Origin of the sequence: Gordonia sp. (in: high G+C Gram-positive bacteria) (assembly GCF_047600385.1) — a bacterium.
Lineage (GTDB): Bacteria > Actinomycetota > Actinomycetes > Mycobacteriales > Mycobacteriaceae > Gordonia.
The window spans coordinates 515360-1438105 of sequence record NZ_JASGKZ010000001.1 but is presented as its reverse complement, the minus strand read 5'-3'; the positions used below and the strand labels follow the sequence as shown (position 1 = coordinate 1438105).

Here is a 922746-nt window from a genome sequence, read left to right as displayed (position 1 = left end):
GGTGCCGTGCACGAGCGCGGCGATCGACGACTCGGTCGCCCAGTCGCGCCCGAGCACCCGGCTCGACCCGGTGCCGGCGAAGCGTGCCGTCCAGTCGGCGACCTCCGCCGTCACCGGGCGCGTGGCTCCCCACAGCGACACGAGGAAGTCGTCCAGCAGCAGTCGGCGCAGCGCCTCGACGTCGTGCTCCGTCGGCGGGGTCGCGGCGACCCCGGCGACGTGCCGGGCGAGTTCGGCCGTGGTGGCCGCGGTCCGCGGAGCGGCCGCCGTCACGAGATCGGCCCGGACGAGCCGAGCTCGGCCCAGTCCTCGGGATCGTGGAGGACCCAGATCCGCGCGTCCTGCGCCGCGGCGAGCTGCTTGATCCGCTGGATCGAGACGATCGCCTCGTGCGCGTTGTAGTCGACCGGGCACGGGCACTCGTACTGGACGCCCGAGCGCAGGTGGACGGTGTCGCCGGTGATCAGGTATTTACCCGAATCCGGGACCTCCACCATCAGGCTGATCTCGCCGGGGGTGTGACCCGGCGTCTGGTACAGCACGATCGAGCCGTCGCCGAACAGGTCCAGATCCTCTCGCAACGGATTCCACGCGAAGTTCCGGGTGCGCTCGAAGTCGGCGGCGCGGTAGAAGCCGGCGAAGTACTTGTCCGGCCACATCGCGTAGCGGATGTCGACCTCGGACATGAAGAACTGGGCGTCCGGGAACAGGTACATGCCGCCGGTGTGGTCGAAGTGCGAATGCGAGATCACCACGTGGGTCACGTCGGACAGCGTGTAACCGGCCGCTTCGATCTGCTTCTGCAGGGTGTTCTCCGGCGGGCACTCGAGGGCGAACATGTCGACCAGGTCGCCGTAGACGGCGCGCGGGTCGTCCCACGCCTCGGGCACCAGACCGGTGTCGAAGAGGACCAGGCCGCGCTCGTGCTCGATCAGGAACACCGGGATGGGCACGGCGAGCGGTCCCTGCGTACCCATGGTGATGAGACCGCTGTCGAGGATGATCGTGGCTCCGGGGAGCGGAAGGATGCGTTGTGCGGGCATGACGGAACCGGCTTTCTGTCTCGGTGGGGGGGAAACGGTGAGAAGTGACGTGCGGCCGCCGGCCGCACGGAATCAGTCGAGGGTGTCGGCGAGGGCGCCCGAGACGCCGAACGAGGTGATCTCGACGAAGCCGTCGAAGCCCTCGAGACCGGCCTCCCGGCCGATGCCGCTGTGCTTGAAGCCGCCGAGCGCCGCCTTGAATCCGGTGCCCGCGCCGTCGACCTCGACGCTGCCGGTCCGCAGGCGCTGCGCCACCGCGAAGGCGCGGTCGGCGTCGGCGCCGAACACCGCGCCGGACAGGCCGTAGTCGGAGTCGTCGGCGACGCGGACGGCCTCGTCCTCGTCGTCGACGGCGATCACGGCCACCACCGGCCCGAAGATCTCCTCCCGGGCGATCACCATGTCGTTGGTGACGCCGGTGAACAGGGTCGCGTCGACGAACTGACCGTTCTCGAAACCCTCGGGCCGGCCGCCGCCGACCGCGACGACGGCGCCCTGCTCGCGGCCGGACCGGATGTAGCCCTCGACGCGCTCACGATGCCGGGCCGCGGCCAGCGGGCCGAGTTCGGTGGCCGGGTCCAGCGGATCGCCCACCCGGATGTCGGAGATCTCGGCGACCAGGGCGTCGACCAGCTGATCGTGGATCGAGCGCGGCACCACGATGCGGGTCTTGTTGGTGCAGGCCTGGCCGTTGTAGCGGAACGAGAGGGTACGCAGCGCCTTCGCGGCGGCGCCGAGGTCGGCGTCGTCGAGCACGATCGCCGCCGACTTGCCGCCCAGTTCCAGGGTGTACCGGCGGAGGTCGTCGCCGCACAGTGCGGCGATCCGGCGGCCGGCCGCGGACGAACCGGTGAACGAGACCTTGTCGACACCGGGGTGGGTCACCAGGTATTCGCTCTCGGCGCGGTCGGCGGTGACGATGTTCAGCACGCCGTCGGGCAGGCCCGCACGGACGGCGAGGTCGGCCAGGTGGTTCGAGCTGAACGGCGCCTCGGGCGACGGTTTGAGGATCACCGCGCAGCCCGTCAGGAGCGCGGGCGCCAGCTTCAGCATGCCGACCGAGAGCGGGGCGTTCCACGGGATCACCGCGGCGACCACGCCGATCGGGCGGCGCATCACGTAGGCGTTGCCGAGCGGCGAGCGGCGCAGCCGCGCCCAGGGGTACTCCCGGGCGAGTTCGAGGTTCACGTCGAGCAGGGCGAGCGCCGCCCCCGCCTGTGAGGGCACGGTCTGCGCGATCGGCACCCCCATCTCGGTGGTGATCGTCGTCGCGATCTCCTCGGTCTCCTCGGCGAGCAGGTCGCGGAACCGCTGCAGCACCGCGCTGCGCTCGGCGAGCGTCATCCGCGGCCACGGCCCCTCGTCGAACGCCGTCCGCGCCGCGGCGACCGCCGCATCGACGTCGGCCCGGGCCCCGAGTGCGGCACGACCGACCGTCTCGCCGTCCAGCGGCGAGACGACGTCGAACGCGGCGTCCGACGACGCGGGCACCCATCGCCCGCCGATGAAGAAATGGGATTCGTTGTCGTGTCGCACGTCGGCCTTCCTCATGGACTCGTCCGGCACTCGCCGGCCCCGATCCGAGTGGCCACGACGCTCTTCGTCGGTGCCCCGGATCACTCCCCCACCACGCTTCATCGTGATCTGGATCACGTCAATTGATGGTTGGGAAAGCATGCTTCCGTTCCCCGAAACCCGCAGTTCACAGCCCTGTTCGACGACGCACGGCGCCGCCCCGGCCGGAACCGGAACGACGCCGTGCGCCGAGATCGCCCTGCGGAGGGGCCGGTCGAGAACGATCGCCGGCCCCTTCGACTCGCAGGCTCGCTGCGCTCGCGTGCGGCTCAGGGAGCGGAGGAGCACCCGCACCCGACTCGACGCGCGGCTCGGGGCCTCTAGAGCCGGTCCGGGACGCGGATCGACCCCGCGGCGGCGCGGTCGATGCGCTGCGCACGCAGTGCCCGGGTCGCCTCCTCGTCGACGACCAGCTTCTCCGGCGCGCGCTGCGGATCCCCCTGGACGACGACGCCGAAGTCCCGCGCCGCACCCTCGATCGAGACGTACTCGTCGCGGACGTCACGTTTGACCGCTTCGGGGTCGCGGGTGAACGGGTCTCCCCAACCTCCGCCGCCGTTGGTCAGGTAACGCCAGGTGGCGCCGGGCCGGGTGGTCCAGATCGGGTTCCGGCCGAAGTAGAAGTACTTCCCGTCCGGATCGCAGGCCCGGGTCTCCGGGTCGAAGACGCCGGCCACCGCCGTCGTCTCCCGGTAGTCCTCGACCCCGGTGCCTTTGAAGGTCGAGGCGCCGTCCAGCGGGCCGCCGTCCTCGTCGAAGATCCACACGCCGCCCTGGGCGCCGTCGCCGCCGTGGTTCACGCCGACGCCGGACGGCTCCCGAAAACGCAGCACGGTGGTCTGATGTTGACCGCTCTGCTTGTAGAGCACGTCCTTGACCACGGCGGCGCCGCCGCGATGCCGACCCGGCCCCGCGGTGTCGGTGATGTACTCCTTGCGCATGATCCGGATGGGGAACTCCGCCTCCAGGTTCTCGGCGGCAGGCGCCATCAGATTGAAGATGTAGGCGCACGAGTGCCCGTCGCCGTCACCGAGATGCGAGGCGCCGCGGGGCCCGTGCTCGGCGCCGGCCATCGCCGAGCAGAACCACTGACCGCCGTCGGGGTTCACCCCGTTGGCGTTGTGCACGTACGTCGAGCCGAAGTCGCCGCCGAAGCCGTTGTCGCCGAGGACCGGCCCCAGGATGCGCAGCATGATCGTCATGATCAGCGACTGCACCTCGTAGTAGCAGAACACCGCGCCGTCGGGCGGGAGAGCGCAGGTGAGGGAGCCGGGCGGCACCACGACGTCCAGGTCGCGGAAGGTGCCCGCGGTGAACTCGCTGTCCGGCGAGTAGATCATCTTCAGGCTGACGCCCACCGCGGTCTTGACGTCCAGCGCGCCGGCGTTGATGCAGGTGCGCGCCTGGCGTGAGGAACCCGAGAAGTCGACTTCGACGTCGGTCCCGCGCTTGCGCAGGAGCAGTGTGACGAAGTAGTCCTCGGTGTCGTCGACGCCGTCCGCGTCCAGCCGCCCCTGCCCGGAGTAGTCGCCGTCGGGCAGCGCCAGGATCGCCTCGCGCATGCCCTCGGCCGAGGAGTCGTTCGCGTAGCGGAGGCTGCCGAGATAGGCGTCGAGACCGTAGTGCTCGATGGTCTCGACGATGAGCTTCTCGCCGAGTTCGCAGCAGCCGCGGATGGTCAGATAGTCCGGCAGCATGGTCTCGGCCATCCGGACGTTGTCGAAGATCATCGAGTACGTCTCGCGCACCGGCTCGCCGGCGTGGTACAGCAGCCGCGGGCTGATCGAGAGGCCGTCCTCGTAGACGTTGTGCTTGACCGCCGAGTAGCCGCCCGGCACCATGCCGCCGACGTCGAGCTGGTGCGCCCGCAGCGCCATGAAGGCGACGATCCGCCCGTCGTGGAACACCGGCTGCACGAACAGCACGTCGTTGTAGTGGTTGCCCACCCGGTAGACGTCGTTGCAGATCAGCATGTCGCCGGGGACCAGGCGGTCGACGCCGTACTCCTCGACGGTCACCCGGACCGCATCGGTCATGGCGCCCAGGAACACGGTGAGACCGTTGGTCACGGCACTCATCGCATACCCCTGTTCGGGCGGTGCACAAATGCAGGCCGCGAAGTCGTAGCAGAGCGCGATGATCGGCGAGAACGCCCGGTGCAGCAGCCCGGTCACCACGTGCTGCACCGAATAGCGCAGCCGGTTGGAGACGACGCTCGCGGTGAAGCGGTCGGTGTCGTAACGGGCCGCGAACTCCTCGTCGGAGAGGTCGCGCAGCAGGGTGCCGAGGTCGATGCCCGGAAGTTCGGTGGTGGTCATGTCCGTGCTCTCCTTCACTCGCCGGCCCGCGTGATGCACAGTTCGCCCACGGTGCCGACTCTCGCCTGCTGGTCGCCGGCGACGAAGGTCGTCGACAGCGGCTCGCGGATCACCGCGGGGCCCTCGATCACGTCGCCCTCGCAGAGCGACTCACGGTCGTACTCGTTCGCCTCGATGTCCTCGTCCTCGAGGTACCGCAGCCACGTGGTGCGCGTGGGCACCGGCTTCTCCCCCTCGGCCCGGACGCCCGGGTGCGGGTACTCGACCTTGGGGGTGGGAACCACCGCGGTGAGCCGGAAGGTGACGCCCAGAACGCCCAGCTCCTCGTAGCGGGTGTTCGATCGCGCCTGGTAGTCGTCGTGGAAGTTCGCGATGATCCGCGTGATCGCGGCCTCGTCGATCTCACCGGAGGGCACCTCGACGAACGGCGTCTCCCAGACCTGGCCGATGAGCATGCCGTCGAAGGTCCGCACGAAGGTCACCTCGTCGGCGGCCTCGCCGAGTTCGGCCCGCATGTGCGCCTCCATGTCCTTGTACAGCGCGTCGACGATCGGCGCGGCGTCCGGCCCGAGCACGGTGTACGACGTCCGGCTGTCCGAGTGCACCTGGTCGGCGCTGACCAGCCCGAGCGCCGAGAACAGACCCGGGTACGGCGGAACGATCACGCTTTTGAGAATGCATGACGTCGAGCAGTTGCGGCAGCATCATCGACCCGGCCGCGCCGAACGACACCAGCGAGTACTCGCGCGGGTCGATGCCGTCCTTCACCACGACGTCCAGGACGCCCTCGGCGACGTTGTTGATCGCCATCTTGTAGGCGAACCGCACGCGCTCGGCGAGGGTGGCGCCGGTCGCCAGCTGTTCGAAGGCGTGCTGGGCGAGGTCGTGATCGAGCGTCGAGCGCCCGGCCGCGAAGCGGTGGGGGTCGAGGATGCCGATCATCACGAACGTGTCGGTGGTGGTCGGCTGCGTGCCGCCGGTGCCGTAGCACGCGGGCCCGGGATCCGAACCCGCGCTCTTCGGGCCCACCTGGATCTCCCCGGCGCGGTTGACCCAGACGATGGAGCCGCCGCCGGCGCCGACCGAGACGATCTCGTTCGAGAGGGTGTTGACGATCAGGTCGTGCTCCAGCTCGAAGGTGGTGTTCACGAAGGGTTTGCCGTTCGTGACGACGCTGATGTCGGCCGAGGTCCCGCCGATGTCGACGCAGAGCAGGTTCGGCTCGTCGATCATGTCGCCGAGGCGGGCACACGCGACGGTGCCGGCGGCAGGCCCGGAGAACACGATGCGGGCCGGGCGTTCCAGCGCGACGTCGATCGGCGCCAACGTCGCGGCGCAGTCGGCGAAGTTCAACTCGCCGCGGAAGCCCGCGTCGGCCAGACCCTTCTCCAGTTTGCGGGCGTACGGCCCGTAGATCTCCTTCATCAGCACGTCGACCACGGTGGTGCTGGCGCGCGGATACTCGCGGGCCAGCGGCGAGACGTCGTACGAGATGGAGCAGGCGATGTCGGCACCGAGCTCCTCGGCGACGAGGTCGCGCAGGCGGCGCTCGTGTGTGGGATCGACGTACGAGTTGAGCAGGCAGATCGCGACGCCCTCCACCGCGCAGTCCTTGAGGACGCGGATCTGCTCGCGCGCCTGTTCCTCGTCGAGTCCGACGACGATCGAGCCGTCGGCGTCGATGCGCTCCCGGATGCCGCGGCGGAGGTACCGGGGGACCACCGGCCCGGACACGTCGCCGAAACTGCGGCGCCAGCGCGGATCGGTGTTGGCCTCCGGCGGCCGGTGGGCGCGGGCCATGTCGAGCATGTCGCGGTGCCCCTCGGTGGTGAGGAAGCCGATCTTGGGCAGATTGCGCGTGATGATCGCATTGAGTCCGTGGGTGGACGCGTGGTTGAACACCTGCACGTCGGCACCGAGCTCCTCCGCGCCCCGGATCACGGCCCGGTGGCTCTCCACGTAGTCGGTGGTGACCTTGGTGGTGAGGATCTCGCCGTCCCGGACGGCGACGACGTCGGTGAAGGTTCCGCCGACGTCGACGCCGATCATCGAGGGGGATGCGGTACCGGTCATCTTCTCTCTCGCTTTCAGATCCGGTCGGACAGGAGTTCGATCGGACCGAGTCTGGGCCCGGGGGTGCGTTCGACGCTGTACAGACATCCGGCGCACTTCACGACGTCGAACCAACCGCCCTCGGAGAGGACCGGATAGGACTCGAGACGTGCGGCTCCGCACCTCGTGCAGGCGCCGTCGACGGCGACGCGCTCGACGAAGAGCGTCGGCTCCGTGGGCCGGGGGTTGTAGACGGGCATGAGTGGACTCCTCGCTTCGGCGATCCGTGACCTCGGACGGGGATCTCGTCGGCCCGGATCAAAAATCTAGAAAATTTCAGAATCTAAAATATCATACAATTATGTTGCCTACGTCACAGAAGGCCGAGTCGGGCCCGGTCCCGCTTCGCGCTAGCGTGGTGCAGGATCCGCCGGCCCCGAGGAAGATCGATCGATGACCCCACCGCAGAGCGCCACCCGTCGTCCGCCGACGAAGTCCGAACTGACCAGGCAGCGCATCCTCAATGCGGCGGCGCAGGTCCTCGTGCGGGACGGCTACACCGGGGCCCGGCTGGCCGCCATCGCCGAGGCGGCCGGCCTGCAGATCGGCAGCCTGTACTACCACTTCGACAATCGGGATCAGCTGGTCCAGGAGGTGCTCGAGTACGGCATCGACTACACCTTCGAGCACGTGTCGACGACCGTCGCCGCACTGCCCGACGACACCCCTCCGCGGGAGACCCTGTCCGTCGCGATCCGAGCCTTCCTCGAAGCGATCATCGGACTCGGCTCCATGTCACCGGCACACAATCGAACCTTCCGTCAGCTGCCCGAGGAGATGCGCCGGCGGCTCGCCCCGCGCCGCAAGGAGTTCGGGCTGCTCTGGCAGCACCTCATCGCCGACGCGATCGAGTCCGGCGACCTGCGTGCCGACACCGACCCCTACCTCCTGCAGCTGTTCATCGTGCACACCGCCGAACAGGCACCCGACTGGCCGGAGTCCACCAAACGCTCCCCGGCCGAGCTGGCCGCCACGGTCGAGCGACTCATCATGGACGGGGTGTCCGTTCACCCCGACAGCAGCTCTCGCCCCGCCGACGAGCCTCACTCCGCCAGCGAGCGGTAGGTCTCGCGCAGCACGCTCTTGCGGATCTTGCCCGAGGCGTTGCGGGGAATCCGGTCGACCACCACGTAGTGCCTGGGCACCTTGAAACCGGCGAGCCGCTCGCGGCACAGCCTGCGCACCTCGTCCAGATTGATCGGCTCGTCTCCCCTGGGTTCGAGCACCGCGCAGCCGACCTCCACGTAGCGCGTATCGGGGACTCCGATCACCGCGACCGCGCCGACGTCCGGGCACAGTGCGATCACCTTCTCCACCTCGGCCGGCGAGACGTTCTCCCCGCCGCTGCGGATCATGTCCTTCGCCCGGCCCGTCAGAGTGAGGAAGCCGTCGGCGTCCATCCACCCGAGATCCCCGGTGCGGCACCACCCGTCGACGAAGGTCTCCGCGGTGGCCTCCGGGCGGTTCCAATAGTGTCCGCCGACCCCGGGACTGCGCAGCCAGACCTCGCCGATCTCCCCCGGCGCCCTCGGGTCGCCGTCGGATCCGGCCACCTTCACCTCGGTCAGCGGGTTGGCGCGGCCGACACTGCGCTCGCGGCCGCGGGCGTCGTCGTGGTCCAGCGTCGTGCCGACGACCCCTCCCTCGGTGAGCGAATACGACTGCGCCAGGCGGACCCCCGGCAGTCTCCGCTCGAATTCGTCGTACACCCACGGCATGATCACGTCGCCCCCGGTGATGATCCGCTCGAAGCGTCTCCGGGACCCGGTCGGCGAGGTCCGGCAGGCGGACCAGGTCGTAGACGACGAAGGAGTAGGCCAGCGCGACGGACACCCGATGCACGCCCATCACCTCCAGACAGCGTTCGACGGTGAAACCCCCGGACGAGAGGAGCACCGCCGTGCCGTGACCGAGCAGCGTGGGCAACAGCAGCACCTCGAAGCCGCCGGCGTGGAACAGCGGACCGGCGTTGAAGGCGACCGTCTCCGCGGCGAGCTTCCACTTCATCGCCTGGATCGCGGCGATCCACAGCAGGTTCCCGTGCGTCAGCAGTACGCCCTTGGGAGTGCCGGTGGTGCCGGAGGTGTACAGGAGGGTGCACGGATCGTCCATGCCCACCGGAGGAGAAGGCGTGTCCCCGGCCCGCTCCCCCGCGGCGAGGAAGGCATCGAGCGACGTCGCCCATGACGGCGTCCCGCCGTCCCGGGCCGCCTCTTCCCGCACGACGTAACCACGCACCGGAAGACCACCGCGCAGCGGCTCGATCCGGTCGACGAAGACGTCGTCGAGCACCAGGAGGCATGTGCCGGAGTCGGTCAGCAGAAACCCCAGTTCGGCACCCGTCAGCCGCCAGTTGGGGCGCACCGAGATCGCACCGATCCGGGCCAGCGCGAGGTAGGCGGCGATGTACTCGATGCCGTTGCGCATCAGCAGCGCGACCCGATCGCCCCGGCCGACTCCGGCGGCCCGGAAGGCGCCTGCCCACCGCAGCTCCATCTCGCGCAGCCGCCCGTACGTCACCGGCGGAGCATCGTCGAGCGCGAGCGCCTTCCGGTCCGGCGAGACCGACGACGGCGCCGCGACCGCGTCGGTGATCCAGGTCAGACCGGTTCCCATCGGCGACCTCCGTCCTCCGAGCCCGCCGCCGGGCGTCGATGGGCCCTCATCCGTCATTCTCCCGAAGACCCCCTTCGGCACGACTCGTCATTTCGTTCCTCCCCGGCTCGGGGAGCGGAGGGGACGCGTCCCTCGCGGGGGTTCAGCGCATCACCATGCCGCCGACGTCGATGGTCTGGCCGGTCACGTGCGCGGACCCCGGCGACGCCAGGTACAGCGCGGTGGTCGCGATGTTCTCCGGATCGATCAGGCTGCGCATCGGCACCCGCTGCAGGATCCTCCCCAGGCTCTCCTCGTCGTGCACCGAGTGCAGCAGCGGGGTGTCGACGACGCCGGGGGCGATGCAGTTCGCCCGGATCCCCGACGGGCCCAGGGTCTGCGCCAGGGTCTTGGTGAAGCCCTGCTGGCCGGCCTTGGCCGCCGAGTAGGCGGCGTCCCCGGTGAGCGCCCCCTGCTGGGCCGCGATGGAGCTCATCGTGACGATGTTCCCGGAGCCGCGCTCGCGCATGCTCTCGATCACGTGGCGGGTCAGCAGGTAGGTGCCGTCCAGATGGACGGTCAGCCCCCTCCTCCAGTCCTCGAACGCGGTCTCCCAGAACGGGGTGTTGTCGGCGATCCCGGCGTTGTTGACCAGGACGTCGACCGGACCGAGTTCGGTGACGACCCGCTCCACCAGCGCCTCGAACCCCTCCGCACGAAGCTGCTCGGCGAGCTCGTGGTGACGCGGATTGCCCGCGAGGTCGGCCAGGGCCACCTTGGCCCCGCCCGAGCGGGCGAAGACGCGGGCGACGGCACCGCCGATGGCCCCGCCGGCGCCGGTGATCAGCGCGACCTGATCGACGATCGTGTACGGGTTGGCGAGAGTGTCGGGAGACATCGGAGTCCTTCCGTGGAGACCAGTTTCTAAATACATTTAGAAACACTACGCGCGGGCGCCCTCGCCGGGAAGGCTTTCCGCGAGAGAAGACGGTGCCCCGCGAATCGCCGGGGAGGACTCGCGGGGCACCGTGGATCCGACCGGGTCAGACGGCGCGGTACATGGTCACGACGCACGCGCCGCCCAGACCGATGTTGTGCTGGAGCGCGACCTTCGCATCGGGCACCTGGCGGTCGCCCGCGGTGCCGCGCAGGTGCCAGACCAGTTCGGTGCACTGCGCCAGGCCGGTGGCCCCGAGCGGATGCCCCTTCGACATCAGGCCGCCCGACGGGTTCACCACGTACCTGCCGCCGTAGGTGTTGTCGCCGTCCACGATGAACTTCTCGGCGCCGCCCTCGGGACACAGGCCGAGCCCCTCGTAGCTGATCACCTCGTTGGGGATGAAGCAGTCGTGCAGTTCGACGACGTCGACGTCCTCCGGACCGAGACCGGAGATCTCGTACACCTCGGCCGCCGCGCGGCGCGTCATGTCCGCGCCGACCAGGTCCATGAGGTTCTCCTTGGTCTTCTCGGTGTCGGTGGTCATCGACTGCGCGACGATCTCCACGCCGCCGGTGATGCCGTGCTTCTCGGCGAACGACGCGCTCACCACCACCGCGGCGGCCGCACCGCAGGTGGGCGGGCAGGCCATGAACCGGGTCATGTGCGGGTACAGCTGCGGTGCGTTCATGACGTCGTCCAGCGTCATCGGCCTGGTGAACAGCGCATACGGGTTCCGCGTCGCATGGGTGCGGGTCTTCACCGCGACGCGGCCGAAGATCTCCGGGTTCGCGTCGTACTTCTCGAGGTACTCCACGCCCGCCGCGCCGAAGGCCTGGATCGCCCGCGGCGCCTCGGTCGGCAGATCCGGTCGCAGTTCGGCGCGACGCTCGTGGATCCAGCCGACCGGCGAGGTGCGGTCGGTGAAGGCGCTGCCGAGGGCGCCCGGCGTCATCTCCTCGAAGCCGACGGCGAGGGCGCAGTCGATCCGGCCGGACTCGACGGCCTGCCGCGCCAGCAGCAGCGCCGACGACCCGGACGCGCAGTAGTTGTTGAGATTGAAGACCGGGATGCCGGTCATCCCGACCTCGTACACCGCGCGCTGCCCGCAGGTGCTGTCGCCGTACACGTAGCCGGCGTACGCCTGCTGCACCTTCGAATAGTCGATGCCGGCGTCGTCGAGGGCGCCCCGGACGGCCTCGGCCGCCATGATCTCGTAGGGCTCGTGGGCGCCCGGCTTGGCGAACTTCACCATGCTGACGCCGATCACTCGGGCCTTGTCACTCATCAGTCTTTTCCTTTTGTGAGAAGTTGTGGTCTCGACTCCGCTCGACCGGCGAGGGGCGGACTCGACCGGCGAGGGACGGGTTCGACCCTTCGACACGCCTCCTTCGTCGGCGGCTCAGGGATCGGTTGCAGACGTCGGGCGTCCTTCGGCGGCGGGCTACGACCGCCGGCTGAGCCCGGCGACGAAGGAGCCGGTGTCGAAGCCCGGCCTCCCGGCAGGTCAGTGCATGAGACGCAGGTCGGCCTCGTCGACGTCGAACTCGATGCGCAGCAGCGCCTGACACATCGTCTTGCCGGTGAAGTCGGCGCGGAGGCTGCGGGTGGCGCCGCCGCCCAGCGCGTTGCGGAGCACGAAGTTCATGGCCTCGAGCGTCTCGACGTCGTACCGGTCGACGTCGCCCTTGACCATCTCGCCGAAGAAGCCCTTCACGGCGTCGGCGGTCAGATACTTCTGGATCAGCGGGTAGAACCGCTTCTCCTTCGCGATGACGGCGATGTTGCAGATGTCGCCCTTGTCGCCCGAACGGGCGTAGGCGACGTCGTTCAGCTGGATACGGCTGCTCATGGTCTCACAACTCCTTGGTCTCGACGGTCTGGGTGATCTCCTCGCGGGGGATCAGCGTGGGCCACAGGGCGAACACCTCGCGGGGCGGCGGAGTGTTGAGCTGTCCCGTCGAACCGATCGGACCGGTGCCCATCAGCATCACGCACTCGCGGGCGACCTTCCCGGCCTCGGCGCGCGACGGGCATTTGGCGGCCACGCGCACGCGGACCTCGTTGATGTTCGGGTCCGGTTCGGGGGCGGCCGACCAGTGGCACGAGTCGACGCCGATCCGGTCGAAGCGCACCTCGTCGGCGACCAGGTTCACCATCTCCAGGCGCTTCTTGATGACGGCGATCGAACGGTCCGCCTTGGCGACGGCGTTCGGCCAGGTGACCGACGACTCGGCCTCGCCGATCCAGCCGTCCAGGTAGGCGATGCCCGCCTTCAGGGTGGCCGGCGCCGGTTTGCCCTTGGCGTTCCAGACCTTGACGCGGTCGGTGGCGACCTCCTCCATCTTCACCCGGGTGAAGTCGGTGATCACCTCCGGCATGAGGTAGTTCCCCGGATCGTGGACCTCGTAGAGCAGGTGCTCGGTGAGGGTCAGCCGGTTCACGACGCCGCCGGTGCCCTCGACCTTGGTGATGAACAGTTCGCCGTTCTCGTTCACCTCGGCGATCGGGTAGCCGATGTTCCACGGCTCGGGGACCTCGGCCCACATGCTGGAGATGCCGCCGGTGCAGGCCGCGCCGCATTCGATGAGGTGCCCGGCGAGGATGCCCACGGCCAGGGAGTCCCAGTCGTCCCACTTCCAGCCGAACTCGTACACCAGCGGGGCCAGGATGGCGGCGTCGTCGGTGGCCCGGTCGGAGATGATGATGTCGCAGCCGGCTTCGAGGGCCTCGACGTAGCCGTAGGCGCCGGAGTACACGTAGGAGCCGACGATCCGGTCCCGCACCCGCCCCAGGTCGGGGTCGCCGTCGTCGAGGTTGGTGAACTCGTACCCCTCGTCGAGGAGTTCCTCGACCTTGGCCTGGACGTCGCCGGTGGTGACAATGCCGACCTTGAGTTCGGTGATGCCGAGCTCCCGGGCGGTCTCCAGGATCGTGTCCGCGCAGGCGTGCGGGTTCGCCGCGCCGGCGTTGGTCAGGATCTTGATGCCCTTTTCCAGGCAGATCGGCAGGACGCCGCGGACCACCGCGCGGATCGCCGGGACGTAGCCGCGCGAGGGATCCTTGCGGGCCATCTTCTGCAGGGTCGGGATGGTCGGCTCGCCGAGGAAGTCGTAGGCGAGGTACTGCACGTCCCCGTGCTCGGCGATCTCGATCGCCGGATCGAGGTTGTCGCCCCAGAATCCGCTGCCGGATCCGATGCGGACCGTTTTCATGTGTGTCTCCCGTGGTGTCGGTGTCGATCGGTCTGGTGCGGCGCCGTCGTGCCTCGACGCGCCGCGGTCGTTCGTCGTGCGCTCAGACGGAGCTCGTCGGGACGCGTCCCAGGAACGCATCCAGCTGGTCGTCGTCTCGGCCGACCTCGCCGACGCCCGCGGCGGCCGGCGGCCGGCGGCCGTCGAAGGAGACCGGGGAGCCGACGATCGGCAGGGTGTCGTCCGGGGCCGGGGCGATGATGCCCAGCGCCTTGGTCTGTTCGTGGGCGACGAGTTCGTCGGTGGTCTGGATGGGCGCGTTCGCGACGCCGAACTCGGAGAAGCGCTGCTGCCAGTACGCGCGCGGGTGCTCGATCATCACGCTCCCGATCAGTTCTTCGAGTTCTCCGCGATGACGCAGCCGGTCCTGGTTGGTGACGAACCGCTCGTCGGCGGCCCACTCGGACCGGCCGAGGGCCTCGCACAGCTTCGCGTACAGGGCGTCGTTGGCGCAGCTAACGATCAGATCGCCGTCCGCCACCCGGAAGGCGCGGTGCGGGACGATGAACGCGATGCCCGAACCGTGCCGTTCTCCGGGGTTGCCGTCGGCGCCGTATCCGGCGACGCCCACCGACATCCAGGCGATGGCGGTCTCCAGCAGCGAGGCGCTGACCGTGCTGCCGATCTGGGTGACGTCCCGGCGATGCAGCGCGGCGAGGATGCCCAGTGCGGACCACATACCGGTGCCGAAGTCGACGATCGAGACCCCGGCGCGCACCGGTGAGCCGTCGCGTTCACCGGTGATGCTCATGATCCCGGAGAAGGCCTGCATCAGCGGGTCGTAACCGGGTTCGGCGGCCAGCGGTCCGACGTTGCCGAACGCTCCGACCTCGGCGTAGATCAGTTCCGGTTTCAGCACGCGCAGGCTCTCCGCGTCCAGGCCGTATCCGCCGGCGCTGCCGGGCCGCAGATTGTGGAGGAAGACGTCGGCCCGCTTCTGGATCATCTCGTACAGGGTGTCCAGGTCGGCCTTCTGTTTGATGTCCAGGCGGATGAGCTTCTTGCCCCGGTTGAGCGCGTGGAACGCGGCCCCGTCGCCCTGCCATTCGCTGGGTCCCCAGCCGCGGGACGAGTCGCCGGTGGGGCGTTCGATCTTCCACACCTCGGCGCCGAACTCGGCGAGGATCTTGCCGGCGAACGGCGCCGAAGCGCTGTCGCCGAGCTCCACGACGACGACGCCGGCGAGCGGCAGGTCTGCATGGGTCGACATCGGAGTCACTTCACTTCCTTCGGTGCGGCGACGGCCGCACCGGACTCGATCAGGTCTGCGATCTCGCCGGGGCCGAATCCGAACTCGGCGAGGATCTCTTCGGTGTGCTCCCCGAGCCGGGGCGCGGGGTGACGGATGTCGGGCTGGTCGTCGCTCCAGGTCGCGGCGATGCCCAGGGAACGGATCCGGCCCTCGGAGGGGTGCTCCTCCTCGGCGATGAAGCCGACGTCCTTCATGTGCGGGTCGTCGACGACCTCCTCCGGGAGGTTCATCCGGATCGCCGGGATGTCGGCCTCGTCGAGCACCTGCACCCATTCGGCGGTGGTCCTGGTGGCGAGCACCTCCGCGAGGAAGGCGTTGAGTTCGCCGATGTTCGCGGTCCGGCCGGCGATGTCGGCGAATCGCGGATCCGCGGCCAGATCGGGCCGGCCGCAGATCTCGAAGAACCGTTGCCAGTGCCGATCGGTGTAGACGTTGATGCCGAGGTACCCGTCGATCGTCCGGTAGGGACGACGATCCGCGTTCATCATCCGGGCGTAGCCGGTGTCGCCGATCGGCGGGGTGAAGGTGTGCCCGTAGAGGTGATCGCCCAGCACGAAGTGGGCGAAGCTCTCGAACATCGGCACCTCGACGGACTGGCCGAGACCGGTCCGCTCGCGCCGGTAGAGCGCCGCCGAGACCGCCGTCGACAACGCCATGCCGACCACCCGGTCGGCGACGGCGGAGGCGACGTAGTCCGGCGGACCCTGCTTGCGGGCCTGCAGCACGGGCATGCCGACCGCGGACTGGATGAGGTCGTCGTACGCCGGTTTCGCCGCGTACTGACCGCCCTGCCCGAACCCGAACGCACCGCAGTAGACAATGCGCGGGTTCCGGGCCCGCACCCGCTCGTAGTCCAGGCCCATCCGGGCCATCGCGGCCGGTCGCAGCGAATACACCAGGACGTCGGCCCGCTCGATCATCCGGTCGATCGCGGCGCGCCCGTCCGCGCTCTTGAGGTCGAGGACGATGCTGCGCTTGTTGCGATTGAGGTGCAGGAAGATCGCACCCATGCCCGGATTCCTGGCCGGACCGACACCGCGCGTGGTGTCGCCCGAGGGCGTCTCGACCTTGCACACGTCCGCACCGAGGTTCGCCAGCAGGAGCGAGGCGTAGGGACCCATGAAATTCGAGGTGAGATCGAGGATCTTCACTCCGTCGAGTGGCCCGGCCATCGAAGATCAGGCCTTCTTCTCGCGCGGCTTCTCCTCCGGAATCGACGCGTCGACCAGCGCCTCCAGAGCCTCCCGCTTGCGCAGCATGAGCAGTCGCCACTCCGACACCTGGCAGACGTCGCCGTGCTGGTTCAACGCCTTCATCTGGAGCTTGATGACGCCGTAGTCGTCGTCCTTGACCTCCTTGTCGACGACCTCGGCCTTGACGTAGATCGTGTCGCCGATGTGCACCGGGGTGAGGTAGCGCAGACGGTCGATGCCGTAGTTGGCCTGGATCGGCGGGCCGAAGATCAGCAGGCCGGTCATCACCGAGTAGGTCAGCGAACCCTGGACCAGGCGCTCCTTGAAGCGGGTCTGCTCGGCGTAGTGCTTGTTCGAGTGGATCTCGATCCAGTTGCCGGTGAGCGCACAGAAGTTGACCACGTCGGTCTCGGTGATCGTGCGGCCGCCGGTGCGGAAGACGGTGCCGACCTCGAGCTCGTCGAGCGGCATGTCGATGGTGTTGTTCAGCAGAGCCATGGTGTTTTCCTTTCGGGTTCTTCGGGGATTGCGGCCGGCGCGCGCCGGCGAACCCGGATCAGACGTTGTTCAGCTTCAGTCGCGACTTGGCGATGATGGTGCGCTGGATCTGCGAGGTGCCGCCGCCGATGGTCGACTGCACCGACTCGCGCAGGTAGCGCTCCATGTCGGCCTCCGGCAGGTTCGAGAAGCCGCCCAGGATCTGCATGCCGTCGAGCGCGCACTGTTTGAGGGTCTCCGAGCCGTACAGCTTGGCCATCGAGGTCTCGGCCGCGGCCGACTCGCCGGCGGCCTTCATCGCGGCGGCACGGTAGACCAGCAGACGCGCGGCGTCGACGCGGGTCTGGTTCTCGGCCAGCATGTGCTTGAGGACCTGGAAGTTGTAGATCGCGGTACCGAACTGGGTGCGCTGCTGGGCGTACCGGTTGGCGTTGCTGACCGCTTCCTGCGCGTTGCCGACGTAGGCGCCGGCCACAGCGCAGCGCTCCAGCTCCAGGTGGTTGAGGATGATCTCGTGGCCCTGGCCGACCTTGCCCAGGATGGAGTCGGCGGGGACCTTGACGTCGTCGAGGAAGATCTCGGTGGTGCCGGTGGCGTGCCGCGACAGGGTCGGAAGCTTGTTGATCACCAGGCCGGGGGTGTCGTTCGGGATCAGCAGCATGGTGAGGCCGCCGTGCTTGTCGTTCTGGTCGGTGCGGACCAGCATCGCGATGACGGTGTTGTCGGCCTTGGCGCCCGAGCACCACATCTTGGCGCCGTTGATGATCCAGTCGCCGTTCTCATCCTGCTTGGCGTGGGTCTTGGTGCCGAAGACGTCGGAGCCGGCGTCGGGCTCGGACATCGAGACCGAGAAGCGGATGTCGCCGGAGATGAACGGCTTGACGTACTCGTCCTTCTGCTCCTGGGTGCCGAACTTGATGATGTTCATCGCGGTGAAGGTCGGGACCAGCACCGAACACGCGAAGTCGAAGCCGAACTTGCCCAGGCCCTCGGCCATCAGGGCGTAGTCGAAGATGTCGCCGCCGGAACCGCCCTCTTCCTCCGGGATCAGAACGCCGAGCCAGCCCTGCTCGGCGATCTTGGCGTAGGCCTCGTACGGGTACTCGCGGTTCTGATCGCAGTGGCGCACATACTCGACGGTGATCTCGTTGTCCATGAAGTCATTGACGACGTCGAGCCACGCCTTCTGTTCTTCGTTCAGGAAGTTGTTGACGGCCATCTGGTTCTCTCCTTCGGCAACCGCTCATGGCGGTCGGAATGTGGTGACGGAGACAACGCTAGGTTTGCCGTGATCTGAATCCAAGTGACTAATTTCGAAGACCTGATTCACACTCGGCGAACCATTTCTCCGCCGATGCATTCGCATGTCAGAAGCGATTCTCCAGGTCGGGAAACACCGATTTCCGAATGCGGAACGCACCGGGAAGAGGACGGCGGTCGAACGGCTCCGGTTCCCGAGGACGCCGGGTGCGCAGAGCACCCGGAGACGTCTACGAAACGGCTCCGGACTCGTGCAGAGCGGCCAGTCGTTCGGGCGAGAGGCCCCAGTCCGCGAGCACCTCGTCGGTGTGCTCGCCCGGCTCGGCGGGCGGCCGCGACACCGAGCCCGGGGTCCGGCTGAAGCGAGGAGCCGGGGCCGGCTGGGGCACGCCCTCGACCTCGATGAACGTCTTCCGCGCGACCAGGTGCGGGTGGCTCGGCGCATCGCTGAGCGACATCACCGGCGAGAGGCAGACCTCGACGCCGTCGGCCAGCCTCACCCACTCGTCCAGCGGCCTGGTGCGGACCGCCGCGGCGATGCGCGACTTCATCTCCGGCCATCTGGCGCGGTCGTGCTGGTCGCGCATGAACTCGTCGTTCAGGCCGAGAAGATCGAGGGTGTTGATCCAGAAGCGGGTCTCGTTGGAACCCATCGCCAGCCAGCGGCCGTCCGCGGTCTCGTACGGGTGGTAGAACGGCGCTCCCGAGTCCAGGCGGTTCGAGCCCCGCCGATCCTCCCAGTAACCGGCGGCGAAGAACCCGTAGAAGAGCGTCATCAGCGAAGCCGAGCCGTCGACCATCGCCGCGTCGATCACCTGGCCCCGCCCCGAGCCGTTCCGCTCGATCAGCGCGGCGAGCACGCCCAGCGCGAGGAACAGCGAACCGCCGCCGAAGTCGCCGCCGAGGTTCAGCGGGATCGCGGGCGGGCCGTCCGCCGGTCCGACGGCGTTCAGCATGCCGGTCAACGCGATGTAGTTGATGTCGTGTCCCGGGGTCGTGGCCAACGGCCCGTCCTGGCCCCAGCCGGTCATCCGGCCGTAGACCAGGCCGGGGTTCACCGCGTGACACTCCTCGGGGCCCAGTCCGAGCCGCTCGGCGACCCCCGGACGGAAGCCCTCGACGAGGACGTCGGCGTGCTCGACCAGTTCGAGGACGGCGGCGACGGCCTCGGGGTTCTTGAGGTCGACCGCGGCGCTGCGTCGACCGCGGTTGTTCAGATTGAAGCGGGCCGCGACGGGGGCCCCGCCGTCGTACCCGGGCGGACGGTCCAGGCGGATCACGTCCGCGCCCATGTCGGAGAGCAGTTGGCACGTGTACGGGATCGGCCCGACGCCGCCGAGTTCGATCACCTTGACGCCCACCAGCGGGCCGGTCGGTGCTGCCATGTCCGGGATCCTTCGTCGTGGTCGTCGACCGGTCGCCGGGACGACGCCGGGCGGCTCGACCGCCGCTGCCACGATCCTAGGAACGGGCCGCGCACGTTCCTACTGGTGTGTTTCGAAGAGCCGCTTCGCGAGAAGCGAATCGACGGGGTCAGGCGCCGGTCGCCTCCGGCCCCGCCGTCGGCACCGAACGCAGGTGCTGCAGATACGCCGCGGCCGCGGGGCTCAGCGTGCGGCCGGACGGCGTCGCGATGTGCAGCTTGCGCACGGCCCACGACTCGGCGAGTTCGCGGACGGCGAGCCGGGACCGCAGCTCGCCGTCGACCATGCACTCGGGGACCACGGTCACCGCCGTCCGGGCCTGCACCATGCTGAGTGCGACCTCCCCGCTGCGGACCTCGTGACGGGTGGAGAACTCCACTCCGGCCCGCCGGGCGGCCGCGCCGATCGCGCCGAGCATCGCCCGCGGCGCCACCAGCGACTCGGCGAGCAGATCGGTCAGGGCGAGCGACGACTTCGCGGTGAGCGCGTGACCCTCCGGCACCACCGCGACCAGCCGGTCCTCCCGGTAGGGGGTGACGTGCAGGCCTTCCAGATCGAGGTCGTAGGCGGCGGCGAACACCCCGAGGTCGGCGTCCCCGCGGACCACCTCGGCGAGCACCGTCTCGTTGTCGGTCTCGTGGAAGGCCACCTGGACCAGGGGGAACTCCCGCGTGAACTCACCGGTCTCGCGGGCCAGGAAGGGCACGATGATCGAGCGCGCCGAGGCCACCGTCAGATCGCCCTGCACGCCCTCGGTGAGGGCCGCGATCTCCGCGCGCATGTCGTCCAGCGATCCGAAGATCTCCCGCACGTGCCGTTCCAGGACCAGCCCCGCGGGAGTGGGCGCCACCCCCTTCGGCGTGCGTTCGAGCAGTTCGACGCCCGCGATGTCCTCCAGGACCTGGATGCGTTTGGTCGCCGTCGAGGCCGCGATGTTCTCGCGGATGGCGGCCAGTCCGATCTGCTGCTCTTCGATCGCGGACAGGAACAACCGGAGCGTGAACAGATCGACCTGTCGGATCAAGTGCAGTCTGTTGAATGTCGCCACCGTTGACCTCGCTCACACCTCGACCACGCGGCGATCCACCGCACCGACGAGGCTACCCCGGGCCCGAACCGCGACCCCGTCGCTCCCTGAGCCGTGACCGAGGAACGAGGCCGCGCGTCGAAGGGGCTCGGCGATCGATCGCGATCACCCCTTCGGCTCGGTTCGTCACGGCGTTCCTCCCCGGCTCGGGGATCTGTGGGAAACCGGTGGATCAGGCGTCCTGGATCCGCGCGAACGGTCGTGCCGCCTCGAGTTCGTAGGCCAACTCGAGGAGCGTCCGCTCGTCGCCCCGATCGGCGGAGAAGTGGATCCCGAGGGGCAGGCCCGTCGTCGAACGTCCCAGGGGCAGCGAGAGCGCGGGCGTCCCGCACACGTTATCGGCCGGGGTGAACGCGACGTAGCGCACCAGCCGCTCGAAGATCTCGTCGAAGTCGCCGCCCGGATCGAGGTGGCCGATCTCCGGAGTGGTGTGGCCGAGCGTCGGCGAGAGGATCACGTCGTACTCGTCGAAGACCGCCCGGAACCTCGCCGTCGCCCGCCGGAGCCCGAGGAGGGTCGACGGCAGCCGGTAGCAGCTCCGCAGGAACGTTCCGGACAGCCCCCTCGTGAAGGGATCGAGTCGGGACCGGTCGAACTCGGGGTCGATCAGTCGGGTGCCGAAGCGATCGAGCGAGAAGGCCATCAGCGCCCAGTAGCGGGTGAAGTGATCGATGAACGACCGGTCGACGGGGATCGGCACCTCGTCCACCCGATGCCCCGACGCCGTCAGCAGTTCGGCCGCGGCCGCCAGCTCGCGTGCCGTGTCGGCGTCGAGCGGCTGGTCGGTGAGCGGTTCGGAGACCATCGCGATCCGGAGCCGCCGCGTCGACGGCCCCTCGACCAGGCCGATCGGGTCGAGGCCGTCGACGTTCCGCTGCCGTTCCAGGTCCGCCAGGAAGTGGGCGGTGTCCCGCACGGTCCGCGAGACGATCCCGTTCGACACCAGATCGATCGGCGCGTTCGACGACGCCTTCGCCGCCGCGGTCCGCCCGCGCGTCGGCTTGAGACCGACCAGACCGCACGCCGCGGCCGGGATCCGGATGGAGCCGCCGCCGTCGTTGGCGTGCGCGATCGGGACCACCCCCGCCGCCACCAGCGCCGCCGCCCCACCGGAGCTCGCCCCGCACGAGAAACCGGTGTCCCACGGATTGCGGGTCGGCGCCCGGTCGACGAACTCGGTGGTCGCGGTGAGCCCGAAGGCCGGCATCGTCGACGCCCCGAGGATGTTCGATCCGGTGCCGAGGAACTCCTCGGTGAACGCCTCGTGCGACGCCGCCGGACGGGCCGGCACCGCCGCCGATCCCTGCTGCGTCGGGAGCCCCGCGTACGCGGTGTTGTTCTTGATCAGGGTCGGGACTCCGGCGAACGCGCCGGAGAAGCGGTTCTCCGCCGCCCGGCCCAGGGCCCGTTCCCGGTCGTCGAAGGCCACGGCCGCGAGTTCGCCCTCCACCGCGTCGAGACGCCGGACGGCGGCCTCGGCCGCGTCGACGGCGGTGAAGTCGCCGACGGCGATCGCCCGGGCGATGCCGACCGCGTCGAGATCCCCGAGTACGTCGTCGGCGGTGAAGGCGTGCACACGTGTCATGAATGTGACACTAGGGCATGTCTCATGCCGGATGCCTCAGGACCGGGGAATGCTTCGCACAACGTGAACCGGCACATTCGAAAACACCAATTGATCCCCGATCTGTGACAGAAATAACCTTTCCCGCATGAGTTCGTACACGACCCGAAGCGCCGTCCTCCGTTCCTCACCCGGCCGCTACGAGGTGCTGACCCTCGACCAGGACGCACCCCGCCGGAACGAGGTCCGCGTCCGCATGCACGCCGCGGGCATCTGCCACTCCGACGACCACTTCGCCACCGGCGACCAGAACCCGGCGATCCTCCCGATCGTCGGCGGTCACGAGGGCGCCGGCGTGATCGAGGAAGTCGGTCCGGACACCGTCGGCTACGCGGTCGGCGACCACGTGGTGTTCTCGTTCCTCCCGGTCTGCGGCCGCTGCAAGTGGTGCTCGATCGGACTGCAGAACCTCTGCAACCTGGGACAGCACCTCGGCACCGGCACCCGGTTCGACGATCCGGGCACCTACCGCCTCTCGCTCGACGACGCGCCGGTCGGCCAGCTCGCCGGCCTCGGCACGTTCTCCGAGCACGTCGTCGTCTCGACGGCCTCGGTCATCACGATCGACCCCGCCATCCCGTTCACCTCGGCCTGCCTCACCGGCTGCGGCGTGGGCACCGGATGGGGTTCGTCGGTCAACGCCGCGGAGGTCTCGGCCGGCGACGTGGTGATCGTGATGGGGGTCGGCGGCATCGGCATCAACGCCGTCCAGGGCGCCGTCCACGCGGGCGCCTCGGCCGTCATCGCCGTCGACCCGGTGGCCTTCAAGCGCGACACCGCCGTGAAGTTCGGCGCCACCGACGCCTACGAGGACATCGCCCAGGCCGCCGAACGCGCCCGCGAACTGACCGAGGGCCAGGGCGCCGACTCGGCCGTGGTCACCACCGGCGTCGCGACCGGCAAGCACCTCGGCGACGCCCTCGATGCGGTCCGCAAGGGCGGCACCTGCGTGGCCGTCGGCCTCGGTGACACCTTCACCAAGGACGGCGACATCAACCTGCACACGCTGATCCTGCATCAGAAGCGGCTGCAGGGCGCGCTGTTCGGCCAGAGCGCGCCGATGGCCGACATCCCCAAGCAGCTCGACCTCTACCGGCGCGGGTACCTCGAACTCGACGGACTCGTCACCGCCACCTATCCGCTGGACCGGATCAACGACGCCTTCGACGACATGAAGGCGGGGAAGAACATGCGCGGCGTCATCGTCTTCGACTGACCGCACCCCTTCTCCCCGACCCCGCGGCGAATCGCCGGCGGCAGCGCCCCTTCCGCACTCCGCCCCCGCGCCGAATTCACCGACGAAGATTCCCTTTCCGCTCCCTGAGCCGAGGAGGAACGCAGTGACGAGTCGAGTCGAAGGGCCCACCGAGAACCGTCACGAAAGATCTCGACTCCATTCGACCGACGAGAAGAGCTCACCGCACTCACCCGCGAAACCGCGAGAGGGGTTCATCGAGCATGATCTCGATACAGAGACGAGGGATATCCGGCCGACGGCGGATCCCTCGTCTCGGATACCCCTTCTCGGATATCGCGCCTCCCCGTTCGGCCGCTTCGGATTCGCAGAAGTCCCGGTTCGGAATCGATCACTTGAATCCGCTTTTCCGCACTCGGAGAATCGGTGTGTCACCTCACATCAGATCTTGCCGACATGCCAGATCACATATCTTCCGGGAGCTTCCGTGTCCGACTTCACCGATCCCCTCAAGGCCCTCTATCTGGAATGGGGCGGCCGTTTCGCCGCCGATCCGGAGATGCCGCTGAACGTCATGCGAGACATGCAGGAGGCCTGGCACACCGTGGCCGTCGAGGCTCCCGGCGTCAGCTACGAGACGGTCGACGTCGACGGCATCCCCGCGATCTGGGCGATTCCGGCCGAGGCCGACCCCGCCCGGGCGATGCTCTTCACCCACGGCGGAGGCTTCGCCGCCGGATCGCCGGCCTCGCACCGCAAACTCGCCGGACACATCGCGAACGCCTTCGGCGGCCGGGTCCTGGTGATCGACTACCGCCGCGTGCCGGAGGCCTTCTACCCGGCGCAGACCGAGGACGCCGTCACCGCCTACCGCTGGCTGACGGCGCAGGGTCACGCACCGGAGAAGATCGTCACCGCCGGCGACTCGGCGGGCGGCACCATCGCGCTCGCGACCGTCGTCAGCCTGCGCGATCAGGGTCTCCCCCAGCCGGGCGCCGTGTTCGCCATGTCCCCGGGCCTGGACTGGGAGGGCCTGTGGATGGACAACGAGGACACCGACGCCCTGGCCAGCAAGGCGCTGGTGGTCGGCATGGGCGCGAACGCCTTCGCCGGGCGCGACCCGAAGGATCCGCTCTGCAATCCCGTCTACGCCGATCTGCGCGGCTTCCCGCCCGTGTACATCTCGGCCGGCGGGGCGGAGAACCTCGTCGGCGCCGCCCGCAGGTTCACCGAGGTCGCGACGGAGGCTGGCGTCGACGTGCGGCTCGACGTCGCGCCCGATCGTCAGCACGCCCACACCTTCGCGGCGGGCAACGACCCGGAGGCCGACCGGACGATCGCCGAGTTCGGGGAATGGGTGTCCGCCCGACTCTGAGTTCTCCACCCGGTCGGCACGACGACGGAGCAGCGCCGGATCGGGCGTCGTGGACGCTCCCTCCGGCGCCGTCGTCGCGAAGGAACCCCGATCATCGCGTGGTCGCGTGGGGTATGAAGAAGGCATGCAGCTGCGATACACCCCGGAAGAGGAAGCCTTCCGCGCCGAGCTCCGCGAGTTCTTCACCACCGCGATCCCGGAGGACGTCCGGGCCCGCTGCGAGGCCGGTGCGCTGAACTACCCGGACGACACCGTCACGACCACCCGGATCATGAACGAGAAGGGCATCGCGGTGCCGCACTGGCCCGTCGAGTGGGGCGGCCGGGACTGGACTCCGGTGCAGCATCACATCTTCCGCGAGGAGATGGCCCTCAACTTCGTGCCGGACCAGCTCCCGTTCAACGCGGGCATGGTGGGCCCGGTGATCGCCCAGTTCGGGACGCGGGAGCAGAAGGAGAAGTTCCTGCCGAAGACCGCGAACCTGGACATCTGGTGGTGCCAGGGCTTCTCCGAACCGGAGGCGGGCAGCGACCTCGCCTCGCTGAAGACCCGGGCGGTCCGCGACGGCGACGAGTACGTGATCAACGGCCAGAAGACGTGGACCACCCTCGGCCAGTACGCCGACTGGATCTTCTGCCTGGTGCGCACCGACCCGGACGTCAAGAAGCAGGCCGGCATCAGCTTCGTCGTGTTCCCGATGGACACCCCCGGCGTCGAGCTGCGCCCGATCGAGCTGATCGACGGCGGCTTCGAGGTGAACGAGGTGTTCTTCAACGACGTCCGCGTCCCCGTCGAGAACCTGATCGGCGAGGAGAACCAGGGCTGGACCATCGCCAAGTTCCTGCTCGGCAACGAGCGCTCGGGCATCGCCCGCGTGGGCTGGACCAAGACCAAGCTGGCCAAGGCCAAGCGCCTCGCCGAGCAGACCCCGCGGGCCGCGGGCGGCACCGTGCTCGACGACCCGCTGTTCGCCGCCCGCCTCGCCGGCCTGGAGAACGAACTCCTCGCACTGGAGACCACCCAGCTGCGGGTGGTCGCCTCGTCGGCCGACGGCAAGCCGAACCCGGCGTCGTCGTTGCTCAAGCTCCGCGGCTCGCAGCTGCAGCAGGAGGCGCTGGAACTGCTCACCGATCTGGCAGGCCCGGCCTCCCTCCCGGTCGCCCCGCTCGATCCCGAAGCCGACCTCGAGGCCGCACTGGCCCCGGACTGGGCTCGGCGCTCGGTGCCGGAGTACCTCAACTACCGCAAGGTCACGATCTACGGCGGCTCGTCCGAAGTGCAGCGCCAGATCATCGACAAGGCCGTCCTCGGCCTGTAGAGCCCGACCGCGACAACGAGAAGGACCATCATGGATTTCGAGCTCTCCGACGAGCAGGTCATGCTGCGCGACACCGTGCGCGACGTGCTGACCAAGACCTACGACATCGAGACCCTCCGCGCCGTGACCGACACCCCGCTCGGGTGGAGCCGGGACGTGTGGGGTTCCCTCGCCGAGATCGGCCTGCTCGGGCTGGTCTTCGACGAGGCCCACGGCGGCTTCGGCGCCGGACCCGAGGAACTGGCCGCCGTGATGGGCGAGTTCGGGGCGACCCTGGCACCCGAACCGTTCCTCGACTCGGTCGTGGTGCCCGGCCTGCTGGTCGAGCGCTCCGACGCCGACGAGGCGCTGAAGGCCGAGTTCCTCGGCGCGCTGGCGAGCGGGGAGCGCCTCGCCGCGTTCGCGCACCTGGAGCAGGGCGACCGCTGGCCGTCGTTCGCGGTGGCGACGTCGGCCGCCGACGGCACCGTCACCGGCACCAAGCCGCTGGTGCCGCACGGCGACTGCGCGGACGTGTTCGTGGTCTCCGCGCGCGACGCCGACGGCACCGTCGGCCTGTACCTGGTGGAGGCGGACGCCGACGGGGTCTCGCGCACCGCGTACCGCACGCACGACCGCCGGCGCGGCGCCCAGGTGCGCTTCGAGGCGGCCCCGGCCACCCGGCTCGGCGGAGATGCCGCGGCGGTCGTCGCCGACGTGCAGCGCACCGAGCAGAGCGCGCAGTGCGCCGAGGCGGTCGGCGCGATGACCAGGTCGTTGAACCTCACCGTCGAGTACCTGAAGTCGCGCAAGCAGTTCGGGGTCCCGCTGGCCGCCTTCCAGGCGCTCGCCCACCGCGCCGCCGACATGTACGTGGCGCTGGAGTTGGCGAGCAGCATGAACCTCTACCTCACCGCCGCGCTGTCCGAGGGCAGCGCCGACGACGTCACCGCCTCCCGCGCCAAACTGCAGATCTGCCGGTCGGGTCGGCTGATCGGCCAGGAGGCCGTCCAAATGCACGGCGGCATCGGCGTCACCGCGGAGTACCCCGTGGGCCACTACGTCAGCCGCCTCACCGCGATCGCGCACACCCTGGGCGACGCCAATGCGCATCTGACCGAGTTGTCGTCGCACCTGCGCGAGTGGGACATGGTCACGGTCGGCTGACGCCGGTGGCCGGGCCCGGCCACCGGTTCCCCCGATTCCGGGGGAACGAACCCGAAAGAATATATAATCCAGGATCACGGCTACGTACTGGAGGGTTCATGTCCGCGCCCGGCACCGCCCGCGACGACCTGTCCGCACTCACCGACAGCGCGCGGCAGGTCCTCGACGTCGACCTCGGCACGGCGGACACCGCCTCCAGCGAGGACCTCGGTCGACTCTGGGACCTCGTGACCTCGGAGATCCTGCGCGACGACGCCGGAGCCCCGGACCGACGGCTCCCCGAACTCGTCGGCCTCCTCGACCGCATCCGCGCCACCGAGACCGAGATGACGCGACGGCGGATGCGGGAGCACAGTCGGGCGTTCGCGAACGTCGGCAGCGCGCTCGCCGAACTCTCCGGCACCCGGGACGTGGACTCGCTGCTCGCCCAGGCCCCGGAGGCCGCGTGCCGGCTCGGCTTCGACCGGGCGCTGGTGTCGACGGTCGACGGGACCTGGCGGCTGCACAGCATGTGCGTGGTGCGCGATCAGCGGTGGGCCGAGGAGATCGTCGGCGTCGGCCGCGAGGATCCCCCGCTGCTGAACCCGATGCTGGTGGAGACCGACTCGGTGGAGGGCGTCCGCACCACCCTGGTGCACGAGGTCCAGGAGAATCCTCGGGTCAACCGGCCCCTGGCCGAGATCACCCGGTCGTCGTCGTACGGGATCGCCCCGCTGCTGGTCGACGGCGAGGTGATCGGACTGCTGCACGGCGACTTCTACCACCAGCGCCGGACGCTCACCTCCGACGACCAGGCGCTGCTGTCGGCCTTCGCCGCCGGGCTCAGCCAGAACCTCGCACGCGTGACGATGCTCGAGGGCATGGCCGCCGTCCGGGAGCGGCTCGACGGCATCGGGCACTGGCGACCGGCGAGCACCGCCGCGGCCTCGGTCGCCGCGGCCCGCCGGGACCACCCGGTCCTCACCCGACGGGAGGCGCAGATCATGCGACTCATGGCGAACGGCGACGCGAACGCGAAGATCGCGCGCCGGCTGGTGATCTCCGAGGCCACCGTGAAGAGCCACATCACGCACATCCTGCGCAAACTCGACGCCGCCAACCGGGCCGAGGCCGTGGCCGTGTGGCTGCGCTCGGAGAACGACCGCCCCCGCGACTGACCCGGGCCCGCCCGCCCGATCCCCGACGAAGGTCGGACGAAAGTACGACCGTCCGCCGATTCTGCCGCCCTCCCGATTGGGGAGAGTGAGTCATCACATACCGACTCCGGAATATGTCCGGGGTCACATGACCCACTGGAAGGCGCCCCATGACACAGGACGGCAAGCCCGGCGACTGGATCGTCGGCATCGACGTCGGCGGCACGTTCACCGACATCATCGCACTGAACCACCGGACCGGCGAGATCCGCGACGGCAAGGTGCTCTCCACCCCGGAGCAGGAGGTCGGCGTCCTCGCGGCGCTGGCCGCCGTCGAGGTGGACGTCCCCGACGTCGCCGAGATCGTGCACGGCCACACCGTCGGCATCAACGCGCTGCTGAGCCGGGCCGGCGAGCGCACCGGCCTGCTGGCCACCGCCGGTCACCGCGACCTGCTCGACATCGGCCGCATGCACCGCGAGTTCGGCGACCGGTTCTACGACCCCACCTGGGTGCGCCCGCACCAGGAACGTCCGATCGTCCCCCGCGACGCCCGCTACGGCATCCCCGAACGACTCCGCTACGACGGCAGCGAGCTCCTGCCGCTCGACGAGGACGCGGTCCGCGAGGCGGCGCGCGCCATGGCGGCCACCGGGACCAAGGCGGTCGGCGTCTGTCTGATGAACTCCTACGTCGACCCGGCGCACGAGCGGCGGGCCGCCGAGATCGTCGCCGAGGAACTGCCCGACGCCTACATCCAGACCTCGGCGCTCTACCCGGTCACCCGCGAGCACGAGCGGACCGCGACCGTGGCCCTGGACGCGTACGTGGGACCCGCCGTCGTCGGCTACCTCGACCGGCTGGCCGCCCGCCTCGACGAGAAGGGCTTCGGCGGGACGCTGTGGATCATGATGATGAACGGCGGCGTCGCCACCCTCGCCGATGCCGGGCGCGCCCCGGTGTTCCAGCTGGTCTCCGGGCCGGTCGGCGGGGTCAGCGGCAGCGTCAAGCTCGCCGGCGACTCGTCGAACCCGGATCTGCTGACCATGGACGTCGGCGGCACCAGCACCGACGTCGCCGCGATCCGCGGCGGCAAGACCCCGCTCACCGACACCTGGACCCTGGAGACCGGCCTCACCCTGACGATGCCGCTGGTCGACGTGGAGAGCATCGGTTCGGGCGCCGGCTCGATCATCGCCCCCAACAACCTGGGCAACGTCGCCGTCGGCCCGGCCTCGGCCGGCTCCAACCCGGGCCCGGCCTGCTATGAGCGGGGCGGGACGCGGGCGACGCTCACCGACGCCTGCGCCTCCCTGGGCATCCTGCAGCCCGACCTGTTCGCCGACGGCGCCATCGCCCTGAACGTCGACGCCGCCGACCGGGCCCTCGACGAGGCCGGCGCGCGGTGGGGGATGGACCGGACGCGGCTCGCCTCGGCGGCCTACGAGATCGCCTGCCAGGACATCGCCGCGAAGATCCGCAGCATCTCCGTCTACCGCGGCCTGGACATCCGCGAGTTCGCCCTGCAGCCGTCCGGTTCGGCGGGCCCGATGCTCGCCGACCGCGTCGGCCAGATCCTCGGCGTGCGGCGGGTGCTGGTGCCGCGCAGCCCCGGCCAGTTCTCCGCCCTCGGCCTGCTGCGCAGCGATCTGATGGTGACGCGGGCGCAGTCGATCATGACCCCGCTGGCCGCGGCGAACGCCGGAGCGATCGAAGCGGCCTTCACCGTCCTCCAGGACCGGATCCTCGCCGACCTCGTGGCCCAGGGCGTCGACGTCCGGGCGCTGCGCTTCGAGCGCGCGCTCTTCGGGATGTACCGCGGCCAGACCTGGGACAACCGCCTCCCGATCGAGTCCGACGCACTCGACGCCGAAGCCGTGGAACGGCTGATCCCTCGCTTCCACGACTTCTACCGGGAGTCGTACGGGTTCGCCGCCACCGAGATCCCGGTGGTGGTCTCCACCGTCGAGGTGACGGCGGTGATCCCGCGCGAGCTCCCCCGCGGCACCGTCGTCCCCGACGACGGCGATGCCTTCCTGCGCACCGCCCGGGTGACCGTCCCCGGCACCGAGGCGCCCGCCGACGTGCCCGTCCACGTCCGCGAACGCATGCGTCCCGGCGAGCCGGTCGACGGCCCCGCGCTGATCGCCGAGAAGTTCGCCACCACCCTCGTCCTGCCCGGCCGGAGCGCCTACCTCGACTCCGACCTGAATCTGATCATCGATCCGACCTCCGCCGTCGCGGACCAGCGATAGGAACCCCGACCATGACCGTCACCACCCCGAACCTGCACGACCACGACGGCCCCGCCGTCGACGTCGAACTCGACCTCCTCCGCTACGGCCTCACCGAGGTGGCCCGCGAGATGCTCGACTCGCTGATGCGCAGCGCGTTCTCGCCGGTCTGCCGCGACATCCTGGACTGCACCGCGGTGATCCACATGCGGACCGACGACGGCTGGGAGGCCGCCGCACTGTGGGAGGGCTGCATGCAGCACGCCTTCACCGCACCGCACATCGCCAACTTCGTCATGGACGACTGGGACGTCGACCGCATGCGGCCCGGCGACGTCGTCTTCACCAACGATCCCTGGCGCGGCACCATCCACCAGTCCGACGTGAACCTGTTCCGGCCGGTCTTCGTCGACGGACGCGTCGAGTTCCTCCTCCAGTCGACCTCGCACCTGGTCGACCTGGGCGGCGCCATCCCCGGCGGCTTCTCCAACGGCACCCAGACCCACTTCGAGGAGCAGCTCAAACTGCCGCCGACGCTGCTGTACGCCGACGACGTCCCGGTGCGGTCGACGTTCAACCTGATCCTGGAGAACAACCGGGTGCCGCATTCTGGTGCTCGGCGATCTCCGCGCACTGCACGGCTGTCTCGTGGTGGGCGAACGCCAGCTCCAGGAGCTGATCGCCCGCGCCGGGCTGGAGAAGGTCCGGGCGGCGGGCCGCTACGCGATCGATCTGACCGAGGCGGGCATGCGGCGCGGAATCGCCGCGATCCCCGACGGCGACTACACCGCCGAGGACTTCCTCGACGAGGACGGCGTCGACGCCGAGCCGATCCCCGTGGCGGTGACGGTGAAGGTCCGCGGCGACTCGATGGAGATCGACTTCTCCGGTTCGGGACGACAGCCGCTGGGCAACTGCGGCACCGCCTGGAGCGAGGCCGGACGATGCATCGAGGCGGTCAAGCTCATGGTCGACCCGTCGACCCCGGTCAACAGCGGGACCATGAAGCCCATCGAGGTGCTGCTGCCGTCGGGCAGCGTGGTGCAGGTGCTGCCGCCGTCGAGCTGCTCCAATCACGCCGACATCGGTTCGCGCGCCATCAACGTGGTGACCCAGGCGCTGAGCCGGGCCACCGACGAGTCGTTCGCCCCCGACACCGGCACCGCCGTGGTGGTCAGCCTCGGCGGCATCGACTCCCGGCCCGGCCACGAGGGCACGCCGTGGGGCGCGTTCGCACTGGCCGGCGGCGGCTGGGGCGGCACCTGGAAGGCCGACGGCATCTCGTTCTGCGTCACCCCGATCGGCAACTGCCGCACCTCGGTCCAGGAGCACATCGAGATCGAGAGCCCGCTGGTGATCGTGCAGCACGAGATGGTCGTCGACACCGCGGGCGCCGGAGAGTTCCGCGGAGGCCTCGGGTCGGTGTACTCGATCTACGCCGAATCCGACACCGCCGTCACCGTGACCGCCGACCGGATCAGGGTCGGCGCACCCGGCTCCCACGGCGGCGGCGCCGGAGCCCCGGCGTTCGGCTGGTACGTGAAGGACTTCGAGTTCGGCGCCCACACCGACCCGCTCGATCTGCGCGGCGCCGAACCCCTGTTCGGCATGTTCGACGCGCAGGGCCGCCCCGACCCTAACGACGGCGAGTTCGGTCGGGGCGCACGGTACGGCACCGGCAAGTTCTCCGGCCTGATCCTGAAAGCCGGCGACGCCCTGCGCCTGATCATCGGCGGTGGTGGCGGCTGGGGCGACCCCCTGCGCCGGACCCCCGACCGGGTCCTGGCCGACGTGACCGCCGGTCTGGTGAGCCCGGAGTTCGCCCGGTCCGGCTACGGCGTGGTCCTGGTCGACGGCGTGCTCGACGAGGCCGCCACCGCCGCGTTGCGCGCCGAGCTCGCGGCCGAGCGCGACGCCGGTCGCTGGCAGGTCCCGATCGCCGCCCCCGTCGACTGGATCCACTGACCCTCCCCCTCCGCTGAGAACCCTCCCCCTGAAAGGCAGTCCCATGGCAGTCGATCGACTCCTCTTCCCCCGTCCCGAGACCCCGCGCGTGTACGTCGAACGGCATCGCGTCGACGGCGTCTGCGCCCACTGCGGCGCCGAGGCCCTCGCCCGCTACCCCGTCGCCAACCACCTCGGGCCGCGCATGGTCGTCAAATGCCAGGCGTGCTTCCACCACGTCTCGGTGACCCGGCCCGAACCCGACGACCACTGGCCCGCGTGGCGCGCGCCCGCCCGCGACTGGCCGTCGTCCCGCGTCAGCTGACCGACGGCGCTCACCCCGGTACGAGCCGAAGCCCGCACTCCTGAAGTGCGCGAGACCCGAACCGTCGCTCCCTGAGCCGGGGAGGAACGAAGTGACGAGTCGCGTCGAAGGGTCGCCGCGCTGTCGGCGCACGGGCGGCCCTTCGACACGCGGCCTCGTTCCTCGGCCGCGGCTCAGGGAGCGGGGGTGGCGGACCGAGCGACGAGGTGGCGGATCGAAGAGCGGGGTGGCGGACCGAGCGACGGGTGACGGGCGGGCCGGCCGTTCAGCGGAAGGTCGGAGAGAACTCCTACTCAGGTCTGATTCCCCCCGTCGCCGCACCCGCCACCATCGAGATGCAGCACACATCGGGACCCATGAGGATCTCACCTCACACCCTCCGGTGAACCGGGCCCGGGCGTCCACGAAAGGATCCGCACCTCATGTCCGACGAACTCGACGGGAAGATCGTCCTCATCACCGGCGCCGCGGGCGGCATCGGCCGCGCCGCCGCCCTGCTCGCCGCCGCCCGCGGCGCACGGTTGGCCGTCTCCGACCTCTCGGCCGAGGGCGCCGCCGAGACCGCCGACCAGGTGATCGCCGCCGGCGGCGAAGCCCTCGCCCTGCCCGCCGACCTGCGGGTCCGCGCCGAGGTCGACGGCATCGTCGCCCGGACCGTCGAGCATTACGGCCGCCTCGACGGCGCGTTCAACAACGCCGGGGTCAGCGGCGGCCAGATCGGTCAGGGCGCCCACCGGGTGGCCGAGTGGGACGAGGACGCCTTCGACCTCGCCATCGCCGTCAACCTCAAGGCCACCTGGCTGTGCCTGCGCGCCGAGCTCGAGCAGATGGAGAAGCAGGACGGCGTCGGGTCGATCGTGAACACGTCGTCGCTGGCCGGCATCCGCGGCTTCCGGCACACCGCCGGTTACTCCGCGGGCAAGCACGGCGTGATCGGGCTGACCAAGACCGCGGCCATCGAGTACGCGCCGAAGGTGCGGGTCAACGCGGTGTGCCCGGGGTACACCGACACCGCGCTCATGGCCGAGGCCAAGCGACTGCTGGGCGACGCCCTGTACGCGCGGATCCCGGCGGGCCGGCTCGCCCAGCCCGAGGACATCGCGCGGATGGCGTGCTGGCTGCTGTCCGACGAGTCCGGTTACGCGGTCGGCGGCGAGTTCGTCGTCGACGGCGGCTACACCGCAGGCTGACCCCCCGCCCGACCACGACCCGACCCTCACCGAAGGCAGTTCCATGACCACAGAGATCACTCCCGCCCGCCTCTACATCGACGGCCGCTGGCACGACGGCGCCGGTGAACCGATCGTGACGGTCGCCCCCGCGACCGGGGCCGTGGTGACCGAGTCGCCGTCGGCCGACGACGGCCAGGTCACCGCGGCGCTCGACGCCGCCCGCCGGGCCTTCGACGGCGGCGAATGGAGCCGTGTGGACCCGGCCGGACGCGGGCGGCTGCTGCACCGGCTCGCCGACCTGCTGCAGGAGAACCGCGACCGCCTGGTCCACCTCGCCGCCACCGAACTGGGCACCGCGGTGTCGGTCGGCGCGGGCCTGCACGTGGACCTGCCCGCCAAGTTCTTCCGCTGGTTCGCCGACGCCGCCGTGCGCGGCCCGCGCGACGGCTACGAGGAGCCGATGCCCCTCGACCACGATCCGATCACCACCAGCGGTGTGCTGGTGCGGGAACCGGTCGGCGTCGTCGCGGCGATCGTCGCCTACAACGTGCCGGTGATGATGAGCGCGTACAAGCTCGGCGGCGCCCTGGCCGCAGGCTGCTCGACGGTGCTGGTCACCTCGCCGAAGTCGGTGCTGCTCACCCGGGCCTTCGTCGAGTTGGTCGAGCAGGCGGGCTTCCCGGCCGGCGCGGTGAACTACGTCTTCGGGCCGCCGGCGGTGACCGCCGCGGTAGCCGGGTCGCCGAAGATCGACATGGCGACCTTCACCGGCTCCCCGGCCGTGGGGACCAGGATCCTCGAACTCGCCGCGCCCAACCTGACCAAGACGGTGCTCGAGCTGGGCGGCAAGTCGCCGAACGTGCTCCTGCCCGGCACCGATCTGGCGAAGGCCGTCGGACCGTCGGCCCTGCGTTTCACCCGCAACAGCGGCCAGGCGTGCGGCGCCACCACCCGCACCCTGGTGCCGCGGGCCGACGTCGACGAGTACGTGGCCCTCTCCCGGGAGTTCCTCGGCACCCTCCCGGTGGGCGACCCGTTCGACCCGGCGACCGTCATCGGCCCGCTGAGTTCGGCCGAGCATTCGGCGAACGTCCAGGGCTACCTGGAGCGGGCGGTCGACGGCGGAGCGGCGATCCCCGTCGGCGGCACCCGGCCCGCACACCTCGCCGACGGCTTCTTCCTGGAGGCCACGCTCGTCACCGAGGTGAGCAACAGCGACGAGATCGCCCAGGACGAGCTGTTCGCCCCGGTCGGCGCGATCATCCCCTACGACGACGTCGAGGACGCCGTGCGCATCGCGAACGACGTGCGCTTCGCCCTGAACGCCAACGTGTGGGGGCCGACCACCGAGGCGATCGCGTTCGCCCGCCGCGTCCGGTCCGGCACCGTCACGATCAACGGCGGCGGAGGCATGCGGGCCGACGCCCCGTGGGGCGGTCCCGGGGCCAGCGGGATCGGCCGCGAGGGCGGCGAGGAGGGCTTCCGCGAGTTCTTCGAGGTCAAGCACCTCCAGTGGCCGCTGTGAGCATCCACGGTCGATCCCGGCTCCGGTGAAGGCGTCCGCGGGGTGCGCCGGGCGATCGCCCGCGCGCCTCGCGGAGGCCCCACCCCGGCCCGACCCGGTGATCGGTGTTCCCGTACCGGGCTCGGGTCGAATAGGGTTTCAGGTCGAGAGTTCCGGCTTTCGGGGCCGGACCGACGCAAGGAGCACGACTATGGCCGCACCCCTCATCGAAGAGTCCCTCGAGATCGCCGGAACCCCCGCGCAGGTCTGGTCGGTGGTCTCCGATCTGCAGCGCATGGGCGAGTGGAGCCCGCAGTGCAAGAAGATGTTCGTCTTCGGCGGCCCGGTGAAGGCCGGCACCCGCACCGCGAACATCAACCGCCGCGGTCTGCTGATCTGGCCGACGACGGCGAAGGTCGTGACCTTCGAGCCGAACAAGCAGATCGCCTGGAAGATCACCGAGAACAACACCGTCTGGGGCTTCGTCCTCACCGAGACCGCCGGCGGCGTCACCGTGACGCATTCGCGCGTCGCGGCCGACGGCCAGACCAGCGCGCTCTCGTCGTTCCTCGTCGACAAGGTGTTCGGCGGCAACGACAGCTTCGAGCCCGAGCTCGCCGCAGGCATGCGCGAGACCCTCGGCAAGATCAAGCTCGCGGTCGAGGGCTGAGCCGTGGCCCGACGCCCCGCGCAGCCCGGCGACCGCACCGGGCCCGCCCATCTGCTCGATCTGATCCAGGAGACGGTCCCGCCGATCCACCCCAAGGGGGTGCCCTTCGTGGCCGGCAGCGCCGCGGTGGCCCTGCTCGGCCGCAAACGCAAGTGGATCGCCCGGCCCGCGCTGGCCCTGACCGGTGCCTGCGCGCTGTTCTTCCGTCATCCGTCGCGCGTCCCGCCGACCGCCCCCGGGGCCGTGGTGGCCCCGGCCGACGGCACCGTCGCCCTGGTCGACCACGCCGTCCCGCCCGCCGAACTCGGCCTCGGGTCCGAGCCGCTGCCGCGGGTGAGCACCTTCCTGTCGGTGTTCGACGTCCACGTCCAGCGCATCCCGATCTCGGGTGTGGTGGAGGTCGTCCAGCACACGCCGGGCGAGTTCCTGTCCGCCGATCTGCCCGAGGCCAGCGAACGCAACGAGCGCACCTGCCTGCGGCTGCGCAGCGAGGCGGGCGAGCAGATCGGCGTCGTGCAGCTGGCCGGCCTGATCGCCCGCCGCATCGTGTGCGAGGTGGGCCCGGGGGAGCCGGTCGTCGTCGGCGACACCTACGGACTGATCCGCTTCGGCTCCCGCGTCGACGTGTATCTGCCCGCGGGCACCGTCGCGAAGGTCTCCGTGGGCCAGCGCACCGTCGGCGCCGAGACCGTGATCGCGGAACTGCCGCGATGAGCGACCGCGACCGGGTCCGCCGCACTCCGCGGGTCGCCGGCACCCGCAAGCGCCGGGAGGGCCCGGTCGCCGGTCGCCCCCGGAGTCGTCGCGCCGCGGCCGGGGAGAGGTCCCGGGCCGGCCGACTGGTGGTGCCGTCGGCGATCACCATCCTCGCGCTGTGCGCCGCGCTCACCGCGATGCGCTTCGGCGAGGCGGGCGAGGCCCACCCGGCGATGCTCCTCCTGGCGGCCGCCGCCGTCCTCGACGGACTCGACGGCCGGGTGGCCCGGATGATGGACGCCACCAGCCGGATGGGCGCCGAACTCGACTCCCTGGCCGACGCCGTCAACTTCGGGGTGGCCCCCGCGGTGATGGTCTACACCCTCATGTTCCGCGACGAGACCGACCTCGACAAGAACGTCGGCTGGATGCCGGTCCTCGTCTACTGTTCCGCGATCATCCTGCGGCTGGCCCGTTTCAACACGCTGCTCGACGACGACGATGCCCCCGCCTACACCAAGGACTTCTTCGTCGGGGTGCCCGCTCCGGCGGCCGCCGTGACGGTGCTGCTGCCGATCGGGCTCGCCGAGCAGTTCGGCGACGGTCCGTGGACCAGCCCGGTGTTCGTCGGATGCTGGCTGGTGTTCGTGGCACTGCTCGCGGTGAGCCGGGTGCCGACGTTCAGCTTCAAGTCGGCCAAGCTGCGGCCGCGCATGGTGGCGCCCGCCCTGATCCTGGTGGCGACCGCCGCCGCACTGCTGTTCACCTTCCCGTACGCCCTGATGGTGGTGTTGGTGCTCGGGTATCTGGCGCACATCCCGTTCGCCTGGCGCATGCAGCGGTGGATCAGTTCGCGCCCGGAGTACTGGGACTACGCGCCGCACGCGCGCCGTCGTCAACGCCGGGACGATCGTCGGGCGGCCGTCGCCGCCGGCACCCGCCGCCGAGTGATCCCGGTGCGCAAGTCGTCGGCGCGTCTGCGGCTGCGCCGCCCGGAACGCCGCGACCAGCCCGGGGACTGAACTCGAGGAGACGATCGCCGACGAAGCGGAGGAGGAGTCCGTCCGTCAGGCCCGCGTGACCGTGTACAGCACCGTGCTCTGGCCGCCCTGGGCCGCCGCGCTGATGCCCACCGTGACCCAGTAGGTCCCCTCGTCGGTCTCCCTCTGCATCATCACGCCGCGCTCACGACCGGTGTTGATGGTGCTGGACTCGCGGTAACCGGCGTCGGTGAGCTTCTTCACCGCGTTGTCGTACCCGTTGCCGTCGTTCGCCGGGGCCTGCACGGTGACCGACCACGAGCCGGTGTCGGTGCGCTCGGCGCTCTGCACCGTCCCGCCGACCAACGGCACCTGATCCGACGGGAAGTCGTCGGGCAGCGCGACGCCGGGCGGCGCGGCCGCGTCGTCGGAACCACACGCCGTCGCGCCGGTCAACGCGACGACCGCCAGCAGCGCTGCCAGAAGGGCTCTCCGTAATGACCACATGGTCCAAACGGTAGAGTAAGAGGGGTACTGATGCTTCTCTCGACACCCCGCCCGCCTCTCGACCGACGGAGTGCCTCTTGATTCTGGTCCTGATCGCGCTGGCCATCGGTGCGCTGCTCGCGCCGCCGATCATGCGTGGCCTGGGCACGCGCGGATTCCATGTGCTGGCTCTGATGCCGGCCGGTGCGCTGATCTGGCTGCTGTGCCACTGGCCGCCCGCCGACGAGCCCCTGACGCAGACCGTCGAATGGGTGCCGAGCCTGCAGCTGAACATCGACCTGCGCCTGGACACCCTGTCGGCGGTCCTCTCGGTGCTGATCCTCGGCGTCGGCTCGCTGGTCCTGGTCTACTGCGCCAACTACTTCGACACGATGCGCAGGCGCGTCGAGGTGTTCGGCGGCGAGCTCGTCGCCTTCGCCGCCGCGATGTTCGGCCTCGTGGTGAGCGACAACATGCTGCTCCTGTACGTGTTCTGGGAAGCCACCACGGTGCTCTCGTTCATGCTGGTGGGCTACTACGGCTATCGTGCGACGTCGCGCCGCGCCGCCACCCAGGCCCTGCTGGTGACCACCTTCGGCGGTCTGGCCATGCTGGTCGGCATCATCATGCTGGGCGAGCGCACCGGCAGCTACCTGCTGTCCGAGGTGGTCGCGAACCCGCCGAACGGCGTCTACGCGGCCGTGGCGGTCGCCCTGATCCTGATCGGCGCGCTCACCAAGTCGGCGATCGTGCCGTTCCACTTCTGGCTGCCGGGAGCGATGGCCGCCCCCACGCCGGTCAGCGCCTACCTGCACGCCGCGGCGATGGTCAAGGCCGGCATCTGACCTGGTCGCCCGCCTGTCCCCCGGATTCCACGAGCAGGTCAGCTGGCAGGTCCTGGTGGTGGGTCTGGGCCTGCTCACCATGCTGCTCGGCGGCTGGCGCTCACTGCGCGAACTCGACCTGAAACTCATCCTGGCCTTCGGCACCGTCTCCCAGCTGGGCTTCATGATGGTGCTCGTCGGCGTCGGCGCGGAGTCGGTCGCCCTGGCCGGTCTGGCGATGGTGATCGCGCACGCGATGTTCAAGGCCTGCCTGTTCATGGTGGTCGGCATCATCGATCACTCGACGGGCACCCGCGACATCCGCAGGCTCGCCCGCCTGGGGCACCGGCTCCCGGTGCTGGCCGGGATCGCCGCGGTGGCCGGCGCCTCGATGGCCGGCCTGCCGTTCACGTTCGGCTTCGTCGGCAAGGAGACGGCGTTCGGCGCCCTGTGGGACACCGGCGCGTACCCCCCGGCCCTGGCGCACGCCGTCGACCTGGTGCTGGTCCTCGGTTCGGTGCTGACCTTCGCCTACACCACGCGTTTCCTGTGGGGCGCGTTCGGCCGCAAGGTCCGCACCCTGCCGACCCGCCCCGTCGCCCAGCTCCATCCGCCGTCGGCGATGTTCCAGCTGCCGCCCCTGCTGCTGGCCGGACTCGGCGTCGTGACCGCCTTCGCCGCCCCGTGGATCAGCTCCTACGTGGAGCCGTACGCGAAGACCCTGCCCGATCACGGCCGGCACCTCGAACACCTCGCGATGTGGCACGGTTTCGGCCTGCCGGTGGTCTTCTCGATCATCGTCGTCGTCGCCGGTGCGGCCCTGTTCCTGACGCTCCGCCGGATCCGCGACCACCTGTTCGACCACCCGCCGCGGCTCAACGCCGACCACGCCTACGACCGCATCCTGCGCTGGGCCGACACCCTCTCGCTCTGGGTCACCCGGAACACCCAGCGCGGCAGCCTGCCGATCACCCAGGGCGTGGTCCTCTCGACCGCGGTGATCATGCCGCTCGTCCTGCTCTTCCTCGGCTCGCGCACCGACCTCGCACTGCGCGGCTTCGACAACGTCTGGCAGATCGTGATCGGCGTCGTGATCGTGGCCGCCGCGCTCACCACGACCATGCTGCGCAACCGCCTCGCCGGCGCGTTGACCGTCGGCGTCACCGGCTACGGCTGCGGCGCGCTGTTCGCGATCTACGGCGCCCCCGACCTGGCCCTCACCCAGTTCCTGGTGGAGAGCCTCACCCTGGTGATCTTCGTGCTGGTGCTGCGCAAGCTCGCGTCCGAGCCGCAGCCGCGGCACAAGACCGGTTTCCGCCCGCTGCGCGCCCTGATCGGCATCGCGTTCGGCGCCACCCTGGTGCTGGTCGGCCTGTTCGCCGCGGCCGCCCGCTCGGCGGAACCGCTCTTCGTCGACCTGGCCGAGGCCGCCTACGAGTACGGCCACGGCGGCAACAGCGTGAACGTGCTGCTGGTCGACATCCGCGCCTGGGACACCCTCGGCGAGATCTCCGTCCTCATCGTCGCCGCGACCGGTGTCGCCTCGATGGTCTTCCGGAGCAGACGTTTCGGCGCCGCGCCGCGCGTCACCGACGTCGCCCGCAGCGCGGCCGGACTCGACGAGGACGATCTGATCCCGGACCGCACCACCTGGCTCCTCGGCAGCGAACTGGGCAATCCGAAGCACCGCTCGATGGTGCTGGAGGCCACCACCCGGCTGATCTTCCCGACCCTGGTCGTGGTCTCGCTGTACTTCTTCTTCGCCGGGCACAACGCCCCCGGCGGCGGCTTCGCCGGCGGCCTGGTGATGGGCCTGGCCCTGGTGCTCCGGTATCTGGCCGGCGGCCGCTACGAACTCGGCGAGGCGCTGCCGGTGGAGGCGGGCACCATCCTCGGCGCGGGCCTGCTGATCTCGGCGTCCACCGCGGTCACCTCGCTGGCCCTCGGCGCCCCGGCGCTCTCCTCGGCCGTCGTCGACCTGCACCTCCCGATCTTCGGCGAGGTGCACGTGGTGACCGCGATGTTCTTCGACGTGGGGATCTACCTGATCGTCGTCGGCCTGGTGCTCGACGTCCTGCGCAGCCTGGGCGCCCGCCTGGACCTGCCGGACGCCCCGACCGCCTCCGACAGCGTCGCCGCCGTGCCCGGCGACTGCACCGTGCCCGCCGAGGAGGCCGTCCGATGAGCGTGAACCTCGGACTGCTGATCGTCGCCGGCGTCCTCGCCGCGTGCGGCGTCTACCTGCTGATGGAACGCAGCCTGGTGCGCATGCTGCTCGGCCTGATGCTGGTCGGCAACGGCATCAACATCTTGATCGTGACCCTCGGCGGACTCCCTGGCAATCCCCCGATCCGCGGCGCCGAGAGCGCCGGAGCCGCCGGCGACGCCGATCCCCTCGCCCAGGCGATGGTGCTCACCGCGATCGTCATCACCATGGGGGTGGCCGCGTTCGTGCTCGCGCTCACCTACCGGTTGTTCCTGATCAACCGGCAGGACGACGATCTCGAGGACGACTCCGAGGACGTCAAGCTGCTCACCGGCTCGCTCAAGGACTTCCCCGACCGGGACCGCAGCGACGACCCGGAGACCGGTGCCGACACCGTCGCGGGCGACCTGTTCGACGACCAGGGCAATCCCCTCACCCCCGAGGAGTACGCCGCGGCGCACCGCGGCGTGATCGAGACCGACCTGATGCCCGAGGACGCCGCGGTGATCGACCGGTTGCCCGGCTACAGCCCCGACGAGATGCCCGACGACGACAACGACCACACCGACCACCACAACGACGACGACCGCATCGGGGACGACCGCCCCGGAGACGACGACCGGACCGGGAGGGAGACACCGTGATCCCCCAGCCCTCCTGGATCCCGATCCTCATCGCGCTGCCGACGCTCGTCCCGCTGCTCGGCGCCGCCCTGACCCTGCTGCGCGGCCGCAGCCCGCGCTTCCAGCGCGCGGTGACCGTCGGCGCCATCGGCACCGCGCTGATCGCGTCGTCGATGATGCTCTACCTGACCAGCACCCACGGACCGTACGCGGTCAAGATCGGCGGCTGGGGCGACAAGGGGTACCCCAACGGTCCGCTCGGCATCACGCTGGTCGTGGACCGGCTGGCCGCCCTGATGCTGGTGGTCTCGACCACGGTGCTCCTCTGCGTCGTCGTGTACGCCATCGGGCAGGGCATCCGCGACGGCACCACCCAGCAGCCGGTGTCGATCTTCCTGCCGTCGTACCTGATCCTGACCGCGGGCGTGTGCAACGCCTTCCTCGCCGGCGACCTGTTCAACCTGTACGTCTCGTTCGAGGTGCTGCTCGCGGCCAGCTTCGTGCTGCTGACGCTGGGCGCCAGCGCCGACCGGGTGCACGCGGGAGCGTCGTACGTGATGGTCTCGATGGTCTCGTCGCTGATCTTCCTGGCCGGGATCGCCTTCGCCTACTCGACCACCGGCACGCTCAACCTCGCCGAGATGGCGGTCCGGCTCGACGACGTCCCGTCGGGCACCCGCAACGCCCTGTTCGCGGTGCTGCTGGTGGCCTTCGGCATCAAGGCCGCCGTCTTCCCGCTGTCGACGTGGCTGCCCGACTCGTACCCGACCGCGCCCGCCCCGGTCACCGCGGTGTTCGCCGGCCTGCTCACCAAGGTCGGCGTGTACGCGATCATCCGCGCCACCACCCTGCTGTTCCCCGGCGGGAGTTTGGACGGCCTGCTGATGATCGCCGGCCTGCTGACCATGTTCGTCGGCATCCTCGGCGCCATCGCGCAGTCGGACATCAAACGTCTGCTGTCGTTCACCCTGGTCAGCCACATCGGCTACATGATCTTCGGCATCGCGGTGGGGTCGACCGCGTCGATGTCGGCGGCCGTCTACTACGTGGCCCACCACATCCTGGTCCAGACCACGCTGTTCCTGGTGGTCGGCCTGATCGAGCGGCAGGCCGGTTCGGCCTCGCTGCGCAGGCTCGGCGGACTGATCGCCAGCCCCGTGCTCGCCGCGCTGTTCCTGATCCCGGCGCTCAACCTGGGCGGCATCCCGCCCTTCTCCGGGTTCATCGGCAAGGTGGCGCTGCTCGAGGGCGGCGCCCGGGACGGTTCGGTGCTGGCGTGGCTGCTGATCGGGGGCAGCGTGGTAACCAGCCTGCTCACCCTGTACGTGGTGGCCCGCGTGTGGACCAAGGCCTTCTGGCGGCCGCGCGCCGACGCCCCCGAGGGCGGCATCACCAACAGCACCGCCTCCGCCCTGGTGCCCGAGGGCACCGACGTGGAGCTGGCCGAACGCGAGGACGTCGGCCGCATGCCGATCGCCATGGTGGTGCCCACCGGACTCATGGTGGCCGCGGGCCTGGCCCTGACCGTCTGGGCCGGTCCCATCTTCGGTTTCACCGACGACGCCGCCGACGACCTCATCCAGCGTACCCCGTACATCCACTCGGTCCTGGGAGGTGACGGCGAGTGAGCAACACCCCCTACCCCGACAGGCCGCAGCCGAGACCGGTCGGCAAACGTCCGATCCCGGCGTTCCTCGGTCGGCTCTGGCGCACGGCCGTGGTCTCGTTCGCGTGGCCGGTCGCCGCCGCGGTCGTCTGGCTCGCCGCCCGGCTGCACACCCCCCGATGGCTCGGCGGCGATCTGCGCGAGTTCTGCGTCCGCCTCTGGGGCGTCTCCTGGATCGCCTTCGTCTGGGTGCTGCTGTGGGGGTCGATCACCTGGGGCAACGTCGTCGTCGGCGTGCTCATCGGCATCCTGGTGCTCACCGTGCTGCCGTTGCCGCGCGTGCCCGTCGAGGGCCGTGTCCACCCGATCGCCGCACTGCACCTGTTCCTCACCCTGATCTGGAACTTCTTCATCTCCTCGGCGCAGGTCGCCTGGGCCGCCGTCCGCCCCGGGCCGCCGCCGCTGGGCTGCGTGGTCCGCGTCCACGTCGCCCTCAAATCGGATCTGGTGCTCACCCTGGCCGTCGACTACCTGAACCTGGTGCCCGGCACCATGGTCGTCGAGATCGATCACGTGCACCGCATGCTGTACATCCACGTCTTCGACGTCCGGACCCAGCGCCAGGTGGATGCGTTCCGCAAGCAGATGGCCTACGTGGAACGCCAGTTCATCAAGACCTTCGAGCGCGACAGCGAATGGCATTCCGAGCCCGTTCCACGGGATCGACGACGACTACCATCACGTCGCCTACTCCGAACGCCGACGGGTGGCCGAATCCGACCCCGACCGGCCCGGACACCGGAAGGAACGGTGGAAGCCGTGACGATCGTCTGGACCGTCAGCGGCGCCATGCTCATGGCGGCCGTCCTGCTGACCCTGTACCGCTGCCTGCGCGGACCGTCGACCCTCGACCGCCTGGTGGGGATCGACACCCTGGTCGCCCTGATCATCTGCGCCCTGGCGGTGTGGATCGCCGCGACCCTCGACACCACGATCGTCCCGGCGATCGTGGCGCTCTCGCTGATCAGCTTCATCGGGTCCATCTCGGTGGCCCGCTTCCGAGTGAGGGACGACGAATGATCCGCGACATCGTCTCCGCCTGCCTCATCCTCCTGGGCAGCCTGCTCGCGCTCACCGCGGCGCTGGGCATCGTGCGTTTCCCCGACACCCTCTCTCGGATGCACGCCGCCACCAAGCCGCAGACCTTCGGGATGAGCATGATCCTGATCGGCACGCTGATCAAGGTCGCCGGCCACGCCGACAGCGGCATGCTGGTGCTCACCGCGCTGTTCACCCTGATCACCGCCCCGGTGATCGCCCAGCGCGTGGGCCGGCTGGCCTACCGCGAGCAGCGCAGCGGCGAGGAGCTGCTCGACGAGTCGCAGCTGTGCGTCCAGCGCCGGGAAGAGAACAAGAACCGACGCGCGCAGGGCTGAGCGGTCGCGGCCCCTTCGACACGCGGGCTCGCTCCGCTCACGTGCGGTGCAGAGAGCGTAGGGATGACAGACCTCCCAGACGGCCGCCCTTCCGCTCCCTGAGCCGGGGAGGAACGCAGTGACGAACCGAGTCGAAGGGTCTCCCGGAGAACGCCCCGTCGACGCAGGGGCGCGGTGCGCGGGCGGGTCAGTCGAGTTCGGCGACGACGGAGGCCACCACGTCGCGCTGGTCGCCGGAGACGGCGTACACTGCGCGCTGCCGCTGATAGCTGGCGCCGCGCCGGACGATCTCGCCGACCGAGGCGAGCTCGTCGGTGCAGCCGAGGTCCTCCGCGACGGGGGCCAGGCGCACCAGCAGGTCCGCGAGGTCGTCGGAGACCAGGCGTTCCTCGCAGGCCGAGTTCTGGATGATGATCGCGTCCAGTCCGTACCGGGCGGCCCGCCACTTGTTCTCCTGGACCAGCCAGGGCGCCATCTGCGGGAGTCGTTCACCGGCGTCCATCCGGCGGCTCAGATCGACGACGAGGCAGTGGGTCAGGGCCACCAGCGCGGCCAGTTCACGACGATTCGAGACGCCGTCGCACACCCGCACCTCGATGGTGCCCAGGTGCGGCGACGGCCGGATGTCCCAGCGGATCTCGTTGAGGTGATCGATGATCCCGGTGGTCTTCTGGTCGTGCACGAAGGACTCGAACTCCGGCCACGTCCGGAACTGGAAGGGCAGGCCCGCGGTGGGCAGCTGCTGGAACATCATCGCGCGATTGCTCACGTAACCGGTCTCCTGCCCGGCCCACATGGGCGACGACGCCGAGAGCGCCAGCAGGTGCGGATAGTAGTGCAGCAGCGCGTCGATGATCGGCAGCACCTTGTCACGATCGTCGATCCCGACGTGCACGTGCACGCCCCAGATCAGCATCTGACGACCCCACCACTGGGTGCGCTCGATCAGTTCGGCGTACCGGTGCCCCTCGGTGAGCTGCTGCGCCGACCATTCGGCGAAGGGGTGGGTTCCGGCGCCGTACAGGTCGATGCCGAGTTCGTCGGTCAGCGTCCGGACCTGTTCCAGCGTCCGGCCGAGATCGTCCATGGCCTCGGCGGTGGTGGTGCAGATGCCGGTGACCAGTTCCACGGTGTTGCGCAGCAACTCCTTGTGGATCCGGTCGGCGCGTTCGATCCCCCGGGCCGCGATCAGGTCGAACAGCGGCGCGGCCGCGTTGACCAGATCACGGGACTCCCGATCCACCAGGGCCAGCTCCCACTCCACCCCGAGGGTGGGGGCGGGTGAAGGCCGGAACTCGATGGGCTCGATCCCGCTCACGACGGTCCCCTCTCGACGATGCGCGGGGCGCGGATCAGTTGGCAGCGATCACGCCGCAGGCGATGGGCTCGCTGCCCGTCGCCGACTCGGTGACGACCAGGATCTTCTCGTTGAGGTCGGCGATCTTCACCGAGACCGTCTGGTTGGCCGAGCCGGAGCCGTGGTCGTCGACCACCAGGCCCGGCAGGTTGCCGCCGGAGATCACCGCGGCCGCACCGCCGGCGAAGCACTCCTTGGCGTTGCGGACCTCCACCTTGTGCTGGCCCTTGCTCAGGCCGTCGACCCGCATGGTCAGCTTGGTGCCGCCCTGGGTGTCGACGAAGCTGCCTGCGCCGACCACCTTGCCCTCCTTCTGGATCAGCGTGAAGGTGCCGACGGCGGCGGTGGCCTCGGCGGGGACGTCGTCGGCGTTCACGAGCTCACCGGGGATGGCCTGGTTTCCGGTGACCACCGCGGGGGTGGTGCCCTTGGCATCCTTGTCGGCCGGCTGCTCGTTCGGCGGCGAGCAGGCGGTCAGGGCCGCACCGGCCAGGCCGGCGGCCGCGAGGAAAGCGAGTGCACGCTTGGTCGAGACACCGTTGGTGAGGCGGGTGGTCATGTCGGCTCCTTCGGCAGGGTTATTGCGGGGCTGGGGCTGGGTTTCGGGCGACGTGCGGGACCGGGTCAGCGGCTGGTGACGACGACGGCGAGTTCCCCGGGGCAGCGGGTGAACGCCGACGGGCGCTCCTCGACGACGGCGCCGCCGGGCACCGAGGCCGCGACCTTCTCGGCCGCGGACTCCTGACCGCTGCCGTAGAAGACGGTGTTCTCGGTCACGCTGCTGGTGATGTAGTTGGCGGGCTTGGTGCCGATCTTGAAGCCCTCGGCCTTCAGGTGATCGGAGACCTCCTGCGCCAGGCCGCGGATGACGCCGATGTTCAGGACGCAGATCTTCGGCGTGGCACCGGTGGCGGCATCGGCCCGGGTGGTCGACGTGCCGGACCGCTTCGAGGACGTCGTGCTCGTCTTCGTGGCCGCGGAGGTCTTGCTCTCGGCGGTCGACGATGCGGGCACACTGGCCGGGGCGCTCTGCCCGGCGTGCTCGAGCTTGTTCTTGGCGGACTCGTCGCCGGTGGTAGCAGCCGAATGCCAGCCGAGGCCGATGAACACCACGGCGACAGCGAGCAGCACCATGGCGCCGGCACGATACGGCAGGCGGTTGGAATCGCGGTCAGCTTTCATCAGGGCAACTCTAACCCACGCGGCCCGTCGGGCCGTGCAGAGACGGGCCTAAGGGCTCAGCGGATCTCGTCTCAGGTGATCTCGAAACCCAGGCGACGGGCAGCGCGCGCCTTCTGCCGGGAGGCCCGCACCCGGCGGAGCCGTTTCACCAGCATCGGATCGGCGGCGAGCGCCTCGGGACGGTCCACCAGGGCGTTCAGGAGCTGGTAGTAGCGCGTCGACGAGAGCGAGAACAACTCCTTGATCGCGTTCTCCTTGGACCCGGAGTACTTCCACCACTGACGCTCGAAGGCAAGGATGTCGCGCTCTCGTCGAGTCAGGCCGTCGGAGCCGACCTCGTGCGGATCTGGCTGGACCGGCTGAGGGGCGGCAGAGCCGTTCGACACCGAATGTCCCTTTCCTTCATGATTTCGTGGGGCGGGTCACTGCGGCCCTCGACCGTCGGACCCTCGATCGGAGTTCGAGAGGCTCGTGCAGGGGGCCGGATGACAGCGGAGTGGTTTCGCCTTGACATTCAATCACGGCGACACCGGCATCGACGTGCAGGACTCACCGGCGCGGCGTTCAGTAGAGTCTTCTCCCATGGCGATTCTCCCCATCTGCATCGTCGGCGAGCCCGTGCTGCATCAGCCGACCACCCCGGTCGAACTCGACGGCGCCGGTCGGCCGTCCCCCGAGATCGTCGAGCTGCTCGACGACATGTACGAGACGATGGACGCCGCCAACGGCGTCGGTCTGGCCGCCAACCAGGTCGGTCGAGGTCTGCGCATGTTCGTCTACGACTGCCCCGACGGCCCCGGCCGCCGGCGCGGCGAGGTGATCAACCCGGTGCTGACCACCTCGGAGATCCCCGAGACCATGCCCGACCCCGACGACAACGACGAGGGCTGCCTGTCGGTGCCGGGCGAGGGCTTCCCGACCGGCCGCGCCGACTGGGCCAAGGTGGTCGGCACCGACCGCGACGGCGCGCCGGTGGAGCTCGAGGGCAACGGCTTCTTCGCCCGCATGCTCCAGCACGAGACCGGCCACCTGGACGGGTTCCTCTACGTCGACGTGCTGGTCGGCCGGAACGCCCGCGCCGCGAAGAAGGCCATCAAGCGCAACGGCTGGGGCAAGCCCGGCCTCACCTGGCTGCCCGGCAGCGTCGCCGACCCCTTCGGGCACGACGGCTGATCCGGCGCCGACATGGATCCGCTGCCCGGTGACCGCGTCGTCGTGCGTTACCGCCTCGGCGCGGGCGGCCCGGACGACTGGCGGGAGGCCCCGAATCCCGCCCTCGCGCACACCCCGACGCTGTCGGACCTGACGGGTTTCCTGGTGGAACGCGGACCCGACGGACTGGTCGTGGAGCGCGACGGCCGCATCGAGACCGTCCCCGCCGAGGCGATCACCTCGCTCCGCACGCTGTCGGCGCGGACGGTGCGCAATGCGCAGATCCGGGCCGTCGAACGCGTCCTGACCGACGCGGTGCCCGCCGCCGAGCGCGCCGAGATCGACGGCTGGACGCTGTCGGCCACGCCGGGCGCGCAGGATCCGCGCGCCTGCGCCGCGGTGCCGATCGAGTTCGGGGCCGCGGCCGCGGCGCTGGACCGGATCGCCGCCTGGTACGCCGAACGCGGACTGCCCGGACGGGTCGTCGTCGCCGATCGGCTGCTGCGGACGGCCGACCTTCCCGCACCGGCGACCGCCGAGCACGAGGTCCTCGTGGGCCCGGACGGCGATCCGGTGGAACTCGCGGGCGACGATCTGCCCGCGCGGACCCGGTGGCGGGAACGCGGATACCGGCTGCATCACACCGTCGCCGTCGTGGATCTGCCGACCGCGCGGACCGATTCGCCGGGCGGCGATCGCCTGCACCGGCCCGATCGCCTACGGTGAACCACGATGAGCACCACCCCTGAATCGACCTCACCGTTGCGCAAGCTGCTGTCGGCGGCCGGCGGCATCGTCGTCCTCCTCCTCGTGACCGGCCTCACGTGGTGGCTGTCCGCGGACGAGAAGCCGACCGATGCCACGGGCGCGGCGGGTCTGTCCCGGACGGCCTCGGCCACGGCTCCGGCCGCGACGCCCGCCTCGGGCACGACCGCGCGGAGCACCGCGCCCAAGCCGTCCGCACCGAGCGGGAAGCCGTCCGCGAAGTCGTCCGCGTCGCGTGCCGCGCAGAGCCCGTCCGGCCAGGTCCCGCAGCGCGTGCTCGACACCCTCGCCCTGATCGACGCCGGGGACTGGCCCGATGCGGCGAACGCCCCGGGCACCCAGGGCGGCCGGAACTTCGGCAACCACGAGGGCCTGCTGCCCCGCACCGGCGCGGGCGGCAAACGGCTGCGGTTCCAGGAGTGGGACGTGAATCCGAAGAAACCGAACCGGGGACGCGATGCCGAGCGGATCATCACCGCGAACGACGGCAGCGCCTGGTACACCTTGGACCATTACCGCAGCTTCAAGCAGATCAGAGGACCATCGGCATGAGCAGTGATCTGGGCTCCTTCTTGCACGCGACCCTGCGGGGCGGCCCGGCCGTGGCCGTGACGACCGCACCGGTCACGGTGAATCTGGATCTGGACCTCGAACACGGACTGGTGGTGCGTCGGCTCGACGGCGACGCCATGCGGACGCTGGACGGCATGTACGACCAGTACGCGCAGGCGTGGCAGTTCCCGGACCACTTCTGGCACGGCATGGACTCGTTCGACGACGTGATCGGCGATCTGGACGGCGGCGCGCTGCGCACCGCGACCGGCGCCCGCCCGGCCGGATTCCTGACGATCGTGACGCACGGCGAGAACTTCCTGGTCGACGCCGCCCCCGACGACTTCGCGTGGTTCGCCGGATCCCAGGCGGAGTACCGCGACGACTACCGCACGCCGAACGCGTACAACGCCGACCGCCCGCAGCCCCTCGAGTTCGGGCTGCTCCTGCACACCGAGGCGGCGCACGTCGACCGGCTGGTCACCCGGTGGGCGGCCGCGGGCGCCCCGCCGACCCTGCTCGAAGGCGCCTGATGCGGATCGCCACCTGGAACGTCAACTCCATCCGGGCCCGCTCGGAGCAGGTGGTGGCCTGGATGAGCCGACACGCCGTCGACGTGCTCGCGCTGCAGGAGACCAAATGCCGTGACGACCAGTTCCCGGTGATGAGCTTCCTCGCCGAGGGCTACGACGTCGCGCTCTACGGCGAGGGCGGCTACAACGGCGTCGCCATCGCCTCGCGGGTGGGCCTCGACGACGTCCACCGCGGGTTCGACGGCCAGCCCTCACTGGAGCCCGGGGCGCCCCCGGAGGCGCGGGCGCTCTCGGCGACCTGCGCCGGGGTGCGCGTGTGGAGCCTGTACGCGCCCAACGGCCGGACGCCGGACGACCCGCACTACCGGTACAAGCTGGCGTGGCTGGACGCGCTGGCCGGGGTCACCCGGCTGGAGCTCGGGCACGACCCGGCCGCCCAGACCGTGCTGGCGGGCGACTGGAACGTCGCACCGACCGACGACGACGTCTGGGATCCCGAGTACTTCGCGGGCCGCACCCATGTGACCGAGCCGGAGCGCGCCGCGTTCCGGGCGTTCGGGGCGGCGGGTTTCGTCGACAGCGCCGCACCGTTCACCCCGGGCCCGGACGTGTACACGTTCTGGGATTACACCGCCGGGCGGTTCCCGAAGAACGAGGGCATGCGCATCGACTTCGCGCTGTGCTCCCCCGCGCTCGACGACCGGGTCCACGACGCCTTCATCGACCGGGACGCCCGCGCCGCCCAGGGCGCCAGCGATCACGCACCACTGGTCCTCGACCTGTCCTGACCCGACTCCGCCGGTCTCCTCCGGATCGTGCCGGGCACGGTTCCCGGCGTCGACGCCCGGCCGCGGCCTCGGGGACTTCCGAGCCACGCCGACAGCGTAGATTAGGGTACCCTAATAAATAGGGGTGGTCCCGCCGGCTCGGCAGCACGGGATCACCCGAGCCGTCGAGCATGAGGAGTGGACATGGCCGCACAGACCAAGGGGCGCGGATGGCAGGGCGCCGTGCTGAAGCTGTTCAACGCGGACGACTTCGAGATCACGGTGACCCGCACCGAGACCGTCACCGACCACTACCTGCGACTCGGCTTCACCGGCGGCGGACTCCTGCAGAAGATCCCCGTGCACCCCACGATGTGGGTGCGCGCGTGGTTCTCCGCGGACGGCGCTCTGCACCAGCGCGGCTACACCCTGGTCGACCCCGACCCGGCCGCCGACGCCTTCGACATCGAATTCGCCCTGCACGACGGCGCCGCGGCCCGCTGGGCGCAGCAGGCCCGGCCGGGCGACGTGCTCCCGGTGACGGTGATGGGCAGCGACTTCGACCTCGGCGACCCGCTGCCCGCCGGATGGCTGATCGCCGGCGACACCGCGTCGATGCCCGCGATCAACTCGATCCTCGACGCGCTGACCGCCGCGGCCTCGCCCGCACCGGCGCACATCTGGTTCGAGTACCAGCACGACACCGACCGCGACCTCCCGCTCCGGCTGCGCCCGCACGACTCCGTCCACTGGATCCGCCGCGAAGACGAGGGAAGAGCCCTGGTCGACGCCGTGAAATCCGCCGCCGGGACGATCGAGGCGACCGGCTACCGGGGCTGGGTGGCCCTGGACAGCAAGAGCACCCGCGCGGTGACCGGGCTCTTCCGCAACGAGTTCGGTCTCGGCCGCAAGAACGTCAAGTCGATGGCCTACTGGAAGCCGGGCAAGTCGTTCGGCTGAGCCTCCCCTCCCCCTCGCCGGTCGAGCCTCCCCTCGCCGGTTGATCCTCCCCCCTCGCTGGTCGAGCCTTCCCTCCTGGTCGATCCTTCCCTCGCCGGTCGAGCCTCCCCCCTCGCTGGTCGAGCGAAGTCGAGACCACCCCTGACCGGGATGCCGAGCACCCTCGGCCCGAGGCGAGTCTTCGCGCCGATCGGGATCTCGACTCCGCTCGATCACCGAAGGGGGTCTCGATCGCCGAGGGGCCTCGATCACCGAAGGGGTCTCGACCACCGAGAGGGTCTCGATCGCCGAGAGGGGCCCGATCGCCGAGGGGTCTCCGATTCCCGGAGTGCGCACACCGGGGATCATTCGTCTAGGGTGGGTGGCGCACGATCACACATACACGGGGGCTCTCGCGAACCGAGGGCTGAGAGGGCGACAGGCGGTCGCCGACCGCATGAACCTGTCCGGATAATGCCGGCGTAGGGAGAGTTCTCTTGAGCACCGATCTGTCTTCTGCTGCCCGTTCGTCCTCCGACATGTCGTCCGACGACGTCACCCGGGGCCCGATCGAGGGCAGCACCAAGCACTACCGCCACGACGGCCACCTGCGCATCCCGCAGCGCCGGGTGCACCTGACCAACGGCGAACACCTCGACCTGTACGACACCTCCGGCCCGTACACCGACGCCGGGGCGGAGATCGACGTCGAACGCGGTCTGGCGCCGACCCGCGACGAGTGGCAGCGGCCCGCACCGGTCCCCACCGAGGCCGGGCACCCGGCGGCGACGCAGCTCGCGTGGGCGCGGGCCGGACTCGTCACCGACGAGATGCGTTTCATCGCCGCACGCGAGGGCGTCGACGTCGAACTGGTCCGCAGCGAGGTGGCCGCCGGCCGCGCGGTGATCCCGGCCAATCATCGGCACCCCGAATCCGAGCCGATGATCATCGGCAAGGCGTTCGCGGTGAAGGTGAACGCGAACATCGGCAACTCGGCGGTCACGTCGTCGATCGCCGAGGAGGTGGAGAAGATGGTGTGGGCCACCCGCTGGGGCGCCGACACCATCATGGACCTGTCGACCGGCAAGGACATCCACCTGACCCGCGAGTGGATCATGCGGAACTCGCCGGTGCCGGTGGGCACCGTCCCGATGTACCAGGCGTTGGAGAAGGTCAAGGGCGATCCGGCGAGACTCACCTGGGAGCTGTACCGGGACACCGTGATCGAGCAGGCCGAGCAGGGCGTCGACTACATGACCGTCCACGCGGGCGTGCTGCTGCGTTACGTGCCGCTCACCGCCAAGCGCGTCACCGGGATCGTCTCGCGCGGCGGCTCCATCATGGCCGCGTGGTGCCTGGCGCACCACACCGAGAGCTTCCTGTACACGCACTTCGACGAGCTCTGCGAGATCTTCGCGAAGTACGACATCACCTTCTCCCTCGGCGACGGCCTGCGGCCGGGTTCCATCGCCGACGCGAACGACGAAGCCCAGTTCGCCGAGCTCCGCACCCTGGGCGAGCTCACGAAGATCGCGAAGGCGCACGGCGTGCAGGTGATGATCGAGGGCCCCGGCCACGTCCCGATGCACAAGATCGCCGAGAACGTGCGCCTGGAGGAGGAGCTCTGCGAGGAGGCCCCGTTCTACACGCTCGGCCCGCTGGCCACCGACATCGCACCCGCCTACGACCACATCACCTCGGCGATCGGCGCGGCGATGATCGCCCAGGCCGGCACCGCCATGCTCTGCTACGTCACGCCCAAGGAGCATCTCGGACTGCCGAACCGGGACGACGTGAAGGTCGGCGTGATCACCTACAAGATCGCCGCCCACTCCGCCGACCTGGCCAAGGGCCATCCGCGGGCGCAGGAACGCGACGACGCGCTCTCCAAGGCCCGCTTCGAGTTCCGCTGGACCGATCAGTTCAACCTGGCCCTGGATCCGGACACCGCCCGCGAGTACCACGACGAGACGCTGCCGGCCGAGCCCGCCAAGACCGCGCACTTCTGTTCGATGTGCGGGCCCAAGTTCTGCTCGATGCGGATCTCCGCCGACGTCCGCACCTACGCCGAGGAGAACGGCCTGGTGACCCAGGCGGACATCGACGCGAAGATCGCGGCCGATATGGCCGCCAAGTCCGACGAGTTCCGCCGCGCCGGCGGAGCGGTGTACCTGCCCCTGGAAGCCGTCGGCACTCCCGCCGCACCGTGAGCGGTGCTCCCCACCCCGTGAACCGAACCAGCCGCCCCTCGAGTCGGGCGCGAACGAAGTGAGTGCCCGTGTCGAAAGGTAACCCGTTGCCCCTCGCCGAACGTCTGCCCGCCGCCACTCCGGTGCGCGCGATGACCGTCGCCGGATCGGACTCCGGCGGCGGCGCCGGACTCGAAGCCGACCTGCGGACCTTCGCGCTCGCCGGGGTCCACGGATGCGTGGCCGTCACGGCGGTGACCGTGCAGAACTCGCTCGGCGTGACCGGCGTGCAGGAGATCGCGCCGGAGATCGTCGCCGCGCAGATCGATTCGGTGGCCTCCGACATCGGCGTCGGCGCGGTCAAGACCGGGATGCTCGCCTCCACCCCGATCATCGAGGCGGTCGCCGCCGCGTTCGACGCCGCCGGGATCGGCCGGGGCGGGGCGCACGACGACGGGATCCCCCTCGTCGTCGACCCGGTGTGCGCGTCGATGCACGGCGATCCGCTGCTCGCCGACGACGCGCGCAGCACGATCGTGGAGCTGCTGTTCCCGCGGGCCGCCCTGGTGACGCCGAACCTCGACGAGGTCCGGCTGCTCACCGGGATCGACGTGGTCGACCGCGCCAGCCAGGAGACCGCGGCCCGCGAACTCCACCGGCTCGGCGCCCGGTGGGCGCTGGTCAAGGGCGGTCACCTGCGCGGCAGCGACCGCAGCCCGGACCTGTTGTTCGACGGCGACGAGTTCTCCACCTTCGACGCGCCGCGGGTGGACACCCCGCACGACCACGGCGCCGGCGACACCCTGGCCGCCGCGGCGACCGTCGCCCTCGCCCACGGCACGACCGTCCCGGAGGCGGTGGCCTTCGCCAAGGACTGGGTCACCCGGTGCCTGGCCGACGCCTATCCGCTCGGCGCGGGACACGGCCCGGTCAGCCCGCTGTGGCGGCTGCGCTCCGACGGCTGAGCGATCTCGACTCCGCTCGATCACCGAAGGGCTCCCGCTCTCGCTGAAGAACTCCGACTCTCACCGCAGGACTCCGACTCTCACCGAAGAAGTCCCCACTCTCGACGACGGACTCCGCCGCTCGACCACGGACGCCACCTCTCGAGACGGGCTCCACCTCCCGACCACAGGCTCCACCTCCCGACCACAGGCTCCACCTCTCGAGACGGGCTCCACCTCTCGACCACAGGCTCCACCTCTCGACGACGGGCTCCACCTCTCGCTGGTCGAGCGAAGTCGAGACCACCAGGAGGAACTCGAAGGATCTCGACTCCGCTCGATCACCGAGAAGGGCTCGAGCGCCGAGGAGGACTCGGGTGCCGAGAAGCGACTCCGGTCAGTGGTGGAACGACCCGCGGTGCTCCTCGTGCGGCATCGGGCCGTCGAGGTTCTCCAGGAAAGCGACCGCGGCCGCGATGTCGTCGATCAGGGCCCCGGCGAGGTCCCGGCTCAGGCCGTGCCGCACGACGATGCGCTGCAGCACCACGTCGCCCAGACCGTCGGCCATCGGGTAGGCCGGCACCTGCCAGCCCTTCATGCGCAGACGGTCCTGGAGGTCGTACAGGGTCCAGTTGCGGTCGGCGCCGTCCTTCATCCGCCAGGCGAACACCGGGATCGTGTCGCCCCTGGTGACCAGTTCGAAGGGGCCCATGTCGCCGATGGCCGAGGCCAGTCGTCCGGCCACGTCCAGACAGCCCTGCTGCACCGCGCGGTAGCCCTCACGCCCCAGCCGGAGGAACTGGTAGTACTGCAGCAGCACCTGGGCGCCGGGGCGGGAGAAGTTCAGCGCCAGCGTCGGCATGTCGCCGCCCAGGTACGAGCAGTGGAAGACCATGCTCTCCGGCAGCCGCGCGGTGTCGCGCCACACCACCCAGCCCACGCCCGGGTAGACCAGCCCGTACTTGTGGCCCGAGGCGTTGATCGAGACCACCCGTTCCACCCGGAAGTCCCACTCCAGTTCCGGCTGGCAGAAGGGTGCGACGAATCCGCCCGACGCGCCGTCGACGTGGATCTTCACGTCGAGACCGGTGTCGGCCTGGATCCGGTCGAGTTTCGCCGCGATCGCCTCGACCGGCTCGTAGGCGCCGGTGAAGGTCTGGCCCATGATCGCCACGACGCCGATCGTGTTCTCGTCGACGTACTTCTCCAGGTCGTGGCCGTCGAGCCACCAGTGGTCCTCGTCGACCGGCACCCAGCGCGGCTCCACCTCGAAGTAGTTGCAGAACTTCTCCCAGCAGACCTGCACCGCGGTGGAGAGGACCAGGTTGGGTTCCGCGGTGGACTCGCCCGCCGCCTTCCGCCGCTCCCGCCAGTGCCGCTTCAGTGCGAGGCCGCCGAGCATCGCCGCCTCCGACGAGCCGACGGTGGACGTGCCGATCACGTCGTTCGGGTCGGGCACGTGCCAGAGGTCGCCGAGCATCCGCCAGCAACGCTCCTCGATGGCCGCGGTGGCCGGATACTCGTCCTTGTCGATCATGTTCTTGTCGACGGTCTCCGAGTAGAGACGACGGGCCTCGGTCTCCATGTACGTCGTGACGAACGTGGCCAGGTTCAGGCGCGAGTTGCCGTCGAGCATCGCCTCGTCGTGGACCACCTGGTAGGCCGTGCCGGCCGGCAGCGGACCGTCGCCGAGCCGGTCGCGGGGCAGCACGAGCTCCTCCCCCAGCGGATCGAGGGCCGGGACGTGGATCGGATCACGGGGGGAGGGCACGGCTTTCTCCATTCGAGCCTCAGGCCTCGACCGGCGGGTAGAGGCGTTCCATGTTGTACTGCCGGTTGCGCCGGGCCGCCCACGTGGAGAGCGCGAGGAACACCCCCGTGAGCCCCACAACCACGGTGATCGCGGTCGGCAGCCGGGAGTCGATGCCGCCGACGATCAACTGCCGCAGACCGTTCACCGTATACGTCATCGGGTCCACGTGGTGGGCGTACTGGAACGGTTTCGCGGTGGTCTGCGGCGGATAAATGCCGCCCGCCGAGGTCAGCATGATCATCAGGGACGCCAGCGTCACCACGCGCCCGACGGAGGGGCCGAGCACGGCGGTGAACATCTGGATCATCGCCATGAACATCGCCACCATCAACACCATGAAGCCGAAGGTGGCCCACGGGTGCTGCGGCCGGAGCCCGACGGCGAAGACCGACACCAGCAGGAGGACCGTCGCCTGCAGGATACCGACGCCGAGTGTCGGCACGTACGACGCGAGCACCACCCGGAACGGGTGCAGGCCGTGCGCGATGGGCCGCGGCTGCAGCGGGGTGAACAGCATCCACGCGATCATGCTGCCGACGAAGATCGCCAGGCCGAAGAAGAACGGCGCGAAACCGGTGCCGAAGTTCGACGCCGGGTTCTGGTTCTCCTGCGCCAGCGTGACCGGATCGCCGAGCACCTCGGCCAGCTTCTTCTGCTGCTGATCGGTCCACTTCGGTAGTGCGTCCGCGCCCTGCTTCAGCCCGGTGGCCAGCCGGTTCGCACCGGTGCTGAGCTGTCCGAGGCCGTCGCTGAGCGTCCCGGTGCCGTCGGTGAGCCGCCCGGTCCCGTCGGTGAGCCTGCCGGTGCCGTCGGTGAGCTGCCCGGTGCCCGCGGCGAGCTGTTCGGCGCCGTCGGCGAGCTGCCCGGCGCCGTCGGTGAGCTGGGTCATGGCGCCGCGCATCTTCTCCAGGTCGTTCACCAGCGCACCCGAGGCGAACATGGTCAGCGCTTTCCGGAGGGAGCTGTTCGGGTCGTTCAGCTGTTTGGCGAACAGCGCCGCATCCTGCTGCGCGGCCTTCAGGTCGCTGTTCGACCGGGGTCCCATCCCCTGGGCTTCCAGTGCTTCCTTGACGGGGTCGAGGAGCGGTGCCAGCTGTCGTACCGAGGGATCCGGGTGCCGCTTCAGCTGCCTGCTGAGGTCGACGGTGGCCCGGTACGCCCGGGACTGCAGTTCGGTCACGGTGCCCAGCGCACGTTCGACGCGGACCAGGTTCCGGCCCAGTCGTTCCGCGGTCGCGTTCATCTCGGCGATGTCCGGCGCCCGTTCCCGGCCTCGTTTCAGCGCGTCCACCAGCGGGTCCGTGGCGGTCATGACGCCGGTGGCGAGCTCCTGCACACCGTCGTTCAGGCGGCCCGCGCCGGCGCTCAGCTTGACGGCGCCGTCGTTGAGTTTCACCGCGCCGTCGTTGAGCTTGACCGCGCCGTCGTTCAGTTCGACGGCACCGTCCTTGAGTCGATCGGCGCCGTCCTTCGCCTGGATCAGGCCCGCGGCGAGCTGACCGGAGCCGTCGGCGGCCTCGGTGATCTTGCCCAGCATCGGGTCCACGCGCTGGAAGACGACGTCGAAGGTCTGCGCTCCGACCTGCGCGCCGACCATGTTCACCACCCGCTGCGCCGCGGTCTGCCCGATCATGGTGGCCAGGTAGTTGTTCGCGTCGTTGTAGCCGAAGACGATCTGCGCCGACTTGGCGTCGCCGGACGTCGGCGAGCCGATCCGGGCACTGAAATCGGGCGGCAGGGTGATGGTGAAGTAGTACTCGCCCCGCGCCAGTCCGTCGACGGCCTCCTTCTCCGAGACCACGTGCAGGTCGAGCTGCTTGGAGTCGACCAGACCGCTGAGCACCTGTCTGCCCGCGTCGACGCGCTTCCCCTGCACCTGTGTGCCCTCGTCCGCGTTGACGATGGCCACCGGGATCTTGTCCACGGCGCCGAACGGGTTCCAGAACGCCCACAGGTAGAGCGCCCCGTACATCAGCGGCATCAGGATGATCACGGCCAGCGCCAGCCGCGGCATGCGGCCGCGGTAGTAGCGTTTGAAATCACTGCCCGGGGAGAAGGCGGCGAGCATCTTCACTGGACCCGGTCCTCTCGTTCGAGCCGGACGAACTCGTCGTCGGTCAGGTTGCCCACGCCGAGCACGTCGGTGATGCCGTCGCGCGGCACCGCGCCGTTCACGTCGGCGGTGACGATCGTCTGAGTGCGGCCGAGGTCGATGAGACGTTCGAGGAACTTCTGCGAGCTCACGTCGCGCTTCATCTTGTCCACGCCGCCGACCACCAGCAGCGGCGGTCTGCGCAGGTTCGCCATGGCGACGTGCAGGAGCGCCCCGGTGAGTTCGGGCAGTTCCTCGACGTAGGCGTCCAGCGACGGCAGCGACAGCGGCCCGAAGGTCGACCGGCACATCCGTTCCAGGTCGTCCTCCTTCGCCAGGCCCACGAGCTTGTACCAGGGCGCGTTCCAGCGCAGGTGTTCGGTCGCCACGTCGCGCACCCGGATGGTCTGCCGGATGCCGTCGACCTCGTCGATGAAGGCCATTCCGGCGTTGTCGAACAGGTGCTGCGCCTTGCCGGTGCGCCCGAACGCGGTCAGCGTGCCCGAGGTCGGTTTCATCCGACCGGCCAGGGTGAGCAGCAGTGCGGTGCGGCCGCGGCCGGCCGAGCCGACCAGGACGGTCACCCCGCCGCGCCGGATCCGCAGATCGACCGGACCGTAGACGTGGCCCCACGGGGCGTTCACGCCCAGCCCCTGTGCTTCCAGGATCACTTCGCCGTCGGGCGGTGCCTCCACCGAATCCTGACCGTCGTCCACCATCGACCGACCCTGTCTCATAGATGTCCTCCGACGTCGCCGACGACCCGTCGACGACGCGCTCGGCCGCCGCGGAAACACACGCGAGGGGGATCGTGGACGTCGGCGCCGACGGCGCGAGATCGTGGACCCGATCGGTAGGCGTCTCTCCGGACGACTGCGACTCATCATGCTAGACCTGCACCGATTCTGCATCGAATCCGATTCCGCCCGAGACGACACGATGCGAGGAACGGCACCGCGCCGAGACCGGGGTGGCCGACGGAACGACGACGCGCCGCCCGTGACGGCGGCGACACCGGCGGGGTCACCGCTTCCGGCACCGGTTTTCCGCGGCCGCTGGGCGACCCGGCGCACCCGGTAACCTGGACATCTGAGAGCGGCCGCGAGGCCGCCTGAAGGAGTCCAAGATCGTGAGCACGCCGCAACCGCCTGAGCAGCAGCCGTATCCCCCCTACGACGGTCCGACGGCCGACTACAACGCGCCGCAGCAGACCGCCGGAGTCTATCCGGATCCCGGGACCGCCGGAACCTACCCGTCCCCGGACAGCCAGGCCACCGTGCTGGTGACGAATCCCGGCAGCGGCGCCGAGGCCGCCGTACGACGCTGGCAGACCATCGCCGGGCTCGCCGTCGCCGCGGCGGCGCTCGTCGTGATCGGTTTCTTCGCGATCGGCCCGCAGGGCCGAAGTGGCCAGGCGGCGCCCCCGGTCACCACCACCATCACCGAGGTGGAGGAGGTTCACGAGGAGCCGACCACGCGGACCGCCACGCAGACCGAGGTGCAGCGCCAGACTGCCGTCCGGACCGAACGCGAGACCCGGGTCCGCACGCAGACCGTCACCGAGACCGTCACCCAGGCCGCGCCCGAACAAGGCGATCCGGTCACCGTCACCGTCACCGATACCGCCACGGTGACGGTGACGGCGCCCGGTGGCGCGGCGGAGGCACCGACCGGGTAGTCCCGGTGTCCGCCGGCTGCGTCACCGCACCTGGATCGCATAGCCGAGCCGACAACCGCATCTATTCGTGCCAATCGAGCTGAGCAGGTACTTCGTGACGACAACGCTCCGGCCGTCGACCGACCGACACCACCAGCACCGAAGCACCATCCCAGAGCAGTGATCCGGCGGCCCCGAACCCGACCCGCACCACGCCGAGACCGTCGCCGAAGTCCTGCGACTCCGCCTCGACGGCACCACACCGAACGCGATCGCCCAGGCCCTGGGCATCGGCTCACACAACACCGTCCGCCGCTGGATCGACGCCGCCGAACTCGACCCCGCCTACGCCGACCACCTCAACAACGACCACAGCCTCGTCTGACCCCACCCACCACAGACGACGGCGCCGCTCCACCAGCTGGTGGAGCGGCGCCGTCATGCGAACGGACCTACATCCCGGCGACTGTCACACCGCCAATGCCGGTCGGCTCAACTCGGTACTCGGCACTGACCCGCGGCTGGCCTCACCGGCGAGGATCCCGGCCGCCGTGGAACTGGTGCCCTGGTTCCGTCGCACCGTCCACCGGACGATGACCACGGTGAACACGGCCAGGAGGAACAGGAAACCGGCCATGAGCGAACATGGGTGTTTAATACTACTTGACAAGAAATACTTTGTATCCCCCATCTGGGGTTTCTGTGACGTTGCAAATCGGCCTTTTATTTGATGGCCCGGATGTCCTTCCGGATATCATCCATCCTCTCAATCCTTCAGGGGAATTGGGTAGACTAGCATCTAAATCCCATCCAAGAATCTTGACATTATCCGGTACAGTACCCCCAGACCGCGCCAGTCCCTCACATTGACTCCCTGCTACTCGAAGCATTTTCGGCGCCACGCCCGTCTCGGTGGGATTAGCGGTTTCAGAATTTGTTTTGACACACGCCGACATGGCTATAAGTGCTCCACCCAGGACAGCTATGCGCATGATGAAAGTTCGCTTCATTCCGAACATCTGATCCAATTATTTGTGTTTGATTGCATTACGGAGATACTCCCTGGCTGTTTCCTCGGAATTTTTGCGACTGATAAATGTAGGGTCGCATAGAAGCCATGAGCCGTCGACCTTCTTGAACTCTGCCCCATGTGGAGACGGCGGAAGTACTCCCGAATCGACTAGATCTCCATTGACAATAACCACATCGTCATTCGTTGTCAGCTTTACTGCGTCGGCTGGAATGATCGTCTTCCGGTATGCTTCGAGGAATTCCTTATAGCCCCTATCGTCAGGAGGGAACGGTTTAAGATACGGGACGCCTGTGCGTTTTTCCTGCTCCTTAACACGACGAAGCAGATCCGCATTATTAATCCGCTGTTCAGGGCATACCAATATCTGAAATTTCGCAAGTTCTTGATTTTCCGGAACTTTCCGCAAGGTTTCCGTTATCCCTTCCGCGGCATCGGTCGGGTCGTTACATGCTCCGCAAGCTACTATGACGCATAGTGCAGCGAAGAGAATCCCGGCAGCAGAAATGTGTTTCACAATGACTCCTTAAGTATTATTTCCCATTAAAGAATATTAGGGAGTGTCCGCCAGGATTCTGGACGTCAGCAACTTCTTCTTGCGGAATCTTATTTGCTGAACGTGACGCGGTAACGCACTTATTAATAACTTCCGCGAAATCCCCGTCAGACTCATGCCCAATGCGAATTCCCGTCTCATTGTTGTAGCGGTCCATCGCCTCGGAGGCTTTTGAGTATTCGGGATCGTCGGGTCTCGCTGGCGAAGTAAACTCGTGAATATTAGCTGCGGCTCGGGCGAGACTCTCGCTTCCTCTCGCCGTCATTCCACCGAGCCAAATGCAGTGACGGGCAGCATCTGCGCGTCCATCATCAATTGCGTAGCCATCTTTAACGGGAAAGTATCTCTCCGATTCGGACCATGATTTACCCTGAATATCCTCATCTCGCACACGATTGCAATGATACATACGAAGAAGACCTCCAGCTCTGCACCATACTAGCATTGCCCCATAGTCCATAATTTCATTCGGAATTATTTCTGAATCTACTTCCTGTCGTCCAGGCTGCTGTTTATTGATTCTGGAGGCCGCTGGGCTCCTTGGCGCAACCACTTGATTATTACTCGGAATAATTGTTTTAGGCTGTGTCGTTATGGGTATCCGGTTATCGCCGGCGCGGGGTGTAGAAGGATCGTATCCATTAGACTTCGTGCTGCGATCAGGTGCTCCGACGATAGGGGTTCCGTTGCTTTGTCCGGGCCCGTCCCCGGGACTTCCTTTGATTGCGGGACCAGTATTTGGGGTGCCAGCACTCCCTGGAGCGGCCGGTGAAGGCTGACCTTGAGAAGGGAGTGGTGTGTACGTGGGCACATCAATGCAAGGCCATGCAGGTCCATGTTCGGCACGCAACCGATCACATAGAGGATCCGCATTTACGAATGCTGGTGCGACAAATGGGCCAGTAGCGACGAATACGATGATTCCCAAGAGTGTGGCAAATAATGTGATCGTATATCGATGGGCAATCATATTCATGATCGTTTCCTCGGATCGCGTAACAGGATTATAGATAGTGGGGTTTGCCGTACACGTGCACCGTGGTGTCATTGGCCGCAGTCGAGATCACCACCCGGGTATACGCGCGCACCGCCACCGGACCCAGACACCCGTCGACCTTCACATGCACACCATCGAGCTCGATCCCCGCCAAAGCACCAGCCATCTGCTTGGACCCGAACGGCACATCAGCGATCGTCCCGGGCCGCAACGTCGTCGAAATACTCGGCATCAACTGACCACCGATCACCATCGCCGGCGGATACGAGATCGACATCTGCGCCGTCGGACCACTGTTTTATCGAGCACGCAATTACGTCACATCGATCAGAACCATGGGAGCACGCTGATAAAATCGGCTATCCGCTTAGCCCATTTTTGTTCCATCAGCCATTTTTGAAATGGAGTCAATCTCCCGTATCGTCGCTGCCACCATCGTCGAGGAATTTCGGGGTGCGGATCGGGGATATCGAGAAGTGGCTGTTCCCAGAATCTTTTTCGTTTGGGGCTATTCTCATCCGGGGCGGGAATTTCATCAGGAACTGAATTTATCATCACTTCAATTTTCCTTGACGTTGACGGTTGATATCGAGTCCATGTGAGATTGAGATTAGTGTAAAAAAGATTGCGGAAATGACCCAAGGCCAAATTTTAGATTCTCCCATGTTGCGCACAGCATATAGAGCGCACCCGACTCCTAGTAGCCCTGCACACGCGAATGCCACCAGGGACCATTGAATTTCGGAAGTCGCTTTCCGAATGATGAAAATTCCGGCCAATGCGACTAGATATACCGCAACAAATTCGAACACTTGGGAAGCATGTAAGCTGCCCTCGGTGATTAATAATGTGATAATTGCCCCGAATGCGACCACCGATATGGTCACTATTCCATTAATCGCGAGACGGCAAGCTGCGGGGACTCTCCGTGTATTCGCCAATTTTATTCCTGCTTCCGTGTCAACTATACGCGGATATGCGGCGGCGCCATTGGTACGTCACCATTATTATTGCCGATTACTTTGTCCGGGTCCGGATTGTTCGGACCGTCTACACCACCTTCTATATACGGTGAAGGTGCTTTTTCGGATCTCCCATCTCCTTCTTTGGGTCCAGAACCCGTCTCGGGATTAGGAGGAACAACATTGCCGGGACCTTCAGGAATCAGACGTCCATCAGGATCAGGATCAGGTTCTGGCTCGGGTGGAGGTGCCGGCGCCGGCGCCGGTGGTGGTGGAGGCGGTGGTGGAGGCGGCGGTGGTGAATAAGGTGTCGAGGGTTGTACTGGCGGCGAAGGGGTGGGAGTAGTCTTAGGGGGTTCTTCTTGTATCTCAGGCCCTCTTCCTGATGGTTCTTTAGGGCGATCATCTGGAAGTTTTGGTTTTGCCTGGTGGTCTCGATCCCATCCTGGTTCCTGTCCAGGCTGGTTCCAGCCGCGCCAGATCTCCTCCAATTTTTTGCCTGCTTCAGAGTCCTTATTTCCCTTCCACCATTTCTTCAATTGATCCCGGAAGATTCCGGAGATAAATCTTAATAGAAACTTTTTGAGAATTGCTGAAAGTGTTGCGCCAAGTATTATAGAATACTCTTCAGTGAGAACTATCCCGGCCATCCACATCAGTGCCCCTAGAAATGGGCTGGTAGGGGCAAGATATAAAACCAATAGGGCGAGTGCGATAAATACGGCAGTAGTGATTACTGCGCCAAGGATATACTTGGGTATATTCTTGATAATATCGCGTGTAATCCCAGCGCCGATGCATCCGTTGGAATGATTTCTACCAAGTGGGCACCAGCCCGCAGAAATTGCGGATTCGAGCCCTTCATTTGGACTCGGATTTCGGATATCTATTTCACTGCCTTGCCCGTGAGGTAAGGGGAGTGGTTGCACTTCGGGGCGTGCTGGCGCTGGAGTGAAACGGTTTCTCGGTACTACGGTACCTGCTGGATTTCGGTGTGTATTTATCGGTGGTACTTGAGTTGGCCGACCAATTTCGGGTGGGCTAGAAACTTCAGGTGTAGTCGTATTTTCTGGTCTGGTTGCACTTCTACCGGGAACAATAGGTGTGCCAGTGGATCTTCCTGGGCCGGAACCAGGATTGCCCTCTATAAGAGGCCCACCTCCTAGGTTTCCTGGTGTCGTTGGACGCTGATCAGGAGTGGCCTGCGTCGGCTGCGGACTATGTGTGGGAACATTAATGCATGGCCAGTTAGATCCGTGCTGAGCTCTCATCTGGTCGCATAAAGCATCTGCTCTTACCTGGCTGGAATCAAGACCAATGGACATTAGTCCTGCAAGCGAAAGGACGATCGGAAAGAGGAGTACCAGTATGCAGAATCTGGATGCTGTGGCTTTCTTGCGAAAGGCTACCTCAATGTATGGAATGAGAGATCTCAAAATATTCAATCCTTCCTGATTTTTTCAGCAGGGTGGAGTGTCGAGCATCTATGCGAAACCCGATTTTCGTATATCTCGAAGATATCCTTCGGATCGATGGTGGTGCTCTATAAATAGTGGGGTTTGCCGTACACGTGCACCGTGGTGTCATTGGCCGCGGTCGAAATCGCCACCCGGGTATACGCGCGCACCGCCACCGGACCCAGACACCCGTCGACCTTCACATGCACACCATCGAGCTCGATCCCCGCCAAAGCACCAGCCATCTGCTTGGACCCGAACGGCACATCAGCGATCGTCCCGGGCCGCAACGTCGTCGAAATACTCGGCATCAACTGACCACCGATCACCATCGCCGGCGGATACGAGATCGACATCTGCGCCGTCGGACCACCGGTCACCCCCACCGTCGCCCCGGAAGTCACATCGGTGTTGCACCCCAACTGGAAACCCGTCGCGACCGTGCCCGCGTTCACCGGCAACGTGCTCGTCCCCGCGATCCGCCCCTCACCCCGCAGACTCAAAAACCCCTCCCGCGACCAGGGCGACTGATTCAGCGGAGGCACACTACGGACCCGTTCCCTCGCCTTGACCACCGACACCCGCCACCCGTCGGCAGTCGTCTTCGACACCGTCCGATCGGCGAACGAATCGGCTTTAGCCGGCTCCGCCGACACCACCGGCCCCGAGACCAACACCCCGACCACGGCACACACTCCTGCGCCGGCCACCCGCAGCGAACGAGACATGATCATAAATTCTCCAATTCAAAACAAAGTGTCACACCGAATCATCGGCGATGAACTATGGAACGTAATGAGACCATCGATGTGCTATGTGATGATGTCTCCGACGTCTTGTAAAATGCGGGTGAGCAGGCGCTATTGGATGGCTGGTTGCCCGGTAGGAGGGGTGACGAATGAGCTCATCTTTAATTCTGGTCGGGGCAGCATGAATCACCTCATGTGTTTTGCCCATCATCGGCAACTGAACCTTTTTGGAACATGACCGATGCCGTATCGAATCTGGTCGTCCTCGCCTTCTTCGTGCTCCTATCGATCATCGTTGTGTTCCGTTGTGTGAATCTTGTCCAGGTTGACATGTTTGAGTGTGCGTCAATCAAATACCCGACTCAGGAATTTTTCAGCAGAAAATAACTATTGGCAGTTTTTCCCATCCGTTCGGACGAATTTTCAACGATCGTCTACGGAGGTTGCCGACTTCCTGTACAGTGCCATCGGCTCGGTGGACTTTCGAGTGCTTGCCGAACGAGGTGTGCGGGGTCCACGACTTCCGGAGCCGTTCAAAAAACGGTCGTTAGCTGAACATCTCGAACGCCTCGGCCGGAACCCGTGCAAAGGGCTGATCGTGCTCACCGACCTGTTCGAGCGCGGCGTCGGCGTCAAAGTACTCGAAGGCGTCGCGGCCGGCGAGCACACCGGGCGCAGCCTCCTCCTCGACCTTGCCCTCGCCCTGGCTGAGGACCGTCGAAAGCAGGAGGCTTCGACACCGGGCGCTCACTTCGTTCGCGGCCGGGCTCAACCGGCGGAGGCGGCGAAACACTCTCCTCGTCAGCGACGGCGGCTACCACGGAGAAGCGTCGGCAACGGAGGCGCAGCGCTACCGATGTGCCGACGACGACCGCTTCACTCCTGTACGACGGCGAGCTCCCGCAGACCGGGAACCACCTCGGCGGTGAACGCCTCCAGGAAACGCCGCTGGTCGGCGCCCGGGTTGTGGAACACCAGGTGGTTGAGGCCCGCGTCGACGTACGGCTTGATCTGTGCGATCGCCTCGTCCGGGGTGGACGCCACGATCCACCGCTTGGCCACCTGCTCGATCGGCAGTTCGTCGGCCAGGCGCTCCATCTCCACCGAGCTGTTCACCGAGTGCTTCTGTTCCGGGGTCAGCGAGAGCGGCGCCCAGAACCGGGTGTTCTCCAGGGCCCTGGCCGGGTCCGGGTCGTAGGAGATCTTGATCTCGATCATGCGATCGATGGCGGAGAACTCGCGCTCGGCCTTGGCCGCTCCCTCCCGCACCGCGGGGATCAGCTTCTCGGTGTAGAGCTCCATGCCCTTGCCCGAGGTGCAGATGAAGCCGTCACCGGCCCGGCCCGCGTACCGCGCGACCACCGGCCCGCCGGCAGCCACGTACACCGGGATCGGGTCCGCGGGGACGTCGTACATGTACGCGCCCTGGGTCTTGTAGTACTCGCCGTCGAAGTCCGTCAGGTTCCCGGTCCACAGCTCGCGCATCAGGCGGACCGACTCGCGCAGCCGGGCGAAACGTTCCTTGAACTCGGGCCACTCGCCGGTGAATCCGGTGGCGTACTCGTTGAGCGCCTCCCCGGATCCGACTCCGAGGAATACCCGCCCCGGGTACAGGCAGCCCATCGTGGCGAAGGCCTGGGCGATCACCGCGGGGTTGTAGCGGAACGTCGGCGTCAGCACCGAGGTGCCGAGTTGCACGCGTTCGGTGCGTTCACCGACCGCGGTGAGCCAGGCCAGCGAGAACGGCGCGTGGCCGCCGTTGTGCCGCCACGGCTGGAAGTGGTCGCTCACGGTGACCGAGTCGAGGCCGGCCTCCTCGGCGGCCACCCCGATCTCCACCAGTTCCCGGGGAGCGAACTGCTCCGCCGAGGCCTTCAGTCCGAGTTTCAGCTGCGCTGCCATCGGGGGGTGCTCCATTCGTGTTCGGGGGGACCCTTCGACACGGGCTCCTTCGTCGCCCGGCTCAGGGATCGTGTGTAGAGGTTCGGCGCCCGGTCCAGAACGTGTGTAGAGGTTCGGCGCCCGGTCCAGAACGTGTGTAGAGATTCGGCGCCCGACTCAGAGCGTGTGCAGGGGTTCGGCGCCCGGCTCAGGCGGTCAGCGGAAGGCGTCCTCGCCGGTGAGCGCCTTGGCGATCATCAGCTGATGCATCTCGCTGGTGCCCTCGTAGGTGAGCACGGACTCCAGGTTGTTGGCGTGCCGGATCACCGGGTACTCCAGGGTGATCCCGTTGGCGCCGAGGACGGTGCGGCACTCGCGGGCGATCTTGATGGCCTCGCGCACGTTGTTCAGTTTGCCCAGGCTCACCTGCTCGGGCGCGATGGACCCGTGGCCGTCGCCCGAATCCTTGATCCGGCCGAGCTGGATCGCCAGCAGGTACGCCTTCCCGAGCTCCACCGACATGTCGGCGATCTTGGCCTGCGTCATCTGGTAGCCCGACAGCGGCTTGTCGAAGACCTCGCGGGTCGCGGCGTACTCGATCGCCGTCTCCAGGCAGTCGCGGGCGGCGCCGACCGCACCGAACACGATCCCGAAGCGGGCCTCGTTCAGGCAGCTCAGCGGCCCCCGCAGCCCCCGCGCCTCGGGCAGCATCGACGACGACGGGAGCCGCACGTCGTCGAGCACGATCTCCCCGGTCACCGACGCCCGCAACGACATCTTGTTCTTGATCTCCGGGGCGCTGAATCCGGGGGTGTCGGTGGGGACGAGGAAACCGCGGATCCCCTTGGCGCCCTCCTCCAAGTCGGTGCGCGCCCACACCACGGCCACGTCCGCGACCGGCGAGTTGGTGATCCACATCTTGGCGCCGTTGAGGATCCAGTCGTCGCCGTCGCGCCGCGCGTGGGTGAGCATGCCCGCCGGATTGGACCCGAAGTCCGGTTCGGTGAGTCCGAAGCAGCCGAGGGCCTCGCCCGTGGCCATGCGCGGAAGCCACTCCTGCTTCTGCTCCTCGCCGCCCCAGCGGTGGATCGCGAACATCGCCAGCGAGCCCTGCACGGAGACGAAGCTGCGCAGACCGCTGTCGACTGCCTCGGCCTCCAGACAGGCCAGACCGTACGCCGTGGCCGACGTGCCCGCGCAGCCGTAACCGGTCAGGTGCATGCCGAACAGGCCCATGCCGCCGAGTTCGAGCGCCAGCTCCCGGGCCGGCAGCACGCCGTCGGCGAACCACTCGGCGACGTGCGGGCGCAGCCGCTTGGCGCCGAAGTCGGCGACGGTCGCGGCGATCGCGCGCTCGTCGTCGTCGAGCAGCCTGTCGATGCCGAACAGCTGCTCCGTGGTCTTGCGCTCGCTCATGCGGACCGTCCTCTCGCGTCACTCGGCGCCCGCCGCCGGACACCCCTCACCGAGGGTAGACCGGCGTCGACGCGAAGACTCGCGGTCGGCGAGGTCACCCGCGGTTCACCTGGATCTCAGCCCGTGTTCGACCGGCCTTCACATGCTCCCCGCGTCGGCCACGAAACGTCGCCGGGTGGGGCACAATCAACGCTGTGCCGATCCCCGAGGAGTTCCTGCGCGCCGCTCGGGCGCCCGCCGAACGCACCCTTGTCGACGTCCTGCTCGCCACGACGTCGGCGCATCCCAATGCGCCGGCGATCGACGACGGCGAGCAGGTCCTGACCTACGCCGAACTGCTCGCCGTGGTGCGCCGCATGGCCGGCCGGCTCGACGACGCCGGCATCGGTCGCGGTGCCCGCGTCGGCATCCGGATGCCGTCGGGGCACCGCGACCTGTACATCGGGATCCTCGCGACGCTGTTCGCCGGCGCCGCGTACGTGCCGGTGGACGCCGACGACCCGGAGGAACGCGCCGAACTGGTCTTCGGCGAGGCGCAGGTGGACGCCGTCCTCACCGGCGACGGCCTCCGCCGCCACGACGGGCGCCCCCGCACCGTCGACGCCGCCGCCGCGGCCCTGGCGCACTCCCCCGCCACCGTCGACGACGACGCCTGGATCATCTTCACCTCCGGTTCCACCGGCACCCCGAAGGGTGTCGCGGTGACCCACCGCAACGCCGCCGCGTTCGTCGACGCCGAGGCCGCGCTGTTCCTGCAGGACGAGCCGCTGGGCCCCGGCGACCGCGTGCTGGCCGGGCTGTCGGTGGCCTTCGACGCCTCCTGCGAGGAGATGTGGCTGGCCTGGCGGCACGGCGCGTGCCTGGTCCCGGCGCCGCGTTCGCTGGTGCGCTCCGGCATGGACCTGGGCCCCTGGCTGGTGAAGCGCGACGTCAACGTCGTCTCCACCGTGCCGACGCTGGCCGCGCTCTGGCCCGCCGAGGCGCTCGAAGCGGTCCGGCTGCTGATCTTCGGCGGCGAGGCGTGCCCGCCCGAGCTGGCCGACCGGCTGGCCACCGACCAGCGCGAGGTCTGGAACACCTACGGCCCCACCGAGGCCACCGTCGTCGCCTCCGCCGCCCCGCTGCGGGCCGGGGAGCCGGTGCGGATCGGCCTGCCGCTGATCGGCTGGGATCTGGTGGTGGTCGACGCCGACGGACAGCCGGTCCAGGTCGGCGAGACCGGTGAACTGGTGATCGGCGGCGTCGGACTGGCCCGCTACCTCGACCCGGCCAAGGACGCCGAGAAGTACGCGCCGCTGGAATCGGTCGGCTGGGAACGCGCCTACCGAAGCGGCGACCTGGTGAAACTCGACCCCGAGGGCCTGCTGTTCGTGGGCCGCGCCGACGATCAGGTGAAGATCGGCGGCCGTCGGATCGAGCTGGGCGAGGTGGACAACGCACTGCAGAACCTGCCCGGCGTGAGCGGCGGCGCGTGCGCCGTGCGGAAGAACGCGGCGGGCAACGCCCTGCTGATCGGGTACCTGGCCTCCACCGATCCGGACTTCGATCTGGCCGCCGCCCAGACGCGGCTCCGCGAGGAGCTGCCCGCGGCGATGGTCCCCCGGCTGGCCCTGCTCGACGAACTGCCCACCCGCACCTCCGGCAAGGTCGACCGCGACGCGCTTCCGTGGCCGCTCCCGAACGCCGCGGGCGACGACGAACCCGCGGGCGATCTGACCGCGACCGAGGCCTGGCTCGCCGAGCAGTGGAGCACGGTGCTGGGGGTGACGGTGACCGGCCCGCAGGCCGACTTCTTCGCCGAGGGCGGCGGCTCGCTCTCGGCCGCGCAGCTGGTGAGCGCGCTGCGCACCCGCTGCCCGGAGATCACCGTCGCCGACCTCTACGACCATCCGCGACTCGGTTCGCTCGCCGAACTGCTCGACTCCCTCGAGACCGACGCCGTCGTCGCGGAGCCGCGCGAGGTGAAGCCGATCCCGGCGAGCACCGGCCTGGCCCAGATCGTCGCCGCGGTGCCGCTGGCCACCCTGACCGGTGTCGCCTGGATGACCTGGCTGGGCGTCGCGAACAACGTCGGCCGGGTGATCGCCGACGCCCTCGGCCATCCCGCGCCCTGGCTGGTGCACATCTCCTGGTGGGTGCTGCTGGTCTCGTTCCTGATCTTCGTGACGCCGTTCGGCCGGCTGCTGATCGCGGCGGGCGGCGCCCGGGTGCTCCTGGCCGGCGTGCAGCCCGGCGACCATCCGCGCGGCGGCTCGGTGCACCTGCGCCTGTGGATCGCCGAACGCCTGATGGAGGCCAGCGGCGCGCACAACTCCTCCGGCGCCCCGTGGATGGCGCACCTGGCCCGCGCGCTCGGCGCGAAACTGGGCAAGGGCGTCGACCTGCACACCCTCCCGCCGGTCACCGGCATGCTGACCATCGGCGACGGCGCCGCCGTGGAACCCGAGGTGGACCTGTCCGGCTGGTGGCTCGACGGCGACGTCCTGCACCTGGGCCGCATGGAGATCAAGCGCGGCGCCACCGTCGGCTCCCGGTCGACGCTGCTGCCCGGCGCCGTGGTGGGCCGCGACGCGATCGTCGACCCCGGTTCGACGGTGATCGGCAAGGTCAAGGCCCGTCAGCGGTGGGCCGGTTCGCCCGCGGTGAAGCTCGGCAAGGCCAAGACGCACTGGCCGGAGGAGCGCCCGAAGTCGCGCCGTTACTGGGTGCCGATCTATGCGCTGTCGGCGCTGCTCATCGCCGGGATCCCGCTGGTCTCGCTGGCCGTCGGACTGGTGGTGACGTTTTCGTGGTCGCTCGCCTCCGGCGACCTCGGTTCGGCGGCGCTGCGCGCGGTGATCCTGAGTCCGCTCGGCATGCTCGCGGCGCTGGCCACGTTCGCGCTGGTCACCCTCGTCGTCGTCCGGCTGGCGGCGATCGGCCTGAAACCCGGCTCGTATCCGGTGCGCAGCGCGACGGGCTGGAAGGTGTGGCTCACCGAGCGCGTGATGGACTCCGCGCGCACCTACCTGTTCCCGCTGTACGCGAGCCTGCTGACGCCGTGGTGGTTCCGGGCGCTGGGCGCCACGATCGGCAAGAACACCGAGATCTCCACCGCGCTGGTGATCCCCAAGTTCACCGTGGTCGGCGACGAGTCGTTCCTCGCCGACGACACGATGGTGGCGTCGTACGAGCTCGGCGGCGGCTGGATGCGGATCGGCGAGGCCCGCGTGGGCAAGCGCGCCTTCCTCGGCAACTCCGGCATGGTGGCGCCCGAACGCAAGGTCCCCAAGGGCGGTCTGGTGGCGGTGCTGTCGGCCGCCCCGGTCAAGGCGAAGGCGGGGTCGAGCTGGCTCGGCAGTCCGCCGCAGCGGCTGCGTCGTACCGCCGGCGACACCGACTCCGAACGTACCTTCGCCCCGCCGCTGCGCCTGAAGATCGCACGCTCGGTGGTCGAGACGCTGCGGCTGGTGGCGGTGTGGGTCTCGTTCCTCCTCGGTATCGGGGTGCTGCTGACGCTGGAGGCGATCGCGGAGTCGACCGATGCCCTGGTCGCGACGCTGGCGAGCGGAGTGGTGCTGCTCACCGCCGGCATCGTGGCCGGCATCGTGGCGGCCGCCGCCAAGTGGCTGGTGATCGGACGCGTCCGGGCGAGCGAACACCCGCTGTGGAGTTCGTTCATCTGGCGCAACGAACTCTCCGATGCGTTCGTCGAGACCGTCGCCGCCCCCTGGTTCGCCAACGCCGCCACCGGCACCCCGGTGCTCAACTGGTGGTTGCGGGCGCTCGGCGCCAAGATCGGCCGCGGCGTCTGGTGCGAGTCGTACTGGCTGCCCGAGGCCGACCTGGTGGAACTGGGCGACGGCGCCAACGTCCAGCGCGGCTGCGTGGTGCAGACCCACCTGTTCCACGACCGCGTGATGGCCATCGACGCCGTCCGGCTCGGACCCGGCGCCACGCTCGGCCCGCACTGCGTGGCCCTGCCCGCCTCCGAGATCGGCGACGCCGCGACCGTCGGCCCCGGTTCACTGGTGATGCGCGGCGACCAGGTCCCCGACTACACCCGCTGGCAGGGCAATCCGATCGCCCCCTGGCCGCGCGGATGACGCAGACGCCGCCGTCGAAGCAGCACCGGCGGCTGAAGATCGCCCTCATCGCGACCGGCGCCCTCGCCGCGGTGCTGGTCGCGGTGCTGATCGTGCTCTTCGTGCTGTTCGTGACCGTGTGGAACTTCCCGTTCGGCGACGACGACGCCTACCAGCCCGACCACATGGATGCCGGCCGCGCCGCGAAGGCCTTCGCCTCCCGCGACGTCACGATCCCGTCGGAGTTCGAGTTCGTCCGCGCCACCCGGCTGCCGGTGTTCACCGGGAAGGAGTCGTATTCGGGGCGCTACCGGATCACCGCATCGCTCGACCGGGCCCGCGCCCTGGTCACCGCCGCGAATCCGTCGTTCCCGGTGTTCTCCGAGCTGACCTGTGCCGATGAGAACCAGAAGAGCCTCGCGGCGCTCGTCCCGCTCCCGTGCCCGCCGGGCACCCCCGTGCTGGCGAGCGTCCGCCACTCCCTGCCCCAGCACGTCGATCCCCCGCCGGACTCCGAGGTCCTGATACTGGTCGTGCACGGCGCCGACGTCGAACTGGTCGTCGAGGCGACCGGACACTGACCGGAGTCGCCCCGATCATCAGGGATTCCGAGACCCCTCGACTCGCTGGTCGATCCGCCGGTCGCCGGTCTCTGGTCGAGCCACCGGTCGCCGGTCTCTGGTCGATCCGCCAGTCGCCGGTCGCTGGTCGAGCCACCGGTCGCTAGTCGCTGGTCGAGCCACCGGTCGCCAATCGCTGGTTGAGCCGCCGGAGGAACGAAGTGACGACGGCGTGTCGAAACCACCCCGTCCAGACACGAGTGCGGAGGCACGTCGCCCCGACCCGCCTGCGGAGATCATCCGGTGGAGATCACGAGGTCGCGGCGGCGTCGTTCCCGCCGAACGAGATCTTCGAGGTCGTGCCCTCGGGGATGCGGATCGGACTCGATGCCGGGGCCGATGCCGGACTCCGATCCGCCGCCGGCCCGCCGGGGCGGCCCCGGCCCCCCGGTCCGTTCTGCGGTCGCCCGACTCCGGGCGGGACGACCGGGGCGGGTACGCCGCCCGGAGAGAACCCCGTCGACGCCGGGTGCCGAGGCGCCGGAACACGCTGCGGCGGGCCGGACCGCGGAGATCCGGGCGACTGCGATCGAGGTCCGGACGACTGCAGACCCGGCTGAGGTGCACGACCGGGCTGAGGCGCTGGTCCGGGCTGCGGCGGACCGTACTGCGGGCGGGCGGACTGCGGCGGGCCGTTCCGGGGCCTGCCGTATCCGGGCCCGGGCGCGACGCCGGAGGCCTGGGCGGGCACGACGCCGGAGGCCGGGCCGGACGGACAGACGGCAGGGGCCCCGTCCGTCGGTGCAGGTCCGACGGGATCCGACTGAGATCCGGACTCGGGATCGGGACCACCGGCGAGCGCCCTCGCGTACGCCAGCGTCGTCGCACCGTCCGCGAACAGCGGCATGCCCTTCCCGAGGAGCACGGCGTAGAATATCCCGATCACCAGGAACAGGATCGCGCCGGGGATCGTCGTCCGGGACAGCAGGAAGCCGATCGACAGCGTCCCGAGCGCGACGGGCAGCGCCCGGACCAGGTGCTCCCGCCCCGGGAGCCCCCGCAGCCGGCTCGAGGACCGCGCACCGCCGGACCGCATCTCGTAGCGCACGGCACCGGGAGAGTACTGCCCGGGTCCGGACCGACACGGGTGCTGAGAGGGACTGGTCATCGAATGTTCTCCCTCAGTCGCATTCCGCCACGATGCTCCCCATGCGGGCGCGCACGTACGCGTTGGTCGCGATGGAGTCGTCGTGGAGTCCCTCGAGCGTCTCACCGTCCGAACGGATGCCCGCATCCGGATACGACTTCGCCGCCGACGCCAACCGCCCCATCTCCGGGCCCTCGGTCGCGACCTTCGGGGTGTCCGACATCCGCGCCTGCAACTCCCGGTACGCCGCGCACAGCGATTCCCGGGACGTCGCATACGACGAACCGCTCGAAGAACTGCTCGATCCTCCGCAGCTGACGGCACCCCCGGACAGCAGACAGACGATCAGCACCGCGCCGAGCGCCACCGGGAGCGGCGGCGTCTTCGCCACCAGCGTCGACACGGCGTTCCTCCCGCCGGTCGGCGGGTCGGCCTGCACCACCGACTCCTGCGGCTCCGGTATCCGCGGCTCCGGCATCTGCGGTCGCGACGGTCCTGGTCGCCGCCGTCCGGGTCCCGGGCCGCCCACCGCGGGACGTCCGGTCACCGGGGATCCCGGCGCCGGTCCGGGCATGCCCGGACTCCCGGACCGTCGAGGCTCCATGGACGGAAAATAGCACGGCGACAGGACGATCCGGCGGCACCGCGCAGGGGGAGCCCCCGTCGACCGGTCCGGTGCGGACGACCGAACCGCGGCGTGTCCGCCGGATCCGCCGCGTCGGCCCGGACCGATCGGGAGGCCGCCCGCCACCGTGTCACGACGGGGGCCCGAGTCACGACTGAGCCGGGCGATCCCCGCGCGCGGAACCGCATCTCCCCGGTAGGCTTCATGAGATCGCGACATCTCATACCGCATCCCGCTGAGAAACGCCCCGTCCCGGACTTAAGGAGAGCGCAACGTGCCGAGCAAGGGCAAAGGGATCACCCACACCCCGACACTCAGCGGCACCTCGCACGAACTCGACCCGTACCTGCCGAACAGCGGCAACCTCGGTTTCCGCGTCTCCCGCTACGACCTCGAGCTGGACTATCGCGTCGCCTCCAACCGGATGCGCGGGACCGCGACGGTCACGGCGACGTCGTACCAGCGGCTGCTCCGCTTCACCCTGGACCTGGGCCGGGCCCTGCGGGTCGAGCGCGTCACCGTCAACGGCAAGCAGGCGCGGCACGCACATCGCGGGGGCAAACTGACGATCACGCCCGGGCAGGCGATCCCGCCGGGCGGCGCGATGACCATCGTCGTCCGGTACGGCGGCAATCCGAAACCGATCCGGAGCGACTGGGGCACCGTCGGCTGGGAAGAACTCCACAACGGTTCGCTGTGCGCCAACCAGCCCAACGGCGCACCGTCGTGGTTCCCCTGCGACGACCACCCCGAGGCCAAGGCCCCGTTCCAGATCACCATCACCACCGACAGCCCGTACTACGCGCTGGCCAACGGCGTCCTGATCGCCAAGAAGCGCTCGGCGGCGACCACCACCTGGGTGTACGAGCAGGTGGAGCCGATGGCCACCTACCTGGCGTCGATCCAGATCGGCGAGTACGAGCATCGCCGTCTCGCGAGTTCCCCGGTACCGGTCTACGCGCTCTCCCCGCGCCGATTCGGGCGGAGGTTCGACGAGAGCTTCCGGAACCAGGTCGCCATGGTGGAGACGTTCACCGAGCTCTTCGGCCCGTACCCGTTCCCGCAGTACACCGCGGTGGTGGTCGACGAGGATCTGGACATCCCGCTGGAGGCGCAGGGGTTCTCCACCTTCGGCGCCAACCACTGCGACGGCAGCCTGACGCACGAACGCCTGATCGCCCACGAACTGGCCCACCAGTGGTTCGGCAACTCGGTGACCCTCGGGCGCTGGCGCGACATCTGGCTCAACGAGGGGTTCGCCTGCTACGCGGAGTGGATCTGGAGTCAGCGCAGCGGCGGCCGCTCGGCCGACGAGTGGGCGCGGCACTACCACGCCAAGCTCGCGGCGAACCCGGTCCGCCTGGCGCTGGCCGATCCGCAGCCGAAGACCATGTTCGACGACTGGGTGTACAAGCGCGGCGCCATCACCCTGCACGCCCTCCGGTTGAAGCTGGGCGACGGCGCGTTCTTCCAGCTCCTGCGCCGCTGGACCGACAAGTACCGCTACCGCGCCGCCATCACCGAGGACTTCATCGCGCTGGCCGGCACGTACACCTCGGAGTCGCTGAACGACTTCTGGCGCGACTGGCTGTTCGTCCCCGAACTCCCGCCGTTCCCCGGCCCCCGCTGACTCCGGCCCCGCCGGCCCGAGCGGACCGCGAGAGCTGTCCTCCGATCATTCGGGCCGAGCGGGCACCGCCCGGTTCGGCGCGGAGGCCCGGGTGTCGAACCGGGTGCTCGCGAGTCGTCGTTCGGCGATCGTCACCAGATCGAGGATCTCGCGCGCCAGATACCCCGTCGAGTTCCGTGCCAGCGACTTCCGGTGCAACACCCCGGCATCCGCCAGTTCCTCCAGAGCCTGTTTGGCGGAGAGGAACGACACCCCGAGCACGCGTTCGACGGTCCGTGCCGTCAGCACCGGCGCTTCGGGAAGCATGTTCAGCGTCTTCGCCGTCGCCGAGTCGGCTCGCGGTTCCGTCCGTTTGCCCTGTGCGGCACGAGACTCCGCCAGCCGCGTGCGCCACCGTCCGTCCAGTTCGGCGACCTCTGCCGCGATGCGACGAGCCTGTTCCACGGCCATGCCCGCCGCGTCGACGAAGAAGGCCAGCCAGTCGGCGGTGCCGGCACCGGCGGTCTCCGTCCGCGGCTCACCGATGTAGCGGTATCGGCTGAGCATCTCGATGTATCGATCGCTGAAGGTAGCGAGAACGAGACTGACCGGCAGCACCCCGTCTCGGGCCGTCCCGCCGCGAGCGAGAGCGGTGTGGATGAGCGCACGACCGACCCGACCGTTGCCGTCGGTGAACGGGTGGATCGTCTCGAACTGGGCGTGCACGAGACCCGCCTGCAACAGCGGACCGTGTGTCGCACCGTTGAGGTAGCCGATCAGATCGTCGATCAGCGGCGAGACGTATTCCACCGGTGGCGGAACGAAGACGGCCCCGATCGGATTCCAGTCGTTCCCCCCGATCCAGTTCTGGACCCGCCGCAGTCCGTGATGACGTTCGTCCGGCAGCAGGGCATCGTGCAGGGCGACGACATCGTCCACCGCGACACGATCGGCCGAGACCAGTTCCTCCGTCGCCTTCCGCAAGACGACGATGTTGTTCGCGACCAGTTGCGCCTGAGCACTGATCCCCCGTACGTCCTCGGAGATCGCCAGCTCCGCGAGCGCGACCTGTTGCGGAGACGGTGCGACGCCCTCGATCCGGGAACTCGAGATCGCCTCCGAGCGCGTGAGCAGTCGGGAGATCGCCGCGAGACCGTCCGCGCCCGGCTGATCCGAGAGAGCTCGGATCGCGCGTTCGACCCGCGCCGCGGCCTCGGCCAGTCCCGGCGGCACCGCGAGCGGACGGCTTCCGAGCGGGTCCGGAATGTACGACGAGTACCGTCCGCCCCGTTGCGAGGCGCGCGAGTACCCGGCATCCGGATCACTCTCCCAGCAGCGTTCCTCGTACCGCGCCATGTGCACCCTTTACTCGTCGACCTGCAACGGTTCGCCCGATCATTTAAGTATAGGTACCCATCCTTAAACGAGATCCCGCACGATGCAGGGATACCGCCGATCCCCACGTCGTCGTCCCCGGGCCCGCTCCCGCGGGGCTTGCGTTGGAGTGCACTCGAAGCCATAGCGTGGCGTCCATGCCCGAACACCGCGCCCTCTCCATCGCCGAAGTGTCCGCCCGGACCGGCCTGTCCCGCGACACCCTGCGCTGGTACGAGTCCGAAGGTCTGATCCCCCGCGTGCCCCGCGACTCCGCCGGGATCCGGAGGTACGACGACGCGACCGTCACGATGATCGACCTGCTGGTCCGGCTGCGGCGCACCGGGATGCCGGTCGCCCGGATGCGCGACTTCGTGACCATGGTGGAGCAGGGCGCACGCACCCACGGCCGCCGGATGCGACTGCTGGAGGACCACCGCGAGGAGATCGAGTCCCGGATCCGGGAACTCGTCGACGACCTCGACGCCGTCGACCGGAAGATCGCGCACTACCGACACCTGATCGACCGCGGACTCGACTGCGCGGAACAGCCCGTCACCGATCCGGACGAGCGCGCCGAGCAGCGTCGTACCGGCGAACACCACTGAGAAGGAGACTCTTCATGCACACGATCACCCTGGGCGACGACCTGACCACCTCCGCGATGGGCTTCGGCGCGATGGCCGTGACACCGGTCTACGGCGGCACCGACGAGGCGACCGCGCTCGCCGTGCTGCACGCCGCGGTCGACGCGGGGATCACGTTCCTCGACACCGCGGACGTCTACGGCGCACCCGAGCCGGGGACCGACGGCCCGGCCGGAACCAACGAACGACTGGTCGCGCGCCTGCTCGCCGACCGCCGCGACGAGGTGACCCTGGCCACCAAGTTCGGCATCACCGGACGGATCGGCGCCGGCGTCGATCCGGGGATCAAACGCACCCGGGGCGACGCCGAATACGTACGACACGCCTGCAATGCCTCACTGCGCCGGCTCGGCACCGACGTCATCGACCTCTGGTACATGCACCGCCGCGACATCGAGGTCCCGATCGAGGAGACCGTCGGCGCGATGGCCGAGATGGTGGCCGCGGGCAAGGTCCGCAGTCTCGGGCTGTCCGAGGTGACCGCGTCGGAGCTCCGCGCCGCGCACACGGTGGCACCGATCGCCGCGGTGCAGAGCGAGTGGAGTCTGTGGTCCCGCGACGTGGAGGAGCACGTGGTGCCCGCGTGCGCCGAACTCGGCGTCGGCTTCGTCCCCTATTCGCCGCTGGGCCGCGGCTTCCTCACCGGCACGCTGACCCGCGAGCAGGTGGCCGCCGATCTGCGCGGTAACACGGCCCGGACCGGCGAGAACTGGGCGGCCAACCAGCGGGTGGTCGACGCGGTGGCCGCCGTCGCCGAGCGCCTGCACGCCACCAACGCCCAGGTCGCCCTCGCCTGGCTGTACGCCGCGGGACGTCGTGCCGGGGTGCCGACGGTCCCGATCCCCGGCACCCGCTCGATCGCCCGGATCACCGAGAACGCCGCCGCCGTCGACCTGATGCTCGACGACGAGGCGCTCACCGCCCTCGACGCGGTGGCCGATCTGACGGTGGGCGGCCGCAACATCGTCGCCGATCCGTCCTGGATCTCGTCCGGCCGCGAATGAACTCCCGGCCCGGGAGCCGAGCCGAGGCGCCGACCGAGACCGCTGTTCCGCCCCCCTGAGCCGGGCCGAGGCGCCGGCCGAGACCACTGTTCCGCTCCCCGAGCCGGGCCGAGACGCCGGCCGAGACCGCTGTTCCGCTCCCTGAGCCGGGCCGAGGCGTTAGCCGAGGAGCGAGTCGAAGGGTCTGACGGAGAACGATCACCGAGCCCCTTCGACACGCGGCCTCGTTCCTCGGCCGCGGCTCAGGGAGCGGGGAGCCGGGGGACGACAGACCTCGCTTCGCTCGCGGAGGGGCTCACCCGACGGCGGCGGCGGTCAGCCCTTCAGCGTCTCGAGGTACGCGGCGACGTCGTCGTACGACGGCAGCAGGCCCGCGTCGGCGGCCTCCGCCAGGGTCGGGGCGTCCCGGTCCTTGTCCGAGAGCACGAACTCCAGCGGACTGCCGTCCCGCGCCACCAGCGGCCACGGGATGGCCAGGGCGGGGTCGATCGGGCTGATCCCGTGCTCGCCGCCGGGGTTGTAGCCGGTGGAGCACAGGTAGGTCACGGTGGAGCCGTCTTCCAGCGAGCAGAAGGCGTGGCCCAGCCCCTCGGAGAGGTAGACGGCCTTGCGCTCGACGTCGTCGAGCAGCACCGCGTCGCACTGCCCGAAGGTCGGCGAACCCACCCGGATGTCGACGATCACGTCGAGCACCGCGCCCTTCGCACAGGTCACGTATTTGGCCTGGCCGGGCGGAACGTCGGCGAAGTGCACGCCGCGGATCACCCCCGCCGCCGAGACGGAGGTGTTGGCCTGCGCGAGGGTGAACTCGTGGCCGATGGTCTCGGCGAGCACCTCGGCCTTGAAGCTCTCCAGGAAGACGCCGCGGGGGTCGTCGTACCGGGCCGGGGTGAACTCCCACGCCCCGGCGATCGTCAGTTCCCGAACCTGCATGTGTTTCCTCGTTTCCAGAATTGTGGTCTCGACTCCGCTCGACCAGCGAGGGGAGGCTCGACCGACGGACAGGATCTGCTCGACCGGCGAGGGGACTCCGCTCGACCCCGACGGTGATCGAGCGGAGTCGAGATCACGACCGACCGATCGGCGCGGCGGCGGGCTCAGAGCTCGGGTCCGCGATCGAGAACGTCGAGCAGATAGTTTCCGTACCCGGATTTGACGAGCGCAGCGGCGCGCGAGCGCAACTCGTCGTCGGTCAGATAGCCCAGCCGCCAGGCGATCTCCTCCGGCACCGCGATCTTCAGGCCCTGCCGCTGTTCGACGGTGCGGACGAAGTTGCCCGCGTCGAGCAGCGAGTCGAAGGTGCCGGTGTCCAGCCAGGCGGTGCCGCGCGGCAGCACCGTGGTGCGCAGGCGTCCCTGCCGCAGATACTCGGCGTTGATGTCGGTGATCTCGTATTCGCCGCGCGCCGAGGGCCGCAGACCGCGGGCGATCTCCACCACGTCGTTGGAGTAGAAGTACAGGCCGGGCACCGCGTACCGGGACTTCGGCTTCGCGGGCTTCTCCTCCAGGGAGAGCACCTGGCCGTCGTCGTCGAACTCCACCACGCCGTAGGCGGCCGGATCGGCGACCCGGTAGGCGAAGATCGCGCCGCCGTCGACGTCGCCGAATCCCTGCAACCGGCTGCCCAGACCCGGACCGTAGAAGATGTTGTCGCCCAGGACCAGGGCCACCGAGTCGTCGCCGACGTGGTCGGCGCCGATCACGAAGGCGCGGGCGAGTCCGTCGGGTTCGGGCTGTTCGGCGTAGGTCAGCGAGATGCCGAAGCGGGAGCCGTCGCCGAGGAGGTATTCGAAGGCGGGGCGGTCGTGCGGGGTGGTGATCACCAGGACGTCCCGGATCCCGGCGAGCATCAGGGTGGAGAGCGGGTAGTAGATCATCGGCTTGTCGTAGACCGGGACCAGCTGTTTGCTCACGCCCTGCGTGATCGGGTGCAGCCGCGTTCCGGTGCCGCCGGCCAGGATGATTCCGCGCATGACAGCAGCCTAGCGGTAGAGTCGGCGGCGACGAACCGCCGAACCAAGGGGACCCTTAAATGCGTGTGTTGGTGACCGGCGGAGCCGGATTCATCGGAGCGAACTTCGTGCTGCGGACGCTCGCGACCCGGCCCGAGACGCAGATCACCGTCCTCGACAAGTTCACCTACGCGGCCAACCCGCACACCCTGGCCCCGGTCGCCGACCGGATCACCGTGGTCCGCGGCGACATCGGCGACGCCGCCGTCGTCGATCCGCTCGTCGCCGAAGCGGATCTGGTGGTGAACTTCGCCGCCGAGTCGCACAACGACAACTCGCTGCGCGACCCGTCGTCGTTCGTGCAGACCAATCTGGTCGGCACCTTCACGCTGCTCGAAGCGGTCCGGAAGCACGACGTCCGACTGCACCACATCAGCACCGACGAGGTGTACGGCGACCTCGACCTGGACGACCCGGCCAGGTTCACCGAGGCCACGGCCTACAACCCGTCGAGCCCGTACAGCTCCACCAAGGCGGGCAGCGACCTGCTGGTGCGCGCCTGGGTGCGGTCGTTCGGGGTCCGCGCGACCCTCTCGAACTGCTCCAACAACTACGGCCCGTACCAGCACGTGGAGAAGCTGATCCCACGACAGATCACCAACGTGCTCAGCGGGATCCGGCCCAAGGTCTACGGCGACGGCCGCAATGTGCGGGACTGGATCCACGTGCACGACCACAACGACGCCGTCTGGGCCGTCGTCGACCGCGGCACGCTCGGCGAGACCTACCTGATCGGCGCCGACGGCGAGGTGGACAACCGCACCGTCGTCGAATCGATCCTGGAGCTGATGGGGCAGCCGGCCGACGCCTTCGACTTCGTGACCGACCGTCCCGGACACGACCGCCGGTACGCCATCGACTCGACGCGTCTGCGCACCGAGCTCGGCTGGACCCCGCGCTTCACCGACTTCCGCACCGGACTCGCCGACACGATCGACTGGTACCGGACTCACAGCGAATGGTGGGAACCCGTCAAGGCGGGCGTGGAGACTGAATACGCGAAGACGCAGCAGAACATCTCCGCTCCATAGGCTTGTCGAAAGGAAACCCATGCGCGTTCTGGTGACCGGCGGTGCCGGCTACATCGGCTCCCACACCACCCTGCAGTTGCTGGCCTCGGGACACGACGTGGTGATCGCCGACGACTTCAGCAACGCCAAACCCTCGGTGCTCACCCGTCTCGAAGAGCTCGCCGGCCGCCCGATCCCGGTGCACGCCGTGGATCTGACCGACCGGGCCGCCACCGAGGCGGTGTTCGCCGCCGAATCGATCAATGCGGTGATCCACTTCGCCGGGTTCAAGGCGGTCGGCGAGTCCGTCGCGCAGCCGCTGAGCTACTACGAGAACAACCTCGACAGCACGTTCTCGGTGCTGCGGGCGATGGACGCGCACGGTGTGCGGAAGTTCGTCTTCTCGTCGTCGGCGACGGTGTACGGCGAGAACCCGGTGCTCGAACGCACCGAGGACATGCCGACCTCGGCCACCAACCCGTACGGGTGGACCAAGGTGATGATCGAGCAGATCCTGCGCGACGTCGCCGCGGCCGACGACAGCTGGCGGATCGCCGTGCTGCGCTACTTCAACCCGGTGGGCGCGCATCCGAGCGGCCGGATCGGCGAGGACCCCAGCGGCTTCCCGAACAACCTGATGCCGTTCATCACGCAGGTCGCGGTGGGGCGGCGAGAGAAGCTGTCGGTGTTCGGCGACGACTACGACACCGTCGACGGCACCGGGGTGCGCGACTACATCCACGTCGAGGATCTGGCCGCCGGGCACATCGCGGCACTGGACCGGATCGGGACGATCGACGACCCGTGGTCGGTCTGGAACCTCGGCACCGGCCACGGCGTGTCGGTGTTGCAGCTGGTCGACGCGTTCGCGCGGGCCAGCGGCCGGGAGATCCCCTACGAGGTCGCCCCGCGCCGCCCCGGCGACCTGGCCGCCAACTGGGCCGACCCGGCCAAGGCCAACGCCGAACTGGACTGGAAGACCACCCGCACCGTCGACGACATGTGCGCCGACTCGTGGCGCTGGCAGTCCCAGAACCCGAACGGCTACCCGGACTGATCCTCCGCCTCACCCGCCGGCTGACCCCCTCCGCCGGCCTCATCGCCGGCTGAGCCCCTCCGACATCGGCGCCCCATCCGCCGGCTGAGCCCGACCGCGAACGAAGTGAGCGGCCGGTGTCGAAGCCCGTCGGCGCCACCTCGTCGACGGGCTTCGACACCCGCTCCGTCACTGCGTTCCTCCGCGCGGCTCAGCCGTCGGAGCGGGCTGTCACCGTCGAACCTCCACGTGGCTCAGCCGTCGGAGGGGCTGCCACCGTCGAACGAGAACGCCGACCCTCTCGATGGTCGAGCCTCCTTCTCGATGGTCGAGCTCCCTTCTCGATGGTCGAGTTCCCCTCTCGATGGTCGAGCTCCCCTCTCGATGGTCGAGCGGAGTCGAGACCACCCGTCAGCGCGACGACTCCACGACGACCACTTCCTCCTCGGCCCGCTTCCCGACCGCGAGCCGCTGCGCCACGGGCCCGCGCGACCCGGCCGACACGACGACGAGGCACACCAGCGCCACCGCCGCGCCGACCAGCATCATCGCCTCGTACGAGACCCCGTACCGCTCATGGATCCACGCCAGGATCGCCGGGCTCGCGAACCCGAGGTAGGTGAGGCCGTAGAAGACGGCGGTGAGGCCCGCGAGGTCGTTCGGGCCCGCCAGACGCTGCGTGGCGAGAAGCCCGGAGATCAGCGTCATGCCGTAGCCGCTGCCGAGGACCGCGGCGGCGAGGAGTCCGACCGGCACGGTGAGCACCTTCGCCGCGACGGCGGCGAGAACCATGCCGAAGGCCACCAGGACCATCGACACGACCATGGCGCGCGGCGATCCGGGCCGGTCGATCCGGCGGCCGAGCGTCTGCACGAAGAAGCCCGCGGTGAGGCCGATCAGGCAGCACGCTCCGGCGAACACGATCGGCCAGCCGCTGGTCTTCGCGGTGAGCAGCGCCGGGATCACCGCGTAGGCCACCGCGCACGTGCCGAACACCCACGGCGCGGCGGGGGCCACCTGCAGCCAGAAGCGGGGCTCGAGCGCGGAGGGGATCTTGAGGTCGTCGAGCAGCCGGCCGCCGACGGCGCGTTCCCGCGTCTCGGGGGTGGGCAGCAACAACGCCAGTGCGACCGCCGCCATCGTGATGTTCACCAGGTAGGCGAGCTGATTCGGCCACGGCCCCCACTGGGCCAGGACGGCGGCGACGGCGGCGCCGAGCCCGAAGCCCGCGGTCAGGCTCAGTGCGGCACGGCGGGCGCCGGCGGTGGCGCTCGCACCGTCACGGTCGGACAGCTCCTTGATCCAGCTGCCGCCGACGGCCATCGCCAGGCCGAGCGCGATGCCGCTGCACACGCGGCCGAGCGCCAGCAGGGGCACCGAATGCGCGCCCGCGGCGAGCAGCGCCGAGCCGAGCGCCGCGATCACCGGGGACGGCAGCATCAGGGGTCGTCGTCCGAAGCGGTCCGAGAGCGGGCCGCCGATCAGCAGTGCGGGCACGATGCCGAGCACGTAGGTGAACAGCAGCGCGTCCACCACCACCGCCGACACGTGCGAGGCGCTGCGGTACATCACCAGCAGCGGAGTGAACTCGTTGCCGCCCCACGCCGCGGTGAACACCGCCAGGCTGACGCCCATCCACGGCCGGAGTCTCATCGGCCGGCTCCCGGGATCTCGTGGACGCCCGCGAGATGGGCGCGCAGGAGGGCGTCGAACCGGTCGGCGTCGGCGGCCTCGATGGCGTCGGCGAGGGCCGAGTGGTCGTCGTGGATCCGGCCGACGACGGCCGGATCGCGGTGCATGCTGGCCGACGTCATCCGACGACGACGCTCCCCCAGCGACGTGTAGAACCCGGTCAGCAGGCTGTTGCCGCCGGCTTCGACGATGAGCTGGTGGAATCGGGTGTCGATCACCGCGAACCGGTCGCCGGACGCCTCGCGATGCTCGTCGAGGTTCGCGCGCAGCGCCCGCACCAGTTCGGCGATCGCCTCCGGACGTTCGACGATGCCGCGCACCGCGTGCCCCTCCACGAGGAGCCGCGCGTCGAGGACCTCGCGGGACTCGCGGTCGCCGATCGGCACGATCAGCGCGCCGCGTTTGGGGTACAGGCGCATCCATCCCTCGGCGGACAGCCGCAGGAAGGCCTCGCGCACCGGGGTGCGGCTCACCCGGCATCGGTCGGCGATCTCGCCCTCGCTGATCAGTTCGCCGCCGGGGAGTTCGCTGGTCAGGATCAGTTCCTTGACTTCGTCGTAGACCCGCTCGGCAGCTGAATACGTCTTAGACACAAGTCGTACGGTAGTGGCGGAGGCCCGGTTTTGCCCAGTGGGCGCCTCACTCGGTACCATCGATCCCGCTGCGCTTACGCACGGCACGCCGCCTTAGCTCAGTCGGCAGAGCGATTCACTCGTAATGAATAGGTCGGGGGTTCGATTCCCCCAGGCGGCTCAGGAAAAGGGCAGGTCAGACCAGGTTTCACCACCTAACTGACCTGCCCTTCGTCATGCCCGGGGCATCGGGAAGTTCTCGCCGACCGAGCATTCCCTCGCCGATCGAGCACGTCCTCGGCGACCGAGCAACTCCTCGGGGATCGAGCCATTCTTCGGCGATCGAGCTCTTCCTCCGCGATCGAGCTCTTCCTCGGCGATCGAGCCCTTCTTCGGTGATCGAGCGAAGTCGAGATCTCGACCAGCGAGAAGAACCGCCCCCTGCCCGGGGTGCCCGGCACCCCGGACTCGGCCGAGCATCCTCGGCCGAGGGTGCTCGATCGAGGCGGGGGTGCCCGGCACCCTGATCGATGGCACCGTCCCGGCCGAGATGCGCCTGCCGTTCGCGTCCCGCTCCGGCGATGTTCCACCGCACCCCGGACCCCCGTCGGCGCGGTACGGTGAACTCTCACCCGTCGCCGTCCCGGAGGATTCCCGTGCCGTACCTGGGTCTCATCGTCCTGCTGGTCTGGATCGTCGCGCTGATCGACCTGATCACCGCGGACGAGCACCGCGTGCGACACCTGCCCAAACTCGTCTGGCTGCTGATCGTGATCATCATCCCGCTGGCCGGGTCGATCATCTGGTTTCTGGTCGGCCGACCCGAGCGCATCGCCGCTACACCGGCACCCCGCCCCACCGGCCTGCCCGAACACCAGAACCCCCGCTACCAGAACCCTGACTACCTCGAGGCGGTCGCCAAGCGCGACGACGAGGAGTTCCGCCGCAAGGTCCGCGAGCGGGCGGAGGAGCAGCGACGTCGCGCCAAGGCGCTCGAGGACGAACGCGCCGCCGGGGACTCCGACGACACCTGACCCCGCCGCGGAGTCGAACACTTGACCTACTTGCGAACGTGCGTTCGGATGCAGGTATGCGATGGGCGGGCCAGTCGGCGGATGCCGACGACGGAGGACTCCCCGGTCTGGACCGGGCGGGTCTGGTCCGTACGGTCCAGACGCCCGAGTTCGCCGGGATCACGTTCCACGAGGTCTTGGCCAAGAGCGCGCTGAACAAGGTGCCCGAGGGCTCCCGAATGCCGTTCAAGTACACGGTCAACACCATGCGCGGCTGCAGTCATGCGTGCCGCTACTGTTTCGCGCGTCCCACGCACGAGTACCTCGGGCTGGACCCGGACGCCGACTTCGACTCCCAGCTGGTCGTGAAACTCAACGTCGCCGCGGTGCTCCGCAAGGAGTTGCGCCGCCGGTCGTGGCAGCGGGAGACCGTCGCACTCGGCAGCAACACCGACCCGTACCAGCGGGCCGAAGGCCGCTACCGGCTGATGCCGGGCGTCATCACGGCGCTCGCCGAATCCGGCACCGGGATGTCGATCCTCACCAAGGGCACGCTGATCCGCCGCGATCTCCCGCTGCTCCGTGCTGCCCGGCAGGCCGTGGACGTGCAGGTCGGCGTCTCCCTGGCGATGCTCGACGACGACCTGCGCAGACAGCTGGATCCGGGCGCCCCGTCACCGCGCGCCCGCCTCGATCTGATCCGCGCACTGGCCGATGCCGGCTTCCGCCCGCACGTGATGGTCGCCCCGGTGATCCCCTACCTCACCGATGACTCCTCCCAGCTCGACGCGCTGCTCGCCGCGCTCGCCGAGTCGGGCGCCTCCCGGATCACCGCGTTCCCGCTGCACCTGCGCGGTTCCACGCGCGGCGTATTCCTCGACTGGGTCGGCGAACACCATCCGGCGCTGCTCCGCCGGTATCGCACCCTGTACAGCCGCGGCGGTTACGTCCGCCCGGAGTACTCGGCGAAACTGCGCGAGAAGATGGCTCCGCTCGTCGCCCGCCACGGACTCTCCCGCGTCACCAAGACCGAGACCGAGGCCGCCCGCCCGTCTCCGGATCCCGCATCGCTCGCACCGCGGCGCGAACCGGCCCTGACCCTGTTCTGACCTAGCCCTGCACGGCGGTCGCGCCCCGGCGAGGGGTGTTTTTCAGGCGATTTCGTCGTAACCCCGAGGTAGCGTGTCGTCACCGCGAATCGGGGGATCGTGAGAGGGAGGAATCCGGTTGTGAACATCGACGAAAGCATGGATCTGACCGCACGACCACCGTGGTCGGGGAAGCAGCTCACGCGTCTGGGTGAGGCGATCGCCCGGCAAGAACCCGCGCCGGAGAACGGACCCGGCTACGACGACGTCATGGACTGGCACCAGGCCTTGGCCGAACGGGTGTCGGCCATCGTGTACTCGACGGAGTGGACCACCATCCGGGGTGCTCGACACGACGTCTCGGCCCGCGCCAAGACGCATGACACCCTCCAGCAGAAACTCATCCGGGAGACCAGGATGCGACTGAATCAGGTCCAAGACCTGGCCGGGGTCCGGATCGACGTCGATTGCAGCCTCGACGAGCAGACCGCGCTCGCCGGCGAGATCGCGGACCACTTCGCCGAGTTCGGCGAGGTGCTCATCCGAGACATCCGCGCGAATCCACACAGCGGGTATCGCGCGGTGCATCTCTGGCTCAGGTTCCCCGCAGGCCGTGCGGAGATCCAGATCCGCACACAGGGGCAGAGCGCGTGGGCGAACACCTATGAACAGTTCGGCGATGCCGTCGGACGGAGGATTCGCTACGGTCAGGGCCATGACGACCCTCGGATCCAGCAGCTCGTCGACTATCTGCAGGAGGAGTCACGAAAGCTCGCCGCGTTGGAAGAGCGACATCAGGAACTGACTGACCTCCGCGAGGACTGCGTATCCGAACTCCATGCGCATCGAGATCGGATGCGGGAGATCCGGAGTACCCTCGACGGAATCAGTACGACCACCGTTGAGGAGAGGTGAATCGCCGTGCAGTCGTTCGTCATCGAATTCAATCGCCGAACCAGGGAACGTCGCGTCACCGAGTTCACCAGCGCCCAGGAAGCCATGCGCCACCGGCTGGAGCTGGAGAAATCGCGTACCGATCTCGACATCGAGATCGCGGCCCTGACCGCCAGCTCGTACGAGGGGCTGCAGCGCACGCACTCCCGGTACTTCACCGGTGCCGAACTCAGCGAGGAACTGCTTCCGCACTGACCGCCGCCGGGCATCATGGAGGTCATGGATCTCCGTATCTTCACCGAACCCCAGCAGGGCGCGACGTACGACGACCTCCTGCGCGTCGCCCGGGCCACCGAAGACCTCGGCTTCGATGCCTTCTTCCGGTCCGACCACTACCTCGCCATGAACGCCGACGGCCGACCCGGCCCCACCGATGCGTGGCTCACCCTGGCCGCGCTCGCCGTCCAGACCGAGCGCATCCGGCTGGGCACGCTGGTCACCTCGGCGACCTTCCGTCACCCCGGCCAGCTCGCGATCTGTGTGGCGCAGGTGGACCGGATGAGCGGCGGACGCGTGGAGTTCGGGCTCGGTGCGGGCTGGTACGCCGAGGAGCACGCCGCCTACGGGATCCCGTTCCCGCCGCTCGGTGAGCGCTTCACCCGGCTCGAAGGAGACCTTCGACATCGTCACCGGTCTGTGGGACACCCCCGAGGGCGAACGGTTCGACTACCGGGGCCGGGCCTTCACCATCGAGGACTCCCCCGCTCTGCCCAAACCCGCGCAGAGCCCCCGGCCGCCGATCATCGTCGGCGGCACCGGACCCAAGCGCACTCCCGCACTGGCCGCGAAGTACGCCACCGAGTTCAACGTGCCGTTCGTGGACACCGCGAAGGCCGCCGAGATGTACGAGCGGGTCGGCGACGCGTGCGAGACCGCGGGTCGCCGTCGTACCGACCTCGTCTACTCGGCGGCGCTGGTGCTGTGCGTCGGACGCACCGAGGAGGAGTTCGTGCGGCGTGCCGCCGCGATCGGTCGGGAACCGGACGAACTCCGGCGCAACGGCGCGGCCGGAACGGTCGACGAGGCCGTCACCGCGATCGAACGATTCCGGGCCGCGGGGGCGAGCCGCATTGTACCTGCAGGTGCTCGACCTGGCCGACCTCGACCACCTCGAACTGGTCGCGACCGCGGTGGCTCCGCAGCTCTGACCGGCCGACCTACGGCCCGTTCAGCAGGGCGGGTCGTAGGGGATCCCGGGCACGTAGGTCGCCCACTCCGCACGACTGATCTGGTCTCCTCGCGGCCCGCACACCTCCGCGACCAGGCCTTTCGCCTCCAATCGCCAGGATTCCACGGTGCCACCCGCTCCCGCGGCGAGGATCCGGTCGTCGCCGACGAAGCGGACGTCGTACACGGTGTCCGGGTACGAGCGCAGCACCGCCTCCTCCCGGACGTCGTCGCCGTCGATCCGCCAGACCCAGATCTCGGAGTTGGCGCCGCCGGCCAGCACCCGGCTCCCGTCCCGCGAGAAGGTCGCGCTGTAGAGCTGGCCCGCCGGACCCGACATCGTGGCGATCTTCCGCGGCCGGTCCGGATCGCTGACGTCGACGACCACCGAGGTCTTGTCCTCCGAGGTCGCCACGAGCCGCCGTCCCGCGCCGTCGAACCGCACGGACAGCGCCGAACCCCCGAACTTGAGCGGATCCGGATGAGCGCGGGGTCTCGCCGGATCGCTCAGATCGACCAGTTTCACCGCACCGTCGTCGGTGGCGACCGCGACGCGCCGACCGTCCGGGCTCAACGCCGCCCACCACACCCCGGCCCCCGGATCGAACGTGCCGACGATCCGGGGCCGCGCCGGATCCGCGGCGTCCATGATCGTCAGCCGCCGCTGATCCGTCCCGCCGGTCACCGCCAGGCCGCTCTTCACGTTGTAGTCGACCGTCTCGTTGAGTCCCGGATGCCCGGTCGCCGAACCGACGATCCGCGGCTGCGACGGATCGGAGAAGTCGGCGAAGTACACCGTGCCCGACACCGAACCGAGCACCGCGGTGTCGCCGCCGGGCGACTGGACCACCGAGCCCACGAACACCACTCCCGGCGGCGGCAGCAGGTCGGGACCTGCGCGTTCGGGGCCGGCGTCGCCGAAACGCCACTGGGTGATCCGGCCGTCGGTCTGGGTGTCCGCCGCCAGCACCCGACGCGAGGACGGGTCGAAGGGGATCTGGAACACGGTCTTGGGGCCGACCCGGAAGGAGTCGGACACCGGCGGCCAGTCCTGCACGCGCCCGTCGTCGCTGGCGACGACGAGGTGGTCGCCGACCAGCACCACCGACGACGAGTTCACCGAGGTCGCCAGTTCCTCCGGCGCCTGCGCCGGGCCGGTCAGCCGGTGCACCAGGATGCGGTTGTCGGCACCGGTGCTGACGATCCGGGTCCCGTCGTCCGAGAGCGCGAGCTCGCCCACGTAACTGGTGTGCCCGTCGAGCTGCCGGACCTTGCGCGGCGCCGCCGGATCGGCGACGTCGTACACGTCGACGCTGCGGCTCCGCAGCGCGACGAACAACTGTCTGCCGTCCGCGCTGTACACCAGCCCCTGCGCCAGCTGGTTGTCGCGCCAGCCGAGATCGACGTCGGCGGTCGGACGCAGCCGGTCTCCGTCGACGGCCCACAGGTTCAGGTGCCGGTGGACGCTGCTGACGGCCAGCGAACGACCGTCCGGAGAGAAGGCGACCGCACCGGCGACGTCGCCGGTCGGTCCGTCGACGGCGACCGTCCGCCACGCGCCGCCGTCCTGCCGCCACACCTGCAGACCGGCCCCCAGCTGCACGGCGGCCAGGTGGCGGCCGTCGCGGCTGATCGCGAGCGCGTTCGCGTCGCCGCGCACCCCCGGCAGTCCCCTCTCCCGCACCGGCGCGTGGGGATCGGCGACGTTCCACCGGTCCACCCGGCCGCGACCGCCGAGATACAGCGTCTTCCCGTCGGGGCTCAGGGCGACGCCGCCGAGCCGGTCGTCGGCGTGCTCGGTCGCCGTGAAGTCGCCGATCCGCCGTTCGATGCCGTCGGCGCCGATCCGGAACAGGCGCACCTGCCCGCTCTTGCTCGCGGCCGCCAGCAGCGATCCCGCCCGGGCGAGCAGCAACGAGCCGCCCCGTCCGGAGAAGAGGTTGGGCACCCCGCGCGACATGGTCTCGATCAGTGTCGACCGCGCCTCGACGGTCGGCGCCTGCCGGTAGGCGATCATCGCCAGTTGACCGGCGAGATACGGGTCCCGGTCCGCCATCTGGCCCGCCTGGATCGCCAGTTGCCGACTCAGCGTCTCGTTGCGCGAGCGTTCGGCGTCGTTCCGCTGATGGACGGCGCTGCGTCCCGCGACCACCGCCGAGACCGCGGCGATCACCGCGACGAGGGCGAAGATCGCCGCCGACCAGGCGAACGTCCGCAGTGTCCGGCTCCGTCGGCGCTCGGCGGCCTCGTTCGCGGCGACCCGGGCGTATCCGGCCTCCAGGAATCGGCGGCCCGACCGGTCGATCACCGCCTCGTCGCGCCCGTCGACGAGCGGCCGGAACATCTCCAGCCGGGCGCTGCCGGGGAGCAGGTCGTCGGGACGGCCGTTCGCCTCCCAGGGTTCGCTCAGCGCGCGCAGCCTGCGCTGCAGCAGCAGTCGCTCGCGATCGGCGTCGATCCATCCGGTGAGCCGCGGCCACGCCGACAACAGCGCCTCGTGCGTCACCTGCACCTGCGAGTCGGTGAGGGTGAACAGCCGGGCCTCGGCGAAGGACTCCACCACCCGGTGCGCGGCGTCGCCGCTGAGCGCGTCGGTGCGCAGCGGCCTGCGGGTCACCGTCTCCTCGTCGACGTTGATCATGGCCAGCAGCAGTTCGCGGGCGGTCTCCTGCTCGTCGTCGGGCAGATCGCCGTACACCTCTTCGGCGGTCTGCTCCACGGCGCCGCCGATCCTGCCGGTCTTGAGATAGTCCGCGACCGTCAGCCGGCGCCCGTCGGAGTGCTCCCAGGTGGCCCGCAGCGCGTGCGACAGCAGCGGCAGCACCCCGGCGTCGATCCGGCCGCCCGAACCCGGCGACCGAAGATCCTCCAGCAGCAGCGTCACCAGATCGTCGTCGATGCTCGCCCCCACCGTCTCGGCCGGCCGGACGATCACCTCGCGCAGCTGCTCCTCGGTCATCCGCGGGACCACGATCTGCGCCTGCGCGAAAGCCTCCGCCAGCCCCGGCACCTCGGTGGCCGGGGCGTAGAAGTCGGCGCGCAGCGCGACGACCGGGACCACCGGGCGACCGCCGAACCGGTCGGTGAGGTCGGCGAGGAACTCCGCGCGGCCCTCGGGACCGTTCTGCGTCCACAACTCCTCGCACTGGTCGACGACGATCAGGCTCGGCCCGTCGGCGTCGTCCAGGGTCTCCGCCGCCGCGGCCAACGCCTCCCGGGGCTGCTCGCCCGGCACCAGCACCGCCGCGGAGAACTCTTCGAGCGCCCCGCCGGACCGCGTCTGCGCGACGAGTCCGGCGCGCACCAGCGACGACTTGCCCGCACCGGAGGCACCGACCACCACCACCGCCCGCTCCAGCAGCCCCCTCTCTCCGCCGACCTCACCGGCGGAGACGGTTTCGAGGCTCTTCCGCACGAGCCGGACCATGCGGTCCACCACGTCGTCGCGGCCGAAGAACCGGTCGGCGTCGTCAGCGGTGAAGGCGTCGAAACCGCGGTACGGTGACGCGGACCGCGTCCGGCGACGGCCGCGGCGCTTGGTGACCCGCTCCACGGCCGCCCACCACTGCTCCCGCTCCGCGGGTCCGTCGGCACCGCAGACGGTGAGGACGCGTTCGAACATCTCCCGACTGGCCCGGGTCGGCGCGTGCTGGCCGGCGAACCATCCGGCCGCGGTGCCCAGCAGCGCATCGGCCTCCGCGGCGACGTCGCGGACGCTCAGATCGCGCGCCAAGCGCAGTTCCGTGAGCGCCTTCCCGAGGTCTTCCCGACTGTGAACGGAATCCGGACCGAAGGTCGCACTCATCAGATGCACTCCTGTCTCCGCAGGTCAGCGTATCGACCAATGTATCGACTTAGTCCGCAGAGCGATTTCACCGGGTACGACGACATGCGCGCACGCCACGATGACCCCATCCGCAATACGCCCACTCCGAGGAGTCAGCCGTGCTCACCGACCATCGGTTCCCGTCGGATCGTCCGACCCGCGACGACACCCTGGCCGTGCTGCGTCCCGGACACCACGCCGTCGTCCCCCGGCCGCTCCTGTCCACCCGCGAGGTGGAGGTGCTGCTCGCCTGGCTGCGGGCGGAGTCCAAGGAGGAGGCCGCTCGTGAACTGTTCATCAGTGCCGCGACGGTGAGCACGCACATCACCCGGATCCGCGCGAAGTACGCGGCGGTGGGCCGCCCGGCGAGACGGAAACCGGCCCTGTTCGCTCGCGCGATCCAGGACGGGTACACCTCCCTCGACGAGTGGTGAGGCCGCGCCCGGCGACCACCCGGCGCTCCCTATAGTCGTAGGTGACCCCGCGCCCACTTCAGGAGGACCGATGTCCGACTTCACCGACAAGCTCAAAGCGAAGGCCGAGGCCGTCTCCGCCGCGATCGACAACGAGCTCACCGTGCTCGAGGGTGTGGGCGGCGACGATCCGCTGGCCCACCACGAGGACGACGAGCAGACCGACGACGAGCCCGGCACGCGCTCCTGAACGGTTCAGGCCGGCCGTGACCGGCTGCTCAGATGTCCGCCGAGCCGGACCATGAGCGCATCCATCGCGAACTTCGGTTTCACGTTCCTCTCCAGCGCCTCCCGGCATTCCAGGACCGCCTCCACACATCCCAGGAGATGCTCCGGGGCGGCGTAGCCCGCCATCCGCGCCGAGACGTCGGAGGTCTTGTCCGGGTGCATCATCGTCACCGAGGCGCCGGTCGAGAGCGCCAGCGCATCCCGGAAGAGCGCCGCCAGATCCACCAGGGCCCGGTCCAGGGTGTCACGCATGATGCGCGTGTGGCGGGCCTTCTGCCGCTTCTCCAGGTCTTTGATCGCTCCGGCGCTGCCGCGCGGCGCCCGGGCGGTGCCCTTGCCCGTGCCGCCGGCGCCGAGCGCGGTCCGCAGTTCGGCCAGCTCGGGTTCGTTCAGCTCCGCCGCGATCTCGTCGGCGAACTTCTTCGCGGAGGCGACCAGCGCCTCGCCCGCCCCGAACATCTCCCCCTCCCGCACCGCCGCGGACGCCAGCGCCAGCGCCTGCTCGCGCTGTGACCGGGACTTCTCGTCGGTCGCGAGACGACGCGCCCGACCGATGTGCCCGCCGCAGACCCCGGCCGCCCACGTGGCGCGGTCCGGATCGATGCCGTCACGACGGATCAGCACCTGCGCGACGGCGGCGGGCGACGGCGCCGTGAGCGCCATGTGCCGACAGCGCGAGCGCAGCGTCACCGAGATGTCCTCGGGCGCCACCGACGGCGCGCACAGCAGGAACAGCGTCCGGTCCGGCGGCTCCTCCACCGCTTTCAGCAGGGCGTTGGAGCCCTGCTCGGTCAGTCGGTCGGCGTCCTCGACGATGACGATCTGCCAGCGCCCCGTGGTCGGACGGCGGGCGGCGAGTTGCACGATGTCACGGATCTGGCGCACCGAGATGGTCAGCCCCTCGGGCACGATGTGCCGCACGTCGCCGTGAGTGCCGGCCAGGATCGTCGTGCACGCCCGGCACTCGCCGCAGCCCACCGTGTCGGGATCGGTGCACTGCAGGGCCGCGGCGAAGCTCGTGGCGGCGACCGACCGGCCGCTGCCCGCCGGTCCGGTGAACAACCAGGAGTGGGTCATCACCGAGCCGCCCGACGGCGGGGGCACCTCCTCGCCGAACATCGAGACCGCCCCGGCGGCGGCGTGATCGAGTTCGGCGGCCACCCCGCGCGCGGCTCGCGCCGCCGCGATCAGGTCGCCGGCCAGCGCTTCCTGCCCGATCAGCCCCTCAAAGACATTTGTCACATGCACCAGAGTAAGTCCCAGTTCAGACCTCACGCGTCCGGGCAAAGGTGTGTAACTTTTGCAAGCACCCCGGTACCCTGAATCCTGTGGTGCAGCACCGGTCGCGACTCTCCAAGACAGCGCATGCTCTGCGCTGGCTGTCGCACACGCCGTGGCCGATACTCGCGCTCGACATGCTCCGCGCCAACCTGATCGGCGCGCTCTTCACCTTCGCCTTCCTGCGTTTCGGCATGCCCGAACCCGACGCGATCGCCCTCAATCACATCAGCGCCCAGAACCAGGCGTTCTTCCTCGGATACCTGATGGCGGCGATCATGCTCGGCGCCTGGGCCACCATCACGCTGTCCATGCCGGTGCTGATCTGGCATTGGCGCCGGACCAGGCTCGACGACGCCGTCGCCCGCAAACGCGCCCTGCAGCTCCCCTGGCTGCTGACCTTCGTCAACGTCGGGCTGTGGCTGATAGGCGGGATCCTCCTCTCCCTGCTCACCCTGCGCGAGTCCGGGAAGGCCGCGATCCTGATCGCCATCGCGAGCGGCGTCGGCGCCCTGGTCACCGCGATCCTGAGCTTCCAGCAGGCCGAGAAGGTGCTCCGGCCCATCACCGTGGCGGCGATGGCGAACGACCCCGAGTCGGCCGTCGCACCGGGCATCACCCTGCGGATCGGGGTGTTCTGGGCGATCACCGTGGCCCTGCCGATGTCGGTGATCCTGTTCCTGATCGCCCTGCAGCGCCACGACGTGATCGCGGCCGACGCGCAAGATCTCGAACGCCCCATCATCTGGATGGCCGTGGCCTCCATCATCTTCGGCCTGCTCGCGTTCTGGCGGCTGGTCCGGTCGATCACCGACCCCATCAAGCAGATGCGGACCGCGCTGAGCCAGGTCCGGGCCGGCAACCTCAACGTCGCGGTGAAGATCTACGACGGCAACGACCTCGGCCTGCTCCAGGCCGGTTTCAACGAGATGGTCGACGACCTGCGCGAACGCCAGGATCTGCGCGACCTGTTCGGCCGCTACGTCGGCGAGGACGTGGCCCGGCGAGCGATCGAGACCGGCACCGAGCTCGGCGGCGAGGAACGCTACGTCGGGGTGCTCTTCGTCGACATCGTCGGGTCCACCCGTCTCGCGGTGAACCGTCCGCCGCGCGAGGTGGTGGAGCTGCTCAACCAGTTCTTCCAGGTCGTGGTCGAGGTGGTCGGACGGCACGGCGGCTTCGTCAACAAGTTCCAGGGCGACGCCGCCCTGGCCATCTTCGGCGCCCCGCTCGACCAGGACGACTTCGCCGGCTGCGCGCTCGCCGCGGGCCGCGAGCTCCGGGTGGAACTCACCCGCCGTCTGGGCGACGTGGACATGGGGATCGGGGTCTCCGCAGGCAAGGCCGTCGCCGGCCACATCGGCGCCGAGGAACGACTTCGAGTACACGGTGATCGGCGACCCGGTGAACGAGGCCGCACGCCTCACCGAGCTGGCCAAGGACGAGCCGACACGCGTGCTGGGGTCGGCGCGCGCGGTGTTCCTGGCCAGCGACGAGGAGGCCCGCCACTGGCAGATCGGCGAGGGCGTGGAGTTGCGCGGCCGGGGTATCGAGACCCTGCTGGCCCGCCCCAGACTGGTGGAGATCGCCCCCGACGTGATCGCCGAGACCCCGGACCCGGAGTCCTGACCGCACGGTGACGTGCACGCACCGGTGAGACACCGGATGCGTTCGGCCCGGAGCCGCCCGCGAAGTCCTCGCGCACGACTCCGGGCCGATACGTCTCCCGGTACGGTCGATCAGTCGGTGGCGGAGGGCGCGGCGGCCTTCTTCGCCGCGGTCTTCCGCGCGGTGGTCGTCTTGGCCGCCGTCTTGGTGGCCGCCGTCTTCTTCGCCGCAGCCGTCGTGGTCGCGGTCTTCTTCGCCGCCGTCTTCCGCGCCGTGGTCGCGGTCTTCTTCGCGGCGGCGGTCTTGGTGGCCGTCTTCTTGGCCGCCGCGGTCTTCGTCGCGGTCTTCTTGGCCGCCGTCTTGGTGGCCGTCGCGGTCTTCTTGGCGGTGGTCTTCTTCGCGGCCTTCTTGGTCGCCTTCTTGGCCGGGCCGCGAGCACGCCGCTCGGCGAGCAGCTCCATCGCCCGGTCCGGGGTGATGGTGGCCACCTCGTCGCCCTTGCGCAGGCTGGCGTTGGTCTCGCCGTCGGTGACGTACGGGCCGAACCGGCCGTCCTTGATCACCATCGGCTTGCCGCTGGCCGAGTCGTCGCCGAGTTCGCGCAGCGGCGGAGCCGCCGCCGCACGACCGCGCCGCTTCGGCTCGGCGTACAGCTTCAGCGCCTCCTCCAGGGTCACCGTGAACATCTGCTCCTCGTCGGCGAGGGAGCGCGAGTCGGTGCCCTTCTTCAGGTACGGGCCGTAGCGGCCGTTCTGCGCGGTGATCTCCTCACCGCTCTCCGGGTCGGTGCCCACCACGCGCGGCAGCGAGAGCAGCTTGAGCGCGTCGTCCAGGGTCACCGTCGCGATGTCCATGCTGCGCAGCAGCGAACCGGTGCGCGGCTTCGGTTTGGCGGCGGCCTTCTTCGCGGCCGTCTTCTTCGCCGCGGTCTTCTTGGCCGGCGCCTTGGTGGCCACCGAGCCCTCGACCTCGTCCAGCGCCACCACCGCGTCACCCGCCGGAGCGCCGGTGCCGCCGGACACCGTCTCTCCGCCGGTCCCGAGCGGCGTCGAGGGGCCGCCCCGCGGGGTGGGCCCCTGCGGGATGGTCGCCGGCGCCGTACCGCCGCCCTCGTCGTCGGCGGGCGGCTCGGGGAGGATCTCGGTGACGTACGGGCCGAAACGGCCCTCCTTCGCCACGATCTGGTGACCGCTCACCGGGTCGACGCCCAGGATCCGCCCCTCCTGCGGGGTGGAGAACAGCTTCTCGGCCACCTCCAGCGTGAGTTCGTCAGGCGTCATGTCGGCGGGCAGATTGGCGCGCTGCAGATCGGGCTCGGCATCCGGGCCGGCCACGTTGCGCTCCAGGTACGGGCCGAACCGGCCGACGCGCACGTAGACCGGGCGGCCCTCCGCATCGTCGAGCACCCGGATCGAGTTCACCTCGCGGGCGTCGATGCCCTCCAGGTTCACGCCGACGAGTTTCTTGAGACCGCCGAGACGGCCGATCGTGTGCGCGGCGTCGTCGTCGCGGGCGGCCTCGGCGCCCTCCTCCCGGCCGAAGTAGAACTCGGTGAGCCACTCGGTGCGGTCGGCGTCGCCGCCGGCGATCTGGTCGAGGTCGTCCTCGAGCGAGGCGGTGAAGTCGTAGTCGACCAGGCTGTCGAAGTAGCCCTCCAGCAGCCCGACCACCGCGAACGCCACCCACGACGGGACCAGCGCGTTGCCCTTCTTCACCACGTAGCCGCGGTCCTGGATGGTGCCGATGATCGACGCGTACGTCGACGGCCGGCCGATGCCCAGGTCTTCGAGGACCTTGACCAGCGAGGCCTCGGTGTAGCGGGCCGGCGGGTTGGTGGTGTGTCCGTCGGCGGTCAGCTCGGCCGCCGTCAGCGCCTGCCCCTCGCGCAGGTTCGGGAGGCGGTTCTCGGCGTCGTCGGACTGTCCCGCGGTCTGATCGTCGACGCTCTCGACGTACGCCGACAGGAAGCCGGGGAAGGTGATGGTGCGGCCGGACGAGGAGAACACCACCCGTTCGCCGGTGGCGGCGGTGCCGCCGATCCGCAGGCTCATGGTGGTGCCCTTGGCGTCGGCCATCTGCGAGGCGACGGTCCGCTGCCAGATCAGCTCGTACAGGCGGAACTCGTCGGTGCTCAACGACGACGCCAGCTGGCCGGGGGTGCGGAAGGTGTCGCCCGCCGGGCGGATCGCCTCGTGCGCCTCCTGCGCGTTCTTCACCTTGCGGTTGTACTGGCGCGGCGTCGGGTGCACGAACTCCGGTCCGTACAGGTCGCGCGCCTGGTTGCGGGCCGCGGTGATCGCCGACTCGCTCAACGTCGTCGAATCGGTACGCATGTAGGTGATGTAGCCGTTCTCGTACAGCCGCTGCGCGGTGCGCATGGTGCGGTCGGACGAGAACCGCAGCTTGCGGCCGGCCTCCTGCTGCAGCGTCGAGGTCATGAACGGCGCGTACGGTCGCCGCGTGTACGGCTTCTCCTCCACCGAGGTGACGGTGAGCTGCGCGTTCCGCAGGCCCGCCGCGAGCGCGGTGGCCTTGGCCTCGTCGAGCACGACGACCGAGTCGCTCTTCTTCAGCCTGCCGTCCGGACCGAAGTCGCGGCCGGCGGCCACGCGGGCGTCGTCCACCGACAACAGACGCGAGGCGAACCGCCGCGGCGAGGCCTCCTCACCGGCGTCCATGACGGCGGAGATGTCCCAGTACCCGGCGGAGACGAAGGCCATCCGCTCGCGCTCGCGGTCGACGATGATGCGGGTGGCGACCGACTGCACGCGGCCCGCCGACAGCTTCGGCATCACCTTCTTCCAGAGCACCGGCGAGACCTCGTAGCCGTACAGGCGGTCGAGGATGCGGCGGGTCTCCTGGGCGTCGACCAGGTCGATGTCGAGGTCGCGCGGGCTCGCGGCGGCGGCCTTGATGGCCGACTCGGTGATCTCGTGGAACACCATCCGTTTGACGGGGACCTTCGGCTTCAGCGTCTCCAGGAGGTGCCAGGCGATGGCCTCCCCCTCACGGTCGCCGTCCGTGGCGAGGTAGAGCTCGTCGACCTCCTTCAGGAGCGACTTCAGCTCGGTGACCGTGGACTTCTTGTCCGCGGACACCACGTACAGCGGCTCGAAGCCCTCGTCGACGTTCACGCCGAGCCGCGCCCACGACTGCCCCTTGTATCGGGCGGGCACATCGGCCGCACCGCGCGGCAGATCACGGATGTGTCCACGGGAGGATTCCACGATGTAGTTTCCGCCGAGGTAGCCCGCGATCTTGCGGGCCTTGGTCGGCGACTCGACGATGACGAGGCGCCGCACGGCGGGGGAATCGGTATCGGTGGCGGCCACGGGTGCCCTTCGGTAAGAGAATCGCTACTCGTTGCCGTTGTACCTTATATATGGTGTCTTCTGCACATCGGGAGATCTCGGGGCGCGCTCCGGTCCCACCCGCTGAGCCCGACCACGGGTGGAGCGGTCGACTGATGCGATCCCGATACCAGCGACCGTAACGACCAAGGCCACCGCCTCCACCTCGACTCCCACCTGCGATACGACGGACGATTCCGCCGTGACCCGTGTGATCAGCCGTTTCAAGTCCGCCCCTCTCCCGAACCCTGTGGGACGTGCCCCGACACCGAGAACTTCGGCACCGCCGCCGAATGCCATGTCGATCGCGGGAGTCGCGAGCAGCGACGACGTCGTGACCTAACCGTTTTCCGTATCCGGGCGGTCCCAACGTCGGGATGGCCTGCCGCGCGGTGCACACCCACCTCTGGGTCCGACAACGAGATCATCGAAACCAACAGCGTTTCGGCCTGCCGGACACCGGCTGTTGCTCTGCGTTCCATAGTCGTCCGGCAGGGACGTAAGGGTCTTCAGGCGGCGGACGTGTGTGGGCTGAGCCGACACACGTCCGCCGTCTGAGGATCTCTCTGGTCGGTTCACCGAACGCTCGCGCTCAGTCAGCACGGGTCGATATTGTCCGGCGTGTTCTGGTCAAGCTTCCGCACATACGAATCGTCCGGCGGCTCGGCGGCACAGGCCTGTTCCACAGTGGGGAAATGCTGATACACGATGTAGATCAGGTTTCCGTTGGACACATCACGGATCGACCGGCACGGTCCGAGTCGAGAGCCTCCGTCGATCAGGAACTGGTCTGTGCGCATGTACCTGAGGTTCTGATAGTTCTCGGTGCCCCGGTAGTTCTCGAACGCCCCAGCGATCTCAGACTGCGCCAATTCGGGGACTCCGGTATCGGAATTAAATTTGACGAGTATCGCACCGCGGCCGTCGCATGACTCGGTGGACATCTTCCTACCCTGAATTCCCAGGTCACCCTGCAGTTTCTCAACTGACGTCGAGGTTGACATAGCGGTCGTAGCGGTCGTCGACGTCGAGAGTGCCGCAACCATCTCGGTATCTCGCACCGGTTCCTGCACCGTCAACCGATACACCCCGTAACCGACGATAGCGAGCACCGCGACCACGACCACGGCAATCCCGGTACGCAGCACCGGCGACCGCGATGGCCGAGAAGCCCCCGAATCGCCAGGAAAGATTGTCTTCTCCAGATCCTCCGACGGCAATCGCCCGGACGACGGGGCGAGCGTCATGACTGTCAACTGATCGGCGACCCGCGTCCTCGGCCCGGTCGGCCCCTCACCGGCCAGCACACGCTGTACATCGCGGGCCAACTCACCCGCTCCGGGATACCGTTCAGTAGGATCTTTGGCAGATCCCGCAGCGATCACCGGATCGAAGTCTGTGCCGGTCGACGGCAGTTCGTCCTGCAGATGCCCGACGACGATCTGCTCCAGACTCCCGGAGCCGAACGGCCGCTGCCCGCTGATGCTCTCGTACAGCACGCAGGCGAGCGCGTACACATCGCTCTCCGAACCGACGTCCTGGCCATTGCGGAACCGTTCGGGCGCCATGTAGTTGAACGAGCCGATCGGCGCGCCGGTGGCCGTCAACGATGTCTCCCCGGCCACACGGACCAGACCGAAATCTGCGAGATAAGCGAAGCCCGACGAATCGACGAGGATGTTCTCCGGCTTCACATCCCGGTGCACCAGCCCGGCGGCGTGCGCAGAGTCCAAGGCTTCTGCGATCTGCGCGACGACGCTCACCGCCCGGTCACGGGTCACCCGACCGGTGCTTAAGAGTTCCCGGAAGTCATCGCCGTCGACGTACCGCATGTCCAGGAACAACTGACCGTCAATCTCACCGAAATCGTGGATCGGGATCACATGCGGTGAGTTCAGCCGAGCCACAGCACGAGATTCACGGAGGAACCGGGCTCGGAAATCATCGTCGTGCGCGAGATGCTCGGGGAGCAGTTTCAAGGCGACACTCCGGCCCTTTCGGGTGTCGACGGCCTCATACACCTCGCCCATCCCGCCGCGACCGATCAGCCTGGTCAACCGGTACGGGCCGAGTTCGCTCCCGCTCCGGTCTCCCCCACCTGTCATGACGTCAGAGGATACCCTGCGCGACGATCTGAGCCGACGTCGTCCAGATCCGCCCCGAGTGAGTGCCAAGACACCGCCGATCGCTACAGTCAGACCCTGAGACGAGTCGAAGAAAGGCAGGTGAACGGGTGTCCCATGAGTACTCGCCGGCGCCGAACGGCACACCGTCGCTCTTGATCGACGATCGCATGGGGACTGAACGGTCGATCCTCCCCGGCGAGACGTTCACCGTCGGTCGCGACGGCGATCTCTCATTCCGCGACAACCCCTACCTCCATCGGAAACTGATCCACCTTGCCTTCCACCACGGACTCTGGTGGATCTCCAACGTCGGCAGCCGGATACCTGTGAAACTCCTCGATGAGCGCACAGGCGCACCCTCGATCCTGGTATCGGGTGCGTCAGACGTGATCGTGGCGGACCGCCTGCTCGCCGTCTTCGAGGCCGGGCCGACGGTCTACGAGGTCGGCGTGCGTCTCACCGCGGCACCGCAACCTCCGACGTTCGTTGCCCCGAACGGACGCGACCTGACCGCGCAGCCCGGCGACCTGAATCCGGAACAATTGTTGCTGCTCACCGCGATGGCCGAGCCGCTTCTGCGCTACCCCGGTACCGGCCTCGACCGGATCCCATCGATCCAGGCCGTTGCCGACCGACTCGGCTGGCCGACGACCAAGACCAATCGCAAACTCGACTACCTCTGCGCGCGACTCGCCGACGACGGTGTCGCTGGCCTGGTCGGCGGCGGTAAGGGCCTCGCCGTGAATCGACGCACTCGACTTGTGGAGTACGCGCTCCACACCCGTTTGATCACCGAGAAGTCACTGCGTCTTCTCGACGGCCCAGAACCCGACACGTCATCGTTCTGACCACCGGGTCAGGCCCGTACTCAGTTCGCTGAGATCTCGGTGCCGTATCGAGTCAGGACGCCGCCGAGGAACGAGAAACCTCCGCCCGGACCTTCGCACGCGACACCGTCAGCGGCCGCCGTGCACGACAGGTCCCCGAACTGGATGCGGTAGCCGGCCTCGAGTGCGGGTGCGCCTGGGCGGCCGCTTTCGCCGATCCGGGCCTCGGTGCCGTCGACGGTCAGCCGAATGCTGTTCGGCGGCCCACTGAAGCCGTCGGTGGAGACTTCCGGCGTACCATCGGGGAAGATCACCGAGCAGTAGACGCCGGTCGACGACGCAGCGCATGCACGGCCGTCAGGGTTGGTCCACCAGTAGTAGTCGTCAATGCCAGGTTGGGCGTAATCAGCGGGATCGACGTCGGCGATCACGGGGAGGTCGGAGTCCGGTTCCGCGCCAGCCACCGCAGTGGTCACCACCGTGCCGGCGAAAGCTGCGATGCTGAAGGCCAAGCCCATCGTAACCTGTGTGAACATCGTGGCTCGTGTGGAAGTGGTGTGCATGGTCGTTGGTCCTCTCGTGGTCGGTGACGATTGATCGTCTTTCGGTACGGCAGAACACTACGATTACCGAGACCGACCGTAAACGGGGAGAACTCCCCACTGCTCAGCCATCCCGCCTTCGCCCTTGGAGAGGTCTCCCCGTTTACGGTGTGAGCAAACGGATTTAGCATTCTGCCCGTACCTGAACCCGAAGGGGCACACCGTTGAAGCACACGAAGGAGTGAACGTCGGATGACGTACTACGTATACGGGATCGTCGATCCCACAGAACTGCCGGAGAAGACCGAGACGCTTGCCGATCAGCTGTCTGCGGTCATCTACGTGGGTAAGGGTATCGGAAGCCGGAGCGAAGCCCACGCTGCAGAAGCCAGAAAGATCCTGGAAGACGAAGCCGAATCCGAACGGGCGAACGACTCCGAGTACGGCGCCAAGCTCGACCGACTCGTGGCACTGTATCGACAGGGACATGAGCCTAGGACTGTGAAACTCTCGGCAGGCTTCGAGATCGAAGCCGATGCCTATGCAGTGGAGGCCTTCGCCATCGAGGCGATCAACGCTCTACGCATCGCCCAGGGTAAGCCGCCTTTGACCAATCGGATCAAAGGACACGGAATCGCCATCGAACCGCTCCCGCAATACATCAGCCGACTCTCCGTGGAGAAAACTCAGGTCACGGATCGCTCCGGTGACGGGGAACTCGCTATCCTCGTCGCCTGCGACACCGACCCCATCGGAGATGGCCGGTACGTGCCCGACAGCAACGGTGAGTTACCTGCGCGAATCGCAGGGTACGGACCCGGTCGAGTCATCGCCATGAAGTGGGTCGGTGAAGCACCTGAGCGTCGTGGGTGGGATGTGCACATGCCCTGGGACGACGAGGAGGCACGCCGCCGCGGACAACGTTATTGGCCGATCGGAATCGACCAGATGTCGACGTGGCTTGCCCACCCGGAAACGGCTCCGAGATACCTTCTACTCGGCGTCAAGGAGGATAAAAGGAGGATCATCCGCTATGCATGGAGGATAAACCCCGAAGGGGCATGGGAATACTATGGATTCGACTCCAAGCGGAGTCATATCTGGGGTGTTCCGATCACCGAGCCGGTCAACGATCATCCGCTGGTGAACACTGTTCCAATGATCGGTCCGACGCAGGCGATGCTGGGCAATGCCAGCGGTGTGAAGCTGATTCGCTACTGAAGGGAGGAAGCCGGTCGCCTATCCGACCTAGGCCTCATCGGAAATCCCCCATCGGCCAGGCGGTGATGTCACCGCCTGGCCGACAATCTGTTCGGACTCGTCTGTAGGTGATCACTCACGGCCTGTATACCTGCGGACTCCCCAAACAGTCAGCACCGAGAAGAGGATCGTCACACAGACCAGGACTCCGACTCTTGGCCAACTGTTGTCGCCGGGCAAAGCCTCGCCAAGCGAGAAGACGATCGCCAGGGGGAGACCGACGAAGGTGATCAGGTTGATCGCTGTACCGGTCCGCTCATCGATCGTCGCCCGACGAATATCGACCCGACGTTCAGCGATCCGGGAGAAGTGCGCGATTGATTCCTCGATCGATACTATCCCGGCCTGCAGGGCCGTTACCTCCTGAAAGTCTTCCAGCAGGCGCGCGGTGCGGCCGACCGATTCACCTCGGCGCATCCAATACCGCGATCGTAAGAAGACGAAGGACTCGTCGATGACGACCAGATCTTCCAGCACCTTCCGCTCGTTTTCATCGCCGGCCATCGCTCGACGCACCTGCTGCACGGCATTTTCGCGGAGGTCGATGACCATCATCTCGATCCGTCCGAGAATCAATGCATCCAGATAGATCGTTCGAGCGTAGACATGTGCCATCGGACGATAGTCGGTGCCAGGCGGGCAGTGCAGGAGAAAAGTGGTACCGGTGCCGCGCACCAGAGCTGACCAATCTTTTGATAGGTGCCGGACCTGCTCGTAGTCGGAGGTGATCGATTCAACCGAGCGGCTCATGTCTTGCAGAGTCTGTCCGGACGATGTCAGGCTCAATCGAAGTAGATTGCGATAACCGATGGTGTCGTCATCGTGAGGTGATACTGCAGAAACACCCGGAGAGCCACACTCTCCTTCGACGACCACGACCGGATAGATCGTCAACCGCGAAACGGCATCGTCGTCGGATGAGGGCATCGACTCCACCCACCGAAGGCTCGGATGGCTCGCCGCCACCCACCGACGGAACTCGGCCCCTCGGCCCGATATTCGGGTGGTGCTCCGCTCTCGCGCCAAAGCCTTCACAGCGGTGGCGGCGACATCCGGGTCCGGTCCAATAAGTTTCAAATGCAGTGCCACAACCCCGGGATGTCGATCACCCGAAAGCGACGTCTGTTCGGTATCGACTCTGATGACCTCCGCAGCGATCAGATGAGCATGTGGGAGCCCCATTTCTTCGAGTGAGATCGGCGAAAAATCCTGATGCACACGATTTTTTGAACCGTATAGACGGTCAGCGAGATGACCTGGAAAATTGGTGGCGCGCGCAGCCCCGTCTGTGACTATGCGGGTGCCGTTGTGGTCAACGTAGCTCAATGGAAGAGGACCAGCGGACCAGCCGGAGCCGGTGAGTTCTACCCATTCCTCCGGCAGTGCTACATCCATGAGGAGCACTGCATATTGATCAGGATACGAGGATTTTCCATTCATGCGAAACCTTACTCCATTTCATCGTTTCGACTAATTTCCGAGCCCTTATCCTGCTCAGCAATCCAGTTCTTCACCCAGCTACGCGGCTGATCGAGCATGGCAGCATAGACAGGATTGGATTCCGCCACTTCGATGACTAGTTGCGCAACATACTGATCCATGACGAATGATTCATCTCCACGAGAATAAGAGATCGGAGGATCCGTAATTCCATTCTCATTCAACTCCACAAACGACCGACGGCGGAGCGGAGTCTGATATGCCCCGATGAATCCTCGGAGATCTTCACGATTCGCCAGTTCCAGCGCAGAAGACTTAAATATCCCAATAAATCTCCCCGTAGCAGCTGAAACCGCAGTCGCAATGAGCACCCGCAATTGCGGAAGACTCCTCATTGACCTCAAATCAGCCATGTACGTTTCAACGAGAGAGTACGTCCAGATCTCATCTGTGGTTTCCTGGACCTGCTGCTTAGCCTCATCGGAAACTGCCGCCTCGAAGACCTTGTCTGCGATTTCCAAAAGACCTTCGCGCCCAACTAGACGAAGCGTTCCACCGACCCTGTCATGATATTCACGGACGAGATATCGGCGAGCCCGCTTCTGCGGGGAACCGATCAGCGAGGAAACCTGACCATCACCCATAGAGCCAGCATTAATTCCGTTGTCAGACCGAACCCAGTCGCCCTTGGTCTCGCTTGTCGCAATGGTCAAGTCGACGGGCTCACCGTTCGCCGATCGGCGTGCGGCCTCGGCGAGACACTGCTGCCAGATGATGTAATCACCGGGCGCCCGCTCGGCCCCCTTATCGAGATCTGCACTACCCGGGGTCTCTTGATTTTTCTTGATCCGAGCCTCGAACTCAGAACGAAGTTTGGTCAATTCTTGTTCAGTAGGCGCTTCCCCGACCTGATCGCCCAGAGCTTCATAAAGTCCACTGACAATGAAGTCAGTTTCACCGTTGACCTGATGCGTCGAATTCTCATCGATATAGGAGATGATCCTATCGGCAATGGATTCAACCTCAGATTTCAGAGCGATGATCTCTGGACTGCCATTGATAGTGGATCGACGACCCCACTTCTCCACCGCCTTGTTCAGACTTCGAGCCGCACTGCGAACCTCCCCCTTGGAGGCTTCATGATCGGTGCCGCGGCGCACTTGATCCCGAACCGCCCAAAACTCCTTGATCGTCTGGTGCGGAACAAATATGTTTCCACGCATCGCACCGAGTGCCTTGAGATACTGAAGCGCGGTGTCCTCATTGTATCGATAGAGGTCGATGAGGATGTTCGTATCAATGGCATACAGCGCCGCACGGGCGGTATCGACATCGTTATGCAGATCAGGATCGGATTGCTCAAAAAAGTCCGTGTAGATATTCGCCGCCATACTACAGTTCCCCTTCAGAAAAATTCGAGGCATGGCACCCCGGGCGATCATTCGATTCTATCGAGTCTCGCGGTCGACACCGACCGGACGGTGGCACCTCTGCTCACACCTCGGCATGAGCATCGACTCTCCGTACAGCAAAACACTACTAGCACCACGACGAGTGGTAAACAGGGAGAAGTCCCCAATCACCTGGCGCCGACCACATCCGTCCCCACAGTGGGGAGTTCTCCCCGTTTACGGCGCGTGCGGATCACCTTAGCGTTCTAACCACACCCGAAATCGAGGAGTAACCGTGAAGAGAATCAGCCTTGCACTCGCCCTGACCGCAGCCGCGACGACGGCCCTCACTGCCTGTGGCGACCACTCGACCACTGCCACCCCGTCGACCCCGGATACCATCGAGATCACCGGCCCAGCCGATGTCGGCACCCCCGCGTACAAGGTCGTCCCGGCGAGCGACACCTCGTGTGCTCACGTACATCACCAGGAGGTCGTGGACGAGACGATCGCCAGCCTCCCCCGGATCAACGACTGGGCGTGGCAGTCCTCGGGCGACACCTCAGGCTTCGAACCGTGCAACTCCCTCAGCTTCGCGACGACCACCACCGATATGCCCACCAACACCAGTCCGGTCGCGATCATGCTCTTCCACCACGACGATTTCATCGGCACCGCCTCGGAATGCTCACCGCCCATCGCAGAGGTGACGACCTCCGGTTTCGACACCGTCATCGTGACCTACCGCTACCCGGAGCAGGGCGATTCCAGCGTCGGCATGAGCGGCCGCGCGACCGTCACTTTCCGGTGGGAGAACGACGCACTCGTCAAGAGCGGCGACATCCCTGACCGGCTCGCTCAACTCGCCGGCTGCGAACTGTAGAGAAACTCTGAAACCACTCGACGGGTGCTCCGCCCCGGAGGCACGGACCTAATCGACGGACGGCCACTCCGCGACCGCCGCCGGGTCCTCGGGCGGGACGCCGATCATCTCCAGCAGGCGCGCCTGGCGTCGTCGTCCGGTGATCCGCAGGGACGGCTGACGCCCCTTGGCGCCGACCAGCGTCGGTGCGATCCCGACTCGGATCAGCGCGGTCGAGAGCGGTGCGTGGGTGTCCGGGGCGTGCGGATCCAGGTCGAGCACGTAGTGCGGCCCCTCCGGCCGGCCGGCGGCCAGCACCCACAGGCGCAGGGAGCGCGGCGACGGCGTCCACTGCTCGGGCACCGTCTTGACCGCACCGGCGGACCATCGACGGTGCAGTGCGGTCAGTCGGGGGTTCGCCTCGGTGCGGGCCAGCGGCGAACCCTCCTCGGACTCGGTCACCTCCGCCTCGATCCCGGTCGGGACGATCTCGGCGCAGATCGCCTCGGCCCGCCAGCGGTCGGCGACCACCACCGAGATCCGCGCGCCGAACGGGGTGTGCAGCGACTGGCCCGGTGCAGCGAGCAGTCCCGCCATGTCGTTGATGGCGGGATCCTCCGTCTCAGCAGAGAACAACGAGAACTGGCTCACCCGAAAGACTCTACGACGCGCCCCGCGATCGTCGTCGGACAGGCCCGAGCCTTGTCCCGACTGTGACGTGGCGGCCCGGTCCTCGACCGTCCACCAGGGGTGACGGCGCGGACCGCGACGGTCCGATCCCGGTACGTCGCAGTACGGACAACCCGTCGAGGACCAGGGCTCAGATCGCGTGGACACCGGTGGCCTGCAGGCCCTTGTCGCCCTGGCCGAGTTCGTACTCCACCCGCTGGTCCTCCTCGAGGGTGCGGAAACCGTCGCCCTCGATCTCGGTGTAGTGGACGAACACGTCGAGGTTCCCGTCGTCCGGTGCGATGAAGCCGTAGCCCTTCTCCGCGTTGAACCACTTCACAGTTCCCTGCGCCATCTGCTGCATCCCTCTTCTGACACACTCCTGCCGAAGCGAAGGACTCGCGTCGGCGGTCTACGACCGAGACCTAGCTAACCAGGTTTCCCGAGGTCGTGACACTCCGAGGAGCGCAGACTCACAGACCGCGAAGCCGCTCGCCGGGGAGGCGCCTCCCCGGCTCCGGCGCCTACCATGGAACGTCGGGGAACGACGACGAGCGAGGGCGGGATCGATGGCGCAGTCCACCTACGGCACCGAGCTGCTCGGCCGCACCCTCGCCGGCGAGCCCGCCGACGAGAGTCCCCTCACCCACACCGCCGTGATCCCCACCCGGACCGCGGAGTTCACCGACTGGCCGGAATGGGTTCCGGACGCGGTGCGCGAGGTGTTCACCGAGCGCGGCATCGTCCGCCCGTGGCGTCATCAGATCGAGGCCGCCGAGCACGCCGCCGCCGGCCGGCACGTGAACATCTGCACCGGCACGGCCTCGGGCAAGTCGCTCGCCTACCAGCTGCCGATCCTCACCCGCTTCGTGCAGGATCCGAACACCACCGCGCTCTACCTCTCCCCCACCAAGGCCCTGGGCACCGACCAGCTGCGCGCCGTCTCCCGGCTCGTCGCGGGCCGCGAGGAGTTCGGCGGCCTGCAGCCCGCCGTGTACGACGGCGACACCGAGACCGAGCTCCGGCAGTGGGCGCGGCTGCACTCGCGATGGATCTTCACCAACCCGGACATGCTGCACATCGGGATCGACTCGACGCACGCGAAGTGGCGGCAGTTCTTCTCCCGGCTGGCGTTCGTCGTCGTCGACGAATGTCATCACTATCGGGGCGTCTTCGGTTCGCACACCGCGCTGGTGCTGCAGCGGACGCTCCGCCTGGCCCGGCGGTACGGCGCCGACCCGGTGGTGATCGGGGCGAGCGCCACCGTCGCCAATCCCGCCGAGGCGCTCTCCCGACTGATCAACCGCCCGGTGGAGGCCGTCACCGCCGACACCTCCCCGCACGGCGAACGCACCGTCGCTCTGTGGGAACCGGGTTTCCTCGACGACCGGCAGGGCGAGAACGACGCCCCGGTACGACGACCCGCCGCCGCCGAAGCCGCCCGGCTGCTCGCCGACTTCGTGATCGAGGGCGCGCGCACCCTGTGCTTCGTGCGCAGTCGGCGCGGCGCCGAGATCACCGCGCTCCGCGCACAGCAGCTCCTCGCCGAGGCCGCGCCGACGCTCGTCGACCGGGTGGCCGCCTACCGCGCGGGCTATCTGGCCGACGACCGACGCAAGTTGGAACGCGCCCTGGCCGACGGCGGACTCCTCGGTGTCGCCACCACCAACGCACTCGAACTCGGCGTCGACATCAGCGGCCTGGATGCGGTGATCGTCGCCGGTTATCCCGGGACCGTCGCCTCGTTCTGGCAGCAGGCCGGGCGGGCGGGACGACGCGGCGAGGGTTCCCTCGTGGTGCTGGTCGCGCGCGACGATCCGCTGGACACCTACCTGGTCCACCATCCCGAAGCGCTGCTGGACCGCCCGGTGGAGGCCGCCGTCACCGACCCGTCGAACCCGTACATCCTGGGCCCGCACCTGCTGTGCGCGGCGGCGGAACTGCCGCTCACCGAGGACGACGTCGAGGCGTTCGGCGCACACGACGTGGTGGCCCGGCTCACCGAGGAACGTCTGCTCCGCCGCCGGAAGGCGGGCTGGTACCCGGCCCCGTCGACGATCTCCGGGGACGGCGGACCGTGGGCCGAGATCGACATCCGCGGCGGGATCGGCGGGCAGGTGCTGATCGTCGACACCACCACCTCGCGGCTGTTGGGCACCGTCGATTCCGCGCGCGCCAAACGCAGCGTCCACCCGGGCGCGGTCTACCTGCACCGGGGCGAGAGCTTCGTGATCGACGACCTCGACCTCGACGAGTTCCTGGCCTTCGCCCACCCCGAGGAACCGGACTGGACCACCTCGGTCCGCGAGGTGAGCGAGGTGGAGGTGCTGAAGGTGCTCGAACGACGACGCTTCGGCCCGCTCACCGTCGGATTCGCCGACGTCCTGGTGACCGAGGAGGTGGTCGGCTACCTGCGTAAGGCGCTGTCCGGGGAGATCCTCGACTCGGTGACGCTGAGCCTGCCTGCGGAGCGGCTGGAGACCAGATCGGTGACGGTCACCGTGGAACCGGAGGCGCTGATCGCGGCCGGGATCGCCCCCGACAAATTTCCCGGAGCGCTGCACGCCGCCGAGCACGCGATGATCGGCATGCTCGGCCTGGTGGCGACCTGCGACCGCTGGGACATCGGCGGGCTGAGCACCAACGCGCACCCGGGCACCGGGCTGCCGAGCATCTTCGTCTACGACGGCTTCCCCGGCGGCGCCGGTTTCGCCGAGCGCGGCCACCAGGCGTTCGGCCCCTGGATCGCCGCGACGCTCGCCGCGGTGTCCGGGTGCGCATGCCGATCCGGCTGCCCGTCGTGCGTGCAGAGCCCCAAATGCGGCAACGGCAACGAGCCGCTCGACAAGGCGGCGGCGATCAAGACCCTGCGCCTGCTGAAAAGGCTGTTCGACGGATAACCCTGACCTCCCCGCCGATCCCTGAGCCGCCCACGAACGCACCAAACCGCGTACCACCGGTCCCTGAGCCGACCACGAACACACCAAACCGCGTACCACCGGTCCCTGAGCCGACCACGAACACACCAAGCCGCGTACCGCCGATCCCTGAGCCGCCAGTGAGCGCAGCGAGTCGGCGAGTCGGCGAGTCGAAGGGTCCCGGTCCCCGGAAAGGGTGGTTTCGACACGGCTCGTCACTGCGTTCCTCCCCGGCTCAACCGGCGAAAGAAGACCGTCCCCCCCGAGAACAGACCACTCAACCGGCGGAAAGAAGACCGCCCCAAAGACCAGCCCACTCGACCGCGAAAAGAAGACCAACCCAGAGACCAGACCACTCGGCCGCGGAGAGAAGACCGTCCCGAGAACAGACCACTCGACCGGCGAAAGAAGACCACCGAATGGTCCACGCCCTAGAAACCCGGCCACACCGATCCAGGCATCGCACAGCGCCCTCTGGCATCGGGTGAGGGGTAGGACGACGATTTCGCGTCGAACGTCTCCGCACGACACGCGCCGATCCGGGTGCGGGCGCGCTCTCTCGGCACGAGTCGCGTGGCGAGGACCAGTGAGACCGAAGATCGTCGTCCTACCCCGCCCCACCCAGGGCCAGGCGGTCTCCGATCTACTCGGCCACGAGCGCGACAGCCTGCCGCGCGATCGCCAGCTCCTCGTTGGTCGGCACCACCAGCACCTCGATCCGGGAGGACCGCGTGGAGATCCGGCGCGGTTCCGGCGACCGGACCGCGTTGAGTTCCGGATCGATCTCGATCCCGTACGTCTGCAGGTGCGCGAGCGCGTCGGCACGGACGCGGGCGGCGTTCTCTCCGACGCCCGCGGTGAACACGATCGCGTCGACCGGGCCGAGTTCGATCATGTACGCGCCCAGGTAGTGCCGCAGCCGGTGCAGGTACACCTTGTACGCGAGCGTCGCGGCCTCGTCGCCGTCGTCGACCCGTTCCAGCACCGAGCGGAAGTCGTTGTCGCCGCAGAGCCCCTTGAGGCCCGACCGCTTGTTGTAGAGGTGGTCGATCTCGTCGATGCTCATCCCGGCGACGCGGGCGAGCTGGAAGGCGATCCCGGGGTCGATGTCGCCGGTGCGGGTGCCCATCACAAGTCCTTCGAGCGGGGTCATGCCCATCGAGGTGTCGATCGGCCGTCCCTCCCGCACCGCCGACATCGACGCCCCGTTGCCCAGGTGCATCACGATCTGGTTCACCTCGGAGACCGGTCGGCCGAGGAACTCCGCGGCCTTCGCCGAGACGTACTGGTGGCTGGTGCCGTGGAAGCCGTACCGGCGGATCGCGTACTCGCGCGCCACGTCGGCGTCGAGCGCGTAGGTCGCCGACTCCTCCGGGAGGTCGTGGAAGAAGGCGGTGTCGAAGATCGCCACGGCCGGGACGTCGGGCAGCAGCGACGAGACCGCTTCGACGCCGATCAGGTTCGGCGGATTGTGCAGCGGTGCGAGCGGCGCGAGTCGCGCGATCTCCGAGCGCACCCGCTCGTCGATCACCGTCGGGGCGAAGAAGCTCCGGCCGCCGTGCACCACTCGGTGTCCCACCGCCGCGAGTTCCGCGGACTCCAGGTCGAGTCCGTCTTCGCGGAGCAGCCCGGTGACGTGTTCGATGGCCGCGCGGTGATCGGGGAGCACCGTGTCGACCGTGCGCTCGTTCCCGCCCGCGACGTGTTTGATCCGCGACGCGTCCTCACCGATCCGCTCGGCCAGGCCGTCGGCGTACACGTGCTCTGTGCGCGGGTCGACGAGCTGATATTTCAACGACGACGAGCCGGCGTTGATCACGAGCACGGCTCCGGGGGCGATCTCGGTCATGGGGTCTCCTCGTTCATGGGGTGGGGTGGTCTCGACTCCGCTCGACCATCGAGAGGGGCCCGACCACCGAAGTGGACTCGACCGCCGAAGCTGACTCGACCGGTGGAACGGGCCCGGCGGGAGGTGGAGCCGCGTGACCGGGCATCTCAGTCGGCGTCTTCGGCGGCCTTGGCCTTCTTGATGTTCTGGGCCTGGATCGCGGTGATGGCGACGGTGTTGACGATGTCGGAGACCAGGGCGCCGCGCGAGAGGTCGTTCATCGGTTTGTTCAGACCCTGGAGCACCGGGCCGATGGCAATCGCGCTCGCGCTGCGCTGCACGGCCTTGTAGGTGTTGTTGCCGGTGTTCAGGTCCGGGAAGATCAGCACCGTCGCCTTGCCCGCGACCGGGGAGTCCGGGCATCTTGGCGCTGGCCACCGAGGGGTCGATCGCGGCGTCGTACTGGATCGGGCCCTCCACCAGCAGTTCCGGCGCCCGCTCGCGCACCAGGTCGGTGGCGGTGCGCACCTTGTCGACGTCGGCGCCGCTGCCCGAGCCGCCCGTCGAGTACGACAGCATCGCGATCCGCGGCTCGATGCCGAACGACGACGCCGTGCCCGCCGACGAGATCGCGATGTCGGCGAGCTCCTCCGCGGTGGGGTCGGGCAGCACGGCGCAGTCGCCGTAGGTGAGGACCTTGTCGGCCAGGCACATGAAGAACACGCTCGACACCGTGGACACGCCGGGCTGGGTCTTGATGATCTCGAAGGCCGGCCGGATGGTCTGCGCGGTGGTGTGCACGGCGCCGGAGACCATGCCGTCGACCATGCCGGTGTGCAGCATCATGGTTCCGAAGTACGACTCGTCGCGGACGATCTCCTGCGCGCGGTCGAGCGTCATGCCCTTGTGTTTGCGGAGTTCGGTGTAGATCCCGGCGAACTCCTCGACCAGCGGGCTGGTGCGCGGATCCAGGATGTCGACCGCCGAGAGGTCGATCCCGAGTTCCTCCGCGCGGCGTCGTACCGAGTCCTCCTGGCCGAGGATGGTCAACCGCGCCACGTTGCGGCGCAGCAGCCGGCCGGCGGCGCGCAGGATGCGGTCGTCGTCGCCCTCCGGCAGCACGATGTGCTGGACGTCGGATTTGGCCTGCGCGAGCAGTTGGTACTCGAACATCTGCGGGGTGACGACCTCGGACGGGTGCAGGTTCAGCTCGGTGAACAGCCCTTCGGCCACCATGTGCTTCTCCATGAGGGCCAGCGCGCCGTCGATCTTGCGGACCGAGCCCGCGGTGATCCGGCCGCGCGTGGAGGCGCAGCGTCGTGCGGTCTCGTACGTGCCGTACTCGCACTGCAGGATCGGCAGCGTCGGCCGCAGTCCCTTCACCAGTGCGTCGATCATCGGATGCGGTTTGAGGCCGCCGTTCATGATGATCCCGGCCAGCCGCGGGAAGCCCTGCGCGGCGTTGGCGTTGACCAGCGACAGCAGCACGTCGGAGCGGTCGGCGGGGGCGATCACCAGCGTCGACTCGTTGAGTCGTTCGAGGATGTGTTCGACGGTCATGCCGCCGACCATCACGTCGATCGCCTCGCGATCGAGCAGGTCCTCGTCGCCGCTGTAGAGCTTCGCGTCGAGCGCCTCGGCGAGTTCTCCCATGGTCGGCGCGAACAGCAGCGGCTCCTCCGGCAGCGCCCAGGCCCGCACCCCGGTCTCGGTGATCGCCGCGACCACCTCGGCCAGCTGGTGCGCCTCGCAACGGTTCGCGACGACGCCGACGACGGTGCCGTGGGAGGACGCGATGTCTCCTTCGAGCAGTTCCACGAGCGACTTGATCTCGCTCGGGGTGCGGTCGAGGGCCTTGACGACCAGCAGCACGGGCGCCGAGAGGTTGGCGGCGATCCGGGCGTTGTAGCCGAGTTCGGAGGGCGCGGCGATGTCGGTGTAGTCGGAGCCGAGGATCAGCACGTTGTCGCAGCGTTCGGCGACCGCGTGGTAGCGGGTCACGATCTCGGCGATGGCCGCCTCCGGGTCGGCGTGGACGTCGTCGTAGGTGACGCCGATGCACTCCTCGTACGGCACGTCGACCGACGTGTACTCGATCAGGAGGTCGAGCACGTAGTCGCGTTTGCCGGGGGCGGCACGCGAGATGGGGCGGAAGATCCCGACCCGGCCGCCGGTGGCGGCGAGCTGCACCAGGACACCCAGCGCCACGGTCGATTTGCCGGTGTCACCCTCCGCCGACGCGATGTAGATGGCACGTGTGCCCGAGTCCCCGTTGCCCGTCATGCGATCAGGGTAACCCGCAGACGGCCGCGCCCACCGGATCGCCGACGGGCCCGTCGGCGAAAGCGGGACCTGCGGACCGGGTGCCGCCGGCCGGTGCGGTGCTCTCGGACGACGGCGGTGCTATCGGACGACGGCGCGGACCACGAGGTTCGCGATCTGGTCGTCGGTGAGCGCGCTCTGCGGGACCAGCATGCAGCAGTAGACGGTGCGCACCATCATCTCGACGCCGCCGCGGGCGTCGGGGTACAGGGTCTGCGCCTCGTCGTCGTCGAGCTCCTCCAGGGTCGCCTCGACGATCATCTCGATCAGCGTCGGCCCCTCGGCGTCGCGGGCGGTGACCAGCGAGCCGACGATCACCTCGGGCTCGTTCGCCAGGACGTACTGCAGCGCGTCGTGCTCGCGGATGTACCGCAGGGCCTCGACGACGCGCCTGTGCACCCGGCTCGCGACGTCGGGCTCGTCGGCGCCCCACTCGACGATCTTGACGCGCATCAGGCCGAGTTCACGCTGCACGATGGCCGAGACCAGCGCATCCCGGCCGCCGAACATGCGGTACGCGGTGGCGCGGGCGACCCCCGCCTGCCGGGCCACCGAGGTGAGACTCAACGCTCGTGCGCCGACCTTCGCGATCAAGCCGACGCCGACGTCGACCAATCGATCACTGTCCATCGGCTACCGGGAGTCGTCGATGACGTGCATGGCCGCTTCTTCGGCCGAGGCGCCCGCGCCGTCGACGCCGGTGTCGTGCGCGAGCATCTGCGCGTCGACGTCCGCCGCGGTGCCCTCGTCGGGCGCCACCAGGCGGCCCGCACGGCGGGCGCCCGCCTCGCCGTCGGACGGGAAGTCCGGATCGGAACCGTCCTCGGCGTCGTAGACCTCGGGCTCCTCCTCGGCCAGCCGCCGGTCCAGGTCCTCGTGGTCGGGGTGCTCGACGGGCCGACGATCGGGCGGCGAGTACCCCCGGTCCAGCACGTCGGTCAGCTCGCCGTCGGCCAGGGTCTCCTCCGGCTGCAGCTGCTCGGACTGGTAGTCGCCGTCGAACGCATCGTCGGAATCGCTCATGCCGACACTGTATCGACTCAGCGACGCCAGGGTTCGTACGCGCGGGGATCCTCCACCGGTTCGAGATGAATCGTCACGACCAGATCGGGCAGCGTCTCGCGCAACGCCTGTTCCACGTCCTCGACGCGGTCGTGCCCGCGCCGCACGGTCCAGTCGCCCGGCACCAGCATGTGCAGCTGGACGAAGCGCAGCCGACCCGACTCCCGTGTCCGGACGTCGTGGAAGGCGATGCCGTCGACCCGGAAGCGGTCCAGGACGTCGTCGATCGCCGCGCGGTCGGCGGCGGGCAACGCGGCATCCATCAGCCCCGCGGTGGACCGCCGGATCAGCAGGAATCCGACGACGAGGATGTTGACCGCCACCGCGATGGCGACCACCGCGTCCAGGCGCGTCCAGCCGGTGACCGCGACCAGCGCGACCCCGACGATCACCCCGGCCGTGGTCCACACGTCGGTCATCAGGTGTTTTCCGTCGGCCTCCAGGGTGATGGACCGGTGGGCCCGGCCCGCCCGCAACAGCAGCAGCGCGACCCCGCCGTTCAACGCGGCCGCCGCCACCGAGATCAGCAGGCCGACCCCGAGAGATTCCAGTTCCCGCGGATGCAGCAGCCGCTCGATCGCGGTGTACACGATCAGTCCGGCCGCGACGACGATCATCACGCCCTCGATCACCGCGGAGAAGTACTCGCTCTTGGCGTGTCCGAAGTTGTGCGAGTCGTCGGCCGGCCGTGCGGCGATGCGCAGCGCTCCGAACGCCACCACGGCGGCCACCAGGTTCACCACGGACTCGGCGGCATCGGAGAGCAGACCCACCGATCCGGTGAGCAGCCACGCGCCGGCCTTCAACGCGATGGTGGCGATCGCGGTCGCGATGCTGAGCAGCGCCCAGCGACTGAGGTCCTGGCCTCGAGCGTTCTCCATGTCGGCATCCTCTCGCAGTTCCGTGCCGGTCGCCCGCGCCGGCCCGTCGGCGCGGCCACCGATCCGGCACTACCTCCCGGTAAGTTCGCGATTCGCGCGCATCGTCGTCGTCGAAGGAGCATCGTGGGGGCATGCTCGACGAGCTGGAGACTCAGGCCCACGAGTTCTACACGGCCGGTGAGTACACCCATGCACTCGCGGACTTCTCGGTGCTTCGCGAGGTGCGCGCACGCCGCGAGGGCCCCTACTCGGTGAAGTATCTGCGGGCCCTGCACTGGAGCGTCCGCTGCATGCGGCCCCTCCAGCTCTGGCAGGACACCGATCTGTTGTGCCGTGAACTGCACGCCAAGTACGTCCGCACCCACGGGCGCGGCGAGGCCGACACCGTCGACGTCGCCGAGCACTGGGCGTGGGCGATGGTGCACCTGGATGCGGTGAACGCGGCCGTCGCGCTCTACGTCCGGACCGCCGACGCCGTCTGGGACACCGATCTGGCCACGGCACGACGACTCCTCGGCGCCGCCGCCGTCCACACGCGACGCCTGGCCGACGACTCCGTCGACGCCCTCGCCGGGATCGCCCTGACCCACACCACCGAACTCGCCGAATCGTTCCGGAATCTGGCGAAGCGGCTCGGGAACGACGACGCCGCGCCGTCGATCGATCTCGGCGGCGCGACGCCGGTGTGAGTCGAGCCCGATCCGGCTCCTGGCCGGATCAGGCCGGGCCGGATCAGGCGGTCGGCACCTTCTTCGGCAGTGCGACCAGAGTGACGATGCTGGTGATCACCAGCATCAGGCCGAGGACCCACATCAGGGTCGGCAGCGTGTCGATCGGCGACATCACCAGCAGCACGATGCCGGCGAACACCGAGATCAGGCCGCCCACGATGCCCAGCCACCGCGGCGCCAGGGTGAGTCCGGTGCCCGAGCCGACCAGGTCCTGGATGCCGTTGAAGATCCATCCGATGCCGATGAACGTCGCCAGCATCCACCAGGCCTCACCGGGGCTGATGACGGCGATCGCGCCGCACACCACCATCAAGACGCCCAGGACCAGCATCAACACCCGCATGCCGGTGCCGAGCCCGGTGGTCGAGAAGGCGAAGAACAGCCGGAACAGGCCGACGGTGATGAGCGAGATGCCCAACAGCAGTCCGGCGACGAAGACGGTGACGGCCGGCCACGCCATCATCATCACGCCCAGGACGATGCCGAGGACCGAGACGAAGACGACGCCGGAACGGACGGCGTTGACCGCCTCGGCGGGCAGCGCGGGACGGAGGTCGTTGTTGATCATGGGCAAAGCGTAGCCCCGGCATCACGTCCGGACGGCGGTTCTTCCCGCACGACGTCGAGCGGGTCAGCCCTTGAGCTGCTTCTCCAACTCGGCGATCTCGCCGGTCTGCGAATCGATGATCTCCTGCGCCAGCGTGCGCATGTCCGGGTTCTGCCCCTGCGCGAGCTCGGTCTTCGCCATCGCGACGGCGCCCCGGTGGTGCGCGATCATCATGGTGATCCACTCGCGGTCGAACTCCGCACCGGACAGCTTCTCCAGACCCGCCATCTGGTCGGGCGTCATCATGCCCTCCATCTGGTGCCCGGAGTGGTCGGCGTCGACGCTCGGCACCGGCTTCCCCCACGACTTCAGCGCCGCGCTCATCTGATCGATCTCCGGCTGCTGCGCCTTCTTCACCTCGTCGGCGAACCCGGTCAGCCAGGCGTTCTTCGTCCGCGACGGAACCAGATCGGCCATCTCGACGGCCTGCGAGTGATGCGGGATCATCATCGTCGCGAACTCGACGTCGGCCGCAACGGTCTGCGGCGCCACCGAGGTCGCCGCCGCCGACGGCGCATGCGAGTGGCCGTGGGCGTCGTGTGCGGCGTGGTCGTCGGACGTCGAGTCGTCCGACGATCCGCAGGCGACGAGCAGCGCGGTCGCCGCGATTCCCACGGCTGCGGCGGAGAGACGCCGTCGATTGAACATTGTTTTCATCATGTCTCCACTTCCTACCGGCTGAGCACGCCGTCGGCCACCGCTTCGGCGACGGCCTCCTCGCGCTCGGCCTCCTCCTCTTCGGCCTGGGCCCTCTTGCGCGGCTGGATGTAGCGCTTGTCCACCCAGGTCACCGTGCCGACCACCGTGGCGGCCAGCAGCCAGCCGATCAGGATGTCGAAGACGTAGTGCTCGGCGGTGTAGACCAGCGCGAACGCCATCACCAGCGCGTAACCCATGAACATCGTTCGGCCCAGCGCCTTGGTCCGCGGCCACATGAACAGGGCCAGCAGCATGGTGAGACCGGCGTGCAACGACGGGATCGCGGCCACCAGGTTCGACTTGCCCTGGCCGCCCTTGATCAGCTTCTCGGCCTGGTCGATGCCCAGCACGTTCCAGCCGCGGGCGGAGATGCGCTCCACGTACGGTGCCGCGCCCTCCTGCTTCGGCTCCACCTGGCCGAGGATGTTGCCCGGAACGGGCCCCTCGGGCCGGTACATGCACGGCGGGTCGTGCGGGAAGCCCTGCACGTCGGCCGCGGTGCACTTGGCCGCGGCCCACGGCGGAGCGGCCGGGACCAGGGTGTATCCGATCAGGCCGATGAAGCTGGTCGCGATGAAGCAGACCGCGAAACGACGCCAGACCGCCCGGTTCCTGACCCACAGCACCGCCGCCGTCGCATAGGGGACGATGAAGTACGACATGTAGACGAAGCTGACGAAGATCTCCCACCAGGGCGGCGTGGGCATCTTGATCTGCGACTGCAGCCAGACGGTCGGGTTGACCCCGAACATCCAGGCGTCGGCGTCTGCGGCCAGATGCCAGTGCGTCGGCATCTCCAGCCACAGCGCGACGTTGCGCGTCCAGTCGTAGAGCATCAGGATCAGCACGAAGGGCAGCCAGTCGATGATGACGGTGATCGCCCGGCGCCGACCGATGGTGGCCGCGGCCATGCCGAAGGCCAGGTAGAGGATCAGTCGGGTGCGGTCGAAGGCGATGCCCCGGTTGAAGATCTCGAAGGCGATCGCGCTGAACCACACCAGCAGCAGGGCGCGGCGGATCCAGACCAGCTTGCGATTGGTCTCGTCCACCACCTCGATCGGCGCGTGCTCGTCCGGGGCGGCGCCGTCGGTTCCCTTCTCGACGGCGTCCTTCGCACCGGCGGCCGGCTCCTCGTTCTCGCCGGCCCGCGGCCCTGCGGCTCCGGGCTCCCCCGGATCCCTTCGACCGCCGCCCTCGACGATCGCGGCCTCCCCGGTCACGGCCGGAGCGGCATCGTCGACCGGGTCCGCCCCGTCGGCCCGCGAAGCCGGGCTGTTCACACTCACGTCGTCTTGCTCCTGCGGTCGTGCAGCCCGGAGACCCTGCGGGCGCGAATAGTTCCTGTTCACCACGATGCCGACGTGCGTCCACCACGTCGTCATCCGGCTCAGAGTACTCGAAGAATCGGACAGATCGGGGCACCCGCGGACTTCTGCGGACCGGCCGGAAGCCGCGCCCGTCGTGACTCCGGGCGAGTCGGAGCACGTCTCCGCCGGGACCGGAATCGAGTCGTGCCGACCCCGCGATGCCCACCGGAGCAGCGGCGCCGGCGGACGCCCCGACCGTCCTCGACACTCCCGTCGAAGACCTCCCCGACGACCCCGCACACCCGAACCGAAGCCGGGAAAGACCAGCTCACAGCCATGCTTGCAATTGTAAGCGCGGCCACACCCCCACGGGTTGTCCCCCTCACTCTTCGGGAGTATGGTGTGTCAACAGTTACCGGCAAGTAACTTGCCTGGTCAGCCCTCCCGAGAGATTTCTCAACAGCAGTTCTCCCCCGCGAGCACGAGATAGGAAGACCATGGGCCACTACAAGTCCAACGTCCGCGATCTGCACTTCAACCTCTTCGAGATGTACGAGCTCGACAAGGTCCTGGAGTCCGGAGAGTTCGGCGACCTCGACCACGAGACCGCCGTCGACATGATCCGCGAGGTCAAGGTCCTCGCCGAGGGCCCCATCGCGGAGTCTTTCGCCGAGACCGACCGCACCCCGCCGGTGTTCGATCCCGCAGACCACTCGGTCACCATCCCCGAAGGCTTCAAGAAGTCGTACAACGCCTTCATCGAGGCCGGCTGGGACAAGGTCGGCATCCCCGAGGATCTCGGCGGCCTGCCCGCTCCGCGCTCGCTGTACTGGGCCCTGGGCGAGATGGTCCTGGGCGCCAACCCGCCGGTGTTCATGTACGCCGCGGGTTCGGGCTTCGCCGGCATCTTCTACGAGAACGGCACCGACGAGCAGAAGAAGTGGGCCGCGATCTGCTCCGAGCGCGGCTGGGGCGCCACCATGGTCCTCACCGAGCCGGACGCCGGCTCGGACGTGGGCGCCGGCACCACCAAGGCGATCAAGCAGGAAGACGGCACCTGGCACATCGAGGGCGTGAAGCGCTTCATCACCTCGGCCGACCAGGACATGACCGAGAACCTCTTCCACCTGGTGCTGGCTCGCCCCGAGGGCGCCGGACCGGGCACCAAGGGCCTCTCGCTCTTCTTCGTCCCGAAGTTCCACTTCGACCACGAGACCGGCGAGCTGGGCGAGCGCAACGGCGCCTTCGTGACCAACGTCGAGCACAAGATGGGCATCAAGGCCTCGGCCACCTGTGAGGTGACCTTCGGTCAGCACGGCGTGCCCGCCAAGGGCTGGCTGGTCGGCGAGACCCATTCGGGCATCGCCCAGATGTTCGACGTCATCGAGCACGCTCGCATGATGGTGGGCACCAAGGCCATCTCGACCCTGTCGACCGGCTACCTCAACGCGCTCGACTACGCCAAGCAGCGCGTCCAGGGCGCCGACCTGACCCAGATGATGGACAAGGCCGCCCCGCGCGTCACCATCACCCATCACCCGGACGTCCGCCGCGCCCTGATGACCCAGAAGGCGTACGCCGAGGGCCTGCGCGCCGTGTACCTGTACACCGCCTCGCACCAGGACGCCGTCGCCGCGAACATCGTCTCCGGTGCCGACGCCGAGCTGGCGCACAAGGTGAACGACCTGCTCCTCCCGATCGTCAAGGGCGTCGGCTCCGAGCGCGCCTACGAGAAGCTGACCGAGTCGCTGCAGACCCTGGGCGGTTCCGGCTTCCTGCAGGACTACCCGCTCGAGCAGTACATCCGCGACTCGAAGATCGACTCGCTGTACGAGGGCACCACCGCCATCCAGGCGCAGGACTTCTTCTTCCGGAAGATCATCCGCGACAAGGGCCAGGCTCTGGGCCACGTCGCCGGCCAGATCACCAAGACCATCGAGGCCGCGGCCGACGAGCGTCTGTCCGCCGAGTACGCGCTGCTGAAGACTGCCCTCGAGGACGTCCAGGGCATGGCCGCCACCCTCACCGGCTGGCTGATGTCGGCCCAGGAGGATCCGAAGCAGCTGTACAAGGTCGGCACCGGTTCGGTCCGCTTCCTGATGGCCGTCGGCGATCTGGTGATCGGCTGGCTGCTGCTGCGTCAGGCCGAGGTCGCCTACAAGGCCCTCGACGCCGGCGCCTCGGGCGACGACAAGCCGTTCTACGAGGGCAAGGTCGCCTCGGCCACCTTCTTCGCGAAGAACATGCTGCCGCTGCTCACCTCGATCCGCGAGGTCGTGGCGAACGTCGACAACGACATCATGGAGCTCGACGAAGCCGCCTTCTGATCTCCTGACCGCTCCCTGAGCCGGTCCGCGAACGCAGTGAGCGGACCGAGTCGAAGGGGCAGAGGCTCCCGCACGACGACGAACCCCGCCGAAACCGGCGGGGTTCGTCGCATCCCCCCGGAAGATCCACGCTTATCGTGGGCGTCATGCACCGGATCACCTGGCACACCCCGCGACAGGCGGAACCGATCTGGTCGTGGCTCCACTCGCGGATGAGCCGGCCCGGAACCGTGGAATCCCTGGTTCCGAGCGGTTTCGAGAGCTACGTGAGCATCCCGAACTCCCGCGATCCGGAAGACGACGGCTGCACGCTGCAGCAGTACCGGGACGACCCGATCGCCTGCCCGGACGGGCGGAACCAGCTCGACAGACTGCTCGACGTCCTCGACCCGGCGACCGGCAGACAGCCGATCCACTGCGCGATCTGGGAGGGTTTCGGCGGCATGTTCGGGGAGGCGGACGGCACGGTACGGGGCGCCGCCGTCGGCTTCTTCTTCGACGACCCCGCCGAGGACACCCCGGCCGCACGACGAACCCTCGAAGCACGGTGGCGGGAATCGAGACCGCTGCGCCCCGCGCACACGACGCTCAACCTCCCCGCCCGTCGTTTCCACACCTGGACCACCACGCTCGACGACCTGCGCGCCGACAGCGAACTCCTCGACGGATTCTCTCCGTCGATCGTCGTCCCGGACGACCACTCGTGGCTGTGGCACAGCGAGATCGACGATCGGCGCACCGAGATCGGCGGCCCCGCCGCGCTGCTCACGCCGCTCCTCGGTGACGACTGGGGCGGTGTCGTCATGACCCCGCCGTCTGCCGCACCGTCCGACGACTGAGTCTCCCCGGGGAACGCCGTGACGAGGGGGGTCGAAGCGCCGCCGACCCGATCACGGGGGCTTCGACACCGGCTCCGTCACGGCGTTCCTCCGCCGGGCTCAGCCGGCGGAGGAACTCTTCGTCGTCGAACGGAGAAACGGAGAGGGGACGACCCGCCCGGTCAGGCGCCGTCGATCTCCAGGTCCACCATCAGTTCGGCGGCGATCGCCTCCAGCGACGTGCGGATCTCGGTGAGGTCGGCGCCGCCGGGAACCCGCGCCTCCATCTGCGCCTCGAACAGCATGCCGCCGGCCATCGGCGCCTCGCGGGTACCGGTGTTCAGACGTCCGATCGAGACGCCGTGCGCGCTCAGCGCCGCCGAGAGCTCGCGCACGATCCCGGGGCGATCGGTGCCGAGCACCTCGATCGCCACCGGCGTCGCCTCGCCCTCCGGATCCCCGTCGGCCCCGGAGTGCACCGCCACCTCGAGCAGCCCTTCCAGCCCGGTCACCGCCGCGATCAGCCCCTCGGCGCGTTCGGCGGGCACCGCCACCACGACGATCCCGGCGAATTTCCCGGCCAGCTGAGCCAACTGACTCTGCTCCCAGTTCCCGCCCTCGGCGACCACCGCATCGGCGAGCGCCGACACCAGTCCCGGACGATCGTCCCCGATTACCGACAGCACCAGATTCCGCATGGTGTCACGGTATCCGGCCGGAGCCGCACCGGAGAAGAGAAACGACGACCCCGCCCCACCGGCCACCGACCGTTCGCTCGGTCGCCTGGGATACGCTCGATCCCATGACCGGATCCGACGACGTGGCGAGCCCCCGGCACGCCCACCCGCAACGCTGGTCGTTCCTGCTGCTGCTCGTCCTGCTCGCGCTCGCCCTGGGTACGTCCGCCCTGCCGTCGCCGCTCTATCCGATCTACGCCGAGCAGTGGGGGTTCGGCCCGCTGACCACCACGGTGATCTTCGCCGTCTACGCGATCGGCGCGCTCGCCGCCGCACTCACCGTCGGCCCGATCTCCGACGCCGTCGGCCGGAAACCGGTCCTGATCACCGCTCTCGTCACGATCCTGATCGGGCTCGGGATCTTCCTGGCGGCCACCGAGGTGTGGCAGCTGCTGGTCGCGCGGCTCCTGCACGGTGCCGCGATCGGCGCGACCATCGTCGTCTCCGGTGCCGCCCTGCTCGACGTCCGCCCGCACGACGGCGACCGCAACGGCGCCGTCAGCGGGGCCGCCCTCAACGCGGGCATCGCCGCGGCGGTGCTCGGGTCGGCGTGCGCGGCCCAGTGGTCGTCGTACCCGCTGCGGATGCCGTACGCGGTGATCATCGCGATCACCGCGGTCCTGCTGGTCGCGACCGTCGCGCTGATCGAGCCGCACACCGGGCGCACCGGCGGCCGGGTCCGGATCCAGCGGCCGTCGGTCCCGGCGGAGGTCCGCACCGACTTCTGGTTCTCCGGGATCGGGATCTTCGCGTCGTGGTCGGTGCTCGGGGTGTTCCTGAGCCTCTATCCGGCGCTCACCCAGCAGACCACCGGCCACCGGTCCGTGCTCTTCGTCGGCGCCGTGATCGCCGCCATGGCACTGGCCGCCTCCGGCTCGCAGTGGGTCGGCGGCCGGTTCGAGCCGCGCGCCGCCGCGATCGCCGGCGACCTCGGCATGATCGTCGCCCTCGCCGGAGCCGTCGTCGCCGTCCGCAGCGGTTCCACCGCGGCCGTGGTGATCGACTCGCTGTTCCTCGGCGCCACGTTCGGGCTCGCGTTCGGCGGCTCGCTCCGCCACATCAGCCGGGTGGCACCGGCCGATGCGCGCGGCCGGGTGATGAGCGCCTACTACCTGCTCGGCTACCTCGCGATGGGGGTGCCGACGGTGCTCGCCGGTGCGATGGCCGGCCGGTTCGGCACCGCCGCGGTCTTCCCCTGGTTCGCCGGGATCGTGGGGCTCGGCTGCCTCGGCGCCGCACTCCTCGGCAGCGTGACGCGTCGTCGTGCTCGGACCGTCGAGACCCCCGTGCCTCTGGGCTGAGGCCCCGAGCCGGACGGAGGCTTCGACTCGCCGCACTCACTCCGTTCGCGCGGCGACTCAGCCATCGGAATGAGCACGGCGGGCCCCAGAGAAGACGGCACGAAGCCACCTCCGCGACCGAGTGAGAGCCGCCGGACCGCCCCACGAGGAGGCGGTGGCGACGCCTATTTCGGAGGCATCCGGATACCGCCGTCGACGCGCACGACCTCGGCGTTCATGTACGAGTTGAGGATCAGTTCCTCGACCATGGAGGCCAGTTCGTCGGGCACGCCGAGCCGCTTGGGGAACAGCACGCTCTCACCGAGCTTGGCCTTGAACGCCTCGGACTCGGGGCCGCTGCCGTAGATCGGGGTGTCGATCAGGCCGGGGGCGACGGTGTTGAGGCGCACGCCGATGGCGGCGAGGTCGCGGGCCACCGGAAGCGTCATGCCGACCACGCCGCCCTTGGACGACGAGTAGGCGGCCTGGCCGATCTGGCCGTCGAACGCGGCGACGGAGGCCATGTTGACGATCGCGCCCCGCTCGCCGGAGGCGCCGGGCTCGTTGCGGCTCATCGCGGTGGCGGCCAGCCGGGTGACGTCGAAGGTGCCGATCAGGTTGATCGAGAGGACCTTCTTGTAGAGGTCCAGGTCGTGCGCCGACGAGTATTCGCCGTCTCGTCCGACGGTGCGCTGCGCCCAGCCGACGCCGGCCGAGTTGACGGCCGCCTTGAGCGGGCCGAGTTCCAGCGCGGTGTCGATGGCGGCGACGATCTGGTCGGTGTCGGTCACGTCGACCGCGGCGAAGACGCCGCCGACCTCGGCGGCGACGGCCTCGCCGGCTTCGGCGTTGACGTCGGCGATCACCACCTTGGCGCCGTGCTTGGCGAGACGACGGGCCACCCCCGCACCAATGCCGGAGGCGCCGCCGGTGACGATTGCACTTGCTCCATTGATGTCCATGGACCGAGCCTATCCCGAGAAGTGACGTCCACCACAGGTGGTGGGGATGTGACACGCCGCACGCCGATCGTTCGGTCGGTGAGCCTCCCGCCACCGCCGATCCGACGACGCCCGCACCGCGCGGATCAGCGGCACTGCACGATCGGCTCGGGCGCGTACTTCACGGTCCGGGTGTGCCGGGAGACCTCGCGGCCGGTCTTGGCGTCGCGCACGATCCGGGTGTCGGACGTGGTGAAGCCGGGGGCGCCGCCGCTGGCGATGCAGTCGTCGCCGGCCGGCAGCTGGATCGCCTCCGGGCTGGTCTGGGCGGTCCGTTCCCCGGTGATCGACTCGACCTCGTACTGTTTGGTCCCCCACAGTCGCACCGTCACCGACGACGGCGACCACGAGGTCTCCACGTACAGGCCGCTGCGCAGGTTGTTGCGGAACTGGAGGTCGATCGACCCCTCGAAGACGGTCGCCTCGCGGGCCTCCGGGTAGCGGGAGATGTAGTAGGCGTGCTCGGTGTGCGCCACGTCTTCCAGCCCGGCGAAGTAGGCGGCGTTGTAGAGCGTGGTCGCGAACTGCGAGATGCCGCCGCCCACGGCCTTCGCGGCGTGCCCGTGGTCGATGATCGTCGAGCTGACGTAGCCCTGTGCGCTGCCGCGCGTACCGGTGTAGCCGTTGAGCGAGAAGACCTGCCCCGGCAGGATCACCGCGCCGTCGACCTCTTTGGCCACCAGCCGGATGTTCTCCCCGGAGGGGCCGCTGAAACCGCCGGTGGTGTACTCGGCCACCACTTCGTCGACCCCGAGTCGCCGGGCGCGTTCGGTGGTGATCTTCGGTTTCACCGTCTTGTAGACGGCCTCGGCCCGCCGGGAGGCGTCCACCGACGCGGTGGCCACCACCTTGGCGGTCGCCGCCGGATCGAGCTTGGCGCCGTCGGCGCCGGCCACCACGCGGGGACGCCCGCCGGAGATCCGGAAACCGGCGTCGACCGGGGTGGCCTCGGCCCCGGCCAGCGCGGTGCCCAGGACCTTCTTCAGGCGGCGCTGCGTCACCGCGGGTTTCAGTCCGCCGTCGCCGTCGGGCACGAACGTGACCAGGGCGCCCATCTGCTCGCGGGACACCGTGACGGTCTGACCGCGCGCCTTCAGCCGCAGCGGGGTTCCGGTGACGGTCCGGGCCGCGCCGTCCATCGTCTGCTGCACGGTGGCCGCCGAGACGGTCGGGTCGAAGGGTTCCATCGCGAGGGTGACGGGCCGGCCGCGCAGCCACTCCCGTGTCAACGTCACGCGGGCGGCCTTCCGGTCGATCCGGAGACCGGACGACGGCAGGTCGGCGACCGGGGTCGCCCCGTCGAAGTGCACGCCGCCCTCCACCGCGGCCCGTTCCAGGACCTTGCGCTGGGCGTCGAGCTCCTCGTTGAACGCGGCGTCGTCGAGGTGCACCACCGGGGTCACCTGCCGGGTGAAGCCGAGCATGTCGGTGAACCTGGTCCACGGGTTGCGCGGCTGATCGAGCAGCCGGTCGAGCGTCGCGTCGACGTCGAACTTCAGTCCGAGGGCCGCCGGATCGATCGCCGCCCGCCCGGAGTCGGTGCGCACCGTGATCGGGGCGGCCGACGAGACGGCCAGCTTGTTCAGCGCCGACCGCGCCTCCTCCGGGGTCAACCCGCCGAGTGAGAACTCGGAGATCTGGGCGCCGCGCGTGGTCTTGCCGTGCGAGGTGGCGAGGTCGATCGCGAAGGCGAGAGCGCCGAGGAGGACGAGGACCAGCACGGTGCGGATCACCCAGATACGGGCCCCCGGACGCGTGTGGCGGGAACCGCCGGCTCGGCGTGGAGTACTGGGAGGAGTCACAACGTTCTTGATGATAGTGAGGATCGGGGGCGACGGCACCCTGCCGCCCCCGGCCCGGGACCTTTGGACGGCATGAACCGGGCGATCCGCCGCACAGGAGGGAGAGATCCCTCACAGAGATTGAAAGCTCCGGCCGAACTGCCGGGTCGGGGGTCAGGCAGTGCAGCCGGAGCTATCTCTTATATAGCTCCGGCGTCCCGGAGCGTTACACACTCGGCGAAGAATTTTTCTCCGGACCGTCGTCGCAGGTCAGAGCACCCGCCGGAGGTTCGGTCCCGGATGCGGCCGGACCCCGGATGCGCAGACTCCGCCGCGGCCTCACGGCTGCGGCGGAGTCTGTGACGGGGAACGTTCTCCGGTGAACGGGAACGATCAGCCCTCGACGATCGCGGTGACGCCCTGGCCGCCCGCGGCGCAGATCGAGACCAGCGCACGACCGCCGCCGTTCTCGCGGATCATCTTCGCGGTGTGGGCGATGATGCGGCCGCCGGTCGCGGCGAACGGGTGGCCGGCCGCCAGCGACGAGCCGCGGACGTTCAGCTTGCTGCGGTCGATGCTCCCCAGCGCCTTGTCCAGGCCGAGACGCTCGGTGCAGTACTCCTCGGACTCCCACGCGGCCAGGGTGGCCAGCACGACCGACGCGAAGGCCTCGTGGATCTCGTAGAAGTCGAAGTCCTGCAGGGCCAGACCGTTGCGCTCCAGCAGACGCGGCACCGCGTAGGTGGGGGCCATCAGCAGGCCGTCCGGGCCGTTGACGTAGTCGACGGCGGCGGTCTCGGTGTCGACCAGGTAGGCCTGCACCGGGAGGCTCTTGCTCTCGGCCCACTCGTCGCTGGCGAGCAGCACGGCCGAGGCGCCGTCGGTCAGCGGGGTGGAGTTGCCCGCGGTCATGGTCGCATCGCCCAGCGAGACGCCGAAGACCGGCTTCAGCTTGGCCAGCTTCTCCACCGAGCTGTCGGCGCGCAGGTTCTCGTCGCGGGTCAGACCGTTGAACGGGGTGATCAGATCGTCGAAGAAGCCCGCGTCGTAGGCCTTCGCCATGTTCTGGTGGCTCGCGGCGGCCAGCGCGTCCTGGTCGGCGCGGGTGATGCCGAACTCCTTGGCGGTGATGGCGGCGTGCTCGCCCATCGACAGGCCGGTGCGCGGCTCGCCGTTCTGCGGGATCTCGATGCCCAGCTTGGTGGCCAGTCCGAGGGCCGCCTTGATGCGGTCCGGGGTGGTCCGGGCGCGGTTGACCTCGAGCATCTGGCGACGCATCTCCTCCGAGACGGCGATCGGCGCGTCGGAGGTGGTGTCGACGCCGCCGCCGATGCCGGCCTCGAAGCGGCCGCGGGCGATGCCGTCGGCCACCGCGGTGATGGCCTGCAGGCCGGTGCCGCAGGCCTGCTGGACGTCGAACGCCGGGGTGTACGGGGAGAGCGAGGTGCCGAGCACGCACTCGCGCATCAGGTTGAAGTCACGCGCGTGCTTCAGGACGGCGCCGCCGGCGACCATGCCGAGCTGCTCGCCCTGCAGGTTGAAACGGCTCACCAGACCCTGCAGCGCGGCGGTGAACATCTCCTGGTTGCCGATCTTGGCGTACGCGCGATCCTGCCGAGCGAAGGGGATGCGGTTGCCGCCGACGATGGCGACCGGGCGCGCCTGCCGGGTCTCCGGCTTACGGGGGGTGTACGAGGCCATGAACGACTCCTGCGTTGAGGTACGGGAACTGCGCTCCGGACTCTCGTGGCGAGTCCGGACTTGTTGCCTATTCTTACTATTGAGTAAGTTAGTTGTCGACCCAGGTACCTGCGTCGACTGTCACAGCGATGCGATACCTACCATCGATGGGGACCTTCTCGATCTCCGACACACACCCGCAAAGGAGACTGTCGTGGCCGGCAGCAACGATCTCTACTCATCCTTCGTCAACTCGGGCCCGGGCGCGTTCATCGCCAGCAAGGTCGGCCTTCCGCAGCCGCCGCAGCTGCGCCGCCACGCCCCGTCGCAGCCCGCGCTGGGCGGCCCCGTCCTGCTGGGCGGCGCCGGTCGCCTGGTCGAGCCGGTCCGCGAGATCCTGAGCGCCGACGGCACCTACGACCTCGTCACCAACAACACCACCGGCCGCACCGCCGACAAGCTGGGCGCCGCCGTGTTCGACGCCACCGGGATCAGCGAGCCCGCCGCCCTGGAGCAGCTCTTCGAGTTCTTCACCCCGATCATGCGGTCGCTGGGCAACTCGGCGCGCGTCGTCGTGCTCGGCACCACCCCGGAGCTGGCCGCGTCGCCGTCCGAGCAGGTCGCCCAGCGCGCCCTGGAGGGCTTCACCCGTTCGGTCGCCAAGGAGCTGCGTGACGGCGCCACCGCCCAGCTGGTCTACGTGCACCCGAAGACCAAGGCCGGCGTGAGCGGCCTGGAGTCGACCCTGCGCTTCCTGCTCTCGGCCAAGTCGACCTACGTCGACGCCCAGGTGATCCGCGTGGGCAAGCAGGACGGCGCCGCCGTGGAGAGCTGGGACAAGCCGCTGGCCGGCAAGGTGGCCCTGGTGACCGGTGCCGCCCGCGGCATCGGCGCCACCATCGCCGAGGTCCTCGCGCGTGACGGCGCCCACGTGATCGCCGCCGACATCCCGGCCGCCGGCGAGGCGCTGAGCGAGACCGCCAACAAGATCGGCGGCACCGCGCTCCCCCTCGACGTGACCGCGGCCGACGCCGGCGAGAAGATCGCCGAGCACGTCACCGAGCGCCACGGCGGCCTCGACATCATCGTGAACAACGCAGGCATCACCCGCGACAAGCTGCTGGCCAACATGGACGCCGGCCGCTGGAACTCGGTGATGGCCGTGAACCTGATCGCCCCGCAGACCCTGGTCGACGAGCTCGTCGAGCGCGGGGCGCTGCGCAAGGGCGGCGCCGTGGTCGACGTCTCGTCGATCGCCGGCATCGCGGGCAACCGCGGCCAGACCAACTACGGCGCCTCGAAGGCGGGCGTGGTGGGCCTGGTCGACGCGTACGCCCCGATCCTCGCCAAGGAGGACATCACCATCAACGCGGTGGCGCCGGGCTTCATCGAGACCGCGATGACCGCCGCCATCCCGCTGGCCACCCGTGAGGCCGGCCGTCGCATGAACTCGCTGCAGCAGGGCGGCCAGACCGTCGACGTCGCCGAGACCGTCGCCTACTTCGCGAACCCGGCCAGCAACGCGGTGACCGGCAACGTCGTGCGCGTGTGCGGCCAGAGCCTGCTGGGTGCCTGATGAGCAGGACCGTCACCCTCACCCACGCGCCCGGTCCGGGCTCGCTGTACCCGAAGGCCGTCAGCGCCATGCTGCCGGTGATCGGCAAGCCGGCGAAGGTGTCCCCGGACGCCGTCGTCCCGGACACCGTGTACCGGCTGGAGAACGTGCGCGTCGACGCCGAGAAGCTCGGCGACTACTGCCGCACCACGGGCACCCAGTTCGGCGACACGCTGCCGCTGACCTACCTGTTCGTGCTGCAGTTCCCGCTCGCCATGCAGCTGATGGTCGATCCGGCGTTCCCGTTCGGCGCCGTCGGCTCGGTGCACTTCGAGAACCGGATCGAGCGCCTGCGCCCGATCGGCGTCGATGAGCCGCTGACCGTCGAAACGCACGCGGAGAACCTCCGCGAGCACCGCAAGGGCCTGCTGATCGACGTGATCTCGGAGTTCTTCGTCGGCCGCGAACTGGTCGCCGTGCAGGTGGGCACGTTCCTGAAGCAGCAGCGGACCAGCCTGTCCGACTCCCCGCGCGGACCGGCCCCGAAGAGCACCACGCCTCCGCCTCCCGACCGCGTCGCGAGCGTGGATCTGGGCCTGATCCGGCAGTACGCCGCCGCCTCGGGCGACCGCAACCCGATTCACATGGCCGACCTGTCGGCCAAGGCGTTCGGTTTCAGCAAGGCGATCGCCCACGGCATGTGGAGCGCTGCGACGGCCGTCGCCAACGTCGAGGCCCAGCTGCCCGACGCCGTGGTCTACACCGTGCGCTTCGGCAAGCCGATCCTGCTGCCGGCCAAGGTGAACCTCTACACCGACAAGAACGAGGACGGCGGATTCGACGTCTCCATCCTCAACCGGAAGAAGGGCTACCCGCACCTGACGGGCACCCTGACCCCGCGTTCCTGACGCATCGGGCACGACGACGAGGGCCTCGGCGAGCATCTGCTCGCCGAGGCCCTCGTCGTTCTCGTTCGGGGGGGGCGATCGCCTCGATCCCCGCCACCCGCGTGGTCGCCGAGTTCCGCACAGACCTCGTGTCGCGGTTCTCGACCGACTGCCGACGAGAACCGCGACCCCGGTCTCCGGTCCCGACGAAAGCCGCGACGGATCCGCGCAGATCACGACGAGTGGTCCTCGGTGATCGTTCTCGGGTGCCCTTCGACTCGACTCGTCACTGCGTTCCTCCTCGGCTCAGGGGGGCGGAGGGGCGCCGTCGTACCGGCATTCCACTCCGGTTCAGGGGGTGGAGGGGGCGCCGTACTGCGTTCCGCACCGGCCAGGAGGAGCGTTGCCGCCCGGCATTCCTCCCCGGACCGGAGAGCGGCGGGGCCCGGCGGAGGTCAGTCCTCGGTGACGCCCACGCCCCGGAGGCCGCGCCAGACGATGCCCAGCAGCAGATCGGTGGCCCGGTCGAAGGCGATGTCGCCCTCGGAGATCCGATCGGCGACGGCCTCGGCGGCGCCCACGATCGCGACGGCGGTCAGCTCGAAGTCGAGGTCGGAGGCGTCCTCGACGGTGGTGCCCTGCCGGATCAGCTCGGTGATCATCTCGATGATCTGCGTGCGCGCCTTCGTCACCGCACTCGAGAAACCCGCCGTGCCGCTGGCCACCCGGTACAGGACGCGCCAGGACGCGGCGTTGTCGTGGACGTAGCGGAGGAACTCCTCGAGCACGATGCGCGCCTGTTCGCGCTGGTGGAGCGCCGGATCGAAACCCGCCCCCATCGCCTCGATGAAGCGGCCGGACTCACGGTTGATGCAGGCGGTGAAGAGCTCGTCCTTGGAACCGTAATAGAGGTACAGCATCGGCTTGGAGATCTGCGCACGGGAGGCGATCGCATCCATCGACGTGTCGGTGTAGCCGTGCTCGGAGAACTCGGCGATCGCCGAGTCGAGCATCTGCTGTTCGCGCACCGCCCTCGGCAGGCGCTTGGTTCCGGCCATGTCCAATAACTTACCATTCGGTAAGTTTCACTGCGGGCGGTCTCCTGCTCCGAGAAACACGACACGGCGGGACCGGCCGTGCGCTCGGGTCGAGGACGGGGAGGCTTCGACACCGGGCGCTCACTCCGTTCGCGTCCGGACTCAGCCGTCGATCCGTCCCGGTCGGCCCCAGTGACCGACGACCGGGCTCAGTCGATGCCCCGGGAACCGGTCAGCAGGAGAGCACGCCCTTGGCGCGGAGGATCCGCACCACCGAGGCGTCGACCTTGGCGCGGTTCAGCTTGCCCGACCGCACCGCCGACTCCAGCGTGTCGAGCACGGTAGAGACAGAGTCGGTGGAGAGCCAGAGTCCGATGTCCGAGCCCGCCTGGAAGGCGCGCAGCACGGCCTGATCGATCGAGTACCTGTCGGTGATGGCCTTCATGCCCGAGAGGTCGTCGGAGATGATCACGCCGTCGAACGCCGGACCGCCGTACCGGGTGCCCGTGCGGAGCATGCCGATGGCCCGCGCGCTGATGCTGGTCGGAGTGTCGCCCTTCGTCAGCCCCGGCACGATCAGGTGCCCCATCATCACCGCGGCGTTGCCCGGGTCCTTGAGCAGCGTCTTGTACGGCACCAGATCGTGTTCGATCAGCTGCGACAGCGGCGGCGTGGTCACCGAACCGAGGTGCGAGTCGCCCGACGAGTGCCCGTGGCCGGGGAAATGCTTGTAGACCGGCATGATCCCGGCCTCCTGCAGCCCCTTGGCGAAGGCGCCGGCGTACCGGGTCACCACCTCCGGGTCGTTCGAGTACGACCGGTCGCCGATCACGGCGTCGTCGGGCTGGTCGGAGACGTCGACGGACGGCGCGTAGTCGACGGTGATGCCGAGCTTCGCCATCGCCTCGCCGGCCTTGCGCGCCTCCGCCTGCACCTGCTCGGGGGTCATGCCCTTCTGCACCATCGCGCGGGCGGACGGGAAGTCGATGCCGATCTTGGCCAGCCGCGACACGCGGCCGCCCTCCTGGTCCACCGACACCATCAACGGCACCTTCGACGACGCCGAGATCCGTTTCACCGAACCGTCGGTGAGGATCGCCGGATCGGTCCAGGCGCCGATGAAGATGCCGCCGATCCCCTCCTCGGTCACCGCCTGCCGGGCGTCGGCGGCACCGGTCACCCCGACCATGAGGCGCTGGGCGAGCTTCTGCCGGAGTGTGAGCTTCGCCAACTCGGGCGCTCCGCAGCTCTCCGCCGCGGCCGTCGTACTCGACGCGGAGGTCGGCGAGCCGGGCGCGGACACCGCAGACTCGGCGGAGGAGGAGACCTTCATCACGGGTCCCGGATCACTGCTGCAACTCGCGAGTAATGCGACGCACGTCATCGTGGTCACCAGCTGCAATGCAGCGCGCCACGTCACAACGGCGCCGGAAGTTTCACCCATGGCCGAATGGTAGCTTGATGGCCATGATGCGTGACCGACTGATCTATGGTGCCGTGGCTGCCGCCGCCGGCCTGATCGTCGGCGTGGGTGGGATCTTCCTCGCAGGCTCGCTGGCCGCCGAGAATTCGCCCTCGACCGATGTGAACAGCTTCAACGCCGAGGACGGCTTCATCGAGGGCTCCGTCCAGTACGGCACCCGGGGTGACGACTCCGGCAAGCAGCACTGACACCGAGACCGTCTTCCGCGCGACCGACGGTGACGCAGCGCCTCCTGAGCCGCCGTGACGTCGCGATCGTCACGCTCACCGCCCTGCTCTTCTCCTTCTGGCAGGCTCCGGGCCGGATCTCCCCGGACACCAAACTCGATCTGACGGCCGACCCGCTCGGCTTCCTCGCCCGGGCCGCGCACCTGTGGTCGCCGGACGCCCCGATGGGCCAGGTGCAGAACCAGGCCTACGGCTACTTCTTCCCGCACGGCGCCTTCTTCGCACTGGGCGACCTCCTGGCCCTGCCCGGCTGGGTCACGCAACGTCTCTGGTGGGCGTTGCTGTTGACCGTCGGCTTCGTCGGCCTGGTCCGGCTGGCCGAGACCCTGCGGATCGGGTCGTTCCCCTCTCGGCTGCTGGCCGCGGCGATCTTCGCCACCTCGCCGCGCGTCCTGACCACCCTGGGCAGCATCTCCTCCGAGACCCTCCCGTACATGCTGGCGCCGTGGGTGCTGGTGCCGATGGTCCGGGCCCTGGACGCCGAGTCCGTCTCCCGGCGGCCGCTCTGGCAGGAGGCCTTCCGGTCGGCCTGCGCGGTGGCGCTGATGGGCGCGGTGAACGCCGTGGCCACGGCGGCCGCGGCCGGGGTCGCGGCCGCCTGGTGGCTGTTCGGCCTCCTGCGACGACGAGGCCTTCCCCGCCGGTTCGCCTTCGCCGCGTGGTGGATCCTCGGTCTCGCGCCGGCCTGTCTGTGGTGGCTGGTCCCGCTGCTGCTGCTCTCCCGCCTGTCCCCGCCCTTCCTGGACTACATCGAATCGGCGCGGGTCACCACCGAGTGGACCTCGCTCACCGAGGTGCTGCGCGGCACCAGTTCGTGGACGCCGTTCGTGTCCACCGAACGCGCCGCCGGCGCGGTCCTGGTCTCCGAACCCGCCGCCGTGCTGGCCACCGGGATCCTCGCCGCCGCCGGACTCGCCGGACTCGCGATGCGGCGCATGCCGTTCCGGCGCCGCCTGATCGCGGTCCTGCTGGTCGGCGTGCTGGTGATGTGCCTGGGCTACCCCGGAGCGCTGGACTCACCGCTCGCCGAGCAGTACCGGCAGTTCCTCGACGGCCCCGGCGCACCGCTGCGCAATCTGCACAAGTTCGATCCCCTGCTGCGAATCCCGCTGGTCCTGGGCATCGCGCACCTGCTCGCGCGGGTCCGCGTCGTCGTGCCGTCGGGGGCCGACGGACCCGCCCGACCGCCCGTCCACGCCCAGCGGGGTCTGGCGGCGGCGCTCGCGGTGATCGTCGCGGCGATCTCGGCGGGCACCCTCGCCTGGACCGGCGGGGTGGCCCCGCCGAGCAGCTACCGCGCGATCCCCGGGTACTGGCAGCAGACCGCCGACTGGCTGGCCGCGCAGGAACGCGACGCCCCCGCCCCGGCCCGCGCGCTGGTGGTGCCCGGCGCACCGTTCGCCGACCAGCTCTGGGGGCTGACGCGCGACGAGCCGCTGCAGCCGACCGCCGCCACCCCGTGGGCGGTCCGCGATGCCATCCCGCTCACCCCGCCCGGCGCGATCCGCGCGATGGATGCGGTGCAACGCGATCTCGCCGCGGGACGCGGTTCGGTGGGTCTCGCGCCCGCCCTCGCCGCGCAGGGCATCGGCTACGTGGTGCTGCGCGCCGACCTCGACCCCCACACCTCCCGCTCGGCGCGCCCGCTCCTCGTCGCCCAGGCCCTCCAGGACTCTCCCGGGATCGACGAGGCCGCCGTCTTCGGCCCCCTCACCACCCCGCCCGTCGGCGAGGGTTTCGTGGTGGACAACGGTCTCCGGCCGGAGATGCCCGCGGTGACGGTCTTCCGGGTCTCCGGCGCCGCCCACGGCACCGGACCGCGATTGACCCCGCTCGACGCCATGCCGCGCATCGCGGGCGGCCCCGAATCGCTCCTCGCGATCGACGCCGCCCGGACCCGGGCCGGACTCGGCCCGCTGGGGCCGTCGTTGCTCGCCGCCGACGCGCGCCGGGCCGGCCTCGGCCTCGGCCCGGGACTGATCGTCACCGACACCCCCGCCGACCGGGAGACCGACTTCGGCCGGGTCGACAACAACACCTCGGCCATCCGCACCCCCGACGACCCGCGGCTCACCAAGAACGACGTCGCCGACTACCCCGTCGAGGGCCAGCCGCCGGTCCGGGCGCAATGGCTGCTCGACGAACAGCCCGGTCGGGTCCGGGTGCACACCAGCGGCTCGGCCTCCGATGCGACGCAGCCCGGACAGACCGCACCGGCCGCCTCCCCCGCCTCCGCGTTCGACGGCGATCCGGCCACCGCCTGGGTCAGCCGCGGCCTGGACTCCGCCGTCGGCCGATGGCTCGCGGTGGAGTTCACCGAACCCGTCTCGAACCTGGCACTGACGCTCACCACCGCGAAGGCGATCGGCGCGGACGTCAGCGCGATCCTGATCACCACCGATGCGGGCAGCACCGTCGCCCAGGGCGTCGAACCCGACGAGCCGATCCGGGTGATCGCGCCCTCGGCCCCGACCCGGCGGGTGGAGATCCGGGCGATCGAGACCGAGAACCGCACCGGCGGCAACCAGTTCGCGCTGGCCGAGGTGGAGCTCGAAGACGCGGCCACCGGCACCCCGATCGCGATCCGCCGGCGCACCGTGCTCCCGGAGACGCCCGGCGCCGGGGACCGGGCGGGGGTTCCGCTGCTCGGCTGGTCGCTGGGCCCCGCGCTCCGCGACCGCTCCGAATGCGTCACCGACGCCCGCGGCCGGGTCCGCTGCGCCGCCGCCCTCGGCCTGGCCTCCGAGACACCCGGCGTCTTCAGCCGCACACTCTGGTCGCCGGAGCCCACCCGGATCGAGCCCCGCATCGTCCTGCGGCCGGTGCCCGGGGCCGCCCTGAACCAGCTGCTGGCACTGCCCGGACGCCCCTGGGCCCAGGGTCCGTCGGCGGTCACCGACGTGCGCGGCAGCGCCTCCGCCGCGGTCGACGGCGATCCGGACACCACCTGGACCGCTCCGGAACCGACCGGCGACGAGGCCCGCCGACCCACCCTGACCGTGCACCTCCCGCGGCCCACCGAGGTCTCCGCGCTGCGTCTGCACACTCCGGACGGCTATCCCGCAGCACCGCGCGAGGTGATCGTCGATCTCGGCGGCAGACCGCAGAAGGTCACGGTGAAGGACGGCGTGGTGCGTCTGCGACCCGAGCGCACCGAGACCGTGAAGATCACGATCACCAGGTCCGAGGACCTCCTCGACACCAACGACCTCGGTTTCGTCACCCGAGCGCCCGTCGGGATCAGCGAGATCGAGGTGACGGCCGATCCCGAGGTCGGCACCGGGCGGTTCGACCCGGACCGCCCGGTGGTGATCGGCTGCGACACCGATCCGTCGGGGCCGCTGGGACTCGGTCTCACCGCCGCCGGCCGGCTGATCCGACTGCAGGCGACGACCACCGCGGGCGCCCTGCGGAACCGTGAACCGGTCCTGGCCACCCCGTGCCCCGGCCCGCCGCTGGACCTGGGCGCCGGCTCCCAGGAGATCGCCGTCAACCCGGGCAACGCCTTCTCCGTCGACGCCGTCGACCTGACCGCCCCGACGCCGGATCCGGTGGCCGCGACCGTCGCACCGGAGATCACCGAGTGGACGGCGACGCGGCGCGGCGTGGTCGTCGAACCCGCCGAACGGGCCCGCGTGCTGTCGGTGCCGGAGAGCACCAACCCGGGTTGGCGGGCCGTCCTCGACGGCCGTGCGCTGGACCCGGTGGTGGTGGACGGCTGGCAGCAGGGCTGGGTGATCCCGGCCGGGGCGGGCGGGACCGTCGTACTCGACTATCCGCTGGACGCGCCGTACCGCTGGACGCTGGCCGCCGGGCTGGTGCTGGTCGCCGTGCTGTTCCTCGCCGCCTGCCTGCCGCGCCGGGACCGGGACGAGGAGACCGGGACGCCCGACCCGCCGGGCCCCGCCGTCTCGGCCGCCACCGTGTTCGCGGCCCGGTGCGCCGCCGCGGCGGCGGGGGCGGCCGCGGCCTGGCTGCTCTGCGGAGGGTGGGGGCCGGTGCTCGGCGCGGCCGCCTGGGTGCTCGTCCACCGGCTCGGCCCCGCCGCACGGGTGACCGCGGTGTTCGCCGCGATGACGACGGCGACGGTGCTGCTCGCGACCGGTCCGTGGCACTCCGGGACGGCCTACACCGGCTATGACGCGAGCACCCAGGCCGCCGCACTGGCAGCCCTCGCACTGCTGGTCGCCGCCGCCGTCGTCCCGCCCCGTAAGTCGAGTGATCGAGACCGTGCGGACCCGGTGACGTGATCCCGATCGCTCGACAGGTTACGCTTCAGTGACGAATCCGCCGCACGACCGAGGGAATCCACCATGTCGCGAGTCAAGAACGCCGTCGTCATCGGCGGCATCGCGGTGGCCGCCGCCACGATGGCGGCGGCGCCCGCCCAGGCCGCACCGCAGGGGAGAGTCGATCCCGGAGTGGCGATCGGCTGGTACTCCAACGATCACGGCACCGGCTGCTCGTACAGCATGACGGTGCCGGTGAACTCGTCCGGCCTGGTCTCGTTCTACGAGCGCGGCGACTCGGGTGCACCGGTCCTGATCGGCCGGGACAGGGCCGTCGGCGTCAACGCCTCGGTCACCTGGTGGCCCAGGCACACCGGTCGACGTCACCTGTACGCCGTCCAGAACGGCGAGCGCTCCACCCCCACGTCGGTCGTCGTGACCCGGAGCATGCTCGGCGGCGGCGGCCTGTGCGTCGCCGGACCGCGCTGAACCGAGCCCGACCGCACCGTTCCCGCGGACCCGGCAGGCGTCGTACGACGCCTGCCGGGTCTCAGCGTGTCCGGACCCGGCCGCTCGCGGGCGCCGACTTCGGGCCGCGACGACGTTCCCACCTGCTCAACGCCCGACGGCACGGGTCCTCGACGAACGCGTAGCTCGCGGCGGAGACGCCCACGGTCAACACCACCGTCAACAACCACACCTGGACGAACCGGCCGTGGAACGACGGGATCCCGACCAGACTGAACACGCAGGTGAGCACGGCCAGGTGCCAGATGAAGATGCCGTAGCTCCACCAGCCCAGCATCGTCATCGGAACCGAGTTCAGGAACCGGAACTCCCCGCCGGAGCACACCAGCGGGGCCAGCACGGCGTAGGCGGCGATCGCGCCGAACACCATCTTGCCGACGTACTGCCAGTCGCTCAGGTCGCCGAGTCCGACGGGCCCGGCCAGCGGTGTGCACGCGAGCGCGTAGAACACGACGGCCACGGCCAGCATCAGCGGGCGATGCGCCGAGAGCGCGACGACCCGTCGTACCGGTCGGGACGGTTCGGCGACGGACAACTCCACGGTGGCGGTCAGTTCGGCGAGGATCAGACCGGCCAGGAACCACGGCAGATGCCCGAACACCCAGTTCTTGCCTTCGACGCCCTCCGGCAGACCGATCGCGGTGACCAGCCCCGCCCAACCCAGACTCAGCACGCCCAGCGCCAGCAGCAGCGGGATCCGGTGGCGGGCCCGCGCGCCGCGCAGCACCGCCAGCGCGTAACCGATCACCGGCAGCAGCAGATAGAAGGCCACCTCCACCGAGAGGCTCCACATCTGGGTGAGACCCGGCGCCAGGGTGAGCGGCACGTACACCTGCGTCAGGGTGAGGTTCACGATCCACACCTCCAGCGACGCCCCGCGCGCATGCGGGAGCAGGAGGAACACCGCGACGACGGCGACCGTGTACGCGGGCCAGATCCGCACGAAACGATGGCGCAGATACCGCATGACCGTCGGTTCGGGGATCCCCGGGTGGCGGGCGGCGGCCGCCCACGGCCGCCACAGCAGGAAACCCGAGAGCGCGAAGAAGAGCGCCACCGCCAGGTCCAGCCGGCCCAGGACCGGGCCGAGGACCGGCCATTCGACGGCCCGCGTCTGGAAGGCCACGTGCGTGGTGAGCACCCCGATCGACGCCACCGCGCGCATGCCTTCCAGCTGGGGGAAGTAGCGCCGATACGTCGGAGCGTCGGGGGCGGCCGGGGTCTCGGCGGTCTCGGGGGTCATCTCGCCTGCCAGCGTAGTGGCCGATCGGGGCTCACCGGACCGGGGTGCCGTGGACCAGTAGGCTGTTCGGTATGCCCGATCCGCGACCGCGCCTGTCCACGCGTGACCTGATCGGCCCCGTCGCCCTCTTCTTCGGGGCGCTCCTGATCGCCGTCGCGGCGACCGTCGGCCCGCTGGTCGGCGAGACGCTCCGCAAGGTCCCGCTCGACACCGACCAGACCTGGGTGTCCGACGGCTCCGACGGCACCCGGATCCTCGACCGCTGCTCGATCGACGCCCCGCAGGCCCGCGTGCTGGAGGCCCGCGTCCAGCAGCAGCGCCGGATCCTCGCGGTCCGGCCCGCCGATGCGGACGTGGTGACCCTGCAGGCCGGGACCGCGCTCAACGCGGACGAGTACCTGGTCGACGGCAGACCGGTCGAGGCGAAGGACGAGTGCGACGAGACCACCCTCACCGCGCTCCTGGACCGGGTGACCCTCGATCGGCGCACCGGCGCACCGCGGGGCGCCTCCGAGGTCCAGTACGACGACGAGAAGGCCGCCGTGGTGATCGGCGACCGCCAGGGCTACACCTACCGTCTCCCGTACGGTTTCGACCCCGCCGACGTGACCTACTTCGATCCGGTGACCCGGCAGACCCTGCCGATGACCCCCGCCGGCACCGAGACGATGGACGGCCGCGAGGTGGTCCGTTTCACGGTGACCGTGCCGCTGACCGATCTCGGCTCCTCCGGTCACGACCCCCGGACGGTGCTCACCCGGCCGGCCCGCTGGTTCGGGACCTTCGAGGGGGTCGATCCCGCCGACGAGCTGACCGCGACACTGCAGCACAGCGCCGAACGCGAGTTCTTCGTCGACACCGTCACCGGCGTGATCGTCGCCGATCGCGCGAAGATCCGGGAGGTCTTCCGGTTCGCGCCGGATCTGCGCCAACGGCACCGTTCGCTGGCCGATTTCGAGCTGATCAACCTGGAGACCACCCTCTCCGCCGATCGGCAGACCCTGCGGGACGGGTCGTCGTACGCCGCGCGCCGCGACCGTCCGGTCGCCGTGACCACGCGCTGGGTGCCGATCGTCGCCGGCGTCCTGGGCGTCGCGGCGCTGATCGGCGGCGGCTGGGCGCTGGTGCGCTCGGGCCGACGGCCCGACGACGGCCCGAGCGGCGCCGCCGAGGACGGGAACACGCCACCCGCAGACTGAGCCGATCTGCGCACGAAGTGAGCGAAGCGAGTCGAAGCCCCCGCAGTCGGGAACCACTCGGCTGAATCCGGTGCACCACCCGTCGGCTGAGCCGATCTGCGCACGAAGTGAGCGGAGCGAGTCGAAGCCCGGCTCCTCGAGTGCCGACGAGCACCGGGCGTCAGCTCCGGTCGGACAGCTCGATCCACAGCCAGGTGACCAGCACCGAGGCCAGCGCACTCAGCACCGCGATCACCGCCAGGGAGAGCACGGAGTCGGCGTAGGCCAGGATGCACACCACCTCGAGGGCCAGCACGAGCGACGCCGGGATCCCGCCGCGCGCCCGATCCCGGGCGATCGCCGCGAGCAGCAGCAGCTGCAGCACCGCGAGCACCGCACCGGTGAGCGCGAACAACCACAGCAGCCCCGTCACCGGCCGATAATCGGGCGAGACCACCGTCGGCACCAGCGGACCGGCCGCGGCGGCGGCGAGCGTCACCGCGATCCCGATCACCGCCAGCACCTTCGACGCCGAACGCAGGGCCGCCGTCGACCGGACCGGGTCGGCGAGCCGCGGATACACCACCACGCCCACGGCCTGCGGCAGCCAGAACGCGGCCTTGGTGGCCACCGCCCCGAGCGCGTAGATCCCGGCGTCGTCGGCGCTGAGCACGGTCCGGGAGAGCAGCAGGTCCAGAGAGGCCGCCACGATGATCACCAGTTGCACCCCGGACGCCCACAGCACCGCGGAGGGGGCCGCCGCGGGCGCGCCGGACCGGACGGCGGGTGTCCGCACGGCGAGCGCGCCGACGCCCAGCGCCGCCACCGCCGTGCCGAGGGTGCCCGCCGTGAGCGCCCAGGTGGAGCCGCCGCCGAGCACCACCGCGGCGATCACCGGCGCGCTGCGCAGGACGCCGACCCCGGCCAGCACGCCGCCGAGCAGCCCGAACCGGCCGTCGCCCTGGATGAGGCCCTGGCCACCGGCGATCACCGCCAGCGGCGCGGCACCGGCCATCGCGGCGAAGGCCGGGCCCGCGGCGGTGTCGGCGATCCCCATCATCGCCGCGGCGAAACCGACCGAGGCGAGCGCCACCACCCCGGTGACCACGGCGATCAGCCGCCACAGTCCCCGGCGGTCGGCACCGCGCACCACTTCGCGCGCCACCACGCTCTGCAGAGCGAGCGCGGGCACCGCCATCACCAGCATCGCCGAGAGCAGCACCGCGAATTCGCCGTAGCCGGCCGGACCGAGCAACCGGCTCGCCGGGAGCTGGACCAGGTATGCGAGAAGGTTGGCGACCATCGAGCCGGCCGTCACCACTCCGAGGGAACGGACGGTGGCCGACCGTTCTGTTCTGTTCGCGACCCCGGACACGACGACAATCTTGCCTGTTCCGCGGTGTCGGGAGGCAATCCGTTCCGACGGAACGGGGGGTCTCGTCCCGGAAGCAGAAGGTCGGCGAAGCCTACGCATCGGTACGTATAGACTGCTGGGGCGTGTCACGTAAGTCTTCCGCATGACGTCCATCGGGCCGCCGAGGTCGGCGAAGAGATTTTCGTAACACCCCCACGGCCTGTGACAGGCCGCAGCAGCAACTTCCCGAGACAGACGGCAGGCAGCGGACTCGATGTACGACACCGAACCACTCACCGAGATCGATCCCAGCGACATCGGGTTCCGGATCGATCCGGTACTCGCCCGCAGCTGGCTCCTCGTCAACGGTGCCCAGCCGGAGCGCTTCGAGCACGCCTCGCACTCGCGGGCCGACATCGTCGTCTTCGACATCGAGGATGCGGTGGCCCCGAAGGACAAGGACACCGCGCGCCAGAACGTGGTCGACTGGATGAACCGCGGCCACTCCGACTGGGTCCGGATCAACGGTTTCGGCACCCCGTGGTGGGCCGCCGACATCGAGGCCCTCTCCGCGACCTCGATCGGCGGCATCATGCTGGCCATGGTCGAGTCCGTCGACCACATCACCGAGACCGCCCGGCGTCTCCCGAACGTCCCGATCGTCGCCCTGGTCGAGACCGCGCGCGGCCTCGAGCGGATCACCGAGATCGCCGCCACCAAGGGCACCTTCCGGCTCGCCTTCGGGATCGGCGACTTCCGCCGCGACACCGGTTTCGGCGAGAACCCGAGCACCCTCGCGTACGCGCGGTCGCGGTTCACCATCGCCGCGAAGGCCGCCAACCTGCCGTCGGCGATCGACGGCCCCACCGTCGGCTCCAGCGCCCTCAAGCTCAGCGAGGCCGCCGCGGTGAGCGCCGAGTTCGGCATGACCGGCAAGATCTGTCTCACCCCGGATCAGTGTGCGACCGTCAACGAGGGTCTCTCGCCGTCCCAGGACGAGATCAGCTGGGCGCGCGAGTTCTTCGCCGAGTTCGAGGCCGCGGGCGGCGAGATCCGCAACGGCTCCGACCTGCCGCGGATCGCCCGGGCCACCAAGATCCTCGACCTGGCGCGGTCGTACGGCATCGTGCAGAGCGAGTACGACGACGATCATCGCCCGCCGCCCACCGACACGTTTCACTACTGAGTAGACCGCGGTGACCGCGCCGCGGCGCGAGCGCGCGGTCCTGCTCGGGACCAGCGCGCTGCTCACCGCGGCGATCTGCGCCCCGCTGTGGGGCGGCGGACTTCTGCTGCACCGGGATGCCGTCGCCACCCCGCGGGCACCGCTCACCGCGGCCGCGTTCGGGATCGACGGGGCGCCCCCGCGCGCGGTCCCGCAGGACGGCGCGCTGGCGCTGGCCTCGCAGGTGGTCGACGGCGGCGTGCTCCTCGCGGCGCTCACGACGGCGGCGCTGTTCTGCGCGGGCGTCGGCTACGGGCGGCTGGCGCGGCGGCTCCTCCCGTGGACCGGTTCCGCGGGCGCGGTGGCCGCGGCCGGGGTCGCGATCTGGAATCCCTGGGTGGCCGAACGTCTGCTGCAGGGTCATTGGAGTCTGCTGATCGGCTACGCCGCGCTCGGCTGGATCACGATCGCGGTGCTCGACCTGCGCCGCAGACCCGGGTGGGCCGGGTGGGCGGTGCTCGGCGGACTGTTCGCCGCGGCCGGCTTCACTCCGACCGGTTCGGTGTCAGCGCTGGTCGTGGCGCTGACGGCGGCGCTGTCGTTCCGGCGGGATCCGAACTCCGAGCCCTCCTCGCGTCTCCTCCCCGGGGTCCTCGCCCTCTGGCTGTTCTCCGCACTCCCCTGGCTGGTCGCGACCGCGTTCAGCGACGGCGCGGTCTCCGGGGTCGGCGGAGCCCGCGAGTTCGCGGCGCGTGCCGAACCCGGCCTGGGCACCTTCGGGTCGGTGCTCGGACTGGGCGGGATCTGGAACGCCGACGCAGTCCCGGCCAGCCGCGGCTTCTGGTGGGCGGCCGCCGCGACGGCGTGCCTGGTCGCGGTCGTGGCCGGCGGCGTCGTCGTCCTGCGGCGGCATCGCGGCGATCTGCCGCCGGCGGTGCCCGCGCTGGCCGTGCTCGCCGGGGTCGCGGTGCTCTCGGTCGCGGCCGCCGCCGTCGGACCGGGACCGGCCGTCGTCGATCTCCTCCTGACGCATGTGCCCGGCGCCGGACTGCTGCGGGACACGCAGAAGTTCGTCGCGCTCGCCGTCCCGTTCGTCGCGCTCGCCGTGGCGGCCGCGGCCGGGTGGCTGCGCGAGTGGGTGCCGACGGGGTTCGTCGTCGCCGTGCTCGCCCTGCTGATCGTCGCCCCGCTGCCCGACCTCGCCTGGGGTGTCGGCGGCGAATTGCAGCCGGTCGAGTACCCGTCCGACTACGCGGCCGCCGTCGCGCTCATCGGCCACGACACCGGAGCCGTCGCCGTCGTGCCCGCCGACACCATGCGGGTCTACCCCTGGAACCGCGGCCCGTCGCTGTCGCCGCTGCCCCGCATGCTCGACGCGCCGGTGATCGTCGGCAGCACCCTGCTGGTCGACGGCGAGCCGATCGACGCGCCGACCGACCGCGACCGCCGGGTGAGCGCGGTGCTCGAACGGGGCGGGGATCCGGGGGCGCTGGCCGTGCTCGGGGTCGGCTGGGTCGTGGTGGAGCGGACCACCGGGGCCTCGGCCGCCCCGCGGGCCCTCGACGCGAACCCTCGGGCGGAGCGGGTGCACGACGGCGACGACCTCGTCGTGTACCGGATCGGGGATCCGGTCGCGGTGCCCGGACCGGGCGCCGGCGCCTGGCTCGCCACCGGGACCGCGCACGGTCTCTGGCTGGTCCTGCTTCTCGCGGGGCTGGTCGCTCAGCTCGCCCGCGTCACCGTGCGCAGGACCTCCGCGAACTCGTCGGCGGTGCCCGGCCAGGAGTAGCCGGAGGCCCGCTCGCGGGCGTGCGCGCCGAGTCGTCGTACCTCGGCCGGATCGGCGATGAGCCGGGCGGTGATGCCGGTCAGGTCGTCGACGCCCTCGGCCAGCACCCCGGTCCGGCCGTCGACGATCGAATCGGTGAGTCCGGCGGAGCTGCGGTAGCCGAGGGTGGGGACGCCGTGCTGGGCGGCCTCGATCACCGCGAGCCCCCATCCCTCTTTGCGGGAGGGCATCAGGTGCAGGTCGGCGCCGGCCAGCAGACGGTGTTTGGTCACCTCGTCGACGTGCCCGTGGAACTCGACGCTGTCGTCCAGGCCGAGTTCACGGGTGCGGGCGAGCAGTTCCGGGGCCCACCAGCCGTCGCCGACCACGTCCAGGTGCACGTCGGCGCCGTCGGCACGCAGGCGTTCGACCACGTGCAGCGCGTCTTCGACCTGTTTGTGCGGCACCAGCCGGGAGACCACGATCAGCCTCGTCGCCTCGTTCTCCTCGGCCGGGGCCGGAGGGGCGGCAGCGGCCTCGGCGGGCACCGGATCGATGCCGCCGCGGACCACGGAGATCCGGTGGGCGTCCACGCCCAGTGCGATCAGTTCGTCCGACGACGGCCGCGACACGGTGATGTAGCGGTCGCGGCGGTGGATCCACGGGGAGAGACGCGATTCGATGAACCAGCCGATCGGCGCCAGGATCGGGCCGGCGACCGGCCACTGCTCCCGGTGGCAGTGGTGCACCAGCACCACGGTGGGCGCCCCGGCGACGAGCCTGGCGAAGAACGGCACCCCGTTCTGGGTGTCGACGACGACGTCGGGGCGATAGCCCGCCAGCCGCCCGAGCCCGAGGCGCGCGCCCAGCAGCATGGCCATCACGCGCAGGTACACGGTGAGCCTGCCGCCGACGCGGAGGACGCGCATGCCGTCGCGCATCTGCCGGCGCGCGGCACCGGGGTAGGCCGCGGTGACGTAGGTGACGCGGGCGCCGCGCCGGGCCAGTTCGGCGCCGACGCGTTCGAGGTAGCGTTCGCTGCCGCCGCCCTGCGGGTGGTCGGTGTCGCGCCAGCACAGCAGCAGGACGTCTTCGGCGCCGGGAGCGGAGCGAGCGGGCCGGGTCTGCTCGGCGCCGGGAGCGGAGCGAGCGGGCCTCTCACTCTCTGTGCCGGGTGCGGAGCGAACAGGACCGGTCTCCTCGACGGCGCCGGAGTCGGGGTCTGGTTCGTCCGTCGAAATGCTCACGAGAATTCAGGGTATGCCAGAGTGTCAGACATGCCCGCTTCCGCCTTCGCCCGCCTGGCGACCTGGCACCGCGCCCGCCGGTTGCTGCACGAGTTCGGTTACGAGCAGAGCGAGCCCGACCGCTTCTACTCCGCCCTGGCCGAGGACACCGCGCAGATGGTCGCCGCTCTGCACCCCGAACCGCTCGACGGCGCCGCGGTGCTCGATGTGGGCGGCGGTCCCGGGTTCTTCGCCGATGCGTTCACCGCGCGCGGCGCAGACTATCTGACGGTGGAGCCCGATGCCGGGGAGATGCACGCCGCCGGGATCGATCACCGCACGTGCATCCGGGCCCAGGGCCAGTATCTGCCGCTGGCCACGGGCTGCGTGGACGTCGCGTACTCGTCGAACGTCGCCGAGCACACCGCGCAACCGTGGGAGATGGCCGACGAGCTGGTCCGGGTCACGCGGCGCGGCGGCACCGTGATCATCAGTTACACGCTGTGGTGGGGTCCGTTCGGCGGCCACGAGATGGGGCTGACCCACTATCTCGGCGGTCATCGCGCGGCCCGCTGGTACACCCGCAGGCACGGGCGGCTGCCGAAGAACCTCTACGGGGTCTCCCTGTTCCCGATCACCGCGCAGGCGGGTCTGGACTGGGCGCGGCGGGTGCCCGACGCCGATCTGGTGGCCGCGTTCCCCCGCTACCTGCCGCGTTGGGCGTGGCCGGTGATCCGGATCCCCGGGGTGCGCGAGGTGGCCGCCACCAATCTGGTGATGGTCCTGCGCAGACGCTGACCGGCAGGTTCAGCGGGGCACGGTCGCCGTGCACGAGACCGGCCCGCCGCGGCTCGTCGACGACGCCAGCAGTTCCTCCCCGTGCAGGATGTTGCAGGTCACCGCACCGTTCACGACGATCGCGCTGACGCGTGCGGTACCGCGCGGTGCCAGGGTCACGCGCACCGACCACGGCGGATCCGCCGTCGCGAGCAGTCGTTCGCCGTTCTCGTCCCGGTAGGTGATGCCGACCAGACTGCCCGACCCGGTGAACTGGTAGGTGATCGCCCCGCGGGCCGCGGTCGACCGGGTGGGGGCGCTCGTGGTGGTGGAGGTGCTCGTCGTCGTCGACGAGGACGTGGTCGTCGTCTTCTCCGTGCTGCTGTCGGTGGTGGAGGAGACGGGGGCCGTGGCGACCTCGCCGTCGTCGGACGAGCCGCCGACCACCAGGTATCCGACGAGGACGACGACCAGCAGGGCCAGAACCGCGATCAGGCTCAGCATCACCGTCCGACTCCGGTTCGACGACGACGCGGCCTCCTCCTGCGCGACGGCCCCGGTGTCCGGTGCGGCCTCGGGGTACGGCCGAGCATCCGGGTACGGCCGGGCGTCCGGGTACGGCGGGGCATCCGGGTACGACCGAGTGTCCGGGTACGAGGGTTCGGGCTCCACCGGACCCCGATGCCCGGTGTCCAGGTAGCCCGGTTCCAGATAGCTGGTGTTCTGGTGGCCGACGCTCGGATGGCCGCCCGGTCCGCCCGGGGTGAGCGGCGGCCCGGGCGGGGGCCGGTAGCCCTCGGTCGGCGGCGGATACCCGGTGTTCGGGTCGATCGGTTCCATCCGCCGCGTGGCCGGGCGCTGGTCGTCGCGGGGATCGGTCATGGCACCGAATCTACCCACCCTGGGCACCCGGAGACAGACCCCCTGCGATGAGCACCGGGGCACCGCTGTCGCAGCGGGGAGAAGCGCACCCGAGACCGGAGGTCGGCCGTTGCGAAATAGCGGTGCACGAGGGCATATCTCCCTCGTGCGCCGCTATTTCGCAACGGCCGACAAGGTGGAAGAAACGGGACGGCCGACGCGCCTCGCGCCGGCCGTCCCGCCATCTGTTCCCCTCTTATTCGCTGATCGCCTCGAGCGGTTTGGTGCGCGCGGCGTTGATCGCCGGCCACACGGCCGCGATCACGCCCACCACGGCCGAACCGACCAGGGTGATCACGATCAGATCCCACGGCACCGTCATGGCGTCGAAGCCCCAGTGCCGCAACGCGCGCACCAGCGGCAGGCCGATCGCCAGCCCCACGACCACACCCAGCAGGGCGCCGAAGACGGCGATGTACGACGACTCCAGGTAGATGGTGCGGCGCAGTTGGGCGCGGCTCATGCCGATCGCCCGGAGCATGCCGATCTCCCGGCGACGCTCCACCACCGAGAGCGCCAACGTGTTGACGACGCCGAGGACGGCGATCACCAGGGCCAGGCTCAGCAGCGCGTACAGGGTGTTCATCACGACGTCGACCACCGCCGCGAAACTGTTCCGGAACTGCTCCTTCGACTGCACCTGCGCGGTGAGGAAGGGCTTGACCGCCTCCTCCAGTCGGGTCCGCATCGCGCTCTCGGACACTCCGGGCTTGCTCTTCACCAGCACCAAGAAGGTCATCCGCGACATCGGCGAGGGCAGCAGCTTCTTGAAGGCCTCGTTCCCGAGCAGCCAGTCGCCCAGCGCCTGGTTGGTCTTGAAGACACCGGAGACGGTCACCGGCACGGTGACGCCCGTCGTCGAAGAGAAGTCGACCTTCTGGCCGACCTTCCAGCCTCGGGTGGCCACGACCGACTCGCTGACCAGGATCCCGTCCGGGGCCGGCTCCGCGGCTCCCTCGAGCATCTCGATGCCCATCACATCGCTGATCGGACCGCCGAACGCGCTGGTCAGCGGCGTGTCGAGGCCGTCGAGCTTCCCCATGGTGACGTCGAAGGAGACCGTGGTCTGTGCGTCGGGGACGCGCGCGACCGCGCGGCCGACCGCCGCCGACATCGGCGCGTTGTTACCCGACACCACGAAGTCGGCCGACAGCTGCTGGTCGATGTTCCGATCCACGGCGGTCTGGAACGACGCGCCGATGGTGCCGATCACCACCACCAGGACCAGGCCGATGGTGAGGGCGAACGCGGTCGCCGCACTGCGGCGCGGATTGCGCACGGCGTTGGTGCGGGCCAACTTGCCGACGGTGCCGAAGGGCACCTGCAGGAGTCTGCCCATGCCGCCGACCACGGGACCGGCGAGAGCGGGGCCGCCCAGGACCACCGCGACGATGAGCAGGATCGCGGCCAGCGCGATGAGCAGGAGCGCGGCCACACCGCTGGCGACGATGCCGCCGATCAGCGCCAGGACGCCGACCACCGCGAAGCCCACGCCGATGAGGGTGCGCACCTTGAGCGAACCGGCCCCCGGCTCGGCGGAGCTCATCCGCATCGCCTCCACCGGCGGGATCCCCGACGCCCGCTGTGCCGGGATCCAGGCGCTGAGCAGGGTCACGACGACGCCGACGAAGATCGCCGACAGGATCGCCGGGAACCCCACCGTCAGCCCCGCCTGCGGGATGCCGCCGTCCGCCGTCAGCGTCTGCATGAGCGCGGCGATCCCGATGCCCAGGCCCAGGCCCACGCCGCCGCCGAGGATGCCGACGACCAGCGCCTCCAGCAGCACCGAGCGCGAGACGTTCTTGCGGCTCGCGCCGATCGCCCGGAGCAGCGCCAGCTCGCGGTTCCGCTGGGCGACGATCATCGAGAAGGTGTTGTAGATGATGAAGGTGCCGACGATCAGGCCGATCGCGGCGAAGGCGAGCAGGACGTACCGGAACACGGTCACGACCTCGCCCATCGCGTCCTTCTGGTCCTGGCGGACCTCGTCACCGGTGCGCACCGTGTAGATCGGATCGATCTCCCGGCCGGACGAGTCGGTCCGTTTCTCCGTGTTGACGAACTCGTTCACGCGGTCGCGCAGCTGGGTGTCGCTGACACCGGCCACCGCCGACAGATCGACCATCTGGACGAAATCTCCGTCGGAGAACAGTTCGCGCGCCTGATCCTGGGTGAAGACGACGTTGGCGAAACCGCCGGTGGCCGACGGCATGTCGTAGATGCCGACCAGGGTCACCTCCAGCGTCGGCATGTCACCCGAGCTGAGCGCCACCCGGGTCTTCGCGCCCACCTTGAGCTTGCCGTTCTCGGCGGCCGACTTGTTGAGCGCGACCTCGCCGGGGGCCTGCGGCGCGTGGCCCTCGACGTACTTCGTATCGTCCTGGACCACGGCCTGGTCCGGCGGGACGTATCCCGAGCCGATGCTCGGGGCGCCGCCGGTCTGGAGCGCGGAGCCGTCTTCGGCGGCGATGCTCACCATGCCCGTGTAGTTGGTCTGGACCCGGTCGATGCCGAGTTCTCCGCGCGCGGCACGGATCTTGTCGACCAGGGCCACCGGCACGCCGGGCGACTGCTGTTCGGTCGCCGTCACCTGCGTGTCGACGCCGCGGGCGATGTTGTCGAAGATCTGGTTGAACGAGTTCTGGACGGTCGCGGTGAAGATCACCGAGGCCGCCACGAAGCTGGTGCCCAGCACCACGGAGAACACCGACAGCAGGAGCCGGAGTTTGTGGGCGGCGAGGTTGCGCAAGGAGACCTTGCGCATCACGGTGGAGGAGGACATCGTCTCAGTTCTCCCCGCGGTCGGTCGCCTCGCCGGCGGCCTCGTCGGCGGAGCCCTCGCCGTCGGCGGAATCCTTGCCGTCGGTGGACTCGTCGGTGGAGTCCTCGTCGTCGGCCGTCTTCTCGTCGTCGGCGGAATCCTCGTCGGCGCTCTCGTCGGCCTCCGACTTCCCTTCGCCCGACTCCTTCGTGCTCGACTTCTCCGCGCCCGACTTCCCCGCGGCCGACTTCTCTGCGCCCGACTTCCCCGCGGCCGACTTCTCTGCGGCCTCGCCCGCCTCCTCGGTCTCGGCGTCCGCGCTCTCGTCCGCGGCGACCGGAGCCTCCGGTTCCGGAGCGGCGTCGTCGCCCAGTCCCCGCATCACGGCGAACACGTCGTCCGCGGTGGGCTTGCGCAGTTCGTGGACCAGCCGGCCGTCGGCCAGGAACACCACGCGGTCGGCGAACGACGCCGCGCGCGGATCGTGAGTCACGATCACCACCGTCTGGTCGAACTCGTCGACGGCGGCCCGCAGGATGCCCAGCACCTCCCCGGACGAGCGCGAATCGAGGTTTCCGGTGGGCTCGTCGCCGAAGATGATGTCCGGGCGGCCGACCAGCGCCCGGGCACAGGCGACGCGCTGCTGCTGGCCGCCGGACAGCTCGCTGGGTCGGTGGCTGAGTCGGTCCCGGAGACCGAGCCGCTTCACGACCGTGTCGAACCACTCCTGATCCACCTGCTTGCCCGCGATGTCGAGCGGCAGGGTGATGTTCTCCTCCGCGGTCAGCGTCGGCACCAGGTTGAACGCCTGGAAGACGAACCCGATCCGGTCGCGGCGCAGCCTGGTCATGTCGTTGTCGGACAGCCCCGAGAGGTTCACGTCACCGATCGTCACCAGCCCCGCGGAGGCGGTGTCGAGGCCCGCCAGGCAGTGCATGAGGGTCGATTTGCCGGATCCGGACGGTCCCATGATGGCGGTGAACTCGCCCGCCCCGAACTCGATCGACACGTCCCGCAGCGCATGGACCATCGTGTCACCCGACCCGTACGTCTTCACCACGTGCTGTGCGGCCGCGGCGACCGTGCCCTGCGTTTCCTCTGCTGGTTGCGTCATACCGTCTAAGGTTCCAGACTCCGACCGGCCGTGTCGATGGGGAATGTCCCCCAGTCCGCGACGGCTGCGTCACAGCGATCTCCGGGCGGCGCCGCGATGCGCGACGCCCCGGTTCCGCACGGGAACCGGGGCGTCGGACGACGTCGGACGGAGTGACTCCGATCCGCCGATCAGGCCTCGTCGAGGCTGCTGATCAGTGCGTCGAGCTCGGACTGCAGGGCCTCCGGCAGCTTCGGGCCGATGAACTCGAACCACTCGCTGATCGACGGGATCTCGGCGCGCAGCTCGTCGTTGTTCACGGTGAGCGCCTCGGTGACGTCCTCCGCGGCCACGTCGAGGCCGGTCACGTCGATCTCACCCGGAGCGGCGACGATGCCGAACGGGGTCTCGACGCCCTCGGCCTCGCCCTCGATCCGCTCGGTGATCCACTTCAGGACACGGCTGTTCTCGCCGAAGCCCGGCCACAGGAAGCGGCCGTCCTCGCCGCGGCGGAACCAGTTGACGTAGAACACGGCGGGGAGCTGGGCGCCCTCCCGCTGTCCGATGTTCAGCCAGTGCTGCAGGTAGTCGCCGACGTGGTAGCCGAGGAACGGCAGCATCGCCATCGGGTCGCGGCGCACGGCGCCGACCTTGCCCTCGGCGGCGGCGGTCTGCTCGGAGCCCATGGTGGCGCCCATGAAGACGGCGTGCTGCCAGTCGCGGGCCTGGGTGACCAGCGGGACGGTGGTCTTGCGGCGTCCGCCGAACAGGATCGCCGAGATCGGCACGCCCTGCGGGTCGTCCCACTCCGGGGCCAGCGACGGGCACTGCGCCATCGGGGTGCAGTAGCGCGAGTTCGGGTGGGCGGCCGGGGCGTCCGACTCCGGCGTCCAGTCGTTGCCGCGCCAGTCGGTCAGGTGCTCGGGGGCCGGGCCGATGCCCTCCCACCAGATGTCGCCGTCGTCGGTGAGCGCGACGTTGGTGTACAGCGTGTTGCCCGCCTCGATGGTCTGCATCGCGGTCGGGTTGGAGTCGTAGCCGGTGCCCGGGGCGACACCGAAGAAACCGAACTCCGGGTTGATCGCGTAGAGGCGGCCGTCCGCACCGAAACGCATCCAGGCGATGTCGTCACCGACGGTCTCGGCGCGCCAGCCCGGCAGGGTCGGCTGGATCATCGCGAGGTTGGTCTTACCGCACGCCGACGGGAACGCGGCGGCCACGTAGTAGACCTTCTCCTCCGGGCTGATGAGCTTGAGGATCAGCATGTGCTCGGCCAGCCAGCCCTCGTCGTGGGCCATCGCCGAGGCGATCCGCAACGCGTAGCACTTCTTGCCCAGCAGCGCGTTGCCGCCGTAACCCGAACCGTACGACCAGATCACCCGGTCCTCGGGGAACTGGACGATGTACTTCTCCGGGTTGCACGGCCATGCGACGTCGTCCTGACCGTCCTCGAGCGGAGCGCCCACCGAGTGCAGCGCCTGCACGAAGAAGCCCTCGTCGCCCAGCAGGTCGAGCACCGGGGTGCCGACGCGGGTCATCACCATCATCGACAGGACCACGTACTCGGAGTCGGTCACCTCGACGCCCAGCTTGGGGTCGTCCGAGCCGAGCGGGCCCATGCAGAACGGGATCACGTACATGGTGCGGCCGCGCATGCAGCCGCGGTACAGCTCGGTCATGGTGGCGCGCATCTCGTCCGGATCCACCCAGTTGTTGGTGGGCCCGGCCTCTTCTTCGGTCTTGCTGCAGATGAAGGTGCGCGACTCGACGCGAGCGACGTCGGCGGGATCGGAGAGAGCCAGGAACGAGTTCGGCTTCTTCTCCTCGTTCAGTTTGACGATGGTGCCCGCCTCGACGAGTTGAGCGGTGAGACGATCCCACTCCTCGTCGGTGCCGGCCACCCACACGACGCGGTCGGGGGCGGTGAGCTCGGCGACCTCCGCGACCCAGGCCAGTAGGCCGGCGTGATTCGTGGGTGCAGATCCGGCTTCCAAGCCGGGGATGGTCGCAGCGGTCATTTGACCTGTCTCCTTGTAATCGCCGATTCCGCGCAGTTCACCACGCCTGCGCAGTGGCCCATATGATACCGCCGCTGACCAGCGGTCAAAAACAGCACTCGATCAGGTGGGGACCTCGGACCCGCCGGAGGTCAGTCCAGGCGCCCGAGCGTGGTCGGCTGCCACCGCCCCGTCCCGGCGTCGAGGTGGTGCACCGCGCAGCGCCCGGTCGGGTCCAGTTCGGTGATCCGGTCCACCCGCCCGTCCGCATCGGTGTCGGTATACACCGTGAGCAGGCCGTCTGCGCCTCTGGTCAACGAATCGGGCACCCCGTCGGAGTCGGCGTCGAGCTGCGCGGGCCCCAGGTCCCAGACCGCCCCGTCCTGAAACACCCACAGGTGACTCTCCAACGCCCCGTCCGGGTCGACGAGACCGGCCCCGACGGGGTCGCTGAGAGATTTCTCACCGCCCTCGTCACCCGTGCTCGCACCCGGCAGATCCATCCAGTCGCTCATGCTTTCACTCCTTCTCTGGAAGGTTGGACGCACGAGGGCGCCGTCCGGTTCCACAACTCGCGGGCGAGTCGCGCATCCGCGGCGCCGAGGGCGGCGGCGACCGCGTGTTCGAGTGCTCCCCGCAGCGCCCCGATCGCCTCGGCCGTCTCGGCGCGCAACGCCGCCCGCGCCGCACCCTGCCGACGTACGACGACGATGCCCGCCGCCGTGGCCAGCCCCGCCAGCACGGTCAGCGCCGTCGCCGCCGCACCGAATCCGGCCCACTGCACCAGCGGCACGACGAGCATCCGGCCGATCCCCAGTCCCGCGGAGGCGCCGAGCGCGAGCAGCACCAGGTCTTCGGCGGCGGGCCTGCGGCCCCGGCGTTCGAGTCCGGGGACGACGAGCGCCCCCACCCCGGTCCGGTCCGGCGGGTCCGCGCGGTCGGCCGGGGCGGCCGCGGACAGTCCGACGAGCGCCGTCGACCGGAGGTGGTCCAGGCCCGCGCGCAGTTCGGCGTCGATCCGATCGCGGTAGACGGTCAGGGCCTCGCCCAGCCAGTCCGCCACCGGTCCGTCGCGCCGACCGCCGGAGCCGTCGACCGCCGTCTGCGCCGCCGCGGCGAGTTCGCTCGCCCCCGCACGCAGTTCGGCGGCGAGGCGAGCCCGCAGTTCCGCCAGCCCGGCACGCGCCCCGGACAGCCGCTCGGCCCGGGTGCGCCCGGGGTCGGCCGGGGCCGACCCGGACCGCACCGGTTCCCCCGCCGGATGCCGCGACAGAGCCGACCCGACCGGTCGGCCCTCGGCCCCGGTCTGGGCCGTGCTCTCACGGGCAGCGGCGGTCTCAGCGGAGTCGGCGGGATCCCCCGGGTCGGCGCACCACGAGGCCAGCGCGGCGAGACCGCTCCGCTCGGCGTCCCCGGTCCGAAGCACCTCCATCGAGACCGCGAACAGCGGAAACCGCTGCTCCGGGTCCAGTCGCTCGCGCGCATCGGCGAGCCGGCGCGGCCAACCGAGGTCGGTCCCGGCGCCGACTCCCACCAGGCCCACCGGCCCGCCGAGCGCCGACAGCCCCGCGAGGAGTTCCTCCTCGTCACGCCCGGCGGCGATCGACAGGTCCACCGCGAGCAGCCCCACCGTGTTCCGGGACGGCGGCTCTCCGCTCCCAGTCACGACCACCGGAACCCCCAGTGCGGCCCGCAATGCGGCGGCCAGTTCCTCCGGCCGCGCACCGGCCGGGCCGGCCACCGCGATCCCGGCGCCGTCGTCCCTCATCGGATCAGGTCCGCTTCGCACCGGTCGCGGTCGGTCTCGGCGCCGCCCGCCGATCCGCCGCCGTCCGGGCCGCCGCCGCGGGCGGCGAGCAACGTCAAGGCACGACGATGCCGTCGTTCCCGTTCCGCGGCGATCACCGGCGCACAGGCCCGGACGGGTGCCGCCAACGCCCCGATCCCGCTGAATCCGCGCAGGTGGCGAGTCAGTTCGGCCGCGCTCACCGTGGGCTCGGCGGCACAGCGCTCCAGCGCGACGGCCAGTCCGCGACCGCCGAGTTCGGCCAGCGCCGAGGTCCGGCGCGCCCGTTCGACCGGGTCGTCGACGTCGACGAACGACGCCGCCAGCACCGGCACCCACCGTCCCGCGACGGCCCAATCCGCGAGGGCGGCGCGCAGGTCCTCGGTCACCTGCGCCGCGGCCGCCGGACCGGAGACGCCGAAGACCGGCCGCCCCAGGTCCCGCGCCGCCCGCGCGACCAGCGACCGCACCTCCTCCGCGCCCCCGCGCAGATCACACTTGCCCAGCACCGCGACGATCGGCACGTCGACCCGGCGAAGGAAGGACAGATCACAGTCGCGGACCGCCGCGCCCAGCACGTGGACCGCGAGATCGGGCGGGAGAGCGCTCCCCGAAGACCCGCCGTCGGCTCCGCCGCGGTCCGCGAGACGACGCGCCCGGACGCCGAAACACCTGCGCAGCGCCCTCGCGACGGTGTCCCGCCCGGTGCCCGGATGTCCGGTCACCGCGATCTGCAACGGCGCGCAGCGTCGTCATTCCAGCAGTTCCCGGCGATCGCCGAGACCGCGATGCCCGTCGTCGAACAACTCCCCCACAGCAACCTCCCCCAAGGCCGAGATGTGATCGAACCCTACTCGTGACCGTCCCGTTCGGGTGTCGGATACCGATATTCAGGCCGAATGCGAGACGATGGTGCAGTGAACACCGACTCGGACACCGAGCAGCCGCACGACGCCGACCGCTCGCGCCTCTACCCGCGCGCGACGAGTTTCCGCTTCCGGCGCGGCACCCTGACCACCGGCCAGCGCCGCAACTGGGAACAGCTGTGGCCCGCACTGGGTCGTGACCTGAGCTTCGGCCCGAACCGCATCGACGAGCCCCCGCTCGACGCCCAGACCTGGTTCGGCCGCGAAGCACCGCTGATCATCGAGGTGGGTAGCGGCACCGGGATCTCCACGGCGGCGATGGCCGCCGCGGAACCGGACGCCGACGTCGTGGCCGTGGAGGTCTATCAGCCCGGGCTGGCCCAGCTGCTGGGCCTGATCGATCGCGGCGGCCTGACCAACGTCCGGATGATCCGCGGCGACGCGACCGTGGTCTTCACCGAACTGGTCGGCCCCGACTCCCTGACCGGCGTCCGCGTCTTCTTCCCCGACCCCTGGCCCAAGGCCCGGCACCACAAGCGGCGTTTCCTGCAGGCCGGGACCATCGAACTGATCGCCGATCGTCTCGCGCCCGGCGGCATCCTGCACATCGCCACCGACCACGCCGACTACGCGCTGTGGATCGCCGAGCTGCTGGCCACCCAGGACCCGAGCCGCCCGCACGTCGTGCCGCTCACCTACGAGTCACCGATCCTGCTGGAACGGCCGACCACCAAGTTCGAGGGCCGCGCCGCACGCGAGGGCCGGGACGTGAACGAGTTCGTCTACGTCAAACCGCTCCCGAGAACACCGTCCGGCTGCGACCCGGACCCGACCCAGAACACAGACGACGAGGAGGAAGCATGACCCCCGTCTCCGATTACGGAACGACGGTCTCCGGCACCGGCACCGGCACCGCCAAGCGCGTCCTGCTGGTCTGGGACGCCCCCAACATGGACATGGGCCTCGGCGGGATCCTCGGCGGACGCCCGACCGCGGCGCATCGGCCCCGGTTCGACGCCCTCGGCCGCTGGCTGCTGGGGCGCACCGCCGACCTCCAGGAGGCCTCCGACGAGCCGATCGAGCCCGAGGCCACGGTCTTCACCAACATCGTCCCGGGCAGCGCCGAAGTGGTCCGTCCGTGGGTCGACGCGCTGCGGAACGTGGGTTTCGCGGTGTTCGCCAAGCCGAAGCTGACCGAGGACAGCGACGTCGACCAGGACATGCTCGACCACATCGCGCTGCGCGAGCACACCGTCGGCCTCGCCGGGGTGTTCGTCGCCTCCGCCGACGGTCAAGCGTTCCGCGAACCGCTGCTCGACCTCGCCCGCACGGGCGTGCCGGTCACCGTCATCGGGTTCCGCGAGCACGCAGCCTGGGCGACGACGGCCACCGAGATCGAGTTCATCGACATGGAGGACATCCCCGCCGTCTTCCGCGAACCGCTGCCGCGGATCAGCCTCGACTCCCTGCCCGACGACGGCGCCTGGCTCACCCCGTTCCGAGCCCTGTCCACTCTTCTCAAGTAGTACCGCCAACACGGCACGCCCCGAAGCATGTCGCGTTTTCTCAGGACAGCCTGAGAGGATGCCGCTCGGGATCTTGTCCGCGGAAGGAAGGAACCGACGTGTTCGGATCCATCGGCACATTCGTCTACCGAATGCGCTTCACGGTCATCGTGGTGCTCATCGCACTGATGGGCGGCCTCGGCCTGTACGGCCTGCAACTGCCGAAGTACCTGTCGCAGAGCGGCTGGTTCGACCCCACCTCGGAGTCGGTGCAGGGCTCGATCATCGCCGACACCGCGCTCGGACGCGACCACAAGTCCGACATGCTGCTGATCATCACCCCGCCCGACGGCACCTCGCTCGACGACTCCGCGTTCATCGCGAAGATCGAGACCATCGTCGACGACATGGTGAAGCAGCATCCCGGTATCATCAGCCGGGAGAGCCCGGAGGGTCCCGACGACCACACCCGGGCCGGTCTGATCGATCCCTTCCCCGAGGGCACCAACGGCGCCGACGAGGCCGCGCAGCAGATGAAGCGCGACCGGATGTGGAACAAAGAGGCCAACAAGGGCTTCATCTCCATCGGCATCGTCGGCAACGACGACACGACGATCCTGAACAACTACAAGGCCGTCGAACCGTTCTTCCAGAATCTCGCCGAGCGGTACGACATGCCCGGCACCAAGTTCCAGACCGCCGGTCTGCAGCCGGTCGCCGGCGCGATGAGCCACGGCATGGACCAGGACATCCGCCGCGCCGAGCTGGTCGCGATGCCGATCGTGGCGCTGATGCTGCTGTTCGTGTTCGGCGGCGTGGTCGCGGCCGTGCTGCCGGTGTTCATCGGCGGCCTCACCATCGCCGGCTCGCTCGGCTTCATGACGTTGCTGGCCCAGGTCACCGAACTGAACGTGTTCGCGCAGTCGGTGGTGACCCTGATCGGCCTGGGTATCGCGATCGACTACGGCCTGTTCATGGTGAGTCGTTTCCGTGAGGAGCTCGCCGACGGCTACACGGTGGAGGCCGCGGTCCGAAGATCGGTGATGACCTCGGGTCAGACGATCGTCTTCTCGGCCACCATCATCGTGGCCGCCCTGGCCTGCCTGCTGATGTTCCCGCAGTCGTTCCTGAAGTCGGTCGCCTACGGCGCCATGGCCTCCATCACCCTGGCAGCGATGCTCTCGGTGACGGTGCTGCCGGCGATCCTGGCGATCCTCGGCCGCCGCATCGACGCCCTGAGCCTGCCCTTCCTGAACCGCACCAAGACCCGCGAAGAAGTGATCAACGGGTTCTGGGGACGCCTGTCCAGCTGGGTGATGCGCAACCCGGTGAAGACCGCGGTCCCGACGGCGCTGCTGCTCCTGGCCCTCATCATCCCGTTCGGCAACATCGCGTTCGGCGGCATCAGCGAGAAGTACCTGCCGCCGTCCGATCCGCACCGCATGGCGCAGGAGGACTTCGACCGGTACTTCCCCGCCGAACGCACCGAAGAGCTCAAACTCGTCATCCTCTACAACCAGGACGACGAGAACGCCGGTGAGAAGCTCGAATCCATCGCCGCGGCCGCCAACGAGATCCCGGGCTTCACCAAGCGCTTCTCGATGTCGGCCGACGACGGCGGCATGGACGGCGTCTACGAGCAGAACGGCGTCGAGTACGGCCTCACCCAGATGTCGGCCGGCCTGATCGACCGGGCCACCACCGCCGAGGCCATCCGCGAACTGCGGGCGATCGAGAAGCCCGACGGGATGCTCATGTTCGTCGCGGGCACCCCGGCGCTCACCCAGGACTCGATCGACTCGCTGATGACCAAGCTGCCGCTCATGGCGATCCTGCTGGTCCTGGTGACCGGGCTGCTGATGTTCCTGGCCTTCGGCTCCATCATCCTGCCGATCAAGGCCGCCGTGATGTCGGCGCTCGGCCTGGGCTCCACGCTGGGCATCCTCACCTGGATGTTCATCGACGGCCACGGTTCGTCGCTGCTGAACTTCACGCCGGGCCCGCTGTTCTCCGCCATGCTGGTGTTGATCATCGCGATCGTCTACGGCCTCTCCACCGACTACGAGGTGTTCCTCCTCTCCCGCATGGTGGAGGCCAGAGCCCAGGGGGCGTCCACCACGGACGCGATCCGCGACGGCACCGCGCTCACCGGCCGCCTCATCACCGCGGCCGCCGCGATCCTCGTGGTCGTGACCGGCGCGTTCGGCTTCTCGAACATCGTGATGATGAAGTACATCGCGTTCGGCATGATCGCCGCGCTGATCCTCGACGCCACCGTGATCCGCATGCTGCTGGTCCCGTCGATCATGAAGCTGCTCGGCGACGACTGCTGGTGGGCTCCGCCGTGGATGCTCAAACTGCAGCAGAAGGTCGGCCTCGGCGAGAAGATCCTCGAGGACGAGCCCGAGTTCAAGGAGGGCGGCTCGCCCATCATCGCGCCGGGCACCATCAGCGCGGGCGCCGTCGTGGCGGTGGCGCAGGCCGAGACCTCGGTGATCCAGGCTCAACCGCACCTCGCGTTGAAGCAGGCCGGCGACAAGTCGGAGAAGCGCGGACTGCTGGCGCTGGCCCGGCGCGGTCGGAAGCGCGACGACGCCGAACCGGAGGAGACCGCCGACGTCGCCCCGCACGAACGGCCCACGCAGAAGACCGATCGGAGCGACGAGCCCGAGACGCCGCCCGTCGAGGACGAGGCGGTCGACGGCGACGAGGACCGGGACGACGAGCCCGCGCTGCGCCGCGGCAAGTCCGGTCCGGACACCGGTTCGTGGCGGCTCGGCGCAGGCGGCGTCCAGTTGAGCGCACCCGAGTCCGAACCCGAGCCGGCCGCCCCGCAGCCGCAGGCCGAGCAGCCGCAGGCACCGCAGCCGCAGGCGCCCCAGGGCCAGGCACCCCAACCGCAGGCTCCGCAGAGTCAGGTGCCCCAGCCGCAGGCGCCGCAGGGCCAGGCGCCCCAGCCGCAGGGACCGCATCCCCCAGGGGCCGGGACCGCAGGGCCAGGCACCGCATCCGCAGGGCCCCGGTCAGGCACCGCATCCGCAGCCTCCCCAGGGAGCCGTCCCGCAGGGTCAGGCCCCGCAGGGACCACTGCAGCCGCAGGGCCCTCAGGGACCGCATCCGCAGGGACCGGGACCGCACGGCCAGCCGCCCCACCCCCAGGGGCCCGCTCCGCACCCGCAGGGACCCGCGGGACAGGGGCCCGGCCGGCCGCCGAGCGGCACGCATCCCCGGCCCCGCCCGCGGACGGACGCGCATCCCCGTCCGGCGACCGGTCACCCGCAGCCGCAAGGCCCGGTGCCCGCAGGCGCCGCGCCGATGGGACCGGCGGGTCAGGGACCGGCCGCGCATCCGGCGCCGCAGGGACCCGCGGGTCACCCGGCGCAACCGGTGCACCCGCAGGCCGCGGGCCAGCAGGTCCCCGGCCGCCCGGCTCCGGGCCAGCAGGCCCCCGGTCAGCAGGCCCCGGGTCAGCAAGCCCCGGGTCAGCAAGCCCCGGGTCAGCCCGGCCCCGGCCCCGGCCAGCAGGTTCCGAGTCAGCAGGCCCCGGGGCAGCAGGTTCCGCCCGCGGGTTCGGCACCCGACCCGGGCACACCTCGTGCGCAGGCCGGTCCGTACCCCGGACCGACCCCGACCGGGCCCAACCGGATCCCGCCGCAGTACGGCCGACCGGTCGACCCGCTCGACCCGGCCGTCGACGTGGACCAGTTGGCCGCCGACGATCCGAACCTCCGCGATCGACGGCTCGACCGCAAGGATCAGATCAGCGTCCAGGAACTGCTCCGCCGCAGCCGCGGCCGGAACGGCGACGCCTGATCCTCTCCGCTCGTCCCGGGCACCGCATCCGCGGTGCCCGGGACGACGTGTGAGTGGTGTCCGAGATGAGAAGCCCACTAGGGTCGACGGTATGGCCGACGACACCCCCGACGACGACGCGGGATCCGTGACGGCGGCGGAGACCGTCGGCGAGACGTCCCGGTGGACGTGGCAGCGCAGGCTCAAGGTCTTGGGCGTGGTCGTCGTCGTGGCGATCCTGGTCGTCGAACTGGTGCTCGTCTGGCCGCATCTCGCGCCCGCCTGGAAACGCGTCGACGACATCCACTGGTGGTGGGTGCTGGCCTGTATCGCGGCCGCCGCGCTGTCCATGGACGCCCCGGCCGAGGTGCAGCGCGTCCTGATGCGGGCCGCGGGCGTCAAAGTGCGCCAGCGGGAGTCGCTGGCGGTGGTCCTCGCCTCCAACTCGATCTCGCAGACCATGCCCGGCGGCCAGGTGCTGGCCCCGGCCTTCATCTACCGGGAGAGCCGCAAGTGGGGTGCGACGCCGATCGCCGCCTCCTGGCAGCTCGTGATGTCGGGGCTGCTCGCCGGTGTCGGCCTGGCCCTGCTCGGCCTCGGCGGCGCCTTTCTGGCCGGCGCCAAGACCAGCCCGTTCTCGGTGCTCTTCACCGTCTCCGGGTTCCTGGTGTTCGTCGTGGTGATGCAGTACCTGGCCCGGCACCCGGAATCACTCGAGGGCGTCGGCCGCCAGATCCTGGGCTGGATCAACAAGTTCCGCGACAGACCCGCCGACCACGGCACCGACCGACTCCACCAGATCCTGGAGCAGTTGCGCGCGGTGAAGCTGCGCCGCAGGCACGCGGGCCAGGCGTTCGGCTGGAGCCTGTTCAACTGGGTCGCCGACGTCGCCTGTCTGGCCTTCGCGTGCTACGCGATCGGCGCCGAGCCGGGGATCCCCGGGCTGATGCTGGCCTACGCCACGAGCAAGGCCGTGGGCAGTGCGATCCCCCTGCTGCCCGGCGGGCTCGGCGTGGTCGAGGCGACGCTGACACCGGCCCTCGCCAGCGCGGGCATGCCCCTCCCCGACGCCATCATGGTGATGATCATCTACCGTGCCGTCAGCTGGCTGCTGGTCGCGATCGTCGGCTGGGTGGTGATCGCCTTCCGCTACCGCCACGCGATCAGTTCCCGCGACGAGATCCGGATCGAGAAGGCCCGAGAGGAGGGCGCCGTGGACCCGGACGACGAGCCCCGGCACACGACGCACGACCGATCCGAGCCGGAATCGTCCGACACCGACGGAGACCGGCCCACCGACGGCTGACACCGCCCACCCGCACAGCGCCTGTGACGGATGCCCCTTCGCCGCCGAGTCCGGTGCGGGAACGTCCGTCACGGGGCCTAACGTGGACCGTATGACGACGCCCGCTCCCCGTCCCGCTCCGGCCCCGCCCGCTTCGGCCACCGTGGTCCTGGGAGCGATGGCGCTCGATCTGACGGCCGTGGCGGTCTTCGTCGCGGTCGGCCGGGCCAGCCACGACGAGGGCGCCTCGATCTGGGGCTATCTGAACGCGCTGTGGCCCTTCCTGACGGGCTGGGTGATCGGCTGGTCGTCGTGCCTCCTGATCGACGCCCTCCTGCGGATGCGGGCGGTGAGCGGCGGTCGTCCCCCCGGCACCGGGTGGCAGCCCCAGCGGCTCTTTCCGGCCGGGGTGACCGTCTGGATCGGCACCGTCGCGATCGGCATGCTTCTGCGGTGGGTGTCCGGTCAGGGCACGGCGGCGGCGTTCATCGTCGTCGCGTCGATCGCCACCGCGATCCTGCTGCTCGGCTGGCGGCTGGTCGCCCTGCTCCTCGGCCGCCGTACCGCACGCCGCGGCTGAACCGGGCCGCTCCGTGCTCCGTCGGCTCTCGGCGGTGCTCGACTCCGTCAGGAGAGCCGGTAGTACTTCTGCGCCACCTGGAGCGCCGCGCTTCCCGAACGCTCGTCCTCGCAGTAGATCACGATCACCTTGCCCTCGGAGATCCCGATGAACCAGCCCGGCCCCTGGGGCCCGTTGGTGCCCACCAGCGCCCGCAGTCCGGGAGCCGAGGTGATGTCGCTGGCGTCGCCGCTGCGCGCGGTGGTGGTCATGGCCGCGGCGATGCGCCGCGTCACCTCCCGATCCATGGCGCCCAGCGAACCTCCGCTCACCTTGGCCGGCGAGTTCTTGATGAGGAACGGGGCCGCCGACGACGTCTCCCCGGCGAGCGAGCGCGCCACCGACACCCCGAGGGTCCCCATGGTGATCATGGTCGCGGTGAAGTCCTGCGGACGGAACGCCGCCTCGGACACCGAACGACGCGACGCCTCCCGACCCGGCGCCACCACGCCCGGCACGGTGATCGTCAGCCCCAGTCCGAGCTTGTGCATCCGTTCGGTCGCCTCGCCGTCGTTCGCGGTCTGCGCATCGAGTGCGGAGAACACGGGATCGAGGGTGCTGCCGGTCGGATAGGCGACGTCGGCGAGGATGGTCTTGTCCGCCGCGGCGTCGTTCTGGGCCATTCCGCGGATGGCGCCGCTGCGCGCGTCGAAACTCATCATGGTGGTCGGCTGCGCCACCTCGACCACCGACTCGCCGAGGAGCAGCTGCTCGTCGACGTCGACGGTGGTCTTGATGTCGGGGGCCGGCCCGCCCTGTTCGCCGCCGAGCCGGACGGGCGCCTTGCCGGGCGCCACCTGCTGCACCGCCCAGCCCGCCGTCGCATCGCGCAGCGCCTGCCAGTAGTTGGTCAGACCGCCGACCAGCGGCGTGGAGATCCGCCGGTCGGTCATCACCAGCATCCCGCCCTTGACCACCGAGACCCCGGCGATGCGCTCGGGGTCGGCGGCCAGCATCTTCATGTCGGGGTTCCGCAGGGTCACCGCGACGGTCTCGCCGCCCTGATTGGCGACGATCTTGTCGTTGATCACGCGGGCGGTGACGAGCGGAGCGATCGGCTTCAGCGCCGCGGCCAACTGGTTCACCGAACGCTGCGGGTTCTTGGTCGCGGTCGGATCGATCACGACGTCGTTCACCGCCTGCATCTGCATCAGTGCGCGATCGGCGGAGTTGCGGACCTTCGGCGCCGGGGTCGCATCGGTGCGCACCATCTGGAGTCGTCCGCCCACGGGCATCCCGGTGTGGAGCAGTCCCGGCTCCCACTGCACCTTCCAGCCGGTGGACAGGCGGCGCACGCTGCCGTTGGTGACGGTCTCGAACTCCCGATCGTCGGCCCAGGTCCAGACGGCCTTCATCGAGAACGAGCCGGTGCCGTCGCTGTACTCGACGGTCTCGGTGACCTGGGCCTCGACGCGCCGGGCGTGCATGCCGGCGAAACTCATCCCGAGTGATTCGGAGGCCTGCGACGGCGAGGTCGTCAGCTCGGCGGCCGCGTTGACGTCCTGCGCCGACAACGCCGCGGCGAACGCTCGCGCGGCACGCGCCGGCGCGCTGTTCTCGTCACCCCCGCAGGCCACCAGCAGACCGGCCACGAGGATGCCGACGACACCCGTCGACACCACACGCCACCATCGTAGACCCATCATCACAATCTTCACTCGAGTAACAGGAGAATGACTAGCGAGTCAGCTTACTGTCCAGTATCCAAATGATCACAATCCGATCCATCGACGTCGGGGATAGATAATGATCCTATGTCTCTGCACGTCGTCCGGGGCGCGGATCGCGCCACGACCACCACCGACTGGCTCACATCTCGGCACGGGTTCTCGTTCGGTGACCATTATGACCCCACGGACACCCATCACGGTGTCCTACTGGTCCACAACGACGAGACGGTGGCCCCCGGACAGGGGTTCGACACCCACCCGCATCGCGAGACCGAGATCGTCACCTGGGTGCTGTCCGGGTCGCTGGTCCACCAGGACTCCCGAGGCCACAGCGGTCTGATCCACCCCGGCCTCGCCCAGCGGATGAGCGCGGGCACCGGGATCCTGCACTCCGAGCGCAACGACCACGGTCCGGGCTCCGCCGCCCGCGAGCCGGTCCACTACGTCCAGATGTGGCTGCTGCCCGACGAGACCGGCGCGGATCCGTCGTACGAGCAGTGCGACGTCTCCACCGAACTCGCCGCGGGCGGTCTGATCCCCCTGGCCTCGGGCGATCCCGCGCACGATTCGGCCGTCCGCATCCGCAACGCGGGCGCCACGCTGTGGGTCGCGCGCCTGGCCGCCGGGGAACGGACGACGATCCCGTCCGCCCGGTTCACCCACCTGTTCGTCACCGTCGGCACCGTCCGGGTCGAGGGACACACCCTGGAGGCCGCCGACACCCTGCGGGCGCGCGAGGTGACCGGCTCCGAGGTGGTCGCCCTCGTCGACACCGAACTGCTCATCTGGAGCATGGACAAGGCGCTGGGCGAATAGCCGGACCGGCTCTCCCGCGGAGGGCGCGGCGACGTCGTCTGCGTCCGCCCTCGGCGAAGAGAGGGTGCCCGCGCCGTCGTCGTCCGGCACGATGGACCGTGTGACGACTCTCGAAGACAAGAACTCCGGCCTCGATCTGTCCTGGGTCGACGATTCCGTGCCGGTCGGCGACGACCTGTTCACCCACGTCAACGGCCGCTGGCTGGCCGAACACCGGATCCCCGCGGACCGCAGCGTCGACGGCGCCTTCCACGTGCTGCGCGACAACGCCGAGGCGCACGTCCGCGAGATCGTCGAGGCGTGCGCCGCCGAGACCGGAGCGGCGACGTCGTCGAACGCCGCCGCCATCGGGGCGCTGTACTCGTCGTTCATGGACACCGAGCGGATCGAGGAGCTCGGGATCTCGCCGATCTCCGGCGGACTGGCCGCGATCGAGGCCGTCGACGGCCCGGCGGCTCTCGCGCAGGCGCTCGGCGCCTTCCAGCGCGGCGGGATCGGCGGCCTGTTCGGCTTCTACGTCGACACCGACGCCAAGGACTCCGAGCGCTATCTGGTCCACATCGTGCAGAGCGGCCTCGGGCTCCCCGACGAGTCGTACTACCGCGAGGACAAGCACGCCGACACCCGCGCGGCCTACCTGGCGCATTTGGAGCGGATGTTCGCGCTGGCCGGGCGCGCGGATGCCGCCGCGGCCGCGGCGACCGTCCTGGACCTGGAGACCGAGCTGGCCTCGCACCACTGGGACGTGGTCCGGCGTCGTGATGCCGAGGCCACCTACAACCTGATGTCGCGCGAGGAGCTGCGCGCGGCGGCCGACGGCTTCGACGTCGACGCCTGGATCGCGGCGGTCCACCCTTCGACGGGCTCAGGGGGCGAGACGGCCGATGCGTTCGCCGAGGTGGTGGTCGGCCAGCCGTCGTTCCTCACCGGCGCCGCCGCCGTGCTGACCCGCCGCCCGCTCGACGAGGTGAAGACCTGGCTCACCTGGCGACTGCTCCGCGGCGCCGCACCGTACCTCTCGGCGGCCTTCGTCGACGAGAACTTCGCGTTCTACGGCACCACCCTGTCCGGGGCGCCGGAGAACCGCGACCGCTGGAAGCGCGGCGTCGGCTTCGTCGAGGACGCGATGGGTTTCGCCGTCGGCGAGCTGTATGTGGAGAAGCATTTCCCGCCCGCGGCGAAGGCCCGCATGGACGAGTTGATCGCCAACCTCATCGAGGCCTACCGCCGCAACATCTCCGAACTGGAGTGGATGACCCCGGCGACCCGGGAGAAGGCCCTGGCCAAGCTGGCGAAGTTCACCCCGAAGATCGGTTACCCGGCCACCGTGCGCGACTACTCGGCGCTCGAGGTCGATCCGGCGGATCTGATCGGCAACGTGGCCCGCGCCTCGGCGTTCGAGACCGACCGCGAGCTGGGCAAGATCGGCCGTCCGGTGGACCGCGACGAATGGTTCATGACCCCGCAGACGGTCAACGCCTACTACAACCCGGGCATGAACGAGATCGTCTTCCCCGCCGCCATCCTGCAGCCGCCGTTCTTCGACGCCGACGCCGACGACGCCGCGAACTACGGCGGCATCGGCGCGGTGATCGGCCACGAGATCGGCCACGGATTCGACGATCAGGGCGCCAAGTACGACGGCGACGGCAACCTGGTGGACTGGTGGACCGACGACGACCGCGCCGAGTTCGGCAAGCGCACCGGAGCCCTGGCCGCGCAGTACTCGGAGTACACGCCGAACGGCCTGGACCCGGAGCACACCGTGAACGGCGAGTTCACCCTCGGCGAGAACATCGGCGACCTGGGCGGCCTCTCCATCGCACTGGTGGCCTACGACATCGCCACCGCCGCCTCGCCGGCCGAGCCGAGCGACGCAGCAGCCCCCACCCCGCCTACCGAGCCCGGCGACGCAACAGCCCCCACTTCGCCGGCTGAGCCGGGCGACGAAGGAGCCCGTGTCGAAGCCCCCGCACCGCCCGTGATCGACGGTCTCACCGGCCGCCAGCGCGTCTTCTTCAGCTGGGCGCAGATCTGGCGGACCAAGACGCGCGACGAGGAGGCCGTCCGCCGACTCTCCATCGACCCGCATTCGCCGCCGGAGTTCCGCTGCAACGGCGTGGTCCGCAACATCGACGCCTTCTACGACGCCTTCGACGTCCCCGAGAGCGCGGCGCTGTATCTGGCACCGGACCAGCGCGTGCGGATCTGGTGATCCGATGACCGGGACGCGATCGACGGCGCGTTGGCTGCTGCCGGCGATCGCCGTCCTGGTCTGGCTGGGCATCGGCGGGGTCGCCGGCCCGCTCTCCGGGAAGCTCAGCCAGGTGACCACCACCGAGGCGAGCGCCTTCCTGCCCGCCTCGGCGGAGTCGACGAAGGTGGCCGACGAGCTGCCCGCCTTCACCGACACCGGGTTCTTCCCGGCCATCGTCGTCGCCGTGCGCGACGGCGGGATCACCGAACCCGACCGCGAGTTCCTCCGCGCGGCCACCCGGCCGCTGGCCGGCGCCGAGGGCTTCGGCCCGGCGTTCTCGCCGGTGCTGCCGTCGTCCGACGACGCCGCGACCCAGCAGTTCGTCCCGATCTCCACCGACGGCAGACCGCGCCCGCGGATCGAGAAGCTGCGCGAGGCGCTGGCCGATCCGCCCGCCGGGCTGACGGTCGCGGTGACCGGCCCGGCCGCGCAGGCCGCCGACCTGTCGGGGGCGTTCGCCGGGATCGACGGGCTGCTGCTCCTGGTCGCGGGCACGTTGGTGCTGATCATCCTGATCGTGGTCTACCGGTCGCCGATCCTGCCGATCGTGGTGCTGATCTCGGCGATCCTGGCGCTCGCACTGGCCTCGGGGCTGGTGTACGTCCTCGCCGACGCCGGAGCGATCGAGCTCAACGGGCAGAGCCAGGGCATCCTGTTCATCCTGGTCTTCGGCGCCGCCACCGATTACGCGCTGCTGCTGGTGGCCCGATATCGCGAGCACCTCGGGGAGCAGGACGACGCCCGGGCCGCACTGGTCTCCGCGTGGCGCGCCACGCTCCCGGCGATCGCCGCGTCGGCCGGGACCGTGATCCTCGGCGTCCTGTGCCTGCTGCTGAGCGACCTGAACTCCAACCGGAGCCTCGGTCCGATCGCGGCGCTCGGGATCGCGGCGTCGTTCCTCGCCTCGGTCACCTTCCTCCCCGCGGTCCTCGCGCTGCTCGGCCGCGGCGCCTTCTGGCCGCGCCGCCCTCATCCCGCCGTCGATCCCGCCGAAAAGGACACGAATCCGGGGGGTGCTCCGGCAGATGGTCCGACGGACCCCCGGATCGGCGCACATTCTGACGCACCGGCCGCCGCGACCGGCTCGGCGCACCGGATCTGGCAGCGGGTCGCGGCGTTCGTGGCCGCGGCGCCGCGCACGATCTGGCTCGTCACCCTCGCCGTCCTGGTCACCGGTGCCGCGTTCGCGCCGATGTTCCGGTCCGACGGCGTCGCGGTGAACGACTTCTTCCTCGGCGAGGTGGAGTCCGTGCAGGGCGCGGAACTGCACGCGCGGCACTTCGACGCCGGTGTCGGCTCCCCCACCTGGATCATCGCCGACGAACACTGGGCCGAGTGGATCGTGCGGCACGAAGGCGAAGCCCCCGGAGTCGCCGGGGCGGCGGCCCTCGAACGTGACGGCGGACCGGTGGTGCGTGACGGCCGCGTCGCGATCCAGGTGACGCTGACCGACGACCCCGATTCGCTCGCCGCCCAAGCCACCGTGGAGCGTCTCCGCGAGGACCTCTCGCGTGTCCCGCACGCGCTGATCGGCGGCGCCACCGCCGTCGATCTGGACACCCGGCTGGCCGCCGAACACGACCGGAACCTGGTGATCCCGGCCGTCCTTCTCGTGGTGTTCGCGGTGCTGGTCCTGCTGCTCCGGTCGTTCGCCGCGCCGGCGCTGCTGCTGGCGACGACGGTGCTCTCGTTCGCCACCACCCTCGGGATCGCCGCGCTGCTGTTCAACGGACCGTTCGGGTTCCCCGGCGCCGACCCCACGGTGCCGCTGTTCGCGTTCGTCTTCCTGGTGGCGCTCGGGATCGACTACAACATCTTCCTGATGACCCGGGCCCGGGAGGAGGCTCGACGACACGGCACGCGCAAGGGCATGATCATCGCGTTGACCAGTACCGGCGGGGTGATCAGCGCGGCCGGGATCGTGCTGGCCGCGACCTTCTCGGCGCTCGCGGTGATCCCGCTGCTGTTCCTGGCGCAGGTCGCCTTCCTGGTGGCCGCGGGCGTGCTGATCGACACCCTGATCGTGCGCTCCCTGCTGGTTCCCGCCCTGACGCTCGACGTCGGGCGCCGCATCTGGTGGCCCGACCCCACCGTCGATCCGGACCGTCCCGCCGGGCCCGCGGCCGATCTGAGAGCACCGCACCGCGAGTAGGGTGCAGGCATGCGTATCGATCCTTCCGTCCCCGCTGTCGCCGTCGGCCTGATCGGGGGTTACGGTCTCGCTCGCGCCACCGGTGTCCGCCCGCTCGGCGGCGCCGTCCTGGCCGGTGCCGGCGTGGTCGCCGGCCGCAGCTGGCTCCAGCTGCGGCCCGGCCGTCACCGCGGTCCTCACCACCGCCTACCTGGGCGCCTTCGGCGCCTCGCACCCGCTGGCCAAGAAGATCGGCGCATGGCCGTCGGTCTTCGCCGTCACCGGTGCCGCGACGGGTCTCACCGCCGCCGTCACCGCCGCGCTGCCCGCCGAATAGCCCACACCCGCCGCCGCTTCCGGGGCGCGGTCACGCCTTCCGCTGCTGCTTCTCCAGCTTCTCCAACTCGTCGATCCGCGCGTTGAGCGCGTTCACGTCGTTGCGGAGCGCGGCGATCGCGTCGACCACCGTCAGGTTCTGCCCCTGCGGGTTCTGTCCAAGCTGCGGCCAGCCGCGGCTGTTCGGGCCGAGCAGCTGGGTGTGGACCTCGCGCAGCAGCCGTCGTTCCTCCGGAGTCAATTCGTCCTCCTCCCCCGGGAGCAGTCTGGTCCCGAGCCTCCTGCAGCGCGCCAGGCGGGCACGCCGATCGTTGATGCCGTTCAGTCCGCCGTTGATCGCGCGGGTCACCCCGTTCAGGTCGTCGGCGTCGGCCAGCGAGTTCAGCTGCGGCCGGGCGACGGTCCAGTACCAGGACGCGGCCAGGAACCCGAACTTCGGGTCGTCGCGCACGCGGTCGGGATCGTCGACGATCTCGTTCGCCTTCTTGGTGTATCCCTGGTCGAAGCACCAGCGCGAGAACCGGGTGAAGTTGGCGCGGCCGGTCAGCTGGATCGGCCCGGATCCGCGGAACCGGTAGCCGTCGCCGGGTCGGTTGTTGCCGAGGTCGGCGCGTCCTTCGTAGCCGCGCTGCGACGGGGTCGGCCCCCAGATCTCGCTCATGTGCCGCAGCCCGACCGATTCGTGGCCGAGCTGTGCGTGCCAGTGCGCGGCCCGCAGGACCGTGTCGATCTTCGCTTCGCGCATGGCGTTGGCCATGCCCGGCAGCAGTTCGCGATAGCGCGCGAGCGACAGGCTTCCGCCCATCGCCTCCGAGAGCGACTCGGCGGTCAGGCCCTCCCCCGGTTCCGGTTCCTGCTCGGTCGGGTCCAGAGCTCCCAGCAGCCACGGCGCCGGGTCGAGCGCCCGGCCGCCGCGACGTCCCGGCGGCCCCCACACCTCGAAGTGCAGGTGCGGACCCGTGGTCTGGCCTTCGTTGCCGGATTCGCCGATCAGCTGGCCGGCCACCACCCGGTCACCGCGCCGCACCCGGATGCCCGGATGCCGCACGTGCCCGTAGACCGCGTCGACGCGCGCGGAGCTCTGGCAGTCGATCCAGATCCACGACCCGAATCCGCTGACGCTGCCCTGTTCGCGCTCCGCGCCCTCCACCACCACGCCGTCGGCGACCGCGTAGATCGGGGTGCCGACCGGGCAGGCGAAATCGATCCCGTTGTGCTGTTGTCCGCCCCGCGGGCCGAAGCCGGACGACACCGGCACATTCGACGCGAGCGGTCGATAGATCGCCGCCATCTCGGGAAAACCACCTCCGCACGGACCCCTGCCCGGACACCGGACCTGCAGAATCAGGGACCCTCCGGCGATGCGGGCTCGTACGGGCGAGGGTACACCGGGCCGACTGCGCGGCGGCCGGACACCGCGGGCTTCCACGCGACCCGGTCGTCACCACCGGAGCGGACTCGCCGCCCGAACTTCGAGGCCCTTCAGACACTCAACATCATGAAGTAAATATTTAAATATTTACTCTTGTCGCTGTGCACATTAGTGTCCTCCCCATGCAATGGACGGCCGCACGACTGCAAGAGACTCTGGCCGAACTCCGTCAGCGCGGCGGCGATCGATCGGAGATCGAGGTCAAACGCGCAGCGGGCGGCACCCCGAACCTGACCGAGACCCTGTGTGCGTTCTCGAACATGCCCGACGGCGGGACGATCATCCTCGGGGTCGACGAAGGCACGCGATTCGGGATCACCGGCGTCTCGCGGCTCGCGGAGCTGGAGGCCGGAATCGCCGGCCAGGCGAGAACCTCCGTCGACCCGCCCGCACAGGTGTCGTTCGAGTACGCACGAGTCGACGGGCGCGACGTGCTGATCACCACCGTCGCAGCGCTCGGACGTCCCTACCGGCCCTGCGTCACGGTCAAGGGCAGGCGCGCCTACCTGCGTCAGGCCGACGGCGACTACCGGATGTCAGAGCAAGAAGTGGCGCAGATGCTCGCTCTGCGCGACCGGCCGAGATACGACAACCTGCCGGTGCCCGGATCCTCCGTCGATGATCTGTCCACCGACCTGGTCACCCGCTTCCTCATCGAGGCGAGGTCGTCGTCGAGACGCCTCGGCAACGAGACGGACGAACAGGTGCTTCGCGACAAAGGCGTGCTTTCGATCACCGATCCCGGCCGGCTGACGGTCGCAGGACTGTATGCGCTGGGAAGGTACCCGCAGTCGTTCGCACCGTCCCTGTCGATCACCGCCGCCGTCGAGCTGCCGGACCGGACCCACGGCCGGACCCGGGACCTCGTTCACCTGGACGGACCGATCCCCGACATGCTCGACGAAGCGATGGAATGGGTGGCCCGCAACACCCGTCGCGTCGTCCGCTACGGACCTGACGGTCACGGACTCGATCAGGCCGAGATCCCGATGATCGCAGTCCGCGAGCTGATTGCGAACGCCTTGGTCCACCGCGACCTCGGGCCCCACACGCAAAGCAGACGCGTCGAGATCCGGCTGCGCGACGACTACCTGGTGATCTCGAATCCCGGAGGACTCTGGGGAGTCAGCAAAGACCAGTTGGGCACCCCGAACGGGAAGTCGGCGGTGAACGAGTTCCTCTACGACATCTGCAAGTTCACACGCACCGTCGAGGGCAGTCGCGTGATCGAAGGGGAAGGCGGGGGAATCCGGGAGGCCCGCCTCGTCCTCCGCAAAGCCGGGCTGCGACCACCCGAGTTCCACGATTCCGGGGTGGGTTTCACCGCACAGGTCTCACGCCACGCACTGCTGTCCGACGAAGACCTCACCTGGCTCGGGAACATCGCTTCGGATGCCCCGCTCTCCGATATGCAGCGTGAGATCCTGGCATCAATGCGCAGTGGCCGGCAGTGGACGAACTCTCTGGTCCGCGAAGAATTCGCCCCGATCGACTCACGCGAGGCACTCGCCGTGCTGCAGGGACTGGTGAGCGCCGGACTCGCCGAGTCGGTCGGTGACCGCGGCAGCACCACGTACCGGTTGGCTCCCGAACTCGCCGACGACAGCGCGCGCACCGTCCCCGCGGTGGAGGTGATCACAGACCGGACTGCGGCCGACACGTCACCTCCCGCGCCTTCCCGTTCCGACACCGTGCGCTCGAAGCACGAGCCGACGATCCTGGCCGCCCTCGACGCGGGGCCCGCGGAGGGGATGCCGCGGCGGGCGATCGTCGACGTCACCGGGTTGACCGACTCTCAGGTGGCCTATGCGTTGCGCAGGATGGAGGAGGCGGGACGTGTCGTCGTCGACGGCGGTAGAGGGATACGCACGACGCGCTATCGTCGCCCCACCGCCGACGGACCCCGGTGAATCCGGAAGCGGTCTCGCCGACGGTCGGCCTGCGACACCGTTCACGACGGCCCGGTCAGCGGTGCTTCTCGACCAGTTCGGTGATCTTCGCGAGCTGCGCCCGGGAGACCTCGTCGGCCCGCTCGTCCTCGGCGAAGACGTTCGAGCAGAGGATCGCGTCCTCGCGGGCGAGGAGACCGCTGCGGCCCAGCGCGGCGAACAGCTGATCCCAGTCGACGTCGCCGTCGCCGATCGCCAGGTGCTGGTGCACGCGCACCGCGTTGCCCGGCGGATTGGTGATGTACCGCAGGCCGTGGCTGCGGGTGTGGTCGAAGGTGTCGGCGGTGTAGACCGCGCCGAGCCGGTCGCCGAGCTGCGGGATCAGCGACTCGGCCCGGTCACCCATGTGGAAGGTGTGGCTGGCGACGTAGACGAAGCCGACCGCCGGCGAGTTCAGGCCCCGGATGATCTGCCAGGCGGCGAGACCGTCCTCGACGAAGTCGTCCGGGTGCGGGTCGATGTTGAGCGTCACCCCGGACGATTCGAGCACCGGGATCAACTCCTCCATCGACCGGTAGAAACCCGCCTCGGACTCCTCGGCCCGCTCCGGCCGACCGGAGAACTCGGTGTTGATCACCGGCACCTCGAGTTCGGCGGCGATCTCGATGATGCGCGTGAAGTTCTTCACCGCGGCCCGGCGGAGCGGCTCCTCCGGCCACGACAGGCGCTGCACCGGCAACAGCGAGGCGATCCCGACGCCCGTCGACGCCGAGCGTTCCCGCACCCGGCGCAGGTACGCGTCGTCGACCCGCGGATGCCCGAAGAACGGGATCCAGTCGGGGTGCGGGGTCAGCTGGATCCACTCGTAGCCGTTCGACGCGGCGACGTCGAAGAAGTCCAAGAACTCGTGCGTGGAGTGGTACGGGGTGGGATCGAGGGCGATGCGCACCATCGGGGTCTCCTGTGGTGAGGGTTCGGATCAGAGGTAGAAGTCGGGGACCGGCGGCAGGTCGACGGCGACCCGGCCCGGCTCCTCGAGGGCGCGGACCCCGGCCTCGCAGCACACGGCCACCTTGTAGCCGTCCCACGCCGAGGGGCCGGCGATCGCACTGTCCGACGCGCCCGCGAGGAACCCGGCGGCGGCGTCGACCCAGGCCTGCACCTCGCGGTCGTAGGCCTCGACGAAGCGGGTGGTGAAGTCCGCGTGCTCGCCGATCGAGTAGGTCGCGTTCTGCCAGATCTGCATGCCCGACGGCTGGCCGATCCGCGCGATGCCGTCGGCCATCACGGCCTCGGTCGCCACCTGGTAGCCGAACCGGACCGAGACGTTCATCTCCACGTCCACCAGCACGCCGTTGTCCAGCTCCATCAGGACCAGGATCGGCTCGTTGAGGTGGGCGGGGGTGTTCGGGTTGCGACGACCGTGCCGCACCTCGACCGAGGTCACCGAACCGCCGGCCAGCCACGGCACCACGTCGAACTCGTGGACCACCGAGTCGTTGATCAGCATCCGCTGGTCGTAGCTGTCGGGCACCGACGGGTTGCGGTGCACCGCGTGGATCATCAGCAGCTCACCGACGCGCTGCGCGGCGATCAGTTCGCGCAGCGCCTCGTACTCGCGGTCGAACCGGCGCATGAAACCGACCTGGATCAGCTTCTTGCCGCCAGCCGTCTCGGCCTGCACCACGTTCCACGACGACTCCGGGTCCTTGGTGAGCGGCTTCTCGCACAGGATCGGCAGTCCCGCGCCGAGGCAGGTGAGCAGACCGGCCTCGTGGAACTGGCCCGGGGTCGCGATCAGCGCCGCGTCCATCGCGCCGGCGGCGACGGCCGCCTCCACGTCCGCGAAGCCCTGCGCCTGCGGCGCGTGTTCGAGCGCCGCGGTCCGGCGGGCGTCGTCGGGTTCGACGACGGCGCTGACGTGGGCACCGGTGATCGTGCCGGTCAGACGCTTGATGTGGTCGAAGCCCATGGCTCCGGCGCCGACGACGCCGACGCGCAGCTCGGAGTTGCTCATGAGGGTGCGGCCTTTCCTGGTGGTGGTCGTGGGGTGGGTGGGGGTCTCGACTCCGCTCGATCGGCGAGCGGAGATCTCAACCGGCGGATCGGTGGTTTCGACTTCGCTCAACCAGCGAGCGGAGACCTCAACCGGCGGATCGGTGGCTTCGACTCTGCTCAACCAGCGAGTCGGTGGCCCCCGTCGATCGAGCGGTGGCCCTCGGTGATCGAGCGGAGTCGAGATCCCGATCCGGCGGTCAGTGGGTGCGGGTCAGCGGGTGGCAGCCGAAGATGTGCTGCCGGGTGCGGGCGGCGATGCCGAGCGGGAGGTCGACGTCGCAGCCGGGCATGTCCTGCTCGACGATCGCGAACATCTCCGGGTTGATCTTGATCGCCTCGTCGATCACCGGGGCGAAGTCCGGGATCCCGTTCGGCGGCTCCACCATGATCTCGGCGGCGCAGTCCGCGAACGGCTTGTCGTTCTTGAGGACCTCCCAGATCAGTTCCGGATCGATCTGCTTGAGGTGCAGGTAGCCGATGCGCTCGGGATGACGCTGCATCAGGGCGACGTTGTCGCCGCCGTAGTAGGCGAAGTGGCCGGTGTCCAGGCACAGGTTCACATAGCGCGGGTCGGTCTCGGCCAGCAGGCGCTCCACCTCGCCGGTGGTGCCGACGTGGCTGTCGGCATGGCTGTGGAACTGCTGGCGGATGCCGAACTCCTCGAACAGCGCCTTGCCGAGGCGGTCGTGGCCGTCGGCGAGCGCCTTCCACTGGTCGTCGTCGAGCGTCCGGGACTCCAGCGCCTCGCCGGTCAGGTCGCTGCGCCACAGGTCGGGGATCACGACGATGTGCTCGGCGCCCATCGCGCGCACGAGCGTCGCGACGTCGCTGACCTGCTCCCAGGCGCGGTCCCACTGGCCCTCGCCCTTGTGGAAGCCGGTGAAGATGGTGCCGCCGGAGATCTCGAGGTCGCGCTTGTCGAGTTCCTCCTTGAGGCGGACCGGATCGGTGGGCAGGTAGCCGTACGGGCCGAGCTCGATGAAGTGGTAGCCGGCCTCGGCGACCTCGTCGAGGAAGCGCTCCCACGGGGTCTGGCGCGGGTGGTCGGCGAACCAGACGCCCCAGGAGTCGGGAGCGGTGCCGATGCGCAGGCCCTTGCTGTGGTCGGAGTCGGTCATGTCGGTGGTCCTTTTCGGAGTTCGGTGTCTCAGGTTGTTCGGGGGGGGTGGCTTCGACTCGGTTCGTCACGTCGTTCCGCACCGGGTCGGTCGGCGGGTGGTCTCGACTCCGCTCGACCAGCGAGAGGTGAATCTCGACCGGCGAGAGACGAACCTCGACCGGTGAGAGACGAATCGTCGACCGGTGAGAAGCGAGTCTCGACCGGCGAGAGGCGGATCTCGACCGGCGAGAGGCGTCTCGACCGGCGGGGAGGGCTCAGCCGAGGAGCGGGCGCTGTCTCTTCTGTTGTTCGACGTACTCGGCGCGTGCGGTGCCGGTGCTGTCGATCTCGGAGACCTCGGCGACCGGCACGTCCCACCATCCGTCGCCCTCGGGGGCGTAGACGAAGGGATCGCTGTGCAGATGGATCACGGTGGGGCCGTCGTTCCGCTTCGCGACGGCCATCGCCTCCTTCAGCTCGGTGAGCGCCGCGGAGCCGGGCTCGATGTCGACCACCTCGCAGCCGTAGCTGCGCGCGTTGGCGGCCAGGTCGACCGGCAGGAAGTCGCCGCGCTCGAAGGTGATCCGCTCGGGTTCGCCGCCGGGCGTCTCCGCGTAGCGGTAGCGGGTGCCGTAGCGCTGGCTGCCGACAGACTCCGACAGGTGCCCGATGGAGGCGTAGCCCTGGTTCTGGACGATCACGACGATCAGCTTGATGCCCTCGGCCACCGCGGTGACCAGTTCGGTGTGCAGCATCAGGTACGACCCGTCGCCCACCATCACCACGACGTCGCGGTCGTCGCCGTCGGCGACCAGACCGCGCTTGGCGCCCAGCCCGCCGGCGATCTCGTAGCCCATGCACGAGAACGCGTATTCCACGTGGTAGCCGAGCGGATCGTTCGGCCGCCAGAGTTTCTGCAGGTCGCCAGGCAGTGAACCGGCGGCCTGCACGATGACGTCCTTCGGGTCCATCGCGTCCATCACGGCGCCGATGATCTCCGGCTGGCCGGGCAGTGCGGCGCCGGTCGGGGCGAGCGCCCGGTCCACCACGTCGTCCCATTCGCGTTTGGCCGCGGCGGCCGTCTCCGCGTAGGCGGCGTCCACGTGCAGGTCGGCCAGTTCCGCGGTGAGCGCGTCGAGGGCCTCGCGGGCGTCGGCGATCACCGGCAGCTGCGTGCCGTGCTTGTACGCGTCGAACGGGGCGACGTTGACGTTCACGAACGCCACGCCCGGATCCTGGAACGCGGTGCGGCTGGCGGTGGTGAAGTCGCTGTAGCGCGTGCCGACGCCGATCACCACGTCCGCCTCGGCGGCGATCGCGTTGGCGGCGGCGCTGCCGGTGGCGCCCACTCCTCCGAGGTTCAGGCGGTGGTCCCACGCCAGTGCACCGCCGCCGGCCTGCGTGGTGGCGACCGGGATGCCGGTGGTCTCGGCGAACTCGCGCAGCGCGTCCTCGGCGCCGGAGTAGATCACGCCGCCGCCGGCGACGATCATCGGCCGCCGACCGGCCCGGATCGCCGCGGCCGCGCGGGCCAGCGGGCCGCGCTCCGGCAGCGGGCGGCGGACGTGCCATTCGCGGTCGGCCAGGAACTCCACCGGCACGTCCATCTCCTCGGCCTGCACGTCCTCGGGCAGGGCGATGGTCACCGCACCGGTCTCGGCGGGGTCGGTGAGGACGCGCATGGCGTTCAGCGCGATGGAGAACAGCTGCTCGGGCCGCTGGACCCGATCGAAGAACCGGGACAGCGGACGGAAGGCGTCGGACACCTGGATGCCGATGTCGTGCGGGTGCTCCAGCTGCTGCAGCACCGGGTCGGCGACGCGGGTGGCGAAGGTGTCCGAGACCAGCAGCAGTGCGGGCATCCGGTTGGCGGTCGCCAGCGCCGCGCCGGTCAGCATGTTGGCCGCCCCCGGACCCACCGATGCGGTGCACGCCAGCGTGCCGCGACGACGATGCATGCGGGCGTAACCGACCGCCTGGTGCACCATGGCCTGCTCGTTGCGGGCCTGGTAGTAGGGCATCCGACCGGGATCGGTCACCGAGCACTGCAGCAGCGCCTGCCCGATGCCTGCGACGTTGCCGTGCCCGAAGATCCCGAAGGTGCCGGGCACGGTCCGCTCACGGCGGTCGCCGTCGACGGTCCACTGCCGGGACAGGAACTCGACCAGTGCCTGGGACACGGTCATGCGGCGGGTGGTGCTCATCGGCTGTCAGGCTCCTTCGGAGGCGTCGATCCCCTGCGGGGCGGATTCGGACGGGCTGCCGGCGCCGTAGGGCAGCCGGGGGTCGGGTTCTTGCAGCGGCCAGGTGTCACGCAGCCAGGCCTGGTCGGGGTCGTCGCTGATCAGCCACACCCGCTCGGGGTCGGGGCCGGCCATGACGTTGAGGTAGTAGAGGTCGTATTCGGGGGCGGCCGTCGCCGGACCGTGGTACCCGTACGGCACCAGGGCGATGTCGCCGGTGCGCACGAGCGCCTTGGTGTCGATCTCGCCGGCGCCCGACGAGTAGGTGACGAAGCCGCCGAAGGCGTCGGTCCGCTCCGGGACCACCCCGGCCTCGACGAACCGCCGGGCCGGCGCGGCCTCGAAGTAGTAGATCTCCTCCAGTCGCGCCTCGTGGCCGGGCACGTGCTCGTCGTGCTTGTGGGCCGGGTGCGACGACCAGTTGCCGCCCGGGGTGATCACCTCGCACACGATGAGCGCGGCCGCGTCCAACGCCTGCGGGGTGCCGAAGTTGTGCACCTGCCGGGTGTCCCGGCCCGCGCCGCGCACCTCCACCGGCACCTCGTCCGCGGACAGGTACACGGTCGGTTTGACCACGCTCGTCGGCGCCTCCGCGACGGCCACCCGGCCCCGGCCCGGACCCCGCCCGCGCAGCACACCGGCGGTCCCGGAGCCGAGGAAGAGCACGTCGGTCGGTCCGGCGAACACCCCGGACCGGCCGTGCAGCCGCGTCACGACGCCCTCGTGCTCCACCTCGAACGACCCGGACAGCGGCACGACGATGCGCTCCACCTCGCCGGCCGGCAACGCCGCCTCGGCGCCGTCGTCGAGCACCGCGACACGCAGTCCGGTGTGACTCCAGCCGTCGATGGAACCGTCGACCACCGATTCCCAGCCGTCGCGCGCGAGCGCGCCGCGGGCGTGGAACCACTCGTTCGGGGTGGGCGTCATCGTCGTACTCCTCGTTCGGGTCGGTGCCGGGTCAGTCGTTCTGCGGGAAGCCCAGGTTGATCCCGCCGTGGCTCGGATCGAGCCAGCGGCTGGTGACGGCCTTGAGCTGGGTGAAGAACTTGACGCCCTCGGCGCCGTGGGCCTTGGTGTCGCCGAACATGGAGGCCTTCCAGCCGCCGAAGCTGAAGGTGGCGACCGGGACCGGGATGGGCACGTTGATGCCGACCATGCCGACCTTGATCTCGCGCTGGAAGCGGCGGGCGGCGCCGCCGTCGTTGGTGAAGACCGCGGTGCCGTTGCCGAACGCGCCGTCGTTGATCAGTGCGACGCCCTCCTCGTACGACTTCACGCGCACGATCGCCAGCACCGGGCCGAAGATCTCCTCGGTGTAGACCCGCGAGGTGACGGGCACGTCGTCGATCAGGGTGGGGCCGAGCCAGAAGCCCTCGGCGGCCCCGTCCGGCTGCACGTCGCGGCCGTCGACGACGACGGTGGCGCCGTCCTCGATCGCGACGTCGATGTAGGAGGCGACCTTGTCGCGGTGGACCTGCGTGACCAACGGGCCCATGTCGCAGCCGCGGCGGCCGTCGCCGATGCGCAGGGAGTTCATCCGCTCGACGATCTTCTCGATCAGCGGATCGGCGACCGGGTCGACGGCCACGACCACGGAGATCGCCATGCAGCGCTCGCCTGCCGAACCGAAACCGGCGTTGATGGCCGCATCGGCGGTCAGGTCGAGGTCGGCGTCGGGCAGCACCAGCATGTGGTTCTTGGCGCCGCCGAGGGCCTGCACGCGCTTGCCGTACTTGGCGCCCTGCTCGTAGACGTACTGCGCGATCGGGGTGGAGCCGACGAACGAGATCGCCGCGACGTCCGGGTGCTGCAGCAGACCGTCGACGGCCTCCTTGTCGCCGTTGAGCACGGTGAAGACGCCGTCGGGCAGGCCGGCCTCCTTCCACAGCTGCGCCATCCACATCGACGCCGACGGATCCTTCTCGCTCGGCTTGATCACCACGGCGTTGCCGGCGGCGACGGCGATCGGGAAGAACCACGCGGGCACCATGGCCGGGAAGTTGAACGGGCTGATCACGCCCACCACGCCGAGCGGCTGGCGCATCGAGTAGACGTCGACGCCGGTCGAGACCTGCTCGCTGTACTCGCCCTTGAGGTGGTCGGACATGCCGCAGGCGAACTCCACGACCTCCTGGCCGCGGCTGATCTCGCCGAGGGCGTCGGAGAGCACCTTGCCGTGCTCGGAGGTGATGATCTCGGCGAGCTCGGGCTTACGGGCCTCGAGCAGTTCGCGGAACTTGAACAGCACCGACTGGCGGCGGGCCAGCGACTGCTCGCCCCACGACTGCTGAGCGGTCTTGGCCGAGGCCACGGCGGCGTCGATCTCGGCCCGGTTCGCCAGGGCGACCTTCTTGGTGGCCACGCCGAGGGCGGGGTCGTAGACGTCGGCGGTACGACCGCTCGACGAGGGGTACGCGGCGCCGTCGATCCAGTGGGAGACGAGGGGCAGTTCGGTCATCGTGTGGATTCCCTTTCGGGTGAGGTGTTCGGGTGTGTTCTATCGGGTCTCGACTCCGCTCGGCCGGCGAGGCGGCCCGTCCGGCCGGAGGTCTGTCGTCGTGGTCTCGACTCCGCTCGACCAGCGAGGAAGGCTCTCCCCGCGCTGATCGAGCGGAGTCGAGATCCTCAGCCGTGCACGAGCGCCGCGGCGGAGTCCACGGCGGCCACGACGTCGCCGTCGTGCGGGTAGAGGAGGCTGCGGCCGACGGTCAGGCCCTGCACGCCCGGAAGCGCGAGGGTGCGCCGCCAGGTGGCCATGGCCTCGTCGGGGTCGCCCGCGGGTTCCCCGCCGAGCAGCAGCGTCGGCAGGGTGGTGGCGGCCATGACGCGTTCCATGTCGTCGACCACCGGCAGCTTCATCCAGGTGTAGGCGGAGCTGCCGCCGAGCCCGGAGGCGATGGCGATCGAGGCGATGACGGCGTCGGTGGACAGGTCGTTGGCGAGCTTCCCGTCCACCCGCCGGCTGAGGAACGGCTCCAGCATGATCGGCAGCCTGGCCGCCGCGGCGGCGTCGACCGCCTTGGCCGTCGCCTCCATGGTCGCGACGGTGCCCGGATCGTCCGGGTCGATCCGCACCAGCACCTTGGCGAAGTCGATGCCGTCCCGGACCATCGCGGGGACGTCGTAGGCGGTGTAGCGGTCGTCCATCTCGAACGACGCTCCGCGCAGCCCGCCGCGGTTCATCGACCCGACGACGATCTTGTCGTCGAGCAGGCCCAGGAGCGCGAGGTCGTCGACGACGTCGGGGGTGCCGAGGATGCCGTCGACCCCGGGCCGCGAGAGCGCGGTGGCCATGCGCTGCAGGAGGTCGTAGCGGTCGGCCATGGCCATCGGGTCGGAACCGATGCCCAGTGCGCCGCGAGCGGGATGGTCGGCGGCGACGATCATGAGTCGGCCGTCGCCGCGCACCACCGGTCGGCGGGTCCGGGCGGCGAGCGTGCGGCCGAGCGCCTCCGGGTCTTCGAGCCGGTTCCTGCGCAGCTGCGCGAACTGCGCCTCGGTGATCGGTCCGGGCGTGGTCAGCGGGGGAAGTGCGGTCATGCGTCGATCTCCTCGAGGACTGTCTCCACCTCTGCGGTGGTGGGCATGGCGGTGGAGCACTCGCGACGGGAGGCCACGATCGCCCCCGCGACGTTCGCGAAGCGCAGGATCCGCTGCAGGTCCCAGCCCTGCAGCAGACCGAAGCAGAAGGCGCCGCCGAAGCTGTCGCCGGCGCCGAGGCCGTTGATCACGTCGACGAAGTGGGGCGGCACCTCGACGCGCTCGTCGCGGGTCTTGGCCAGCACGCCCTTGGGTCCCTGCTTCACCACGGCCAGTTCCAGGCCGCGTTCGAGCAGGGCGTCGGCGGCGCGGTCGGGCTCGGTCTCGCCGACCGCCACCTCGCACTCCTCCTTGTTGCCGATCGCGATGGAGACGTGCTCGAGCGCCGCGCCGACCTGCGCGGAGGCCTCCTCCTGCGATCCCCAGAACATCGGCCGGTAGTCGAGGTCGAGGACGGTGTGCGGCCGGCGGGCGCGCGCCGCCCAGGCGGCGAAGTGCGTGGACCGGCTCGGCTCCCGGGAGAGCCCGGTGACCGTCGACCAGTAGATCCGGGCGCTCTCGATCGCGTCGAGGTCGAGCGCCTCGGCCTCCAGGGTCAGATCCGGCGCGATGGGCTCGCGGTAGAAGTACAGCGGGAAGTCGTCCGGCGGGAAGATCTCGCAGAAGGTGACCGGGGTGTTCAGGCCGGAGACCGTGCCGACGAAGCGGTCGTCGACGTCGAGCCGGGTCAGCTCCCGGTGGAGGTAGCGGCCGAAGGCGTCGTCGCCGGTCGCGGTGACGACGGCCGAGCGCAGCCCGTGCCGCGCAGCCGCCACCGCGACGTTCGCCGCGCTGCCGCCCAGGTACTTGCCGAAGGTCTCGACCTCCTCCAGGCCGACGCCGTCCTGCAGCGGGTAGATGTCAACGCCGATCCGGCCGATGGCGACCAGGTCGTAGGGTGCGGAAACCGTCATGTCAGGCGCAACCCTTCCTGCCGGTGCCGACGTGACGCCGGCAACATTTCGTCTCTTTGTCAGTACAATGTAGCTATGTGGACCGACTTTGTCCACTGGATTTGACCAGCGTGTTAACCGATCGAATCGAGTACTTCGAAAGAAGATTAGCGATACAGTGGCAAGATTGTCCGGACATTAAGGAAAGCAGTGTGGAGAGCCGTGATGCGCAGGCGACAGTCATCTCCGGGGACTTGACCTAACATGAGCAGGGTGAGTCCCACCGAGATCGACGTCGAGCTCGATCGCCTGAGCCCCGTACCGCTGTACTTCCAGCTGGCCCAGGCGATGGAACAGGCGATCGTGGCCGGCCGACTGCATCCCGGCGACCGCATCGAGAACGAGATCGATCTGGCCAAACGGCTCAACATGTCGCGGCCCACCGCCCGGCAGGCGATCCAGGCGCTCGTCGACAAGGGGCTCCTGGTCCGCAAGCGCGGCGTGGGCACCCAGGTGGTGAGCAACGAGGTGCATCGCGCCGTCGAACTCACCAGCCTGTACGAGGACCTGGTGGATGCGGGCCGGGCGCCGACCACCGAACTGCTCGACTACCGCCTCGGTCCGGCCGACGGCGAGGTCGCCGACGAGCTCGGCATCGAGCACGACGCGCCCGTCGTCGAGATGCGCCGACTGCGGCTGGCGAACGACGAACCCATCGCCATCCTGACCAACTTCCTGCCCGCCGACGTCGCCCCCGCCCCGGACGAGCTCGGCCAGAAGGGCCTCTACCAGTGCCTCCGGTCCCGCGGGGTCACCATTCAGCTGGCCCGCCAGCGCATCGGCGCCCGTCTCGCCGAGGGCGACGAGGCGCAGCTGCTCGGTGAGGACGACGGCGCCGCCGTCCTCACCATGCAGCGCGTGGCGTTCAACGAGATGGGCAAGGCGATCGAGCTCGGCCGTCACGTCTACCGCTCGTCCCGCTACTTCTTCGACGTCTCCGTCCACAGCCGCTGAGCCCCGCACGCCGGGGATCCCGTCGGCGACACCGATCCCGGACGATCTGGCAAGAGTTCGATCCAGGCGGGTCCTAACCCGCCGGATCTCGCGACCGGACCGGCACCATCGACTTCGACGTCGTCACCGCCCGGTCTCGACGGCGTCGCGCGATCCGGGGCCTCCCGGCCCCGGACGCCCAGTCTCGTGAAGGACCCGCAGACATGCCCACTCTCGTCATCGTCGCCCTCGTCGGCCTGCTCGGCCAGCTCGTCGACGGCAGTCTCGGAATGGCGTTCGGCGTCACCGCGACGACCTTCCTCGTCGCCCTGACGACGCTCACCCCCGCGACCGTCAGCGCCACCATCCACTTCGCGGAGATCGGCACCAGCATGGTGTCGGGCTTCTCCCACTGGCGGTTCGGGAACGTCGACTGGAAGGTCGTCGCCCGGATCGGCATCCCCGGCGCGATCGGCGCCTTCGCGGGTGCCACGCTGCTCGCCAACCTATCCACGGACTTCGCCGCACCGCTCATGGCGACGATCCTCCTCCTGCTGGGGCTGTACGTGCTGCTGCGCTTCACGTTCCGCGGCGTCGACACCAAGAACCTCGGCAAGCCGCTCAAGGCGCGGTTCCTCACCCCGCTGGGCGTGTTCGGCGGGTTCGTCGACGCCACCGGCGGCGGCGGATGGGGTCCGGTCGGGACGCCCGCGCTGCTCGCCTCGGGACGGATGGAGCCCCGCAAGGTGATCGGCACCATCGACACCAGCGAGTTCATCATCGCGGTCGCGGCGTCGGTCGGGTTCCTGGCCAACCTCGGCGGCGAGGGCGTGAACTTCGCCTACGCCGCGGCGATCCTGCTCGGCGGCACGATCGCGGCGCCGATCGCCGCGTGGCTCGTCCGGCACTTCCCGCCGCGGCTGCTCGGAGCCTCGGTCGGCGGTCTGATCGTCTTCACCAACACCCGGACGATCATCGGCGGCAAGGGGCTGGACCTCGATTCGGCGGCGAAGTGGACGATCTACGTGCTGGTCGTCGTCGGCTGGGCGGCCGCCTTCGCGTACTCGTTCCGCGAGTACCGCAGGGAGCAGGACCTCGCGCCGGCGGTCGTCCACGGCCGACCGGTCCCGGCCGGCGAGACGCCCGTCGACCTCGGCGAGGGCGACGCGGTCGTCAAGTCCTGACCCCCGGCCCTTCGACTCGACCCGCTCACTCCGTTCGCGGGTCGGCTCAGGGAGCGAAACAGGCCCAGAGGGCGAGGCAGGCTCAGGGAGCGAGGTCTGTTCGGGGAGCGGACGATCTCGAACCTCGGACGCTCCCTGAGCCTCCGCGAGGCACGAGTGGAGTGTCGAAGGGTCGCCGCGCGCTCAGCCGATCCGGCGCGGATCGATGCCGCGGCGCACCGGCGCGGTGCCGATCCGCACGTGTCCGGCCAGGACGGCGGCGCCGTCGGCCGAGGCCAGGATCGGCTCCAGCCGCAGTTCCCGGATCTCCGGGATCCGCTCGCACAGCGACGACACCCGTTCGGCGATGTCGGCCAGCGCCTCGGTGTCCGCGGGATCGGTGTGCGCGGCCCCCGCCAGCAGCGGTGCGGCCCGCGGTGCGGCGATGAGCTGTCGGGCGTCCTCCGGACCGAGCGGCAGCGCCCGGAACGCCCGGTCGCCGAGCAGTTCGGTGATCACCCCGGACAGCCCGAACGAGATCACCGAGCCGAACGACGGGTCGTCGTGCACGGCGATGACGCAGCCGACCCCCTTGCGCGCCATCCGCTGCACGTGCAGCTTCGGTGAACCGGAGTCGGCCGCCAGATCGAGGTAGGCGCGACGGATCTCGCCCGGGCCGTCGAGGTCCAGACGCACCCCGCGCATGTCGACGCGATTGCGCCAGCCCTCGCTGGTGGCCTTGAGCGCGACCGGATAGCCCAGTTCCTCCGCGGCGGCGACGGCCGCGTCGGCGGAGGCGACCTCCCGGAAGTCCACGACGTGGATGCCGAAGCAGTCCAGCAGGTCCGCGACGTCCCGGTCGCAGAGCCAGCCCGCATCGGTCGCCCGGCGCTGCAGCGCCGAGACGACGATGCCGTGGGCGCGTTCGACGGTCACCCCCTCGGGCCGGCGCGGCTCGGACACCGGCAGTCGCAGCCACCGCGCGTACCACCAGATGTGTTGCAGGGCGCGCACCGCGCGGTCCGGATCGGGGAACGACGGCACCGAGCCGAATGCGGGCATGCCGTCCGAACCGTTCACGGCCAGCAGTTCGGGGATGCCGTTCTCCCCCGCGAAGGTGGTGACGATCGGTTTGGCGCAGGTGTGCGCGACCGCCCGCAGCGGTGCCGCGTACGGCTCCATCGGCACCGGGACGGGCGGCACCACCAGCGCCACCACCGCGTCGACGTCGCGGTCCGCCATCACCTCGGCCAGCACCCCGGCGAACTCCTCCGGGGAGGCCGACGGCCCGAGGATCTCGGTACGTGTCGCCGCCAGCCCGCTGGTCCGCGCGGCGTCCACCGCGAGCCGGCCCAGCGGGGCGCTGGTGCTGATCACCGCGACCCGCGGCCCGGCGGGCAGCGGCTGATGGCACAGCACCGTCGCGCAGTCGAACATCTCCACGATCGAGTCGACCGCGATCACTCCGGCCTGACCGAAGATGTTCGCGGCGACGGTGTTGTCGATCGCCGGCGCCTCGCCGTGCGCGTCCGGCCGGTCGATCCGGCTGCCGTGCACCACGATGATCGGTTTGAACCGGGCCATCCGGCGAGCCAGGTTCATGAACTTGCGCGGGTTGCCGAGGGATTCGAGGTACAGCAGGACCAGGTCGGTGTCCGGGTCGGAGTCCCAGTACTGCAGCAGGTCGTTGGCGGACACGTCGGCGCGGTTGCCCGCCGAGACGAAGGTCGAGAGGCCGAGCCGCCGGGTGGCCGCCTCGCGCAGCACCACCGCGCCCAGCGGGTCGGACTGGCAGAAGAATCCGGCCCGCCCCCAGCCCGGCAGCTCCGGCGCGAGCGTGGCGTTCATGGAGACGTCCGGCTGGTTGTTGGCGATGCCGAGCGCGTTCGGCCCCACCAGGCGCATCCCGTGCGCCCGCGCCTCGCGGACCAGCCGACGTTGCGCCGCGTACCCGTCGGCGTCGGAGTCGGCGAATCCGGCCGAGAGCACCACCAGGCCCTTGACCCCCTTGCCGAGGCAGTCGTCGAGGACCTCGTCGATGTCGGCGGCCGGGACCGCGACGATCGCGAGGTCGACCCGGTCGGGGATGTCCCGCACGCTCGGGAACGCCCGGACGCCCTGCACCGCCCCTCGGCCGGCGTTGACCGGGAAGATCGGCCCCGTGTAGCCGCCGCGCAGCAGGTTCGCCAGCACCGCGTGGCCCACCTTGCCCTCCTTCGGCGAGGCGCCGATCACCGCGATCGACCGCGGCGAGAGGAGGTTCCGCACGCTGCGCGCCTCGGAGGCGCGCTCGCGGGCGTTGCGCACCTGCAGCAGCGCCTCGCTCGGGTCGATGGCGAACTCGAGTTCCAGGAACTCGCCGTCGTCGGTGCCGCTGACCTGGTAGCCGGCGTCCCGGAACACGCGCACCATGCTCGGGTTCTCGGCGAGCACGTTCGCCTCGAAACGCTCGATGCCGTTCTCCGCGGCGGCGCCGGCCAGGTGCTCCAGCAGCACCGAGCCGAGCCCGCGGCGCTGGTGTTCGTCGGCGACGACGAAGGCGACCTCCGCGGACGTCGAACCCGGCAGACCCTCGTAGACGCCCACGGCGATGATCTCGTCGCCGAGCAGTCCCACCAGGCTGACCCGGTACCGGTTGTCCACGTGGGTGGCCAGGTAGACCTCTTTGGCCGAGAGCTTCTCGTGCGGCTCGAAGTACCGCAGATACCGGGTCTCCGCGGAGAGCTTCGAGTGGAACTGGACCAGTTTGAAGGCGTCGTCGGGTTCGATCGGCCGCAGGTGGATCGCTCCGCCGTCGGCGGCCAGCACGTCCGCACGCCAGTCCTCCGGGCAGCTCGACCGCTCGCCCTCCTCCGGGGCGGTCACGACGGAGCGTCCGGGTCCAGGCCGAGCAGCGGGAACACCGCACGACGGGTGTCGGTGATCGCGGCGTCGACCCGCGTCGTCAGATCGCCGGGGCCGTCCGCGTCGGCCTCGGACCGGGGGCCGGGCCACGGTGCGAAGGCGAGGTCGCCGCCGTCGCCCATGGTGTCCGGCAGTTCGGCGTCGGCCACCAGCGTGCGCACGTGCTCACGCCATTCCCGGGGTATCGGCGCGGTCACCTCCACCGGGCGGTCGAGGACGATGCCGAGCAGGTGCGCCCAGGCCCGCGGCACCACGCGGAGCAGTTCGTACCCGCCGCCGCCGACGGCGAGCCAGCGCCCTCCGGTGTGCCGGTCGGCGAGTTCGCGCATGGCCCAGAACGCCGCACGCTGCCCGTCCACGGTCATCGAGAACTGCGCCAGCGGATCCTCGCGATGCGTGTCGACCCCGCACTGGCTGACGATGATCTCCGGGCCGAACGCGGCGATCGCCGCCGGGACCACGGCGTGGAAGGCGCGCAGCCAGCGGGCGTCGTCGGTGCCCGGCGGGAGCGGCAGGTTCACCGCGGTGCCGATGCCGCGGCCCACCCCGACGTCGTGGGCGTGGCCGGTCGACGGCCAGAGGGTGGCCGGATCCTGATGCAGCGACACCGTCAGCACCCGGGGGTCGTCGTGAAACGCCTGCTGGACGCCGTCGCCGTGGTGGACGTCGACGTCGATGTAAGCGATCCGGGAGTAGCCGTTGTCGAGCAGCCACGCGATCGCGACGGCGACGTCGTTGTACACGCAGAACCCGGCGGCCGATCCCGGCATCGCATGGTGCATGCCCCCGCCGATGCTCACCGCGCGGCTCGCCCGACCGCCCGCGATCTCCTGCGCCGCGCGGAGCGTTCCGCCGACGATCACCGCGGCGGCGTCGTGCATCCGCTCGAAGACCGGGTTGTCGTCGCCGCCCAGCCCGAACTCGTCCGGCTCGTCGGAGTCCGGCGACGGCACCGCGGTCCGGACCGCCTCCACGTAGGCCGGGGCGTGGACGCGGAGCAGGTCGCCGTCGGCGGCCGCGTCGGGCGCCACCGGTTCGACGTCGTCGAGCACGCCGAGCGACCGGGCCAGCGCCATCGCCAGGTCCAGCCGCGCCGGGTTCATCGGGTGATAGGGCGACCACGCGTAGTCGAGGTACCGGGGGCTCCAGACCACCGATCCGGCGCCCGCGGGTCGCGTGAGCATGTCGTTCATCCGTCCTTCTTCCCTGCGGGACGACGACGGCGACCCGCCCGGGGTGGGCGGGCCGCCGTCGTCGTGTTCGCTATCCGGTGACGCGCGGGATGCCGCCGGGCATCTCGCTCAGCGCGCTCGACTGCAGCTCCTCTTCGGGGGTCTTCACCGCCAGCACCGGGACCGGGCTGGAGAGCAGCAGCTTCTGGCTGAGACTGCCCAGCAGCACCTTCCCGACCGGGGTCCGGCGCTTGACGCCGATCACCAGTCGCTCGGCCTTGCGCGCGAGGATCTCGTCGATCACGATGTCGGCCGCGTCACTGGACCCGCCCTTGTCCAGGACGGTGATCTCCACCCCGGAGACGTCCGTGTCACCGGTGCTCAGCGCCTTGGCACCGAGGTTCACCGCGACCAGGTCGGTGCCCAGCAGGCGCGCCTCGGCGATCGCCTGGATGAACGCGTTGCGGCTCTCCCGGTTGTCGGAGACTGCGACTACGACGGTCATGGCTGATTCCTTCCGTTGATCTTCATGGTTTTCACGACGCCCCGATCAGTGCCGGTCGCGGTCGTAGAACAGGCCGGCGCCCGGGAGACGACGGGGCAGTTCTTCGTAGATCTTGCCGTCCAGGAGGTCTTCCTCCAGACCTTCCAGGGTACGTCCGCGGGTCTCTGGAACCTCGTGCCACATGAAGCCGAGCATGATGACGCCGACCGCCGCGAACAGGAAGAACGTACCCAGCCCGAGCGCCGTGACCAGCGTGGGGATGTACAGCGCGAGCAGGCCGTTGACGAACCAGCCGAAGAACACCGCGGTGCCGATGGCCAGACCGCGGACGTTCAGCGGGAAGATCTCGGCCAGCCAGACCCAGACGGCGATGTTCAGGAACGACTGCATGGACAGCACGAACAGGAACACCAGCACGGCGATCACGTAGGGCCGGTACGAGGCGTCCTCCGGGATCGTCAGGCCGGCGATGCCGACCAGCAGGTGGCAGAGCGTGGTGAGCGAGAGGCCGATGACGAACGTCGTACGACGATCCAGCCGGTCCATGTTCCGCAGCGCGATCACGCCGCCGATCACCGCCGCCAGACCGAAGGCCGTCGCGGCGACGAGGGCCGCACCGTGGTCGAATCCCGACTCCTCGAGCACGCGCGGACCGTAATACATGATCGCGTTGATGCCGGTCAGCTGCTGTGCGACGGCCACTCCCGTGCCGACCAGGACGATCCGGCGCAGCCACTTGTTGGTGAGGATCTGCTTGAGTCCGGGCCTGCCCTGCTCCAGCTCCTCCTCGTCCTTCGTGAGCTCGATGACCTGGTCGAGTTCGGCCTTGGACCGATCCTTGGAGCGGATGGTGTCCAGCACCGCGCGCGCCTCGTCGAGCCTGCCGTGCTCCACCAGCCAGCGCGGCGACTCCGGCATGCGCAGCATGCCGAAGAACAGGAACACCGCCGGGACCGCGCAGACCGCGAACATGACGCGCCAGATACCGTCGACGTGGCCGAGCGCCTCGTTCAGGATCGCGTTGATGCAGAAGGCCAGGAACTGGCCGGAGACGATCGCCATCTCGTTGCGGCCGGTGATCGAACCGCGGATCTCGAACGGCGCGAGTTCGGCCAGGTAGACCGGCACCACCGTGGAGGCGGCGCCGACCGCGAGGCCGAGGATGATGCGGCCGACGACGATGACGGCGAAGCCGGGTGCGAAGACCACGAACAGGGTGCCGATGAAGAACATCACGGCCATGACGATGATGGCCTTGCGGCGGCCGATGGTGTCCGAGATCTTGCCGCCGAGGAAGGCGCCGACCGCGGCCGCGAAGACCAGCGAACTGATGACGATGCCGGTCTGCAGGTCCGAGAACCCCAGTTCCTCGGACATCGGCCCCTCGGCGCCGGAGGAGACGCCGGTGTCGTAGCCGAAGAGGAGGCCGCCGAGACAGGCGACCACCGAGATCAGGCCGATCCGCTTGCTGTGCGGGCCCTTGGTCAGCGGGGGCAGCTGTACTTCGGCCGTCGATGCCCCGTGACCGCCCGCGGGCGCGCCGCTCATCGGAGAGCCGCCCTGCAGTCGTGTTGCTCCATGTCCAGTCCTTTCGTATGAGAGCCGCTCCCGGTCGGACCTGTGGCCCGCCTCGCCGGGATCGGCGTATTCGCGACGCTCATGCACACGACCCGTCCGCCCGACGGTCTGTGTGGCACGTCACAGCGGAAGCATAGCGTCATGTAAGGACATACGGATGTTTTTACTTGATTTGTCCTGAATTCGGTGTCGTCGTCGCCCTCGACCGGATCCGACGACGCCGATCGCGGCATCGCCGAAGCCGCCGCGGGCGGTGCCCGGCATCAGACATACCAGGCACGACGACCCCGCGGCGGCGGTTCGGTTCGGGTCCGCCGTCCGGCGAAGGCGGCTATCCGGCGAAGGCGGCGACGAAGGCGTCCAGGGCGGCATCGGAGTCGCCGGAGGCCCACGCCTCCATGCCCACCACGCCGTCGTAGCCGAGGGCGCGCAGCGCATCCGCCACCGCGCGGTAGTTGATCTCGCCGGTGCCGGGCTCCCTGCGGCCCGGTACGTCGGCCACCTGGATCTCCCCGATGTACGGCAGCGCCTCGGTGACCAGCGAGATCAGGTTCCCCTCGCCGATCTGGGCATGGTAGAGATCCAGATTGAGCCGCAGGTTCGGGTGATCCACCGCGCGCACCAGGGCCAGGGTGTCCGCGGCGCGGGCGAACGGCGTGCCCGGATGGTCGACGGCCAGATTGAGGTTCTCCAGCACGAACGTGCGGCCGGCGGCGGCGCCGAGCTCGGCCACCCGGTGCAGGGTGTCGGCGGCCGTCAGCCACATCTGCGGCGTCACCACCTCGACCGGCCGGACCGGCAGCCCGCCCTCGCCGAGTCCGGTGCCGTGCAGGTTGAGCCGCGGGCAGCCGAGCCGCTCGGCGATCGGCAGCGAGGCCGCGGCGCTCTCCAGCAGCGCGGCGATGCCGTCCGGCGTCGTCAGGTCGCCGGTGAGGTACCCCGTCATCGACGAGAACTCGGCCCCGGAGGCGGCGAGCGCATCGACGTCCTTGGTGCTCCAGTCCCAGATCTCCACCAGCAGACCGCGGTCGGCGATACGCCGGACCCGGTCGAGGAAGTCGAGGTCGCAGAAGAGCATCTCCGCGCAGGCGGCCAGTCGGATGTCGCTCATCGGATCGCCTGCGGCTTCCAGTCGGGCGCGTCGCGCAGCACGGCGCCGCGCAGGACGGCGACGGATCGTCGTACGCCTTCCTCGGAGCCGACCAGCATGTCCTCGTGCTCGATGTTGAGCGGGCCGTCGTAACCGGCGCCGCACAGGGCGTAGCAGAACTCGGACCAGAAGCCGGCCCCGCCCGGATGGCCGAGCCCGATGGTCACGAAGTTCCACGACCGTTCGTCGGCCCGGTCCGGCGGAAGGGTGTCGAGGACCCCGTTCGGCCCGGCGTTGCGACGCACGATGCGCGCATCCTTGGCGTGCACGTGATGGATCGCCGAGCCGAGGGCCTCCACCGTCGCGAGGAGGTCGGCGCCCATCCACATCAGGTGCGACGGGTCGAGGTTGGCGCCCACGACGTCGGCGCCGACGGCCTCGCGCAGGCGCAGCAGGGTGGCCGGGTTGTAGACCAGCTGGTGTCCGTGCATCTCCACGGCCAGCCGCACCCCGCGCGCCCGGGCGAACTCGGCGAGCTCGGTCCAGTACGGCAGCGCCACCTCGTTCCACTGGTAGTCGAGGATCTCCTGCGTCTCCGGCGGCCAGGAGGTGACGATCCAGTTGGGCGCGGAGTCGCCGCGGGCGCCCGGCAGACCGGACATCAGCACGACGGTGGGCACGCCCATCTCGCCCGCGACCTCGATGCTGTCGCGGACCACGCGGTCGTGCGCGGGCCCGGTCACCGGGTGCAGCTGATTGCCGTTCGCGTTGAGCGCACTCAGCGTGAGTCCGCGGTCGGCGATCCGGTCCGCCAGCTCCCTCCGCGCCGCCGGATCGCGGGTCAGCGCGGCGAGGTCGCAGTGCGGCCCCGTCGACCAGTTCCCGGTGGCGATCTCGACGGTGTCCAGCCCCTCGGCGGCGGCGAAGTCCAAGACCTCGTCGAGGGATCGGGACCCCAGCGAGTCCGTGACGAGTCCGAGTTGCACAGCGCTCTCCTGTCGACGTCGTGCGCCGCACCCCTGCGGTACGGCAATTAGTCCGGACATTACATCAAATATGTCCTCTCCCGAGGGCGCTTCGCGCCACCGACGATGCCGTCATCGCGCGGGCAGGTTGTACGGCGTCACGACGGCCACCGACGCCGGGCGCGGACGGAACTCCGGCAGCGCGCCGTGGAACCCCATCAGGGCGCGCGCCGCGTCGCGCAGGTCCGCCCGCAGATCGTGATGCAGCACGACGCTGATCCGGCCCGCCTCGAGCAGTTCGACGTCGTCCGGGGTCAGGTCGTGCGCGACGAAGGCCGCGCATTCGCGACCGGCCGCGTCGAAGGCGGCGAGCAGGCCGCGGTTGCCGCCGCCGATCGAGTAGACGGCGGCGAGGTCGTCGTGCGCGGCCAGCGCCGCGGCCGTGCGCCGCCGCGCGGTCTCGTCGAGCCCGTCCGAGACGATCTCGACGATCGGCCGGTCCGGGTCGATCCGGGCGAGGGTCGCGGCGAAACCCGCCTCGCGCTCGGATTCGCCGCGGAAGTCGCTCCCGCTGGTCATCGCGAGCACGCTGCCGGACCTGCCGTGCATGAGTCGCGCGAGCAGATAGGCGGCGGTGGCGCCGGCGGCGCGGTTGTCCAGGCCGACGTAGGCCAGGCGCAGACTCGCCGGGACGTCGGTGACGAAGGTGACCACCGGGATGCGGGCCCGCGCCAGACGACCGATCGCCTCGGCCACCTCGGGCACGTCCGGCGCCTTGAGCAGCACGCCGTGGCTGCCCCGGCGGGCGATCCCGTCGAGTTCGGCGATCAGATCGGGCAGAGCCCAGCGTTCGGCCACGCGATACCGCGCCCGGAACACCGCGGGCCGCAGCGCGGGCAGTTCGGCTTCGAGCGACCGGCGAGTCAGCGCGGAGAACCGCTGCGGGGTCTCCATCACGACGTCGAGCATGAACCGCCGACCCGACAGCCGCAGCTGCGTGCGCTGCGCGTCGAGTTCGGCGATCGCCTGCTCCACCTGCAGGACGGTTCCGGGCCGGACCCCGGGCCGTCCGTGCAGCACGCGGTCGACGGTCGCCTCGCTGACGCCGGCCTGCAGGGCGATCTCCCGGACCGGAAAACGATGGGGCATGCGGATCATCATGCGCCCGCGCTGAGGGATTCTTGAGGGATTCTCCGTCTTCCGCACCCTCCCCGGACAGACCACCATCGAGGGCATGACCATCGCTCCGCCCTCCGCCCAGTCCACCGCCTCGTCCACCACGCTCGCCCCGTCCACCGTTCCGTCCGCCCGCCGGATCGGTCCCGCCGACTGCCGCCTGGACGACTTCGTCGCCGCCCTCGCCGCCGAGACCGACCCGGCCGAATACCCGCACGCCGCCCGCACCGAGCGGGGCGTCCTCTTCTACGACGCCGCCGACGTCCGCGCCGTCGCCGCCGACCCGCAGCGTCGACTCGCCCTCCAGGACGAGCTGGCCCAGGCCCTGTTCACCGGGCCGGGCATCGTCGTCTTCGCCGGCGCCTTCGGCGAGGAGTCCGCGCTGGCCGAGACCACCGCGGCCTTCACCGCGATGGTCGCCGAGCAGCGGGCCGCCGGAGCCACGAGCGGCGACCACTTCGCCGCCAACGGCGTCAACGACCGGATCTGGAACGCCCTCGGCAAGCTGGCCGAGCGCGATCCCGCGCTCTTCGCCCGCTACTACGCCAACGACGTCCTGGCCCTGATCAGCGAATCGTGGCTCGGCCCGATGTACCAGGTGACCTCGGCGATCAACGTGGTGAACCCCGGCGGCGTCGCCCAGCAGCCGCACCGCGACTACCACCTGGGCTTCATGGAGCCGGCGACCGCGGCGCGCTTCCCGCTGAACGTGCACCGCGTCTCCCCGGCGCTCACCCTGCAGGGCGCCGTCGCCCACGTCGACATGCCGCTGGAGTCCGGCCCCACCATGTACCTGCCCTACTCGCAGCGCTACGAGCTGGGCTACCTCGCCTTCAACCTGCCCGAGTTCCGCGAGTACTTCGAGGAGAACTACGTCCAGCTGCCGCTGCGCGCCGGGGACGCGGTGTTCTTCAATCCGGCGCTCTTCCACGCGGCGGGCAGCAACGTGTCGAGCGACATCGCCCGCATGGCCAACCTGTTGCAGGTGAGTTCGGCGTTCGGCCGCGCGATGGAGTCGGTGGACCGCTCCGCGCTGGTCCGGGCGGTGTACCCCGCCCTCGTCGAGCTGTGGGCGACCGGCGCCGGGAGCGAAGCGAGCGGGCCGAACGGCGACAGTCGCCGGGCCGCCGAGAACGTGATCGCGGCGAGCGCCGAGGGCTACGCCTTCCCGTCGAACCTGGATCTGGACCAGCCGCTGGACGGCATGCACGGCGAGACCCAGGCTGAGCTCACCCGCCGCGCCCTGGACGCCGGCTGGGACGCCGACGCCTTCGCCGCCGAACTCGCCGCCCTCGACGCCCGCCACCGCCCCTGAACCTCCCCACCCCGATCGAGCCGCCCGTCCGAGGGTCGAGCCTCGTTCCTCGTCGATCGAGACATCCTCTCGATGATCGAGACGTCCTTTCGATGATCGAGACGTCCTTTCGATGATCGAGACGTCCTTTCGATGATCGAGCGGAGTCGAGATCACCCGTCCCCCGCCGATCGACCCCCTCCCCTCCCACCCCGATCGAGCTCGTTCCCCACTGATCGAGCCCGTTCCCGGTGATCGAGCCCGTTCCCCGCCGATGGAGCCCGTTCCCCGCCGATGGAGCCCGTTCCTCACCGATCGAGCCCGTTCCTCGGTGATCGAGCGGAGTCGAGATCACATCGACTAGAAAGTAAATATGACCGAACAAATACTGGACGGGAAGTCGATTCTCGTCAGCGGCGGCACCCAGGGTGTGGGCGCCGCCGTCGTCCGAGCCGCCGCGGCGGCGGGAGCCTCGGTGACCTTCAGCGGCCGCCGCCCGGAGATCGGCGAAGCCCTGCGCGACGAGTTGCTCGCCGGCGGCGCCCGGGTCGCGTTCGTGCGGGCCGACGTCGCCGATCCGCACTCGGCCGCCGCGTCGGTGGACGCCGCCGTGGCCGAGTTCGGCCGGCTCGACGGACTGTGCAACGCCGCGGGGCTCACCACGCGCGGCACCCTCCTCGACACCACCCCGGAACTGTTCGACGAGCACATCGCGATCAATCTCCGCGGCCCGTTCTTCACCATGCAGGCCGCCGTGAAACGGATGCTCGCCCAGAACGAGGCCGCCGACGAAGCACACGGGATCCCGGGCGGCAGCATCGTCAACATCATCTCGATGGCCGCCCACGCCGGACAGCCGTACCTCGCGCCGTACTCCGCCGCCAAGGCGGGCCTGGCCGGTCTCACCCGGAACGCGGCCTACGCCCACCGCTTCGACCGGATCCGGATCAACGGGGTCAACATCGGCTGGACGCAGACCGAGGGGGAGGCGGCGATCCAGAAGCGTTTCCACGACGCCGACGACGACTGGGCCGCCCAGGCCGCCGCGCGGCTGCCGATGGGTCGGCTGAATCAGCCGGAGGACACCGCCCGCTTCGTCGTCTTCCTGCTGTCGGACCGCTGCGGGGTGGTCACCGGTTCGGTGCTCGACTGGGATCAGTACGTGGTCGGCGCTCATGACTGACCCGACCGCGGCCGACGCGACGCCGATCGAGCCGCTGCGCATCGGGATCCTCGGCGCGGCCCGGATCGGTCCGGACGCGATCATCGGTCCGGCGGCCGCGCTGGGGCATCGGATCGTCGCGGTCGCGGCCCGGGATCGTGCGAAGGCCGAGGCCTATGCGGCAAGGCACAGCATCGAGCGGGTCGTCGACTCCTACGAGGATCTGCTCGCCGACCCCGAGGTGGAGCTGGTCTACAACCCGCTCGCGAACGCGCTGCACGGACCGTGGAACAGGCGGGTCGCCGCGGCGGGCAAGGCGTTGCTGAGCGAGAAGCCGTTCGCGTCGAACGCCGTCGAGGCCGCCGAGGTGGCCGCGGACGTCCGGGCCGCGGGCATCCCGTTCCTCGAGGGCTTCCACTACCCGTTCCATCCCGGGTATCGGCGGGCCGTGGAGATCCTCGGCGACGGCCGGATCGGACCGGTCCGGCGCGTCGAGGTCGAGATGTCCATGCCGACCCCGCCCGCGGGCGACCCGCGCTGGGACTACCGTCTCGCCGGCGGTGCGGTGATGGACCTCGGCTGCTACGCGATCCACGTGTTCCGGATGTTCGGCGAGCTGATCGGCGAGGCCCCCGAGGTCGGGTCCGCCCGCTGCGCGATGCACTCGGACGACGTCGACGCGGCGTGCACGTTCGACGTCGGCTACCCCGGCGGCGCCGCGGGCCGCGGCCGGGTGTCGATGCTCGGCGACCGCTTCGACTTCCGTCTCACCTACGTCGGCGACCGCGGGTCGGTGACGCTGCACGACTTCCTCGGTCCGCACCGCGACGACCGCCTGACCGTCGTCGTCGACGGCGCCGAGACCGTCGAGCGGGTGCCGAGCCGATCGACGTACACCTGTCAGCTCGAGGCGTTCGCCCGGGCGATCCGCACCGGCGAACCGACGATCCTCGGGCTCGACGACGCCGTCGCGAACATGGCGATGATCGACGACGTCTACCGCGCCGCGGGCCTCCCGCCCCGCTGACCCCGAACCGACCCGTGACCCGTGAAGGAGACCCCGTGTCAGATTCTCCGTTCGACCTGATCGCCACCTGCTGGACCAGTGCGGGCGACGTCGTCCCGCTCGCCGAGAGCGAGGTGAGCCCGGTCGACGTCCTGGAGCGGATCGCCGCGATCGGCGCCACCGGCTGGTCGGGTCTGGGCCTGGCCCAGGACGATCTGCGGCACATCGCCGACGGCATCGGGTTCCCGGCCGTGCGCGCGGCGATCGACGCGGCCGGGCTGCGCTCCGTCGACGTCGAGCTGCTCGGCGACTGGTGGGAGACCGGCCGGGCGCGGGCGGCGTCGGACCGGGTCCGGTCGCTGCTGTTCGCCGCGGCCGACGGGCTGCGGGCGGGCACCATGAAGATCGGGACCGCGTTCGGCGCGCCGCTGGACTCGATCGACCCGCTCGTCGCGCCCCTGCGCGATCTGGCCGACGAGGCCGCCGAGCACCGCCTGCGCCTGACCCTGGAACCGATGCCCTTCTCGATGATCTCGTCGATCCCGCTGGGCGCCGACCTGGTGCGCGCGGTCGACCGGCCGAACTGCGGGGTGATCGTCGACGCCTGGCACGTCTTCCGTGCGGACACGTCGCTGCCCGATCTGCGGGCCTGCCTGTCGTCGGACATCCTGTTCGGCGTCGAGCTGAACGACGCCGACGCCGATCCGGTCGGCACGCTCTTCGAGGACACCCGCGACCGCCGCCGGCTCTGCGGTCGGGGAGCCTTCGACCTGATCGGCCTGATCCGGACGCTCGCCGACGTCGGCTGGACCGGCCCGTGGGGCGTGGAGATCCTGTCCGACGAGCACCGCGCCGAGGACGTGACCGTCGCCCTGACCGATGCCCGCGACACGGCTCTGGAGGTGCTCGCCGCGGCGCTGTCGTGACTCCGGGCCCGGCGCCGTCGATCGAGGCGCCGGAGACGGCGACCGATGCGTTAGGGTGGCTGACGATGACACGGGGTGCCGCGCTCGGCGGCTGAGATCACACCCGTCGAACCTGCTCCAGTCAGCACTGGCGAAGGGAATGTCCGAATGCCTCGCGCACGCTCAACTCAGGCACGCCGAATCCGGTTCAACGCCTTCGCCGTCAACGGCGTCGGGCACCAGATCCCCGGACTCTGGCGGCATCCGGACGACCGGTCCCGCGACTACACGAGCCTGGCGCACTGGACCCGGCTGGCACGACTGCTGGAGGACGGGCTGTTCGACGGGATCTTCCTCGCCGACGCCCTCGGCCCCTACGACGTGTACGGCGGCAGCGCGGACGCCGCGCTGCGGACCGCGGCGAAGATCCCGATGAACGATCCGATGATGCTGGTGAGCGCGATGGCGGCGGTCACCGAGAACCTCGGGTTCGGCGTCACCGCGAGCACCGCGGCGGAGCATCCGTACACCTTCGCGCGACGCATGTCGACGCTCGACCACCTCACCGGCGGCCGCATCGGATGGAACGTGGTGACGGGCTATCTGAAGAGCGCCGCGCAGAATCTCGGCGCGCGGGACCAGCTCTCCCACGACGAGCGCTACGACCACGCCGACGAGTACCTCGAGGTGCTCTACAAGCTGTGGGAGGGTTCCTGGGAGGAGGACGCCGTGGTGCTCGACGCCTCCCGCGACACCTTCGCCGACCCCGCCAAGGTGCATCCGATCGGCCACGAAGGCGAGTACTTCACGGTGCCCGGCGTACACCTGTGCGAGCCGTCGCCCCAGCGCACACCCGTGATCTACCAGGCCGGGGCCTCCGAGCGCGGAATCCGTTTCGCGGCCGCGCACGCCGAGGCGATCTTCGTCGCCGCCCCCACGCTCACCCAGACCCGCGAGCAGGTGGCCCGGATCCGCGCGGGCCTCGAGGCGGCCGGGCGCGGTCGGGATGCGGCCCGCATCTACTCCCTGCTCACCGTCGTGGTCGATGCGACCGACGAGTCGGCCGCGGCGAAGCACCGCGACGTCTTCTCCTACGCCTCCGAGACGGGCAATCTCGTGCTCAACTCGGGTTGGTCGGGGATCGATCTCTCCCGGCGGGACCTCGATGCGCCGCTGGATCCGGTGGAGACGAACGCGATCCAGACCACGGTGTCGAGCCTGTCGGGAGCCGCGGACGCCGACGGGCGCTGGACGCTGCGCGACAGCGCCCGGATCAATGCGACGGGCGGGCCGGTGGTCGTCGGCTCGGGGGAGACCGTCGCGGATGCGCTGGAACGGTTCGTCGCCGAGACCGACGTCGACGGGTTCAACCTCGCCTACGCGCTGAATCCCGGCACCTGGGAGGACGTCGTCGAACACCTCGTGCCGGTGCTGCAGCGCCGCGGCCGCTATCCGACCGAGGCCGAGCCCGGCACCCTGCGCGCACGGATGTTCGGCGCCGGCGACCGGCTACCGGCCGCGCATCCGGGCGCCGCGTACCGCCGCTGAGGAGGCGCCGGAGCACGCGGCAGCGGTCGCCTGGTTCATCGCCCCGAGGTCCTCGCCCGGAGTCACCGCGTCGAGTCGAGGGCCTGCTGCCAGAAGTCGGCCTCGAGCCGGGTCGCGGCCCGGAAGACGTCCACCAGCGCGTCGAACCGCGGTCCGGTGACGGGGCCGCCGGCGAGCGCGTCCAGCCGCGCGACCGCGGCCCCGGCCGCGTCCTGGAAGTCGCCGCCCGCGTACTCGGCGATCCACTCCGCGTACGGGTGATCCGGCCGCGACCGCCGCGCCGGATCGAGCGCCGTCCCGATCTCGGCGTAGCCGATCGTGCACGGGGCGAGCGCGACGTGCAGGTCGAGCAGGTCTCCGGACATGCCGCAGTCGAGCACGTACCGGGTGTAGGCGACCGTCGCCTGCTTCTCCGGCGCCCGATCCAGCTCCTCCGCGGCGATGCCCCAGCTCGCGGTGAGACGACGGTGCAGCTCCGTCTCGTGGAGGATCGCGCTGAGCGCCCGGCTCGCATCGACGATGTCGGCCAGGCTGCGGCTCTTGTAGGCGGCGAGCGCGTTCGCGCGAGCGAACTGCACGAGGAACAGGTAGTCCTGCACGAGGTAGTCCTGGAACACCGGCAGCGGCAGGGTGCCCGCGCCGAGCTCGTGCACGAACTCGTGCTCGGTGTAGGCGGGCCAGTCCGCCCCGATCGCAGCCTTCAGATCGTCGAACAGAGTCATCTGCTCCGCTCCCGTTCCTGGGTGCTCATGCCCTCGACATCCCTCCGCGAGTCTCCGCTCGATCAGGTTCGACGGGTGTGATCTCAGCCCTCGTCGGGCACCCCGTGTCCGGCGCTCAGAATAGCTCACCGTCCTCCGGAGCAGGCTCGCCGAACTCATGTCCTCTCATTCACTCTCATTTGTCCTAACATTTCAAGGGTGAGGTGGCGTCCGAGGTCCGACGACGAGGCGGGGTTCTCCCGGCCGCTCGCCCTGCTCGCGGCGGGCGCGCTGTTCATGGAGAACCTGGACGGCACCGTCCTGGCGACCGCCGCCCCGGCGATCGGCCGGGACTTCGGCGTCGCGCCGGAGTCGGTGAACACGGCCATGGTGGCCTATCTGCTGGCGGTGGCGATCGTCGTCCCAGTCACCGGCTGGCTCGCCGACCGGTTCGGCACGCGCCGCACCTTCCTGTGGGCGATCGCCGGTTTCACCGCCGCCTCGGTGGCGTGCGCCCTGGCCCCGGACCTGCTGTGGCTCTGCGTGTTCCGCGCGTTCCAGGGCATCGCCGGGGCGCTGCTGATCCCGATCGGACGCCTGGCCGTGCTGCGCGACCTGAGACCGGTCCACCTGCTGGCGGCGATGGCCTACCTCACCTGGCCGTCGCTGATCGCCCCCGTCGCCGCCCCGTTCCTCGGCGGACTCCTCGCCGACACGCTCGGCTGGGAGTGGATCTTCCTGATCAACGTGCCGATCGGCATCGGTCTCGCCGCGGCCGGCCTGCGACTGGTTCCGCATCATGCGCCCGCCGCGCGCACACCGCTGGACCGGACCGGCTTCTTCCTGATCGCCGGAGCGATCACCTGCCTCACCGGCGCCGTCGAGATCGCCTCGACGGGCGCCCCCGGGTTCGTCGCGATCCTGCTCGGAGCCGCCCTCGCGCTGGCGGCCGGTGCGGCGAGCACCATGCGCCGCCGGGAGCACCCGCTGTTCGACACGCACGTGCTCCGCATCGTCACGTTCCGGGTGGGCAACGTCAGCGGCAGCGTCTACCGGATGATGATCACCGCCGCGCCGTTCCTGTTCGCCCTGCTGTTCCAGGCGGGCTTCGGCTGGAGTGCGGCCGCGGCCGGTGCGGTGATCACCACCGTGTTCGCCGGCAACCTCGGCGTCAAACCGTTCACGACGCCGATCATCCGGCGGCTCGGTTTCCGCACGACGCTGATCTGGTCGAACGTCGCCGGAGTGCTGCTGCTGGGCGTGTTCGCCTTCATCACCGCGAGCACCCCGGTCTGGCTGACCGTCGGGCTGCTGTTCCTCGGCGGCGTGTTCCGGTCGATCGGTTTCAGCGCGTACAACACCGTGCAGTTCGCCGACGTCCCGCCCGCACAGCTCTCCGATGCGAACACCCTCAGCGCCACGCTGCAGCAGGTCGGCACCGCACTCGGCACGGCCGTCGCGGCGCTCGCCGTCCGGATCGGCATCGCCCTCACCGATGCCGTCCCCACCGGCGCCGAGCGGATGCACGACGACCCCGCGCTCCCCTACCGGCTGGCCTTCGTCGTCGCCGCCGCGATCATGCTGCTGCCCCTGGTCGGCGCCCTGCGCCTGCCCGCCGACGCCGGCCACCGGGCCGCCCGCCGCTGAGCCCGGAGCGTCGTTCCGCGGATCCGCGCGGAGAGCGCGCAGAACATCGTCCGGCGGCGGAGCAGCGGCGGCGATACGCCCTCCGCGGACCGCTCACGGACGATGTTCCGCGCGGCGGGTCAGCCGATCGTGATGGTGCGGCCGGTGCGCAGGCTCTCGCCCGCCGCGTCGGCCAGGACCAGCGCCGCGCGACCGTCGCCGAAGCCCGGCGACGGCTTCTCGCTGGTCTCCAGCGCGGTCACGAAGGCCTCGAACTCGGCGCGGTAGGCGGGGGTGTAGCGGTCCAGGAAGAAGTGGTGGATGGGCGGTGCCGACTCCGTCGCCTGCGCGCCGGAGAACCGGACGCTGGTCGGGTGCTGGTTGCGGGCCTCGAGGGCGCCCAGTTCGCCGAACGCCTCCAGCCGCTGGTCGTAGCCGTAGGCGCAGCGCCGGGAGTTGGTGATCGTCGCGAGCCGGCCGTCCACGCTCCGCAGGGTCACCACCGCACCGTCGACGTCGCCGGCCGCGGCGATCTCCGGGGAGATCAGGTTGGACCCGAGCGCGGTCACCTCGGCGACGTCGCCGAGGAAGAACCGCGCCATGTCGAGGTCGTGGATCATCATGTCGCGGAAGAGTCCGCCGGAGGTCTCCACGTAACCGGCGGGCGGTGCGGCCGGGTCGCGGCTGATGATGGTGAGCTGCTCCAGGTTCCCGATCTCGCCGGTCGCCACCCGGGCCCGGACGTCGGCGAACGAGGGATCGAACCGCCGGTTGAAGCCGAGCATCACGCGGTCGGTCAGCTCGCCGAGCTCGTCCAGACACGCATCCACGCGCGCCAGATCCAGGTCGATCGGCTTCTCGCACAGCACGCCCTTGCCGCGCTGCACGGCGCGGGTCAGCAGATCGATGTGGGTGGGGGTCGGCGAGGCGACGATCACGGCGTCGATCGACTCATCGTCGAGGATCGGCTCCGGCGAGGTGTGCGCGGCGGCGCCGTAGGCCTGTGCGACCGCCCGGGCCGATTCCTCGAAGGGGTCGAAGACCGCGGCCAGCTCGGCACGAGCACTCGCCGCGACCGACGCCGCGTGGACCTGGCCGATACGGCCGCAGCCGAGCAGACCGATGCGCTTCATGGAAAACCTCCGAAGGTAAGTTCTTATGTCTGAACAAAAGGTACACCGGCCGGGGTGTGCCGCGTCACGAATCTCCCCGCACCGGTGCGGTGGTGCCGCGGACGGTGAGCTCCGGCGGCAGCCGCACGCGCGACGGTGCCGCCGCCCCGCCGCGCATGCGGTCCAGGAGCAGCGCACCGGACCGCCGGCCCACCTCGAAGCTCAGGTCGTCGACGGTGGTCAGCCCGACCAGCCGCGCCGCCGCCAGCGAGGTGTCGTCGTACCCGACCACCGACAGGTCGGCGGGCACGTCGCGGCCGAGGTCGCGGGCCGCCGCGAGTGCGCCCACCGCCAGGACGTCGTTCGCCGCGAACAGCGCGGTGATCCCAGGATCCTCCGCCAGCAGCGCCGTCGCTCCGTCGTAGCCCGCCTCGTCGGACACCGGCATCACGCCCGCGGTCGAGACCACCCGGGCTCCCAGCGATCGCGCCTCCGCCTCGAACGCCGCCCGCCGCGCCCGCCCGGCGCCGGATCCGGCCGCGAGATGACCGAGCCGTCGATGGCCGAGTTCCACCAGGTGACGGGCGACCAGGCGGCCGCCTTCGGCGTCGTCGTTGGCGACGGCGTCGAAACCGGCGCCGTCGGCGGGCACCTCGCGCGTGCCGACGACGACGATCGGCGGCAGCCCGTCGCCGACCAGCGCGCGCGGCGGATCGGTGCCGACCACCATGCCGTCGACCCGCATGGACAGGAACTGCTCGACCGGGTCCTCCGCCTGGTCGTCGGTGGCGATGTCGACGACGCTGAGGCGGTACCCGCCCGGGCCGAGAGCGGCGTGCAGCCCGCGCACCATGTCCACGAACCACAGGTTGGTGAAGTCGTCGATCAGCACGCCGACCACCCTGGTGCGGCCTGCCGCGAGGTTCGCCGCGGCCCGCGACGGCCGGTAGCCGAGCGCGGCGATGGCCTCCTGCACGGCGCGCCGCGACTCGTCCCCGACCTTCGGCGAGTCCTGCAGGACCAGTGAGACCAACGACTTCGAGACGCCCGCCGCTTTCGCGACGTCGTAGATGGTCGGACGCCTGGCGGCCATGCCACCCCTTCCCACGGACATTCCAAAGACCTATTGACAGGACATAGTAATCCAGACCACAATCTGGAGCACGCTCTGTTGGAGCGGTCCAACACCCCAACGTAGTCACCCCTGGAGAGTCATGAGCAAGGACGGCATCGGCGTCGCCGTGATCGGTGCCGGCATGGCGGGCAAGGCTCACGCCGCCGCCTACCGGCAGGCCACCGCGACCTTCGGACCCGGCCTCCCGCCGGTCCGCCTGGTGTCGATCGCCGACGCGTACGAACCGGTCGCCGCCGAGGCCGCCCGGCGCTTCGGCTTCGAACGGCACGACACGTCGTGGCAGGCGATCGCCGCCGCCGACGACGTCGACGTGGTGAGCGTCGTGGTCGCGAACCACCTGCACCGCGAGATCGTCGAGGCCCTCCTCGCCGCGGGCAAACACGTGCTGTGCGAGAAGCCGCTCGCCGCGAGCATCGCCGACGCGCAGGCGATGGTCACGGCCGCCGAGGCCGCGGCCGGGCAGGGCCTCGTCGCCCGGATCGGCCTGACCTTCCTGCGTTCCCCGGGCATCGCCTTCCTCGGCGACCTGGTGGCGAGCGGCCGGCTCGGCGAGTTCGTGAACTTCGACGGCGAGTACTGGACCGACTACGCGTGCGACCCGAACGGGCCGATCAGCTGGCGGTTCAAGGGCGGCCCCGGCACCGGCGCGCTCGCCGACGTGGGCAGCCACCTCAGCTACATCGGGGAGCTCTTCGGCGGACGGGTCCGCGCCGTCCGCGGCGGCACCCTGCACACCGCCCACCCGACGCGACCCACGCCGCTCGGCCAGGTGATCGGCCACGAGGGCGGCGCCGTCTCCGACGAGCGGGAGCCGGTGGAGAACGACGACGTCGCGGGCTTCTTCGTCGACTACGTCGGCGGCGGCACCGGCTCGCTGCAGGTCTCCCGCGTGGCCCCCGGCCACCCGAACACGCTCAAGTTCGAGGTCTTCTGCACCGGCGGCTCGGCGTCGTTCGACTTCCGCAATCCGGGTCGGGTGCACGTCACCGTCCTCGACGACGGCGACGACGACGACCTCCGCGGCACGCGCACCGTCGTGCTCGGCCCGCAGCACCCGTACTGGAAGGACGGTCTGGCGATGGACGCACCCGGCGTCGCGATCGGCCAGAACGACGGCTTCGTCTTCCAGGCGCGCGCCTTCCTCGAAGAGGTGGCCGGGCTCCCCGCGAGCGACTCGCTGCCCCGCAACGCCGACTTCGCCGAGGGCCTGCACAACATGCTGCTGCTCGACGCCGTCGCCCAGTCGGCCCTGGCCGGCGGCGCCGAGATCCCCGTCCCCTGACCCCGTTCGACCGTCGCCCCCTCGACCGTCGACCCCCCTCGATGGTCGACCCCCTCGATGGTCGAGCGGAGTCGAGACCACCCCGCCCGCCGATCGAACCCCCTCGATGGTCAAGCGAAGTCGAGACCACCCCACTCGCCAATCGGCCTCTTCGACGGTCGAGCGGAGTCGAGACCGAACCCCCACCCACCACCAAGGACACCCCGTCATGAACCACACCCTCGGCGTCTACACCGCCGTCCTGCACGACCGCTCGCTCCCCGAGGCCCTCGACGTGATCAAGGATCTCGGGCTCAACGCCGCAGAGATCAACGCCGGCGGCTTCCTCCCGCCGGTGCACATCCCGCAGATCGACGACATCGTCTCCTCGGAGACCGCCGCGCAGGAGTATCTCGGCGTCTTCGAGGAGAAGGGCGTCGCACTCGCCGGCCTCAACGTCAACGGCAACCCGCTGCACCCGAACCCGGTGATCGGCGACCGGCAGGCCGGTGATCTGCGCCGGGCCATCCGCGCGGCCGCCGCCCTCGGCCAGAAGCGCGTGGTCACCATGTCCGGTCTGCCGGGCGGCGAGCCCGGCGCGACCCGCCCGAACTGGGTCGTCAACGCCTGGAACTCGGGTGCGCTGGACGTCTTGGACTACCAGTGGGCGGTCGCCGTCGACTTCTGGAAGGAGATCGCCCAGCTCGCCGAGGAGCACGACGTGAAGGTCGCGATCGAGATGCATCCGCAGAACCTGGTCTTCAATCCGCCGACCCTGCTGCGCCTGATCGAGCAGGTCGGGACCGACCACGTGGGCGCCGAGATGGATCCGAGTCATCTGTTCTGGCAGATGATGGATCCGATCGCGGCGATCGACCATCTCGGCGACCGGGTGTTCCACGCCGCGGCCAAGGACGTCCGGATCAACGAGAACGCGAAGATCTACGGCGTGCTCGACGAGCGTTTCCGCCGCCTGAGCCCGGACGAGGACCGGCTGAACCTCGGCGGCGACGAGTGGGCCAACGAGTGGCCGAAGGACTCCGCGTGGGACTTCGTCGCCCTCGGCCAGGGTCACGACACGCAGTTCTGGACCGATTTCCTGCGCGCGCTGTACCGGGTGGATCCGGACATGGCCTGCAACATCGAGCACGAGGACACCGCGTTCGGCCCGATCGAGGGCCTGCAGGCGGCCGCCGAGGTGCTGCTCGCCGCGGAGAAGAACCTGTGAGACGGCCCCGCTGATCGAACGCCCTCCCTCGCCGATCGAGCGGCTTTCCCCGCGCCGGTCGAGGACCCAGCTCGTCGGTCGAGGATCCACCACCTCGTTGATCGAGCGGAGTCGAGATCTCGACTTCGCTCGATCAACGAAGGAAGCACCCCCACTCACGACCGACAGAGAGCTCTCGACTCCGCTCGATCAGCGAAGGAAGCATTCCCGCTCACGACCGGCGGGGAGGATCTCGACTCCGCTCGATCAGCGAGAGCTCTCTCGATCAGCGAGGTCCCGGTTCGACGATGCGAACGTCCCGCCTCAGAGCGTCACCCACGCCCCCGTCGCCGTGGATTCGGTGATCGCGTCGAGCACCCGCGCCATGTAGACGGCGTCGTCGATCGTCGCACCGACCGGGGCGCCGGCGGCGATGGAGGCCAGGAAGCGGTGCGCCTCGATCACCTTGAGGTCGTCGTAGCCCATCGGGTTGGCCGCGCCCGGCTGGAAGTTCCCGTACTCGCCGGCGCCGGGGCCCACGAAGACCGCGGACACCGGTTCGTCCTGGTAGCGGTCTCCGGAGGCCAGCTCCAGCTCCCCCATGCGCCGGTAGTCCCAGCGCACGACGCCCGCCGTCCCGTGGATCTCGAAACCGTACGAGTTCTGCTCCCCCACCGACACGCGGCTCGCCTCCAGCACGCAGCGCGCACCGGAGGTCATCCGCAGCAGCGCGCCCGCGTAGTCCTCGTTCTCCACCGGTCCCGGTTCTCCGCCGGTCGCGAGCTGATGTCCGCTGGTGGCTCCGCTCGGCACCGGACGCTGCGGAATGAAGACGGCGGTGTCGGCGACCAGCGAGGCGATGTCGCCGAGCAGGAAGCGCACCAGGTCGGCGCCGTGCGAGGCGAGGTCGCCGAGCACCCCGTTGCCGCCCTTCGCCTGCGAATAGCGCCAGCTGAGCGCACCGTCCGGGTGCGCGGCGTAATCGCTGAACAGGCGGATCCGGGCGTGCGTCGGGGTGCCGATCCGGCCGTCGGCCACCATCTCGCGCGCCGCCTGGACGGCCGGGGCGTTCCGGTAGTTGAAGCCGACCGCGGTCTGCTTCCCGGAGGATTCGGCGGCTGCGGCGACGGCCTGCGCGTCGGTCGTGCTCAGGCCCACCGGCTTCTCGATCCACAGGTGTCTGCCCGATTCCAGGACCGCCGTCCCGATCTCGGCGTGCAGGAAGTTCGGCACGGTCACCGAGACGGCGTCGACGTCCGGATCGGCGAGGACGTCACGCCAGTCGTCGTAGGACTTCTCGGCGCCGTACTGGCGGGCCCCCTCCGCGGCGCGGCCGGGCACGTCGTCGGCGACGGCGACCAGCCGCGGCAGGAGGGGCGAGTCGGGGTAGTGCTGGCGCAGCCGGGTGTACGCGCGCGAGTGCACCGCGCCCATCCAGCCCATGCCGATGACGGCGACGCCGAGGGATTCTTGTTCTGCCATGAGGGACGACTTCCGGGTCGAGACGAGGACTGCAAACGCTTCGCCCAGGATGTCAGAGCCGATCCGAGTTGTTCAAGACATTTCGCCAACTTGTCAGGACAAATAATCGGCCGGAATTCCGACTCGACCCGGACGGCCCGGCGTTTTCGCTGCGCTCGATCCCCGGTGTGCGATTGGATGGGTCATGACAGCGACCCGCCCCGGAGTCCGACGATGACCGCCTGGGCCACCTACCCCTACCGGGGACGAAGCGTCCTCGTCACGGGCGGCGGCACCGGGATCGGCCGGGCGATCGCCCGGGCGTTCCTCCAGCAGGGTGCCGACGTCACGGTCGTCGGTCGGTCGCCCGCACCGCTCTTCGCGACCGTCGCCGACTTCCCGCGCGAGCGCACCATGGTGATGACCACCGACCTCACCGATCCGGCGGGGCTGGCCGCGGCGGTCGACGAGATCCAGACCCGGTTCGGCGGCCTCGACGTCGTCGTGGCCAACACGGGCACCGGCGGCCCCGGCAGCCGCGAGACGTTCGACGACGAAGCGCGCCTCCGCCCGGTGGACGTGGACGCGATGGTCCGGCTGGCCCGTCTCACCGTACCGCTGCTGCGCGAATCGCGCGGCAACTTCCTGGCGGTCTCCTCGATCGCCGGCCCGCGCGGCGACTGGGGCCGGTTCGCCTACAACACCACCCGGGCGGCGGTCGGCGGACTGGTCCGGAGTCTGGCGCTCGATCTCGGCGGCGACGGGATCCGGGTAAACGCGATCGCCCCCGCCTTCACCCGTTCCCGGCCGGCCGAGGACCTGCTCGGCGACCCGGACCGCGGCGACCTTCGGCTCGACGGGGTCGCGCTCGGCCGGATGTCCGAACCGGAGGACATCGCCCGCGCGGCGCTGTATCTGGCCGGCCCGGACGCCGGCTGCATCACCGGCGTGGTCCTGCCGGTCGACGGCGGAACCGGCGCGGCGGCGGGCACCACCCGCCCTGGATGAGCGATTCCCGGTGTGCCCGCTCAAGGAGTCTGAGACTCCTCGGCGATCGAGCCCCCACGATGATCGAGAACTCCTCGGCGATCGAGACCCCCTCGATGATCGAGCGGAGTCGAGATCCCGATCAACGCGAAAGCCCGCCCCCCGAGCCGAGGGTGCCCGGCACCCCGGTCTCGATCGAGCATCCTCGGCCGAGGGTGCTCGATCGAGGCGAAGGTGCCCGGCACCCCGGTCAGAGGCGGTCTTTCCGTGTCGTCAGCCTTCGGACGTCTCCCGGATCGCCGGCCCGAAGATGGCCGCGAGGTTCGCGGCGACCTCCTCGGCGGGGACCTCCGGCGGCATGGCGACGTAGCTCAGGGCCATCCGGGCGATCGCCCCGGCGATGCGTTCGGCCTTGTCGGCGGGCACCGCGATCCACGAGCCCTCGACCACCTCGGTGAGCCGCGTCTTCGCCGCGGCGATCAGCGGTGCCGCGTCGGTGGTGATCAGCCGGTGCAGGTCGGGGTTGGCCTCCCCGCTCAGCAACGACGCGATCATCGGATCGGTCGCCGCCCCGGTGAAGAAGCGCACGAAACCGTCGACGAGCGCACGGTCCAGGTCGTTCTCGTGCGCGTCGACCGCCGCCCCGATCTCAGCCGTGTACACCTCCACCAGCCGCAGCGCGTACGCCTGGGCGAGCCCGTGGCGGGAGCCGAACTCGTTGTAGACCGTCTGTCTGCTGAGCCCCGCGTGCTTGGCGACGTCGGCCATCGTGACCTTGGACCAATCACGCAGGGTCAGCAGTTCCCGCAGTCCGTCGAGCAGGGTGTTGCGCAGCAGGAGTTTGCTGGCCTGGGCGTACGGGGTCCGTTTTGTCACAGATCGAACAGTAGTCACTCCCGGCGCCGTCGGACGTACAGGATCCCGATCACCCGGGCGTCCCCTCAGTCCGGCAGCCGCACGAAGTCGGTCTTCTCCCGGACCCCGCAGTCCGGGCACGGCCAGGAGTCGGGGACGTCGGACCAGGCCGTTCCGGGGGCGAAGCCCTCCCGCGGCGCACCCGCCGCCTCGGCGTAGACGTATCCGCAGTTCGGGCAACCGTACGACGATCCTCGCCGGGCGCGCCCGTCCGCCGCGCCCTCGGCCGTCGGTGCGGCGGGCGCCTCGGACACGACGACCAGGCCCTCGTCCCGCGCACGGCTCGCCCGCAGTCCCGCCGCCTGGGCATCGCGGTACTCCGCGCACCGATCGGCGTACCGGGCCAGCAGCTTCTCCTCCTTGCCCGGCTGCAGATTCGCGCGCGTCAGATCGCCGCCGTAGTGCGCGATGACGCGTTCGTCCATCACCCGGCGCCACACGGCCGGGACGTAGGCGAGAGTGATCATGCTGGCGTAACCGCTCGGCAGGTTCGGCGCCTCGTCGAAGCTCCGCAGCGTCTGGTAGCGCCGCGTCGGGTTCGCGTGGTGATCGCTGTGCCGCTGCAGGTGGTACAGGAAGATGTTGGTCGCGATGTGGTCGGAGTTCCAGCTGTGCTGCGGGGTGCAGCGTTCGTAGCGGCCGCGCTTGTTCTGCTTGCGCAGCAGCCCGTAGTGCTCCAGGTAGTTGACCGTCTCCAGCAGCGAGAACCCGTAGACGGCCTGGAGCACCATGAACGGCAGGATCTCCCACCCGAAGACCGCGGTGAGCGCCGCCCAGAGCACGAGGGTCATCGCCCAGGCGTTGACGACGTCGTTGCTCGGGTGGAGGACCGGTCGGTCGAGCCGCTTCATGCGGTTGGCCTCGAGGCCCCAGGCCGAGCGGAGGCTGCCGACCACGCTGCGCGGCAGGAACTGCCAGAAGTTCTCGCCGAAACGCGAGCTCGCGGGATCCTCCGGGGTCGCGACGCGGACGTGATGGCCGCGGTTGTGCTCGATGTAGAAGTGCCCGTAGGCGGTCTGGGCGAGCGTGACCTTCGAGAGCCAGCGCTCCAGGGAGACCTTCTTGTGCCCGAGTTCGTGCGCGGTGTTGATCCCGATGCCGCCCATCACGCCGATCGAGAGGGCCAGTCCGATCTTGGAGACCAGGCCGAGGCCACCGTCGTTCACGCCGAGCCACGAGAGGTCGTCGGCGGTCCAGAGGTAGCAGGCGTAGATCAGGCTCACGATCTGGAACGGGATGTACGCGTAGGTGCAGTAGCGGTAGTACTTGTCGTTCTCCAGCTGTTCCATCAGCTCGTCGGGCGGATTCTGACCGTCCGGGCCGAAGAACCGGTCGAGGATCGGCAGCGCGAGGTAGACCAGGATCGGCCCGATCCACCACCACACCGACGAGAGGGTGTTGATCCAGCCCCACCCCGTCTCGCGGCCGATCCAGTTCATCAGGGCGATCAGCCCGGTGACCACCAGGATCGCCGTCGGCGGAATCAGTCCCAGCAGCCAGAGGTACCGCTTCTTGTCGTGCCAGTGGAGTTCGGGGGCAGGGGTGTCCTGCATCGATCGCGTCATGTCTCGTCTCCTCGTCCCGTGTTCGTCGTCGTCCGAGCGAAGTAGACACTAGAGCGAATTCAGTCATCTGTCTATACATTCATCAATATTTGTAAACTTCAGGAGTGGGCCCGGTCACGGTCGATCAGGACGAGGACGGGAGTCCAATGCGGCTCGATGCACGACGACGCCGGATGCGGCAGGCCCCGACCGGATGATCCGGTCGGGGCCTGCCGTGCTGGTCTTCGTTGCGGGCGCTACGCGGGGAGACGCCCTTCGGCGACGTCGACGATCCACTGCGGGGTCTTCACACCACGCATTCTGATCGTTGATCACCGCGCACTCCGCCGAGATCCGACGTTCCTCCGCGTTCCGTCCCCAGAGCTCGAGTCCGGACTCGGCTCGCGCTTTAGCGCTCTCCTCGATCGGCGTCATCGCGGACCTCCTCACCCTCGGCTCGATTGACCACCAGCATAGCGGCGATCTCCCGCTCGCTGCCGGTGAGCAGCGACGATCTCAGCAACCCTCGCAGCACCCTGCGCCCGAGTAGCCGCGCCTCCGGATTCTGCGCGACCGATTGCTCGGCCGCCCACTGGAATCGCCGCCACCATTCGGATCGTGAATCGATCTCGAGCCGATGCTCACGATCGATCTGCTCTGAATGCTGCCGCTGCCAGAGCGTTCCCACCACTCCGATCGTCGCCGGCAGTCCGACCATCAGCGTCACCCACGCCTGCGCCGTCATCGCTCCCCCTTCATCGGCTCCCCTGAACGATGAACCACGACGACGCGCGCGTCCACCGCACCGTCCACAGGCAGACCGCTTCGACCGCGATGTCCACAGATCCGCGAATCGGGGAACCGCGCGGCGTCGTCGTGCGTCCGCCGCGGCCCTTCGACGCGCGGCCTCGTTCCTCGGTCGCGGCTCAGGGAACGACGATCATGCGAACTCGGTCCGCCCACATGCGGCACAGACGACAGCGGCCCCGACCGGATCGGATCCGGTCGGGGCCGCCGCTCAGCTCAGCGGAGCGAGACTCACGCGGGGCGCAGGTTCTCGTTCGTCAGCTTCTCGACACCGTCGTTCGCCTTGGCGACCAGCGAGGCCGGCGGGCGGAAGTGCTCGCCGTACTTGTCGGCCAGGTCGTTCGCCCGCGCCACGAAGCCCGCGATGCCGCCCTCGTACTGGTTGATGTACTGGATGACGCCGCCGGTCCAGGCCGGGAAGCCGATGCCGAAGATCGAACCGATGTTGGCGTCCTCGACGGAGGTGAGCACACCCTCGTCGAAGCACTTCACGGTCTCGAGGGCCTCGGCGAAGAGCATGCGCTCCTTCATGTCCTCGAACGGGATCTCGACCGAGCCCGACTTGAACTGCTCGCGCAGACCCGGCCACAGGCGGGTCCGCTTGCCCTCGGCGTAGTCGTAGAAGCCCGCGCCGTCCTTCTTGGACGGACGACCGTTGTCCACCATCCAGTCGACGACGGCGTACGCGCCGTGATCGGGGAACTCGCCGCCGGCCTCCTCGAAGGCCGCCTTGGACTCCTTGCGGATCTTCTGCATGAGCGTCATGGTCAGCTCATCGGTCAGCTGCAGCGGCGCGGCCGGGTAACCGGCCTGGCTGCCGGCCTGCTCGATGAAGGCCGGCTCCACACCCTCGCCGACGGCCGCGAGGGCCTCGTTGATGAAGGTGCCGATCACGCGGCTGGTGAAGAAGCCGCGGCTGTCGTTGACGACGATCGGGGTCTTGCGGATCTGCAGGGTGTAGTCGATGACCTTCGCGAGGATCGCGTCGTCGGTCTTCTCACCGCAGATGATCTCGACCAGCGGCATCTTGTCGACCGGCGAGAAGAAGTGGATGCCGATGAAGTTCTCCGGCTTCTTCACGCCCTCGGCCAGACCGGTGATCGGGAGGGTCGAGGTGTTGGAGCCCAGCACGGCCTCCGGGTCGACGATGTCCTCGATCTCCTGGAAGACCTTGTTCTTCACCTCGACCGACTCGAACGCGGCCTCGATCACCAGATCGACGCCCTTGAAGTCCTCGGGATCGATGGTCGGGGTGATGCGGGCCAGCAGCTCGTCGGACTTCTCCTGGGTGGTCCGGCCGCGGGAGAGCGCCTTCTCCTCCAGCTTGACCGAGTAGTCCTTGCCGCGCTTGGCCGCATCCAGGTCGATGTCCTTCAGGACGACCTCGATGCCGGCCTTGGCCGAGACGTACGCGATCGCGGCGCCCATCATGCCCGCGCCGATCACGCCGACCTTCTTGGCCTGCCACTTGTCGTAACCCTCGGGGCGCGAGCCGCCGCCGTTGATGTGGTTCAGGTTGAAGAAGAACGCGTTGATCATGTTCTGCGCCACCGGACCGGTGACCAGCGACACGAAGTAGCGGCTCTCGACCAGGTCGGCGGTGTCGACGTCGACGTACGCGCCCTCGATCGCGGCGGCCAGGATGGCGCGCGGGGCCGGCATGTTGGTGCCCTTGATCTGCTTGCGCAGCAGCGACGGGAACGCCGGGAGGTTCATCGCGACCTTGGGGTTGGTCGGACCGCCGCCGGGGAGCTTGTAGCCCTTGACGTCGAACGGCTGCTGCGACTCCGGGTTCGCCGCGATCCAGGCCTTGGCGGCCGGGATGAGCTCCTCGACGGTGCCGACGACCTCGTTGACCAGACCGGTGTCCTTGGCCTTGGCCGGACGGAACTCGGTGCCCTGCAGCAGGACGCCCATCAGAGCCTGCTGCATGCCGAGCAGACGCACGGTGCGGACGATGCCGCCGCCGCCGGGGAGCAGACCCAGCTTCACCTCGGGCAGACCGACCTTGCAGCCCTTGACGTCGGCGATGACGCGGTAGTGGCAGTGCAGGGCCAGCTCCAGGCCGCCGCCGAGCGCGGCGCCGTTGATGGCGGCGACGACCGGCTTGCCCAGGGTCTCCAGGCGGCGCAGGTCCGCCTTCATGTCACTGACCTGGTCGAAGATCTGCTTGGCGACCTCCTCCTTGGTCTTGTCCTTCGGCGGGGTGGACATGTCCTTCAGGTCGCCGCCGGCGAAGAAGGTCTTCTTGGCCGACGCGAGGATGACACCGGTGATGTCGTCCTTCTCGGCCTCGAGACGGTTCACGGTCTCCTTGATGGAGGCCATGAACGTGGCGTTCATGGTGTTGACGCCCTGGTTCGGGTCGTCCATGGTGAGGATGACGACGCCGTCGGCGTCCTTCTCCCACGCGATCATGTTCTCGCTCATGAGTTAAGTCTTTTCCTTCTCTTCTTCAGCCAGGCTCAGAGGCGCTCGATGATGGTCGCGACGCCCATGCCGCCGCCGATGCAGAGGGTCACCAGGCCGTAGCGGCCGCCGGTGCGCTCCAGCTCGTCCAGGCAGGTGCCCAGGATCATCGCGCCGGTGGCGCCGAGCGGGTGGCCCATCGCGATGGCGCCGCCGTTGACGTTCACCTTCTCGTGGGGGATGTTCAGATCCTTCTCCCACTTCATGACGACCGAGGCGAAGGCCTCGTTGAGCTCGAAGACGTCGATGTCGTCGACGGTCAGGCCCGCCTTGGCGAGGGCCTTCTCGGTGGCCGGGGTGGGGCCGGTGAGCATGATCGTCGGCTCGCTGCCGACCTCGGCGTAGGCGACGACGCGGCCGCGCGCGGTCAGGCCGTTGCGCTTGCCCGCCTCTTCCGAACCGATCAGCACTACGCCCGCGCCGTCGACGATGCCCGAGCTGTTGCCACCGGTGTGGACGTGCTCGACCTTCTCCACCGAGGGGTACTTCTGCATGGCGACGTCGTCGAAGCCCGCCATGTCGGCCAGGCCCTGGAAGGCCGGCTTCAGCTTGCCGAGGCTCTCGGCGGTGGTGCCCGGACGCATGTGCTCGTCCTTGTCCAGGACGGTGATGCCGTTGATGTCCTTGACCGGGAGGACCGACTTGTCGAAGCGACCGGCCTCCCACGCCTCGGCGGCACGACGCTGCGACTCGGCGGCGAAGGCGTCGACGTCCTCGCGGCTGAAGCCCTCGAGGGTGGCGATCAGGTCGGCGCCAATGCCCTGCGGGGCGATGTAGTTGTCGTACGCGGTGGCGGGGTCCATGAAGAGGGCGCCGCCGTCGCTGCCCATCGGCACGCGCGACATCGACTCGACGCCGCCGGCGATGACCAGCTCGTCGAAGCCGGAGGCGACCTTGGCCGCGGCCAGGTTCACGGCCTCCAGGCCGGAGGCGCAGAAGCGGTTGATCTGGGTGCCCGGAACATCCTGGCCGAGACCCGAGGTCAGTGCCGCGGTGCGAGCGATCACGGCGCCCTGCTCACCGACCGGCGAGACCACACCGAGGATCACGTCGTCGACGTCGCTCGGGTTCAGGTCGGGGTGGCGCTCGAGGAGCCCGTCGATCAGGCCGGAGACCAGGTCGATCGGCTTGACGCTGTGCAGAGCGCCTCCGCGCTGCTTGCCGCGAGGCGTGCGCACCGCGTCGTAGATGAATGCTTGGTCAGGCACTTGTGTTCCTTTCACACGAACCTAGTGGTTACCCAGTGAGGCTAACGCGGATTAACGCTCTTGGCTATCCCCGCAGATGGATCCATAGGAATCCCGTCGATCGTCGGCTATGGTCGGTTCACGATGCCGCCCGCCAGATCCCCCCGCCGCAGCAGCGCCGAGGACCGTCGCCGACAGTTGTCCGCCGCGGCCGCGGCGCTCTTCACCGACCGCGGATACCCGCATGTCTCGGTGTCGGACGTGGCCGCGCGCGCCGGGGTCAGCACCCCCACCGTCTACCGGCATTTCGCCGACAAGCAGGCACTCCTGTTCGCCGCGACGCAGACCGGCGTGGACAGCTTCGAATCGCAGACCGACAAGGCCCTGGCCGGCGCCGCCGACCCGGCCGCCGCGGTGGTCTGCGCCGCGACCCGCCTGGGCCTGGCCGACCCCGGCGCCACGTCGCTCTGGCGGTGGTCGGGCCAGCATCTCTCCGACGAGCAGAACCGCGAGGTGGTGCGCCGGACCCGGACCGTCCTGCGTCGTTGGGCCGCCGCCGTCGCCGAACGACGCCCCGACCTGTCCGAGCGCGAATCGATGTACCTGGCCGGTGCGGTCCTGTCGGTCGCCGGAAGCCTGATCGACCGGGTGTCCAGGGACGATCGGGAGGACGTCGCCGCGACGGTCCGTCAGCTGATCTGGCGGCTCTTCGACCTCAGCCCGGCGCAGGCCCCGCCGCTCCGCGAGCCGGCGTTCCCGCTCCCGGCGGGCCACGGCAGGCGCGACGAGATCCTGGACGCCGCCGCGCGGCTGTTCGTCGAACGCGGCTACCCCGGCACCGGGATGGACGACATCGGCGCCGCCGTCGGTATCACCGGCCCGAGCGTCTACAAGCACTTCCCGTCCAAGGACGCGATCCTGGTCGCCATCGGCCGACGCAGCGCGCTCCGGTTGGAGGCCGAGGCGATGGCCGCCGCCCTGGCCACCCCGGATCCGGCCGCGCGACTGGATCTCCTGGTGGACTCCTATGTCCAGACCATCACCTCGACACCTGACCTGCGCGCCGCGCTCACCTGCGGTTACGCCCTCGCCGAGAACCCGCATGCGACGGAGCTGCTGGACGGTCAGCGCCGGTACGTCGCCCGCTGGATCGAACTGCTCCAGGCCGCACAGCCGCAACTCGACCGCAAGACCGCCACCACCACGGTGCACGCCGCCCTCGCCGTCGTGAACGATGCGGTCCGCATGCCGCGCAGCACTCCCCGCCCCGAGTTCGCCGCCCGCATGGCCTACCTCGTGAAAGGCTTGCTGCATGCATGACGACGGGCTCTCCGCGCAGTACACCCGAGACGAGATCATCGACCGGGTGAACGCCGACTGGGAGTTCGCCGCACGACTGTGGGCCGCGTTCGGATTCGCGCAGAACCCGGCGGACACCCGCGAAGGCCGGGACGGGGATCGGGATCCGTCCGGGGAGGAGCCCGGACTCGCGTTCAGCGACGACGACCTCGCCGCGCTGGCCGTCTTCGTCGGCAAGGACCGTGAGATCGATCCCGCCACCCAGCTCGCCGCGGCCCGGTCGATCGGCCAGGCGACGGCCCGCCTGGCCGAATGGGAGTCGGAGCAGATCCGCGAACTCGCCGCCGATCCCGGCATCCACCTGAACGTCGAGCAGCTGATCGACGCCGTCGCCCAGATCCACTACGTGGTCTGGCGCAGGCACCTCGAAGGCTTCCTCGCGCGGGCGTCGACCGAGTCCGACGGCGGCTCCGCCGGCGAGGTGATCGTCGGGTTCGCCGACATCGTCGGCTACACGTCGCTGTCCCGGCGGCTCCGACTGGCCGAACTGGAAGCGCTCCTGGAGGCGTTCGAGTCGGCCGCACACCGGATCATCACGGGTCACGACGGCCACGTGGTCAAGTCGATCGGCGACGCCGTGATGTTCACCGCGCCGACCGCGGAGGCGGCGGCATCGATCTCCTTCGAACTCCACGGGCTCACCTCCCACGGCGAGCTCCCGACGCTCCGGATCGGGATCGCCGCCGGTCCCGCACTGACCCGGATGGGCGACGTGTTCGGCGAGCCGGTGAACATCGCGGCCCGACTGGCCGGGGCCGCGCACGAGGGCACCACGCTCATCGACCAGAATCTGGCCGCCGCGCTGGAGACGGACCCCGCGGTCCACCTGAACCACATCAGTTCGCTCTCGGTGCGCGGCTACCGCAGACTCAAGGCGCACGTGCTGCTGCGGAACCGCCGTCATCGGCCGACCGCGGAGGTCGCCGTCGACGTGCCCGAGGACGGCCCCGCCACCGCGGACCTGCCGGACGAGAAGTCCTCGGACAGGAAGCGGCAGAAGCGCGAAGCGAAGCGGCGGCGCCGGGAGCAGAAGGCCCGGCGCAGGGGCGCCGAGGAATTGACCGGGAAGATCGAGGCCGACGCCGCGGACTGAGCAGACGAACCGGGCCGGGTCCGGACCCGCCCGGATCCGTCAGGTCAGATCGCGCACCGGACTCGCCGGATCGATCAGCACCTTCGCGTGCCGCTCCGCGCCGCCCAACGCGTCGAAGGCCGCGACCGCGCCGTCCAGACCCACGGTGCCGGTCACCAGGACCGACGGGTCCACCTTCCGTTTGGACACCAGGTGCACGACCTCGGCGAACTCGTCCGGGTTGTAACCGAACACGAAACGCAGATCGATCTCCTTGTTGATCGCCATCACCGGCCGGAAGACGTCCGGCTCCATGCAGACGCCGACCACGGTGACCCGGGACCGGAACGGCGCCGCGGTGAGGATCGAGTCGATCACGCCCGGCAGTCCGACGCACTCGAAGATCACCGGTCCGGTGGGGGTGAGCCCGTTGTCGTCGGCGAACCGGACCACCTGGCGCCACGGCATCCCCGGGATCGTCTGCAGCAGGTGCAGCGCCTTGAACGCCTCGTCGAACAGGTCGCCCGCACGGGTGAAGTAGCGCTTCTGCTGCTTCACCGCGGTGTACGGAGACTCGGTCGCCGGATCCACCACCGCGTCGGCACCGCACGCCCGGGCCAGCTCCCGCCGCTTCTCCGAGTAGTCGCCGGCCACCACCGTCTTCACCCCGGCCGCCTTGAGCAGCAGGATCACCGACAGTCCGATCGGCCCGCACCCGATCACCACGGCGACGTCGCGCTTCCCCACACCGCTGCGCCGGACCGCGTGATGGGCGACGGCCAGCGGCTCCACCAGGGCGGCATCGTCGTCGGTCACCCCGTCCGGCACCGGAATCGCCAGGTCTTCGCTCACCTCGACGTATTCGGCGTAGGCGCCGGGCGCCTGCTCCGACAGCCCGACCATCTCCACCTCGCCGCCGTGCTTGATGATCGGCAGCGCGCAGAGCCGGGTGCCCGGTTTCCAGCGCCTCCGGCAGCGAGGGCCGTAGGAGACCACCTCGCCGACGAACTCGTGTCCCATCACCACCGAGTCGGACGAGCGCATAAAGTGGTCGTAACCGACCTCCTCGACCACCGCGGCGGTGGCATCGCAGTGCGTCCGCGCGTGCAGGTCGCTGCCGCAGATCCCGGCGCGCAGGACGCGCAGCAGCACGTTGCCCGGTCCCGGCTCGGGTTGCGGGACGTCCTGGACTTCGAGTGCGCCGTTCCGGCAGACCACAGCTTTCATGCGGCCGAGCCTACCCAGCCCCTCCGACAGCGCCGTGCGACTTCGGTGAGCCGACCGGACTTCAGCGGGACGCCGGGACGGGTTCACGGGTGCCCCGAGAAAACGACACGAGATTGTCAGAGGTCGTCGTTACGGTGGGCGGATGACAAGCACAGAACCGGAGATCGCGGTAGAGGCCAGAGATCTGGTGAAGCGTTTCGGCGACTTCACCGCGGTCGACGGTGTGAGTTTCTCGGTGCCCCGCGGCACCGTCCTGGGCATGCTCGGGCCCAACGGCGCGGGCAAGACCACCACCGTCCGCATGATGACCACCCTGTCCCGACCGACGTCGGGCACGGCGCGGATCAACGGGTACGACGTCGTCGAGCAGCCCGACCTCGTCCGGCGCAGCATGGGTCTCACCGGCCAGGCCGCCACCGTCGACGAGCTGCTGACCGGCCGGGAGAACCTCGCGATGATCGGCGGCCTGTACGGGATCGGCGGCAGAGCGCTCCGCGCGCGGAGCGAAGAACTGCTCCACCAGTTCTCCCTCGCCGACGCCGGCGACAAGGTGGTGCGCGACTACTCCGGCGGCATGCGGCGCCGGATCGACCTGGCGGTCAGTCTGATCAGCGCGCCCCCGGTCCTGTTCCTGGACGAGCCGACCACCGGTCTGGACCCGCACAGCCGGAACGAGTTGTGGGACGTCCTGCGCGGTCTGGTCGCGAACGGCACCACGCTGGTCCTCACCACGCAGTACCTGGAGGAGGCCGATCAACTCGCCGACCGCATCGTGGTGGTGGATCAGGGCAGGATCATCGCCGACGGCACGCCGCTGCAGCTGAAGGATCAGGCGGGGTCGGCGAGCGTGGTGGTCACGCTCACCGATGCCGCGGACCTCGGCGCCGCCCACGCGCTGCTCGCCCCGGCGCTCGCCTCGCTCCGCGGGGCCGACGACGCCGAGATCTACCGCGACGAGGGAGCCCGCAGTCTCACGGTTCCGTCCGGCGGCCTGCCCGATCTGACGCGGATCGCCCAGCTGCTCGACGAATCGGGCATCGAGATCGACGACCTCAGCCTGTCCCGCCCGAGTCTGGACGACGTCTTCCTGACGCTCACCGGACGCCGTACCGAAGCCGACCTCGACACCGCGGGAGAGAAATGATGACGACCACCGCCCCGAAGCCCGCCGTTCCGGCCGCCGTCGCCCCGCCCGGCCTGTGGCGGCAGACGCGGATCATGGTCAAGCGCAGCCTGATCCACACCAAGACGCATGCCGGAGATGCTGGCCGACGTCACCGTGCAGCCCATCATGTTCGTGGTGCTGTTCGCCTTCGTCTTCGGCCCGGCGATGCCGGTGCCGGGCGGCGGCAGTTACAAGGAGTATCTGCTGCCCGGCATCATGGGCCAGACCATCGCGTTCACCGCGTTCGTGGTGGCCACCGGGATCACCTCCGACGTCGACAAGGGCATCGTCGACCGTTTCCGGTCGCTGCCGATCTCGCGGACGTCGTACCTGTTCGGCCGGTCGATCGCGGCGCTCCTGCATTCGATGATCGGCATCGCGGTGATGGCGCTGACCGGCCTGGCCATCGGCTGGCGGATCCACACCGGAGTGCTCGACGCCGTCGGCGGTTTCGCGTTGCTCGTGCTGTTCGGTTTCGCGCTGATCTGGTTCGGCGTGCTGATCGGTTCAATGCTGCGCTCGGTGGAGTCGGTCAACGGCGTCATGTTCACGACGATCTTCCCGCTGACGTTCCTGTCGAACGCCTTCGTCCCCACCGCGCCGATGGCGCCGTGGCTGCGGGCCGTCGCCGAATGGAATCCGATCTCGTCGCTGGTGCAGTCGCTGCGCGTCCTGTGGGGCAACGGGCCCGCGGCCCCCTCGGATGCCGCCCTGCCGCTGCAGCATCCGGTGCTGTCGACGGTGATCTGGTCAATCGGTCTGACTCTCGTGTTCGCACCGTTCGCCCTGCGCGCCTACTACCGGCGCACCAGCGACTGACTCACCGTGGCCGGACCAGCGCCGGAGAATCGGTCGGGCGCTCATGGACCGTGACACAGTGGGGGCATGGCCCGCGATACGACCTCGGTGACGCAGAAGGCGCTCACCGCCTGGCGCTGGCTGCACGCCGTCGCCGCGGCGGGGGTGCCGTGGATCTTCTACACCGAGGTCGTCCTCGGGCATCCGACCCTGACCCTCGCCGAGGAAGCCCGGCAAGCGGAGACCGACTCATACACGGGCGCCGCGATCAGCGCGGTCTTCCTCGTCTGCACCCTTCTGCTGCGTAGCTCGGGTCCGAGCCCCGCGGCGACATTTCCCTTCGCCGGGGTCTGGACACTCGGTATCGCGATGTGGCTGTGGCTGGCCGTGGACGCACGCGTGAGCGTCCCGTGCCAGGTGGATCGGTGCATGCCCGGCGTGGGCGTCTACATCTTCGGCTTCTTCGCCGCCATGGCCGTGAGCTTCGCCGTCGCGTTCTCGGCCCTGGTCGCTCTCCTCACGAACGGTCAGGGGATTCGCTTCGCCCCCGACCCGGACGATTCCCGCGACGAGAAGCAGGACGACAGCGCCCCTTCCGCTCCCTAAGCCGAGGAGGAACACAGTGACGGGTTTCCCCTCCGCCCCGGAGCCGAGGAGGAACACGGCGCCGGGGTTTCCCTCCACCCCCCGGAGCCGAGGAGGAACACGGCGCCGGGGTTTCCCTCCGCTCCCTGAGCCGAGGAGGAACGCAGTGACGAGTCGAGTCGAAGGGTCTTGCCGAGAACGCTCACCGGGCCCCTTCGACTCGCAGGCCCGCTGCGCTCGCATGCGGCTCAGGAAGCGGTGGAAAACGCTCTCGTGCCTTCACCCACTCCTCAGCGAGCGGTGGAGACGCCCACGTCTTCACCCAGCCGTTCGGAAGCGGAGGAACTCGAGCCGAGCGCCGGGCCCGGGTGGGAGGCTCTGCCGGTACTCCCCTCACCAGGGCCTCGTCCAGAACACGCCGACCTGGTGGACTGGTGGTCATGGAGATCACCGAGTTCATCGCAGCGATGGAGGCGGGCACCCCCGCGGTGCCGGGCACCGACCTCGCCGAGAAGATGCACGAGCTCGCCGACGAGGCGATCGCGTTGTGCATGGAACTGAACACGAGGTACACGACGCCGGAAGAGCGCATCGAGATCATGTCCCGGATCACCGGGCGCGAGGTGCCCGAGAGCTTCCGGATCTTTCCGCCGTTCACCACCGACTGCGGCAAGAACATCCGGATCGGGGAACGCGTCTTCGTCAACAGCGGGTGCCGGTTCCAGGATCAGGGCGGCATCACCCTGGGCGACGACGCCTTGATCGGCCACAACGTGGTGATCGCCAGCCTCAACCACTCCATCGCGCCGAGTGACCGGGCGACGACGGAGCCGAAACCGGTGGTGATCGGGTCGCGCGTGTGGATCGGCGCGAACTCCACCCTCGTCCCGGGCGTGACCGTCGGGGACGGCGCGATCGTCGCCGCCGGGTCCGTCGTCACCGAGGACGTGCCCCCGAACACGATCGTCGGCGGGGTGCCCGCGAAGCCGATCCGCGAGATCGACGTCTGACCCGGAAAGACCCGGTCCGGGGCACTCGGCGGTGTTCCCGACGGTCGCGTGTGCCAGGCTGACGGCATGGTCGACGGTTTCGCGCGGATCGCGCTCCCCCTGTGGCAGATCGCGCATGCGCTGACCGCCGTGTTCTCGCCGTGGCTCCTCTACGTCGGCTACTTCCTGACCTCACCGTCCAGCGGCAGGATCGACGACGACGCCCGCCATGCCGCGCTCACCGCATCGGTCGGGGCCGTCGTCTGCGTCGTCCTCCTCCTCAGTACGACGGTGCTGCGCACCCTCGGCCCGAGCGCCGCGGCGACCCTCCCGTTCGGTGTCGCGTGGGCGGTCGGCGCCCTGACCTGGACCCTGATCGCCCTCGATGCCGCCCGCGGCTGCTCCGGACGAGCAGACCTCTGCATGCCGGACATCGGCGTGTTCCTCTTCGGTTTCCTCGCCGCGGTGACCATCAGCATCTCGGCCGTCGCGGCGGTGCTGATCACCGGTTTTCCGGAGTTCTCGGCCGACGATGCCGAGGCGTCCGACATCTGACGGGTCGTTCGCATCGTGAGCGGTCGCCCGCCCGCCGTCGACACGCGCCGGACGCCGTCGCCTTCTCTCGATGGAAAACGAGCCGCCACCGCTGTGGTCCACCTCTCAGCCCGTCCCATTGACCTCAAGTGCACTTGAGGTCATAGCTTTGGCGGCACCACGATGGAAAGGAACGCCCCATGGCCGACTACACGCTCCCCGACCTGCCCTACGACTACAGCGCGCTCGAACCCCACATCTCGGGCAAGATCATGGAACTGCACCATTCCAAGCATCACGCCAACTACGTCGCCGGCCTGAACACCACGCTGGGCAAGCTCGACGAAGCCCGCGACACCGAGAACTTCGGGGCGATCGTCGGCCTGGAGAAGACGCTCGCCTTCAACCTCGGCGGCCACATCAATCACTCGATCTTCTGGAAGAACCTGTCGCCGGAGGGCGGCGACGCGCCGACCGGTGAGCTGGCGGCCGCGATCGACGAGGACTTCGGTTCGTTCGATCGTTTCCGCGCCCACTTCGAGCAGACCGCGCTGACCATCCAGGGCTCGGGGTGGGCGATCCTCGCCTGGGACGCCCTCGGCGGGAAGCTGCTGATGATCCAGCTCTACGACCAGCAGAGCAACATCCCCGCGTCATTGGTGCCGATCATCCAGCTCGACATGTGGGAACACGCCTTCTACCTCGACTACCTCAACGTCAAGGCCGACTACGTGAAGGCGTTCTGGAACATCGCGAACTGGACCGACGCCCAGGAGCGGTTCGCGGCCGCGGTCGGCGGGCGCGGCGTGCTGCTCTGACCGGCGAGACGATCCCCGCGAGGGACTCCCTCGCGGGGATCGGGGAACCTACCGTGGATCTCATGGACAACCGAGCCGAGGTACGGGAGTTCCTCACCACCCGCCGCGCCCACGTACGACCCGAGGACGTCGGACTTCCGTCCGGCACCCGCCGTCGCGTCGCGGGCCTGCGGCGCAGCGAGGTCGCCGCCTTGGCGGGCGTCTCCGTGGAGTACTACACCAGGCTCGAACGCGGTGGGATCAGCAGCGCATCGCCGGAGGTCCTGGACGCGCTCGCCAAGGCACTGCGTCTCGACGACGCGGAACGCGCCCACCTCTTCGATCTGGCGCACGCGGCGAGTCCGGTCGCACGGCCGCCGAAACGTCGCAGCCCGAAGAACTGGACGCCGCACCCCGGCCTGCAGTGGGTCCTCGACGCGGTCACCGGGGGTCCGGCGTTCGTGCGCAACGGCCGGATGGACGTCCTCGCCGCGAACATGCTCGCCCGCGCGTTCTACAAGGACGTCTTCGACATGCCGGGATCGTCGCCGAACATCGCCCGCTTCACGTTCCTGGACGAGCGGGCCTTCGACTTCTATCCGGACTGGGACCACTTCGCCGCGGTGACCGTCGCGATCCTGCACACCGAGGCCGGCCGCGACCCGCACGACAAGGAGCTGCACGACCTGATCGGCGAGCTGTCGACGCGCAGCGCCGAGTTCCGTCGGCTCTGGGCCGACCACGACGTCCGCCACCACGGCTCGGGGTTCAAGACCTTCCGGCACGACGTCGTCGGCGAGGTCACGCTCGCCTACGAGGGTTTGACGATGGAGGCGGAACCGGGCCTGTCGCTCACCGTCTACACCGCCGAACCCGGGTCGCCCAGCGCCGAACGGATCGATCTGCTCGCCAGTTGGGCCGCGACCGAGGAACGACGGTCGACGGCCGATCCGCACGACACACACGCCGACTCCTGACCGCATCCACGTCCTCGTCGACGGTCAGCCGACCACGCTGACGGTGACCTCCCGGCCGTCCAGCTTCCGCACGTCGTCGAGACCGCGGGGCGGGTAGGTGGATCTTCTCCTGGCGGTGGAAGTCCTCGAAGCGCACCGTCATCGGGAGCATCGAGACGAAGTCCCTCGTCGCCGAGGTCTCCTCCCCGAGAGTCACCTCCACGGTGATCGCACCCGCGCTGAAACGGACGATCGTGCCCGTCGGGACCGACGATGACGCCGAGAGCACTGCTCGCAATCCCATGCCGTCCTCCACTCCTCCGGTTCGACGACGACGCTGCCATCCCCGCACATGATCGGGGAGCCTCCGACGGTGGTGGTACCGGCAGGGTCTCCCTCGGAACGACGACGCGTGGTGCACTGAACGCCGGACACCTGCACGGAGACGAAGAGAATGGAGACGCCCATGCGCGGAGTGATCATGGTCGGCCCGGGTGAGGTCACCGTCGGCGACCGCGAGGATCCGACGATCGTCGACCCGACCGACGCCGTCATCCGGTTGGCCGCCACCTGCATCTGCGGGTCGGATCTGTGGCCCTATCGCGGCGTCGAACCGGTGGACCACACCGCGATGGGCCACGAGTACGTCGGCGTCGTCGAGGAGGTGGGCTCGGAGGTGAAGACCGTCGCGCCGGGCGACTTCGTCGTCGGCTCGTTCGTCATCTCGTGCGGTGAGTGCCCGATCTGCCGCGAGGGCTACCCGTCCAAATGCGTGAACTTCGAGTTCGTCTCCGCGACGATCGGCACGCAGGCCGAGAAAGCCCGGATCCCGTACGCCGACGGCACCCTGGTGAAGACCCCCGGCCGGCCCGACCCGGATCTGATCCCGTCGCTGCTCGCCGCCTCCGACGTCCTCGGCACCGGATGGTTCGCCGCCGACGCCGCCCGAGTCGGCCCGGGGAAGACCGTGGCCGTCGTCGGTGACGGCGCCGTGGGTCTGATGGGCGTCCTCGCCGCCGAGCGGATGGGCGCCGAACGGATCATCGTCATGTCACGCCATCCCGAACGCCAGAGACTCGCCCGCGAATACGGGGCCACCGACGTCGTCGAGGAGCGCGGCGACGAGGGCGTCGCGAAGATCATGGAACTCACCGGCGGCCTCGGCGCGCACAGCGTGATCGAGGCGGTCGGGACGCAGGAGTCCTTCCGGCAGGCGATCGGTGCGTGCCGACCCGGCGGACACATCGGTTTCGTCGGCGTCGCCCACGACGGCGTCACGCTGCCGATGGATCAGGTGTTCTTCGCCGAGGTCCACCTGTTCGGCGGCCCCGCGCCGGTCCGCAGGTACCTGCCCGACCTGATCGATCTGATCTGGAAGCGGGAGATCGACCCCGGAAAGGTCTTCGACCTCGCACTTCCGCTGGAGCGCGCCGCCGAGGGCTACGCCGCGATGGACGAGCGCCGGGCGACCAAGGTGATGCTGACGCTCTGAACGAGCGACTCACCCGAAAGCGGTGAATCCCGGCCGCATGGCCGGCGACGGATACATCGAAGGTGTCACGCCCGGCCGCCCCGACGGGCGGCATCCCCTCGACGGTCGGCGTCCTCCGCATCGGTCGGCGTCCCCCTCATCGGTCGGCGTCCCCCTCATCGGTCGGCGTCCCCCTCGTTGGTCGAGCGGAGTCGAGACCACCGTCTGAGCACCGAGGGGATCTCGACTCCGCTCGATCACCGAAGAACGCTCGATCACCGAAGAGGGCACCGATCACGAAGAACGCTCGATCACCGAGTAGGGCACCGATCACGAAGGAAGCACGATCAGCGGAGAACCCTCATCACCGAGGAGGGCTCGTCACCGGAGCGGCCGTTCCTCGGCCGACGTCAGGCGGTGTGGCTGAGCGCGTCGAGCGGATCGGCGTAGATCGCGTCGAGGGCGACGGCGCCGGCCGCCTTCTGCTGCACGGTGATCGCCGAACGCGCGACGCGGACGTCGCGGTTGTTGATCACCGAGGTCGCGCGCAGCGCCTTGGAGACCGCGGGCAGCGCCTCCGGGTAGTCGGTGAACGCCTGGCCGCCCAGGATCACGTGGTCCGGGTTGAAGATGTCCGACATCAGCGCCACGGTCCGGCCGAGCACCTCGGCGCGCTCGATGAGGATGTCGTGCGCCACGGCGTCACCGCTGCGCGCGGCGTGCCGCAGAGCTTCGAGCGAGTCGACGTCGAGTCCGGCGGCGGCCGCGGCTTCGAGCACGCCCGAATCGCCGATCGCGTCTTCCAGGCGGCCGGTCTTGCGCGGATCGAGCAGCGTGGTGCCGCCGGTCGGGAAGTGACCGATGGTCGGCGGGCCGGACGCCGGGGTGTGCACGGTGCCGTCGACGCTGAAGGCGATGCCCGCCATCTCACGGGCGTAGAAGTAGAGGAAGTTCTGGCTCGATTCGGCCGGGTTCACCACGAGTTCGGCGGCGGCCATGGCCTCCACGTGCGAGGCGACCGAGACCGGCAGCTCCAACGCCTGGGCGATCAGCTCGCCGACGCGGACGCCCTCCCAGCCGAGCCGGGGATGGTCGACGACGCCCTTGCCCGACACCTTGCCGCCCATCGCGACGCCGCCCCAGAGCAGGCGCTTGCCCACCCAGCGGTCGGCGAAACGACGCGCGCTGGCGCCGATCGCGGTGACGACCTCCTCCGGGGTCGCCGCCTGCGGGGTCGGGATGTTGATGGCGCCGACCACGCGGTGCTGCAGGTCGTGGGTGGTGATCGAGGTGGTGCGGTAACCGATGTGGATGCCGACGGTGAGGAAGTCTCCGGTGTTGATCTCGAACGGGACGCGCGGCCGGCCGACGGCGCCCGGCGGCGTCAGATCGGCGCGCTCACGGATCAGACCGGCTTTGAGCAGCGCGCTGACCTGGCGGTTCACGGTGGAGATGGAGAGTCCGGTGAGGGCGGCGGTGTCGTCGCGGAAGACCGGTCCGGAGACCCGGGCGGTGCGCAGCACGAGGGCGGCGGCCTTGGTCGAGAGCTGCAGGCTGGCGACGCCCGCGGGCGGGGCGGCGACGCGGTTCTGGCGGCCGGTGGCCGATGCTCCGGCGGCGCCGTTCACCGCGCGCCGCGCAGCACGGTTCGTTCCCGCGGCGGCAGGCTCCGGGACGGGGGTCGGACCCGTGACCGATGCCGCGGCGCGAGCGGACGCGGCTCGTCGTGCGGTGGCCGCGGCCCGGCGGGCCGCCGTGGACTGGAGAGTGGTCGTTCCCTGAGCATCGGACACCGCTCCTCGTGTGGTCGTTCGCCGAGCAGCCGTCGTTCCCTGCGAGTGCGTCGCTCCCTGAGCGGTCGTCGTGCCCGGCGTGCCCTGGGCGGTCGTCGTGCCCTGAGCCGGTCGAAGGGTGACACGTCGATCAAGAGTAGAGGTCATGGTGTTGTCGTCCTAAATGGAATGCCGAGCGCGGCGATCGAGACGCGATGCGACGCTGCGAGAAGAGATGCCCGGAAGGAGAACGCGGGCGCGGAGCTGGTTCAGCGCATTCGACGACAACACAGGACCCGAGCCAGCGGCAGGCGGCATCCCAGAGCGGTGGTCACATAGGTGACCTCCGGGATGGCGTACGGCTGGCGGGTCATGGGGGCAAAGCTAGCAAGAGTCCACGATCATCGCAATCGGCGCATGCGTCGGCGCCGTCTCGTCGTACCTTTTCGAGACGTGTCTCACAGTCCAGACGCTCTCAGCGAAAGGTCGCCAGGCCGACGGCGGTCGCGGAGAGGTGGGCGTGCTCGTTCACCGAGAGCACGGTGAGTCCCCGTCGTCCCACCAGCAGTCTGGTGATCGAGGCGTTGACCATGGCTCGGGCGAGGCCGGGCCACCGCTCCGCGGGGACTCCCCACGCCCGGGCGACGAGCGCGGTGATGGTGCCCGCCGACGAGACCGCGAGAACGGTCTCGCCCGGACCCGCCGCCGCCGTCGCGCGCTCGGCCGCGGCCGTCGTCCGAGCCGTGTACTCGGTGTAGCTCTCCGCCGAACCCGAGTCGCCGGCCACCCAGCGATCGAGCGCGGCGTCGAGGAGACGCTGGTAGTCGGCGGGTGAGGCGTACGAGTCGGGTGAGGAGCCGCCGGGCAGTTCCGGGACCGGGTACTCGTCCCAGCCGGGGTCGACGATCGGCGGACCGTCCGGCACCGTGCCCGCCGCCCCGGAGAACGCCTCGAGCACGGTCGCCAGGGTGGCCCGCTGACGCGGGAGGCCGCCACTGATCACCGTCGTGAATCCGGGAACCTGCCGGGCCAGCTCCAGGCCGGTGGCACGGGCCTGGGCGAAACCGAGTTCGGTCAGCCCGGGGGCGTCCGGTGCCGTCGGCCCGGACGTGTACGCGTGCGCCGGGGCCTGCCCGTGGCGGACCAGATAGAGGACCCCCACGGTTCAGCCGTTCAGCGCGGCGAGACCGTCGGCGATGAACACCGCGGTCGCCTCGGCGGCGCGCTCGGCCCCGGCCGCACCGGACGAGCCGCCCTGCAGAGCCCGGTGGGTGATGCCCTCCGAGATCACCCCGAGTTTGAGGTTGGCCAGGCCGAGGTAGAAGCCCCAGTCCCCCAGATCGACTCCGGCGACCTCGGCGTACCGCTGCGCCATCGTCTCGGCCGACGGATACCGATCGCTGGTCCAGGCCGCGTCGAATCCGAGCACCGTCGAGAGCACCGGCTGCCGGTAGACGCACATCAGCGCCGCATCGGCCAGTGGGTCCCCGAGCGCCGACAGCTCCCAGTCGACGACGGCGGCGATCCGCCCCGGATCGTCGGCGTCGACGATGGTGTTGTCCACCCGGTAGTCGCCGTGGACGATCGCCGAGCGGGCCTGCGCCGGGACCCGTTCGGCGAGCCGTTCGGCCAGCCGTTCGACGTCGGGCAGCTCCCGCGTCTTCACGTGCCCCCACTGTCTGGTCCACAACTTCACCTGGCGTGCCGCGAAACCCTCCGGCCGCCCGAAGTCGGCCAGTCCGACGGCCTCGTAGTCGACCGCGTGCAGGTCGGCGAGCGTCCTGATCAGCGCTTCGAAGTTCGCGGTGACGTCGTCGTCGGACCAGTCGGCCATGTCCGCCGCAGCCCGGACCACCCGGCCCTCGACGAAGTCGACCACGGTGCAGGGCGCGCCGACGAACTCCCCGGAGCGGTCGACGGCGACCGGCCGCGCGACCGGGACCGCGGTGTCGACGAGCGCCGAGGTGACGGCCCACTCGCGTTCCATGTCGTGCGCGGACGGGGTGAGTCCGGCCAGCGGAGGACGACGCGCGACCCAGCGCCGCCGGTCGTCGTGCACGGTGAACGTCAGGTTCGACCGGCCGCCGCTGATCAGGTCGATGTGCAGGTCGCCGACCACGTCGACCCCGTTCGCGGCGAGCAGGCGCCGGAGGTCGTCGGCCGCGAGTCCGGGATGATCAGACATGACGGACGCCCGCCTCGAGCTGCTTGCGGGCCTTGCCGACGGCGCGCTTGGCCAGCGCCCAGCGGTGCACCTCGGAGGGGCCGTCGTAGATCCGGAAGGCGCGGACCTCGTTCGCGAGCCGGGCCAGCGGCAGATCGTCGGAGACGCCCAGACCACCGCACATCTGGATGGAGCGGTCCAGGATCCGGGAGTAGGCCTCGGCGCCGAAGGTCTTGGCGATCGACGTGGAGTTCGACGCGTGCTCGCCCCGATCGAGTTCGTAGCAGGCGGCGGCCAGCAGGGCGCGGGTCGCGGCGAGATCGATCTCGGTGTCGGCGACCATCTGCTGGATCATGCCGAGGTCGCCGAGCCGGCCGCCGAACCCCTCGCGGGTGGCGACGTAGTCCAGGGCGATGTCGCGGGCGCGTTCGGCGACGCCCATCCAGCGCATCACGTGGGTCATGCGGGCCGGGCCGAGCCGGACCTGGGCGTAGCGGTAGCCCTCGTCCACCTCGCCGAGCACGTCCTCGTCGGGCACGAAGACGTCGGTGAACGTCACCTCGCAGTGCCCGCCGATCATGCCGCGGTCGTAGGTGTGGACGTACCGGTCGACGCTGATCCCCTCGGCGTCGCCCGGTGCGAGGAACATGGTCGCGCCGCCGCGGTCACCCGGCTCTCCCCGGGTCCGGGCCATGATGATCCACATCCCGGCCCCGTCGGCGCCGGTGATGAAGCGCTTCACGCCGTTGATCCGCCATCCGCCCGGCGCCCGGACCGCGCTGGTGCGCAGGGCGTTCGGATCGGAGCCGGCGCCGGGGGCGGGCTCGGTCATGGCGAACGCGCTGCGGATGTCGCCCTTGCAGAGCGGCTCCAGGTAGCGGTCCTTCTGGGTGGGACTGGCGATGTGCGCCAGCATGTGGACGTTGCCCTCGTCCGGGGCGCCCAGGTTGAGGGCCGCCGGGCCGAAGGTGGAGTAGCCGGCGGCGGTGAAGATCGGCGACCGGTCGGACATGTTCAGACCGAGGCCGCCGAATTCGACGGGCGCGTGCGGGGCGTAGATGCCGAGCTCCTTGGCCTGCGCGTTGAGATCGCGGCGGAGGTCGTCGCCGCCCGCCGCCACGATGTCGCCGGAGTGCCGGTTCTCCAGCGGCAGCACCACGTCGCGGATGAAGGTGCGGGTCCGCTCGAGAAGATCGAGGACCTCGGGGCTGTACGACAGATCTACCGGCATTGCTCTCCCTGACTCCCTACCGAACGATCGCTCGGCATGAATTCAGCGTCGCACACCACCGTGGAGGCGTCAAGGATCCCGGCGAAGACGACGAACCCGGGAGCGACACGGAAGGATCAGACCGACGCCGGCCCGCCGACCAGCATCCGAGCCAGATGCAGATTGCGGACGACCAACTCGTCCGGGCCGTACCGACCGTCCGGCCGATACCAGGTGGAGACGCCCACGCACATCGTCGCGATCGCGCGCGCGGCGTCGCCGGGATAGGCCGTCGTGAAGATGCCCGCCGCCACGCCGTCGGCCACCGCGTCGTCGATCATCCGCTGCTGACGATCACGATGACCGATGTACACCGTCCGGTACTCGGGATCCATGCTGCGGATCTCGGTGGATCCGACGAAGGCCCGCTCCCGTCGGCACATGTGGAATCGGAGCAGCGACTCCACCAGCGCGTCGAAGCGGGCCAGCGGGTCGTCACCGCCTTCGGCGAGCGCCGCCTCGCTGCGTTCGAGGAGCTCGGCCATCGTGAGTTCGCACAGCCCCTGCAGCAACGACTGCTTCGACGGATAGTGGTGGTACAGGCCGGGCACCGAGAGCCCCGCACGCCCGGCGATGTCGCGCACCGTGGTGCCGTGGTAGCCGTGTTCGGTGAATGCGTCGAGCGCCGCCGAGAGCGGTGCCGGCAGGTCCGGCGGCCCGTATACGCGCCAGTCGTCCATGTGTCGTCTTCCCTATCGCTCGCTCGTCGGCCAGCCCGAAAGCAGCAATCGAGTGCACACGTCGCCCACCTGATCCCGATCCAGGTCGATCGCCCCCGCGATCCACGCGGCCAGCACCCGCCCCATCCCGCCGACCCGGAAGTACGCGGCCGCCGTCGTCTCCGGGCCCGGCCGGGCCCCCGACATCTGCACGGCCGACTCCGACGTCAGCCGGACGAAGAGCCGCACCGACTCGTCGCGTTTGGCGATCACCACCGGGCTGCGCAACATGTCGTTGAAGATCAGTCGGCCCTTGCGTCGATCGGAGTCGATCACGCCGACGATCGCGCCCACCGCACCCGCGATGTTGCTCCGCCTGTCGACTCCGGAGGACAGTCCGGCGAGCGCTTTCTCGGTGATCTCGGCGATCACGCTGTCGTAGGTCTCGCCGACCAGACCGGCCACTCCCTCGAAGCTCTCGTAGAAGTAGCGCGGCGTGAGCCCGGCCCGGGCGCAGATCCCGCGCACCGTCACACCGCCGGCCTCCGGCTCGGCGAGCAGGTCGAGCGCGGCATCGATCAGCGCGGCACGACGACGCGCGATCCGCACATCACCGGACTCGCCCCCGTACGACCGCAACGCCGTCTCCTCCGATCGGCCTCCTGACTTCACCCTGCCATCTTGACACCTGAACGTCGCATACCACCCCTTGACACCCCCGGGACGACCGGCGTTCAATCGAACCCGAAACAGATAACATTCGTTATCAGATGAACGGAGTCCGGGATGACCGCGGAGACAGTCTCGCCCGACGACGCCCGCCGATTCGCCCGCGAGGCCGAACGCATGCCCCGTTCGCGCCGGGACGAGCTCGACCGCGCGCCCACGCTGGACACCGATCCGCTCGGCCTCGCCCTGCTGGCCGGACCGGCGAACGTGATCATGCAGCTCGCCCTGCCCGCCGTCGGCTACGGCGTCTACGAGAGCAGGGTGAACTCCGGAAACCTGTTCCGCCACCCGGTCAAACGCACCCGCACCACGCTCACCTATCTGGCCGTGGCCGCGATGGGCACCCCGGAACTGCGCAAGGCGTACCGCAGGGCCGTCAACAAGGCGCACGCGCACGTGCGGTCCACCGAGTCGAGCCCGGTGACCTACGACGCCTTCGACACCCGCCTCCAGCTCTGGGTCGCCGCCTGCCTGTACCGCGGGTGGGAGGACGTCCAACGCATTTACGGCGACCCGGCCGCCGTCACCGAGGAGATCTACCGGCAGGGATCGGTGATGGGGACGACGCTGGACATGCCCCGCGAGATGTGGCCGGCCACCCGCGCCGACTTCGAGGAGTACTGGCAGGCCACCGTCGCCGAACTCGAGATCGACGACACGATCCGCGACCACCTGCTCAGGATCATGCGCCTGGAGTTCTCCGCGAAACCGGTGCAGCTGCTCGGCGGCTGGTTCTCCGAGACCATGACGCTGGGCTTCCTCCCCGAGGAGTTCCGGCAGAAGATGCGCGTCGAGCAGTCCCCGACGCAGCGGCGGTTCTTCGACGCGCACAACGCGGTCGCGCGCACCGCCCTGAAGTTCCTGCCGAAACCGGTCAAGGCGTTCCCGTTCAACCTCATGCTGGCCGACCTGGAACGACGACGACGCACCGGCCGCCCCCTGGTCTGACCGGGCGAGGTCGCCCATTCCCGGGAGGCCCCTTCGACGCGCGGCCTCGTTCCCCGGTCGCGGCTCAGGGAGCGGGAGTCGGGTCGTTCCGCCTGCGTGCGGAGCCGCGACGAGAGCGCACCGATCGCAGTCGGTGTCGTCAGGACGATCCCGGGTCAGGGTGCCGGGCACCGTCGCCTCGATCGAGCATCCTCGGCCGAGGATGCTCGATCGACGTCAGGGTGCCCGGCACCCTGGCCTCGCTTCTCGACCACCGGAAGACCACACCGCGACTGCGTGAACCGAGGGATCTCGACTTCGCTCGATCATCGAGGTGGAGAGTCGATCCCCGGGGGTGGAGAGTCGATCACCGAGGTAGACGCCGGGCATCGGGAATCGCTGTCCAGGAGACCTACGTGAGATCCTTCAGCGCCGACCGGTCCAGTTCCGCGACCGAGGTGTGGCCGGTCAAGCCGACCGTGAGGTCCAGTTCGGCGAGGATGTTCGCGACCGCATCGCGGGCGCCGGCGGCGCCGTTCAACGCGAGCCCGTACATGTGCGGGCGGCCGATGCAGACGGCGTCGGCGCCCAGCGCGAGCGCCTTGAAGACGTCGGAACCGGTGTAGAAACCCGAGTCCACCAGGACCTTCACCGTCCGCTCGCCGCGTTCGCCGACCGCCTCGACGACGTCGACCAGCGCATCCGTCGACGAGATCGAGCCGTCGACCTGCCGCCCGCCGTGGTTGGACACGACGATGCCGTCGACGCCGCGGTCGACGGCCTGCCGGGCGTCGTCGGGGTGGAGGATCCCCTTCAACACGATCGGCAACGACGTCTTCTCGCGCAGGGACGTGACGTCGTCCCAGCTCAGTGACGGCCGCGAGTAGATGTCCAGGAAGGTCTGCACCGCCGCCCGGGGTTCGGGGGCGGTGAGGTTCCCGATCAGCGCGCCGGGGGTGTTGCGGGCGATGGAGAACAGCGTCTTGATCGCGCCGAGGGACACCCGGTCGCTCCCCGAGCCCGTCGAAGGGCCGCCGGCGGCCCCGGCGAGGCGTTCGGCGACGATCTCCCAGAACGTCGGATCCGAGGTGTACTGGTCGATGCCCTCACCGCGCGCGAACGGCAGCGAACCCAGGTTCAGGTCCTGCGGCCGCCACCCGAGCATGGTGGTGTCCAGGGTGAGGACCAGCGCCCCGGCGCCCGTCTTCTCCGCACGCGAGATCAACGAGTCGACCAGGCGGTCGTCGGTGGACCAGTACAGCTGGAACCACCGCGGGGCACCGGGGGCGACCCGCTCCATGGCGGCGGCGACGTCTTCCATCGGCGCACACCCCTGGTTGGAGAAGATGTACGGCAGCCCGAGCTGCGCGGCGGCCTCCCCGATGTGGACGTCCGCGTCCGGATGGGCCAGCGCACCGGCCCCGACCGGGGAGAACAGCAGCGGCGCGGGCAGCTTCTGCCCGAACAGGTCGATGCTCAGGTCGCGTTCGCTGACGTCGCGCAGCACCCGCGGCACGATCGCCCACCGGTCCAGCGCCGCCCGGTTGGCCGCCATCGTGCGGCCCTCACCGGCGCCGCCGGCGATGTAGGCCCACCCGCGGCGCGACATCGCCGCCTTCGCCCGACGTTCCAGTTCCGCGAAATCCGTCGGGACCGTGGGCTTCCGCCCGTGGATCCCCGCGGTGTAGACGTCGTTCTGTCGGGCCCGCCCGAAGTTCACCGAGACCATGTCGTTCAGTCCTCTCCGGAGCCGGAGGCAGCCGCGCGGGCCGGGTCCTCACCGGGCGCGGCGCAGTTCTCCCGTTGGAGGTAGAAGTAGAAGTGTCGGTCGCGGACCAGCCGCGACTTGCCGTTCATGATCCCCATCAAAGTGTTCTCGTCGACGCGTTTGAAGTGGTCGATCACCGGCTGGCCGTCGTACACCATCGACGCCGTCACCTCGCCGCGGAACTCCACCGGCCACAGGCTCGCCTCGCCCTTGCCGATCTCGGTGTTCGAGTAGAGCTCGCCGTCGTCGTTCCGGCAGACCATCGGCGCGACGTCGTACCTCGAGTCGAACCGCTTGCCGTGCCAGCGGACCAGCGCCAGTCGCCCGTCCAGCGGGTGCCCCGACGGCAGTTCGCCGCCGCGCCACCGGCCGAGGACCTCGTCGACGCCCACCGTCGACAGCCCCGCCCAGATGTCGTCGAGGTCGGCGGGCTCGCTGATCCGCTGCGAGGCGACGCGCTCGAAGAACGACGCGATCGCCCGATCGGCGGTGAGCGTCATCGCCTCGCCTCACTGTGCTCGTCGGATTCTTCACGCGATTCCTCGACGACGACGTCACCGTCGACGTCGACCACCTCGACCATCGGCTCTGTCCGGGAGAACACCATCGCCTCGGTGACGTCGTATCGGCGGGCGTCGACGGCGTCGAGCAGCGCGTTGTGCCGCACCTGCCACGGCGCCCGGTCACCGGCCTTCGGCAGCCGGTCGCCGGAGCGCTCGACGTACCCCGAGCTGAGGTCGAAGAACTTGTGCTCGGCGGGTTCGGCGCCGCCGAGCGTCGGGTGGGCCCGCGTGTAACCGTGCGCCCGCATGTGGGCCAGCAACTCGGCGACGGCCTTCGCGGTCAGGTCCACGCGCAACGTCCACGACGCGTTGGTGTACCCGACCGCCCAGGCCAGGTTGGGGACGTCGTTCAGCATGTACGCGCGGTAACCGTACTTCCGGCCGGGGTCCACCGCCTCGCCGTCGACCGAGATCTCGATCCCGCCGAAGGCGATCAGGTCCAGACCGGTGGCGGTGACGACGATGTCGGCTTCCACCTCCCGCCCGGACGACACCCGGATCCCGTCGGGGGTGAACGTGTCGACGGTGTCGGTGACGACCTCGGCGCCGTCGCCGATCGCGGTGTAGAAGTCGCCCTCGGGGATCACGCACAGACGCTGGTCCCACGGCTCGTAGGCGGGCGTGAAGTGCTTGGCGACGTCGTATCCGGTCGGCAGGTAGTGCTCGGCCATCCGCCGCATCATCGACCGCGACGCCTTGGGGAAGCGCCGGCAGAACAGGTACAGGCCGAGGGTGAGCCCCATGTTCCGGTAGCGGGTGACGTCGTGCGCCAGTTGCCGCGGCAGGAAACGCTGCACCGCCTTGGTCATCGGGTCGCTCCACGGATACGGGAACAGGTAGGTGGGCGAACGCTGCAGCATCACCAGGTGCCCGGCCTTCTGCGCCATCTCCGGGACCAGGGTCACCGCCGTCGCCCCGCTGCCGATCACGACGACGTTCTTGCCCGTGTAGTCGAGGTCTTCCGGCCAGAACTGCGGGTGCACGATCCGCCCGGTGAACTGCTCCTCCCCCGGGAACTCGGGACGGTATCCGGCGTCGTACCGGTAGTAGCCGGTGCACAGGTACAGGAATCGCGCGGTGACGACGCGGTCGGCGCCGTCGACGCTCATCCGCACCGTCCACTTGTCGACGGCGGTGTCGAAGTCGGCGGCGAGCACCTGCGTGGAGAAACTGATGTGCGGGTGGATCCCGAAGTCGCGCGCCGAGGACTCGATGTAGTTGCGGATCTCCTCGCCCCGGGCCATCGTGCGGTCGCCCCGCCACGGGTTCCACGGGTAGCTGAGGGTGAAGATGTCGGAGTCGCTGCGGACACCGGGGTACCGGAACAGATCCCAGGTTCCGCCGATCCGCTCGCGGCCCTCCGCGATCAGGTACGTGAGCTCGGGATTCCGTTCGCGGAGCCGATACGCCGCGTCGATACCTGAGAGACCGGCCCCCACGATCAGGACGTCGTAGAAGTCAGCGTCGTTGAGCGCCATGGGTCGTCGATCCTCGTTTCCGTTCCCCGCCGCAGCGCACGGACCGGCACCGCGGTAGGCGATCGCCTCGGCTCGGTGGCACCGTCCCCGATCGACCGCTTGACGTCATTGTGCCAAAGAGCACACCGACGGATCAGGAGCCGCCTGCCCGCGCGCGGCGAAACCCCGCGGATCACGCGGAGGGTCGGCCGTGGCGAAATATCGGCTCATGAGGGAGACATGCCCTCGTGGGCCGATGTCTCGCCACGGCCGACGTCAACGCGCGGTGGACCGGGCGGGCGGCACCGAGGCGCGGGCGCGCGGGACCGTGGTCGAGGCCCGCACGGCGGTGTCCTCCCCGGCCGGTTCGGGGGCGGCGCCGGAAGCCGGGGGCCGTCCTCGCTGCGTGGTGGGCGGGTGCCCCTGATGACATGCTGGTCCGCACGTGGGAGACCACCGGGTACGAGTCCCCCACCTCGTTGACGATCCACCCGGCGGGCGTCCGCTCGAGGTCGAACCAGACCGCCGCCGCCGAGGGATGCGCGACGTCGCCGACCATCGTCTCGACGGTCACCGCCGAACGCACGGTGGCTCCGCCCGCGGTGCACTCCTCCACGGTGCTGTCCAGGTTGGTGACCCTGGTGCGGCTCTCGCCCATCATCCGGTGCGCCTCGGACACCCTCTCGTACAGCTGCGGGGAGGTCCGTTCACGCAACCGTGCGGCCGTCTCGGCGGCGTTCGACGACGAGCGCTCCACGATCAGCCGGATCACCTCGTCGCTGATCTCCGTGGTCGATGCGCAACCGTCGTCGCCCGACCCGCCGCCGAGAACCAGATGCCCCAGCGCCCCGAGTCCACCGACCAGCACCACGACCACACCGGCGATCACCGCGAGAACGCGTTTCGACCGGCCGGAGCCGCCGGAGCCGCCGGAGTCGCGCCGCGTGTCCATCTCCTCCGACGCCGTGAGCGGACGACCCTCCGCAGCACCGGCCGGATCGACGCCGTCGCCCACCTCGACGCGCCCGTCCACCTGGACCGGGGAAGACGTCGACGAGGCCGCCGCATGCGCGGGCCCGGCCTGCACCGACGACTCCGAGGTCTCGGCCCCCTTCCGGACCAGCGAGATCCGACCCGGCGACGACGATCTCGCCGACGTCCGACTCGTCGCCCCCGACTCCGCGGCGACCGACCGTGACGCGGTGTCGCGCGACCGCGCGACCGCGGCGGTGGGCCCGCACGCCAGCGCCCGGCCGAGCACGGCGACCAGTTCCCGAGCCGTCGCCGGGCGCTGCGCGGGCTTCTTCGCCATCGCCCGGATCAGCAGCGCGTCCACGTCCGGCGGCAGCGTCGGATTCACCGACGACGCGGCCGGCGGCGGCGTGTGCAGGTGCGCACCGATCTTCACCGCAGTGGTCTCACCGGGGAACGGCACGGTGCCGGTGAGCATTCGGAAGAGCAGGCAGCCCAGCGCGTAGCGGTCGGTCGCCGAGGTCACCTCCAGACCGCACAACTGCTCCGGCGAGACGTATTCGGCGGTCCCGAGCGCGACGTCGGCACCGGTCAGATCGCTCGGGGAGTGCGCGGAGCGCGCGATCCCGAAATCGGCCAGATACACTCCGCCGGTCCCCTGCTCGAGCAGCACGTTGCCCGGTTTGATGTCCCGGTGGATCACCCCGCGGGCATGCGCGTAGTCGAGTCCGGCGGCGAGACCGCGGGCGATCCGCAGGACCTCTTCGGGAGCCATCGGGCCCCGGGTCTTGTGCAGCAGATCGGCCAGATCCATGCCTTCGATGTACGACATCGAGAGCCACGGCAGGACGACGCCGTCACCCGCATCGTCCTCGCCGACGTCGAGGACGTCGATGATGTTCGGGTGTTTGAGGGCGGCGACGGTGGCCGCCTCCCTGTCGAACCTGGCCCGATAGGCGGGCGTGGCCGCGGCCTCCGCGGAGATCACCTTCAACGCCACGCGCCGAGGGATTCTCGGGTGGTGAGCGAGGTACACCACGCCCATGCCGCCCGTTCCGAGCACACGTTCGATGGCGTAGCCACCGATCTCATCGCCGGTTTTCAGCAACCGTCCGTCTTCCTGATCGACCCCGATGAACCTCATCGGAGAACTGTCGACAGCCCGGACCGCGTCGTGAACAGCATTTATTCTAGGAGATCGACCGGACCTCGACACCTCGAGGTCGAGTGATCGGCGTCTCTGCCGCCGGGGAGATCCACCGCGGCCCGGATCTCCGCCGGGTATGGGTCTGCTCACGCCGTTTCGGCCTCACCCGCCGGTGGCGGCGTGCGGACGTTAGCGTGATAACCGTGGCGCCGCACGTGCGGCGCCGACCGAGCACGAGAAGAGGGCACCGATGGTGGTCGTGGCGCAGATCAGCGATCTGCACTTCAACGGAACCGCGGCGCATCGCAGCCGGGCCGCGGGCGTGCTGGCGTACCTCGACGCCGCGCACACCGAGGGCCACGCGGTGAGCGGCCTGCTGGTGACCGGCGACCTCGTCGACGTCGGCCTGCCCGAGGAGTACACCGAGGCGGCCGCCGCTCTCGTCACCGACATCCCGACGATCACCCTGCTCGGCAATCACGACGACCGCGCCGCCTACACCTCCGTGCGCGACGGCGTCGCGTCCACCGCCCCGGTGAACTCCGCCCTCCGGCTCGACGACCTGCTGGTCCTCGGCCTGGACTCGTCCGTCCCCGGCCGCTCGGACGGCTATCTGGCCGACGAGACCCTCGACTGGGCCCGCGCCGAACTGGCCGCGGCCGGCGACGTCGACGTCCTGCTCAGCTGGCATCATCCGCCGCTGCCCATCGGTCTGCCCCGGATGGACGAGCGCCGGATGCACGACGCCGAGCGCGCCGCCGCACTGATCGCCGATCACCCGAACGTGGTCGGCACCGTCGTCGGGCATGCGCACACCCCCGCCGCGACGATGTTCGCCGGACGACCGCTGATCGTGGCGCCCGGCGTCTCGTCGACGCTCAATCTGCCGTTCGAGGGCACCGGCTGGCTCAACGCCACCCAGGGCCCGGGCATCGCCTTCCACATCATCGAGGACCACCGGCTGACCACCCACTACCGTGTCCTGTCCACCTGGTGATCAGGACCCGTCCGGAGTTTCGAGCCCGGCCAGGGACGCCGCCAGGTAGTCGTCCTCGGCCGCGTTGCCGGGCAGTTCCAGCGCACGACGATAAGCGGCGGCCGCCCCCTGCTCGTCGCCCGACTCCGTCAGCGTGACCGCGCACGCGATGTGGAAGGGCCGGAACCGGCTGAGCATCGGATCGTCCGCCAGCGCGCGCAGCCGTCGCATTCCCCGGTCCGGGCCGTACGCGCGGCCTTCGGCGACGGCGCCGCCGAGCCGCACCACCGGTCCGGGCTCCACGACGGCGAGCATGCGGTAGAGCACGGTGATCTGGCGCCAGTCCGTCTCCGCGGCGGTCCCGGCCTCCGCGTGCACCGCGGCGATCGCCGCCTGAATCGCGTACGACGACGCGCCGCGCGCCCCGGCCGCCTCCTCGGCCAGCGCGATCCCCTCGGTCAGCCCGGCCCGATCCCACCGGGCGCGATCCTGGTCGGCGAGCGCGACCGGGTGTCCGTCCGGGCCGGTGCGCGCGGGTCGTCGTGCATTGGTGAGCACCAGCAGCGCCAGCAGTCCGGTGGTCTCGGCGCACGGCAGCAGGGCGCGGAGCAGTCGGGCCAGTCGGATCGCCTCGGCAGTCAGGTCGTCGCGGACGTGCTCGGCGCCGGTGGACCGCGCGTAGCCCTCCGAGAAGAGCAGGTACACCGTGCGCAGGACGACGGGGAGGCGGTCGGGCAGCTCCGTCCGCGCCGGGACGACGAACCGGATCCCCAGCGTCGCGATGCGCTTCTTGGCGCGGACGATCCGCTGCTGCGCGGTGGTCACCGGGATCAGCAGTGCGGCCGCCACCTCCGCCGTCGACAGACCCGCCACGAAACGCAGGGTGAGCGCGATCCGCTGCTCGGGCCGCAGGGCCGGGTGCGCACACGCGAAGAACAGGCCGAGCCGCTCGTCGGGCACCGGCGCCGGTTCGAGTGCATCGACCGGATCGGCGACCGTCCGCGGCTCCCGCTCGGCGTAGATCCGCAGTTCGGCGAGTTTGGCGGCCAGCACCCCGTCGCGCCGCACGACGTCGAGCGCCTTACGTTTGGCGGTGGTCGTCAGCCAGGCCTCCGGCGATGCCGGGACACCGGTCTCCGGCCACGTCCGCAGCGCCTGGATCAGCGCCTCCTGCAGCGCGTCCTCGGCGAGGTCCAGGTCGCCGAAGCGGGCCGTGAGGACGGCCAGCAGGCGCGTCCTCGCGGCCCGGTCGATCTCGCCGATCGCTCGGCGGGCCGCCCCGGTTCCGGTCACGTCGACGCCCTCGTCCGGCCGGGCCGAATCGGCACGATCCGGCTCAGTACGGGGCGACGGGGCGGATCTCCACGTGCCCGCCGGGCCCGGAGCCGGGGCTCCTGCGCGCCCAGGCGATCGCCTCGTCGAGGTCGGCGACCTCGATGACGTACGTCCCGCCCACGAACTCGCGGACCTCGGCGTACGGCCCGGCGGTCACGACGCGTTCCCCCGACGCATCGCTCCGCACGACGACGGCCTGGTCCGGGTCCTCCAGCGCGAAGGAGTCGACCACCACGCCCGCGGCGGTGATCTCCTGGTCGAAGGCGAAGTACTCCTCCGGGCTCGCGCAGCCGGTCTCGGCGGCGTCGTCGTTCACGTGCCCCATGAGCAGCAGTGCGTATTTCATGATGTCTCCAGGTGTCTCGATGCTCGTCGAACGCTCTCGCCCGACACCATGGTGACGGACGGACGGCAGCGATATCGACACCCCGGACGGGATTCCTTCGGCGGAGTGGTCTCGACTTCGCTCGACCAGCGAGACGAACGCTCGACCGACGAGAAAGACTCGACCCGGGAAAGCACTCGACCAGCGGAGGGGCGAGTGCCCCCCGCTGGTCGAGCGGAGTCGAGACCTCGGACTACAGAGCGCCGATGATGTCCTCCACACGGTCCTTCGCGTCACCGAAGAGCATCTGCGTGTTGTCCCGGAAGAACAGCGGGTTCTGCACGCCGGCGTAACCGACGGCCATCGACCGCTTGAACACGATGACGTCCTTGGCGTTCCAGACCTCGAGCACCGGCATGCCGGCGATCGGGGAGCTCGGATCCTCCGACGCGGCCGGGTTGACCGTGTCGTTGGCGCCGATCACCAGCACGACGTCCGTCTCCGGGAAGTCGTCGTTGATCTCGTCCATCTCCAGCACGACGTCGTACGGCACCTTCGCCTCGGCGAGGAGCACGTTCATGTGGCCGGGCAGACGACCGGCGACGGGGTGGATGCCGAAGCGGACGTCGACGCCCTTCGCGCGCAGCTTGGCCGTCAGGTCGGCGACCGGGTACTGCGCCTGGGCGACGGCCATGCCGTAACCCGGGGTGATGACCACGGACTTGGCGCCCGACAGGAGCTCGGCGGCCGCGTCGGCCTTGATCTCCCGGTGCTCGCCGTAGTCCTTGTCCTCGGCCGGGCCGGCTTCGATGCCGAAACCGCCGGCGATGACGGAGATGAACGACCGGTTCATCGCCTTGCACATGATGTAGCTCAGGTACGCACCCGACGAGCCGACCAGCGCACCGGTGACGATCAGCAGATCGTTGCCGAGCAGGAAGCCCGAGGCCGCGGCGGCCCAACCGGAGTACGAGTTCAGCATGGACACGACCACCGGCATGTCGCCGCCGCCGATCGAGGCCACCAGAATGCCAGCCCAGGAACAGCGCCAGGGCGGTGATCACGGCGAGCAGGATGTAACCGGTGGTGTCGTCCTTGACGTCGCGGGCGACGTAGACGCCGGTCAGCACGGCGAACACGACCAGCGAACCGATGTTGATGAAGTTCTTGCCCGGCAGCATGAGCGGCGACGACTTGATGCGCGCCGACAGCTTCAGGTTGGCGACGATCGAGCCGGTGAAGGTGACCGCACCGATGAAGATGCCGATCGCGACCTCGGCGGAGTGGATGCCGACCAGGGCGCCGTAGTCGGCGTCACCCGGCTCGGCGTGGACGCCGGTGATGGCGCCGTTCCAGCCGATGAGGACCGCGGCGAGACCGACGAACGAGTGCAGCAGCGCGATGAGCTCGGGCATGCCGGTCATCTCGACGACCTTGGCACGCCACAGGCCGATCAGGGCGCCGATCACGACGGAGCCGATCAGCAGCGAGATCGGCAGCCACTTGTCGAACGAGGCGCCGGCGAACTCGACGTGGTCGAGGTCCTTGACCATCATGGTGACGGTCGCGGCGAGGGCGACGGCCATGCCGACCATGCCGTAGGTCAGACCGCTCTTGGCGGACTCGTGCTTGCTCAGGCCGGCGAGCGACAGGATGAAGAGCAGCGAGGCGACGATGTACGCCGCGAATGTCATGGATTCGATAGTCATGATTCGTCATGCCCCCTTGCTGAACATCGACAGCATGCGGCGGGTGACCGCGAAACCACCGAACACGTTGATCGAGGCGAGCAGGATCGCGATGGTCGACAGCACCAGCACCGTGGTGCTGTTCGTCGCCAACTGCAGGATCGCACCCACCACCACGACGCCGGAGATGGCGTTGGTGACCGACATCAGCGGCGTGTGCAGCGCGTGCGCCACGTTGCCGATGACGTAGTAGCCGATCACGATCGCCAGCATCAGCACCGTGAAGTGCCGCGGGATGTCTCCCGGGGCGAAGGCGTTGACCAGGAAGAAGGCCACGATGCCCAGGAGCACCAGCCCGACCTTCTTGCCCGGCGACATCGGGGCCTTCTCCTCGACCACCGGAGCCGGCGCGGCCGGAGCGGCCTTCGGCGCGGCGGACACCTGCACCGGAGGCGGCGGCCACATGCCCTCGCCGTCCTTGGTGACGGTGATGCCGCGCTGCACCACGTCGTCGAAGTCGAGCGTGAGTTCGCCGTCCTTCTCCGGGGTGAGCAGCTTCAGCAGGTTGACGATGTTGGTGCCGTAGAGCTGCGAGGTCTGCGCGGCCAGCCGGCCGGCCAGATCGGTGTAGCCCAGGATGGTCACACCGTTCTCGGTGACGACCTTCTCGTCCTTGACGGTGCCCGCGGCGTTGCCGCCGTTCGCGGCCGCCATGTCGACGATCACGGAGCCGTTCTTCATCCCGGCGACGGTCTCGGCGGAGATCAGGCTGGGAGCGGGACGACCGGGGATCAGCGCGGTGGTGATGACGATGTCGGCGGCGCGGGCCTCCTCGTCGTACATCGACGCGGTGGCGGCCTCCTGCTCGGCGGTCATCTCCTTGGCGTAGCCGTCCTCGGACTTCTCCGCCTCGAAGTCGACGTTGACGAACTCGGCGCCCATCGACTCGACCTGCTCGGCCACCTCGGGGCGCACGTCGAAGGCGCGCACGATGGCGCCCATCGCCGACGCGGCGCCGATCGCGGCGAGACCGGCCACACCGGCGCCCACGACGAAGACGCGGGCCGGCGGGATCTTGCCCGCCGCGGTGACCTGTCCGGTGAACATGCGGCCGAACTCGTGGGCCGCCTCGACGACGGCGCGGTAGCCCGCGACGTTGGCCATCGAGCTCAGCACGTCCATCGACTGCGCACGGGAGATACGCGGCACCGCGTCCATCGCGAGCGCCGTGACGCCGGCCTTCTGCAGCTTCTCGACCAGTTCCGGGCTGCGGGCCGGTGCCATCATCGAGATGATGACGGCGCCCTTGCGCATCCGGGCGATCTCGTCGTCGGTCGGCGCGTTCACCTTGACGACGACGTCGGCGCCCCACACCTCGTCGGTCGTGCCGACGCTCGCGCCGGCCTCCGCGAACGCCGCATCCGGCTGCTCGGCGCCCGCGCCACAGCCGGATTCGACGATTATCTGGTACCCGAGCTTCTCGAGCTGGGCCACCGTCTTCGCGGTCGCCGCGACGAGGGTTTCACCCGGCTTCGATTCTCGGGGGATACCGATCAGCATGTCGCTCCCACACTCATAGTTCTGTTCACCTCGGACCTTTTCGACATCGGCGGTCCGCGCCGGACGACGAGAGGCGCATAGCACTTCAGCCAGCGCCGCGAGTACCCGCGAAGCCGGTGTTGCACCATGGCGCCGGCACGTCGTCGGACTCGGCACACCATGTCGCGGGACAAACCCAGGACAGGCTTAGCTCCCGCTTATGGAAAACGTGGCAAAAAGATAGCACGCATGCCCCGGCCGACCGCTTCCGCGTGATCTACGCCACCGTCCGGGTTACTCGTCGGTCAGGTGCGGTCCGGCCGGCTCAGTGCCGCCCGAACTTCCGCATGTCGACGGCGGCGGACGGGTTCGCGAGCCCGACGATCGTGGCCAGTCCGACCACCCCGTCGGCGTCGAACAGATACACCGACCCGGTCATCACCCCGTCGCCCTCGATCCGATCTGCCCCCGACATCCCGACCTCCAGACCGCTCGGCAGGCGGGTGATCTGCAGGGTCACGTCGGTGTTGATGAACTCCAGGCCGTGCGTCCCCATATTAAGGACGGCGTTCGCGACGTCCGCGGCGCCGGCGAGCGCCTGGAAGGGCGTCGGGGTCTCGCCGTCGAGCAGCGGGAGGGGATACTGCCACGCGTGATTGCGTTCGGCGCCCGGCTCCACGAGATCCGGCGTCACCCAGTCGCCGTCACCGGATCGATACAGTCGCTCGACGCCGTCGTCGACACGTTCCGCGGGAGTCGGCGGCACGGCGGTGTCGGGGACGGGCGACCACACCCGGCCGACGACGGGCTCGGCGGGCGCCAGGTACAGCGCGGTGGCGCGGGCGACCAGACCGTCGCCCTGGCGCAGGCCGACGTCGATCAGCCCGATCCGCCGCCCCAGCCGGATCACGTCGGCGGTCACCGCCAGGGGCGCCATCCGGGCCGGGCGGAACAGTTCGAGCGTCCAGCGGGCGGGCCGGAGGTCGTCGCGCCCGGATTCGGCCATGCGCCGCTCGGCACCGCGGGCGAGCAGCGCGCTGACGGCGAGGCCGCGGATCTGATCGCCCCAGCCCGACACGGCGAGCGGCCCCGGCACGAAGACGCCGTCCGCCGACTCGGTGAACAACGACTGCATGCCGTACCTCCTGCTCGGGGTCTTCCTCCTGTTCGGGTTGTACACCAGCGGAGGCCTCCGCGTGCGACGCACCGTGGAATCTCACGTACCGGGAACGATTTCTCCCAGGTATCCGCCGTTCCGGGGGTCTAGCGTCGAGGCATGCCCGCAAAGACACCGCACCTCGTCGAGCTGGGTCAGTTCTTCAAAGAACGGCGCAGCCGCATCACCCCCGCCCAGGCCGGACTGCCCGAACGCGGTCACACCGCCCGCCGGGTCTCCGGCCTGCGCCGCGAGGAGGTGGCCGAACTCGCCTCGATCAGCCACGACTACTACACCCGCATCGAGCAGGGCAGGCTCGCACCGAGCGATCCGGTCCTGGAGGTCCTGATCCGGGTGCTGCGGCTCGACGCCGATCAGGCCACCTATGTGCGCAGTCTCGCCCAGCAGGCCGACCGGCGGACCCCGCCGCGCCCGCGGTCGCCGAAGGTCCGGCCGCAGCTGATGCGCCTGATGGATCAGCTCACCGACACCCCGGCCCTGATCCTCGGCCGCTACCTGGACATCCTGGCCTGGAACCGGCTCGCCTCCACCCTGCTGGTCGATTTCGACGCGCTCCCCGCCGACCAGCGCAACTACGTGCGCCTGATGTTCCTGAACCCGCACATGCGCAGCATCTACCAGGACTGGGAGACGGTGGCCCGCACCTCCGTCTCGTTCCTGCGCATGGAGGCCGCCGAGAATCCGACCGACCCCCGGCTCGCCGCCCTGGTCGGCCGGCTCAGCGTGGCCGACGAGGACTTCCGCGTCTGGTGGGCCGAGCGCAACGTCGCCAGCCAGGAGTTCGGTTCCAAGACGCTCCACAACGAGACCGTCGGCGATCTGACACTCGACTGGGACTCGTTCCGATACTCGGGCGACCCGAGCCAGCAACTGGTGCTGTGGTCCGCCGAAGAGGGCAGCCCGTCGGCCGAGAAGCTCGCCCTGCTCGCGTCGTGGAGCGTCCGGGTTCCTGAACACGATCGCATCGATTAGGCGGCTAACTTTATGTAGTATGAACTACACCGTCCGCACGAAGTGATGAGCGTTACGACCATGAGTTTCGGGAACCTGACCTCGGGAACCGCCGCCCTCCGCATCGCAGGAGGACGTCCCGATCCCGAGGAACCCGGAACCGATCAGGCGCCGTATTATCTGACCGACTTCGTGCTGCGGAGCGGCACGGTGATCGCGCTGTTCCTGGCGATCGCCACGGTGCTCTTCGGCTCGCTCTGAGACTCGGCCGGACGAGCGGTCCTCGCCGGGCCCCGAGCCGTCGGCCTCAGCGCGGGTCCAGGCTCTCGGCCAGTTTGGCCAGCGCCGCCGCCACGTCCCGAAGCGCGTCGCCGACCTGTCGGCGGACCAGCACCTGATCCTCCGGCAGCGCCGAGACCACCGCCGAGGCCGACTCCACCGCATGCGAGGCCGCCGCGGTGGACGCCGCCACCGTCGCGGCCTGCAGCCGATCCAGTCCGGCGTAGCCCTCCGAGACCGCTTCCTCCCGATCACCGGACCGGGCCGTCGCCGTCGTGCGCTCCGTCTCGATGCGCGGGGCGCTGTCGACCGCGGGTCGCGTGGACTCGACGATCCGCGGCGCGTGCGCCGTCCGGGTCACCGGGGTGGATCGGGACGCGTAGACCGTGCGCGGCGCCTCCGAGCTCCGGCCGGTGCTGGTGGTCCGGGTGGCCGCCGCCGTGGACGACGTCGTCGTCGGGGTGGAGGTCGTCTGGGCGGAGTACGTCGGGGTGGAGGTGGAGTACGTGGACGGTGCGTAACGGGTGGCGGGCGCCGGGGTGCTCGTCGTGGCCTGGGTGCTCGTCGTGGCCGGAGCACTCGTCGTGAGTCGAGTGCTCGCGGCGGCCGGGGTGCTCGTGGCGCTCGCGGCGGCCTGACCACCGGTGACCGTGCGCGGCTCCGCCGCGGTCCGGGAGACGGGGGCCGACCGCACCGGACTCCGGGTGACCGTCCGAGGATCGGACGAGACCGGCGCCACCACCGTCCGCGATCCGCCTGCGGGTTCGATCACTTCGATGAACGAGGTACGACTGCGGTCGGCGTACTCGTTCACCTGCAGCATCGATCCGAGTTCACGATGGTCGCTGACGTGCACCTCGGACTCCGAGGGGGTCGGTTCGACGGTCCTCGGCTCGGCCTGCACCGTTCGCGGGGCGGCGGTGGAGGACGTCGAATACCCCGACACGATGCGCGGCGCCGCGCTCGCGGGGTCGTCGTACGGTTCCTGATGTCTGCCCATGCCGTGTCTCCCCGGCTTCTGTTCGGTGCCGCGTTCGGCGGACTGGTCTCTACGAGCCACCGGCTCCTCCTCGTTCCCCGGTACGGGCTCCGCGCCGTGCGGCGCAGGCATCACCCGGAACGACCGGCGACGCCACGGTGTGGTACGGATCCGCCGACGGTGTGGGCACCGGCGGGGTGATCGACGTCCGCGGGCCGACCGGCCGGGACGGGGTGTGGTGCGGCGACGTCCCGGCGGCGACGTCCGGACGCGCGAAGGACGCGGGCTCCACGGACGAGAGGGTCGTGGTCGGGGGGTCTGCGGGCGGGGGGTCTGCAGGCGGGGACGCGGCGGCCTGCGACACGAAAGACGTCGTCGGCGGCGCCGGCTCCGTCGTCCACCGCGACGAGACCGGCGGCGGCGCCACCGGATGATGTTCGACGGGCGGGGTGTCGATGCGCACCCGACCGGTGTCGGACGACACCGGCGAGTCCTCCGCCGACGATCCGGGCCGAGGTTCCGCAGCGGTCGCCATGGCCAGGAACCGGTGGGCGCCGCCGTGGCCGTCGTACAGCGTGCAGAACACGCCGCCGGGCCCCCGGCCGCGACACGGATCGATCTCCCGGCCGGGCTGCGGACTGCGCGCGTAATCGCCCCACATCACCCAGGTGCGCCGCCCGGTGCCGCCGCGACCGCCGTCGCTGCTGTGCAGGCCGGAATGCCCGTCGGACAGATCGCACGCGACCAGCGACGACTCACGGGGACCGATGCCCAGGGCCGCCTCCTCGGCGGAGCCGACCACGATCGACGACCAACATCGGTCTGGCGCCATGCTCGATCCACCTCGTCTACTCGGCGCGGTCAGCACATCCGCCTTCTCCGCGAAACAATTCGGCCGCCCCGCCCGCCGTTCAAAGGAGAAGTCTACGAAGACCGCAGACGCCCCGCTAGGCAGTCACCGGCGACACGCCGTAAATCTCCGGCACGACGGCCTCCGCGAACACGCCGTCACGCCATACGAAGCCCCGGGACCGGGGCTCGTCCGCCGCGGCCGGACGGTCCGCACGGTAGTGGCAGCCGCGCGACTCCTCGCGTGCGGAGGCGGCGGCCACCACCGCCCGCGCGGTCAGGGTGAGGGCCGCGTCCTCGGCGGCGGCGCGGTCGGACTGCACCCGTTCCGCGGCCGACTCCAGGAACTCCGCGGTCCCCGCCAGCCCCTCGGCGTCGCGCAGCAGCGCCACCCGCGCCGACATCAGGTCCTGCAGTGCGCCGCGCTCGGCGGCGGGCAGACGCGCCGGGACGTCGACCCGAGCCGCGGGAATCGACTCCGCCCGACGTTCGACGGCGACCGCGGCCGCCCGACGACCCATCACCAGCCCCTCCAGCAGACTGTTCGAGGCGAGCCGGTTGGCTCCGTGCAGCCCGGTCCGGGCCACCTCCCCCGCCGCGAGCAGCCCGGGGACGCCGGTCCGGCCGTGCGCATCGGTCACCACGCCGCCGCACAGGTAGTGGGCGCCGGGCACCACCGGCAGCCGGCCGTCGTCGGTCGACACCCCCGCGGCCCGGACGCCGGCGAGCACGGTCGGGAAACGTCGCTCGAAGTCCTCGATGGCGGTGAAGTCCAGGTAGACGTGCGGGGCGCCGGTGCGTTCCATCGCCGCCCGCACCGCGCGGGCCACCACGTCCCGGGGAGCCAGATCGCCGAGCGGGTGCACCCCCTCGGTGACGCTCGCGCCGTCGATGTCGACCAGTCGTCCGCCCTCGCCGCGCAGCGCCTCGCTGACCAGCGTGCGGCGCCCGCGGGCGCCCGGCACGTAGAGCATCGTCGGATGGAACTGGATGAACTCCAGGTCGGCCACCGCGGCACCGGCCCGCAGCGCGAGGGCGATGCCGTCGCCGGTGGCGCCCGCCGGATTGGTGGTGGCCGAATACGAATGCCCCACTCCGCCGGTCGCGAGCAGCACGGTCGGCGCCCACACCGCGCCGTCGCCCTCGTCGTCGGAGTAGGCGACGCCGGCCGCGGCGCCGTCGTGCCCGGTGAGGATCCCGGTGGCGCGGGCGTCGTCGAGCACCCGCACCCCCGCCCGCGCCAGGGCGCCGCCGAGGGCGGCCTGCACCTGGGCGCCGGTCGCATCCCCGCCGGCGTGGATGATCCGGCGCACGCTGTGCCCGCCCTCGCGGGTGCGGAGGAACCGGCCGTCGGGAGCGGAGTCGAACCGCGCGCCCCAGCCGACCAGTCTCTCCACCGCGGACCAGCCCGCGGCGACGATCTGCTCGGTCGGATCCGGGACGGTGAGCCCGGCCCCGGCGGCGAGGGTGTCCCGGACGTGCAGGGCGACGCCGTCGTCGGGGTCGTCGGGGTCGACGACGGCGATCCCGCCCTGGGCGTAGAAGGTGGAGGTGGACTGCTCCACGGCCTCGGGCCGCCACGCCCGCCCCTTGTTCAGGACCACCACGGTCAGTCCGGCCTCGGCCGCCGAGAGCGCCGCGGTCAGCCCGGCGACACCCGCGCCGACCACCACCAGCTCGGCCCGCATCTCCGTGCCCATCCGCGACTCCCTTCGTCGTCGTACGCTGGTTATCGACCGATGATCGAAAACCTCCTCGAAGCCTACGCCCGCCGCCACGGCCCACGCCATAGGCCACCGACGACGACCCCGCGACCTCATACTCTCGGCAGGTATGACGACGACGCCCGCACCCCGATCGTGGACGCACGTCATGCTCGTCATCGCCGGACTCTCGCTGGTGCTGTGCGTCCCGGTGGCCTTCGCCGCCTTCGAATGGCCCGGCGGCTGGGCCTCCCTCCTCGCATTCGCGTGCCTTCCGGCCCTCGGTGTCATCTGGCTGGCGCCGGCCCTGTTCGGCCTGGTCCGCCACCGGGCGTGGCTGCCGTCGCTCGCGGCACCGCTCGTCGTCGTCCTGTTCGGAGCACTGGCCGCGTTCGGCCCCGACGTCTCGTTCGCGGTGTCCCGGTCCGCGATGACCGAGCACGCCCGCGACTGCGCCCGCACCGGCGAGACGTGGTTCCGGACGGTCTACGTCGAGCAGACGCATCGACTCTCCGACGGCGTCTGCGTGTTCACCACGCCCGGCGGGCTCATCGACATGATCGGCTGGGCATGGGTCCCCGCCGGAGTCGAGGTGAACCAGACCGAGGTGCGCGACGGCGAGTACATCTATCGACACGTGACGGGAGACTGGTACCGGTTCGTCCGGCGTTTCTGAACCGCGGAGCCTCCCGCTCCGGGGCGAGGACGACATCACCGACTCTCCGATGGCCGGCGTCCGTCCCCGGCCGCCCGGCCCGCCGACTTCGAGGGGCGTGAGCGGACCCGCATCGTCGGACCGCGGTTGACGCAGGTCACGAAACACCGGGACCCGGGGTCGGGACGACTAGAATCCCTGGCGTGATGACGCAGCAACCTGCCGACGACGTCCGCGAACAGTTGCCGACGGTCTCCGTCGCCGAAGAGGCCACCCGCTTCGCGGCCACCGCGGCGCAGACCGCCTTCGGGGTCGGCCGCTTCGTGGCCGGTTCGGTCAACGGCCTGATCCACGGCAAGAAGCCCGGCGCCTCCGACGTGGCCCACGAGGTCCGCCGGACCTTCGAGCATCTCGGCCCCACGTACGTGAAGCTCGGCCAGCTGATCGCCTCCAGTCCCGGCGTGTTCACCCCGGCGATGTCCGAGGAGTTCGAGTCCCTGCTCGATCAGGTGCCGCCGTCCCCCGCCGACGAGGTCCACCGGATCATCGAGGCCGAACTGGGCAAGCCGGCGAACGAGGTCTTCGCGAGCTTCGACGACACCCCCATCGCCTCGGCGTCGATCGCCCAATGCCACACCGCCACGCTGACGACCGGCGAAGAGGTGGTGGTGAAGGTGCAGCGCCCGGGCATCGCCCAGCGACTGGCCCCCGACGTGGCGATCCTCGAACGCGTCGCCGGACTCGCCGAGATCTCCGAGTACGGGCGCATGCTCAGCGCCCGGCACGTGGTGGAGGACTTCGCCGACGGCCTCAACGCCGAACTGGACTTCCGCAACGAGGCCGCCACCATGGAGGAGTGGTTCGAGTGCCTGCAGCCCGGGCCGTTCGGCGACCGGGTGCGCGTGCCGAAGGTGTACCACGATCTCACCACCGAGAAGGTGATGACGATGGAGCGCATCTACGCGACCCGCATCGACGACGCCGAGGCGGTCCGCGCCGCCGGTCACGACGGTGAGACCCTCTGCAAGAACCTGCTGCTGTCGTTGCTCGACTCGGCCTTCCACGGCGGACTCTTCCACGGCGATCTGCACGCCGGGAACGTCCTGGTCGACGACGAGGGCAAGCTGGTCCTGCTCGATTTCGGGATCGTCGGGCGCTTCGACGCGCGCACCCGCCGGATCCTCCGCCAGCTGGTGGTGGATCTGATCGTGAAACAGGACTACGACTCCGCCGGCCGCGCCATCTTCCTGCTCGGCGCCGTGCACAAGCCCGGCTCCACCGCCAAGGGCGGCGAGGACCTGAAGAAGGTCGCCGCGCCGCTGTCGGCCACCGAGCTCGGTTCGATGAGCTACACCGACCTCGGCCGCCAGCTGGCCGCGGTGGCGAAGGCCCACGATGCCCGCCTCCCGCGCGAGCTCGTACTGGTGGGTAAGCAGCTGCTGTACGTCGAGAAATACATGAAGCTGCTCGCCCCCCGCTGGAAGGCGATCTCGGACCGAGAGATCTACGGATACATGGCCGGGATCATGAAGGAAGCCGAGCGTGATCGCCGCGCCGACCGGACTGCTCCGGTACAGAAGCGAACCCGACTCGAATAGTCTGTATCGGATAAGTGGTTCGATACGACGACCCCCACTGCTTGGAGCCGAAATTCATGAGACGAATCGGGATGGCCCTGTTGGCCTTCTTCGGGATCGCGTGCATCGCCGCGGCGATCACCATTCCCACGTACCTCGTTCCGAAACTGAAGGTGGTGCCGCTCGACCTGGACATCACGACGGACTCGACCAGCATCGCCGCACTGAACAACACCGGTGAGCGGTTCCCCGCAGTGATCTTCGATCGCTGCTCGGTGTCGAAGGACAAGGCGGCCCAGTTGACCGTCAGCCTCAAGCAGCAGCGCCGGTCGGTGGTGGTGGAGCCGTCGAACGACTCCCAGGCCACGATCGAGGCCGGCCAGACCGTCCTGATCGATCGGATCCAGGGCAAGGACGGCGAGGAGCGCCAGCCCAAGCTCGCCACCTCCGACGGCGACCGCAAGTGCGACGACGCCCTGCTGACCGCGAACGTCGACCGCGTCTCGCTCGATCGCAAGTCGTCCGCGCCCAACGGCGCCGTCAGCTCGCTGCAGCTCGAAGCCGCTCCCGACGGAGTCCCGGTGGAAGACGTCTCGGTGCCGCTCGAGAAGCGCCAGGGCTTCCAGTACAAGTTCGGCTTCGACGTGAAGAAGCGGGACTACTACTACTACGACCTGAACACCCGCTCGGACGCCGTCGCCAAGTTCGTCGACGAGAAGACGATCAACGGCGTGAAGGTCTACCACTTCAAGGCCGAGGTGCCCGAGACCAACATCTCCAACCTGCCCAACCCCAAGGGCGAGGCCCCGCTCGGCACCATCCTGACCATGCCCGCCAAGTGGTGGGGCATCACCGCCGACGGCCTGAAGCCGGAAGAGCCGATCACCATGCACCGCCACGCCGCGGCGGTCCGCCACGTCTGGGTGGAGCCGACCACCGGCACCATCGTCGACGGCTACGAAGAGCAGCACCAGTACTTCAAGAGCCCGGAGGGCACCGAAGACCTCCCCAAGGAGGTCAACGACTTCCGGATGGACGCCCTGAAGGCGAACTTCAAGCTCAGCGACAAGACCGTCAAGGAGCAGACCGACCGCGCCTCGTCGTACATCGGCCAGCTCAAGTGGGGCGGCCTGTACGCCCCGATCATCCTGGGCGTGCTCGGCGCGCTCCTGCTGGCGCTGTGGGCGCTCCTGCTGTTTCGCGGCCGGGGCGACGACGCCGACGGCGACGATCCGCGGGACGGTCACCCGACCGGAGACGATGCCGCCGAGCCCGAGCTGAGCATGGACAAGGACGATCAGCGCACCCAGGCGTTCGGCGCCGGTGCCGCGGCCGCGGCGCCCACGAGTGACCTCTGGTCGCCCGCACCGCCGCCGGAGACCGATCCCCAGGCCGACACGGTGGTCCTCCCGCCGCTGCCGGATCCGAACTCCACGCAGTCGATCCCGCGGCACATGCTGCCGGACTGACCGGGCCGCCGACTCCGGCACGACTCGACTCCCGCACGACTCGACTCCAGCACGACGACGGGCGCCGAACCTCCTCCGGTTCGGCGCCCGTTCTCGTCGCCTCGTACTCCCGCCTCCACAGGCCTCTCTCGTCGCCGGGCGCCGCCGCGGGTCAGCTCTTCTGCTGCGCCACCGCCCGGCCCGCGGCACGACCGGAGAAGATGCAGCCGCCGAGGAAGGTGCCCTCCAGCGCGTTGTAGCCGTGCATCCCGCCACCGCCGAAGCCCGCCACCTCACCGGCCGCGTACAGACCGTCGAACACGTTCCCGTCGGGCCGCATCACCCGGGCATCGAGGTCGGTCTCCAGACCGCCCAGGGTCTTGCGGGTGAGGACGTTCAGCCGCACCGCGATCAGCGGACCGTGCTCGGGATCGAGGATCCGATGCGGTTTCGCCACCCGGACCACCTTGTCGCCCAGGTAGTTGCGCGCATTGTGGATCGCCATCACCTGCGCGTCCTTGCCGAAGGCGTTCTCCACCTGGCTGTCGCGGGCCGAGATCGTGCGTTCCAGTTCGGCGAGATCGATGTGTCCGCCGCGGCCGATCTCGTTCATCCCGGCGACCAGTTCGGGCAGGTTGTCGCGCACCACGAAGTCGACCCCGTGGTCCATGAACGCCTTGACCGGGCCCGGCGCCCCCTTCGCCAGCCGCGTCTTCACGACGGTCTTGTACGACTTGTCGGTCAGATCCGGGTTCTGCTCCGAGCCCGAGAGCGCGAACTCCTTCTCGATGATGTCGCCGGTCAGGACGAACCAGGAGTAGTCGTACCCGGTGGACAGGATCGCCTTCATCGTCGCGTTGGTGTCGAAGCCGGGGAAGTTCGGCGGATCCAGTCGACGGCCGTTCGCGTCGAGCCACATCGACGACGGCCCCGGGATGATCCGGATCGCGTGGTCGGACCAGACCGGATCCCAGTTGTGGATGCCTTCGGTGTAGTGCCACATCCGGTCGCGGTTCACCAGGTTGGCGCCCGCCTCCTCGGCGATGCCGAGCATGCGGCCGTCGACGTAGTCGGGCACGCCCGCGATCATGTGCTCGGGCACCGGTCCGAGCCGCTCCACGGGCCAGTTCTCCCGCACCATCCGGTGGTTGTGACCGATCCCACCGGTGGTCACGATCACGGCTCCAGCCCGGATCTCGAACTCGTCGACCTCGGTCCGGGAGCTCTTGACGCCGCGCTCGGCGTCGCTGGGTTCGAGGACCGCACCGCGCACCCCGACGGCGGCACCGTCGTCGTCGACGATCAGTCCGTCGACCCGATGCCGGAACCGGAACTCGACCAGCCCCTCGCGTTCGGCTGCCAGGACGGGTTCGGCGAAGATCCGGACCACCTCGGGGCCGGTGCCCCAGGAGAGGTGGAAACGCGGGACGGAGTTGCCGTGGCCGTCGGCGGAGCCGCCGCCGCGTTCGGCCCAGCCGACCACCGGGGTGAATCTGAGGCCGAGACCGTGCAGGTAGTCGCGCTTCTCGGTGGCGGCGAAGTCGACGTAGGCGCGCGCCCACTGCCGGGGCCAGTAGTCCTCGTCGTCGCGGTCGAAACCGGCCGAGCCGAGCCAGTCCTGCAGCGCGAGCTCCGGCGAGTCCTTGATTCCCAGCCGCCGCTGTTCGGGACTGTCCACCAGGAAGATGCCGCCGAGCGACCAGAACGCCTGCCCGCCCAGATTCCTCCGGTTCTCCTGGTCCACCACGATCACTCGTCTGCCGGCCTGCGTGAGCTCGTACACGGCCACCAATCCGGCCAGGCCCGAGCCCACCACCACGGCATCCGCCTGCTGTCCTTCGCGCAACGTCTCGGTCCCTCTCCCACGGTCCCACAGGCCGCTGTGGCCCATCACACAGCCTAATCAAAGGTTTCTCTACGCCGACCTTTTGCTCGGTCGTTATCGGTCCGTTACCCTCTAGGTCGAAGGAGACTCCGGGGTCCTAGTACCCTGTGGAACGCGCGTCCACCACGACGCGTCGAGCCGTCGGGGTTTGTAAGCACGACCAAGGCCGGGTCCGGTCTCGATCGCTAAGGAAGTTGCATGTTCTCAAGCGCACGTAAGCGCCTGCTGGCCATCACGCTGGCCACCGCCACCGTCCTCGGTGGCGCCACCGCCATGGCACCGGAAGCCGGCGCGATCCCCCGCGACGGCAGTTGCCCCACCCACGTCGACCGGGTCTACTCCGCCTCCATGGGCAAGCGCATCCCGGTCTGCGTCGTCGGTGCGGGCCGCCGGGGCGCCGGCACCCTGTACCTGCTCGACGGTCTCCGCGGCCCCAACAACAACAGCGGTTGGCTGATCGAGACCCGCGTCGCCTCGTTCATGCGCGGCAAGGGCGTCAACGTCGCCATCCCCTACGCCGGCGGCGGCACCTTCTACACCGACTGGGAGCGTCGTGATCCGCGCCTGGGCCGGGTGAAGTGGGAGACCTTCCTGACCAAGGAACTGCCCCGCCACATGCGCGGCAAGTACGGCGCCAGCGCGACCAAGAACGGCGTCGCCGGTCTGTCGATGTCGGGCACCTCGGCGCTGAACCTCGCCTCGCGCCACCCGAACTTCTACCGGGCCGTCGCCTCGTACTCGGGTTACCCGACCGTCACCATGCCGGGCTTCAACCAGGGCATCCAGTTCTCGGTCGCCGAGATGGGCGGCAACGCCACCAACATGTGGGGCACCTGGCCGGGTGGCCAGTGGGCCGCCAACGACCCGTTCCTCACCGCGGGCAACCTCGCGGGCAAGCGCGTCTACATCTCCTCGGGCTCCGGTCTGGGCAGCAAGTACGACAGCTCGCTGATGCCGGGCGCACCGGGCTTCAACGCCGTCCGGTTCGCGCAGATGGTGCCGCTGGAGGTGGCCGCCTCGGTCAGCAGCCAGCTGTACATCGCCCGCGTCGCCGCCGTGCCGGGCGTCCGTCTGACCACCAAGGTCACCCCGGACGGCGACCACTGGTGGACCTACTGGAACGAGACCTTCCGCCAGTCGTGGAACACCACGTTCAAGGGCGTCCTGCGCTGATCCGCACCGCGTAGGACCTTCGACACCGGCCGAGCCGGGCAATCCGAATGTGATTGCCCGGCTCGGCCGTTTTCTGGGTTCAGTCAAGACTAGGATCGTGATGTGTCTACCGGACAGGTCATTCTCACGCGAAAGACGCGTTCAGCCATCTTCCTGACTCTGCTCATCGAACCCGGCGGCGAGGACGCGGTCCGCGACGTCCTCGGCGACCTCGAAGGGCTGGTCCGCTCGGTGTCGTCCCGCGACCCCGACGCCGCCCTCACCGCGATCGCGGCCGTCGGCTCGGACGCCTGGGATCGGCTCTTCACCGGGCCGCGCCCGGCCGAACTCCACCCGTTCGCGGCGTTGACGGGGCCGGTGCACACGGCGCCGTCGACCCCGGCCGATCTGCTCGTCCACATCAAGTCCGACGTGATGGGCCTCTGCTACGAGGCCGGGCGGCTGCTCACCGCCCGGCTCGGCGACGCGGTCAGCACCGTCGAGGAGATCCACGGTTTCCGCTACTTCGATCTGCGCGACCTGATCGGTTTCGTGGACGGCACCGAGAACCCCGTCGGCCAGGAGGCGATCGACACCATCACCGTCGGCGACGACGACCCGGACTTCGCCGGCGGCAGCTACGTCACGATCCAGCGGTACGTGACCGACTTCGAGTCGTGGACCTCGCTGCCGGTGTCCAAGCAGGAGGCCGCGATCGGTCGCACCAAGCTGGAGAACGTCGAGATGGACGACGAGGTGAAGCCCGCCGACGCCCACATCGCGCTCAACGTGATCGAGGACGACGAGGGCAACGAGCTCAAGATCGTCCGCGACAACATGCCCTACGGTGACGTCGGCGGCGAGAAGGGCACGTTCTTCATCGCCTACTCCAGGTCTCCCGCGATCACCGAGCGGATGCTCGTCGAACATGTTCCTCGGCGATCCGCCCGGCAACCACGACCGGCTGCTCGACTTCACCACCGCGGTCACCGGCGCCCAGTTCTTCGCCCCCTCGACCGAGTTCCTCGACGAACTGCCGCCCGCCCCGGCCGCGGCCGCAGGCGACGGCGCCTCCCCGTCCGCCCCCGGCGACGACGGAACCTCCCGCCCGCCGACCACTTCCGGTGACGAAGGAACCTCCCCACCGCCGAGCACCCCGGGTCACGACGGCGCCTTCCCACCGCCGGCTGAGCCGGGCGACGAAGGAGCCCGTGTCGAAGCCCCCGCCGACGGCTCCCTCGGCATCGGCAGCCTCAAGTCCTGACCTCCCCGTCCCCCAGATCCGCCATCGACCCCTTCAAGGAGCTCCCAGCATGAACAATCTGCACCGCGAACTCGCCCCGATCTCCGACGCCGCCTGGGCCGAGATCGAGGCCGAGGCCAGCCGTTCCTTCAAGCGCAACAGCGCGGGTCGCCGACTGGTCGACGTGAAGGGCCCGCTCGGGCTCGACACCGATTCGGTCACCATCGGCCGTCGTTCCAAGATCGACTCGCCCGCCGACGGCATCCACGCCTTCATCCGTCACGCTCAGCCGCTGGTGGAGCTGAAGGTACCGTTCACGGTGTCCCGCGAGGCCGTCGACGACGTCGACCGCGGCGCCTCCGACTCCGACTGGGACCCGGTGGTCCGGGCCGCGAGCGAACTGGCCCGCGCCGAGGACAAGGCCATCTTCGAGGGGTACGCCGCCGCCGGGATCACCGGCATGACCGAGGCCGCGTCCGCCGAGGCGATCGACCTGCCGGACGCCGTCGTCGACTATCCGGAGGCCATCAGCAACGCCATCAACCGGCTGCGCCTGAACTCGGTGGACGGCCCGTACTCGCTGGCGCTGAGCGCCGACCTGTACGCCGCGGTGAACGAGACCGTGAACGACGGCTACCCGGTGCAGCAGCACCTCAAGCGGATCCTGACCGACGGCGAGATCATCTGGGCCCCGGCGATCACCGGCGCCGTGCTGCTGAGCACCCGCGGCGGCGACTTCGAGCTGGCGATCGGCCAGGACGTGTCGATCGGCTACGACTCGCACGACGGCGACGTGGTGAACCTCTACTTCACCGAGTCGTTCACCTACCTCAACTACACCGACGAGGCCGCGGTTCCGCTCCGCGAGAAGAACTGACCCGCGCCGCCGCGCCGCGAACGCCGTCGTCCTCGTCCGGGGCGGCGGCGTTCGTCCGTCTCCGCTCCCGGAAAACCCGTCGACTCCGCGGTCCGGGTCTCGTTACGCTGGTCGCCTCGTCCCGAGACCGCCCCTTCTCCGCAGAGAGGAACCCCGATGTCCAACGTCGAATACGGCGACCCGAGCGTCGCCCTCCCGAACGAGATCCTGCGCTCCGTGGTCGGCAGCGGGGTGCACGGGATCGCGATCGCCGGCACCGACGACCACGACGAGATGGGCGTCTACGTCGAACCGCCCGAATACCGTCTCGGGGTGTCCGCGCACCGCGACGACTACATCTGGCGTACTCAGCCGGAGGGCGTCCGCAGCGGCCACGGCGACACCGACCTGGTGCTGTACTCGCTGCGCAAGTACCTGCGGCTGGCGATCAAGGGCAATCCGACGGTGATGCTCCCGCTGTTCGCGCCGCCGGAGTCCCTGGTCACGACCTCCGAGCTCGGCGACGAGCTGCGCGCCATGCGCACGCGGTTCCTGTCACAGGCCGCGGTGGAACGCTTCCTCGGTTACATGCATTCGCAACACGAGCGCATGCTCGGCCAGTCGAAACGGAACGTGCCGAACCGTCCCGAGCTGATCGCGCGGTACGGCTGGGACGTGAAGTACGGCAGTCACGCGCTGCGGCTGGCGTACCAGGGGCTGGAGATCGCCGAGCACGGCAGGCTCACCCTGCCGCTGCCCGACGCCGAACGCGAACGCGTGCTCGCGGTGAAGCGCGGCGAGGTGCCCCGCGAGGAGGTCTCCGCCGAGATCGTCCGGCTCGAATCCCGGGTCCGCGCCCTGCTCGACGACGGCCGCACCCCGCTCCCCGCACGGGTCGACCTCGACGCGATCACGGTCTGGGCGGTGAGCGCCCAGCGTCGTCACTGGGGCTGGGCGTAGCCGCGGACCGGCCGGTCCCCGGGCGACGTTCTGCGGTGATCGGGCGCTTTATTACGGTCGCCACGGGTCCGGGCCGCGCGTAGCCTCGAAGAGGTGCTGATCCGCCTCCTGCGCGCGTACCTCCTCCGTTACCGATGGGCGATCACCGCTGTGGTCCTGCTGCAGCTCGTGGCCACCGCCGCCATGCTCTACCTGCCCACCTTGAACGCCGACATCATCGACGACGGCGTCGCCAAGGGCGACACCGGCTACATCCTCACCACGGGCGGCTGGATGCTCGCGATCTCGGCGGCGCAGGTGGTGTGCTCGGTGGTCGCTATGTACTTCGGCGCCCGGGCGGCGCTCGGCGCCGGCCGCGACATCCGGCACGACCTCCTGCACCGCATCAACGGTTTCTCGGCCCGCGAGGTCGGGACGTTCGGCGCGCCGTCGTTGATCACCCGCACCACCAACGACGTCCAGCAGGTCCAGCAACTCGCGGTGATGTCGATGTCGATCCTGGTGATGGCGCCGATCATGGGGATCGGCGGCATCGTGATGGGACTGCGGGTCGCCTTCCCGATCTCCTGGATCCTCGCGGTCGCGATCCCCGTCCTCGGTCTGACGATGGGCCTGATCATCGCCCGGATGATCCCCGGTTTCCGCGCCATGCAGGAACGCATCGACGCGGTGAACCGGGTGCTCCGCGAGCAGATCACCGGTATCCGCGTGGTCCGCGCCTTCGTCCGGGAGCGCCAGGAGATCGACCGGTTCGCGGTCGCCAACGACCGGCTCGCGGACGCCTCGCTCCGCGTCGGCCGGATGATGGCGCTGATGTTCCCGGCGGTCATGCTGATCACCAACCTCACCCTGATCGCGGTGCTCTGGTTCGGCGGTCACCAGATCGCCGACGGCGGCATCGAGATCGGGGTGCTCACCGCGATGATCAGCTACGTCATGCAGATCATGATGGCGGTGATGATGGCGTCGTTCCTGACGATGATGGCGCCGCGCGCCGGCGTCTGCGCCGAACGGATCTACGAGGTCCTCGACACCGAGACCTCCGTGCATCCGCCCGCCGTGCCGACCCCGATCACCGGTGATCCGGCGATCGTCGAGTTCGACGACGTCGAGTTCGGCTACCCGGGCGCCGACCGGCCGGTCCTGTCCGGCATCGGATTCACCACCGCCCCCGGCACGACGACGGCGATCGTCGGTTCCACCGGCGCGGGCAAGACCACCCTGCTCGATCTGGTCCCGCGGCTGCTCGACGTGACCGGCGGCGCCCTGCGGGTCGGCGGCGTCGACGTCCGGGAGGCCGATCCCGACGAACTCCGGAGACACATCGGGCTGGTCCCGCAGAAGGGTTTCCTGTTCTCCGGGACCGTCGCGGACAACCTGCGTCACGGTCGGCCCGAGGCCACCGAGGACGAACTGTGGGAGGCGCTCCGGATCGCCCAGGCCGAGGACTTCGTCCGGGCCATGCCCGACGGCCTCGACACGCACGTCTCGCAGGGCGGCACGACGGTCTCCGGCGGCCAGCGGCAGCGTCTCGCGATCGCCCGGGCCCTGATCCGCAGACCGTCGATCTACCTGTTCGACGACTCGTTCTCCGCACTCGACCTGGCGACCGACGCGCGGCTGCGCGCCGCGCTCGCCCCGGCGACCCGCACATCCGCGGTGATCCTCGTGGCCCAACGGATCTCGACGATCACCTCCGCGGACCAGATCGTCGTCCTCGACCACGGCCGGATCGTCGGGCTCGGCACGCACGACGAACTCATGGAGACGTGTCCCACCTACGCCGAGATCGCCGAATCTCAGCTCGCGATCGGAGGCATCGCATGAGTCGTCCGGGAGGGGGCGTGCCGGGCGCGGCTCCCGCACTCCAGAAGGCCGAGTCCTTCGGACCGTCGTTGAAGCGGCTGGTCCGACTGCTCGGCGCCTATCGGGCCCGCATGGGCGTCATCCTGGTGGCGATCGTCGGCTCGGTGGCGCTCACCGCCGTCGCCCCGCGGGTGCTCGGGCACGCCACGGACCTGATCTTCGAAGGCGTGATCGGCGCGAAACTGCCCGCCGGTCTCTCCAAGGACCAGGCCGTGGAGATGCTGCGCGGCCACGGCCAGGGCACGTTCGCCGACATGGTCGCGGCGATGGACGTGGTCCCCGGCCGCGGCATCGATTTCGGGGCCGTCGGAGACGTGCTGCTCACGGTGCTGGCCCTGTACGTCGTGTCGGCGCTGCTCGGCTGGCTGTCGGCGTATCTGCTGAACCAGGTCGTCGTCGCCGTCATCACGTCGCTGCGCGCCGAGGTGGAGGTCAAGATCCACCGGCTCCCCCTGGCCTACTACGACCGGTCCTCGCGCGGCGACCTCCTCAGCCGCGTCACCAACGACCTCGACAATCTGTCTCAGAGTCTCCAGCAGACCATCAGCCAGCTGTTGAACTCGGTGCTGACGGTGCTCGGCATCCTGATCATGATGCTGTCGATCTCGCCGCTGCTCTCGGTGATCGCGTTCGCGACGGTACCGCTGGCGGCGATCGCGACGGCGATGATCGCGAAACGCTCCAAACCGCACTTCATCGGCCAGTGGTCGTCGACGGGTGCGGTCAACGCCATCGTCGAGGAGACCTTCACCGGGCACGAACTGGTGAAGGCGTTCGGCAGGCAGCCCGAGGTGGAGGCGACGTTCGACGCCGAGAACGAGCACCTGTACGCCTCCAGCTGGAAGGCGCAGTTCATCTCGGGGATCATCATGCCGACGATCATGTTCCTGGGGAACCTGAACTACGTCGCCGTCGCCGTCGTCGGCGGTCTGCGCGTGGCGAACGGCCAGCTCAGCCTCGGCGAGGTGCAGGCGTTCATCCAGTACTCGCGCCAGTTCACGCAGCCGCTCACCCAGATCGGGTCGATGTTCAACCTGCTGCAGAGCGGCGTGGCCTCGGCCGAGCGGATCTTCGACGTGCTCGACGAGGCCGAGGAGTCCCCGGACCCCGCCGACCCGCAGAGCCCCGCCGTCGACTCCGGCCGCATCGTGTTCGACGACGTCGGCTTCCGTTACGTGCCGGACCGCCCGCTGATCGAGAACCTCTCGCTGGAGGCCGAACCGGGCCACATGATCGCGATCGTCGGCCCCACCGGCGCGGGCAAGACGACGCTGGTGAACCTGATCATGCGGTTCTACGACGTCGACTCCGGCGCGATCCTGGTGGACGGCACCGATTCGACGACGATGACCCGCGACGACCTGCGCGAACGCACCGGCATGGTGCTGCAGGACTCGTGGCTGTTCGGCGGCACGATCTACGAGAACATCGCCTACGGCGACCCCACCGCCACCCGTGAACAGGTGATCGAGGCCGCCGTCGCGAGCCACGTGGACCACTTCGTCCGGGCGCTGCCCGACGGCTACGACACCGTGCTCGACGACGAGGGCGGCGGCGTGAGCGCCGGGGAACGCCAGCTGATCACCATCGCCCGGGCGTTCCTCGCCGAACCGACGATCCTGATCCTCGACGAGGCCACCAGCTCGGTGGACACCCGCACCGAGCTGCTGATCAGCCAGGCGATGGCGCGGCTGGCGAGCGACCGGACGAGTTTCGTGATCGCCCACCGGCTCTCGACCATCCGGAACGCGGACCTCATCGTCGTGATGGAGGAGGGCCGGATCGTCGAGCAGGGCACGCACGACGAGCTCCTCGCCGCCGAGGGCGCCTACTTCCGGCTGTACAACGCCCAGTTCGCGGCCCCGGTGGAATAGTCGGGTCCGGATCGGCTTCGACGCCGACCAGCTCCCTGAGCCGGGGAGGAGCGCAGCGACGAGCCGCGTCGAAGGGCCCCGCGCCACCCGTCACGACTGCCTCCCCACCGGGGATTCACCCATTCAGACGACTTCCCCCTCCCCGATCGGCCCGTAGCGTCTATACGCATGACCACACAGAATCCGTTCCACCGGCTCCGCCGGTCCCTCGCCGGAGTCGGCATCACCGTGTGCGCGGCCGGCCTGCTGACCACGGGAGTCGGCGCAGGCATCGCCGAGGCGAACCCGGGCGCCGTCGTCCAGCAGGGCATCGAGGCGGGCAAGGTCCCGGTCGCGGTACCGGCCTCGCGCTATGTCGGCAAATGGACCAAGAACTCGGCCGGTTTGACTCTCCGCAAGAACGGGAGAGGCAACATCGTGGTCTTCAACGGTGCCGCCAACAGTGAAACCCGCAATCTGTCGTGGAGGACCACCAAGACCGGTATCCGGATCACCTACGGCAAGCGGACGAGGCTCGTCGGACAAGGGGCGGGTCTGAGGACCGGCCAGGTCGTCACGGCCCGGCTCGCCAGATCGCAAGGGGTCACCTACCTCCAGATGGCCGGTAGGTACACCACCGACTGGTGCGAGCGGGACCGTTACGGCGCGATCAGAACCTGTAACTGATCACGACCCGGTCGAAGACCTCTCGGAGAGATCGGTGGTCGGCCATTGCGAAATAGCGGCTTACGAGGGCATATTTCCCTCGTAAGCCGCTATTTCGCAATGGCCGACATGAACCCGATGTCACCGACGGCGAGAGCAGGCACTGTTCCGCAGCCGACCACCGATCATCGGGGATCACTCGTCTATCCGTCGCGGAGGGCCTTCGCGGCGGAGGTGGCGAGGGTGTCGGCGATCTCGTTGTAGTGGTCGCCGGCGTGGCCCTTGACCCACCGCCACTCCACCTCGTGGCGTTTCGCCTCTTCGAGCAGCCGTTGCCACAGTTCGACGTTCTTCACCGGTTTCTTGGCGGCGGTCTTCCAGCCGTTGCGCTGCCAGCCGTTGACCCACTTGGTGATGCCGTCGCGGACGTACACCGAGTCAGTGTAGAGGATCACCGTCGACGGTCGGGTCAGGGCGGCCAGGCCTTCGATGGCGGCCTGCAGCTCCATGCGGTTGTTGGTGGTGTCCGGTTCGGAACCGGACAGTTCCTTCTCGACCCCCTTGTAGCGCAACACCGCTCCCCATCCGCCGGGCCCGGGATTGCCCAGGCACGCCCCGTCCGTGGAGATCTCGACCGTCGTATCGCTCATGGAGGTCCACGCTACCGAGTCACCCGGGAACGACGACACGGGCTCCGCCGTCGTTCCCGGAGTCGAGGGCGGGGTTACGACCCGATCACCGTGAGTCGGGCAGCCAGTTGACCACCTCGGGCCAGAGGATGAAGCCGATCCCGACCAGGACCATGGCGATCACGTAGGGGACGCAACCGCGGAACACCTCCATGGTGTCGCGCCCGGCGGCCTTCGCGACCACGAACACGTTCAGGCCGAGCGGCGGCGTGATCAGGCCGATCTCACCGATCAGCACCACGAACACCCCGAACCAGACCGAGTCGTAGCCCAGCGATTCCACGATCGGAAGCACGATCGGCACCGTCAACGCGATGATGGCGACCTGATCCATGAACGCGCCGAGGACCAGGTAGATCACCAACAGCAGCAGCATGATGACGAGGCCGGGCACCGCCAGGCCGTCGACCCAGGAGACCAGGCTGTCGGCGACCTTGGTCATCGTGAACGCGTAGCCGAAGACGTGGGCGGCGATCACGATCGCGAAGATCATCGCGGTGGTCTTCACCGTCTCCGCCAGCGAGTGCTGCAATCCGTGCCAGGTCATCCGTTGACGCGCGACGACCAGCAGGAACGCGGCGACGCAGCCGAGAGCGGCCGATTCGGTCGGAGTGGCCCAGCCGAAGTAGATCGCCCCGACCACCGCGCCGAAGACGATCAGGATGGGCACGGCCTTGAGCGATTCCCGCGCCTTCACCGCCCACGACGACTTCTCGCCGCGCGGCACGGTCTGCGGGTTCCGCAGAATCGGGATGTACATGGTGATCAGCAGTGCGACGGCGATGATCAGCCCCGGCACCAGGCCGGCGATCACCATGTCGCCGACGGGCGCCTCCGCGGTGACCGCGTAGAACACCAGGATGATCGACGGCGGGATCATGCCCGCCAGCGTCCCGACCGAGGCCACCATGCCGGTGGCGGTCGTCGGCCGGTAGCCCTCGGCGATCATCTTGCGACTGGTGGTGCTGGCCAGGGTGGCCGCAGCCGCCGTCGACGACCCCGAGACCGCGGCGAAACCCACGCCGGCCACGGTCGAGGCCACGCCGGTGCCGCCCGGGGTGCGGCCGAAGATCGTCCGGCCCGCATCGAACAGCGAGTCCATCATCCCGGACTGCAGCATGAAGTGCGCCATCAGGATGAAGAGCGGGATCGCCGACATGGCCAGCGTCTGAACCGATCCGACCGGGATCACCTCCATGATCCCGGCGAACGAATCCGTCGTCGTCAGCAGCAGCAGGCCCACCAGCGCGGACCCGAGGATCGCGAACGAGACGGGGACTCGCACGAGGATGAACACGACCAGTGCGACGATCATGACGATCGCGATCATCTCCGGTCCTCCTTCTCATCGGGGTCCGAGGCTTCCGGAACGGCGTCGCCCGGTGCCTCGTCGAAATCGAGCGGACCGGTCTCCCCGGCCGCCTCGGCAGCGGGATCGGCGTCGGCGAGATGCCCGAGATCGACCGGGGTCTCCTCGTCCGCTCCGTCGCCCGGGTCGTAGTCGGTGGCCGGTGCGTCCCACGGGGCCGTGAGTTCGCGGTACAGATCGATCACGACGATGACCAGCGCCAGCAGGGTCGAGATCGGCACCACCGAACGCCAGAGGGCGGTGGGGACGGCCAGTTCCGACGAGCCGGGCACCGGCCCCTCTCCGTTGGCGACGGCGGTCATCACCCCGAACAGTCCGGGGATCCCGATGGCGACCAGCCCGACGATCAGCATGAGGTACGCGAAGACGAGCATGCCTTTGCGCACCGGTGGGCTCACCGCCTGGTAGAGGCTCACCACCGCGACGTGCGCACCGCTGCGGTACGCGGCGACGATGCCGAAGAAGGCGGAGATCGGCAGCAGATACAGCTCGATGAACGAGATGGACCACCCCAGGGGAGCGGAGAACACGTTGCGGGCGATCAGCTCGGCGAGGGTGAGGAGCAGGATCGCGACGATCGCGGCCCCGGCGAGGACCCCGCAGAACGCCGAGACGGCGTTCTGGATCCGGTCGAGCTTCGGATGGGTCCGGGTCTCGTAGCCCCAGGTGGTCCGCCGCGCCCGGCCGTCGCCGCCGAACGGGTGGACGATCGTCGAATCGACGCCGGTCGGCTCGTTCGCAGTCGTATCACTCATCGGACGCCCCGCCGATCCTCTTCTCGAACTCGTCGAGGGCCGCCGCCGCAGGCAGACCCGCCGACTCCAGATCCCTGACCCAGTCCGCGCGGATCGGGGTGAGGGCCGCATCCCAGGCCGGCCGCTCCGCCTCGGTGATCTCGTGGAGGTGCATGCCCGCCGAACGCATGAACTCGACGGCCTTGTCCGACGCTGCGGTGAGCGCCTTGCAGACCGAGCCCTGCGCCATCGCGGAGGCATCGCGGATCACCTTCTGCTGCGCGGCGGTCAGCGTCTTCCATTTCTCGTGATCGATCGAGACGTAGATGCTGGTCGCCGACAGGTTCGCGCCCAGGGTGCTGTACCCGATGATCTCTTCCAGGCTGTACGACTTCACGCTGATCCGGGTGAGCATGGCGCCGCTGACCGTCGCGCGGGCGATGGCCTCGTACAGGTCCGGTCCCGGGATGGACACCGGCGCCGCGCCGAGACCGCGCACGATCCGGTCGCCGATCCCGCCCGGCGTACGGATCATCAGCCCCTTCACGTCGGCGGGCACGCTCACCTTCTCGGTGGCGGTGAAGATCTCGTAGCCGGGGATCGAGATCGGCCACAGCGGGAGCACGCCGTAGTTCGCGAGCTCGGTCTCGTAGAGGAGGCCGCCGGGCGAGACCATCGGCATCATCGCGGCGCCGGCCGCGCAGGAGTCGGTGACCAGACCCGGCAGTTCGCCGACCCCGGTCAGCGGCAGCGCATCGGCGAGATAGGCCGGGATCACCAGGCCCATGTCGATCGCGCCGGTGTCGAGGAGCGTCAGCACGTCCTTCTGCTTGCCGAGCTGTCCGGCCCCGAAGTAGTCGACGTCGAGGCCGACGGCGGGGCCGTGCTCACGGAGGTGTTCGATGAACGGCTGCACCCCGCCCGCACCGATCGGGTGCGTCGGCGAGAAGTTGTCGGCGAAGACCAGGGTGGTGACGCCGCGGTCCTCCCCGACCGCGCACCCGGTGACCGCGAGCAGGGCGAGGGCGCAGAGGGCCGCCCACGCTCGTATCCGGCCCGCTCTTCGGCGAGTGCCCCTCATCTCATCCTCCGCTCCATGTGCTTCCTGCCACATACAATGGATCATATATTAAATGTGATCCTTCGAAGGCGGATCGGAGAAGCACCCGGATGCGTGACGGCCCCGGCACCCGCCGAGGGCGGGCACCGGGGCCGTCATGCCGCGGATCAGCGGCTCACCGGGAAGTTCAGAGCTTCTCGGTGAAGAAGGGCACGATCTCCTCGAGGGCGACGCCTGCCCCGTTGGGCCGGTCGTACAGGTCGTAGTGCGACGCACCCGGGATCACGGTGATCTTCTTGTCGGTCGAGGCGGCCTTCTCGATGAAGGCGTGGCCGTCGTCGTAGGCGCCGAAGGCACCCTTCTTGTCGCCGACGAACACGCGGACCGGCTGGTCGAACAGGACGTCGGCCAGGTGGAAGGCATCCCAGCCGAGCGCGGCCGAACCGTGCGCGATGTCGAAGTTCACCGAGCCGTTCTCCGACTCGCCGCGCGGGGTGCAGTAGTAGTCGAACGCCTCGATGATGTCGATGTCACCGACCTCCCGAGCGCCCTCCGCGGTCGGCGGCAGCATGCCGTTGACGAGCTGGTCGGCACCGGTCACCTCGGCGGTGCGCTGCGCGGCGACCTGGTTCAGCAGAGCGATCGGTCCGCCCTGCGCGGCGGCGGTGTCGCGCATCATCCGGCCGTAGTTCACGGCGGTCACGCCCACGACGGCCTTGATGCGCTTCTCGGTCTGACCGGCGTTGAGGACGTAGCCCCCACCGCCGCAGACGCCCAGCGCGCCGATGCGGTCGGCGTCGACGTACGGCAGGGTCACGAGGTAGTCGACGACGCGACGGAAGTCCTCCACGCGCTGAGTCGGATCCTCCAGGCGACGGGGCTCGCCGCCGCTGCGGCCCTGGAAGCTGGCGTCGAAGGCGATCGCGACGAAGCCCTCGGCGGCCAGGCGCGAGGCGTAGATGTTGCCCGCGGTCTGCTCCTTGCAGGAGCCGATCGGATGCGCGGTGATGACGGTCGGGTACTTCTTCGACTCGTCGAAGCCCTCCGGGAGGTAGAGGTCCGCGGCGATGTCCCAGTACATGTCGGGGTTGCGGAAGGTGACGTTCTTGATGTTCGTGGCGGTCGCGGTCATGTCGGTGTGGTCCCTCTCGAGTCCGGCGCGACCACTTCTGGCGTGATCGGCGTTTCGCTTCAACCGGATGACTCCATCATGCGGCGCGCGGGGAAACGGTACGAGGCCCGGTCTGATCCTGGGAGAGATCTCTCCCAGTCAGCCGGGATTCCGCCTCGACGTCGTTCCTCCGCCGACACCTCGCCGCACGCGTTCCGCCGGGTCGCGGAACCTCGGCGGAGACGGCGCGGGAAGGCCTCGGGGACCCGGACTCCGCCGGTCCCCGAGGCCTTCCTCTCGGTCACGGGATCAGGATGTAGCTCATGCCCGGGACGTCCTTGGTGACCCGGGTGCTCCACACCCCGAAGTTCCGGGTGCGGTATCCGTTCCCGGCGGTCGCACCGGGCCCGAAGTTCATCTCGGTGAGGTGGACGTACCGGCCGTCGGCGCGGTTCTCCACCCGGTCGACCCAGGCCACGTGTCCGACGCCGCCGACCAGGCTCGACGAGAACACCGCCACCGAGCGGGGTTGCGCGTCGAGGGTCACCGACCATCCGGCGGCCCGCGCCTGCCCGTACCACTGACCCGCGTTACCGATGAGCGCCGAGGCGTACGAGCCCATCGCCGCGCGGATCTTCTCCTGGGCGCCCCACGTGCAGTAGCCGCGGTAGGCGTGCAGCGGGTTGGAGGCGCTGGTCGCCCCGCGCTGTCGACCCGACGTGGACTGCGGCGCCGATCGCGGAGCGGGCGCCTGTCCGGCACCGCAGTTCGGCGCGACGCGGCTGTTCGAACCGGTGTAGACCCACGCATCGGCGACGTAACCGCGGCCGGGGATGCGGTTCCAGAGGGTGGAGGTGCCGTAGGGACCGGTCACCGCGGTGCCGGTGGTCTGGCACTCGATGGTGATCTTGTTCCCGTTGGTCAGCTGTCCGACCACCGACGACGACGTGTTCGGCGCCGACCGGATCTTGAGGGGGATGGACCCGGAGATCACGGTGCCGGTGGCGGCCGCGGCGTCACCGGCGGCGAACGCGCCGCCGGTCAGGAGGACCGCGACACCCGTCGTGACGGCGGCGGCGCGGACCGCGAGGGAACGGGCGGAGAGCGAACGGGAGGTGAGGGACGGGAGTCGCATGATGAGGTCCTTTCGGCGAGTGGATGACTCACCCGATCACCGTTTCCCCATTCACCGTTCCCTCGACGGCCCCGACCGTCCCGGTCAGATCACCCCGGTGTCCCGGAGTCGACCCAGCTCGGCGTCGTCGAGCCCGAGCACCTCGGCGAGTACCGGCTCGGTGTCGGCGCCGAGCACCGCGGCCGGCGCCGAGCCCGAGTACTCCTCGTCGATCCGCATCGGCGAGCTCGACGAGATCACCCCGCCGATGCCCGGCTGCTCCACGGCGGTCAGCACCGGCTCGTGCTCGGGGTGCGCGGCGAACTCCGCGGCCACCTCCGAGGCGGACTTGTACGGACCCCACAGCACGCCGGCGGCGGTGAGGGCCGCCTCGACCTCGGCGGTGGTGTGCGCGGCGAACCACGGCTTGAGCACCGCCTCGATCACTTCCCGGTGCGCGTAGCGCCCCTCGTCGGTGCCGAAGTCGGCGCCCAGCGACGCGGCGAGCGCCGCGAACACCTCCGTGGTCCCGGTGGCGGTCCCGACGGCCTGCCACTGCCGCGGCGTCAGCGTGACGATCATGATGTGATCGCCCTCGCCGGTCACCAGGTCAACGCCGAAACTGCCGTACAGGTGGTTGCCGTGCCGGGCGCGATCGCCGCGCTCGGCCGCCTCCGAATACCAGCCGAGGTCGGCGACGGTCGCCATCGCGACGTCCGAGAGCGCCACCTGGATCAGGGCCCCGACCCCGGTCCGGTCACGACGCCGCAGGGCCGCCAGCACACCGCTCACCACCTCCTGGCCGCAGAGGAAGTCCCAGGCCGGGAGCACGTGGTTGACCGGTGCGTCGGTGTACGCCGGACCGGTCATGTTCGCCACGCCGCTGCCGCCGTTGACCGTGTAGTCGACCGCGGGCCCGCCGTCGGCCCGGCCTTCGACGCGCACCGAGATCACGTCGTCGCGCAGCGCGCGGAGGGCGTCGTAGGAGAACCAGTTCCGGCCCACGGCGTTGTCGACGACGATGCCCGCGTCCGGGCCCGGCGCGGTGGCCAGCCGCAGCAGCAGTTCACGGCCGGCGGCCTCCCGCAGATTCAGCGCCACCGACTTCTTGCCGCGGTTCAGCGAGTGCCAGTAGAGGCTCTCCCCGGTCCGGTTCGAGAGCGGCCAGCGCCGGTAGTCGGCGTTGCCGCCGAGCGGGTCGACGCGGATCACCTCCGCGCCCAGTTGCGAGAGCGCGAGACCGGCGGACGGTCCGGCGACGAAGCTGGCGAACTCGACGATGCGCACCCCGGCCAGGGGCTTGCTCTGCGACATGGAGGTCCTTGCCTTTCAGCGATGCGGCGGTCAGACCGCGCGGAAGATGGTCTTGTACTCGAGGTACGGGTCGAGGGAGGTGGGTCCGAGTTCGCGGCCCATGCCGCTGGACTTGACGCCGCCGAAGGGCGCGTCCATCGGGAACGACGCGCTGTTGACGCCGACCGTGCCGCTCACGATGCGGCGGGCCACCGCGGTGGCCTTCTCCACGTCCGGCGAGAAGACGCCGCCGCCGAGCCCGTAGTCGGAGTCGTTGGCGATCTCGACGGCCTCGTCGACGGTGTCGTACGGCAGCACCACGACCACCGGCCCGAAGATCTCCTCGCGGGCGATCCGCATGTCGTTGGTGACGTCGGCGAACACCGTCGGCTCCACGTAGTAGCCCTTGTCGAAGCCTGCGGGGCGGCCGCCGCCGGTCACCACGCGGGCCCCCTCCTCCTTGCCGAGCTTCAGGTAGTTCTCGACGCGGTCGCGCTGCGCGGCGTTCACCAGCGGCCCGTAGAAGTTGGCGGCGTCACGCGGATCGCCGAGCGGGATGTTCTTCATCGTGTCGGCGAGGAACTCGGTGACCTCGTCGTAGCGCGAGCGCGGGGCGAGGATCCGGGTCAGGGCGCGGCAGGTCTGCCCGGTGTTCGGGGTGCACGCGGACATGACGAACGGCGCGAAGTCGTCGAGCACGACGTCGTCGAGCAGGATGCCGGCGGACTTGCCGCCCAGTTCCAGGGTGACGTGTTTGAAGTCGCGTGCGCACTGTTCGGCGATGGCGCGGCCGGCCGCGGTGGAGCCGGTGAAGGCGATCTTGGCGATGCCGGGGTGCTTGACCAGTTCCGCTCCGGTCTCCCGGCCGCCGGTGACGACGTTGATCACCCCGGCCGGGAAGCCGGCCTCGACGGCCGACTCGGCCAGCAGGTAGGCGTCGAGTCCGGTCTCGGCGGCGGGTTTGATCACCACGGTGCAGCCGGCGGCGAGGGCCGGGCCGATCTTCCAGGCGATGAGCGGCTGCGGGCCGTTCCACGGCACGATCGCGCCGACGACGCCGACCGGCTCGCGCACGATCACCGCGTCGCCGGTCATGGTGGTGCGGGTCTCCTCCGGTTCGAAGGCGTCGGCCAGGCCCGCGAAGTAGCGGTAGTTGGCCGGGACCATCGTCTGCATGGCTCTGGCCAGCGAGATCGGGGTGCCGTTCTCGGTGCTGACCAGTGCGGAGACGGTCTCGATCCGCTTCTCGAAGGCCTCGGCCAGCGCCCGCAGGAGGTCGCCCCGCTCCCGCGGTGCCAGCGCCGACCAGGCGGGCAGGGCCGCACCGGCGGCGGTGACCGCCGCGTCGACGTCGACGGCATCGCCGTCGGGGGTGTGCCCGAAGACCTCTTCGGTGGCCGGGTCGATCAGAGCGATCCGCCCGTCGGCGTGCGCGGGAACGAACTCCCCGTTGATGAACTGGGTGCTGCGGTTGTACAGGTCGTCAGCCATGACGTCTCCTCGATCTGACCGGAAGTGGTGATTCTTCTAACAGTTTATTAGATTTTTCTATGACGCGCACCACATCCGCCCCGGACCGGCGGCAGGCACGACACGAGCCCCGCGGGGCTACCCGAACTCGGCCCGCACCGCGCCGGTGTGCTCGCCGAGCGCCGGGACGGCGCCGTCCTCGATCTCCCAGTGCCGAGCCAGGCCAGGCGGCCGGAGCGCGGGCGCCGGACCTCCGGGGGTCGGCACGTCATGCCAGCGGTCACGTGCCGTCAACTGCGGATGCACCGCCAGGTCGGCCACCGTGTTCAGCCGCGCATTGCCGATGCCGGCCGCGTCCGCCCGGTCGAGGACGTCGGCGAGGTCGTGCCGCACCGTCCACTCCCCGACGATCCGATCGACCTCGTCGCGCGCCACGCAGCGGTCCTCGTTGCGCGCCAGATGTGCGACGTCGGCCAGGTCCGGGCGCTCGATCATCTCGAGCAGTCGCGCCCACTCGCGGTCGTTGGTGGTGCCGAGCACCACGGTCTGCCCGTCCTTCGTGGGGTAGGCGCCGTACGGGGCGACGATGGGCGCCCCCATGCCGACCGGTTCGGGCACCGAACCGGTGTGGATCACCTGGTTCAGCGGTGCGCCCATGAACTCGGCGATGACGTCGAGCATGGCGATCTCGACGACCGCGCCCGCGCCGGTCCGTTCGCGCTCGAAGAGCGCGGCCAGCACGGTGGAGTAGACGTAGAGCGCGGTCCCGATGTCGGCGACCGGCACCCCCGGCTTCGCCGGTCGCCCGGGGAGACCGGTCATCGTGCACACGCCGCCCTCGGACTGGATCAGCAGGTCGTAGGCGCGCTTGTGGTCCACCGGACCGCCCTTGCCGTAGCCGGAGACGTCGGCGATCACCAGCCGGGGGAAGTCCCGGTGGAGAGCGTCGAGTCCGAGGCCCAGCCGGTCCAGCGCACCGGGGGCGAGGTTGGAGACGAAGACGTCCGCACCGGCCAGGATCCGGCGCAGCAGGGCCAGGTCGCCGTCGTCGCGGACGTCGAGCGCCACCGACTCCTTGCCGTGGTTCAGCCAGGTGAAATGGGCGCTCGTGACGCCGTGGACCGCCCGGTCGTAGTGGCGGGTGGAGTCGCCGCCGCGCGGCTGCTCCACCTTGATCACCCGGGCGCCGAGGTCGGCGAGGTGCCGGGTGGCCAGCGGCGCCGAGATCGCCTGCTCCATCGTGACGACGGTGATCCCGTCGAGCGGTCTGCTCACTGCGCGTCCTCCGCGGGCGTCAGCTTACCGCCGACCGGGGCCGGGAAGTCCGGGTCGCGCTTCTCCTTCAGCGAGGCGACGCCCTCGGCCACCTCGGGGCCGCCGAAGCCGTAGAACTCGTAGCCCAGCGAGGCGTCGAAGATGGACCAGTTCTGGCGGTACCAGTTGTTCATCGCGTGCTTGGTCCACTGGATCGCCGAGGCGGCGCCGCCCGCGAGACGCCGGGCGATCTCCAGCGCCTTCTCCTGGACCTGATCGTCGTCGACGCACATCGAGACCATGCCGATGCGCTCGGCCTCCTCGCCGGTGAGCACCTCGTTGAGCAGCAGGTGGTACTTGGCCTTCGGCATCCCGGCGAAGAACGGCCAGGTCAGCGCGGCGTTGTCGCCGGCGGCGACGCCGAGACGCACGTGGCCGTCGACGATCTTGGTCTTGCGCCCGGCGACGGTGATGTCGGCGAGCATGGCGGTCACCAGGCCCGCGCCGGCGGCCGGGCCGTTGATGGCGGCGACCAGCGGCTGCGGCAGCTCGATCAGGTTCCGGACCAGGTCGCGGGCCTCCCGCAGGACGCGGGTGCGGCTGCCGTAGTCGCCGGTCATGTCCTCGACGAGGTCGAAGCTGCCGCCCGCGGAGTAGGCGCGCTCGCCCGCACCGCGGATCAGCACCGCGCGGACCGACTCGTCTCGGGCGATCGCCGGCCAGATGTCGGCCAGATCCTGGTGCATCCGCGGGCCGACGGCGTGCAGGTTCGGGCCGTCCAGGACGATCTGGAGCACACCGTCGCAGGGGCGCTCGACCGTCAGGGTGGCGAACTCGTCGTACGTCTTCATCGTGTCCTTTCTGGGCCGGCGTGATGCGCCGGAGCTGTCGTAGAGGTCACATCCGACCTGGTCGATCATTAGAATATATTATATTCTAGAAGATGTGACCAGGCCCACGAGTCCACGGGGCTGCGACCGGACCCCCCGGACGAGATGCCTTTCTCCGGCCTACGCCACACCGAACCGCGTCGGCGAGGCACCATCGTCTCCAGTGACCGAGTACTCCCCGACTCCCCCGAACATCCGTCCCGACATCCAGGAGCCCCGATGACGCAGCAGGTCAGCGACGACGACTTCGAGCAGATCCACGCCGCCGTGCGTGAATTCATCCAGACGCGCGTCGTCCCCCGCGAGAAGGAGATCGCCGACACCGACGCCGTCCCCGACGACATCCGCCAAGCCGCCAAGGACATCGGCCTGTTCGGCTACGCCATCCCCCAGGAATGGGGCGGCCTCGGCCTGAACCTCGCCCAAGACGTCGAACTGGCCATGGAATTCGGCTACACCACCCTCGCCCTGCGCTCGATGTTCGGCACCAACAACGGCATCGCCGGCCAGGTCCTGGTCAACTTCGGCACCGACCAACAGAAAACCCAGTGGCTCGAAGGCATCGCCTCCGGCGACGTCGTCGCCTCCTTCGCCCTCACCGAACCCGGCGCCGGCTCCAACCCCGCAGGCCTACGCACCAAAGCCGTCCGACAGGAGAACGGCGACTGGATCATCGACGGCGCCAAATGCTTCATCACCAACGCCGCCCTCTCCAACCTGCTCGTCACCTTCGCCCGCACCCGCCCCGCCGACGAGAACGGCCCCGGCATCGCCGCCTTCCTCGTCCCCACCGACACCCCCGGCGTCACCGTCGCCCCACACGACGCCAAAATGGGCCAGCAAGGCGCCTGGACCTCGAACGTCTACTTCGAGAACGTGCGCGTCCCCGCCTCAGCCCTCGTCGCCGGCGACGAAGACGCCGGCTACAAAGCCGCCATGACCTCCCTCGCCCGCGGCCGCGTCCACATCGCCGCGCTCTCGGTCGGCTCCGCCCAGCGCGCCCTCGACGAATCCCTGACCCACGCCACCGTCACCACCCAGGGCGGCACCCCCATCGGCGACTTCCAACTCGTCCAAGCACACCTGGCCGACATGCAGACCGGCATCATGGCCGGCCGCGCCCTCGTCCGCGACGCCGCCGCCAAGTACGTCTCCGGCGAGGATCGCCGGATCGCGCCGTCCGTCGCCAAGCTCTACTGCACCGAAATGGTCGGCGACATCGCCGACAAAGCCGTCCAGATCCACGGCGGCAGCGGCTACATGCGCGAAACCACCGTCGAACGCATCTACCGCGACGTCCGCCTCCTCCGCCTCTACGAAGGCACCAGTGAGATCCAACGCCTCATCATCGGCGGCGGCCTCGTCCGCACCGAGAAGAAGAAGGCCCGGTGAGCGCCGCCGACCTCGCCGCCCGCGCGAGCACGCTGCTGTTCGTCCCGGGCGACCGGCCCGAGCGGTTCGAGAAGGCCGCGGCGGCCGGCGCCGACCTCGTGGTCCTCGACCTCGAGGACGCCGTGAAGCCGGAGAACAAGGAGAGCGCGCGCGAGAACGTCGCCCGCTGGGCGGCCGAGCACGAGTGCGCGGTCCGGGTGAACGCGGCGGACACGCAGTGGCATCGGCAGGACGTCGCGGCGCTGGCCGACACCGGCGCGGCGATCATGGTCGCCAAGGCCGAGAACCCCCGGGCGCTGGCCGCCGTCGGCGCACATCACGCGGTGATCGCGCTGGTCGAGACCGCCGCCGGCGTCCTCGCCGCCCCCGCGATCGCCGCCGCCGACGGCGTCGTCCGCATCGCCCTGGGCACCTTCGACCTGGCCGCGCAGCTGGGCGTCGACCCGACCGACACCGAGGCGCTCGCCGCCACCCGCGGCGGAGTGGTCCTCGCCTCCGCCGCCGCCGGACTCGGCGGGCCGATCGACGGCGTCACCGCCGTCATCGACGACGCCGAGCGTCTCGGCGCCGACACCGGCTACGCCCGACGACTCGGTTTCGCCGGCAAACTGTGCATCCACCCCCGCCAGCTCGGTCCGGTCGCGGCGGCCTTCCGCCCGTCCGAGGACGAGATCGCCTGGGCCCGGAAGATCGTCGCCGCCGTCGACGCCACCGGGGTCGCGAAGGTCGACGGAGCGATGGTCGACAAGCCCGTCGTCGAACGCGCCCAGCGCATCCTCTCGCGCGCGGACGCATGACCGCGCACCGCTAGAACACCACCCACACCGCAAGGAAACGGAGAAACTCATGGCAGAAGGACTGCTCGCAGGCAAGACCGCGGTCATCACCGGCGGCGCTCAGGGCATCGGATACGCGATCGCCGAGCGTTTCCTCGCCGAAGGCGCCCGCGTGGTGCTCGGCGACATGAACGCCGAGGCGGTGGCCGAGGCCGCCGCGAAGCTCGGTGACGGCGCGGTCGGCGTGGCCGGTGACGTCACCTCCGCCGACGACGTCGCCGCCCTGGTCGAGACCGCGATCGACACCTTCGGCTCGCTCGACGTGATGGTGAACAACGCCGGGATCACCCGTGACGCCACCATGCGCAAGATGCCCGAGGAGCACTTCGACCAGGTGATGAACGTGCACCTGAAGGGCACCTGGCTCGGCACCCGGGCCGCCGCCGAGGTCATGCGCGAACAGGGCAGCGGCTCGATCATCAACATGTCGTCGATCTCCGGCAAGGTCGGCAACCTGGGCCAGACCAACTACTCGGCCGCCAAGGCCGGCATCGTCGGCCTCACCAAGGCCGCCGCCAAGGAGGTCGCCTTCAAGAACGTGCGCATCAACGCCATCCAGCCCGGCCTGATCCGCACCGCGATGACCGAGGCCATGCCGCAGAAGGTGTGGGACTCGAAGATGGCCGAGATCCCGATGGGCCGCGCGGGCGAGCCCGACGAGATCGCCAAGGTGGCGCTGTTCCTGGCCTCCGACCTCTCCTCGTACATGACCGGCACGGTCACCGAGGTGACCGGCGGACGGTACATGTGACGATGACCGACACCGCCTGGGAACCGCACACCGTCGTCACCGAGGAACTGATCGATCCGGCGCCGGTCACCGCGCTGGCCGCCCTGTTCGACGACGGACTGCCCGCCCCCGCCCCCGGCGACCCGCTGCCCCCGCTGTGGCATTGGGTCGCGCTCCCCCGCTGGTCGGCCTCGACGCGGCTGTCGGTCGACGGCCACCCGTTCCGCGGATCGTTCCTGCCGCCGATCGAGCTTCCGCGCCGCATGTTCGCGGGCGGCTCGGTGGCGTTCACCGGCGAGATCAAGGTCGGCGACACGGTGCGCCGGGAGGCCGTCGTCGAGTCGGTCACCGAGAAGAACGGCCGCAGCGGCAAGCTGGTGATCGTCGTGACCTCGACGACGCTGTACACGCCGGACGGCGCTCCCGCGCTGACCGAGAAGCAGAACATCATCTACCGGGAGGCCGCGGCGCCGTCCGCCGGTACCGCGCCCGCCCCGGAGGCCGCGGCGGCGCTGGTCCCGGCCGGCGCGCCGATCGTCGCCGCCGGTGCGGACACGTGGGACTTCCGCACCGATCCGACGCTGCTGATGCGTTTCTCCGCGGCCACCGCGAACGCCCATCGGATTCATTACGACTGGCCGTACGCGACGGGTGTCGAGGGATACCCTGGCCTGGTGGTGCACGGACCGTTGATGACCCTCTCACTCGCCGAGGCGCATCGCCTCTCCGGGGATCCGGAGACCGTCACCGAGCTCGAGCACCGCAACGCCGCACCGCTGTTCTGCGGTCAGACCGCATCGCTGCGCGCCCGGCGGACCGAGTCGGGCAAGACCGTCGAACTCTTCGGCCCGAAGGGCGTCGAGGGCGGCGCCGGCACGGTGCTCGAACTGACCCTGAACTGACAAGGAGCTACAGATGACTCGAGTCTTCGCCTCTCTCGACGAGGTCCGCGCGGCACTCGGCGAGGAGATCGGCCCCGGTGCGCCGATCACCGTCGACCAGGCGCAGATCGACGCCTTCGCCGATGCCACCGGCGACCACCAGTGGATCCACGTCGATCCCGAGCGCGCCGCGGAGGGCCCCTTCGGCACGACCATCGCGCACGGCTTCCTGACCCTGTCCCTGGTGCCGTTGTTCGGCGCGGATCTGTTCAGCCTGGACTTCGGCAGCGCCCGGGTGAACTACGGCGCCAACAAGGTGCGCTTCCCGTCTCCGGTCCCCGTCGACAGCGCGCTGACGGCCACCGCCACCATCACCGACGTCGCCGAGTCCGCCGCCGGCGCGGTGCTGACCATCAAGTACGTGGTCACCGTGACCGGTGCGGCCAAGCCGTGCCTGGTCGCCGAGACCCTGGTGGTCGTCGCCCCCTGAGCCGATCGACCGTGTGCGGCGCCCGCATCCTCACCGAGGATGCGGGCGCCGCGGCATCTGACCGCCGCCTGCTCGGCGATCGCTCACCGCACCGGCCTCGCGGGATCGACGCCGCGAGGCCGGTGCGGAGAGCGGGGTCGGTCAGCCGGCCATCTGGGCCACCGGACCGTCGACGACGCGCAGTCCCATGTCGGTGCTGCCGATCTTCACCAGCGAACCGTTCGGACGGATCCGGAACGCGTGCACATGGGTGGTGCCCCGACCGGGGGTGAACACGTCGACCGCGTACGCGTACCGGCCGTTCGGGTGCAGCACCGTCAGAGCGGGAGCACTGCCGAATCCCGTGGCGTACGGCGAACCCGGCAGCGGACTCATCGCCCCGTTCCGGTGGATCCGGTAACCGGCGACACCGCCGGAACCGACGTTGGCCACATAGGCGCGCTCACCGTCCGGGGTGATCATCACCTCGTGCGACATCAGGCCGGAGAAGAAGTTCACCGGGATCGGAGCGAGATCGCCGTTGGGCAGCACCCGGAAACCGCTGACGTTGCCGGTGTACTCGTGGGTGATGTAGAAGAACCTGCCGTCGGGCGTCGCGTTGCCGTTCACCGCCGGGAGGCCACCGGTGAACACGGTGCCCAGCGGCACCAGCCGACCGCCGGGCGCCACCCGGTAGCTCTTGATCGAGGCATCGAACGCACTGGCGGCGCGGACGTACCTGCCGTTCGGGTCCACGGTCACCATCGGGGCGAGCGAACCGAGGCTCATCGGCACCGAGTGACCGGTGGTCGAGAGCCGACCCGAGGCACCGATCCGGTAGGTGTCCAGTCGACCGGGAACACCGCTCATCGCTAGGTACATGTACCGGCTGTCGCGCGAGGGCTGCATGGTCATGATCGGCCCGGGGACGGCGATCCGCTGGATCCGGTTGAGCCGGCCGCCGTCGGTCAGCCGGTACACGCTCACCGCGCCCTCCACGATGTGTCCGACGTAGACCAGTTTGCCGCCGCGGGCCACCTTCACCGACATGACGCCCAGGCCGGTCCGGACGGTACGGATCTTGGTGAGCGTGCCGTTCCGGTTGACCCGCATGACGGCGAGCGACTGCGAATCGGTGCCGCCGACCACCAGGAATCGGCCCGATTCGGACTCCGGTGCGGTTCCGGCGGCGACCGGATCGGCGGCGGCGGTCCCGGAGGTCGCCAGCAGGCCGAGGACCAGCGAGAACACCGTCGCGAGGACGACTGATCCCCACAGAAATGATCGGGATGTCTGAGAGAAGGCTGTCATGAAGGTGAACTTATGCCGCCCGGACCACAGCAGATGTTCAGGTTTCTGCACAACCGTCAGAAAATTCGGTGCGGGTCGTCCACCGGGGAGACGACGACGGCCCACACCCGCCACGGGGGCGGGTGCGGGCCGTCGTCGACCTCAGGCGGTGCGTCTCACAGTTCGACGACCATCTTGATCTGGACGTCCTTGTGCTCCTCCAGGAACTCCAGTCCGTCCTCGACGAAGTCGTCGGCCTTGATCCGGCTGGTGATGAACGGAGCCAGGTCGATCCGGCCCTCCCGGACCATCGCGATGGCCCCCGGGAAGGCGGTGTGGTCGTAGCCGACCGAGCCCTCGATGACGAGTTCCTTGAACAACACCGTCAGGAGGTTGATCTTCGGCGCCTCCGGGTACACCGCGAGCATCTCCAGGCGACCGCCGGCGCGCAACGCATCGAGCAGCGGCTGGATCGCCGCCTCGACTCCGGCGCAGTCGTAGGCGACGTCGACGCCCCGGCCGTCGGTGAGTTCGGCGACGACGGCCTGCAGATCCTCGGTGACGGGGCAGACGAGACGATCGGCGATGCCCGCGTTCCGCGCGGCGTCACGACGGTTCTGCGTGGGTTCGCTGAGGATCACCGTGGCGCCGATGCCCTTCAGCACCGCTGCGGTGAGCAGGCCGACCGGCCCGCCGCCGGCCACCAGCGCCACGTCGCCGGCGGCGGCTCCGGATTTCTTGACCCCGTGATAGCCGACGCACAGCGGGTCGAACATCGCCGCCTGGTCGAGCGGGATGTCGCCGATCGGGTGCACCCAGCCGGCCGGCACCGAGACCAGTTCCGAGAGGCCGCCACCGCCGCCCGAGATGCCCCGGCACGCCATGTCCCCGCAGGTGTTGTAGGCGCCCGCCCGACACGCGTCGCACGCGCCGCACCCGCTGACCGGGTCGATCGCGACGTTGTCGCCCACCGCGAGGCCCTCGACGTCGTCGGCCACGGCGACGACGGTACCGGAGAACTCGTGACCCAGGGTGATCGGCAGCGTCTCGCCGGTCACCGGGTGCGCCTGCGAGTCGCTGGGCGGCGCGGGCGGGATGGCGCCCATGAAGTAGAGGTGCAGATCGGACCCGCAGAGACCGGTGAAGGCCGGTTTCACCAGCACACCGCCCGGTTGCAGTTCGGGCTCGGGCACATCGGTCTCGACCCGGACGTCGCCCTTGCCGTAATAGCGGACAGCTTTCATGTCGAATTCTCCTTCTGAGGAACTGGATAAGACGTGGACCCCCGTGAACCGCGCGCCTGTCGCGAGAATCGGTTCACGTCACGTTTGGTTGTTTCGCGCGGACGTCCGGACGTCCCGGAGCGGCGCCGGCGGCCGGCAGACCCGTCCGTCGCATCGGACGTCCGTCAGCTCAGGCACCCCTCGGGGGTCGTGAAGGCCTCCCAGTCGCCCGGATCGTGCATCACCCAGACGTCGGCCCTCTCGGCCGCGGCCACCTGCCGGATCCGCTCGATCGACCTGATCGCGGCGGTGGTGTCGAGGTCCACGGGACAGGGCACCCGCTGCTCCATGTTGGCGCGCACGTGCACCGCGTCGGCGGTGAGCAGCACCTTCCGCGAGGGCAGTTCCACCAGCAGGCTCAGTTCGCCGTGGGTGTGCCCGGGAGTGCGCATGATCCGGATGCCGCCGTCGCCGAACAGGTCGAGGTCGTCGTTGATCGGGTGCCAGTCGAAGCCGCGCGTCCGCTCGATGTCCTCGTGCCGGAAGAAACCCGCGCAGAACGCGTCGGGCCAGAACGCGTACCGGAGGTCCTCCTCGGACATGTAGAACTTCGCCTGCGGGAAGAGGTACATGCCGCCGGTGTGGTCGAAGTGGCTGTGCGACAGGATGACGTGGGTGACGTCCTCCATCGCGAGGCCGGCCTTCTCGAACTGCACGTCGATCCTGTTCTCCGGCGGACAGGTCAGCTCGAAGACGTCCACGAGCGGCCCGTAGACGGCCCGTGGGTCGTCCCAGGCCTCCGGGGCGACCCCGGTGTCGAAGACGATCAGCCCCTCCGGGTGCTCGATCACGTACACCGGGATCGGCACCGTGAGCATGCCGGGAGCCCCGAGCACGATCAGATTCGCCGGAAGCGTGAAGAAGGCCCCGTCCAGGGCCCGCAGTGTGGTCGCCGTCATCGTCCTCGACTTTCGCGTTCCGCACCCCGCGGGGCGCGTTGTGTTTCAGATCACCTTCATCGTCATTTCTAACATATCGTTAGAACCTGATGCCAGAGTCGATTCCCCCGATGCACGACACCCGCCCCCGCTCTGTGCGGGGACGGGTGCGTGCGCCTCGGACGAGACGCGGACTCGGGCCTCGATCAGGCCGAGTAGTCGACGCGGCCCTTCGCCGCCTCGAGCGCCGCCACGGTCTCGGCGACGAGGCGCTCGAGCACCTCACCGGCGGGCAGGACGTCCTTGATCAGGCCCGAGCCCTGACCGGCGGGCAGCGCCTGCTGATCCTTGAGGTCGGCCTCGGCCGCCGCGAAGCGCACCGGGCCGATCGCCACGCGCTGGCGCGGGTAACCGAGCAGCTGATCCATCCGGCCCTTCCAGACCTCGGTGAAGCGGTTCTGCAGCTGGCGCACGTACAGGCCGTCGAAGATCAGCTCGCGCACGGTGGTGTCGTGGTCGGCCTCGACGATCGACTCCTTGTAGTTGCTGCCGACGCTCGACTCGTCGGTGTTGATGAAGCGGGTGCCGATCCAGGCGCCCTGCGCGCCCTGGGTCAGCACGCCGGCGATCTGCGCGCCGGTCACCAGACCGCCGGCGGCGACCACCGGAACGGTCGAGAACTCCAGGACCTCCTGCAGGAGGGTGATCAGACCGATGTCGCCGGTGTGCCCGCCGCCCTCGGTGCCCTGCACGACGACGATGTCGGTGCCGGCCTCGATGGCGCGCCTGGCGTGCTTGGCGCGACCGACCATCGAGATGGTCTTGGCTCCCCAGCTGTGGGCGTGCTCGACGGCCCAGGCAGGGGTGCCGAGCGCGCAGGCGATCACCTCGACGCCGTACTTCTCGCAGATCGCCATCTTCTCCTTGGCGTCCTCGATGCCCATCGCCTTGTCGTCGACCGGTTTCACGTCGACGCCGAGCGCGCGGACCTCGGCCTCGAGCTCGGTGATCGGGTCCGGCACCTCGTCGGCCGGGACGGGCTCGGGGTTCTGCGGCGCCCGCGGCGGGAAGCCGATGTCGACGCACACCGGTTTGTCGGTGATGCTCCGCACGATCTTGATCTGTTCCTCGACGGTCTCCGGGGTCGGCGAGATGGCCGCGATGGTGCCCAGGCCGCCGGCCTTCGAGACGGCGCCGGCGAGCGGGCCGAAGGCCACGCCGCCCATGCCGGCCTGCAGGATCGGGTACTCGATCCCCAGCAGTTCGCAGAGATCGGTCTTGAGAGTCGCCATTGTTCTTTCCTTACGTAGGTGGTTTCAGGCCGTGCGCTCGAACACCGCGGACAGTCCCTGCCCGCCGCCGATGCACATGGTCTCCAGCGCGTATCGCCCGTCTCGGCGGTCGAGTTCCCGGAGCATCGTCGCCAGGATCCGGACGCCGGTCGCCCCCACCGGATGCCCCAGCGAGATACCGGAGCCGTTGACGTTCATGCGGGCCAGATCGTCGTCGCCCAGGCCCCACGCCTTGACGCAGGCCAGCACCTGCGCGGCGAAGGCCTCGTTGAGTTCGAGCAGGTCGAGGTCGCCGAAGCCGATTCCGGCGCGTTCGAGCGCCAGATTCGTCGACGGCACCGGGCCGATGCCCATCCGGTTCGGTTCGACGCCGGCCACCGCCCAGGTGACCAGGCGCGCCAGCGGCTTCAGCCCGAGCCGTTCGGCCTTCTCCCGGGTGGTGACGATGCAGACCGCGGCGCCGTCGTTCTGGCCGCTGGCGTTGCCCGCGGTGACGGTGGACTCGGGGTCGAGACGACGACGGACCGCCTTCATCGCGGCCAGCGACTCGAGGGTGACGTCGGCGCGGGGGTGCTCGTCGCGGTCGCAGACCACCTCGCCCTTGCGGGTCTCGACGGTGACGGGGACCAGTTCGTCGGCCAGCCGCCCCTCCTCGTGCGCGGCGACGGCACGACGATGCGAGCGGTAGGCGAGCTCGTCCTGCGCCTCCCGGGTGATCGCGTACTCCGCACGGAGGTTCTCGGCGGTCTCGAGCATGCCGCCCTCGACCGGGTAGCGCTTGCCGCCGGAGGTGACGCGCCCGCGGTTGATGCGGTCCATCAGGGCGGTGTCGGTGCCGCGCAGCCCGAACCGGAGACCGAGCGCGTAGTGCTCGGCCTGGCTCATGCTCTCGGCGCCGCCGGCCAGGACCAGATCGCAGATGCCGGTCTGCACGCGCATGGCGGCGTCGATCACGGCCTGCAGACCCGAGCCGCAGCGCCGGTCGAGCTGGAGACCGGGCACCCGGACGTCCAGGCCGGCGTCGAGCGCCGCGATCCGCCCGATCGCTGGGGCCTCGCCGTTGGGGTAGCACTGGCCGAAGAGGACGTCGTCGACGTCGGCGCCGGTGATCCCGGTCCGCTCCACCAGCGCTTTCACCACCGTGGACGCGAGGTCGGCCGTCGGCACGGAGGCGAACACGCCGCCGTAGCGTCCGACGGGAGTTCGGACGGGTTCACGGATGACTGCATCACGCATGGGGTGAGCGGACCTCTCCTCGGATCGAACCGCTGAACATCGCGGCAAACGTTTTTTCTAACGGAAATGTAGATTATATTATCGAGGGAAAGCAAGGGTCCGTTCCGCCGAATCCGCCGCTTCGCACGCCCGACACCTCCCCGGAAGGACTCCCCATGGCCCGACTCTGCGAGACCGCCGACCTCACCGAGATCCAGCGCGACATCCTCGCGACGGTTCGCGACTTCGTCGACGAGCAGATCCTCCCCGTCGCCACCGAACTGGAGCATCGCGACGAGTACCCGACCGAGATCGTCGCCACGATGAAGGAGATGGACATCTTCGGGCTGACCATCCCGGAGGAGTACGGCGGACTCGGCGAATCCCTGCTGACCTACGCCCTGGTGGTCGAGGAGCTCTCGCGCGGCTGGATGAGCGTCTCCGGCATCGTCAACACCCACTTCATCGTCGCGTACCTGCTGCTGCAGCACGGCACCGAGGAGCAGAAGCAGAAGTACCTGCCGCGGCTGGCCGCCGGCGAGCTGACCGGCGCGTTCTCGATGTCCGAACCGGCCCTGGGCTCCGACGTCGCCGCCATCAGCACCACGGCCGTCGACGACGGCGACGGCACCTACACGATCAACGGCCAGAAGATGTGGCTGACCAACGGCGGCTCGTCGTCGCTGGTGGCCGTGCTGGTCCGGACGCCGGGCGTCGGCGGCGAGAGACCGCACCGGAACCTCACCGCCTTCCTGGTGGAGAAGACCCCCGGCTTCGGCGAGGTGGCGCCCGGCCTCACGATCCCCGGCAAGATCGAGAAGATGGGCTACAAGGGTGTGGACACCACCGAGCTCCTCTTCGACGGCTATCGGATCGGCGCCGACGAGATCCTCGGCGGCACGCCCGGCCGCGGATTCTACCAGATGATGGACGGCGTCGAGGTGGGCCGGGTGAACGTCGCCGCCCGCGGCGTCGGCGTCGCCCACCGCGCCTTCGAGCTGGGCGCCTCGTACGCCCAGCAGCGCGAGACCTTCGGCAAGCCCATCGCCGAGCACCAGGCGGTGCTCTTCCGGCTCGCCGAGATGGGCACCAAGGTCGAGGCCGCCCACCAGATGGTGGTCCGCGCCGCACGGATCAAGGACGCCGGGCAGCGCAACGACCTGGAGGCGGGCATGGCCAAGTACCTGGCGTCCGAGTACTGCCGCGACGTCGTCGAGGATGCCTTCCGCATCCACGGCGGCTACGGCTTCGCCAAGGAGTACGAGATCGAGCGGCTCTACCGCGAGGCCCCGATGCTGCTGATCGGCGAGGGGACCGCCGACATCCAGCGGATGATCGTCGGCCGTCGTCTCCTCGAGAACTACAAGCTCTGAGCCCGGCACCGGAGAGAGGAGAGACCCGATGGGACCCCTGGAGGGAATCAGAGTGATCGAGGTCGGCTCGATCGGCCCCGGACCGTGGTGCGCGATGATGCTCAGCGACATGGGCGCCGAGGTGATCCGCGTCGACCGCGCCGACCACGCGCGGGCGTACACGCCGGACGCTCCGCCGCCGATCGACTTCGCGAATCGGCGGGGCCGCAAGTCGGTGGCCGTGGACATGAAGAGCCCGGAGGGCGTGGAGACCGTCCTGCGGCTCGCCGAGAGCGCGGACGCCCTGATCGAGGGGTTCCGCCCCGGGGTGGCCGAGCGCCTGGGCATCGGCCCGGACGTCGTGCTCGCCCGCAATCCGAGGCTGGTGTACGGCCGGATGACCGGGTGGGGCCAGGACGGTCCGATGGCGGCGGTGCCCGGACACGACATCAACTATCTCGCCCTCACCGGGCTCCTGGACGCCATCGGCCCCCGGGAACGTCCGATGCCGCCGCTGAACCTGGTCGGCGACTTCGGCGGCGGCGGACTGCTGCTGGCGTTCGGCGTGGTGACCGGGATCGTGTCCGCGCAGCGCACCGGCGAGGGCCAGGTGGTCGACGCGGCGATGCTCGACGGCGCCTCGCTGCTCGGCGGCCTGGTGCACGGCATGAGCCAGATCGGCATGTGGAAGCCGGAACGCGAGAGCAACCGGCACGACGGCGGCGCACCGTTCTACAACACCTACGAGACCGCCGACGGCAGGTTCGTGGCGATCGCCGCCAACGAGCCGCAGTTCTACCGGGTGATGGTCGAGACCCTCGGTCTCCCCGTCGACGAACTCCCGGCCCAGGGCGATCAGTCGACCTGGCCGGCGATGCGCGCCCGTTTCGCGGAGGTCTTCAAGACCAGGACCCGCGACGAGTGGGACGACGTCTTCGCCGGCCTGGAGACCTGCTACTCGCCGGTGCTCACCCTGGCCGAGGCCCGGGTGAACGAGCACAACCTCGCCCGGCGGGTGTTCGTCGACCACGACGGCATTTCCCAGCCCGCGCCCGCGCCCCGGTTCAGCGGGACGCCCGCGACGATCGCCGGCCCGGCCCCGCATCCGGGCGAGCACTCGCGGGAGGTCCTGGCCGGCTGGGGTCTCCCCGCCGAGCGGATCGACGCGCTGATCGACTCCGGCGCGGTGGTCGACGCCCCCTGATCCCCGCCCCGTTCGACCGCGGCCCCGTCGTCTCCGACGGGGCCGCGGCTGTCGGGAGATGACCAATATCTGAACAGTGCTCCAGGTCACAGCCGGGCAGAGTGGGAGACGCACCACCGGTCATGCCCTCGGAGGAACACCATGCTCGTGAGCACCGCCCCGGTCACCGCCGAGGTTCTCGACGCGGCCGTCGAATCCTGGAAGGCGGCGCTGGCCGACATCCCCTCGTTCCTGTACCGGACCACGTACAGCGTGACCGTCCGCTGGCACGGTTCCGACGGCCGGTGGCAGAGCATCCCCGAGGCGGTCCAGACGGTCCTCCGGCGCCACCCCGAGGGCACCGCCCCGCACTACGACGTCCACGACTTCGTCAAGACCGAGAACGGGTTCCGGTGTCGGTGCAGCACCGTGGTGGTGCACGACGGTCGGCCGACGCGGATCCGCCTGCTGCAGCACGTCACGGTGACCCCGGACGGGCGTTTCTCCCGGATCCGGGAACACCTCGACTCCGAAGCCGCCCACGCGGCCTGAGCGACTCCGCGTCGCCTCCCCACGACCGATCATCGGAACCCTTCGCCCCCGGTCACGACACAGCGGTCTCCGAAGCCGAACGCGCCGTGCGATCGATCCCGAACGCGGCGAGCGCGGCACCGACGAGAAGGACCGTCGCGATCAGATAGGTACCCCTGACCGATAGAGCGTCGACCGCGTATCCGGCGATGATCGGACCGAGGACCGCACCGAGACGGCCCACGCCGTTCATGGTGCCGTAGCTCGACGCTCGAGCGTCGATCGGATACAAGAAGGTCGACGCGGCGGTGAACGACGTGACACAGCCGAACACCGCGACCCCGAGAAGCACCGCGAGCGCGTAAGCGCCGACGCCGACCGGCATGACGGCGAAGACCGCGACGGCCACCGCACCGACGATCGCGCTGACCGCCGCGAAGGCGCTCGCCCGGAACCGCATCCCCAGGACCCCGAAGACGAAGGCGCCGACCAGCGTGCCGACGGAGATGCACAGACCCGCCGCGGTGCCCGCCGCATCGTCGCTGATCTTGGCCACCAGCTTCGGCGTCCAGGTGCCGACGAAGTAGTAGCCCGCGGTCAGGAGCGAGTAGCCGGCGCACAGCAGAACGGTGCGCCGCCACAGGTCGCGACCCAGCAGGCGAGAGCGCGGCAGGGTGTCGTTCGCGGCGACCGACTCCGGCGCATCGCCGCCCAGATCGTCCAACCCCAGTCGCCGGGCGAGTTCGGAGGCCTTCTGCCGAGCCTCGGAAGTGCCCTTGCGGTGCAGGAATGCCACGGACTCGGGCAGCAGCGCGAAGGCGATCAGGGCGATCAGCACACTCAGTCCCGTGCCGACCCAGAACATGCCCTGCCAGGCGCCGCCGACCAGTTCGAGCAGCGTCGCCGCGGACAGACCGGCGACCGTGCTGCCCAGCGGATAGCCGACCACCACCAGTCCGACGGCGAGACTGCGGCCGTTCCGGGAGCGAGCTCCTGGCCGAGCACCACCGCGACCACGGTGATCATGCCCACCGCGATCCCGGTGACGAACCGGCAGCCCAGGAGCATCCACGCGTCGACCGACAACGCGGAGAACACCAGTCCCGCGGTGTTCACGGTCAACGCGATCAACAGCAGTCTGCGACGGCCGATGACGTCGGCGAAGCGCGCCATGCCCAGCGCCCCGACCGCCTGACCGGCGAGGGCGGCACTGATCAGCCAGCCGAGCATCCGATCACCGGCGAAACCTTCGGGAAGGTGCGGTCCGGCGAACGCCATGATGAAGATGTCGTAGCCGTCGAGCATGTTGAGCACCATGCACAGCAGCAGCGAGACCAGCTGATAAGGGCGAAGACGGGGCTTCGCCGTCTGCGCGGCGGGCGCGCTCATCCCGTTGCCGCCACGCGGGCACAGGGGTGGGTGTCGCAGTGATTCATCATGCCTCCGGACAGGTCATCTCATGTGGGTACGCTCACTTTTCTATCGTTTCATTCGATTTCATACAAGTCATTACGCATTATGTTTTTCCTCTTGGGTCAGGGCGTCTCGCGTGAGCGTGGACGACGGCGCCACGACGCCTGGCCGGTCGTCGGAAGACGACCGGCCAGGCCATGGAGCACCGGGTACGGCTACCCGGCGGAGACGCTCAGCGAATCGGCCACTGCACGTGCTTCACCTCGAAGAACTCGCGGTAACCCTCCTCACCGCACTCGCGGCCGATCCCCGACATGCCGGGGCCGCCCCACGGGGCGTCGAGTCGTCGTCCGCCGCCCCCGTTGATCGTCACGGTCCCCGACCGCAGCCGCCGGGCCACCTCGATGGCCTCCGTGGTGACACCCCAGACGTTGGCGTTCAACGCGTACTTGGCCTCGTTCGCCATGCGGACGGCCTCGTCGACGTCGTCGTACGGGATCACGATGCTCACCGGCGCGAACAACTCCTCCTGCGCGATCTCGGCGGAGTTGTCCAGACCGGTCACCAGCGTCGGCTCCAGGAAGAAGCCGCGCTCGAGACCCGCCGGGCGCTTGCCGCCGGTGACGATCGTCGCGCCCGCGGAGACCGCGCGTTCCAGGAAGCCCTCGACGCTCGTCAGATGCTCGCCGGTGATCAGCGGACCGACCGTCGACGACGGATCCGATGCGTCACCGACCGTGAGCCCCGACATGTACTCGGCCGACTTGCTCACGAACTCGTCGAAGTCGGCACGGGGGACGAACGAGCGCGTCGTGGCCCCGCACGCCTGCCCGGCGTTGAGACAGAACCGCAGCGCCGACCCGGCGATCACCGAATCGATGTCGGTCCCGGGCAGGACGATGTTGGGCGACTTGCCGCCCAGCTCCAGCACCACCTTGGTCAGGTTCGGCGCGGCGAGCTGCTGAATCGCGATGCCCACCGCGGCCGAACCGGTGAAACTGGCCAGATCGATCTTCGGTGAGCCGACCACCTGCTCGGTCACCGCGGGCGGACCGAACACGAGGTTCACCGCGCCGGGCGGGAAACCCGCCTCGTCGAACAGCTCGACCATCTTGACCGTGCACGCCAGCGCCTTGGGCGACGGCACCAGCACCCCGGTGCAGCCGGCGGCGAGCGCGGGCCCGATCTTCCAGACGATCAGCATGATCGGGTAGTTGTACGCCGTGACGGCCGCGACCACACCGGCCGGTTCCCGCAGCAGCATGCTGCTGGTGGTGACCGGCTCGTGATGCAACCGAAGCTGCTGCTCCAGACCGTCGGCCGGCCCCCGGACCGCCGCGTCGGCGAACCAGCGCAGGAAGTCGATCGGCGCGTACACCTGCTGTTTCGCGGTGCTGATCGCGGTGCCGACCTCCCGTGCGATGAGATCGGTCAGCTCCTCGGCGTCCCGCTCCATCAGATCCGCCAACCGGTGCAGCAGTGCGCCGCGCTCGGCCGCCGAGAGCCTGCTCCATGCGCCGCCGTGGAACTCGCGGTGGGCCGCATCGAGGGCGGCGGCCACCTGGTCCGGAGCCGCGCCGGTCGCCCGGAACAGCGGCTCCTCCGTGGACGGGTTGTACGACGTCGACTCCGCACCGTCGCCGACGACCCACGCGCCGTCGATGTAGTTGCCCGGCCCGCTCCGCACCTCACTCATCTCCGCTGCCCTCCCCGTGGCGGCCCGCCAGGGAGATGACACCGCGGATGTTCCGGCCGGCATGCATGTCCTCGTAGGCCTCGTTGACCTGCTCCAACGTGTACCGGGTGGTGATCATCTCGTCCAGGCGCAGCGCGCCGCGACGGTACAGGTCGAGGAGCATCGGCACCTCGTTCTGCGGTCCGGCCATGCCGTAGAGCGCACCCTGGACCCGCTTCTCGCTCATCGTCAGATCGAGGACCGGGATGCTCATCTCGGTGAGCGTGTGCGGCGCCGCACTGGTCACGACGAGGGTGCCCCGCTTGCCGAGCGCGTCGTACGACTGCTTCAACTGCTCCTGCGTGGGCACGCCGATGCAGACGATCACCGAATCCGCGCCCTGACCGTTGGTGAACGACCGGGCGAGCTCGGCCGCCTCGTCGATCGTCTCCGCGGCATCCGTCGCACCGAGTTTCAGCGCCAGGTCGCGCTTCATCGCCACCGGGTCGACGGCGATCACCCGGCCGGCGCCGCGGAAGGCGGCGCCCTGCACGGCGCTCATGCCGATGCCGCCGGTGCCCACGACCACCACCGTGTCGCCCGCATCGATGTCGGCGGCACGGGTGGCCGAACCCCATCCGGTCGGCACCGCGCAGCCCACGATGCTGGCCGTCTCGAAGGGGATGTCGTCATCGATCTTCACGACGCACTCCTGTGGCACCGTGGTCCACTCGGAGAAGGTCGAGAGGCAGGCGTTCTGGGCGACGCCCGCACCCTCCGCGTGCATCCGGTACGTGCCGTCCGGACGCGTGCCCTTGGTGATCAGATGTCCGGCATCGCACAGGTTCTGATGACCGGTCACACACATCCGGCAGTGACCGCAGGCGGCGATGAACGAGGTGACCACGTGATCACCGGGCTTCACCCGGGTGACCCCCGGTCCGACCGCCTCGATGATTCCGGCTCCCTCGTGACCTCCGCACGCGGGATACGAGTGGAACCGCATGTCGCCCTTGGCGAAGTGGTCGTCGGAGTGGCACAGCCCGGAGGCCATCACCTTGACCAGGACCTCGCCCGCACCGGGCTCGTCCAGGTCCACCTCGCGGACGTCCCACTCTCCGGGCGCCTTCCACAGGATCGCTGCATTCGTCTTCATCATCTCGAAGTCCTCATCTTCTCGTTCGTCTCTTCTCGTTCGTCAGCCCGCGCGGGAGCCGTCCCAATCGATGGTCGGCGAGCGCCACGGCGGCCAGTGGTCGTCTTCGGCCGGCACGTCGACCGACAGATGGTGGAAGCAGTCCTGGCACTTGGTCACCATCCGAGGCCCGATGAAGTTCGCCACCGGATACCTGCGGACGTCCGCCGACCCGCACTGCGGGCACACCCGGTCCGTCTGCTTTCGTTCGACGACGACGTGGTCCTCCGCGGGCGGCGGGAACAACAGCCGATCGACTCCACTCATGCTGAAACCTCCTTGTCGGTGCGGCTCCCCCGGAAGTTCGGTGAGCACGCGGTGGGTACCTTCCATTCGCCTGCCGCGCGGGCACGGTCCAGTTCGCCGCGCCGACGAGCCGTTCCGTCGCGGTCCACGGCGCCGTCGGCGCCGAAGACCAGCCCGTAGGCCCGCTCGGCGAACTCGGCGCTGTACACGCCGTCCTCGACGTCGTCGATCACCGCGTCGATCTCCCGTTTCAGGGGGTCGCCCCAGCCACCGCCGCCGCCGACGATCAGCCGGAGCCCCTGTCCCGGAGCCAGCACGATCTGGCTGATCTTGCCGGTCTGGTACTTGGCGCCCTTGCCGAACTCACCGTGATCGGGGTCCGGGCGGCCGTCGTCGTCGAAGATCCCGAACAGCGGCTCGGCGCCCGTGTAGTCGAGCGAGTCCATCGCGACGGCCGGATCGAGATCGTGCAGGAGCCAGCCGTAGAACGGCATTCCGGCCCCGCCGCCCCGCACGCCCGGCGCACCCGCACGAATGCGGTCGCCGGTGATGGTCACGACTGTCGGGGCGAGCGCCTCCACGGTGTAGAGCGATCCGGAACCTCCCCGGTGCTCGCCGGCGCCGGCGGTGTCGGTCATCATCTCGTGCTCCCAGACGACGACGGGGTTCTCGCGCTCCACGTGCTCCTGCACCGACGACCGGCAGTTGCCCATCGACACCAGGCACAGGCTCAGCCCGTCGCTCTTCCAGGTGCCGCCCCAGCCGCCGCCGGGGAGCGAGAAGGTGGCCCACGGTGTGCCCTCGCGCCCGGTCCGGGTGTCGATGCCGCCGATGTTCATCATTCCGGCGGTGCCCGAGTCGCAGGCGATGGCCTGGTCGCCGATCGCCAGTGCCATCGCCTGGGTCATCAGGTTCACGATGCGGCTGCCGGTGTCGACGTGGTTCGAGCAGCTCGACGGCGGCAGGACGCAGACCGCACTGCCCGGCGGCATGATCGCCTCGACCGGGCGCAGGGTGCCGGAGTTCACCGGCGACGACGGATCGAGGATGAACTTGGCGCCGATGATGGCGCGAGTCGACTCGATCCAGGCGGTGCCGACGTTGCCGTTCGGCTGCCGCGAGGTGCCCGAGTAGTCGATCTCCATCGAGTCGCCGCGTACCTTGACCGTCATCACGATCTCCACCGGAACCGGGTCGATCGAGTCGTCGTCGAGGAAGTCGCTCACCCGGTAGTCGCCGTCGGGCATCCCCGCGATGCCGGCCCGCATGGCGGCCTCGGTCATGTCCATGCCGTAGGCGGCTCCCGCCGTCACCCGATCGATGCCGTAGCGGTCCAGGACGTCGGTGAGCTGCCGCGCGCCGACCTGCAGCGCTCCGGAGAGCGCCCGGATGTCGCCGAGCACCAGGTGCGGCACGCGGTTGTTCTCCAGGATGTAGTTGAAGGTCGGCCGCACCGGAACGCCCTCGGCGTACATGAGCGTCGGCGGGAACTTCAGCTGCTCCTCGAAGCAGGTCTGGGTGCCGTTGGCGAAACCGCCGGGGATCGGGCCGCCCATGTCCGCCACATGCGAGGTGGTGTGCAGCAGGAACTGCACCCGGCCGTGCCAGAAGACCGGCATCAGGAGGTTGATGTCGGAGCAGTGGACGGCTCCGCGCCACGGATCGTTGACCATGATCACGTCGCCCGGCTTGAGCGTGGCCTCGTCCCACTCGTCCATCACGAAGTTCGCGATGTGCTGGCTGACGAAGGCGTGCTGCACGCAGCCCTCCCACGATGCGGCCATCTCCCAGCCGGCGTCGGTCCGGACGTGCACCGCCGCGGTGCAGTCGCGGACGTCGCGGACGATCGGTGAGAAACCGCCGCGCATCAGCGTCTCGTGCATGTCCCGCGCGACCTCGATGAGGCCGTAGCGCAGGGTCTCCAGGTCGACGAGGTCGAATCCGTACTTCTCGTGCGCGTCGACCGCCGAGATGATCTGTGTGCTGTCGGACATGTCAGTCTCCCAAGGTGACGATGAGATCGCCGGATTCGTCGATCCGAGCGGTGGAGCCCTCGTCGAGGGCCGTGGTGGCGTACTGCTCGACGATGACGGCGGGGCCGTGGATCCGGTCGAGGGTGCTCAATCGCGCCCGGTCGTGCACGGGCACGTCGCCGAAGTCCTTGCCCGCCAGACGCAGCGGAGCGTGCCGGAGCAGGCTGGAGCCCTCCGACTCGACGGCCCCGCGCGGCGCCTCCGCGGGCCGGGCCGCTGCGGCGGTGACCTCGACGGTGGTCACCATGATCGGCAACTCTGTCGCGGTGAACCCGAAACGCTGCTGGTAGAAGTCGTGCACACGCTGCGCGATCACCTCCAGGCCCGCTTCGTCGACGTGGTCCAGCGGCACCGAGATGCGGTTGTCCCAGGTCTGGCCGGAGTACATCGCGAAGATCTCGCGGCTGGTCGTCACATCGGATTCGGTGACGCCCTGGTTGAGCAGATCGGCCTTCGCCTCCCCCTCCAGTCGGGAGAACTCGGCCTCGAGCGTCTCGGCCCCGAGCACCCGCAGCGGCGCCATCGGGGACACCGCCTTGGTGACGCGCAGGTCCGAAGAGATCAGGCCGTAGGCGGAGAACTCGCCGGGGTGTCGCGGCACGACCACCGAACCGAGGCCCAGTTCGCGCGCCACCTGGATCGCCATCATCGGCCCGGCGGCGCCGAACGCCAGCAGCGAGAACTCGCGCAGATCCAGTCCCCGGTAGGTGGAGATCGACCGCAGCGCGCCCGCCATGTCCGAGCACGCCAGCCGGTAGGCGCCGTCGGCCAGCTCGGTCGCCGACATGCCCACCTGGGCGCCGACCTCGGCCAGGGCCTTCTCCGCGAGGTCGGGCTGCAGTCGCAGCGAGCCGCCGGCGAACAGGTCGGGCTGCAGGATGCCCAGGTGCAGGCACGCATCGGTGATGGTCGGACGGGTGCCGCCGCGGCCGTACGACGCCGGGCCGGGCACCGACTGCGCGGACTCCGGGCCCACCCGCAGACCACCGAGGCGGTCGACGTGGATCAGGCTTCCCGCGCCGGAACCGACCGACTGCACGTCGACCGCGGGCATGGTCATCACCAGTCCGTGTTCGACGGTCCACAGGTCGGTCATCGGCGTCGCACCGTCGCGCACCGCGGCGATGTCGGTGCTGGTGCCGCCGACGTCCATGGTCAGGTAGTTGCTCGTCCCACCGCCGTGGGTCCGCGCGAGCTGGACGGCGCCGGCGACGCCGCCGACCGGACCGGACACCAGCTGGAAGACGGGTGCGTTGGAGGTCTCCGAGATGGAACCGACGCCGCCGTTCATCGTCATGATCCACAGCGAGCCGCCGAAGCCGATCTCCGCGAGACGCTTCTCCAGGCGCGAGAGATAACCGGTGACGGTGGGGCCGACGTAGGCATCCATCGCCACGGTGGTGGTCCGCTCGTGCTCCTTGGTGACCGGGTACAGCGCCGAGGTCTGGATGTAGAGCTCCGGGTACTCCTCGCGCAGGATCTCCGCGGCGCGCAGCTCGTGCTCGTCGTTCAGGTACGCGTTCATGAAGCAGATCGCGACCGCCTCGACGCCCTTCTCCTCGAGCTCGCCCGCCACCTCGCGGACCTGCTGTTCGTCGAGGGCCAGGATCGGCTCGCCGTCGTATCCGATGCGTTCGCGGATGCCGTAGCGGTCGCGACGGCGGATGATCGGGCGTTCCTGGTGCGGCCGCAACCAGGTCGGGTCGTACAGTCGTGGACCGAATTCGCGGTCCATCCGACCCAGGTCGAGCAGATCGCGGTGGCCCGCCGTGCTCAACAGCGCGGTGTGCGCTCCGGTCCGGCTGAGCACCGCGTTGATGCCCTGCGTGTGACCGTGCACGATCTCGTCGATGTCGCCGACGGCGATCCCCGAGTTCGTGACGGCCTCGAGGACGCCGTCCTCCTGGTGCGGCCGGGTGGTCAGCACCTTGAGTTCCTTGATCTCACCGGTGGTGCGATCGATCGCCACCAGGTCGGTGAAGGTGCCGCCGACATCGATCCCGAGCCACCAACGTTCGCCGGTTGCCATGGTCCCTCCTTCGTGAGGTGAATGTGTCGCCTCTCACTTTCACCTCCCGGTGTGATCCGTGTGATCCACCGTTCGGCGGAGATCCCCTCATCCCTTCGACTGAGATGCCCCGGCGACGGTCGCCTCCGATGCCGCGCCCACGACCCGAACGGTCAGGTCCCTCGGGATCGGAGCCACAGCGCCACGGCCTCCGACCTGCTGGACACACCGAGCTTGCGCAGGATGCTCGAGACGTGGGTCTTCACGGTGGCTTCGGAGAGTCGCAGTCGGCGGGCGATCTGCCGGTTGGCGGCGCCTTGCGCCAGCAGTTCGGCGACGTCGGTCTCCCGCGGGGTCAGCGGGGCCCCGGCCGGACGGACTCGGCCGTCCGCGGCGGCGGCGACGCCCGACGTCCGCGCGCCCGATGCTTCGAGTCCGGGCGACACCGCCGCGGCCGGGCCGAACGGATCGTTCTGCAGCGCGGCCAGCCCCTCCCGCACGCGGACCATCGCCAGGCTCTGGGCGAACCCCTCGGCGAGCGCCTCCAGAAGCACCCGATCGGCGGACGTGACGACCCTCCGCTGGAAGTACTGGTCGGCGTGCACCATCCCGACCACCCGGCCGCCGACCTCGACGGGGGCGAGACCGTACGACTGCGACCTCCCGATCTCGGCGAACTCCCGGAACACCCGCGGATTGTCGGGCACCTCGGTGACGATCGCCGGGCGCCCGGAGGTGACGACGTCGGTCTCGATGAGAGTCTCGTCCAGCAGGTGCGGGTTCTCCATGCCCACCGCGAGCATCTCCCGCGCCCACGACGGAGCCCGCGGGACGTGCATGGCGCGCATGTTCCAGCGACCGTTCTCGACGGTGGAGATCAAGGTCCGGTCGAAACCGAGGCAGTCGTGTCCGACGCGGGAGGCGATCTCGCAGAGCGACTCGAACGAGGCGGCCACCCGCATCTCGGCGACCGCATTGCGGATTCCACGCGCCACGCCCAGTTCCCGTTCGGCCGCCCACGTCCGTTCGGCGTCCACCTGCAGTCCGCGAAGGTCGCCCAGCAGCTCCGAGACCCGGCTCGCGCGCTCCGGCCCGGGGAGGGAGGGCCCCCGGGTCATCGATGTGACCGCTTCCGTCGAGGCCTCGTTCAAGACCCGCGTGAAGTCCGCCCGGTCGGGGTGGGCAGGAATCTCGATCCTGCTCCCACCGGGAAGATCACCGACACGGTGGACGAGCTCGGTGAGCCGCTCGGCGAACTCCTCCTCGACACGCTCGTGCGGTCGCCCGGACGACGCCGACCCGCCGACCGCACGAGTCTCCGCGATCATCCCGTCACTCCATGTCTCAGCGAGTCGTTCGGGCCGCGCCGGCCAGTCGGGCCGCCCGGATCATCCGGGCGGGATCGTCGAACACCGGGATGCCCGCCTCGCGCAACAGCCCCAGCCCCTTCGGGGCGAGTTCGGCGGCGATGGTCCAGGCGACCAGGACGGGTTTGTCGGTCTCGGCCACGGCGCCGGCGATCTGCGCGGCGAGTTCCTCGGCCATCGGGTCGGCGACGGTGGTCACCAGCACCGCGACCGCGTCCACCTCGGCGGAGGCGAGGATCACCTCGAGGGTCTTGCCGTAGATACTCGGGTCCGCGGTGACGCGGCCGGTCACGTCGACCGGGTTGGCGATCGCCGCGTAGCTGGGCAGGATCTCCCCGATCGTCGTGCGCAGCCGCTCCCCGAAGACGGGCACCTCGAAACCCTCCCGGGTGGCCAGGTCGGCGATCATCGAGCAGGCACCGCCCGACGTCGAGACCACGCCGAGGCGGGCGCCGTCGTCGAGTCCCGCGCCGATGTCGCGCAGGGCCAGCGCGTCGAGGAGTTCGGTGATCGTGTCGATCGGCGTCGCTCCCGCGCGGGTCAGCAGCGACCGGTAGACGGCGTAGTCGCCGGCGACGCTGCCGGTGTGCGACTGCACGGCCCGGGCGCCGACCGCGGTGCGACCGACCTTCAGGATCAGGACGGCCTTGCCGCCGGCCCGGGCCCGCGCGATCGCGTCGAGCAGCCGCCGACCGTCGTCGACGCCCTCCACCACCACGGCGATGGTGTCGGTGGTGTCGGTGCCCGCGAGATGGTCGATGTAGTCGGCGATCTGCAGGGTCGCCTGATTGCCGACGCTGATGAAGTGGCTGAGACCGATGCCGCGCTCGGCGGCCTGCGACGAGAGGCTGCCGCCGAGGGCGCCGGACTGGGCGATCAACGCCACCCGGCCGCTCGGGATCTCCGCCATGCTCTGCGCCTGCGAGAAACTCACCTGGACCTTGCTGCCCGGGCTCATCACGCCGACCGTGTTCGGTCCGCACAGCGCGATGCCGTAGCGCCGGGCGACGGCCCCGAGTTCGGCCTCGGCCTCGTCGGCGCCGACCTCGGAGAAGCCCGAACTCATCACCACCGCGGCGCGCACGCCCTTCTCGCCGAATCCGGCGAGGACCTCGGCGCAGGACCTGGCCGGGACGACGATGCACGCCAGGTCCACCGAGCCCGCTTCGACGTCGGCGATGGACGGCACCGCCGGGTAGCCGTCGATCTCGGCGGCCGTCGGGTGCACCACGGTGACCCTCCCGGGGTAGCCGTGCTGTCGTAGATAACCGAGCACACGGTTGCCCGGCTGCAGGGCGGTCGCGCTGGCGCCGATCAGGACCAGCGACTCCGGCTCGAGCAGCGGGGTCAGGTCGGGCACCTCGTACGCCTCGGCGGGGGCGGCGTCGGCCGGGGCCGGGTCGACGGCCATGCGCACGTCCACCACGAGCGGACCCCGGTCGGTCACCACGAGGGGGTTGAGGTCGGCCTCGGTCAGACCCGGCACCCGCTGCGGCAGGGTGGAGGCGGCCGCGATCACCTCGGCCACCTCGCCGGTGACGTCGGGATTGCCGCGGAACTCGCCCAACGCGGTGCCGATCGCGAGTCCGCGCAGCAGCTCCCGCGCCTCGTCGACGGTCAGCGGACAGGCCGCGATCGCCCGTTCCGGCATGATCTCGACGAGACCGCCGCCGGCGCCGACCACGATGACCGGTCCGAAGGTCTCGTCGTGTTTGAGCCCGATGAAGACCTCCGGTCGACGGGTGTCGACCATCTGCTGGACCAGGATCCGCCACTGCTCGTCGGCGAGACCCTGGGCGGCGGCGACGGCCTCCAGGCGCGCGGCGGCGGCGCTCGCATCGTCGTCGGTGTCGATGCCGAGGATCACCGCGCCCACGTCGGCCTTGTGGACGATGCTCCGGCTGATCAGCTTCATCACGACCGGGCCGGGGACCGACGCGGCCGCGGCCACCGCCTCGGCGGCGGTGTCGACCAGACGTTCGGCCGCCAGCGGGACGCCCGCCGCCGACATCGCATCGGACAGTTCCTGGTAATCGAGCAGCACCGTACGTTCTCCACTTCAGTCGGCCGATCGGCGATCGTGTCTCCGCGCGTCGTGCGGCGCGGGCACCTCTCGATCGAATTCTAACGATATGTTAGATAACCGGCAACGGTTTCTTGACTACAGTTAGATTCGCCCCACCGCACGACGGCGACGTCGTGCGCTCCGCGCTCACCGCCCGGGAGACGCTTCAGCGACGACGGAGACGCCATGACTGCCACCGACTCGGCCACCCCCACCCGCCGGACCACCAAGTCCGAGGAGACGCGCGCCCGGATCATCGCCGCCGCGGGAAAGGTGCTCGCCGAACAGGGCTACGAGCACACGCGCCTCTCCGCGATCGCCGCCGAGGCGGGACTGCAGACCGGCAGCCTCTACTACTATTTCGACTCCAAGGAGCAGCTGGTCGAGGAGGCGCTCGGCGGCGGCGCCGAGTACACCCACCGCCGCGTCCGGGAGGCCGTCGACGCCCTTCCGGAGTCGGCGACGCCCGGCGACCGGCTCTTCACCGCCGCCCGCAACTTCATCGCGGCCCGCCTGGAGATCGGCGCGGTCTCGCCCGCGCACATCCGGAACTACCGGTCCCTGCCGGAGGAACTGCGCGAGCGCCTGCGACCCGAACTCGAAGCCTTCTCGACGCTGTGGGACCGTCTCGTCGAGGACGCGGTCACCAGCGGCGAGATCCGCGCCGACATCGATCCGTACGTGCTGCATCTCTTCGTGGTGCACACGTCCGAACAGCTCGCCAAGTGGCCGAGCCACACCAAGCCGACGCCCGCGGCCACCGTCGACACCATCTTCGCGCTGATGCTCGACGGACTGACCGGGCCGGCGGCGGGCTGACCGCCTCGCCGGAAGGCGCTGCCGCGCCCCTTCGGCACCCCGGCCCGCCGCGCTCGCACCCGGTTCAGGGAGCGACGGGGCCGCGCGGGATCGCCTCGAGCGGCGTCGCCGGATCGAGCGACGAGAGATCGCCCGGGTCCCGACCCAGGTAGCGGGCCCGCAGCGCGCGACGCATCACCTTGCCGTTCTTGGTCTTGGGCAGCGAGGCCACCACGTGGACCGTCGGCGCGAAGGCCCGCCCCACGTTCCGCTCCGCCTCGGCGGCGATGTCGGCGTGGACGGCGTCCGGATCGGCCGGCACCACGAAGCCGACCACCCGCTGGCCGCGCTGCTCGTCGGGCACGCCGATCACCGCGGCCTCGACGATGCGCCGATCCACCAGCATGCTCGCCTCGATCTCGCCGGGCCCCACGCGGCGGCCGGACACCTTGAGGGTGTCGTCGCTGCGGCCGTGGATCCGCCAGGTGCCGCGGGCGTCGACGGACGCGAGATCGCCGTGCACCCACACGCCGTCCCAGCGGCTCCAGTAGGTCTCCAGGTACCGCTCCCGGTCTTTCCAGAACGAGTGCGTCATCCCCGGCGAGGTGTTGAGCACGCAGATCTCGCCGACCTCCCCGATCACCGGCTCGGCGTCGTCGTTCAGCACCGCCAGATCGATGCCGAGCATCGGGGCGTTGAACGACGCCGGCTCCATCGGCAGGAACGGGTACGAGACGGCGATGCCGCCGCCGATCTCGGTGCCGCCGCTGTAGTTGACGACGGGGCGCCTGCCCTCGCCGATCGTGTCGAAGAGCCAGTGCCAGGTCGGCTCGTCCCAGGCCTCGCCGGTCGATGCGAACGTCCGGACGGTGCTCAGGTCGGCGCCGGGGTCGTCGCCGGCGGCCTTCAGCGCCCGGGCCGCGGTCGGCGCGATGCCCTGGAAGGTGACGCCGTTGCGCTCGGCGATCTCCCACAGCCGGTTCGGGGTCGGGTACGTCGGCACGCCTTCGGTGAGGACCAGGGTCGCGCCGAGCTGCAGCACCGCGCTGATCAGCAGCGGCCCGAGGAGCCAGCCCATGTCGGCGATCCAGGCGACCACGTCGTCGTCGTGGATGTCGAAACCGTAGGCGAAGTCGACCGCCGCCTTGACCGCGAAGCCGCCGTGCGAGTGCACGATGCCCTTGGGTCGGCCGGTGGTGCCCGACGTGTAGACGATGGTCACCGGATCGTTCGACTCGGTGGACGCGGTCTCCACCGGAGCCGGATGCGGATCGAGTTCGTCGTGGTAGACGTCCCGGCCGGCGGTCGTCGCGACGTCGTTCCCGACGTTGCGGACGACGATGCACGTCTTCACGATGCCGCCGGCCAGGTCCATCGCCTCGTCGGCGGTCTCCTTCATCGGCACCGTCCGGCCGCGTCGGGTGGACCCGTCGGCGGTGATGAGCACCGTGGCACCGGAGTCGACGAGGCGCGTGGCGACCGCATCGGCGCCGTATCCGGAGAACGCCGGGACCGAGACCGCGCCGAGCATCGCGCAGGCCAGGTAGGCGATCGCCGCTTCGGGCACGATCGGCAGGAACAGCACCACCCGGTCGCCGCGCCGCACGCCGAGGGCGGCGAGGTTCGCCGCCAGGCATTGGACTCGCGCGTCGAGCTCGGCGTAGGTCAGCTCCCGACGGCGACCGCCGTCGCCCTCGTAGATCAGGGCGGTCTTGTCGGCGCGCGGCCCGGCCGCGTGCCGCGCCGAGCAGAGCGTCGCGAGGTTGATGCGCCCGCCGACGAACCATTTCGGGAAGGGCTTCCCGTCGCCGTCGTCGAGCACGCGCTCGAACGGCGTCTCGAACTCGATGTCCAGGTCCCGGACGGCATCGCGCCAGAAGCGCTCCGGCTCGTCGACCAATGCGCGGTGCACGTCGGCGAGCGAGTCGTACCCCCAGGTGCGCATCGCGGCCAGCAGCCGACTGCGCCCGACGACCTCGTCGGGCGGCGTCCAGACCGGATCGGCCGGACCGCCGACGATCCCGGGTCCTCGCATGCTCTCCACCTCCAGTTCAGCGGATGTCGTCGCGGGTTCAGGAATCGATCTCGGGGCGCTTGAGCATCAGGCCGACGCGGGTGGTGTCGCAGACCACCTCGTCACGCTGGTTGATGCCCTGATGGTGGAAGGTCACCAGACCGGAGTCGTCGCGGCTCTTGGACTCGCGGACGGCGACGATCTCGGTGCGCACCCGAATGGTGTCGCCGTGGAAGGTCGGTGTGGGGAACTTGGTCTCGGTGAAACCGAGGTTGCCCAGGGTGGTGCCGTAGGTGGTCTCCTGCATCGAGATGCCGCAGACCAGGCCGTGCAGGAACAGACTGTTCACCAGGCGCTGCCCGAACAACGAGTCCTTGGAGTACTCGGCGTCCAGGTGCAGCGGCGCCATGTTCAGGGTCATCGTCGAGAACAGGACGTTGTCGGCCTCGGTGATGGTGCGACGCACCTCGTGCTCGATGACCTGTCCGACCTCGAACTCCTCGAACCACATTCCGGTCATTGTCGATCCTCTTCCTCAGATGTCAGCGATGTCGCGGCGGGAGCGGGGCCGAGGGCCGATGCCCCCGCGCGGCGCGCGAGCCCGGTCGTCACGTGGTCCAGGTCTCGCCTGCGCAAGCACAATGTACAACATTTTCTAACAGATCGATAGATTTTCTGTTAGGTTCTGCATGCCCCACCGTGTGCACGGTGGCGGCCGTCCCCTTCCACCGTCAGAGAGGTGCTCCATGCCCGTCCCCGCGCACAATCCCGAAGTCGGCGACGACGATTTCGAGGCGATCCTGGCCTCGGTCCGAGACTTCGTCCAGACGCGCGTCGTCCCCCGTGAGAAGGAGATCGCCGACACCGACGCCGTCCCCGACGACATCCGCCAGGCGTGCAAAGACATGGGACTGTTCGGCTACGCCATCCCGCAGGAGTGGGGCGGCCTCGGCCTGAACCTGGTCCAGGACGTGGAGCTCGCCATGGAGATGGGCTACACGACGCTGGCGTTGCGCTCGATGTTCGGCACCAACAACGGCATCGCCGGCCAGGTCCTGGTCAACTTCGGCACCGATGAACAGAAGACCCGATGGCTCGAAGGCATCGCCTCCGGCGACGTCGTCGCCTCCTTCGCCCTCACCGAACCCGGCGCCGGCTCCAACCCCGCAGGCCTGCGCACCAAGGCGCGCCAGGACGAGAACGGCGACTGGATCATCGACGGCGAGAAGTGCTTCATCACCAACGCCCCGAACGCCGACCTCTTCGTGACCTTCGCGCGCACCCGGCCCGCCGACGAGAACGGCCCGGGCATCGCCGTCTTCCTGGTCCCCGCCGACACCGAGGGCGTGTCGGTGGCCCCGCACGACGCCAAGATGGGCCAGCAGGGCGCCTGGACCGCCAACGTCGCCTACACCGGCGTCCGGGTGCCGGATTCGGCGCTGGTCGGCGGCGACGTCGACACCGGTTACCGCGCCGCGATGATCTCGCTGGCCCGCGGGCGCGTCCACATCGCCGCCCTCGCCGTCGGCTCGGCCCAGCGCGCCCTCGACGAAGCGCTCCGGCACGCCACCGTCACCACCCAAGGCGGCACCCCCATCGGCGACTTCCAACTCGTCCAAGCACACCTGGCCGACATGCAGACCGGCATCATGGCCGGCCGCGCCCTCGTCCGCGACGCCGCCCAAAAATGGGTCCTCGAAACCGACCGCAGAATCGCCCCCTCCGTCGCCAAGCTCTACTGCACCGAAATGGTCGGCGACATCGCCGACAAAGCCGTCCAAATCCACGGCGGCAGCGGCTACATGCGCGAAACCACCGTCGAACGCATCTACCGCGACGTCCGCCTCCTCCGCCTCTACGAAGGCACCAGTGAGATCCAACGCCTCATCATCGGCGGCGGCCTCGTCCGCACCGAGAAGAAGAAGCTCGGCTGACGCCGACGCGGCACACGAAGAGCCCGCCCGACATTCCTCGGGCGGGCTCTTCGCCGCGGTCGTACCGCGTCGACGTCTCCGCCTGTCAGCCGGCGAGCTGTGCGACCGGACCGTCGACCACCAGCAGACCGAGGTCGGTGCTGCCGATCTTGGTCAGCGAACCGTTCGGGTTGATCCGGAACGAGTGCGCGTGCGTGGTGCCGAGTTTGCCCGGCGAGAACACGTCGATGGCGTACAGATACTTGTCGTTCGGGTTGAGGACCACCAGCGCGGGCATGGTGAGGACGTCCGAGGCGTACGGCGATCCGGGCAGCGGGGTCAGTCGACCGTTCTTCCCGATGTTCCAGCCGGTGATGTTGAAGCTGCCGGCGTTGGGCACGTAGGCGCGCTTGCCGTCGGCGGTGATCTGCACCTCGTGCGAGATGGGACCGCTGAACCACGAGCCGATCGGCGCCAGGTTGCCGTCCTTGAGGATGCGGTAACCGCGCACGTCCATGCTCATCTCGTGGGCGATGTAGAAGAACTTGCCGTCCGGGGTGGTGTTGCCGTTCACCGGGGTGATGCCCGCGCTCACCGTGCCCAGCGGAATCAGTCTGCCGCCGCCTCCGACGCGGTAGCTCTTGATCCCCCACTCGAAGGCACTGGCCACGCGCACGAACTTGCTGTTCGGGTCCACCGTGACCATCGGCGCGAGGGTGGCGTTCAGCTGATCGACCGAGTGTCCGGTGTCCTGCAGCCGCCCGGAATCGGTGATGCGCAGGGTCTTCAGCCGACCGAGACCGTTGGCGACGTAGAGGTACTTCCCGTCGGGGGACGGCTGGAAGGTGACCGGCACCCCGCCGACGCCGATCTTCTGGATCGGGTTCAGTCGACCCGAATCGGAGATCCGGTACACGGCGATCGCCTGGTCGAGCATGTTGCCGACGAACACGGTCCGGCCGTTCTGCGCGACCTTCACCGACATGGTGCCGTTGCCGGTCGACTGTTCGCTCACCTTCCGCAGACCGCCGCCGTCCAGCAGCCGGAGGACGACGACCTTGCCCATCTCGGTGCCCGCCACGACGAGGAACTTCGGGTTCGACGAGGCCGCCTGCGAAGCCCCCGGCTCCGCGGTGGCCGTGGACGGAACGGAGATCAGTCCGAGTATCAGTGCGGCGACGGTCGCGAGAGCGGCCAGGGCACGGACCGGGCCCCCACCTCTCCGCGACGTGCCGCCGACGGATTGCTTGTTCAATGTCTCTGCCTTCTGTGTGACCGGATGATGCATCTTTTTCGACGCTAATGTGATTGCAGCCACGCAGGTGTTCAGACTTCTGGACAGTCTGCCGGTCTTCACTCCAGGCCCTTGAACTGGAAGGATGCACGAATTCCGGGTGGTCGTCCGGACTCACCGGACGACCACCCGGTCTGCGAGGCGACCGCCCGTCAGGTCCAGATCCGGGTGACCACCGACTTGGTCTCGAGGAACTCGGAGATGCCCTCCGGCCCGCACTCACGACCCCACCCGGACTGCTTGTAGCCGCCGATCGGCAACTGGACGCCGCCCGCCCGGTGGATGTTGATGTTCACTCGGCCGGCCCGGATCCGCCGGGCGACGGTGAGTGCGGCGTTGACGTCCCTGGTCCACACGCTCGACGCGAGACCGTAGGAGGTGTCGTTGGCGACCGCGACGGCCTCGTCGACGTCCGACCACGACATCACGCCGAGAACGGGACCGAAGACCTCCTCCTTCACCACCCGCATCGACGGGTCGACGTCGGTCAGCACGGTCGGCTCGTAGTAGTAGCCGCGGTCGCCGGTCCGCCTGCCGCCGGTGATCACGGTGGCCCCGTCCTCTTTGGCGCCGGCCACGTAGTCCTCGACGCGACCGAGTTGCCGGGCGCTGACCAGCGGACCGAGTTCGACGCCCGGTTCGGTGCGGTAACCGATCTTCATGTTGCGAGCCACCTCGGCGACGCCCTCCGCCACCCGATCGGCGATGTCGGCGTGCGCGAGCAGTCGGGTGCCCGAGGTGCAGATCTGTCCCGAGTTCCAGAACATCCCGACCGCGAGCGCCGGCAGCGCCGCCTCCAGGTCGGCGTCGGGCAGCACGATCATCGGCGACTTCCCGCCCAGTTCCAGCGAGAGCTTCTTGAGGTTTCCGGCGGCCGCCTCGACGATCTGTCTGCCCACCGCGGTGGAACCGGTGAAGCTCACCTTGTCCACGCCGTCGTGCCCGGTGAGTGCGGCGCCCACCACGCCGCCGACACCGGTGAGGACGTTCACCACACCGGCCGGGACGCCGGCCTTCAGCGCGAGACCGCCCAGCGCCAGGGTGGTGAGCGAGGCCTCCTCCGACGGTTTCAGGATGGTGACGCATCCGGCTGCCAGGGCGGGCCCCAGCTTCATCGCGTTGCCGATCATCGGGGCGTTCCACGAGGTGATGAGCGCGGCGACGCCGACCGGCTCCTTCCGCGTGAATCCCTGGAAACGCATCTCCGCGGGTCCGATCTCGGCGCTGACGCCGTAGACCTTGTCCGCCCATCCCGCGAAGTAGCGGTACATGTTGACCGCCTCGCCGATCATCGCCCGCGCGGTGGGTTCGGGCATGCCGACGTCCAGGCTCTCCAGGCGAGCGAGCTCGTCGATGTTCTCGGCGATCAGATCCGAGAGCTTCCAGATGATCGCCGAACGCTGCTGCGCCGACAGCCGCATCCACCGTTCCTCGGCGAAGGCCTGACGGGCGACGGCGACCGCGGCCTCGACGTCGGCGTCACCGGCCAGTCCGACCGTGCCGATCCGTTCCTCGGTGCCGGGATCGATCACGGGCGACGACTCGCCCGAGAGCGGAGCCACCCATTCGCCGTCGATCAGCAGGGAGCCTTCGTGCAGGAGCGGGCTGATGCCCTCGTTCTCGTCGGTCATGACGGTGATTCCTTTCGCCGGCGTTCTCCGGGTGACGCGGCGCGGGCTCCTCCCGGCCGCGGGTGATGACAGGTCTTTCTCGACGACGACCAGACGGTTCTCCGGGACCGCCGTCTCTCCAGGGCCGCCGTCAGATCGCCTCGACCGCGCGCAGCGCCGCCAACTCGTCGTCGTCGAGCCCGGCGACCGTCCTGAGCACGTCCTCGGTGTCCGCGCCCAGCGGGTGCGCGGGCTGGTCCAGCACCACCGGCGTCGCCGACATCCGGATCGGGATCCCGGCCGCCTTCGCCTCGAGCGGTTCGCCGGTCAGGCCCGGCAACGCACCGATCACGCCCCGTTCGGCGAGGTCCTCGTCGTCGAGCACCTCGGCGCCGGTGCGCACACGCACGCACGGCACACCGCGCTCGGTTCCCAGCCGTTCGAGGACCTCGGCGGTGGTCCGCTGTGCGGTCCAGTCCTCGATCATCGTGTTGAGCACGGCGGCGTTGGCCGCCCGCGGTCCGCGCGAGGCGAACCGGGGGTCGACGGCCAGTTCGGGAACCCCCATCGCGGCGAAGATCTCGGCCGTCCAGGAGTCGGAGGCGCCGGTGAGGGCCACGTGACCGTCGGACGTGCGGTAGACGCCGAACGGCGCGAGCCGGTCGTGGTGGTTGCCCGAGCGGGCCGGGAATCCGTGGCGCCGCAGCACGTCGCCGTGCTCGAAGGGCAGCAGGGAGGCGAGCGCCTCGAGCATCGACACGTCCACCCGCTGTCCCCGGCCGGTGTCCCGGCGCGAGAGCAGCGCGGCCTGCAGTCCGATCACCGTGTACAGCGGAGCCAGCAGGTCCGCGATCGGGAGCCCGAAGCGCAGCGGCGGACCGTCGGTCTCGCCCGTGGCGTCCATCGCGCCGCTGAGCGCCTGCACGATCACGTCCATCGCCTTGGTCCCGGGGAACGCACTCGGCCGGCCGAGGCCGTTGAGCGAGCAGTAGATCAGCGCCGGGTTGATCTCGCGGAGCGTCTCGTAGTCCACGCCGAGCCGGTCGACGACGCCGTCGCTCAGGTTCTCGACCACCGCGTCGGAGTTCCGGGCGAGCCGGTAGAAGACGTCGCGTCCGGCCGCCGACTTGAGATCGAGCTCCACCGACTTCTTGCCGCGCGTGCGCGCCAGGACCGACAGCGAGACGTCGCCGGGTTCCATGCCGCCCAGGTGCAGCTCCCCCGACGGGGTCGCGAACGGCGGATTGAACCGGGAGATGTCGCTGCCGCCCGGCGACTCGATCTTGATCACCTCGGCCCCGAGCGCGACCAGGATCAGGGTCGCGTACGGACCCGACAGGGCGACGGTGAGGTCCAGGACGCGCACGCCTTCGAGGGGCCGGTGCTCCACCGGATCTTCTCCGGAAGTGGCTGTCATGCGCTATTTCTAACATGTTATTTGAAAATGTGAAACCGTTTCGCGCTCTCCGACGCCCTCACCGCCGACGCCCGGACGAGCGATCCCCCGGTGTGCTCGCGCCGGGCCTCGAGGCCCCCTCGCCGGCCGCCCCCGATGATCGAGACCCCTCGACGACCGAGCCCCCTCAGTGATCGAGACCCCTCGGTGATCGAGCGGAGTCGAGATCCGGCACCGGCCCGAGGGTGCCCGGCATCCCCGTCCGGCGACGGTCTTCCGCCGTCACGGAAGGATGCCGCCGGTCAGCGGGCGCGCACCGATGTTCGGGTGAGCGCGCGTGGATCGGGCACGGGAGGCTTCGACACCGGCCACTCACTCCGTTCGCGGCCGGGCTCAGCCGACGGAGATCCCAGCCCCCGGGGAAGAACACCGCCCCGTCCACGGAGATGCCGGGCGCTCCGCACGGGAGGACACGGCTCCTCGGCAGAGGCCCGGTTCAGTCGTCCGGCCACATCCCCTGGTCGGCCAGCATCGAGACGAGTTCCTCGGCGCCGGACATGATGTGCTCGCGCATCATGTCCGCGGCGCGCTCGCCGTCGTGGGCGGCGAGCGCCTCGATGATCTTCGGATGCGAGTCCATCGTGTCGTCGGTGTGACCCTCGATGTCGTTGTAGAAGCGGTTCGGCAGCTGTCGGACGATCGAGGCGAGCATCATGGCGAGCCGACGCGACCCGGAGGCGATGTTGACCGCGCGATGGAACTCGTGTCCGTACCGGACCGTGCCGTCGCGGTCGCCCGACTCCAGTGCCGCGCGGTGTCCCGCGAAGATCTCGCGCAGCTGAGTGATCTGCGCGGCGGTGATGTTCTCGGCGGCTCGACGCGTCAGCTCCGCCGCGAGGACGGCCTGCGCCCAGAACAGGTCGCGCACGTCCTGTTTGGTGAACTCGGCGACGACGAACCCCCGGCGCGGAACCAGTTCGACGAAGCCCTCGCCGGAGAGGATCAGCAGCCCCTCCCGGACCGGCGTGTTGCTCACCCCGACCGCCTTGGCGATCGGTTCGGTGCGCAGGAAGTCTCCGGGGCGGGCACGACCGGAGATGATCATCTCCCGGACGTATGCGGCGACGTCCTCGGACAATTGCTGTCGGCCCGCGGCTCTGGAACCGGTCTCCATCGTCATCGTCGTACCACCATTTCCTTCTCCCGCGCTCCGCACGCGCCCCACCAGGAAATATATAATACGGTTCACCTTTTTTCGGCATTCCGCGACGCGCCTTCCGGCGATGTTCGACGGTTCCCCTCCCCCGACTTCACAGACCACGGATAATATGAAGTATTCGATTCTCGGGGGATCGGTGACGACGGAGGAAATCGTGGCGCAGCAGCCGTACTCGGCATCGTGGTGGAATGCGATCGAAGGAGCAACGGACGACGACCGCGCGGCGATCCAGAGCCGTCGCCTCCGGGAGCAGATCGAGTACCTGGCGACGCACAGCGCCTTCTACCGCCGGAAGCTCGCCGCCGCGGGCGTCGATCCCGCCGCGGTGCGCACCGCGGCGGATCTGGCCGATCTGCCGTTCACCGAGAAACAGGAACTGCGCGACTCCCTGAAGGCGGCACCGCCGCTCGGTGAGCACGTCGCCGCGGCCGACGATCGGATCGTCCAGATCCAGGCGTCGTCGGGCACCACCGGCAGTCCCAGTTACGTGGGCCTGACCCGCGGTGACGTCACCACCTGGTGTGAGCTCGGTGCCCGCGCGCTCTACGCCAACGGCTTCCGCCCCGGCGATCGACTGCTGCACGGGTTCGGGATGAGCAAGGGCTTCGTCGGCGGCATCCCGGTGGTGCAGATCCTGCAGTACATGGGGATCGTCGACATCCCGATCGGCGCCGAGGCCGGTGCCGACCGACTGCTGCGAGTCCAGGCCGATCAGCGGCCGAACGCCCTGATCGGCACCCCCTACTTCCTCACCCACCTCGCCGAGCAGGCGCCGTCGATCGTCGGCGCCGAGGCGAAGGACCTCGGGGTGCGCACCATCAGCGTGGGCGGCGAACCCGGCGGCGGACTGCCCGTCGTCCGCGACAGGCTCGCCGGACTGTGGGGCGCTTCGGTGCGCGAGATGCTCGGCGGGACCGACATCGCGTGCACCTACTGGGGCGAATGCGAAGTCGGCGACGGCATGCACTTCCACTCCCCCGATCTGATGGTCGCCGAACTCATCGATCCGGACAGCGGCCAGGTGCTCGATCCGGTCGAGGGGACGACCGGCGAACTGGTGTACACCGCGCTCCGCCGAGAAGCCTCCCCGCTGCTCCGGTTCCGGACCCGCGACCACGTGGTGGTGACCGGCACCGACTGCGCGTGCGGACGCACCGGCTACAAGATCCGCTGCGTCGGACGCACCGACGACATGCTGATCGTGCGCGGCATCAATCTGTTCCCCTCCGCCGTCAAGGAACTGGTCGCCGAACTCGCGCCGGCCGCCACCGGCGAGATGCGGATCCGGGTCGACTTCGAGGGGCACACCACCCAGAAGCCGCTCGCGGTGGTGGTCGAACACGCCGCAGACCTGGATCCCGACGGGCAGACGGCCCTCAAGGAGGCCGTCGAGACCAGGATCCGGTCCGCGCTGAATGTGAAGGCCGTCGTCGAACTCGTTCCGGACGGCACCCTGAAACGTCCGGATCATGTGAAGGTCGCCCTGATCGAACGCGTCTGACCCCGACGACGACGCGGGGTGGGGCCGGGACGCTCGCCCCGGTCCCACCCCCGCGATCGGCGCGAGCGGCGTGCCGCTCAGCCCGCGACGACCTCGCTCTCGGTCTTGGCGGCGCGGGGGTCGATTCCGTCGACCTGCGGTCCGTCGGAGCCGCGCCGGGACTGGTAGGCGCGCAGGACCGCGACCAGGGCGGCGCCGAGAATCGCCAGCACCATGAACGCCAGCAGGCCGGCCCGCGGACTGACGAACACCGCACCGATCTGCGGCCCGAGGATGCCTCCGCACCGGGCGATGCCCACGCAGAAGCCGACGGCCGAACCGCGGCTGGACACCGGGTAGTACGCGGCGATGATGCCGTACATCAGGGCCGTGGAACCGGTGACGCTGAAACCGGTCAGGAACGCGGCGACGAAGATTCCCACCGCGCCGATCGCCTCGCCGTAGGCCAGCGCTGTCAACGAGATCGCGCACAGGACGAAGTACGGGATGATCGTGCGCGTCGCACCGCCCTTGTCGGCGATACGTGCGCCGATGTAGGTGCCGACCACCGAGCCGAACGACATGCACAGCAGCGCCCAGGTGCCCTGCATCCCCGCGAAGCCCATCGCCGCGGTCATCGCGGGCAGCCAGGTGTTCGGACCGTAGGTCAGGACCTGCTGGCAGAACACCACCAGCGTGAAGATGATCGTCGCGACGACGTACCTGTTCGAGAGCAGCAGCCGGTATCCGCCGGCGCCCGCGTCGTCGGCGGCCTTCTTGTCCGCGTAGACGACGCCGGGGTCGACGCCCCATTCGCGGATCACGACGAGCGACTCCTCCTCACGTCCCGTGGCCATCAGATAGCCCGGCGACTCCGGCAGCCGCCAGATCATGATCGGCACCAGGACCAGGAAGATCGCGGCGAAGCCGTACACCAGGCGCCAGTTCTCCAGCGGCGAGCCGGCCTCCGCGGCGGCGGTCAGCTCGGCGGCCGTCGGGAGCACCGTCAGCGAGATCGCGGTGACCAGGATGCCGCCGACCGGGTAGCCGATCATGGCGATGCCGTTGAACACCTGCCGCTTCCCGGCGGGCGCGAATTCGGCGACCAGGGCGATCACCGACGGGACGACGGTGCCCAGGAAGATGCCCGAGAGGATGCGGAAGGTGCCGAACGTCCCGAGCGAGTCGGCGAAGAGGCAGGCGCCGTTGAACAGTGAGAACAGCAGGGTGCCGACGATGATCGGCAGGCGGCGGCCGATGCGGTCGGCGATCGGTCCGGCCAGGATGAAGCCGACCATCATCGCGGCCAGCGTGGCGCTGTGGATGTTGGCGAGGGTCTGCTTGTCGGTGCCGAACTGGTGCATCAGCGACGGCAGCGTCGACCCGTAGATGGTCAGGTCGAAGCCGTCTCCGAGCATGGCGAAGAAGCAGAGGGCCAGGACGAATCCCGGCCCGCCCTTCCTCGTGGTGGCAGTAGTCGTCATGGGGACCCTTCTCGTGGCGATTCCGTGATCGAGGACGGGGCGTCGTCCGAGCCGGCCACCCCGGAACCTGTGACAGGAGCCCGGCTGCGGCTCGGCTGTGCCGTCCATCACTACGCACAATATATAATGCACCATAGGTGAGGACAAGGTTTCGGAACCGCGAAGAAGTGAGGCCCGGTGCCGGTCCTCCAGGAACCGGCACCGGGCCTTCGAGCGCTTTCGGCGGCGCGGGGCTCAGTCCTCGAAGAGATCCAGCAGCGAGGTCTCGCTCTCGGTGCCGATGATGCCCAGCGGCTTGGCGGTGGCGTCGTCGACGATCACCGACAGGTTCGCCTGCACGTCCTCGGGGGTGAGCTGCGGGTTGGTGTAGCCGTCGTTCATCGCCAGCGAGAAGCGCTGGATCAGGCCGCCCTGAGCCAGGATGGTCTCACCGGCCACCGCGCACTCGTCGGAGGCCAGGTAGGCCACCACCGGCGACACCATGGCGGTGGTCATGTTCTCCTTCAGGTGCTCCTTGAGCGAGTCCGGGATGTCGGCGGCCTCGGCCAGCCGCGTGTACGCGGTGGGGGCGATCGCGTTGACGCGGATGCCCTTCTTCAGCGCCTCGATCGACACGGTGCGAGTCCAGGCGAAGAGCGCGCCCTTGGAGGCGACGTAGGGGCTCTCCCCCTCCCAGCCGGACAGGGTCGGCGACGCGGTGCTGACCACGCGGCCGGCGCCGCTCGCCACCAGGTGCGGCCAGGCCGCGGCGGTGACGGCGACCGTGCCCAGGAAGTTGACCTCCATGTGGCGGCGGGTCTGCGCCATCGCGTTCTCGTCGAAGTCGGTGTGCTGGTCGATGCCGGCGTTGTTGACGACGATGTCGAGCTTCCCGAAGGCGTCGACGGCGGCCTTCACGATGCCTTCGGCGTCGGCGGTCACATCGCCCCGGTACGACGCGGCCCTGCCGCCGGCGGCGACGATGGCGGCGGCGGCCTCGTCGGCGGCCTCGGCGTCCATATCGCTCACCAGCACGGCGGCGCCGCGCGAGGCCAGCAGTTCGGCGTGTGATCGGCCGAGGCCGCGACCGCCGCCGGTCACCAGGGCGACCTTCCCCTCGAAGTTCAGCATGTCGTCATTCCTTTCCGTTGCGGCCCGCCCGAAGGACCCGTCCTCCCGGGCGCTCGTTACGAGTGCGCTCGGCGACCAGCCGGCGGGATCACATCTTTTATGTCATGTGTCCCGAGTCACCGGCTGTCCATGTTTCTGGACACTTCCGCCGTCGAGAACGACCGCTGAGCCCCTTCGACTCGCAGGCTCGCTGCGCTCGCGGGCGGCTCAGGGAGCGTCGGAGGCACGCCCCGACCTCCGAGAACGGAGAGGAGACGAATCGTCGACCGGCGGGGAAGCGGTTTCGCGCTATCGACTCGGGGGGCGAGGGAGCACCGTCCCGCACGGTTCGTCGTCGTCCACGATGCCGGAAGGCCGGTGACCGGGGCTTCTCAGCCCGGGTCACCGGCCTTCTCCGGTTCCGCGAGATCAGACGATCGTCGGGATCAGCCGTTCAGGTGCAGGTGCTCGCCGAAGAACGGGATCACCCGCTCCAGCGCCTTGCCGGTCGGCTCGGACCGGTCGTACAGGTCGTAGTGCGAGGCGCCCTCGACGACGAGCAGTTCCTTGCCCTTCGACGCCGCGCGGCCGAACAGCTCCATGCCCAGACGCTGGGAGGCGAACCCGCCCGGCTTGTCGCCGATCACCACGAGCAGCGGCTGGGTCAGGAAGGTCTCGACGCGGTCGTAGGCGTCCCAGAGCGCCAGCGCACCCTGTCGGGCGAAGTTGAAGCTGGTCTTGCCGCCGGGAGCCGCCCCGCGCGGGGTCTTGTAGTAGTCGGCCGCCTCCAGGACGTCGATGTCGGTGACACCGGCCTCCTGCGCCGCCTCCACCGACGGCGGCAGCAGGTCGTTGATCTGCTCCGCGGCGCCGCGGGCCTCCGCGGTGCGCTGGGCCGCGACGGCCTCGAGCATGCCCATCGGGTCGTACTGGGAGAAGCCCTCGCGCATGAGTCGTCCCACGTTGCTGCCCGCGATGGTGGTGAGCGCCTTGACGCGGCGGTCGATCATCGTCGCCTGCACCGCGTAGCCGGCGCCGCCGCAGACCGCGAGGACGCCGATGTTCTCGTCGTCGACGTAGGGCAGGGTCACCAGGTGGTCGATGACGAAGCTGAAGTCGCCGACCCGGAATCCCGGGTCCTCGACCGATCGCGGCTCGCCGCCGCTCTCACCCTGGAAGCTGGCGTCGAACGCGATCACCACGAAGCCGGCGTCGGCCAGCGCGGTGCCGTAGACGTTGCCCGAGGTCTGCGCCTTGCAGCTGCCGGTCGGGTGGGCCGACACGACCGCCGGGTACTTCTTCGACGGGTCGAACGACGGCGGGAAGTAGATGTCGGCGGCGATGTCCCACGCCCAGCCCTTGATGTCGACGGTCTCGACCTTCTCAGTCATTTCGCGATCCCTTCCGATCGTCGGCGCACCGGACCCTTCGTCCGTGCTCTTCATGTCTTCGATCCTAGGAACGACGAAAGAGGCCGAACAGGCAGAGAACAGACCTATGATCGCGGCCACTCCCGAACCGGAGCGAGGCCTGCGGGCACCGTCGCGCTCAGCGGGCGCCGGGGCGCAGCATCACCATCAGGGCCTCGCTCTCGGCGAGGACGGAGCCCTCCTCGTCGAGCAGTTCGGCGACGAGGAAGACCTTGCGGCCGTCGACGCGGTCGATCCGCCCGGCGTAGCGGACCGGGGCGTCCACCGGGGTCACGGCGCGGTAGTCCACCTTGAGGTAGGCGGTCCGGGCGATGGGCAGGCCCGCCGCCTCGATCACCCAGCCGTACAGGTCGTCGAAGAGATGCGCGACGGCGCCGCCGTGCGCGGCCGCGTGGCCGCCGACGTGGAACCTGCTGAACCGGACCGTGCCGCCGATGCCGTCGGGGCCGCGCTCGTCGAGGGTCCACGGCGGGGCGAGGACGGAACCGCGCCCCGGCAGGTCGACGGTGCGCGCGGCCGGGCCGGCGGCTTCGACGGCCTCCCGGTGCGGTTCGAGGATCGCCGCGACCTCACCGATCTTCTCCGCGGCGCGCCGGTACGCGTCGTCGTCGGCATCGGCGGCGACCGCCAGGTCCATCAGTCCGCGCATCGCGTGGAAGAAGTCCGGGTACGACGCCGGGGCCTCCCGGTCGGTGTACTTGAGGAACTCGCCGCGCCGGTCGACGACGACGTGCCGCTCGTCGCGCGGTGTGTCGCCGTGCTCGGTCATCGTCGACGGTCCCGTCAGCCGCGGGAGTCCGGACGCCACTCGTCGAGCACCGCGGCGAGGTCGCGCGGCGCCGCGGGCGACGGCGCGGGCTCGCGGGCGGGGGTCCGCGAGAAGCGCGGCGCAGGCGCCGGATGGAGCACCTCGCCCACCCGCCGGTACAGGCCGCGGGCGCGACCGTGCTCGCTGTCGGCGGCCTCGTCGAAGGTGAGGACCGGACCGGCGCACGCATCGGTGCCCGCGAAGACCTCCGCCCACTCGTCGCGCGACCGCGCGGCGACGGCCTCACCGATCAGTGCACGCAGACGCGGCCACTGCGCGCGATCGTTCTGTGCCGGCCAGTCCGCGGTGTCGACGCCGAGCCGCGAGACGAACTCGGCGTAGAAGTCGGCCTCCAGTGCGCCGACGGCGAGGTAGCCGCCGTCGGCGCACCGGTAGGTGTCGTAGAAGGGCGCCCCGGAATCGAGGAAGTTGGTGCCCCGCTCGTCGGAGTAGAGTCCGGCGGCCCGCAGGCCGTGGAGTTTGGCGGTGAGCAGCGCCGCGCCGTCGGCCATCGCCACGTCCACCACCTGGCCTTCGCCCGTGGTCCGGGCCGAGAGCACAGCCGAGACGATCCCGAGCGCCGCGAGCATGCCGCCGCCGGCGTAGTCGCCGAGCAGGTTGATCGGCGGCAGCGGCGCCTCACCGGCCCGGCCCAGGTGTCCGAGCACCCCGGAGGCGGCCACGTAGTTGATGTCGTGGCCGGCCTCGCGGGCGCGCGGCCCGTCCTGGCCGAAGCCGGTCAGCCGGGCGTAGACCAGCGCCGGAGCGGCGGCGAGGAGACGGTCGGGACCGAGACCGAGGCGTTCGGCGACGCCGGGCCGGTAGCCCTCGATGAACACCTCCGCCGCCGCGGCCAGCGCGATCACCGAGTCCCGGCCGGCCGGATCCTTCAGATCCACCACGACCGAGTCGACCCCGCGGCCCACCACGTCCGTCTCCGGCGTCATCCCGCTCACCTGGGCGAGCGCGCGGGCGCCGCGGGCGGCCGGGCGGTCCACCCGCACCACCTCGGCGCCGAGGTCGGCCAGCAGCATGGACGTGTACGGCACCGGGCCCATTCCGGCGAGCACCACGGCTCGGACGCCGTCGAGCGGTCCGGTCATCGCACGATCCTCCTCGATCCCTGTGAACTCGTCCGCCGGCTCAGTACGAGCGCGGCATCCCCAGCACGTTCTGGGCGACGAAGTTGCGCACCATCTCCTGACTGAACGGGGCGTTCGGCAGCAGCCGGACCTCCCGGAGCAGCCGCTCGATGTGGTACTCCTTCGCGTAGGCGTAGCCGCCCAGCGTCGAGAAGCCGCGGTTGGCGGTCTCGTAGCCGGTCTCGGCGCCCAGATACTTGGCGGCCGCGGCCTCCGGACCGCACGGCTTGCCCTCGTCGAACAGCCTGGCGGCGTTCATCGCGACCTGGCGGGCGGCCTGGATGCGGATCCACGAGTCGGCCAACGGATGCGAGACGGCCTGGTTCTGGCCGATCGGACGGTCGAAGACCACCCGCTCCTTGGCGTAGTTCGTGGCGATGTCCAGGGCGCACCGCGCGATGCCGACGCCCTCGAGGCCCACGACGATCCGCTCCGGGTTGAGGCCGTCGATGATGTAGTTGAAGCCCCGGCCCACCTCGCCGACGACGTCCTCGTCGGCGACGAACAGGTCGTCGATGAACAACTCGTTGGTGTCGATGGCCGCGCGGCCCATCTTGTCGATCTCGCGGACGGTGACGTGCTCGCGGTCCATCGGCGCGCAGAAGATCGTCATGCCGCGCAGCGGGTGCTCGTCGTCGCGCGGCGAGGTGCGGGCGAGCAGCAGGATGCGCTCGGCGTTCTGGGCGTTGGTGATGAACACCTTCTGGCCGTTGATCTTCCAGCCGCCCTCGACCTTCTCGGCCTTGGTCTTGATGCGCGAGGTGTCCACCCCGGCGGTCGGCTCGGTGATGCCGAAGGCCAGCAGCAGTTCGCCCTTGGCGATGCGCGGCAGGTACTTCTTCTTCATCTCCTCCGAGCCGTACTTGATGATCGGCGCGGGCGGGAAGACGTAGAAGTGGATGGCCGAGCCGCCGCTCATGCCGGCACCGGAGGCGGCGATCTCCTCCATCATCACGCCGCACTCCTGCAGGCCCAGGCCGATCCCGCCGTACTCCTCCGGGATCATCGCGCCGAGCCAGCCGCCGTCGGCGAAGGCCTTGACGAACTCCCACGGGTACTTGTGCTCGCGGTCGCACTCGAGCCAGTAGTCGTTGTCGAACTTGCGGGCGAGTTCGCTGACGGTGGTGCGGATCAGATCCAGATCCGGGGCGTCGTTGGTCATGATCGTTCTCCTGCGGTGGTGGAAGTGGTGGGGATGTTCTCGATGGGCGTGCCCGGGTCCAGCGCGGACAGGTCACCCGTGGGAGCGCCGAGGTAGCGGGCGCGGATCAGGCGGCGCATGATCTTGCCGTTCTTCGTCTTCGGCAGACCGGCGACCGGCACCACCGCGGGCGCGAACCCCTTGCCCGCGTGGGCGACGGCCTTCGCCTCCAGGTCATCGACCGACACCTCTCCGGCGTCGTCGCGGAGGACGACGAAGGCGACGGCCCGCATGCCGCGGCGTTCGTCGGGCACCCCGATCACGGCGACCTCGGCGATGCGGCCGTCCCGCAGCAGCGCCGTCTCGATCTCGGCCGGGCCGACGCGGCGGCCGGACAGCTTCAGGGTGTCGTCGGAGCGGCCGTGGATCACCCAGGTGCCGTCGGCCTCGATCGAGGCGAGATCGCCGTGGACCCAGGTCCCCTCGAAGCGATCCCAGTAGGTGGCGAGGTAGCGGGCGCGGTCGTGCCAGAAGGCGTGCGTCTGGCCGGGGAAGGTGTTGGTGATCACCAGTTCGCCGATCTCCCCGACCACCGGGCGGCCGGCGTCGTCGAACACGTCGGCGACCACCCCCGGCAGCGGCGCGTTGAACGCGGCCGGTCCGGCGGGGAACACGGAGTAGCCGATGAGGATGCCGCCGCCGACCTCGGTGCCGCCGCTGTAGTTGATGATCGGGCGGGTGCCGCCGCCGACCTTCTCGAACAGCCACCACCAGGTCGGCTCGTCCCACGCCTCGCCGGTGGAGACGAAGGCGCGCAGCGACGGGATCGGCTTGATCGCGTCGTCGCCGGCGGCGCGGAGGGCGCGGGCGGCGGTGGGCGCGATGCCCTGCACGGTGACGCCGTTCCGGTCGATCACGTCCCACATCCGGCTCGCGTCCGGGTAGGTCGGCAGCCCCTCCACCATCACGATGGTGGCACCGAGCTGCAGCGGGCCGGTCATCAGCATCGGCCCGACCAGCCAGCCGAGGTCGGTGATCCAGCAGACGACGTCGTCCGCGCCCACCTCGAAGCCGTACGCGAAGTCGACCGCGGTCTTCACCGCGAAGCCGCCGTGACTGTGCACGATGCCCTTCGGACGGCCGGTGGTGCCCGAGGTGTAGACCACGCAGAGGGGGTCGTTCGCCTCGGTCACGACCGTCTCGACGGGCGTCGGCTCGGCGGGCAGCTCGTCGTAGTACACGTCGCGGCCCGGCTCCATCGCCACCTCGCCGCCGAGGCGGCGGATCACGACCACGTGCCGGACGCTCGGCGACATCGCGACGGCCGCATCGGCGGTGGTCTTCATGTCGATGGGGTTGCCGCGGCGGGTGGTCCCGTCGGCGGTGATCAGGACGACCGCCTCCGAGTCCTGCAGGCGGGTGGCGAGCGCGTCGGGGGCGTAGCCGCTGAACGTGGGCACCGCGACGGCGCCGAGCATCGCGATGGCGAAGAAGGCGACGACCGCCTCCGGGACCACCGGCATGAACAGCACCACGCGGTCGCCCCGGCCCACGCCCAGCCCCGCCAGGTTCGCGGCGAACCGACGGACCTGCTCGTCGAGCTCGGCGAAGGTGACGGTGCGGCGGGTGCCGTCGTCGCCCTCGTAGACCACGGCGGTGCGCTCGGCGAGCGGGCCTTCGGCGTGCCGTTGCACGCAGATCTGCGCGACGTTCAACGCCCCGCCCGGGAACCACCGCGGGAACGGCTTGCCGTCGGAGGCGTCGAGCACGGCGTCGAACGGCGTCGCGAACTCGATGTCCAGGTCGTCGACGACGCGACGCCAGAACCACTCCGGGTCACCGGCGGCACGGGCGTTGAACTCCCGGTAGGCGGCGAGATCGTCGCCGAAGCCCGCCGAACGCATCGCGTTCAGGAGCCGGCTGCGCTCCCGGACGGACTCGTCCGGATTCCACGCGTACTCGGTCATTGACGGTGTTCTCCTTCTCGCGGCAGCGCCCGGGCCGGAACCCCGGCCCCGGACGGCTGCCGACGACGATCAGTGGGCGGCGGCCGGCTTCTTCATCATCAGACCAACGCGGGTGGTGTCGCAGACCACCTCGTCGCGCTGGTTGATACCCTTGTGACGGAAGGTCACCAGGCCCGAGTCGTCACGGCTCTTGGACTCGCGGACGGCGACGATCTCGGTCTCCACGCGGATGGTGTCGCCGTGGAAGGTGGGCTTGGGAAACTTGGTCTCGTTGAAGCCCAGGTTGCCCAGGGTGGTGCCGTAGGTGGTCTCGTGCATTCGAGATGCCGCAGACCAGGCCGTGCAGGAAGAGGCTGTTCACCAGGCGCTGACCGTGGATCGAGGCGGCCGAGTACTCGGCGTCCAGGTGCAGCGGCGCCATGTTCAGGGTCATCGTCGAGAACAGGACGTTGTCGGCCTCGGTGATGGTGCGACGCACCTCGTGCTCGATGACCTGTCCGACCTCGAACTCTTCAAACCACATACCGGGCATCGGGGGTTCCCCTTTCGATGGGAGTTGGGGTCCGGCCCCGAGAGACGGTGGGGACCGGGCCGAGAGAGTGACCTCAGTAACTCATAGATTATATATAATATTCTCTAGCGGCTAGTGTTTCGCCGGAAAAACTTCCTCCGCGGCGTCATCCGCGCGGTGGCACGTACAACGCCGTCAGATCCGTCACCGGAGCATCCAGCGCGGGATCCCGCAGCGCGGCGAGCAGTGCCGCGGACTGCCGCTCCCCGATCACGTCGACCGTGAGCTCGGCGAACTTGGCGTCCTGTTCGGCCTCCGACATCGGATTGAGATCGGTGCCGATCGGATCCTCGACGAAGACGCGTTCGACGGTCCCGTCACCGAACTCCACCTCGACGTCGGCCACGAACTTGCCCGGGTACCGGTCGGCGAGCGACTGCTCCGGGATGATCGTGATCTTCTCGGTGAACGCCCGCACCGGATCGAGATCCACCTCGCCGGCCAGGTAGTCGCGGTGGACGCGATAACCGTTGCCCAGCCCCAGCAGCGTGAACGAGGCCTGCGCCGGGAGGCTGAACTGGACGTGCTCGATGTTCCGCGGAGCGAACGCGTTGGCGTTGGCGTTGCCGACGATCACGTCGAACGCCGGATGCAGGTGCAGCCGCACGTGCGCGATGTCCTCGACGCGGTCGGCGAACGGCCGCAGCGCGTCGATGTAGGCGTGCGTGCAATAGCAGGCGCAGTAGGCCTTGAGCCACACCGTCGCGATCTCCATCGGTTTCCCGGCGTCGAAGGCCGCCGCCGCATCCTCGCCGGGGCCGCGCTGCAGGAAGGTCCGGAAGAAGCCCTTCGATCCGGAGAGGAAACCGTGCGGACCGGTGAGCCCCGCGGCCGCCAGATCCGCGGCCACCATGCCGCCCTGGGTGCCGATACCGGCGTGCACGCGCTTGATGGAACCGCCGGTGGAGCTGTACTCGGTGGTGCCCGACGCCCGGCTCAGTGCGATCGCCAGCGCGTCGAGCGTGGTCCGCGCGTCGAAGCCGCGCAGTTTGGCCGCGACCGCGGCGGCGCCGAAGGTCGACAGCACCGCGTGCGGATGGAAACCGCGGGCGAGGAGGTCGGGAGCCGCGAGCACCCCGATCCGGGTGTAGACCTCGTAGCCGGCCACCAGCGCGGTGAGCACGTCGCGCAGGGTCGAGCCCAGTTCCTCGCCGATCGCGAAGGCCGCGGGGATCACGCAGCTGCCCGGATGGGCCGCACTCGGGCCGTGGGCGTCGTCGTACTCGAAGCCGTGGCCGTAGGTGCCGTTCACGAACGCCGCATCGGCCGCGCTGACGGTGCCGTCGTGGGCGGCGATGCGACTCCTCCCCGGCCGCGCGACCGCCAGGGTGTAGTCGAGCACCTGCCGGGACCACGGCATCCGCGAGGTGCCGATCTCCAACGCGATCTGGTCGCGGAGCAGGCGGTTCAGTCCGGCGAGCGCGGGCTCGTCGAGGTCGTCGTAGGTCAGCTCGGTGACGAAGCGGACCACGGCCGCTTCCAGCTCCGGGCAGTCGAGGAGCGTCGCGAGATCCGCAGAGTGCTCGTGTGCCATGGTTTCTTCCCTGTCTTCGCAGATTGAATGATTCCGGTCCCCGCCGATCCCCGAGCCGGTCCGCGCACCCCGTCCGCCCCCCGGACCCCGTCCGCCCCCTGAGCCGGTCCGCGAACGAAGTGAGCGGATCGAGTCGAAGGGCTGCACCGCCACCGGGCCGGGGGACTTCGACACGGTCTCGCCCCGGCGGGCTCGACCGGCTCAGCCGTCGGACGGGGACGCTCGTCGGAGCGGGCGGGGAACAGCCGCCGGACGGCGACGATCGTCTGATCGGAGCGGGCTGGGAACAGTAGTCGGACGGGGACGATCGTCGGGTCGGGGAGGTTCAGTGTTTCCAGACGCCCTGTTTGGCCAGCATGCCGATCAGTTCGTCCGCGCCGGACATGATGTGAGCGCGCATCAGTTCTTCGGCCAGCGGACCGTCGCGCCGGGCGAACGCGTCGATGATCTTCGGGTGCGATTCCATCGTGTCGCGGTTGTGCCCTTCGATCTCGTTGTAGAAGCGGTTCGGCAACTGCTTCACGATCGACCCGAGCAGGACGGCCAGCCGGTGCGACCCGGCGGCCAGGTTCACCGTCCGGTGGAACTCGTGGCCGCAGTGCTCGGTGCCCGCGTCGTCACCGGATTCCAGCGCCGCGCGGTGGCGGTCGACCACCGCGCGGAGACGGGTGATCCCGGCGTCGTCGATGCGTTCGGCGGTGCGCCGGGCGAGTTCGGCCGCGAGCGTGGCCTGCACCCAGAAGAGGTCCCGGACGTCCTGCGGACTGACGTCGTTGACGACGAAGCCGCGGCGCGGGACCAACTCGACGAGTCCCTCCCCGGCCAGCAGGAGAAGTCCCTCCCGGACCGGGGTGTTGCTGACGCCGACCGCCGTCGCGATCGGCTCGGTCCGCAGGAAGTCGCCGGGGCGGACCCGGCCGGAGATGATCATCTCGCGCACGTACGCGGCCACGTCCTCGGACAGCTGATGCCGCCTGCCCGACGTCGTGCCGTTCTCCTGTACCGCCATCCCCGACCGGCCCCCTCGTTCTTCGGTGTCGCGGGGCTACGCGCCCGCGGCGACGGCGTCGGCGAGGTCGATGACGGCCTGGGCGGTCTTCACGTGAGCGATGTCGATGTGCTGACCCTCGAACACCACCGCCGAGCTGCCTGCGGCCTCGGCCTCCTGGTAGGCGGCGATCAGCCGGCGAGCCTCGTCGACGGCCGCCTCGCTGGGCCCGAACACCTCGTTGGCGACGGCGACGTGCGAGGGATGGATCGCCACCAGACCCCGATACCCGAGACGACGATTGTCCTCGCAGAAGGTGCGCAGCCCGTCGAGGTTCCGGATGTCCTGCCACACCCCGACCACCGGATGCTCCAATCCGTGCGCACGCGCCGCCAGGTTGACCCGACTCAGGATGTACAGGGTCTCGCGGCCCTCCGGGGTGAACTCGATGCCCAGCGAGCGGCCGGCGTCGGCGTTCGGGCCGGTGGCCCCGAGCGCCGAGACCATGCGGTTCGAGGCGCCGATGACCTGCTCGCACCGGCCCATCGCCTCCGCGGTCTCGAAGCACGCCAGGAGCTTGACCTGCCCGTCCGGGAGACCCCGCAGGCGCTCGATGTGGCTCAGCACCGCATCCAGGCGGACGATGTCGGTCTCGTTGTAGATCTTCGCCAGGAACAGTCCGGTCAATCCGGGACGGACGACGGCTTCCAGATCGCCGCCCATCAGGCCGGTCTCCTCCGGATTCACCCGGACCCACAGATCCGGGCGCACGCCCTGTTCGGTCAATCGGTCGATCGAGGCGGCGACCACCTCGCGGGCGGCGACCTTCTCCACCGGGGGCACCGAGTCCTCCAGGTCCAGGATCAGGGCGTCGGCGCCGGAGTTGACGGCCTTGTCGGCCCACGGACCCTTGTGGCCCGGGACGAACAGCATGGAACGGTACGGCTTCACGGTCATGAGTGGTTCTCCAGTTCTGTGGGAAAGCAGTGGGGCGGCCGCGTTCGACGACCGCGAGGTGTGACGTGTCAGGCGTCGGGGCCCGGGTCGACGTAGAGCACGCCGGCCTGGATCAGGGCGTCCACCCGCTCGCCGGGCAGCACCTCGGCCGCCACGTCGTACGAGTGCTCGCCGACCCGCGGGGCGGTGCCCGGGCGGTCGGGTCGTCGTGCATCGAAGGTCCACGGCGGGCGGAGCAGCGCGAGGTCGTCGTCCTGCTCCTCCACCATGTCCAGGTGTTTCACCTGGGGGTTCTCCAGGTATCCGCTCATCGAGAGCACCGGGGCGAAGGGCACGTCGTACTTCACGAGCGCCTGTTCCCAGTCCTGCGCCGAACGCGTCGTGAACTGTTCGGCGACCACCTCGGCCAGCTCGAAGTAGTTGGCCTCGCGGGAGCGGTACTCGGCGAATCGCGGATCGGTGCGCAGGTCGTCCCGGTCCATCGCCGCGCACAGCGCCTGCCAGAACTTCTCCGAGGAGGAGAGGTGCATGGCGAAGAACTCGTGGTCGGAGGTCTCGACGCAGAAGTTCTGCGCCTGCGGGTGCCGGCTGGTCCGGGTCGGGTCGTAGCCGTACTCGAAGTACTGCGTGATGCTGTCGGTGGTCAGCAGGCTGACCGCCTCCATGATCGACGTCTGCACGTACGGCGTCTGCCCGGTCTTCAGCTTGCCCACGAGCGCGGCCAGGATGCCCGCCGCGGTGCACACGCCGGTGATCAGGTCGGCGTTGAGGCCGCCCGCGAGCTGCGGGTGGCCCTCGTCGCCGAGGATCGAGTAGAGGCCGCCGTACGACTGTCCGATGGTGTCGTAGGCCGGCCGGCCGGACAGCGGACCGCTGCCGCCGAAGCCGGTCACCGACGCGTAGATCACATCGGGATGCACCGCCTTGGCGTCGTCGGGGCCCAGCCCCATCGCGGCGACCTTGCCGGGCCGCATGTTCTCCATCACGACGTCGAACCGGGGGATCAGCGACTTCACCAGTTCGACGCCCTCGGGGTTCTTGAGGTCGACGGCGATGGAGCGCTTACCGGTGTTGTACTGCCGGAAGTAGGGGCTCTTCTCGTTCATCCGGCGGCGGAAGTCCTCGCCGACCACCGGTCGTTCCACCTTGACCACGTCGGCGCCCAGTGCGCACAGCAGCGAGGTGCCGAAGGGCAGGGCGATGTAGCCGCCGATCTCGAGGACGCGGATGCCCTCCAGAGGCTTGTGCATGCTCAGACCGCCTCGAAGGTGGCGGCCAGGCCCTGCCCGCCGCCGATGCACATCGTCGCCAACCCCGTGCCCCCGCCACGACGATGCAGCTCGTGCAGCATGGTGGTGACCATCCGGACCCCGGTCGCCCCGATCGGATGCCCGAGCGAGATCCCCGACCCGTTGACGTTCAACCGGTCGACGTCGGACCAGCCCCAGCCCGCCAGGACGGCCAGGACCTGCACCGCGAACGCCTCGTTGAGTTCGACCAGGTCGAGTGCGTCGAGCAGCTCGGGCACCGAGGTGCCGGCCCGGGCGGCCAACTTCTCCACCGCCGGGACGGGCCCGATGCCCATCCGCGCGGGATCGCAGCCGGCGGCGGCCCACCCGGTGAGGAACCCGATCGGCTCCAGGCCGAGTTCGTCGAGCTTGTCCTCGGCCACGATCAGACACGCCGCGGCCGCATCGTTCTGCTGGCTCGCGTTGCCCGCCGTCACCACACCGTCCTTCATGAGGGGACGCAGCCTGGCGAGGGATTCGACGGTGGTTCCGGGGCGGATGCCCTCGTCACGGGTGAAGACCCGAGGATCGCCCTTCCGTTGCGGGATCGTCACCTCGACCACCTCGTCGGCGAACCTCCCGGACTCCCACGCCTCCTGTGCCCGCGCATGACTGCGGGCGGCGTAGGCGTCGGCGGCCTCGCGGGTGATCCCGTGATCGGCCACCAGGTTCTCGGCGGTCTCGATCATCCCGGAGATCTTCCCGAACCGGGCCTCCGGCTGGGAGCGTTCCCGACCGCGATCGAGCCGGTCGTAGAGCACCGAGTTGCCGGCCCGCTTCCCCCACCGAGAATCGGTGGAGTAATACTCGATCCGCGACATCGACTCCACGCCACCGGCCAACACCGCATCGGCCGCCCCGGTCTGCACCATCATCGCCGAGGTCACCAGCGCCTGCAGACCGCCGCCGCACCGGCGATCGAGCTGCATGCCCGGCACCGAGATCGGCAGACCGGCGTGCAACGCGAGCCACCGGCCCACGCACGGCACCTCCGAAGAGGCGTACGACTGGGCGAACACCACGTCGTCGATCCGCTCCGGATCGATTCCGCTGCGCTCGACCGTCGCCGACACCACGCGGGCGCCGAGGTCCTCGACCGGCAGGTCCTTCAACGATCCGCCGAACGTGCCGACCGGGGTACGCAGCGGAGCGACGATCGCCGCACGCCGCAGAGACTGTGAAGACATGACTGAGAAGACTCCCTCGAACGATCAGATCTTGTTTCGGGCGATGTGCTGGGCGGCGATCACGTTCCGCTGGATCTCGTTGGTGCCCTCACCCACGATCATCAGCGGGGCGTCGCGGAAGTACCGTTCCACCTCGTACTCCTTGGAGTAGCCGTAGCCGCCATGCACCCGCACCGCGTCCAGGGCGATCTCCATCGCGGTCTCCGAGGCGAACAGCTTGGCCATCCCGGCCTCCAGGTCCGCGCGCTCCCCGCGGTCGAGCTTGTCCGCCGCATCCAGGGTCAGCAGGCGGGCGGCCTGCTGCTTGGTCGCCATGTCCGCGATCATGTTGCCCACCGACTGGTGCTTCCAGATCGGTTTGCCGAACGACTCGCGCTCCTGCGCGTACTTCGTGGCGGCCTCCAGGGCGGCCTGCCCGACGCCCAACGCGCGGGAGGCGACCTGGATCCGGCCCACCTCCAGGCCGCGCATCATGTGCGCCCATCCCTTGTTCGGGGTGCCGCCGAGCACCGCGTCGGCGGGCACCTGCGCGCCGTCGAACACCAGCTCGCACGCCTCCACGCCGCGGTAACCGAGCTTGGGGAGCTTCTTGGAGACGCTGAAACCCTCGGTGGGCTCGACCAGGATCACGCTCATGCCCTTGTGCGACGGCGTGGCGTCCTTGTCGGTCAGGCACAGCAGACCGAACAGACCCGAATGCGAGGCGTTGGAGATCCACGTCTTCGAGCCGGTGATGGAGAAGCCCTCGGCATTCGGCGTCGCCACGGTACGCATCGCCTGCAGATCCGAGCCGCCGCCGGGTTCGGTGAGCGCCATCGTCGCCCGGATCGTCCCCTCGGCCATCGCCGGCAGGTACCTGTCCTTCTGCTCCGGGGTGCCGAAGGTCTTGATCAGGTAACTGATCACCGAGTGGCCGCCGACCGCGCCGGCCAGACTCATCCAGCCGCGAGCGAGCTCCTCGCACACCGCCGAGAAACACGCCATCGACAGATCCACCCCGCCGTACTCCGTCGGCACCAGGAGACCGAAGAAGCCCAGCTCCTTCATCTCCTCGATCCACTCCTCCGGATACACGTCGTCCTGCTCGAACTCCCGGACCCGCCCGGCCACCCGCGTATCGATGAAGTCCCGCACCAGCGAGACCATCTCCTGCTCGTCCTTGGTAAGCGCCATTTCGCCCCGGATTCCTTTCTGGCTGAGATCGCCGTCACATCGGCGTCGTTAATAATATATTATACATACTGCGGAGGTCGGCTGTGGTTTCGAACACACTCGGAACCGGACGGGTCCCGGCACGCCACCGACGTCATCTCTCGACCGACCGAGACAACCAGGGAGTTCCCAATGGTCTGGCAAGGCAACTACGACAAGTTCTTCATCGACGGACAGTGGGTGGATCCGGCCTCGGATCTCACCTTCGACGTCGTCTCCCCGGCCACCGAAGAGGTGGTCGCCCGCGTCCCCCAGGGCGTCGCCGCCGACATCGACCGAGCCGTCGACGCCGCCCGCCGCGCCTTCGACACCGGCCCCTGGCCCCGACTGCCGCTGGCCGAGCGCAGCGCCGTCCTGAGCCGGGTCGCCGAACTGCTCGCCGAACACCAGAACGACGTCGCCGAACTCGTGACCACCGAGATGGGATGTCCCATCACCCTCTCGACCGGCATGCAGTCCATCGGCGCCCGCATGCTCCTGGAGAGCTTCATCGAGACCGCCCCGCAGGTCGCCTGGGAGACCACCCGGTCGTCGATCACCGGCAAGGCGCTCGTCACGCGCGCCCCGGTCGGCGTGGTCGGCGCGATCGTCCCGTGGAACGCGCCGCTGCTCACCGCGATGCTCAAGCTCGCCCCGGCGCTGCTGAGCGGCTGCACCGTCGTCCTCAAGCCGTCTCCGGAGACTCCGCTCTCGGCCTACCTGCTGGGCGACCTCCTCGACCGCGCGGGCCTGCCCGCCGGCGTGGTGAACATCGTCGCCGCCGACCGCGAGGCCGGTGAACACCTGGTGCGCCACCCGGGCGTGCAGAAGATCTCGTTCACCGGCTCCACCGCCGCCGGCCGCCGCGTCGGCGAGATCTGCGGGCACGACATCCGCCGGGTCACCCTCGAACTGGGCGGCAAGTCGGCCGCGGTGGTGCTCGACGACGCCGACCTCGACGTCGTGCTCCCGGCCGTGCGCGCCCTCTCGCTGCGCAACACCGGTCAGGTGTGCAGCAACAAGACGCGCATCGTCGTCGCCGCCTCCCGCCGCGAGGAACTGCACGAGCGCCTGGTGGCGCTGGTCGAATCGATGCCGGTCGGCGACCCCTTCGACCCCGCCACCGAACTCGGCCCGCTGGTCAGCGCCGCCCAGCGCGACCGCGTCGAGGGATATGTGCAGCAGGCCGTCGACTCCGGCGCCCGCCTGCTGACCGGCGGCGGCCGCCCGGCCGGCCTGGACCGCGGCTACTACGTGCAGCCGTCCGTCTTCGCCGACGTCGACCCGGGCTCGGTCATCGCGCAGGAGGAGGTGTTCGGTCCGGTGCTCACCGTGCTGACCGCCGCCGACGACGAGGAGGCGATCGCCATCGCGAACGACACCCCCTACGGCTTGAACGGCTCGGTCTTCAGCGCCGACGACGACCGCGCGCTCGCCGTCGCCCGGCGGATCCTCACCGGCACCGTCGAGATCAACGGCAGGGGTGCGGGCTTCTCCTCCCCGATGGGCGGCTTCAAGGACAGCGGCATCGGACGCGAGGGCGGCATCGAGGGCTTCGACACCTACGTGGAGATGAAGTCGTACGGTCTGACGGACGCACTGTACGAGAAGCTCACGATCGCCTGACCCCGAGTGGGGCGGGGCAGGACGACGATTTCGGTCTCACTCGTCCTCCGCCACGCGACGTTCTTCGAGATAGCGCGCCGGAATCCAGTCGGGCGCGTGTCGCGCGGAGACGTTCGACGCGAAATCGTCGTCCCACCCCGCACTCGACGTCAGAAGGCGCTCTGACATGCCTTGCCCGTTCGGGTGACGCGGAGCCCCTTCGACTCGGACCGCTCACTTCGTTCGCGGTCCGGCTCAGGGATCGACCGGAGAAGACAGAACTCGAGGACACGCGGTCCGGCTCAGGGATCGATCAGAGAAGACAGAACTCGAGGACACGCGGTCCGGCTCAGGGATCGATCAGAGAAGACAGAGCTCGAGGACACGCGGTCCGGCTCAGGGATCGATCGGAGGAGACGGGCCCCACCGCTCCCTGAGCCGCCGACGGAGGAGGCGAGTCGAAGGGGCACCGCGAACCCGACGCTCCCCGAGCCGGGCGACGGAGGAGCCCGAGTCGAAGGGGCTCCCCCGTCACTCCCCTAATCGAGGTTCAGGTACACGGCCTTCGGGTACAGGTAGCCCTCGACGTGCTCCCGGCCGCCCTTCCAGCCGTAGCCGCTGCGCTTGGTGCCGCCGAACCCGATCGACGGGTCCAGCACGCCGTAGCAGTTGACCCAGATCGTGCCGGCCCGCAGCGCCTGCGACACCTTGTGCGCGGTGCCCACGTTCTGCGTCCACACGCCGCCGGCCAGCCCGTACTGGGTGTCGTTGGCGATCGCGATCGCCTCCTCCACCGTGTCGAACGGGATCACCGTGGCCACCGGGCCGAAGATCTCCTCGCGGGCGATCCGCATGTCGTTGTCCGCGTTGGCGAACACGGTCGGCTCCACGTAGTAGCCGTCGGCCTTGTCGCCGCCGAGGCGGCCGCCGCCGGACACCAGCTCCGCCTCCCCGGAGCCGATGTCGATGTACTCCAGGACCCGGTCCAGCTGCCGCGCCGAGATCAACGGCCCCAGCTGCGAGTCCGGGTCCAGTCCGTCGCCGACCCGGACCGTCTTCGCGAACTCGCCCAGGCGCCGCACGAACTCGTCGTGGATCGACCGCTCCACCAGGATGCGGGTACCGGCGACGCACACCTGACCGCTGTTGGTGAACACGCCCATCGCCGCACCGGGGACGGCCTTGTCCAGGTCGGCGTCGGCGAACACGATGTCCGGCGACTTCCCGCCCAGCTCCAGTTGCAGACGCTTGAGGTTGCCCGCCGAGGCCTTCACGATCTCCTGCGCGGTGCCGACCGAGCCGGTGAACGCGATGCGGTCGACGTCGTCGTGCGCGGCCAGCGCCGCCCCCGCCTCGGCGCCGTACCCGGTCACGACGTTGACCACGCCGTCCGGCACCCCCGCCTCCTGCATCAGTTCGGCGACGCGCAGCACCGAGAGCGAGGCGTCCTCGGCCGGTTTGAGCACCGCGGTGCAGCCCGTCGCCAGGGCCGGACCGAAGATCCACCACAGGCCGATCAGCGGACCGTTCCACGGGATCACGCCGCCCACCACGCCGACCGGCGCCAGGTATTTGAGCGACAGGAAGTCGCCGGGCAGCGAGTTCTGCGCCGGAGCGGCCGAACCGGCCAGGCCGGTCTGGGTCGCGTAGAACTGCAGGACCTGCGAGGTCCACTCCTTCAGGCCGCGGGTGCGGGCCAGCGGAGCCCCCATGTCGAGGGTCTCGACGGCGGCGAGCTCCTCGAAGTTCTCCAGCACGATGTCGTGCACGCGCAGGATCAGCTTGCGGCGCTCGTGGGGCGTCCAGGTGCTCCACTCGCCCTCGAAGGCCGCGCGGGCGGCCTTCACGGCCCGGTCGACGTCGTCGGCGCCGCCGGCCGCGATGGCGGCCACCGCCTGTCCGGTGGCGGGATTGACGACGTCGATCGTCTTCCCCGACGCCGCCGGCACCCATGCGCCGCCGATCAGGTTCTTCTTCTCACCCCCGACGAAGTCGGGGATCCGGATTTCGGACGTCGAAGCGGTCATGGTGGTTCCTCTCGGTCGTCGATGACGTCCGCACTGTGATGCGGGTCATGTCATGGAAAATATTATGCTTCATTCGAAGACGAAGACACCCTTGCCCGCGTCCTGTCGGTCGAACCACTCGTACGCCTCCACGGCCTGGTCCAGCGTCCACTCGTGCGAGTACAGCGCGTCCACGGGCAGATCGTGCTTCACGACGAAGTCGGCGCAACGCGCCTGTTCGACGGTCGACATGGTCCACGACGTCATCAGCGTCCACTGCTTCTTGTAGATCGCCTGGGTGGTGAACGAGACCTCGCCGGGCAGACCGACGAAGACCGCCGTGCCGAAGGTGCCGAGCACGCTCAGCGCATCGTCGGCGGCCCGGCCGGACGTGTCGATCACGACGTCGGCGAGCCTGCCGTCGGTGTACCGCGAGACGACGTCGACCAGCGAGGCGGTCCGCGAGTTCACGGTCACCGCGGCCCCGAACTCCGCGGCCTGGGCCAGCCGCGCGTCATCGACGTCGACGGCGACGACGCTCGCCCCCATCGCCGCGGCGAACATCGTGGCCGAGAGGCCGACGGGCCCCTGCCCGAAGACGACGGTCACGGTGTCCTCGACGCCGCCGGCCCGCTTGATCGCACCCCACGCGGTGCCCGTGCCGCAGCCGATCGCCGCGCCCGCCCGATACGAGAGGCCGTCGGGCATCGGCAGCAGCGAGGAGACCGGGATCGCCGCCAGCGGCGCGTGACCGCCGTTCACGTGGACGGCCATGGTGGCCGCGGGCGCGGTCTCGCACATCTGCGGCCAGCCCTCACGGCAGCGTCGGCAGTGATTGCAGCCGTAGTAGTGGTGGACCATCACCCGGTCGCCGGGCTTCACCTGGCCTTCCGGGACGCCGGGGCCCACCGCGAGGACCTCCCCGCACGGTTCGTGGCCCTGGATCACGTCGCCCACCGGGAACGTGCCGTGGACGAAGTGCAGGTCGCTCCCGCACATCCCCGAGGCCCGGATCTTGACCAGAGCCTCGCCGGGGCCCGCCGCGGGCTCCGGGAAATCGCTGACGCCGACGGTGCCGTCGCCGGGGAACACGATGCCTTTCATCGTTTCTTCTCCTTATATATAGGGGTGTGTCGTCGGATGCCGGTCAGCGCTCGCGCAGCGCGGCGGTGGCGGCCTCGTCGATCCGCAGTCCCTCGGGGTCGCGCCGCGGATCCCCCACGACGACGACGCCGTAGTCCCGCGCGGCGCCGGCGATGCTCACGTACTCGTTGCGCACGTCGCGCAGCACCGCCTCCGGCGCCCGCGCGAACGGATCGCCCCAGCCGCCGCCCCCGTTGGTGAGACAGCGCAGCACGGTGTTCGGCGCGGTCTGCCAGACCGGTTCCTGCGCGAAGTAGTGGTAGCTGCCGTTCTCCGGGTCCAGCGCCTTGGTCTCCGGATCCAGCACGCCGGCCACCGGAACGCTGTCGCGGTACGCCTCCGCGGCGGTGCCGATCATCCGGCGCTCGCCGTCGGGCGACGGGAACAACCACATCGCGCCGTTCGGTCCCGGGCGTCCGCCGTGGGCGCCGACCCCGCTGGGCTCCTTGGTGCGGAACGGCGAGAGGTACTGCTGCGCCGCGGTGAACCAGAGCGCATCCTTGAGGTTCGCCGCCCCGCCGCGGTGGGTGCCGGGCCCGCCGGTGTCGATGGCGTGCTCCTTGCGCAGCACCACCACGGGCGAGTCGTGCTCGATGGTCTCGGTGGCCGGATCGAGATTGTTCAGGGTGAACAGCACGGTGTAGCTGTCGCCGTCGCCGGCCGCGGTGGCGCCCCACGGCCCGTGCTCGCCGCCGCACTGGGTGGCGCTGGTCCAGAACCGGCCGTCGTCGGTGAGACCGGAGGCGTTGTGGGTGTTGGTCGAGCCGTAGTCGCCGGCCACGCCGCGCGCGCCGAGCACCGGGTTCAGGGCGTCGAAGATCGCCGAGACCACCGCGCCGGAGGCCTCCCAGAACATCATGATCCCGCCGTCCGGCGGCAGCGACGAGACGATCGTGCCCGGCGCCGTGACCAGGTCGATGTTCCGCCAGGTCCCGGAGGTGAACGGGACCTTCGGGTCCAGGAGCATGGTGAGCGCCACGCCCACCGACGTCTTGGCGTCGAGCACGCCGCAGTTGATGCAGGTGCGCGCCTGCTCGTCGGTCCGGGACAGGTCCACCTCGATGTGCTGCCCGCGCTTGTGCAGCGTCACCCGCACGCGGTACTCGAGCGAGTCGTCGAGGCCGTCGGCGTCGATCAGGGCCGAGCCGTGGTAGTCGCCGTCGGGCACCCGGGCGATGGCCTCGCGCATCCGCTCGGCCGACGAGTCGCAGGCGTAGGTGAGGGTGCCCAGGAAGGCGTCGACGCCGTACCGCTCGATGTTGCCGCGGATCAACTCCTCCCCCAGGTTGAGCTGCTGGAAGATGGACTTGAAGTCCGGCAGCAGCATCCCGCCCCAGCGGGTGTTGTCGAAGATCAGACTGAAGGTGCCGCGCACCGGCTCGCCCTCCGACCAGAGCAGCATCGGCGGGATCACCAGACCGTTCTCGAAGACGTTCCGCTTGGTCGCCGAGAAGCCGCCGGGCACCGTGCCGCCCATGTCGAGCTGGTGCGCGCACATGTTCACGAAGGCGACGATCCGGCCGTCGTGGAACACCGGGCGGATGAACGCGACGTCGTTCACGTGGCGCCCGCCGCGGTACGGGTCGTTGCAGATCAGGACGTCGCCCGGCTTCAGCTTGTCGGGGCCGTACTCGACCACCGCGTTGCGCACGGCGTCGCCCATGGTGCCCAGGAACACCATCAGACTGTTGGAGACCACCGCCATCGGGTAGTCCTGCTCGGCCGGCCCGCTGATGGTGCACGCGAAGTCGTACCAGTCGCGGATGATCGGCGAGAACGCCTCCCGCATGAAGCCGGTCGACATGTGTTCGACGACGTAGTCCAGCCGGTTCCGCAGCACCGACGCGGTGAAGCGGTCGCAGCCGTAGCGGGCCGCGAACTCGTCGTCGGACAGCTGCCGGATCGGGGTGTCCGCGAGATCGGCGGGTTCGAGGGTGCTGGTCATGATGCGTGGTTCCTTCGGATGACGATCTCGCCGTGTGCGCCGACGGTGGCGTGCTGACCTGCGCCGACGTGGGTGGTCGAGAGTTCTTCGTTGATGATCGCCGGGCCTGCGACGACGTCGTTCGCGCGCAGCTGCGCGCGGTCGTAGACGTGCGCGACCTGTTCGCCGTCGCCGTCGGCGAGGTCGCCGAGGTAGCGCAGGGTGCGGGTGCCGACGGGTTCCAGCGGTTGCGCCGGATCGCGTTCGGGGAGCACCGGATAGCTGACCTTCTCGGTGGCCAGGACCGCCCGGACCCGGAAGGTGACGCCCTCGACGGGGATCGTCTCGAACCGGTTGCCCGACCGCTCCTCGTAGGTGTCGTGGAAGGCGGCGACCATCCGGTCGACGGCGGCCGCGTCGAGCGTGCCGTCGGGCACCGGGACGAACGGGGTCTCCCAGCTCTGCCCCGCCAGGTGCGCGTCCATGCTGCGGTGCAGCGTCACCTCGGTGTCGACGTCGCCGATCTGCTCGTGCAGTTCGCGCTCGATGTCGGCGAAGATCGCGTCGATCCGCTCCGCCTGGGAGCCGTCGAGCATCAGGTAGGCGCTGCGGTTGACCGTGAACACCTGGTCGGCCGAGAGCAGACCGAGCGCGGAGAACAGACCCGGGCTCGGCGGCACGACGACCTGCTTGCAGCGCACCGCGTCGAGCACGGCGGGGAGCAGCATCGGTCCGGCCGCGCCGAAGGCCATCAGGCTGTAGTCGCGCGGGTCGACGCCGTTCTTGATCGCGACGTTGAACAGCCCCTCGGCCATGGTGTGGACCGCCATCTCGTACGCGTACCGGACGCGCTGGGCCGGCGTGAACGAGGTGTCCAGGCCCTCGAAGGCCCGCCTCGACAGTTCGCGGTCGATCGTCACCTCGCCGCCGGCGAAGCCCTCGGGGTCGAGGATGCCGATCATCAGGCAGGTGTCGGTGGTGGTCGGCCGGGTGCCGCCGCGACCGAAGCAGGCCGGACCCGGTTCGGCGCGGGCGCTGTCCGGTCCCACCAGGATCTCGCCCTGGCGGCCGACGTGCACGATGCTGCCGCCGCCGGCGCCGATGCTGGCGACGTCGTTCGAGAGCGCGTCGACCACCAGGTCGTGTTCGAGTTCGAAGGAGGTGTTGACGCGCGGCTCGCCGTCGGTCACCACGCTGATGTCGCACGAGGTGCCGCCCACGTCGGCGCACAGCAGATGGCCGGTGCCGATGAGCTCGCCGAAGTGCGCGCACGCCACGGTGCCGGCCGCCGGGCCGGAGAAGACGATGCGGAAGGGCCGCTCCATCGCGTGCCGGGCGGGCACCAGGGTGGCGGCGCAGTCGGCGAAGTTCAGGTGGCCGTCGAACCCGAGGTCGCGCAGACCGGAGTCGAGCCGGGCGGTGTAGTCGGTGTAGATGATCTTCATCAGCGTGTCGACGACGGTGGTCGACGCCCGGGCGTACTCCTTGGCCAGCGGGGAGACCTCGCTGGAGATCGAGACCGGGACGTCGCCGAGGATCTCCCGGACCAGGTCGCGCAGTCGGAGTTCGTGGGCCGGGTTGACGTAGGCGTTGATGAGGCAGATCGCGACGCCGGTGACGCCGCACGTGCGCAGCACCTCGATCTCGGCGCGCGCCTGCTCCTCGTCGAGTTCGAACAGCACCTCGCCGGAGGCGAGCATGCGCTCGGTGATGCCGCGGCGGAGGTACCGGTCGACGAGCGGCTGCGCCGCGTCGCCGAAGGTGCGCCGCCATCCCGGATCGAGGATCGCGTCGGCCGGCCGCCACACGCGTCCCATGTCGAGGATGTCGCGGTGCCCCTCGGTGGCGAGGAAACCGATCTTGGGCAGCGTGCGGGTGATGACGGCGTTCAGGCCGTGGGTGCTGGCGTGGTTGAAGACGCCGGCGGACTCCACGCCGAGCCGTTCGGCGCCCTTCAGGACCGGGGCGGCGACGTCGCCGTACTCGGTCGACACCTTGGTCGTGTGGATCTCTCCGTCGCGCCAGCCGACGACATCGGTGAACGTGCCGCCCACGTCTACTGCGATCATGTCGTGTTCTCCTTCAGATCTTCTCTTCGCGGGGGTGCGGGTCAGACGAGGTCGACCAGCAGGGTGATCGGGCCGAGCCGGTTCGCCGGCTTCCGCTCGAGGGAGTGCAGGCAGGCGCCGCACTTGACGACGCCGACCCAGCCCTCCTCGCCGACGAGGTCGTACGCGGCGAGCGCCTCGGCGCCGCAGCGCGGGCAGGCGCCGTCGACCGGGGTCCGCAGGGCGGGGGCTCTCCCGCCGGTGGTTCCTGGAGTGGTCATGGGTGTCTCCTCCGTCAGTCCGGAAAGTGATTCGGGTTTCATCGGATCCCGTCGAGTGGTGTTCGACACACTAGGAATGCGGTGGTGCGCGACACAATCCGATATGCGCATGTCCGTCCGCATCGCGAAGTCCTGTCCGCGATGCGAATCGGATCGGCCGGAATGCGATGCACCGACCTGGGAATCCTCGAACGGCGGTGCCACACTGAGAATGTGATCGACCTCACCGAGAGGAGTGCGGACGACGATGTTCCACACCGGCCCCGACACCCCGGTCGTCCACCGGACCTTCAAGTCCTCGGACCCGAGCCGGGTGCACGACCACGTGGCCGCGACCTTCGCCGAGCACGACCTGAGGCTCGGCGACGGCGACCCGCGGTTCCGGCTCGAGGCGGCCGTGACCGGAGGGGTCACGGTCGGCCGGATGGCCTACGGCACCCAGGCCCGGCTCGACGGCCCCGCGATGCACGAGTGGTACCACGTGAACCTGCTGGTCTCGGGAAGCTGCACCGTCGCCCAGCGCGACGAGCGCGCCTCGTTCTCCGCCGACCGCGAGCAGTCCGGCGTCGTCTTCGGGCCCGACGATCCGGTGTTCATCGACTGGAGCGGCGACGCCGCCCAGTACCACCTGAAACTGCCGCGGGAGTCGTTCGAGGCGCACGCCGCCCGGTTGGCCGGGCAGACGTCGCCCTCGACCATCGACTTCGACCTGACCTTCCCGCTGGACTCCCCGGCGGGCAAGTCGCTCTCGTCGTCGGTCGCCTTCTACTACTCCCAGCTCGCCAGCGAGGGCGGGATCTCGACCATGCCGCTCGTGCAGCGCGAACTGGAGTCGGCGCTCATGACCCAGGTGCTGCTGGTCGCGCGCAGCAATCTCACGCCGCGCCTGCTGCGCGGCGCGTCGGCGCCCGCCGACGACGCGGTCCGCGCCGCCGTCGAACACATCGACCGGAACGCCAAGACCGAACTGTCGATCGCGAGTCTCGCGGAACACTGCCGGACCTCCGCCCGCAGCCTGCAGATCGGCTTCCGCAGGACGATCGGGGTCACCCCGTCCGAATACATCCGCAACACCCGGCTCGACGGCGCCCGCGCCGACCTGCTGGCCCGCGACGGGGACTCGGTCAGCGAGATAGCCCATCGCTGGCACTTCTTCCATCTGGGACGTTTCGCGAACCACTATCGGGAACGCTTCGGCGAGAGCCCGTCACAGACGTTCCGACACGGATGACGAACCGGATCCCGTCGTTGTGAGACAGGCCTTCGCACCCGTCCCGACCTGACCGGACGGCGAGCGGCGGGCGTCCGGCAGATGTCCAGGTAATTGGACAGCCACACCGTGGTGACCCTTCACATACTGAATTCACCGCTGCGCTCCGTGTCACGAACACGTGAGCAGTCGGCGTCGATCCGCCCGTGAAAGGACCCCATGACCTCCCTCCGTCACCAGCGCACCCGCCGCTCCCGGCTGACCGCCCTCGCCACGGGCATCGCCTTGACCGCGAGCCTGATCGTCGGCGGCCCGGCCGCGGCCCCCGCGGGGGCCGACCCCGATGCTCCGTCGGCGTCGTCGACCGCGAAGACCAGCGGCCCGCAATACCTGGTGGTCGGCGCCGCCGGGGACTCGAACGTCGTCACCTTCAAGGCCGACGGCCCCCGTCTGACCCGGGTCGACAAGACCCACACCGGCCAGCTCTTCTCACTGGGCGTCGTCCCCCATCCCAACGGGAAGTTCGTCTACACCGCGGGTGTCGCCTCGGGGAAGCTCACCGGATACCGCATGCACACGAACGGCCGCATGACGCCGATCCCGGATGCGCACAAGACCCCCGGTCCGGTCACCGGCATCGTCTACAGCCCCGACGGGAAGTACCTCTTCGCCACCGAGGGCCTCCCGAACACCACCGTCGTGACCTACCGGGTGCACGAGAACGGCGCGCTGACCCGCCTCAGCGGCGCCCGGATGCGCACCCCGGTGAGCCTTCTCTCCATCCCCGTGGTGTCCCCGGACGGCGAGTACCTCTACGCGCCCAGCTTCAGCGGCATGACGATGGAGGGCTTCCGGATCGGCGACGGCGGCAGGCTGACCCCGGTCGGCGACATCAAGATGACCGGCCTGGCCCCGGCCCTCCCCTCGATCACCCCGAACGGCCGGTTCATGTACGTCGGCAACGAGCAGACGCACGACATGAACATGTGGCGCATCCGCAAGGACGGCACCCTGGTCGACGGCGGTCGGACCTTCGTCGGCCTGATCCCGCACGGCATGGCGATCCATCCGAACGGCAAGTGGATGTACTTCCCGCTCACCGGCAGCCAGCAGGTCCAGGGCCGTCGTATCCTGTCGGACGGCAGGCTCGCCCCGCTGCCCGGCTCCGACGTGCTCGTCCCGGGCGCGGCCCGCGTCGTGCTGAGCAACGACGCCAAGTGGCTCTACGCGGTCACCGTCGCCGGGATCCACGGCACCGCCGACATCTACACCTTCCGTGTCCAGAACGACGGCTCGATCCGGCCGGCGGGCGGCCCGTACGACACCGGACTGGTGTTCCACGACGGGGCGACCGCGCACATGATCGCGCCGGGAGCCTGATCCACGGTGTCCTGGTCGCGTGAAGAGGACAGCGCTCGTGAATCCGATGTGTACGGTGGGTTACGAGGAGGCTTGACGTGATGCCCGTCTCCACTCGTGTGAGCGGCCGGCAGCGAGAGGACCAGTTCATGCCTACCAGGACACCGGCTCCCCCCGGCGACCAGCGGGAACTCACCCCCGAGATCGAGAGTTCGTGGCGGCGTTCCCGCCTCTACGGACTGACCCGCGAAGAACCGCCCCGGCTCGCCATGACGAAGCCCGGTTGCCGCGTGTCCCTCCAGCGGACCGCGGCGCCGATCATGGATCGGATGTACGAGGAGTTCCGCGGCGCCCCGATGACGATGACGCTCGCCGACACCGAGGGCCGGGTCCTCGATTTCCGCCCCACCAACGACTCGGTCCGGGCGGCCCTGGAGTCCCTGGGACTGGAGTCCGGGGTCTCCCTCGCCGAGGACGTCATCGGCACCAACTCGATCGGCACGATCCTCGAGACCCGCGCCCCGATGATGATCTACGGACCCGAGCACTTCTCGCACGCCTTCACCGGCTTCACCTGTTTCGGATCCCCGGTGATCCATCCGGTGACCCACCGTCTGGAGGGGGTGCTGAACGTCGGGGGCTGCGCCGACCAGGACGACCGGTACTTCGAACCGATCGCGCGCCGCCTGGTGCACGACATCGAGCAGCAGCTCCTGATCAATTCGCCCGCGGCCCAGCAGGAGCTCCTCGCCGCGTTCCACACCGCATCGCGGGGCAACGCCAACCCCGTCATGGTCCTCGGCGAGGGCCTGACCCTGGCCAGTCCGGCCGCCCTCGAGGTGCTCGATCCGGTGGCGCACGCCGCACTCCGGGCCACCGCCGAGGGTTCGCCCCCGGACGGCGAGCAGACCCTCCTGCTGGCCTCCGGCGAGCGGCTGCTCTTCGCCTGCCATCCGGTGGCCGGCAGCAGCGGCGTGCTGATCGAGCTCCTGTCGTGCAGCCGGCGAGGTCAGCCGACCACCGCCCAGATCCGCGCGCAGGCCACCTGGCCCCTGCTGATCTGCGGAGAGACCGGGACCGGTCGCACCTCCGAGGCCCGGCGCATCGCCGGTCCCGGTCACCGCCTGCTCGACGCGGCCGACGTGGTCCGCTACGGTGAACGCCACTGGGTGGAGCTGGCCGACACCGAGTTGCGCGAGAACGACGGCGTCCTGATCATCGAGAACGTCGACCTGCTGAACGATTCGGTCGCCACCGTCCTGTCCCGGATGCTCGGCACCACCCGACGCCGGGTGGTGCTCACCGCGACCGGCGATCCACAGCGGCTGCCCGCCGGCCTGCGCAGCGTCTGCAACGCGCAGCGTGAACTGCCGCCGCTCCGGCGCAATCGTCAGGACATCCCCGGACTGGCCAGTCGGCTCCTCGCCGAGGAGTCCGGCGGCGCACCGGTCCGGTTCACCCCGGAGGCCCTCCGGATCCTGGCCGGCGGCACCTGGCCGGGCAACCTCGCCGAACTGCGGCGCGTGATCCGCGAGGCGGCCCGCACCCGGTCGGTCGGCGACATCACCCCCACCGATCTCCCCGAGGCGTACCGCTCCGTCGGCGCCCCGCTGACACCGTTCCAGGTGGCCGAACGCGAGGTGATCGTCTCGGCGATCGACGCCGCGGGCGGCAACAAGCTCAAGGCCGCCCAGGCCCTGGGCGTGAGCCGGTCGACGCTCTACAACCGCATGCGGACGCTCAAGATCCACTGAGTCGCCCGGCGCCCGCGGCCCCGGGGAGAACTGCTTCACGCCGAGAGCCGGCCACCCCGTTCGGGTGGCCGGCTCTCGGCGTCGGAAGAGGCCCGATCCGGGTCAGCGACCGGCCATCCGGTCGAGGATCGCCGCGACGTCGTCGACCTCGGCCAGATGGAAGACCATGTCGATCACGGCGGCGGCATCGTCGTCGCCCACCACACCCGCCACGTTGTGTCGGAACTTGGCGATCAGCTCGTCGTCGGTCATGTAGGTCGACGGGTCCGACGACGGCGAGCCCTTCGGGTAGGCGCGCTCGGCGACGAACTCCTGCCCGCGGGCGCGCACCGCGACCCGCGAGGCGCGCGCGGCCGGGTCCTTGGCCAGGGCCGCCGCGTGATCGGGATGCGGCTGGAACTCGCTGCGCTCGGTGAGGGCCAGCACCGACGGATCCCGCACGATCTCCGGGGTCTGCCAGTCCTTGCCCGGCGGGATCCGGTGCGCGGCCAGCGCGAGACCGTGCGTCATGGAGAACTGCGCATCGCGCGGATTGGTGATGGTCTCGTTGACCCACGTCGGCTGCTGGACGAAGCTCTCGCCCCAGGCCGTGATGCCCTCGATCTCGTCCGGGGAGAGGTCGTGCCGTTCGACGATCTCGATCAGCCCGTCGAAGATCGCGTGCATCACGCGGCAGTGCGGGTAGGGCTTGAACGACTGGAACGGGGTGAACGTCCACGCCTCGCCCAGCCGATCGCCGATCGCGGCGGGCTCCCAGCGCTTGGTGCCGATGAACCGGGGGAAGCCGTACTCGCGGTCGTCGAGGATCAGCCGGTCGCCGGTGTGCCCCTCCGCCGCCAGGTGCGCCGCGGTCAGTTCGGTCACCGCCATGCCGCCGGCGAGCTGGTATTTGATGGTGGTCGCCGGGGCGTGCATCATCCAGGCGCGCTGGGCGTTGACCGGGGCGGTGCTGCCGGCGATCCCCAGCGCGTCCGCGACGGTCTCGGTGTCCAGGTCCAGGAGCTTGGCGGCGGCCGCGGTGCCGCCGAAGATCGTGCTGCTGTAGCCGATGATCTTCGGGATCACCACCGCGCCGTCGACGATGTCGCGCAGGTAGTCGGTGCACCGGCCGATCCGGAAGCTCATCTCGTGGGAGAGCGCGATCGCCTCGAGCAGGCGGGCGCCGGAGAGTCTGCGGGCCTGCGCCACGGCCAGCGCGGCGGGCACCACGTACGGGGTCACGTGGCCGGGCGGCAGCACGGCGTCCTGGTCGAGGGCGTTGACGAGTTCGGCGTTCGCGAACGCCGCGCCGATCGTCGAGAGCTTCTCGCCGGTGCCGATCACCGACGCCTCCGGGTTTCCGGCGCCGAGCACCCGGCCGAAGGTCACGCCGCGCCGGGCCCCGTCGTCGTCGAGCGAGGCGACGGCGCAGCCGAGCGTGTCGAGCAGGATCCGCTGCGATTCCGCGACGACGTCGTCGGGCAGTTCCGCCGCGGTCGTCGCCGTCGTGAAGGCGGCCAGCCGGTCGATCAGGGTCGTCATTCGAGTCCTCCCACTGTTGAATACATAAAATATTATGCAGTACCTAGTGAGAGAAATCACCATCCCGTCCCCGACCGGCTCGGGGACGGGAACCGAGCCGCGGACGGGTCAGGCCGCCGCGTCGGCCTCCTCCGGGTGGGCGGCGGCGCGTCGTGATGCGTAGATCGCCTCGTACTGGTCCTTCATCTTCGCGGCTTCGGCGCGCTGCTTGTAGGTCAGCGGCGAATCGCCGAGGCCGTGCTTCTCCAGTCGCCGCGCCCGGTTCGGATCCATGTACGAGCCCGAGAAGATCAGCGCCAGGGAGACCGCGAGCAGGACCATCAGCAGGCGCACCCACACCGGGCCGTTCGGGAACGAGAAGTACATGATCAGATAGAGCGGCAGGAAGCTCACCTGCGAGCGGAAGAGGTGGCGGGCCATCGCATGCGGCCCCATGAGGTCGTTGGCGACCCATTCGCGCTTGCTGTCGGGCAGCTTCGCGCCGTAGACGTAGCCGATCCACTGGAGAGGGTTGGGCCTGTTCATGGGAGCGTCCTTCCGGATTTAAGTCGTGCACTATTGAATTACCCACAACTTATCACGCGATCTGATCGTGCGCTATTCATTAGGGCTATGATGTGAGACATGACGAGCGCGAAGATCGACGGCAACCCCCTCCAGCTGGAGCGCCAGGTGTGCTTCGCCCTCGCGGTGGCCAACCGCTCGGTGCTGAAGATCTACCGCCGGCTGCTCGAACCCCTCGGCCTCACCCACCCGCAGTACCTGGTGATGCTCGCCCTCTGGGAGCACGACAGGCTCGCCGTCAAAGAGCTCGGCGCCCTCCTGCAGCTCGACTCGGCGACCCTCTCGCCGCTGCTGAAGCGCCTGGAGGCGGGCGGTCTGATCGAACGACGACGCCGCGACGACGACGAACGCAGCGTCGACATCGTTCTCACGCCCGAGGGCGTGGCCCTGCGCGATCAGGCGGTGACGATCCCCGACCAGGTGGTCGCGGCCCTGGGCGTGAGCCTCGACGATCTGCTGGAACTCCACACGGTCCTGACCAAGGTGAACGCCGCCGCCCTCCGCGCCGGAGCCTGATCCCGTACTCGTCCGGGCGACGAGCACCGCACAAGACGCCCGAGCCCGCACTCTCCAGACGACGTCCACCTAATGACGTCCACCTAGAAAGATCCCTGAGCCGGTGAGGAGCGCAGCGACGAACCGAGTCGAAGGGTCGACCGGTCACCCCGTCCCGGCACACAATGGTCACGACGAACCGCTGCCCTCCACACTCCGGAGCCAGAGAGCCCGATTTCCGTAGCCGGGAGAGGAACGATGTGACGAACCGAGTCGAAGGGGCCGACGACGACACCCCCACGCGACCGAACCCCGTCGTGCCCGGCGCCGTCGACGCCCGCTTCACCCTCGCCGCCGAGCGCACCGTCCTCGCCTGGTTGCGGACCGCGCTGGGGTTGATCGCCGCGGGCGTCGCCGTCCTGCATCTGCTCGGCGGTTTCACCCGACCGGCCGCGCAGAACGGTCTCGGCATCACCCTGATCGCGCTCGGGGCGCTCACCGCGGTGCTCGGAGTCCACCGGTGGCGGGCGGTCGAGCGCGCGCTGCAGCGCGGCGGCCCGCTGCCCGGCCCGTGGCCGGTGCTCGTCCTGTGTGCGCTGCTGGTGGTGGCGGGCCTGGGCTTCGTCCTCTGGCGCTGATCCTCATCGCACGCGCGCCGAAAGAGCCTTCGGCGGCTCCTCGACACACCGGCTGAGCCGGGCGGAGGAACGCAGTGCCGGAGCCCGTGTCGAAGCCTCCCGTCCCCGATACCGGCGCACCCCCGACCGGTCGTCACGAGGAACTCGACGAACACCGGCCATCGGAGCGCAGCCGAGGGCGCATCGCCGTCCGCGCCGCGCCGGCGGCCGGTGTTCGGCGCCGCTCGAACTCAGCCGCGGGCCATGTCCACGAACTTCGACAGGTGCAGCTGGTGGGCCACCGTGATCGTCGCCGTCGGACCGTTGCGGTGCTTGCCGACGATGATGTCGGCCTCCCCCGCGCGGGGATCGTCCCGCTCGAACGCATCCGGGCGATGCAGCAGGATCACCATATCCGCATCCTGCTCCAAAGATCCGGATTCACGTAGGTCAGAGACCTGTGGGCGCTTGTCCGTGCGCTGCTCGGGACCGCGGTTCAGCTGCGAGATCGCCACCACCGGCACCTCGAGCTCCTTGGCCAGCAGCTTGATCGAGCGGGAGAACTCCGAGACCTCCTGCTGACGCGACTCGACCTTCTTGCCCGAGGTCATCAGCTGCATGTAGTCGATGACGACCAGTTTCAGGTCGTGCCGCTGCTTCAGCCGGCGGGCCTTGGCGCGGATCTCCATCATCGTCAGGTTCGGCGAGTCGTCGATGAACAGCGGCGCGTCGGTGATCTCGCCCATGCGGCGGGCCAGCCGGCTCCAGTCGTCGTCGCTCATGTTGCCCGACCGCATGTCGCCGAGCTTCACGCGCGCCTCCGCGGAGAGCAGGCGCATGACGATCTCGGTCTTGCTCATCTCCAGCGAGAACATCGCGGCGGCGTGACCGTGCTGGATCGACGCCGAGCGCAGGAAGTCCATCGCGAGCGTCGAGTTGTGCGTCGGCACCATCCACTCGCCGGCCAGGTAGAGGCGGTCGACGTTGTCCACCTGCACGCAGCGCACCGGCACCGAGTCCACCGGCCGGATGTCGACGATCCGGCGGCCGAGGACCGGGGAGCGTCGTTCCTTGTGCCGCACGGCCTTCTCGTGGACGGTGAAGACGTCGTCGCCGGTGGCCATCCGGATCCAGCCGGTCGGCTCGCGCCGGTACACGTAGCCCAGTCCGGCGATCAGGTCGGTGAGGACCTCGGACATGTGTCGGGTGACCGACGGGATGGTGATCCAGCCGTCCTCCTCCACCCGGGCTCGGGCGTCGAGCAGCCCGGAGAGCACGGCACGACGCTGCCGCACCGAGCCGCGGAGGTACTCGTCGGGGATCAGTCCGGCGAGGTCGGCCATCAGGGTCATCGTGTCGACGGGCCCCTCGGCCTCGATCCGCACCGCGATCTCGGGGTCGTCGTAGGCCATGCCGGCGAGCGCGGCGACGGTGTACGGGCCGTAGGCGAACTCCCGCTCGGGCAGTTCGAGGGGAGCCGCGGTCGGGATCAGCGCGGTCCCGACGTGCTCGCGCAGCCCGTCGGTGGTCAGCACGACGGTCTCGCCGTCGATCTGCACCGACCACCGATGATCGCGGTCGGCGACGATCACCGCGCCGTCGTCGAACTCCAACTCGAAGCACGGCCGGTCGGTCATCACCTCGCTGACGGCCACGACGCGGGTCGGGCGGCCGTCGGCGCCGAGGAGTCGGTCGCCGACGGCGACCTTGCCCATCCGGGTCCAGCCGGTCGGCGTCGGCAGCGGGGTGTCGAGCGCGAGCGCCTTGCCCACACCGGGGCGTGCGGCGACGATGATCATCTGGCCCGGGTGCAGGCCGTTGGTGAGCTTGTCCAGATCCGCGAAACCGGTCGGCACGCCGAGGGAGAGACCGCCGCGCGAGGCGATCGAGTCCAGCTCGTCGAGCGTGGGCTGCATCAGTTCGTCGAGGATCGAGTAGTCCTCGGACGACGTCCGCTCGGTGACGTCGTAGATCTCGGCCTGGGCCCGGTCGACCACCTCGGCCACGTCCTGGCCGTCGGCGCCCGCGTAGCCGTACTGGACGATCCGGGTGCCCGCCTGCACCAGACGCCGCAGCAGCGCCTTCTCCGCGACGATGTCGGCGTAGAAGCCGGCGTTGGCGGCGGTGGGCACCGTGGAGATCAGGGTGTGCAGGTACGGTGCGCCGCCGACCTTGCGGAGCTCGCCCTTGCGGTCGAGTTCGGCGGCCACCGTGACGGCGTCGGCGGGCTCACCCTTGCCGTAGAGTTCCAGGATCGCGTCGTACACGGCCTGGTGCGCGGGCTTGTAGAAGTCGTCCGGCTTGATCCGTTCCAGGACGTCGGCGATCGCGTCCTTGGACAGCAGCATGCCGCCGAGGACCGATTGTTCCGCGGCGGAGTCCTGTGGGGGTTGGCGAAGCGTCTCCTCGGCGGCCGCCGGAGGCTCGTTCGCACCCGGTTCTCCCGGGTCGAGGCCATGAGCGTCGTCACTCACCGGATCGCACCCCCTTCCGCTGCCGCCCCAGATGATCACCGCTGCCTGTCGCCGCGGTGAATCCAATACTTCGGGAAGGTTAGGCGTGTGTGGAGCAGCGAGCAAACAGCGCCTGTGGATAACTTTGGGGACAGTGTGTGTATATCGCGCCATCGCGCGAGTGGAGCTGTGGACAGTGCTGTGGAGGAAGCGGTGCACAACTTCCCTCATTCCACCGTTTCAGCAGGTGAGAACGAATTTTCACTGTCCACAGGCAGTGCACAACGTCACCCTCCGGCGTGTCGCATTGCACCCCGGCGCGGGACATGTCGATCCGAGGTTGAGGTAGAGCCTTCCGTGACGCACACCGCCCCGGTCACCGGACGCCGAGTGCCGACGCGGTGCCGACGGGAGACTTTCCGGTGAGCCCCGACGACGAAGCGCCGGTCACCCCTCACGGGGTGACCGGCGCTTCGTGGACAGAGCGTCGCGTCGGGCGCGGACGGTCGGATCAGACGGAGACGACCGCCACGTCGACCTTGGCCTCGACCTTCGGGTGCAGCTTCACGACGACCGGGTGCGAACCGGTGGCCTTGATGTGCCCCTTCGGGAACTCGACGTTGCGCTTCTCGACGGCCGGGCCGCCGGCGGCCTTGATGGCACCGGCGACGTCCGACGCGGTGACCGAGCCGAACAGCTTGCCCGAGTCGTGGGTCTTCACGGTCAGCGAGACGTTCTCCAGGCCCTCGATGGCCTGCTTCAGCTCGTTGGCGTGGTCCAGGTCGCGCACGACGCGCGCCTGCTGGGCACGACGGATGCCCTCGACCTGCTTCTGCGCGCCACGGGTGGCGACGATCGCCAGGCCGCGGGGCAGCAGGTAGTTGCGGCCGTAACCGTCGCGCACCTCGACGGTGTCGCCGGCCTCGCCCAGGTTCTCCACAGCGGTGGTCAGGATCAGCTTCATGTCAGTGACTCCCTTCCCGCTCAGCGACCGGTCGAGGTGAAGGGCAGCAGGGCCACCTCACGCGCGTTCTTGACGGCCACCGCGATGTCACGCTGGTGCTGGACGCAGTTGCCGGTCACCCGACGCGAGCGGATCTTGCCGCGATCGGACAGGAAACGACGCAGCAGCGCGGTGTCCTTGTAATCGATGTCCGTGGTCTTCTTGTCCTTGCAGAAGGTGCAGGCCTTGGCCTTCGTGACCTTCTCCACGCGAGGCTTACGCCCCTTTTGCTTTGCCATATCGGTGCTCCGTTAGTGCTCCCCGGGCTGGCGAGCCCGGTATCAGAATGGTGGTTCGTCGTCCCCGGCGGCGAAGCCGCCGCCGGTGGCCGGTGCGCTACCCCACGGGTCGTCGGCGGGCTGCTGGGGCTGCTGACGCGGGGCCGGGGACGACTGGCCGTAGCCGCCGCCCTGGTTGCCCCCGTAGCCGCCCTGATTGCCGCCGCCGAAGTTCCCGCCTCCGCCGCCGCTGCCACCGCGCGGAGTGCGGGTGACCTTGGCGGTGGCGTAACGCAGGGAGGGACCGATCTCATCCACTTCGAGCTCGACGACGGTGCGACGTTCCCCTTCACGGGTTTCGTACGACCGCTGCTTGAGCTTGCCCTGCACGATCACCCGGGTGCCCTTGGTGAGCGACTCGGTCACGTTCTCCGCGGCATCGCGCCAGATGCTGCAGCGGAGGAACAGCGCTTCGCCGTCCTTCCACTCGTTCGTCTGACGATCGAAGGTGCGCGGAGTGGATGCCACCGTGAAGTTGGCGACCGGCGCGCCGGATGCGGTGAACCGCAGTTCCGGATCGGCGGTGAGATTGCCTACGACGGTGATGACCGTGTCAGTCATGTCAGTTACCCCTGAATCGTGTGGTTGTCGCCTGGAGCGTCGTCGACGGCCAGATGGTTCGAGACCACCCTATCGGCCGGGTCCGACAATCTCGACGGCGTCAAACCGCAGATGAGATCGGATCCGCTTACTTGCGCAGGACCTTGGTACGAAGCACCGACTCGTTCAGCTTCAGCTGACGATCGAGCTCGCTCACGGTCGCGGGGGCCGCGTTCAGATCGATGACGGCGTAGATGCCCTCGGTGTTCTTCTCGACCTCGTAAGCGAGACGGCGCTTGCCCCAGACATCGACGTTGTCGACCGAGCCGCCGTCCTTACGGACCACGTTGAGAAAGGTATCCAGGGATGGGGCGACGGTGCGCTCGTCCAGACTCGGATCGAGGATGACCATCAGTTCGTAGTGACGCATAAGACCTCATCACCTCCTATGGGCTAAATCGGCCATGGACGTTCCACGGCAGGAGGGTCGCCTGCGTCGGCAACCCCTCCAAGATACATGAGTGGGTCGTGACCAGCGAAATCGGAGCGAAACACCGGAACCGTTAGAGTCGAGTCCATGCCTCCTGCCGGTTCCGACCCCACCGCGCGCACCACCGCCTCCAGCCCGTCCCGCGCCCGGCGGCAGCCGCTTCTGCATCGCGGCGAGACGTCGATCCTCCTGACCGTCGCGCTGCTGTTCACCGCGGCCGCGCTGACCTGGAGCTACCGGGTCAAGGCCGCGTGCGGCGGCGCCCCGTACGACGAGTTCGGCCGCAGCGCCCGCTTCCCCGTCGGCGACCCCCACGCGGTGATCCCCTGCTACTCCGACCTGATGTTCCTGTGGGTCGGCCGGGACATCGACAACCACGTGTTCCCCTACATCCACGGCGGCATCACCGAGCAGGGCCACCTGTACGGCGGCGTCGTCGAATACCCGGTGCTCTCCGGCCTGCTGATGTGGTTGGGCGCCATCGGGCGGTACACCGACCTGGAGTTCTTCCGGCAGTCGGCGCTGATCCTGACGCCGTTCGCCCTGGGGATCACGATCCTGCTGGCCTGGATGAGTCGCTGGTGGGTCCTGCTGTGGGCCGCCACCCCGCCGCTGGTGCTGTACGCGTTCCACAACTGGGAGACCCCCGTCGTGTTCACCTCGGTGGCCGCGATCGCGGTGATGGCCTGGGCCGCCACCGTGAGCCCGAAGACCGGTGAGCGGAGGATGTCGCTGCGCTCGTCGTCGATCATCGCCTCGGTGATCCTGGCGCTCGGTTTCTCGCTCAAGATCTATCCGGGCCTGTTCGTGCTGCCGCTGGCGATCTACGTGCTCACCCACGGCGCCCGCGGCCCGGCGAAGGACGACGACCCCGACCCGAATGCGCCGCGCGTACGACTGGGTGGGCGCGGCCCGGGTCGCCGGCGCCGCGGTGCTCACCACGCTCGTGATCCAGGTGCCGTTCATGATCGTCGGCTACGACGGCTGGAAGGCCGCGCTCGACTTCCAGGGCAAGCGCAAGGCCGACGTCGACACCAACACGGTCTGGTACTGGACCAACTACTTCCTCGGCAACGACGACGTCGACCTCTACAACACGATCGTCGGCGTCGCCTCGCCGCTGCTGATCGTCGTCGGCCTGGCCGCGGCGGTCTACCTCGGCTGGCGCCGCTACCTCGAGACCGGGTGCTTCCCGTGGATCGGGGCGAGCTTCGCGATGCTCGCGGCGTTCATGCTGTTCCACAAGGTGCACTCGCCCCAGTACACGCTGTGGGTGCTGCCGTTCTTCGTGCTCATGAAGGTGCGCTGGTGGGCGATCGCGATCTACCTGGTGACCGACGTGGTCCTGGATCTGACCATCTTCCGTCTCTTCGCCGTCCTCACCTCCCGCTCCGACATGATCTGGTGGGTGATCGGCGGCGTGAACCTGGGGGTCTGGGCGCACGCGGCGCTGCTCGCGTACTTCCTGGTGACCGCGTGCCGGACCGGGCTGCGCGAACCGCTGGCGTCGTTCGTCCGGAGCGAGCTGCCGCCGGCGCCGCCGCTGACCCGGCTGGCCGAGGCCGACGCGCAGCAGGCATCGCGCTGGCTCGGTCGCCCGGTCCTGAGCCGGGCCGGCGTCACCCTGCGACCGCTGACGATCACCGACGCCGAGGCGCTCGGGGCCGTCGGAGCGGGCGACCGCGAGCTCGGGCCCTGGACGTCGATCCCGTCCGGCACCGCCGAGGCCGTCGAGTACGTCACCGCCGCGCATCGGGATCCGCATCGCCTGGCGTTCGCCGTGATCGACGACGAGTCCGGCGACCTCGTGGGCACCACCAGCTACTACGACGTCGACGAGGCGAATCGGTCGCTCGCGATCGGGTACACCTTCTATGCGCGGTCGGCGCAGGGCACCGTCGTGAATCCGGCCGCCAAACTGATGCTGCTCGAGTACGCGTTCGCCGAGGCCGGCGCCGTGCGCGTCGTCTGGCACACGCACGAGAACAACGCGCAGTCGCGGGCGGCGATCGCCAAGCTGGGCGCCACGTTCGAGGGCCTGCTGACCAAGCACCGCCGGTTCGGGGAAGGCTGGCGTACGACGGCGCAGTTCGCGATGACCGACGACGAGTGGGCCGCCGCCCGCACGGCGCTCACCGAGCGCGTCGACGGCCTCGTGACGCCCGCCTGATCCGGAGTCGTACCCGGTCCGGGGTCGTACCTGGTCCGGGCCCGTACCCGGAGCGTCGTCCTCGAGTGCGGCGTGTCGCGGCCCCTCCTGCGTGTCGCGCACGATCCTCGGCACACGGCACAACGCGTGTCGCGGCTCCTCTTCCGTGTCGCTCACCATCCATCACCAGCGACATGGAAGAGGAGCCGCGACACGCCGCCCGTCTACGGCCGGGCCGGACCGAGCCGGGCCAGAAGGACCAGTAGGACGAGGGGCCCGAAGAGGCGACCGGTGACGCACGACCGCGCCCACGTCGAACCGGAGGTCACGCTCCGGATGCGGGCGCTCTCGACGTCACGACCCCGAGACCACCGGCACCGGGAGCAGCCGGCACCGGGAGCAGCGGGCAGCACACCGTTCGACAGGGCGCCGTCCGGGCCGACGCCGCCGTGATCGGGTTCGAGAAGCGGCGGCTCGCTCCCCGGCGTCACCGGCTTCGCGAGCAGATCGCGCACCACCAGACCGCACAGCACCAGCAGGAGCACCGTTCGGACGGCCACCGTGACGTAGAACCACTCCTCCGGCAGCCACTTGCGCGACGGATCCAGGAACAGACCCATCCGCGGCACCCAGACCAGCGCGTCCACCGCCATCCAGGCCAGCAGCAGGCGCGCGTGCGGGATCGCCAGGACCGCGAGCGGCACCAGCCACAACGACGACTGCGGATTCCACGTCTTCGAGAACACCAGGCAGCCGACCACCAGCAGGAACATCACCTGGGCGAACATCTGCGGCGAACTCGGCGCAGGCGACCGGAGCGCCACGTAGGCGGCCGCCGCGATCACCGCGGCCGTCAGCACCAGCACGAGAGCGTTGAACAGCGTCGTCGGCGGCGACCACCCCGTCGCCGTCATGATCAGGTGGTACAGGCTGTCCGCCTCCGGCCGACGGTCCCACCAGGTCCGATAGAACTCGCCCCACCCGTGCGGGTAGGCGAGGATCACGGGCAGGTTCAGCGCGAGCCACGCGATCACGGCGGATGCGACGACCGCGGCGAAGTCGTTCATCCGCCGGTCCCGGGCGCAGAGCACCGCGAGGGCGGGGATCAACAGCAGCGGGTACAGCGCCGCGGCCGCGGCCAGCCCGGCGAACACGCCGGTCGCGATCACCCGGTCGCGGGCCCAGCACAGCATCGCGACGGCCACCAGGGCCACCGGGATCACGTCGAACGCGGTGAAGCCGTGGAAGAGGACCAGCGGCGAGATCGCCGCCGTCGCCCCGATCCAGAGACGACGGCGATCGGTCATCATCGTCGCCCAGACCGCGAGCAGCCAGAACAGCGTCAGCAGCAGCGCGGCGATGTTGAAGAAGGTCACCACGTCGAGCTGCTTCGGGATCGGCGTCCCGTCGATCAGCGCCTGCCAGCCCTGGGCGGCCTTCGCGACCAGGTACATGAACGCGCCGATCAGCACCGGTTGGTCGGCGTAGTGCTTCTGCCCCTGCTCACCGGCCTCGTCCGATCCCGACCAGTAGGTCCGGTACGGCATGGCGCCGTGCCGCAGGTCCTCGACGGTCAGCCGCTGAGCGCTGTACATCGCGATCACGTCGCTGTAGCAGAGGCCGTAGTACTGCCGCTGGTTGTCCCAGTTGAGCCGCATGCCCGACGACGACTCTCCGTCCTTCGCCGGCGCGGGCGCCTGCTGCAGGCAGCCGGCCTTGCCGAACCAGGAGAGCGCCAGCACCGCCAGCGCCATCAGGAACACCACTCGCACCGGTGTCCACCGCCGACTCCGGCCGACGGCGGCGTGCCGACCGACCGGACCGCCGATCAGTTCGCTGGCGGCCGCGACCTGGGCGTTGCTCCAACTGGGCAGGATCCGCGCCGTGTTCAGACGCGGATCCTCCGCCAGGGGGCGCGGCGAATCCACGCCGCGGGGATCGATGTGCGACGTCGAGTCGGCCTCGCCGGACTCGGGGCCGGGTCCGTTCACCCGGGCTCAGCCCTCGGAATCGTCATCGGTGCCGGTGCCGGCTCCGGAGTCCGTGCCGTCGTCGGTGCCGCCGCCGGAGTAGTCGCTCGGCGGGTCCGCGTACTGGTTGCTCGGCGGATCGGCGTACTGGTTGCCGCGTCCCCGGTTGCCACCCGGCCCGGGGATGGTCCAACCCGGGCCGACGGTCCAGTTGCCGTCACGACCGGTGCCCGGAAGACGCGGCTGCTGCGGCTGCTGCGTCGTGTAGGTCTCCGGCGCCGTGTAGGTCACGGGCGGCGGCTCGTACGGGACACCCGCCTGACCGCCGACCGGGGCCGGGTCCGGGAAGTTCTCGATGGGCTTGCCCGAGAGGGCCTGATCCATGGAGGACTTCCAGATCTGCGCGGGCAGGCCGCTGCCGTAGATCGACGATCCGGAGTAGTTACGGAGCGGCTTGTCGCCCTTGTCCGTGCCGACCCAGACGGCGGTGGAGAGCTGCGGGGTGTAGCCGACCATCCAGGAGTAGCGGTTGCTGCCGGTCTTGCCCAGCTGCGCGGTACCGGTCTTGGCGGCGGACGGACGCGAACCGTACGACGGGTCGTAGAGCGAGTTGCCGTTCGAGTAGGCGGCGATCGGCTCCAGCGCCGCGGTCACGTTGTCGGCGACCTTGGCCGGGAAGACCCGCTTGCCCTTGTTCGACTGCCGGTCGAAGAGCACCTCGCCGGTGGAGGTCTCGACCTTCGTGACGAAGTAGGGCTGCCGGTAAATGCCGGAGGCGGCCAGGGTGGCGTACGACGACGCCATGTCGAGCACGGTGGAGTCGTACTGACCCAGGACCACGCCGCCCTCGGCCTTGCCGTTCTCGTTCACGAGCGTCGGCTTGCCGTCGAGCGTCTCGGAGATACCGGCGCGGTGCGCGGCCGAGACCACGTCGTCGGACCCGTGCTTCAGGTCTTCCATCATCAGGCGGTAGAAGACCGTGTTGAGCGACATCTTCATCGCCGTGGCGAGGTTGCAGGTACCGCAGCTCTCGTCGTCGGAGTTGGTCACGGTGATGCCGCTGGGGGTCTTGAACGGCGCCGACGAGTAGGTCTGCGAGAGCGGGATGTCCTGCTCCAGGGCGGCGACCAGCGCGAACACCTTGAACACCGAACCGGTCTGCAGACCGGTCGACGCGTAATCCCAGCCCTGGCCGTCCCAGCCGCCGAAGTAGCCGCGGATGCCGCCGGTGTTCGGGTCCACCGAGACCGATGCGGTGCGCAGGCTCTTCGGTTCACCGCTCATCTTGTTCTTGGCGGTGCTCTCCAGGGCCTTCTGCACCTTGGGGTCGATGGAGGTGGCGATCTTGAGGCCGCCGGTGCGGATCTGCTGCTCGTCGATCCCGAGCTTCTCGAGTTCGGCGATCACCTGGCGCTTGATCAGACCGTTGGGGCCCCGGGTCTCGGTGCTCGTCACCGGCCGCGGCTCGATCGTCTTGGGAAAGACCTGCTTGTTCTCCTCCGCCTCGCTGATCGCACCGATCTTGACCATGCCGTCGAGGACGTACGACCAGCGGCTCCGGGCCTCCCCCTCGTCGACGGCGGGGTCGTAGATCGACGGTCCGCGGATGATGCCCGCCAGGAGAGCCGACTCGGACACCGTGAGCTTGGAGACGTCCTTGTTGTAGTACGCCTTCGCCGCCGACGAGATGCCGTACGCGCCACGCCCGAAGTAGATCGTGTTCAGGTACGCCGCCATGATCTGTTCCTTGGTCCAGACCCGGGACATCTTGGTCGAGATCGCGAGTTCCTTGAACTTGCGCTGATAGCCGGCGATACCGCTGGCCTCGTCGCCGACCATCGCGTTCTTCACGTACTGCTGGGTGATGGTCGAACCGCCGCCCGCTCCCTGGTTACCGGTGACCTTGCCCAGTGCGGCACGACTGAAGCCGCGGATGGAGAAGCCCGAGTTGGAGTCGAAGTCGCGGTCCTCGGCGGCCTTGATCGCATTGATCATCGACTCCGGGATGTCCTCGTACTTGACGTCCGTCCGGTTGCCCTCCGGGGGCACGATCTTGGCGATGACACCGCCCTTGTTGTTGTAGACGGTCGCGACCTGGTTCTGCTTGATGTCACCGGGGCCGGGCACGTCGACCGCCACGTAGGTGATCAGGAAGGCGAGCACGCCGACGATGGCCACCACGGGCACCGTCGCCGCACCGAGCCCGAGGATCCACGCGACGATCCTCGCGACGCGCGAGCGCTGCGACCCCTCGGGTGCGCTGCTCGTGTTCTTGTCGTTGCTCATCTACCTCTCACCATCTCCCCGATACCGGCGTCCTACGAACGAACGAACGCCTTTCAATACTGTGACGGCACAGCTGCCACTGTTCAACTCTCCCGGCCGCTCGGGACTTCCACCGGGGCTCCGAACGACCGCTATTCCGCGGCCCGCTTGCGCGGTTCCGCCGCCGACGCCAGTCCCGCAACGTACGAGCGGATCAAATGGTTCCAACGGCAGGTCCGGCACACCTCCACCACGTGCACGGCGAACTCGCCCGCCCGGGCGTCCAGCCGCGCGATCTCGGCAGGCATCCGGGCCGACCCCGACGTCCGCCCCAGTGACGAACCGAACACCCACGACACCTGGGTCACCTGCTCCTTCCGGCAGACCGGGCAGGCCAGACCGGTCGGAACGCCGTGGAACTGCGCAGCCCTCAGCAGGTACGCGTCGGCGTCGCAGACCTCGTCGAGGCCGATCCGTCCGGCGCGCACCTCCGCCAGCTTCGCGCGCTTGGCCAGCGCGTAGTCGACGACCCTTCGGTGCACGAGGCCCAGAGTAGTCCCGCAGCCGCCGACACCGTCGTGTGATGGATATCAACTTCCCGCCTTACTCAGGGGTTAGGTGCAAGTTATATCGTTACGATACATTCACTGCTACATCACGACGAAGTAGCGGCCACACAGGTCCAGTCGCAGCAGCCGGAAGGGGGCGCTCATGTTGGAGATGGCCATCCTCGGCCTCCTGCTCGAGTCCCCAATGCACGGATACGAGCTGCGCAAGCGCCTGACCGGCCTGCTCGGCGCGTTCCGCGCGTTCTCGTACGGGTCCCTGTACCCGACCCTGCGGCGCATGCAGGCCGACGGACTCATCGTCGAAGACGACAGCCCCGGACCCACCGGCACCAAGGTGCGCCGCGGCCGCCGCGTCTACCGCCTCACTCCGCAGGGCGAGGGCCGCTTCACCGAGCTGGTCGCCGACACCGGGCCGCAGAACTACACCGACGACGGCTTCGGCGTGCACCTCGCCTTCTTCAGCCGCACCCCCGCCATGGCGCGGATGCGGATCCTGGAAGGCCGCCGCCGCCAGGTGGAGGAGCGTCGCGAATCACTGCGCGAACTGCTCAGTCGCGCGGGCCTGGGCTCCGACCACTACACCCGCCAGATGCACGAACTGAGCTTGGAGACCTCCGAGCGCGAAGTGCAGTGGCTCAACAAGCTGATCGCCGACGAAGCCAATTCGCCGGACGCGACCGGGAACGGCACGACCGGACCGGTCGGCTCGAACCCCACAGATCTGACCGCGGCCGGGAGATCCGGCAACGGTGAAGAAGGAAAGAACTCGGCGGCACCGCAATCCGCCGTTCCGCCGCAAGAAGAAGGAGAACCCGACCGTGGGTGACACCAATACAGTGCGCGTGGCCATCGTCGGCGTGGGTAACTGCGCCGCCTCCCTGGTCCAGGGCGTCCACTACTACAAAGATGCCGACGAGAACGCCACCGTCCCGGGCCTGATGCACGTGAAGTTCGGCCCGTACCACGTCAACGACGTGAAGTTCGTCGCCGCGTTCGACGTCGACGCCAAGAAGGTCGGCTTCGACCTCTCCGAGGCGATCGGCAACAGCGAGAACAACACCATCAAGATCGCCGACGTCCCGCCGCTGGACGTGACCGTCCAGCGCGGCCACACCCTCGACGGTCTGGGCAAGTACTACAAGGAGACCATCACCGAGGCCGACGGCGACGGCGTCGACGTCGTGCAGGTCCTGAAGGACGCCGAGGTCGACGTCCTGGTCAGCTACCTCCCGGTGGGCTCCGAGCAGGCCGACAAGTTCTACGCGCAGTGCGCCATCGACGCGGGCGTCGCCTTCGTCAACGCGCTTCCGGTCTTCATCGCCTCGGACCCCGAGTGGGCCAAGAAGTTCGCCGACGCCGGTGTCCCCATCGTCGGCGACGACATCAAGAGCCAGGTGGGCGCCACCATCACCCACCGCGTGATGGCGAAGCTGTTCGAGGATCGCGGCGTCGAGCTCGACCGCACCTACCAGCTGAACGTCGGCGGCAACATGGACTTCAAGAACATGCTCGAGCGCGAGCGTCTGGAGTCCAAGAAGGTCTCCAAGACCCAGGCCGTCACCAGCAACCTGACCGGCCCGCTCTCGGGCAAGGTGTACGACAAGAACGTGCACATCGGCCCGTCGGACTACGTCGCCTGGCTCGACGACCGCAAGTGGGCGTACGTCCGTCTCGAGGGCCGCGCCTTCGGTGACGTGCCGCTGAACCTGGAGTACAAGCTCGAGGTCTGGGACTCGCCCAACTCGGCCGGCATCATCATCGACGCGGTGCGCGCGGCGAAGATCGCCAAGGACCGCGGCCTCGGCGGCCCGATCCTCCCGGCCTCGGCCTACCTGATGAAGAGCCCGCCCAAGCAGATCGCCGACGACATCGCGCGTCAGCAGCTCGAGGCCTTCATCATCGGCGCCGAGTAAGACGCCCCTGGTCGAGCTCCGCCCTCACCGGCCGAGCAGACCTCACCGGCTGAGCTCTCCCTTCACCGGTTGAGTTCTCCTTTCGCTGGTCGAGCGGAGTCGAGACCACTCGCTCCGCGAGCGAACCGAACGACGCCCGCCCCGGACTCTTCCCGGGGCGGGCGTTCGCGTATCCGCGAACGGCACACCGCCGCCTCCGACGATCATCGATGACGAAGATCCGGCCACAGTTCGCGGTCAGGATCAGGACCGCTCATCGCCGACACCACATCAGTTCCGAGGATCACCTCGAAGTCGTAGCCGGTGGTGCGGAAGGTCTTGCTCCGATGGCGCGGGGAGGATCCTGGCCAGCAACCGCAGTGGCTGGCACTCCAGGGCCGGGAGCAGGTCGGCGCCCTGCCACACCACCTCGTTGACGGTGGGGCCGACGGCCTCGAGCGCTTCGGCCGGCACCAGCCCGACCCGATCCCATTTCCGGGCGACGGCTGCCAATATGCGGCGGTAATTCTCGATCACCACGACGAGTCTCGCTCCTCCCTCTCACTCGGACAGCGGCACGCGGACCAGGCCACCTGCGCCGAGACCGATCAGTTCGTTCCGTCCAGCGCCGAACTGCACGCTGTAGGGAGCCGCGACACCCGAATTCACCCGCGTTATCACGCCGAGATCATCGGCCCGGTACACCGCGGAATCTGTACGATTCCCCGTCACCAGAATGCGATTCCCAGCACTGTGCAGCATCACGGCGGACGCGCCAAACAGTACGGACTTGTCGACCTCCAGAACGCCGTCGCCACGTTTCAGTCGCAACAGCTGCCCTTCCGGGGTCACCGCGAGAAGGTCTCCCTTCGAAGTGAAGGCGAGCTGAGTACTCGCACTCGCTGTGAGGTCATCCTTCAGGAACACCGGCTCTTCGTCGCCGCGTATCAGTGCCACCCGGCCGGAGAAGGTCCCGACGGAGATCTCACGACCGTCCGGCGACACCGCCGCTGCGATCACCTGGTCGTCGCCCGACCACGGGAAATTGTAGGTGCGCTCCACCTCTCCACGCACGTTGACCAGGTTGACGTGATCGATGTATGTCGCCACGAATCGTCTGCCGTCGCCCGCGCTAGTCAACCCGACCAACTCCCCCGGCGCGCCCGATCCCTTCCCGCGAACCAGGACTCGGCGCTGGTCGACGAAGAGAGTCCTGGTCATCGTTGCGATGGCCATTCCCGAGTCGTTGACCGCGAACAGGTTCGGTGCCACCGTCCCGGCGCTTTCGGCGAGTACCCGGCCGTCGTCCAGTGAGATCAACCGGCCGATCTTGTCGAAACCGATGATCCCGCCACCGACCTCGGCAGCGGCGATGATCTCGGCGGCCTCGGCATCACTTGGCTTCTTGTCCCCGGAGGTCGTATCCGTCGCCTGATTCGATGTCCGTGCCACGGTCGCGGCCGACGCCGGCTCGAAAGATCGCAGACTGCCCTCCGGGGAGATTCCATACACGCGTCCGTCGTCGCCACGCGCCAGTGCGAATCGTGACTGGTTCTCGTCCGCCGCGGCACCGCGACCGTCTGTCGAAACCGTTCCTTGCCGAAGGAGAGGTACCGGAGCTCCGTCGAATGTCCGGAAAGTGCCGAAGGCGCCGATGACTCCGGCGACCAGCGCATCGTTCCCGAAACAGAGTGGCGGCTGATTGCTCGACGACGCGCGTTTGACCGAGATACCGGTGCTGTCCGCGAGGAAGTCTGTACCCCGCAGCCTCATCCGATAGTTCGCGATCGAGCCGAACACCCGATCTCCGCAACGCGTCGCCACCGGATTGACTCGCGAATTCGGGTTGTGGGCCTTGTCGCCTCCACCGATCTTCCTCGCGCTGCGCACCTTGGCGCGTCCGGAATCCAGCTCGAACGTCACAAGCGACCCGCCTGAGTCGATCGCGTCGGCCAACTGCTGCTCGGAGTCCACCGTGAGAAAGTTGAGCGGAGTCTCGAGTGGGGTCGTCGTGCGGTCCTGACCGGCGTAGTCCGACGAGATCAGATCGTTCACTGTACTCCACCAGATACGATCGCCGTCGGCCGCGAGAGTCTGCACGCCCGAGGCAAGGATCTGTGGGCCGCCACCGTCGACCGGCCGTTTGATCAGGTTTCGTTTGGTGTCGATATACACGAGTTCCTCGCCGGAGAGAGCGAACACGAGTGCCCCGAACCTCGGCCCGGTGGTATCGGCGATCGTGGAGATCGGTGCACCCGTCGACGGGTCGAAGACGTGTATCTCGTCCAGCCCCACCCCCGCAGCACGCCTGGTGCCCGGCGCAAGTACGAGCGAGACATATGTGCCTGAACGCACCGAACCGGTCCGGAGACGGCTGTCTCGGCTCCGTGCCACCGCCAACGCATCATTCGTCTGTGCAGTGGGGTACAGCTTGACCGCTTCTTCCGCCTGAGCGACAGCCTTCAGAGTGTCCGACTCAGTCTCCGACCTCGCCACCAGCGCCAAAGCCCGCGAGCGGTCGGCATTCTCCTGCGCCGAACGCTGCGCGAACAGCGCAATCACCCAGGCCACCACGCTCAGCAATGCCAGCACGCTGAGAATCGACACGCTGGTGATCGCGGCTCGCCGCAGGCGCTTCCGACCAGCGTTTCGTCGGTCGAGCACCTCGCGCAAGTAGGGGTCGAGGGCCGGTGTGAGCATCTGCCAGGGTGCGGCCAATGCCTCGTCGACCACACGCTGCGCGTCGGTCGCCTCGGACCGGGAGAGCAAACGTTCGAACAGGCTCACCGATCCGGCGTCGCGTCCGTGGCGGGCCGCGTCGACCAACCGTGCGTGCGCATCGGCGACGGGGGCGTAGCGGCCGAAGTCGGCGAGTAACTGATCGAACCCACGAATGTCGTTCGGTGTCGCGCAGGCCGTCCATTTTCCCCACTCGGTCAGCAGATCCCACTCCCGACAGCAGTATTCCGAGCCCTCCCAGCTCGGTGTCCGGAGCACGACGACGGCCGTGGCGTTCACAAACTCCCGGGAGATCACATCCCAGTGGTTCTGCCCACTGGGCAGAGTCATTCCGGCACCGTATTCACCACGATCGCTCGGGTCGTCGAGCCAGACGGTATGGCCTGCGGCCCGCGCCCGTGCCTCGATGAGGCGAACGAAGTCGACGTCGCGGTGCGAATAGGAAATGGCGATGTCAGCCATGAAAGATTACTCGCCTGTTCCGGCCGGGATGTGGAAATCTGCGCGCTCACGCGACGTCGCCGGGCGAGGACCGATGACATTGCACAGAGCGCCCTCGCAGTCACTGGTCAGCGATAACGATCCGACGGCCCCCATCGAAGTGATCGTGAGCAACGCATTCGAACCGCTGTCCAAGCGGAAAGCGACGTCGCTGATATACGACGTCCCTACCGCGGGGACCTGCCTCAGCTCTCTGCCCGACGCTCGATCGATGTACGACGACCCCGCACGTCCCATCACCGCGATGGTCTTTCCGGAAGGCGAGACACGCACCGCAAACGGCCGCGTCCCCGGTCCGGTTCCCCCGACCCTGCGCACGGCGGAACGCGTGATCTCATAGATGTCACCGGAATCGGTCACCGCCACGATGGTGCCCTGGAGGTTCTGAAAGGCTCCCGCGGAGAGTCGCACGTCACCCTCGGCCACCCCGGGAATCGAGATCTTCTCCTCATGTCCGGTCTGATCGCGAACGTACCCGTCCGCGGTGAGCGCCCGGCACTCCGGCCGGCCGTCGACCGTACCCGCGATCAATGCCATCGGCGCCCGATCAGCGTCGAAGGTCCGGTCGATCCTGTTCGGACTGCCCCCGGCCTTGGACCAACAGGACAAGTGCGTGGAATCAGCGAGAATCGCTGTCGAAGCATCGTCGTCGACCGCGACCAGCCCCCGCCCGGTGCTCGCGATCGTCATGCCTATCGGTTTACCCTCGATGACCCCACCATCGGTCAGGTCGCCGTCCCAGCCGATTCTGCCGAAGTTCAGGCCGCCGGAGACGACCCGTACTGCTGCCGTACCGCCGGGCGAGAGCGCCATGTCTGCGTTGAGACGGCCGAAGTAGGTGGGGGTCTTCTTGATCGCGGTCCGATCGGTGGCATTCACCGTCCACAGGTAGTTCGGCTGATGGATCACCGTCGCCACCTCTGCTCCGGGTTGCAGGGTGATCTGATTCCGCGTCGATTCGAGAAGGCTGGAGGTGGTTCCCGGCCGGAACGCGGCGCTCCGCATGTCGGAGAGACCGAACGGGAGTGGCACCGCCGAGGCGTCTCCCATGCGCGGCGTCCAGAATCTCACATATCTGTCTTGACCTGCCGTGACGAGTGAATTCCGCCCAGCCATCTGAGCCAGGAACCGGCCACCCGCATGTGCGAGAACCTCGGTCTTCGCGCCCGGTGCCAGGACCCGTCCGTCCCACGAGGCGAAGGCGAACCCGTCGTCGATGCGGACCACCTTGGTGCCGCGCTCGGCTTCAGCGGTCGTCTGTGCTTCCGGTTTCCCGCCTCGTGGCCACCTGACCATCGTGTTCGACGGGTGCCCTGCGACGGCGATCAGATCACCCGATTCGGCGACGGCGACATCCATCGCACCCTTGACCGGAACCCGTACCGGCGCTGTGCCACGCCGGAGAAGGTAGAGGGCATCGACAGAGATCGCGGCGGTCACCGCGCCGTCACCGCTCGTGGCGAAGGCACGCAGTTCCTCGCCCTTCCTGATCTCGAGCACCGTCGTCAAGGCTCCTCCGGAAGCCGAGATCACCGCCAGGCGTTCAGCGGTCGCCACAGCCAGTCGATCAGGCTCGTACCAGCCCAGGAGTTTGACCTTTTCGGGTGCCTTCATCTGACGCGCGCCACCGCCGTCAACGGGATACAAGCGGATCTCGTTGTCCGTCCTCCCCTGCACTGCGACGGTCGAGCCGACTGGATTCATCGCAACAGCCACCAGGTCGTCCACCTTGCCGACCTGCAACGCAGCGATCTCCACTGCCTTCTCGGTATCGAAGACCCGCACCTCGGTCGCCCCTTCCGTACCGATCGCGATACGCGGCGCCGCGTCCGCCCTTCCCATCCGGAGAGGCAGTCCGTCGAGCCGGACGGACCGGTGCGGCCAGGTTCGCTCTGCGATCGAATTCGCGGCGCCGATCACCCGGTCGGTCGGTTTCACCTTCGCCGCAGCCTTCACCAGGATCGACGGTAAATCCGGGTCGGCATCCTGCATCCGTATCGCGTAGTCCGCCAGGCGGTCGGCATCGGCCATCTGGCGAGCCTCGTCAGCATGCTCCCGTGAGTCATTCGCGTTCAGCGCCTGCACGACGGCGAGCACGATCAGCACCACCAAGGCCAGCGCACCGGCGGAGAGCACCGAGATTCCGGTCCTCCTGCGTTTAGCTATCGCCGCCTTGCTTGTCTCGACAAAGTTGACGACCATGTCCACCGCTGTCCGGTCGAAGAACCCGACTCCCTCGGCCAGGAGCAATTCCGCCGACTGGACCTCCGGCTCGGTGAGAAGTGCTGTGTGGGCAGGATCCTCGGACCACTCACGGGCACGATCAAGAAGCCGGTTCCACTCGACGATCCGGCTGCCGCCGATGGCCGCGATCTCGGTGATCGTCGCCGCGGATTCACTGACGGGCACCTGGGTGAGCAACAGGTGCGAGAGTTCGGCGAAGTACTCAGGTGTACCCGCGGGGCGCGAGGTCACCGGGATCACGTCGCCGTACCGGTCGGCGAACCGCCGTACCGATTCCTCCGACGTGGAGGATTCTAGAGCCTCATCGAGTACGAGGACGAGTACGGATGCGCCCGAGGGGGACGCGTCCAGGTCCCGAAGCAGCGTGACCGGTGTGCCCCGGAGTTCGAGTTCGCGAACAAGATCGCGTACCTTCACGTCGTAGCCCACTGCCAGCATGTCGAGGGGCACGTGCCTCCCTGCTGTACTCACGCCCCTGCCAGCCCTTCATGTCCCGGCCGGTGAGACACCATCGACCCCGTTTCTCGTGAGGGTAGGTCCCGCTACGCACCCTGCCTATCGTCCCTTTGGATGAAATACTCCCGCCGAAGCGAAGAGCGAGACGAGCAGATCAGCTGGTGCCCCCTCATCGAGGGTCAGGGGCGCAGGCTCGCCACGAAGTCGAGTTTCTCCATCACCGGTTCCGGCAGCACGAACGGATACAGGTCGTGCAGACCCATCGACCGGTTCATCGCGTTCAGCGCCGTGGACAGCGGGATCCACTCGCTCGACACCAGATCGCCGAACCGGTCGTGCCGCAGCACCTCGCGCACCGGGAGCAGCCCGTAGGCCACCGCCGTGTCGACCGAGTCCTGGATGTGCAGGTAGTGCGCCCAGGACTCGGCGAAGTCCTCGTACGGGTGCATGGTCGCGTACGAGGACACGTAGCGGTCCTCCCAGCCGGCGGGCGGCCCCTCGTCGTAGTGCCGCTGCACGCCGTCCTGGTACGACGCGGTCTCGTCGCCGAACAGTTCCCGCGCCCTCTCGAGCACCGCACCGCCGGGCTGCTCCACCAGCTGCCACTCGTAGTAGTGCCCCACCTCGTGCCGCAGGTGTCCGAGCATGGTCCGGTACGGCTCGTCGAGCTGGTCGCGCACCTTCTCCCGGTGCGCGTCGTCGCTCTCGGCCAGGTCGATGGTGATCACCCCGTTCGCGTGCGCGATCATCACCTGCTGGTCGACGCTCGACAGCAGGTCGAACGCCAGCCCGTTGTCGGGGTCCTCCAGTTTGCTGACCAGCGGGAATCCGAGCGCATCGAGTTCGGCCACCAGCTGCCGCTTCGCGCGTTCGGCGTCGACCAGCTGGGCCAGGCCGGTCTCGTCGTCGTCGGACGGCCGCGTCCGGGTGAGGTCGCACGCGAAGCACTGACCGCCTTCCAGCGGCGCCAGCCACGTGCACCCGGACAGGTTGAGGTTCCGGCAGACGAACCACAGGTAGCCGTCGGCGTCGACGTACTTCCCCGTCTCGTCGACGGGCACGATCTCGGCTTCGGCTCGCGAGTATCCGACGTGCACCCCGCAGGAGACGCAGACCGAGTTCTCGAAGTACAGCTCCGCTTCACACCGGCGGCAGGCATATCGCTTCATATTCCCAGCCTGGCATGGATGCGGCCGGCGCGCTCGGCTCCCCGGCGATCAGTCCTCGACGGATCCGGCCGGGCGCGGCGTCCGGTCGACGATCCGGCGCAGGCGCGCGAGGGCTTCGAGCACCTCGTCGCACACCTCGAGCGTCGGATGCCGCTGGGCGTCGGCGACGTCGTCGAGTTCGCCCGACCACCGCCAGTAGGTGCCCTCCCACGCGTTGAGCTGCGCCAGCGCGGCACCGGAGACCGTCGAACCGGCGGCGACCAGTTCGCGGACCCGCCCGATGCCGGCCGATCCGTCGCCCGCCAGCCACTCGGTCAGCGGGTTGTGCTCGTCGTCCATCGACGCCCCGAGGGCGATCAGGTACCGGTACGGCCAGAGGCCGTCGAGCGATCTGCTCCGGTAGCCGTCGATCATCGCGGTGAACAGGCCCTCCAGCAGGCGGCCCACCTGGTCCCGGGGGTCCGGCGGCCGCACCCCGACGGGGATCGGCAGCGGCTCGCCGTCGACCGTGACGGACAGCCCGGTCAGATCCTCGCCCTCGACGACGGCCTCGCCGGTCAGTCGCGCGACGAACCACCCGGTGAGCAGCAGCCGCCGCGCCTGCGGCGCCAGCGGCGTCCACCTCGACACCGGCCGCGTACGACGGTGTCGCAGGCGTCCCGCGCCGACGTCCGCCGACTCCCGGGCGACCACGTCCATCACGCTGGCGATCTCCACCAGGTGATGTCCGCGCGCGTGGACGACCGTCACCGTCAGGTCGCTGCGCGGCGTGTCGGTGAAGTCGAGCGTTCCCGCGGTGCCCGACCAGGAGGTCCAGATGTTCTGCAGCCGCTGCCGCAGTTCCGGCAGCGAGCCGGGGACGTTCAGCTCCGACACCCGCACGACGTACGACGCCGGGCCCGGCCCGCCGACCGCTCCGGCCATCCTCGGATCGATCCGCAGCGCGGGCGCCGAGGCCGAGAGCGACCCGATGAAGCCGGTGACCAGCGCGGCGCAGCGGCGCACGTGTTCGCTCTCCGGGACGTCCGGATCGGTCAGGTGGTGGCCGAGCGACTCGCGCACCGCCCCGGCGAAGGCGCCCTCGGGGTCGGCGAGCCACGCGTGCACGCTCGTCGACAGCTGCTGCGGGTCCAGGGCGAGCGTCGTCGTCCCCGACTCCTCGACGACGAACCGCGCCTGCTCGATGATCGAGGCCAGGGCGTCGTCGCCGCGGCCGGCCCCGGCGCCGCCCGCGGCGACGCATCGGGGGTCTGCGGCGAACAGTTCGTCGAATCGGGCGGGGAAGTCGTCGAGGTCTGCCAGCACGATCTCGCCGGGTTGCGGGCGGAGGTCCTCGGGGATCCCGGAGTCCCCGGGCGCCGCCTCCATGTAGGGGCGCAGGGTCTGCGACAGCCGGTCGACGGCGGTGCACAGCGCGCCGCGGTAGGTCTCCAGGATGGACTCCTCGTCGGCGCCGGGATCCCCCTCCATGCCGATCAGGCGGTCGACCAGCAGTCGTGTCGCCGGGAACCCGTACCTGCCGAGACCGTCGACGACGGCCCGGCCGAGGTCGCGTGCGGCGCATTCGTCGACGAACTCCGGCCACGCCTCGTCGGCCACGGCCTTCGGGTCCGGGAACCCGGCGTCGGACGTCTCCTCCTCGCCGGCCTCCTCGCCGGAGGCGCGTGCGGGGAGCGCACCGTCGAGCAGCCGCTCGCCGACCATCCGCAGCAACCGGTCGGCGGCGTAGCGGTGGAAGCGGTCGCCGCCGACGCTGAGCCGCGCGCCGCCGAATCCGCGGAAGACGCCCGGGTCCGGCGGCCCGTACGGCGACGAGAGCCCCAGCCCGTCCTCGTCGGCGTCGACGGGACCCGCGGGGTCGAAGGCCTCGGTCATGCGCTCGTCGAGGATCGCGAGGGCCAGGTTCCGGCCCGTCGTCGCATAGGCGTTCTCGCGCCGTTCGGCGGACGACGACTCCCCGGGCGCACCGATGAGGAACACGCTGGTCGGTCCGCCGCCGCGACGCGGGTGGCGGACGCCTCGCGACGCGAAGAGCGGCTCGTTCGAGCCGGTGTCCGAATCCCACAGGCCGACGGCGATCTCGCTCAGCGCCAGCACCGAGTTCTCCGCGGCGTCGAGACCCGCCGGGGCGTCGGGACCGTCGAAGACCTCCGGCGTGTACAGCACCGCGATCACGTCGTCGCACCCCGCCGAACGCAGGACGTCGACGACGTCGAGCGTGATGCCCGACCCCGTCGCCCCGGGGACCGCGCCGACCACCACCGCCCGCGGTCGTACCGGTCCCGGCCGGTCCCGGCCGGTGACGAGCCGCTCCGCCTCGCGCAGCTCGGCGACGGCGGTCGCCGAGACTGCCTCCGTCAGCATGTGCGTCAGCCCCTGCTCCACCGCGTCCAACGACGCCAGCATGCGCGCCCGCGCCGCCGACCGGGAGGCGCCCAGGTCGGGGTCCTCCTCGTCGACCGGTCGCCAGCAGTCCCAGTCACGGTGACGCCGCCACGGATCCGGTTCCACCGCCGCCAGCTCCCGGCCGAGCATCTCGCTCACCACCGAGTACGGCTCGCCGTCGGCGGGCAGATCGAAGTGGACCAGCTGCCAGCCGGCGGGCCACGATCCCTCCCAGCCGATGCTGCGCAGCGTGTCGCCGAGCACGCCGCGGACGACGTCGAGCGTCTGCGCACCGGACTCGCCGATCCCCACGAACACGAAGGGCTGCCACGCCATGCGTCTCTCCCCCCTGAGTAGTCGTTCGGGTCCGGTGGTCGTTCTGATCTAGTAGTCGTTCGGGTCGAACGACGGCTGCGGCGGGTCCGGCTGCCGGTCGCCGACCGTGCGGAACTGGATGCGCACCGCGAGCGCACAGACGTTGTCCGCCATCCGCCCGGTCCGGGGCGTGTCGGGACCGAGTCTGTCATGCACCGCGAAATCCGGCATCTCGGCCCACTCGTCGTCGTCCGCGCCGACCTGCGGCCACGGTTCCCGCTCGAAATCGGTGTAGCGGACCGGCTGGTCGCGCCGGGATCGCGGTGTCATCACGCGCAGCGGCCGGGCGGGGTCGTTCACCAGTCGTTCGGCCACGGCCGTCGCCGCCCCGGCCCGCGTCTGTTCGGCGTAGCGCTCCCAGAGTTCGGAGCTCCGCGCGCAGACGCCGGCCAGTTCACCGGAGTCCCGGCCGTCGTCGTCGGCGAGCGCCGCCAGCGCCTCCTCGGGCGTCGTCTCCAGCCCGTCGGCCAGCATCCGGGCCAGGGCCCGGGAACGCCAGCCGAGCACGGCCGCCCGGTCGCGCAGCCACGCGGTGATCTCGTGGTCGTCGACGAGGGGCACCGCGACCGCCATCGCCCGCGGGGTGTTCTCGGGCAGCACCCGGTCGACGGGCGCGATCACGTCGTCGCCCTCCTGGTACAGCGCCGACAGCAGAGCCAGCCAGCGGTTCAGCGTCGGGTCGAGCGCACGGAGGCGGGCGTTGTCGATCATCGCCTCCCGGGCCCGGTCCAGCCAGCGTCGTCGGACCTCCAGTCGTCGACGCCCGCGTTCCAGGTAGTGGCGGTACGTCGCGGAGAACTTAGAGACGCTCCACAGCAGGAACGCAACGAAGACGATCAGCGCCAGGGCGGGACCGATCCAGATCCGGAGCCACGACGGCGCGTCGGCGCGCACGATGAACCAGCCGACCACCCAGGCCAGCGCCGGGATCGCACACGCGAGAGCACCGAAGAACGCCCGCTGGCGGAACAGCCGGGCGGCTCCGGGCCAGTCGATCAGATCGTCCGACGAGGGCTCGGTCGCGAACTCCCGCCAGCGCTCGGCGTCCAGTCGTGACCGGAGCGTGGCACCGCTCACCGTCGCGGCGAGCCGGTCGAGGAGGGTGTGCGCGGGTTCCACCTCGGGCACGACGATGCCGGCGAGCTGGTCGTGCAGGCGATGCCGGTCACGGCTGTTGCCCTCGTCGACCAGCGCGTGCGGGGTGGTCGCCACGATGCTTCCGTCGTCGGGGGCCTCCAGCGCCGGGCTCCGCGGCAGCCCGGCGGCGGTCACCGCGGACGCCGCCACCGCGGGAGTGCGGGCCGCCCGCAGTTCGGGCACGTCGGAGACCACCGGTTCCGGCGGCGTGGCCCGCACGTCGACCGGAGCGAGCACCGGCGTTCGGCCGTCGACCGGCTCGGGCTCCCACCCGGCCGGACCGGGGCCGCCGTCGCTCACCGACGTCGCCAGGTCGATGACGAGCCGCCAGGTCTCCGGCGACGACCGCGGCGGATCGTGTGCCAGCGTCCGGGCCAGTTCGTCGAGCGCCGTCCACGCCTGCTCGGCCGCGTCGGCGTCGAGCGCGTCGAAATCCGGGACGCGGACGCCCCAGTCGGGGAGCGACGCCGGTGTGCCGCTGTCGTAGTCGGGGCCGAGGAACCCCTGTTTCGAGCGCACGACCGACACCGGTTTCGCGGACCTGCCCAGCAGCACCAGCAGCGCGAATCCGAGGAAACTCGCATAGCGTCGGGCACGTTGGGAGAACGACGCCTTCGCCTGCGTCTGCATCCTCGACGGCCGCGGTCCCCGATAGTCCAGTTCTCCGGGTTCCCGACCGGTCAGGAAGTCGACGGCCTGCCCGACGACCACCTTCGCCTTGCCGCCCCGCAGCTGCCGGAACCGCTCCGGGTAGAAGCCCTCGGTGCCCGCCGAGGCCACCGGCAACTCCTGCCGGAGGAACCGGTCGGCGAGGGGCTCCGTGTCGGCCGCACCCAGCACCACGCGGCTGAATCCACGCATTCTCGTAGTGCCGCTCCACGTGCTGCGCACCCCACGGGAGCACCGGCTGCGCACCGGCCAGGATCCCGGCCGCCAGCAGGACCGCATGCAGGGACACGCCCGACTCCGGCTCCCACCCGGCGTCGGCGGCGTCCGGCGCGCCGCGGTCCTCGGCGAGGACGCGCAACTGCGTCCACCGGCCGGGCAGCGGCGTCACGGCGGTGTCGAAGCGGTCGCTGGGCACGACGACGTCGAGCCAGTGGACGCGCTCGGGCGTCACCAGCTCGTGCAGCAGGTATTCCAGGTCCTTCAGCGGACCGCCGAACGCGTTCTCCGGGGGACGCACCCACACGACCCGGATGTCGTCGCCCGCACCGAGACCGCGCAGGGCGTCGGTCGGTCGCGTCGGTTCGGCGACGCCGTCGGGGCTCAGGCGGCGGACGGGCCATTCGCTCGACGCCTTCGGAGCGGTCGACGGGGCGTCGTCGACCGACAGCCAGAGGCTCTCGGCGATCAGTCCGGCCTCGGCCCACTCGCTCGCGTCGGCGACGACCTCGGCGGCGGCGACGACGATGACGGCAGTTCTCACATCCCCCAACTCCGCTCCGGTTCGTTCTTCGACCGCGCTCGTTCCGGCGGAGCCGCACATCAACGGCTTCATGATACATGCGCCCGACGAGGCCCCGGCTCGTCGAACACGCCCCGGAGACCGCCGAATCGACTGGTGCCTCGTGTTCATCGGCTCGGCCTCCGGCCCGACCGCAGACCGGTAGCGTGCCAGACGAACACCCGGCCGGGCCCCGACGAGACGACACGACCACGCTCGACGGGACCGCCCGAGCACGCCGTCGGCGCGGACGAGGAGAACCGGCATGGACCCGGAATCGGCACACGACCATCGACCGATCGACCGCCTCGCGCAGTTCTGCCGGCGGCGCAGGATCATGACCGGCCTGTGGTGGAGGAGGCACCGGGAGTCCGTCGTCGCTCTCCTCGACGACCACCGGTACGTACTGACCGGGATCACGTGGGCCTTCGCCGCACTGACAGCGGTGTTCCTGACGTGGCTCGCCGTCGTCGCGGCCTGGCCGGACGTCCGCGCATCCGCTCCCGGCTGGATCGCATGGCTCGGCGATCCGTCGTCCTCTCTCACGACGCTAGTGGTACTGACGACGATCACCGTCACGATCCGGCTCCGCTGGCGGTCCCACCGGCGCATGCCGTCGGGTTCGGTGCCGCTGATCCTCGGCGCCCTCAGTCTGGCGACGTTCGGGCTCGGGTGGGCGTCGTACGCGCACTGCGTCGGCGGCGAGGCCTCCGCCGCCCGGTCGTTCTTCGCCGCCCTCTCCCAGTTCGTCGGCAACGTCACGGATCTCGAAGCGACCTGCAAGGAGCCCGGCGTGTACCCCGCCGCCCTCGACGTCTTCCGGATCCTCGCGATCCTGATCCTGATCTCGGCGGCGTGGGCGATCGGCGCCCGGGTCTTCCAAGCGCAGCTCGACCGCGCCCGGATCCGCCGCGGAGCGCTGACCGTCGTCGTCGGCATCGACGACGACGCGCTGACGATGGTCCGCGCGATCGCCAAGAATCCGGTGCCCGGAACGGAACTCGTCGTCATCACCGCCGATGCGGACCGCGACTGCGTTCGCGCCGCCCGCGCCCTCGGTGCCCGCATCGTCGAGACCGATCTCGCCGAGGCCGAGAATCTCGCCGAACTCCCGATCTGGCATCGGGCCGAGACCCTCCATCTCCTGTCCGACGATCCCCAGCACAACATCGACCGGTTCACCGAGATCGACGGCGCCGTCAAGAGTCGGGTCCGCGACGACAGCATGCGACTCCGGGTTCCGCTCACCATGAGGATCGACGACCCGTGGCACGCCGAACACTGGCGTCGGCGTCTGATGCGCGACGCCCGGGGGCGTTGGGCTCCCGACGCGATCGGCCGCTACGAGGTGACCTCGGCCAGGCTGGCCCGGGAGATCCGCCGCAACGATCGGGGGAAGGGCGTTCCGGCGAGACGCGTGTACATCGATGCCTCTCCGGCGCTGACCCACACGCTGCTCAGCGAGTTCGTGCAGCTGGGTAGGGAGATCGAGCTGTTCGACCAGGTGGCGAAGGGCCATGACGCCGAGAGACGCCTCCGCACACCGTTCCGGCCGCCGCTGCCCGAGATCGTCCTCCTCGGCCCCGATGCGGAAGGTCTGCGCGCGGAGTTCCGGTCCAGGGACGACGCGAGATTCGATCCCGAGGGGTTCACGTTGACCGTGGACGACCGGACACCGACCGTGGAGGGCCTCGACCGGCTCCTGCGCGAGGTCGACGACTGCGCCGCCGAAGCCGTCGTCCTGATCCTGGAACGAGACGACGACCGCTCGCTCTCCGACGGCACGCGTCTGGCCGCCCGCCACCCGCGCATCCGTCTGTTCGTCGGCGGGGAACCGGTGAAGTCGTTCAGCCGCACCGCCGTCCTCGGCGATCTGCGGAACTTCCCGCTCTCCCTCGAACTGGAGGACGATGCACCCCATGACGTGTGGGAGCGCGCGGCCCGCCTGAATCACGAGCTGTACCGGATGACCACCGAGTATCCAGAAGCCAGGGGGTCGCGTCCATGGACCGCCACCGACCGCGAGCCGCACGCCCTCCACGACTTCTACAAGGGATCGAATCGGAGGCAGGTGACCAATGCGCTCTGGATGATGGAGGGGATCGCCGACTGCACCTGGGCGTCCCACGACGGCGCCCCGCAGACGGCGGCCGGAGCCACGGTCATCGATGATTCCGGGTCCTATCCCGATGCCTTCTCGACAGCGCACCGGCTGGGTGTCAGGCCCGCCGATTTCGATCGGATCCTGCGGTACGAACACAAGGACTGGCGGATCTATCACCTCAAACAGGGATGGAAGCACGCGAACGTCGACTCGACCGACTTCGACAACAGGATCCGGAACGATCTGGACGGGTCCTATCCGACCGACCTCGGCAAGCTGGAAAGCAATGCCAACAGCATGCTCAGCGTGTTCCGGGCACTCGTCGCACACGGATTCCGCCCGATGCCGAAATGGCATGCCCTCGAATCGTCGGATTCGGAGTTCGTGGAGGCGCGCCGCGCGGTACCCGGCGAAGTACTCGACGGCGACGTCGAGCATCCGGCCGCCGCCGACGACCACGTGGTTCGAGACGGCGACGGCCGGGTGCGGATCGTGTCGAGAACCGATTTCGAGGCCGTCGTCTCGGCGGCGGCACCCCTGACCGACGATCCCGGATCGACGAGCACAGGGACCGCTTCTCGATGAGGACTGCTCGGGGCGGGCGACGAGTCCTCGGCCGGAGAGGGGGTCAGCGGCCGCCGCTGGACACGTACCCCCGGGAGAAGTCGACGCCCGGCACGCACCAGCGGTCGCCGGTGTCGCCCTGCACCACCCAGTCTCCCTCGCGGGCGACGGTCGGCCCCTCCTTCGAGACGACCGTCTCCCCCGGCCGGGCCGGACGCGCGCGCACGCTCCCGATCCTCCGGTACCGGTTCTCCCGACCGGACGGCACCGGCTCGTACAGCCGCTCGAAGTCCTCCGGGGTCACCGAGCGTCGCGCCCCCCACTGATCGGTCACCAGCCAGTCGCCGGCCCCGCCGGTCATCTCGTCGCCGCCGGACGTGGTCCACGTCCAGCTCTCCGACTGCTTCTCCGCCGTCACCTCGTTGGGGCGCCGCGGGAACACCCACCATTCACTCGCGTCGTCGTCGGGCGCCGCGGGGAAGGCCGTGTGGTTCTTCCGCACGATCGCATAACCGAACGCGGCGGCGATCGCCGGATAGGTCTCGGTGACGATGCGGCGGTTGTAGTTCGCGGCGCGCGGGAAGTCGGCGACGAGTCTCTTGAAGTCGTCGTCGACGACGATGCCGCGCTCTGCCGCCAGCCGATAGATCTCCTCCGGAGACCTCTCGAGTTCGGCGAGCGTGAAGTCCCGGACGCCGGACGCACTGAAGTCCGCGGTCCGCCACGCCACCTTCTTGCTCTTGTCGGGGGTGAGCCACCGGCGGATGCCCGGCAGCGGTCGACGTTCGAGCCATTCGCGCCTGCGCCAGTCGTCATGCTCCAGACCGGCGATCTTGACGACGTCGTCGTCGCTCAAGCAGGGCGCGACCGGGGGCCTCGGCAGGTCGGCGGCGACCCGCACCAGTTCGTAGCCGCCCGTCTCGCCGCCGGACGCGCCCTCGTTCTCCGGATCGAGATCCGGGTCGTCGAGGAAGAGCAGCATGTTCTGCACCGCTTTGCGGCACGAGTAACGATTGCCGATCTCCTTCCGTTTCCTCACCCGAGCCCTCTCCTCGGCCGCCGCGAGATACTCGGTCTCGCCGTCGGACCCGGCGATGCCCGGGTGTTCGCTCATCGCCTTCTCGCGGGCCGCCTTCGCGGCTTCGCGTTCCTCGGCGGCGAGCCGCTCGGCCAGCGGCGCCCCGGGCTCCCAGGCGATGATCGAGTAGTCGCCGGCGAACATGAAGTTGTAGGTCTGCGCGAACATGCGCGCCCACTGCAGGGTGATGGCGTCGACCACCAGGTTCGCGTCGAGCCCGATGGCGACCGGGTCGACGACGACGGTCGTCGTACCCCGCGCACCCGGTCCGTCGACGGGTTCGGGGAGCACGGCCCCGTCTTTCATCCACTGCCGCCCGGTCAGCAACGGCTTGCCGACCTCGGCGATGCTGTTCGCCGCGGCCTGGGCGGCGATGCGGTCGGCGACCAGGACCGTCAGGTCGGCGGTCGCGGCCGGATCGGCGACGCGGTCGCGCAGCAGCGCGCTGACCGATCGGGTCGGCGACCCCGCGTACACCCGGACGGTGAGACTTCCGTCCGTCGGCAGCGGCTGGTCGGCCGGGATCACCTCGACCGGTACGATGGGATTGAACATGCCGTCGGCGCGTTCGTCGCCGTTGAGGAAGATCCGTCCCCAGGTCAGCCGTCGCACCCAGAGTTCGACGGTCGCGGCGAGATCCGCCCAGGCCTCGGTCTCGCCGGGCGCGGAGGCGACGTCGACCACCTGCACCGCCACCCGCTCGACCAGGCTCACCGACTGACCGTCGTCCCCCTTCCGGACGGCGCGGGAACCGGTCGCCGCGGCGTCGATGACGTGGCAGACGTGTTCGGCGACGTTCTCCGACGGGCAGGTGACGTCCTCCTCGGCGAAGACACGGCGGAGGGTGGTCGGCCGCAGCGCCTCGGCGAGTCGGGGGTCGGAGACCACGGCCATGAGCGACCGGAAGTCGTCGAGTTCGGCGGCGCCCGGCCGATGCCTGCGGAGGGCCTGACGGATGCGCAGGTTCTCCGACGACGACTCCGTCGCGACGACGACGTTCTGCGCCCGCTTGGCGATGCGGATCAGCCCCGGACTGTCCTGCACCGCATCGAGATTCGGGACGATCAGGGTGGGGCAGGTGCCGCGGGCGGCGAGGTGGGACTCGGAGGTCTCGCTGTGGGTGACCAGGACGACGGAGATCTCGTTCTCGATCGCCGACGTGATGATCGCGGTGGCGGTGGGCCCGTTGCCCAGGACCGCCAACCGGGGATGCGCGAGCCACACCCGGATCGCGTTCCGGGCGCGCCGGGACAGCACGACGACGACGGACGCCGCCGCGGCGATCGTGATGGCGAACGCGAGGGTGGCGGGGATCGCGATCGAGGTGGGCGGGAAATCACCGGCATCCTTGACAGCCGTTTTACCCGGCGCGGTGTAGCCGCCCGCGAAGGTGATGAGCGTGGAGAAGATCCGCTGCCAGTACCCCGATCCGGGGAACACCGCGGTGAACGCGAAGAACGTCCACACGGCGACGACCACGGCGGCGATCGCACCGACGGCGGGCAGGAGGGCCTGGGTGAGGCGCCCGAGCCGGTGCCACCGGGATGCCCGGTTCCGCGCTGAACTCATGGTGGTGACCCGTCCCTCTGCTCGATCGGCGGTGATATCTGGGCAGGCTACCGGGCCGCGCGCCGCGGAGGCCCGGCTTCCGCGGCGCGGCGGCTCCCTCCGCCGGGTCATCGGTTCCCCGCGCGGACGGCGGCCAGGATCTCCCGACTGTTCCGGGTGATCTCGTCCTTGATCTGCGCCATCACCGCGCACACCGTCTCCCGGTGGTCCGGCCGGTGGAGTTCGAGCCACGCGACGGCCGCGAACTCCGCGCGCAAGGCGAGATCGCCGTCGTCCAGTCCCGTCGCCTCCTTGATCTGCCGGTAGACCGGATCGCTCCGGTACTCGGGGGCGTGGGCGGCGAGCCAGGTGGCGACCTGCTCGGGGTCGCGGTCGATGATCTTCTCGAACTCCCACAGTTCGGCGTCGCTCAGGCCGGCGCTGAGGACCGCGCCCACCTCCCGCTCCAGCGTCTCGTACACGGACTGGAGGAACTCCCGGTGCTGGTCGGCCGGCAGTTCCGCCAGACCGCAATCGATCAGGAACTGCTCGTCGAGTCGAAACATGGGTGCGTCTCCTTCTCTCGGTCCGCCCCGGCTCGGGGCTCGGTGCCGGTGGACCGTCGTCCCGGCTTCTCCTCCTCTCCGTTTCCCCATCGGGATCGGCCGCGTGTCACAGCTCCGGGTCCCCGCGGTCGGCTTCTGCGGGGCGGGGTTCTGCAGGGTGGGGTTCTGCGGGATGAGATTCTGCGAGGTCCGGATCCGGTGGAGTCGGCGTCGCCCGCTGTTGCGCCTGACGTCTGGCGAGCCACTCGTCCAGGAACGACGCCCCCGGCGGCTCCGGCGCGGACGGCGAGGGACGACCCGGTTCCCGGACCGGAGTGCGCTTCGTCGTCGTCCTGCCGTCGCCGTACTCCAGGTCGGGGTCCAGGCGAGTGCCGTCGAGTCCTTCCAGGCGGCGCCGCATGGCGCCCGTCACGGCGTCGACGTGGACCGGTTCGCAGTCCGGTGTCGCCGGATCCACGGTCATGGTGAACGGCCGAGCCGTGACGCCGGCCGCCGCGTTCCGGGTGACGATGCTGTGGAACATCGGCAGGTTCGCCAGGGTCGACGCGCTCACCAGACCGCCGGAGGCGGCCACGTGCTCGGCGACGTGCGGGCCGTTCAGCCGGAAGGCGATCGACGTGCCGACGTTGCCGGCGAGCGCTTCGGAGACGTCCTTGGGCAGTTGCCCGAGGTACTGGTGGGCCGCGGTCACCGAGATCCCGAACTTGCGCCCCTCGGAGAGCATGTTCACCAGCGAACCGGCCATCACCGCATGGGCCTCGTCGACGATCACGTGGAAGCGGCGATCGGTGTTCCGGTTCATCGCGGCCGTCCAGAACCGGTTGAGCAGCAGGTAGCCGAGCAGCCGGGCGGCCGACCGCCCGATCCGCCCCTTGGCCAGGTCCACCAGGATCACCTGCCCGGTGTCCATCGCGCCGACCGGATCGTAGGCGTCCTCCCCCGAACCCAGGATCGCGGTCAGCGCGGGAGCGGCGGAGAACCGCTCGAACTTGCTGTTGGTCCAGGCCTCGAGTTCACCGTGCTCGCTGCTGCGGCCCGCGGCGAGCTCGGTTCGCCACCAGAGCGCCTCCCGCGGGTCGTTCTGGATCTCGGCGAGGGCGACCCGCATCCCCCGGTGCCCCAGCATCAGCGGGACGTCGAGCAGGCTGGCCCGGGTGCCGCGCAACCGCACCAGACCGCGCAGCGCGTGCGAGACGCGGTCGATGAAGCGGGGTCCGACGATCCCCTCGCCGCGCGGATCGAACATCTCCTGGAACATGTCGCCGATGTCCGCGATCGCCGTCGCGACCTCCACCGGATCCTCGGACGCCAACGGATTCAACGGCACCGGATGCTCCAGATCGTCGGCCCGGACGACGACGAGGCGCTCCGCCGCGACGGCGGGCCACTCGGCGACGATCCGGTCCACCAGCGTCCCGTGCGGATCCAGGACCAGCGCGCCGTTGCCGCTGTGCGCCAGTTCGTGGACCATCCCGGCGAGGAGGGTGCTCTTGCCGGTGCCCGTCGCGCCGACCACATGCAGGTGCCGGAGCAGTTCGCCGTCCCCGAGGACCACGTCCACCGGCTCGGCGGCATCGGTCTGCGCCGCCCCGACCCGGACGCCGCCGACGCCCGGGCGGGTGTCGCGCAGCGTCGTCGTCATCCGCATTGGCAGGCCCGCGGGGTCGGCGAGCAGGAACCCGCCCGGCCGGTCCGGCCCGACCGGGAGGAGCAGGGAGAGCCGCACCGCGGACTCGTCGCAGCGGAATCGCTCGGTCTCCGTACCGGCCGGCTCGAAACAGGCCGGCTCGAAACGGGCCGGGGCGAACCGGGCCGGGGCGAACCGGGCCGGGGCGAAGACCAGGCCCGGGAAGTTGTCCCGCAGCGCGGCACGTACCCCCAGCGGGGGCGGCGTCGCGCCGGCCACCGCGACCGACACGGCGAACCACTGATCGTCCACGGCGACGATCCGCACCTCGACATGCCCCTCGCCCCACAGGTTCAGGGCCTGCCACAGGCGGGCGCGGTCGCGGACGCCGACCTCGGAGTGAACGGTCCAGGTGCCGCCGCGCTGAGCGCCGGTCCGGAATCCGAGCGCCGCGCCCTCCGGACGGCCGCGCCAGACGTGGCGCGGGGCGGCACCGGTCACCGCCAGGCGCGCCGTCGACACCTCGGCGTCGAGCACGGTCTCGAGTTCGTCGCAGATCTCACCGGCCGGCGAGTCGATCCGCACCACCAGGCTGGGCAGCGCGTCGGGTCGCACCACCACCTTGGCACCCGATTCGATCGCGATCTCGGCGCCCGGCAGCAGCCGCAGCATCGAGACGATCGCGTCGTGCACGGACTCGGTGCCCGCGTCCGCGCTCCGCGGCCGCAGACCCGTGATCGTCAGCGGCGCCGGGACCGTCGCCTGCGCGGCTTCTCGTTCCGACTCCATCGCGTCCACCGTCATCTCTTCTCCTCGTCCCTCCGTGCCGGATGCCTCTGCATCCCGCTTCCCCATCCGCGGTTCTCCCGGCGGACCGGAACGCGACGGGATCCGGCACGGCAGACGGGGGACGGATCGCTCCCGAGGGCGGTCGGTCGGTGCGTCTCACCAGATGGTGACGCTCGGCGCCTCCGCCATGACGGCGCGGATCTCCGGATCGAGTTCCGCCGCCCGGGCGCGCTGCTCCGCCAAGACCACGCGGCCGGTGCCGTCGACCAGCACCGGCGGCGGGATCAGCGGGAGCACCGACGTCGACAACACCGGGGTCGCGCCCATCATCAGCGCGGCACCGCCGCCGTCGCCGGACCCCGGGGGTCCCGGTCGGGGTGCCGGACCGCGATCCATCGGGACCGGTTCGGCATGGTCGTCGTCGAGTTCGGCCTCCACCACGTAGACGCCCGCGTTGAGCGCGGACTCGATCAGGTCGGCGACCAGCTGCGGTGACCCGTGCCGGTGGGCGTACGTGAACGTCTTCCGCATCCGATGCGCGAGATGCCGCATCCACTGGACGCGCCGAGTCACGTCCGTGAACTGGAATCGCTCGTAGTCGGTGGCGATCAGCGCGGAGATCGCGGTGTCGAGCGCGGCGTGTCGCAGCGCGGGCGCCCGGTCCGGGCGCTCTTCGGACTCACGTACCAGACGGGGCACCCGATTCCACTGCAGGTTGGCGATCTGATGATGCATGCCGGCCCCGGAGAGTCCCCGCACCGCGGCGGCGAACGCCGCGTCCGCCTCCTCGAAACGGCCGGTCAGCGCATAGAAGTTGGCCAGGTTGTAATCGCAGGCGGCCGCTCGGTCGGCACGCCGCAGTTCGGTGAAGCGCTGCCTCGTCGCCTTCAGGACGCCCGCCCCGCGCTCCTGTTCGCCGCAGCCGATCAGCACCCAGCCGAGACCGGCCTGCGCCTCCAGGATCCGCAGTTCGTGGCCGATGCGCTGGTAACTCGCCAGCGCGCCCTCGTACGCGGGACGCGCCTTCTCGTACTCTCCCCCGTCGGCGTACAGCGCGCCCAGCGACTCCTCGCACAGCGCGTTCCAGAGCGGATCCGCCGGAACGCTCTCCCGGAGCGCGATCAACTCCCGTTCCGCCTCGGCCCGACGACCGGAGAACCCCTTCAGGTTGGCCAGCGTCAGTCTCGCCTCGATCAGGACGGCCCGATCCACCGCGACGTCCCGGGCCGCCGCCAGCACCTCGTGCACCGCTTCCTCGGCCATCGCGAAGTCGCCGAGCTGCACGACGACGGTCGCGTAGTCGGTCCGGGCCTTGATCCACGGCGCAGCGGCGCCCAGCGCGTCGTACTCGACCGCCGCGAGAGCGTAGTACGACGCCGCGCGTTCGGGATCGCCCGCGGCCAGGGCGCACGCCGCCATCGCCACCAGGCAGTCCGCGGACCGCCGCGGGTCCACGTCGAGGCAGGCGTGCCGGGCCGCGGCGAAGTGCCCGATCGCCGCGGCCGGTTCCACCGCACCGAGGTGGTGTTCGGCGATGCCCGAGCATCGCCCAGGCCAGCGACCGCTGATCCCCGGTCGCGGCGGCGAAGTCCGCGTGCGCGCACAGGTTCGCGCACCGGGCGGACCACTTCGCGTGATCCACCTCGGACGGCATCGCCGGAACCGCCTCCTCGGTGCCCGGCAGCACGACGATCGGGTCCACGACGAAGCCGCGCGCCGCGACCGCCCACGCCGACGCCGGGCTGAGCCCGGTCACCGGACCGATTCCGGTTCCGGTGTCCGCACCTCACGCACCGGGCACACGTGGTTCCCGATGGCCGCCCAGGTCAGCGGGGAGGTGGCCGGGCCCGGGGCGGCCCGCCACTGCGCGAGCTTGTCGCGCTGCCATTCGGCGAGACCCGCGACGGGATCGGCCAGTTCGTGGATGCGGTCGACGGCGAGCGCGAGTTCGACGGTGGGTCCGGGGACCCGGGCGACTCCCGCGAGTTCCCGGAACGCGGTGTCGGTCGGCAGGGGCCACCGCGTGGTGGTGACCACTTCGGCTCCCGCGGTGAACATCGCGGTCACCAGGCCGAAGATCTCCGCGCTGCGGTAGTCGGCACCGCCCTCGCAGGCGATCACCGCCACGCGCGGCGGCATCGGCCAGAGTTCGGCGCCGGACTTGCCGACCTCCTGCGGGACGGCGTCGTCGGGCCCGTGCTCCGGCGTGGCCGTGCCGGCGAACAGGTCGAGGGCGGACAGCGGCCGGTGGGCGCTGTTCATGGGCTCGGCCAGCCCCCATTCCCGCGCGCTGTCGCTCAGATGCAACGACGACGATCCCGGCTGGTCCAACGTCGTCGAGACGTGCCCGAAGTAGAAGAGTCGCCGCACCCCCGCGCCGAGTTCTTCGGCGAGTTCCCAGCGGTGGACGGTCTCACCGATCCCCGAGATCAGGGTGTGCTCGCGCAGGGAGATCCGCCGCTGGAACTCGTCCTCGTCCTTCGTGCCGGTGACGACCTGGCCGAGGCCCGAACCGGCGGGCAGCTCCGGGTCGACGAGGTAGCAGACCGGTTTGTCGGCGACCCGCTCCCACGGCTCGGGCAGCGCTCTCCGGCCGACGTGGATCGCGGCGGGCGGCTCGTACTGCACGGTCGCCGACTCGATCAACCGCTCGTCGTCGTGCACGGCCAGCAGTTCCCACGGCACCCGCGCCAGCGCTCGGCTCGGGGTGATCCGCACCGACACGCGAGGCGGCCCCACCCGTGCGCTCCGGGCCCGCAGCCCGTCGATCACCGAGTCCGGCAGCAGGCCGCGACCCAGCGCGCGACTGAGCGCCGCCTCGTCGTCGCGGCGGGTCAACGGCCCGGTGACCGCACGGCGCACCTGATCGTCGAGGTCGCCGGCGATGAGACCGGCCGCCAGCGGCGCCAGCAGCACGGATCGCTCCTCGGCGGTCACCGCGTGGACCACCGGGTTCTCCGGATCGTCGAGCCAACGATACGAAAGGTACGTCGTATCGGCGTCGAACGCCCTGATCAGCAGTGTGCAGTCACCGACCACCCGGGTTACCGCATGCCGACCGAGTGCAGTTCGGCGAGGGTCGGGCCGGCCGGGCCGTCGACGGTCGGCGGCGCGGTGATGCGCGCGGCGAACCGGTCGACGGCGTTCCGGTACTCCCGCAGCACGTCGGCCGAGTCGTCGTCCCGGTTCCCTCTGACGAGGGCCGCGGCCTTCCGCGCCGCCCCGCGCGCCGCCCGCTCCGCCGTGCGGCGGGCCCGGTCGGCCGCAGCCTGGACCCGGGTGATCGCGGATTCGTCGGTCGCGGCTCCGACCGATGCCAGCAGGGCACCCGCCCGACGATGCTCGGACCACGCGTACCGGCAGTGCCGATCCACGTCGGTCGCCGCGACGCCGATCGGATCCAGCCGCACCTCGGTGACGGCCTCACGAGCGACGATGCCGCAGCGCAACCGCGCGGGATCGAGTCCGTCGACACCGAGCGTCGCCTCCAGCCGATCCTCGACGACCCGCATCGGCGCGTAGGCGAGCAGAGCTCCGGTGTCCGCGTCGGCCGCCACCGCGTACAGGCCGGTGGTCTTCCGGGAGCCGGTCGGCACGTCGTCGCGCAGCCGCGCCTGGACGTGCAGTCCGTCCGCCGTCGTCCAGGTGACGATCTCCGGCCGGTTGGGGCCGGCGAAGAGCAGCAGCCGCGGCGGCAGCAGACTCAGGTCCGCCGTCTGGTCCGGGGTGGCCGAGGCTCCGCCGAGGGTCATCGCGCCGGCGGGTGCCGACGGGGCGATCTGCGCCAGGAAGTCCGTCCAGACACCGTCGTCGTGCCGGATCCGCTCGTCCAACGTCGGCAGCACCGCGCGTTCGTCGTCGGTGAGCGCACCGTCCGGGGCCGAGCGCACCACCTCGGCCAGGCGCCGGGGAAGATGCCGCGGTCGTCGTTGCTCTCGATCTCGTCGACGAGTCGTTCCAGCGCCGCGCCGCCGAAGCCGTAGCCTCGTCGCATCTGCGTGTCGTCACCGATCCGGGCCGCCGCGTAACCGCGGTCGAGGAGGAGCACCGCGTCGTCGAGGTCGCCGAGATGGACGGCGTCGACGGCCTCCACCGTGGCCCTCCTCGTCAACTCGTCGCCGGCACGGGGGCCGCGCACTCGCGCACCGTCGGCCGCGGCGGCGATCTCCTCGATCACCTCCGGGTCGACGAACCACTGGGAGATCGCGCGCAACGACTCCGCGTCGGGGGCGGCCAGTTCCACGAGTTCGTCGCCGCGGGCCGCGTCGACGGAGAACCGGATCCGGTCGACGAAGAAGGCCACCGGACCGAGTGCGACGTCGTCGTCGCCGATCCATTCGACGGACCCGTCTGCCCCGATCCCGACCGTGCCCATCATGATTCCGCTGCTTTCTCCGTCGGTCCGCGTTCGGCCCGGATATCGCGTTCGGCTCGGCCGATCTGGGTCAACATCACCAGCAGGACCTCGGTGACGGCTTCGTCCTCATCGGAGAGTCCGGTGTTCTTCGGCGTCTTCGCGTTCCACTTCCGGCCGATCAGTTCTCGCAGATCGTCCGGATCGAACCGCGCGGCGACCTGCCTGCGCTGAAGCATCGCCTTGGCGGTCGCCGCCTCCCACGACGGTCTCCCGTCGATCCGGAGGTCGGGGTCGGCATCGATCCGTTCCGCCGCACGCGCCAGGAGTTCGCTCGCGTACGTCACTCCCCGGGTCCGGCGGTGTCGCACCTTCGCCGTGCTGTTCCGTCGTCGTCGGTCACGATCCTCGAGATCCGCTCTGACCTGGTTCGCCTTCGTCCAGGCGCCTCTCTCGACACCGTCGAGCACCCGGCCCAGCCGCGCCAACTCCTCCTCCGGGCTCTCCGCCGCGGACTCCCCGGTGTGGTCGTGTCCGGCGCGGGCATCCTTCTTGAGCACCCGGAGGCATTCGACGACGAGCCGCCGCCGGGTCTCGTCGACGTTCTCCGCGGGAGACGTCTCGGCGTAACGCGCCAGCTGATCGTCGAAGATCTCGTTGACCTTGATCTCGGCGGCGAGCTCGAAACGTTTCAGCTGCTCCGGAGGGAACTGCTCGTCCGGGACCGCGCCGAAGTCGACGATCGCCCGTTCGATCACCGCGGACATCTCATCCGACTCGTCCCGTTCCAGCAGATCGCGCTTGGCGTCGTGGTCTCGCCGCAGCTTGGTGACGTAGGCGTTCATCGCCCTCTGCGTGTCGTAGTCGCTCCGCGGGGTCTGGTCGTCGAGGAACTCCGTCACGAGTTCCTCGGACCCGATCACGCACGGCGGGACGGCGAGGGAGGAATCCCTGGCGGGAAGCGGTTCCGCCGGCGGGTCGGTCATGTCGCGGCGCACCGCGACGGCGGCGGAACGGGCGGACTCGCGGTACAGCGTGGAGACGTGCAGCGGCAGGTCGTCGGGTTGCCAGACGTCCAGGCTGATCACCCAGCCGAGCGAGTATCGACTCAGCGGGCCCGCGTACGTCGTGCACGCCTCCTCGACGCCGTCGAGGAGGCCCCTGTCGACCTCGGCGACCGCGGGCTGGGCGAGCAGCGTGCGCACGACCGGAGCGTACTTGTCGCCGATCCACGCCTGCCTGCCCAGCGCGCCGGCCCAGGCGCGCACCTCATTGCTGAAACGCTTCCTGTCCATCAACGGGGGCAGCGATCGGGTCGCCAGATAGGCATCGATGACGACGTTCCGTCCGACGCCCTCCCGCGGGACCTCGTACTCGAGGTCCGCCGACTCGGTCGGAGCCGGGATCAGCGGCTGTGTGATCTGTTCCATCACGCACCCCTTTCGTTACATATGACTCTAGTTCGGCGGAAGAGATCCCCCGGGAAATGGGAACGCCCCTCTCCGGGCTGTCGGGCCGGGACCGAGGACACGACACGGTCGACACCCCACGGCTCCATGCGGGAGCGCGAACTTCGGCATGACCACCCCCTGCCTGTCCGGCTGGATCTCCATCATCCGACGGCATCTCTGTACCCGTTCCCCACCGTCGGACACCTCCTTCACCGCCGTCCGGCGGATCAGTCAGGAACCACGCGGATTCGGACGTCGAGGCGGACCTCGCCGTCTGACATCAGCCGCTGTAGCGCCGCGATCAGGTCTTCAGCACGAATCGTGGTACCGGATTCACCGCTTCGCGTGCTCTCCGCGGCCGCTTCCTCTGGCACTTCTGATCGTGCTTCCGCCGACCCGGCCGTGTGAACACCGTTCGGCTGCTCAGCGGCGTCGCCCTCCGGAACAGGCGATCGTCGACCGCCCGACGCAGAACCGGACCCGCCACGCACCTTCCGCACGATCACGTCGGCGAAGTCCCGGAGCAATTGCTCGTCGGACTCTCGGACATCGGAATACTGAAGTATCTGAAGATAGGAAGGGAGCGGGGCCGTGCGCAGGTAGGCCGGGATCAGCACACCGCCGCCCTCCTCGCGATGCCGGAACATCCCGATGTGCAGTTCTTCCACGCACACCTTCGACTCGAGGTAACCCGGTGAGTACAGACACACGACATGCCGTGAATCGTCGATCGCCTCGTAGATCTCTTTCTGCCAGGCACTGCCCGAATCCAGTTTCTCCCGATCCCGGAAGATCCTGATCTGCGGATCACGCCGATGTATCTCGGTGATCAACCGATCCACCGCGTAGTCATCGGCACGGGAGTAGCTGACGAAGACGTCGTAGGCGCGTTCCGCACGGTGCTCCTCACGCTCCTTCGCGGCACGCTGCGCCGCTGCGTCCAGGCTTTCGGCGGTGTCACGGAAGATCCTGCGCAACGCGCTGATGCCAGAGAAGTCCATGCCGTCGAACAGGACGATCCGCAAGACGTCGATCTCGGCGCCCGAAGACAGCCAGTGGTACCCGGCCTCCACCATGGACCGCAGCATCACGTCCCGTGCCTCGCCCTGGTTACCGGTGGCCAACAACGACGTCGCCACACTCCGGATCCACGGCTCTCCAGAACTGAGCGGGACAAGACCGCGGAACAGATCACCGACCAGCATCGCGGGAAGCCCGTTGCGATGGTCCGGCGGCTCGAAACAGATGATCCTGCGGAACCCCAGACCGCTGTCACTGATCGGTTTGGAGAGCCAGCAGTTCGACGTCGACCGCAGATCCTGGTCCTTGTCCGCTGCCAGTGCCTCCACCGAGACGTCTCGCCTGTAGTACAGCCCACCGATCAGCGTGCCCCGGCCCGGGCCGTAGCTGTGCGGAAACGCCGAGACCACGAGCGCATCCACCGCGTATTCGGGCGGGATCGCCGTCAGGTCGCCGCGCAGCAACTCGATACGACGTTCCTGTCCACTCGCGACCACGACGATCTGATCGAGCAATTCCATGCCGCCGATCGTAAGCGCCCGCGACCTCCCGAGCAGCGCACACGCATCAGTCCTCACCCCCGCCCGATGCGGACGCGCGGCACCGTGCCCGGAGCAGTGAGCCGCACCTCCTACACTCACCGGAATGACCGCCCAGACGACGACGCTCCTGCTGGTGCCCCTGCTCGCGGTGCTGGCGCCGATCATCACCCGCGTGTTCTCCCGCTGGGTCGCCGTGCCGGGGATCGTCTTCGAGCTGCTCCTGGGCATCGCCGTCGGCCCCGCGGTGCTGAACCTGGTCCACCCGTCAGACTTCCTGGAGACGCTCTCGAAGTTCGGCGTCGTGATGCTCTTCTTCATGGCGGGCACCGAGCTCGACGCCGCGGCGATGCGCGACCGGACCGGCCGCATGGCGTGGGCCGGATGGCTGCTGAGCTTCGCCGTGGGCACCGCGCTCGGCGCGATCATCGCGCCCGGAATGGGCGCGGTGATCATCGGTATCGCGCTCTCGTCCACCGCGCTGGGCACGCTGATCCCGGTGCTGCGCGACTCCGGCGAGCTCCAGACCCCGTTCGGCCGCACGGTCGGCGCCGTCGGCGCGGTCGGCGAATTCGGCCCGATCATCGCGGTCTCGGTGGTGCTGTCGGAACGCTCCACCCTCGCGGCCGTGCTGGTCCTGGCGGCCTTCGCGGTGATCGCGGTGCTGGCGATCCGCCAGGCCGGCCGCGCCTCGCACGGCAGACTGCATCGCTTCGTCGAGAACACCATGCACACCTCGGGACAGTTCGCCGTCCGCCTGGTGATCCTGATCGTCGCGGCGCTGGTCGCCCTCAGCCTGGCGCTGAAAGTGGACATCCTCCTCGGCGCGTTCACCGCGGGCATCGTGTGGAAGCTCCTCATCTCCGACGCCGCCCCGGAGACCCGCGACCAGGTGGAGAGCAAGATCGAGGGTCTGGCGTTCGGTTTCCTGATCCCGGTCTTCTTCATCACCACCGGGATCGACTTCGACCTGAAGGCGCTCCTGGCCCAGCCGTGGACCTTCGCCGTCGTGCCCGCGGTGACGCTGCTGCTCCTGCTGGTGCGCGGCCTCCCGTCGTCGACGGCCGTCCTCCCCGGCACCGGCCGCGCCGAACGGATGTCGGTCGCGCTGATGGGTGCCACCGGCCTGCCGATGATCATCGTCGCCACCTCCGCCGGCGTCTCCGCCGGACATCTCTCGTCCACCGCGGCCGCGGTCCTGGTCGGCGGCGGCATGCTCTCGGTGCTCCTCTACCCCGCACTCGCCGCGACGCTGCGCTCACGCACCGCCGACCCGAACGTCCCGACCCCCGACGACGACGATCCGGCCGGCACCGATCCCGACGACACCGGACGATCCGCTTCGGTGGCCTGACCCCTCTCAGGCCACCGCGGGCATCGTTCCGGCGGCGGAGACCGGTCAGGCCGCGCCTGCGCCCTGCCGTCTGGCCTCGGCGAAACCGTCCGGCAACCGGATCCACCCGTCGGCCACCATCTGCAGCAGCAGTTGCGCCTTGTTCCCCGCCGGACGGCCCGCCTCGTTGTACCGGCCGGCGACCCGGCGGTAGTGCGTGCGCACGGTCGAGGTGGCCACGAAGTGCTGTTCGGCCGTCTCGTTCACCGTCGCGCCGAGCACGTAGGTGGCCAGGACGGCGCGCTCCCGCGGGCTCATCGCGATCGCCCCCCGATTCCGCGGCGCCCCCAGCCAGTACTCCAGGGCGGCCTTCAGGTGCTTGGCGGCATCGTCCGCCGCCGGGACCACCGACAGGTTCCGCGCGGAGAGGAACGACGTCCCCTCCGACTCCACGGCGATCACCCGCGCCCGGCCGCTCGCGGCGAGCGCCTGAACCCGGGACAACCGCTCCGGACGTCGCACCACCAGCACCGCGGGCAACGGATCCCGCTGAACGGGCAGCTCGAAGTCGTAGTACACCGCGTCGTATCCGAACCTGCGCACCGTCTCCAGCAATGCTCGGTCGACGAGGTCGTGCTCGACGACGATGCCCACGTCTCTGTTCTCGCGCACCTTGTTCTCCTTCACCCTGCCGAAACCGACTTTCCCAAGTTTGGGGGATTGCCTGAGCGCAGTCAGCATGCATAGCGGCAGTCTTCACGCCACCCGGTGCGGGAAACTCCCCTTATGTCACACCTGCGTGCGTGATTACACATTTGTCGACCTATGGGCTTATCCTCGCTCCATGGCCGCCGGACTTCGGATCCTCATCGCATCACCCCTCGGACACGTGATCTCGGCACCCCTGAAGACCGCGTTCGAGGGCTCCACCATCTCGGTGGCCACCACCGACGACGAGTTCACCGCGATGATCTCCGGCACCGTCCGGTACGACGTCGTCGCCGCCGACCTGATCTGGAACAAGCCCGAGATGGAGTGGAACTTCGACGGCCTCGACGTGATCGACCGCCTCCGCCAGGCCGATCGCGCGGCCCCGGTGCTGCTCGCCACCCAGGGTCACAGCCTGGAGAACGATCACCTGGAGGAAGCCCGACTGCGTCCCGAGGTGTTCGGCGTCGCCCCCAAGGCCGACGGCCTGTCGGCGATCATGGACGGACTGCGCAGCGCCGCCCTGGGGCGACGACTCCCCGACCCGCTGCCCGTCGCCCCGAAGCGCGCCCCGATGTACGAGCTGTTCGCGGACCGCCGCGGCCAGACGGCGGCCCGGATGGCGGGGGCGATCGCCGCCGGGCGCGTGTCCGACAACGCGACGCTGGCCGATGTGGCGAAGGTGTCGCCGAGCACCGCGAACAAGGTCACCAGCCACTACCTGGGACCGATGATCCAGCAGCGCGGCGAGCACGACGACCGCCTCCCGCTGACCCAGGGTGCCGTGTATCGCTGGTGCGGTCTGCACGCGCGGTACCTGACCAGTTGGTGTCGCCGGAACGGTCACGCCGACGTCCTCTGAGCAGCCGCCCGCGACGAGACTGCGACGCGGGCGCTCACGGTGTTCGCCGCCCGGCTCAGCCGTCGTCTTCAGAACCCTGACCGGCAAGGAAGCCCGCTCCCTGCCCCTGGTCTCCCCGCGCGAGCGCAGGGAGACCGGGGGCGAAGGGGCCGGTCACCGCAACGCCAGATCCTCCAGGCGGACGTGCGCGCGGCCCGACGGCACGTCGTCGCCGATCACGATCCGTCGTGCGAGCGCCGCCCCCACCGCACCGGCGAGCGTCGCGGCGGTCCCCAGTTGCGGCCACGACCCGATGGTCCGCCCCACCTGGCCGAGCGAGTACCGCATGCGGTCGGCGACGTCGTCGCCGACGATCGCCCCGGCGATCTCCACCCGGCGCGCCGGATCGTCGAGCGACTCCGGTCCCGCGGCCAGCAGCGCCTCGACGCGACCGTGCAGCAGAGGCCGGTCCGGCTCCAGGTCGAACCGCTCGACGTCGACCATCACCCCGTCGCCGTCGTCGGTCACCATCACCACCGGGATGCCCCGTCGTCGTGCCTCGACACGCAGTTCCAGCTTGCGCCGCAGGTCGTCCATCTCCTCCAGCACCACGTCGGGCCCGCCCGCCAGGAACTCCCCGTCCGGGCGGTAGCCGCCCTCGACCACCGTGATCTCGCTGTACGGATCCAGTTCCAGGATCCGGCGGGCGGCGAGGACCGCCTTGGGCTCGCCGAGGTCGCACACCGAGCCGGAGAGCCGGTTCAGGTTGCTCGGCCCCAGGGTGTCGGGGTCGGTGATCACGAACCGGCGGGCACCGGTGAGCGCACAGGTGTGCAGCACCGAACCGCCCACGCTGAGCCCGGCCACCGCGATCGTCGACGACGACCAGCGGTCCTGCTCCTCGTCGGTGATCAGGTACCGGTTCCGGGTGGTCCGCAGCCGGAGGAACAGGCCGGCGTCGGGCAGCCGAACCACGCGGCGCCGCCACGGGTACACGACGTACCGCGACGACGCGTCGAGGTCGTGCGGGTCGAAGGCCCCGGGGTCACCGGCCAGCGCGCAGAGCGCGGTGAGCTCGTCGAGCGCCGTCGACCAGCCGTCCACCAGGTGGTGTCCGGCGTCGAGCACGGCGTCGATCCGCGCACGGTCGGCGACGGGATGCAGGATCTCGATCATCGCGCACCGCCGATCCGGCGCTGCTTGGCGCCCGGGACGAAGGGGCCGGTCCCGCGCGGGACCACCACGACCCGCGGATCCGCGGCAGTGCCGTGTGAGGCCGTCAGCGCCCGGTACTCGGAACTGTGGTCGGCCAGCACGCTCCGGCAGCGGTCGGCGATCCAATGCGCGAACGCCGCGTCGCCGACGTCCTCGCCTGCCGCCTCCACCGACACCGTCAGTGCGGGCCGCAGATCCTCGCCGAAGCCGCCGACGATCTGGAAGCGGCCGGTCAGCTCCCCGGCGAACGCGTCGCCGTCGAAGGCCGGCATCAGCTGTTCGGGCCAGATGTTCAGCCCGTAGAACGTGGCCGCCACATCGGTGCGCGAACCGAGCACCAGGAACGACGACGACGGATCCACCCGCTCCGCCAGTTCTCGGCAGCCGTGCCGTCGCAGGGCGGCCCGCAGCCCGGAACCGTCGACCAGGTGCCCCCGATCGTTCAGCCGGTATCGGATCAGCGGCACCGCCGAGTCGACGGTGAAGAGCAGACATCCGTCCCCGTCCGTCTCCACGTAGCGACGCTGCGCGTCGTACTCGACGAAGGTCGGGACGGTCTCGGCGTCGGGCCCGTACAGTTCGTCAGCGAGCGCGCTGCCGACCGGCGCGGCACGACGGACCGCGACGCTCATCGGCGTCTCGTGGCCCATCACCCCGGCGTCCGCGGTGCCGTAGATCAGGCAGATGCGGTCGGTCTCGCCGGGGGCTCCGATCTTCTCGAGCAGGTGATCGCGCCAGGCCTCGGTGATCGGCTCGCCCGCCAGCAGCAGACCGAGGCGCTGCCGGAGGATGTCGGGGCCGGCGTCGTCGAGCACGTCCCGGACGAACGGCGGGTAGCCGGCCAGCACCACCTGGTCGTAGTGGGGGCCGAGACCGGCGAGGCATTCGAGGACGGCATCGGCCTGGATCCCCGGGGTCACCACGGAGATCCGGTGGCCGCGTTCACGCAGGTCCAGGGCCGCGTCGTAGGTGTAGACGCCGCCGATCCAGGTGCCCATCGCGAAGGCGTCGACCACCAGCGTGCTGCGGGCCCGGGTGTCGAAGAAGTCGCTGAACATGCGGTCGTGGAAGTGCGCCGCATCCTCGCGGGCCGTCTGGGCGCGCGGCCAGAAGGTGGCCCGGCCGGAGGAACCCGAGCTCGCCGACCAGGCGCCCGCCGCGGCCACGTCGGCGTCCCAGACCAGATCGCTCAGGTCGTGGACACGGAGGTAGCCGTCCTTGGTGACCGGCGGCAGCCCGGAGAACTCCTCCGGAACGATGGGGCCGCCGGTGAGACCGTGGGCGGCGAGGTGCTTGGCGTAGGCCGGGACGCGGTGTGCCGCGCGAGTGGCGGTGGCGGCGGCCCGGGTGAGGCCGTGGGGGCGGACGGGAAACGACATCGTGACTCCTGATCGTCGTGGGTGTGACACAGGTGTTCCCGTTTCCCCACTCGTCCGCGCGTCACCGTCGAGTGGTGAGAATCCTGCCCTCGACGTCGAACTCGACGCGGACCGGACGATCGGCCAGCACGATGGTGACGGCCACGTCGCGCCCCGGCGGCAGCACGCGCACGGTGAGCGTTCCCGACTCCACCTCGCTCAGCGCCGCGATCACCGCGGCGTGGATCCGTTCGCGCACCTCGGCGGAGACGCCGTCGAGACCGTGGTCGTCGAGCAGGACGACGCGGACTCCCCTGCTGCGCGCCCGCCACACGGCCGAGACCACCTCGGGGGCGTCCAGGGCCGGCGCCCGGAGCGCATCCCGGAGCCGTGCTTCGGCGAGCGCGCAGGCGCGGCGCTCGTCGGGGGTCAGCGGTTCGCCGTCGGCGGCCCGCTCGAGCAGAGGGCGGGCCCGCTCGTCCAGGCGCACCATCTGCCGGTCGCGTTCCTCCAGGATGGCGCTCTGCGCGGCCGCGGCGGCGGCCGCCTCAGTCGCCCGGTGCCGCATCTCGAAGATCTCGCGGGCGGCCGGACGGATGGTGTACGCGAAGAAGGTCGCCATGATCATCGGCGCGTAGTTGATGATCGACGACGCGATCCCGTACACGATCCCCTGCCCGGTGAGGGCCGCCCAGCAGGCGATCGCACCGATGGACCCCGTCATCGAGAGCCACGCCAGACCGGTCCGGCCGCGGACGCACATGTACGCGTTCACGACGGCCGCCGCCGAGATCGGCCAGACCTGCAGCAACCGCTCCATCGGCACGGGAAGCACACTGAGCACCAGTGCCATGGCCACCGGACCGGCCAGGACCAGGAACGCCGTCGCCCTCAGCGGGAGCGGATCGCCGGGGACCCGGATGAAGACCACCACCGCCGTGCTCATGATCGCCCACGCCGCGATCTCCGCCGCGATCGCGATGCCGTTGCGCGGCACGGTGAACACGACGACGACGGCGAAGGTCACGATGAACGCACCCACCAGAAAGTACGCGGCACGGGTACGCATCCCCAGCAGTTCCCGGACGTCGCCGGTGACCGGCGCCTCTCTCATATCCGGATCCACTCGAGACCGACGGTGGTGCCGACGCCGAGCGCCGAATCGATCTGCGCCGAACCACCCGGGATCCGGGCCATCCGGCGCCGGATGCTGACGGTCAACCCCAGCCGCTGCGGCGGCACCGTCGCCGGATCGAAGCCGACGCCGTCATCGGTCACCTGCACGCGCAGCCCGTCGGGATGGGCCAGGACGAGGACTTCGCGCAAAGCCTCGTCGCCCGCGTGCCGGACACAGTTGCGCAGGGCTTCGGCCTGGGCCGCGCTCAGGGCCCGGACCACTTCGGCGGGGATCCCCCGGCCCGGTTCCTCGAACGTGCCCGCGCTCTCGTCGGCCACGTCGAACACCGCTCCCGGGTCGGCTTCGGCGGCCGCCGAACGCAGGTGACCCAGTGCTTGGTGGAGGCTGAACGGGCGATCCGAGGCTCCGCCCACATGGATCTCGTCGAGTTCGGCCAGCGTCGCCGCGGCGAGCGGCTGCACCGCCTCCGTCGACTCCACCCGGGAGGCGATGATCAGCGTCGACATCACGCTGTCGTGGGTGAGACCGTCGAACCGTTCGCGCTCCACCGCGCGGGCCTGCTGGGCGGCCGCCGACGCCGCGGTCTCATGCGCCTCCTCGGTGGAGGCGTCGAGGATCCGGCCCGTGCGCAGCGCCATCACCGACCCGCCGACGAACAGACTGCAGAACATGATCGCGAACAGCATCTCCGGAACCAACATCTCCGGTTCCACGCCGCCCCGCACCAGATAGTTGATCCACTGACAGCCGATGCAGGCCACCGCCATGTACGCGAACGCCGCCCAGGCGGGCCAGGCGAGAACCGCCGCGATCGCCGGAAGCCCGGGGAAGGCCGCCAGCCACACCCCGCGCCCGTCCACGGCGACGGACGTGCCGTCCCAGGCCGGATACCAGGTCACGACGCCGACCATGAAGGTCGCCGCGGACAACGCCCCGACCACCGGGATCGACGCGGTGCTGCGGAGCGAACTCGCCACACCGAGCAGCATCCCCGGAGCGAAGATCGTGATCACGGTGACCGGAGTCCACCAGGACGCCATCATCGACGACACCGCCACGAACTCCGGAAACAGAATGAGGAAGTACGCGACGTAGCCGACCGCGGTGAACCGCGCGAACATCCGCAGAATGTGCTCGAAGTTGGCATCGTCGCGGAGTACGACGTCATCGTTCCTCTCACCGCGTGCGCGAAGCATTCCTCTACTTCAGCACGAACCCCCGGACGGGGTCACACCATCCGGGGGTTCTTCCCCTGAATCAGGGACGAAAACGTATCGAACGGGAGCCGGGCGGCATGCCGAAAGCCCCCGTGCCGACCTAGTCGGCGCCGAACTCCATCGCGGCGCTGTCGAGCGCCACCTCGCCCTCGTTCTCGGGGCCCTCTCCGCCGGCGATCGCCGCGGCGCCGCCCTCGGAGAGCTCGCCCACCAGATCGGCGGTCGCGCCGCCGACGATGCCCAGCTCGGCGTACTGCTCCAGGCGGGCCCGCGAGTCGGCGATGTCCAGGTTGCGCATGGTCAGCTGACCGATGCGGTCCTTGGGGCCGAAGGCCGAATCGCCCACGCGCTCCATCGACAGCTTGTCCGGGTGGTAGCTGAGCGACGGACCGGTGGTGTTGAGGAACTGGTAGTCGTCGCCGCGGCGGAGACGCACGGTCACCTCGCCGGTGATCGCCGAGGCGACCCAGCGGACCAGGGCCTCGCGGAGCATCAGGGCCTGGCTGTCCATCCAGCGGCCCTCGTACATCAGGCGGCCCAGGCGGCGGCCCTCGTTGTGGTAGTTGGCGACGGTGTCCTCGTTGTGGATCGCGTTCACCAGGCGCTCGTAGCCGATGTGCAGCAGCGCCATGCCGGGGGCCTCGTAGATGCCGCGCGACTTGGCCTCGATGATCCGGTTCTCGATCTGATCCGAGACGCCCAGACCGTGACGTCCGCCGATCTCGTTGGCCTTCATCACCAGGGCGACGGCGTCGTCGAACCGCTCACCGTTGATCGCGACGGGGCGGCCCTGCTCGAAGCTCAGGGTCACCTCCTCGGTCGCCACCTCGACGTCCTCGCGCCAGGCGGCGACGCCCATGATCGGGTCGACGATGTCCAGGCCCTGGTCCAGGTGCTCCAGCACCTTCGCCTCGTGGGTGGCGCCCCAGATGTTGGCGTCGGTGGAGTACGCCTTCTCCGCCGAGTCGCGGTACGGCAGGTCGCGGGCCAGCAGCCACTCGCTCATCTCGGTGCGGCCGCCGAGCTCTTCGACGAAGTCGGCGTCGAGCCACGGCTTGTAGATCTGCAGGCTCGGGTTGGCCATCAGCCCGTAGCGGTAGAACCGCTCGATGTCGTTGCCCTTGTAGGTGGAGCCGTCGCCCCAGATGTTGACGCCGTCCTCCTTCATGGCGCGGACCAGCAGCATGCCGGTCACGACGCGGCCGAGCGGCGTGGTGTTGAAGTAGGCCTTGCCCGCGGTGCGGATGTGGAAGGCGCCGCACTGCAGGGCGGCGATGCCCTCCTCGACCAGGGCGCTGCGGCAGTCGACCAGGCGCGAGAGCTCCGCACCGTACTGCATCGCACGGCCGGGGACCGAATCGATGTCCGGCTCGTCGTACTGGCCCAGGTTGGCGGTGTAGGTGCAGGGAACGGCGCCCTTCTCCCGCATCCAGGCGACGGCGACGGAGGTGTCGAGACCGCCGGAGAAGGCGATACCGACACGCTCACCGATGGGCAACGAGCTCAGGACTTTCGACATGATGACCAGGGTAAAGCGCAGATATGGGGGAAGCGAAATCACCCGTGTCCGACGGTCCGATCACCGGGTGTCCGGAAAGTTGGACACTCAGCCCCCGACCGAGGCGTCACAGTGAGTCAGATCTCATTTCACGACGTCCCCAGGAGGACCCCATGAGCGAACTGTCCGACAAGATCATCGACGTCCACAACCGTGGTCTGGCCGAACACGACAAAGAACTCTTCGCCACGATCTTCGCCCCCGACGTGGCCGTCGAGCTGCCCGGCGCCGCCTTCGAGGGCATCGAGGGTCTGCTGCAGACCATCGAGGTGTTCTACACCGCGTTCCCGGACATCGAGCTGACCCCCCGCCAGGTGTGGGCCGACGAGACCGGCGTCGTCGCCGAACAGGTCTTCACCGGCACCCACAACGGTCCGCTGGTGAGTGCCGACGGCGAGGTGGCCCCCACCGGCAAGGCCGTCACCTTCGGTCTCATCGACACCTTCGTCGTGAACGACGAGGGCCAGGTGACCGCCCACCGCGTGTACTACGACCAGCTCGCTTTCCTCAGCCAGCTCGGCCTGGCCTGAGTCCCCCGGTTCCGCTGACGCGTCTCACGCCGCGGCCCGGGTCCCCGTCTTCGGGACCCGGGCCGCGGCGTTCCGTGTCATCCGGCCGTGGCGCGCGGCCTTCCGGATCGGCGTCTCGTCAGAAGTCGCCCTCGAGGAACGACGCGTACGCGGGCAGATCCAGCTGACCGTGCCCGGACAGGCCGATCACCACGACCTCCTCGGTGTCGCTGTCGGCGACGTGCGCCGCGCATGCGGCGAGCGCGTGCGTCGACTCCGGCGCCGGGACGATGCCCTGGGTCCGCGCGAACTGCACGCCCGTGCTGAACGCGTCGTGCTGGTCGATCGCCACCCCCTGCACCAGCCCGAGCTCCACCGTGTGGCTCAGCGCCGGCGCCATGCCGTGGTAGCGCAGGCCGCCGGCGTGGATCGGGTCCGGCACGAAGTCCATGCCCAGGGTGTGCATCTTCAGCAGCGGGGTGAGACCGGCGACGTCGCCGTGGTCGTAGCGGTATTCGCCCTGCGTGATCGACGGGCAGGCGGCGGGCTCGGCGGCCACGATCCGCGGTTCGCTGCGGCCGTGGATCTTCTCCCGCAGGAACGGGAACGCCAGCCCCGCCAGGTTCGATCCGCCGCCGGCGCAACCGAAGACGACGTCGGCGCCGCCCGGTTCCACGGCGTACAGCTGGTCGACGGCCTCCTGACCGATCACGCTCTGGTGCAGCACCACGTGGTTGAGGACCGAGCCGAGCGCGTAGCGGGTGTCGTCGTTCTGCGCGGCCACCTCGACGGCCTCGCTGACCGCCATGCCGAGGCTGCCGGTGGTGTGCGGATCCTTGGCCAGCATGGCCCGACCGGACTCGGTGAGGTCCGACGGGCTCGGGTGCAGCGTGCCGCCGTAGGTGCGGATCAGGTAGCCGCGGTACGGCTTGGAGTCGTACGACGCCCGGACCTGCCACACCTCGACGTCGATCCCGAACTGGGCGCCGGCGAACGCGAGCGCGCTGCCCCACTGACCCGCACCGGTCTCGGTGGTCAGCTTCTTCACGCCGTCGACGCTGTTGTAGTAGGCCTGCGCGACGGCCGAGTTGGTCTTGTGGCTGCCGACCGGGCTCACGCCCTCGTATTTGACGTAGATGCGCGCCTTGGTGTTCAGCGCCTCCTCGAACTTCCGGGCCCGGAACAGCGGGGAGGGCCGCCACATCTTGTAGATCTCCCGGACCGGTTCGGGGATCTCCACGTAGACCTCGTCGGTCACCTCCTGCGCGATCAGGCCTGCCGGGAACAGCGCGGCGAGGTCGTCGGGGCCGACCGGCTCCTTGGTGCCCGGGTGCAGGTGCGGCGGGATCGGTTCGTCGAGTTCGGCCGCCAGGTTGTACCAGTGCGTCGGTACGTCGATGGTCACCAGATCGGGATTGGACGCGTCCACTGTGCTCATGCGCGCCACTGTAACCGCGGCCACCCGGGTCCACCCGACTGTTCGTCGCACTCGTTCCGGCCGGAACCGGCCTTCGCTCGTCAGGCTCCGTCGCCTGTCGAGTCCCTCCTCTACGGTCGAGCCCCTTCGCTGGTCGAGTCCCTTCGCTGGTCGAGCGGAGTCGAGACCACCGTTCGAGCTCCGAGAGATCTCGACTCCGCTCGACCACCGAGGGAAGCCGATCACCGAGGGAGAGCCGATCACCGAGGGGGAAGCCGATCACCGAGGGGGAAGCCGATCACCGAGGGGACTCGATCGCCGGGGACACCGCTCCGGTTCTCGTCTCGCCTCGTCGGGTGACCGACACTGGACGGCATGGACGACGACATGAGCACCGACGCGCCTCTCACCCGCGGCTGGACCGCCCGAGGCTTCACCGGACTGGCGGACCTCGTCTTCGACCCGGTCGAGGTGCCGCCGCCCGGCCCGGGGGAGATCACCGTCCGGATCACCGCCGCCGGGGTCAATCCCGCCGACCTCAAGCACGTGACCCGCGAATCGGACCCCGCGCTGCTCCCGATCCGAATCGGCTACGAGGTCGCCGGGGTCGTCACGGCCACCGGATCGGGCACGCGTTTCGAGGCGGGCGACCGGGTCGTGGCCTTCCGGGTGCGCGGCGGCTACGCCGAAGCGCTCACCGTCCCGGTGGCCGACGCGTTCGCGCTGCCCGACCACGTCGACGACGTGTCCGCCGCCGGGTTGCTGCTGGCCGGCTGCACCGCCGCCGACCTGCTGCATTGCAGCGGTGCGCGGGCGGGCGAGACGGTCGTCGTGCACGGGGCCTCCGGGGCGGTCGGCGCCGCGGTGCTGCAGCTCGCGCGACGGACCGGGGTCGTCGCCGTCGGGACCTGCGGGCCCGACCGTGAGGAGGCCGTACGACGCTTCGGCGGCCACCCCGTGCCGTACCGGCCGTCGAGCGACGACGATCCGCTCGACGGCCCTGCGCTGGCCGACCGGATCCGCGCCGCCGCGCCCGGTCCCGTCGCGGCCGCACTGGACTGCGCGGGCACCCCCGCCGCGGTCGCGGCGAGCCTGGAACTGGTCGCCGACCGCACCCGGATCGTCACCGTCGCCGCGCCGGCCGCCGCCCGCGCGCACGGGTTCACCGCGCTGGCCGGTTCGCAGCCGATCAGCGCGGCCTACCGCGACTCGGTGCGGGCCGAACTCGTCGCCCTGCTCGCCGCCGGAGAGCTGGAGGTGCCGATCGCGCGGACCTTCCCGCTGGACCGGGCTCGTGAGGCGCTCGCCCTGACCGCATCCGGACGGGCGCACGGCAAGGTGGTCGTCGTTCCTTGACCGGACGCGCCGAAACGGCGGGGTCGTGTGGATGCAGTCCACACGACCCCGCCGTTTCGAGACCTCCCCTCGCCTCTCGTCGGTCGGCTTCCGTCACCGGTCGAGAGCTCTCCCTCGCTGGTCGAACCCTCCCTCGCCGGTCGAACTTTCCTTCGCCGGTCGGGCCTCTCCTCGCTGGTCGGGCCTCTCCTCGCTGGTCGGGCCTGCCCTCTCCGGTCGGGCCTGCCCTCTCCGGTCGGGCCTTCCCTCTCCGGTCGGGCCTTCCCTCGCTGGTCGAGCGGAGTCGAGACCACTTTTCGAACACCGAGGGATCTCGACTCCGCTCGATCATCGAAAAGGTGCGCGACCGGCGACGTGGTGCTCGGTCACCGAGACGTCGCCCGATCGAGAAGGGGCGGGTCACTTCTTGCCGAGGTGCTCCGAGATGGCGCGCATGGCCCCGATGGTGTCCAGTTCGTCCTGCTCCGTGCCGTGGTCGCTGAGCTTCACGATCACGGTGCGGGTGTCCGGATTGATGTAGATGTACTGGCCGTAGACGCCGAGCGCGGTGAAGTCGTTGTGGCCGAGCGGCGCCGGGTGCCACCACTGCGCCGAGTAGCCCCAGTCCGCGTTCATCGGCAGGTTCGACGGGGTGGAGATCCGCGTGATCCACTCCGGCGAGATCACCTGCTTGCCGTCGACCATGCCGCCGGAGGCCACCGTCTGACCGATCCGGGCGAAGTCGCGCGCGGTGGCGTTGAGGCAGCAGAAGCTCTTCTCGGTGCCGTTCTCGGTGTCGAGGTTCCACTCGGCCTCGGCTTCGGCGCCCATCGGCGTCCACAGTCCCTCGGACACCACCCGGGCGACGGGCTCGCCGTTCACCTTCGCCAGGATCATGCCCAGCATCTGGGTGTCGACGCTGCGGTACACCGCCTTCTCGCCGGGCGTGAACGAGACCGCTCGGTGCTTCATCAGGTAGCCGGGCAGGTCGGTGCTCAGGAGCAGGCGGGCGGTGCCGTTCAGCGGCCACCACGGGTTGTAGTTCTCCGAGACGTCGATGCCGGAGGCCATGTCGAGCAGATCTCGGACGGTGATCTCGTCGTAGTCGCCGCCGCCGGTGCGGAACTCGGGGAGGATGTCGACCATCTTGTCGGTCTCGGAGAGGTCGCCGCGCTCGATCGCCTGTCCGATCATCAGCGAGATCACCGACTTCGCGACCGACCACGACGACAGCCGTGAATCCGCGGTGACGCCGTCGGCGTACCACTCGTCCACCAGCTTGCCGTCCTGCACGACGACGAAGGCCCGCGAGTTGGTCTTGCCGAGCATGTCGGCGACCGGGACCTCCCCACCCTTCCACGGCACGGTCGCCGGGAGGCTCAGGCCCGCGGCGGCCTCCCATTCCCGGACCGCACCGGTGTTGACCACCGGCCGGGTCGGGAACACGGTCCCCTGCTGTGACGGCGCGGTGGTCTGCAGCCGGTAGAGCTCGTGCGGGAACGGGACTCCGATGGCCGCCGTCGCCGCGTAGAGCGTGCCGACCAGGGCCAGGATCACCACCAGGACGATCGTGAGCGGCTTCTTCCAGCGGCCGGCGGGCTTGGCGCCGGCCGGGGTCGTCTCAGCCGGGGTCTTCTCGTTCGTCATCATTCACCTTCCAGGACAATGGTCTTCACGGATGCCCAGAGCGCTTCGAGCAGGGCTTCGAGCACCTGATCGTCGGAGACCTGAGCGAGTTCGAGTGCGTGCCGCGCGATGGCCGGGTGGGCCTGCGGCGATGCCGCGGCGTAGCTCCCGGACCAGGCCTGCACGTCGCCGCGCCGGAGGTCCGGCGGCAGCAGTTCCTGGTGCGCGCGGAGGCTGGCGTAGCCGAGCACGGTGTCGGCGATCATGCGCTGCTGGGCGGCGATCCGATCGGCCGGGACCCCGACCTCGGTCAGGGCCGTCAGGGTGAACTCGACGACGGCGAACTCGCCCGGCCCCCGAGTGGTCCGTCCGCCGATCACCGCGCCGATCGCCGGGTGCGCCGCGAACACCGACACCAGCGCTCGGGCGAACGCCGTCATCCGGTCGTGCGGGGCGAGTCCCTCGGGGACCTCCGCGAGCGCCGTCTGCAGCAGCCGGTCGCCGATCGCCCGCAGCAGCGCGTCCTGATCGGCGAAGTGCCGCCAGATGGCCGACCGGTCGACGCCGAGCTCCTCGCCGAGCACGCGGCCGGTGATGCTCTCCACCTCGCGGCGGCCCGCGACGGCGACGGCCGCGTCGACGATCGCTTCCTGGGTCAGTGTTCTCCGTGGCATGTCACCAATGATGTCATCAGTGATGACAAATGGCAACGAGGCGGCCGCCACACCAACCGAGGAAGACCCCGAACCCGCACGATTCGATCGGCCCGGAGGCCCACGAAGAAGGGGTGTGATCCCCGCCGTCGCCAGATCGATGCCCGGCGACGGCGGGGATCACACCCCTGAGGACCGCAGTCCGATCGACCTACATCCGCTTGGTCATGTCGACCTTGCCGGGCAGCATCATTCCGAGATCTTCCTTCAAATCGATCTTCCGCTTACCCGCCTGAACGACACGGGTCGACGCCGCGAAATCATGCAGTACGCGATGCGGACCGTTCAAGGGAATCGCCGACATCACCAAACTCATCAGAAGCGAGATGAGCCCCACAAGCGCGATCACGTTGAGAATTCCACTCTCGGGGTAGCTGCCGGAAATCGACATGAACACAAACGGCAGAAAGATCATCAACATTCGGACCACCGCCAAACCCACAGGAATCGGAGTCTCACCACTAGCACCGACGGGAATCACCTGTAGGCCCATCAGCCCCTTTCCCAGAGTCTGACCGCGTCGACGAATCAGCAGAAAGACCTCCATCCCCACGTAGGCAAGGAAGTAGCACACCGTGGCCAGCAGCGGAATCACCCAACCGTCGATCACCCCATCAGAGAGGAAAATCGAGACAATACCCGCGACAAGCCCCGCAGGAACTGCCAGAATAAATGTCAGAATCAGGCAGAAGATCAAGTCCAGGAGCCGGGCGGCTATCCTCTTACCAATCGGAGCGGACAAATAATTCAATTCTTACACATCCTCACGAGTTTCCATCCAGAATTTTGTCGACCATACATCAATGCCTCGGCTAAATCGAAGGTCCCGCACCGGCGATCTCATCAAGCAACGTTCCCGTATCGGATCCTTACTCCGTCTACTCGTGCTTCACTGCGCCAAAGTCGCGATCACCGACGATCCGAATCACGGTATGACCAGCCTCTCCGGACGAAAGATACCCGCCCTCCGCTCGCGGCCGAACCGGATCGGCAGCTCTTCCACCACCGCTCCACCATCTCATCCTTCGAGACAGCGACGATTCGGCCGAACGGATGACCTACCCATGTCGGACATCGTCAGTACAGTGGAGACGCAAGCAGGTGTGGCCGACGTCGCACCGCACTACGCATCGAATCGAAAGGACCCGTCTCCATGGGTGTCAGCCTCAGCAAGGGCGGAAACGTCTCGCTCACCAAGGAAGCCCCCGGACTCACCGCGGTGGCGGTCGGTCTCGGCTGGGACGTCCGGACCACCACCGGCGTCGACTTCGACCTCGACGCCAGCGCGCTGGCCGTCGGTGCCGATCGCAAGATCCTGTCCGACCAGCACTTCGTCTTCTACAACAACCTGCGTTCGCCCGACGGCTCGATCGAGCACACCGGCGACAACCTGACCGGCGACGGCGACGGCGACGACGAGGTCGTCAACGTCGACCTCGCCTCGGTGCCGCCGAACATCGACGCCGTCGTGTTCACCGTGTCGATCCACGACGCCGACGCCCGCGGCCAGTCGTTCGGCCAGGTGACCAACGCCTTCATCCGCGTCGTGAACCGCGCCAACGGCTCGGAGATCGCCCGCTACGACCTGTCCGAGGATGCCTCCACCGAGACCGCGATGATCTTCGGTGAGCTGTACCGCCACGGCACCGACTGGAAGTTCCGCGCCATCGGCCAGGGCTACGCCTCCGGTCTGGCCGGCATCGCCCGCGACTTCGGCGTCAACGTCTAAGTCCTCGATCTCTCCCTCGTCGCACCGGTGCCGCACACGATGTGCGGCACCGGTGCGATCGTGCGGCGGCCCGATCCTCGGCCGCCCTCCCGAAAGGCGACCCCGCGTTGCACATCGTCCGAATATTCGGCCTCTCCATCGCCGTCTCGATCGCCGCGCTCGTCGCGGCCCTCCTGTACAGCGGCCCGACCGCACTCGTCCTCACCCTGATCCTCGGAATCCTCGAGGTCTCGCTGTCGTTCGACAACGCGGTGATCAACGCCACCGTGCTGCAGCGGATGAACGAGTTCTGGCAGAAGATGTTCCTCACCGTGGGCATCGTGATCGCCGTGTTCGGCATGCGTCTGGTGTTCCCGCTCGCGATCGTGTGGATCGCCTCCGGAATGAACCCCGTGCAGGCGCTCGACCTGGCCCTCAACCCGCCGGCGAACGACGCCTCGCACTTCCCGGACGGCTCGCCCAGCTACGAGACCATGATCACCGACGCCCATCCGCAGATCGCGGCGTTCGGCGGCATGTTCCTGCTGATGCTGTTCCTCGGCTTCATCCTCGCCGACAAGGAGATCACCTGGCTCTCGTGGATCGAGCGCCCGCTGATCCGGATCGGCAAGCTCGACTCGCTGCCCGTCGTCATCGCCTCGATCCTGCTGGTGATCACCGCCACCGTCATCGCCCCGGACGACAAGTCCGGCACCGTGATGATCGCCGGCGTGCTCGGCATGGTCACCTACATCCTGGTGAACGGCCTCGGTGAGATGTTCAACATCGAGGAGGAGGACGTCGTCGACGAGTTGGTCGGCGAGGAGTCCACCGGACGATCGGGGCCGTCGAACCTCGCCAAGGCTTCCGGCAAGGCGGCGTTCTTCCTGTTCCTGTACCTCGAGGTGCTGGACGCGTCGTTCTCGTTCGACGGTGTGATCGGCGCCTTCGCCATCACCGCCGACCCGATCATCATCGCCCTGGGTCTGGGCCTGATCGGCGCCATGTTCGTCCGTTCGCTGACGGTGTACCTGGTCCGCCAGGGCACCCTCTCGGAGTACGTGTACCTGGAGCACGGCGCGCACTGGGCGATCGGCGCCCTCGCGCTGATCCTGTTCTACTCGATCGGCACGCACGTCAACGAGCTGATCACCGGTGGTGTCGGCGTCGCGCTGATCGGCCTGGCGCTGATCTCGAGCATCATCCGCCGCAACCGGTCCGGCGGCGACGTCGAGGAGACCGAGCCGACGCCGGTCGGCTGAACCGAGGAGGTCCCCTCCACTCCCCGAGCCGGGAAGGAACGCGGTGACCAGCCTGGTCGAAGGGGCTCGGGCGCGGCGCCGTCGCACCCGAGCCCCTTCGACATGCGGGCTCGCTTCGCTCGCGGGCGGCTCGGGAAGCGGGGAGCACACCCCTTCCCGAATCCCCGCTCGGGGATCGATCGGGGACCGCTCCTCTAGCATTGCGGACATGCCCGGCAGACAACGCTCCTCGTGGCGCCACCGACGCAGCCGTGACGATGCTCGGGCGGCGGCCGCCTCCGGACAGCTCACCCAGGCGTTCTTCGCCTGCGAGCAGACGTTCGACCGGTTGAACACCGACATCGGCGCACTCCGGGAGACCGGGGCATCGCCCGCCGCCCTGCAGCACTGGGCGCATCTGCAGCACCGCTACGAGACGGTGCTCTCGGTCTATCTCGCCCTGAACCAGGCCGATCCGGGCCGGCTGGATCACACCGCCGCGGCGCACTGCGCCACCGAGTTCCGCGGCCTGGAGGCCGAGTTCCGGCGTTTCGGCGACCAGCACCGCGGACTGCTCGACGAAGCCGCGGCCACCGTCGCCGACGCCCGCGCACATCAGGACCGGGCGGTGCGGGCCGCCGACGAGGCGCAGGCCGAACTCGCCGCCGCGTCCCCGGAGATCGCGGAACTGGCTGTGATCGTCGCCGCGGCGGAGGAGCTGGCTCGTCGTCGTACCGGATTCGACCGGGCGCTGGGGCTGGCCGACCGCACCCGGGCCGCGGGCCCCCTGCAGGTCGGCGCGCAGACCCTGCGGACACGCCTCGCCGAAGCCCCCGGGTACGCGGCCGAGGCACGACGACTCCTCGGTGCCCTCACCACTCGCACCGCCGGCGTCCAGACCCGTCTGAGCATGCTCCCCGAGACGCTCTCCACCCTGCGTCGCGAGTTCAGCGCGGACTGCTCGCAGGACGTCGAGGGCTCCCAGGAGAAGATCGGTCACGCCCTCGGCAACGCGCAGCAACTGCTCGACGCCGCCCGGACGCTCCCGCCGGACCGGGTGATCGCCCAGGCCGAGACCGTCCGCGATCATCTCGACGTGGCCGACGACCTGCTGCGCAGCGTCGTCGAACGACTGCGCACGCTGCAGGACGTCCGCGCCGACCCGTCCGCCGTGATGCGTTCGGCGCGGTTCAGCGTCCGCGATGCGCAGCGCCTCGCCGTCGCCCACGGGCTCACCGACCAGTGGGGTCCGGTGCTCGACGCCCAGTCCGAACGTCTCGACCGGGCCGCCGAACTCCTCGACCGCATCCACCCCGACTACTGGCGTTACCTCCAGGAGATCGACGCGGTGGACCGGCGGATCGACCACGTCGTCTCCCGCATGCGCGACGAGGTGGCCCGCAGACGATGACCGCACGGACCATGGAACCCGTGGACCGCACCCCGCACCGAAGACCTCCCCGAACACGACAGGAGCACCCCATCACCCCCGTCGACGCGCCGATCCGCTCGGTCACGCACTTCCGTCACCTGTCCCCGCCGACCCGTGATCGGCTCTTCCTCCATCCGCCGCAGCCGGTCCGCACCGACGCCGAGCGGCACCTGGTCGCCATCGCGCTCGGCGCCACCCTCTACGTGCCCGCGACCCGGGACGAGCTCACCGCGACGATCACGCGACGCGCGGCCTCCGGCGTCACCTCGATGGTGATCGACCTGGAGGACGCCGTCGACGACCACCAGCAGGAGGAGGCCCTCGCCGCCACCGTCGCCACCCTGCACGAGCTCTCGGCCGTCGGCGACCTCCCCGCCTTCCTCTTCGTCCGGGTGCGGACCGCCGACCAGATCCGCACGATCGCCGAAGCCGTCCCCGGCGACTCGGTGCTCTCCGGTTTCGTGCTCCCCAAGTTCGGCACCGCATCCGGTCGGGAACAGCTGATGGCCGTCGCCGAGGCGAGCGCCGGACGCACCGTCCCGTTCTACGCGATGCCCGTCCTGGAGTCGCCCGAGGTGATCTACCGGGAGATCCGCGACATCGAACTGGTCCGCATCCGCGAGATGCTCAACGCCTACCGCGAGCACGTGCTGGCCGTCCGGATCGGCGCCACCGACCTGTGCGGCATGTTCGGGATCCGCCGCGACCGGGACCTGACGATCTACGACGTCCGCGTGGTCGCCGACATCATCGCCGCCATCGTGAACCTCCTGGGCCGTCGTGACGGCTCCGGCTTCGTGATCTCCGGCCCGGTGTGGGAGTACTTCGCCAACCACGAGCGCATGTTCGCGCCCCGGCTGCGTCAGACCCCGTTCCGCGAGCAGAACGCCACCTACTTCCGGCAGCAGCTGGTCAGCCGCGACCTCGACGGCCTCCTCCGCGAGATCGCCCTCGACCGCGCCAACGGGATCACCGGCAAGACGGTGATCCACCCGGCGCACGTCGGCCCGGTCCACGCCCTCTCGACGGTGAGCCACGAGGAGTACCAGGACGCGCAGGACATCCTCAGCCGCGCCACCGGCGGCGTCGCCTCCTCGCGCTACGGCAACAAGATGAACGAGCTCGGCCCCCACCGCAACTGGGCGTTCAGCGTGCTCGACCGCGCCGCCGTCTTCGGCGTCGCCCGCGAAGAGGTCAACTTCGTGGACCTGCTCACCGCCTGGAGCGAGCGGTGAACGCGCCGTCGTGGGTGACCCGCGAACTCGGTGCCGTCCTGCACGACGACGACCGGTCCGAGACCTGGCCGCTGGACCGGCTGGTGGTGCTCGGCCTGCGCCGCAATCCGCGGCGGGCGCACCTGCTGGTCTCGCACGTGCTGGGCAAGCACGTCCCGGTGCCGCCCAACCGGGTCCGCGGCGCCGCCGACGCGCTGGGCGACCTCGTCGTCGCACGTCTGGGCGCCGACGCCGCGGCCGCCTCGACCGTCCTCGGGTTCGCCGAGACCGCGACCGGCCTGGGGCACTGCGTCGCCGAACGGATGCAGGCCGCCTGCTGTCTGCACTCCACCCGCCGGACGGACCCCGCGGTGACGGTGCACGGCGGCTTCGAGGAGGGGCACTCGCACGCGACGAGTCACCAGTTGCAGCCGTCGTCGGCGGCGTTGCTGGCCCCCGGCGACGGCGGCTGGACGGTGCTGGTCGACGACGAGATCAGCACCGGGAACACCGCTCTCGGCGCGGTGGCGGCCCTGGAGGCGCTGGCACCGCACGGCCGGTACGCGGTGGCCTCCCTGGTCGACATGCGCGACGCCGAACACGTCGCCGCCAACCGCCGGGCCGCCGACGAGCTCGGGGTGACCGTCGAGTTCGTGGCACTGTGCCGCGGGCGGACCGAGCTGCCGGACGGGCTGATCAATGCGGTCGCCGCACTGGCACCCGCAGAACTGAATCCCTCAGCGCCGGATCCCTCAGCGCCGACCGCCGAGCCGTCGGTCGGCAGCGAGGCGACGGCGGGTGCGGCCGCATACGTCGACGGCCGCTGGCCCGCAGGCGTCCCGGAGAGCGGGCGGCACGGCTTCCTGGCCGGGGAGGCGAACGCCTTCCACCGTGGGGTCACCGCGCTCGCCGGGCAGGTCGCGCCGCTGTTGACGACGGGGGAGCCGGTGATCGTCGTCGGCCACGAGGAGCTGATGTATCTGCCGCTCTGTCTGGCCGAACGGCTCGCCGAGACCGGATTCGACGCGCGCGTCCAGTCCACCACCCGCTCACCGGCGTACGTCCGCGACGCCGACGGCTACCCCCTGCGGCGCGGCTTCACCTTCCCCGACCCCGAGGGCGACCGGGAGGCCGCCCGCTACCTGTACAACGTCGCGGCCGAACCGGGCGCGGCGCCGGCCGCCGTGGTGCTGGTGGTGGACCGCCCCGCGGACACACCCGCGCTCCGGGCCCCGGGCGGGCCGGTGGACGTGCTGACCGCGGCCGGGCACCGCGTCGTGGTACTGAGCGTCCCCGTCGTCGGACAGGCCGAGCTGGCCGCCCGCCGGGCCGGCGGGAGCATCTCCCCCGCCCGGGAACTCCGCGGACCGGATTTCGGCTCGTATCAGCCCGACGAGGTGACCTGGCTGCTCAAGGACCTCTCCGACGTGGATCTGGAGGCCGACGTCGCCGAACGGGAGAGCCGGATTCAGGCCGGTCTCGCGCACTACGCCGAATCGCTGCCCGTGGAGTATCAGCCCGGGCCGGAGTACCGCGAACTGTTCGACGACGCCCTCGCCGCCTCCGCCGGGCGGCTCGCGGAGGCGGTCGGCACCGTCGCCGAACTGATCCTGACCGAACGCGCCCCGCGCCCGGTCCTGGTCTCCCTCGCCCGCGCCGGCACCCCCGTCGGGATCCTGCTGCAACGCTGGATCGCCCGGACCCACGGCGTCGTCCCGCCGCACTACGCCGTCTCGATCGTGCGCGGCCGCGGCATCGACACCGTCGCCCTGGATCACCTGACCGCGCGGCACGACGCATCGGCGCTGGTGTTCGTCGACGGGTGGACCGGCAAGGGCGCCATCGCCCGCGAACTCGCCGACGCCCTCGACGCCTACGCGGCGGCGGGCGGTCCGCGCTGCGATCCCGAACTGGCGGTGCCGGCCGACCCCGGCTCGTGCACCACGCTGTTCGGCACCCGCGACGACTTCCTGATCCCCTCGGCGTGCCTGAACTCCACGGTCTCCGGGCTGGTCTCACGCACCGTGCTCAACGCGGAGCTGATCGGCCCCGGCGACTTCCACGGCGCCAAGTTCTACCGGGAGCTGGCCCCGTACGACGTCTCCGGCCGCCTCCTCGACACCGTCTCCGCCGAGTTCGACGCGGTCGCCGAGGCGGTGGCCGCGCGCGTCGCCGAACTCCGCGCCGCCGACCGGACGCCCACCTGGGCGGGCTGGGCCGCCATCGAGAGGATCCGGCACGAGTACGGTCTGAGCTCGATCAACCTGGTGAAACCCGGGATCGGCGAGACCACCCGCGTCCTGCTGCGGCGCGTGCCCTGGCGCGTCCTGGTGCGCGACCCGCACGCCCCCGAGCACCGGCACATCCGGCTGCTCGCCGCCGAACGCGGCGTGCCCGTCGAGGTGGAACCGGACCTGCCGTACGCGTGCGTCGGCCTGATCCGCGAGCAGTCGTGATCCCGCTCATCGCGACCGATCTGGATCGCACGATGATCTACTCGCGGGCGGCGATGGTGCGTCCCGGCGACGCCGACACCGCGATCTGCGTCGAGTGGTACGGCGGCGAACCGCTCTCGTACATGAGTCGCCGCGCCGTCGAACGGTACGCGGGACTGGCCCGGCGCGGACCGGTCGTGCCGGTCACCACGCGCACGCCCGAGCAGTACCGGCGCGTGCATTCTGCCGGGCGGCACACCGTCGTTCGCCGTGGCCAGCAACGGCGCCCGGATACTCCGGGACGGCGTCGACGACGTCGACTGGCATCGCACGGTGACCGCGACGATCGCCGAGACCTCCGCACCGCTGGCCCTGGTCCACGCCCACCTGGAGTCCCTGGCCGGGGACTGGGTGTCGCGGCTCCGGATCGCCGACGAGACGTTCTGCTACCTGGTGGTGGACACCGGACGACAGCCCGCCGACCTGCTGGCCGACCTCGACGGCTGGTGCCGACGACGCGGCTGGCACGCCTCTCAGCAGGGCCGGAAGATCTACGCCGTGCCCGACGCGGTGACCAAGTCCGCCGCGATCGCCGAGGTACGACGACGCCTCGCCGACGCCGGCGTGCTCGACGACGACGCGCCGCTGCTCGCCGCCGGAGACGGCTGGCTCGACCGGGACCTGCTCGAATCGGCCACCGCCGCCGTCCGGCCCGCCCACGGCGAACTCGCCGAACGCGGCTGGCACGCCCCGCACGTGCACGTCACCGCCGCCCGCGGCATCGGCGCGAGCGAGGAGATCCTGGCCTGGTTCGCCGCGCCCGGTTCGTCTCGGCCGGGCCCCGGGAATCGCCTGCACCCGACATACTGGAATCACCCAACGAAGGAGATCGAGTCACACCATGACTGAACTCGTCAAAGGCCAGAACGCGCCGCTGTCGTCGTCCGACGTCGTGATCGGGGTGGACTCCGCCGCCCCGATCGACCTGTCGGCGCTCCTGGTCACCTCGACCGGCAAGGTCCGCTCCGACGCGGACTTCATCTTCTTCAACCAGCCGAACGGCCCCGGTGTGACGCTGCGGGACGGCCGCCTGCACGTCGCCACCCCGCAGATCACCGACGACATCACGGCCGTGCGCGCGGTGATCACCCTCGAGGACGCCTCCGGCCGGTTCGGGAGCTTCGCCCCGCCGGTGGCCCACCTGTCCGATCCTGCAGGCAATCGTCTCGCGACGTACACGATCACCGGTCTGGGCACCGAGAGCGTGGTGATCGCCGTCGAGGTGTACCAGCGGAACGGTCAATGGAAGGTGCGCGCCGTGGGACAGGGGTACGCCGGCGGCTTCGCCGATCTGGTCACCGACCACGGTGTGCAGGTCGACGACGCCCCCGCGCCCCCGGCGGCACCCGCTCCGGCGCCCGCACCGCCTGCCCCGAACTACGGCAGCCCCGCCCCGAACTACGGTTCACCGACCCCGAACCACGCCAGCCCGGCCCCGAGCTACGGCAGCGCCCCCGTTCCCGGTTCCCCCGCACCGGACTACGGCAGCCCCGCGCCGAGCTACGGCAGCCCGGCCCCCGCCTACGGGGCGCCCCCGACCGCCCCGACTCCGGCGGCGCCGACCGGCGAGGTCAGCCTCTCCAAGGACCGCCCCGTCTCCCTCGCCAAGGGGCAGAAGGTGAGCCTCCGCAAGGAGGGCGGCGTCGCGCTGACCACCGTGCAGATGGGTCTGGGCTGGGATCCGATCGTGAAGAAGGGCCTCTTCGGCACCAGGACCCGCGACATCGACCTGGACGCCTCGGTCCTGCTCTTCTCCGGCGGCCAGGCGCTCGAGGCCGTGTACTACGGCGAACTGCGGTCCAGGGACGGCTCGATCGTGCACTCGGGCGACAACCTGACCGGTGAGGGCGCCGGCGACGACGAGGTGGTCCACGTCGACCTCACCCGCGTGCCTGCGCACATCGACAACCTGGTCTTCGCGGTCACCTCGTACCAGGGGCAGACCTTCCAGGAGGTGGCCAACGCCTACTGCCGGCTGATCGACACCACCACCGGCGCCGAACTCGCGCGCTACGTCCTGACCGGCGGCACACCGAAGACCGGTGTGATCATGTGTGTGATCCACCGCGAGGGCGGCGGCTGGAAGCTGCGCGCCGTCGGCGAGTTCTTCGACGGCAAGACCCCGAGCAAGGCGGTCCCGTACGCCACACGCTTCCTGGGCTGACCCGGCACCGCCGAGGTTTCCCTCGAACAGATGAATTCTCCGTGCGGAGGGCGCGTTCCGCGCCCTCCGCACGGTTTCCTGTGATCCACCCGCATCTTCGGCGAACCCACAGGTCACCGGCTTGCCGGCGTCCTCCGAGCCCGGCCCGAGCACCCGGATCGACGGGATGTACGCCGGGTCTCAGGGCGCCCCGTATGAAACACTGCTCACGTGACCTCGTCTCCGAATCCCTTCGGTCCCGCACCGGGCGGACCGGGCGGCAATCCCGGCAACCCCTTCGCCCCGTCCGGCGGATCACCCGCCGGTGGTCCGCCGCCGTCTCCGGGCGGATTCCCCAGCGGTCCGGGAGGGTTCCCGAACGGCCCCGGCGGCTTCCCGGGCGGTCCGACGAGCACCTCCGGTTTCCCCGGCACACCCGCCTCCCCGCCCGCGGCACCGCTCGAGTCCGTAGGCCCGCCGACACCGATCCTGATCGCCGCGGGTGTGTGCGCGGTGCTCGGCATCATCGTCGGCGCGGTCTTCTTCGCGGGTCCGCTGAGCCTGCTCGGCTGGTTCCTGGCCGGGCCGGTCGCGATCGGAGTCCTGGCCCTGTTCACGTCACGTGACACCGCGAACCGGGCCGCCCCGCTGTACCTGCGACCCGGTTGGGTCGGGGCGGCGTACGTCGGCGTGCTGGTGCTGGTGGCCGTCGGCGTGATCCTCGGCGCCGTCGCCTTCGCCCTCTGGATGGGACACCGATGACTCACCTGACCTCCGCTGCGGCGCGCCGGCTCCTCGTGATCGCCGTCGTCGGTCTCCTGGCCGCGACCACCGCGCTCGCGTTCGGCGGGCCGGCGGCCCGCGCCGCCGACGGCACCCCCGGCGTCGACCGGTTCGGCGCCTGCGTGGCCTCGGCGGGCAAGGGCCGGGTGCTGCTCCTGATCGACCAGTCGTCCAGCCTCGGCCAGTCCGATCCGAAGAACAGCCGCGACACCGCCGCCCGGCTGCTGACCGGGCAACTCGTCGACTACTCGTCGTCGAGCGGCTCCCAGGTGGACGTCGCCGTGTCGGGTTTCTCCGGCGACTACCGCTCGCAGCTCGACTGGACCAGGCTCGATTCCGGCTCGCTGAGCACCGTGAACGACGCCGTCACCGCGGTGACCTCAGACAAGAGCGGGATCGGCACCGACTACCTCAAGGCGCTCGAAGGCGCCCGCTCGACCTTCGCCCGGGGAGCACCGGCCGCGGGGCAGACCCCGCAGTGCCAGATGCTCGCCTGGTTCACCGACGGCAAGCTCCTCGTGCTGCCGAGTGACGGGCAGGACGGCCAGAACCTCACCGCGGCGGCGCAGGAGAGCCTCTGCCGCGAGGGCGGCGTGGCCGACCAGCTGCGCACCGCGGGCATCGTGACCGTCGGCATCGGGCTCACCGGCCCGGATGCGAAGGCCGCCGACTTCGGCCTCGTCGAAGGCATCGCCACCGGCTCCGGGGGCGCGGCGTGCGGCAAGATCACGACGCCCCCGCCCGGCGACTTCCTGCTCGCCGACGGCATCGAATCGCTGCTGTTCGCCTTCGACCGGCTCGGCAATCCGGGTCAGGCCCCGACCGTCGCCGAACGCGGTGTCTGCGTCAAGAAGGTGTGTGATGAGGGCAAGCACTACTTCGTGCTGGACGAGACCGTCGACAACGTCGGCATCCTCGCCGCCGCCGACAACGACGGCCTGGTCCCCGTGCTGGTCTCCCCCGACGGCACCGAGACCAGACTCGAACGCGGTGAGGGCGGCAGCACGAAGATCGGCGGCGTCGCCGTCGCCTACGACTTCCCGTCCGACAAATCGGTGTCGATCCGCATGTCGGACTCCGCCGCGAACCAGTGGACCGGCGTCTGGTCGCTCGTGTTCCTCGCCGACTCCGACGACGACGCGAAGTCGAAGTCGAGCATCCACATCTCGGCGGGTCTCCGTCCGGCCGTGAAGGACGCCGACAAGGCGGTCTTCCGCGCCGGGGAGAGCCCCGAGATCACCTTCGAGCTGGTGAACAAGGACGGCAAGGCCGTCGACACCGGCGGCATGCCCGGCAAGGTCGCGCTGACCGCCGACGTGATCCCGGCCTCCGGCCCCCCGGTGAGCGTCGCGAAGAACCTGGACAAACGCACCCTCACCGCTCCGCAGACCGTGGCTCTCCAGGGGGTCGCCCCCGGCCCGGCCACGCTGAAGATGCGACTGACCATCACCACCGCCCCGGCGAAGGAGAAGGGCAGCACCCGCGAACGCACCACCACGCTGGAACCGATCAACGTGGAGCTGCCGATCACCGTCGCACCGCCCGCCGGATATCCGACCGTCGACGGCATCGTGAACTTCGGCACCCTGACCGGTGCGGGCGAACAGACCGCGACCCTCGCCGTGACCGGTCCCGGCTGCGTCTGGCTGGCCGAGACCGAGTTCTCCGCCACCCCGGACGACGCCGACGGCATCACCGTGACCTCGCCGAACGGCAGCAAGAACGACTGCCTCAAGCTGGGCGACGGCGAGAAGGGCACCCTGACCGTGACCCTCACCGCGCCGCAACCGGTGAACGGCAACGTCGGCGGAACGCTCACCGTGATGGCCTCGCCGAAGGAGGCCGGCGCCGAAGACCTCGCCGTCCCGGTGACCTTCCAGGGCGCGCTGCAGAAGCCGCTGGACGACGTCACCTTCTGGATCGTGCTCGTCGTCGCGCTGATCCTGGGACCGGGTATCCCGCTCCTGCTGCTGTACCTGTTCAAGTGGCTGAACGCCCGGATCCCGGGTCGGGCACTGCGCGCGACCCTGATCCCGGTCCGCGTCTCCGGTTCGCGGTTGGAACGCGACGGCCGCCCGTTCGAGATCCGCGACAACGATCTGGTCCAGACCGTGGCCGCACTCGGCGAGAGCCCCGTCCGACGCCTCGACCTCGGCGGCGCCGTCCTCACCGCCAAGACCGGGTTCTCCCCGTTCGGCACCGGCTACGTCGTCGCCTCGGCGGCCGGAACGGCCGGTGCCGCCGGACCGACCGGCGACACCGTCGGCAAGACCCCGGACGCCCGGCTGCCGCTCGCGGTCCACAACCACTGGGTGCTGTTCCACGACGCCTCCGGTCCGGCCGACACCGCGACCGTCCTGGTGCTCGCCGCGGGGGAGGCCGACGCCGCCCGGATCGAGAAGATGGCCCGGGAGATCGACGACCACGCGCCGAAGGTCCTCGCCGAACTGCGCGCGAAGGCGCACGCCGGCATGGGCGCCGACGCGCCGGACGACACCCCGCCGCCTCCGCCCAACCCGTTCGGAGGTCCCCCCGGCCCGCCGGGCGGCAACCCGTTCGGCGGCGGTTCCGGCGCGCCGGGCGGCAACCCGTTCGCCGGTTCGGGGCCCGCACCGAGCGGCCCGCCGACGGGGGCGAATCCGTTCGGCGGCTCCGGCCCGGCCGGACCCCCGCCGGCGAACCCGATGCCCGGCGGAAACCCCTTCGGCGGCTCCGGGACCTCCGGTCCGCCCTCGTTCGGTCCCCCGTCGTTCGGTTCGCCGCCCGGAGGCGACCGGCCCGGCAGCGACCCCTCCGGACCGAACCCGTTCGGCGGTTCGGGGCCCGCGGGCCCGGCCGGTCCGCCGCCCGGCCCCGGTGGCCCGCCGCGCGGACCGCTCGGCCCGAACCCCTTCCAGCCGTGACCCGGCGGACCCACTCGACCTTCCCGGTGAAGCGCTAGTTAGGACGGATACGCGATGAAGAAGCTCCTCGTCGTCGGTTGCGGCGGCTCCGGCGGTATGGCGTTGTCGTACATGATGGATCAGCTGCTGTCCGAACTCGGCGGACACGGCATCGACTCGCTGCCCGAAGGGTGGCAGTTCCTGCACGTCGACGTCCCGGCGGCGCCCCCGCCCACCCGCGGCGGCGTGCAGAACGTCCGCAGACTCGGCGGCGCATACGCCGGGATCGGCCCGCAGGCCGCCAGCTACACGGGCCTCGACAACGCGCTCACCCAACGGCTGATACAGCAGAATCAGCTCGACGCGATCGCCACCTGGGCGCCGCGCGAACCGCAGCGGGTGCACGTCCCGATCGACGCGGGCGCGGGCCAGTACCGCGCCCTGGGCCGGATGATCACCCTCAGCCGCACCGAGAAGCTGTACGACGAGCTCAGCGCCGCCTGGTCGCGTCTGACCAACCGCGACGTGAACACCGAGATGCGGATCATCGCCGACACGGTGCCCGGGATCGGCGCCTTCGAGGGCGAGGAGAGCCCGCTGATCTTCGTCGTCTCGTCGATGGCGGGCGGCGCGGGCGCCTCGATGGCCCTGGACGTCTGCCGCACCCTCACGCTGGTCCCGGGCGTCGACCCGGAGAAGATCGGCGTGTTCATGGTGACCCCGGACATCTTCTCCACCATCGAGCCCTCCCAGGTCTCCGGCACCCGGCCGAACGCGCTCGCCATGCTCGGCGAGATCGTGGCCAGCCAGACCGGTGCCGCCCGCAGGCACGACGTCGAACTGCTCCGGGCGCTCGGCCGCGGCAACGGCGAAGGCGCGACGACACCCTTCAAGCGCGTGTTCCCGGTCGGCGCGCACGTCGGCGCCGAACGCACCCGGTTCGGCGACGGCAGCCCCGATGCCGTCTACCGCGGCCTCGGCCGCGGCCTCGCCGCCCTGGTCACCTCGAGTTCGGCCATCCACAGCTTCATCGAGTACGACCTCACCAACCCCGCGGGCAACGAGGGCTCCCGCGAGTTCCTCGGCTGGGGCAACGAGCAGTGGGCCAACATCCCGTGGGGCACCTTCGGTTTCGCCAGCCTGAGCATGGGCCGCGACCGCTACGCCGAGTACGCCGCCCAACGCCTGGCCCGGGCGAGCGCCGACCGGCTCCTCTCCGGCCACCGCCAGCCGCAGAATCCGGCCTCGGACGAGGAGCAGGTGAACGCGATCCTGGACAACCAGTGGAGCAACATCTGCCGCAACCTCGGTCTCCCCGACATGGCGCAGGGCGTCGGCGTGGGCTCCTGGCTCACCACCACCGTCATGCCCCAGGACCAGATGGCCCGGCACGCCCGGGCCATCGTCGACGCCACCGTGCGCCCGCTCGTGGACCAGCAGCCCAAGGTGAACGCCGCCCACTGGGTCGGCTCGCTCAACCGGGTGCTCGCCGAACAGCGCGACCCGATCCTCCGCGCGGCCAACGACACCGCGTACGGCATCGCCTACAACTGGGCGCAGCACTTCTCCACCGCGCTGGAACGCACCGTCACGCAGTCGCTCGCCGAACTCGGCATGCCCTACGCCACCGGCCTGGTGCGCCGCGTCTCGCGCACCGTGCAGGACGGCGTGCTGCCCGAGGCCACCTCGCTGGCCGACTACCGGCCGCCGAACGTCACCGAACCCGCCCCGGAGGTGAAGACCACGCTCGCCCACCTCAAGGGGGCGATGGAGAACACCGCCGCCACCGCCGAGCAGGTCTTCGAGAGCCTGGTGGCGAACGTGACCACCCAGCTGTACGCGGCGCTGTCGTACACCATCGCCAACGCCGCCGGAGCCATGGTCGGCGAGCTGTTCGAACCGCTGACCCGCGCCCTCGACGAATCCCAGGCGGTGCTGCGGACCGCGGCGAGCGCCCCGAAGTCCTCCGGCGGCCTGGCCGATCTGCGCACCGACGTCTACGCCGCGTGGCCCGCCGAGAGCGACGACCGCGTGGCCGAGCGCTTCTCCGAGGCCGACAACGAGGTGATGCTGACCAGCTCCAGCGAGTTCAAACAGCGCTACGAGCTGGACCTCCCCGGATCGGTCGGCCTGCAGGGCACCGACCCGATGGCCGTGCAGAACGCGGTCCGGGCGGCCGCCGCCATGGTGATCACCGGCCTCTGGCCGACGGTCACCGGGACCCCGGCGCCCGGCCAGGTGCAGCCCACCGTCGAACGCACCAGCAGCTGGGTGTCCAAGGCCTTCACCTACCATCCGGAGACCCGCGAGACCCAGGTCGCCAGCGCGGCGACGTTCGACGTCCACGTGCGGCCCGCCGAACTCCTGGACCGCGCCCGCTCCTACGTCGCCCGCACCGGGCAGTCGTTCGAGCGCTACTGTTCGCTCTCCCTGCGCGACTACATCACCGGCACCGTCAACGGCGTCGACCAGCACGTCCCGGAGAGCACCCTCGCGGCGCACCGTCGGGATCTGCTGCTCAAGTTCGCCGAGGCGGTGCAGCTGGCCCGGCCGCTGGCCAGCGTCAACGAGGCCGCCCTCAACGCGGTGCACACCGCCACCGAGATGAAGTACATCTTCAAGTTCTCGTCGGTGCCGTTCCAGGGCCTCCCGGTGGCCGACGAGCTCCTGGGCGAGCTGATCGCGCCGATCCGCATCGACAACACCTCGGCGACGGCGTTCCAGGCCGCGCTCAGCTCGGAGAAGTCGACCAAGCGCATCGACATCTTCGGTTCGTACCCGAACTACTCGCCGCTGGTCTACGAGTCTGTCGGCACGCCGGCCGCCAACCAGTGGCTGGCCGCCAGCGAGGTGGCCCGCGAGGAGTTCTGGCGGCTGCGCCGCTCCCGACCGTTGGAGGCCTCCCTGCCAATGCACCCGAAGGAACGCCGCGCCATGGTGGCCGGCTGGATCCTCGGGCGCGGTCTCGGCCGGATCCAGACCCCGACGGCACCGTTCAACCAGCCCGTGCAGGTCTGGGATGCCGAGGCCCGCCGCTGGCTGCCCTTCCCGCACCCGCTGCTGACCCCGCCGTCGAAGTTCAAGGCCGACTACGACTGGCTCCCGGCCGTCCTCGAATCGGTGCTGCTGGCCATCGCGACGTCGCACCAGCCCCCGGTGATGACCTCGCTGCATCCGTACCGCGCCCTGCGCCGGATCTTCGACGCCGCGCCCTTCGACCCGGCGACCGGTCTGCACAGCATCGCCGCCACCGAGAACATGGCGCAGTGGCTCAAGACCGGACAGACCGGCACCGGCGTCTCCTCGGCCGTCGACGACGGCGACCCGAACCGCTCCGTCGACGACCGCGCCGCCGCCCTGCGGAAGTACTTCGACGACTACCACGCCTTCGTCGGCCATCACTTCATGAAACCGGGCGACGGCATCGACGAAGGGCTCCCGCCGGCCCCCGGCGGCGGCACCTTCTCGATCATCTCGACCCGCGCGGTGGCCACGCAGACCCCGCTGTTCCGGGATCTGGCCGCCGACATCTACTGGGCCACCGCCGAACTCTCCAAGCTCCTCGACCAGGCCGTCACCGCGGCTCAGGCCCCGACCGGCACGCCGTGGGGTCCGACAATGCCCACCGACACGCCCACCGCAGTCCAGGCGCCCGAACCCGGAATCGGCGGAGGTCTCCTCTGATGTCTTCTCTCACCGTCTTCCTCACCCCCGGCGACCCGGCCGACGGAGTCCTCTCCGGGCTCGCCGACCTCTCGGCGGCCGGGCTGGTCGACGAGTTCGCGTGGGTCCGGCTGGCGCCCGGACGCACCCGGGTGAATCAACTGATCCTGGTCTCCGAGGGCGTCTCCCGCGAGGTGAGCGTCACCGAGCTGGTGACCGAACGCCGCGTCACCCTGCTGCGCTCGGCCACGTTGGTCCCGCTGTCGGATCCCGGAGTCACGATCGACGTCCCCGCCGAGGTGGCGCTGACCAACGCCCTGGCCTCCTCGACCGGCGCGCGCGTGGTCCGCAGCCGATTCCTGCTGGTGGGTCCGGACGGCGCCCACAGCGATCCGCGGGATCTGGTCCTGGAGGGCTGGCACAACGTGCTGATCTCGCCGGAGGACTCGCGGGCCCCGCAGTTCGGTCGGCATCGCCACCGCACCGGCGCCGGACGCCGCCGAGTACGCCCGCGTCGCCGCACCCGCGCTCGCCGGTCTCTGCGGGATCTGGCAGGGCCTCGACCACAGCCCGCTCGACGAGGAACCGGTCCTCCCGGGCCGGGTGGTCCGGCTGGCCCGCTCGTTCTACCGCAGGCTGCGCACCGACGACGTCGAGGCGCGTCTGCGCACCGAGCTGCTGGCCCAGGGCGGGCGGCTGCCCCTGCCGAGCGATCCGCATGCGGCCGTCGTCCCCGTCAACGATCCGGCGCCCGCCTCGCACTTCATGAGCGGCCGCCTGTGGGAGAAGCACGCCGCGGTCCTCAAGGGCCACCGCTACCAGTACGAGTCGCACACCGTGCAGGAGCAGAAGCTCTGGGACGCGATCAAGATGTTCTTCGGCTTCCTGTGGGCGGCGATGAAGAACGCCCCCGGCGCCTGGTACCGGAACCTCGTCGACAACGTCGCCGGCCGAATCGCGGCCTCGGCGCAGCGGGCGATCTACACCGACGCCCCGGCCGCGTACGAGATCGTGGTGGGGCGTCGTCGTGCCAACGGTGAGCACGCCGGCTGGCGCGACGTCGACATGGCGGTGAGCCAGGTGGCCGCGATGTCCACCGACCAGGTCCAGTACGCCCCCGACGATCTGTCACAGGTGTGGCAGGACTACGCGGGCGGCGCGTTCACTCTCGCCGACGCCGGGGTGCGCGGCGGACACGACGGCCTGCACCCGCCGTCGGTCGGCGCCGCCCGCGGCGCGATCAACGACGCCGCCGCGATCGTCCCGGGTCCGGCCGAGCGTTTCACCGCGATCCCCGGCGTGGTGGCCGCGGCGGTCCGGATGGACGGCGTCGACGGCACCGACATGCTCGGCGTCGCCGACCTCCGCTCCCGGCTGTCGGCGCTGCAGGCCGATCCGGATCTCGCCCTGGCCGCGGGCCAGACGCTCAAGGACCTCGACGCCTGGTACGGCCGGCAGTCGCGCAGTTACGGCGGATTCGTCGGCGCCCGGCTGGCCCAGGCGCAGCTGGACTGTCTGAACGAGATCCGTCATCTCTGGGAGCGGCTGGCCGCCCCGATGGCCGCCGAACCGGACGACGGCCCGGTGAGACTCGCCCGGTGGGCGCAGATCCTGATGCTGCTCTGGGCGATCCTGACCGGCGTGTTCGTCTGGCTCGCCGTCAAGGAGCCCCCGGCAGTCGAGTGGTGGGTCTCCACCGTCGTCATCATCACCACGCTCGCCGCACTGCTGATCGGGCTGTGCATCGGTTTCATGCGCTCCCAACGCGACCAGTTCGCGAGATTGAACGCGCGGAAGAAGGCGGTCAGCGACCGCAAGGTGGACGAACAGAACCTCGAACTGGCCTACCGGGATCACCGCCGTCTCAGTCAGGCCTACCACCAGTACCTCTCGTGGAGTCGGGTCCTGGGCAGCTTCCTCTCCTCACCGCTCGGTCCGGTGCGCCCCCAGCCCGCGCCGCCGCTGCCGATCGACTGGGGGATGCCGATGTCCACCGCGGTCGGCACCGCGCATCCCGCCGAGGACCAGATCCAGCGCGCCGCCGGTTACCTGCGCCGCGACCTGTACCCCACCGGGTGGCTCTCCAAGCCGTGGGAGAACCTGATCCTCTCGTCCGCGCCACCGGCCGATCAGCGTCGGCAGCCCACCGTCGACTCCTCACCGTTGTGGCGGGAACTCGGCGAGGGCTCCGGTTCCGAACTGGACCGCTGGTCCGACGCGCTGTTCGCCGGACGGGTCACCTCCACCGGCGCCGAAGGGCACTGGGCCAAGACCCTGCATCTGCTCTCGACGACGATGCAGGGCCTGGTCACCGAACTGGTCGGGACCGTGCAGGTGGTCGGCGGTTCCCCGCAGCCGCTCGGCGACTTCCTCGGCGGCCTGGAGCAGCAGGTCCCGCCTTCCGGAAGCTTCGCCGAGGACGTCCTCACCGACACCGCGATCGCCGATGCGGCGACGGCGGTCGCGGCCGACCATCGTCGCAGCGTCCGCCAGGGGCTCGGGGTGGTCTGCGTGGCGACCCAGTTCAGCCGGACCTGGACCCCCGACCTGATCGTCCGCGCCGGTCGGACCGTCGAGGGAGTCGGCGGTCCGGTGATCATTCCGGATGCACCGTACGACGCGCCGAGTCCGCAGACCGCTGCGGCCCCCGAGGCCGAGGGCATCTCGGCACCGGGGATCGGGGAAGGATTCCAGTTCTGACATGAGCGACTCCGGTGTCGACGTACTCCTCGCCTGGGCGGCCGATCTCACCGAACGCGGCGGCCGACCGCCCATCCGTGAACGTCTGCTGGCCATCGCGGACGCCCCGCGCCCGTGGGTGCCCACGAGTCCTTCGGAGACTCCCCTCGCCGAGGTGATCAATCACCTGATCGACCAGACCGAGCTCGGGGTGCTGCCCGCCGCGGCCGTCGCAATGCTGCCCGATCACCTGCGCGCGGCCGGACTCGCCGCCCCGTCGACGCTGACCGCGGGCACGCCGGATCCGGTCCCGGCGGATCCGGTGACGGCGCCGCCCGCCGCGACCTCCCCTGTTCCGGCATCCGCCCCCGGGCCGGAACCGGTTCCGCAGCCCGAGCCGACGGCGCCCCCGGTCGACACCAATGCGCTCACGCTCGAAGCCCTCATCGCATGGCGTAAACAGCAGACCGAGCTCGGGGCCCCCGGCGCCGAGACGATCCGCGACATGACGTTCAAGAACCTGCTCAAGTTCGGTCTGACCACACCCGAGCAGATCCGCGGCGCCCTCACCGGTTCGGCCGCCGAACTCGCCGACGACATCGCCGCGGTGATCGCCCGGATCGCCGCCGTCGCCACCGGATCCGGCGCACCGACCGCCACGGCCGCCGTCGTCGAGTCGCCCGACCCCGCGGTGCACGAGCCCGCCGCTGTCGTACCGGAGACTCCGGCCGCACCCGTGCCGCCGACCCGGACGGCGTCGCTGAGCGCCGACACCGGCATCTCCCACGCGCCGGCCGCGCCGATGCTCAGCTTCACCCACGACGACTTCTGCGCGTTCGCCTTCGAGAGCGACCCCGATCCGAACCCGCTGCGAGTGGACCAGCGGACCACCGCGATCCGGCTGGCCTGGGAGCCGATGGAGGCCCCGCCCGGGCAGATCGTGGTCTATCGCCTGGTCTCCAGCGACGACTCGGTCCCCTACAAGCCCGAGGCGGGCGAACTGCTGTACGCGGCCGCGGGCACCGACTTCACCGACGGCCGTTTCCTCACCACCGCCGTACGCAGCTACCAGGTCTGGGCCCACGTCGGCCCCGACTCGGCCTCCGCCCGGGAGGAACAGCCGACCCTCTGGGCGCAGGGCGAGGCCATCAGCCCGGTCGACGACTTCGAGATCTTCGAAGAGGACGGCCGGGTGATCGGTCAGTGGTCGTCCCGCCAGGGCACCGTCGCGGTCCGCGTGACCAGGCGCGTGCTCGACGGCCCCGGCGGCGGCCAGCAGCAGGTCTCCACCACCGATCTGAACCTCACCGGCTTCGTCGATCCGGACGTGCCGCGCGGCCAGCGTTTCCTCTACCGCGCCGAATCGGAGGTCTCGGTCGGCGGCGCCACCCGGCTCTCGCCGCCGGTCCAGCGCGAGATCCTGGTCTCGGTCTCGCTGACCCAGGTGACCGACCTGGCGGCCACCGCCCGGGAGAACTCGTTCGACGCCTGGTGGACCACCCCCGAGGCCGGCCAGACCGTGCGCATCTACCGCTTCGACTCACAGCCGCCCGCCGGCCTGGACACCGAGGACCGCGAGGAGTCCGTGCTCACCGCGGCGGGCTTCGTCGAGGAGTCCCGGATCAAGGATCCGGTGCAGACCCCCGAGCCCGGCAAGTCGAAGATCTCCGGGGTGCGCTGGCCCGCCGACTGGGAACGCGTCTACCTGGTCCCGGTGACCTGGTACAACGGCATGGCCCGCGTCGGCAGACACCAGGTGCTGATCCGGCCGCTCAGCGCGGTGACCGCGCCCCGGCTGATCGAACGGGTCAACACCCAGCTCATCACCTTCGGGTGGCCCGAGGGCGCCGCCGACGTGAAGGTCTACGTGGGTGTGGAGGGCGTCCCGATCGACCAGATCCTGGCGCACCAGCCGTTCGCCGAGGTGACCGCCGCCCAGTACCGTCGCGACGGCGCGATCATCCTGCGGCGGCCGCTGCAGAACAAGGGCTGCGTGGTCTACCTGGTCCCCGTCGCGTTCTCCCGCGCGGAGCAGTTGCGCGGCGAACCGAAGGCGCTCACCTATCCGGGCCTGTTCCGGGCCCGCTACGAGCTCTGGCCGGTGCCCCCGGGCAATCTCCCGCCGGGCACACCGCCGCCGGTGCCCGAACGGTTCCGGCTGGCCGTCCAGAGCGACAACGACGTCCTCGATCCGCCGCCGCTGGTGGCCGTGTTCAATCCGGACCGGCTGCCGTTGCATCCGCAGGACGGGCACTGGCTGCCGTTCCACGACCGCGGCGAGCAACGTCCGTTCGCCAAGCTGGCGCAGCTGCCGCGCAGCGACCGTCCGCTCCCCACCGACTTCGAGCTCGATCTGCGCGGTCGACGCGGCTTCTTCCGCGTCTTCACCAACAGCGCTCAGGTCGGCGACGGCGACGGCCCCCGTCTGGCGCTGCTCGATCCGCCGCTCCGCCACCTGTTCCACACCCCGCCGATGCCGCCACCGGGCCGGATGGGTCCGGGGGGCATGCCGCAGGGGCCGGCGGGAGGACAGATGCGTCATGGCTGAACTCCAGAGGTCCACCGCACCGACCACCGCCCCCGCGGACGGCCCGGCACAGCTGCTCTACACGTCGTTCGACAACCGGGCGAGCGGCAACTCCGGCGGCTGGCAGGTGAAGCAGACCGTCGGTGAGTTGACGCCCGCCGAACAGGACACCCTCGTCGCCCGCGTCTCGACCACCTTCGATCTGGAGCCGCGGCTCCCGGACTTCCCGTCGAGGGAGCAGATCGACGAGCGCCCGGCGCGGCTCAGCTACCTCCGGACCCCGGAGGGGGCGGGCGCCTACTGGCATTCGGTCGACGCGGGCAAGGACGGTTCCGGCCGCCCCGGCAACGTCTTCACCCATGCCCTGCTGGAACGGGGCGCCGCCGGGCACCGGCCGATCGAGTACTGGCGTTCACCGGGCTGGCTCACCCCGTACGGCGCGGCCGACGTCGCCGCGGCGACCCTGACCGAGAACACTCCGCCGCCGGTGAACCCCGCCGTCGGCGCGGCCGCGGCGCTGACGTTCCTGACCGGTGCGTTCCACCGGTTGACGGTGTTCCGGGCGCTGATCGACGCGATCCTCGACCGGCTGCTCACCGGCGGTCCGCAGGTGCTGCTGGCGACCCGCGACCACGACCAGGCCGCACTGTGGATCGCCGCGGTCTCCCACCTGCTGCCGCCGGAGACCGCCGCCCGGCTCTCGTGGTCGTCGCACGACCATCCGCGAACGGCCGTGACCTCGGGCCTCGACCTGGTCGCGATCCCGGCCGGATCGTCGGTCGAGAAACTGCCCGGCAAGTTCGTCGTCGTCGACGAGGACGCCCAGCCCACCCTCGGCCAGACCGGAGGGCGGCACACCCTGTCCGGCGGAGACCGGGTCCCGGCGACGGTCTACTCCGACCTCCTCGAGGGCGTGCTCTCGGATCTGCCGCTCGCCGTGCGCGTGCACGATTCGCTCGACCGGATCGACGCCGAGTTCCCCGGGGAGGCCGTCGACCCCGCCTGGGTGCTGGCCGTCGCGATCCGGAACGAACCCGATCTGGCCGAGTACGCGCCGACCGTCCAGCAGGTGATCGCCGAGGACTATCCGGTCACGGTGAACCGGGTGCCGTGGGCGGTCGACCTGGTCCGCCGAGCCCAGGTCCACTACCCGCCCACCATCGACGCGGCGCACCACCGACTGGTCTCCGCGGTGGAGCGGAAGGCACCCCTGGAAGACGCGGCCGCCCAGTTCACCACCGCCCTGTTCCAGGGCGACACGTGGCTCGCGTTCCCCCTCGACCGGATCCCCCGGGTCGAGGCCGTCGACCCCGCGGAGATCGGCGACGGCCTGTCCGTGGCGATCGCCCGCACCCGGGCGGGCCTGGAGAAGGATCCCAGCGGTGCGCTCCCGTACGCGTTGCGGCTGGGCCAGATCCTGTACGCCCTCGGCCGCCGGGGCCGCGGCTACGACACGATGACCGCCGCCCTCGACGACGCCCTGGTCCTCGCCCGCCCGGATCTGCTCTGGGACCTTCCGAACTGGCCGGCCCGCACCGCCTTCGACCAGATCTCCCAACCGGTCCTGCACCGCTATCTCCGACCCCTGCTGATCCAGGCGGAACCGGCACGACTGGCCGCACTCGAGCCCGAGACATGGCTCCGACTGTGCCGACAGGACTCCCGAGCACTGAACCTGACGTCGACGCCGCCCACCGACGCCGAGCTCTACACCGCCCCCTTCGCCGTCGCCGCGATACTCCGCGACCAGAACTCGAACGATCCGGACATGCGGCGGCAGCTCGCGGCGCGCGGCATCGACGCGGCGCTCGACTCCCGGCAGCTGCCCACCGCCGATGCCCGCCGACTGGTCCGGGAACTGCTGACCCTGGCGCCGCCCGGCGCCGACAAGCTGGCCGAGTGGTTCCACCGCGGATCCGACCGCTTCGACTCCGGCGCGCTGATCGCCGGTCTCCTCACCGGGCCCGCCGATCCGAGGCTGGTCATCAGCCTGATGTCGTCGGCGACCGACGCCGACGACGACCGGGTCCACGCGGTCGCGGATGCGGCCCGGCTGCGCTACTGGTCGGCGCCCCAGTCCCCGGTCCCGGCGGAGGCGGACGACCTGGTCCAAGCGGTCCGGCGAATATCGGCTGCGGTCGACCTGGCCGCACTCCCGCTGATCACCGAAGTGGAGCCGCTGATCCAGAGCGCCCTGATCATCGCCCGCGGCGACGACCAGACGTGGGCCCGCCGCGACACCGAACTCAGCCGCCGCATCGACCACGACATGACCCACCGCACCACCGAGACCGCGACCTACCTCGCAGACCTGATCGCCCACGACTGCCTGCCCGCGGCCTGGGTCGCGGGCAGGTCGTTCGCCGCCTTCGCACTCGGCAGGCATGCCGCGCTCCCACCGTCGTACGACGTCCAGGTGGTGGACCAGGCCGTCGACCTGCTGGTCCAGCGCGGTGGATACCGCGGCCCCAAGAACCCGACCGACCTGCGCGACGCCGCCTGGGCCGAGGTCCGACGGCATCCGGCACCCGAGGCGGAGACCTTCTTCCAGCAGTACAAGAAGACCGCCGACGACTGGGTCCGCACTCACCGCATCGAGGGCGACGCCTTCCGGGGCTGGCCGCTCGTCGGCAGATAAGGAGCATGGAGAATGGCTACGTTCGTCCTGGACGGGAACTCGTCCGCACGTCTCGCCCGCGGACCGGTCGCGATCACGTTGACCACCTCGCACCACGACTCGCCCGTGCGCCTGCAGGCGAAGACGCTGAGCGGTAATCCGCTCCGCATGGTGCAGAGCTCGCCGTCGCTGCTGATCCTGCCGTCGATCACCGAGGAGACGGTGATCGGCGCGGTGCCCGACCACGGGCACGAGCGCTTCCCGAACGGCACCGTCCTGCACGTCTCGCTGGCCCCCGACGGCGCCCCCGGAGCGGTCACCGACACCGCGGCGCTCGCCCCGCGCGACGTCTCCGGGCTGGCGACCGTCGACCTGGCGTCGATCACCCCCGGCTCCCAGAACGACCTCGAGATCCGCACCTTCCTCAGCGTCGACGACGTCCCGCTGCCGCCCGTCGGCGCGGCCGCCCGGCATCGCCAGTCGCGGAGTGCTGGGCACCGACAGCGTGCCCGCGAGCAAAGCGCTGCCGGTCCGCTGCCTGGTGGACTCCTCGGCGTCGATGGCCCCGGCCTTCGCCCGGTCGGCGGTCGCCGCCTGCGGCGACATCGTCGCCGGGATCAGCGCCGTGGTCTCCCATCAGGGCACCGTCGACACCACGGTGCTCAGCCCGGGCACCCCCGGCAGTCGGCGGGTCGCCCCGGACCAGCTCGGCGAGTCGTTGATCGCCCCGCCGGCCGCGGGTTTCGGCCTGGCCGTCCCGATCGCCGCCGCCCTCGCCGCGGACACCGCACCCCGCAGCCTGACCGTCGTCATCACCGACGGCCCGGGCGGTGTGCCGCGCAATGCGGGCGGTCCCGGACGACCGGTGGTCACGCTGGCCGTCGCCGACATCACCTCCACCGACGTCTTCACCGGTCCGGCCGCCGTGGTCTCCCCGCGCGCCTGCGACCGACATGACGTCCGCGCCTTCCTCGCCGAGCGGCCGGACATCGTGCAGGCCGTCGTCGGGCAGATCCTGACGCCGCTGCGAGAGGCCGGTCACCTCGGATGACCGGAACCGCGTACGAGGCCGCCGCGGCCCGCAGGCCCAAGTGCCCCCGCTGCTTCTCGCACCTGCCCGACGACCAGTTCGCCTGGAAGTTCCGGGACCCCGACGAGTTCGTGCACGACGAGATCGCCAGCGCGTACTCCGGCAAGGAGATCACCTCGGCCGAGGTGCACGTCGACGAGCCGCTGCCGGCGGGCGTGAGCATCCACGAAGTGGTCGAGGCCTGTCCGATCTGCCACTACGAGCTGCCGCCGCGCTGGCGCGAGGGCGAGGTGACCTGCGTCGCGATGGCCGGTGCCCGCTACACCGGCAAGACCGTCTACCTGGCCGTGCTGGTGAAGCAGCTCGAGCGCCTCGCCGAACAGTACGACCGCGAGGTGATCCCCGCCGACCACACCACGGCCGAGCGGTACCGGGTCCTGTACGAGACGCCGCTCTTCGTCGAACGCGGCATCGTGCAGGCCACGCCGAGCGCGCTCACGCACGTCAACGATCCGCTGATCTTCAACCTCGGGCACTGGCAGGGCGTGCCGCGCTACCTGGCACTGCGCGACGTGGCCGGGGAGGACCTGGAGAACCCGCACCAGATCAACCCGACGGTGCTGAGCTTCTTCCAACTGGCCGACGCCGTGTTCTTCCTCTTCGACCCGTTGCGCGTGGAGGAGATCGCGAACCAGTTGCGCGACCTGATCCCCGTGCCCGACGAGCTCGGCGGCGATCCGCGCGAGGTGCTCCGCACCGTGATGGGGCTGATCGCCGACAACCATCCGCAGCTCGCGGTGATCATCTCCAAATTCAATGCGCTGCAACAGCTGGCCGCGGTCGCGAACACCGAGTGGAGCCGGATCATGCTGCAGCCCGGTGCCGCGTTCAACCGCGATCCGGGACTCACCAGCAGGTACTACGACCAGATGGACGGCGAACTGCTCGACGCCGAGGTCCGGAGCCTGCTGCACCGACTCAACGCGGGCCCGCAGATCCGTGCGATGCGCAATCCGGTGACCGGCGCCCAATACCCGCACCGGCTGTTCGCCGTGTCCGCGCTGGGCGAGTCGCCGGCCGGTAAACAGCTCCACCCGAACGGCATCTCACCCTTCCGATGCGCCGATCCGGTCCGCTGGCTCTACGCCGGCCGAGGCGTCTTCGAAGACGACTACCCGCAGTATCCGCAGGCCGGGATGTGAGAGAAGGACGACGATGACCAATCCCTTCACACCGAACCCGGGTCCGGGTCCGTCCGGGCCCGCCGCGCGCCGACACGAACTCCCGGTCGGCGGTCCGTTCGGTCGACCGGCCGCACCTCCGACCCCCGCCGCCGGCCCGGGCTCGGCCGCCCCGTACCCCGGGGCCCCCGGGGGCGGCCCGGCGGCGGGCGGTGCGCCGTATCCCGGTGCGGCACCGATGCCCGCCCCGTACCCGCCCGGGGCGGCTCCCGCCTTCCCCGGGACACCGGGCGGCGGGCCCGCCGGGTTCGGCTCGCCGTACCCGGGGGCCGGTGCCGCACCGGGCGGGGCACCGTCGTCGTACAGTCCGTTCCCCACCGGCCGCACGGCGGTGCCCGGCGCGCTCGAGCACCGCGGCCCGTTCGACATGCCCCCGACGCCGCCCGTCTTCGGTGTCGCCCCGACGCCCGTCCACACCCGCTCCGGCCCGGCCGGCGGCGGCGTGCGGGTGCCGCGACCGACGACCGTGATCGTCGCGTCGAGCCTGCTGTGGCTCTGCGCGGCCCTCTGTCTGGCGCAACTCGTCCGGATCATCCTGTTCATCTCCTCGGCCTCCGACCTCGCCGTCGGCATCAGCCGGCAGGATCCGACCGGAGTCGTCCAGACCACCGCCGTCTCCTGGATCAACCAGGCCGAGAGCTGGGCCATCTACCTGGTGTCGGTCTGCACCATCTTCGCGACGCTGAGCTATATCGTGTTCGGGATCTCGGCGTTCCGGGGCCGCCGGTGGCCGCGGGTCGCCGCGGTCGTGTTGGCGGTGTTCTCCCTGGCCTTCCTGATCGGCTTCGAGCCGGTGTCCGTGACCATCGTCATTCTCGGCATCGCCGCGACCGTTCTACTCTGGATGCCCGACTCGCTGGTCTATTCGCTGAAGCCCTGACCGGCATCGACCATCATTCGGCGCGGGGAGAGAATCGATCATCATGGCGATGGATGCACCTGGACTGACCGACGTCACCGTCTCGACGACGTGGAACAAGGCGGCGACCTTCGCCACCGACCTCGACCTGGACCTGTCCGCCCTGTCGCTCACCGGACAGGGCACGGTCCCGTCCGACGCGGAGTTCGTCTTCTTCAACAACAGCGAGTCGCCGAGCCGCGCCGTGCTGCATCGCGCCGATCCCGGCGGCGTCCTGGAGACCCTCGGCATCGCGCTGTCCGCGACGCCGTCCACCGTCGCCGAGATCGCCCTGGTCGCCACCCTGTACGACGAGAAGGGCACCTTCGGGCTGCTGCGCGACGCGACCGTCACCGTCTCGGACCGGCAGCTCGGCACCCTCGCGGAGTTCTCGCTGTCCGAGTCGCTGGGCGAGCACACCGCAGTCCACTACGGCAGTCTCTACCGCGACGGCGACCGCTGGCTGTTCCGCGCCGTCGCCGACACCTACCCGGGGCTGGCCGCGGTGGCCCGGAAGTTCGGCGTCGACGTCTGAGCCCGGGTTCGGCCCCTCCGCTCCCCGATCCGCCCGCGAGCGACGCGAGCCCGCGCCCCGAAGAGCCGCCGTCAGCGCCGCGTCGCCCTGAGCACGACGTCGTCCATGTGCCGCCGCCCCGCGGTGCCGCCGGCCGGACGCCCCCGCGGGACCATCGCCAGCCGCCGCACGTCGAGCCGGTCGGCGAACTTCTCGGCGACGTCCGCGGGCTGGAAGTACTCGTCGGGGTCGTGCCCGTGCGCCCGGATCCCCTCCGGATCATGGGCGACGACGAGCAGCGTCCCGCCCGGCGCGAGCGCGTCGACGAGTGCAGCGATCACATCGGCCCGGTCGATCGCCACCGGGAAGTAGTGCATCGACACCAGGTCGTATCCCGCCCCGCCCTCTGAACCGCCCGCGCCGTCCCCCGACCTGTCCTCGTCGCTCCCCGAGCCGACCTCGCCGCTCCCTGAGCCCGTCGAAGGGACCTTCTCCGCGGTCAGATCCACCCGCCGCCACGCGATGGTTTCACGTGAATCCATCGCCGCCGCACGATCGAGCGCCACCTGCGAGATGTCCACCGCCGTCACGTGCCAGCCCCGGTCGGCCAGCCACCGCGCGTCGGCCCCCTCCCCGCTGCCCACGTCCAGCGCGGTCCCCGGCGTCAGCTCGGCCGCCTCGCGGATCAGCGCCGGATTGGCCTGCGCCGTCCAGAGTCGATCGGCGCTGCCGTAGCGCTCGTCCCATGCGGCGGCGCTGTGCGGATGGTGTGCGTGACCGTGGTCGTGACTCATACCCGAGAGGGTATCGGGGAGCCGGCGCCGGTACGGTCGGCCCGCCGACACGGGGAGGCCGGACACCCTCGCCTCGATCGGGCACCCTCGACCGGGGATGCCCGATCGAGACCACACACCGGCCCCCGCCGAACGGATCCTCCGGCAGACTGGGCTCATGGCCTTCCCCGTGCGCATCGGCGTCCAGCTCCAGCCGCAGCATTCGCCCGACTACGCCCTCCTGCGCGACGCGGTGCTGCGCGCCGAGGACCTCGGCGTCGACGTCCTGTTCAACTGGGACCACTTCTTCCCGCTCCACGGCGACCCGGAGGGCGCCCACTTCGAGTGCTGGACCATGCTCGGCGCCTGGGCCGAGCAGACCGAGCGCGTCGAGTTCGGCCCGCTGGTCACGTGCAACTCGTACCGGAATCCCGAACTGCTGGCCGACATGGCCCGAACCGTCGACCACATCAGCGGCGGGCGGCTGATCCTCGGCATCGGCAGCGGCTGGTTCCAGCGCGACTACGACGAGTACGGCTACCCTTTCGGCACCAAGGGCTCCCGGCTCGACGACCTCGCCGCCGCCCTGCCCCGCATCACCGCGCGGATGTCGCGGCTGAATCCCGCGCCGGTCCGACGCATCCCGCTCATGATCGGCGGCGGCGGACCGCGGAAGACCCTGCCGCTGGTCGCCGAGCACGCCGACGTCTGGCACTCCTTCGTCACCGTCGAGACCTATCGGGAGAAGAGTGCCCTGCTCGCCGGTTACTGCGACGGTCTCGGCCGCGACCCGGAGACCATCGAGCGGTCCGCGGAGATCAAGTACCGGGGCGACGACGAGGCGACCCTCGCCTTCGCCGACGAGATCACCGCCGAGGGCGTCTCCCTGCTCACCGTGGCCACCGACGGCCCCGGCTACGACCTGAGCGCGGCGAAGCTCCTCTGCGACTGGCGCGACCGACACCGCTGATCTGTCACAGGGGCACGCTAGCCTGCCCCTGCAGACGTGTTCACGAGAACCGCACCGCCACCGAAGGAGCAGCCATGGGCGCCTGGGACACCGGAGTCTTCGACAACGACGACGCACTCGACTGGGTCGAGGAATACCGCGGCGAGGAGGCGGGCACCCCTGCGCTCGACCTGATCGTCGCCACCATCGACGAGGTCGTGGGCGACGATGCCGAGGAGTACGTCGAGATGGATGCGGCGTCGCGGGCGCTCGCGGCGATCGCCGTCCTCGCCCGGGCCCACGCGGGCGACCGTGCCCCGGCTCTTCCCGTGGGCATCGACCCGATCGATCCACCCGCCGGGGAGGTCGGGCCGGACCTCCGCCGTCGTGCCGCCGAGGCCGTCGAACGGATCCTGGGCGAGGAGTCGGAGTGGACCGAGTTGTGGAGCGAGTCCGACGCGTACCCGAACGCCCGCGCCGCGGTGTCGGAGCTGCTCGCGGCCCTCGCTCCGTAACCGCCCCGCTGCACCGCCCCACCGACCGGCCTCGTCCCCCGGCCCCTGAGCCGCGACCGAGGAACGAGGCCGCGTGTCGAAGGGGTCGGCGAGCGTCCTTCCTCAGTGATCGAGACTCCCCGGTGATCGAGACTCCCTCGGTGATCGAGACTCCCTCGGTGATCGAGCGGAGTCGAGATCCCCTCGACATTCCGGCGGTGGTCTCGACTCCGCTCGACCAACGAGAAGAGAAAGCCGACTGACGAGGAGAGAAAGCTGACCGGCGAGGAGAGAAAGCCGGCCGGCGAGGAGAGAAAGCCGGCCGGCGAGGCGTTAAAACCGACCGACGAGGCGGCATCGACCGATGAGCGCGACCCTGCGAGTCAGCGTAGAAGCCGGGCCAGCGCGTGCCGCGCCGCCCGGTATCCGCTCATCCCGTGCACCCCGCCGCCCGGCGCGGTGGCCGCCGAACACAGGTAGACCCCCGGCAGCGGCGTGACCTGCGGCGTCGACCTCAGCACGGGGCGAGCCAGCAGCTGGCGCAGGGACGTCGTACCGCATCCGATGTCGCCGCCGACGTTGTTGGCGTTGTGGCGTTCCAGATCGGCCCCGGTGGTGACGATCCTCTCCACGATCACGTCCCGGAATCCGGGGGCGCAGCGCTCGATCTCGGCGATGATCGACTCCGACACGTCGACGTCGCACCCGGCCGGAACATGGGAGTAGGCCCAGGCGAGGTGCGTGCCCGCCGGGGCCCGCGACGGATCGACGCGGGTCGGTTCGCCGCCGAGCACCCACGGCCGCAGCGGGATCCGTCCGGCCGCGGCATCCGCCTCGGCGACGGCGATCTGCGCGGCGTCGGCGGCCAGATGGAAGGTCGCCGTGGCGGCGAAACGCGGATCCCGCCACGGGATCGGCGCGCTCAATCGGAAATCGACCTTGCAGGTGCCGGACCCGTATCGGAATCGCTCGAGCCTGCGCCGATAACGCGCGGGCAGGCGGTCGCCCAGGATCGCGGTGAACGCCCGGGGCGAGGTGTCGAAGAAGAGTCGGGCGCCCTCGGGCAGTTCCGTCGCACAGGTCACCGGGTGTCCGGTCTCGATCCGGCCGCCGTGCGAACGGATCACCGAGGCGAGCGCGTCGCTGATCGCCTGCGAACCGCCCCGCGCGACCGGCCAGCCCGATCCGCCGAGCGCGGCGAGCAGCAGGCCCGGCGCGGTCGAGGCGAGCGCGGAGAGCGGCCGCGCGGCATGCGCGGCGATCCCGGCGAAGAGGGTGCGTGCGTCGTCGTCCCGGAACGCGGTCCGGGTGAAGGCGCCGACCGGCAGTCCGGCGGCCGCCGCGAACCTCGCCGTGGCCGCCGGGTGGCGCGGGAGCCCGGGGAGGTTCAGGACGTCGTCGATCAGCCCGGGCTCGCCGCCCGCCCAGCCGACGGCGTTCTCCCAGGCCCGGCCGAGTTCCCGAGCGCGGACCTCCGGATCGCGGGCGAGTCCGATCGCCCGGTCGGGGGCCGTGCCGTGCACCACCGAGTACTCCGGCACCAGCCATTCCAGACCGTGTCCGGTGAGGTCCAGTTCTTCGAACGCCGGCGAGACGAATCCGGTCGGGTGCACCGCGGAACAGACGTCACGCCTGATCCCGGATCCGAAGACCTCGTCGGTCCGTGCTCCGCCCCCGATCGTCGGGGCCGCCTCCCTCACCAGGACCCGGCGGCCGGCCCGCGCGAGCAGCGCTGCCGCCGTCAGCCCGTTCGGCCCGGCGCCGATCACCACGTCGTCGTATCGCATAGGGCTCCAATGTCCCACAGCGAGCCCGGAGGGCCCCAGGTATCGGATGTCCGGCAGATCGACCGGTGGCCTCCCGGGCCGAGCCGCTAGATTGGACTCATGACCCTCGCTCGTCGGCGCGTGCTCACGCTGCCAGCTCTGAGTCTCCTGTTCGCGCTGTTTCTCGGCGCCTTCCTGGCGGCCCCGGCCCACGCCGATGCGCCCGCGCACCTGCCCACCCAGGTGGTCGACGCCGCCGAAGTCCTCAGCGAGAAGCAGGAGGGGGAGATCAGCCGGGCCGTCGAGCGGCTGTCCGCCCGGAAGGACCTGCAGCTCTGGGTGGTCTACGTCCGCGACTTCGAGGGCAGATCGCCGCAGGAGTGGGCTCACGAGACCCAGCAGCTCAGTGAGCTGAGCTACCGCGACATCCTGCTCGCGGTCGCCGTCGAGGACGGTCGCTACTACCTCGGGGGCGCCGATCACATCGACGATCTGTCCCCGTCCGAACTGGACGAGATCGGCCGGGAGGTCGTCGAGCCCGCCGTGCGTGACAAGAAGTGGGCGAACGCCGCGCTCGACGCCGCCGCCGAGATCTCCGACGTCACGTCGCGGAGCTGGCTCTACATCACGCTGATCGCGGTGGTCGTGCTCGCAGCGCTGGCCGGGTCGATCGTCTACGTCTCCCGGCGCAGCAGCCGGCCGGGAACGGAGACCGGCGAACCCGCCGAGAGCGATCCGCTCACCGTCGGCGAGCTCACCGAGCAGTCGCTCACCACCCTGGAACCGTGGGCCGACGAACGCCTGACCAGCACCGACAACGCGGTGTCGTTGAGCGCCGACGAGCTCGCCCTGGCCGAGGACGAGCTCGGCGCCAGCCGCATCGCACCGTTCCGGGCCGCACTCACCACGGCCGAGAGCGCGGTGTCCGCCGCCTTCCGCCTGCGGCGGGAGGCCGATCGGGACGGTATCGACGACGACGAGAAGCGCGCACTGCTCGCCCAGATCATCAGCATCTGCTCGGACGCCGACCGTTTCCTGGACGATCAGGCCCCCGCGTTCGACTCCGTGCGCTCCCTGATCCCGGAGGCGTCCGATCGACTGGATCGTCTCGCCGAGCGTTCCGCGACACTCTCGGCGCTGCTCGGGGAGAGCGCCGAGCAGGAAACCGGACTCACCGCGGACTTCACCGGCTCGATCGTCGATTCGGTGGACGGGAACGTGCGCCTCGCCGAGGAGCTGATCCAGTTCGCCGACGCCGCCATCGACCAGGGGCGCGACGCCGCCGCCGAGCAGAGCCGGTCGGTGGTCGCCGCGATCCGCTCGGCCGAATCGGCCCTCGACACCGCGCAGAAGCTGCTCGACGCCCTCGCCGACGCCGCCCAGAACCTGGAGGTCCTGGGCCGGGAGTGCACACCGGCCGTCCGGGCCACCGCCGAACTGAGCGCCGCCGAGAGCTTCGTCGACACGCGCCGCGGAGTGATCGGCGCCCGGGCCCGGACCTGCCTGATCGAGGCCGAACGCCTCCTCGATCAGGTGCAGTCCGCCGACACCGACGACGAGCCGACCGACCAGGCCGCCGCGCTCGCCGACGAGGCCCTGGTGCTCGCCCGCCAGGACGTGGCGGCGTGGCAGCGATCCGGCGACGCCGGGGCCCCGGCCCTGACCGGGGTGCTGATCGACGCCGTCGTCGTGCCGACCGCGGTGGTCCCGGCGGATCTGGGCAACGGCGGTTACAGTCACGGCGGTCGTACCCCGGGTTCGTTCGGCGGCCCCGACACGTCCGGCCGGATCGCGACCGGCGGGCGCGTCTGACCATGCCCACCGCACTCGTCACCGGCGCCTCCCGCGGGATCGGTGCGCAGATCGCCCGCGCCCTCGCTCCCACGCACGAACTGATCCTCCTCGGCCGCGACTCCGCCGCCCTCGAGGCACTCGCGGCCGGACTCGGCGGCGCGCGCATCCTCGCCGTGGAACTGACGGACGACGACGCCGTGGCCGCCGCCGTCGACGGGATCACCGAACTCGACGCGCTGGTCCACTGCGCCGGGATCGCCAGCACCCTGCACCCGGTCGGGGAGACCGCGGCCGCCGAATGGCGTTCCCTGCTGGAGATCAACGTGGTGGCCGCCGCCGAACTCACCCGGCTGCTGCTGCCTGAGCTGCGCGCCCGCCGCGGCCACGTGGTGTTCCTGAACTCCGGGGCGGGCCAGAACGTCCGACCCGGCTGGACACCCTATGCGGCGAGCAAGTTCGCGCTGCGCGCCCTGGCCGACGGCCTGCGCGCCGAGGAACCCGACCTGCGGGTCACCTCGGTCTATCCGGGCCGCGTGGACACCGACATGCAGCGCGGCATCGTCGCGATCGAGGGCGCCGACTACGACCCGTCACGGTTCCTGACCCCGGAGAGCGTCGCCCTCGCCGTCGTACAGGCTCTGTCCGCCCCGGCGGATGCGCATTCCGACCGATCTGACGCTCCGCCCGCGCGGCTGACCGCCCCGGTCCCCCGCGGGTGCCGGTCAGGGGGTCGAGCACCGTCGCCTCGATCGAGACCGGGATGCCGAGCACCCTCGGCCAGAGGTGGTTCTCCTCGCCGGTCGGGGATCTCGACTCCGCTCGATCACCGAGAAGGCGCGATCACCGAGAAGAACTCGATCACCGAGCAGTCCCCGATTCCCGGAGCGAACACACCGGGGAGCACTCATCCGGCGGGTCGGTCTCAGGGCAGTGTCACCGTCTCCTCGGCCACGGGCTCGGCCGCCGGGAAGAGTTTCCGCACGATCAGCGCGCAGGCCACACCCGCGAGCACCCCGTACGCCAGGTTCTGCGTCGGCAGCGTCACCGCGACGGTCACCAGCATCGCGGCGCTGTCGGCGACGGGGGCCTTGCGCAGCGTCGACGGCGAGATCGACGTCCAGTCCATCGTCGTGAACGAGACGACGACCATCACCGCGACCAGCGCGGCCATCGGGATCGCGGTGAGCACGGGCTCGAAGAACACCAGCATGCACAGCAGCGCGAGGCCCGCGACGACGGTGGAGAGCCGGGTGCGGCCGCCGCAGGCCTTCACGTTCATCATCGTCTGGCCGATCATGGCGCAGCCGCCCATGCCGCCGAAGAAACCGGTCACCACGTTCGCGACGCCCTGCCCCTGACTCTCGATCAGCGGCGACGACGGCGTGTGCGTGAGGCCGTCGACGATCCGCTGCGTGATCAGCGTCTCGAGCAGACCGATCAGCGCGAGGGCCAGCGCGTACGGCAACACGATCCGCAGCGTCTCCCAGGTGAACGGCACGTCCGGCATGCCGAGGGTCGGCAGCGTCGAGGTGAACTCCCCCTCGTCGCCCACCCGCGGCACGGCGAGCGCGAAGACCACGGCCGTCGCGGTCAACAGCGCGGTCACCACGAGCGGTGCGGGCACGGCGGTGGTGATCCTGGGCATCAGACACATCAGTGCCAGACCCCCGGCGACCATCGGATAGACCAGCCAGGGCACCCCGATCAGGTGTGGGATCTGCGCGGAGAAGATGAGGATCGCCAGCGCGTTGACGAAGCCGGTGAGCACGCTGTTCGGGACGAACCGCATCAGCTTGATCACGCCGCCCCAGGCCAGCAGCACCTGGATCAGGCCGCCGAGGATCACGGCGGCGATCAGGTACCGCACGCCGTGGGAGGCGACCAGCGGAGCGACGACGACGGCGATCGAACCGGCCGCCGCCGACACCATCGCCGGACGGCCGCCGACGAGCGAGATCGTGAGGACGAAGATCACCGACGTGAACAACCCCACCTCCGGGCCGACGCCGGCCAGGATGGAGAAGGAGATGGTCTCCGGGATCAGTGCGAGCGCGGTGACCAGCCCGGCGAAGACCTCGGTGCGGGTCAGGCGCATGCGCGCCTGGAACGTGGTGCGGGACAAATTCGGAACCAATCGTCGGGAAAGCCTCGGGAAGAGTAGCGGAGCGACGACGGAACGACGAAGCCGTGACACCGTTCCCGACTGTGCCACGATGGGCGGGTGACACCGCCGCGCGCCAAGTCGCTCGTCCATCTCGGCGACACCTCGTTCCGCCGCAAGGACGTGATCGCCGGATACCACGCGATGCTGGAGGCGCTCGCGGAGTTCCGGTCCGACGACGAGCGTCCGTGGGATCCGGTGACGCAGGCCGAGTTCTACCACCTGCTGCGCGGTCTGGCGCCGGACGTCTTCGGCAGCGGCACCGCGATCGCCGAGGCCGACGCCGCCAAACGCGCCCGCACCTACACCAGTGCCCTGGTCAAACTGGGTTTCGTCGACGAGCACGAACGCCGGATCACCGCGCTGGGCGAGCTGTTCTCCGGCGGCGACCGACGCCGCCTGGATCGGTTCGACCGGCTGTGCGCGCTCACCCCCGAGAACTCGGCCGTCCTGCGCGGCGTGCTCTCCTACACCGAGAAGACCGACCGCGGCGACCGCTACTTCCCGGTACGACTGCTCCTGCGCGTGTTGCACCGGACCGGACCGCTGAGCACCGACGAGTTCGCCTTCGCGTTCATCGCCGGGCCGAAGCTGATCGGCGTCGACGTCGAGGCGCTCGTCGCGGCGATCACCGACATGCGGGCGCGCGGCGCCACCCTCGACACCGCACTCGGTGCGGCCGAGCGGACCCTGGAGCAGGATCGGTACATCATCTCGGGCGTGTTCACGCCCGAGGCGTTCCCGAACGGCAAGGGCCCCACCTTCGTCGAACGCTACCGGGCCTTCCTGCTGGCGCTCACCGACTTCCGGGAGCATCCCGACGCGGGGACCCTCGCCCGGCTGCGCCGCGCCGTCGCCGACGGCGGCGCCACGGTCAAGGCTCGCTTCGATCCCGCCCGGTATCTCCCCGACCTGCGCAAAAGCGGCAACGGACCGCTCACCGTGTACCGCAGCGCGTGCTATCCGTCGTGGGACGGCGACGTCGTCGACTTCCGTCAGGGCATCGTCGACCTGTTCAACGGCAGCCGGATCACGTCTCTGGTCCGCGAATACCTCGACAACGATCTGCGGATCCTCACCGCGAGCGGCGTGTTCTCGGTGTCGGAGGACCGGGTGAGCGCAGGCGCCGCCTACGCCGGGGAGTTCTTCGCCGCCGTCGACGACCGGCTCGTCGTGCTGTCCGACGTCGCCCCGGACGATGCGCGGCGGGCGGCCGGGGTCGCCGAATCGTGCGGCCCGGATGCCCTCGCCCGCACCGACGCGCGGATCGTCGCCCGGCACGGCATCGCCCCGGACGAGATCCAGGAGTTCGTGGAGGCCCGGGAACGCGCCCGGTTCGACCGGGTCGTCGCGTCGTCGTTCCCGGCCGGAGAGGTGCGGCGACTGCTCGGTCTGATCGCCGACGACTACCGTTCCGCCGCGGTGAACACGGTGCGCGAGAAGGCTTTCCGCGGCAAACCGACGGTCCCCTGCATGTACGAGTACCTGGTCGGACTCTCGCTCTACTACGCCGCCGACCGGGCCTTCGATCCGCGCGCGGCGTTCGGGCTCTCCCTCGACGGCGACTTCCTGCCGATCAGCCACGCCCCCGGCCTGCGCGGCGACATCGAGTTCGTCCTCGACGGCCGCCGCGTGCTGGTCGAGGTGACGCTGATGGACCCGGCCACCCAGCGGCGCGGCGAACTGGAACCGGTGCTGAGGCACGCGACCAACCTCGCCGGCGAGTTCCCCGACGACGAGGTGATCACCCTGTTCATCGCGAACGAGGTGGACCCGAACGTGGCGCGGATCTTCGGTTTCGCCCGGGTGATGGCGATGGCCCCCACCGACGGCGGCACCGGCACCGCGAGCCCGCTGATCGTCTCCCTGCGCACCCGCGACTGGATCGAGATCGCCACCGCTCCCCTGTCGTCGACGCTGGACCAGGTCGCCGCGGAGGCCGGTCGCACCGAGGTGGAGTACCTGAACTCGGACTGGAACGCCGAACTCGTCGACCGGCTCGTGAACCTTCAGTCCTTTTCGGTTCCGGACCGTCCGGCGGCGACCGCGGAGCGATAGATCTCCGCCCAGCGGTCCTCGTCGGGGAAGTGCCCCATCCCCGGGACGACGACGAACGTCGCATCCGGCAGCAGCGTCCTCGCCTTCTCGGCGGCCGCCAACGGCACCTCGTCGTCCTCGTCACCGTGGAACCAGGTGACCGCTCCGACGTCGCCGAAGGCGAAACCCCAGGGTCGCTGCTGCAGCAGCATCTCCCGCCGCATGCCCGCACCGCCCTGAACCGCGGACTCCGCGACGGCGGGCTCGTCCGGCATCGTCTTCCCCAGTACGGCGAGCAGGGTCTTCGCGTAGAGACCGCGGGCGGCGCCGGACCTCCGCAGCAGCGCGAACACGGCTCGCGCCGACACCGGGTACCCCCGGCGGACACCCGCGTAGAACACCGGCGGCAGCCCGCTCACCACCGTCGTCGACACCGGGTTCCCGAGTGCCGAGAGCGCCAGCGCGTGCGGAGCGCCCGCGGAGATCCCGATCGCCCCGTAGGTCTCCACCCCCAGATGGTCGAGCAGCGCCAGGACGTCGGACACCCCGCTCGCGACGTTCCGACCGGGCGCATCCGGAATCGGAGTGGACCGTCCGTAACCGGGTCGCGCGACGGAGATCAGCCGCACCCCGGTGCGCGCGCAGAGCCGCTCGTGATCGGAGTCGATCGTGGCCCCGCCCAGCAGCCCGTGCAGCGAGACGATCGGGAATCCGTCGTCGGGACCGCCGAGCGCGTATTCGAGGAGACGCCCGTCGGCCGGCTCGAACATCTCGTTACCCACGCCCACCTCTGCTCCCGGTGATCGGCGCCTCGCGGGAGGCGCCACGGTCTCCCCGATGGTACGACGAACCCGCGTCCCGCCGGTGACCCGTTTCAGGGGATCTGGTCGTTTCAGGGGATCTGGTGCAGGCCGGTGACCCGGTGGTCGAACTCGCCCGCTTCGTCGTCGACGGCATCGTCGATCCGCCCGAACTCCCCCGGCCGGTACACGAACACCGTGTTCAGGCCCTGTTCTCTCGCCGCACGCAGGTCGTACGGGTGGGAGGCCACCATCGCCGTGCGTTCGGGCCGCACCCCCAGATACCGGCAGGCGCGCGTGTACAGCACGGGGTCGGGTTTGAAGGCGCCGAACACCTCGGCGGTGAAGATCGCGTCCCAGTCGATGCGCAGATCCTTGAACAGGGTCACCATCGTCGCCATGTCGGTGTTCGAGAGCGTCGCGACCAGCGACTCCGAGCGGAGCCGTCGCAGACCGTCGGGGACGTCGTGCCACGGGACCAGCCGCGTCCACGCCCCGGCGAGTTCGGCGCGCCGTTCCGCGGGCAACTCGATCCCGAACGACGCGCACACATCGGCCAGGCCGTCGGCGTAGACCCGCTGCACCGGGTACCACTCGTCCGCGGACTGCTCCAGCGCCGCGACCCGCGCGAAGTAGTCGGCGCGCCACGCCCGCACCACGTCGCCCACCGGCACCGCGACGCCGAGTTCGGCGAACTCCGCGGCGAGCGCCTCGGCGACCGGCGTGTAGAAGTCGAGGAGGGTGCCCTGGACGTCGAACAGGTACGCGTCGAACTCAGCCATGATCCCCGCGCCAGTTGGTGATCAGCACCTCCCGGGACGCGTTGCGGTCTTTCCGCTGGTACGACGAGTTCGCATAGCTGTAGTCCAGCGTGTGCACCACGAACCCGTGCCCTTCGGCCCACTCGGACAGCTGGTCGTGGTCGGACCCCTTGTGCGACAGGACGTTCGATAGTCCGAAGGTGCCGCCGCGCGCGGCGAAGCCGGCCAGGTGATCGAGCAGGTCGGTCTCGTCGTCGACGGTCCAGGCGTTCTGCTCGTTGTAGGGAGCGGTGCCCAGGAGGTACGGCGGATCGCAGTAGACCAAGTCGGTGGTCTCCAGCTTGCCGAAGACGTCGCGGAAATCGAGCGTCCACAGATCCGGATTCAGCCGGTGCATGCAGGCGACCGTGTCGAAGAGGTTCTTGCGGACCCGGCTGTTGAAGTCGCGCTTGCCCACCGGCATGTTGAACTCGCCGCGACGGTTGTAGCGGATCTGGTTGTTGAACCCGAACACGATGAGCGTGAAGAACGTGTACGGACGACGACGATCCGCCGCATCCATCCGATTGAAATCGGTCCGGAGCTGCAGGTACGCCTCCTTGTTCACCTTCCCGAGTCCGTTCGACGAGTTGGCGCCGTAGGTGTCGTACCCGTGCTTCTGGCTGTCGGAGAGCCCGTACTCGTCGATGATCGACTCCACCCGGGCCACGATGTCGGCGTGCGAGACCTCCCGGAACAGCTCGCCGAGCCCCACCACGTCCACCTGGACGTCGTTGAACGCCACCTCTGTGTAACCGGAGTTCATGCCGACCGTCATGGAGCCGCTGAACACGTCGACGAAGCGCTGATGTCGCTCGCTCGGCGCGGGCATCAGCGGGATGATCTCCCCCACCAGGCGCTTCTTGTTGCCGGTGTAGTTCAGCGGGCTGCGGACGAGCGGCGGCGGGGTTCCTGCGGCGCCCGGCGCCGTCGACGTCCCGGAGGATCGACCGCTGCCTCCGGAGAGACGACCGATCGCCGCTTCGGGGACGCGCTCCACCTCCGCGACGGGGCTCCCCGTCGACGGCCCCGAGGCACGATCAGACATCGTCTTCTCGCCCCGGGACACCGGCCCGGTCCCCGCCGACCGCGCGACCCGAGCCGCCGTTCCCGCCGATCGAGCATCCCGATCCGCCGCTCCCGCCGGCTGAGCCTGCTGCGGGACGACGTGACGAGGACGTGTCGAAACCCCGGTCGACGCCGTCGAACCGGCGTCGTCGACATGGCAGACGAAGAGCCGTTCGACGATGTCGCCGATCCCCGACCGGCCGGTGGTGAACTCGCGGTGCGGGACGTCGACCACCTCCACCCGGCCGCGACGGCGCATCACCGAGAGGATGTCGTCGTCGGTCAGGCGTGCCGCGGAGCGGGCGTTCCCACGCTTGCCGGTGTCGTTGTACGACATGATGATCGTCGACGTGTCGAGGGCGTCGATCAGGTCGCTGAACGCCGGGACGGCGGCCGTGGTGCAGTAGTCGCTCTTGAGATGACGCCGATCCATCTTCCGCGCCTTGAACTGCACGGGGCCCTTCTGCCAGTCGGTGACGTTGTCGAGCACGTGGTACAGGTCGCCGTACTGGCGGGAGTTGTACGGCGGATCGATGTAGACCAGATCCCACCGACGCTGCCGGACCAGCTGATTCGCGTCCGACCGGGTGACCGTGTGCTCCCGCTCGAAGGTCTCGGTCTCCGGCAGCCCGAACACCATCCGGACGTCGGTCGCCGCACCCTCGCGGTAGGCGTCGTAGTGGCCGACGGTCGCCGCCAGCCGGTCCATGCCGTAGAGCAGACTCGCGATCAGGACGGCGCGCTCGCGCTCGTTGAGCGCCCCGGACGCGTGCCACCGCTCGATCTCCTCGCGGTAGTGACCGACCAGCCGGGCGTTGGCCTCGGAGTAGTAGGTGCCGCCGAAGGTCTCCGAGAAGTAGTTCGGCGCCAACGACGACGGGTCCGCGGCGTTGATCTCGGCGACGGACTCGGCGAGCCTGTCGTGGTCGAGCGGCTCGGTGCCGAAGAAGGCCCGGTAGACGGTGGTGTTGGACGAGAGCAGGTCGTTGAAGGTCACGGCCAGCCCGGTGCGGGCCAGCGACTCCCCGACCACCCCGGTGCCGGCGAACAGGTCGGCGGCTGTCTCGGGGGGTTCCGGCAGCGCGGCGATCACCTCGCCGATCACCGGCAGCACCGCACGCTTAGAACCGAGGTAACGGCGGTTTCGGAGCTGAAAAGTCTTCACGACCTGCGTCTTTCCATTTCTGCATCAGATTCTGCGGAAAACGCTATCACCCCGGTACGACAAGATCGCAGCGCTGCAGGCAGCAGCCCCACCCGATCGCCGGCAGGCGGATTCTCCTCACCGGCAGGCGGATTCTCCTCGGCTGCAGACGAGTCCTCTACACCGGCAGACGGGTTCCCTGCACCGGCAGACGGGTTCCCTCGCTGGTCGAGCTGATTCCCCTCGCTGGTCGAGCGGAGTCGAGACCACACAGCGCACCGGGATCGGCGAAGCCGATCAGTCGAGGCGGCTCCAGCCCTCACCGGTGCGGATGGAGGTGAATCTCTTGGTCTTGCTCCCCTTCTGGCGTTTCCATTCGATGGTCATCGTGTCTTTGCCGATGTCGAACAGATCGCCGTCGGAGGTCTCGAACTGCACGCTCTTGGGCGTCAGGTTGACGAAGGGCGCCTTGAACAACCGCATGTCCGGGTTCTTCTCGCCGCGCCGCGTGGGGCCGTCGGAGGTCCACGCGAGCAGGTAGCGCTTGGCCCCACCCGCCGGTCGGCAGACCAGGAACCGATGGTCGCCGCTCCAGGTCATCCGGATCGCCTGGTCCGTGCCCGCGCAGCGCACATCCTTGCGGTCGCCGAAACCCTGCAGGTCGGCGCCCCACGGCATCGGCCCGTAGGTGGGCGGCAGGGAGACCGCCGGCTTCTCCGGCGCAGCCTCCGGATCCGACGAACCGCACGCCGCCAGCACGCCGACGAGCGCGATGCTCGTCGTCGCGGCGGCGACGGCCCGTCCGAGCATCATTTCAGGTCAGCGCTCGACTTGCCGAGCACACGACGGGCGATGATCAGCTGCTGGATCTGCTGGGTGCCCTCGAAGATGTCCAGGATCTTCGAGTCACGCGCCCACTTCTCCACCAGTCCGGTCTCACCGTAGGCCTGGGTGGAGCCGATCTCGACGGCTTTGTTGGTCACCTCGGTAACGGTACGCCCCGCCTTGGCCTTGCTCATCGAGGCCTCCAGCGAATTCGGTTCGGAGTTGTCGGCCATCCACGCGGCACGCACGGTGTGCAGCCACGATGCCTCCCAGTCCGACTCGAGACGGATGAACTCGGCCACCGAGGCGTGCTGCGCCGCGGCCGCACGGTCGTAGTCGACCGGGTGACCTGCTTCTTCGAGCATGCGGCGCATCTCTTCCAGCGCGGCGCGACCGACGCCGACGGCCATGGCGGCGACGACGGGACGGGTGTTGTCGAAGGTCTGCATGACCCCGCCGAAACCCTTCTTGACGTCGATGTCCGGGCTGCCGAGCAGGTTCTCCTTCGGCACGCGCACGTCGGTGAACACGATGACGGCGGTGTCCGACGACTTGATGCCGAGCTTGTTCTCCAGGCGGGCGACGGCGACGCCCTCGGCGTCCATCGGCACCACGAAGCTCTTGATCGCCGCGCGGCCCTTCGACTTGTCCAGGGTCGCCCACACCACGACGTGATCGGCCCGCGAACCGGCGGTCACGAAGATCTTCTCGCCGTTGATCACGTAGTCGTCGCCGTCGAGCACCGCGGTGGTGGTGACCGCGGCCGAGTCGCTGCCGAAGCCCGGCTCGGTGATCGCCATCGCGGCCCACACGTCGCCGAACTTCTCCAGCTGCTCCTTGTTCGCGACGGCGGCGATCGCGGCGTTGCCCAGGCCCTGGCCGGGGATCGTCAGCATCAGGCCGACGTCGCCCCAGCTCAGTTCCCGGGCGTTGAGCACCGAGCGCAGGTTGGCGCCGTTGACGGTGCCCTCCTTCGCCGAGTCGGCCTTGTCGGACTTGCCGGAGCGCTCCTGCTCACGGGCCTGCTTCGCGAGCTTGCCCAGCTCGTCGAGTTCGGTCGGGTAGTCGTGCTCGGCCAGATCGTATTTACGGCTGATCGGGCGGAAGATGTGCTCGGCAGCGAGACTCGCACGCTCGACGGTGGAGTTCAGCTTCTCGGGGAGCTCAAGGTTGATCGCCATGCGCGATACCTTACTACTGAGTAAGAAACCTGCCAAGAGTCCTCGCGACGAGCATCGTCCCGGGTCACCGGCGCCCACGCGCCGGGCGCGGTATTTTACTACCGATGAGTACTCCGCTGTATCCCCCGGCACCCGTCGCACCGCCCCACTCCCTCGTGGAGGACGGGCGATACCGCTTCGGCACCTACGACGGCCCCATCGCGATCATCAACCCGCTCGACGCCGGGAACCGTCCCAGCTTCGAGAGCACCCGCCGCAAACGGTTCGACGGTGTGCGCCGCGCCAATCGAAACATGCGGCTCAAGGAGTGGGAGGCCTTCCAGCTCGGCGACGACGACCACTTCGTCCTCGGCGCGGTGTACAACGCCAAGACCGTCGGCCTGATCCAGGTGCTGGTCGTCGACAAGCACGCCGCCACCATCACCCGGTGGGAGACCAAGATGCCCGCGCCGACGCTGGCCGTGGCCCGGGGGCTGCTCGGATCGTCGTCACGGGGCCGGGTGGCCGATTTCCGCGTGGAGATCGGCAATCACCTCGAACGGGGCCGCGTCACCGTCGACGCCCACCACCCCGGCAAGGAGGAGCTCGCGTCGATGGGCCTGCACGTCGCCGGCTCGTGCGGCCCCGACGATGCGGCGCACCTCGTCGTCGTGCATCCGTTCAGCGCCGATCGGGCGCTGTACTCGCACAAGACGATGATGCCGATGAGCGGCAGCCTGGTGATCGGCGGCGATCAGGTGGGATTCGCCGACGAGCGCGGCTACCTGATCCTCGACGACCATCACGGCGACTACCCGCGACCGATGCGCTACGACTGGGTGACCGGCATCCGCCGCAGCGAAGACGGAGTGGTCGAGGGATTCAACCTCACCGACAACCAGGTCCTGGATCCGGCCGAGTTCAACGAGAACGCGATCTGGATCGGGAACCGTCTCCGGCGGCTGCCGCCGGTGACCGTCGAACGCCCCGACGGACCGTGGGGCAAATGGTACGTCCGCGACGTCTCCGGCGCCGTGGACGTGACCTTCACCCCGACGGTGAAGTCGACGATGCACGTCGGCCCGCGGAAATCGCTCGCCGAGTACTACGCGCCGTACGGCTGGTACGAGGGTGAGATCCACGCCGAGGACGTGACCTTGAACGTCGACGGCATGTTCGGCGTGGGGGAGCAGAAGCGCATCACGCTCTGACCATCGTGCCGCCGAACCGCTGATTGTTAGATTAGATGTAATTTAATCTAACAAATACCCACTCACCTGGGGTTTCCGGTGATCTCAGGAGTGCGAGACGCCTCCGACCACCGGATTCAGCCCCGCGACGGTGCGTTCGGCCCCGGAGCCGGGCCCGTTCGGCTTCTCTTCGTGTGCAGCACCCGGGCCGACGACGGTCGAATACCCGAGCCGCCGGTGGTCGGTCTCATCGGAAACATGCTCTTACCTCGGTATTCTCTGAACCGAATGTGTCTCTCCGCGCCTCGGTGCAGCGGGAATCTCGCCGTTTCCGGGGTGACCTCCACCGTCGTCCCGCATGCGTCGATCCGGTGCCGACAACGCATGTACCCGATCTCCGGCAGCCCTGATCGTGGGCGACCGCCCCGATCCGCCGGAGGCCGCCGTCCCCGCGGTGGGATCCCCGAGAACCTGCCGCTGGGCGCCGTCGCCCCCTTCGACGAGTGATTATTAGATTAATGACTGTCTAATCTATCAATACGTGTTCTGCCTGGGAGTTTTCGCTGACCGGAGCGGTCTTCGCCGAGTCCCGTCGCTTCCTGCCGCCGCACCGGACCCCTCGGCTCCCGACGAGCCCTCATCTCAGGGGCGTTCGTACCGGGCGGAACGTCCTGCGCCCAGGCTCACCAGGTCACCCCGTGCGACGAGGGCGTCGAGCGTCCGCTTCACCGTTCCGCGCGACGTGCCGGTGAGGACGTCGAGATCGCCCGTGGTGACGCTGCCGAAGGCATCAACCCAGTCGCAGGCCACGACGGCCTGAGCGTCGAGATCGGTGCTCAGATACGCCATGACGGGGGAGTCGCCGTCCGGATCGTGAGCGGCGGCGAGCAGGGCCCGAGCGGTGGGACCGAGGATCCAGGAGTCCTTGTACCCGACGATCAACGGCCCCGACCGGACCGCCGTCTGCCGGGCCGCCTCCACCGCGATCCGGGCCGCCTCGGCGGACGACTGCAGGGCCTCCTCGATCTGTGTCGTCGTCACGAACGCACGGTGCATCAGTCGGTGGAGGATGATCGCGATCCGATAGTCGTTCCGCCGCTCCGCAGGGGCGACGGCCCGGACGCACTCCATCACCGGATACACCGGCCGCCCGCCCGTGAGGGTGCACAGCACCCGCACGCCCGGCTCCTCGGTGATCTCCGGAGGCCGATGCCCCACCACGAGCATCTCGCGGTACATCCGGTCGACGCCGGCCCCCGGTTTGTCGACCAGGCCCAGCGCCCGGAACAGATCGGCGAGGGCGGGATGGCGAGCCGTCCGCCCGCTCACGACGTTCGACGTGGTGATCCCGTCGGGGAAGCCGCCCGGGCTCACGACGGTCAGCGTGCTCTCGAGGTCGGACCAGCGCACCTCCGTGGGCTCGGGTCGGTTCCAGTCCCGGTGTATCACCCCGTTCAGCAGCGCCTCCCGGACGGCGGGCTCCGGCACCCTCCGCACGGACTCGCGGCGGGCTCCGTGCCCCGCTGCGGCCATCGTGTTCGCCACGCGCACGGCGAATTCGATCTGCATGAGCTGCTCGAGCAGGGAGCCCTCGGGCGCCGCGGAGATCCGGTTGACGAGCGGTCCGTCGGGGACGTCGGACTCCGTGAAATCGAGCAGCGTCCGATCCGCACGGGTGAGCAGCAGGGCTCCCGCGCGGGTGAGCAGCCCGTCGGACCGCACCGCGCCCAGCCTGCGCAGCACCTCCTCGTCGGCGGCCGTGTCCGCGTCGAGGAGTCGGCGCACGATCTCCATCGCACCCGGCCGCACCGTGTCCGGCCCCTGCGGTGACGGCGCCGCCATCGGATCCGCCCGCTCTGCGCGATCCCGGTGTTCCCACCATTCGGAACGGTCGACGGGCCGACTCGAGCCGCCGACCCGCCACCGAAGTCCGCCGTCGGTGTCCTCGACCGGCTCGCGCGCCTCGGCGACGAAGACCGTGAGCAGACGCAGGCCCTCGGCGCGTTCCTCCCGGATGTCCGGTGCCACCCCGATCCTGCCCAGGACGCTGTCACGGAGCCAGTCGCCGTCGAGCTCGGTGCCGATGATCCGGCCGGTGCGGTCCTCGACGCCCACGATCAGCGCGCCGCCGCCGGGGGAGTTCGCCATGCACGCGACCTCGTCGGCCAGGGCGACCGCCGCGATCTGGTTGCTGGGCAGGCCGGCATCGAGCTCGCGCCCGTACCGTCGGCCGGCCTCCTCGTGGAAGCCCACCGACTGCGTCTCGGCGGTCGACGTGAGTCGGCCGTCCGACGCCGTACTCAGCATCACCGAGACCAGGCGTTCGAGTTCGCTCCGCCGATCCGATCTCTTGACCGACACAGCCGGCACCATCCTCACGCCTCACGTCGAGCAGATGTTCTGCAGATTAAAGCCCCGCCAATCTAACAATTTCCACCCTCAGGCGTGAAGACTTGTGAGATTAGCGGGGCTTTAATCTGTTAGATACTCCTGCCTGGGCTCGTGACCTCAGGGAACGACGTTCACCGTCCGGCCCGGCACGTAGATCACCTTGCGGGGCTCGCCGTCGAGGAAGCCCTGCACCTTCTCGTCGGCCAGCGCAGCGGCCACCACGGTCGCCTCGTCGGCGTCGGCGGCCACCGTGATCCGGCTGCGCACCTTGCCCTTGACCTGAACCGGGATCTCGACCGTGTCCTCGACGAGGTGGCTCTCGTCCACCTCCGGGAACGGGCCGTGCGCCAGCGAACCGTCGTGCCCGAGCCGCTTCCACAGCTCCTCGGCGAGATGCGGGGCCAGGGGAGCGAGCATCAGGACCAGCGGCTCGACGGCGGCACGCGGTGCGCCGTCGGGGCAGGTCTTGGTCAGGTGGTTCGTCAGTTCGATCAGTTTGGCGCCCGCGGTGTTCATCCGCAGCCCGTCGTAGTCCTCCCGGACCCCGGCGATGGTCTTGTGCAGCGCCTTGAGAGTCTCGCCCGACGGCGCCGCGTCCGAGACCCGGACTCCGCCGGTCTCCTCGTCGACCACCAGGCGCCAGACGCGCTGCAGGAAGCGCTGCGCGCCGACGACGTCCTTCGTGGCCCACGGACGCGACTGGTCCAGCGGACCCATCGACATCTCGTAGACGCGCAGGGTGTCGGCGCCGTAGTCGCGGCAGATGTCGTCGGGAGCGACGGAGTTCTTGAGCGACTTGCCCATCTTCCCGTACTCCTGGGTGACCTCTTCGCCGTCGTGGAAGAACTTCCCGCCGGACTCCGTCACCTCCTCGGCCGGCACGTAGACCCCGCGCGAGTCGGTGTACGCGTAGGCCTGGATCATGCCCTGGTTGAACAGCTTGCGGTACGGCTCACTGCTGGTGACGTACCCCAGGTCGAACAGCACCTTGTGCCAGAACCGCGAGTACAGCAGGTGCAGCACCGCGTGCTCCACACCGCCGATGTACAGGTCCAGGCCGCCCGGATCGTTCGCGCCGTGCAGCTCCGGACGCGGACCCATCCAGTAGGCCTCGTTCTCCTTGGCGCACAGCGTCTCTTCGTTGGTCGGATCGATGTAGCGCAGCTGGTACCACGAGCTGCCCGCCCACTGCGGCATCACGTTGGTGTCCCGCGAGTAGGTCTTCAGCCCGTCGCCCAGATCCAGGTCGACGGCCACCCACTCGGTGGCCTTCGCCAGCGGGGGAGACGGCCGGCTGTCGGCGTCGTCCGGATCGAAGGCGACCGGCGCGTAGTCGGCCACCTCGGGCAGCTCGATCGGCAGCATCGAGTCCGGCAGCGCGTGGGGGGCGCCCTCGGCGTCGTACACGATGGGGAACGGCTCGCCCCAGTACCGCTGCCGCGCGAAGAGCCAGTCGCGCAGCTTGAACTGCACGGTGCCCACGCCGGTGCCCTCGGCCTCCAGGCGTTCGACGACGGCGGCCTTGGCCGCGTCGACCCGCAAGCCGTCCAGGAAACCGCTGTTGATCAGCGGTCCGTCGCCGGTGAAGGCGGCGGCCCGGATGTCGTCGGAGCCCTCGATCACCTCGCGGATCGGCAGGCCGAAGGCGGTGGCGAACTCGTGGTCGCGCTCGTCGTGCGCGGGGACGGCCATGATGGCGCCGGTGCCGTAGCCGAGCAGCACGTAGTCGGCGATGAACACCGGCAGTCGCTCGCCGCCGACCGGGTTCACCGCGTAGGCGCCGGTGAAGACGCCGGTCTTCTCCTTGTTCTCCTGGCGCTCCAGATCGCTCTTGGCGGCGATCGACGCGCGGTAGGCCGCGACGGCCTCCTTCGGAGTCGATGCCGCACCGGTCCACCGCGGGTCGACGTCGGCCGGCCAGGCATCGGCGACGATCCGGTCGACCAGCTCGTGCTCGGGGGCCAGCACCATGTACGACGCGCCGAACAGGGTGTCCGGGCGGGTGGTGAAGACCTCGACGGCGGTGTCGACCGGCGCGGTGCCGGGCACCGGGAACCGGACGCGCGCACCGCGCGAACGACCGATCCAGTTGCGCTGCATGGTCTTGACCTTCTCCGGCCAGTCCAGCAGGTCCAGGTCGTCGAGCAGACGATCGGAGTACGCGGTGATCCGCATCATCCACTGGCGCAGGTTCTTGCGGAACACCGGGAAGTTGCCGCGCTCGGACCTGCCGTCGGCGGTCACCTCCTCGTTGGCCAGCACCGTGCCCAGGCCCGGGCACCAGTTGACCAGCGAATCGCTCAGGTACACCAGGCGGTACGAGTCCAGCACCTCGCGGCGGCCCGCATCGTCGAGGTCGGACCAGATGCGGCCGTCGTCGAGCGTCCGGGCGCCGGAGTCGAACTCGGCGATCAGCTCGGCGATCGGGCGCGCCTTGTTCCGATCCTCATCGAACCAGGCGTTGTAGATCTGCAGGAAGATCCACTGCGTCCACCGGTAGAAGTCGACGTCGGTGGTGGCGACGCGTCGTCGTTCGTCGTGGCCCAGGCCCAGTCGGCGGATCTGCTGCAGGTAACGCTCGATGTTCGCCTCGGTGGTGGTGCGCGGATGCGTGCCCGTCTGCACCGCGTACTGCTCGGCGGGCAGACCGAACGAGTCGAAACCCATGGTGTGCAGCACGTTGCTGCCGGTCATCCGCTGGAAGCGGGCGTAGACGTCGCTGGCGATGAAGCCGAGCGGATGGCCGACGTGCAGACCCGCGCCCGAGGGGTACGGGAACATGTCCTGAACGAAGAGCTTGTCCGGCGCCTGCGGACCGGAACCCGAGAAATCGCTGAAATCGCCCGCGAGCGGACCGACCGGGTTCGGCGCGGCGAAGGTCTGGTTCTCGGTCCAGTGGTTCTGCCAGGCCGCTTCGATCTCACCGGCGGTCTGCGCGGTGTAACGGTGGCCCGGGGTGCTGTCGGCGTTGCTCACCCGACCAGGGTAATTCGTGGACCGATTCGGGCCATAATGCGCCTCGGCCGTACCATGAGAGACGTGTACGTCCTGTCTCTGATCGCCGCGATCCTCGTCTTCGTGCTGGCCGCCGTGTGGGCCGTCACCGGTGTCGCCGGACTGATCGGAAAACTTCCGGGTAACCGCTACGTCGGTGTGCGCACCGCCGAGACCGTCCGGTCGCCGGAGGCCTGGCAGCTGGCGCAGCGCATCGCCGCACCCGGACATCTGGGCGGAGCCGTGGCCCTGACCTTCGGCGGCGTCGCCGCGCTGACCACCCGCTGGGGATTCCTGTGGGCGCTCGGGGGCCTGGCGGTCGGCTTCCTGGCGATGTCGGTGCTCAGCGGTGTCGCCATCCGGGCGGCCGCCGCGATCCCGGCCCCCGAGTCCGAGGGCGGCTGCAGCAGCGGCTGCTGTTCGGGCGGAGACGGGGCTTCGACCGGCTCCGCCGACGGAATCGGCGCGGCCGGCGGCTCGGGCTGCGGGACGGGGACGACCGCCGGAGGCGACTCGGCAGGCGAGGGCCGCGCATCGGGTACGACGACGAGCCCCGCCGCCGGAGACACCGCCAATCCGGCCGCCGACTGCGGCGAATCCAGTTGCGGGAGTTGCAAACTCAGCGGGATGTGTCTGCCCGAGGACGCCGCGCACAGCCACCCGTCCGCGCCCTCCGGGAGCGGAACCGGGCGCTGATGTTCGGCCGTCTCCTCGCGAAGTCGCCCGTCGACGGCTTCGTCCTCTCGATCATGCTCGCCGTGATCGTCGCCGCCTTCCTGCCCGCCCGCGGCACGGTCGCCGAGATCCTCGACCACCTGGTCGTCGCGCTGATCGCCGTGCTGTTCTTCCTGTACGGGACCCGACTGCACCCGCGCGAGGCGCTCGCGGGGCTGACTCACTGGCGTCTGCACCTGACGATCCTGGCCTTCACGTTCGTGCTGTTCCCGATCGTCGGCGTGGTCCTGGCGCCCGCGCTCTCGTCGGTGATCGGCCGGGACCTGTCGGCCGGACTGCTGTACCTGACGCTGGTGCCGTCGACCGTGCAGTCGTCGATCGCGTTCACCTCGATCGCCCGCGGCAACGTGCCGGGGGCGATCGTCAGCGCATCCGTCTCCAATCTGCTCGGCGTCTTCCTCACTCCGCTGCTGGTGGTGTGGCTGATGTCGACCGACTCCGGCGTGCAGTTCGACGGATCGTCGATCACCAAGATCATGCTGCAGATCCTGCTGCCGTTCGTGCTCGGCCAGCTGGCCCGGCCGTGGGTGGCGCCGTTCCTGAAGCGGTACGCCGAACCCACCAAGTACGTCGACCGCGGCTCCATCGTGCTGGTGGTCTACGTGGCGTTCAGCGAAGGCGTCCGCGAGGGCCTGTGGTCGCTGGTGAACGCCTGGCAGGTGATCCTCATGGTGGTGATCGCCACGGTGCTGGTGATCGGCATGCTGATCGTGTCCGGACAGCTGCCCCGCCGAATGGGTTTCGATCGCGAGGACACCATCGCGATCCAGTTCTGCGGCACCAAGAAGTCCCTGGCCACGGGTCTGCCGATGGCGACGGTGCTGTTCGCGGGCTCGTCCGTCGGCCTGATCGTGCTGCCGCTGATGATCTTCCACCAGGTCCAGCTGATCCTGTGCTCGTGGCTAGCCTCCCGATACGCCCGACAGATCGACGCCGGGGACGACGATCCCGCCGCTCCGCGCGCCTGACCGTCGTGCCGACCCGGGTGGGACCCCGGCGGTCCTGATCGCTTCGCCGCCAGCGTGTCGCGTCTCCTCTTCCGTGTCGCGACCCGTCCATCGGCAGCGACACGGAAGAGGAGACGCGACACGCCCCAAGCCGAGCAGCCGCAGGAGACGCGACACACTCCAGGACCGAACAGCCACGGGGAGAACACACTCCCGGACCGAGGCCGGCACGGGGAGAGCACGCGCAGACCGGCCGGCCGACGACGAGGCGGGAAAGCACCACCGGGGCGGCGCGGCGGTCAGTTGGTCAGCGCATCCGTCGGATACGTGGCCAGCAGGGGGAGCGGCCAAGGCTGGCGGCGCAGCACCTCGTGCCAGATGTCGACGCTCGCCGGGGCCAGGAGATCGGTCGGCAGACCGGCGGCGACCAGCCAACTGCCGTCGTCGAGCTCGTCCTGCAGCTGGCCCGCATCCCACCCGGCGTATCCGGCGAAGATCCGGACACCGGTGAGGATCGGCTCGAGTTCTTCGGGGTCGGCATCCAGATCCACCATGCACACCGGACCGAGCACCCGGTGCAGCCGGGGCTGGGAATCCAGGTCGACGCCGATCTTCGCCACCCCGAGGCACACCGCCGACTCGGTCTGCACCGGTCCGCCGATGAAGACCGCGCGCGGAGACGCCGCGAGCTCGGACCACTGGGGCAGGATGTTGAAGACCGCGGCCTGACTCATCCGGTTGAGCACCACTCCGAGCGTGCCGTTCTCGTCGTGCTCGATGATGTATATCACAGCGCGGGCGAACGTCGGGGTGGTCAGCGTCGTGGATGCGATCAGAAGGGAACCGGGTCCGACCTGCGCCGGATCGCGGAAGTCGTCGTCGTCCACCGCACAATCATGGCATAGCGGCCCGACGGTCGTCTCACTCCTCCTGCTCGGCTCCCGACCGGTAGTGTCGACGGGTGGAGTTCATCCGGTCGCTGGGACATTCGCCAGGCTTGTGGCGGCTCCTTCTGGTGCGGCTGACCAGCCAGCTCAGCGACGGCGCCTTCCAGGCCGCGCTGGCGTTCTCGATCCTGTTCAATCCCGACCGGCACTCCGATCCGATGGCGGTGGCCGCCGGATTCGCGGTGCTCCTGCTGCCGTACTCGGTGGTCGGCCCCTTCGCCGGAGCGCTCCTGGACCACTGGGACCGCCGACGCGTACTGGTCTGGGTCAACGTCCTGCGGGCCCTGGCGATCGTCCTGGTCGCCCTGGCGATGGGCAGCGGCGCCCCGGAACCCGTGGTGCTGTTCGCCGCGCTGTGCGTGACCGGGTGCAGCCGATTCGTGTCCTCGGGCCTGTCCGCCGCGCTGCCGCACGTGGCTCCGCGCGACGTGCTCATCGAGATGAACGCCTTCTTCACCACGCTCGGCGCAGGTCTGCTCGCGGCCGGAACGCTGATCTCGGTGGGTCTGCGCGCCCTCTTCGGCTCCGGTGACACCGGGTCCGCCGCCACCCTGCTGGCCGGGTCGACGATCGCCCTGGTCTCCGCGGCGATCGCGGCCGGGTTCGCCAAACGTTTCCTGGGCCCGGACGTGCCCGACGACCTCGGGCACACGGCGATCTACGCGGTGGCGCACGGATTCGGTCACGGGCTGCGGGCCATCGCCTCCACGCGGACCGTCACCGTGGTGCTCGCGGCGATCGGCGCCCATCGCTTCGTGTTCGGCATGAACACGCTGATGCTGCTGCTCATCGTGCGCACGGCCGACCTCGGTCCGATCCGCGGGCACGACGTCGGCGCCGTGGCGATGATCGGGGCCGGCGTCGCGATCGGTGCGCTGGCCGCCGCGTTCACCACCCCGATGCTGGTGCATCGGGTCGGTCGGCGCTGGACCGTCGTCGCCGCCCTGGTGCTGGCGCTGGCGGCTCAGCTCACGCTGGTGCACATCGGCTGGGTCACCATCTGCCTCAGCGCACTCGCCTTCGGTCTGGCCGGCCAGACGGTGAAACTCTGCGGGGACCTCGCCATGCAGGCCGACATCAACGACACCTACCGCGGTCAGGTCTTCGCCGTTCAGGACGCCCTGTTCAACGCCGCTTTCGTCGGGGCGATGTTCGTCGCGGCCGCCGCGCTGCCTCACGACGGGATCACGCCGGGCCTGGTGCTCTGCGGCGCCGCGCTGTACCTCGTCGCCGCGGTCGGCGTATGGCATCGGCACCCGCGCGGGATCGCCACCTCCGCACCGATCGCGCACGACGAGCCGATCGTCCCGGCGAAACCCGCCGCCGGGACCGACCGGAGCTGACGGTCCCGCACCCCGGACCGGCCTCCGGCACCGCGAGGACGACGATCCCCTCGCCGGCGCGGACGGCCGCGACCCGAACGATCACGGCCCGACGATCACGGCCCGAACGATGACGGCTCCGTCACCCGATCGGCGTGCCCGTCGCCGTCGGTGTCCACCAGGACCTGATCGGGTGTCCCGTCACCGTCGACGTCGATCTCCAGACGACCGGACGCCCGGGCAGCCGGAGCCTCCCGCGCACCGTCCGGCCCCGGGCCGCCCGATCCCGGGCCGCTCTGCCTCTGGTCGCCGGGCGTCCCCTCCGAGCGGACCTCCCACAGGCCCCCGCCGGTGTCGGCGAAGACCGTCTCGCCGAGGCCGTCGTCGTCCAGGTCCAGGACGACGCGATCGGCGATGCCGTCGGCGTCGGAGTCCCACATCGCGTCGTCGGCCCGGCCGTCGCCGTCGAAGTCCAGCGCGACGGCGTCGAGGACCCCGTCGCCGTTCAGGTCCAGGTCGGCGGGAGAGTGCCAGGTGGAGAGCACGCCGTCACCCGTGCCGAAGAAGTACTCGATGGGGTCCATGTGAGTTGGACGCACCGGAACCGGATCCGGTTCCACGACACGCCGCCCGCGCCCGGAACTACGAGCGTTCGGCCCACCACTTGAGCAGCGCGGCCTCGGCCTCGGCGCGTTCCATCGGACCGACGTCGAGCCGCAGCTCCTTGAGGTGCTTCCAGGCGGCGCCGACCTCCGGCCCCGGCGGCAGCCCGAGCAGCTCCATGATCGCGTTGCCGTCGAGGTCGGGCCGGACCCTGTCGAGATCCTCCGCGGCCTGCAGTTCGACGATCCGGCGCTCCAGATCGTCGTAGGTCTCCTGGAGCTTGCGGGCCCGGCGCCGATTCCGCGTGGTGCAGTCGGCCCGCACCAGTTTGTGCAGGCGGTCGAGCAGGGGACCGGCGTCGGTCACGTAACGACGCACCGCGGAATCGGTCCACCGGCCCTCGCCGTAACCGTGGAAACGCAGGTGCAGGAACACCAGTTGGGAGACGTCGTCGACGCGGGCCTTGGAGAACTTCAGCGCGCGCAGCCGCTTCCGCGCCATCTTGGCGCCCACCACCTCGTGATGGTGGAAGCTCACGCCGCCGCCGTCCTCGTGCCGGCGGGTCGCGGGCTTGCCGATGTCGTGCAGCAGCGCGGCCCAGCGCAGCACCGGGTCCGGTCCACCGGTCTCCAGGTCGATCGCCTGCTGCAGCACCGTCAGCGAGTGCTGGTAGACGTCCTTGTGCTGGTGATGCTCGTCGATGGTGAGCTTCATCCCGGGCACCTCCGGCAGGATCCGGTCAGCCAACCCGGTCTCCACCAGCAGATCGAGCGCATCGATGGGATGTTCGCCACAGATCAGCTTGTCCAGTTCCACCTGGACCCGCTCGGCGGTGATCCGCTCGATCTCCCCGGCCATCGCGGCGATCGCCTCCTGCGTCCGCGGGGAGAGCGAGAAACCCAGCTGGGAGACGAACCGGACTCCGCGCAGCATGCGCAGCGGATCGTCGTCGAACGACGTCTCCGGCGAGGCCGGGGTGTCGATCACTCCGGCGAGCAGGTCCGCCATGCCGTCGAGCGGATCGTAGAACTCCTGCGATCCGTCGGCGAGCAGTCGCACGGCCATCGCGTTGACCCGGAAGTCCCGTCGGATCAGGTCTCCGTCGAGGGAGTCGCCGAAGGTCACCTGCGGATTCCGGGAGACGCCGTCGTACTGGTCGGCGCGGTAGGTGGTGATCTCGACGGTCTGGCCGTCCTTGACCGCGCTGACGGTGCCGAACTCGATGCCTGCGGTCCAGATGGCTTCGGCCCAGTCGCCGAGGATCTCCGAGACGACGTCGGGGCGGGCGTCGGTGGTGAAGTCGAGGTCGTTCCCGAGCCTGCCGAGCACGGCATCGCGGACGCTGCCGCCGACCAGGTACAGCTCGTGGCCGCGCTCGGCGAAACGTGCGGCGAGCGGCGTCAGGACGTCACCGAGATCACGGAGACTGATCGCCGCGGCGGCGAGCAGGCGGGCGCGCCGCTCCGCCCGCGCCGCTGCGGTGGGAGCACAATCGGTCATGAGACATCAGCCTACCGACGCGTCGGCACGTCCCCGGTGACAGCCTGAGCTAACAGCCGGTAACAAACGGATAGAGTCGTGGTGTGTCTGCTGAGTCCCCGGTGAGCCGACCGGACGTCGTGAACGACGGTCCGGCCTCTGGCGACCCGCAGAGTCCGCGCCCCCGGCGGCGGCGCGGCCGACGACGCGGCCGGCGGCGCGGCAAGGGCGGCGCACCTCAGCAGAACGCGCAGAACACCGCCTCGTCCCCGACCGCGAAACCCACCGCCGAGCAGGGCGGAACGGCCGAGACCGAGTCCGGCCCGAAGCCGTCGGACCTGGTCAAACCGCAGCGCGGACGCGAGGCGGGCACCCCCGCGGCGATGCCGCAGACCCGGCGTCGTACGCCGGGCAACGCCGCGGCCGGAACCAAGCAGACCGCCCACCAGACCCCGAACGGGCAACGCCTGCGCACCGTCCGGGAGACGTCCGCGGGCGGACTCGTCCTGACCAACCTCGACGAGCCCTACGACCAGCTCAAGGCCGTGCTGATCGGCCGGATCGACCGGCGGGGCCGGATGATGTGGTCGCTCCCGAAGGGGCACATCGAGACCGGGGAGACCGCCGAGCAGACCGCGATCCGGGAGATCTCGGAGGAGACCGGCATCACGGGCAGCGTCGTCGCACCGCTCGGGAAGATCGACTACTGGTTCGTCAGCGAGGGCCGTCGGATCCACAAGACGGTCCACCATTTCCTCCTGCGCTACACCGGCGGAGCGCTCTCGGACGCCGACTACGAGGTCAGCGCCGTCGCATGGGTGCCGTTGACGGAGTTGCCGCGTCGTCTCACGTACTCTGACGAACGACGTCTCGCCCGCACCGCCGAGGCGGTGATCGCCGAACTCCGCAACGATCCCGTCCGCCTGGCCCGGTCCGAAGCCGAGGCCAACCGCACCGAGCCGAACGACTATGAGAAAGCCGCAGCCGCCCGCAACCAGCGTCGTAACGAGCCGCCGACCGCGAAGCCTCGACGACGCCGCCGCCGACCGCGCCGGGGCGGCGCAGCAGCTCGGACCGACGGTGCGACCTGATCCGCGACGGCGTCGCTTTCACTCGGTCCGTCCGCTCGTCGTCCTGGGATCGCTCCTCGCCGCGATCGCGCTGATCCTCGGACTCGGGGTCGCTCCGACGACGGGCCCGGCACGCGCCCTGGAATCGAACTACGCCGAACTCACCCTCACCGAGCTGACGCCGTCCACCGTCACCGCCGCCGGCGGCGACACCGTCCGGGTCGCCGGGCGCCTCACGAACGTCTTCGACCGGCCGCTGAGCGACCTTCAGGTGAGCCTGCGGATCGGCGACCGGGTACGCACCGCCGTCGGCCTGCGCACCTCGCTGATGGCACCGGACACGGCGTTCCCGACGGGGAGTCCGCCGGACCGCATCGGCACCAGGATCGACCCCGGCACCTCCACCGGGTTCTCCCTCGAGGTGCCGATCAGCGGTCCGGACGGGCTGAAGATCGAGGCCACCGGCGTGTACCCGCTGCAGATCAGCGCGGTCGGCATCCCCGAGTCGGGCGGCACCGTGCAGGTCGCGGAGTCGCGCACCCTGCTGCCCGTGCTGTCGTTGCCCGCCGACTCCCGGCGGACCGCCGACGCCCCCGACCCGGCGTGGGAGGTCGGCGAGTCGCGTCTGCGTCAGGACGGTTCGCTCGCCGCCGACGATTCGGCCCCGGCGTCGTTCACGATGATCTGGCCGCTGGCCGCCTCTCCGCAGCTCGCTCCGGGTGTCCTCGGCGGCAAGACCGAACCGGTCCGACTGCTCAGCGACCGGCTCGCCGAATCCCTGAAACCCGAGGGACGCCTGGGGCGGCAGCTCACCGTGCTGGAACGCCTCACCGGGGACGGCGCGGACAAGCGCGTCCGCAGCAGCCTGTGCGTCGCGGTGGATCCGGACCTGCTGGTGACCGTCCACGGCATGACGCTCGGCTACGGGGTCACCGATGCCGCGAACGACCCGAGGTCGTCGACCACCGTCGGCACCGGTCAGCACACGGCCCGCGCCTGGATGGCGAAACTCCAGAGCGTGGCCAAGGACCTCTGCATCACGGCGCTGCCGTTCGCCCAGGCCGGACTCGATTCGCTGCACCGGATCGACGACGAGGCGACCACCGCGTTCGCGCTCGACGGCTCCGCCGACCTGGTCGACGGCATGCTCGGCGTGGAGTCGCAGCGCGGCCTGACCATCCCCGCGATCGGCACCCTGACGGAAAACGGCCGCACTCTGCTGACCGAGAACGGGCACACCGCGGCGGCGGTCGCCTCGTCGTCGATCGAACCGCCCGTCACCACCGCCGAGGGTCGCTACCGGTCCGGTCCGGTGGCCCTGCAGACCTACGACGCCCCCGTGACCGCCGCCCTGGGCGCCACGGGCACCCGACCCGTGGTGCCGTCGATCATCCCGAGTTGGCAGCAGCCCGATCTGCGCTACGAGTCCGCGGTGAGTCGACGCCAGTCCGCGGTCGCGGCCCTGGCCTATTCGATGGTGACCGTGCCCGCCCAGACCGAGACCGCGGGCGCGGTCGGCAGTGCCGTGACCGGGCGCAGCGCGTTCATCATGCCGCCCACCTACTGGTCTCCGACGGTCGACGACGCCCAGGCGCTGCTCGACACCGCCCGGCTGCTCATCGATGCGGGCACCGCTCGGGCCCTGCCTCTGCGCGATCTCACCGACGCGCTGCCGAACGCCGACCAGACCACCCCGCTGGCCACCCCCGGCGACATCCAGCCGCTGGTGGCGCAGGGGCTCCCGCTCTCGTCCGCCGAAGCCCGCACCATCCGGACCAATCTGGCCCGGACCTCGCAGCTCCAGGCCGCGCTCGTGAGCTCCCGCGACATGATCACCACGCCGCAGGGCTATCTCGCGCCGCTCAACGAGGACGCCCTGCGCGCCGTCGCGACACCGGAGGGGCAGGACTTCCCCCAGACCAAGGACCTGCGGACGGCACGACTGGGTGCGGTGACCTCGACGCTCGATCACATGCAGCAGTCGGTCTCGCTGCTCGACCCGGGCGGACGGTACACGCTGGCCTCCGAACGCAGCCCGCTGCTCCTCGTGGTGCGGAACGACCTCTCGCTGCCGGTCCGCGTCCGCCTGGAGATCGACGCTCCGGACGCGTTGAACGTCGGCGACGTCGGCGTCCAGGAGATCCCGCCGATGGGCACCCGGCAGATCCAGATCCCGACGCACGCGTCCACCTCCGAACGTGCGACGGTGAAGATCGCCCTGGCCACGTCGACGGGCGTCGCCCTGAGCGAACCGGTCACCCTCTCGATCTACTCGAACGCCTACGGCAAACCGCTGTTCTGGATCACCATCGCGGCGGCGATCGCACTGGTGCTGCTGACGGCACGACGACTCTGGCACCGCTTCCGCGGCCAGCCGGACCGCGCCGACCAGGATCGCCCCGAGCCCGGTGAGGAGGTGATCCGGCAGGCGGCGTCGACGCCGTACGCCCGCCGAGTCGACCTGGCGCGTGAGGAACACGTCGAAGCGCCCTATCCTGATCCGGTACCGACGGACGCGTCCGACCCCGTCGGGCCGGAGAGCCCCCGGTCCGCAGGGCCCGCCGGGTCCGGAGACATCGGAACCGCACGCGCCGACGCACCCCGCGGGGGCGACTCGGCCGGCGAGCCCGACCACGACCCAGAAACCAGACCGCACCCAGATCCCGGCCCCGCCGAGGCGAACCGGACCCGCGAGGGGGAGGACTCATGAGCGATCGTCACGAGCGCCCGGATCCGCCGCAGGCGCACCCCGCCCGGCACGATCCACCGAATCCAGGCCGCCACGAGGACGCGCAGCGCGCCACCGCGGGCGAAGTGGCCGGGGGCCGCACCGTGCCCGTCATCGACCCCGACGACGCGCACGACGCCGATCTCGACGCCACCCGGCTGATCGAGCCGCATCAGAACGACTCCTCGAACGACGATCCGTCGCCCGAGGAGTCGTCACCCGATGCCTCCTCCGGCGATGCCGCATCCGCCGACGCCCCGGAGACCGTCGACCGAGAGACCGTCGACCGAGAGACCGTCGATCCGGAGGCCGCCGCCTCGGAGACCGTCTCCTCTTCCTCGACGCCCGACGAGGCTCCGCGAAACGAGCCCCCCGCCGTCGAACCCCCGCGCGTCAAGACCCCGCGTGTCGAGACCCCGCGCGAGGGACCTCCACGTGACGAACCTCGGAGCGGCCCGCCCGTCCGGGCGGGTGCTCCGCGCCCGGGCCCGGCCCGGCCCGGCGTGCGGCCCGGCGGACCCCGACCGGCTCCCGGACCTCTCGTCGGCCCGCGCCCGAGCCCCGAGGCTCCTCCGCGCCCGGGCCCGGCGGCGGGGCCCCGGCCCGGCCCGGATGCTCCCGCTGCGGCCGATCACCGGTCCCGCGCCGAGGCCCGGACCAGGTCTCGCACCGCGGCCGGGCCCGATTCCCGGTCCGCGACCGGGCCCGGTACCGCAGCGCCCCGACACCGCTCAGGCGTCCGCCACCGCGCTGCTCACGAGCACCGAGAGCAAGAAGGTCGACGCCGTCGAGGAGGACGACGTCGACGACTCCGACTCCTCGGTGATGAAGACCAGCGGCTCCATCGCGATCGCCACCCTGATCAGCCGCATCACGGGCTTCGTCCGCACCGTCATGGTGCTCGGCATGCTCGGCGCCGGGCTCGCCTCCGCGTTCCAGGCCGCCTACGTGCTGCCGAACATGATCGCCGAAGTGGTGCTGGGCGCGGTGCTCACCGCCATCGTCATCCCGGTGCTGGTCAGGGCCGAGGCCGAGGACGACGACGGCGGCCAGGACTTCATCAACCGCATATACACGTTGACGGTGCTGATCCTCGGTGTCGCCACCGTGGCCGCGGTGGTCGCCGCACCGCTGCTCACCGCGCTGAACGTCGGTGAGGGCAAGGTCGACAGACCGCTGGTCACCGGGCTCGCCTATCTGCTGCTCCCGGAGATCCTGTTCTACGGGCTGTCGGCGTTGTTCATGGCGATCCTGAACGTGAAGAACGTCTTCAAACCCGGTGCGTGGGCCCCGGTGCTGAACAACGTCATCCAGATCGCCACCCTCGTCCTGTTCTGGGCGATGCCCGGCGAGATCACGCTCAATCCGGTCCAGATGAGCGATCCCAAGCTCCTGGTCCTGGGCGTCGGCACCACACTCGGCGTGGTGGTGCAGGCCGCAGTCCTGCTGCCGTACCTGCGCAAAGCCGGGATCAGACTCCGCCTGAAGTGGGGGATCGACGCCCGCCTGCGCCGCTTCGGCAACATGGGTGTCGCGATCATCATGTACGTGCTGATCCTGCAGGTGGGTCTGGTGATCACCTACCGGATCGCCGCGGCGGCCACCGCGGGCGGCATCGCGGCCTACGCGACGTCGTGGCAGCTGCTCCAGCTGCCGTACGGCGTCCTCGGCGTCACCATCCTCACCGCGATCATGCCGCGGCTCTCCCGGAACGCGGCCGCACAGGACCGCGAGGCCGTGATCGACGACATGTCGCTGGCCACCCGCCTGACCATGCTCGCGCTGGTGCCCACCGTCGCGTTCATGACCTTCTTCGGACCGGCGATCGGCATCGCGATCTTCAACTTCGGCGACTACAGCGCCGGAGATGCCGCCCAGCTCGGTTCGGTCCTGTCCTGGGGCGCGTTCACGCTGATCCCGTACGCGATGACCCTGGTCCAGCTGCGCGTGTTCTACGCCCGCGAGGACGCCTGGACGCCGACGTTCATGGTGCTCGGCATCACGATCGTCAAGGTGGCGGCGTCGTACCTCGGTCCGATCCTGTTCGACGACCCCGACCTGATCGTCCGCTGGCTGTCCCTCGCGAACGGGCTCGGCTATCTGGTCGGCGCAGTCGTCGGCCAGATCCTGCTGTACCGGGCGCTCGACCGCGGCCGCATGCGCGACGTGGTCCGCACCTCCGCGCTGACGATGGGGGTGTCCCTCGCCGTCGCCGGTGCGGTCTGGGGGATCGCCCGCCTGACCCACCTCGATCGGATGGCGACGCAGGCGGGCAAGATCGGTTCGTTGGCGTACCTCGCGATCACCGGCATCGTGGTGCTCGCGGTGATCTACCTGATGCTCACCGCGCTCCGGATCCCCGACATGGTGAGCATCAGCAACTCCGTGATGCGCCTGGTCGGACGCTTCATCCCGAGACTGGCGCCCGCCGACGACGTCCGGACCGGTTCCGCGCTGGACGACATCTCCACCACCATGACCGTCCAGTTCCCGCGGATCGGCTCCGACGAGGCCGTCCCGTACTCGGGTCAGGTCGAGGTGCGACGACGCTTCGACCACGGATCGGCGACGTGGCAGCACTACTCGATCGCCAGCGGCGGCGCCGCAGGCGAGACGATGGTGCTGCCCCGGATCGGACCCGATCCGATCCGCGGCCCGCGCCGTGGGCCGCAACCGGCCCGCCGACCGGCGAACATGCCGTCGCAGACGGCGACCCGGGCCCATCGCTCGCCGCAGTCGCCGATGCCTCCCGGTCCCGGCGAGCCCGCGCCCGGAACGCCCCCGGCCGACGCCGCGCAGGCCGAGAAAACGGATGCTCCGGAAGCCACCGTCGAGGCACCCGACACGACGGCCTCCGACGATGCCGCAGCGACCTCCGTCGTCGCACCCGATGCCTCCGCGCAGGAGTCCTCGGGGCACGAGCCGTCGACCGCATCGTCGTCGGACACGTCGACGACCGACGACAATGCCACTCCCTCGGGATCTGCCGCCGCGGTGCAGACGCCCGCGGCGAACACCACGCGCGGGCCCTCCCTGGTCCCGGGCGCGGTCGTCGCCGGCGGCCGCTACCGCCTGCTCGACCGGTGCGGCGGCAACCGCGGGATGCAGTTCTGGAAGGGCCGCGACACCCAGCTGAATCGCGACGTCGGCCTCACCTTCGTCGATCCCGAGCAGCAGGCGCCGCCGTATCGGCCCGAAGACCACGACACCAACCCGGACGGCCCGCAGGCGATCCTGAACCGCACGCGCCGCCTCGGCCAGCTGCACACCGCCGGTGTCGCGCGGATCCTCGACGTCGTGCGTTCGGCGTCCGGCGGCATCATCGTGACCGGATGGGTGCCGGGATCCTCCCTGGCCGACGTGGCCGAGACCGCGCCGTCGGCCGCCGGTGCGGCACGGGCCGTACGAACGCTCGCGGCGGGAGCCGAGGCCGCCCACCGGGCCGGAGCCGCCCTCTCGATCGATCACCCGGACCGGATCCGCATCAGCCGCGACGGCCACGCCGTGCTCGCCTTCCCCGCCGTGTTCGCCGGTCACGACCGCGCATCCGACGTCCGCGGCCTCGGCGCGGTGCTCTACGCGCTGCTCCTGGGCACGTGGCCGCTGGACGGTCCGACCGGCCGAGAGGTGACCACCGCCCAGGCCCAGCAGGGCCCGGTCGGCGGCCTGCCGCCCGCCGCCCCGGACCCCGAACATCCGGGTCGGCCCGTCGCGCCGCTGAAGGTGAAGCCGCAGATCCCGTTCGAGATCTCCACGGTCGCCACCCGCGCCCTGGAGGGCGGCAACGCCCTCCGCACCGCGGGCACCGTCCAGCACGTCCTGGACCAGGCGACCGTCGTCGACCTCGCGACCGACGTGATCCCCAGGGTCGTCGACGAGACGCCGATCTCCGTCGCACCGATCAGCCGCACCCGCAAGGAACGCGTGCTCGGCGAAGGCTCCGCGGGCAAACGCAACGGCGCATTGCTGGTGGGCACCGGGGTGTTCCTGATGTTCGTGGTCCTCGCGCTCGTGCTGTGGCTCGCGAACCCGTTCAGCACGCCGGAGGATCACGACCTCGAGTCCTTCGTCAGCGGAGCGCCCACCTCGGCACCGGCCGATCCCGCGGCGTCGTCCGCCCAGCCCAAGCCGATCAAGCCTCTCGGCGTGACTCTCTACGACCCGATCACGGACCCGGACACCAATGCCGTGCAGAACCTCCCGAACCTGATCTCGGGGGCCGAACCCCACTGGCGCACCTCCCAGTACCAGGGCACCAGCGGTAATTTCGGCGGCCTGCGCGACGGCCTCGGCCTGGTGTTCCAGCTCCCGAAGGGGTCCACCGTGTCCGGTGTGCAGATCAGGACGCCGCTACCGGGGATGAAGGTGGAGATCCGCACCTCCGACGACGAGGTGACCGGTATCGACGCCACCTCCCGAGTCGGCGTCGGCGTCGTGAACAAGGCCACCACCAGGCTCAAACTGGCCGAACCGGTGAAGACGGAGTACCTGGTGGTGTGGATCACCGAACTGGCGGACGACGAGCAGGGGACGTATCAGGGAGTGATCTCCCGGGTGACGTTCACCGGCCCGTAGCGCGCTCGGGCGCGGTTCCCTCACCGGCGAGGGGACCGCGCGTATCCGAGAGAGGCCCCGCCCCGTCGCCCTTCAGACGCGGATCTCGGTGCCGGCGTGAGTCTCGATCATCTCCGCGACGTCGGCCAGCGGAATACCACCGAAGGCGCCGAACGGAACCGTGAACCGGTCCGATCGATGGGCCCGCCCCTGCCGCCCGAAGATCCGCCATGTGCGAGAGCAATCGCCCCGCACCCACAGTTCCAGCGAGTTCTTCTCCACGATCGACAGGGATTCGATGTGTTCCGCGCGCTCTCGGCGCACGACCACTCCCGCGTGATCGGTCTCGAGGACGACGGTTCCCTCGGAGATCACGCAACGGAAGGCGGACAGGGCGGAGTCGAGCAGGGCCGCGATGCCGAAGACCCCGATCACCAGGACGTACACGGGGGATCGCACGGCGACCATGACCGCGACCAGAACGATCATGGACACGGTCATCGGCATCATGAAGACCACCGAGCGTGCCCGACGATGCGTGATGACCACGCGCGCATCGTCGACGACCACCGTACGACGCAGCGCATCCGGTAGCGGCAACGCGCTGTCGAGCATCCCGTTGGTCGCCACGATCACCAGGAGGAAGACCGCCACAGCGGTTATCACAGCGGTCTCGATCGGCGCGAGATGGTCAGCGAGGAACACCGCCACCAGGGCCGCCACGGCGACGACCGCCAACACCGTCCCGCCCAGCCACAGCTTTCGACCGCGGCGCCGTTCCACCGCCCGCCATGCGTCCATGACGACTGAGCGTACGCAGCCGTACGACGACGGGCTCGCGCCCGTCGTCGTACCTCGGAGGACGCCCTCTACGCGGCGGCCTGGTCCTGGGCGCGCCGGGCCTTCACCGACTCCGGGGCCCACCCGGGCGGGCCGAAGACGTAGCCGAGCTTGTCGCGGAGACGGGGAGCGCCGGCGACGTCGTGCGCGAGGTTGACGTACTCGTGGGTCTGCAGCTTCCAGATGTTGTAGGTGCCGACCGGCTTGGTGAGGCCGTAGTTCGGGCGGAAGAGCTCGGCCTGGAAGCTGCCGAACATGCGGTCCCAGATGATGAAGGTGCCCGCGTAGTTCTTGTCCAGGTACTCCGGGTCGCTGCCGTGATGCACGCGGTGGTGCGACGGCGTGTTCATCACGAACTCGAACGGCCGCCACATCTTGTCGATGCGCTCGGTGTGGATCCAGAACTGGTAGATCAGGTTCAGCGAGTAGCAGGCGAAGACGACGGCGGGCGGAACGCCGAGGAACACCAGCGGCGTCCACATGATCATGCTCATGGAGTTGTTCCACTTCTGCCGCAGCGCGGTCGCGAAGTTGAAGTACTCGCTCGAGTGATGCGCCTGATGCGTGGCCCAGACCAGTCGAACCCGGTGTGCGGTCCGATGCTCCCAGTAGAAGAGGAAGTCGAGACCGATGAAACCGATCACCCAGGTGTACCAGGCGGTGACGGGCAGCTGCCACGGCGAGACATAGGTGAAGATCGCGACGTAACCGAACAGCGCGATGAACTTGCCCAGGGCCGAGGTGCCGATGGAGACGATGCCCATCCAGAGCGAGGCCTTGGTGTCCTTGCCGTAGTAGGAGCCCTTCGGGGCACGGCCGTCCTCGTCCGCGTCTTCGAGTTTCGCGGCGGCGAAGAACTCCAGACCGAGCATCAGCGCGAAGAAGGGGATGGCGAGCACGGTGGGTTCGCGCATCGCGAGGGGCAAGAAGTCGAGCATGGTCACTCCCGAGAGACGATCGTCACTGGATCAGTTCTGACACTATAGCGTGTCAGATTACGAAAGGTCCAGGACCTCCCCGGATCGGTCCGGCGCCTAGACTGAAGTCGTGGTACAGGAGAAGGAGCGGGTCTACGGCGGTGTGAGCGCCCAGGAACGACGAGAACAGCGCCGGGCCGCTCTGATCGAAGCGGGTCTGGAACTCTTCGGCACCGAGGGATACCCGAACGTCGCAGTCAAGCGGATCTGCGACCAGGCCGGACTCACCCAGCGCTACTTCTACGAGTCGTTCTCCGACCGCGAGGCCCTGCTCGACGCCGTCTACCGCCACTGCGTGGCCCAGCTGCAGCACGCCACCACCGCGGCGGCACTCGGTTACCTGACGCGGTTCCCGGAGGTCGCGGCCGGCGGAGCGATCAGCGAGGAGCACATCCCCGAACTCGCGCGACACGCGTTCGGCGGCTTCCTGCGCACGCTGACCGTCGACCCTCGGCAGGCGCGCGTGATCCTCATCGAGGTGGTCGGGGTGAGCCCCGCGCTCGAACAGCTGCGGATCGGCGCCATCCACCAGTGGGCCGACCTGATCCTCAGCTTCTCCGGCAATGCGGGCGACACCGCGACACCCCGCCGACGACTCGCCGCGATCGGTCTCGTCGGCGCGATCACCCAGTTGCTCGTCGACTGGCAGACCGCGGCCGTCGCACCGATCAGCCCCGATGCCGGCCCCGACCTGTTCACCGTCGAGGCGATCCACGACGTCATCACCGAGATGCTGATCGGCACCTACGAGCACATCTTCCGGTAGTCGCCGCCGGTCGGAGGGTTCCCCGCAGACGGATCACGCCCGGTCGGCCAGCCGGTGCTGGATCGTCTGCACCGCATCGGACAGATCGTCGACGATGAGCTCCCACTGCGAGCCGTCACCCAACGTCAGGCAGAACCGGTCGATCCGCCGGGTGAACCACCCGCCTCGCCCCGACACGATCCCGACCGCGGCGAGGTGCTTGAGCGCGATCGAGAACCGGAGCCCGTCGACCGAGGCCCCGGGCCCCTTCGGCTCGAACACCACGTGCGTCTCGGTCAGCTGCAGCTCTCCTCCGACCAGGCCCCGGCCCACTGGTCGGAGGGCCCGCCACGTGCGCTGCGGCACATCGTCGTCCATCGTCTCCACCTTCCACCGCCGTTCACCCGAACGGATGAAACCGTCTCGCGCAAGGAACCTACCGCCGTCTCGCCGCGTCTGAGTAGTGTGGGGTTCCATCGACGACGGCCCGGGTCAGGTGTTTCCGACATGAATGCACGGCAGACGAGTGCGGAGGATCCGCCCGAACCGCCCTTCGACGACGATCTGCTCGCCGAGTACGACGCCGGGGCCCTGTCCCCGGAACTCGCCGCACACGTCTCCCGCCGGCTCTCGGACGATCCGCGGGGCCGCGAGGTCCTCGCCGGGCTCGCCGCCCTGCGTGCCCGGCTCGCCGCCGCCGAGGTCGAATCCGCCGATCTGCCGACCGCCGCCGAGGATCGGCTGCGAGCCCTCCTGCGCGCGCTCGGGAACACCAGCCCCTAGGCTGGTGTTGAACACCGACGACACGCATTTCGGCAGCACCGGCCTGCCCGACGACACCCGTTCCACGGAGGATTGATGACCGACACCGACAAGACGATCCACGACCTGATCATCGTGGGCTCCGGCCCGGCCGGCTACACCGCGGCGATCTACGCCGCCCGTGCCGAGCTGAAGCCGCTCGTCTTCGAGGGCATGGCGTTCGGCGGCGCCCTGATGACCACCACCGAGGTGGAGAACTACCCCGGATTCCGCGCCGGGATCCAGGGCCCCGAGCTGATGGACGAGATGCGTGAGCAGGCGCTCCGGTTCGGCGCCGATCTGCGCAGCGAAGAGGTCGACGCCCTCCGCCTCGAAGGCGAGGTGAAGGAGGTCGAGGTCGGCGGTGAGGTCCATCGCGCCCGCGCCGTGATCCTCGCCATGGGCGCCGCCGCCCGCTACCTCGACGTCCCCGGCGAACAGGACTTCCTGGGCCGCGGCGTCTCGGCCTGCGCGACGTGCGACGGCTTCTTCTTCCGGGACCAGGAGATCGTCGTCGTCGGCGGCGGCGACTCCGCGATGGAGGAGGCCACCTTCCTCACCAAGTTCGCGAGCAAGGTGACGCTGATCCACCGCCGCGACGAGTTCCGCGCGTCGAAGATCATGCTCGAGCGGGCCCGAGAGAACGAGAAGATCGAGTTCCGCACCGGTGCGACCGTCGCCGAGGTCCGCGGCGACAAGGGCGTCACCGAACTCGTCGTCGAAGACACCCGCACCGGTGAGCAGACCGTGCTCGCGGCCACCGGCCTGTTCGTCGCGATCGGCCACGACCCGCGCAGCGAACTGGTCCGCGGCCAGATCACCGTCGACGACGACGGCTACGTCCAGGTGGAGGGACGATCCACCTACACCAACCTGCCCGGCGTCTTCGCGTGCGGCGACCTGGTCGACCACACCTACCGCCAGGCCATCACCGCGGCCGGCAGCGGCTGCAGCGCGGCCATCGACGCCGAGCGCTGGCTCGCCGCCCAGGAATCCTGAAGACCCCCACCCTCGCACGATCTAAGGAGCGACCCATGAGTGAACACACCGTCGACGTCACCGACGCGACTTTCCAGACCGAGGTACTCGAGGCCGACAAGCCCGTCCTGGTGGACTTCTGGGCCCCCTGGTGCGGCCCGTGCAAGATGGTCGCCCCGGTGCTCGACGAGATCGCCCGCGACAACGCCGACGCGCTCACCGTCGCCAAGATCGACATCGACCAGAACCCGGGAGTCGCCGGGGACTTCCAGATCATGAGCATCCCGACGATGATGGTCTTCTCCGGCGGTGAGGTGGTCAAGACCATCCGCGGCGCCAAGTCGAAGACCTTCATCCTGCGCGAACTGGCACCGGTCCTCGGCACCGACGCCTGACCGCGGACCCCACCGCCGTCGCCGACAGACGATCCGGGCCCTCCGTCCGCTCTCGCACCTCTCCGTGCCGGGTACGGACGGAAGGCCCGGATCATTTGTCGCACCTGGTGAAGAACTGAGAGAATGGCCCGGAGCGGGTAATCCCGCGGGAGATCGCGCGATGTCGGTGTACATCGAGAAAGCGGGTAGTAGATGGCAACGTTGCGTCCGGGAGATCATGGCTCCGGTGTCGCCGAGGTCCGCAGCATCCTCATCGGTCTCGGGTTCCTGCCCGAGTCCGCGGGTGCGGGCGACGTGTACGACGACGCCTGCGCCACCGCGATTCGTGCCTTTCAGCAGCAGCGCGGCCTGATCGTCGACGGCATCACCGGCCGTTCGACGTATGCGGCGCTCCGGGAGGCGTCGTACCGCCTCGGCAGTCGGGTGCTCACCTATCGGCTGTCGGCGCCGATGACCGGTGACGACGTCGCGACGCTGCAGGCTCGACTGCAGAACCTCGGCTTCTATCACGGCCTCGTCGACGGCACCTTCGCCGAGGACACCCATCGGGCGGTGTGTCTGTACCAGACCGAGTACGGTCTCGCCGCGGACGGCATCTGCGGTCCGGCGACCCTGCTCTCGCTCAACCGGCTCGGTTCCCGCGTGACCGGCGGTTCCCCGCACGCCATCCGTGAGGAGGAACACGTACGACGCTCCGGCCCGCAGCTGTCGGGCAAGCGCATCCTGATCGATCCGTTCGGCGCCGACGCCCCGGAGTCCGAGAAGACGATCCTGTGGGATCTGGCCGCCCGGCTGGAGGGTCGGATGGCGGCCGCCGGCATGAACACCACGCTCTCGCACGACCGGTCGTCGGCGCCGACCGACGAGGAGACCGCCCGCACCGCGAACCTGATCGAGGCGGATCTGGTGATCGCGTTGCGCCTGGCGCACTACCGCAACACCCGCGCCCACGGCATCGCCACCTTCTACTTCGGCAATCACCACGGGTCGTACTCGACCATCGGCCGGAACCTCGCCGGGTACATCCAGCGCGAGGTGGTCGCCCGGACGCCGCTGCTCGACGCCCGCGTCCACGAACGGACCTGGCCGCTGCTACGGATGACCCGCATGCCCGCGGTGATCCTGGAGGCCGGCTACCTGACCAACCCCGAGGATGCCCGGCTGCTGAGCACGCCCGCCTACCGCGACACGATCGCCGAGGCGATCCTCGTCGCCGTCAAACGCCTGTACCTCCAGGGCCAGAACGACCGACCGACCGGAACGTACACGTTCGCGGATCTGCTTGCGGCGGAAGAGCTTCCGTACTGATTCCTCGTGAGGTCATCGTCGTCGAACGATGCACGACGACGGCCGCGGTCTCATCGGGACCGCGGCCGTCGCGCATCTCCGCTCCCTGAGCCGCCCGCGAGTTCAGCGAACCTGCCGTCGAAGGGGGTCGCCGAAGCGGTCCCTCTCCGCGAACCGGTCGGATGTCAGCAACTTCCCTGCAGCGCCATGCTCTCGGCGATCACCAGTTTCTCCAGAGCCCGCTCCACCTGTTGCTTCCAGCCGAGGCCCTCGTCCAGGTCGAGTCGGAGTCGCGGCAGATACTGATCCGGGGCGATCACCTCGAATGCGGCCTCCTCGAGGAACTCCGTCTTCATCAGACACGCATCGCAGACGTTCCCCGACATGCCGCCACCGAGCATCAACGACACCAGATCCCTCGCCAACTCCGCATCCGACGACGTGTAGCCGAACGCCTCGATCGCACGCACACCACGGCCCACGACGTCGGCGATCACCGGCATCCAGCAGCAGGGGAGCGGCGTCCTCGAAACCCGGTTCGGTGGTGACCTTGGTCAGCAGGATCGCATCGGCGCTCACCGGTGCGGTCGGAAAACGCTTGGCTCGCGGAACCCGGCCCGGCGGCGCGTAGAACGCCGAACCGACGATACGGCCCGTCGTCGACTCGACGGCGATCTGACAGCAACTGCCCCATTCCAGAAGCAGCCCGGAGATCCAGGCCTCTTTATCGAACTCGCTCTCGAATCCGGTCGGCGATCCGGTCAACGCCGCGTCGAGAGTGTTGTCGCCCGCGACATCGGGGTCGACCTCCCAGAAGACACAGCGACGGACATGCAACGGGAGATCGTCGAAGCCGTCGAGCTCGAGAGCTCTCACGGTCAGACTCATCGTCGTCGTACATCCTTGTCGTCGAGAACTCCGATCCACACCGGGCCCGACGTCTCGGTGTCACAGTGACGTTTCCCCTCGGTGTGTCCGGTACCGGTGGGAGCATCCTCGAAAATCACTGTTGTTCCGCGATGACCCCGATGATGCGGTCCAGATCGTCGACCGAACCGAACTCGATGACCACCTTGCCCTTACGCTTCGACATGCTCACCGTGACCTTGGTGTCGAGTCGGTCGGCCAGCCGATCGGCGGCTTCCTTCAACCCCGGGACCTCGGCCGGAGGGCGGCGCCTGACAGGCGTCTTCTCCTCCGGAGCGTTCTCGCGGTTCGCGAGCGTGACGGCTTCTTCCGTGGCGCGCACCGACATGCCTTCGGCGACGATGCGCGCAGCCAGTGCCTCCTGCGCATCGGTGCCGGCTTCCAATGCCAGCAGCGCGCGTGCATGTCCGGCGGACAGCACCCCCGCGGCCACCCGGCGCTGCACCGGGATCGGCAGCTTGAGCAACCGGATCATGTTGGTGATCACCGGACGTGAACGACCGAGCCGGTTCGCCAATTCCTCGTGGGTCACATCGAACTCTTCGAGCAACTGCTGATAGGCCGCCGCCTCTTCGAGCGGATTCAGTTGCGCACGGTGGATGTTCTCCAGAAGGGCATCCCGCAGCAGATCCGAATCGCTGGTCTGACGGACGATCGCCGGGATCTTGTCGAGCTGGACGCGCGACGAAGCGCGCCAGCGGCGTTCACCCATGATGAGCTGATAGCGGACGCGGCCCTTGGGGGAGGGGAGCTCCCGCACGACGATCGGCTGCATCAGACCGAACTCACGGATGGAGTGCTCCAGCTCGGAGAGCGCCTCCTCGTCGAACACGGTACGAGGCTGCTGCGGGTTCGGCTCGATCTCCCACGGTGAGATCTCCCGGTAGACCGCGCCCACCTCGTCGACCACCGGATTCACACCGGGCGGCGTCGCCACCGGGGCGGTGGGTCCGCCGCCCAGCAGAACGTCCGCCGCGGTGTTGCCCATCCGAGTGGTGTTGATGCCCTGGCTGGGTTGTTTCTTGGAGTTGCCGATGGGCGGGTCCTCCACCGGACTGTTCGGGATGAGTACCGGGCCGGTGGGGATCAGCGCAGCCAGTCCTCTGCCGAGGCCGCCTCGTCGATTCTCTCTCTGGAAATCGCGCTGATTCACCTGTAGGCCTCCTTTGCACCCTTCAGCGCGAGCTCCCGCGCCGCATCCAGATAGCTCATGGCACCCCGTGAACCCGGGTCGTAATCGATGATCGTCATGCCGTAGCCGGGTGCTTCGGAGACCTTCACACTGCGCGGGATGATCGTCTTGAGGACCTTGTCACCGAAGTGCGAACGCACCTCGGCCGCCACCTGATCCGCCAGTTTGGTGCGACCGTCGTACATGGTGAGAAGGATGGTCGTGACTTCCAGCTCCCGATTCAGGTGCGCCTTGACCATGTCGATGTTGCGCAGCAGCTGACCCACGCCTTCCAGTGCGTAGTACTCGCACTGGATCGGGATGAGGACTTCCTTCGCCGCCACCATCGCGTTGACGGTGAGGAGTCCGAGCGACGGCGGGCAGTCGATCAAGACGTAGTCGATCCCGTACTCGGCGAGCGTCTCCGGAGTGAGCGCCGCCCGCAGTCGGCTCTCGCGGGCGACCACCGAGACGAGTTCGATCTCAGCGCCGGCGAGGTCGAGGGTCGAGGGAACGCAGAAGAGTCGCTCGCTCGCGGGGGAGCGCTGAATGGCGTCCCGCAGCGGGATGTTGTCGAGCAGCATCTCGTAGACGGAGGCGGTGCCCGGCTTGCGATGATCGATGCCCAACGCGGTACTCGCGTTGCCCTGCGGATCGAGGTCGACGACGAGCACACCGAGACCGTGGATCGCGAGACCCGCGGCGATGTTCACGGCACTGGTCGTCTTACCGACGCCGCCCTTCTGATTCGCCACGGTCATGATCCGCGGCGACGGAGGCCGCGGCAGCACTCCGGTGGCCCCCGGCGTCAGGACCTGACTCGCCCGGTGTGCCGCAGCGGCGATCGGGGTGTCCACAGGATTCGGATCGAAGAGACCCGTGTCCGCGGGCAGAGACGTTTCACGTGGAACCGGTCCGCGAGGGTTCACCATGTCATGCTTCGACACTCCGGCGCTCCTTTGATCGTCGTTTACATTGTGCGCCCTGCGCTTGAACGACACCACTTGTCAGCTCTTCCTCTTCTGACGACGTGCAGCCCGCTTCGCAGCCCGTCGGTCATCCTCGGTCTCGACCCGGGTCGCGGTCAGAACGATCGAGGGGGGATCGATCAGGCCGACACCCACCTCATGCACTGCGAGGTCCCGGAGACCCACGCGAGAAGCCGCCGCCGCATGTTCGGTGATCTCGTCCGCGGCCGAACGACCCTTCAGGGCGACCAGCCGGCCACCGACTCGGATCAACGGAGCGGACCAACGAGCGAGTCGATCGAGTGGCGCGACCGCTCGAGACGTCACCACGTCAGCACCCCCCGCAACTGCGATCACCGGCTTCTCTTCAGCTCGCCCGCGAACCACGGACACGTTACTCAAGGATAGTCGCTCGACGACCTCGTCGAGGAATGTGGTACGGCGAAGCAGGGGCTCCACCAGAACCACGTCGAGATCGGGTCGCGCGATGGCGAGCGGAATCCCGGGAAAGCCCGCGCCGCTACCGATGTCCACCACGCGAAGATCGGGATCGATGGCCTCACCGAGTACCGCACTGTTCAGCACATGGCGCGACCACAGACGAGCGGGTTCGCTCGGTCCGATGAGCCCCCGAAGCACCCCTTCCTCGCTGAGGATCGTCACGTACTCGTCGGCCGAGTCCAGTCGATCACCGAAGATCTCGTCCGCTACCGCGGGCCTGGATTCTCGTTCCTGTGTCGCCTCAACCACGATGCTCCTCTCGTCGACCTCTACTCTTTCACGCCCTGCCGACGGATACCCAGTTCTCTGTTCCACGTGGAACCACGGCGATCGAATTCATCGTGTTTCCCGTGAAACACAGGCCGAGGCGGTCGGAAGAAAGGGGATACGACGACGCTCTCGTTCGCTGTTCCACGTGAAACAACCGGCCCGACGATCACCCGGGTGAGCGTCGCGGTGACACCTCGTATCCGGCGGGGACGCAGTCTCGAGCATCCGAGATCCCCGGTGTCCCGTGGTCTGCCACAGTCGTTCGGCATTCGGTCCGACCGGCGGCCGGAACCATGCCACACCCCGGCTCCTGCTCCCTCCGGTGAGCGTTCACTCCCACGCCTCGGCACTCACTCGTCGGCACTCACTCGTCCGAGAGCCGGCGCATGCCCACATCTCGCTATCCGACGGATCCGCACCATGTCCCTCCGCGTGCCGGCCGCATGCCCACGTCTCGACATCGATCCCTGTCCATCCGGCAGCCGGCCACCCCCGCCTCCGTCCTTGCTATCGGTGCTATCGGTGCTATCCGTGCTGTCCCTGCTATCGATGCTGTCCTTGCTATCCGTGTCGTCCCTGCTATCCGTGTCGTCCATTCGTCGGCTGAGCCGGGGAGGAACGCAGTGACGAGCCGAGTCGAAGCCCCCTCCGAGTACTGCCACGAGAACCTCCAGCCCGGCATGCAACGCGGTTCCGGAACCCCGCCCAAGACACTTCCGGAACCCTCCTTCCCGCGAGGGAGGAAGCAGGACACCATGCCATCGACTCGACACACGCACTCCACCCATCGATGCCGGGAAGAAAACCAGACTCCGAGCCCGACAGACATATCGATCGCTCGCTCTGTCCATCCGACGAGTTTCAGCCGTCGGTCGAGCCGGGGGAGGGGAGGAACCCGGTGACGAAGCCGAACCGCAACCTTCTCATCGGCGTCGTGGACATCGAAGTGCCGGACGGCGCCGCAGCATTCGGACGGCACTGGAGCATTCGTACGGCACTGGAGCATCGAGCAGCCCTGAGAGATCATCGAACGAGTCAAGCGACCGATACGGTGAACGGCCGCCTTTCCCAGACGATCATGGACGAAGTCGGGATGATCGATCCCCGGAGCCGACGGTCATAGGCGAGGTGTGAGTGAGGCGTCCCCCGATCCGCTCCCGCTCCCGGCCCAGGAGATGCGGTCGACCCGCGAGGCTTCGAGTCACCGAGGAAGAAGGCGACTCGAAGTCTCGCCACCGGCATCCCGGGCCCGTCGTCGACACCCCCGCATCACCGACGACCGCCTGTCCTCGCTCGTCCTCCCGAGGAGCGTGACTTCGACTCGCTCCGGTTTCTTGCAAGACTCGACCGGCGCAGCCGTCGGACCAGAACGTCGGGAATCACACCACGACGTGGAGACGTCATCGAGTGGAGGAGGGGAGGGGCTCGCCGGATGTCGTCGATTCCCGTGACCATCGGGGTGATGCCGGTCCCGGCCTCGGTGCTTCTCGGGCACCTCGACCGACGAGATCTCGACTCACGACCAAGCCGGGCGCCGATTGATTCACGTGAAACATTCGCGTGAAACATGGGGCATCCGTGCCATAGTCCGTCCTTCACCGCGGGAGAGCGGAGGAACCGGTGAGTCCGTGACCACCCCGTCCCACTCCGTGGAGTCAGTCCTCGATCCCTGCCACCGCCTGGTCGGATGTCGTTCTCTCCATGCACGCGATTCCGTCACCCGACCCCGCAGCATCATGGAAACGCGATGCCGGATGCAGCACCGGGTTCCACGAAAACCCCGACGAATGATTCCCGTGATCGACGTCTTCGCACGGTCCGCTGACCCGGTGCAGAACGCCGTGGCGAACCAGCCCAGGTGAGTCGGGACGGGAGGCTTCGCCGCCGGATTCACTCGTGCTCCCGGTCCGTGTCAGCCGGCGGAGGAGCACCGTCAGAATCGTGCTGCGTCAGATCGAGAGCCGCACGATGGACGACGGTCATCTCTCACCTCTCACCCTCGTCTGCGGAACCCCGGAAGCCGACGACCTCCTGGGAGATCCCCGATCCTTCTGACCGTCCGGTCACCGAAGCCTGTCGGCCTTCCGACCGTCGCGTGAAGGCGGCCGACTCCCCGGAGATGCTGATCGCTGGGGAGGGCGAGGCTCAGAGACTTCCTCTCCAGAGGGGAGTCACGACAAGAACGGACAGCGGTCTGATGCTTGTCGACGCGCTGATTCTCAAAACAGGGCGATCACCGACGACGCTTTCTCCTCACACAGCGCCGTCCGGTCGGTTTCCAGGTGGTCCCCGCTCACCGGAGTCTGGGCACAGGTCGGATTCGCACAGGTCGGATTCCGGGACGACTCCTGGTGACGGCCGCTCGAAATCAGGCGGGGGTCAGGGCCAGTGACGGAAGTCCTTCTGCTTGCCTCGACGGCCCGATGTTCGTCGGTCGTGTCGGCTTGATGAGCGCCCGGCGGTGTCGTCGGCGAAATGCAGGACGCAGGCGGCGTCGCGGGTGTCTTCGGGGTGCCGACTCCCCATCCGTCGGGGGAGGAGCACTCGCTGATAGTCGTCGTGGTCCGCGCGATAGATCGAGAAGCCCCACCGGTTGACGTATTCGACTTGGCGGAGACGAAGCACGTGGATCGCGGCGCCGTGCCGGTCGGTGATGTCGACGTAGGCGTACTGCCCGCGTCAGTTCACGGATACTCCGGTCAGCTGCGGCCATCGTTTCTCAGCGTGAGCGTCGAGACGATGAACAAGCGTGTTCCGCGTCGATGCCGGGATAGCGGTCATCTCATCATGATCGCCGAACGCTCCGACGTGTCACCACGAAAACCCACGATCAGAATCGTCGTCTCTGACCAGGCCGATGATCGGTGGTCTCATGATCGATTCGTCCGGGATGCATGGAGCTGTCCCGGCGGGCACCTCTCATCCGGGCCGAGTGATTCCCGATGATCCTGCACGACCTTCTCCTCACACACCCTCCGCTCCCTGCGCCTCATCTCACGATCCAGCAGATCGCACATCTTCCGCTCCCAGAACCGGACCGAAGCGCCGGCCGAGGAGCGCGTCGAAAGGCGTCGAAGAACGATCACCGAATCCCTTCGACGCACGCAGGCTCGCTGCCGCTCGCGTGCGGCTCAAGAAGCCGAACGGCAGGCCGATCCGCTCGCATGCGGCTCGCTGACGGAGAAGAAGCGAATGCGGACACGATCCGGATACGGCGGTCCGGGTTCTCCGAGATCAGTGCGCCGCTGTCGCGGTGACCGCAGAACGGAGTTTGCCACCGAAGCGATCGCCTGCAGGACCTTGAAGGCGGTCTCCGCGTCCACGACGTGTCGGCTGCCGGATTCCGACGCGATCACGCCGTGAGGTACCCGATCCCGCATCTTCCCCACACGACTCGGACTTCACCGTCGACGCCGCCGGCGTGTTCCCTCCTGTGCACTCCGATGCGAAGGCCCCCGAGGGGAAGGACGAACACGTCATCAGCGTTCACCAGAATTCTCGGCTACAGACTCTTGCCTCATCACTCGGACGTACACCACCGGATCCGGTTCGAGTACTGCCGCAGCGATGCTCTCGACGACCTCGCCGCATACGACCGTCCATCACGTTCGGGTGATCGGTCGTACGCTCCGGTTCCGGGGGAGCTCGCCGCTCGACGGACTCGGCGACAAGATCATGGCGCAAGACTCCCGTGCATGCACCCCAGCCGGGTCTGGCGACATCCCTTTCTCCATCGTGAGACACGAGTCCCCGGCCTTCCCTCGGCCGAAGCGATTCGGTCACAGATCTTGCGGGCGGGGATGACTGGTCTTTCTGCCCAAGTCGTTTTCGATCGTGCCTCCGACACCGGGGGAGGGGAGCGGCCCGAGCCCCCGGTGACGCTTTCCTCTCGAGACACGACGCCGGCGAGCCCCAGATGAATGATCCGCGGTGGACGGTGTCGAGGCCTCTCCTCCTCGACTCGCGCGTACTCATCGACATCCGCGTAGCGGTCGTTCGGGCTGAGCTTCGACTCTGTTCCGACAGTGTTCCACACCGGGCTCAGCCGACGACATGACGGCAGCGACTGCCGGGGATCATCACCGAGTCACCGCGGGCACATCCGTCCACCACCGCGCGATTCACGACTGGTTTTCGCATCCCCATGACGAACGAGCCGGGAGGCCCGGCGAGCACATCACATTCGGAGTTTCACGTGAAACTACCAGAACTCCGCCATCGTGCCGATGTTCGACGATGAGGTGCGCGTACTCGACAACCCCTCGCCGGCCCGCCGGCACGTTCCTCGACGACGATCACGATCTGGGCGACCGGCCGAACATGGTTTCACTCCGGAAAGGACGGCCGACCGAGAGCCGGATCCGCGTCGAAGATTCACGCCGACACCCCGACTCTTCCCTCGATCGCCGACACCCCGCGGTCATCGACGAGCGACCGACACACCGTTCCGACGCCTACCGACTTTCCGAGGGAACACTGTGATGCCGGCAGGATTCACGAACCGTCGGCTCGACCGGGGGGAGAGTCATATCCGATGTTCCGGCACCCCCATCGGCACGGTGGATCCTCCTGTGGATCACGGCGCACCGGCGTCGGGCGTCGACGTCACATCCAGAATGTTTTCCACAGACTTGTGGATTTCTCCCACAGGAGTCCACCCGCCCTGGCCTGCGGTATCTGCACAACTCGCATAGTTATCAACAAGTTGTGGATGACATGTGTGTGATTCTTCTGCGGATTCCGCATTTTCGACTCAGCCCAGACCCATACCGAGGGGCCGACACGCCTGCGACCGGTCGAGCATCCGGTCCAGAGACGGTGAGAGCCCCCCAAGTTTCACGACCACTGCCGCAGCGCACAGCTGTCACGGTGCGGCCGGGGGAGAGGGGTGCCGACTTCTCACGCCTCTGTCGACGACGCGGGTGAATGTCGACTCCCTCTCTCCATTCTGGAGGGATGATCGCTGTGGAAAACTGCAGAGACCCGTTGGCTGTCCAGGGCCGAGGAGATGCCGATCAAAGCGATCGTGCGGGCGCCGAGGTTGTCACGGAACACGGTGCGGGCGGCGATCCGGTCGATCGAGTCGCCGAAGTACGAGCGGGCGCCGAGGGGCCCGCTGATCGGTGGTCGAGGACCTCTCGGTGACCGAAGGCCTCTTGGTGACCGAGGACTTCTTGGTGATCGAGGACTTCTCGGTGATCGAGCGGAGTCGAGATCCGGTGACGGCCGGCCGATGCGGTGGTGCCGCAAATGCGTGATCAGTTGTCGCTGGATCCGAAGATGACGGCGACGGCGATCGCTGAGCAGATCAACCTGCCGCTCCACTCTCTGAACCGCAGGCGAGCGCAGCGATCCTGCGCGCCTCGAAGCGATCCGGTGGTCGTTCTCCGGAACCCTTCGACCCGGTCCTCGGCCAACACTGCGGCCCGGCTCAAGGAGTCGACGCCGGCCGACCTCAGGAATCGCCAGGCGAGAGCGGGGGAGCCGAAGAGGCACGACCCACGCAGTCACCCAGCGAAGTCGGAGAGCGGAAGACTGCGACCGAGAGACCACATCGAAGCACCGGGAATCACTCATCGCGTCCCGACAGTTCTGACAGATGAACATCTCGACCAAGCGCCTGTTCCTGAATCGGTCGCCGTGACGGCGACCCGTCACCGAGCCCGGCGACGACGTCGGCGGGCCACTTCGGACGACCCGAAGACAGACCGCAGCAACGAGTGTGAGGACGACACGGTCGTAGCCGCCATGCTCGGCGCTGCGGTGAAGAGCGACTCGGATCGAGTGCGCAGCACCCGGCGAAGCCACTCGAACGACTTCCGACTCCAGGCCACCGGGTCTCCGTCAACCGCGAAAATCCGAGAGGGAACTTCACGGCACGGTCCAGGCCAGTCGTCACTCCGAGAGAAGCCGGCAAGGATGATGCACGCTCCAGACCGCTCTACGGCGGCGACATCCGAAGGGAGTGCTCCCTCGTGATTCGGCTTCGGCATCCGCGACGAGTTCTCCCACACCAGCGACCTGTCTCGGATCCGCTTCCATGACGACGTCACTCTGACTCCGGGCTTCGGCCCGAGGCTCCTCCGGCGGGAAAGCCGGCGACGATCGCTTCGCGTCGGATGAACCCACCGCGACGGTGGCCGGTCTCGTGCTCTTGCACACCCGCGATGGTTTCCGCACGGGGAAGATCCCGAGGTTCCCCACTCATCGATCCGCCTGCCCTACGCCCACCCCATCGGGGAGCCGCCGCTGTGACACTGGCACGTCATCTCACCCGAACCCTTCTCCGATCATGACCGGAGAAGGCGATTCCGACCGAAGACGGAGACCATGACGTCTCGGCGCATCGAACGATCATCCCGCTGAAATCACCGAGATCTCCGGACACTCCACCCCTGTACGACGACTTGCGTCTCCACGCCCCGGCGACACGCGTCCGGCGTCATCCCTCATATCCCGTCACCCCCGCACCCCGTCTCAGAGCGCCGTCCGTCCAGATCGACAGTCGCCGGCGATCGCGGCCACCGCGCATGCTTCTCGCTTCGGAACTCCAGCATCACGCCGGCCTGAGTCTCGATCTCATCGCTCAGACCTCGTAGCGGACGACGCGGGAGAGTGTTTTCATGATCGATGTCGTCTCGCTCCCACCGAGGTTCCACGTGAAACGAGAGCGAAGGTTCCACGTGAAACGATCCGGCGCACCGATTCACCGAGCGGTCGGGGAGTGGTCTCTCGCGGATTCCTACCGAGACTCCTCGCTCGTCATTCAGCAGTGAGGCAGAACCCGACGTTGTTCATCGACATCGAGTGATCCCCTGAAGACTCCACGATCGGTCACCGCACCCCGCATCTGCGCGGTCGCCCGGATCCTGCCGGCATCGACTCGATCGTCACACAGATCCTCTCCTGCTCGATCGGCGACCATGCCATGCCACGAGAATTCGGGTGCGGGTGCGATCGGGCATCTCGCGATACCGGAAGCATCACGAGAGCATTCTTCTCGGACGCAGTACGGTGCCGCCACCGGAGCCAGGCCTTGAGGGCACGACCCTAGAGCCCGCCGACCGCGGCGTCATCAGATTCGGTCCGCCATCGATCGAGTCACCGATGTCGGTAGTTCTCGAGCGGACCACCGAACCTCATCGCTGCATCGACGGAATTCCAGACGACGCCCCGATTCACTCGCACTCGGAGTGCACGACGTCCACGCATCTCGACCACCACTCCGACACAGACCCGTGACGACCGACATCGACGGCACCAGGCACATCCTTCACCCAGACACGAGTCGAGATGCCTGCCGGATTTGGAGAGGCCGTCGGGCATTCACCGGAGGCCTTCAGACGTCCTGTCATTCACCTCCCCGAGTACGACCGTCTCTGGCACCTGCACCTCTTGAAGATTCAGTGGGTCAACTCTCCGATCCCTGAGCGGGACCAGGATGTCAGCTGGAGAGCGAGTCGACGGGCCTCCGACGCTCGATCACCGAGGCCCGTCGACACACGGCCTCGTTCCTCGGTCGCGGCCCAGACCACTCGGTGGTCGAGCGAAGTCGAGACCAGACCCGGAATACTCGTTCCCCAGGCACAACCCGAGGACCGGAAACTCACCTTCTCACTGCCCCTCGGGTCCGGCTCGAAGAGCGAAGAAGACTCGACCGAGAGTCGCCCGTACGTCCACGACCACGATGCCGAACGAGAACACCCGACCATCGATGACGGTCACCTTCTCTCGTCCACAACCCCTATCCGGTGGGGGAGCACCGTGCCGGGCCGATCGAAACCGATCTCATGAACGGGGCACCGAATCCAGAGCAGGCATCACGTCGAAGGTCCGATCGCCAGGGGAAATCGAGGGCTACCCGAGTGCATCCGCGCCGACGATGTCTCCTCCGCATCTCAGCCGGTCGCTACGGATCGGCACAGGCGCCAGGGCGGAGACCCATCGACTCGTTGCCCTGGGTCATCCGGGCGCAGGTTCGGCACCTGTTCCACGTGAAACACGAAACGTGAAACATCGTGATCGATCACGAGTGACCGCCAAAAGCTATCGATCGTCTACCGGTGCCAGCAGGGGAGGAACCGTACTTTCCATGCGAGATGCATGGCCGTGGACATCGAGTGCGGAGTTCGACATCGTGACCAGATCCGCCCTCCATGTTCGGAGAGCGATCGCCCTCCGAGCATGGAGGGTCTGTCTTGATCGGGTCGTCGACGGGCACACCGTCCTCACCTCGGAAATGAGACCTCCCGCGACACCCGAGAGAAGGCCCGATCCCGGCGATCACTCACCACATGGCGAGACCACTCCGCCACCGACCGGCACCAGACCCACGGACCGTCGAAGGTTCGAGACCGCCGGAGGGAATCGAGATGTGGACGACGTCGACGCATCACACCGTCTGCACCCATGCTTCAACGCCCCGCCGGCACGGTGACTCGAGCACCGATTCGGGCCGGTCTCCTCGGTACGCCACCGAAGAACCTCGATCCGATCCGGCATCCCGGTGAACATCCACCGCGCCCGTCCGGCACTCGGATCCATGCTGTATGAATCTTCCTGCGCTTCGTCGACTGCAAGATGCTCAGCAGGGACGACTCTCCCGCAGATCGCTTTCACCGGACTCCCGATGGCCTCGACCACACGGTGCTCCCGCGGAACTGCCGGCACCCGGACATCCAGCTCACCGGACAACGGTGGGGGAGTCGGCGGTAGAGCATCCCCATTCGCGCCCCCTCGTACTCGTCTCACCGCAGAAGACCAAGCACGAATCCGAGTTTCACCCGCTCGCGGCACGACAAAGGAAACCCGCGGCAGCGGCCGAAGATCGGTGCCGTTCGGAGAATCGACGTCGGGGATCGAGGCGGCTAAGGTCCATACCTCGTCTCTCGATACGACGAGCTCGCGGAAACACCGTCGTCGAAACCGACCATCCGATGAGCCATCCCGTAGCCGGGTCGTCTGGCATGACTCTGAATCCACCCGGATTCTCGAGAGAGTGCAAACATCCCGATGCTCGGTTCCGCTCCAGCTCCGGCGCTCACGACCGCACGTTCGCAACCCGGAACCTCGTTCCGACCCACTCATGCCCTCGATCCGGGCGGACGACTCACCTGCACGAGCAGTGTCGTAGTCACGGTTCCACGTGAAACAACTCCGTGAAACAACGACTGAGAAACACTTCCGCGAATTCCCGGGCCACCCCGACGGTCACACACCGATCCACAACAGGGGAGGCATCTCCGTCCGACCTTCCCAATCCTCGCACCGTCGAAGATCCGATCCCTTTTTCCTGAACCGACTTCGCTACACGGCTCGCATCAAGACCTCCTGGGACCGATGCCACAACCGGTGTCGGCACCCGACCGGACACCTGCCCGACGACGTCCCCAGCCGCGGAGACACTCCACTCACCCTGTGGACTCCGGAATCCGGAGTGCTGCGCACCCCTCGATCCGGCCTCGTCGATCGACGCGTGAACCGTGAGTGCAGTAGTGAGTGCAATGAGCGCAGCAGCCCACGACGCCTCGCGCATCGTCGTGCGCAGAATCTGAGCAATCACGCTCACCGATCAGGAGAGGATCGACGGAAATCCACGGTCGATCGGAGAGAACAACGACACCGGGCATCTCTTCGACAACGTCGAGAGGCCCCCGGTCGACGACTCCGCCACCGACAGAACGACTCTCCGCCACCGAGAGGTGAGGAGCGTGCTTCCGTGGAGGCGAACATCTACCGAGCACCGCGGTCTCCCGTCATCGTCATCGGGTGCCACCGCAGCCCACCGGGGGAGGGGACGACGGTGGAGAGTCCCCGAACCAGCGGTCCGCATCCACCTCGCACGCCCCGATCCGAGCCGGTTTCACGAGCACCGAACCTGACCGGGAGGATTCAGGACGACCGACCTCCACCTCTGCGGCGCACTCGTGTGAACGGCGCACGGCAGCTCCAGATGCCGTCGAACACGTCGAATCGGTGCCGAGGCCGTAGTTCGACTCCTCGATGATTCCCTCTCCGCGTCTTCATCACCGCCTTCGGACTCGGCTCGAACTCCGTTTCGCGAAGCACGAGCGCACTCGTCCGGATGCTCCGACAGACCTCCATATGCCACCCGGTGATCCGTTCACGACGTCGGCGCCGAGGCATCGTTCGGATGCACTGCACCCACCCGTTCTCGGTGCCCATCCGTTCTCAGTGCTCTCATTCCGGCGGAAGTCGCCGACCTCCTCCGTACGGCGGGATGATTCACCTCGGCTCCGACAAGCACGAATTCGATGTTTCACGGAGTTGTTTCACGTGGAACCAGCCGTCGAACCACCCGTCGTACGGTCGTTCCGATTCTCACTCACTCACCGAAGAACGACGACGCACTCCTCGTCGGCTCGTTTCCCCTCCATGGACGTCCACCCGGATCCGTTCTCCGAACATCGCCGTCGAATCAGCGATCAGACCGCGTCGGACATCGTCTCGTCCGGGGGGACATCGCCCGGGCCGGATCTCCGACTGAGAGGTCGCCATCTCGGAATCCGTGGAACCTCGATCCGCTTCGGCGCACTCTCGGTCGTCATGACGACAGTCGCCACACCGACCGCAGATGCGGCACGAACGGCGATGTCACCGAGACGAACCCGCTCCGGCGGCACCCCGCATCCGCATCTCCGCTATCGCTCAGAACTCAGCCACATCGACCGTCACGCTCGGATCCGACGCAGATGCCGTTCCACCCGATAGGTCGACGGACACGCCCTTCCGGATGCTCCGAGCACCTCCGTGTCCCGTCCTCCGACCCTCGCCGGCCGGTGATGACGGACCATAATGAGGAGGCACCCGATACGGCGGTTTCGAGACCTCGACACCGAGAGCCACGCACTCCTGGAGCCACGCACTCCGGAAAGCGAGTTCCCCGCATTCGACGGAGCTCCGTGAAACAACCGGTGCGGAGGCGCACGAGCGACCGGATCCCTTACCGATCGCAGCGGATCGATCCCTGGAAATTAGACCGGAGGAGGGCCAGCCGGGGGAGAGCCGGCCAGGAGGAGTCGCCTTCGACGGACACACCCGATCCCGGGCGTGGTGAGTGCTTCCCCGGTAGGCGCACCATTCCGACTCCTGCCACCGCGAACACCAGGCATCACCCGAGACTCGTACCACTCCGTTGGAAGACCGCCACCGCTCAGGGATGCCGGACACTCTCGCCTCGATCCAGCACCCCTGACCGAAGGCACTCGCCCGAGACCGAGATGCCGAGCATCCCCGAGCGGGGGCGGGTCTCCTCGCTGATCGAGCTCTCGACTCCGCTCGATTCGGATCTCCGTCGAGGGCACTGCCCGGCCGTCACCGGATCTCGACTCCGCTCGATCACCGAGAAGTCCTCGACCACCGAAAGGCTCTCGATCACCGAGAGGTCTTCCACCATCGAAAAGTCCTCCACCACCGAGACATCCTCGGCACCGGAGAGTCGACGCAGGTGCTCGAACCTCGGCGGAGGGGGAGAGGAGCCGCAGTGCTCAGGGGGCGAGCCCTTCTCGCTCGAAGCATCCCGGCGTGTTCATCTCTGACGAGTGACGTCACGAGCGGGATCGAGCGGGATCACCGCCACGCATAAGCCGCCGACACACGAGTCGTCCTCTCTCATCCGGGCATCCCGAAGATCTCGAAACGACCGAATCCCGGATCGCCGTCCTGCACCCACCGGATTCCGACCGCGACGACGTCGAGAAGGAGTCCATACTGCTCACAGCACCGTGAATCCCGTACGAAGCGGCTCCCGTCCGGTCAGCGCCATCAACACCGCCGCACCCTCTCCCGAGCGGACGGCCAACGACACGGCCAGACTCGTCGCCCGACGCAGGGGGAGCTCGGGTGGAGTCGTCGTCACCCCGCCGGCCCGGGCCACGTCGAGACCGTGAACGATCAGTTCGAACGTCCGCGTCGGCAGGTAGCAGCTCGCTCTCATGCCGCCGACCGGGGTGCGGATGATCCCGTCCGCCCATCCCAATGCCGACGCCACCGCACGATCGGCGATCTCCTGGAACGACGACGCCGGGTCCGCACCGAGCGCGGCCCCCGCCTCGATGCCTCGTCGTCGGACCGCCGCCGGATCGGCCCCCAGCATCCGGGCCACCGCCTCGTAGTAGCCCTCGGCATCGATGACGTCCTCGGTCTCGGCCGGCACCCCGATGTACTGCTCCATCGTCAGCAACGCGCAAGCGGTGTGACCGACCAGCCCGCGAAGATCCCACTCACCCAGGCCCGGCCCGTCCCACGACGACGCCGGGAGCATGCGGACCACAACGGAGACCCAGTGCGCCGCATCGGAGAAGGCGACGACCTCGTCGTGCATATCGGTCATCGCCGCAGTGTATCCCCGCGGGGCGGAAAGCAATCGTCACTGTGACGTCTGCACTCCCATGCCCCGGACCATCCTCACCCGCACCGGAGAACACGACGATGCCGCGAACGACCGCCGCCGGATCCGCATCGAAGACCCCGGATGCGGGAAGACCCCCGGATGCAGAGAGTCCCGGCCGAAGCCGGGACTCTCTGACACCAACCGTGAGAAAGGAATCAACCCTTCAGGACCACGACCCGACGTTTCGGCTCGGCGCCCTCGCTCTCGCTGTACACGCCGTCGACGGCGGCGACGGCGTCGTGCACGATCTTCCGTTCGAACGGCGTCATCGGATCGAGCGACTCGCGCTCACCGGTCTCGCGCACCCGCTCGGCCACCTCGGTGCCGAGGGCGGCGAGACGCTCGCGGCGACCGGCCCGCCAGCGGGCGATGTCGAGCATCAGCCGACTGCGTTCACCGGTCGCCTGCTGCACGGCCAGCCGCGTCAGCTCCTGCAGCGCATCGAGCACCTCGCCCTTGCGGCCGACGAGCTGGTCGAGGTCGTCGCCGCCGTCGATGCTGACGATGGCCCGGTCGCCGTCGACGTCCAGATCGATGTCGCCGTCGAAGTCGAGCACGTCGAGCAACTGCTCCAGGTAGTCGCCGGCGATCTCGCCCTCTTCGACCAGCTGGTCCTCCGCGTCCACCTCGTCGGCGCCCGACTCCTCTGCAGTCGACTCCTCTGTGCCCGACTCCTCTGCGGCCGATTCCTCTGCGGCCGCGGCCACCATCTCCTCGGCCTCGGCGACGACCACGTCGCCCGCCTCCGGATCTGCGATCTGATCAGTCATTTCCGATACCTCACTCACTTCATCAAGGTTGGGGCGCGGCTCGGTCATCGACGACCGCCGCGGCGCTTCTTGCTCGAACGAACCTGGTTCTTGCCGCCGGACTTCTTCAGACTCGTCTTCGGAGCCGCATCGTCCTCGGGGGAATTCGTGTTCGACGACGTCTCGGCGACAGCGGTGACCGGTCGCTTCTCGGCGGCGGCCCGGGTCGTCGGCGACTCGACCTTCTCGACGGCCGCGTCGGCCAACGCCTTCGCAGCCTCCTCCACCTGCTTCTTGCCGCCACCGGTCAGCAGCTTCTTCCCGTGCGCGGCAGCGGCGGCCCGGTTCCAGGATCCTGCGACCTCCTCCAGCTCGTCCGCGGAGCTCCCGGCGAGCAGATCGAGGCCGTCGCGGCCGTCCCGCTCGCGCGTCTGCTTCTCGGCGGCCGCGACCGTCAGGTGCTTCCACACCGTGTCCGACGGCGCCGCGGCGACCAGCTTCATCAGAGCCAGCTCGGCCCGGTAGCCGGGGACGTCGACCAGATCGGTCGCCTCGGCCTGCTCCGCCTGCTCGATGATCGTCTCGTACATTCCGGCAGCCTGGCGGGCCCGGTTGCGGGCCTCGTCGTAGTTCCCGTGCCGGAACATCGCGACGGCGACCATCCGGTTCCAGTCGGCACGACGTTCCCGGGCCAGCTCGGGCACCGGAGCATCCTCGTGGGACTCCTCCCAGGCGGTCTCCCAGGCGGAGAGGACCGCGCTGTCGTCACGCATCACGGTGATCAGGCGGCCGTCGTGGCCTTCGTTCAGCCAGGCGAGCAACTGCTGACGACGCAGCGTCAGGTACGCATCCAGATCCTCCGGGGAGGCGTCGGGTGCGGTGGCCTCGTCGCGCGCGGTGTCGGTCCAGCTGAACGCCAGCTTGGCGCGCTCCGCCGGATCCTCCACCAGGCGCACCAGCTCGTCCGCGGCCTGGACCAGACCGTTGCGACCCTTGTACCTCCACTCGCCGTTGCGCTCACCGAAGCGGGCGACCTTGCGGAACTCGGCGACGGCCTCACCGGAGTTGCCCGCGGCCAGCGCCGCGAAACCGCGGTTCATGGCCTTGCCCGGCTCGAAGTTCTTCGGCAGCGGACGGGCGCCGGCCTGCGGTGCGGAGGCCTTGCGCTTCTCCTCGCGGATGGCCGCGGCGTGGTCCTCCTCCTTCTCGATACGACCGAACACGATGTGCTGCTGCCCGTACGTCCAGAGGTTGTTGCTGACCCAGTAGAGCAGGATGGCGGCCGGGAAGAACGGACCGGTCACCAGGATGCCCAGCGGGAAGATGTACAGCGACAGCCGGTTCATGATCCGCGTCTGCGGGTTCTCCATCGCCTCCGGGCTCTGCCGAGAGACCGAGGCGCGCGAGTTCAGGTGCGTCGCGATCGAGGCGACGATCATCAGCGGCACCACCAGGATCGCGATCTGCACGCGGGTGAAGTCGATCTCCGAACCCGGGGTGATGAAGGCCTGGAACTCGGTGACGGGTTCGGTGATGTACGCCGAGAGCGGCACCCCGAAGAGTCGTGCGTCCAGGAAGTTCTGCACCTGCTCCGCACTGAAGGCGTAGTTGCCGTACGCGCGCGTCTCTTCGGCCGTCATGCCCAGCTGTCCGAAGCCGGTGCCCATCCGGTTGAATCCGCGCAGCACGTGGAACAGACCGATGAACACCGGGATCTGCAGCAGCATCGGGAGGCAGCCCAGGAGCGGGTTGAACCCGTGCTCCTTCTGGAGCTTCTGCATCTCCTCGGTCATCTTCACGCGATCATTGGCGTACTTCTTGCGAATCGCCTGCATCTGCGGGTTGATCTCCTGCATCTTTTTCGTCGTGCGGATCTGCTTGACGAAGGGCTTGTACAGGATGCCGCGCAGGGTGAAGACCAGGAAGACCACCGAGAGCGCCCAGGCGATACCCGAACCACCCGGACTGTCCGGCAGGATCTTGTCGAACAGCCAGTGCCAGACCCACATGATCCAGGACACCGGGTAGTAGATGAAGTTGAGCACGGCTCACTTACCCCTATCTGACCTCGCCCGCACCTCATCGACGACGTGCGGACTGTTGGTAACGGAAGTCTGTCCATCCGGTTCGCCGCGGCCGAACAGCCGCTCGGGAACCGGGTCGTAGCCGGGCTTGTGCCACGGTCCACATTTCAGGAGGCGCCAGACCGAGAGCACCGATCCCCTCAGGAATCCGTGGCGGTCGACGGCCTCGACGGCATAGGCGCTGCAGGTCGGCTCGAACCGACACGTCGGCATCCGGGTCGGCGAGATCCACGTCCGGTACAGCTCGATCACGAAGATCAGGGCGCGCCGCGGGAACGTGTACAGCCGATTCATCGGGTCCACACAGGCATCACCGGTCCCCGGCCATCAGCGGGCGGGATCGACGTCGAACGCGGCGATCACCTTGCGATGGGTGAACCCGCGTCGCAGTTGTTGCTCGAGTTCGGTCGCCGAGCAGGTCGCGGCCCCCGGACGCGCCCGGACCACCACGTACGCGTCGGAGGACGGAAGGGCGTTCGCACTGCCGGCGAAGGCATGACGGAGTCGTCGTGCGACGGCATGCCGGACGACGGCGTTGCCGACCTTCTTCGAGACGATCAGGCCGAGTCGCGGACCCCCGAACTCGACGACGTCGGTCCGGACACCCGAGGGGTCCGGCCATCGAGCCGGCAACGGGGCGACGCTGATCGACAGATCACGCGCCGAAACCCGCACGCCCTTATCGAGCGTGCGGGTGAAGTCGGAACTGCGCTTGAGGCGCGTCGAGTCAGCGGACACCGATCGGGCCGACTGGACTCCGGCGACTCACGCAGTCAGCTTGGCGCGGCCCTTGCGACGACGACCGGTCACGATGGCACGCCCGGCGCGGGTCCGCATCCGCAGACGGAAGCCGTGCACGCGGGCACGACGACGGTTGTTGGGCTGGAAAGTGCGCTTCCCCTTAGCCATGGGAACTCCTCGGTCTTCAACTACGGTGGTCTGACAGGCCCGCACGGTTCCGGCGGTGGTGTTCCGCTCGACGGATCCAGACATGCCGGTACGCCGATGGGCCCGTGCACGGGCGACCGTTCGAGACTACTCAGCGTGAGCGGCCAAATCAAACGAGGCGGCCGTGATCTCCGCCCCTCGTCGTTCCCGTGCCCTTGTTCCCGCACCCTATGTTCCCGCACCCGTGTTCCCCGCCGGACGCGGATGCGCCCCCACCGGTCGTCGTCCCCGATTCCGCATCCGGGCACCGGCGAGTCGTGTCCACACCCCGGACGAGACCTGTCCACAGCGCGGCGACACGTCATCCCCACCGCACGTCTGTGGATATATCCACAAGTGTGGATAAAATTGTGGATAGCTCGCTCCCAGGTGCAGGTTCTCCGCACTCGTGGAGCTTGGTTTTTGTGGACGTCATTGGGGACAAGGAGCACAGCGTGGCCAACGATCACGACTCGTTCAGTGAGATCTGGAGCCGCGTGGTCCTCGAACTGTCCGGTCCGGACTCGCCGGATTCGCCGCCGCTCTCACGGCAGCAGAAGGCGTGGCTCTCCCTGGTGCATCCGTTGACGATCACCTCCGGATTCGCCCTGCTCACGGCGCCGACGGCGCTGGTGCAGGAACAGATCGAGCGCAACCTGCGCGACACCATCACCCGGGCGCTGAGCCGGCACCTCGGCCAGCCGGTGGAGATCGCGGTCCGGATCGCCGAGGCCCCGGACGAACCGCCCGCTCCGCCGGCGGCCCCGGCGCCGGCCGCCGAGTCGCCCTCGAACACCCGCCCCGGATCCGTTCCGACCAGGGTGAACACCGGTGAACACACGCTTCCCTCGCTCGGCGGCGGCACCCGTGACTGGGCCGCCTATTTCGACGACCGGAACACCGCGACGCCGGCCGCCGAGAGCACCACGACGCTGCATCCGAAGTACACCTTCGACACCTTCGTCATCGGCACGTCGAACCGTTTCGCCCACGCCTCGGCGGTGGCGGTCGCCGAAGCCCCCGCCCGCGCCTACAACCCGCTGTTCATCTGGGGCGAGTCCGGACTGGGCAAGACCCATCTGCTGCACGCGGCGGGCCACTACGCACAACGTCTCTTCCCAGGCATGCGGGTGAAGTACGTCTCCACCGAGGAGTTCACCAACGACTTCATCAACTCGCTGCGCGACGACCGCCAGATGGCGTTCAAGAGCCGCTACCGCGAGGTCGACATGCTGCTGGTCGACGACATCCAGTTCCTGGAGGGCAAGGAGGGCATCCAGGAGGAGTTCTTCCACACCTTCAACGTGCTGCACAACAACAACAAGCAGATCGTCATCTCCTCGGACCGTCCGCCGAGCAAGCTGGCCACCCTGGAAGACCGCCTCCGGACGCGCTTCGAATGGGGCCTGATCACCGACGTCCAGCCGCCCGACCTGGAGACGCGCATCGCGATCCTTCGCAAGAAGGCCCAGATGGACAAGCTCGACGTGTCCGACGACGTCCTCGAGCTCATCGCCTCTCGCATCGAGCGCAACATCCGGGAGCTCGAGGGCGCGCTGATCCGGGTGACCGCGTTCGCCTCGCTGCAGAACACCAAACTCGACCGGTCCGTCGCCGAAGTCGTGCTCAAGGCGCTGATCCCGGACAACGGGCCGGCCGACATCAGCGCGGCGGGCATCATCGCGATCACCGCCGATTACGCCAACATCTCGGTCGAAGACCTCCGCGGGAGCGGCCGCAAGGCTCGCCTGGTCACCTACCGCCAGATCGCGATGTACCTGTGCCGCGAGCTCACCGACCTGTCGCTGCCGCAGATCGGCGAGGCCTTCAACCGCGATCACACCACGGTGATCCACGCGAACAAGAAGATCAGCGAGAAGATCGGGTCCAGCAGCGACGTCTACAACGACGTCCAGCAGCTCACCGAGCGCATCAAGAAGCGCGCGCGAGGCTGACCCTCAAGTGCCGCCGCAGGGTTGTGAGCGACGCCTCGCGCACCGTCGTACGACGCGCTCGAGGCCGTCTCCGGATGCAAAAGCCCAGGTCAGGATGCTTTCGGATGCTGTGGAGAAGGTGCGGATAACCCGGAGCCGCCCTGTGGACGACCGGTGCACGGCTGTGGACGGATTTCTCTGTCCACAACCCGTCCGAGTTGTCCACAAATGCTCTGCACCTCGGTTCCACAGCGCCGGATGCGCCGCGACCAGCGCAGACGAGCGTTGTCCACAGGATGCACAGGACTTATTACTAATAAGAATTTCTCTTTGAAAGATCTTCTTTTGAAAACAGGGCTGGGGATACACAGCCCGACGGCTGTTCATCGTCGAGCGCACCGCTGAACCGACTCGGTTCCGGCCCGGGCTCACACGAACCGGCCCCAGCGCTCTACAGTGGGATTCGGCGACACCCGTCGTCGAGCCGCTGCGTGGCCGCGCCGTGGCAGGTGAACGTCGAGAAGGGCAAGCACAGCAGATGAAGTTTCGTGTCGTTCGCGACGAGTTCGCCGAAGCCGTCGCCTGGGTCGCTCGGAGCCTGCCGTCTCGCCCGCCCGTGCCCGTCCTCGGCTGCGTGGTGCTCACCACCACCGAGCAGGGACTCCAGGTGGCCGGATTCGACTACGAGGTCTCGGCCACCGAGATGATCTCCGCCGAGATCTTCGAGAGCGGAAAAGTCCTGGTCTCGGGCAAGCTGCTCGCCGACATCACCCGTGCGCTGCCGAACAAGCCGGTCGACGTGAACATCGACGGCGCCCGGGTCGCGATCGCCTGTGGCAGCTCCAAGTTCTCGCTGCCGACCATGCCCGTCGAGGACTACCCGGACCTGCCCGACGTCCCGGAGCAGACCGGTGTCGTGCCCGGCTCGCTCTTCGCCGAAGCCGTCTCGCAGGTCGCCGTGGCCGCCGGCCGCGACGACACCCTGCCGATGCTGACCGGCGTGCGCGTCGAGATCGACGGCGAGCGCATCGTCCTGGCCGCGACCGACCGCTTCCGCCTGGCCGTCCGCGAGCTCGCCTGGGCGCCGCGGGACGCCGCCACCACGGGAGCCGCGCTGGTTCCCGCCAAAACCCTCTCCGACGCCGCGAAGTCGGCCGGCAGCGATCACGCCGGTTCGGTGGAACTCGCCTTCGGCTCCGGCCAGGCCATCGGCGCCGAGGGCATCCTGGGCATCACGGCCGGCGCCAAGAAGACCACCACGCGACTGCTCGACGCCGAGTTCCCCAAGTTCCGCCAGCTGTTCCCGGCCAGCCACTCGTCGGTGGCGACCGTCGAGAGCGCCGCGCTGATCGAGGCCATCAAGCGTGTCTCGCTGGTCGCCGAGCGGGGTGCTCAGATCCGCATGGACTTCGACGGCGAATCGGTGATGCTCACCGCGGGCGGCGACGAGGCGGGCAAGGCCGAGGAGACCCTCGACGTGCAGTTCTACGGCGAGCCGATCCTGATCGCGTTCAACCCGACATACCTGCTCGACGGCCTCGCGGCCATCGGCTCGAGCACCGTCCAGTTCGGCTTCACCAACCCCGAGCCGGACGGCTCGGGGGAGCGTCGTGCCGCCATCCGCCCGGCGGTGCTGCGACCGGCCGGTGAGGACGAGCCGGTGGCCGACGAGTCGGGTGCGTTCGTCGCACCGCAGAGCGAGTTCAGCTACCTGCTGATGCCTGTCCGCCTGCCCGGCTGACGCCGATCACCCGCAGCCGTGGCTCCTCGAGGATGCGCTGACCGGTGTTCGTCCGCGAACTGGCACTGACCGACTACCGATCGTGGGATCGGACGGAGCTGCGACTCCGGCCCGAACCCACGATCTTCGTGGGCCGCAACGGATTCGGGAAGACCAATCTGCTCGAATCGCTCTTCTACCTGGCGACGCTGCGATCGCATCGGGTGTCCTCGGACGCGCCGCTGGTCCGCAGCGGAGCATCCGCGGCCACGGTGCGTTCGACCGTCGAGAACGACGGCCGGGAGCTCACCGTGGAGCTCGAGATCGCCGCGCAGGGGGCGAACCGGGCCCGAGTCAACACCGCGCCGGTGCGGCGCCCGCGGGAGATCCTCGGGATCCTGCGGGCCGTGCTGTTCGCGCCGGAAGACCTGGCGCTGGTCCGCGGCGAGCCGGGGGAACGGCGCCGGTTCCTGGACGAGATCGTCGTGCAGTCGCGGCCGATCGCCGCGGGGTCGCGCGCCGACTACGACAGGGTGCTCCGGCAGCGGTCCGCGCTGCTGAAGACGGCGGGCGCGGCGATCCGTCGTTCGTCGGCCGAAGCGGATTCGGTGATGAGCACCCTGGACGTCTGGGACGACCAGCTCGCCCAGTTCGGCGCGGAGGTCACCGCGGACCGCATCGCCGTCGTCCGGGAACTGGCTCCACTGGTGGCCGGGGCCTACGCGTCGATCGCCCCGCATTCCCGCCCGGCGGCGATCGGTTACCGGTCGGCGGCCGGACCGGAGGTCGATGCCTCGCCGGGCGGCACCGAGTCGGTCGCGGAGATCCGGGACGTGCTCGCGCACCGACTGCGTGAGGTGCGCGCCAAGGAGATCGATCGCGGCGTGTGCCTGGTGGGCCCGCATCGCGACGACCTGCGGCTCGACCTGGGCGACGAGCCGGCCAAGGGCTTCGCCAGTCACGGGGAGTCGTGGTCGTTCGCGCTCGCGTTGCGGCTCGCCTGCGTCGACCTCCTGCGGGCCGACGGGGTGGAGCCGGTCATCATGCTCGACGACGTCTTCGCCGAACTCGATGCGGCCCGCCGGGAGAAGCTGGCGGCGTTCACCGCCTCGGCCGAACAGCTCCTGATCACCACCGCGGTGGCCGAGGACATCCCCGGCGTGCTGGCCGGCCGGCGCCTCGCCGTCGGAGTCGAGGAGGCGGACGGTCGTCGCAGGTCGACGATCGTCGGCGACGAGCGGGTCGTACGGAGGGGAGAGGAACGATGAACGACGACGCACCGCATCCCGGCACCGGAGCCGGTCCGTCCGGGAGCAGCGCCTACGACGCCGCCCGGAAGGCCGCCGCGCAGCACGCGCAGGACGCCGCCGGTGAACGCAGCGCGGGATACGACGTCGCCCGCCGGGCCCTGGAAGAGGCCCGCGCGCAGGCGAAGGCCGCGGGCAAACAGGTCGGCCGGGGCCGGGCGGGGCCGATGTCGGGCGGCGGCGGCCGCCGGGACCGGAAGCGACGCTCCTGGTCGGGGGCGGGACCGGACAGTCGTGACCCGCAGCCGCTCGGCCGGCTGACCGGGGCGATCGCGCGATCGCGCGGCTGGTCGCCGAAGATCAGCGAGGGCACGGTCTTCGGGTCGTGGCCGACCATCGTCGGACCCGAGATCGCCGCGCACGCCGAACCGACGGATCTGTCCGAGGGCGTGCTCCACATCCGTGCCGAGTCGACGGCCTGGGCCACGCAGCTGCGCTACATGCAGGCCCAGATCCTGGCGAAGATCGCCGCCTCGGTCGGCCACGGCGTCGTGAAGAGTCTGCGCATCAACGGACCGGCCGCACCGTCGTGGCGCAAGGGACCGCTGCACGTCTCCGGCCGCGGTCCGCGCGACACCTACGGGTAGCGGTCCGGCACCGGCCGCCCGCGGACGTGTGAACTCTCACAGGGCCGAGGCGCCGCGGAATCGGTTCCGGCCACAATCGGACCCATGCGCACCGAGATTCGGCGATCTGAGGGCAGATCAGGGCCGGGGGCTACCCGCTTCTACGCGAGTTCGAAGTACACTTGCGGGTAACTGTTCTCTATAGAGAAGGAGCGGACGCGTCCCGTGGCCGACACCAGTAGTTCCGAATCGAAGAAGTCCAAGTCCGCGCCGGGTGAGTACGGCGCCGACTCCATCAGCATTCTGGAAGGCCTGGAGGCGGTTCGCAAGCGTCCGGGCATGTACATCGGTTCGACCGGTGAACGCGGCCTGCACCACCTGATCTGGGAGGTCGTCGACAACTCCGTCGACGAGGCGATGGCGGGCTACGCCACCCGCGTGGACGTGACGATCCTGGCCGACGGCGGCATCCAGGTGGTCGACGACGGCCGCGGCATGCCCGTCGCGATGCACGCCACCGGTGTCCCCGCGGTGGAGGTCATCATGACCCAGCTGCACGCGGGCGGAAAGTTCGACTCCGACTCGTACGCGGTGTCCGGCGGTCTGCACGGTGTCGGCATCTCCGTCGTGAACGCCCTCTCGACCAAGGTCGAGCTGGAGATCAAGCGCGACGGTCACAGCTGGCAGCAGACCTATCACCGGGCCGAGCCCGAGGCGCTGAACCAGACCGGCAAGAGCAACGAGACCGGCACGACGGTGCGGTTCTGGGCCGACCCGGAGATCTTCGAGACCACCGTCTACAGCGCCGAGACCATCGCGCGGCGTCTGCAGGAGATGGCCTTCCTCAACAAGGGCCTCACCATCACGCTCACCGACGAGCGGCTCCCCGACGAGGCGGCCGATGCGGAGGACGAGGACGCCAGCATCAAGTCCGACGAGGAGAAGGCCACGGCGGTCGCCAAGGTCAAGTCCCGCGTCTACCACTACCCGGAGGGCCTGGTCGACTTCGTCCGGCACCTCAACCGCACCAAGAACCCGATCCACACCACGGTCATCGACTTCGGCGCCAAGGGCGAGGGGCACGAGGTGGAGATCGCGATGCAGTGGAACAACGGCTACTCCGAGTCGGTCCACACCTTCGCCAACACCATCAACACCCACGAGGGCGGTACCCACGAAGAGGGCTTCCGCGCCGCGTTGACCAGCACCGTCAACAAGTACGCGCTGGACAAGAAGCTCATCAAGGAGAAGGACGGCAAGCTCACCGGCGACGACATCCGCGAGGGCCTGGCCGCGGTGATCTCGGTGAAGGTGGCCGATCCGCAGTTCGAGGGTCAGACCAAGACCAAGCTCGGCAACACCGAGGTCAAGGGCTTCGTGCAGCGCACCTGCAACGAGCATCTCGGCCACTGGTTCGAGGCCAACCCGGCCGAGGCCAAGATCATCGTCCGCAAGGCCGCCGACTCGGCGCAGGCCCGGATGGCGGCCCGCCGCGCCCGCGAGCTGGTCCGCCGCAAGACCGCCACCGACATCGGCGGGCTCCCCGGCAAGCTGGCCGACTGCCGCAGCAACGATCCGACCAAGTGCGAGGTCTACATCGTGGAGGGCGACTCGGCCGGCGGCTCGGCCAAGTCGGGCCGCGACTCGATGTACCAGGCGATCCTGCCGATCCGCGGCAAGATCATCAACGTCGAGAAGGCCCGCATCGACCGGGTGCTCAAGAACGCCGAGGTCCAGTCGATCATCACCGCGTTCGGCACCGGCATCCACGACGAGTTCGACATCAAGAAGCTGCGCTACCACAAGATCGTGCTGATGGCCGACGCCGACGTCGACGGTCAGCACATCGCGACGCTGCTGCTCACGCTGCTGTTCCGCTTCATGCGGCCGCTCATCGAGCACGGCCACGTGTATCTGGCGCAGCCGCCGCTGTACAAGCTCAAGTGGCAGAAGGGCGCCGACCCCGACTTCGCCTACAGCGACCGCGAGCGCGATGCGCCGCTCGAGGCGGGGCTGGCCGCGGGCAAGAAGATCAACAAGGACGACGGCATCCAGCGCTACAAGGGTCTGGGCGAGATGAACGCCAGCGAGCTGTGGGAGACCACCATGGACCCCGAGGTCCGGATCCTCAAGCAGGTGACCCTCGACGACGCCGCCGCGGCCGACGAGCTCTTCTCCATCCTGATGGGCGAGGACGTCGCGGCCCGTCGCGGTTTCATCGCCCGCAACGCCAAGGACGTCCGGTTCCTCGACGTCTGATGCGTGCCTCCGACGCTTCCCCCGAACCGTCGGAGCCCGCAGGCGTTCTTCGACCTCTTCGACGACGGAGCCCGCGCACCGCCTGACCGCGCGCGCCGACCGGCTTGCCGGGGGAGCCCCGTCGACCACCTTCCAGAAAGTGATCCCATGAGCGACGACACCAACGTCCCCGACGACGGTTCGGCCGTCACCCACGACCGCATCGAACCGGTCGATCTCGGCCAGGAGATGCAGAGCAGCTACATCGACTACGCGATGAGCGTGATCGTGGGCCGCGCCCTGCCCGAGGTCCGCGACGGCCTCAAGCCGGTGCACCGTCGGCTGCTGTACGCATCGTTCGACGCCGGTTTCCGCCCGGATCGCGGCTACGTGAAGTCGGCGCGTCCGGTGTCGGAGACGATGGGCAACTACCACCCGCACGGTGACAGCTCGATCTACGACGCGCTGGTGCGTCTGGCCCAGCCGTGGTCCATGCGCTACCCGCTGATCGACGGCCAGGGCAACTTCGGTTCGCGCGGCAACGACGGCGCCGCCGCCATGCGGTACACCGAGGCGCGGCTCACCCCGCTGGCCATGGAGATGCTGCGCGACATCACCGAGGAGACCGTCGACTTCACCCCGAACTACGACGGCAAGACCGACGAGCCGACGGTGCTGCCGGCTCGTATCCCGAACCTGCTGATCAACGGCTCGGGCGGCATCGCGGTCGGCATGGCGACCAACATCCCGCCGCACAACCTGCGTGAGGTGGCCGACGCCGTGTTCTGGGCGCTGGAGCATCCGGACGCCGACGACGAGACCACCCTCGCCGCCTGCATGGAGGCTGTGAAGGGACCGGACTTCCCGACCGCGGGCCTGATCGTGGGCAGCCAGGGCATCAAGGACGCGTACATGACCGGGCGCGGCAGCATCCGGATGCGGTCGGTGGTGGAGATCGAGGAGAACAAGGGCACCACCCAGCTCATCGTCACCGAACTGCCGTACCAGGTGAACATCGACAACCTGATCCAGTCGATCGGCGACCAGCTCAACGACGGCAAGCTCAAGGGCATCAGCAAGATCGACGACCTCTCGTCCGATCGCGTCGGTCTCAAGATCGCCATCACCCTGCGCCGTGATGCGGTGGCCAAGGTGGTCTTGAACAACCTCTACAAGCACACCCAGCTGCAGACCAACTTCGGCGCCAACATGCTCTCGATCGTCGACGGCGTGCCGCGCACCCTGCGCCTGGATCAGATGATCCGCTACTACGTCGCCCACCAGATCGACGTGATCGTGCGCCGGACCCGGTTCCGGCTGCGCAAGGCCGAGGAACGCGCCCACATCCTGCGCGGCCTGGTCAAGGCGCTCGACGCGCTCGACGAGGTGATCGCGTTGATCCGCGCGTCCGCGACCGTCGACATCGCGCGCAGCGGCCTGATGAGCCTGCTCGACGTCGACGAGATCCAGGCCGACGCCGTCCTGGCCATGCAGCTGCGCCGGCTGGCGGCCCTGGAACGCCAGAAGATCATCGACGAGCTCGCCGAGATCGAGCGCGAGATCGCCGACCTGAAGGACATCCTGGCCAAGCCGGAGCGCCAGCGCGCGATCGTCCGCGACGAGCTCAAGGAGGTCGTCGACAAGTACGGCGACGATCGTCGTACCCGCATCATCGCCGCCGAGGGCGACGTGAACGACGAAGACCTGATCGCCCGCGAGGACGTCGTCGTCACCATCACCGAGACCGGCTACGCCAAGCGCACCAAGACCGACCTGTACCGCAGCCAGAAGCGCGGCGGGAAGGGCGTGCAGGGCGCCAACCTGAAGCAGGACGACATCGTCGCCCACTTCTTCGTCACCAGCACGCACGACTGGCTGCTGTTCTTCACCACCAAGGGCCGCGTGTACCGGGCCAAGGCGTACGAGCTGCCCGAGGCCAACCGCACCGCGCGCGGCCAGCACGTGGCGAACCTGCTGGCCTTCCAGCCGGAGGAGAAGATCGCCCAGGTGATCCGGATCAGCGCGTACGACGACGCGCCCTACCTGGTGCTCGCGACGCGCAACGGTCTGGTGAAGAAGTCCGCGCTCGACGCCTTCGACTCGAACCGTTCAGGCGGCATCGCGGCGATCAACCTGCGGGGCGACGACGAACTGGTGGGCGCGCAGCTGTGCGGTCCCGACGACGATCTGCTGCTGGTCTCCAAGCAGGGTCAGTCGATCCGTTTCCACGCCGACGACGAGACGCTGCGCCCGATGGGCCGACAGACCTCGGGCGTGCAGGGCATGCGGTTCAACACCTCCGATCAGCTGCTGTCGTTGAACGTGGTGCAGCCGGGCACGTATCTGCTGGTGGCCACCTCGGGCGGGTACGCCAAGCGGACCGACATCGAGGAGTACGCCGCGCAGGGCCGCGGCGGCAAGGGCGTGCTCACCATCCAGTACGACGTCAAGCGTGGCGAACTGGTGGGTGCGATCATCGTCGACATCGACAGCGAGGTGTACGCCATCACCTCCGGTGGCGGCGTCATCCGGACGCTGGCCAAGCAGGTCCGCAAGGCGGGCAGGCAGACCAAGGGCGTTCGCCTGATGAATCTGGGCGACGGCGACAGCCTGCTCGCGATCGCCCGGAACGCCGACGAACCGGACGAGACCGCCGCCGAGTGATCGACGGCTCCACCGTGAGCATCGGCGCGTGAGCCGCCCCCGGTGGTTCAAGCCACTAGGGTGGATATCCATCAGGGTGGAAGCACGCCAACTTCAGTGAGGACACTTCAGTGACCAAGACCAACGAGCCGGAGGACGCCGCCGACCGCGGACAGGTGCCCGCGTGGAAGCGCGGCGAGACCTCGGCGCCGGCCGGGATGACGGCCGGAGACCTCGCCAAGTCGGCTCCGCAGATCACCGGTGAGTTCCCGGCGGCGGGTCCGGCCCAGGGGAAGCCCACGGGCGCCCCCGGTCCGGTCGGTCGTCCGGGCGGCCCCGCTGCGGGACCCGGCATGCCGGGACCGGGACCCGGGCCGGGGATGCCCGGCCCCGCCGGACCCGGGATGCCTCCCCAGGGCGGTCCGGGACAGGTGCCCGGTCGGCCGGGCCCGGGTCCCGGCCCCAGTGGTCCCGGTCCCAAGGGACCCGCCGGGCCGTCCGGAAAGGGACACGGGGGGCCGCCTCCGTCGGGACCGATCCCGAAGGTGACTCCTCCCCAGGGGCAGCCCGCGCCGACGAAGGCCGGGGCGCCTCAGCAGGCGGCCGCCGGTGCGGTGGGCGCCGCGGCGGGTGTGGCCGCGGGCCAGGCGGCCAAGGGCCCGTCGGCGCCGTCCGCCGTCCAGACGACCACCGTGGTCCCGCAGACCTCGGCGGTCAAGGAGCGTCCGGACCTGGATGCGATCCACAAGACCGGAGCGAAGGCCGATACGGGCGATCGGGCCGCGGTCCGGCGGATCTCGCCGTCGTCGTCGATCGGCACCCCGCTGCGTGCGGCCGTGCAGGTGCGCCGGGTGGATCCGTGGTCGATCTTCAAGGTGAGCGGTGTGCTGGCCGTGGCCGGCTTCCTGATCTGGATGATCGCCATCGCCGTGCTCTACGGCGTGCTCGCCGGCATGGGGATCTGGGATCAGGTCAACAGCACGGTCAGCACCATCGTGAGCTCCGACGGCAGCAGCAGCGGTGACGAATTGATCACACTCGGACAGGTCTTCGGGTTCTCCGCGCTGTTCGGGCTCTTCGCCGCGATCGTGCTCACCGCGCTCTCGACCATCCTCGCGTACATCTACAACGTGTGCGCGGACGTGGTCGGCGGTGTCGAGGTGACCCTCGCAGACCTGGACTGAATGGGCCTCTGACCAGCCGTTTTTGTTTTTCGGCTGACGTCATGTAACGTTTCATCTCGGTTCAAGGGCCTATAGCTCAGGCGGTTAGAGCGCTTCGCTGATAACGAAGAGGTCGGAGGTTCAAGTCCTCCTAGGCCCACCACGAACACCCTTCCGGCTTCGCCGGTCCGGGGCCTTAGCTCAGTTGGTAGAGCGCCGCCTTTGCAAGGCGGATGTCAGGAGTTCGAATCTCCTAGGCTCCACAGGCAAAACACCAGATCAGAGGCACTTTCCCGGTTCGATCGGGGGAGTGCCTTTCTCGTTCCCGGCGAGGATCTGACAGGGATCTCCTGTCATCCATGTGTATTCACGGGGCCTTATGGAGCTACCGCGGGGCTATGACGTATGCGGCTGGATGAGGTGTCGTCCTCGTCGAACAGTTCGGCGACGACAGAGGCGAGTGGACTCACGATGTCGAACACCTGAATGCCCACGCGTTGTGCTCGATGTCGTCGAAGTCGGAGGCGGGCCGATCACGGCATAGTTCGGGGCGGCGGAGTCGTTGACGTACAGGCGGCTACCGTTGGGAGTCACCAGGTGCGAGTTCGGGCCGAACCTGTCCGGCCGGCGTTGAGCTCCTATCACGTTGACGAGAGTCGAGGTCACCGCGCCGACGGTTGAACCTTCCAGGGTGACGACGCCGCACCGCATACCCTGAGCGTATCGCCGCGGCCGTCGCCGATGTCACGATAAGATCGAGCGGGCCGCGTTTAGGCGATGCTCTGTACCGCTACCGCTACGAGATCACCGGCGCATCCCCGCTGGGTGAAGCCAAGGCCGTCACGACCGCCGATCAAGCAGCCGAACATCGAGCGGCGCAGACTCATGTGCAACACATCGTCCAGCCGGGCGATAGCGATGGTCGTCGAACCCCGGCAAGCAACATCCAGGGGCGGGAACTACGGTGAGTATGGAACGACAGCGTTCAAGCGCCGTGCGCGACGTATTTGGTAGGATGAACTTGCGAAGAGACCATCGTCGACTTCCATGTCCAGCACTCTGCGCCAGGTGTCCGCCGTCCTCGCGTCCACCCAGTCTTCATCCCACGCGGTGCTTGGAGTAGGCGTTGTCCATGTTGCAAAGTCATCGTTGCTCTCGAACACCGTTCCCTGAACTACATGCGGAGTGCTCTTAGTTCGGTTTGTCGTGTTTGCCAGAACATCGCCGACCACATACTCGTATCCCGCCGCTACATCTTTCCCCAGCTGCTCCACGGTCTCAACGAACGGGGCGTAAGAGCGTCGTCCGATGAACGTGTGCCCGAGGACGTACTTGGTACCGTCCACTGTCAACTGGCCGCAGATCACTCTCACGTCACCGTTGGGTAGCCGTTCATCAAGCCATATCCGCGCGGCTTTTTCATCCGCAGGTTCTTCGGGATGGATTCGGTCTCCGACCCCCGGCTGGCTCATCAGGGGGAACCCCGTCCACTCTCCCTGTCGATCCCGGTGGGCGATACCGGGCGCGACGTCGGCGAAGAATCCCAGCGCGGTCAGCATCGTCCCGGCAACTTCCTTGCCCTCAAGAGTCGCGTCGTAGTCCGCCTTGAGCCGTTGCGTACTTGGCCGTAGTTGGGCGTGGACGGTAGGGGGCACCTCATCCCAGAATGTGTAGATACGTAGTCCAAGAACGCCGCCGATGAGGACGTGCTCGTCCGCTGGGCGAATCACGTGAGCGACATGCTGTGCGATGTTTCGGACGTACTTCACACCTCGAATCACACCTACGTCCGGGTGTCCACCAGAACTCACTATGTTCACGTATGTCGCAGAGTCGTTCACGCTGTTTGTCAGCAGATCGTTGACAGTCTGAGTGGCGACGAGAAACCTCCGCACAGGTGTACCGAGATCCTCGATGCTGTCGTTGCGAGCGGTCTGACCGTAGTAGTCGGCTGCGGCTGTCTGGGCATTGCGCATCGCGGCGCGGAGCGCGGGTAGCTCAGCGGCAGTGATGCTGACCTGCGGTGGATGACTCACGATGCCTCCTATCTGTAAGGAACAACGCTACCCGTGGGGACCTGTGCGATCACGAGACCAAGTCTTGGTGTGAGCCCAGACAGTCATGTGGTGTACGCCGAACCGCTTGGTGATCGACACGACGCTCTCCCCGCGTTCCTCCGGGCAGTTCGGATTGAGTCCAGTTCCCTCTCCGTCAGGGGTGTTCTAGGTCGTCTTCTTGGGGTTCTGACCACCCCAGGCTCACGCTCTGACGGCTCCAACGGCGCGTCGACAAAGCCGGGTTTCGCCTGATTCCACGCGGAACGGAGCTTCTCGAACCGCTGCCAGGTGTTCGGTTTGAGTCCGGCTGCGTCCACAGTTTTTCTCCGACACCCGCACTTTCCTGGCCGCATCCGGGAAAGGTTTCGTCGTCTCGGCCTCGGTGCCGTCTGTCGGTGTCGGCCGTTGCGAGATATCAGCCGACGAGGGCATATTTCCCTCGTGACCCGGTATTTCGCAACGGCCGACCACAGCGAGGCGCACTCGACTCCGCGGGAGAGTATCCGGGTACCGGTGGACCGGGCCGGCGACCAGCGGGGAACGTCGCCGCCAGCACGACGAGCCGTCGACCGCAGGCATGCAGAAATCGGATGCCGCCGTCCACCGTGGCGGCCAGGATCACTCAGACGAGCACGCTCTCCCTCTCTCCCGTTCTCCGCGTGAGCACCGGAGGACGACAGGCGTTCGGCGGGCAGGCGAGACGGCGGAGGTCACCCGTCGGTGTGCTCGGGCAGGTGGATCTCGAGGCGGGCGCCGCCCATCGGCGACTCGGAGAAGCCGGCCTCGCCGCCGGTGTGCTGGGCGGCTTCGGCGATGATCGCCAGACCGAGCCCGGCGCCGCCGTCGCTGCGGCTCCGGGCGTCGTCGCGGCGTTCGAAACGGCGGAAGAGCCGCCGGCGGTCCTCCTCCGGGACGCCGTCGCCGTCGTCGTCGACGTACAGCTCCACCCGTCCGTCGGCGGCATGCAGGACGAAGTCGATCCGGCCGCGGGCGTGCCGCCGGGCGTTCTCGGCGGCGTTGCGCACCGCGCGCACGAGGAGCACCTCGTCGCCGAACACCCGCGCCGGCCCCACCCGTTTGGTGTCGACGGCGACTCCGAGCGCCCGCAGTCGTGATGCCTCGGCGAAGACGATGTCGTCCAGATCCACCTCCCGGCGGTCGCGCGCCATCCCCTCGTCGAGCCTGGCCAGCAGGAGCAGGTCGCTGACGAGTTCGTGCAGTCGCCGCGCCTCGTCGTCGACGACACCGGCCAACTCCGCCAGCGAGGTGGCGGCGGGGTGCCGGAGGGCCACCTGGGTGTGCTGACGGATCGCCGCGACCGGGGAACGCAGTTCGTGGGAGGCGTCGGAGACGAACCGGCGCTGGGTGCGTTGGGCGGCCTCGAGCTTGTCGAGCATCCCGTTCATGGTCGTCGCCAGTCGGGCCACCTCGTCGTCTCCTCCCGGCGCCGCGATGCGGCGCGTGACGTCGTCGCCCGCGGACTCGACGTCCCGGCGGATCCGTTCGACCGGCCGCAGGGCCCGCCCGACCACCGTCCAGATCAGCAGCGCGACGAAGACGCTCACCGCGGGCACCGCAAACGCCATCAGGGTGGTGGCCGCGGCGACCGCCTCCCCGGCGGTGTCCAGACTCCGGCCGAGCACGAGACGATGCTCCCGGCCGTCGAGGACGAGCGACTCGGCGCGCACCAGATAGCGGTCACCGTCGACCTCGACGATCCGATCGTCGACGACGGGCAGGGGCGACGTCGCGTCGTCGGCGTCGTCGCCGGTGCGGGCGACGACCCGGCCGTCGCGCTGGAGCTGGACGATCACCTCGTCGTCGAACTCCGGGAGCGTCCCGCCGGCCTCGGCGTTCCGGGCCAGCTGTTCGGCCTGGGCCTCGGCCGTCTGCGACTCGGCCTCGACGAGGGAGCGGCCGAGGAGGAACACCACGGCCGCCGCACCGAGCGCGAGGACCACCAGCACGACCGCCGCCGTGGAGGCGGTGATCCGCACCCGCAGCGAGAGCCGCGGTCGACGACGTCCGGCCTCCGGTCGCGACTCAGCCATGAGGTATCAGCCGGTAGCCGGCCCCGCGGACCGTCACGATGGTGTCGAGGCCGAACGGCTTGTCGAGCTTGGTCCGCAGGTGCGCGATGTACACCTCGACGATGTTGGCGTCGCCGTCGAAATCGTCGTCCCAGACGGCGGCGAGGATCTCCGCCTTGCTCCGCACCGTCCCGGCCTCTAGGACGAGGAAGTGCAGGACGGCGAACTCCCGGGCGGTCAGCTTGACCGGTGTGCCGCCCCGGCTGACCTCCCTGGTCGCCGGGTCGACGACCAGGTCCCCGACCTCGATCACGGTCGGTCGTTCCGGCCGGCCGCGGCGGATGAGTGCGCGCAGCCGGGCCGTCAGCACCACGTGCTCGGTCGGTTTGACCACGTAGTCGTCGGCGCCGAGATCGAGGCCGTCGACCTGATCCCACGGTCCGTCCTTCGCGGTGAGCATGAGGATCGGAGTCCAGTTCTCCTCCTCCCGCAGCGTGCGGCAGACGGTGTAGCCGCTCATCCCCGGCATCATGACGTCGAGGACGATCGCGTCGTAGCGCACCTCCCGCGCCCGCCAGAGACCGTCGACCCCGTCGTGAGCCAGGTCGACCGAGAAACCCTCCGCTTCGAGGCCGCGCCGGAGCCCGTCCGCGAAACGGACCTCGTCGTCGACCACCAGTACTCGCATGTCTGTCCTCCCGCGATCGGCTGTGTCCAGGATGGATGACGATCCCGCCGGCCGGACCCGTTCGTCGTCGAGGGGTTCACTCGTCCCGTTCGACGGAGACGACGGCGAGGTCACGAGTCAGCCGGACCTCGGTCTCGCTGCCGTCACCGAGGTCGACGGTCACCTCGTAGTGATGGTTCCGGCCGTTCTCGGTGGAGATCGAGGCGACGGTGCCGCGTCCCGCCTCGGCGAGGGCGGCGTCGACGAGGGCGCCGATCCGCGAGGTGTCGAGCACCGGGTTGCCGTCCCGATCGCCGTCGTCGTCCCGGGTGCGGGTGCCGCCGTCGAGCGCGACGACGACGGTGGCGTCGGCGGCGCCCGAACGGGCGACGTCGACCTCCCAGCCGTCGTGGTCGACGGTGATCGCCGTCGCGCCGGTCGCCCCCGGCACCGCGGCGACCGCGGCGTCGACGGCCTTCACGAGGGCGCCGGAGTCGGACGGCACCGCGCGGCCCGGCACCGCGTCGCGGCGTTCGGCGTCGTCGTCATCCCGGTCGTCGGCATCGGTGCGGTCGTCGGCGTCGACGCTCCTGGAGACGGAGGTCGGCTCCTCGTCCGAGGAGACGGAGAGGGCGATCGCTGCACCGGCTCCGCCGATGAGGAGGACCGCCGCGCCGATCGCGGCGCCGACGAGGATCGGGCGTCGTCGTTTCTCGGGCGCGGTGGTCTCCGTCGGCGGGTACGGATCGGGGCCGGGGGTCGGTGTCGCGTGTTCGTTCACGGCGATCATGCTCTCCCGCGGAGACTGAACCTGATCTGAACGACCCTGAACGCTTCTTCAGGAAGCGGCCGCGTCGGGCGGCCATACGGATCGTCGTCAGACCCGGCCGAACGGATCGGCCGGGTCTGACGACGTGAGCGAAGCCGCTAGGCGGCTGTCACATGAAGCGGGCGACGAAGTTCGACGCGACGCCGGTCATGCCGTTGCGCGAGTAGTTGCCGTGCACGGTGTTCGGACGGTCGATGGGGCCGCCGTCGCAGATGTTGTCACCGGGGATGCAGAAGTGCCGGGTCTTGCGGGCGTACAGGGCGCCGACGCGCATCGGCGGAGCGCCGACCTCGTTGAACCAGCGGTCGTTCGGGGCGCCGAAGGTGATCACGCCGGCCACCTTGCTGGCGATCGACGGCGGGAGCACGTTGGGCACCTCGCGGAGCACCAGCGACATCGGGCCGACCTGGTCGCTCACCGCGTAGACGGCCACGACGCCGCCCTGCGAGAAGCCGCCGAGGACGATCTTGGCGCGGGGGCAGGTCCGGGCGATGTACTTCATCTGGTTCTGGGCGCTCCGCACACCGGCGGCGACGGTCTTCAGGAAGTCCGTGCCCTTGTGGAAGTCGTCGCTGGCCTGGTAGTGGACCGGCGAGACCCGGACCTCCCGGCCCGGGAAGCGGGCCCGAAGCGAGTTGCCGAACGCCTGGCCGGTGGTGCCGACGGGAGCGCCGGCCTCCTGGGTGCCGCGGGCGAAGAGCAGGTGGACGTCGGCGCACGGGGCCGCTGCGGCCTGACCGTTGCCGATCGGGACCGCCAGCCCGACCAGCATGGCCAGGGAGGCGAAGGCGATGAGGATCCGCTTGAACATGGCCTGAATGGTACCGGCAGGTAGGTCGAATGTCCTCCCCACTGGTGTGACATAAGTCTTGACCAGGGAGTCGGACAGGCGATCGGCGTGTCGTGTCCCGGTCGGCGTCGTGACCGGAATCGGGAGGATTCGTGTGGTCACGGGCCGAACTGTCGGGGACGGACGATCCCGTTCGACGAGCGATTCAGAGGATGATCCAGAGGTAGGAGACCGTCGCCAGGATCCAGAACACCACCCAGAGCCAGCCGAGACCGATCGCGAACTTCGCGAACGTGGCGCCCGCGCGTTTACCGGAGGAGCACTCGGTACGTCCGCGATAGCCGAGCCACAGGGCGAACGGCACCGTGATCAGGAGGAACCCCAGACCTGCCAGGACGAAACCGATGATCGCCGAGAGGCTGAGCTGGTGATCCTGCCCGGCGGCTGCGGTGCTCCGCCCCGAGGCGTTCTTCGACGACGATGATGTGGACTGACCGGATTGCACGGCGCTCACCGTAGCGTCTGCCGCGGCGGTGCTCGACGACGCACCCGCATCTCCCTCCCCGGCGGCCGTCTGAGCGGGTGCGGGCTTCCCGGCGGCGGGCTTTCCCGCAGCCGATTGCGTCTGGGCCGACTTCGGGGCGGGGGCTCCCGTCGCGCGCGCCGCAGCTGCGGCCCCCGCGGCCTCCGGCACCGCCGAGTAGGCGAGAGAAGGCTGCTGCGGTTGCTGTTTCGGGGCCACCTGAGTCGGCGGTGCGGCCTGCGGCTGCGGTGCGTTCCCGGCCGGCTTCTGCGGAGCGGCCTGATTCTGCGGTCCGGTGGGGTTCTGCTGCGGAGGTCCCGCCTGCGGCGGCCGCGCGGCCTGCTGCGGAACCCCGGGACTCGGTGCGGCGGGACCGCCGTTCGGCTGCTGCTGAGGGGGTCGACCGCCGGGATTCGGCGGCTGCGGTGCGCCGCCAGCCGGGCCGTGCGCCTGACCGGGGCCGCCGGGCTGGCGGGGACCGGGCGCGCCCGGTCCCGCAGCGGGCCGGGACGGCGCTCCGGTCGGTGTGCGGCCCGCGGAATGCTGGGGTCCGGTCGGCGGCGTCTGCTGATTCGTCGTCGACTGACCACGGGCGGGACGCGGTGCGGCCGCAGCAGGCAGAGGTCCGCTTCCGGACGCGGCTCCCGCGGGGGCCTGCACCGGACCGGCGGCGGGATTCGGTCCGCTCGACGGTGCGGGTGTCGCGGGGATGTCGCGAGAGTTATCGGTTGCCACGGACTACAAACTACCCGTTCAGGTCGATCTCAGCGGCGAACCCGGAGCCGGATCACCGAGGCGTGCCACCGGCGGTGTGGCCCACTTCATGTGTTCAGGAATCGATGCGGGGCGGAGCGGGGGCCACTGCGGGGTGCTCGGTGCGGGCATTGCGGACGACGGCGAGGATCCCGAGGAGGAGTGCGACGACGGCGGAGGCGGCGAGAACGGTGACCTTGTTCGACATGCCACCAGCCTGCCAGGTGTCCCGACTTCCCGGCCACCGCGCGTGGTTGTATGGAACTCGTGAGTGATCAGAGCAAGACCGCGACCCTGCACACCAATCGCGGCGACATCGTCATCGAACTGTTCCCGAACCACGCTCCCAAGACCGTGGCGAACTTCGTCGGCCTGGCCGACGGCTCCAAGGAGTACTCCACCGCGAACGCGAAGGGCGAGTCCAGCGGCCCGTTCTACGACGGCTCGGTGTTCCACCGCGTGATCGAGGGCTTCATGATCCAGGGCGGCGACCCGACCGGCACCGGCCGCGGCGGCCCCGGCTACCGCTTCGAGGACGAGTTCCACCCGGAACTCCAGTTCAACAAGCCGTACCTGCTGGCGATGGCGAACGCCGGGCCGGGCACCAACGGCTCGCAGTTCTTCATCACCGTCGGACCGACCCCGCATCTGAACCGTCGTCACACCATCTTCGGCGAGGTCACCGATCCGGCGAGCCAGGCCGTCGTCGACGCCATCGCGACCACCGCCACCGATCGTGCCGACCGTCCGCGCGACGAGGTCGTGATCGAGAGCGTCGAGATCTCCTGATTTGCCGAACACCTGTCCTCGGCATCCCGACCGCCCCACCGCGCTCTCCTGTACGCGGTGCGGGCGGTCGGCCTGTCCCGAGTGTCTTCGCCCCGCACCCGTAGGTCAGCACTGCGTCGACTGCGTCGCGCGGGAGCAGGCCGCCGCCCGGGTGGATCCCGCGGCGCCGGCGCAGGCGGCCACCGCGACCCCGTACGTCACGTTCGGGCTGATCGCGGTGAACGTCGTCCTCTTCCTCGCCTGTCTGGCACAGGCCGGCCGCGGTGTGCTGTTCAGCAGCCGGGAACTGGGACGTTCGACGATCATGCAGGAGGGGGTGCTGATCACCGGATGGGACGGCGTCTTCCTCGACGAGTACTGGCGCCTGTTCACGTCGGGCTTCCTGCACTGGTCGCTGATGCATCTCGCGGTCAACATGATCTCGCTGTACGTCGTCGGCCGAGATCTCGAACGTCTGTTCGGTAAGGTCCGGTACGGTGCCCTCTATCTGATCGCACTGCTCGGCGGCAGTGCGGCCGTCGTCGTCCTGGAGCACGACGGCGCTCTGACCGCCGGCGCCTCCGGTGCCCTCTACGGTCTTCTCGGAGCACTGCTGGTGGTGGTGCTCAGACTCAAGCTCCCGGCGACGTCGGTGCTGACCGTCATCGTGCTCAACGTGGTGATCTCGTTCGGCATCCCGGGGATCTCGCTCTACGCGCACCTGGGCGGTCTGCTCTTCGGGGCGCTCTCCGCGCTGGCCCTGCTGTGGTTGCCGATGGTGCTCCTCGCCCCCGAAGAGCGCACCGTGGCCGCGGTGAGCCGGGTCGGCTGGATCGGTCTCGCCGCACTGTTCGTGATCGCCTCGGGAATCGGCATCGGATACGGGGCGGTACTGAGCCTCTGATGCGGTCGTGAGTCGAGATCGCTGCGCGCGGCCGGTCTTCGTTCACGCGGTCGATGTGTACCGACCGCAGGAACGAAGACCGACCGCGGGAGGTCGTTCAGCCGGATCCGTCGACTCGCCTCACCGGCGGCGCACGGTGAAACCGGCGTCGGCCAGCTCCTCGGCGACGATGCTCGGATTCTCGCCCAGATCCCATCGGCCGAAGACCAGCAGGCGGCCGCTGTCGTCGGACTGTTCGATCAGCAGTTGCCTGGAGCGGAAGGCGAGTCGCCGGGTGTCGAGCAGTTCGATGCTCGCGATGTCCGCGGGGCGCAGTTCGTAGCCGCCGCGCAGCGTCCGCACGGTGAGTACCGGCCCGGTGGTCAAGGTCAGCCGCGGACGGCGGATCACCGCCGACATCCCGGCGAAGAAGCTGCCGAGTGCGGCGATGCCCAGCAGGACCGTCGCCGGCGGATCCGCGTACGACGCCGCGGCGGCCACTGCGAGGACCGTCCCCAGCCCGGCGAGCGCGATCCCCGCGGGCAGCGGTGTCATCCACGCTCGTCCGGGGTCGTTCACAGGATGATCCACAGTTTTACCCACAGAAGTTGTCCACATTGGGGATAACCTCATCCCACCGTTGTCCACAATGTGGATGACTTATGCACATCGAATCCACAGACTGGGGACAACTGGGGAATCGGTCAGCGCCAACCCATCGTCATCAACAAACCCGCCACCCCGAGTCCGAACCCGATCAGCAGATTCCAGGAACCGAGCTGGTTCATCCAGTGGAGTGCGCGGCCCTCGGCACCGTAACCCGTCGCACCCGAGGCGCCCAGGTAGTAGACGAGGAGCCAGGCGAGGCCCACCAGCATGAACCCGAACATGAAGGTCTGGTAGACGATGCCCGACGGGCCCGCCTTGACCTTCACCGGCGTGCGGCTCGCCGTGTTGATCGTGTAGTCGGTCTTCTTCCGCACCTTTGACTTAGGCATGCTTCTACGGTAACCCAGGCGCGCTGTCGGACGGGAAACCGATAATCTTGCTGCGTGCGCATTCTGGTCATCGACAATTACGACAGCTTCGTCTACAACCTGGTCCAGTACCTGGGCCAACTCGGAGTCGAGGCCGACGTCTGGCGCAACGACGACGCCCGGTTGCTCGGTTCCGGGAACACCGCGAGCGGACCGGAGACGTCGAGTCCGGAGCCCGGATCGGAGACCGTCGAGTCCCTCCTGAACGCCGTGGTGGCCGAGTACGACGGCATCCTGCTCTCTCCCGGACCCGGTACCCCGCAGCGGGCGGGCGCGACCATGCCGATCATCCCGATCGCGGCGGCGGCCGGCACCCCGCTCCTCGGTGTGTGCCTGGGACACCAGGCGATCGGCGCCGCCTTCGGCGGCACCGTGGACCGGGCCCCCGAACTCCTGCACGGCAAGACCTCACTGGTCACGCACGACGGGGAGGGCGTCCTGGCCGGTCTGCCCGATCCGTTCGTGGCGACCCGCTACCACTCGCTCACGGTGCTCCCCGAGACGGTGCCCGAAGAACTCGTGGTCACCGGGACCACCGAATCGGGCATCGTGATGGCGATGCGGCATCGTGAACTGCCGATCCACGGCGTGCAGTTCCATCCGGAGAGCGTCCTGACGCAGGGCGGACACCGGATGCTCGCCAACTGGCTGCGCGTGTGCGGGATGGACGTGCCCGAGCACCGGGTGGCCGCGCTGGAGGCGGAGGTCGCCGCCGCACTCGGATAGCGGTGCCGCCGCGACCGGTTCCCGGGGGTGACCGGTCGCGGGAGCCCTTCGACGCGAAGACTCGCTGCGCTCGCATTCGGCTCAGGGAGCTGAACGAGGGCTCGCCGCGCTCACCTGAAGTCAGGGAGCGGAACGAAGGCTCGCTGCGCTCGCATGAGACTCAAGGAGCGCAGCGAAGGTTCACTGCGCTCACCTGTGGATCAGGGAGCGACGAGGCGATGCGTGCCGAGGACGGGGAGGATCAGCCCGGGATCAGGCTGGCCCGTCCCACGGTGATCGTGATCGACTGGTTCTTCTTCACCCGGGACCCGGACTGCGGCGACTGGGACATCACCTTGCCGTCGAGCCGCGACGTCAGGCCGACACCGCGCGATCGGGTGTCGAGGTCGTTGCTCTCCCAGCCGGCGGAGCGCAGGGCGGCGCGGACCTGATCGGGCGTCTTGCCGCGCAGATCCGGCACCACGAACTGGTTGCCTCGCGAGACCACCACCTGCACGGTGCTGCCGACCTCCACCGTCTGACCGGCCACCGGACGCATGGACAGGACCTGGCCGGCAGGCAGGTCCGAGTCGCCGTCGACGGGTTCCATCTCCAGACCCATCTGGCCCAGCGTGGTGCTCGCCCGATCCTTGCTCTGACCGACGAGGTCGGGCACGGTCACCTCCTTGGGGCCGGTGCCCACGAAGATGATCACCATCGAGTTGACGGCGGTGTCGCTGCCGGCGATCGGATTGGTCCGCAGCACGCGGTCCTTCATGGCCGCGGTGGAGTCGGCCTTGGCCTGCCGGTACTGGAGGAAACCGGCCTTCTGCAGGGTGCTGATCGCATCGCGCGGGCTCTTGCCGCGCAGATCGGGGATGGGGTGCCGCTCCGGTCCGGAGGAGACGTAGAGGGTCACCTCCGAGCCCTCGCGGGTCGGCACGTCGTTGCCCGGGACGGTGTGGATCGCATTGCCCTGAGCCACGTCCAGGCTGGGTTTGTTCAGTGTCTTGACCCGGAATCCGGCCTGCTCCAGGTTGGCCTTGGCGGCGTCGGAGGCCAGACCGGTCACCTTGGGCACCGCGATCAGCGGCGCCGTCGACCACGGAGCCCAGACGAACATGCCGGCGACCAGGGAGATCACCATCAGCACGCCGACCGTGGCCAGGACCGAACGGCGCCGGTAGAACGGCGTCCGGCCGTCGTCGTCGTGATCGTCGTCGTCGCGTCGTCGTCCGCTGCCCATGGCCTTCTGCGGCATCGTCTTCGAGCGACTCGTGGTCGAGGAGCATCGGGGCCGAAGGCTTGCCGCCGGCCAGCACCTTGATCAGGTCGGACCGGAAATCGGCCGAGGTCTGGTACCGGTTGGCCGGGTTCTTGCTCATCGCCTTCATCACGACGGAGTCCAGCTCCGGCGAGATGTCCGGGTTCACCTGAGACGGCCGCCGAGGATCCTCGTGGACGTGCTGATGGGCGACGGCGATGGGCGAGTCACCCGTGAACGGCGGCTCGCCGGTGATCAGCTCGAACAGGACGCAGCCCATCGAGTAGATGTCGCTGCGCGGATCCACCTTGATGCCGCGGGCCTGTTCCGGTGACAGGTACTGGGCGGTGCCCATGACCGCCGAGGTGGCGGTCATGGTGGCGCCGGTGTCGTCCATGGCGCGCGCGATGCCAAAGTCCATCACCTTGACCGCGCCCTGGTGGTCGATCATCACGTTGGCCGGCTTCATGTCGCGGTGGACGATGCTCGCGCGATGCGAGAAGTCCATGGCGGCGGCGACGTCGGCCATCCACGTCATCGCCTGGCGCTGCGGGATCGGCCCCTGCGCCCGCAGGACGTCGCGCAGCGTGTCGCCGTCGACGTACTCCATGACGATGAACGGCAGCGGCCCCTCCGGGGTCTCGGCCTCACCGGTGTCGAAGACCTGGACGATCGTCGGGTGGTTCAGCTTGGCTGCGTTCTGCGCCTCCCGGCGGAAACGCAGGTAGAACATCGGATCCCGGGCCAGATCGGGGCGCAGGATCTTGATCGCGACGTCGCGATGCAGGAGCAGGTCCCGGGCGAACTGCACCTCGGACATGCCTCCGAAGCCGAGCGTCTCGCCCAGCTCATACCGGTCGGAGAGGAGTTCTTCCATCGGTCAGCCCCACGGAGGGCGGAAGGTCGGCAACTGCAGTCCCGGCCGCTGAGTGCTGGGCGCGGTCCGCGACTCCGAGGTCTCGGGCTCGTCGGTCTCCGGCTCGTCCGTCTCGGTCTCGCTCTCCTCCGTCTCGGAGGTGGTGGTCGGCTCCTCGGTGGTCGTGTACTCCGGCTGCTCGGTCGTGGTGGTGCGGGTACGCGTGGTCGTCGTGCGTTCCGGTGTCGTCGAGACGGTCTCCGTCGAGAGCGACGGCGGTGTCGGGGTGGGATCGGTCGGCGACTGATTGAGCACCCAGAAACCGATCAGGCCGACGGCGACGATCAGCAGCAGTGCGGCGACGGCGGCGAGCGTCTTCTGGCCGGAACTCCAGCCGTCCCCGGACGACGCCGCGGCGGTGGCGGCCTTCGACACCGGCGCCGGGCCGGTGGGCGGTCGGTGCACACCGGTGGCGGGCCGGTGCACGGGGGCGGCGGGAGGCACCGCCGAGGCCGCGGTGCTGACCCGGGTGGACGGGCGGGACGCCGGAGCGCCGCCGCCGCGAGGCGTGGGCGGGCGGTGGCCGGCCCGCACGGCGGCGACGGCCTCGGCGAACTCGCCGCCGGTGGCGTACCGCTGCTGCGGGTCCTTCTCCAGGGTGATCATGATCAGCTCGCGGACCGGCGCCGGAACGGAGTCCGGGAGCGGCGGCGGCGGATCCTGGATGTGCTTCATCGCGACGGTCAGGGCACCGTCGCCGGTGAACGGACGCACGCCGGTGAGGGCCTCGTAACCCACCACGCCGAGCGAGTAGACGTCCGAGGCCGCGGTGGCCTCGCCGCCGGTGGCCTGCTCCGGAGAGATGTACTGGGCGGTGCCCATCACCATGCCGGTCTGCGTCACCGGGGCCGCGTCGACGGCCTTCGCGATGCCGAAGTCGGTGATCTTGACCTGCCCGGTGGGCGTGATCAGGATGTTGCCCGGTTTCACGTCGCGGTGGATCAGGCCCTGCACGTGTGCGGCCTGCAGCGCCCAACCGGTCTGCTCGAGCATGTCGAGCGTGTGGTTCAGCGAGAGCGTGCCCATGCGGGAGATCACCGCGTTCAGCGGCTCACCGTCGACCAGTTCCATCACCAGGTACGCGAGCGGATCACCGCCGTTGCGGTCCGGTGTCTCGCCGTAGTCGAAGACGTTCGCGATGCCCGGATCGTTCAGGCGCGCGGTGGTCTGCGCCTCGGTGCGGAACCGGGCGAGGAAGGTCGGATCGTTCGAGTACTCGGCCTTGAGGACCTTGACCGCGACACGACGGCCCAGCCGCGTGTCGATGGCCTCCCACACCTGGCCCATGCCGCCGGTGGCGATCAGTCGGACCAATCGATACCGGTCGGCGATGATGGTGCCGTTCTGCAGGCTCATCAGTTACCTCCCGTATAAGCATTCAACACTGCGCGTCCAATCGGGGCCGCGATCAGGCCGCCGTACGACTGCGCCCCCTGGTTTCCGTTCTCGACCATCACTGCGACCGCGATCCGCGCATTGGCACTGGGCGCGAAGGCGATGTACCAGGCGTAGGCGCTGCCGCTGCGGTTCGGGTCGGTGGTGCCGGTCTTCGAGGCGACCCCCGACTGCCCCTGCTGCGCCGATCGTTCCGACCGGATCATCATGTCGGTCAGCGTCTCGGCCTCTTCGGCGCTGAGCGGTCTGTTGACCTCCGACGGGGACGTCGTCGACACCGTCCGGAGATCGGCCGTCTGCAGCTTGTCGATGACGTACGGCTGCATGCGGACCCCGCCGTTGGCGACGGTCGCGGCGTTCACCGCGTTCTGCAACACGGTCAGCCGGACGTCGCGTTCGCCGATGGATGCCTGGGCGAGGGCGGCGGGGTCGCCGTTCAGATCGCCGATGGTCGATTTCGCGACGCGCATCGGGATCCCGGTCGGGTCCTCGCCGACGCCGAACTTCATCGCGGTGGAACTGAACTCGGCGAACTCGTCGCCGGGCAGCTTCTTGGTCACCAGCTCGGCGAAGGCCGTGTTGCAGGAGGCCTCGAAGGCCTGGGCCAGGGTGACGGTGCCGCCCTCGGCGCCCGGACAGGTCACGTTGTTGTTGTTCGGCAGCACGCTGGTCGAGTCCGGCAGCTGGAAGGTCCGTTCCGCGGTGAGGCGCGTACTGGACTTGAGGCCGGATTTGAGACCGGTCGCGGCGGTGACCACCTTGAACGTGGATCCGGGCGGGTAGAGCTCGGCGATGGCCCGGTTGGTGAGCCGGGCCGGCACGCCTTCGCGGGTGAGCTCGTTCCAGCTCGTCTCGGCGGCCTGGGAATCCTGGGTGGCCAGCGAGTTCGGGTCGTAACTGGGGGTCGACACCATCGCCAGGATCTTGCCGCTGCTCGGCTCCAGTGCGACGACGGCGCCGCGGCACGGTCCCGAGCACTGGCCCTGCCGGAGCGCGTTGAACGCGGCGATCTGCAGTTTCGGGTCGACGGTGGTCACCACGTTGCCGCCGCGCGGATCGCGACCGGAGAACATGTCGACGAACCGCTGGGTGAACAGTCGGTCGTCGCTGCCGGACAGGAAGGGGGCCTCGGCCGCCTCCACGCCGCGGTCGGAGCCGTAGCGCAGCGAGTAGAACCCGGTCACGGGTGCGAACGCGTTCGGGTTGGTCGGGTACTCGCGCTGGTACTTGAAGCGGTTTCCGCTCGGCACCGATCGAGCCAGGATGGTGCCGTCGGCGGCGACGATCATGCCGCGCTGACGCGAGTACTCGTCGAACAGCACGCGGGCGTTGCGGCTGTCGTTGCGGAGTGAGTCGGCCTTGAACACCTGGACGTAGGTGGCGTTGCCGAGGAGCAGCACGATGATCGCGATCACCGCGAGGGAGGCGCGTTGGATGGGGCGGTTCATGTGCGCTTCACCACCTGGGTCGGCATCGCCTCGACCTGGACCTTCGGCCGCGGTTTGGGCGCATCGGGCTCACGTGCGGCGTTGGAGATCCGGATCAGGACGGCAACCAGGATGTAGTTGGCGAGCAGCGACGAGCCGCCGTAGGAGAGGAACGGCGAGGTGAGACCGGTCAGCGGGATCAGCTTGGAGACGCCGCCGAACACGACGAAGAGCTGGATGATGACCGTCATCGACAGTCCGGCGGCCAGCAGTTTGCCGAAGCTGTCGCGGACGGCGACGGCGGTGCGCAGGCCGCGCATCACGAAGATGAAGTACAGCATGAAGATCGCGGCCAGGCCGACCAGCCCGAGTTCCTCACCGAACGAGGTGAGGATGAAGTCGGTGTTGGGGAACGGCACGATGTTCGGGCGTCCCGATCCCAGACCCGTCCCGAACAGGCCGCCGGTCGCGAGTCCGAACAGACTCTGGGCGACCTGATAGCCGGTGGTCTCGTACGTCGCGAACGGATCGAGCCAGACGTCGATGCGGACCTGCAGGTGCGAGAAGAGGAAGTACGCCACCACGGCACCGCTCGCGAACAGTCCGAGCCCGAGCAGCAGCCAGCTGACCCGTTCGGTGGCGATGTACAGCATGACCAGGATCGTGGCGAAGAGCAGCAGTGCGCTGCCCAGATCCGTCTCGAGGCCGAGGATCCCGAACGTGATGACCCAGGCGGCCAGGATCGGGCCCAGATCGCGGGCGCGGGGGAAGTCGATCCCCAAGAACTGTTTGCCCGCGGTGGTGAACAGATCGCGGCGCGACACCAGGAAGGCCGCGGTGAAGATGATGATCAGGATCTTGGAGAACTCACCCGGCTGGATGCTGAAGAACGGGGTGCGGATCCAGATCTTGGCGCCGTTGATCTCCGAGAGCGAGGCCGGCAGGATCGCCGGGATCGCCAGGAAGATCAGGCCCGCCGCGCCGAGCGTGTAGCCGTACCGGGCCAGCGTGCGGTGGTCGCGGAGCGCGATGAGCGTCGCGCTGAAGGCGATCGTGCCCAGGACGGCCCAGAGCAGCTGCTGATCGGCGTTCGAGGTGGGCTCGGTGGCGGTGAGCAGCTCGTCGGGGCGGGCGGTGCCCAGGTCGAGCCGGTGGATCATCACCAGACCGAGACCGTTGAGCGCCGCCACGGCGGGGAGCAGGGTCGGGTCGGCGTACGGCGCGTAGCGGCGGATCACCAGGTGCGCGGCGGCGAACAGGCCGCCGTAGGCGCCGACGAACTTGAACAGGTCCAGGGTGATCGTCTGGTTCTGTGACGTCTCGACGAGCAGCAGCGCCACCGAGACCAGCACCAGGGCACAGACCAGCAGCACCAGCTCGGTGGTGCGTCCTCGACCGGTCGGCGCCGCGGGGGGTGCAGACGAAGCAGGAGAGTCGGCCATCAGCCCTCCCGACAGGGCTGGTGACCCTCTTCGGCATCGGTGGAGGTCTCCGGGGCCGACGTCGGCGTCGGCGCAGCGGAGTGCGACGGTGCCGGGTGCGGTTCGGAGCCGTGCGGTGCCGGGGTCGGTGCGGTCGGCTGATCACCCTCGGGGACTTCGAGGGGTTGGCACAGGCGGCGCAACTCGAGTTCGCGGACGCGCTGCTGCACGTCGCGCAGACCGAGGTTCTTGATGCTCTTGGACTGCACGGTGGTCTGGCTGAAATCGGTCAGATCACTGACCTTCATCGGCAGGCAGGCGGTGCCGGAGTCGGCGGGCATGAAGGTCACCTCGGGCTCCTCCGACTTCGGATTCACGATGCAGACCTTCTCGCCGGGCTGCTCGAAGTCGATGAACAGCAGGCTTTCGGGCGTGCCCCGCTTGATCACCACGGAGCCGCCGTCCTCGCTGACGAAGTAGTTCTCCATCGCCTTGGAACGGACGACGAAGAACCCGGTCACCAGCAGAACCAGGAGCACCACGCCGGCGAGCACCAGCAGGGGGAGCCGCCACGGCCGACGAGGCGGCTCGGGGTCCGGGTCGGTGTTCAGCGTGGGGCGCTGGGTGGGCTCGGGCGGCGGACGCAGCGCCGCGGCCCGGCCGGCCGCCGTCTTCGGGTTGGGGACGTATCCGGCCTGGTCGTCGGTGCCGGCGGCACCGCCCAGGATGGGGCGGGACTCCCCGTACTGGGTGTCGACGACGTCGGCCACCACCACGGTGACGTTGTCCGGGGCGCCGCTGCGGAGGGCGAGCTCGATCAGCCGATCGGCGCACTCGGTGTGGTCGGTGACGGTCGAGAGGGTGTCGGAGAGGGTCTCCTCGCTCACCACGTCCGAGAGGCCGTCGCTGCACAGCAGGTAGCGGTCGCCGGCGCGGGCCTCGCGGATGGTGAGGGTCGGTTCCACCTCCTGGCCGGTGAGGGCCTTCATGATCAGCGATCGCTGCGGGTGGGTGTGCGCCTGTTCGGCGGTGATGCGGCCCTCGTCGACCAGCGTCTGGACGAAGGTGTCGTCGCGGGTGATCTGGGTCAGCTGGCCGTCGCGCAGCAGGTAACCACGCGAGTCGCCGACGTGGCACAGGCCGATGCGGCTGCCCGCGAACAGGATGGCGGTGAGCGTGGTGCCCATGCCGTCGAGTTCGGGATTGCGGTCGACCTGAGCGGCGATCGCCTCGTTGCCCGCGCGGGTGGCGGCGTCGAGGGCGTCGAGCAGGTTGCCGGGCGGCTCGTCGTCGTCGAGCGTGCGCAGCGACTGGATGACCAGCTGGCTGGCCACCTCGCCGGCCGCGTGGCCGCCCATGCCGTCGGCGAGGGCCAGCAGGCGGGCGCCCGCGTAGACGGAGTCCTCGTTGTTGGACCGGACCAGACCCCGGTCGCTTCGCGCGATGTAGCGCAGTACCAGAGTCACGAGCGCAACTCGATCACGGTCTTGCCGATGCGGATCGGCGTGTTCAGGGCGACTCGCACGGCGGTGGTCACCTTGCCGCGGTCCAGATAGGTGCCGTTGGTGGAGCCGAGATCCTCGACGTACCAGTCGTCACCGCGTTTGGAGAGCCGGGCGTGTCTCTCGGATGCGTAGTCGTCGGAGAGGACCAGGGTGGAGTCGTCGGCGCGGCCGATGAGGACCGGCTGGTCGCCGAGGGTGATCCGGGTGTTGGCGAGAGCACCCGCGGTGACCACGAGGTAGCGGGCGCCTCCGCGGCTGACGCCCTTGCTGCGGCGCTGTTTCCGGAATCCGCCGGTCGGCGTACGGTTACCGGCCGCGGAGGCGAGATCACCGCGCATGGATCGGATGATGGCGTATACGAAAAGCCACAGCAGGATCAGGAACCCGAAACGGGTCAACTGCAAGACGATGCCTTGCATTCGCGCTTCACCTCCCGTGAATGGATCGGACCGGACTGTACCGGCAACGGGCATCGGGTCGATGCACGCCTGCGGTCGGGGCGTCGCTGGGCCCCGACCGCATTCTATGGCCTGGCGGATTACTGGAAGCGGACCGTGATGTCGGAATGTCCCAATCGGATCCGGTCGTTGTCGGCGAGCTTCCAGCTCGTCACGGCCATTCCGTTGACGGTTGTCCCGTTGGTGGACTGGAGATCTTGAAGCATAGCGTTCTGCCCGTCCCACGCGATGTCGATGTGGCGTCGGGACACGCCGGTGTCGGGAAGCCGGAACTGCGCATCCTGGCCGCGGCCGACGACGTTGGAGCCCGGACGCAGCGAGTACGTGCGGTTGCTGCCGTCCTCCAGGACCAGGCTGATCGCCGCGGGTGCCTGGCCGCCGGCCATGCCCGGCTGCGCCATCCCGGGAGCGAACGCGGTCTGGTCGTAGGCGGCCTGCTGGCCGTAGGGGTCGGCGCCCGGCTGGCCGTAGCCCTGCTGGTCGTAACCGGGCTGCTGCGCGTAGCCCTGGTCGTACCCCGGCTGCTGGCCGTAGGGGTCGGCGCCCGGCTGCGCGTAGCCCTGCTGGTCGTAGCCCGGCTGCTGCGCGTAACCCTGATCGTATCCGGGCTGCTGGCCGTAGCCCTGCTGGTCGTAACCGGGCTGCTGCGCGTAGCCCTGGTCGTACCCCGGCTGCTGCCCGTACTGGTCGTAGCCGCCCGGCTGCGCGTAGGCCTGCTGGTCGTAGCCCGGCTGCTGCCCGTAACCGGCCTCGGCGGGCGGCTGGCCGTAGGCGGGCTGGTCGTACGCCTGCTGCCCGTAGCCCTGGTCGTATCCCGGCTGGCCGTAGCCCTGCTGGGGGTCGTACGCCGGCTGCTGCCCGTACGGGTCGTAGCCGCCCTGCTGGCCGTAGCCCTGTCCGGGGTACTGGCCGTCGTTTCCGGGGGGATTGGTCATGTCGGGGGCTCCTTGGCTGGGGCTTTCAGTTTGCTGGGACGGTTCGGGGCGGGCCGGCGTCGGTCGTGGTTTGACGTCGGGATCGACGACGCCGCGGGTGCGGAACTGTCCGGTGTGCAGCGACGGCACCTGATCGAACTCTACGACGACGGGGCCGTAGGTCTGCCATCCATTGTCGCGGATGAAGTCTTCGAGGTGTCGGGAAAAGATCTTCCGGTTGAGTTCGTACTCTTCGCTGACGTGACTCAGGTCCGACTCGCTGAGCAGGACGGTGTAGCTGTTGGACACCAGCCAGGCGCCGTCCCCGAGGTCCTCCGCCGACGCCTCGGCCTCGCGCTGCAGGTTGTTCTCGATCTCTTGTGGAGCCACTTGACCACCGAAAACGCGCGCGAAACCGCCGTCGACGGCAGACTCGAGCTTGCGCTCGATTCGGTCCAACAGGCCCACGGTGTCTCCTTCTCGTTCGGCTCGGCGGGTCGGCGTGCTTCGATCGTGGATCAATGCTACCGGCATACCGCCAGGTCGCACCTTTCCCAGTCTGGTCGCACCTCGCCCGTCATCGGTGTGTTGCCGGGTCCGACCCGGTGTGCGTGTCGTCACGTCGCGACGGACCTCGTCGTCTTCGCTGGTCAGGGCGGTTCGGAGGACTCGATTTTTACTTCTGCGATGTCCCGTGTAATCTTCGTTGAGTCCGAGTGACAAGCCGTCGAGAGATCGACAAGCCACGGGCGAGTGGCGGAATGGCAGACGCGCTGGCTTCAGGTGCCAGTGTCCTTCGGGACGTGGGGGTTCAAGTCCCCCTTCGCCCACCGAGAGAAAGACCCCGGTTTCCACCGGGGTCTTTCTCGTTTCCGAGGCCGGATGCGGGCGACGACGCCGGAACGGGGTCTCGACGGCCGAGGCGGATTCATAGGGATTTCCCAGCCGGCGTGTGGTTCGTGTTCAGGTGGCGCGGACGATCGACTCCCGGAAGACCTCGCGGGTGATCTGCGGAACATCGGGTGGAACTGCTGCGCGCTGCCGTGGAGATCTGTTTCAGTTATCAGTGATTAACTGAAAGGACGTCGTCATGGATCATTCCGAAGCACCTCTCGCAGGACGAACCCTCATCATGTCCGGCGGCAGCCGCGGGATCGGCGAGTCGATCGCGCTCAAGGCGGCCGCGGCGGGGGCGAACGTCGCACTGGTCGCGAAGACGGCCGAACCGCACCCGCGGCTGCCGGGCACCGTCTACACCGCGGCCGAGAAGATCCGGGAGGCGGGCGGCCGGGCGCTGCCGATCATCGGCGACATCCGCGACGATGCGTCCGTCGCCGACGCGGTCGCCGCGACCGTCGCTGAGTTCGGGGGCATTGACGTCGTCGTGAACAATGCGAGCGCCCTGGACACGTCGCGCACCGAAGACCTGTCCATGAAGAAGTACGACCTCATGCAGTCGATCAACGCGCGCGGCTCGTTCCTGCTCGCGAAGGCGGCGATCCCGTGGCTGAAGAAGTCGCCGAACCCGCACATCCTGACGCTGTCGCCGCCGATCGTCTTCGATCCGAAGTACTTCGCGACGATCGGCACCGGCTACACGATCTCGAAGTTCTCGATGTCGATGGTCACCATCGGCCTCGCCGCCGAACTCGCGGACGACGGCGTGGCGGCCAACTCGCTCTGGCCGCGCACCATGGTGGCCACGGCCGCGGTGCAGAACATCATCGGCGGAGAGCTCATCGCCCGGAGCCGCACACCGGAGATCATGGGTGATGCGGCGCTGGCGATCATCGTCAAACCGGCGCGCGAGTACACCGGCCGCCTGGTGATCGACGACGACGTGCTCGCCGCCGAGGGCGTGACCGACTTCACGGGTTACCAGGTGGATCCGTCGCTTCCCGAGACCGAGCTGGAACTCGACTTCTGGGTGGACGGCTTCCGGTCCGGAACCCCGGAGCGGGCCGCCTCAGAGTGAACTGAAGAGCACCCGGCCCGCCGGGTTCAGCAGCGCCGCGAGCTCCGGCCAGGGGATCGTGACCGGGACGTGGTCGCCCAGCGCGTGGACCACCGGAACGTACAGGTGCAGGCCGGCGTCGAGCGCGATCCAGGCGTTCAGGTCCTCGGCGACGGCCGGCACCTGCGCGAGCCGGCCGCTCGGATCCGCGGCGGTGGCGAGCGCGGCCAGACGGTGCCGGGCGGCCGCCGGATCGACGAACAGATCGTCCAGCGCCAGCACCCGGTCGCCGCCCGGATCCAGCACCACCGTCTCCACGCCGTGCGACGGATAGGCGGCCCCCGCGGTGGAACTCAGCGTGATCAGCACCCCGGACAGGGTGCTGCGGGCGACGACGGTCCGCGAGCGCTCGTCCGGGGCGAGTTCGCCGTCGGTGATCGTCACCGTCGCATCGTCGTCGCGGGCTGCGGAGGTCACGCGGTCGGCGGCCGCGGCGAGGGCGTCGTTGAACGTGCGCCGGGTGGTGCGGACTCCGCCGCTCACCTGCGGGACGGTGACGTCCCAGGTGGAGCCGTTCTCGGCCGAGTCCGTGAGCCGTGTCGAATCGACCTCGAAGCCCGCGGTGGAGGGGGCCACCGACACGGAGGTGGCGGTGACCGATGCCCGGGCTGGTGGGCGACAGCGAGACCGCCGTCGTCGTCGACCGCGCCGTGCTCGACACCGGAGACATCGGATTCGCCGAACAACCGCCGAGCACCAGTGACACGCCGACGAAGACCGCCGGCCAGACCGACCTCGAACGCTTCATGAGAAGAGTTTAAGAGGCTCGATAGTGTCACCGGTATGACACACGTATTCGATGAGGCGATCGCGGTCCGGCGCGGCGACGACGGCGTCTTCCGGGCCACCACGCATCCGGCGTACTCCAACATGGTGGGGCCGTTCGGCGGCATCACCGCGGCCACCGTCGTGCATGCACTCACCCGGCATCCGGAGGTCCTCGGTGCACCGCTGGCGCTCACGCTGAACTATGCGGCGCCGATCGCCGACGGCGACTGGGAACTCCACGCCGAACCCGTCCGCACCAACCGGACCAACCAGCACTGGGTGTTCCGCATCGAGCAGAACGGGACGACGGTCTCCACCGGCACCGCGGTCTTCGGGATCCACCGGGCCACCTGGGGCGACACCGAGGTCTCGCCGCCCGTCGTGCCGCCGGCCGACGAGGTGGCCGCGGTCGACTTCCCGGAGTTCATCGCGTGGGCCCGCAACTACGACAAGCGTTTCGTGGTCGGCGGCCTGACCGGTGAGAAGAGCGACGACTCGACGTCGACCCTGTGGATCCGCGACCACCCCGAGCGCCCGCTCGACTACCCGGCGCTCACCTCGATCACGGACAACTTCTACCCGCGGGTGTTCCTCCGGCACGGGACCTACATGCCGGCCGGAACCGTCTCGCTGACCACGTACTTCCACGCCACGCCGGAGGATCTCGCCGCGCACGGCACCGCGCATTTGCTGGCCGTCGCTCGGGCCGCCCGCTTCGCCGGCGGGCACTACGACCAGGACGGACGGGTGTGGAGCATGCCCGACGACGGCGAGCCGGTGCTCCTGGCATCGACGCATCAGCTGGTGTACTTCAAGGATCCGCAGGGGTAGGCCGGAGGCGGTGCAGGGGGCGCGCGGAGTACAGGATCATCGAGCCGGGGATGGTCCTTGATGTGGGACTTTGTGCTCAGAGCACAAAGTCCCGCCGATACTTCGTGTTGAAAACCCGTATCTCCTCATGCTCTGCACATCTAGTGTCAGTGGTCACACTCATTGATGAAAGGTGACCTCCGTGACAACAGGTACGTACTTCGCGTGGGATCTGGCTTCCCGAGGGGATACGCCCTGCGTCCGCGACGACGCCCTGGAACTGAGCTATGCGCAGTTCGCGGAACGCGTCGACGCCGTCGCCGAGCAGCTCCGGGCGCTCGGGGTGGGGGAGGGCGACGTGGTCGCCACCTTCCTCCCGAACCGCGTCGAACTGCTCATCACGCTGATGGCGGCCTGGCGACTGCGCGCCGTCGGCACCCCGGTCAACCCCGGCTTCACCGACCACGAGGCCGAGTACCAGCTCGGCGACTCGGGCGCCAAGGTGGTCGTCGGTGCGGCCCCGATCGGGGATCGGGAGGCGCGGGCCTTCCTGAACGTCGACGACCTCGCCGAGGCGCCGTCGAACGACTGGACCGCCCCGGAGGTCCCGACCGAGGCCGACGACGCGCTCCTGATCTACACCTCCGGCTCCACCGGTCGGCCGAAGGGCGTGCGTCTCGGTCACGACAACCTGCGGTTCTTCGCGTCGAGCGCGGGCGAGTACTTCCAGCACGGCCCGGATTCGCACGGCCTGCTGATCCTGCCGCTGTTCCACGTGAACGCCATCTGCGTCACCGTCCTCACCACGCTCGCCGCGGGCGGTCAGGTGAGCATCACCGGACACTTCTCGGTGCGCCGCTTCTTCGACGACGTCGCCCGCCTGCGGCCCACGTTCTTCTCGGCCGTCCCCACGATCTACGCGATGCTCGTGTCCAAGGGCGACGTCCCGGCCGGCTCCCTCGACTCGTTGAAGTTCGCGATCTGCGGTGCCGCCCCGATCTCGAAGGAACTGCTGGACAAGACCGAGCAGACCTTCGGCATCCCGATCGTCGAGGGTTACGGGCTCACCGAGGCCACCTGCGCGTCGTGCTGCAATCCGATCGACGGGCCGCGCAAGCTCGGCACCGTCGGCCCCGCGCTGCCGGGCCAGACCGTCGCGATCGTCGACCCCGACGGCGTTCCGGTCCCGACCGGCGAGCGCGGCGAGGTGGTGATCTCCGGGCCGGCCGTGATGCGCGGCTACCTGAACCGGCCCGAGGCCACCGCCGAGACCATCGTCGACGGCTGGCTGCACACCGGTGACGTCGGCATCCTCGACGAGGACGGCTACCTCCGGATCGTCGACCGCATCAAAGACATGATCATCCGCGGCGGAGAGAACATCTACCCCAAGGAGATCGAGACCGCGCTCGCCGGCCACGAGGCCGTGCTCGAATGCGCGGTGGTCGGCGCCCCCGACCCCGTCTTCGGCGAGGTGCCCGTCGCCTTCGTCGTCGCCTACCCCGATGCCACGGTGGACGCCGAACAGCTCGCCGCGTTCATCGAGCCGCTGCTCACCAAGGTGAAGCGGCCCACCGAGATCAACCTCGTCGACGCGTTGCCCCGTAATCCGGTCGGCAAGATCGACAAGCCGGGACTCCGCAGGAGCCTGAGCGACCCGGCCTGACCTCTCGCGCGACCCCTCGCGCATCCCCGGACGGTCCCCGCGACGAGCGATCCTCGTGCGCGGTGATCGACCCTGCCCGATTCATCCCCTCTCGACAGTCGAGAACCTGACAAGGAGCAAGAAGACCATGGGTTTCAAAGAAGGCGACTTCCCGCCCGTCGACCCACCCGAATTCCTGAAGCAGCCGCTTCGACACCGGGTCCGCACCCTCGCCACCCACTGGGGCGAGTACGGCTTCGGCACACCGAAGATGGTGCACACGATCTACCTGATCAAGGTGGGCGTCCTGTACATCGTCTTCGGCTGGTGCCTGGCCGCACTGACCTCCGGCATGAATCCGCTCCACATCGGGGAGATCTGGAATCAGCCGATCATGTACCAGAAGATCGTCCTCTGGACGGTCTTCCTGGAGAGCCTCGGTCTGGCCGGCTCGTGGGGACCTCTCGCGGGCAAGTTCGTCCCGATGATGGGCGGCGCGCTCTTCTGGGCCCGTCCGGGCACCATCCGCATGGCGCCGTGGCCGGACAAGGTCCCGGGCACCGGCGGTGACACCCGCACCGTCGCCGACGCCGCGATCTACGTGCTGTTCCTGCTGAACACCCTGGTCGCGATCGCGCTCCCCGGCTGGACCGGCGGGGTCGACGTCCCGGCGTGGATCAATGAGAAGGGCCTGGTCAACCCGGCGTACCTGTTCTCGCTGATCGTGCTGTGGGTCCTGCTCGGCCTGCGCGACAAGGTCGCCTTCCTGGGTTCGCGTGCCGAGCAGTACCTGCCGGCCGTCGTCTTCTTCGCCTTCCTGCCGAACCTCACCAACTTCGCCAACATGATCATCGCGGCCAAGGTGCTGATCGTGATCGTGTGGATCGGTGCGGGCGTCTCCAAGATCGGCTACCACTTCACCAACGTCATCCCGCCGATGATCTCCAACACCCCGTGGCTGTCGATCCGGTCGATCAAGCGGCTGCACTACAAGAACTTCCCTGAGGATCTGCGTCCGTCGGGCGTCGCCTCGTTCATGGGACACGTGCTGGGCACCATCGTCGAGATCGCCGTTCCGCTGGTCCTGCTGTTCTCGCCGAACAAGACCCTGACGCTGGCCGCGGTGATCCTGATGGTCTGCTTCCACCTGTTCATCTTCTCGACGTTCCCGCTGGCGGTGCCGCTGGAGTGGAACCTGCTCTTCGCCTACCTGACCATCTTCCTGTTCTGGGGCTTCCAGAACCAGGACGGCTACAGCGTGTTCGACTTCTCCCCGATGTGGGCTCTGGCGATCATCGCGGTGCTGCTGCTCGTCATGCCGGTGCTGGGCAACTTCCGGCCCGACCTGGTCTCGTTCCTGCCGTCGCTGCGGCAGTACGCCGGCAACTGGGCGTCGGCCATGTGGGCCTTCACCCCGGGTGCCGAGGAGAAGCTGAACGGTCCCGAGATCGTCCGCCCCTGCAAGAACAACGTGAACCAGCTGGAGGAGTCGTACCCGGCCGAGGTCGCCGAGATCACCATGCAGCAGACCATCGGCTGGCGTTCCATGCACAGCCAGGGCCGCGGCCTGTACTCGCTCCTCTACCGGGAGATCGGCGAGGACAAGATCAGCGACTACACCATCCGCGAGGGCGAGTTCGCCTGCAACTCGCTGCTCGGCTTCAACTTCGGTGACGGCCACTTCCACAACTGGCGTCTCATCGAGGCCATCCAGAAGCGCGTCGGCTTCGCTCCCGGAGAGTTCACCGTGGTATGGGTGGAATCGCAGCCCATCCACAAGAAGACGCAGGAGTACATGGTGATCGACGCCGCCCTGGGCATCATCGAACGAGGCACCTGGGACGTCCGGGACGCGATCGTGGAGCAGCCGTGGCTGCCGAACGGCCCCATCCCGATCGACGTCTCCTGGCGCCGAGAGAACACCCCGCGGCCGTCGGGCGTGCGGTAGACATGACGACTGCGATCGTCGTCGGCGGCGGGCCCAACGGGCTCGCCGCCGGTCTGCAGCTGGCCCGCCACGGCGTCGACGTGACCGTCCTGGAGGCGGCCGACGAGGTGGGCGGAGGCGCCAAGTCCGGTCCGCTCGGCGTCCCCGGCCTGATCCACGACTACTGTGCGGCCTTCCATCCGCTCGGCGTCGGGTCGCCGGTGTGGGCGGAGTTCGGACTCGATCGGCACGGCCTGGAATGGGCGTGGCCGGAGATCGACTGCGCGCATCCGCTCGACGACGGTCGGGTGGGTCTGCTCTACCAGTCCATCGAGCGGACCGCGGCCGGTCTGGGCGTCGACGGACGACGATGGGAACTGGTCTTCGGCGACCTCGTGTCCGGTTTCGACAAGATGGCGCCGGATCTGCTGCGGCCGATCGTGAACGTGCCCCGTCACCCGTTCCGGCTCGCCGCCTTCGGTCCGCGCGCGGTGCTGCCGGCGACCTGGCTGGCTCGGGTGTTCAAGACCGATCCGGCGCGTGCGCTGTTCGCCGGAGTGGCGGCCCACGCCTTCAACCGGCTGGACATCCCGCTGACCGCATCGCTGGGCATGATGATCACCGCGAGCGGTCACCGGTTCGGCTGGCCGGTGGCCGTCGGCGGGTCGAGCGCCATCGCCGACGCCGCGGCGGGCGCGCTGCGGGAGGCCGGCGGGAAGATCGAGACGGGCGTCAAGATCACCCGTCGCGATCAGATCCCGGACGCCGACATCGTGATGCTGGATCTGTCCGCGGCGCAGACGCTCGCGCTCTACGGGGAGGCCATGCCGCCCCGGATCGCGAAGGCGTACGGGCGCTACAAGGTCGGCTCGTCGGCGTTCAAGGTCGATTTCGCGATCCGCGGGGACATCCCGTGGCGGAACCCGGAGGCGGTCGCCGCCGGGACGGTGCATTCTGGGCGGCGACTACGCGGAGGTGGCGTACACCGAGAAGCAACGCGCGCGCGGGGTGATGGTGGACAACCCGTTCGTGCTCCTCGGCCAGCAGTACGTGGCCGATCCGAGCCGCAGCGCCGGAGACCTGAACCCGATCTACGCGTACGCGCACGTCCCGAACGGATACACCGGGGATGCGACCGAGGCCGTGACCCGGCAGATCGAGCGCTTCGCTCCCGGCTTCCGGGACCGGATCGAGTGGTCGGCGTCGCGGGGGACCGTCGCACTGGAGGAGTACAACGCCAACTACGCGGGCGGCGACATCATCGGCGGCGCCAACAGCGGCCTCCAGATGCTGCTGCGCCCGCGGCCGGCGATCGACCCGTACGCCACGGGCGTCGACGGCGTGTACATCTGCTCGCAGTCGGCTCCGCCGGGTGCGGGTGTGCACGGGTTGTGCGGTTTCCACGCCGCTCGTTCGGCGTTGAAGAAAGCGGGCATCACCGCGGGCTGAGTCCGCGTGAGGCCGGAGGAGACCGAGGAGCGAGCGATGACCAGAACGACGGCCGACCCGGTCGATGCGCAGGTGCGCGCGGCCGTCGGGGTCATCGCTCGCCGGCTCCGCGACATGGAACAGCACATCATCGACGGGATGACCGGCAAGATGCTGGAGATCGACCATCTCGACGGGGATCCGGTGATGGTGGATCTGCTGCGGGCCAGCGTGGAGGGCAACGTCACCACCATCAACCACGTGCTCTCCAACGCGATCCCCATCGCGCACCTGCAGCCGACGACGGCCGCGGTGGAGTACGCCCTGCGGCTCGCGCAGCGGCAGGTGCCGTCGAACTCGCTGATGCGGGCCTACCGGATGGGCGAGTTCGAGTACAACCGGCAGTCCCGGGAGATGCTGGAAGAACTGGAGCTGCCCGACGAGGTCGCGATCCGCACCGCCAGCTACATCGCGCGGGTGATGTTCGACTACATCGACTGGATCACCCAGTACGTCTTCCAGGCCTACGAGAACGAACGACGACGCTGGATCGGCGCCGAGGGCAACGTCCTCTCGTCCACCGTCAACCAGCTGCTCGACGGCGAGGGCGAACCCGCCCAGTACGAGGTGGACGCCTTCGAGGTGGAGACCGGGTACCGGCTCGACCGCACCCATCTGGCGGTGATCCTGTGGTCGTCGGGCCCGTCGGGACTGCTCACCGAGATCGACCGGGCGGCGCGGTCGCTGGCGGTGGCGTTGCGGGCCACCACCGCGCCGATCATCACCGCGAGCGACCGCAACACGGTGTGGATGTGGATCCCGTTCGGCAGCAAGGTGCCGCCGACGGACTCGGCGAGCGTCGCCGACCGCGTCTCGCTCCCGTCCGGGCTGCGGATGGCGATCGGATTGCCGGGGGAGGGCGTGCAGGGTTTCCGCCGCTCGCATCGGCAGGCGCGGGCGGCGTACGACGTCGCGACGGTGATCCCGCGCAGCGAACCGGTGGTGGTGGGCTACGGCGACCGGGGTGTCGCGGTGGTGTCGGTGATGGCGCGCGACCTGCCGTCGACCCGGGCGTGGATCCACGAACTGCTGGGTCCGCTCGCGGCGGCCACGCCGAACGCGCAGATCCTGCGCGAGACGTTGTCGTCGTACCTGGCCTGCGGGGAGAGCCACGTGCGCACCGCGGAGCAGATGACGCTGCACCGCAACACGGTCAAGTACCGGATCGGCAAGGCGATGGAGACGCTGCCCCGGCCCGGCGACCGGATGGACCTGGCGCTGGCGCTCACGGTGTGCGACTACCTGGGGCCCGCGGTCCTGGCGGATTGACGGCGGCGCGGGGACCCTTCGACGCGGTCCGCTCACTGCGTTCGCGGCCCGGCTCAGGGAGCGTCGTACTTCGGAGAGCGGTGGGGAGGCGCCTGCCGATGAGCATCGGGGGTGCTTCCCACCGATCCCTGAGCCGGGGAGGAGCGCAGCGACGAGCCGCGTCGAAGGGGCGCCGCGCTCCTTCCCCCCGTCGAGGTCAGGCCAGCCGGGTGATCCGGACGCTCACGTCCAGCTCGGACGTGCCGCCGCCGGTGTAGATGCCCTTGATCGGGGTCACGTCGGAGTAGTCGCGGCCCGAACCGATGAAGATGTGGTGGCCGTCGATCGGCTTGTCGTTGGTGGGATCGATGCCCCACCAGCCGCCGGTCCAGATCTCGATCCACGAGTGGCTCTCGCCCTCCACCGTCTCGCCGACCTCCGCGGACGCCTTCGGATGCAGATACCCCGACACGTAGCGCGCCGGGATCCCGAGGCTGCGCAGCATGGCGAGCGCGACGTGCGCGTAGTCCTGGCACACGCCGGAGCGTCGTTCCCAGGCGGCGGCGGCCGTCGTGTGCACCTCGGTGGCGCCGGGCAGATACCGCATCTCGGCGGTCACCTCGGCCACCACGGCTTCGGCCGCCGCGGCCGGGGCCAGGTCGCCCGCGGCCTCACGGGCGTGCGCCACCAGGTCGTCGGTGTGCGGGGTGTACGCGGTGGGACAGAGCATCTCGTCGAACTCGTCGACGACCTCCGCCGACCGCAGTCGCTCCCAGCTCGCGGCCATCGACTCGGGGGTGCGGGTCTCGTCCTCGGTCTCCACCACCGCGGTGCTGACCACCTCGAGGCGGTCGTGCGGGGTGTGCAGATCGAAGGTGATCACCTGGGTGCCCCAGTAGTCGCTGTACCGGTACTGGCGGGCCGGGGGCGTGGTGTCGATGTGCTCCAGGACCACCGACTGCCTGCTGTCGTTGCGGGGTGTCAGGCGGGTCTCGTTGAAGCTCTTGACCACCGGCTCGGAGTAGACGAAGCCGGTGGTGTGGACTACGCGCAGTCGGGTGGTCATCGTGCGGCCTCTCCGTCGGGTCCGGTCGCCAGACCGGTGTCGGTCCAGGAAACATACGGGGCGACGTGGAAGTGTTCCTCGGCCACCGATTCGCTCACCGCCCGGCAGGTCTTCTGAATGTGCAGCAGGTAACCGGGCAGATCGCGCATCAGCTTGCGCGGATCGATGAACTCCAGTTCGCTGCGTGCGCGTCCGAGCAGCAGCAGCGCCTCGGACTGCGCGCCGACCCGGTCCGGTCGTTTGTCGAGTTCGGCCAGGTTCTGTTCAGCCACCCGCAGCGTGTGGAAGATCGACCGGGGGAAGAGGCGGTCGATCATCATGAACTCGACCACCTTCTCGGCCTCCACCGCACCGCGGTACGCGCGGATGTAGGTGTCCTGGCCGCCGGCGGCCATCAGCACGCTCATCCACGACGGCGAGCCCGCGTCGTCGGTGGTCCGCGAGAGCAGCAGCCGCGCGGTCATGTCGATGCGTTCGATGGACCGGCCCAGGAGCAGATAGCTGTAGCCGTCGTCGTGGCTGAGGGTGGCGTCGGCGAACCCGGCGAACATCGCGGCGCGACCCTTGATGTGGTTGAGGAAGTCGTGCGGGCCGAGTCGTCGGGCCCGGCTCTCGGCTTCGTTCAGGCCCATGTAGGTGGCGTTCAGACACTCCCACATCTCGCTGGAGATCACCTCGCGCGCGCCGCGGGCGTTCTCGCGGGCGGCCCGGAGGAGATCGACGATGGAGCCGGGTGCGCTGCGGTCGTAGGCGACGCGGTCGGCCAGGCTCCACACCGAGTGCGGTCCCTCGCCGGGTTCGAAGCCGAGCACGGTGAGCACGTGGGTCACCATGTGGTCGGTGTCGACGGTCGGGTCCTCGAGGAGCTGCTGGACGGAGACGTCCAGGATGCGGGCCATGTCGTCGGCGCGTTCGACGTAGCGTCCGATCCAGAACAGTGAGTCGGCGTTGCGGGCGAGCATCATCGGACCGGCACCTCCTCGGTGATCAACCGCTGCTGTTGTTGCTGTTGCTGCTGTTCGGCGGTGCCGGTGGCCGGATCCATCTGCGGCGCGGTGACCATCGGGAGATCGGCGTCGAGCAGTTCCACCTTGCCCCCGGTGGTCTCGGCCTCCTCGGTGGAGCGCCGGGTCGTGAGCACCCAGGTGTCCTTGGAGCCGCCGCCCTGCGACGAGTTCACCACCAGCGAGCCCTTGGTGAGCGCCACCCGGGTCAGGCCGCCGGGCAGCACCCAGATCGACTCGCCGTCGTTCACGGCGAAGGGGCGCAGGTCCAGGTGGCGGGGTTCCAGGTCGTCGCCGACCATGGTCGGGTTGGTGGAGAGGGAGACCATCGGCTGGGCGATCCAGCCGCGCGGGTTCGCCAGGATCTTCGCGGCGAGCTCGTCGAGTTCGGCGCGGGTGGCCTGCGGGCCGAACACGATGCCGTATCCGCCGCTGCCCTCGACGGGCTTCACGACCAGTTCGTCGATCCGGTTGATCACCTCGGCGCACTCGTCGGGGAGCCAGCAGCGGAGGGTCTCGACGTTGTCGAGCAGCGGGTCCTCGTCCAGGTAGTAGCGGATGATCTCCGGGACGTAGGTGTAGACCAGCTTGTCGTCGGCGACGCCGTTGCCCACGGCGCTGGAGATCACCACGTTGCCCGCGCGGGCCGCGTTCACCAGTCCGGCCACGCCGAGCATCGAGTCGGGGCGGAACTGCATCGGATCGAGGAAGTCGTCGTCGATCCGCCGGTAGATCACGTCCACCCGGGTCTCGCCGTCGGTGGTCCGCATGTAGACCACGTTGTCGCGGCAGAAGAGGTCGCGGCCCTCGACCAGCTCCACACCCATCTGCCGGGCCAGGAGCGAATGCTCGAAGTACGCCGAGTTGGCCACACCGGGCGTCAGGACGACGACGGTGGGTTCGGTCACGCCCGACGGCGCCGACGCCCGCAGCGCCTTCAACAGGTGACGCGGATAGTCGCGGACGGCGCGGACGCGGTGGTTGGCGAACAGGTCGGGGAACACGCGCGCCATGGTGCGGCGGTTCTCCATCACGTACGAGACGCCCGACGGCGAGCGCACGTTGTCCTCCAGGACCCGGAAGTCGCCCTTCTCGTCGCGGATCAGGTCGATGCCCGCGACGTGGATGCGCACCCCGTTGGGCGGCCGGATCCCGGCGGCCTGACGGTGGAAGTGCTCGCACGAGTTGATCAGCCGGCGCGGGATCACGCCGTCGGACAGGATCCGCTGCTCGCCGTAGATGTCGTCGAGGAACATCTCCAGCGCCCGGACCCGCTGGGCGATCCCGGCCTCCAGCTTGGTCCACTCGGCGGCGGACAGCACGCGGGGGACCGGATCCAGCGGGAACGGCCGTTCCTTGCCGGAGAGCGAGAAGGTGATGCCCTGGTCGATGTAGGCGCGGCCGAGCGCCTCCAGGCGGGCTTTGAGGTCGGCGGGTTCGAGCTCCGAGAGCGCGGTCGCGATGCCGCGGTAGGGCGGCCGCACGGTGCCGTCCGGGCGGAACATCTCGTCGAGCGCGGTCTGCTCGATCCCGCCGTCATAGTGCGCGAAGGCGGCCGCACCGGTGGGGGCTGGAGTCGGGTTCATAGACAGAATCGTCTCGCATTCTCTGCGACGTTCGGTGTCGTATCTGTTGCCGGCGTGTAACGAGATCTCCGCCACTTCTCTCGATGCCCGGGATCGGGGAGGGCGGTCGTCGAGTCACGTCGTCTCGGCACGGAGCCGGATCCGGTGTCCGGTGCGAACGAGAACGCCCCGCCGATCCGAGATCTCGGATCGGCGGGGCGTCGTCGTGCGTGAGTCGGTCCGTCAGATGACGCCGAGGGCCAGCATGGCGTCGGCGACCTGGACGAAGCCGGCGATGTTGGCGCCCACGATGTAGTTGCCGGGGGCGTCGTACTCGTCGGCGGTGGTCAGGCAGTTGTCGTGCAGGGCGCTCATGATGTCGCGCAGACGGTTCTGCGTGTAGTCGAAGCTCCACGAGTCGCGCGAGGCGTTCTGCTGCATCTCCAGGGCGCTGGTGGCCACACCGCCGGCGTTGGCGGCCTTACCCGGGCCGAAACTGACACCCGCACCCTGCAGGATCTTGATCGCATTGGGGGTGGTGGGCATGTTCGCGCCCTCGGCGACCACCTTGCAGCCGTTCTTGACGAGTGCGGCGGCGTCGTCGGCGTCGAGCTCGTTCTGGGTGGCGCAGGGGAGCGCGGCGTCGGCCGGGACGTGCCAGAGGCTGCCCTCGGTGCCGAGGGTGGCGCCGTTGCCGCGCAGCTCGACGTACTCCGACAGGCGACCGCGACGGACCTGCTTGACCTCCTTGAGGATGTCGAGGTCGATGCCCTTCTCGTCCACCACGTACCCCGAGGAGTCCGAGCAGCCGATCACGGTGCCGCCGAGCTCGTGGATCTTCTCGATGGCGTAGGTCGCGACGTTGCCCGAACCGGACACCAGGACCTTCTTGCCCTCGAAGCTGTCACCCTTGGCGCCCAGCATGTCCGAGGCGAAGAAGACGGTGCCGTAGCCGGTGGCCTCCGGACGCACCTGCGAGCCGCCCCAGGTGAGGCCCTTGCCGGTCAGGACGCCGGACTCGTAACGGTTGACGATGCGCTTGTACTGGCCGAACAGGTAACCGATCTCGCGGCCGCCCACGCCGATGTCGCCGGCCGGGACGTCGGTCTTGTCGCCGATGTGGCGGTACAGCTCGGTCATGAAGCTCTGGCAGAAGCGCATCACCTCGGCGTCGGACTTGCCCTTGGGGTCGAAGTCCGAGCCGCCCTTGCCGCCGCCGATGGGCAGACCGGTGAGCGAGTTCTTGAAGATCTGCTCGAAGCCCAGGAACTTGACGATCGACAGGTTCACCGACGGGTGGAAGCGCAGGCCGCCCTTGTACGGGCCGAGCGCCGAGTTGAACTCCACGCGGAAACCGCGGTTGATCTGCACGCGGCCCGAATCGTCGGTCCACGGCACGCGGAAGATGATCTGGCGTTCCGGCTCGCACATGCGGGTCAGGATGTCGACGTACTCGGGGTGACGTTCGACGACCGGTGCCAGGGACTCGAAGACCTCTTCGACGGCCTGGTGGAACTCCGGCTCGCCCGGGTTCCGCCGGTACACGACGTCGTAGACCTCTTGGAGGGCTCCACTGAATTCGCTCATGGGTTCGCAACTCCTCTTGCTGCCACGGTGCAGCGCATCGGACCCGGCGTGGCCGGGGCTTACGTGGGAACTCTATCGGCGAACTTGTAGTAATCGACAACCGGGTTAGGAAAATCGAACCTACCGGGAGCCGTCGGACGACGGTCGGTTCGGCGCTCGACGACCGGCCCCGACGCCTCGCCGGCGCCGGCCTCTCCGTCCGGACGGCCTGCCGCCCGGACGACGACGGCCCGCCTGCCCGGCTCGGGTGGAGCCGGAGGGCAGACGGGCCGTCGGGGAACCGATCAGCGGGTCGGCACGATCACTGCGAGGGCGTCACCGTCGGCGTCGTCGTCTCGGCGACCGACGGGGTGCTCGGCGTCTCCGGCGTCGAGGACGGCGTCGACGATTCCTCGGTGGTGGTCGTCGAGCTCTCGGTGGTCGTCGTGGCCTCCTCGGTGGTCGTCGTGGTCTCGACCGAGGAGGGGGTCTCGGTCGCGGCCGGCGTCTGCCACGTCGCACTGAGCACGGCGATCTCGCCCGCGGCGCCGGCCGACACCTTCCAGACCCGGTTCGGATCGGCGGCGGCCTTCGCCAGGGCGGTGGCGACCTGCAGGTCGGAGACCTGGAAACTCAGGCTCTGGCAGGCGCCGGACCCGGTCGGGGTCACGGTGGACGATGTGAAGCTCGCCGGGAAACTACAGGTCGCCTCGTCACCGTCGGCCTCGTAGGTGAGCGACTCGATCACGTCGGAGTCGGTGGCGTGCGATCCGAATACCGTCGCCGTGACGCTCTGGGCGGCCGACGACGCGCTCGAAGCCGGCCTGTGACCGAGCGGCCGAACCGTTCGACGGGTTCGTGCCGGAGGCGGAGGCACCGGCGGAGACATCACCCGAGGCCTCGATCTTGAACGGACCGTTTCCATTGTCCTTAGCGGCCGCGAGCACCTGGGCGGCGACCTTCGCCGAACCGGCACCCTCCAGACCGGCGTTCTGGGCGTCCTCTGCCGTCTCGAACGTCGGTGCGCCGTTGGCCTTCTGCGCGGCCTCCGCCGAGAAGTCCCGCATGCCCGCCGGCGGATTCGCCGGGAGGTTGAGACCGCCGCCGACCGCCTGCCGGATGATCTCCCCTGCGATGGTGACGAGACTGAGCGAGCCGGCGGGATCGGCCGGCGCGGCGGCCTCGCGGCGCAGCACGGTGGTGTTGTTGGTCACATAGGTGTTGTGGTAGGCCACGCGGTACGTGTTCTGCACCCGGTAGGCGGGCCAGCGGTCGCCGGTCACACGGAAACCGCCGATGGGTGCGGCGGACGGCGGACGCAGCGGATTGCCGCACGAACAGACGACGCGGGGGACGCCCGCCGCGTCGACCATGACCGCGGTGCCGCTCTGCAGCACCGACTGGAACGGGTGGGCCCCGCTGTCGGAGTAGCTGTGGTTGGTGACCCAGGTGTCGGCGGTCAGCACCACCGGGCTGAGGGAGTCCAGGTACCAGGGGATGTCCTGCGGACGGATGCCCTGGACGTCGGCCCAGGCGCGTGCGGTGGCCGGATTCGCGGCGAGCCGGTTCCCCAGGGCCGCGACGTCGCACGATGCTCGGCCGGGCGTGGCGTACAGGCCGACGGCCGTGCCGTTGACCATCCGCACGCCGTGTCCGCTCGCGGTCTCGACCCGCGGCGCCGGCGGATCGACACGGTTGGTGAGCACCACGGATTCGACGAACGGATCCTCGCCCGGGTCGTTCGCGGCGCGGAGCGTCAGACCGGGGATCGGTGCGTCGCCGGTCTTCTCGAAGATCAGCTGATTGACGACCAGTCCGACGACCACGGCGAGCACGACGACGATCGCCGACAGCGCGAGGGTCAGATTGCGCTGGTTGCGTTTGTGCGTCGCGACGGCGACCGGAGCGGTGGGCGGCGGGTACGGCTGGTACGGATTCGGTGGGAATCCGTGGCCGCCGGTGGGCGGATAGGTCATGGTCTCTCCCTGCTGCGGATCATCGGGTGCGGTGTCGGCTGATCGGCAGACCCCTGCCGGGGTGAGGCAGGAGTCGTCAATCGGAACATCGTCGCCGACGCCGCGAGATGCAACACTTCACGCCGAGGTTCGTACTTTCGGACGACACCCGGACCGGTGTCCGCACGGCGTTCGACGGGGCCGGACGGGGGTGTCGGACGACGAGGAGCATGAGATGTACCGCAGTGTCGATACTCCACATTCCGGTGGCCGACGGGTAACAATTGGTGCAGGTCGAACGACGGCCACCGACGAGAATCCCGGGAGGGTCAGCGATCATGCCGAAGAATGCACTCATCAAGCGGTTGCTCAAGGAAGTCAGTCGCCTGTCTGACGAGGTGATGGCGCTGCGTGATGCCGTGACCGCCCGGAACCCGTTGAGCGGCAACAACGGCGACACCGGCACGGTGGTGGAGAAGACCGTCCCGGCCGTGCCCGCCCCGCCGACCGAGGCGAAGAGCGAGCCCGCCCCGGCACCTGAGGCGTCCGAGCCCGAGGCGACCGAGCCGGTCGTGGAGTCCGCCCCGGCGGAGACCGCCGAGCCCGCCCCAGAAGCCCCGAAGGCCGAGGCGCCGAAGACCGAAGCCCCGAAGACGGAGACTCCGAAGAAGGACGAGGCACCCGCCGAAGCCCCGAAGAAGGAGACCGTCTCGAAGAAGGCGGCTGCTCCGAAGAAGGCGGCTGAGAAGAGCGCGAAGAAGACGGTCGAGCCCGCCGCCGAGCCCGCCCCGGTGAAGGCCGCAGCGTCGTCGAAGAAGAAGACCGTCGCCGAACTGAAGGCGGAGGCCAAGGCCAAGGGCATCAAGGGCTACTCGTCGATGAAGAAGGCCGAGCTGATCGCCGCGCTGAGCTGATCGAGCCTGCTCAGCCGATCGAGTCCGGTCGACTCAGCCGGCCTGCGGGCTGTCGGCGGACACGATCTGCGCACCGAGCGGCAACAGCGCGATCGGGATCATCTTGAAGCTCGCGACACCGAGCGGGATGCCGATCACCGTCAGGCACAGGGCGACGCCGGTGGTGAGGTGGCCGATCGCCAGCCAGATCCCGGCGAAGATCAGCCAGATCACGTTGCCGACGGTCGACGCCGCGCCCGCCCGCGGATCGCGGATCACGGTGCGGCCGAACGGCCACAGCGCGTAGTTCGCCATCCGGAACGACGCGATCCCGAACGGGATGGTGACGATCAGGAGACAGCAGAGGATGCCGGCGACCACGTAGCCGATCGCCATCCAGAGGCCGCAGAGCAGGAGCCACAGGACGTTCAGAAGCGTTTTCACGACCTCCATTCTGCGTGCTGTTCGGCCCGCCGCGCGGACCGATTCCGGCGTTAAGGTGGAGTCATGTCCCGAGCCGCTCGAGAAGCACTCTGGTCGACTGCTGCCGCCCTCGTGCTGGTGTCGCGTTTCCTGGCGACGATCACGACGGTGCTCTGCGCGATGCTGTGGCTCGTCACGGCGATCCGAGATTCGCTGCTGAACGTCTGGCTGTGGTGGTTCCTCGGTTCCGGCGCAGCGCTGCTCCTGGCGACCTACGCCTACAGCTGGCTGCGGGTGCAGTACCCGAAAGAACTGAACGACGACGAGTGAGCGCCGCCGGGCGGGAGCTCGGAACGGAACGGCGCCGTCGTACCCGGGGATCGGGAACGACGGCGCCGTCCGGCATCGGTGCGTCGATCGTCAGAACTGGACGGTCGGGGCCTGGGTGTTTCCGGCCGGCGCCTGGTAGAAATCCCGCGACCTGACGCCCGCCATGGGCGCGAAGAACATCCACGGCAGGGTCTTGACCAGCTGGTTCAGCCGCGACACGGCGTCGTTGTAGTACTGCCGGGCGAAGGAGAGCTTGTTCTCGGTCTCGGCGAGCTCGGTCTGCAGCGACATGAAGTTCGGGGCGGCCTGCAGCTGCGGGTAGTTCTCGGCGACGGCGAACAGCCGACCGAGCGCGCCGCTCATCTGCGCCTCGGCGGCGGCCTTGGCCCCGACGTCGTCTCCCTGGGCGGCCTGCTGCAGGCCGGCGCGCGCGGCGGTGACGGCTTCGAGGACGCCCGCCTCGTGGGAGGCGTAGCCCTTCACGGTGTTCACCAGGTTGGGGATGAGGTCGGCCCGGCGGGTCAGCTGGACGTCGATGCCGCCCATCGCCTCCTCGCACAGGATGTCGGCCTTGCGCAGCTTGTTGAAGCCCAGGATGCCGAACAGAGCCAGCAGCACGACGAGGCCGAGGACGACGGCGATGATGATCAGGGCGATGGTCATGGGGATCCTCTGGTGACGGGGACGGGACCGGTTCGGGTGCTCGGTGCCATTATGCGCGTGATCGGGTGGTCGGGGCGGCGGTCGTGCCGCTCACCGGGTGTCGTTCACCAGGAACCGCCGCCACCGCCGCCGCCTCCGCCACCGGAGAAGCCGCCGCCGAAGCCGCCGCCCCCACCGCCGCTGCCGCTGCCGGCCGACTGCGATGCGCTGTAGGCCGACAACGACGACTGCAGGCTCGACTCGAAGCTGCTGAACGCCGACCCGCCCGCACCGAATCCGCCGACCCCGTGGACGCCGTAGAAGCCGCCGCCGAACCAGACCGGCTCGGGCGGCTCGGACCCGGTGGCGTACCGGTACTTGTCGGCCCAGGCGTCGGCGCAGTCGAAGGCGATCGCGTAGGGGATGTAGTCGGTGTAGAGGTCCTTGTGGGCGCTGAAGTCGAGGCGCTCCTGATTGGACCGGGTGGAGAGCAGTCGTTCGAAACCGGCCGCGCGGGACCAGACCTCGCGGCCCAGCCGGGTACGACGGGTACCCACTCCCGAGGTCCACAGGCCCGCGCCGCCGATGGCGAACGCGGCCGGCGGCAGCGCCCAGACGGTGGCCGGGAGCAGGCCGATCAGGAGCAGGCCGGCCGCCAGGATGAAGCCGAGCGCGGTGAGGCCGCGGCCGAGGTTCTCGAAGCTGCTGTGCACGACGGTGCCGCTGGCCGAACCCCAGCCCTGGACCGCACCGGACAGCCCGCCCTGGGCGGAGTTCAGTTTCTGGCCCGCCGTGACGCCGCCGTCGGCGCGGAAGGTCTGTCCGGCGCGAGTCAGGCCGAGAGAGGTGAGCAGCGAACGGGCGGCCGGATCGAGCTCGTCCATCAGCTCGGGGGTCACCGTGGAGTGCACGGTCCAGTCGTCGCCCTTGCGTTCCAGGCGGACCGCCCCCTCCTCGGCCAGGTGGAAGAGGGTGGCGACGAGCGCCTTCTTGGGCATCTTCTCGTAGGTGACGAAGTAGCTCTGCGCCGGTCCGAGAACCAGCCCCGTCCGCTGCGGGTCCTCCGGCGGGCTGTACATCACGGGCTGCAGCGGCGGCGTCTCCCGGCTGCGCAGCGTCCACCAGATGCCGACGGCGAGAGCGATCGCCGACAGTGCCAGGGCGGCGATCAGTCCGGGGACGGAGCGGCCGAGGACCGGATCGAATCGGACGGACCACGGGAGCACGGTCCGCTCGGGCGCCGGGAACGGCAGGTCGGCGCGCACGGCGACGCCGGTCATCGGTGGGAGCCGGCCGGTGGTGACCACCCGGGTGTTCGGCTCGGGTGCGGTGATCCGGCAGTCGATGCCGCGGTTGGTGGCGCAGGTGAACGAGTGCGGTTCCGCCGGGAGGCGGACGATGCTCTCCGACTTCATCATCGTCATCTGCCAGCCGTCGGCCACCACGCGCCAGATGAGGCGGGAGGTCGCGTCGCTGCCCCAGCTGGCGGTGTCCCCGGGCTCGTCCGCCGGGGAGCCGCCGGGGGCGAGCACGCCGTCGACCTTGTATCTCAGGACGTAGTCGTGGGTTCCGGGGGTCACGTACCGGTCGGGGTCGCCGATCTTGGCGACCCGGAAGCGGTCGTTCTGCTCCCAGCTCATCGAGAACGGCACCGCGCCGCCGTCCATGGTGACGGAGACGTCCTCCGGCGGGAGACGGACGCCCTCGTCGCCGGTGTCGGTGACGTCCCAGAAGCGGAAGATCCCGTGACGGCCGTACGGGAACTCCGCCGTCACGTGCTCGGCGGCTTCGAGGGTGCCGTCCTCGTGCACCGTCACGTCGGCCTTGTAGTCGGTGATCACCACCGGGTCGGAGGAGACCGATTCCGACGACGTCGAGAAGCTGATCAGCGGGAAGAGGACCCCGATCAGCGTGATGATCAGGACACCCACCGACAGGAGCACGCGCTTCATGGGAGTCGATCCTAGTGCCGGGCGTCGAAGGGGTTCGGTGAGCGTTACTCGGCGAGACCCTTCGACTCGTCTCGTCACTGCGTTCCTCCCCGGCTCAGGGAGCGGAGTACGGGGAGCACCCGGAGTCGACGACCCGGTACGTGTTCCTCCGTCCTCCGCCGGGGCGCGAGACTAGCGGCCGCCGAGCATGCCGCCCAGGATGGAGCCGAGCGGGTTGTTGCCGCCGCCCTTGTTGCCGCCTCCGCCGAGCACGCTGCCCAGGACGCTGCCGAGCGCGCCGCCGGAGTTCTGCTTCGCGCCCCCGCCGAGCACGCTGCCCAGGACGCCGCCGAGGCCGCCACCGCCGCCTCCTCCGCCGAGCATGCCGCCCAGCAGGTCGCCGAGGCCGCCGCCACCGGTGTTCTGGCCGCCCTTGTTGCCGGTGAACTGGCTCATCACGTAGCTCATCACGATCGGGGCGAGCATCGGCATCAGCTTCTGCACCAGGCCCTGATCGACGGCCGCGGCGGGCACGGCGCCGCTGATGCCCTGGGCGACGGCCTCGCTCTGGTCGCCGAACAGCTTGCCGACGATCTTGGCGCCGTCGTCGGTGTTCACCTTGTCGATGTCGATGGCGCCGTCGGCGAGCCCGTCGTCGTGCTTGGCCAGGATGCCGGCCAGCTTGTCGGCTCCCGCTTCGTCCTGGGTCTGGGCGGCCAGCCCGGCGACCATCGTCGGCAGGGCGGCGCCCGCGGCGGCGCGGACGTCGTCGGGGCTGGCGCCGACCTTCTTCGCGAGGTCGTCGATGGGCAGGCGGTTCAGGAGGTCGTTGAGATCGGCCATGGTGCGCTCACTTCTGCTCGGTGCGGCCCTCGCCGCGCTGATCGACGATTCTGCCACGTCGACGCCGGATTGCGGTGTCCCCGCGCACGGTTTTCGCAGATCGGTCGGGTCCGGCACGCCGCGGGACGAGCGATGACGACGGGTCTCTCCCGGCGGCGGGCGACTCGGTGGATCGGCGCGCCCGCCGCACGGGGCACGCCTGCCGCGGGGATCGGCCGCCCTCGTCGACCGCGGGGCGTCGCACCCCGCGCGAAGCGGTTTCGGGAGGCCGGTCGGAGGCTCCGGAACCGGGGGCCCTTCGCCTCCAGCGCCTGGCCGGAGAATGTGGTTACAGTGTGGATACCGGCGGGTACGGCCCGCTGGTCCATCACGAGCGAAAGTGGTTCTCATGAGCGACACTCTCAACGTCGGCGACGCCCTCACCTCCGGACAGTCCCTGACCTCGCAGAACGGCGCGTACACCGCGACCCTGCAGGACGACGGCAACTTCGTGCTGTCCGCCGGCAGCGATGCCGTGTGGTCGACCAAGACCAACGGCAAGGGCGCCGTCCGCGCGACCCTGCAGGACGACGGCAACTTCGTGCTGTACAACGCGGGCAACGAGGGCGTCTGGTCCACCCGCACCTCCGGTGCGAACGGCCGCCTGGTGCTGCAGAACGACCGCAACCTCGTCGTGTACTTCGGCGACAGCGGCGCGTGGTCGTCGCAGACCGCCACCGACGAGGTCCCGGCCGCCGCTCCGGCGCCCGAGCCCGAGCCCGCCCCCCCGGCCGCTCCGCCGGCTCCGGCCGCGCAGACCTACACCGTCGTCGGCGGCGACACCCTGTGGGGCATCTCCGAGCGCTTCCTCGGCGACGGCGCCCGCTACATGGAGATCGCTCAGGCCAGCGGCATCGCCAACCCGGACGTGATCAACGTCGGTCAGGTCCTCACCATCCCTGCCCGGTAAGACGGCTTCGGCGGCCGGGTTCGGTCTCGACTCCGTTCGACGGACCCGGCGCCACCCCGTTCCCCCGAGGGGAGAACGGACATCTCAGACGCGAACGCCCGGTCGGGGGACACCCCGGTCGGGCGTTCGCGCATCGTCGTTCAGCGGATGCGTCCGGCGGCGGAGGGGATCACACCCGCACGTAGCGGTCCAGGAAGTCCTTCAGCTCCCGGACCGCCTTCCGCGATTCCGGCGTGAAGTACGGGAACATCTGGAACACGTGCCCCTGGCCGGGCCACTCCTGGAGCGTCGAACGGCCGCCGGCGGCGAGGATCCCCCGATGGATCGCGCGGGCGTCGTCGGCCATCACCTCGCGGCCGCCGTACTGGATGAGGGTGTCGGGGATCGTCATGTCCGGGAGCAGTTCGATCCGCATGCGGGGGTGCGTGGCGGGCAGGCCGCGGTTGTACATGCGCATCAGGCGCCGGGCGCCGGCGGCGTCGATGTGCGGGTCGCGGACCCCGGAGCGTTCCAGTGCGCAGGCCATGTCGAAGCTGGCGTCGTAGAGCGGGGAGATCATCATCATCGCCGCGGGCTGGGGGACTCCGTCGCGATGGTTGGCCGCGATCAGGTCCTGCGCCAGGTGGCCGCCTGCGGAATCGCCGGCGACGATGATCCGGTCGGCGGTGAACCCCTGCCTCAGCAGCCAGCGGTAGCCGCGGACGACGTCGTCGCCGCCGGCCGGGAAGCGGTGATCGGGGCCGAGGCGGTAGTCAATGCTGAAGGCGCCGATCCCGGTCCGCCGCACCAGCCGGGCGACGAGTCCGCGGTGCGTCCGCGGCGAGCAGATCAGGTAACCGCTGCCGTGCAGGTAGTAGAGGATGCTGCGGTGCGACGACGGGTCCGGGATCCCGCCGCCCAGCCGATCGGCCTCGTGCACCCACTCGCCGCGGACGTGCCCGGCGTCGTCCTTCAGCTTCACCTCGGTGGTGCGCGTGCCGCGGGGCACCGGGCTGATCGCGGCCAGAGAGGCGTTCAGCGCGGGCCGGATCACCCGCAATCCGGTCGGCACGATCAGCGGGACCCGGCTCACCGCGCCCATCAACGGGCGGGCGCTGTTGCTCCACACGTATCCGTTCAGAGCGCGGGCGCGCGCCGATCCGCGTCCGGACGGGCCTGAGGAGACTTCGGTGTCGGTCACGGTGCGACGGTACGACGAAAACGTCTCGTAACAGGTGTGTTTCCGAACGATTTCCCTCTTCTTTGCCGGGTCACTCGGCAGCGTGGCATGATGGAGATCACTACGTTCGGCACAGCCACCGGACGCACACAGCAACGAAGCTGATCTCCCCGGCGGTGTACAGCCACGCCGTTTCTCCGGGGCTTCTCCAGTACGTCTTAGTGCGCAGCGTCGCGTACGGAGTAGGCAGATCCATGATGCACATGCCTGGGCCCGTCGGGCTCTACGATCCGATCAACGAGCACAATGCCTGCGGTGTCGCCTTCGTCGTCGACATGTACGGGCGCCGCAGTCGCGACATCGTCGAGAAGGCCATCACCGCGCTGGTCAACCTCGAACACCGCGGTGCCGCGGGCGCCGAACCCAACACCGGCGACGGCGCCGGGATCATGATCCAGGTGCCCGACCGGTTCCTCCGCGAGACGGTCGATTTCGAGCTTCCGCCCGAGGGCGAGTACGCCACCGGGATCGCGTTCCTCCCGCAGTCGGCGCACGACGTCGTCGAGGCGGTCGCCGGCATCGAGGAGATCGTCGCCGACGAGGGCCTGACGCTGCTCGGCTGGCGCGAGGTGCCGGTCGACGACCGCTCGCTGGGCGCCCTGGCCCGCGACGCCATGCCGACCTTCCGTCAGGTGTTCCTCGGCGGCGCGGCAGGCATGGAGATGGAGCGCCGCGCGTACGTGGTGCGCAAGCGCATCCAGTACGAGCTCGGCCACAAGGGCGCGGGTCAGGACGGCCCCGGCCGCGAGACCGCGTACTTCCCGAGCCTGTCCGGGCAGACCATGGTCTACAAGGGCATGCTGACCACCCCGCAGCTGCGCGACTTCTACCTCGACCTGCAGGACGAGCGCGTCGAGAGCGCCCTGGGCCTGGTCCACTCGCGCTTCTCCACCAACACCTTCCCGTCGTGGCCGCTGGCGCACCCGTTCCGGCGCGTCGCGCACAACGGCGAGATCAACACCGTCACCGGCAACGAGAACTGGATGCGGGCCCGCGAGGCGCTCATCGACACGTCGATGTTCGGCGCGGACCCCTCGACGGCCTCGAAGATCTTCCCGGCGTGCACCCCGGGCGCCTCGGACACCGCCCGCTTCGACGAGGTGCTCGAACTCCTGCACCTCGGCGGCCGCAGCCTCCCGCACGCCGTGCTCATGATGATCCCCGAGGCGTGGGAGCGCCACGAGGAGATGAAGCCCGCCCACCGCGCGTTCTTCGAGTACCACTCGGCGCTCATGGAGGCCTGGGACGGACCGGCCTCGGTGTGCTTCACCGACGGCGGCTACGTCGGCGCGGTGCTCGACCGCAACGGCCTGCGTCCCTCGCGCATCTGGGTCACCAGAGACGGTCTGGTGGTGCTCGGTTCGGAGGTCGGCGTCCTCGACATCGATCCCGCCGACGTCGTCTCCCGCCTGCGCCTGCAGCCGGGCAAGATGTTCCTGGTCGACACCGCGGCGGGCCGCATCGTCGACGACGAGGAGGTCAAGGACGCCCTCGCCGCCGAGCACCCCTATCAGCAGTGGCTCGACGAGAACCAGGTCCACCTCGAGGACCTGCCCAAACGTCCGCACGTGCACATGAACCACGATCGCGTCGCGCACCGGCAGCAGCTCTTCGGCTACACCAACGAGGATCTGCGGATCCTGCTCGAACCGATGGCGTCGGCCGGCGCCGAGGCGATCGGCTCGATGGGCACCGACACCCCGATCGCGGTGCTGTCGGCGCGCTCGCGGATGCTGTTCGACTACTTCCAGCAGCTGTTCGCGCAGGTCACCAATCCGCCGCTGGACGCCATCCGCGAGGAGATCGTCACCAGCATCGGCACCCGCCTCGGCGGTGAACGCGACCTGCTGAACCCGGGTCCGGAGTCGGCCCGGCAGATCGTGCTGCCGCGTCCGATCCTGGACAACGACGAGCTGGCCCAACTGGTGCTGATCGACGGCGAGGCCACCGGCTTCCCGTCGGTGCACCTGCACGGTCTGTACCCGGTCGCCGAGGGCGGCGCCGGTCTGCGCAAGGCGCTCGACGACCTGCGCGCGAAGGTGTCGGCGGCCATCGCCGACGGCGCGCGGATCATCGTGCTCTCCGACCGCGAGTCCGACGAGGACCTGGCGCCGATCCCGTCGTTGCTGATGACGGCGGCCGTGCACCACCATCTGGTGCGGGAGCGCACCCGGACGCGCGTGGGCATCGTCGTGGAGGCCGGCGACGCCCGCGAGGTGCACCACATGGCGCTGCTGATCGGTTTCGGCGCCGCCGCGATCAACCCGTACATGGCGTTCGAGTCGATCGAGGACATGATCGACGCCGGCGCCATCGTCAGCCCGGCCGACTTCGGCAAGGCCCGCGAGAACTACATCAAGGCAGCGGGCAAGGGCGTGCTCAAGGTGATGAGCAAGATGGGCATCTCCACGGTGCCGTCGTACAACGGCGCCCAGCTGTTCCAGGCCATCGGACTGAGCCAGGAACTGGTCGACGAGTTCTTCACCGGTCTGCGCAGCCAGCTCGACGGCATCGGGCTGGACGAACTGGCCGACGAGGTGGCCGCCCGGCACGCCCTCGCGTTCAGCGAGCGCCCCGCCGAGCGCGCGTACCGCGAGCTGGAGGTGGGCGGCGAGTACCAGTGGCGCCGCGAGGGCGAGTACCACCTCTTCAACCCGGAGACCGTGTTCAAGCTCCAGCACTCCACGCGTACCGGGCAGTACTCGGTGTTCAAGGAGTACACCCGGATGGTCGACGACCAGTCGAAGAAGCTGGGCACCCTGCGCGGCCTGTTCGACTTCAACTTCGGCGACCGCGACCCCATCCCGATCGACAAGGTGGAGCCGGCCCGCGAGATCGTCAAGCGCTTCTCGACGGGGGCGATGAGCTACGGCTCGATCTCGGCCGAGGCGCACGAGACCCTCGCCATCGCGATGAACCGGCTCGGCGGCAAGAGCAACTCGGGGGAGGGCGGCGAGGATCCGCGGCGTTTCAGCCACGACGAGAACGGCGACTGGCGGCGCAGCGCGATCAAGCAGGTGGCCTCCGGCCGCTTCGGCGTCACCAGCCACTACCTGAGCAACTGCACCGACATCCAGATCAAGATGGCCCAGGGCGCCAAGCCCGGCGAGGGCGGCCAGCTGCCGCCGCACAAGGTGTACCCGTGGGTCGCCGAGGTGCGCGGCAGCACACCGGGCGTCGGCCTGATCTCGCCGCCGCCGCACCACGACATCTACTCGATCGAGGATCTGGCGCAGCTGATCCACGACCTGAAGAACGCGAATCCGAGCGCTCGGATTCACGTGAAACTGGTGTCCGAACTCGGCGTCGGCACGGTCGCCGCGGGCGTCTCCAAGGCGCACGCCGACGTCGTGCTGATCTCCGGCTTCGACGGCGGCACCGGTGCCAGCCCGCTCACCTCGCTCAAGCACGCGGGCGCCCCCTGGGAGATCGGTCTCGCCGAGACCCAGCAGACGCTGCTGCTCAACGGCCTGCGCGACCGCATCGTCGTGCAGGTGGACGGTCAGCTGAAGACCGGCCGCGACGTGATGATCGCCGCGCTGCTGGGCGGCGAGGAGTTCGGTTTCGCCACCGCGCCGCTGGTGGTCTCGGGCTGCATCATGATGCGCGTCTGCCACCTGGACACCTGCCCGGTGGGCATCGCGACGCAGAATCCGCTGCTCCGCGAGCGGTTCACCGGCAAGCCGGAGTTCGTGGAGAACTTCATGCTGTACATCGCCGAGGAGGTGCGCGAACTGCTGGCTCGGCTCGGTTTCCGCACGTTGCAGGAGGCCGTCGGCCACGTCGAGGCCCTCGACACCGCCAAGGCGATCGCGCACTGGAAGGGCGCCAAGGCGGGCAAGCTGGATCTCTCGCCGATCCTGACCATGCCGGAGTCGCCGTTCATGAACCAGGACCTGTACTGCTCCGGCACACAGGACCACGGCCTGGACAAGGCGCTCGACAACGAGCTGATCGCCAAGGCCCGACCGGCCATCGAGTCGGGCACCCGGGTGTTCATCGAGTCGCCGATCACCAACGTCAACCGCACGGTCGGCACCATGCTCGGCCACGAGGTGACCAAGGTGTACGGGGCGGAGGGGCTGCCGGACGGCACCGTCTCGATCTCGTTCACCGGGTCGGCGGGCAACAGCTTCGGCGCGTTCGTGCCGCGCGGGATCACCATGCGGCTCACCGGCGACGCCAACGACTTCGTCGGCAAGGGGCTCTCGGGCGGCAAGATCGTCGTCGCCCCGTCCGTCGATGCTCCGGCGGGGTTCGTCGCCGAGGAGAACATCATCGCCGGCAACGTGATCGGCTTCGGCGGCACCGCGGGCAAGATCTTCCTGCGCGGCGTGGCCGGGGAGCGGTTCTGCGTCCGCAACTCGGGCGTGCACGCGGTGGTCGAAGGCGTCGGCGACCACGGCTGCGAGTACATGACCGGGGGCCGGGTGACCGTGCTCGGCGAGACCGGACGCAACTTCGCGGCGGGCATGTCCGGCGGGGTGGCCTACGTCTACGACCGCACCGGGACCTTCGCGGGGAACGTCAACACCGAACTCGTCGACCTCGACGTGCTCGACGACGACGACCTGACATACCTGCAGGACATGCTCACCGAGCATCGGGACGAGACGCGGTCGCCGGTGGCCGCCAAGATCCTGGGCAACTGGGCGGTGGCGCAGACCAGGTTCGTGAAGGTGATGCCGCGCGACTACAAGAGGGTGCTCGACGCCGTCGACGCCGCCGAGCGCACCGGACGAGATGTGAACGAAGCGATCATGGAGGCGGCTCGTGGCTGATCCGAGAGGTTTTCTCAAGCACACCGATCGGGAGACGCCCACCCGGCGTCCCGTCGAACTGCGACTTCTGGACTACAAGGAGGTCTACAACAAGTTCGACCGCAGCACCCTGCAGACGCAGGCCAGCCGTTGCATGGACTGCGGCATCCCGTTCTGCCACAACGGCTGTCCGCTGGGGAACCTGATCCCCGAGTGGAACGACCTGGTGTTCCGGGGGCGGTGGGACGACGGGATCGACCGTCTGCACGCCACCAACAACTTCCCCGAGTTCACCGGACGGCTGTGCCCGGCGCCCTGCGAGGCGTCGTGCGTGCTCGGCATCAATCAGCCCGCCGTGACCATCAAGCAGGTCGAGGTGGAGTTGATCGAGAAGGCGTTCCAGGACGACGAGGTGAAGCCGGTGATGCCGGCGGAGTCCACCGGTCGGTCGGTGGCCGTGGTCGGCTCCGGTCCGGCCGGTCTGGCCGCCGCCCAGCAGCTGACCCGGGCAGGCCACGCCGTCACGGTGTTCGAGCGGGCCGACCGCATCGGCGGTCTGCTGCGGTACGGCATCCCCGAGTTCAAGATGGAGAAGCACTTCATCGACCGGCGTCTGGACCAGATGGAGGCCGAGGGCACCGTCTTCCGCACCGGGGTGAACGTGGGCGTCGATCTCACCGTCGGCGAACTGCGGGCGCAGTTCGACGCGGTGGTGCTGGCCAACGGGTCGACGATCGGTCGTGACCTGCCGATCCCGGGTCGCGAACTCGACGGCATCCATCAGGCGATGGAGTACCTGCCGCAGTCGAACCGCTTCGCGATCGGTGACGAGCCGGCGGATCAGATCCGCGCCGACGGCAAGAAGGTCGTGATCATCGGCGGCGGCGACACCGGCGCCGACTGCCTCGGCACCGCGCTGCGCCAGGGCGCCGAGATCGTGCACCAGTTCGAGATCATGCCGCGGCCGCCGGCCGAGCGCGCCGGTTCCACCCCGTGGCCGCTGTACCCGCTGATGTACCGGGTCTCGTCGGCGCACGAGGAGGGCGGCGAGCGCGTGTTCAGCGTCAACACCGAGGAGTTCGTCGGCGAGAACGGTCGGGTGACCGGGCTCAAGGCGTGCGAGGTGACGATGGTGAACGGGCGTTTCGAGAAGGTCGAGGGCAGCGACTTCGAACTCGAATGCGATCTGGTGCTGCTGGCCATGGGCTTCGTCGGACCCGAGCGCGAGGATCTGCTCGACAAGATGGGCGTCTCCTACGATCCGCGTGGCAACGTGGCGCGTGACGAGCGGTTCGCGGCCACCGGCCTGGCGGGGGTGTTCGTGGCCGGTGACGCCGGTCGCGGCCAGTCGCTGATCGTGTGGGCCATCGCCGAGGGCCGCAGCGCGGCCGCCGCGGTGGATCGCTACCTCGCCGGTTCGACGGAGCTGCCCGCCCCGATCGTGCCCACCCAGGTGGCTCAGCGCTGAGTTCGGTGCGCGGCGAGCCCGGCGGAGAAGGGGGCTTTCGGCACTCGGCGGGGCCGATGACGACGGTTACGGTTCGAGTGTGAACAGGAAACCCGCTCTCGCCGTGCTCGCCGCGGTCGCCTCCCTCGTGCTGCTGGCCGGCTGCTCGAACGACGATCCGGCGCCCGCCCCGTCGTCGAGCGTCTCCGTCTCGCCGAGCAGCTCCAGCAGTTCGTCGACGCCGCCGAGCAGCACGACGTCGACCACGCCGACGCCGGAGCAGACCGGACCGGAGCAGACGAGCGATCCGGGGGATACGGACATGCCGGAGGATTGGAGCGACCCCGGTGACATGAGCGATCCCGGGGATGCCGACATGGACGAGGAGCCGACCAGCGATCCGGGCGACATGAGCGATCCCGGGGACGGATAGCGGAGCGATTCCCCCGCCGCGCCCCTCCACTCCTCGGGCGACGTTCCTTCGTCGACCTCATTTATGACACAGATCACACATATCGTCTCTTATGGGATGTGCCACTGATCGGAGTGTCGCGGCGGCTTCGGGTAACGGCCGGACGGAACGAGACGACATAGTGTATGAAACCCACGCGCAGCTTCGACAGAGAGGGTATGAGCATGCAGTCGGCGACCTCCGCCCGGACGCTTCGTCGTTCGAATCGCGTTTCCGCTCGGAACATCTGGGGGCGTCTCCGGGCGCCGCGCTCACTGTCAGAGCGGAACGAGCGACTGGTGACCACGCAGGAGCTTCAGCAGCTCCGCCCCGCCTCCTGAGCGGGCACGTCGCACATCAGCTGAAGGCCTGAGTTCCACTCGGGCCTTTTCGGCATCTCCCCGGTGTCCTCGGTCCCGGCGGGGCCCCGAAACCGGCGAGCGCACATCGTCAGGCGTCGGACCGCGGAGCCGCGACGCGCACGCTGATGCCGCCGAGTTCCACCACGTCGCCGTCGTGCAGCTGCCGGCCGCGCCGGAGTTCGACGTCGTCGTTCACGGTGACGAGCCCGTCGGCGATCACCAGTTTGGCGTCGGCGCCGGTGTCGATCAGATTCGCCAGCTTCAAGAACTGGCCCAGCCGGATGCTCTGGTCCCGGATCGGTACTTGGTCCACGGCTCCCATTGTGACCCACCTCCTCCGGACACGAGGAGGCCCGGTCGCGGGAAAGCGGTGTCGGCGAGGCCCGCAGACGGCGGTGATCGAAGTTACTCCGGGGTACAGAACGCGAGGCAGGACGCCTAGACTGGGTGGTTATGACGCTTCCAGAGTTCACCCCCACCGCTGATCTGGTCGACGAGATCGGCCCCGACGTCCGCAGCTGCGACACCCAGTTCACCCAGTACGGCGGCGTCCGCGAGTTCGCCGGTGTGGTGACCACCGTCCGCTGCTTCCAGGACAACGCGCTGCTCAAGTCGGTGCTGTCCGAGCCCAACCCGGGCGGCGTGCTCGTGATCGACGGCGGCGGCTCGGTGCACACCGCGCTGGTCGGCGACATCATCGCCGAACTCGGCCGCAGCAACGGCTGGGCCGGCATCATCGCGATCGGCGCGATCCGCGACGCCAAGACCATCGGCGGCATGGAGATCGGCGTCAAGGCGCTGGGCACCAACCCCCGCAAATCGAGCAAGACCGGGATGGGCGAGCGCGACGTCGCCGTCGAACTCGGTGGGATCGTCTTCCAGCCCGGCGACCACCTCTTCTCCGACGACGACGGCATCGTCGTCGTGACCCCCTAGATCCGACGACACACCTCCCGAACGAAGGGTCCATCCCCATGGCCAAGCCCACCCCCGAGTACTTCACCCGACTCGCCGCCCTCGCCGCGATCGACGACCCCGCCGCCCGCCAGACCAAGCCGGTCCTCGAAGCCTTCAGCGGCGCCGAGATGGCCACCGTCCCGGTCGGGACCGCCGACGACCTGAAACTCGCCGTCGAGCGGGCGCGCGTCGCACAGAAGGAGTGGGCGCAGGTGCGGCCCGCCGATCGCGCCAAGGTGCTCAGCAAGTTCTCCGAGCTGGTGCACTCGCGCGCGGACGAGCTGATGGACATCGCGCAGGCGGAGACCGGCAAGGCCCGCATCTACGCGCAGGAAGAGACCATCGACGTCGCGCTGACCGCCCGCTACTACGCGACGAACGGTCCCAAGATGCTCGCCGAGCGGAAGGCCGCCGGCATGATCCCGGGTGCCACCGACGTGCGCGTCCGGTACATCCCCAAGGGCGTCGTCGGCGTGATCAGCCCGTGGAACTACCCGCTCACCCTGGCCGTCTCCGACGCGGTCGCCGCCCTCGTCGCCGGCAACGCGGTGGTGGTGAAGCCGGACAGCAACACCCCGTACTGCGCGCTGGCGCTGGCCGAGCTGCTGTACGAGGCCGGTCTGCCGCGCGAGCTCTTCGCCGTGGTCCCGGGCCCGGGTTCGGTGGTGGGTCAGGCCATCGTCGAGGCCACCGACTACGTGATGTTCACCGGATCGTCGGCCACCGGCGCGACCCTCGCCGCACAGGCCGGTAAGCGCCTGATCGGCTTCTCCGCCGAGCTGGGCGGCAAGAACCCGCTCATCATCACCGCCGACGCCGACGTCGACAACGCCGTCGAGGGCGCCGCCCGCGCCTGCTTCTCCAACTCGGGACAGCTCTGCATCTCGATCGAGCGGATCTACGTGGAGAAGCCGATCGCCGACGAGTTCTCGCGCAAGTTCGCCGAGTACGTCGAGAACATGAAGCTCTCCGCGACCTACGACCTGTCCGCGGACATGGGCTCGCTGGCGTCCGCGGCGCAGATCGAGACCGTCGAGGCGCACGTCGACGACGCCGTCGCCAAGGGCGCCAAGGTGCTCGCCGGCGGCCGCAAGCGCGCCGACCTCGGCCCGTACTTCTACGCGCCGACCGTGCTCACCGACGTCACCGAAGAGATGGAGTGCTGCCGGAACGAGACCTTCGGTCCGCTGGTCTCGATCTACCCGGTCGATTCGGTCGAAGAGGCCGTCGAACGCGCCAACGACACCGAGTACGGGCTCAACGCCAGCATCTTCGCCGGCAGCAGCGCGCTCGCCCAGAAGATCGCCGAGCAGATCCACGCCGGCACCGTGAACATCAACGAGGGATACGCCGCCGCGTGGGGCTCCACCGCCGCGCCGATGGGCGGTATGGGCATCTCCGGTGTGGGCCGTCGCCACGGCGAGGAGGGCCTGCTCAAGTACTGCGAGGCGCAGACCATCGCGGCGCAGCGCTTCATCGGACTCGACGGGATGACCGGCGTGCCGCGCGACCTGTTCCTCAAGGTGACCCCGCTCGCGATCCGCGGCCTGAAGTACCTGCCGGGCCGGTAGCGTCTCCGGTCACGCTCGGCGCAGCCGACGACGAAAGCGGCTCCTCCCCGGATCGGGGAGGAGCCGCTTTCGTCGTACGTGGTCGAGAGGTGCCGGTTCCGGTCGGTGCGCCGTCTCGTGTCGGCGGGGTCGGGCGGCTGGTGTGTCGCCACCCCTGGCGGCGTGTCGCGTCTCCTCTTCCGTGTCGCGGCCCATCGATCGTCCGCGACACGGAAGAGGAGACGCGACACGGGCGGGGAGGAGGTGTGCGCCAGGCCCGACCGGATCGGATCGAGGCGGCTCAGTCCTCGGTGGAACGACGACGACGTCGCCGGGCCACCAGCACCACCGCGAGCAGGGCACCGGAGAAGCCGGCGACCATCCCGGGGGTGATCCGGCCGCCCGGGAGCTGCGTCGGGGCGGTGCGCCGGACCTGGGCGAACAGATCGCGCGCGGCATCGGCCTTCGCGACGGCATCGGAGTCGGCGCGCCGCTCGGCGGGAGCGGCCTCGGCGCGGGCCCCCGCATCCTCCGGTTCCGCCGCCGGAGCGACGGGCTCGTCGACGTCGACGACCGCCGGGGCGGGGGTCTCGTCGTCGAGGGCGGTCGCCGGAGCGGCCGGTTCGGCGTCGGCGAGCGCGGCGATCAGCTCGGCCTTCTTCAGCGACGAGTAACCCTGGAGTCCCTTCGCCTTGGCCTCGGCGCGCAGCTCCGCGACCGTGCGGCTCGCGGTGTCGTCGCTCGGAGCGTCGATGGACGGGGTGTCGAGGGGCGGGGTCGGGTCGGTGTCGGCCATCGTTGCGGGTTTCTCCTACCGGGGGTGGACGTTCAGGCGGGCGAGCAGGTCGTTGTCGATCGCCGCGAGTTCGTTGCCGATCGCGCGCTGCGCCGCGCGGCGCTGGGTGGGGGGCATGGCGTCGGCCGCATCGGAGGCGACCACCAGGTTGGCGAGACGGGTGCGCATGGTCTCCACGAACGCCTTGCCCTCCGGCGTGCCGTCGAGTTCGGCGACCTTGTCCGCCGAGTTCTGGGCACCGGCGATACGCGCGCGCAGGGCGGCGCTGGGGCCGCCGTACTGGGTGAGCAACTCGGCCGGGACACCAGCGCGACGCGCCTGCAGCGCGGTGATCTCGGCGCGCGCGGCCACGGCGCCGCGATAGATCAGCGGGCCCGCGATGGGGGCGACCATCTTGGCGACGGTCAGGTAGCGGCGGATCTTGGCGGGCTGCAGCAGACCGGCGTTCTGTGCGGCCTGGGCCTTCGCCGCGGTGGCCTTCGCCTCGGCGGCGGCCGCGCGTTCCTGCGCCTTGGCCGTGGCCTTCACCGTCTTCTGTTCGGCCTTGTTCGCCGTCTTGGCGGTCTTGCGCTCGGCCCGGTGCGCTTTCTTGGCGTACTTGTGCTCTTCGCGCAGGGCCTTCTTGTGGCGGCGCTGCTCTTCGTGAGCGTTGACCTGCGCTTCGAGTCGGACCCGGGTCTTGAGGGCCTTCTCCTCCGCTTTGCGGATCTTGGCTTCGGCCTTGCGCTCGACGCGCTTGGCCTTGCGGGACGACGAGAGACCCATGGTGTCCTTTCCGCCGGACGACCGGCTTGGCCGTGACTGCTTAACAGTTTTGCATAGTGTCAGTATCAGATGAGAGTGTGGCGCAGGTCGTCGCCGGTGGTGACATGCGAGGAGAGCGAGGCGAAGCGGTGGGTGCTGCGGTCCTCGGTGCACGCGACCTGACCGGTTGCGAGCACCGGCTCGCGCTGGACAACGCCGCCCGCGTGACCGGAACGGCCGGATCCGAGGTGGAGTCGCCCGATGCGCGTCGCCGGATCGAGGCCGCCACCGCACACCGGCACGAGGTGATCGCCACGATCACGGCGATGCTCGCCGAACAGGCGGCCACCGTGGTGACGATCGACGACGCACTGCCGTACCGCGAACGTGCCGACCGTACCGCGGCGGCGTGTGCGGCGGGCGTCGATTGGATCTTCTGGGCCACGCTGCCCACCGACGTCGAACGCGGCAGGCGCGGGCACGCCGAAGCACTGATCCGGCAGGGGGACGGGTACGTCCCGCTGATCGTGGTGAACCACCGGGTGACCAATCCGGCCAAGGCCGGACGCGATCCATCCGAGCCCGCCACGCTGCGCACCAGTGGGCTCGCGCGGTGGGCGCCGCGCCCGGACCCGACCCGGACCTCGCGGGGGAACAAACGCGACACGATGCGACTGGCGCAGCTCGCGGCGATGCTCGCCGACCTCGGCCATCCGCCCGCGCCCGAGCGCGGTGCCTGGGCGGGCGGAGTGATCGGCACCGACGCCGACTGCATCCTGGTGGTTCCGCTCGGCGCGACGATGGCCGATTACGAGGCGACCTTCGCCCGCCGCCGCGCCATCGCCGAAGGGAGCATCGCGACCGCTCCTCGTCGGATCAACCAGTGCCGCAGTTGCGACTGGTGGCCCGACTGCGAGCAGGAGTTGATCGCCGCCGACGATGTCAGCCTGGTGATCGGCGGCAACGGCACGAGCATGCTGGCCGACGCGGGGATCACCACGGTGTCCCAGCTGGCCGACTACCGCGGCGCCCCGCCGGCCGACTGGAGCGGCCACACGTCGTTCCGGGATGCGGTGGTGCAGGCCAACTGCCGCCGCGCGGGCGTGTCGCTGGTGCGGCGCCTGGAGCGTCCGCGCGTGCAGCGCGCCGACGTCGAGGTGGACGTCGACATGGAGAGCTTCGGTGAGCGCGGCGCCTACCTCTGGGGCACGCTGCTCACCGAGAACACGTGCGACGAACCCGTGCTCTACCGGCCGTTCGTCACCTGGGATCCGCTGCCCACCGTCGACGAGGGCCGTGCCTTCGGCCGCTTCTGGCAGTGGCTGACGGAGCGTCGTCGCACCGCCCACAGGGAAGGCAAGACCTTCGCCGCGTACTGCTATTCGCAGCAGGCCGAGAACCGGTGGCTGCGCGGCAGCGCCGACCGTTTCGCCGGGATCCCGGGGGTGCCAACGCGCGCCGAGGTCGACGCCTTCATCGCCTCGCCGGAGTGGGTCGACATCTACGAGGCCGTCAACGAGAACTTCATCTGCCCCAACGGCAAGGGGCTCAAGAAGGTCGCCCCGGTCGCCGGTTTCGCGTGGGACGACCCGGAGGCCGGCGGCGAGGCGTCGATGGACTGGTATCAGGCCGCGGTGGGACTCGACGGCTCTCCGTTGGACGTCAGCCAACGCGCCCGACTGCTCCGGTACAACGAGGACGACGTCCAGGCCACCAAGGTGCTGCGCGAATGGCTCAGCTCCGACGAGATCCTGGAATTGCCGACGGTCGACGACCTGTTGCGCTGACCGCGACCTCGGCGCGTTCGGCTCCGCACGACGACACCGCGCGGAGACCCTTCGACGCGGTTCGTCACTGCGTTCCTCCCCGGCTCGGGGATCTGGAGGATCGCCGCCCCTCCGCGGCTCGGCGCACTCCGCTTCCCGAGGAGAGCATCCGTTCCGCTCCCTGAGCCGACCGCGAACGCAGTGAGCGGCCGTGTCGAAGGGGCCCGGTGATCGATCGCACCGGGATCAGTCGGCCAGCGCGGCCGGCTTCTCGACGTCGAGGGCGAGCGCCTCGGCGTCGGCGGCACGACGACGCCACGTCCGCACGATCACCACCGAGCCGATCACCAGCAGGGCGCCCGTCGCGATCAGGGTGCCCACGATCACCGGCGGGGCGGCGCCGATCAGTCCCTCGGCGAGCAGCCAGACCGCGAAACCGAGGAAGAGCGCCGCGGCGAACAGGGCGATGACGCGTTCGGGCAGGTGCTTGCCCAGCAGCCGGCCCACGACGATCGCGACCGCGTCGGCCGCCACCATGCCGAGGGTCGAACCGATCCAGACACCGAGCCAGTCGTTGTCGGTGGCCAGGGTGATGGTGGCGAACATCGTCTTGTCGCCGAGCTCGGCCAGCATGAACGCGCTCATCACGGCCAGGAACACCGAGCCGCCGACGCGGGCCGCCTTGGTGGACTCGTCGTCGGACAGCTCGTCGCCGCGCAGGGTCCAGAGGGCGAAGGCGAGCATGGCCAGGCCGCCGGCGATCGACATCAGGTGCGTCGGGATCGAGACGCCGAGGAAGTGGCCGAAGAACACCGAGATCGCGTGGACGGCGGTGGTGGCCACCAGGATGGCGCCCAGCACCACCCACCAGCGGTAGCGGAGGGCGTAGGTGAGGGCCATGAGCTGCGACTTGTCACCGAGTTCAGCGACGAAGATCACGCCGAAGCCGAGGAGGAGAGCAGCGATCATGCGGGCTACGTTAAGGGGCCTCGGACACCCGCGCAACAGCTGGATCGGCCGCATTCATGCAGGTGGGAGGCCCAAAAACGGAATTTCGGCGCCCCGTACCCGGTGATGGCGGGAGACCTGCGCGGCGGTGTCGCCGAAGCGAACCAGGCACAATGGCAACGTGACGCTCCCTTCTCCCGACCAGCGTGCGCGCCCGATCACCGGTCCGCTGCGCCCGCTGGAGATCGCGATCGTGGCCATCCTGTCCGGACTGACGGTGGTGGCCGTGGTCGTGGCCGCCGCGATCCCCATGGCACAGGCCGCCGGCCTGCTCGCCCCCGTGCCGATCGCGCTCGTCGCCGCCCGCACCCGGACCCGCGCGCTGATCGCCGCGTCGGTCACCTCCACCGCGGTGACTTTCGCGATGGCCGGTCTCGGCGCCGCCCTCGGCGTGCTGTCCGCGGCGATCGTCGGCGGCGTGGTCGGCGAGGTGAAGCGCCGCGGCGGGGGAGCGATCCTGCTGACGCTGGTCTCCCTGATCGTCGCGCCGCTGCTGGCCTCGGGTTCGGTGCTGATCCTCTGGGTGCTGGTGCCGCTGCGCGAGTTGGCGCTGACCATGCTGGGAAACCTGATCTCAGGCGTGGGAAGCGCCATCGCTTGGTTCGGTGAGGCCGTCACCTGGGTGATCCGGAAACTCGCCTGGGTGATCCAGCAGTTCGGTGGAGAAGTCTCGGTGGTCGTCGACTTCTCGGGGGCGAAGCGCTTCTTCGACAACCTCGCAGCCACCCTCGTCGACCACTGGTGGGTGTGGCTCTGGGCGTCCGGTGCGATCGGGTCGTTCCTCTCGCTGCTGGTGGCCTGGTGGATCCTGAGCGGCGTCGTGAACCGGCTCGCGCACATCAAGATGCAGGACACCCTCGACGCCTCCGCCGATCTGACCGTCGACGTCCCCGTCGACCCGCTGCCGCTGCGCATGGCCGGTGTCGGTTTCCGCTACCCGGGCACCGACGTCGACGTCCTGTCCGGGATCGATCTCACGCTGATCCGGGGCGAGTTCGTGGCCGTGGTCGGCGCCAACGGTTCGGGCAAGTCGACGCTCTCCAAACTGCTCGCCGGGACCCCCGCCACGGTCGGCGTCGTCGACCGGCCCGGTGATCCCGGGCTCGGCAAGCGCGGCGGCACCGCGATGGTGCTGCAGCGCCCGGAGGCGCAGATGCTGGGCTCTCGCGTCGCCGACGACCTGGTCTGGGGTCTCCCCGAGGACCGGGAGGTGGACGTGGACGCGCTGCTCGCCGAGGTGGGCCTCGAGGGTCTCGCCGACCGCGAGACCTCCGACCTCTCCGGCGGTCAGCAACAGCGTCTCGCCGTCGCCGCCGCGCTGGCTCGTGATCCGAAACTGTTGATCGCCGACGAGGTGACCTCGATGGTCGATCCGCAGGGGCGCCACGACCTGATCGAGATCCTCGCCCGGCTCCCGCGCACGCGCGGGATCACCGTCGTCCTCATCACGCATCGCGATTTCGAGGCGCGCGCCGCCGACCGCGTGATCCACCTGCAGGGCGGGCGGATCGTCGAACACCACCCCGAGTGGATGCGGCCCGAGGAGCACACCCCGCCGCTGCCCGCCGCGCACGACGACTCCGAGCCGCTGCTCGTCGTCGACCGGGTCTCGCACACCTATCTCGCCGGTTCGCCGTGGGAGGTCACCGCGCTGCACGACGTCGACCTGCGGGTCAACACGGGCGACGGCGTGCTGATCGTCGGCGGCAACGGCTCCGGGAAGACCACGCTGGCGTGGATCATCGCCGGCCTCGTCGAGCCCAGCGGCGGCGAGGTGCTGCTGCACGGTGAGCCGATGACCGGGCAGATCGGCAGCGTCGGCCTCGGTTTCCAGCACGCGCGCCTGCAACTGCAGAAGACGACGGTCGGCGACGAGATCATGGCCGTCGGCGGGGAGTCGGTCACCAGCACCGAGGTGGGACGGGTGCTCGATCTGGTCGCCCTCCCGCGGGAGATGGCGGCCCGACGCGTCGATTCGCTGTCCGGCGGGCAAATGCGGCGCGTGGTCCTGGCGTCGTTGGTGGCCTCGGACCCGGACGTGCTGGTGCTCGACGAGCCGCTCGCCGGACTGGATCCGGCGGCCCGCGAGGAGGTGCTCGACGTCCTGGCCGGTCTGCGGCAGCAGGGCATCACCATCGTGATCATCTCGCACGACCTCGAAGCCCTCGACCGCGTCTGCAACCGTCGCGTGGAACTGAACGCCGGAGTCCTGGAGGCACGACGATGACCATGCGCACCCCGCCGCTGCGGCAGCTCCCCGGCGACTCCCCGGTCCACCGACTGTGGGCGGGCACCAAACTGCTCATCGTGCTGATCCTCGGCCTCATGACGTGGGTGCTGCCGTCGTATCCGAGTCTGGGTTTCGTGGCGCTCTGCGTCCTGGTGTTCGCGTTGTGCGCCGGCATCCCGCTGGGGGCGATCCCGCGGCCGCCCTGGTGGTTCTGGGGTCTGATCGTGCTCGGGGGGATCATCACGGCGTTCTCCTCCGGCGGTGCCGGAGTGCTGGTGTTCCTGCGCGGCACGGCCCTGGGACTGATCGTCCTGGCCATGAGCATCATGGTGATCTGGACCACGCCGATGGCCGAGATCGCGCCGGCCATCGCCCGGCTGATGGCGCCGCTGAGACTGCTGCGCCTGCCGGTGGACGAGTGGGCGGTCTGCATCGCGCTCTCGTTGCGCGGCCTGCCGTTGCTGATGGAGGAGATGCGCATGCTGCGTGCCGCGCACCGGCTGCGGCCCACCTCGTCGGCCGACTCCGGTCATCCGTCGGCGGAGATGGGCATCCTGGACATGATCGTGGCCGCGATGAGTTCGGCCATGCGCCGGGCCGCGGAGATGGGCGAGGCGATCACCGCGCGCGGCGGCACCGGGCGGCTCACGGCGTATCAGTCGCGTCCGGGAAGGAACGATGCGGTGGCGCTGGGGCTGGTGATCGCGGCCTGCGCCGCGGCGATCACCCTCACCGTGGTGCTGTAGGCACGCCGCCCTCCGCGGGTCGGGTTCTCCTCGCCGATCTGATCCTCCTCGTCGGTCGGGTTCTCCTCGCCGGTCGGGTTCCTTCGCTGATCTGATTCCCATCGCCGATCTGATTCCCATCGCTGATCGGGTTCTCTTCGTCGATCGGGTTCTCTTCGCGGATCGGGTGCTCTTCGCCGATCTGATTCCCCTCGCCGGTCGGGTTCTCTTTGCTGGTCGAGCGGAGTCGAGACCACACCCGCCCCTCGAAAAGACGATCACCCGCGCCGTGGCGTTGTGGTAACAGAGACGATGAGGCCCCGGCGCCGTCTGGGCCCGGACCGTACGACGAAGGACTCCGCCGTGACCGATCGACCCGACGACTCCGCCCCGCTGCCGCCCGCACCGACGTCACCCGGACAGGGCGACGGCCTCCCGGAGGGCTGGGCGCCGATGCCGCCGATGCCGGAGCCGGAGCCCTCATTCGAACCGGAGAGCGGTCCGCTGTGGCGTTACCTGGGCGTCTTCACTGTGGCGAGCATCGGGTTCAGCGTCGTGTTCGCGCTGATCACCATGCTGTTCGGCGGGGCGAGCTCGTCCGTCGGCTTCCTGGTGCCGTTCTTCGCGGCCTCGGTGGCGATCGACAGCTTCGTCAAGCGGCGCCGCCGGGTGCCGGAGTCGGCCGAGAAGTGGTGGCTCATCTGGTGGTCGTACGGGGTCACCGTGGTCTTGAACCTGATCTCGTTGTCGGCGTTCTGGTTCTCGGAGGAGGCGGCCGCGATCGACGACGGCATGGGCACGGTGCTGCTGATCGTCGGCGCGTTCGCGGTGGTGTTCGCGTTCGCGGTGGTGTGGGCGGCGTACTCGTTCTGGCCCAAGCGGGCTCTGCGCAACCGGCTGCGGTACGAGGAGCGGCAGGCGGCCAAGCGCGGGCGCGGGTAGTCGGACGCGGTCGAGGCAGGCGGCCGCCCCCGAGCGAGCCGCCGCCTCATCCTCTCGTGTGCGCTGTCAGATCAACTCGGGCAGGTGACCGTGAACTTCCACACGGTGCGGTGCAGATCGGTGCGAACCCGGACTTCGATCAGATCCGAGGTTCCGTTGGGCACGTTCACCCGGAGTGAACCGTTCCCGGGTTCGCGCATGGGATGGTTGTTGTCGTTCTCTGTCTTCAGGCCGCGCCAGCCAGTGGAGTCGATCTCGCGTCCCCGGTACAGGACATCGAACTTGTCGGGAGCCTGGTACGCATCGAAGATGAGGGTGATGGTCCGGTTCGCGCCCCGGCCGATTCTGATCGGATAGTACGAGGGATTGCTCGAGTACTTGCCGTTCGCGGCTCCGCCCGGGCAGTTCTGGACCGGGGCACGCCGGTTGTTGAGCGGTGCCTCGCCGTTGCCGTGATCCTTCGGCTGGCCCTTCTTCGGCGGGTGATCGTACTTCGGGTTCTTGGTGCCGTCGGCGTGGGCGGCGGCGGGGGCGATCAGCATCGCGCCGGCCGCGGCGACGGTACCGAGAAGACGTGTGCGGGACGTGGTCATCGGAGACTCCTCCTGGGACGATTCGGGTTCCTCTGAACGACGTTAGGGAGGGCCCGGCCGGGTGTCTGTCCACGGAACGGATGATTGTCCGAGGCGGGTGTCACCGTTCCTGGGACGTGCGAACGGCCAGGTGAAGCACTGTTTCAGTGATCCTGATTGCAAAGTTCGGTAGACCGAACTATAGATGTAGCCATGCCCATGAAGAGTATGTCGAGCAGCCGTGCATCACGGTTTCCCCGTGCCGTCGCCATGGTCGGCGTCCTGCTGCTCGCGCTCACCGGGTGCGATATCGACTCCGACGACGACGGCCGCCCGGTGGTGCTCACCACTTTCACCGTGCTCGCCGACATCGCGCGGAACGTGGCGGGGGAGCGCCTCAGGGTGGAGTCGCTCACCAAGGTCGGCGCCGAGATCCACGGATACGAACCGACCCCCGCCGATCTGCGCCGCGCCGCGAAGGCCGAACTGATCGTGAACAACGGTCTCAACTTGGAGGCGTGGTTCGAGCAGTTCGTCGAGGACCTCGACGTCCCCCGGGTCACGCTCAGCGACGGCGTCGAACCGATCGACATCGCCTCCGACGCCTATGCGGGCAAACCCAATCCGCACGCGTGGATGAGCCCGCTCAACGTCGAGATCTACGTCGACAACCTGGTGGAGGCCTTCGGCGAGCTCGACCCGGCCGGTGCGGACGTCTTCCGGACCAACGGTGACGCCTACAAGAAGCAGCTCCGCGGTGTGCACGGTGAGCTCGTGGACGCGCTCCGGATGCTTCCGGAGAATCAGCGTGCGCTGGTGACCTGCGAGGGCGCGTTCTCGTATCTGGCGCGCGACACGGGCCTCACCGAGCGCTACATCTGGCCGGTCAACGCCGAACAGCAGGCCACACCGCAGCAGGTCTCCTCGACCATCGAGTTCGTCCGCGACGACGCGGTGCCCGCCGTCTTCTGCGAGTCCACCGTCTCCGACAAGGCGATGCAGCAGGTGGCGGAGTCGTCCGGGGCGCGCTTCGGCGGCATCCTCTACGTCGACTCCCTCTCCGAGAAGGACGGTCCCGTGCCCACCTACCTCGATCTGATCCGGCACGACGCCCGGACCATCGCCGACGGCCTGACCGGGAACGCGTCGTGACCGGCCGGACGGCGACCGTCGACGTCGACGACGTGACCGTCACCTACGACGGCACCCCCGCCCTGACTCACGCCACGCTGCGCCTGGAACCCGGTCGCGTGTGCGCGCTGGTCGGGATGAACGGCTGCGGCAAATCGACCCTGTTCAAGACGGTGATGGGGCTGGTGACGCCCGATTCCGGGCGGGTCTCGGTGCTCGGGCGGACCCCGGCCGCGGCACGTCGGTCCGGTGCGATGAGCTATGTGCCGCAGTCCGAGGCGATCGACTGGGCGTTCCCGATCTCGGTCCGCGAGGTGGTGATGACCGGGCGTTACGGGCTGATGGGGCCGCTCCGGCGGGCTCGTCGTGCCGACCATGTCGCGGTCGCCGAGGCACTCGAACGGGTGGAGCTCACCGAGTACGCCGACCGGCAGATCGGCAACCTCTCCGGCGGTCAGCGCAAACGCGCCTTCGTCGCGCGCGGACTGGCCCAGGGCGCGTCGGTCCTGCTGCTCGACGAGCCCTTCGCCGGCGTCGACAAGCGCACCGAGGCCACCATCACCGAGGTGCTGCGTGAACGCGCCGCCGCGGGGGCGACGGTGCTGGTCTCCACGCACGACCTGCAGGCGCTCGACCGCCTCGCCGACGAGACGGTGCTGCTGATGCGGCGGGTGCTGGCCCAGGGGCCGCCGGCCGAGGTGATCACCGCCGAGAACCTGATCCGGGCGTTCGGCGTGGACCCGCTGGGCGAGGATTCCGCGGCGGACGGCGCCGTCGTACCGGGGGCACGACGATGATCGACCTCCTCCTGGACCCGTTCAACTTCGGTTTCATGACCCGCGCGTTGGGGGCGACGCTCATCGCCTCCGCGGTGTGCGCGTTGCTCTCGTGCTGGCTGGTGCTGATCGGCTGGTCGCTGATGGGCGACGCGGTCTCGCACGCGGTGCTGCCCGGCGTCGTGCTGGCGTACCTGCTGGACTGGCCCTTCGCCGTCGGCGCGGTGGTCTTCGGGCTGCTGGCGGTGGCGTTGATCTGGGCGGTGCGCGACGGCGGCCGGGTGAAGGAGGACGCCGCGATCGGCATCGTCTTCACCACGTTGTTCTCGCTCGGCCTGGTGCTGATCTCGGTGACGCCGAGCCAGACGGACCTGAATCACATCGTCTTCGGGAATCTGCTCGGGGTGTCGCGGGGCGACCTGGTCCAGATCGCCGTGCTGGGCGCGGTGGTGGCCGTCGTCGTCCTGCTCAAGCGGCGCGATCTGACCCTGTTCGCCTTCGACCCCACGCACGCCGCGGCGATCGGCCTCAATCCCCGGTTCCTCGGCGCGCTGCTGCTCACGCTCCTGGCCTTCACCGCGGTGACCGCCTTGCAGGTGGTGGGCGTGGTGCTGGTGGTGGCGATGCTGATCATCCCGGGTGCGACGGCCTACCTGCTGACCGACCGGTTCGGCGTGATGCTGATGATCGCGCCGCTCTTCTCCGCGGTGTGCGGGGTGGTCGGGCTGTACATCTCGTACTACTGGGACACCTCGCCCGGCGGGATGATCGTGCTGGTCCAGGGCACCGGATTCGGGCTGGTGTACCTGTTCGCGCCGAGGCGCGGGATCGTCGTGCTGTGGCTCCGGCGTCGTGCGGCGAGTCGTCGTCGTGCGGCGGTGTGATCTCGACTCCGCTCGATCATCGAGGGGAGAGGTCGATCATCGAGGGGCGAGATCGATCTATGAGGGAGAGGTCGCTCGACGAGGCGGCCCCTCCGTTCCCTGGACTCGTGTCACCCGTTCCCTGAGCTCGGCCACCCCGTTCCACGAACTCGTGTCACTCGCTCTCTGGGTTCGGTCACCGTGCTCTCCGGACGTGTCACCCGTTCCCTGAGCCGCGTGCGAGCGCAGCGAGCCCGCGAGTCGAAGGGGTTCGGTCCTCGGCGCCTCTTCCCGGGTCGAGTGCCTCTTCTCCGGTCGAGAGCCTTCGCTCCAACTGAGCGTCTTCTCGCTGGTCGAGCGGAGTCGAGACCACGACGGCGGCCACCCCGGAGAGGGGGGCAGCCGCCGTCGATGATGCGTGTCAGGCGCCGCATTGGGCGCTGTACGCGTTCTTGCAGTAGGAGTAACCGCCTTCACCCGGGCGAAGGCGTAGTTTGAGCACCCGAACCGTGCCTGCCCGGCGCCAGGCCGGTGCCTGGCCGAGCCAGGCCGGGTAGTTGCGGCCTGCGCGCAGGGTTCCGGAGCTGCCGTCGCCGTAGATGTTGGTCCGGCGGGTCAGGGAGATGTCGACGCGTTTGCCGACGGTCCGCCAGCGGCCGACCCACTCCTCGCTGTTGGCGGCGCCGCTGTTGAACGCCATCCGCGCAGTGCCGTTGCGGTTGATCGTCACACTGCCGCCGTGTCGACTCCACTTGCCGTAGAACGCGGGGCTCGGCGCCTTCGGCGCCGCACCCGCCGATCCGACGACACCGGGTCCGGCGACGGCGGGCGCCGCGACGAGTACGGCGATCGCCGCGGTGAGCGCGGCGGCCCAGCGGCGCCACGCACGTGAAGACTTCTTGACGGAAGGCATCGATCGACCTCGGCTCTGAACAGGGGAAACGTTCTGTTCAGGCTAAGCATGAAATCGCGGGGGGCCTATCGTTCGAACGATTGAATATCCGTGGACCGTGCAGCTTGGGCCGGGTGATCTCGACTCCGCTCGATCATCGAGGGGAGAGGTTGATCTATGAGGGGAGAGGTCGATCGTCGAAGGGAGAGGTCGTTCGACGAGGCGGCTCCGCTGTTCCCTGGACTCGTGTCACCCCGTTCCTTGAGCTCGGCCACCCCGTTCCATGAACTCGTGTCACTCGCTCTCTGGGTTCGGTCACCGTGCTCTCCGGACGTGTCACCCGCTCCCTGCGCCGCGTGCGAGCGCAGCGAGCCCGCGAGTCGAAGGGGTTCGGTGATCGTTCTCCGATCCTCCGGCTCGGGGATCGAACGGGTCGAGCGTTCTCTCGCTGGTCGAGCGGAGTCGAGACCTCTCTTCCGAGAGGCGTCGCCGAGAGCTTCCCCCGGAACGACGGCGGCCACCCCCGGGAAAGGGGTGGCCGCCGTCGTGAACGAACGATTCGGCGTCAGGCCGGAACGATCAGGCCGTTGCCCTGGGTGGTCGCGCGGGCGTAGCGCTCGGCGGCGTCCTCCCAGTTCACGACGTTCCACCAGGCCTTGACGTACTCCGGCTTCACGTTCTGGTAGTCGAGGTAGAAGGCGTGCTCCCACATGTCCAGCATGACGACCGGGATCAGGCCCACCGAGGTGTTGCCGCTCTGGTCGGTCAGCTGCTCGATCACCAGGCGGCCGCCGATGGTGTCGTAGCCCAGGATGGCCCAGCCGCTGCCCTGCAGGGTGGTGGCGGCAGCGGTGAAGTGAGCCTTGAACTGCTCGAAGCCGCCGAAGTCGGTGCCGATGGCCTCGGCCAGATCGCCGGTGGGCTCGCCGCCGCCGTTCGGGGAGAGGTTCTTCCAGAAGATCGAGTGGTTGGTGTGGCCACCCAGGTGGAAGCCCAGGTTCGCCGACAGACCGTAGACCTTGCCCGCGATGTCGCCGGCCTCGCGGGCCTCGGCGAGCTTCTCCAGCGCGGTGTTGGCGCCGGCGACGTAGGTCGCGTGGTGCTTGCTGTGGTGGAGCTCCATGATCTTGCCGGAGATGTGCGGCTCCAGGGCCCCGTAGTCGTAATCGAGTTCGGGCAGGGTGTAGACGGCCACGTCGTCGTCCTCTCTGATGCAAGGGATTGAGTTGTTCGTACTAGGTCCAATTTCTACACTCCCGCACGGGTCGGTGCCGCGCAAGGGTTGTGCGCAGGCATGTCGACCGTGGCGGGGAGCGGTCAGAGCACGAAGAGCAGCACGATCGCGACGAGCAGCACCACGATGCTGAGCGCGATGCCGATGCATCGGCCGCGCACGTTGTAGACCGGCCACGCCTCGGTCCGGCGGGTCACACCGGCGGCACGCGTCGCGCTGGAACGTGTTGTCATGGTGGCGTCCCCTACCCTCACCCCGGCCGCGTGACGCGGACCACATCATCTTTCCGTGGTCAGCATAACGGTTGCCCGGAGCGTCGAGCCCGCCCGGGGAGTCGGAGGGGCGTCGTACATTGGGTTCATGAGCTTCTTCGATCGGTTCCTGGCCGCCTCCGACGTGAAGCGGGTGATGGTCGATCCCGCACACGCCCTTCCCGGTCGCACCGAATCGATGTCGCCGCCCGAACGGCACGAGGTGCTCGGCGGGCCCCTGCGCGGCACGCTCGACGCCGACGGCGGTGACGCGCACGGCGGGATCGGGGAGTGGCCGGCCGGTCTGCGCGCGATGGTTCTGGGCGGCGGCTGCTTCTGGGGCGTGGAGGAGATCCTCTGGGCGCTGCCCGGAGTGGTGACGACGGCGGTCGGGTACGCGGGCGGCTACACCCCCAACCCCACCTACGAGGAGGTGTGCTCGGCGAAGACCGGGCACGCCGAGGTGGTGCTCGTCGTCTTCGATCCGAGGGAACTGACCGCCGAAGACCTGCTCGCGGCCTTCTTCACCGCGCACGACCCGACGCAGGAGAATGCGGCAGGGCAACGACATCGGGACCCAGTACCGGTCGGCCGTCTTCACGTTCGACGCCGCCGACGCCGAACTCGCGACGACGATGGCTCAGCGGTTCGCCCCGGTCCTCGCCGAGGCCGGATACGGGCCGGTGACCACCGAGATCAGTGAGCTGAGCGATGCCGGTGACGGCCGCTTCTACTACGCCGAGCCCTACCACCAGCAGTATCTGCACAAGAACCCGAACGGGTACCGCTGCCACGTCTCGACCGGGCTGACCTTCCCGACCGGCGGCTGACCGGCGCGCCATGAGGATCACGGCGGCGCAGTGGAACCGGACCCTGCTGCACCGGCAACACCTGTTGGAGCGGGCCGACGAGGACGCCATCGAGGTGATCGACCGCTGCGTCGGTCTGCGGTCGGAGGATCCCCAGGCCGCGTTCTTCGCGCTGTGGTCGCGTATCGACGGCTTCGATCCGGCGGAGCTCGACGACCTGATCACCCGCCGCGAGGTGGTACGGACGGTCCTGCTGCGCGGGACCGTCCACCTGATGGATGCGCTCGACGCCCGCTGGATACGCAGCGCGGTGCAACCGGCTCTCGATTCCGTGCTCGCCGATCAGCTGTGTGGGCTCGGCGATGTCGACGTGCTCCTCGCCCGGGTACGGCGGATGTTCGACGACGATGCGGGCTCCCCGGTGACCGACGCGCGGATCCGGGAGGAACTGACGGCCGCCTCTCCCGAGGTGCCCGCCGAGGTGTCGGCCGCCGTGGTGCGGGCGCGCCTGCCGCTGGTGCAGGTCCCGCCGCGTGGACTGTGGCGGCGTGAGGGAGAGCCGACGTATCGCCTGCTCGATCAGTGGATCGGGGCGGGCGATCCGGCGGTGACCGGTGTCGAGGCCCGCAAGGATCTGATCCGCATGTATCTGCGCGGATACGGTCCGGCCTCGGCCGCGGCGGTCTCTGCCTGGTGCGGCCTGCCCGGGACGGGGTCGCTGCTGGCGGAGATGGAGTCGGACTGGGAGCTGGCTCGGCTCACCGGGCCCGACGGGCAGGAACTGTACGACCTGGAAGGACTGCGTCTCGCCGCCGGCGACGAGCCCGCACCGGTGCGGCTGCTGGCCCCGCAGGACGTGATGCTCGTCGCCGATGCGGACGGGAACCGGGTGGCCGATCCGGACGTGTACGCCGCGACGGGTGCCGGGAACGGCCGGTCGCCGGGATTCGTCCTGGTCGACGGCAGACTCGCGGGCACCTGGAGGCTCACCGGGGGTGCGGTGGAGCTCACCGAACTGACCTCGCTGTCTCCGGCGGACCGGGTGGCCGTCGCCGCGGAGGCCGCGGAACTGGCGGAGTTCGCCTCGCGGTAGGCCGCAGACTTGTCCACAGGCTGTCTCTGTGGACGGGCTGTCCACATGTTGTCCACAATTGGGGATGGGGAAAGCTCCGATGCCCTCGCAGCAAAACCCAAGGTCGCGAAAATGTGTCAACAACCCTAAAAGTGGATAAAACATGCGATCTGAATCGCATGGATCGGCTGTGACCTCGAAAGTAATCCACAAATCCACAACTTTATCCACAGGCGGCGGTGATAATTCAGAGGCTGTGGGAAAGTCTCCTGTGGATAACTGTGAACAGAGTGATTCCTGGTGCTTCTCGTGTGGCTGAAGCGTGGAATCCGAGATTTTCTCGATAGGGTGTGGTAGAGGCGTTCGGGTGCGCTGATCGGTGTCCCGATGTCCCCGGAGTCGGGAGCTTCGAGCGGGGGGTCTGTGGAACTATGGAGCACGTGAGTATGGACATCGAGCAGGTCGACGTCGCCGAACTTCCGGACGACTTCACCGATGTCACCGACCGCGTGCTGCTGGACGTTCGAGAGGGCTACGAGTGGGAGCAGGCGCACGTGCGCGGTGCCGTGCACATTCCGCTGGACGACGTGCCGGAGCGTTTCGACGAGATCGACCTGGACCGTGAGCTCCTGGTGATCTGCCGCACCAGCGGGCGGTCGTTCCGGTTGCTGCAGTATCTGGCGATGCGCGGCATCGACGGCACCTGCGTCAGCGGAGGCATGGTGGCCTGGGAAGCCGCGGGCAAGCCCGTCGACACCGGTCCGGGGCAGTGAGTTGATCCTCGACGTCTGCATGGCGTGCCGGATCCAGGCCGAGCACAAGCCCGGTCGGGTGCAGTGCCCCCGATGCGGCACCCGACTGACCCTGATCGATCACTCGTCGGGACAGCCGGTGCACCCGGCTCCGCCCGGACCCGTCGGGACGGGCTCCTACGGGCGGGCACCGCAGGCGCCTCGGACGACTCCGCCGCCCCCCTCAATGCCGCCTGCTCCGGTGCGGCAGGCCGCGGCGGTGGGCTCTGCGGTCTCTCCCCGGCGAGATCAGTACGGGCCGGGACCGGATCGACGGGATGTCTCTCCCCCGGCTCGGGCTCGATCCCCGTATCGGCAGGCGCCCGTCCGGTCCGGACCCGCGGAGTCCGCGCGGACGACTCCCGTCGAACGGCCGGCCGCCTCGGCCCGGCTGCGGTGGGTGGCGCATCGCCCCCCGGACACCCTTCCGCCGAGTCCTGCGCCGACATCGCGCGGACGACGACCCGGCGTTCCGCGCTACCTCCAGATCCCGCGCTGGGGTCTGTTCGACGTCGTACCCGAGCAGGATCCGGAGGAGACCTCGGCCACGGCCCCGTACGCCGGGCTGCAGCGCCGACTCGGTCTTCTCTGGCCGGTGCTCACCGCGGCGGCGGTCGCACAGGCGTTCCGTTATCTGGTCCTGGTGGTGAATCGCAGCCACCCGATCCCGGCGTGGCTGGATCTGCTGAGCCTGGTGCTGGTGCTGGTGTGCGGTGTCGTCGCGGTGCTGGGAACGGTCGCGGCGACGATCGCGTTCGCCGACTGGGTGGTGCGGGTGCGGCGGCTGGAGTATCAGAGCGCCGGTCTGACCGATCCGCGGAGGCCCTGGGAAGTGGTGGTGCGTGCGATGGTCCCGTTCGTCAACGTCGTGACGGCGCCGCATTCTGCTGTACGAGGGGGCGCACGCGGTGGGCGGCGGTCAGGAGCGCACGGCGCGGCGCACCATCGATCGCGTCGCCCTGGCCTGGGCGCTGGTGAGTCTGGTGGGGCTGATCGCGATGATCTACCGCATCGCGGCCTTCGGCTCCGACTCGATCCAGGCCGGTGCCGATGCGATGATCTGGGCGTTGCTCGCCTTCGTGGTGTCCGCGCTGTTCTGCCGCTGGCTGAGTCCGCGACTGCCGCGCACGGTGGCCGTCGGGCTCGACGACACCGCGCATCTCCGGCGATGGGTGGTGGCCGCATGACGATCGGCGTCTCCCGGTCCGGCAAGCCTGCCGTCGTCGCACATCGCGGATCGTCGGCGGACCACCCCGAACACACGCTCGCCGCGTACGAGGCCGCACTGCGCGAAGGCGCCGACGGCCTGGAATGCGACGTCCGGCTGACCGCGGACCACCAACTGGTGTGCATCCACGACCGCACCATCGAACGGACCTCGGACGGGACCGGGGTGGTCAGCGAGATGTCGCTGGCGCAGCTGCGCGAACACGACTTCGGTTCGTGGCACAGCGGTCGGCCCGCGTCGGTGCTGACGCTGCCCGAACTGCTGGAGTTGACGCTCGACTGGCGCCGCCCGGTGCGGCTCTTCATCGAGACCAAGCATCCCGTGCGCTACGGCAGTCTGGTGGAGCAGAAGCTGCTCGAGACGCTGCGCGAGTTCCGGGTGGCGTCGCCGCCGTCCGCCGACCACAGTCGGGCCGTGGTGATCTCGTTCTCCGCCTCGGGCGTGTGGCGGATCCGGCGCAGCGCGCCGCTGCTACCGACGATCCTGCTCGGCGAGACGATCCGTGGGATCAGCGCCGGGGCCGCCACCGCGGTCGGGGCCACCGGCATCGGACCGTCGGTGCAGACCCTGCGCGCGCACCCCGACCTGGTCGACCGCGCCGCCGCGGGAGGTCGTGTCACCTACTGCTGGACCGTCGACGACCGCGACGACGTGCAACTCTGCGCTGACCTGGGTGTCCGGTGGATCGCCACCAATCGTCCGGCGAAGGTGCGCGACTGGCTGGTCACCGTCGACTGACACCCGTCGTCGATGGGGCTCTCTTGTCGGGGATCCCTCTTGGCCCGCGTGTCGCGGCTCCTCTTCCGTGTCGCTCGCCATCGACGGGACGCGACACGGAAGAGGAGCCGCGACACGCCGGGCGGTGGGCGACGCCGGGACGCGACACCCCGGGCGGCGACACCTCGGGCCGCGACACCCCGGGCGTCGTGCGACGACGGTGCGGCGCACGACATCGGGCGGTGACGGCAGACGACGGGGCGGCGCGCGTTCCCGGCACGAATCCGGGGCGCCGCGCATGCCCGGCGGCCGCCGGATGAGAGAGTGAACGCATGGCGAAGAAGAGCAAGCGCGGGACGCCGCGGCCCGGAAGCAATCGTGCGGAGAAGGTGGCGGCCCGCAAGGCGCGTCAGACGGCGGTGCCGACCGGCCCCGTCCGACCGTTCGCCGATCTCCCGGCGGCCGAATGCGATCTGGTGGCGCTGCGCGCGTTCATCGCCTCGGCCACCGCGCAGGTCACCTTCGCCGACGGCGTCGACGCCGCCAACGAGGCGGATTTCGCGACCATCCTGCCCGGCGCGGTACCCGGTCTGGTGCGGTCGCGCGAGGCGGCGAAGTGGGGCGAGCGAGGCGCCGCCGAGGCGGGCCCCGACGGCATGGTGACCCAGGGTCTGGTGGCGCTGCAGACCGACCCGGAGCCCGCCGACCTGGCCGGTTCGCTCGCATCGGCGCTGGCCTGGGCGGCGAACGCCGCACCGGGCAGCGAGTACCGCGGCGGCGTCGCGGATGCGCCCGCGCTCGACCGGATCGTCGACCCGTCCGCGCCGCTCGAGGTGGTGGTCTACAACGACTTCGGCTGGTGGTTCGGCGACGACGTCGACGTCGACCCGCAGGTCGCCGCCATGCTCGAACGCGCCGACGACACCATCATGCCGACGGCGCGCCTGGCGCCGCCGAGCGGTACCGGTGCTCCCTGGTGGGTCGACGCCGGCGACCGCGCGCACCTGCGCTGGGTCCGGCCCGAGGACGAGGAGGCCCTGATGAAGGCGATGGCCAGGCTGCACGCCGCGGGTCGCCTCACGATGGGCGAGGGCTCGCGTTTCGCGGGCTCGTTCCGCACCCACGGCCTGCTGGTCCCGGTGTTCGACCTCGACAACGAACTCCACCACGAGGAGTGGTACGACGGCCTCGACGCGCTCGACGCGGCCTTCGCCGAGGCGCTCGCCGACGATTCGGAGCTCACCGCCGCCGAACGGAGTTCCCGCGCGGGCATCATCGGCCGCCAGGTCACTCTGCGCTGATCGCCCGGCCCGCCCGCCGGGCGGGCCGTCGTCGTGCATCTCGGCGGAGACGACGAGCGGCGGCTTCCTCACGCGGTCAGGAGACCGCGCCTCCGTCGTCGTTCAGCAGTTCGTCCGGGAGCGGTTCACCCCGCCGGAGGTAGTCGAAGAAGTCGGTGGTGGACTGGTCGGTGGCCAGCGACGAACCGTCGTCGGTCGTCACCGGTCCGCCGGTGGGGACGGTGGTGGTGACCGTGTCGCCGCGGAGGCTCAGACCGAGCCAGGCGAGGTGCCAGAGGTGGTCGTTCTCACCGACCGTCAGCGCCCCGGTCGCGCCGTTGAGCAGCGGGAACAGGCGGAACGGATTCAGCAGGACGGACGGGCTCAGGGCACGGCTCATCAGCGCGGTCATGAACTTGCGCTGGTTCACCACGCGCTCGAGGTCGGCGTTCGGGAACGCGCGGGTGCGGACCAGCCCGAGCGCCTGCGCGCCGTCCAGCTGCTGGCAGCCGGCTTTGAGCCGGAGACCGGCCTTCGGGTCGCGCAGCGGGCGGTCGAGACACATCTCGACGCCGCCGACCGCGTCGACCAGCGCGTCGAAGCCGCCGAAGCCGATCTCCGCGTAGTGGTCGATCCGCAGGCCGCTCAGCTGTTCCACGGTCTGGGCGAGGAGCGCGGGACCGCCGTCGTTGTACGCCGCGTTGATCTTGTGCTGCCCCATGCCGGGGATCGACACGTACAGGTCGCGTGGGACGCTGATCAGCATCGCCTTCCCGCTCGGCGGCAGGTGGGCCAGCATGATGGTGTCGGTGCGGGTGCCGTCGGTGTCGCCGGTGGCGAGCCGGTCCTTCTGGTCCTGACTCAGATCCGCGCGGGAGTCGGTGCCGACGATCAGCCACGTGGTGCCCGGAGTGCCCGCGGGCCGACCCGAATACGCCTTGAGCGCGTCGACGCGGTGGAGTTGGGCGTCGTAGTAGAACAGCATGCCGATCGGCATGACCACCAGCACCAGCAGCGCCACCAGGAACCAGTGCAACGGGCGCAGGCGCGGCAGCTTCTTCGCGATGGCGCGGCCTTTGCCACGGGCGGAGCTCGCGGCGGCTTTCGCGGACCGGCCCGACGGTCGGTTTCGCGGCGGTCGGCCGGAGGTACGACGATCCGCGGCCGGCCCGGGTCTCCGGGTCGCCCGGTCGGCCGCGGCACGACGCTGATCGGCGGGAACCTTCTCCGGGTCCTGGCGCGGGGCGTACCGGCGGGGGGCAGGCCGGTCGGCGACGGCGACTCCGGCCGCCCCTGCCTGCGCCCGTCCCCGAGGCACGGATTCCTCGGCCGGGTTCCGGGGAGTCGTGAGGCGCGGATCGGTGTCCGAGGACCGCGGGTCGGGTCCGGACGGACGAAGGTTGCTCCCCGAAGGACGAGGGTTGCCCCCCGAAGGCCGGGGGAACGCGCCGGACGGCCGCGGATCGCCGCCGGCGGGGCGGGGAAACGCCCCCGAAGGACGAGGGTCGGCCGCCGGAGGCCGGGGGAAGGCGCCCGAGGGAATGCGGGTACGCGCCGGAGGGGCGCGGCTGGGTCCCCGAGAACCGCTCGCGGGGCGGCCGCGGGACACGACGGGGGTCGGGATCCTCCGACCATGCGCGCGCCGGAGCGTCCTGCGGCGGGGCGGGAGCGTACGTCGTGCGCGGGTCGACGTCGACGGGCGGCTCCGGCCGCGGCGGGGCGGGGCGGGACGCTCCGGGGTACGGCGATCCGGGAGGCGGTGATCCCGGCTGCGGGGGTGCGGGACGCCTCGGGGCGGGACGGCCGTACGGGGATCCGGCCTGCGGGGCGGGTCGACGAGGCGGTCGACCCGGATCGGGACCGAAGCGGTTCGGGTCGACGGGCGGGCGGGGCGGCACGTTCCAGGCCTCCGCCGGGCGGCCGGGACCGCCGGGAGCGCGCCGAGGCGGCTCGGGAGGTTGCGTCATTCCCGCCAGAATACCGGCGTGCGGGCGAATAGACCCTGGACAGGGGTCGCCGTCACACGGCTTCGTCGTCCACGCCGCGGAAAAATGCGTGGCACACCGGAGAAGCCGTGCCGTAGCGTTCCGCGGACCATCACTCATGCGCCCCGCACCACGGGGCGCCGAAACCAAGGACGAAAAATCATGTCTCCCGCGTTCCCGGTGCCGCTCAGCGGTCAGCCGAACGTCAAGCTGTGGGCCCACGAGCACGAGATCGAGCAGGCGGCCCTGAACCAGCTGCGCAACATCGCGCGACTGGATCCCGTGCGCCGCGTGGCCGTCATGCCCGACGTCCACCTGGGCAAGGGCGCGACGGTCGGCTCGGTGATCGCGATGGAGGACGCCGTCTCCCCGGCCGCGGTCGGCGTCGACATCGGCTGCGGTGTGGCCGGCGTCAAGACCACGCTGCGCGCCGCCGACCTGCCCGACGACCTGTCCGGTCTCCGGTCGGCGATCGAGGCGGCCGTCCCGGTCGGCTTCAAGGTGCACAAGAACGAGGTCGACACCCGCCGGTTCGGCGGCGCGATCGAGAGTCAGTCCCACCGGCTCTGGGCGGGCGCCGAGGGGCTGCGCGCCGACGTGACCCGCGCGATGAGCCGGGCCCCGAAGGCGATCGGCACGCTCGGCGGCGGCAACCACTTCATTGAGGTGTGCCTCGACGCCGACGACGCCGTCTGGCTCACACTGCACTCCGGGTCCCGGAACATCGGCAAGGAGCTCGCCGAGCGGCACATCGCCACCGCGAAGGGCCTGCCGCACAACCGGGACCTGCCCGACCGCGACCTGGCCTACTTCCTGGCCGGCAGCGAGGAGATGGACGCCTACCTGTACGACCTGCGCTGGGCGCAGGACTACGCGGCGCACTCCCGCGCGGTGATGATGGCGCTGGTCCGCGGCGTCGTCGCCGAGCGGTTCCCCCGGGTGGGTTTCACCGACGAGATCAACGTCCACCACAACTACGTGGGCAGCGAGACCGTCGACGGGAACGAGTACGTGGTGACCCGCAAGGGGGCGATCCGCGCCGGTTCCGGCGACCTCGCGCTGATCCCGGGTTCCATGGGCACCGGTTCGTACGTGGTGCGGGGCCTGGGCGACCCGGAGTCCCTGTACTCCGCGTCGCACGGCGCCGGTCGTCGGATGAGCCGGACCGCGGCCAAGCGGACCTTCACCGTCGACGATCTGCGTGCGCAGACCGACGGCGTCGAGTGCCGGAAGGACGCGGGCGTGGTCGACGAGATCCCGGGCGCCTACAAGGATCTGAACCGGGTGATCGAGGCGCAGTCATCGTTGGTCGAGGTGGTGACGCACCTGCGCACCATCCTGTGCGTCAAGGGCTGACTCCGTAGACGGCGTCCCAGGTCGAGCAGTGTGACGACACGGCTCGACCTGGGCCGGAAGCTGAAATGAGCGTCCTATCAGGCTGTCTGATTAGTCTGAAAGGGTGAAAGGAATGCCGCGATTCGACCCGGTGACCCCGGGCGAGTGGTCGGCTCGCACCGCCCCGTCGTCCCCGCACGAGGGCGGCGGGGTCCACCGGCTCATGACGCTCGTCGCGCTCGGCATCGCCGTCACGGCGACGGTCGTCGCCGTGCTCCTGTTCGTGACCGGTGGTTCCGGCGAACCCCCGGAGGAGGCGCTCACCGCCCCCGACCCGGCGCTGAAGGCCCGGGCCACGGTGATCGCCTGCGTGCCCCTGACCGCCGGGGCCGACTCGGCCGACGACGATCGTCGCGCCGCCGCGGTCCTCACCGGCGCCGCCGAGACGCAGTACCGGGAGGCCGCTTCGGGGGTCCGCCGGACGCTGGGTGCCCGTCCGGGATCGCGGGTCGCCTGCCGGGTCGACGACATCGGGGTGGTCCGCCACCGGGGCGGCGAGGCGAAGGTGCTCGCCTTCGTCACCACCACGGCCACCACCCTGGAGTCGGCCAGACCGTTCGACGTCGAGTACACGCTGGTCCGGGAAGCGGGAGACTGGCTGATCAGCGACATCGCGGTGCTCACGGCCGTCGAGAACCCCCGGTAGGCCGCGCGGTGATCGCACTCGACCCCGGCGACCGGTTCGCCGGTTACACGATCGAACGGCAGCTCGGCGCCGGCAGCATGAGTGAGGTCTACCTGGCCGAGCATCCGCGGCTGCCGCGCCGTGATGCGCTGAAGGTCCTGGCCTCACTGCTCTCCGTCGACGACGGATTCCGCCGGCGCTTCAGCCGGGAGGCCGATGCCGTCGCCGCCCTGGAACACCCGAACATCGTCGCCATCCACGACCGCGGCGAGACCGACGGGCGCCTGTGGATCGCACTCGCCTACGTCGACGGCGAGGACCTCTCCCGGCACCTGGCCGTCCCGTTGCCGCCCGCCGAGGTCGCCGACGTCGTCGAGCAGATCGCCGGCGCCCTCGACGAAGCCGCCCGGCACGGGCTGATCCATCGGGACGTGAAGCCCGCCAACATCATCCGCGGCGTGCACGGCCAGGCCATGCTCACCGATTTCGGCATCGCCCACTCGATCGACGAGGCCGGTGAGCTCACCGGCACCGGCATCACGATGGGTTCGGTCGCCTACGCCTCACCCGAGCAGCTGCAGGCCATGCCGATCGACGCCCGAGCGGACCAGTACTCGCTCGCGTGCACCGCGTTCGCACTGCTGACCGGCGCTCCGCCGTATCCGCGGAAGTCGTCGGGTGCGGTGATCATCGCCCACGCCCACGCCCGCGACCCGATCCCGTCGGTCGTCGAACACAGTCGCACGGCGCTCCCGGCCGCCGTCGATGCGGTCTTCGCCCGGGCCATGGCGAAGAAACCCGCCGACCGCTATCCGGACAGTCGTGCCTTCGCCGCCGACCTCGCGACCGCGCTCACCGCGGACCCCGCCGCGCCGCCGCCCCGGCCCGAACCGCGGCAGGTCGATTCGGCGCAGATCCCGACCGTCCCGACTCCGGTGACCCGGCACTCGGTGCGCCGCTCCTCGTCGTCGAACGGACTCCGCTGGCAGATCGCGGCGCGGATCGCCGTGGGCGCCGCACTGGTCTCGGTGCTGCTCGCCGGGATCGCCGCCGTGGGCGTGCTCGACGACGGAGACCGCGATTCCGGGGGCTCCGCGCCGGTCGTCTCCGCGGAGGCCGCCGAGGTGCTGGAGCGTGCTCGGCAGATCGTCTGCGCACCGTTCGTCTACAACCATCAGACCGTGGACACCGACCTGGCCCGCACCGAACTGCTCCTGACCGGGGAGGCGAAGGAACGGTTCACCGAGTACGCGAAGACCAACGTCAGGATCATCACCGAGAGCAGATCCGACTCGTCGTGCTCGGTCGCCTCGCTCGGTCTGTCGAGCCTGGCCGGCGACACCGCCGTGGTCCTCCCGGTGATGAAACTTCTGGTCACCGGGCAGTCCCGGGACCGGCGCACCGCCTCCATGACGATGACGCTCCAGAAGGTGGGCGATCAGTGGCTGATCAGCAGGATCGACAGCCGCTGATCCCCTCGACGGGTCGAGCGGCTCGAGATCTCTTTCCGGTCGAGCGTTCTCTTCGCTGGTCGAGTGCCCTTTTTCGCTGATCGAGCGAAGTCGAGATCTCGACTCCGCTCGATCAGCGAAGGGGGTGGTTTCGACTGCGCTCAACCAGCGAAGAGGCGTTCAACCGGCGAAGAGGCGCTCGACCGGCGAAGGGTGTTCAACCAACGAGGGGCGCTCGGTCAGCGGGGTTCGAGGACCTTGAAGCCGGTGAACGTCGCCAACTCGTCCGGGAGCACCACCGAGCCGTCGGGCTGCTGGTGGTTCTCCAGGATCGCGACCAGCCAGCGGGTGGTGGCGAGGGTGCCGTTGAGCGTCGCCGCCGTCTGGGCCTTGCCGTTCTCGTCGCGGTAGCGGGTCGCCAGGCGGCGGGCCTGGAACGTCGTGCAGTTCGACGTCGAGGTGAGCTCGCGGTAGGTGTTCTGCGTCGGAACCCAGGCCTCGCAGTCGAACTTGCGCGACGCCGAGCTGCCGAGGTCGCCCGCGGCCACGTCGATCACGCGGTAGGGGACGTCGATCGCGGCGAGCATGGACTTCTCGAAGTCCAGGAGACGCCGATGCTCGGCCTCGGCGTCCTCCGGCTTGCAGTAGACGAAGCCTTCGACCTTGTCGAACTGGTGGACGCGGATGATGCCGCGGGTGTCCTTGCCGTACGAGCCCGCCTCGCGTCGGAAACAGGTGGACCAGCCGGCGTAGCGCTTGGGGCCGTCGGACAGGTCCAGGATCTCGTCGGCGTGATAGCCGGCGAGCGGGACCTCCGAGGTGCCGACGAGGTACGCGTCGTCCTGCTCCAGGTGGTACACCTCGTCGGCGTGCGCGCCGAGGAACCCGGTGCCGCCCATCACCTCGGGGCGGACCAGCACCGGCGGGATCATCATGGTGAACCCGGCGGCGGTGGCCTTGGCGGCGGCCATGTTCAGCAGACCCAGCTGCAGCATCGCGCCGGGACCGGTGAGGAAGTAGAAACGCGACCCGGCCACCTTGGCGCCGCGACCCATGTCGATCAGACCGAGGTTCTCGCCCAACTCCAGGTGATCCTTGGGGTCGGCGATCTCGCGCGGGCTGCCCACGTGCTCGAGCACCACGTAGTCGTCCTCGCCGCCCGGCGGAGTCTGCTCGGCGACGACGTTCGAGATCGCGCGATGCAGCTCCCCGAAGGTCCGCTCGGCGTCGTTCTGCTTCGCGACCGCGCCCTTGACCAGTTCGGACAGCTCCTTGCCGCGGGCCAGCAGCGCGGCCTTCTCGTCGCCGGACGCCTTGCCGACCTGCTTGCCCAGGCCTTTCTGCTCGGCGCGCAGCGCATCGGCCTCGACGATCGCGGATCGTCGGGTCGCATCGGCCTCCAGCAGCCGGTCGACGAGGGCCGGGTCCTCCCCGCGTGCACGCTGGCTGTCCCGGACCAGATCGGGGTTCTCCCGCACAATCTTCAGGTCAATCACGACTCAAACCCTACTCGGAGTACACCCGGTGGGGTCACCAGGCATGATGGACCACGATGAGTGCTTCCGATGTTGATTCCCCGGACCCCGCAGAGGATCCCGCGGACGCCGCCCCGGCCCCGCGGGTCGGCGCCGTACGGCTGGTCTCCGTGCTGGTCGCGGTGCTCGTCGGCGCGGTGGTCGCGGGCGCGGTGATCGCGGCCCGCGGCGGGTACTCCGAGACCGGTGGACTGGACGAGACGGTGATCGGCGAGGGGTCGTCGTACGCCGAGACCGACTTCACCCGCTCACGGTCCGGCGACTGCCTGAACTGGAACGACGACGACCCGGGCGCCCCCGTCAAGGTGCCCTGCACCGCACCGCACCGGTTCGAGGTGGCGGGCACCGTCGACACCGCGCAGTTCCCGGGCTCCGAGTTCGGCGCCGCCGCGCCGATCCCGACGGCGGAGCGTTTCGCCGAGATCCGGGACGAGCAGTGTTCGGTGATCGTCGACCGCTACCTCGGCGGCGGCCTCGATCCGCAGGGCCGACTGTCCGTGGGTCTGATGTACCCGTCCAAGACCCAGTGGGAGCGCGGCGCCCGCGTGCTGCGCTGCGGCATCGAGCAGCCCGGCCCCAAGGGCGTGCACCAGGAGTTCGCGGGACGCGCCGTCGACAGCGACCAGTCGTTCGCCTGGCCGGACGGGACCTGCATCGGGTACGCGGAAGAGACCCGCAAGCCCACCACCGAGCCGGTGAACTGCGCCGAACCGCACGCGTTCCAGACCACCGGCACCGTCGACCTGTCGCAGCGTTTCGGTGCGCGCGACTCGAATCGTCCGTGGCCGGCCGCCGAGGAGCAGAACCGGTACCTGCGCACGCTGTGCCCCAACCAGACCAACCGTTTCTTCGGGGGACCCCAGAAGTTCCGGTCCACCACGCTGAACGTGCAGTGGTCGGTGATCTCCGAGGTCAGCTGGAACGCCGGGAGTCGTCGCGTGGTCTGCTACGTCGCCCTGCCCGATCGCGGCGGTTTCGCCAAACTCGTCGGGGACGCCCGTCAGCAGGTGCTGATCAACGGCAAGATCCCGGTGCCGCCCGCCCAGGGCCCGCCCGGCCGCGCGTTGCCGACGCCGGTGCCGGTGGCTCCGGGCTATTCGCCGAACGATCAGGAAGCGCCGGCGCCCGCCGGTTGAGGAGCCCCGCATGGCCGTGAAGATGTCCGACGAGGACTTCGAGATCCTCGTCGGCGAAGCCCTCGATCTGCTGCCCGAGGAACTCATGAACGCGATGGACAACGTCGTGATCATGATCGAGCCGGTCAATCCGGAGGACCGGAACCTGCTGGGGCTGTACCAGGGGGTGGCGCTCACCGAACGCACCCACGACTACGCCGGTTTCCTGCCCGACACCATCGAGATCTACCGGGACGTCATCCTGGCGATCTGCGACACCGCCGAGGAGGTGCGCCGGCAGGTGGCGATCACCGTGCTGCACGAGATCGGACACCATTTCGGGATCGACGACCACTGGCTGGAGGAGCACGGCTGGGGCTGAGCCCCGTGCCGGGGTGATCCTCGCAGGACGTCGAAGGGGCTCCGCGCCCCAGACGTCGGAGATCCTGCGGATCTCAGCCGAGGGGTTCGGCGTCCGGGGCGACGAATTCGGTGATCGTGCCCCAACGCACCAGGTTCCACCCGTCGTCGGTGAGCTCGAGCTCCACCGAGTCGGTGTTCCGCAGGTGATGACGCAGGGCGAATTCGCCGTCGACTCCGGCCAGGTGTGCCGCGATCAGGCGGATCGCGGCCCCGTGCGAGACCAGGTACACGTCGCGCGGCTGTTCGCCCCGCAGGTGATCGGTCGCGAGCCGGTCGACCACCGGCACGAACCGCCGGTGCACCATCTCCAGCGACTCCCCGCCGGGCATGGCGACGTCGAGGTCGCCGCGATGCCAGGCGTGCACGACGTCGCGGAACCTCTCGTGGGCCTCGCGGTCGCTGCGCCCCTCCAGGTCGCCGACCTGGATCTCGTGGACGTCGTCGATCGCGGCGGTGTCGATGTCCCACGCCGAGCCGATCAACTCCGCGGTCTGCCGGGCCCGGGCGGCCTGCGAACTGAGCAGCACCGCGGGCGCCCGCAGCGGATTGTGGAGACCGAAGCGGATCCCCTGGCGCGCCCCGAAGTCGGTCAGCTGCGCGCCGGGTAACGCGGTGTCGAGCTGCTGCAGGACGTTCGCGGTGGTCTCGCCGTGCCGGACCAGGTGCAGCCGCGCCATGTCAGACCTCGCCCTTCCGCAGCGCGGCGAACCATTCGACGCTCGCCGAATGGTCGGTCGGCGCGGCCCCGCCGACGCGGTCCACCGGCCACGAACCGAGGAACACCACGCGCTCGGCGCCCCGGTACAGCGCGCGCAGCACCTCGCCGACGGCGGCGTCGTCCAGGTGGCCCGCGGCGTCGAGGAAGAAGCGGTACTGGCCGGGGGCTCCCGGCCCGCGCGGCCGCGACTCGATGCGCGTCAGATCGACGCCGCGGGAGGCGAACTCGGTCATCGCCGTCACCAGGCTGCCGGGCTCGTTCGGCAGGTCGAGGATCACCGAGGTGCGGTCGGCGCCGGTCCTGAGGGTGGGCACGCCGGGCCGACCCAGCAGGAGGAAACGGGTGACGGCGTCGTCGGCGTCGGCGACGTTCTCAGCCAGCGGCACCAGTCCGTACAGCTCGGCGGCGATCGCGGTGGTCACCGCCGCGTCCGCGCGGCCCTCCGCGACGTCCTGCGCCGCGCCCGCGTTCGACGACGCGAGCACGAACTCGGCGTTCGGGAAGAGCTCGGCGACGCTGCGGCGCACCTGCGCGGAGGCGACGGGGTAGGCGGCGACGGTGCGGACCCGGTCGGCGGGCAGCGGTTCGCGGGCCGCGAGGGTGAAGGCGATGTCGAGCGAGACCTCCGCGTAGGCCTGGACCCGGCGGTCGTCGCCGCGCGGCACCAGCGCATCCATGGTGGCCGGCACGGAGCCTTCGAGTGAACTCTCGATCGGCACGCACGCGTAATCGGCGGCGCCGCTGCGCACCATGGCGATCGCGGCGGCGGGAGAGTCGGCGGGCCGGGTCTCCGCCTCGCCGTCGAACGTCGGGAAATCGCGGCTGAGCAGGCGATGCAGCGCCATCTCGGTGAACGTTCCGGCGGGTCCGAAGTAAGCGAAGACGGGCACGTTTCCAGAGTAGTCGGTCACTGATTCGGAGCGGAGTGTTGACGAGACACCAAGGACACCCTAAGTTAGGGAACCATAACTAAGGCTTACCTAAGCGCTCCGGATCGGGGCGACGAGACCAGGAGGACCCCGGATGCAGGGAACCGAACCCGTGGCCATGCCCGTTCCGTGCGATGCGGAGCGGATCCAGACGGCATGCCGTCGTGCGAACGAGGGAACGCTGTCGGCAGACGGATGCGCACCCGCTGCGGTCGCGATGGTTCACCTCTTCGAATCCGAGGCCTTCATGGTGGTGCCCGACGACGGTGAGGTCCGCGAGCGGGCCGAGTACGCGCTCGACGGCCTGCCCGCCATGCTGGAGCTGGCCGACTGCGCACCGATCAGCCTCCGCGAGCGGGTCCGTTCGCTGATCTGGCTCTCCGGTCGCGTGCACGCGGTCCCGGCCGAGCTGGAGCGCGAACTGGCCGTCGAGATCGCCGGCGACCACCCCGACTCCCGACTCCTCGACATCGGCCACGGCTACTGCCTGCTGCGGCTGCACCTGGACAACGCCGTGATCGCCACCTCCGCCGGGGCGTCGGCGGTGGACGCCGCGGCGCTCTCCTCCGCCGAGCCGGACCCCTTCTGGGAGTACGAGGGCCAGTGGCTCAGCCACCTGGACGCCGACCACCAGGACCTGGTCTACCGGCTGGCCAGCAAGTTCCCCGAGCATGTGCAGCGCGGGCGGGTGCGTCCGCTCGGCCTGGATCGCTTCGGCATCACCTTCCGGATCGAGACCCCCGACGCGGACTCCGACGTGCGCCTGGCCTTCGAGCGGCCGTGCCGCGAGGTCGGCGACCTGTCCGAGGCGCTCCACGAACTCGTCGAGCAGTGACCGCGACGATGTCGCGGCGCTTCGCCGCACAGAACGCCCTGGGGTACGACGCCCGGATCGTCAACCTGGTTCCGGGGTACGCCGAGCTGCATGAGATCAGCGCGGCCGTCCTCGCCGCCCGGCTGCCAGAACGCGCTCGCGTTCTGGTGGTCGGCGCCGGGACCGGAACCGAGACCCTCGCCCTGGCCCAGCAGAATCCCGGCTGGGAGCTGGTCGGCGTCGACCCGTCGGCCGACATGCTGGCGATCGCGCGCCGTCGTGCCGCCGCCGAATCGCTCGACACGGTGACCTTCCACGAGGGCTACGTGGGCGATCTCGCCGACGAGAAGCCCTTCGATGCCGCGGTCAGTCTGCTGGTGATGCACTTCGTCGCCGGTGACGACGAGAAACGCGATTACCTCGCCGACATCGCCGGCCGACTGCGGCCCGGCGCTCCGCTGCTGCTGTGCGATCTGATGGAGCACGACGAGGACGACCTCGACGTGATGGCCGAGTACGCCGCCGCCCGCGGGGTGGGCGCCGAGGCGCACGCAGGCATCCGGCAGCGACTGCAGACCGATTTCTTCCCGCTCGACGACGATGCCCTGCGCGCCCTCGCGGCGGAGACCGGCTTCACCGCGCCGCGCCCGTACTTCCGGGGCGTCGCGTTCGCGGCGAACGAGTTGCGCCGCAGCTGAGAAGCCCGTTCCCACGTCGCCGTCACTCGCGGCGACCACCGGTCGGGGGTGGTCACGACCACGAGTGGCGGCGCCCGACCGGATCCGGCGGACTCGTGTGGATTCAATCCACACGAGTCCGCCGTCTGCACGGCGCTCCCCGGTCCTCGGCGGCCGTTCCGCTCCCCGAGCCTCGATTCGTCGGGGCGTGCTCTGCCGGTGGCCGCTTCGCTCCCTGCGCCGAGGCGGAACGTAGTGACGAATCGCGTCGAAGGGTCTCCCGGTGAACGATCACCGGGCCTCTTCGCCGTGCGGGCTTGCTGCGCTCGCCTGCGATTCGGGAAGCGGTGGAGGACTCGGCGAGGACGGCCGTCCGCGGCCACGACTCTGACCAGCGGACACCCGAGTACCGGGAACCACTCATCTGAATGGGTGTTCTCCGGTACTCGAGCGTTCTTCGGTCCTCGAATATTCTCCGGTGCTCGAGCGTTCTCCGGTGCTCGAGCGTTCTCCGGTGCTTGAGTGTTCTTCGGTGCTCGAGTGTTTTTCGGTGATCGAGCGGAGTCGAGATCTCTGCGGTGCTCAGGAGGTGGTCTCGACTCCGCTCGACCGACGAGAGATCCGCTCCACCGACGAGAGATCTGCTCGACCGACGAGAGAAGAGCCCCGACCGACGAGGAAGACCAGGCGCACCACCTCCGATCGGAGATCGGGGCGTCGGGAACCACTCCTCTAGGCTGGCGGCGTGAGTCTGTGGGAGCGATTGCGCCGGGCGCCGGAACCGTCGGTCGAGGTGGAGCACGACCCGGTGCAGCGCCGCGCACTGATCGTCGAACTGGTGATCGTCGGGGCCCTGACCTTCGGGTTCTCCGCGCTCTCGGCGATCCTCTCGCTGATCGACGCACAACTGTCCGGCGGGATCGGCGCGCAGACCGTGGTGCTCAACCCGAGCCAGTCCGACATCGGGGCCGTCGACTTCGCCCGGCAGCTGATGCGGGCCGCACGACTCCTGGCCATCGGTGCGCTCGGGGTCTATCTGCTGTGGCGCAGCGGGATCGGGCTCCGACGCATCGGGCTCGGTGCGCCGCGGAGGAACGACGTCCCGCCCGGGCTGGCGCTCGCCGCGCTGATCGGGCTGCCCGGACTCGGGCTGGTGGCGCTCGCGCGGGTTCTCGGGATCAACGCGAACCTGGTGGTCGGCGGTGCGGGCATCTCGTGGTGGGAGTATCTGACGCTGGTCCTGATCGCGATCGGCAACGCGGTGGCCGAAGAGGTGATCGTGGTGGCCTACTTCCTGGTGCGTCTCCGGCAGCTCGGGACGGGGCGCAACGCGGCGCTCGCGTGTTCGGCGCTGCTCCGCGGGGGATATCACCTCTACCAGGGCTTCGGCGCAGGACTGGGCAACGTGGTGATGGGGGTGATCTTCGCGCGGTGGTACCAGTCCACCGGGCGGGTGTGGCCCCTCGTCGTCGCCCATGCGGTGATCGACGTGGTGGCGTTCGTGGGGTATGCGCTGCTCGCCCCGCATCTGGGGTGGCTCACGGGGTGAGGCGGGTCCCTTCGGCGCGGTGCGCGCACTGCGTTCGCAGACCGGCTCAGGGGTCGGGGCGGTGCTCGACGTCGTCGGGTCGGCGTGTCGAGTCTCCTCTTCCGTGTCGCTCGCCATCCATGCCCCGCGACACGGAAGAGGAGACTCGACACGCCCTCCAAGACACGCTTTCCGAAGGGGGATCGCGGCGGCGGGGCGCGACACGGAACAGGAGACGCGACACGCCCATCAGGGGGAGGCGCGCGGACCTCACCGGAGAACTTCTCACGGTGTGAGCAGCGCCGTCGTGCGGGTTCGGTGACACGACCGGCGCCGCGGACGTAACCGGACGGGAACCGGGGTGCCTTTGGATCGGAGGCAGTCGTGATCCAGAGGAGAACAGCATGTCGTACGTGAAACCGGCGGACTTCGTCCGCTCGATGGTCGACGCCGGAGAGGCGAAGGCCTTCCTGTCCACCCGGGACACCCTGATCCGGGCGTACATGGCCGGTGCCGTCCTGGCCCTGGCCGCGGCGTTCGCGGTGACCGTCACCGTCCGCACCGGTGAGCCGCTGCTGGGAGCGCTCCTGTTCCCGGTGGGCTTCTGCCTGCTGTACCTGATGGGCTTCGATCTGCTGACCGGGGTCTTCACGCTGGTGCCGCTGGCGGTGCTGGACAAGCGGCGCGGTGTGACGGGCCGCCGGATGCTCCGCAACTGGGGCCTGGTGTTCCTCGGCAATCTGGGCGGCGCCCTGACCGTGGCCGTCATGATGGCCGTCGTGGTGACCTACGGTTTCAGCGTGTCGCCGGACGAGGTGGGCCTGCGACTCGCCGAGATCGGGCACGACCGCACCGTCGGCTACGCCGCGCACGGCGCCGCGGGCATGCTGACGCTCTTCGTCCGCGCCGTCATGTGCAACTGGATGGTCTCCACCGGCGTGGTCGGCGCGATGATGTCGAAGTCGTTGGGCGGCAAGGTGATCGCGATGTGGATGCCGATCACGTTGTTCTTCTACATGGGTTTCGAGCACTCCGTCGTCAACATGTTCCTGTTCCCGTCCGGCCTCATGCTCGGCGGCGACTTCGACCTCGCGGACTACCTGGTGTGGAACGAGATCCCGACCGTGCTGGGCAACCTGGTCGGCGGCCTCACCTTCGTCGGCCTGGTGCTGTACACGACGCACGGCCGGACCGAGCCGGACACGCGACCGGCCCCGATCGCGGTGGAGTCGAAGGCCTGACGGCTTCTCCCACCCCCGGATACGAGGCGCCCGCCCGTCACACCGTGGTGACGGGCGGGCGCGTCGTCGTACGCCGGTCCGGCGGGATCAGAGCTTGCTGACGGCCGCGGCCAGCTTCGGAACGATCTGCTCCAGCGAGAACTTCAACGACACCGGGGTGCCCGCGGACAGGCCCTTGTTCGCCGGATCCGTCTCGGGGATCGTCACCGCGCGGCCGTCCCGGACCACCGCGAGCGAGTTCAGCCGCTGGTCGCCCTGCAGGTCGGCGACGGGCAGGGAGATGGTGGAGAGCAGCGCCACCTGGGCGTTGAGGTCGGCGACGCGCTCCACCGGGACACTGGCGAAGAAGCCGGAGCTCTCCAGCTTCTCCACCGGCGGGTTCTGCGTGAAACCGAGCGCCGCGAAGACGTCGAACCGGGCGTCGCCGGCGAGGTAGGCGCCGTAGGCGGTGCCGAACTTCACGGCGTTGACGAAGGTCTTGCCCGCGAAGTCCGGGTTCTCGCTCTTCAGCCGGTTCGACGTCGACTCGGTCTCGCCGATCAGCTTCTCGGCGGCGTCGCCCTTGCCCAGGGCCTTGCCGATCAGCTCGGTCTGCGTCTTCCAGTTCACCGCGAAGTCGCCGCTGCCCTCCGGAGCGGTGACCACCGGCGCGATCTGCGCGAGCCGGTCGGTGACCTTCTGGTCGGCCTTGGCGCGCACGTTGAGGATCAGATCGGGCTTGAGCTCCTCGAGCTGCTGGTAGTTGAACTCGCCCTGGCTCTGCGCGGAGATCAGGGTGGGCTCGTCCGCACCGAACGCGGGCGCATCCCATTCGCCGACGCCCTTGGTGGCGTCGGCGAAGGCCATCCAGTCGTAGATCGCGATCGGTTTCACGCCGAGTTCCAGCGCGATGGCGCCGTCGGACCAGCCCAGGCCGATCACCCGCGGATTCTCCGGGAGGGAGAATCCGGGATCGGCCGACGGGTCGTCGTAGATCTTGTTGTCACCGCCCTCGTCGGTCTTGACGCACGCGGTGAGCGCGAGGAGGAGCGCGGCCACCAGGGCCAGGAACGCTCCGAGACGCCGGGTCGACATGTTCGGTCCTTTCGTCGGGGTGGGGAACTCGGTCGGGCTGGAAGGTCGCGGACCGGGGAGGTCAGTGTCCGCTCGCCGCGCGCAGGTTCGCGGTGTCGCCGGGGAGGGACGTGAAGTCGACGGGGTTCTCGGCCAGCGGGACGATCATCGGGGTGCCGGTCTCCGGATCGGGGACCACCTGGGAGCGCACCCCGAAGACCTTCTCGACGAGGTCGGCGTCGAGGATCTCGCTCGGCGCCCCGCTCGCGAGGATCGCGCCGCTGCGCATGGCGATCAGATGGGTGCCGAACCGGGCGGCCTGGTTGAGGTCGTGCAGGACGGCGACGAGGGTCTTGCCCTCCGCGTTCAACTCGGCGCACAACTGCAGCACCTCGAGCTGGTGCGCCAGATCCAGGTACGTGGTGGGCTCGTCGAGCAGCAGGATCGGGGTCTCCTGGGCCAGCGCCATCGCGATCCAGACGCGCTGGCGCTGACCGCCGGAGAGCGCCTCGACGGTGCGGGTGGAGAGTTCGGTGAGCCGGGTCGCGGCGAGGGCTCTGTCGACGGCGCGCTGATCGTCGTCGGTCCACTGCTGGAACATCGACTGGTACGGGAAACGACCGCGCGAGACCAGGTCGATCACCGTGATGCCCTCGGGGGCGATCGACTGCTGCGGGAGCAGACCGATCTCGCGGGCGAAGCTCTTGCCCTTGTAGGAGGCCACCGGCCTGCCGTCGAGCAGCACCTCGCCGGCAGTCGGTTTGAGCAGTCGGCTCAGCGACCGCAGCAGCGTCGACTTGCCGCACGCGTTCGGTCCGACGATCACCGTGAACGAGCCGTCCGGGATCACCGTGTCGAGGTTCTCGATGATCACGCGTTCGCCGTAACCGACGCGGAGTCCGGAGACGGTGAGCCGGGCGCCGGTCGCTCCCTGGGCTTGTCCGGACGCTCCCTGGGCTTGCCCGGACGCTCCCTGAGCTCCGTCGAAGGGGGTCGATGCGTTCATAGTCGGGCCTTTCGTGCCTGGGCCATGAGCAGGAAGAGGAGGTAGACGCCGCCGAGCGCGGTGGTCACGACGCCGACGGGCAGCTGGGTGGTCGGCGCCAGGACGGTCCGCGCGATCGCATCGCTGGAGACCAGCAGCGTGGCGCCGACCGCGGCCGAGGTGATCAGGGGGATGCCGGCGCTCGGCGTGAGCCGGGCCGCCAGCTGGGGCGCGACCAGGGCGACGAAGGCGATCGGGCCGACCACCGCGGTGGTGGCCGCGGCGAAGCCGACGCCGACCACGAGCAGCAGCAGCTCGGTGCTGTCGGTGTCGACGCCTTTGCTCTGGGCCGAGTCGGCGCCCAGCTCGAACATCCGCATGCGCGGCGTCACGACGGCCAGCACCGGGAGCAGGACGGCCAGCACCACGAACACCGGGACGGTGTCGGTCATGGTGAGGTTGCGCAGATTGCCCATGCCCCACGCGGCCGCCGAGCCGGCGTTCTGCACATTGGCGGTGGCCACCAGGTAGCCGTTGAACGAGACCAGCATCGCCGAGATGCCGATGCCGACGACGATGAACCGGTAGTTGCCGGTGCCGCCGCGCATGCCGAGCAGGTAGACGATCAGGCCGGTGCCCAGACAGCCGATCAGCGCGCCGATCGTGGTGCCCGCGCTGCCGAGGCCGAAGACCAGCATGGCGATCAGCGCGCCGGTGTACGCGCCGGTGGTGAAGCCGATGATGTCCGGGCTGCCGAGCGGATTGCGGGTGACGGTCTGGAAGATCGCGCCGGAGAGCGCCAGCGAGATCCCGCCGAGCACGGCGACGATCACCGCGGGGGCGGCGGCCACCACGCGGGTGGCGCCCGGTCCGCTCTCCTGACCGGCGAGGATCGCGAAGATCTCGCCGAAGCCGAGGTTCGGCGAGTCGGTGGTGGAGATGCCCAGCGACCAGAGCGCGATCAGGGTGGTGGCGAGCACCAGCACCAGCGTCACCGCACCGGCGAGCAGGTCCACCTTCACACTGAGCGGCCCGACCCGGAGGAACCGGATGCGGCCGGGCCAGCGGGCAGGCGGGACGGCGGCGCCGCGGCCGTCCGGGAGCGCGGAGTTCGAGACGTCGGCGGTGGTCACAGCGGGGATCCCCGATCCTTGCGGGCGAGCCAGATCAGCAGCGGGGCGCCGAGGAAGGCGGTCACCATGCCGACCGGAAGCTCGCTGGGAGTGGCGACGCGGGCGATCAGGTCCGAGCCCACCAGCACGATCGGGCCGGTGACCATCGACATCGGGATCACCCAGCGGTTGTCGGGTCCGAGCACCATGCGGACCGCGTGCGGGACCATCAGGCCGACGAAGGTGATCGGTCCGACGGCCGCGGTGGCGGCGCCGCACAGCAGGGTCACGGCGACGAAGCCGACGGCGCGGACCGCGGTGACCGGGACGCCGAGGGCCGAGGCGCGGTCGTCGCCCAGCGCCAGGGCGTTGAGGTAGCCGACCAGGGCCACCGCGACGACCAGTCCGACGACGACCGGGATCCACGCGAGGGAGAGCTCGGTCCAGCCGCGGCCGTCGAGCGTGCCGATCAGCAGTCCGCGGATCTGGTCGAAGGTGCTCGGGTGGATCATCGTCAGCGCGAAGGCCAGGCCGCTGAGCATGGCGGCCACCGCGACACCGGTGAGCACCAGTTTGGCCGGGCTCGCCCCGCCCGGTCCGCGGGAGCCGACGAAGTAGACCAGGACCGCGGCGGCGAACGCCCCGGCCATCGCCCACCAGGTGTAACCGCCGGCGGAGACGCCGAAAGCCACCGAGCCGACGACCATCGCGAAGTACGCGCCGGCGTTGACGCCCAGGATGCCGGGGTCGGCGAGCGGGTTGCGGGTCAGGCCCTGCATCACCGCGCCGGCCACGCCGAGGGCCGCCCCCACCACGGCGCACAGCAGGGTGCGGGGCACGCGGTCGTCGCGGATGATGATCACGTCGGTCGGATCACCGGTGCCCCACAGGGCGTTCCAGGCCTGGTCGAGGGAGATGTCGCCGCTGCCGACGAAGAATCCGCCGAGGAGCAGCAGCGCCAGCAGCGCGGTGAGGCCGAGGACGGCCGAGGCGCGGGTGAGGGGGCCGCGGCGTCCCGGTGCGGGGCCGGGCGACGACGGTGTCGGTGTCTGCACGGATACCTGTGTCACGACGTCCTTCCTCCCGGGGACCGTGGTCCGCCTGTCGGTCAAGTAAGCCTAACCTCGTACATCGAGATATGCACCGATCGTCTCCGCGGGCGTCTCGGGGATCGTTAAGGTCGCCGGTATGGAGGAAGTGCGGCTCAGCGAGCACGTGGTGATGCTCCGCGGCGACGGCGGCGTCTACCCTAACGGCAGTCCGCTCCGGGTGACCGGCGGGGACACCGTGGTGCAGATCGACTCCTCGCTCGACTCCGGTTGCGCCGCAGCCGATCTGATCGTGCTGAGTCACTATCACGAGGACCACGTGGTCGGGCTCGGGGAGACCCGCGCCCCGGTCACGGTGCACCGGCGCGATCTTCCCGCCGTGGCCTCCTGGGACGAGTTCGTGCGCTGCATGAACGTGCCGCCCGGCGCGCTCGGCGACGAGCTGAAACGGACGTTCCGGCTCTCCGAGCGACCCGACGCGACACCGTTCGACGACGACGCGGTGATCGACGTCGGCGGCGGCGTCACCCTCCGCGCGGTGCCGCTGCCGGGGCACACCGGCGGGCACTGCGGCTTCTTCGTGGAACCGGACGGGGTGTTCTTCACCGCCGACGTCGACCTCTCGTCGTTCGGTCCGGTGTACGCGGACCTGGAGTCGACGCTGCCGGACGTGCGGGCGTCGCTGGCGCGGTGCGCCGAGATCGAGGCGGCGGTGTACACCACGTTCCACCACAAGGGCCCGTACACCGACCGGGCCGGGTTCCTCGCGGACCTGGCGACGCACGCCGCCGCCCTGGACGCGCGTGAAGCGCGGCTTCGTGCGCTCCTGGCGGAGAGACCGGCGGGGGAGGGCCCGACGACCGCGCGCGAGCTGGTCGGCCGCGGCGTGGTCTACCGGGTCGGGGGTCGTCGTCCCTGGTACGCCGATGCGGTGGAGGAGGTCATCATCGGCCACCATCTGGCGGAGACGGTCTGACGGCGGCGGCCACCACGCCCGCGGTGAGCGCGGCGTCGACGGCGGCGGCATCCAGGCCCAGATCCGCGAGCACGGTGCGGGTGTGCTCGCCCAGCGCCGGGACCGGGCCCATCGGGGCCTCGTGGTCGGCGAAGGTCGCGGGCGGGAGCAGCGCCTCCACCTGCGCGTTCGGTGTGTCGATCCGTCGCCAGCGGTCGCGGGCCCGCAGTTGCGGGTGCGCGGCGGCCGAGTCGACGTCGCGGATCTCGGCGGCGGGCACCCCGGCCTCGGCCAGGCGTGCGGACAGGTCCTCGACGGTCCACCGCGCACTGAGTTCGGCGACCACCGCATCGCATTCGGCGCGGTGGCGCACGCGGTCGATGTTGGTGGCGAACCGCGGATCGTCGACCAGATCGGGGCGCTCGAAGACGTCGCGCATCAGCGTCTTCCAGCCGTTGTCGCTCTGCACGCCGATGAGGATCTCGCCGTCGGACGTCGGATACGAGTCGTACGGCGCGATCGACACGTGCCCGACGCCCATCCGCGGCGGCTGGCTCCCGGTGTGGAGCGTGCTGTACATCGGGTAGCCCATCCACTCGAAGGTCGATTCGAGCATCGACACCTCGATCTCGGCGCCCTCACCGGTGCGGGCCCGGCGCAGCAGCGCCGCGAGGACGGCCTGGGCGCAGTACATGCCGGAGGCGATGTCGGCGGTCGGGATGCCGGTCTTCACCGCGGCGTCGGCGGTGCCGGTGATCGAGATCAGTCCGGCCTCGGCCTGGACCAGCATGTCGTAGGCCTTGCGCTGCGCGTACGGGCCGCCGCCGCCGTAACCGGACAGGTTCACCGTCACCAGTTCCGGATGCCCGGCGCGCAGTTCGGCCGCACCCAGCCCGAGGCGTTCGGCCGCCCCGGGCGCCAGGTTCTGGACGAAGACGTCGGCCGTGTCGATCAGCGTCCGCACGAGGGTCCGGCCCGCCGTCGACTTGAGGTCGACGGCGAGGGACTCCTTGCCGCGGTTGAGCCACACGAAGTGCGCGCCGGTGCCCTCGACGAAACGGTCGTAGCCGCGGGCCAGGTCGCCGCCGTCGACCCGCTCCACCTTGATCACCCGCGCGCCGAGATCGGCGAGCTGCCGGGTGGCCAGGGGAGCGGCGACGGCCTGCTCCACCGAGACGACGGTGAAGCCCTCGAGCGGAAGCGTCACGGTCAGTTCTGCGCGGCCCCGCCGGCCGGCTCGGCGCGCAGCTCGTGACCCTTGGTGGTGAGGCAGCGGCCCGACTTCAGATCCCACTCCCAGCCGTGCAGGTTGCAGGTGAGCTTGTTGCCCTCGACCACGCCGAACTTGCCCAGATCGGCCTTCAGATGCGGGCAGCGGCGCTGGATGGTCCAGCCGTCCAGGGTGACCGACTGGTCGTCGTCGTGCGCCTCGGAGAACCAGCCGTCGGCGTACGCGATCCGCTCGTCGGTGAGGCACTTGAAGAAGGTGTAGAGGTATTCGTTGTAGCCGCCGATCCGCCAGGTGGTGAAGCGGGTCGAGAGGAAGATGGTGTTGACCCAGTCCGGCTCGTCGTCGCGCAGCACGGTGCGGACCAGTTCGGGGGCGATCCGGAAGCCGTAGCGGTACTTGCCGTCGCCGTCGGCCTTCATGCGGACCTCGCGCTTGGGGAAGTCCAGGACGAAGGTCTCCTCGCCCACGACGAGGCCGACGGGGTAGCCGATGCCGTCACAGATCAGGTCCGACTGCTTCATGATCGGTTCGAACAGGTCCTTGAGCTGCGGCAGCAGCGGCTCGCCGTCGGCCGGGGCCCAGGAGGCCTTCTCGGCCGCGATGATCGGAGCGAACTTCTCCTTCATCCGGTCCAGGTAGGCCTTCTTGTTCTCCCCGAAGACCAGCTCCGGCGGGTACGGATGCGCCAACTCCAGCATCTCCGACCCGGCGAACTTCGCGCTCGATCCGGACACCATCATCAGACCGCGGTGCAGCGTGCCGTCGTCGGTGCCGTGCGTCTTCATCTGCTCCAGGAACTCGGCCTGGTCGGGGAAGATCGACGCCTGGTCGGAGTCGCTGCCGGTGTTGAAGTCGTTGGCGGTGTAGAGGTCGTCGTCGAGGAACATCGGCGGACCGGCCGAGGGGACCACCCAGGTGGCGCCGACCTGCTCGATGTAGCTGCGGGCCCGGTCCATGCCGCGCTGGCGCTTCTGCTTGGCGAAGTTGGCCTTCGACTTCTTCGGGATGTCGTAGACCATCGGGTACCAGATGGCGCCCGAGTACTGGAGCAGATGCACGTCCACGTGCCCGAACTCCTGCTTCACGACGTCGAGGTCGACCGGGCGCGCGTCGTTCATGTTGAAGCAGACGGTCTCGCCGTCGTCGATCAGGATGCCGGAGTCGCCGATCGGGCCGTCGGCCGGGGCGCGGAGCGCGATGATCATGACGTCCAGGTCGCCCTTGGGGCCGCTGACCTTGTGCTTCACCGAGTCGGTGGTCTCCACGAAGGTGTGGAAGCCGAGACGTTCCAGGTCGCGCTTGAGGTCCGGCACCGGATAGTCCGGCAGCAGGACGACGGCGTCCTTGTTGACGTTCTCGATCAGGTTCTGCTCGTCGTAGTGATCGCGATGCAGGTGCGAGACGTAGAGGTAGTCGCAGTCGCCGAGCGCCTTCCAGTCCAGTTCGGTGTTGTCCGGGAACGGGATCCACGATGCGAAGTACGCGGGGTTGACCCACGGGTCGCAGAGGATCGATCCGGCCGCGGTCTCGATGTGGAATCCGGCGTGGCCGATGGAGGTGATCTGCACGGGGCTGAGACCTTTCCGATAGAGCAAGGGCTGTACACCTCAGCCTATCCGGGCGGTCGAGCCGGATGCCCGGGGCCTTGAGCCCGAGTGCGGCGGGACCATCGGGCGGGGTGGTCGCCGTCATGGATCCGGCAGATCGACCGTCGGCGGCATCGCGGTTTCCGCGGAGCGTCCCGTCCCCGGCCGCACGCCGCTCCGGTCGCGGCTCGACGACGGCGCACGTGTCGGACGTCCCGACTAAGGTCGGGGGTCATGGAACCCGTCTACGACACCGTGATCGGTGTGGCTCGCACCCTGTGGCTCGCGCAGGGCCTCAAGTTCAAGATCTCCGGCGTCGAGAACGTGCCGGTGCAGGGCCCCGGTGTGGTCGCGATCAACCACACCGGCTACCTCGACTTCACCCTCGCCGGCATCCCGGCGTTCCTGCAGAAGCGCAAGGTCCGCTTCATGGCGAAGAAAGAGGTCTTCGACAACAGGTACGGCGGCCCCGTCATGCGCGCGCTCAAACACATCCCGGTGGACCGCGGCAACGGTGCGGAGAGCTACCAGACCGCGGTGGACTACCTCAAGAACGGGGAACTGGTCGGGGTGTACCCGGAGGCCACCATCAGCCGCAGCTTCGAGATCAAGACGTTCAAGTCGGGTGCGGCACGGATGGCGCTGGAGTCCGGTGCGCCGATCATCCCGACCGTGGTCTGGGGTGCGCAGCGGATCTGGACCAAGGGGCACCCCCGAGCGATGGGGCGGAACAACTTCAAGATCGCGATCGGGGTGTGCGAGCCGATCCGGCCCGAGGGCACCGTGGACGAGATCACGCAGCGGTTGCACGACTCGATGTCGGCGAAGCTCGCCGAACTGCAGGAGATGTACCGCGAGTGGAACGGCCCCTACCCGGCCGGCGAGTTCTGGGTGCCTGCCAAGTTCGGCGGCGGAGCTCCGACGCTGGCGGAGGCTGACGCCATGGACGCCGCCGACGCCGCGGCCAAGGCGGCTGAGCGCGCCCGGCGCGAGGCGCAGGCCGCCGATCCCGACCGGAACGACGAGACCCGCGGGTAACCCGCACGAGCAGCCGGTCGTCCGGTGCCGAGAGAGAGGGGGAGCGATGGAACCGGTGTTCCGCACCCTGGAGATCACGGCGGGCACGCTCGTCCGCCTGCAGGGCACCCGGCGCCGGTACTCCGGCCTCGAACACGTCCCCCGATCGGGAGGCGTCGTGCTCGCGCTCAACCACAACGGGTACCTGGACTTCCTGGCTCCCGCTCTCGGTCTGTACCGGAGGGGCAGACGCGGGCGGTTCATGGTCAAGTCCGAGCTGATGGACGTCGGGATCATGCGTTTCCTGATCCGCCACACGGGGTCGGTGCCGGTGGACCGCTCGGCGGGCGCACAGGCCTACCGGGCGGCCGTCGACACGCTCCGGGCCGGCCACGTCGTGGTCGTGTACCCGGAGAGCACGATCAGCCGGAGTTTCGAACTCAAAGAGTTCAAGACCGGGCCCGTCCGGATGGCCCGTGACGCCGGGGTGCCGATCGTGCCCGCCGTGCACTGGGGTGCGCAGCGGCAGTGGAGCAAGGGCACCCGGCGACGCGCGGGTTTCACCCGGATCCCGGTCCATGTGAGATTCGGGGAGCCCGTCGTCGTCCCCGCCGACGCCGACGTCGAGACGGCCACTCGGGATCTGCGCGACACGATGGAGCGCCTGTTGCACGACGTCCAGGCCGGCTACCCCGAGGCGCCCGCCGGTGCCGACTGGCTCCCGGCGCGCCTGGGCGGAGGGGCTCCGACGCCGGCGGAGGCGCTCGGGATCGAAGACGCCGAGGCCCGCGAGAAGGCGCGGCGTCGTGCCGAGCGGGCGGTGCGGGAGAAAGCCGACCAGGATGCGAGAGAACGTCCGAAGGAGAACAGACCTGATGACCGATGACCCGGAACCGGCGGCCTGGGCGCCGCCGAACCGAGAGCCGACGGACTGGGGACCGCCCAGCCTGATCGCCTCCGACGTCGACGGAACACTGCTCGACCGGGCCGACACCCTGACACCTCGTACCCGAGCGGTGCTCGAGCGGGCGCGCGCCGAAGGCGTCGAACTGGTGCTGGCCACCGGGCGTCCGCCGCGGTGGATCCCGCAGGTGGCCGATCAGCTCGCCGACTCGTCCGCCGCGGTCCGGTACGCGGTCTGCGCGAACGGCGCGATCGTGTACGACGTCCTCGCCGACGAGATCCTGCACGTCGAGGCCCTCGAGACGGAGGTGCTCCGGGAACTCGCCGAGGCGGTGGCCGAACGCCTGCCCGGGGTGGGACTGGCCGTCGAACGTGCCGCGACCCTCGCGGACAGCGGTGCGGGCGACGCGGCCACCGCGCCCTTCGTCGCCACCGCCGGATATCAGCACGCGTGGCTCAACCCCGACCACGTCGAGGTGAACGACGAGCAGATCTTCGCCGTCCCGGCCGTGAAGATGCTGGTGCGCGACACCTCCATGACCTCGCGCGACATGGCCCACCGGCTCCGCCCGGCCCTGGGCGACCTGGCCGAGGTGACCTTCTCCATCGACACCGGTCTGGTGGAGATCTCCGTTCCGCGGGTGCACAAGGCCCGCGGTCTGGCCTGGTTGGCCGAGCACACCGACGTCGACGCCCGGGCGACGATCGCGTTCGGCGACATGCCCAACGACATCGAGATGCTGCGCTGGGCCGGACTCGGGGTGGCGATGGGGCACGGCGATCCGGCGGCGACGGCCGTGGCCGATCAGGTGGCGCCCTCGAATGCGGAGGACGGACTCGCGCAGGTGCTGGAGCACTGGTTCTAGATTCTCCGGGCCGGTCCTCTTCCCGGGTGGTTCGTTTCCGGCTTTCCGGCTTTCCGGTTTTCCGACGTGTCGCGGCCCCTCTTCCGTGTCGCTGACCATGGACGACGCGCGACACGGAAGAGGAGCCGCGACACAGCGGCGCAAGAGGGGATCGAGCCCGCCGTCGTATCCTGTGGACAACTCCGCGCTCGGCTGACGAGCCTGTGGACAGTGCGAACACGGTTCGCGCGATCGGGTGTCTGATCGGCGGATGGACACAGACGTACGCGGGCTCCCGCACGACGATCACGGGCTCATCCGTCGCGAAGCCGCACTCGCCGCGGGCTTCACCGACAACCGGATCTGCCGACTGGTGGAGAAGAAGTCTCTGGCGAGGCTGGCCCGCGGGGTCTACATGATCCCGGAGGCGTCGGACGAGGCGGACGCCACCCGGCGAGCCGAGATACGAGCGCGGGAGTTCCGACTGCGGAGCATCGCGGTGGTGACCACCGAGCACAGCCGCGGTGCGACGGTGCTCAGTCACCAGTCGGCGGCCGTCGTGCACGGGTTGCCAATGCTCAAGGCCCCGATGGGGGTCGTGCACCTGGTCAACGGGGAGATCGGGGGCGGCAGCGTGCGCAGATCCACACATGTGCACGCCGGTGAACTGCGCGACGGAGACCTGGTCGAGGTCGACGGCATCGCGGTGACCGGCCTCGAGCGCACCGCGGCCGACGTCGCACAGGCGGTGGTGCCGGAGCATCCGCTGGCGTTCGCGCAGGCCCTCGTCGTCCTGGACGGGGCGCTGCACCTCGACGCCTCGCGGGAAGCGCTCGCCCTGCAGTTGGCGGGACGACGCCGCCGCGGCACGCGTATCGCCCGCGCCGCGCTCGCGTACGCCGACGGACTGGCCGAGTCCGTCGGCGAATCGTGGGGTCGTGCGCAGATGATCGGCGCGGGTCTGCCGCTGCCGACACTGCAGGTGGAGCACGTCGTGAACGGGACGACCTACCGCGTCGACGGCGACTGGCGGAGTCGTCTGGTGTGGGAGTTCGACGGGATGAGCAAGTACGGCCGGTATCGCCGGCCGGGGGAGTCGGTGGCCGACGCGGTGGTACGGGAGAAGCACCGCGAAGACGAGCTGCGTGCCGCGGGCATCATGGTGGTCCGGTCCCGGTGGGCGATGCTGGAGGCCGGCACGATGGTGCCGAAGCTGGAGTACTGGCTCGATCGGCTGAGTCTCCGCTGAGACCTACGACGCCCAGGCCCGCCCGGTTCCGTGCTGCAGATCCGTCTCGGGTGTGTCGTGCCGCGGACTCCGGTGACGGTCCCGGCTCGATCGCGCTCGCCGGTTCCGCGCCACGGGCTTTCGTCGTTCGGTGCCGCCTGGCCCCTCGCCCCCCCCTGCGGCGTGTCGCGTTCCCTCTTCCGTGTCGAGGCTCATGGATGACGCGCGACATGGAACGGGAGTCGCGACACGCGGCCCGAGGCGAGGCGACACGCCGCCCGGAGCCTGGAGCCCGGGGCGAGAGCGGGCACGGGTGCGGCGCTCCGACGGGGCTCGCATCGGCATGTCGCGGCCCCTCTTCCGTGTCGCGGCTCATGGACGACGCGCGACATGGAGCAGGAGTCGCGACACGCCGCTCGGGGGCGGGAGGGGAGGCACCGGTGCGTCGGTGGCCGTCTCGGTCGTGTCGCGCCTCGTCTTCCGTGTCGCGGTCCATGGATGATCCGCGACACGGAAGAGGGAACGCGACACGCCAGGCAGGAGTTGCGACATGACGCGCCGCGATCCGGCGCCGGGGGCGTCGTCGACACCCCGCAGCCTCTCCTGAACAGCGATGACGGCACGTGAGCGACCCGACTCTCGGCACTCAGTGTGATCCGGTTGTGACGTGTCGCTGGTTGGCAACCCATCTATATACCACTACTGTCACAGTAGTCCCACTAATCACACGGGCCACAGGCTGCAGCTGAGGTCCCGCGCGAATGAGGTAAGCAGTGCCCAAGACCCGACCCGGCAGAGCCAAGAAGCGGAATCTCACTTTCGCGGCCCTTGCGGTCACCCCCGTGATGATCGCCGGCGGCCTGCTGGCCGGTGGTGGGCAGTGGATCGAGGATGCGGGCATCTCGTTGCGCGCGAGTTCGGTCACCCTCAACGGTCACGGCCACGGTCACGGTCGCGGCCTGGGGCAGTGGGGTGCCTACGGGTACGCCAAACGCGGCTGGAACGCCGACAGGATCCTGCGTCACTACTACGGCAACACGACCGCGGGGAAGGTGGACAACCCCGACGTGACCGTCTCGCTCAGCGAGAAGCGGTCGGTCGATGTCCGCGCGGACGGCGGTGCCAAGGTAGGCGGGGTGAACGTGTCTCCCGGACAGGCCGTGAGTCTGTCCGGGGGCACCGCCACCATCAAGCAGGGCTGCGGCGGTGCCGTGATCCGGACCGCGCCCGCGCAGTGGATCGATCCGATCACCGCGGGCCCGAACCGCCCGGCCGGCGAACTGCTGACCTTCTGCGACAGCGGTGACAAGTATCGCGGTTCACTCGGTGTGACCGCCGACGGCATCGCGAACAAGCTGCACATCGACGACTACGTGAAGGGCGTGATCCCCAAGGAGTCGGTGCCCGGCTGGGCTGACACCGGAGGTTTCGAGGCGCTCAAGGCGCAGGCCGTGGCGGCGCGCTCGTACGTGCTCGCCGGCATCGCCTCGGGCCGCAAGATCGACAACACCCAGCAGTCGCAGGTGTATCAGGGCGCCTCCGGGGAGGACCCCCGCACCAACCGGGCCGCCGACGAGACCGCGGGCCAGGTCCGGATGCGCGGCGGCAAACCGGTGCTCGCCGAGTTCTCCGCCTCCACCGGCGGGTACACCGCGGGCGGCGACTTCCCGGCCGTGATCGACGAGGGCGACTCGGTCTCCCCGAACCACGACTGGACCGTCGAGGTGAGCCCGTCGAGCATCGCGTCGGCGTTCGGGGTGGGCACCCTGCGCAGCTTCGAGGTGATCGAGGCGAACGGTCTGGGCGCGGGCAGCGGCCGCGTGGTCAAGGTGCGCGTGGTGGGCTCGGCCCGCACCGTCGAGGCCACCGGTGACGAGGCCCGCACGAAGCTGCAGCTCAAGTCCGACTGGTTCGCGGTGAAGGGGCAGAAGAGCCTGCCCAAGATCGTCAAGCCTCCGGTGAGTCCGGGTGCGCAGGGCGGCCTGCTGGACTTCCTGGATCTGAGTCCGCTGTTCACGCTGCTCGGCGGTGGCAGCGGCGGACTGCCGGACCTCTCGGCACTCGGTCTCAGCGGCGACCTCAGCGACCTCGCCGGTCAGTTGACGCCGATCATCGAGCAGATGATCGAGGTGGGTCGGGGGGCGCTGGCCCAGAAGCGTGTCGCGATCTCCGGCGGCGAGTTCTCCGACAACCCCGCGGCCGACCCCAACCGGCCGAGCGCCAACCGCAACGGTTCGCTGGGGACCGTCAGCGACGAGTCGGCCACCGATCCCAAGGGGCCGAGCGCGAACCGGCACGGCTCGCTGGGCACGGTCGCCGACGAGTCGGCCACCGATCCGCAGGGACCGAGCGCGAATCGCCACGGTTCGCTGGGCACGGTCGGCAAGGACCGCAGCGACAACTCGCAGGGCTCCCTCGGCACCGTCTCCGAACCGGAGCTGGTGACCGACGGCAAGGGCACGCACGGGCTGGTCCAGGTGATCGAGAACGGCCTCATCTACTACAGCCCGAACACCGGGGCCACGGCGCTGCTCGGCCAGGCGCTGACCGATTTCCTGAAGGCGGGCGGACTCGCCGTCCTCGGCTTCCCCAAGCGGGACGGACTGCGCTGACGGACGGCCGCCGAACCGCCTCGCATCGGGTACGACGCCCGCTCCCTCGTCCGGGTCGGACGAGGGAGCGGGCGCTTTCGGCGGTGTGAGCATCCGAACCCGTGATCGGGGTCGTGCCTTGCTGAACACTCAGGAACCTTCCGATAACCTGAACAGTTGTGACGGATAACCATGCGTACTCGCAGGACGCGACCCGCTCGCAGGACTCCGGCGTCGACCTGATCGTGGTCGGATCCGGTTTCTTCGGCCTGACCGTGGCCGAGCGGGCGGCGACTCAGCTCGGCAAGCGGGTCCTCGTCGTCGAACGCCGCGGCCATCTGGGCGGCAACGCCTACTCCGAGCCGGAGCCGACGACCGGCATCGAGGTCCACAAGTACGGTGCGCACCTGTTCCACACGTCGAACGAGAAGGTGTGGGACTACGTCAATCGGTTCACCGACTTCACCGGCTACCAGCACCGGGTGTTCGCGATGCACGACGGCCAGGCCTACCAGTTCCCGATGGGACTGGGTCTGGTGTCGCAGTTCTTCGGTCGCTACTTCACCCCGGACGAGGCGCGCGCGCTGATCGCCGAGCAGGCCAGCGAGATCGACACCGCGGACGCGAAGAACCTGGAGGAGAAGGCGATCAGTCTGATCGGCCGCCCGCTCTACGAGGCCTTCATCAAGGCGTACACCGCCAAGCAGTGGCAGACGGACCCGAAGAACCTGCCCGCGGGCAACATCACCCGGCTGCCGGTGCGCTACACCTTCGACAACCGGTACTTCAACGACACCTACGAGGGGCTGCCCGTCGACGGCTACACCGCGTGGCTGGAGAACATGGCCGCCGACGAGCGCATCGAGGTGCGGCTGAACACCGACTGGTTCGAGGTGCGCGACGAGCTGCGCGCGGCCAACCCCGACGCGCCGGTGGTCTACACCGGGCCGCTGGATCGCTACTTCGACCACTCGGCGGGTGAACTGGGCTGGCGCACCCTCGATTTCGAGATGGAGGTGCTCGACACCGGCGACTTCCAGGGCACCCCGGTGATGAACTACAACGACGCCGACGTGCCGTACACCCGGATCCACGAGTTCCGGCACTTCCACCCCGAGCGCACCGAGTACCCGACGGACAAGACTGTCATCATGCGGGAGTTCAGCCGCTTCGCCGGCGAGGGCGACGAGCCGTACTACCCGATCAACACCCCCGAGGACCGGCAGCGCGTCGCGGCCTACCGCGAGCTCGCCAAGGCCGAGACCGCGGAGAACAACGTGCTCTTCGGCGGTCGCCTGGGCACCTACCAGTACCTCGACATGCACATGGCGATCGCCAGTGCGCTGACCATGTTCGACAACACGCTGGCCCCGCACCTGCGTGACGGGACGCCGCTGGCGACTCGGAACGACGCGGACTGACGGAGCGAGAACGACGATGACTTCCCCCGACACCGCCATGCCCGCCGCCGACCGGCACGACGTCGCCGATCCCGACAGCAGGGCCGTCTCGCTGCTGCAGCGCGTGATCTTCCCGCGCCCGGGCGAGCCGATCGACGTGCGCTCGCTGTACCTGGTCGAATCCGACCGCAACGAGGCCCGCGCCCACGCGCCCGACCGCACCAGCGTCCGCATCGGCGGCGAGTCCGAGGTGAGCTTCGCGACGTACTTCAACGCCTTCGCCGCCTCGTACTGGCGCCGCTGGAGCGTGCTGAAGTCGGTGGTCCTGCGCATCGAGCTCGCCGCGGGCGACGGTGCGGTGACCCAGGCGCCCGCGCGCGTCGACCTGTACCGCTCCAAGATCGACGGCTCCCGCATCGCGATCGGCGGCGACCTGGTCCGGCTCGGCGCCGACGGCCGGGGCGTCTACGAGTTCGAGACCGACCTCGGCCCGTTCGAGGACGGCGGCTGGATCTGGTTCGACGTCACCACCGACACCGCGACCGAGATCACCGCGGCCGGCTGGTACGCCCCGATCGAGGTCCCCCCGTCGGCGGGCTCGGCACGCGGCCGCGGCGCGGGCACGGTCCCGGACAAGCGCATCACCGTCGGCATCCCGACCTTCAACCGACCGGCCGACGCCGTGGCCGCGCTGGCCGCGCTCACCTCTGACCCGCTGGTCGACGCCGTCGTGGACGCGGTGATCATGCCGGACCAGGGCACCCGCAAGGTGAAGGACGAGCCCGGCTACGCCGAGGCCGCGGCCGCTCTCGGCGACCGCCTGCACATGTTCGACCAGGGGAACCTCGGCGGATCCGGCGGCTACTCGCGCATCATGTACGAGGCGCTGCGTCTCACCGACAGCCCGTACGTGCTGTACATGGACGACGACATCATGATCGAGCCCGACTCGATCCTGCGCGCCCTGGCGATGTCCCGGTTCGCCGAGACCCCGATGCTGGTCGGCGGCCAGATGCTGAACCTGCAGGACCGCAGCCACCTGCACTGCATGGGCGAGGTCATCGACCGCGGCGACTTCATGTGGACCGCCGCGCCGTTCGTCGAGTACGACCACGACTTCTCCAAGTACCCGCTGACCGACCGCGAGGACTCCAAGGACCTGCATCGACGGATCGACGTCGAGGGCAACGGCTGGTGGATGTGCATGATCCCCCGCATCTGCGCCGAGGAGATCGGGCTGCCGCTGCCGCTGTTCATCAAGTGGGACGACTGGGAGTACGCGCTCCGCGCGGCGCGCGCCGGCTACCCGACGGCCACCGTCCCGGGCATCGCGATCTGGCACATGGCGTGGACGGACAAGGACGACGCCATCGACTGGCAGGCCTACTTCCATCTGCGCAACCGCCTGGTGGTGGCCTCGCTGTACGACGGCGACGTCAACGGCATCCTCAAGTCGATGGTCAAGGCCACCGCCAAGCATCTGCTGTGCCTGGAGTACTCGACGGTCGCCATCCAGAACGAGGCGATCCGCGACTTCCTGGCCGGGCCGCACCACATCCGCGAGATCCTGCCGACCGCGCTGGGCAAGGTCGCCGAGATGCGCAAGGGATACCCGGACGCCGTCGTGCTGCCGTCGGCCACCGCACTGCCGAAGACCTCCGGCGAGGCCACCCACCTGGGCATGCACGAGCCGCCGAACCCGGTCGCCAAGGTCAAGACGCTCCTCAAGGCGATCGTCAACAACGTCCGCCCGGCCGATCCGCGTCACCACGAGGTGCCGCAGGCCAACTACCCGCCGATCGAGGCGCGCTGGTACTCGCTGGGCCTCGTCGACGGGGTCACCGTGACCACCGCGGACGGCCGCGGGGTGGTCTACCGACAGCGGGACCGCGAGAAGATGCTCCGCCTGGGCGCCGAGTCGGCCAGACTGCAGAAGGAACTGCGGCAGCGGTTCGACGAGATGCGTGCGCAGTACCGGGCGGCGCACGAGGAACTGGCGAGCGAGGAGAGCTGGGCACGTGTCTACGGAATCGACTGAACCCCTCGACGGAGCTCGGGGAGCGAACGACGGAGCTCGGGGAGCGAACGACGAGGCTCGGGGAGCGGAGAACGAGATTCGGGGAGCGGACGACGGTCTGCCCGCCCCGGACGGCGGGTCGGCACACGACGACGTGCCCGCCCCGAACACCGAGGAGCAGATCCTCATCGATGTGCAGAGCACCGTGGGCGCCCTGCCCGGCGTCGTCGCGGGCGCGCGCGGGCTCAGCCACCTGGGTGAGCACGCGCTGGGCTGGATGGGACTGGCCGCGGCCGGTGCCGCCGTCGCCGCCTACCGGCACGACGACGACGCCAGGCGCGCCTTCGTCGAGGCGGGCATCGGTGCGTTCGGCGCGCACGCCGCCTCGGTGGTGATCAAGCGGATCGTGCGCCGTCGTCGGCCGCATCACCCGCAGATCCGGGTGGGGGTCGGCACGCCGAGCAAGCTCAGCTTCCCGTCGAGCCATGCGACCTCGACCACCGCCGCCGCCATCCTGCTCGGCCGGGCGCTGGCCACCGGAGAGGCCCGCGGTCTGCGTCGGCTGGCCCCGATCGCGGTGCCCGCCGCGCTCGTGCCGCCCATGCTGGCCTCCCGGCTCGTCCTGGGCGTCCATTACCCTTCCGATGTGGCCGCGGGCGCGCTGATCGGCGCGCTCGGCGCCGGGGCCGTCGTGGCGGCCGACAAGCTTTACACCGATCGGCCTGCGCCGTCGGCGTCGACGAAGTGAGGAACAGCTGATGAGCGAGGAGCCGATCGAGGGCAAGGTCGCCGGTCCGCCGAAGAATCTGGCCACCGGTCTGATCAAGGCGTTGCGCCCCCGGCAGTGGGTCAAGAACGTCCTGGTGCTGGCCGCACCGCTGGCGGCGGGCACCGATGCGCTGACCGACGCGACCAAGATGAGTCACGTCGGCATCGCCTTCGTGGCGTTCTGCCTGGCGGCGTCGTCGATCTACCTGATCAACGACGCGCTCGACGTCGAGGCCGACCGCGCGCACCCGACCAAGCGGTTCCGGCCGATCGCCGCGGGCGTGGTCCCGCGGAACCTGGCGTTCGCCCTGGCGGTGGTCCTGATCGCGGGCGCCATCGGGATCTCGCTCGTCGCGAACTGGCAGACCGCCGTGGTGATCGCGGTGTACATCGTGGTCCAGCTCGGCTACTGCTTCGGCCTGAAGCACCAGGCCGTGGTGGACATCTGCATCGTGTCCTCGGGCTTCCTGCTGCGCGCGATCGCCGGCGGCGTCGCCGCCGAGATCGACCTGTCGAAGTGGTTCCTGCTGGTGATGGCCTTCGGCTCGCTGTTCATGGCGGCGGGCAAGCGGTACGCGGAACTGCAGTTGGCCGAGCGGACCGGGGCCAAGATCCGCAAGTCGCTGGAGTACTACACCACCACCTACCTGCGGTTCGTCTGGACGCTGTCGGCCACCGCCGTCGTCCTCTGCTACGGCCTGTGGGCGTTCGACTACGAGATGCACCCGGACAACGTCTGGTACGCCATCTCGATGGTCCCGTTCACCGTCGCCATCCTGCGCTACGCCGTCGACGTGGACGGCGGCGAGGCGGGCGAGCCCGAGGAGATCGCGCTCGGCGACCGGGTTCTCCAGTTCCTCGCCGTGGCCTGGGTCGTCCTCGTCGCGGTCGCGGTCTATGTCCCGTCCTGACCCCGACCGGACCGGTCTGCCCGACACCCCCGACACCGCCGACGCTCCCGACACGGAGCCGTCGGCGGAGGCGGGGGCCGCGTCGTCGTCCCGCCGCTTCCCGACCCCGCGTCTCCTGGTCCCGGGCCTGAGCTGGCTCGTCGGCACCGTGCTGGTGACCGTGTTCTTCGGAATCGGCGCCTGGCAGCGACGGTGGATCGCCGACGACGGCCTGATCGTGCTGCGCACCGTCAAGAACCTGTTCGCCGGCAACGGTCCGGTGTTCAACGCGGGCGAGCGCGTGGAGGCCAACACCTCCACCGCGTGGACCTACGTCAACTGGTTCTGGACGTGGGTCACCGACGGCCAGGTGGAGTATGTGGTGCTGTGGGTGGCGCTGGTGCATTCGCTGCTGGCGATCCCGATCGCGATGTACGGCACCGCGCGCCTGTACGGCAGGCGCTGGCTGCCCGATTCCGGGTCCGGCCGGGCCGCGGCGGGCTTCACCCTGCTGCTGCCGCTCGGCTCGATCGTCTACATCGCGCTCCCGCCGGCCCGCGACTTCGCCACCAGCGGCCTGGAGAACGGCCTGGCGATCTTCTGGATCGCCTGCCTGTGGTGCCTGTTCCTGGCCTGGTCGCGCCGCGATCCGGCGCGCACCGACGTCGCCGCGCGGGCGTCGTTCCTGTTCCTCGCGTTCTTCGCCGGCCTGGCCCCGCTGATCCGGCCGGAGATCACCGTGCTCGGCGCGCTGGTGCTGCTGGTCCTGTTCTGCGCCCCGATCGGTTGGCTCATGCGGGTCGCGATGGTCGTCGTCGCCGCGGTGCTGCCGGTCGGCTACCAGGTCTTCCGCATGGGCTACTACGCGATCCTGGTGCCGAATCCGGCCATCGCCAAGGACGCGAGCGGCTCCAAGTGGGGGCAGGGCTACCTCTACCTGGAGAACCTGTTCTCCCCGTATCTGCTGCTGCTCCCGGTGATCCTGGCCGTCCTGGTCGGCGTGGTGCTGGTTCTGACGCGGGTGCGCGACGACGTTCCGGATCCGGTCGCCGGGCCCGACGATGCCGCCGACGAGGTCGAAGAGGGTCTTCCGGACATCCTCGACCCGAAGCCGCCGCGCCGCCGGACGGTCGGTGAGCGCTGGAAGGCGTTCCAGGCGAGCCTGCAGCGGCCGTCGACCGCGGTGGCCACCGTGCTGGCGGCCGGCGTCCTGCTGTCCCTCTACTGGACCCGCCAGGGCGGCGACTTCATGCACGGCCGCGTGCTGCTCGCCCCGATGTTCATCCTGCTGCTGCCGGTGATGGTGGTCCCGGCGACGCTCCCGGACTCGCTGAGCTCGGCGGTCTCCCGGCCGCGGCTGGCCGCGGCGGGCTTCATCGTCCTGGTGGTCGGCGGCACGGTCTGGTGGGGGGCGGCGATCTCGCAGCAGACCGTCACCGCATCGCCGATGGAGATCGGCCGCGAGGGGATCGTCGACGAGCGTCGCTTCTATGTGGCCAACATGGCCAACCCCAATCCGGTGACCGCCGAGGACTACCTCGACTACCCGCGGATGCGCGCGATGATGGAGACGATCGAGGAGGTCCGCGGCAAGGACGGCGGCATCATCCTGCCTGCGGGTGACTTCGATCACTGGTACGTCGCGAAGCTCCGCCGGGGGCTGCCCGAACATCTCCGCGGTGCGACGACGCTGTACTTCCTCAATCTGGGGATGACGGGGATGAACGCCCCGCTCGACGTCCGGGTGGTGGACCAGATGGGTCTGGCCTATCCGTTGGCGGCGCACACCGAGCGTCTGCAGGACGGTCGGATCGGCCACGACAAGAACCTGCCGAACGAGTGGGTGGTGGCGGAGTCCGGCGGCGTCTCCCGTGGTGCGGGGCTGCCCGCGTACATCGAGGGGATCGACGTCCGACGTGCCCGCGCGGCGCTCAAGTGCCCGGAGACCCAGAAGCGATTCATCTCGTACAAGGTCCCCTGGGACTACGGGCTGTTCCGCGACAACCTGCGAAAGTCTTTGGAATTCAACAGTTACCGGATCAGTCGGATCCCGGAGTACGAGATCCTCCGGTGCGGCCTGGAACCGGTTCCGGACACCGAAGACTGAGAGCCGGCTGAGCCCGAGTCGGTCGAATCGGGCCGTGTGAGGGTCGCCACCAATGGCAATTCCGGTCTCGGAACGGTAACGTCTCACCGCGACAGCCCGATGGTATCGATGACGAGTTTCTGTACGGAACCTGTGTGGAACGCTCGACGTGGAGACATCATCAGCAGCGTCGTGACCTCGGTCACGGTATTGGACTAACGTCGCCGGTCGGATAGGCTTGCCGAATCCGAGAAGCGAGTGGCGTGGGTCCGGTTGCGAGGCAGCTGGCACGGACGAGGCGGCCGTGAGGAACCTGAGAGGGTCCTCATAGCCGGGTAAGCGAAGGAAGAGGGCAGTAATGCGCTTTGGTAAGAACAAGCTGCGCGGCGGCAGCCGCCTGACGGCGATCGCGGTGACCGTCGCGACGACGGTCGGCCTACTGGGCTCCGTGATCGGTGCCGGCACCGCTGAGGCCGCCGCCTACCGGGAGTTCCGCGTCAACTCCTGTGGCATGCCGAGCAACAGTGCGCTGGGCAGGGCGAATCCGAACGGCACCGTCAAGGTGCAGACCTGGTACCGCAGGCAGAACACGCGCACCGTGATCCTGCTCGACGGCATGCGTGCCCGCTACGACCGCAGCGGCTGGGCCATCGAGACCAACGCACGACTGCTCGCCGATCGCGGCGTCAACGTCGTCATGCCGGTCGGCGGCCCGAACAGCTTCTACACCGACTGGGACGCCCCCTCGAACTTCAACGGTCAGCAGGCCCGCTACCGCTGGGGCTGCGTGCTGAACCAGCGGATCGTGCCGGCACTGCGCTCCCGCGGCTACGCGAGCAAGGGCGGCCGGTACGCCCTCATGGGTATCTCCATGGGCGGTAACGCCGCGCTGACCAACGCCGCGCAGAACCGCAGCCGGTACTACGCCGCCGCCTCGCTCTCGGGCTACAACTTCCTCACCTCGCCGGGCATGCGCACCATGCTGCGGGTGGCCATGCTCGACGTGCAGCCGGGTCCGTGGAACGTCGACTCGATGTGGGGCGCTCCGTGGAGCCCGCGCTGGCCGCAGAACGACCCGACCATGCTGATCAACCGCATGCACGGCCTCAAGCTCTACATCGGTTCGGGCAACGGCATGTTCGGTCGTTACAACTACCCGCAGAACGTCGGCGACGACCTGTTCAAGGGCACCCCGCTGGAACTGCTCGCGCTGACCCAGGCGGCTTCCTTCGAGGCCTTCGCCCGGGCACAGGGCCTGAACCCGATGACCCACTACGCCAACGGCACCCACGCCTGGGGCTACTGGCAGGACATGCTCTGGAACGCGCACAGCCGAGGCTTCTTCCGCTGACCCGAGTGAGTCCGCTGCGGTGGCTGTGAAACATTAGTCACACAATTCACACGCGTCACAGCGTGGCGTACGGACAACGAAGCGCCCCACGTGTAAGAACACACGTGGGGCGCTTCGCATCTCTCGCGATCGCCTGTCGGTTCTCCGGAAGTGGACGAAGGAGCAGGGATCGTGACGCTGTGGAGCAGGAAGGCGCGCCTGAGGCGCGTGAAGCAGGATCGGACCGCGCGCGGCAGCGTGCGGGCAGGCGTCGTCGTCGCACTCACTCTGGCCCTCACCGTGTCGCCGGCGGTACCCGCGTCGGCTGATCCGTCGCCCGTGCCGCCCGTCCCGGCGACGCAGGAACCGCGCCCCGCCGAACCCCGTCCCGCCGAACCCAGGACCGCCGAGCCGAGGCCTGCTGAACCGAGGGTCGTCGAACCCAGCCCGGCCGCCCCGAGCCCGGCGGCACCCAGTCCGGCAGCACCGAGTCAGGCCGATCAGCCCGCTCCGGGGCCGTCCGCGGCGGTCCGGGTCACCCGACTGAAGTGGTACACCGATCGGCGCGTGGCGCTGTGGGTGTTCTCACCCGCGATGAACACCGAGATCCAGGTGCAGCTGCTGCTGGCCCGGGACTGGTGGTCCCGGCCGAACGCCAAGTTCCCGCAGCTCTACACGCTCGACGGACTGCGTGCGCAGGACGATCAGAACGGCTGGATCATCAACACCGACATCGAGAGCTTCTACCGCGACAAGAACGTCAACGTGGTGCTCCCGGTGGGCGGCGAGTCCAGCTTCTACACCGACTGGAAGCAGCCCGACCGCGGGAAGAACTACCAGTGGGAGACGTTCCTGATGCGCGAGCTTCCGCTGATCCTGGAGGGGCAGTGGCGGTCGACCGACGTCCGCGGCGTCCAGGGGCTCTCGATGGGCGGCACCGCCGCGATGATGCTGGCCGTGCGCACTCCGGGGTTCTTCCGGTTCGCGGCGTCGTACTCGGGCATCCTGCAGTTGACGTCGTACGGCATGCCGCAGGCCATCCAGTTCGCGCTGCGCGACGGCGGCGGCTACGACGCCATGAAGATGTTCGGCGAGCCGAGCGACCCCGCGTGGGCCGAGCACGACCCGTACGTCCTGGCCGACCGCCTGCGCGGCACCAGCCTGTACATCTCGTCGGGCAACGGCGTGATCGGGCCGCACGACCGCCCCAGCGACATCCCGCTGCTGGCCACCAACTACTCGGGCGTCGGCCTGGAGGCGCTGTCGCGGACCACCAGCCAGCAGTTCGCGACCAAGCTCGCGAAGGCCGGCATCCCGGCGCAGGCCGTCTACCGGCCGTCCGGCACGCACACCTGGCCGTACTGGGAGTTCGAGATGAAGCAGTCGTGGCCGCAGATCGCCAGTGCGCTCGGCCTGTCGGGGGACCGGGTGGCCTGCCGCTACGGCGCCGCCTTCAAGAACGCCAAGCAGCTCCGGAGTCTGGGCGGCTGCCTGACGCCGCAGTACCCGGTGCCCGGCGGGCACGCGCAGGACTTCCGCAACGGCCGGCTCTTCACCGGTCCGAAGGGGCCCAAGGTGGTCGCGGGCGCGATCGGCGGCGCCTATGTGCCGGAGTTCCACCGCCTCGGTCTGCCGACCAGTGATGAACTCACCAGTCGGGACGGCAAGGTGAAGTTCAACACCTTCGAACGCGGCCGAATCGACTGGACTCCCGCCGGGGGCGCACGGGTGTTCGGACGCTAGTGTCGCGCAAGTTGATAATCGCCTGAGTATCTGCCGTGTTTCTGCAGGTGGATACCCTGCGCGGTGCAAGATCGGTGCAATCGGAAGGTAGCCTGAACCCCATGACTGGCAAGATCTCCCGCGGCCTCATCGTGCTCGCGGCGGCTGCGGCCGTCGCGGTCACGCTGAGCGCCTGTGGTGACTCGTCCACTGCAAGCGCGCCGCTGACTCAGGACGTCACCACCACGAGTGTTTCCGGCAGCGCGCCGACGTCCGCGTCGGCCAAGAAGTCCGCCGGAGCCTCGAGTTCCGCGGAGGCCGCGGCCTCGAGCCAGGCGGCTGCAGGCGCCTCGAAGGCCACCCAGACGCTGCCGGCCACCAAGCCGGAGGCGTCGACCTCGGTTCCGGGCAACTTCCCCGGATCGCAGCAGGGTCGTCCGCAGATGAACGACAAGCAGAAGGCCTACCTCGAGCAGCTCAAGCGCGACGACGTCGGGTTCATGGGCGACGACGACAAGAACATCGCTCTCACCTGGGGTTACTACGTCTGCTCGGAGAAGAAGAAGAAGACCGATCCGACGATGATCAAGGTCTACGTCCGCGCGGGGATCGGGCCGACCACCAAGAACGAGAACGAGGCGGGCGCCAAGGCGGACAAGCTGATCGCCGCCGCCGAGAAGAACCTCTGCTAGTCCGGACCCTCCGCTCGTGAAACGCCCCCTCCGCAAGGTGGCGTGGTTCCTGGGGGCGCTGGCGGTCGTCGCCGTGATCCTGGTGATCGTCCTGATCATCCAGTTCCTGAAACCGACGCCGCCGCCCCCCGGCCCCCCGACCACCTCGCCGCCGTCGTCGAGCCCCCAGCGGCCGAAAGCCCAGTCCGCCGACTGCCCGGACGTCCTCGTGGTGTCGGTGCCCGGCACCTGGGAGTCGAAGCCGAACGACGATCCGTACCGGCCCGCGGCCAACCCCCGGTCGCTCATGCTGCGTGTCACCAAGGTGCTGCAGGACAGGTTCCCGCAGGCGCGCGCCGAGGTCTACACGGTGCCCTACCTCGCGCAGTTCCGGAATCCGACGGTCCTGACCGACCGGCAGCGCGACTACAACGACTCGCGGGCTCAGGGGAAGCGTCGCACGGTGGCCGAGATCCGCGAGACCAATGAGAAGTGCCCGCTGACCACCTACGTGTTGATGGGCTTCTCGCAGGGTGCGGTGATCGTCGGCGACATCGCGAGTGACATCGGCAACGGCCGAGGACCGATCGCCGAGCGCGACCAGGACCTGGTCCTGGGCGTCGGGCTGATCGCCGACGGCCGCCGACAGGCCGGCGGTCAGCACGACGTGGGGCCGGTCCCGCCGGGCGTCGGCGCCGAGATCGCCCTGGGCGGTTTCGGTTCGCTGGTCGGGGGGATCACGATGACCGGCGCCCGGCCCGGCGGCTTCGGCGACCTGAAGGACCGGACCTACACGATCTGCGCCCCCGGCGACCTGATCTGCGATTCGCCGACCGCGGCGAACGGTCTGGGCGCGGTCGGTCAGCTCGCCGGTGCGGTGAACAACCCGGTGCACGCGATGTACGCGACCAAGCGGTACTGGTCGATCGACGGTCGGAGCGCCACGCAGTGGATGCTCGGGTGGTCGTCGCGGTTGATCGAGCAGGCTCCGCACCCGAAGCACTCGTGATCTTTTGAGGTCTGCTCACCTGCTGCGTTAACCTTTTCGTGACCTGGCGGTGTCCTTCAAACGGGTGACCGACCGCTCACCACCGCACAGAGAGAGTCGTCCGTGACCGCAACCGTGATCGACCGGAACGCCGAAGGGCTGCGCCGGTTCCGCTTCGGTGCGGGCGGGGAGGGCAACCGGGACGAGGGCGGAGCCCGGAGGTTCGTCCGGCTCGCGCAGACCGCGGAGGAGTACGGGTACGACACGTTCGCCGTCCCCGACCACCTGGGGAACCAGGTGGGACCGCTCGCCGCGCTGGGGGCGCTCTCGCAGGCCACCGATCACATCCGGCTGGCCACCTCGGTGCTCGCCAACGGATTCCGGCATCCGGTGATCCTCGCCAAGGAGGCCACCACCATCGACGTCCTGTCCCGGGGGCGTCTGGAACTGGGCATCGGTGCGGGCTGGCTGAAGGACGAGTTCGATCGGGCGGGGCTGGAGTTCGGCACGCCGGGTGAGCGCATCCGGCGGCTCGACGAGGCGTTGACCGTCCTCGACCTGCTGATGCGCGGGGAGACCGTCGACTTCGACGGCGAGTTCTACCGGATCAAGGGGATCGAGGGGGCGCCGCGTCCGCGCCAGGGGCCGCGTCCGCCGCTCGCCGTGGGCGCCGGCGGCCCGCGGATGCTCGCGCTGGCGGCCAAGCACGCCGACATCATCTCGGTGGCCACCGGATCCACCCCCGACGGCCGGATGAAGCTCTCCGACATGACCATCGAGAAGACGACGGCTCGGGTGGAACGCATCCGGGAGGCCGCAGGCGACCGGTTCGACCGGATCGAACTGAACTGGAACATCGCCGCCGTCGTTCTCACCGACGACCGGGTGGCGGCCGCGGAGACGGCGCTCAAGGCTCTCGACCAGGGGTATCCGCCGACCATCGCGTGCGACGCGACCCTGACCGTCGACGACGTCCTGGCATCTCCGTACCTGGCCTTCGGCACCGTCGCGGAGATCGCCGAGCAGATCCGCGAGGTGCGGCGCAAGACCACCATGAGCTACGTCGGAGTGTTCCCGACACAGATGGATGCCTTTGCGCCTGTCATTCCGATCCTCCGGGAGGAGTAGAATGGCGACGGTTTTGCGCACCCGGGGCCGGTGGACGACAAACCGGTACTGGAAATGAAAGGGCTCTGGTCCCCGTGGGGGTCGAGGATCGGAGCCGACACTGTGACTGATGAGAAGCCGCGCCCGCGCGGCACAGGAGTTTTTCAATGCTGAAGACCGAGTTCGAACAGTTCCTCGATGAGGACGGCAACCTCCGGTTCACCGAGGACGCGACCCTGGTCGACTACGTCGAACGCAACGTGCGTGAACAGGCCGACACCCTCGCCTACCGTTACATCGACTACAGCCGGGAGCGCGACGGCGAGCGGATCGACCTCACTTGGGCGCAGTTCGGCAAGCGCCTGCGCGCCGTGGCCGCGCGCCTGCAGCAGGTGACCAAGCACGGTGATCGTGTCGCGATCCTGGCCCCGCAGTCCCTCGAGTACGTCATCGGCTTCTTCGCCTCCATGTACGCATCCAACATCGCGGTGCCGCTGTTCAGCCCGGACGAGCCCGGCCACCACGACCGTCTGCACGCCGTGCTGGCCGACTGCGAGCCGACCGCGATCCTGACCTCCACCAAGTCCGCCGAGGCCGTGCGCGACTTCTTCTCCGACCGCCCGGCCAAGGAGCGCCCCCGCGTCATCGCCGTCGACGCGGTGCCCGACTCGGTCGGCGCGGCCTGGGTGCCCCCGGTCGCCGGTGAGGACCACAACCGCGACACCGTCGCGTACCTGCAGTACACCTCCGGATCCACCCGCGTCCCGGCCGGTGTGGAGATCACCTACGAGGCCGTCGCCGCCAACGTCCTGCAGATCTACGACTGCATCGAGATCGACCGCAACGCCCGCGGCGTCACCTGGCTGCCGATGTTCCACGACATGGGCCTGCTCACGGTGATCCTGCCCGCGCTCGGCGGCCGCTACATCACGATCATGAGCCCGATGGCGTTCGTGCGCCGACCGGGCCGCTGGATCCGTGAACTCGCCGCCGACGACGACCACGCGCCCACCTTCGCCGCCGCCCCCAACTTCGCCTACGAGCACGCCGCCGCCCGCGGTCTGCCGAAGAACGGCGAGGAGCTGGACCTCTCGAACGTCATCGGTCTGATCAACGGCTCTGAGCCGGTCACCGTCAGCTCAATGCGCAAGTTCAACGACGCCTTCGCGCCGTACGGACTCTCGCCGAAGGCGATCAAGCCCTGCTACGGCATGGCCGAGGCCACCCTCTTCGTCTCCGCCACCCAGCGCGACAACGCCGCCAAGATCTCCTACGTCGACCGCGACAAGCTCAACGCCGGGTACTTCTCCCCGGTGGAGGAGGGCGCCGAGAACTCGATCGCCCAGGTCTCGTGCGGCCAGGTGGCGCTGAGCCAGTGGGCCGTCATCGTCGACCCGGAGACCGGCACCGAACTCGAGGACGGCCGGGTCGGCGAGATCTGGCTGAACGGCCTGAACATCGGCAAGGGCTACTGGGACAAGGACGAGGAGACCGAGGCCACGTTCCACAACAAGCTCGCCCACCCGCTGCCGGTCGGCAGCCACTCCGAGGGGGCGCCCGAAGGCGCCGAGTGGATGGCGACCGGCGACTTCGGCGTCTTCTACGAGGACGAGCTGTACATCACCGGCCGCGTCAAGGACCTGGTGATCGTCGACGGCCGCAACCACTACCCGCAGGACCTGGAGAGCAGCGCGGAGGACGCCAGCGAGGCGATCCGCCCGGGCTTCGTCGCCGCGTTCGCGGTGCCGGCCAACCAGCTGCCCCCGGAGGTCTTCGACGGCGGCTTCTCCGGACTGACCTTCGATCCCGACGATGCCTCCGAGCAGCTGGTGATCGTGTGCGAGCGGCCGGGCCGGAAGGCCAACCCGCAGGAGGTGGCCGACGCGGTGCGCGCGACCATCGCAGGACGACACGGCGTGATGGTCCGGGACGTCCTGCTGGTCCCGAACGGCTCCATCCCGCGGACCTCGAGCGGCAAGATCGCTCGGCGCGCGACCAAGGCGGCCTACATCGACGGCACCCTGCGGGGCGGCTACCAGCAGACCGCGTTCCCGGACGCCGCCGACTAGCTCGCCGGACCCGCGCTCCATCCATGAACACTTCGCCGACGGCCCGGTACGTCTCCACGACGTACCGGGCTCGAAGGCGTACCGACCGATCGATGAGATCTCTTAGGCTGTAGACGATGTCTGACACTGAAAACACCGGTACCAATGCGACCGACGAGGCGACGAACACCGCGGGCGAGACCGCAGGCGGCATGACCGTCGAAGAACTGCGCGAGTGGCTCCGCGAATGGGTCGCCGCCACCACCGGTCTGCCCCTCGAGCAGATCTCGGTGGACCGCCCGATGGAGGAGTTCGGTCTGGCCTCGCGCGATGCGGTGGCCCTGGCCGCCGACGTCGAGGACCGCACCGGGGTGATCCTCACCGCGACGGCCGCGTACAACCACCCGACCATCGCGATGCTCGCCAAGCGCATCATCGAGGGCGACCCCGACGAGGGCATCGACGTCGACGCGGACCGCTACTGGGAGCGCGAGCGCAGCGCCGACGACGACATCGCGATCGTCGGCCTGGCCACGCGCTTCCCGAAGGCCGGTCACACCCCGGAGTCCACCTGGGAGGCGCTGATCGGCGGCGTCGACGGCATCACCGACCTGCCCGAGGACCGCTGGACCGAGTTCAAGGCCGATCCGCGCCTGGCCGAGGTCATCGAGAAGGCCAACGTGCACGGCGGCTACCTGGACGACGTCCAGGGCTTCGATGCCGACTTCTTCCAGATGAGCCCGCGCGAGGTCGAGATGGTCGACCCGCAGCAGCGCCTGGCGATGGAGCTCACCTGGGAGGCGCTGGAGAACGCGCACCTGCCGGCCAGCGACCTCAAGGGCGAGCCGGTCGGCGTCTTCCTGGGCACGTCGACCAACGACTACCGAATGCTGGCCACCCTGGGGCTGGGCGAAGGCGCGCAGGAGACGGCCGCCTACGCCCTGACCGGCACCGCGTCGTCGATCATCGCCAACCGCGTCTCGTACTTCTTCGACTTCCGCGGGCCGTCGCTCTCGATCGACACGGCGTGCTCGTCGTCGTTGGTGGCCGTGCATCAGGCCGTGCGCAGCCTGCGCAGCGGTGAGACGGACGTGGCCGTGGCCGGCGGTGTGAACATGATCATCACGCCCGCGGTGACCCTCGGCTTCGACAGCATCGGCGCACAGGCGAAGGACGGCCGGATCAAGGCCTTCTCGTCGGACGCCGACGGTATGATCCGGGCCGAGGGCGGCGGCGTCTTCGTGCTCAAGCGGCTCGCCGACGCGCGCGCCGACGGGGACCAGATCCTCGCGGTGGTCGCGGGCAGCGCGGTGAACTCCGACGGCCGCTCCAACGGCATCTTCGCGCCGAACCCGGAGGCGCAGGTCGACGTCCTGCGCAATGCGTACGCCAATGCGGCGATCGATCCGCGCACCGTCGACTACATCGAGGCCCACGGCACCGGCACGGTGCTCGGCGATCCGATCGAGGCCGACGCGCTCGGCCGCGTCGTCGGCCGCGGACGCACCCCGGACCGTCCGGCGCTGCTCGGCTCGGCCAAGACCAACTACGGGCACATGGAGTCCGCGGCCGGGGCGGGCGCCCTGGCCAAGGTGGTCCTGTCGCTGCAGCACGACGAGATCCCGGCCTCGCTGAACTACGTCGGGCCCAACCCGTACATCCAGTTCGAGGCGACCAACCTCAAGGTCACCACGGAGAACACCGACTGGCCGCGCTACTCCGGTCACGCGATCGCCGGCCTGTCCGGCTTCGGTTTCGGCGGCACCAACGCGCACGTCGTCGTGCGCGAGGTGCTGCCCTCGGATCTGGAGGAGATCTCGACTCCGCTCGATCAGCGAGGAGAACTCGATCAGCGAGGAGAGTCGGCCTCGCCGGTCGACCGGGACGACGAGGACGACGAGTACCTGACCGACGCCGAGCGCGCTCTGCTCGCCGTCCAGACGAAGCAGGCGGAGACCGCCGCTCCGGCGGCCGAGACCGATCCCGCCGAGGGCTTCGCCCCGGCGGCCGTCGAGGGCGTCGCGGTGCCGCTGGTGGTCTCCGGCTTCCTGCCGTCGCGACGCCGCAAGGCCGCCGCGGATCTGGCGGAGTGGCTGGACTCGGACGAGGGCCGGGCGACGCCGCTGGCCGACATCGGGCGCGCCCTGGCACGACGCAATCACGGGCGCACCCGCTCGGTCGTCATGGCCCGCACCCACGAGGAGGCGCTCAAGGGCGTGCGGGCCGTCGCCGACGGCAAGGCGCTGCCCTTCGTCTACACCGCGGACTCGCCCGACGCCGCCTCGGCCGTGTGGCTGCTGAGCGGTTTCGGTTCGCAGCACCGCAAGATGGCCAAGCAGCTGTACACCGAGAACCCGGTGTTCGCGGGGCACGTCGACCGGGTCGACGAGTACGTGCAGAACGAGCTGGGCTACTCGATCGCCGAGATGTTCCTCGACGACTCGCAGACGTACGGCATCGAGACCTCGCAGGTCGGCATCTACACCATCCAGGTGGCGCTGGCCGACACCATGCGGCACTACGGCGCCGAGCCGGGCGTGCTGGTCCCGCATTCGATGGGCGAGGCCTCGGCCGCGTACATCAGCGGCGGTCTCTCGCTGGCCGACGCGACCCGCGTGATCTGCCAGCGGTCGCGCCTGATGGGCGAGGGCGAGTCGATGCTCTACGGCGACGACATCCGCCTGATGGCGATCGTGGAGTACTCCGCCGACGACATCAACGCCGTCCTGAGCGATTACCCGGACCTGGAGATCTGCGTCTACGCGGCGCCGACCCACACCGTGATCGGCGGCCCGGAGCCGCAGGTGGACGCCGTCGTCGCCCGGGCGGAGGCCGAGGGCAAGCTGGGGCGGAAGCTGCAGACCAAGGGCGCCAGCCACACCTCGCAGATGGATCCGCTCCTGGGCGAGCTGGCCTACGAGCTCACCGGTATCGCGGCGCAGAGCCCGACGATCGGCTTCTACAGTTCGGTCGACCGCGAGGCGTTCTACCGGCCGGGCTCCGATCCGGTGCACACCATCGAGTACTTCACCAAGGGTCTGCGGCACAGCGTGTGGTTCGCGCAGGCGATCGCCAAGACCGTGGAGAACGGTCACCGGACGTTCGTCGAACTCGCTCCGAACCCGGCGGTCCTGCTCTCGGTGGCCGCCACCGCGTTCGGCGCCGGGGTGCACAACGCGGAGCTGATCGAGACCCTCCGCCGCAAGGAGGACGAGAGCTACGGCCTGGTCAACGCGCTGATGAAGCTGTGGGTCCACGGACACCCGGTGAACGTCGGCGCGCTGTTCGGCACCGGCCAGCATCTGCCGTACGCGAACATCCCGCGCACCCGCTTCGAGCGGAAGCCGTACTGGCTCACCGCGGCGGTCAGCAGCTCGCCGGGCGCCTCGGCGGTGCCGGGGGCGCACGTCGCGCTGCCGGACGGACGGCACGCGTGGGAGGTGGCCGTGAGCGCGGTCTCCGATCCGCGGGAACTGGTGCTGGCGGCGGCGAAGCAGGTGCTCGACGATCCCGCGGTGGTCGCCGTGGAGGCGGCCGGGGAGTTCCCCGGCGAGGGCACCGTGAGCACCCTGTTCACCCGGCACCCGGGCGGCGGTTCGGTGACGGTGTTCGCCGACGCCGAGCACGGCAACCGGCTGGTCTACGAGGCCGCGGTGACCGGTACGACGCCGGGCCGCGCGCCCGTCTCGCCGGAGGCGTCGAGCGATCCTCGCGGCGCGGGCGACGCCGAGACCGACGCCGAACCGGGCGCCGAGGCGTCCTTCGCCGCCGGTCCGGTGACGGTCGAGGACGAGGTGGTCGACGACATCGGCCAGAAGTGGGAGCCGGGCTCGGGGGAGACCGTCGAGCAGCGGCTCGCCGTGATCGTCGGCGAGTCGATGGGGTACGACCCCGACGACCTCCCGCGGGAGATCCCGCTGATCGAGCTGGGTCTGGACTCGCTGATGGCGGTGCGCATCAAGAACCGCGTCGAGTACGAGTTCGACATCCCCCAGCTCCAGCTCCAGGCCATGCGCCAGGCGAATCTCATGGACGTCACCAAGTTCGTCACCTTCGCGGTGGACAACCGCGACCAGGTGGGTCTGCTGGCGCAGAGCGCCGCCGACGGCCAGGAGCTCGACACGGCCGCGCTCTCGGCCCTGATCGACGAGGCCAACGCGCGCAAGGCCGCGGGCGAACCCCTCCCGTCGGTCGAGCCGGTCGAGCCGTTGGACGAAGACGGTGTCGACGCCCCCGCCGCGTCGGTCGACTCCACCGACTCGTCGGCTGAGAGCGTCCCTTCGTCGGCTGAGCCCGCCACCCCGCCGGCTGAGACCGCCCCTTCGTCGGCTGAGCTCGTCACCCCGTCGGCTGAGCCGGGGAGGAGCGAAGCGACGAGCCGTGTCGAAGCCCCCACTGAGGACGACGCCCCGGCCGCCGCCCCGGAGGAGAAGGCCGATCTGACCGATCAGGCCGAGGTCGCCGCCGCGGCGGGCGCCGACGTGCCCCCGCGCGATGCGCCCGAGCGTCTCACCTTCGGCGCCTACGCCGTGGTCACCGGCAAGTCGGCCGGCGGCGTCTTCAACAAGCTCCCCGTCCTGGACGAGGCGACCGCGAAGAAGCTGACCGACCGCCTCAACGACCGCACCGGCGGAGACATCGACATCGAGGACGTGATCGCCGCCGAGACCATCGAGGAGCTGGCCGACCACGTGCGCAAGCACATGGATGCGGCCGCCGACATCGAGGGCTTCGTCCGCTACCTGCGGGTTCCGACGGTCGCCGGGAGCGAAGCGAGCGGGACCGATGGAGCACCGCGGGGCGGCGAGCGCCAGCACCGTTTCGACACCGCCGCGGGCGATCCGCTGCCGATGCTGGTGTTCCATCCGGCGGGAGGCAACACCTCGGCCTACGAGGCGTTGCTGAAGCGTCTTCCCGAGGATCAGCCGGTGATCGGTTTCGACCGCGTCGAGGGCAGCATCGAGGAGCGGGTGCGCCAGTACCTGCCCAAGCTGCGGGAGATCCAGCCGCACGGACCGTACGTGCTGGTCGGCTGGTCGCTCGGCGGCGCGCTCGCCTACGGCGCGGCCCAGGTCCTGCGGGAGGAGGGCGAGGACATCGCCTTCGTGGGGCTCATCGACGTCGTGCGTCCGCGGGAGGAGATGACCGAGACCCCGGAGTCCAAGCGGGCGCGGCTCGAGCGGTGGCGGGACTTCGCGGTGAAGACTTACGACCTCGACGCCGACACCCCGATCCCGATGGACCGGCTGGTCGAGGCCGACGACGACGAGCAGTTCGCGATCATCATGGAGATGATCCAGATGTCCGGGACCAAGATCCCCGGCGGCATCATCGAGCACCAGCGGACGTCGTTCCTGGACAACCGGGCGTTGAGCAACATCCAGCCGACCCGGTACGACGGCAAGGTGGTCCTCTACCGCGCCGACAAGATGCACGACGGCGCCATCGAACTGGAGCCGCAGTGGGCCGACATCCCCGAGGACGGTCGCTGGGGCGAGGTGGTCGACGATCTGGAGATCATCCACATCGGCGGCGACCACCTGGCCATCGTCGACGAGCCGTACGTGGCCAAGGTGGCCGCGGACCTGACCGAGCGCATCGCTGATCTGAACCAGAAGGGGGCCGGCGCATGACCGAGCACACCACCGCGGGCAAGTTGGCCGACCTGCGGGCCAAGCTGGAACTCGCCAAGGAACCGGGCGGGGAGAGGGCGCTCGCCAAGCGCGCGAAGAAGGGCATCTGCTCGCCGCGCGAGCGCCTGGAGATGCTGTTCGATCCGGGCACCTTCGTGGAGGTCGGCGCGCTGGTGAAGGCGCCGGGGGCGAACGAGACCGGCTACGGCGACGGTGTCGTGACCGGCCACGGCCTGGTGCACGGCCGTCCGGTGGCGGCGTTCAGCCACGACCAGACGGTGATGGGCGGCAGCGTCGGCGAGATGTTCGGTCGCAAGGTGTCGACGCTGATGGAGTGGGCGGGCAAGCTGGGCTGCCCGATGGTCGGCATCAACGACTCGGCCGGCGCCCGCATCCAGGACGCGGTCACCTCGCTGGCCTGGTACGCCGAGATGGGCCGTCGCAACGATCTGCTGTCGGGGCTGGCGCCGCAGGTGTCGGTGATCCTCGGCAAGTGCGCGGGCGGTGCGGTGTACACCCCGGCGAACACCGACATCCTGGTGGGCGTCGAGGACAAGAGCTACATGTTCGTCACCGGCCCGGACATCCTCAAGGCCGTCAACGGCGAGGACACCTCCGCCGAGGATCTGGGCAGCGCCCACAACCAGGCCCGGTGGGGCAACATCCACCACGTGGCGCCCGATGAGAAGGCCGCGTTCGAGTGGGTGCGCGAGTACCTGCAGTACATGCCGTCGAGCTGCCACGAGAAGCCGCCGGTGATCAATCCGGGCCTGGAACCGGAGGTCACCGAGTCCGATCTGTCGCTCAACGGCTTCATGCCGGACAGCGACAACGCCGGCTACGACATGCGCGATCTGATCGTGCGGCTGTTCGACGACGGCGCGTTCCACGAGATCGGCGAGCTGTTCGCGCCGAACATCCTGACCGGTTTCGTGCGGGTAGACGGGCACAGCGTCGGCGTCGTCGCGAATCAGCCGTCGGTGATGGCCGGCACCATCGACACCGACGCGTCGGAGAAGGCGACCCGCTTCGTCCGGATCTGCAACGCCTACAACATCCCGCTGATCTTCCTGGTCGACACCCCGGGCATCCTCCCGGGCGTCGCCGAGGAGGCCAAGGGCACCATCCGCCGGTCGGGCAAGTTCCTGTACGCGTACGTGGAGGCCGACGTCCCGAAGATCACCGTGGTGCTGCGCAAGGCCTACGGCGGCGCGTACGCGGTGATGGGCTGCAAGCAGCTCGGCGCCGACATCAACTTCGCCTGGCCGACGGCCAAGATCGCCGTGATGGGCGCCGAGTCCGCCGCGGTGCTGCTGACGCGCAAGCAGACCGAGGGCCTGAACCCGCACGACGCCGACAAGGTGCGCCGCGACTTCATCGACTTCTACAACGTGATGATGGCGAATCCGTACCTGGCGGCCGAGAAGGGCTACATCGACGCGGTGATCGAGCCGGCGCAGACCCGCCTGCAGCTCCGCAAGGCCCTCGCTCAGCTCCGCGACAAGCAGTTGGTCCGCGCGCCGCGCAAGCACTACCTGATGCCGATCTAGACTCCTCCGGTTCGACGACGATGCGGGCCCTCCCCTCCACGGGGGAGGGCCCGCATCGTCGTCCCCGAGCGCTCGCGGGCGGACCTATCCGACGGCGTGGCCCACCGGGGTGCCGATCCCGTAGGTCGCCCCCATCGCGATCGCGCCGCCGAGCACGGTGCGGATCGCCGGGCGGAGCGGCCTCGCACCGCCGAGGACGGCGCCCGCAGCGCCGGTCACTGCCAGGGCGATCAGGACCGCGACCGCCACCACGGGGATCCGCCACTGCTCGGGCGGCAGCAGGACCGCGATCAGCGGGAGCAGCGCGCCGAGGGTGAAGGCGATCGCCGACGACGCCGCGGCCTGCCAGGGGCTCGAGAGTTCGTCGGGATCGAGGTTCGACTCCACCTCGACGTGGGCTGCGAGCGCATCCGCGGCGGTGAGCTCCTTCGCCACCTGGGCCGCGGTCTCCGGGGCGAGCCCCTTGTCCTCGTACAGTCCGGCGAGTTCGACGAGTTCGGCCGCGGGGTCGTCGCGCAGTTCGCGCCGCTCCTTCGCGATGAGTGCGGCCTCGGTGTCGCGCCGGGTGCTCACCGAGACGTACTCGCCGAGGGCCATGGACACCGCGCCGGAGGTGAGCGCGGCGATCCCGGCGGTGAAGAGCGGTCCGTGCTCGGCCGAGACGGCGGCGACGCCGACGACGATGCCCGCGGTCGACACGATGCCGTCGTCGGCGCCGAGGTGTGGGCGCGATGTCGCGTCTCCTCTTCCGTGTCGCTCCCCATGGAGAGGGCTCGACACGGAAGAGGAGACGCGACACGCCCGCGGTCGGATGGTCAGCCACCCGCCCGCGGGCGGTCAGCGACGCGACCGCGGCGGTCGGTCAGCGACGCTCAGTACCCCGCCGCGCGCATCGGCGCCGGCGACCACAGTCCGCTCACCCGGCGGTGCCCGAGCTCCAGCTCGGCCGGCTTCGCATCGGGGACCAGCGGACTGAACTTCTCCAGCCCGCCCCAGTCACGACCCCAGTTGTTGCGCAGATAGGTCGGCACGAGGGTGTACGAGAGCAGCGCGTCGCTGATGCCGAGTGGACCGCCGTGCTTACCGGCCATCCACGTCTGGCTGTTGCGCTCGGTGCCCTCGGCATCGGGCATGATCCGCCACTCCGGCAGCTCGAGCACGCCGTTGCGCACCGCCATCGGGCGCTGGCACGGGAACACCAGACCGGGCAGCCAGTCGATGAACACCGGGTCGGTGCGTCCGACGACGTCGTTCAACGTGCGCAGCTCGGGTACGCGCGGCGGCGTGAAGGCGACCCATTCGGGGGCCGCGGCGCCGTCGTCGACCACTTCGAGCTGCACCAGCGTGGCGCCGGGAGGCGCGGCGGCGAGCGGGAAGCGGAGGGTGCGCCATTCGATCTTCTCCTCGAAGGCGTCGATCGGGATCTGCGGCGCCCCCACCGGGATCACCTTGCCGTCGGCGCCGACCCGGGCGTACTTCGCGACCAGCTTGCGGCCGTCGATGACGGCGCCGAGTCCGTTGACCGCCCGGATGGAGCCGACCGCGGACACCACGAGCAGCGGTGACTTCTCCGGCGCCTGTCCGGCGGCGAACGGCAGCCGGTACCAGTCGGTGGTCACCGTGGCGGTGCCGGTGGTGCCGTAGCTGCCCAGGACCGGCGTGGTGGCCGGGTTCAGGCCGTACGGCAGGCGCACCTGCGCGGCCGCCGGGGTCGGCTCGTCCCCGTCCGCACCGCTCGCGGCGTCGCCGTTCTCCCCGTCGGCAGACTCCGTCGTCCCGGTCACCTCGGCATCGGTGACCTCGGAGGTCGCGGTGCTGTCGTCCTCCTCGACCGCGCTGTCGCCGGTCTTGCGCTCCAGCGGGTCGATCCGGACCTCGGAGGGGACGCCGCCCGGGGTGAAGCCGTCGTTCTTCCCGGCCAGCGCGGTCTTCGGCGACGGCGTCGGCCGGCCCGGCAGCTCGGCGGGCGAGAGGAGAGAGCCCTGCGGGTCGGTCTCCACCAGCACGTCGTCGGCCAGACCGCATTCGTCGCCGGACAGCGCCCGCAGGTTCGACGACGTCCACGAGAAGCTGTCGCGCTGCACCCACGCCGCCTTGGCGAACGAGGCGATCATGAAGAACACCACGAGTCCGGCGATCACCGGGAGCGGGGACACCTTGAACCGGTTGATCCCGGTCCGCCGGTAGCCGGTGCGTTTCTCCTCGTCGACGTAGTCGTTCCGGAAGTAGTACCAGAGGCCGACCATCGTGCAGAGCATCGCGAGCAGCAGCACGACCCAGCCGAGTTTGATGCCCGCGACGGCGATCGGCCGGTCCCACCACGAGATGCCGTAGCTGCCGACGTACCACCACATGTTGGTTCCGGTGGCGGCGACGGCGGTCACCAGGAGCACGGCGGCGGCGAAGAACGCCCGGTTGCTGCGCGAGCGCAACAGCGCCGGAGCCATCATCGCGGCGGTGGCGGCGACGATCGAGGCGCCGATGCACGCGTACAGGCCGAAGTGGTGGGTCCACTTGGTCGGCGTGAACGAGATGAAGAACATGGTGCCGAGCATCGCGGCGATCAGGCGCCAGATCGGGGCGCGGGCCACTCCGTTGGGATGGTTCTTGGAGAGCAGCCGGAAGATCGCGATGATCAGGCACAGGAACATGACCAGGATGCCGAAGCGGCGCGAGAACGTGCCGTCACCGGTCTGCAGGATCAGGTAGTAGTAGCGCACCGGCTCCTGCCACCACTCCTGCGTCGGCCCCACCTCGGTGGCGACGCGGCTGCCCTCGATCAGCGGGGCCAGCGGCTGCGCGTAGAAGATCATGAACAGCACGGCGGTGCCGGCCGCGGCGATCGGCGCCAGCATGGGCAGCAGACCGTCGCGTTCGCGGCGCGAGACGATGCCGCGCACCACCGGCCGCAGACCGGCCACCAGCACGGCCACGGCCATCAGGCCGCCGGGCGCCACCGCCAGGGTGAAGGCGCCGAAGATCGCGGCCACCGCGTACGGCAGCAGCCGTCGCGTGGCGATCGCGCGTTCCACCGCACACCAGGTGAGCAGGGCGCCGACGGCCTCCAGCGGCTCGAAGCGGATGCCGTTGTTGTACGGCAGCCAGATCGCCAGGAACACCAGCGCGCCGGACCAGATCGCGGCCGGGCTGGTGCGCACCGACCGACCCAGGCGGGGGATCACCTCGCGGCTGATCAGCCACCAGCCGAGCAGGCCGAGCAGGAATGCGGGCAGACGCAGCCAGGGGGCGGCGACGCTGATCTGCGTCATCCACGACAGCACCTGGTACGGCCAGCCGAACGGGTCCTGCGGCACGCCGAAGTAGCGGAAGTAGTTGATCGCGTAACCGGCTTCCTCGGTGACGCGTGCGACGGTGATGTTGTAGCCGTCGTCGGAGGTGTTGCCGCCCATCAGCCACCAGGCGGCGAGGACGAACAGCACCATCGCGTCGGGCGGGCGGACGGTGAACCAGCCGCGCGGGAGGAAACGCTTGTGGCCGCGGCCGTCTCGCGAGTCGAGCACGCCCAGCGCCACCAGCGAGAGCAGCGTCATCAGGATGCCGAGGATCACCGCGGCGCGTTTGAGCGCGGTCGGGCTGTTGACGAAGCGGGTGTCGACGTCGGCGTGCAGCGACAGGCCGTCGCGGGAGACGTCCGCCGGCAGCTCGGAGAACACGCCGACGATCTGCGGGCGCATCTCGGCGTCGTCGGTGGCGTACCGGACGGTGTCCCCGGACATGCCCTCGGCCCGGGCGGTGACGCCGTCGCCGTCGCCGTCGAACCGGAACACGCAGTCCGGGTTCGACTGGGCGGCCCGGCGGTCCACGCTCAGCAGCACGACGTCGCGGACGGTCATGTTGAGCTTGTCGGCGGTGGCGCGCACGAACATGCCGCGCGCCCCGGCCTGTTTACCGGCCTGGGGGACCGTGGCCACCAGCACCCCGCCCGCGGCCGGGAGCTCCCGGGCCAGGGCGCACGGCACGGTCGCGTTCATCGCCGTCGGGACGTACGACACCATCGGCGCGGTCACGTCGTCGACGGTCCCGTTCTGCGGCCAGGACAGCGCCGCGGACCGCTGCTGCACCGGCAGCAGCGGCGTCGCGACGGCCAGCAGCAGACCCAGCAGGCCGGCCACCACGGCCACCAGCTTGGTCACCCGGTAGTCGTTCGCGGTCAGGAGGGCCCAGCGCGTCGCCGCCGCATCGTTCGACGACGAGGCGCGCTCTGCGGTCGTGGTTTCCTCAGTCATTCTTCGGGGCCTCCACCCGGATCGATCCGGCTCGGGACAGGCCCGACTGGGTCACCTGGCGCGTCGTGACGCGGGCGGTGGCGGCATCCGGGGCGAGCGGGGCCAGCTTCTTGAGCGTGCCCCAGTCCTGGTGCCAGTCGTCCTTCAGATAGGTCGGGACCACCGTCGCCTCGGTGGTGGCCTGCGAGACGGCCAGCAGACCGCCGCCGGAGGCCGCCATCCAGGTCTTGGACTGCATGTTGAGGGTCACGAAGTCGGGCAGGATCCGCCACTTCGGCACCTCCATCACGCCGTGCCGGAAGGCCATCGGCCGCTGGCACGGGAAGAACGCGGCGATCGGGAAGTCGATCAGCGCCGGATCGGCCGAGCCGACCGCCTCCTGCAGCGTCTGCAGTCGGGGCGCGCGCGGCGGCGTGATCCCGATGAACTGCTGCGGACCGAGGTTGGTGTCGTCGAGCACCAGACGCACCACGGTGGCCCCGCCGGGGGCCGCCGACATCGGCACGCGCAGGTTCCGCCACGGCTGGTTGGCGATCTGCGGTCCCGGGTCGATGGGGGTGACCAGCGGTCCCGCGGGCACGAACTCGCCGTTCGCCCCGGACCGGCCGAACTGCACCTTCAGCGACTGGCCGGGCATGTCGACGCCGTTCACGTCGACCGAGGCGATCGCTCCGGCGGTGGCGAAGACCAGGATCGGCGAGGCGTCGCGTGCGGGCAGCCGGTACCAGCCGGTCTCCAGGTGCGCGTTGCCCTGGTAGCCGTAGCTGCCCAGGACCGGCGTGGTGGCCGGGTCGAGGCCGAACGGCAGGGCCACGGTGGAGCCGTTGACGGTCTTCGGTCCGGTGCCGCCGGTGGTGCCGGTGCCCAGGGTGCCGTTGGTGGCGAACGGCTTCGAGGTGGAGCCGCCGACGTGCATCCGGCCCGGGCGGGAGGTCACGGTGGGCGGCCTCAGGTCCTGGGCCACGCCGTCGGGCGTGAAGCCGATACCGCCCTCGCCCGCCAGCGTCGCCGACTGCGAGCGGCCGTCGGCGGGGGTCAGCAGACCGGCGTTCGGATCGGATTCGACGAGGACCTGGTCGGCCATGCCGCACGACGAGCTGCTCAGCGTGTCCACGTTGTGGCTGAACGCGGTCATCGCCGGGGCGCGGGTCACCACGGCCTTGGCGTACAGCCCGAGCGTGGCCAGCACCATCAGCGCCGCGATCACGGTGATGGGCGACGACGCCATGGCCATTCGGCGGCGGTCGGCCTTCGAGTCGGCCTCGCCCGCGCCGTGGTGCGCCATGCCCCTGTTGTCGACGTAGTCCAGGCGCAGGGTCTGCCAGAGCGCCATGGCCACGGCGATCACCGCGAGCACCAGCAGGCCGGACGAGACCTGCTGTCCGGCGAAGGACGGGGCCTGGTCGAACCACGAGATGTTGTAGCGGTAGACGATCGGCCAGGAGTTGAATCCGGAGGCCACGGCGGCGAGACCGAACAGCAGGCCGGCGACGAAGACGGTCAGGTTGCGGCTCGAGCGGGCCGCGCTCTCGGCCACCGCGAGGGTGCCGGTGGCGGCCAGCGCCGCGGCGAGTCCGGCGAAGACGCCGAAGTGGACGGTCCACTTGACCGGTACGAAGAAGAACAGCAGCAGGGTCACGGCGAACGCGCCCACCAGGCGCCAGGCCGGACCGCGTTCGACGCCGTCGACTCCGCCCCGACGCAGCAGCACGGCGGCGGTGACGATCGCCCCGGAGAACAGCAGCAGCAGCGGGACCCGGCGGGCGATGGCGCCGTCGGGGGTGGTGACCGAGACGAAGTAGTAGCGCAGGAACTCCTGGCTCCACGGGATGATGGGACCGGTCTGGTAGCGGATCTTGAGCGCTTCGAGGACCGTCATCAGCGTCTGATCGCGGAACACGACCACCAGCACCACCAGCGCCGCGGCGCCGATCGGGGCCAGCAGCGAGAGCAGCGAGTCCTCGCGGCGGCGCTCGACCAGGACCCGCAGCAGTGCGCGGGCGCAGACCAGCAGGATGGCCAGGGAGATCGCGCCCTGCGGTGCCAGCGCGACGGTGAAGGCCGCGGTGGTGGCGGCCAGCGCGGCCGGGAACAGCTGTTTGGTGGCGATGGCCTTCTCGGCGGCCCACCAGGTGAGCAGCGAGCCGAGCACGATGATGCCCTCGGTGCGCAGTCCGGAGCAGAACGGCATCCAGAACACGAGGAACACCGAGGCGGCGGCCCAGCCCGTCCAGCCGGTCGGCTTCACGGCCCGCCCGAGGCGGGGCAGCACCACGCGGCTGAGCAGGAACCACGAGAGGAGGCCGGCGATCATCGCCGGGAGGTGCAGCCAGACCAGCGACGAGCTGATCGAGCCCCAGAACGCGAGGAAGGCGTAGTACCAGTCGAACGGGGCCTCGGCGATACCGAAGTAGCGGTAGTAGTTCGAGAGGTAGCCGGCCGCGTCCGCGGTGCGGCCCATGTTGATGATGTAGCCGTCGTCCGGGGCGCCGGCACCGACGAACAGCCAGACCACCAGCACCAGCGTCACGGCGGCATCGGTGGCCCGCGGGCGCAGCGCGCGGATCCGGTCGGCGAGGCGGAGGGCGGGCGGCCCGCGGTGGCCGCGGATCAGATCCAGGCAGTACAGGGCGAACAGCGCGACCAGGGCGGCGAGCACCGCGATCACCATGACGACGGTCTTGAGGAGCGTCGCCGAGCTCTCGTAGCGGTTGTCGACGACGATCGTCGAACGCATCCCGGCGGTCTCGAGCGCCGCCACCTGGTCGGTGCTCAGCGCGGTGAAGACGCCGTCGATCTGCGGCCGCTTGTCCGACGGCAGCACGGTCGCGGGGCCGAGGCCGACGAACTGGGCGCCGACCTGGGACGGGGAGACGAACACGCGCAGGTTCCGGCACCGGTCCGAGGCGAGTTCGGCGTGTGTCGCGGTGGCGGCGACGTTGGAGCGGAAGAGCACCGTGACGCGCTCGTCACGGGTGTTGATCACCAGCGCGCTGCCCGCCAGGCGCGGGGCGTCGGGCGGCATGGTGGCCAGCAGCACGCCGTTCTTGCTCGCGGCCCGTTCCAGTGCGGCGCACGGCACCGTGATGTCCAGACGCTGCGGCACCTGGGCGATCAGCGGGGCGACGACCGACGGGTCGTCGTCGTTCAGCTGCTGGCCCTGCGGCCACGTGATCGTGGCTTCGGTGACCTGGACGGGGAGGAAAGGGACGGCCAGGGCGGCGACGATCGCGACGAGTCCGCCGATCGCAGCCAGCAATCGGGCCTGCGGGGCCGACAGCGGGGCCGATCGCGCGGAACGCTCGGTCGCTTCGGGGGCAGTCGTTGACACGATCTCTGAGGTTAATGCACCAAGCTGAGCACACCCAATGCTCCCGACCCGCGGCGGTGCGTGACGTCTGCGACAGGGGTGCGGTCGGGACCGGTCACGAGCGGATGGGCGCCGGACTCCAGAGGCCGCTGCGGGTGACGCTCTGGTGATCGATCACCGCGGGCGCGGCGGCGTCGTACGGCGCGTACACCTCCAGGGCGCCCCAGTCGCGGCCGATGTCGCCCTGCAGATAGGTCGCGACGGTGTCCGGGCGCTGCGACATCTCGAGCCAGCCGAGCGGTCCGCCGCCGGGACCGGACTGCCAGGTGCCGACGGCCGCGGCGAGGTCGGCGCCGGGCTTGATCCGCCAGTGCGGGGTCTCGGCGACGCCCGCGTGGAAGGTGAACGGCCGCTGGCACGGCACCACCAGGCCCGACGTCCAGTCGACGTGCACCGGATCGGTGGATCCGACGGTCTCCGAGAGGGTGGACATCTCCGGCAGTCGCGGCGGGGTCACGACGACGAACCGGTCCTTGGCGAGGCTGTGGTCGTCGGCGACGATGCGCACCGCGGTGAGTCCGTCGGGCAGTCCGGCGGTGTCGATCCGGACGTTGCGCCACGACGGCTGCGGGCCGGGGTCGATCATCTGGACGGAGTCGACGGCCGTGATCTCGCCGTCGCGGGTGCGGGGGCCGATCTTCTCGGTGGTGTACTCCAGGCGCAGCTCGATGGGGGCGAACCGGCCGGCCACCGAGAAGGTGATCAGCGGACGGTCGCGGTAGTCGGCGGGCAGTCGGTACCAGCCGGAGGTGAGTCCGGCCGGGGTCTGGGCGTCGTCGGCGTAGCTGCCGAGCACCGGGGTCCGGGCCGGGTCCAGCCCGAAGGGGAGCGCGGCCGGACTGCCGTTGACGCCGGGTTCGGTGAGCAGTCCGCCGCCGGTGCCGCCGCTGTTGGCGATCAGCAGGTCCTTGTCGACGTCGGCGGCGCCGGCCAGCACGCCGAGACTGCCCGACGACGCCCGCGTGTTGAGGTCTTCGGGCACGCCGTTCGCGGAGAAGCCCGCGGTGGGGCTGCGTTCGCCGTCGCGCGGCTGGGTGGCGGGCCCGGCCAGCGGGTCGGTGAGGGTCCCGTCGACGGGGGACAGGAGGTGGTCGCTCGGGTTCCGCTCCACCCAGACCTTGTCGGCCATGGCGCAGGGCCTGCCCGCGAGCGCCTCCAGGTTGGAGCGCGGCACCGAGTACGACCGACTCTGGTTGATCCCGGCGAAGACGGCGGTGACCAGTGCGAACACCACCAGCGTCCCGGCCGCCACCCCCATCGGCGCGCGCGCCGGCCAGGCGAGGGCGCGACGGACCCGGGGGAGCCGGACGTCCTCGGGATGGTCGAGGACGGGATCGGTGCCGGCGAAGGGCTCCCGGAAGTGGAACCAGAGTGCGGTGGCCAGCAGGGCCAGGGTGAGGTACAGCAGGACCTGGCCGATCATGACGCCGGCGACGGTCACCTGCCAGGTGCCCCACGGCATGCCCCACGCCGAGGAGTAGTAGTAGGAGTTCGGCGCGGTGAGTGCGAGCCCGGTCACGAAGACGACGAGGGCGGCGAACAGCGTCCGGTTGCGCCGGGAGTGCGTGGCATCGGTGCTCGCCGCGACCGTGGCCAGGGCGGCCAGGGCCGCGGTCAGGCCGGCGAAGACCCCGAAGTGATGCGTCCACTTGGTGGGCGTGAACATCAGGAACAGCAGCGACGCGAACGTGATGCCGACGATGCGCAGCGCCGGGCCCTGGGCGGTCCCCGGGATACGGCCCTTGCGCAGCAGGACGGCTCCGGACACCACCAGCGAGAGCACCATCGCCAGCACCGCGAAGCGCCGCATGATGGAGCCGTCGGCGGAGAAGGCGAAGAGCGACGAGTAGCGATCGATCTCGTTGTACCAGTAGGCCGACGGGCCCACCGCGGTCTTCATCGCCGAGCTCTGGGTGAACGCGGCCAGCGTGAGATCGGTGAAGACGACGAAGAGGACGAACGTTCCGGCGGCCAGGATCGGGGCCAGCAACGACGTGTACGCCCAGCGGTCGCGGCGCCCGGTCAGTCGGGTCACCTCGCGGGCGCGGGCGACCAGCGCCAGCAGCATCGGGCGCGCCCCGGCCACCAGCGCGGCGACCGCGAGCACCCCGGTCGGGCCGGCCGCGATGGAGAACGCCCCGACCAGGCAGGCGATCGCCGCGGGCAGCAGCCGTCCGGTGGCGATGGCGCGTTCCACCGAGCACCAGGTGAGCAGGGCGCCCAGGGCGATGATCGGCTCCGGTCGCAGACCGTTGTTGAACGGGAACCAGCAGGCCAGGAAGACGACGGCGGCGGTCCACGCGGGCGCGGTCCGGACGCGGCCGCCCAGCGCCAGGCCGGAGGTGGCCCGGCCCAGCCGCGGCAGCACCTCGTGGCTGATGATCAGCCAGCTCACGATGCCGCAGAGGAGTGCCGGGATCCGCATCCACGGGCTCGCGACGGTCACCTGGCTGAGCAGGCCGAACACCTGGTAGTACCAGCCGAACGGCGACTCCGGCGCACCGAACCAGCGGAAGTAGTTGGCGGTGTAGTCGCTCTCCTGCGCCACCCGCGACATGGTCATCAGGTAGCCGTCGTCGGAGGTGTTGGGGCCGACGAAGTGCCAGAGGAGCAGCAGGCCGATCACGGTGAGATCGCGGGCGTTCAACCGCCACCAGCGGGCCGGGAGGATCCGCCGGTGGCCGCGGCCGTCGGTGGCGTCGAGCCGGGCCAGCGCGGCCAGCGACACCAGGGTCATCGTGATGCCCAGGACGATCGCGAACCACTTCAGCACGGTCGGCGCGGTGCTGTAGCGGGAGTCGACCTCGACGTGCGCGTGCAGCCCCGGCAGCGCGGCGGCCGGGCCGGAGAGCTGGGTGAACAGACCGGTCAGCTGCGGCCGCTGGTCGCCGAGGTCGACCTCGGAGGTCGACGCGGTGCGGGGCTCGTCGTCGTCGTTCGTCAGGCCCTCGAAGCTCGCGGTGACCTCGTCGGAGTCGGCGGTGACCGTGATGGCCGAGCAGGCGCGCGTGAGGACCTGGTCCAGCGGCGCCGACAGGAGCGGGTAGTTGCGGTTGACCACCTCGACGCTGCGGGTCGCGGCGGGGTCGTCGGTGGAGCCGGTGACCCGGACGAACAGTCCGCGCTCGGCGGCCTTCGGGGCCGACGGCGAGGTGGTGGAGAGCAGCACGCGACCGTCGCTCGGCAGGTCGCCCGCGGCGGCGCACGGGATGGACGCCGCGAGCGAGATCGGCGCGTACGAGATCAGCGGGGCCGAGACCGAACCGATCCTGCCCTGTTGGGGCCAGCTGATCTCCGAGGTGGTCTGCTTCACGGGGAGCAGCGGAGTCGCGAGCGCGAGGATCAATCCGGCGAGCCCCGCGACGATCGCGATGACTTGGGTCCGACGGACCGAGAGAAGCGGCACAGAGGCATCGTAGCGATGCCGTCGCCGCGGGTGGATCCGGTGCTTTCCGTAGACTCTGCGAGCATGTCGAGTTCCTCCGCCGCCCCGCTGCCGATCCTGCTGCTGAACGGCCCCAACCTGAACATGCTGGGCGTCCGGCAGCCCGAGGTGTACGGCTCGGCCACGCTGGACGACGTCGTGGAACTGGTGGAGCGCACCGCCGCCGAGTCCGGGCACGGCGTGCGCGCCCTGCAGACCAATCACGAGGGCGAGATGATCGACGCCCTCCACGCGGCCTGCGGCCAGATCAGCGGCATCGTGATCAATCCGGCGGCGTGGACGCACACCTCCGTCGCGCTGCGGGATGCGCTGGTGATCCCGGACGTGCCGATCGTCGAGGTGCACATCAGCAACGTGCACACCCGCGAGCGGTTCCGGCAGCACTCCTACGTGTCGCCGATCGCGGCCGGGGTGATCGCCGGATTCGGGATCGCCGGTTACGAGTACGCCGTCCGGCATTCTGGTGACGCTCGTCTCCTGATTCCCGGTCGATGTCCGGTCCGCCGGCGTCACCGCGTAGGGTGGGGTCATCGGCTTCCCGGGTCCGTCCCGCCGAAGCTGCGCGTCGTAGAACGCTCCCCGGTCCGCGCCGTCGATCCTGATCCGGCGCACCGATGACTTTCCTGCGGCGAACGGATGCGCACACCTGCGTGTTCGCCACCCGATTCCCCGGCCGGAAGAATCGTCGTCGCGCCCTGCGCTCGACGTTTCGCCGCGGTGGATCCCTGAGCCGCAAAGGCTGAATTGATGACGACTGCTTTCACCGACCTCGGTGTGCCCGCCCCCATCGCGGAGGCGCTGGCCGCCGACGGCAAGACCGCCCCGTTCCCCATCCAGGAGAAGACGCTGCCGGACAGCCTGACCGGGCGCGACGTGCTCGGCCGCGGCAAGACCGGCTCGGGCAAGACGCTGGCCTTCTCCATCCCGCTGGTCACCCGGCTGGCCGGGATGGGCGTCAAGCGCGCCCCGGGCCGCCCCACCGGGCTGGTCCTCGCGCCGACCCGCGAGCTGGCCACGCAGATCGCGGTGGCGCTGACGCCGATGGCCGAGGCGATGGGCCTGCGCGTCACCACCGTGTTCGGCGGGGTGAAGCAGGCCGGGCAGGAGCGCGCGATGCGCACCGGCGTCGACATCGTCGTCGCCTGCCCGGGCCGGCTGGAAGATCTTATGAACCAGCGCATCGTCTCGCTCGACGACGTCGAGATCACCGTGCTCGACGAGGCCGACCACATGGCCGACCTCGGTTTCCTGCCCGGGGTGACCCGGATCCTCAACGCCACCCCGCGCGGCGGCCAGCGCATGCTGTTCTCCGCGACCCTCGACAACGGTGTCGACAAGCTGGTCCGGCGCTTCCTGAACAACCCGGTGACGCATTCGCTGGAGGAGGCGCACAGCCCGGTCGAGAAGATGACGCACCACGTGTTCGAGGTGCGCTCGGCCACGGAGAAGAACGATCTGGTCCGCGAGCTCGCCTCCGGCTCCGGTCGCCGCATCCTGTTCATGCGCACCAAGCACCAGGCCAAGAAGCTGGCCAAGAAGCTCACCGCGTCGGGCATCCCGGCGGTGGATCTGCACGGCAACCTGTCGCAGAACCAGCGGGACCGCAACCTCGCGTCGTTCGCCGCCGCCGACGGCGCCCGCGTGCTGGTGGCCACCGACGTGGCCGCGCGCGGCGTGCACGTCGACGGCGTCGAGCTGGTGGTCCACGTGGATCCGCCGGCCGAGCACAAGGCGTTCCTGCACCGCAGCGGTCGTACCGCGCGGGCGGGCAGCGACGGCGACGTGGTGACCGTGTGCCTGCCCGAGCAGCGCGGCGATCTGCGCAAGATGCTGCAGAAGGCCGCCATCAAGGTGACCCCGCAGCAGGTCACGGCGACGTCGATGGCCGTCGACGCGCTGGTGGGCGAGCGAGCCCCGTACCGCGAGCCCGTCGCGGAGCCGGCCCCGCAGCAGCAGCCGCGCAAGCGCTCGGGTCAGGGCGGTGCGGGTCGCGGCTCCGGGCGCGGCGGCTCGGGTCGCGGCGCCTCCGGTCGTGAGGGTGCCGGTCGCGGCGGTTCGGCGGGCGGCAACGCCTCCGGCCAGGGTCGCTCGGGCGGCGGTCGCGGTCGTGGCGGCCGCGGCCCGGAGAACGCCGGCGGGGCCCGTTCGGGCGGCGCCCGGTCGGCCGGTGCGGCATCGGGCGAGGGTCGCGGGTCGTCGAACCGCTCCGGCGGCGTCCGCGCCGTCGCGCAGCCGCGGGCCGAGGGCGGGGCTCCCGCCCAGCGGCGTCGTCGGGCGGCCCGCCGTCCGGCCGGTGCGCCCTCCGCGCACTGACCCGGAGCGCACCGCTCACCGTCGACGCGGGGCCTTCGAGATCGGCGACCACCCGGTGGTCACCGACCTCGAAGGCCCCGTCGGCATCCGGGGTCTTCCCAAGAACGCCGACGAGTGTCACACTGAGACACATCATCGGGTCCGAATCACATAGTCGAGTGCGCTCCCCCGCGTGCACGCGACGTAGACGAAGGACCGATTCCCTTGACTCTCCTGACTTCCGCCTCGACCGGTTCCGCCCGCCCGGATACGCACGACTCCCGCATCCTCTCCGACCGGGTGCAGGCCTGGGCGGACCAGAACACCTGGGATCGCTCGTGGCGATCCGGTGACCTCCTCGGCGCCAAATCCGGTCGCGCCGTCTCGGTGGTGATCCCCGCGCACGACGACGAGGAGACCGTCGGCACCGTGGTCGCCGGCGTCGTGTCCCTGCTCGGCGGGCTGGTCGACGAGGTGGTCGTCATCGACTGCGGTTCGGTCGACGCGACCGCGCAGCGGGCCGCGGCGGCGGGAGCCCGGGTGGAGACCCGGGAATCGGTGCTTCCGCGGGTGCCGGTGCGCCCGGGCCGCGGCGAGGTGCTCTGGCGCGCGCCCGCGGCGGCCTCGGGCGACCTCATCGTCGTCCTGGACGCCGATCTGGTCGACCCCGACCCCGATTACGTGCCGCGCCTGGTGGCCCCGCTGATCGTGCACCCCGAACTCCGCCTGGTGAAGGGCTTCTCGCGGAGCGATCCGCAGAGCGGTGATCCGGCCGAACGCGTCGTGCAGCGGTTGATCGCGTCGCTCCTGCCCGAGTTGGCCGGGGTGGAGCAGGTGCTGTCGGGAGGTTTCGCGGCGACCCGCTCGCTGTTGAACTCGCTGCCGATGGCGCCCGGGAGCGGCGTCGAGGTGGGACTCCTGACCGACACGCTGGAGAGGTACGGGCTCGACGCGATCGGGCAGGCGAACCTGGGGCTGGTGCGGCGGCGCCGGTGGGCGCGCCCGGATCTCGCCGTCGTGGCCTGTCAGGCGGCGTCGACCCTGCTGCAGCGCGTCGGCACGACGACGGGAGCCCCCTCCCTGGAGGAGGCGATCTCCTCGGTCGGGTTCGCGATGCCCGCGCAGAGCCCGGCTCGTTTCGATCGCCCGCCGTTGCGGGCGTGGCGTACCGTCGCCGTGTGACCATGACCGTGCGCCGACTCGCGGCCCGCCGCGGGCTCGGCCTGTCGATCGTGGCCGGTGCCGCCGGCGCCGAGCGCACGGTCCGCTGGGCGCACGCCATCGAACTGCGCGATCCGGTGCCGTGGCTGTCCGGCGGCGAACTGGTGATGACGACCGGTCTGGCCTGGCCCGACGACCCCGACGGGCTGCGCGACTACGTCCACCGACTCGACGACGCCGGCGTCGCCGCGCTCGCGGTGGACACCGGCACCACGTTCACCGCCATCCCGGAACCGGTCCTCGCCGCCGCGGAGGAGCGGGGTCTCGCGCTGCTGCGCGTGCCCGCCGAGACGCCGTTCATCGCGGTGTCGCGGGCGGTGATCGACGACCTCAACGCCGACCTGCTGCGCGCCGTCCAGCGGGTCGTCGACGATCAGGAACGACTGGCCCGGGCGGCCGCCCGCGGCGGGATCGCCCTGCTGGCGGAGACGCTGAGCAGCAGGATCGGCGCGGGCGTCTGCGTCGTCGACCGGGCCGGCGAGGTGATCGCGCAGGCCGGTGCGGTCGCCGGGGTGCGGGCGCGGATCGTCGCACGTCTGGCCTCCGAGGGCGACCGGATCGGCGGCAGCCGGGTCATGGTCGACGACGAGGCGACGCTCACACTCAACCCGCTGCCCCCGACCGGCGACCCGCACGGGTATCTGGCGGTGTCGTCGCCGCGCGCCGTCGATGCGGCGGCGCGGGTGCTGGTGGGGCATGCGGTGTCGCTGCTGTCGTCGGAGATGGCCAAACCGCTGGGGGTGCTCGATGCCGAGTCCCGGCTGCGGTCGGCGTGTCTGGCGCTGCTGCGATCCGGCGGTGCGCTCGATCCGCAGCTGGCCCGGCGGCTGGGATTTCGTGACGGCGACCCCGTCTCGGTGCTGTTCGTGCTGCCCGGTGCGACGCCGCCGGAGGCGGCCGCACAGGCGGCGGCTCAGGCCCTCGATCGGGCCGGAGCGAGCCATCTGATCGAGGCCCTGGACGACGGCGTGGCGCTGGTGGTGGCGTCCTCGGCGGCGTCGCACGTCGGGGAACTGCTGGTCGCCGCGTTGGCCCGGCCGACGGCCGAGCCGGTGCGGATCGGCATCGCGCGCGACGGTGCGCTCGCCTCGGTGCCGGCCGGGGTGGGGCAGGCGCGTGCTGCGGCCGCCGCGGTGCGCGACGGCACCGGGGTGCGCCGTATCGACGAGGTGAGCACCCTGGCGCTGCTGCTCGATCAGCGTCCGGAGGCGCGGGCGGCGCTCATCACCGGGAGCCGACTCGAGGTGCTCGTCGAGCACGACGGCCGCGAGGGCACCGACCTCGTCGCGACCCTGGATGCGTATCTGCGCAGCGGGGGCCGGATCGACGACGCCGCGGCCGCGCTCGGCGTGCACCGTCACACCCTGCGCCATCGCATCCGGAAGGTGATCGCGGTGACCGGGCGCGACATCGACGATCCGGCGCACCGCGCCGAACTCTGGCTGGCCCTCCAGGCCCGGCTCCTCGGACCTACTCCGGCAACCGAGGCGGCGCGGAACGGTAGGTGACCGGGGTCGCGGACAGCACGATCGGATTCGCGACCTGACGGGCCGCGGCCCCGGGGATCTCCACGGTCGGCTGCAGACCGAGCCGTTCCCCCAGGGCGAGGGCCTCGGCGACGTCGTTGATCGGGCCGGCCGGGACGCCGGCGTCGTTGAGCAGCGCGAACCAGTCGTCGGCCGAACGCCGGACCAGCAGCTCGGTGAGCAGGGCGAACAGCTCCTCCCGGTGGGCCACCCGCGCGGTGTTGTCGGTGAACCGGGCGTCGGTCGCCAGCTCCGGTGCGCCGAGCACGCGGGTGAGGGCGGCGAACTGCTTGTCGTTCCCGACGGCGAGGACGATCGGCCGGTCGGCGGTGGAGAACACCTCGTACGGCGCGATCGACGGATGCCGGTTGCCCATGGCCGCGGGCACCACCCCGGCGCCGAGGAACCCCGACGCCTGGTTGACCAGCGACGAGAGCGCCGTCGAGAGCAGATCGGTCTCCACCCGCTGACCCTCGCCGGTCCGGGCGCGGTGCGCCAGCGCGGCCTGGATTCCGGCGAGTGCGTGCAGGCCGGTGAGGACGTCGACGAGGGCCACCCCGACCTTGGTCGGCTGCGACGGATCCGGGCCGGTCACGCTCATCAGTCCGCCGACGGCCTGCACCAGCAGGTCGTAGCCGGCCAGCGCGGCGCCCGCCCCGGAACCGAAACCGGTGATCGAGCAGTACACGATCCCCGGCCGGACGCGCCGGGCGTCGTCGTACCCGAGACCCAGCTTCTCCATGGTGCCGGTGCGGAAGTTCTCGACGACGACGTCGGCCGCAGCGATGAGGTCGAGCGCCTGCGCCCGGCCGGCGTCGGAGCCGAGGTCGATCACGACCGACTCCTTGTTCCGGTTCACCGCGTTGAAGTAGGTGGCCTGGCCGTCGGCGTCGAGCGGCGGACCCCATGCGCGGGTGTCGTCGCCGCCGCCGGGCCGCTCGATCTTGATGACGCGGGCGCCCAGGTCGCCGAGCATCATCGTCGCGTACGGCCCGGCCAGGACCCGGCTGAAATCGGCGACGACCAGGCCGTCGAGAGCCCCTGCGCTCATTGCGCGCCTCCCCGCAGATAGGTGGTGCAGGCGTGCGTGAAGAACTCGCGCGACGCCTCGCCCTGTTCGCTCGGACCGTACCCGCTGCGTTTGGCGCCGCCGAAGGGCACGTGCGGGTCGGCCCCCGCCGACTCGGAGTTGACGTGCACGATGCCGGTCTCGATCTCGGTCGACGCCCGCAGCGCGATCCCGAGATCCCTGGTGAACACGGCGACGGAGAGGCCGTACTCGCCGTCGTTCGCGAGCGCGAACGCCTCGTCGACGCTCGCCGCGCGGCGGACGGCCACCACCGGGCCGAACAGTTCGTCGCGCCAGATCCGGTCGTCGTCGTCGAGTTCGAGCACCGTCGGCGCGCAGTAGTGGCCGGATCCCGCACCGGTCGCTCCGGCGACGACGATGCGCGCGCCCCGCTCCACCGCGGCGGCCACGGCGGCCTCGATCCGGGACCGCGCGGCGGCGTCGATCACCGGCCCCACGTCGACGCCGGGTTCGGCCGGATCGCCGACCCGCAGCGCCGTCACGCCCGCGCTCAGCAGCGACAGGAACTCGTCGGCGATCATCTCGTCGAGCACCAGGCGTGACGTCGCGGTGCACTTCTGGCCGGTGGACCGGAACGCCCCGGCCATCACCTGGTCGACGGCGAGACCGAGATCGGCGTCGGCCAGCACCACCGCGGCGTTCTTGCCGCCCATCTCGGCCTGCACCGGGACCCCGCGCGCGGCCCCCGCGGCGGCGACGGCCCGGCCGACGCCGGTGGAGCCGGTGAAGGTGATCGCATCGATGCCGGGGTGCTCCACCAGGGCCCGGCCGACGGCGTCGTCGCCGATCAGCAGGGCGAGCACCCCGGCGGGGAGCCCGGCGTCGTGCAGCGCCGACGCGAGCCGCTGCGCCAGCAGCGGGACCGACGCGGCCGGTTTCCACACGACGGCGTTGCCGTGGATCAGCGCCGGGGCGATCTTCCACGCGGGGATCGCGACGGGGAAGTTGAACGGCGTGATCGCGGCGACCACGCCGAGCGGACGCCGCGTCACCAGGATCTGCTCGCCGGGCCGCGGGGAGTGGAAGATGCTGCCGGCCTCGCGGTCGGCGGCGCCCGCGCAGTACCGGAGGATCTGGGCGGCGCGGCGTACCTCGCCGATGCCCTCCGGCAGGGTCTTGCCCTCCTCGGCGGTCAACTCGGCGCCCCACGCGTCGGCGTTCGCCTCCACGATCTCCGCGGCCGCGACGAGTACGGCGGCCCGCCGGTGCACGGGTTCGGCGGCCCAGGCCCGGGCCGCCGCCCGGGCGGCGGCGACGGCCTCGGGGACCTGGTCGGGCCCGGCGTGCGGACCGGCCGCGACCAGGACCGACGGATCGGCCGGGCTGCGGTCTTCGAGCGGGCTTCCGGTGCCGGCGATCCATCGTCCGCCGATGAGCTGCTGCAGTTCGACGCTCACGCTGTTCTCCTCACGTCTTTCGATCGGTGTTCGACGAGGCCGCGCTCAGCGGAACGCGGGGATCCCGGTGAGGGCCTTGCCGATGGACAGCATGTGCATCTCCGAGGTGCCCTCGTAGGTGAGCACCGATTCCAGATTGTTGGCGTGGCGCAGCGGCGAGTACTCCAGGGTGATCCCGCTCGCCCCGAGGATCGTGCGCGCGGTGCGGGCGATCTGCAGGGCCTCACGCACGTTGAGCTTGCCCAGGCTGATCTGGTCCGGGGTCACGGTGCCGGCGTCTTTGAGGCGGCCGAGCTGCAGCGCCAGGAGCATGCCCTTGCCGAGTTCGAGGCTCATGTCGGCGATCTTCTCCTGGGTCAGCTGGTAACCGGCGAGCGGGCGGTCGAACACCTCGCGGGTCCCGGCGTACTCGATGGCCGTCTCCAGGCTGTCGCGGGCGGCGCCGAGCGCACCGAAGACGATGCCGAAGCGCGCCTCGTTGAGGCAGCTCAGCGGGCCGCGCAGCGACGTCGCACCGGGGAGCCGGGCCGAGTCGGGGAGGCGGACGTCGTCCAGGATCAGCTCGGAGGTCACCGACGCCCGCAGCGACAGCTTGCGGTCGATGTCGCGGGTGGTGAAGCCGGGGGTGCCGCGCGGGACCAGGAAGCCCCGGATGCCCTCGTCGGTCTGCGCCCAGACGGTGGCGACGTCGGCGAGGCCGCCGTTGGTGATCCACATCTTGGTGCCGTTGAGGATCCAGTCGTCGCCCGACCGCTTGGCATGCGTGCGCATGCCGGCCGGGTTGGAGCCGAAGTCGGGTTCGGTGAGACCGAAGCAGCCGATGGCGTCGCCGGCGGCGAGCCTGGGCAGCCACTCCTGCTTCTGCTCCTCCGAACCCCACGCGTAGACGGAGTACATCGAGAGCGAGCCCTGCACCGAGACGAAACTGCGGAAACCGCTGTCGCCGGCCTCCAGCTCCATGCAGGCCAGGCCGTAGCTGACGGCGTTGGTGCCCGCACAGCCGTACCCCTGCAGGTGCATGCCGAGCAGGCCCAGGTTCCCGAACTCCTTGGCGAGGTCGCGGGGCATGGTCGACGACTCGAACCAGCCCTGCAGGTTCGGGCGCAGCGTCTGGTCGACGAAGGCGCGGGTGGTGGCGGCGATGTCGCGTTCGTCCGCGGTGAGCAGGGTGTCGATGCCGAACAGGTCGAGGGGGGTCCGGGTGTCGGTCATGGGGTTCCTAACGGGGAGGTGTGGCGGGAGTCAGCGGGCGAGGGCGGCGAAGGCGTCGCGGAGGACGCCGATGCCGTCGTGCAGGAGCGCATCGGAGATCGAGAGCGGCGGCAGGAAACGGAGCACGTTGCCGTAGGTGCCCGCGGTGAGGACGAACAGTCCGCGGGCGTGCGCGTACCGGACGATCTCGGCGACGGCGGCCGGATTCGGGGTGGAGTCGCCCGCGCCGGCGACGAGTTCGACGGCGATCATCGCGCCGCGGCCGCGGATCTCGCCGATGATCCCGGCGGGATCGTCGAACGTCGCGAGTTCGGTGGTCAGGACGTCGCCGATCGCGGTGGCCCGGGCCAGCAGGCCCTCGGCCTCGACGGTCTCGAAGACGCCGAGGGCGGCCGCGCACGCGACCGGGTTGCCGGCGTACGTGCCGCCGATCCCGCCGGGGTGGGCGGCGTCCATGATGTCGGCGCGGCCGGTGACCGCGGCCAGCGGCATGCCGCCGGCCAGGCCCTTCGCGGTGGTGATCAGGTCGGGGACGATGCCCTCGTGTTCGCAGGCGAACCAGGTGCCGGTGCGGGCGATCCCGGACTGGACCTCGTCGGCGACGAAGACGATGCCGCGTTCGGTGCAGAAATCGGCGACGCGCCGGAGGAAGCCGGGGGCCGGGACGATGAATCCGCCCTCGCCCTGGATCGGTTCGACGACCACGGCCGCGGTGTTCGACGCGCCGATCTGCGAGTCGACCAGCAGCGCGAACCGGGCGAACGCCTCGTCGGCGGCGTTCGCCGGGCCGCTCGGCCACCGGTACGGGTAGGCCATCGGCGTGCGGTGGACCTCCGGCGAGAACGGCCCGAAGCCCTCCTTGTACGGCTGGTTCTTGGCGGTCATCGTCATGGTGAGCTGGCTGCGGCCGTGGAAGGCGTGGTCGAAGACGACGACGGCCGAGCGTCCGGTGGCGATCCGCGCGTACTTGACGGCGTTCTCGACGGCCTCGGCGCCGGTGCTGAAGAGGGCGGTGCGCTTGTCGTGGTCGCCGGGGGCGAGGGCGTTGAGTCTCTCGGCGACCTCGAGGTAGCCCTCGTACGGGGTGGCGAGGAAGCAGGTGTGGGTGAAGCGCGCCATCTGCTCGGTCATGCGCTCGACGACGCGCGGGGCCGCGTTGCCGACGGTGGTGACGGCGATGCCGCTGCCGAAATCGATGTGCGAGCGGCCGTCGACGTCGACGATCACGCCGCCGCCCGCGGCGTGGGCGTACATCTGGGAAGCGCTGGTCAGGCCGGCGGGCAGGGCGGCGGCACGACGTCGTGCCAACTCCGCCGAACGCGGCCCGGGCACGGTGGCGGCGGTGCGCTCCTGCGGCAGTGCGGGCCCGCCCGCGGCGGGGAGGGAGGTGTCGACGGTGCTCATGGCGGCTCCTTGATCGGTGACGACGATGAGCGGAACTCTAGGGTCGCACCGACGGCATGCCTATGTACGCGGTGGACAACCTGATGTCAGCACCTATCCGGCCGGGCCATGGACAGGGGTCTCTCCGATTCAGTGCCGCAGCGTCGAGAGCGCTTCGCCGACCGCGGCGCGCATCGTCCCCTCCCACAGCCCGCCGTGGCCGGGCAGCAGCAGGTGCGCCTCCGTGGCGGCCAGCGCCGCCAGCGACTCGGCGTTCTCCTCCGGGTCGTGAGTGAAGATCGGGCCCAGACACTGCGGGCCCTGGTGCGAGGTGATCGGATGCCCGCTGATCAGGGCGTCTCCCGAGACCAGGGCCTCGCCGTCCGCGACCAGGAACGCGCTGTGCCCCGGTGTGTGCCCGGGGCTCGGCACCGCGATTGGGCGGCCGGGCAGGGCGGCGAGCTCGGGGAAGGGGGCGGCGTCGTCGAGCCCGGTTCTGCTGAGGGCCCCGAGCGGGATGATCTGACTCAGCCAGCGCAGCACCCGCGGCTGCCAGGCGATCGGAGCCAGGGACGCCGCGTTCGCCTGCATCAGGTACTCGCGCCGGGCGTGGGCCACCTCGCGGGGGTCGGCGTACACGTCGAACGCGTACTCGCCGCGGAGCTTGACCAGTCCGCCGAGGTGGTCCACGTGGGCGTGGGTCAGCAGGGCGGCCCGGATCTCCTCGGGGGCGCTGCCGATCCGCCGCAGCGACTCGAGCACCGCGTCGGCGTGCCCGGGGTACCCGCCGTCGATCAGGGTCACGCCGGCGTCGTCCTGCAGGATCACCCAGTTCACCGCGGTGGTGGAGACGAAGTGGACCTCGCCTTCGCGCGCGGACAGCGAGGTGACTTCCAGCAGCACGTCGGGGCTCCTTCTCAATCGACCGCGACCGGCGGTGCGCGCCGGGCATCTCCTGTCCGCCACGGTATACGCCGGACCGGCTCGTCCGGGCCCGGACGCAGCGCCGGACTCGCCAGCGCGACCACCAGGGCGAGCCCGGCCAGCACCCACAGCGTGCTGCGCAGACCGCCGAGGAAGGCGATCGCGGCGACCCGGCGGGCGGCCGTGCGCACCGCGGGAGCGGCCTCGTCGGCGATCCCGACGCCGAGTCCGCTCCGCGCCGCCGAGTCCGCCGAACACCCGGGCACCGGCCGGTCCGGATGCGCCGAGGCGAGCCGGGTCTGGGCGCAGTAGGCGAAACGGTCGATCACCGCACCGGTGAACATCGGGTCGATCGACGTCTGATGCAGCGACTCCTCCAGCACCGGACGGGTGCCGTCGACGGCGCCCCCCGCGTGCGCGGCGACGGCCCCGAAGAAGAAGACCCCCACCAGGGTGAGCCCCAGCGAGTGCCCGATCTGCTGGACCGTCGGCACGCAGCCGGAGGCCGATCCCACGTTCTCCGGGCCGGTCCGCGACAGGATCGCGGTCTGCAGCGGTGCGATGAACACCCCGATCCCGACGCCGCCGAGGACGAGCGGCGGGAGACTCGCGGGGACGTCCAACGCCGCGTCGGCCGGTTCCAGGACCGCGGCGAACCAGGCGAACGCCGCGCCGACCAGCACCGCACCGCAGCTCAGGGTCCGAGCCCCGCCGATCCGCCCGGCCAGGGTGTTCGACGAGAGCGTCCCGACCACCGCGCCCGCGGCCAGCGGAAGCGCGAGCACCCCGGTCTTCAACGCCGAGTGACCGAGACCGGACTGCAGGGTGAGGGAGATCGCGAAGAAGAAACCCGCGAACAGGCTGAAGAACAGCAGCGAGAGCAGCAGCCCCACCGAGAACTGGCGGCTCGCGAACAGATCCACGCGCAGCAGCGGGCTCCCGCCGCGCCGGAGCAGTCGCCGTTCGTGGAGCACGAACAGCGTCAGCAGGGCGACGGCGCCGGCCGTCATCAGCCACAGGGACGCCGGCCAGTCCTGCTCGCGCCCCACCGACAGCGGGTACAGCAGTGCGAACAATCCGGCGGTGGAGAGCACCACGCCCACCAGATCGGGCGAGTCCGCACCCGGATCCCGCAGCCGGGGGAGCCGGCCGGCGGCGAAGACGAACGCGCCGACCGCGATGGGCACGTTGACGAAGAAGACGGCCCGCCAACCCCAGCCGAACAGGTCGACCTCCACCAGCAGGCCGCCGATCAGCGGGCCGAGCATGGCGGCGACGCCCGCCACTGCGCCGTAGAGACCGAACACGCGACCGTGGTGGCGCTTGGCGAACAGCGCCGCGATCAGTGCGAGGGTCTGCGCGGACATCAGTGCGGCGCCGATGCCCTGGGCGCCGCGGAAGACGATCAGCTCCAGCGGGCTGCGGGCGAGCCCGCACAGGACCGAGGCGACCGTGAACACCACCAGGGAGAGCAGGAACAGCCGTCGTCGTCCGAAGATCCCGCCGATCGTCGCGGCGGTGAGCAGGGTGCACGCGAACGCCAGCGTGTAGACGCTCAACACCAGCAACTGCTGGGCCGTGGAGGCTCCGATGTCGACGGTGAGGTCGGGGAGCGCGACGTTCACGACGGTGGTGTCGAGCATCTGCATGAACAGCCCCAGCAGGCAGCCGCACAGGGCGAGCCGGGCCGCGCGGGTCGGGGCGGCGGGCTCGGCGTCGTCCGGGGTCAACGAGCCGCGGCGGGGACGACGGTGCGGTAGTCGCCCGTCGTGGCCACCTGGTTCATGATCCGGGTGAACGCCTCGAGATAGCGCTCGATGGATTCGTGGGCCTGCGGCGTGTCCGGGAACAGGAACGAGATCATGGTCTCCTTCGGGAACCGGTTGACCCACAGGAACACCTCCTCGCTGCTGCCGCGGTTGCCGAAGAGGTTCACGTCGATGGCGTCGAGCAGTTCGACGCCGGGCAGTCTCCGGACGTCGATGTAGGAGACCATCGGCACCGACCAGCCGGGGGCCACGTCGATGCCGTCGCCGGGTTCGACCAGTTGCAGGACACGGTGGAACGAGACGTCGGTCAGCTCCTTGCCCGCGAGGTAGCTCTGGAAGGCGGGGCCCACCAGCGAGGTGAACGGCACGTCGGCGCCCACCTCGATCGGCACCGGGATGAGACTGGTGAACCAGCCGATCGAGTTCCTGCCGGGGCCCTCGCCCCGGGTGCTCTTGGGCGTCATGCCCAGGTACGACGACCGGCCGGTGAACTCCTGCGCGACGACGGCGGCCACCGCGAGCAACGAGCCGATCATGTTGCCGCCGTGCGCCTTGCCGACCTCGGCGAAGCGCTGCGCGGCGGCCTCGTCGAAGATCACCGCGCTGCGATGCGCGCTGCGGGTGTAGGCCTCGTCGTCGTCCCCGTCCACGCTGCGCAGCGGCAGCGGGAACGACGGCAGGCGCCCGCCGTCGGCCCGGACCAGGTCGAGCCAGCGCCGCACGTGCGGGCTGTCGTGGTCGAGTCCGGCCGAGACGCTGCGCTCGTGCGCGCAGTAGTCGAGGTAGCCGGCGACCTCGGGGAGCTCGGTGTCCGCGCCGAACGCCTCGCCGAGGTAGAGCGAGATGAGTTCCCGGCAGGTCATCGCCTGCGACATGCCGTCGGTGTTGAGATGGTCGACCGCGGCGTAGAGGGTGAATCCGGTGTCGCGTTCGACGGCGCCGAAGGTGAAGCAGTCCCATCGGAACGGGCCCGGGGTGGTCTCCTGCACGTGCGCGACGATCTCGGCGCCGCTCAGCTCGCCGTACGAGGTGGGCGTCATCTCGATGGTCTCCGGTGTCACGACGTGCCGGGCGACGGTGCCGTCGTCCTCCAGGGAGAACCACGAGCGGTACGTGTCGTGCCTGCGCAGGAAGCCGTTGATCGCGCGGCCGAGGGCGTCGGCGTGGAGAGGCCCCTGGAAGTCGAATGCGAGCAGGCACAGCCGGGAGAAGCGGAAGCCCGCGTCGGCGTTGCGGAGGGCCGTGCGCAGGTACTCCTCCTGCTGATGGGAGGGCGGGACGGGGTGGACCGGGGCCCGGGCCGCGCGGTCGAGCGCATTGGGCGACATGCTCCAGGTGGTGACGCGACCGGCGGTGGGACGCCATTCGTCGATGAGGCCGAAATCGACCATGAGGAAGCTCCTTGGGGTTCTTTTTCTTCGAGAGGCCGGAATCATCGGTGCCGCGGGCAGGCTCGCGCCCGGCTGCGGTGTATTCCCGCCTGGGAGGAATTTCAGAGGTGCGGCGCGTAAGCGCGGAACCCGGTCGGAGGCCACCGCCGCGAAAGCGGTGGAGATTCATTCATATAGGGGATGGACAAACTCCGCAACAGCAGGTGACGCTCTTAACAAAAGGCTCCCGGAATCCGCTGTCGCGGTGCTCTACTGGAGTACGGTCGACGACTGACAGGGTGTGTCCGTCAGAGGCGATGAGGCCTCTGACCATGGGATTCGTGGTCGTGTCGGGTGATTTCGGAAAAAGTCTTCCCGCGCGTCCGGGCTCCGGCGAATCCCTCGTGTGCACATCTGCGCATGCATTCCGAGCATTCGCGCCGACGGGCGCGATGAACGGTCGACGGTGAGCGATAAAAGGTCATGAATCATGGCGGGACGGATGACGGGGGTCTCCACCGCAGAGGGCTTCGATCTCGTATCCGTGGCGTGCCGGAAGTCGCCGGAAAAGCAATGGCGAGCGATAGGACCTGAAACGATGAAATCCGAATGTGGACGTGTGCCCGGGGCGCCGGCGGAGGATTGGCTGGCCACCCGCAGCTGGGACCGCGGCTGGGCTGTGGACGAGTTGGTCGCGGCCAAACGGGGCCGCACCGTCTCCGTGGTGTTGCCCGCGCTGAACGAGGAGGCGACCGTCGCGAACGTGGTCGCGAGCATCATGCCGCTCCACGGGACGCTGGTCGACGAGGTGGTGGTGGTCGACTCGGGTTCCACCGACGGCACCCGGCGGTGCGCCGAGGCGGCCGGTGCGCGGGTGGAGACCAGGGAGGCGGCGCTGCCCGAGGTGCCGGTGCTCCCGGGCAAGGGGGAGGTGCTCTGGCGGTCGCTGGCGGTCACCTCCGGCGACATCGTCGTCTTCGTCGACAGCGACCTGATCGACCCCGACCCCGAACACGTCCCGCGCCTGGTGGGCCCGCTGCTCACCACGGACGGCCTGCACCTGGTCAAGGGCTACTACCGGCGTCCGCTGATGGGGGTGAACGGCGTCGATCCGCTGGGCGGCGGCCGCGTGACCGAGCTGACCGTCCGCCCGTTGATCGCGGCCCTGCGCCCCGAGCTGACGGCGCTGGCGCAGCCGCTGGCCGGTGAGTACGCCGGAACGCGCGAACTGCTCATGTCGATCCCGTTCGCCGCGGGATACGGCGTGGAGATCGGCATGCTGCTCGACACCCTCGACCGTTTCGGGATGCGCGCGATCGGCCAGGCCCGGCTGGGCACGCGCATGCATTCGGAACCGTCCGCTGCACGAACTCGGCGCGATGGCCCGGCAGATCGTGGCGACGATCCTCGGGCGGACCGGCGTCGAGGAGTCCGGTGCGCCGCTGGTCCAGTTCGTCGTCGACGACGAGGCACTCGACGTCCGGAGACATCAGCCGGTCTTCGCCGAACGCCCGCCCATGCGGACCGTCCTCGCGCGTGGCGAGGCGTCGAGCGCGGCCGAAGCGGCGGTGTCGCGGGTCTGAGCCCGCGCCCCCTCACCGCTCCCCGAGCCGCAGGCGAGCTCGGGGAGCGGGGCCTAGCCGGGGGTCACTTCCGGATGACCAGCACGAACGGTCCCACCTCGGTCACCGTGAACGCGGGATCGTCGAACGCGGCCGGATCGAAGACGACGGTGTAGCGCTTGATGTTCGGGTCGTTCGGGTAGACGTCCTGGGCCAGGCGGAGGGTGTAGCCGTCGGCGCTGTACCGGAACAGGAAGACGTTCGGCGCGCGCCAGCGGCTCGCATCCAGTCCGGCCTTCAGCTCCTGCGGGGTGCTCGACTCGGCCCACTTCGCGGCGGTGGCGGCCCGGGCGTCGAACTCGGCGAGCGGATTCGCGTAGTGCGAGGTGTGCCCCAGGAAACCCCAGTACGGGTAGACCGACGCGAAACCGACGTCGGCCGTCATGACGACGTTCTCGGTCGCCGGCCTCCCGGTCTGCTCGCGGATCAACCTGTGCAGTTCGCGGTAGTACGACTCCGCGCCCGCCGGGCGCTGATCGGCGCGATGGCCGGCCCCGTCGGTGTCGGTGTAGGCGATGGTGATCTCCGAGGAGAGGTACGCGGGCACCGCCTGCGCGGCGCCGAGCGCCCCCACCGCGGCCAGCACCCCGACCAGGGTGCGGACGTCGCCGAAGCGGTCGACGGCCAGCCGGCCGAGTTCGACGACGCCGAAGACGCCTGCGGCGGCCAGGATCGCGGCGGTGATGCCCTCCAGCCGGAACGAGAGCAGGGTGCTGCCGATCGCGGTGCGGGCCAGCGACGTCATCGTGAGCACCACGATGCCGACCAGTGCGGTGACCAGTGCGAACGCGAGGGTTCGCCGGCGCATCCGACTGACCGCCCAGATCAGGCCGAGCAGACAGAGCAGGCCCAGCAGGGTGGGCTTGAGCATGGGCAGACCGAACACCGAGCCGGCCTCGGGCAGGTAGTGCTCGGCCGCGCCGGAGACGGTGACCGAGGCGCCGAAGCGGGCCTTCAGGTAGCCGAACCAGAAGATCAGCGCCACCGCGCCGGCGATCGCGCCCATGACGATCAGCCGGACCGCGACACCGGTCACCCGGGCGCGGCGCCAGGCGGCGATCCGGTCGTCGTCGACCGCGGTGTTCCGGATCTGCACCCACGTCTGCCCCGTGTAGACCAGGGCGATGAGGATCGCGGTGCCCGCGAACAGCGCGGTGTAGAGCGTGTAGGTGGTGGCCGAGACACCGAGGAACAGTCCCGCGGCGACCACCGCGAGCCAACTCGTCTCACGCAGCGGCGCGGGACCGTCGGCGAGTCTGCCGTGACCGCGCAACGCCGAAGCGATCACCACGAGCACGGGGACGCCGACCAGGATCAGCACCGCGGCGTACGGCTCGGGCGAGGAGTACTGCAGCACGGCCGCGGCCACCGCGAGGCCGACGCCGGTGCCCACCACGGTGCCGACCATGCGGTTCCACAGCGCGGTGCCCAGGGCGGCGGCCGCGGCCAGCGAGACGATCGACCAGGGCTTGTAGGCCTCCCAGCCGGGCAGCCCCATCAGGTCGGCGTAGCGGCCGCCGAACCAGAACCAGGTCGCTGGATAGTACGGCGGCAGATCCGCGAAGGTCATGTCCGCCAGGTGCGGACTGCTGGTGAGGCGGGTCAGATACTCGGTCCGGAACTGCTGGTCGGCGGTGAGACCGTGCAGGTAGAGGCTGGTCGCGCCCAGCGGCATCCCGAGGGTCGCGGTCACCAGGCCCGCCGACGCGATCGAGCCCAGCCACGACGACGTCAGGCGGCCGCCGCGCCGGTACCGCGCCAGCACCACCGCCGTCACCGCGACCAGGACGAAGACCGCCTGGCCGAGCGTGGTGAGCGAGCGCGTCACGTTGGACGTGTTGAACGCGGGCCACTGCGCGGCGTCGATCACCCGCAGCCCCACCGTCGCCACGCCGGCGCCGAGCACCAGCGCGCCGCCGAGCTCGATCAGATCGAACCCGCGACGGCGCGACGACGACACGGCTCCGCCCCCGGCCGTCCCGGAGGACGGGGAGGCGGAGTCGGTTGCGGGGGACTCGGCGGCCGACGCGGTCACGTCAGACGGGGAGCTTGCGGAAGACCGGCCGCGGAATGTGCCGGAGCACCATCATGATGAACCGGAACGGGCCCGGAACCCAGATCACTTCCTTGCCCTTGTCGACGGCGGCGACCACGCGCTGGGCGACGTCTTCCTTGTTCACCGTCAGCGGCGCCTCGGCGACGTGCGCCGAGAGCCGGGTGCGCACCTGGCCGGGGCGGACCACCAGGACGTTCACGCCGCTCGGACGGACCGCCTCGCCGAGGCCGAGGTAGAAGCCGTCGAGGCCGGCCTTGGTGGAGCCGTAGACGAAGTTGGAACGACGGACCCGCTCGCCGGCGACCGAGCTCATGGCGATGATCTGGCCGTGGCCCTGCGCGCGCATGCGCTCACCGAGCAGCACGCCCACCGAGACGGCGGCGGTGTAGTTGATGTCGGCTTCGAGGACGGCCAGCTTCTGGTTCTGCCAGGCCTCCTCGTCGTCGCCCTGGATGCCGAAGGCGACGATCGCGACGTCGATGTCGCCGGCGGCGAACGCGGCGTCGATCACGCCCGGGTGCGAGTCGGTGTCGAGGGCGTCGAAGTCGATCCGCTCGACGCTCGACGCGCCCGCGGCCTTCATCTGGGCGACGGCGGCCTCGGCGGCCGGATCGTTCGGGACGGTGGCGAGCACCACGCGCATCGGGGCGCGGGAGAGGAACTCGGCGGTGATGGCCAGACCGATCTCGGAGCTGCCGCCCAGGACGAGGACGGACTTGGGGACGCCGACGGCGTTACGCATGAGGGGTTCCTATGTTGATCGAGCGGAGTCGAGAGCAGCGGTTCTCGACGGGGGACGGAGTCGAGAGCAGCTCAGACGAGTTCGAGGCGCCGACCCATGTCGGACATGAAGACCCTGTTCGGGTCGACGCGGCGTCGTACCTCGAGCCACTCGTCGATCCGCGGGTACATGGCGTGGAAGGTCTCGGCGGTGGTGCGCGAGTCCTTGGCCGTGTACAGGCGGCCGCCGATGGTCAGGATACGACGATCGAGTTCGGTGACGAACTCGTGCAGACCCCGCTTGATCGGGAAGTCGACGCAGATGTTCCAGCCCTGCATCGGGAAGCTCAGCGGGGCCCGGTTGCCCTCGCCGAACAGCTTGAACACGTTGAGGAAGCTCACGTGTCCGGACGCCTGGATGTCGTAGATGATGCCCTTGAACTCCTCGACGGCCTCCGGCGGCACGATGAACTGGTACTGCAGGAAGCCCTTGCTGCCGTAGGCGCGGTTCCAGTTCCCGAACAGATCCAGCGGGTGATAGAACTGCGTCAGGTTCTGGATCTTGCCGGTGTAGTTCCCGCCCATCCGGTAGTAGGCCTCGCCCACCATCGAGAAGTTGAACTTGTTGGCCAGCCCGTTCGGGAAGACGTCCGGGAAGTTCACCAGCGTGGGGGCGTCGAACTTCAGCGGATCCTTGGCGAGTTTCGCCGGGAGCTGATCGAGGGTGGCCAGCGAGCCGCGCGAGAAGGTGCCGCGGCCCAGCTTCGGCGGCTTGCTGATCGCGTCGAACCAGCCGGAGCTGTAGGTGTAGTTGTCCTCGGAGCCGTCCATGTGCAGGGCGATGGTCTCGTCCAGGCTCTTGGTGACGGTGCCGTCGGCGATGAAGTACGCGGTCTCGGTGCGCGTCATCTTGATCTTGGCGCGCAGGATGATGCCGGTCAGGCCAATGCCGCCGACCGTCGCCCAGAAGACGGAGGCGTCGGGGTCGTCGGGCGAGCCGTCCGGGCGCAGCGTCAGGACGTCGCCGGAGGCCACCAGCAGCTGCATCTCGGTGACGTGGTTGCCGAAGCTGCCCGAGCTGTGGTGGTTCTTGCCGTGGATGTCGCAGCCGATGGCGCCGCCGATGGTCACCTGGCGGGTGCCCGGGAGCACCGGGACCCACAGGCCGTGCGGCAGGGCCACGCGCATCAGGGTGTCCAGGTCGACACCGGCATCCAGGTCGATGATCGCGGTCTCGTCGTCGATCGAGTAGATCCGGGTGAGACGCGTCATGTCGACGGTGAGGCCGCCCGCGTTCTGGGCGTTCTCGCCGTACGAACGGCCGAGGCCGCGGGCGATGACCCCGCGCTTGAGATACGACGGCTTGTCCGCATCCTCGTCGGCCACGCGCGCGACGGCGTCGGCGATGACCTCGGGGTACGGAGTCGACAGGACCTTGCCCTCGATCGGCATCGTGCGACCCCAGCCCATCAGCGTGCGGGTCTCGATCGGGAATACTTCTGAGTTCGTCATCGCCCTAGAGGATACCTGCCCCGACCTGTGAATCGCCTGGGCTCGGCCCGACACCGTGGTCCTTCGCCGCCGGGCCCGTTTCGAGAACGCGAATGCGCTGTTTCGAATTCTTCCTTTGATGTTCCCGTGTGACCGGCCTTACGTTCGGTCCACGGGTCTCCATCGATCGGAAAGCAGGAAGATGCACGAATCACCGCTGGCCGGGATCGTCGTCGTCGAACTGGGCGACAGCGCGTCGGCACCGTTCGCCGGGCAGATCCTCGCCTCGCTGGGCGCCGAGGTCTGGAAGGCCGAACGGCCGACGGGAGACTCGTCCCGGGGCTGGGGACCCAGCATCTGGCGCGGCGACGGAGCCGCCTTCCACGCGATCAATCGCGGCAAGAAGACGATCCGCGCCGACCTCACGGACGCCGGGGAGTCGGACCGGTTGCGCCGACTGATCGTCGAACACGCCGATGTGTTCCTGCACAACCTGCGGCCCGGCAGCGCCGCGCGGCACCGGCTCGACGCGGACTCGCTCCGGTCGGACGCCCCGGAACTGATCTACTGCGAACTCGGCGCCTTCGGCCACGTCGGGCCGTTGAAGGACGAGCCCGGATACGACCCCCTGATGCAGGCCTTCGCCGGGATCATGTCGCTGACCGGTGAGGCGGACGGGCCGCCGGTGCGCGCCGGCGTCTCGATCGTCGACTTCGGCTCGGGGATGTGGTCGGTGATCGGCATCCTCGCGGCGCTCGTCCGGCGCGGGCGGATCGGTGCGGGTGCCACGGTGAACAGTTCGCTGCTGGAGACGGCCATCGCGTGGAACACCATCGCGATCGCGGGATTCCACGCGGACGGCGATCCGGGATCACGCCACGGGTCGGGTGTCGCGTTCATCGTGCCGCACCGCGCCTTCCCGACGGCCGACGGAGATCTGATCGTCAGCTGCGCCAACGACCCGTTGTTCGCGAAACTCGCCGCCGCGCTGGGGCATCCGGAGTGGTCCGGCGATCCGCGGTTCGCGACCAACGCGGCCCGGCTGGCGAACCGGGACGAACTCGAGCGACTGATCGGCGACGTGCTGCGTACCGGAACGCGTGATCACTGGCGCGCGGTGCTGCGGCCGCACGGTGTCCCGGCGGCGCCGGTGCAGACGATCCCGGAGTTCGTCGCCCACGAGCAGACCGCGGCACTGGGGATCATCGGTCCGCCGCCCGACCGGGACGACATCGCGACCGTCGGCCTGCCGCTGTCGTTCGACGGCGAGCGTCCCGGCCCGCTCCACTCCGCGCAACCGATCGGCGCGAACGACGCCGACCTCGACCACCTGCTCACCCACCGCGAACCGACCCCTGGAGACGAGAGATGACCGATTCGGCCGAGTACGAGACCACCACGGTCCTGTCCGGACACACCTTCCTGGAAGGACCGCGCTGGCACGACGGCCGGATCTGGGTGTCGGACCTGTACACCAAGCGCGTGCTGTCGGCGAACGAGGACGGCTCCGACCTGCGGGTGGAGGCCTCGCTCTCGGATCAGCCGTCGGGCCTGGGCTGGCTGCCGGACGGCAGGCTCGTCGTGATGTCCATGCTCGATCACGCGCTGCTGCGCCGCGAGCCGGACGGCGCGGTCGTGGTCCACGCCGATCTCGCGGGCAAGCTCGTCGGCTGGGGGAACGACATCGTCGTCGACCCGGAGTCCGGGGCGACCTACGTCGGCCATTTCGGGTTCGACCTCTTCGCCGGTGACGAGCTGCGTTCGACGTCGATCTGGCGCGTCGGGCCGGACGGCACCGTCACCGAAGCGGCCGACGGGCTGTACTTCCCGAACGGCATGGTGATCGTCGACGGGGTCCTCAGGGTCAACGAGTCCTGGGCCAACCGCACCACCGCGTTCGACATCGGAGACGACGGCGCGCTGAGCAACCGGCGCGTATGGGCGAAGTACGGCGAGCCCTCGGACGCCACCGATCCGTTCGCCGCGCTCGGCGACATGGTGGTGGCCCCGGACGGATCGGCGCTCGACTCCGAAGGCGCGCTGTGGGTGGCCGACTTCGCCCACGGCCGCGTGGTCCGCGTGCTCGACGGCGAGATCGTCGACGAGGTCTCGCCGGGAACCGGCGTCTTCGCCTGCGCACTCGGCGGGTCCGACGGGCGCACCCTGTTCGTCTGCACCGCGCCGAGCTTCGACCCGGAGGAGCGCAAGGCGGACCCGAAGAGCGAGCTCGTCGCCGTCCGGGTGGACGTGCCCGCCTGATCCCCGCGCACCCCTCGACGACCCACGTCTCGAAGACCCGCGCCTCGACGACGTACCCCTGGAAGAGACAGTGAGAAGGAATCCCGTGGCACGACCACATTCGGAACAGCACTGGAGTGCGGTGGAGAGCCTGTCGCGCGCCGAGCACGACGATCTGCAGAACGCCGCGCTCGTGGAGCAGATGGCGTACATCGCCGCACACAGCGAGTTCTACCGCCGCAAGTTCGGGGACGCGGGTGTCGACCCCACGCGGGTCCGGTCCGCGGCCGATCTGGTGACTCTGCCGTTCACCGAGAAGCACGAGCTGCGCGACTCGCTGGCCGCGCGGCGCCCCCTCGGTCTGCATCAGGCGGCCCCGGACTCGGAGATCGTCCAGGTCCAGGCCTCCTCGGGGACCACGGGCAGCCCGTCGTACGTCGGTCTCACCCGCTCGGACATCGAGACCTGGTGCGAGCTGGGTGCTCGTGCCTTCTACGCGAACGGTTTCCGGCCGGGCGACCGCATGCTGCATGCGCTGGGAATGAGCAAGGGCTTCGTCGGCGGGGTCCCGATCCTGCAGATCGTGCAGTACATGGGCATCGTCGACATCCCGATCGGTGCCGAGGCGGACGTCGACCGGCTGCTGCGCGTGCAGGCCGACCAGCGGCCGGAACTCCTCGTCGGCACCCCGAACTTCGCGGCCTATCTCGGCGAGACGGCCGAGAGCACCGTCGGGATCGCGGCGCGCGACCTCGGCGTGCGCGCGATCAGCGTCGGAGGCGAGCCGGGCGGAGGTCTCCCCGGCACACGCGCGAAGCTGGAGGAACTGTGGGGCGCGACGAGTCGGGAGATGCTCGGTGGCACCGATCTGGGCTGCCTGTACTGGGGCGAGTGCGAGGCTCAGGACGGGATGCACTTCCATTCGCCGGACCTGATCGTCGTCGAACTGATCGACCCGGACACCGGAGAGGTGAAGGAGCCCGTCGAGGGCGCCGAGGGCGAGCTGGTCTACACGGCACTGCGCCGGCAGGCGTCTCCGCTGGTGCGCTTCCGTACCCGCGATCACGTGGTCGTGACGGGTACCGACTGCCCGTGCGGGCGCACGGGGTACAAGGTCCGGTGCGTGGGACGCACGGACGACATGCTCATCGTCCGGGGCATCAATCTGTTCCCCTCGGCCGTGAAGCAGTTGGTCTCCGAGTTCGAGCCCGTCGCGACCGGCGGAGATGCGGATCCGCGCCGACTTCGAGGGGCACTCCACGCAGAGACCGCTTCAGGTGGTCGTGGAGTACGCCGACGGCGTCGGGCCGCAGGCGCGGGAGACGCTGGTCGACGGTCTGGAACGGCGGATCCGCTCGGCGCTGAACGTCAAGGCCGTCGTGACCCTCGTCCCGGAGCTGACGCTCAAGAGACCCGACCACGTCAAGGTCGCGCTGATCGAACGCGGATGAGCACGCCTCCGCCACCCCCGCCCCACAGTCAGGAGAAACTACAGATGAGCACCCCAACGACGGGGCCCGTCGCGGCCGTCGTCGGTCTCGGTGACGCCTACGCGGACAAGGAGAACCGGAAGGATCCGCTGCAGCTCGCCGCGGAGGCCGTGATCGCCGCGCTCGCCGACGCCGGGATCACGAAGTCCGACGTCGACGTCCTGCTCACCGGCCGGTCGCCGTGGGCTGACAAACGTTCGCAGTGGAGCAACATCTTCCTCTCGTACATGCAGAATGCCGATGGTCTTCACCAGCGAGATGACGCTGCACGGCGCGGGCCTCACCGGTTCGCTCGGGGTGGCCTCGGAGATGATCCGGGCGGGCCGCGCCGAGTACGTCGTCTGCCTCCAGTCCGACGCGACCGAACTCTTCGTCGACGCGCTCGCGATGGGTGCGCAGGCCGACGCCGATCCCCAGTACGAGGTGCCCTACGGGCCCACGATCCCCGCCCTGTACGGGCAGGCGGCCAGCCGTTACCTCCACGAGTTCGGACTCGCCGAGGCCGACCTCGCGCAGGTGCCGATCGCCAACCAGAAGTGGGGCGTGCGGCACCCGCGCGCGGTGAAGGCCCGCTTCGGCGAGATCGACGTCGAGCAGGTCCTTGCTTCGCCGTACGTCGCGAGTCCGCTCCGGCTCTGGATGTGCTCCCGCTGGGCGGGCGGTACCGCCGGAGCGGTGGTGCTCACCGCGCCCGACAACGTCCGGCCCGGACAGGACGCCGTCTACCTGCAGGGTTACGGCACGGCGACCACGCACGAGTACCTGACCGATCGGATGAACATGAAAGACCTGAGGTTCGCCGGGATGGGAGCGATGCCGAACCTCACCAGTACCGCGACCGTCGAGGCCGCGCGCCAGGCGTACGCGATGTCCGGGCTCACGCCGTCGGACGCGGACGTGCGCGAGCTGTCGGTGAATTTCGCGCACATGGGCCCGATCATCATGGAAGACCTGGGCTATGCGGAGAAGGGGCGCGGCATCGACCTCTATCGGGAGGGTCGCACCGCGCCGGGAGGCGATCTGCCGACCGACACCAACGGGGGCTGGCTCTCGTTCGGCCAGCCCGGCATCTCCTGCAACATGGACGCGATCGTCGAGGCCGTCCGGCAGCTCCGGGGCACCGCGCTGGGCGCGAAGCCCGCCCGGGATCCGGAAGTGGCCCTGGTCCAGGGGTCCGGCGGCATGCTGGCCGCCGCCGGCGTCCTGCTGCTCACCAAGACCGCATGACGAGAGTGACGAGAGTAGGGAACACCGAGATGGCTACCGAGAACCCCACCGACTGGCCGCAGCCGTACCCGCTGATGGATGCCGAGCCGTACTGGGCGGCACTGGCCGACGAGCGCATCACCTTCCAGCGCTGCGACGCGTGCGGCGAGACCCTGTGGCCGGCGCGCAAGTTCTGCGTGCGCTGCGACTCCACCGACCTCACCTGGCACGACGCCGCGGGCACCGGCGAGGTGTGGTCGCACTCCACCGTGATGCGCGGCCCCACCCCGACCTGGCAGGCGATCGCGCCCTACACGGTCGGTTTCATCGCGATGGACGAGGGCTATCAACTGTTCGCCCAGATCGACGAGCCCGCCGACGAGATCGCCATCGGCCGGCGGGTCCGCGCGAGATTCGTCCAGCGGGGAGAGGCGACGCTGCCCGTGTTCGTGTTCGACGGCGAAGACGACGGGTCATGACGGGCTTCACCGAGTACGACCTCTGGACCGGAGGACGGTGTACGAGGAGGTCCCGGGACGATTGAAGTCCCGTGTCGACGGCATGGCCGCGGGCCTGCAGGCCGGTTCGACGGTCTCGCACGCAGCTGATCGGGGACCTGTGCGCCGGGTCATATACTGGCCTGGTGCCGGGCGCTCGCGCCCGGAGTCATGACAATGCGGTGGTGAGGGTGCGCTGATGGCGGGCAGTCTGAACGTCAACCACCTGGTTCGCAACATCGATCTGTTCACGCTGCAGCTGTTCATCGCCGCGGTCGAGGAGCGGCAGATCGGGCTGGCCGCGGCGCGCGAGAACATCTCCGCGTCCACCGCCACCAAGCGGATCAGGATGCTCGAGGACGCGGCCGGCGCCAAGTTCCTCGACCGCACCCCGCGGGGCGTCGAGCCCACGCCCGCGGGCGAGATCTTCCTGTGGCACGCGCGCGAGATCCTCGGGAGCCTCGGGGCCATGCGGCGTAAGGTCAGCGAGCTCACCGACGGGGTGGCGGGCGAACTCACCGTCGTGTCGGCGCGGTCGATCATCGGTTCGCTGCTGGCGCGCAAGCTCGGCGCGTTCGCGTCGGACTACCCGAAGGTCGATCTGGCCGTCACCGAGGTCTACAACCCGAGCATCCCGCAGGAGGTGGCGCGCGGCGAGGCGGACCTGGGCGTCTACGCCGTGGCCCCGAATCTCGATCTCTCCGGGGTGGTCTCGAGTCCGTACCGGAACGACACGGTCGTGGCCGTGGTGCCGCACGAGCATCCGCTCGCCGCACGCGAGAGCCTCACCTATGCCGACCTCGCCGAGCACAACCTGCTGGCGGTGGGGGTGATGTCGGACACCTTCGCGTGGGCGGCGGCCAAGCTCGGGACGGCGTACCGGTCGCGCTACCGCGTCACCACGTCGAGCACGGTGCTCTCGCTGGTGGCGGCGGGGCTCGGAGTGACCGCCGTGCCCGAATGCGAACTGCGGGTGGAGTACCTGGACAAGGTCGCGGTCCGGGAGCTCCGGGAGCCGTGGGCGGTCCGCAGGCTGGCGATCGCGACGCGGCAGGGACAGGCTCGCGGCCCCGCGGTGCAGGCGCTGATCGACTACCTCTTCGACCAGCCCCGGGCCAGGCTCGACGCCGTCGACACCGACTGACCGAAGGCCGGTCGCAGCGCGCCGCCGTATGCTGCGGCGAGGAACCGCCGAAGGCCGCTGCTGGGTGGGTGCGGGGTATGTCCGTTACTGTCGAAGCAACTCGAAATCGGGCCCGGGATCGGAGAGTGATAGGTGATCGTCGTCGGCTATGTGTCCGGAGCTTTCGGACGGGCGTGTTTGGAGCAGGGGATCGTCGAGGCGCGCCTGCGTGACACCGAACTCCTGGTGATCAGCGCCGTCTCCGAGAGCCGCGGGCACCGGATCGTCGAGGCCGAGGAGATCGCCGAAGTCGAGGCGCGTCTGGATGCGTCGGGCCTGGCCTACCGGATCCAGCAGCCGATCGGAGCCACTCCGGCCGAGGAACTCCTCTCGGCGATGGCGGAGCCGGAGGCGGAGATGCTGGTCATCGGCATGCGTCGGCGTACCCAGGTCGGCAAGCTCCTGCTCGGGAGCACCTCGCAGTATCTGCTGGTGGCCTGCCGCAAACCGGTCCTGGTGGTGAAGCCGGGCGAGGAGAACCAGCGCCCCGATCCCGTCTCGGCCGCCGACCTCGTGGACCGGTCTCCGCAGGCCGGCGACGCGATCGAGCCGTAGGCACGACGTCCCCGCCCGCCTGGACGAGTGATTCCTGGTGCTCGCCCCCTCTTCGACGATCGACGTCCTCCACGCTGATCGACGTCCTCCACGTTGATCGACATCCTCTTCGCTGATCGAGCGGAGTCGAGATCTCTCCGCGCCGCTCAGACACCGGTCTCGACTCCGCTCGACCAGCGAGAGCGGCTCGACCAGCGAGAGTGGCTCGACGAACGGGAGTGGCTCGACCAGTGAGAGCGGCGCGACCGGGGGTGAGAAGATCCGGCCACCGGGGATCACTCGTCTACCGCAGGATGCGTTCGACGAACGGCGTCGAGTCCGGAAGCGAGGCCAGGACGGTGCCGGAGTGGTCCTCACCCGGATACAGGTGGAACTCCACCGGCTGTCCGGCCGCGAGCATCTGCGCGTAGAGCGAACCCGCCGAGACCGCGGGCACGTCCAGGTCGAGCAGGCCCTGGCCGAGGAAGATCGGCCGGTCGTACCCGGAGTACGGGGTGGACATGTAGTCGGTCAACGCCGCCCGGATCCCCGGGATCGAGGTGAGCGGCCGGGTGAACCAGCCGTTCAGGCGTTCGCCCTTCAGCTCGGTCTTCAGCTCCGCGTAGCAGAGGGTCTTCGCCTGGCGCAGCACCTCGCGGCCACGCGCGGTCAGCGCCTGCTCACCGTGCAGATCCGGGCGGGCATCGGTGAATCCGGCGAGGATGTACGCGGCGTACACGTTGAGCCCGGCGGGCAGCGAGACCGGCGGGAACGACGGCCCCGCCTGCCACACCACGTGTTCGATGTTGGCCGGGGTGCCGGTGGCCACCACGCCGCGGTAGTCCAGGCCGCTGCCGCGGGAGAGCCGGGTGGCTCGCCGGGCCGCGTTGAGCGCTCCGCCGCCGCCCTGGGACTGGCCGACGATCGCCCACCTCTTCGCGAGCGGCAGACCGGTGCGATGCGCGGCCCGGACCGAGTCGACCACCGAGTAGGCGGTGGCCGCACCGCTCAGGTAGCTCATCAGGCCGGGGGTGCCCAGCCCCGCGTAGTCGGAGGCGACGACGGCGTAGCCCCGACGCAGCCAGTGGTTCAGATACGCGGTGTCCCGGGGCGAGCGGGGCAGCGCCGACGGCGTGCAGCCGTCGCCGAGCCCGGTGGTGCCGTGCGCCCAGGCGATCACCGGGTGGCCGCCGGCCGGGGCGGGCCTGCGCGGGAGGAACACCGCGGCGGTGCTGGTCGCCGGCTTCCCGTGCACGTCCCGGGTGGCGTACAGGTAGCGGTACGCCGCGGCGGCGCCGCTGAGCGAGACCGACCGATCGAGCACGGTCTTCTTCAACAGGGTGCCGGGTGCGCCGATCGGGCCGGAGTGGTCGCGGGCGTCCAGCCCGGACCAGACCGCGGTCGGCGTGGCGCGTTCGGGTTCGGCTCGGACGGGCGCGGGATCCACCGCGAACACCGCGGCGCAGGCGGTGGCGAGGGCCACGAGGGCGATGCGGACCGACCGTCGTCTCATGACCGTCGAGGTTAACTCAATTCACTTCTGTATACGACGCCGGTGTGCGGGTTCCGGTCCGCCAGGATGCCTGGTCGGCGTACGTCTGCGGCGGGCGGGGGCTCTACGCTGGCAGGGTGGCCGACACCGAACCGAAGAGCACGCACGACGACGATCCCGCGCACCCGTTGCATCACGAGGACTTCAGCACGCGCCATGCGCCGATGCCCGTCGAGCTCCCCTTCGACGACGAGGAGGCCTCGACCGACGTCGACCTGAAGACGCAGCTCGTCCGCTTCGTCGCGACCGGCGCCGGTTCGGCGGTGCTCGATCTCGGTCTCACCCTGCTCCTGCAGTACGTCTTCGGCGCCTCGTCCACGGTGGCCAAGGCGTTCGGCTTCATCCTCGGCACCACGGTCGCCTACCTGATCAACCGGCGCTGGACCTTCCGCGCCGAACCGAGCATCGCGCGTTTCATCGCCGTGGTCCTCCTCTACGCGGTGACGTTCTCGGTGAACGTCGGCCTGTACTCGTGGCTCTCGCACCTCTGGGACGAGACGTTCCTCTTCTCGGCGATCGCCTTCGTCATCGCCCAGGGCGTGGCCACCGTGATCAACTTCGTCGTGCAGCGAGCCGTGATCTTCAAGATCCGGTGACGGTCGTCCGGTCTCCGGAGGATCGGTAAGCTCGACGACGGAGCCCGAACGGCGAGGAGGCGCGATGCTGCGAGATCACCGCGGTGCGCCCCGATCCCTGCCGATCCATCTCGTGCTCACGCTGGTCGGCGCACTGACCGCCTTCTCCGGCGAGGTGATCGGCGCCGCTCCGGCCGACTGGCTGCTCTCCTTCTTCGCGCTGACGGCCGTCGCCGTCGTCGTGTGCCGGAACGCGGTGCTGCTGTCGGGCGGCTGGGTGCCGTTGCGCATCGCACTCGAACGACGGCATCGCGCCTGGGCCGCGCTGATCCCGGTGCGGCCCGTCGCCCCGGAGTCGCGCGTCCCGACCGCCGGTCCGCCTCGATGGTGGACGGTGCCGGTGCGCGGTCCGCGGGCGCCCTCGCCGATCCGGTAGCCGCGGTCCGGAGAGTCGTCGAACCCTCTCGAGGACGCGGCAGACGTGTCATTGCCGCCCGGTGCCCGCGCACCGTGATCCCGAGAGTGAGAACCCTTCATGCTGTCCGTTTCGGGCGCCGCCCGCCGTATCGGCGACCAGCGCCTCTTCACCGATCTCAGTCTGGAACTCGACCGCGGTTCCTGCGCGGCCGTCGTCGGCCCCAACGGGGCGGGCAAGAGCTCCCTGCTCCGCTGCATCGTCGACGACGATCTGCTCGACGCGGGGACCGTCACGATCGACGGTCGCCCGCCGAACGACCGTTCCCCGGACTTCCGGAGTCTCGTCGCGGTGGAGCTCGGCGATCAGGCCGCCTACTTCGACGTGACCCTCGCCGAACATCTCACTTTGCTCGCGGCCGCCCACCGGATGGTGCGGCCGGATGTGATCGGTGCGCTGCGCGACGCCGGTCTGGCCGCGTTGCACGACCGCTTCCCGCACACGTTGTCCACCGGGCAGGGGCGTCGTTTCGCGCTCGCCGCCCTGTTTCTGCGGCCGTCCGGTCTGATCGTGATCGACGAACCCGAACTCGGTCTCGACACCGACGGACAGGAGTGGGTCGCGGAGAAGATCACCGCGGCCAAGGAGAGCGGCCGCGCGGTGCTGATCGCCACCCACAGCCCGCTGCTCGTCGAACGCTGCGCCGACACGGTGCTGGCCCTGGGCGACGGCGCGGACCGATGATCGCGGCACTGCGGCGCGCGGACCTGGGGCCGGTGGAGATCGGTCTCCTCGTCTTTGTCGGCGGGGGACTCCTCGTCCAGGTGCTCCGGCCGTCGCGGGTCGCGCAGGTCGTCGCGTTGTCGTCGGGCGCGGCCGCCCACCCGGGCCTCGTGGTGTCGGGGGTGGTCGTCGGCGTCGCGGCATCGGTGTTCGCGATCTCGTCGCGGTGGGGACCGGTCCGCGTCGACCCCGCCGATCTACGCTGGCGGCTGGCCGGCCCGGCCGACCGTTCGACGGTGCTCCGCCGCCGAGCGGTCACCGTGCTCGGCGTGGCGCTCGCAGCCGGCGCCGCGGTCGGCGGGCTCACGGCGACACTGGTGCCCGAGCTCGCGGTCGTCGCCGTCGGCGGCGCCGCGGCCGGGGCGGCGCCGGGGTACGTCCTGGCGTATCTGCGGCAGCGGCGACGGGATCGGCGGCACGGCACGACGCCGCCGCGGGCGTCGTCGTTGTCCCCGGGGAACCTGCACCGGAAGACCTTCGCTCCGCGTGACGGCTACTCCGGTGCGCTGGGGCTCGCCCTGACGATGCTGGACGTCTCCTGGCTGGAGGAGGCACGCGTCACCCGCTGGCAGCGTGCCCGGGTGCGGGCCGGCGGTCGGAGTCTCCCCGGCGGCGCCGCCTCGGCACTCATGCGGGTGGACCTCCGCAGGCTGCTCCGCCACCCGGATGCGCTCGTGCGCTGGTCGGTCTCGGTCGCGGCGGGCGTGGGGGCCGCGGTGCTCCTCGACTTCCGGCACGCCGAGACGGTCGTCGCGGTGCTCGCGGTCTACTGCGCGGGCTGTTCGGTGTCCGGGGGTCTGCGCGTGTCGGTCCGGTCGGCGGCGCTGCGTCGTGCGACGGGACTCTCGGACCGGTTCGTCTACGGCTGTCATGCGTTGATTCCGGTGCTCGGCACGCTCGCGGCCGCCGCCGTCGTCCTGCCGTGGTGGTCGCTCTCGCCGGTCGCCGCGGTGATCCTGGCGGCGGGGACGGCCGTCGCGGTGCTGCGCCGAGGGCTGCGGCCGGAACTGCGGTACGACGGTCCGGTGACCGCCGATCCGATGACCGGTTCCGCTGTGAACCTCCAGCTGTTCTTCGCTCAGATCCGGGGGCTCGGCGCTCTGGCGGTGACGCTCCTGGTGGCTGGAGCGTTCTGATCCCGTCGCCGTCGGCGGGGTCTGCGGTATCGGGAACGGAAGAGGGTCCGGCGGCCTGCACCCCGCACGCGGCAGGCCGCCGGACCGGTCCGGGCGGGCGGCGCGGACTCCGCACCGTCACCCGACGGCGCCGCCGCTCCTGCTCCGGAGTCTCGGAGGCCTGCTACAGGTTCTCGTGCATGCGGCGGAACACCGCGATGGCTCCGTTGACCGCGTGGTAGGCGGTGTTGAGTCCGGCATCGTCGCAGTCTCGGAGGGCGTCGTGCAGCGGGATCAGTTGGTTCCGCGCATCCTGTTTGAGCTGGGCGAGCAGTTGGCTGGAATTCGTCAGTTCGCGGCTCACGCTCACGGCTCTCTCCCCTGTCGTCGGCCCCGCTGTGGACTGATCGGCTCACGGTGTTCGGATGGACACTTCGAGAATCATGGCATGGAAGCAGACGGCGCGAAAGAGTATGAACGGAGGAAAATCATTGTGCGACAACAGATTCGAGAGTATGTAAAACGTGTGGACGGAGTCAGCGGCGGACGGTGAAGGTGGTGCAGCCGGTGTACGCGACCGTGCCGGTCAGCTCGCCGATCCCCTCGGTGATCGGACCGTCGACGACCAGCCCGACCATCTCGTAGTCGCCCGGCCGCTCGTTCCAGCGGAACGGCGTGAGCACCACGTCGTCGGTGAGCCGCACCCCGATCATGTCGTACGAGCCGTACGGCACCTCCGTGTTCTCCGAGGTGGGGCCGAACTGGAAGGTCGCGATGGTCTTCCGGTCGCCGCCGTCGCGGAAGGTCAGGGTCAGCGCGGTCTTGCCTTGATTGCAGGTGTAGGTGCCGCGCCACGTGCCGTCGAGCGCGGCGAGCGTGGCCTTCGCCGAGCCGGTGCCGGTGGTCGTGCTGCTCGAGGCCGGCGGGGCGGCGGCGGACGACGCGCTGCTCTCGGGGGAACTCGACGCCGCCGTCAGCCCGGGATCGTCCGAGCCCCCGCCGAACACCAGGACGCCGACGGTGCCCAGGATCGCGAGCACCACCAGTGCGGCGACCGCGATCAGGGCGACCTTCTTGCCGGATCCGGATCTGGATCCGGTATCGGGCGTTTTCGACGACGATCCCGGCGGCGGAGGCGGAGTCCCGTAGGGCGGACCGTACGACGCCGGGCTCGCGGACGATCCGGGCGCGCCGAAGAACGCGGCGGGCGGCGGGGAACCCGGCGGCGGTGCGCCGTACTGCGCGGCGGCGGGCGACGGTTGCCCGGGCGGGGTCTGCCCGGGGAACGGCTGACCGGGCAGCGGCTGACCGGGCAGCGGGGTGCTGCGGGTCGCGACGTCGTACTCCGGGACGGGCTGCGGCGTCTGCGGCGGACTCGCCGGTCCGAGGCCGAGGGGCGGCAGCGGGTGGTCGAGCGCGCGGGTCGGCGGCTTGGTGCGACCCCCGGAGGGTGACGCGGGCGGCGTCACGGGCGGGGGCGGGGTCTTCAACGCGTTCGCGAAGGCCGTCGACGACTCGAACCGCTCGCGCGGATCCTTGGCGACGGCGCGGGCGATCGCCGCGTCGACGTGCGGAGGCAGTCCCGGCACACTCGCCGACGGCGGCGGGGGAGTCTCGGTCAGATGCGCCTGCATCATCGTGGCGGGCGACCCCTGGGCGAACGGCGGACGTCCGGTCAACAGGTGGAACGCCGTGCAGGCGAGCGAATACTGATCGCACCTGTCGTCCACCTGATCGCCCTGCAGACTCTCCGGCGCCAGGTAGGGCAGGGTGCCCACGGCGAGACCGGTCTGGGTCAGCCGGGTCCGATCCGGGCCGGTGGCGACGCCGAAATCGGCCAGTTTGACCGTGGGCGAGCTGTTCGGGTGCTGCCGGATCAGGATGTTGGCCGGTTTCACGTCGCGGTGCGCGAGACGCGCCGTCGCCCACGCGTGGTCGAGTGCCGCGGCCACCCCGCTGACGATGTCGGTGACCAGTGGCAGGGGGAGGCGACCGTACTCGTCGAGCAGGGTGGCGGCGTCCGGGCCGTCGACGTACTCCATCGTCAGCCACAGTCGACCGTCCATCTCCCCGCGGTCGTACAGGTGCACGATGTTGGGGTGGTCCAACTGGGCCAGCACGTCGGCTTCGCGAGCGAAACGAGCCCGGTAGAGCTGGTCGGTGCTCAGTTCGGCGTCGACCAGCTTGAGGGCCTCCTGCCGAGGCAGCCGGGGATGCCGGACCAGGTAGACGCTGCCCATGCCGCCCGTGCCGAGCTCGCGCAGCACACGGTGACCCGCGATCTCCTGCTGCTCCATCGTCCCCCCGATCGTGGTCCCGTCAGTCGCCCGGTCCGCCGAAACGTTCCCGCCTGCCCATACGGCGCAACCGCATCCATTCGCGGAATCCCGCGGGATCACGCTGCTGCATCAAGAAATACCAGGCGAAGCGGGCGTACTCCTGCGGCAGGAGCTTGCGCATGCCCGGCTGGCTCATCAGATAGCCGCGGTTCCGGTACGTGAAGAAGCGTTTGGTCTCGTTGTCCGGATACTGCGTGTGCATGCGGCCGCCGAGGATCGGTCGGAACTCGGCGCTGCCGTCGGGATGCAGATACGCGGTGGTCAGGCAGGTGCCGAAGGCGATCCCCGACCGCGCCAGTCTGCGGTGCATCTCCACCTCGTCGCCGCGGACGAACAGCCGCAGGTCGGGCACGCCGATCCGGTCGACGGTGGCGGCGGAGAACAGGGCGCCGTTCATCAGCGAGGCGATGCCGGGAAGCAGATCGCCGGCCTCGTCGTCCTCCGCTCCCGGTGCTGGGGTGTCGCCGCCCGCTCGCTGCGCTCCCGGCGCGGTGGCGTCGCCGCCCGCTCGCTGCGCTCCCGGCGCGGGGGCGAACAGTTCCGAGCGCCGTCGCCGCCACACCAGTCCGCGGCGCAGCGGGAACGCCAGGGCGTCGGGATCGGCGATGTCGACGACCACCGGCGAGACCTGGCCGAGCGCATGCGTGTGCGCGCAGTCGAGCAGGGTCGAGAGCACCCGCGGGCCCTCGGGTCTGCCGTCGTCGTCGGCGCACCAGATCCAGTCCGCCCCGAGCGCGAGCGCATGAAGCATGCCGAGCGCGAAACCGCCCGCGCCGCCCAGATTGTGCTGCGACGCGAGATAGGTGGTCGGGATCGGCTGGGCGGCCACCAGCTCGGCCACCTCGGACTCGGCGGCGTTGTCGACGACGATCAGGTGATCCAGTGCGCGATCCTGATGGGCGAGCACGTCGAGGGACTGCGCCAGCAGTTCACGACGACGATGCGTCACGACGACGCCGATCACCGTCTCGGTGCCGGGAGCGCTCATGCGTCGTCGTCCTTGCTCGTCTCGTCGTCGGTCGTGGTCTCCTCGCCGGAGGCGGTGTCCTCTTCGGCGTCGGCGCGGTCGGGCAGCTTGCCGTGCTCGGCGAGCACCTTGCGGACCTGGGCGGCGGCCTCGTCGCCCTGGTAGGCCTGCACCACCTCCTCGATCCCGCCGTCCATCCGGACCTGACCCTTGTCCACCCAGAGCGCGCGGTCGCACAGCTGGGCCAGGAACTCGTTGGAGTGGCTCGCGAAGACCAGGATTCCCGAGCGCTCGACCAGCGCCTCCAGGCGGGTGCGCGCCTTCTTCATGAACTTGGCGTCGACGGCGCCGATGCCCTCGTCGAGGATCAGGATCTCGGGATCGATGCTGGTCACCACGCCCAGGGCGAGGCGCACGCGCATGCCGGTGGAGTAGGTGCGCAGCGGCATCTCCAGGTAGTCGCCCAGTTCGGAGAACTCGGCGATCTCGTCGGTCTTGGCCAGCATCTGCTTGCGGCTCATGCCCAGGAACATGCCGCGGATGATGATGTTCTCGTAGCCGGAGATCTCCGGGTCCATGCCGACGCCGAGGTCGAACACCGGGGCCACACGGCCCTGCACGCGGCAGCTGCCGCGGGTGGGCTCGTAGATCCCCGAGAGCAGCCGCAGCAACGTCGACTTGCCCGCGCCGTTGTGCCCGACGAGACCGACGCGGTCGCCGTGCTTGAGGTGCAGGTTGATGTCGCGCAGCGCCTCGACCACCACCGTCTTGGAATCGGTGGAGCCGATCACGCCGCCGGCGGCGCCGACCATCGCCTTCTTGAACGAGCGCGTCTTGGCGTCGAAGATCGGGAAGTCGACACAGGCGTCCCAGGTGTCCACGCGGACGTCCGTGGCGGCCAGGGGGGCTTTGCCCAGGGGGCTTTTTCGGGAAGACACTTCAGACCAGCTTTCTAGACCCAGTACGCCACGCGGGCCCGGTAATTACGCATGACGACCAGGGCGACGGCGCAACCGAGCGCGGTGCACCCGATCACCACCGCCCAGTGGTAGAGCGCGACGGACTCGCCCAGCAGCGGTCCGCGGGTGATCTCCAGGTAGTGGTACATCGGATTGAGCTCCACCAGGCGCATGCGGCCCTCGACCCGGGCGCCCTGCTCACCGGTGAAGGTGTTGGTGGACCAGATGATCGGGGTCAGGAAGAACACCAGCTGGACGGCCGTGGTGAGGAGCTGGCCGATGTCGCGGAACCGGGTGGAGAGGATGCCGAAGAAGATGGTCACCCAGATCGCGTTCAGCACGAACAGCAGCAGCGCCGGGAAGATCAGCAGCGCCGACCAGCCCAGATCCAGCCGGAAGGCGGCGAGGATCACCAGATAGATCACGATGTTGTGCGCGAAGATGATCAACTGCCGCCACACCACGCGGTAGACGTGCACGCTGATCGGCGCGGGCAGCTGTTTGATCAGGCCCTCGTTGGTGGAGAACACCACCGAGCCCTCTTTGATCGAGTCCGCGATGAAGTTCCAGAAGATGAAACCCAGTGCGACGTAGGGGAGGAACCACTTGATGTCCTGCCCGAACAGCGCACCGTAGAGCAGTCCCATGGCGACCGCGGTGACGGCGGTGGCCACGGTGATCCACAGGGGACCCAGCACCGAGCGCTTGTAGCGCTGCTTGATGTCGGTCCAGCCGAGGTGCAGCCAGAGCTCGGAGTCCCGGAGACCGTCGACGAGGTCCGCGATCCCGCGCGCGAAGGTGCGAGAATCGGAGACCGGCGGAGCCGGGGGGATGTCGTCCGCGCTGTTTTCCACTGACACAACGCCTCAGGATACAGGCGTGCGCGGACGGAGACCCTCGCGCTGGGCCGTCTATCGTGTTGGCATGCCGTACGACGTCGCCTCGGTCCGAGGTCTGTTCCCGACCCTGGGAGACGGCTCGATCCATTTCGACGCGCAGGCCGGAATGCAGATCCCCGATGCCGTCGCGACCGCGATGAACGCCGGAGTCCGGACCCTCCCGGTGGACCCGCGCGGGGTGTCGCCGCAGGCCGAGGCGGCGGCCGATGCGCTCGGGACGGCACGACGCGCCGTCGCGGACCTCCTCGACGCCGCACCGGCGGGAGTGGTGCTGGGGCCGTCGCGGTCGGCGCTGGTCGCGGCGCTGGCCGAGGCTCTCCCGTCGACGTCGTGGGCCGGCGAGGTGGTGTGCTCCCGGCTCGACGACGAGGAGAACATCGTCCCCTGGCTGCGCGGCGCCCGCCACCACGGCGCACAGGTGCGCTGGGCCGAGATCGACGTGACCGACGGGTCGCTGCCCGCGTGGCAGTACTCGGACCTGGTGAACGAGGACACCCGTGTCGTCGCGGTGACGCTGGCGTCGTCGGTGACCGGCGTGGTCGTGGACGTCGCCCAGATCGCCCGACAGACGCAGGCGGTGGGGGCGATGCTGGTGGTGGACGCCAGCTCGGTGGCGCCCTACGTGCGCATGTCGATCACCGAACTCGGCGCGGACGTGGTGCTGCTGAGCCCCGAGCGTTGGGGCGGACCCCGGATGGCGGCGATGGTGTTCGCCGACCCGGACCTGATCGACGGGCTCGCGCGGGTCTCGATGGATCCGGACACCGACGGGCCCGCCCGACTGGAGGCCGAACCGCTCGCCGGACCGATGCTGACCGGGCTGACGGCATCGATCGAGCACCTGGCGAACACCGCCGCCGAGGCCTCGGGGAAACGACGACAGCGGCTGACCACGTCGATGGACGGCGCGTACGAGTACCTCCAGCGGCTGACGCGCTACCTGGTGAGTTCGCTGAGTCAGCTCGGCCGGGTCCACGTGATCGGTGAGGACGTGCACCGCATCCCCGCGGTGAGCTTCGTCGTCGACGGCGTGCCCGCCGAGCAGGTGTGCCGTCGTCTCGCCGACAACGGCATCAGCGCGCTCCACGACGTGCCCAGTCGTGCGCTCGCCCGGATGGGGGTGGCCGACGTGGGCGGGGCGGTGACGGTGGGCCTCGGCCCGTATGCGCGGCCCTACGAGATCGACCAGCTGGTGAGGGTGCTCGGCTCGTTCGGGTGAGCGCGCTCCGTCGCCGTCAGCCGACGGTCAGCAGGATCTTGCCGATCGCGTCGCCGCTCGTCATCCGGTCCAGCGCCGCACCGGCCTCGGCGAGCGGGTACACCGAGTCGATCACCGGCTGCACCCGGCCGTCGGCGATCAGCGGCCAGGTGCCCTCCAGCGTCGCGAGCACCACCTCGGCCTTCGACCCGGGGCCGGTCGCCGGCCGGGAGCGGAGCGTGGTCCCGAACACGCTGAGCCGCTTGGCCAGGACCTTGCCCAGGTCGAGTTCGGCCTTGCGGCCGCCGAGCAGTCCGATCACCGTCATGCGGCCGTCGGGGGCGAGCGCGTCGACGTTGCGCGACAGGTACTTCGCGCCCACGACGTCGAGGATCACGTTCGCGCCGCCGTGCGGCTGGAGAGCCGCGATGAAGTCCTCGGTGCGGTAGTCGATCAGGACGTCGGCACCGAGTTCGGCGCAGCGGGCCAGCTTCTCCGGGGTGCGCGCGGTCACCGCGACGCGGGCGCCCGCCGCCGCGGCCACCTGGATCGCGTGCGTGCCGATGCCGCTGGAGCCGCCGTGGATCAGCAGCAGCTCGCCGGGGGCCAGGTTCGCCGTCAGGAAGACGTTCGACATCACGGTGCAGGCCACCTCGGGGAGCGCGGCGGCGTCGTGCACGGTGACGCCGTCGGGGACCGGGAGCACCTGTGTGGCCGGGACCGCCACCTTCTCCGCGTACCCGCCGCCGGACAGCAGCGCGCAGACCGGGTCGCCCACCGACCAGCCGGCCACCTCCGATCCCAGCGCCTCGATGCGCCCGGACACCTCCAGGCCGAGGATCTCCGAGGCGCCGGGCGGCGGCGGGTAGAAACCGGCGCGCTGCATCACGTCGGCGCGGTTGACACCCGCGGCGACCACCTCGATCAGGATCTCGTCGGGCGCGGGGACCGGGTCGGGGACCTCGGTCGGGGTCAGCTGGTCGGTGCCGGTGATCGCGAGCATGCCCCTACGGTACGACGACGCCGACCAGCTTCTCCGGGTTCCGGACCGCGTACACGGCGGTGACCCCCTCGTCGGTCACCTCGATGCACATCACGGTGTCGACGGCGCCGTCGAACGCGATCACCAGCGCGGGCATGCCGTTGTACTCGGCGAACCCGACGGTCATCTCGCCGAGCCCGGCGCTCATCTTCACCAGTCCGAGTATCATCCGGGCGACGGCCTCCGCGCCGAGCACCGGCCGGCGCGCGGCCACCACGCGGCCGCCGCCGTCGCCGAGGTACACCGCGTCCGGGGCCAGCACGTCGAGCAGCGCCTGGACGTCGCCGGTCGTCGCGGCCTGCAGGAAGGCCTGCGCGGCGGCCCGGGCCCGGGCGGGTTCGGCGAGGGCGACGGTGCGTCGTGCCCGGACGTGACCGCGGGCGCGGTGGGCGATCTGGCGCACCGCCTCGGGTGTCTTGCCGACGGCTTCGGCGATCTCCGGGTAGCCGAAGTCGAACACCTCGCGCAGCACGAACACCGCGCGCTCGGTGGGGGTCAGGGTCTCCAGCACCAGCAGCATCGCGGTGGAGACGGCCTCTCCGGTCAGCACGTGGTCGCCGGGTTCGTCGCCGGTGGTCGGCAGCGGTTCGGGCAGCCAGGTGCCGACGTACTCCTCGCGTCGCCGTGCCGCCGACCGCAGCGCGTTGAGCGACTGCCGGGTGACGATCCGCGCCAGATACGCGCGGGGATGCTCGACGCCGACGGCCGCGTCCCGCCAGCGCAGATAGCTCTCCTGCAGCACGTCCTCGGTGTCGACGACCGAACCGAGGATCTCGTAGGCGATCGAGAAGAGCAGCGGCCGGTACTCGGCGAAGACCTCCTCGGGTCGGGTGCTCATCGCGGTCCGGCGGTACGGGCCGAGCGGGGTGCCGGAAGCCAGGCGTAGCGGCCGCTGCCCGCCGCAGACTTGGCCATCGCGCAGACCTGCTCCTTCACGAAGGCCGCCGGGCGGCCGCCGAGCCAGAACCGGGTCGGGGTGTCGTCGCGTCGGGCGGACTGCACCACGGCACGACGACGACCGATCGACACGTTCTGGCCCGTGTATCCCATGGAGTAGGGCTTCAGCGGCGCGCCGGCCAGATCCCGGGCGAGGTTGTCGGCGGCGTGCGCGCCCTGGGGCAGGGCGGTCTGGCAGCTGAGTCGCTGCCCGGGGACCGCGGCGGCGTCGCCCGCACCGAAGATCCGGGCATCGGCGACGCTGCGCAGGAACCGGTCCACTTCGAGGCGGTCCTCGCCGTTCACCGGCAGACCGCTGCGCGCGGCGAGGTCGGAGACCTCGGTGGCGACGGCCCACAGCGTCAGATCGGAGGGGGCGTCGTCGTCGTACGTCCCCCGCTGGACGACGACGCCGAGCCGCGCCAGTTCGACGCCGATCCGCCGCCGTGCGCTCGGGTGCAGGGAGTCGCCCACCTCGTCCCGGCTCACGATCCGGACGTCGAGTCCGGGCCGGGTCTCGGCGATCTCGGTGGCGGTCTCGATGCCGGTCAGTCCGCCGCCGACCACCGTGACGGGTGCGCCGTCGGGCAGTTGAGCGAGGCGTGCGCGGGCGGTGAGGGCCTGCTCGGGGTCGCCGACGGCCAGGGTTCCGGCCGGGCCGCGGGCCGCCCCGCCCGGGGCGTAGATCAGGCGGTCGAAGGCGAGCGCGGTGCCGTCGGCGAGGGTCACGGCGCCGTCGTCGAGCGTGGTGACGGTGCCGATGCGCAGGGTCACGGCGTCGTCGAGCATGTCGGTCAACGGGCTGCTCGGCTCGCCGGTGCCGGCGATCCGCTGGTGGAGCCGGACGCGTTCGACGAAGTCGGGCCGCGCGTTGATCAGCGTGATCTCGACGGCGGCGGGGTCGGTCTTGCGGCGCAGGCGGTTGGCGGCCATACAGCCCGCATAGCCTCCGCCGACGATGACGATCCGTGTGGTGCTCATGGGTGTGCCTCCTGGTCGGATTCAGTGTTCCGTACCCGAAGACACCGGAGGCGAGGGATCGGTGACATCGCGTGACGAACGGCACGTCCTGGTGCGCGGGCGACATCCCTGCTTTAATTAACTCACTTCGAGTTTTAAGGAGGCGTCATGGACGTTGTCATCGATTGGCTGAACAGTCGGGCCTTCGTCGTGGCCGGTCAGCCGTTCCAGGTGGTGGAGGTGCTCGGTTTCGTCACCGGGGCGCTGTGCGTGTGGGCGGTGACCCGGCAGTACGCGTGGAACTGGCCGATCGGGATCGCGAACAACCTCGTGTTCGTCGTGCTGTTCCTCGGCGCCGGGCTGTACGCCGACACCGTGCTGCAGGCGGTCTTCGCCGTGATCGCGCTGTACGGCTGGTGGCAGTGGCGGCGCGGGGGAACCGGCGCCACGCCGTTGCCAGTCCGGCGGTCCGCCCCGGCCGAACGGGCGGCCGGTCTCGCGGTCGCCGCGGTCGGCACCGTCGTCGTCGCACTGCTGCTCACCACGCACACCGATTCGACGGTGCCGTGGCCGGACGCGTTCGTCCTCGCCGCCTCGCTGCTGGCCACGTGGGGTCAGGCCCGCAAGATCCTGGAGCAGTGGTGGGTGTGGATCGCCGTCGACGTCGTCTCGATCCCGCTGTACGCGTACAAGGGGCTGTGGCTCACCGCGCTGCTGTACACCGGATTCCTCGCGCTGTGCTTCGACGGTCTGCGCCGCTGGCGCGCCGACCTCGCCCAGCAGGCCGCGGTGCGGACGGCCGAGCGTCCGGCGGCGGTGTCGCCGTGAGCACCGCGCTGGTGATCGGCAAGTTCTATCCGCCGCACGACGGCCACGTGGCGTTGATCGAGCACGCCGCGCGAGGCTCCGGCGGGGAACGCGGCGTGACGGTGCTGGTGATGGCGACCCGCGAGGAGTCGCTGTCCCTGGGCGAGCGTGTCGCCTGGCTGGCGGAGTCGTGCGCCGGGTGGCCGGGCGTCACCGTCGTCGGAGTGCACGACGACGCTCCCGTCGACTACCGCTCGCCGGTCGCCTGGACCGCGCACGTGGCACTGATCGCCGCCGCCCTCCGCGCCCACGGGCAGCCGATGCCCGATGTCGTCGTGACCAGCGAGGACTACGGGCACAGGCTCGCGGAGGAGCTGGGGGCGCGCTGCGAGGTGTTCGATCCGGAGCGCACCCGTTTCCGGGTGAGCGGCACCGCGGTCCGGGCCGATGTGGCCGGACGGTGGGCGCAGCTGCCGGCGCCGGTGCGGCGCGGGCTGGCCGTGCGGACGGTGGTCCTCGGCGCGGAATCGACCGGGACCAGCACCCTCGCCGCCGACCTGGTCCGACACTATCGGGGCCGGCCGGGTCACGCGAGGCTGCGGGAGGTGCTCGAATACGGCCGCGAATTCACCTACCGGCTGCACGAGGAGGCGTGCACGGAGGCGCAGGCGGCCGGGCGGCCCGCACCGGGCGTCGAGGACCTGGTGTGGCGCACCGAGCACTTCGCGCACATCGCCGTCGAACAGAGCCGGCGCGAGGACGAGGCCGCGCTCGCGCATCCCCTGGTGATCGCCGACACCGATGCGTTCGCGACCGCCCTGTGGGAGCGCCGCTACGTCGGGCCGGACAGTCGCGGTGCGGCCTCGGCCGGGGTGCCGGCGGCGTCGGAGCGGCGGCTGTACCTGGTGACCGACCACGTCGGCGTGCCCTTCGAGCAGGACGGCTGGCGCGACGGCGAGCACCTCCGCGCCGAGATGCACCGCTGGTTCGTCGACGGGCTCACCGAGGCGGGGCATTCGTGGGTGCTGCTGCGGGGTTCGCGCGCCGAACGATTCCACTACGCGGTGCGGACCGTCGACGCGCTGTGGCGGCGCGGGTCGGCGTTCGCCTCGCCGGAGTGGGCCGACAGTACAGTGCTGGCATGACCCCCTCCGGCGTGACCTCCGCCGACGGTTCCGGACTGCCGTCTCAGCCGCTCATCGCGGTGGACGTGGTGCCGATGCGCTGGTCGGCCGAGGGGCTGGCGGTGGGCGTCGCCCGGCGGGAGTTCGAGCCCTTCGCCGGCCGCTTCGCCCTGCCCGGCGTCCTGCTGGGGGCGGGGGAGTCGCTCGACGACGCCGCCGCCCGAGCACTGCGGACCAAGGCGGGCATCGGTCGGGAACGGGTGCGGCACCGCTTTCAGATCGGGGCGTTCGACGGTCCCGACCGCGATCCGCGCCGGCACGCGATCTCGATCGCGTCGGCGGCGGTGATCGATCCGGCGGCGGAACCCGCGACCGACGATCTCCGGTGGGAACCCGTCACCGAGGTGCCGTCGCTGCCGTTCGACCACGACCTGCTCGTCGCCGAGACGGTCCGCCAACTGCGGACACGCCTCTGGCACGACGACGCCGTGACCCGCGCCCTGACCGGCCCGCGGTTCTCCACGCCCGACGCGGTGCGCCTGACCGCGGCCGTCACCGGGGAGGAGGTCCACCAGTCGAATCTGCGTCGCTCGCTGGCCGCACATGCCGGGTTGAGTTCGGCTCCCGCCCCGGAGTCGGCCGGGCGGGGTCGTCGTCCGCTGGTGTGGGCGTGGTCGGACTGAGGCGGTCGGAGTCGGGACCGGGGCCGAGCGGAAATCCGGTGGCGCCGCCCCGGGGGTGGTGAGCTAGCCTGTTCGGCAGGGCGTGAGCCCTGAGGAAGCGTGGCAGAGCGGCCGAATGCACTCGCCTTGAAAGCGAGCGTGGGTAAGACCACCGGGGGTTCAAATCCCTCCGCTTCCGCCCGGTTCAGGGGTGGTTTCCGGTGATCCGGGAGCCGCCCCTGACTCGCCTGATCCCCACAGATCTCCCCACATCAGGGTTCAAGCGGCGGGGTGATCGAGGTCGGGAACGGGCTGTCCGATGGGGGTGCGGTCGGTCCCTGGTGGCCAAATCCGATCTGCGAGCGCGGCCGATCTACCACCGCAAAAACGACTCCATTGAGGCGCACCTGGCCGTCGTGTTCGCAGCACTGGCGATCGCCCGAGACCTCCAGAACGCGACCGGTGACTCGATCAAGAAGATCGTCCTCACCCTGCGCCGGATCCACACCGCCCTCATCGACATCGACGGACACACGATCACCGCTCAAACCCCGCTCGATGATGACGCAGCCTCGATCATCAACGCTCTCAAAGCCAGGCACTATGGAGGTCCAACTCAGGTCAGGGCTGCGGGCGGCGATCACGTCGATCCCCTCGTACAGGTAGCGGTAGGCCGTAGCGACGCTGATCCCGGTATCGCGGGCGAGAACCCGCAGTTCAGTGCGTTCTTTGAACCAGCGCAGCACAAGCACGGCCTGCTTCCCGATGGTGGCCGCACGCTGCTGCCATGTACGGGCGTCGTGCTCACGGCGGTGAGCGGCCAGCCGCACGCACGCGTGGTCAATGTCTGCTAAGGAACGTCGAGAGTGGCACGATAGGAAATCACGTGGGATCTTGGTGTGTGAGCTTCTGGTTGTGGTGACTCGACTCATACGAAGCAGGACCCCACATCCTGCCCGCGCCGTACCACCACACCGCCACTTGACACACACGGCACACCATCATCAGCAACCTCGTAGGCGACTCTGGCGAGAAAACTTCATTGGGCCTACTTACTCAGGTGGCGTGGCGTGAAGAACAGATCGACCTAACGATGAAAAATCCTGGCTCAAGAACTAGCCTGAAGAAGAAGTTGATGTAACATGACCTCATGGATACACCACTAGACGCGGCCTCAATCAGCGCCGGCGCCCTTTTTTCCAATAGCACCTTTCGTGTTCCTGAGTTCCAAAGGGAGTATTCATGGCAGAAGGACGAGGTCGAAGAATTCTTCGATGATCTATCTGGATCGCTTCGACAAGACTCCTATTTCCTCGGCCTTATAATTGTGACCGGCGAAGATGAAACTAAAGACATCGTCGATGGCCAACAGCGAATCCTCACCCTCACCCTCCTCGCCTCCATCCTGCACCGTGAAGCTCTTGAATACGATAGGAAAGCGTTGGCCGATAGACTGCGCTCCAATTTCCTCGTATCGATAGACTACCGGACAGACGAAGAGCGACCCCGCGTAACTCTTTCAAGCAAATCTGATAACGAAGACCTTCAGAAGATAATTACTGGCGACGCCAAAGGGAAGCCAAATCGCAATAAAGAAACAATTTCCCTATTGATGGATGCGCACGATGTAATGAGTGCCAAATTAGCGCACAATTTAAAGGAAAATCCCTTTAAGCAACTTGGGAACTGGGCTGATTTCATTACAAACCGTCTATATATGGCTCGCTTCGTGCATCCTGATCAAGGATCAGCTTATAGGGTTTTTGAGGTGATCAACACAAGAGGTAAAGAACTAACCACAGCTGATCTTCTAAAAAGTTACGTCTTAAGCCAAACTCCCGATTCATCTAGGTTGGACCGTTATTCCGAATGGAATGAGATCTCTAATGCGTTTGGCCCCGAACAGAAGACTTCCCTGGTCCAATTCATAAGGCATTCCGTGACGGTTACCCATGGTCATATTTTGCCGCGTGACCTGTACGATGTTCTTACAGCACGAACAGGTGGCACAAGGCATCCGGTCCCTCCAGTTGAACTCATGAAACAACTATCCGATACATTGCCCATATATCGTCAAATGATGGATCCCACGGTGGATGGTCCTGGGTCCGAAGCTGAACTCGCAGTTTTTAGTGTCCTAAATCAGCTTGGGGTCTCCTCGGTGCGCCCAATTCTCATGGCCATTCACTCCACGAAAGATTCCGACATAGGCGTAAAGAACATTCTACGTCTGGTCGTTCGACGGATTGTTGTCGGAAGCCTCGGCACAGGCAACGTCGAAAGGAGATTTGGCGTAACCGCTAAGTCGATCCATGATTCGGGGAGTTGGGAAGACGCACTTAAAGCCCTAGATGATCTTAATCCCGATAAGGAAGATTTCGTCGAGAGTGTTCATAAACGATCAATGAACAAGCGTACTCTTTCGATAGTGAGAGAGTCTGTCCTCGAAAACACAATTACCCCCAAAGGGGAAGGGAATCTCTTTTTCATAAAGCCCCGCTCCGCCGATTGGTCCCCGACCCCGGAAGATCGTGTAGTGTATTGGGTCACTACAGTAGGAAATACCTTCCTTTCGAGTTTACCTAGGCGGCCCATGTCAAGCTCCTCTTGGGATGGTTTCAAGAATCACCTAGCATCAACTGGAATACCAAACGAGTGGACAAAAGAAATTACTGATTTTAAAGAATGGAATGTGGAAGCTATTGAAGAAGTGGGACTAGAAATGGGGATGCGAGCGGCTGAGGTTTGGTATGAGTGAGTCGGCGCTATCGCGCCTTCAGGAAATGCGGGGACTGTCTAAGGCGTACTCAGTACTGAATCGGAATTCCAGATTTTCCGCGCTTGAAGAGCTATCCACTAGCTTGGAGCAAACTCATTCTGGATCTACCGAACCGGACTGGTTAGAATCCCTCGATAGTATAGCGGTCGGACTAGACACAAACGCGCTATTTAGAATAGGGCGAGGCGCAAAAGGTCCCGATACTGTGGACTACCTAGTAGGCTCCCGCCGCACCGCACCGTTAATTATCCCAGGCCAAGCGGTTCAGGAAGTTTGGAATAACGCATTGACTGGGGTTAAAACTAAATCAAAGAAGCTTACGGAGGCTCACAAGAGTCTTGTTCGGGAGATTAGGGAACTGGACCGGGATCTGGGCCCCTATGCCGAAGATGCGGCCACATCGTTAGAGTCTTTTGCAAAATGGCACGGAGATTGGTTTGATGTAGAGGCGCAGCAATATTTCATTGGAACGGTTAAGAATCTTACTGATCGAGCCGTATCAATGTCGGTTCCTAGGGTCGAATTTTCGAGCCTAGCGCAAATTCGGAATAATACAAAAACCCCTCCCGGATTCTCTGACCCCTCGGATAATCACGGCGATTTCTTCATTTGGGCCGATTTCATGTATGCGCTCGCCGTATCCGATCTGTCCAATGTGGATGGTATTATCTTTGTTACAGAAGATGGGAAACAAGACTGGAGATTGGCCGGAGTTGGGCACCCGATACTGACCGCAGAGATACGATCGCTAACCGGCCTCCCTTTTAAGCTATGCGATCTTGGAGAATTATTTTCCCTTGCCCAAAAATCAATCGGCGGTCGGTCCGAGAGGTAGCGAGTGCTTATCGTTTAAGTGAGGTTTTCTCGCCAGAATGGTCAGCGTGTTCCGCGCTGCAAGTGGAGCGGGACCCAGGCCGGCGGCGACGATATCGGGCTCTTCACTTTCGGAGTGCGTTGATCCTGTCGGCGAGCTGACCGGAGTGCAGTAGGGACCGCAAGATGTAGTGGTCAAGGTTGCCGAAGCCCTGGGCGATACCGCGGAGGTGTTTGAGGCGTCCGTTGATCGCTTCGACGGGCCTGTTGGAGACGCAGGTGTCGAAGTAGGCGAGGATCTCTTTGCGGCGGGCCCACAGGCTGCGGCCCAGTTGGGCGAGTTCGTCGAGGCCGACGGGCAGACCCTCGCGGATCCGGCGCAGGGCCTTGTCCATGAGTTTCTTGCCCTCACGGCGTTTCGAGTGCTCGTAGTCGGCGATGAGCTGCTGGTAGATGCTGGCGGTGCCAGAGCCGTTCGTGGTGGGCGCAGATGTTGCGCACGATGGTGAGATGTTTCAGCCAGTTGACCAGGGGCGGATTCCTGGCCCATTTCTGCTGTGCCGTCTTCGACGCCCCGGATGCGACGGTGACCCTGAACCACTCCGCGTCGTCAGGACCTTTCGCCCGGCCTATCCGGCCCTTCGCGGTCTTCCACCAGTCGGCGTGGTCGAAAGTCGGCCGGAAACGTGACGGATCGGTGTGGGCGAGCGGACCGTGCTTCCCCCGAACAGGTATTCGGTGCGACTGCGGAGTGCGACCTCGACACGTTCGATCCCGCTGAGTACGAGGGTCTTCAACTCGCGGTCGAAGGCATAAAGCGCAGCGACACTACCGGGAAAGAAATCCGGCCCGCTCCCAGAATGACTCCTGGTGCGGGCCGAACGATTACATGGATGTTAGCACAGCGTGTCGGCTACTGAGGATAGCCTCCGGCTGTGTAAAGACGCGCAAGCTCAACGCCCGTCTGATCACTACGGTCGTCACCGGTGTGACACTGATCGCCGGTGTCGCAGGAGCCGGATCGGCGAAGGTCGCACCGGCTACCTCCCGCACCCGTCACGGGCATGCTGATCAAGCGATTCCTGCTGGGTCGTACTCGCTGACGGCCGACCGGATCCGGCGCAGGTGTTATCGGGACCGGCAAGGGCTTCACCTGATCGCCGACTCGGTCGCGATTCGACGTGCGATCGCCCCGCCGAAGTACGCGCTGATCGGTTGTCGGACCATCCCGCCGGTCTGCGGGTCAGTTCGAGTTGCCGCCCTTCCATGTGGACCAGGGGACCGCCCAGTCGCCGTATGTGTCGTCCAGAGGCAGCGGGTCGCCGCCGGAGTTCGTGATCTCGACGACGTCGCCGAGCCCGAAGTGCTCGAAGAACCACTGCGCGTTCTCGGTGCTCAGGTTCACGCAGCCGTGCGACACGTTCGCGGCGCCCTGCTGGCCCACCGACCAGGGGGCGGCGTGCACGTATTCGCCGTCGTTGGAGAGGCGTTCGGCCCACAGCACGGTCTCCGAGTAGTAGCCCGGCTGGCCCTGGCACACGCCGTAGCTGCACGAGTCCATCTTCACCGACTGCGCCTTCTCGCTGATGACGTGCGCGCCGACGTGGGACGGGGTGTCGGCCTCGCCCAGGCTCATCGGCATCTGGTTCACCTGCCGGCCGTTGTGGAAGATCGTCAGCGTCTTGGCGGCGCCGTCGGCCTTGGCCACCCACGAGTCGTGCACCGAGTAGTCGACGTCGTTGTTCTCGGCGCCGTACACGCCGTCACCCAGGTCGACGCCGTACACGTCGGCGGACAGATGGATCTCGGTGCCCGGCTGCCAGTAGTCCGGGCCGCGGTAGTGTACGTTCTGGTCGTCGATCCAGTACCAGGCGCCCTGCTGCGCCGGTGTGGTGGTGACCGACAGGTGCTTGATCACCTCGGCTTTGTTCTTCACCGGCTCGGTGAACTGCACCGACACCGGCTGGCCGACGCCCACGCCCACCTGATCCACCAGGTCCGGCGACGGCACCACGTTCGCGTAGGCGGTCTTCGTCGGCGCCAGCGTCGTGACTTCGAGGATCCGGTGCGTCGGCTTGCGATCGGCGTTCAGGGCCGTCGCATCCACGGTGTAGGCGGCGCCGTAGCCGAGGTCCTCGGTGGTGCGCCAATGGTGGCCGGTCGAATCCAGCCGGCCCTTCACCTGTTTGCCGGAGGCCTTGTTGGTGAGCGTCACCGTCGTGAAGGTTCCGTCGGCGACGTCCACGATCACCGGCCGCGCCGGATTCAGATCGTGGATCGCGGGGGCGGCGCTGGTGATCTTGGCGGGCGGGGCGGCCACCGGTTCGGTGCAGGCGGTCGCGGCCGCGACGACCGTCACGAGAACGAGGGCCGACCACAGCGGGCGAAGAGATCTGAAGTGCACCCTTGCCAGTGTGGCACCGGATTCTGTGGTCGTGCACAGGTCGACTCGCCCTAAGCGGACGTACCGGATGATCTGCTCTGCGGTATGCGGGATTCACGACGATTGCGATCACCCGAAGGTGGCCGACATCGCTCTCGCCGGGAAAGGCGAGTGTGGGAGAGGTGAGCGTGAGGAGGCCGCCGGGGCGGCCTGTCGTCCGCTTCTGAACGACGACGGGTAGGCGTCTCGTCACCCTTAGGCTAACCTAAGAGAAATGAAGCCTCGGTTCTCGCGTATCCGCGCGGTCGCATTGGTTCTCGTCGCCTCGGCGACCCTCGGCATCGTCGTGACGGCTCCGGTCGCACACGCCCACCCCTCATCCGGTCCGGCTCCGACGGTGCTTCGCGAGGCGGGCTACGACCTCCGCGGCTACTCCGTCGGAAAAGGCAACTACCGCGGTGCCATCGACCCGCAGACCGGTGATCTGTGGCTGACCAACGTCACCCCGATGGAGAAGCCCACCGAGTCGTCGCTGCTCCGCGTCGATCCGAACACCATGCGCGTGAAGAAGCGCTTCACGATCCAGCGCCGGGCCGACACCGGCGGGTACGGGACCGTCGCCGCCGCGTACGAGATCGCCGTTCCCCGCTCCGGTGACACCGTCTGGACCACCGGTTCGCCGGCGAACCAGGTGACGGTCTGGGACAAGCGCACCGGTAAGGAGCGCAAGTTCCTCTCCGACGTGCCGCACGCCCACGGCGTGGTGTTCGCCGAAGACCTCCGTGTCGCGATGATCTCCACCAAGCCGGGTGCTCTGCAGTTCTTCGACATGGACACCTTCGAGCGGCTCGGCGAGGCGAAGTTCCCCTCGGCGGGCAAGCATCTGGGCGCCGGAATGGCGATCACCGACGACGGCCCGAGCGGCGCCACCGTCACCGTCGCGTCGTACTATCGCGCGCTCACCCAGTTCCGGATCACCCGGAACGGGGGATCGGTGCAGGCGAAGGTGCTGTGGAACACCCGTCAGGGCACCGAACAGCACGCCACCGTCCTCGCCGACGAGAAGAAGAACCGCGTGTACGTCAACAACATCAACGACGGACTCTCGGTCTACGACCTGCGCACCGGCCGGCATCTCAAAGACGTGGCCACCGGTAAAGGCACCAACTCGATGACCCTGATGAAGGGCAAGCTGTTCGCGGCGAACTACTACCTCGGCTACATCTCGGTGCTCGACGAGAAGACCCTGAACGTCACCGGGCGCATCTCCACGGGGCTGCTGCCGAACCAGTTGCTGAGCTGGAAGAAGGACACCTTCCTGGTGATCGACAAGTCGAGCACCGCGCTGGAGGGCGGTTACGTGCTCAATCGGGGCACCGACCGGGTCTGGAAGGTCAGCGCGGCCGGCTGAGTCCGGTCGGGCCGCGAGGCTCGCCGACGACGAGGTCGGGCCCGCCGCAGGATCACGGGCCCGGATCGGGGCGGTCTAGTGCACGGTGGGGCGAAGCTCGGTGTGGCCGACCACGACCGGTCCGAGGTGGACCGGCCCGGCGTATCCGCCGCCCGCCCGCCTGTTCAGCGTGTAGCGTGCGCCGTGGGCGTCGACGAAGCCGCCGCCGGGGGTCGCGACGATACGGAATCGCTGCGGACCGAACGGGCCGTAGCTGGTGAGGGTCGAGCCGTCGACCGCCACGTAGCTCCGGGTCGTGCTGCCGAACAGCACGGTCGTCGAACGGTAGCGGCCTTCGGAGACCTTCGCCGAAGCGTCCGGAGCGAGGATCGCGGCGCCGGTGAGCGCCGCCGCGGTGACCGCGCCGACGGCGATCGATCGGGTGAACGGTGAAAGCATCTTCTCACTCCTTGTTCGTAGGTTCACACGAACTCGTGCCGCCCCCCGAACAGCAGCCGTGGTACAGACCATCTTCGCCGAAGAACGGCGCCACGTGGTCTCGATCCGGTCTGTTTCGCATAACACTCGCCGGTCCATCGACGTCGACCGTGTGGGCGAAGAGCGGTCGCCGCCTCGCAGCCGGGCTGAGCGGCGGCTCGACAGGGCGTGGGTTCCTGGTGCCGCCGGAGCGTTACGTCTGCCCGTCGGAGCGGCCGGGTTCCTCCGGTTCCCAGCGGAGCAGGTCGCCGGGCTGGCACTCCAGCACCTCGCAGAGCGCCGAGAGCGTGGTGAACCGGACCGCCTTCGCGCGCCCGTTCTTGAGCACCGCGAGGTTGGCCGGGGTGATCCCGATGCGCGTGGCCAACTCGCCGACGGACATCTTCCGGCGGGCCAGCATCACGTCGATGTCGACGACGATCGGCACGGTCTCAGATCACTCCGTCTAACTCGGCCGTCAGCGCGTCGGCTTCGGCGTCACGCGCGACGGCCTGGGCCAGGAGCGTGCGCAGCACGTAGACGAGCAGTGCGACGCCCAGGACGGCGACGCCGATCCCGGCCATGATCACGACCACGCCGGGATCGTCGGCCTGGTCCGGTGCGCCGATCGCCGTCGCGGCGAACCAGACGGCGGCCGCCGCTACGATCGACGCGATGACACCGTCCACGTAACCGAATGCGGCGGCGGAGAACACGGTTCCGCGTTTCGTCATCGTCACCAGCCGCCAGATGCACAGCACCGCAGCCTGGATCACGATCATGCCCACGAGGGTGACGATCCGGAGCGCGGTCAGCCTGGTCGAGCCGTCCTCGGGGTCGGCGCCGGTGATCAGCACGGCGGCGATACCGACCTGGATCGCCGTCGTGCCGACGAGCATCCCGGCGAGCAGGACGCGGAGCGTGTTGATCGCGAGTGTGCTCACCGCGGCCTCCTGGATCGAACATCATTCACTATCTATCGAAAAACGATAGGTGTGGAGGTGCTTCCCCGCAAGAGGAAGAGGCGGGCCCCGCCCCTGCGACGACGGGCGCCGGGTCTCGGTCCGGCCGTGGACCCGCGATCGGTGGGTAGGCTGCGCGCATGACCGTGCATCTCACCGCGTCCCGCGCCGTGCCCGTCCCCGTCGAGGAGGCGTTCGAGAGGATTCTTCCGCTCCCGCTGGAGCGGATCTTCCGCCGCCGGTTCGCGGCGATCGCCGCGATCTCGGGGGTGAGCGGTCAAGACGGGGAATGGGGGACCGTCGGACAGACGCGCACGGTGGAGCTGAGCGACGGCGGCCGTCTGCACGAGACTCTCACCGAGCTCGACGAACCGCATTCGTTCGCCTACCGGCTCACCGTGACCCGGGGCCCCAACCGGTTCCTGATCGGCGGTGTGGTCGGCCGCTGGAGTTTCGAGCCGGCCGGGACCGGCACCAGGATCACCTGGTCGTGGCAGGTGACCCCGGCGAACACGGTGGCGGGCGCGCTGATGCCCGCGTTCAAGCGCATGTGGAACGGCTATGCGCGACAGGCGTTGGAGGAGATCGAGACCGTCCTGGTCGCCGACTGATCCGAACTCCCGGACTCCGCCGCCGCGGTCGTCGCCCGGGCGTCCAGCCACCGGAGCGCACCCGGGGCGCCGGCGAACTGCAGCGGCAGATGCCATCCGCGCGCGAACTCCCGGTAGGTCACGTCGCCGCCGAGCGCGCGATACCGTTCGGCCAGTGCGCGCACGTCGGCGGCGGCGATCACCTCGTCGCGCTCGCCCTGCTGGATCAGCACGGGTGCGTGCGGCTTGCGGCGGCCCGGCCGGATGTCGTCGATCACCCGCGTGAGCACGGGATCGTCGAGCAGTGCATCCAGCCCGTGGTTCAGATGGCCGTCGATGCTGCGGAAGGTCAGGCGGGCGAGGACGTCGAGGGTGGTGCGCTGCTCGGTGTCGGCGATCCGGTCGCGGAACCGCGGCGCCACGTGGCGGTCGAGGACGTCGTGCAGTTCGGGATAGGCCCGGCACAGCCCGGCGATGAAGACCAGGGGGAACCCGGCGAAGCGCCCGCCGTTGAGCCGCCGGAAGGCGGCGCCGGGGTCGCCCACGGGGGCTCCGGCGACGGTGCCGACCACATGCAGTTCGGGTGCGTAGGTCCCGGCCTCCTCGGCCGCCCACACGGTGGCGAGACCTCCGCCGGAGTAGCCCCACAGACCCACCGGGGTGTCGCCGCGCGAGGCGATCCGCAGATGTTCGTGGGTCGCCCGCACCCCGTCGAGCACCCGGTAGCCGGGTTCGCGGGCCGCCCCGAAGTGGCCGCGCGGACCCTCGTGATCGGGGATCGAGACGGCCCAGCCCCGCCGGACCGCGGCCAGGATCAGCGGGAGTTCGATGCGGGCCAGGGCGCCGTCGGCCCGGCTGCCGTGCCGCAACGCGTACGACGGGAAGCACCGTGACGACACCGCGTCGATCGCGCACTGGTACGAGAGGATCCCGCGTGCCGGCGCGGCGGGGGTGACCACTGTGGTGACCCCCACTTCGGCGCGGCCGCGCAGATCCGTCGTGCGGTAGCGCAGCTGTCGGGCGCGAGCGCGCATCCTGATCCGGCTGGCCGCGGCGAGCGTCACCTCGCGGGTGCCGAGGACGGCGCCGGGAAGCGCATCCGCCAGCCCGTCGCAGGCGGTGTGGAACGGGTCCCGATCGGGGGTGAGGGCCGGAATGGTCATGGCATCCACGGTATTGCCGCGCCCGGCGGCCGTCTCTAGTCGCAGAGGAGAGATCCGGTCCCGCCGATTCGTCGTCGACGACAAGGTCCCCGCCGGGTCACGGCCGGGCGATCCGCACCAGATCGGCGGCCGGGCCGGTGAGACGGGGCGGCCGCCAGATGGCCCGCAGATCACGTTCGACGACGAGGCCCGCCACCTCCGTCACCCGGACCGCGCCGGTGGCCGCGGCGGAGTCCACCGCGAGGTCGCTCAGCACGGCCGGGCCGACGCCGGTGGCCACCGCGGTGAGGATCGCCGCGCTGCTCCCGAGTTCCAGCAGCGGTGCCGCGCGGGGGTGTCCGGCGAGCGCGGCGTCGAGGGTGTCCCGGGTGCCGGATCCGGCTTCGCGGGTCACCAGCGGGGTCCCGGCGAGCTCGTCGACGGTGACCGGACGACGGCGCCGGACCCACGGATGCTCCGGTGGCACCGCGGTGACCAGGCGATCTCGGGCCACCACCTCGCTGCGCAGGCCCTTCGGGCGGGCCGGCGACTCGATGAAGCCGACCGCGCACTCACCCGAGGTGACCAGCTCCAGCACTCCGGCGGAGTTCTGCATCTGCAGACTCACCGAGGTGTCCGGGTAGGTGGCGCGGAACTCGCCGAGCCAGCGCGGCATCGAGATGCTCGGCCACGGTGAGGGAGGCCGCGACGCTCAGCGAGGCGGCCTGCTCGCCGCGCAGACCCGCGGCGACGTCGAGCAGCTGCTGTGCGGTGCCCAGGGTCTCACGCGCCCAGTGCACCAGCACCGTGCCCTGCGCGGTGAGCCGCGAACCGGTGGTGGTGCGGGTGAGCAGCGTGACGCCCAGGTTCCGTTCGAGGCGGCCGATCGCGCGGCTGGCGTTGGGCTGCGCCATCCGGAGCGCGCGGGCCGCCGCCGACAGACTGCCGCGCTCGTCCACCTCCACCAGCAGCTCCAGAGCGGGCAGATCGACCGAACTCGCACGCATGCGCCGAGGATATCCGTTCCGGATATGGCAGGCCATGCACTCGGGATATGACTCCATGCGGAAACGGCGTCTTCTGCACGACGACGATCCCGCGCACCCTGGTGGCATGACCAGAACCGTCAGCCGACCGAATCCCGGGAGACCCGACCCGGCGGCGCCGATCCGGAAGGCCGGGAAGTCCGAGACCGCCGCTCGGATACCGGGGTTGGCGGTGGTCGCCGCGGCGACCGCGGCCGCGACGATCGGGCACCTGCTGGTACCCGCGGTCAGCCCGCCGGTGTTCGCGATCGTGCTCGGGGTCGTCGTGGGCAACGTCCGTCCGCTCGGCGCACGGTATGCGCCCGGCCTGGCGTTGGCCGCCCGGCCGCTGCTGCGCATCGGCGTCGCCCTGCTCGGTCTTCAACTGGTCTTCGGCGACGTCCTGGCCCTGGGCCCGGGGGTGATCGCCGCGATCGTGGTGACCGTCGCCGCCGGCCTGGGCGCGATCCTGTGGCTCGGCGCGAAGCTCGGACTCAGCCCGGCGCAACGCCTGCTGATCGCCTGCGGCACCTCGATCTGCGGTGCGGCCGCGGTCGCCGCGGCCGAGAGCGTGGTGGACGCCGACGAGAACGAGACGGCCACCGCCGTGGCCACCGTCGTGGTGTTCGGCACCCTGCTGCTCGGCGTGATCCCGGCGGTCGTCGGACTGTTCACGCTGAACCCGGAACTCGGCGGGATGTGGGCGGGTCTGGCGATCCAGGAGGTGGCGCAGGCGGTGGCCGCCGGCGGGATCATCGGTTCGGGGGCGCTGGCCGTCGCGGCGGTGGTGAAACTCGGCCGCGTCCTGATGCTGGCGCCGGTGCTCGCCGTGCTCAGTGTTCGACGCCGCCGCACCCTCTCCGCCGGCGCCCGCCCGCCGCTGGTGCCGTTCTTCGTGATCGGTTTCCTCGCGTGCGTGGCGCTGTCGTCGACCGGTCTGGTGCCCGATCCGGTGCTCACCGCGGCGGGACACGTGCAGACGACGCTGCTCGGCGCCGCGATGTTCGCGCTCGGCACCGGGGTGCGGGCGGGCGCGATCCGGGCGGCGGGCCCGCGGCCCTTCGTGCTCGGCGCCGCCGGAACCGTCTGGATCGCGGTGGTCGGACTCGGGGGCGCACTGGCGGTCGGTGGGCTACACCTATAGGCATGAGTGTCGCCGGAAGTCCGCTGCCCGTCGCGATCGAGCCGGAGCGGGATCCGCACCTGGTCGCCGCCGTCGAGGAGGCGGGCGGCATCGTCGTTCCTCTCGACCGGGCCCGCGTGCTGGTGTGGATCGGTGATCCGGCGGAGTTCCCGGACCTCGCCGACACCGTCGAATGGGTGGCGCTCAAGACCGCCGGGATCGAGGGGTTCCGGGCCGCGGGCGTGATCGACGGCAACCGGATCTGGACCAACGCCTCCGGCTTCTACGCCGCCGGCTGCGCCGAACACGCGCTCGCCCTCCTGCTGGCCGGACTGCGGCAGATCGACACCAGCGTGGTCCTCGGCTGGAACGACGACGTGATCCCGCCCGCGGTGCGCACGCTGCGCGGGGCCACGGTGACCATCATCGGGGCCGGCGGCATCGGCCGGGAGCTGACGCCGCGACTCTCCGCGTGCGGCGCCTGGGTGGTGGCGGTGAACCGGTCGGGCACCCCCGTCGAGGGCGCGGTCCGCACCGCGACCCCCGATCAGCTCGACGAGGTGCTGGCCGAGACCGACCACGTGGTGCTCGCGGCGCCGGCCACCGCGGAGACCCGGCACCTGATCGACGACCGCACGCTGGCCCTGCTCAAACCGCACAGCTGGGTCGTCAACGTCGCCCGCGGTGCGCTGATCGACCAGGCGGCGCTGGGCCGCGCGCTGCGGGACGGCGTGATCGCCGGTGCCGCGCTCGACGTGACCGACCCGGAGCCGCCCGCGTCCGACGACCCGCTGTGGGAGTGCCCGAACCTGATCGTGACCCCGCACATCGCGAATCCGGCGCCGGGCCTGACTCGGGAGATGGCGCCGTGGCTGGCCGAGAACATCCGGCGTTTCACGGCGGGGGAGAAGCTGATTTCCGTCGTCGATCCGGCCGCGGAGTACTGAGCCGGGGTGCCGCCGGGGAGCGCGGAGTCCCTTCGACTCGGTCGCTCACTGCGTTCACGCCCGGCTCAGGGATCGGCCCGGGCCCTTCGACACGGTTCGTCGCTACGCTCCGCACCGGCTCAGGGAGCGGTGGGTGGCACTGGGCCGATCGGTTCCACACGCTCCCTGAGCCGCCGACGAACGGAGTGAGTCGGCGAGTCGAAGGGGCTCGGCGTCAGTCGAAGTCCGCGCCGGTCTTCGGCGGAGACTGCTCCAGCAGAGCGTTCTCCTCGTCGGAGAAGGCCCGGGCCCGCGACAGGAAGCGCACGCCTTCGGGGGCCTCCAGCGAGAACCCGGCGCCGCGGCCGGGCACCACGTCGAGCACCAGCTGGGTGTGCTTCCACACCTCGAACTGGTCGCCGGAGATCCACACGCGGACCGCGGGCAGCGGACCCGGCAGCGGGATCTCGCCGACCAGCACGTCGCGCTGGCCGATCCGGTACTCGCCGACCGGGTAACACATCGGGGCCGAGCCGTCGCAGCAGCCGCCGGACTGGTGGATCATCAGACCGCCGTGCAACTCGGTCAGCTTGGTGAGGAGGTCGATCGTGGCCTGCTTGGCCACGACGCGCTCGGGGGCGCCGTTCTGGGAATCATCGCTCATCGTCGTTCCTCTGTCCTTCTCCGGAATCCGGTGAAAACGCGCCGACCCGCTGTTTGTGCCCCCGGATCCTGGGGCACAAACAGCGGGCCGACATCATTGTCTCCCAGACCGATCTAGAAGAAGCCCTTCGGGTCGCCGCTGTAACCGACGAGCAGGTTCTTGGTCTGCTGGTAGTGCGACAGCATCATCAGGTGGTTCTCGCGACCGATGCCGGACTGCTTGTAGCCGCCGAACGCCGCGTGCGCCGGGTAGTCGTGGTAGGTGTTGGTCCACACGCGACCGGCCTGGATGTCGCGGCCCGCACGGTAGGCGACGGTGCCGTTGCGGCTCCAGACACCGGCGCCGAGACCGTACAGGGTGTCGTTGGCGATCCGGATGGCGTCGTCGTAGTCGTTGAAGCTGGTCACCGAGAGCACCGGACCGAAGATCTCCTCCTGGAAGATCCGCATGTCGTTGTTGCCCTCGAAGACGGTCGGCTGGATGTAGTAGCCGCCCGAGAGGTCGCCGCCGAGGTCGACGGTGTCGCCGCCGATGAGGACCTTGGCGCCCTCCTCCTTGCCGATGGCCAGGTACGACTGGATCTTCTCGTACTGGTCGTTGGACGCCTGGGCGCCCATCATGGTGTCGGTGTCGAGCGGGTTGCCCTGCTTGATCTTGCTGACCCGGTCGACGGCGCGCTCGAGGAAGTCGTTGTAGATGCCCTTCTGAACCAACGCGCGGCTCGGACAGGTGCAGACCTCGCCCTGGTTGAGCGCGAACATCGCGAAGCCCTCGAGAGCGCGCTGGACGAAGTTGTCGTCGGCGGAGAGCACGTCGTCGAAGAAGATGTTCGGGCTCTTGCCGCCCAGCTCCAGGGTCACCGGGATCAGGTTCTCCGAGGCGTACTGGGAGATCAGGCGACCGGTGGTGGTCTCACCGGTGAAGGCGATCTTGCGGATACGGTTGCTCGAGGCCAGCGGCTTGCCGGCCTCCACGCCGAAGCCGTTGACGACGTTGACGACGCCGGCCGGGATGACGTCGGTGAGCAGGCTCATCACGTAGAGGATCGACGCCGGGGTCTGCTCGGCCGGCTTCAGGACGACGCAGTTGCCCGCGGCGAGCGCGGGAGCGAGCTTCCACACGGCCATCAGGATCGGGAAGTTCCAGGGGATGATCTGGCCGACGACGCCGAGGGGCTCGTGGAAGTGGTAGGCGACGGTGTTCTCGTCGATCTCGGAGATCCCGCCCTCCTGCGCGCGGATGACTCCGGCGTAGTAGCGGAAGTGATCGATCGCGAGAGGGATGTCGGCGGCGAGGGTCTCGCGGATCGCCTTGCCGTTCTCCCAGCTCTCGGCGAGGGCGATCTTCTCCAGGTTCGCCTCCATCACGTCGGCGATCTTGTTCAGGACGGCCGAGCGTGCGGCGACCGGGGTCTTGCCCCAGGCCGGCGCGGCGGCGTGGGCGGCGTCCAGGGCGAGATCGATGTCCTCGGCGGTCGACCGGGCGACCTCGCAGAAGGTCTTGCCGTCGACGGGGGACGGGTTCTCGAAGTACTGGCCCTTGACCGGCGGTACCCAGGCGCCGCCGATGAAGTTGTCGTAACGGGACTCGAAGCTCATGAGCGAGCCTTCGGATCCTGGCTTGGCGAATACCGGCATCGAAACTCTCCTTTGTGCGGGTGGCGGAACGCCACCGCTTCCTGGTGATCTGAAGCACACGTTACTCAAGATGTGGTTGCAGTCACGTTGCAACTCTGATGCGGGTGCGATGCAACGGCCGTCGCCGCAGTTCGGAGCGGGGAGGAGGAGCCCGGCGGGGTGCGCCGTCTCGCGCGGAGATGCGAGGAGAGGGTGCTCAGCCGAGCCCGTAGCGCCGGTCGAGCAGCCGGGTGCGGCCGGCCGCCATCGTGCGCTGCGGATCGCCGGGCGGGAGCACGGCGGTGAGACGTTGCCAGGCGAGCAGGTCGTCGCGGCCGTGCGGCGACGACGTCCAGGCGGCCAGGGCGTTCGCATCGGCGCCGGCGAGCAGCCGGGAACGGAGGTCTTCGCGGATCTCCTCGAACAGCTCGACGACGCCGGGGGCCTTCGACTCGGCGAGCAGACCGCCCCGGCCGAGAGCGGAGACGGCGTCGACGAGTGAGCCCTGGGCGATGAGCCGCCGCAGGTCGCCGACGTCGGAGGTCACGTCGACGGTGAGCCGGTAGGGGCGGGCGGCGATCAGGTCTCCGAGATCGCGGCGCAGCCGGGAGATCTCGGCGCGCACGGTGACGGCGCCGAGCTCGCCATCGGACAGCCGCAGGGCCAGCTGGTCGGTGCTCAGCCCCTCCGGGCGCTGGGAGAGCAGCAGCAGGATCTCGGCGTGCCGCGGGGAGAGCGGGGAGCGTCGTCCGCCGGCGGCGGTCCAACCGGTGGTGCTCAGGACGGTGAGCCGGGGATGCCGCTGGACCTGTGGGAAGACGCGGTTCGGGCTCAGATCGGTGGCCTGGGCCCGGAGTTCGCGTTCGACGGCGGCGACCACCGAACGCACGGCCGCGAGCGCGAACGGCTGGCCCGCGGCGGCCCCGCCGGTCACGTCGATCGCGCCGAGCACCTCGCCGGTCCGCGGATCGTGCACGGGTGCCGCGGCGCAGTTGAAGTCGTGCACCTGACTGAAGAAGTGCTCGGGGCCGCGGATCTGCACGCCCTTGTCGACGGTGAGGGCCAGCCCGGGGGCGTTGGTGCCGACCGTGCCCTCGCTCCAGACCGAGCCCTCGACGAAATCGATGCGCGCGGCCAGGTCGCGTGCGGTCTTGTCGCCCTCCACCCAGAGCAGCCGCCCCTCCTGATCGGTGAGCGCGACGACGACGCCGGTGCCCGCGATGTCGTCGAGCATCAGGGACTGGACCAGCGGGCGCATCGCGGTCAGCGGGTGGCTGGCCCGGTACTCCTCGAACTCGGCATCGGACTGGTCGTGCGAGGCGACGTCGACGACGCCGGGATCCAGGCCGCCCTGGACGGCGCGCTGCCAGGAGTCTCGGACGACTTTGCGCACTGCTTCGGCGGGGAGTTCGGCTCCGGACAGGAACCGTTCGTAGGCACGCTGGACCTGCGTCAGCGTGGCATCGACCATGTCGCCTCCGGTCGCAGGATCATCGAAACAGGGTTTCGTGCAAACCCTGCCATCGATTGTCCGCAATTGTGCCGGTGTCGGCAATAATCTAGGCATCGAGCCCGGCCGCCGGTGCCGGATGTGGAGGAGACCTGATGAGTGAGCGCACCACCCCGACCGTCGACGACGCGCCGTCGACCGCATCCGCGTCGATCGATACGGTGATTCCCGCCGCGGGCGCCACCAACAAGGAGATCGTGCGCCGCGATCAGGGAGACGGCCGCGGCCGCACGGTGATCGCCGACACCGTGGTGGCCAAGATCGCCGGGGTCGCGACCCGCGAGATCAACGGCGTCCACGACCTCGGCGGCACCGGTGAGCGCATGGTCGGGAAGATGCGCGACTTCGTGCCGGGCACGTCGTCGAACGTGACCCAGGGCATCGACGTGGAGGTCGGCGAGAAGCAGGCCGCGGTGGACGTGCAGATCATCGCCGAATACGGCGTGCCGATCCATCAGCTCGCCGACGCGATCCGCCGGAACGTGGTCTCGGCGATCGAGCAGATGACCGGACTCGAAGTGACCGAGGTGAACGTGACCGTGCACGACGTCCACCTGCCGGAGACGACGACCCCGCAGAACGATCCCGCACAGCCCCCGCGCGTACAATGACCGGCGTCGTCGGCACGGACCACCCCGGCGACCTGGCCGAATCGGTCGCCGCCGCGGTCCTCGCGGTACCGGGTGTCGCCGGGCTGTCCGGCGGCGCGTTCGGCGCGGTGGCCACCTTCGGCCCCGGCGGCCGGGTGATCGGCATCGCGTTGCGCGACGAGGCCGGTGAGGTCGCGATCGTCGGTGAACTCGGCTACGACCTGCAGGCCGTGGCCGAGCGGGTGCGGGCCGCGGCCGAACCGGTGGCGGGTCGGCCGATCGACGTGCTCGTCGCCGATCTCCGGCTGCCCGACGACGCGCCGACCGACCCCGAATCGAAGTCCGCCCCCGCGGATCCGTCCCACCCCCGACCAGCAGAGAGCGACGAACGATGAACAGTTACGCGGCGATCGGGCTCCTCGCGGGCCTGCTGTTGGCGCTCACCGCGACCACCGGCGGCCTGATCGGATTCCTGTTCGGGGTGGTCCTCGGTGCGATCGGTCTGGCGGCCGGTCTGCATCGTGACGGCACCATCGACCTGAGCGCCGTGGTCCGGAGCCGTAATCGTGGGTGACGGCGATCCGTCCGTCGCACCCGACGATGCTCCCGCGCCGGCCCCCGTCGCCGGCACCCTGGTCCTGGCCGATCGGGTCGGTGCGGCGATCGCCGAACGCGCCGCGCTCGACGTCGGATCGGTGGTCGCCTACAAGAACTCGATGGGCTCGATGCTCGGCGACGTCGCCGGTGCTCGCGCGGTGGTGGGCGGCGGATATCCGAAGGCGCGGATCGACATGGGCGCCGCGACCCCGCGGCTGGCGGTGGCGGTGGCGCTCGCCTGGCCGTCGCCGATCACCCGGGTCTGCCGGGAACTGCGCACGCATCTGGCCGAGGAACTGGAACGACTCACCGGGGTGCGACCGGTGGCGGTGGACGTCGAGGTGGCCCGACTGGTGCCGCGGACAGAAGCGAAGAAGCTGCGGTCGGGGATGATCGAACTGCCGCCGCCGGAGACGGTGGACGCCCGGACCGCCCCGGACGACGACGCGGAGGTGCGCGGGTGAACGACGATCACGCGGACGGTTCCCGAGGCCGCGGACTCCCGGCGCTGAGCGACACCGCGGACGGCCGGGTCCGGGCCCCGGCCGCGACACCGGGGGCGGTGATCGTCGGCGCGCTGCTCGGACTGCTCCTGCTGGTCCTGGCCGGGATCGCGATCCGCGACCTGGTGGTTCGGGCGGGCTGGGTCGACGGGCCGGAATGGCTGCGCGGAGCCGCGCACTGGAGCACCGACGTCGGCTGGCACGGCTGGACGTGGGCGGTGGCCGCGGCGCTGATCGCGGTCGGGCTGGGCATGGTGTGGTCGGCGGTGAAGCCGCGTCGCAGAAACCATCTCCCGGTCGGCGCGAGTGGCGTGCTCTGGACCCTCCCGCGGGCCGTCGCACGCCGGTGCAGCGCCGCCGTCGCCGACGTCCCCGGCGTCGACCGTGCGGTCACGCTGGTCGGGCGGCGCACCGTCACCGTGACGGTCTCCGGGGACCCCGACGTCGTCGACGTCGAGTCCGTCACGACGACGGCGCGGGCCGTGCTCGACGGTCTCGGGATCACCTCCCGGGTCACGGTGAAGGTCCGCGCCACCGGAACGAGGAAGAACCGATGAACCGCCTGCCCGCCGCCTGGAACCGGATCTCGGTCGGCCTGATCGGCGCCGTCCTGATCGTCGTCGGACTGGGTCTGGTCTTCTCGCAGGTCGACGCCGGTCCGCCCGCGCGCTGGGTCCACCGCATCGATCCGGACACGGTGCGCGAGGCCGCCGATGCGCACTGGTGGACGTGGGTCCTGGTCGGGATCGTCGCGCTCGCGGTGCTCTGGGGACTGCGGCTGCTGGCGACCCTGGTCCGGCCGCACGCGGTGGACACGCTGGTGCTCGACGGGTCGGACGCGGGCGGTCGCATGACCGTCGCCCCCGGCCTGATCGCTCAGGCGGTCGAGACGGAACTGGCCGAGCACCGGTTGTTCAGCGACGTCTCGGCCAAGGCGATCGACGATCGCGGCGCCAAGATCCTGCGGATCGTCGTCACCGCGCCGCCGACGCACTCCTACGACGAGATCGCCGAGGTGCTGGCGCGCAGCATCGAACAGGTCCGGGAGGCCGTCGACGGTGCCGATCTGCACGTGCAGGCGATGATCGATCTGGTTCCGCCCAAGGCGCGACGATGAGCGAGACCTTCCGGCTGGCCTACGTCCCCGGAGTGATGCCGGCCAAATGGGTCCGGATCTTCGAAGAACGACGCCCCGGCACCGCGGTGGAACTGGTGGCGGTCGAGGCGGGGGAGGCGGCCGACGTCGTCCGTGCGGGCCGCGTCGACGCCGCCCTCGCCCGCCCGACGTCCGCCGGGGAGCCCGGGCTGGCGGTGATCCGGCTGTACGACGAGGTGTCCGTCGTCGTCGTGCCGAAGGACCATGTGCTGACCGCGGCCGACGAACTGGCCGCCGCCGACCTCGCCGACGAGACGTTCCTGCGCCCGCACGACGACGTCGTGGACTGGCCGGACCGGCCCGGAACCGCCGCCGACCACCGCCCGGACACCACCGCCGCGGCGGTGGAACTGGTCGCCGCCGGGATGGCGCTGCTGGTGGTGCCGATGTCGCTGGCGCGGCTGCATCATCGTCGTGACCTGACCTTCCGGCCGATCACCGATGCGCCCGCCGCGCCGGTGGGCCTGCTGTGGCCCGAGCCGACTAGCGAGACGGTGGAGGAGTTCATCGGGGTGGTGCGGGGTCGTCGGGCCGGGTCGTCGCGGGGTCGGAGCGAGCCGGCCCCCAAGCGTTCGGCCAAGGAGAAGGCCGCGGCCAAGCGGGCGGCCCGCGAGGCGGCGGGCCGGATCCCGCCGCGGAAACCTAAGGGCGCGGGGAAAGCCGGGTCGAAGGGGAGCGGGAGACACTCCACCCGCCGGACTCCGCGGCGTGGCGGGCGTTGACGCCGAACCCGTGAGCACGACGAGATCGGCACCGCTCACGGGGCTCCGGACGATCGCCGCGCTGGCGGTGTGCCTGACCCACGCCGCCTACTGGACGGGCGGGTACACCGACGACGTCACCGGCCGACTGCTCTCCCGGTTCGAGGTGGGTGTGGCGCTCTTCTTCGTGCTCTCGGGATTCCTGCTGTTCCGGCCGTGGGTGCGGGCGCTCCGGGACCAGGACCGGAGAGGCAGGGACCTGGAAGACGGGGACCCGGAAGGAGGCGGTCGGCCGTCGTACCCGCGGCTCGGCCGGTACTTCCGGCATCGGTTCCGGCGCGTGGTGCCGCCGTACTGGATCGTCGTCGTCGCCGTGTACCTGATCTATCTGGTGCGGACCGATCCCGGGACGACCGGTCACGGCTGGTCGGGTCTCCTGCGGAACCTGACCTTCACCCAGGTCTACGGCTTCGGTCACCTGCACACCGGGCTCACCCAGATGTGGAGCATGACCGCCGAGGTGGCGTTCTACCTGGTGCTGCCGGCGCTCGCGTGGCTGCTGACGACGGCGGTCTGCGGGGACCGCTGGCGCCCGGGACCGATGCTGGCGAGTCTGGGGCTGCTCGCGCTGCTGTCGCTGTTCTTCTCGATCGTCGTCCACGAGTTCCCGGACGTCGACCCCACCGCGCGGATGTGGCCGCCCGCGTTCGGGCTCTGGTTCGTCGGCGGCATGGCGCTCGCCGTGGTCGCGGCGATGCGGCCGCGCCGGAGCGTGCCGTGGGCGGTGCCGCTCGGCCTGGTCGCGTTCGTGGTCTCCGCGGGGGCGTTCGCGGGAGAACCGACGATCATCCCCGCCGGCGCCGTCGAGACGATCGTCAAGCACGTGCTCTATCTGGTCGTCGCACTCGGGCTCATCGCCCCGCTGGTGCTGACCCCGGAGCGGCCCGGGACGACGGACACGCTGTGGCGCCGGTTCTGCGGCGCCCGCCCGATGGTCTGGTTCGGGGAGATCTCCTACGAGTTCTTCCTGGTGCACGTGATGGTGCTGGAGTTCGCCATGGGCTGGCTGGGTTACTCGGACTTCTCCGGTTCGACGGTGCTCGTCTTCCTCGTCACCACGGTGGTCTCGACGCCGATCGCCTGGCTCCTGCACGTCGTGACCGCCGACCGGCGGACCCGCGCCCGCGTGTTCGGGAGGCCGGACCGATCGGCCGACGTCGGGAAGGCCGCCGGGGAAGGTCGCCGGCGGCGCATATCCTGACCGGGCGGACGCCGTGCGCCCCGTGATCGTCGTTCTGAGGAGAGAAGACTGTGCCGGAACCGTCGCCGGAGCCCCGCCCCTCGGACGCCGCCGGGCCCGGACTGGTGGCGCGACTCGCCGCCGATTGGCCGCGCCTGGCGCAGCGTCTGCTCGACGAGGGACTGGGGGCCGTCGCGCCGGTCGGCGTGCCCGCCGACCACTACGACGCCGACGTGCTCCCGGTGATCGCGGCGTGCGGGCAGGCCGTGTTCGCGGCCCTCGCCGCCGACGAGGTGCCGACGGCCGAGGAGATCCGGGAGTTCGTCCGGCCGGTCGCCAAGGAGCACGTCGACGACATGCTCCCGCTGCCCGTCCTGATCGCGAGCATCCACGCCTCCTCACAGGTGCTGCTGGCGCACGCCGGCGGCCACGTCCGGCCGGAGGAGATCGGTGAACTCCTCGGACTGGGGCAGCGGCTGCTCCAGGTGCTGGCGATGATCGACGTCGCCTGCGTGGAGGTCTACTCCGAAGAACTGGGCACCGCGTTCGACGCCGCCCGAGAGGTACGACGAGAACTCTGCGACGCACTGGTCAACGGCCGCCCCGCCGAAGCACTCGCTTCGCGGGCCGGCACCCGGATCGCCGAACGGTACACGGTGGTGTCGTTGCGCCTGGACTCCGAGCACCACGAGATGCCGCCGAATCTGGTGGTGCAGCGGCGGCGCCGGATCCTCTCGGCCGCGCTCGACGAACTGACCACCGACATCACACCGGCCAGGTTCGACGGGATCGAGGGTCTCGCGTTGATCGCCGACGGCGCCGCCGAATCCGATCCGCGCGACCCGCGCTGGGCGGAGTACGCGGCGGCGATGACCCGGCGGCTCGGCGTCGACGTCTACGTGGGGATGATCGACGGCGTGCGCCCGGAGGAGTTGCCGTCCGCCGCACTCGACGCCGCCGAACTCTGCCGCCTGGCCCGGATCCTGAATCGCGGACCCGGCGCCTACGGGATCGACGACCTGCTGCTGGAGTTCCAGGTGACCAGGCCCAGCGCCGCGCGCGATCGGCTGGCGGCGCGCGTGGCGCCGCTGTTCGATCAGGAGCATCTCCCTCGACGCCCTCCACGCCCACCTCCGGCACGGCTCCGACCGCAAGGCCGCCGCCGCCCGGGTGTTCGTCCACCCGAACACCTACACCTACCGGCTCCGCCGGATCGGCGAGCTCACCGGACTCGATCCCACCGTGCCGCACGAGTCGCGGATGCTGGCGGCGGCGCTGATGGTGTCCGGCCGATGGCTCGAACACGACTGAGCCGGCCGTCGAGACCGGGTGGACCGGCCCGGACGGTTACGGTTCGTAGCGTTCGGGGAGTTCCAGCAGGGGTTCGCTGAGCGAGATCCTGGCGATGTTGCCCTGCAGCACGTCACGGTAGATGCGGAGCTGCTCTTCACCGGCCTTCACCTGCTCGGAGAGCATGCGGGAGTGGTCGGCGGAGAGCTCGCGATCACCCGATCGCGAGACGAGATGATCGATGCGGGCGTCGAGGGTGGACGCCCTGTCGTACTCGTCGAGGAGCCGGAGCTCTTCGGCGGCGGACTCGACGGTCTGAGCGATCTCGACGAGTGCCTGCACGCGGCCGAGCATCTCGGTCCAGACCGGGCGGAGGGCGGCCTCGCGCTGATCGAGGTGTTCGATCAGCCCGGCGTCGTCGCCGCTGCGGGCGCGGGCGCGATCGAGGTCCACCCGGAGTCCGCGGAGCGCGACGACGTCGGTGGCGATCTCGGCGAGTTCGGCGTGCAGATTCACCTGGGTGCGCTGCATCTCGAAGAAGTCCGAATGCCAGGCCTGGCTGCGGAGGATCCGGTCGTAGAAGTGGCCGGCGACGAACTGCAGGGTCTCGTAACCGTCGCTGAACGACGCCCCGCGGCCCAGAGCGCCGGGCCGCTCGAGATCCGTGTCGGAGCCGAGCGCTTCGTTGATCCAGTCCTCGATGTTCTGCGCGGCGCTGCGGCCCGCGAGGGTGCCGACGAGCCCGGCGATCCGGTCGACGGCGGCGCTTCCGGCCCGGCGGGCGGAACCACCGGTCGGCAGTCCGGAGACCGGGGTGGCGAGGAGACCGCCGAAGAGGCGTTCACGCTCGTCGAGTTCCAGGTACAGGTTCTCCCGACGCTCCCGCCGGATGGCGCGGGTGCTGGTGGGGAACACCCCCTTGCCCACGACGACCACCTTCCGGGCGTCCTCGCGGCGACGGATCATTCCGGCCAGCCGCGACCGGAGCACGGTGGCCACCATGTTCGGCACACCGGTCGAGAGCTGCTGCTCGATGCGCACGATCGAATGCTGCAGACGACGGAGATCCGAGTAGGGCATCGCGAGGTGGGGGAGCGGGTGACCGAGCGACATCCGGCGCACCAGCAGGGCGCGCCCGGTGGGGGTGGAGATGCCCGGAGGCGATCAGCAGTGCGGCGTCGTCGGAGAGCTGCGGCGGGTCGCCGGGCAGACGCGACTCCTGCGTCCACCGCCGGAGATCGGCGATGGAGACGGTGACACGCGGGGAGTTCATGTCGTCATTCTACCCGTGTTACCGGATGGTAGTGCGACGAGAAATCCGTCACGACCTGCACCGGGATGTGGCGGGAGAGCCTCCCGGCGTCGTCGAGTCGACGCCGGGAGGCGCACCGGTCTTCGCTGATCGATCAGCGACTCCGCTCGATCAGCGACTCCGCTCGATCAGCGACTCCGCTCGATCAGCGACGACGACGCCGGGCCGGGTGCGGTCGTGCGGAGGGGCCTCGGGCCGCGCGCTTGGCCGTCGGCGCCGGCCGCGAAGCGAGGACCTCGCCGTCGACCGTGACCGCGGGCCGATCGGTGTCGCCGGGCTCGTCGGAGCGTCGTCGGGGCTCCGACCCCCCGTGCCGCGGGGCCGCCGCGGACCCGGACGTCGAGTTCTGGTGCCGGAGGTTGTTGAACCCCTGTTCGGCGACGGTCACGCCGATCGCCAGACCGATGGCGGCCGGCCACTCCAGGATCCCGACGGCGGCCAGTCCGGCGAGGACGCCGTACATGGCCAGATCCCGCGGTTGCGGGACGCCGATCTTCCCCAGCACGGGTAACTGGACGGAGAACTTCTGGGCCTCACGGACCAAAGTACTCAGTTCCCGATGTTCTTCCAGGAACCCTTGGACACCGGCCCGGCTTTGGCTAGGCTTATCAACCATGACGGAACTCGCTCGTGCTCTGGGACCCGACGCTCTCGTCAACGTCGGCGTCCGGCTCTTCACGCCCGCCGTCGAGCACGTCTACACCGTCCTCGTGCGTGCGGGCGTCCTCGTCATCGACGACTGACTCCACCGCGTCGTCCGCGTCCGCACCGGCGGCCGCGAACTCCTCGCGCGCGTCCTTCAGCGCCGCCAGGATCGGATCCAGCTGCTCGGCCAGTTCCCCGCCGACCTTCTCGGTCAGCTGCGGAAGACGGTCGGCCAGCTCGTCGATCACCCCCGGCAGCAGTTTCGCGATGCTCGCCGCGGCGGTGGCGCCGATCATCGCCTGCGCCCAGCCCATCGGACCGATCGGGGTGCAGCCGAACAGGTGGCTCAGCCCCGGAATCGAGACGATCGTCCCCATCAGCGCGAAGGTGCCGATGTTGGTGGCCAGCACCAGCGGACCGTCCGAATCGACCAGCATCTCCAGCATCTGGGAGGCCACCAGACCCACCAGGCCGACGGTCGCGGCCCGCGACTGCCGCCCGGTCATGCTCGCCAGCGACCACGCGATCACGGCGCCGAGCGTCGTGAAGACGGCGCGGACGGCGACGGCCCGGTAGATCGTCGACTCGTCGTGGGCGCCCTGCACGTCGGGGTCGCGCTGCGGACTCACCGCGAGCGCGGCCGCCGGGAAGGCGTCGGTGAGCATGTTGACCAGCATCATCTGCCGGGCGTTGAGCGCGGGCCTGCCGGTCAGCATGGTGGTGATCAGGCCGAAGCTGAGCTCGCCCACACTGTGGCCGAGCAGCACCGAGATCGCCGACAGCACGCGCCGCCACAGCTGCTCGCCCTCGTCGAGGGCGTCGATGATGCCGCTGATGTCGCCGTCGAGCAGCATCACGTCGGCCGCGATCCGGGCCGGGTCGCTGCCCGCGGAGGCCACGCCGATCCCGACGGAGGCGGCGCGGATGGCGGCGGCGTCGTTGGCGCCGTCGCCGACCATCGCGGTGACCAGCCCGGCGTCCTCCAGCGCCTGGACCACCTGCACCTTGTGTTCGGGCGACATCCGCGCGAACACCAGGTGCCGACGGGCCGCGTCGACGCGTTCGGAGGAGGTGTAGCGGTCCCAGCGGTCGCCGGTCATCACCTGATCGGCGGTCACCGTCAGGCCCATCTCCCCGGCGATCGCGGCCGCGGTGACCGGGTGGTCGCCGGTGATCATCCGGACCTCGAGGCCCCGGCCGAGCAACTCGGTGATCAGCGGTTCGGCGGCCGGGCGCGGGGTGTCGGAGAGACCGATCACGCCGAGCAGGCGCAGCGACCGGACGGCGTCGGCCAGGGTGTTCGGCTCCTCGACGGCGGCGGCGACCCGGCGGTCGTCGATCTCGCAGTCGGCGACGGCGAGCACCCGCAGTCCCTTGGCGGCGAGTTCGTCCAGCGCCGTGCGGAGCGTGACCCGGTCGGCCTCGGAGAACACCGGCATCAGGGTCTCGGGCGCGCCCTTGACCATCACGCGGTTCCCGATCAGCGCACCGGCGTACGGGCGTTCGGATTGGAACGGCAGCAGCGCATCGGGTGTGGCGAACACGATCCCGGCGTCGCCTGCGGCGGCGTGGATCGCCGCATCCGTGGCGTGTTCGACGCTCCCGTCGCGGCGGACCAGCATGGTCTCGCCCGCGGCGGTGAGGACCTCGGTCTCGCTCGTCCGGAGCCCCGTCACGGGATCCTCGCCGAGTCCGACGACGGTGTCCACGCGCAGCCGGTTCTCGCTGAGCGTGCCGGTCTTGTCGAAGCAGACCGCGTCGAGCCGGGCGAACGCCTCGATCGCCCGCGAGTTGCGGACCAGCACGGACGAGCCGGTGAGACGACGCGCCGACGCCGACTGGGCCAGCGTGACCACCAGCGGCAGCCCCTCGGGGACCGCGGCCACGGCGATCGAGACCGTGCCGGAGGCCACCTCGCGCAGCGGACGACGCCGCAGCAGCGAGAACGCGCCGATCGCGGCGCCGCCGGCGAAACTCCACGGCATGGCGCGCTCGGTGATCTCCCCGAGCTGCGCGGCCAGACCCACCTCGCGGGACGGGCGCGGCGCCATCGCCAGCGCGCGGCTGGCCTGGGTGCTCGCCCCGACCGCGGTGACGATCGCGTGCGCCTTACCGGCCACCATCGTCGTCCCGGCGTAGAGCATGCCGGTGCGTTCGGCGAGCGGAGCGCCGGGGGTGTCGCGGGTGTCCTTGTCGACCGGCAGCGACTCGCCGGTGAGCGCGGACTCGTCCACCTCGGTGTGCTCGGCGTCGATGATGCGGCCGTCGGCGGGCACCACCTCCCCGGACCGGACCTCGATGATGTCGCCCGGAAGCAGCCGGGAGGCGCGGATCTCCTCGTACTCGGTGCGATCGGAGAAACCGCTGATCCGGCGGGCGAGCGGATCCTGTTCGGCGAGCATCCTCCGCAGCAGACGCTCGGCGTGCAGCGACTGCTGCGCCGAGAGCGCGGTGTTGAGGGCGAGGACGCTGCCGACCATGGCGGCGTCGAGCGGTGAACCGAGCAGGGCGCTGGCGGCCGCGCCGGTGGCGAGGATCGGAGTGATCGGATCGTTGAGGTCCTCGCGCATGGTGTCGCCGAACTCGCGCAGATAGTCGCGGACTCGCTTGGCGCCGGTCAGGCCCGCGGTGACGGCGGGCCGCCCGGTCAGGGCGGCCAGGCCGACGGCCGGGGTCTCGGCGGCGCGCTCGGGCGGCGGGAGGCGGCGGGCCACCTCGGTGATCGGCATCGCGTGCCAGTCGTAGTCGGTCTCGCCGGGCGGGACGGGAGCGTCGAACACCCGGCGCCCGATCACGTGGCCGGCCCGGAAACCGAACAGCGCGGAGGTGTTGGTCGAGCCGGGGCCGTCGCCGGGGACGTCGGGGATCAGCATCAGGGTGCCGAGCACGGAGCCGCCGACCGAGAGCGTCATGCCGCGCTCGGCGGCCGCGACCGCGGCGGGCACGGCGTGCAGGATCCGCCAGGCGCCGGCGAGATCGCGGACCAGGACGTCGGCGTTCCATGGGACGGGGGTGCCCTCGTCGAACAGGCCGACGGTGAAGGCGACCGCGGTGGGCGCCTGCGTGCCGGAGGCGGCGAGCAGCGCGACGGTGTGTCCGTCGTCGGCGAGTCGGCGTCCGACGCGCGCCAGGGCGGCGTCGACGTCGTCGTCGGCGGGGAACAGGTCGTCGAAGGCCTGGTGCAGGGTGCCGTAGGCCTCGTCGGCCAGCGAGAGGATCCGCAGCCCGGCCTTCCGGGCCTCCATCAGGACGACGGGGGCGAGCGGGGCGAAGACCGGGGCCACCAGGACGCCGACCGTCCCGACGGTGGTGTCGACGGTGTTCCACCCCGCGGAGAGGCGGCCGGCGGAGAGTTCGGCGTCGGCCTCATGCCAGGCGGCGGTGCGCTGCTCGCCGTCGACGCCGGTGATCCGGGAGATCCGCAGCTCCTCGGTGAACAGGGCCCGGGGATCCACCAGGAGGGTGTCGATCTCGGACAGGCCGCGCAGTGCGCGCGGATTCATCACGAGGGCGTCGTGGTGGTCGTGCAGGCCGCGGCTCACGGCGGCGGCGAAGGTCTCGCGCACGGTCCGGGCGGCCTTCGGGGCGCCGACCATCACGGCTTCGGCGGCCTGCTCCAGGGTGCCGACCACGCCGATCACCGCGGCCGCGGCCAGACCGGCGTTCGCCGAGACCTTCTCATAGGGCCTGCTGTACGACGTCGCGGCGCGCGGCTGCGCCCCGGGCGGCGGCGCGAGCGAACCCCGGCGTCCGGCCTCGGCTGTGAGTGCGGGGGCCAGCGCCGCCCAGGCCTGCTGCGCGTTGCGCGCCTCCCTCGTCTCGACGGCGCCCAGTCCTGCGCTGACCAGCGCGCTCACCGGAGCTCCGGTGAGCAGGTTGGCGGCACTGCCGACCGATCGCAGCAGCAGGTCGGCGCCCTGCGCGCCGAGGGCGTCGTTCAGGGCGGACCGTGCGGCCGGGTGGTAGTCGAGGGCGGTGACGGGTGCCGCGAGCAGTCGCGAGAAGGCCTGCACCGGGAGTGCGGCGGTCACCGCGGCACCCACCGCGGCGGCACCCGCGGCGGCGGTGCCGAGCAGCGACGAGACCGCACGCGACGAGTCGCCCGGCAGCGGGGCCGGCTCGATCACCGGGACGCCGACGCCTTCGATCCGGGCGGCGACCGCGTTCTCCGCCTCGTCGATCGCCGCGACGACGGACTCGGTGGCGACGCTGCCGTCGGTGTTCACGATCACGCGGTCGAGCGGACCGATCACGGTCACGTCGGTGACGCCCGGAAGCCTCCCGAGTCCGGTGGTCAGTGCGAGTTCGAGCGGCCCGTAGGCGAGGTCGAGGCCGCGCACCTCGATCCAGAAGTCGCCGCCGTCCCGGCTCACCCGGCGCACCGGAGTGCCGCCGACGGCTTCCAGGGCGGCGCCCGCAGTGGCGCGGACCGCGTCCGCGGCGGTCGCCGCGACCTTCCCGGTGACCCCGGCGGCGGTGGACACCGCGGTGGTGACGACGGACCCGGTCACGCGGACCGGTGCGGTGAGAAGACCGGGGACTCGGTCCACGGGCAGAAAAGACATGTCAGCCTCCGTTCTTGTTCAGGCTACGTCGTATCCGGGGCAGACCCATGGCGACGCGGCGCCGCACCGACGACGGCGCCGCGGCCGATCCGTCCGGGACGGGCGCGGTCCGGCAGTCGTGGTCGCCGGCGACCACGACGCCGCGGAACCCCGGGATCGGCGCGAGCCGCGCCTGCAGATTGTTGCGAATCGTGTTGTCCGCGTAGGCGCATCCGTGGCAGCGGCCGCTCAGGACCACGCGCACGGTGCCGTCGTGGACGTCGAGCAGCTCCACCAGGCCGCCGTGCGACCCGGTGTACGAGCCGAACTCCCCGGCCAGCACCTCCTCGACGGCGACGGCGATCTCGCGGTCCGCGGCTGAGACCAGGTCCGCATCCGCGGTCTCCTCCTCGGATCCGGGCACGGGCCACCCGCCGGGCGCCGAGAGCACCTCGAACAGTGCCGAACGCAGGGCCGCACCGTCGGCGGCCGCGGTGTGTCCGGGCGCCAGCCGGGTGACGATCCGGCCCGGCGCCACCGAGACCTCGGTGAGCACGGCGTCGTCGTACAGACGTTGAACCGGGGCCGGGACCTCGCCGGCGGCGAGGTCCCGGGTGAAGCGGACGAGTCCGGGGCCGATGCGCCAGCGGACGGCGCTCGGATCGTCGGCGACCGGTTCGGGGTGGAGATGGATCTTCCGGTCGGTCACCGACTCACCCGACGATCGCCGAGGCGATGGTGTGACCGAGGAGCGCCGCGCCGTAGGCCAGGACGAACATGTACACCCACGAGATGATCGGCCACTTCCACGAGTTGGTCTCGCGGCGGATGGCGCCGACCGTGGCCATGCACTGCAGCGCGTAGACGAAGAACAGCAGCAGCGCCACGATCGTCGGTGTGCTGAACACCTGCTCGCCCCGGTCCGGGCCCTGCGTGTAGGTCATGTTCTCCAGCGCGGCCTGGGGATCCTCGGGATCCTCGGCGGCACCGATCTGGCCGAGCGTGGACACCACGACCTCGCGGGCCGCGAACGAGCCCAGGATGCCGATGTCGATGCGCCAGTCGAAGCCCAGGGGCCGGAAGACCGGCTCCACGAACTTGCCGATCGAGGCGGCGAAGCTGTTGTCGATCACGTACGAGCGGGCCTCGGCCTCGCCTGCGGCATCCGCCTCCTCTTCGGTGGAGCCCTGCGCCAGCGCGGTGGCCACCGCCTGCTCGCGGACCGCGTCGGCCTGTTCGGTGTGCGCGGGCAGCGCGAGCAGACCCCACAGGAGGACGGCCGTCGCCAGGATGATCCCGCCGACCTTCTTCAGGAACTGCTTGGACGAGTCCCACATGGTCACCAGCACGGTCTTGACGCCGGGAACGCGGTACGGCGGCATCTCCATGTAGAACGGCATCAGGTCGCTGCGCAGCGACTTGGTGCGCTTGAAGATCGCGGCGGCGATCATCGCCGAGACCGCGCCCAGCAGGTACAGGCCGAACATCACGGCGCCCTGCGCGCCGAACGGACCGAAACCGGCATCCGCCGGAACCAGCATGCCGACCAGCAGCACGTAGACCGGGATGCGGGCCGAACAGGTCATCAGCGGTGCGGTGACCGTGGTGGCGATGCGGTCGCGTGACGACGGGATGGTGCGGGTGGCCATGATGCCGGGGACGGCGCAGGCGAACGACGACAGCATGGCCACGAACGCGCGGCCCTCGAGGCCGGCGCGGCTCATCACGCGGTCGGTGAGGAACGCCGCCCGCGACATGTAGCCGACGTTCTCCAGCAGCGAGATCAGCAGGAACATCAGCATGATCTGCGGCACGAACACGAGGATTCCGCCGACGCCGCCGATCAGCGCGGTGCCGAGGAAGTCGGCGAGCACCGGTTGGGTGACGTGTTCGGCGACCAGTTCGGAGAGCCAGCCGAAGAAGGTCTCGATGTAGTCCTGCAGCGGTGCGGCGAGGGTGAAGATCACCTGGAAGAACAGGAACATCACCGCGAGGAAGACCATCGTGCCGAACACCGGGTGCAGCAGCAGGCGGTCGACGGCGGTGGTCCGGGAGTGCTCCCGCGGCTCCACGTACCCGGCTTCGGCCAGGGCGGAGTGGATCCAGTCGTTGCGTTCGGCGCCCTCGTGGGCCTGCGGCGGCACCGGCGGCCGCTGCCACGAGTCGGGGTCGGCGAGCAGTTCGCGGACCGGTTCGAGGGTCGACGGCTTGGTGCCGATCACGGCGCGCACGGGGACGCCGAGGGCGCGTTCGAGGGCGGAGGCGTCGACGTGGCCGCTGCGCTGCTCCATCTCGTCGCTCATGGTGAGGGCGAGGGCGACGGGGATCCCGAGGTTCATGGTCTCGGCGACCAGTGCGAGCGAGCGTTCCAGCACGGTGCAGTCGACGACGATCAGCGCGGCATCGGGCTTGGCGACACCGGCCAGGTCGCCGTGCAGCAGGTCGGCGACCACCTGTTCGTCGGGCGAGATCGGCGTGAGGCTGTAGGTGCCGGGCAGGTCTTCCAGGTAGGCGTCCTGCTTCCCGCCGTCGCCGCCGGGTGCGCCGACGCCGGCCGGGGCGGGCACGCGGACGCGGCCGACGGACCGGGTCACGGTGACACCCGGGTAGTTGCCGGTCTTGAGTCGCAGACCGGTGAGCGCGTTGAAGATCGAGGTCTTGCCGGCGTTCGGGCTGCCGATCAGGGCGATCCGCTTGCGGCCGTCGCCGGGGACCGGTTCCACCGTGCCCACGGCGGCGTGGTGCGCGCACCCGGGGTCGTGTGCGGCGGTGCGGCCGGGATCGTCGTCGCCGGTCAGGCCGCCGCCCGCGTTGCAGCAGTCACTCATCGTCCACCTCGCACTGGATGTACTGGGCCTCCCGGTTGCGGAGGCAGATCTGATAGCCCATCACCTTGTAGATGCTCGGATCGCCGAGCGGGGCGTGACGGACCTTGTGGACCGGGGCATCGCCGGCGAAGCCGAGGCTCGCCAGGCGTTGGCGGACCGGTTCGGGACAGTCGTCGGAGAACTGCCGCACGGTGGCGGAGGCCCCGACGGCGACGTCGGAGAGGGGTGTCATGGCGGGCTGCCTTCTACTCAATGATGCGAGGTCGGACCAGCCTCGCATAAGTAACCTTAGTGAAGGCTGACCTGCGGATACCAGGGCAGGAAGGCCTTATCAGACAGTAGCTGTTGTCACATGACCAGGGAGAATTAAGCGATCCTTCAGCTTCGGTGTCATCCGTTCGGACGACCCCAGCTGCGCAGGTACCCCTTCTCGACGTCGGTGAGGCGGCGCAGGGTGTGGGCCTCGATGTCGACGACGGCCATCTGGGTGCTCGCCACACAGGCCGGACGCGAGTCGGGCGCGGCGTCGGCGCCGCGGATCTCGTAGCCGATGGTGAAGTCGACGCTGCGGTGCCCCTTGATCCACATCGCGACCTCCAGCGGACTGTCCTCGTGCCGGAGCTGGGCCTGGTAGCGGATCTCGACGTGCACGATCATCGCGCTCTTGATGAGCGGGGCGTACTCCTCGCCTGCGGACAGCAGCCACTGGATGCGCGCCTCCTCCATCAGGGTCACCATGCGCGCGTGATTGATGTGACCGAACGCGTCCATATCAGACCAGCGCACCGGAACCTGAGCGACGAAAGCGTATAAATCCTTGGACATGTCGGAAGTGTATCGCCAGGTCGGAGCGTTTCACTCACTCGCCTCTCAGTCTTCCTTTACCGAATCGCAATGTCCGACAGGTACTTTCAAGGCTCATGACTCTGCGTCGTTTCTTTTCGGGCCTCGCCGCCGCCACCGCTCTCGCGCTCACCGGTGCGGCGTTCGCCCCCGCTGCGGTCGAGGCCGCACCGAAGGGCGCGCAGGTGACCAAGAAGATCCAGCGCGGCCTGCATCGCACCGATCTGACGGTCCGCAGCGCCGCGATGAAGGACTCGATTCCGGTCACGGTGCTCTCGCCCCCCGGCGACGAACCGCGCGGAACCCTCTACCTGCTCGACGGCGCCGACGGCGGCGACAAGGTGAGCGACTGGATCACCAAGGGCGGGGCGACGCGCTTCTTCGCCGGGCGGAACGTGAACGTCGTGCTGCCCGCGGGCGGTGCGGGCTCGTTCTACACCGACTGGATCCGCAAGGACCGCAAGCTGGGCAAGCCGCAGTGGGAGACCTTCCTCACCGAGGAACTGCCCGAGCTGATGGCCGAACAGTTCGGTTCCAACGGCCGCAACGCGGTGATGGGTCTGTCGATGGGCGGCCAGTCGGCCTTCACCCTCGCCGTCCGCAATCCCGAGCTGTACCGCGGCGTCGGCTCGCTGAGCGGCTGCCCGCCGGTCTCCGGCCCGGCGAACGAGGCCTACGTCCGCACCACGGTGGGCCGGACCGGCGCCGATGCCAGCAACATGTGGGGTGCGCCGGGCAGCAAGACCTGGCGGGAGCACGATCCGGCGCTGCACCTGGACGCTCTGCGCGGCAAGGCCCTGTTCCTGAGCGCGGGTTCCGGAGCGGTGGGACCGCCCGACTTCACCATCGAGCGCGATCCCGACGAGGGACCTGAGGACGCGCAGATCGCGGCCGGTTCGGCGCTGGAGGCGGCCGCGTACCGCTGCTCGCTGGAGTTCGCGGCGAAGCTCACCGGCGCGGGGATCGACTACACGCCCGGCTTCCGGCTGATCGGCACGCACAGCTGGCCGTACTGGCAGCAGGACCTGGAGGGCGCGTGGGGCACGCTCGGACCGTCGATCTCCTGACGTTCCCCCGGTAGAAGGACTGCTCCGCGGGCGAGAGACCCGCGATGGACGAGAAGACCGCCGCGACCGAGGATCGGTCGCGGCGGTCTTCTCGTCTCAGGGGAGCGAACGTCGGAGGTCCGGTTCAGACTTCGACCGCGAGCGCTGCGGCGGAGTCGTCGGGAACGGAATAGGCCAGGGCGATGTGCTCGAACAGCACGCGGCGCCGTTCCAGGACCTGGTCGTCGTCGGGATTGAGCAGGCACTGCGGTGCGGTGCCGTCGAACACGGCGATCACGGCCTTGCTGAACGACTCCGGATCCGGGATGCGGCGGCCGGCCCGGGCCAGCAGTTCGACGACGAGAGGAGTCAGCGCTTCGCTGACGTGCTCCTCGCGGGCCGCGACCACCTCGCGCAGACCCGGTGTCCGCAGCGCGTGGGCGGTCACCTCGGCGGTGATGCCCCACCACTTCGGATCCAGCGGGAGGGCGGCGGAGATGCCGCGGATCACTTCGCGCAGATCCACCACGTCGTCGGCGACCAGCCGGTCCAGTGCGGTCCGGATCTCGGCGAGGATCGTCGACGACCGCTCGGCCCACATCTCGAGGAAGAGTTCTTCGAGGGATTCGAAGTTCGAATAGAACGCGCCGCGTGTGAAACCGGCTCGGTCGACGACCTTCTCCACCGTCGTGTGGCCGAAACCGTTCTCGGCGTAGGCCTCGAAGGCGGCGTCGATCAGACGGCGCCGGGTGTTGCCGCGTTTGCGTTTGGTGCTGGGGTCGACGGTCATCGAGTCCTCCACTTCCGGGCGAACGACAGAAATGCGCCGGTCTCTTCAGGGTGGGTCACGGTGACCCGGACGCCGTCGCCGACGAACGGGCGCAGGATCACTCCGGCTTCGGCGGCTGCCGTCGCGAACGGTACGGCGTCGTCGCCCAGCGCGAGCCAGACGAAGTTGGCCTGTGAATCGGGGACCCGATAGCCGAGGTCGCGGAGCTCCGCGGTCACGCGGACCCGTTCGGCCACCACGGCGTCGGTGCGGGCGAGCAGCTGGTCCTGCGCGTTCAGGCAGGCGAGTGCGGCCGCCTGGGCGACGCTGTTGACGGAGAACGGGAGGTGCGCCTTGCCGAGTGCCACCACCACTTCCGGGTCGGCCACAGCATAGCCGACGCGGAGCCCCGCGAGGCCGTACGCCTTCGAGAAGGTCCGCAGCACAACGAGATTCGGGAACTCCCGACGCAGCTCGAGAGCATCGTAGGAGTGGGCCTCGTCGGTCCTCATGTACTCGAAATAGGCCTCGTCGAGGACGACGACGAGGTCGTTCGGCACGCGCTCGAGGAAGCGGCGCAGGGCCTGGGCCTCCACCACGGTGCCGGTCGGGTTGTTCGGGTTGCACACGAAGATCAGGCGGGTGTGTCCGGTGATCGCCGCGGCCATGGCGTCGAGGTCGTAGACGGCGTCACCGGTCAGCGGGACCTGCACCGGAGTGGCGCCCGCGACACGGGTCGCCAGCGGGTAGGTCTCGAACGAGCGCCAGCCGAACAGCACCTCGTCGCCCGGTCCGGCGGTGACGGTGATCAGGTTCTGGCAGAGGGTCACCGAGCCGCAGCCCACCTGGATCTCCGCCGGGGTCACGCCCAGGCCGTCGGCGAGGGCTGCGGTGAGCGCCGCCGCGCCGTTGTCCGGATACCGGTTGACGCCGGCTGCGGCCTCGGCGATCGCTTCGGCCACCGCGGGGAGCGGCCCGTGGGTCACCTCGTTGCTCGCGAGTTTCAGCGCGCCGGGGAAGGTCTTGCCCGGAACGTACACCGGAAGCGAATCGAGGTCGGGGCGGATGCGGAACGTCACTCTGACAATGTAGGCGTTTCTCCTGCTGTTTTCCCCTGCGGTCCAGCCGATTTGCTTCTGATTGCGCGGCGTGTGTAATGTTTTCTCCGGCGAGCCCGAGAGGGCGAGACCAGGAGACGTGCCAGAGCGGCCGAATGGGACTCACTGCTAATGAGTTGTCTCTTGAAAAAGGGACCGGAGGTTCAAATCCTCTCGTCTCCGCTGACCGGGTTCGCCCGGACAACCGAATAGCGTTCGAACTGCGAATGTAGTACAGTAGTTCGAGTACAAGCGCCCGTAGCTCAACGGATAGAGCATCTGACTACGGATCAGAAGGTTTGGGGTTCGAATCCCTACGGGCGCACTCAGAACACCCCCTTCACCAGCAAAAACGGTGAAGGGGGTGTTCTTCTTTCTCCGGCTGTCGTGGTTCGGTGCGGCGAGCGGCTCCGTCGGCAGGCCTTCGGACTCGTCGTGCATCGAACGCGTCTGGAACGGTCGCGTCTGGAACGGTTCCGCCGCGGCCCCGAGGCCGCGCCGACGTCTGGACGGCGTCGCGAACCGCGGGTGACGGGGTGAACCGCTTCAGTCGGCGTCGGGATCGTCGTCCGTCGGCAGCAGCAGGCGGACGACGTCGAACACCGAGGCCGCGGTGACGCGGGGGTCGATGACGCGGCGGACGGCGATCCCGAAGGCGAGGTTCACGATCATCTCGGCGACCCGGTCGGCGCTCATCGGTCCCTCGCCGGGGAGCGGCAGCCGGTCGGCGATGATCGCACCGAGCCCGCCGACGGCGGCCCGGTTGCGGTCGCCTTCGGTGACCACGAGACCGTCGTCGTCGCGGATGGCGAGGGCGAACTCCAACTCCAGTCGCGGCCATCCGGAGTTCAGGATCTTCTCGCTCCACTGCTCCAGCCGGTCCACGGTCTCCGGCCCCCAGGGGTCCGAGACCATCTCGCTCACCTCGGCCTGCACCTCCGCTTGCAGGTCGCCGAGCACCTCGAGCGTCAGCTCCGCCTTGCTGGCGAAGTTGGAGTAGAACGCGCCGGTGGTGAATCCCGCGGTGTGCGCGAGTGCGGCCACCGAGGTCGCCGGGTAGCCGTCTCGCAGGAGCATCTCACGGCCGACCTCTTTGAGGAGGCGTCGCGTCTGCGCCTGGGCTTCGGCGCGCGATGGGCGGCTCACTCGTCAAACCCTACCGAGAGGTTGCGCGACAGATTTCAGATAGTAGCGTTATCTGAAATATCCGGACCCGACCGAAGGTGGACGGCATGAATGGAATGCGGCTGGACGAGCGCCTGGCCCTGGCGGTCGTCGGACCACCGATGGAGCATGACGACGCCCGGATCCGGAAGGCCGTCGACGGCAAGGTGGTCGTCGTGACCGGGGCGTCCTTCGGGCAGGGCGAGGCGACGGCCCGTCTCCTCGCCGCGAACGGGGCGATCGTGGTCATGGCGGCGCGCACCCGGCCCCGGCTCGCCGAGGTCGCGGCCGAGATCCGCGCGGCGGGCGGCCGGGCCCACGCGTACCCGCTGGACCTGGTGAACCCGGACGCGGTGGACCGTTTCGCCGCCCGGGTGCTGGACGACCACGGGCGTGTGGACGTCCTGATCCACAACGCGGGAAAGTCGTTGCGGCGGTCGGTGTTCCGGAGTGCGCTGCGTCCCCAGGACATGGAGTCGATGGTCGGCGTCAACTTCCTCGGCCCCATGCGGCTGACGCTCGCCCTGCTGCCCGCCATGCGAGACGGGGGCGGGGCACACATCGTCAACATCGCGAGTGCCGGCGTTCAGATGCCGACCGCGCCGCGCTGGGGCTTCTACATCGCCTGCAAGGACGGATTCGACCGCTGGCTGCGGTCGGTGGCGATGGAGTCCAAGCGCTACGGCATCACGGTCACCAGCCTGTACGCCGGGCACATCAAGAGCCGGATGGTCGCCACCGGCTGGGTGGCGATGTCACCGGGGCACACGCCCGAGCAGGCGGCCCGCACCGTCGCCTATGCGATCACCCGGCGGCCCCGGACGATGCAGCCGCGCGGATTCACCGCGCTCAACGTGGCCCGCACCGCCCTGGCCGCACCGCTGGAGGTCGTGCTGTCGATCTTCGACGGCCGGGCCGGGGAGACCGCCGCCTCGGAGGCCGCCTTCGCCGCGGCCATGGCGGGTCGGGGAGCCGATCCCGCATCCGGCGGGACCGCGACCGGCGATCGGGCCGACTCGTGAGCCGCGGCTCGACGGTCCGCGGCGACGGCCGTCAGTGGCTGGGGGCGGCCGTCGCGCTCGTCGCCTCGGGGGTGCTGCGACCGCCCGGCCCGCGGACCGCGATCCGGCTCGCCACGTCGGCGGTACGGTTCGGCGCCACCCCGGCCGTCCTGCTCGGGCTCTCGGCGGCCCGCCACCCCGACCGGGTCGCGGTGATCGACGAGTGGGGTCCGGTCACCTACCGCGACCTGCTCGACACCTCGTCCTCGGTCTCCGCCCACCTCAGGCGGGTCGGATGCGGGCGAGGCGGGTCGGTGGGCATCCTGTGCCGCAATCACCGCGGATTCCTCGTCGCGCTCGCAGCGGCGGCGCAGACCGGCGCCGACATCGTGTCGATCAACACCGAGGTCCCGCCGCAGCAACTCGACGCGCTGCTCACCCGTCATCGCCCCGACGTCCTCGTTCACGACCGCGAGTTCGCCGAGGCGATCGGCGTCTCGGGCTGGTCGGGCATCGCGATCCTCGCCGACCCGGACGCGGACTCCGACACCGGCGCCGCCGTGGATTCGCTGTGGTCGATCCACCGTGATCCGCCCCGTCCGGTCCCACCGAGCCGCATGCCCGGCAGATTCGTTCTGCTCACCTCGGGGACCACCGGTCTCGCCAAGGGCGTGCCCCGCAAGATCTCCCTGTGGGCCGTCCTCCAGCTGGCCGCCACCGGCGTCTCCCACGTCGACCTGCGGGCCGGGGACGTCGCCTACGTCGGACCGCCCTTCTTCCACGGCTTCGGTCTCCTCGGTTCGCTGGGCGTGATCACGGTCGGCGGCACCGTGGTGTGCCGCCGGCGCTTCGACGCCGAACAGATGCTCGACGACATGCGCCGCCACCGCGTGAACGTCCTGATCGCGGTGCCGGTGATGCTGCAGCGTCTGGTGGCCGTCCCCGACCTGGCGGAGAAGGCGAAGGGACTCCGTCTGCGGGTGGCGCTGACCGGTGCCGCCCCGATCACGACGGCCACGGTGCGCGCCTTCCGGCAGCGGTTCGGCGACGTCCTGGTCAACGGATACGGCTCCACCGAGGCCGGGATCGTGTCGATCGCATCGCCGGAGGACCTGGCGAAGGCGCCGAACACGGCCGGGCGGCCGGGGCTGGGCGTCTCGATCAGGATCGTCGACGCGCACGACCGGCCCGTCCCGCCGGGAACCGGCGGCCGGATCGTCGTGCGCGGTCCGCTCGACTACGACGGGTACACCCCGGACCGGGCCGCGGCGCCCACCGCGAAGAGGATCGTCGACGGTCACGTCGACACCGGCGACCTCGGTCACCTCGACGACGACGGACTGCTGTTCATCGACGGCCGCGGCGACGACATGGTGGTCTCCGGCGGTGAGAACGTCTTCCCGCGTGAAGTGGAGGACGCGTTGACCGCGCATCCGGAGATCTCCGATGCCGTGGTCCTGGGCGTCGACGACGACGAGTACGGCCAGGTCTTGAACGCCTACCTCGTCTCCGAGCGGAAACTGGCCGACGACGAGATCAAGGAACATCTGCGGTCGCGTCTGGAGCGCTACAAGGTGCCCAAGGCGTTCATCCGCATCGATGCCGTCCCCCGCAACGCGGCTGGGAAGGTCCTGCGCGGAGAACTCGCCCGCGGCTCGTGAACGACGACGGCAGGCGTCCCGGCGGAGAGCTCGGGACGCCTGCCGGTGATCGTCAGCGTTCGACGCGGTGGAGAGTGAAGTCCTCCGGATCCGGCGCCGACAGCATGCGGATCATCTCTCCGCGGTCGAACGGGAACAGGTCGATGCGGCCCGACTCGGTGAAGTACCAGGAGTGGCAGCCGGTGTTCCACACCGTGGGTCCCATGGCCTCGGCGACCGCCGCGGAGAAGTCGTCGGCGGCCTCCTCGGTGACCTCGATGCGGTCGACGTCGCCGGCCCGCCACCGCTCGAGCCACTGCGCGATGTACTTCGCGGTGAGCTCGGCCGAGAACTGCAGGGAGATGGATCCGGTCGGCGAGTTCGGGCCCAGCACCGTGAACAGGTTCGGGAAACCCGGGATCGCGGTCATCCGGTAGGCGCGCGGACCGTCGGCCCAGGCGTCGTCGAGTGCGATGCCCTCGCGGCCGGTGATCCGCATGGGCCGCATGTAGTCGTGCGCCCGGAAGCCGGTGGCCAGCACGATCACGTCGACGTCGTGCTCGACGCCGTCGGCGGTGACGATGCCGGTGGGGGTGACCTTCTCGATACCCGCGGTGACCAGTTCGGCGTTCGGTTGCTGCAACGCCCGATAGTAGGTTCCCGAGACCACCTGGCGCTTGCACAGCGGCTGATGGTCGGGGGTCAACCGCTTGCGCAGCTCGCGGTCCCGCACCTGGGCGCGCAGCGACAGGTGCGCGTACCGCTGGACGGCCTTGCGGCGCCAGGACGGGCGCAGCACCACGTCGGCGAAGATCCCCGAGCCCCACAGGAGGCCCTGGTAGATCTTCTCGTGCACCGTCGGCAGCCGGCCGAGGAGCGCGGCGGTGCCCGGGAGCTGCGGCAGCCGCATCGGCGCCCACAGCACCCACTGCGGCGACCGCACGAAGTGGGTCAGCTTCTGCGCGCCCGGCTGCAGCGCGGAGACCACCTGCACGCCGGTCGATCCGGTGCCGAGCACCGCGATCCTTCTGCCGTCGGTCACCAGGTCGTCGTCCCAGCGCGCGGTGTGCACCACCGGACCGGTGAAGGAGTCCAGGCCCTCGATGTCCGGGACGGCCGGGTTCTGCAGGACGCCGGTCGCGCACAGCACGAAGTCGGCGACGATCGTCTCGCCGTCGGCGGTGGACAGCGTCCACTCTCCGGTGGCGTCGTCGAACTCGGCGGCGACGACCTCGACGCCGCAGCGGATCAGATCGGCCAGGCCCAGCTCGTCGACCACGTCGCGGTGATACTGCTGGATCTCGCGGCCGTCGGCCCACAGCTTGGACCAGTCGGCCTTCGGCGCGAATCCGAACTGGTAGATCTGCGAGGGGACGTCGCAGGTCAGTCCCGGGTAGCGGTTCCAGTGCCAGACGCCGCCGACGTCGGACCCCTTCTCCAGGACGGTGACGTCGGTGAAGCCGCGTTCTCTCAGCACGTGCGCCGAGGTGATGCCGGAGACGCCGGCGCCGACGACGACGATGCGGGGTTCGCGCCGCCCGTCGAGTCCTGTCGAGTCGTTCATCGGGGACTCTCCGTGCTCAGGGCCGCCGCGACGGTGGCGCGCGTGCTCACCAGCGAGCTCTCGAAGGCCGCCGCGCGACGTCCGGCGTCCATGAAGTTGGCCCCGAGGGCACCGAGTTCGTCGGCGGTCGGCGAGACGACGACCACCTCGGTGCCGCGGCGGCGGACCTCGGCGACCTCCCGGCGAAGCACCGCCGACATCGGTCTGCGCAGCAGCGTGTACTCGGCCAGGCCGCCGACGCCCGGGCCGCGGACGTCGTCCAGGCCGGCCATCGAGGCGATCACGTAGACCACGTCGGCCTCGTCGGCGCCGATCAGGTCGACCGAGGCGGTCGACGCGGCACCGCCGTCGCAGTGGTCGCGGCCGTCGACGGAGACCGACGGCATCCAGCCGGGGATGCCCCAGGAGGCGCGCATCGCCTGGCTCAGCGTGGCCGCCGAACTCAGCGCCGGATTCGCCGGATCCGCCTCGCTGGGACCGGTGAAGGCGATGCGGGTGTCGTCGTCGGTTCGGTAGCCGACCAGCCGGATGCCCGGGCGGTCGAGCCACCGCTTCCCGGGCGGGCACACCGCACCGGCGAGGCGGTCGAGCCAGGAGGCGTCGCCGCGTCCGGCCGGAGCGAGGCCGACCAGCGGGCGGTGTCCGCCGCGGCGGAGAAGGGTGCGCGGATTCGGCATCGCGAGGCCGGGGATCGGCGGGAACGACGGCGGGGTGTTGGCCAGGTGGGCGGCCAGTCGCGCGTCGACCGGCTCGCCCCGCTGCATGTCGACCAGGTCCTGCGTGGAGAACCCGGCGCCGAGCATGGTGGCGATCTCCGCGCCCGCGGAGGTGCCCTGGATGATCGCCGCCTCGCGTGGATCCCAGTCCAGCGCCTGCGCGAGGGAGTGGAGGGCGGCCATCGACCAGGCGCCGCCGACGGTGCCGCCGCAGCCGAGGGCGAGAGCGATCCTGCTCATCGGCCGACCTGCGCCGTCGTCTCGGCGCGGGCGGCCGTCTCCGGCGCGGCGTTCTGCTCGGCGTGCCGCTCGATCCGTTCCAGATACGCCTTGCGGCCCACCGGATCCAGCGCCATGGCCTGGTCGTGGCCGATCAGGGTGCGGAAGAGGCGTTCGACGGTCTCCGGCACGAAGGCCTCGACCAGGTCCCAGCCGTGCAGCACCCAGGTGGGCGCCGAGGTGCGGGCCGCGCGGGTGGTCAGGGTTCGCAGGATCCGATCGGCGACGTCTTCGGGGTCGACGGTCGGCAACACCGAGAGGTCGGCGCCGGAGGAGAGCTCGGTGCGGACGGCCGAGGGCATGATCGCCGAGACCGTGACGCCGGTGCCGTCGTACTCGCGGCGCGCGGCGAGCGAGGCGCCGAGGGCGGCGAACTTGGTGGTGTTGTAGGTGACCATGCCGGGCAGCGGGAGGATTCCGGCCATCGACGAGACGTTGACGACGTGGCCCCTCCCCGCCTGCAGCATGCTCGGCAGCACCAGGTGCATGCCGTTGAGGACGCCGCGGATGTTCACGTCGATCATCAGGTCGGTGACGGCCTCGGGTTCGGCGACGAACGGGCCGACCGGCATCACGCCCGCGTTGTTCACCAGGACGTCGATGCGCCCGTGCTCGGCGAGGATCTCGTCGACGATCGACCGCCAGGAGGCGCGGTCGGTGACGTCGAGGTGCCGTGCCACGGCATCCGGGATCTTCGCGGCGGTCGCCGTGGCGACGTCCTCGTCGAGATCGCCGATCCACACGCGGGCGCCCCTGCTCGCGAAGAGCTTCGCGGTCTCCGCGCCGATTCCCCGGGCGCCGCCGGTGATCAGGACGACGGCTCCGTCGGGGGCGATCTCCGGCACTCCTCTCAGGTACCCGATACGCGAGGTGATCGCGCGATTCACCGAACCCAGAACATCCATGAGCAGCTTTCGTCTCGACGGCATCACCGGCGCCGGGTGTGGCGCAGGACTCACCGAAGTGTTGTTCAGATACTCCGAGTATGTCAATACCTTCGGTATCCGAAGTATGCTCGGTGTCATGGCAGCCCGGCTCAGTCGCGTCGAACAGCGTGCGCACACCCGCGCCCGACTGCTGGCGACCGCCCGCGAGGAGTTCCTCCGGCACGGTTACGCCGCCACCGGTCTGGACACCATCGCCGAACGGGCCGGTTACTCCAAGGGGGCGGTGTACTCGAACTTCACCGACAAGACCGCCCTGTGCCAGGCGGTGCTCGCCGACATCCGGGACGAGAAGTCCGCGGAGGTCGTCTCGCTCGTCCGCTCGGCCGACGGTCTGGAGGCCGTCGCCGATGCGCTCGGCGACTGGCTCCGCGCGAGTCTCGGAGACATGGAGTGGACGTCGCTGGAACTCGAGTTCGCGGCGCGGGCCCGCACCGATCCGCGGGTCCGGGAGATGACCGCGGAATCGCGACGACGGTTCCGCGACACGATCGCCGAACTGCTCACCGAGGTGGTCGGGGACCCCGCGGAACTCGCCCCCGGGCCGGCCCCCGACGTCTCCGACGTCGCCGACCTGCTGCTGGGCACCGGGATCGGGTTGAGCGTCTCGCGGGCCTTCGACCCGGAGGTGTCGCTCGAACCGGGGATCGCCGCGATGAAGACCGTTCTCGGGCTGTTCGAGGCGCTGCGCCGCTTCGGCGACCCGCCTCGGCAGGACGTGGAGGACGTCGGTGACGCCGGAGGCGACGCACCCGGTCGATGACACGTCTCGGTCTCACTGTGCGTGCCGGGGGTTCTGATCTCGGGAGGAATCGGCACAATGGAGCCCATGACCCGGTCACCGCACTCCCCGCGACCCGCGCCGCCGTATCGGCAGCCGATCGCGCGCGGGCAGACCTATCCGCCGCTCGGATTCGCCGACGACGGGACGCCGCGGTATCGCTACGAGCCGCCGCGGTCGGCGGCGCCGTCGACGCCGGAACCGCTCGAACCCGCGCCCGTGTCCGCCCCGGAGCCGCCGCGCGGCGACCCGGTGAACCGCACGCTCGTCGGGGTCGGCGGCGTCGTCGCCCTGGTGCTGCTGGTGGCCGTGGTGCTGGCACTGGTCTCCGGCGGAGATCCCGACGAGAGCCGGTTGGCGCAACGGTCGGATCCGCCGCCCGTGCAGCCCACCGACGACCCCTACCTCGACGGCCTGGAGGACGACTCGCCGTTCACCATCGAGCCGCGGCCGTCGACGCCCCGTCGCACTCCGTCGCGACCGGCCGGGCCGGGGTCGCCCACCGTCTACGAGGTGACCACCGAGGGCCGGGCGACCGTGCTCTACCGTGACGGCGAGGGCATCGAGGTGGTGTCCGTGCAGGGCGGCGTGTGGACCGAACGGGCGACGACGCACGGGGTCGCCCGGGTGAGCGTCCTGGTGGCCGAGGGGAGTGCGGCGTCGTGCAAGATCACCGTCGATCGCGAGGTGGTGGCCGAACAGGAGCTCCGCGAGACGCAGGGCGGACTGCGGCTGCTGGTCTGCCAGGGCTGAACCGTTCGGGGCTGAACCGTTGGGTCGGGTCAGCCGGTGCGGGCCGGTGGCAGGCGCTACCGTAGAGGAGTGACTTCCCCCGAAACGTCGAACGATGTCAAGACCATGCTCACCTGGCGCGGCGCCGACGCCGATCGCCTGGAGCAGGTCCGCCTCAACATCACCGGCGGCCGCACGCGCGCGTACGGCCGGATCATCAGCGCCGCCACGGACGATCACGAGGCGTACTCGGTGTCGTACGAGTTGGTGACCACCGACAGCGGCATCACGCGCCGACTCTCGGTGCGTCTGGTGAAGGCGAGCGGAGAGAGTCAGCTCGACATCAGCCGCGACATGGACGGCCGCTGGATGGTGCAGACCCCCGACAGCGTGGTCCACAGCGACTTCGGCGGCGCCGACACCGTGGACCTGTGGCATTCGCCGTTCCTCAAATCGCTCGTCATCCGGCGGCATGCGCTGCTCGGCGGCAAGACGTCGATCGACGTCCCCGTCGTGGAGTTGAGCCTGCCCGACTGCAGCGTGGACCGGATCGAGAAGCGGTACGACTTCGGCGACTTCACCCCCGACGGCGGCACCGCGCGGCTGAGCTTCGAGCGCGGGGAGTGGGATCTGAAACTCGACCGTTTCGGCCTGGTCACCGAGTTCCCGGGCGTCGCGGACCGGATCTGAGTCCGTCGACCCCCCGTTCCCGCCGGGCCGGCCGGGCCTCAGTCCGTCCAGACGCGGGCCCGGTGGGCCTGGCGACGGAGTTCCCGCGCCCACCCGTCGTCGCCGACCGTGACGCCCTCGATCGGCTCCGGCGCGGCCAGCGCGACGGCCTCGTAGGCCTTCCGGGCCCGGTGGCCGTCGTCCACGACCACCTCGACGCTGCCGTGCTCGCGCAGCGCGTCGCGGGCCGCGGTGAGCCGGTCGATGGTCTCGCTCAGCACGTTCAGCAACGCCGTCGCGTTGCCCTCCAGCATCGCCCGCTGCAGTTCCGGGGCGGTGCCGGCCACCCGGGTGCCGTCCCGGAAGCTGCCCGCCGCCAGCCGCAGCGCCAGCGCGCTCTCGCCCGCGCCCGCGGACGCGGTCACCGCGGCGGTCAGATGCGGGTTGTGCGAGATCGCGGCGACGGCGCGGTCGTGCGCGTCGTTCGCGGCCGGGACCACGTAGGCGCCCGCCGCCCGGGCGATCCCGGCCACCGCGAGCCAGTCGGCGGGGTCGGTGTCGTCGTGCGTGGAGACCATCCACATGGCGCCGGTGAACAGCGCCGGATCGGTGGCGTCCCAGCCCGAATGCGCGGTGCCCGCCATCGGATGACCGCCGACGTAGCGGGCGCCCGGATGACCCGCGGCGACGATCCGGGCCACCTCCTCCTTCACGCTCACCACGTCGGTGAGCAGGCAGCCGGGCGCGTGTTCGGCGACGGCGGCCACCATCGCGGCGAGCGCCGGGACGGGAGTCGCGAGCACGATCACCGCGTCGTCGTCGGCGGCCCGGGCGAGCACCTGGGCCGGGTCCGGGGAGGCGTCGTAACCGGCGGCGCGGGCGTGGGCGACCGTCGTCGTCGAACGGTTGTAGCCGTAGGCCGGTCGGCCGGCGTCGGCGAGAACCCTCAGCAGAGATCCGCCGATCAGTCCGAGACCGAGGATGCAGACCGGGCGCGACACGTTGTTCTCCACCGATTCAGCGTCGCACACGGTCGCCGGATCGACTTGGGGGAGTGCCCGAAACCGACTACCGTGACCTGCATGGTCAGCGCCGAGCGAGAAGCCTCCGAGAGCGACGTCGACGGTTACGCGGTGGCCGTGGTCCGGGAGGAGACGGGCTGGAAGGTGAGCCTCCTCGAACCGTCCGCCCTCGACAGCCTCGACGACGCCGAGAAGCAGCTGCGCGACCTGCGCGTGTCCGGTGCGGTGTTCGGGCTGCTCGACGTCGACGACGAGTTCTTCATCGTCGTGCGGCCCTCGCCGAGCGGTGCGCGGCTGCTGCTGTCCAATGCCACGGCGGCGGTCGACTACGACGTCGCCGCCGACGTGCTCGACCGGCTGCACGTGGAGATCCCCGACATCGACCCCGACGAGGTGGACGACGTCGACCCCTGGGAGGAGGGCGACCCGGCGGTGCTCGCCGACCTGGGGCTGCCCGAGGGCGTGATGAGCATCATCGTCGGCGACACCGACCTGTACGCCGACGAGCAGCTCGGCATGATCGCCGCGCGGCTCGGCTTCTCCGACGAACTCTCCCGGGTGCTCGACGACCTCGGGAACTGAGCCCCGCCGTGTCCGAACCGCCGGTGCCCGGTCCGCTCGACCCGGAACGGGCCATGCGGGCGGCGCTGGACGCCGCCCGGAACGCTCCCGCAGAGGACGTGCCGATCGGCGCGGTGATCTTCGGGCCCGACGGCACCGAACTCGCGCGCGCCGGGAACCGGCGTGAGGCGGACGGCGACCCGACCGCGCACGCCGAGGTGCTCGCGCTGCGGGCGGCCGCCCGACGGCACGGCGACGGCTGGCGGCTGACGGGCTGCACCCTCGCGGTGACGGTGGAGCCGTGCGCGATGTGTGCGGGGGCGATCGGGCTGGCGCGCGTGTCGTCGGTGATCTTCGGGGCGTTCGAGCCCAAGACCGGTGCGGTCGGGTCGCAGTGGGATCTGCTGCGCGATCAGCGGCTGATCCACCGCCCGGAGGTGCGCGGGGGCGTCCTGGAGGCCGACTGCGCGGCCCTGGTCGCCGATTTCTTCGCCGCCCGACGTCGCCCGACGGACTGACCGCGGTCCCGATGCCTCCGGGGCGGGGCGTCCGGGGCAGGTGAGCGGGGTGTCGACGTCCGGTGTCGATCGTCGAACGTCACGTCGCCGAACCTCGCCGACCGGTACGGAGGCGGGGTTAAATGGACGTGCAGCGCGTTCGCGCAGTAGCCGCCTACGAAGGGGAATGCAGATGTCCGAACCGATCGACAAGGTCAACGAGGTCCTCGAGACCGCACGCGAGAAGGTGGCCGGTCTGGCCGACAACGAGCAGATCGCCGGCGTCGTCGAGAGCGCGAAGGCCAAGCTGAGCGAACTGGCCGCCAACGAGCAGATCCAGGGCGCCATCGCCACCGCGCAGGAGAAGCTGAGCGAACTCCTGGCCAACGAGCAGGTCCAGGGCGCCATCAACACCGCCACCGAGAAGGCCACCGAGCTCAAGGACAAGATCACCGGCGGCGGTTCCGATGCGGGCACCGGCACGGACGCGGGCAGCGGCACGGGCGCCTGAGTCCGATCGCCGGTCGTGAATCGCGTTCAGGTCTCTGACCTGCCGATTTCACTTTCCGGCATGGTCTGCTGTAACTTCGTTAGCGGTGGCGTGTCCGAGCGGCCGAAGGTGCAGCACTCGAAATGCTGTGTGCGGTAACCCCGCACCGGGGGTTCAAATCCCTCCGCCACCGCGCTGAGGCCCCCGATCTGTTCGCAGATCGGGGGCCTCCTTCGTGTCTGCGCACACGATCGGGGCGGACGGCGGCACCACGGGCGACGAGAACGGGCCGCGGGGAACGTGTCCCTCGCGGCCCGATGCGTCGGCGCCGGATCCGGCGCGACGGGGTCAGTGTTCGATGGAGAACGACGAACGACGACGATAGGTCTCGCGGGCGAGCTCCACCAGACGATCGATCAGGTCGGAGTACTCCACTCCGGTGGCCTCCCACATCTTCGGGTACATCGACGCCGGGGTGAACCCGGGGATCGTGTTCACCTCGTTGAGCAGCCAGCCGCGGCCGCCCTCCTCGTAGAAGAAGTCCACGCGGGCCATCCCGGCGCAGCGGTAGGCGACGAACACGCGGGCGGCGAGCTCCCGGGCCTCGGCGATCGCGTCGTCGGACAGCTCGGCGGGGATCACCAGCTGCGCGGCGCCGGTGATGTACTTGTCCTCGTAGTCGTAGAAGTCGCTGCCGGGCCGGATCTCACCGGGGAACGTGGTGTCGGGGACCCCGTTGCCGAGCACGCCGACCTCGATCTCACGGGCGGTCACCGCCTCCTCGATCACCACCGTGTCGTCGTACTTCAAGGCCTCGGTGATCGCGGCATCCAGCTCCTCGGCGGACCCGGCGCGAGAGACGCCGACCGACGACCCCATGTTGGCCGGCTTCACGAACAGCGGCAGGCCGAGCTCCGCGACGGCGCGGGCGGCGGTCGCGGCGGGGTCGTCGACCCCGTGGCGCAGCGTGAGCCACGCGCACTGCGGGATCCCGGCGCGGGCGGCCACCTCCTTGGCCATGCCCTTGTCCATGCACAGCGACGACGAGAGCACGCCGCAGCCCACATAGGCCACCTTGAGGAGTTCGAGCATGCCCTGGACGGTGCCGTCCTCGCCGTGCGGACCGTGGAGCAGGGGGAGCACGACGGTCTCGGCGGCGCCGTCGCCCGCGATGACCTCGATCGGATTCACCACCGGACCCTCGACGGCGAGACTGTTCCCCAGGTCGTCGCCTGCGGCGAGCGCCTCCGCGGCGGCGTCGTTGCGGTGCCAGACGCCGTCGGTCGCGATGCCGATCGGGACGAGTGCGTACTTGCTGCGGTCGGAGGCCGCCAGGACGTGCGCCGCGGTGATCCGGGAGACGTCGTGCTCAGCGGAGACGCCACCGTAGAGGACCACCAGCCGCAGAAGGGGAGAACTCATGGGTGTCACGATACGTGGCAGTCGGTCCCTCCGTCGCCCCGCTCGCCGGGCGGGTAGCGTTTGCCGGGTGCACCTTCTTGCCAGTCAGATCGCGGCCGCCACGGGCGGCACCCTCCACGGCCCCGACGTCCAGGTCGATTCGGCCGGTATCGATTCGCGTTCCGTGCGTCCCGGCGAGCTCTTCGTACCGATCGTCGCCGCGCGCGACGGACACGACTTCATCGCGGGCGCGGTCGCGGCCGGAGCCGCGGCCTACCTGACCGATCGGGCCCCCGACCCCGCGGTGCCGGCCACCGCCGTGCAGGTCCCGGACACGTTCACCGCGCTCGCCGACCTCGGCCGCGAGGCACGACGACGCCTGCCCGACCGCGTCGTCGGCGTCACCGGCTCGGTGGGCAAGACCTCCACCAAAGACCTCCTCGCCGGGGTGCTGGAGACCACCTACCGCACCGCTGCGAGCGAGAAGAGCTTCAACAACGAGCTCGGTCTGCCGCTGACCCTGCTCGGCGCCCCCGACGACACCGAGGCCGTGGTCCTGGAGATGGGGGCGCGCGGCGTCGGCCACATCGCGCTGCTGTGCGACATCGCCTCGCCCACCGTCGGCGTCCTGACCCGCGTCGAGGGCGTCCACCTGGAGATGTTCGGGACGCTCGACGACGTCGCCCGGGCCAAGGGCGAGCTGGTCGAGTCGCTGCCCGCCGACGGCCTCGCGATCCTCAACGCCGACCACCCGGTGGTGGCGGCCATGGACGCGCGGACCCGGGCGAAGGTGATCGCCTACGGCCTGGCGGCCGGGGCCGACGTCCGCGCCGAGAACGTCGTGCTCGACGATCAGCTGCGCGCCCGCTTCGATCTGATCACCCCGTGGGGTACCGCGGCGGTGGCGCTGGCCGCCCGCGGCGAGCACCAGGTCCCCAACGCGCTCGCCGCCGCGGCGGCGGGCGGCGGACTCGGGGTGCCGGTCGAGGCGATCGCGGACGGCCTCCGCGCCGCGCGCCTGTCCGGGCTCCGGATGGAGATGGACACCACCGCGGCCGGAGTGACCGTGATCAACGACGCCTACAACGCCAATCCCACCTCGATGGGGGCTGCGCTGGGTTCGCTCGCCCGGCTGGCGGCCCGGCGCCGGTTCGCGGTGCTGGGGACCATGGCCGAACTCGGTGAGGACGCCCCGGCGGCGCACCGCGGCATCGCGGATCAGGCTCGCGACCTGGGGATCTCGGTGATCGCCGTCGCGGAGCCGTCGTACGGCGAGGGCGTGGTGCACGTGGCCGACGTCGACGGCGCCGTCGCGGCCCTGGGGGAGCTGACCGAGGGCGATGCGGTCCTGGTGAAGGGCAGCCGGGTGGCCGCGCTCGAGCGGGTCGCGCAGGCCCTGGCCTGAACCGGATCCTCGGCCTGAACCGGATCCCCCGCGCAGACGACAGGACTCCCACCGCCGCGCCGGGCGAAGCGGTGGGAGTCCTGGCTGTCGGGATCCTCCGGCGGGGTCAGGACGCGGTGAAGGCGAAGACCGAATCGTCCTTGGTGCAGCGGGCCAGCTCGCCGGACTCGGTGGACGGGCCGCAGTCCCAGCCGGACACGGTCTGCGACTTGCCGGTGGCGATCAGCGGGCTGTAGTCCTTGGAGATCTCCATGGCCGTCTTGCAGGTCACGTCGCCGGACACCAGGCGCACCTGGAGCGAGCCGTCCGGTCCCTTGGCGACGCCGCAGTGCTTGTCGTTCTCCAGCTTGGCGGAGGTGGTGCTCTCGGCCTTCCGGCTCGGTCCGCCGACCACCGGCACGCTGCGATCGGCAGGCGGGGCCGGGGTGCTCGCGGAGGTCTGACTGGGGGTGTCGGCAGCTTGGTTCTCCTCGCCGCACGCGACGGCGGTCAGCGCCACTGCGCAGGCGAACAGGGTGGTCACTGCGGTCTTGGTGATTCGCATGATTCCCACGCTATGGGAGAATCGGCCGGGTGACCACTTCTCCCAGCGAGTTCACTCCCCGCAGCAGGCTCGAGGGCACGTCCGGCCGCACCGGCACCATCGTGACCCCGCACGGCGAGATCGCGACGCCGGCCTTCGTCCCGGTCGGCACCAAGGCCACCGTCAAGACGGTTCTGCCGGAGTCGGTGGCGGCGCTCGGGGCGCAGGCCGTGCTGGCCAACGCCTACCACCTGTACCTGCAGCCGGGGCCGGACATCGTCGACCGGGCGGGCGGCCTCGGACGGTTCATGAACTGGCCCGGACCCACCTACACCGACAGCGGCGGCTTCCAGGTGATGAGCCTCGGCGTGGGCTTCAAGAAGGTCATCTCGATGGACGTCCCCGGCGGAGACCAGGCGGTGCGGCCGGACGATGCGGCGGTCGCCCCCGGCAAGGAGCGTCTGGCGAACGTCGACGACGACGGCGTCACCTTCAAGAGCCACATCGACGGCTCCCGCCACCGGTTCACCCCCGAGGTGTCGATGCGGATCCAGCACCAGCTGGGCGCCGACATCATCTTCGCGTTCGACGAGCTCACCACCCTGATGAACACGCGCGGCTACCAGGAGGAGTCGCTCGAACGCACCCGGCAGTGGGCGATCCGGTGCCTGGCCGAGCACAACCGGCTGTCCGTCGAACGCAGCCACCGTCCGCAGCAGGCGCTGTGGGGCGTGATCCAGGGCGCCCAGTACGAGGACCTGCGTCGTAAGGCCACCCGCGACCTGGTGGAACTCAGCCGGATCGATCGCGAGAACGGCGGCAAGGGCTTCGGCGGCTACGGGATCGGCGGCGCGCTGGAGAAGCAGAATCTGGGCACCATCGTCGGCTGGGTCACCGACGAGCTGCCCGACGACGCCCCCCGACATCTGCTGGGCATCAGCGAACCGGACGACGTCTTCACCGCGATCGAGAACGGCGCCGACACCTTCGACTGCGTCTCGCCGACGCGGGTGGCCCGCAACGGCGCCGTCTACTCGTTCGACGGCCGGTACAACATCACCAACGCCAAGTACCGCGACGACTTCCGGCCGCTCGACGAGGAACTGGACAACTACTCGACGCAGTACACCCGCGCGTACCTGCACCACCTGTTCCGGGCGAAGGAGGGGCTGGCCTCGACGCTGGCGACGCTGCACAACCTCTCGTTCACGGTGACCCTGGTCGACCGGGCCCGGCAGGCGATCGAGGACGGGAACTACTTCGAGTACCGGGACGAGTTCCTGGCGCGCTACTACGCGGGGACCAGGAAGAACGCGGGCTGAGACGGGGGTGGCTTCTGCTTCGGGGGCGATGCCCACACGATGGCTGAGCCGCGTGCGGAACGAAGTGACGAACGCGTGTCGAAGCCTCGCCCCGCGCATCCCGGAGAAGACGGGACGCTTCAGACCCTTCGACGCGACGGCTCACTGCGTTCGCGGTCGGCTCAGGGAGCGGGCTCGATGCTCGTATCGAAGCCTCGCCCGGTCACTCCGGCGCGGTGAAGAACCACGGCTCGCGGGGGAGCGACGCCGGAGTGAAGCGTCTCAGCAGCTCCGGGGCGGTGACCGTCTCGCCGGGCGCGGACAGACCCAGGGACGCCGACATCATTCCGAGGACCGCCGCCGCGTCGTACCCGCGGTCGGCCAACCGCCTGAGCGTGATCGCGCCGTCGCGTTTGGACAGCCGCACACCGGCCTCGTTGAGCACCATCGGGACGTGCGCGTACTCCGGGATCGGATACCCGAGTCGCTGCGCCAGGTACGCCTGACGGGGTGACGACGAGAGCAGATCGTCGCCGCGCACCACCTGGTCGATCCCCGAGGCGGCATCGTCGACGACCACGGCGAGGTTGTACGCGGGCGTCCCGTCGCCGCGGAGGAGCACGAAATCGTCGACGGCCCCGGTGTGGTCGCCGTGCAGCGCGTCGTGCACGGTGAACTCCCGGACCCGCGCGCGCAGCCGGATCGCGGCGGGGCGCTCGGCGCGTCGTCGTACCCGGTCCTCCTCCGGCAGTTCGCGGCACGTCCCCGGATACGCGCCCGGGGGAGCGTGCGGGGCCGACGGCGCCTCCTGGATCTCCCGGCGCGTGCAGTAGCACTCGAAGGTCTCCCCGGCGGCGACCAGCCCGTCGACCGCCGCGGCGTAGGCGTCGAGCCGGTCGGACTGCACGACGACGGGCCCGTCCCAGTCCAGGCCGAGCGCGGCCAGATCGGCGAGCTGACGCTGCGCGGCCCCCTCCCGCACCCGATCCAGATCCTCCAACCGGATCAGGAAGTCGCGCCCCGTGGACCGGGCGAACAGCCAGGCGAGCAGCGCCGTCCGCAGGTTCCCGACGTGCAGATCGCCGGACGGCGAGGGGGCGAATCGTCCGGCAGAATTCATGGAGCCCGACGATACCGGCCCCGCGCACATAGGATCGATTCGACTCGAGTCCGGCGCACCCAGAGGAGACGGCATGGACACGTCCACGAACAAGACAACGGGCGCAGCGCCCATCGGCATCGTCGGCACCGGGGTGATGGGCGCGAGTCTCGCCCGGAACCTGGCCCGGAACGTCGACGGCGAGGTCGCCATGTACGACCTCGACCAGACCAAGATCGACGCGCTCCTCGCGGCGCACGGCGACGAAGGCCTGATCGGCTTCTCGGACCTGCCCGACTTCGTCGCCGCGCTGCGGACGTCGCCCCGGGTGATCCTGCTGATGGTGCCCGCGGGCGGCCCGGTGGACGCGGCCATCGGTTCGCTGACGCCGCTGCTCGGCGAGGGCGACATCATCATCGACGGCGGCAACTCGCACTACCCGGACACCGAGCGCCGCTACGCGAGCTGCGCCGAGAACGGGATCCGGTTCATCGGCATGGGCGTCTCCGGCGGCGAGCAGGGCGCCCTCCTCGGCCCGGCGCTGATGCCGGGCGGCGACCCGAGTGTGTGGGCCGACATCGCGCCGCTGCTCGAGCCGATCGCCGCCAAGGCCGACGACGGCGCGCCGTGTGTCACGCTGTGCGGCTCGGGTGCCTCCGGTCATTTCACCAAGATGGTCCACAACGGCATCGAGTACGCCGACCTGCAGCTGATCGCCGAGGCGTACGCGGTGCTGCGGGCCGGCGGTCGGACCGGCGAACAGGTCGGCGCGATCTTCGGCGAGTGGAACGACGGCGAGGGCCGCTCGTATCTGCTCGAGAGCGCGGCGACGGTGCTGGCGCAGACCGATCCGCAGACCGGCGGAGAGCTGATCGAGAAGGTCCTCGACCAGGCCAAGGGCAAGGGCACCGGCGCCTGGACCGTGATCGCCGCGGCCGAACAGGGCGTGTCGGTGAGCGTGATCGCCGAAGCGTTGTTCGCGCGCTCGACGTCGTCGGCGAAGGACGAACGCGCCGCGTGGCTGGGGGCCGCCGACCCGGTGGCCTCCGCCGTCGACCTGGACTCCGGCGACGTGGAGCAGGCCTACCTCGCGGCCCGGCTGATCGCCTACCAGCAGGGTCTGTCGCTGCTGCGCGTCGCGTCCGACCACTTCGGCTGGGACATCCCGCTCGCCGAGGTGGTGCGGATCTGGCGGGCCGGCTGCATCATCCGGGCGGGTTTCCTCGACGACGTCGCCGCGGTCTACGCCGAACACCCGGACACGGCGTCGTTCCTCGCCGTGGAACCGTTCCGGTCGGCGCTGCTCGACCGCTACCGGCCGCTGGGGGAGGTGGCCGCGGCCGCGATGCGCGGCGGCGTCCCGGTGCCGGCGCACGCCGCCGCCTTCAACCACCAGACCATGCTGACGTCGGGGTCGCTGCCGACCGCGCTGGTGCAGCTCCTGCGCGACTTCTTCGGCTCGCACACCTACGAGCGGACCGACGCCGACGGACACTTCCACATCGCCTGGGAGGACGACCGCCGGGAGATCCGGAGCTGACCCGACCGCGGCCCGGGTCTTCGGGCACTTGTCGACCGGGTGACGGTGCGGGTTAGGCTCGCCTGATGAAGCATGTCCGGGTCCTCTTCATCAGTCTGCTGGCGACGGTGACGGCGGCCTCCGGCGCGGTGCTCGCCGCACCCGCCGAGGCCGCGCCGTTCACTCCCGCGATCGCCGTGTACCTGGCCGACGGCACGACGCCCGTCGGCACCACGGGGCTGCACCCCGGCGACACCGTGGTGGTGAAGGGCACGGGATTCGACCCGAACGCCAACACCGGCGGTCTGCCCGTCCCGGTGCCGCCCGGCGTTCCGCACGGCACGTTCATCACGTTCGGCAAGTTCGACCAGAACTGGCGGCCGTCGAAGAACGCGCCGGAGTCCTCGCGCACCACCGACCGTGCGCAGACCAGGTGGGCGATCTCGAACGACGCGCTGAACCGGATCCCGAACACCCCGTTCGACCTGCGCCGCACCGTCCGGCAGCAGGCCGTGACGCTGCACCCGAACGGCGCCTTCACCACGAAGATCACGTTGACCACCCCGAAGGACGCGCCCGCGAACGGCCGCTGGGGCATCTACACCTACGGTGCGGCCGACTCGGTCAACGCCGCCCAGGAGCTGTACGTCCCGATCCGCTACTCCACCGAGCCCGGACCCAACACCCCGAAGCCCGCCGCGCGGAACCTCGTCTGGGGGTACTCGCCGAAGTTCGTGTCGACCTTCGCAGAGACCGCCCAGGGCGGCGTCGTCGGCTCGAAGGGCGCCGCCGCAGGCGCCGACCGCCGACTGTCCTTCGAACTGGCCGCCGACACCGTGAAGAACGGTCGCGGCGAACTGCGCTACCGGGGCACCGTCGTGGCCTACACCCGCTTCCACCTGTACGAGATCGCCCTCGTCGACCCGATCATCCGGGTGAACGGCACGACGGCGGTCCTGAGCATGCGCACCTCCACCACCGACCAGAACGGCACCGACGCGCTGCGCCGCATCGACGTCGCCGACCTCCGGTTGACCGGTGCACAGGCGGACCGGCTCGGCAGGAGGCAGGACGTCACCGGGATCCCGGCGTCGTTCCGCGGCGGCATCACTCCGCCGCTGCTGGGCATGCTCTCGCAGAACCCCGCGTCACCGGTGGACATCCGGTTCTGAACCACGCATCCCGCGGCCCCCGCTGCTCCCCGTTCGTCGGGGCGGCGGGGTCCGCGTCGTCGTGGGCTCGTTCGGTTCGGGTCCCGGCGGGGTGGTGTCGTGCGGTTTCAGGATCCTCCCCGGTCGGCGTGTCGCGGCTCCTGTTCCGTGTCGCTCGTCATGGACGGGCCGCGACTTGGAACAGGGCCCGCGACACGTCGGGGCGGGGAAGGCGGATACGGAAAGTCGGAGGATAGGGGACTCCGTCGCTTCGCTCCTCCCGAATCCGCTCTGCCCGAATGCAGATGCAGCGAGGCCCCACCCTCGTTCCTCGGGTGGGGCCTCGCTGCATTTGCGGAGGATAGGGGATTCGAACCCCTGAGGGCTGTTAACCCAACCCGCGTTCCAGGCGAGCGCCATAGGCCACTAGGCGAATCCTCCAGTGCAACGATGGTAACCGGTGTCCCGACGGGATCCCAAAACGACCCCCGAAAAACGGACGCGCTACACTGGTCCACGGATCCCGCGCGGCGTGCATCCTGTGAACTCCCCCAGGGCCGGAAGGCAGCAAGGGTCAGCAGGCTCTCTCGGGTGCGCGGGGTCCTCTTAACTTCGCACCTTCTCCGCCCGGTATCCCGAGAGGTTCCACGTTGAACTTTCACTCGATGAGCGCTGACCAGCTTCGTGACACCCAGGCGGACCTCAAAAAGCAGTACGACACCCTCTGCGCGGCCGGTCTCAAGCTGGATCTGACGCGGGGCAAGCCGGGGCCCGACCAGCTCGATCTGGCCGAGCCGCTGCTCTCGCTGCCCGGCGCGGGCAACCACGTGAGCCCGGACGGCGCCGACTGCCGCAACTACGGCGGCCTCACCGGCCTGCCGGCGCTGCGCGAGATCTTCGGCGAACTGTTCGGCACCGGCCCCGACCGGATCATCGCGCAGGACAACGCGAGCCTGCGGATCATGCACGACGTCACCGTGTTCGCCCTGCTCAACGGCACCCCCGACTCGGTGCGGCCCTGGTCGCAGGAGCACGCGCACCTCGGATCGCCGGTCAAGTTCCTCTGCCCGGTCCCCGGTTACGACCGCCACTTCTCGATCACCGAGCACTACGGCATCGAGATGATCAACGTCCCGATGACCCCGCACGGGCCCGACCCGGACGTCTGCGCCGAGCTCGTCGCGAGCGATCCCGCCATCAAGGGCATGTGGGTGGTCCCCACCTACTCCAACCCGAGCGGCTACACGGTCACCGAGGAGGTCGCCCGTCGTCTCGCCGCCATGCCGGCCGCCGCACCCGACTTCCGGATCTACTGGGACAACGCCTACGCGGTGCACACCCTGGTGGAGCGTGAGCCGGAGGTGCTCCCGGTCCTCGACTACGCCGCCGAGGCCGGCAACCCGAACCGCTTCTACGTCTTCGGTTCCACCAGCAAGATCACCTTCGCCGGCGCCGGCGTCGCGTTCCTCGGGTCGTCGAAGGAGAACCTGGACTGGTACGCCAGGTTCCAGTCGGTGGCCACCATCGGCCCGGACAAGCTCAACCAGCTCCGGCACCTGCTGTTCCTCAAGGACGCCGACGGCGTGCGGGCGCACATGGCCCGGCACCGCGAACTGATCGCGCCCAAGTTCAAGCTCGTCCTGGACATCCTTCAAGAGCGTCTCGGCGACTCGAAGATCGCCGACTGGACCGAGCCCGAGGGCGGCTACTTCATCAGCTTCGACGTGATCGACGGCACCGCGAAGCGCACCATCGCGCTGGCCGAGGACGCCGGGATCGCGCTCACCGCCGCCGGATCGACGTTCCCCTACAAGAACGACCCCGACGACCGGAACATCCGCCTCGCGCCGACCTTCCCCTCCCTGGACGAGCTGGCCACCGCGATGGACGGCGTGGCGACCTGCGCGCTGCTCGCCGCCACCGAGAAGCTGCTCGATCGCGACTGATCGGGCTGCCGGGCAGTCAGCACCACCCCGCGTGAGAATCGAACGTTCGACGCCGCTTCTGGCCGTCTTCGCCGTGCTCGCCGCTCTCGCGGTGTGGGCGCAGAACGCGATCATCCCGTTCTCCAAGCCGTTCTGGGGCCTGTTCGACTACCAGTTCGACCTCGACGTCTACCGGGCCGGCGCCCAGACCGTGCTCGACGGCGGAGACCTCTACCGGGCCAAACTGCTCGGTCAGATGGACTTCACCTACGCGCCGATCTCGATGGTCTTCTTCGTCCCCTTCGCGTGGATGTCGGCCACGGTGGCGCACGTCGTGTGGACGCTGGGCATCTTCGTCGCCCTGTACTTCGTGATCGTCCTCTGTTTCCGCACCCTCGGGCACGACGTCACCTGGCGGCTGCGCGGGATCGCGCTGAGTCTCGTCGTGATCGCGACGCTCCTGGAACCGATCCGGACGACGATCTGGTTCGGCCAGATCAACGTCTTCCTGATGCTGCTGATCCTCTGGGATCTGCTCCGCGGCTCCGACTCGCGCCTGCGCGGCGCGGGAGTGGGGCTGGCCGCCGGGATCAAGCTGACTCCGCTGCTGTTCGCGGTCTACCTGGTGCTCGTCCGGCAGTGGAAGGCCGCGGCGACGCTGGTCGGGGCGTTCGCCGGAACCATCGCGGTGGGGTTCGCGCTGCTGCCGGGCGCGTCGTGGGACTACTGGACCGAGACGCTGCTCGACTCCGATCGGGTGGCCTCGCCGCAGACCACCGGCAACCAGTCGATCCGCGGGGCGATCGCCAACCTGGGCGGGACCGACGAGCCGAGCACGCTGCTGTGGCTGCTGCTGGCCGGGATCGTCGCACTGCTCGGGCTCGGCGCCGCGGTGCTCGCGCACCGGCACGGCCGGGACCTGCTCGCCCTGACGCTGGTCGGCATGACGTCGTGCGCGGTGTCGCCGGTGGCCTGGGGGCATCACTGGGTGTGGTTGCTGCCGCTGCTCGTCATCGGCATCCATCTGCTCACCACCCTGTCGAGTCCGGTGCGGCGCGGCCTGGCGGCGCTCGCGGTGGTCGGCGGGTTCGCCTACTCCGTCGCCTGGCGGCATCACCTCCCGTACCCGATCTGGTACGTGAACCGGAGCGTCGACGAGGCGTACCTGACCGGCCTGTTCATGAAGGGCGAGGGGCGCTGGTATCAGTTCTTCACGGTGCAGCCGTACAACGTGATCCTGGTGGTGGTCGCGACGGCGGTGATCGTCGTCTACGGCACCGGGATCAGGCGATCGCGGCCGACCGCAGACGCCGTCACACGCCGCCGGTAGGGTTGCTCCCGTGGCTCTCTATCGCACCTACCGACCGGCGACGTTCGCCGAGGTCGTCGGGCAGGAGCACGTCACCGACCCGCTGAGTCGGGCCCTGGACGGCGGGCGGATCAACCACGCCTACCTGTTCTCCGGCCCCCGCGGTTGCGGTAAGACGTCCTCGGCGCGCATCCTCGCCCGTTCACTCAACTGCGTGCACGGTCCGACGTCGACGCCGTGCGGGGAGTGCTCGTCGTGCGTGGCGCTCGGTCCCGGCGGGCCGGGGAACCTCGACGTCGTCGAACTGGATGCGGCCAGCCACGGCGGCGTCGACGACACCCGCGAACTGCGGGACCGCGCGTTCTACGCGCCCGCCGAGTCGCGCTACCGCGTGTTCATCATCGACGAGGCGCACATGGTCACCTCGGCCGGTTTCAACGCGCTGCTCAAGATCGTCGAGGAGCCGCCGGAGCACCTCATCTTCATCTTCGCGACCACCGAGCCGGAGAAGGTCCTCACGACCATCCGCTCCCGGACGCACCACTACCCGTTCCGACTGCTCGCGCCGCCCGTGATGCGCGGGCTGCTCGAACGGATCTGCCAGAGCGAGGGCGCGGTGGTGGCGCCCGAGGTGTTCCCGCTGGTCATCCGGGCCGGTGGCGGGTCGCCGCGCGACTCGCTCTCGATCCTCGACCAGCTGCTCGCCGGCGCCGGGGAGGACGGCGTCACCTACGACCGCGCCCTCGGACTGCTGGGCGTCACCGACACCGCGCTGATCGACGCTGCCGTCGACGCGCTGGCCGCCGGTGACGGTGCGGCGCTGTTCGGCGTCGTCGAACGCGTGGTGGACGCCGGGCACGACCCGCGCCGGTTCGCGATCGACCTGCTCGACCGCTTCCGGGATCTGCTCCTGCTGCAGGCCGTCCCGGATGCCGCCGAACGCGGCCTGGTGGAGGCGCCCGCCGATCAGGTGACCCGGATGCGGTCGGTGATCGACTACCTCGGCATGGCCACGCTGACCCGGTACGCGGAGGTGGCGCATGCGGCGCTCGGCGAGATGCGCGGGACCACCTCGCCGCGGCTGCTGCTGGAGGTGATGTGCGCGCGGCTGCTGCTTCCGGCGGTCAGCGCCGACGACGCCGGGCTGCTCCAGCGCCTGGAGACCCTGGAACGACGACCCGCCGCAGGCCCGCCGATCGCGGCCGCCCCGGCTGTCGCGGGGTCCGCGCCGCCGCCCGCCGAGGAGCCGCCCTCGCGGTTCGTCCGCCCCTCGCAGCGCCGGACGCCGGGCCCGGTCGAACCCGCCGCGACCGCGCCGGAGACCCCCGTGGCGCCGACCCCGGCCCCCTCGGTGCCGGAGGAGCGCACACCGGCACCGCCGGAACAGGTCTCGCCGGCGCCTGCGGTCCCGCCTGCTCCGGAGCCGTCGGCTCCGGTCGAGCGGACCTCCCCGCCGCCGACCCCGCCGACTCCGACTCCGACTCCGGCGGAACCCTCGCCGGTCACCGAGCCGCCCCGCGCACGGCCCGAACCCGAGGCGCCGGCGGCACCCGCGCCCGTTCCGCCGGCGCGCGTCTCGGAACCCGCGCCGCCCGTCACCGCGCCGCCCGTCTCTGCGCCGCCTGCGCCCGAACCGCTCGAGGCGGAGGCGCCCGTCGCGTCGTACGACCCCTACGACGACATCCCGCCGCCCGAGGAGCCCTACTACGACGCTCCGCCGGAAGAGGCGGTCTCGCGACGTCGGCCCGCGGCCTCCCGGCAGGCCCCGGCCTCCCCGTCTCGGGAGTCGTCGGCGGCACCGTTCCGCGGTCGGCAGGGGAGACCCGCCCCGCAGGAGCAGGCCCCGCCGCCGGACCGTACCGCGGAACCGCCGCGCCGGCCGCGTCCCGAGCAGCCCGCCGCTCCGTCCCGGCAGGACCCGGTCGCCCGGCCGCGCACCCAGGACCGGGCCCGTCCCCACGAGCGGCCCCGGACCCCCGAGCCCCGGCCCGAACCGCAGCCCGCTGCGAGACCTCAGCCGACCCCGGAACCTCGCCCCGCACCCGAACCGGCGGCACCGCAGCTGACCGTCGAGGCGGTCTCGGCGCGCTGGGCGGACATCCGCGCCGCGGTGCGCGAGCGCCCGTCCGGACGGATCCTGGAGCCCATGCTGTCCGCGGCGACCGTCCAGTCGGTGGGCGATCACGTGGCGGTCCTCGGACACGCCAACGCCCAGCTCGTCGGCCGACTGGCCGACCCGGCCCGCATCCAGATGTTCGGCGAGATCTTCGGTGAGCTCTTCGGCGGGCGGTGGCAGGTCCAGGTGGTCCACGCCCCGGGCGGCGCCCCGGCCGCGGCGTCTCCGCCGCGTTCGGCGGCCCCGGCGCCGCAGCGACGTCAGCAGTTCACCCGCCGGAGTCGGCCGCCGCAGGGCGGGGATCGTCGTTCGGCCGTCGACGCGGGTCCGCCCCCGCCGGAGCCGCCCCCCGAACCGGAGGAGCCCTGGCCGGCCGACCCGGTCCCGGTGCCGGACGAGGAGCTGACCGATGCCGAACGCGACGAGATGGTCGCCTCGGCGCACACCGGCACCCCGGACGCCCGCCTCGACCCCGACCAGGTCGCGCTGGAACTGCTCAAGTCAGAGCTCGGTGCGCGTCCCGTCGCCGACGGTTCCTGACTGCTGCGCGCGGCGTCGTCGTTCACTGCGCAGGGGCTGCTCGCGGTAACCGCCGTCGGCCAGCCCGGCGCGCACCTCGAAGACGTTGCGGCTCCACACGTCCCCGGTCCGCACCCACGACCAGGCCGATGCGAGCCCGTACAGCGGCAGGAAGACCAGCGGGCACCACGCCCACTGCGTGGCGTGCCGCGCCTCGTGCCGCAGGAGCCTCTCCGACCACGAGTCGCTGCGCAGGATCACCACGTCGCCGACTGTGAACGCCCTGGCCAGAGGCAGCGGAAGCCGCCAGCCGGTGGCGACGAACAGTCCGTCGGGACCCTGCTGGATCCGGGTGCGACCGAGCACGGCGAGCAGGAGCCCGGCCGGCGTCGACAGGTTCAGGGCGTTGGCGATCACGCGGACCACGTGGCGGCCGGCGATCGGCGCCGAAGCGGAGGGAGTGCTCATCGGCTCACGGCGTCCACCAGGGGCGCAGCGGGGTGTTCGGGAGCCGCCGGTCGTCGAGCTTGGTCGCCAGCACGTGGTGCAGTTCGACGACGCCGCGCTCGAAACCGATCCGGCATCCGGCCATGTACAGGCCCCACTGCCGGGCGGTGCCCTCGCCCACCTCGGCGACGGCGGCATCCCAGTTCCGCACCAGGTGGGCGTTCCAGTCGCGCAGGGTCATGGCGTAGTGCTCGCGCAGGTTCTCCTCGTGCAGCACCTCCATCCCGGGGACGTCCTGCAGCTTGGCGACGACGGTGCCCGCACCGGTGAGCTCCCCGTCGGGGAACACGTAGCGGTCGATGAACGGCCCCGCCTTGGCCCGGGTCCGATTGTCCGGGCGTGTGATGCAGTGGTTCAGGAAGAGCCCGCCCGGACGCAGCGTGTCGTGGATGAAACCGAAGTACGCGGGGTAGTTGGCGACGCCGATGTGCTCGGTGAGGCCGATGGAGCTCACCGCGTCGAACCCGGATTCGGTCACGTCCCGGTAGTCGCTGTGCCGGACCTCGCCGAACCCGTCCAGGCCCTCGTCGACGATCGCCCGCTGCGCCCACTCCGCCTGCTCCTTCGAGAGGGTCACCCCCAGGGCGTGCACACCGCGTCGTGCGGCGTAGCGGACCATGCCGCCCCAGCCGCAGCCGATGTCGAGCAGGCGGTCGCCCGGCTTCAACGCCAGCTTCTCGAAGATCAGCCGGTACTTGTTCTCCTGCGCCTCCTCCAGGGTCGCCTCCCGGTCCGGGTAGACGGCGCAGGTGTAGGTCATCGCGGGCCCGAGCACCAGTTCGTAGAAGCGGTTGGAGACGTCGTAGTGGTAGCCGATCGCCTCCGCGTCACGACCGCGACTGTGCCGCAGCCCCTCGGTGAACCGTCGCCAGCGGGGCAGCGCCTCCTGCGGCGGCGGCGCGATCGGCTTGAAGTGCTCGACGCCGAGGTGCTTGGCCACGGTCGCCATGGTGAGCGGGCTCGGCTTGTGGAAGTTCAGGTCGTCGGCCAGCGCCCGGATGTTCCCGTAGGGGTCGCCCGGGTGGCCGCCGATCAGTTCCAGGTCACCCGAGACGTAGGCGCGGGCCAGGCCCAGGTCTCCCGGCGCGGTCACCAGATACGTCGTGCCGCGAGGGGTCTTCAGGTTCAGCCCGAACTCGGCGTCCTCGGGGCCGGCGCTGCTGCCGTCGTACGCGGTGAACCGGAAGTCGGGTTCCCGTCCGAGGAGCATCTCGAAGATCTCTGCCAGGGTCATGCGCGCTTGACCGCCTTCTCGTAGAGGCTCAGCAGCCTGCCGCGCGGGTCGTACCTCTGCTTCAGCGCGCGGTAGGCCTCCGAGCCGTACAGTTCGTCGAACTCGTCCTCCGGGTAGAACGATTCGGAGTAGAGGGACTTGTGGCCGCCGAGCTCGCTCACCTTGAGCTCGATGCGACGGTTGGTGTGGCCGGGACGGCCCGGCGTCACCGGCACCGCGGACCAGAATCCGACGTTGGTGTACGCGCGGCCGGGTCTGAGCGGGTACAGCGGCCACGGACGTTCCGGGTCGGCGTGGGGAGGGCCGGGTTCGGCGAGTTTCAGCGGGCACAGCCAGATCGGTTCGATCGGGATCTCGTCGAGGAACCAGTCGACGAACTCGGCGGTGCGCTCGATCGGCACCTCGACGTCCTGCACCACGCGTTCGCCGGGCGGCTGCCCCCTGCGGGCGTTGAGCCGGTCGCCGATGTTCCAGCGCTGGTCGTAGCCGATCAGCTTCCAGTAGAAACTCGATCGCAGGTATCTGCGCGGCCAGAACCGTCGGACCTTCGGGTTCTGCGCGCCGAACGCGCGGGAGCACCAGAACCAGTCGGTGTCCCAGCGCCACAGGTAGTCCCGGACGGTCAGTCGGTCCCGCTTGGGCTCGTCGACGTCGTCGTGCCGGAGGGAACGGTAGAAGATCCGGTCGCCGGTGTAGTCGCTGACCGGCCCCGGCTCGTCGGTCTGCCGACCCAGCACCAGGTAGCACTCGTCCCGCGTGAACACGACGCCGTCGAGGTGGTCGACGCGTTCGCCTCGGTACTCGCGGTCGGCGACGATCGAGATCATCTCGGTCTGCAGGTCCCGGATCGACCGGAACCGCACGTGCCGCAGCTCCACGAAGGGCGGCACCCGCTCCAGCTCGATCTCCAGCCGCACCGCGTAACCCAGCGTCCCGTAGGTGTTGGGGAAGCCGAAGTACAGGTCGGCGTGCTCGCCGTCGGGGCGGGCGACCACCAGTTCACCGGCCCCGGTGAGGACCTCCATCTCGCGCACCGACTCGTGCGGGAGCCCGTTGCGGAACGACGTCGACTCGATCCCGAGTCCGGTCACCGCGCCGCCGAGCGTGATGGTCTTGAGCTGCGGGACCACCGGGGGGACGAGCCCGTGGGGGAGGGTGGCGTCGACCAGGTCCTCGTAGGTGCACATCCCGGCGACCTGCGCGGTGGCGTTCTCCGGATCGATCGAGATCACCCGGTCCAGGCCGGAGACGTCCAGGCCCGGCGCCGGGTTGTCGGCGCGCTTACGGAACAGGTTCGACGTCTTCTTCGCGAGTCGGACGCCCGCGCCCTCGGGAATCGCGCGGTAGCTCGCCAGGAGGCGATCCACCCCCTGCTGGAAGGCTTTCCTGCCGTACACGAGTCGCGTCGAAGGCACGTTTCCAACACTAACCCCGAAATCGGTACCGTGTAGGTCGCCCCTGACCGAGGGGCCTCGACCATTGCAAGGAGTCCTCCGTGGGCCAGGTTTCCGCCACTTCCGCCATCGACATCGACGCCGCACCCGAGGTGGTGCTGGCCGCGCTCGCCGACTACCAGACGGTGCGCCCGGCGATCCTCCCCGCCAACTACCGGGACTTCGCCTACAACGACGACGGCACCGTCCACTGGATCCTGCAGGCCACCGAGAAGCGGCAGCGCGACGTGCTCGCCGACGTGGCGGTGACCGCCGACTCGGTCACCGAGACCGACCGGAACTCGTCGATGGTCACCGTCTACCGGGTCGGGTCGGCCGGTGCCGGCGCCCGGGTCGAGGTGACCACCTCGTGGCAGGGTGCCGGCGGGATCGGCGGCTTCTTCGAGAAGACCTTCGCCCCCAAGGGCCTGAGCCGGATCCAGGCCGAGCTGCTCGGCAACCTCAAGACCCGCCTGGAGGTCGGGGCCTGAGTCGCCGGGGGCGCCGCCGCGTCAAACCGCTCCCGCTGCGCGACGGGGTGGACGCCACCCGCGTGGTGCTGCGCCCCGAACTCTTCGCGGCGCCGCCCACCGTCGCCGAGGCGCTCCTCGCCGCACCGTCGTCGGCCGGTGTGACGGCCGCCGAACTGGCGAGACAGCATGCGGAGGGGCTCGTGGTGGACGTCGACGGGAACCCGGTCGACCTGTCCGCCACCGTCCTCAGGGCCGTGCCGGTCTACCTCTACCGGGACCTTCCGGAGGAGTTCGACGTGCCCTTCGAAATGGAGATCCTGCACGTCGACGAGAGCCTCGTGGTGGTGGACAAACCGCACTTCCTGGCCACCATGCCGCGTGGCCGGCACGTCACGCAGACCGCGCTGGTCCGGCTCCGGCGTCTGCTGGACAGCCCGGACCTGGCCCCCGCCCACCGCTTGGACCGCCTCACCGCGGGGGTGCTGCTGTTCACCCGCCGCCCGGCCGAACGGGCGGCCTACCAGCGGCTCTTCGCCGAGCGGCTGGCGCGCAAGGAGTACCGCGCGATCGCCCCGCTGCCGACGGCGACGTCCGGAGCGGATACCCTTACGCTCCCTGAGCTCGTCGAAGGGGTCCGCGTCGAGAACCGGATCGTGAAGACCGCGGGCGACCTGCGCGCCCTGGTCGTCGACGGCCCGGCCAACGCGGTCAGCGACGTCACGCTCGAACGGGTCCGCCCGGACGGTCTGGGGGAGTACCGCCTGGTGCCGCACACCGGGCGGACCCACCAGCTGCGCCTGCACATGGCCGGTCTCGGCGTGCCCATCCTGGACGATCCGCTGTATCCGGAGGTGGACGCCGACCTCGCGGCCGCACCCGACCGCGGCGACTTCTCCCGTCCGCTCCGCCTGATCGCGTCGAGTCTGGCTTTCGCCGACCCGATCACCGGCGCGGAACGTCGTTTCGAGAGCCGCCGGACCTGACGGTCCGATCGGGGCGTTCCGGGCGGGGTAAGTTCGCTCGCATGGCGATCATCGCTTCTCACGAACACCACGACGACCTCGGCTGTGAGGCCGTCGTGTTCCTCGACACCGAGTCCGACGCCTGCTTCCAGCTGCAGCGGGACCTGCCGGGCGGCGGCCACGACCACGAGCACTGCGTCACCACCGGCGCCAGCGCGCCGGTGTACGGCGGGGTCCTCCAGTGGCGGCGGGTGGGCGACCGCTTCGAGTTCGCCCTCGACCGACGGGCCACCGCGCTGTTCGCCGCGGAGGTCCTCTCCTTCGAGGTGACCCCGGCCGACGGACAGAGCGTCGACTCGTTGGCCGAGCACGTCGAGCGGCTCCTGTCGTAGGCAGCGGCTACCCTGAGCACCGTGACTGATGCATTCGATCCCAGTGCTCTCTTCGGCGGCGGTGCCGGCGGCGACAACCCGATGGCCGGACTCCTCGCGCAGGCGCAGGAGATGCAGACCCGGCTGATGGCCGCGCAAGAGGAGATCGCGGCCGCGATCGTGACCGGCTCGGCGGGCAACGGACTCGTGACCGTCACGGGCAACGGCACCGGTGAGGTGACCGGCGTGACCATCTCCCCGGACGTCGTCGACCCCGACGACGTCGAGACCTTGCAGGACCTCGTCATCGGCGCACTCGCCGACCTCGCGGAGCGGCGCGAGGCGCTCGCCAACGAGAAGATGGGACCGCTGGCCGGTGGCCTGGGCGGCCCCGGCGGTCTGCCCGGCCTGGGCTGACGGCTCTGCAGGCGTCGAACGAGTACGAGGACGACAGATGTACGAGGGGCCCATCCAGGTGCTCATCGACCAGCTCGCGAAACTGCCCGGGCTGGGGCCGAAGGGCGCCCAGCGCATCGCGTTCGCGTTGCTCGCCGGTGACAAAGCCGAGATCGACCGGCTGGTGACGGCGCTCGGCGACGTCCGGGACAACGTCAACTTCTGCGCCGAATGCGGCAACGTGGCAGCCGAGCGCCTGTGCCGGATCTGCTCCGATGCACGTCGTGACGCCACCAAGATCTGCGTGGTGGAGGAACCGAAGGACATCTACGCGATCGAGCGGACCAAGGAGTTCGGCGGGCGCTATCACGTGCTCGGCGGCGCACTCGATCCGCTCTCGGGCATCGGCCCGGACCAGCTCCGGATCCGCGAACTGCTCCAGCGGCTGGCGAACCAGGAGGACGGCGTCGACGTCACCGAGATCATCATCGCCACCGACCCGAACACCGAGGGTGAGGCGACGGCCACCTACCTGCTGCGCATGCTCAAGGACTTCCCGGGTCTGTCGATGACGCGGCTGGCCTCCGGTCTGCCGATGGGCAGCGATCTGGAGTTCGCCGACGAACTCACGCTCGGCCGGGCGCTGTCCGGTCGTCGGGCCCTGGCCTGAGGTTCAGCGCACCGTGATGACCTGCGACGATCCCGCCACGGAGCCGATCCCCGGTCTGACCGAGGCGGCCCGGGCGGCGATCGAGTCGAACGGGTTCCGCAACGGGATCCTCGCGATCGACGGGCCCTCGGGTTCCGGCAAGAGCAGTTTCGCCGACGCGCTGGTCGCCCGACTCGCCGAACTCGGGCGGCCGCCGCTGCTGATCCGCACCGACGACTACGCCACCTGGGACCGGCCCGCCTCCTGGTGGCCGGAGCTCGAACGCGATGTGCTGACCCCGTTCTCGCTGGGGCACGACATCGCCTACCGGCCGCGGGTCTGGCATTGCGGCGAGGCCACGGTGGGGCCGGTGCGTCGTCGTGCCTGGTCGCCGCTGCTGATCCTGGAAGGGGTGACGTCGGCGCGTCGGGTGCTCGCCGACCGGGTGGACCACGCGTTCTGGATCGACGGGCCGAGCGCCCCGGAACGACTGGAACGCACCGTGACCCGCGACGGCGAGGCGCAGCGTCCCCTGCTGGCGGCCTGGCAGCGATTCGAATCCGGCTGGTTCGCCGTCGACGGGACCCGAGCCCGGTGCGACGTGATCGACTTCGGCGAGGGCGAGAACCCCCTGTGACGTATCCGCCGCCTCCCGGTCACGGACAGCAGTTCCCGCCGCACACCCCTCCGCCGCATCTTCCGCCGCCGCCCCGTTCGTCTCCGCCGTCCAAGGGCCTGGCCGGGCTCTCCACCACGGTGCTGGCGGTGGTCGCCGTCGTGCTCGCGGTGGGCGTCGTGGCCATGGCGGTCGCGGTGTTCGGCGGATCGTCGAACGACGACGAGACGTCGAACCGGACCGCGCCGGTCCCCGGCGCCCCGGTCGAGGCCGGCGGCCCGATCCCGCCCGGAGCCACCGAGATCGGCACCGTCAAGAACCCGCAGTACGGTTCGCCGGTCGCGGTGTTCACCACCGCCGACGGGAACATCGGATGCGGGATCGACGACGACGGTCTGCGATGCCGGGTGTCGAGCTACGACCGGGACAAGCCGCTCGGGGTGGACCGCACCGGCGGCGCGATCGACACGCTCACGATCGAGAACGGCGCCGCCGACATCTCCTACCACGGCAGCGACGTCCCGCCGTGGGCCGACCGCGCGTTCGGCGCCTCGGACCGCATGGTGCCGCAGGTCGTCTCACCGGGGCAGACGGTGTTCTACAAGACGTACGTCTGTCATTCCGGAGAAGCGGGTCTGACCTGCTGGGACAGTGCGACCCGGGCGGGTGCGCTGGTGACTCGGGACCGGACCGACACCTTCGTCGCCGAACCGCAGGAGACGACCGCCGAGCAGGCGAACGACGACGAGAAGAAGTGCAGCGGGCTCACCGGTGAGCAGGCCGTCGTCCAGAATGTGGGAAAGGTGCCGGCGTTCAAGGGCTGGCCGTGGTCCACGGAGTACGCCATGGTCGAGAACTACGACCAGTGCCTGCCGCTGTCGGCGATCGTGCTGCCGATCGAGGGCGGCACGGCGTCGTCGCCGTATCAGGTCATGCTGTTCCACCACGGCGAGTACATCGGGACCGCGACGGAACGGGCGCACGGCTTCGCCCCGGAGGTGGCCCGGGTCGACGACACGACGATCGCCGTCACCTGGACCTGGCCGCGGGCCGGGGAGTCCAGTGCCGGCGCGACCGGCAAGAGCCGGGCGCAGTTCCGCTGGGACGACGCCTCGGGCGAGGTCGTGATGACCGGCGAGGAGCCGTCCGGCACGTGAGACCCGGCGCCGCAGGGGGCGGTGGTCGAGAAGGGGGCGACTTGCGGAATTCGGTGGGAGCCCGTCGGTCGCCTCGGGCGGTAGTTTCAGCCCATGACCTTCCCCACGCGCCTCCTGGCGCCCCTCGCGCTCGCCTCGGTGATCGTTCTCGCCGGCTGTTCGTCGTCCACGGACATCGCCTCACCGGAGAGCTCTTCGCCGCACTGGTCGTACGGCGGGAAGGGCGGTCCGGAGCACTGGGACGACCTGTCGCCGTCCTTCGGTGACTGCGACGACGTGGAGCGGCAGTCGCCGATCGACCTGCCTGCTCAGGTTCCGGCGTCGACCGCGCACACCGTCGTCGCCCTGAAGGCCGCGGCGGAGGGCGCCGCGACCGACACCGGCCACTCCGAGGAGTTCGCACCGGATCAGCCGGTCACCACCGTCACGGTCGACGGCGCCGAATACGTGATGAAGCAGATGCACTTCCACACTCCGTCCGAGCACACGATCGCCGGTCGGCCCGCGGCCGCGGAGTTCCACTTCGTGCACGAGACCGCCGAGGGCAGCCGCCTGGTCCTCGCCGTGTTGGCGCAGCAGGGCGCCCCGGTGCATGGCATGGACCAGTTCCTCGACGCGGTGGACGCGCACGAGAAGAAGCCGGTGGCCCTGAACTTCGGTGAGTGGCTGCCCGCCGCCGGCGACTACTACGCCTACGAGGGCAGTCTCACCACCCCGCCGTGCACGGAGCACGTGAAGTGGATGGTGTTGAGCACCCCGGTCACGCTGTCCGCGAACCAGCTCGGCCGACTCGAAGCGTTGCACGGCGCCAACGCCCGCCCGGTGAATCCGGTGGGCGACCGCCGGATCACCGGCGGCAGAGTCGAGATCGAACGTCGCTGACCGGCACGGCGAGAACGATCGGCGCAGGTCGGCGGCGGGTCCCGCCGACGTGCGATGTCAGCGGGCGGCGGCGAGCCGTTCCCTGCGGAGCCGGTCGATCTCCGGGAGATCCAGCGGTGCGAGCTTCTGCCCGGTGGCCTTCTCCAGCAGATGGTCGGCGAGCTCGGGGTTCCGGGCCAGCAGCGGACCGTGCATGTACGTGCCGATCACACTGCCCTGCACGACGCCCTCGACCTTGTCGGCGGTGCCGTTGCCGACGCCGTGCCGCACCTTCGCCAGCGGGGTGGCGTCGGCGCCGAGCGTGGTGATGCCGCGGTGGTTCTCGAAACCGGACAGCGGCTGCGTCAGGCCGTCGAGCAGCGGGTCGGTGACCAGTTCCCCGATGGACCGGGCGGGGCCGGGGGAGGTGGTCAGGTCGAACATGCCGATGCCGTCGACCTTCTCCCCGGCGGCGGTCCGATACCAGTGGCCGAGCACCTGGATGGCGGCGCAGATCGCCAGGACCGGACGGCCGGCCTCGGCGGCGCGCTGCATCCCGGGATGTTCGGTGAGGTGACGCGTCGCCAGGCGCTGGGCGAAGTCCTCCGCACCTCCGAGGGTGTAGACGTCGAGGGAGTCGGGGACGTCGTCGTCGAGCGTGATGGAGACGATCTCGGCGTCCAGGCCGCGCATCCGGGCGCGTTGGCGCAGGACCAGGGCGTTGCCGCCGTCGCCGTAGGTGCCCATCACGTCGGGCAGCACCAGGCCGATCCGCAGGGTCGATTCGCTCATCGGGCGTCTCCGTCCGTCGGGTGGGGGGCTTCGACACGGGCTCCTTCGTCGCCCGGCTCAGCCGGCGGGGCGGCCGCTTCGTCGCCGGAGGCGGGGGAGTCGGGGGCTGCTTCGGCGGGGGAGGCGGTCTCGACTTCGCTCGACCGTCGAGAGACGGTCGACGGGGCGGAGGCGGCGACCGGGGCGGAGGCGGCGACCGGGGCGGAGGCGGCGACCGGGGTGGCGCCCGCGCGTTCCAGGGCCGTGCCGAGGTCGCGGAACGCGGTGTAGTTCGCGAGCACCTCCACGCGACCGGGCGGGCACGACGCGATCGCGTCCATCGGATTCGGGACGGTGGTGTGCTCGGCGCCCGCGTACAGCAGGCGCACGCCCAGATCGGCGGCGCGCTCGCCCGCGGCGATCACCTTCATGGTCTCGAAGGCCTCGAACCGGACGTCCCACAGCCAGGAGAGGTCCTCGCCGTCGGGCACCTGGCCGTTCACGGCGATCACCAGACTGTCGGCATCCTGGTCGATCATCGACAGGGCCTCCTGCCAGCCCGCCGGGTTCTTGGCGAGCATCGTGCGGACGGTGTGGCCGCCCAGCCGATACGAGCCGTAGCGGCCGGCCACCTCGCCGACGGTGCCGACGGCGGCCACCGCCGACGCCGGATCGACGCCCATGGCGACCGCCGCGGCGATCGCCTGGGTGGCGTTGCCGCGGTTGGCGCGACCGGGCACGGTGAGCGTCATCGGGGCCTGGAAACCGTCCGGGCCGTAGACGTTCTCGTCGTCGAACCACCACTGCGGCTCCGGGCGGCGGAAGTTCTCGTCGCCGGTGGAGTACCAGCCGCCCTCGCGGCGCACGATCGGCTCGCCGGTGCGCGGGCAGCTGACCGAGTCGCCGACCCAGCCTGCGCCGGCGGCCACCCACACGACGTCGGGGGCGTCGAAGGCGGCGGAGGTCACCAGGACGTCGTCGCAGTTGGCGACGAGCGTGGTGCCCGGATGGCGTTCGATGCCCTCGCGCAGCCTGCGCTCGATGTGGTTGATCTCGCCGACCCGGTCGAGCTGGTCGCGCGAGAGGTTCAACAGCACCAGGACCTGCGGGTCGGTGGCGTCGCTGACGTGCGGCACGTGCAGCTCGTCCACCTCCAGCGCGGCGACCTGCGCCGGGCGGTTCAGCGAGAGCGTCGCGATGATGCCCGCGTCCATGTTGGCGCCGTCGGCCTGGGTGGCGACGTCGCCGAGCGGGGCGAGCGCGGCGGCGGTCATCCGCGTCGTCGTCGACTTCCCGTTGGTGCCGGTGATCAGCACGGTCTTCTTCCCGGCGGCGAGGCGGGACATGATCGCGGGGTCGATCTTCTCCGCGACCAGCCCGCCGATCATCGACCCCTTGCCGCGGCCGGCGGCGCGAGAGGCCCATCGAGCGGACGCGGCTGCGGCCAGAGCGGCCCGGGTACGTAATGGCAGGCGCATGGAGAGAGTCTGTCACAGCCGACCCGGACGCCTGCTGCGGCGGACGACGTTGTGTAGCGTCGGCCACTGTGAGCCGTGCGACATCCATCGACCTGTCCGTCCTCGACCGCGCCCAGCGCGGCCTGTTCAAGACCCTGGGTCTGGTCCCGGCCGCGGTGCTCGGCGTCGGGGCGCGGGTCACCGAGGTGAACTCCGACGGCGAGCGTCTCGCGCCGGAGATGGCCTTGGTCGGCCTGGCGACCGCGAGAGTGCCGGGCAAGGCGCTGACGGGTCCGGCGCCGGAGATCGCCCGCCGGAACCTCGATGCGACCGCGGTCTCGCTGGCGCAGGAGTTCCCGCCGTTCGCGGTGGAGGAGGACCTGACGTTCGACGGTCCCGGCGGCCCCGTCGGCGCCACCCGGTATCGGGCGGCCGAGGGCGTCCCGAAGGGGCTGATCCTGTTCTTCCACGGCGGGGGCTTCGTGGTGGGCAGCCGCGCCAGCCACGATTCGGCGGTGCGCTCGCTGGCGATCGAGTCCGGTGCCGACGTCCTCTCGATCGACTACCGGCTGGCCCCGGAGCACCGGTTCCCGGCCGCCGTCGACGACTGCCTGGCCGCGTGGCGCTTCGCCGTGGAGCAGGCGCCGGGGTGGGGGATCGATCCGGCGTGGATCGTCGTCGCCGGTGATTCGGCGGGCGGCAACCTCGCGACGGTGGTGGCGTCGGAGACCCGTGGCGAGCCGGTGGTCCCGAGGTTCCAGCTGCTGATCTACCCGGTCACCGACATGACCGGGGGCACCGCGTCGCGGGCCGAGTTCGCCGACGGCCACTTCCTCACCCGGGCCGACCTGGACTACTTCACCGAGCACTATCTGAACTCGCCGGCGGACGCCGCCGACCCGAAGGCATCGCCGCTGCTGGCCGACGATCTGCGCGGGCTCCCGCCGGCCTACGTGGTGGTGGCGGGTTTCGATCCGCTGCGCGACGAGGGCATCGCCTACGCCGAGGCGATGCGTTCGGCCGGTGTCCCGGTGACTCTGGAACGCGCGGGTGCGTTGATCCACGGCTTCCTCAACATGGCTCTGATCTCCCCGGACGCCCGCGCCTACCTCGCGCGGATGGGGGCCGCCGTGGCCGACGCGCTCGACTGACGGGCGGAGGCACGACGATGATCGCGCGCCCGGGGGACCAGGCCGCACTGCACCGGGCGAACCTCGCCCGGGTCCTGGAGGCGATCGCCGCCGGGGAGGCGCACCAGGCCGCGATCTCGCGGCACACCGGGCTGTCCCGGGCGACGGTCTCGACCCTCGTCGCCGAACTGGAGGCCGCCGGGCAGGTGGAGACCACCCGGAGCGGGCGCCGCACGCTGGTGCGCCTCGCCCGGCGGCCCGGTTTCGTGCTCGGGGTGGACCACGGGCACCGGCACGTGTCGGTGGCGATCGCCGACCTGGACCGCGAGATCCTGGCGCACTCGCAGACCGCACTCGCCGATCATTCGGCGGCCGACGTCGTCCTGCCGCAGGTCCGGGTGCTGCTCGACGACCTCCTGGCCCTGACCGGGGTCGGCCGCAACGAGATCCTGGCCGCGGCGATCGGCCTGCCCACCCCGATCGAGCGCGGCCGCGGCACCGTCGCCTCGCCGAGCATCCTGCCCGGGTGGGCCGGCCGGGACATCGCCGGGTTCGCCGCGCAGACGCTCGACCTGCCGGTGCGCTGGGTGGTCGACAACGACGCGAATTTCGGGGCGCGTGCCGAGTACCGGGCGCACAGCGCCGCGGGAGCGGTCGTCGACTCGTTGATCTACATCAAGTTCGGGGCCGGGCTGGGGGCGGGCATGGTGCTCGACGGTCGGCTGATGAGCGGGATCAACGGCACCGCCGGGGAGATCGGGCATTCGGTGTTCGACGACGAGGGCCCGCTCTGCCGGTGCGGCAACCGCGGCTGCCTGGAGACCCTGGTGGCCGCGCCCGCGGTGGCCCGGCAGGTGGTGGAGACGCACGGGGAGATCTCCATCGCGGAGGTGGTGGCGCTGGCCGACGGCGGAGACCCCGGGTGTCGTCGGACGCTGGCCGATGCGGGGCGGCAGATGGGCCGCGCCGTCGCGGTGCTGGCGAACCTGGTGAATCCCGATCTGGTGGTGGTCGGCGGCGAGATGGAACAGGCCGCCGACTACGTCCTGCCCGCGATCCGGGAGACCCTGGGCCGCGAGTGCGTGCCGGTCGCCGCCGCGTCGGTGCGCGTGGAGCGGGCCCGGCACGGTCGGCTGACCCAGTTGGTGGGCGCGGTGACCGCGGCCGTCGACGAGGTCTCGCCGGTCTCCACGTTCCGGGCGTGAATCGCGGCGGTCTCGGCGCGGATCACGCCGTGAACGTTCGGGTTCCGAACATTCGAGTGCGTGAACATCACGTTTCGGCTGCTTTTCATTCCGCTATCCGACTTCTCGGACTTAGGGTGATCTAAGTCATATCTCAGCGTCGAAAGGTAGTGCCATGAGCGAGGGCGGTCCGGCTCCGGAAGTCGAATCCATCTACGGAGACGATGACGACGGAGGTGGTAAGGGCGTCATCCGGATCGCCTCGGTCGCAGCCCTGGGCGGCCTGCTGTTCGGCTACGAGACCGCGGTGATCAACGGCGCGACCAGCGCCATCGAACAGGACTTCGACATCAACGCGGCCACGCTCGGTTTCGCCGTCGCCTCGGCGCTGCTCGGCGCCGCGGCCGGTGCGCTGTCGGCGGGCCGGATCTCGGACAAGATCGGTCGCCTGAAGGTGATGAAGATCGCCGCGGTGCTGTTCTTCATCAGCGCGCTGGGCTGCGCCTTCGCCCCGGAGTCGTGGGGCGCCGGCGGTCTGGCCGTCTTCGTCTTCTTCCGCGTCGTCGGCGGCCTGGCGGTCGGCGTCGCGTCGGTGATCGCGCCCGCGTACATCGCGGAGACGTCGCCCGCCAGGCTCCGCGGGCGGCTCGGCTCGCTGCAGCAGCTCGCGATCGTCCTCGGCATCTTCCTGTCGTTCCTGATCAACCAGGCGCTCCGCGGCCTGGCGGAGGACGGCGCCAACAGTCCCCTGTGGTTCGGGCTGGACGCCTGGCGCTGGATGTTCCTGATGATGGCGATCCCGGCGGTGCTCTACGGAGTCCTCTCGTACACCATCCCGGAGTCGCCGCGCTTCCTGATCTCGCAGCAGCGGATGCCCGAGGCCCGCGCGGTCCTCGAACGGCTGCTCGGCGAGCGCAACCTGGAGATCACCCTCGACCGCATCCGCTCGAGCATGGACTCCGAGCACAAGCCGTCGTGGAAGGACCTCAAGAGCCCGGCGGGCAAGATCTACCCGATCGTGTGGATCGGCCTGTTCCTGTCGATCTTCCAGCAGGCGGTCGGCATCAACGTGGTCTTCTACTACTCGAACGTCCTCTGGGAGGCCGCCGGATTCGACGAGAGCCAGGCCTTCCTCACCTCGACCATCACCTCGGTGATCAACATCGTCACCACCCTCGTGGCGATCGCGCTGGTCGATCGCGTCGGCCGCAAGCCGCTGCTCCTGGTCGGTTCGATCGGTATGACGATCACCCTCGCCGTCGTCGCGGTCTGCTTCGGCCAGCTGGCCCCGAAGCTGGATCCGGCGACCGGTGAGCAGGAGTTCAAGGTGCTCTCCGACGGTTCGCACGAGATGCTGCAGACCCTGCCGGGAGCCTGGGGCTGGATCGCCCTGATCGCCGCCAACGGTTTCGTCGTCTTCTTCGGCATGAGCTGGGGTCCGGTGGTCTGGGTGCTGCTCGGCGAGATGTTCCCGAACCGCTTCCGCGGCGCCGCGCTCTCGCTGGCCGCGGCCGGTCAGTGGGCGGCCAACTGGACGATCACCATGACCTTCCCGGCGATCAAGGACTTCAGCCTGGTCTTCGGCTACTTCATGTACGCCGCGTTCGCGCTGCTCTCGTTCCTGTTCGTCTTCAAGTTCGTGCCCGAGACCAAGGGCAAGACCCTGGAGGAGATGGACGCCCTCGCCGGCGTCGGATCCGACGAACCCGCCGCCGAGCAGGCGCGGTGATCGGTCATGGGTCGCAAGATCGCCGTCCTGGGCCCGATCCCGAAGGACCACATCGTCACCCATCGGGGTGAGGTGCTCGACAAGTACGGGTGCGCGCTCTACACCACGGCCGCGCTCGCGGCGCTGCTCGGACCGGACGACGTCGTCCGCCCGATCGTCCACGTCCGGAAGGAGGACAAGTCGGCGATCCTGGAGGTGCTCGCGCGGTTCGACAACGTCGACACCACCGGGATCATGGACCACACGGACCGCGGCGACGTCGTCGAACTGACCTTCCGGGATCAGAACTACCGCGATGAGAAGCAGGTCGGGTTCATGCACCCGATCAACAACGACGACGTCGAGTTCGCCCTCGACTCGGACGCCTTCGTGTGCGTGCCGATCACCGATTACGAGGTGAGCCAGTACACGCTCTCCTACATCCGGGAGCACAGCGACGGCGTCATCCTGCTCGACGGCCACGGCCCGACGGTGTCGCTGAGCACCGGCGGCAAGCGGGTGCCCCGCCTGTGGATCGATCGCGACCACTGGCTGCCCAACATCGACATCCTCAAGATGAACCTCGAGGAGGCCGGCTGCAGCTGGTTCCCGCCGCCCGGCGGCGACCCCGACGTGGTGGGGCACGAACTCGACGTGGCGCTGTTGCCCGAGTTCGCCGAGCACTGCCTGAACCACGGCGTGAAGGTCCTCTGCGTCACGCTCGACCAGGAGGGCTGTCGCGTCTTCTGGCACGACGACGACGGGAACCTGCAGGCCGAGAACGTGCGGCAGATCCCGGTGGAGCACGTGGTGGACACCACCGGCTGCGGCGACTCGTTCGCGGCGGGCATGGGTTTCGGCTACCTGGAGTCCGACGGCGATCCGGTGGCGGCGGCGCAGTACGGCAACGCGATGGGCGCGCAGCGCTGTGCGGGCCGGGAGATCGACGTCTACCTCCCGCTGGCGGAGACGCAGGCGCAGCTGCGGTCGGTGTTCGGCGCGATCGGGAGGTCCCGGTGACGGCGCCGGATCCGGCCTGGTCGGTCACCGAGTCCGGGTGGGATCCGGCCCGCGCGAACTATCACGAGACCGTCTTCACCGTCGGGAACGGACGGCTGGGCACCCGCGGCTCGTTGGAGGAGGGACACCACGGCGCGGTCTCGGGCACCTTCCTGGCGGGCGTCTACGACGCGCACGACTCGCAGGTGATCGACCTGGTCAACGCGCCGGACTGGCTCGACACCGAGATCCACGTGGACGGGGTGCGGCTGGACACCGACACCCTCGACGTCGTCGAGCACGAGCGGACGCTGGATCTGCGCACCGGGACGCTGTCGCGGCGGACGGTCTTCGCGCTTCCCGACGGCGGTCGTGCGCGGCTGGAGACGTCGCGGTTCGCCGACCTGTCCGACCGCGACCGGGTGGCGTTGCGCGTGCGGGTCACGGTGCTCGACGGCTCGGCGCAGGTCCGGGTGGCGACCGGTCTCGATGCGCATCGCCGCAACATGGAGGCGCTGCCGGTGTACCCCGAGGGCACGGAGTTCGGGTACGACCGCAAGTGGGAGAAGTGGGCGCGTTCGATCCACTTGACCGATGCGGACTCCGGACACGTCGGCGACCCGTCGACTCCGCCCGGGGCGGACGGCGGGGGATACGTGGTCGCTTCGACCGTCGACTCCGGTCACACGATCGCCTACGCGATGACGGTGCGGCCGTGCGGCGAACCGGTGCGGCGCGATCGGCGGCGGAACCGGGAGCACGTGGTCGACGAACTCGTGTTCGCCGCGGCGGCGGGCGAGCCCGTCGGCGTCGACAAGGTGGTCGGGATCGCCACCTCGCGGGACCCGTGGGGGTCCGGCGAGCCGCTGGAGAGGGCGCTGGCGACGGCGTCGTCGTGCGACGTCGACACCGCGCACGCGGCGTCGGCGGCGTGCTGGGAGCGGCTGTGGGAGCGCTCGGACTGCGAGATCGTCGGCGCCGACAAGGCGGCCCTGGCCATGCGTTTCTCGATCTACCATCTGCTGATCGCGGCCAACCCCGACGATCCGACGGTCAACATCGGCGCCAAGTCGCTCTCCGGCGAGGGCTACCGCGGGCACGTGTTCTGGGACACCGAGATCATGATGCTGCCGTTCTTCCTGTTCACGCAGCCGGAGACGGCGCGGGCGCTGCTGGGCTACCGGCATCACACGCTGCCGGGGGCGCGCGAGGTGGCCGCCGCGGGCGGGAACACCGGCGCCCGGTTCCCGTGGGAGTCGGCGGACACCGGCCGCGAGGAGTGCCCGATCGCCACCCCGGACGGCCGGTTCCGGTTCTGGACGCGCGACGAGGAACTGCACGTGACCGGCGACGTGGCCTACGCGATCGGCCGGTACGTGGCGGTGACCGGCGACCGCGGCTATCTGCACGGCGAGGGCGCCGAGGTCCTGTTCGACACCGCGCGCTTCTGGGTGTCGCGCTGCGAGCCCGCCGGCGAGCCGTCCGGTCCGCTGGTCCTGCGGAAGGTGATGGGTCCCGACGAGTTCCACTCGCACGTCGACGACAACGCCTTCACCAACCGGCTGGTCCGCTGGCACCTGGAGTACGCGGCGGCCGTCTACGACGAGCTCGCCGCCGAGGCGCCCGAACGGCTGGCGGAACTGTCCGAGATGCTGGGGTCGACCCGCGACGACCGGGACTCCTGGGCGGATGCGGCGGCGCGGATCGTCGCCCCCGTCGACCCGGACTGCGGTCTGATCGAGCAGTTCACCGGGTACTTCGAGCGCGAGGACGTCCCGATCGTCGAATGGGACGAGAACAGGATGCCGAAGTATCCGCCCGGGTATCACCACTTCAACTGCGAGGACACTCAGCTGCTCAAACAGCCGGACGTGGTGCAGCTGCTCTTCCAGTTCCCGGACGACTACTCGCCGGCGACCAAACGGGAGAACTACGAGTATTACGAGAAGCGCACGCTGCACAAGTCGTCGTTGAGTCCGTCGATCCACGCGATCGTGGGCCTGCAGATCGGTGATTCGTCGATGGCCGACGAGTACTTCGCGCGGTCGGCGTACGTGGACCTGGACGACAACCAGGGCAACACCGAGGACGGCATGCACATCGCGTCGGCGGGCGGCACCTGGCAGATCGTCGTGCACGGGTTCGCGGGTCTCCTGGCCTCGGACGACGGAGTGCGCTTCGATCCGGCGCTTCCCGAGGGGTGGGAGCGGATCCGGTTCACGGTGCAGTGGCGCGGGCGGGCGATCCGGGTCGACCTCGGGCACGACGACGCCGCGTTCGAGCTGGTCGGGGAGGGTGCGCCCGAACGGATCACGGTCCGCGGCGAGTCGGTGGAGTTGCCGCCGGGGGAGCGGGTCGTCGTCTCCTCCCCGGTGTGAGAGGCGCCGCGGGGGAGGTCTCATAGGATTTTTCGGACATAACGTCTCGGCGACGATCTGTGTGATTCGGGCGTTTCGCTTGCGCGATCCCGCCGTGATCTCACAGGGTGAGTCGTATCCGTGACCGACTGACGAATCCGACGAGAGCATGACGACGACACCTGGAAACGACGCCGACGAGACGACACATCGGGAACCGGAGTCCGCCGCGGCGGACTCCGGCCACCTGATCCCCCCGTTCGAGGACCATCCCGCGATGGCCGGAGTTCCGGCCGAACACCACATCGAGGAGCAGGACACCGACGACGAGATCACCGAGAAACTGCGCAGGCAGGGGGTGAGACTCGGGTGGCAGGAACTCGCCCCGGGCGTGTTCTGGCCGTCGGCGGTGCTGGTGCTCACGGTGGTCGCGGCCGCGGTGATCTGGCCGGCGGGCACCGGCACGGTGTTCGGCGAGATCCAGGGCTGGATCGTCGACAACCTCGGCTGGTACTACGTGCTGATCGTCGCCGCCTTCGTGTTCTTCGCGATCGGGGTCGGCGCCTCCCGGCTCGGCACCATCACCCTGGGCCGGGACGGCGAGGAACCCGAGTACTCGACGCTCTCGTGGTTCAGCATGCTGTTCGCCGCGGGCATGGGCATCGGCCTGGTGTTCTACGGTGTCGCCGAACCGCTGATCTACGCCACCGTCGACAAGAAACCGGGCTGGGACGGCGACGAGGCCGAACGCACCGGTCTGTCGATGGCGCAGACCTTCGTCCACTGGGGTCTGCACCCGTGGGCGATCTACGCGGTGATCGGCCTGGCGCTGGCCTACGCGATCCACCGTCGGGGGCGGCCGGTGTCCATCCGGTGGGCGCTGGAACCGCTGCTGGGCGACCGCGTCAAGGGCTGGGCCGGCGACCTGATCGACGTCCTCGCCGTGCTCGGCACCGTCTTCGGCGTCGCCACCTCGCTCGGTCTGGGCGTGCAGCAGATCGCCGCGGGCTTGGACGCGATCGGCCTGGTGGCCGATCCGACGTCGAAGGCGTTGCTGATCACCCTCATCGTGGTGATCACCTTCGTCGCGACCATGTCGGTGATCAGCGGTATCGGCGCAGGCATCAAGTGGCTCTCGAACATCAACCTGTCGCTCGCCGGGATCCTGCTGGCCGCGGTGCTGGTGCTCGGCCCGACGCTGTTCATCTTCCGGAACTTCGTGGAGTCGCTCGGCTTCTACCTGGGCAACGTGCTGCAGATGACGTTCGACGTCGGAGCCTTCCAGGGCGAGGCGGGCCAGGCCTGGTACCAGAGCTGGACCATCTTCTACTGGGGCTGGTGGATCTCGTGGGCGCCCTTCGTGGGCGTGTTCATCGCGCGCATCTCGCGCGGTCGGACGGTGCGCCAGTTCATCGCCGGCGTGCTGCTGGCCCCGACCCTCGTGGGCTTCGTCTGGTTCGCGGTGATGGGCGGCGCCGGGCTGTTCCGGCAGCTCTTCGGGGAGAAGCTGGTCGAGGACGGCGCCGACTCGGTCGATGCGCCGTCGACGCTGTTCGCGGTGCTCGACGGTCTGCCGCTCGGTCAGATCTTCTCGGTCCTGGCGATCATCGTGATCGCGCTGTTCTTCATCACCTCGTCCGACTCCGGTTCGCTGGTGGTCGACATGCTGGCCTCGGGCGGACACCCGAATCCGCCGACCTGGTCGCGGGTGCTCTGGTCGGTGATCGAGGGCGCGGTGGCCATCTCGCTGCTGCTGGCCGGCGGGCTCGGCGCGCTGCAGTCGGCGGCGCTGGCGACGGCGTTGCCGTTCTCGATCGTCCTGGTGCTGATGTGCTTCGCCGTGGTGCGGGGCCTGCGGTACGAGTACCGGAAGAAGGACCTCGCCCGGCGGCGGGAGCGTTTCGAGCGCGCCGCGGACCTGATCACCGGCGGCATCCCCGACGACCCGCGGGTGCGGAGCTACGTCGACAACCGGATCGACTACCGGCTGGGCCGGACCAAGGGCGGCCTCCACCTGCGCAGGCAGAACAAGGACGACTGACGCTCGACGGGGCGTTCGAGGAACCGGATCACCGCGTGGTCCGGTTCCTCGAAGGGCGGTGCCCGGTCGATGTCGGACCCGGGTGACACACTGGGCCGCATGGGATTGATCGCCGAATATCTGCTGATCGACGACGCGCAGCTCACCGAACTGGTGGAGAGCGACGCCCCGGACGAGCTCGCGATCGAGTGGGCCGAAGACGACGACGCGCGCCGCGAAGACCTCGACAAACTGTGGGATGCGCTGCACGTGGTGCTGACCGGGCAGACCTCGTCGGACCCGGTCGAAGGGCATCCGCTCAGCGAGGCGATCATCGGTGTCGAGACGCTGGGTGACGAGGAGTCCTTCGTCGCGATCGTCCGGGCCACGGACGTGCCGCGCCTCACGGAAGCACTGCGCGCCGTCGACGTCGAGCAGATCGTGCGCGCCCTCGACGTGCCGGAGTCGGTGCGGGAGGCCACCTATCCGTCGGGCATTCGGTGCGACGGCATCGAGAGCGCCCTGGCCGGGACGTTCGCGCTGCTGCTCGCCTTCTACGAGCGCGCCCTGGCCGCCGGAGACCACGTGGTGGTCTCGATCCTCTGACCCCGGGTCGGGGCGGGCTTCGACACGGGTCGTTCACTGCGTTCACGCCCCGGCTCAGCCGGCGACGGAACGGCGGTCGGCGGCGGTGGATACCGGTAGTCGCTGGCTGAGCCGGTTGAGGAACGCAGTGACGAGGCCGTGTCGAAGCCGAGAATCCAGAGAGTGCGGGCTTGCGTTCGCGTCCCGGCTCAGCCGGCGTCGGAACGGCTTCGTCCGCACAGGCAGGTGGCGACAGCGACCAGGTCGAAAGTAGCTGAGTACTCGGTTCACATGCGAAGGAGCCCGGCGGCGACGGTCGTTTCTGAGCCTTCCGCAGATTCTGGAGACCGGTGCTCGATCTCCAGATATGCCGAGGACTGCCGAAGAAACGACCGTCGACGCCGGGCGGCCACCGACTAGGAAACGAGTAAGGCTACGGAGCCCAGGTGCGCGCCCCCTCCGCGGCCTCCTCCGAGGCGGGCGCGGCGGACACCCGGTGGGCGCGGTTCACGGCTGAGACGACGGCGCGCAGGCTCGCGGTGGTGATCGACGAGGCGACGCCGACGCCCCAGACCGTCTCACCGCCGATCTCGGTCTCCACGTAGCAGGCCGCGTTGGCGTCGCCGCCCGCGGTCATGGCGTGCTCGCTGTAGTCCAGGACGCGGACCTCGAAGCCGACGTCGCCCAGGGCGTCGACGAAGGCGGCCAGCGGGCCGTTGCCGGAGCCGGTGATCTCGCGTTCGGTGCCGTCGACCTTGACGATCGCGGTGATGTGGTCCTCGCCGCCGTCCTCCTCGGCCGCGTCGACCTTCTGGCGCATCCGCTCCAGCGGGGTGATCGGCTCCAGGTACTCCTGGGCGAAGACGTCCCACATCTCCTTGGGGTTCACCTCGCCGCCCTCGCCGTCGGTGATCTTCTGGATCTCGCGGGAGAACTCGATCTGCAGGCGCCGCGGCAGGTCCATGCCGTGGTCGGCCTTCATGATGTAGGCGACGCCGCCCTTGCCGGACTGGCTGTTGACGCGGATCACGGCCTCGTAGTTGCGGCCGACGTCCTTGGGGTCGATCGGCAGGTAGGGGACCTGCCACAGGATGTCGTCGACGTCGGCGTCCTGGGCGTCGGCGTCGTACTTCATCTGGTCCAGGCCCTTGTTGATGGCGTCCTGGTGGCTGCCGGAGAAGGCGGTGAAGACGAGGTCGCCGCCGTAGGGGTGGCGCTCGGGGACGTTCAGCTGGTTGCAGTACTCCACGGTGCGACGGATCTCGTCGATGTCGGAGAAGTTGATCTGCGGGTCGACGCCGCGCGAGAACAGGTTCATGCCCAGGGTCACCAGGCACACGTTGCCGGTGCGCTCACCGTTGCCGAACAGGCAGCCCTCGATGCGGTCCGCGCCGGCCAGGTAGCCCAGCTCGGCGGCGGCGACGCCTTCGCCGCGGTCGTTGTGCGGGTGCAGGCTCAGGATGATCGAGTCGCGGCGGGCCAGGTTGCGGCTCATCCACTCGATCGAGTCGGCGTACACGTTGGGGGTGGCCATCTCCACGGTCGCCGGCAGGTTGATGATCAGCGGCTTGTCGGGGGTGGGCGCGATGATCTCGGAGACCGCGTCGCAGACCTGTTTGGCGTAGGTCAGTTCGGTGCCGGTGTACGACTCGGGCGAGTACTCGTACCGCCAGTTGGTGTCCGGGTAGTCCTTCTCGGTCGCCAGGCACAGTTCGGCGGCGTCGGTGGCGATCTTGGTGATCGCCTCCTCGTCGGCGCGGAAGACGACGCGGCGCTGCAGGATCGAGGTGGAGTTGTAGAAGTGGACGATCACGTTGGGTGCGCCGTCGCACGCCTCGTAGGTGCGGGCGATCAGTTCGGGGCGGGCCTGCGTCAGCACCTGGATGGTGACGTCGTCGGGGATGGCGCCGTCGTCGATGATCTCGCGGACGAAGTCGAAGTCGGTCTGGCTGGCCGACGGGAAACCGACCTCGATCTCCTTGTAGCCCATGCGGACCAGCAGGTCGAACATGCGCCGCTTGCGGGCGGGGCTCATCGGGTCGATCAGGGCCTGGTTGCCGTCGCGCAGGTCCACGGCGCACCACTGCGGGGCGCGGTCGATCACCTTGTCCGGCCAGGTGCGGTCGGGCAGCGAGATCTTCTCGACCTCGTCTTCGAAGCTGCGGTAGCGGTGCACCGGCATCGCGGAGTTGCGCTGCAGGTTGTAGGCGGGCTGGTCGGCCGGGATCGGTCCGTTCGGGGTGACGATGCGGCTGGGGCCGGAGGTGAAAGCGTCTGCTGCTGCCATGACTGGTCAAGCTCCTGGTGAGTGAGGAAGAGGGTTGACCGGCGCGTCGGATGGCCCGCGACGGAGGGCCGGTCGTGTCAGACCCCGCCGCGGCACCCGAGAAGAAGCGCGCGCTGCATGCCAGGGATGTTACGCCAGGTGGTCGGCCCGGATCAAAACTCTTCGGGTCTGCGGTCAGGTGAGCGGTTCGCCCCACGTCCCGGCGAAGGCGATCTGCTCCAGCGGGAGGCGTTCGCGGGGCCACGCGTCGCGTTCGCGGATCTCGGCGGGGAGGACGGACGGGTCGTCGGCGAGCCTGCCGACGGCCAGGATCACCAGCGGCCGGTGTCCCTCGGGGACGGCGAAGGCCTCGCGGGCGGCGGCCTTGCTGAATCCGGCCATCGGGTGGCCGTTGAAGCCGAGGGCCTCGGCCTGCAGGGTCATCTGCGCCAGGGCGAGGCCGGCGTCGACGGCGCCGTACTCGTGCGGGCCGGGGTCGTCCGGATCGTCGGTGGTGCAGATCAGGACGAACGCCGCCGCGGCGGGGGCCCACGAGGCGTTGCCCCGGTTGAGCGTGCTGGTCAGCGCGGTGAAGGTGGGGTCCCCGCGACGTCCGACGACGAAGCGCACCGGCTGGATCCGCCCCCACGTCGCCGCCCAGCGTCCCGCTTCGAGGATCGTCGTCAGCTCGTCGTCGTCGATGGTCGCGGTGGGGTCGTAGCCGCGGGCGCTCCAGCGGCCGCCGATCAGTGGGTGCATGACACCAGGGTTCCAGACGCCGCGGCGCCGGGGCCGGTCAGCGTTCGCGCATCGCCCGTGCGACGACGACGCCGAGCACGATCAGCGCCGCGCCCGCGACCAGGGCGGCGACGTGCATGCCGTCGACGAACGCCGCCTTCGCGGCCTCGCGGACCGCGCCGGTGGTCCGGTCCAGGGTGGTGCCGAAGGAGTCGGCGAACCGCCCGTCGCCGCGATCGACGAAGACGGCGGTGGCCAGCGAGCCGAACACGGCCAGTCCGAGGGCGGTGCCGAGTTCGAAGCTGGTCTCGGAGATCCCGGATGCGGCACCGGAGTGGGCGGGCGGCACCGACCCCACCACGGCATCGGTCACCAGGGAGAACTGCACGCCGTAACCGATGCCGGCGAGCGCGGTGAGCGCCATGAACCACCACAGCGGGCTGTCCAGGTCCAGGACGACGATCCCGAGGCTCCCGATACCGGCCAGCAGCAGCGAGCCGACCAGTGCGCGCCGCAGGCCCACCGCGCGGGCGACGCGGTCGGCGCCGATCGAGAACGCGGCGACGGTGAGCGCCATCGGGATCCCCGCGAGGGCGGCCGCGAGGGCGTCGTGGCCCAGGGCCGACTGCAGGTAGACGTTGGTCAGGTACGACATCCCGGCGTGCGCCATCATGCCGACCAGCGCCACCGCGATGCAGGCGCTGAACACCGGACTGGTGAAGAGGCGCAGATTCACCAGGGGCGCGGGGGTGCGGTTCTGGTGGCGGCCGAACACGACGAGCGCGGCGACGCCGACGAGGGCGATGATCGTCGTCGTCGGTGAGAAGCCCTCGGCGGCGAACTCCTTCACCGCGTAGACCAGCGGAAGGATGCCCGAGTAACGACAGGACGACGCCGACGACGTCGAACGGGTGGGTGGCCGCCGAACGGTACTCCGGCAGGACGAACGGGGCGAGGACGAGCAGGAGCACGAGGACCGGCACGTTGATCAGGAAGACCACGCCCCACCAGAAGTGGTGGAGCAGCGCACCGCTGACGACGGGGCCGATCGCGGCGCCGCCGGCGAAGGCCGCGGTCCAGATGCCGATCGCCCGGGCGCGGTCGGCGTCGTGCGGGAACATGTTCGCGATCAGGGCGAGGCTGGCGGGCATCAGGGTGGCGCCGCCGACGCCCATCAGCGCGCGGGCGGCGATCAGCACGCCGGCCGACGGCGCGAAGGCCGCGACGACGGAGGCGGCGCCGAAGAGCGCGGCACCGAGCAGCAGGATGCGTCGTCGGCCGATCCGGTCGCCGAGGTTGCCCATCGTGATCAGCAGGCCCGCGATGGCGAAACCGTAGACGTCGAGGATCCACAGTTCTTGCGCCGCGGAGGGGAGCAGGGCGTGCGAGATGGTCGGCATCGCCAGGTAGAGGATCGAGATGTCCATCGACACCAGGAGGACGGGGAGCACCAGGACGGCCAGGCCGAACCAGGCGCGGCGGCCGCTCACTTCAGTAGGCATGGGGTGCTCCCGTGTCGGTGCCGGCCGCGGGGAAGAGGAGGGGTGGTCGCGAGTCGGCGGTGTCGCTTCGCTGGCGTGCCCGAGCGGAGGACTTCCGTGACGACGCTCAGCACTGAGCGACACGATATGCCCGCCGGCCGGCGGATCGGGGATCGGGTGCCCGCCGGTCGCGCGAGCCTGTCGAACGGGCGCCGATCGGCGCCCGTTCGCATCGCGGGGCCCGGAGCGTCTGGAGTAGGTTACGTGTGGTGCGAAGCGAAGGTCGGCCCGGTCCGGAGGTAGATCTCGGGGCACTCGTGTGCGGCGTGTTCTGGATCGCCGTCGCGGTGGTGGGCGTGATCCAGCTCGCGATGCTCGCCGAGGCGGACTGGTCGCTGTTCGACATCCGCATCTACCTGGACGGCGGGCGCGCGGTGTTCACCGATCCGTCGTCGCTCTACACCGCTCAGTGGCAGGGCGGCTGGCTGTTCACCTACCCGACCTTCTCCGCCGTGGTGTTCGGTGTGCTCGGGGTGCTCACCGAGCCGATCGCGTCGGCGGTGATCATCCTCGGCGGCGTCCTCGCGCTGAGCCGGGTGAGCTATCTGATCTCCCGCGGCCTGCTGAGCGGGTCGACGGCTGCGCGGGCGGTCCCTCCGGATCTCCGCACACCGGCGGTCTTCGGCGCCGCGACCGTGCTTCTGCTGTTGAGCGCGCTGTCGGACCCGGTGCGCGGAACCTTCGGTTTCGGGCAGGTGAACCTGATCCTGACGTGGCTGGTGGTCGAGGACCTCCTCGGTTTCGGCGCCCGCCGACGCGGTCGGGGCGCCGGCTGGATCCCGGGGGTGCTCACCGGAGTGGCCGCCGGAGTCAAGATCACGCCCGCGCTGCTGCTGATCCCCCGGCTGCTCGCCGGCGACTGGCGGGCGGCGCGCAACGGCGCGCTGGCGTGGGCGGGCACGGTCGCGGTGGGCGCGGCCGTCGCACCGCGCGAGACGTTCGACTACTTCACGCGGTGGCTGTGGGACTCCTCCCGCCCGGGACCGCTCTGGTACCAGTGGAATCAGTCGCTGACCGGAACGGTGCACCGCCTCTGGGGGCACGACACCGAGCTCCCGCCGGTGTGGGTGCTGGTCAAATGGGTGTTCCTGGCGGCCGCCCTCGGGGCCGGATTGTTCGCGGCGACGACGCTGATGCGTCGCGGCGATCGGGTCGGCTGTCTCCTGGTGGGCTCCCTGACGATCCATCTCGTCAGTCCGATCTCCTGGTATCACCACCTGGTCCTGATCCCGGCCCTCGTGCTGTGGCTCCTGAGCGCGGCCATCCGGTGGTCCGGGCTCTGGGGGATCCTGCTCGCCGGTCAGGCGGTCCTGCTCGCGGTGACGGTGATCCCCGGCCTGTATCAGCGGGTGCCGCACGACGGCGGAGGCGCCGAACTCCACCACTCGTTCGCGGAGCTGCTCATCGGCGAAGCGTTCCCGATCCTCGGTCTGAGCGTGCTCGTCACTCTGGCGTGCGCGGTCCTCGATCCGGCGGGGAGGACGGGCGCGTCGCCGGGCCCCGCCGGGGGCCGGGACGGTGATTCGGGCGGCGGGCCGCCGACCGGTAGAGTCGCAGACAGTCATGCAGCGTAGAGATCTGAGCACAGGAAGGCCCTGACGTGGCACTGGTGGTCCAGAAGTACGGTGGCTCGTCGGTATCGGACGCGGAGCGGATCCGTCGAGTCGCCGAGCGCATCGTCGCGACCAAACGAGAAGGCAACGACGTCGTCGTCGTCGCGTCGGCGATGGGCGACACCACCGACGAACTCCTCGATCTCGCCGAGCAGGTGAACCCGAGTCCGCCGCAACGCGAGATGGACATGCTCCTCACCTCCGGTGAGCGCATCTCCAACGCCCTGCTGGCGATGGCGATCGAGGCGCTCGGCGAGAACGCGCAGAGCTTCACTGGCTCGCAGGCGGGCGTGATCACCACGTCTAGCCACGGCAAGGCCAAGATCATCGACGTCACGCCCGGTCGTCTCCGGGATGCCCTGGACGAGGGCACGATCGTGCTCGTCGCCGGTTTCCAGGGCGTCGCCCAGGACACCAAGGACGTCACGACGCTCGGCCGCGGCGGCTCGGACACCACCGCCGTCGCTCTGGCCGCGGCCTTGAAGGCCGACGTCTGCGAGATCTACACCGACGTCGACGGCATCTACACCGCCGACCCGCGGATCGTGCCCGACGCCCGGCACCTGGAGACCGTCTCCTTCGAGGAGATGCTCGAGATGGCCGCGTGCGGCGCCAAGGTCCTCATGCTCCGGTGCGTGGAATACGCGCGCCGCTACAACGTTCCCGTTCACGTGCGCTCGTCGTACTCGACCAAGCCCGGCACCATGGTGTCCGGATCGATGGAGGACATCCCCGTGGAAGAAGCGATTCTCACCGGTGTGGCACACGACCGCAGCGAAGCCCAGGTGACGGTCTTCGGCATCCCCGACGAGCCCGGCTACGCCGCCAAGGTGTTCCGCGCGGTCGCCGACGCCGAGATCAACATCGACATGGTGCTGCAGAACATCTCGACGGTGGAGACCGGGAAGACCGACATCACCTTCACTCTGCCGAAGGAGATGGGTCCGACGGCGCTGGAGATGCTCAGCGCCCGCAAGGACGACATCGGCTTCTCGGAGATCTCGCTCGACGAGAACGTCGGCAAGGTGTCGCTGGTCGGTGCGGGCATGAAGAGCCATCCGGGGGTCACCGCGACCTTCTGTGAGGCGCTCAGCCAGGCGGGCATCAACATCGAGCTGATCTCCACCTCGGAGATCCGGATCTCGGTGCTCTGCCAGGAGAGCCAGCTCGACGACGCCGTCCGCGCGCTGCACAAGGCGTTCGACCTCGGCGGCGACGAAGAGGCCGTCGTCTACGCGGGAACGGGGCGCTAGTCGTGGTCGAGCATCGGAGTCGTCGGCGCCACCGGTCAGGTCGGCGGCGTCATGCGCACGCTCCTGCAGGAGCGGAACTTCCCGGCCGATCAGGTCCGGTTCTTCGCGTCCCCGCGGTCGGCGGGCAAGACGCTGCCGTGGAAGGGCGGCGAGATCGTCGTCGAAGACGCCACGACCGCCGATCCGTCGGGTCTGGACATCGCGCTCTTCTCGGCGGGCGGCACCATGTCGAAGGTGCAGGCGCCGCGTTTCGCGGCGGCCGGCGTCACCGTCATCGACAACTCGTCGGCCTGGCGCAAGGACGACGACGTCCCGCTGATCGTCGCCGAGGTGAACGGGGAGCTGGCCGAGAACCCGCCGAAGGGCATCATCGCCAACCCGAACTGCACCACGATGGCCGCCATGCCGGTCCTCAAGCCGCTGCACGACGCCAAGGGGCTGCGCCGCCTGATCGTCTCGAGCTACCAGGCGGTGTCCGGGTCCGGGCTGGCCGGTGTGCAGGAGCTCAAGGGGCAGATCGAGGCCGGTGTCGCCGGTGATCTGGGGCAGCTGGTCTACGACGGCAGCGCCGTCGAGCTCGGCGATCCCGGCGTCTACGCGGCGCCGATCGCCTTCAACGTGCTGCCGCTGGCCGGGTCGATCGTCGACGACGGTTCCGGCGAGACCGACGAGGACCAGAAGCTGCGCAACGAGTCGCGCAAGATCCTGGGCATCCCGGATCTGCTGGTGTCCGGCACCTGTGTGCGCGTGCCGGTCTTCACCGGCCACTCGCTCTCGATCAACGCCGAGTTCGACGACGCGATCACCCCCGACGAGGCGCGGGCGCTGCTCGCCGACGCCGCGGGCGTGAAGGTGGTCGACGTCCCCACGCCGCTCGCCGCCGCCGGCGGCGACGTCTCGCTGGTCGGCCGGATCCGCCGGGACCCGGGTGCCCCGGAGGGCCGCGGTCTCGCGCTGTTCCTGTCCGGCGACAACCTGCGCAAGGGCGCCGCGCTGAACACCATCCAGATCGCCGAACTGCTGGTCTGAGGGCCGGGGAGTGGCTGCGGATCCGCTGATCGACTCGTTGACGCGGGCCGTCGAGCAGGCGCCCGACGACGTCGCGCTGCGCGCGCATCTGGCGTCGTTGCTGGTTGAGCGCGGTCGGTGCGCCGAGGCGATCACCCAGTGCGGGACCGGGCTCGGCATCGCGCCCGGTGATCCTGCGCTGCTCGCGGTGCTCACCGAGGCCACCGCGAAGATGAGCGGCGCTCCGGTGCCGCCGTCGTCCCCGGCCGCGCCGCCGTCGCCTCCGGCGGTGCCGGATCGGGCTCCCGTCGTGCCGCCGGCCGGGTCGCGGACGCCGCCGGGACCGTCGTCGAACCCGGACGGTTTCGACTGGGCGGCCGCCGAGGAGCAGGTCGACGCCGTTCCGGTGGAGGCCTTCGTCGAGGCGCCGGTGCCGCCGATGGACGAGAACGACGTCGACGTCGTGCTCGCGCCCGCCCTCCGGATGGCGGACGTCGGCGGCATGGAGCAGGTGAAACGCCGGCTCGACCTCACGCTGTTCGGTCCGCTCCGCAACCCGGAGATGGCGAAGGCCTTCGGCACCTCCGCGCGCGGCGGCATGCTGCTCTACGGCCCGCCCGGATGCGGGAAGAGCTTCCTGGCCACCGCCATCGCCGGGGAACTGGGCGCCCGCTTCTACCGGGTGGAGATCGCCGACATCCTCAGCAAGTGGATGGGCGAGGCCGAGCAGGCCCTGCAGGCGATCTTCGACACCGCGCGCCGCAACGCGCCCTGCGTGATGTTCTTCGACGAGCTCGACGCGCTCGGCCACAAGCGCTCCCAGGTGGGGCCGTACATGCGCTCGACGGTCAACCAGCTGCTGTTGGAGATGGACTCCGGCACCGGTGAGAACGACGGCGTCTACATCCTCGGCGCCACCAACCATCCGTGGGACGTCGACGACGCCCTCCGCCGGCCGGGACGCTTCGACAAGATGGTCCTGGTGACCCCGCCGGACGAGGCGGCGCGGGAGTCGATCCTGGCGCACCACCTGAAGGACCGGCCCGTCGTCGGCGTGGACCTGGCGAGACTCGCCAAGAAGACCGACGGCCACACCGGCGCCGACCTGGCCTACCTCTGCACCACCGCCACCCAGTACGCCATGCAGGCCTCGGTGCAGACCGGCCGCGTCATGCCGATCACCCGGCGGGAGATCGACGCCGCGCTCGCCCAGATACGACCGAGCGCCGGCAGCTGGTTCGAGACCGCCGAGACCGTGCTGCAGTTCGCCGGCACCGACGGCGACTTCGACGAGCTGGCCGAGTACATGCGCCGCCGTCCGCGTCGTCGTCGCTGAGGCGTTCGGTGGACGAGCAGTCGAGCGCGCTCCTCGACCAGGCGGACCATTATCGGAGCATGGGACGTTACGACCGGGCCCGGGAACTGGCCGGTCAGGTCCTCACCCGCCACCCGGACGACGTGGAGGCGCTCTGTGCGCTGGGGTGGGTCGAGTTCGGCGCCGAGAACACGGAACAGGCGCTCGCCCTGTTCGGCCGGGCCTGCGCGCTGAATCCGGATCACCTGGAGGCCTTGACGTCGTACGCGCAGGCCTGCGAATCGGTGGGGCGCCCGCAGGACGGTCTCCCCGCCGCTCAGCGGGCCGCGGCCCTCGAACCGGAACACCCGAGGGTGCTGTGCGTCCTGGCCGAGGTGCTGGGACGCAAGCACCTGCGGGAGGCGTACGCGGTGCTCGACCACGCGGAACGGCTCGCCCCGGGCGACCCGGAGATCTACCGTGTCCGCGCGCTGCTCCTGAACTCGTCGTTCCGGTGGCGTAAAGCCCGGACGGCCGCCCGCGACTGGGTGGCCGCCGACGTGGACAACGCGTACGCCCTGATCTATCTCGCGTACACCGAGTCGAGGCTGTTCAACGTGCCGCAAGGCATCCGGGCGGTGTTCGCCGCCGTCCGGCAGCGTCCGCAGACCGCGACGCTGGCGCAGGATCTGCTGAGCAGCCTGGCTCAGCGCCTGGTCGTGATGATCATGCTGGTGCTCATCGTGACCACCGTGATCCTGTATGCGGGCTCGCCGAGCGGCCGGGACGGTGGTGCGCCGCCGGAGTCGATCAGGCAGGCCGGACCGCGGGTCACCATGGAGACGACGGTCCTGCCCGGGCGCCCGGCGCCGATCGACCCGGACACGCCGCTCACGCTCCGCCTGCCGGCGCCGGAACGGACCGTCGTCACGCCGCGGATCGAGTCCCGGCCCGCGGCGGCGACGGAGGATCCGGCGCCGTCGTCGATCCCCGCGGTGCCGCGTCTGATCGGCGCGGGGCTGCTTCTGCTGGTCGTCGCGGTGTTCGCCGCCGCCGTCCGCGCGGTGCCCTCGGGCGGACGGGCCGCGATGCGGTCGGCGCTGCGGCGTGCGAAGATCCGGTTCCTCTGGCCCGCGACGGTGCTGGCCGCCTTCGGCGCCGACCTCTTCGGTGTGCTGACCGGTTCGTACTCACTCGAGCCCCTCGCCATCGTGCCGGTCATGGTCACCGCGGCGTACTACTTCTGGGCGGTGGTCGGCGTCGTCGTCCGCTTCCCGTTCCAGGCGAGGGGCCGCTGACGACTGTGCCAGGATCGAGGGCATGACTGATCCGGGTACGCGGGGCCACGACGACGAGCGCATCCCGACTCAGGCCGAGCTCGACGCCGAGGACCTCGCCGAGATCGAGCGGTCGCGGAACCGCCGACCCGCATATCTCCCCCGACCTCAGGAGGACCCGGGTCCGCCGCCGGCGGCCCTGACCCGCGACGCCGTGCTCTGCTGGTACGTCTCCGCCGTCGCGGCGCTGGTCGCCGTCGGCTACGGTCTGGCGACGCTGGGGGCGACCGGAGAACGCCTCCGCGCCCGGTGGGAACCGGAGCTGGCGGAGGCGAACCGGCTTCCGGGGGCGTCCTCGGCCGAGTCGATGGCGTCGTTCTGGCCGTCGACCCTGCTGATCGGTTGGCTGGTCACCATGGCGCTGTCGTATCCGCTGCTGATCGTCATCGACCGCCGTCACAGCAGGCAGGCCCGCACCGTCTACGTGTCGTTCGGCGTGATGATCGTCCTGTTCGCCCCGTTCATCTGGGATCTGCTCTTCGACCATCCGGAGGTGCCCGCGGTCTTCGGGGTCGCGGTGTGGGTGTCGGCGGGCGCACTGGTGGCGTCGCTGCTGATGACCCTCCGCGGCGTCGTCGGCGCGTGGCTGCCGCCCTCGACCCGGCTCCGGCCGTCGAAGGCCTTCCGCGACGCCCGGAACGACTGACGCCCGGAACGACTGAGTCCCGGAGCGGCTTCGCGGCCGGGCGGTGAGGGCTCCGGCGGGGGAGGAGCCCGGACCTGCCCGGGAACGATGCTTCCGTACCCGGGCCGGGCAAACGCGCGTACGTTGAGATCAGGGTCTGAGAACACGATTCGAACGAACGAGAGAAGGAAATCTCCATGACTGTGAACCCCGTGTACCGCGTCTGGTCCGTGTCGAGCGGCGATGCCCGGAACGGCCAGGTGGTGTCCGAGTCCGGCCTGATCGACATGGATCTGCGCACGCCGCCGGAGATGGGCGGCGCCGGCGGCGGCTCCAACCCCGAGGAGCTCTTCTCGGCGGGGTACTCGGCCTGCTTCCACGGCGCGCTGCAGCACGTCGCCCGTGAGGCCGGCGTCACCCTGCCGGAGGGGACCCAGGTGAAGATCACCGTCGGCATCGGCTCCGACGACGCCGACGGCGGCTTCGGTCTCACCGCCGACATCGCCACCACCATCCCGGGGCTCGACGCCGCGCAGGCGCAGGAACTGACGGAGAAGGCGCACGCCTTCTGCCCGTACTCGAAGGCCACCCGGGGCAACATCGCCCACACCGTGACGTCGAACGTCTGACCGCGAACATCCACCGCGCACCGGCGGGGACGCCGGTGCGCGGTAGCGTGGCCTCTCGTGAACGACTGGGGAATCCTCGCAGGACTCGGGCTGCTCTCCTCGGCCGCGACGACCGTCGCCTACGTGCGCTATCGGCGACACGAGTCGTCGTCGCTGCTGAAGGACGTGGAACTGGCCCGCGGTCTGCGTGAACTGGCCGCCGGCGACCCGGTCCGGCTGGCGAGCGTCGACGAGTTCGAGGTCGGCGTGTACCGGCGGCTGTTCTACGTCTCGGCGGTCGGCCCCCGGCTGCGCAGCGCCGCGTGGGCCCTGCTGGCGGCGCTGCTCGCCGCGGTCGGCACCCTGCTCTTCGAACGGGCGGACGGGACCACGGCGGACGTCTTCTGGATCGTCGCGCTGCTCGCCGCCGTCTGCTTCGGGCTCGCCGCACTGGTGTTCCTGGCGCTCGCGGCCTTCACCGCGGCGACCACGCCGCGCGTCTCGTTCGCCGAATCGTCTGCGGGCGACGACGATGCCGCCGACACTGACGGGTGACACCGACAGTTCGACAGCAAGGAACGTCATGACCCTCACCGCCGCAGAGCTCGGTGCCGGGCCGTCCCCGGCAGACCGTCGCGACCCGGTCTCGATCCTCACCGACCAGGACGCGAGCCGACTCCAGGATCTGGTGCCGGTGCGTCACGAGCGGATGTCCGCGACGCCGTTCACCTTCTACCGGGGCGCCGCCGCGGTGATGGCGGCCGATCTCGCCGCCACCCCGGACTCCGGGATCGTCACGCAGCTCTGCGGCGACGCCCACCTGAGCAACTTCGGACTGTTCCTGTCGCCCGAGCGTCGGATGGTCTTCGACCTCAACGACTTCGACGAGACCCATCCCGGCCCGTTCGAATGGGACGTCAAGCGTCTCGCCGGCAGCCTGGTGGTGGCCGCCCAGGCGAACGGCGCCACCGACAAGGAGGCCCGCCGGGTCGCCCGCCGGGCGGCCCGCGCCTACCGGAAGACCATCCGCACCTCGGCCGCCAAGGGCGCGGTGGCGTGCTGGTACGACAGGGCCGACGCCGAAGAGGTGATCCGGCACCTGGGCGACCGGCTCGACACCGCCGCCACCGACGAGATGCGCAGACAGCTGAAGAAGGCCCGGCACCGCAACAGCGCACAGGCGCTGTCGAAACTCTGCGTGGTCGACGACTCCGGGGTGCGGATCAAGAGCGATCCGCCGCTGCTGGTGCCGGCGCACGAGATCTTCACGCACGTCGACGAGGACGTCCTCCGGGACCTGTTCGACGAACGCTTCGTCCAGTACCGCAGATCGCTCGCCGGGCACACCGCGACGCTGCTCGACCAGTACGAACTGGTGGAGGCCGCCCGCAAGGTGGTCGGCGTCGGCAGCGTGGGCACCCGCTGCTGGATCGCGCTGTTCGCCGGGAAGGACCGGACCGATCCGCTGTTCCTGCAACTCAAGGAGGCGCAGGAGTCGGTCCTCGCGGCCTACACGGAGCGGGCCGACTTCGACAACCAGGGACACCGGGTGGTGTTCGGGCAGCAGCTGATGCAGGCATCGAGCGACATCTTCCTGGGCTGGCTCGCCGCGCCGAAGTTCACGCGCACCGACGACGGCGTCCGCAAGGCCGACGGCACCGCCGACTTCTACGTCCGCCAGCTGCGCGACGGGAAGGGCTCGGTGGTGATCGAGGGCATGCCCGCCGAGCGCCTGGCCTTCTACGGCGAGCTGTGCGGCGCGGTGCTGGCGCAGGCGCACGCCCGGACCGCGGCCCGCACGCCCATCGCGGCGTACCTCGACGGGCTCGGGAAGTCGTTCGACCAGGCCGTCGCCGACTGGTCGACGGGGTATTCGGAGATCAACGGGTCCGATCACGCGAAGCTGGTCGCCGCCATCGCCGACGGCCGTCTCTCCGCCGCCGCGATGGAGTGATCGCGGCGATGTCGTTCCCGCTGAAATACCCGCTCTGACCAGCGGATTTCATGTCCGCGCGGGTGATGTTGTACTCTCATTGAGGTTGCAAACACGGGGTATGGCGCAGCTTGGTAGCGCGCTTCGTTCGGGACGAAGAGGTCGTGGGTTCGAATCCCGCTACCCCGACGCTTTGGTTGAGAAGCAGTAGAGGCCCTGGCCGGTGGAAACGCGGGTCAGGGTCTCCTCGTATCTCCGGGTCCGGTTCGACGACGGTGTCGCTGGTACGCAGTGGGTACGCAGCAGAAGTCGAGGAGCAAGGTCAGGTGGAAGGCTGCGGCTGCATCGAGTCGAGGGCGGTGGACACTGACTTCTCGATCGATGGCAGGTCCTCAAACAGCCCGTCGTCGAATTCGGCGCGGATCTCGCTGACGAGGTCGGCAGGTAGCGCCTTCGAGGTCCCGTAGACGATGTCGACAAGCGCGAATGCCGGCTCACCAGCGCCGAGCGCATTCTGTGCCACCCAGTGATCCGCATCCGACAGCGTCGCCGCAGCAAGTGCGGCCTCCGCCAAGTCGTCCAGTGAGTCGTACATGCGAGCAGCCTATTTCGGAGCGCCCCGATGTCTTGTCGTTCTCCGGTACCTCGTGACGGAGTCGGTCGAACAGACGACAAGCGCCTACGGCCCGAGCATGCCAGTCAGAATGAGTGGCACACACCATGGATCGGAGATCCGCCATGACCGCCCCCTACCCGTAGCAGCCCGCACCCGACAGCCCGGGATCCCGCCCGGAGACGACGGCGACGGGATCGGCGAACACCCGCAGATCGACCCGCGAGAGACCGGCGCATGATCCCGCTCCTGATCGATGGACACCTGCCACTAGTGGCGGTATCGGTGGTCCCACCGAGCACGAACGCTTCGACACCGTCCAAGACTCGGCGACTGAAGCACCGGACCCCACAGGACCCGAGGACTGCACATGATAAACAACCACGAGAACTAGGAGTACACAGGTGGGCTGGAGTGATCGAAAGATCTGCCTGTACACACTGCGGATTGAACGCGACGGCAGGGTCTTCAAGAACAACGACGACCGAGACCCATTCGTAGACAACTTCGACGCCGCTGGCGGGGACCTCCTCGTCTTCATCAGCGCGTTCGTCGCGGGACTCCCCGCGGATGAACTGGTCGAGCGCGATACACGGCATTTCGGGCAGCCCCGTGAAGTCGTGCGCCGGGGACGCACCATCTGTTGGGAGATGGACGGTGGCGAATCTGGTCGATCCACGGCGATCAAGCTCAAGAAGAAGGGTAAGACGCGGAAACGCGAGATGTCCGGTGTCGAGTGGGAACCATTCTTCGTCTACGTCGTCATTCCGAAGAACGCCAACGTCGGCTGGCTCCTCGTCGAGAAGGACGGACGCAACTCGCTCCCCGTGGAATGGCGCGAGGAGATGCGGCGCCAGTTCAAGGCCACGCATGCCGGGTACCGGCTCATCGTCGGCACCGTACGCGAAGCCTCGTTGTGGAGCCAGGTCGAGAACGCCGCCAACGAAGGGCGTCTGCTCTCCTTCGAGAGCGCCACACGCAGCGCAAAAGCAACCACCGGTACCGCCGGATACCAAGTCGAGGAGGTCCAGAGTCGAACGTTCCTAGCCTCTGGTGAACCACTCCCCGGTCGGGCACTTCGCCAGTGGAGGCGCGAACGCACGGTCACCCTCGAAGGCACTACCGAGGTCACGCTGCCCGACGATGTCGACGATATGTCTGACGACCGATACCGCGTCAAGCTCCGCGACAACATCGCCTACCTCAAGGCTGTCGTGTTCAATCACGACGGCAAGCCGAAGACTGTCACGTTCGAAGGTCTCGATCCCGTCCAGACCATCGACATCGAAGACACCGCGACCGCCCGGCCAACGCAGACCCGCTTCATGACTGATTGTCGGTCAGCCGTGAAAGACTTGGCCGTATCGAGCGGGATTCACCTCGGCTCGGGGTGGGACGCTGGAAACTGGAAGCACCCGAAGAACGCACCGCGACTGGAGGTCACGAACGATGACTCTTCTGATGCGAGCGAAGAAGCGAGCTGACAGCGCGGCAGTCTCTCTGAGTCACGGCATCGGCCGCCCTCACGACGGCGTCGTGACCAGATTCAGGTTCACCATGGCGTTTCTACTTCCTGCACTCATTGCCGGCGTTTCGATAGGGGCAGGCCTCGAACCTCAGATAGGACCGTTCATCAGCGGCATGTCGGTCATGTCGGGGGTTCTGCTCGCAATCTCGGGTATCGCGTACGGCCGCGTCAAGGATCTAGCCAACGAGGGACGCGGAGACGGCGTGGACCCTATGGCTGCGGCGTACAGGTTCGCTCGTGGTGCGATGTCCGCTGCGGCTGTCTCGTTGACCACAAGCGGCATGCTGATTCTCCAATTGATCTTCGAGTCCGGCACCGTCAGCGTGCTTCTATTCGGCACCAGTCTCGCGTTGATCACACACCTCGGAGCCCGGATATTCTTCATGCTCGGTGCCATGCGACACCAGCTCGAAGCGACGGCGGGAAGCCGATCTGCACAGCGTCCGAACCTGCGCAAAGCTAGTTGAGTCACCGCATTCCACTCCAGGGACGATGACGGCGAAGGCCTCGACCTGCCCTTGGACGACGTCCTCGGCTTCACCGAGGGCGAGGTACAGCGGTGGCTTCAATCAGTCGACACTATTGAAGCGATCATCGCGTCACGGCGTGACGATACACACTGAACTCACTGGCACCGCATAGTGGCGTACTCGCAGTTCACGACTGTTTTGTCGTAGGCTGCCGCTATCGCTCCGCGTCATGGGGTGACCGGTTCGTGGCATCTGTGGCGGTGGCTGCGATCGTCTCGATGGGTGTCAACCGGCCCAGGCGGGCTTGTCGGCGTGGTTCTCAGCACGATCCTGGTCTGGCTACACCAATAAAGGAGACACGTCCTAGACATTCGGCCCGGCAAGCTATCGCCGCCGAACTGTTCAGCTAACAGGGCCTATCGGTACCGGGGTTGGTGGGGCCGCTCGATCAGCAATGTCCGGTAGGGGTCAGCACCAACGGAAACCGCATCGCTTCCGTTTGTGCGGCCGGTCGAAATCCGGCACGTTCACGTTCGGTGCGTCGACGTCCGGGACGTTGTAGTCCGCTGATGGGCTGGTGGTCTCGACCGGATCAGGTGTCGGCGTCGGCGTGAAGGACTTGATCGCCTTGCCGATGGACCAGACCGCGGCCTGGTTCTTGCCGACGGTGAAGGTCGATCGCCGCGGCTGTAGCCGGATGTACTCCAGGTCGGTTCCCTCGCCTCGCCGGATGTGCCCGTAGACATTTCCCTCGGCTGTGCCGGACACCGTGTACTCGAATCCGTCTTCGCCTACGCCGTTGAGGACTGCTGTCCGTTCTTTCCCGGTGATGAGCGCCCAGGAGTCACTGAGGAGTAAAGAGCCCTGGGTGACGTTGATCTTCGCGGAGATGTAGACGTCGGTGGGGCTGGTGCGGACGACCTTGGTGACGGCGACCTTCGCCTTATAAATGCCTGTCTTCTTCGTAACGCCTTCGATGGTTTGCCAGTGGCCGAGTGGTACGGCGGGAAGGTCCGGTTTCTGTGGTGCGGCTTCGGCGGAGGCTACTTCGGCGATGGATGACATGCGCGAGCTGACGAGCGCGGATCTTCTCTCCTGCTCCTCAGCTGTGGTCGTTGTCGACGATGTGGCGGTGGACGTCGCGTACACGCCGACGGGTGCGGCCTTCTGCTCGGGGGCGGGACCGACGATGAGGCCAAGGATCACCAGGAACACGAACATCATCATGATGACAGCGCCACCGGCGGCGAGGACTTCGCCGAGCCGGGGGCCGCGTGGGCGGCCTCCGGGTACCTGCTGCGCTGCTCGGGCGAGGGCGGCGGGGTCGTTGCGTTTCAGGAGCCACCATTCACGGAGTTCACGGGCGCGGGCGACCAGGGGTTGCATGGATTCATTCTGACGAGTGCGTCCGGGCCGTAGGTGCTTGTCGTCTGTTCGACTGACCCCGTCACGCAGGTACCCGAGAATGACGAGACGTCGCGCTCCGAAATAGGCTGCTCGCATGTACGACTCACTGGACGACTTGGCGGAGGCGGCGTTCGCGGCGGCGCGGGTGGCGCCAGCAGATGAACGACTGGCGTGCGGAGCGGTTGGAGCGCATGCGGCAGGCTATCGCCGCTGAGAACGCGACCGACCGATCACCTGACCGGGCATTGAACATGTGCCCCGGTACGCAGCGGGTACGCAGTAGCTCGACAAGTCGCTACCGCTCGGCATCGTCATGAACGCACTGACCTGCGTAGACGAACACCACGAACGTCGTCGTCGCTCACGAATGCCCAGGTGGTCGAGTTCGGGGACGAAGAGGTCGTGGGTTCGAATCCCGCTACCCCGACGCTTTGGTTGAGAAGCAGTAGAGGCCCTGGCCGGTGGAAACGCGGGTCAGGGCCTCCTCGTATCTCCCGATCCGACGACGCCCGCAGTCGTGTCGTCCGCAGAACGTCCGCAGTGGAAAAGCCGGCTCCCTCGTCTGTGCCTCTGGCCGGGGACGCCGAGCATTCGGTCCGGGGCTGGTCTTCTCACTGAATGAGTGATCCCCGGTGGTCGAGGACCCGTGGACCCCGCGTCGTGGTTCTTGTCCGATATCGACAAGAACCACGACGCCGGATCTCCGCTCCCGACTCGGCCCGGGGAGCGGAAGGGCCGCCGCACGGGGTCTGACGGTCTCGGCGCATCGTGTCCGCGAGCTGCGGGAGCGACTGGTCGACGAACTCGTCGTCGCCGCCGTCGTCGCTGGACGCGGTGAGGGTGAGCAGGGTGGCCTCCGGGCGGCAGGCGAAGCGGGCGGGGGCGTAGGGCGAGGTGCCCAGGCCCGCGCTCACGTGCAGCATCATCGTCGAACCCCAGTACGAGGCGCCCTTGACCCGCGAGCGGTCCAGGTGGCAGTTGGTCACCAGGGCGCCGTAGCCCGGAAGACACAGCTGTCCGCCGTGCGTGTGACCGGCCAGCACGAGGTCGTAGCCGTCGGCGGCGAACCGGTCCAGGACGCGCGGCTCGGGGGAGTGGGTGAGTCCCAGGCGCAGCTGCGCGAGCGGATTCGGCCGGCCCTCGATGGTCTCGTAGCGGTCGCGCCCGATGTGCGGGTCGTCGACGCCCGCCGCGGCGATCCGGACGTCGGCCACCTCCAGCTCGCGCACGGTGTGCGTGGCGTCGAGCCAGCCGCGCTCGGAGAACGCGGCCCGCATGTCCTGCCACGGCAGCGGCTCGCCGTGCGTGCGCTTGTGGTCCTTGCGGAAGTACTTGAACGGGTTCTTGGGTTTCGGGCCGAAGTAGTCGTTGGACCCGAACACGAACAGTCCCGGCCGCGACAGCAGCCCGTCGAGCGCCTGCACCACGGCGGGCACCGCGGTGGGGTGGGCGAGGTTGTCGCCGGTGTTGACCACCAGGTCCGGTTCGAGCTCGTTCAACTCACCGATCCACGACTGCTTGAGGAACTGCCGCGGCATCATGTGGATGTCGCTCAGGTGCAGCACACGCAGGGACGACGACCCCGGTTCGAGGATCGGGAGGGTCACGTGGCGCAGCGCGAAGGCGTTGCGCTCGATCACGGTGGAGTACAGGAGCCCGGCCGCGGCCGCGCCCGCCGCACCGGCGGCGAGATGGGCGGCCTTCAGCTTCGGGTCGGAGGAAGAGACCATGAGTCCACGATACGCGCTCGGGGACGTCGTAAGACGTCCCCGAGCGCGGTGATCGTCCGGCTCCGGTCGCTCAGCCCTCCGGCACCTCGATCACCACGGGGCCGACGCCGGGGACCGTCACGGTCTTGGTGACCGTGCCCTGGGCGGAACGCTGGGTCTTGCCGTTGCTGACGTACAGGGCGATCGTGGTGCCCGGCATGGCGCTGTCGGACGGCGCGGTGAACACCACCGTGCCCTTGGGCTTGCTGCTGTCCACCTCCAGCTCGCTCACCTTGAACCCGGCTTCTTTCAGGCGGTCGGTGGCCTGACCGGCCGGAAGGCCCGCGACGTTCGGGATCCGGCCGCGGTTGCTGCCGTTGACGAATCGCTGATCGTTCGGGGGGAGTCGTACCGGGCCGAACTTCTGGGCGATCGGAAGCATGGTGCGGAACCAGGTGCGGGCCGGTTCCATGCCGCCGTAGAGGTCGCCGTCGTAGCACTGCCGCAGCGGCGAACTGCAAATGCCGGAGGTCTGCCTGCCGTCGTTGTAGACGTACGACGCGGCCGACAGCTGGTTGGTGAAGCCGAGGAAGGCCGCCGAGCGGTGCGCCTCGGTGGTGCCCGTCTTACCGGACATCGGCAGGTTCCATCCGGACGACGCCGCCGCCTGGGCGGCGGTGCCCGAGCCCTGGGTGTCCTGGCTCATCGCGTGCGAGAGCGAATTGGCCAGCCCGCGTTCGATCACCTGCTCGCACTTGGGCGGATTGAACGGGACGTTGACCATCACCGGCTTGCCGTCGGAGTCCATGACGGCGTTGCCGTACCGGTCCCGCTTGGCCTCCTGGATCGACAGGATCGGGCTCGGCGGGCACCATCGGCCGCCGGAGGCGATCGTGGCGCCCACGTTGGAGAGTTCGAGCGCGTTCACCGGGAACGGGCCCAGCGTGAACGAACCGAAGTTCCCCTTCTTGATGTGGTCGGCCAGGCTCTGGTCGTTGACGCCCGACGAGCCGGGGACGGTGTACGAGCGCAGGCCCAGCCGGACCGCCATGTCGACGGACGGTTTGACGCCGGTCTGCTGCAGCAACTGGACGAAGCTGGTGTTCGGCGACTGCGCCAGCGCCTGCGTCAGCGTCAGACTCGCCGGGTACGGGCCGGCGTTCTGGACGCAGTAGGCGTTCGCCGGGCAGCCGAACGCGCCGTTGCTGTTGCCCATGCCGTACACGGCGACGCTGGACGGGACGGGGAGCACCGTGCTGGTGCCCAGGCCCTTCTCCATCGCCGCGGCCGTGGTGAAGATCTTGAAGACCGAGCCCGCGCCGTCGCCGACCAGGGAGAACGGCTGCGGCTGCACGGTCTCGTTGCGTTCCTGGTTGAGGCCGTAATCGCGGCTGGACGCCATGGCCAGCACGGGATGCGAGTCGGCGCCGGGCTGCACCACGCTGATGACGTTGGCGAGGCCGGTGACGTCGGGGCTGGCCTGGGCCTTGGCGGAGCGCAGCGCGTTGGCCTGGACCTCGGGGTTCAGGGTGGTGCGGATGGTGAAGCCGCCGCGGGCCACGGTGGAACGGGTGAGACCGTTCTCAGCCAGGTACTGCAGGACGTAATCGCAGAAGAAGCCGTCGTTGCCCGCGGTGATGCAGCCCTGCTTGGGCGTGCGCGGCTTGGGCAGCACGCCGAGGGGCTTGCTCTTGGCGGCCCGGATCTCCTCCGCGCGCTGCGGGAAGTTCTCGATCATGGTGTCCAGGACCGTGTTCCGGCGGGCCAGGGAGGCCTCGGCGTCGTTGTACGGGTTCAGGGCCGACGTCGACTGCACGACGCCGGCGAGCATCGCCGACTCCTGCAGGTTCAGCTCCTTGGCCGACTTGCCGAAGTAGGTCCGGGCGGCCGCCTCGATGCCGTAGGCGTTGTTGCCGAACGGCACGACGTTCAGATAGCGGGTGACGACCTGCTTCTTGACCTCCTGCTTGGCGGTCGCCTCGTCGACGTCGCCCTCGCGCATGGTCTGCTCGGTGAGCGTCTTCTCCAGCGTCATCGCCATCCGGGCCTCGCGGAGCTTGCGGGCCGGAGTGGACTCGGTGGCCGCCTCGCGCTCGGCTTCGGTGCGCGCCAGCACGAACAGCAGATAGTTCTTGACGTACTGCTGGTCGAGGGTCGACGCACCCTGCTGCACCTCGCCGGAGGACTGGTTGGTGAGCGCCGCACGGAGGGTGCCGCGCCAGTCCACGCCGTCGTGCTCGAGGAATCGACGGTCCTCGATGGAGATGATCGCCGCGATCATGTCCTGCGAGATGTCGTTGTAGCCCACCTGGGTGCGGTACTGGTCGTACAGCAGCGCGATGACGGAGCCGTTGGCGTCGGTCACCGTGGTCACTTCGGGCACCGTGCCGTTCAGCAGTTCGGACGACGTGTTCTCCATCGTCGCCGCGGCCCGGTTCGACAGCATGGCCGCCCCGGCCGTGAACGGAAAGAGGAGCCCGGCGACCAAGACGCCCGCGAGCACGAGCGCGAGCGCCAGGCCCGGGAGTTTCGAGGAGTACCGCACTCGGTCAGGATACGTGCCCGGACGCCGGGAGTGCCGGATCGGTGTGCACCGGGGAGTCTGGACGTCGCTCCGGGCAGGAATTGTCGGAACTGTGACTTGCGCTATCAGCCCAGACCTCAATAGATTGGCAAACGTGAGTCGTCTAACACTTGTGGAAAAGTGTGAGGCAGATCATGAAAGTGGATCTTGTGCGCGGTTCCGACCGGCGGAACCGATGTCGATGGGTTGTTGAAAGGCGGACTACCGCAATGACTTTGGCCCCCCTGTCCAGTGGAGATTCCGAAGCCCGTCTCGCGTGGGTCGCGCAGGCCCGGTGCCGCGGTGGCAACCCCGATGATCTCTTCGTTCGAGGCGCCGCGCAGCGCAAGGCGGCGACCATCTGTCGGCATTGCCCGGTGCAGCTCGAGTGCGGGGCCGACGCCCTGGACAACCGCGTCGAGTTCGGGGTGTGGGGCGGCATGACCGAACGTCAGCGGCGGGCTCTGCTGCGGCAGCATCCGGAGGTCACCTCCTGGGCGGACTTCTTCGAAGCGCAACGACGACGCCAGCGCCTCGCGGCCGTGCCGTCGCCCGTCCAGCACTGACGCCTGTCGGAAGCCGGCCGCGGCCTTCCTGCGGGAGCGTCACGGAGGGCCTGCGGGAGCACCGTCCGGGAGTGTCGTCGAGGCCGTGCCGTCCGACCGGCTGCGGGTGTGACCTGCCGGTCCGGGTAGCGTCGCCAGGGTGACCGAGCAGCCGAAGACCCCGCCGTCCACGGGAGCCGAGCGTCCCCAGCCCCTGCGCCCCCCGTCTCTTCGCAACGCCCTGTGGCTGATGTATCTGGCCGCGGCGCTGCAAGCGGCGTTCGGGATCTACTTCTGGATTCTTCTCGGCCGACTCCGGACCGACCCCGAGGTCCACGCGGAGTTCGCCGCGTCGGCGGCGGACGGTGCCGACGTGCAGGGGCTGATCGACTCCACCGTGCAGACCTGGCGGATCGGCGTCGTCGCCGGAACCCTGGTGGCCACCGCGCTCTGGCTCGTCATGGCCTGGGGCAACGGCGGCGGCCGCAACTGGGCGCGTGTCACGTCGACGGTCCTGGGCGTGTTCGCGATCACCGGATCGGTCTTCACTCTGCTGAACGGGTTCAACCCGGTCGCACTGATCGCGCTCCTGGTGGTGCTGGCGGTGCTCTACCTGCTGTATCGGCCGGAGACGGCCGCCTTCTTCGAGGCGGCGCCCGCCGAGGCGCCGGACGCCGGGACTCCCGCTCTCGCCGAGCCGACCGGCACCGAGCCGGTCGCCGCGGGACCGGACCTCGCCAAGCCTGCACCCGTCGTCCCCGAACCCGTCGTCCCAGAACCCGCCGTCCCCGAACCCGCCGAGCCGGAGAGCGCCGAGCGGCCGGTCCCCGCCGAGGACCCGGACCCCGCCGTCACGCCGACGGACGGCCCCGCCGCGGCCCCCGGGCGAGACGCGGCCGAGAAAGGCGAGACCGGAAAAAGCGAGACCGCGGAGAGCTGAGTCCGTCCGCTCGGACTACTCGTCGCGAGTCTCGTCGCCGGTGATCTGCCCGCCCACCGCGCGCAGCGCAGCCGCGTCGGCCACCTCGAACGGCAACGCGGGCACGTGCACCGTCGCCACCCTCGGATTCGCCGAACCGAACCGCGCCATCAGATGGGCTTCGCGCTGAGCGGTCTTCGCCCGGTCGACGTGGATCGCCAGCACACCGTGGGTGAGGTCGTCGGTGAACCGCTCCAGCGCGGCCTCCGCGGCCGGAGTCGAGACCCCCGCCAGCGTCGGATGCGTCCGGTTCACGATCAGGCCGCACAGCGGCATCGAGTCCTGAGCGAGGCGGTTGACGAAGAAGCTGGCCTCGCGCAGCGCATCGGGTTCCGGGGCCGCGACCACGACGAAGTGGGTGCCCGGCTGCTTGAGCATCGCGTAGGTCCGGTCGGCGCGTTCGGAGAACCCGCCGAACATCGTGTCCAGGTCCCGGACGAAGTCCGCGACGTCGCGCAGCATGTCTCCGCCGATGATGGTCGAGATCCCGCGCATGGCGACGCTCATGGCGCCGGTCACCATGCGGCCGACGCCGCGTCCGCCGCCGACCAGCATCTTCATCAGTCGACCGGAGAGGAACGAGCCGAGTCGCTGCGGGGCGTCCAGGAAGTCCAGGGCGTTCCGCGAGGGCGGCGTGTCGACGACGATGAGATCCCAGCGGTCCTCCTCGAGGAGCCGACCGAGCTTCTCCATCGCCATGTACTCCTGCGTGCCGGAGAACGACGACGCCACGGTCTGGTAGAACGCGTTGTTCAGGATCTTCTCGGCGCGTTCGGGCGTGGAGTGCTCGATCACCATGTCGTCGAAGGTGCGGCGCATGTCGAGCATCATCGCGTCGAGCGTGCCGCCGGAGGCCGCCTCGAGCGGAGTCACCGGGACGGGCTGCGGCTCGTTGGTCAGCTCGGTCATGCCCAGCGACTGGGCGAGACGTCGTGCCGGGTCGATGGTGAGGACGGCGACGGTCCGCCCGCGTTCGGCGGCGTACAGGGCCATCGCGGCGGCGGTGGTGGTCTTGCCGACGCCACCGGACCCGCAGCAGATCACCACGCGGGTGCGCGGGTCGCGCAGGGTGGCGCCCATGTTCAGATCGGGCATCAGACGCCGGCCTCCTTCATCGCGCGGGCGAGTTGATAGAGCCCGCCGAGGTCGACGTGTTCGTCGATCTCCGGCAGGTCGACACGGGGCACCTGCACCTCGTCCAGGTCGGCCTGGGCCACCTGCTGCGCCTGCAGGCGGACCGCGTAGTCGACGGCCTCCCGGATCAGGCCGGCCATGTCGTCGTCGGACACGTCGAGCCCCGCCTTCGTCAGGCCCGCCCGCAGCGCATCGGCGTCGATCCGGTTCTCGGCGACGGCGTCGAGCTCGGTGTCGGGCAGATACTGGGGTTTCACTCGGTTCACGAAGATCGAACCCAGGTGCAGGTTCTTCGCGGCCAGGTCGTCGACGGCCTCGATGGTCTCCTGGATCGGCATGGCCTCCAGCAGCGTGCACAGGTGCACGACGGTCTCCGGCGAGTGCAGCAGCTGCACGACGCCCTCGCTCTGGTTGCGGATCGGACCGGTCTTGGCCAGGTCGCTCATCGCGGAGGTGACGTCCAGGAAGTTGCCGATGCGGCCGGTCGGCGGAGCGTCGACGACGACGACGTCGTACAGCGGGGCGCCCCCGTCGTCGACGGCGATCACGCGTTCCTTGATCTTGCCGGTGATCACCACGTCCCGCAGGCCGGGGGCGACGGTGGTGACGAAGTCGATCGCGCCGACCCGTTTGATCGCCTTCGCGGCGAATCCGAGCCGGTAGAACATGTCGAGGTATTCCAGGAGCGCGTGCTCGATGTCGACCGCGAGCGCCCAGACCCCGCCGCCCGCCGGATCGATCTTGTGATCGGTCGGGGGGAGCGGGGGGACGTCGAAGATCTGCGCGATGCCCTGCCGGCCCTCGACCTCGACGAGAAGCACCTTCTTGCCCTCGCTCGCGAAGGCGATCGCCAGCGCGGCGGCGACGGTCGTCTTGCCGGTGCCGCCTTTGCCGGACACGAAGTGGAGCCGGGCGGAGCGCGCGTTCGCGGGCCAACCGCTTCCTTGCTGGGTCAACGCGTCAGTCGTCACGCGATCAACCTTAACGATCCCTTACCGTCGGAACGGAAGAACCTCGCTGACTGCGCCGTGGATCACCGGATAAGGTGGCTGCATGAGTGAACTGACCACCTGGGAATACGCGACCATTCCGCTGCTGACGCACGCGACCAAGGACATCCTCGACACGTGGGGCTCGGACGGATGGGAGCTGGTCAGCGTGCTGCCCGGTCCCACCGGCGAGCAGCACGTGGCCTACCTCAAGCGGCCCACCAACTGACATGGCGGGCCAGTGGAGCGCTCGGCTCGCCGAGCTCGGAATCACCCTGCCCGCGGTCGTGACGCCGGTCGGCAGCTACACCCCGGCCCTGCGGGCCGGCGACTTCGTCCACACCTCCGGCCAGCTGCCGGTGGTCGACGGCGAGCTGACGCTGCGCGGCAAGGTCTCGCAGGGCGCGGAGGGCATCGTCTCGCCCGAACAGGCGACCGCCGCCGCCCGGCAGTGCGCGCTCAACGCGCTCGCCGCGGTGGACTCGGTCGTCGGGATCGACGCCGTCGAACGGGTGGTCAAGGTGGTCGGCTTCGTCGCCTCGGCGCCCGGCTTCACCGGCCAGCCCGGGGTCCTCAACGGGGCCTCGGATCTGCTCGGCGAGATCTTCGGCGAGGCCGGCGTGCACGCCCGGTCCGCCGTGGGCGTGGCCGAGCTCCCGCTCGGCGCCCCCGTCGAGGTGGAGCTGGTCGTCCAGCTCGCCGCCGGAGCCTGAGCCCGTGACCGGCGCGCCGATCACGCATCCCGCCTACGGGCAGGTGCGTCCGGTCACGGAGTTCGCCTCCGTCCTGCTGCGCGACAATCCGGGGCTGATGGAACTCGACGGGACCAACACCTGGATCCTGCGGGCCCCGGACAGTCCGACCGCCGTCGTCGTCGATCCGGGTCCGCCCCGGTCGAAGCGGCACGTGAAGGCGATCGCCGCGGCCGCGGGCGAGGTGGAGCTGACCCTGATCACCCACCGTCACGCCGACCACACGGGGGCGATCGAGCGCATGCGCAAGCACACCGGTGCGATCCACCGGGCGTACGACGATCGATTCAGCCACGGCGCACCCCGGATCACCGACCGCGAGGTGATCGAGGCGGCCGGACTGCGGATCACCGCCCTGCACACGCCCGGACACACCGCCGACTCGATGAGCTTCCTGGTCGAGTGGGAGGGACGACAGGCGATCGTCACCGGCGACACGATCCTCGGCCGCGGCACCACGGTGCTCGACCCGAAGGACGGCGGTCTGGGCGACTACTTCAACTCGCTGAACCGGCTGATCGTCGACGCTCCGTCGGCGACCCTCCTGCCCGGGCACGGACCCGACCATCCCGAACTCGAACCGGTCGCCCGCTACTACAAGGCGCACCGCGAGGACCGGCTCGACCAGATCCGGCAGGCGCTGGACGAGCTGAAGCTGACCGCCCACGAGGCCAAACCGATGAAGGTGGTCCGCCGGGTCTACGCCGACGTCGACCGCAGGCTCTGGCCCGCGGCGCGGATGAGCGTGAAAACGCAACTGGAGTACCTCCGGACCCTCTGAGAGGGATCGCGGAGGCACTCCAGCGGTTGTTCTTCGGCCGTGAGAGCCCGCGGCGGTGGAACCGTCGAATCAGCGGGCGCGGCGCGCCAGACGCTCCGAGTCGGCGATCAGCACGCTCTTGCCCTCGAGGCGGAGCCAGCCGCGCTGCGCGAAGTCGGCCAGGGCCTTGTTCACGGTCTCGCGCGAGGCGCCCACCAGCTGAGCGATCTCCTCCTGGGTCAGGTCGTGGGTCACCCGCAGCGCACCGCCCTCCTGGGTGCCGAAACGCTGCGCCAGCTGCAGCAGCTGCTTGGCGACACGGCCCGGCACATCGGTGAAGATGAGGTCGGCCAGGTTGTTGTTGGTCCGGCGGAGCCGGCGCGCGAGCACCCGCAGCAGCTGCTCGGCGATCTCCGGGCGGTCCTTGATCCACTTGCGGAGCGCATCGCGGTCCATGGTCGCGGCGCGGACCTCGGTGACCGTCGTCGCCGACGACGTGCGCGGGCCCGGATCGAAGATCGACAGCTCGCCGAACATGTCCGACGGCCCCATGATCGTCAGCAGGTTCTCCCGGCCGTCCGGGGAACGGCGGCCGAGCTTCACCTTGCCGGAGAGGATGATGTACAGGCGATCACCCGGCTCGCCCTCGTGGAAGATCACGTGGCCGCGCGGGAACTCGACCTCCGTGAGTTCGGAGGCGAGCGCCGCAACGGCGGTAGGCTCGACCCCCTGGAAAATACCCGCACGGGCAAGAATGTCGTCCACCAAAGAACCTTTCTCGTTCTCGTCGCATCAACTGACGCGCGTGATCCACGCTACTCGAACACAAAGTGTAAATGTTGTGAGAGTCACGTGTGCGGCTGACCGGTGGAACGACCGTAACCCGAGTTGTCGGAGTGGTTTCGGGCGGGTGCGTCAGGATGCGGGGCCGGTGGCCTCGTCGTCGTGGCCGTGCCGGTGGCGGAGTTCGTCCAGTGCGGCGGGCAGGCCGGACTTGGCGAGATTGTCCACATCGGTGGCGTCAGCGGATTCGAGGAACTCGTCGACCTGTTTGCCACCGACCGCGCCGTAGTCGAGCCGGACCTGGACCCGGTTCATCAGGATGGCGAAACCCATGAGCAGGAGTGGATAGACGATCACGACCAGACCTTGCATGCCCTCCACGTAAACACAGCGCTCGGCGGAGGCGGAAACCGGCACGGGCGTCGTCATCGACTTGTGACCTGCGGCTGCGAAGCGTGCTGCGGCCGCCGGTATCGGTAACGTGGTCCGGTGTGAAGCGACGGACGCCGGAGACGCACCTGGGGTTGGTCCGTCGTGCCCGGCGGATGAACCGGGCCCTGCAGGTGGAGTTCCCCGAGGTCTACTGCGAACTCGACTTCACCGATCCGCTGGAGCTCTCGGTGGCGACCATCCTCTCGGCGCAGTGCACCGACGTCCGGGTGAACCAGGTGACCCCCGCGCTGTTCGCCCGCTACCGCACCGCCGCCGACTACGCGGGCGCCGATCGCACCGAGCTGGAGGAGATGATCCGCAGCACCGGTTTCTACCGGAACAAGGCGAACTCGATCATCGGGCTCGGTCGGGCGCTGGTGGAGCGGTACGACGGCGAGGTACCCCGTCGTCTCGAAGACCTGGTGACGCTGCCCGGGTTCGGCCGGAAGACCGCGAACGTGGTGCTCGGGAACGCGTTCGGGGTGCCCGGACTCACCGTGGACACGCACTTCGGGCGCCTGGTGCGCCGCTGGGAGTGGACCGCGGAGGAGGACCCGGTGAAGGTCGAGCGCGTGGTGGCCGAGCTGTTCCCGCGCAAGGAGTACACCGACCTCTCGCACCGGATCATCTTTCACGGGCGGCGGATCTGCCATGCGCGCAAACCCGCGTGCGGGGTGTGCACCCTGGCGAAGGACTGCCCGTCGTACGGGACCGGGCCCACCGGACCGGAAGAGGCGGCGGCCCTGGTGAAGGGCCCGGAGACCGAGCATCTGCTCGCACTGGTCGGGATGGAACGATGAGAAGCGGCGCCACCGTGAAGACGATGCTCGCATCGTCGTCGGTCCGCGCGATGATCGTGTTCGTCGTGGTGATGGTCGCGCTGATCTACGCGCTCTGGCCGCGTGACGGCGCCGCGGACACCGCGGGCGGCGGGCCGCCGTCGTCGACGCGCGGGGTGACCGACGAGGCGGTCCCGGCGAGCATGCTGGCGCAGGCCCGGACGGAGGCTGCGTTGCCGCCGTGCCCGCGGAGCACCGCACCCGTGCCCGGCGGAGCCGCGTTGAAGAACGTGTCCGCGCTGTGCCTGGCGGACGGGGAACGGGTGGATCTGGGCGCCGCGACCGCGGGGCGGCCGACCGTGATCAACCTGTGGGCCGTGTGGTGCCTGCCGTGCCGTCGGGAGCTTCCGCTGTTCGCCGAACTGAGCGAGCGGGCCGGGGACCGGCTCGACGTCCTCGCCGTGCACGCGCGCGACGGCGGCGCCAAGCCCTACGCGATCTTGAAGTTCCTCACCGAGGTGGGCGTGCGACTCCCGACCGTCACCGACGTCGACGGCTCGGTCGCGGCCGCGCTCGCCGCGCCGCGCGTGTTCCCGTCGACCCTGCTGCTCCGCGCCGACGGCACCGTCGCCGCGACACTGCCGCGGGTCTTCGACTCGTACGACGACCTCGCCTCCGTGGTGGAGAAGGAACTGGGGGTGGACGTCTCGTGAAGCGTGAACCGACCTATGTGGGACCGCTGGTGGAACGGTCGGCGATCCCGCCGTGGCTGCGCGGGGTGACCGACGATCCGGCGGCGGTGAACGAGGCCGTGCTGCGGCGCGGCGGCGACCGCGCGCGCTGGGCCGCGACCTTCCGGGCGCAGCGCGCGGCGGCCGTGCTGGTCCTGTTCGGAGGCTCGTTCGAGGCCGCGCTCGACCATCCGGGCGGACTGCCCGCCGACGCCGACGTCCTGCTCACCGAGCGGGCCGCCACCATGCGGACCCACAGCGGCCAGATCGCCTTCCCCGGCGGCAGCCGCGACCCGGGTGACGACTACCCGGTGGGCACCGCGATGCGCGAGGCCCGCGAGGAGACCGGCCTGCACTCGGACGGGGTGCGGCTGCTGGCCAACCTGCCGGCCTTCCCGGTGCCGTCGGGATTCGAGGTGACCCCGGTGATCGGGCACGAGCCGGTCCCCAGCGCCGTCGGCGTGGTGGACGAGGGCGAGACGGCCCGCGTGGTGCGGGTGAACCTGCGGGAACTGCTCTCGCCCGAGCACCGCTTCCAGGTCCGCCGGGCGATCTCCGGGATCACCGCCTACAAGGGTCCGGCCTTCCTGTACGACGGCATGCTGGTCTGGGGCTTCACCGGCGGACTGCTGGCGGCGATCAGCCAGACCGCGGGCTGGGACGTGCCGTGGGACACCGACGACGTCCGGCCGCTGGAGCAGATGATCGCCGAGACCGGCGGTCGCCAGGTCTCCGGCTTCCCGACCGACGACGCGGCGGACCGCTCATGAGCGGTTCGGTCTGGGTCGAAGTGATCGTCGTGGCGATCGCGGTGCTCGCCGGTGCCAGCGGGTACCGGCAGGGCGCCGCCGCGTCGGCGATGGCCTTCATCGGCGTGGTGATCGGGGTGATCGCGGGGATCCTGCTGGTCCCGCACGTGGTCACGCTGATCGACGATCCGCGACTGCGCGTGCTGGTCGCGCTCCTGGTGCTGGTGGCGCTGGTGGTGATCGGCGAGGTGTCCGGCATGGTGGTGGGCCGCGCGATGCGGAGCGGTCTTCACTCCTTGCGCCTGAGGCGGGTGGACAGCCTGATCGGGGCGTGTTTCCAGTTCTTCGCGATCCTGATCGCGGCCTGGCTGGTGGCCATCCCGATCCGGGAGTCGTCGCAGGGGGAGTTCTCCCGGGCGGTCGACGGTTCCCGCGTGATCGGGGCCGTCGACGCGGTGGCGCCGCAGTGGATGCGCGACCTCCCCGGCGAGTTCACCGCGCTGCTCGACAGCTCCGGCCTCAAACAGGTGATCAGTCCCTTCGGCGAGACCGAGGTGGCGCAGGTCGCTCCGCCGAACCATCGGCTCGACACGTCGTCGGTGATCCGGCGGGTCCGCCCGAGCGTACTGAAGATCTACGCGCTCTCCCCCGACTGCGGGCAGTCGCTGGAGGGCTCCGGTTTCGTGTTCGCACCGGAGCGGGTGATGACCAACGCGCACGTCGTGGCGGGTTCGAGCGAGGTCTCGATCCGGACCCCGAACGGACGGAGTCTGGAGGCGAAGGTGGTCTGGTACAACGCCCGCGCCGACGTCGCGGTGCTCGACGTCCCCGGGCTGACCGCACGACCGCTCGACTTCGCCGGCGACGCGGCGGGCACCGGGGCCGACGCGATCGTCCTCGGGTACCCCGAGGACGGGCCGTTCACGGTGACGCCGGTCCGGGTCCGCAACACCGTCAACCTGGTGGGACCGGACATCTACCAGAGCCCGGAGAAGGTCCGTCGCCAGGTGTACACGGTGCGCGGCACGGTGCGCTCGGGCAATTCCGGCGGCCCGATGATCTCCCCGGAGGGGGAGGTGCTCGGCGTGGTCTTCGGGGCGTCGGAGGACGTCGCGGAGGACACCGGCTTCGTGCTGACCGCCGAACAGGTGAGCAGCGACGTGACCGCATCGGAGCAGCGGAGCCGGGAGGCGTCGACGTCGAGCTGCGTGACCCGGTGAGGCGCCGGGCCGGGTGACCGGTCGGGGGCGGGGCGCGCCGCGGGGAGGTCTCCGCCTCCGGGGCGGGCGTCGTCAGCGATCGAGGAGCTTGAGCAGCGCGGCGTTGACCGCGGTCGGGTTCTCCTCGTGGACGAAGTGGCCGGCGGCGGGGATCACCCGGTAGTCGAAGTCGGAGGCCCAGTGCCTGCTGGCCGACATCACCGAGTCGAGGATGTAGTCGTCCGCGCGGCCGCGGGCGGCCAGGACCGGGATGTGCAGTCGCTTGTTCATCAGGTGCATGAAGCGGCGGCCGTCGCCCCGGAACTGCGAGCGGAACGCCCAGCGGCGGTACTCCAGGCTGCAGTGGGCCACACCGGGGATCTGGATCGCGAGCCGGTTGCGGGCGACGGACTCGGCGAAGTCGGGGGTCTGCCGCCAGGCGGATCCGGCGTGTGCGCGGAAGTACTCGTCGAGGTGGGCGCCGTCGTCGCGGGTGAGGCGTCGTTCGCCGATCCGGGGGACCTGGTCGTGCAGGAAGGGCACGAGGAAGGCGCGTCGTTCGGGGCCGTTGGTGAACATCGACCGGCGGAGCGCTCGCGGGTGCGGGGAGGCCAGGACCGCGATCCGCGCGACGGACCTCGGGTGGAGGGTCGCGGTGGCCCAGCACACCAGGCCGCCGTCGGCGTGGCCCACCAGCGTGGCCTGGGTGTGGCCGAGAGCGCGGACCAGCGCATGGGTGTCGCCGGCCAGCGTCCAGCCGTCGTAGCCGCGCGGCGGCTTGTCGGAGTCGCCGTAGCCGCGCAGGTCGACGGCGACGGTGCGGTAACCGGCGTCGGTCAGCGCGCCGAGCTGGTGGCGCCAACTCCACCAGAACTCGCCGAAACCGTGCAGGAACAGGACCAGCGGGCGGTCCGCGATCGACCCGGCGACGGTCTCCACCGCGTGGAAGCGGAGACCGTTCGCGCGGATGTCGAAGTGATGCCACGGGCCGTCGAACCGGACCTCCGTGGCATCAGGGGAACCCGACAGGGTGGCCAGGGCGTCAGCTCCGCTTCGACGGATAGCTGCTCGGCGGGACGTTCGCCGGAGGGATCTGCGGGTGCGCGTAACCGCCGGCCGGGGCGGTGTCGCTCTTCCCCGGCACCAGGGTGGACAGCTCGTTGACCGAATCGATGGTCTTCTCCGGTTTCCGGAGCCGTTTGAAGAGGATGTAGGCGACGAGGATGCCGGTGATCGCAATGACCATGAGCAGCAGGAAGACGATGAGGAACGCCAGCCAGGTGGAGAGCCAGACGTCGAGCAGGAAACCGAGGAAGACGAAGAAGAAGAGGCTCGCGTACAGCAGGAGCACCCCGGACAGGACGATCAGACCGGTGCCGGCGCCGGCCTTCTTCGCCTCGCCGATGAGCTCGGCCTTGGCCAGCTGGACCTCGGCGCGGAACAGCGCCGACGCGCTGGCGGTGGCGTCCTTGACGAGATTGCCGAAGGTGGGCTGACCGTCGGGTCCGAGGTTCGCATCGGACATCGGGATCGACGGCACCTGCGGGGGGTTCTCGGGCCCGCCGGGCCAGGTGTCCTGATTGCCGCTCACGAATTCTCCTTGCGTTCGGGTATCGGACCTTATGTTGCCATGCCGGTCGCCGGGAGCGTAGCGAGCGGGACAGATCGGTTCGGCCGGGTGCGGAACGGCCGGGATCCCGTCGTCGTGACGGGGTGGGATCCCGGCCGAACCGGTGTGCTCTCAGGCGCGCTTGGCGCGGATCGCCTCGAAGACGGACGGGTCGACCAGGGTCGAGGTGTCGCCGAGTTCGCGGCCCTCGGCGACGTCCTTGAGCAGGCGGCGCATGATCTTGCCGGACCGGGTCTTGGGCAGTTCGGGCACGATGTTGATCTCCCGCGGCTTGGCGATCGGGGAGATGTCCACCGCCACCTGGTTGCGCATCTCGGCGATCAGGGCGTCGCCGCTGTTCTCGGCGCCCTCCAGCAGGATCACGAAGGCGACGATGCCCTGACCGGTGGTCTCGTCGGCGGCGCCGATCACGGCGGCCTCGGCGACGGCCGGGTGGGCGACGAGCGCCGACTCCACCTCGGCGGTGGAGATGCGGTGGCCGGACACGTTCATCACGTCGTCGACGCGGCCGAGCACCCACAGCGCGCCGTCCTCGTCGTACCGGGCGCCGTCGCCGGCGAAGTACCAGCCCTGCTCGGCGTAGCGGGACCAGTAGGTGTCCTTGAACCGCTGTTCGTCGCCCCAAATGCCGCGCAGCATGCCCGGCCACGGGCGGTCCAGGACCAGGTAGCCCTGTTCGCCCTTCGGCAGCGGGTTGCCGTTGTCGTCGACGATGTTCGCGCTGATGCCGGGCAGCGGACGCATCGCCGACCCCGGCTTGCACGCGGTGACGCCGGGCAGCGGGGCCACCATGATGGCGCCGGTCTCGGTCTGCCACCAGGTGTCGACGATCGGGCAGCGGCCGCCGCCGATGACCTCGTGGTACCAGCGCCAGGCCTCCGGGTTGATCGGCTCGCCGACGCTGCCGAGCAGGCGCAGCGAGCTCAGGTCGTGGGCGTCGGGGACGGCCCGGCCCCACTTCATGAAGGTGCGGATCAGGGTCGGCGCGGTGTAGTAGGTGGTGACGCCGTACTTCTCGATGATCTGGAAGTGGCGGTGCTCGTCGGGGGAGTTCGGGGTGCCCTCGTAGATCACCTCGGTGGCGCCGTTGGAGAGCGGGCCGTAGACGATGTACGAGTGGCCGGTGACCCAGCCGATGTCGGCGGTGCACCAGAAGACGTCGCGGCCCTCCTTGTGGTCGAAGACGTTGTGGAAGGTGTACGACGCCTGGGTCAGGTAGCCGCCGGAGGTGTGGACGATGCCCTTGGGCTTGCCGGTGGTGCCGGAGGTGTAGAGCAGGAACAGCGGGTGCTCGGCGTCGAACGCCTCGGCCTCGTGCTCGGGAGACTGCTCGGCGACGGTGTCCTCCCACCAGACGTCGCGGCCTTCGACCCACGGCAGGTTCTCGTCGTGGTTCGTCCGGCGGACCACGAGGACCTTCTCGACGGACGGTGCGGCGTCGTCGCCGGTGCCCAGGGCCTCGTCGACCTGCGTCTTGAGTTCGGCGGGCTGTCCGCGGCGGAACTGGCCGTCGGTGGTGACGACCATCTTGGCCTCGGCGTCGTCGACGCGGGAGCGCAGGGCGGCGGCGGAGAAGCCGGCGAAGACCACCGAGTGGGTGAGGCCGAGGCGGGCGCACGCGAGCATCGAGATGATGGCCTCGGGGACCATCGGCATGTAGATCGCCACGCGGTCGCCGGCCGTCAGACCGACCGCGGAGAAGTAGTTCGCCGCGCGGCTGACCTCGTCCTTGAGCTCGCGGTAGGTGATGTCGCGGGAGTCGCCGGGCTCGCCGACCCAGTGGATCGCGACGCGGTCGCCCTTGCCCGCGGCGACGTGCCGGTCGACGCAGTTGACGGCGACGTTCAGCTCGCCGCCGCCGAACCACTTGGCGAACGGCGCATCCGACCAGTCGAGGACGCCGGTGAAGGGCGTGGCCCAGTCGAGCCGTCGTGCCTGCTCCGCCCAGAACTCCTCGGGATCGGCGTCGGCGCGGGCGTACATCGCCTCGTCGGCGTTGGCCTGGGCGGCGAACTCCGCTGACGGGGGATAGACCTGGTCGGTGGTGGACATGGGCTGCCTTTCGGTGGTGCGAACAGGACTGTCGGGGGTGGTGCGTCGACGACGATCGTCGGGTGGCGCGGCACTCCATGACTTCTGGATGTGAGCGTAGTCACCTCGTGTGATGAGCGTAACGGCGCGTAGGTTGCGGGTGCGATGCGCGCGGTGAGCGGTCGATCGGCTGCGGTCGGTGGATGCCCGTGTGCCGGAGGCCGGGTCGACGGCGGGCACTACTGTGGACGCGTGACTTCTGATCCGCTGGCGCCCCTGCTCGATCTGCCCGGTGTGGCGGCCGCCGCCGAGGAGGCCGGGGAGGCGCTCGCGGCGGTGCACCGGCATCCGGTGAACCTGCGCGGCTGGGACAAGACCTCGCGGGAGTCGTCGTGGCGGGGCGGCCGCAGTTCGGCGGCGATGGAGGGGGCGACCACCGAACTCAATCGTGAGCACGACTTCGACGATCCGGTGATGTCCGGCGCCATCCGCGTCGCCCAGGCGATGGATCCGGACTCGCTGGACCGGGAGGTGGCCGTCTTCCGTCGGGCGCCGATGCAGTCGCTCGCGCGGCTGCACGCGCTCGCCGCGGCCGAACTGGTGCCGGAGTCCCGGCTCGGTCGTCCGCGCGAGGAGCCGCACATCGCGCAGCGCCTCGACTTCCTCGGGCAGCTGATCACCGGCGCCACCTCCGTGCCGGCCGCGGTGCTCGCCGCGGTGGTGCACGGCGAACTGCTGGTGCTCGCGCCGTTCGAGGAGGCCAACGCCGTGGTGGCCCGCGGGGCGTCGCGGCTGGTGTCGGCGGCGACCGGGCTCGATCCGCATCTGCTGGGCGTGCCCGAGGTGACGTGGCTGCGTCGGCTGGGCGACTACCGCGAGAGCTCGGCGAGTTTCGCGACGGGGGATCCGCTTGCGCTGGCCGACTGGATCGTCCTCTGCTGTCAGGGGATGGCGTCGGGGGCGGCGGAGGCGCGGTCGATCGCCGACGCCGCCCGATAACCGATCTCTCCGGTCGAGTTTCTTCTCGCTGGTCGAGCGGAGTCGAGACCACGACCACCGCGTAATAATGCGGGCGGCCCCCGCACCGGTGAACCGGTGGCAGGTGCCGCCCGCGAGCACGGACGCAAGTTACCAAGCGTGCAAGGTGGGTTGTGAGATCGCCTCGGCGAGGGAAGGTGGTCACGGACGTGACGTCTCGTGTCCTCGATGTCGCAGGCGCACAACGCTTCTGCCAATGCGGCGCGCTCCGCGTGGGTGCTTGCCGCCCGTGCTGGGAACGACCTTCCGGGAGTTCGGATCTTCTCTTCCGATCCGGACTTTGCCTTCCGGCGTTCCGTGGTTATTTTCTACCACGTGATGCGAGTCACATCAAGCGTTTCGGAAAGACGTCAGGCCGCGGCGTGTCCGGCGTCGGACGGCCCGTCGGTCCGGTGCCGCAGGTGGGCGATCCCGTAGGCCACGGCGACCGCCGCGACCACCCCGACGCCGGCCGCGGCGGCGGTCCAGCCGCGCGTCGTCGAATCCGACCAGTCCACCAGGGGAGCGGGGTTGGGGAAGTCGAGGATCTCCCAGTCGTGTTCGGCGGCGTAGGTCCGTAACGCCTTGTCCGGGTTGACCACCGCCCGATGTCCCGCGGCCTCCAGCATCGGGATGTCGGTGCTGGAATCGGAGTAGGCGTAGCAGTCGGCGAGGTCGTAACCGTTCTCGGCGGCCAGCTCGCGCATGGCGACGGCCTTCTGCTCGCCGTAGCAGTAGAAGTCGATCTCGCCGGAGTAGCGTCCGTCGATCACCTTCATCACGGTGGCGCGCACGATGTCGGCGCCGAGCAGTTCGCCGATCGGTTCGACCATCTCGATGCCGATGCCGACACCAGGATGATGTCGCGGCCGGCCGCCTTGTGTTCGGCGATGAGGGCGGCGGCCTCGTGGAAGATCACCGGGCGCACCACGTCGTCGAGCGTCTCGGAGACGATCGACCGGACGGTCGCGGCCTCCCAGCCCGCGGACATCTCGGTGACGTGTCTGCGCATCTTCTCGACCTGGTCGGTGTGGTCGGAGGTGAGCAGGAACTGGAGTTGCGCGATCGCCGAGCGCAGCATGCCGCGCTTGCTCAGCAGTCCGCCGTCGTAGAAGTGTCGGGTGAAGGCGAGCGCGCTGGATCTGGCGATCACGGTCTTGTCCAGGTCGAAGAACGCCGCCGAACGGGTGGGTGCAGTCACTGCCACGACAGCGACGTTACGGCCCGCGATTCGGCCGGTGTCGGCGAACCCGGGAAATGGTGGATTCCGATTCGTTTCCGGATCCTCCGGAAGAGTTGCGGGATTCGGTGATCCGGAGGTAGTTTGGCAGTGTCCGGCTCAGGCCGGTGCTTTCAACCCGACCCCCGGGGTTGAAAGCAGATGACCCCGGCCTCCTCCCCCCTGGCCGGGGTCATCGCTATCTCCACGGTCCGTCGTTCCCCGATCCGCTGCGGTCTTCTCGAACCGGCCGCCTCGTCGGGTCGACGCTCCCGGTCTCGCTGCACAGTCGGCACCCGATTTCAAGACCCTGCGCCGCATTTGTGGACGACTCGTGCCGAAGGGTTCGCCTGTGGACGACGCACTGGTGTGTCGGCGCCGGTGCGCCGATCATCGGCGCATGAGCGAGATGCTGCTGGTCCTCACCGACGCCGTCCTGCACGACGCGGTCGTGCGCTGCGGTGCGGCCGCCGGATACACGACGGTGCGCGGCGATCCGGCCACCTGCCGGCGCGACTGGCTGCGCGCCGGCGCGGTGGTGGCCGACGGCGCGGCGCTGGAGGCGCTGGCGGCCCTCGCGCTGCCCGCCCGGAGCGGGGTGCTGGTGGTGGCGGCATCGGCGGCGGATCAGTCGGCGTGGCGGGCCGGTCTGGCGGCCGGCGCGCAGGGCGGCTACGTGCTGCCCGACGACGAAGCGGGCCTGACCGCGGCGATGTCGGGCCTGCGGCGCCCGCACCGTTCGGCGGCGCCGGTCCTCGCCGTCGTCGGTGGTCACGGGGGTGCCGGGACCAGCACGTTCGCCGCGGTCCTCGGGCTGTCGGCGGCGCGGTCGGGGGCGGCGGTGCTGCTGCTCGACGCCGAGCCCGCCGGCGCCGGACTGGATCTGCTGCTGGGCGCCGAGGAGGTGTCCGGGCTGCGCTGGGACGAGGTGGCCGGGGAGACGGGGAGCATCCATCGGCAGGCGCTGTCGGCGGCGCTGCCCCGTCTCGGCGGACGGCTGGCGTTCCTGACCAGGAGCCGCGACGACGGCGCCCCGCTCTCGGCCGAGACCGCGCTGGCGGTGCTGGATGCGGCGCGTACGGACGGGCAGACGGTGATCGTCGACGTCGGACGGGCGATGGATCCCTCGGCCGCGGGAGTGCTCGACTCCGCGGACCTGAGCGTGGTCGTGACCCGGGCGACGGTGCCCGGCGTGGCGGCGACGCGGAAGCTGGTGTCGCGGTGCGCGCTCGGCGGGGAGTCGGGGCTGGTGGTGCGGGGTCCGGCCCCCGGCGGGCTGAGCGACGTCCAGGTGGCCGAGGCGATCGGGCTGCCGCTGCTGGCCGGGATGCGCTCGCGCAAGGCGCTCCGGCGGCGATGCGACGACGGCGGGCTGCGGGATTCGCCCCGGGGATCGGAGGCCCGGGCCGCGGAGACCGTGCTGGGCGAGCTGGCGCGGGTGCGCGGAGCACGACGATGAGCGTCGAGCGGAACGCCGAACTGCTGGAACGGGTGCGGGAGCGGCTCGCCGCCCGGTCGGTGGACCCGGATGCCGAGACCATCGCCGACGCGGTGCGGACCGAGTCCGGCGGCCTGCTCTCGGACACCGACCTGTTGGCGGCCCTGCGCTATCTGCAGACCGAACTGGTCGGGGCCGGTCCGCTGGAGGGGCTGCTGGCCGATCCCGCGGTGACCGACATCCTCGTCGTCGGACCGGAGCGGGTCTGGGTGGAACGGGGCGCGGGACTGGAACCGACGGGGGTGACGTTCGACGACGAGTCGAGCGTCCGGCGACTCGCCGTGCGGTTGGCCTTGGGGGCCGGGCGGCGACTCGACGACGCCCAGCCCTGGGTCGACGGGCGGCTCTCCGGGGTGGGCAGGCACGGGTACGCGGTGCGGTTGCACGCGATGATCCCGCCCCTCGCGCTGGACGGGACCTGTATCTCGTTGCGGGTGCTGCGCAGCGCCGCGAAGGACTTCGATGCGCTGGTCGCCGCCGGCGGCATCCCGCTCCGGGCGCGGGAGCTGATCCTCGACGTGATCGCCCGGCGTCGTGCGTTCCTGGTGGTCGGAGGGACCGGAGCCGGAAAGACGACGCTGCTGAACGCACTGCTGGGGCGGGTGGATCCGGGGGAGCGGCTGCTGATCGTCGAGGACGCCCCCGAACTGGATCCGCGCCATCCGCACGTGGTCCGGCTGGTGGCGCGGGCGCCGAACGTGGAGGGGATCGGCGAGGTCTCGGTGCGGGCGCTGGTGCGTCAGGCCCTCCGGATGCGGCCGGACCGGATCGTGGTGGGGGAGGTGCGCGGCGCCGAGGTGATCGACCTGTTGACGGCCCTCAACACCGGGCACGAGGGCTGCGCGGGCACATTGCACGCGAACTCCGTGGCCGAGGTGCCCGCCCGGATGGAGGCGCTCGCGGCGCTCGGCGGCATGACCCAGACGGCTCTGCACAGTCAGCTCGCCGCCGCGCTCGACGTGGTGTTCGGGGTGGAACGACGCGCCGACGGCACCCGCGGGCTCGCCGAGATCGGCGCGGTGGAGAGGTCGGGGGCGGGCACAGTCCGGATCCGTCCGGTCTGGACTCGCGACGGTGGAACGGAGGCCCGGTGCTGACCGCGGCGGCCTCGGTGCTGGGCGCCGTGGCGCTGCTGGTGTGGCCGTCGCACGACGCGGCCCGCAGGCTCCGGCGGCTGACCGGCGACGCGGCGGCCGGGGCCGTCCGGCTGCCGGTCGGGCCCACCGTCGCGGCGGGGGTGGCACTGACGACGGCGACGGTGGGGATCGGGCCCGGGATCGCGGCGGGGATCGTCGCCGCGCTGGTGCTGGCTCGACGACGACGGAGCCGGGCGCGGAGCACGGTCGTGACGCATTCCGAGGCGCTGATCCGGGCGCTGTCGGTGATGTCCGCCGAACTCTCGGTCGGGGCGCCGATGGTCGGTGCCTGCCGGGCGGCGGCGCAGGAGGTGGCCGGGCGGCACCCGGAGGTGGCAGCCGAACTCGGGCGGATCGCGGCCCGGGTGGAACTCGGCGGCGAGGTCGGCTCGGCGACGATCGACGACACGGTGCCCGGACTGCGCCGGGTCGGTGACGCGTGGTCGATCTCGGTGCGGAACGGACTGCCGATGGCCGCGCTGCTGGAGGCGCTCCGGCGCGACCTGGTGCAACGCCGGGAGTTCGGTGAGCGCACCGAGGCCGGGATGGCGGGGCCGCGGGCCACCGCGACGGTGCTCGCCGGTCTTCCGGTGCTGGGGCTCGGGCTGGGCGAGATGATGGGCGCGGGGCCGGTCGGGGTGCTGTTGGGGTCGTCGTTCGGTTCGATACTGCTGGTGATCGGGACGGGACTGGCCGCGGCGGGGATGCTGTGGTCGGACGCGATCGTGGCGAAGGTGCTGCGATGATCGCCGCGGCGGTGCTCGTCGCCGCGGCCTGCCTGATCTGGCCGGGCCCCGGGTCCGCGCTGGCCCGGGTGGTGCCGGAACAGCCGCGGTCGGGGAGCCCCTGGCGGCTCGACGGCGAGCCGCGCTGGTTGCGGAGCAGGGTCGCGGCGGCCGACCCGTTCGAGACGGCCGCAGCCTACGACCTGTTCGCGGTCTGCCTGCGCGCGGGACTGCCGGTGGCGACGTCCGCGGCGGTGGCCGCCGAGCACGCGCCGGGAGTGCTCGCCGAGGGGCTGCGACGTGCCGCGGAACTGCTCGCCCTCGGGGCCGTGCCGGAGAAGGCCTGGGCGCTGGATTCGGCGATGCCGCAGGACGACAGATTCGCCGAACTCGCGACGCTGGCGCGGCGGGCCTCGCGGGCGGGGTCGTCGTTGGCGGATGGGGTGGCGGCGCTGGCCGAGGCGACGCGCGAGCAGGCGCAGACCGAGGCCCTGGCGCGGGCCGAGCGGGCCGGCGTCACCATCAGCGGGCCGCTCGGACTGTGTTTCCTGCCCGCGTTCGTATGCCTGGGGATCGTGCCCGTCGTCGTGGGGCTGTCGGGAGGGATGCTGGGCGATCTTTGAGTGTTTCGCGCGGTTTCAGGGCGAGGGCTCTGTCAGAATCGTCGACGTGACCTCACTCGCCCGCGGGCAGAACACCCCGATCCCAGGAACCCCACCCGGCGGCGGAGCGTTGGCGGTCTCCGTCACCGGTGTCACGCCGGGCACCGTCGATCTCTTCGCGCTCCAACTGTCCGACGACCATCGGGTACGCGACGACGCCGACCTCGTCTTCTTCAACAGTCCGAGATCGCCGGAGGGGGCGATCGTCCTCACCGGCCCCGACAGTCTCGTGATCGACCTGGCGCGGCTCCCCGATCGGGTCACCGTCGTCCGGCTGGCGGTGGCGCTCGACGACGCCGCGGCCGGCTCGCTGGCGTCGGTCGGCGGCCTCGGGGCCCGGCTAGGCGAGATCCACTGCCCGGCCGCCGGACTGTCCAGCGAACGGGCGGCGGTGCTCGCCGAGGTCTATCGGCGCGGCGGCGCCTGGAAGGTCCGCAACGTCAGCGCCGGGTGGGATGCGGGTCTGGTGGCGCTGCTGACCGAGCACGGGGTGACGGTCGATCCGCCGGAACCCACGGCACCGGCTCCGGTCGTATCGCAGACGAATCCGGTGCCGGCCGCACCGCTGCCCCCACGGAAGATCTCGCTGACCAAGGAGGCCCCGAACGTCTCCCTGGCGAAGTCGGCGGATCGCCCGACCGGGTCGATGCGGGTCAACCTGAACTGGACGCAGGGACAACGCGGCCTCTTCGGCGTCGGCAAACGGGTGGACCTCGATCTGGCCTGCCTGTACAAGCTGAAGAGCGGGGAGAAGGGCGTGGTCCAGGCGCTCGGCGGGACGTTCGGGAACCTGGACAAGCCGCCGTTCATCCGGTTGGACGCCGACGACCGATCCGGTGCGGCGAAGGGCGGCGAGAACCTGCACATCAACCTGGCGCACATCGACGACTTCGCGAAGATCCTGATCTTCGCCTACATCTACAGCGGAACCCCGAACTGGGCTGCGGCCGACGGCGTGGTGACGATGTATCCGCCGGGCGGTCCGGAGGTGGAGGTGCGCCTGGACGACTCGAACCCGCGGGCGCGGTCGTGCGCGATCGCCCTGCTCACCGTGCAGCGCGGAGAGCTCTCGGTGCAGCGCGAGGTCCGCTACATCGACGGCAGTCAGGCCGAGGTGTCCAAGGCGTACCGGTGGGGCCTGAAATGGCAGGCCGGCCGGAAGTAACGCGTCGTCTCCCGGCGTGTCGGGGAACCGGACGGTGCTCCGCTGCGTCTAAACCCTGACAACCGTGTTTCACGGCGAACCGTGGGACGTCGAACAGAGGGGGAGATCATGAATCGGAAGCATGTCGGAGGGGGACTGCTCGATCGGGTGGAGGCGCAGGCGCGTCGTCTGGTGGACGACGACGCCGGGATGTCGACGGCCGAGTACGCCATCGGGACCATCGCGGCCGCGGCGTTCGGCGCGATCCTGTACACGGTGATCAGCGGCGACAACGTGGTGAACGCGTTGACGTCGATCATCAGCCGAGCCCTCACCACGACGGTGGGATGAGCCCGAGATGGTGGCGACGGCTTGCGGGGGACGAGACCGGGATGGCCACCGTCGAGGCCGCCTATGCGCTGGCGGCACTCGCGGCGTTCGTAGTCTTGTGCGTCGGGGTGATCGGCGGGATCACCGCCCACCTCCGCTGCACCGATGCGGCCCGTGAGGTCGCCCGGCTCGCCGCCGCCGGCGACACGTCGGCGGCGGCGGTGGGCGCCCGGGTGGCGCCGCACGGGGCGCGGATCGAGGTGCATCAGGAGGGCGACCACGTGGTGGCACGGGTCGTCGCCCGGCTGCCGCTGGTTCCGCTGCTCGACGTGTCCGCGCGCAGCGTGGCCGCCAAGGAACCGGACTACGGCGCGGCCGAAGACGGATGAGCGTCGGCGGCTGGGACATGACGAGAACGGCTCGGCGACGGTGACGGCCGCCCTCACCGTCGCGGGCCTCGCCGCGCTGCTGATCGCGATCCTCGCGGTCGGGAGCGCGGTGGCGGCCCGGCACCGCGCCCAGCACTCCGCGGACCTGTCGGCGCTGGCCGCCGCGCAGGTGCGCCTGTTGGCCGACGGCGACCCGTGCGCGCAGGCCAGAGCACTCGCCGAACGGCAGGAGGGAACGCCGCGGGTCACCCGGTGCGAGGTGCTCGGCCGGGACGTCCTGGTGACCGTGCAGGTGCGGGTACGACTGGGCCGCTGGGGCATCCGGGACGCCACCGCCCAAGCCCGGGCCGGACCGTGAACGCAGCGTGGGGCGTCTCGAACTCAGAACAGGGTCGCCGGGCGGACCAGATTGGCCAGATCCACCAGCAGGAAGCGGTGGGCCCGATTGTCCCGGGTCCGCCGGGCCAGCTCCCGCAGCGAGCGTTCGGTGCCGGCCCGCAGACCGTGTTCGGTGAAGGGGAAGCCGAGGAAGTCCGGCGGGTCGTCGGACTCGGCCTCTTCGGGGTGCATGTCGATCCAGCCGAGGGTGGAGCCGAGCACGATCAGCTGCAGTCGACGCAGCCGACCGTCCTCGTCGGTCACCCGCTGCAGGCGTTCGGCGGCCTCGAAGAGCTCGTCACGCTGGATCTCGCCGGGCGGGCGGCCGTGCACCAGACAGAGGATCGCGCTCTCCTGCGCGACGCCGTAGTGGCGGCTCGTGGTGGGCACCTCGTCGAGCGGTTCGATCGCCTCCAGGTGCCGGTCGTCGGCGATCAGCATGCGGGCCAGGCCGAACGCCGCGGTCACGACGGAATGATCGGTCAACCACAGGTCGTGGTAGTGGTGCCGCGCGATGTCGTACCAGTGCTCGATCTGGGCCACCTGGTCGTTGCTCAGACCCTCCTGCACGGACTGCCAGTACCCGATCAGTTCGGCGGTGCCCGCCACGGCGAGCTTCGGCGCCACCTCGCCGGGCATCGCCTCGTGCACGGTGTGGAAACGCTCGTAGGCCAGTTCGGCCGCACCGTCCTGCAGGGCGCAGATCCCCAGATACCACTGGACCCGCCACGAGTCGCCGTGATTCTCGACCACCTCCTGCAGCAGACGCTGGGCGATGTCCAGATTCCCGAGCTCCAGGTGGGCGCGGGCCTCGGCCAGATCGATCTCCGCCGACGGATGCTCGGGATCGGCCGGTGCGGGGGTCCCGGCGTCGTCGTTCCGGGCCAGTCCGGGGAACCCCTCGCTGCGCGCCGCCTTGATGGTGTCGAGCACCTGGCGCGGATAGCTGAGCGCGGCCGAACTGAGGAGCCCGGCCGCCGGATCCTCCGGATCCACCAGCGGCACCGGCAACGCCCGCGTGATGTCGGCGGGATCGGGCATCGCGGCCTCGCTCTGATCGAAGAACCCGTCGATCGGCGCCAGGATCAGGTTGGTGCCGAAGGTGGAGCGCTGCGGGGTGAAGATCTTCGACATCGCCGGCCGCGGGACACCGGTGTGCAGGGCGACGGTCTCACGCAGCACCGCGAGGACCTGCGTCGTCATCTCCTCGGTCGACTGGAAACGCTCGTCCGGGTCGGTCGCGGTGGCCCGCTGCAGGAGGTAGTAGTATGACGGGTTCTCGACGAAGAGCTCGGTGGTCTCCGGATCCGGCAGGCCGTCGACGTAGCGGCCCTGCTCCATCGGCAGATCGAGCGTGAGCGCGGCCAGGGTGCGGCCGATGCTGTAGATGTCGGTGACCACCTGCGGTCCGGTCTTCACGATCTCCGGGGCCTGATACCCGGGGGTGCCGTAGAGGTGGCCGTAGCCGTTGATCGCCGAGACCGCGCCGAGGTCGATCAGCTTCACCTCGTCGCCGGTGATCATGATGTTGTCCGGTTTGACGTCGTTGTAGACCAGCCCGAGGGAGTGCAGGTAGCCGACCGCCGAGAGCACCTCGAGGAGATAGGCCATCGCCTGCTCGATCGGCAGGTTGATCTTCGCGCCCTTCGGCCCGGTGGTGAGCTGTTTGAGCGTGTGGCCGCCCACGTACTCCATCACGATGTAGCCGAGCTGGCGGTCCTCGTCGTCGGTGTACTCGACGAAGTTGTAGATCTTGACGATGCCGGGATCGTTGACCGACGCCAGGAACTGGCGCTCGGCGATCGCGACGGCCCGCGCCGCCGAGTCCGACGAGTTCAGCAGGCCCTTGAGCACCACCGGACGGTCGGACACGTTGTGGTCCACGGCCAGGTAGATCCAGCCCATTCCGCCGTGCGCGATGGCGCCGGCGATCTCGTACTGGTCGGCCACCATCGTGCCGCGCTGGAGCCCGGGGACGAACGAGTAGCGGGATCCGCAACTCGGGCAGTACCCGGTGAGCGGACCCTCCCCGATCCCGGAGGTCCGGCCCACGGGGCGGCCGCACTTCCAGCAGAAGCGTTTGCCCTCGACGATGATCGGATTGGCCAGCACCGCGTCGGAGGGGTCGATGTCGTGCACGTCGGGCAGCTGCACCAGGTCGCTGCCGAGCCTGCGGTCGTGCACGGCGGGCGGGCCCTTGCGCGGTTTGAGCCGAGTGTTCGCCGGATCCTCGAAGTACGGTCCCGACGGGCCGGACACGTCGGCCTGCCCCTGCGGAGAGGCCTGGGTGGCCTGGGTGACGGGCTCGTCCTCGTCGTCGAAGAACGACATCGGGGTGGCCTCGGTGCCCGGATAGTCGTCGTCGAACGACGGCATCGCGGCCTGCGTGCGGACGGTGCCGACGGTGACCGGTTCGGGCCGTATCGATGCGGCGGTGTCGAGGTCCGGGTCGCCGACCTCGCAGGGTCCGGTGTCGGGGCCGTCCGGGTCGGGGTGCGCGGTGGAGGTCATCAGGTCAGTCCCGGTAGGCGGTCGGTGGCGGGGCGGCGGGGCCGAGCCCGGAGAGCCAGTCGTCGTAGGCGTTCTGCCAGCTGCCGTCGGCGCGACGCTGTTCGAGCACCCCGTTGACGAAGCGGACCAGATCCGTCTCGCCGAGCGGGAGTCCGACGCCGTAGTACTCCACGCCGATGGGGTCGCCGACGATCCGGACCCACGGATCCTGCGCGACGATACCGACCAGGATCGGGCCGTCGCCGGCGATCGCGTCGACCCGGCCCTGCTGCATCATCACCAGGCAGTCGGCCCAGGTGTTGGTGGTGACGATCTTCGCGGTCGGGACCCGATTCTGCACCCGGGTGATCGAGGTGGCGTTGCGGGTCGCGCACACCGATTTCCCGGCGAGGCCCGCGACGTTCTCGATGCCCGAGTTCCGGTAGGTCAGCACCCGCTGATAGGCGACGAAGTACGGCGCCGAGAAGTCGACGGATTCACGGCGGCTGCAGGTGATGCTCATCGACTTGACCACGATGTCGACGTCGCCCTTCTGCAGCGCGGTGACCCGGTCGCCGGTCGAGAGGATCCGGTACTCGATGCGGGTGTCGCCGAAGATGGCCCGGGAGATCCAGACGGCGACATCGACGTCGAACCCCTCGATGTCGCCGGAGATCGGATCGCGGAAACTCAGCGGGTTGCTGCCGATGTCGGTGCCGACCACCAGGCGGCCGCGGGAGGCGATGCGCTCCATGGTGGAGCGCGGGGGCATCCTGCCGGGTTCGGGCATCTGCGCGGGCGGCCGCAGACTGAGCGTGGCATTGCAGGAGGTCGCGTCCACCCCTTCGCGGGCCGGCGCGCCGAACGACGCCCCCGGCGGCGTGGGCAGATCGGCGGTGGTCGTCGGCGGTTTGTTGGCGGCCAACTCCTGCATGGTGCACCCGGCGAGGAGCAGGACGACGACCACGCCGACGACGAATGCGGTGAGACGGCGCAGGATCATCGGTACTCGCCGATCCTCGGGACCAGCCCGGCGGCGATCGCGATCGCCGCCAGCACACAGAACCAGCCGATGCCGGTGCCGGTGTAGCCGAGCAGCTGCTGGGCGCTGTGGATGTTGTCCCGGAACGTCGCGCGCGTCTCCTCGATGGCCTCCAGGAGCGAATCGTTGACCTGCGTGTAGCCGGTGGCGGTGCTGATGTCGCCGGTGCCGATGGTGAGGGCGCGGGCGGAGACGAAGTCGCCCGCCGCCAGCCGATCGCTCACCTCCTGGTGGGCCCGGTCCCAGCGGGCGACGGACTGCTGCACCCGGCGCAGCGGTTCGGTCATGCCGGGGTCGCCGCCGTGTTCGGAGAGCAGCGCCTCGGTCTTGTTGCGGATCTGGCCGACCGCGGTGTTGAAGGTGCGGTCGAGCTGGCCGGGGTCGGAGCGCCGGACCAGGCTGAGGGTCTCCGCGGAGCGGGCCTGCTGGGTGAGGATCCGCATGGTCGTCAGATCGTGGAGCGGTTCGGCGCCGGAGTCCTTCGCGGTGTTCGCGGCCGCCACCGAGGTGAGGCCGGTGACCAGCAGCCAGAGCGTGCCCAGGCCCAGCGCGGCGAGCGAGGCGATGACGCCCAGGTTGAAATGCCGCCGGGTCCGTCGTGCCAGGTAGCGGCCGCTCGCGGAGATCATGGCGATGGTGGCGAACAGCGCGACGTACACGCCCCACGGCGGGACGGTCAGGGTGCGCTGCGGTTCGGAGATCGCCGCGGACCGCTGGTCGTAGAGGCGTTGGGCCGCCGGGAGGATGCTCTCCTGCATCAGCCCGGAGGCCTGCACCAGGTAGGCCGAGCCGACCGGGTTCCCGAGCCGGTTGTTGGTGCGTGCGGTCTCGATCACGCCGGTGTAGACGGGGATGTGCACGGCCATCGTGTCGAGGTCTTCGCGCACGGAGATCCCTGCGGCGGGGCCGGTCATCGCGGCGAGGCCGCCGCCGTCGGCGGAGGCGACCAGCGAGGTCCCCGAACTGGCGATCGCGTCGGCGTACAGCTTGCGCAGTTCGGGGGATTCCCGGCCGCCGGAGATGAACGCGGAGTTCGCGGCGGCGTCGGCCACGGACAGCGAACTGTAGAGCACCTCGGCCGATTCGGCCAGCGGCTCGCTCCGATCGATGAGGGACTCGAGGGTCTGGCTGCGGTGGTTGAGGACCTCCGACGAATACCAGCCGGTGAGCAGGCACGCGAGCACCATCGCCAGCATCACCACGACCAGTTTCCCCGGGGTGGTGAGTGCATAGAATTTGAACGCGGAGATCGGCGAGCGGGCCCGTTCACGGGTCAGTGCGGCGATCGCGCGACGGTCGGCGATCACCTGGCGCAGCCGCGGATTGGCCTGCGTGGACTCGGGGAGGACGTTCCGACCGGCATGCGTCAGCGCACTGCGTACCGTCGACCTTTGCGCGCACACGAGCAAGCCCTCCTGTCGTGATTTCACCCTAGTAGGGAAACCTGTGTGACATGTGTGCACCCGGTACCGTAGAGATTCGACAAGGTGTGTATGTCCACCGGTGCGGGTCCGTGCGGCCGGTTTCCCGGCGGTACGGCGGGAGGTCGGCGGTGCGCGGTGATGGCGACGGGTGGGTCTTCGATCCCGACGGCGCTCGGTATTGGGGGCGTTTCGGGGCGGCCGGGCTGCTGGTCTGCACGCGGATGGACGACGGCGGCATCGGTGTGCTGCTGCAGCACCGCGCGGTCTGGTCGCACCAGGGCGGGACGTGGGGGCTGCCCGGCGGCGCCCGCGACTCCCACGAGTCGGCGGTGGACGCCGCGGTCCGCGAGGCGAACGAGGAAGCCGGTCTGGACCGGGCGCAACTGGAGGTCCTCGAAGACTCGGTGACCCACGAAGCGGTCAGCGGCTGGACCTACACGACGGTGATCGCGCGCGTCCCCGAGCCGGTGGCGACCACCGCGAACGGCGAGTCGGTCGAACTCCGCTGGGTGCCCGAGGCGCAGGTCGACGACCTGCCGCTGCACCCGGGTTTCGGGCGCGCCTGGCCGGAACTGCGTCGCCGCCTGCGCTGAGCGAACCCGGACCCGGGCGCGGGCGGGTCAGTCGCCGACGCGGTCGGTGAGCTGGTTGGCCGCCGAGATCAGCGCCCGGGCGGTGGCCTCGTCGCCGGTGTGCGCCCGGCCGTACGCCCAGCAGGTCCGGCCGTCGCGTCGGCACCGCAGGTACGCGGCGATGTAGGCGCCGTCGTTCTGGTGGTGGAGCGAGACGATCTCGACGCCCGCGCCCAGGCCGTAGAGCAGTTCGCTCATGGCGCCGATGGCGCCGGGCGCACTGGTCTCCAGGTCGACGGGCTGCTGGTCGATGATCAGGCCGACTCGGCAGCGGACGGTGTCGCCGGTCTCCGGCTCGACGTGCATCTGCCGCAGCGCGATGGCGCCCTGCGGAGCGAAGGCGCCGGTGAGGATCTCGGCGGTCATCGTGCGAGCCTCCGCGGGGAACCAGTGCGGGGGCTGCGGACGACGGTGGGAAGTGGACGGACTCTGGGTCGAAAGACTCTGGTGGTCACGCGTCCAGGTTCGGGTATCGGTCAGAACGGTAGGCATTTCGCGGTGTCATCTCGGTCGAAATCTCGGTGACCGACGAAGAAACGGGCGAAGCACGACGAACCCGCAGCGGGGGAGTCGGTCGTGTCAGACCCCGCTGCGGCGGACTACGAGAAGAAGCCGGTTCATGATGGAGACAGATTACTCGGATCGATTCATCGCGCAAGTGTTTTTCGCGAACAGCCGTTCTCGGGGGATTTCAGTCCTCACCGAGGGCGGTCCGCAGCGCCCGCGCCGCGGCCTCCGGATCATCCGCCGCCGTGAGCGCCCGGACGACGACGATGCGTTCCGCCCCGGCCGCGGCGACCTCGGCGACGCGCCCCCGATCGATCCCGCCGATGGCGAACCACGGCTTGCCCGCCGCCTGCGCCGCGGCCGCGGTGACCAGGTCGAGACCGGTCGCGGCCCGACCCGGTTTGGTGGGGGTGGTCCAGCAGGGGCCGGTGCAGAAGTAGTCCGCCTCGGGGTCGGCCGCGGCGGCGCGCATCTGGTCGTCGTCGTGCGTGGAGAGCCCGATCACCACGTCGGGTCCGACGATGCGTCGTGCCTGCTCCGGGGTCAGATCGCCCTGGCCGACGTGCAGCACGTCGGCATCGGCCAGGGCCGCGACGTCGGCGCGGTCGTTGACCGAGAGCAGCGCCCCGAACTCCCGGGTGAGTTCCCGCAGCTGCGCCAGGATCTCCAGCTCGGCCCCGGCCTCCAGCGCCCCGAACTCGCGTTCGCCGGGGGACCCCTTGTCGCGCAGCTGGATCAGGTCGACGCCGCCGGCGAGCACGGCCCGGACGAAGTCGACCAGGTCCCCGCGCTCGCGCCGGGCGTCGGTGCACAGGTACAGGCGGGAGGCTTCCAGACGGCGTCGGCGATCCATGCGGCCAACGGTAGGCTAGGGACGCAATACGACACACGGGAGCCCGGGGGAGCGCCGGGCTGAGATCGCGGGACCGCCACCGCCGAACCGTCGAACCTGATCCGGGTCATGCCGGCGAAGGAAGGTCTGGAGTGGCAGTGGCATCGGAGCTCTCGGTGATCGGCGGCGGCGCCGTCGGACTGGCGTGTGCGCTCGGCGCCGTCGACGCCGGGTGGCGGGTGCGCGTGTACGACGCCGGGCCGCAGCGGCGTGCGGCGCAGGTGGCCGGCGGGATGCTCGGCTGCCTGGGCGAGGCGCATCCCGGCGAGGAGGCGCTGCTACGACTGTCCGCGGCCTCGGTCGCGCGCTGGCCCGCCCTCGCCGCCCGACTCGACGACCACCGGGGCGTCGGCATCCTCGCGGCGACCGACACCCTGCTGGTGGCCGGTTCGGCGACCGACCGCGCCTACCACGACGAATCGATCGCCTTCGCCCGCGAGACGCTGCCGACGGCGGACCCGGTGGAGCAGACCGCCGCGCAGCTCCGGGCCGCCGAGCCCGGACTGGCCCGCACCCCGGCCGGGGGACATCTGATCCGCGGCGAGGGCGCCGTGGACAACCGGCGACTGCTCGACGCGCTGCGCACGGCCTTGACCGCGGCCGGTGCGGAGCTGATCGACCGCCGGGTGGAGAGCGTGACGGACGTACCCGGCGACCGGGTGCTGGTGGCGGCCGGACTCGACTCCGGTGCGCTGATCCCCGGCCTGGACCTGCGCGGGGAGAAGGGCGAGGTGCTGCGGCTGCGGCGGACCCGCTGGTCGGTGCCGCCGCCGAGGCACGTGATCCGGGCGCGCTGGCATTCCCGGAACGTCTACCTGGTGCCCCGGCACGACGGCCTGGTGGTCGGCGCGACCCAGTACGAGGCGCTGGACCTCGACGACCGCGCCCCGCAGGCGGGCGGCGTCGCCGACCTGCTGTCGGACGCCTGCGAGGTGTTCCCGGGTCTGCGCACCTACGACCTCGTCGAGGCGGCCGCGGGGATCCGTCCGGTGTCCGGGGACGGACTCCCGATCGTGCGCCGCGTCGACGACCGCGTGCTCGTGGCCGCCGGACACGGCCGCAACGGCATCGCACTCGCACCGGGGACCGCGCATCGCGTGCGGGAACTGCTGGGCACGGCGCCGGAAGCAGGCCCGACGGCGACAGACATGACGGAAACGGAAGAGAGGAGCGCGGGATGACCCCGACGCGAGGACCGGTGGAACTGACGGTCAACGGAGAGACGGTGAGGCTGGAGGAGCCGACCGACGTGGCGGGGCTGCTCGCCCACCTCGGGCTGCCCGACTGCGGGGTGGCGGTGGCGATCGACGGCATCGTGCGCCCGCAGTCGCGCTGGTCCGAGCCGGTGTCGCCGTACGCGGTGGTCGACGTCCTGACGGCGGTGCAGGGTGGCTGACCCTTCGACGAGCTCAGGGAACGGGCCGACGAGCTCAGGGAACGGGCCGACGAGCTCAGGGAACGGGCCGGAGCACCCGGAGACCGGGACGGAGAAGCCTGGGGATGCGTTGGAGATCGCCGGGCGCGTGCTCGGTTCACGCCTGATCATGGGCACCGGCGGCGCACCGAACCTGGCGGTGCTCGAGGAGGCGCTGGTGGCGTCGGGCACCGAGCTCACCACGGTCGCCATGCGGCGGGTCAGCCCGGAGTCGGGGACCGGGCTGCTGGACATGCTGCGCCGCCGGAACATCGAGGTGCTGCCGAACACCGCGGGATGCCACACCGCGGCCGAGGCGCTGCTGACCGCGCAGCTCGCGCGCGAGGCGACCGGCACCGAACTGGTCAAGCTCGAGGTGGTCGCCGACGACCGGACGCTGCTGCCGGACCCGCTGGAACTGGTCGACGCCGCCGCCGCGCTGGTGGCCGACGGCTTCTCGGTGATGGCCTACACCAACGACGACCCGGTGCTGGCCCGCCGCCTGGAGGACACCGGGTGCGCGGCCGTGATGCCGCTGGGCTCGCCGATCGGAACCGGGCTGGGGATCTCGAACCCGCACAACATCGAGATGATCGTGGCGCGTGCGGGTGTCCCCGTGGTGCTCGACGCCGGGATCGGGACCGCCAGCGATGCCGCGCTGGCGATGGAACTCGGGTGCGACGCGGTGCTGCTCGCGACGGCGGTGACCAGGGCGAACGACCCCGTCGCGATGGCGCACGCCATGCGGCACGCAGTGCGGGCGGGCCGTCTGGCGGCGGGGGCGGGACGGATCCCGAAACGCTTCTGGGCGCAGGCGTCGTCGCCGCAGCGGGAGGGCTAGCAGCGGGAAGGCTAGGAGTCGGCGGGGTCCGGCTTCGCCCGGCCGCGCCGCCATCCGCCGATCTCCTCGGGGGCCTCGCCGAAGTGGTCGGGGTCGCCGCTGCCGTACCAGGCCACCAGGATCGCGCCGATCACCGAACCGACGAAGCCGGCGATCGCCAGCCAGGCCAGACCGGGCTGGGCGTGGTCGCCGAGGAAGAGCACGCCGATGAGGCTCGGACCGGCGGTCTCGCCGACCACCAGCACCGCGGTGACGCCGTTGACGGCGCCCACCTGCAGCGCCACCGTCTGGATGTAGAAGCCGCTCGCCCCGGCCACGGCGATCGCCCAGGCCGCCGGATCGGTCAGCAGCACCGCCGGATCGAACGGGTCGATGCCCTCCAGGACGCGTACCGCGATCGCGATGACGCCGAACTGCAGGCCGCCGGCGAAACCGCCGACGAAGGCCGCCGCCCGCCCCAGCCGGTACACGCCGAACAGTCCGATCGCGCCGATCACGAAGGCCGCGGCGAGGATCCCCCAGCGGAAGGTCTCCGACGCCTCGTCCCGGGTGGCCGGCGACGACGACGCGCCCAGCAGGCACAGCGACAGGACCACCGTCCAGATCGCCACCCAGTCGCGGGTGAGCAGCTTGATGTTCAGCAGGAACGTGCCGACCAGCGCGGTGATCACCAGGTTCGCCGAGACGATGGACTGGGCCAGGAACAACGGCAGGAACCGCGCGGCGACGGCGCCGCCGGCGAAGCCGATCACCACCAGCACGGTGCCGAGGATGAAGGCCGGATCGCCGAGGGTCGCGACGGTCGACGCCATCGACGGCGGGGAGCCCTCCGTCGTCGAACCCCCTGCCGTCGCCGCTGCGGGGCCGTCCTTCTCCTGCGCCGCGCGTCGTTCGGCGACGGCGACGCGTCGGGCTCCGAGCGCGCGCAGGACGGTGGACATGCCGTAGGCGACGGCCGCCATCATCGCCGCGATGATTCCCAATGCGTACACGGACGGTCCTCTGCTGGGTGATGTGATTGTCGGGTGGTTCGGATGCGCTGCCCTCCACCGATCGGGCCGGGAGGGTTTGAACGCTATCAGGTGACCGATAACAGCAGGTCTACGATGGTTGTCGTGGAGTCAGGTAAGGGTAAGCACATTCTGATCACCTTCGGGCGGTCGTTCCTCGCACTCAACCTGGCGCGGCTCCTCGCGGCCGCAGGCCACCGGATCGTCGTCGCCGACAGCATCCCGCTCGCCCTCAGCCGCTATTCGACGGCGGTGAGCCGATTCCATCGGGTGAGCCCGCCCCGCGACCGGCCGCAGGAGTACTGCCGGGAGATCGCCGCGCTCGTCGAGGCCGAGGGCATCGACATGGTGATCCCGATCCACGAGGAGACCGACGTTCTGGCGATGATGGCGGGCCTGTTCCCGCCGTCGTGCGACCTGTTCTTCTCCGATTTCGCGATCGAGGACATGCTGCACGACAAGCTGAAGTTCCAGCAGGCGCTGGCGGACTGGGGCATCCCGACGCTGAAGTTCGCGCGGATCGCCGGCCCCGACGACGTCGCGGCACTCGACTTCGACACCCCGTTCGCGGTGAAGCAGGCGTATTCGCGCGGGTCGCAGCAGGTGTTCAAGGCCTATCCGGGGGACCGGCTGGAGCAGTTGACCTTCGATCCGGGCAATCCGTGGATCGCCCAGGAATGGCTCGACGGCGAGCGTTACTGCACCTATTCGGTCTGCCGCGACGGCGAGGTGTACGCGCACGCGACGTATCCGGTGCGCTATGCGATCGGCGGATCGTCGTGCCTGACCTTCGAGCAGGTGGAGCATCCGCCGATCGTGGCGTGGGTGCGGGACGTGGTGCGGCGGGCCGGGTTCACCGGGCACCTCGGGTTCGACTTCATCGACCACCCCGATCGCGGTCTGGTCACCATCGAGTGCAATCCGCGTGCGACGAGCGGGATCATGATGTTCACCCGCGAGAACCGCGTCGACCGGGCCTTCTTCGGTGCGAACGACGAGTTGATCGTCCCGCCGACGGGTCGGACCCGGATGATCGGAATCGGGATGGCGCTCTACGGCTGGCGGCGGGACGCCCTGCCGGGCAACACGTTCGGCAGGTTCCTGACCGAGTTCCGGAAGGCCGACGACGTGATCGCCGAACCGGGCGACATGCGGCCGGCGGCGATGCTGCTGCCCGCCTACGGCAACATCCTGCGCAACAGCGTCAAGTACCGCGTCGGCATCCAGGGCGGCTTCATGCACGACCACGAGTGGGACGGCCGCCGGATCTGACCGGCGGGGATCGGACCGGTCGGGGCATGATGGCGGAGTGATCCTCGTTGAACATCTGACCAAGCGCTACGGGAGCACGGTCGCCGTCGACGACGTCTCCTTCGCCTGCCATCCGGGACAGGTGGTCGGCTTCCTGGGGCCGAACGGCGCGGGCAAGTCGACGACGCTGCGGATGCTGACCGGGCTCACCCCGATCACCTCCGGCCGCGCCACCGTCGGCGGCCACGACTACCGGGACATCCCGAACCCGGCCGTGCAGGTCGGCACCCTGCTGGACGCGTCGGCCTTCCACGACGGTCGCACCGCACTCGAGACGCTGCGGCTCAGCGCTTCGACGATGGGTCTGCCGACCTCCCGCGTACGGCGGATGCTCGACGTCGTGGGGCTCACCGGCGACGAGTCCACGCGCCGGATCGGGAACTACTCGCTCGGCATGCGGCAGCGGCTCGGGGTGGCGGTCGCGCTGCTCGGCGATCCGGCGGTGCTGATCCTCGACGAGCCGGTCAACGGCCTCGACCCGGCGGGCATCCACTGGATGCGCGGGGTGCTGAGGGGTTTCGCCGACGCCGGCGGCACCGTGCTGCTGAGCTCGCACCTGCTGCACGAGATCGAGCTGATCGCCGACCACATCGTGGTGATCGGGCACGGCCGGATCATCGCGCAGGGGACCACCGAGTCGCTGTCCGGGGCGCCGGGCACCCACGTGGCGTCGACGGACGACGCCGCGCTCGCCGCGACGCTCGCCGCGGCCGGGCTGGTCTGCCGCCCGGACCGGGACGGCGGGATCCACGTCGAGTGCGAACCGGGGGAGGTCGGCGCGGCGGTCGCGGGGACGTCGATCGTGCTCACCGAACTCCGGAAGGCCGGCACCGGGAACCTGGAACGGATGTACCTGGAGCTGACCGCGGGGGCGCAGCGTGGCGCGGGAGGTCTGGCATGACCGCCTCGAGGCCGCCCCGGACCATCGACATGAGCGCGCCGGGCATCCCGTTCACCCGGGCCGTGGCCGTCGAACTGCGCAAGCTCGTCGACACGCGCGGCCCGCTGATCCTGCTCGGCCTGGCCGCCCTGGTCTGGGCGGTGATCCTGGTGATCGCGCTGAGCCAGTCGACGCCGATGGGCTTCGCCGAACTGCTCGAGGTGTTCGGCGGCGGCAGCCGGATCTTCGTCGGGGTGCTGACGATCGTGCTGGTCACCGCGGAGTGGGGGCAACGCGCGGTGCTGACCGTCTTCACCCTCGAACCGCGCCGGGAGCGGGTGATCGCGGCGAAGCTCGGTGCCGCCCTCCTCGGTGCGTCGGCGCTGTTCATGTCGTCGCTGGCGCTGGCGGCGACGGCGACCGTGATCCGCGGCGGGTCGTTCGCCGGCGCCGGCGCAGCCGTGCGGTCGGTCGGCATCCACGGACTGTTCGACGTCCTGCTGGCCTTCGCCATGGCGATCGTCGTCCTCAACACGGCGGGGGCGGTGGTGGCGTACCTGGTGCTCCCGGAGATCGTCGTGCCCGCGGTCCTGTTCTTCGGGGGACTCATCGTGCGGGACGAGTCGGGGGACGGGCCCACCGTCTTCGATCGGGCCGCCGACTGGGTCTCGCCGCCGCGGATGCTGAAGGTGCTCGACCACGCCATGGGAGCCCAGGAGTGGGCTCAGCTGCTGGTCTGCACGGTGCTCTGGATCGGTCTCCCCGGCCTGCTGGGCGTCTACCGGGTGCTGAAGGCCGAAGTGAAGTGACCGGGTGACGCGGGTCAGACCGCTTCGAGGATCATGGTCACGGCCATGCCGCTGCCCGCGCAGATGGAGATCAGACCGCGTCCGGAACCCTTCTCCGCCAGCAGCGTGGCCAGCGTCGCGGTGATCCGGCCGCCGGTGGCGCCGAACGGATGGCCGGTGGCGAGCGAGCCGCCGGCCACGTTCAACCGACTGCGGTCGATCTCGCCCATCGGCGCGTCCCGGCCGAGGTGCTCGCGGCAGAACTCGGCGTCGTTCCAGGCGGCCAGGGTGGAGAGCACCTGCGAGGCGAAGGCCTCGTGGATCTCGTAGAAGTCGAAGTCCTGCAGGGTCAACCCGTTGCGGTGGAGCAGTTCGCTCACCGCGTAGACCGGCGCCATCAGGACGCCCTGGGTCTTCGGGTCGCCGTCGACGTAGTCCACGGCTCGGCTCTGCGCGTCGACGACGCGGGCCAGCGGGGCGAGCCCGCGCCTGCTCGCCCACTCGGCGGTGCCCAGCAGCACGGCGGAGGCGCCGTCGGTGAGGGTCGTCGAGTTGGCGGCGGTCATCGTGAAGTCCTCGCCGAAGCACGGGGTGAGGGCGGCCAGGCGCTCGGCGGTGAGGCCGCGGCGCAGGTTGTCGTCCCGGGTGAGGCCGGCGAACGGCGTCACCAGGTCGTCGAAGAAACCGTCGTCGTAGGCCGCGGCGAGGTTGCCGTGCGAGTTCAGGGCGATCGCGTCCTGGTCCTCGCGGGAGATGCCCCAGGCCGCGCCGGTGATCGCCTGGGCGGCGCCGGGCACCAGGTCGGTGCGGCGTTCGGCCGGGCTGGGGACGTCGAAGTCGAGGGACAGCGGGAGCCCCGCGGCGAGTCTGAGGCGTTCACCGAGCGAGGTGGCGGCGTTGAGCCGCACCAGCCGGCCGCGCAGCCGCGGCCCGAAGCCGATGGGCGGATCGGAGGTGGTGTCGGCGCCGCAGGCGACACCCGACTCGATCCGGCCGCAGGCGATCTTGTCGGCGATGTGCACGACGGTCTGTCCGCCGGTGGCGCACTGCTGCTGGATGTCCACGGTCGGGGTGGAACGGGCGATCTCGGTGTCGAGCAGCGCCTCGCGCGTGAGGCTGTGGTCGCGGGCCAGTTTCACCACGGCGCCGCCGGCCACCTCGCCGAGGTGCTGTCCGGCCAGGCCGTAGCGCGCCACCAGGCCGTCGAGCGCGGCGGTGAGCATGCTCTGGTTGGTCTCGTCGACGTAGGCGCCGTTCGAGCGGGCGAAGGGGATGCGGTTGCCACCCAGGACGTAGACGTCTGTCAGCTGCTTCGTCGGCATGGATCGTGACAATACGCGATGGCAGTATCGGGATCAGGATCGGAGTGCCAGCAGCGGCCAGGTGACGGCGAACGCGGTGATCACCGAGACCAGGGTGAGGGGGATGCCGAACTTGAGGAACGCCGTCGTGGTGTATCCGCCCGGTTCCATCACCATCAGATTGGACTGGTGACTGTACGGGTTCAGGAAGGTGAACGAGATGCAGGTGCCGACCAGGATCAGCAGCAGCGTCGGGTCGAGCGACATCGAGTGAGCGATCGCGACGGCGACCGGCGTGAGGATGCTGGCGGCCGCGGCGTTGGTGACGAAGTTGGTCAGCAGCGTGGTGCCGAGCGCGAGCACCGCGACCATGACCGGGATGCTGCCCGCCGAGAGGTGGACGATGCCGTCGGAGATGTGGTCGCCGAGCCCGCTCTCGATCACCATCACGCCCAGGCCGATCGATCCGGCGATGATCGCCAGGATGTTCCAGTCGAGGGCGCGGACCGCCGAGCGCGGGGTGAGGATGCCCGTCATCACCATGGCGACCGCGCCGGTGCCGGCGACCAGCTCCACCGGGGCGATGCCGAACGACGCGCCGACGATCACGGCCAGCAGGATGCCCAGCGCGGCCCACGTCTTACCCGGCTGCGGAGCCTTCCCCGCGACGTTCTGCCACAGCCCCACGTACGGGTGCTGGTCGAGCACCTCCCGGCTCGCGGCCGAGACGTAGACGGTGGACCCGGGGCGCATCGGGGTGTCCCGGAACCGTCTCTCGGTCTCCGCGGCCACCACGATGAGGTCCTCGTCGTCCTGCAGATCCCGGACGCTCCCGGGGTTCTGCGTGTCCAGGGTGACGGCGAACAGGTGGTGGGGCGCCAGCCCGAACCGGGGGCTGGACCAGAGCATGCGGATCCCGGCCTCGGTGCAGCGGTAGATCAGGACGTCGTCCTCTTCGAGGGGGCTCTCGACGACGACGGTCCTGCCCCAGCGCCGGATCCCGATCAGCTCGTATTCGACGGTCTCGGCGATGCCGATCTCCTCGGCGGTGCGCCCGATGCTGACGGACCGCCCGGAGACGGGCAGTTCCGCACGCCAGTCGAGGCTCTTCTCCTTGACCCGGGGCTTGCTCTTGAGCAGCCGACGGGAGGTGAGCACGATCGCGATCCACCCGACGACCGCCACCGGGGCCGCGATCGGCACGAACGAGAACATGGTCAGTTCGATGTCGGACCGCGCCGCCATGCCGGCGATGATCAGGTTGGAGCTGGTGCCGATCAGCGTCATGGAACCGGCGAGGGTGGTCGCGTGCGCGATCGGCAGGAGCACCGAGCGGGCCGGGATCCCGGAGCGCTGCTGCAGTTCCTTGGTGGCCGGGATCAGCATGGCCACGATCGGGGTGGTGTTGATCAGCGAACTGATCACCCCGACCGGCGGGATCAGCCGCAGCAGCGTCTGGCTCGCGGTGCGCATGCCGTTCAGCAGCCGAAAGGTGAGCCGCGAGATCACTCCGGTGGCCAGCACGCCCTTGGCGATCACCAGCATCGCCGCGATGGTGAGCACACCGCCGTTGCTCAGGCCCGCGAAGAGTTTCGCCGGGGGCGCGATGCCGGTCAGCCCGGCGACGAGCAGCGCGATGATGAGGGCCAGCACCGGTGGGATCCGACCGCTGGTCATCGCGATCAGCGTGGCGACGACGATCACCGCGGTCAAGAGGGCCATGGTTGGCCATTGTGAACCACTCTCGTCCGGAAAGTGAACGAAGCGCGTCGGAAAGGTGTCCGGACTACAGGAGGACCCCGGGATTGAAGATCCCCTGCGGGTCCAGGGCGTGTTTGACGGTGGCGGTCAGCTCCATCACGTCGTCGCCCAGCTGCGCGGGCAGCCAGCCCTTCTTGAGTCGTCCGACGCCGTGCTCGCCGGTGATGGTGCCGCCCATCTCGACCGCCAGACCCATCACCTGGTCGAAGGCGAGCCGGGCGCGACGGGCCTCGTCGGGGTCGGCCGGATCGAAGACGATGAGCGGATGGGTGTTGCCGTCGCCCGCGTGGGCGATCACCGCGATGGTGACGCCGTTCGCCGCGGCGATGGCGGCGACGCCGTCGACCAGGTCGGGGAGCGCGGGGAGCGGGACGCCGACGTCTTCCAGGAGCAGCGACCCGCGTCTCTCCACCGCCGGGATGGCGACGCGGCGCGCCCGGGTGAACGCCTCGCTCTCGGCGGGGTCGTCGGTGGTGAAGACCTCGTCGGCGCCGTGGCCGGCGAAGGCCTCCTCGATCAGGGCGATCTCGGCGGCGCCGGCCGGCCCGGGCGCGTCGGACTGGGCGATCAGCATGGCGCCCGCCGCGCGGTTCAGACCCATCTTCAGGACGTCCTCCACGGCGTCGATCGAGGTCTGATCCATGAACTCCAGCATCGCCGGACGGGTCTTCGCGGTCACCGCGAGGACGGCCCGGCTCGCATCCCGGACGGTCGGGAAGATCCCCACCACGGTGCTCGCCGCGGCCTGCGGCGGGATCAGCCGCACGGTCACCTCGGTGATCACGCCCAGCAGACCCTCGCTGCCGACGAAGAGCCGGGTCAGGCCCAGGCCTGCGCTGTCTTTGAGCTGTTTGCCGCCGAGCCGCACCGCGCGGCCGTCGGCCAGCACCACCTCCAGGCCCAGCACGTAGTCGACGGTGACGCCGTACTTCACGCAGCAGAGGCCGCCCGCGTTGGTGGCGGCGTTGCCGCCGATGGTGCAGATCTCGAACGACGACGGGTCCGGCGGATACCAGAGGTCGTGCTCAGCGGCCGCGGCCTTGACCTCGGCGTTCAGCATACCGGGCCGGCACACCGCGGTGCGGGTCGCGGTGTCGATCGTGACCCCGCGCATGCGCTCGGTGGTGAGCATCAGGGCGCCGTCGACGGCGGTCGCTCCGCCGGACAGGCTGGTGCCCGCACCGCGGGTGATCAGCGGCGTCCCCGTCTCGGCGCACCATCGGACCGTGGTCTGCACGTCGGCGGTGGTCAGCGGACGGACCAGGGCGAGCGGGGTGCCCGCGGTCGGATCCTGGGCGCGGTCCTGCCGGTAACCGGCGAGGACGTCCGGGTCGGTCACCACCATGCCTTCGGGGAGGGCGGCGATCAGCGTGGTCACATCGGTCATGGCCCGACACTAGCGTCGGCGGAGGGGCGTCAGGTCGTGATCAGCGCCAGCCCCATGCCGCCCATCACCAGGGCCACGGCGGCGTCGAGCATCCGCCAGGCCCGCGGCGACCGGAGATGCGGGGACAGCAGTCGGGCGCCCTTGCCGAGCGCCAGGAACCAGAGGGCGCTGCCGGTCGCCGCCCCGAGCGCGAAGATCCAGCGGGCCTGCTCGCCGTGCCCGTTGGCCAGCGAACCGATCAGCACGACGGTGTCGAGGTAGGTGTGCGGATTGAGCCAGGTCATCGCGGCCGCCGCGCCGAGCACCGCCCAGAGCCCCGCCGACTCGCCTGCGCCCGCCGGATCGTCGACCGTGCCGGGGCGGAGGACGCGCTTGGCGGCGAGGGCGCCGAGCACGATCAGATAGGCGCCGCCGCAGTAGCGCAGGGCGTCCACCACGCCCGGATGCGCGGTGACCAGTGTGCCCAGGCCCGCGGTGCCCGCCGTGATCAGGAGCGCATCGCTCACCGCGCACAGGGCGATCACCGGGAGGACGTGCGTGGCGGTGAGGCCCTGGCGGAGGACGAACAGGTTCTGCGGTCCGAGGGCGACGATCAGGCCGAGCGTGGTGACCAGGCCCGCGACGGCGGCGAGGAGTGCGGAGTTCACGCGCTCCACGCTAGGAACGCCCCCGACATCAATCCAGCGAAACATTGTGATGAAACATTAGAATCACTTACGTGGATGTGACCTCCGACGGCCTGCGCACCCTCACCGCCGTGGTGCACGAGGGCACGTTCGACGCCGCCGCGGCCGCCCTCGGACTCACCCCGTCGGCGGTCAGCCAGCGCATCAAGGCGCTCGAGCAGGCAGTCGGCCGGGTGCTGGTGCAGCGGACCAAACCGGTCCGGGCGACGGTCGACGGCGAGGTGCTGCTCCGGCTCGGTCGGCAGTGGCGGCTGCTGGTCGACGAGGCCCGCGCCGAACTCGTCGGCCCGGTCGACGAGCCCGACGATCCGCGGGACCGGGTGCGGATCCCGGTCCGGATCGGCTGCAACGCCGACTCCCTGGCGACGTGGTTCCTCCCGGTCGTGGCGGAGTTCCACCGCGCGCACCCGGTGAACGTCGAGGTCCAGCGCGACGACGAGAGCGTGACCGCGGACCTGCTGAGGTCGGGCGACGTGCTCGGCGCGGTGACGTCGGCGCCCCTCGCCGTCCGCGGCTGCCGGACGCTCGCGCTGGGATCGCTCCGGTACTTCCCGGCCGCGTCCCCGTGGTTCGTCGAGCACTGGCTGGGCGACGAGATCCGGCCCGCCGACCTGGCGCGTGCACCGATGATGATGTTCGACCGGAACGACGCCGTGCAGCGCCGGACGCTGCGGCAACTGGCCGGTCCGGCGGCGGATCCGGACGGGCCGCCGATCAGTCTGGTGCCCGCCGCCGCCGAATACCGGCGCGCGATACAGGCCGGGATGGGCTGGGGTGCGATCCCGGCGGCGGAGCTCGACGACCCGGTGACCGGGGCCGGACTGGTGCGGCTCTCCGGCGAGCCCGTCGACGTCCCGCTGTTCTGGCAGCACTGGGCGCTGCGCTCTCCGCTGCTCGGGGCGCTCACCGGGATCGTCGTCGACCATGCGGCGCGAGCCCTGATCCCGCCGCAGGTGTGAGCCCGGCGATTCTGGCAGGTCACCGGTGGTTCCGGTACCGGAGCTTCGGTGCGGTCACCGAGAATTCGGCTGCGGGTCGCTGATCCGCACCGGAACGACGTCGTGCCGTCGCCGTCGGTTCATGCGGCGCTGTGAGGCTTCTCGTCGTGTCGGATTCCTCGTCGTCCCAGGCCTCCGGGTCTTCGTCCCGCCCTCGTCCGTCCCTCTCCCGTCGTGCCCTGGTGACCGCGGCGGGCGCCGGCGCGGCCGGTCTCGCGGCCTCGCGTCTCGTCGGCGCCCCGGGCGCCGCGCGCGGGGAATCGGGGTCGGGGGTGTTCGCGCACGGCGTGGCCTCCGGCGACCCGCTGCCGGACCGGGTGATCCTGTGGACGCGCGTCACACCGAGCAAGGACGCCGCCCCCGGCTCCGGCCGCGGACCGGCGGTCACGGTGCGGTGGGAGATCGCCGCGTCGCGCGACTTCTCCGCACCGGTGGCCTCGGGGACCGTGACGACGGACGCCGGGAAGGACCACACCGTCAAGGTCGACGCGGGCGGGCTGTCCCCGGACACGTCGTACTGGTACCGGTTCCGGGCGGCCGGGGCGGTGTCGCCGACGGGCCGGACCCGGACCGCCCCCGCCACGGGTGCCGCGGTGCACAGGGTCCGCTTCGGCGTCGTCAGCTGCGCGAACTGGGAGGCCGGGTACTTCGGCGCCTACCGAGAGCTCGCAGAGCGGAGCGAGCTGTCCGCCGTCGTGCATTTGGGCGACTACCTCTACGAGTACGGGGCGGGCGAGTACGGCGGCAAGAACGGGCCGGTGCGGCCCCACCGTCCGGCGCACCCCATCGTCTCGCTGGCGGACTACCGGATCCGGCACGCGCAGTACAAGACCGACCCGGACCTGCGGGCCGCCCACGCGATGCATCCGTTCATCTGCACCTGGGACGACCACGAATCGGCCGACAACGCCTACACCCGCGGCGCCGAGAACCACGACCCCGCCACGCAGGGGTCGTGGGCACGACGCCGCGCCGCCGCCGAACGCGCCTACTACGAATGGATGCCGGTACGACCGCAGGTGACCGGCACCGGCCGCCACCTGTACCGGCGGCTGCGCTACGGCACGCTGCTGGAACTGACCATGCTGGATCTGCGCACCTACCGCGACAAGCAGGCGTCGGCGACGTCGGCGAAGGTCGACGACGCGGGTGCCACCATCACCGGCCGCGCCCAGATGCGGTGGCTGACCGGCGGGATCGAGACCTCCGAGACCACCTGGCAGATCGTCGGCAATCCCGTGATGATGTCGCCGACGCTGGTGCCGCCGCTCGACGCCGAACGCACCTCGATCCTCACCGAGCTGCTCGGTCTGCCGCGCGGCGGCGTCCCGGCCAACACCGACGCCTGGGACGGCTACCCCGCCGACCGGAAGCGGCTGCTCGACGCCGTCGACCGGAGCGGGCGCCGGAACACGGTGTTCATCACCGGTGACATCCACATGTCGTGGGCGTGCGAGGTGCCGCGCGATGCGGGCCGCTATCCGGCGGCGGGCACCGTGGCGACCGAGTTCGTGGTCACCTCGGTCACCTCGAACAACCTCGACGACATGCTCTCCGTCCCCGAACACACGCTGGGCACTCCGGCGGCGGCCGCGATCATGGCGAGCAACCGGCACACCCGATGGGTCGACACCGACGCGCACGGGTACGCCGTGCTGACGGTGAGTCCGGCCGCCGCGCAGATGGACTGGTACTTCACCGCGGACAGGGCGCAGCGGCGGGCGCCGTTCCGTCATGCACAGTCGTGGCGGGTGGCCGCGGGGTCGCGTCGGCTGACCAGGGCGGCCGGTCCGGCCTGAGCGCGGTCGGCCCCCGAGGTCCGGTGCTCTTCGGGTCCCGGTGCTCCTCGGGGCCCGGGGCGTGCCGGGATCTCAGCCGATGATGATCGGCGGCAGACCGGGGATCGGGTTCGGAATGGTCCGGCGGGTGTGCGGTCGAGGTTTGTGCCGCGTCGGCCGGGCGGTGGTGGTGATCTGCTCCTCCGTGGTCTCCGGCACGACGGTGGTCGTGGTGGTGGTGCTCGACGGCGGGGTGTAGCGCTTCATCTGCGCCCGCGCCGCCCGCAGATCGGCCGGTTCGACGGTGCTGGGCGCGGCCACCGGGGTGGGGGCGGTCGAACGATCGCCGGGCAGCGCCGGGGTCTCGTGGGAGGCGACGGCATCGTCGTCGTCGTTCACCATGCCCACGGCCAGCCCGGTCGCGGCGACGGCGACCACGGCGAGCGCCGCGGCGGTACCGATCACCGTCCGCCGGTGCGGGTCCCGGAGGCGGAGCGGGCCCGGCATCGACCGCTCCTCCGATCCGGTGTACTCGTCCTCCTCCGGCGGTTCGGCGGCCCAGGCCAACGAGGGAGGCGCCTCGACGGGGTCGAGGGTGTCGGTCTCCCGCTCGTCGCCGGCGAACGTCTCGGGGAACTCGTCGCCGGGCAGCATCATCGTGTAGCCGCGAGCCGTGAGGGCTTCCCAGAGACCGGGCCAGGCGTCGGTGCCGGGGCCGAGGAACACCGCGGCCACCGGCTCGTCCCCGGCCAGTTCGACGATCATGCCGTGCACGCGGTTCACCTCGGGCACGGTGGCGGCCATGACGGCATCCAGGGACACGGTCACCAGACGCAGACCGGAGGTGCCCATCATCAGGACGCTGTCACGGTCGATCAGGGTCCTGCGGGCCCGCCGGCACAGATCGAGGAGTTCGTCGAAGACCGCCGGATCGTCGGCTTCGGGAACGTCACCGTTGTCACGCAGGTGGCAGGTGGTGCGGAGATCGAGCACCGCGGGCGTGATGCGCGGCTCGGCGACGCTCTCGTCGACGCCCATGGACTCGTCGATGCGCGCGGCCCACGCCCCCTCGTCGTCGATGTCGAAGGCCAGCACCACCCCGGCGGCGTCTGCCGGAATCGTGAAGTCGTCGAACCAGGGCGGGCGGTGGGAGTCGGGGGCGGTCATCGTCGTCCGCGCTATCTCTGTATGAAGTTCAGATACGCCTTCGACGGCGTCGGGCCGCGCTGGCCCTGGTATTTCGAGCCGACGGCGGCGCTGCCGTACGGGTTCTCGGCGGGCGACGACAGCCGGATCAGGCACAGCTGGCCGATCTTCATGCCGGGCCACAGGGTGATCGGCAGGTTCGCGACGTTGGAGAGCTCCAGCGTGATGTGCCCGGAGAACCCGGGATCGATGAACCCCGCGGTCGAGTGGGTGAGCAGGCCGAGGCGCCCGAGGGACGACTTGCCCTCGAGCCGGCCGGCGAGGTCGTCGGGCAGACTGCAGACCTCGAGGGTGGAACCCAGGACGAACTCGCCCGGATGCAGGACGAAGGGCTCGCCCGCGGCGGGTTCGACGAGGCTGGTCAACTCGTCCTGGCGCTGCGCCGGATCGATGTGCGTGTAGCGCGTGTTGTTGAAGACGCGGAAGAGGCTGTCGAGCCGGACGTCGACGCTCGAGGGCTGCACGAGTTCGGCGTCGTAGGGATCGATCCCCAGACGCCCGGAACCGAGCTCGGAGCGGATGTCGCGGTCGGAAAGCAGCACGGCATCGAGATTATCCGATGATCGGTGCGAGCCCGATGCTCGACGTGGTCGGGCCGGGGTGCCACGGCGGTGTTCCCGGGGCTCCGGAGGTTTGCTACTGTGTGTTGCGCAAGGCCGCAAGCCTTGCAGTGCCGATGTAGTTTAGTGGTAGAACATCAGCTTCCCAAGCTGAGAGTGCGGGTTCGATTCCCGTCATCGGCTCCATGAAAACCCCAGGTCAGAGACTTCTGGCCTGGGGTTTTCGGCTGTCCGGGGCGTCATGCGAGGGAACGCTCTCACCTGGGACGATCCCGTCGGGCTTTTTCGCGAAGGTTAAGTTGCGGGTTAAGTCGCAGCCGCACCGGGACGGCGTGCCGTCAGTGGTCGTCGGGCTTCTTCGGTGGGCGTCCGGGACCTCGTCGTCCCGCGACCCAGGCGTCGACGGTCTCGACGGTCCAGCCGCGCACCGTGCCACGAGGCAGCGTCCCGTCGGGGTTCACAGGTCCGACCGTCACGTCGGGCTCGGGTATCAGGACGTGTGCCAGCGTGGCCGGTTTGACGCCGGCGCGCTCCGCGAGTTGGGCGCGGTTGAGGAATCGCAGTGTCACCGGGCGCGACTCCGGCTGTATCGGCGGGCGAGGATCACGCCGCACGTGAGGCCGATGGCGGCGAACGCGGCACCCGTACGGGCGTCGCCTCGGCGGACGGCCAGTCCGGCTGCGGCGAAGGTCATGACGACCCCGGTGGCGGTGAGCAACTCGTTCTTGTCCATGAGGTGGTCCTCTGTGAGTGGTGTGCGGAGTGTGTGGCCGACCGGGAGGTGCCGGTGTCAGACTCGACTTCGGTTCGTGGTGGCCTGGGTGCCGATGTAGGCGGCACGGGCGAGCGCGGAGGCGGTGAGGGCGCCGCCGACCCACAGGACCCAGGGGCCGAGCCCGATCGTGTGAAACGCGTACGTGCCGAGCGAGAAGAGCGCGGCGTCTTTCAGCGGAGACAGGAATGGCGGCATGACTGCATCCTTCCTCATCGGCGGACCTCGGTGTGGGTTCCCCCGGGACGGCTAGAACGGTGGTGGTCCGAGGTCTTCGTCGTCGCGTTCTCGTGCGCGGCGGAGGCGGGCCCGTGCTGCCCGCCGCCAGGCGTGCTTGTACGCGGTGACGGCCTGGATGCCTCCTCTCTGTGATCGGTTCGGGTCGTGCTCGGCACTGGGTTCCGGTGGTGCGAGTGCACGGTGGCGGCAGCGCAGACGCTCCAGTTGCGGGAGGAGCCATCGGTTGGGTGCGCGGGTGTCGACGGTGATGCCGTGAACCGTGACCGACGTCCACGGGGTGCCGTCGGCGGGGTCGATCCAGAGGTCGTCGACCCATCCTTCCGCCGGATTCGTCGCACCGAGATGGGTCTTCAACAGATGATGTTTGAGACACTTCGGTGCGAGATTGCAGAGGCAGGTCGGTCCGCCCGAGGCTGGGCGGAGGTGGTCGAACTCGGCGACGTGGTCGAGGTGGCACGACCAGGCCGGGTGCTCGCAGCCGGGGAGTGTGCAGGTCCCGAAGACCGCACGGGCCAGGGCGTCGAGGGCCGCGGTCGGACGATACCGATCTCCGGGCCGACTGGTGTTCCCGATCCGCACGAGAGGTTCAGGAGGACCCGAGAGTGCAGCGATATCGGCGTCTTCGACGGCACCCGTGCTCTCGGTGTCTCGGAGGGTGTCGAGGTCCAGGTCTCGGACGATGGCGTCGGGTCGCTGGGCCAGCTCCCGCACGTGCGCGGCGCTGATCGGACCGTGTCCGTCCAGGTGAGCCGGTAGAGCGTTCTCGCCGGCCAGCGTCGTTTTCTGGCAGACCGCGTGGATCACGATCGAGGCCTGTCGTTGGGAGATCTGCTGCTCATCGAGTTCAGCGGTACACGCCTCTTTCGCGGCGCAGGCGCAGGTGAAGGGCAGGCGGCGCAGGCAGGCGATCGCGGCGGCCGAACGTCGTTGCCCGATCGTGCGGGGGTCGTTCGGACAGCATGCTGTCGCGAGGACGTTCACCGCGTCTTGGGCCAGTCGTGTCTCCTCGGCGTCGGCGGTGATGTGCAGCCCGCCGAGGCCGTCGGGGTAGTCGCGCCGGGTGACGTTCTTCCGGCCATTGCGCTTCTCGTAGCGGCGCTTGACCGCATCGGTGTCATGGATCTCGACGATCTGGTCGGCGATCTTGCCCGCGGCCTTGGCCGAGAGGTGCCCGGCCCCGGCGAGTGCTTCGGCGAGATCACGGTCGACGGCCGCCAGTGGCGCCCGCTCATCGACGATGTCGGTGCGATCGACCACAGTGGCGAACACCGCCGAGCCGATGACCCCGTCCCGCAACAGCACCGCCGTCTCGGGCAGCCGGTCGGCGGTGGCGACGGCCTCGCTCACCAGGGCTTTCGCCTGGAAGGCGGGGAGGGCGAAGACGATCGCGACCTCTTCGATGGTGACCGTCCACGGATCGAACAGATCCCGCTGATCCTCACCGCTCTCGATGAGGTCGGCGAGCCGGCCGAGGGTGATCTCCAGGAACTCGGCGACCGCGGTCAGTTGCGACCAGCGTAGGAAGGCTTCCCCGCGATGCGCCGCGGCGGCGAACAGCAACCAATCCCGGCCCTGGGTCTCCTCGTTCGTCCTGGGATCGGGCGGTGTCATGCCGACGCCGGTGAGATCGAGCCGAGTCCAGGGCGAAGCGCCGTCGTCACGATGGATCATGGTGCCCCCCCTGCGCCCGGTCCGACGAGTGTTCCGGCGAACGTGTGTTCGATCGACCGGACCCTTGTGGTCGGTTCCGATGTGATCTACGCTACTCCCATGAAGCTAATCGATCAAGTGTTCGAAGATGTGAATCGAGGTTCTTCGGCCGGTCGGCGGGAGCGATCCTCGGTGGAAGCCGGCGGGCGGGGAACTGGGCGACCGCGCTCTCCGCCCGGTGACCTCAAGCTCACTTGAGGTCGGATCGGTACGCTCGGGACATGGGCGATACGGATGAGTCGACGACCGGGCGAGAGGCCGTCGCGCTGCTGACCGTCGGAGAGATGAGCAGGCGGACCGGCGTCGCGGTGTCGGCGCTGCACTACTACGAGAAGCTTGGGCTCATCGCCTCCGAGCGCACCTCGGGGAACCAGCGACGGTATCCGCGCCACATGCTCCGCCGGGTGGCTCTGATCTCCGTCGCCAAGCGCCTCGGCATCCCGCTGGCCGACGTCCAGGACGCGTTCGCGGAGGTTCCGCTGGACCGTCGTCCGAGCCAGGACGACTGGGAGCGCGCCTCCACGCGGTGGAAGAAGACGCTGGAACTCCGCAGGCAGGGCATCGAACGACTGGAGAGGGAACTGACGGGATGCATCGGCTGCGGGTGCCTGTCGATGAAGGCGTGCGGCCTGTTGAACCCGCACGACGAGCTGGCCGAGACCGGTTCCGGCGCCCGCCGCGTTCCGGTGTGAGCGGCCCGGCGCTGCGATGGCAACGATTGTCATCAGTGGTGCATGTGCGTACCTTTGCCCTGTGTCGAGCGACTCCGTGGAACCCCGAGAAGCACAGGAGCCGCGTCCCGCGGCGTTTCTGCGGCCCGGGACGGTGGTGTTCTTCGTGCTGCTGGCCGTCGGCGTCGCACTCGCGCTCGGCTGGCGGGGCGCCGTGCTCGACGATCGGAGGGTGGCCGCCGGAGCCACGATCTTCACCGGGATCTTCGTCCAGGCGGTGCCCTTCCTGGTGCTCGGCACGGTGGTGAGCGGCGCGATCGCCGCGTGGGTCACGCCCGCGATGATCGCCCGGGCGCTGCCGAGGTCGCAGGTCGCCTCGGTCGGTGCGGGCGGTCTCGCCGGGGCCCTGCTGCCCGGCTGCGAATGCGCGTCCGTTCCGGTCTCGGCGCGGCTGATGGACCGCGGCGTCCCGCAGGCCGCGGCCCTGGCCTTCCTGCTGTCCGCGCCGGCGATCAACCCGGTGGTGCTGGTCTCGACGGCGGTCGCCTTCCCGGCCGAGCCGCTGATGGTCGCGGCCCGATTCGCGGCGTCCCTGGTCACCGCGGTGGTGATGGGCGGACTGTGGGCGCGCTTCGGCGATCCGACCCTCATCACCCGGCGGGTGATGCACGACGACGAGGCGCGCGGCTGGTCCGGGTTCGCCGACTCCATGCGGCAGGACTTCCTGCAGTCGGCGGCCTACCTCTCGATGGGCGCGCTCTTCGTGGCGGTGCTGCACGTCGTCGTCCCGGCGAGCGTGGTCGATTCACTGGCCGGGCAGGTGCTGCTGGGGATCTTCCTGATGGCGGTGCTGGCCGTGGTGCTGTCGGTGTGCTCGGAGGCCGACGCCTTCGTGGCCGCGAGCATGTCGCAGTTGCCGCTGCTTCCCCGGCTGGTGTTCCTGGTGGTGGGCCCCGTGGTGGACCTGAAACTGATCGCCATGCAGGCCGGCGCCTTCGGCGCGCGGTTCGCGGCTCGGTTCTCGGCGGCGACCTTCGTCGTCGCGATCGCCGCGGCGACCGGTGTCGGCGCCCTGATCCTCGGGTGGCGTTGAGATGAACTCCGAAGTCCAGAACCTGTCGCTGCTGTGCATCGGGCTGGCGATCGTGCGGATCACGCTCGACGGCTCGTTCGTGCGCTACGTGAAGCCGTCGCTGGAGCCGTACCTGTTGATCTCCGGCACGGTGCTGGTGGCGCTCGCGCTGTTGGCGATCGTCCGGGACATCCGAGCGGGCGGCCCGGCGGACCGCCGCGACGAGCACGCCTGCGATCACGGCCACCGCCACGACGGCAAGGTCCTGTGGCTGCTCGCGGTCCCGGTGCTGGTGGTCTTCTTCCTCCGACCCCCGGCGCTGGTGCCCGCCGCCGAACCGGCTCCGACGAACGTCACCGTGGCGGAATCGTCGATGTTCGATCCGCTGCCGGACGAACCCGCGCCCCCGCTGGACATCTACGAGATCGTCCAGCGCGCCGCCCAGCCCGACGGCGGCGGACTGAACGGCCGGGCGATCACCGTCACCGGATCGCTGCAGCATCGGGGGAAGGAGCTCGATCTCGCCCAGGTGCGCATCATCTGCTGCGTCGCCGACGGACGCACCTTCCGGATGGGGATGAGCGGAGCGGCAGCGCAGCGACTGGCCGAGTCGCCGCAGGGTTCCTGGTGGAAGGTGATCGGGACCGTCGTGCCGGGCAGTGCGAACGCCGAACGCGACTACATCCCGCTGCTGGAGGTGGGCGACGCCCGGTCCGTGCCGGAACCGGAGAACCCGTACGGCTATTGAGCGCGACCGTCCGGCCGGACGGTCAGCGGCGGCACTCGCTCTCGGCCGGTTCGCCGCGGAGCCGGGCGTCGAGCCAACCCATCGCCTCCGGGTAGGCGATCACCGCGGCGGACAGATGTTCGCCGGGCACCTCGCGGTAGACGGCGTTCGCACCGAGCCTGCACTGCTGGGCGTAGAGGTTCCGGGCGCCCTGCGCGGGGATCCAGATCTCGTGGGTGCCGTGATAGATGTACATCGGGACGGCCGAGGCGGCGTCGGGCATCGTGGTCTTCCGGTAGATCCGCTCGGCCACCTCGGAACCGAACGGGTCCCGGTCCTTGGACAGGATCTGCGCGGGCAGCTGGAACGGCCCGGCCAGGCCGTAGTCCGAACCGCAGGAGTTCTTGAACGTCGACGTCGCGAGCAGCGTGCCCGCGTTGTTCGCCAGCGTCAGGATCTCCGGGTTCTCCCGGGCGATGCCGAGGACGCCCGCCAGCATCACGCCGGTCGCGACGTTCCGGTTCATCGCGGCGGCGAGCAGACGGAAGTCGGCCGGGACGCCGCCGAGCGCCGCGCCCACCACGCGGGGGACCAGATCGGGGGCGTACTCGCCGATCACCTTGGCGGTGCCGTCGGTGGCGATCGCCCCGCCGGAGTAGCCGGTCACCGCGACCCGACTCCGCGCGTATCGCTGCGGAGCGAACTTCGCCGCGGCGCGGATCGCGTCGAGCACGACGTGGCCGGCGAGGGTCGGCTCGGCGTAGGCCTGCCGGGGCCCCTCGTGGTCGGGGACGATCACCGCGTAGCCGCGGGCGAGCGCCAGCTGCGTGGTGGGCGGGAACAGATCGGTCTGATTCGACTTGTCGTGCCAGCCGTGGGTCAGGGTGTAACCGCTGGTGCATTCCACACCGAGACCGTTGATGGGCAGATTGTTCACCAGGATCGGCCGCGGACCCGGGCCCTTCCACGGCGCCCGCGGTTCGACGACGGTCGCCGTGCCGTAGATCGGCTGTCCGTGGGTGTCGGTGGACCGGTATTTGAGCATCGTGGCGTGACGGAGCGGCACGGTCATCAGGAAGCCGGTGGTCCGGGTGATGTCGCGGGTGGCGAGGACGTCGCCGTTCTGGCGCTTCTCGAGTCCGGCGGGCCAGTGGTCGAACATCGCGTCGCCGATCGGATCGGGCAGCACCGCATCGCGCAGTTCGAGCGTCGCGTGGTCGTATCCGGGGGCCCGGGACCGCTGCGGGATCCGCGTGAGCTTCGGGATCGCCGGTGCCGGGATCACGTCGTCGAGGCCGCGGATGATCTCCTCGGGGATCGGCTTCAGATTCGGCGGGGTCGGTTCCGCGTGACCGGTGCCCGGTACGGTCCCGAGCAGCACGACGGCGAGGACGGCGCCGACGACGATCCGAAAGGCCCTGCAGTGCATGGCTGTTCACATTCTTCTGGAAGGGTGACCCGGCTCATGTCTACTACATGCGCGGCCGTGAAGCGAGAGGGGAACGGCGGGTGAACGCCGGGTGCCGCCGGAGCCCGGATCTGACAACGATGCGTTCATCTTTCTGTGTCAGGATCCTCCGGTGACCGACAACAGCCCCCGGCCGGTCGATTTCGGCCTGAGACGACGTTCCTTCCTCGCCGGTGCCGCCGTGGCGGCGGGCACCGCCGCCGCCCTCGGCGGAGCCCGCCCCGCCCCGGCGCACGCGGCCGCGAGGTTTCCGCTCCCGAAGCGGGTCGACCGCTTGCACGTCCTCGTCACCGGTGACGCGGGCACCGGGAAGGAGCCGCAGTACGCGGTGACCGCGATGGCGCGGAGGGTGCACGCCGAGCGGCCCTTCGACCTGGCCGTCGGACTCGGCGACAACATCTACGAGAGCGGGCCGAACGGCCCCGACGACGTCCAGTTCCAGACCAAGTTCGAGAAGCCGAACGCCGGCCTGGACTTCCCGTGGCTGATGGCGCTGGGTAACCACGACACCTCCGCGGTGTTCCCCGGCGACGGCGGCTGGCTGCTGCGCGGCGACGCCGAGGTGGCCTATCACCGTCGTTCCCGACGCTGGTACATGCCGTCGCGGTACTACTCCGTCGACACCGGCGTCGCCGAGTTCTTCGTCCTCGACGTGAACCCGCTCGCCGCCTACATCCCGCCCTTCCTCTCCCCGGAATGGGAGCCCGGCGGCCGCTACATGACCCGCCAGGCGGACTGGCTCGACCGCGCCCTGCGCGCGTCGACCGCGCCGTGGAAGTTCGTCTGCACCCACCACCCGTACGCGAACAACGGCCCGCACGGTCCCGCGGGCGACTTCGACGGGCTGCCCGCGCCGCTCGACGGGCAGGCGCTCAAGGAGTTCTTCGAGAAGCACGTCGCCGGCCGCGCCCAGTTCCTGCTGTCCGGGCACGACCACTCCCAGCAGGTGATCGACGTGGTCCCCGGGCTCAAGGGCACCCGGCAGATCGTCTCGGGCGCCGCGGCCAAGACGGTGCACTCGCAGTCCGGCAACCGGTTCCGCGCCAAGTACGAGAACTACACCGACCGCGGCTTCATGACGATGGAGATCGAGCCGTCGTCGCTCACCCTGAAGGCCTACCAGGTGGTGCCGAACCGGCCGAGCGTGCACAAGACCTTCTCGACCACCTACCGCCGCTGAGACCGGGGAGCTTTTCGATGATCGCGCCTTTATTCGGTGATCGAGCGGAGTCGAGATCCCTCGGCGCACAGGTGGTGGTCTCGACTTCGCTCGACCAGCGAGGTGGAAGCTCGACCAGCGAGGAAGAAGTTCGACCAGCGAGGTGGAAGTTCGACCAGTGAGGTGGAAGTTCGACCGGTGAGGTGGAAGTTCGACCGGTGAGGAGGAAGCTCGACCTCTCGGATCGGAGTCGGGACGCCGGGGAGGCTCGTCTCAGTGCTGGACGTCGATGTCCAGATCGCGCGGGGTCAGGAGGTAGACGACCGCCGCCGCGGCGGCCAGGATCCCCGCGCCGATCAGGCCGACCCGGGTCAGCGCATCGGTGAACGCCGACATCGCGGACGCGGCGAGCTCGGGTGATCCGGTGTGCTCGGCGGCCTTCAGGGCCGCGGCCAGCGACTGGTCGGCGCCGGGGACGGAGGTGTTCAGCCGGGAACTGAAGATCACCGCGCCGACGGTGCCGAGCAGGGCGACGCCGAACACGTTGCCGAGGTCGTAGGCGGTCTCCTCGATGGCGGCGGCGTCTCCCGCCTTCTCCTGCGGGCTGGCCGACATGATCATCGCCGAGCCGATCGCCAGGGCGCCCGAACCTGCGCCCTGCAACACCATCGAGAGCGCCACCCAGCCGTACTCCAGCGGATCGGGCGAGGCCCACAGGATCAGGAAGCCGATCGCCGGGAGGCCGAGGCCGAACGCCATCACCAGGCGGGCGCCGAGGGCGTCGACCAGTCGGCGGGCGCCGACCGAGGTGACGATCGCGCCGGCGGCGAAGGGCAGCAGCCGGTAGCCGGTCTGCAGCGGGGAGAGACCCTCGACGCCCTGCAGCCACTGGGCCAGGAGCAGCAGGCCGCCGCCCATGGCGAGCATGGAGAACAGCGCGGCCAGGACGCCCGCGGTGAGCTGCGGACGGAGGAACAGCCGGACGTCGAGCAGCGGGTCCGGGCGGTGCAGGCAGCGGCGGACGAAGACGGTCAGCAGGATCGCGGCCGCGGTGAGGGCGAGCAGGGCCGGGACGTTGGCCAGGCCGTCGTCGAGGAAGTGCTTGCCGAACTCCTTGATCGACCACACCAGGGCGGCGACGCCGCCGAGGGAGAGCGCCGAGCCGACGAAGTCCCAGCGCGCGGTGACCTGCACCCGCGACTCCGGCAGCAGGAAGGCGGCGGCGAGCAGGGCGAGCACCATCGGCGGCACGTTCACCAGGAATGCCGAGTGCCAGGAGAAGTGTTCCAGGAGGAAGCCGCCGATGATCGGGCCCACCGCGGCGCCGGCCGCCGAGACCGCCGCCCAGATGCCGAGCGCCAGGGTGCGTTCGCGCGGATCGGAGAAGATCACGCGCAGCATGGACAGGGTGGTCGGCATGATCATCGCGCCGCCGAGGCCCAGCAGGGCGCGCAGGGCGATCACGACGGGCGCCGAGTCGGCTCGGAGGACCAGCAGCGAGGCGACGGCGAACAGGCCGAAGCCGACCATCAGCAGGCGGCGCCGCCCGAACCGGTCGGCGAGACCGCTCATCGAGATCAGCAGGCCGGCTAGGACCAGCGAGTAGGCGTCGACGATCCACAGCTGCTGCACCGCCGTGGGCTCGAGCTTCTTCGCTGATCGACGGCAGGGCGACGTTCAGGACGGTCAGATCCATCACGACGGTGAGCAGCGCGAGCGAGAGGACGGCCAGGCCCGACCAGCGGCGCCACGCGGGCATCTCGTGGACCAGGGTGCCGTCCGGTTCGATCTCGGGGGAGTGGAGGAGGTTCATGACGTTCTCGGTTCGGTCTCTTCGGGGGCTCGGAGGCGGGGTCGGTCGGCGGTGCCGGTCATCAGCGAGCGGGTCAGGTCTTGCAGCAGGGGCAGGTCCAGCGGCTCGTCGTTGAGGGCCGCGTGCATGCAGGCGCCGTCGACGAACACCGCCATGGTCAGCGCGGTACGACGGTCGGTGAGGCGGGAGAGCAGGTCGACGAGGCCGGAGAACCACCGGCGGCTCACGACGGCCAGCTCGGGGCGGGCGAGGCTCGCGCTGTAGAGGACGAGCTCGGTGCGGACCCGCTCGGCGTCGGACAGGTAGTCGTGGAACATCGCGGCGACGGTCTCCGGCGAGCCGTCGCTCGCGTCGAGCAGTTCGGCGGTCTCGGCGAGGTCGGCGTCGACCTTCTCGGCGAGGAACTCGAGTGCGGCGGACCGCAGGTCGTCGAGCGAGGCGAAGTAGTAGGTGGTGGACCCGAGGGGGACCCCGGCGTGCTGGGCCACCCTGCGGTGGGTGATCTTCGGCTCGCCGTGGCACATCAGATCCGCCATGGCGGCGACGATCTCCCGCCTGCGGCCGGCCGGATCACGTCTGGTTCCGGACATCCTCGACTCCCTTCGTTGTGTACAAAAGTACATGTACATACGTACACAACGCAACGATGCGTGCAGGAAGCGGAGGTGGGAGAGCGGTCAGGCGCCGGAGGCCTGCGCGGTTCCGGAATCGTCGGCCTTCGCGGCCTCGGCATCGCGGCGGCTGCGGGCGATCGCCAGGTAGTCGTCGAGCTGGCGGGTGAGCTCGCGGTCGAGCGCCCGGTTGAGACTGTTGTGCGCGGAGACCCGGCCGGCCTGGCGGAGCTGCCGGATGAAGGTCATCGCCCAGTCCGACTCCTCGTCGCTCTCCGGGATCCAGCCGTCGAAGCGGCCCTCGATGATCGCGGCGCGGCCGGCGGTGACGAGTGTGCGGGCCGAGCCCTCGAGGTCCCGGTCCAGCTTCTCCTGCAGGCCGAGGAGGTACTTCAGCGGGATCCCGATGCGCATCATCGAGCGGTACGCATCGAGGGTCTCGGTGTCCTTGATCAGGTAGTGCGCAGGCGCTCCGGCCGCACCGTCGTCGATCGGCTCGATCAGGCCGGCCCGCTCCATGCGATGCAGGAGGTCCGGATCGTCGGTGTCGAGGACCCGGTGCAAATCGGCGGCCTTGATCTGCTCGCTCGGCGTGCGCTGGATCGGCTCGGTGATCAGATCCTTGAGGCCGAGCACGTCGACCAGGTCGTCGCCGCGCTGCAGCCCGGAGAGGAACTCGCCGATGTGGGTCATGGTGAAGCCGCGACGGAGCAGGTCGTTGATCACCTTGAGCCGGGAGAGATGCTGCTCGGTGTAGATCGCAATGCGTCCGCGGCGCACCGGGCGGGGGATCAGGCCGCGGTCCTGGTAGCCGCGTACGTTGCGGACGGTGGTGCCGGCCGCCCGCGCCAGGTCGTCGATCCGGTATTCCGTCATGCCGTCGATTATCTCAGAGGTCATATCGAATCGTGCTTGCGTTCGTGTTCACATTCACACCTCCACGGTGAGTTCACCGGCCGTGCACCGGGAGACGCACGGAAGGAAGTGACCCCGTGCACGTTCGGGGCCGGTCAGGGCCGTATCGCGGTGATCGATCTCACCGTCGCGGACGACCAGCCTGCAGGTGCCGCAGAAGCCCCGCCTGCACGAGAACGCGAGATCGGGTCGTACGCGGCGGAGCGCATCGAGCGTCGACTCGTCGGCGGCGACGGTGACGGTCTCGCTGGAGGAGGTGAGCCGCACGGTGAACTCGGTGCCGCCGACCACCGGCGGCGGGGTGAACCGCTCGACGTGCAGTTCGACGTCGGTGCGGCCGTCCAGGTGCTGCCGCAGCCCGTCGAGCATCGGGGCGGGGCCGCAGCAGTACACCGCCAGACCCGCCTGCCGATCGGGGGTCGCGCCGAGCAGGTCGGCGGGGGCGGGGACGCCGTCGACGTCGTCGGTCCGCACGGTGACCCGGTCGCCGTAGCGGGCGAGCTCGTCGAGGAACGGGATCGACGCCCGGGTCCGGCCGGTGTGGGCCATCGACCAGTCCAGGCCGTGCTGCTCGGCGGCGGCGAGCATCGGGAGCAGCGGGGTGATCCCGATGCCGCCGGCGACGAAGCGGAGCCGCCGGGCCGGTGAACCGTGGCCGGGCAGGGCCAGCGGGAAGGCGTTGCGCGGACCGCGCACCGGGAGCACGTCGCCCACCTGGACGTCGTCGTGCACCTCGACCGAACCGCCGGCGCCGTCCGGGAGTCGGCGCACCGCGATCCGGTAGGAGTGCCGGTCGTCGGGGCGGCCGCACAGCGAATAGGTGCGGATCCGGCCGGACGGCAGGAAGACGTCGACGTGCGCCCCCGGATGCCAGTCGTCGACGGCCGAGCGGTCCAGGCGGGCCAGGGTCAGCGCGACGACGCCGGAGTCGTCGGCCACCGTCTCGCGCCGGACCACCGACATCAACTGGATCCGGGGCCGAGGCCGGTGCTCGCGGATCCGGGTGCGCTTGGCCCACAGCGGGAACCACGACTGCGCGCCGCCGGCCAGGATGCGCATTCAGCGGGTCGCGGCGCCACCGGCCGTACACGTGCGGCGGGTCGGTGGTGAGGTCGGTGGCGTTCGCGTAGAGCGGCGATTCCACGGTCAGACCGCCCGTCGTGCGGCCGGCGAGGCGGCGAGATAGGCCACCGCCTGCGCGGTGTCCCCGACGTCGGCGGGGGAGTAGTCGCTCCGGAAGTACGCGGCGACCGCCTTCGGGAGGATGCGCAGGGGCGGCACCACGTCGGCCCGGGTGCCGCGGAAGTACTCGCGGAACCGGCCGACGGCCGACAGGCTCATGTCGGGATCCGCGCGATTCAGGAAGCGGACGCCTCGGGCGAGCAGGATGCCGAGCGGAATCGCGATCACCATGGAGCGTCGACGATGCGAGCGCGTGTCGGCGAAGTACGTCGCGACGTCGTAGGCCACCGTCCGGTGTTCGACCTCCTCGGCGCCGTGCCAGGCGAAGAGATCGGCCATGTTCGGATCGGCGCCCTCGGCCGACCAGCGGTTGTTCAGCGCGTAGTCGCCGAGGAGCGCGGTGAAGTGCTCGGCGGCGGCGATCATCCACAGGCGCTCCACCAGGTGTTTCCGACGTTCCTCCGGGGTCGCATTGGGTCGCGGGCCGAGCACCTTCCGGAAGATCCACTCCATCTGTCTCCGGTACGGCGCGGGGTCCACGCCGTGGCGGACCAGCCACTCGTCGACGGCCTTGTCGTGCGTCTGCGCGTGGACCGCCTCCTGGCCGATGAACCCGCGCATGTCGGCGGCGAGCTCCTCGTCGGTCACCAGCGGCAGCGCCTCGCTGAAGGTCTGGACGAAGAAGCGCTCGCCCTCGGGGAGCAGGAGATTGAGCGCGCTGATCACGTTGGAGGCGACCGGGTGGCCGGGAATCCAGTGCAGCGGCGTCTCGGACAGATCGAAGTCCACCGCGCGGGCGTGCAGTTCGACCTTGCCGGGGTCTGTCGGGAAAGGGGGCGGGGTGTGTGTCACGGCCGGGCTCCGGGTCGAGAGGTGCATGTCGTGCGGACCCGGACCCGGTCCTTCTCGACCCCCCGGTCGAGTAGGAACATTAGATATTAAATATTTCATCGAGGCAAGCCGCCCCTCCGTGCGCTCGTGCCGGACCGGGCCGGTCCGGCACGAGCGCCGCCGCCCGGGCGGTTACTGCCGGTACGACGACAGGAAGTTGCCGATCCGCTCGATGGCATCGCTCAGATCCTGCGCCCACGGAAGCGTGACGATCCGGAAATGGTGGGTGTCGGGCAGATTGAAACCGCTGCCCTGCACGACGAGGATCTTCTCCTGCAGCAGCAGATCCTGGACGAAGCGCTCGTCGTCGTGGATCTCGTGGACCTCGGGATCCAGGCGCGGGAACGCGTAGAGCGCACCCATCGGCTTCACACAGCTCACGCCGGGGATCTCGTTCAACTTGTTCGCCGTCACCTCGCGCTGCTCGTAGAGCCGTCCGCCGGGGGCGCAGAGCGCGTCGATGCTCTGGTAGCCGCCGAGCGCCACCTGGATCGCGTGCTGCCCGGGGACGTTGCTGCACAGCCGTGTCGACGCCAGGGTGTGCAGGCCCTCGATGAAGCCCTTCGCATGGTCCTTCGGACCGGTGATCACCACCCAGCCGGCGCGGTAACCGCACACCCGGTACGCCTTGGAGAGGCCGTTGAACGTGAGTACCAGCATGTCCGGAGCGAGCGAGGCGATGCTGGTGTGCACGGCGTCGTCGTACAGGATCTTGTCGTAGATCTCGTCGGCCAGGATCAGCAGCGAATGCCTGCGGGCCAGGTCGACGATGCCCTTGAGCACCTCCGGCGAGTACACCGCGCCGGTCGGGTTGTTCGGGTTGATCACCACGATCGCCTTGGTGCGATCGGTGATCTTGGCGGCGATGTCCTCCAGATCCGGGTTCCAGTCGGAGTCCTCGTCACACCTGTAGTGCACCGGGGTGCCGCCGGAGAGCGCCGTCATCGCGGTCCACAGCGGGTAGTCCGGCGACGGGATCAGGACCTCGTCGCCGTCGTTCAGCAGAGCCTGCATGGTCATGGTGATCAGTTCGGAGACACCGTTGCCCAGCAGTACGTCGTCGACGTCGAAGTACGGGAAGTCGGAGATCAGCTCGTAGCGGGTGACGATCGCGCGGCGCGCCGGGAGCACACCGAGCGAATCGGAGTACCCCTGCGAGAAGGGGAGGGCGTGGATCATGTCGCGCATGATCACATCGGGCGCCTCGAAACCGAACAGCGCCGGGTTGCCGATGTTGAGCTTGAGGATGCGGTGCCCCTCGGCCTCCATGCGTGCCGCGTGTTCGTGCACCGGACCACGGATCTCGTAGCACACGTTCTTGAGCTTGTCGGACTGCTCGAGGGTGCGCAGGTTCAGGTTCTGATGGGATACATGCGGTCGGCTCACGGGTTCCATTCTGTCAGCCGGGGCAAATGGATTACGCGCAGGCGGGTGCGGCATCGTGGCGTCCATGACTCGATCCGACGTCCCGGCCTTCAGCGTGGCGAGCTTCAACGTGAACGGGATCCGGGCCGCGCGGCGCCGGGGCTTCGACACCTGGCTCGCCGAACGGGCGCCCGACGTGGTCGCGCTGCAGGAACTGCGGTGCGGGGCGGACGACGTCGGCGGGTTCCCCGGATATCACGCGGCCTGCGACGTTGGATCGATCCCGGGCCGCAACGGGGTGGCCGTGCTGACGCGGACCGCGCCCGCGGCGGTGCGGTCGTGGGACGTGTGCCCGCCCGTCGCCCGCGGACTGGGCGCCTTCGCCCACGAGGGGCGTTACCTCGAAGTGGATCTGGCGGACCGGCCGCTCACCGTCGCATGCCTCTACCTGCCCAAAGGCGGGCTGCCCGCGGAGCTGCAGCGACCCGGCGCCATGCGGGAACAGCCCGACGGCGGTGCCAAGTACGCGCGCAAGAGGGTTTTCCGGACCGCGTTCGCCCGGGAACTGGAGCGGAACCGGCGCGCGGCGCTCCGGGCCGGCAGACAGTTCCTGCTGGTGGGAGACCTCAACGTCGCGCACACCGAACACGATGTGACCAATTGGCGCCCGGCGCGGAAGATGGACGGTTTCCTCCCCGAGGAGCGGGAGTGGTTCTCGTCGATCCTCGGATCGCGGCGACTGGTCGACGTCGTCCGGCGGCTGCACGGCGACCGGCCGGGGCCGCTCACCTGGTGGAGTTGGGCGGGCGCGTCGTTCGTGAAGGACGTCGGCTGGCGGGTCGACCACCAGCTCGCCACCCCGGATCTCGCCCGCCGGGCGCTGTCGGTGACGGTGGACAAGGAACCCTCGCCGCAGGAGCGGCTCTCCGATCACGCTCCGCTCGTGGTGCGCTATGCCGAGACCTGACCGGGCCGAGACCTGACCGGGCCGAGACCTGACCGGCCAGCCGGATGCGCGACGGCCCGGACCCCGCGAAGGGGGTCCGGGCCGTCATGCATCCGGGCCGGTCAGCGGTTGCCCATGCCGGGGCGCTTCTTGCCCGCGGCCATGCCGAAGCCCTTGGCCTTGCCTTCGGTCGCCTCGGTGGTGACGACCGGAGCAGCCGATGCCTCGGCCGGTGCGGCGGCCTCCGCCTCGACGGCCGGTGCGGTGGTGGCCTCGGTCTCGGCGACCGGTGCCTCCTCCGCCTGGGTCTCTTCAGCCTGGGTCTCTTCGACGGGCGCCGGCGCAGCGGCCTTCGGCGCGACCGGCTTCTTGATTCCGCCGGGCTTCTTCAGTCCGCCCGGCTTCTTGAGGCCGTTCGGTGCGAGGGCGGGAGCCTCTGCCGGTGCCTCGGTCGTCGTCTCCGCGGGTGCGGCGGTCGCGGCCGGAGCAGCGGCGGCGGGCTTCTTGAGTCCGCCGGGCTTCTTCAGGCCACCCGGCTTCTTGAGCCCGTTCGGTGCCAGGGCGGGGGCCTCCGTCGGTGCCTCGGTCGTCGTCTCCGCGGGTGCGGCGGTCGCGGCCGGAGCAGCGGCGGCGGGCTTCTTGAGTCCGCCCGGTTTCTTCAGGCCGCCGGGCTTCTTGAGCCCGTTCGGTGCGGTCGCGGCGGCCGGAGCCTCCGCGGGTGCGGCCGCAGCCGGAGCGGCGCCGCCCGGCTTCTTGAGTCCGCCGGGTTTCTTCAGTCCGCCGGGCTTCTTGAGGCCGTTCGGTGCACTCGCGGCAGCGGGAGCCTCCGCGGGTGCGGCCGCCGCGGCGGCGCCGGGCTTCTTGATTCCGCCGGGTTTCTTGAGTCCGCCGGGCTTCTTCATCCCGCCGGGCTTGCCGAGTCCACCGGCCGCCGGGGCGGCCTCGGCCGCGGGAGCGGCGCCGCCCGGCTTCTTCATGCCGCCGGGTTTCTTCATGCCGCCCGGCTTGCCCAGTCCGCCGGCGGCGGGCTTGGCGGGCGCTGCTGCTGCGGCAGCGGGCTTGGCCGCGGGGGCGGCCTTGACCGGTGCGGGTTCCGGCTCCGGCTCGGGCTCGGGTTCCGGCTTGGCGACCCACTTGGGTCCGTGGTGCTTGTCGCCGCGGGTGATGTTCTCGTGCCGACCGCGCTTGACGCCCTCCAGGATCATCTGGGCGACGTCGACGACCTCGATCTTCTCCTCCAGCTCGGTGCCCGCGGTCTGCGCCGTGACACCGTCGGTGAGCATGACGCGGCAGAACGGGCAGCCGGTCGCGACGAGCTTGGTGTCGTCGCCGGTCGGGGTGGTGGCCAGCGTGTCGAGCGCCTCGTCGACGCGGTCGACGTTGATGCGCTTGCCGATCTGCTCCTCCATCCACATGCGGGCGCCGCCGGCGCCGCAGCACATCGAGCGGGAGCCGTGTCGCGGCATCTCGGTGAGGGTGGAGCCGGAGGCCTCCATCAGTTCACGCGGGGCGTCGTAGATGGTGTTGTGGCGGCCCAGGTAGCAGGGGTCGTGGTAGGTCACCTCGCGGCCGCCGACCGGTGCCACCGGCACCAGGCGCTTCTCCCGCACCAGGCGGTTCAGGAGCTGCGTGTGGTGGACCACCTCGTACTGGCCCGCGGTGGCCTCGCCGTTGATCGCGGCGACCTGCGGGTACTCGTTGTAGATCGCGTTGAAGCAGTGCGCGCAGGTCACGACGATCTTCCGCCGCTGCTTCGGCGCGGTGCCGAACAGCTCGTTGAAGGTCTCGATGTTCTGCTGCGCGAGCATCTGGAACAGGAACTCGTTGCCCGCGCGGCGAGCGGAGTCGCCGGTACAGGTCTCGCCCTGGCCCAGGACCATGAAGTCGACGGCGGCGATGTTGAGCAGCTCGGCGACGGCCTTGGTGGTCTTCTTGGCGCGGTCCTCGTAGGCGCCGGCGCAGCCGACCCAGAAGAGGTACTCGTAGCCCTCGAACGATTCGACGTCCTTGCCGTACACGGGGACGTGGAAGTCGAGCTCGTCGATCCAGGCGGTGCGCTGGGCCTGGTTCTGGCCCCACGGGTTGCCCTTGTTCTCGAGGTTCTTGAACAGGCCGGCCAGCTCGGACGGGAAGTCCGACTCGATCAGGACCTGGTAGCGGCGCATGTCGACGAAGTGGTCGATGTGCTCGATGTCGACCGGGCACTGCTCCACGCAGGCGCCGCAGGTGGTGCAGCTCCACAGCGCCTCGGCGTCGATCACCGCGCCGGTGGTGCCCTCGGACTCGCCGACCAGCGGGCGCTCGGCTTCGGCGCGGGCGTCGGCCGAGACGGCCTCGAGCTTGTCGTCGAGGACGTTGCCGTCGGAGTCGACCAGGCCGATCTCCTCGCCGCCCATGTCCTTGGCGCCGCCGGCCAGCAGGTACGGGGCCTTCGCGTAGCCGTGGTCGCGCAGCGACATGATCATCAGCTTCGGGGAGAGCGGCTTGCCGGTGTTCCACGCGGGGCACTGGCTCTGGCAGCGGCCGCACTCGGTGCAGGTGGTGAAGTCGAGCCAGCCCTTCCAGCTGAAGTCCTCGATCTTGCCTGCGCCGAAGGCGTCGACGTCGGGGTCGGCGGTCTCCATCTCCAGGACCTTGCCGTCGCTCTCCATCGGCTTGATGGCGCCCAGGGCGACGCGGCCGTCGGCCTCGCGCTTGAAGAAGATGTTGGGGAACGCGGCGAATCGGTGCCAGGCGACGCCCCAGTTGAGGTTCAGGCCCACCAGCAGCAGGAACAGCGAACCCGACAGCACCTTCACGACGGCGAACAGCGACACCATCAGCGGGCTCGCCGGGAGGAGTTCGGCCACCCGCATGGTGAAGAAGTCGGAGTAGACGTTGGAGTGGTGGAAGGTGGCGATCTTGCCGGCCTTCACCAGGATCATGCCCAGGCCCTCGACCATGACGATGCCTTCGATCGTGTAGGCGGGCAGGAAGTTCGAACCGGAGAACCGGGAGAGCGCCTTGGGCACGCGCGGATGATTGCGCTGACGGATGACGATCAGGGTGCCGATGCCGATCACGGTGCCGATGCCCAGCAGTTCGTCCCACAGGTGCCAGGCGAAGGTGTCGCCGAAGAACGGCCAGTGGAACTCGGGGTCGATCGCCTGGCCGTAGGCCTCGAAGAACAGGAGGAAGCCGCCGAGGAAGCCGACCATCACCAGCCAGTGCGCCACGCCGACGGTCGGGAACTTGACCATCCGGGTGTGGGCGGCGAACTCCTTGAGCATGGTCCACAGCCTGGAGAGGGGGTGCGCGAATCGCGACGAGTCCACCTTCTGGCCCTGGAAGATGATGCGTGCCATCCGCACGACACCGCGCAAGAAGGAGCCCCAGCACAGGAGGCTGATGGCTGCCGTAATGCATCCGATTACAACCGTCGTGGTCGTCACGGCGAGTACCGGCCTTTCTTCGGGTCGTTACCACAACTGCGCGTCGGCACGGGTGCGCCTCAGCGTAGCCAGACATTCGTTTCAGGTAACCGTAGAGGTTCGAAGGGGTACTCCGCCGCCAAGGATTACCTAACTTCGCAGGCCACAGTTGTTTCAGTGACCCGCCCAACACAGGCTACTCGCGAGTAACAAGAAATCCAGTCGAGCCGGACACCTGTGGTGGAGGTCATCGTCGGACGCGACGACGACCCGGGCGGCGCCCGGCCCCGGAGGGGTCGAGAGGATGCCGCCGCACCTGATGGTACGGCGGCTAATCAGTACGGATCAACGACTCTCGTCAGTCGAGCGGTTCGATCTCTTCCAGTTCGGTCAGCGCGATCTCCAGGTAGTCCAGGAGACGCTGAACACTGGGCAGCTGGGCGCGGGCGCCGACGATGCCGAAGCCGGTCTTGCCGCCGATGGTCGTCATGGTGATGTTCATCGCCTGACCGTCGGTGGGGATCGACGCCGGGTAGCAGCCGTCGAGCCGGGCGCCGTTCCAGTAGAGGTTCTCCCGGTTGCCGGGGACGTTCGAGATCACCAGGTTGAAGTTCAGTCCGGCGAGCCGGTGGGCGCCCGGCACGGTCGACGCCGCGAGCGGCATGATGTTGGCCAGGCCCAGCGCGAGCTGCTGGATCGGGCGCAGGCCGCGGACGACGTTCTTCGCGCTCGCCGCGGAGGCGCTGATCTCCCGGAGCCGGTCGGCCGGGGAGGGCAGGTCGGTGGCCAGGCGCACCAGGATCACGGTGACGGCGTTGCCGTCGGAGGTGCCGTCGTGCATCGACACCGGCACCATCGCGGTGAGCGAGTCCTCGGGGAGGTCGCCCAGGTCCTCGGCCAGATAGGTGCGCAGCGCGCCGGAGCACATCGCGAGGATCACGTCGTTCACGGTCACGCCGTGCCGTTTGGCCGCGGCCCGGAGACGATCGGTGGTCCAGTCCTGGGCGGCGAAGCGTCGTGCGGAGCCGATCGGCACGTTGAGGGGGGTCGACGGCACGGGGCCGCCCGGTGCGACGAAGTCGCGATCGAACACGCTGGAGGCGGCGACCTTCGCGGCGGCGGGCACCATGCCGACGATGTCGTCGGCCATGCGCAGGGCTCCGCCCGCGGTGTCGGTGACCTTGTCGAAGAGGCTCTTCTCCGGCTTCGGGCTCCGCGGCTTGCGGCGGCGCAGCAGTTCCGGATCCCAGAACGCGGTGCAGTCGCGGGCATCCGCGTCGGTGGTGAGGCTGCGCTCGAGCATGCGCATGGCGGTGACGCCGTCGACCACGGAGTGGTGGATCTTGGTGTAGAGGGCGAGCCGGCCGTCGGCCAGGCCCTCGATGATGTGGACCTCCCACATCGGCTTCGACCGGTCGAGCAGGGTGCCGTGGTTGAGGGAGACGTAACGGAACAGGTTCTTGATCTCGCCGGGGCGCGGGAGCGCGATGCGGCGGACGTGGTAGTCGAAGTCGATGCTGTCGGCCTTCTGCCAGGCGAGGTAGCCGGCGATCGCCGCCGGGCTGGCCGGGTACTTGAGGAACACGTCCTGGATCTCGGTGGTGGCCTCGAGCTTCGCGTGGAACTCGTCGGCCAGCTCCGCGGCGGTCTGCCCTTCCCGGGGAACGAACAGCTGCAGTCCGCCGACGTGCATCGGCTGGTCCCGCGTCTCGGCGACGAGGAACATCGATTCGGTAGCCGGCATGTACTGCATGTGGACCCCTTACAAGTTACTGGTCAGTAGATATTGGATTTTAAGAGACGGGACCCGGGTGAGGCCACTCGATGTGTCGTGTCTCGCGCTCAGTCGTCGATCGGATCGATCCGCTCGAGTTCGACGAGCGCCGCCTCGAGGTGGTCGAGGATGCGCTGCAGCTTCGGCAACTGGGTGCGGGCGCCGATGACGCCGAAGTTCGCCTTGCCGCCGACCGTGGTGACGGTGATGTTCATGGCCTGGCCGTCCATCGCGATGGACACCGGGTACAGGCCGTCGAGCCGGGCGCCGTTCCAATACAGCGGCTCCTCGGGTCCCGGGACGCTGGAGACGATCAGGTTGAAGCCGCGCGGGGTGAGGTCCACGAAGCCCGGGACCGGGGCGAACGCCAGCGGCCAGACGTTCGCCGCGCCGAGCGCCAGCGACTGGACGCCGTGCAGGCCGCGGACCACGTGCTTGGCGCTCGACGACGAGGCGCGGATCTGCCGCAGGCGGGACGTGGGATCCTCGACGTCGGTGGCGAGCCGGACGATCACCGCGGTGACCGCGTTCCCGTCGCCGTCGCCGTCGCTGTGCAGCGACACCGGCAGCATGGTCGTCATCGAGCGGTCGGGCAGGGCGTCCTGATCGAGGAGGTAGCGGCGCAGCGCCCCGGAGCACATCGCCAACAGGATGTCGTTGAAGGTGGCGCCGTGCTTGCGGGCCACGGCGCGCAGTCGTTCGGTCGGCCAGTCCTGGGCGGCGAAGCGTCGTGCCGAGCCGATCGGCACGTTGAGCGGGGTCTTCGGGGCCGCCTGCAGCGGGGCCACGAAGTCGCTGTCGGAGATGCCCGCGACGGCCACCTTCGCGGCGGCGGGCACGAGACCGGCCACCTCGTCGATCATGCTCAGGGTGTCCCCGATCGCGCCGGTGAACTTCCGGAACAGGCTCTTCTCCGGGGCCGCGGCACGCGCGGGCCTGCGGTTCAGCAGCTCCTGGTCCCAGAACGCGGTGCCGGAGCGGTCGTCGGGGTCCGTCGAGAGGGTGCGCTGCAGGATCCGCAGCGCGGTGACGCCGTCGGCCAGCGAGTGATGGATCTTGGTGTACATCGCCAGGCGGCCGTCGGCCAGACCCTCGATGAGATGGACCTCCCACATCGGCCGGGAACGGTCGAGCAGGGCGCCGTGGTTGAGGGAGACGTAGCGCAGCAGATCCTTGATCTCGCCCGGACGCGGCAGGATGATCCGGCGCACGTGGTAGTCGAAGTCGATCTCGTCGTCGTGCTGCCAGGCGGTGTAACCGGCGATCGAGGCCGGGCTGGCGGGCCGTTTGAGGAAGAGCCGCTGGACCTCGTCGGCGCCGAGGAACCGCCGGTGGACCTCCTCGGCCAGTTCTTCGGCGGTCTGACCCTCCCGCGGAACGAACAGCTGCAGTCCGCCGACGTGCATCGGCTGGTCCCGGTTCTCGGCGAAGAGGAACATGGACTGCGTCACCGGCATGTACTGCACTGGGTCACTTCCTCCCCTGAACGACCCCGAGTCTCGGCGGTCCGCGATCTGTGCGATCCGAGTATGTCACGCACGTCACAGCCGGAAGAATCTCGGGTGCATGCCGCGGGAACGGCGGCGGAGGCCGTGTCCTAGCGTGGAGGAGTGCGGATTCGTGTCGGGGCGCTGGCCCTCTGGGCGGTGGTGCTGGTCGAGGCGATCGTGTTCGTCAGCTCGGTGTGGTCGGTGTGGGCGGCGCGCGGCCGCGTCGTCGAACCCGCCGAGGCGCCGGACGGACCGTCGACCCTGATCGTCCTCGGGGCCAAGGCCGCGGACGGGGAGCCGGGCGCCTACCTGCGCAATCGGCTCGACGTGGCCGTCGACCTCCATCGTCGCGGGGTGGTGGACCGGATCGTCTCCTCCGGCAACGACCACGACGATGCGGGCAACGAGGTCCAGGTGATGCGGTCCTATCTGGCGGCGCGTGGCGTGCCGCACGAGAGGATCGTCGACGACCCGATCGGTCTGAACACCGCGGCCACCTGTCGCCGGGCGGCCGCGGAGTACGGCGTGCGGCGGGCGCTGATCGTGACCCAGGACTTCCACGTGGGCCGGGCCGTCGGACTGTGCCGGGCCGAGGGCATCGACGTGCTCGGCGTGATCGCTCCCCGGAACGGGTGCACCGTGCTCTCCCTGGTCCGGAACCACCTGCGCGAAGCACTGCTGTCGCGGCCGCGCGCGATGCTCACCGCACTGCTCTGAACACGCCCGTTCTGCGCCGTGCTCAGTGCCGTCGACGCAGCGGCAGCCGCGGCCGACCGGTCAGATAGACCGAGCCCGGGAGACGCCGGAGCACCTCGACGACGACGAGCGAGAGCGCGACGGTGAGCAGATAGGTCGCCGTCGTGCCCCACGGCTGGCCGAGCGCATGCACGAGCGTCGGTTCGCCGTCGGTCTTCGGCCGGAGCAGGAGGAACAGGATCAGCACGTGCACCAGGAACACCGGGAAGCTGCGGTTCGACGCGTACGCCACGACCCTGCCGAAGCGCGGTGAATACGGTCGGACGTCGGTGGCCCAGTGCAGTCCCATCGCGTAGATCGCCGGGACCGCCAGGACCATGAACGGGAGCAACGTCACCGAGAAGGGGCTGTCGTGGCTGAAGACCTCGCCGCGGGTGAGGGCGCCGTACAGGTAGACGCCCAGTGCGAAGGCGCCCGCCCCGATCAGCGCCGCGGTCAGCGCCCGTCCCCGGCCGCGGATCCAGCCGTCGAGTTCCTCGCGGTGCACGGCGGCGACCGCGCCGAGGAGGATGAAGAACTGGTACGGGATCACCGTGGCGTAGTGGTGCCACCACCAGCCGGCCCACGATGCGGGCGGCGTCCAGTAGGTGATCACCGCGTACACCGCGATCTGCACGCCGAGACTCGTCGCGAGCAGTGCGGCGTGATGCCCCCGGGTCTTCGTCACCAGCAGCCGGATCGCCGGGAACAGGATGTACACCTGCAGCATCACCAGCAGGAAGTACAGGTGGAAGCCCGCCGTGCCCCATTTGAGCTGGTTCCAGAACTCGTCCAGGCTGTGCGGGATCTCGTCGAGCCGTCCGTACGACCACATCCCGATCACCGCCCAGTAGACCGCGGACCACAGGATGTACGGCACGATCACGAGTTTCATCCGACGCCGCCAGAACCAGCCGGCGCGGAAGTCGGCGCGCCCGGCGTACTGGTACATCAGCACGAACCCGGTGAGGGCGAAGAAGATGTTCCGGGTCGCGTGGAACAGCAGCGCGGTGGAGTTGGTGCCGATGCTGCCGATCTCGTCGGTGGTCCGGGTGAGCGCGTGGATGAAGATCACCAGCGCGAACGTGGTCGACCGGATCAGGTCGACCTGGAACAGGTAGGGGCGCTTGGCGGAGCCGAACGCGGTGTTCGACCCCGCCGGGTCCGGGAGGTTCCGGGCCGGCGAGGTCGACATGGGCCGGATCACCACCAGCCGGTGGCCTTCTGGACGTCCTTGCCGATGTACGGGGCCAGACTGCGGACGAATGCGGTGCTGAGGTGATGCCGGTCGTGCCAGACCAGGATGTTGCCCACCACGGCCGGGCAGTAGTGCTCGTCGCACATGGCATCGGAGTAGTCGAGGAAGGTGATGTTCGGGAAGTCCCCGGCGATCTTGTCGGTGGGGGCGACCTTCGAGAGCATCGCACCGCGCGGGATGCCGCATTCGGTGGGCTTGCGGCCGGCGGCGATGCAGTCCGGCGGGGCCAGCGGTCCACGCAGGGCCCACGGGGTGTCGCGGACGGCGATCACCCGCTGCCCCCTCTTCCGGAACTCGGTGAAGATGTCCAGATATCCCTCGGGGACGTAGTCGCCCCAGGTCGGGCCCTCGATCGGGCGCGTCGAAGTGGTGAAGACGACGTCCGGCTCATCCTTCGCGAGGCGCTTCATCACCGAGCGGACCCACGGGAGACACTCGGTGAGCTTCTCGCCGTCGAATTCGACGTTGGCCTCGGTGCTGAGCGCGCAGCCGGCCTTCATGTAGGTGGTGACCCGGAACCCGTGCTGCTTGCCGAGCATGTCCATCGCCGTCATCCAGTGTTCGGAGTGCGAGCCGCCGACCACGGCGATGGTGCGCTTCGCGGTCCGGTCCCCGTAGGTGCCGACGCGGATGCTCATGTCGCCGAAGTTGCTGAAGTGGTCCCAGTGATTGAGCGGCCAGTCCTCCACGGCGGCCTCCGGACTCGGGACCGGGGGGACCACGGGCACGGGCGCGCCGTCGAGGAAGGCGCGCGCCCCCGGGTACAGGCGCGGATCCAGGTTGGTGGTGTCGATGTTCATCGAGGCCGCGCGGACTTGCCAGTAGACCGCGCTGCCGCCGCCGAACACGCTCAGCACGACGAGGACGACGGCCAGGATCCGCCGGTAGCGGGAGGTGAATCCGCTGCGTGCGCCGCTGCGGATCGGCGCCTCGACGAACTTGGTGCAGAGCCAGGCGAGCAGCACCGACAGCAGCAGGATCCCGGTGCCCTCGAGGAAGGACGCCGAGTCCTTCTCCCGCCACGCCAGGTAGAAGATCAGCAGCGGCCAGTGCCACAGGTACAGCGCGTAGGCGATCGACCCGAGCCACACGATGGCCGGGTGCGCCAGCAGTCGACCGCCCCCGGACAGGTCGCCGCCGGGCACCGGGGTCTGCGCCGTCGCCGACGATCCGACCCAGATGATGAGCAGCGTGGCGCCGACCGGGACCAGCGCCATCATCGCCGGATACTCCTGGACGCCGGCGATCCGAATGCCGGAGGTCGCGATGAGGGCGACGCCGACGAAGGTCAGCGCGGTGCGCAGCCACTGCGGCATGGCCAGGCGCGGCATCCAGATCGCGAGCAGGCCGCCGACCAGCGGCTCCCACACGCGGGCGAGGGTGTCGTAGTAGTTGAACGGCTGGTTGATGCCGTGCCGCCAGTTGGCCCACGCGAAGGAGAGGGCCGTGACACCGAGGATCGCGGCGAACACGACGGCCGTGATCGTCCGGCGGTCGCCGAGCACCGGACGACGGCGGGCGCCGGCCTTCAGGAGGGCGCCGAGGAGCAGGGCGGCCAACAGGGTGGTCACGAAGAACTGGCCCTGCATGGACATCGACCACAGGTGCTGCAGGGGGCTCACCGCGGAGTCCGCGGCGCCGTAGTCCTGGGCGGCGAAGGCCAGGTGATAGTTCTGGAAGTAGAACGCGGAGGCGATGATCTCCTCGCCGAGCGGTCCCCAGCGGGTGGTCGGCGTGACCAGCCAGACCAGGGTGACGACGGCGGTCAGCAGCAGGAACAGCGCCGGCACCAGTCGCTTGAGCAGTCGCTGGAGACGCGGCCACGGATTGATCGCGGTCTTCCAGGACACCTCGGCGGGCACCGAGGAGATGACGTGCTTGAGCAGCGAGGCGACGAAGAAGTACCCGGAGAGCGTCAGGAAGACGTCGACGCCGCCGGAGACCCGGCCGAACCAGACGTGGAAGACGGCGACCAGGAAGATCGCGATGCCGCGCAGGCCGTCGAGATCGAGTCGGTAGCCGGAGCTGTTGCCGGTGGCGGCGTCTTCGTTCGGAGTCGGCGGGCTGGCCGGGTCCGACACTGCTGAATTGCCTGACACGACTACGCAGTCTAGCCAGTCCGGGGGCGGTCGCGCCGAATCGAACGAGCGGATACGGGGGTGCGCGGGCGCCGGTCCGCAGGCATTTCACCAAAACGGTGCGCGACTCCGGGACGGCGGGCAATCATGCGTGAGGAGAGATACGAGACGCCCGTCGTCGGGCCCGCGGAAAGGGAATCCACCTCGATGAAGACCAAGGCAGCCGTCCTGCGCGGAGTGAACGAAGAGTGGCAGATCGAGGAGGTGGAACTCGGCGACCCGGTGGCCGGCGAGGTCCAGGTGAAGCTGGTCAGTTCGGGTCTGTGTCATTCCGATCACCATCTGCGTACCGGCCAGAGCCCCGCGCCGCTGCCGATCGTCGGCGGCCACGAGGGCGCGGGCATCGTGACCAAGGTGGGCCCCGGCGTCACCCGCTTCGCCGAGGGCGACCACGTGGTGACCGCGTTCATCCCGGCCTGCGGCGTCTGCCCGTCGTGTTCGCGCGGTGCGCAGAACATCTGTGACGAGGGGGCCGGTCTGCTGACCGGGCTGGCGATCGCGGACAAGACGCACCGCGTCCAGGGGGCCGACGGCACCGGTTACGCGCAGATGTGTCTGCTGGGCACCTTCTCTCCCCACATCACCGTGCACGAGGCCTCGCTGGTCAAGATCGAGGGCGACATCCCCCTGAAGGAGGCCGCGCTGCTCGGCTGCGGAGTCGCCACCGGATGGGGATCGGCTACCGAGATCGGTGGGACCAGGGTCGGCGACACCGTCGTGGTGGTCGGCACCGGCGGTGTCGGCATCAACTCGATCCAGGGCGCCAAGGCCGCGGGGGCGCGCTACGTCGTCGCCGTCGACCCGGTGAAGTTCAAGCGCGACATGGCCGAGAAGCTGGGGGCGACCCACACCTTCGCGAGCATGGAGGAGGCCGCGCCGGTGGTGGGCGAGATCACCTGGGGCGCCAACGCGAACACCGTGATCCTCACGGTCGGCGAGATGAAGGGCGAGTACCTCGCCCCGGCGCTGGCGATGACCGCGAAGGGCGGGCAGGTCGTGGTGGTCGGCATGGGCGACTTCCAGGCGATGGACGTCTCGATGAACCTCTTCGAACTCACCCTGCTGCAGAAGCGCGTCCAGGGTGCGATCTTCGGCGGCGCCGGCCCCCGCACCCAGGTGCCCAAGCTGCTCAACGAGTACCGGGCGGGTCAGCTGAACCTCGCCGACCTGGTCACCCAGACCTACCGGCTGGAGGAGATCAACAAGGCCTACGACGACATGCTCGAGGGCAACAACGTCCGCGGCATGATCGTGTACGACGAGGCCGACTGGTAGATCGAGCCCGGATCCGAGGACATCGGATCGATCTCACCGAGTCGAAGACGACGAAGACCGGCCTGTCCCTCGTCAGGCCGGTCTTCGTCTGTCCGCGGGACCCCTCAGCCCGCGGACCTCGCACCCTGCACGGTCAGGGACGGAACGGGGGCTCCGCCGGATACGGGGCCGGACTCGGGTTCGGATTCGGGTTCGGGCCGGTGGGCGGCGGGACCGGGTCGTCGTCGTTCAGGCTCTGCGCGTACGCGACGCCCAGGCCCAGCAGCACCAGTCCGACGACGATGAACGCGATCACCCGGAAGATCCCGGCGAGCGCGGCCAGGTCGAACAGGAAGAGTTTGGCGACGGCGCCGCCGATCACCACGAGCCCGGCGGTCAGGACGAGCGTGCGCGACGACCCCCGCAGTCTCCGCGCCCACAGCAGGGCGGCGGCGCCCGCGGCGACGAAACCGATGGTGGCGCACATGTGTCCGGCCCGGAATCCGGTCACCGAGCCGCCGGAGGCCAGGGCGCCGATCGCGACGCACAGGACGTTGAACAGCACCAGGCCGATCAGGCAGGCGATCCCGGCGAGCGTGTGACGGTCCGTGTCGGGGCGGCCCTCGGACCAGCCGATCACGAGGGCGACCAGCGCCGCGATCGCCAGCAGCGAGCCGATCAGCACCACGACGCGGTCACCGCCGTCCAGGGAGTCCGGGGTGGCGAGCTGGGTGATTCCGGGGGCGGCGAGGGCCAGCAGGCCGATGCCCAGGCACACGGTCGCGATGATCCGCAGGACCGGGCCGAGGTCGTCGCCGTGGCGGGCGGCCACCCCGAAGACCACGGCGATCCCGAGGAGCCCGAGCGTCAGCCCGTCGGCCTCGCCCGCCAGTCCGATCGCGATCACCCCGGCGGCCACCGCGCCGGACAACCAGACGATCCGGGTCTGCCGGGTGCTGCCGGGCAGGAGCGGTCCGACCGCGGTGAGACCGGCGAGCACCGCGGCCGCGGCACCCAGCAGGATCGCCGCCCCGGTGCCGCCGACCACCGGGGAGGCGCCGATCAGGGGGAGCACCGGGATCAGCGTCACGAGGGCGGGCACCAGCGGGACGCGGCTGGTGCGCAGCAGTACGGCGGCCGAGCCGACCGCGAGCAGGAAGCAGGCCGCGGCGGCCAGGACGAACCGGGTGGCGTCCCCGCGATCACCGAGACCGGCGATCACGCCGAGCGGTGCGGCGGTGGCGATCGTGTTCACGACGAGGAGCACCGGCCAGTCGCGGCCGATCTGCACCGCGAGCGTCGCGGCGGCGTACACCAGCAGGAAGACGACGAGGGTGAGCGTGACCCCGTGGGTGAGGAACGGCGCGAACGCGATCAGCCCGATCCCGACGGTCACGCCGAGCGCCTGGCTGCGCCAGCGTCCGGCGATCCAGAACCCGCCCGCGGCGATCATCCCGGTCAGCACCAGCGCGGCGATCACCGGGATCCAGTGATAGATGTTCGCCGAGGCCAGGACGGTGAACAGCGCGGTGGCGACACCGGTGGCGACCACGGCCGACGCCGCCGTGCGCTTCACCTCGGTGCGGCCGATCCGCAGACCCGCCGCGACCAGGGCGACGGCCAGGACCGCGCCGCCGGCGACGCGGACCCCGGGGTTCAGGTAACCGGCCTGGGCGGCGAGGACGAGGAGGAAGACGACGCCGAGCAGGGTGATCGCGACGCCCAGGAAGGCGAGGACCTTGCCGAGCGTGACGCCGTCGCCGGTGGCGGGGCGCGGCGGGACCGGCGGGGCGGACACGGGCGGGGGACACATCGGCCCGGGGGCGGCGGTCGCGTACTGGAGTCGCGGTTGCGGGGCCGGGCGGGGCGGTGACGGCCGGCCGGCGGGGGCCGGACCGGCGACGGGCGGGACGTGCGAGGCCGGATCGGCCCACGGGTCCCGCGAGACCGGCCCGGGATGGGCGAACTCGGACGGCACGAGACCGGGCGTCGTCGGACCGGGAACCGCGGGATCGGGCGCGAGCCGCTCAGCGGCCGGGGGCGCGGGCGCCGGAGCGGCGGTCTCCATCGCGTCGCGGAGTTCGGCGACGTCGTCGGTGACCTTGGCCAACCGTGCGGTGATCGACGTCAACTCGTCGCCGATGCGCGTGACGGCGGTGAAGAACGGATCCGGCGTGGTGCTCATGCTCCCAGTCTGGTCGCCGAACGGCCGGACGGGATGCGCGAAACTACCTAGAAGCGGTAGGGGACACCCCGGACCCGGCGGCGGTGAACGGGGCGGGCGTCCCCGTCAGGAGAGGCCGTGCTCCATCGCGTAGCGCGCGAGTTCGACGCGGTTGCCGAGCTGGAGTTTGCGCAGCGTCGCGCCGACGTGGTTCTCCACGGTGCGCGGGCTCAGGTGCAGGCGCTCGGCGATCTGCCGGGAGCTCAGCCCCTTGGCCACGTAGCGCAGCACCTCGGTCTCCCGCTCGGTGAGCGCGGGGGCGTCGTCGACTGGCTCCTTGGCCAGGCGCCGGAACTCGCCGAGCACCAGACCGGCGAGTCCGGGCGTGAACACGGCCTGGCCGGCGGCGGTGGCGCGGACCGCGGCGACCAGCTCGGTGCGCTGGGCGCTCTTCACCAGGTAGCCGGTGGCCCCGGACTTCACGGCTTCGAGCACGTCGTCGCGCTCGTCGGAGGCCGAGAGCACCAGGATCCGGGTCTCCGGCGACACGGTGAGCACGCCCGCGGTGGCCTGGGCGCCGTTGCCGTCCGGGAGGTGCATGTCCATCAGGACCACGTCCGGGCGGCAGGCGCGCGCCACCTCGGTGGCCCGTTTCACGCCGTCGGCGGTGGCGACCACGTCGAAGCCCTCGTCGGTGAGGTCCCGGGCGACGCCGTCGCGCCACATCGGGTGGTCGTCGACCACCATCACCCGCAGCGGTCGTCCGGTCCCCCCGGGCTGGGCTCCGGGACGGGAGGGGTGGGGGTTCGGGGTCATCGTCCGGTTCTCCTCGAGGTCGCCGAGTCGCCGCGGGGCAACGGGATCGTCATCTCCCATTCTGTCCCGGCACCGGGGGCCGATTCCAGTGCGACCCGGCCGTCGAGCGACTCGATGCGGCCGATGATCGACCGGCTGATCCCCATCCGTCCCTCGGCGACCGCCTGGTCGAGGCGTCCGGCGGGGATGCCGCAGCCGTCGTCGCGCACGCTGAGGACCACCGCATCGTCCAGGTCTTCGAGCAGGATGAAGCTCTGCGCCGAGGGGCCGGCGTGCAGACGGGTGTTGTCGAGGACGTTGTCGACGGCGGCGAGGATCTCGTTCGCGGTCGGCGTCGGCATCACGACGGCGTCTCCGGGGGTGCTCACCGAGACCTGATCGGACGCGCGGAGACGGAGCGCGGCGCCCAGATCGGTCCGCCCGCTGCGCGGCGTCGGAGTGGCGGTCGAGCCGTCGGAGATCAGTCTGCGCAGCCGCAGCTCCTGATCGGCGGCCAGTTCGGCGAGTTCGGCGGTGGGGCCGCCGATCTCGCGGCCCCGCCGGGAGATCAGCGCCAGGGCCTGGAGCACGCCGTCGTGGACCTGCCGCGACAGCCGTTCCCGTTCGGCGGCCCGGACCGCGGCCTGCACCGCGGCGGTGAGCCGTTCGTGGGTCACCCGGGCGCGGGAGGCCGCGAGCCCCACCGCCATGCCGGACACCAGCAGCAGCAGAAAGGTCGCGTTCTTGCCGAAGTTGAGGAAGACGTCGCCCTTGTAGACGAAGTTGGTCAGCCCGATCAGGATCCCGGCGGCGCTGCCGGTCCACGCCCCGCCGAGCAGGGCCGCCGACAGCAGGGCGCTCGACGCCCAGAGGGTGGTCGGCCACGTCTGATTGTTCTCGACCCACTCGGGGCCGGCCACCAGCAGGGTGGAGAGCATGGCCGCGAGGAACAGCGCCGTCTCGGCCGCCACGCACCACCAGCGTCGCCAGACGCCCACCACGTAGCCGGCGGCGAACAGGACGTTGGCGCCGGTCAGGACGATGAAGAGCAGCCAGGTGAGCTGCGGGCGCTCCAGATCGGAGTTGATCGCGATGTCGAAGCCGAGGGCGTAGACGAAGCCGACCAGCCGGAAGATCTGGGCGCCGCGCCAGAGGGGGCCGACCGGATCGTCGTCGTCGAGCTCCCGCCACGACGCCGGGAACAATCGATCCAGCCCGGTGGCGGGGGTGAGCCGGGGCCGGGACTCCGTCATGGCGTCAGATCCGTCCCGGCATCAGAACTGTCGGTCGGTGAACCGCGGCGTCTCGCGGGCCAGTCCGGCCTTGCGGGCGGCCGCGTGGTTGCGCCCGGTGAGCAGCCGGACCTGGAGGGCCTGCTCGACCGGGAAGGAGAGGCGCGAGCCGTTGTACCAGGTCTGCTCGAACAGGGCCTTGGTGGCGGCCACCGAATCGGGGGAGCGTTGTCTGATCGCGTCGATCAGTGCGGTGGCCGCGGCGTGCGGGTCGTCGGACACCTCGCTGACCAGCCCCCATCCCGCGGCGCGCTCGGCATCGAAGACCTCGCCGGTCATCGTCAGGCGTTTGGCGACGTCGATGCCGGTCAGCTGTGCGATGCTCGCCGAGAGGGACATGTCCGGGATCAGCCCCCAGCGCGCCTCCATGATGGAGAAGTCGGCGTCCGGGGCGGTGAAGCGGAAGTCGGCGCCGAGCGCGATCTGCAGGCCGCCGCCGTAGCAGTGGCCGGTGATCACCGCGATCACCGGGACCGGCACCGAACGCCACGCCCACGCCGACGCCTGGAAGACGTTGGCCGCGGTCCGCCGCCGGGGGATCAGGGCGCGCATCACGCGGCCGCGGTCGGAGCCGGCCGAGGCGAAGTCGAGGCCGGAGCAGAACGACTCGCCCGTGCCGGAGAGCACCACCGCCCGCAGCGACCGGTCCGCCGCGGCCCGCCCGGCGGCCTCGGCGAGGTGATCGATCATGTCCATGGTCAGGGCGTTGTGCTTGTCCGGCCGGTTCAGTCGGACGTGGGCGACGTCGTCGATCACCTCGTAGGTGACGTCGTCGTGGTCTTCGTGCTTCATCGTGTGCGGCCCGCCTGTCGATCCCTGGATGCTGTGCTGTCGTCTCCATCATGGCGCACGGGTGCGACAGGGCCGGTCGGCCCCTCGCGGCCGGGTGCGCGCTCGTGCGTCGCGGATCCGCCGGGGCGGTCGTGCGCGATTCCGGTGACTCCCTCCTGTGGTCGACATCACTGAAAATTGAGCGGAATACGCTCAACTCTGGGAACACATCCGCCCTGGACGCCGTTGAACGAGGCAAGAAACCTGAGTGACCCAGACTCAAGAACCTTGAAACCCGGCGCGGAAGCCGGTAAGACCTGAGTCAGGAACGCTGAAGTTTCGGAGTGCCACCACGACAACCGGCCCGTCTCGGGCCGCGCAGACGCCGGCTCGCGAGAGCCGAAACGAAACTAGGAGGAACACACATGTCCCGTGCCGTCGGAATCGACCTGGGAACCACCAACTCCGCCCTCTCGGTGCTGGAGGGCGGCGAGCCCGTCGTCATCGCGAACGCCGAGGGCTCGCGCACCACCCCGTCCGTCGTCGCCTTCGCCCGCAACGGCGAGGTCCTCGTCGGCCAGCCCGCCAAGAACCAGGCGGTCACCAACGTCGATCGCACCATCCGCTCGGTCAAGCGCCACATGGGCGACCCGAGCTGGAACATCGAGATCGACGGCAAGAAGTACACCGCGCAGGAGATCAGCGCCCGCACGCTGATGAAGCTCAAGCGCGACGCCGAGGCCTACCTGGGCGAGGACGTCACCGAGGCCGTCATCACCGTGCCCGCGTACTTCAACGACTCGCAGCGTCAGGCCACCAAGGAGGCCGGACAGATCGCCGGACTCGACGTCCTGCGCATCGTCAACGAGCCCACCGCGGCCGCCCTGGCCTACGGCCTGGACAAGGGCGACAAGGAGCAGACCATCCTGGTCTTCGACCTCGGCGGCGGCACCTTCGACGTCTCGCTGCTGGAGATCGGCGACGGCGTGGTCGAGGTGCGCGCCACCTCGGGCGACAACGAGCTCGGCGGCGACGACTGGGACGCCCGGATCGTCAACTGGCTCGTCGAGAAGTTCAAGTCCACCAGCGGCATCGACCTGACCAAGGACAAGATGGCCATGCAGCGTCTCCGTGAGGCCGCGGAGAAGGCCAAGATCGAGCTGTCGGCCTCGCCGAGCACCACGATCAACCTTCCGTACATCACCGTCGACGCCGACAAGAACCCGCTGTTCCTCGACGAGACCCTGTCGCGCAGCGAGTTCCAGAAGATCACCCAGGACCTGCTCGACCGCTGCCGTGAGCCGTTCAAGGCCGTCGTCGCCGACGCCGGGATCTCGGTGTCCGACATCGACCAGGTGGTCCTGGTCGGCGGTTCGACCCGCATGCCGGCCGTCACCGACCTGGTCAAGGACCTGACCGCCGGTCGCGAGCCGAACAAGGGCGTCAACCCGGACGAGGTCGTCGCCGTCGGCGCCGCACTGCAGGCCGGCGTGCTCCGCGGCGAGGTCAAGGACGTGCTGCTGCTCGACGTCACCCCGCTGAGCCTGGGCATCGAGACCAAGGGCGGCGTCATGCACAAGCTGATCGAGCGCAACACCGCCATCCCGACCAAGCGCAGCGAGACCTACACCACGGCCGAGGACAACCAGCCGTCGGTGCAGATCCAGGTGTTCCAGGGCGAGCGCGACATCGCGGCCCACAACAAGCTGCTGGGCAGCTTCGAGCTGGGCGGCATCGCCCCGGCGCCGCAGGGCGTCCCGCAGATCGAGGTGACCTTCGACATCGACGCCAACGGCATCGTGCACGTCACCGCGAAGGACAAGGGCACCGGCAAGGAGAACAGCATCCGGATCCAGGACGGCTCGGGTCTCTCCAAGGAGGAGATCGACCGCATGGTGAAGGACGCCGAGCTCCACGCCGAGGAGGATCGCAAGCGTCGCGAGGAGGCCGAGACCCGCAACCAGGCGGAGTCGCTGGTCAACCAGACCGAGAAGGTGCTCAAGGACAACGAGGACAAGATCCCCGCCGACGTCGCCGAGACGGTCAAGGGCGCGGTGGACGAGGCCAAGGAGGCGCTGAAGGGTACCGACACCGCCGCGATCCGCTCCGCGATCGAGAAGCTGTCGGAGAAGTCGCAGGCCATGGGCCAGGCGATCTACGCCAGCGCGCAGCAGGGTGACGCCGGTGCGGCCGCCGGTACGCCGGGTGCCGCCGCCGGTGCCGACGACGACGTCCTCGACGCCGAGGTCGTCGACGACTCCACCGACGAGACCAAGTGACCGAGCCGGGCACCGAGAACGTCGCGGGCGAGTCCGGCCCCGACGTGGACGGTGTGTCCCAGGACGGCGAGACCCCGGGTGACGCCCGGGGCGGCGACACCGGGAACGGCGCCGAGGCGGGGGCCGAGCAGGCCCCCGCCGCCGGCGGCGAGGAGCGCGGTGCGAACCCACAGGTCGCCGAGCTGACCGAGGCGCTGCAGCGGGAGCGGGCGCAGTTCGTCAACTTCCGTCGCCGCAGCGCCGAGGAGTACAAGCAGGCGACGGCCGCAGGCAAGCAGCGGATCGTGGAGAAGCTGCTGCCGATCCTCGACGACGTCGACCGCGCCGCCGAGCACGGTCACCTGGAGGACGGCAGCCCGCTCAAGGTGTTCGCGGACAAGCTCCGCGACGTCCTCGTCGGCGAGCAGCTGGAGAAGTTCGGGGCCGCGGGCGATGCGTTCGACCCGGAACTGCACGAGGCGATCCAGAACGAGGCGACCGGCGGCGAACTGGTCCTCGGCCAGGTGCTGCGCCCCGGCTACCGTCTGGGCGAGAAGGTGGTCCGCACCGCGATGGTCGCCGTGACCGATCCCGCACCCGCGGGTGAGGCCGCGGACGGCTCCGCCGAGTCGGGCGACGTGTGACCGTCGGGCGGGACCGAGGCCGGACACGGCCCGGTCCCGCCCCCGGCGCGCATCGTCGTCGAACACGTCGAGACGCCCGAACGACGGATCGCCGCAGACCGGCGACCACACAGACCGACGACCACACGGTCGACGGAGAAGACCTGCCGTTCGACGACGCCGCGCGGGACGCGCGCGCCGGACGGGAAGAAGAACGACAACGGACGAGACGATCAACGTAAGGAGGTGACGTCCGAATGGCTGTACAACGAGAATGGCTCGATCGAGACTTCTACGCCGATCTGGGCGTCGCTTCGGATGCGTCGGCCGCTGACATCAAGAAGGCCTACCGGAAGCTGGCAGCTCAGCTGCACCCGGACCGTAACCCCGGCGACACCGCCGCGGAAGAACGATTCAAGAAGGTCTCCGAGGCCAACAGCGTGCTTTCCGACGTGGAGAAGCGCAAGGAATACGACGAAGCACGTGCACTCATGTCCAGCGGACGATTCCGCGGGGGCAACGGCGGCGGCTTCGGCGGCGCCGGAGGCGGGTACACCGGCACCGGCGGATTCGACATCGGTGATCTGGGCGATCTCTTCGGCGGGGCCGGCGGCGGTGGCGGCGGAGTGGGCGACCTGTTCGGGGGCCTGTTCGGCGGCGGTGCCGGCGGCGGGAACCGCTCGCAGGGCTACACCCAGCAGCCGCAGCGTCCGCGCCGCGGCAACGACCTGGAGACCGAGACCACGCTCGCGTTCCGCGATGCGATCGCGGGCAACACGGTGAGCCTGAAGGTCACCAGCCCGTCGCCGTGCACGGCGTGCCACGGCAGCGGCGCCAAATCGGGGACCAGCCCGCGCACCTGCAACAACTGCAACGGCTCGGGGTTCCTGAACCGCAACCAGGGACACTTCGGGTTCTCCGAGCCCGACCCCGAATGCCAGGGCACCGGCACCAGGATCGACGAGCCCTGCGCCGACTGCCAGGGCACCGGCGTCCAGATCCGGCCGCGCACCATCAACGTCCGCATCCCGAAGGGCGTGGAGGACGGTCAGCGCATCCGGCTCACCGGGCAGGGCGAGGCCGGACGGCGCGGCGCCCCGTCGGGCGACCTGTACGTGACCGTGCACATCACCCCGGACAAGCTGTTCACCCGCACCGGCAACGACCTGAAGATCACCATGCCGGTGAGCTTCGGCGAGCTGGTGCTCGGCACCACCGCCAAGGTGCCGACGCTCGACGGCCAGGTGAGCATCAAGATCCCGCCGAACACGGCCGACGGTCGTACCCTGCGGCTCAAGGGCCGCGGCGTGCCCAAGCGCGCGGGCGGTGCGGGCGATCTGCTCGTCACCGTGAAATGCGCTGTACCGCGTAAACTCGACGACGCCGCGATCGAGGCGTTGAAGGTCTACGTCGAGGCCGAACAGGCGACCGGTTTCGATCCGCGGGCGGATTGGGGACGGTGATCAGCGCATGCGTGAGAACGACGGCACGGGGCCGATTCCCGACGACACCGCCACGTTCCTGATCTCGGTCGCCGCCGAACTGGCCGGGATGCACGCGCAGACGCTCCGCACCTACGACCGCCTCGGCCTGGTGACCCCGCAGCGCACCAGTGGCGGCGGCCGCCGGTACTCGCAGCACGACGTCGACCGGCTCCGCGAGATCCAGCGGCTGTCCCAGGACGAGGGCGTCAACCTCGCCGGCATCAAGCGGATCATCGAACTGAGCGATCGGCTCGAGGAACTGCAACGCCAGGTGGAGGAGATGGCCGGGGTGATCCGGAACAGCGCGCCCCGGCGCGAACTGGTCCACGTGGAACGCGGCAACTCGGTGGTGGTGTGGCAGCCGCGCAACCGCCGCCGCGCCATGTAGCAGCAGTGATGCAGACGACGCCGCACTCCCGTCCGGGGGTGCGGCGTCGTCGTGCATCAGAGCGGCCGATCGAGCGGTGAACACTCTGGTAGATCGGCGAACACGCTGATCGAGTGGTGAGCACGCTGATCGAGCGGTGGACACGCTGATCGAGCGGAGTCGAGATCCCCCGGCCGACGATCTTCGAGGTCGTGCGTCGGGGCCCGAGCGCGACGTATGTCGTGAGGGGGGTGCTGTGACGCACCTCTGCATCGCATCCCGCTTCGAAGACGAGTCCCGGATGGTCGGCCATTGCGATATGACGGAGCACAAGGGATATATGCCCTCGTACGTTCTCATATCGCAATGGCCGACATGCCGCACGCTGTGTGGGCGGGGTAAGACGACGATCTTCGGTCTTGCTCGTCCTCGCCACGTGACCCGTCATGGTTTTCTGCCCGTCGGCTGAGCCGATCGAGCCGCTAGGCGAAGATCGTGTCGAAGCCGAGCCCGGATCGGCGACCGGATCCGGACGAGCGTACTCGAATCGAGGGCGGGAGGTTTCGACGCGGATCGGTGCTGCGTTCCTCATCCCGGCACGGATGGGGCTCCCGACGCGGGGCGGACAGACGTGGACGAGACGGAGTGGTGGAAGCAACGAGGGCACCCCGCCGGAGCCGATATCGGACGATGCGGAGATCGTCGCACTGTCGGCCTCGGTGGTTCCGCGGGAATCAGGGTGATCCGACTCAGATCGGCGATGTCGACGTTCTGCTCGGACCGTTGCCCGACGACGTGGCCGAAGGACTGCTCGCCGAGACCCCGCGGTGAACGGGTGTCGAGATCGAGTACGAGGGAAAGAGCTAGGGTCTCCCTCGTGGGGGAGACGGAGTGGCAGAAGCGTCGGCGGGCGATCGGAAGGGTGCCGAACTGGATGGTCTTCTTCGGGGTGGCTATCGGAGTGCTCTTCGTCATCATGGCACTGGCCGAACTCGCCGATGACGAGGTGCGCCACGCCTCGCTCGACCTGGCGGTGGCACTGATGATGTTCTCGGTGATGTGGATACTGTTCTTCGTGCGGAGGAATCCGTTGATGCGGCGGGTGCGACGGAGACCGATCGTCGAGGGGACGGAGACCCCGCTGCTGCTGTACGGGAACGGTCTGATGGCCTTCGCGCCGTTGCTCACGGCCGCGATCTGGGTCTGCGCCGCAGGAGCGCCCTTGTTCGGATGGTGGTCGAAGGGCGTGATGTTCTCCGGCCTCCTGGTGATCATCGTGCTCGCAGTGATCGCGATCGTGGAGCGATCCGTCGTCGTCGAGGTGACCGACGATCGGCTCGTGCAGCGCGTCAGCTACTACGGCATCGCGGTGTGTACACGGGAGATCGACCGACCGGATTCCGCATGGATGGAGAGCATCCCGATGCTGCACGTGACCGGAGCCGCGACGCAGACGTGGATGTTCCGGGGCCGTCCGAGGGAGACCACCGCGATCGGGGAGATCATCCTGGGCCTCGGTGCACTGCCGGAGGACGTGGGCGCGGAGTTCCTCGCCGAGGTCGAGCGGCGGCTGGGCGTCGAGATCGAATATCGAGAGACGTCGTCTTCCACTCGGTAGTCGGTGGGGATGGGTGGTCTCGACTCCGCTCGACCATCGAGGAGACGCTCGACCACCGAGGGGACGCTCGACCGGCGAGGGGTGTCGACCTGGTCTGAACCGTGCGGATGGGCTCTCCGATCCGCCGGCTGAGCCGGGCGAGCCGCTGGGCGAGACCGTGTCGAAGCCCGCTTGCTCGGGATACGAGGGCGGTGGCGCTCGGACCCTTCGACTCGGGTCGTCACTGCGTTCCTCCCCGGCTCAGGGAGCGGTGGGGTGCGACTCGGCGGCGGTCGGGCGAGGTCGGGATCAGACCGACGAGTCGGGGAAGGCGATCACCGACAGGAACCGGATGGGGAGCTCGGTGAGCGCCACCGGGCCGTGGGCGCCCTCGCCGTCGAACTGCAGCGCGTCGCCCGGGGTCAGGCTGTAGACGGCGTCGCCGTGCGCGTAGTCCATCGCGCCGTCGAGCATGTAGATGAACTCGGTGCCCGCGTGCTGGAACAGCGGGTGCGGGGCGGAGGCCCGGGTGAGCGTCACCATCAGGCACTCCAGACGTTTGTGCTCCCCGCGGAGAGAACCGAGGATCTGGTACTCGTGCCCCTCGCGGGAACCGGCCCGGACGATCGGCGAGCCGGTGCCCGCCTTGACGAAGACCGCGGGACGCTCGGTGTCGGCGCCGCGCAACAGCGACGACGCCGACACGTCGAAGGCCTCGGCGAGCCGGGCCAGGGTGCTCAGACTGCACGACGTCTGCGCGTTCTCGATCTTGGAGAGCATCGCCTTGGAGATCCCGGCCCGGGCGGCGGCGTCGGCGACGGTGAGCCCGGACTGGACGCGGAGCCGTCGAACGTTCCGGGCGATCGCCGACTCCAGTTCCAGGGCCTGCGCCGGTTGTCCTTCCGGGCGGTCCCGGGCGATGCCCGCCTCGTTCCGGATCAGCGGTTCGTCGCTCACCCGGGTAACGATAGCGGGGCGGCGACCCGGGAGCCTGCCGGGACGGGGCCGGTCAGCGCATCTCGCCGGCCCCCGCATACGGGAACCGGGTGGTCAGCAGGTCGCCCTCGGCGAACCGGGAGAGCCGGAAATCGGTCTCCGGGATCCGCGGATCGGTGCTGCGCCCGGTCGTCACCAGGTCGGCGACGAGGCGGCCCACCGCGGGCGAGATCTTGAACCCGTGGCCGCTGAACCCGGCGGCGATCACCAGACCGTCCAGCGGGCCGGCCGAGATCACCGGGTTCCAGTCCGGCGTCACGTCGTAGCAGCCGGCGTAACCGGCGCTGATCGACGGATTCGGGAGACCGGGGAAGCGGGTGCCGACCTTCTCCGCGGTGAGTTCTTCGAACGCCGCGTCGGCCCGGTTGAGGTAGTCGTCCGGGTCGGCGAGGTCGAGCCGGGCCAGATCGCTGTTGCCGAACAGGATCTCCCCGCGCACGTCCGGGCGGACGTACTGGAGGGTGACCAGGTCGGAGAAGACGGGGACGTCGCCCAGGTCCTCGCCCGGATCGATCATCACGATCTGCTCGCGGTGCACCTCGATCGGCACGTCGATCCCGTAGCGGGCCAGGAACGGCCTCGTCCAGGCCCCGGTCGCGACGACGACGGTGTCGGCGTGCACGGAGGTGCCGTCGGCGAGCGTCACCCCGGTCGCCTTCTCGCCGTCGACGATCAGCCCGGTCACCTCGGTGCCCTGTCTGATCCGGGCGCCGGCGGCGCGGGCGGACGCGGCGAAGGCCTGCGCGGTCTGGTAGGCGTCGCCGTAGCCGCCGCGCTCCTCCCAGCCGAACGCCGCGAACGGGCTCAGGTCGGCGGTCGGCCACATCGTCGCGACCTCGTCGGCGCCGATCTCCTCGGTCTGCACGCCGACGGCGCGCTGGGCGGCCATCGAGGCCCGCATGGCGTCGGCGTTCTCCGGTCCGACGCCGACCACGTACCCGGTCTGCCGGAACCCGATGTCGGTGCCGAAGATCTCCTCCGCCTTCTCGAACACCTCCAGGCCCGTCGCCGCCATGGCGGCCAGCGAGCTCACCCCGTAGTGGCAGCGGACGATGCCCGACGACTTGCCGGTCATCCCGCCGCCGACGGTGCCGCGCTCGCAGACCAACACGTCGGTGACGCCGCGCTCGGCGAGCGCCCACGCCGCGGCGGTCCCCTCCAGGCCGCCGCCGACGATGACGACCGACGCGGTGAGGGCGGCGCCGGAGGCGGTCACCGGGTGCTCCCGGGGATCCAGTCGGTGCCGGCCAGCGGCACGCGGGCCATGGCGGCGGCCTCGATGGAGATCGCCACCAGGTCCTCGGGCTCCAGGTGCTGCAGGTGCGCCTTGCCGCAGGCGCGGGCGATGGTCTGGGCCTCCATCGTCATCACCCGCAGGAAGTTCGCCAGCCGCCGTCCGCCCTCGATCGGGTCGAAGCGGGCGGCGAGCTCCGGGTCCTGGGTGGTGATGCCCGCGGGGTCCCGCCCGTCCTGGAAGTCGTCGTAGAAGCCGGCCGCCGAACCGATCTTCTCGTAGTCGTCCTGGTAGCGCGGATCGTTGTCGCCGAGGGCGATCAGGGCGGCGGTGCCGATCGCCACCGCGTCGGCGCCCAGCGCCATCGCCTTGGCGACGTCCGCGCCGTTGCGGATGCCGCCGGAGACGATCAACTGCACCTTGCGGTGCAGACCCAGTTCTTGCAGGGCCTGCACGGCCTGCGGGATCGCGGCCAGGGTCGGGATGCCGACGTGCTCGATGAACACGTCCTGGGTGGCGGCGGTGCCGCCCTGCATGCCGTCGACCACCACCACGTCGGCGCCGGCGGCGACGGCCAGCTTCACGTCGTAGTAGGTGCGGGTGGCGCCGACCTTGATGTAGATCGGCTTCTCCCAGTCGGTGATCTCGCGGAGCTCGTTGATCTTGATCGCCAGATCGTCCGGTCCGGTCCAGTCCGGGTGCCGGCTCGCGCTGCGCTGGTCGATGCCCTCGGGCAGGGTGCGCATGCCCGCCACCCGCTCGGAGATCTTCTGCCCCAGCAGCATGCCGCCGCCGCCCGGTTTGGCGCCCTGGCCCAGCACCACTTCGATGGCGTCGGCGCGCCGGAGGTCGTCGGGGTTCATGCCGTAGCGGGACGGCAGGTACTGGTACACCAGGTGTTTGGACTGGCCGCGTTCCTCCGGCGTCATGCCGCCGTCGCCGGTGGTGGTGGAGGTGCCCACCTCCGATGCACCGCGGCCCAGCGCCTCCTTCGCCGGCCCGGAGAGGGCGCCGAAGCTCATCCCGGCGATGGTGACCGGGGTGTCCAGGTGCAGCGGGAACCTGGCGTTCCGGTCGCCGAGGACGACGTCGGTGCCGCAGCGTTCGCGGTAGCCCTCGAGCGGGTAGCGCGACATCGAGGCGCCGAGGAACAGCAGATCGTCGAAGTGCGGGAGCGCGCGCTTGGCGCCCCAGCCGCGGATGTCGTAGATCCCGGTGTCGGCGGCCCGCTGGATGGCGGCGATGGTGGTCCGGTCGAAGGTGGCCGATTCGCGCAGGCCCTGCTGGGCGGCGGTGCGGTTCGCGGTGGTCATGGGGTCCCCGGATCAGTAGGCCGACGAGTTGTCGGAGTGGAAGTGGTAGAGCTCGCGGGCGGAGCCGTAGCGGCGGTAGTCGGCCGGGTCGTCGTCGAACCCGGCGGCTTTGAGCAGGCCGGCGAGTTCGGCGACGTGCTCCTCGCGCATCGGTTTGACGATGCAGTCGGCACCGAGCGAGGCGACCTCGCCGCGCACGTACATGCGCGTCTCGTAGACGGAGTCGCCGAGGCCGTGACCGGCGTCGCCGCGGATCACCAGGCGACCGGCCTGGGCCATGAAGGCGCTGGAGTGTCCGACGTCGCCGCCGACGACGATGTCGACGCCCTTCATCGAGATCCCGCAGCGGGCGGCGGCGTCGCCCTCGATCACCAGCAGGCCGCCGTGGGCGGTGGCGCCGGCGGACTGCGAGGCGTTGCCCTTCACCACGACGGTGCCGCTCATCATGTTCTCGGCGACGCCGGTGCCCGCGTTGCCCTCGATCACCACCTCGGCCTGCTGGTTCATGCCGGCGGCGTAGTAGCCGACGTGGCCGTCGATCGTCACCTTCAGCGGGGCGTTCAGGCCGACGGCCACCGAGTGCGCGCCGAGCGGGTTGGCGATCACCACGTCGCCGTCGGCGGCGGCGTGCAGGGCGGCGTTGACCTCGCGCAGCGGGGTGACGGCCAGGTCGAAGGAGTGGGTCGGGTTCAGCGCGTCCATGCGTAGACCACCTCGGGTTCGGGCTCCCAGATGCGAGCGGAGGAGACGCCCGGCAGGTGTGCCAGGGCGCGGAATTCACTGGCCATCGCGACCCAGTCGTCGGTCTCGGCGATGACGGCGGGCTTGCAGGCGATGGCATCGCGGACCACCGCGAACGAGTCGCGATGGGAGACCAGCAGGGTGTAGAAGCCGTCGAAGGTGTCGCACAGCTCCTTCAGCGCCGGTTCGACGCCGCCGCCGCGGGCCAGCCGGTGGGCGACGAAGCGGGCGCCCACCTCGGTGTCGTTCTCGCTGTCGAACTCGACGCCCTCGCGGCGCAGGTCGCGGCGGATGGTGGCGTGGTTGGCGAACGAGCCGTTGTGCACCAGGCACTGTTCGGGGCCCACCGCGTACGGGTGGGCGCCGGACGGGGTGACGGCCGATTCGGTCGCCATGCGGGTGTGGCCGACGCCCTGCCACCCCGATGCCCGGGCCAGACCCCAGGACTTCGCGAGGTCGCGGGGTGCGCCGACGCCCTTGAGGACGGCCAGGTCGGCGCCGAAACCGGCGACGAGGGAGTCCGGGAAGAGGCCGCGGGCGGCGCCGAGGAGCTCCTCGGAGGCCACCGGCGCGGACAGGATCAGGGTGTTCTCGACGAGCTTGCCGGTGACCGTCGTGCCCAGTGTGTCGCCGACCGCGGCGGCGGCGCCGGCCGGATCGCGGTCCACGCCGAGCAGGCAGACGTTGCCGTTCCCGGGCGGGGTCCAGTCCGGGTCTCCGTAGACGGCGATGCCCGCCGAGTCGGCGCCGCGGTCCTGCATCTCGCCGAGCATGCCGGCGAGCAGTTCCCCGAGGCGGGGATAGAGCTCTGGATTGCGCAGATGCAATCCGACGATTCCACACATGGTGTTGCGACTCCTTCGGGGTCGGGTTCTGGTCCGGGGAGACCGGAGGGGGTTCAGAAGGCGGTGAGGTACTCGTCGATCTCCCACGGCGTGACGGCCGCGTGCCAGGAGAAGAACTCCTCGCGTTTGAGGTGGGAGAAGTACGACGAGACGGTCGGCTTGTCGGACGGCCAGTCGGTGGGCAGGCCCGCGTCGAGCACCCCCGTCAGGACCGGGTCGGAGTCGAGCGCCTCGACCGCGTGCAGCAGGGTGAGCGGCAGGTTGGTCACGTGGTCCGGTCCGGTGCCGAGCGCACCGGGGTCCAGCGAGCGCTTGATGCCGTCGAGACCGGCGCCGAGCGCCGCGGCGATCGCCAGGTACGGGTTGGCCGAGCCGTCGCCGCCGCGCAGTTCCACGCGCTGGTCGTCGGGCACCCGGATGTAGTGGGTGCGGTCGTTGCCGCCGTAGGTGGGACGCCGGGGCGCCCACGACGCGCCCGAGCGGGTCGCGGTGGCGCCGGTGCGCTTGTAGGAGTTCACCGTCGGCGCCATCAGCGCCTGCAGCGCGCCGGAGTGTTCCAGCACGCCGCCGATGAAGCCGTACGCGGTCGGGGAGAGGCCGAGGCCCCGGTCGTCGTCGGACAGGCCGGGGAACACCGGGGTGCCGCCGGAGGTGAGGGACAGGTGGAAGTGCAGGCCCGAGCCGGTGCGCTCGGCGAACGGCTTGGGCATGAAGGTGGCGACCATGCCGCGTTCGGCGGCGATGGTGGAGATCAGATAGCGCAGGGTGATCACCCGGTCGGCGGTGGTCAGCGCGTCCGAGTACGCGAAGTTCTGCTCGAACTGGCCGTTGCCGTCCTCGTGGTCGTTGGCGTAGTTGGCCCAGCCGAGCCGGTTCATCGCACTGGAGATCGAGGTGAGGTGGTCGTACATGCGGGTCAGGCCGCGCACGTCGTAGCAGGGGTGGTTGGAGTCGTCGGCGGCGTCCGCGGTGTGCAGGGTGCCGTCGGCGTCCCGCTTGAGCAGGAAGTACTCCACCTCCGCGCCGACCCACGGTTCGAATCCGGCGTCGCCGGCCTGGGCGATCAGCGATTTGAGGATGTTGCGCGGGGCGAACGGCCACGGCCGGCCCTCCACGTGCGGGTCGCAGTGGACCAGGGCCAGACCCTCCTTGATGAAGGGGATCGGCAGGAACGACGACGGGTCGGGGATCGCCACCAGGTCGGGGTCGCGCGGCTCCTGACCGATGGCGCCGACCGCGTAGCCGGCGAAGCCCACGCCGTCGGCGGCGAGCTCGTCGACCGCCTCGACGGGGACCAGCTTGGCGCAGGGTTTGCCGCGCAGGTCGACGAACATCGCCAGGATGAACCTGGTGTCGTTGGCCGCGCAGAGTTCGGCGAGGGTCGCGGATTCGGTCATCATCTCTCCCGGAGGGTCTTTTCGGTGCTGTCGAAGGCCGACGTCGCCGGTCTCGGATGTTTCATGTAGTGAACTTTTGTCTACAAACAGTGAACAGCGCACGTATTGCCGAGGTGTTACGCGGGAGTGAGACCTGGATATCGCATCCGGGCTCGGACCTGTGGGTTTCCCGGGAGTCGGCGGACACGACGAACGGGGGCGCACCGCAGGCGGTGCGCCCCCGTTCGGGGTGGCGACGTCGTTGTCGCTGAACGGATCAGGCCTTGGCGGCCGGGATCTCGTAGGCGTTCTCGGCGTGGACGACGGTGTCCAGGCCCGCGGTCTCGGTGTCGGGATCGACGCGCAGGCCGATCAGCTTGTCGAGCACCTTCGCGATGGCGTAGGTCATCACGAACGAGAACGTGCAGGTGATGACGATGCCCGCCAGCTCCTTCCACGCCAGGTTCAGCGAACCGCCGAGCAGCAGACCCTCGACGCCGGCCGGCGCCGCGGCCGAGGCGAACGCCACCACGCACAGGGTGCCGACGATACCGCCGAGCCCGTGCACCGCGAAGGCGTCCAGGGAGTCGTCGGCGTGCATGCGGTGCTTGAAGCTCAGCAGGAACGCGACGGCCGCCGCCGCCAGGAAGCCGACGGCGAGAGCGCCGAGCGGAGTCATGCTGTTCGCCGACGGGGTGATGCCGACCAGGCCGCCGATCGCGCCGGTGGTCAGGCCGAGCGAGGTGACCGAACCCTCGCGCCAGCGCTCGACCACCGCGTAGCCGAGGATTCCGGCGGACCCGGCGAGCAGGGTGTTCAACAGCACCTGTTGGGTCAGGAAGCTCGAGCCGAGCGCGCAGCTGCCGTTGAAACCGAACCAGCCGAACCACAGGATGCCGCCGCCGAGCAGGGCCAGCGGCACGTTGTGCGGACGTTCGCTGCGCTGCAGGCGCGGGCCCAGGGCCATCGCGAGGGCCAGCGCCGCGACACCGGAGTTCATGTGCACCGCGGTGCCGCCGGCGTAGTCGTGGATCCCGATGTCGTTGATCAGGAAGCCGCCCTCGTAGCCGTCGGCGTCGACGGCGAAGACCCAGTGGGCGACGGGGAAGTACACCAGCAGCAGCCAGACCGGGACGAACACCAGCCAGCCGGTGAACTTCATGCGGCCGGCCGCGCCGCTGGCCACGATCGCGACGGTGATGGCCGCGAACAGGATGAACCACGCGGCGAAGTACAGCGTCTGCACGCCGCCGCTGCCGTCGTCGGTCATGGTGTCGCCGAGACCGATGTAGTCGGACGGATCGCCGATGAATCCGCCGACGGTGGGTCCGGAGACCAGGCCGTAGCCGACGATCACGTACAGCACGGCCGAGATGCCGAGCGCCACCAGCACCATCGACATCATGTTCAGCGCGTTGCGGCTGCCGACCATGCCGCCGTAGTACAGGGCCAGACCGGGGACCATGAAGAAGATCAACGTGAACGCGGTGAGCATCCAGGACAGGTCGGCGTGTGCGCCGAGTAACGCTTCCATAGCGGGCACCCTTCGTTTCTCAGTGAGGTGATGAAGACTCCGCCGGTCGGATCCGGCGGAACAGGGGCGACCACGTTGTCGCGGGCGACCGGGGCAACCGGTCGGGTTCGAGGCGGGGTCCGGGATCGGACGGGGGGTCAGGGGTCGAACGGGTCGGGGAGTCGGCTCCGGAGGTGGGCGACGACGTCGTCGCGGTACTCCAGGAAGCCCTTGTACGCGGCGACGTCCTCGTCGAGCGTCTCGATCACCGAGGCCAGCTGGGCCGCGTACTCCGGGATCGTCCTCACCTCGTCGAGCGAGGCCATCAGGGTCCGGATGTTGAACGTCACCGCGCCGGAGGCCGGCAGCCGGATGAAGTGCTCCAACTCGATACGCAGCCGCGCCCGGCCGAAGTCGCCGTCGGCGACCATCGCGGGGACGTCGCCCGCCCACTCGGGCGACTCCTCCAGACTCACGTCGAGCTTCTGCGAGTCCGACGCCGACAGCGTCCAGTTGACGCGGCGATACACCTGGTCGGCGGGAAGCCTGCGCAGGAACTGCTCGGCCCGGGCCACGATGCCGTCGCGCACCAGCCCGGGGACCGGCGCGTGGATCTCGTACATGTCCATGCCGACGTCGAACGAGACCGCCCAGCCCGCCGCGAACGTCACGACGCCCGCATCGAAGTACAGGCGCCCGTCGCGTTCGACGACGAGCAGCAGATCGTCCGGGATCTCCCGGGCCAGGAACTCCATCGGACCGTACGGGAGGGAGTCCCGGTCGCCGACGACGAATTCCTGGTCTGTGCCCAGCAGCGTGTTGCGCCAATGGAGACGACCGCCGTCGTACTCGTCCAGTCGCATCGCCGCCGGATAGCTCAGCGCGAGGTCGCGAAGATAGTAGAGAAGCAGATCCCAGCAGGCGGACTCCATGCCGCGGCGGATCCGGATGCGCGCCGGATCCCGATCGAGGATGCGGCGGCGTTCGGCCATGATCGCCGGATACTCCTCTCCGCCCAGATCCACCAGATACCTGCCCCACTCGCCCGCGCGGGTCCGGTGCGGGATCCGGCCCGGTTCCACGTTCACCGAGTAGCTGAACTCCTCGGTCTCGTCCGGGAACGGCCAGGGCAACGCGGCGAGACGGTTCACCGCGCCGGTCGCGAAGTCGGTGGCGGCGGGGGAGACGGTCATAGCGGCACCTCGATGTTCGATCCACGCGAGACGCAGCAGAGCATGCTGTCGCCGCGCGTGCGTTCCTCTTCGGTCAGGACGAAGTCGCGGTGGACGACCTCGCCGCCGGTCACCGGGATACGGCATTCGCCGCACACCCCCTGCCGGCACATGTTGGGGACGGCGACACCGGCGTCGAGCAGGCTCTGCAACGCCGACACCCCGGACGGCACCTCGACGGTCCGTCCGCTCGCGGTGAGGGTGACGGTGAACGGTTCGCCCGGATCCTGCTCGGGCGCGGCGAACATCTCCAGGTGCACCCGCGCGGCCGGCCAGCCCGCCCCGGCGGCCAGCGCGCGGTAGGTCTCCAGCATCGGCGCGGGGCCGCACGCGTAGGCGTGGGTCCCCAGGGGCTGGTGCCGCAGCAACCGGGTCAGCGCCTCGGTGGTCTCCGGAACGCCGGTCGCCTCGTGCAGGGTGATGCCCGGCCGTTCGGCGAGTTCCCGCAACTCCGTCAGGTGCGCCGCGTGCCCCGGCCGGTACGAGTACAGGACGTCCGCGGTCCCGCCGTCGCGGACCGCGGCCCGGGCGTGCGAGAGGATCGGGGTCACCCCGATGCCGCCCGCGACGAGCAGCGCGTGATGCTGATCGGCGACCGGGGCGAACATCGACCGCGGCCCCTCGACCTCGATCTCGTCGCCGACCGCGAGGTGATCGTGCAGCCGGTCCGAGCCGCCGCCCTCGCCGCGGCGCAGCACCGAGATCCCGTACGACGTCGGGAGCAGGCCGTCGTCGACGAGCGAATACGCGTTCCGATGGTCGCCCGCGGTCACGATGACGTGGCTGCCCGGCTGGAACGGGATGAGCGGGGTCCCGTCCGTCGGCGTGAACCGGAAGTGCTTCACCGACTCGGTCAGCGGCACGATCTCGGCGACCCGCAGGAGGCGCGGGGCGGTGCGGTAGGCCGGATGCAGGTGGGAGTTCCGGGGCGCTTCGACGGTGGTCACGACGCCGCCTCCGTGCTCACGGGGCCCCCGGCGCCGGACGCGAGGAAGCTGCCGTGGACCGCCGCATGGTGCGGATGGATCTCGACTCGCCGCCGGCAGCCGGGGCAGGTCACCGTCTCGCCCGGGGCCCCGACCACCCGGTGGGTCGCCCGACACTGGGCGCAGTACATCGGCAGATCGTCCAGCCCGGTCACGAAGCATGCGAGTTCTTCGGCCAGCGCCCCCGACTCCCGGGCCAGGGCCAGTGCGGTGAGCACGTCGTACTGGCCGCCGGTCACGTGGATCCGCACCCCGGTGCGCGTCCGGGTCAGCTCGTCGATCAGCCGGGTGCGGTCGTCGGCGTCGCTCAGGGAGTCGAGCACCAGCATCCGGGTCGGTGCGATGACCCGCGCGGCGTTCAACCAGGTCTGGGCGGTGTGCGAGACGAGCCGGTCGTGTCCTATCGCGACGAGGAGAAAGGAGGCGGCCCCGGTGTCCGGTTCGGCCGGGCGGGTGGGCCAGTCGGGCAGCCCCGGCGGCCGGTCGGCCGGGTGCCGCTCCAGCCACCTCGCCGCCCGATCCTTGTATTTGTCGATGCCCTTGTACTCGGCCATGTCCTCGGGGAGTTCGGCGAGGACCGCGGCGGTGCGGGTGCGCCACGGTTCCACCGCGGCCAGCTCCTCCAGGGGCATCAGGTAGGTGCGGATCAGGAACATCACCGCACCGGAGTCGGGGAGCCGGACCAGATGCTGCACCTCCACGCGCAGGTGGACGAGCCTGCCGAAGGTCTCGTCGTCGACCGTCTGGACCAGCTCCCGGTCCGGGCCCCAATGCGGGTAGCGCTCGGTCGAGACGTCCAGTCGGCGGCCGATGGTCAGCGACCAGTTGGTGCGGCGGTACGGACGGTGCGGCTGCAGGCTCTTGATGAACTCGTGGGCCCGGGTGATCACGCCCTCCCGGCGCACCCGCGGCACCGGGCCGTGGATCTCCAGGAAGCTCATGCCGACGTCGAAGCCGAAACTCCAGTCCGCGCCGAAGGTCACCAGACCCGCGTCGACGTACAGCTGGTCGTCGCGCTGGTCGAGCAGGGCGATGTCCTCCTGCACCTGCGCACCGATGAAGGCCAGCGGCTCGGCGGGGAGCGTCGACGGGTCGCCGTAGTCGAACTCCACGTCGATGCCGAGCAGCCGGTTGGTCCAGCGCCAGCGGTCGCCGTCGAGGCGCGCCAGCGTCATGACGTCCGGGCGGACCTCGGCGAGCTCGCGCATCAGGGTGAGCATCGCGTCCCACGCCGCGGGCGCCATGTGCGGCAGCACCGCGAGGCGGGACGGATCGTCGGCCAGGATGTCGGCGCGTTCGGCGAGCTCGGCGGCGTAGTGCCGGTCGACGTCGACCAGCGCCGCACCCCAACTGCCCGCCGCGGTGTCGACGGTGCGGTCGGCGGGCTCGACGTTGGTGCTGTAGCGGTACTCGTCGGCCGGGAAGGGGAACGGGAACCGGCCGGCCGGGGATTCCGAGGCGGTCGGGGTGTCGGTGACGGTCACAGGGGAACCTCCAGGGTGCGGTGGCGGTCGGCGCGGGAGACGCAGGGCATGATCGCGGTGCCTGCGGCCTTCTCGTCGTCGGACAGGTACAGATCGCGGTGGACGGGGGTGCCGCCGGTCAGCGGGATCCGGCACTGTCCGCAGACCCCTTGGCGGCACAGGTTCGGGACCTCGACCCCGTTCTCCTCGAGGGCCTCGAGCAGGGAGACTCCGGACGGGACCTCGACGCGGGCACCGGACTCGGTCAACGCGACGGTGAACGGCTCGCCGGGGTCGAGGGCCCCGACGCCGAAGCGCTCGAAGTGGATCCGGGACGGCGGCCAGCCCGCCGCCCGCGCCGACTCGACGACGTGGTCGATCATCGGGCCGGGTCCGCACACGTACAGGTGGGTGCCGATCGGCTGCTCCACCAGGGTCCGGGCCAGGCGCGCGGTGAACTCGGCGCGGTCGTCGAAGAACTCGGCGGCCGGGCCGGCGAGCTCGGCGATGTGGTGCAGGTGCGCGGCGCGTCCCTCCCCGAACGCGTACATCACCTGGACCGGGCGGCCCCAGCGGTGCGCGGCACGCAGGTGGGAGAGGATCGGCGTCACCCCGATGCCGCCGGCGATCAGCAGATGTCTGGTCGCGGCGGCGATCGGGGCGAAGGCCGAACGGGGGATCTCGACGGTCAGCTCGTCGCCGACGGCCACCCGCTCGTGCAGCCACCGGGAGCCGCCCGCGCCGCCGGTGACGCGCAGCACCGACACGGTGTACTCGTTCGGGGCGATGCCGTCGCCGGTGAGGCTGTAGGCGTTGACGGTGCCCGCCCCGGTGCGGATCGGCAGGTGGCTGCCGGGGACGAAACCGGGCAGTCCGGCGCCGTCCGGTGCGGTCAGGGTGAACGACCGGATGTCGGGCGCCGGTTCGTCGATCCCGGCGACCGTCAGAGTCAGGGTGTCGGGCGGGCGGCGGACGGCGGAGGTCGACGGGTGGGCGGTGACGGTCATCGGACCGGCTCCTTCCGGGTGAGCGCGGCGGCGAGGACGGGATCGTCGACGTCGGCGGGCCGGGCGGTCTCGGCGTCCTCCTGGAAACCGAGGAAGCGGCCGGTGCGCCGGGAGAGGTGGTGGTAGACGACGAGGTCGCGGCCGCAGCCGAGACACCGGACCCGATCGCCGACCGCGCACTCGGACGGGGTCACGGCCCGACAGTGCGCGCAGTGGACGTCGACCGGTCCGGTGCCGACGGGGGCCACCGCGATCTCGTCGTCGCACAGTCCGGCCGAGAGCGCGGTGGCGCGCAGGGCCAGGCAGTCGCCCGGCGGGCCGGTGAGCAGCAGGCGCACGCCGACGGTGGCGCGACTCAGCGCGTACCGCAACACCTCGGCGGAGTGCGGTCGGTCGACGCCGAAGAGCACGGTCGTCGCCGACCCCTCGGGGTCGAACTCGGCCCGCCACCGCGCGGCGAGGCGGGGGCCGTCCGGGCCGATGCCGACGAGGATCCGGGTGCGGCCGTATCCGCCCGCGGGAGGTGCGGGCGTCCCGGCCGGCGACCGGTCGCCGGCCGCCGCGGGACGGGCCCACTCGGGGATGCTGGAGTAGGCGATCTGCTCCATCGCGCTCACCTTTCTGCTGTGCCGACCTGAGGGGTGTCGAGTCGGGTCAGAGCAGGGTGCCGTCGCGGTAGCCGGTGTAGAAGGCGAGGGCGTGGTCGGGAGTGCTGAAGTAGATCTTCGAGCCCTTCGGGAAGAAGATGGCGTCCTTGGCCTTGGCGACCAGTCTCTGGCCGGTCTCCTTGTTCTCCAGCAGGAACTCGCCCTCCAGGACCACCTTGGTCTCGTCGTACTCGTACTCGTAGTACAGCGGCGCCTCGGTGTGATACAGCTCGAAGTAGCCGCAGCACATTGGGCTGCCGTCGGGGTTCTCGTAGGTGTCGCCGATGAACCCCTCGGTGCCGGGGAACTCCTCCTCGGACATGCGGGGCAGATCGAGGTGGGCGTTCGAGGTGACCCGGAACGGGAGGGCGGTGGGGGCGGTCGCTTCGACGGTCATGTTGGGCTCCAAACTCGGTGACGGTCTCGGGGACTTCGAGCCTCGGCCGATCGATCATTGCCAGGAAACGAAGTCACCTACGATGAAACAGTCATCGGGTTTCGGAGATGTGACGGTCAGATTGAGGGCTGGGAACGCGTGGGACGTCGCGGGGCGATGCCGTCGCACCGTCGTAATCGGCGCAGGTCACGACGCCCGTGTCGACGCCGGACCCGGTCCGGGTCAGCTGATGACGGGGTCGTGCAGCATCCGGTCGATGGGCACGCCCGCGAGACGGAGCTTCAGCTTCGTCGACGCGATCATGTCCTCGGACCCGGCGATGAGGACCTGATGGTCGGACCAGTCGCCGAACTGCGCGGCCACGTCGCCCACCCGGCCGACGAGGATCTCGGTGCCCCACTGGCGGGGATCGGGGCCGCCCTCGGCCCACCAGGGATCGCTCTTCTCCTCGATCACCCCGGTGACCCGGAGCCACGGGTTGGTGGCGGCCAGCTCGCACAGGACGGCGAGGTCGTAGAGCTCGGCGGGGAACCGCGCGCCGTAGAAGAGATGCGTGGGCGGGGAGTCGGCCCGTCTGGCCATCTCCAGCAGGATCGCGCGCAGCGGTGCCAGCCCGGAGCCGCCGGCGACCATCAGCACGGGCCGGTCCGGCTCCACCTGCAGCACCCCGTGCGACTGGGCGAACGTCCAGACGTCGCCGGGCGCGGTCTCCTTGACGATCGACATGGAGACGTTGCCGCCGGGCACCGCGCGGACGTGGAACTCCAGCTCGCCGTTCTCGTTCGGCGGGATCGCCGGAGAGAGGTCGCGCCACGCGTGCGGCCACTGGGGGATCCGGGTCTCCAGATACTGTCCGGCGTGGAACGGCGGCATCGGGTCGATCGCGACCAGGCGGATCACGGCCCGTTCGCGGTTGATCGTGAACTTCTGCACCACCCGGGCCCGCCAGGTGGCCGGGCCCTCCGCGCTCTGCGCCGCACCGCGCATCACGCCGGTGGTGAGCAGCATGGCCTGCACGACGGTCTCGGCGACGTCGTCCTTCCAGTCCGGCCCGAACAGGACCGCGGACTCGGCCACCAGCGCGCGGAACATCAGGTGGTAGTGCTCGTCGGTGACCCCGTACTTGCGGTGATCGCGGCCGAGCTGCGCCAGGAGCTCGATCAGTTCGCTGTGCCCGTCGTCGGCGGGCAGCACTTCGAGCACGTGGTCGAGCACGTCGGTGATGGCCTCCCGGACATGGCTCATGTGGGCGGGGAACATGTCCCGCACCGCGGGCGAGGAGCCGAAGAGTCGGGCGAAGACCTTGTGGGCGAAGACATCCGAGTCGGCGGCGATCATGTCGCGGAGGCGATGCAGGATCGGGGGCGTCGGCTGATTCATGCGCGTGCTCCTCCCTGACCGTCGCGGGATCACCAAAGGTTCCCAGAGACTCCAGGATAGTCCTGCCGTCGCGTCGGACTTCTCACAGGAGCACGATTCGCCGACCGGATGTGGCAGTCTGACCTCGTGTCGACACTGGACGGGCGGGTGACAGGGATCGTCGACGCCCATGCCCACTTCTTCAATCCGCGGACTCCGCCGTGGAGTCTGCAGCGGCTCGGCCGATCCTCGGTCCCGGTGCTGCGCGCGCTGCCCGCGCCGCTGCTCCGGCTCGCCGGGAGGTTCACCGACGAGCACCGGCTCGGCGACATCGCCGGTCCCGGTGCGCTCGGCCGCCGGTACGAGATCCGCGAATACGGCCGGGATCTCGCCGGACTGGGGACCGTCGCCGGCGTCTCGGTGGAGTCGGTGATCCCGGTCGATTCGCAGTGGCGTCGTCGTTCCTCGCCCGACGACGCCGCGGCCGACATCCGCCGGAACACGGAGTACCTGGCGGGTCTGGCGTACGGGAACGGCATGCCCGCGCTGGGCGGACTCGTGGTGCCCGCCGACGACCGACTCCCCGATCTCGGGATCCGGGAGTCGCTGGCGCACGACGAGGCGGGGCTGATCCGCGGTGTCCGGCTCCGCTGGGGACGCCACCCCGATCCGCTGGTGTACGACTGGTCCGACGACGCCGCCGTGCTCGACTCGGCGAATCTCGGTCGGACGCTCCCGAGCCTGATCGAACGCGGACTCCTCCTGGAGGTGCTGTGCTACTCGCACCAGCTCGGCGACCTGGCCGTGTTCGCCTCCGACTATCCGGAGCTGCCGATCGTCGTCGGGGCCCTCGGCCTGCCGGTCGGGGTGTTCGGACCGGTCGGGAGCTGCACCGGGACGACGGCGGCGGCGCGCGCGGACATCATCGGTCTCTGGCGCGAGCGGATGGCGATGCTCGCCGCCCGCCCGAACGTGTCGGTCAAGATCAGCGGGATCGCGAACTCGCTGTTCGGGTACGGGCGCGAGCGGTCCGGGAACATCGGCGGGCAGCACATCCTGGCCGACATGATCGGGCCGCTGGTGCTGCACGTGGTGGACCGGTTCGGGCCCGAACGCGTCCTGTTCGGCTCCAATGCGCCGCTCGACGACCACAACGCGACCATCGACGTGACGGTCGGTGCGCTGCTCGACGTCCTCGCCGACCGCGGCGACCACCTGCTGGCGCATTTGTTCGCGGAGAACGCGCGCCGCCTGTACCGGATCCCGGAAGCCGGCCCGAAGCCCGGAGAACCGGAGCCGGCGGGACCGGAACGTGAAGAACCGGGGTCTGCGGGACCGGAGGGTTCGGGTGCCGAGATCTCCGGCGGCGTGGACACCAGGAACGGGGATCCGGAGGCCGGCGGGGAGCCGGGCCCCGATCAGGAGTCCGCCGGGGACGCGCTCACCGGCGACCGGAAGATCTGAGAGAGACCCTGTAGAGAGAAAGGCCCCGTCATGGCGTCGCACCCGTCGTCGACCCGACCGGAACCGCACGTGACCCACCGGGTCCTCAACCAGCCGCCGCCCCGGATCGACGTCAACGAGTACCTCGGCAACCGGGTGCTGGTGGAGGCCGTCGCCCGGCACGACGGCGGGTGGGCCGACGCCGAGCTCACCGAGATCGGCGCGCACGTGGGCACCGCCGAGTTCCAGCACGACGCGCACCTGGCGAACACGATCACCCCGGTGCTGCACACGCTGGACCGGTGGGGCGAGCGGATCGACGAGGTGGAGTACCACCCGGCCTACCACCGGATCATCTCCTCGGCGCTCGCCCACGGTGCGCACACCCGCTGCTGGGCCGATCCGCGACCGGGTTCGCACGTGGTGCGGGCCGCCGCGTTCATGCTGTTCGGGCAGATCGAACCGGGGCACGGGTGCCCGGTGTCGATGACCCACGCGGTGATCCCCTCCCTGGAGCTGCAGCCCGACCTCGCCGCGCACTGGGTGCCGCGCGCCCTGCGCCGCGACTACTCGCCGGAACTGTCGGCGGACAAGCCGTCGGCGATCTTCGGGATGTCGATGACCGAGAAGCAGGGCGGTTCGGACGTCCGGGCCAACACCACCGTCGCCGAGCCCGCGGGACGCGGCGGGCCGGGGCGGCCCTACCTGCTGACCGGGCACAAATGGTTCTGTTCGGCCCCGATGTCCGACGCGTTCCTGGTCCTCGCGCAGATCGACGGTCTCGGCGACCGGCCCGGCGCGGGACTCTCGTGCTTCCTGCTGCCGCGCGTGCTGCCCGACGGGACGCGCAACGTCTTCCGGATCCAGCGCCTGAAGAACAAACTCGGCAACCGGTCCAACGCCTCGAGCGAGATCGAACTCGACGGCACCGTCGCACACCTGGTGGGCGAGCCCGGGCGCGGCGTCCGGACGATCATCGAGATGGTCGCGCAGACCCGGCTCGACTGCGTCCTCGGCTCGGCGGCGGGCATGCGGCAGAGCGTCGCCGAAGCGCTGTGGCACGCCCGGCATTGGAAGGCGTTCGGCGCGACCCTCGTCGACCAGCCCGCGATGACCGCGGTGCTGGCCGACCTCGCGCTGGAGTCCGAGGCGGCGACGGTCACCGCGATCCGACTGGCCCGGGCGCACGACGACGATGCCTCCGACACCGAGCGCGCCTTCCGCAGGCTGGCCACGGCCGTCGCCAAGTACTGGATCTGCAAACGCGGACCGCACCACTCCTACGAGGCCCTCGAATGCCTCGGCGGCAACGGCTACACCGAGGACTTCCCGCTGGCCATGCGCTACCGGGAACAACCGGTGATGGCGGTCTGGGAGGGATCGGGCAACGTGATCGCGCTCGACGTCCTGCGGGCGATGACCCGCGAACCCGAGTCGGTCGGCGCGTTCGACGCCGAGGTGAACCTGGCGCGCGGTGCGCATCCGCTGCTCGACGACCACCTCGACCGGGTGCGGGTCCGCCTCGCCGAACTGGCCGGGCTGAATGCGGCGTCGGCGCAGCGTCGAGCCCGCGGAACGGTGGAGGCGATGGCGCTCGCCCTGCAGGGGTCGCTGCTCGTCCGGTACTCGCCGACCCCGGTGGCCGAGGCGTTCCTGGCCGCCCGCCTGGGACCCGATCGGGGACTGGAATACGGCACGCTCCCGGCGGGCGCCGACCTCGCGGCGATCCTGGACCGGCACTGAGGGCTTCCGTCGGCTGAGCCGCGGCCCGGCTCAGGGGTCGAGATCGGTGACGAGGCGTTACGCGGTCGAGCCGGCCGCGTCGGCCTTGGCGGCGGCCCGCCGGGCCATGGCCTCCTGGATCTTCGGGTCGGTGTCGACGCAGTGGCGCAGGCTCCACTCGTACTGTTCGAGCGAGGTGCCCGCGGCCTCGTGACCGGCGAGCAGCAGCATGCACAGTGCGGCGAACTGCTGCGCGTGATCGTCGTCGACGCCGATGCCGCGGAAGTGCCGGGCGATGGTCTCGCGTCGGATCTCGTCGACCTGGGCGAGAGCCTCGTGGATGCGTTCGTCGCCCGCGGCCCAGACCCGGATCGCGGCCTCCGACCGGTGCGGGAGATGGATCGCCACCTGGATCAGGGCTTCGATCCGGTCGTCGACGTCCACCTCCTCGTCGAGCCACTCGATCAGACGATCGGTGGTCTCGATCCGCCAGTGCTCGATCAGCTCTCCCTCGAACTCCTTCCAGTTGCGGAAGGAGTGGTAGAACGCGCCGGTCGTCAGACCGGTCTCCTCGCAGACCGCGGCCTGTTTGAAGCCCTTGTAACCGTCGCGTCCGAGCACGCGCATGCCTGCGGCGAGGAAGCGGGTGCGCAGCGGGGAGTCCTCGGGAGAGGCATCCTCGCGGGGCGATCCGTCCTGGCTGATCCCGTCACTCGTCATGCCCATGATTCTGCCAGCCCGCCGTTCGTGATCTTGCGTTAACGTGACCTGCATGGTGAGTGGCGCCGAATTGAAGGCCGGGGTGGACCCGGTCCGTGCCGCGGCGGTGTTCGATGCGCTCGAGCCCGTCACGGCGGAGCAGATCCTCGGCCGGTGGCACGGCAGCGAGGTCCCGACCGGACACCCGCTCGACGGGCTGCTCGACGTCTCCGGTTGGTACGGAAAGGAATTCGTCGACACCGAGACCGTGCACCCGCTGCTCTTCGGGAGGCCCGGCGCACTGTGGGCGGTGAATCCGAAGCTGATGCCGCTCGGCCTGTTGAACCGGCTCGGCACGCGGTTCCCTCGGTGGCTGCCGCCCGGCGGGACGGCGCTGTTCCGGCTCGCCGCCACCGGCAGTCCGCGGGCCCGGCTCCGCGAGGTGGAGTTCCGGGGCCGGGTCGGCGCCGCCATGGTCTACGACGACCTCCCGATCATCGACCACTTCCGCCGCCTGGACGACGACGCGCTCCTGGGCGCCATGGACCTGCGCGGTTCACGCAGCCCCTACTTCTTCCTGCTCGAACGGGACTGACGCGGTCGGCGCTCAGCTCGCCGAGACCCGCAGATCGGCTGCGGCGTCGGACGGGGCGTCGGACCGGGACTCGTCGAACAGCGGTGTGACGCCTTCGGCGAATCGGTAGGCCTCTTCGATGTGCGGGTTGCCGGAGAGGACGAAGTGGTCGATGCCGACGTCGCGGTACTGCTGGATGAGGTCGGCGACCTCCTCGTGGCTGCCCACCAGCGCGGTGCCCGCGCCGCCGCGGACCAGCCCGAATCCGGCCCAGAGCCCCGGATGCACCTCGAGGTTCGACGGATCGGCCGACAGCGCCGCCTGCCGACGCTGCCCCTCGGACTGGGAGCCGTCGATCGACCGGCGGGCCAGGGCGATCGTCGCCGGGTCCATGCGGTCGAGGAGCTTGCGGGCCTCGGCCCAGGCCTCGTCGTGGGTGTCGCGGGTGATCACGTGGGCGCGGATGCCGAAGGAGAGCGGCTTGTCCTGAGCGGAGTCGAAGCGGTCGTGTTTCGCGGCGCGGGCGCGGACGTCGTCGACGAGTCTGCCGACCGCGGCGGGCGGCTCGGTCCAGGTGAGATACGTGTCGGCCTGGCGGGCCGCGGACTCCCGGCCGGCCTCGCTCGCGCCGCCGAAGAAGATCTCCGGCACGGGCGACGGCGGGGTGGCGACGACGGCGCCCCGGACGTCGTAGTACTCGCCGGTGAAGTCGTAGGGGACACCGGTCCACGCGTGCCGCACGATGTCGAGGAACTCGGTGGTGCGCGCGTACCGTTCGTCCTTGCTCAGATGGTCGCCGAAACGGGCCTGTTCGGCCTGATCGCCGCCGGTGACGACGTTGAGGGCCAGCCGCCCGCCGGACAGGTTCGCCAGGGCGGCGGCCTGTTGGGCGGCCAGCGTCGGAGAGATCAGTCCGGGGCGGAACGCGACCAGGAACTTCAGGCGCCGTGTCGCGGCGATCAGCGCCGAGGCCACGATCCACGAGTCGTCGCACCAGGTGCCGGTCGGGGTGAGGACCGATTCGAAGCCGAGCCGGTCGACGGTCTCGGCGACCAGCGTCAGATACTCCAGATCGGGTGCTCGGCGCGCGGTGGCGTAGCCGCGGTGCGTGGTCGCCTCGGTCACCTCGCGGCCGTCGCCGGTGGTGGGCAGATACCAGTGGAAGTGCGGGGCTCCCGGGTGCGGAGTGCTCATCGGACGTCCTCTCCTCGCCGGGCGCCGGAGGGTGCCGGGGCGCCGACGCCGAGGTGTCCCAGGACGCGTTCGCGCAGCTCCACCAGGCGGAGGTCGTCGCGTTCGCGGGGCCGCGGGACGTCGACGGCGATGTCGTGGGCGAGGCGTCCCCCGTCGAGCACGATCACGCGGTCGGCGAGGACCACGGCCTCCTCGACGTCGTGGGTGACGAGGAGCGCGGCGAAACCGTGCTCGGCCCACAGCCGGGTGAGCAGGGCGTGCGCCTCCAGTCGGGTGAGCGCGTCGAGGGCGCCGAAGGGCTCGTCGAGCAGCAGCAGATCGGGTTCCCGGACCAGGGCCCGGGCCAGTGAGGCGCGCTGGGCCTCGCCGCCGGACAGCGTCAGCGGCCAGGCGTCGACGCGGTGCCCGAGCCCCACCTCGTCCAGGGCCTCGGCGGCCAGGGCGTCGAGGTCGCGCCGGGTGGCGCCGGGGCGCTCGAGGTTCAGCGAGACGTTCGCGCGGACCCGGCGCCACGGCAGCAGCCGGGGCTCCTGGAAGGCGACGGCGCGCGAGCCGTCGACGTCGAGCTCACCGTCGTAGCCGTCGTCGAGCCCGGCGATGATCCGCAGCAGCGTCGACTTGCCCGAACCGGAGCGGCCGACCAGGGCGACGATCTCGCCGCGGTCGACGTCCAGGTCGATGCCGGACAGCACCTCGACGTCGCCGAACGCGCGGGAGACGTCACGGGCGTGAACGATGGGCGTGGTCATCGGGCGGTCCTCCAGCGCAGCAGATACGATTCCAGGCCCCGCACGATCGCGTCGGTGGCGAGACCGAGGAAGGCGTAGATCACCAGGCCGAGCACGATGATGTCGTTGCGGAGATAGGTGCGGGCGTTCATCACCAGGTAGCCGAGACCGGCGTCGGCGTTGATCTGCTCGGCGACGATCAACGACAGCCACGCGATCGAGAGCGACAGCCGGAAGCCGGTTAGCGCGCTGGGGACGGAACCGGGCAGGATCACCGTCCGGGCCAGGCCCCACCGGCCGAGACCGAGGGAGCGACCGACCTCGATCAGCTTCGGATCCACGCTCGCGATCCCGGCCACCAGATTCAGGTAGAGCGGGAACATCACGCCGAGGGCGATGAGGAAGATCTTCGGCTCCTCGCCGATCCCGAACCACACGACGAACAGCGGGATCAGGCCGAGGAAGGGCACGGTGCGCAGCATCTGCAGCGGCGGGTCGATCGCCAGATCGGCCACCCGGAAGAAGCCGACCAGCAGGCCGAGGACCAGGGCGAGTGTCACGCCGAGGAGCAGGCCGTAGGCGACGCGTTCCAGGGAGATCGGCAGCGCGGCCGACAGGCTGCCGTCGTTCCAGGTCTCCCGGGCGGCGGCCAGGACCTGGGACGGCGCGGCGAGCTTGTCCTCGGGGAGCACCCCGGTCACCGACAGCACCTGCCACAGCACCAGCAGGGCCGCCGGGGAGATCAGCCGGAGCAGTCCGCTGTGACCGATCGCGGGCAGCGGCAGGGCGAACCGGCGGCGGGGCCGGTCGGCCTCGGTCGCGGCGGTCGGCGTCGTCGTGCCGACGACGCGGTCCGGCCGGGTGAGCACGCTGGTCATGACCGGGTCCCCTCGATCACGTCGTTGAACCGGGCGTCGAAGTAGTCGGCGGCGGTCGGCTTGTTCGGGATCACGCCCGCGCCGGAGAACAGGTCGATCAGCTTCTGCTGCTTGGCGATCCGCGCCTCGTCGATCGTGACCACCTCGCGTGCGGAGGTGTCGAAGGTGGCGGCGGCGACCGGCTCGGGCAGCGTGGTGAGCTTGCTGAAGATCGGGACCCACCGGTCCTTGTGGGCCACGGCCCACCGCTGCGCGCGGGTCACCCGGCCGACGAAGTCGCGCAGCGCCTTCTTCTTCGCCGGGTCGGCGAGGGCGGCGTCCGAGGCCAGGTAGTAGCCCTGCTGGGTGGTGAGGCCCTTGCCGTCGGCGAGCACGCGGGCCTTGCTCTGCCGGGTGCCGATGGTCGCGTACGGATTCCACACCGCCCAGGCGTCCACCTGTCCGGAGTCGAAGGCGGCCAGGCCCTCGTTCGGGGTCAGGAACGTCTCGGTGATGTCCGACGGCTTCAACCCGGCCCTGTCGAGGAGGGCCAGGACCAGTCCGTGGGAGCTCGACCCCTTGGTGAAGGCGACCTTCTTGCCCTTCAACTGCTCCACCGAGGTGATCGGCGAGTCCTTCGGGACCAGCAGGAAGTCGTTGGCGGCCTCGCCGGCGAGGACCGTGATGATCTTCAGCGGGGAGCCGGCGGACTGGGCGAACAGCGCGGGGACGTCGCCGGTGGACCCGACGTCCACCTTGCCCGCGGCGGCGGCCTCGAGCAGCGGCGGGCCGGCCTCGAACGACGCCCACCGGACCTTGTAGGGGAGGTCCTTCGACTCGCCCGCCGATTCGAGCAGCGTCTGCGTGGACTTCACCTGATCGCCCACCACGAGGGTCACGTCGCCGGTGCCCGCGTCGGCGTCGGACGAGTCCGCGGAGCAGCCGACGGCAGCCGCCATGACCGCGGCGGCCACCGCGAGAGACACACCTGTCCGACCGATTCTGTTGCGTGACACCGTCACTCCTCTGTTGCCTGCTCAAGCCGCCGGGATGGCGGTACGACGAGTCTGTGCGGGGGCCGGAGACTGGGCAAACGGGTTCGGATCAGGGTGCGCGAAAGTCGCGTCGGTGCAGGTCAGGGTGTTTCTCTTTGTGCTCACGGTGGGCATAACGTTCGGCTCACGGTGAGCGTGATTAGGCTCGTGGCCATGCCCGGGGAGCCGGGGCCCACGTGCGAGAGCGGAGCGAAGGATGACGCAGGTGCTGATCACGGTGGACGAGCTGGTCGACGCGATGCCGTCGGATCGGCCGCCGGTGGTGCTCGACGTGCGATGGCGGCTCGGCGACGACGAGGGCTTCGCCCGCTACAAGGAGGGGCACGTCCCGGGCGCGATCCACGTCGACCTGAACACCGAGCTCGCGGCGCCGCCGAGCCCCGGACTCGGCAGGCATCCGCTGCCCACGGTGGACGACCTGCAGGCCGCGGCCCGGCGCTGGGGGATCGACTTCGGGGCGCGCGTGGTGGTCTACGACGACTGCGGAGGCCTCTCCGCGGCGCGCGCCTGGTGGCTGCTGCGCTGGGGCGGCATCGCCGACGTCCGGCTCCTCGACGGCGGTCTGGGCGCGTGGCGCGACGCCGGACTGCGGCTCTCGAAGGGCGATACGACGCCGCGCGCGGGAAACGTGATCCTGACACCCGGCGGACTGCCGACCGCCACGATCGACGACGTCGCCGCACTCGCCTCCGCGGGGGAGGGGGCGCCGGTGCTGCTCGACGCCCGCGCGGGGGAGCGCTACCGCGGGGAGATCGAACCGGTGGATCCGCGGCCGGGCCGCATCCCGGGTGCGGTGAGTGCGCCGACCACCGAGAACCTGTCCGCATCGGGGACGTTCCGGAGCGCGGAGGAACTGCGGTCGAGGTTCACCGGACTCGGGCTCGGGGAGCCGGGAGACGGTGCGGGTGCGGCGGCGATCGTCTACTGCGGATCGGGGATCAACGCCGCGCACCAGATCGCGGCGCTGGAGATCGCCGGGTACCCGGGCGCGGTGCTGTACCCGGGGTCGTACTCGCAGTGGAGCAACGACGAGACCCGCCCGGTCGAGACCTCGTGATGTGAGGTCCAGGCCCGAACGGGTCCGAGTCGTGGTGCCGGTGCGTGCGGCTCAGTGGTCGTCGTAGTGACCGTCGTGGGCGGCGTGGCGGTGGCCGTCGTGCACGTAGTCGACGTGATCGCCGTGCTGGACGGCCTCGTGGCCGCAGTCGTCACCGTGCTCGTGGTCGTGATCGGCGTGGACCACGTGCTCGGTGGTCTCGCACTCGTCGTAGTGGCCGTCGTGCTCGCGGTGCAGGTGGCCGTCGTGCGCGTAATCGGTGTGGTCGCCGTGGGCGACGGCGGTGTGGCCGCAGTCGGCGCCGTGCTGATGGTCGTGGTCGGCGTGCTCGATGTGGGCGGTGGTCATGGCATCTCCTCGGACGGATTCGGATCGACACATTCAAATATGCGCATGGATAAATATATGGGTACGCGCATATGGTGTCAACCCCCCGTGTCGTCCGCCGGTGGCGACCGCCGGTCGGGGTCAGCCCTGTCGCGCCTTGAATCGGGGGTTCTTCTTGTCGATCACGAAGATCCGCCCGCGGCGGCGCACCACCTGAGAGCCGGGCTGGTTCTTCATGGACTTGATCGAGTTGCGGACCTTCATGCGTCACTCCTTATTGATAATTGTTATCAATAAAGAACGATAGCGAGATCCGGTGCCCGGGGCAACGGCCGGCCTTCCGCGCACACCTCCGGGGCCGGTCGCACGGACCGCCCGGCGACCGACCCGCCTCGCGCCGACGGCGGCCGGATACGGTCGGAGCATGGATGGACTCGCCGATTCCGCAGTCCGGATCGGACCGTTGCTCGCGGTGGCGCTGGTGCTCCTGGCCGCGATCGCGGTCGGAGTGAACCACGTGGGCCGGACGGGACAGGCCGTCGACACGGCGGTCGCGGTGGTGCGCGCCGTGGTGCAGCTCGCGGGTCTGGCCGTCGTGCTGGTGCTGGTGTTCCAGGCGCTGTGGGCGTCGGCGATGTTCGTCGCCTGCATGGCGCTGGTGGCGGCGTGGACCTCCGCCGGTCGCATTGATCGGGGCCGCGGATCGCTGCGGACGACGACGCGATGCCTCCTCCCGGTCGCCGCGGCGACGCTCACCGTGGTGACGGTGCTGGTCCTGATCGGGGTCCTCCCCGCGCACGGGACGGCCGTCGTCCCCACCGCGGGCATCCTGCTCGGCGGCGCCATGAACACCACGTCGCTGGCCGGTCGTCACGCGCACGAGGCGCTGCGCGAACGGGCCGGCGAGGTGGAGGCCGCGCTGTCGCTCGGGCTCGCCGAACGCGATGCGCGGGAGATGGTCGTGCGGCCGGCCGCCGCGAGTGCGCTGATCCCGGCGCTGGACCAGACGAAGTCGGTGGGGCTGGTGACGATTCCCGGGGCCTTCGTGGGCATGGTGCTCGGCGGGGCCGGGGTGGTGGACGCCGCGATCATGCAGCTGTTCGTGCTGATCGCGCTCCTGGCGGTGAGTTCGGTGGCGCTCGTGACGACCGGTGAACTGGTGTCACGGGGACTGCTCTGAAACGTCGGGGGAGCGGCCGACCCCTGCCCGCGAGCCGGCGGGCAGACCCCGGTCAGGCCTCGTCGAGGGACTGGAGCAGGGCCCGCGTGCGGGCGCGGCGGTCGGCGTCGCGGTCGAAGGGGAGCCCGACGAACTCCTCGACGCCTGCCGCGCGGATCTCGGCGATCCGCTCGGTCACGGTCGCCTCGTCGCCGATGATCGCGGCCTCCGAGGAGTGCTCGTACCCCTCGCGGTCGAGCATCGCCCGGTACGACGGCAACCCGTCGTAGACGGCGAACTGTCGTGCGGCGAGGGCCTCGGCGGCGTCGACGTCGTCGGTGACGGCCACCGGCAGCATGGCCACGGTCCGGACCGCGTCCGATCGTCCGGCGTCGGCGGCCGCGGCGCGCAGGGTCGGCACGATGTGGTCGCCGAGGGTCTTGGGGCCGGTCATCCAGGTGACCGTCCCCGACGTGCGCCGGCCCGCGACCCCGAGCATCTTGGGGCCGAGGGCGGCGAGATAGACCTCCGGCGTCGGGGTCTCGGTCAGGCTGAGGGCGCCGTGTGCGGAGACGAACCTCCCGTCCGTCGACACCTTCCGGTCGTCGAGCAGGGGCAGCAGCGCGTCGAGGAACTCCTCGGTGCGCCGGACGGGATGGTCGTAGGGGATGCCCCACATGCCCTCGGTCACCACCTGGTGGCTCAGCCCGAGACCGAGGCTGAGGCGTCCGCCGACCACCGCGTCGACCGTCAGCGCACGCTGCGCCAGCAGCATGGGGTGTTGATTCTGGATGGGCAGGACGCCGGTGCCGAAGCGGATCTCCGGGACGGAGTGCCCGGCCACGGCGATCATCGTCAGCAGATCCGGTTCGCTCGGCATCTGGGTGGACCAGACGCGGCGGAAGCCCTCGTTGTGCAGGGCGCTGAGGGTCTCGACGGCGCGGATGGCCGACGCGGTGCGCGCATTGATGGTCCAGACGACGCTGACCTGCATGGTTCCTCCGGGTGGCGGGGGCCGGGTGCGCTGCCGCGCGAACGGCCTGGCTGTCCTAACTGTGACGTATCCGGCCGAGACGAGCACCGGTTCCCGGGCTATTGGCCGGTGACCCGCTCGATACGTCACAGTATTGATGCGCCGCAGCCTCGATGTGACACAGCATCGAGGCACGGCAGCGGGGAACGACGGGAAGGCGGGGACATGGAACTCGAGGTGAGTCCGGCGCGCCGTCGGCTGCGCGCGAGGGTCGAGCGCGTGACGGGCTTCGACCTGTTGCCCGACGAGACCGTGATCGGGGAGTACCTGGCCGGACAGACCGCGGGCGACCCGGTGGCCGAACGTTTCGTGGCCGAGACCTATCACGGGTCGATGGGCGCCGATCGGGCGCGCGAACTCCTCGACGAGGCCCTGCGGGTGGGCGTCGACCGGGTGCCGGAGGCGCCGGAGTCCATGCGTGCGCTGTTCGCCGAGTTCGAGACCGTCCCGGACTGGGTGGATCCCGACCTGCTCGAACGCGGTGCCGCGGTGTGGCGACGGTGGGGTTACAGCCTGGGCGCCGTCGGGAACGCCGGCACCATGGACACCTACACCGAGGGTTCGCTGGCGGTGCCGCTCTCGCTGTCCGGGGGGTACGCCGGGGCCAGTGCGCTGCACCGCTACCTGGAGACCAGCCGATGGTGGCTGGAGGTGTGCAAGCCGGGTGCGGTGCTGACCCCGGGGTCGCGCGCCCGCGAGGTGTCGCTGAAGGTGCGCGTGATGCACGTGTCGGTGCGCGCCCGCGTGGCCGCGCACCCGGAGTGGAACGCGGCCGCGCACGGACTCCCCATCAGCCAGAGCGAGATGATGCTGACCCTGCTGGGCGGCAGCGTGGCCCCGGCGTTCGGGCTGTATGCGCTGGGTTTCCTCACCGGCGCCGACGAATGCGCGCGGTGCTCCACTTCAACCGGTACCTGGGACATCTGGTGGGGTGTCGCGTCGACCGGATGTATCCGGAGACGATCGGCGAAGCCGTCCGTCTGCTCTACTACTTCGACTCGACCCGCCGTCACGACTCCGGGCCGCTCGGTCCGGAACTGGTGGAGGGCTTCGTCCCGTCGTTCGCCCCCGGCGACGACGTCGTCGGCCGCGATCGGCTGCGGGCGCGCTACCACCTGATGCTCCAGGCCGGCTACACCCGGCTGTTCATGCTGCCCTGGAACCGCAGGCGCTACCGCCTGCCCGGCGGGCTGCCCGGAGCCGCACTCCTGATCGGCCGGGCCCCGCTGATCGCGCTGGTGGAACTGGCCCGGCGGGTGTCCCCGGACATCGACCGCCGATGGCAGGAGGCGTCGTACCGGCGGTGGAGCCGCTGGCACGCGTGGCACCTCGGGCAGCGCGAGGAGCGCTTCGACGCCGGCCGACGACTGCGCCGCTGACCTCGGCCCGCCGCGGGATGACGTCGAGCCGCCGTCGATCGACATCGGGCCGCCGCGTGGTCGTGGCTCCTCTCGCTGGTCGTGGCTCCTCTCGCTGGTCGCCGCTTCCCTCGCCGGTCGAGCGGAGTCGAGACCACCGCCCGGCCGCCGGCGGGGGCCGGGCGGCTCGATCAGCGGGGCAGGATCGCCTCGGCGATGGGGACGTCGCCGTCGGTGAACGGGATGTCCCTGCCGACGGTGGCGGGTTCGGCGAGCACCGCGGCGGCCACCTGCGCGACGTTCGCGCGGGAGGTGCCGGGGTTGTCGGCCGCGCGGACCGCGGTCGGATCGATGCCGCCGGTGGGCTCGTCGAGGGTCAGACGGCCCGGCATCAGGACGGTCCACTCCAGGTCGGTGGCGCGGAGGGCGGCGTCGGCGGCGGCCTTGGCCTCGGCGTACGGGAAGAACGAGTCGTCTTCGGCGACGCCGTGGTCGGGCCCGGCGCCCAGGTACGACACCATCACGTAGCGGCGCACCTCGGCATCACGGGCGGCCTGCATGGTGCGGATCGCGGCATCCCGGTCGACGGCGTAGGTGCGATCCGGATCCCCGCCGCCGGCGCCCGCGCTGAAGACCAGCGCGTCGGCTCCCCGGATCACCGCGGCGATCTCCGCGGCGGAGGCGTGCTCGACGTCGAGCAGCAGGGGCGTGGCACCGGTCTCGGTCACGTCGACGGCGTGCTCGGCGTTGCGGACGATCGAGGTCACCTCGTCGCCGCGGGCGGTCAGGATCGGGGCCAGGAGGAGGGCCACTTTGCCGTGTCCTCCGATGATCACGATTTTCGACATGGCATCGACCGTACCGATCGGGTCCGACACTCTTCCGGGGGCACCGGGCCGGGCCGCCCGGATCGGCTCGGTCGATCCTCTTCGCGATGCGCCGGACGGCGCCCCCGACGAGCTCAGCCGAGCTCCGGGAGACCGGGAGGGGGACGAAACTCTCCCAGGCGACGGGGTGTTCGGCGGGGGAATCCTGGAGACATGTCTGATTCCCCGAAGTCCACTGCCGAGACCCTCATCGTCGGCGGCTCGCTCGGCGGTCTGGTCGCCGCGCTGAGCCTCGCCGCGCACGGCCGCTCGTCGACCGTGTTGGAGCGCACCGAAGGCCGCACGCAGCGCGGCGTCGCGATCCTCGTCGCCGGCGCCGACCTGCGTCGGGCGCTGTCGGTGCGGGCGGCGCAGACCGTGTTCGCCGCCCTCGGCCCGGCCGCGTCACGCCAGGGCGTCTACCCGCACGCGTGGTGGGACGTCTATCGGGCCCTCCACGCCGCCGCGCAGGAGGAGCCGCTGATCACCGTCGTCCCCGGTGAGCGGGTGATCGAGGTGGGTCAGAACGACGCCGAGGCCTGGGCCCGCACCGCACGCGGCGAGACCTGGACGGCTTCGGCGATCCTCGGTGCGGACGGATACCGCAGCGTGGTCCGCACCGTCGTCGACGCCGAGCGGCCGATCGCCCCGTACGCCGGTTACGTCGTGTGGCTCGGTCAGGCCGAGGTGCCCGAGGAGTACGCGCACCGGATCGGCGGCCCGAACTTCTTCGACGGCGACGACGGCATGCTGGCCGTCTACCCGCTGATCGATCAGGACGAGCAGGTGCGGCACTTCGGTTTCGGCTGGTTCGATCCGAACCGCGACGATGTGTTCCGGGCCGTCGGGGCCGTCGACGGCGACGAGGTGAAGCACACCCCGCGCGTGACCGACCTCCCCGATGCCGTCTTCGACGGTCTGATCGCCTCCGCCGACGAGTGGAGCGAGCCGTGGCGGTCCGGGGTGATCGGGGCGCTGCGCGAACGGGACGTGGTGCCCACCCCCATCACCGAGTACCTGCCGCGCACCGTCGTCGACGGCCGGCTCGCCCTGCTCGGCGACGCCGCGCACGCGCAGACGCCGATGACCGGCGCCGGATTCCAGGAGGCGGTGGCCGATGCCGTCGCGCTCGGCGAGGTGATGGACGACGACGCCGTCGAGTCCCTGGCCCGCTACGAGGCCGTGCGTCTGGCCGGAATGCAGCGGCGGGTGTCGTCGGGGCAGAGCTTCAGCCGGTCGTTCGCGTCCGGCGCCTGGTGAGCCGCGCCGGACACACGGACCCGATCAGGCGGCGGCGAGCCAGGCCTTCGCCTCGTCGAGGAACTCGGTGATCATCGGCAGATCCGCGGACGGGAAACGACCGGCCAGCCGGTCCAGGAACAGTGCGGAGAACGGGTCGGCGACGATGTCGGTGATGTAGTCGCGCCGGATCACCAGGAACTGCTGCGTCTGCTCGATGTAGTCCTCGATCCAGTCGGTGGTCACCCGTTCGGCGGCGGCGTCGCTCGCCCAGTCGGCGGTGATCACGCCGGACAGATCGCTCTCGTCGCGGCGGAGCCGGAGCTGCTCGTCGCCGTCGTTCACCACCAGCTCGTCGTCGTCGATCTCGACGAGGTAGTCGTAGCCGGTCATGCGGGTGACGGCGCCGTAGGCGACGATCCGGCGCGCGGCATCGGTGAACGTGGTCGGGGCCGGTGCGGCGTTGCTCATGCCACCACGGTACGACCGCCCGCGTCGCGTCGACCGCCGGGCTCGGTAGGCCTCCGGGGTGCAGCCGGGACGATCAGGGTGCGGCGAGTCCGCGTTCGGCGATCTTCTCCAGGATCGTCACGTCCCCCCGGTGCGGCTCCGTGGTGCGCGGGCGGTGCACGATCACGTCCGTGTACCCCGTCTCGGCGGCCCGCCCGGTGATCTCGTCCCACGCGTCGACACTGCTCAGGGCCTTGATCGGGGCGCTGTCGAGATTCAGATACGAGTCGGGGACCTGCGGGCGCCCGGCGTCGTGCGCGGCGGCGACCATCAGATCCCGCCGCTGCTTCGCCTGCGCGAACCACTCGTCCAGCGTCGCCGTGCCGTAGGCGCCCTGGGTCACCCAGCCGTCGCCCTCGCGTGCGGCGAACCGGATCTGCCGGGGGCCGTCGCCGGCCAGGATCAGCGGCAGGCGCGGCCGGACCGGGCCGCCGACCAGGCGCATGTCCCGGGCGGAGTAGTGGTCGCCGTCGAACGTCACGTGGTCGTCGACCAGGGTGCGTTCCAGGAGCCGGACGAACTCCTGGAAGCGGTTCACCCGCTCGCCGACGGACAGTGCCGGCTGTCCCAGGATCCCGTCGTCGGGGGTGCCGCCCACCCCGAGTCCCACGATCAGCCGGCCGTCGGAGATGTCGACGAGGGTCTGCAGTTCGCGGGAGAGCGCGACCGGATGGCGGAAGTTCGGGGAGATCACGTAGCTGCCGATCTTCAGGGTCGACGTCGCCGCGGCCGCCGCGGTGAGAGTCGGCAGACAGCCGAACCAGCGGGCGTCGGGCAGGCCGCCCCAGACCAGGTGGTCGTAGGTCCAGGCGTGGTCGAAGCCCATCTGCTCGGCCTGCTGCCAGAGCGGTTTGGCCTCGGCCCAGGGCATGTCCGGCAGGAGGCAGATCCCGTATCGCATGGTCCGAATCTACGACAGATCTGTGACACCGACCATCGACCCTTGCGCATATACCCCATGGGGGTATGGTGGACCGTGTAGGTACCCCATGGGGGTATGTCGATGAGGAGGAACACCATGGCGAACGTCGAATACACCGTCACCGGAATGACCTGCGGCCATTGCGAGGCCTCGGTCCGCGAAGAGGTCGGCGAGATCACCGGTGTCGAGGTGGTCGAGGTCAGTGCGGCCGACGGAAAGCTCGTGGTGTCGGGCGATGCGGTCGACGACGCCGCCGTGCTCGCCGCCGTCGGGGAAGCCGGCTACACCGCCGCCCGGGCCTGATGAAAGCCGGAACCCGGCTGGCGCTCTACGCGCTCGGCCTGGTCGTGGCGTTCGTCGCCGCGTTCGGGATCGCCAGGGCGGTGATCCCGGACGGCGCCGTCGAGGACTGGGAGCGGCGGGCGAGCGCGCACGACCACGGCGCCGCCGAGGCCGGTGCGCACGACGGCCACGCGCCCGCGGGACTCTCCCTGGAGAGCGACGGCCTGCTGCTCTCGCCGATCCTGGCGCCCACCGCGCCGGGTGTCGACGGTGCGCTGACCTTCCAGATCCGTGACGACTCCGGCGCGCCGGTCGCCGACTACACGCCGACCCACGAGAAGGATCTGCATCTGATCGTCGTGCGGACCGACGGCGCCCACTTCCGGCACGTGCACCCGACCCTCGACGAGGCCACCGGCACCTGGTCGGTGCCGTGGCGCTGGGAGACCGCGGGGACGTACCGCGTCTACACGGACTTCACCCCGGCCGGCGACGACGCCGAAGGCGTCACGCTGTCCCGGCTGGTCGACGTCGGCGGACCGGTCGAGCTCGCCCGCACCGAACCGACGCGCACCGCCCGGGTCGGCGGGTACACCGTGACACTCGCCGGTGATCTGGTGCCGGGGTCGTCGAACACGGTGACCGCATCGGTGACCCGCGACGGACGGCCGGTCACCGCGCTGCAGCCGTACCTCGGGGCGTTCGGTCATCTGGTGGCGCTCCGCGAGGGCGATCTGGCCTATCTGCACGTCCACCCCGAAGGCGCCGCGCCGAAGCCGGGCGAGACCTCCGGACCGGACATCGCCTTCGCCGCCACACCGTCCACACCGGGCCGGTACCTGCTCTACCTGGACTTCCAGGTGGACGGCACGGTCCACGCCGCGGCGTTCGCGGTCGACGCGGCCCCGCCGCACGACGCCCACGACCACGCGCACTGAGCACTCGGCACCTCGCCGAACCCACCCACCGCCCACGGAAGGACGCGCCATGAGCGCCTCGACGGCACCCGACACACAGGTCGGCGCCAGCGTCGAACTGGACATCACCGGGATGACGTGCGCGTCGTGCGCCAACCGGATCGAACGCAAACTGAACAAGCTCGACGGGGTCTCGGCGACGGTCAACTACGCCACCGAGAAGGCCAAGGTCGTCGTGCCCGACGGTTACGACCCCGAACTGCTGGTCGAGGAGGTGGAGAAGGCCGGTTACGCCGCCACCCTGCCCACGCCGGAGAAGGCCCCGGAGGAATCGGCGGAGACGGACGACGACGCCGATCCCGAACTCGCCTCGCTGCGGCAGCGCCTGATCGTCACGACGATCCTGACCGTGCCGGTGATCGTCGTGGCGATGGTCCCGGCGTGGCAGTTCGAGTACTGGCAGTGGCTGTCGTTGACGCTGGCCGCGCCGGTGATCGTGTGGGGCGCGTGGCCGTTCCACCGGGCCGCGTGGATCAACCTGCGGCACGGCGCCGCCACCATGGACACGCTGATCTCGATGGGCACGTCGGCGGCGTTCCTGTGGTCGCTGTACGCGCTGTTCTTCGGGACGGCGGGGACGCCGGGCATGCGGCACCCGTTCGAGCTCACCGTCGCCCCGTCCGACGGTGCCGCGAACATCTACCTGGAGGCGGCCGCGGGCGTCACCATGTTCATTCTCGCCGGGCGCTACTTCGAGAAGCGGGCCAAGCGGCAGGCCGGCTCGGCACTGCGGGCGCTGCTCCAGCTCGGGGCCAAAGAGGTGTCGGTGCTGCGCGGCGACACCGAGGTGAAGATCGGGATCGACGAGCTGGCGGTCGGCGACGTCTTCGTCGTCCGCCCGGGCGAGAAGATCGCCACCGACGGCATCGTGGTCTCGGGCGGCTCCGCGGTGGACGAGTCCATGCTCACCGGCGAATCGGTCCCGGTCGAGGTGGCCGAGGGCGATGCGGTGACCGGGGCGACGGTCAACGCGGGCGGACGGTTGACGGTGCGGGCCACCCGGGTCGGCGCGGACACGCAGCTGGCGCAGATGGCCAGACTGGTCGAGGACGCGCAGACCGGAAAGGCCGAGGTGCAGCGTCTGGCCGACCGGATCTCCGGGGTCTTCGTCCCGATCGTCATCGCCGTCGCGGTGATCGCGCTCGGCGCCTGGCTGGGCGGCGGATTCGGGGTGTCGGCGGCGTTCACCGCGGCCGTCGCGGTCCTGGTGATCGCGTGCCCGTGCGCCCTGGGCCTGGCCACGCCGACCGCGCTGCTGGTCGGCACCGGCCGCGGCGCGCAGATGGGCGTGCTGATCAAGGGGCCCGAGGTGCTCGAGTCCACCCGCAAGGTCGACACCGTGGTGCTCGACAAGACCGGCACCGTCACCAGCGGCCGGATGACCCTGGTCGACGTCGTGCCGGAGGACGACGTCGACCGCGCCGAACTGCTGCGACTGGCCGGCGCGCTGGAGAACGCATCCGAGCATCCCATCGCCCAGGCGATCGCCGCCGGAGCATCCGCGGAGGTCGGCGACCTGCCCGGCGTCGAGGACTTCGCGAACGTCGTCGGCAAGGGGGTCCAGGGCATCGTCGACGGCGCCGCCGTGATCGTCGGCCGGGAGAGCCTGCTCGACGAATGGTCGCAGCGGCTGTCCCCGGCGGTCGCCGCCGCCAAGACCGCCGCCGAGTCCGAGGGCAAGACGGTGGTCGCCGTCGGCTGGGACGGGCGTGCGCGCGGCGTGCTGGTGGTGGCCGACACCGTCAAGCCGACCAGCGCCCGGGCGATCGCCGAACTCACCGGCCTCGGCCTCACCCCGGTGCTGCTCACCGGAGACAACGAGGCCGTCGCCCGGCAGATCGCCGCCGAGGTCGGGATCGATCGGGTGATCGCCGAAGTGCTGCCCGGTGAGAAGGTCGACGTGATCGCGCGGCTGCAGGACGAAGGCCGGGTGGTCGCGATGGTCGGCGACGGCGTGAACGACGCCCCCGCCCTGGCCCGGGCCGACCTCGGTCTGGCGATGGGCACCGGCACCGACGTGGCGATCGAGGCCTCCGACATCACCCTGGTCCGGGGCGACCTGCGCAGCGCGGTGGACGCCATCCGACTCTCCCGCAGAACGTTGAGCACCATCAAGACCAATCTGTTCTGGGCGTTCGCCTACAACGTCGCGGCCATCCCGGTCGCCGCCCTGGGCATGCTCAACCCCATGCTGGCGGGCGCGGCGATGGCGTTCTTCGAGCGTCTTCGTGGTGGGCAACAGCCTGCGTCTGCGCGGATTCCGCAGCGTGACGGGATCGAGCGAAGCGGCGGTGTCGAACGATACGACGTCGACCGGCGTGGCAGCATTGAGGTGAGAACGCCGACGGCCCCGGCGGAACCGATCGTCTTGTCGAAGGAAGCGAGGACTCGCGGTGAGTGAAGAGACTCGGAGCGAAGCGGTGGAGAGCACGGCGCCGGACGTCGTGTGGGAGCAGAGCGGAGACTGCTCGTGCGACGGCCACGCGCATCCCCAGCGCGGCTACGACGAGCAGAAACAGCAGTACCTCAAACGCATGCGGCGCATCGAGGGCCAGGCCCGAGGCATTGCGAAGATGATCGACGAGGACAAGTACTGCATCGACATCCTCACCCAGATCAGTGCGCTCACCCGCGCCGTCCAGGGCGTGGCGACCGGACTGCTCGACGACCACCTGAAACACTGTGTGCTCGACGCCGCCAAACTCGGCGACGAGGAGGCGCTGGCCAAGATCGAGGAGGCCACCGTCGCGATCCACCGGCTCGTGCGGTCGTGACGGTGGCGAGTCGGGACCGGGCGCACGGGATACAGGTGAGCCGGGCATAGACGAACAGGGCGGAGGCGGACGGAACACGGTGGAGGATCGACCCTGGTACGCAGGACCGACCGGATGGCTGGTGGACCTGGGCACCAGTCTGCCGATCCCCTCGAGCCTGCCCAGCCTGCCGATCCCGTCAGGACTCCGCCGACTGCCGGCGGACCTGGCCGTGCCGGTGTTCGACACCGCGAGGCGAATCGGGGCGCTGCCGATCGAACCGCTGTTCGCGGTGCTGCGGGCGGGACTGGTCGGCCGCCGCATCGAGACGAGCCTGGCCGGTGAACGGCTGGCCTTCACGGTGACCGGCATCGACGCGCGCTTCGACCCGGTCAGCGCGGCGATCGGGCAGGCCGACGACGTGTCGTTCAGCGGCGGCGACGTCGAATACGACGATCTGCGCGCCACCTCCGTCACGGTGCGCCCGCGGCACGTACACACCCGGCTCGCCTTCGATCCGCTGCTGGTGGCGGCGCCGGTGGACATCGTCGTCGTCGCCGAATGGGACCAGGTGCAGGTGCTGCTGCGACGTCACCTGGGCGGGATCGACATCGAATCGCTCGGCGGCACCCGGGTGCGCCTCCGCACCCACGGGACGAAGGCGCGCCACGGTTGGGTCGACGTCGAACTGGCGGTCGCCGGCGGCCGCCTGGAGCTGCGGCCCACCGCGGCCGGGTGGGGAGACTGGTTGCCGCAGCGCCGGTTCAAGGGGGATCGGGCGATCCCGATCTCCACGGCGCTCAGCGAGAACGTCCGGATCACCGAGGTGTCGGCGAGCGACGACGAGGTGACGGTGGTGCTGCGCCTCGACGAGTGGTCGATGGCCTACAGCCGGTTGCTGTCCTTCTGACCTCGTGTGCTGGGGCGGGGCAGAGGGCGCTGTGATGTCCACGCGGTGGTCTCGACTCCGCTCGACCGGCGGGTGGGTGGTCTCGTTTCGGTGATCGCGTCCTCTTCGATGACCGAGACCTCACCTTCGATGACCGAGGCCTCCCCTCGGTGATCGAGGGCCTCCCTTCGGTGATCAAGGCCTCCCTTCGACGACCGAGGCCTCCCTTCGGTGATCGAGCGGAGTCGAGATCTCTCGGTGCTCGACGACCGACGATGGTCTCGGCTCCGTTCGCCGGAGGCCGATCCCTCAGCGGGTGTCGGGCTGTTCGGCGGCGGCGGGGCGTCGTCCGAGGCCCAGCCGGAGGTGTTCGCTGTGGTAGACGGCCTCGTCGAGCAGTTGGGCGACGTGGTCGTCGTACAGGCTGTAGACGATGCTGCGGCCCTCCCGGTCGCCCGCGACCAGGCCGAGATTGCGGAGGAGCCGCAACTGGTGCGAGACCGCTGACGGTTCCATCGACACGGCGGCGGCGAGCTCTCCGACCGGCATCGACCGGGCTTTCAACTGGGACAGGATCATCAGCCGGCTCGGCGCAGCGAGCGCCTGGAGCGTCGTCGCGACGCGGTCGGCGGTCGCGGCATCCAGCGGTGCGGGCGCGTCGTCGTCGGGCAGTCGATGTCCCATGGGAACGATGGTAGCGCCGACCTCTTCACTTGCTCATCTGAACAACTCTGCATATATTCGTGAATCATCCGGCGGCGCCGGAGATGCGGAGAGCATGCGGACCAGGAGGGCGACGATGGCGTTCACGACCGATGGAGAAGTCCGTGCGGTGGGCGACAGGAGCGGACGGGTGCCGGTGTGCCGGACCCGGCCGTGGGAGCTCGTCGAGATCCGGTGGGCGGCGTCGGCCCTGCTGCTCTTCGGGATCGGCCTCGGGCTGCAGTCCGCCGGGGCGCCGACGTGGAGCTGGTGGGCGTTCTACCTGGCGTGTTACCTGGCCGGCGGCTGGGAGCCCGGGCTCGCCGGGCTGCGGGCGCTGCGCGAGAAGACCCTCGACGTCGACCTGCTGATGGTGGTCGCCGCGCTCGGCGCCGCGGCGATCGGGCAGGTCACCGAGGGGGCGCTGCTGATCGTCATCTTCGCCACCTCGGGTGCGCTGGAGGCGTGGGCCACCGCGCGCACCGAGGACTCGGTGCGCGGACTCCTCGACCTGGCGCCGGAGACGGCGACCCTGCTGCGCGACGACGGCGCACAGACCGAGATGCCCGCGTCGGACCTGACC

746 protein-coding genes, 11 tRNA genes, 1 other RNA gene, 36 pseudogenes and 4 riboswitches (2 of these 798 only partly in view) are annotated in these 922746 nt (G+C 69.9%); of the genes and pseudogenes, 376 read left to right on the top strand and 418 right to left on the bottom strand.

Annotated features, from left to right (window positions below; translation table 11 throughout):
• The 7 genes from QM809_RS06275 to QM809_RS06245 all read right to left on the bottom strand — a co-directional run.
• A protein-coding gene (locus QM809_RS06275; RefSeq protein ID WP_415044947.1) for an MmgE/PrpD family protein crosses the window boundary here: on the bottom strand, window positions 1–273 show its 5' end (the start). The gene continues 1173 nt to the left of window position 1, outside the view; the window shows 273 of its 1446 coding nt (coding positions 1–273); its start codon is at window positions 271–273; its stop codon lies beyond the left edge, outside the window.
• Window positions 270–1043, bottom strand: coding sequence for an N-acyl homoserine lactonase family protein (locus QM809_RS06270; protein WP_415044946.1), 774 nt, complete (start codon window positions 1041–1043; stop codon window positions 270–272). The genes QM809_RS06275 and QM809_RS06270 overlap by 4 nt, the downstream gene beginning before the upstream one ends.
• Before the next feature lie 72 nt (window positions 1044–1115).
• Complete coding sequence (locus QM809_RS06265) at window positions 1116–2579, bottom strand: aldehyde dehydrogenase (protein WP_415044945.1); 1464 nt, start codon at window positions 2577–2579, stop codon at window positions 1116–1118.
• Between the two features lie 359 nt (window positions 2580–2938).
• Window positions 2939–4936 (bottom strand): hydantoinase B/oxoprolinase family protein, encoded by a 1998-nt coding sequence (locus tag QM809_RS06260; RefSeq protein WP_415044944.1) that lies wholly within the window; start codon window positions 4934–4936, stop codon window positions 2939–2941.
• A gap of 14 nt (window positions 4937–4950) precedes the next feature.
• The gene (locus tag QM809_RS06255) at window positions 4951–5451 is read right to left on the bottom strand and encodes a hypothetical protein (RefSeq protein WP_415044943.1); all 501 of its coding nucleotides are present in this window, start codon (window positions 5449–5451) and stop codon (window positions 4951–4953) included.
• The gene (locus tag QM809_RS06250) at window positions 5339–7009 is read right to left on the bottom strand and encodes a hydantoinase/oxoprolinase family protein (protein ID WP_415044942.1); all 1671 of its coding nucleotides are present in this window, start codon (window positions 7007–7009) and stop codon (window positions 5339–5341) included. Before QM809_RS06250 ends, QM809_RS06255 begins: the two co-directional genes overlap by 113 nt.
• A 14-nt stretch (window positions 7010–7023) precedes the next feature.
• Window positions 7024–7248 (bottom strand): hypothetical protein, encoded by a 225-nt coding sequence (locus tag QM809_RS06245; protein WP_415044941.1) that lies wholly within the window; start codon window positions 7246–7248, stop codon window positions 7024–7026.
• 193 nt (window positions 7249–7441) lie between these two features.
• On the opposite strand from QM809_RS06245, the gene QM809_RS06240 reads away from it, so the two are divergent.
• Window positions 7442–8113 carry a TetR/AcrR family transcriptional regulator gene (locus tag QM809_RS06240; protein ID WP_415044940.1) on the top strand — a complete coding sequence of 224 codons (672 nt, stop codon included), beginning with the start codon at window positions 7442–7444 and terminating at the stop codon, window positions 8111–8113.
• On the opposite strand, the gene QM809_RS06235 is transcribed toward QM809_RS06240, so the two are convergent.
• From QM809_RS06235 to QM809_RS06175, 13 genes and pseudogenes are all read right to left on the bottom strand, one after another.
• Entirely contained in the window at window positions 8092–8757 is a 666-nt protein-coding gene (locus QM809_RS06235) for a class I adenylate-forming enzyme family protein (RefSeq protein ID WP_415044939.1), read from the bottom strand. The two genes, QM809_RS06240 and QM809_RS06235, sit on opposite strands and share 22 nt — an antisense overlap.
• Before the next feature lie 121 nt (window positions 8758–8878).
• Window positions 8879–9664, bottom strand: a pseudogene (locus QM809_RS06230) (AMP-binding protein); the annotation flags it as partial.
• Between the two features lie 142 nt (window positions 9665–9806).
• The gene (locus tag QM809_RS06225) at window positions 9807–10541 is read right to left on the bottom strand and encodes an SDR family NAD(P)-dependent oxidoreductase (RefSeq protein ID WP_415044938.1); all 735 of its coding nucleotides are present in this window, start codon (window positions 10539–10541) and stop codon (window positions 9807–9809) included.
• A 145-nt stretch (window positions 10542–10686) separates the two neighbouring features.
• Complete coding sequence (locus QM809_RS06220) at window positions 10687–11868, bottom strand: lipid-transfer protein (protein WP_415044937.1); 1182 nt, start codon at window positions 11866–11868, stop codon at window positions 10687–10689.
• A gap of 219 nt (window positions 11869–12087) precedes the next feature.
• Window positions 12088–12432 (bottom strand): hypothetical protein, encoded by a 345-nt coding sequence (locus QM809_RS06215; RefSeq protein ID WP_415044936.1) that lies wholly within the window; start codon window positions 12430–12432, stop codon window positions 12088–12090.
• Window positions 12433–12436: 4 nt separating this feature from the next.
• A complete protein-coding gene (locus tag QM809_RS06210; protein WP_415044935.1) occupies window positions 12437–13795 on the bottom strand; it encodes an acyclic terpene utilization AtuA family protein in 1359 nt (452 codons plus the stop codon).
• Window positions 13796–13877: 82 nt separating this feature from the next.
• Window positions 13878–15044, bottom strand: a complete 1167-nt coding sequence (locus QM809_RS06205) for a CaiB/BaiF CoA transferase family protein (protein ID WP_415044934.1) — start codon at window positions 15042–15044, stop codon at window positions 13878–13880.
• A gap of 5 nt (window positions 15045–15049) precedes the next feature.
• Window positions 15050–16258 carry a CaiB/BaiF CoA transferase family protein gene (locus QM809_RS06200; protein WP_415044933.1) on the bottom strand — a complete coding sequence of 403 codons (1209 nt, stop codon included), beginning with the start codon at window positions 16256–16258 and terminating at the stop codon, window positions 15050–15052.
• 6 nt (window positions 16259–16264) lie between these two features.
• Window positions 16265–16777: a MaoC/PaaZ C-terminal domain-containing protein gene (locus QM809_RS06195; protein ID WP_415044932.1), complete on the bottom strand. Its 513-nt coding sequence runs from the start codon at window positions 16775–16777 to the stop codon at window positions 16265–16267.
• A 58-nt stretch (window positions 16778–16835) separates the two neighbouring features.
• A complete protein-coding gene (locus QM809_RS06190; protein ID WP_415044931.1) occupies window positions 16836–17996 on the bottom strand; it encodes an acyl-CoA dehydrogenase family protein in 1161 nt (386 codons plus the stop codon).
• Between the two features lie 271 nt (window positions 17997–18267).
• On the bottom strand, window positions 18268–19422 hold the full coding sequence (locus QM809_RS06185) for a CaiB/BaiF CoA transferase family protein (protein ID WP_415044930.1): 1155 nt from the start codon (window positions 19420–19422) through the stop codon (window positions 18268–18270).
• Between the two features lie 148 nt (window positions 19423–19570).
• Window positions 19571–20485, bottom strand: a complete 915-nt coding sequence (locus tag QM809_RS06180; protein ID WP_415044929.1) for a LysR family transcriptional regulator — start codon at window positions 20483–20485, stop codon at window positions 19571–19573.
• Window positions 20486–20720: 235 nt separating this feature from the next.
• Window positions 20721–22133 (bottom strand): amidase, encoded by a 1413-nt coding sequence (locus tag QM809_RS06175; RefSeq protein WP_415044928.1) that lies wholly within the window; start codon window positions 22131–22133, stop codon window positions 20721–20723.
• Window positions 22134–22260: 127 nt separating this feature from the next.
• On the opposite strand from QM809_RS06175, the gene QM809_RS06170 reads away from it, so the two are divergent.
• The 14 genes and pseudogenes from QM809_RS06170 (at window position 22261) to QM809_RS06105 (ending at window position 37909) form a co-directional block, all read left to right on the top strand.
• Window positions 22261–23388: an NDMA-dependent alcohol dehydrogenase gene (locus QM809_RS06170; RefSeq protein ID WP_415044927.1), complete on the top strand. Its 1128-nt coding sequence runs from the start codon at window positions 22261–22263 to the stop codon at window positions 23386–23388.
• A 466-nt stretch (window positions 23389–23854) separates the two neighbouring features.
• On the top strand, window positions 23855–24742 hold the full coding sequence (locus tag QM809_RS06165) for an alpha/beta hydrolase (RefSeq protein WP_415044926.1): 888 nt from the start codon (window positions 23855–23857) through the stop codon (window positions 24740–24742).
• A gap of 124 nt (window positions 24743–24866) precedes the next feature.
• Complete coding sequence (locus QM809_RS06160; RefSeq protein ID WP_415047021.1) at window positions 24867–26060, top strand: acyl-CoA dehydrogenase family protein; 1194 nt, start codon at window positions 24867–24869, stop codon at window positions 26058–26060.
• A gap of 30 nt (window positions 26061–26090) precedes the next feature.
• A complete protein-coding gene (locus QM809_RS06155; RefSeq protein ID WP_415044925.1) occupies window positions 26091–27206 on the top strand; it encodes an acyl-CoA dehydrogenase family protein in 1116 nt (371 codons plus the stop codon).
• 98 nt (window positions 27207–27304) lie between these two features.
• Window positions 27305–28363 (top strand): LuxR C-terminal-related transcriptional regulator, encoded by a 1059-nt coding sequence (locus QM809_RS06150; protein ID WP_415044924.1) that lies wholly within the window; start codon window positions 27305–27307, stop codon window positions 28361–28363.
• 149 nt (window positions 28364–28512) lie between these two features.
• Window positions 28513–30597: a hydantoinase/oxoprolinase family protein gene (locus tag QM809_RS06145; RefSeq protein WP_415044923.1), complete on the top strand. Its 2085-nt coding sequence runs from the start codon at window positions 28513–28515 to the stop codon at window positions 30595–30597.
• Window positions 30598–30608: 11 nt separating this feature from the next.
• Window positions 30609–31124: pseudogene (locus tag QM809_RS06140) on the top strand (hydantoinase B/oxoprolinase family protein); the annotation flags it as partial.
• A gap of 64 nt (window positions 31125–31188) precedes the next feature.
• Window positions 31189–32541 (top strand): hydantoinase B/oxoprolinase family protein, encoded by a 1353-nt coding sequence (locus QM809_RS06135; protein WP_415044922.1) that lies wholly within the window; start codon window positions 31189–31191, stop codon window positions 32539–32541.
• 43 nt (window positions 32542–32584) lie between these two features.
• Window positions 32585–32845, top strand: coding sequence for a hypothetical protein (locus tag QM809_RS06130; protein ID WP_415044921.1), 261 nt, complete (start codon window positions 32585–32587; stop codon window positions 32843–32845).
• A gap of 422 nt (window positions 32846–33267) precedes the next feature.
• A complete protein-coding gene (locus tag QM809_RS06125) occupies window positions 33268–34035 on the top strand; it encodes an SDR family NAD(P)-dependent oxidoreductase (RefSeq protein ID WP_415044920.1) in 768 nt (255 codons plus the stop codon).
• A 43-nt stretch (window positions 34036–34078) separates the two neighbouring features.
• Window positions 34079–35542, top strand: a complete 1464-nt coding sequence (locus QM809_RS06120; protein WP_415044919.1) for an aldehyde dehydrogenase family protein — start codon at window positions 34079–34081, stop codon at window positions 35540–35542.
• Between the two features lie 190 nt (window positions 35543–35732).
• Window positions 35733–36191 (top strand): SRPBCC family protein, encoded by a 459-nt coding sequence (locus QM809_RS06115; RefSeq protein ID WP_415044918.1) that lies wholly within the window; start codon window positions 35733–35735, stop codon window positions 36189–36191.
• Window positions 36192–36194: 3 nt separating this feature from the next.
• Complete coding sequence (locus QM809_RS06110) at window positions 36195–36905, top strand: phosphatidylserine decarboxylase (RefSeq protein WP_415044917.1); 711 nt, start codon at window positions 36195–36197, stop codon at window positions 36903–36905.
• On the top strand, window positions 36902–37909 hold the full coding sequence (locus QM809_RS06105) for a CDP-alcohol phosphatidyltransferase family protein (RefSeq protein ID WP_415044916.1): 1008 nt from the start codon (window positions 36902–36904) through the stop codon (window positions 37907–37909). The genes QM809_RS06110 and QM809_RS06105 overlap by 4 nt, the downstream gene beginning before the upstream one ends.
• Before the next feature lie 45 nt (window positions 37910–37954).
• Here the strand turns inward: QM809_RS06105 and QM809_RS06100 are convergent, their stop codons facing one another.
• Complete coding sequence (locus QM809_RS06100; RefSeq protein WP_415044915.1) at window positions 37955–38374, bottom strand: hypothetical protein; 420 nt, start codon at window positions 38372–38374, stop codon at window positions 37955–37957.
• 77 nt (window positions 38375–38451) lie between these two features.
• On the opposite strand from QM809_RS06100, the pseudogene QM809_RS06095 reads away from it, so the two are divergent.
• The 6 genes and pseudogenes from QM809_RS06095 to mnhG all read left to right on the top strand — a co-directional run bounded on the left by QM809_RS06095 (window position 38452) and on the right by mnhG (window position 45048).
• Window positions 38452–41362: pseudogene (locus tag QM809_RS06095) on the top strand (Na+/H+ antiporter subunit A).
• Complete coding sequence (locus QM809_RS06090) at window positions 41359–42027, top strand: Na(+)/H(+) antiporter subunit C (RefSeq protein ID WP_415044914.1); 669 nt, start codon at window positions 41359–41361, stop codon at window positions 42025–42027. Before QM809_RS06095 ends, QM809_RS06090 begins: the two are co-directional and overlap by 4 nt.
• A complete protein-coding gene (locus QM809_RS06085; protein WP_415044913.1) occupies window positions 42024–43634 on the top strand; it encodes a Na+/H+ antiporter subunit D in 1611 nt (536 codons plus the stop codon). The genes QM809_RS06090 and QM809_RS06085 overlap by 4 nt, the downstream gene beginning before the upstream one ends.
• Window positions 43631–44435, top strand: a pseudogene (locus QM809_RS06080) (Na+/H+ antiporter subunit E). Before QM809_RS06085 ends, QM809_RS06080 begins: the two are co-directional and overlap by 4 nt.
• Entirely contained in the window at window positions 44423–44692 is a 270-nt protein-coding gene (locus tag QM809_RS06075; RefSeq protein ID WP_415044912.1) for a monovalent cation/H+ antiporter complex subunit F, read from the top strand. Before QM809_RS06080 ends, QM809_RS06075 begins: the two are co-directional and overlap by 13 nt.
• The gene (gene mnhG, locus QM809_RS06070) at window positions 44689–45048 is read left to right on the top strand and encodes a monovalent cation/H(+) antiporter subunit G (protein WP_415044911.1); all 360 of its coding nucleotides are present in this window, start codon (window positions 44689–44691) and stop codon (window positions 45046–45048) included. The genes QM809_RS06075 and mnhG overlap by 4 nt, the downstream gene beginning before the upstream one ends.
• Before the next feature lie 187 nt (window positions 45049–45235).
• Here the strand turns inward: mnhG and QM809_RS06065 are convergent, their stop codons facing one another.
• From QM809_RS06065 to QM809_RS06050, 4 genes are all read right to left on the bottom strand, one after another.
• Window positions 45236–46366 carry a glutamate--cysteine ligase gene (locus QM809_RS06065; protein ID WP_415044910.1) on the bottom strand — a complete coding sequence of 377 codons (1131 nt, stop codon included), beginning with the start codon at window positions 46364–46366 and terminating at the stop codon, window positions 45236–45238.
• A 34-nt stretch (window positions 46367–46400) separates the two neighbouring features.
• On the bottom strand, window positions 46401–46964 hold the full coding sequence (locus tag QM809_RS06060) for a hypothetical protein (protein WP_415044909.1): 564 nt from the start codon (window positions 46962–46964) through the stop codon (window positions 46401–46403).
• A 65-nt stretch (window positions 46965–47029) separates the two neighbouring features.
• On the bottom strand, window positions 47030–47587 hold the full coding sequence (locus QM809_RS06055) for a LytR C-terminal domain-containing protein (RefSeq protein WP_415044908.1): 558 nt from the start codon (window positions 47585–47587) through the stop codon (window positions 47030–47032).
• Between the two features lie 71 nt (window positions 47588–47658).
• A complete protein-coding gene (locus QM809_RS06050; RefSeq protein WP_415044907.1) occupies window positions 47659–47973 on the bottom strand; it encodes a DUF3263 domain-containing protein in 315 nt (104 codons plus the stop codon).
• Between the two features lie 196 nt (window positions 47974–48169).
• Between QM809_RS06050 and QM809_RS06045 the strand changes: the two genes are divergently transcribed.
• From QM809_RS06045 to thiD, 8 genes are all read left to right on the top strand, one after another.
• Entirely contained in the window at window positions 48170–48760 is a 591-nt protein-coding gene (locus tag QM809_RS06045; RefSeq protein WP_415044906.1) for a peptide deformylase, read from the top strand.
• A gap of 12 nt (window positions 48761–48772) precedes the next feature.
• Window positions 48773–49465 carry a GCN5 family acetyltransferase gene (locus QM809_RS06040; protein WP_415044905.1) on the top strand — a complete coding sequence of 231 codons (693 nt, stop codon included), beginning with the start codon at window positions 48773–48775 and terminating at the stop codon, window positions 49463–49465.
• 6 nt (window positions 49466–49471) lie between these two features.
• Entirely contained in the window at window positions 49472–50056 is a 585-nt protein-coding gene (locus QM809_RS06035) for a ribonuclease domain-containing protein (RefSeq protein WP_415044904.1), read from the top strand.
• Window positions 50053–50589 carry a barstar family protein gene (locus tag QM809_RS06030; RefSeq protein WP_415044903.1) on the top strand — a complete coding sequence of 179 codons (537 nt, stop codon included), beginning with the start codon at window positions 50053–50055 and terminating at the stop codon, window positions 50587–50589. Before QM809_RS06035 ends, QM809_RS06030 begins: the two co-directional genes overlap by 4 nt.
• Window positions 50589–51377, top strand: coding sequence for an exodeoxyribonuclease III (locus QM809_RS06025; protein WP_415044902.1), 789 nt, complete (start codon window positions 50589–50591; stop codon window positions 51375–51377). Before QM809_RS06030 ends, QM809_RS06025 begins: the two co-directional genes overlap by 1 nt.
• A 183-nt stretch (window positions 51378–51560) precedes the next feature.
• Window positions 51561–52316, top strand: a complete 756-nt coding sequence (locus QM809_RS06020) for a siderophore-interacting protein (protein ID WP_415044901.1) — start codon at window positions 51561–51563, stop codon at window positions 52314–52316.
• A gap of 372 nt (window positions 52317–52688) precedes the next feature.
• Window positions 52689–52801: riboswitch (TPP riboswitch) on the top strand.
• Between the two features lie 33 nt (window positions 52802–52834).
• The gene (gene thiC, locus QM809_RS06015) at window positions 52835–54505 is read left to right on the top strand and encodes a phosphomethylpyrimidine synthase ThiC (protein ID WP_415047020.1); all 1671 of its coding nucleotides are present in this window, start codon (window positions 52835–52837) and stop codon (window positions 54503–54505) included.
• 131 nt (window positions 54506–54636) lie between these two features.
• Window positions 54637–55449, top strand: a complete 813-nt coding sequence (gene thiD / locus QM809_RS06010) for a bifunctional hydroxymethylpyrimidine kinase/phosphomethylpyrimidine kinase (protein ID WP_415047019.1) — start codon at window positions 54637–54639, stop codon at window positions 55447–55449.
• Between the two features lie 376 nt (window positions 55450–55825).
• Here thiD and QM809_RS06005 read toward each other — a convergent pair whose 3' ends face one another.
• From QM809_RS06005 to QM809_RS05995, 3 genes are read right to left on the bottom strand one after another with little or no spacing between them, the layout of a single operon-like run.
• Window positions 55826–57211, bottom strand: a complete 1386-nt coding sequence (locus QM809_RS06005) for a glutamate decarboxylase (RefSeq protein WP_415044900.1) — start codon at window positions 57209–57211, stop codon at window positions 55826–55828.
• A 7-nt stretch (window positions 57212–57218) separates the two neighbouring features.
• Window positions 57219–59309 (bottom strand): YhgE/Pip family protein, encoded by a 2091-nt coding sequence (locus QM809_RS06000; RefSeq protein ID WP_415047018.1) that lies wholly within the window; start codon window positions 59307–59309, stop codon window positions 57219–57221.
• A gap of 2 nt (window positions 59310–59311) precedes the next feature.
• Window positions 59312–60070: an ATP-binding cassette domain-containing protein gene (locus QM809_RS05995; RefSeq protein WP_415044899.1), complete on the bottom strand. Its 759-nt coding sequence runs from the start codon at window positions 60068–60070 to the stop codon at window positions 59312–59314.
• A gap of 392 nt (window positions 60071–60462) precedes the next feature.
• Between QM809_RS05995 and QM809_RS05990 the strand changes: the two genes are divergently transcribed.
• A complete protein-coding gene (locus tag QM809_RS05990) occupies window positions 60463–61011 on the top strand; it encodes a hypothetical protein (protein WP_415044898.1) in 549 nt (182 codons plus the stop codon).
• Window positions 61012–61225: 214 nt separating this feature from the next.
• On the top strand, window positions 61226–61375 hold the full coding sequence (locus QM809_RS05985) for a helix-turn-helix domain-containing protein (protein ID WP_415047017.1): 150 nt from the start codon (window positions 61226–61228) through the stop codon (window positions 61373–61375).
• Window positions 61376–61459: 84 nt separating this feature from the next.
• On the opposite strand, the gene QM809_RS05980 is transcribed toward QM809_RS05985, so the two are convergent.
• The 9 genes from QM809_RS05980 to QM809_RS05940 all read right to left on the bottom strand — a co-directional run bounded on the left by QM809_RS05980 (window position 61460) and on the right by QM809_RS05940 (window position 70038).
• Window positions 61460–61627, bottom strand: a complete 168-nt coding sequence (locus tag QM809_RS05980; RefSeq protein ID WP_415044897.1) for a hypothetical protein — start codon at window positions 61625–61627, stop codon at window positions 61460–61462.
• 391 nt (window positions 61628–62018) lie between these two features.
• Window positions 62019–62537 carry a hypothetical protein gene (locus QM809_RS05975; RefSeq protein ID WP_415044896.1) on the bottom strand — a complete coding sequence of 173 codons (519 nt, stop codon included), beginning with the start codon at window positions 62535–62537 and terminating at the stop codon, window positions 62019–62021.
• A 16-nt stretch (window positions 62538–62553) separates the two neighbouring features.
• Complete coding sequence (locus QM809_RS05970; RefSeq protein ID WP_415044895.1) at window positions 62554–62985, bottom strand: DUF6973 domain-containing protein; 432 nt, start codon at window positions 62983–62985, stop codon at window positions 62554–62556.
• A gap of 595 nt (window positions 62986–63580) precedes the next feature.
• The gene (locus tag QM809_RS05965; RefSeq protein ID WP_415044894.1) at window positions 63581–63850 is read right to left on the bottom strand and encodes an MspA family porin; all 270 of its coding nucleotides are present in this window, start codon (window positions 63848–63850) and stop codon (window positions 63581–63583) included.
• A 687-nt stretch (window positions 63851–64537) separates the two neighbouring features.
• Window positions 64538–65191: a hypothetical protein gene (locus QM809_RS05960; protein WP_415044893.1), complete on the bottom strand. Its 654-nt coding sequence runs from the start codon at window positions 65189–65191 to the stop codon at window positions 64538–64540.
• 887 nt (window positions 65192–66078) lie between these two features.
• Window positions 66079–66687 carry an MspA family porin gene (locus QM809_RS05955; protein WP_415044892.1) on the bottom strand — a complete coding sequence of 203 codons (609 nt, stop codon included), beginning with the start codon at window positions 66685–66687 and terminating at the stop codon, window positions 66079–66081.
• Window positions 66688–67288: 601 nt separating this feature from the next.
• Window positions 67289–67534, bottom strand: coding sequence for a hypothetical protein (locus QM809_RS05950; RefSeq protein WP_415044891.1), 246 nt, complete (start codon window positions 67532–67534; stop codon window positions 67289–67291).
• An 83-nt stretch (window positions 67535–67617) separates the two neighbouring features.
• Window positions 67618–68643, bottom strand: a complete 1026-nt coding sequence (fgd, locus tag QM809_RS05945) for a glucose-6-phosphate dehydrogenase (coenzyme-F420) (protein ID WP_415044890.1) — start codon at window positions 68641–68643, stop codon at window positions 67618–67620.
• A 195-nt stretch (window positions 68644–68838) separates the two neighbouring features.
• A complete protein-coding gene (locus tag QM809_RS05940; RefSeq protein ID WP_415044889.1) occupies window positions 68839–70038 on the bottom strand; it encodes an acyl-CoA dehydrogenase family protein in 1200 nt (399 codons plus the stop codon).
• Between the two features lie 194 nt (window positions 70039–70232).
• On the opposite strand from QM809_RS05940, the gene QM809_RS05935 reads away from it, so the two are divergent.
• Both QM809_RS05935 and QM809_RS05930 read left to right on the top strand, forming a co-directional pair.
• Window positions 70233–74123, top strand: a complete 3891-nt coding sequence (locus QM809_RS05935) for a Pls/PosA family non-ribosomal peptide synthetase (protein WP_415044888.1) — start codon at window positions 70233–70235, stop codon at window positions 74121–74123.
• Complete coding sequence (locus tag QM809_RS05930) at window positions 74120–74683, top strand: hypothetical protein (protein ID WP_415044887.1); 564 nt, start codon at window positions 74120–74122, stop codon at window positions 74681–74683. Before QM809_RS05935 ends, QM809_RS05930 begins: the two co-directional genes overlap by 4 nt.
• Before the next feature lie 289 nt (window positions 74684–74972).
• Here the strand turns inward: QM809_RS05930 and QM809_RS05925 are convergent, their stop codons facing one another.
• A complete protein-coding gene (locus QM809_RS05925) occupies window positions 74973–75830 on the bottom strand; it encodes a hypothetical protein (RefSeq protein ID WP_415044886.1) in 858 nt (285 codons plus the stop codon).
• 13 nt (window positions 75831–75843) lie between these two features.
• Window positions 75844–76356, bottom strand: a complete 513-nt coding sequence (locus QM809_RS05920) for a hypothetical protein (protein ID WP_415044885.1) — start codon at window positions 76354–76356, stop codon at window positions 75844–75846.
• Between the two features lie 352 nt (window positions 76357–76708).
• Here QM809_RS05920 and QM809_RS05915 point away from each other — a divergent pair, with 352 nt between their 5' ends.
• Entirely contained in the window at window positions 76709–78064 is a 1356-nt protein-coding gene (locus QM809_RS05915) for a M1 family metallopeptidase (RefSeq protein WP_415044884.1), read from the top strand.
• 45 nt (window positions 78065–78109) lie between these two features.
• Here QM809_RS05915 and QM809_RS05910 read toward each other — a convergent pair whose 3' ends face one another.
• A complete protein-coding gene (locus tag QM809_RS05910) occupies window positions 78110–79399 on the bottom strand; it encodes a Fic family protein (protein WP_415044883.1) in 1290 nt (429 codons plus the stop codon).
• A 176-nt stretch (window positions 79400–79575) separates the two neighbouring features.
• Between QM809_RS05910 and QM809_RS05905 the strand changes: the two genes are divergently transcribed.
• The gene (locus tag QM809_RS05905; RefSeq protein ID WP_415044882.1) at window positions 79576–80025 is read left to right on the top strand and encodes a MerR family transcriptional regulator; all 450 of its coding nucleotides are present in this window, start codon (window positions 79576–79578) and stop codon (window positions 80023–80025) included.
• A 14-nt stretch (window positions 80026–80039) separates the two neighbouring features.
• Window positions 80040–81068 (top strand): aldo/keto reductase, encoded by a 1029-nt coding sequence (locus QM809_RS05900; RefSeq protein WP_415044881.1) that lies wholly within the window; start codon window positions 80040–80042, stop codon window positions 81066–81068.
• A gap of 315 nt (window positions 81069–81383) precedes the next feature.
• Here the strand turns inward: QM809_RS05900 and QM809_RS05895 are convergent, their stop codons facing one another.
• Entirely contained in the window at window positions 81384–82001 is a 618-nt protein-coding gene (locus tag QM809_RS05895) for a dTDP-4-dehydrorhamnose 3,5-epimerase family protein (protein WP_415044880.1), read from the bottom strand.
• Window positions 82002–82165: 164 nt separating this feature from the next.
• Window positions 82166–83041: a glucose-1-phosphate thymidylyltransferase RfbA gene (gene rfbA, locus QM809_RS05890; RefSeq protein WP_415044879.1), complete on the bottom strand. Its 876-nt coding sequence runs from the start codon at window positions 83039–83041 to the stop codon at window positions 82166–82168.
• Between the two features lie 59 nt (window positions 83042–83100).
• Here rfbA and rfbB point away from each other — a divergent pair, with 59 nt between their 5' ends.
• Both rfbB and galE read left to right on the top strand, forming a co-directional pair.
• Window positions 83101–84111: a dTDP-glucose 4,6-dehydratase gene (rfbB, locus tag QM809_RS05885; RefSeq protein ID WP_415044878.1), complete on the top strand. Its 1011-nt coding sequence runs from the start codon at window positions 83101–83103 to the stop codon at window positions 84109–84111.
• Between the two features lie 19 nt (window positions 84112–84130).
• The gene (gene galE, locus QM809_RS05880; RefSeq protein WP_415044877.1) at window positions 84131–85147 is read left to right on the top strand and encodes a UDP-glucose 4-epimerase GalE; all 1017 of its coding nucleotides are present in this window, start codon (window positions 84131–84133) and stop codon (window positions 85145–85147) included.
• Between the two features lie 390 nt (window positions 85148–85537).
• Here galE and QM809_RS05875 read toward each other — a convergent pair whose 3' ends face one another.
• Window positions 85538–86779: an MFS transporter gene (locus QM809_RS05875; RefSeq protein WP_415044876.1), complete on the bottom strand. Its 1242-nt coding sequence runs from the start codon at window positions 86777–86779 to the stop codon at window positions 85538–85540.
• Window positions 86776–87411: a GntR family transcriptional regulator gene (locus QM809_RS05870; protein WP_415044875.1), complete on the bottom strand. Its 636-nt coding sequence runs from the start codon at window positions 87409–87411 to the stop codon at window positions 86776–86778. The genes QM809_RS05875 and QM809_RS05870 overlap by 4 nt, the downstream gene beginning before the upstream one ends.
• Before the next feature lie 87 nt (window positions 87412–87498).
• Between QM809_RS05870 and QM809_RS05865 the strand changes: the two genes are divergently transcribed.
• From QM809_RS05865 to QM809_RS05840, 6 genes and pseudogenes are all read left to right on the top strand, one after another.
• Window positions 87499–87571: transfer RNA gene (locus QM809_RS05865), tRNA-Thr, on the top strand.
• Between the two features lie 475 nt (window positions 87572–88046).
• Window positions 88047–88424, top strand: coding sequence for a PLD nuclease N-terminal domain-containing protein (locus tag QM809_RS05860; protein ID WP_415044874.1), 378 nt, complete (start codon window positions 88047–88049; stop codon window positions 88422–88424).
• A gap of 56 nt (window positions 88425–88480) precedes the next feature.
• Window positions 88481–89512, top strand: a complete 1032-nt coding sequence (locus QM809_RS05855; protein WP_415044873.1) for an Rv2578c family radical SAM protein — start codon at window positions 88481–88483, stop codon at window positions 89510–89512.
• 120 nt (window positions 89513–89632) lie between these two features.
• Complete coding sequence (locus QM809_RS05850; protein WP_415044872.1) at window positions 89633–90406, top strand: GTP pyrophosphokinase family protein; 774 nt, start codon at window positions 89633–89635, stop codon at window positions 90404–90406.
• A 6-nt stretch (window positions 90407–90412) separates the two neighbouring features.
• Window positions 90413–90640 carry a hypothetical protein gene (locus QM809_RS05845; RefSeq protein WP_415044871.1) on the top strand — a complete coding sequence of 76 codons (228 nt, stop codon included), beginning with the start codon at window positions 90413–90415 and terminating at the stop codon, window positions 90638–90640.
• Between the two features lie 24 nt (window positions 90641–90664).
• Window positions 90665–91593: pseudogene (locus tag QM809_RS05840) on the top strand (LLM class F420-dependent oxidoreductase).
• Window positions 91594–91613: 20 nt separating this feature from the next.
• On the opposite strand, the gene QM809_RS05835 reads toward QM809_RS05840, so the two are convergent.
• On the bottom strand, window positions 91614–95417 hold the full coding sequence (locus tag QM809_RS05835; RefSeq protein ID WP_415044870.1) for a WD40 repeat domain-containing protein: 3804 nt from the start codon (window positions 95415–95417) through the stop codon (window positions 91614–91616).
• A gap of 191 nt (window positions 95418–95608) precedes the next feature.
• On the opposite strand from QM809_RS05835, the gene QM809_RS05830 reads away from it, so the two are divergent.
• Window positions 95609–95872, top strand: a complete 264-nt coding sequence (locus QM809_RS05830; protein WP_415047016.1) for a LuxR C-terminal-related transcriptional regulator — start codon at window positions 95609–95611, stop codon at window positions 95870–95872.
• Window positions 95873–95942: 70 nt separating this feature from the next.
• Window positions 95943–96101, top strand: coding sequence for a hypothetical protein (locus QM809_RS05825; protein WP_415044869.1), 159 nt, complete (start codon window positions 95943–95945; stop codon window positions 96099–96101).
• Window positions 96102–96106: 5 nt separating this feature from the next.
• Here the strand turns inward: QM809_RS05825 and QM809_RS05820 are convergent, their stop codons facing one another.
• Window positions 96107–97381: a DNA polymerase III subunit delta' gene (locus QM809_RS05820; RefSeq protein ID WP_415044868.1), complete on the bottom strand. Its 1275-nt coding sequence runs from the start codon at window positions 97379–97381 to the stop codon at window positions 96107–96109.
• A 173-nt stretch (window positions 97382–97554) separates the two neighbouring features.
• Here QM809_RS05820 and QM809_RS05815 point away from each other — a divergent pair.
• Window positions 97555–99046, top strand: a pseudogene (locus tag QM809_RS05815) (adenylate/guanylate cyclase domain-containing protein).
• Between the two features lie 110 nt (window positions 99047–99156).
• Here QM809_RS05815 and topA read toward each other — a convergent pair.
• Complete coding sequence (topA, locus tag QM809_RS05810; RefSeq protein WP_415044867.1) at window positions 99157–102357, bottom strand: type I DNA topoisomerase; 3201 nt, start codon at window positions 102355–102357, stop codon at window positions 99157–99159.
• Window positions 102358–102971: 614 nt separating this feature from the next.
• Window positions 102972–104480: a serine/threonine-protein kinase gene (locus tag QM809_RS05805; protein ID WP_415044866.1), complete on the bottom strand. Its 1509-nt coding sequence runs from the start codon at window positions 104478–104480 to the stop codon at window positions 102972–102974.
• A 128-nt stretch (window positions 104481–104608) separates the two neighbouring features.
• Between QM809_RS05805 and QM809_RS05800 the strand changes: the two genes are divergently transcribed.
• Window positions 104609–105349 (top strand): hypothetical protein, encoded by a 741-nt coding sequence (locus QM809_RS05800; protein WP_415044865.1) that lies wholly within the window; start codon window positions 104609–104611, stop codon window positions 105347–105349.
• 20 nt (window positions 105350–105369) lie between these two features.
• Here the strand turns inward: QM809_RS05800 and QM809_RS05795 are convergent, their stop codons facing one another.
• Window positions 105370–105891, bottom strand: a complete 522-nt coding sequence (locus QM809_RS05795; protein ID WP_415044864.1) for a hypothetical protein — start codon at window positions 105889–105891, stop codon at window positions 105370–105372.
• Between the two features lie 231 nt (window positions 105892–106122).
• Here QM809_RS05795 and QM809_RS05790 point away from each other — a divergent pair, with 231 nt between their 5' ends.
• Window positions 106123–107091 carry a GIY-YIG nuclease family protein gene (locus QM809_RS05790; protein WP_415044863.1) on the top strand — a complete coding sequence of 323 codons (969 nt, stop codon included), beginning with the start codon at window positions 106123–106125 and terminating at the stop codon, window positions 107089–107091.
• Between the two features lie 111 nt (window positions 107092–107202).
• On the opposite strand, the gene QM809_RS05785 is transcribed toward QM809_RS05790, so the two are convergent.
• Window positions 107203–108570: a hypothetical protein gene (locus tag QM809_RS05785; RefSeq protein WP_415044862.1), complete on the bottom strand. Its 1368-nt coding sequence runs from the start codon at window positions 108568–108570 to the stop codon at window positions 107203–107205.
• Between the two features lie 8 nt (window positions 108571–108578).
• Window positions 108579–109961: a PIN-like domain-containing protein gene (locus tag QM809_RS05780; protein WP_415044861.1), complete on the bottom strand. Its 1383-nt coding sequence runs from the start codon at window positions 109959–109961 to the stop codon at window positions 108579–108581.
• A 295-nt stretch (window positions 109962–110256) separates the two neighbouring features.
• Here QM809_RS05780 and QM809_RS05775 point away from each other — a divergent pair, with 295 nt between their 5' ends.
• Window positions 110257–110844 (top strand): LppP/LprE family lipoprotein, encoded by a 588-nt coding sequence (locus QM809_RS05775; RefSeq protein ID WP_415044860.1) that lies wholly within the window; start codon window positions 110257–110259, stop codon window positions 110842–110844.
• Window positions 110845–110892: 48 nt separating this feature from the next.
• On the opposite strand, the gene QM809_RS05770 is transcribed toward QM809_RS05775, so the two are convergent.
• Window positions 110893–111474: a hypothetical protein gene (locus QM809_RS05770; protein WP_415044859.1), complete on the bottom strand. Its 582-nt coding sequence runs from the start codon at window positions 111472–111474 to the stop codon at window positions 110893–110895.
• 169 nt (window positions 111475–111643) lie between these two features.
• Window positions 111644–111847, bottom strand: coding sequence for a cold-shock protein (locus QM809_RS05765; protein WP_415044858.1), 204 nt, complete (start codon window positions 111845–111847; stop codon window positions 111644–111646).
• A 214-nt stretch (window positions 111848–112061) separates the two neighbouring features.
• Between QM809_RS05765 and QM809_RS05760 the strand changes: the two genes are divergently transcribed.
• Window positions 112062–114392, top strand: coding sequence for a DEAD/DEAH box helicase (locus QM809_RS05760; protein ID WP_415044857.1), 2331 nt, complete (start codon window positions 112062–112064; stop codon window positions 114390–114392).
• Window positions 114393–115053: 661 nt separating this feature from the next.
• Here the strand turns inward: QM809_RS05760 and QM809_RS05755 are convergent.
• From QM809_RS05755 to QM809_RS05735, 5 genes and pseudogenes are all read right to left on the bottom strand, one after another.
• Window positions 115054–116259 (bottom strand): acetate kinase, encoded by a 1206-nt coding sequence (locus QM809_RS05755; RefSeq protein WP_415044856.1) that lies wholly within the window; start codon window positions 116257–116259, stop codon window positions 115054–115056.
• A gap of 146 nt (window positions 116260–116405) precedes the next feature.
• Window positions 116406–118521, bottom strand: a pseudogene (pta, locus tag QM809_RS05750) (phosphate acetyltransferase).
• Between the two features lie 120 nt (window positions 118522–118641).
• Complete coding sequence (locus tag QM809_RS05745) at window positions 118642–119190, bottom strand: TetR/AcrR family transcriptional regulator (RefSeq protein WP_415044855.1); 549 nt, start codon at window positions 119188–119190, stop codon at window positions 118642–118644.
• 3 nt (window positions 119191–119193) lie between these two features.
• Entirely contained in the window at window positions 119194–119583 is a 390-nt protein-coding gene (locus QM809_RS05740; protein WP_415044854.1) for a DUF5709 domain-containing protein, read from the bottom strand.
• 17 nt (window positions 119584–119600) lie between these two features.
• Window positions 119601–120503 carry a cation diffusion facilitator family transporter gene (locus tag QM809_RS05735; RefSeq protein ID WP_415044853.1) on the bottom strand — a complete coding sequence of 301 codons (903 nt, stop codon included), beginning with the start codon at window positions 120501–120503 and terminating at the stop codon, window positions 119601–119603.
• A 131-nt stretch (window positions 120504–120634) separates the two neighbouring features.
• Here QM809_RS05735 and QM809_RS05730 point away from each other — a divergent pair, with 131 nt between their 5' ends.
• Complete coding sequence (locus tag QM809_RS05730) at window positions 120635–121192, top strand: hypothetical protein (RefSeq protein ID WP_415044852.1); 558 nt, start codon at window positions 120635–120637, stop codon at window positions 121190–121192.
• Between the two features lie 43 nt (window positions 121193–121235).
• Here the strand turns inward: QM809_RS05730 and QM809_RS05725 are convergent, their stop codons facing one another.
• From QM809_RS05725 to QM809_RS05715, 3 genes are all read right to left on the bottom strand, one after another.
• On the bottom strand, window positions 121236–121802 hold the full coding sequence (locus tag QM809_RS05725; RefSeq protein ID WP_415044851.1) for an HdeD family acid-resistance protein: 567 nt from the start codon (window positions 121800–121802) through the stop codon (window positions 121236–121238).
• A gap of 63 nt (window positions 121803–121865) precedes the next feature.
• A complete protein-coding gene (locus QM809_RS05720) occupies window positions 121866–122501 on the bottom strand; it encodes a DUF305 domain-containing protein (protein WP_415044850.1) in 636 nt (211 codons plus the stop codon).
• An 11-nt stretch (window positions 122502–122512) separates the two neighbouring features.
• Window positions 122513–123922, bottom strand: coding sequence for a phosphatase PAP2 family protein (locus tag QM809_RS05715; protein ID WP_415044849.1), 1410 nt, complete (start codon window positions 123920–123922; stop codon window positions 122513–122515).
• Between the two features lie 422 nt (window positions 123923–124344).
• Between QM809_RS05715 and QM809_RS05710 the strand changes: the two genes are divergently transcribed.
• Both QM809_RS05710 and QM809_RS05705 read left to right on the top strand, forming a co-directional pair.
• On the top strand, window positions 124345–126174 hold the full coding sequence (locus tag QM809_RS05710; protein ID WP_415044848.1) for an acyl-CoA dehydrogenase: 1830 nt from the start codon (window positions 124345–124347) through the stop codon (window positions 126172–126174).
• A 146-nt stretch (window positions 126175–126320) separates the two neighbouring features.
• The gene (locus QM809_RS05705; protein WP_415044847.1) at window positions 126321–127013 is read left to right on the top strand and encodes a hypothetical protein; all 693 of its coding nucleotides are present in this window, start codon (window positions 126321–126323) and stop codon (window positions 127011–127013) included.
• Window positions 127014–127174: 161 nt separating this feature from the next.
• Here QM809_RS05705 and QM809_RS05700 read toward each other — a convergent pair whose 3' ends face one another.
• Window positions 127175–127690: a glycine cleavage system protein R gene (locus QM809_RS05700; RefSeq protein ID WP_415044846.1), complete on the bottom strand. Its 516-nt coding sequence runs from the start codon at window positions 127688–127690 to the stop codon at window positions 127175–127177.
• A 104-nt stretch (window positions 127691–127794) separates the two neighbouring features.
• On the opposite strand from QM809_RS05700, the gene QM809_RS05695 reads away from it, so the two are divergent.
• Window positions 127795–129030 (top strand): MFS transporter, encoded by a 1236-nt coding sequence (locus QM809_RS05695; RefSeq protein WP_415044845.1) that lies wholly within the window; start codon window positions 127795–127797, stop codon window positions 129028–129030.
• 164 nt (window positions 129031–129194) lie between these two features.
• Here the strand turns inward: QM809_RS05695 and QM809_RS05690 are convergent, their stop codons facing one another.
• The 3 genes from QM809_RS05690 to QM809_RS05680 all read right to left on the bottom strand — a co-directional run bounded on the left by QM809_RS05690 (window position 129195) and on the right by QM809_RS05680 (window position 133492).
• A complete protein-coding gene (locus QM809_RS05690; protein WP_415044844.1) occupies window positions 129195–129971 on the bottom strand; it encodes an SDR family NAD(P)-dependent oxidoreductase in 777 nt (258 codons plus the stop codon).
• A 125-nt stretch (window positions 129972–130096) separates the two neighbouring features.
• Window positions 130097–131743, bottom strand: a complete 1647-nt coding sequence (locus QM809_RS05685; protein WP_415044843.1) for a VanW family protein — start codon at window positions 131741–131743, stop codon at window positions 130097–130099.
• 441 nt (window positions 131744–132184) lie between these two features.
• Window positions 132185–133492, bottom strand: coding sequence for an acetyl-CoA C-acetyltransferase (locus QM809_RS05680; RefSeq protein ID WP_415044842.1), 1308 nt, complete (start codon window positions 133490–133492; stop codon window positions 132185–132187).
• Between the two features lie 193 nt (window positions 133493–133685).
• Here QM809_RS05680 and QM809_RS05675 point away from each other — a divergent pair, with 193 nt between their 5' ends.
• Both QM809_RS05675 and QM809_RS05670 read left to right on the top strand, forming a co-directional pair.
• On the top strand, window positions 133686–135047 hold the full coding sequence (locus QM809_RS05675; protein WP_415044841.1) for a 3-oxoacyl-ACP reductase: 1362 nt from the start codon (window positions 133686–133688) through the stop codon (window positions 135045–135047).
• Complete coding sequence (locus QM809_RS05670) at window positions 135047–135934, top strand: MaoC/PaaZ C-terminal domain-containing protein (RefSeq protein ID WP_415044840.1); 888 nt, start codon at window positions 135047–135049, stop codon at window positions 135932–135934. Before QM809_RS05675 ends, QM809_RS05670 begins: the two co-directional genes overlap by 1 nt.
• Window positions 135935–136368: 434 nt before the next feature.
• On the opposite strand, the gene QM809_RS05665 is transcribed toward QM809_RS05670, so the two are convergent.
• Both QM809_RS05665 and QM809_RS05660 read right to left on the bottom strand, forming a co-directional pair.
• Complete coding sequence (locus QM809_RS05665) at window positions 136369–136971, bottom strand: TetR/AcrR family transcriptional regulator (RefSeq protein ID WP_415044839.1); 603 nt, start codon at window positions 136969–136971, stop codon at window positions 136369–136371.
• Between the two features lie 211 nt (window positions 136972–137182).
• Window positions 137183–138394, bottom strand: a complete 1212-nt coding sequence (locus QM809_RS05660) for a glycoside hydrolase family 3 N-terminal domain-containing protein (RefSeq protein WP_415044838.1) — start codon at window positions 138392–138394, stop codon at window positions 137183–137185.
• Window positions 138395–138417: 23 nt separating this feature from the next.
• Here QM809_RS05660 and QM809_RS05655 point away from each other — a divergent pair, with 23 nt between their 5' ends.
• The 3 genes from QM809_RS05655 to QM809_RS05645 all read left to right on the top strand — a co-directional run bounded on the left by QM809_RS05655 (window position 138418) and on the right by QM809_RS05645 (window position 143378).
• The gene (locus QM809_RS05655; RefSeq protein ID WP_415047015.1) at window positions 138418–138621 is read left to right on the top strand and encodes a DUF2613 domain-containing protein; all 204 of its coding nucleotides are present in this window, start codon (window positions 138418–138420) and stop codon (window positions 138619–138621) included.
• A gap of 29 nt (window positions 138622–138650) precedes the next feature.
• Window positions 138651–142910, top strand: coding sequence for an alpha-(1->3)-arabinofuranosyltransferase family protein (locus QM809_RS05650; protein WP_415044837.1), 4260 nt, complete (start codon window positions 138651–138653; stop codon window positions 142908–142910).
• A gap of 63 nt (window positions 142911–142973) precedes the next feature.
• A complete protein-coding gene (locus QM809_RS05645; protein ID WP_415044836.1) occupies window positions 142974–143378 on the top strand; it encodes a hypothetical protein in 405 nt (134 codons plus the stop codon).
• A 61-nt stretch (window positions 143379–143439) separates the two neighbouring features.
• Here QM809_RS05645 and QM809_RS05640 read toward each other — a convergent pair whose 3' ends face one another.
• Window positions 143440–144660 carry an acyltransferase family protein gene (locus QM809_RS05640; protein WP_415044835.1) on the bottom strand — a complete coding sequence of 407 codons (1221 nt, stop codon included), beginning with the start codon at window positions 144658–144660 and terminating at the stop codon, window positions 143440–143442.
• Between the two features lie 71 nt (window positions 144661–144731).
• Between QM809_RS05640 and QM809_RS05635 the strand changes: the two genes are divergently transcribed.
• Entirely contained in the window at window positions 144732–145859 is a 1128-nt protein-coding gene (locus tag QM809_RS05635) for a DUF3068 domain-containing protein (RefSeq protein WP_415044834.1), read from the top strand.
• Between the two features lie 160 nt (window positions 145860–146019).
• Here QM809_RS05635 and QM809_RS05630 read toward each other — a convergent pair whose 3' ends face one another.
• Window positions 146020–147141 (bottom strand): polysaccharide biosynthesis protein, encoded by a 1122-nt coding sequence (locus QM809_RS05630; protein WP_415044833.1) that lies wholly within the window; start codon window positions 147139–147141, stop codon window positions 146020–146022.
• A gap of 325 nt (window positions 147142–147466) precedes the next feature.
• Between QM809_RS05630 and QM809_RS05625 the strand changes: the two genes are divergently transcribed.
• On the top strand, window positions 147467–148378 hold the full coding sequence (locus QM809_RS05625) for an HpcH/HpaI aldolase/citrate lyase family protein (protein ID WP_415044832.1): 912 nt from the start codon (window positions 147467–147469) through the stop codon (window positions 148376–148378).
• 10 nt (window positions 148379–148388) lie between these two features.
• On the top strand, window positions 148389–150146 hold the full coding sequence (locus QM809_RS05620; protein WP_415044831.1) for a hypothetical protein: 1758 nt from the start codon (window positions 148389–148391) through the stop codon (window positions 150144–150146).
• Here the strand turns inward: QM809_RS05620 and QM809_RS05615 are convergent.
• Window positions 150080–151210 (bottom strand): glycosyltransferase family 4 protein, encoded by a 1131-nt coding sequence (locus QM809_RS05615; RefSeq protein WP_415047014.1) that lies wholly within the window; start codon window positions 151208–151210, stop codon window positions 150080–150082. The two genes, QM809_RS05620 and QM809_RS05615, sit on opposite strands and share 67 nt — an antisense overlap.
• A gap of 192 nt (window positions 151211–151402) precedes the next feature.
• Between QM809_RS05615 and QM809_RS05610 the strand changes: the two genes are divergently transcribed.
• On the top strand, window positions 151403–152149 hold the full coding sequence (locus tag QM809_RS05610) for a class I SAM-dependent methyltransferase (RefSeq protein WP_415044830.1): 747 nt from the start codon (window positions 151403–151405) through the stop codon (window positions 152147–152149).
• Between the two features lie 9 nt (window positions 152150–152158).
• On the opposite strand, the gene QM809_RS05605 is transcribed toward QM809_RS05610, so the two are convergent.
• The 7 genes and pseudogenes from QM809_RS05605 to QM809_RS05575 form a co-directional block, all read right to left on the bottom strand.
• Window positions 152159–153010 carry a hypothetical protein gene (locus QM809_RS05605; RefSeq protein WP_415044829.1) on the bottom strand — a complete coding sequence of 284 codons (852 nt, stop codon included), beginning with the start codon at window positions 153008–153010 and terminating at the stop codon, window positions 152159–152161.
• 235 nt (window positions 153011–153245) lie between these two features.
• The gene (locus QM809_RS05600; RefSeq protein ID WP_415044828.1) at window positions 153246–155831 is read right to left on the bottom strand and encodes an ABC transporter permease; all 2586 of its coding nucleotides are present in this window, start codon (window positions 155829–155831) and stop codon (window positions 153246–153248) included.
• A gap of 342 nt (window positions 155832–156173) precedes the next feature.
• Window positions 156174–156924: pseudogene (locus tag QM809_RS05595) on the bottom strand (ABC transporter ATP-binding protein); the annotation flags it as partial.
• 170 nt (window positions 156925–157094) lie between these two features.
• The gene (locus QM809_RS05590; protein ID WP_415044827.1) at window positions 157095–158921 is read right to left on the bottom strand and encodes a phosphoenolpyruvate carboxykinase (GTP); all 1827 of its coding nucleotides are present in this window, start codon (window positions 158919–158921) and stop codon (window positions 157095–157097) included.
• A 131-nt stretch (window positions 158922–159052) separates the two neighbouring features.
• Complete coding sequence (locus tag QM809_RS05585) at window positions 159053–159415, bottom strand: DUF6802 family protein (RefSeq protein WP_415044826.1); 363 nt, start codon at window positions 159413–159415, stop codon at window positions 159053–159055.
• Window positions 159412–160668: a hypothetical protein gene (locus QM809_RS05580; RefSeq protein WP_415044825.1), complete on the bottom strand. Its 1257-nt coding sequence runs from the start codon at window positions 160666–160668 to the stop codon at window positions 159412–159414. The genes QM809_RS05585 and QM809_RS05580 overlap by 4 nt, the downstream gene beginning before the upstream one ends.
• The gene (locus tag QM809_RS05575) at window positions 160665–161423 is read right to left on the bottom strand and encodes a hypothetical protein (RefSeq protein WP_415044824.1); all 759 of its coding nucleotides are present in this window, start codon (window positions 161421–161423) and stop codon (window positions 160665–160667) included. The genes QM809_RS05580 and QM809_RS05575 overlap by 4 nt, the downstream gene beginning before the upstream one ends.
• Before the next feature lie 162 nt (window positions 161424–161585).
• Here QM809_RS05575 and trmB point away from each other — a divergent pair, with 162 nt between their 5' ends.
• The 5 genes from trmB (at window position 161586) to QM809_RS05550 (ending at window position 168714) form a co-directional block, all read left to right on the top strand.
• Window positions 161586–162416: a tRNA (guanosine(46)-N7)-methyltransferase TrmB gene (gene trmB / locus QM809_RS05570; protein ID WP_415044823.1), complete on the top strand. Its 831-nt coding sequence runs from the start codon at window positions 161586–161588 to the stop codon at window positions 162414–162416.
• Window positions 162413–163078: an NYN domain-containing protein gene (locus tag QM809_RS05565; RefSeq protein WP_415044822.1), complete on the top strand. Its 666-nt coding sequence runs from the start codon at window positions 162413–162415 to the stop codon at window positions 163076–163078. The genes trmB and QM809_RS05565 overlap by 4 nt, the downstream gene beginning before the upstream one ends.
• 98 nt (window positions 163079–163176) lie before the next feature.
• Window positions 163177–166923, top strand: coding sequence for an MMPL family transporter (locus QM809_RS05560; RefSeq protein ID WP_415044821.1), 3747 nt, complete (start codon window positions 163177–163179; stop codon window positions 166921–166923).
• Between the two features lie 38 nt (window positions 166924–166961).
• On the top strand, window positions 166962–168155 hold the full coding sequence (locus QM809_RS05555; RefSeq protein ID WP_415044820.1) for a lysylphosphatidylglycerol synthase transmembrane domain-containing protein: 1194 nt from the start codon (window positions 166962–166964) through the stop codon (window positions 168153–168155).
• A 91-nt stretch (window positions 168156–168246) separates the two neighbouring features.
• Window positions 168247–168714, top strand: coding sequence for a DUF3054 domain-containing protein (locus QM809_RS05550; protein WP_415044819.1), 468 nt, complete (start codon window positions 168247–168249; stop codon window positions 168712–168714).
• A 47-nt stretch (window positions 168715–168761) separates the two neighbouring features.
• On the opposite strand, the gene QM809_RS05545 is transcribed toward QM809_RS05550, so the two are convergent.
• A complete protein-coding gene (locus QM809_RS05545; protein WP_415044818.1) occupies window positions 168762–170375 on the bottom strand; it encodes an NTF2-like N-terminal transpeptidase domain-containing protein in 1614 nt (537 codons plus the stop codon).
• Window positions 170376–170507: 132 nt separating this feature from the next.
• On the opposite strand from QM809_RS05545, the gene QM809_RS05540 reads away from it, so the two are divergent.
• The 4 genes and pseudogenes from QM809_RS05540 to QM809_RS05525 all read left to right on the top strand — a co-directional run bounded on the left by QM809_RS05540 (window position 170508) and on the right by QM809_RS05525 (window position 175964).
• Window positions 170508–171239 (top strand): pirin family protein, encoded by a 732-nt coding sequence (locus QM809_RS05540; RefSeq protein WP_415044817.1) that lies wholly within the window; start codon window positions 170508–170510, stop codon window positions 171237–171239.
• Window positions 171240–171330: 91 nt separating this feature from the next.
• Window positions 171331–173454, top strand: coding sequence for a M13 family metallopeptidase (locus QM809_RS05535; RefSeq protein ID WP_415044816.1), 2124 nt, complete (start codon window positions 171331–171333; stop codon window positions 173452–173454).
• Window positions 173455–173458: 4 nt separating this feature from the next.
• Window positions 173459–175648, top strand: a complete 2190-nt coding sequence (locus QM809_RS05530; RefSeq protein ID WP_415044815.1) for an MMPL family transporter — start codon at window positions 173459–173461, stop codon at window positions 175646–175648.
• Between the two features lie 9 nt (window positions 175649–175657).
• A pseudogene (locus tag QM809_RS05525) lies at window positions 175658–175964 on the top strand (hypothetical protein).
• Window positions 175965–175994: 30 nt separating this feature from the next.
• Here the strand turns inward: QM809_RS05525 and QM809_RS05520 are convergent.
• Window positions 175995–177254, bottom strand: coding sequence for a peptidoglycan DD-metalloendopeptidase family protein (locus QM809_RS05520; RefSeq protein ID WP_415044814.1), 1260 nt, complete (start codon window positions 177252–177254; stop codon window positions 175995–175997).
• A gap of 263 nt (window positions 177255–177517) precedes the next feature.
• Here QM809_RS05520 and QM809_RS05515 point away from each other — a divergent pair, with 263 nt between their 5' ends.
• Window positions 177518–179305 carry an ATP-binding protein gene (locus tag QM809_RS05515; RefSeq protein ID WP_415044813.1) on the top strand — a complete coding sequence of 596 codons (1788 nt, stop codon included), beginning with the start codon at window positions 177518–177520 and terminating at the stop codon, window positions 179303–179305.
• Between the two features lie 55 nt (window positions 179306–179360).
• On the opposite strand, the gene QM809_RS05510 is transcribed toward QM809_RS05515, so the two are convergent.
• The 8 genes from QM809_RS05510 to iolC form a co-directional block, all read right to left on the bottom strand.
• Window positions 179361–180236, bottom strand: coding sequence for a sugar phosphate isomerase/epimerase family protein (locus tag QM809_RS05510; protein ID WP_415044812.1), 876 nt, complete (start codon window positions 180234–180236; stop codon window positions 179361–179363).
• Window positions 180237–180263: 27 nt separating this feature from the next.
• Window positions 180264–181301: a Gfo/Idh/MocA family protein gene (locus tag QM809_RS05505; protein WP_415044811.1), complete on the bottom strand. Its 1038-nt coding sequence runs from the start codon at window positions 181299–181301 to the stop codon at window positions 180264–180266.
• A gap of 238 nt (window positions 181302–181539) precedes the next feature.
• A complete protein-coding gene (locus QM809_RS05500; RefSeq protein WP_415044810.1) occupies window positions 181540–182460 on the bottom strand; it encodes a sugar phosphate isomerase/epimerase family protein in 921 nt (306 codons plus the stop codon).
• 256 nt (window positions 182461–182716) lie between these two features.
• A complete protein-coding gene (gene iolD, locus QM809_RS05495; RefSeq protein ID WP_415044809.1) occupies window positions 182717–184645 on the bottom strand; it encodes a 3D-(3,5/4)-trihydroxycyclohexane-1,2-dione acylhydrolase (decyclizing) in 1929 nt (642 codons plus the stop codon).
• Window positions 184646–184651: 6 nt separating this feature from the next.
• The gene (iolB, locus tag QM809_RS05490) at window positions 184652–185614 is read right to left on the bottom strand and encodes a 5-deoxy-glucuronate isomerase (protein ID WP_415044808.1); all 963 of its coding nucleotides are present in this window, start codon (window positions 185612–185614) and stop codon (window positions 184652–184654) included.
• Window positions 185615–185645: 31 nt separating this feature from the next.
• Window positions 185646–187145, bottom strand: a complete 1500-nt coding sequence (locus tag QM809_RS05485) for a CoA-acylating methylmalonate-semialdehyde dehydrogenase (RefSeq protein WP_415044807.1) — start codon at window positions 187143–187145, stop codon at window positions 185646–185648.
• Window positions 187146–187312: 167 nt separating this feature from the next.
• Window positions 187313–188227, bottom strand: coding sequence for a deoxyribose-phosphate aldolase (locus QM809_RS05480; RefSeq protein WP_415044806.1), 915 nt, complete (start codon window positions 188225–188227; stop codon window positions 187313–187315).
• Window positions 188224–189180, bottom strand: a complete 957-nt coding sequence (gene iolC, locus QM809_RS05475) for a 5-dehydro-2-deoxygluconokinase (protein WP_415044805.1) — start codon at window positions 189178–189180, stop codon at window positions 188224–188226. The genes QM809_RS05480 and iolC overlap by 4 nt, the downstream gene beginning before the upstream one ends.
• A gap of 243 nt (window positions 189181–189423) precedes the next feature.
• Here iolC and QM809_RS05470 point away from each other — a divergent pair, with 243 nt between their 5' ends.
• Both QM809_RS05470 and QM809_RS05465 read left to right on the top strand, forming a co-directional pair.
• Window positions 189424–190173, top strand: coding sequence for a GntR family transcriptional regulator (locus QM809_RS05470; RefSeq protein WP_415044804.1), 750 nt, complete (start codon window positions 189424–189426; stop codon window positions 190171–190173).
• Window positions 190174–190376: 203 nt separating this feature from the next.
• A complete protein-coding gene (locus tag QM809_RS05465) occupies window positions 190377–191336 on the top strand; it encodes a sulfite exporter TauE/SafE family protein (protein WP_415044803.1) in 960 nt (319 codons plus the stop codon).
• A gap of 183 nt (window positions 191337–191519) precedes the next feature.
• On the opposite strand, the gene QM809_RS05460 is transcribed toward QM809_RS05465, so the two are convergent.
• From QM809_RS05460 to QM809_RS05430, 7 genes are all read right to left on the bottom strand, one after another.
• Window positions 191520–194180: a GNAT family N-acetyltransferase gene (locus QM809_RS05460; protein WP_415044802.1), complete on the bottom strand. Its 2661-nt coding sequence runs from the start codon at window positions 194178–194180 to the stop codon at window positions 191520–191522.
• Entirely contained in the window at window positions 194177–195412 is a 1236-nt protein-coding gene (locus QM809_RS05455) for an acetoin utilization protein AcuC (RefSeq protein ID WP_415044801.1), read from the bottom strand. The genes QM809_RS05460 and QM809_RS05455 overlap by 4 nt, the downstream gene beginning before the upstream one ends.
• 70 nt (window positions 195413–195482) lie before the next feature.
• A complete protein-coding gene (locus QM809_RS05450; protein WP_415044800.1) occupies window positions 195483–195896 on the bottom strand; it encodes a universal stress protein in 414 nt (137 codons plus the stop codon).
• A gap of 45 nt (window positions 195897–195941) precedes the next feature.
• Window positions 195942–197444, bottom strand: a complete 1503-nt coding sequence (locus tag QM809_RS05445; protein WP_415044799.1) for a sugar porter family MFS transporter — start codon at window positions 197442–197444, stop codon at window positions 195942–195944.
• 361 nt (window positions 197445–197805) lie between these two features.
• On the bottom strand, window positions 197806–198585 hold the full coding sequence (locus tag QM809_RS05440; RefSeq protein ID WP_415044798.1) for a TIM barrel protein: 780 nt from the start codon (window positions 198583–198585) through the stop codon (window positions 197806–197808).
• Window positions 198582–199550 (bottom strand): sugar phosphate isomerase/epimerase family protein, encoded by a 969-nt coding sequence (locus QM809_RS05435; protein WP_415044797.1) that lies wholly within the window; start codon window positions 199548–199550, stop codon window positions 198582–198584. Before QM809_RS05435 ends, QM809_RS05440 begins: the two co-directional genes overlap by 4 nt.
• A gap of 111 nt (window positions 199551–199661) precedes the next feature.
• Window positions 199662–200678 carry a LacI family DNA-binding transcriptional regulator gene (locus QM809_RS05430; protein WP_415044796.1) on the bottom strand — a complete coding sequence of 339 codons (1017 nt, stop codon included), beginning with the start codon at window positions 200676–200678 and terminating at the stop codon, window positions 199662–199664.
• An 85-nt stretch (window positions 200679–200763) separates the two neighbouring features.
• Between QM809_RS05430 and QM809_RS05425 the strand changes: the two genes are divergently transcribed.
• The 5 genes from QM809_RS05425 to QM809_RS05405 all read left to right on the top strand — a co-directional run bounded on the left by QM809_RS05425 (window position 200764) and on the right by QM809_RS05405 (window position 206620).
• A complete protein-coding gene (locus QM809_RS05425) occupies window positions 200764–202020 on the top strand; it encodes a phytanoyl-CoA dioxygenase family protein (protein ID WP_415044795.1) in 1257 nt (418 codons plus the stop codon).
• Between the two features lie 352 nt (window positions 202021–202372).
• Window positions 202373–203182 (top strand): SDR family oxidoreductase, encoded by an 810-nt coding sequence (locus tag QM809_RS05420; protein ID WP_415044794.1) that lies wholly within the window; start codon window positions 202373–202375, stop codon window positions 203180–203182.
• Complete coding sequence (locus QM809_RS05415) at window positions 203175–204188, top strand: Gfo/Idh/MocA family protein (protein WP_415044793.1); 1014 nt, start codon at window positions 203175–203177, stop codon at window positions 204186–204188. The genes QM809_RS05420 and QM809_RS05415 overlap by 8 nt, the downstream gene beginning before the upstream one ends.
• Window positions 204189–204223: 35 nt before the next feature.
• A complete protein-coding gene (locus QM809_RS05410) occupies window positions 204224–205093 on the top strand; it encodes a sugar phosphate isomerase/epimerase family protein (protein ID WP_415044792.1) in 870 nt (289 codons plus the stop codon).
• Between the two features lie 61 nt (window positions 205094–205154).
• A riboswitch (TPP riboswitch) is annotated at window positions 205155–205250 on the top strand.
• Window positions 205241–206620, top strand: coding sequence for an LLM class flavin-dependent oxidoreductase (locus QM809_RS05405; protein ID WP_415044791.1), 1380 nt, complete (start codon window positions 205241–205243; stop codon window positions 206618–206620). It overlaps the preceding riboswitch by 10 nt.
• Window positions 206621–206682: 62 nt before the next feature.
• Here the strand turns inward: QM809_RS05405 and QM809_RS05400 are convergent, their stop codons facing one another.
• Window positions 206683–207342, bottom strand: a complete 660-nt coding sequence (locus tag QM809_RS05400; protein WP_415044790.1) for a TenA family protein — start codon at window positions 207340–207342, stop codon at window positions 206683–206685.
• 22 nt (window positions 207343–207364) lie between these two features.
• Window positions 207365–207457: riboswitch (TPP riboswitch) on the bottom strand.
• A gap of 83 nt (window positions 207458–207540) precedes the next feature.
• Between QM809_RS05400 and QM809_RS05395 the strand changes: the two genes are divergently transcribed.
• Complete coding sequence (locus QM809_RS05395; protein ID WP_415044789.1) at window positions 207541–208968, top strand: MFS transporter; 1428 nt, start codon at window positions 207541–207543, stop codon at window positions 208966–208968.
• A 119-nt stretch (window positions 208969–209087) separates the two neighbouring features.
• On the opposite strand, the gene iolG is transcribed toward QM809_RS05395, so the two are convergent.
• Together iolG and QM809_RS05385 are read right to left on the bottom strand one after the other, a co-directional pair.
• Window positions 209088–210080, bottom strand: coding sequence for an inositol 2-dehydrogenase (gene iolG / locus QM809_RS05390; protein ID WP_415044788.1), 993 nt, complete (start codon window positions 210078–210080; stop codon window positions 209088–209090).
• A gap of 64 nt (window positions 210081–210144) precedes the next feature.
• Complete coding sequence (locus QM809_RS05385) at window positions 210145–211152, bottom strand: LacI family DNA-binding transcriptional regulator (protein ID WP_415044787.1); 1008 nt, start codon at window positions 211150–211152, stop codon at window positions 210145–210147.
• A gap of 121 nt (window positions 211153–211273) precedes the next feature.
• Here QM809_RS05385 and QM809_RS05380 point away from each other — a divergent pair, with 121 nt between their 5' ends.
• Window positions 211274–212476: a Gfo/Idh/MocA family protein gene (locus QM809_RS05380; protein WP_415044786.1), complete on the top strand. Its 1203-nt coding sequence runs from the start codon at window positions 211274–211276 to the stop codon at window positions 212474–212476.
• A 208-nt stretch (window positions 212477–212684) separates the two neighbouring features.
• Window positions 212685–213683, top strand: coding sequence for a sugar phosphate isomerase/epimerase family protein (locus QM809_RS05375; protein WP_415044785.1), 999 nt, complete (start codon window positions 212685–212687; stop codon window positions 213681–213683).
• Between the two features lie 303 nt (window positions 213684–213986).
• On the opposite strand, the gene QM809_RS05370 is transcribed toward QM809_RS05375, so the two are convergent.
• The gene (locus QM809_RS05370) at window positions 213987–215144 is read right to left on the bottom strand and encodes a Gfo/Idh/MocA family protein (protein WP_415044784.1); all 1158 of its coding nucleotides are present in this window, start codon (window positions 215142–215144) and stop codon (window positions 213987–213989) included.
• Between the two features lie 213 nt (window positions 215145–215357).
• Between QM809_RS05370 and QM809_RS05365 the strand changes: the two genes are divergently transcribed.
• The gene (locus QM809_RS05365; protein WP_415044783.1) at window positions 215358–216131 is read left to right on the top strand and encodes an SDR family NAD(P)-dependent oxidoreductase; all 774 of its coding nucleotides are present in this window, start codon (window positions 215358–215360) and stop codon (window positions 216129–216131) included.
• 252 nt (window positions 216132–216383) lie between these two features.
• On the opposite strand, the gene QM809_RS05360 is transcribed toward QM809_RS05365, so the two are convergent.
• From QM809_RS05360 to QM809_RS05340, 5 genes are all read right to left on the bottom strand, one after another.
• On the bottom strand, window positions 216384–216986 hold the full coding sequence (locus QM809_RS05360) for a TetR family transcriptional regulator (protein WP_415044782.1): 603 nt from the start codon (window positions 216984–216986) through the stop codon (window positions 216384–216386).
• Window positions 216987–217051: 65 nt separating this feature from the next.
• Complete coding sequence (locus tag QM809_RS05355) at window positions 217052–218590, bottom strand: fatty acid desaturase (protein ID WP_415044781.1); 1539 nt, start codon at window positions 218588–218590, stop codon at window positions 217052–217054.
• Between the two features lie 388 nt (window positions 218591–218978).
• Window positions 218979–219314: a hypothetical protein gene (locus tag QM809_RS05350; protein WP_415044780.1), complete on the bottom strand. Its 336-nt coding sequence runs from the start codon at window positions 219312–219314 to the stop codon at window positions 218979–218981.
• Window positions 219315–219607: 293 nt separating this feature from the next.
• Complete coding sequence (locus tag QM809_RS05345; protein WP_415044779.1) at window positions 219608–221806, bottom strand: 3-hydroxyacyl-CoA dehydrogenase NAD-binding domain-containing protein; 2199 nt, start codon at window positions 221804–221806, stop codon at window positions 219608–219610.
• Window positions 221807–221841: 35 nt separating this feature from the next.
• On the bottom strand, window positions 221842–223053 hold the full coding sequence (locus QM809_RS05340; protein WP_415044778.1) for an acetyl-CoA C-acetyltransferase: 1212 nt from the start codon (window positions 223051–223053) through the stop codon (window positions 221842–221844).
• A 123-nt stretch (window positions 223054–223176) separates the two neighbouring features.
• Here QM809_RS05340 and QM809_RS05335 point away from each other — a divergent pair, with 123 nt between their 5' ends.
• Window positions 223177–224352 carry a TetR/AcrR family transcriptional regulator gene (locus tag QM809_RS05335; RefSeq protein ID WP_415044777.1) on the top strand — a complete coding sequence of 392 codons (1176 nt, stop codon included), beginning with the start codon at window positions 223177–223179 and terminating at the stop codon, window positions 224350–224352.
• On the top strand, window positions 224345–225484 hold the full coding sequence (locus tag QM809_RS05330; RefSeq protein ID WP_415044776.1) for an adenylate/guanylate cyclase domain-containing protein: 1140 nt from the start codon (window positions 224345–224347) through the stop codon (window positions 225482–225484). The genes QM809_RS05335 and QM809_RS05330 overlap by 8 nt, the downstream gene beginning before the upstream one ends.
• A 39-nt stretch (window positions 225485–225523) precedes the next feature.
• Here the strand turns inward: QM809_RS05330 and QM809_RS05325 are convergent, their stop codons facing one another.
• A complete protein-coding gene (locus QM809_RS05325; RefSeq protein WP_415044774.1) occupies window positions 225524–226690 on the bottom strand; it encodes a zinc-binding dehydrogenase in 1167 nt (388 codons plus the stop codon).
• 142 nt (window positions 226691–226832) lie between these two features.
• On the opposite strand from QM809_RS05325, the gene QM809_RS05320 reads away from it, so the two are divergent.
• The 7 genes and pseudogenes from QM809_RS05320 to QM809_RS05290 all read left to right on the top strand — a co-directional run bounded on the left by QM809_RS05320 (window position 226833) and on the right by QM809_RS05290 (window position 232535).
• The gene (locus QM809_RS05320; RefSeq protein ID WP_415044773.1) at window positions 226833–227834 is read left to right on the top strand and encodes an ATP-binding cassette domain-containing protein; all 1002 of its coding nucleotides are present in this window, start codon (window positions 226833–226835) and stop codon (window positions 227832–227834) included.
• Window positions 227834–228674: pseudogene (locus QM809_RS05315) on the top strand (ABC transporter permease). Before QM809_RS05320 ends, QM809_RS05315 begins: the two are co-directional and overlap by 1 nt.
• A 66-nt stretch (window positions 228675–228740) precedes the next feature.
• On the top strand, window positions 228741–229259 hold the full coding sequence (locus QM809_RS05310; RefSeq protein WP_415044772.1) for a hypothetical protein: 519 nt from the start codon (window positions 228741–228743) through the stop codon (window positions 229257–229259).
• Window positions 229260–229678: 419 nt separating this feature from the next.
• Window positions 229679–230248 (top strand): DapH/DapD/GlmU-related protein, encoded by a 570-nt coding sequence (locus QM809_RS05305; protein ID WP_415044771.1) that lies wholly within the window; start codon window positions 229679–229681, stop codon window positions 230246–230248.
• 66 nt (window positions 230249–230314) lie between these two features.
• Window positions 230315–230782, top strand: coding sequence for a hypothetical protein (locus QM809_RS05300; protein WP_415044770.1), 468 nt, complete (start codon window positions 230315–230317; stop codon window positions 230780–230782).
• Between the two features lie 179 nt (window positions 230783–230961).
• Window positions 230962–231579: a superoxide dismutase gene (locus QM809_RS05295; protein ID WP_415044769.1), complete on the top strand. Its 618-nt coding sequence runs from the start codon at window positions 230962–230964 to the stop codon at window positions 231577–231579.
• Window positions 231580–231641: 62 nt separating this feature from the next.
• On the top strand, window positions 231642–232535 hold the full coding sequence (locus QM809_RS05290) for a helix-turn-helix transcriptional regulator (RefSeq protein ID WP_415044768.1): 894 nt from the start codon (window positions 231642–231644) through the stop codon (window positions 232533–232535).
• A gap of 103 nt (window positions 232536–232638) precedes the next feature.
• On the opposite strand, the pseudogene QM809_RS05285 reads toward QM809_RS05290, so the two are convergent.
• A pseudogene (locus tag QM809_RS05285) lies at window positions 232639–232818 on the bottom strand (cyclophilin-like fold protein); the annotation flags it as partial.
• A gap of 162 nt (window positions 232819–232980) precedes the next feature.
• On the opposite strand from QM809_RS05285, the gene QM809_RS05280 reads away from it, so the two are divergent.
• Window positions 232981–234006: a zinc-dependent alcohol dehydrogenase family protein gene (locus QM809_RS05280; RefSeq protein ID WP_415044767.1), complete on the top strand. Its 1026-nt coding sequence runs from the start codon at window positions 232981–232983 to the stop codon at window positions 234004–234006.
• Window positions 234007–234395: 389 nt separating this feature from the next.
• On the opposite strand, the gene QM809_RS05275 is transcribed toward QM809_RS05280, so the two are convergent.
• From QM809_RS05275 to QM809_RS05250, 6 genes are all read right to left on the bottom strand, one after another.
• Window positions 234396–235538: an ROK family protein gene (locus tag QM809_RS05275; protein WP_415047013.1), complete on the bottom strand. Its 1143-nt coding sequence runs from the start codon at window positions 235536–235538 to the stop codon at window positions 234396–234398.
• A 694-nt stretch (window positions 235539–236232) separates the two neighbouring features.
• A complete protein-coding gene (locus QM809_RS05270; RefSeq protein WP_415044766.1) occupies window positions 236233–236919 on the bottom strand; it encodes a histidine phosphatase family protein in 687 nt (228 codons plus the stop codon).
• 3 nt (window positions 236920–236922) lie between these two features.
• Window positions 236923–237942 carry a phosphotransferase gene (locus tag QM809_RS05265; protein ID WP_415044765.1) on the bottom strand — a complete coding sequence of 340 codons (1020 nt, stop codon included), beginning with the start codon at window positions 237940–237942 and terminating at the stop codon, window positions 236923–236925.
• Window positions 237935–239152: an acyl-CoA dehydrogenase family protein gene (locus QM809_RS05260; protein ID WP_415044764.1), complete on the bottom strand. Its 1218-nt coding sequence runs from the start codon at window positions 239150–239152 to the stop codon at window positions 237935–237937. The genes QM809_RS05265 and QM809_RS05260 overlap by 8 nt, the downstream gene beginning before the upstream one ends.
• A gap of 116 nt (window positions 239153–239268) precedes the next feature.
• On the bottom strand, window positions 239269–239871 hold the full coding sequence (locus QM809_RS05255; RefSeq protein ID WP_415044763.1) for a TetR/AcrR family transcriptional regulator: 603 nt from the start codon (window positions 239869–239871) through the stop codon (window positions 239269–239271).
• 12 nt (window positions 239872–239883) lie between these two features.
• Complete coding sequence (locus QM809_RS05250) at window positions 239884–240489, bottom strand: TetR/AcrR family transcriptional regulator (RefSeq protein ID WP_415044762.1); 606 nt, start codon at window positions 240487–240489, stop codon at window positions 239884–239886.
• 147 nt (window positions 240490–240636) lie between these two features.
• Here QM809_RS05250 and QM809_RS05245 point away from each other — a divergent pair, with 147 nt between their 5' ends.
• The gene (locus QM809_RS05245) at window positions 240637–241527 is read left to right on the top strand and encodes an oxygenase MpaB family protein (protein ID WP_415044761.1); all 891 of its coding nucleotides are present in this window, start codon (window positions 240637–240639) and stop codon (window positions 241525–241527) included.
• A 391-nt stretch (window positions 241528–241918) separates the two neighbouring features.
• Here QM809_RS05245 and QM809_RS05240 read toward each other — a convergent pair whose 3' ends face one another.
• The 4 genes from QM809_RS05240 to QM809_RS05225 form a co-directional block, all read right to left on the bottom strand.
• Window positions 241919–243235 carry an alpha-hydroxy-acid oxidizing protein gene (locus tag QM809_RS05240; protein WP_415044760.1) on the bottom strand — a complete coding sequence of 439 codons (1317 nt, stop codon included), beginning with the start codon at window positions 243233–243235 and terminating at the stop codon, window positions 241919–241921.
• Window positions 243236–243240: 5 nt separating this feature from the next.
• On the bottom strand, window positions 243241–243774 hold the full coding sequence (locus QM809_RS05235) for a DUF4334 domain-containing protein (protein WP_415044759.1): 534 nt from the start codon (window positions 243772–243774) through the stop codon (window positions 243241–243243).
• Window positions 243771–245315, bottom strand: a complete 1545-nt coding sequence (locus tag QM809_RS05230; RefSeq protein WP_415044758.1) for a flavin-containing monooxygenase — start codon at window positions 245313–245315, stop codon at window positions 243771–243773. The genes QM809_RS05235 and QM809_RS05230 overlap by 4 nt, the downstream gene beginning before the upstream one ends.
• A gap of 172 nt (window positions 245316–245487) precedes the next feature.
• Window positions 245488–247410, bottom strand: coding sequence for a serine/threonine-protein kinase (locus QM809_RS05225; protein ID WP_415044757.1), 1923 nt, complete (start codon window positions 247408–247410; stop codon window positions 245488–245490).
• A 253-nt stretch (window positions 247411–247663) separates the two neighbouring features.
• Here QM809_RS05225 and QM809_RS05220 point away from each other — a divergent pair, with 253 nt between their 5' ends.
• Window positions 247664–248410, top strand: a complete 747-nt coding sequence (locus QM809_RS05220; protein WP_415044756.1) for a metallophosphoesterase — start codon at window positions 247664–247666, stop codon at window positions 248408–248410.
• Here the strand turns inward: QM809_RS05220 and QM809_RS05215 are convergent, their stop codons facing one another.
• The 5 genes and pseudogenes from QM809_RS05215 to QM809_RS05195 all read right to left on the bottom strand — a co-directional run bounded on the left by QM809_RS05215 (window position 248411) and on the right by QM809_RS05195 (window position 254411).
• Window positions 248411–249682, bottom strand: a complete 1272-nt coding sequence (locus QM809_RS05215) for an RNA polymerase sigma factor (RefSeq protein WP_415044755.1) — start codon at window positions 249680–249682, stop codon at window positions 248411–248413.
• A gap of 43 nt (window positions 249683–249725) precedes the next feature.
• On the bottom strand, window positions 249726–250070 hold the full coding sequence (locus tag QM809_RS05210; RefSeq protein WP_415044754.1) for a YciI family protein: 345 nt from the start codon (window positions 250068–250070) through the stop codon (window positions 249726–249728).
• Between the two features lie 232 nt (window positions 250071–250302).
• Window positions 250303–251758 (bottom strand): annotated as a pseudogene (gene pntB / locus QM809_RS05205) (Re/Si-specific NAD(P)(+) transhydrogenase subunit beta).
• Window positions 251759–251764: 6 nt separating this feature from the next.
• Window positions 251765–253297: a Re/Si-specific NAD(P)(+) transhydrogenase subunit alpha gene (locus tag QM809_RS05200; protein ID WP_415044753.1), complete on the bottom strand. Its 1533-nt coding sequence runs from the start codon at window positions 253295–253297 to the stop codon at window positions 251765–251767.
• A 304-nt stretch (window positions 253298–253601) separates the two neighbouring features.
• Window positions 253602–254411 carry an acyl-CoA thioesterase domain-containing protein gene (locus QM809_RS05195; protein WP_415044752.1) on the bottom strand — a complete coding sequence of 270 codons (810 nt, stop codon included), beginning with the start codon at window positions 254409–254411 and terminating at the stop codon, window positions 253602–253604.
• A 141-nt stretch (window positions 254412–254552) separates the two neighbouring features.
• Here QM809_RS05195 and QM809_RS05190 point away from each other — a divergent pair, with 141 nt between their 5' ends.
• Both QM809_RS05190 and QM809_RS05185 read left to right on the top strand, forming a co-directional pair.
• Window positions 254553–255425 (top strand): helix-turn-helix domain-containing protein, encoded by an 873-nt coding sequence (locus QM809_RS05190; protein ID WP_415044751.1) that lies wholly within the window; start codon window positions 254553–254555, stop codon window positions 255423–255425.
• Between the two features lie 60 nt (window positions 255426–255485).
• Entirely contained in the window at window positions 255486–255665 is a 180-nt protein-coding gene (locus tag QM809_RS05185; RefSeq protein ID WP_415044750.1) for a hypothetical protein, read from the top strand.
• 46 nt (window positions 255666–255711) lie between these two features.
• Here QM809_RS05185 and QM809_RS05180 read toward each other — a convergent pair whose 3' ends face one another.
• From QM809_RS05180 to nadB, 3 genes are all read right to left on the bottom strand, one after another.
• Complete coding sequence (locus QM809_RS05180; RefSeq protein WP_415044749.1) at window positions 255712–256743, bottom strand: hypothetical protein; 1032 nt, start codon at window positions 256741–256743, stop codon at window positions 255712–255714.
• Window positions 256733–257494: a hypothetical protein gene (locus QM809_RS05175; RefSeq protein ID WP_415044748.1), complete on the bottom strand. Its 762-nt coding sequence runs from the start codon at window positions 257492–257494 to the stop codon at window positions 256733–256735. Before QM809_RS05175 ends, QM809_RS05180 begins: the two co-directional genes overlap by 11 nt.
• Window positions 257495–257609: 115 nt before the next feature.
• The gene (gene nadB / locus QM809_RS05170; protein WP_415044747.1) at window positions 257610–259211 is read right to left on the bottom strand and encodes an L-aspartate oxidase; all 1602 of its coding nucleotides are present in this window, start codon (window positions 259209–259211) and stop codon (window positions 257610–257612) included.
• Window positions 259212–259344: 133 nt separating this feature from the next.
• On the opposite strand from nadB, the gene QM809_RS05165 reads away from it, so the two are divergent.
• The 3 genes from QM809_RS05165 (at window position 259345) to QM809_RS05155 (ending at window position 262915) form a co-directional block, all read left to right on the top strand.
• The gene (locus tag QM809_RS05165; RefSeq protein WP_415044746.1) at window positions 259345–259890 is read left to right on the top strand and encodes a hypothetical protein; all 546 of its coding nucleotides are present in this window, start codon (window positions 259345–259347) and stop codon (window positions 259888–259890) included.
• A gap of 185 nt (window positions 259891–260075) precedes the next feature.
• Entirely contained in the window at window positions 260076–261467 is a 1392-nt protein-coding gene (locus QM809_RS05160; protein WP_415044745.1) for an ABC1 kinase family protein, read from the top strand.
• A 56-nt stretch (window positions 261468–261523) separates the two neighbouring features.
• Complete coding sequence (locus tag QM809_RS05155) at window positions 261524–262915, top strand: DUF3068 domain-containing protein (RefSeq protein WP_415044744.1); 1392 nt, start codon at window positions 261524–261526, stop codon at window positions 262913–262915.
• 151 nt (window positions 262916–263066) lie between these two features.
• Here QM809_RS05155 and QM809_RS05150 read toward each other — a convergent pair whose 3' ends face one another.
• A complete protein-coding gene (locus QM809_RS05150; protein WP_415044743.1) occupies window positions 263067–264740 on the bottom strand; it encodes an FAD-binding dehydrogenase in 1674 nt (557 codons plus the stop codon).
• A 237-nt stretch (window positions 264741–264977) separates the two neighbouring features.
• Between QM809_RS05150 and QM809_RS05145 the strand changes: the two genes are divergently transcribed.
• The 7 genes and pseudogenes from QM809_RS05145 to QM809_RS05115 all read left to right on the top strand — a co-directional run bounded on the left by QM809_RS05145 (window position 264978) and on the right by QM809_RS05115 (window position 273396).
• Window positions 264978–265952: an alpha/beta hydrolase gene (locus QM809_RS05145; protein WP_415044742.1), complete on the top strand. Its 975-nt coding sequence runs from the start codon at window positions 264978–264980 to the stop codon at window positions 265950–265952.
• A 102-nt stretch (window positions 265953–266054) separates the two neighbouring features.
• Window positions 266055–267195: pseudogene (locus QM809_RS05140) on the top strand (Dyp-type peroxidase).
• Window positions 267196–267244: 49 nt separating this feature from the next.
• On the top strand, window positions 267245–268051 hold the full coding sequence (locus tag QM809_RS05135) for a family 1 encapsulin nanocompartment shell protein (RefSeq protein ID WP_415044741.1): 807 nt from the start codon (window positions 267245–267247) through the stop codon (window positions 268049–268051).
• Window positions 268052–268207: 156 nt separating this feature from the next.
• Complete coding sequence (locus QM809_RS05130; protein ID WP_415044740.1) at window positions 268208–268990, top strand: DNA polymerase beta superfamily protein; 783 nt, start codon at window positions 268208–268210, stop codon at window positions 268988–268990.
• A 93-nt stretch (window positions 268991–269083) separates the two neighbouring features.
• Complete coding sequence (locus QM809_RS05125) at window positions 269084–270817, top strand: ABC transporter ATP-binding protein (protein ID WP_415044739.1); 1734 nt, start codon at window positions 269084–269086, stop codon at window positions 270815–270817.
• Complete coding sequence (locus QM809_RS05120) at window positions 270814–272730, top strand: ABC transporter ATP-binding protein (RefSeq protein WP_415044738.1); 1917 nt, start codon at window positions 270814–270816, stop codon at window positions 272728–272730. Before QM809_RS05125 ends, QM809_RS05120 begins: the two co-directional genes overlap by 4 nt.
• Before the next feature lie 168 nt (window positions 272731–272898).
• Entirely contained in the window at window positions 272899–273396 is a 498-nt protein-coding gene (locus QM809_RS05115; protein WP_415044737.1) for a hypothetical protein, read from the top strand.
• A 182-nt stretch (window positions 273397–273578) separates the two neighbouring features.
• On the opposite strand, the gene rnhA is transcribed toward QM809_RS05115, so the two are convergent.
• The 10 genes from rnhA to QM809_RS05065 form a co-directional block, all read right to left on the bottom strand.
• The gene (rnhA, locus tag QM809_RS05110; RefSeq protein WP_415044736.1) at window positions 273579–274025 is read right to left on the bottom strand and encodes a ribonuclease HI; all 447 of its coding nucleotides are present in this window, start codon (window positions 274023–274025) and stop codon (window positions 273579–273581) included.
• Window positions 274026–274110: 85 nt separating this feature from the next.
• Window positions 274111–275394, bottom strand: a complete 1284-nt coding sequence (locus QM809_RS05105) for a TRAP transporter large permease (protein ID WP_415044735.1) — start codon at window positions 275392–275394, stop codon at window positions 274111–274113.
• A complete protein-coding gene (locus QM809_RS05100; protein WP_415044734.1) occupies window positions 275391–276188 on the bottom strand; it encodes a TRAP transporter small permease in 798 nt (265 codons plus the stop codon). Before QM809_RS05100 ends, QM809_RS05105 begins: the two co-directional genes overlap by 4 nt.
• The gene (gene dctP / locus QM809_RS05095) at window positions 276181–277248 is read right to left on the bottom strand and encodes a TRAP transporter substrate-binding protein DctP (protein ID WP_415044733.1); all 1068 of its coding nucleotides are present in this window, start codon (window positions 277246–277248) and stop codon (window positions 276181–276183) included. The genes QM809_RS05100 and dctP overlap by 8 nt, the downstream gene beginning before the upstream one ends.
• Window positions 277249–277414: 166 nt before the next feature.
• The gene (locus tag QM809_RS05090) at window positions 277415–278359 is read right to left on the bottom strand and encodes an alpha/beta hydrolase (protein WP_415044732.1); all 945 of its coding nucleotides are present in this window, start codon (window positions 278357–278359) and stop codon (window positions 277415–277417) included.
• A 280-nt stretch (window positions 278360–278639) separates the two neighbouring features.
• Window positions 278640–279473 (bottom strand): CHAP domain-containing protein, encoded by an 834-nt coding sequence (locus tag QM809_RS05085; RefSeq protein WP_415044731.1) that lies wholly within the window; start codon window positions 279471–279473, stop codon window positions 278640–278642.
• Window positions 279474–279557: 84 nt separating this feature from the next.
• The gene (locus QM809_RS05080) at window positions 279558–280766 is read right to left on the bottom strand and encodes a CoA transferase (RefSeq protein ID WP_415044730.1); all 1209 of its coding nucleotides are present in this window, start codon (window positions 280764–280766) and stop codon (window positions 279558–279560) included.
• Window positions 280767–280796: 30 nt separating this feature from the next.
• On the bottom strand, window positions 280797–282236 hold the full coding sequence (locus QM809_RS05075) for an aldehyde dehydrogenase (protein WP_415044729.1): 1440 nt from the start codon (window positions 282234–282236) through the stop codon (window positions 280797–280799).
• Window positions 282237–282353: 117 nt separating this feature from the next.
• Window positions 282354–283490, bottom strand: a complete 1137-nt coding sequence (locus QM809_RS05070) for a CaiB/BaiF CoA transferase family protein (protein WP_415044728.1) — start codon at window positions 283488–283490, stop codon at window positions 282354–282356.
• Complete coding sequence (locus QM809_RS05065) at window positions 283487–284320, bottom strand: enoyl-CoA hydratase/isomerase family protein (RefSeq protein ID WP_415044727.1); 834 nt, start codon at window positions 284318–284320, stop codon at window positions 283487–283489. Before QM809_RS05065 ends, QM809_RS05070 begins: the two co-directional genes overlap by 4 nt.
• A gap of 258 nt (window positions 284321–284578) precedes the next feature.
• On the opposite strand from QM809_RS05065, the gene QM809_RS05060 reads away from it, so the two are divergent.
• Genes QM809_RS05060 through QM809_RS05040 form a run of 5 tightly spaced genes read left to right on the top strand, consistent with a single transcriptional unit; the run spans window position 284579 to window position 288688 of the window.
• Window positions 284579–285751 carry an acyl-CoA dehydrogenase family protein gene (locus QM809_RS05060; protein ID WP_415044726.1) on the top strand — a complete coding sequence of 391 codons (1173 nt, stop codon included), beginning with the start codon at window positions 284579–284581 and terminating at the stop codon, window positions 285749–285751.
• Window positions 285748–286548, top strand: a complete 801-nt coding sequence (locus QM809_RS05055; protein ID WP_415044725.1) for an HpcH/HpaI aldolase/citrate lyase family protein — start codon at window positions 285748–285750, stop codon at window positions 286546–286548. Before QM809_RS05060 ends, QM809_RS05055 begins: the two co-directional genes overlap by 4 nt.
• Window positions 286549–286597: 49 nt before the next feature.
• Complete coding sequence (fabG, locus tag QM809_RS05050) at window positions 286598–287338, top strand: 3-oxoacyl-ACP reductase FabG (protein ID WP_415044724.1); 741 nt, start codon at window positions 286598–286600, stop codon at window positions 287336–287338.
• A gap of 2 nt (window positions 287339–287340) precedes the next feature.
• Entirely contained in the window at window positions 287341–288219 is an 879-nt protein-coding gene (locus tag QM809_RS05045; RefSeq protein WP_415044723.1) for a MaoC family dehydratase N-terminal domain-containing protein, read from the top strand.
• Between the two features lie 13 nt (window positions 288220–288232).
• Entirely contained in the window at window positions 288233–288688 is a 456-nt protein-coding gene (locus QM809_RS05040) for a MaoC family dehydratase (protein WP_415044722.1), read from the top strand.
• Window positions 288689–288829: 141 nt separating this feature from the next.
• Here QM809_RS05040 and QM809_RS05035 read toward each other — a convergent pair whose 3' ends face one another.
• The 5 genes from QM809_RS05035 to QM809_RS05015 all read right to left on the bottom strand — a co-directional run bounded on the left by QM809_RS05035 (window position 288830) and on the right by QM809_RS05015 (window position 294646).
• The gene (locus QM809_RS05035) at window positions 288830–289978 is read right to left on the bottom strand and encodes a lactonase family protein (protein ID WP_415044721.1); all 1149 of its coding nucleotides are present in this window, start codon (window positions 289976–289978) and stop codon (window positions 288830–288832) included.
• A 155-nt stretch (window positions 289979–290133) separates the two neighbouring features.
• Window positions 290134–291201, bottom strand: a complete 1068-nt coding sequence (locus QM809_RS05030; protein WP_415044720.1) for a 2,3-butanediol dehydrogenase — start codon at window positions 291199–291201, stop codon at window positions 290134–290136.
• A gap of 164 nt (window positions 291202–291365) precedes the next feature.
• Window positions 291366–292139, bottom strand: coding sequence for an N-acyl homoserine lactonase family protein (locus QM809_RS05025; protein ID WP_415044719.1), 774 nt, complete (start codon window positions 292137–292139; stop codon window positions 291366–291368).
• A gap of 185 nt (window positions 292140–292324) precedes the next feature.
• The gene (locus tag QM809_RS05020; RefSeq protein ID WP_415044718.1) at window positions 292325–293410 is read right to left on the bottom strand and encodes an NAD(P)H-dependent flavin oxidoreductase; all 1086 of its coding nucleotides are present in this window, start codon (window positions 293408–293410) and stop codon (window positions 292325–292327) included.
• A 24-nt stretch (window positions 293411–293434) separates the two neighbouring features.
• The gene (locus QM809_RS05015; protein WP_415044717.1) at window positions 293435–294646 is read right to left on the bottom strand and encodes an acetyl-CoA C-acetyltransferase; all 1212 of its coding nucleotides are present in this window, start codon (window positions 294644–294646) and stop codon (window positions 293435–293437) included.
• Between the two features lie 155 nt (window positions 294647–294801).
• Here QM809_RS05015 and QM809_RS05010 point away from each other — a divergent pair, with 155 nt between their 5' ends.
• The 3 genes from QM809_RS05010 (at window position 294802) to QM809_RS05000 (ending at window position 297712) form a co-directional block, all read left to right on the top strand.
• Window positions 294802–295998 (top strand): acyl-CoA dehydrogenase family protein, encoded by a 1197-nt coding sequence (locus QM809_RS05010; RefSeq protein ID WP_415044716.1) that lies wholly within the window; start codon window positions 294802–294804, stop codon window positions 295996–295998.
• Window positions 295999–296026: 28 nt separating this feature from the next.
• Window positions 296027–297181: a CaiB/BaiF CoA transferase family protein gene (locus QM809_RS05005; RefSeq protein ID WP_415044715.1), complete on the top strand. Its 1155-nt coding sequence runs from the start codon at window positions 296027–296029 to the stop codon at window positions 297179–297181.
• A 147-nt stretch (window positions 297182–297328) separates the two neighbouring features.
• Entirely contained in the window at window positions 297329–297712 is a 384-nt protein-coding gene (locus tag QM809_RS05000) for a hypothetical protein (protein ID WP_415044714.1), read from the top strand.
• Between the two features lie 52 nt (window positions 297713–297764).
• Here the strand turns inward: QM809_RS05000 and QM809_RS04995 are convergent, their stop codons facing one another.
• The 9 genes from QM809_RS04995 to QM809_RS04955 all read right to left on the bottom strand — a co-directional run bounded on the left by QM809_RS04995 (window position 297765) and on the right by QM809_RS04955 (window position 309672).
• Window positions 297765–298643: an MFS transporter gene (locus QM809_RS04995; RefSeq protein ID WP_415044713.1), complete on the bottom strand. Its 879-nt coding sequence runs from the start codon at window positions 298641–298643 to the stop codon at window positions 297765–297767.
• The gene (locus QM809_RS04990) at window positions 298532–299080 is read right to left on the bottom strand and encodes an MFS transporter (RefSeq protein WP_415044712.1); all 549 of its coding nucleotides are present in this window, start codon (window positions 299078–299080) and stop codon (window positions 298532–298534) included. Before QM809_RS04990 ends, QM809_RS04995 begins: the two co-directional genes overlap by 112 nt.
• A 256-nt stretch (window positions 299081–299336) precedes the next feature.
• Window positions 299337–300800, bottom strand: a complete 1464-nt coding sequence (locus QM809_RS04985; protein ID WP_415044711.1) for an aldehyde dehydrogenase family protein — start codon at window positions 300798–300800, stop codon at window positions 299337–299339.
• Window positions 300793–301935, bottom strand: a complete 1143-nt coding sequence (locus QM809_RS04980) for an NDMA-dependent alcohol dehydrogenase (RefSeq protein ID WP_415047012.1) — start codon at window positions 301933–301935, stop codon at window positions 300793–300795. The genes QM809_RS04985 and QM809_RS04980 overlap by 8 nt, the downstream gene beginning before the upstream one ends.
• Window positions 301936–301977: 42 nt before the next feature.
• Window positions 301978–302241, bottom strand: coding sequence for a hypothetical protein (locus QM809_RS04975; RefSeq protein WP_415044710.1), 264 nt, complete (start codon window positions 302239–302241; stop codon window positions 301978–301980).
• Window positions 302238–304214 (bottom strand): hydantoinase B/oxoprolinase family protein, encoded by a 1977-nt coding sequence (locus QM809_RS04970; protein ID WP_415044709.1) that lies wholly within the window; start codon window positions 304212–304214, stop codon window positions 302238–302240. The genes QM809_RS04975 and QM809_RS04970 overlap by 4 nt, the downstream gene beginning before the upstream one ends.
• A 1-nt stretch (window position 304215) precedes the next feature.
• Window positions 304216–306282, bottom strand: a complete 2067-nt coding sequence (locus QM809_RS04965) for a hydantoinase/oxoprolinase family protein (RefSeq protein WP_415044708.1) — start codon at window positions 306280–306282, stop codon at window positions 304216–304218.
• 152 nt (window positions 306283–306434) lie between these two features.
• Window positions 306435–307589: a LuxR C-terminal-related transcriptional regulator gene (locus QM809_RS04960; RefSeq protein ID WP_415044707.1), complete on the bottom strand. Its 1155-nt coding sequence runs from the start codon at window positions 307587–307589 to the stop codon at window positions 306435–306437.
• A gap of 16 nt (window positions 307590–307605) precedes the next feature.
• The gene (locus tag QM809_RS04955; RefSeq protein WP_415044706.1) at window positions 307606–309672 is read right to left on the bottom strand and encodes an acetate--CoA ligase family protein; all 2067 of its coding nucleotides are present in this window, start codon (window positions 309670–309672) and stop codon (window positions 307606–307608) included.
• 207 nt (window positions 309673–309879) lie between these two features.
• On the opposite strand from QM809_RS04955, the gene QM809_RS04950 reads away from it, so the two are divergent.
• Entirely contained in the window at window positions 309880–310512 is a 633-nt protein-coding gene (locus tag QM809_RS04950) for a TetR/AcrR family transcriptional regulator (protein ID WP_415044705.1), read from the top strand.
• 64 nt (window positions 310513–310576) lie between these two features.
• On the opposite strand, the gene QM809_RS04945 is transcribed toward QM809_RS04950, so the two are convergent.
• A complete protein-coding gene (locus tag QM809_RS04945) occupies window positions 310577–312526 on the bottom strand; it encodes an AMP-binding protein (protein WP_415044704.1) in 1950 nt (649 codons plus the stop codon).
• A gap of 37 nt (window positions 312527–312563) precedes the next feature.
• Entirely contained in the window at window positions 312564–313025 is a 462-nt protein-coding gene (locus tag QM809_RS04940) for a MaoC family dehydratase (RefSeq protein WP_415044703.1), read from the bottom strand.
• Window positions 313026–313251: 226 nt separating this feature from the next.
• On the opposite strand from QM809_RS04940, the gene QM809_RS04935 reads away from it, so the two are divergent.
• Window positions 313252–314439, top strand: coding sequence for an acyl-CoA dehydrogenase family protein (locus QM809_RS04935; RefSeq protein WP_415044702.1), 1188 nt, complete (start codon window positions 313252–313254; stop codon window positions 314437–314439).
• Between the two features lie 85 nt (window positions 314440–314524).
• On the opposite strand, the gene QM809_RS04930 is transcribed toward QM809_RS04935, so the two are convergent.
• From QM809_RS04930 to QM809_RS04915, 4 genes are all read right to left on the bottom strand, one after another.
• Window positions 314525–315673 (bottom strand): lactonase family protein, encoded by a 1149-nt coding sequence (locus tag QM809_RS04930; RefSeq protein ID WP_415044701.1) that lies wholly within the window; start codon window positions 315671–315673, stop codon window positions 314525–314527.
• A 191-nt stretch (window positions 315674–315864) separates the two neighbouring features.
• Entirely contained in the window at window positions 315865–317343 is a 1479-nt protein-coding gene (locus tag QM809_RS04925; RefSeq protein WP_415044700.1) for an aldehyde dehydrogenase family protein, read from the bottom strand.
• Between the two features lie 130 nt (window positions 317344–317473).
• Window positions 317474–318739 (bottom strand): CaiB/BaiF CoA transferase family protein, encoded by a 1266-nt coding sequence (locus QM809_RS04920; protein WP_415044699.1) that lies wholly within the window; start codon window positions 318737–318739, stop codon window positions 317474–317476.
• 475 nt (window positions 318740–319214) lie between these two features.
• Window positions 319215–319898, bottom strand: a complete 684-nt coding sequence (locus tag QM809_RS04915) for a GntR family transcriptional regulator (protein WP_415044698.1) — start codon at window positions 319896–319898, stop codon at window positions 319215–319217.
• A 175-nt stretch (window positions 319899–320073) separates the two neighbouring features.
• On the opposite strand from QM809_RS04915, the gene QM809_RS04910 reads away from it, so the two are divergent.
• A complete protein-coding gene (locus tag QM809_RS04910) occupies window positions 320074–321438 on the top strand; it encodes a phenylacetate--CoA ligase family protein (protein WP_415044697.1) in 1365 nt (454 codons plus the stop codon).
• 77 nt (window positions 321439–321515) lie between these two features.
• On the opposite strand, the gene QM809_RS04905 is transcribed toward QM809_RS04910, so the two are convergent.
• The 14 genes and pseudogenes from QM809_RS04905 to QM809_RS04840 all read right to left on the bottom strand — a co-directional run bounded on the left by QM809_RS04905 (window position 321516) and on the right by QM809_RS04840 (window position 338177).
• Complete coding sequence (locus tag QM809_RS04905; RefSeq protein WP_415044696.1) at window positions 321516–322901, bottom strand: MFS transporter; 1386 nt, start codon at window positions 322899–322901, stop codon at window positions 321516–321518.
• A gap of 234 nt (window positions 322902–323135) precedes the next feature.
• Window positions 323136–324011, bottom strand: a complete 876-nt coding sequence (locus QM809_RS04900; protein WP_415044695.1) for an SDR family NAD(P)-dependent oxidoreductase — start codon at window positions 324009–324011, stop codon at window positions 323136–323138.
• A 425-nt stretch (window positions 324012–324436) separates the two neighbouring features.
• Window positions 324437–325381 (bottom strand): alpha/beta hydrolase, encoded by a 945-nt coding sequence (locus tag QM809_RS04895; RefSeq protein ID WP_415044694.1) that lies wholly within the window; start codon window positions 325379–325381, stop codon window positions 324437–324439.
• A 157-nt stretch (window positions 325382–325538) separates the two neighbouring features.
• Window positions 325539–326189, bottom strand: a complete 651-nt coding sequence (locus tag QM809_RS04890) for a hotdog domain-containing protein (RefSeq protein ID WP_415044693.1) — start codon at window positions 326187–326189, stop codon at window positions 325539–325541.
• 14 nt (window positions 326190–326203) lie between these two features.
• Window positions 326204–327331: a CaiB/BaiF CoA transferase family protein gene (locus QM809_RS04885; protein WP_415044692.1), complete on the bottom strand. Its 1128-nt coding sequence runs from the start codon at window positions 327329–327331 to the stop codon at window positions 326204–326206.
• Between the two features lie 40 nt (window positions 327332–327371).
• Window positions 327372–328532 carry an acyl-CoA dehydrogenase family protein gene (locus QM809_RS04880; RefSeq protein ID WP_415044691.1) on the bottom strand — a complete coding sequence of 387 codons (1161 nt, stop codon included), beginning with the start codon at window positions 328530–328532 and terminating at the stop codon, window positions 327372–327374.
• Window positions 328529–330478, bottom strand: coding sequence for an AMP-binding protein (locus QM809_RS04875; RefSeq protein ID WP_415044690.1), 1950 nt, complete (start codon window positions 330476–330478; stop codon window positions 328529–328531). The genes QM809_RS04880 and QM809_RS04875 overlap by 4 nt, the downstream gene beginning before the upstream one ends.
• Before the next feature lie 69 nt (window positions 330479–330547).
• A pseudogene (locus QM809_RS04870) lies at window positions 330548–331010 on the bottom strand (MaoC family dehydratase).
• Window positions 331011–331155: 145 nt separating this feature from the next.
• Window positions 331156–332583 carry an MmgE/PrpD family protein gene (locus tag QM809_RS04865; RefSeq protein WP_415044689.1) on the bottom strand — a complete coding sequence of 476 codons (1428 nt, stop codon included), beginning with the start codon at window positions 332581–332583 and terminating at the stop codon, window positions 331156–331158.
• Between the two features lie 325 nt (window positions 332584–332908).
• Window positions 332909–333592: a GntR family transcriptional regulator gene (locus tag QM809_RS04860; protein ID WP_415044688.1), complete on the bottom strand. Its 684-nt coding sequence runs from the start codon at window positions 333590–333592 to the stop codon at window positions 332909–332911.
• A gap of 36 nt (window positions 333593–333628) precedes the next feature.
• Window positions 333629–334528 (bottom strand): HpcH/HpaI aldolase/citrate lyase family protein, encoded by a 900-nt coding sequence (locus tag QM809_RS04855; protein ID WP_415044687.1) that lies wholly within the window; start codon window positions 334526–334528, stop codon window positions 333629–333631.
• A 68-nt stretch (window positions 334529–334596) separates the two neighbouring features.
• Entirely contained in the window at window positions 334597–335778 is a 1182-nt protein-coding gene (locus tag QM809_RS04850; RefSeq protein WP_415044686.1) for a CaiB/BaiF CoA transferase family protein, read from the bottom strand.
• Window positions 335779–335780: 2 nt separating this feature from the next.
• Window positions 335781–337004, bottom strand: coding sequence for an acetyl-CoA C-acetyltransferase (locus QM809_RS04845; protein WP_415044685.1), 1224 nt, complete (start codon window positions 337002–337004; stop codon window positions 335781–335783).
• A 24-nt stretch (window positions 337005–337028) separates the two neighbouring features.
• Window positions 337029–338177, bottom strand: a complete 1149-nt coding sequence (locus QM809_RS04840; protein ID WP_415044684.1) for an acyl-CoA dehydrogenase family protein — start codon at window positions 338175–338177, stop codon at window positions 337029–337031.
• A gap of 171 nt (window positions 338178–338348) precedes the next feature.
• Here QM809_RS04840 and QM809_RS04835 point away from each other — a divergent pair, with 171 nt between their 5' ends.
• Window positions 338349–339821 carry an aldehyde dehydrogenase gene (locus tag QM809_RS04835; protein ID WP_415044683.1) on the top strand — a complete coding sequence of 491 codons (1473 nt, stop codon included), beginning with the start codon at window positions 338349–338351 and terminating at the stop codon, window positions 339819–339821.
• A 518-nt stretch (window positions 339822–340339) separates the two neighbouring features.
• Here the strand turns inward: QM809_RS04835 and QM809_RS04830 are convergent.
• The 5 genes from QM809_RS04830 to QM809_RS04810 form a co-directional block, all read right to left on the bottom strand.
• The gene (locus tag QM809_RS04830; protein WP_415044682.1) at window positions 340340–341827 is read right to left on the bottom strand and encodes an aldehyde dehydrogenase family protein; all 1488 of its coding nucleotides are present in this window, start codon (window positions 341825–341827) and stop codon (window positions 340340–340342) included.
• A 69-nt stretch (window positions 341828–341896) separates the two neighbouring features.
• Window positions 341897–342910 (bottom strand): zinc-binding dehydrogenase, encoded by a 1014-nt coding sequence (locus QM809_RS04825; protein WP_415044681.1) that lies wholly within the window; start codon window positions 342908–342910, stop codon window positions 341897–341899.
• A gap of 43 nt (window positions 342911–342953) precedes the next feature.
• The gene (locus tag QM809_RS04820; protein WP_415044680.1) at window positions 342954–344894 is read right to left on the bottom strand and encodes a hydantoinase B/oxoprolinase family protein; all 1941 of its coding nucleotides are present in this window, start codon (window positions 344892–344894) and stop codon (window positions 342954–342956) included.
• Window positions 344891–346942, bottom strand: coding sequence for a hydantoinase/oxoprolinase family protein (locus QM809_RS04815; RefSeq protein WP_415044679.1), 2052 nt, complete (start codon window positions 346940–346942; stop codon window positions 344891–344893). Before QM809_RS04815 ends, QM809_RS04820 begins: the two co-directional genes overlap by 4 nt.
• A 41-nt stretch (window positions 346943–346983) precedes the next feature.
• On the bottom strand, window positions 346984–347202 hold the full coding sequence (locus QM809_RS04810) for a hypothetical protein (RefSeq protein ID WP_415044678.1): 219 nt from the start codon (window positions 347200–347202) through the stop codon (window positions 346984–346986).
• A gap of 247 nt (window positions 347203–347449) precedes the next feature.
• Between QM809_RS04810 and QM809_RS04805 the strand changes: the two genes are divergently transcribed.
• From QM809_RS04805 to QM809_RS04795, 3 genes are all read left to right on the top strand, one after another.
• Window positions 347450–348433 carry an AraC family transcriptional regulator gene (locus QM809_RS04805; RefSeq protein WP_415044677.1) on the top strand — a complete coding sequence of 328 codons (984 nt, stop codon included), beginning with the start codon at window positions 347450–347452 and terminating at the stop codon, window positions 348431–348433.
• A 198-nt stretch (window positions 348434–348631) separates the two neighbouring features.
• The gene (locus tag QM809_RS04800) at window positions 348632–349792 is read left to right on the top strand and encodes a lactonase family protein (protein WP_415044676.1); all 1161 of its coding nucleotides are present in this window, start codon (window positions 348632–348634) and stop codon (window positions 349790–349792) included.
• A gap of 128 nt (window positions 349793–349920) precedes the next feature.
• On the top strand, window positions 349921–351525 hold the full coding sequence (locus QM809_RS04795; protein ID WP_415044675.1) for a sigma-54-dependent Fis family transcriptional regulator: 1605 nt from the start codon (window positions 349921–349923) through the stop codon (window positions 351523–351525).
• Between the two features lie 102 nt (window positions 351526–351627).
• On the opposite strand, the gene QM809_RS04790 is transcribed toward QM809_RS04795, so the two are convergent.
• Window positions 351628–353046, bottom strand: a complete 1419-nt coding sequence (locus tag QM809_RS04790; RefSeq protein WP_415044674.1) for an MmgE/PrpD family protein — start codon at window positions 353044–353046, stop codon at window positions 351628–351630.
• A gap of 108 nt (window positions 353047–353154) precedes the next feature.
• The gene (locus QM809_RS04785; RefSeq protein WP_415044673.1) at window positions 353155–353571 is read right to left on the bottom strand and encodes a DUF5313 family protein; all 417 of its coding nucleotides are present in this window, start codon (window positions 353569–353571) and stop codon (window positions 353155–353157) included.
• Window positions 353572–353670: 99 nt separating this feature from the next.
• Here QM809_RS04785 and QM809_RS04780 point away from each other — a divergent pair, with 99 nt between their 5' ends.
• Both QM809_RS04780 and QM809_RS04775 read left to right on the top strand, forming a co-directional pair.
• Window positions 353671–354126, top strand: a complete 456-nt coding sequence (locus QM809_RS04780) for a MarR family winged helix-turn-helix transcriptional regulator (protein WP_415044672.1) — start codon at window positions 353671–353673, stop codon at window positions 354124–354126.
• A gap of 239 nt (window positions 354127–354365) precedes the next feature.
• Window positions 354366–354743, top strand: coding sequence for a YidH family protein (locus tag QM809_RS04775; RefSeq protein WP_415044671.1), 378 nt, complete (start codon window positions 354366–354368; stop codon window positions 354741–354743).
• A 230-nt stretch (window positions 354744–354973) separates the two neighbouring features.
• Here QM809_RS04775 and dnaB read toward each other — a convergent pair whose 3' ends face one another.
• The 6 genes from dnaB to QM809_RS04745 all read right to left on the bottom strand — a co-directional run bounded on the left by dnaB (window position 354974) and on the right by QM809_RS04745 (window position 360274).
• Window positions 354974–357196, bottom strand: coding sequence for a replicative DNA helicase (dnaB, locus tag QM809_RS04770; RefSeq protein WP_415044670.1), 2223 nt, complete (start codon window positions 357194–357196; stop codon window positions 354974–354976).
• Window positions 357197–357686: 490 nt separating this feature from the next.
• The gene (rplI, locus tag QM809_RS04765; protein ID WP_415044669.1) at window positions 357687–358139 is read right to left on the bottom strand and encodes a 50S ribosomal protein L9; all 453 of its coding nucleotides are present in this window, start codon (window positions 358137–358139) and stop codon (window positions 357687–357689) included.
• Window positions 358140–358159: 20 nt separating this feature from the next.
• The gene (gene rpsR, locus QM809_RS04760; protein ID WP_105940846.1) at window positions 358160–358417 is read right to left on the bottom strand and encodes a 30S ribosomal protein S18; all 258 of its coding nucleotides are present in this window, start codon (window positions 358415–358417) and stop codon (window positions 358160–358162) included.
• A 42-nt stretch (window positions 358418–358459) separates the two neighbouring features.
• The gene (locus QM809_RS04755; protein ID WP_415044668.1) at window positions 358460–359017 is read right to left on the bottom strand and encodes a single-stranded DNA-binding protein; all 558 of its coding nucleotides are present in this window, start codon (window positions 359015–359017) and stop codon (window positions 358460–358462) included.
• Between the two features lie 127 nt (window positions 359018–359144).
• A complete protein-coding gene (gene rpsF / locus QM809_RS04750) occupies window positions 359145–359426 on the bottom strand; it encodes a 30S ribosomal protein S6 (protein WP_415044667.1) in 282 nt (93 codons plus the stop codon).
• A 446-nt stretch (window positions 359427–359872) separates the two neighbouring features.
• Window positions 359873–360274 (bottom strand): hypothetical protein, encoded by a 402-nt coding sequence (locus tag QM809_RS04745; protein WP_415044666.1) that lies wholly within the window; start codon window positions 360272–360274, stop codon window positions 359873–359875.
• 92 nt (window positions 360275–360366) lie between these two features.
• Here QM809_RS04745 and QM809_RS04740 point away from each other — a divergent pair, with 92 nt between their 5' ends.
• Complete coding sequence (locus QM809_RS04740) at window positions 360367–361656, top strand: GNAT family N-acetyltransferase (protein ID WP_415044665.1); 1290 nt, start codon at window positions 360367–360369, stop codon at window positions 361654–361656.
• A 203-nt stretch (window positions 361657–361859) separates the two neighbouring features.
• Here QM809_RS04740 and QM809_RS04735 read toward each other — a convergent pair whose 3' ends face one another.
• The 3 genes from QM809_RS04735 to QM809_RS04725 form a co-directional block, all read right to left on the bottom strand.
• On the bottom strand, window positions 361860–363626 hold the full coding sequence (locus QM809_RS04735) for a glycosyltransferase family 87 protein (RefSeq protein ID WP_415044664.1): 1767 nt from the start codon (window positions 363624–363626) through the stop codon (window positions 361860–361862).
• Between the two features lie 6 nt (window positions 363627–363632).
• Window positions 363633–365891 carry a transglycosylase domain-containing protein gene (locus QM809_RS04730; protein WP_415044663.1) on the bottom strand — a complete coding sequence of 753 codons (2259 nt, stop codon included), beginning with the start codon at window positions 365889–365891 and terminating at the stop codon, window positions 363633–363635.
• A gap of 131 nt (window positions 365892–366022) precedes the next feature.
• On the bottom strand, window positions 366023–366412 hold the full coding sequence (locus QM809_RS04725; RefSeq protein ID WP_415044662.1) for a DUF5318 family protein: 390 nt from the start codon (window positions 366410–366412) through the stop codon (window positions 366023–366025).
• A 169-nt stretch (window positions 366413–366581) separates the two neighbouring features.
• On the opposite strand from QM809_RS04725, the gene QM809_RS04720 reads away from it, so the two are divergent.
• Entirely contained in the window at window positions 366582–367265 is a 684-nt protein-coding gene (locus QM809_RS04720) for a PadR family transcriptional regulator (protein WP_415044661.1), read from the top strand.
• Window positions 367258–368352 (top strand): inositol-3-phosphate synthase, encoded by a 1095-nt coding sequence (locus tag QM809_RS04715; RefSeq protein WP_415044660.1) that lies wholly within the window; start codon window positions 367258–367260, stop codon window positions 368350–368352. The genes QM809_RS04720 and QM809_RS04715 overlap by 8 nt, the downstream gene beginning before the upstream one ends.
• Before the next feature lie 270 nt (window positions 368353–368622).
• On the opposite strand, the gene QM809_RS04710 is transcribed toward QM809_RS04715, so the two are convergent.
• The 6 genes from QM809_RS04710 to QM809_RS04685 all read right to left on the bottom strand — a co-directional run bounded on the left by QM809_RS04710 (window position 368623) and on the right by QM809_RS04685 (window position 380198).
• Window positions 368623–368871 (bottom strand): hypothetical protein, encoded by a 249-nt coding sequence (locus QM809_RS04710; protein ID WP_415044658.1) that lies wholly within the window; start codon window positions 368869–368871, stop codon window positions 368623–368625.
• Between the two features lie 21 nt (window positions 368872–368892).
• Entirely contained in the window at window positions 368893–371532 is a 2640-nt protein-coding gene (locus tag QM809_RS04705; RefSeq protein WP_415044657.1) for a toll/interleukin-1 receptor domain-containing protein, read from the bottom strand.
• A 6-nt stretch (window positions 371533–371538) separates the two neighbouring features.
• Entirely contained in the window at window positions 371539–374265 is a 2727-nt protein-coding gene (locus QM809_RS04700) for a hypothetical protein (RefSeq protein WP_415044656.1), read from the bottom strand.
• 185 nt (window positions 374266–374450) lie between these two features.
• Window positions 374451–375440 carry a putative zinc-binding metallopeptidase gene (locus tag QM809_RS04695; RefSeq protein ID WP_415044655.1) on the bottom strand — a complete coding sequence of 330 codons (990 nt, stop codon included), beginning with the start codon at window positions 375438–375440 and terminating at the stop codon, window positions 374451–374453.
• A 48-nt stretch (window positions 375441–375488) separates the two neighbouring features.
• Complete coding sequence (locus QM809_RS04690) at window positions 375489–378161, bottom strand: tubulin-like doman-containing protein (RefSeq protein WP_415044654.1); 2673 nt, start codon at window positions 378159–378161, stop codon at window positions 375489–375491.
• 48 nt (window positions 378162–378209) lie between these two features.
• Complete coding sequence (locus QM809_RS04685; protein WP_415044653.1) at window positions 378210–380198, bottom strand: hypothetical protein; 1989 nt, start codon at window positions 380196–380198, stop codon at window positions 378210–378212.
• 851 nt (window positions 380199–381049) lie between these two features.
• Between QM809_RS04685 and QM809_RS04680 the strand changes: the two genes are divergently transcribed.
• Window positions 381050–383473 (top strand): hypothetical protein, encoded by a 2424-nt coding sequence (locus QM809_RS04680; RefSeq protein WP_415044652.1) that lies wholly within the window; start codon window positions 381050–381052, stop codon window positions 383471–383473.
• A 43-nt stretch (window positions 383474–383516) separates the two neighbouring features.
• On the opposite strand, the gene QM809_RS04675 is transcribed toward QM809_RS04680, so the two are convergent.
• From QM809_RS04675 to QM809_RS04640, 8 genes are all read right to left on the bottom strand, one after another.
• Entirely contained in the window at window positions 383517–386099 is a 2583-nt protein-coding gene (locus QM809_RS04675; RefSeq protein WP_415044651.1) for a hypothetical protein, read from the bottom strand.
• Between the two features lie 107 nt (window positions 386100–386206).
• Window positions 386207–386644 carry a DUF5663 domain-containing protein gene (locus tag QM809_RS04670; RefSeq protein ID WP_415044650.1) on the bottom strand — a complete coding sequence of 146 codons (438 nt, stop codon included), beginning with the start codon at window positions 386642–386644 and terminating at the stop codon, window positions 386207–386209.
• A 106-nt stretch (window positions 386645–386750) separates the two neighbouring features.
• Window positions 386751–389075 carry a type IV secretion system DNA-binding domain-containing protein gene (locus QM809_RS04665; RefSeq protein WP_415044649.1) on the bottom strand — a complete coding sequence of 775 codons (2325 nt, stop codon included), beginning with the start codon at window positions 389073–389075 and terminating at the stop codon, window positions 386751–386753.
• Between the two features lie 141 nt (window positions 389076–389216).
• Window positions 389217–390572 carry a hypothetical protein gene (locus QM809_RS04660; protein ID WP_415044648.1) on the bottom strand — a complete coding sequence of 452 codons (1356 nt, stop codon included), beginning with the start codon at window positions 390570–390572 and terminating at the stop codon, window positions 389217–389219.
• Between the two features lie 240 nt (window positions 390573–390812).
• The gene (locus tag QM809_RS04655) at window positions 390813–392099 is read right to left on the bottom strand and encodes a CHAT domain-containing protein (RefSeq protein WP_415044647.1); all 1287 of its coding nucleotides are present in this window, start codon (window positions 392097–392099) and stop codon (window positions 390813–390815) included.
• Window positions 392100–392104: 5 nt separating this feature from the next.
• Complete coding sequence (locus QM809_RS04650; protein WP_415044646.1) at window positions 392105–392953, bottom strand: hypothetical protein; 849 nt, start codon at window positions 392951–392953, stop codon at window positions 392105–392107.
• 481 nt (window positions 392954–393434) lie between these two features.
• The gene (locus tag QM809_RS04645) at window positions 393435–394844 is read right to left on the bottom strand and encodes a hypothetical protein (protein WP_415044645.1); all 1410 of its coding nucleotides are present in this window, start codon (window positions 394842–394844) and stop codon (window positions 393435–393437) included.
• 248 nt (window positions 394845–395092) lie between these two features.
• Window positions 395093–396406: a toll/interleukin-1 receptor domain-containing protein gene (locus QM809_RS04640; protein WP_415044644.1), complete on the bottom strand. Its 1314-nt coding sequence runs from the start codon at window positions 396404–396406 to the stop codon at window positions 395093–395095.
• 124 nt (window positions 396407–396530) lie between these two features.
• Here QM809_RS04640 and QM809_RS04635 point away from each other — a divergent pair, with 124 nt between their 5' ends.
• Complete coding sequence (locus QM809_RS04635) at window positions 396531–397778, top strand: cation:proton antiporter (RefSeq protein WP_415044643.1); 1248 nt, start codon at window positions 396531–396533, stop codon at window positions 397776–397778.
• A gap of 45 nt (window positions 397779–397823) precedes the next feature.
• On the opposite strand, the gene QM809_RS04630 is transcribed toward QM809_RS04635, so the two are convergent.
• Complete coding sequence (locus QM809_RS04630; RefSeq protein ID WP_415044642.1) at window positions 397824–398429, bottom strand: LuxR C-terminal-related transcriptional regulator; 606 nt, start codon at window positions 398427–398429, stop codon at window positions 397824–397826.
• A gap of 172 nt (window positions 398430–398601) precedes the next feature.
• Between QM809_RS04630 and QM809_RS04625 the strand changes: the two genes are divergently transcribed.
• On the top strand, window positions 398602–399327 hold the full coding sequence (locus tag QM809_RS04625) for a response regulator (RefSeq protein WP_415044641.1): 726 nt from the start codon (window positions 398602–398604) through the stop codon (window positions 399325–399327).
• A gap of 153 nt (window positions 399328–399480) precedes the next feature.
• Here QM809_RS04625 and QM809_RS04620 read toward each other — a convergent pair whose 3' ends face one another.
• The 5 genes from QM809_RS04620 to argG all read right to left on the bottom strand — a co-directional run bounded on the left by QM809_RS04620 (window position 399481) and on the right by argG (window position 405753).
• Window positions 399481–400482 (bottom strand): ThiF family adenylyltransferase, encoded by a 1002-nt coding sequence (locus tag QM809_RS04620; protein ID WP_415044640.1) that lies wholly within the window; start codon window positions 400480–400482, stop codon window positions 399481–399483.
• Window positions 400479–401900, bottom strand: coding sequence for a hypothetical protein (locus QM809_RS04615; RefSeq protein WP_415044639.1), 1422 nt, complete (start codon window positions 401898–401900; stop codon window positions 400479–400481). Before QM809_RS04615 ends, QM809_RS04620 begins: the two co-directional genes overlap by 4 nt.
• A gap of 61 nt (window positions 401901–401961) precedes the next feature.
• The gene (locus tag QM809_RS04610) at window positions 401962–402993 is read right to left on the bottom strand and encodes a hypothetical protein (protein ID WP_415044638.1); all 1032 of its coding nucleotides are present in this window, start codon (window positions 402991–402993) and stop codon (window positions 401962–401964) included.
• Window positions 402990–404138: a sensor histidine kinase gene (locus QM809_RS04605; RefSeq protein ID WP_415044637.1), complete on the bottom strand. Its 1149-nt coding sequence runs from the start codon at window positions 404136–404138 to the stop codon at window positions 402990–402992. The genes QM809_RS04610 and QM809_RS04605 overlap by 4 nt, the downstream gene beginning before the upstream one ends.
• Window positions 404139–404334: 196 nt before the next feature.
• Window positions 404335–405753, bottom strand: coding sequence for an argininosuccinate synthase (gene argG, locus QM809_RS04600; protein WP_415044636.1), 1419 nt, complete (start codon window positions 405751–405753; stop codon window positions 404335–404337).
• A gap of 152 nt (window positions 405754–405905) precedes the next feature.
• Between argG and QM809_RS04595 the strand changes: the two genes are divergently transcribed.
• Window positions 405906–406322, top strand: coding sequence for an ester cyclase (locus tag QM809_RS04595; protein ID WP_415044635.1), 417 nt, complete (start codon window positions 405906–405908; stop codon window positions 406320–406322).
• Window positions 406323–406440: 118 nt separating this feature from the next.
• Here QM809_RS04595 and QM809_RS04590 read toward each other — a convergent pair whose 3' ends face one another.
• Window positions 406441–407739 (bottom strand): TrpB-like pyridoxal phosphate-dependent enzyme, encoded by a 1299-nt coding sequence (locus tag QM809_RS04590; RefSeq protein WP_415044634.1) that lies wholly within the window; start codon window positions 407737–407739, stop codon window positions 406441–406443.
• Between the two features lie 354 nt (window positions 407740–408093).
• Here QM809_RS04590 and QM809_RS04585 point away from each other — a divergent pair, with 354 nt between their 5' ends.
• Window positions 408094–409074, top strand: a complete 981-nt coding sequence (locus QM809_RS04585) for an NADP-dependent oxidoreductase (RefSeq protein WP_415044633.1) — start codon at window positions 408094–408096, stop codon at window positions 409072–409074.
• Between the two features lie 399 nt (window positions 409075–409473).
• Here the strand turns inward: QM809_RS04585 and QM809_RS04580 are convergent, their stop codons facing one another.
• The 3 genes from QM809_RS04580 to QM809_RS04570 all read right to left on the bottom strand — a co-directional run bounded on the left by QM809_RS04580 (window position 409474) and on the right by QM809_RS04570 (window position 412134).
• Window positions 409474–410700 carry a serine hydrolase domain-containing protein gene (locus QM809_RS04580; protein WP_415044632.1) on the bottom strand — a complete coding sequence of 409 codons (1227 nt, stop codon included), beginning with the start codon at window positions 410698–410700 and terminating at the stop codon, window positions 409474–409476.
• Window positions 410700–411353, bottom strand: coding sequence for a TetR/AcrR family transcriptional regulator (locus QM809_RS04575; protein ID WP_415044631.1), 654 nt, complete (start codon window positions 411351–411353; stop codon window positions 410700–410702). The genes QM809_RS04580 and QM809_RS04575 overlap by 1 nt, the downstream gene beginning before the upstream one ends.
• Before the next feature lie 190 nt (window positions 411354–411543).
• The gene (locus QM809_RS04570; RefSeq protein ID WP_415044630.1) at window positions 411544–412134 is read right to left on the bottom strand and encodes an RDD family protein; all 591 of its coding nucleotides are present in this window, start codon (window positions 412132–412134) and stop codon (window positions 411544–411546) included.
• A 411-nt stretch (window positions 412135–412545) separates the two neighbouring features.
• Here QM809_RS04570 and QM809_RS04565 point away from each other — a divergent pair, with 411 nt between their 5' ends.
• From QM809_RS04565 to QM809_RS04545, 5 genes are all read left to right on the top strand, one after another.
• A complete protein-coding gene (locus QM809_RS04565; protein WP_415044629.1) occupies window positions 412546–413121 on the top strand; it encodes a TerD family protein in 576 nt (191 codons plus the stop codon).
• Between the two features lie 107 nt (window positions 413122–413228).
• Complete coding sequence (locus tag QM809_RS04560) at window positions 413229–414362, top strand: DUF475 domain-containing protein (protein WP_415044628.1); 1134 nt, start codon at window positions 413229–413231, stop codon at window positions 414360–414362.
• Window positions 414363–414570: 208 nt separating this feature from the next.
• Window positions 414571–415752, top strand: a complete 1182-nt coding sequence (locus QM809_RS04555) for a hypothetical protein (protein WP_415044627.1) — start codon at window positions 414571–414573, stop codon at window positions 415750–415752.
• Window positions 415749–417008, top strand: a complete 1260-nt coding sequence (locus QM809_RS04550) for an HpcH/HpaI aldolase/citrate lyase family protein (RefSeq protein WP_415044626.1) — start codon at window positions 415749–415751, stop codon at window positions 417006–417008. The genes QM809_RS04555 and QM809_RS04550 overlap by 4 nt, the downstream gene beginning before the upstream one ends.
• The gene (locus QM809_RS04545) at window positions 417005–419443 is read left to right on the top strand and encodes a phosphoribosyltransferase (RefSeq protein ID WP_415044625.1); all 2439 of its coding nucleotides are present in this window, start codon (window positions 417005–417007) and stop codon (window positions 419441–419443) included. Before QM809_RS04550 ends, QM809_RS04545 begins: the two co-directional genes overlap by 4 nt.
• Before the next feature lie 37 nt (window positions 419444–419480).
• Here the strand turns inward: QM809_RS04545 and QM809_RS04540 are convergent, their stop codons facing one another.
• Window positions 419481–419639 (bottom strand): hypothetical protein, encoded by a 159-nt coding sequence (locus QM809_RS04540; protein ID WP_415044624.1) that lies wholly within the window; start codon window positions 419637–419639, stop codon window positions 419481–419483.
• Between the two features lie 53 nt (window positions 419640–419692).
• On the opposite strand from QM809_RS04540, the gene QM809_RS04535 reads away from it, so the two are divergent.
• From QM809_RS04535 to QM809_RS04515, 5 genes are all read left to right on the top strand, one after another.
• Window positions 419693–420331, top strand: coding sequence for a hypothetical protein (locus tag QM809_RS04535; protein ID WP_415044623.1), 639 nt, complete (start codon window positions 419693–419695; stop codon window positions 420329–420331).
• Window positions 420324–421646: a TerD family protein gene (locus QM809_RS04530; protein ID WP_415044622.1), complete on the top strand. Its 1323-nt coding sequence runs from the start codon at window positions 420324–420326 to the stop codon at window positions 421644–421646. The genes QM809_RS04535 and QM809_RS04530 overlap by 8 nt, the downstream gene beginning before the upstream one ends.
• A 210-nt stretch (window positions 421647–421856) precedes the next feature.
• Entirely contained in the window at window positions 421857–422387 is a 531-nt protein-coding gene (locus tag QM809_RS04525; protein WP_415044621.1) for a hypothetical protein, read from the top strand.
• Window positions 422384–425311 (top strand): vWA domain-containing protein, encoded by a 2928-nt coding sequence (locus tag QM809_RS04520; RefSeq protein WP_415044620.1) that lies wholly within the window; start codon window positions 422384–422386, stop codon window positions 425309–425311. The genes QM809_RS04525 and QM809_RS04520 overlap by 4 nt, the downstream gene beginning before the upstream one ends.
• Before the next feature lie 54 nt (window positions 425312–425365).
• Window positions 425366–428974, top strand: coding sequence for a tubulin-like doman-containing protein (locus QM809_RS04515; protein WP_415044619.1), 3609 nt, complete (start codon window positions 425366–425368; stop codon window positions 428972–428974).
• 136 nt (window positions 428975–429110) lie between these two features.
• Here the strand turns inward: QM809_RS04515 and QM809_RS04510 are convergent, their stop codons facing one another.
• Complete coding sequence (locus QM809_RS04510) at window positions 429111–429266, bottom strand: hypothetical protein (protein WP_415044618.1); 156 nt, start codon at window positions 429264–429266, stop codon at window positions 429111–429113.
• A gap of 290 nt (window positions 429267–429556) precedes the next feature.
• Here QM809_RS04510 and QM809_RS04505 point away from each other — a divergent pair, with 290 nt between their 5' ends.
• The 3 genes from QM809_RS04505 to QM809_RS04495 are packed head-to-tail and all read left to right on the top strand — an operon-like array spanning window position 429557 to window position 436797.
• Window positions 429557–431653, top strand: a complete 2097-nt coding sequence (locus QM809_RS04505; RefSeq protein ID WP_415044617.1) for a hypothetical protein — start codon at window positions 429557–429559, stop codon at window positions 431651–431653.
• Between the two features lies 1 nt (window position 431654).
• Complete coding sequence (locus QM809_RS04500) at window positions 431655–434180, top strand: hypothetical protein (RefSeq protein WP_415044616.1); 2526 nt, start codon at window positions 431655–431657, stop codon at window positions 434178–434180.
• Window positions 434173–436797, top strand: a complete 2625-nt coding sequence (locus QM809_RS04495; protein WP_415044615.1) for a hypothetical protein — start codon at window positions 434173–434175, stop codon at window positions 436795–436797. Before QM809_RS04500 ends, QM809_RS04495 begins: the two co-directional genes overlap by 8 nt.
• Here QM809_RS04495 and QM809_RS04490 read toward each other — a convergent pair.
• Window positions 436746–437195, bottom strand: coding sequence for a hypothetical protein (locus QM809_RS04490; protein ID WP_415044614.1), 450 nt, complete (start codon window positions 437193–437195; stop codon window positions 436746–436748). The two genes, QM809_RS04495 and QM809_RS04490, sit on opposite strands and share 52 nt — an antisense overlap.
• A gap of 68 nt (window positions 437196–437263) precedes the next feature.
• On the opposite strand from QM809_RS04490, the gene QM809_RS04485 reads away from it, so the two are divergent.
• From QM809_RS04485 to QM809_RS04470, 4 genes are read left to right on the top strand one after another with little or no spacing between them, the layout of a single operon-like run.
• Entirely contained in the window at window positions 437264–437827 is a 564-nt protein-coding gene (locus tag QM809_RS04485) for a hypothetical protein (RefSeq protein WP_415044613.1), read from the top strand.
• The gene (locus QM809_RS04480; protein WP_415044612.1) at window positions 437824–439008 is read left to right on the top strand and encodes a hypothetical protein; all 1185 of its coding nucleotides are present in this window, start codon (window positions 437824–437826) and stop codon (window positions 439006–439008) included. Before QM809_RS04485 ends, QM809_RS04480 begins: the two co-directional genes overlap by 4 nt.
• 13 nt (window positions 439009–439021) lie before the next feature.
• Window positions 439022–439927, top strand: coding sequence for a hypothetical protein (locus tag QM809_RS04475; protein WP_415044611.1), 906 nt, complete (start codon window positions 439022–439024; stop codon window positions 439925–439927).
• A gap of 49 nt (window positions 439928–439976) precedes the next feature.
• Complete coding sequence (locus tag QM809_RS04470) at window positions 439977–440480, top strand: TerD family protein (RefSeq protein WP_415044610.1); 504 nt, start codon at window positions 439977–439979, stop codon at window positions 440478–440480.
• A gap of 71 nt (window positions 440481–440551) precedes the next feature.
• Here QM809_RS04470 and QM809_RS04465 read toward each other — a convergent pair whose 3' ends face one another.
• Window positions 440552–441253, bottom strand: coding sequence for a class I SAM-dependent methyltransferase (locus QM809_RS04465; protein WP_415044609.1), 702 nt, complete (start codon window positions 441251–441253; stop codon window positions 440552–440554).
• 157 nt (window positions 441254–441410) lie between these two features.
• Here QM809_RS04465 and QM809_RS04460 point away from each other — a divergent pair, with 157 nt between their 5' ends.
• Together QM809_RS04460 and QM809_RS04455 are read left to right on the top strand one after the other, a co-directional pair.
• Window positions 441411–442202 (top strand): LLM class F420-dependent oxidoreductase, encoded by a 792-nt coding sequence (locus tag QM809_RS04460; RefSeq protein WP_415044608.1) that lies wholly within the window; start codon window positions 441411–441413, stop codon window positions 442200–442202.
• A 74-nt stretch (window positions 442203–442276) separates the two neighbouring features.
• Entirely contained in the window at window positions 442277–442696 is a 420-nt protein-coding gene (locus QM809_RS04455; protein ID WP_415044607.1) for a DUF4259 domain-containing protein, read from the top strand.
• Window positions 442697–443058: 362 nt separating this feature from the next.
• Here the strand turns inward: QM809_RS04455 and QM809_RS04450 are convergent, their stop codons facing one another.
• Window positions 443059–444462 carry a phytoene desaturase family protein gene (locus QM809_RS04450; protein ID WP_415044606.1) on the bottom strand — a complete coding sequence of 468 codons (1404 nt, stop codon included), beginning with the start codon at window positions 444460–444462 and terminating at the stop codon, window positions 443059–443061.
• A gap of 99 nt (window positions 444463–444561) precedes the next feature.
• On the opposite strand from QM809_RS04450, the gene QM809_RS04445 reads away from it, so the two are divergent.
• Both QM809_RS04445 and QM809_RS04440 read left to right on the top strand, forming a co-directional pair.
• The gene (locus tag QM809_RS04445; RefSeq protein WP_415044605.1) at window positions 444562–446253 is read left to right on the top strand and encodes a TPM domain-containing protein; all 1692 of its coding nucleotides are present in this window, start codon (window positions 444562–444564) and stop codon (window positions 446251–446253) included.
• A 2-nt stretch (window positions 446254–446255) separates the two neighbouring features.
• Window positions 446256–446931 (top strand): annotated as a pseudogene (locus tag QM809_RS04440) (SDR family oxidoreductase).
• 226 nt (window positions 446932–447157) lie between these two features.
• Here the strand turns inward: QM809_RS04440 and QM809_RS04435 are convergent.
• On the bottom strand, window positions 447158–448357 hold the full coding sequence (locus tag QM809_RS04435; RefSeq protein WP_415044604.1) for a SulP family inorganic anion transporter: 1200 nt from the start codon (window positions 448355–448357) through the stop codon (window positions 447158–447160).
• A 99-nt stretch (window positions 448358–448456) separates the two neighbouring features.
• Here QM809_RS04435 and QM809_RS04430 point away from each other — a divergent pair, with 99 nt between their 5' ends.
• Window positions 448457–450454 carry an AlwI family type II restriction endonuclease gene (locus QM809_RS04430; RefSeq protein ID WP_415044603.1) on the top strand — a complete coding sequence of 666 codons (1998 nt, stop codon included), beginning with the start codon at window positions 448457–448459 and terminating at the stop codon, window positions 450452–450454.
• On the opposite strand, the gene QM809_RS04425 is transcribed toward QM809_RS04430, so the two are convergent.
• From QM809_RS04425 to QM809_RS04405, 5 genes are all read right to left on the bottom strand, one after another.
• A complete protein-coding gene (locus QM809_RS04425) occupies window positions 450406–451215 on the bottom strand; it encodes an alpha/beta fold hydrolase (protein ID WP_415044602.1) in 810 nt (269 codons plus the stop codon). The two genes, QM809_RS04430 and QM809_RS04425, sit on opposite strands and share 49 nt — an antisense overlap.
• Window positions 451216–451325: 110 nt before the next feature.
• Window positions 451326–452015 (bottom strand): haloacid dehalogenase type II, encoded by a 690-nt coding sequence (locus tag QM809_RS04420; protein WP_415044601.1) that lies wholly within the window; start codon window positions 452013–452015, stop codon window positions 451326–451328.
• Window positions 452008–454266: a Dam family site-specific DNA-(adenine-N6)-methyltransferase gene (locus QM809_RS04415; protein ID WP_415044600.1), complete on the bottom strand. Its 2259-nt coding sequence runs from the start codon at window positions 454264–454266 to the stop codon at window positions 452008–452010. The genes QM809_RS04420 and QM809_RS04415 overlap by 8 nt, the downstream gene beginning before the upstream one ends.
• A gap of 276 nt (window positions 454267–454542) precedes the next feature.
• On the bottom strand, window positions 454543–455055 hold the full coding sequence (locus tag QM809_RS04410; RefSeq protein ID WP_415044599.1) for a hypothetical protein: 513 nt from the start codon (window positions 455053–455055) through the stop codon (window positions 454543–454545).
• Window positions 455055–456251 (bottom strand): acyl-CoA dehydrogenase family protein, encoded by a 1197-nt coding sequence (locus tag QM809_RS04405; RefSeq protein WP_415044598.1) that lies wholly within the window; start codon window positions 456249–456251, stop codon window positions 455055–455057. Before QM809_RS04405 ends, QM809_RS04410 begins: the two co-directional genes overlap by 1 nt.
• Before the next feature lie 104 nt (window positions 456252–456355).
• On the opposite strand from QM809_RS04405, the gene QM809_RS04400 reads away from it, so the two are divergent.
• Window positions 456356–457441, top strand: coding sequence for a DUF2804 family protein (locus QM809_RS04400; RefSeq protein ID WP_415044597.1), 1086 nt, complete (start codon window positions 456356–456358; stop codon window positions 457439–457441).
• A gap of 621 nt (window positions 457442–458062) precedes the next feature.
• On the opposite strand, the gene QM809_RS04395 is transcribed toward QM809_RS04400, so the two are convergent.
• Together QM809_RS04395 and leuS are read right to left on the bottom strand one after the other, a co-directional pair.
• Complete coding sequence (locus QM809_RS04395) at window positions 458063–459727, bottom strand: DUF5635 domain-containing protein (RefSeq protein WP_415047011.1); 1665 nt, start codon at window positions 459725–459727, stop codon at window positions 458063–458065.
• 201 nt (window positions 459728–459928) lie between these two features.
• Window positions 459929–462787 carry a leucine--tRNA ligase gene (gene leuS, locus QM809_RS04390; RefSeq protein WP_415044596.1) on the bottom strand — a complete coding sequence of 953 codons (2859 nt, stop codon included), beginning with the start codon at window positions 462785–462787 and terminating at the stop codon, window positions 459929–459931.
• Between the two features lie 63 nt (window positions 462788–462850).
• On the opposite strand from leuS, the gene QM809_RS04385 reads away from it, so the two are divergent.
• Both QM809_RS04385 and QM809_RS04380 read left to right on the top strand, forming a co-directional pair.
• A complete protein-coding gene (locus QM809_RS04385; RefSeq protein WP_415044595.1) occupies window positions 462851–463501 on the top strand; it encodes an SdpI family protein in 651 nt (216 codons plus the stop codon).
• On the top strand, window positions 463501–464508 hold the full coding sequence (locus QM809_RS04380) for a bile acid:sodium symporter family protein (RefSeq protein WP_415044594.1): 1008 nt from the start codon (window positions 463501–463503) through the stop codon (window positions 464506–464508). The genes QM809_RS04385 and QM809_RS04380 overlap by 1 nt, the downstream gene beginning before the upstream one ends.
• Window positions 464509–464786: 278 nt before the next feature.
• On the opposite strand, the gene QM809_RS04375 is transcribed toward QM809_RS04380, so the two are convergent.
• Window positions 464787–465374 (bottom strand): YqgE/AlgH family protein, encoded by a 588-nt coding sequence (locus QM809_RS04375; protein WP_415044593.1) that lies wholly within the window; start codon window positions 465372–465374, stop codon window positions 464787–464789.
• A gap of 110 nt (window positions 465375–465484) precedes the next feature.
• Between QM809_RS04375 and QM809_RS04370 the strand changes: the two genes are divergently transcribed.
• A complete protein-coding gene (locus QM809_RS04370) occupies window positions 465485–466777 on the top strand; it encodes an MFS transporter (RefSeq protein ID WP_415044592.1) in 1293 nt (430 codons plus the stop codon).
• Between the two features lie 95 nt (window positions 466778–466872).
• On the opposite strand, the gene QM809_RS04365 is transcribed toward QM809_RS04370, so the two are convergent.
• Window positions 466873–467340, bottom strand: coding sequence for a hypothetical protein (locus QM809_RS04365; protein ID WP_415044591.1), 468 nt, complete (start codon window positions 467338–467340; stop codon window positions 466873–466875).
• A 58-nt stretch (window positions 467341–467398) separates the two neighbouring features.
• Window positions 467399–468859, bottom strand: coding sequence for a CCA tRNA nucleotidyltransferase (locus QM809_RS04360; protein WP_415044590.1), 1461 nt, complete (start codon window positions 468857–468859; stop codon window positions 467399–467401).
• An 83-nt stretch (window positions 468860–468942) separates the two neighbouring features.
• On the opposite strand from QM809_RS04360, the gene QM809_RS04355 reads away from it, so the two are divergent.
• The 3 genes from QM809_RS04355 (at window position 468943) to murJ (ending at window position 477211) form a co-directional block, all read left to right on the top strand.
• Window positions 468943–469929, top strand: a complete 987-nt coding sequence (locus tag QM809_RS04355) for an NUDIX hydrolase (protein WP_415044589.1) — start codon at window positions 468943–468945, stop codon at window positions 469927–469929.
• Entirely contained in the window at window positions 469919–472618 is a 2700-nt protein-coding gene (locus tag QM809_RS04350; protein ID WP_415047009.1) for a DUF6049 family protein, read from the top strand. The genes QM809_RS04355 and QM809_RS04350 overlap by 11 nt, the downstream gene beginning before the upstream one ends.
• A gap of 630 nt (window positions 472619–473248) precedes the next feature.
• Window positions 473249–477211: a murein biosynthesis integral membrane protein MurJ gene (gene murJ, locus QM809_RS04345; protein WP_415047008.1), complete on the top strand. Its 3963-nt coding sequence runs from the start codon at window positions 473249–473251 to the stop codon at window positions 477209–477211.
• A 72-nt stretch (window positions 477212–477283) separates the two neighbouring features.
• On the opposite strand, the gene QM809_RS04340 is transcribed toward murJ, so the two are convergent.
• Window positions 477284–477991 carry a hypothetical protein gene (locus QM809_RS04340; protein ID WP_415044588.1) on the bottom strand — a complete coding sequence of 236 codons (708 nt, stop codon included), beginning with the start codon at window positions 477989–477991 and terminating at the stop codon, window positions 477284–477286.
• A 68-nt stretch (window positions 477992–478059) separates the two neighbouring features.
• Window positions 478060–478968, bottom strand: coding sequence for a sterol desaturase family protein (locus QM809_RS04335; protein WP_415044587.1), 909 nt, complete (start codon window positions 478966–478968; stop codon window positions 478060–478062).
• A gap of 109 nt (window positions 478969–479077) precedes the next feature.
• On the opposite strand from QM809_RS04335, the gene QM809_RS04330 reads away from it, so the two are divergent.
• Window positions 479078–479773 (top strand): TetR/AcrR family transcriptional regulator, encoded by a 696-nt coding sequence (locus tag QM809_RS04330; RefSeq protein ID WP_415044586.1) that lies wholly within the window; start codon window positions 479078–479080, stop codon window positions 479771–479773.
• A 33-nt stretch (window positions 479774–479806) separates the two neighbouring features.
• Here the strand turns inward: QM809_RS04330 and QM809_RS04325 are convergent, their stop codons facing one another.
• Window positions 479807–480130 carry a hypothetical protein gene (locus tag QM809_RS04325; protein WP_415044585.1) on the bottom strand — a complete coding sequence of 108 codons (324 nt, stop codon included), beginning with the start codon at window positions 480128–480130 and terminating at the stop codon, window positions 479807–479809.
• Window positions 480131–480259: 129 nt separating this feature from the next.
• Here QM809_RS04325 and QM809_RS04320 point away from each other — a divergent pair, with 129 nt between their 5' ends.
• The 4 genes from QM809_RS04320 (at window position 480260) to QM809_RS04305 (ending at window position 483234) form a co-directional block, all read left to right on the top strand.
• Complete coding sequence (locus tag QM809_RS04320; protein WP_415044584.1) at window positions 480260–480535, top strand: hypothetical protein; 276 nt, start codon at window positions 480260–480262, stop codon at window positions 480533–480535.
• A 75-nt stretch (window positions 480536–480610) separates the two neighbouring features.
• On the top strand, window positions 480611–481552 hold the full coding sequence (gene trxB, locus QM809_RS04315; protein ID WP_415044583.1) for a thioredoxin-disulfide reductase: 942 nt from the start codon (window positions 480611–480613) through the stop codon (window positions 481550–481552).
• A gap of 35 nt (window positions 481553–481587) precedes the next feature.
• Window positions 481588–481926, top strand: coding sequence for a thioredoxin (gene trxA / locus QM809_RS04310; protein ID WP_415044582.1), 339 nt, complete (start codon window positions 481588–481590; stop codon window positions 481924–481926).
• Between the two features lie 192 nt (window positions 481927–482118).
• The gene (locus tag QM809_RS04305; protein ID WP_415044581.1) at window positions 482119–483234 is read left to right on the top strand and encodes a peptidoglycan-binding protein; all 1116 of its coding nucleotides are present in this window, start codon (window positions 482119–482121) and stop codon (window positions 483232–483234) included.
• A 164-nt stretch (window positions 483235–483398) separates the two neighbouring features.
• Here the strand turns inward: QM809_RS04305 and QM809_RS04300 are convergent, their stop codons facing one another.
• The 4 genes from QM809_RS04300 to rsmG all read right to left on the bottom strand — a co-directional run bounded on the left by QM809_RS04300 (window position 483399) and on the right by rsmG (window position 487029).
• Window positions 483399–483716, bottom strand: a complete 318-nt coding sequence (locus tag QM809_RS04300) for a hypothetical protein (RefSeq protein ID WP_415044580.1) — start codon at window positions 483714–483716, stop codon at window positions 483399–483401.
• A 500-nt stretch (window positions 483717–484216) separates the two neighbouring features.
• The gene (locus tag QM809_RS04295; protein WP_415044579.1) at window positions 484217–485293 is read right to left on the bottom strand and encodes a ParB/RepB/Spo0J family partition protein; all 1077 of its coding nucleotides are present in this window, start codon (window positions 485291–485293) and stop codon (window positions 484217–484219) included.
• Window positions 485290–486243 carry an AAA family ATPase gene (locus QM809_RS04290; RefSeq protein ID WP_415047007.1) on the bottom strand — a complete coding sequence of 318 codons (954 nt, stop codon included), beginning with the start codon at window positions 486241–486243 and terminating at the stop codon, window positions 485290–485292. Before QM809_RS04290 ends, QM809_RS04295 begins: the two co-directional genes overlap by 4 nt.
• Window positions 486244–486318: 75 nt before the next feature.
• Window positions 486319–487029 (bottom strand): 16S rRNA (guanine(527)-N(7))-methyltransferase RsmG, encoded by a 711-nt coding sequence (gene rsmG / locus QM809_RS04285; protein WP_415044578.1) that lies wholly within the window; start codon window positions 487027–487029, stop codon window positions 486319–486321.
• A gap of 919 nt (window positions 487030–487948) precedes the next feature.
• Here rsmG and QM809_RS04280 point away from each other — a divergent pair.
• Window positions 487949–488173 (top strand): hypothetical protein, encoded by a 225-nt coding sequence (locus tag QM809_RS04280; RefSeq protein ID WP_415044577.1) that lies wholly within the window; start codon window positions 487949–487951, stop codon window positions 488171–488173.
• 4000 nt (window positions 488174–492173) lie between these two features.
• Window positions 492174–492308, top strand: a complete 135-nt coding sequence (locus tag QM809_RS04275; protein WP_415044576.1) for a hypothetical protein — start codon at window positions 492174–492176, stop codon at window positions 492306–492308.
• A gap of 6476 nt (window positions 492309–498784) precedes the next feature.
• On the opposite strand, the gene QM809_RS04270 is transcribed toward QM809_RS04275, so the two are convergent.
• The 6 genes and pseudogenes from QM809_RS04270 to rpmH form a co-directional block, all read right to left on the bottom strand.
• Window positions 498785–499402, bottom strand: coding sequence for a maleylpyruvate isomerase N-terminal domain-containing protein (locus QM809_RS04270; protein ID WP_415044575.1), 618 nt, complete (start codon window positions 499400–499402; stop codon window positions 498785–498787).
• Between the two features lie 215 nt (window positions 499403–499617).
• On the bottom strand, window positions 499618–500232 hold the full coding sequence (locus QM809_RS04265; RefSeq protein ID WP_415044574.1) for a protein jag: 615 nt from the start codon (window positions 500230–500232) through the stop codon (window positions 499618–499620).
• Between the two features lie 1109 nt (window positions 500233–501341).
• Window positions 501342–502256 (bottom strand): annotated as a pseudogene (yidC, locus tag QM809_RS04260) (membrane protein insertase YidC); the annotation flags it as partial.
• Window positions 502257–502259: 3 nt separating this feature from the next.
• Complete coding sequence (gene yidD, locus QM809_RS04255; protein ID WP_415044573.1) at window positions 502260–502589, bottom strand: membrane protein insertion efficiency factor YidD; 330 nt, start codon at window positions 502587–502589, stop codon at window positions 502260–502262.
• Between the two features lie 33 nt (window positions 502590–502622).
• Window positions 502623–503033: a ribonuclease P protein component gene (gene rnpA / locus QM809_RS04250; protein ID WP_415044572.1), complete on the bottom strand. Its 411-nt coding sequence runs from the start codon at window positions 503031–503033 to the stop codon at window positions 502623–502625.
• Between the two features lie 27 nt (window positions 503034–503060).
• Entirely contained in the window at window positions 503061–503204 is a 144-nt protein-coding gene (rpmH, locus tag QM809_RS04245; protein WP_246993135.1) for a 50S ribosomal protein L34, read from the bottom strand.
• A gap of 473 nt (window positions 503205–503677) precedes the next feature.
• Here rpmH and dnaA point away from each other — a divergent pair, with 473 nt between their 5' ends.
• The 9 genes from dnaA to QM809_RS04200 all read left to right on the top strand — a co-directional run bounded on the left by dnaA (window position 503678) and on the right by QM809_RS04200 (window position 515056).
• A complete protein-coding gene (gene dnaA, locus QM809_RS04240; protein WP_415044571.1) occupies window positions 503678–505177 on the top strand; it encodes a chromosomal replication initiator protein DnaA in 1500 nt (499 codons plus the stop codon).
• Window positions 505178–505694: 517 nt separating this feature from the next.
• Complete coding sequence (gene dnaN, locus QM809_RS04235; protein WP_415044570.1) at window positions 505695–506897, top strand: DNA polymerase III subunit beta; 1203 nt, start codon at window positions 505695–505697, stop codon at window positions 506895–506897.
• 44 nt (window positions 506898–506941) lie between these two features.
• Entirely contained in the window at window positions 506942–508144 is a 1203-nt protein-coding gene (gene recF, locus QM809_RS04230; protein WP_415044569.1) for a DNA replication/repair protein RecF, read from the top strand.
• Window positions 508141–508770, top strand: a complete 630-nt coding sequence (locus QM809_RS04225) for a DUF721 family protein (protein WP_415044568.1) — start codon at window positions 508141–508143, stop codon at window positions 508768–508770. Before recF ends, QM809_RS04225 begins: the two co-directional genes overlap by 4 nt.
• 204 nt (window positions 508771–508974) lie before the next feature.
• Entirely contained in the window at window positions 508975–511008 is a 2034-nt protein-coding gene (gene gyrB / locus QM809_RS04220; RefSeq protein ID WP_415044567.1) for a DNA topoisomerase (ATP-hydrolyzing) subunit B, read from the top strand.
• A gap of 147 nt (window positions 511009–511155) precedes the next feature.
• A complete protein-coding gene (gyrA, locus tag QM809_RS04215; protein WP_415044566.1) occupies window positions 511156–513651 on the top strand; it encodes a DNA gyrase subunit A in 2496 nt (831 codons plus the stop codon).
• A 110-nt stretch (window positions 513652–513761) separates the two neighbouring features.
• On the top strand, window positions 513762–514814 hold the full coding sequence (locus QM809_RS04210; RefSeq protein ID WP_415044565.1) for a DUF3566 domain-containing protein: 1053 nt from the start codon (window positions 513762–513764) through the stop codon (window positions 514812–514814).
• Between the two features lie 65 nt (window positions 514815–514879).
• A tRNA-Ile gene (locus tag QM809_RS04205) sits at window positions 514880–514956 on the top strand.
• A 27-nt stretch (window positions 514957–514983) separates the two neighbouring features.
• Window positions 514984–515056, top strand: a tRNA-Ala gene (locus tag QM809_RS04200).
• 696 nt (window positions 515057–515752) lie between these two features.
• On the opposite strand, the gene QM809_RS04195 is transcribed toward QM809_RS04200, so the two are convergent.
• The 7 genes from QM809_RS04195 to QM809_RS04165 all read right to left on the bottom strand — a co-directional run bounded on the left by QM809_RS04195 (window position 515753) and on the right by QM809_RS04165 (window position 522650).
• Window positions 515753–516829: a hypothetical protein gene (locus QM809_RS04195; protein WP_415044564.1), complete on the bottom strand. Its 1077-nt coding sequence runs from the start codon at window positions 516827–516829 to the stop codon at window positions 515753–515755.
• A gap of 731 nt (window positions 516830–517560) precedes the next feature.
• Window positions 517561–518901, bottom strand: coding sequence for a sensor histidine kinase (locus QM809_RS04190; protein WP_415044563.1), 1341 nt, complete (start codon window positions 518899–518901; stop codon window positions 517561–517563).
• Entirely contained in the window at window positions 518894–519568 is a 675-nt protein-coding gene (locus QM809_RS04185) for a response regulator transcription factor (RefSeq protein ID WP_415044562.1), read from the bottom strand. Before QM809_RS04185 ends, QM809_RS04190 begins: the two co-directional genes overlap by 8 nt.
• Before the next feature lie 76 nt (window positions 519569–519644).
• Window positions 519645–520328, bottom strand: coding sequence for a hypothetical protein (locus tag QM809_RS04180; RefSeq protein ID WP_415044561.1), 684 nt, complete (start codon window positions 520326–520328; stop codon window positions 519645–519647).
• A 157-nt stretch (window positions 520329–520485) separates the two neighbouring features.
• Window positions 520486–521187, bottom strand: coding sequence for a cutinase family protein (locus tag QM809_RS04175; RefSeq protein ID WP_415044560.1), 702 nt, complete (start codon window positions 521185–521187; stop codon window positions 520486–520488).
• A 184-nt stretch (window positions 521188–521371) separates the two neighbouring features.
• Window positions 521372–522424: a hypothetical protein gene (locus QM809_RS04170; RefSeq protein ID WP_415044559.1), complete on the bottom strand. Its 1053-nt coding sequence runs from the start codon at window positions 522422–522424 to the stop codon at window positions 521372–521374.
• 94 nt (window positions 522425–522518) lie between these two features.
• Complete coding sequence (locus QM809_RS04165; protein ID WP_415044558.1) at window positions 522519–522650, bottom strand: hypothetical protein; 132 nt, start codon at window positions 522648–522650, stop codon at window positions 522519–522521.
• 50 nt (window positions 522651–522700) lie between these two features.
• Between QM809_RS04165 and QM809_RS04160 the strand changes: the two genes are divergently transcribed.
• Together QM809_RS04160 and QM809_RS04155 are read left to right on the top strand one after the other, a co-directional pair.
• Window positions 522701–523231 carry a peptidylprolyl isomerase gene (locus QM809_RS04160; protein ID WP_415044557.1) on the top strand — a complete coding sequence of 177 codons (531 nt, stop codon included), beginning with the start codon at window positions 522701–522703 and terminating at the stop codon, window positions 523229–523231.
• 151 nt (window positions 523232–523382) lie between these two features.
• Window positions 523383–524114 carry a rhomboid family intramembrane serine protease gene (locus QM809_RS04155; protein ID WP_415044556.1) on the top strand — a complete coding sequence of 244 codons (732 nt, stop codon included), beginning with the start codon at window positions 523383–523385 and terminating at the stop codon, window positions 524112–524114.
• Between the two features lie 120 nt (window positions 524115–524234).
• On the opposite strand, the gene QM809_RS04150 is transcribed toward QM809_RS04155, so the two are convergent.
• Complete coding sequence (locus QM809_RS04150) at window positions 524235–524648, bottom strand: PH domain-containing protein (protein WP_415044555.1); 414 nt, start codon at window positions 524646–524648, stop codon at window positions 524235–524237.
• A gap of 149 nt (window positions 524649–524797) precedes the next feature.
• On the bottom strand, window positions 524798–525091 hold the full coding sequence (gene crgA / locus QM809_RS04145) for a cell division protein CrgA (protein ID WP_415044554.1): 294 nt from the start codon (window positions 525089–525091) through the stop codon (window positions 524798–524800).
• Window positions 525092–525145: 54 nt separating this feature from the next.
• Here crgA and QM809_RS04140 point away from each other — a divergent pair, with 54 nt between their 5' ends.
• The gene (locus QM809_RS04140; RefSeq protein WP_415044553.1) at window positions 525146–525856 is read left to right on the top strand and encodes a glutamine amidotransferase-related protein; all 711 of its coding nucleotides are present in this window, start codon (window positions 525146–525148) and stop codon (window positions 525854–525856) included.
• A gap of 241 nt (window positions 525857–526097) precedes the next feature.
• On the opposite strand, the pseudogene pknB reads toward QM809_RS04140, so the two are convergent.
• The 7 genes and pseudogenes from pknB to QM809_RS04105 all read right to left on the bottom strand — a co-directional run bounded on the left by pknB (window position 526098) and on the right by QM809_RS04105 (window position 535669).
• Window positions 526098–527976, bottom strand: a pseudogene (gene pknB, locus QM809_RS04135) (Stk1 family PASTA domain-containing Ser/Thr kinase).
• A gap of 3 nt (window positions 527977–527979) precedes the next feature.
• The gene (locus tag QM809_RS04130; protein ID WP_415044552.1) at window positions 527980–529371 is read right to left on the bottom strand and encodes a serine/threonine-protein kinase; all 1392 of its coding nucleotides are present in this window, start codon (window positions 529369–529371) and stop codon (window positions 527980–527982) included.
• Window positions 529371–530858, bottom strand: a complete 1488-nt coding sequence (locus QM809_RS04125; protein WP_415044551.1) for a peptidoglycan D,D-transpeptidase FtsI family protein — start codon at window positions 530856–530858, stop codon at window positions 529371–529373. The genes QM809_RS04130 and QM809_RS04125 overlap by 1 nt, the downstream gene beginning before the upstream one ends.
• Window positions 530855–532279 (bottom strand): FtsW/RodA/SpoVE family cell cycle protein, encoded by a 1425-nt coding sequence (locus QM809_RS04120; protein WP_415044550.1) that lies wholly within the window; start codon window positions 532277–532279, stop codon window positions 530855–530857. Before QM809_RS04120 ends, QM809_RS04125 begins: the two co-directional genes overlap by 4 nt.
• A complete protein-coding gene (locus tag QM809_RS04115; RefSeq protein WP_415044549.1) occupies window positions 532279–533724 on the bottom strand; it encodes a protein phosphatase 2C domain-containing protein in 1446 nt (481 codons plus the stop codon). The genes QM809_RS04120 and QM809_RS04115 overlap by 1 nt, the downstream gene beginning before the upstream one ends.
• Window positions 533721–534182, bottom strand: a complete 462-nt coding sequence (locus tag QM809_RS04110) for an FHA domain-containing protein (protein WP_415044548.1) — start codon at window positions 534180–534182, stop codon at window positions 533721–533723. The genes QM809_RS04115 and QM809_RS04110 overlap by 4 nt, the downstream gene beginning before the upstream one ends.
• Before the next feature lie 119 nt (window positions 534183–534301).
• A complete protein-coding gene (locus QM809_RS04105; protein ID WP_415044547.1) occupies window positions 534302–535669 on the bottom strand; it encodes an FhaA domain-containing protein in 1368 nt (455 codons plus the stop codon).
• A 213-nt stretch (window positions 535670–535882) separates the two neighbouring features.
• Here QM809_RS04105 and QM809_RS04100 point away from each other — a divergent pair.
• A tRNA-Leu gene (locus QM809_RS04100) sits at window positions 535883–535965 on the top strand.
• A 260-nt stretch (window positions 535966–536225) separates the two neighbouring features.
• Entirely contained in the window at window positions 536226–537110 is an 885-nt protein-coding gene (locus QM809_RS04095; RefSeq protein WP_415044546.1) for an SDR family oxidoreductase, read from the top strand.
• On the opposite strand, the gene QM809_RS04090 is transcribed toward QM809_RS04095, so the two are convergent.
• Window positions 537102–537725, bottom strand: a complete 624-nt coding sequence (locus QM809_RS04090; RefSeq protein WP_415044545.1) for a hypothetical protein — start codon at window positions 537723–537725, stop codon at window positions 537102–537104. The genes QM809_RS04095 and QM809_RS04090 overlap by 9 nt on opposite strands.
• Before the next feature lie 23 nt (window positions 537726–537748).
• Between QM809_RS04090 and QM809_RS04085 the strand changes: the two genes are divergently transcribed.
• The 6 genes and pseudogenes from QM809_RS04085 to QM809_RS04060 all read left to right on the top strand — a co-directional run bounded on the left by QM809_RS04085 (window position 537749) and on the right by QM809_RS04060 (window position 545056).
• Complete coding sequence (locus QM809_RS04085; RefSeq protein WP_415044544.1) at window positions 537749–537910, top strand: hypothetical protein; 162 nt, start codon at window positions 537749–537751, stop codon at window positions 537908–537910.
• Between the two features lie 22 nt (window positions 537911–537932).
• Entirely contained in the window at window positions 537933–538748 is an 816-nt protein-coding gene (locus QM809_RS04080) for an acyl-CoA thioesterase (protein WP_415044543.1), read from the top strand.
• Between the two features lie 181 nt (window positions 538749–538929).
• Window positions 538930–540393, top strand: coding sequence for a class I adenylate-forming enzyme family protein (locus tag QM809_RS04075; protein ID WP_415044542.1), 1464 nt, complete (start codon window positions 538930–538932; stop codon window positions 540391–540393).
• A gap of 127 nt (window positions 540394–540520) precedes the next feature.
• Window positions 540521–542320: a DUF3556 domain-containing protein gene (locus tag QM809_RS04070; protein WP_415044541.1), complete on the top strand. Its 1800-nt coding sequence runs from the start codon at window positions 540521–540523 to the stop codon at window positions 542318–542320.
• A gap of 2 nt (window positions 542321–542322) precedes the next feature.
• Window positions 542323–543748: pseudogene (locus QM809_RS04065) on the top strand (phytoene desaturase family protein).
• 36 nt (window positions 543749–543784) lie between these two features.
• A complete protein-coding gene (locus tag QM809_RS04060; protein WP_415044540.1) occupies window positions 543785–545056 on the top strand; it encodes a PucR family transcriptional regulator in 1272 nt (423 codons plus the stop codon).
• Window positions 545057–545252: 196 nt separating this feature from the next.
• On the opposite strand, the gene QM809_RS04055 is transcribed toward QM809_RS04060, so the two are convergent.
• The 6 genes from QM809_RS04055 to QM809_RS04030 form a co-directional block, all read right to left on the bottom strand.
• Window positions 545253–546101 carry a transglutaminase family protein gene (locus QM809_RS04055; protein ID WP_415044539.1) on the bottom strand — a complete coding sequence of 283 codons (849 nt, stop codon included), beginning with the start codon at window positions 546099–546101 and terminating at the stop codon, window positions 545253–545255.
• On the bottom strand, window positions 546098–547066 hold the full coding sequence (locus tag QM809_RS04050) for an alpha-E domain-containing protein (RefSeq protein WP_415044538.1): 969 nt from the start codon (window positions 547064–547066) through the stop codon (window positions 546098–546100). The genes QM809_RS04055 and QM809_RS04050 overlap by 4 nt, the downstream gene beginning before the upstream one ends.
• Window positions 547063–548691, bottom strand: a complete 1629-nt coding sequence (locus tag QM809_RS04045) for a circularly permuted type 2 ATP-grasp protein (protein WP_415044537.1) — start codon at window positions 548689–548691, stop codon at window positions 547063–547065. The genes QM809_RS04050 and QM809_RS04045 overlap by 4 nt, the downstream gene beginning before the upstream one ends.
• A 222-nt stretch (window positions 548692–548913) precedes the next feature.
• Window positions 548914–550257 (bottom strand): NADP-specific glutamate dehydrogenase, encoded by a 1344-nt coding sequence (gdhA, locus tag QM809_RS04040; protein WP_415044536.1) that lies wholly within the window; start codon window positions 550255–550257, stop codon window positions 548914–548916.
• A 301-nt stretch (window positions 550258–550558) separates the two neighbouring features.
• On the bottom strand, window positions 550559–550984 hold the full coding sequence (locus QM809_RS04035; protein ID WP_415044535.1) for a hypothetical protein: 426 nt from the start codon (window positions 550982–550984) through the stop codon (window positions 550559–550561).
• A complete protein-coding gene (locus QM809_RS04030) occupies window positions 550950–552212 on the bottom strand; it encodes a DUF6777 domain-containing protein (protein ID WP_415044534.1) in 1263 nt (420 codons plus the stop codon). The genes QM809_RS04035 and QM809_RS04030 overlap by 35 nt, the downstream gene beginning before the upstream one ends.
• Before the next feature lie 317 nt (window positions 552213–552529).
• On the opposite strand from QM809_RS04030, the gene QM809_RS04025 reads away from it, so the two are divergent.
• Complete coding sequence (locus QM809_RS04025) at window positions 552530–553105, top strand: Rho termination factor N-terminal domain-containing protein (protein WP_415044533.1); 576 nt, start codon at window positions 552530–552532, stop codon at window positions 553103–553105.
• 33 nt (window positions 553106–553138) lie between these two features.
• Here QM809_RS04025 and QM809_RS04020 read toward each other — a convergent pair whose 3' ends face one another.
• Window positions 553139–553528, bottom strand: a complete 390-nt coding sequence (locus QM809_RS04020; protein WP_415044532.1) for a YccF domain-containing protein — start codon at window positions 553526–553528, stop codon at window positions 553139–553141.
• Between the two features lie 63 nt (window positions 553529–553591).
• Here QM809_RS04020 and QM809_RS04015 point away from each other — a divergent pair, with 63 nt between their 5' ends.
• Entirely contained in the window at window positions 553592–553837 is a 246-nt protein-coding gene (locus QM809_RS04015; protein ID WP_415044531.1) for a hypothetical protein, read from the top strand.
• A gap of 90 nt (window positions 553838–553927) precedes the next feature.
• Here QM809_RS04015 and QM809_RS04010 read toward each other — a convergent pair whose 3' ends face one another.
• From QM809_RS04010 to QM809_RS04000, 3 genes are all read right to left on the bottom strand, one after another.
• On the bottom strand, window positions 553928–554500 hold the full coding sequence (locus QM809_RS04010; RefSeq protein ID WP_415044530.1) for a LemA family protein: 573 nt from the start codon (window positions 554498–554500) through the stop codon (window positions 553928–553930).
• Window positions 554501–554604: 104 nt separating this feature from the next.
• Window positions 554605–556431 (bottom strand): DUF2207 domain-containing protein, encoded by a 1827-nt coding sequence (locus QM809_RS04005; protein WP_415044529.1) that lies wholly within the window; start codon window positions 556429–556431, stop codon window positions 554605–554607.
• 171 nt (window positions 556432–556602) lie between these two features.
• Window positions 556603–557253 carry a DUF937 domain-containing protein gene (locus tag QM809_RS04000; RefSeq protein WP_415044528.1) on the bottom strand — a complete coding sequence of 217 codons (651 nt, stop codon included), beginning with the start codon at window positions 557251–557253 and terminating at the stop codon, window positions 556603–556605.
• Window positions 557254–557641: 388 nt separating this feature from the next.
• Between QM809_RS04000 and QM809_RS03995 the strand changes: the two genes are divergently transcribed.
• Window positions 557642–558202, top strand: coding sequence for a LysM peptidoglycan-binding domain-containing protein (locus tag QM809_RS03995; RefSeq protein WP_415044527.1), 561 nt, complete (start codon window positions 557642–557644; stop codon window positions 558200–558202).
• Between the two features lie 169 nt (window positions 558203–558371).
• Here QM809_RS03995 and QM809_RS03990 read toward each other — a convergent pair whose 3' ends face one another.
• A complete protein-coding gene (locus QM809_RS03990) occupies window positions 558372–559382 on the bottom strand; it encodes an alpha/beta hydrolase (RefSeq protein ID WP_415044526.1) in 1011 nt (336 codons plus the stop codon).
• A gap of 233 nt (window positions 559383–559615) precedes the next feature.
• Here QM809_RS03990 and gltB point away from each other — a divergent pair, with 233 nt between their 5' ends.
• The gene (gene gltB / locus QM809_RS03985; RefSeq protein WP_415044525.1) at window positions 559616–564202 is read left to right on the top strand and encodes a glutamate synthase large subunit; all 4587 of its coding nucleotides are present in this window, start codon (window positions 559616–559618) and stop codon (window positions 564200–564202) included.
• A complete protein-coding gene (locus tag QM809_RS03980) occupies window positions 564195–565649 on the top strand; it encodes a glutamate synthase subunit beta (RefSeq protein WP_415044524.1) in 1455 nt (484 codons plus the stop codon). The genes gltB and QM809_RS03980 overlap by 8 nt, the downstream gene beginning before the upstream one ends.
• Window positions 565650–565715: 66 nt before the next feature.
• Here the strand turns inward: QM809_RS03980 and QM809_RS03975 are convergent, their stop codons facing one another.
• Both QM809_RS03975 and QM809_RS03970 read right to left on the bottom strand, forming a co-directional pair.
• Entirely contained in the window at window positions 565716–565952 is a 237-nt protein-coding gene (locus QM809_RS03975) for a hypothetical protein (protein WP_415044523.1), read from the bottom strand.
• A gap of 577 nt (window positions 565953–566529) precedes the next feature.
• Window positions 566530–566763, bottom strand: a complete 234-nt coding sequence (locus tag QM809_RS03970; RefSeq protein ID WP_415044522.1) for an RNA-binding S4 domain-containing protein — start codon at window positions 566761–566763, stop codon at window positions 566530–566532.
• Window positions 566764–566894: 131 nt separating this feature from the next.
• Here QM809_RS03970 and rraA point away from each other — a divergent pair, with 131 nt between their 5' ends.
• Together rraA and QM809_RS03960 are read left to right on the top strand one after the other, a co-directional pair.
• Complete coding sequence (gene rraA / locus QM809_RS03965) at window positions 566895–567377, top strand: ribonuclease E activity regulator RraA (protein WP_415044521.1); 483 nt, start codon at window positions 566895–566897, stop codon at window positions 567375–567377.
• A 38-nt stretch (window positions 567378–567415) separates the two neighbouring features.
• Window positions 567416–568969, top strand: coding sequence for a succinic semialdehyde dehydrogenase (locus QM809_RS03960; protein WP_415044520.1), 1554 nt, complete (start codon window positions 567416–567418; stop codon window positions 568967–568969).
• A 280-nt stretch (window positions 568970–569249) separates the two neighbouring features.
• Here the strand turns inward: QM809_RS03960 and QM809_RS03955 are convergent, their stop codons facing one another.
• A complete protein-coding gene (locus QM809_RS03955) occupies window positions 569250–569744 on the bottom strand; it encodes a Rho termination factor N-terminal domain-containing protein (protein ID WP_415044519.1) in 495 nt (164 codons plus the stop codon).
• 15 nt (window positions 569745–569759) lie between these two features.
• A complete protein-coding gene (locus QM809_RS03950) occupies window positions 569760–570509 on the bottom strand; it encodes a DUF6474 family protein (protein WP_415044518.1) in 750 nt (249 codons plus the stop codon).
• A gap of 128 nt (window positions 570510–570637) precedes the next feature.
• On the opposite strand from QM809_RS03950, the gene QM809_RS03945 reads away from it, so the two are divergent.
• Entirely contained in the window at window positions 570638–572275 is a 1638-nt protein-coding gene (locus QM809_RS03945) for a TM0106 family RecB-like putative nuclease (protein ID WP_415044517.1), read from the top strand.
• A 225-nt stretch (window positions 572276–572500) separates the two neighbouring features.
• Here QM809_RS03945 and QM809_RS03940 read toward each other — a convergent pair whose 3' ends face one another.
• Entirely contained in the window at window positions 572501–573223 is a 723-nt protein-coding gene (locus tag QM809_RS03940) for a TMEM165/GDT1 family protein (RefSeq protein WP_415044516.1), read from the bottom strand.
• A gap of 160 nt (window positions 573224–573383) precedes the next feature.
• On the opposite strand from QM809_RS03940, the gene QM809_RS03935 reads away from it, so the two are divergent.
• The 3 genes from QM809_RS03935 (at window position 573384) to QM809_RS03925 (ending at window position 577159) form a co-directional block, all read left to right on the top strand.
• Window positions 573384–575489 (top strand): ABC transporter ATP-binding protein, encoded by a 2106-nt coding sequence (locus QM809_RS03935; RefSeq protein WP_415044515.1) that lies wholly within the window; start codon window positions 573384–573386, stop codon window positions 575487–575489.
• The gene (locus QM809_RS03930) at window positions 575486–576238 is read left to right on the top strand and encodes an energy-coupling factor transporter transmembrane component T family protein (protein WP_415044514.1); all 753 of its coding nucleotides are present in this window, start codon (window positions 575486–575488) and stop codon (window positions 576236–576238) included. Before QM809_RS03935 ends, QM809_RS03930 begins: the two co-directional genes overlap by 4 nt.
• 342 nt (window positions 576239–576580) lie before the next feature.
• A complete protein-coding gene (locus QM809_RS03925) occupies window positions 576581–577159 on the top strand; it encodes an ABZJ_00895 family protein (RefSeq protein ID WP_415044513.1) in 579 nt (192 codons plus the stop codon).
• Window positions 577160–577230: 71 nt separating this feature from the next.
• On the opposite strand, the gene QM809_RS03920 is transcribed toward QM809_RS03925, so the two are convergent.
• Window positions 577231–577752: a hypothetical protein gene (locus QM809_RS03920; RefSeq protein ID WP_415044512.1), complete on the bottom strand. Its 522-nt coding sequence runs from the start codon at window positions 577750–577752 to the stop codon at window positions 577231–577233.
• Window positions 577753–577944: 192 nt separating this feature from the next.
• Here QM809_RS03920 and QM809_RS03915 point away from each other — a divergent pair, with 192 nt between their 5' ends.
• From QM809_RS03915 to QM809_RS03905, 3 genes are read left to right on the top strand one after another with little or no spacing between them, the layout of a single operon-like run.
• Window positions 577945–578883 (top strand): metal ABC transporter substrate-binding protein, encoded by a 939-nt coding sequence (locus QM809_RS03915; protein ID WP_415044511.1) that lies wholly within the window; start codon window positions 577945–577947, stop codon window positions 578881–578883.
• Complete coding sequence (locus QM809_RS03910) at window positions 578880–579659, top strand: metal ABC transporter ATP-binding protein (protein WP_415044510.1); 780 nt, start codon at window positions 578880–578882, stop codon at window positions 579657–579659. The genes QM809_RS03915 and QM809_RS03910 overlap by 4 nt, the downstream gene beginning before the upstream one ends.
• On the top strand, window positions 579656–580522 hold the full coding sequence (locus tag QM809_RS03905) for a metal ABC transporter permease (protein WP_415044509.1): 867 nt from the start codon (window positions 579656–579658) through the stop codon (window positions 580520–580522). The genes QM809_RS03910 and QM809_RS03905 overlap by 4 nt, the downstream gene beginning before the upstream one ends.
• Before the next feature lie 400 nt (window positions 580523–580922).
• Here QM809_RS03905 and QM809_RS03900 read toward each other — a convergent pair whose 3' ends face one another.
• The 3 genes from QM809_RS03900 to QM809_RS03890 form a co-directional block, all read right to left on the bottom strand.
• The gene (locus QM809_RS03900) at window positions 580923–581414 is read right to left on the bottom strand and encodes a hypothetical protein (protein WP_415044508.1); all 492 of its coding nucleotides are present in this window, start codon (window positions 581412–581414) and stop codon (window positions 580923–580925) included.
• 544 nt (window positions 581415–581958) lie between these two features.
• Window positions 581959–582588: a superoxide dismutase gene (locus tag QM809_RS03895; protein ID WP_415044507.1), complete on the bottom strand. Its 630-nt coding sequence runs from the start codon at window positions 582586–582588 to the stop codon at window positions 581959–581961.
• 122 nt (window positions 582589–582710) lie between these two features.
• On the bottom strand, window positions 582711–582860 hold the full coding sequence (locus QM809_RS03890) for a hypothetical protein (RefSeq protein WP_415044506.1): 150 nt from the start codon (window positions 582858–582860) through the stop codon (window positions 582711–582713).
• Between the two features lie 127 nt (window positions 582861–582987).
• On the opposite strand from QM809_RS03890, the pseudogene msrA reads away from it, so the two are divergent.
• From msrA to QM809_RS03855, 7 genes and pseudogenes are all read left to right on the top strand, one after another.
• Window positions 582988–583708, top strand: a pseudogene (gene msrA, locus QM809_RS03885) (peptide-methionine (S)-S-oxide reductase MsrA).
• Between the two features lie 10 nt (window positions 583709–583718).
• On the top strand, window positions 583719–584780 hold the full coding sequence (locus QM809_RS03880) for a winged helix DNA-binding domain-containing protein (protein WP_415044505.1): 1062 nt from the start codon (window positions 583719–583721) through the stop codon (window positions 584778–584780).
• 410 nt (window positions 584781–585190) lie between these two features.
• Window positions 585191–585532 carry a rhodanese-like domain-containing protein gene (locus tag QM809_RS03875; RefSeq protein ID WP_415044504.1) on the top strand — a complete coding sequence of 114 codons (342 nt, stop codon included), beginning with the start codon at window positions 585191–585193 and terminating at the stop codon, window positions 585530–585532.
• A gap of 19 nt (window positions 585533–585551) precedes the next feature.
• Window positions 585552–586421, top strand: a pseudogene (locus QM809_RS03870) (DUF4328 domain-containing protein); the annotation flags it as partial.
• A 37-nt stretch (window positions 586422–586458) separates the two neighbouring features.
• The gene (locus QM809_RS03865; RefSeq protein ID WP_415047139.1) at window positions 586459–586737 is read left to right on the top strand and encodes a hypothetical protein; all 279 of its coding nucleotides are present in this window, start codon (window positions 586459–586461) and stop codon (window positions 586735–586737) included.
• A complete protein-coding gene (locus tag QM809_RS03860; protein ID WP_415047006.1) occupies window positions 586734–587516 on the top strand; it encodes a glycerophosphodiester phosphodiesterase family protein in 783 nt (260 codons plus the stop codon). The genes QM809_RS03865 and QM809_RS03860 overlap by 4 nt, the downstream gene beginning before the upstream one ends.
• 311 nt (window positions 587517–587827) lie before the next feature.
• A complete protein-coding gene (locus tag QM809_RS03855; RefSeq protein WP_415044503.1) occupies window positions 587828–588796 on the top strand; it encodes a DUF5926 family protein in 969 nt (322 codons plus the stop codon).
• A gap of 76 nt (window positions 588797–588872) precedes the next feature.
• On the opposite strand, the gene QM809_RS03850 is transcribed toward QM809_RS03855, so the two are convergent.
• The gene (locus QM809_RS03850) at window positions 588873–590093 is read right to left on the bottom strand and encodes an LCP family protein (protein ID WP_415044502.1); all 1221 of its coding nucleotides are present in this window, start codon (window positions 590091–590093) and stop codon (window positions 588873–588875) included.
• An 829-nt stretch (window positions 590094–590922) separates the two neighbouring features.
• Between QM809_RS03850 and QM809_RS03845 the strand changes: the two genes are divergently transcribed.
• From QM809_RS03845 to QM809_RS03835, 3 genes are all read left to right on the top strand, one after another.
• Window positions 590923–592116, top strand: a complete 1194-nt coding sequence (locus QM809_RS03845) for an RtcB family protein (protein WP_415044501.1) — start codon at window positions 590923–590925, stop codon at window positions 592114–592116.
• A 112-nt stretch (window positions 592117–592228) separates the two neighbouring features.
• Window positions 592229–592801, top strand: coding sequence for a hypothetical protein (locus QM809_RS03840; RefSeq protein ID WP_415044500.1), 573 nt, complete (start codon window positions 592229–592231; stop codon window positions 592799–592801).
• 8 nt (window positions 592802–592809) lie between these two features.
• Window positions 592810–594252, top strand: a complete 1443-nt coding sequence (locus QM809_RS03835) for a serine/threonine-protein kinase (protein ID WP_415044499.1) — start codon at window positions 592810–592812, stop codon at window positions 594250–594252.
• A 218-nt stretch (window positions 594253–594470) separates the two neighbouring features.
• Here QM809_RS03835 and serS read toward each other — a convergent pair whose 3' ends face one another.
• Entirely contained in the window at window positions 594471–595727 is a 1257-nt protein-coding gene (gene serS / locus QM809_RS03830; RefSeq protein ID WP_415044498.1) for a serine--tRNA ligase, read from the bottom strand.
• 56 nt (window positions 595728–595783) lie between these two features.
• On the opposite strand from serS, the gene QM809_RS03825 reads away from it, so the two are divergent.
• Window positions 595784–596902, top strand: a complete 1119-nt coding sequence (locus QM809_RS03825; protein WP_415044497.1) for a septum formation family protein — start codon at window positions 595784–595786, stop codon at window positions 596900–596902.
• A gap of 10 nt (window positions 596903–596912) precedes the next feature.
• A complete protein-coding gene (locus tag QM809_RS03820) occupies window positions 596913–597263 on the top strand; it encodes a metallopeptidase family protein (RefSeq protein ID WP_415044496.1) in 351 nt (116 codons plus the stop codon).
• Between the two features lie 73 nt (window positions 597264–597336).
• Here the strand turns inward: QM809_RS03820 and QM809_RS03815 are convergent, their stop codons facing one another.
• Together QM809_RS03815 and pheA are read right to left on the bottom strand one after the other, a co-directional pair.
• Entirely contained in the window at window positions 597337–597981 is a 645-nt protein-coding gene (locus QM809_RS03815) for a histidine phosphatase family protein (RefSeq protein WP_415044495.1), read from the bottom strand.
• Between the two features lies 1 nt (window position 597982).
• On the bottom strand, window positions 597983–598912 hold the full coding sequence (pheA, locus tag QM809_RS03810) for a prephenate dehydratase (RefSeq protein WP_415044494.1): 930 nt from the start codon (window positions 598910–598912) through the stop codon (window positions 597983–597985).
• Between the two features lie 133 nt (window positions 598913–599045).
• Between pheA and QM809_RS03805 the strand changes: the two genes are divergently transcribed.
• From QM809_RS03805 to QM809_RS03790, 4 genes are all read left to right on the top strand, one after another.
• The gene (locus QM809_RS03805; protein ID WP_415044493.1) at window positions 599046–599786 is read left to right on the top strand and encodes a DUF2470 domain-containing protein; all 741 of its coding nucleotides are present in this window, start codon (window positions 599046–599048) and stop codon (window positions 599784–599786) included.
• Entirely contained in the window at window positions 599783–600463 is a 681-nt protein-coding gene (locus QM809_RS03800; RefSeq protein WP_415044492.1) for a class I SAM-dependent methyltransferase, read from the top strand. The genes QM809_RS03805 and QM809_RS03800 overlap by 4 nt, the downstream gene beginning before the upstream one ends.
• A gap of 724 nt (window positions 600464–601187) precedes the next feature.
• Window positions 601188–601991, top strand: a complete 804-nt coding sequence (locus QM809_RS03795; RefSeq protein WP_415044491.1) for a CPBP family intramembrane glutamic endopeptidase — start codon at window positions 601188–601190, stop codon at window positions 601989–601991.
• Window positions 601992–602374: 383 nt separating this feature from the next.
• Window positions 602375–603211, top strand: coding sequence for a formate/nitrite transporter family protein (locus tag QM809_RS03790; RefSeq protein ID WP_415044490.1), 837 nt, complete (start codon window positions 602375–602377; stop codon window positions 603209–603211).
• An 87-nt stretch (window positions 603212–603298) separates the two neighbouring features.
• Here QM809_RS03790 and QM809_RS03785 read toward each other — a convergent pair whose 3' ends face one another.
• From QM809_RS03785 to QM809_RS03770, 4 genes are all read right to left on the bottom strand, one after another.
• Window positions 603299–604285 (bottom strand): ABC transporter substrate-binding protein, encoded by a 987-nt coding sequence (locus QM809_RS03785; protein WP_415044489.1) that lies wholly within the window; start codon window positions 604283–604285, stop codon window positions 603299–603301.
• Window positions 604286–604346: 61 nt separating this feature from the next.
• Window positions 604347–605270 (bottom strand): ABC transporter ATP-binding protein, encoded by a 924-nt coding sequence (locus QM809_RS03780; RefSeq protein WP_415044488.1) that lies wholly within the window; start codon window positions 605268–605270, stop codon window positions 604347–604349.
• Window positions 605267–606382, bottom strand: coding sequence for a FecCD family ABC transporter permease (locus tag QM809_RS03775; protein ID WP_415044487.1), 1116 nt, complete (start codon window positions 606380–606382; stop codon window positions 605267–605269). The genes QM809_RS03780 and QM809_RS03775 overlap by 4 nt, the downstream gene beginning before the upstream one ends.
• Window positions 606379–607431, bottom strand: a complete 1053-nt coding sequence (locus QM809_RS03770) for a FecCD family ABC transporter permease (RefSeq protein ID WP_415044486.1) — start codon at window positions 607429–607431, stop codon at window positions 606379–606381. Before QM809_RS03770 ends, QM809_RS03775 begins: the two co-directional genes overlap by 4 nt.
• A gap of 118 nt (window positions 607432–607549) precedes the next feature.
• On the opposite strand from QM809_RS03770, the gene QM809_RS03765 reads away from it, so the two are divergent.
• Window positions 607550–608386, top strand: a complete 837-nt coding sequence (locus QM809_RS03765) for an MBL fold metallo-hydrolase (RefSeq protein ID WP_415044485.1) — start codon at window positions 607550–607552, stop codon at window positions 608384–608386.
• On the opposite strand, the gene QM809_RS03760 is transcribed toward QM809_RS03765, so the two are convergent.
• Both QM809_RS03760 and QM809_RS03755 read right to left on the bottom strand, forming a co-directional pair.
• On the bottom strand, window positions 608355–609572 hold the full coding sequence (locus tag QM809_RS03760) for a CaiB/BaiF CoA transferase family protein (RefSeq protein ID WP_415044484.1): 1218 nt from the start codon (window positions 609570–609572) through the stop codon (window positions 608355–608357). The genes QM809_RS03765 and QM809_RS03760 overlap by 32 nt on opposite strands.
• A gap of 2 nt (window positions 609573–609574) precedes the next feature.
• Window positions 609575–611164 (bottom strand): Rieske 2Fe-2S domain-containing protein, encoded by a 1590-nt coding sequence (locus QM809_RS03755; protein ID WP_415044483.1) that lies wholly within the window; start codon window positions 611162–611164, stop codon window positions 609575–609577.
• Window positions 611165–611416: 252 nt separating this feature from the next.
• On the opposite strand from QM809_RS03755, the gene QM809_RS03750 reads away from it, so the two are divergent.
• The 18 genes from QM809_RS03750 to QM809_RS03665 all read left to right on the top strand — a co-directional run bounded on the left by QM809_RS03750 (window position 611417) and on the right by QM809_RS03665 (window position 639976).
• On the top strand, window positions 611417–612220 hold the full coding sequence (locus QM809_RS03750) for a lysophospholipid acyltransferase family protein (RefSeq protein ID WP_415044482.1): 804 nt from the start codon (window positions 611417–611419) through the stop codon (window positions 612218–612220).
• Window positions 612221–612266: 46 nt separating this feature from the next.
• A complete protein-coding gene (locus QM809_RS03745; protein WP_415044481.1) occupies window positions 612267–613085 on the top strand; it encodes a lysophospholipid acyltransferase family protein in 819 nt (272 codons plus the stop codon).
• Window positions 613075–613968, top strand: coding sequence for an HAD family hydrolase (locus QM809_RS03740; RefSeq protein ID WP_415044480.1), 894 nt, complete (start codon window positions 613075–613077; stop codon window positions 613966–613968). The genes QM809_RS03745 and QM809_RS03740 overlap by 11 nt, the downstream gene beginning before the upstream one ends.
• Before the next feature lie 250 nt (window positions 613969–614218).
• Window positions 614219–615196, top strand: a complete 978-nt coding sequence (locus tag QM809_RS03735; RefSeq protein WP_415044479.1) for a type IV toxin-antitoxin system AbiEi family antitoxin domain-containing protein — start codon at window positions 614219–614221, stop codon at window positions 615194–615196.
• A gap of 752 nt (window positions 615197–615948) precedes the next feature.
• A complete protein-coding gene (locus QM809_RS03730) occupies window positions 615949–617787 on the top strand; it encodes a SpoIID/LytB domain-containing protein (RefSeq protein WP_415044478.1) in 1839 nt (612 codons plus the stop codon).
• A 158-nt stretch (window positions 617788–617945) separates the two neighbouring features.
• Window positions 617946–619187, top strand: coding sequence for a UDP-galactopyranose mutase (glf, locus tag QM809_RS03725; protein WP_415044477.1), 1242 nt, complete (start codon window positions 617946–617948; stop codon window positions 619185–619187).
• Window positions 619188–619203: 16 nt separating this feature from the next.
• Window positions 619204–621204, top strand: a complete 2001-nt coding sequence (locus tag QM809_RS03720) for a glycosyltransferase (RefSeq protein ID WP_415044476.1) — start codon at window positions 619204–619206, stop codon at window positions 621202–621204.
• A gap of 97 nt (window positions 621205–621301) precedes the next feature.
• Window positions 621302–621931 carry a phosphatase PAP2 family protein gene (locus QM809_RS03715; protein WP_415047005.1) on the top strand — a complete coding sequence of 210 codons (630 nt, stop codon included), beginning with the start codon at window positions 621302–621304 and terminating at the stop codon, window positions 621929–621931.
• Between the two features lie 10 nt (window positions 621932–621941).
• The gene (locus QM809_RS03710) at window positions 621942–622862 is read left to right on the top strand and encodes a decaprenyl-phosphate phosphoribosyltransferase (protein ID WP_415044475.1); all 921 of its coding nucleotides are present in this window, start codon (window positions 621942–621944) and stop codon (window positions 622860–622862) included.
• On the top strand, window positions 622849–624948 hold the full coding sequence (locus tag QM809_RS03705) for a hypothetical protein (protein WP_415044474.1): 2100 nt from the start codon (window positions 622849–622851) through the stop codon (window positions 624946–624948). Before QM809_RS03710 ends, QM809_RS03705 begins: the two co-directional genes overlap by 14 nt.
• A 337-nt stretch (window positions 624949–625285) precedes the next feature.
• The gene (locus tag QM809_RS03700) at window positions 625286–626278 is read left to right on the top strand and encodes an alpha/beta hydrolase (RefSeq protein WP_415044473.1); all 993 of its coding nucleotides are present in this window, start codon (window positions 625286–625288) and stop codon (window positions 626276–626278) included.
• A gap of 171 nt (window positions 626279–626449) precedes the next feature.
• On the top strand, window positions 626450–628000 hold the full coding sequence (locus tag QM809_RS03695) for an alpha/beta hydrolase-fold protein (protein ID WP_415044472.1): 1551 nt from the start codon (window positions 626450–626452) through the stop codon (window positions 627998–628000).
• A 101-nt stretch (window positions 628001–628101) separates the two neighbouring features.
• Window positions 628102–628671: a hypothetical protein gene (locus QM809_RS03690; protein WP_415044471.1), complete on the top strand. Its 570-nt coding sequence runs from the start codon at window positions 628102–628104 to the stop codon at window positions 628669–628671.
• A 16-nt stretch (window positions 628672–628687) separates the two neighbouring features.
• Entirely contained in the window at window positions 628688–629659 is a 972-nt protein-coding gene (locus QM809_RS03685) for a cutinase family protein (RefSeq protein WP_415044470.1), read from the top strand.
• Between the two features lie 102 nt (window positions 629660–629761).
• Window positions 629762–630766 (top strand): TIGR03621 family F420-dependent LLM class oxidoreductase, encoded by a 1005-nt coding sequence (locus QM809_RS03680; RefSeq protein WP_415044469.1) that lies wholly within the window; start codon window positions 629762–629764, stop codon window positions 630764–630766.
• 146 nt (window positions 630767–630912) lie between these two features.
• The gene (gene fadD32, locus QM809_RS03675) at window positions 630913–632814 is read left to right on the top strand and encodes a long-chain-fatty-acid--AMP ligase FadD32 (protein ID WP_415044468.1); all 1902 of its coding nucleotides are present in this window, start codon (window positions 630913–630915) and stop codon (window positions 632812–632814) included.
• A gap of 116 nt (window positions 632815–632930) precedes the next feature.
• Window positions 632931–638426 carry a polyketide synthase Pks13 gene (gene pks13, locus QM809_RS03670; protein WP_415044467.1) on the top strand — a complete coding sequence of 1832 codons (5496 nt, stop codon included), beginning with the start codon at window positions 632931–632933 and terminating at the stop codon, window positions 638424–638426.
• On the top strand, window positions 638423–639976 hold the full coding sequence (locus tag QM809_RS03665) for an acyl-CoA carboxylase subunit beta (protein ID WP_415044466.1): 1554 nt from the start codon (window positions 638423–638425) through the stop codon (window positions 639974–639976). Before pks13 ends, QM809_RS03665 begins: the two co-directional genes overlap by 4 nt.
• 84 nt (window positions 639977–640060) lie before the next feature.
• Here the strand turns inward: QM809_RS03665 and QM809_RS03660 are convergent, their stop codons facing one another.
• The 4 genes from QM809_RS03660 to QM809_RS03645 all read right to left on the bottom strand — a co-directional run bounded on the left by QM809_RS03660 (window position 640061) and on the right by QM809_RS03645 (window position 650999).
• Entirely contained in the window at window positions 640061–640756 is a 696-nt protein-coding gene (locus tag QM809_RS03660) for a VIT family protein (RefSeq protein WP_415044465.1), read from the bottom strand.
• Window positions 640757–640848: 92 nt separating this feature from the next.
• On the bottom strand, window positions 640849–644223 hold the full coding sequence (locus QM809_RS03655) for an arabinosyltransferase domain-containing protein (RefSeq protein WP_415044464.1): 3375 nt from the start codon (window positions 644221–644223) through the stop codon (window positions 640849–640851).
• Entirely contained in the window at window positions 644216–647554 is a 3339-nt protein-coding gene (locus QM809_RS03650) for an arabinosyltransferase domain-containing protein (RefSeq protein ID WP_415044463.1), read from the bottom strand. Before QM809_RS03650 ends, QM809_RS03655 begins: the two co-directional genes overlap by 8 nt.
• A 94-nt stretch (window positions 647555–647648) precedes the next feature.
• Window positions 647649–650999 carry an arabinosyltransferase domain-containing protein gene (locus tag QM809_RS03645; RefSeq protein ID WP_415044462.1) on the bottom strand — a complete coding sequence of 1117 codons (3351 nt, stop codon included), beginning with the start codon at window positions 650997–650999 and terminating at the stop codon, window positions 647649–647651.
• A 63-nt stretch (window positions 651000–651062) separates the two neighbouring features.
• On the opposite strand from QM809_RS03645, the pseudogene aroQ reads away from it, so the two are divergent.
• The 4 genes and pseudogenes from aroQ to QM809_RS03625 form a co-directional block, all read left to right on the top strand.
• Window positions 651063–651494, top strand: a pseudogene (aroQ, locus tag QM809_RS03640) (type II 3-dehydroquinate dehydratase); the annotation flags it as partial.
• Between the two features lie 291 nt (window positions 651495–651785).
• On the top strand, window positions 651786–653351 hold the full coding sequence (locus QM809_RS03635; protein ID WP_415044461.1) for a DEAD/DEAH box helicase: 1566 nt from the start codon (window positions 651786–651788) through the stop codon (window positions 653349–653351).
• 204 nt (window positions 653352–653555) lie between these two features.
• Entirely contained in the window at window positions 653556–654512 is a 957-nt protein-coding gene (locus QM809_RS03630; protein ID WP_415044460.1) for a glycosyltransferase, read from the top strand.
• A 2-nt stretch (window positions 654513–654514) separates the two neighbouring features.
• Window positions 654515–656059, top strand: a complete 1545-nt coding sequence (locus QM809_RS03625; RefSeq protein ID WP_415047004.1) for a PucR family transcriptional regulator — start codon at window positions 654515–654517, stop codon at window positions 656057–656059.
• Here the strand turns inward: QM809_RS03625 and QM809_RS03620 are convergent.
• The 7 genes from QM809_RS03620 to QM809_RS03590 all read right to left on the bottom strand — a co-directional run bounded on the left by QM809_RS03620 (window position 656022) and on the right by QM809_RS03590 (window position 665243).
• Entirely contained in the window at window positions 656022–657128 is a 1107-nt protein-coding gene (locus QM809_RS03620) for a CaiB/BaiF CoA transferase family protein (RefSeq protein ID WP_415044459.1), read from the bottom strand. The two genes, QM809_RS03625 and QM809_RS03620, sit on opposite strands and share 38 nt — an antisense overlap.
• Window positions 657125–658564, bottom strand: a complete 1440-nt coding sequence (locus QM809_RS03615) for an aldehyde dehydrogenase family protein (protein ID WP_415044458.1) — start codon at window positions 658562–658564, stop codon at window positions 657125–657127. The genes QM809_RS03620 and QM809_RS03615 overlap by 4 nt, the downstream gene beginning before the upstream one ends.
• Before the next feature lie 45 nt (window positions 658565–658609).
• Window positions 658610–659776, bottom strand: a complete 1167-nt coding sequence (locus QM809_RS03610; RefSeq protein ID WP_415044457.1) for an acyl-CoA dehydrogenase family protein — start codon at window positions 659774–659776, stop codon at window positions 658610–658612.
• Window positions 659777–659806: 30 nt separating this feature from the next.
• Window positions 659807–661180 carry a 4-aminobutyrate--2-oxoglutarate transaminase gene (gene gabT, locus QM809_RS03605; RefSeq protein WP_415044456.1) on the bottom strand — a complete coding sequence of 458 codons (1374 nt, stop codon included), beginning with the start codon at window positions 661178–661180 and terminating at the stop codon, window positions 659807–659809.
• 129 nt (window positions 661181–661309) lie between these two features.
• Complete coding sequence (locus QM809_RS03600) at window positions 661310–662062, bottom strand: MBL fold metallo-hydrolase (RefSeq protein ID WP_415044455.1); 753 nt, start codon at window positions 662060–662062, stop codon at window positions 661310–661312.
• 14 nt (window positions 662063–662076) lie between these two features.
• Entirely contained in the window at window positions 662077–663813 is a 1737-nt protein-coding gene (locus QM809_RS03595; protein WP_415044454.1) for an MFS transporter, read from the bottom strand.
• Window positions 663810–665243 (bottom strand): condensation domain-containing protein, encoded by a 1434-nt coding sequence (locus QM809_RS03590; RefSeq protein ID WP_415044453.1) that lies wholly within the window; start codon window positions 665241–665243, stop codon window positions 663810–663812. The genes QM809_RS03595 and QM809_RS03590 overlap by 4 nt, the downstream gene beginning before the upstream one ends.
• A 577-nt stretch (window positions 665244–665820) precedes the next feature.
• On the opposite strand from QM809_RS03590, the pseudogene QM809_RS03585 reads away from it, so the two are divergent.
• Window positions 665821–666805, top strand: a pseudogene (locus QM809_RS03585) (glucosyl-3-phosphoglycerate synthase).
• A gap of 64 nt (window positions 666806–666869) precedes the next feature.
• On the opposite strand, the gene QM809_RS03580 reads toward QM809_RS03585, so the two are convergent.
• The 3 genes from QM809_RS03580 to QM809_RS03570 all read right to left on the bottom strand — a co-directional run bounded on the left by QM809_RS03580 (window position 666870) and on the right by QM809_RS03570 (window position 671132).
• Window positions 666870–668879, bottom strand: a complete 2010-nt coding sequence (locus tag QM809_RS03580; protein WP_415044452.1) for an arabinofuranosyltransferase — start codon at window positions 668877–668879, stop codon at window positions 666870–666872.
• Between the two features lies 1 nt (window position 668880).
• Window positions 668881–669642 carry a decaprenylphospho-beta-D-erythro-pentofuranosid-2-ulose 2-reductase gene (locus tag QM809_RS03575; RefSeq protein ID WP_415044451.1) on the bottom strand — a complete coding sequence of 254 codons (762 nt, stop codon included), beginning with the start codon at window positions 669640–669642 and terminating at the stop codon, window positions 668881–668883.
• A 71-nt stretch (window positions 669643–669713) separates the two neighbouring features.
• A complete protein-coding gene (locus tag QM809_RS03570) occupies window positions 669714–671132 on the bottom strand; it encodes an FAD-binding protein (RefSeq protein ID WP_415044450.1) in 1419 nt (472 codons plus the stop codon).
• 181 nt (window positions 671133–671313) lie between these two features.
• On the opposite strand from QM809_RS03570, the gene QM809_RS03565 reads away from it, so the two are divergent.
• From QM809_RS03565 to QM809_RS03535, 7 genes are all read left to right on the top strand, one after another.
• Window positions 671314–672483: a CaiB/BaiF CoA transferase family protein gene (locus QM809_RS03565; RefSeq protein ID WP_415044449.1), complete on the top strand. Its 1170-nt coding sequence runs from the start codon at window positions 671314–671316 to the stop codon at window positions 672481–672483.
• On the top strand, window positions 672480–673370 hold the full coding sequence (locus tag QM809_RS03560; RefSeq protein ID WP_415044448.1) for an SMP-30/gluconolactonase/LRE family protein: 891 nt from the start codon (window positions 672480–672482) through the stop codon (window positions 673368–673370). The genes QM809_RS03565 and QM809_RS03560 overlap by 4 nt, the downstream gene beginning before the upstream one ends.
• A 1205-nt stretch (window positions 673371–674575) precedes the next feature.
• Window positions 674576–674800: a hypothetical protein gene (locus QM809_RS03555; RefSeq protein WP_415044447.1), complete on the top strand. Its 225-nt coding sequence runs from the start codon at window positions 674576–674578 to the stop codon at window positions 674798–674800.
• A 279-nt stretch (window positions 674801–675079) separates the two neighbouring features.
• Window positions 675080–676066 (top strand): thiolase family protein, encoded by a 987-nt coding sequence (locus QM809_RS03550; RefSeq protein ID WP_415044446.1) that lies wholly within the window; start codon window positions 675080–675082, stop codon window positions 676064–676066.
• Between the two features lie 29 nt (window positions 676067–676095).
• Window positions 676096–676524, top strand: a complete 429-nt coding sequence (locus QM809_RS03545) for a Zn-ribbon domain-containing OB-fold protein (RefSeq protein ID WP_415044445.1) — start codon at window positions 676096–676098, stop codon at window positions 676522–676524.
• A 217-nt stretch (window positions 676525–676741) separates the two neighbouring features.
• Window positions 676742–677686, top strand: a complete 945-nt coding sequence (locus tag QM809_RS03540) for a LysR family transcriptional regulator (protein WP_415044444.1) — start codon at window positions 676742–676744, stop codon at window positions 677684–677686.
• A 150-nt stretch (window positions 677687–677836) separates the two neighbouring features.
• A complete protein-coding gene (locus QM809_RS03535; RefSeq protein ID WP_415044443.1) occupies window positions 677837–678280 on the top strand; it encodes a universal stress protein in 444 nt (147 codons plus the stop codon).
• Window positions 678281–678563: 283 nt separating this feature from the next.
• Here QM809_RS03535 and QM809_RS03530 read toward each other — a convergent pair whose 3' ends face one another.
• Window positions 678564–679772 carry an alpha/beta hydrolase family protein gene (locus tag QM809_RS03530; RefSeq protein ID WP_415044442.1) on the bottom strand — a complete coding sequence of 403 codons (1209 nt, stop codon included), beginning with the start codon at window positions 679770–679772 and terminating at the stop codon, window positions 678564–678566.
• A gap of 203 nt (window positions 679773–679975) precedes the next feature.
• Between QM809_RS03530 and QM809_RS03525 the strand changes: the two genes are divergently transcribed.
• The 4 genes from QM809_RS03525 (at window position 679976) to QM809_RS03510 (ending at window position 682720) form a co-directional block, all read left to right on the top strand.
• Window positions 679976–680407, top strand: a complete 432-nt coding sequence (locus QM809_RS03525) for a GtrA family protein (protein ID WP_415047003.1) — start codon at window positions 679976–679978, stop codon at window positions 680405–680407.
• A 64-nt stretch (window positions 680408–680471) separates the two neighbouring features.
• Window positions 680472–680822 (top strand): hypothetical protein, encoded by a 351-nt coding sequence (locus QM809_RS03520; RefSeq protein ID WP_415044441.1) that lies wholly within the window; start codon window positions 680472–680474, stop codon window positions 680820–680822.
• A 99-nt stretch (window positions 680823–680921) separates the two neighbouring features.
• Window positions 680922–681545: an ABC transporter ATP-binding protein gene (locus QM809_RS03515; RefSeq protein WP_415044440.1), complete on the top strand. Its 624-nt coding sequence runs from the start codon at window positions 680922–680924 to the stop codon at window positions 681543–681545.
• Complete coding sequence (locus tag QM809_RS03510) at window positions 681542–682720, top strand: DUF6297 family protein (protein ID WP_415044439.1); 1179 nt, start codon at window positions 681542–681544, stop codon at window positions 682718–682720. The genes QM809_RS03515 and QM809_RS03510 overlap by 4 nt, the downstream gene beginning before the upstream one ends.
• A 163-nt stretch (window positions 682721–682883) precedes the next feature.
• On the opposite strand, the gene QM809_RS03505 is transcribed toward QM809_RS03510, so the two are convergent.
• The 5 genes and pseudogenes from QM809_RS03505 to QM809_RS03485 form a co-directional block, all read right to left on the bottom strand.
• A complete protein-coding gene (locus tag QM809_RS03505) occupies window positions 682884–683069 on the bottom strand; it encodes a hypothetical protein (protein WP_415044438.1) in 186 nt (61 codons plus the stop codon).
• A gap of 166 nt (window positions 683070–683235) precedes the next feature.
• Window positions 683236–684996, bottom strand: a complete 1761-nt coding sequence (locus QM809_RS03500) for a protein kinase domain-containing protein (RefSeq protein WP_415044437.1) — start codon at window positions 684994–684996, stop codon at window positions 683236–683238.
• Between the two features lie 22 nt (window positions 684997–685018).
• On the bottom strand, window positions 685019–686026 hold the full coding sequence (locus tag QM809_RS03495; protein ID WP_415044436.1) for a glycosyltransferase: 1008 nt from the start codon (window positions 686024–686026) through the stop codon (window positions 685019–685021).
• Window positions 686023–686703 (bottom strand): annotated as a pseudogene (locus tag QM809_RS03490) (ABC transporter ATP-binding protein); the annotation flags it as partial. The gene QM809_RS03495 and the pseudogene QM809_RS03490, both read right to left, overlap by 4 nt.
• Before the next feature lie 254 nt (window positions 686704–686957).
• Complete coding sequence (locus QM809_RS03485) at window positions 686958–687824, bottom strand: ABC transporter permease (RefSeq protein WP_415044435.1); 867 nt, start codon at window positions 687822–687824, stop codon at window positions 686958–686960.
• 64 nt (window positions 687825–687888) lie between these two features.
• Here QM809_RS03485 and QM809_RS03480 point away from each other — a divergent pair, with 64 nt between their 5' ends.
• Complete coding sequence (locus QM809_RS03480) at window positions 687889–689082, top strand: aminotransferase class V-fold PLP-dependent enzyme (RefSeq protein WP_415044434.1); 1194 nt, start codon at window positions 687889–687891, stop codon at window positions 689080–689082.
• Between the two features lie 16 nt (window positions 689083–689098).
• Here the strand turns inward: QM809_RS03480 and QM809_RS03475 are convergent, their stop codons facing one another.
• From QM809_RS03475 to QM809_RS03465, 3 genes are read right to left on the bottom strand one after another with little or no spacing between them, the layout of a single operon-like run.
• On the bottom strand, window positions 689099–690064 hold the full coding sequence (locus QM809_RS03475) for an NAD(P)H-quinone oxidoreductase (RefSeq protein WP_415044433.1): 966 nt from the start codon (window positions 690062–690064) through the stop codon (window positions 689099–689101).
• Window positions 690065–690068: 4 nt separating this feature from the next.
• On the bottom strand, window positions 690069–690941 hold the full coding sequence (locus tag QM809_RS03470) for an RNA polymerase sigma-70 factor (RefSeq protein WP_415044432.1): 873 nt from the start codon (window positions 690939–690941) through the stop codon (window positions 690069–690071).
• A complete protein-coding gene (locus QM809_RS03465) occupies window positions 690938–692020 on the bottom strand; it encodes an NAD(P)/FAD-dependent oxidoreductase (protein WP_415044431.1) in 1083 nt (360 codons plus the stop codon). Before QM809_RS03465 ends, QM809_RS03470 begins: the two co-directional genes overlap by 4 nt.
• A gap of 147 nt (window positions 692021–692167) precedes the next feature.
• Here QM809_RS03465 and pnuC point away from each other — a divergent pair, with 147 nt between their 5' ends.
• The 4 genes from pnuC to QM809_RS03445 all read left to right on the top strand — a co-directional run bounded on the left by pnuC (window position 692168) and on the right by QM809_RS03445 (window position 694791).
• Window positions 692168–692827 carry a nicotinamide riboside transporter PnuC gene (gene pnuC / locus QM809_RS03460; protein WP_415044430.1) on the top strand — a complete coding sequence of 220 codons (660 nt, stop codon included), beginning with the start codon at window positions 692168–692170 and terminating at the stop codon, window positions 692825–692827.
• Window positions 692824–693951: an AAA family ATPase gene (locus tag QM809_RS03455; RefSeq protein ID WP_415044429.1), complete on the top strand. Its 1128-nt coding sequence runs from the start codon at window positions 692824–692826 to the stop codon at window positions 693949–693951. Before pnuC ends, QM809_RS03455 begins: the two co-directional genes overlap by 4 nt.
• Window positions 693948–694613, top strand: coding sequence for an NUDIX domain-containing protein (locus QM809_RS03450; RefSeq protein ID WP_415044428.1), 666 nt, complete (start codon window positions 693948–693950; stop codon window positions 694611–694613). Before QM809_RS03455 ends, QM809_RS03450 begins: the two co-directional genes overlap by 4 nt.
• Before the next feature lie 93 nt (window positions 694614–694706).
• Window positions 694707–694791: transfer RNA gene (locus QM809_RS03445), tRNA-Ser, on the top strand.
• A 418-nt stretch (window positions 694792–695209) separates the two neighbouring features.
• Here the strand turns inward: QM809_RS03445 and QM809_RS03440 are convergent.
• Window positions 695210–695478: pseudogene (locus QM809_RS03440) on the bottom strand (IS5/IS1182 family transposase); the annotation flags it as partial.
• 264 nt (window positions 695479–695742) lie between these two features.
• Between QM809_RS03440 and QM809_RS03435 the strand changes: the two are divergent.
• Together QM809_RS03435 and QM809_RS03430 are read left to right on the top strand one after the other, a co-directional pair.
• Window positions 695743–697350: a DUF262 domain-containing protein gene (locus tag QM809_RS03435; protein WP_415044427.1), complete on the top strand. Its 1608-nt coding sequence runs from the start codon at window positions 695743–695745 to the stop codon at window positions 697348–697350.
• 226 nt (window positions 697351–697576) lie between these two features.
• Window positions 697577–698206 carry a PIN-like domain-containing protein gene (locus tag QM809_RS03430; protein WP_415044426.1) on the top strand — a complete coding sequence of 210 codons (630 nt, stop codon included), beginning with the start codon at window positions 697577–697579 and terminating at the stop codon, window positions 698204–698206.
• 103 nt (window positions 698207–698309) lie between these two features.
• Here the strand turns inward: QM809_RS03430 and QM809_RS03425 are convergent.
• The 4 genes and pseudogenes from QM809_RS03425 to QM809_RS03410 all read right to left on the bottom strand — a co-directional run.
• Window positions 698310–698648: pseudogene (locus tag QM809_RS03425) on the bottom strand (transposase); the annotation flags it as partial.
• On the bottom strand, window positions 698593–698715 hold the full coding sequence (locus QM809_RS03420) for an Abi family protein (RefSeq protein WP_415047002.1): 123 nt from the start codon (window positions 698713–698715) through the stop codon (window positions 698593–698595). The gene QM809_RS03420 and the pseudogene QM809_RS03425, both read right to left, overlap by 56 nt.
• 98 nt (window positions 698716–698813) lie before the next feature.
• A pseudogene (locus QM809_RS03415) lies at window positions 698814–698999 on the bottom strand (Abi family protein); the annotation flags it as partial.
• A 428-nt stretch (window positions 699000–699427) separates the two neighbouring features.
• Window positions 699428–700543: an Ig-like domain-containing protein gene (locus QM809_RS03410; RefSeq protein WP_415044425.1), complete on the bottom strand. Its 1116-nt coding sequence runs from the start codon at window positions 700541–700543 to the stop codon at window positions 699428–699430.
• Window positions 700544–700841: 298 nt separating this feature from the next.
• On the opposite strand from QM809_RS03410, the gene QM809_RS03405 reads away from it, so the two are divergent.
• A complete protein-coding gene (locus tag QM809_RS03405) occupies window positions 700842–701978 on the top strand; it encodes a YncE family protein (protein ID WP_415044424.1) in 1137 nt (378 codons plus the stop codon).
• Between the two features lie 75 nt (window positions 701979–702053).
• Here the strand turns inward: QM809_RS03405 and QM809_RS03400 are convergent, their stop codons facing one another.
• The 3 genes from QM809_RS03400 to QM809_RS03390 form a co-directional block, all read right to left on the bottom strand.
• The gene (locus tag QM809_RS03400) at window positions 702054–702416 is read right to left on the bottom strand and encodes a hypothetical protein (RefSeq protein ID WP_415044423.1); all 363 of its coding nucleotides are present in this window, start codon (window positions 702414–702416) and stop codon (window positions 702054–702056) included.
• A 232-nt stretch (window positions 702417–702648) separates the two neighbouring features.
• Window positions 702649–702882 (bottom strand): helix-turn-helix domain-containing protein, encoded by a 234-nt coding sequence (locus tag QM809_RS03395; protein ID WP_415044422.1) that lies wholly within the window; start codon window positions 702880–702882, stop codon window positions 702649–702651.
• A gap of 4 nt (window positions 702883–702886) precedes the next feature.
• The gene (locus tag QM809_RS03390; protein ID WP_415044421.1) at window positions 702887–703378 is read right to left on the bottom strand and encodes a DUF2975 domain-containing protein; all 492 of its coding nucleotides are present in this window, start codon (window positions 703376–703378) and stop codon (window positions 702887–702889) included.
• A 158-nt stretch (window positions 703379–703536) separates the two neighbouring features.
• Here QM809_RS03390 and QM809_RS03385 point away from each other — a divergent pair, with 158 nt between their 5' ends.
• Window positions 703537–704007, top strand: coding sequence for an SRPBCC family protein (locus tag QM809_RS03385; protein WP_415044420.1), 471 nt, complete (start codon window positions 703537–703539; stop codon window positions 704005–704007).
• Here QM809_RS03385 and QM809_RS03380 read toward each other — a convergent pair.
• Both QM809_RS03380 and QM809_RS03375 read right to left on the bottom strand, forming a co-directional pair.
• Window positions 703956–705149 carry a lipase family protein gene (locus QM809_RS03380; protein WP_415044419.1) on the bottom strand — a complete coding sequence of 398 codons (1194 nt, stop codon included), beginning with the start codon at window positions 705147–705149 and terminating at the stop codon, window positions 703956–703958. The two genes, QM809_RS03385 and QM809_RS03380, sit on opposite strands and share 52 nt — an antisense overlap.
• Window positions 705150–705246: 97 nt before the next feature.
• A pseudogene (locus QM809_RS03375) lies at window positions 705247–706135 on the bottom strand (LysR family transcriptional regulator).
• Window positions 706136–706241: 106 nt separating this feature from the next.
• Here QM809_RS03375 and QM809_RS03370 point away from each other — a divergent pair.
• Together QM809_RS03370 and QM809_RS03365 are read left to right on the top strand one after the other, a co-directional pair.
• Window positions 706242–707297 (top strand): YeiH family protein, encoded by a 1056-nt coding sequence (locus tag QM809_RS03370; RefSeq protein WP_415044418.1) that lies wholly within the window; start codon window positions 706242–706244, stop codon window positions 707295–707297.
• Window positions 707298–707299: 2 nt separating this feature from the next.
• Window positions 707300–708223, top strand: a complete 924-nt coding sequence (locus tag QM809_RS03365) for a D-isomer specific 2-hydroxyacid dehydrogenase family protein (RefSeq protein ID WP_415044417.1) — start codon at window positions 707300–707302, stop codon at window positions 708221–708223.
• Window positions 708224–708437: 214 nt separating this feature from the next.
• Here QM809_RS03365 and QM809_RS03360 read toward each other — a convergent pair whose 3' ends face one another.
• The 3 genes from QM809_RS03360 to QM809_RS03350 form a co-directional block, all read right to left on the bottom strand.
• Window positions 708438–708866 (bottom strand): DUF779 domain-containing protein, encoded by a 429-nt coding sequence (locus tag QM809_RS03360; protein WP_415044416.1) that lies wholly within the window; start codon window positions 708864–708866, stop codon window positions 708438–708440.
• Window positions 708867–708979: 113 nt separating this feature from the next.
• Window positions 708980–710503: an aldehyde dehydrogenase family protein gene (locus QM809_RS03355; RefSeq protein WP_415044415.1), complete on the bottom strand. Its 1524-nt coding sequence runs from the start codon at window positions 710501–710503 to the stop codon at window positions 708980–708982.
• Between the two features lie 196 nt (window positions 710504–710699).
• The gene (locus QM809_RS03350; protein ID WP_415044414.1) at window positions 710700–711953 is read right to left on the bottom strand and encodes a transcriptional regulator; all 1254 of its coding nucleotides are present in this window, start codon (window positions 711951–711953) and stop codon (window positions 710700–710702) included.
• 134 nt (window positions 711954–712087) lie between these two features.
• On the opposite strand from QM809_RS03350, the gene QM809_RS03345 reads away from it, so the two are divergent.
• Genes QM809_RS03345 through QM809_RS03310 form a run of 8 tightly spaced genes read left to right on the top strand, consistent with a single transcriptional unit; the run spans window position 712088 to window position 716800 of the window.
• The gene (locus QM809_RS03345; protein WP_415044413.1) at window positions 712088–712603 is read left to right on the top strand and encodes an Asp23/Gls24 family envelope stress response protein; all 516 of its coding nucleotides are present in this window, start codon (window positions 712088–712090) and stop codon (window positions 712601–712603) included.
• Window positions 712600–712977: a hypothetical protein gene (locus QM809_RS03340; protein ID WP_415044412.1), complete on the top strand. Its 378-nt coding sequence runs from the start codon at window positions 712600–712602 to the stop codon at window positions 712975–712977. The genes QM809_RS03345 and QM809_RS03340 overlap by 4 nt, the downstream gene beginning before the upstream one ends.
• Window positions 712974–713156: a DUF2273 domain-containing protein gene (locus tag QM809_RS03335; protein ID WP_415044411.1), complete on the top strand. Its 183-nt coding sequence runs from the start codon at window positions 712974–712976 to the stop codon at window positions 713154–713156. Before QM809_RS03340 ends, QM809_RS03335 begins: the two co-directional genes overlap by 4 nt.
• Window positions 713149–713643: an Asp23/Gls24 family envelope stress response protein gene (locus QM809_RS03330; protein ID WP_415044410.1), complete on the top strand. Its 495-nt coding sequence runs from the start codon at window positions 713149–713151 to the stop codon at window positions 713641–713643. The genes QM809_RS03335 and QM809_RS03330 overlap by 8 nt, the downstream gene beginning before the upstream one ends.
• Window positions 713640–714239 carry a DUF6286 domain-containing protein gene (locus tag QM809_RS03325; RefSeq protein WP_415044409.1) on the top strand — a complete coding sequence of 200 codons (600 nt, stop codon included), beginning with the start codon at window positions 713640–713642 and terminating at the stop codon, window positions 714237–714239. The genes QM809_RS03330 and QM809_RS03325 overlap by 4 nt, the downstream gene beginning before the upstream one ends.
• Window positions 714236–714799: a hypothetical protein gene (locus QM809_RS03320; RefSeq protein ID WP_415044408.1), complete on the top strand. Its 564-nt coding sequence runs from the start codon at window positions 714236–714238 to the stop codon at window positions 714797–714799. The genes QM809_RS03325 and QM809_RS03320 overlap by 4 nt, the downstream gene beginning before the upstream one ends.
• Entirely contained in the window at window positions 714796–715560 is a 765-nt protein-coding gene (locus tag QM809_RS03315) for a LysR substrate-binding domain-containing protein (RefSeq protein WP_415044407.1), read from the top strand. Before QM809_RS03320 ends, QM809_RS03315 begins: the two co-directional genes overlap by 4 nt.
• 10 nt (window positions 715561–715570) lie before the next feature.
• Entirely contained in the window at window positions 715571–716800 is a 1230-nt protein-coding gene (locus QM809_RS03310) for an acyltransferase family protein (protein WP_415044406.1), read from the top strand.
• 199 nt (window positions 716801–716999) lie between these two features.
• On the opposite strand, the gene QM809_RS03305 is transcribed toward QM809_RS03310, so the two are convergent.
• Both QM809_RS03305 and QM809_RS03300 read right to left on the bottom strand, forming a co-directional pair.
• On the bottom strand, window positions 717000–717167 hold the full coding sequence (locus tag QM809_RS03305) for a hypothetical protein (RefSeq protein WP_415044405.1): 168 nt from the start codon (window positions 717165–717167) through the stop codon (window positions 717000–717002).
• A 10-nt stretch (window positions 717168–717177) separates the two neighbouring features.
• Window positions 717178–717885, bottom strand: a complete 708-nt coding sequence (locus QM809_RS03300) for a hypothetical protein (RefSeq protein ID WP_415044404.1) — start codon at window positions 717883–717885, stop codon at window positions 717178–717180.
• A 64-nt stretch (window positions 717886–717949) separates the two neighbouring features.
• Between QM809_RS03300 and QM809_RS03295 the strand changes: the two genes are divergently transcribed.
• Entirely contained in the window at window positions 717950–718090 is a 141-nt protein-coding gene (locus tag QM809_RS03295) for a helix-turn-helix domain-containing protein (protein WP_415044403.1), read from the top strand.
• Window positions 718091–718126: 36 nt separating this feature from the next.
• On the opposite strand, the pseudogene QM809_RS03290 reads toward QM809_RS03295, so the two are convergent.
• The 7 genes and pseudogenes from QM809_RS03290 to QM809_RS03260 form a co-directional block, all read right to left on the bottom strand.
• A pseudogene (locus QM809_RS03290) lies at window positions 718127–719342 on the bottom strand (hypothetical protein).
• 184 nt (window positions 719343–719526) lie between these two features.
• Window positions 719527–719886, bottom strand: a complete 360-nt coding sequence (locus QM809_RS03285; RefSeq protein ID WP_415044402.1) for a hypothetical protein — start codon at window positions 719884–719886, stop codon at window positions 719527–719529.
• Window positions 719887–719989: 103 nt separating this feature from the next.
• Window positions 719990–724591, bottom strand: a complete 4602-nt coding sequence (locus tag QM809_RS03280; protein WP_415044401.1) for an HAD-IC family P-type ATPase — start codon at window positions 724589–724591, stop codon at window positions 719990–719992.
• 1 nt (window position 724592) lies between these two features.
• A complete protein-coding gene (locus QM809_RS03275) occupies window positions 724593–725279 on the bottom strand; it encodes a NifU family protein (protein WP_415044400.1) in 687 nt (228 codons plus the stop codon).
• A gap of 4 nt (window positions 725280–725283) precedes the next feature.
• A complete protein-coding gene (feoB, locus tag QM809_RS03270) occupies window positions 725284–727398 on the bottom strand; it encodes a ferrous iron transport protein B (protein WP_415044399.1) in 2115 nt (704 codons plus the stop codon).
• The gene (locus tag QM809_RS03265; protein WP_415044397.1) at window positions 727391–727630 is read right to left on the bottom strand and encodes a FeoA family protein; all 240 of its coding nucleotides are present in this window, start codon (window positions 727628–727630) and stop codon (window positions 727391–727393) included. The genes feoB and QM809_RS03265 overlap by 8 nt, the downstream gene beginning before the upstream one ends.
• Window positions 727631–727788: 158 nt before the next feature.
• Window positions 727789–728223, bottom strand: a complete 435-nt coding sequence (locus QM809_RS03260) for an acyl-CoA thioesterase (protein ID WP_415044396.1) — start codon at window positions 728221–728223, stop codon at window positions 727789–727791.
• 95 nt (window positions 728224–728318) lie between these two features.
• Here QM809_RS03260 and QM809_RS03255 point away from each other — a divergent pair, with 95 nt between their 5' ends.
• On the top strand, window positions 728319–729308 hold the full coding sequence (locus QM809_RS03255; protein ID WP_415044395.1) for an alpha/beta hydrolase: 990 nt from the start codon (window positions 728319–728321) through the stop codon (window positions 729306–729308).
• A gap of 124 nt (window positions 729309–729432) precedes the next feature.
• Here the strand turns inward: QM809_RS03255 and QM809_RS03250 are convergent, their stop codons facing one another.
• Together QM809_RS03250 and hisC are read right to left on the bottom strand one after the other, a co-directional pair.
• A complete protein-coding gene (locus QM809_RS03250) occupies window positions 729433–730077 on the bottom strand; it encodes a TetR/AcrR family transcriptional regulator (protein WP_415044394.1) in 645 nt (214 codons plus the stop codon).
• Window positions 730074–731135: a histidinol-phosphate transaminase gene (hisC, locus tag QM809_RS03245; protein ID WP_415044393.1), complete on the bottom strand. Its 1062-nt coding sequence runs from the start codon at window positions 731133–731135 to the stop codon at window positions 730074–730076. The genes QM809_RS03250 and hisC overlap by 4 nt, the downstream gene beginning before the upstream one ends.
• A gap of 112 nt (window positions 731136–731247) precedes the next feature.
• Here hisC and QM809_RS03240 point away from each other — a divergent pair.
• Window positions 731248–731336: transfer RNA gene (locus QM809_RS03240), tRNA-Ser, on the top strand.
• Between the two features lie 69 nt (window positions 731337–731405).
• Window positions 731406–731478 (top strand) — tRNA-Arg (locus QM809_RS03235).
• Window positions 731479–731699: 221 nt separating this feature from the next.
• Here QM809_RS03235 and QM809_RS03230 read toward each other — a convergent pair.
• On the bottom strand, window positions 731700–732299 hold the full coding sequence (locus tag QM809_RS03230; RefSeq protein ID WP_415044392.1) for a TetR/AcrR family transcriptional regulator: 600 nt from the start codon (window positions 732297–732299) through the stop codon (window positions 731700–731702).
• A gap of 86 nt (window positions 732300–732385) precedes the next feature.
• Here QM809_RS03230 and QM809_RS03225 point away from each other — a divergent pair, with 86 nt between their 5' ends.
• Both QM809_RS03225 and QM809_RS03220 read left to right on the top strand, forming a co-directional pair.
• Window positions 732386–733339, top strand: coding sequence for an SDR family NAD(P)-dependent oxidoreductase (locus tag QM809_RS03225; RefSeq protein ID WP_415044391.1), 954 nt, complete (start codon window positions 732386–732388; stop codon window positions 733337–733339).
• Complete coding sequence (locus tag QM809_RS03220) at window positions 733336–734979, top strand: AMP-binding protein (RefSeq protein ID WP_415044390.1); 1644 nt, start codon at window positions 733336–733338, stop codon at window positions 734977–734979. The genes QM809_RS03225 and QM809_RS03220 overlap by 4 nt, the downstream gene beginning before the upstream one ends.
• A gap of 52 nt (window positions 734980–735031) precedes the next feature.
• Here QM809_RS03220 and QM809_RS03215 read toward each other — a convergent pair whose 3' ends face one another.
• Genes QM809_RS03215 through QM809_RS03205 form a run of 3 tightly spaced genes read right to left on the bottom strand, consistent with a single transcriptional unit; the run spans window position 735032 to window position 738422 of the window.
• Window positions 735032–736522 (bottom strand): flavin-containing monooxygenase, encoded by a 1491-nt coding sequence (locus tag QM809_RS03215; protein ID WP_415044388.1) that lies wholly within the window; start codon window positions 736520–736522, stop codon window positions 735032–735034.
• Window positions 736519–737478 (bottom strand): patatin-like phospholipase family protein, encoded by a 960-nt coding sequence (locus QM809_RS03210; RefSeq protein ID WP_415044387.1) that lies wholly within the window; start codon window positions 737476–737478, stop codon window positions 736519–736521. Before QM809_RS03210 ends, QM809_RS03215 begins: the two co-directional genes overlap by 4 nt.
• Window positions 737475–738422, bottom strand: a complete 948-nt coding sequence (locus tag QM809_RS03205) for an SDR family oxidoreductase (protein ID WP_415044386.1) — start codon at window positions 738420–738422, stop codon at window positions 737475–737477. Before QM809_RS03205 ends, QM809_RS03210 begins: the two co-directional genes overlap by 4 nt.
• Before the next feature lie 118 nt (window positions 738423–738540).
• Here QM809_RS03205 and QM809_RS03200 point away from each other — a divergent pair, with 118 nt between their 5' ends.
• From QM809_RS03200 to QM809_RS03190, 3 genes are all read left to right on the top strand, one after another.
• Window positions 738541–739224: a TetR/AcrR family transcriptional regulator gene (locus tag QM809_RS03200; RefSeq protein WP_415044385.1), complete on the top strand. Its 684-nt coding sequence runs from the start codon at window positions 738541–738543 to the stop codon at window positions 739222–739224.
• Between the two features lie 66 nt (window positions 739225–739290).
• Window positions 739291–739995, top strand: coding sequence for a hypothetical protein (locus QM809_RS03195; RefSeq protein ID WP_415044384.1), 705 nt, complete (start codon window positions 739291–739293; stop codon window positions 739993–739995).
• Between the two features lie 69 nt (window positions 739996–740064).
• A complete protein-coding gene (locus tag QM809_RS03190; protein ID WP_415044383.1) occupies window positions 740065–740664 on the top strand; it encodes a putative glycolipid-binding domain-containing protein in 600 nt (199 codons plus the stop codon).
• 38 nt (window positions 740665–740702) lie between these two features.
• Here the strand turns inward: QM809_RS03190 and QM809_RS03185 are convergent, their stop codons facing one another.
• A complete protein-coding gene (locus QM809_RS03185; protein WP_415044382.1) occupies window positions 740703–741656 on the bottom strand; it encodes a prephenate dehydrogenase in 954 nt (317 codons plus the stop codon).
• Between the two features lie 69 nt (window positions 741657–741725).
• Between QM809_RS03185 and QM809_RS03180 the strand changes: the two genes are divergently transcribed.
• The 4 genes from QM809_RS03180 (at window position 741726) to QM809_RS03165 (ending at window position 743406) form a co-directional block, all read left to right on the top strand.
• The gene (locus tag QM809_RS03180) at window positions 741726–742247 is read left to right on the top strand and encodes a tRNA adenosine deaminase-associated protein (RefSeq protein WP_415044381.1); all 522 of its coding nucleotides are present in this window, start codon (window positions 741726–741728) and stop codon (window positions 742245–742247) included.
• Window positions 742248–742300: 53 nt separating this feature from the next.
• Window positions 742301–742744 (top strand): nucleoside deaminase, encoded by a 444-nt coding sequence (locus QM809_RS03175; protein WP_415047001.1) that lies wholly within the window; start codon window positions 742301–742303, stop codon window positions 742742–742744.
• Between the two features lie 172 nt (window positions 742745–742916).
• On the top strand, window positions 742917–743234 hold the full coding sequence (locus QM809_RS03170) for a hypothetical protein (protein WP_415044380.1): 318 nt from the start codon (window positions 742917–742919) through the stop codon (window positions 743232–743234).
• Between the two features lie 84 nt (window positions 743235–743318).
• Window positions 743319–743406, top strand: a tRNA-Ser gene (locus QM809_RS03165).
• 155 nt (window positions 743407–743561) lie between these two features.
• Here QM809_RS03165 and QM809_RS03160 read toward each other — a convergent pair.
• Window positions 743562–744635 (bottom strand): D-alanine--D-alanine ligase family protein, encoded by a 1074-nt coding sequence (locus tag QM809_RS03160; RefSeq protein ID WP_415044379.1) that lies wholly within the window; start codon window positions 744633–744635, stop codon window positions 743562–743564.
• A 67-nt stretch (window positions 744636–744702) separates the two neighbouring features.
• On the opposite strand from QM809_RS03160, the gene QM809_RS03155 reads away from it, so the two are divergent.
• Window positions 744703–746019, top strand: coding sequence for a UDP-N-acetylmuramoyl-tripeptide--D-alanyl-D-alanine ligase (locus QM809_RS03155; protein ID WP_415044378.1), 1317 nt, complete (start codon window positions 744703–744705; stop codon window positions 746017–746019).
• 106 nt (window positions 746020–746125) lie between these two features.
• On the opposite strand, the gene QM809_RS03150 is transcribed toward QM809_RS03155, so the two are convergent.
• The gene (locus QM809_RS03150; RefSeq protein ID WP_415044377.1) at window positions 746126–746563 is read right to left on the bottom strand and encodes a hypothetical protein; all 438 of its coding nucleotides are present in this window, start codon (window positions 746561–746563) and stop codon (window positions 746126–746128) included.
• A gap of 29 nt (window positions 746564–746592) precedes the next feature.
• Here QM809_RS03150 and tgt point away from each other — a divergent pair, with 29 nt between their 5' ends.
• On the top strand, window positions 746593–747864 hold the full coding sequence (tgt, locus tag QM809_RS03145; protein ID WP_415044376.1) for a tRNA guanosine(34) transglycosylase Tgt: 1272 nt from the start codon (window positions 746593–746595) through the stop codon (window positions 747862–747864).
• Between the two features lie 202 nt (window positions 747865–748066).
• Here tgt and gluQRS read toward each other — a convergent pair whose 3' ends face one another.
• Window positions 748067–748963 carry a tRNA glutamyl-Q(34) synthetase GluQRS gene (gene gluQRS, locus QM809_RS03140; protein WP_415044375.1) on the bottom strand — a complete coding sequence of 299 codons (897 nt, stop codon included), beginning with the start codon at window positions 748961–748963 and terminating at the stop codon, window positions 748067–748069.
• Window positions 748964–749036: 73 nt separating this feature from the next.
• On the opposite strand from gluQRS, the gene gndA reads away from it, so the two are divergent.
• Both gndA and QM809_RS03130 read left to right on the top strand, forming a co-directional pair.
• Window positions 749037–750482: an NADP-dependent phosphogluconate dehydrogenase gene (gene gndA, locus QM809_RS03135; RefSeq protein ID WP_415044374.1), complete on the top strand. Its 1446-nt coding sequence runs from the start codon at window positions 749037–749039 to the stop codon at window positions 750480–750482.
• A gap of 65 nt (window positions 750483–750547) precedes the next feature.
• Window positions 750548–751633 (top strand): HtaA domain-containing protein, encoded by a 1086-nt coding sequence (locus tag QM809_RS03130; protein WP_415044373.1) that lies wholly within the window; start codon window positions 750548–750550, stop codon window positions 751631–751633.
• A gap of 334 nt (window positions 751634–751967) precedes the next feature.
• On the opposite strand, the gene QM809_RS03125 is transcribed toward QM809_RS03130, so the two are convergent.
• Window positions 751968–752053 (bottom strand) — tRNA-Ser (locus QM809_RS03125).
• A gap of 74 nt (window positions 752054–752127) precedes the next feature.
• Here QM809_RS03125 and ffs point away from each other — a divergent pair.
• The 4 genes from ffs (at window position 752128) to QM809_RS03105 (ending at window position 757502) form a co-directional block, all read left to right on the top strand.
• An RNA gene (ffs, locus tag QM809_RS03120) (signal recognition particle sRNA small type) lies at window positions 752128–752222 on the top strand.
• A gap of 55 nt (window positions 752223–752277) precedes the next feature.
• Window positions 752278–753558, top strand: a complete 1281-nt coding sequence (locus QM809_RS03115; protein WP_415044371.1) for an aminotransferase class I/II-fold pyridoxal phosphate-dependent enzyme — start codon at window positions 752278–752280, stop codon at window positions 753556–753558.
• Between the two features lie 31 nt (window positions 753559–753589).
• A complete protein-coding gene (locus QM809_RS03110; protein ID WP_415044370.1) occupies window positions 753590–754867 on the top strand; it encodes a glycosyltransferase 87 family protein in 1278 nt (425 codons plus the stop codon).
• A gap of 10 nt (window positions 754868–754877) precedes the next feature.
• Complete coding sequence (locus QM809_RS03105; protein WP_415044369.1) at window positions 754878–757502, top strand: DNA polymerase III subunit gamma and tau; 2625 nt, start codon at window positions 754878–754880, stop codon at window positions 757500–757502.
• Here QM809_RS03105 and QM809_RS03100 read toward each other — a convergent pair.
• The 3 genes from QM809_RS03100 to QM809_RS03090 are packed head-to-tail and all read right to left on the bottom strand — an operon-like array spanning window position 757464 to window position 760637.
• Window positions 757464–757949 (bottom strand): hypothetical protein, encoded by a 486-nt coding sequence (locus QM809_RS03100; RefSeq protein ID WP_415044368.1) that lies wholly within the window; start codon window positions 757947–757949, stop codon window positions 757464–757466. The two genes, QM809_RS03105 and QM809_RS03100, sit on opposite strands and share 39 nt — an antisense overlap.
• Before the next feature lie 4 nt (window positions 757950–757953).
• The gene (locus tag QM809_RS03095) at window positions 757954–759222 is read right to left on the bottom strand and encodes a class I SAM-dependent methyltransferase (RefSeq protein WP_415044367.1); all 1269 of its coding nucleotides are present in this window, start codon (window positions 759220–759222) and stop codon (window positions 757954–757956) included.
• Window positions 759219–760637, bottom strand: coding sequence for an FAD-binding oxidoreductase (locus tag QM809_RS03090; RefSeq protein WP_415044366.1), 1419 nt, complete (start codon window positions 760635–760637; stop codon window positions 759219–759221). The genes QM809_RS03095 and QM809_RS03090 overlap by 4 nt, the downstream gene beginning before the upstream one ends.
• Window positions 760638–760717: 80 nt before the next feature.
• On the opposite strand from QM809_RS03090, the gene QM809_RS03085 reads away from it, so the two are divergent.
• The 8 genes from QM809_RS03085 (at window position 760718) to QM809_RS03050 (ending at window position 766161) form a co-directional block, all read left to right on the top strand.
• Window positions 760718–761146 carry an SRPBCC family protein gene (locus QM809_RS03085; RefSeq protein ID WP_415044365.1) on the top strand — a complete coding sequence of 143 codons (429 nt, stop codon included), beginning with the start codon at window positions 760718–760720 and terminating at the stop codon, window positions 761144–761146.
• A gap of 47 nt (window positions 761147–761193) precedes the next feature.
• A complete protein-coding gene (locus QM809_RS03080; RefSeq protein ID WP_415044364.1) occupies window positions 761194–762111 on the top strand; it encodes a pseudouridine synthase in 918 nt (305 codons plus the stop codon).
• A 41-nt stretch (window positions 762112–762152) separates the two neighbouring features.
• A complete protein-coding gene (locus QM809_RS03075) occupies window positions 762153–762482 on the top strand; it encodes a hypothetical protein (protein WP_415044363.1) in 330 nt (109 codons plus the stop codon).
• 21 nt (window positions 762483–762503) lie between these two features.
• Window positions 762504–762878, top strand: a complete 375-nt coding sequence (locus QM809_RS03070) for a YbaB/EbfC family nucleoid-associated protein (protein ID WP_415044362.1) — start codon at window positions 762504–762506, stop codon at window positions 762876–762878.
• 37 nt (window positions 762879–762915) lie between these two features.
• Complete coding sequence (gene recR, locus QM809_RS03065) at window positions 762916–763527, top strand: recombination mediator RecR (RefSeq protein ID WP_415044361.1); 612 nt, start codon at window positions 762916–762918, stop codon at window positions 763525–763527.
• Between the two features lie 16 nt (window positions 763528–763543).
• Entirely contained in the window at window positions 763544–764143 is a 600-nt protein-coding gene (locus QM809_RS03060) for a uridine kinase family protein (RefSeq protein ID WP_415044360.1), read from the top strand.
• On the top strand, window positions 764140–765279 hold the full coding sequence (locus tag QM809_RS03055) for an LppP/LprE family lipoprotein (RefSeq protein WP_415044359.1): 1140 nt from the start codon (window positions 764140–764142) through the stop codon (window positions 765277–765279). Before QM809_RS03060 ends, QM809_RS03055 begins: the two co-directional genes overlap by 4 nt.
• Window positions 765280–765372: 93 nt before the next feature.
• Window positions 765373–766161, top strand: a complete 789-nt coding sequence (locus QM809_RS03050) for a carbonic anhydrase (protein WP_415044358.1) — start codon at window positions 765373–765375, stop codon at window positions 766159–766161.
• A gap of 57 nt (window positions 766162–766218) precedes the next feature.
• Here the strand turns inward: QM809_RS03050 and QM809_RS03045 are convergent, their stop codons facing one another.
• A complete protein-coding gene (locus QM809_RS03045) occupies window positions 766219–766932 on the bottom strand; it encodes a type 1 glutamine amidotransferase (RefSeq protein ID WP_415044357.1) in 714 nt (237 codons plus the stop codon).
• Between the two features lie 227 nt (window positions 766933–767159).
• Window positions 767160–768389 (bottom strand): annotated as a pseudogene (locus tag QM809_RS03040) (MurT ligase domain-containing protein); the annotation flags it as partial.
• Between the two features lie 68 nt (window positions 768390–768457).
• Here QM809_RS03040 and QM809_RS03035 point away from each other — a divergent pair.
• The 7 genes from QM809_RS03035 (at window position 768458) to QM809_RS03005 (ending at window position 778372) form a co-directional block, all read left to right on the top strand.
• On the top strand, window positions 768458–769519 hold the full coding sequence (locus QM809_RS03035) for an alpha/beta hydrolase (RefSeq protein ID WP_415044356.1): 1062 nt from the start codon (window positions 768458–768460) through the stop codon (window positions 769517–769519).
• Between the two features lie 17 nt (window positions 769520–769536).
• Entirely contained in the window at window positions 769537–770703 is a 1167-nt protein-coding gene (locus tag QM809_RS03030) for an ROK family transcriptional regulator (protein ID WP_415044355.1), read from the top strand.
• Window positions 770704–770857: 154 nt separating this feature from the next.
• Complete coding sequence (locus QM809_RS03025; protein WP_415044354.1) at window positions 770858–772411, top strand: sugar porter family MFS transporter; 1554 nt, start codon at window positions 770858–770860, stop codon at window positions 772409–772411.
• A gap of 6 nt (window positions 772412–772417) precedes the next feature.
• Complete coding sequence (locus QM809_RS03020) at window positions 772418–773410, top strand: carbohydrate kinase family protein (RefSeq protein ID WP_415044353.1); 993 nt, start codon at window positions 772418–772420, stop codon at window positions 773408–773410.
• Window positions 773407–775767, top strand: coding sequence for a glycoside hydrolase family 65 protein (locus QM809_RS03015; protein ID WP_415044352.1), 2361 nt, complete (start codon window positions 773407–773409; stop codon window positions 775765–775767). Before QM809_RS03020 ends, QM809_RS03015 begins: the two co-directional genes overlap by 4 nt.
• 148 nt (window positions 775768–775915) lie before the next feature.
• Window positions 775916–777787: a BCCT family transporter gene (locus tag QM809_RS03010; protein ID WP_415044351.1), complete on the top strand. Its 1872-nt coding sequence runs from the start codon at window positions 775916–775918 to the stop codon at window positions 777785–777787.
• 99 nt (window positions 777788–777886) lie between these two features.
• Entirely contained in the window at window positions 777887–778372 is a 486-nt protein-coding gene (locus QM809_RS03005) for a DUF1877 family protein (RefSeq protein ID WP_415044350.1), read from the top strand.
• A 412-nt stretch (window positions 778373–778784) separates the two neighbouring features.
• Here the strand turns inward: QM809_RS03005 and leuA are convergent, their stop codons facing one another.
• The 3 genes and pseudogenes from leuA to QM809_RS02990 form a co-directional block, all read right to left on the bottom strand.
• A complete protein-coding gene (gene leuA, locus QM809_RS03000) occupies window positions 778785–780638 on the bottom strand; it encodes a 2-isopropylmalate synthase (protein WP_415044349.1) in 1854 nt (617 codons plus the stop codon).
• 174 nt (window positions 780639–780812) lie between these two features.
• The gene (locus tag QM809_RS02995) at window positions 780813–781376 is read right to left on the bottom strand and encodes a nitroreductase family protein (RefSeq protein WP_415044348.1); all 564 of its coding nucleotides are present in this window, start codon (window positions 781374–781376) and stop codon (window positions 780813–780815) included.
• Between the two features lie 37 nt (window positions 781377–781413).
• Window positions 781414–782857, bottom strand: a pseudogene (locus QM809_RS02990) (MFS transporter).
• Window positions 782858–783162: 305 nt separating this feature from the next.
• On the opposite strand from QM809_RS02990, the gene QM809_RS02985 reads away from it, so the two are divergent.
• From QM809_RS02985 to QM809_RS02940, 10 genes are all read left to right on the top strand, one after another.
• Window positions 783163–784470, top strand: a complete 1308-nt coding sequence (locus QM809_RS02985; protein ID WP_415044347.1) for a glycosyltransferase 87 family protein — start codon at window positions 783163–783165, stop codon at window positions 784468–784470.
• Window positions 784471–784496: 26 nt separating this feature from the next.
• Window positions 784497–785762: an aspartate kinase gene (locus QM809_RS02980; protein WP_415044346.1), complete on the top strand. Its 1266-nt coding sequence runs from the start codon at window positions 784497–784499 to the stop codon at window positions 785760–785762.
• 12 nt (window positions 785763–785774) lie between these two features.
• On the top strand, window positions 785775–786791 hold the full coding sequence (locus QM809_RS02975; RefSeq protein ID WP_415047000.1) for an aspartate-semialdehyde dehydrogenase: 1017 nt from the start codon (window positions 785775–785777) through the stop codon (window positions 786789–786791).
• Window positions 786792–786801: 10 nt separating this feature from the next.
• Complete coding sequence (locus QM809_RS02970) at window positions 786802–788106, top strand: AAA family ATPase (protein ID WP_415044345.1); 1305 nt, start codon at window positions 786802–786804, stop codon at window positions 788104–788106.
• Between the two features lie 8 nt (window positions 788107–788114).
• On the top strand, window positions 788115–789362 hold the full coding sequence (locus QM809_RS02965) for a tetratricopeptide repeat protein (RefSeq protein ID WP_415044344.1): 1248 nt from the start codon (window positions 788115–788117) through the stop codon (window positions 789360–789362).
• Window positions 789363–789384: 22 nt separating this feature from the next.
• Window positions 789385–790047, top strand: coding sequence for a hypothetical protein (locus tag QM809_RS02960; protein ID WP_415044343.1), 663 nt, complete (start codon window positions 789385–789387; stop codon window positions 790045–790047).
• A 176-nt stretch (window positions 790048–790223) separates the two neighbouring features.
• Complete coding sequence (locus QM809_RS02955) at window positions 790224–790655, top strand: organic hydroperoxide resistance protein (protein WP_415044342.1); 432 nt, start codon at window positions 790224–790226, stop codon at window positions 790653–790655.
• 57 nt (window positions 790656–790712) lie between these two features.
• Complete coding sequence (locus QM809_RS02950) at window positions 790713–791189, top strand: hypothetical protein (protein WP_415044341.1); 477 nt, start codon at window positions 790713–790715, stop codon at window positions 791187–791189.
• 28 nt (window positions 791190–791217) lie between these two features.
• Window positions 791218–792588: a DUF2252 domain-containing protein gene (locus tag QM809_RS02945; RefSeq protein WP_415044340.1), complete on the top strand. Its 1371-nt coding sequence runs from the start codon at window positions 791218–791220 to the stop codon at window positions 792586–792588.
• Window positions 792589–792682: 94 nt separating this feature from the next.
• Window positions 792683–792756 (top strand) — tRNA-Pro (locus QM809_RS02940).
• A gap of 133 nt (window positions 792757–792889) precedes the next feature.
• Here QM809_RS02940 and QM809_RS02935 read toward each other — a convergent pair.
• Window positions 792890–793162: a hypothetical protein gene (locus tag QM809_RS02935; RefSeq protein ID WP_415044339.1), complete on the bottom strand. Its 273-nt coding sequence runs from the start codon at window positions 793160–793162 to the stop codon at window positions 792890–792892.
• Between the two features lie 422 nt (window positions 793163–793584).
• Here QM809_RS02935 and QM809_RS02930 point away from each other — a divergent pair, with 422 nt between their 5' ends.
• Entirely contained in the window at window positions 793585–794664 is a 1080-nt protein-coding gene (locus QM809_RS02930; protein ID WP_415044338.1) for a hypothetical protein, read from the top strand.
• Window positions 794630–795175: a hypothetical protein gene (locus QM809_RS02925; protein WP_415044337.1), complete on the top strand. Its 546-nt coding sequence runs from the start codon at window positions 794630–794632 to the stop codon at window positions 795173–795175. Before QM809_RS02930 ends, QM809_RS02925 begins: the two co-directional genes overlap by 35 nt.
• A gap of 471 nt (window positions 795176–795646) precedes the next feature.
• On the opposite strand, the gene QM809_RS02920 is transcribed toward QM809_RS02925, so the two are convergent.
• The 3 genes and pseudogenes from QM809_RS02920 to QM809_RS02910 form a co-directional block, all read right to left on the bottom strand.
• Window positions 795647–796564, bottom strand: a complete 918-nt coding sequence (locus QM809_RS02920; RefSeq protein ID WP_415044336.1) for a hypothetical protein — start codon at window positions 796562–796564, stop codon at window positions 795647–795649.
• A gap of 794 nt (window positions 796565–797358) precedes the next feature.
• Window positions 797359–798315, bottom strand: a pseudogene (locus QM809_RS02915) (metallophosphoesterase); the annotation flags it as partial.
• Between the two features lie 70 nt (window positions 798316–798385).
• Entirely contained in the window at window positions 798386–800839 is a 2454-nt protein-coding gene (locus tag QM809_RS02910) for a penicillin-binding protein (RefSeq protein ID WP_415044335.1), read from the bottom strand.
• Between the two features lie 248 nt (window positions 800840–801087).
• Here QM809_RS02910 and QM809_RS02905 point away from each other — a divergent pair, with 248 nt between their 5' ends.
• Together QM809_RS02905 and QM809_RS02900 are read left to right on the top strand one after the other, a co-directional pair.
• Complete coding sequence (locus tag QM809_RS02905; protein ID WP_415044334.1) at window positions 801088–801423, top strand: WhiB family transcriptional regulator; 336 nt, start codon at window positions 801088–801090, stop codon at window positions 801421–801423.
• A gap of 139 nt (window positions 801424–801562) precedes the next feature.
• Entirely contained in the window at window positions 801563–802342 is a 780-nt protein-coding gene (locus tag QM809_RS02900; protein WP_415044333.1) for a hypothetical protein, read from the top strand.
• A gap of 15 nt (window positions 802343–802357) precedes the next feature.
• On the opposite strand, the gene QM809_RS02895 is transcribed toward QM809_RS02900, so the two are convergent.
• Together QM809_RS02895 and QM809_RS02890 are read right to left on the bottom strand one after the other, a co-directional pair.
• Window positions 802358–803476 (bottom strand): ArsA family ATPase, encoded by a 1119-nt coding sequence (locus QM809_RS02895; RefSeq protein WP_415044332.1) that lies wholly within the window; start codon window positions 803474–803476, stop codon window positions 802358–802360.
• On the bottom strand, window positions 803476–804486 hold the full coding sequence (locus QM809_RS02890; RefSeq protein WP_415044331.1) for an ArsA family ATPase: 1011 nt from the start codon (window positions 804484–804486) through the stop codon (window positions 803476–803478). The genes QM809_RS02895 and QM809_RS02890 overlap by 1 nt, the downstream gene beginning before the upstream one ends.
• An 82-nt stretch (window positions 804487–804568) precedes the next feature.
• On the opposite strand from QM809_RS02890, the gene QM809_RS02885 reads away from it, so the two are divergent.
• From QM809_RS02885 to QM809_RS02875, 3 genes are read left to right on the top strand one after another with little or no spacing between them, the layout of a single operon-like run.
• Window positions 804569–804733, top strand: a complete 165-nt coding sequence (locus tag QM809_RS02885) for a hypothetical protein (protein WP_105941118.1) — start codon at window positions 804569–804571, stop codon at window positions 804731–804733.
• A gap of 1 nt (window position 804734) precedes the next feature.
• A complete protein-coding gene (locus tag QM809_RS02880; protein WP_415044330.1) occupies window positions 804735–805217 on the top strand; it encodes a RidA family protein in 483 nt (160 codons plus the stop codon).
• Between the two features lie 4 nt (window positions 805218–805221).
• A complete protein-coding gene (locus QM809_RS02875) occupies window positions 805222–806037 on the top strand; it encodes an MBL fold metallo-hydrolase (RefSeq protein ID WP_415044329.1) in 816 nt (271 codons plus the stop codon).
• Window positions 806038–806106: 69 nt separating this feature from the next.
• Here QM809_RS02875 and glxR read toward each other — a convergent pair whose 3' ends face one another.
• The gene (gene glxR, locus QM809_RS02870) at window positions 806107–806781 is read right to left on the bottom strand and encodes a CRP-like cAMP-activated global transcriptional regulator GlxR (protein ID WP_415044328.1); all 675 of its coding nucleotides are present in this window, start codon (window positions 806779–806781) and stop codon (window positions 806107–806109) included.
• 150 nt (window positions 806782–806931) lie between these two features.
• A complete protein-coding gene (locus QM809_RS02865) occupies window positions 806932–807171 on the bottom strand; it encodes a hypothetical protein (protein WP_415044327.1) in 240 nt (79 codons plus the stop codon).
• 173 nt (window positions 807172–807344) lie between these two features.
• On the opposite strand from QM809_RS02865, the gene nth reads away from it, so the two are divergent.
• From nth to QM809_RS02845, 4 genes are read left to right on the top strand one after another with little or no spacing between them, the layout of a single operon-like run.
• On the top strand, window positions 807345–808031 hold the full coding sequence (nth, locus tag QM809_RS02860; protein WP_415046999.1) for an endonuclease III: 687 nt from the start codon (window positions 807345–807347) through the stop codon (window positions 808029–808031).
• On the top strand, window positions 808028–808723 hold the full coding sequence (locus tag QM809_RS02855) for a TlpA family protein disulfide reductase (RefSeq protein WP_415044326.1): 696 nt from the start codon (window positions 808028–808030) through the stop codon (window positions 808721–808723). Before nth ends, QM809_RS02855 begins: the two co-directional genes overlap by 4 nt.
• On the top strand, window positions 808720–809511 hold the full coding sequence (locus QM809_RS02850; RefSeq protein ID WP_415044325.1) for an NUDIX hydrolase: 792 nt from the start codon (window positions 808720–808722) through the stop codon (window positions 809509–809511). The genes QM809_RS02855 and QM809_RS02850 overlap by 4 nt, the downstream gene beginning before the upstream one ends.
• Window positions 809508–810710 (top strand): MarP family serine protease, encoded by a 1203-nt coding sequence (locus QM809_RS02845; RefSeq protein ID WP_415044324.1) that lies wholly within the window; start codon window positions 809508–809510, stop codon window positions 810708–810710. The genes QM809_RS02850 and QM809_RS02845 overlap by 4 nt, the downstream gene beginning before the upstream one ends.
• 72 nt (window positions 810711–810782) lie before the next feature.
• Here the strand turns inward: QM809_RS02845 and QM809_RS02840 are convergent, their stop codons facing one another.
• From QM809_RS02840 to acs, 3 genes are all read right to left on the bottom strand, one after another.
• Entirely contained in the window at window positions 810783–811718 is a 936-nt protein-coding gene (locus QM809_RS02840; RefSeq protein ID WP_415046998.1) for an alpha/beta fold hydrolase, read from the bottom strand.
• Between the two features lie 13 nt (window positions 811719–811731).
• On the bottom strand, window positions 811732–812280 hold the full coding sequence (locus QM809_RS02835) for a phage holin family protein (protein ID WP_415044323.1): 549 nt from the start codon (window positions 812278–812280) through the stop codon (window positions 811732–811734).
• A 150-nt stretch (window positions 812281–812430) separates the two neighbouring features.
• Entirely contained in the window at window positions 812431–814371 is a 1941-nt protein-coding gene (gene acs / locus QM809_RS02830; RefSeq protein ID WP_415044322.1) for an acetate--CoA ligase, read from the bottom strand.
• Between the two features lie 231 nt (window positions 814372–814602).
• Between acs and QM809_RS02825 the strand changes: the two genes are divergently transcribed.
• Entirely contained in the window at window positions 814603–815349 is a 747-nt protein-coding gene (locus QM809_RS02825) for an oxidoreductase (protein ID WP_415044321.1), read from the top strand.
• Window positions 815350–815738: 389 nt separating this feature from the next.
• Here the strand turns inward: QM809_RS02825 and QM809_RS02820 are convergent.
• Window positions 815739–816520, bottom strand: a pseudogene (locus QM809_RS02820) (HAD family hydrolase).
• Window positions 816521–816986: 466 nt separating this feature from the next.
• Between QM809_RS02820 and ssd the strand changes: the two are divergent.
• The 9 genes and pseudogenes from ssd (at window position 816987) to QM809_RS02775 (ending at window position 822828) form a co-directional block, all read left to right on the top strand.
• Entirely contained in the window at window positions 816987–818045 is a 1059-nt protein-coding gene (ssd, locus tag QM809_RS02815; protein ID WP_415044320.1) for a septum site-determining protein Ssd, read from the top strand.
• Entirely contained in the window at window positions 818042–819181 is a 1140-nt protein-coding gene (locus QM809_RS02810) for a TadA family conjugal transfer-associated ATPase (protein ID WP_415044319.1), read from the top strand. The genes ssd and QM809_RS02810 overlap by 4 nt, the downstream gene beginning before the upstream one ends.
• The gene (locus QM809_RS02805) at window positions 819175–819966 is read left to right on the top strand and encodes a type II secretion system F family protein (RefSeq protein WP_415044318.1); all 792 of its coding nucleotides are present in this window, start codon (window positions 819175–819177) and stop codon (window positions 819964–819966) included. Before QM809_RS02810 ends, QM809_RS02805 begins: the two co-directional genes overlap by 7 nt.
• Complete coding sequence (locus QM809_RS02800) at window positions 819963–820568, top strand: type II secretion system F family protein (RefSeq protein WP_415044317.1); 606 nt, start codon at window positions 819963–819965, stop codon at window positions 820566–820568. The genes QM809_RS02805 and QM809_RS02800 overlap by 4 nt, the downstream gene beginning before the upstream one ends.
• 46 nt (window positions 820569–820614) lie before the next feature.
• Window positions 820615–821079: pseudogene (locus QM809_RS02795) on the top strand (TerD family protein); the annotation flags it as partial.
• 78 nt (window positions 821080–821157) lie between these two features.
• Window positions 821158–821772 (top strand): TerD family protein, encoded by a 615-nt coding sequence (locus QM809_RS02790; RefSeq protein ID WP_415046997.1) that lies wholly within the window; start codon window positions 821158–821160, stop codon window positions 821770–821772.
• 108 nt (window positions 821773–821880) lie between these two features.
• A complete protein-coding gene (locus tag QM809_RS02785; RefSeq protein WP_415044316.1) occupies window positions 821881–822102 on the top strand; it encodes a DUF4244 domain-containing protein in 222 nt (73 codons plus the stop codon).
• Between the two features lie 41 nt (window positions 822103–822143).
• Entirely contained in the window at window positions 822144–822470 is a 327-nt protein-coding gene (locus tag QM809_RS02780) for a TadE family type IV pilus minor pilin (RefSeq protein WP_415046996.1), read from the top strand.
• 10 nt (window positions 822471–822480) lie between these two features.
• Window positions 822481–822828, top strand: coding sequence for an Rv3654c family TadE-like protein (locus tag QM809_RS02775; protein WP_415046995.1), 348 nt, complete (start codon window positions 822481–822483; stop codon window positions 822826–822828).
• Between the two features lie 23 nt (window positions 822829–822851).
• Here QM809_RS02775 and QM809_RS02770 read toward each other — a convergent pair whose 3' ends face one another.
• Genes QM809_RS02770 through QM809_RS02760 form a run of 3 tightly spaced genes read right to left on the bottom strand, consistent with a single transcriptional unit; the run spans window position 822852 to window position 827783 of the window.
• Window positions 822852–825359, bottom strand: a complete 2508-nt coding sequence (locus tag QM809_RS02770) for a tetratricopeptide repeat protein (protein WP_415044314.1) — start codon at window positions 825357–825359, stop codon at window positions 822852–822854.
• A 4-nt stretch (window positions 825360–825363) separates the two neighbouring features.
• A complete protein-coding gene (locus QM809_RS02765) occupies window positions 825364–826341 on the bottom strand; it encodes a glutamate ABC transporter substrate-binding protein (protein WP_415044313.1) in 978 nt (325 codons plus the stop codon).
• Complete coding sequence (locus QM809_RS02760; RefSeq protein WP_415044312.1) at window positions 826338–827783, bottom strand: hypothetical protein; 1446 nt, start codon at window positions 827781–827783, stop codon at window positions 826338–826340. Before QM809_RS02760 ends, QM809_RS02765 begins: the two co-directional genes overlap by 4 nt.
• A gap of 149 nt (window positions 827784–827932) precedes the next feature.
• On the opposite strand from QM809_RS02760, the gene QM809_RS02755 reads away from it, so the two are divergent.
• Window positions 827933–828397, top strand: a complete 465-nt coding sequence (locus QM809_RS02755; RefSeq protein WP_415044311.1) for an NUDIX hydrolase — start codon at window positions 827933–827935, stop codon at window positions 828395–828397.
• A 27-nt stretch (window positions 828398–828424) separates the two neighbouring features.
• Here QM809_RS02755 and QM809_RS02750 read toward each other — a convergent pair whose 3' ends face one another.
• The gene (locus QM809_RS02750) at window positions 828425–828802 is read right to left on the bottom strand and encodes a hypothetical protein (protein WP_415044310.1); all 378 of its coding nucleotides are present in this window, start codon (window positions 828800–828802) and stop codon (window positions 828425–828427) included.
• 325 nt (window positions 828803–829127) lie between these two features.
• Window positions 829128–829796 carry a thiamine phosphate synthase gene (gene thiE / locus QM809_RS02745; RefSeq protein ID WP_415044309.1) on the bottom strand — a complete coding sequence of 223 codons (669 nt, stop codon included), beginning with the start codon at window positions 829794–829796 and terminating at the stop codon, window positions 829128–829130.
• Window positions 829797–829821: 25 nt separating this feature from the next.
• Window positions 829822–829935: riboswitch (TPP riboswitch) on the top strand.
• Here thiE and QM809_RS02740 point away from each other — a divergent pair.
• From QM809_RS02740 to QM809_RS02730, 3 genes are all read left to right on the top strand, one after another.
• Window positions 829928–831016: an FAD-dependent oxidoreductase gene (locus QM809_RS02740; RefSeq protein ID WP_415044308.1), complete on the top strand. Its 1089-nt coding sequence runs from the start codon at window positions 829928–829930 to the stop codon at window positions 831014–831016. It overlaps the preceding riboswitch by 8 nt.
• On the top strand, window positions 831013–831231 hold the full coding sequence (gene thiS / locus QM809_RS02735) for a sulfur carrier protein ThiS (protein WP_415044307.1): 219 nt from the start codon (window positions 831013–831015) through the stop codon (window positions 831229–831231). Before QM809_RS02740 ends, thiS begins: the two co-directional genes overlap by 4 nt.
• A 127-nt stretch (window positions 831232–831358) precedes the next feature.
• Complete coding sequence (locus tag QM809_RS02730; protein WP_415044306.1) at window positions 831359–832090, top strand: thiazole synthase; 732 nt, start codon at window positions 831359–831361, stop codon at window positions 832088–832090.
• A gap of 11 nt (window positions 832091–832101) precedes the next feature.
• Here QM809_RS02730 and QM809_RS02725 read toward each other — a convergent pair whose 3' ends face one another.
• Window positions 832102–833055 carry an EamA/RhaT family transporter gene (locus tag QM809_RS02725; protein ID WP_415046994.1) on the bottom strand — a complete coding sequence of 318 codons (954 nt, stop codon included), beginning with the start codon at window positions 833053–833055 and terminating at the stop codon, window positions 832102–832104.
• Window positions 833056–833196: 141 nt separating this feature from the next.
• Here QM809_RS02725 and QM809_RS02720 point away from each other — a divergent pair, with 141 nt between their 5' ends.
• From QM809_RS02720 to QM809_RS02710, 3 genes are read left to right on the top strand one after another with little or no spacing between them, the layout of a single operon-like run.
• On the top strand, window positions 833197–834372 hold the full coding sequence (locus tag QM809_RS02720) for an ATP-grasp domain-containing protein (RefSeq protein WP_415044305.1): 1176 nt from the start codon (window positions 833197–833199) through the stop codon (window positions 834370–834372).
• Between the two features lie 37 nt (window positions 834373–834409).
• Entirely contained in the window at window positions 834410–835312 is a 903-nt protein-coding gene (locus tag QM809_RS02715) for an ABC transporter ATP-binding protein (protein WP_415044304.1), read from the top strand.
• On the top strand, window positions 835309–836100 hold the full coding sequence (locus tag QM809_RS02710; RefSeq protein ID WP_415044303.1) for a hypothetical protein: 792 nt from the start codon (window positions 835309–835311) through the stop codon (window positions 836098–836100). The genes QM809_RS02715 and QM809_RS02710 overlap by 4 nt, the downstream gene beginning before the upstream one ends.
• 14 nt (window positions 836101–836114) lie before the next feature.
• Here the strand turns inward: QM809_RS02710 and QM809_RS02705 are convergent, their stop codons facing one another.
• From QM809_RS02705 to QM809_RS02690, 4 genes are all read right to left on the bottom strand, one after another.
• A complete protein-coding gene (locus QM809_RS02705; RefSeq protein ID WP_415044302.1) occupies window positions 836115–837401 on the bottom strand; it encodes an acetyl-CoA C-acetyltransferase in 1287 nt (428 codons plus the stop codon).
• Between the two features lie 33 nt (window positions 837402–837434).
• Complete coding sequence (locus QM809_RS02700) at window positions 837435–839102, bottom strand: SLC13 family permease (RefSeq protein ID WP_415044301.1); 1668 nt, start codon at window positions 839100–839102, stop codon at window positions 837435–837437.
• A 64-nt stretch (window positions 839103–839166) separates the two neighbouring features.
• On the bottom strand, window positions 839167–840528 hold the full coding sequence (locus tag QM809_RS02695) for an FAD-binding oxidoreductase (RefSeq protein WP_415044300.1): 1362 nt from the start codon (window positions 840526–840528) through the stop codon (window positions 839167–839169).
• Between the two features lie 29 nt (window positions 840529–840557).
• Window positions 840558–841175, bottom strand: coding sequence for a LysE/ArgO family amino acid transporter (locus QM809_RS02690; RefSeq protein WP_415044299.1), 618 nt, complete (start codon window positions 841173–841175; stop codon window positions 840558–840560).
• Between the two features lie 71 nt (window positions 841176–841246).
• Here QM809_RS02690 and QM809_RS02685 point away from each other — a divergent pair, with 71 nt between their 5' ends.
• Entirely contained in the window at window positions 841247–842173 is a 927-nt protein-coding gene (locus QM809_RS02685; RefSeq protein ID WP_415044298.1) for a LysR family transcriptional regulator ArgP, read from the top strand.
• A 221-nt stretch (window positions 842174–842394) separates the two neighbouring features.
• Window positions 842395–844011, top strand: a complete 1617-nt coding sequence (locus QM809_RS02680) for an alkaline phosphatase D family protein (RefSeq protein WP_415044297.1) — start codon at window positions 842395–842397, stop codon at window positions 844009–844011.
• 72 nt (window positions 844012–844083) lie between these two features.
• Here QM809_RS02680 and QM809_RS02675 read toward each other — a convergent pair whose 3' ends face one another.
• Together QM809_RS02675 and dcd are read right to left on the bottom strand one after the other, a co-directional pair.
• Entirely contained in the window at window positions 844084–845157 is a 1074-nt protein-coding gene (locus QM809_RS02675) for a hypothetical protein (protein ID WP_415044296.1), read from the bottom strand.
• An 11-nt stretch (window positions 845158–845168) separates the two neighbouring features.
• The gene (dcd, locus tag QM809_RS02670; protein ID WP_415044295.1) at window positions 845169–845738 is read right to left on the bottom strand and encodes a dCTP deaminase; all 570 of its coding nucleotides are present in this window, start codon (window positions 845736–845738) and stop codon (window positions 845169–845171) included.
• A 130-nt stretch (window positions 845739–845868) separates the two neighbouring features.
• Between dcd and QM809_RS02665 the strand changes: the two genes are divergently transcribed.
• Window positions 845869–845942: transfer RNA gene (locus QM809_RS02665), tRNA-Gly, on the top strand.
• 152 nt (window positions 845943–846094) lie between these two features.
• Here QM809_RS02665 and QM809_RS02660 read toward each other — a convergent pair.
• The 4 genes from QM809_RS02660 to QM809_RS02645 are packed head-to-tail and all read right to left on the bottom strand — an operon-like array spanning window position 846095 to window position 848439.
• Entirely contained in the window at window positions 846095–846325 is a 231-nt protein-coding gene (locus QM809_RS02660) for a hypothetical protein (protein WP_415044294.1), read from the bottom strand.
• Complete coding sequence (locus tag QM809_RS02655; RefSeq protein WP_415044293.1) at window positions 846322–846489, bottom strand: hypothetical protein; 168 nt, start codon at window positions 846487–846489, stop codon at window positions 846322–846324. Before QM809_RS02655 ends, QM809_RS02660 begins: the two co-directional genes overlap by 4 nt.
• A 57-nt stretch (window positions 846490–846546) precedes the next feature.
• Window positions 846547–846726: a hypothetical protein gene (locus tag QM809_RS02650; protein WP_415044292.1), complete on the bottom strand. Its 180-nt coding sequence runs from the start codon at window positions 846724–846726 to the stop codon at window positions 846547–846549.
• Between the two features lie 51 nt (window positions 846727–846777).
• Complete coding sequence (locus tag QM809_RS02645) at window positions 846778–848439, bottom strand: DUF222 domain-containing protein (RefSeq protein WP_415044291.1); 1662 nt, start codon at window positions 848437–848439, stop codon at window positions 846778–846780.
• A 260-nt stretch (window positions 848440–848699) separates the two neighbouring features.
• Between QM809_RS02645 and soxR the strand changes: the two genes are divergently transcribed.
• From soxR to QM809_RS02630, 3 genes are all read left to right on the top strand, one after another.
• Window positions 848700–849170 (top strand): redox-sensitive transcriptional activator SoxR, encoded by a 471-nt coding sequence (gene soxR, locus QM809_RS02640; RefSeq protein WP_415044290.1) that lies wholly within the window; start codon window positions 848700–848702, stop codon window positions 849168–849170.
• Between the two features lie 118 nt (window positions 849171–849288).
• Window positions 849289–850242 (top strand): permease, encoded by a 954-nt coding sequence (locus QM809_RS02635; protein WP_415046993.1) that lies wholly within the window; start codon window positions 849289–849291, stop codon window positions 850240–850242.
• A 1-nt stretch (window position 850243) separates the two neighbouring features.
• Window positions 850244–850969: a TIGR03943 family putative permease subunit gene (locus tag QM809_RS02630; protein WP_415044289.1), complete on the top strand. Its 726-nt coding sequence runs from the start codon at window positions 850244–850246 to the stop codon at window positions 850967–850969.
• Between the two features lie 22 nt (window positions 850970–850991).
• On the opposite strand, the gene QM809_RS02625 is transcribed toward QM809_RS02630, so the two are convergent.
• A complete protein-coding gene (locus QM809_RS02625; RefSeq protein WP_415044288.1) occupies window positions 850992–852377 on the bottom strand; it encodes a lipase family protein in 1386 nt (461 codons plus the stop codon).
• Window positions 852378–852528: 151 nt separating this feature from the next.
• On the opposite strand from QM809_RS02625, the gene QM809_RS02620 reads away from it, so the two are divergent.
• On the top strand, window positions 852529–853596 hold the full coding sequence (locus QM809_RS02620) for a metallophosphoesterase (RefSeq protein ID WP_415044287.1): 1068 nt from the start codon (window positions 852529–852531) through the stop codon (window positions 853594–853596).
• 252 nt (window positions 853597–853848) lie between these two features.
• On the opposite strand, the gene QM809_RS02615 is transcribed toward QM809_RS02620, so the two are convergent.
• The 6 genes and pseudogenes from QM809_RS02615 to QM809_RS02590 form a co-directional block, all read right to left on the bottom strand.
• Window positions 853849–855207 (bottom strand): MFS transporter, encoded by a 1359-nt coding sequence (locus QM809_RS02615; protein ID WP_415044286.1) that lies wholly within the window; start codon window positions 855205–855207, stop codon window positions 853849–853851.
• Between the two features lie 177 nt (window positions 855208–855384).
• On the bottom strand, window positions 855385–855978 hold the full coding sequence (locus tag QM809_RS02610) for a TetR/AcrR family transcriptional regulator (RefSeq protein WP_415044285.1): 594 nt from the start codon (window positions 855976–855978) through the stop codon (window positions 855385–855387).
• Between the two features lie 87 nt (window positions 855979–856065).
• Window positions 856066–856875 (bottom strand): MerR family transcriptional regulator, encoded by an 810-nt coding sequence (locus QM809_RS02605; protein WP_415046992.1) that lies wholly within the window; start codon window positions 856873–856875, stop codon window positions 856066–856068.
• A 54-nt stretch (window positions 856876–856929) separates the two neighbouring features.
• Window positions 856930–858058 (bottom strand): annotated as a pseudogene (locus tag QM809_RS02600) (PDR/VanB family oxidoreductase).
• 2 nt (window positions 858059–858060) lie between these two features.
• Window positions 858061–858975 (bottom strand): metal-dependent hydrolase, encoded by a 915-nt coding sequence (locus tag QM809_RS02595; RefSeq protein ID WP_415044284.1) that lies wholly within the window; start codon window positions 858973–858975, stop codon window positions 858061–858063.
• A gap of 144 nt (window positions 858976–859119) precedes the next feature.
• Window positions 859120–860373, bottom strand: coding sequence for a pyridoxal phosphate-dependent aminotransferase (locus QM809_RS02590; RefSeq protein WP_415044283.1), 1254 nt, complete (start codon window positions 860371–860373; stop codon window positions 859120–859122).
• A 64-nt stretch (window positions 860374–860437) separates the two neighbouring features.
• On the opposite strand from QM809_RS02590, the gene QM809_RS02585 reads away from it, so the two are divergent.
• Window positions 860438–861319 (top strand): exodeoxyribonuclease III, encoded by an 882-nt coding sequence (locus QM809_RS02585; protein WP_415044282.1) that lies wholly within the window; start codon window positions 860438–860440, stop codon window positions 861317–861319.
• A 101-nt stretch (window positions 861320–861420) separates the two neighbouring features.
• Here QM809_RS02585 and QM809_RS02580 read toward each other — a convergent pair whose 3' ends face one another.
• The 3 genes from QM809_RS02580 to QM809_RS02570 all read right to left on the bottom strand — a co-directional run bounded on the left by QM809_RS02580 (window position 861421) and on the right by QM809_RS02570 (window position 867948).
• Window positions 861421–864729, bottom strand: a complete 3309-nt coding sequence (locus tag QM809_RS02580) for a (Fe-S)-binding protein (RefSeq protein ID WP_415044281.1) — start codon at window positions 864727–864729, stop codon at window positions 861421–861423.
• A gap of 337 nt (window positions 864730–865066) precedes the next feature.
• Window positions 865067–866461: a WS/DGAT/MGAT family O-acyltransferase gene (locus QM809_RS02575; RefSeq protein ID WP_415044280.1), complete on the bottom strand. Its 1395-nt coding sequence runs from the start codon at window positions 866459–866461 to the stop codon at window positions 865067–865069.
• 89 nt (window positions 866462–866550) lie between these two features.
• Window positions 866551–867948: a WS/DGAT/MGAT family O-acyltransferase gene (locus QM809_RS02570; protein WP_415044279.1), complete on the bottom strand. Its 1398-nt coding sequence runs from the start codon at window positions 867946–867948 to the stop codon at window positions 866551–866553.
• A 144-nt stretch (window positions 867949–868092) separates the two neighbouring features.
• Here QM809_RS02570 and QM809_RS02565 point away from each other — a divergent pair, with 144 nt between their 5' ends.
• Window positions 868093–868689, top strand: a complete 597-nt coding sequence (locus tag QM809_RS02565; protein ID WP_415044278.1) for a SanA/YdcF family protein — start codon at window positions 868093–868095, stop codon at window positions 868687–868689.
• Between the two features lie 22 nt (window positions 868690–868711).
• Here QM809_RS02565 and QM809_RS02560 read toward each other — a convergent pair whose 3' ends face one another.
• Together QM809_RS02560 and QM809_RS02555 are read right to left on the bottom strand one after the other, a co-directional pair.
• Window positions 868712–869902: an acyltransferase gene (locus QM809_RS02560; protein WP_415044277.1), complete on the bottom strand. Its 1191-nt coding sequence runs from the start codon at window positions 869900–869902 to the stop codon at window positions 868712–868714.
• A gap of 8 nt (window positions 869903–869910) precedes the next feature.
• Window positions 869911–872064 carry an acyltransferase family protein gene (locus QM809_RS02555; RefSeq protein ID WP_415044276.1) on the bottom strand — a complete coding sequence of 718 codons (2154 nt, stop codon included), beginning with the start codon at window positions 872062–872064 and terminating at the stop codon, window positions 869911–869913.
• Window positions 872065–872250: 186 nt separating this feature from the next.
• On the opposite strand from QM809_RS02555, the gene QM809_RS02550 reads away from it, so the two are divergent.
• Window positions 872251–873378, top strand: a complete 1128-nt coding sequence (locus tag QM809_RS02550; protein WP_415044275.1) for an NDMA-dependent alcohol dehydrogenase — start codon at window positions 872251–872253, stop codon at window positions 873376–873378.
• Window positions 873379–873511: 133 nt separating this feature from the next.
• Here QM809_RS02550 and QM809_RS02545 read toward each other — a convergent pair whose 3' ends face one another.
• The 4 genes from QM809_RS02545 to QM809_RS02530 all read right to left on the bottom strand — a co-directional run bounded on the left by QM809_RS02545 (window position 873512) and on the right by QM809_RS02530 (window position 878400).
• On the bottom strand, window positions 873512–875542 hold the full coding sequence (locus QM809_RS02545) for a DUF2339 domain-containing protein (protein WP_415044274.1): 2031 nt from the start codon (window positions 875540–875542) through the stop codon (window positions 873512–873514).
• Window positions 875543–875647: 105 nt separating this feature from the next.
• Window positions 875648–876337, bottom strand: a complete 690-nt coding sequence (locus QM809_RS02540) for a response regulator (RefSeq protein ID WP_415044273.1) — start codon at window positions 876335–876337, stop codon at window positions 875648–875650.
• The gene (gene macS, locus QM809_RS02535) at window positions 876334–877569 is read right to left on the bottom strand and encodes a MacS family sensor histidine kinase (RefSeq protein WP_415044272.1); all 1236 of its coding nucleotides are present in this window, start codon (window positions 877567–877569) and stop codon (window positions 876334–876336) included. Before macS ends, QM809_RS02540 begins: the two co-directional genes overlap by 4 nt.
• Window positions 877570–877590: 21 nt before the next feature.
• Complete coding sequence (locus QM809_RS02530) at window positions 877591–878400, bottom strand: crotonase/enoyl-CoA hydratase family protein (protein ID WP_415044271.1); 810 nt, start codon at window positions 878398–878400, stop codon at window positions 877591–877593.
• Between the two features lie 404 nt (window positions 878401–878804).
• Here QM809_RS02530 and dnaK point away from each other — a divergent pair, with 404 nt between their 5' ends.
• The 5 genes from dnaK to QM809_RS02505 all read left to right on the top strand — a co-directional run bounded on the left by dnaK (window position 878805) and on the right by QM809_RS02505 (window position 884729).
• Complete coding sequence (gene dnaK / locus QM809_RS02525; protein WP_415044270.1) at window positions 878805–880658, top strand: molecular chaperone DnaK; 1854 nt, start codon at window positions 878805–878807, stop codon at window positions 880656–880658.
• Window positions 880655–881281 (top strand): nucleotide exchange factor GrpE, encoded by a 627-nt coding sequence (grpE, locus tag QM809_RS02520; protein ID WP_415044269.1) that lies wholly within the window; start codon window positions 880655–880657, stop codon window positions 881279–881281. The genes dnaK and grpE overlap by 4 nt, the downstream gene beginning before the upstream one ends.
• Window positions 881282–881517: 236 nt before the next feature.
• Window positions 881518–882723 carry a molecular chaperone DnaJ gene (dnaJ, locus tag QM809_RS02515; RefSeq protein WP_415044268.1) on the top strand — a complete coding sequence of 402 codons (1206 nt, stop codon included), beginning with the start codon at window positions 881518–881520 and terminating at the stop codon, window positions 882721–882723.
• Between the two features lie 7 nt (window positions 882724–882730).
• Window positions 882731–883132: a heat shock protein transcriptional repressor HspR gene (locus QM809_RS02510; RefSeq protein WP_415044267.1), complete on the top strand. Its 402-nt coding sequence runs from the start codon at window positions 882731–882733 to the stop codon at window positions 883130–883132.
• Window positions 883133–883988: 856 nt separating this feature from the next.
• Window positions 883989–884729 carry a hypothetical protein gene (locus tag QM809_RS02505; protein WP_415044266.1) on the top strand — a complete coding sequence of 247 codons (741 nt, stop codon included), beginning with the start codon at window positions 883989–883991 and terminating at the stop codon, window positions 884727–884729.
• A gap of 288 nt (window positions 884730–885017) precedes the next feature.
• On the opposite strand, the gene QM809_RS02500 is transcribed toward QM809_RS02505, so the two are convergent.
• The 14 genes from QM809_RS02500 to QM809_RS02435 all read right to left on the bottom strand — a co-directional run bounded on the left by QM809_RS02500 (window position 885018) and on the right by QM809_RS02435 (window position 899838).
• Window positions 885018–885665 (bottom strand): helix-turn-helix domain-containing protein, encoded by a 648-nt coding sequence (locus QM809_RS02500; protein WP_415044265.1) that lies wholly within the window; start codon window positions 885663–885665, stop codon window positions 885018–885020.
• 52 nt (window positions 885666–885717) lie between these two features.
• Window positions 885718–886920, bottom strand: a complete 1203-nt coding sequence (locus tag QM809_RS02495; RefSeq protein WP_415044264.1) for an NAD(P)/FAD-dependent oxidoreductase — start codon at window positions 886918–886920, stop codon at window positions 885718–885720.
• Window positions 886917–888251 carry an FMN-binding glutamate synthase family protein gene (locus QM809_RS02490; RefSeq protein ID WP_415044263.1) on the bottom strand — a complete coding sequence of 445 codons (1335 nt, stop codon included), beginning with the start codon at window positions 888249–888251 and terminating at the stop codon, window positions 886917–886919. Before QM809_RS02490 ends, QM809_RS02495 begins: the two co-directional genes overlap by 4 nt.
• 12 nt (window positions 888252–888263) lie before the next feature.
• Window positions 888264–888953, bottom strand: coding sequence for a protein glxC (locus QM809_RS02485; RefSeq protein WP_415044262.1), 690 nt, complete (start codon window positions 888951–888953; stop codon window positions 888264–888266).
• The gene (locus QM809_RS02480) at window positions 888941–889837 is read right to left on the bottom strand and encodes a glutamine amidotransferase (RefSeq protein WP_415044261.1); all 897 of its coding nucleotides are present in this window, start codon (window positions 889835–889837) and stop codon (window positions 888941–888943) included. Before QM809_RS02480 ends, QM809_RS02485 begins: the two co-directional genes overlap by 13 nt.
• 53 nt (window positions 889838–889890) lie before the next feature.
• Window positions 889891–891234 (bottom strand): type III glutamate--ammonia ligase, encoded by a 1344-nt coding sequence (glnT, locus tag QM809_RS02475; RefSeq protein WP_415044260.1) that lies wholly within the window; start codon window positions 891232–891234, stop codon window positions 889891–889893.
• Window positions 891235–891490: 256 nt separating this feature from the next.
• The gene (locus tag QM809_RS02470) at window positions 891491–892747 is read right to left on the bottom strand and encodes an ammonium transporter (protein WP_415044259.1); all 1257 of its coding nucleotides are present in this window, start codon (window positions 892745–892747) and stop codon (window positions 891491–891493) included.
• 137 nt (window positions 892748–892884) lie between these two features.
• Window positions 892885–893919 (bottom strand): heme-dependent oxidative N-demethylase family protein, encoded by a 1035-nt coding sequence (locus tag QM809_RS02465; protein ID WP_415044258.1) that lies wholly within the window; start codon window positions 893917–893919, stop codon window positions 892885–892887.
• Window positions 893916–894905: a PDR/VanB family oxidoreductase gene (locus tag QM809_RS02460; protein WP_415044257.1), complete on the bottom strand. Its 990-nt coding sequence runs from the start codon at window positions 894903–894905 to the stop codon at window positions 893916–893918. The genes QM809_RS02465 and QM809_RS02460 overlap by 4 nt, the downstream gene beginning before the upstream one ends.
• Window positions 894902–896428, bottom strand: coding sequence for a heme-dependent oxidative N-demethylase subunit alpha family protein (locus tag QM809_RS02455; RefSeq protein ID WP_415044256.1), 1527 nt, complete (start codon window positions 896426–896428; stop codon window positions 894902–894904). Before QM809_RS02455 ends, QM809_RS02460 begins: the two co-directional genes overlap by 4 nt.
• Entirely contained in the window at window positions 896425–897414 is a 990-nt protein-coding gene (locus QM809_RS02450) for a PDR/VanB family oxidoreductase (protein WP_415044255.1), read from the bottom strand. The genes QM809_RS02455 and QM809_RS02450 overlap by 4 nt, the downstream gene beginning before the upstream one ends.
• Window positions 897411–898022 (bottom strand): dimethylamine monooxygenase subunit DmmA family protein, encoded by a 612-nt coding sequence (locus QM809_RS02445; RefSeq protein WP_415044254.1) that lies wholly within the window; start codon window positions 898020–898022, stop codon window positions 897411–897413. Before QM809_RS02445 ends, QM809_RS02450 begins: the two co-directional genes overlap by 4 nt.
• 46 nt (window positions 898023–898068) lie before the next feature.
• Entirely contained in the window at window positions 898069–898458 is a 390-nt protein-coding gene (locus QM809_RS02440; RefSeq protein WP_415044253.1) for an ethanolamine utilization protein, read from the bottom strand.
• A 222-nt stretch (window positions 898459–898680) separates the two neighbouring features.
• Window positions 898681–899838 carry an FAD-binding oxidoreductase gene (locus QM809_RS02435; protein WP_415044252.1) on the bottom strand — a complete coding sequence of 386 codons (1158 nt, stop codon included), beginning with the start codon at window positions 899836–899838 and terminating at the stop codon, window positions 898681–898683.
• Between the two features lie 126 nt (window positions 899839–899964).
• Here QM809_RS02435 and QM809_RS02430 point away from each other — a divergent pair, with 126 nt between their 5' ends.
• Both QM809_RS02430 and QM809_RS02425 read left to right on the top strand, forming a co-directional pair.
• On the top strand, window positions 899965–901281 hold the full coding sequence (locus QM809_RS02430; protein WP_415044251.1) for an amidohydrolase family protein: 1317 nt from the start codon (window positions 899965–899967) through the stop codon (window positions 901279–901281).
• A 30-nt stretch (window positions 901282–901311) separates the two neighbouring features.
• Window positions 901312–903003 carry an acyl-CoA dehydrogenase family protein gene (locus tag QM809_RS02425; RefSeq protein WP_415044250.1) on the top strand — a complete coding sequence of 564 codons (1692 nt, stop codon included), beginning with the start codon at window positions 901312–901314 and terminating at the stop codon, window positions 903001–903003.
• A 57-nt stretch (window positions 903004–903060) separates the two neighbouring features.
• Here QM809_RS02425 and QM809_RS02420 read toward each other — a convergent pair whose 3' ends face one another.
• Window positions 903061–903702, bottom strand: a complete 642-nt coding sequence (locus QM809_RS02420) for a TetR/AcrR family transcriptional regulator (protein ID WP_415044249.1) — start codon at window positions 903700–903702, stop codon at window positions 903061–903063.
• 52 nt (window positions 903703–903754) lie between these two features.
• On the opposite strand from QM809_RS02420, the gene QM809_RS02415 reads away from it, so the two are divergent.
• The gene (locus QM809_RS02415) at window positions 903755–904276 is read left to right on the top strand and encodes a DUF4334 domain-containing protein (protein WP_415044248.1); all 522 of its coding nucleotides are present in this window, start codon (window positions 903755–903757) and stop codon (window positions 904274–904276) included.
• Window positions 904277–904288: 12 nt separating this feature from the next.
• Here QM809_RS02415 and QM809_RS02410 read toward each other — a convergent pair whose 3' ends face one another.
• Genes QM809_RS02410 through QM809_RS02395 form a run of 4 tightly spaced genes read right to left on the bottom strand, consistent with a single transcriptional unit; the run spans window position 904289 to window position 908008 of the window.
• Window positions 904289–905449, bottom strand: a complete 1161-nt coding sequence (locus QM809_RS02410) for an LLM class flavin-dependent oxidoreductase (RefSeq protein WP_415044247.1) — start codon at window positions 905447–905449, stop codon at window positions 904289–904291.
• Window positions 905446–906198: an ABC transporter ATP-binding protein gene (locus QM809_RS02405; RefSeq protein WP_415044246.1), complete on the bottom strand. Its 753-nt coding sequence runs from the start codon at window positions 906196–906198 to the stop codon at window positions 905446–905448. Before QM809_RS02405 ends, QM809_RS02410 begins: the two co-directional genes overlap by 4 nt.
• Window positions 906195–907055, bottom strand: coding sequence for an ABC transporter permease (locus QM809_RS02400; protein ID WP_415044245.1), 861 nt, complete (start codon window positions 907053–907055; stop codon window positions 906195–906197). Before QM809_RS02400 ends, QM809_RS02405 begins: the two co-directional genes overlap by 4 nt.
• On the bottom strand, window positions 907052–908008 hold the full coding sequence (locus QM809_RS02395; RefSeq protein ID WP_415044244.1) for an ABC transporter substrate-binding protein: 957 nt from the start codon (window positions 908006–908008) through the stop codon (window positions 907052–907054). Before QM809_RS02395 ends, QM809_RS02400 begins: the two co-directional genes overlap by 4 nt.
• 277 nt (window positions 908009–908285) lie before the next feature.
• On the opposite strand from QM809_RS02395, the gene QM809_RS02390 reads away from it, so the two are divergent.
• Window positions 908286–909146, top strand: a complete 861-nt coding sequence (locus QM809_RS02390) for a sulfurtransferase (protein ID WP_415044243.1) — start codon at window positions 908286–908288, stop codon at window positions 909144–909146.
• A gap of 51 nt (window positions 909147–909197) precedes the next feature.
• Here the strand turns inward: QM809_RS02390 and QM809_RS02385 are convergent, their stop codons facing one another.
• Entirely contained in the window at window positions 909198–909494 is a 297-nt protein-coding gene (locus tag QM809_RS02385) for a hypothetical protein (RefSeq protein ID WP_415044242.1), read from the bottom strand.
• Between the two features lie 120 nt (window positions 909495–909614).
• Window positions 909615–909737: a type B 50S ribosomal protein L36 gene (ykgO, locus tag QM809_RS02380; RefSeq protein WP_415044241.1), complete on the bottom strand. Its 123-nt coding sequence runs from the start codon at window positions 909735–909737 to the stop codon at window positions 909615–909617.
• 160 nt (window positions 909738–909897) lie between these two features.
• On the opposite strand from ykgO, the gene QM809_RS02375 reads away from it, so the two are divergent.
• Window positions 909898–910653 carry an ABC transporter permease gene (locus tag QM809_RS02375; RefSeq protein WP_415044240.1) on the top strand — a complete coding sequence of 252 codons (756 nt, stop codon included), beginning with the start codon at window positions 909898–909900 and terminating at the stop codon, window positions 910651–910653.
• A gap of 52 nt (window positions 910654–910705) precedes the next feature.
• Here the strand turns inward: QM809_RS02375 and QM809_RS02370 are convergent, their stop codons facing one another.
• A complete protein-coding gene (locus QM809_RS02370) occupies window positions 910706–911626 on the bottom strand; it encodes a TIGR03564 family F420-dependent LLM class oxidoreductase (protein ID WP_415044239.1) in 921 nt (306 codons plus the stop codon).
• Between the two features lie 204 nt (window positions 911627–911830).
• Here QM809_RS02370 and QM809_RS02365 point away from each other — a divergent pair.
• Window positions 911831–913044, top strand: a pseudogene (locus QM809_RS02365) (oxygenase MpaB family protein).
• 170 nt (window positions 913045–913214) lie between these two features.
• Here the strand turns inward: QM809_RS02365 and QM809_RS02360 are convergent.
• The gene (locus QM809_RS02360; RefSeq protein WP_415044238.1) at window positions 913215–913871 is read right to left on the bottom strand and encodes an NAD(P)H-binding protein; all 657 of its coding nucleotides are present in this window, start codon (window positions 913869–913871) and stop codon (window positions 913215–913217) included.
• A 192-nt stretch (window positions 913872–914063) separates the two neighbouring features.
• Between QM809_RS02360 and QM809_RS02355 the strand changes: the two genes are divergently transcribed.
• Window positions 914064–915149 (top strand): FAD-dependent monooxygenase, encoded by a 1086-nt coding sequence (locus QM809_RS02355; RefSeq protein WP_415044237.1) that lies wholly within the window; start codon window positions 914064–914066, stop codon window positions 915147–915149.
• 24 nt (window positions 915150–915173) lie between these two features.
• Here QM809_RS02355 and QM809_RS02350 read toward each other — a convergent pair whose 3' ends face one another.
• Window positions 915174–915599: a hypothetical protein gene (locus QM809_RS02350; RefSeq protein WP_415044236.1), complete on the bottom strand. Its 426-nt coding sequence runs from the start codon at window positions 915597–915599 to the stop codon at window positions 915174–915176.
• A 73-nt stretch (window positions 915600–915672) separates the two neighbouring features.
• Window positions 915673–916539 carry an LLM class flavin-dependent oxidoreductase gene (locus QM809_RS02345; RefSeq protein ID WP_415044235.1) on the bottom strand — a complete coding sequence of 289 codons (867 nt, stop codon included), beginning with the start codon at window positions 916537–916539 and terminating at the stop codon, window positions 915673–915675.
• Between the two features lie 117 nt (window positions 916540–916656).
• Here QM809_RS02345 and QM809_RS02340 point away from each other — a divergent pair, with 117 nt between their 5' ends.
• The 5 genes and pseudogenes from QM809_RS02340 (at window position 916657) to QM809_RS02320 (ending at window position 921482) form a co-directional block, all read left to right on the top strand.
• Entirely contained in the window at window positions 916657–916863 is a 207-nt protein-coding gene (locus tag QM809_RS02340) for a heavy-metal-associated domain-containing protein (protein ID WP_415044234.1), read from the top strand.
• Window positions 916863–917780, top strand: coding sequence for a heavy-metal-associated domain-containing protein (locus QM809_RS02335; RefSeq protein ID WP_415044233.1), 918 nt, complete (start codon window positions 916863–916865; stop codon window positions 917778–917780). The genes QM809_RS02340 and QM809_RS02335 overlap by 1 nt, the downstream gene beginning before the upstream one ends.
• A 49-nt stretch (window positions 917781–917829) precedes the next feature.
• Window positions 917830–920155 (top strand): annotated as a pseudogene (locus QM809_RS02330) (heavy metal translocating P-type ATPase).
• A gap of 108 nt (window positions 920156–920263) precedes the next feature.
• Window positions 920264–920593: a metal-sensitive transcriptional regulator gene (locus QM809_RS02325; protein WP_415046991.1), complete on the top strand. Its 330-nt coding sequence runs from the start codon at window positions 920264–920266 to the stop codon at window positions 920591–920593.
• A gap of 79 nt (window positions 920594–920672) precedes the next feature.
• Window positions 920673–921482 carry a hypothetical protein gene (locus tag QM809_RS02320; protein WP_415044232.1) on the top strand — a complete coding sequence of 270 codons (810 nt, stop codon included), beginning with the start codon at window positions 920673–920675 and terminating at the stop codon, window positions 921480–921482.
• Between the two features lie 288 nt (window positions 921483–921770).
• Here QM809_RS02320 and QM809_RS02315 read toward each other — a convergent pair whose 3' ends face one another.
• On the bottom strand, window positions 921771–922145 hold the full coding sequence (locus QM809_RS02315) for an ArsR/SmtB family transcription factor (RefSeq protein ID WP_415044231.1): 375 nt from the start codon (window positions 922143–922145) through the stop codon (window positions 921771–921773).
• Window positions 922146–922260: 115 nt separating this feature from the next.
• On the opposite strand from QM809_RS02315, the gene QM809_RS02310 reads away from it, so the two are divergent.
• A protein-coding gene (locus QM809_RS02310) for a heavy metal translocating P-type ATPase (RefSeq protein WP_415044230.1) crosses the window boundary here: on the top strand, window positions 922261–922746 show its start. 1536 nt of this gene lie beyond the right edge of the window; only the first 486 of its 2022 coding nucleotides appear in the window; it begins with the start codon at window positions 922261–922263; its stop codon lies beyond the right edge, outside the window.

Bases quoted from the DNA above. Each gene is read 5' to 3' on its own strand.
- QM809_RS05705 (WP_415044847.1), top strand. From the start codon at position 126,321: ATGCACCGGATCACCTGGCACACCCCGCGACAGGCGGAACCGATCTGG.
- QM809_RS05280 (WP_415044767.1), top strand. From the start codon at position 232,981: ATGCGCGGAGTGATCATGGTCGGCCCGGGTGAGGTCACCGTCGGCGAC.
- QM809_RS04895 (WP_415044694.1), bottom strand. From the start codon at position 325,381: ATGACTGAGAAGGTCGAGACCGTCGACATCAAGGGCTGGGCGTGGGAC.
- QM809_RS05030 (WP_415044720.1), bottom strand. From the start codon at position 291,201: ATGAAAGCTGTCCGCTATTACGGCAAGGGCGACGTCCGGGTCGAGACC.
- QM809_RS04985 (WP_415044711.1), bottom strand. From the start codon at position 300,800: ATGAGTGAGGTGCGGAGCGGGCCGGGCAACTACATCGACGGCGCGTGG.
- QM809_RS02370 (WP_415044239.1), bottom strand. From the start codon at position 911,626: ATGCAGGTCAGCGTCGTCTGGACCATCAATGCGCGCACCGCGTCGGCC.
- gabT (WP_415044456.1), bottom strand. From the start codon at position 661,180: ATGAGCACCGTCGACACCTCCCTCCCCGCCGCGGGCGGGCCCGCACTG.
- QM809_RS04475 (WP_415044611.1), top strand. From the start codon at position 439,022: ATGACCAATCCCTTCACACCGAACCCGGGTCCGGGTCCGTCCGGGCCC.
- QM809_RS05480 (WP_415044806.1), bottom strand. From the start codon at position 188,227: ATGACCGCACTTCCCCCGCTGACCACGCCCGGACCGATCACCGAGGCG.
- QM809_RS03530 (WP_415044442.1), bottom strand. From the start codon at position 679,772: ATGAGACGACGGTCGGTCCGCATCGCCCTCGTGGCCCTCGCCACCGCC.
- QM809_RS05470 (WP_415044804.1), top strand. From the start codon at position 189,424: ATGAGCAGGGTGAGTCCCACCGAGATCGACGTCGAGCTCGATCGCCTG.
- QM809_RS03320 (WP_415044408.1), top strand. From the start codon at position 714,236: ATGAACCGCCTGCCCGCCGCCTGGAACCGGATCTCGGTCGGCCTGATC.
- QM809_RS03435 (WP_415044427.1), top strand. From the start codon at position 695,743: ATGGATACACCACTAGACGCGGCCTCAATCAGCGCCGGCGCCCTTTTT.
- iolG (WP_415044788.1), bottom strand. From the start codon at position 210,080: ATGAAGCGCATCGGTCTGCTCGGCTGCGGCCGTATCGGCCAGGTCCAC.
- QM809_RS05085 (WP_415044731.1), bottom strand. From the start codon at position 279,473: ATGCGACTCCCGTCCCTCACCTCCCGTTCGCTCTCCGCCCGTTCCCTC.
- QM809_RS02800 (WP_415044317.1), top strand. From the start codon at position 819,963: ATGATCGCCGCGGCGGTGCTCGTCGCCGCGGCCTGCCTGATCTGGCCG.
- QM809_RS06185 (WP_415044930.1), bottom strand. From the start codon at position 19,422: ATGGCAGCACCGACCGGCCCGCTGGTGGGCGTCAAGGTGATCGAACTC.
- QM809_RS05190 (WP_415044751.1), top strand. From the start codon at position 254,553: ATGCCCGCAAAGACACCGCACCTCGTCGAGCTGGGTCAGTTCTTCAAA.
- QM809_RS03115 (WP_415044371.1), top strand. From the start codon at position 752,278: ATGAGCGCTGACCAGCTTCGTGACACCCAGGCGGACCTCAAAAAGCAG.
- QM809_RS03960 (WP_415044520.1), top strand. From the start codon at position 567,416: ATGGCCAAGCCCACCCCCGAGTACTTCACCCGACTCGCCGCCCTCGCC.
- QM809_RS06260 (WP_415044944.1), bottom strand. From the start codon at position 4,936: ATGACCACCACCGAACTTCCGGGCATCGACCTCGGCACCCTGCTGCGC.
- QM809_RS06055 (WP_415044908.1), bottom strand. From the start codon at position 47,587: ATGAAAGCTGACCGCGATTCCAACCGCCTGCCGTATCGTGCCGGCGCC.
- QM809_RS06210 (WP_415044935.1), bottom strand. From the start codon at position 13,795: ATGAAAACGGTCCGCATCGGATCCGGCAGCGGATTCTGGGGCGACAAC.
- QM809_RS04095 (WP_415044546.1), top strand. From the start codon at position 536,226: ATGGATCATTCCGAAGCACCTCTCGCAGGACGAACCCTCATCATGTCC.
- QM809_RS02560 (WP_415044277.1), bottom strand. From the start codon at position 869,902: ATGTCGACCTCGCCGGCCCGGAACCTCCCGGACCCGGCGGGGTCGAAC.
- QM809_RS05995 (WP_415044899.1), bottom strand. From the start codon at position 60,070: ATGAGACAGGGTCGGTCGATGGTGGACGACGGTCAGGATTCGGTGGAG.
- gluQRS (WP_415044375.1), bottom strand. From the start codon at position 748,963: ATGAATTCTGCCGGACGATTCGCCCCCTCGCCGTCCGGCGATCTGCAC.
- QM809_RS03075 (WP_415044363.1), top strand. From the start codon at position 762,153: ATGGCGATCATCGCTTCTCACGAACACCACGACGACCTCGGCTGTGAG.
- QM809_RS03170 (WP_415044380.1), top strand. From the start codon at position 742,917: ATGTCCGAACCGATCGACAAGGTCAACGAGGTCCTCGAGACCGCACGC.
- gltB (WP_415044525.1), top strand. From the start codon at position 559,616: ATGATGCACATGCCTGGGCCCGTCGGGCTCTACGATCCGATCAACGAG.
- QM809_RS06105 (WP_415044916.1), top strand. From the start codon at position 36,902: ATGAGCGACCGCGACCGGGTCCGCCGCACTCCGCGGGTCGCCGGCACC.
- QM809_RS05370 (WP_415044784.1), bottom strand. From the start codon at position 215,144: ATGGCAGAACAAGAATCCCTCGGCGTCGCCGTCATCGGCATGGGCTGG.
- QM809_RS05625 (WP_415044832.1), top strand. From the start codon at position 147,467: ATGTACGACACCGAACCACTCACCGAGATCGATCCCAGCGACATCGGG.
- QM809_RS02765 (WP_415044313.1), bottom strand. From the start codon at position 826,341: ATGATCCTGCGCCGTCTCACCGCATTCGTCGTCGGCGTGGTCGTCGTC.
- QM809_RS05895 (WP_415044880.1), bottom strand. From the start codon at position 82,001: ATGCAGGTTCGGGAACTGACGATCGCCGGGGCGTGGGAGTTCACCCCG.
- QM809_RS03335 (WP_415044411.1), top strand. From the start codon at position 712,974: ATGAACAGTTACGCGGCGATCGGGCTCCTCGCGGGCCTGCTGTTGGCG.
- QM809_RS06045 (WP_415044906.1), top strand. From the start codon at position 48,170: ATGGCGATTCTCCCCATCTGCATCGTCGGCGAGCCCGTGCTGCATCAG.
- QM809_RS04465 (WP_415044609.1), bottom strand. From the start codon at position 441,253: ATGAGTCACGACCACGGTCACGCACACCATCCGCACAGCGCCGCCGCA.
- QM809_RS06025 (WP_415044902.1), top strand. From the start codon at position 50,589: ATGCGGATCGCCACCTGGAACGTCAACTCCATCCGGGCCCGCTCGGAG.
- QM809_RS04480 (WP_415044612.1), top strand. From the start codon at position 437,824: ATGACCGGAACCGCGTACGAGGCCGCCGCGGCCCGCAGGCCCAAGTGC.
- QM809_RS05005 (WP_415044715.1), top strand. From the start codon at position 296,027: ATGGGACCCCTGGAGGGAATCAGAGTGATCGAGGTCGGCTCGATCGGC.
- QM809_RS02645 (WP_415044291.1), bottom strand. From the start codon at position 848,439: ATGATCCATCGTGACGACGGCGCTTCGCCCTGGACTCGGCTCGATCTC.
- QM809_RS02770 (WP_415044314.1), bottom strand. From the start codon at position 825,359: ATGACCTCCACCGCGCACCCCGACCCGGACGGCCCCGACACCGGACCC.
- QM809_RS02705 (WP_415044302.1), bottom strand. From the start codon at position 837,401: ATGCCGACGAAGCAGCTGACAGACGTCTACGTCCTGGGTGGCAACCGC.
- murJ (WP_415047008.1), top strand. From the start codon at position 473,249: ATGCTCCCGCTGCGGCCGATCACCGGTCCCGCGCCGAGGCCCGGACCA.
- QM809_RS04980 (WP_415047012.1), bottom strand. From the start codon at position 301,935: ATGAAGACGAATGCAGCGATCCTGTGGAAGGCGCCCGGAGAGTGGGAC.
- QM809_RS05500 (WP_415044810.1), bottom strand. From the start codon at position 182,460: ATGACCGACTCCGACCACAGCAAGGGCCTGCGCATCGGCACCGCTCCC.
- QM809_RS05130 (WP_415044740.1), top strand. From the start codon at position 268,208: ATGTCCAACGTCGAATACGGCGACCCGAGCGTCGCCCTCCCGAACGAG.
- ssd (WP_415044320.1), top strand. From the start codon at position 816,987: ATGAGCGAGATGCTGCTGGTCCTCACCGACGCCGTCCTGCACGACGCG.
- QM809_RS05065 (WP_415044727.1), bottom strand. From the start codon at position 284,320: ATGAAGACGTACGACGAGTTCGCCACCCTGACGGTCGAGCGCCCCTGC.
- QM809_RS04780 (WP_415044672.1), top strand. From the start codon at position 353,671: ATGACGAGCGCGAAGATCGACGGCAACCCCCTCCAGCTGGAGCGCCAG.
- QM809_RS03780 (WP_415044488.1), bottom strand. From the start codon at position 605,270: ATGAACGCATCGACCCCCTTCGACGGAGCTCAGGGAGCGTCCGGGCAA.
- QM809_RS03620 (WP_415044459.1), bottom strand. From the start codon at position 657,128: ATGAGCGCAGGGGCTCTCGACGGCCTGGTCGTCGCCGATTTCAGCCGG.
- QM809_RS05825 (WP_415044869.1), top strand. From the start codon at position 95,943: ATGTCCGACTTCACCGACAAGCTCAAAGCGAAGGCCGAGGCCGTCTCC.
- QM809_RS04620 (WP_415044640.1), bottom strand. From the start codon at position 400,482: ATGATCGAGATCCTGCATCCCGTCGCCGACCGTGCGCGGATCGACGCC.
- QM809_RS02855 (WP_415044326.1), top strand. From the start codon at position 808,028: ATGAGAAGCGGCGCCACCGTGAAGACGATGCTCGCATCGTCGTCGGTC.
- QM809_RS05960 (WP_415044893.1), bottom strand. From the start codon at position 65,191: ATGTGGATGGCCGGGATAGTTCTCACTGAAGAGTATTCTATAATACTT.
- QM809_RS06145 (WP_415044923.1), top strand. From the start codon at position 28,513: ATGACACAGGACGGCAAGCCCGGCGACTGGATCGTCGGCATCGACGTC.
- QM809_RS05365 (WP_415044783.1), top strand. From the start codon at position 215,358: ATGACCGCCTGGGCCACCTACCCCTACCGGGGACGAAGCGTCCTCGTC.
- QM809_RS04420 (WP_415044601.1), bottom strand. From the start codon at position 452,015: ATGGCTGAGTTCGACGCGTACCTGTTCGACGTCCAGGGCACCCTCCTC.
- QM809_RS04080 (WP_415044543.1), top strand. From the start codon at position 537,933: ATGACACACGTATTCGATGAGGCGATCGCGGTCCGGCGCGGCGACGAC.
- QM809_RS05445 (WP_415044799.1), bottom strand. From the start codon at position 197,444: ATGAGCGGCGCGCCCGCGGGCGGTCACGGGGCATCGACGGCCGAAGTA.
- QM809_RS04150 (WP_415044555.1), bottom strand. From the start codon at position 524,648: ATGACACCGCTGCCCGCGGGGATCGCGCTCGCCGGGCTGGGGACGGTC.
- QM809_RS03350 (WP_415044414.1), bottom strand. From the start codon at position 711,953: ATGGTCGATGCCACGCTGACGCAGGTCCAGCGTGCCTACGAACGGTTC.
- QM809_RS04580 (WP_415044632.1), bottom strand. From the start codon at position 410,700: ATGACGAACGAGAAGACCCCGGCTGAGACGACCCCGGCCGGCGCCAAG.
- QM809_RS05090 (WP_415044732.1), bottom strand. From the start codon at position 278,359: ATGACCGCGACCGCCACGAACATCAAGAACGTCACCTTCCGCAACCCC.
- QM809_RS04110 (WP_415044548.1), bottom strand. From the start codon at position 534,182: ATGCAAGGCATCGTCTTGCAGTTGACCCGTTTCGGGTTCCTGATCCTG.
- QM809_RS04665 (WP_415044649.1), bottom strand. From the start codon at position 389,075: ATGACGGTGGACGCGATGGAGTCGGAACGAGAAGCCGCGCAGGCGACG.
- QM809_RS05200 (WP_415044753.1), bottom strand. From the start codon at position 253,297: ATGCTGATCGGTATCCCCCGAGAATCGAAGCCGGGTGAAACCCTCGTC.
- QM809_RS05645 (WP_415044836.1), top strand. From the start codon at position 142,974: ATGTCGCGAGTCAAGAACGCCGTCGTCATCGGCGGCATCGCGGTGGCC.
- QM809_RS05785 (WP_415044862.1), bottom strand. From the start codon at position 108,570: ATGAATGGAAAATCCTCGTATCCTGATCAATATGCAGTGCTCCTCATG.
- QM809_RS05345 (WP_415044779.1), bottom strand. From the start codon at position 221,806: ATGAGCGAGAACATGATCGCGTGGGAGAAGGACGCCGACGGCGTCGTC.
- QM809_RS03380 (WP_415044419.1), bottom strand. From the start codon at position 705,149: ATGACCATTCCGGCCCTCACCCCCGATCGGGACCCGTTCCACACCGCC.
- QM809_RS03495 (WP_415044436.1), bottom strand. From the start codon at position 686,026: ATGAGCGCTCCCGGCACCGAGACGGTGATCGGCGTCGTCGTGACGCAT.
- QM809_RS04395 (WP_415047011.1), bottom strand. From the start codon at position 459,727: ATGCTGAGTACGGCGTCGGACGGCCGACTCACGTCGACCGCCGAGACG.
- QM809_RS02350 (WP_415044236.1), bottom strand. From the start codon at position 915,599: ATGAGCAACGCCGCACCGGCCCCGACCACGTTCACCGATGCCGCGCGC.
- QM809_RS03540 (WP_415044444.1), top strand. From the start codon at position 676,742: ATGGCGGGCAGTCTGAACGTCAACCACCTGGTTCGCAACATCGATCTG.
- QM809_RS05045 (WP_415044723.1), top strand. From the start codon at position 287,341: ATGACCGACACCGCCTGGGAACCGCACACCGTCGTCACCGAGGAACTG.
- QM809_RS05715 (WP_415044849.1), bottom strand. From the start codon at position 123,922: ATGACGACGTGGTGGACGCACGTCGGCATCGTGGTGAACAGGAACTAT.
- QM809_RS03815 (WP_415044495.1), bottom strand. From the start codon at position 597,981: ATGGCGCGGCTGCACCTGGTCCGGCACGGCGAGACCACCGCGAACGTC.
- QM809_RS05580 (WP_415044825.1), bottom strand. From the start codon at position 160,668: ATGAGGGACGACGGCGCCGGGATCGCGGTGGCCGGCCCGGCCGGTGCG.
- QM809_RS03315 (WP_415044407.1), top strand. From the start codon at position 714,796: ATGAGCGAGACCTTCCGGCTGGCCTACGTCCCCGGAGTGATGCCGGCC.
- QM809_RS04030 (WP_415044534.1), bottom strand. From the start codon at position 552,212: ATGACCTATCCGCCCACCGGCGGCCACGGATTCCCACCGAATCCGTAC.
- QM809_RS02925 (WP_415044337.1), top strand. From the start codon at position 794,630: ATGACTCTTCTGATGCGAGCGAAGAAGCGAGCTGACAGCGCGGCAGTC.
- recR (WP_415044361.1), top strand. From the start codon at position 762,916: ATGTACGAGGGGCCCATCCAGGTGCTCATCGACCAGCTCGCGAAACTG.
- QM809_RS06040 (WP_415044905.1), top strand. From the start codon at position 48,773: ATGGATCCGCTGCCCGGTGACCGCGTCGTCGTGCGTTACCGCCTCGGC.
- QM809_RS06220 (WP_415044937.1), bottom strand. From the start codon at position 11,868: ATGAGTGACAAGGCCCGAGTGATCGGCGTCAGCATGGTGAAGTTCGCC.
- QM809_RS04340 (WP_415044588.1), bottom strand. From the start codon at position 477,991: ATGGACGCATGGCGGGCGGTGGAACGGCGCCGCGGTCGAAAGCTGTGG.
- QM809_RS03550 (WP_415044446.1), top strand. From the start codon at position 675,080: ATGGTCTTCACCAGCGAGATGACGCTGCACGGCGCGGGCCTCACCGGT.
- QM809_RS05610 (WP_415044830.1), top strand. From the start codon at position 151,403: ATGCCCGCTTCCGCCTTCGCCCGCCTGGCGACCTGGCACCGCGCCCGC.
- QM809_RS04575 (WP_415044631.1), bottom strand. From the start codon at position 411,353: ATGCCACGGAGAACACTGACCCAGGAAGCGATCGTCGACGCGGCCGTC.
- QM809_RS04625 (WP_415044641.1), top strand. From the start codon at position 398,602: ATGGCCGCCGGACTTCGGATCCTCATCGCATCACCCCTCGGACACGTG.
- gndA (WP_415044374.1), top strand. From the start codon at position 749,037: ATGGACACGTCCACGAACAAGACAACGGGCGCAGCGCCCATCGGCATC.
- QM809_RS05290 (WP_415044768.1), top strand. From the start codon at position 231,642: ATGGACAACCGAGCCGAGGTACGGGAGTTCCTCACCACCCGCCGCGCC.
- QM809_RS03750 (WP_415044482.1), top strand. From the start codon at position 611,417: ATGGAACCCGTCTACGACACCGTGATCGGTGTGGCTCGCACCCTGTGG.
- QM809_RS05965 (WP_415044894.1), bottom strand. From the start codon at position 63,850: ATGTCGATCTCGTATCCGCCGGCGATGGTGATCGGTGGTCAGTTGATG.
- QM809_RS03625 (WP_415047004.1), top strand. From the start codon at position 654,515: ATGACCGTGCGCCGACTCGCGGCCCGCCGCGGGCTCGGCCTGTCGATC.
- QM809_RS06120 (WP_415044919.1), top strand. From the start codon at position 34,079: ATGACCACAGAGATCACTCCCGCCCGCCTCTACATCGACGGCCGCTGG.
- QM809_RS03020 (WP_415044353.1), top strand. From the start codon at position 772,418: ATGGGTCGCAAGATCGCCGTCCTGGGCCCGATCCCGAAGGACCACATC.
- QM809_RS05875 (WP_415044876.1), bottom strand. From the start codon at position 86,779: ATGAGACTCCGGCCGTGGATGGGCGTCAGCCTGGCGGTGTTCACCGCG.
- QM809_RS02595 (WP_415044284.1), bottom strand. From the start codon at position 858,975: ATGCACCTCTCGACCCGGAGCCCGGCCGTGACACACACCCCGCCCCCT.
- QM809_RS03710 (WP_415044475.1), top strand. From the start codon at position 621,942: ATGAGCGAGGAGCCGATCGAGGGCAAGGTCGCCGGTCCGCCGAAGAAT.
- QM809_RS04450 (WP_415044606.1), bottom strand. From the start codon at position 444,462: ATGCGATACGACGACGTGGTGATCGGCGCCGGGCCGAACGGGCTGACG.
- QM809_RS03355 (WP_415044415.1), bottom strand. From the start codon at position 710,503: ATGCCGGTATTCGCCAAGCCAGGATCCGAAGGCTCGCTCATGAGCTTC.
- QM809_RS05425 (WP_415044795.1), top strand. From the start codon at position 200,764: ATGACCATCGCTCCGCCCTCCGCCCAGTCCACCGCCTCGTCCACCACG.
- QM809_RS05670 (WP_415044840.1), top strand. From the start codon at position 135,047: ATGAGCAGGACCGTCACCCTCACCCACGCGCCCGGTCCGGGCTCGCTG.
- QM809_RS04130 (WP_415044552.1), bottom strand. From the start codon at position 529,371: ATGAGCCTGCAGAACGGCACCATCATCGCCGACCGGTATCGATTGGTC.
- QM809_RS03635 (WP_415044461.1), top strand. From the start codon at position 651,786: ATGACGACTGCTTTCACCGACCTCGGTGTGCCCGCCCCCATCGCGGAG.
- QM809_RS02625 (WP_415044288.1), bottom strand. From the start codon at position 852,377: ATGCACTGCAGGGCCTTTCGGATCGTCGTCGGCGCCGTCCTCGCCGTC.
- QM809_RS04610 (WP_415044638.1), bottom strand. From the start codon at position 402,993: ATGAGAGAGGCGCCGGTCACCGGCGACGTCCGGGAACTGCTGGGGATG.
- QM809_RS02345 (WP_415044235.1), bottom strand. From the start codon at position 916,539: ATGCGATACGGGATCTGCCTCCTGCCGGACATGCCCTGGGCCGAGGCC.
- QM809_RS05320 (WP_415044773.1), top strand. From the start codon at position 226,833: ATGACAAGCACAGAACCGGAGATCGCGGTAGAGGCCAGAGATCTGGTG.
- QM809_RS03855 (WP_415044503.1), top strand. From the start codon at position 587,828: ATGGCGAAGAAGAGCAAGCGCGGGACGCCGCGGCCCGGAAGCAATCGT.
- galE (WP_415044877.1), top strand. From the start codon at position 84,131: ATGCGCGTTCTGGTGACCGGCGGTGCCGGCTACATCGGCTCCCACACC.
- QM809_RS04860 (WP_415044688.1), bottom strand. From the start codon at position 333,592: ATGGCGGTACAGGAGAACGGCACGACGTCGGGCAGGCGGCATCAGCTG.
- QM809_RS03970 (WP_415044522.1), bottom strand. From the start codon at position 566,763: ATGGGAGCCGTGGACCAAGTACCGATCCGGGACCAGAGCATCCGGCTG.
- QM809_RS03305 (WP_415044405.1), bottom strand. From the start codon at position 717,167: ATGCTCGCGATCAGGACGGGCAGCGGGAGCATGTCGTCGACGTGCTCC.
- QM809_RS02585 (WP_415044282.1), top strand. From the start codon at position 860,438: ATGACTCGATCCGACGTCCCGGCCTTCAGCGTGGCGAGCTTCAACGTG.
- QM809_RS03100 (WP_415044368.1), bottom strand. From the start codon at position 757,949: ATGAGCACTCCCTCCGCTTCGGCGCCGATCGCCGGCCGCCACGTGGTC.
- QM809_RS05100 (WP_415044734.1), bottom strand. From the start codon at position 276,188: ATGAGTGATACGACTGCGAACGAGCCGACCGGCGTCGATTCGACGATC.
- QM809_RS05375 (WP_415044785.1), top strand. From the start codon at position 212,685: ATGAACCACACCCTCGGCGTCTACACCGCCGTCCTGCACGACCGCTCG.
- QM809_RS06175 (WP_415044928.1), bottom strand. From the start codon at position 22,133: ATGACACGTGTGCACGCCTTCACCGCCGACGACGTACTCGGGGATCTC.
- QM809_RS05080 (WP_415044730.1), bottom strand. From the start codon at position 280,766: ATGTCGCAGAGCAAGCCCCTGGCCGGGGTGCGCATCGTCGAGTTCGCC.
- QM809_RS03025 (WP_415044354.1), top strand. From the start codon at position 770,858: ATGAGCGAGGGCGGTCCGGCTCCGGAAGTCGAATCCATCTACGGAGAC.
- QM809_RS05540 (WP_415044817.1), top strand. From the start codon at position 170,508: ATGTCTCTGCACGTCGTCCGGGGCGCGGATCGCGCCACGACCACCACC.
- QM809_RS03655 (WP_415044464.1), bottom strand. From the start codon at position 644,223: ATGACTGAGGAAACCACGACCGCAGAGCGCGCCTCGTCGTCGAACGAT.
- QM809_RS04515 (WP_415044619.1), top strand. From the start codon at position 425,366: ATGAAGAAGCTCCTCGTCGTCGGTTGCGGCGGCTCCGGCGGTATGGCG.
- QM809_RS03610 (WP_415044457.1), bottom strand. From the start codon at position 659,776: ATGACCGACACCCGGACCCCCCTCGACCTGTTCGGCATCGACACCCTG.
- QM809_RS02355 (WP_415044237.1), top strand. From the start codon at position 914,064: ATGTCTGATTCCCCGAAGTCCACTGCCGAGACCCTCATCGTCGGCGGC.
- QM809_RS06155 (WP_415044925.1), top strand. From the start codon at position 26,091: ATGGATTTCGAGCTCTCCGACGAGCAGGTCATGCTGCGCGACACCGTG.
- QM809_RS03405 (WP_415044424.1), top strand. From the start codon at position 700,842: ATGAAGCCTCGGTTCTCGCGTATCCGCGCGGTCGCATTGGTTCTCGTC.
- QM809_RS06255 (WP_415044943.1), bottom strand. From the start codon at position 5,451: ATGCGGGCCGAACTCGGCGAGGCCGCCGACGAGGTGACCTTCGTGCGG.
- QM809_RS05520 (WP_415044814.1), bottom strand. From the start codon at position 177,254: ATGGCGGCGATCTATCGACCGCTCGCGTCGAATGTGCCGGTGTCGTCC.
- QM809_RS04850 (WP_415044686.1), bottom strand. From the start codon at position 335,778: ATGCACAAGCCTCTGGAGGGCATCCGCGTCCTCGAGATCGGCGGCTAC.
- QM809_RS05485 (WP_415044807.1), bottom strand. From the start codon at position 187,145: ATGACCGAACTGCCCCTCGTCTCCCACTGGATCGACGGCGCCGCGTAC.
- QM809_RS04680 (WP_415044652.1), top strand. From the start codon at position 381,050: ATGGACCCGGAATCGGCACACGACCATCGACCGATCGACCGCCTCGCG.
- QM809_RS02530 (WP_415044271.1), bottom strand. From the start codon at position 878,400: ATGAAGCACGAAGACCACGACGACGTCACCTACGAGGTGATCGACGAC.
- QM809_RS03545 (WP_415044445.1), top strand. From the start codon at position 676,096: ATGGCTACCGAGAACCCCACCGACTGGCCGCAGCCGTACCCGCTGATG.
- QM809_RS03665 (WP_415044466.1), top strand. From the start codon at position 638,423: ATGACCGAGCACACCACCGCGGGCAAGTTGGCCGACCTGCGGGCCAAG.
- QM809_RS03745 (WP_415044481.1), top strand. From the start codon at position 612,267: ATGGAACCGGTGTTCCGCACCCTGGAGATCACGGCGGGCACGCTCGTC.
- QM809_RS05430 (WP_415044796.1), bottom strand. From the start codon at position 200,678: ATGCCCCATCGTTTTCCGGTCCGGGAGATCGCCCTGCAGGCCGGCGTC.
- QM809_RS02385 (WP_415044242.1), bottom strand. From the start codon at position 909,494: ATGACCACCGCCCACATCGAGCACGCCGACCACGACCATCAGCACGGC.
- QM809_RS06225 (WP_415044938.1), bottom strand. From the start codon at position 10,541: ATGTCTCCCGACACTCTCGCCAACCCGTACACGATCGTCGATCAGGTC.
- QM809_RS03955 (WP_415044519.1), bottom strand. From the start codon at position 569,744: ATGGCCGACACCGACCCGACCCCGCCCCTCGACACCCCGTCCATCGAC.
- QM809_RS04185 (WP_415044562.1), bottom strand. From the start codon at position 519,568: ATGCGAGTACTGGTGGTCGACGACGAGGTCCGTTTCGCGGACGGGCTC.
- QM809_RS04380 (WP_415044594.1), top strand. From the start codon at position 463,501: ATGTTCGGCCGTCTCCTCGCGAAGTCGCCCGTCGACGGCTTCGTCCTC.
- QM809_RS04500 (WP_415044616.1), top strand. From the start codon at position 431,655: ATGAGCGACTCCGGTGTCGACGTACTCCTCGCCTGGGCGGCCGATCTC.
- QM809_RS04455 (WP_415044607.1), top strand. From the start codon at position 442,277: ATGGGCGCCTGGGACACCGGAGTCTTCGACAACGACGACGCACTCGAC.
- QM809_RS04445 (WP_415044605.1), top strand. From the start codon at position 444,562: ATGACCCTCGCTCGTCGGCGCGTGCTCACGCTGCCAGCTCTGAGTCTC.
- QM809_RS03930 (WP_415044514.1), top strand. From the start codon at position 575,486: ATGACCATGCGCACCCCGCCGCTGCGGCAGCTCCCCGGCGACTCCCCG.
- QM809_RS03370 (WP_415044418.1), top strand. From the start codon at position 706,242: ATGACCAGAACCGTCAGCCGACCGAATCCCGGGAGACCCGACCCGGCG.
- QM809_RS05905 (WP_415044882.1), top strand. From the start codon at position 79,576: ATGCCCGAACACCGCGCCCTCTCCATCGCCGAAGTGTCCGCCCGGACC.
- QM809_RS04740 (WP_415044665.1), top strand. From the start codon at position 360,367: ATGCGCCGCGCGTACGACTGGGTGGGCGCGGCCCGGGTCGCCGGCGCC.
- QM809_RS04920 (WP_415044699.1), bottom strand. From the start codon at position 318,739: ATGACAGCCACTTCCGGAGAAGATCCGGTGGAGCACCGGCCCCTCGAA.
- crgA (WP_415044554.1), bottom strand. From the start codon at position 525,091: ATGCCTAAGTCAAAGGTGCGGAAGAAGACCGACTACACGATCAACACG.
- QM809_RS05510 (WP_415044812.1), bottom strand. From the start codon at position 180,236: ATGGTGCGCATCGCCCTCGATCCCACCCCGTACCACTCCACGCACGAG.
- QM809_RS03045 (WP_415044357.1), bottom strand. From the start codon at position 766,932: ATGAGCGAATCGACCCTGCGGATCGGCCTGGTGCTGCCCGACGTGATG.
- QM809_RS06240 (WP_415044940.1), top strand. From the start codon at position 7,442: ATGACCCCACCGCAGAGCGCCACCCGTCGTCCGCCGACGAAGTCCGAA.
- QM809_RS06100 (WP_415044915.1), bottom strand. From the start codon at position 38,374: ATGTGGTCATTACGGAGAGCCCTTCTGGCAGCGCTGCTGGCGGTCGTC.
- QM809_RS05790 (WP_415044863.1), top strand. From the start codon at position 106,123: ATGACGTACTACGTATACGGGATCGTCGATCCCACAGAACTGCCGGAG.
- QM809_RS03210 (WP_415044387.1), bottom strand. From the start codon at position 737,478: ATGAGCAGGATCGCTCTCGCCCTCGGCTGCGGCGGCACCGTCGGCGGC.
- QM809_RS05680 (WP_415044842.1), bottom strand. From the start codon at position 133,492: ATGGCCTCGTACACCCCCCGTAAGCCGGAGACCCGGCAGGCGCGCCCG.
- QM809_RS04175 (WP_415044560.1), bottom strand. From the start codon at position 521,187: ATGTTCAAGCGGATCCTCATCGCCTTCGCCTCCCTGGCCATGCTGGTC.
- QM809_RS04305 (WP_415044581.1), top strand. From the start codon at position 482,119: ATGGCAACGTTGCGTCCGGGAGATCATGGCTCCGGTGTCGCCGAGGTC.
- QM809_RS04015 (WP_415044531.1), top strand. From the start codon at position 553,592: ATGTCCCGAGCCGCTCGAGAAGCACTCTGGTCGACTGCTGCCGCCCTC.
- QM809_RS06130 (WP_415044921.1), top strand. From the start codon at position 32,585: ATGGCAGTCGATCGACTCCTCTTCCCCCGTCCCGAGACCCCGCGCGTG.
- QM809_RS03975 (WP_415044523.1), bottom strand. From the start codon at position 565,952: ATGTCCGTATCCCCCGGATCGCTCGTCTGCTCCGGTCCGGTCTGCTCC.
- QM809_RS04880 (WP_415044691.1), bottom strand. From the start codon at position 328,532: ATGACCAACGACGCCCCGGATCTGGATCTGATCCGCACCACCGTCAGC.
- gdhA (WP_415044536.1), bottom strand. From the start codon at position 550,257: ATGAGCGAATTCAGTGGAGCCCTCCAAGAGGTCTACGACGTCGTGTAC.
- QM809_RS02650 (WP_415044292.1), bottom strand. From the start codon at position 846,726: ATGCCGCCATTCCTGTCTCCGCTGAAAGACGCCGCGCTCTTCTCGCTC.
- QM809_RS04925 (WP_415044700.1), bottom strand. From the start codon at position 317,343: ATGACCGACGAGAACGAGGGCATCAGCCCGCTCCTGCACGAAGGCTCC.
- QM809_RS05295 (WP_415044769.1), top strand. From the start codon at position 230,962: ATGGCCGACTACACGCTCCCCGACCTGCCCTACGACTACAGCGCGCTC.
- QM809_RS04530 (WP_415044622.1), top strand. From the start codon at position 420,324: ATGACTGAACTCGTCAAAGGCCAGAACGCGCCGCTGTCGTCGTCCGAC.
- QM809_RS03500 (WP_415044437.1), bottom strand. From the start codon at position 684,996: ATGGAGCAGCAGGAGATCGCGGGTCACCGTGTGCTGCGCGAGCTCGGC.
- QM809_RS03215 (WP_415044388.1), bottom strand. From the start codon at position 736,522: ATGAACGACTCGACAGGACTCGACGGGCGGCGCGAACCCCGCATCGTC.
- QM809_RS02360 (WP_415044238.1), bottom strand. From the start codon at position 913,871: ATGTCGAAAATCGTGATCATCGGAGGACACGGCAAAGTGGCCCTCCTC.
- QM809_RS05165 (WP_415044746.1), top strand. From the start codon at position 259,345: ATGACGACGACGCCCGCACCCCGATCGTGGACGCACGTCATGCTCGTC.
- QM809_RS05710 (WP_415044848.1), top strand. From the start codon at position 124,345: ATGGGCCACTACAAGTCCAACGTCCGCGATCTGCACTTCAACCTCTTC.
- QM809_RS03400 (WP_415044423.1), bottom strand. From the start codon at position 702,416: ATGCTTTCACCGTTCACCCGATCGATCGCCGTCGGCGCGGTCACCGCG.
- QM809_RS04615 (WP_415044639.1), bottom strand. From the start codon at position 401,900: ATGTCGTTTCCCGTCCGCCCCCACGGCCTCACCCGGGCCGCCGCCACC.
- QM809_RS06270 (WP_415044946.1), bottom strand. From the start codon at position 1,043: ATGCCCGCACAACGCATCCTTCCGCTCCCCGGAGCCACGATCATCCTC.
- QM809_RS05695 (WP_415044845.1), top strand. From the start codon at position 127,795: ATGACCGGATCCGACGACGTGGCGAGCCCCCGGCACGCCCACCCGCAA.
- pks13 (WP_415044467.1), top strand. From the start codon at position 632,931: ATGTCTGACACTGAAAACACCGGTACCAATGCGACCGACGAGGCGACG.
- QM809_RS03875 (WP_415044504.1), top strand. From the start codon at position 585,191: ATGGAGCACGTGAGTATGGACATCGAGCAGGTCGACGTCGCCGAACTT.
- QM809_RS05035 (WP_415044721.1), bottom strand. From the start codon at position 289,978: ATGACAGCCTTCTCTCAGACATCCCGATCATTTCTGTGGGGATCAGTC.
- yidD (WP_415044573.1), bottom strand. From the start codon at position 502,589: ATGAATCGGCTGTACACGTTCCCGCGGCGCGCCCTGATCTTCGTGATC.
- QM809_RS05565 (WP_415044822.1), top strand. From the start codon at position 162,413: ATGACCCCCGTCTCCGATTACGGAACGACGGTCTCCGGCACCGGCACC.
- QM809_RS04670 (WP_415044650.1), bottom strand. From the start codon at position 386,644: ATGTTTCGACTCGACGAGCAGTTCCTGATCGATTGCGGTCTGGCGGAA.
- trxB (WP_415044583.1), top strand. From the start codon at position 480,611: ATGACCGACACCGACAAGACGATCCACGACCTGATCATCGTGGGCTCC.
- QM809_RS04055 (WP_415044539.1), bottom strand. From the start codon at position 546,101: ATGACCACCCGACTGCGCGTAGTCCACACCACCGGCTTCGTCTACTCC.
- QM809_RS04815 (WP_415044679.1), bottom strand. From the start codon at position 346,942: ATGATCGCAGTAGACGTGGGCGGCACGTTCACCGATGTCGTCGGCTGG.
- QM809_RS05440 (WP_415044798.1), bottom strand. From the start codon at position 198,585: ATGAGCGACATCCGACTGGCCGCCTGCGCGGAGATGCTCTTCTGCGAC.
- QM809_RS03920 (WP_415044512.1), bottom strand. From the start codon at position 577,752: ATGACCACGTCCCGCACACGTCTTCTCGGTACCGTCGCCGCGGCCGGC.
- QM809_RS04190 (WP_415044563.1), bottom strand. From the start codon at position 518,901: ATGGCTGAGTCGCGACCGGAGGCCGGACGTCGTCGACCGCGGCTCTCG.
- QM809_RS05400 (WP_415044790.1), bottom strand. From the start codon at position 207,342: ATGACTCTGTTCGACGATCTGAAGGCTGCGATCGGGGCGGACTGGCCC.
- QM809_RS05900 (WP_415044881.1), top strand. From the start codon at position 80,040: ATGCACACGATCACCCTGGGCGACGACCTGACCACCTCCGCGATGGGC.
- QM809_RS03565 (WP_415044449.1), top strand. From the start codon at position 671,314: ATGCACGAATCACCGCTGGCCGGGATCGTCGTCGTCGAACTGGGCGAC.
- QM809_RS04550 (WP_415044626.1), top strand. From the start codon at position 415,749: ATGACCGCACGGACCATGGAACCCGTGGACCGCACCCCGCACCGAAGA.
- QM809_RS03825 (WP_415044497.1), top strand. From the start codon at position 595,784: ATGAGTGCTTCCGATGTTGATTCCCCGGACCCCGCAGAGGATCCCGCG.
- QM809_RS02960 (WP_415044343.1), top strand. From the start codon at position 789,385: ATGACTGATCCGGGTACGCGGGGCCACGACGACGAGCGCATCCCGACT.
- QM809_RS03525 (WP_415047003.1), top strand. From the start codon at position 679,976: ATGCCCGTCGAGCTCCCCTTCGACGACGAGGAGGCCTCGACCGACGTC.
- QM809_RS06030 (WP_415044903.1), top strand. From the start codon at position 50,053: ATGAGCAGTGATCTGGGCTCCTTCTTGCACGCGACCCTGCGGGGCGGC.
- QM809_RS02440 (WP_415044253.1), bottom strand. From the start codon at position 898,458: ATGACCGTCGAAGCGACCGCCCCCACCGCCCTCCCGTTCCGGGTCACC.
- QM809_RS06205 (WP_415044934.1), bottom strand. From the start codon at position 15,044: ATGTCGACCCATGCAGACCTGCCGCTCGCCGGCGTCGTCGTCGTGGAG.
- QM809_RS05075 (WP_415044729.1), bottom strand. From the start codon at position 282,236: ATGGCTGACGACCTGTACAACCGCAGCACCCAGTTCATCAACGGGGAG.
- QM809_RS04585 (WP_415044633.1), top strand. From the start codon at position 408,094: ATGGACGACGACATGAGCACCGACGCGCCTCTCACCCGCGGCTGGACC.
- iolC (WP_415044805.1), bottom strand. From the start codon at position 189,180: ATGACGGTTTCCGCACCCTACGACCTGGTCGCCATCGGCCGGATCGGC.
- QM809_RS04045 (WP_415044537.1), bottom strand. From the start codon at position 548,691: ATGAACCCGACTCCAGCCCCCACCGGTGCGGCCGCCTTCGCGCACTAT.
- glnT (WP_415044260.1), bottom strand. From the start codon at position 891,234: ATGACCGAATCCGCGACCCTCGCCGAACTCTGCGCGGCCAACGACACC.
- QM809_RS02865 (WP_415044327.1), bottom strand. From the start codon at position 807,171: ATGCAAGGTCTGGTCGTGATCGTCTATCCACTCCTGCTCATGGGTTTC.
- QM809_RS02450 (WP_415044255.1), bottom strand. From the start codon at position 897,414: ATGACCGTCACCGCCCACCCGTCGACCTCCGCCGTCCGCCGCCCGCCC.
- QM809_RS05040 (WP_415044722.1), top strand. From the start codon at position 288,233: ATGACTCGAGTCTTCGCCTCTCTCGACGAGGTCCGCGCGGCACTCGGC.
- argG (WP_415044636.1), bottom strand. From the start codon at position 405,753: ATGTCGAAAGTCCTGAGCTCGTTGCCCATCGGTGAGCGTGTCGGTATC.
- QM809_RS02445 (WP_415044254.1), bottom strand. From the start codon at position 898,022: ATGGAGCAGATCGCCTACTCCAGCATCCCCGAGTGGGCCCGTCCCGCG.
- QM809_RS05115 (WP_415044737.1), top strand. From the start codon at position 272,899: ATGACCACACAGAATCCGTTCCACCGGCTCCGCCGGTCCCTCGCCGGA.
- QM809_RS02545 (WP_415044274.1), bottom strand. From the start codon at position 875,542: ATGAGCACCACGCCGGATCCGTTCTTCACCGCCGTCACGCGCATCGGC.
- QM809_RS04800 (WP_415044676.1), top strand. From the start codon at position 348,632: ATGACCTCCCTCCGTCACCAGCGCACCCGCCGCTCCCGGCTGACCGCC.
- QM809_RS04645 (WP_415044645.1), bottom strand. From the start codon at position 394,844: ATGGAACAGATCACACAGCCGCTGATCCCGGCTCCGACCGAGTCGGCG.
- QM809_RS06060 (WP_415044909.1), bottom strand. From the start codon at position 46,964: ATGACCACCCGCCTCACCAACGGTGTCTCGACCAAGCGTGCACTCGCT.
- acs (WP_415044322.1), bottom strand. From the start codon at position 814,371: ATGTCCACCACCGACCAGGTCTATCCCCCGTCAGCGGAGTTCGCCGCC.
- QM809_RS05225 (WP_415044757.1), bottom strand. From the start codon at position 247,410: ATGAGGTTCATCGGGGTCGATCAGGAAGACGGACGGTTGCTGAAAACC.
- QM809_RS02435 (WP_415044252.1), bottom strand. From the start codon at position 899,838: ATGAATCAGCCGACGCCCCCGATCCTGCATCGCCTCCGCGACATGATC.
- QM809_RS05335 (WP_415044777.1), top strand. From the start codon at position 223,177: ATGCCGCCCGCCAGATCCCCCCGCCGCAGCAGCGCCGAGGACCGTCGC.
- rpmH (WP_246993135.1), bottom strand. From the start codon at position 503,204: ATGGCTAAGGGGAAGCGCACTTTCCAGCCCAACAACCGTCGTCGTGCC.
- nadB (WP_415044747.1), bottom strand. From the start codon at position 259,211: ATGGGCACGGAGATGCGGGCCGAGCTGGTGGTGGTCGGCGCGGGTGTC.
- QM809_RS04225 (WP_415044568.1), top strand. From the start codon at position 508,141: ATGAACGACGACGCACCGCATCCCGGCACCGGAGCCGGTCCGTCCGGG.
- QM809_RS02410 (WP_415044247.1), bottom strand. From the start codon at position 905,449: ATGAGCACTCCGCACCCGGGAGCCCCGCACTTCCACTGGTATCTGCCC.
- QM809_RS04790 (WP_415044674.1), bottom strand. From the start codon at position 353,046: ATGACGACCCTGATCGACCGGCTGGCCGCCTTCACGACGGCGACGACC.
- QM809_RS05505 (WP_415044811.1), bottom strand. From the start codon at position 181,301: ATGAGCAACTCCGAGCTGCGCGTCGGCGTCGTCGGCGCCGGAGCCATG.
- QM809_RS03130 (WP_415044373.1), top strand. From the start codon at position 750,548: ATGAAGCATGTCCGGGTCCTCTTCATCAGTCTGCTGGCGACGGTGACG.
- QM809_RS02700 (WP_415044301.1), bottom strand. From the start codon at position 839,102: ATGGCCCTCTTGACCGCGGTGATCGTCGTCGCCACGCTGATCGCGATG.
- QM809_RS05105 (WP_415044735.1), bottom strand. From the start codon at position 275,394: ATGATCGCGATCGTCATGATCGTCGCACTGGTCGTGTTCATCCTCGTG.
- fabG (WP_415044724.1), top strand. From the start codon at position 286,598: ATGGCAGAAGGACTGCTCGCAGGCAAGACCGCGGTCATCACCGGCGGC.
- QM809_RS06195 (WP_415044932.1), bottom strand. From the start codon at position 16,777: ATGGCTCTGCTGAACAACACCATCGACATGCCGCTCGACGAGCTCGAG.
- QM809_RS03515 (WP_415044440.1), top strand. From the start codon at position 680,922: ATGCTGTCCGTTTCGGGCGCCGCCCGCCGTATCGGCGACCAGCGCCTC.
- QM809_RS03740 (WP_415044480.1), top strand. From the start codon at position 613,075: ATGACCGATGACCCGGAACCGGCGGCCTGGGCGCCGCCGAACCGAGAG.
- QM809_RS05240 (WP_415044760.1), bottom strand. From the start codon at position 243,235: ATGGTCTCGGTGAACTTCGGGCGGGCCCGACAGAACGACGTCTACACC.
- QM809_RS04825 (WP_415044681.1), bottom strand. From the start codon at position 342,910: ATGAAAGGCATCGTGTTCCCCGGCGACGGCACCGTCGGCGTCAGCGAT.
- QM809_RS03200 (WP_415044385.1), top strand. From the start codon at position 738,541: ATGGCAGCCCGGCTCAGTCGCGTCGAACAGCGTGCGCACACCCGCGCC.
- QM809_RS05415 (WP_415044793.1), top strand. From the start codon at position 203,175: ATGACTGACCCGACCGCGGCCGACGCGACGCCGATCGAGCCGCTGCGC.
- thiS (WP_415044307.1), top strand. From the start codon at position 831,013: ATGACCCCGACGCGAGGACCGGTGGAACTGACGGTCAACGGAGAGACG.
- QM809_RS06090 (WP_415044914.1), top strand. From the start codon at position 41,359: ATGAGCGTGAACCTCGGACTGCTGATCGTCGCCGGCGTCCTCGCCGCG.
- QM809_RS03720 (WP_415044476.1), top strand. From the start codon at position 619,204: ATGACTTCCCCCGACACCGCCATGCCCGCCGCCGACCGGCACGACGTC.
- QM809_RS05530 (WP_415044815.1), top strand. From the start codon at position 173,459: ATGACCGGGACGCGATCGACGGCGCGTTGGCTGCTGCCGGCGATCGCC.
- QM809_RS04960 (WP_415044707.1), bottom strand. From the start codon at position 307,589: ATGATCGCGGAGACTCGTGCGGTCGGCGGGTCGGCGTCGTCCGGGCGA.
- QM809_RS04885 (WP_415044692.1), bottom strand. From the start codon at position 327,331: ATGACCGGACCGCTCGACGGCGTCCGAGCCGTGGTGCTCGCCGGAATG.
- QM809_RS03705 (WP_415044474.1), top strand. From the start codon at position 622,849: ATGTCCCGTCCTGACCCCGACCGGACCGGTCTGCCCGACACCCCCGAC.
- QM809_RS02485 (WP_415044262.1), bottom strand. From the start codon at position 888,953: ATGGACGCGCTGAACCCGACCCACTCCTTCGACCTGGCCGTCACCCCG.
- QM809_RS03465 (WP_415044431.1), bottom strand. From the start codon at position 692,020: ATGAGCACCACACGGATCGTCATCGTCGGCGGAGGCTATGCGGGCTGT.
- QM809_RS03555 (WP_415044447.1), top strand. From the start codon at position 674,576: ATGCGGATCCGCGCCGACTTCGAGGGGCACTCCACGCAGAGACCGCTT.
- QM809_RS03820 (WP_415044496.1), top strand. From the start codon at position 596,913: ATGGCCGTGAAGATGTCCGACGAGGACTTCGAGATCCTCGTCGGCGAA.
- QM809_RS06005 (WP_415044900.1), bottom strand. From the start codon at position 57,211: ATGGAGAAAGCCGTGCCCTCCCCCCGTGATCCGATCCACGTCCCGGCC.
- dctP (WP_415044733.1), bottom strand. From the start codon at position 277,248: ATGAGGGGCACTCGCCGAAGAGCGGGCCGGATACGAGCGTGGGCGGCC.
- QM809_RS04325 (WP_415044585.1), bottom strand. From the start codon at position 480,130: ATGGACGACGATGTGCCGCAGCGCACGTGGCGGGCCCTCCGACCAGTG.
- QM809_RS03860 (WP_415047006.1), top strand. From the start codon at position 586,734: ATGACGATCGGCGTCTCCCGGTCCGGCAAGCCTGCCGTCGTCGCACAT.
- QM809_RS02400 (WP_415044245.1), bottom strand. From the start codon at position 907,055: ATGACCAGCGTGCTCACCCGGCCGGACCGCGTCGTCGGCACGACGACG.
- QM809_RS06020 (WP_415044901.1), top strand. From the start codon at position 51,561: ATGGCCGCACAGACCAAGGGGCGCGGATGGCAGGGCGCCGTGCTGAAG.
- QM809_RS06115 (WP_415044918.1), top strand. From the start codon at position 35,733: ATGGCCGCACCCCTCATCGAAGAGTCCCTCGAGATCGCCGGAACCCCC.
- QM809_RS04935 (WP_415044702.1), top strand. From the start codon at position 313,252: ATGCCCGTCCCCGCGCACAATCCCGAAGTCGGCGACGACGATTTCGAG.
- QM809_RS05665 (WP_415044839.1), bottom strand. From the start codon at position 136,971: ATGGCCGGAACCAAGCGCCTGCCGAGGGCGGTGCGCGAACAGCAGATG.
- QM809_RS06170 (WP_415044927.1), top strand. From the start codon at position 22,261: ATGAGTTCGTACACGACCCGAAGCGCCGTCCTCCGTTCCTCACCCGGC.
- QM809_RS02920 (WP_415044336.1), bottom strand. From the start codon at position 796,564: ATGCAACCCCTGGTCGCCCGCGCCCGTGAACTCCGTGAATGGTGGCTC.
- QM809_RS04405 (WP_415044598.1), bottom strand. From the start codon at position 456,251: ATGGCGATCAACCTTGAGCTCCCCGAGAAGCTGAACTCCACCGTCGAG.
- QM809_RS03095 (WP_415044367.1), bottom strand. From the start codon at position 759,222: ATGACCCTGGCAGAGATCTTCGAGATGCTCCTCGGACGGGAACCCGAC.
- QM809_RS05135 (WP_415044741.1), top strand. From the start codon at position 267,245: ATGAACAATCTGCACCGCGAACTCGCCCCGATCTCCGACGCCGCCTGG.
- QM809_RS02340 (WP_415044234.1), top strand. From the start codon at position 916,657: ATGGCGAACGTCGAATACACCGTCACCGGAATGACCTGCGGCCATTGC.
- QM809_RS05380 (WP_415044786.1), top strand. From the start codon at position 211,274: ATGAGCAAGGACGGCATCGGCGTCGCCGTGATCGGTGCCGGCATGGCG.
- QM809_RS03050 (WP_415044358.1), top strand. From the start codon at position 765,373: ATGACCTTCCCCACGCGCCTCCTGGCGCCCCTCGCGCTCGCCTCGGTG.
- dnaK (WP_415044270.1), top strand. From the start codon at position 878,805: ATGTCCCGTGCCGTCGGAATCGACCTGGGAACCACCAACTCCGCCCTC.
- QM809_RS05855 (WP_415044873.1), top strand. From the start codon at position 88,481: ATGCGATGGGCGGGCCAGTCGGCGGATGCCGACGACGGAGGACTCCCC.
- QM809_RS03280 (WP_415044401.1), bottom strand. From the start codon at position 724,591: ATGTCTTTTCTGCCCGTGGACCGAGTCCCCGGTCTTCTCACCGCACCG.
- QM809_RS04945 (WP_415044704.1), bottom strand. From the start codon at position 312,526: ATGCGAGGACCCGGGATCGTCGGCGGTCCGGCCGATCCGGTCTGGACG.
- QM809_RS03840 (WP_415044500.1), top strand. From the start codon at position 592,229: ATGCCGCGATTCGACCCGGTGACCCCGGGCGAGTGGTCGGCTCGCACC.
- QM809_RS03805 (WP_415044493.1), top strand. From the start codon at position 599,046: ATGCAGGGAACCGAACCCGTGGCCATGCCCGTTCCGTGCGATGCGGAG.
- QM809_RS04265 (WP_415044574.1), bottom strand. From the start codon at position 500,232: ATGACTGATCAGATCGCAGATCCGGAGGCGGGCGACGTGGTCGTCGCC.
- QM809_RS03785 (WP_415044489.1), bottom strand. From the start codon at position 604,285: ATGTCGACCCGGCGTCTCGGAGCGTTCCTGGCCCTGGTGGCCGCGCTC.
- QM809_RS05930 (WP_415044887.1), top strand. From the start codon at position 74,120: ATGACGCAGACGCCGCCGTCGAAGCAGCACCGGCGGCTGAAGATCGCC.
- QM809_RS05260 (WP_415044764.1), bottom strand. From the start codon at position 239,152: ATGCCGGTAGATCTGTCGTACAGCCCCGAGGTCCTCGATCTTCTCGAG.
- QM809_RS04845 (WP_415044685.1), bottom strand. From the start codon at position 337,004: ATGTCTTCACAGTCTCTGCGGCGTGCGGCGATCGTCGCTCCGCTGCGT.
- thiE (WP_415044309.1), bottom strand. From the start codon at position 829,796: ATGGATCGCCGACGCCGTCTGGAAGCCTCCCGCCTGTACCTGTGCACC.
- QM809_RS04595 (WP_415044635.1), top strand. From the start codon at position 405,906: ATGAGCGAACTGTCCGACAAGATCATCGACGTCCACAACCGTGGTCTG.
- QM809_RS02315 (WP_415044231.1), bottom strand. From the start codon at position 922,145: ATGGGACATCGACTGCCCGACGACGACGCGCCCGCACCGCTGGATGCC.
- thiD (WP_415047019.1), top strand. From the start codon at position 54,637: ATGACCGTCGCCGGATCGGACTCCGGCGGCGGCGCCGGACTCGAAGCC.
- rpsF (WP_415044667.1), bottom strand. From the start codon at position 359,426: ATGCGTCACTACGAACTGATGGTCATCCTCGATCCGAGTCTGGACGAG.
- QM809_RS04915 (WP_415044698.1), bottom strand. From the start codon at position 319,898: ATGACGATGGAGACCGGTTCCAGAGCCGCGGGCCGACAGCAATTGTCC.
- QM809_RS04965 (WP_415044708.1), bottom strand. From the start codon at position 306,282: ATGGCAACCGGCGAACGTTGGTGGCTCGGGATCGATGTCGGCGGCACC.
- QM809_RS04840 (WP_415044684.1), bottom strand. From the start codon at position 338,177: ATGGCGCTTACCAAGGACGAGCAGGAGATGGTCTCGCTGGTGCGGGAC.
- QM809_RS04730 (WP_415044663.1), bottom strand. From the start codon at position 365,891: ATGAGCAACGACAAGAACACGAGCAGCGCACCCGAGGGGTCGCAGCGC.
- QM809_RS02780 (WP_415046996.1), top strand. From the start codon at position 822,144: ATGGCCACCGTCGAGGCCGCCTATGCGCTGGCGGCACTCGCGGCGTTC.
- QM809_RS03010 (WP_415044351.1), top strand. From the start codon at position 775,916: ATGACGACGACACCTGGAAACGACGCCGACGAGACGACACATCGGGAA.
- QM809_RS06000 (WP_415047018.1), bottom strand. From the start codon at position 59,309: ATGCTCGCCGCCTTCTCCCCGGGCAGTGATTTCAAACGCTACTACCGC.
- QM809_RS02885 (WP_105941118.1), top strand. From the start codon at position 804,569: ATGAGTGAACTGACCACCTGGGAATACGCGACCATTCCGCTGCTGACG.
- dnaJ (WP_415044268.1), top strand. From the start codon at position 881,518: ATGGCTGTACAACGAGAATGGCTCGATCGAGACTTCTACGCCGATCTG.
- QM809_RS03345 (WP_415044413.1), top strand. From the start codon at position 712,088: ATGAGTGAGCGCACCACCCCGACCGTCGACGACGCGCCGTCGACCGCA.
- QM809_RS03570 (WP_415044450.1), bottom strand. From the start codon at position 671,132: ATGACGAACTCAGAAGTATTCCCGATCGAGACCCGCACGCTGATGGGC.
- QM809_RS04690 (WP_415044654.1), bottom strand. From the start codon at position 378,161: ATGGCGTGGCAGCCCTTCGTGTTCGTGGGGATCGGCGAGTCCGGTGCG.
- QM809_RS04835 (WP_415044683.1), top strand. From the start codon at position 338,349: ATGGTCTGGCAAGGCAACTACGACAAGTTCTTCATCGACGGACAGTGG.
- QM809_RS03995 (WP_415044527.1), top strand. From the start codon at position 557,642: ATGAGCGACACTCTCAACGTCGGCGACGCCCTCACCTCCGGACAGTCC.
- QM809_RS03735 (WP_415044479.1), top strand. From the start codon at position 614,219: ATGGACACAGACGTACGCGGGCTCCCGCACGACGATCACGGGCTCATC.
- QM809_RS04070 (WP_415044541.1), top strand. From the start codon at position 540,521: ATGGGTTTCAAAGAAGGCGACTTCCCGCCCGTCGACCCACCCGAATTC.
- QM809_RS03470 (WP_415044432.1), bottom strand. From the start codon at position 690,941: ATGAGCACCCGACCCGAGGAGGTCTTCGCCGAGTACCGGCCGCTGCTC.
- QM809_RS02420 (WP_415044249.1), bottom strand. From the start codon at position 903,702: ATGACGAGTGACGGGATCAGCCAGGACGGATCGCCCCGCGAGGATGCC.
- QM809_RS05760 (WP_415044857.1), top strand. From the start codon at position 112,062: ATGGCGCAGTCCACCTACGGCACCGAGCTGCTCGGCCGCACCCTCGCC.
- QM809_RS03365 (WP_415044417.1), top strand. From the start codon at position 707,300: ATGAGTGTCGCCGGAAGTCCGCTGCCCGTCGCGATCGAGCCGGAGCGG.
- QM809_RS02480 (WP_415044261.1), bottom strand. From the start codon at position 889,837: ATGTGTGGAATCGTCGGATTGCATCTGCGCAATCCAGAGCTCTATCCC.
- QM809_RS02955 (WP_415044342.1), top strand. From the start codon at position 790,224: ATGACTGTGAACCCCGTGTACCGCGTCTGGTCCGTGTCGAGCGGCGAT.
- QM809_RS05795 (WP_415044864.1), bottom strand. From the start codon at position 105,891: ATGCACACCACTTCCACACGAGCCACGATGTTCACACAGGTTACGATG.
- QM809_RS02575 (WP_415044280.1), bottom strand. From the start codon at position 866,461: ATGCAGTACATGCCGGCTACCGAATCGATGTTCCTCGTCGCCGAGACG.
- QM809_RS04290 (WP_415047007.1), bottom strand. From the start codon at position 486,243: ATGGTGAACCCTCGCGGACCGGTTCCACGTGAAACGTCTCTGCCCGCG.
- QM809_RS06160 (WP_415047021.1), top strand. From the start codon at position 24,867: ATGCAGCTGCGATACACCCCGGAAGAGGAAGCCTTCCGCGCCGAGCTC.
- QM809_RS03690 (WP_415044471.1), top strand. From the start codon at position 628,102: ATGACTGGCAAGATCTCCCGCGGCCTCATCGTGCTCGCGGCGGCTGCG.
- QM809_RS05350 (WP_415044780.1), bottom strand. From the start codon at position 219,314: ATGACGGCGCAGGCGTGGGTGACGCTGATGGTCGGACTGCCGGCGACG.
- QM809_RS04890 (WP_415044693.1), bottom strand. From the start codon at position 326,189: ATGACCGAGCACGGCGACACACCGCGCGACGAGCGGCACGTCGTCGTC.
- QM809_RS05235 (WP_415044759.1), bottom strand. From the start codon at position 243,774: ATGACGCTCACCGCCGATCGGGCGATCGCGTCGTTCTTCGAGCGCGTC.
- QM809_RS02655 (WP_415044293.1), bottom strand. From the start codon at position 846,489: ATGGACAAGAACGAGTTGCTCACCGCCACCGGGGTCGTCATGACCTTC.
- QM809_RS04755 (WP_415044668.1), bottom strand. From the start codon at position 359,017: ATGACTGACACGGTCATCACCGTCGTAGGCAATCTCACCGCCGATCCG.
- QM809_RS04565 (WP_415044629.1), top strand. From the start codon at position 412,546: ATGGGTGTCAGCCTCAGCAAGGGCGGAAACGTCTCGCTCACCAAGGAA.
- QM809_RS02550 (WP_415044275.1), top strand. From the start codon at position 872,251: ATGAAGACCAAGGCAGCCGTCCTGCGCGGAGTGAACGAAGAGTGGCAG.
- QM809_RS05255 (WP_415044763.1), bottom strand. From the start codon at position 239,871: ATGGACGACTGGCGCGTATACGGGCCGCCGGACCTGCCGGCACCGCTC.
- QM809_RS04025 (WP_415044533.1), top strand. From the start codon at position 552,530: ATGCCGAAGAATGCACTCATCAAGCGGTTGCTCAAGGAAGTCAGTCGC.
- QM809_RS04940 (WP_415044703.1), bottom strand. From the start codon at position 313,025: ATGACCGGAATGTGGTTCGAGGAGTTCGAGGTCGGACAGGTCATCGAG.
- QM809_RS05755 (WP_415044856.1), bottom strand. From the start codon at position 116,259: ATGACCGAGATCGCCCCCGGAGCCGTGCTCGTGATCAACGCCGGCTCG.
- QM809_RS04635 (WP_415044643.1), top strand. From the start codon at position 396,531: ATGACCGCCCAGACGACGACGCTCCTGCTGGTGCCCCTGCTCGCGGTG.
- QM809_RS05690 (WP_415044844.1), bottom strand. From the start codon at position 129,971: ATGGACATCAATGGAGCAAGTGCAATCGTCACCGGCGGCGCCTCCGGC.
- QM809_RS05910 (WP_415044883.1), bottom strand. From the start codon at position 79,399: ATGGCGCGGTACGAGGAACGCTGCTGGGAGAGTGATCCGGATGCCGGG.
- QM809_RS05020 (WP_415044718.1), bottom strand. From the start codon at position 293,410: ATGGCGACTCTCAAGACCGATCTCTGCGAACTGCTGGGGATCGAGTAC.
- QM809_RS05155 (WP_415044744.1), top strand. From the start codon at position 261,524: ATGAGACGAATCGGGATGGCCCTGTTGGCCTTCTTCGGGATCGCGTGC.
- QM809_RS06250 (WP_415044942.1), bottom strand. From the start codon at position 7,009: ATGACCGGTACCGCATCCCCCTCGATGATCGGCGTCGACGTCGGCGGA.
- QM809_RS02630 (WP_415044289.1), top strand. From the start codon at position 850,244: ATGAACTCCGAAGTCCAGAACCTGTCGCTGCTGTGCATCGGGCTGGCG.
- QM809_RS06035 (WP_415044904.1), top strand. From the start codon at position 49,472: ATGAGCACCACCCCTGAATCGACCTCACCGTTGCGCAAGCTGCTGTCG.
- QM809_RS05980 (WP_415044897.1), bottom strand. From the start codon at position 61,627: ATGGCCGGTTTCCTGTTCCTCCTGGCCGTGTTCACCGTGGTCATCGTC.
- QM809_RS04830 (WP_415044682.1), bottom strand. From the start codon at position 341,827: ATGACCGCTTCGACGTCCGAAATCCGGATCCCCGACTTCGTCGGGGGT.
- QM809_RS05970 (WP_415044895.1), bottom strand. From the start codon at position 62,985: ATGTATCATTGCAATCGTGTGCGAGATGAGGATATTCAGGGTAAATCA.
- QM809_RS02510 (WP_415044267.1), top strand. From the start codon at position 882,731: ATGCGTGAGAACGACGGCACGGGGCCGATTCCCGACGACACCGCCACG.
- QM809_RS05420 (WP_415044794.1), top strand. From the start codon at position 202,373: ATGACCGAACAAATACTGGACGGGAAGTCGATTCTCGTCAGCGGCGGC.
- QM809_RS02945 (WP_415044340.1), top strand. From the start codon at position 791,218: ATGACCCTCACCGCCGCAGAGCTCGGTGCCGGGCCGTCCCCGGCAGAC.
- QM809_RS02785 (WP_415044316.1), top strand. From the start codon at position 821,881: ATGAATCGGAAGCATGTCGGAGGGGGACTGCTCGATCGGGTGGAGGCG.
- QM809_RS03030 (WP_415044355.1), top strand. From the start codon at position 769,537: ATGATCGCGCGCCCGGGGGACCAGGCCGCACTGCACCGGGCGAACCTC.
- QM809_RS05730 (WP_415044852.1), top strand. From the start codon at position 120,635: ATGCTCGACGAGCTGGAGACTCAGGCCCACGAGTTCTACACGGCCGGT.
- QM809_RS05465 (WP_415044803.1), top strand. From the start codon at position 190,377: ATGCCCACTCTCGTCATCGTCGCCCTCGTCGGCCTGCTCGGCCAGCTC.
- QM809_RS03480 (WP_415044434.1), top strand. From the start codon at position 687,889: ATGCCGTACGACGTCGCCTCGGTCCGAGGTCTGTTCCCGACCCTGGGA.
- QM809_RS05550 (WP_415044819.1), top strand. From the start codon at position 168,247: ATGACGACGCCCGCTCCCCGTCCCGCTCCGGCCCCGCCCGCTTCGGCC.
- QM809_RS02390 (WP_415044243.1), top strand. From the start codon at position 908,286: ATGACGCAGGTGCTGATCACGGTGGACGAGCTGGTCGACGCGATGCCG.
- QM809_RS03560 (WP_415044448.1), top strand. From the start codon at position 672,480: ATGACCGATTCGGCCGAGTACGAGACCACCACGGTCCTGTCCGGACAC.
- QM809_RS03175 (WP_415047001.1), top strand. From the start codon at position 742,301: ATGCGGGCGGCGCTGGACGCCGCCCGGAACGCTCCCGCAGAGGACGTG.
- QM809_RS02750 (WP_415044310.1), bottom strand. From the start codon at position 828,802: ATGACCGCCGAGATCCTCACCGGCGCCTTCGCTCCGCAGGGCGCCATC.
- QM809_RS03160 (WP_415044379.1), bottom strand. From the start codon at position 744,635: ATGAGTTCTCCCCTTCTGCGGCTGGTGGTCCTCTACGGTGGCGTCTCC.
- QM809_RS05015 (WP_415044717.1), bottom strand. From the start codon at position 294,646: ATGCGTGATGCAGTCATCCGTGAACCCGTCCGAACTCCCGTCGGACGC.
- QM809_RS03255 (WP_415044395.1), top strand. From the start codon at position 728,319: ATGACTCTGCGTCGTTTCTTTTCGGGCCTCGCCGCCGCCACCGCTCTC.
- QM809_RS05450 (WP_415044800.1), bottom strand. From the start codon at position 195,896: ATGACCGTCGTAGTCGCAGTCTCCGACAACCGGGAGAGCCGCAACGCG.
- QM809_RS06245 (WP_415044941.1), bottom strand. From the start codon at position 7,248: ATGCCCGTCTACAACCCCCGGCCCACGGAGCCGACGCTCTTCGTCGAG.
- QM809_RS03890 (WP_415044506.1), bottom strand. From the start codon at position 582,860: ATGACAACACGTTCCAGCGCGACGCGTGCCGCCGGTGTGACCCGCCGG.
- QM809_RS05835 (WP_415044870.1), bottom strand. From the start codon at position 95,417: ATGAGTGCGACCTTCGGTCCGGATTCCGTTCACAGTCGGGAAGACCTC.
- QM809_RS03765 (WP_415044485.1), top strand. From the start codon at position 607,550: ATGGAGGAAGTGCGGCTCAGCGAGCACGTGGTGATGCTCCGCGGCGAC.
- QM809_RS05940 (WP_415044889.1), bottom strand. From the start codon at position 70,038: ATGAGCGAGCGCAAGACCACGGAGCAGCTGTTCGGCATCGACAGGCTG.
- mnhG (WP_415044911.1), top strand. From the start codon at position 44,689: ATGATCCGCGACATCGTCTCCGCCTGCCTCATCCTCCTGGGCAGCCTG.
- QM809_RS04060 (WP_415044540.1), top strand. From the start codon at position 543,785: ATGACCAGAACGACGGCCGACCCGGTCGATGCGCAGGTGCGCGCGGCC.
- QM809_RS05010 (WP_415044716.1), top strand. From the start codon at position 294,802: ATGGCCCGACTCTGCGAGACCGCCGACCTCACCGAGATCCAGCGCGAC.
- QM809_RS04990 (WP_415044712.1), bottom strand. From the start codon at position 299,080: ATGAGCGCGCCCGCCGCGCAGACGGCGAAGCCCCGTCTTCGCCCTTAT.
- QM809_RS04010 (WP_415044530.1), bottom strand. From the start codon at position 554,500: ATGACCATCGCCCTGATCATCATCGCCGTCGTCCTCGGCCTCGTCGTG.
- QM809_RS05640 (WP_415044835.1), bottom strand. From the start codon at position 144,660: ATGACCCCCGAGACCGCCGAGACCCCGGCCGCCCCCGACGCTCCGACG.
- QM809_RS02905 (WP_415044334.1), top strand. From the start codon at position 801,088: ATGACTTTGGCCCCCCTGTCCAGTGGAGATTCCGAAGCCCGTCTCGCG.
- QM809_RS02710 (WP_415044303.1), top strand. From the start codon at position 835,309: ATGACCGCCTCGAGGCCGCCCCGGACCATCGACATGAGCGCGCCGGGC.
- QM809_RS03225 (WP_415044391.1), top strand. From the start codon at position 732,386: ATGAATGGAATGCGGCTGGACGAGCGCCTGGCCCTGGCGGTCGTCGGA.
- QM809_RS05185 (WP_415044750.1), top strand. From the start codon at position 255,486: ATGAGTTTCGGGAACCTGACCTCGGGAACCGCCGCCCTCCGCATCGCA.
- QM809_RS05220 (WP_415044756.1), top strand. From the start codon at position 247,664: ATGGTGGTCGTGGCGCAGATCAGCGATCTGCACTTCAACGGAACCGCG.
- QM809_RS02895 (WP_415044332.1), bottom strand. From the start codon at position 803,476: ATGCCCGATCTGAACATGGGCGCCACCCTGCGCGACCCGCGCACCCGC.
- QM809_RS05780 (WP_415044861.1), bottom strand. From the start codon at position 109,961: ATGGCGGCGAATATCTACACGGACTTTTTTGAGCAATCCGATCCTGAT.
- QM809_RS02465 (WP_415044258.1), bottom strand. From the start codon at position 893,919: ATGACCGTCTCCCCCGCCGCCACCGACTTCGCGACCGGCGCGGTGAAC.
- QM809_RS04785 (WP_415044673.1), bottom strand. From the start codon at position 353,571: ATGAACAGGCCCAACCCTCTCCAGTGGATCGGCTACGTCTACGGCGCG.
- QM809_RS04335 (WP_415044587.1), bottom strand. From the start codon at position 478,968: ATGCTCGACTTCTTGCCCCTCGCGATGCGCGAACCCACCGTGCTCGCC.
- soxR (WP_415044290.1), top strand. From the start codon at position 848,700: ATGGGCGATACGGATGAGTCGACGACCGGGCGAGAGGCCGTCGCGCTG.
- QM809_RS03940 (WP_415044516.1), bottom strand. From the start codon at position 573,223: ATGATCGCTGCTCTCCTCCTCGGCTTCGGCGTGATCTTCGTCGCTGAA.
- QM809_RS04705 (WP_415044657.1), bottom strand. From the start codon at position 371,532: ATGGCTGACATCGCCATTTCCTATTCGCACCGCGACGTCGACTTCGTT.
- QM809_RS04360 (WP_415044590.1), bottom strand. From the start codon at position 468,859: ATGACCGATTGTGCTCCCACCGCAGCGGCGCGGGCGGAGCGGCGCGCC.
- QM809_RS03150 (WP_415044377.1), bottom strand. From the start codon at position 746,563: ATGCGAATCACCAAGACCGCAGTGACCACCCTGTTCGCCTGCGCAGTG.
- QM809_RS05175 (WP_415044748.1), bottom strand. From the start codon at position 257,494: ATGGCGCCAGACCGATGTTGGTCGTCGATCGTGGTCGGCTCCGCCGAG.
- QM809_RS04855 (WP_415044687.1), bottom strand. From the start codon at position 334,528: ATGACCGTGAAGCCGTACCGTTCCATGCTGTTCGTCCCGGGCCACAAG.
- QM809_RS03300 (WP_415044404.1), bottom strand. From the start codon at position 717,885: ATGCTCCTGATCGAACAGCGGCGCCACGCGCGCCGCCAGCCGATCGCG.
- QM809_RS04675 (WP_415044651.1), bottom strand. From the start codon at position 386,099: ATGAGTTCAGCGCGGAACCGGGCATCCCGGTGGCACCGGCTCGGGCGC.
- leuA (WP_415044349.1), bottom strand. From the start codon at position 780,638: ATGGCAGCAGCAGACGCTTTCACCTCCGGCCCCAGCCGCATCGTCACC.
- QM809_RS06125 (WP_415044920.1), top strand. From the start codon at position 33,268: ATGTCCGACGAACTCGACGGGAAGATCGTCCTCATCACCGGCGCCGCG.
- QM809_RS04120 (WP_415044550.1), bottom strand. From the start codon at position 532,279: ATGGCCGACTCTCCTGCTTCGTCTGCACCCCCCGCGGCGCCGACCGGT.
- QM809_RS03520 (WP_415044441.1), top strand. From the start codon at position 680,472: ATGCTGCGAGATCACCGCGGTGCGCCCCGATCCCTGCCGATCCATCTC.
- gyrA (WP_415044566.1), top strand. From the start codon at position 511,156: ATGAGCGACGACACCAACGTCCCCGACGACGGTTCGGCCGTCACCCAC.
- QM809_RS05160 (WP_415044745.1), top strand. From the start codon at position 260,076: ATGACGCAGCAACCTGCCGACGACGTCCGCGAACAGTTGCCGACGGTC.
- QM809_RS02415 (WP_415044248.1), top strand. From the start codon at position 903,755: ATGGTGAGTGGCGCCGAATTGAAGGCCGGGGTGGACCCGGTCCGTGCC.
- rpsR (WP_105940846.1), bottom strand. From the start codon at position 358,417: ATGGCAAAGCAAAAGGGGCGTAAGCCTCGCGTGGAGAAGGTCACGAAG.
- QM809_RS05330 (WP_415044776.1), top strand. From the start codon at position 224,345: ATGCATGACGACGGGCTCTCCGCGCAGTACACCCGAGACGAGATCATC.
- QM809_RS04805 (WP_415044677.1), top strand. From the start codon at position 347,450: ATGTTCCACACCGGCCCCGACACCCCGGTCGTCCACCGGACCTTCAAG.
- thiC (WP_415047020.1), top strand. From the start codon at position 52,835: ATGTCGTCCGACGACGTCACCCGGGGCCCGATCGAGGGCAGCACCAAG.
- QM809_RS02995 (WP_415044348.1), bottom strand. From the start codon at position 781,376: ATGCACCCACTGATCGGCGGCCGCTGGAGCGCCCGCGGCTACGACCCC.
- QM809_RS03340 (WP_415044412.1), top strand. From the start codon at position 712,600: ATGACCGGCGTCGTCGGCACGGACCACCCCGGCGACCTGGCCGAATCG.
- QM809_RS05300 (WP_415044770.1), top strand. From the start codon at position 230,315: ATGGTCGACGGTTTCGCGCGGATCGCGCTCCCCCTGTGGCAGATCGCG.
- trxA (WP_415044582.1), top strand. From the start codon at position 481,588: ATGAGTGAACACACCGTCGACGTCACCGACGCGACTTTCCAGACCGAG.
- QM809_RS03880 (WP_415044505.1), top strand. From the start codon at position 583,719: ATGAGGATCACGGCGGCGCAGTGGAACCGGACCCTGCTGCACCGGCAA.
- QM809_RS05740 (WP_415044854.1), bottom strand. From the start codon at position 119,583: ATGAGCGATTCCGACGATGCGTTCGACGGCGACTACCAGTCCGAGCAG.
- QM809_RS04950 (WP_415044705.1), top strand. From the start codon at position 309,880: ATGACTGCCACCGACTCGGCCACCCCCACCCGCCGGACCACCAAGTCC.
- QM809_RS02675 (WP_415044296.1), bottom strand. From the start codon at position 845,157: ATGACCGCCCCCGACTCCCACCGCCCGCCCTGGTTCGACGACTTCACG.
- dnaN (WP_415044570.1), top strand. From the start codon at position 505,695: ATGAAGTTTCGTGTCGTTCGCGACGAGTTCGCCGAAGCCGTCGCCTGG.
- macS (WP_415044272.1), bottom strand. From the start codon at position 877,569: ATGACGGAGTCCCGGCCCCGGCTCACCCCCGCCACCGGGCTGGATCGA.
- QM809_RS05925 (WP_415044886.1), bottom strand. From the start codon at position 75,830: ATGACCAGTCCCTCTCAGCACCCGTGTCGGTCCGGACCCGGGCAGTAC.
- iolD (WP_415044809.1), bottom strand. From the start codon at position 184,645: ATGAGCACCACCCGCCGCATGACCGTGTCCCAGGCACTGGTCGAGTTC.
- QM809_RS04720 (WP_415044661.1), top strand. From the start codon at position 366,582: ATGTTGGAGATGGCCATCCTCGGCCTCCTGCTCGAGTCCCCAATGCAC.
- QM809_RS04810 (WP_415044678.1), bottom strand. From the start codon at position 347,202: ATGACCACTCCAGGAACCACCGGCGGGAGAGCCCCCGCCCTGCGGACC.
- QM809_RS02425 (WP_415044250.1), top strand. From the start codon at position 901,312: ATGGCGTCGCACCCGTCGTCGACCCGACCGGAACCGCACGTGACCCAC.
- QM809_RS03385 (WP_415044420.1), top strand. From the start codon at position 703,537: ATGACCGTGCATCTCACCGCGTCCCGCGCCGTGCCCGTCCCCGTCGAG.
- QM809_RS03700 (WP_415044473.1), top strand. From the start codon at position 625,286: ATGCGCTTTGGTAAGAACAAGCTGCGCGGCGGCAGCCGCCTGACGGCG.
- QM809_RS04640 (WP_415044644.1), bottom strand. From the start codon at position 396,406: ATGGAATTGCTCGATCAGATCGTCGTGGTCGCGAGTGGACAGGAACGT.
- QM809_RS05385 (WP_415044787.1), bottom strand. From the start codon at position 211,152: ATGGCCGCCAGGCGTCCGACCATCTACGACGTCGCGAAAGCGGCGGGC.
- QM809_RS05310 (WP_415044772.1), top strand. From the start codon at position 228,741: ATGGCCCGCGATACGACCTCGGTGACGCAGAAGGCGCTCACCGCCTGG.
- QM809_RS05120 (WP_415044738.1), top strand. From the start codon at position 270,814: ATGAGTCGTCCGGGAGGGGGCGTGCCGGGCGCGGCTCCCGCACTCCAG.
- QM809_RS05515 (WP_415044813.1), top strand. From the start codon at position 177,518: ATGCAATGGACGGCCGCACGACTGCAAGAGACTCTGGCCGAACTCCGT.
- QM809_RS04105 (WP_415044547.1), bottom strand. From the start codon at position 535,669: ATGCCGGTAGCATTGATCCACGATCGAAGCACGCCGACCCGCCGAGCC.
- QM809_RS04495 (WP_415044615.1), top strand. From the start codon at position 434,173: ATGGCTGAACTCCAGAGGTCCACCGCACCGACCACCGCCCCCGCGGAC.
- QM809_RS04470 (WP_415044610.1), top strand. From the start codon at position 439,977: ATGGATGCACCTGGACTGACCGACGTCACCGTCTCGACGACGTGGAAC.
- QM809_RS05655 (WP_415047015.1), top strand. From the start codon at position 138,418: ATGATGCGTGACCGACTGATCTATGGTGCCGTGGCTGCCGCCGCCGGC.
- QM809_RS04875 (WP_415044690.1), bottom strand. From the start codon at position 330,478: ATGACCGAGTACGCGTGGAATCCGGACGAGTCCGTCCGGGAGCGCAGC.
- rfbB (WP_415044878.1), top strand. From the start codon at position 83,101: ATGCGTGTGTTGGTGACCGGCGGAGCCGGATTCATCGGAGCGAACTTC.
- QM809_RS04270 (WP_415044575.1), bottom strand. From the start codon at position 499,402: ATGACCGATATGCACGACGAGGTCGTCGCCTTCTCCGATGCGGCGCAC.
- QM809_RS03905 (WP_415044509.1), top strand. From the start codon at position 579,656: ATGATCGACCTCCTCCTGGACCCGTTCAACTTCGGTTTCATGACCCGC.
- QM809_RS02335 (WP_415044233.1), top strand. From the start codon at position 916,863: ATGAAAGCCGGAACCCGGCTGGCGCTCTACGCGCTCGGCCTGGTCGTG.
- QM809_RS03205 (WP_415044386.1), bottom strand. From the start codon at position 738,422: ATGGATGTTCTGGGTTCGGTGAATCGCGCGATCACCTCGCGTATCGGG.
- QM809_RS05635 (WP_415044834.1), top strand. From the start codon at position 144,732: ATGCCCGATCCGCGACCGCGCCTGTCCACGCGTGACCTGATCGGCCCC.
- QM809_RS02935 (WP_415044339.1), bottom strand. From the start codon at position 793,162: ATGTACGACTCACTGGACGACTTGGCGGAGGCCGCACTTGCTGCGGCG.
- QM809_RS03250 (WP_415044394.1), bottom strand. From the start codon at position 730,077: ATGACCGTCGACCCCAGCACCAAACGCAAACGCGGCAACACCCGGCGC.
- QM809_RS04605 (WP_415044637.1), bottom strand. From the start codon at position 404,138: ATGTTCGCGCGGTTCACCGCGGTCGGCTACGTCGCGTACTTCCTCATT.
- QM809_RS05630 (WP_415044833.1), bottom strand. From the start codon at position 147,141: ATGGTCGCCAACCTTCTCGCATACCTGGTCCAGCTCCCGGCGAGCCGG.
- QM809_RS06200 (WP_415044933.1), bottom strand. From the start codon at position 16,258: ATGGCCGGGCCACTCGACGGAGTGAAGATCCTCGATCTCACCTCGAAT.
- QM809_RS05590 (WP_415044827.1), bottom strand. From the start codon at position 158,921: ATGACCGCTGCGACCATCCCCGGCTTGGAAGCCGGATCTGCACCCACG.
- trmB (WP_415044823.1), top strand. From the start codon at position 161,586: ATGCGAGACGATGGTGCAGTGAACACCGACTCGGACACCGAGCAGCCG.
- QM809_RS05605 (WP_415044829.1), bottom strand. From the start codon at position 153,010: ATGACCGATCCCCGCGACGACCAGCGCCCGGCCACGCGGCGGATGGAA.
- QM809_RS05325 (WP_415044774.1), bottom strand. From the start codon at position 226,690: ATGAAAGCTGTGGTCTGCCGGAACGGCGCACTCGAAGTCCAGGACGTC.
- QM809_RS02725 (WP_415046994.1), bottom strand. From the start codon at position 833,055: ATGATGGCGGCCGTCGCCTACGGCATGTCCACCGTCCTGCGCGCGCTC.
- QM809_RS05195 (WP_415044752.1), bottom strand. From the start codon at position 254,411: ATGCAGTCGTTGTTCACCGAGTCGGCGGACGGCGTCTTCGTGCCGGGG.
- rraA (WP_415044521.1), top strand. From the start codon at position 566,895: ATGACGCTTCCAGAGTTCACCCCCACCGCTGATCTGGTCGACGAGATC.
- QM809_RS04695 (WP_415044655.1), bottom strand. From the start codon at position 375,440: ATGAAGCGATATGCCTGCCGCCGGTGTGAAGCGGAGCTGTACTTCGAG.
- QM809_RS06150 (WP_415044924.1), top strand. From the start codon at position 27,305: ATGTCCGCGCCCGGCACCGCCCGCGACGACCTGTCCGCACTCACCGAC.
- QM809_RS04460 (WP_415044608.1), top strand. From the start codon at position 441,411: ATGGCCTTCCCCGTGCGCATCGGCGTCCAGCTCCAGCCGCAGCATTCG.
- QM809_RS03950 (WP_415044518.1), bottom strand. From the start codon at position 570,509: ATGGGTCTCTCGTCGTCCCGCAAGGCCAAGCGCGTCGAGCGCAAGGCC.
- QM809_RS05305 (WP_415044771.1), top strand. From the start codon at position 229,679: ATGGAGATCACCGAGTTCATCGCAGCGATGGAGGCGGGCACCCCCGCG.
- QM809_RS05210 (WP_415044754.1), bottom strand. From the start codon at position 250,070: ATGAAATACGCACTGCTGCTCATGGGGCACGTGAACGACGACGCCGCC.
- QM809_RS04905 (WP_415044696.1), bottom strand. From the start codon at position 322,901: ATGACGACTACTGCCACCACGAGGAAGGGCGGGCCGGGATTCGTCCTG.
- QM809_RS03180 (WP_415044381.1), top strand. From the start codon at position 741,726: ATGGTCAGCGCCGAGCGAGAAGCCTCCGAGAGCGACGTCGACGGTTAC.
- QM809_RS02845 (WP_415044324.1), top strand. From the start codon at position 809,508: ATGAGCGGTTCGGTCTGGGTCGAAGTGATCGTCGTGGCGATCGCGGTG.
- QM809_RS04400 (WP_415044597.1), top strand. From the start codon at position 456,356: ATGAGTACTCCGCTGTATCCCCCGGCACCCGTCGCACCGCCCCACTCC.
- QM809_RS05355 (WP_415044781.1), bottom strand. From the start codon at position 218,590: ATGACGCGATCGATGCAGGACACCCCTGCCCCCGAACTCCACTGGCAC.
- fadD32 (WP_415044468.1), top strand. From the start codon at position 630,913: ATGCTGAAGACCGAGTTCGAACAGTTCCTCGATGAGGACGGCAACCTC.
- nth (WP_415046999.1), top strand. From the start codon at position 807,345: ATGAACCGGGCCCTGCAGGTGGAGTTCCCCGAGGTCTACTGCGAACTC.
- QM809_RS02470 (WP_415044259.1), bottom strand. From the start codon at position 892,747: ATGGAAGCGTTACTCGGCGCACACGCCGACCTGTCCTGGATGCTCACC.
- QM809_RS04320 (WP_415044584.1), top strand. From the start codon at position 480,260: ATGAATGCACGGCAGACGAGTGCGGAGGATCCGCCCGAACCGCCCTTC.
- QM809_RS04795 (WP_415044675.1), top strand. From the start codon at position 349,921: ATGCCTACCAGGACACCGGCTCCCCCCGGCGACCAGCGGGAACTCACC.
- rplI (WP_415044669.1), bottom strand. From the start codon at position 358,139: ATGAAGCTGATCCTGACCACCGCTGTGGAGAACCTGGGCGAGGCCGGC.
- QM809_RS02695 (WP_415044300.1), bottom strand. From the start codon at position 840,528: ATGACCGATGTGACCACGCTGATCGCCGCCCTCCCCGAAGGCATGGTG.
- QM809_RS03510 (WP_415044439.1), top strand. From the start codon at position 681,542: ATGATCGCGGCACTGCGGCGCGCGGACCTGGGGCCGGTGGAGATCGGT.
- QM809_RS04410 (WP_415044599.1), bottom strand. From the start codon at position 455,055: ATGCTCGGACGGGCCGTCGCCGCCGCGACGACGAGCATCGCGCTCGTC.
- QM809_RS03575 (WP_415044451.1), bottom strand. From the start codon at position 669,642: ATGCGTAACGCCGTCGGCGTCCCCAAGTCCGTCCTCGTCCTGGGCGGC.
- QM809_RS04085 (WP_415044544.1), top strand. From the start codon at position 537,749: ATGCCCGGGCTGGTGGGCGACAGCGAGACCGCCGTCGTCGTCGACCGC.
- QM809_RS03265 (WP_415044397.1), bottom strand. From the start codon at position 727,630: ATGACACCCCTCTCCGACGTCGCCGTCGGGGCCTCCGCCACCGTGCGG.
- fgd (WP_415044890.1), bottom strand. From the start codon at position 68,643: ATGGCAGCGCAGCTGAAACTCGGACTGAAGGCCTCGGCGGAGCAGTTC.
- QM809_RS04590 (WP_415044634.1), bottom strand. From the start codon at position 407,739: ATGAGCACAGTGGACGCGTCCAATCCCGATCTGGTGACCATCGACGTA.
- QM809_RS03900 (WP_415044508.1), bottom strand. From the start codon at position 581,414: ATGCCTTCCGTCAAGAAGTCTTCACGTGCGTGGCGCCGCTGGGCCGCC.
- feoB (WP_415044399.1), bottom strand. From the start codon at position 727,398: ATGAGTGACTGCTGCAACGCGGGCGGCGGCCTGACCGGCGACGACGAT.
- pnuC (WP_415044430.1), top strand. From the start codon at position 692,168: ATGGACGTTGTCATCGATTGGCTGAACAGTCGGGCCTTCGTCGTGGCC.
- QM809_RS04365 (WP_415044591.1), bottom strand. From the start codon at position 467,340: ATGGACCCCATCGAGTACTTCTTCGGCACGGGTGACGGCGTGCTCTCC.
- QM809_RS03360 (WP_415044416.1), bottom strand. From the start codon at position 708,866: ATGAGCGATGATTCCCAGAACGGCGCCCCCGAGCGCGTCGTGGCCAAG.
- QM809_RS04820 (WP_415044680.1), bottom strand. From the start codon at position 344,894: ATGACCAGCACCCTCGAACCCGCCGATCTCGCGGACACCCCGATCCGG.
- QM809_RS03060 (WP_415044360.1), top strand. From the start codon at position 763,544: ATGACCTGCGACGATCCCGCCACGGAGCCGATCCCCGGTCTGACCGAG.
- QM809_RS02610 (WP_415044285.1), bottom strand. From the start codon at position 855,978: ATGTCCGGAACCAGACGTGATCCGGCCGGCCGCAGGCGGGAGATCGTC.
- iolB (WP_415044808.1), bottom strand. From the start codon at position 185,614: ATGACGCCCACCCCGAACGAGTGGTTCCACGCCCGCGGCGCGCTCGCG.
- QM809_RS05720 (WP_415044850.1), bottom strand. From the start codon at position 122,501: ATGATGAAAACAATGTTCAATCGACGGCGTCTCTCCGCCGCAGCCGTG.
- QM809_RS05405 (WP_415044791.1), top strand. From the start codon at position 205,241: ATGCCTCGCGCACGCTCAACTCAGGCACGCCGAATCCGGTTCAACGCC.
- QM809_RS05725 (WP_415044851.1), bottom strand. From the start codon at position 121,802: ATGATCAACAACGACCTCCGTCCCGCGCTGCCCGCCGAGGCGGTCAAC.
- rnhA (WP_415044736.1), bottom strand. From the start codon at position 274,025: ATGAGCGATACGACGGTCGAGATCTCCACGGACGGGGCGTGCCTGGGC.
- QM809_RS02540 (WP_415044273.1), bottom strand. From the start codon at position 876,337: ATGACCCCGAACCCCCACCCCTCCCGTCCCGGAGCCCAGCCCGGGGGG.
- QM809_RS05735 (WP_415044853.1), bottom strand. From the start codon at position 120,503: ATGGAGAACGCTCGAGGCCAGGACCTCAGTCGCTGGGCGCTGCTCAGC.
- QM809_RS02375 (WP_415044240.1), top strand. From the start codon at position 909,898: ATGGATGGACTCGCCGATTCCGCAGTCCGGATCGGACCGTTGCTCGCG.
- QM809_RS05765 (WP_415044858.1), bottom strand. From the start codon at position 111,847: ATGGCGCAGGGAACTGTGAAGTGGTTCAACGCGGAGAAGGGCTACGGC.
- rfbA (WP_415044879.1), bottom strand. From the start codon at position 83,041: ATGCGCGGAATCATCCTGGCCGGCGGCACCGGAACGCGGCTGCACCCG.
- QM809_RS03915 (WP_415044511.1), top strand. From the start codon at position 577,945: ATGCCCATGAAGAGTATGTCGAGCAGCCGTGCATCACGGTTTCCCCGT.
- QM809_RS05145 (WP_415044742.1), top strand. From the start codon at position 264,978: ATGTTCTCAAGCGCACGTAAGCGCCTGCTGGCCATCACGCTGGCCACC.
- QM809_RS05025 (WP_415044719.1), bottom strand. From the start codon at position 292,139: ATGACGGCGACCACACTGCGGGCCCTGGACGGGGCCTTCTTCACGCTT.
- QM809_RS05060 (WP_415044726.1), top strand. From the start codon at position 284,579: ATGACGCAGCAGGTCAGCGACGACGACTTCGAGCAGATCCACGCCGCC.
- QM809_RS04300 (WP_415044580.1), bottom strand. From the start codon at position 483,716: ATGCCGGTGATCGCCGACGTCGTGGGCCGTGGTGTGCGTGCGATCGAG.
- QM809_RS04865 (WP_415044689.1), bottom strand. From the start codon at position 332,583: ATGGCACACGAGCACTCTGCGGATCTCGCGACGCTCCTCGACTGCCCG.
- QM809_RS02880 (WP_415044330.1), top strand. From the start codon at position 804,735: ATGGCGGGCCAGTGGAGCGCTCGGCTCGCCGAGCTCGGAATCACCCTG.
- QM809_RS05585 (WP_415044826.1), bottom strand. From the start codon at position 159,415: ATGAGCGACTGGATGGATCTGCCGGGTGCGAGCACGGGTGACGAGGGC.
- QM809_RS03450 (WP_415044428.1), top strand. From the start codon at position 693,948: ATGACCCCCTCCGGCGTGACCTCCGCCGACGGTTCCGGACTGCCGTCT.
- QM809_RS04520 (WP_415044620.1), top strand. From the start codon at position 422,384: ATGACTCACCTGACCTCCGCTGCGGCGCGCCGGCTCCTCGTGATCGCC.
- QM809_RS04000 (WP_415044528.1), bottom strand. From the start codon at position 557,253: ATGGCCGATCTCAACGACCTCCTGAACCGCCTGCCCATCGACGACCTC.
- QM809_RS03195 (WP_415044384.1), top strand. From the start codon at position 739,291: ATGACCCGGTCACCGCACTCCCCGCGACCCGCGCCGCCGTATCGGCAG.
- QM809_RS02810 (WP_415044319.1), top strand. From the start codon at position 818,042: ATGAGCGTCGAGCGGAACGCCGAACTGCTGGAACGGGTGCGGGAGCGG.
- QM809_RS03845 (WP_415044501.1), top strand. From the start codon at position 590,923: ATGTCTCCCGCGTTCCCGGTGCCGCTCAGCGGTCAGCCGAACGTCAAG.
- QM809_RS02720 (WP_415044305.1), top strand. From the start codon at position 833,197: ATGGTTGTCGTGGAGTCAGGTAAGGGTAAGCACATTCTGATCACCTTC.
- QM809_RS04050 (WP_415044538.1), bottom strand. From the start codon at position 547,066: ATGATGCTCGCCCGCAACGCCGACTCACTGTTCTGGATCGGACGCTAC.
- QM809_RS05555 (WP_415044820.1), top strand. From the start codon at position 166,962: ATGGCCGACGACACCCCCGACGACGACGCGGGATCCGTGACGGCGGCG.
- QM809_RS05265 (WP_415044765.1), bottom strand. From the start codon at position 237,942: ATGTCTGATCATCCCGGACTCGCGGCCGACGACCTCCGGCGCCTGCTC.
- QM809_RS04970 (WP_415044709.1), bottom strand. From the start codon at position 304,214: ATGTCCGACAGCACACAGATCATCTCGGCGGTCGACGCGCACGAGAAG.
- QM809_RS05230 (WP_415044758.1), bottom strand. From the start codon at position 245,315: ATGGCGCTCAACGACGCTGACTTCTACGACGTCCTGATCGTGGGGGCC.
- QM809_RS04125 (WP_415044551.1), bottom strand. From the start codon at position 530,858: ATGAACCGCCCCATCCAACGCGCCTCCCTCGCGGTGATCGCGATCATC.
- QM809_RS04685 (WP_415044653.1), bottom strand. From the start codon at position 380,198: ATGCGTGGATTCAGCCGCGTGGTGCTGGGTGCGGCCGACACGGAGCCC.
- ykgO (WP_415044241.1), bottom strand. From the start codon at position 909,737: ATGAAGGTCCGCAACTCGATCAAGTCCATGAAGAACCAGCCCGGCTCT.
- QM809_RS06190 (WP_415044931.1), bottom strand. From the start codon at position 17,996: ATGGCCGTCAACAACTTCCTGAACGAAGAACAGAAGGCGTGGCTCGAC.
- QM809_RS03260 (WP_415044396.1), bottom strand. From the start codon at position 728,223: ATGTCCAAGGATTTATACGCTTTCGTCGCTCAGGTTCCGGTGCGCTGG.
- QM809_RS04555 (WP_415044627.1), top strand. From the start codon at position 414,571: ATGCCCGGCAGACAACGCTCCTCGTGGCGCCACCGACGCAGCCGTGAC.
- QM809_RS04165 (WP_415044558.1), bottom strand. From the start codon at position 522,650: ATGTCGAACAAGGTCACCGTTCTCGCCGCCTCCGCCGTCGTCGCACTC.
- QM809_RS03475 (WP_415044433.1), bottom strand. From the start codon at position 690,064: ATGCTCGCGATCACCGGCACCGACCAGCTGACCCCGACCGAGGTCCCC.
- QM809_RS05535 (WP_415044816.1), top strand. From the start codon at position 171,331: ATGGACCGTGTGACGACTCTCGAAGACAAGAACTCCGGCCTCGATCTG.
- QM809_RS05455 (WP_415044801.1), bottom strand. From the start codon at position 195,412: ATGAACGACATGCTCACGCGACCCGCGGGCGCCGGATCGGTGGTCTGG.
- QM809_RS02490 (WP_415044263.1), bottom strand. From the start codon at position 888,251: ATGACCACCGCGAACCGCACCGCCGCCCAGCAGGGCCTGCGCGAATCG.
- QM809_RS04975 (WP_415044710.1), bottom strand. From the start codon at position 302,241: ATGAGTGGAGTCGATCGGCTGTTGTTCCCGCCGCCCGCGGAGGACCAC.
- QM809_RS05805 (WP_415044866.1), bottom strand. From the start codon at position 104,480: ATGACAGGTGGGGGAGACCGGAGCGGGAGCGAACTCGGCCCGTACCGG.
- QM809_RS05245 (WP_415044761.1), top strand. From the start codon at position 240,637: ATGACCGCGGAGACAGTCTCGCCCGACGACGCCCGCCGATTCGCCCGC.
- QM809_RS02405 (WP_415044246.1), bottom strand. From the start codon at position 906,198: ATGACCACGCCCATCGTTCACGCCCGTGACGTCTCCCGCGCGTTCGGC.
- QM809_RS03590 (WP_415044453.1), bottom strand. From the start codon at position 665,243: ATGGTCGATTTCGGCCTCATCGACGAATGGCGTCCCACCGCCGGTCGC.
- QM809_RS05745 (WP_415044855.1), bottom strand. From the start codon at position 119,190: ATGGACAGTGATCGATTGGTCGACGTCGGCGTCGGCTTGATCGCGAAG.
- QM809_RS04900 (WP_415044695.1), bottom strand. From the start codon at position 324,011: ATGCTGAACTTCGAGGGGAAGGTCGCCCTGGTGACCGGCGGCGGTCGC.
- QM809_RS04005 (WP_415044529.1), bottom strand. From the start codon at position 556,431: ATGAAGCGCGTGCTCCTGTCGGTGGGTGTCCTGATCATCACGCTGATC.
- QM809_RS03790 (WP_415044490.1), top strand. From the start codon at position 602,375: ATGTCGTACGTGAAACCGGCGGACTTCGTCCGCTCGATGGTCGACGCC.
- QM809_RS05700 (WP_415044846.1), bottom strand. From the start codon at position 127,690: ATGCGGAATCTGGTGCTGTCGGTAATCGGGGACGATCGTCCGGGACTG.
- QM809_RS03005 (WP_415044350.1), top strand. From the start codon at position 777,887: ATGGGATTGATCGCCGAATATCTGCTGATCGACGACGCGCAGCTCACC.
- QM809_RS05600 (WP_415044828.1), bottom strand. From the start codon at position 155,831: ATGTCCTCCTCCACCGTGATGCGCAAGGTCTCCTTGCGCAACCTCGCC.
- QM809_RS05660 (WP_415044838.1), bottom strand. From the start codon at position 138,394: ATGGGTGAAACTTCCGGCGCCGTTGTGACGTGGCGCGCTGCATTGCAG.
- QM809_RS02605 (WP_415046992.1), bottom strand. From the start codon at position 856,875: ATGACGGAATACCGGATCGACGACCTGGCGCGGGCGGCCGGCACCACC.
- QM809_RS04160 (WP_415044557.1), top strand. From the start codon at position 522,701: ATGGAACTCGTGAGTGATCAGAGCAAGACCGCGACCCTGCACACCAAT.
- QM809_RS06215 (WP_415044936.1), bottom strand. From the start codon at position 12,432: ATGAGCAGCCGTATCCAGCTGAACGACGTCGCCTACGCCCGTTCGGGC.